The organism is Pseudonocardia parietis (assembly GCF_017876315.1).
Taxonomy (GTDB): Bacteria; Actinomycetota; Actinomycetes; order Mycobacteriales; family Pseudonocardiaceae; genus Pseudonocardia; species Pseudonocardia parietis.
In genome coordinates, this window is the sequence record NZ_JAGINU010000001.1 from 1 (window position 1) to 907,352 (window position 907,352).

The 907,352-nt window shown below is 72.2% G+C and carries 845 protein-coding genes, 12 tRNA genes, 3 rRNA genes, 1 other RNA gene, 23 pseudogenes and 1 riboswitch (1 of these 885 running past the window's edge); of the genes and pseudogenes, 453 read left to right on the forward strand and 431 right to left on the reverse strand.

Annotation, left to right across the window (positions count from 1 at the left end; all coding sequences use genetic code 11):
• Nucleotides 1-803 precede the first annotated feature (803 nt).
• The 4 genes from rrf to JOF36_RS00020 all read right to left on the reverse strand — a co-directional run bounded on the left by rrf (nt 804) and on the right by JOF36_RS00020 (nt 7,488).
• Nucleotides 804-919 (reverse strand): 5S ribosomal RNA (gene rrf, locus JOF36_RS00005).
• Between the two features lie 136 nt (nt 920-1,055).
• A 23S ribosomal RNA gene (locus tag JOF36_RS00010) occupies nt 1,056-4,154 on the reverse strand.
• Nucleotides 4,155-4,455: 301 nt separating this feature from the next.
• Nucleotides 4,456-5,978, reverse strand: a 16S ribosomal RNA gene (locus JOF36_RS00015).
• Together the 16S, 23S and 5S rRNA genes form the textbook arrangement of a ribosomal RNA operon.
• A gap of 991 nt (nt 5,979-6,969) precedes the next feature.
• Entirely contained in the window at nt 6,970-7,488 is a 519-nt protein-coding gene (locus tag JOF36_RS00020; RefSeq protein WP_210024378.1) for a CvpA family protein, read from the reverse strand.
• 165 nt (nt 7,489-7,653) lie between these two features.
• Here JOF36_RS00020 and JOF36_RS00025 point away from each other — a divergent pair, with 165 nt between their 5' ends.
• Both JOF36_RS00025 and JOF36_RS00030 read left to right on the forward strand, forming a co-directional pair.
• Nucleotides 7,654-7,803, forward strand: a complete 150-nt coding sequence (locus JOF36_RS00025; protein ID WP_210024379.1) for a hypothetical protein — start codon at nt 7,654-7,656, stop codon at nt 7,801-7,803.
• Between the two features lie 48 nt (nt 7,804-7,851).
• Nucleotides 7,852-8,397, forward strand: coding sequence for a Dps family protein (locus JOF36_RS00030; RefSeq protein ID WP_210024380.1), 546 nt, complete (start codon nt 7,852-7,854; stop codon nt 8,395-8,397).
• Nucleotides 8,398-8,454: 57 nt separating this feature from the next.
• On the opposite strand, the gene JOF36_RS00035 is transcribed toward JOF36_RS00030, so the two are convergent.
• Both JOF36_RS00035 and JOF36_RS00040 read right to left on the reverse strand, forming a co-directional pair.
• Nucleotides 8,455-8,778, reverse strand: a complete 324-nt coding sequence (locus tag JOF36_RS00035; protein WP_210024381.1) for a DUF3040 domain-containing protein — start codon at nt 8,776-8,778, stop codon at nt 8,455-8,457.
• An 83-nt stretch (nt 8,779-8,861) separates the two neighbouring features.
• The gene (locus JOF36_RS00040; RefSeq protein ID WP_245350593.1) at nt 8,862-9,569 is read right to left on the reverse strand and encodes a metal-dependent transcriptional regulator; all 708 of its coding nucleotides are present in this window, start codon (nt 9,567-9,569) and stop codon (nt 8,862-8,864) included.
• A gap of 67 nt (nt 9,570-9,636) precedes the next feature.
• On the opposite strand from JOF36_RS00040, the gene JOF36_RS00045 reads away from it, so the two are divergent.
• Entirely contained in the window at nt 9,637-10,131 is a 495-nt protein-coding gene (locus JOF36_RS00045) for a TIGR02611 family protein (protein ID WP_210024382.1), read from the forward strand.
• A 13-nt stretch (nt 10,132-10,144) separates the two neighbouring features.
• Here the strand turns inward: JOF36_RS00045 and JOF36_RS00050 are convergent, their stop codons facing one another.
• Together JOF36_RS00050 and JOF36_RS00055 are read right to left on the reverse strand one after the other, a co-directional pair.
• Nucleotides 10,145-10,669 (reverse strand): TetR/AcrR family transcriptional regulator, encoded by a 525-nt coding sequence (locus tag JOF36_RS00050; RefSeq protein WP_210024383.1) that lies wholly within the window; start codon nt 10,667-10,669, stop codon nt 10,145-10,147.
• Nucleotides 10,662-10,991 (reverse strand): DMT family transporter, encoded by a 330-nt coding sequence (locus JOF36_RS00055; RefSeq protein ID WP_210024384.1) that lies wholly within the window; start codon nt 10,989-10,991, stop codon nt 10,662-10,664. The genes JOF36_RS00050 and JOF36_RS00055 overlap by 8 nt, the downstream gene beginning before the upstream one ends.
• 148 nt (nt 10,992-11,139) lie before the next feature.
• On the opposite strand from JOF36_RS00055, the gene JOF36_RS00060 reads away from it, so the two are divergent.
• The 5 genes from JOF36_RS00060 (at nt 11,140) to JOF36_RS00080 (ending at nt 14,738) form a co-directional block, all read left to right on the forward strand.
• Nucleotides 11,140-12,018 carry a nicotianamine synthase family protein gene (locus JOF36_RS00060; protein ID WP_210024385.1) on the forward strand — a complete coding sequence of 293 codons (879 nt, stop codon included), beginning with the start codon at nt 11,140-11,142 and terminating at the stop codon, nt 12,016-12,018.
• Between the two features lie 71 nt (nt 12,019-12,089).
• Entirely contained in the window at nt 12,090-12,278 is a 189-nt protein-coding gene (locus JOF36_RS00065) for a hypothetical protein (protein WP_210024386.1), read from the forward strand.
• 92 nt (nt 12,279-12,370) lie between these two features.
• Nucleotides 12,371-13,126: a response regulator gene (locus JOF36_RS00070; protein WP_210024387.1), complete on the forward strand. Its 756-nt coding sequence runs from the start codon at nt 12,371-12,373 to the stop codon at nt 13,124-13,126.
• A gap of 23 nt (nt 13,127-13,149) precedes the next feature.
• The gene (locus JOF36_RS00075; RefSeq protein ID WP_307862143.1) at nt 13,150-14,520 is read left to right on the forward strand and encodes a sensor histidine kinase; all 1,371 of its coding nucleotides are present in this window, start codon (nt 13,150-13,152) and stop codon (nt 14,518-14,520) included.
• Nucleotides 14,517-14,738 (forward strand): hypothetical protein, encoded by a 222-nt coding sequence (locus JOF36_RS00080; RefSeq protein WP_210024389.1) that lies wholly within the window; start codon nt 14,517-14,519, stop codon nt 14,736-14,738. The genes JOF36_RS00075 and JOF36_RS00080 overlap by 4 nt, the downstream gene beginning before the upstream one ends.
• Nucleotides 14,739-14,824: 86 nt before the next feature.
• Here the strand turns inward: JOF36_RS00080 and JOF36_RS00085 are convergent, their stop codons facing one another.
• The 7 genes from JOF36_RS00085 to JOF36_RS00115 all read right to left on the reverse strand — a co-directional run bounded on the left by JOF36_RS00085 (nt 14,825) and on the right by JOF36_RS00115 (nt 19,672).
• A complete protein-coding gene (locus JOF36_RS00085; RefSeq protein ID WP_210024390.1) occupies nt 14,825-15,139 on the reverse strand; it encodes a hypothetical protein in 315 nt (104 codons plus the stop codon).
• A gap of 67 nt (nt 15,140-15,206) precedes the next feature.
• Nucleotides 15,207-15,515 (reverse strand): DUF3040 domain-containing protein, encoded by a 309-nt coding sequence (locus JOF36_RS00090; protein ID WP_210024391.1) that lies wholly within the window; start codon nt 15,513-15,515, stop codon nt 15,207-15,209.
• Nucleotides 15,516-15,589: 74 nt separating this feature from the next.
• A complete protein-coding gene (locus JOF36_RS00095; RefSeq protein ID WP_210024392.1) occupies nt 15,590-15,820 on the reverse strand; it encodes a lipopolysaccharide assembly protein LapA domain-containing protein in 231 nt (76 codons plus the stop codon).
• Between the two features lie 25 nt (nt 15,821-15,845).
• On the reverse strand, nt 15,846-16,346 hold the full coding sequence (locus tag JOF36_RS00100; protein ID WP_210024393.1) for a DUF1269 domain-containing protein: 501 nt from the start codon (nt 16,344-16,346) through the stop codon (nt 15,846-15,848).
• Nucleotides 16,347-16,484: 138 nt separating this feature from the next.
• On the reverse strand, nt 16,485-18,014 hold the full coding sequence (locus tag JOF36_RS00105; protein ID WP_210024394.1) for an MFS transporter: 1,530 nt from the start codon (nt 18,012-18,014) through the stop codon (nt 16,485-16,487).
• Nucleotides 18,015-18,236: 222 nt separating this feature from the next.
• A complete protein-coding gene (locus tag JOF36_RS00110; protein WP_210024395.1) occupies nt 18,237-18,812 on the reverse strand; it encodes a nuclear transport factor 2 family protein in 576 nt (191 codons plus the stop codon).
• Nucleotides 18,809-19,672: an SDR family NAD(P)-dependent oxidoreductase gene (locus JOF36_RS00115; RefSeq protein ID WP_210024396.1), complete on the reverse strand. Its 864-nt coding sequence runs from the start codon at nt 19,670-19,672 to the stop codon at nt 18,809-18,811. The genes JOF36_RS00110 and JOF36_RS00115 overlap by 4 nt, the downstream gene beginning before the upstream one ends.
• A 606-nt stretch (nt 19,673-20,278) precedes the next feature.
• Here JOF36_RS00115 and JOF36_RS00120 point away from each other — a divergent pair.
• Nucleotides 20,279-21,304 carry an AraC family transcriptional regulator gene (locus JOF36_RS00120; RefSeq protein ID WP_210024397.1) on the forward strand — a complete coding sequence of 342 codons (1,026 nt, stop codon included), beginning with the start codon at nt 20,279-20,281 and terminating at the stop codon, nt 21,302-21,304.
• Between the two features lie 106 nt (nt 21,305-21,410).
• Here JOF36_RS00120 and JOF36_RS00125 read toward each other — a convergent pair whose 3' ends face one another.
• The 6 genes from JOF36_RS00125 to JOF36_RS40620 all read right to left on the reverse strand — a co-directional run bounded on the left by JOF36_RS00125 (nt 21,411) and on the right by JOF36_RS40620 (nt 27,265).
• Nucleotides 21,411-22,643 carry an acyl-CoA dehydrogenase family protein gene (locus tag JOF36_RS00125; protein WP_210024398.1) on the reverse strand — a complete coding sequence of 411 codons (1,233 nt, stop codon included), beginning with the start codon at nt 22,641-22,643 and terminating at the stop codon, nt 21,411-21,413.
• Between the two features lie 444 nt (nt 22,644-23,087).
• Nucleotides 23,088-24,161, reverse strand: coding sequence for a maleylacetate reductase (locus JOF36_RS00130; RefSeq protein WP_210024399.1), 1,074 nt, complete (start codon nt 24,159-24,161; stop codon nt 23,088-23,090).
• A 190-nt stretch (nt 24,162-24,351) separates the two neighbouring features.
• On the reverse strand, nt 24,352-24,681 hold the full coding sequence (fdxA, locus tag JOF36_RS00135) for a ferredoxin (RefSeq protein ID WP_210024400.1): 330 nt from the start codon (nt 24,679-24,681) through the stop codon (nt 24,352-24,354).
• Between the two features lie 26 nt (nt 24,682-24,707).
• Entirely contained in the window at nt 24,708-25,709 is a 1,002-nt protein-coding gene (locus tag JOF36_RS00140; protein ID WP_245351078.1) for an NAD(P)/FAD-dependent oxidoreductase, read from the reverse strand.
• Between the two features lie 74 nt (nt 25,710-25,783).
• The gene (locus JOF36_RS39900; protein ID WP_281071064.1) at nt 25,784-25,912 is read right to left on the reverse strand and encodes a hypothetical protein; all 129 of its coding nucleotides are present in this window, start codon (nt 25,910-25,912) and stop codon (nt 25,784-25,786) included.
• 39 nt (nt 25,913-25,951) lie between these two features.
• Entirely contained in the window at nt 25,952-27,265 is a 1,314-nt protein-coding gene (locus JOF36_RS40620) for a cytochrome P450 (protein WP_307862144.1), read from the reverse strand.
• A gap of 454 nt (nt 27,266-27,719) precedes the next feature.
• Between JOF36_RS40620 and JOF36_RS00150 the strand changes: the two genes are divergently transcribed.
• Nucleotides 27,720-28,796, forward strand: coding sequence for an AraC family transcriptional regulator (locus JOF36_RS00150; protein WP_210024403.1), 1,077 nt, complete (start codon nt 27,720-27,722; stop codon nt 28,794-28,796).
• Between the two features lie 121 nt (nt 28,797-28,917).
• On the opposite strand, the gene JOF36_RS00155 is transcribed toward JOF36_RS00150, so the two are convergent.
• From JOF36_RS00155 to JOF36_RS00185, 7 genes are all read right to left on the reverse strand, one after another.
• The gene (locus JOF36_RS00155; RefSeq protein ID WP_210024404.1) at nt 28,918-29,775 is read right to left on the reverse strand and encodes a dioxygenase family protein; all 858 of its coding nucleotides are present in this window, start codon (nt 29,773-29,775) and stop codon (nt 28,918-28,920) included.
• 9 nt (nt 29,776-29,784) lie between these two features.
• Complete coding sequence (locus JOF36_RS00160) at nt 29,785-30,084, reverse strand: antibiotic biosynthesis monooxygenase family protein (protein WP_210024405.1); 300 nt, start codon at nt 30,082-30,084, stop codon at nt 29,785-29,787.
• Between the two features lie 588 nt (nt 30,085-30,672).
• On the reverse strand, nt 30,673-31,419 hold the full coding sequence (locus tag JOF36_RS00165) for an SAM-dependent methyltransferase (protein WP_210024406.1): 747 nt from the start codon (nt 31,417-31,419) through the stop codon (nt 30,673-30,675).
• A gap of 404 nt (nt 31,420-31,823) precedes the next feature.
• On the reverse strand, nt 31,824-32,333 hold the full coding sequence (locus tag JOF36_RS00170) for a GNAT family N-acetyltransferase (RefSeq protein WP_210024407.1): 510 nt from the start codon (nt 32,331-32,333) through the stop codon (nt 31,824-31,826).
• 174 nt (nt 32,334-32,507) lie between these two features.
• On the reverse strand, nt 32,508-34,028 hold the full coding sequence (locus tag JOF36_RS00175) for an IS1634 family transposase (protein ID WP_210024408.1): 1,521 nt from the start codon (nt 34,026-34,028) through the stop codon (nt 32,508-32,510).
• 606 nt (nt 34,029-34,634) lie between these two features.
• Nucleotides 34,635-34,707, reverse strand: a tRNA-Lys gene (locus tag JOF36_RS00180).
• Between the two features lie 129 nt (nt 34,708-34,836).
• Nucleotides 34,837-35,034, reverse strand: coding sequence for a hypothetical protein (locus JOF36_RS00185; RefSeq protein WP_210024409.1), 198 nt, complete (start codon nt 35,032-35,034; stop codon nt 34,837-34,839).
• A 95-nt stretch (nt 35,035-35,129) separates the two neighbouring features.
• On the opposite strand from JOF36_RS00185, the gene JOF36_RS00190 reads away from it, so the two are divergent.
• From JOF36_RS00190 to JOF36_RS00220, 7 genes are all read left to right on the forward strand, one after another.
• On the forward strand, nt 35,130-35,717 hold the full coding sequence (locus JOF36_RS00190; RefSeq protein WP_210024410.1) for a superoxide dismutase family protein: 588 nt from the start codon (nt 35,130-35,132) through the stop codon (nt 35,715-35,717).
• A 66-nt stretch (nt 35,718-35,783) separates the two neighbouring features.
• A complete protein-coding gene (gene dusB, locus JOF36_RS00195; RefSeq protein ID WP_372447439.1) occupies nt 35,784-36,959 on the forward strand; it encodes a tRNA dihydrouridine synthase DusB in 1,176 nt (391 codons plus the stop codon).
• 142 nt (nt 36,960-37,101) lie between these two features.
• Nucleotides 37,102-37,983 carry a GGDEF domain-containing protein gene (locus JOF36_RS00200; protein ID WP_210024411.1) on the forward strand — a complete coding sequence of 294 codons (882 nt, stop codon included), beginning with the start codon at nt 37,102-37,104 and terminating at the stop codon, nt 37,981-37,983.
• Nucleotides 37,984-39,026: 1,043 nt separating this feature from the next.
• The gene (locus JOF36_RS00205; protein WP_210024412.1) at nt 39,027-40,562 is read left to right on the forward strand and encodes an LCP family protein; all 1,536 of its coding nucleotides are present in this window, start codon (nt 39,027-39,029) and stop codon (nt 40,560-40,562) included.
• Between the two features lie 78 nt (nt 40,563-40,640).
• Nucleotides 40,641-41,297, forward strand: coding sequence for a phosphate signaling complex protein PhoU (gene phoU / locus JOF36_RS00210; protein ID WP_210024413.1), 657 nt, complete (start codon nt 40,641-40,643; stop codon nt 41,295-41,297).
• A gap of 68 nt (nt 41,298-41,365) precedes the next feature.
• Nucleotides 41,366-41,563 carry a dodecin family protein gene (locus JOF36_RS00215; RefSeq protein WP_210024414.1) on the forward strand — a complete coding sequence of 66 codons (198 nt, stop codon included), beginning with the start codon at nt 41,366-41,368 and terminating at the stop codon, nt 41,561-41,563.
• A gap of 73 nt (nt 41,564-41,636) precedes the next feature.
• Complete coding sequence (locus JOF36_RS00220) at nt 41,637-42,296, forward strand: phosphate signaling complex PhoU family protein (RefSeq protein WP_210024415.1); 660 nt, start codon at nt 41,637-41,639, stop codon at nt 42,294-42,296.
• An 81-nt stretch (nt 42,297-42,377) separates the two neighbouring features.
• On the opposite strand, the gene pstB is transcribed toward JOF36_RS00220, so the two are convergent.
• From pstB to JOF36_RS00250, 6 genes are all read right to left on the reverse strand, one after another.
• Complete coding sequence (gene pstB, locus JOF36_RS00225; protein WP_210024416.1) at nt 42,378-43,157, reverse strand: phosphate ABC transporter ATP-binding protein PstB; 780 nt, start codon at nt 43,155-43,157, stop codon at nt 42,378-42,380.
• Between the two features lie 14 nt (nt 43,158-43,171).
• Nucleotides 43,172-44,290 (reverse strand): phosphate ABC transporter permease PstA, encoded by a 1,119-nt coding sequence (pstA, locus tag JOF36_RS00230; RefSeq protein WP_210024417.1) that lies wholly within the window; start codon nt 44,288-44,290, stop codon nt 43,172-43,174.
• 1 nt (nt 44,291) lies between these two features.
• A complete protein-coding gene (pstC, locus tag JOF36_RS00235) occupies nt 44,292-45,236 on the reverse strand; it encodes a phosphate ABC transporter permease subunit PstC (RefSeq protein ID WP_210024418.1) in 945 nt (314 codons plus the stop codon).
• A gap of 130 nt (nt 45,237-45,366) precedes the next feature.
• Nucleotides 45,367-46,473, reverse strand: coding sequence for a phosphate ABC transporter substrate-binding protein PstS (pstS, locus tag JOF36_RS00240; protein WP_210024419.1), 1,107 nt, complete (start codon nt 46,471-46,473; stop codon nt 45,367-45,369).
• A gap of 195 nt (nt 46,474-46,668) precedes the next feature.
• Nucleotides 46,669-47,550, reverse strand: a complete 882-nt coding sequence (gene mshD / locus JOF36_RS00245; RefSeq protein WP_210024420.1) for a mycothiol synthase — start codon at nt 47,548-47,550, stop codon at nt 46,669-46,671.
• Nucleotides 47,551-47,580: 30 nt separating this feature from the next.
• Entirely contained in the window at nt 47,581-48,366 is a 786-nt protein-coding gene (locus JOF36_RS00250) for a winged helix-turn-helix transcriptional regulator (RefSeq protein ID WP_210024421.1), read from the reverse strand.
• A gap of 273 nt (nt 48,367-48,639) precedes the next feature.
• On the opposite strand from JOF36_RS00250, the gene JOF36_RS00255 reads away from it, so the two are divergent.
• From JOF36_RS00255 to JOF36_RS00265, 4 genes are all read left to right on the forward strand, one after another.
• Nucleotides 48,640-49,458 (forward strand): LmeA family phospholipid-binding protein, encoded by an 819-nt coding sequence (locus JOF36_RS00255; protein WP_210024422.1) that lies wholly within the window; start codon nt 48,640-48,642, stop codon nt 49,456-49,458.
• A 40-nt stretch (nt 49,459-49,498) separates the two neighbouring features.
• A complete protein-coding gene (locus tag JOF36_RS41295) occupies nt 49,499-49,573 on the forward strand; it encodes an Ms5788A family Cys-rich leader peptide (RefSeq protein WP_372447440.1) in 75 nt (24 codons plus the stop codon).
• 226 nt (nt 49,574-49,799) lie between these two features.
• Nucleotides 49,800-50,636: a sulfurtransferase gene (locus tag JOF36_RS00260; RefSeq protein WP_210024423.1), complete on the forward strand. Its 837-nt coding sequence runs from the start codon at nt 49,800-49,802 to the stop codon at nt 50,634-50,636.
• Nucleotides 50,637-50,638: 2 nt separating this feature from the next.
• Nucleotides 50,639-50,938 (forward strand): DUF1416 domain-containing protein, encoded by a 300-nt coding sequence (locus JOF36_RS00265; RefSeq protein WP_210024424.1) that lies wholly within the window; start codon nt 50,639-50,641, stop codon nt 50,936-50,938.
• 111 nt (nt 50,939-51,049) lie between these two features.
• Here the strand turns inward: JOF36_RS00265 and JOF36_RS40625 are convergent, their stop codons facing one another.
• From JOF36_RS40625 to JOF36_RS00280, 3 genes are all read right to left on the reverse strand, one after another.
• A complete protein-coding gene (locus JOF36_RS40625) occupies nt 51,050-51,706 on the reverse strand; it encodes a GntR family transcriptional regulator (protein WP_210024425.1) in 657 nt (218 codons plus the stop codon).
• 82 nt (nt 51,707-51,788) lie between these two features.
• Complete coding sequence (locus JOF36_RS00275) at nt 51,789-53,414, reverse strand: flavin-containing monooxygenase (protein WP_210024426.1); 1,626 nt, start codon at nt 53,412-53,414, stop codon at nt 51,789-51,791.
• A 59-nt stretch (nt 53,415-53,473) separates the two neighbouring features.
• Nucleotides 53,474-54,412 carry an alpha/beta hydrolase gene (locus tag JOF36_RS00280; RefSeq protein WP_210024427.1) on the reverse strand — a complete coding sequence of 313 codons (939 nt, stop codon included), beginning with the start codon at nt 54,410-54,412 and terminating at the stop codon, nt 53,474-53,476.
• Nucleotides 54,413-54,617: 205 nt separating this feature from the next.
• Here JOF36_RS00280 and JOF36_RS38430 point away from each other — a divergent pair, with 205 nt between their 5' ends.
• The 4 genes from JOF36_RS38430 to JOF36_RS00295 are packed head-to-tail and all read left to right on the forward strand — an operon-like array spanning nt 54,618 to nt 56,902.
• Nucleotides 54,618-54,788 (forward strand): hypothetical protein, encoded by a 171-nt coding sequence (locus JOF36_RS38430; protein ID WP_245350594.1) that lies wholly within the window; start codon nt 54,618-54,620, stop codon nt 54,786-54,788.
• Complete coding sequence (locus tag JOF36_RS00285) at nt 54,785-55,414, forward strand: heme-binding beta-barrel domain-containing protein (RefSeq protein WP_372447351.1); 630 nt, start codon at nt 54,785-54,787, stop codon at nt 55,412-55,414. Before JOF36_RS38430 ends, JOF36_RS00285 begins: the two co-directional genes overlap by 4 nt.
• A gap of 10 nt (nt 55,415-55,424) precedes the next feature.
• Nucleotides 55,425-56,039 carry a 5-oxoprolinase subunit B family protein gene (locus JOF36_RS00290; RefSeq protein WP_307862145.1) on the forward strand — a complete coding sequence of 205 codons (615 nt, stop codon included), beginning with the start codon at nt 55,425-55,427 and terminating at the stop codon, nt 56,037-56,039.
• A complete protein-coding gene (locus JOF36_RS00295) occupies nt 56,036-56,902 on the forward strand; it encodes a 5-oxoprolinase subunit C family protein (protein ID WP_210024429.1) in 867 nt (288 codons plus the stop codon). Before JOF36_RS00290 ends, JOF36_RS00295 begins: the two co-directional genes overlap by 4 nt.
• Here the strand turns inward: JOF36_RS00295 and JOF36_RS00300 are convergent, their stop codons facing one another.
• Nucleotides 56,903-57,742 (reverse strand): hypothetical protein, encoded by an 840-nt coding sequence (locus JOF36_RS00300; RefSeq protein ID WP_210024430.1) that lies wholly within the window; start codon nt 57,740-57,742, stop codon nt 56,903-56,905.
• A 4,496-nt stretch (nt 57,743-62,238) separates the two neighbouring features.
• On the opposite strand from JOF36_RS00300, the gene JOF36_RS00305 reads away from it, so the two are divergent.
• The 4 genes from JOF36_RS00305 (at nt 62,239) to JOF36_RS00320 (ending at nt 65,199) form a co-directional block, all read left to right on the forward strand.
• On the forward strand, nt 62,239-62,724 hold the full coding sequence (locus tag JOF36_RS00305) for a Fur family transcriptional regulator (protein WP_307862146.1): 486 nt from the start codon (nt 62,239-62,241) through the stop codon (nt 62,722-62,724).
• Entirely contained in the window at nt 62,721-63,827 is a 1,107-nt protein-coding gene (gene ygfZ, locus JOF36_RS00310) for a CAF17-like 4Fe-4S cluster assembly/insertion protein YgfZ (protein WP_210024431.1), read from the forward strand. The genes JOF36_RS00305 and ygfZ overlap by 4 nt, the downstream gene beginning before the upstream one ends.
• A 221-nt stretch (nt 63,828-64,048) precedes the next feature.
• Nucleotides 64,049-64,252, forward strand: a complete 204-nt coding sequence (locus JOF36_RS00315; protein ID WP_210024432.1) for a DUF3073 domain-containing protein — start codon at nt 64,049-64,051, stop codon at nt 64,250-64,252.
• 212 nt (nt 64,253-64,464) lie between these two features.
• Nucleotides 64,465-65,199 carry an NUDIX hydrolase gene (locus JOF36_RS00320; RefSeq protein WP_210024433.1) on the forward strand — a complete coding sequence of 245 codons (735 nt, stop codon included), beginning with the start codon at nt 64,465-64,467 and terminating at the stop codon, nt 65,197-65,199.
• 79 nt (nt 65,200-65,278) lie between these two features.
• Here the strand turns inward: JOF36_RS00320 and purM are convergent, their stop codons facing one another.
• The 6 genes from purM to purS form a co-directional block, all read right to left on the reverse strand.
• On the reverse strand, nt 65,279-66,376 hold the full coding sequence (gene purM, locus JOF36_RS00325) for a phosphoribosylformylglycinamidine cyclo-ligase (protein WP_210024434.1): 1,098 nt from the start codon (nt 66,374-66,376) through the stop codon (nt 65,279-65,281).
• Between the two features lie 53 nt (nt 66,377-66,429).
• On the reverse strand, nt 66,430-67,998 hold the full coding sequence (gene purF, locus JOF36_RS00330; protein WP_210024435.1) for an amidophosphoribosyltransferase: 1,569 nt from the start codon (nt 67,996-67,998) through the stop codon (nt 66,430-66,432).
• 61 nt (nt 67,999-68,059) lie between these two features.
• Nucleotides 68,060-68,419, reverse strand: coding sequence for a sterol carrier family protein (locus JOF36_RS00335; RefSeq protein WP_210024436.1), 360 nt, complete (start codon nt 68,417-68,419; stop codon nt 68,060-68,062).
• 13 nt (nt 68,420-68,432) lie between these two features.
• A complete protein-coding gene (purL, locus tag JOF36_RS00340; protein ID WP_210024437.1) occupies nt 68,433-70,733 on the reverse strand; it encodes a phosphoribosylformylglycinamidine synthase subunit PurL in 2,301 nt (766 codons plus the stop codon).
• Nucleotides 70,734-70,793: 60 nt separating this feature from the next.
• Nucleotides 70,794-71,465 carry a phosphoribosylformylglycinamidine synthase subunit PurQ gene (gene purQ, locus JOF36_RS00345; RefSeq protein WP_210024438.1) on the reverse strand — a complete coding sequence of 224 codons (672 nt, stop codon included), beginning with the start codon at nt 71,463-71,465 and terminating at the stop codon, nt 70,794-70,796.
• Nucleotides 71,462-71,695, reverse strand: coding sequence for a phosphoribosylformylglycinamidine synthase subunit PurS (gene purS / locus JOF36_RS00350; protein WP_210024439.1), 234 nt, complete (start codon nt 71,693-71,695; stop codon nt 71,462-71,464). The genes purQ and purS overlap by 4 nt, the downstream gene beginning before the upstream one ends.
• Nucleotides 71,696-71,773: 78 nt before the next feature.
• Here purS and JOF36_RS00355 point away from each other — a divergent pair, with 78 nt between their 5' ends.
• Complete coding sequence (locus JOF36_RS00355; RefSeq protein ID WP_210024440.1) at nt 71,774-72,784, forward strand: NAD-dependent epimerase/dehydratase family protein; 1,011 nt, start codon at nt 71,774-71,776, stop codon at nt 72,782-72,784.
• A 5-nt stretch (nt 72,785-72,789) separates the two neighbouring features.
• Here JOF36_RS00355 and JOF36_RS00360 read toward each other — a convergent pair whose 3' ends face one another.
• Nucleotides 72,790-73,644 (reverse strand): alpha/beta fold hydrolase, encoded by an 855-nt coding sequence (locus JOF36_RS00360; RefSeq protein WP_210024441.1) that lies wholly within the window; start codon nt 73,642-73,644, stop codon nt 72,790-72,792.
• Between the two features lie 95 nt (nt 73,645-73,739).
• On the opposite strand from JOF36_RS00360, the gene JOF36_RS00365 reads away from it, so the two are divergent.
• Nucleotides 73,740-74,372 (forward strand): MBL fold metallo-hydrolase, encoded by a 633-nt coding sequence (locus tag JOF36_RS00365; protein WP_210024442.1) that lies wholly within the window; start codon nt 73,740-73,742, stop codon nt 74,370-74,372.
• Between the two features lie 107 nt (nt 74,373-74,479).
• On the opposite strand, the gene JOF36_RS00370 is transcribed toward JOF36_RS00365, so the two are convergent.
• The 6 genes from JOF36_RS00370 to JOF36_RS00395 all read right to left on the reverse strand — a co-directional run bounded on the left by JOF36_RS00370 (nt 74,480) and on the right by JOF36_RS00395 (nt 80,747).
• Entirely contained in the window at nt 74,480-75,241 is a 762-nt protein-coding gene (locus JOF36_RS00370) for a DUF2334 domain-containing protein (RefSeq protein WP_210024443.1), read from the reverse strand.
• A 73-nt stretch (nt 75,242-75,314) separates the two neighbouring features.
• Nucleotides 75,315-76,028, reverse strand: a complete 714-nt coding sequence (locus tag JOF36_RS00375; RefSeq protein ID WP_210024444.1) for a GolD/DthD family dehydrogenase — start codon at nt 76,026-76,028, stop codon at nt 75,315-75,317.
• On the reverse strand, nt 76,028-76,534 hold the full coding sequence (locus JOF36_RS00380) for a ribose-5-phosphate isomerase (RefSeq protein ID WP_210024445.1): 507 nt from the start codon (nt 76,532-76,534) through the stop codon (nt 76,028-76,030). The genes JOF36_RS00375 and JOF36_RS00380 overlap by 1 nt, the downstream gene beginning before the upstream one ends.
• A complete protein-coding gene (locus JOF36_RS00385; RefSeq protein WP_210024446.1) occupies nt 76,531-78,255 on the reverse strand; it encodes a dihydroxyacetone kinase family protein in 1,725 nt (574 codons plus the stop codon). Before JOF36_RS00385 ends, JOF36_RS00380 begins: the two co-directional genes overlap by 4 nt.
• A 67-nt stretch (nt 78,256-78,322) precedes the next feature.
• Nucleotides 78,323-79,639 (reverse strand): MFS transporter, encoded by a 1,317-nt coding sequence (locus tag JOF36_RS00390; RefSeq protein WP_210024447.1) that lies wholly within the window; start codon nt 79,637-79,639, stop codon nt 78,323-78,325.
• Nucleotides 79,640-79,649: 10 nt separating this feature from the next.
• The gene (locus JOF36_RS00395) at nt 79,650-80,747 is read right to left on the reverse strand and encodes an alcohol dehydrogenase catalytic domain-containing protein (RefSeq protein WP_307862147.1); all 1,098 of its coding nucleotides are present in this window, start codon (nt 80,745-80,747) and stop codon (nt 79,650-79,652) included.
• Nucleotides 80,748-80,901: 154 nt separating this feature from the next.
• Between JOF36_RS00395 and JOF36_RS00400 the strand changes: the two genes are divergently transcribed.
• On the forward strand, nt 80,902-81,852 hold the full coding sequence (locus JOF36_RS00400) for a sugar-binding transcriptional regulator (protein ID WP_210024449.1): 951 nt from the start codon (nt 80,902-80,904) through the stop codon (nt 81,850-81,852).
• Here the strand turns inward: JOF36_RS00400 and JOF36_RS00405 are convergent, their stop codons facing one another.
• The 3 genes from JOF36_RS00405 to JOF36_RS00415 are packed head-to-tail and all read right to left on the reverse strand — an operon-like array spanning nt 81,853 to nt 84,745.
• Nucleotides 81,853-82,704 carry a phosphoribosylaminoimidazolesuccinocarboxamide synthase gene (locus JOF36_RS00405; RefSeq protein WP_210024450.1) on the reverse strand — a complete coding sequence of 284 codons (852 nt, stop codon included), beginning with the start codon at nt 82,702-82,704 and terminating at the stop codon, nt 81,853-81,855.
• Nucleotides 82,701-84,119 (reverse strand): adenylosuccinate lyase, encoded by a 1,419-nt coding sequence (gene purB, locus JOF36_RS00410; protein ID WP_210024451.1) that lies wholly within the window; start codon nt 84,117-84,119, stop codon nt 82,701-82,703. The genes JOF36_RS00405 and purB overlap by 4 nt, the downstream gene beginning before the upstream one ends.
• A gap of 53 nt (nt 84,120-84,172) precedes the next feature.
• Entirely contained in the window at nt 84,173-84,745 is a 573-nt protein-coding gene (locus tag JOF36_RS00415; RefSeq protein WP_210024452.1) for a TetR/AcrR family transcriptional regulator, read from the reverse strand.
• Between the two features lie 142 nt (nt 84,746-84,887).
• Here JOF36_RS00415 and JOF36_RS00420 point away from each other — a divergent pair, with 142 nt between their 5' ends.
• The gene (locus tag JOF36_RS00420; RefSeq protein ID WP_307862148.1) at nt 84,888-86,054 is read left to right on the forward strand and encodes a threonine aldolase family protein; all 1,167 of its coding nucleotides are present in this window, start codon (nt 84,888-84,890) and stop codon (nt 86,052-86,054) included.
• A 25-nt stretch (nt 86,055-86,079) separates the two neighbouring features.
• Here JOF36_RS00420 and JOF36_RS00425 read toward each other — a convergent pair whose 3' ends face one another.
• The 7 genes from JOF36_RS00425 to acs all read right to left on the reverse strand — a co-directional run bounded on the left by JOF36_RS00425 (nt 86,080) and on the right by acs (nt 93,183).
• On the reverse strand, nt 86,080-87,198 hold the full coding sequence (locus JOF36_RS00425; RefSeq protein WP_245351100.1) for a pyridoxal phosphate-dependent aminotransferase: 1,119 nt from the start codon (nt 87,196-87,198) through the stop codon (nt 86,080-86,082).
• Nucleotides 87,199-87,331: 133 nt separating this feature from the next.
• On the reverse strand, nt 87,332-87,541 hold the full coding sequence (locus tag JOF36_RS00430) for a hypothetical protein (RefSeq protein ID WP_210036436.1): 210 nt from the start codon (nt 87,539-87,541) through the stop codon (nt 87,332-87,334).
• Nucleotides 87,542-87,774: 233 nt separating this feature from the next.
• Entirely contained in the window at nt 87,775-89,043 is a 1,269-nt protein-coding gene (gene purD / locus JOF36_RS00435) for a phosphoribosylamine--glycine ligase (RefSeq protein WP_210024455.1), read from the reverse strand.
• 70 nt (nt 89,044-89,113) lie between these two features.
• A complete protein-coding gene (locus JOF36_RS00440) occupies nt 89,114-90,061 on the reverse strand; it encodes an alpha/beta fold hydrolase (RefSeq protein WP_210024456.1) in 948 nt (315 codons plus the stop codon).
• A 6-nt stretch (nt 90,062-90,067) separates the two neighbouring features.
• Entirely contained in the window at nt 90,068-90,595 is a 528-nt protein-coding gene (locus tag JOF36_RS00445) for a phage holin family protein (RefSeq protein ID WP_210024457.1), read from the reverse strand.
• A gap of 127 nt (nt 90,596-90,722) precedes the next feature.
• On the reverse strand, nt 90,723-91,160 hold the full coding sequence (arfB, locus tag JOF36_RS00450) for an alternative ribosome rescue aminoacyl-tRNA hydrolase ArfB (protein WP_210024458.1): 438 nt from the start codon (nt 91,158-91,160) through the stop codon (nt 90,723-90,725).
• 46 nt (nt 91,161-91,206) lie between these two features.
• A complete protein-coding gene (acs, locus tag JOF36_RS00455; RefSeq protein ID WP_210024459.1) occupies nt 91,207-93,183 on the reverse strand; it encodes an acetate--CoA ligase in 1,977 nt (658 codons plus the stop codon).
• Between the two features lie 374 nt (nt 93,184-93,557).
• Between acs and JOF36_RS00460 the strand changes: the two genes are divergently transcribed.
• A complete protein-coding gene (locus JOF36_RS00460) occupies nt 93,558-94,310 on the forward strand; it encodes a Fic family protein (protein WP_210024460.1) in 753 nt (250 codons plus the stop codon).
• Between the two features lie 544 nt (nt 94,311-94,854).
• Here the strand turns inward: JOF36_RS00460 and JOF36_RS00465 are convergent.
• Entirely contained in the window at nt 94,855-95,874 is a 1,020-nt protein-coding gene (locus tag JOF36_RS00465; protein WP_307862149.1) for an HAD family hydrolase, read from the reverse strand.
• 647 nt (nt 95,875-96,521) lie between these two features.
• Here JOF36_RS00465 and ssd point away from each other — a divergent pair.
• From ssd to JOF36_RS00500, 7 genes are read left to right on the forward strand one after another with little or no spacing between them, the layout of a single operon-like run.
• Nucleotides 96,522-97,613, forward strand: a complete 1,092-nt coding sequence (gene ssd, locus JOF36_RS00470) for a septum site-determining protein Ssd (RefSeq protein WP_210024461.1) — start codon at nt 96,522-96,524, stop codon at nt 97,611-97,613.
• Entirely contained in the window at nt 97,610-98,767 is a 1,158-nt protein-coding gene (locus JOF36_RS00475; RefSeq protein ID WP_210024462.1) for a TadA family conjugal transfer-associated ATPase, read from the forward strand. The genes ssd and JOF36_RS00475 overlap by 4 nt, the downstream gene beginning before the upstream one ends.
• On the forward strand, nt 98,761-99,648 hold the full coding sequence (locus JOF36_RS00480; RefSeq protein ID WP_210024463.1) for a type II secretion system F family protein: 888 nt from the start codon (nt 98,761-98,763) through the stop codon (nt 99,646-99,648). The genes JOF36_RS00475 and JOF36_RS00480 overlap by 7 nt, the downstream gene beginning before the upstream one ends.
• Nucleotides 99,645-100,358 carry a type II secretion system F family protein gene (locus tag JOF36_RS00485; protein ID WP_210024464.1) on the forward strand — a complete coding sequence of 238 codons (714 nt, stop codon included), beginning with the start codon at nt 99,645-99,647 and terminating at the stop codon, nt 100,356-100,358. The genes JOF36_RS00480 and JOF36_RS00485 overlap by 4 nt, the downstream gene beginning before the upstream one ends.
• A gap of 56 nt (nt 100,359-100,414) precedes the next feature.
• Entirely contained in the window at nt 100,415-100,609 is a 195-nt protein-coding gene (locus tag JOF36_RS00490; protein WP_210024465.1) for a DUF4244 domain-containing protein, read from the forward strand.
• Entirely contained in the window at nt 100,587-101,027 is a 441-nt protein-coding gene (locus JOF36_RS00495) for a TadE family type IV pilus minor pilin (RefSeq protein ID WP_210024466.1), read from the forward strand. Before JOF36_RS00490 ends, JOF36_RS00495 begins: the two co-directional genes overlap by 23 nt.
• Nucleotides 101,005-101,427 carry an Rv3654c family TadE-like protein gene (locus JOF36_RS00500; RefSeq protein WP_210024467.1) on the forward strand — a complete coding sequence of 141 codons (423 nt, stop codon included), beginning with the start codon at nt 101,005-101,007 and terminating at the stop codon, nt 101,425-101,427. The genes JOF36_RS00495 and JOF36_RS00500 overlap by 23 nt, the downstream gene beginning before the upstream one ends.
• Nucleotides 101,428-101,807: 380 nt before the next feature.
• Here the strand turns inward: JOF36_RS00500 and sftH are convergent, their stop codons facing one another.
• A complete protein-coding gene (gene sftH / locus JOF36_RS00505) occupies nt 101,808-104,270 on the reverse strand; it encodes a DEAD/DEAH box helicase (RefSeq protein ID WP_210024468.1) in 2,463 nt (820 codons plus the stop codon).
• A gap of 349 nt (nt 104,271-104,619) precedes the next feature.
• Between sftH and JOF36_RS00510 the strand changes: the two genes are divergently transcribed.
• The 5 genes from JOF36_RS00510 (at nt 104,620) to topA (ending at nt 112,169) form a co-directional block, all read left to right on the forward strand.
• The gene (locus tag JOF36_RS00510) at nt 104,620-106,920 is read left to right on the forward strand and encodes a sodium-translocating pyrophosphatase (RefSeq protein ID WP_210024469.1); all 2,301 of its coding nucleotides are present in this window, start codon (nt 104,620-104,622) and stop codon (nt 106,918-106,920) included.
• Nucleotides 106,921-107,057: 137 nt separating this feature from the next.
• Complete coding sequence (locus JOF36_RS00515) at nt 107,058-107,666, forward strand: hypothetical protein (protein ID WP_210024470.1); 609 nt, start codon at nt 107,058-107,060, stop codon at nt 107,664-107,666.
• Nucleotides 107,667-107,744: 78 nt separating this feature from the next.
• On the forward strand, nt 107,745-108,347 hold the full coding sequence (locus JOF36_RS00520; protein WP_210024471.1) for a hypothetical protein: 603 nt from the start codon (nt 107,745-107,747) through the stop codon (nt 108,345-108,347).
• A 66-nt stretch (nt 108,348-108,413) separates the two neighbouring features.
• Nucleotides 108,414-109,019: a hypothetical protein gene (locus JOF36_RS00525; RefSeq protein ID WP_245351107.1), complete on the forward strand. Its 606-nt coding sequence runs from the start codon at nt 108,414-108,416 to the stop codon at nt 109,017-109,019.
• 237 nt (nt 109,020-109,256) lie between these two features.
• Nucleotides 109,257-112,169, forward strand: coding sequence for a type I DNA topoisomerase (gene topA, locus JOF36_RS00530; protein WP_372447352.1), 2,913 nt, complete (start codon nt 109,257-109,259; stop codon nt 112,167-112,169).
• 96 nt (nt 112,170-112,265) lie between these two features.
• On the opposite strand, the gene JOF36_RS00535 is transcribed toward topA, so the two are convergent.
• Nucleotides 112,266-112,739, reverse strand: a complete 474-nt coding sequence (locus JOF36_RS00535; protein WP_210024473.1) for a GatB/YqeY domain-containing protein — start codon at nt 112,737-112,739, stop codon at nt 112,266-112,268.
• A gap of 37 nt (nt 112,740-112,776) precedes the next feature.
• On the opposite strand from JOF36_RS00535, the gene JOF36_RS00540 reads away from it, so the two are divergent.
• On the forward strand, nt 112,777-113,727 hold the full coding sequence (locus tag JOF36_RS00540) for a metallophosphoesterase (protein ID WP_210024474.1): 951 nt from the start codon (nt 112,777-112,779) through the stop codon (nt 113,725-113,727).
• A 37-nt stretch (nt 113,728-113,764) separates the two neighbouring features.
• Nucleotides 113,765-113,841, forward strand: a tRNA-Pro gene (locus JOF36_RS00545).
• Nucleotides 113,842-113,945: 104 nt separating this feature from the next.
• Here JOF36_RS00545 and JOF36_RS00550 read toward each other — a convergent pair.
• The gene (locus JOF36_RS00550; RefSeq protein ID WP_210024475.1) at nt 113,946-114,566 is read right to left on the reverse strand and encodes a response regulator; all 621 of its coding nucleotides are present in this window, start codon (nt 114,564-114,566) and stop codon (nt 113,946-113,948) included.
• Nucleotides 114,563-115,795, reverse strand: coding sequence for a sensor histidine kinase (locus JOF36_RS00555; RefSeq protein ID WP_307862150.1), 1,233 nt, complete (start codon nt 115,793-115,795; stop codon nt 114,563-114,565). Before JOF36_RS00555 ends, JOF36_RS00550 begins: the two co-directional genes overlap by 4 nt.
• A 203-nt stretch (nt 115,796-115,998) precedes the next feature.
• Here JOF36_RS00555 and JOF36_RS00560 point away from each other — a divergent pair, with 203 nt between their 5' ends.
• Nucleotides 115,999-116,394 (forward strand): HsmA family protein, encoded by a 396-nt coding sequence (locus JOF36_RS00560; RefSeq protein WP_210024476.1) that lies wholly within the window; start codon nt 115,999-116,001, stop codon nt 116,392-116,394.
• A gap of 58 nt (nt 116,395-116,452) precedes the next feature.
• Here the strand turns inward: JOF36_RS00560 and JOF36_RS00565 are convergent, their stop codons facing one another.
• Nucleotides 116,453-117,058, reverse strand: coding sequence for a dihydrofolate reductase family protein (locus JOF36_RS00565; RefSeq protein WP_210024477.1), 606 nt, complete (start codon nt 117,056-117,058; stop codon nt 116,453-116,455).
• A 115-nt stretch (nt 117,059-117,173) separates the two neighbouring features.
• Nucleotides 117,174-117,743, reverse strand: a complete 570-nt coding sequence (locus JOF36_RS00570; protein WP_307862151.1) for a P-loop NTPase family protein — start codon at nt 117,741-117,743, stop codon at nt 117,174-117,176.
• 58 nt (nt 117,744-117,801) lie between these two features.
• On the opposite strand from JOF36_RS00570, the gene JOF36_RS00575 reads away from it, so the two are divergent.
• Genes JOF36_RS00575 through JOF36_RS00585 form a run of 3 tightly spaced genes read left to right on the forward strand, consistent with a single transcriptional unit; the run spans nt 117,802 to nt 119,523 of the window.
• Nucleotides 117,802-118,158: an ArsR/SmtB family transcription factor gene (locus tag JOF36_RS00575; protein ID WP_210024478.1), complete on the forward strand. Its 357-nt coding sequence runs from the start codon at nt 117,802-117,804 to the stop codon at nt 118,156-118,158.
• A gap of 9 nt (nt 118,159-118,167) precedes the next feature.
• Nucleotides 118,168-118,821 carry an SRPBCC family protein gene (locus JOF36_RS00580; protein ID WP_307862152.1) on the forward strand — a complete coding sequence of 218 codons (654 nt, stop codon included), beginning with the start codon at nt 118,168-118,170 and terminating at the stop codon, nt 118,819-118,821.
• A 24-nt stretch (nt 118,822-118,845) separates the two neighbouring features.
• On the forward strand, nt 118,846-119,523 hold the full coding sequence (locus JOF36_RS00585; protein WP_210024479.1) for a DNA alkylation repair protein: 678 nt from the start codon (nt 118,846-118,848) through the stop codon (nt 119,521-119,523).
• Here JOF36_RS00585 and JOF36_RS00590 read toward each other — a convergent pair.
• The 4 genes from JOF36_RS00590 to JOF36_RS00605 all read right to left on the reverse strand — a co-directional run bounded on the left by JOF36_RS00590 (nt 119,508) and on the right by JOF36_RS00605 (nt 123,869).
• Nucleotides 119,508-120,158: a response regulator gene (locus tag JOF36_RS00590; RefSeq protein ID WP_210024480.1), complete on the reverse strand. Its 651-nt coding sequence runs from the start codon at nt 120,156-120,158 to the stop codon at nt 119,508-119,510. The two genes, JOF36_RS00585 and JOF36_RS00590, sit on opposite strands and share 16 nt — an antisense overlap.
• Nucleotides 120,151-121,371 (reverse strand): sensor histidine kinase, encoded by a 1,221-nt coding sequence (locus tag JOF36_RS40630; protein ID WP_210024481.1) that lies wholly within the window; start codon nt 121,369-121,371, stop codon nt 120,151-120,153. The genes JOF36_RS00590 and JOF36_RS40630 overlap by 8 nt, the downstream gene beginning before the upstream one ends.
• Nucleotides 121,372-121,381: 10 nt before the next feature.
• Nucleotides 121,382-122,887: a nitrilase-related carbon-nitrogen hydrolase gene (locus JOF36_RS00600; protein ID WP_210024482.1), complete on the reverse strand. Its 1,506-nt coding sequence runs from the start codon at nt 122,885-122,887 to the stop codon at nt 121,382-121,384.
• A 115-nt stretch (nt 122,888-123,002) separates the two neighbouring features.
• Nucleotides 123,003-123,869, reverse strand: coding sequence for an alpha/beta fold hydrolase (locus tag JOF36_RS00605; protein WP_210024483.1), 867 nt, complete (start codon nt 123,867-123,869; stop codon nt 123,003-123,005).
• Between the two features lie 24 nt (nt 123,870-123,893).
• On the opposite strand from JOF36_RS00605, the gene JOF36_RS00610 reads away from it, so the two are divergent.
• On the forward strand, nt 123,894-124,472 hold the full coding sequence (locus JOF36_RS00610) for a TetR/AcrR family transcriptional regulator (RefSeq protein ID WP_210024484.1): 579 nt from the start codon (nt 123,894-123,896) through the stop codon (nt 124,470-124,472).
• 111 nt (nt 124,473-124,583) lie between these two features.
• Nucleotides 124,584-125,504, forward strand: coding sequence for a type II CAAX endopeptidase family protein (locus tag JOF36_RS00615; protein ID WP_210024485.1), 921 nt, complete (start codon nt 124,584-124,586; stop codon nt 125,502-125,504).
• A gap of 22 nt (nt 125,505-125,526) precedes the next feature.
• On the opposite strand, the gene JOF36_RS00620 is transcribed toward JOF36_RS00615, so the two are convergent.
• Both JOF36_RS00620 and JOF36_RS40635 read right to left on the reverse strand, forming a co-directional pair.
• Nucleotides 125,527-126,201 carry a response regulator gene (locus tag JOF36_RS00620; protein WP_210024486.1) on the reverse strand — a complete coding sequence of 225 codons (675 nt, stop codon included), beginning with the start codon at nt 126,199-126,201 and terminating at the stop codon, nt 125,527-125,529.
• Complete coding sequence (locus JOF36_RS40635; protein WP_210024487.1) at nt 126,198-127,469, reverse strand: sensor histidine kinase; 1,272 nt, start codon at nt 127,467-127,469, stop codon at nt 126,198-126,200. Before JOF36_RS40635 ends, JOF36_RS00620 begins: the two co-directional genes overlap by 4 nt.
• 220 nt (nt 127,470-127,689) lie before the next feature.
• Between JOF36_RS40635 and JOF36_RS00630 the strand changes: the two genes are divergently transcribed.
• Nucleotides 127,690-127,944, forward strand: a complete 255-nt coding sequence (locus JOF36_RS00630) for a hypothetical protein (RefSeq protein ID WP_210024488.1) — start codon at nt 127,690-127,692, stop codon at nt 127,942-127,944.
• A 67-nt stretch (nt 127,945-128,011) separates the two neighbouring features.
• Nucleotides 128,012-128,530 (forward strand): aminoglycoside phosphotransferase/kinase family protein, encoded by a 519-nt coding sequence (locus JOF36_RS00635; RefSeq protein WP_210024489.1) that lies wholly within the window; start codon nt 128,012-128,014, stop codon nt 128,528-128,530.
• A gap of 316 nt (nt 128,531-128,846) precedes the next feature.
• Here the strand turns inward: JOF36_RS00635 and JOF36_RS00640 are convergent, their stop codons facing one another.
• The 7 genes from JOF36_RS00640 to JOF36_RS00670 form a co-directional block, all read right to left on the reverse strand.
• Complete coding sequence (locus JOF36_RS00640; RefSeq protein ID WP_210024490.1) at nt 128,847-129,113, reverse strand: DUF4287 domain-containing protein; 267 nt, start codon at nt 129,111-129,113, stop codon at nt 128,847-128,849.
• Between the two features lie 225 nt (nt 129,114-129,338).
• Nucleotides 129,339-129,521: a YegP family protein gene (locus JOF36_RS00645; protein ID WP_210024491.1), complete on the reverse strand. Its 183-nt coding sequence runs from the start codon at nt 129,519-129,521 to the stop codon at nt 129,339-129,341.
• A gap of 96 nt (nt 129,522-129,617) precedes the next feature.
• On the reverse strand, nt 129,618-131,642 hold the full coding sequence (locus JOF36_RS00650; RefSeq protein ID WP_210024492.1) for a hypothetical protein: 2,025 nt from the start codon (nt 131,640-131,642) through the stop codon (nt 129,618-129,620).
• Between the two features lie 57 nt (nt 131,643-131,699).
• Complete coding sequence (locus tag JOF36_RS00655; RefSeq protein ID WP_210024493.1) at nt 131,700-132,941, reverse strand: ATP-grasp domain-containing protein; 1,242 nt, start codon at nt 132,939-132,941, stop codon at nt 131,700-131,702.
• Between the two features lie 94 nt (nt 132,942-133,035).
• Nucleotides 133,036-133,974, reverse strand: a complete 939-nt coding sequence (gene whiA / locus JOF36_RS00660; protein WP_210024494.1) for a DNA-binding protein WhiA — start codon at nt 133,972-133,974, stop codon at nt 133,036-133,038.
• 80 nt (nt 133,975-134,054) lie between these two features.
• Complete coding sequence (locus JOF36_RS00665) at nt 134,055-134,258, reverse strand: hypothetical protein (RefSeq protein WP_210024495.1); 204 nt, start codon at nt 134,256-134,258, stop codon at nt 134,055-134,057.
• A gap of 136 nt (nt 134,259-134,394) precedes the next feature.
• Nucleotides 134,395-135,102: a TetR/AcrR family transcriptional regulator gene (locus JOF36_RS00670; RefSeq protein ID WP_210024496.1), complete on the reverse strand. Its 708-nt coding sequence runs from the start codon at nt 135,100-135,102 to the stop codon at nt 134,395-134,397.
• Nucleotides 135,103-135,289: 187 nt separating this feature from the next.
• On the opposite strand from JOF36_RS00670, the gene JOF36_RS00675 reads away from it, so the two are divergent.
• Both JOF36_RS00675 and JOF36_RS00680 read left to right on the forward strand, forming a co-directional pair.
• On the forward strand, nt 135,290-136,225 hold the full coding sequence (locus JOF36_RS00675) for a zinc-binding dehydrogenase (protein ID WP_307862153.1): 936 nt from the start codon (nt 135,290-135,292) through the stop codon (nt 136,223-136,225).
• A 160-nt stretch (nt 136,226-136,385) separates the two neighbouring features.
• Complete coding sequence (locus JOF36_RS00680; protein ID WP_210024497.1) at nt 136,386-136,817, forward strand: DUF1707 SHOCT-like domain-containing protein; 432 nt, start codon at nt 136,386-136,388, stop codon at nt 136,815-136,817.
• A gap of 27 nt (nt 136,818-136,844) precedes the next feature.
• Here JOF36_RS00680 and JOF36_RS00685 read toward each other — a convergent pair whose 3' ends face one another.
• Entirely contained in the window at nt 136,845-138,011 is a 1,167-nt protein-coding gene (locus JOF36_RS00685) for an LLM class flavin-dependent oxidoreductase (protein ID WP_210024498.1), read from the reverse strand.
• A gap of 165 nt (nt 138,012-138,176) precedes the next feature.
• Between JOF36_RS00685 and JOF36_RS00690 the strand changes: the two genes are divergently transcribed.
• Nucleotides 138,177-138,770, forward strand: coding sequence for a TetR/AcrR family transcriptional regulator (locus tag JOF36_RS00690; protein ID WP_210024499.1), 594 nt, complete (start codon nt 138,177-138,179; stop codon nt 138,768-138,770).
• Between the two features lie 26 nt (nt 138,771-138,796).
• Here the strand turns inward: JOF36_RS00690 and JOF36_RS00695 are convergent, their stop codons facing one another.
• The gene (locus JOF36_RS00695; RefSeq protein WP_210024500.1) at nt 138,797-139,198 is read right to left on the reverse strand and encodes a hypothetical protein; all 402 of its coding nucleotides are present in this window, start codon (nt 139,196-139,198) and stop codon (nt 138,797-138,799) included.
• A 79-nt stretch (nt 139,199-139,277) separates the two neighbouring features.
• On the opposite strand from JOF36_RS00695, the gene JOF36_RS00700 reads away from it, so the two are divergent.
• Entirely contained in the window at nt 139,278-141,119 is a 1,842-nt protein-coding gene (locus JOF36_RS00700) for a prolyl oligopeptidase family serine peptidase (protein WP_210024501.1), read from the forward strand.
• Nucleotides 141,120-141,127: 8 nt separating this feature from the next.
• Here JOF36_RS00700 and JOF36_RS00705 read toward each other — a convergent pair whose 3' ends face one another.
• Nucleotides 141,128-142,063, reverse strand: a complete 936-nt coding sequence (locus JOF36_RS00705) for a TetR/AcrR family transcriptional regulator (RefSeq protein ID WP_245350595.1) — start codon at nt 142,061-142,063, stop codon at nt 141,128-141,130.
• 85 nt (nt 142,064-142,148) lie between these two features.
• On the opposite strand from JOF36_RS00705, the gene JOF36_RS00710 reads away from it, so the two are divergent.
• Nucleotides 142,149-142,595 (forward strand): hypothetical protein, encoded by a 447-nt coding sequence (locus JOF36_RS00710; protein WP_210024502.1) that lies wholly within the window; start codon nt 142,149-142,151, stop codon nt 142,593-142,595.
• Between the two features lie 6 nt (nt 142,596-142,601).
• Here the strand turns inward: JOF36_RS00710 and arsC are convergent, their stop codons facing one another.
• The 3 genes from arsC to JOF36_RS00725 form a co-directional block, all read right to left on the reverse strand.
• The gene (gene arsC / locus JOF36_RS00715; protein WP_210024503.1) at nt 142,602-142,946 is read right to left on the reverse strand and encodes an arsenate reductase (glutaredoxin); all 345 of its coding nucleotides are present in this window, start codon (nt 142,944-142,946) and stop codon (nt 142,602-142,604) included.
• A gap of 65 nt (nt 142,947-143,011) precedes the next feature.
• Nucleotides 143,012-144,508, reverse strand: a complete 1,497-nt coding sequence (locus tag JOF36_RS00720) for a catalase (protein WP_210024504.1) — start codon at nt 144,506-144,508, stop codon at nt 143,012-143,014.
• Nucleotides 144,505-144,969, reverse strand: a complete 465-nt coding sequence (locus JOF36_RS00725; protein WP_210024505.1) for a Fur family transcriptional regulator — start codon at nt 144,967-144,969, stop codon at nt 144,505-144,507. The genes JOF36_RS00720 and JOF36_RS00725 overlap by 4 nt, the downstream gene beginning before the upstream one ends.
• A gap of 91 nt (nt 144,970-145,060) precedes the next feature.
• Between JOF36_RS00725 and JOF36_RS00730 the strand changes: the two genes are divergently transcribed.
• Together JOF36_RS00730 and JOF36_RS40640 are read left to right on the forward strand one after the other, a co-directional pair.
• A complete protein-coding gene (locus tag JOF36_RS00730) occupies nt 145,061-146,293 on the forward strand; it encodes an MFS transporter (protein ID WP_210024506.1) in 1,233 nt (410 codons plus the stop codon).
• Nucleotides 146,294-146,373: 80 nt separating this feature from the next.
• Nucleotides 146,374-147,396 (forward strand): endonuclease/exonuclease/phosphatase family protein, encoded by a 1,023-nt coding sequence (locus JOF36_RS40640; protein WP_210024507.1) that lies wholly within the window; start codon nt 146,374-146,376, stop codon nt 147,394-147,396.
• 79 nt (nt 147,397-147,475) lie between these two features.
• On the opposite strand, the gene JOF36_RS00740 is transcribed toward JOF36_RS40640, so the two are convergent.
• From JOF36_RS00740 to JOF36_RS00755, 4 genes are all read right to left on the reverse strand, one after another.
• A complete protein-coding gene (locus JOF36_RS00740) occupies nt 147,476-148,555 on the reverse strand; it encodes an aspartate-semialdehyde dehydrogenase (RefSeq protein ID WP_210024508.1) in 1,080 nt (359 codons plus the stop codon).
• Between the two features lie 6 nt (nt 148,556-148,561).
• A complete protein-coding gene (locus JOF36_RS00745; RefSeq protein WP_210024509.1) occupies nt 148,562-149,827 on the reverse strand; it encodes an aspartate kinase in 1,266 nt (421 codons plus the stop codon).
• 104 nt (nt 149,828-149,931) lie between these two features.
• Nucleotides 149,932-150,129, reverse strand: a complete 198-nt coding sequence (locus JOF36_RS00750) for a CGNR zinc finger domain-containing protein (RefSeq protein WP_245350596.1) — start codon at nt 150,127-150,129, stop codon at nt 149,932-149,934.
• Between the two features lie 89 nt (nt 150,130-150,218).
• On the reverse strand, nt 150,219-150,524 hold the full coding sequence (locus tag JOF36_RS00755) for a hypothetical protein (protein WP_245350597.1): 306 nt from the start codon (nt 150,522-150,524) through the stop codon (nt 150,219-150,221).
• 283 nt (nt 150,525-150,807) lie between these two features.
• On the opposite strand from JOF36_RS00755, the gene leuA reads away from it, so the two are divergent.
• Complete coding sequence (gene leuA / locus JOF36_RS00760) at nt 150,808-152,604, forward strand: 2-isopropylmalate synthase (RefSeq protein ID WP_210024510.1); 1,797 nt, start codon at nt 150,808-150,810, stop codon at nt 152,602-152,604.
• A 58-nt stretch (nt 152,605-152,662) separates the two neighbouring features.
• On the opposite strand, the gene JOF36_RS00765 is transcribed toward leuA, so the two are convergent.
• Nucleotides 152,663-153,556 carry a helix-turn-helix domain-containing protein gene (locus JOF36_RS00765; protein WP_210024511.1) on the reverse strand — a complete coding sequence of 298 codons (894 nt, stop codon included), beginning with the start codon at nt 153,554-153,556 and terminating at the stop codon, nt 152,663-152,665.
• Between the two features lie 287 nt (nt 153,557-153,843).
• On the opposite strand from JOF36_RS00765, the gene JOF36_RS00770 reads away from it, so the two are divergent.
• Nucleotides 153,844-154,056: a hypothetical protein gene (locus JOF36_RS00770; protein ID WP_210024512.1), complete on the forward strand. Its 213-nt coding sequence runs from the start codon at nt 153,844-153,846 to the stop codon at nt 154,054-154,056.
• A 117-nt stretch (nt 154,057-154,173) separates the two neighbouring features.
• On the opposite strand, the gene recR is transcribed toward JOF36_RS00770, so the two are convergent.
• Both recR and JOF36_RS00780 read right to left on the reverse strand, forming a co-directional pair.
• Nucleotides 154,174-154,791, reverse strand: coding sequence for a recombination mediator RecR (gene recR / locus JOF36_RS00775; protein ID WP_210024513.1), 618 nt, complete (start codon nt 154,789-154,791; stop codon nt 154,174-154,176).
• A 1-nt stretch (nt 154,792) separates the two neighbouring features.
• The gene (locus tag JOF36_RS00780) at nt 154,793-155,107 is read right to left on the reverse strand and encodes a YbaB/EbfC family nucleoid-associated protein (RefSeq protein WP_210034992.1); all 315 of its coding nucleotides are present in this window, start codon (nt 155,105-155,107) and stop codon (nt 154,793-154,795) included.
• 128 nt (nt 155,108-155,235) lie between these two features.
• Between JOF36_RS00780 and JOF36_RS00785 the strand changes: the two genes are divergently transcribed.
• Nucleotides 155,236-156,042: an N-acetylmuramoyl-L-alanine amidase gene (locus JOF36_RS00785; RefSeq protein ID WP_210024514.1), complete on the forward strand. Its 807-nt coding sequence runs from the start codon at nt 155,236-155,238 to the stop codon at nt 156,040-156,042.
• A 9-nt stretch (nt 156,043-156,051) separates the two neighbouring features.
• Here JOF36_RS00785 and JOF36_RS38450 read toward each other — a convergent pair whose 3' ends face one another.
• Both JOF36_RS38450 and ffs read right to left on the reverse strand, forming a co-directional pair.
• Nucleotides 156,052-158,901 (reverse strand): DNA polymerase III subunit gamma and tau, encoded by a 2,850-nt coding sequence (locus JOF36_RS38450; RefSeq protein WP_307862154.1) that lies wholly within the window; start codon nt 158,899-158,901, stop codon nt 156,052-156,054.
• A 70-nt stretch (nt 158,902-158,971) separates the two neighbouring features.
• Nucleotides 158,972-159,066, reverse strand: an RNA gene (gene ffs, locus JOF36_RS00795) — signal recognition particle sRNA small type.
• Nucleotides 159,067-159,146: 80 nt separating this feature from the next.
• On the opposite strand from ffs, the gene JOF36_RS00800 reads away from it, so the two are divergent.
• Nucleotides 159,147-159,234: transfer RNA gene (locus JOF36_RS00800), tRNA-Ser, on the forward strand.
• A 55-nt stretch (nt 159,235-159,289) separates the two neighbouring features.
• Here JOF36_RS00800 and JOF36_RS00805 read toward each other — a convergent pair.
• Both JOF36_RS00805 and JOF36_RS00810 read right to left on the reverse strand, forming a co-directional pair.
• Nucleotides 159,290-159,754, reverse strand: coding sequence for a MaoC family dehydratase (locus JOF36_RS00805; protein WP_210024515.1), 465 nt, complete (start codon nt 159,752-159,754; stop codon nt 159,290-159,292).
• Nucleotides 159,754-160,998 carry an MFS transporter gene (locus JOF36_RS00810; protein ID WP_307862155.1) on the reverse strand — a complete coding sequence of 415 codons (1,245 nt, stop codon included), beginning with the start codon at nt 160,996-160,998 and terminating at the stop codon, nt 159,754-159,756. The genes JOF36_RS00805 and JOF36_RS00810 overlap by 1 nt, the downstream gene beginning before the upstream one ends.
• 149 nt (nt 160,999-161,147) lie before the next feature.
• Between JOF36_RS00810 and JOF36_RS00815 the strand changes: the two genes are divergently transcribed.
• A complete protein-coding gene (locus JOF36_RS00815) occupies nt 161,148-161,723 on the forward strand; it encodes a TetR/AcrR family transcriptional regulator (RefSeq protein ID WP_210024517.1) in 576 nt (191 codons plus the stop codon).
• A 35-nt stretch (nt 161,724-161,758) separates the two neighbouring features.
• Here JOF36_RS00815 and JOF36_RS00820 read toward each other — a convergent pair.
• From JOF36_RS00820 to JOF36_RS00850, 7 genes and pseudogenes are all read right to left on the reverse strand, one after another.
• Nucleotides 161,759-162,327: pseudogene (locus JOF36_RS00820) on the reverse strand (cation efflux transmembrane domain-containing protein).
• Between the two features lie 100 nt (nt 162,328-162,427).
• The gene (locus JOF36_RS00825; RefSeq protein ID WP_210024518.1) at nt 162,428-163,465 is read right to left on the reverse strand and encodes an iron-siderophore ABC transporter substrate-binding protein; all 1,038 of its coding nucleotides are present in this window, start codon (nt 163,463-163,465) and stop codon (nt 162,428-162,430) included.
• 23 nt (nt 163,466-163,488) lie between these two features.
• Nucleotides 163,489-164,289, reverse strand: coding sequence for a ferric iron reductase (locus JOF36_RS00830; RefSeq protein ID WP_210024519.1), 801 nt, complete (start codon nt 164,287-164,289; stop codon nt 163,489-163,491).
• A gap of 40 nt (nt 164,290-164,329) precedes the next feature.
• Complete coding sequence (locus tag JOF36_RS00835) at nt 164,330-164,752, reverse strand: cupin domain-containing protein (RefSeq protein ID WP_210024520.1); 423 nt, start codon at nt 164,750-164,752, stop codon at nt 164,330-164,332.
• A 37-nt stretch (nt 164,753-164,789) separates the two neighbouring features.
• Nucleotides 164,790-165,650 carry a metal ABC transporter permease gene (locus tag JOF36_RS00840; protein WP_307862731.1) on the reverse strand — a complete coding sequence of 287 codons (861 nt, stop codon included), beginning with the start codon at nt 165,648-165,650 and terminating at the stop codon, nt 164,790-164,792.
• The gene (locus JOF36_RS00845; RefSeq protein WP_210024521.1) at nt 165,650-166,372 is read right to left on the reverse strand and encodes a metal ABC transporter ATP-binding protein; all 723 of its coding nucleotides are present in this window, start codon (nt 166,370-166,372) and stop codon (nt 165,650-165,652) included. The genes JOF36_RS00840 and JOF36_RS00845 overlap by 1 nt, the downstream gene beginning before the upstream one ends.
• Complete coding sequence (locus JOF36_RS00850; RefSeq protein ID WP_307862156.1) at nt 166,369-167,259, reverse strand: metal ABC transporter substrate-binding protein; 891 nt, start codon at nt 167,257-167,259, stop codon at nt 166,369-166,371. The genes JOF36_RS00845 and JOF36_RS00850 overlap by 4 nt, the downstream gene beginning before the upstream one ends.
• A 150-nt stretch (nt 167,260-167,409) precedes the next feature.
• A riboswitch (guanidine-III (ykkC-III) riboswitch) is annotated at nt 167,410-167,475 on the forward strand.
• 19 nt (nt 167,476-167,494) lie between these two features.
• Here JOF36_RS00850 and JOF36_RS00855 point away from each other — a divergent pair.
• The gene (locus JOF36_RS00855) at nt 167,495-167,809 is read left to right on the forward strand and encodes a DMT family transporter (RefSeq protein ID WP_210024523.1); all 315 of its coding nucleotides are present in this window, start codon (nt 167,495-167,497) and stop codon (nt 167,807-167,809) included.
• A gap of 91 nt (nt 167,810-167,900) precedes the next feature.
• On the opposite strand, the gene JOF36_RS00860 is transcribed toward JOF36_RS00855, so the two are convergent.
• From JOF36_RS00860 to JOF36_RS00900, 9 genes are all read right to left on the reverse strand, one after another.
• Nucleotides 167,901-168,218 carry a hypothetical protein gene (locus JOF36_RS00860; protein ID WP_210024524.1) on the reverse strand — a complete coding sequence of 106 codons (318 nt, stop codon included), beginning with the start codon at nt 168,216-168,218 and terminating at the stop codon, nt 167,901-167,903.
• A gap of 74 nt (nt 168,219-168,292) precedes the next feature.
• Nucleotides 168,293-168,763, reverse strand: coding sequence for a (2Fe-2S)-binding protein (locus JOF36_RS00865; RefSeq protein WP_210024525.1), 471 nt, complete (start codon nt 168,761-168,763; stop codon nt 168,293-168,295).
• Between the two features lie 10 nt (nt 168,764-168,773).
• Entirely contained in the window at nt 168,774-171,122 is a 2,349-nt protein-coding gene (locus tag JOF36_RS00870) for a molybdopterin cofactor-binding domain-containing protein (protein WP_210024526.1), read from the reverse strand.
• Nucleotides 171,123-171,516: 394 nt separating this feature from the next.
• Nucleotides 171,517-171,987: a (2Fe-2S)-binding protein gene (locus JOF36_RS00875; RefSeq protein WP_210024527.1), complete on the reverse strand. Its 471-nt coding sequence runs from the start codon at nt 171,985-171,987 to the stop codon at nt 171,517-171,519.
• Between the two features lie 10 nt (nt 171,988-171,997).
• A complete protein-coding gene (locus JOF36_RS00880) occupies nt 171,998-174,322 on the reverse strand; it encodes a molybdopterin cofactor-binding domain-containing protein (RefSeq protein ID WP_210024528.1) in 2,325 nt (774 codons plus the stop codon).
• A 323-nt stretch (nt 174,323-174,645) separates the two neighbouring features.
• Nucleotides 174,646-175,017 carry a hypothetical protein gene (locus tag JOF36_RS00885; protein WP_210024529.1) on the reverse strand — a complete coding sequence of 124 codons (372 nt, stop codon included), beginning with the start codon at nt 175,015-175,017 and terminating at the stop codon, nt 174,646-174,648.
• A gap of 175 nt (nt 175,018-175,192) precedes the next feature.
• Nucleotides 175,193-175,280, reverse strand: a tRNA-Ser gene (locus JOF36_RS00890).
• Between the two features lie 44 nt (nt 175,281-175,324).
• Nucleotides 175,325-175,786 (reverse strand): nucleoside deaminase, encoded by a 462-nt coding sequence (locus JOF36_RS00895; protein WP_210024530.1) that lies wholly within the window; start codon nt 175,784-175,786, stop codon nt 175,325-175,327.
• Complete coding sequence (locus tag JOF36_RS00900) at nt 175,787-176,302, reverse strand: tRNA adenosine deaminase-associated protein (RefSeq protein ID WP_210024531.1); 516 nt, start codon at nt 176,300-176,302, stop codon at nt 175,787-175,789. It abuts the gene before it with no gap.
• 111 nt (nt 176,303-176,413) lie between these two features.
• Here JOF36_RS00900 and JOF36_RS00905 point away from each other — a divergent pair, with 111 nt between their 5' ends.
• From JOF36_RS00905 to JOF36_RS00925, 4 genes and pseudogenes are all read left to right on the forward strand, one after another.
• Nucleotides 176,414-177,637, forward strand: coding sequence for a M20 metallopeptidase family protein (locus JOF36_RS00905; protein ID WP_210024532.1), 1,224 nt, complete (start codon nt 176,414-176,416; stop codon nt 177,635-177,637).
• Nucleotides 177,638-177,821: 184 nt separating this feature from the next.
• Nucleotides 177,822-179,063: pseudogene (locus JOF36_RS40645) on the forward strand (amidase).
• Complete coding sequence (locus JOF36_RS00920) at nt 179,060-179,638, forward strand: ASCH domain-containing protein (protein ID WP_210024535.1); 579 nt, start codon at nt 179,060-179,062, stop codon at nt 179,636-179,638. The pseudogene JOF36_RS40645 and the gene JOF36_RS00920 overlap by 4 nt, the downstream one beginning before the upstream one ends.
• 151 nt (nt 179,639-179,789) lie before the next feature.
• On the forward strand, nt 179,790-180,728 hold the full coding sequence (locus tag JOF36_RS00925) for a prephenate dehydrogenase (RefSeq protein WP_210024536.1): 939 nt from the start codon (nt 179,790-179,792) through the stop codon (nt 180,726-180,728).
• Between the two features lie 13 nt (nt 180,729-180,741).
• Here JOF36_RS00925 and JOF36_RS00930 read toward each other — a convergent pair whose 3' ends face one another.
• A complete protein-coding gene (locus JOF36_RS00930; protein ID WP_210024537.1) occupies nt 180,742-181,344 on the reverse strand; it encodes a putative glycolipid-binding domain-containing protein in 603 nt (200 codons plus the stop codon).
• Nucleotides 181,345-181,364: 20 nt separating this feature from the next.
• The gene (gene ligD, locus JOF36_RS00935; RefSeq protein WP_210024538.1) at nt 181,365-182,306 is read right to left on the reverse strand and encodes a non-homologous end-joining DNA ligase; all 942 of its coding nucleotides are present in this window, start codon (nt 182,304-182,306) and stop codon (nt 181,365-181,367) included.
• A gap of 84 nt (nt 182,307-182,390) precedes the next feature.
• On the opposite strand from ligD, the gene ku reads away from it, so the two are divergent.
• Complete coding sequence (gene ku, locus JOF36_RS00940; protein ID WP_210024539.1) at nt 182,391-183,479, forward strand: non-homologous end joining protein Ku; 1,089 nt, start codon at nt 182,391-182,393, stop codon at nt 183,477-183,479.
• Between the two features lie 10 nt (nt 183,480-183,489).
• Here ku and JOF36_RS00945 read toward each other — a convergent pair whose 3' ends face one another.
• Complete coding sequence (locus tag JOF36_RS00945; RefSeq protein ID WP_245350598.1) at nt 183,490-184,653, reverse strand: LCP family protein; 1,164 nt, start codon at nt 184,651-184,653, stop codon at nt 183,490-183,492.
• Between the two features lie 293 nt (nt 184,654-184,946).
• On the opposite strand from JOF36_RS00945, the gene JOF36_RS00950 reads away from it, so the two are divergent.
• Both JOF36_RS00950 and JOF36_RS00955 read left to right on the forward strand, forming a co-directional pair.
• Nucleotides 184,947-185,717: a nucleoside phosphorylase gene (locus JOF36_RS00950; protein ID WP_210024541.1), complete on the forward strand. Its 771-nt coding sequence runs from the start codon at nt 184,947-184,949 to the stop codon at nt 185,715-185,717.
• A 44-nt stretch (nt 185,718-185,761) separates the two neighbouring features.
• Nucleotides 185,762-186,130 (forward strand): PH domain-containing protein, encoded by a 369-nt coding sequence (locus JOF36_RS00955; RefSeq protein WP_210024542.1) that lies wholly within the window; start codon nt 185,762-185,764, stop codon nt 186,128-186,130.
• Nucleotides 186,131-186,132: 2 nt separating this feature from the next.
• Here JOF36_RS00955 and hepT (JOF36_RS00960) read toward each other — a convergent pair whose 3' ends face one another.
• Both hepT (JOF36_RS00960) and mntA read right to left on the reverse strand, forming a co-directional pair.
• Nucleotides 186,133-186,552, reverse strand: a complete 420-nt coding sequence (hepT, locus tag JOF36_RS00960) for a type VII toxin-antitoxin system HepT family RNase toxin (RefSeq protein WP_210024543.1) — start codon at nt 186,550-186,552, stop codon at nt 186,133-186,135.
• Nucleotides 186,549-186,947: a type VII toxin-antitoxin system MntA family adenylyltransferase antitoxin gene (gene mntA, locus JOF36_RS00965; RefSeq protein WP_210024544.1), complete on the reverse strand. Its 399-nt coding sequence runs from the start codon at nt 186,945-186,947 to the stop codon at nt 186,549-186,551. The genes hepT (JOF36_RS00960) and mntA overlap by 4 nt, the downstream gene beginning before the upstream one ends.
• 95 nt (nt 186,948-187,042) lie before the next feature.
• On the opposite strand from mntA, the gene JOF36_RS00970 reads away from it, so the two are divergent.
• The 4 genes from JOF36_RS00970 to JOF36_RS40650 all read left to right on the forward strand — a co-directional run bounded on the left by JOF36_RS00970 (nt 187,043) and on the right by JOF36_RS40650 (nt 193,235).
• Nucleotides 187,043-188,377, forward strand: a complete 1,335-nt coding sequence (locus tag JOF36_RS00970; RefSeq protein ID WP_210024545.1) for a geranylgeranyl reductase family protein — start codon at nt 187,043-187,045, stop codon at nt 188,375-188,377.
• Nucleotides 188,378-188,440: 63 nt separating this feature from the next.
• Nucleotides 188,441-189,298, forward strand: a complete 858-nt coding sequence (locus JOF36_RS00975; protein WP_210024546.1) for an alpha/beta fold hydrolase — start codon at nt 188,441-188,443, stop codon at nt 189,296-189,298.
• A gap of 195 nt (nt 189,299-189,493) precedes the next feature.
• Nucleotides 189,494-191,002 (forward strand): serine/threonine-protein kinase, encoded by a 1,509-nt coding sequence (locus JOF36_RS00980; protein ID WP_210024547.1) that lies wholly within the window; start codon nt 189,494-189,496, stop codon nt 191,000-191,002.
• 124 nt (nt 191,003-191,126) lie between these two features.
• On the forward strand, nt 191,127-193,235 hold the full coding sequence (locus tag JOF36_RS40650) for a cytochrome c oxidase assembly protein (RefSeq protein ID WP_210024548.1): 2,109 nt from the start codon (nt 191,127-191,129) through the stop codon (nt 193,233-193,235).
• A 165-nt stretch (nt 193,236-193,400) separates the two neighbouring features.
• On the opposite strand, the gene JOF36_RS38465 is transcribed toward JOF36_RS40650, so the two are convergent.
• A complete protein-coding gene (locus JOF36_RS38465) occupies nt 193,401-194,105 on the reverse strand; it encodes a pentapeptide repeat-containing protein (RefSeq protein WP_372447441.1) in 705 nt (234 codons plus the stop codon).
• A gap of 172 nt (nt 194,106-194,277) precedes the next feature.
• Nucleotides 194,278-196,602 (reverse strand): heavy metal translocating P-type ATPase, encoded by a 2,325-nt coding sequence (locus JOF36_RS00995; protein ID WP_307862157.1) that lies wholly within the window; start codon nt 196,600-196,602, stop codon nt 194,278-194,280.
• 6 nt (nt 196,603-196,608) lie between these two features.
• Here JOF36_RS00995 and JOF36_RS01000 point away from each other — a divergent pair, with 6 nt between their 5' ends.
• The 3 genes from JOF36_RS01000 (at nt 196,609) to JOF36_RS01010 (ending at nt 199,724) form a co-directional block, all read left to right on the forward strand.
• A complete protein-coding gene (locus tag JOF36_RS01000; RefSeq protein ID WP_210024549.1) occupies nt 196,609-197,409 on the forward strand; it encodes a DsbA family protein in 801 nt (266 codons plus the stop codon).
• A gap of 1,095 nt (nt 197,410-198,504) precedes the next feature.
• The gene (locus JOF36_RS01005) at nt 198,505-199,365 is read left to right on the forward strand and encodes a helix-turn-helix domain-containing protein (RefSeq protein WP_210024550.1); all 861 of its coding nucleotides are present in this window, start codon (nt 198,505-198,507) and stop codon (nt 199,363-199,365) included.
• A gap of 140 nt (nt 199,366-199,505) precedes the next feature.
• Nucleotides 199,506-199,724, forward strand: a complete 219-nt coding sequence (locus tag JOF36_RS01010) for a DUF397 domain-containing protein (protein ID WP_210024551.1) — start codon at nt 199,506-199,508, stop codon at nt 199,722-199,724.
• 15 nt (nt 199,725-199,739) lie between these two features.
• Here JOF36_RS01010 and JOF36_RS01015 read toward each other — a convergent pair whose 3' ends face one another.
• Nucleotides 199,740-200,711: an EamA family transporter gene (locus tag JOF36_RS01015; protein WP_210024552.1), complete on the reverse strand. Its 972-nt coding sequence runs from the start codon at nt 200,709-200,711 to the stop codon at nt 199,740-199,742.
• Between the two features lie 39 nt (nt 200,712-200,750).
• Here JOF36_RS01015 and JOF36_RS01020 point away from each other — a divergent pair, with 39 nt between their 5' ends.
• The gene (locus JOF36_RS01020; protein ID WP_210024553.1) at nt 200,751-201,317 is read left to right on the forward strand and encodes a CGNR zinc finger domain-containing protein; all 567 of its coding nucleotides are present in this window, start codon (nt 200,751-200,753) and stop codon (nt 201,315-201,317) included.
• A 10-nt stretch (nt 201,318-201,327) separates the two neighbouring features.
• Here the strand turns inward: JOF36_RS01020 and pcaD (JOF36_RS01025) are convergent, their stop codons facing one another.
• Entirely contained in the window at nt 201,328-202,095 is a 768-nt protein-coding gene (gene pcaD / locus JOF36_RS01025; protein WP_210024554.1) for a 3-oxoadipate enol-lactonase, read from the reverse strand.
• 121 nt (nt 202,096-202,216) lie between these two features.
• Between pcaD (JOF36_RS01025) and JOF36_RS01030 the strand changes: the two genes are divergently transcribed.
• Together JOF36_RS01030 and JOF36_RS01035 are read left to right on the forward strand one after the other, a co-directional pair.
• Entirely contained in the window at nt 202,217-203,692 is a 1,476-nt protein-coding gene (locus JOF36_RS01030) for an aldehyde dehydrogenase (protein ID WP_210024555.1), read from the forward strand.
• An 8-nt stretch (nt 203,693-203,700) separates the two neighbouring features.
• Nucleotides 203,701-204,123, forward strand: coding sequence for an MmcQ/YjbR family DNA-binding protein (locus tag JOF36_RS01035; RefSeq protein ID WP_307862158.1), 423 nt, complete (start codon nt 203,701-203,703; stop codon nt 204,121-204,123).
• 457 nt (nt 204,124-204,580) lie between these two features.
• On the opposite strand, the gene JOF36_RS01040 is transcribed toward JOF36_RS01035, so the two are convergent.
• From JOF36_RS01040 to JOF36_RS01080, 9 genes are all read right to left on the reverse strand, one after another.
• Nucleotides 204,581-205,066, reverse strand: a complete 486-nt coding sequence (locus JOF36_RS01040) for a Rieske (2Fe-2S) protein (protein ID WP_210024556.1) — start codon at nt 205,064-205,066, stop codon at nt 204,581-204,583.
• Nucleotides 205,067-205,156: 90 nt separating this feature from the next.
• Nucleotides 205,157-206,197, reverse strand: a complete 1,041-nt coding sequence (locus tag JOF36_RS38470) for a DUF6529 family protein (RefSeq protein WP_245350601.1) — start codon at nt 206,195-206,197, stop codon at nt 205,157-205,159.
• A gap of 1,058 nt (nt 206,198-207,255) precedes the next feature.
• Nucleotides 207,256-207,915: a hypothetical protein gene (locus JOF36_RS01050; protein ID WP_210024557.1), complete on the reverse strand. Its 660-nt coding sequence runs from the start codon at nt 207,913-207,915 to the stop codon at nt 207,256-207,258.
• 1 nt (nt 207,916) lies between these two features.
• Nucleotides 207,917-208,957, reverse strand: a complete 1,041-nt coding sequence (locus tag JOF36_RS01055) for a hypothetical protein (protein ID WP_210024558.1) — start codon at nt 208,955-208,957, stop codon at nt 207,917-207,919.
• Nucleotides 208,954-210,054 carry a DUF4142 domain-containing protein gene (locus tag JOF36_RS01060; RefSeq protein ID WP_210024559.1) on the reverse strand — a complete coding sequence of 367 codons (1,101 nt, stop codon included), beginning with the start codon at nt 210,052-210,054 and terminating at the stop codon, nt 208,954-208,956. Before JOF36_RS01060 ends, JOF36_RS01055 begins: the two co-directional genes overlap by 4 nt.
• Before the next feature lie 24 nt (nt 210,055-210,078).
• Nucleotides 210,079-211,455: a ferredoxin reductase family protein gene (locus tag JOF36_RS01065; RefSeq protein WP_210024560.1), complete on the reverse strand. Its 1,377-nt coding sequence runs from the start codon at nt 211,453-211,455 to the stop codon at nt 210,079-210,081.
• A 770-nt stretch (nt 211,456-212,225) separates the two neighbouring features.
• Nucleotides 212,226-213,032: a tryptophan synthase subunit alpha gene (gene trpA, locus JOF36_RS01070; protein WP_210024561.1), complete on the reverse strand. Its 807-nt coding sequence runs from the start codon at nt 213,030-213,032 to the stop codon at nt 212,226-212,228.
• Nucleotides 213,032-214,294: a tryptophan synthase subunit beta gene (gene trpB, locus JOF36_RS01075; protein ID WP_210024562.1), complete on the reverse strand. Its 1,263-nt coding sequence runs from the start codon at nt 214,292-214,294 to the stop codon at nt 213,032-213,034. Before trpB ends, trpA begins: the two co-directional genes overlap by 1 nt.
• 167 nt (nt 214,295-214,461) lie before the next feature.
• On the reverse strand, nt 214,462-215,619 hold the full coding sequence (locus JOF36_RS01080) for a CynX/NimT family MFS transporter (protein ID WP_245350602.1): 1,158 nt from the start codon (nt 215,617-215,619) through the stop codon (nt 214,462-214,464).
• A 115-nt stretch (nt 215,620-215,734) separates the two neighbouring features.
• Between JOF36_RS01080 and JOF36_RS01085 the strand changes: the two genes are divergently transcribed.
• The 3 genes and pseudogenes from JOF36_RS01085 to JOF36_RS01095 all read left to right on the forward strand — a co-directional run bounded on the left by JOF36_RS01085 (nt 215,735) and on the right by JOF36_RS01095 (nt 218,522).
• On the forward strand, nt 215,735-216,469 hold the full coding sequence (locus JOF36_RS01085; RefSeq protein WP_210024564.1) for a FadR/GntR family transcriptional regulator: 735 nt from the start codon (nt 215,735-215,737) through the stop codon (nt 216,467-216,469).
• Nucleotides 216,470-216,494: 25 nt separating this feature from the next.
• A pseudogene (locus JOF36_RS01090) lies at nt 216,495-216,953 on the forward strand (MscL family protein); the annotation flags it as partial.
• A gap of 153 nt (nt 216,954-217,106) precedes the next feature.
• Nucleotides 217,107-218,522 (forward strand): APC family permease, encoded by a 1,416-nt coding sequence (locus tag JOF36_RS01095; protein ID WP_210024565.1) that lies wholly within the window; start codon nt 217,107-217,109, stop codon nt 218,520-218,522.
• A 12-nt stretch (nt 218,523-218,534) separates the two neighbouring features.
• On the opposite strand, the gene JOF36_RS01100 is transcribed toward JOF36_RS01095, so the two are convergent.
• The 14 genes from JOF36_RS01100 to JOF36_RS01165 all read right to left on the reverse strand — a co-directional run bounded on the left by JOF36_RS01100 (nt 218,535) and on the right by JOF36_RS01165 (nt 237,072).
• The gene (locus tag JOF36_RS01100; protein ID WP_210024566.1) at nt 218,535-219,503 is read right to left on the reverse strand and encodes a TIGR03557 family F420-dependent LLM class oxidoreductase; all 969 of its coding nucleotides are present in this window, start codon (nt 219,501-219,503) and stop codon (nt 218,535-218,537) included.
• Between the two features lie 70 nt (nt 219,504-219,573).
• The gene (locus JOF36_RS01105) at nt 219,574-221,109 is read right to left on the reverse strand and encodes a carboxyl transferase domain-containing protein (RefSeq protein WP_307862159.1); all 1,536 of its coding nucleotides are present in this window, start codon (nt 221,107-221,109) and stop codon (nt 219,574-219,576) included.
• Nucleotides 221,110-221,186: 77 nt separating this feature from the next.
• Nucleotides 221,187-222,290 carry a barbiturase gene (gene bar / locus JOF36_RS01110; RefSeq protein WP_210024567.1) on the reverse strand — a complete coding sequence of 368 codons (1,104 nt, stop codon included), beginning with the start codon at nt 222,288-222,290 and terminating at the stop codon, nt 221,187-221,189.
• Between the two features lie 11 nt (nt 222,291-222,301).
• Nucleotides 222,302-223,237, reverse strand: a complete 936-nt coding sequence (locus JOF36_RS01115) for a carbamate kinase (RefSeq protein ID WP_307862160.1) — start codon at nt 223,235-223,237, stop codon at nt 222,302-222,304.
• 163 nt (nt 223,238-223,400) lie between these two features.
• Nucleotides 223,401-224,060, reverse strand: coding sequence for an NAD(P)H-binding protein (locus tag JOF36_RS01120; RefSeq protein ID WP_210024568.1), 660 nt, complete (start codon nt 224,058-224,060; stop codon nt 223,401-223,403).
• 119 nt (nt 224,061-224,179) lie between these two features.
• Nucleotides 224,180-226,138 (reverse strand): hydantoinase B/oxoprolinase family protein, encoded by a 1,959-nt coding sequence (locus JOF36_RS01125; RefSeq protein ID WP_210024569.1) that lies wholly within the window; start codon nt 226,136-226,138, stop codon nt 224,180-224,182.
• On the reverse strand, nt 226,135-228,213 hold the full coding sequence (locus tag JOF36_RS01130; protein WP_210024570.1) for a hydantoinase/oxoprolinase family protein: 2,079 nt from the start codon (nt 228,211-228,213) through the stop codon (nt 226,135-226,137). Before JOF36_RS01130 ends, JOF36_RS01125 begins: the two co-directional genes overlap by 4 nt.
• A gap of 105 nt (nt 228,214-228,318) precedes the next feature.
• The gene (locus JOF36_RS01135; RefSeq protein WP_307862161.1) at nt 228,319-229,728 is read right to left on the reverse strand and encodes an amidase; all 1,410 of its coding nucleotides are present in this window, start codon (nt 229,726-229,728) and stop codon (nt 228,319-228,321) included.
• Nucleotides 229,725-230,420: an SRPBCC family protein gene (locus tag JOF36_RS01140; RefSeq protein ID WP_210024571.1), complete on the reverse strand. Its 696-nt coding sequence runs from the start codon at nt 230,418-230,420 to the stop codon at nt 229,725-229,727. Before JOF36_RS01140 ends, JOF36_RS01135 begins: the two co-directional genes overlap by 4 nt.
• On the reverse strand, nt 230,417-232,795 hold the full coding sequence (gene cutA, locus JOF36_RS01145; protein WP_210024572.1) for an aerobic carbon-monoxide dehydrogenase large subunit: 2,379 nt from the start codon (nt 232,793-232,795) through the stop codon (nt 230,417-230,419). The genes JOF36_RS01140 and cutA overlap by 4 nt, the downstream gene beginning before the upstream one ends.
• Complete coding sequence (locus tag JOF36_RS01150; RefSeq protein WP_210024573.1) at nt 232,792-233,277, reverse strand: (2Fe-2S)-binding protein; 486 nt, start codon at nt 233,275-233,277, stop codon at nt 232,792-232,794. The genes cutA and JOF36_RS01150 overlap by 4 nt, the downstream gene beginning before the upstream one ends.
• Nucleotides 233,274-234,110 carry an FAD binding domain-containing protein gene (locus JOF36_RS01155; protein WP_210024574.1) on the reverse strand — a complete coding sequence of 279 codons (837 nt, stop codon included), beginning with the start codon at nt 234,108-234,110 and terminating at the stop codon, nt 233,274-233,276. Before JOF36_RS01155 ends, JOF36_RS01150 begins: the two co-directional genes overlap by 4 nt.
• Nucleotides 234,107-235,528: a uracil-xanthine permease family protein gene (locus JOF36_RS01160; protein ID WP_210035009.1), complete on the reverse strand. Its 1,422-nt coding sequence runs from the start codon at nt 235,526-235,528 to the stop codon at nt 234,107-234,109. The genes JOF36_RS01155 and JOF36_RS01160 overlap by 4 nt, the downstream gene beginning before the upstream one ends.
• A gap of 182 nt (nt 235,529-235,710) precedes the next feature.
• The gene (locus tag JOF36_RS01165; RefSeq protein ID WP_245350604.1) at nt 235,711-237,072 is read right to left on the reverse strand and encodes a PucR family transcriptional regulator; all 1,362 of its coding nucleotides are present in this window, start codon (nt 237,070-237,072) and stop codon (nt 235,711-235,713) included.
• A 78-nt stretch (nt 237,073-237,150) separates the two neighbouring features.
• On the opposite strand from JOF36_RS01165, the gene JOF36_RS39915 reads away from it, so the two are divergent.
• The 9 genes from JOF36_RS39915 (at nt 237,151) to JOF36_RS01210 (ending at nt 250,589) form a co-directional block, all read left to right on the forward strand.
• Nucleotides 237,151-237,879, forward strand: a complete 729-nt coding sequence (locus tag JOF36_RS39915; protein ID WP_210024576.1) for an oxamate carbamoyltransferase subunit AllH family protein — start codon at nt 237,151-237,153, stop codon at nt 237,877-237,879.
• A complete protein-coding gene (locus JOF36_RS01175) occupies nt 237,876-239,300 on the forward strand; it encodes an AllF/FdrA family protein (RefSeq protein WP_210024577.1) in 1,425 nt (474 codons plus the stop codon). Before JOF36_RS39915 ends, JOF36_RS01175 begins: the two co-directional genes overlap by 4 nt.
• Nucleotides 239,297-240,712, forward strand: a complete 1,416-nt coding sequence (locus JOF36_RS01180; RefSeq protein ID WP_210024578.1) for a YlbE family protein — start codon at nt 239,297-239,299, stop codon at nt 240,710-240,712. The genes JOF36_RS01175 and JOF36_RS01180 overlap by 4 nt, the downstream gene beginning before the upstream one ends.
• A 161-nt stretch (nt 240,713-240,873) precedes the next feature.
• A complete protein-coding gene (locus JOF36_RS01185; protein ID WP_210024579.1) occupies nt 240,874-245,022 on the forward strand; it encodes a Pls/PosA family non-ribosomal peptide synthetase in 4,149 nt (1,382 codons plus the stop codon).
• A 124-nt stretch (nt 245,023-245,146) separates the two neighbouring features.
• Nucleotides 245,147-245,956, forward strand: a complete 810-nt coding sequence (locus JOF36_RS01190; RefSeq protein WP_210024580.1) for a GntR family transcriptional regulator — start codon at nt 245,147-245,149, stop codon at nt 245,954-245,956.
• Nucleotides 245,953-246,768 (forward strand): sulfite exporter TauE/SafE family protein, encoded by an 816-nt coding sequence (locus JOF36_RS01195; RefSeq protein ID WP_210024581.1) that lies wholly within the window; start codon nt 245,953-245,955, stop codon nt 246,766-246,768. The genes JOF36_RS01190 and JOF36_RS01195 overlap by 4 nt, the downstream gene beginning before the upstream one ends.
• Nucleotides 246,769-247,215: 447 nt before the next feature.
• Nucleotides 247,216-248,664 (forward strand): MBL fold metallo-hydrolase, encoded by a 1,449-nt coding sequence (locus tag JOF36_RS01200; protein WP_245350606.1) that lies wholly within the window; start codon nt 247,216-247,218, stop codon nt 248,662-248,664.
• Between the two features lie 75 nt (nt 248,665-248,739).
• A complete protein-coding gene (locus JOF36_RS01205; protein WP_210024582.1) occupies nt 248,740-249,939 on the forward strand; it encodes a homogentisate 1,2-dioxygenase in 1,200 nt (399 codons plus the stop codon).
• On the forward strand, nt 249,936-250,589 hold the full coding sequence (locus JOF36_RS01210) for a class I SAM-dependent methyltransferase (RefSeq protein ID WP_210024583.1): 654 nt from the start codon (nt 249,936-249,938) through the stop codon (nt 250,587-250,589). Before JOF36_RS01205 ends, JOF36_RS01210 begins: the two co-directional genes overlap by 4 nt.
• On the opposite strand, the gene JOF36_RS01215 is transcribed toward JOF36_RS01210, so the two are convergent.
• Complete coding sequence (locus tag JOF36_RS01215) at nt 250,564-251,694, reverse strand: cysteine--tRNA ligase (protein ID WP_210024584.1); 1,131 nt, start codon at nt 251,692-251,694, stop codon at nt 250,564-250,566. The two genes, JOF36_RS01210 and JOF36_RS01215, sit on opposite strands and share 26 nt — an antisense overlap.
• A gap of 110 nt (nt 251,695-251,804) precedes the next feature.
• Between JOF36_RS01215 and JOF36_RS01220 the strand changes: the two genes are divergently transcribed.
• The 6 genes from JOF36_RS01220 (at nt 251,805) to JOF36_RS01245 (ending at nt 259,266) form a co-directional block, all read left to right on the forward strand.
• Nucleotides 251,805-252,638 (forward strand): SDR family NAD(P)-dependent oxidoreductase, encoded by an 834-nt coding sequence (locus JOF36_RS01220; protein WP_210024585.1) that lies wholly within the window; start codon nt 251,805-251,807, stop codon nt 252,636-252,638.
• Nucleotides 252,639-252,718: 80 nt separating this feature from the next.
• Nucleotides 252,719-254,380 (forward strand): flavin monoamine oxidase family protein, encoded by a 1,662-nt coding sequence (locus JOF36_RS01225; RefSeq protein WP_210024586.1) that lies wholly within the window; start codon nt 252,719-252,721, stop codon nt 254,378-254,380.
• Nucleotides 254,380-255,162: a carbon-nitrogen hydrolase family protein gene (locus JOF36_RS01230; protein WP_210024587.1), complete on the forward strand. Its 783-nt coding sequence runs from the start codon at nt 254,380-254,382 to the stop codon at nt 255,160-255,162. Before JOF36_RS01225 ends, JOF36_RS01230 begins: the two co-directional genes overlap by 1 nt.
• A gap of 96 nt (nt 255,163-255,258) precedes the next feature.
• The gene (locus JOF36_RS01235) at nt 255,259-257,664 is read left to right on the forward strand and encodes a phosphoketolase family protein (protein ID WP_210024588.1); all 2,406 of its coding nucleotides are present in this window, start codon (nt 255,259-255,261) and stop codon (nt 257,662-257,664) included.
• On the forward strand, nt 257,661-258,743 hold the full coding sequence (locus tag JOF36_RS01240; protein ID WP_210024589.1) for an acetate/propionate family kinase: 1,083 nt from the start codon (nt 257,661-257,663) through the stop codon (nt 258,741-258,743). The genes JOF36_RS01235 and JOF36_RS01240 overlap by 4 nt, the downstream gene beginning before the upstream one ends.
• Nucleotides 258,744-258,858: 115 nt before the next feature.
• Complete coding sequence (locus tag JOF36_RS01245; RefSeq protein WP_210024590.1) at nt 258,859-259,266, forward strand: hypothetical protein; 408 nt, start codon at nt 258,859-258,861, stop codon at nt 259,264-259,266.
• Nucleotides 259,267-259,275: 9 nt separating this feature from the next.
• Here the strand turns inward: JOF36_RS01245 and JOF36_RS01250 are convergent, their stop codons facing one another.
• The 14 genes from JOF36_RS01250 to JOF36_RS01315 form a co-directional block, all read right to left on the reverse strand.
• Nucleotides 259,276-260,376 (reverse strand): sulfite oxidase, encoded by a 1,101-nt coding sequence (locus JOF36_RS01250; RefSeq protein ID WP_245350607.1) that lies wholly within the window; start codon nt 260,374-260,376, stop codon nt 259,276-259,278.
• 40 nt (nt 260,377-260,416) lie between these two features.
• A complete protein-coding gene (locus JOF36_RS39920) occupies nt 260,417-260,668 on the reverse strand; it encodes a winged helix-turn-helix domain-containing protein (protein WP_210024591.1) in 252 nt (83 codons plus the stop codon).
• A gap of 13 nt (nt 260,669-260,681) precedes the next feature.
• Nucleotides 260,682-261,896, reverse strand: a complete 1,215-nt coding sequence (locus tag JOF36_RS01260) for a CoA transferase (RefSeq protein ID WP_210024592.1) — start codon at nt 261,894-261,896, stop codon at nt 260,682-260,684.
• Nucleotides 261,896-263,104: an acetyl-CoA C-acetyltransferase gene (locus tag JOF36_RS01265; RefSeq protein WP_210024593.1), complete on the reverse strand. Its 1,209-nt coding sequence runs from the start codon at nt 263,102-263,104 to the stop codon at nt 261,896-261,898. Before JOF36_RS01265 ends, JOF36_RS01260 begins: the two co-directional genes overlap by 1 nt.
• Nucleotides 263,097-263,753, reverse strand: coding sequence for a 3-oxoacid CoA-transferase subunit B (locus JOF36_RS01270; protein ID WP_210024594.1), 657 nt, complete (start codon nt 263,751-263,753; stop codon nt 263,097-263,099). Before JOF36_RS01270 ends, JOF36_RS01265 begins: the two co-directional genes overlap by 8 nt.
• A gap of 1 nt (nt 263,754) precedes the next feature.
• Nucleotides 263,755-264,498, reverse strand: coding sequence for a CoA transferase subunit A (locus tag JOF36_RS01275; protein WP_210024595.1), 744 nt, complete (start codon nt 264,496-264,498; stop codon nt 263,755-263,757).
• Nucleotides 264,499-265,389: 891 nt separating this feature from the next.
• Nucleotides 265,390-266,172: a 3-oxoadipate enol-lactonase gene (gene pcaD, locus JOF36_RS01280; RefSeq protein WP_210024596.1), complete on the reverse strand. Its 783-nt coding sequence runs from the start codon at nt 266,170-266,172 to the stop codon at nt 265,390-265,392.
• Nucleotides 266,169-266,660 carry a nuclear transport factor 2 family protein gene (locus JOF36_RS01285; RefSeq protein WP_210024597.1) on the reverse strand — a complete coding sequence of 164 codons (492 nt, stop codon included), beginning with the start codon at nt 266,658-266,660 and terminating at the stop codon, nt 266,169-266,171. The genes pcaD (JOF36_RS01280) and JOF36_RS01285 overlap by 4 nt, the downstream gene beginning before the upstream one ends.
• Nucleotides 266,657-267,472, reverse strand: a complete 816-nt coding sequence (locus tag JOF36_RS01290; protein ID WP_307862162.1) for an adenylyltransferase/cytidyltransferase family protein — start codon at nt 267,470-267,472, stop codon at nt 266,657-266,659. The genes JOF36_RS01285 and JOF36_RS01290 overlap by 4 nt, the downstream gene beginning before the upstream one ends.
• On the reverse strand, nt 267,469-267,756 hold the full coding sequence (gene catC, locus JOF36_RS01295; protein WP_210024598.1) for a muconolactone Delta-isomerase: 288 nt from the start codon (nt 267,754-267,756) through the stop codon (nt 267,469-267,471). The genes JOF36_RS01290 and catC overlap by 4 nt, the downstream gene beginning before the upstream one ends.
• Before the next feature lie 2 nt (nt 267,757-267,758).
• Nucleotides 267,759-268,880 (reverse strand): muconate/chloromuconate family cycloisomerase, encoded by a 1,122-nt coding sequence (locus JOF36_RS01300; RefSeq protein ID WP_210024599.1) that lies wholly within the window; start codon nt 268,878-268,880, stop codon nt 267,759-267,761.
• A gap of 78 nt (nt 268,881-268,958) precedes the next feature.
• Nucleotides 268,959-269,813, reverse strand: a complete 855-nt coding sequence (locus JOF36_RS01305; RefSeq protein WP_210024600.1) for a dioxygenase family protein — start codon at nt 269,811-269,813, stop codon at nt 268,959-268,961.
• A gap of 48 nt (nt 269,814-269,861) precedes the next feature.
• Nucleotides 269,862-271,436, reverse strand: a complete 1,575-nt coding sequence (locus tag JOF36_RS01310; protein WP_210024601.1) for a 4-hydroxyphenylacetate 3-hydroxylase N-terminal domain-containing protein — start codon at nt 271,434-271,436, stop codon at nt 269,862-269,864.
• Between the two features lie 58 nt (nt 271,437-271,494).
• Nucleotides 271,495-272,052, reverse strand: coding sequence for a flavin reductase family protein (locus tag JOF36_RS01315; protein ID WP_210024602.1), 558 nt, complete (start codon nt 272,050-272,052; stop codon nt 271,495-271,497).
• A 151-nt stretch (nt 272,053-272,203) separates the two neighbouring features.
• On the opposite strand from JOF36_RS01315, the gene JOF36_RS01320 reads away from it, so the two are divergent.
• The 3 genes from JOF36_RS01320 (at nt 272,204) to JOF36_RS01330 (ending at nt 275,044) form a co-directional block, all read left to right on the forward strand.
• Nucleotides 272,204-272,986, forward strand: a complete 783-nt coding sequence (locus JOF36_RS01320; protein ID WP_307862163.1) for an IclR family transcriptional regulator domain-containing protein — start codon at nt 272,204-272,206, stop codon at nt 272,984-272,986.
• A gap of 79 nt (nt 272,987-273,065) precedes the next feature.
• The gene (locus JOF36_RS01325; RefSeq protein WP_210024603.1) at nt 273,066-273,767 is read left to right on the forward strand and encodes a response regulator transcription factor; all 702 of its coding nucleotides are present in this window, start codon (nt 273,066-273,068) and stop codon (nt 273,765-273,767) included.
• On the forward strand, nt 273,764-275,044 hold the full coding sequence (locus tag JOF36_RS01330; RefSeq protein ID WP_210024604.1) for a GAF domain-containing sensor histidine kinase: 1,281 nt from the start codon (nt 273,764-273,766) through the stop codon (nt 275,042-275,044). Before JOF36_RS01325 ends, JOF36_RS01330 begins: the two co-directional genes overlap by 4 nt.
• Here the strand turns inward: JOF36_RS01330 and JOF36_RS01335 are convergent.
• The 4 genes from JOF36_RS01335 to JOF36_RS01350 form a co-directional block, all read right to left on the reverse strand.
• Nucleotides 275,041-276,534 (reverse strand): class I adenylate-forming enzyme family protein, encoded by a 1,494-nt coding sequence (locus JOF36_RS01335; RefSeq protein WP_210024605.1) that lies wholly within the window; start codon nt 276,532-276,534, stop codon nt 275,041-275,043. The genes JOF36_RS01330 and JOF36_RS01335 overlap by 4 nt on opposite strands.
• Nucleotides 276,535-276,544: 10 nt before the next feature.
• Nucleotides 276,545-277,537: an LLM class flavin-dependent oxidoreductase gene (locus JOF36_RS01340; RefSeq protein WP_210024606.1), complete on the reverse strand. Its 993-nt coding sequence runs from the start codon at nt 277,535-277,537 to the stop codon at nt 276,545-276,547.
• An 82-nt stretch (nt 277,538-277,619) separates the two neighbouring features.
• Nucleotides 277,620-279,107 carry a SulP family inorganic anion transporter gene (locus JOF36_RS01345; protein WP_210024607.1) on the reverse strand — a complete coding sequence of 496 codons (1,488 nt, stop codon included), beginning with the start codon at nt 279,105-279,107 and terminating at the stop codon, nt 277,620-277,622.
• Nucleotides 279,108-279,260: 153 nt separating this feature from the next.
• Nucleotides 279,261-281,024 (reverse strand): sigma-54-dependent Fis family transcriptional regulator, encoded by a 1,764-nt coding sequence (locus tag JOF36_RS01350; protein WP_245350608.1) that lies wholly within the window; start codon nt 281,022-281,024, stop codon nt 279,261-279,263.
• Between the two features lie 170 nt (nt 281,025-281,194).
• Between JOF36_RS01350 and JOF36_RS01355 the strand changes: the two genes are divergently transcribed.
• Together JOF36_RS01355 and JOF36_RS01360 are read left to right on the forward strand one after the other, a co-directional pair.
• On the forward strand, nt 281,195-282,124 hold the full coding sequence (locus tag JOF36_RS01355; protein WP_210024608.1) for an alpha/beta hydrolase: 930 nt from the start codon (nt 281,195-281,197) through the stop codon (nt 282,122-282,124).
• A 49-nt stretch (nt 282,125-282,173) separates the two neighbouring features.
• Nucleotides 282,174-283,799: a flavin-containing monooxygenase gene (locus tag JOF36_RS01360; protein ID WP_210024609.1), complete on the forward strand. Its 1,626-nt coding sequence runs from the start codon at nt 282,174-282,176 to the stop codon at nt 283,797-283,799.
• Between the two features lie 9 nt (nt 283,800-283,808).
• On the opposite strand, the gene JOF36_RS01365 is transcribed toward JOF36_RS01360, so the two are convergent.
• Nucleotides 283,809-284,732 (reverse strand): LysR family transcriptional regulator, encoded by a 924-nt coding sequence (locus JOF36_RS01365; RefSeq protein ID WP_210024610.1) that lies wholly within the window; start codon nt 284,730-284,732, stop codon nt 283,809-283,811.
• Nucleotides 284,733-284,817: 85 nt separating this feature from the next.
• Between JOF36_RS01365 and JOF36_RS01370 the strand changes: the two genes are divergently transcribed.
• Both JOF36_RS01370 and JOF36_RS01375 read left to right on the forward strand, forming a co-directional pair.
• Entirely contained in the window at nt 284,818-286,002 is a 1,185-nt protein-coding gene (locus JOF36_RS01370; protein ID WP_210024611.1) for an acyl-CoA dehydrogenase family protein, read from the forward strand.
• The gene (locus JOF36_RS01375; protein ID WP_210024612.1) at nt 285,999-287,150 is read left to right on the forward strand and encodes a CaiB/BaiF CoA transferase family protein; all 1,152 of its coding nucleotides are present in this window, start codon (nt 285,999-286,001) and stop codon (nt 287,148-287,150) included. Before JOF36_RS01370 ends, JOF36_RS01375 begins: the two co-directional genes overlap by 4 nt.
• On the opposite strand, the gene JOF36_RS01380 is transcribed toward JOF36_RS01375, so the two are convergent.
• Nucleotides 287,131-287,658, reverse strand: a complete 528-nt coding sequence (locus tag JOF36_RS01380) for a hypothetical protein (RefSeq protein ID WP_210024613.1) — start codon at nt 287,656-287,658, stop codon at nt 287,131-287,133. The genes JOF36_RS01375 and JOF36_RS01380 overlap by 20 nt on opposite strands.
• Before the next feature lie 271 nt (nt 287,659-287,929).
• On the opposite strand from JOF36_RS01380, the gene JOF36_RS01385 reads away from it, so the two are divergent.
• Together JOF36_RS01385 and JOF36_RS01390 are read left to right on the forward strand one after the other, a co-directional pair.
• Nucleotides 287,930-290,281: an arylsulfatase gene (locus tag JOF36_RS01385; protein ID WP_210024614.1), complete on the forward strand. Its 2,352-nt coding sequence runs from the start codon at nt 287,930-287,932 to the stop codon at nt 290,279-290,281.
• A gap of 16 nt (nt 290,282-290,297) precedes the next feature.
• The gene (locus JOF36_RS01390) at nt 290,298-291,227 is read left to right on the forward strand and encodes a formylglycine-generating enzyme family protein (protein WP_210024615.1); all 930 of its coding nucleotides are present in this window, start codon (nt 290,298-290,300) and stop codon (nt 291,225-291,227) included.
• 10 nt (nt 291,228-291,237) lie between these two features.
• Here the strand turns inward: JOF36_RS01390 and JOF36_RS01395 are convergent, their stop codons facing one another.
• The 6 genes from JOF36_RS01395 to JOF36_RS01420 all read right to left on the reverse strand — a co-directional run bounded on the left by JOF36_RS01395 (nt 291,238) and on the right by JOF36_RS01420 (nt 295,578).
• Entirely contained in the window at nt 291,238-291,690 is a 453-nt protein-coding gene (locus JOF36_RS01395; protein ID WP_245350609.1) for a DUF7144 family membrane protein, read from the reverse strand.
• 129 nt (nt 291,691-291,819) lie between these two features.
• Complete coding sequence (locus JOF36_RS01400; protein ID WP_210024616.1) at nt 291,820-292,077, reverse strand: hypothetical protein; 258 nt, start codon at nt 292,075-292,077, stop codon at nt 291,820-291,822.
• A 389-nt stretch (nt 292,078-292,466) separates the two neighbouring features.
• A tRNA-Arg gene (locus JOF36_RS01405) sits at nt 292,467-292,539 on the reverse strand.
• 52 nt (nt 292,540-292,591) lie between these two features.
• Nucleotides 292,592-292,681 (reverse strand) — tRNA-Ser (locus tag JOF36_RS01410).
• A gap of 107 nt (nt 292,682-292,788) precedes the next feature.
• Entirely contained in the window at nt 292,789-294,786 is a 1,998-nt protein-coding gene (locus JOF36_RS01415) for an acetoacetate--CoA ligase (protein WP_210024617.1), read from the reverse strand.
• A gap of 99 nt (nt 294,787-294,885) precedes the next feature.
• Nucleotides 294,886-295,578 carry a dienelactone hydrolase family protein gene (locus JOF36_RS01420; protein ID WP_210024618.1) on the reverse strand — a complete coding sequence of 231 codons (693 nt, stop codon included), beginning with the start codon at nt 295,576-295,578 and terminating at the stop codon, nt 294,886-294,888.
• A 60-nt stretch (nt 295,579-295,638) separates the two neighbouring features.
• Here JOF36_RS01420 and hisC point away from each other — a divergent pair, with 60 nt between their 5' ends.
• Complete coding sequence (hisC, locus tag JOF36_RS01425) at nt 295,639-296,697, forward strand: histidinol-phosphate transaminase (protein WP_210024619.1); 1,059 nt, start codon at nt 295,639-295,641, stop codon at nt 296,695-296,697.
• On the opposite strand, the gene JOF36_RS01430 is transcribed toward hisC, so the two are convergent.
• Nucleotides 296,694-297,428, reverse strand: coding sequence for a response regulator transcription factor (locus tag JOF36_RS01430; RefSeq protein ID WP_210024620.1), 735 nt, complete (start codon nt 297,426-297,428; stop codon nt 296,694-296,696). The two genes, hisC and JOF36_RS01430, sit on opposite strands and share 4 nt — an antisense overlap.
• A gap of 276 nt (nt 297,429-297,704) precedes the next feature.
• On the opposite strand from JOF36_RS01430, the gene JOF36_RS01435 reads away from it, so the two are divergent.
• Nucleotides 297,705-299,279 (forward strand): glycoside hydrolase family 16 protein, encoded by a 1,575-nt coding sequence (locus tag JOF36_RS01435; RefSeq protein WP_210024621.1) that lies wholly within the window; start codon nt 297,705-297,707, stop codon nt 299,277-299,279.
• Nucleotides 299,280-299,371: 92 nt separating this feature from the next.
• Here JOF36_RS01435 and JOF36_RS01440 read toward each other — a convergent pair whose 3' ends face one another.
• Genes JOF36_RS01440 through mftG form a run of 3 tightly spaced genes read right to left on the reverse strand, consistent with a single transcriptional unit; the run spans nt 299,372 to nt 301,844 of the window.
• Complete coding sequence (locus JOF36_RS01440; RefSeq protein WP_210024622.1) at nt 299,372-299,869, reverse strand: GNAT family N-acetyltransferase; 498 nt, start codon at nt 299,867-299,869, stop codon at nt 299,372-299,374.
• A complete protein-coding gene (locus tag JOF36_RS01445; RefSeq protein ID WP_210024623.1) occupies nt 299,866-300,327 on the reverse strand; it encodes an SRPBCC family protein in 462 nt (153 codons plus the stop codon). The genes JOF36_RS01440 and JOF36_RS01445 overlap by 4 nt, the downstream gene beginning before the upstream one ends.
• 20 nt (nt 300,328-300,347) lie before the next feature.
• Complete coding sequence (gene mftG, locus JOF36_RS01450; protein ID WP_245350611.1) at nt 300,348-301,844, reverse strand: mycofactocin dehydrogenase MftG; 1,497 nt, start codon at nt 301,842-301,844, stop codon at nt 300,348-300,350.
• Between the two features lie 19 nt (nt 301,845-301,863).
• Between mftG and JOF36_RS01455 the strand changes: the two genes are divergently transcribed.
• Complete coding sequence (locus tag JOF36_RS01455; protein ID WP_210024624.1) at nt 301,864-303,120, forward strand: M18 family aminopeptidase; 1,257 nt, start codon at nt 301,864-301,866, stop codon at nt 303,118-303,120.
• A gap of 31 nt (nt 303,121-303,151) precedes the next feature.
• On the opposite strand, the gene JOF36_RS01460 is transcribed toward JOF36_RS01455, so the two are convergent.
• Nucleotides 303,152-303,559, reverse strand: a complete 408-nt coding sequence (locus tag JOF36_RS01460; protein ID WP_210024625.1) for a YccF domain-containing protein — start codon at nt 303,557-303,559, stop codon at nt 303,152-303,154.
• A 174-nt stretch (nt 303,560-303,733) separates the two neighbouring features.
• On the opposite strand from JOF36_RS01460, the gene JOF36_RS01465 reads away from it, so the two are divergent.
• The 3 genes from JOF36_RS01465 (at nt 303,734) to JOF36_RS01475 (ending at nt 305,906) form a co-directional block, all read left to right on the forward strand.
• Nucleotides 303,734-304,918, forward strand: a complete 1,185-nt coding sequence (locus JOF36_RS01465; protein WP_245350612.1) for an FAD-dependent monooxygenase — start codon at nt 303,734-303,736, stop codon at nt 304,916-304,918.
• A 260-nt stretch (nt 304,919-305,178) separates the two neighbouring features.
• The gene (locus JOF36_RS01470; protein WP_210024626.1) at nt 305,179-305,646 is read left to right on the forward strand and encodes a DUF2975 domain-containing protein; all 468 of its coding nucleotides are present in this window, start codon (nt 305,179-305,181) and stop codon (nt 305,644-305,646) included.
• Nucleotides 305,646-305,906 (forward strand): helix-turn-helix domain-containing protein, encoded by a 261-nt coding sequence (locus tag JOF36_RS01475; protein WP_210024627.1) that lies wholly within the window; start codon nt 305,646-305,648, stop codon nt 305,904-305,906. Before JOF36_RS01470 ends, JOF36_RS01475 begins: the two co-directional genes overlap by 1 nt.
• Nucleotides 305,907-305,915: 9 nt before the next feature.
• Here JOF36_RS01475 and JOF36_RS01480 read toward each other — a convergent pair whose 3' ends face one another.
• Nucleotides 305,916-306,317: a pyridoxamine 5'-phosphate oxidase family protein gene (locus JOF36_RS01480; RefSeq protein ID WP_210024628.1), complete on the reverse strand. Its 402-nt coding sequence runs from the start codon at nt 306,315-306,317 to the stop codon at nt 305,916-305,918.
• Nucleotides 306,318-306,441: 124 nt separating this feature from the next.
• On the opposite strand from JOF36_RS01480, the gene JOF36_RS01485 reads away from it, so the two are divergent.
• The 3 genes from JOF36_RS01485 to JOF36_RS01495 all read left to right on the forward strand — a co-directional run bounded on the left by JOF36_RS01485 (nt 306,442) and on the right by JOF36_RS01495 (nt 308,300).
• Nucleotides 306,442-306,861 carry a DUF6194 family protein gene (locus JOF36_RS01485; RefSeq protein WP_210024629.1) on the forward strand — a complete coding sequence of 140 codons (420 nt, stop codon included), beginning with the start codon at nt 306,442-306,444 and terminating at the stop codon, nt 306,859-306,861.
• A gap of 237 nt (nt 306,862-307,098) precedes the next feature.
• The gene (locus JOF36_RS01490) at nt 307,099-307,725 is read left to right on the forward strand and encodes a hypothetical protein (protein WP_210024630.1); all 627 of its coding nucleotides are present in this window, start codon (nt 307,099-307,101) and stop codon (nt 307,723-307,725) included.
• Nucleotides 307,726-307,811: 86 nt separating this feature from the next.
• On the forward strand, nt 307,812-308,300 hold the full coding sequence (locus tag JOF36_RS01495) for a GNAT family N-acetyltransferase (protein ID WP_210024631.1): 489 nt from the start codon (nt 307,812-307,814) through the stop codon (nt 308,298-308,300).
• Between the two features lie 14 nt (nt 308,301-308,314).
• Here the strand turns inward: JOF36_RS01495 and JOF36_RS01500 are convergent, their stop codons facing one another.
• The gene (locus JOF36_RS01500) at nt 308,315-308,476 is read right to left on the reverse strand and encodes a hypothetical protein (protein ID WP_210024632.1); all 162 of its coding nucleotides are present in this window, start codon (nt 308,474-308,476) and stop codon (nt 308,315-308,317) included.
• Nucleotides 308,477-308,548: 72 nt separating this feature from the next.
• Complete coding sequence (locus JOF36_RS01505; protein WP_210024633.1) at nt 308,549-308,740, reverse strand: hypothetical protein; 192 nt, start codon at nt 308,738-308,740, stop codon at nt 308,549-308,551.
• A gap of 21 nt (nt 308,741-308,761) precedes the next feature.
• Here JOF36_RS01505 and JOF36_RS41300 point away from each other — a divergent pair.
• Nucleotides 308,762-309,391 (forward strand): annotated as a pseudogene (locus JOF36_RS41300) (imine reductase family protein); the annotation flags it as partial.
• Between the two features lie 90 nt (nt 309,392-309,481).
• Here the strand turns inward: JOF36_RS41300 and JOF36_RS01515 are convergent.
• Nucleotides 309,482-310,195, reverse strand: a complete 714-nt coding sequence (locus tag JOF36_RS01515; RefSeq protein ID WP_210036437.1) for a class I SAM-dependent methyltransferase — start codon at nt 310,193-310,195, stop codon at nt 309,482-309,484.
• A 180-nt stretch (nt 310,196-310,375) separates the two neighbouring features.
• Between JOF36_RS01515 and JOF36_RS01520 the strand changes: the two are divergent.
• A pseudogene (locus JOF36_RS01520) lies at nt 310,376-311,164 on the forward strand (AraC family transcriptional regulator); the annotation flags it as partial.
• 117 nt (nt 311,165-311,281) lie between these two features.
• Complete coding sequence (locus tag JOF36_RS01525) at nt 311,282-311,893, forward strand: SNARE-associated domain-containing protein (protein WP_210024634.1); 612 nt, start codon at nt 311,282-311,284, stop codon at nt 311,891-311,893.
• A gap of 16 nt (nt 311,894-311,909) precedes the next feature.
• Here the strand turns inward: JOF36_RS01525 and JOF36_RS01530 are convergent, their stop codons facing one another.
• From JOF36_RS01530 to JOF36_RS01540, 3 genes are read right to left on the reverse strand one after another with little or no spacing between them, the layout of a single operon-like run.
• Entirely contained in the window at nt 311,910-312,383 is a 474-nt protein-coding gene (locus JOF36_RS01530; protein ID WP_210024635.1) for a MaoC family dehydratase, read from the reverse strand.
• Entirely contained in the window at nt 312,383-313,828 is a 1,446-nt protein-coding gene (locus JOF36_RS01535; protein WP_210024636.1) for an MFS transporter, read from the reverse strand. Before JOF36_RS01535 ends, JOF36_RS01530 begins: the two co-directional genes overlap by 1 nt.
• Nucleotides 313,829-313,865: 37 nt before the next feature.
• Nucleotides 313,866-314,690, reverse strand: coding sequence for a thioesterase family protein (locus JOF36_RS01540; RefSeq protein ID WP_210024637.1), 825 nt, complete (start codon nt 314,688-314,690; stop codon nt 313,866-313,868).
• 302 nt (nt 314,691-314,992) lie between these two features.
• Between JOF36_RS01540 and JOF36_RS01545 the strand changes: the two genes are divergently transcribed.
• On the forward strand, nt 314,993-315,634 hold the full coding sequence (locus JOF36_RS01545) for a TetR/AcrR family transcriptional regulator (protein WP_307862164.1): 642 nt from the start codon (nt 314,993-314,995) through the stop codon (nt 315,632-315,634).
• A gap of 18 nt (nt 315,635-315,652) precedes the next feature.
• Here JOF36_RS01545 and JOF36_RS01550 read toward each other — a convergent pair.
• Both JOF36_RS01550 and JOF36_RS01555 read right to left on the reverse strand, forming a co-directional pair.
• Nucleotides 315,653-315,738: transfer RNA gene (locus JOF36_RS01550), tRNA-Ser, on the reverse strand.
• A gap of 218 nt (nt 315,739-315,956) precedes the next feature.
• Nucleotides 315,957-317,870, reverse strand: coding sequence for a S9 family peptidase (locus JOF36_RS01555; protein WP_210024639.1), 1,914 nt, complete (start codon nt 317,868-317,870; stop codon nt 315,957-315,959).
• Between the two features lie 129 nt (nt 317,871-317,999).
• Between JOF36_RS01555 and JOF36_RS01560 the strand changes: the two genes are divergently transcribed.
• Nucleotides 318,000-318,446: a hypothetical protein gene (locus JOF36_RS01560; protein ID WP_210024640.1), complete on the forward strand. Its 447-nt coding sequence runs from the start codon at nt 318,000-318,002 to the stop codon at nt 318,444-318,446.
• Nucleotides 318,447-318,686: 240 nt separating this feature from the next.
• The gene (ypfJ, locus tag JOF36_RS01565; protein WP_210024641.1) at nt 318,687-319,634 is read left to right on the forward strand and encodes a KPN_02809 family neutral zinc metallopeptidase; all 948 of its coding nucleotides are present in this window, start codon (nt 318,687-318,689) and stop codon (nt 319,632-319,634) included.
• 28 nt (nt 319,635-319,662) lie between these two features.
• Here the strand turns inward: ypfJ and JOF36_RS01570 are convergent, their stop codons facing one another.
• On the reverse strand, nt 319,663-320,262 hold the full coding sequence (locus JOF36_RS01570; protein ID WP_210024642.1) for a TetR/AcrR family transcriptional regulator: 600 nt from the start codon (nt 320,260-320,262) through the stop codon (nt 319,663-319,665).
• An 86-nt stretch (nt 320,263-320,348) separates the two neighbouring features.
• Between JOF36_RS01570 and JOF36_RS01575 the strand changes: the two genes are divergently transcribed.
• Both JOF36_RS01575 and JOF36_RS01580 read left to right on the forward strand, forming a co-directional pair.
• Complete coding sequence (locus JOF36_RS01575) at nt 320,349-321,218, forward strand: alpha/beta fold hydrolase (RefSeq protein ID WP_210024643.1); 870 nt, start codon at nt 320,349-320,351, stop codon at nt 321,216-321,218.
• Nucleotides 321,215-321,832, forward strand: coding sequence for a VC0807 family protein (locus tag JOF36_RS01580; protein WP_210024644.1), 618 nt, complete (start codon nt 321,215-321,217; stop codon nt 321,830-321,832). Before JOF36_RS01575 ends, JOF36_RS01580 begins: the two co-directional genes overlap by 4 nt.
• On the opposite strand, the gene JOF36_RS01585 is transcribed toward JOF36_RS01580, so the two are convergent.
• The gene (locus JOF36_RS01585) at nt 321,825-322,514 is read right to left on the reverse strand and encodes a GNAT family N-acetyltransferase (RefSeq protein ID WP_210024645.1); all 690 of its coding nucleotides are present in this window, start codon (nt 322,512-322,514) and stop codon (nt 321,825-321,827) included. The two genes, JOF36_RS01580 and JOF36_RS01585, sit on opposite strands and share 8 nt — an antisense overlap.
• Before the next feature lie 54 nt (nt 322,515-322,568).
• On the opposite strand from JOF36_RS01585, the gene JOF36_RS01590 reads away from it, so the two are divergent.
• From JOF36_RS01590 to JOF36_RS01615, 6 genes are all read left to right on the forward strand, one after another.
• Nucleotides 322,569-323,561 (forward strand): NAD(P)H-quinone oxidoreductase, encoded by a 993-nt coding sequence (locus JOF36_RS01590; protein ID WP_210024646.1) that lies wholly within the window; start codon nt 322,569-322,571, stop codon nt 323,559-323,561.
• 34 nt (nt 323,562-323,595) lie between these two features.
• Nucleotides 323,596-324,141: a bacterial proteasome activator family protein gene (locus JOF36_RS01595; protein WP_281071073.1), complete on the forward strand. Its 546-nt coding sequence runs from the start codon at nt 323,596-323,598 to the stop codon at nt 324,139-324,141.
• An 84-nt stretch (nt 324,142-324,225) separates the two neighbouring features.
• Nucleotides 324,226-325,095, forward strand: coding sequence for a galactan export ABC transporter permease subunit Wzm/RfbD (gene wzm / locus JOF36_RS01600; RefSeq protein ID WP_210024647.1), 870 nt, complete (start codon nt 324,226-324,228; stop codon nt 325,093-325,095).
• 5 nt (nt 325,096-325,100) lie between these two features.
• Nucleotides 325,101-325,865 carry a galactan export ABC transporter ATP-binding subunit Wzt/RfbE gene (wzt, locus tag JOF36_RS01605; RefSeq protein WP_210024648.1) on the forward strand — a complete coding sequence of 255 codons (765 nt, stop codon included), beginning with the start codon at nt 325,101-325,103 and terminating at the stop codon, nt 325,863-325,865.
• Nucleotides 325,862-326,779: a galactofuranosyltransferase GlfT1 gene (gene glfT1, locus JOF36_RS01610; protein ID WP_210024649.1), complete on the forward strand. Its 918-nt coding sequence runs from the start codon at nt 325,862-325,864 to the stop codon at nt 326,777-326,779. Before wzt ends, glfT1 begins: the two co-directional genes overlap by 4 nt.
• A 195-nt stretch (nt 326,780-326,974) precedes the next feature.
• Nucleotides 326,975-327,934 (forward strand): type IV toxin-antitoxin system AbiEi family antitoxin, encoded by a 960-nt coding sequence (locus JOF36_RS01615; RefSeq protein WP_210024650.1) that lies wholly within the window; start codon nt 326,975-326,977, stop codon nt 327,932-327,934.
• An 83-nt stretch (nt 327,935-328,017) separates the two neighbouring features.
• On the opposite strand, the gene JOF36_RS01620 is transcribed toward JOF36_RS01615, so the two are convergent.
• Nucleotides 328,018-328,467 (reverse strand): GtrA family protein, encoded by a 450-nt coding sequence (locus tag JOF36_RS01620; protein WP_307862165.1) that lies wholly within the window; start codon nt 328,465-328,467, stop codon nt 328,018-328,020.
• Between the two features lie 295 nt (nt 328,468-328,762).
• Between JOF36_RS01620 and JOF36_RS01625 the strand changes: the two genes are divergently transcribed.
• From JOF36_RS01625 to JOF36_RS01665, 9 genes are all read left to right on the forward strand, one after another.
• Nucleotides 328,763-329,374, forward strand: coding sequence for a hypothetical protein (locus JOF36_RS01625; RefSeq protein ID WP_210024652.1), 612 nt, complete (start codon nt 328,763-328,765; stop codon nt 329,372-329,374).
• Nucleotides 329,371-329,685, forward strand: coding sequence for a transcriptional regulator (locus JOF36_RS01630; RefSeq protein WP_210024653.1), 315 nt, complete (start codon nt 329,371-329,373; stop codon nt 329,683-329,685). The genes JOF36_RS01625 and JOF36_RS01630 overlap by 4 nt, the downstream gene beginning before the upstream one ends.
• Nucleotides 329,682-330,587 carry an ABC transporter ATP-binding protein gene (locus JOF36_RS01635; RefSeq protein ID WP_210024654.1) on the forward strand — a complete coding sequence of 302 codons (906 nt, stop codon included), beginning with the start codon at nt 329,682-329,684 and terminating at the stop codon, nt 330,585-330,587. Before JOF36_RS01630 ends, JOF36_RS01635 begins: the two co-directional genes overlap by 4 nt.
• Entirely contained in the window at nt 330,584-331,354 is a 771-nt protein-coding gene (locus JOF36_RS01640; protein ID WP_210024655.1) for an ABC transporter permease, read from the forward strand. Before JOF36_RS01635 ends, JOF36_RS01640 begins: the two co-directional genes overlap by 4 nt.
• Before the next feature lie 235 nt (nt 331,355-331,589).
• Nucleotides 331,590-332,804 (forward strand): ABC transporter substrate-binding protein, encoded by a 1,215-nt coding sequence (locus JOF36_RS01645; protein WP_210024656.1) that lies wholly within the window; start codon nt 331,590-331,592, stop codon nt 332,802-332,804.
• Nucleotides 332,801-333,691, forward strand: a complete 891-nt coding sequence (locus tag JOF36_RS01650; protein ID WP_210024657.1) for a branched-chain amino acid ABC transporter permease — start codon at nt 332,801-332,803, stop codon at nt 333,689-333,691. Before JOF36_RS01645 ends, JOF36_RS01650 begins: the two co-directional genes overlap by 4 nt.
• Nucleotides 333,688-334,704, forward strand: a complete 1,017-nt coding sequence (locus JOF36_RS01655) for a branched-chain amino acid ABC transporter permease (RefSeq protein WP_210024658.1) — start codon at nt 333,688-333,690, stop codon at nt 334,702-334,704. Before JOF36_RS01650 ends, JOF36_RS01655 begins: the two co-directional genes overlap by 4 nt.
• Entirely contained in the window at nt 334,701-335,471 is a 771-nt protein-coding gene (locus tag JOF36_RS01660) for an ABC transporter ATP-binding protein (RefSeq protein WP_210024659.1), read from the forward strand. Before JOF36_RS01655 ends, JOF36_RS01660 begins: the two co-directional genes overlap by 4 nt.
• Nucleotides 335,468-336,169, forward strand: coding sequence for an ABC transporter ATP-binding protein (locus tag JOF36_RS01665; RefSeq protein ID WP_210024660.1), 702 nt, complete (start codon nt 335,468-335,470; stop codon nt 336,167-336,169). The genes JOF36_RS01660 and JOF36_RS01665 overlap by 4 nt, the downstream gene beginning before the upstream one ends.
• Before the next feature lie 3 nt (nt 336,170-336,172).
• On the opposite strand, the gene JOF36_RS01670 is transcribed toward JOF36_RS01665, so the two are convergent.
• Nucleotides 336,173-336,775 (reverse strand): DUF1707 SHOCT-like domain-containing protein, encoded by a 603-nt coding sequence (locus tag JOF36_RS01670; RefSeq protein WP_210024661.1) that lies wholly within the window; start codon nt 336,773-336,775, stop codon nt 336,173-336,175.
• Between the two features lie 20 nt (nt 336,776-336,795).
• Complete coding sequence (locus JOF36_RS01675; protein WP_210024662.1) at nt 336,796-338,613, reverse strand: hypothetical protein; 1,818 nt, start codon at nt 338,611-338,613, stop codon at nt 336,796-336,798.
• A gap of 85 nt (nt 338,614-338,698) precedes the next feature.
• On the opposite strand from JOF36_RS01675, the gene dprE1 reads away from it, so the two are divergent.
• On the forward strand, nt 338,699-340,105 hold the full coding sequence (gene dprE1 / locus JOF36_RS01680; protein ID WP_210024663.1) for a decaprenylphosphoryl-beta-D-ribose oxidase: 1,407 nt from the start codon (nt 338,699-338,701) through the stop codon (nt 340,103-340,105).
• Between the two features lie 16 nt (nt 340,106-340,121).
• On the forward strand, nt 340,122-340,877 hold the full coding sequence (dprE2, locus tag JOF36_RS01685) for a decaprenylphospho-beta-D-erythro-pentofuranosid-2-ulose 2-reductase (RefSeq protein ID WP_210024664.1): 756 nt from the start codon (nt 340,122-340,124) through the stop codon (nt 340,875-340,877).
• An 18-nt stretch (nt 340,878-340,895) separates the two neighbouring features.
• Here dprE2 and JOF36_RS01690 read toward each other — a convergent pair whose 3' ends face one another.
• The 3 genes from JOF36_RS01690 to JOF36_RS01700 all read right to left on the reverse strand — a co-directional run bounded on the left by JOF36_RS01690 (nt 340,896) and on the right by JOF36_RS01700 (nt 344,183).
• Nucleotides 340,896-341,546 carry a nitroreductase family protein gene (locus JOF36_RS01690; protein ID WP_210024665.1) on the reverse strand — a complete coding sequence of 217 codons (651 nt, stop codon included), beginning with the start codon at nt 341,544-341,546 and terminating at the stop codon, nt 340,896-340,898.
• 46 nt (nt 341,547-341,592) lie between these two features.
• Entirely contained in the window at nt 341,593-342,270 is a 678-nt protein-coding gene (locus JOF36_RS01695; RefSeq protein ID WP_210024666.1) for a hypothetical protein, read from the reverse strand.
• A gap of 116 nt (nt 342,271-342,386) precedes the next feature.
• Nucleotides 342,387-344,183 (reverse strand): acyltransferase family protein, encoded by a 1,797-nt coding sequence (locus JOF36_RS01700; protein ID WP_210024667.1) that lies wholly within the window; start codon nt 344,181-344,183, stop codon nt 342,387-342,389.
• Between the two features lie 219 nt (nt 344,184-344,402).
• Between JOF36_RS01700 and JOF36_RS01705 the strand changes: the two genes are divergently transcribed.
• Both JOF36_RS01705 and JOF36_RS01710 read left to right on the forward strand, forming a co-directional pair.
• A complete protein-coding gene (locus JOF36_RS01705) occupies nt 344,403-347,636 on the forward strand; it encodes an arabinosyltransferase domain-containing protein (protein WP_210024668.1) in 3,234 nt (1,077 codons plus the stop codon).
• Between the two features lie 43 nt (nt 347,637-347,679).
• On the forward strand, nt 347,680-349,578 hold the full coding sequence (locus JOF36_RS01710) for a glycosyltransferase (protein ID WP_210024669.1): 1,899 nt from the start codon (nt 347,680-347,682) through the stop codon (nt 349,576-349,578).
• On the opposite strand, the gene JOF36_RS01715 is transcribed toward JOF36_RS01710, so the two are convergent.
• The 5 genes from JOF36_RS01715 to JOF36_RS01735 form a co-directional block, all read right to left on the reverse strand.
• Nucleotides 349,535-350,170: a hypothetical protein gene (locus JOF36_RS01715; RefSeq protein WP_210024670.1), complete on the reverse strand. Its 636-nt coding sequence runs from the start codon at nt 350,168-350,170 to the stop codon at nt 349,535-349,537. The two genes, JOF36_RS01710 and JOF36_RS01715, sit on opposite strands and share 44 nt — an antisense overlap.
• A gap of 105 nt (nt 350,171-350,275) precedes the next feature.
• Entirely contained in the window at nt 350,276-351,061 is a 786-nt protein-coding gene (locus tag JOF36_RS01720) for an HIRAN domain-containing protein (RefSeq protein ID WP_210024671.1), read from the reverse strand.
• Nucleotides 351,051-351,965, reverse strand: a complete 915-nt coding sequence (locus tag JOF36_RS01725; RefSeq protein ID WP_210024672.1) for a HipA domain-containing protein — start codon at nt 351,963-351,965, stop codon at nt 351,051-351,053. Before JOF36_RS01725 ends, JOF36_RS01720 begins: the two co-directional genes overlap by 11 nt.
• 40 nt (nt 351,966-352,005) lie before the next feature.
• The gene (locus JOF36_RS01730) at nt 352,006-354,999 is read right to left on the reverse strand and encodes an arabinosyltransferase domain-containing protein (RefSeq protein ID WP_210024673.1); all 2,994 of its coding nucleotides are present in this window, start codon (nt 354,997-354,999) and stop codon (nt 352,006-352,008) included.
• Nucleotides 354,996-357,017, reverse strand: a complete 2,022-nt coding sequence (locus JOF36_RS01735) for a glycosyltransferase (protein WP_245350615.1) — start codon at nt 357,015-357,017, stop codon at nt 354,996-354,998. Before JOF36_RS01735 ends, JOF36_RS01730 begins: the two co-directional genes overlap by 4 nt.
• Nucleotides 357,018-357,321: 304 nt before the next feature.
• Here JOF36_RS01735 and JOF36_RS01740 point away from each other — a divergent pair, with 304 nt between their 5' ends.
• Entirely contained in the window at nt 357,322-357,714 is a 393-nt protein-coding gene (locus tag JOF36_RS01740; RefSeq protein ID WP_210024674.1) for a nucleotidyltransferase domain-containing protein, read from the forward strand.
• Nucleotides 357,704-358,111 carry a type VII toxin-antitoxin system HepT family RNase toxin gene (gene hepT / locus JOF36_RS01745; protein ID WP_210024675.1) on the forward strand — a complete coding sequence of 136 codons (408 nt, stop codon included), beginning with the start codon at nt 357,704-357,706 and terminating at the stop codon, nt 358,109-358,111. Before JOF36_RS01740 ends, hepT (JOF36_RS01745) begins: the two co-directional genes overlap by 11 nt.
• Before the next feature lie 14 nt (nt 358,112-358,125).
• Here hepT (JOF36_RS01745) and glf read toward each other — a convergent pair whose 3' ends face one another.
• On the reverse strand, nt 358,126-359,331 hold the full coding sequence (gene glf / locus JOF36_RS01750; RefSeq protein WP_210024676.1) for a UDP-galactopyranose mutase: 1,206 nt from the start codon (nt 359,329-359,331) through the stop codon (nt 358,126-358,128).
• A gap of 143 nt (nt 359,332-359,474) precedes the next feature.
• Here glf and JOF36_RS01755 point away from each other — a divergent pair, with 143 nt between their 5' ends.
• The 4 genes from JOF36_RS01755 to JOF36_RS01770 all read left to right on the forward strand — a co-directional run bounded on the left by JOF36_RS01755 (nt 359,475) and on the right by JOF36_RS01770 (nt 366,641).
• On the forward strand, nt 359,475-361,601 hold the full coding sequence (locus tag JOF36_RS01755) for a DUF6541 family protein (RefSeq protein WP_210024677.1): 2,127 nt from the start codon (nt 359,475-359,477) through the stop codon (nt 361,599-361,601).
• Nucleotides 361,598-363,811 carry a DUF6541 family protein gene (locus JOF36_RS01760; RefSeq protein WP_210024678.1) on the forward strand — a complete coding sequence of 738 codons (2,214 nt, stop codon included), beginning with the start codon at nt 361,598-361,600 and terminating at the stop codon, nt 363,809-363,811. Before JOF36_RS01755 ends, JOF36_RS01760 begins: the two co-directional genes overlap by 4 nt.
• A 50-nt stretch (nt 363,812-363,861) precedes the next feature.
• Complete coding sequence (locus tag JOF36_RS01765) at nt 363,862-364,641, forward strand: class I SAM-dependent methyltransferase (protein WP_210024679.1); 780 nt, start codon at nt 363,862-363,864, stop codon at nt 364,639-364,641.
• 164 nt (nt 364,642-364,805) lie between these two features.
• The gene (locus JOF36_RS01770; protein WP_210024680.1) at nt 364,806-366,641 is read left to right on the forward strand and encodes an arabinofuranosyltransferase; all 1,836 of its coding nucleotides are present in this window, start codon (nt 364,806-364,808) and stop codon (nt 366,639-366,641) included.
• Nucleotides 366,642-366,667: 26 nt separating this feature from the next.
• On the opposite strand, the gene JOF36_RS01775 is transcribed toward JOF36_RS01770, so the two are convergent.
• Together JOF36_RS01775 and JOF36_RS01780 are read right to left on the reverse strand one after the other, a co-directional pair.
• Nucleotides 366,668-367,951, reverse strand: a complete 1,284-nt coding sequence (locus JOF36_RS01775; RefSeq protein ID WP_210024681.1) for an HNH endonuclease signature motif containing protein — start codon at nt 367,949-367,951, stop codon at nt 366,668-366,670.
• 192 nt (nt 367,952-368,143) lie between these two features.
• Entirely contained in the window at nt 368,144-368,542 is a 399-nt protein-coding gene (locus JOF36_RS01780; protein ID WP_210024682.1) for a VOC family protein, read from the reverse strand.
• 55 nt (nt 368,543-368,597) lie between these two features.
• Between JOF36_RS01780 and JOF36_RS01785 the strand changes: the two genes are divergently transcribed.
• Complete coding sequence (locus tag JOF36_RS01785) at nt 368,598-370,178, forward strand: DUF8728 domain-containing protein (protein ID WP_210024683.1); 1,581 nt, start codon at nt 368,598-368,600, stop codon at nt 370,176-370,178.
• On the opposite strand, the gene JOF36_RS01790 is transcribed toward JOF36_RS01785, so the two are convergent.
• The gene (locus JOF36_RS01790; protein WP_210024686.1) at nt 370,179-371,075 is read right to left on the reverse strand and encodes a glycosyltransferase family 2 protein; all 897 of its coding nucleotides are present in this window, start codon (nt 371,073-371,075) and stop codon (nt 370,179-370,181) included.
• Nucleotides 371,076-371,145: 70 nt separating this feature from the next.
• On the opposite strand from JOF36_RS01790, the gene JOF36_RS01795 reads away from it, so the two are divergent.
• Nucleotides 371,146-372,261, forward strand: a complete 1,116-nt coding sequence (locus JOF36_RS01795) for a hypothetical protein (RefSeq protein WP_210024687.1) — start codon at nt 371,146-371,148, stop codon at nt 372,259-372,261.
• On the opposite strand, the gene JOF36_RS01800 is transcribed toward JOF36_RS01795, so the two are convergent.
• The 3 genes from JOF36_RS01800 to pseB are packed head-to-tail and all read right to left on the reverse strand — an operon-like array spanning nt 372,211 to nt 375,748.
• Complete coding sequence (locus JOF36_RS01800) at nt 372,211-373,629, reverse strand: lipopolysaccharide biosynthesis protein (protein WP_210024689.1); 1,419 nt, start codon at nt 373,627-373,629, stop codon at nt 372,211-372,213. The two genes, JOF36_RS01795 and JOF36_RS01800, sit on opposite strands and share 51 nt — an antisense overlap.
• Nucleotides 373,630-373,634: 5 nt before the next feature.
• Nucleotides 373,635-374,765, reverse strand: coding sequence for a DegT/DnrJ/EryC1/StrS family aminotransferase (locus JOF36_RS01805; protein ID WP_210024690.1), 1,131 nt, complete (start codon nt 374,763-374,765; stop codon nt 373,635-373,637).
• The gene (gene pseB, locus JOF36_RS01810; protein ID WP_210024698.1) at nt 374,765-375,748 is read right to left on the reverse strand and encodes a UDP-N-acetylglucosamine 4,6-dehydratase (inverting); all 984 of its coding nucleotides are present in this window, start codon (nt 375,746-375,748) and stop codon (nt 374,765-374,767) included. The genes JOF36_RS01805 and pseB overlap by 1 nt, the downstream gene beginning before the upstream one ends.
• 83 nt (nt 375,749-375,831) lie before the next feature.
• On the opposite strand from pseB, the gene JOF36_RS01815 reads away from it, so the two are divergent.
• Both JOF36_RS01815 and JOF36_RS38485 read left to right on the forward strand, forming a co-directional pair.
• Nucleotides 375,832-376,557, forward strand: coding sequence for a cytidylyltransferase domain-containing protein (locus tag JOF36_RS01815; protein ID WP_210024699.1), 726 nt, complete (start codon nt 375,832-375,834; stop codon nt 376,555-376,557).
• 4 nt (nt 376,558-376,561) lie between these two features.
• Nucleotides 376,562-378,115, forward strand: coding sequence for a GNAT family N-acetyltransferase (locus JOF36_RS38485; RefSeq protein WP_307862166.1), 1,554 nt, complete (start codon nt 376,562-376,564; stop codon nt 378,113-378,115).
• Nucleotides 378,116-378,126: 11 nt separating this feature from the next.
• On the opposite strand, the gene JOF36_RS01825 is transcribed toward JOF36_RS38485, so the two are convergent.
• Both JOF36_RS01825 and JOF36_RS01830 read right to left on the reverse strand, forming a co-directional pair.
• Nucleotides 378,127-378,507 (reverse strand): hypothetical protein, encoded by a 381-nt coding sequence (locus JOF36_RS01825; protein ID WP_210024700.1) that lies wholly within the window; start codon nt 378,505-378,507, stop codon nt 378,127-378,129.
• Nucleotides 378,504-378,746, reverse strand: coding sequence for a ribbon-helix-helix domain-containing protein (locus tag JOF36_RS01830; RefSeq protein WP_210024701.1), 243 nt, complete (start codon nt 378,744-378,746; stop codon nt 378,504-378,506). Before JOF36_RS01830 ends, JOF36_RS01825 begins: the two co-directional genes overlap by 4 nt.
• A gap of 159 nt (nt 378,747-378,905) precedes the next feature.
• On the opposite strand from JOF36_RS01830, the gene JOF36_RS01835 reads away from it, so the two are divergent.
• The 8 genes from JOF36_RS01835 to JOF36_RS01870 are packed head-to-tail and all read left to right on the forward strand — an operon-like array spanning nt 378,906 to nt 384,937.
• Nucleotides 378,906-379,484 carry a biotin transporter BioY gene (locus JOF36_RS01835; RefSeq protein WP_210024702.1) on the forward strand — a complete coding sequence of 193 codons (579 nt, stop codon included), beginning with the start codon at nt 378,906-378,908 and terminating at the stop codon, nt 379,482-379,484.
• Nucleotides 379,481-380,983 (forward strand): AMP-binding protein, encoded by a 1,503-nt coding sequence (locus tag JOF36_RS01840; protein ID WP_307862167.1) that lies wholly within the window; start codon nt 379,481-379,483, stop codon nt 380,981-380,983. The genes JOF36_RS01835 and JOF36_RS01840 overlap by 4 nt, the downstream gene beginning before the upstream one ends.
• Nucleotides 380,973-382,091, forward strand: a complete 1,119-nt coding sequence (locus JOF36_RS01845) for a thiolase family protein (RefSeq protein ID WP_210024703.1) — start codon at nt 380,973-380,975, stop codon at nt 382,089-382,091. The genes JOF36_RS01840 and JOF36_RS01845 overlap by 11 nt, the downstream gene beginning before the upstream one ends.
• Complete coding sequence (locus JOF36_RS01850; RefSeq protein WP_210024704.1) at nt 382,088-382,762, forward strand: energy-coupling factor ABC transporter ATP-binding protein; 675 nt, start codon at nt 382,088-382,090, stop codon at nt 382,760-382,762. The genes JOF36_RS01845 and JOF36_RS01850 overlap by 4 nt, the downstream gene beginning before the upstream one ends.
• Nucleotides 382,763-382,775: 13 nt before the next feature.
• Nucleotides 382,776-383,423, forward strand: a complete 648-nt coding sequence (locus JOF36_RS01855) for an energy-coupling factor transporter transmembrane component T family protein (protein ID WP_210024705.1) — start codon at nt 382,776-382,778, stop codon at nt 383,421-383,423.
• A gap of 30 nt (nt 383,424-383,453) precedes the next feature.
• Complete coding sequence (locus JOF36_RS01860; RefSeq protein ID WP_210024706.1) at nt 383,454-383,714, forward strand: type II toxin-antitoxin system Phd/YefM family antitoxin; 261 nt, start codon at nt 383,454-383,456, stop codon at nt 383,712-383,714.
• Nucleotides 383,698-384,081 (forward strand): type II toxin-antitoxin system VapC family toxin, encoded by a 384-nt coding sequence (locus tag JOF36_RS01865; RefSeq protein WP_210024707.1) that lies wholly within the window; start codon nt 383,698-383,700, stop codon nt 384,079-384,081. The genes JOF36_RS01860 and JOF36_RS01865 overlap by 17 nt, the downstream gene beginning before the upstream one ends.
• Nucleotides 384,068-384,937 carry an alpha/beta fold hydrolase gene (locus tag JOF36_RS01870; protein ID WP_210024708.1) on the forward strand — a complete coding sequence of 290 codons (870 nt, stop codon included), beginning with the start codon at nt 384,068-384,070 and terminating at the stop codon, nt 384,935-384,937. The genes JOF36_RS01865 and JOF36_RS01870 overlap by 14 nt, the downstream gene beginning before the upstream one ends.
• Here JOF36_RS01870 and pseI read toward each other — a convergent pair whose 3' ends face one another.
• Together pseI and JOF36_RS01880 are read right to left on the reverse strand one after the other, a co-directional pair.
• Entirely contained in the window at nt 384,938-385,996 is a 1,059-nt protein-coding gene (gene pseI, locus JOF36_RS01875; RefSeq protein WP_210024709.1) for a pseudaminic acid synthase, read from the reverse strand.
• A gap of 9 nt (nt 385,997-386,005) precedes the next feature.
• Nucleotides 386,006-387,007, reverse strand: coding sequence for a putative sugar O-methyltransferase (locus JOF36_RS01880; RefSeq protein ID WP_210024710.1), 1,002 nt, complete (start codon nt 387,005-387,007; stop codon nt 386,006-386,008).
• 130 nt (nt 387,008-387,137) lie between these two features.
• On the opposite strand from JOF36_RS01880, the gene JOF36_RS01885 reads away from it, so the two are divergent.
• From JOF36_RS01885 to wecB, 3 genes are read left to right on the forward strand one after another with little or no spacing between them, the layout of a single operon-like run.
• Entirely contained in the window at nt 387,138-387,815 is a 678-nt protein-coding gene (locus JOF36_RS01885) for a glycosyltransferase family 2 protein (RefSeq protein ID WP_307862168.1), read from the forward strand.
• Between the two features lie 4 nt (nt 387,816-387,819).
• Nucleotides 387,820-388,272 (forward strand): DUF2304 domain-containing protein, encoded by a 453-nt coding sequence (locus tag JOF36_RS01890; protein WP_210024712.1) that lies wholly within the window; start codon nt 387,820-387,822, stop codon nt 388,270-388,272.
• Between the two features lie 45 nt (nt 388,273-388,317).
• The gene (gene wecB / locus JOF36_RS01895; protein WP_210024713.1) at nt 388,318-389,379 is read left to right on the forward strand and encodes a non-hydrolyzing UDP-N-acetylglucosamine 2-epimerase; all 1,062 of its coding nucleotides are present in this window, start codon (nt 388,318-388,320) and stop codon (nt 389,377-389,379) included.
• Here wecB and JOF36_RS01900 read toward each other — a convergent pair.
• The 3 genes from JOF36_RS01900 to JOF36_RS01910 are packed head-to-tail and all read right to left on the reverse strand — an operon-like array spanning nt 389,362 to nt 392,620.
• On the reverse strand, nt 389,362-390,543 hold the full coding sequence (locus tag JOF36_RS01900) for a glycosyltransferase family 4 protein (protein ID WP_210024714.1): 1,182 nt from the start codon (nt 390,541-390,543) through the stop codon (nt 389,362-389,364). The two genes, wecB and JOF36_RS01900, sit on opposite strands and share 18 nt — an antisense overlap.
• The gene (locus tag JOF36_RS01905; RefSeq protein WP_210024715.1) at nt 390,540-391,529 is read right to left on the reverse strand and encodes a Gfo/Idh/MocA family protein; all 990 of its coding nucleotides are present in this window, start codon (nt 391,527-391,529) and stop codon (nt 390,540-390,542) included. The genes JOF36_RS01900 and JOF36_RS01905 overlap by 4 nt, the downstream gene beginning before the upstream one ends.
• Nucleotides 391,529-392,620 (reverse strand): DegT/DnrJ/EryC1/StrS family aminotransferase, encoded by a 1,092-nt coding sequence (locus tag JOF36_RS01910; protein ID WP_210024716.1) that lies wholly within the window; start codon nt 392,618-392,620, stop codon nt 391,529-391,531. The genes JOF36_RS01905 and JOF36_RS01910 overlap by 1 nt, the downstream gene beginning before the upstream one ends.
• A 179-nt stretch (nt 392,621-392,799) precedes the next feature.
• Between JOF36_RS01910 and JOF36_RS01915 the strand changes: the two genes are divergently transcribed.
• Nucleotides 392,800-393,435: a class I SAM-dependent methyltransferase gene (locus tag JOF36_RS01915; RefSeq protein WP_210024717.1), complete on the forward strand. Its 636-nt coding sequence runs from the start codon at nt 392,800-392,802 to the stop codon at nt 393,433-393,435.
• A gap of 15 nt (nt 393,436-393,450) precedes the next feature.
• Here JOF36_RS01915 and JOF36_RS01920 read toward each other — a convergent pair whose 3' ends face one another.
• Both JOF36_RS01920 and JOF36_RS01925 read right to left on the reverse strand, forming a co-directional pair.
• Nucleotides 393,451-394,899, reverse strand: coding sequence for a lipopolysaccharide biosynthesis protein (locus JOF36_RS01920; RefSeq protein WP_210024718.1), 1,449 nt, complete (start codon nt 394,897-394,899; stop codon nt 393,451-393,453).
• Nucleotides 394,900-394,925: 26 nt separating this feature from the next.
• Nucleotides 394,926-395,906 carry a glycosyltransferase gene (locus tag JOF36_RS01925; RefSeq protein WP_210024719.1) on the reverse strand — a complete coding sequence of 327 codons (981 nt, stop codon included), beginning with the start codon at nt 395,904-395,906 and terminating at the stop codon, nt 394,926-394,928.
• A 63-nt stretch (nt 395,907-395,969) separates the two neighbouring features.
• On the opposite strand from JOF36_RS01925, the gene JOF36_RS01930 reads away from it, so the two are divergent.
• The gene (locus JOF36_RS01930; RefSeq protein WP_245350617.1) at nt 395,970-397,166 is read left to right on the forward strand and encodes a glycosyltransferase family protein; all 1,197 of its coding nucleotides are present in this window, start codon (nt 395,970-395,972) and stop codon (nt 397,164-397,166) included.
• Here JOF36_RS01930 and JOF36_RS01935 read toward each other — a convergent pair.
• Nucleotides 397,127-397,720, reverse strand: coding sequence for an acyltransferase (locus JOF36_RS01935; protein ID WP_210024720.1), 594 nt, complete (start codon nt 397,718-397,720; stop codon nt 397,127-397,129). The genes JOF36_RS01930 and JOF36_RS01935 overlap by 40 nt on opposite strands.
• A complete protein-coding gene (locus JOF36_RS01940) occupies nt 397,713-399,002 on the reverse strand; it encodes a nucleotide sugar dehydrogenase (protein ID WP_210024721.1) in 1,290 nt (429 codons plus the stop codon). The genes JOF36_RS01935 and JOF36_RS01940 overlap by 8 nt, the downstream gene beginning before the upstream one ends.
• 110 nt (nt 399,003-399,112) lie before the next feature.
• Here JOF36_RS01940 and JOF36_RS01945 point away from each other — a divergent pair, with 110 nt between their 5' ends.
• Nucleotides 399,113-401,197: a DUF6541 family protein gene (locus JOF36_RS01945; protein ID WP_210024722.1), complete on the forward strand. Its 2,085-nt coding sequence runs from the start codon at nt 399,113-399,115 to the stop codon at nt 401,195-401,197.
• A gap of 19 nt (nt 401,198-401,216) precedes the next feature.
• Entirely contained in the window at nt 401,217-402,173 is a 957-nt protein-coding gene (locus JOF36_RS01950) for an NAD-dependent epimerase/dehydratase family protein (RefSeq protein ID WP_210024723.1), read from the forward strand.
• On the opposite strand, the gene JOF36_RS01955 is transcribed toward JOF36_RS01950, so the two are convergent.
• The 3 genes from JOF36_RS01955 to JOF36_RS01965 all read right to left on the reverse strand — a co-directional run bounded on the left by JOF36_RS01955 (nt 402,164) and on the right by JOF36_RS01965 (nt 404,867).
• Nucleotides 402,164-403,030 carry a decaprenyl-phosphate phosphoribosyltransferase gene (locus JOF36_RS01955; protein ID WP_245351203.1) on the reverse strand — a complete coding sequence of 289 codons (867 nt, stop codon included), beginning with the start codon at nt 403,028-403,030 and terminating at the stop codon, nt 402,164-402,166. The two genes, JOF36_RS01950 and JOF36_RS01955, sit on opposite strands and share 10 nt — an antisense overlap.
• 223 nt (nt 403,031-403,253) lie before the next feature.
• Nucleotides 403,254-403,844: a phosphatase PAP2 family protein gene (locus JOF36_RS01960; RefSeq protein WP_210024725.1), complete on the reverse strand. Its 591-nt coding sequence runs from the start codon at nt 403,842-403,844 to the stop codon at nt 403,254-403,256.
• A gap of 183 nt (nt 403,845-404,027) precedes the next feature.
• Entirely contained in the window at nt 404,028-404,867 is an 840-nt protein-coding gene (locus tag JOF36_RS01965; RefSeq protein WP_210024726.1) for an HAD family hydrolase, read from the reverse strand.
• Nucleotides 404,868-404,920: 53 nt separating this feature from the next.
• On the opposite strand from JOF36_RS01965, the gene JOF36_RS01970 reads away from it, so the two are divergent.
• Together JOF36_RS01970 and JOF36_RS01975 are read left to right on the forward strand one after the other, a co-directional pair.
• Nucleotides 404,921-406,042, forward strand: coding sequence for a glycosyltransferase (locus JOF36_RS01970; protein ID WP_210024727.1), 1,122 nt, complete (start codon nt 404,921-404,923; stop codon nt 406,040-406,042).
• Between the two features lie 28 nt (nt 406,043-406,070).
• Nucleotides 406,071-406,727 (forward strand): endonuclease, encoded by a 657-nt coding sequence (locus tag JOF36_RS01975; RefSeq protein ID WP_210024728.1) that lies wholly within the window; start codon nt 406,071-406,073, stop codon nt 406,725-406,727.
• A 31-nt stretch (nt 406,728-406,758) separates the two neighbouring features.
• Here JOF36_RS01975 and JOF36_RS01980 read toward each other — a convergent pair whose 3' ends face one another.
• Genes JOF36_RS01980 through JOF36_RS01995 form a run of 4 tightly spaced genes read right to left on the reverse strand, consistent with a single transcriptional unit; the run spans nt 406,759 to nt 410,202 of the window.
• Nucleotides 406,759-407,787, reverse strand: coding sequence for a virulence RhuM family protein (locus JOF36_RS01980; protein ID WP_307862169.1), 1,029 nt, complete (start codon nt 407,785-407,787; stop codon nt 406,759-406,761).
• Nucleotides 407,788-407,830: 43 nt separating this feature from the next.
• Nucleotides 407,831-408,283 carry a DUF350 domain-containing protein gene (locus JOF36_RS01985; protein WP_210024729.1) on the reverse strand — a complete coding sequence of 151 codons (453 nt, stop codon included), beginning with the start codon at nt 408,281-408,283 and terminating at the stop codon, nt 407,831-407,833.
• A 46-nt stretch (nt 408,284-408,329) separates the two neighbouring features.
• Complete coding sequence (locus tag JOF36_RS01990) at nt 408,330-409,493, reverse strand: glutathionylspermidine synthase family protein (RefSeq protein ID WP_210024730.1); 1,164 nt, start codon at nt 409,491-409,493, stop codon at nt 408,330-408,332.
• 4 nt (nt 409,494-409,497) lie between these two features.
• Nucleotides 409,498-410,202, reverse strand: coding sequence for a hypothetical protein (locus JOF36_RS01995; protein WP_210024731.1), 705 nt, complete (start codon nt 410,200-410,202; stop codon nt 409,498-409,500).
• 240 nt (nt 410,203-410,442) lie between these two features.
• On the opposite strand from JOF36_RS01995, the gene JOF36_RS02000 reads away from it, so the two are divergent.
• Both JOF36_RS02000 and JOF36_RS02005 read left to right on the forward strand, forming a co-directional pair.
• Complete coding sequence (locus JOF36_RS02000) at nt 410,443-411,924, forward strand: septum formation family protein (protein WP_210024732.1); 1,482 nt, start codon at nt 410,443-410,445, stop codon at nt 411,922-411,924.
• Between the two features lie 4 nt (nt 411,925-411,928).
• Nucleotides 411,929-412,279, forward strand: coding sequence for a metallopeptidase family protein (locus JOF36_RS02005; RefSeq protein WP_210024733.1), 351 nt, complete (start codon nt 411,929-411,931; stop codon nt 412,277-412,279).
• Between the two features lie 20 nt (nt 412,280-412,299).
• On the opposite strand, the gene JOF36_RS02010 is transcribed toward JOF36_RS02005, so the two are convergent.
• From JOF36_RS02010 to JOF36_RS02020, 3 genes are read right to left on the reverse strand one after another with little or no spacing between them, the layout of a single operon-like run.
• Entirely contained in the window at nt 412,300-413,046 is a 747-nt protein-coding gene (locus tag JOF36_RS02010) for a histidine phosphatase family protein (RefSeq protein WP_210024734.1), read from the reverse strand.
• Complete coding sequence (pheA, locus tag JOF36_RS02015; RefSeq protein WP_210024735.1) at nt 413,043-413,999, reverse strand: prephenate dehydratase; 957 nt, start codon at nt 413,997-413,999, stop codon at nt 413,043-413,045. Before pheA ends, JOF36_RS02010 begins: the two co-directional genes overlap by 4 nt.
• Before the next feature lie 2 nt (nt 414,000-414,001).
• Nucleotides 414,002-414,910: a hypothetical protein gene (locus JOF36_RS02020; protein WP_210035030.1), complete on the reverse strand. Its 909-nt coding sequence runs from the start codon at nt 414,908-414,910 to the stop codon at nt 414,002-414,004.
• Nucleotides 414,911-415,048: 138 nt separating this feature from the next.
• Here JOF36_RS02020 and JOF36_RS02025 point away from each other — a divergent pair, with 138 nt between their 5' ends.
• Entirely contained in the window at nt 415,049-415,834 is a 786-nt protein-coding gene (locus JOF36_RS02025) for a DUF2470 domain-containing protein (protein WP_210024736.1), read from the forward strand.
• Here JOF36_RS02025 and JOF36_RS02030 read toward each other — a convergent pair.
• A complete protein-coding gene (locus tag JOF36_RS02030) occupies nt 415,823-416,152 on the reverse strand; it encodes a DUF3817 domain-containing protein (RefSeq protein WP_210024737.1) in 330 nt (109 codons plus the stop codon). The two genes, JOF36_RS02025 and JOF36_RS02030, sit on opposite strands and share 12 nt — an antisense overlap.
• Nucleotides 416,149-416,646: a hypothetical protein gene (locus JOF36_RS02035; protein ID WP_245351216.1), complete on the reverse strand. Its 498-nt coding sequence runs from the start codon at nt 416,644-416,646 to the stop codon at nt 416,149-416,151. Before JOF36_RS02035 ends, JOF36_RS02030 begins: the two co-directional genes overlap by 4 nt.
• A 104-nt stretch (nt 416,647-416,750) precedes the next feature.
• Here JOF36_RS02035 and JOF36_RS02040 point away from each other — a divergent pair, with 104 nt between their 5' ends.
• Together JOF36_RS02040 and JOF36_RS02045 are read left to right on the forward strand one after the other, a co-directional pair.
• The gene (locus tag JOF36_RS02040; protein ID WP_307862170.1) at nt 416,751-417,572 is read left to right on the forward strand and encodes a CPBP family intramembrane glutamic endopeptidase; all 822 of its coding nucleotides are present in this window, start codon (nt 416,751-416,753) and stop codon (nt 417,570-417,572) included.
• 120 nt (nt 417,573-417,692) lie between these two features.
• Nucleotides 417,693-418,226 carry a ferritin gene (locus JOF36_RS02045; protein ID WP_210024739.1) on the forward strand — a complete coding sequence of 178 codons (534 nt, stop codon included), beginning with the start codon at nt 417,693-417,695 and terminating at the stop codon, nt 418,224-418,226.
• 9 nt (nt 418,227-418,235) lie between these two features.
• Here JOF36_RS02045 and JOF36_RS02050 read toward each other — a convergent pair whose 3' ends face one another.
• Nucleotides 418,236-419,171: a DUF5926 family protein gene (locus JOF36_RS02050; protein WP_210024740.1), complete on the reverse strand. Its 936-nt coding sequence runs from the start codon at nt 419,169-419,171 to the stop codon at nt 418,236-418,238.
• 21 nt (nt 419,172-419,192) lie between these two features.
• Here JOF36_RS02050 and JOF36_RS02055 point away from each other — a divergent pair, with 21 nt between their 5' ends.
• From JOF36_RS02055 to JOF36_RS02065, 3 genes are all read left to right on the forward strand, one after another.
• Nucleotides 419,193-420,422 carry a cytochrome P450 gene (locus tag JOF36_RS02055; RefSeq protein ID WP_210024741.1) on the forward strand — a complete coding sequence of 410 codons (1,230 nt, stop codon included), beginning with the start codon at nt 419,193-419,195 and terminating at the stop codon, nt 420,420-420,422.
• 199 nt (nt 420,423-420,621) lie between these two features.
• Nucleotides 420,622-421,521: a hypothetical protein gene (locus JOF36_RS02060; RefSeq protein WP_210024742.1), complete on the forward strand. Its 900-nt coding sequence runs from the start codon at nt 420,622-420,624 to the stop codon at nt 421,519-421,521.
• A gap of 152 nt (nt 421,522-421,673) precedes the next feature.
• On the forward strand, nt 421,674-422,105 hold the full coding sequence (locus tag JOF36_RS02065) for a hypothetical protein (protein WP_210024743.1): 432 nt from the start codon (nt 421,674-421,676) through the stop codon (nt 422,103-422,105).
• Between the two features lie 743 nt (nt 422,106-422,848).
• On the opposite strand, the gene JOF36_RS40655 is transcribed toward JOF36_RS02065, so the two are convergent.
• The 13 genes and pseudogenes from JOF36_RS40655 to JOF36_RS02130 form a co-directional block, all read right to left on the reverse strand.
• Nucleotides 422,849-423,847 (reverse strand): DUF4328 domain-containing protein, encoded by a 999-nt coding sequence (locus JOF36_RS40655; RefSeq protein ID WP_210024744.1) that lies wholly within the window; start codon nt 423,845-423,847, stop codon nt 422,849-422,851.
• A 9-nt stretch (nt 423,848-423,856) separates the two neighbouring features.
• On the reverse strand, nt 423,857-424,186 hold the full coding sequence (locus JOF36_RS02075) for a rhodanese-like domain-containing protein (protein WP_210024745.1): 330 nt from the start codon (nt 424,184-424,186) through the stop codon (nt 423,857-423,859).
• Nucleotides 424,187-424,647: 461 nt separating this feature from the next.
• Nucleotides 424,648-426,237, reverse strand: a pseudogene (locus JOF36_RS02080) (monocarboxylic acid transporter); the annotation flags it as partial.
• The gene (locus JOF36_RS02085; protein WP_210024746.1) at nt 426,234-426,581 is read right to left on the reverse strand and encodes a DUF485 domain-containing protein; all 348 of its coding nucleotides are present in this window, start codon (nt 426,579-426,581) and stop codon (nt 426,234-426,236) included. The pseudogene JOF36_RS02080 and the gene JOF36_RS02085, both read right to left, overlap by 4 nt.
• Nucleotides 426,582-426,804: 223 nt before the next feature.
• A complete protein-coding gene (locus tag JOF36_RS02090) occupies nt 426,805-428,562 on the reverse strand; it encodes a sodium/solute symporter (RefSeq protein ID WP_210024747.1) in 1,758 nt (585 codons plus the stop codon).
• Nucleotides 428,559-430,979, reverse strand: a complete 2,421-nt coding sequence (locus JOF36_RS02095) for a DUF485 domain-containing protein (RefSeq protein WP_210024748.1) — start codon at nt 430,977-430,979, stop codon at nt 428,559-428,561. Before JOF36_RS02095 ends, JOF36_RS02090 begins: the two co-directional genes overlap by 4 nt.
• Entirely contained in the window at nt 430,976-431,827 is an 852-nt protein-coding gene (locus JOF36_RS02100; RefSeq protein WP_210024749.1) for a LytR/AlgR family response regulator transcription factor, read from the reverse strand. Before JOF36_RS02100 ends, JOF36_RS02095 begins: the two co-directional genes overlap by 4 nt.
• A 157-nt stretch (nt 431,828-431,984) precedes the next feature.
• The gene (locus tag JOF36_RS02105; RefSeq protein ID WP_210024750.1) at nt 431,985-432,881 is read right to left on the reverse strand and encodes a S49 family peptidase; all 897 of its coding nucleotides are present in this window, start codon (nt 432,879-432,881) and stop codon (nt 431,985-431,987) included.
• A 101-nt stretch (nt 432,882-432,982) separates the two neighbouring features.
• Nucleotides 432,983-434,236 carry a sensor histidine kinase gene (locus JOF36_RS02110; protein WP_307862171.1) on the reverse strand — a complete coding sequence of 418 codons (1,254 nt, stop codon included), beginning with the start codon at nt 434,234-434,236 and terminating at the stop codon, nt 432,983-432,985.
• Nucleotides 434,237-435,115, reverse strand: a complete 879-nt coding sequence (locus tag JOF36_RS02115) for a DNA-formamidopyrimidine glycosylase family protein (protein ID WP_210024751.1) — start codon at nt 435,113-435,115, stop codon at nt 434,237-434,239.
• Between the two features lie 8 nt (nt 435,116-435,123).
• Nucleotides 435,124-435,564 (reverse strand): hypothetical protein, encoded by a 441-nt coding sequence (locus tag JOF36_RS02120; protein WP_210024752.1) that lies wholly within the window; start codon nt 435,562-435,564, stop codon nt 435,124-435,126.
• Nucleotides 435,565-435,665: 101 nt separating this feature from the next.
• Nucleotides 435,666-436,208, reverse strand: coding sequence for a cupin domain-containing protein (locus JOF36_RS02125; protein WP_210024753.1), 543 nt, complete (start codon nt 436,206-436,208; stop codon nt 435,666-435,668).
• Nucleotides 436,209-436,259: 51 nt separating this feature from the next.
• On the reverse strand, nt 436,260-437,516 hold the full coding sequence (locus JOF36_RS02130; RefSeq protein WP_307862172.1) for a cytochrome P450: 1,257 nt from the start codon (nt 437,514-437,516) through the stop codon (nt 436,260-436,262).
• 123 nt (nt 437,517-437,639) lie between these two features.
• Here JOF36_RS02130 and JOF36_RS02135 point away from each other — a divergent pair, with 123 nt between their 5' ends.
• Both JOF36_RS02135 and JOF36_RS02140 read left to right on the forward strand, forming a co-directional pair.
• Nucleotides 437,640-438,122: a MarR family winged helix-turn-helix transcriptional regulator gene (locus JOF36_RS02135; RefSeq protein WP_210024754.1), complete on the forward strand. Its 483-nt coding sequence runs from the start codon at nt 437,640-437,642 to the stop codon at nt 438,120-438,122.
• Nucleotides 438,123-440,804, forward strand: a complete 2,682-nt coding sequence (locus JOF36_RS02140; RefSeq protein WP_210024755.1) for an MFS transporter — start codon at nt 438,123-438,125, stop codon at nt 440,802-440,804.
• 19 nt (nt 440,805-440,823) lie between these two features.
• Here the strand turns inward: JOF36_RS02140 and JOF36_RS02145 are convergent, their stop codons facing one another.
• Both JOF36_RS02145 and JOF36_RS02150 read right to left on the reverse strand, forming a co-directional pair.
• Nucleotides 440,824-442,644, reverse strand: a complete 1,821-nt coding sequence (locus tag JOF36_RS02145) for a gamma-glutamyltransferase family protein (RefSeq protein ID WP_307862173.1) — start codon at nt 442,642-442,644, stop codon at nt 440,824-440,826.
• 11 nt (nt 442,645-442,655) lie between these two features.
• Nucleotides 442,656-444,380, reverse strand: a complete 1,725-nt coding sequence (locus JOF36_RS02150) for a TM0106 family RecB-like putative nuclease (protein ID WP_307862174.1) — start codon at nt 444,378-444,380, stop codon at nt 442,656-442,658.
• A 166-nt stretch (nt 444,381-444,546) separates the two neighbouring features.
• Between JOF36_RS02150 and JOF36_RS02155 the strand changes: the two genes are divergently transcribed.
• Nucleotides 444,547-445,437: a DUF6474 family protein gene (locus JOF36_RS02155; protein WP_210024757.1), complete on the forward strand. Its 891-nt coding sequence runs from the start codon at nt 444,547-444,549 to the stop codon at nt 445,435-445,437.
• Between the two features lie 34 nt (nt 445,438-445,471).
• Here JOF36_RS02155 and JOF36_RS02160 read toward each other — a convergent pair whose 3' ends face one another.
• The 3 genes from JOF36_RS02160 to JOF36_RS02170 are packed head-to-tail and all read right to left on the reverse strand — an operon-like array spanning nt 445,472 to nt 448,056.
• A complete protein-coding gene (locus JOF36_RS02160; RefSeq protein ID WP_210024758.1) occupies nt 445,472-446,878 on the reverse strand; it encodes a dihydrolipoyl dehydrogenase family protein in 1,407 nt (468 codons plus the stop codon).
• 44 nt (nt 446,879-446,922) lie between these two features.
• On the reverse strand, nt 446,923-447,585 hold the full coding sequence (locus JOF36_RS02165; protein WP_210024759.1) for an NAD(P)H-binding protein: 663 nt from the start codon (nt 447,583-447,585) through the stop codon (nt 446,923-446,925).
• A 21-nt stretch (nt 447,586-447,606) separates the two neighbouring features.
• Nucleotides 447,607-448,056, reverse strand: a complete 450-nt coding sequence (locus JOF36_RS02170) for a DUF4442 domain-containing protein (protein ID WP_210024760.1) — start codon at nt 448,054-448,056, stop codon at nt 447,607-447,609.
• Nucleotides 448,057-448,258: 202 nt separating this feature from the next.
• On the opposite strand from JOF36_RS02170, the gene JOF36_RS02175 reads away from it, so the two are divergent.
• The 3 genes from JOF36_RS02175 (at nt 448,259) to JOF36_RS02185 (ending at nt 451,184) form a co-directional block, all read left to right on the forward strand.
• Nucleotides 448,259-449,287: an NAD(P)-dependent alcohol dehydrogenase gene (locus tag JOF36_RS02175; protein ID WP_210024761.1), complete on the forward strand. Its 1,029-nt coding sequence runs from the start codon at nt 448,259-448,261 to the stop codon at nt 449,285-449,287.
• A gap of 80 nt (nt 449,288-449,367) precedes the next feature.
• Nucleotides 449,368-450,435 (forward strand): amidohydrolase family protein, encoded by a 1,068-nt coding sequence (locus JOF36_RS02180; protein ID WP_210024762.1) that lies wholly within the window; start codon nt 449,368-449,370, stop codon nt 450,433-450,435.
• Complete coding sequence (locus JOF36_RS02185) at nt 450,435-451,184, forward strand: iron-sulfur cluster assembly protein (protein ID WP_210024763.1); 750 nt, start codon at nt 450,435-450,437, stop codon at nt 451,182-451,184. The genes JOF36_RS02180 and JOF36_RS02185 overlap by 1 nt, the downstream gene beginning before the upstream one ends.
• A gap of 109 nt (nt 451,185-451,293) precedes the next feature.
• On the opposite strand, the gene JOF36_RS02190 is transcribed toward JOF36_RS02185, so the two are convergent.
• The 4 genes from JOF36_RS02190 to JOF36_RS02205 all read right to left on the reverse strand — a co-directional run bounded on the left by JOF36_RS02190 (nt 451,294) and on the right by JOF36_RS02205 (nt 454,876).
• Entirely contained in the window at nt 451,294-452,043 is a 750-nt protein-coding gene (locus tag JOF36_RS02190) for a class I SAM-dependent methyltransferase (protein WP_210024764.1), read from the reverse strand.
• A gap of 9 nt (nt 452,044-452,052) precedes the next feature.
• Nucleotides 452,053-453,195 carry a 5-methyltetrahydropteroyltriglutamate--homocysteine S-methyltransferase gene (locus JOF36_RS02195; RefSeq protein ID WP_210024765.1) on the reverse strand — a complete coding sequence of 381 codons (1,143 nt, stop codon included), beginning with the start codon at nt 453,193-453,195 and terminating at the stop codon, nt 452,053-452,055.
• Between the two features lie 63 nt (nt 453,196-453,258).
• Entirely contained in the window at nt 453,259-454,047 is a 789-nt protein-coding gene (locus tag JOF36_RS02200; RefSeq protein ID WP_210024766.1) for an enoyl-CoA hydratase/isomerase family protein, read from the reverse strand.
• Nucleotides 454,048-454,087: 40 nt separating this feature from the next.
• Nucleotides 454,088-454,876, reverse strand: a complete 789-nt coding sequence (locus JOF36_RS02205) for an IclR family transcriptional regulator (protein ID WP_210024767.1) — start codon at nt 454,874-454,876, stop codon at nt 454,088-454,090.
• A gap of 53 nt (nt 454,877-454,929) precedes the next feature.
• On the opposite strand from JOF36_RS02205, the gene JOF36_RS02210 reads away from it, so the two are divergent.
• Nucleotides 454,930-455,556, forward strand: a complete 627-nt coding sequence (locus JOF36_RS02210; RefSeq protein ID WP_210024768.1) for a nucleoside/nucleotide kinase family protein — start codon at nt 454,930-454,932, stop codon at nt 455,554-455,556.
• Between the two features lie 146 nt (nt 455,557-455,702).
• Here JOF36_RS02210 and JOF36_RS02215 read toward each other — a convergent pair.
• Nucleotides 455,703-455,785: transfer RNA gene (locus JOF36_RS02215), tRNA-Leu, on the reverse strand.
• Between the two features lie 242 nt (nt 455,786-456,027).
• Between JOF36_RS02215 and JOF36_RS02220 the strand changes: the two genes are divergently transcribed.
• The 10 genes from JOF36_RS02220 (at nt 456,028) to JOF36_RS40660 (ending at nt 467,907) form a co-directional block, all read left to right on the forward strand.
• Entirely contained in the window at nt 456,028-457,377 is a 1,350-nt protein-coding gene (locus tag JOF36_RS02220) for an FHA domain-containing protein (protein WP_210024769.1), read from the forward strand.
• Nucleotides 457,378-457,485: 108 nt separating this feature from the next.
• Nucleotides 457,486-457,956 carry an FHA domain-containing protein FhaB/FipA gene (locus JOF36_RS02225; RefSeq protein WP_210024770.1) on the forward strand — a complete coding sequence of 157 codons (471 nt, stop codon included), beginning with the start codon at nt 457,486-457,488 and terminating at the stop codon, nt 457,954-457,956.
• Between the two features lie 123 nt (nt 457,957-458,079).
• Nucleotides 458,080-459,426 carry a PP2C family protein-serine/threonine phosphatase gene (locus JOF36_RS02230; RefSeq protein WP_210024771.1) on the forward strand — a complete coding sequence of 449 codons (1,347 nt, stop codon included), beginning with the start codon at nt 458,080-458,082 and terminating at the stop codon, nt 459,424-459,426.
• Nucleotides 459,426-460,925: an FtsW/RodA/SpoVE family cell cycle protein gene (locus JOF36_RS02235; RefSeq protein ID WP_210024772.1), complete on the forward strand. Its 1,500-nt coding sequence runs from the start codon at nt 459,426-459,428 to the stop codon at nt 460,923-460,925. Before JOF36_RS02230 ends, JOF36_RS02235 begins: the two co-directional genes overlap by 1 nt.
• Nucleotides 460,922-462,391 (forward strand): peptidoglycan D,D-transpeptidase FtsI family protein, encoded by a 1,470-nt coding sequence (locus JOF36_RS02240; RefSeq protein WP_210024773.1) that lies wholly within the window; start codon nt 460,922-460,924, stop codon nt 462,389-462,391. Before JOF36_RS02235 ends, JOF36_RS02240 begins: the two co-directional genes overlap by 4 nt.
• A 115-nt stretch (nt 462,392-462,506) precedes the next feature.
• Nucleotides 462,507-464,162: a serine/threonine-protein kinase gene (locus JOF36_RS41305; RefSeq protein WP_372447356.1), complete on the forward strand. Its 1,656-nt coding sequence runs from the start codon at nt 462,507-462,509 to the stop codon at nt 464,160-464,162.
• Between the two features lie 103 nt (nt 464,163-464,265).
• Nucleotides 464,266-466,266: a Stk1 family PASTA domain-containing Ser/Thr kinase gene (gene pknB / locus JOF36_RS02250; RefSeq protein WP_210024774.1), complete on the forward strand. Its 2,001-nt coding sequence runs from the start codon at nt 464,266-464,268 to the stop codon at nt 466,264-466,266.
• A 17-nt stretch (nt 466,267-466,283) separates the two neighbouring features.
• Entirely contained in the window at nt 466,284-466,919 is a 636-nt protein-coding gene (locus tag JOF36_RS02255; protein ID WP_210024775.1) for an aminodeoxychorismate/anthranilate synthase component II, read from the forward strand.
• Between the two features lie 213 nt (nt 466,920-467,132).
• A complete protein-coding gene (gene crgA / locus JOF36_RS02260) occupies nt 467,133-467,393 on the forward strand; it encodes a cell division protein CrgA (RefSeq protein WP_210024776.1) in 261 nt (86 codons plus the stop codon).
• 58 nt (nt 467,394-467,451) lie between these two features.
• On the forward strand, nt 467,452-467,907 hold the full coding sequence (locus tag JOF36_RS40660; protein ID WP_210024777.1) for a PH domain-containing protein: 456 nt from the start codon (nt 467,452-467,454) through the stop codon (nt 467,905-467,907).
• Nucleotides 467,908-467,930: 23 nt separating this feature from the next.
• Here JOF36_RS40660 and JOF36_RS02270 read toward each other — a convergent pair whose 3' ends face one another.
• Both JOF36_RS02270 and JOF36_RS02275 read right to left on the reverse strand, forming a co-directional pair.
• Nucleotides 467,931-468,647 carry a rhomboid family intramembrane serine protease gene (locus tag JOF36_RS02270; protein ID WP_307862175.1) on the reverse strand — a complete coding sequence of 239 codons (717 nt, stop codon included), beginning with the start codon at nt 468,645-468,647 and terminating at the stop codon, nt 467,931-467,933.
• Nucleotides 468,648-468,876: 229 nt separating this feature from the next.
• Nucleotides 468,877-469,422 carry a peptidylprolyl isomerase gene (locus JOF36_RS02275; protein ID WP_210024778.1) on the reverse strand — a complete coding sequence of 182 codons (546 nt, stop codon included), beginning with the start codon at nt 469,420-469,422 and terminating at the stop codon, nt 468,877-468,879.
• Between the two features lie 43 nt (nt 469,423-469,465).
• On the opposite strand from JOF36_RS02275, the gene JOF36_RS02280 reads away from it, so the two are divergent.
• Complete coding sequence (locus JOF36_RS02280; RefSeq protein WP_210024779.1) at nt 469,466-469,858, forward strand: hypothetical protein; 393 nt, start codon at nt 469,466-469,468, stop codon at nt 469,856-469,858.
• A 45-nt stretch (nt 469,859-469,903) separates the two neighbouring features.
• On the opposite strand, the gene JOF36_RS02285 is transcribed toward JOF36_RS02280, so the two are convergent.
• Nucleotides 469,904-471,079 (reverse strand): alpha/beta hydrolase family protein, encoded by a 1,176-nt coding sequence (locus JOF36_RS02285; RefSeq protein ID WP_210024780.1) that lies wholly within the window; start codon nt 471,077-471,079, stop codon nt 469,904-469,906.
• A gap of 235 nt (nt 471,080-471,314) precedes the next feature.
• Here JOF36_RS02285 and JOF36_RS02290 point away from each other — a divergent pair, with 235 nt between their 5' ends.
• Nucleotides 471,315-472,088, forward strand: coding sequence for a hypothetical protein (locus tag JOF36_RS02290; protein ID WP_210024781.1), 774 nt, complete (start codon nt 471,315-471,317; stop codon nt 472,086-472,088).
• Nucleotides 472,089-472,257: 169 nt separating this feature from the next.
• Here JOF36_RS02290 and JOF36_RS02295 read toward each other — a convergent pair whose 3' ends face one another.
• From JOF36_RS02295 to JOF36_RS02310, 4 genes are all read right to left on the reverse strand, one after another.
• Entirely contained in the window at nt 472,258-472,818 is a 561-nt protein-coding gene (locus tag JOF36_RS02295; protein ID WP_210024782.1) for a GNAT family N-acetyltransferase, read from the reverse strand.
• 72 nt (nt 472,819-472,890) lie between these two features.
• A complete protein-coding gene (locus tag JOF36_RS02300; protein ID WP_210024783.1) occupies nt 472,891-473,655 on the reverse strand; it encodes a dihydrofolate reductase family protein in 765 nt (254 codons plus the stop codon).
• The gene (gene folP, locus JOF36_RS02305; protein ID WP_210024784.1) at nt 473,652-474,518 is read right to left on the reverse strand and encodes a dihydropteroate synthase; all 867 of its coding nucleotides are present in this window, start codon (nt 474,516-474,518) and stop codon (nt 473,652-473,654) included. The genes JOF36_RS02300 and folP overlap by 4 nt, the downstream gene beginning before the upstream one ends.
• A 109-nt stretch (nt 474,519-474,627) precedes the next feature.
• On the reverse strand, nt 474,628-475,185 hold the full coding sequence (locus JOF36_RS02310; RefSeq protein ID WP_307862176.1) for a TetR/AcrR family transcriptional regulator: 558 nt from the start codon (nt 475,183-475,185) through the stop codon (nt 474,628-474,630).
• Between the two features lie 75 nt (nt 475,186-475,260).
• Here JOF36_RS02310 and JOF36_RS02315 point away from each other — a divergent pair, with 75 nt between their 5' ends.
• Nucleotides 475,261-475,731 (forward strand): hypothetical protein, encoded by a 471-nt coding sequence (locus JOF36_RS02315; RefSeq protein ID WP_210024785.1) that lies wholly within the window; start codon nt 475,261-475,263, stop codon nt 475,729-475,731.
• 142 nt (nt 475,732-475,873) lie between these two features.
• Entirely contained in the window at nt 475,874-476,281 is a 408-nt protein-coding gene (locus JOF36_RS02320; RefSeq protein ID WP_307862177.1) for a PaaI family thioesterase, read from the forward strand.
• A 20-nt stretch (nt 476,282-476,301) separates the two neighbouring features.
• Here JOF36_RS02320 and JOF36_RS02325 read toward each other — a convergent pair whose 3' ends face one another.
• Both JOF36_RS02325 and JOF36_RS02330 read right to left on the reverse strand, forming a co-directional pair.
• Complete coding sequence (locus JOF36_RS02325) at nt 476,302-477,510, reverse strand: acyl-CoA dehydrogenase family protein (protein WP_210024786.1); 1,209 nt, start codon at nt 477,508-477,510, stop codon at nt 476,302-476,304.
• Nucleotides 477,511-477,532: 22 nt separating this feature from the next.
• Nucleotides 477,533-478,057, reverse strand: a complete 525-nt coding sequence (locus tag JOF36_RS02330) for an SCP2 sterol-binding domain-containing protein (RefSeq protein ID WP_210024787.1) — start codon at nt 478,055-478,057, stop codon at nt 477,533-477,535.
• Between the two features lie 156 nt (nt 478,058-478,213).
• On the opposite strand from JOF36_RS02330, the gene JOF36_RS02335 reads away from it, so the two are divergent.
• Nucleotides 478,214-479,590 carry an NAD-dependent succinate-semialdehyde dehydrogenase gene (locus JOF36_RS02335; RefSeq protein WP_210024788.1) on the forward strand — a complete coding sequence of 459 codons (1,377 nt, stop codon included), beginning with the start codon at nt 478,214-478,216 and terminating at the stop codon, nt 479,588-479,590.
• 19 nt (nt 479,591-479,609) lie between these two features.
• On the opposite strand, the gene JOF36_RS02340 is transcribed toward JOF36_RS02335, so the two are convergent.
• Together JOF36_RS02340 and deoC are read right to left on the reverse strand one after the other, a co-directional pair.
• Nucleotides 479,610-480,854, reverse strand: coding sequence for a coiled-coil domain-containing protein (locus JOF36_RS02340; protein ID WP_210024789.1), 1,245 nt, complete (start codon nt 480,852-480,854; stop codon nt 479,610-479,612).
• Between the two features lie 52 nt (nt 480,855-480,906).
• Nucleotides 480,907-481,629, reverse strand: coding sequence for a deoxyribose-phosphate aldolase (deoC, locus tag JOF36_RS02345; RefSeq protein ID WP_210024790.1), 723 nt, complete (start codon nt 481,627-481,629; stop codon nt 480,907-480,909).
• 188 nt (nt 481,630-481,817) lie between these two features.
• Here deoC and JOF36_RS02350 point away from each other — a divergent pair, with 188 nt between their 5' ends.
• Both JOF36_RS02350 and JOF36_RS02355 read left to right on the forward strand, forming a co-directional pair.
• Complete coding sequence (locus tag JOF36_RS02350) at nt 481,818-482,282, forward strand: STAS domain-containing protein (RefSeq protein ID WP_210024791.1); 465 nt, start codon at nt 481,818-481,820, stop codon at nt 482,280-482,282.
• Between the two features lie 82 nt (nt 482,283-482,364).
• Nucleotides 482,365-483,318: a calcium/sodium antiporter gene (locus tag JOF36_RS02355; protein WP_210024792.1), complete on the forward strand. Its 954-nt coding sequence runs from the start codon at nt 482,365-482,367 to the stop codon at nt 483,316-483,318.
• A gap of 23 nt (nt 483,319-483,341) precedes the next feature.
• Here the strand turns inward: JOF36_RS02355 and JOF36_RS02360 are convergent, their stop codons facing one another.
• The 3 genes from JOF36_RS02360 to JOF36_RS02370 all read right to left on the reverse strand — a co-directional run bounded on the left by JOF36_RS02360 (nt 483,342) and on the right by JOF36_RS02370 (nt 486,521).
• Complete coding sequence (locus tag JOF36_RS02360; protein WP_210024793.1) at nt 483,342-483,980, reverse strand: AmiS/UreI family transporter; 639 nt, start codon at nt 483,978-483,980, stop codon at nt 483,342-483,344.
• Between the two features lie 37 nt (nt 483,981-484,017).
• Complete coding sequence (fmdA, locus tag JOF36_RS02365; RefSeq protein WP_210024794.1) at nt 484,018-485,271, reverse strand: formamidase; 1,254 nt, start codon at nt 485,269-485,271, stop codon at nt 484,018-484,020.
• 164 nt (nt 485,272-485,435) lie between these two features.
• Nucleotides 485,436-486,521 carry a substrate-binding domain-containing protein gene (locus JOF36_RS02370; protein ID WP_245350626.1) on the reverse strand — a complete coding sequence of 362 codons (1,086 nt, stop codon included), beginning with the start codon at nt 486,519-486,521 and terminating at the stop codon, nt 485,436-485,438.
• Nucleotides 486,522-486,584: 63 nt separating this feature from the next.
• Between JOF36_RS02370 and JOF36_RS02375 the strand changes: the two genes are divergently transcribed.
• The gene (locus JOF36_RS02375) at nt 486,585-487,037 is read left to right on the forward strand and encodes a MarR family winged helix-turn-helix transcriptional regulator (RefSeq protein WP_210024795.1); all 453 of its coding nucleotides are present in this window, start codon (nt 486,585-486,587) and stop codon (nt 487,035-487,037) included.
• 52 nt (nt 487,038-487,089) lie between these two features.
• Nucleotides 487,090-487,296 carry a hypothetical protein gene (locus JOF36_RS02380; protein WP_210024796.1) on the forward strand — a complete coding sequence of 69 codons (207 nt, stop codon included), beginning with the start codon at nt 487,090-487,092 and terminating at the stop codon, nt 487,294-487,296.
• An 8-nt stretch (nt 487,297-487,304) separates the two neighbouring features.
• On the opposite strand, the gene JOF36_RS02385 is transcribed toward JOF36_RS02380, so the two are convergent.
• A complete protein-coding gene (locus tag JOF36_RS02385; RefSeq protein ID WP_210024797.1) occupies nt 487,305-488,558 on the reverse strand; it encodes a M24 family metallopeptidase in 1,254 nt (417 codons plus the stop codon).
• A gap of 65 nt (nt 488,559-488,623) precedes the next feature.
• Nucleotides 488,624-490,126, reverse strand: coding sequence for a flavin-containing monooxygenase (locus tag JOF36_RS02390; RefSeq protein ID WP_210024798.1), 1,503 nt, complete (start codon nt 490,124-490,126; stop codon nt 488,624-488,626).
• A 36-nt stretch (nt 490,127-490,162) separates the two neighbouring features.
• Between JOF36_RS02390 and JOF36_RS39925 the strand changes: the two genes are divergently transcribed.
• Nucleotides 490,163-490,288 (forward strand): hypothetical protein, encoded by a 126-nt coding sequence (locus JOF36_RS39925; RefSeq protein WP_281071083.1) that lies wholly within the window; start codon nt 490,163-490,165, stop codon nt 490,286-490,288.
• Here JOF36_RS39925 and JOF36_RS02395 read toward each other — a convergent pair.
• From JOF36_RS02395 to JOF36_RS02450, 12 genes are all read right to left on the reverse strand, one after another.
• Complete coding sequence (locus JOF36_RS02395; RefSeq protein ID WP_210024799.1) at nt 490,272-491,111, reverse strand: IS5 family transposase; 840 nt, start codon at nt 491,109-491,111, stop codon at nt 490,272-490,274. The genes JOF36_RS39925 and JOF36_RS02395 overlap by 17 nt on opposite strands.
• A 227-nt stretch (nt 491,112-491,338) precedes the next feature.
• Nucleotides 491,339-492,940, reverse strand: coding sequence for an AMP-binding protein (locus JOF36_RS02400; protein WP_210024800.1), 1,602 nt, complete (start codon nt 492,938-492,940; stop codon nt 491,339-491,341).
• A 47-nt stretch (nt 492,941-492,987) separates the two neighbouring features.
• On the reverse strand, nt 492,988-493,332 hold the full coding sequence (locus tag JOF36_RS02405; RefSeq protein ID WP_210024801.1) for a hypothetical protein: 345 nt from the start codon (nt 493,330-493,332) through the stop codon (nt 492,988-492,990).
• The gene (locus JOF36_RS02410) at nt 493,329-494,942 is read right to left on the reverse strand and encodes an AMP-binding protein (protein ID WP_210024802.1); all 1,614 of its coding nucleotides are present in this window, start codon (nt 494,940-494,942) and stop codon (nt 493,329-493,331) included. The genes JOF36_RS02405 and JOF36_RS02410 overlap by 4 nt, the downstream gene beginning before the upstream one ends.
• Nucleotides 494,939-495,142, reverse strand: a complete 204-nt coding sequence (locus JOF36_RS02415; RefSeq protein WP_210024803.1) for a hypothetical protein — start codon at nt 495,140-495,142, stop codon at nt 494,939-494,941. The genes JOF36_RS02410 and JOF36_RS02415 overlap by 4 nt, the downstream gene beginning before the upstream one ends.
• A gap of 1 nt (nt 495,143) precedes the next feature.
• A complete protein-coding gene (locus JOF36_RS02420) occupies nt 495,144-497,000 on the reverse strand; it encodes a hydantoinase B/oxoprolinase family protein (protein WP_210024804.1) in 1,857 nt (618 codons plus the stop codon).
• A complete protein-coding gene (locus tag JOF36_RS02425; RefSeq protein WP_210024805.1) occupies nt 497,000-499,033 on the reverse strand; it encodes a hydantoinase/oxoprolinase family protein in 2,034 nt (677 codons plus the stop codon). The genes JOF36_RS02420 and JOF36_RS02425 overlap by 1 nt, the downstream gene beginning before the upstream one ends.
• A 252-nt stretch (nt 499,034-499,285) precedes the next feature.
• Nucleotides 499,286-499,876, reverse strand: coding sequence for a TetR/AcrR family transcriptional regulator (locus JOF36_RS40665; protein ID WP_210024806.1), 591 nt, complete (start codon nt 499,874-499,876; stop codon nt 499,286-499,288).
• A gap of 63 nt (nt 499,877-499,939) precedes the next feature.
• Entirely contained in the window at nt 499,940-500,701 is a 762-nt protein-coding gene (locus tag JOF36_RS02435; RefSeq protein ID WP_210024807.1) for an SDR family NAD(P)-dependent oxidoreductase, read from the reverse strand.
• Nucleotides 500,702-500,729: 28 nt separating this feature from the next.
• Nucleotides 500,730-501,521, reverse strand: coding sequence for an enoyl-CoA hydratase/isomerase family protein (locus tag JOF36_RS02440; RefSeq protein WP_210024808.1), 792 nt, complete (start codon nt 501,519-501,521; stop codon nt 500,730-500,732).
• 46 nt (nt 501,522-501,567) lie between these two features.
• On the reverse strand, nt 501,568-502,458 hold the full coding sequence (locus JOF36_RS02445; RefSeq protein ID WP_210024809.1) for an enoyl-CoA hydratase: 891 nt from the start codon (nt 502,456-502,458) through the stop codon (nt 501,568-501,570).
• Between the two features lie 45 nt (nt 502,459-502,503).
• Nucleotides 502,504-503,709 carry a thiolase family protein gene (locus tag JOF36_RS02450; protein WP_245350628.1) on the reverse strand — a complete coding sequence of 402 codons (1,206 nt, stop codon included), beginning with the start codon at nt 503,707-503,709 and terminating at the stop codon, nt 502,504-502,506.
• A gap of 123 nt (nt 503,710-503,832) precedes the next feature.
• On the opposite strand from JOF36_RS02450, the gene JOF36_RS02455 reads away from it, so the two are divergent.
• Genes JOF36_RS02455 through JOF36_RS02505 form a run of 11 tightly spaced genes read left to right on the forward strand, consistent with a single transcriptional unit; the run spans nt 503,833 to nt 514,758 of the window.
• Nucleotides 503,833-504,600, forward strand: coding sequence for an MlaE family ABC transporter permease (locus JOF36_RS02455; protein ID WP_210024810.1), 768 nt, complete (start codon nt 503,833-503,835; stop codon nt 504,598-504,600).
• Nucleotides 504,601-504,608: 8 nt separating this feature from the next.
• A complete protein-coding gene (locus tag JOF36_RS02460) occupies nt 504,609-505,454 on the forward strand; it encodes an MlaE family ABC transporter permease (protein ID WP_210024811.1) in 846 nt (281 codons plus the stop codon).
• A 3-nt stretch (nt 505,455-505,457) separates the two neighbouring features.
• Nucleotides 505,458-506,642, forward strand: coding sequence for an MCE family protein (locus JOF36_RS02465; RefSeq protein WP_210024812.1), 1,185 nt, complete (start codon nt 505,458-505,460; stop codon nt 506,640-506,642).
• The gene (locus tag JOF36_RS02470) at nt 506,639-507,670 is read left to right on the forward strand and encodes an MCE family protein (RefSeq protein WP_210024813.1); all 1,032 of its coding nucleotides are present in this window, start codon (nt 506,639-506,641) and stop codon (nt 507,668-507,670) included. The genes JOF36_RS02465 and JOF36_RS02470 overlap by 4 nt, the downstream gene beginning before the upstream one ends.
• Nucleotides 507,667-508,680 carry an MCE family protein gene (locus tag JOF36_RS02475; RefSeq protein ID WP_210024814.1) on the forward strand — a complete coding sequence of 338 codons (1,014 nt, stop codon included), beginning with the start codon at nt 507,667-507,669 and terminating at the stop codon, nt 508,678-508,680. Before JOF36_RS02470 ends, JOF36_RS02475 begins: the two co-directional genes overlap by 4 nt.
• Nucleotides 508,680-509,903 (forward strand): MCE family protein, encoded by a 1,224-nt coding sequence (locus JOF36_RS02480; RefSeq protein WP_210024815.1) that lies wholly within the window; start codon nt 508,680-508,682, stop codon nt 509,901-509,903. The genes JOF36_RS02475 and JOF36_RS02480 overlap by 1 nt, the downstream gene beginning before the upstream one ends.
• Nucleotides 509,900-511,156, forward strand: coding sequence for an MCE family protein (locus JOF36_RS02485; RefSeq protein WP_210024816.1), 1,257 nt, complete (start codon nt 509,900-509,902; stop codon nt 511,154-511,156). Before JOF36_RS02480 ends, JOF36_RS02485 begins: the two co-directional genes overlap by 4 nt.
• Nucleotides 511,153-512,562 (forward strand): MCE family protein, encoded by a 1,410-nt coding sequence (locus JOF36_RS02490; protein WP_210024817.1) that lies wholly within the window; start codon nt 511,153-511,155, stop codon nt 512,560-512,562. The genes JOF36_RS02485 and JOF36_RS02490 overlap by 4 nt, the downstream gene beginning before the upstream one ends.
• A complete protein-coding gene (locus JOF36_RS02495) occupies nt 512,559-513,107 on the forward strand; it encodes an Rv1363c family protein (RefSeq protein WP_210024818.1) in 549 nt (182 codons plus the stop codon). The genes JOF36_RS02490 and JOF36_RS02495 overlap by 4 nt, the downstream gene beginning before the upstream one ends.
• Nucleotides 513,104-513,730, forward strand: a complete 627-nt coding sequence (locus tag JOF36_RS02500; protein WP_210024819.1) for a hypothetical protein — start codon at nt 513,104-513,106, stop codon at nt 513,728-513,730. Before JOF36_RS02495 ends, JOF36_RS02500 begins: the two co-directional genes overlap by 4 nt.
• 11 nt (nt 513,731-513,741) lie before the next feature.
• Nucleotides 513,742-514,758 carry an ABC transporter ATP-binding protein gene (locus JOF36_RS02505; RefSeq protein WP_210024820.1) on the forward strand — a complete coding sequence of 339 codons (1,017 nt, stop codon included), beginning with the start codon at nt 513,742-513,744 and terminating at the stop codon, nt 514,756-514,758.
• A 46-nt stretch (nt 514,759-514,804) separates the two neighbouring features.
• Here JOF36_RS02505 and JOF36_RS02510 read toward each other — a convergent pair whose 3' ends face one another.
• The 5 genes from JOF36_RS02510 to JOF36_RS02530 form a co-directional block, all read right to left on the reverse strand.
• On the reverse strand, nt 514,805-516,367 hold the full coding sequence (locus JOF36_RS02510) for a class I adenylate-forming enzyme family protein (RefSeq protein WP_210024821.1): 1,563 nt from the start codon (nt 516,365-516,367) through the stop codon (nt 514,805-514,807).
• Complete coding sequence (locus JOF36_RS02515) at nt 516,364-517,251, reverse strand: SMP-30/gluconolactonase/LRE family protein (RefSeq protein WP_210024822.1); 888 nt, start codon at nt 517,249-517,251, stop codon at nt 516,364-516,366. Before JOF36_RS02515 ends, JOF36_RS02510 begins: the two co-directional genes overlap by 4 nt.
• A gap of 53 nt (nt 517,252-517,304) precedes the next feature.
• The gene (locus tag JOF36_RS02520) at nt 517,305-518,429 is read right to left on the reverse strand and encodes an acyl-CoA dehydrogenase family protein (RefSeq protein WP_210024823.1); all 1,125 of its coding nucleotides are present in this window, start codon (nt 518,427-518,429) and stop codon (nt 517,305-517,307) included.
• A 25-nt stretch (nt 518,430-518,454) separates the two neighbouring features.
• A complete protein-coding gene (locus tag JOF36_RS02525; RefSeq protein WP_210024824.1) occupies nt 518,455-519,195 on the reverse strand; it encodes an SDR family NAD(P)-dependent oxidoreductase in 741 nt (246 codons plus the stop codon).
• A gap of 115 nt (nt 519,196-519,310) precedes the next feature.
• Nucleotides 519,311-520,285, reverse strand: coding sequence for a helix-turn-helix transcriptional regulator (locus JOF36_RS02530; protein WP_210024825.1), 975 nt, complete (start codon nt 520,283-520,285; stop codon nt 519,311-519,313).
• A gap of 85 nt (nt 520,286-520,370) precedes the next feature.
• Between JOF36_RS02530 and JOF36_RS02535 the strand changes: the two genes are divergently transcribed.
• Nucleotides 520,371-520,766, forward strand: a complete 396-nt coding sequence (locus JOF36_RS02535; protein WP_210024826.1) for a RidA family protein — start codon at nt 520,371-520,373, stop codon at nt 520,764-520,766.
• 42 nt (nt 520,767-520,808) lie between these two features.
• Here JOF36_RS02535 and JOF36_RS02540 read toward each other — a convergent pair whose 3' ends face one another.
• Nucleotides 520,809-521,243, reverse strand: coding sequence for a mycothiol-dependent nitroreductase Rv2466c family protein (locus JOF36_RS02540; RefSeq protein WP_210024827.1), 435 nt, complete (start codon nt 521,241-521,243; stop codon nt 520,809-520,811).
• 48 nt (nt 521,244-521,291) lie between these two features.
• On the opposite strand from JOF36_RS02540, the pseudogene JOF36_RS38525 reads away from it, so the two are divergent.
• Nucleotides 521,292-521,858 (forward strand): annotated as a pseudogene (locus JOF36_RS38525) (LOG family protein); the annotation flags it as partial.
• Between the two features lie 69 nt (nt 521,859-521,927).
• Nucleotides 521,928-522,287 carry a nucleotide triphosphate diphosphatase NUDT15 gene (locus tag JOF36_RS38530; protein WP_307862734.1) on the forward strand — a complete coding sequence of 120 codons (360 nt, stop codon included), beginning with the start codon at nt 521,928-521,930 and terminating at the stop codon, nt 522,285-522,287.
• 13 nt (nt 522,288-522,300) lie between these two features.
• Here the strand turns inward: JOF36_RS38530 and JOF36_RS02550 are convergent, their stop codons facing one another.
• The 3 genes from JOF36_RS02550 to JOF36_RS02560 all read right to left on the reverse strand — a co-directional run bounded on the left by JOF36_RS02550 (nt 522,301) and on the right by JOF36_RS02560 (nt 525,057).
• On the reverse strand, nt 522,301-523,065 hold the full coding sequence (locus JOF36_RS02550; RefSeq protein ID WP_210024829.1) for an SAM-dependent methyltransferase: 765 nt from the start codon (nt 523,063-523,065) through the stop codon (nt 522,301-522,303).
• A 168-nt stretch (nt 523,066-523,233) separates the two neighbouring features.
• Nucleotides 523,234-523,812 (reverse strand): hypothetical protein, encoded by a 579-nt coding sequence (locus JOF36_RS02555; protein ID WP_210024830.1) that lies wholly within the window; start codon nt 523,810-523,812, stop codon nt 523,234-523,236.
• Between the two features lie 369 nt (nt 523,813-524,181).
• A complete protein-coding gene (locus tag JOF36_RS02560) occupies nt 524,182-525,057 on the reverse strand; it encodes an IS5 family transposase (protein ID WP_210024831.1) in 876 nt (291 codons plus the stop codon).
• A gap of 164 nt (nt 525,058-525,221) precedes the next feature.
• Between JOF36_RS02560 and JOF36_RS02565 the strand changes: the two are divergent.
• Nucleotides 525,222-525,842, forward strand: a pseudogene (locus tag JOF36_RS02565) (alpha/beta fold hydrolase); the annotation flags it as partial.
• Nucleotides 525,843-525,948: 106 nt separating this feature from the next.
• On the opposite strand, the gene JOF36_RS02570 reads toward JOF36_RS02565, so the two are convergent.
• Together JOF36_RS02570 and JOF36_RS02575 are read right to left on the reverse strand one after the other, a co-directional pair.
• Nucleotides 525,949-526,458 carry a hypothetical protein gene (locus JOF36_RS02570; RefSeq protein WP_210024833.1) on the reverse strand — a complete coding sequence of 170 codons (510 nt, stop codon included), beginning with the start codon at nt 526,456-526,458 and terminating at the stop codon, nt 525,949-525,951.
• Nucleotides 526,459-526,804: 346 nt separating this feature from the next.
• Nucleotides 526,805-528,124: an isocitrate lyase/PEP mutase family protein gene (locus JOF36_RS02575; RefSeq protein ID WP_210024834.1), complete on the reverse strand. Its 1,320-nt coding sequence runs from the start codon at nt 528,122-528,124 to the stop codon at nt 526,805-526,807.
• Between the two features lie 456 nt (nt 528,125-528,580).
• Here JOF36_RS02575 and JOF36_RS02580 point away from each other — a divergent pair, with 456 nt between their 5' ends.
• A complete protein-coding gene (locus JOF36_RS02580; protein ID WP_210024835.1) occupies nt 528,581-529,921 on the forward strand; it encodes an MFS transporter in 1,341 nt (446 codons plus the stop codon).
• A 74-nt stretch (nt 529,922-529,995) separates the two neighbouring features.
• Here JOF36_RS02580 and JOF36_RS02585 read toward each other — a convergent pair whose 3' ends face one another.
• Nucleotides 529,996-531,366, reverse strand: a complete 1,371-nt coding sequence (locus JOF36_RS02585; protein WP_245350631.1) for an MFS transporter — start codon at nt 531,364-531,366, stop codon at nt 529,996-529,998.
• Nucleotides 531,367-532,017: 651 nt separating this feature from the next.
• Here JOF36_RS02585 and JOF36_RS02590 point away from each other — a divergent pair.
• On the forward strand, nt 532,018-532,536 hold the full coding sequence (locus tag JOF36_RS02590; RefSeq protein WP_307862178.1) for a tyrosine-type recombinase/integrase: 519 nt from the start codon (nt 532,018-532,020) through the stop codon (nt 532,534-532,536).
• Between the two features lie 65 nt (nt 532,537-532,601).
• On the opposite strand, the gene JOF36_RS02595 is transcribed toward JOF36_RS02590, so the two are convergent.
• The 11 genes from JOF36_RS02595 to dnaA form a co-directional block, all read right to left on the reverse strand.
• A tRNA-Ala gene (locus JOF36_RS02595) sits at nt 532,602-532,677 on the reverse strand.
• A 35-nt stretch (nt 532,678-532,712) separates the two neighbouring features.
• Complete coding sequence (locus JOF36_RS02600; RefSeq protein ID WP_210024836.1) at nt 532,713-532,823, reverse strand: DLW-39 family protein; 111 nt, start codon at nt 532,821-532,823, stop codon at nt 532,713-532,715.
• A gap of 37 nt (nt 532,824-532,860) precedes the next feature.
• A tRNA-Ile gene (locus JOF36_RS02605) sits at nt 532,861-532,934 on the reverse strand.
• A 90-nt stretch (nt 532,935-533,024) separates the two neighbouring features.
• The gene (locus JOF36_RS40670; RefSeq protein ID WP_307862179.1) at nt 533,025-533,780 is read right to left on the reverse strand and encodes a DUF3566 domain-containing protein; all 756 of its coding nucleotides are present in this window, start codon (nt 533,778-533,780) and stop codon (nt 533,025-533,027) included.
• 108 nt (nt 533,781-533,888) lie between these two features.
• A complete protein-coding gene (gene gyrA / locus JOF36_RS02615) occupies nt 533,889-536,399 on the reverse strand; it encodes a DNA gyrase subunit A (protein WP_210024837.1) in 2,511 nt (836 codons plus the stop codon).
• A gap of 49 nt (nt 536,400-536,448) precedes the next feature.
• Nucleotides 536,449-538,542 carry a DNA topoisomerase (ATP-hydrolyzing) subunit B gene (gene gyrB / locus JOF36_RS02620; RefSeq protein WP_372447357.1) on the reverse strand — a complete coding sequence of 698 codons (2,094 nt, stop codon included), beginning with the start codon at nt 538,540-538,542 and terminating at the stop codon, nt 536,449-536,451.
• Nucleotides 538,543-538,926: 384 nt separating this feature from the next.
• Nucleotides 538,927-539,637 (reverse strand): DciA family protein, encoded by a 711-nt coding sequence (locus JOF36_RS02625; RefSeq protein WP_307862180.1) that lies wholly within the window; start codon nt 539,635-539,637, stop codon nt 538,927-538,929.
• A gap of 66 nt (nt 539,638-539,703) precedes the next feature.
• Nucleotides 539,704-540,897, reverse strand: a complete 1,194-nt coding sequence (recF, locus tag JOF36_RS02630; RefSeq protein WP_210024838.1) for a DNA replication/repair protein RecF — start codon at nt 540,895-540,897, stop codon at nt 539,704-539,706.
• 7 nt (nt 540,898-540,904) lie between these two features.
• Complete coding sequence (gnd, locus tag JOF36_RS02635; RefSeq protein WP_210024839.1) at nt 540,905-541,855, reverse strand: phosphogluconate dehydrogenase (NAD(+)-dependent, decarboxylating); 951 nt, start codon at nt 541,853-541,855, stop codon at nt 540,905-540,907.
• A 127-nt stretch (nt 541,856-541,982) separates the two neighbouring features.
• Nucleotides 541,983-543,137, reverse strand: coding sequence for a DNA polymerase III subunit beta (gene dnaN / locus JOF36_RS02640; protein ID WP_210024840.1), 1,155 nt, complete (start codon nt 543,135-543,137; stop codon nt 541,983-541,985).
• Nucleotides 543,138-544,118: 981 nt separating this feature from the next.
• On the reverse strand, nt 544,119-545,849 hold the full coding sequence (dnaA, locus tag JOF36_RS02645) for a chromosomal replication initiator protein DnaA (protein WP_210024841.1): 1,731 nt from the start codon (nt 545,847-545,849) through the stop codon (nt 544,119-544,121).
• Nucleotides 545,850-546,357: 508 nt separating this feature from the next.
• On the opposite strand from dnaA, the gene rpmH reads away from it, so the two are divergent.
• The 8 genes from rpmH (at nt 546,358) to JOF36_RS02685 (ending at nt 551,833) form a co-directional block, all read left to right on the forward strand.
• Nucleotides 546,358-546,495 carry a 50S ribosomal protein L34 gene (gene rpmH / locus JOF36_RS02650; RefSeq protein WP_210024842.1) on the forward strand — a complete coding sequence of 46 codons (138 nt, stop codon included), beginning with the start codon at nt 546,358-546,360 and terminating at the stop codon, nt 546,493-546,495.
• Nucleotides 546,496-546,523: 28 nt separating this feature from the next.
• Nucleotides 546,524-546,910, forward strand: coding sequence for a ribonuclease P protein component (rnpA, locus tag JOF36_RS02655; RefSeq protein ID WP_210024843.1), 387 nt, complete (start codon nt 546,524-546,526; stop codon nt 546,908-546,910).
• A gap of 35 nt (nt 546,911-546,945) precedes the next feature.
• Entirely contained in the window at nt 546,946-547,266 is a 321-nt protein-coding gene (gene yidD, locus JOF36_RS02660) for a membrane protein insertion efficiency factor YidD (protein ID WP_307862181.1), read from the forward strand.
• A gap of 57 nt (nt 547,267-547,323) precedes the next feature.
• Nucleotides 547,324-548,547 carry a membrane protein insertase YidC gene (yidC, locus tag JOF36_RS02665; RefSeq protein ID WP_210024845.1) on the forward strand — a complete coding sequence of 408 codons (1,224 nt, stop codon included), beginning with the start codon at nt 547,324-547,326 and terminating at the stop codon, nt 548,545-548,547.
• A 95-nt stretch (nt 548,548-548,642) separates the two neighbouring features.
• Nucleotides 548,643-549,173 carry a Jag family protein gene (locus JOF36_RS02670; protein ID WP_210024846.1) on the forward strand — a complete coding sequence of 177 codons (531 nt, stop codon included), beginning with the start codon at nt 548,643-548,645 and terminating at the stop codon, nt 549,171-549,173.
• A complete protein-coding gene (rsmG, locus tag JOF36_RS02675) occupies nt 549,170-549,880 on the forward strand; it encodes a 16S rRNA (guanine(527)-N(7))-methyltransferase RsmG (protein ID WP_372447358.1) in 711 nt (236 codons plus the stop codon). The genes JOF36_RS02670 and rsmG overlap by 4 nt, the downstream gene beginning before the upstream one ends.
• A 71-nt stretch (nt 549,881-549,951) precedes the next feature.
• Nucleotides 549,952-550,845: a ParA family protein gene (locus tag JOF36_RS02680; protein ID WP_307862182.1), complete on the forward strand. Its 894-nt coding sequence runs from the start codon at nt 549,952-549,954 to the stop codon at nt 550,843-550,845.
• Nucleotides 550,846-550,867: 22 nt separating this feature from the next.
• Nucleotides 550,868-551,833: a ParB/RepB/Spo0J family partition protein gene (locus tag JOF36_RS02685; RefSeq protein ID WP_210024847.1), complete on the forward strand. Its 966-nt coding sequence runs from the start codon at nt 550,868-550,870 to the stop codon at nt 551,831-551,833.
• Between the two features lie 4,183 nt (nt 551,834-556,016).
• Here the strand turns inward: JOF36_RS02685 and JOF36_RS02690 are convergent.
• Together JOF36_RS02690 and JOF36_RS02695 are read right to left on the reverse strand one after the other, a co-directional pair.
• A complete protein-coding gene (locus JOF36_RS02690; protein ID WP_210024848.1) occupies nt 556,017-556,967 on the reverse strand; it encodes a D-alanine--D-alanine ligase family protein in 951 nt (316 codons plus the stop codon).
• Between the two features lie 82 nt (nt 556,968-557,049).
• The gene (locus JOF36_RS02695) at nt 557,050-558,441 is read right to left on the reverse strand and encodes an aminotransferase-like domain-containing protein (protein ID WP_245350632.1); all 1,392 of its coding nucleotides are present in this window, start codon (nt 558,439-558,441) and stop codon (nt 557,050-557,052) included.
• A gap of 274 nt (nt 558,442-558,715) precedes the next feature.
• Here JOF36_RS02695 and JOF36_RS02700 point away from each other — a divergent pair, with 274 nt between their 5' ends.
• Nucleotides 558,716-559,435: a GNAT family N-acetyltransferase gene (locus tag JOF36_RS02700; protein WP_210024849.1), complete on the forward strand. Its 720-nt coding sequence runs from the start codon at nt 558,716-558,718 to the stop codon at nt 559,433-559,435.
• Nucleotides 559,436-559,487: 52 nt separating this feature from the next.
• Here JOF36_RS02700 and JOF36_RS02705 read toward each other — a convergent pair whose 3' ends face one another.
• From JOF36_RS02705 to JOF36_RS02740, 8 genes are all read right to left on the reverse strand, one after another.
• Nucleotides 559,488-560,648 carry an N-acetylmuramoyl-L-alanine amidase gene (locus JOF36_RS02705; protein ID WP_210024850.1) on the reverse strand — a complete coding sequence of 387 codons (1,161 nt, stop codon included), beginning with the start codon at nt 560,646-560,648 and terminating at the stop codon, nt 559,488-559,490.
• Nucleotides 560,649-560,841: 193 nt separating this feature from the next.
• Nucleotides 560,842-561,165, reverse strand: a complete 324-nt coding sequence (trxA, locus tag JOF36_RS02710) for a thioredoxin (RefSeq protein ID WP_210024851.1) — start codon at nt 561,163-561,165, stop codon at nt 560,842-560,844.
• Nucleotides 561,166-561,212: 47 nt separating this feature from the next.
• Entirely contained in the window at nt 561,213-562,217 is a 1,005-nt protein-coding gene (gene trxB, locus JOF36_RS02715) for a thioredoxin-disulfide reductase (RefSeq protein ID WP_210024852.1), read from the reverse strand.
• A 183-nt stretch (nt 562,218-562,400) separates the two neighbouring features.
• A complete protein-coding gene (locus JOF36_RS02720) occupies nt 562,401-562,880 on the reverse strand; it encodes an RsmA family anti-sigma factor (protein WP_210024853.1) in 480 nt (159 codons plus the stop codon).
• A gap of 200 nt (nt 562,881-563,080) precedes the next feature.
• Nucleotides 563,081-563,599: a sigma-70 family RNA polymerase sigma factor gene (locus JOF36_RS02725; RefSeq protein WP_210024854.1), complete on the reverse strand. Its 519-nt coding sequence runs from the start codon at nt 563,597-563,599 to the stop codon at nt 563,081-563,083.
• A 71-nt stretch (nt 563,600-563,670) separates the two neighbouring features.
• Entirely contained in the window at nt 563,671-565,440 is a 1,770-nt protein-coding gene (locus tag JOF36_RS02730) for a protein kinase family protein (RefSeq protein ID WP_245350635.1), read from the reverse strand.
• Nucleotides 565,441-565,670: 230 nt separating this feature from the next.
• Entirely contained in the window at nt 565,671-567,863 is a 2,193-nt protein-coding gene (locus JOF36_RS02735; RefSeq protein ID WP_210024856.1) for a DUF6049 family protein, read from the reverse strand.
• Nucleotides 567,860-568,378, reverse strand: coding sequence for an NUDIX hydrolase (locus tag JOF36_RS02740; protein WP_210024857.1), 519 nt, complete (start codon nt 568,376-568,378; stop codon nt 567,860-567,862). Before JOF36_RS02740 ends, JOF36_RS02735 begins: the two co-directional genes overlap by 4 nt.
• 156 nt (nt 568,379-568,534) lie before the next feature.
• Here JOF36_RS02740 and JOF36_RS02745 point away from each other — a divergent pair, with 156 nt between their 5' ends.
• Nucleotides 568,535-570,058 (forward strand): CCA tRNA nucleotidyltransferase, encoded by a 1,524-nt coding sequence (locus JOF36_RS02745; protein WP_210024858.1) that lies wholly within the window; start codon nt 568,535-568,537, stop codon nt 570,056-570,058.
• A gap of 56 nt (nt 570,059-570,114) precedes the next feature.
• Here the strand turns inward: JOF36_RS02745 and JOF36_RS02750 are convergent, their stop codons facing one another.
• Complete coding sequence (locus tag JOF36_RS02750; protein WP_210024859.1) at nt 570,115-571,488, reverse strand: MFS transporter; 1,374 nt, start codon at nt 571,486-571,488, stop codon at nt 570,115-570,117.
• 44 nt (nt 571,489-571,532) lie between these two features.
• Here JOF36_RS02750 and JOF36_RS02755 point away from each other — a divergent pair, with 44 nt between their 5' ends.
• Entirely contained in the window at nt 571,533-572,129 is a 597-nt protein-coding gene (locus tag JOF36_RS02755; protein ID WP_210024860.1) for a YqgE/AlgH family protein, read from the forward strand.
• Nucleotides 572,130-572,172: 43 nt separating this feature from the next.
• A complete protein-coding gene (locus JOF36_RS02760; protein WP_245351267.1) occupies nt 572,173-573,330 on the forward strand; it encodes a macrolide family glycosyltransferase in 1,158 nt (385 codons plus the stop codon).
• Between the two features lie 81 nt (nt 573,331-573,411).
• Here the strand turns inward: JOF36_RS02760 and JOF36_RS02765 are convergent, their stop codons facing one another.
• A complete protein-coding gene (locus JOF36_RS02765) occupies nt 573,412-573,894 on the reverse strand; it encodes an SdpI family protein (protein ID WP_210024862.1) in 483 nt (160 codons plus the stop codon).
• Nucleotides 573,895-574,138: 244 nt separating this feature from the next.
• On the opposite strand from JOF36_RS02765, the gene leuS reads away from it, so the two are divergent.
• Complete coding sequence (leuS, locus tag JOF36_RS02770) at nt 574,139-577,009, forward strand: leucine--tRNA ligase (RefSeq protein WP_210024863.1); 2,871 nt, start codon at nt 574,139-574,141, stop codon at nt 577,007-577,009.
• A 12-nt stretch (nt 577,010-577,021) separates the two neighbouring features.
• On the opposite strand, the gene JOF36_RS02775 is transcribed toward leuS, so the two are convergent.
• The 4 genes from JOF36_RS02775 to JOF36_RS02790 are packed head-to-tail and all read right to left on the reverse strand — an operon-like array spanning nt 577,022 to nt 579,660.
• The gene (locus tag JOF36_RS02775; protein ID WP_307862184.1) at nt 577,022-577,480 is read right to left on the reverse strand and encodes a HEPN domain-containing protein; all 459 of its coding nucleotides are present in this window, start codon (nt 577,478-577,480) and stop codon (nt 577,022-577,024) included.
• Nucleotides 577,477-578,238: a UPF0158 family protein gene (locus JOF36_RS02780; RefSeq protein WP_210024864.1), complete on the reverse strand. Its 762-nt coding sequence runs from the start codon at nt 578,236-578,238 to the stop codon at nt 577,477-577,479. Before JOF36_RS02780 ends, JOF36_RS02775 begins: the two co-directional genes overlap by 4 nt.
• A 23-nt stretch (nt 578,239-578,261) precedes the next feature.
• Entirely contained in the window at nt 578,262-578,708 is a 447-nt protein-coding gene (locus JOF36_RS02785; RefSeq protein ID WP_210024865.1) for a DUF1707 SHOCT-like domain-containing protein, read from the reverse strand.
• 19 nt (nt 578,709-578,727) lie between these two features.
• Nucleotides 578,728-579,660 (reverse strand): DMT family transporter, encoded by a 933-nt coding sequence (locus tag JOF36_RS02790; RefSeq protein WP_210024866.1) that lies wholly within the window; start codon nt 579,658-579,660, stop codon nt 578,728-578,730.
• 81 nt (nt 579,661-579,741) lie between these two features.
• On the opposite strand from JOF36_RS02790, the gene JOF36_RS02795 reads away from it, so the two are divergent.
• Nucleotides 579,742-580,653, forward strand: a complete 912-nt coding sequence (locus tag JOF36_RS02795) for a LysR family transcriptional regulator (protein ID WP_210024867.1) — start codon at nt 579,742-579,744, stop codon at nt 580,651-580,653.
• Here JOF36_RS02795 and JOF36_RS02800 read toward each other — a convergent pair.
• The 4 genes from JOF36_RS02800 to JOF36_RS02815 form a co-directional block, all read right to left on the reverse strand.
• Nucleotides 580,622-581,341 (reverse strand): SDR family oxidoreductase, encoded by a 720-nt coding sequence (locus JOF36_RS02800; RefSeq protein WP_210024868.1) that lies wholly within the window; start codon nt 581,339-581,341, stop codon nt 580,622-580,624. The genes JOF36_RS02795 and JOF36_RS02800 overlap by 32 nt on opposite strands.
• Nucleotides 581,342-581,441: 100 nt before the next feature.
• Complete coding sequence (locus JOF36_RS40675) at nt 581,442-582,035, reverse strand: C40 family peptidase (protein WP_210024869.1); 594 nt, start codon at nt 582,033-582,035, stop codon at nt 581,442-581,444.
• 357 nt (nt 582,036-582,392) lie between these two features.
• Complete coding sequence (locus tag JOF36_RS02810; protein WP_210024870.1) at nt 582,393-583,472, reverse strand: inositol-3-phosphate synthase; 1,080 nt, start codon at nt 583,470-583,472, stop codon at nt 582,393-582,395.
• A 1-nt stretch (nt 583,473) separates the two neighbouring features.
• Entirely contained in the window at nt 583,474-584,103 is a 630-nt protein-coding gene (locus JOF36_RS02815; protein ID WP_210024871.1) for a PadR family transcriptional regulator, read from the reverse strand.
• 200 nt (nt 584,104-584,303) lie between these two features.
• Here JOF36_RS02815 and JOF36_RS02820 point away from each other — a divergent pair, with 200 nt between their 5' ends.
• The 4 genes from JOF36_RS02820 (at nt 584,304) to JOF36_RS02835 (ending at nt 589,664) form a co-directional block, all read left to right on the forward strand.
• Nucleotides 584,304-584,702 (forward strand): DUF5318 family protein, encoded by a 399-nt coding sequence (locus JOF36_RS02820; protein WP_210024872.1) that lies wholly within the window; start codon nt 584,304-584,306, stop codon nt 584,700-584,702.
• Between the two features lie 135 nt (nt 584,703-584,837).
• Nucleotides 584,838-587,429: a transglycosylase domain-containing protein gene (locus JOF36_RS02825; protein ID WP_307862185.1), complete on the forward strand. Its 2,592-nt coding sequence runs from the start codon at nt 584,838-584,840 to the stop codon at nt 587,427-587,429.
• A 113-nt stretch (nt 587,430-587,542) separates the two neighbouring features.
• Nucleotides 587,543-588,940 (forward strand): glycosyltransferase family 87 protein, encoded by a 1,398-nt coding sequence (locus JOF36_RS02830; RefSeq protein WP_307862186.1) that lies wholly within the window; start codon nt 587,543-587,545, stop codon nt 588,938-588,940.
• A gap of 46 nt (nt 588,941-588,986) precedes the next feature.
• A complete protein-coding gene (locus JOF36_RS02835; protein WP_210024873.1) occupies nt 588,987-589,664 on the forward strand; it encodes an NUDIX hydrolase in 678 nt (225 codons plus the stop codon).
• A gap of 2 nt (nt 589,665-589,666) precedes the next feature.
• On the opposite strand, the gene JOF36_RS02840 is transcribed toward JOF36_RS02835, so the two are convergent.
• A complete protein-coding gene (locus tag JOF36_RS02840) occupies nt 589,667-590,440 on the reverse strand; it encodes a deoxyribonuclease IV (RefSeq protein WP_210024874.1) in 774 nt (257 codons plus the stop codon).
• A gap of 234 nt (nt 590,441-590,674) precedes the next feature.
• Between JOF36_RS02840 and rpsF the strand changes: the two genes are divergently transcribed.
• From rpsF to JOF36_RS02900, 12 genes are all read left to right on the forward strand, one after another.
• Nucleotides 590,675-590,989 carry a 30S ribosomal protein S6 gene (gene rpsF / locus JOF36_RS02845; protein ID WP_210024875.1) on the forward strand — a complete coding sequence of 105 codons (315 nt, stop codon included), beginning with the start codon at nt 590,675-590,677 and terminating at the stop codon, nt 590,987-590,989.
• Between the two features lie 11 nt (nt 590,990-591,000).
• Nucleotides 591,001-591,585 (forward strand): single-stranded DNA-binding protein, encoded by a 585-nt coding sequence (locus JOF36_RS02850; protein WP_210024876.1) that lies wholly within the window; start codon nt 591,001-591,003, stop codon nt 591,583-591,585.
• A 50-nt stretch (nt 591,586-591,635) separates the two neighbouring features.
• On the forward strand, nt 591,636-591,872 hold the full coding sequence (gene rpsR / locus JOF36_RS02855; protein ID WP_010226886.1) for a 30S ribosomal protein S18: 237 nt from the start codon (nt 591,636-591,638) through the stop codon (nt 591,870-591,872).
• Nucleotides 591,873-591,889: 17 nt separating this feature from the next.
• The gene (gene rplI, locus JOF36_RS02860; RefSeq protein ID WP_210024877.1) at nt 591,890-592,336 is read left to right on the forward strand and encodes a 50S ribosomal protein L9; all 447 of its coding nucleotides are present in this window, start codon (nt 591,890-591,892) and stop codon (nt 592,334-592,336) included.
• Nucleotides 592,337-592,982: 646 nt separating this feature from the next.
• Nucleotides 592,983-595,631, forward strand: a complete 2,649-nt coding sequence (gene dnaB / locus JOF36_RS02865; protein ID WP_245350639.1) for a replicative DNA helicase — start codon at nt 592,983-592,985, stop codon at nt 595,629-595,631.
• A 355-nt stretch (nt 595,632-595,986) separates the two neighbouring features.
• Nucleotides 595,987-596,313, forward strand: a complete 327-nt coding sequence (locus JOF36_RS02870; protein WP_210035074.1) for an ArsR/SmtB family transcription factor — start codon at nt 595,987-595,989, stop codon at nt 596,311-596,313.
• Between the two features lie 474 nt (nt 596,314-596,787).
• Nucleotides 596,788-597,150 carry an NADH-quinone oxidoreductase subunit B family protein gene (locus JOF36_RS02875; RefSeq protein WP_307862735.1) on the forward strand — a complete coding sequence of 121 codons (363 nt, stop codon included), beginning with the start codon at nt 596,788-596,790 and terminating at the stop codon, nt 597,148-597,150.
• Nucleotides 597,147-599,198 (forward strand): proton-conducting transporter transmembrane domain-containing protein, encoded by a 2,052-nt coding sequence (locus JOF36_RS02880; RefSeq protein WP_210024879.1) that lies wholly within the window; start codon nt 597,147-597,149, stop codon nt 599,196-599,198. Before JOF36_RS02875 ends, JOF36_RS02880 begins: the two co-directional genes overlap by 4 nt.
• Nucleotides 599,195-600,142: a respiratory chain complex I subunit 1 family protein gene (locus JOF36_RS02885; protein ID WP_210024880.1), complete on the forward strand. Its 948-nt coding sequence runs from the start codon at nt 599,195-599,197 to the stop codon at nt 600,140-600,142. Before JOF36_RS02880 ends, JOF36_RS02885 begins: the two co-directional genes overlap by 4 nt.
• A gap of 112 nt (nt 600,143-600,254) precedes the next feature.
• Nucleotides 600,255-600,902, forward strand: a complete 648-nt coding sequence (locus tag JOF36_RS02890; protein WP_210035076.1) for a hypothetical protein — start codon at nt 600,255-600,257, stop codon at nt 600,900-600,902.
• The gene (locus JOF36_RS02895) at nt 600,899-602,479 is read left to right on the forward strand and encodes a proton-conducting transporter transmembrane domain-containing protein (RefSeq protein ID WP_245350642.1); all 1,581 of its coding nucleotides are present in this window, start codon (nt 600,899-600,901) and stop codon (nt 602,477-602,479) included. The genes JOF36_RS02890 and JOF36_RS02895 overlap by 4 nt, the downstream gene beginning before the upstream one ends.
• A complete protein-coding gene (locus JOF36_RS02900; protein ID WP_210024881.1) occupies nt 602,476-604,071 on the forward strand; it encodes a hydrogenase large subunit in 1,596 nt (531 codons plus the stop codon). The genes JOF36_RS02895 and JOF36_RS02900 overlap by 4 nt, the downstream gene beginning before the upstream one ends.
• A gap of 56 nt (nt 604,072-604,127) precedes the next feature.
• Here the strand turns inward: JOF36_RS02900 and JOF36_RS02905 are convergent, their stop codons facing one another.
• Both JOF36_RS02905 and JOF36_RS02910 read right to left on the reverse strand, forming a co-directional pair.
• Nucleotides 604,128-604,622, reverse strand: coding sequence for a hypothetical protein (locus tag JOF36_RS02905; RefSeq protein ID WP_210024882.1), 495 nt, complete (start codon nt 604,620-604,622; stop codon nt 604,128-604,130).
• A gap of 35 nt (nt 604,623-604,657) precedes the next feature.
• Nucleotides 604,658-604,852, reverse strand: a complete 195-nt coding sequence (locus JOF36_RS02910; RefSeq protein ID WP_210024883.1) for a hypothetical protein — start codon at nt 604,850-604,852, stop codon at nt 604,658-604,660.
• Nucleotides 604,853-605,247: 395 nt separating this feature from the next.
• Between JOF36_RS02910 and JOF36_RS02915 the strand changes: the two genes are divergently transcribed.
• Nucleotides 605,248-605,868 (forward strand): hypothetical protein, encoded by a 621-nt coding sequence (locus JOF36_RS02915; protein ID WP_210024884.1) that lies wholly within the window; start codon nt 605,248-605,250, stop codon nt 605,866-605,868.
• A gap of 159 nt (nt 605,869-606,027) precedes the next feature.
• Here the strand turns inward: JOF36_RS02915 and JOF36_RS02920 are convergent, their stop codons facing one another.
• The 3 genes from JOF36_RS02920 to JOF36_RS02930 form a co-directional block, all read right to left on the reverse strand.
• Nucleotides 606,028-606,423, reverse strand: coding sequence for a DUF5313 family protein (locus tag JOF36_RS02920; RefSeq protein WP_210024885.1), 396 nt, complete (start codon nt 606,421-606,423; stop codon nt 606,028-606,030).
• Nucleotides 606,424-606,510: 87 nt separating this feature from the next.
• Entirely contained in the window at nt 606,511-608,331 is a 1,821-nt protein-coding gene (locus JOF36_RS02925) for a phosphoenolpyruvate carboxykinase (GTP) (RefSeq protein ID WP_210024886.1), read from the reverse strand.
• A gap of 136 nt (nt 608,332-608,467) precedes the next feature.
• Complete coding sequence (locus tag JOF36_RS02930; RefSeq protein WP_210024887.1) at nt 608,468-609,403, reverse strand: hypothetical protein; 936 nt, start codon at nt 609,401-609,403, stop codon at nt 608,468-608,470.
• Between the two features lie 394 nt (nt 609,404-609,797).
• Between JOF36_RS02930 and JOF36_RS02935 the strand changes: the two genes are divergently transcribed.
• Nucleotides 609,798-610,466 carry a CBS domain-containing protein gene (locus tag JOF36_RS02935; protein WP_210024888.1) on the forward strand — a complete coding sequence of 223 codons (669 nt, stop codon included), beginning with the start codon at nt 609,798-609,800 and terminating at the stop codon, nt 610,464-610,466.
• A gap of 51 nt (nt 610,467-610,517) precedes the next feature.
• Here the strand turns inward: JOF36_RS02935 and JOF36_RS02940 are convergent, their stop codons facing one another.
• Entirely contained in the window at nt 610,518-610,715 is a 198-nt protein-coding gene (locus JOF36_RS02940; RefSeq protein WP_210024889.1) for a hypothetical protein, read from the reverse strand.
• 951 nt (nt 610,716-611,666) lie between these two features.
• On the opposite strand from JOF36_RS02940, the gene JOF36_RS02945 reads away from it, so the two are divergent.
• A complete protein-coding gene (locus tag JOF36_RS02945; protein WP_210024890.1) occupies nt 611,667-611,909 on the forward strand; it encodes a hypothetical protein in 243 nt (80 codons plus the stop codon).
• Nucleotides 611,910-612,122: 213 nt separating this feature from the next.
• Here the strand turns inward: JOF36_RS02945 and JOF36_RS02950 are convergent, their stop codons facing one another.
• The 3 genes from JOF36_RS02950 to JOF36_RS02960 all read right to left on the reverse strand — a co-directional run bounded on the left by JOF36_RS02950 (nt 612,123) and on the right by JOF36_RS02960 (nt 614,333).
• Nucleotides 612,123-612,893, reverse strand: coding sequence for an SDR family oxidoreductase (locus JOF36_RS02950; protein WP_210024891.1), 771 nt, complete (start codon nt 612,891-612,893; stop codon nt 612,123-612,125).
• The gene (locus JOF36_RS02955) at nt 612,890-613,585 is read right to left on the reverse strand and encodes a VC0807 family protein (RefSeq protein ID WP_210024892.1); all 696 of its coding nucleotides are present in this window, start codon (nt 613,583-613,585) and stop codon (nt 612,890-612,892) included. The genes JOF36_RS02950 and JOF36_RS02955 overlap by 4 nt, the downstream gene beginning before the upstream one ends.
• 121 nt (nt 613,586-613,706) lie before the next feature.
• Nucleotides 613,707-614,333, reverse strand: a complete 627-nt coding sequence (locus JOF36_RS02960; protein WP_210024893.1) for a TetR/AcrR family transcriptional regulator — start codon at nt 614,331-614,333, stop codon at nt 613,707-613,709.
• Between the two features lie 130 nt (nt 614,334-614,463).
• Here JOF36_RS02960 and JOF36_RS02965 point away from each other — a divergent pair, with 130 nt between their 5' ends.
• Together JOF36_RS02965 and JOF36_RS02970 are read left to right on the forward strand one after the other, a co-directional pair.
• Nucleotides 614,464-614,934, forward strand: coding sequence for a helix-turn-helix domain-containing protein (locus JOF36_RS02965; RefSeq protein ID WP_210024894.1), 471 nt, complete (start codon nt 614,464-614,466; stop codon nt 614,932-614,934).
• A gap of 14 nt (nt 614,935-614,948) precedes the next feature.
• Nucleotides 614,949-615,605 carry an IS630 family transposase gene (locus tag JOF36_RS02970; protein ID WP_307862736.1) on the forward strand — a complete coding sequence of 219 codons (657 nt, stop codon included), beginning with the start codon at nt 614,949-614,951 and terminating at the stop codon, nt 615,603-615,605.
• Between the two features lie 77 nt (nt 615,606-615,682).
• Here JOF36_RS02970 and JOF36_RS02975 read toward each other — a convergent pair whose 3' ends face one another.
• The gene (locus tag JOF36_RS02975) at nt 615,683-616,042 is read right to left on the reverse strand and encodes an MmcQ/YjbR family DNA-binding protein (RefSeq protein ID WP_210024896.1); all 360 of its coding nucleotides are present in this window, start codon (nt 616,040-616,042) and stop codon (nt 615,683-615,685) included.
• A 286-nt stretch (nt 616,043-616,328) separates the two neighbouring features.
• On the opposite strand from JOF36_RS02975, the gene JOF36_RS02980 reads away from it, so the two are divergent.
• A complete protein-coding gene (locus JOF36_RS02980; RefSeq protein ID WP_210024897.1) occupies nt 616,329-617,225 on the forward strand; it encodes an alpha/beta fold hydrolase in 897 nt (298 codons plus the stop codon).
• Here the strand turns inward: JOF36_RS02980 and JOF36_RS02985 are convergent.
• The 5 genes from JOF36_RS02985 to JOF36_RS03005 form a co-directional block, all read right to left on the reverse strand.
• Nucleotides 617,204-618,118 (reverse strand): RNA polymerase sigma-70 factor, encoded by a 915-nt coding sequence (locus tag JOF36_RS02985; RefSeq protein ID WP_210024898.1) that lies wholly within the window; start codon nt 618,116-618,118, stop codon nt 617,204-617,206. The two genes, JOF36_RS02980 and JOF36_RS02985, sit on opposite strands and share 22 nt — an antisense overlap.
• Entirely contained in the window at nt 618,115-619,320 is a 1,206-nt protein-coding gene (locus JOF36_RS02990) for an NAD(P)/FAD-dependent oxidoreductase (RefSeq protein WP_210024899.1), read from the reverse strand. Before JOF36_RS02990 ends, JOF36_RS02985 begins: the two co-directional genes overlap by 4 nt.
• Nucleotides 619,321-619,480: 160 nt before the next feature.
• Nucleotides 619,481-621,121, reverse strand: a complete 1,641-nt coding sequence (locus JOF36_RS02995) for an FAD-dependent monooxygenase (RefSeq protein ID WP_210024900.1) — start codon at nt 621,119-621,121, stop codon at nt 619,481-619,483.
• Nucleotides 621,122-621,233: 112 nt separating this feature from the next.
• Entirely contained in the window at nt 621,234-621,563 is a 330-nt protein-coding gene (locus JOF36_RS03000; protein ID WP_210024901.1) for a DUF3040 domain-containing protein, read from the reverse strand.
• A gap of 153 nt (nt 621,564-621,716) precedes the next feature.
• Complete coding sequence (locus tag JOF36_RS03005; RefSeq protein WP_210024902.1) at nt 621,717-622,247, reverse strand: dTDP-4-dehydrorhamnose 3,5-epimerase family protein; 531 nt, start codon at nt 622,245-622,247, stop codon at nt 621,717-621,719.
• Between the two features lie 209 nt (nt 622,248-622,456).
• Here JOF36_RS03005 and JOF36_RS03010 point away from each other — a divergent pair, with 209 nt between their 5' ends.
• The 3 genes from JOF36_RS03010 to JOF36_RS03020 all read left to right on the forward strand — a co-directional run bounded on the left by JOF36_RS03010 (nt 622,457) and on the right by JOF36_RS03020 (nt 624,758).
• The gene (locus tag JOF36_RS03010; protein WP_210024903.1) at nt 622,457-623,593 is read left to right on the forward strand and encodes a class I SAM-dependent methyltransferase; all 1,137 of its coding nucleotides are present in this window, start codon (nt 622,457-622,459) and stop codon (nt 623,591-623,593) included.
• Between the two features lie 54 nt (nt 623,594-623,647).
• The gene (locus JOF36_RS03015) at nt 623,648-624,010 is read left to right on the forward strand and encodes a BlaI/MecI/CopY family transcriptional regulator (RefSeq protein ID WP_210024904.1); all 363 of its coding nucleotides are present in this window, start codon (nt 623,648-623,650) and stop codon (nt 624,008-624,010) included.
• 115 nt (nt 624,011-624,125) lie between these two features.
• Nucleotides 624,126-624,758, forward strand: a complete 633-nt coding sequence (locus tag JOF36_RS03020; protein WP_210024905.1) for a trimeric intracellular cation channel family protein — start codon at nt 624,126-624,128, stop codon at nt 624,756-624,758.
• Nucleotides 624,759-624,764: 6 nt separating this feature from the next.
• Here JOF36_RS03020 and JOF36_RS03025 read toward each other — a convergent pair whose 3' ends face one another.
• Nucleotides 624,765-626,000, reverse strand: a complete 1,236-nt coding sequence (locus tag JOF36_RS03025) for an amidohydrolase (protein WP_210024906.1) — start codon at nt 625,998-626,000, stop codon at nt 624,765-624,767.
• 183 nt (nt 626,001-626,183) lie between these two features.
• Here JOF36_RS03025 and JOF36_RS03030 point away from each other — a divergent pair, with 183 nt between their 5' ends.
• Complete coding sequence (locus tag JOF36_RS03030; RefSeq protein WP_210024907.1) at nt 626,184-627,434, forward strand: TerC family protein; 1,251 nt, start codon at nt 626,184-626,186, stop codon at nt 627,432-627,434.
• Between the two features lie 30 nt (nt 627,435-627,464).
• Here the strand turns inward: JOF36_RS03030 and JOF36_RS03035 are convergent, their stop codons facing one another.
• Both JOF36_RS03035 and JOF36_RS03040 read right to left on the reverse strand, forming a co-directional pair.
• On the reverse strand, nt 627,465-629,078 hold the full coding sequence (locus JOF36_RS03035) for an SDR family oxidoreductase (RefSeq protein WP_210024908.1): 1,614 nt from the start codon (nt 629,076-629,078) through the stop codon (nt 627,465-627,467).
• A 50-nt stretch (nt 629,079-629,128) separates the two neighbouring features.
• Entirely contained in the window at nt 629,129-630,460 is a 1,332-nt protein-coding gene (locus tag JOF36_RS03040; protein ID WP_245350646.1) for an AI-2E family transporter, read from the reverse strand.
• Nucleotides 630,461-630,976: 516 nt separating this feature from the next.
• Here JOF36_RS03040 and JOF36_RS03045 point away from each other — a divergent pair.
• The gene (locus tag JOF36_RS03045; protein ID WP_210024909.1) at nt 630,977-631,450 is read left to right on the forward strand and encodes a hypothetical protein; all 474 of its coding nucleotides are present in this window, start codon (nt 630,977-630,979) and stop codon (nt 631,448-631,450) included.
• 553 nt (nt 631,451-632,003) lie between these two features.
• Nucleotides 632,004-633,221, forward strand: a complete 1,218-nt coding sequence (locus JOF36_RS03050) for a D-arabinono-1,4-lactone oxidase (RefSeq protein WP_210024910.1) — start codon at nt 632,004-632,006, stop codon at nt 633,219-633,221.
• 7 nt (nt 633,222-633,228) lie between these two features.
• Here the strand turns inward: JOF36_RS03050 and JOF36_RS03055 are convergent, their stop codons facing one another.
• Both JOF36_RS03055 and JOF36_RS03060 read right to left on the reverse strand, forming a co-directional pair.
• Nucleotides 633,229-634,557, reverse strand: a complete 1,329-nt coding sequence (locus JOF36_RS03055; RefSeq protein WP_210024911.1) for an amidohydrolase family protein — start codon at nt 634,555-634,557, stop codon at nt 633,229-633,231.
• Nucleotides 634,558-634,570: 13 nt separating this feature from the next.
• Entirely contained in the window at nt 634,571-635,215 is a 645-nt protein-coding gene (locus JOF36_RS03060; protein ID WP_245350648.1) for an NYN domain-containing protein, read from the reverse strand.
• A 146-nt stretch (nt 635,216-635,361) separates the two neighbouring features.
• Here JOF36_RS03060 and paaI point away from each other — a divergent pair, with 146 nt between their 5' ends.
• Complete coding sequence (gene paaI / locus JOF36_RS03065) at nt 635,362-635,754, forward strand: hydroxyphenylacetyl-CoA thioesterase PaaI (RefSeq protein WP_210035084.1); 393 nt, start codon at nt 635,362-635,364, stop codon at nt 635,752-635,754.
• A 14-nt stretch (nt 635,755-635,768) separates the two neighbouring features.
• Here the strand turns inward: paaI and JOF36_RS03070 are convergent, their stop codons facing one another.
• The 4 genes from JOF36_RS03070 to JOF36_RS03085 form a co-directional block, all read right to left on the reverse strand.
• The gene (locus JOF36_RS03070) at nt 635,769-637,004 is read right to left on the reverse strand and encodes a nitric oxide synthase oxygenase (RefSeq protein ID WP_210035085.1); all 1,236 of its coding nucleotides are present in this window, start codon (nt 637,002-637,004) and stop codon (nt 635,769-635,771) included.
• A 540-nt stretch (nt 637,005-637,544) separates the two neighbouring features.
• Nucleotides 637,545-638,294, reverse strand: a complete 750-nt coding sequence (gene trmB, locus JOF36_RS03075; protein WP_210024912.1) for a tRNA (guanosine(46)-N7)-methyltransferase TrmB — start codon at nt 638,292-638,294, stop codon at nt 637,545-637,547.
• The gene (locus tag JOF36_RS03080) at nt 638,287-639,291 is read right to left on the reverse strand and encodes a glycosyltransferase family 2 protein (RefSeq protein WP_210024913.1); all 1,005 of its coding nucleotides are present in this window, start codon (nt 639,289-639,291) and stop codon (nt 638,287-638,289) included. The genes trmB and JOF36_RS03080 overlap by 8 nt, the downstream gene beginning before the upstream one ends.
• Nucleotides 639,292-639,365: 74 nt before the next feature.
• Nucleotides 639,366-640,247 (reverse strand): glycosyltransferase family 2 protein, encoded by an 882-nt coding sequence (locus JOF36_RS03085; protein WP_307862187.1) that lies wholly within the window; start codon nt 640,245-640,247, stop codon nt 639,366-639,368.
• A gap of 337 nt (nt 640,248-640,584) precedes the next feature.
• On the opposite strand from JOF36_RS03085, the gene JOF36_RS03090 reads away from it, so the two are divergent.
• Together JOF36_RS03090 and JOF36_RS03095 are read left to right on the forward strand one after the other, a co-directional pair.
• Nucleotides 640,585-641,343 (forward strand): hypothetical protein, encoded by a 759-nt coding sequence (locus JOF36_RS03090; protein ID WP_210024914.1) that lies wholly within the window; start codon nt 640,585-640,587, stop codon nt 641,341-641,343.
• A 109-nt stretch (nt 641,344-641,452) separates the two neighbouring features.
• On the forward strand, nt 641,453-641,797 hold the full coding sequence (locus JOF36_RS03095) for a DUF6802 family protein (protein ID WP_210024915.1): 345 nt from the start codon (nt 641,453-641,455) through the stop codon (nt 641,795-641,797).
• 3 nt (nt 641,798-641,800) lie between these two features.
• Here JOF36_RS03095 and JOF36_RS03100 read toward each other — a convergent pair whose 3' ends face one another.
• Nucleotides 641,801-642,256, reverse strand: coding sequence for a hypothetical protein (locus JOF36_RS03100; protein ID WP_210024916.1), 456 nt, complete (start codon nt 642,254-642,256; stop codon nt 641,801-641,803).
• A gap of 79 nt (nt 642,257-642,335) precedes the next feature.
• A complete protein-coding gene (locus tag JOF36_RS03105; protein WP_245350650.1) occupies nt 642,336-642,908 on the reverse strand; it encodes a TetR/AcrR family transcriptional regulator in 573 nt (190 codons plus the stop codon).
• A 136-nt stretch (nt 642,909-643,044) separates the two neighbouring features.
• Between JOF36_RS03105 and JOF36_RS03110 the strand changes: the two genes are divergently transcribed.
• From JOF36_RS03110 to JOF36_RS03125, 4 genes are all read left to right on the forward strand, one after another.
• Nucleotides 643,045-644,640, forward strand: coding sequence for an MFS transporter (locus tag JOF36_RS03110; RefSeq protein ID WP_210024917.1), 1,596 nt, complete (start codon nt 643,045-643,047; stop codon nt 644,638-644,640).
• A gap of 195 nt (nt 644,641-644,835) precedes the next feature.
• Nucleotides 644,836-645,156, forward strand: a complete 321-nt coding sequence (locus tag JOF36_RS03115) for a hypothetical protein (protein ID WP_210024918.1) — start codon at nt 644,836-644,838, stop codon at nt 645,154-645,156.
• A 386-nt stretch (nt 645,157-645,542) separates the two neighbouring features.
• Nucleotides 645,543-647,366 (forward strand): phosphoenolpyruvate carboxykinase (GTP), encoded by a 1,824-nt coding sequence (locus JOF36_RS03120; protein ID WP_210024919.1) that lies wholly within the window; start codon nt 645,543-645,545, stop codon nt 647,364-647,366.
• A gap of 413 nt (nt 647,367-647,779) precedes the next feature.
• The gene (locus tag JOF36_RS03125) at nt 647,780-649,822 is read left to right on the forward strand and encodes a hypothetical protein (RefSeq protein ID WP_210024920.1); all 2,043 of its coding nucleotides are present in this window, start codon (nt 647,780-647,782) and stop codon (nt 649,820-649,822) included.
• Nucleotides 649,823-649,840: 18 nt separating this feature from the next.
• On the opposite strand, the gene JOF36_RS03130 is transcribed toward JOF36_RS03125, so the two are convergent.
• Nucleotides 649,841-650,185: a DUF3024 domain-containing protein gene (locus JOF36_RS03130; RefSeq protein WP_210024921.1), complete on the reverse strand. Its 345-nt coding sequence runs from the start codon at nt 650,183-650,185 to the stop codon at nt 649,841-649,843.
• 64 nt (nt 650,186-650,249) lie between these two features.
• On the opposite strand from JOF36_RS03130, the gene JOF36_RS03135 reads away from it, so the two are divergent.
• The 10 genes from JOF36_RS03135 to JOF36_RS03180 all read left to right on the forward strand — a co-directional run bounded on the left by JOF36_RS03135 (nt 650,250) and on the right by JOF36_RS03180 (nt 660,963).
• On the forward strand, nt 650,250-650,828 hold the full coding sequence (locus JOF36_RS03135; RefSeq protein ID WP_210024922.1) for a peroxidase-related enzyme: 579 nt from the start codon (nt 650,250-650,252) through the stop codon (nt 650,826-650,828).
• A gap of 95 nt (nt 650,829-650,923) precedes the next feature.
• On the forward strand, nt 650,924-651,283 hold the full coding sequence (locus JOF36_RS40680) for an antitoxin (RefSeq protein ID WP_210024923.1): 360 nt from the start codon (nt 650,924-650,926) through the stop codon (nt 651,281-651,283).
• A 201-nt stretch (nt 651,284-651,484) separates the two neighbouring features.
• A complete protein-coding gene (locus tag JOF36_RS03145; protein WP_210024924.1) occupies nt 651,485-652,672 on the forward strand; it encodes a thiamine pyrophosphate-dependent dehydrogenase E1 component subunit alpha in 1,188 nt (395 codons plus the stop codon).
• Nucleotides 652,673-652,675: 3 nt separating this feature from the next.
• On the forward strand, nt 652,676-653,653 hold the full coding sequence (locus JOF36_RS03150; protein ID WP_210024925.1) for an alpha-ketoacid dehydrogenase subunit beta: 978 nt from the start codon (nt 652,676-652,678) through the stop codon (nt 653,651-653,653).
• Nucleotides 653,654-653,665: 12 nt separating this feature from the next.
• Nucleotides 653,666-655,357, forward strand: a complete 1,692-nt coding sequence (locus tag JOF36_RS03155; RefSeq protein WP_210024926.1) for a dihydrolipoamide acetyltransferase family protein — start codon at nt 653,666-653,668, stop codon at nt 655,355-655,357.
• A 67-nt stretch (nt 655,358-655,424) separates the two neighbouring features.
• Nucleotides 655,425-656,006 (forward strand): FxsA family protein, encoded by a 582-nt coding sequence (locus JOF36_RS03160; protein ID WP_210024927.1) that lies wholly within the window; start codon nt 655,425-655,427, stop codon nt 656,004-656,006.
• Nucleotides 656,007-656,272: 266 nt separating this feature from the next.
• Entirely contained in the window at nt 656,273-657,463 is a 1,191-nt protein-coding gene (locus JOF36_RS03165; RefSeq protein WP_210024928.1) for an ATP-binding protein, read from the forward strand.
• A gap of 220 nt (nt 657,464-657,683) precedes the next feature.
• Nucleotides 657,684-657,977, forward strand: coding sequence for a GroES family chaperonin (locus JOF36_RS03170; protein WP_210035090.1), 294 nt, complete (start codon nt 657,684-657,686; stop codon nt 657,975-657,977).
• 67 nt (nt 657,978-658,044) lie between these two features.
• Nucleotides 658,045-660,369, forward strand: coding sequence for a VanW family protein (locus JOF36_RS03175; RefSeq protein WP_245350652.1), 2,325 nt, complete (start codon nt 658,045-658,047; stop codon nt 660,367-660,369).
• A 168-nt stretch (nt 660,370-660,537) separates the two neighbouring features.
• Nucleotides 660,538-660,963: a CBS domain-containing protein gene (locus tag JOF36_RS03180; RefSeq protein ID WP_210024929.1), complete on the forward strand. Its 426-nt coding sequence runs from the start codon at nt 660,538-660,540 to the stop codon at nt 660,961-660,963.
• 65 nt (nt 660,964-661,028) lie between these two features.
• Here the strand turns inward: JOF36_RS03180 and JOF36_RS03185 are convergent, their stop codons facing one another.
• The gene (locus JOF36_RS03185; RefSeq protein WP_210024930.1) at nt 661,029-662,867 is read right to left on the reverse strand and encodes an acyl-CoA dehydrogenase; all 1,839 of its coding nucleotides are present in this window, start codon (nt 662,865-662,867) and stop codon (nt 661,029-661,031) included.
• Nucleotides 662,868-663,138: 271 nt separating this feature from the next.
• On the opposite strand from JOF36_RS03185, the gene JOF36_RS03190 reads away from it, so the two are divergent.
• The 4 genes from JOF36_RS03190 (at nt 663,139) to JOF36_RS03205 (ending at nt 667,646) form a co-directional block, all read left to right on the forward strand.
• Nucleotides 663,139-664,395, forward strand: coding sequence for a peptidoglycan recognition protein family protein (locus JOF36_RS03190; protein WP_210024931.1), 1,257 nt, complete (start codon nt 663,139-663,141; stop codon nt 664,393-664,395).
• 165 nt (nt 664,396-664,560) lie between these two features.
• Complete coding sequence (locus JOF36_RS03195) at nt 664,561-665,097, forward strand: VOC family protein (protein WP_210024932.1); 537 nt, start codon at nt 664,561-664,563, stop codon at nt 665,095-665,097.
• Nucleotides 665,090-665,893, forward strand: coding sequence for a MerR family transcriptional regulator (locus JOF36_RS03200; protein ID WP_245350654.1), 804 nt, complete (start codon nt 665,090-665,092; stop codon nt 665,891-665,893). Before JOF36_RS03195 ends, JOF36_RS03200 begins: the two co-directional genes overlap by 8 nt.
• 130 nt (nt 665,894-666,023) lie before the next feature.
• Complete coding sequence (locus tag JOF36_RS03205; RefSeq protein ID WP_210024934.1) at nt 666,024-667,646, forward strand: GMC oxidoreductase; 1,623 nt, start codon at nt 666,024-666,026, stop codon at nt 667,644-667,646.
• A 13-nt stretch (nt 667,647-667,659) separates the two neighbouring features.
• Here the strand turns inward: JOF36_RS03205 and JOF36_RS03210 are convergent, their stop codons facing one another.
• A complete protein-coding gene (locus tag JOF36_RS03210; protein ID WP_210024935.1) occupies nt 667,660-668,289 on the reverse strand; it encodes an IspD/TarI family cytidylyltransferase in 630 nt (209 codons plus the stop codon).
• Nucleotides 668,290-668,395: 106 nt separating this feature from the next.
• On the opposite strand from JOF36_RS03210, the gene JOF36_RS03215 reads away from it, so the two are divergent.
• Both JOF36_RS03215 and JOF36_RS03220 read left to right on the forward strand, forming a co-directional pair.
• A complete protein-coding gene (locus JOF36_RS03215; RefSeq protein WP_210024936.1) occupies nt 668,396-671,248 on the forward strand; it encodes a LuxR C-terminal-related transcriptional regulator in 2,853 nt (950 codons plus the stop codon).
• Nucleotides 671,249-671,352: 104 nt separating this feature from the next.
• A complete protein-coding gene (locus JOF36_RS03220) occupies nt 671,353-672,399 on the forward strand; it encodes a zinc-binding dehydrogenase (RefSeq protein WP_307862188.1) in 1,047 nt (348 codons plus the stop codon).
• 25 nt (nt 672,400-672,424) lie between these two features.
• On the opposite strand, the gene JOF36_RS03225 is transcribed toward JOF36_RS03220, so the two are convergent.
• The 4 genes from JOF36_RS03225 to JOF36_RS03240 all read right to left on the reverse strand — a co-directional run bounded on the left by JOF36_RS03225 (nt 672,425) and on the right by JOF36_RS03240 (nt 677,664).
• Complete coding sequence (locus JOF36_RS03225; RefSeq protein ID WP_210024937.1) at nt 672,425-673,909, reverse strand: dynamin family protein; 1,485 nt, start codon at nt 673,907-673,909, stop codon at nt 672,425-672,427.
• Nucleotides 673,906-675,711, reverse strand: a complete 1,806-nt coding sequence (locus JOF36_RS03230; protein WP_210024938.1) for a dynamin family protein — start codon at nt 675,709-675,711, stop codon at nt 673,906-673,908. Before JOF36_RS03230 ends, JOF36_RS03225 begins: the two co-directional genes overlap by 4 nt.
• A gap of 185 nt (nt 675,712-675,896) precedes the next feature.
• On the reverse strand, nt 675,897-676,712 hold the full coding sequence (locus JOF36_RS03235; protein WP_210024939.1) for an IniB N-terminal domain-containing protein: 816 nt from the start codon (nt 676,710-676,712) through the stop codon (nt 675,897-675,899).
• Between the two features lie 118 nt (nt 676,713-676,830).
• Complete coding sequence (locus JOF36_RS03240; RefSeq protein ID WP_210024940.1) at nt 676,831-677,664, reverse strand: hypothetical protein; 834 nt, start codon at nt 677,662-677,664, stop codon at nt 676,831-676,833.
• Between the two features lie 265 nt (nt 677,665-677,929).
• Here JOF36_RS03240 and JOF36_RS03245 point away from each other — a divergent pair, with 265 nt between their 5' ends.
• From JOF36_RS03245 to JOF36_RS03280, 8 genes are all read left to right on the forward strand, one after another.
• A complete protein-coding gene (locus tag JOF36_RS03245) occupies nt 677,930-679,888 on the forward strand; it encodes an Hsp70 family protein (RefSeq protein WP_210024941.1) in 1,959 nt (652 codons plus the stop codon).
• Between the two features lie 284 nt (nt 679,889-680,172).
• Nucleotides 680,173-680,520, forward strand: coding sequence for a hypothetical protein (locus JOF36_RS03250; RefSeq protein WP_210024942.1), 348 nt, complete (start codon nt 680,173-680,175; stop codon nt 680,518-680,520).
• Nucleotides 680,521-680,581: 61 nt separating this feature from the next.
• Nucleotides 680,582-681,406 (forward strand): DMT family transporter, encoded by an 825-nt coding sequence (locus JOF36_RS03255; protein ID WP_210024943.1) that lies wholly within the window; start codon nt 680,582-680,584, stop codon nt 681,404-681,406.
• 9 nt (nt 681,407-681,415) lie between these two features.
• The gene (locus JOF36_RS03260) at nt 681,416-682,135 is read left to right on the forward strand and encodes an alpha/beta fold hydrolase (protein WP_210024944.1); all 720 of its coding nucleotides are present in this window, start codon (nt 681,416-681,418) and stop codon (nt 682,133-682,135) included.
• A gap of 43 nt (nt 682,136-682,178) precedes the next feature.
• A complete protein-coding gene (locus tag JOF36_RS03265) occupies nt 682,179-682,517 on the forward strand; it encodes an MmcQ/YjbR family DNA-binding protein (protein ID WP_210024945.1) in 339 nt (112 codons plus the stop codon).
• An 11-nt stretch (nt 682,518-682,528) separates the two neighbouring features.
• Entirely contained in the window at nt 682,529-683,485 is a 957-nt protein-coding gene (locus JOF36_RS40685) for a ketopantoate reductase family protein (protein WP_307862189.1), read from the forward strand.
• Nucleotides 683,486-683,554: 69 nt separating this feature from the next.
• A complete protein-coding gene (locus JOF36_RS03275; protein WP_210024947.1) occupies nt 683,555-684,193 on the forward strand; it encodes an MSMEG_1061 family FMN-dependent PPOX-type flavoprotein in 639 nt (212 codons plus the stop codon).
• A gap of 72 nt (nt 684,194-684,265) precedes the next feature.
• Entirely contained in the window at nt 684,266-684,628 is a 363-nt protein-coding gene (locus tag JOF36_RS03280) for a hypothetical protein (RefSeq protein WP_210024948.1), read from the forward strand.
• Nucleotides 684,629-684,854: 226 nt separating this feature from the next.
• On the opposite strand, the gene JOF36_RS03285 is transcribed toward JOF36_RS03280, so the two are convergent.
• Nucleotides 684,855-685,856, reverse strand: a complete 1,002-nt coding sequence (locus tag JOF36_RS03285; protein ID WP_210024949.1) for a mechanosensitive ion channel family protein — start codon at nt 685,854-685,856, stop codon at nt 684,855-684,857.
• Nucleotides 685,857-686,247: 391 nt separating this feature from the next.
• Nucleotides 686,248-686,318 (reverse strand) — tRNA-Gly (locus JOF36_RS03290).
• A 161-nt stretch (nt 686,319-686,479) separates the two neighbouring features.
• Between JOF36_RS03290 and JOF36_RS03295 the strand changes: the two genes are divergently transcribed.
• From JOF36_RS03295 to JOF36_RS03305, 3 genes are read left to right on the forward strand one after another with little or no spacing between them, the layout of a single operon-like run.
• On the forward strand, nt 686,480-687,664 hold the full coding sequence (locus tag JOF36_RS03295; protein ID WP_210024950.1) for a UDP-N-acetylglucosamine 2-epimerase: 1,185 nt from the start codon (nt 686,480-686,482) through the stop codon (nt 687,662-687,664).
• A 23-nt stretch (nt 687,665-687,687) separates the two neighbouring features.
• Nucleotides 687,688-688,272, forward strand: coding sequence for a dCTP deaminase (dcd, locus tag JOF36_RS03300; protein ID WP_210024951.1), 585 nt, complete (start codon nt 687,688-687,690; stop codon nt 688,270-688,272).
• A gap of 36 nt (nt 688,273-688,308) precedes the next feature.
• The gene (locus JOF36_RS03305; protein WP_210024952.1) at nt 688,309-689,349 is read left to right on the forward strand and encodes a hypothetical protein; all 1,041 of its coding nucleotides are present in this window, start codon (nt 688,309-688,311) and stop codon (nt 689,347-689,349) included.
• 62 nt (nt 689,350-689,411) lie between these two features.
• Here the strand turns inward: JOF36_RS03305 and JOF36_RS03310 are convergent, their stop codons facing one another.
• Nucleotides 689,412-691,856 (reverse strand): heterodisulfide reductase-related iron-sulfur binding cluster, encoded by a 2,445-nt coding sequence (locus JOF36_RS03310; protein ID WP_210024953.1) that lies wholly within the window; start codon nt 691,854-691,856, stop codon nt 689,412-689,414.
• A 568-nt stretch (nt 691,857-692,424) separates the two neighbouring features.
• Between JOF36_RS03310 and JOF36_RS03315 the strand changes: the two genes are divergently transcribed.
• Genes JOF36_RS03315 through JOF36_RS03340 form a run of 6 tightly spaced genes read left to right on the forward strand, consistent with a single transcriptional unit; the run spans nt 692,425 to nt 699,996 of the window.
• Nucleotides 692,425-692,700 carry a hypothetical protein gene (locus JOF36_RS03315; RefSeq protein ID WP_210024954.1) on the forward strand — a complete coding sequence of 92 codons (276 nt, stop codon included), beginning with the start codon at nt 692,425-692,427 and terminating at the stop codon, nt 692,698-692,700.
• Between the two features lie 3 nt (nt 692,701-692,703).
• Nucleotides 692,704-693,513, forward strand: a complete 810-nt coding sequence (locus JOF36_RS03320; RefSeq protein WP_210024955.1) for a hypothetical protein — start codon at nt 692,704-692,706, stop codon at nt 693,511-693,513.
• The gene (locus tag JOF36_RS03325) at nt 693,500-696,478 is read left to right on the forward strand and encodes an ATP-binding protein (protein ID WP_307862190.1); all 2,979 of its coding nucleotides are present in this window, start codon (nt 693,500-693,502) and stop codon (nt 696,476-696,478) included. Before JOF36_RS03320 ends, JOF36_RS03325 begins: the two co-directional genes overlap by 14 nt.
• Nucleotides 696,475-698,385: a hypothetical protein gene (locus JOF36_RS03330; RefSeq protein WP_210024957.1), complete on the forward strand. Its 1,911-nt coding sequence runs from the start codon at nt 696,475-696,477 to the stop codon at nt 698,383-698,385. The genes JOF36_RS03325 and JOF36_RS03330 overlap by 4 nt, the downstream gene beginning before the upstream one ends.
• Nucleotides 698,375-698,971 carry a hypothetical protein gene (locus JOF36_RS03335; RefSeq protein WP_307862191.1) on the forward strand — a complete coding sequence of 199 codons (597 nt, stop codon included), beginning with the start codon at nt 698,375-698,377 and terminating at the stop codon, nt 698,969-698,971. Before JOF36_RS03330 ends, JOF36_RS03335 begins: the two co-directional genes overlap by 11 nt.
• On the forward strand, nt 698,968-699,996 hold the full coding sequence (locus tag JOF36_RS03340) for a C40 family peptidase (protein ID WP_210024959.1): 1,029 nt from the start codon (nt 698,968-698,970) through the stop codon (nt 699,994-699,996). The genes JOF36_RS03335 and JOF36_RS03340 overlap by 4 nt, the downstream gene beginning before the upstream one ends.
• A 37-nt stretch (nt 699,997-700,033) precedes the next feature.
• On the opposite strand, the gene JOF36_RS03345 is transcribed toward JOF36_RS03340, so the two are convergent.
• From JOF36_RS03345 to JOF36_RS03360, 4 genes are all read right to left on the reverse strand, one after another.
• Entirely contained in the window at nt 700,034-700,855 is an 822-nt protein-coding gene (locus JOF36_RS03345; RefSeq protein WP_210024960.1) for an ESX secretion-associated protein EspG, read from the reverse strand.
• Nucleotides 700,852-702,327 carry a hypothetical protein gene (locus JOF36_RS03350; RefSeq protein ID WP_210024961.1) on the reverse strand — a complete coding sequence of 492 codons (1,476 nt, stop codon included), beginning with the start codon at nt 702,325-702,327 and terminating at the stop codon, nt 700,852-700,854. The genes JOF36_RS03345 and JOF36_RS03350 overlap by 4 nt, the downstream gene beginning before the upstream one ends.
• A 40-nt stretch (nt 702,328-702,367) precedes the next feature.
• On the reverse strand, nt 702,368-702,757 hold the full coding sequence (locus JOF36_RS03355; RefSeq protein WP_245350657.1) for a hypothetical protein: 390 nt from the start codon (nt 702,755-702,757) through the stop codon (nt 702,368-702,370).
• A 71-nt stretch (nt 702,758-702,828) separates the two neighbouring features.
• Nucleotides 702,829-703,389 (reverse strand): DUF3558 family protein, encoded by a 561-nt coding sequence (locus JOF36_RS03360; RefSeq protein WP_210024962.1) that lies wholly within the window; start codon nt 703,387-703,389, stop codon nt 702,829-702,831.
• 375 nt (nt 703,390-703,764) lie between these two features.
• Between JOF36_RS03360 and dnaK the strand changes: the two genes are divergently transcribed.
• The 4 genes from dnaK (at nt 703,765) to JOF36_RS03380 (ending at nt 708,193) form a co-directional block, all read left to right on the forward strand.
• Nucleotides 703,765-705,639 carry a molecular chaperone DnaK gene (dnaK, locus tag JOF36_RS03365; protein ID WP_210024963.1) on the forward strand — a complete coding sequence of 625 codons (1,875 nt, stop codon included), beginning with the start codon at nt 703,765-703,767 and terminating at the stop codon, nt 705,637-705,639.
• A 35-nt stretch (nt 705,640-705,674) separates the two neighbouring features.
• Nucleotides 705,675-706,394 carry a nucleotide exchange factor GrpE gene (gene grpE, locus JOF36_RS03370; RefSeq protein ID WP_210024964.1) on the forward strand — a complete coding sequence of 240 codons (720 nt, stop codon included), beginning with the start codon at nt 705,675-705,677 and terminating at the stop codon, nt 706,392-706,394.
• Nucleotides 706,395-706,478: 84 nt separating this feature from the next.
• On the forward strand, nt 706,479-707,717 hold the full coding sequence (dnaJ, locus tag JOF36_RS03375; RefSeq protein ID WP_210024965.1) for a molecular chaperone DnaJ: 1,239 nt from the start codon (nt 706,479-706,481) through the stop codon (nt 707,715-707,717).
• A 44-nt stretch (nt 707,718-707,761) separates the two neighbouring features.
• A complete protein-coding gene (locus tag JOF36_RS03380; RefSeq protein WP_281072106.1) occupies nt 707,762-708,193 on the forward strand; it encodes a heat shock protein transcriptional repressor HspR in 432 nt (143 codons plus the stop codon).
• Between the two features lie 84 nt (nt 708,194-708,277).
• Here JOF36_RS03380 and JOF36_RS03385 read toward each other — a convergent pair whose 3' ends face one another.
• Entirely contained in the window at nt 708,278-708,886 is a 609-nt protein-coding gene (locus JOF36_RS03385; RefSeq protein ID WP_307862192.1) for a TetR/AcrR family transcriptional regulator, read from the reverse strand.
• 66 nt (nt 708,887-708,952) lie between these two features.
• Between JOF36_RS03385 and JOF36_RS03390 the strand changes: the two genes are divergently transcribed.
• Nucleotides 708,953-709,360 (forward strand): RidA family protein, encoded by a 408-nt coding sequence (locus tag JOF36_RS03390; RefSeq protein WP_210024967.1) that lies wholly within the window; start codon nt 708,953-708,955, stop codon nt 709,358-709,360.
• A gap of 62 nt (nt 709,361-709,422) precedes the next feature.
• Here JOF36_RS03390 and JOF36_RS03395 read toward each other — a convergent pair whose 3' ends face one another.
• Nucleotides 709,423-710,733: an MDR family MFS transporter gene (locus JOF36_RS03395; protein ID WP_307862193.1), complete on the reverse strand. Its 1,311-nt coding sequence runs from the start codon at nt 710,731-710,733 to the stop codon at nt 709,423-709,425.
• A gap of 154 nt (nt 710,734-710,887) precedes the next feature.
• On the opposite strand from JOF36_RS03395, the gene JOF36_RS03400 reads away from it, so the two are divergent.
• From JOF36_RS03400 to JOF36_RS03415, 4 genes are read left to right on the forward strand one after another with little or no spacing between them, the layout of a single operon-like run.
• Entirely contained in the window at nt 710,888-712,447 is a 1,560-nt protein-coding gene (locus JOF36_RS03400) for an ABC transporter substrate-binding protein (RefSeq protein WP_210024968.1), read from the forward strand.
• Nucleotides 712,444-713,385, forward strand: coding sequence for an ABC transporter permease (locus JOF36_RS03405; RefSeq protein WP_210024969.1), 942 nt, complete (start codon nt 712,444-712,446; stop codon nt 713,383-713,385). The genes JOF36_RS03400 and JOF36_RS03405 overlap by 4 nt, the downstream gene beginning before the upstream one ends.
• Nucleotides 713,382-714,242 (forward strand): ABC transporter permease, encoded by an 861-nt coding sequence (locus JOF36_RS03410; RefSeq protein WP_210024970.1) that lies wholly within the window; start codon nt 713,382-713,384, stop codon nt 714,240-714,242. The genes JOF36_RS03405 and JOF36_RS03410 overlap by 4 nt, the downstream gene beginning before the upstream one ends.
• Before the next feature lie 58 nt (nt 714,243-714,300).
• Complete coding sequence (locus JOF36_RS03415) at nt 714,301-715,110, forward strand: TauD/TfdA family dioxygenase (protein WP_210024971.1); 810 nt, start codon at nt 714,301-714,303, stop codon at nt 715,108-715,110.
• A gap of 42 nt (nt 715,111-715,152) precedes the next feature.
• Here the strand turns inward: JOF36_RS03415 and JOF36_RS03420 are convergent, their stop codons facing one another.
• Nucleotides 715,153-716,325, reverse strand: coding sequence for a globin domain-containing protein (locus tag JOF36_RS03420; RefSeq protein ID WP_210024972.1), 1,173 nt, complete (start codon nt 716,323-716,325; stop codon nt 715,153-715,155).
• Between the two features lie 312 nt (nt 716,326-716,637).
• On the opposite strand from JOF36_RS03420, the gene JOF36_RS03425 reads away from it, so the two are divergent.
• The 8 genes from JOF36_RS03425 (at nt 716,638) to JOF36_RS03460 (ending at nt 724,943) form a co-directional block, all read left to right on the forward strand.
• Nucleotides 716,638-717,453, forward strand: coding sequence for a pyridoxamine 5'-phosphate oxidase family protein (locus JOF36_RS03425; protein WP_307862194.1), 816 nt, complete (start codon nt 716,638-716,640; stop codon nt 717,451-717,453).
• 334 nt (nt 717,454-717,787) lie between these two features.
• The gene (clpB, locus tag JOF36_RS03430) at nt 717,788-720,415 is read left to right on the forward strand and encodes an ATP-dependent chaperone ClpB (protein ID WP_210024974.1); all 2,628 of its coding nucleotides are present in this window, start codon (nt 717,788-717,790) and stop codon (nt 720,413-720,415) included.
• A 50-nt stretch (nt 720,416-720,465) separates the two neighbouring features.
• Entirely contained in the window at nt 720,466-720,798 is a 333-nt protein-coding gene (locus tag JOF36_RS03435; protein ID WP_210024975.1) for a YbaB/EbfC family nucleoid-associated protein, read from the forward strand.
• Nucleotides 720,795-721,154, forward strand: coding sequence for a type VII secretion target (locus tag JOF36_RS03440; RefSeq protein ID WP_210024976.1), 360 nt, complete (start codon nt 720,795-720,797; stop codon nt 721,152-721,154). Before JOF36_RS03435 ends, JOF36_RS03440 begins: the two co-directional genes overlap by 4 nt.
• Nucleotides 721,151-722,023 (forward strand): WXG100-like domain-containing protein, encoded by an 873-nt coding sequence (locus JOF36_RS03445; protein WP_210024977.1) that lies wholly within the window; start codon nt 721,151-721,153, stop codon nt 722,021-722,023. Before JOF36_RS03440 ends, JOF36_RS03445 begins: the two co-directional genes overlap by 4 nt.
• Before the next feature lie 92 nt (nt 722,024-722,115).
• Nucleotides 722,116-722,763, forward strand: coding sequence for a TtfA family protein (locus tag JOF36_RS03450; RefSeq protein WP_210024978.1), 648 nt, complete (start codon nt 722,116-722,118; stop codon nt 722,761-722,763).
• Between the two features lie 90 nt (nt 722,764-722,853).
• Nucleotides 722,854-723,915, forward strand: coding sequence for an SDR family NAD(P)-dependent oxidoreductase (locus JOF36_RS39950; RefSeq protein WP_210024979.1), 1,062 nt, complete (start codon nt 722,854-722,856; stop codon nt 723,913-723,915).
• Between the two features lie 20 nt (nt 723,916-723,935).
• A complete protein-coding gene (locus JOF36_RS03460; RefSeq protein WP_210024980.1) occupies nt 723,936-724,943 on the forward strand; it encodes an adenosine deaminase in 1,008 nt (335 codons plus the stop codon).
• A gap of 6 nt (nt 724,944-724,949) precedes the next feature.
• Here the strand turns inward: JOF36_RS03460 and JOF36_RS03465 are convergent, their stop codons facing one another.
• Complete coding sequence (locus tag JOF36_RS03465; protein ID WP_210024981.1) at nt 724,950-726,545, reverse strand: flavin-containing monooxygenase; 1,596 nt, start codon at nt 726,543-726,545, stop codon at nt 724,950-724,952.
• 72 nt (nt 726,546-726,617) lie between these two features.
• Between JOF36_RS03465 and JOF36_RS03470 the strand changes: the two genes are divergently transcribed.
• The 3 genes from JOF36_RS03470 to JOF36_RS03480 are packed head-to-tail and all read left to right on the forward strand — an operon-like array spanning nt 726,618 to nt 728,589.
• Nucleotides 726,618-727,391, forward strand: a complete 774-nt coding sequence (locus JOF36_RS03470) for an SDR family NAD(P)-dependent oxidoreductase (protein ID WP_210024982.1) — start codon at nt 726,618-726,620, stop codon at nt 727,389-727,391.
• The gene (pyrE, locus tag JOF36_RS03475) at nt 727,388-727,945 is read left to right on the forward strand and encodes an orotate phosphoribosyltransferase (RefSeq protein WP_210024983.1); all 558 of its coding nucleotides are present in this window, start codon (nt 727,388-727,390) and stop codon (nt 727,943-727,945) included. The genes JOF36_RS03470 and pyrE overlap by 4 nt, the downstream gene beginning before the upstream one ends.
• Nucleotides 727,942-728,589, forward strand: a complete 648-nt coding sequence (locus JOF36_RS03480) for a TrmH family RNA methyltransferase (RefSeq protein WP_210024984.1) — start codon at nt 727,942-727,944, stop codon at nt 728,587-728,589. The genes pyrE and JOF36_RS03480 overlap by 4 nt, the downstream gene beginning before the upstream one ends.
• Before the next feature lie 40 nt (nt 728,590-728,629).
• Here JOF36_RS03480 and JOF36_RS03485 read toward each other — a convergent pair whose 3' ends face one another.
• Together JOF36_RS03485 and JOF36_RS03490 are read right to left on the reverse strand one after the other, a co-directional pair.
• Nucleotides 728,630-728,980 carry a hypothetical protein gene (locus JOF36_RS03485; protein ID WP_210024985.1) on the reverse strand — a complete coding sequence of 117 codons (351 nt, stop codon included), beginning with the start codon at nt 728,978-728,980 and terminating at the stop codon, nt 728,630-728,632.
• A complete protein-coding gene (locus JOF36_RS03490; RefSeq protein ID WP_372447359.1) occupies nt 728,977-729,660 on the reverse strand; it encodes a sigma-70 family RNA polymerase sigma factor in 684 nt (227 codons plus the stop codon). The genes JOF36_RS03485 and JOF36_RS03490 overlap by 4 nt, the downstream gene beginning before the upstream one ends.
• Nucleotides 729,661-729,816: 156 nt before the next feature.
• Here JOF36_RS03490 and fbaA point away from each other — a divergent pair, with 156 nt between their 5' ends.
• The 4 genes and pseudogenes from fbaA (at nt 729,817) to JOF36_RS03510 (ending at nt 733,345) form a co-directional block, all read left to right on the forward strand.
• Nucleotides 729,817-730,845 (forward strand): class II fructose-bisphosphate aldolase, encoded by a 1,029-nt coding sequence (fbaA, locus tag JOF36_RS03495; protein WP_210024987.1) that lies wholly within the window; start codon nt 729,817-729,819, stop codon nt 730,843-730,845.
• A gap of 76 nt (nt 730,846-730,921) precedes the next feature.
• Nucleotides 730,922-731,335 carry a DUF3151 domain-containing protein gene (locus JOF36_RS03500; protein ID WP_210024988.1) on the forward strand — a complete coding sequence of 138 codons (414 nt, stop codon included), beginning with the start codon at nt 730,922-730,924 and terminating at the stop codon, nt 731,333-731,335.
• 5 nt (nt 731,336-731,340) lie between these two features.
• Nucleotides 731,341-732,495, forward strand: a complete 1,155-nt coding sequence (locus tag JOF36_RS03505) for an FUSC family protein (protein WP_307862195.1) — start codon at nt 731,341-731,343, stop codon at nt 732,493-732,495.
• A 173-nt stretch (nt 732,496-732,668) separates the two neighbouring features.
• Nucleotides 732,669-733,345 (forward strand): annotated as a pseudogene (locus tag JOF36_RS03510) (lysophospholipid acyltransferase family protein).
• Between the two features lie 13 nt (nt 733,346-733,358).
• On the opposite strand, the gene JOF36_RS03515 reads toward JOF36_RS03510, so the two are convergent.
• Entirely contained in the window at nt 733,359-734,060 is a 702-nt protein-coding gene (locus tag JOF36_RS03515; protein ID WP_307862196.1) for a hypothetical protein, read from the reverse strand.
• 86 nt (nt 734,061-734,146) lie between these two features.
• Between JOF36_RS03515 and JOF36_RS03520 the strand changes: the two genes are divergently transcribed.
• Nucleotides 734,147-735,421 (forward strand): adenylosuccinate synthase, encoded by a 1,275-nt coding sequence (locus tag JOF36_RS03520; protein ID WP_210024989.1) that lies wholly within the window; start codon nt 734,147-734,149, stop codon nt 735,419-735,421.
• Here the strand turns inward: JOF36_RS03520 and JOF36_RS03525 are convergent, their stop codons facing one another.
• From JOF36_RS03525 to nth, 5 genes are read right to left on the reverse strand one after another with little or no spacing between them, the layout of a single operon-like run.
• A complete protein-coding gene (locus tag JOF36_RS03525; protein WP_307862197.1) occupies nt 735,422-736,645 on the reverse strand; it encodes an MFS transporter in 1,224 nt (407 codons plus the stop codon).
• Nucleotides 736,633-737,832: a MarP family serine protease gene (locus JOF36_RS03530; RefSeq protein WP_372447442.1), complete on the reverse strand. Its 1,200-nt coding sequence runs from the start codon at nt 737,830-737,832 to the stop codon at nt 736,633-736,635. The genes JOF36_RS03525 and JOF36_RS03530 overlap by 13 nt, the downstream gene beginning before the upstream one ends.
• 2 nt (nt 737,833-737,834) lie before the next feature.
• Nucleotides 737,835-738,611 carry an NUDIX hydrolase gene (locus JOF36_RS03535; protein ID WP_210024991.1) on the reverse strand — a complete coding sequence of 259 codons (777 nt, stop codon included), beginning with the start codon at nt 738,609-738,611 and terminating at the stop codon, nt 737,835-737,837.
• Nucleotides 738,608-739,261 (reverse strand): TlpA family protein disulfide reductase, encoded by a 654-nt coding sequence (locus tag JOF36_RS03540; protein ID WP_210024992.1) that lies wholly within the window; start codon nt 739,259-739,261, stop codon nt 738,608-738,610. The genes JOF36_RS03535 and JOF36_RS03540 overlap by 4 nt, the downstream gene beginning before the upstream one ends.
• Nucleotides 739,258-740,058: an endonuclease III gene (gene nth, locus JOF36_RS03545; protein ID WP_210024993.1), complete on the reverse strand. Its 801-nt coding sequence runs from the start codon at nt 740,056-740,058 to the stop codon at nt 739,258-739,260. Before nth ends, JOF36_RS03540 begins: the two co-directional genes overlap by 4 nt.
• Nucleotides 740,059-740,284: 226 nt before the next feature.
• Between nth and JOF36_RS03550 the strand changes: the two genes are divergently transcribed.
• The 3 genes from JOF36_RS03550 to JOF36_RS03560 all read left to right on the forward strand — a co-directional run bounded on the left by JOF36_RS03550 (nt 740,285) and on the right by JOF36_RS03560 (nt 742,708).
• Nucleotides 740,285-740,533, forward strand: a complete 249-nt coding sequence (locus JOF36_RS03550) for a hypothetical protein (RefSeq protein WP_210024994.1) — start codon at nt 740,285-740,287, stop codon at nt 740,531-740,533.
• A 173-nt stretch (nt 740,534-740,706) separates the two neighbouring features.
• On the forward strand, nt 740,707-741,381 hold the full coding sequence (locus tag JOF36_RS03555; RefSeq protein WP_210024995.1) for a Crp/Fnr family transcriptional regulator: 675 nt from the start codon (nt 740,707-740,709) through the stop codon (nt 741,379-741,381).
• A gap of 64 nt (nt 741,382-741,445) precedes the next feature.
• The gene (locus tag JOF36_RS03560; RefSeq protein WP_210024996.1) at nt 741,446-742,708 is read left to right on the forward strand and encodes an MFS transporter; all 1,263 of its coding nucleotides are present in this window, start codon (nt 741,446-741,448) and stop codon (nt 742,706-742,708) included.
• 22 nt (nt 742,709-742,730) lie between these two features.
• Here JOF36_RS03560 and JOF36_RS03565 read toward each other — a convergent pair whose 3' ends face one another.
• Both JOF36_RS03565 and JOF36_RS03570 read right to left on the reverse strand, forming a co-directional pair.
• On the reverse strand, nt 742,731-743,519 hold the full coding sequence (locus tag JOF36_RS03565) for an MBL fold metallo-hydrolase (RefSeq protein ID WP_210024997.1): 789 nt from the start codon (nt 743,517-743,519) through the stop codon (nt 742,731-742,733).
• Nucleotides 743,516-744,319 (reverse strand): NUDIX hydrolase, encoded by an 804-nt coding sequence (locus JOF36_RS03570; RefSeq protein ID WP_210024998.1) that lies wholly within the window; start codon nt 744,317-744,319, stop codon nt 743,516-743,518. Before JOF36_RS03570 ends, JOF36_RS03565 begins: the two co-directional genes overlap by 4 nt.
• Before the next feature lie 51 nt (nt 744,320-744,370).
• On the opposite strand from JOF36_RS03570, the gene JOF36_RS03575 reads away from it, so the two are divergent.
• Nucleotides 744,371-745,270: a Gfo/Idh/MocA family protein gene (locus JOF36_RS03575; protein ID WP_210024999.1), complete on the forward strand. Its 900-nt coding sequence runs from the start codon at nt 744,371-744,373 to the stop codon at nt 745,268-745,270.
• Here JOF36_RS03575 and JOF36_RS03580 read toward each other — a convergent pair whose 3' ends face one another.
• The 4 genes from JOF36_RS03580 to sp36 are packed head-to-tail and all read right to left on the reverse strand — an operon-like array spanning nt 745,271 to nt 749,543.
• Nucleotides 745,271-748,183 (reverse strand): hypothetical protein, encoded by a 2,913-nt coding sequence (locus tag JOF36_RS03580; protein ID WP_210025000.1) that lies wholly within the window; start codon nt 748,181-748,183, stop codon nt 745,271-745,273.
• A 46-nt stretch (nt 748,184-748,229) separates the two neighbouring features.
• Nucleotides 748,230-748,916: a hypothetical protein gene (locus JOF36_RS03585; RefSeq protein WP_210025001.1), complete on the reverse strand. Its 687-nt coding sequence runs from the start codon at nt 748,914-748,916 to the stop codon at nt 748,230-748,232.
• A 1-nt stretch (nt 748,917) separates the two neighbouring features.
• The gene (locus JOF36_RS03590) at nt 748,918-749,376 is read right to left on the reverse strand and encodes a RidA family protein (RefSeq protein WP_210025002.1); all 459 of its coding nucleotides are present in this window, start codon (nt 749,374-749,376) and stop codon (nt 748,918-748,920) included.
• Nucleotides 749,373-749,543 (reverse strand): Sp36 family protein, encoded by a 171-nt coding sequence (sp36, locus tag JOF36_RS03595; RefSeq protein WP_210025003.1) that lies wholly within the window; start codon nt 749,541-749,543, stop codon nt 749,373-749,375. The genes JOF36_RS03590 and sp36 overlap by 4 nt, the downstream gene beginning before the upstream one ends.
• Before the next feature lie 196 nt (nt 749,544-749,739).
• Between sp36 and bagA the strand changes: the two genes are divergently transcribed.
• Both bagA and bagB read left to right on the forward strand, forming a co-directional pair.
• On the forward strand, nt 749,740-750,792 hold the full coding sequence (gene bagA, locus JOF36_RS03600) for an ATPase BagA (RefSeq protein WP_210025004.1): 1,053 nt from the start codon (nt 749,740-749,742) through the stop codon (nt 750,790-750,792).
• Nucleotides 750,789-751,925: an ArsA family ATPase gene (gene bagB, locus JOF36_RS03605; protein ID WP_210025005.1), complete on the forward strand. Its 1,137-nt coding sequence runs from the start codon at nt 750,789-750,791 to the stop codon at nt 751,923-751,925. The genes bagA and bagB overlap by 4 nt, the downstream gene beginning before the upstream one ends.
• A gap of 45 nt (nt 751,926-751,970) precedes the next feature.
• Here bagB and JOF36_RS03610 read toward each other — a convergent pair whose 3' ends face one another.
• Together JOF36_RS03610 and JOF36_RS03615 are read right to left on the reverse strand one after the other, a co-directional pair.
• Nucleotides 751,971-752,666, reverse strand: a complete 696-nt coding sequence (locus JOF36_RS03610) for a class I SAM-dependent methyltransferase (RefSeq protein ID WP_210025006.1) — start codon at nt 752,664-752,666, stop codon at nt 751,971-751,973.
• A gap of 25 nt (nt 752,667-752,691) precedes the next feature.
• Nucleotides 752,692-753,069: a WhiB family transcriptional regulator gene (locus JOF36_RS03615; protein ID WP_210025007.1), complete on the reverse strand. Its 378-nt coding sequence runs from the start codon at nt 753,067-753,069 to the stop codon at nt 752,692-752,694.
• 159 nt (nt 753,070-753,228) lie between these two features.
• On the opposite strand from JOF36_RS03615, the gene JOF36_RS03620 reads away from it, so the two are divergent.
• The 4 genes from JOF36_RS03620 (at nt 753,229) to JOF36_RS03635 (ending at nt 759,494) form a co-directional block, all read left to right on the forward strand.
• The gene (locus JOF36_RS03620; protein WP_307862198.1) at nt 753,229-755,631 is read left to right on the forward strand and encodes a penicillin-binding protein; all 2,403 of its coding nucleotides are present in this window, start codon (nt 753,229-753,231) and stop codon (nt 755,629-755,631) included.
• An 84-nt stretch (nt 755,632-755,715) separates the two neighbouring features.
• The gene (locus JOF36_RS03625) at nt 755,716-756,237 is read left to right on the forward strand and encodes a hypothetical protein (protein WP_210025009.1); all 522 of its coding nucleotides are present in this window, start codon (nt 755,716-755,718) and stop codon (nt 756,235-756,237) included.
• 105 nt (nt 756,238-756,342) lie between these two features.
• Nucleotides 756,343-758,346 carry a bifunctional MFS transporter/dTMP kinase gene (locus JOF36_RS03630; protein WP_307862199.1) on the forward strand — a complete coding sequence of 668 codons (2,004 nt, stop codon included), beginning with the start codon at nt 756,343-756,345 and terminating at the stop codon, nt 758,344-758,346.
• Entirely contained in the window at nt 758,343-759,494 is a 1,152-nt protein-coding gene (locus JOF36_RS03635; protein WP_210025010.1) for a DNA polymerase III subunit delta', read from the forward strand. Before JOF36_RS03630 ends, JOF36_RS03635 begins: the two co-directional genes overlap by 4 nt.
• A gap of 13 nt (nt 759,495-759,507) precedes the next feature.
• Here the strand turns inward: JOF36_RS03635 and JOF36_RS03640 are convergent, their stop codons facing one another.
• A complete protein-coding gene (locus JOF36_RS03640; protein WP_210025011.1) occupies nt 759,508-761,973 on the reverse strand; it encodes a M20/M25/M40 family metallo-hydrolase in 2,466 nt (821 codons plus the stop codon).
• 124 nt (nt 761,974-762,097) lie between these two features.
• Between JOF36_RS03640 and JOF36_RS03645 the strand changes: the two genes are divergently transcribed.
• A tRNA-Thr gene (locus tag JOF36_RS03645) sits at nt 762,098-762,174 on the forward strand.
• Between the two features lie 14 nt (nt 762,175-762,188).
• On the opposite strand, the gene JOF36_RS03650 is transcribed toward JOF36_RS03645, so the two are convergent.
• Nucleotides 762,189-763,325 carry a tyrosine-type recombinase/integrase gene (locus JOF36_RS03650; RefSeq protein WP_210025012.1) on the reverse strand — a complete coding sequence of 379 codons (1,137 nt, stop codon included), beginning with the start codon at nt 763,323-763,325 and terminating at the stop codon, nt 762,189-762,191.
• Nucleotides 763,300-763,947 (reverse strand): helix-turn-helix domain-containing protein, encoded by a 648-nt coding sequence (locus tag JOF36_RS03655; RefSeq protein ID WP_210025013.1) that lies wholly within the window; start codon nt 763,945-763,947, stop codon nt 763,300-763,302. The genes JOF36_RS03650 and JOF36_RS03655 overlap by 26 nt, the downstream gene beginning before the upstream one ends.
• 135 nt (nt 763,948-764,082) lie before the next feature.
• On the opposite strand from JOF36_RS03655, the gene JOF36_RS41310 reads away from it, so the two are divergent.
• From JOF36_RS41310 to JOF36_RS41315, 5 genes are all read left to right on the forward strand, one after another.
• Nucleotides 764,083-764,298, forward strand: coding sequence for a helix-turn-helix transcriptional regulator (locus tag JOF36_RS41310; RefSeq protein ID WP_210025014.1), 216 nt, complete (start codon nt 764,083-764,085; stop codon nt 764,296-764,298).
• Between the two features lie 247 nt (nt 764,299-764,545).
• Entirely contained in the window at nt 764,546-764,911 is a 366-nt protein-coding gene (locus tag JOF36_RS03665) for a hypothetical protein (RefSeq protein WP_210025015.1), read from the forward strand.
• A complete protein-coding gene (locus JOF36_RS03670) occupies nt 764,911-766,326 on the forward strand; it encodes a DNA primase family protein (protein ID WP_210025016.1) in 1,416 nt (471 codons plus the stop codon). The genes JOF36_RS03665 and JOF36_RS03670 overlap by 1 nt, the downstream gene beginning before the upstream one ends.
• 434 nt (nt 766,327-766,760) lie before the next feature.
• Nucleotides 766,761-766,934 (forward strand): hypothetical protein, encoded by a 174-nt coding sequence (locus tag JOF36_RS03675; protein WP_210025017.1) that lies wholly within the window; start codon nt 766,761-766,763, stop codon nt 766,932-766,934.
• A complete protein-coding gene (locus JOF36_RS41315) occupies nt 766,931-767,458 on the forward strand; it encodes a helix-turn-helix domain-containing protein (protein ID WP_372447360.1) in 528 nt (175 codons plus the stop codon). Before JOF36_RS03675 ends, JOF36_RS41315 begins: the two co-directional genes overlap by 4 nt.
• A gap of 153 nt (nt 767,459-767,611) precedes the next feature.
• Here JOF36_RS41315 and JOF36_RS03680 read toward each other — a convergent pair.
• The 6 genes and pseudogenes from JOF36_RS03680 to JOF36_RS03705 form a co-directional block, all read right to left on the reverse strand.
• Nucleotides 767,612-768,040: pseudogene (locus JOF36_RS03680) on the reverse strand (acyl-CoA dehydrogenase family protein); the annotation flags it as partial.
• 295 nt (nt 768,041-768,335) lie between these two features.
• Entirely contained in the window at nt 768,336-769,439 is a 1,104-nt protein-coding gene (locus tag JOF36_RS03685) for a mandelate racemase/muconate lactonizing enzyme family protein (protein WP_210025019.1), read from the reverse strand.
• A 42-nt stretch (nt 769,440-769,481) separates the two neighbouring features.
• Nucleotides 769,482-770,249, reverse strand: coding sequence for a 3-oxoacyl-ACP reductase FabG (gene fabG, locus JOF36_RS03690; protein WP_245350666.1), 768 nt, complete (start codon nt 770,247-770,249; stop codon nt 769,482-769,484).
• Nucleotides 770,246-770,713: a MaoC/PaaZ C-terminal domain-containing protein gene (locus tag JOF36_RS03695; protein ID WP_210025020.1), complete on the reverse strand. Its 468-nt coding sequence runs from the start codon at nt 770,711-770,713 to the stop codon at nt 770,246-770,248. Before JOF36_RS03695 ends, fabG begins: the two co-directional genes overlap by 4 nt.
• A 5-nt stretch (nt 770,714-770,718) precedes the next feature.
• The gene (locus JOF36_RS03700; RefSeq protein WP_210025021.1) at nt 770,719-771,768 is read right to left on the reverse strand and encodes an alcohol dehydrogenase catalytic domain-containing protein; all 1,050 of its coding nucleotides are present in this window, start codon (nt 771,766-771,768) and stop codon (nt 770,719-770,721) included.
• Nucleotides 771,769-771,773: 5 nt separating this feature from the next.
• Entirely contained in the window at nt 771,774-773,396 is a 1,623-nt protein-coding gene (locus JOF36_RS03705; protein ID WP_210025022.1) for an AMP-binding protein, read from the reverse strand.
• Between the two features lie 143 nt (nt 773,397-773,539).
• Between JOF36_RS03705 and JOF36_RS03710 the strand changes: the two genes are divergently transcribed.
• The gene (locus tag JOF36_RS03710; protein WP_210025023.1) at nt 773,540-774,208 is read left to right on the forward strand and encodes a GntR family transcriptional regulator; all 669 of its coding nucleotides are present in this window, start codon (nt 773,540-773,542) and stop codon (nt 774,206-774,208) included.
• Between the two features lie 246 nt (nt 774,209-774,454).
• Nucleotides 774,455-775,810 carry a short-chain fatty acid transporter gene (locus JOF36_RS03715; RefSeq protein ID WP_210025024.1) on the forward strand — a complete coding sequence of 452 codons (1,356 nt, stop codon included), beginning with the start codon at nt 774,455-774,457 and terminating at the stop codon, nt 775,808-775,810.
• Between the two features lie 34 nt (nt 775,811-775,844).
• Here JOF36_RS03715 and JOF36_RS38560 read toward each other — a convergent pair whose 3' ends face one another.
• From JOF36_RS38560 to JOF36_RS03725, 3 genes are all read right to left on the reverse strand, one after another.
• Complete coding sequence (locus tag JOF36_RS38560) at nt 775,845-776,393, reverse strand: 2-keto-4-pentenoate hydratase (protein ID WP_372447443.1); 549 nt, start codon at nt 776,391-776,393, stop codon at nt 775,845-775,847.
• Nucleotides 776,350-776,616, reverse strand: a complete 267-nt coding sequence (locus tag JOF36_RS38565) for a hypothetical protein (RefSeq protein ID WP_245350667.1) — start codon at nt 776,614-776,616, stop codon at nt 776,350-776,352. The genes JOF36_RS38560 and JOF36_RS38565 overlap by 44 nt, the downstream gene beginning before the upstream one ends.
• A gap of 91 nt (nt 776,617-776,707) precedes the next feature.
• Nucleotides 776,708-777,547, reverse strand: coding sequence for an alpha/beta fold hydrolase (locus JOF36_RS03725; protein ID WP_210025025.1), 840 nt, complete (start codon nt 777,545-777,547; stop codon nt 776,708-776,710).
• Between the two features lie 255 nt (nt 777,548-777,802).
• On the opposite strand from JOF36_RS03725, the gene JOF36_RS03730 reads away from it, so the two are divergent.
• From JOF36_RS03730 to JOF36_RS03750, 5 genes are all read left to right on the forward strand, one after another.
• Nucleotides 777,803-779,374 carry a 4-hydroxyphenylacetate 3-hydroxylase family protein gene (locus JOF36_RS03730; RefSeq protein ID WP_210025026.1) on the forward strand — a complete coding sequence of 524 codons (1,572 nt, stop codon included), beginning with the start codon at nt 777,803-777,805 and terminating at the stop codon, nt 779,372-779,374.
• Between the two features lie 94 nt (nt 779,375-779,468).
• Entirely contained in the window at nt 779,469-780,236 is a 768-nt protein-coding gene (locus JOF36_RS03735; protein WP_210025027.1) for a FadR/GntR family transcriptional regulator, read from the forward strand.
• A gap of 27 nt (nt 780,237-780,263) precedes the next feature.
• Nucleotides 780,264-780,878, forward strand: coding sequence for a flavin reductase family protein (locus JOF36_RS03740; protein WP_210025028.1), 615 nt, complete (start codon nt 780,264-780,266; stop codon nt 780,876-780,878).
• Between the two features lie 119 nt (nt 780,879-780,997).
• The gene (locus JOF36_RS03745; RefSeq protein WP_210025029.1) at nt 780,998-781,978 is read left to right on the forward strand and encodes a catechol 2,3-dioxygenase; all 981 of its coding nucleotides are present in this window, start codon (nt 780,998-781,000) and stop codon (nt 781,976-781,978) included.
• Nucleotides 781,979-782,132: 154 nt separating this feature from the next.
• Nucleotides 782,133-782,840 (forward strand): adenylyltransferase/cytidyltransferase family protein, encoded by a 708-nt coding sequence (locus JOF36_RS03750; protein WP_210025030.1) that lies wholly within the window; start codon nt 782,133-782,135, stop codon nt 782,838-782,840.
• Between the two features lie 84 nt (nt 782,841-782,924).
• Here JOF36_RS03750 and JOF36_RS03755 read toward each other — a convergent pair whose 3' ends face one another.
• The gene (locus JOF36_RS03755; RefSeq protein ID WP_210025031.1) at nt 782,925-783,344 is read right to left on the reverse strand and encodes a hypothetical protein; all 420 of its coding nucleotides are present in this window, start codon (nt 783,342-783,344) and stop codon (nt 782,925-782,927) included.
• Nucleotides 783,345-783,738: 394 nt separating this feature from the next.
• Between JOF36_RS03755 and JOF36_RS40690 the strand changes: the two genes are divergently transcribed.
• The 4 genes from JOF36_RS40690 (at nt 783,739) to JOF36_RS41660 (ending at nt 786,500) form a co-directional block, all read left to right on the forward strand.
• The gene (locus JOF36_RS40690) at nt 783,739-784,662 is read left to right on the forward strand and encodes a tyrosine-type recombinase/integrase (RefSeq protein WP_210025032.1); all 924 of its coding nucleotides are present in this window, start codon (nt 783,739-783,741) and stop codon (nt 784,660-784,662) included.
• A gap of 210 nt (nt 784,663-784,872) precedes the next feature.
• Nucleotides 784,873-785,712 carry an IS5 family transposase gene (locus tag JOF36_RS03765; protein WP_210024799.1) on the forward strand — a complete coding sequence of 280 codons (840 nt, stop codon included), beginning with the start codon at nt 784,873-784,875 and terminating at the stop codon, nt 785,710-785,712.
• A 46-nt stretch (nt 785,713-785,758) separates the two neighbouring features.
• Nucleotides 785,759-786,007, forward strand: coding sequence for a hypothetical protein (locus JOF36_RS03770; protein WP_210025033.1), 249 nt, complete (start codon nt 785,759-785,761; stop codon nt 786,005-786,007).
• Between the two features lie 271 nt (nt 786,008-786,278).
• A complete protein-coding gene (locus JOF36_RS41660; protein ID WP_504739882.1) occupies nt 786,279-786,500 on the forward strand; it encodes a hypothetical protein in 222 nt (73 codons plus the stop codon).
• 470 nt (nt 786,501-786,970) lie between these two features.
• Here the strand turns inward: JOF36_RS41660 and JOF36_RS03775 are convergent, their stop codons facing one another.
• A complete protein-coding gene (locus JOF36_RS03775) occupies nt 786,971-788,491 on the reverse strand; it encodes an IS1634 family transposase (protein ID WP_210024408.1) in 1,521 nt (506 codons plus the stop codon).
• Nucleotides 788,492-788,587: 96 nt separating this feature from the next.
• On the opposite strand from JOF36_RS03775, the pseudogene JOF36_RS03780 reads away from it, so the two are divergent.
• The 7 genes and pseudogenes from JOF36_RS03780 to JOF36_RS03810 form a co-directional block, all read left to right on the forward strand.
• A pseudogene (locus tag JOF36_RS03780) lies at nt 788,588-789,784 on the forward strand (IS1380 family transposase); the annotation flags it as partial.
• Nucleotides 789,785-790,654: 870 nt separating this feature from the next.
• On the forward strand, nt 790,655-791,731 hold the full coding sequence (locus JOF36_RS03785; protein ID WP_210025034.1) for an LLM class flavin-dependent oxidoreductase: 1,077 nt from the start codon (nt 790,655-790,657) through the stop codon (nt 791,729-791,731).
• A gap of 95 nt (nt 791,732-791,826) precedes the next feature.
• Nucleotides 791,827-793,401, forward strand: coding sequence for an AMP-binding protein (locus tag JOF36_RS03790; RefSeq protein WP_210025035.1), 1,575 nt, complete (start codon nt 791,827-791,829; stop codon nt 793,399-793,401).
• Nucleotides 793,402-793,906: 505 nt separating this feature from the next.
• Complete coding sequence (locus tag JOF36_RS03795; RefSeq protein WP_210025036.1) at nt 793,907-795,658, forward strand: thiamine pyrophosphate-requiring protein; 1,752 nt, start codon at nt 793,907-793,909, stop codon at nt 795,656-795,658.
• A gap of 13 nt (nt 795,659-795,671) precedes the next feature.
• Nucleotides 795,672-796,223 carry a VOC family protein gene (locus JOF36_RS03800; RefSeq protein ID WP_210025037.1) on the forward strand — a complete coding sequence of 184 codons (552 nt, stop codon included), beginning with the start codon at nt 795,672-795,674 and terminating at the stop codon, nt 796,221-796,223.
• A 160-nt stretch (nt 796,224-796,383) separates the two neighbouring features.
• The gene (locus JOF36_RS03805; protein ID WP_210025038.1) at nt 796,384-797,232 is read left to right on the forward strand and encodes an enoyl-CoA hydratase; all 849 of its coding nucleotides are present in this window, start codon (nt 796,384-796,386) and stop codon (nt 797,230-797,232) included.
• 173 nt (nt 797,233-797,405) lie between these two features.
• Complete coding sequence (locus tag JOF36_RS03810; protein WP_210025039.1) at nt 797,406-797,765, forward strand: VOC family protein; 360 nt, start codon at nt 797,406-797,408, stop codon at nt 797,763-797,765.
• 106 nt (nt 797,766-797,871) lie between these two features.
• Here the strand turns inward: JOF36_RS03810 and JOF36_RS03815 are convergent, their stop codons facing one another.
• The 4 genes from JOF36_RS03815 to hpaB form a co-directional block, all read right to left on the reverse strand.
• Complete coding sequence (locus tag JOF36_RS03815) at nt 797,872-798,924, reverse strand: AraC family transcriptional regulator (protein WP_245350669.1); 1,053 nt, start codon at nt 798,922-798,924, stop codon at nt 797,872-797,874.
• Between the two features lie 348 nt (nt 798,925-799,272).
• A complete protein-coding gene (locus tag JOF36_RS03820; RefSeq protein ID WP_210025041.1) occupies nt 799,273-800,346 on the reverse strand; it encodes an LLM class flavin-dependent oxidoreductase in 1,074 nt (357 codons plus the stop codon).
• Between the two features lie 37 nt (nt 800,347-800,383).
• The gene (locus JOF36_RS03825; RefSeq protein WP_210025042.1) at nt 800,384-800,926 is read right to left on the reverse strand and encodes a flavin reductase family protein; all 543 of its coding nucleotides are present in this window, start codon (nt 800,924-800,926) and stop codon (nt 800,384-800,386) included.
• Entirely contained in the window at nt 800,923-802,389 is a 1,467-nt protein-coding gene (gene hpaB, locus JOF36_RS03830; RefSeq protein WP_210025043.1) for a 4-hydroxyphenylacetate 3-monooxygenase, oxygenase component, read from the reverse strand. The genes JOF36_RS03825 and hpaB overlap by 4 nt, the downstream gene beginning before the upstream one ends.
• 208 nt (nt 802,390-802,597) lie before the next feature.
• Here hpaB and JOF36_RS03835 point away from each other — a divergent pair, with 208 nt between their 5' ends.
• The gene (locus JOF36_RS03835) at nt 802,598-803,869 is read left to right on the forward strand and encodes an LLM class flavin-dependent oxidoreductase (RefSeq protein ID WP_210025044.1); all 1,272 of its coding nucleotides are present in this window, start codon (nt 802,598-802,600) and stop codon (nt 803,867-803,869) included.
• A gap of 124 nt (nt 803,870-803,993) precedes the next feature.
• The gene (locus JOF36_RS03840) at nt 803,994-804,857 is read left to right on the forward strand and encodes an LLM class flavin-dependent oxidoreductase (protein WP_245350670.1); all 864 of its coding nucleotides are present in this window, start codon (nt 803,994-803,996) and stop codon (nt 804,855-804,857) included.
• Between the two features lie 64 nt (nt 804,858-804,921).
• Here the strand turns inward: JOF36_RS03840 and JOF36_RS03845 are convergent, their stop codons facing one another.
• Nucleotides 804,922-805,677, reverse strand: coding sequence for a GntR family transcriptional regulator (locus JOF36_RS03845; RefSeq protein ID WP_210025045.1), 756 nt, complete (start codon nt 805,675-805,677; stop codon nt 804,922-804,924).
• Between the two features lie 119 nt (nt 805,678-805,796).
• On the opposite strand from JOF36_RS03845, the gene JOF36_RS03850 reads away from it, so the two are divergent.
• The 8 genes and pseudogenes from JOF36_RS03850 (at nt 805,797) to istB (JOF36_RS03885) (ending at nt 812,602) form a co-directional block, all read left to right on the forward strand.
• Nucleotides 805,797-806,738 (forward strand): 3-carboxyethylcatechol 2,3-dioxygenase, encoded by a 942-nt coding sequence (locus JOF36_RS03850; RefSeq protein ID WP_210025046.1) that lies wholly within the window; start codon nt 805,797-805,799, stop codon nt 806,736-806,738.
• A gap of 29 nt (nt 806,739-806,767) precedes the next feature.
• On the forward strand, nt 806,768-807,379 hold the full coding sequence (locus JOF36_RS03855) for a cysteine hydrolase family protein (protein WP_210025047.1): 612 nt from the start codon (nt 806,768-806,770) through the stop codon (nt 807,377-807,379).
• The gene (locus JOF36_RS03860; RefSeq protein ID WP_210025048.1) at nt 807,376-808,236 is read left to right on the forward strand and encodes an alpha/beta fold hydrolase; all 861 of its coding nucleotides are present in this window, start codon (nt 807,376-807,378) and stop codon (nt 808,234-808,236) included. Before JOF36_RS03855 ends, JOF36_RS03860 begins: the two co-directional genes overlap by 4 nt.
• Complete coding sequence (locus JOF36_RS03865; protein ID WP_210025049.1) at nt 808,236-808,517, forward strand: YciI family protein; 282 nt, start codon at nt 808,236-808,238, stop codon at nt 808,515-808,517. Before JOF36_RS03860 ends, JOF36_RS03865 begins: the two co-directional genes overlap by 1 nt.
• A 404-nt stretch (nt 808,518-808,921) precedes the next feature.
• Entirely contained in the window at nt 808,922-809,419 is a 498-nt protein-coding gene (locus tag JOF36_RS03870; protein ID WP_210025050.1) for a flavin reductase family protein, read from the forward strand.
• Between the two features lie 30 nt (nt 809,420-809,449).
• Nucleotides 809,450-810,378 (forward strand): annotated as a pseudogene (ribB, locus tag JOF36_RS03875) (3,4-dihydroxy-2-butanone-4-phosphate synthase); the annotation flags it as partial.
• Between the two features lie 92 nt (nt 810,379-810,470).
• The gene (istA, locus tag JOF36_RS03880; RefSeq protein WP_210025051.1) at nt 810,471-811,772 is read left to right on the forward strand and encodes an IS21 family transposase; all 1,302 of its coding nucleotides are present in this window, start codon (nt 810,471-810,473) and stop codon (nt 811,770-811,772) included.
• Nucleotides 811,769-812,602 carry an IS21-like element helper ATPase IstB gene (gene istB, locus JOF36_RS03885; RefSeq protein WP_281071087.1) on the forward strand — a complete coding sequence of 278 codons (834 nt, stop codon included), beginning with the start codon at nt 811,769-811,771 and terminating at the stop codon, nt 812,600-812,602. Before istA (JOF36_RS03880) ends, istB (JOF36_RS03885) begins: the two co-directional genes overlap by 4 nt.
• On the opposite strand, the gene JOF36_RS03890 is transcribed toward istB (JOF36_RS03885), so the two are convergent.
• Nucleotides 812,578-814,212 carry a flavin-containing monooxygenase gene (locus JOF36_RS03890; RefSeq protein ID WP_210025052.1) on the reverse strand — a complete coding sequence of 545 codons (1,635 nt, stop codon included), beginning with the start codon at nt 814,210-814,212 and terminating at the stop codon, nt 812,578-812,580. The two genes, istB (JOF36_RS03885) and JOF36_RS03890, sit on opposite strands and share 25 nt — an antisense overlap.
• Nucleotides 814,213-814,253: 41 nt before the next feature.
• Nucleotides 814,254-815,150 (reverse strand): SMP-30/gluconolactonase/LRE family protein, encoded by an 897-nt coding sequence (locus JOF36_RS03895; protein WP_210025053.1) that lies wholly within the window; start codon nt 815,148-815,150, stop codon nt 814,254-814,256.
• Between the two features lie 188 nt (nt 815,151-815,338).
• Here JOF36_RS03895 and JOF36_RS03900 point away from each other — a divergent pair, with 188 nt between their 5' ends.
• From JOF36_RS03900 to JOF36_RS03915, 4 genes are all read left to right on the forward strand, one after another.
• Nucleotides 815,339-816,964, forward strand: a complete 1,626-nt coding sequence (locus JOF36_RS03900) for a long-chain-fatty-acid--CoA ligase (protein ID WP_245350672.1) — start codon at nt 815,339-815,341, stop codon at nt 816,962-816,964.
• A gap of 124 nt (nt 816,965-817,088) precedes the next feature.
• Nucleotides 817,089-818,924 carry a sigma-54-dependent Fis family transcriptional regulator gene (locus JOF36_RS40695; protein WP_210025054.1) on the forward strand — a complete coding sequence of 612 codons (1,836 nt, stop codon included), beginning with the start codon at nt 817,089-817,091 and terminating at the stop codon, nt 818,922-818,924.
• 54 nt (nt 818,925-818,978) lie between these two features.
• Nucleotides 818,979-820,157 carry an acyl-CoA dehydrogenase family protein gene (locus JOF36_RS03910; protein ID WP_210025055.1) on the forward strand — a complete coding sequence of 393 codons (1,179 nt, stop codon included), beginning with the start codon at nt 818,979-818,981 and terminating at the stop codon, nt 820,155-820,157.
• 33 nt (nt 820,158-820,190) lie between these two features.
• Nucleotides 820,191-820,979 carry an alcohol dehydrogenase catalytic domain-containing protein gene (locus JOF36_RS03915; RefSeq protein ID WP_210025056.1) on the forward strand — a complete coding sequence of 263 codons (789 nt, stop codon included), beginning with the start codon at nt 820,191-820,193 and terminating at the stop codon, nt 820,977-820,979.
• A gap of 402 nt (nt 820,980-821,381) precedes the next feature.
• Here JOF36_RS03915 and JOF36_RS03920 read toward each other — a convergent pair.
• A pseudogene (locus JOF36_RS03920) lies at nt 821,382-822,323 on the reverse strand (integrase core domain-containing protein); the annotation flags it as partial.
• A 144-nt stretch (nt 822,324-822,467) separates the two neighbouring features.
• Between JOF36_RS03920 and JOF36_RS03925 the strand changes: the two are divergent.
• Both JOF36_RS03925 and paaZ read left to right on the forward strand, forming a co-directional pair.
• Nucleotides 822,468-822,752: an MDR/zinc-dependent alcohol dehydrogenase-like family protein gene (locus JOF36_RS03925; RefSeq protein ID WP_210025057.1), complete on the forward strand. Its 285-nt coding sequence runs from the start codon at nt 822,468-822,470 to the stop codon at nt 822,750-822,752.
• An 8-nt stretch (nt 822,753-822,760) separates the two neighbouring features.
• Nucleotides 822,761-824,316 (forward strand): annotated as a pseudogene (gene paaZ, locus JOF36_RS03930) (phenylacetic acid degradation bifunctional protein PaaZ); the annotation flags it as partial.
• Between the two features lie 214 nt (nt 824,317-824,530).
• Here the strand turns inward: paaZ and JOF36_RS03935 are convergent.
• Entirely contained in the window at nt 824,531-824,866 is a 336-nt protein-coding gene (locus JOF36_RS03935; protein WP_307862201.1) for a DUF3500 domain-containing protein, read from the reverse strand.
• A 411-nt stretch (nt 824,867-825,277) separates the two neighbouring features.
• Between JOF36_RS03935 and JOF36_RS41320 the strand changes: the two genes are divergently transcribed.
• A complete protein-coding gene (locus tag JOF36_RS41320; RefSeq protein WP_210025058.1) occupies nt 825,278-825,613 on the forward strand; it encodes a transposase in 336 nt (111 codons plus the stop codon).
• A gap of 52 nt (nt 825,614-825,665) precedes the next feature.
• Here the strand turns inward: JOF36_RS41320 and JOF36_RS03945 are convergent, their stop codons facing one another.
• A complete protein-coding gene (locus tag JOF36_RS03945; protein ID WP_307862202.1) occupies nt 825,666-826,856 on the reverse strand; it encodes an IS630 family transposase in 1,191 nt (396 codons plus the stop codon).
• Nucleotides 826,857-827,039: 183 nt separating this feature from the next.
• On the opposite strand from JOF36_RS03945, the gene JOF36_RS03950 reads away from it, so the two are divergent.
• On the forward strand, nt 827,040-827,297 hold the full coding sequence (locus tag JOF36_RS03950; RefSeq protein WP_245350673.1) for a hypothetical protein: 258 nt from the start codon (nt 827,040-827,042) through the stop codon (nt 827,295-827,297).
• A gap of 191 nt (nt 827,298-827,488) precedes the next feature.
• On the opposite strand, the gene JOF36_RS03955 is transcribed toward JOF36_RS03950, so the two are convergent.
• Complete coding sequence (locus JOF36_RS03955; RefSeq protein WP_245350674.1) at nt 827,489-829,213, reverse strand: IS1634 family transposase; 1,725 nt, start codon at nt 829,211-829,213, stop codon at nt 827,489-827,491.
• Between the two features lie 238 nt (nt 829,214-829,451).
• Between JOF36_RS03955 and JOF36_RS38580 the strand changes: the two are divergent.
• The 10 genes and pseudogenes from JOF36_RS38580 (at nt 829,452) to JOF36_RS38595 (ending at nt 837,709) form a co-directional block, all read left to right on the forward strand.
• Nucleotides 829,452-830,614, forward strand: a pseudogene (locus JOF36_RS38580) (IS1380 family transposase).
• A 290-nt stretch (nt 830,615-830,904) separates the two neighbouring features.
• Nucleotides 830,905-831,687, forward strand: a complete 783-nt coding sequence (locus JOF36_RS03970) for an aldo/keto reductase (protein WP_210025062.1) — start codon at nt 830,905-830,907, stop codon at nt 831,685-831,687.
• A 100-nt stretch (nt 831,688-831,787) separates the two neighbouring features.
• Nucleotides 831,788-832,318: a DsbA family protein gene (locus tag JOF36_RS03975; protein WP_210025063.1), complete on the forward strand. Its 531-nt coding sequence runs from the start codon at nt 831,788-831,790 to the stop codon at nt 832,316-832,318.
• 120 nt (nt 832,319-832,438) lie between these two features.
• Nucleotides 832,439-832,714 (forward strand): hypothetical protein, encoded by a 276-nt coding sequence (locus JOF36_RS03980; RefSeq protein WP_210025064.1) that lies wholly within the window; start codon nt 832,439-832,441, stop codon nt 832,712-832,714.
• A gap of 743 nt (nt 832,715-833,457) precedes the next feature.
• Nucleotides 833,458-835,002, forward strand: a complete 1,545-nt coding sequence (locus JOF36_RS03985; protein WP_210025065.1) for a 4-hydroxyphenylacetate 3-hydroxylase family protein — start codon at nt 833,458-833,460, stop codon at nt 835,000-835,002.
• A 41-nt stretch (nt 835,003-835,043) separates the two neighbouring features.
• Nucleotides 835,044-835,739, forward strand: a complete 696-nt coding sequence (locus tag JOF36_RS03990) for an NADPH-dependent F420 reductase (RefSeq protein WP_210025066.1) — start codon at nt 835,044-835,046, stop codon at nt 835,737-835,739.
• Nucleotides 835,740-835,897: 158 nt separating this feature from the next.
• Nucleotides 835,898-836,314 (forward strand): annotated as a pseudogene (locus JOF36_RS38585) (sigma factor); the annotation flags it as partial.
• Between the two features lie 160 nt (nt 836,315-836,474).
• Nucleotides 836,475-836,810 (forward strand): sigma-70 family RNA polymerase sigma factor family protein, encoded by a 336-nt coding sequence (locus JOF36_RS38590; RefSeq protein ID WP_245353118.1) that lies wholly within the window; start codon nt 836,475-836,477, stop codon nt 836,808-836,810.
• A 70-nt stretch (nt 836,811-836,880) separates the two neighbouring features.
• Nucleotides 836,881-837,183, forward strand: a pseudogene (locus JOF36_RS41325) (SDR family oxidoreductase); the annotation flags it as partial.
• A gap of 118 nt (nt 837,184-837,301) precedes the next feature.
• Nucleotides 837,302-837,709 (forward strand): SDR family oxidoreductase, encoded by a 408-nt coding sequence (locus tag JOF36_RS38595; protein ID WP_245350675.1) that lies wholly within the window; start codon nt 837,302-837,304, stop codon nt 837,707-837,709.
• Here JOF36_RS38595 and JOF36_RS41330 read toward each other — a convergent pair.
• The 4 genes and pseudogenes from JOF36_RS41330 to JOF36_RS04020 all read right to left on the reverse strand — a co-directional run.
• A pseudogene (locus tag JOF36_RS41330) lies at nt 837,622-838,114 on the reverse strand (SDR family NAD(P)-dependent oxidoreductase); the annotation flags it as partial. The gene JOF36_RS38595 and the pseudogene JOF36_RS41330 overlap by 88 nt on opposite strands.
• Entirely contained in the window at nt 838,108-838,908 is an 801-nt protein-coding gene (locus JOF36_RS04010) for an alpha/beta fold hydrolase (protein WP_210025069.1), read from the reverse strand. The pseudogene JOF36_RS41330 and the gene JOF36_RS04010, both read right to left, overlap by 7 nt.
• A complete protein-coding gene (locus JOF36_RS04015) occupies nt 838,905-839,201 on the reverse strand; it encodes a hypothetical protein (RefSeq protein WP_210025070.1) in 297 nt (98 codons plus the stop codon). The genes JOF36_RS04010 and JOF36_RS04015 overlap by 4 nt, the downstream gene beginning before the upstream one ends.
• The gene (locus JOF36_RS04020; RefSeq protein WP_210025071.1) at nt 839,198-840,277 is read right to left on the reverse strand and encodes an MFS transporter; all 1,080 of its coding nucleotides are present in this window, start codon (nt 840,275-840,277) and stop codon (nt 839,198-839,200) included. The genes JOF36_RS04015 and JOF36_RS04020 overlap by 4 nt, the downstream gene beginning before the upstream one ends.
• 184 nt (nt 840,278-840,461) lie before the next feature.
• Here JOF36_RS04020 and JOF36_RS04025 point away from each other — a divergent pair, with 184 nt between their 5' ends.
• The 30 genes and pseudogenes from JOF36_RS04025 to JOF36_RS04170 all read left to right on the forward strand — a co-directional run bounded on the left by JOF36_RS04025 (nt 840,462) and on the right by JOF36_RS04170 (nt 866,926).
• Complete coding sequence (locus JOF36_RS04025; RefSeq protein WP_210025072.1) at nt 840,462-841,190, forward strand: IclR family transcriptional regulator; 729 nt, start codon at nt 840,462-840,464, stop codon at nt 841,188-841,190.
• 334 nt (nt 841,191-841,524) lie between these two features.
• Nucleotides 841,525-842,472, forward strand: coding sequence for a helix-turn-helix domain-containing protein (locus JOF36_RS04030; RefSeq protein ID WP_210025073.1), 948 nt, complete (start codon nt 841,525-841,527; stop codon nt 842,470-842,472).
• A gap of 112 nt (nt 842,473-842,584) precedes the next feature.
• Entirely contained in the window at nt 842,585-843,397 is an 813-nt protein-coding gene (locus JOF36_RS04035) for a mycofactocin-coupled SDR family oxidoreductase (RefSeq protein ID WP_210025074.1), read from the forward strand.
• Between the two features lie 13 nt (nt 843,398-843,410).
• Nucleotides 843,411-844,244: a mycofactocin-coupled SDR family oxidoreductase gene (locus tag JOF36_RS04040; protein ID WP_210025075.1), complete on the forward strand. Its 834-nt coding sequence runs from the start codon at nt 843,411-843,413 to the stop codon at nt 844,242-844,244.
• A 22-nt stretch (nt 844,245-844,266) separates the two neighbouring features.
• On the forward strand, nt 844,267-845,073 hold the full coding sequence (locus tag JOF36_RS04045; protein WP_210025076.1) for a mycofactocin-coupled SDR family oxidoreductase: 807 nt from the start codon (nt 844,267-844,269) through the stop codon (nt 845,071-845,073).
• Between the two features lie 47 nt (nt 845,074-845,120).
• Nucleotides 845,121-846,149: an AAA family ATPase gene (locus JOF36_RS04050; RefSeq protein WP_210025077.1), complete on the forward strand. Its 1,029-nt coding sequence runs from the start codon at nt 845,121-845,123 to the stop codon at nt 846,147-846,149.
• 327 nt (nt 846,150-846,476) lie between these two features.
• Nucleotides 846,477-847,151 carry a vWA domain-containing protein gene (locus tag JOF36_RS04055; RefSeq protein ID WP_307862203.1) on the forward strand — a complete coding sequence of 225 codons (675 nt, stop codon included), beginning with the start codon at nt 846,477-846,479 and terminating at the stop codon, nt 847,149-847,151.
• An 87-nt stretch (nt 847,152-847,238) separates the two neighbouring features.
• Nucleotides 847,239-848,435, forward strand: a pseudogene (mftD, locus tag JOF36_RS04060) (pre-mycofactocin synthase MftD).
• A 52-nt stretch (nt 848,436-848,487) separates the two neighbouring features.
• Nucleotides 848,488-848,667 (forward strand): annotated as a pseudogene (locus JOF36_RS41335) (thiamine pyrophosphate-binding protein); the annotation flags it as partial.
• Between the two features lie 637 nt (nt 848,668-849,304).
• The gene (locus JOF36_RS04070; RefSeq protein ID WP_210025078.1) at nt 849,305-849,955 is read left to right on the forward strand and encodes a thiamine pyrophosphate-dependent enzyme; all 651 of its coding nucleotides are present in this window, start codon (nt 849,305-849,307) and stop codon (nt 849,953-849,955) included.
• 322 nt (nt 849,956-850,277) lie between these two features.
• The gene (locus JOF36_RS04075) at nt 850,278-851,081 is read left to right on the forward strand and encodes an IS5 family transposase (RefSeq protein ID WP_210025079.1); all 804 of its coding nucleotides are present in this window, start codon (nt 850,278-850,280) and stop codon (nt 851,079-851,081) included.
• Between the two features lie 131 nt (nt 851,082-851,212).
• Nucleotides 851,213-852,427 (forward strand): IS30 family transposase, encoded by a 1,215-nt coding sequence (locus JOF36_RS04080; RefSeq protein WP_245350677.1) that lies wholly within the window; start codon nt 851,213-851,215, stop codon nt 852,425-852,427.
• A 70-nt stretch (nt 852,428-852,497) separates the two neighbouring features.
• A complete protein-coding gene (locus JOF36_RS04085; protein ID WP_210025080.1) occupies nt 852,498-853,190 on the forward strand; it encodes a hypothetical protein in 693 nt (230 codons plus the stop codon).
• A 64-nt stretch (nt 853,191-853,254) separates the two neighbouring features.
• Nucleotides 853,255-854,613: an MFS transporter gene (locus tag JOF36_RS04090; protein WP_210025081.1), complete on the forward strand. Its 1,359-nt coding sequence runs from the start codon at nt 853,255-853,257 to the stop codon at nt 854,611-854,613.
• Between the two features lie 159 nt (nt 854,614-854,772).
• The gene (locus tag JOF36_RS04095; protein WP_307862205.1) at nt 854,773-856,350 is read left to right on the forward strand and encodes a sensor histidine kinase; all 1,578 of its coding nucleotides are present in this window, start codon (nt 854,773-854,775) and stop codon (nt 856,348-856,350) included.
• Nucleotides 856,347-857,027: a response regulator transcription factor gene (locus JOF36_RS04100; RefSeq protein ID WP_210025082.1), complete on the forward strand. Its 681-nt coding sequence runs from the start codon at nt 856,347-856,349 to the stop codon at nt 857,025-857,027. Before JOF36_RS04095 ends, JOF36_RS04100 begins: the two co-directional genes overlap by 4 nt.
• 175 nt (nt 857,028-857,202) lie before the next feature.
• Complete coding sequence (locus JOF36_RS04105) at nt 857,203-858,198, forward strand: PDR/VanB family oxidoreductase (protein WP_210025083.1); 996 nt, start codon at nt 857,203-857,205, stop codon at nt 858,196-858,198.
• A 31-nt stretch (nt 858,199-858,229) separates the two neighbouring features.
• Nucleotides 858,230-858,961, forward strand: a complete 732-nt coding sequence (locus tag JOF36_RS04110; protein WP_210025084.1) for a PIG-L deacetylase family protein — start codon at nt 858,230-858,232, stop codon at nt 858,959-858,961.
• Nucleotides 858,958-859,269, forward strand: a pseudogene (locus tag JOF36_RS04115) (RraA family protein); the annotation flags it as partial. The gene JOF36_RS04110 and the pseudogene JOF36_RS04115, both read left to right, overlap by 4 nt.
• Nucleotides 859,270-859,524: 255 nt before the next feature.
• Nucleotides 859,525-860,544, forward strand: coding sequence for a DJ-1/PfpI family protein (locus tag JOF36_RS04120; RefSeq protein WP_210025085.1), 1,020 nt, complete (start codon nt 859,525-859,527; stop codon nt 860,542-860,544).
• Nucleotides 860,545-860,606: 62 nt separating this feature from the next.
• Nucleotides 860,607-861,056 (forward strand): nuclear transport factor 2 family protein, encoded by a 450-nt coding sequence (locus tag JOF36_RS04125; protein ID WP_210025086.1) that lies wholly within the window; start codon nt 860,607-860,609, stop codon nt 861,054-861,056.
• Complete coding sequence (locus JOF36_RS04130) at nt 861,053-861,532, forward strand: nuclear transport factor 2 family protein (RefSeq protein ID WP_210025087.1); 480 nt, start codon at nt 861,053-861,055, stop codon at nt 861,530-861,532. The genes JOF36_RS04125 and JOF36_RS04130 overlap by 4 nt, the downstream gene beginning before the upstream one ends.
• Before the next feature lie 9 nt (nt 861,533-861,541).
• Nucleotides 861,542-863,059 (forward strand): ferritin family protein, encoded by a 1,518-nt coding sequence (locus tag JOF36_RS04135; protein WP_210025088.1) that lies wholly within the window; start codon nt 861,542-861,544, stop codon nt 863,057-863,059.
• Entirely contained in the window at nt 863,059-863,334 is a 276-nt protein-coding gene (locus JOF36_RS04140; protein WP_210025089.1) for a toluene-4-monooxygenase system B family protein, read from the forward strand. The genes JOF36_RS04135 and JOF36_RS04140 overlap by 1 nt, the downstream gene beginning before the upstream one ends.
• On the forward strand, nt 863,331-863,633 hold the full coding sequence (locus JOF36_RS04145) for an MmoB/DmpM family protein (RefSeq protein ID WP_307862206.1): 303 nt from the start codon (nt 863,331-863,333) through the stop codon (nt 863,631-863,633). Before JOF36_RS04140 ends, JOF36_RS04145 begins: the two co-directional genes overlap by 4 nt.
• Complete coding sequence (locus tag JOF36_RS04150; protein ID WP_210025090.1) at nt 863,630-864,667, forward strand: ferritin family protein; 1,038 nt, start codon at nt 863,630-863,632, stop codon at nt 864,665-864,667. Before JOF36_RS04145 ends, JOF36_RS04150 begins: the two co-directional genes overlap by 4 nt.
• Nucleotides 864,664-864,999, forward strand: coding sequence for a Rieske (2Fe-2S) protein (locus JOF36_RS04155; RefSeq protein WP_210025091.1), 336 nt, complete (start codon nt 864,664-864,666; stop codon nt 864,997-864,999). The genes JOF36_RS04150 and JOF36_RS04155 overlap by 4 nt, the downstream gene beginning before the upstream one ends.
• 18 nt (nt 865,000-865,017) lie before the next feature.
• On the forward strand, nt 865,018-866,211 hold the full coding sequence (locus tag JOF36_RS38600; protein WP_210025092.1) for an NAD(P)/FAD-dependent oxidoreductase: 1,194 nt from the start codon (nt 865,018-865,020) through the stop codon (nt 866,209-866,211).
• A gap of 8 nt (nt 866,212-866,219) precedes the next feature.
• A complete protein-coding gene (locus JOF36_RS04165) occupies nt 866,220-866,621 on the forward strand; it encodes an uL22 family ribosomal protein (protein ID WP_210025093.1) in 402 nt (133 codons plus the stop codon).
• Entirely contained in the window at nt 866,618-866,926 is a 309-nt protein-coding gene (locus tag JOF36_RS04170) for a metal-sulfur cluster assembly factor (protein ID WP_307862207.1), read from the forward strand. The genes JOF36_RS04165 and JOF36_RS04170 overlap by 4 nt, the downstream gene beginning before the upstream one ends.
• Nucleotides 866,927-867,044: 118 nt before the next feature.
• On the opposite strand, the gene istB (JOF36_RS04175) is transcribed toward JOF36_RS04170, so the two are convergent.
• Together istB (JOF36_RS04175) and istA (JOF36_RS04180) are read right to left on the reverse strand one after the other, a co-directional pair.
• Nucleotides 867,045-867,827 carry an IS21-like element helper ATPase IstB gene (gene istB / locus JOF36_RS04175; protein ID WP_210025094.1) on the reverse strand — a complete coding sequence of 261 codons (783 nt, stop codon included), beginning with the start codon at nt 867,825-867,827 and terminating at the stop codon, nt 867,045-867,047.
• Nucleotides 867,824-869,404, reverse strand: coding sequence for an IS21 family transposase (istA, locus tag JOF36_RS04180; RefSeq protein WP_245350681.1), 1,581 nt, complete (start codon nt 869,402-869,404; stop codon nt 867,824-867,826). The genes istB (JOF36_RS04175) and istA (JOF36_RS04180) overlap by 4 nt, the downstream gene beginning before the upstream one ends.
• Before the next feature lie 264 nt (nt 869,405-869,668).
• Between istA (JOF36_RS04180) and JOF36_RS04185 the strand changes: the two genes are divergently transcribed.
• Entirely contained in the window at nt 869,669-870,634 is a 966-nt protein-coding gene (locus JOF36_RS04185; RefSeq protein ID WP_210025096.1) for an AraC family transcriptional regulator, read from the forward strand.
• 346 nt (nt 870,635-870,980) lie between these two features.
• Here the strand turns inward: JOF36_RS04185 and JOF36_RS04190 are convergent, their stop codons facing one another.
• The 3 genes from JOF36_RS04190 to JOF36_RS04200 all read right to left on the reverse strand — a co-directional run bounded on the left by JOF36_RS04190 (nt 870,981) and on the right by JOF36_RS04200 (nt 873,821).
• Nucleotides 870,981-871,778 carry a 2-keto-4-pentenoate hydratase gene (locus JOF36_RS04190; protein ID WP_210025097.1) on the reverse strand — a complete coding sequence of 266 codons (798 nt, stop codon included), beginning with the start codon at nt 871,776-871,778 and terminating at the stop codon, nt 870,981-870,983.
• Nucleotides 871,779-871,860: 82 nt separating this feature from the next.
• Entirely contained in the window at nt 871,861-872,910 is a 1,050-nt protein-coding gene (gene dmpG, locus JOF36_RS04195) for a 4-hydroxy-2-oxovalerate aldolase (RefSeq protein ID WP_210025098.1), read from the reverse strand.
• Nucleotides 872,907-873,821 (reverse strand): acetaldehyde dehydrogenase (acetylating), encoded by a 915-nt coding sequence (locus JOF36_RS04200; protein ID WP_210025099.1) that lies wholly within the window; start codon nt 873,819-873,821, stop codon nt 872,907-872,909. The genes dmpG and JOF36_RS04200 overlap by 4 nt, the downstream gene beginning before the upstream one ends.
• A 38-nt stretch (nt 873,822-873,859) precedes the next feature.
• On the opposite strand from JOF36_RS04200, the gene JOF36_RS04205 reads away from it, so the two are divergent.
• The 16 genes and pseudogenes from JOF36_RS04205 (at nt 873,860) to JOF36_RS04280 (ending at nt 885,476) form a co-directional block, all read left to right on the forward strand.
• Entirely contained in the window at nt 873,860-874,636 is a 777-nt protein-coding gene (locus JOF36_RS04205; RefSeq protein WP_210025100.1) for an IclR family transcriptional regulator, read from the forward strand.
• A gap of 324 nt (nt 874,637-874,960) precedes the next feature.
• Nucleotides 874,961-875,254 (forward strand): annotated as a pseudogene (locus JOF36_RS04210) (transposase); the annotation flags it as partial.
• 502 nt (nt 875,255-875,756) lie between these two features.
• Entirely contained in the window at nt 875,757-876,098 is a 342-nt protein-coding gene (locus JOF36_RS04215; RefSeq protein ID WP_210025101.1) for an STAS domain-containing protein, read from the forward strand.
• A 291-nt stretch (nt 876,099-876,389) separates the two neighbouring features.
• Complete coding sequence (locus tag JOF36_RS04220; RefSeq protein ID WP_210025102.1) at nt 876,390-876,995, forward strand: recombinase family protein; 606 nt, start codon at nt 876,390-876,392, stop codon at nt 876,993-876,995.
• Nucleotides 876,992-877,321 carry a DUF6247 family protein gene (locus JOF36_RS04225; RefSeq protein WP_210025103.1) on the forward strand — a complete coding sequence of 110 codons (330 nt, stop codon included), beginning with the start codon at nt 876,992-876,994 and terminating at the stop codon, nt 877,319-877,321. The genes JOF36_RS04220 and JOF36_RS04225 overlap by 4 nt, the downstream gene beginning before the upstream one ends.
• Nucleotides 877,322-877,576 (forward strand): hypothetical protein, encoded by a 255-nt coding sequence (locus tag JOF36_RS04230; RefSeq protein ID WP_210036438.1) that lies wholly within the window; start codon nt 877,322-877,324, stop codon nt 877,574-877,576.
• 184 nt (nt 877,577-877,760) lie between these two features.
• Entirely contained in the window at nt 877,761-879,353 is a 1,593-nt protein-coding gene (locus JOF36_RS04235) for a TnsB C-terminal domain-containing protein (protein ID WP_210025104.1), read from the forward strand.
• 2 nt (nt 879,354-879,355) lie between these two features.
• Nucleotides 879,356-880,129, forward strand: coding sequence for an AAA family ATPase (locus JOF36_RS04240; protein ID WP_210025105.1), 774 nt, complete (start codon nt 879,356-879,358; stop codon nt 880,127-880,129).
• Nucleotides 880,126-881,403, forward strand: a complete 1,278-nt coding sequence (locus JOF36_RS04245; RefSeq protein WP_210025106.1) for a hypothetical protein — start codon at nt 880,126-880,128, stop codon at nt 881,401-881,403. The genes JOF36_RS04240 and JOF36_RS04245 overlap by 4 nt, the downstream gene beginning before the upstream one ends.
• 108 nt (nt 881,404-881,511) lie before the next feature.
• Nucleotides 881,512-881,952, forward strand: a pseudogene (locus JOF36_RS04250) (4-carboxy-4-hydroxy-2-oxoadipate aldolase/oxaloacetate decarboxylase); the annotation flags it as partial.
• A 28-nt stretch (nt 881,953-881,980) separates the two neighbouring features.
• Nucleotides 881,981-883,063, forward strand: a complete 1,083-nt coding sequence (locus JOF36_RS04255) for a Rieske 2Fe-2S domain-containing protein (protein WP_210025108.1) — start codon at nt 881,981-881,983, stop codon at nt 883,061-883,063.
• A complete protein-coding gene (locus tag JOF36_RS04260; protein ID WP_210025109.1) occupies nt 883,060-883,764 on the forward strand; it encodes an alpha/beta fold hydrolase in 705 nt (234 codons plus the stop codon). The genes JOF36_RS04255 and JOF36_RS04260 overlap by 4 nt, the downstream gene beginning before the upstream one ends.
• Before the next feature lie 28 nt (nt 883,765-883,792).
• On the forward strand, nt 883,793-884,071 hold the full coding sequence (locus JOF36_RS04265) for a muconolactone Delta-isomerase family protein (protein ID WP_210025110.1): 279 nt from the start codon (nt 883,793-883,795) through the stop codon (nt 884,069-884,071).
• Nucleotides 884,068-884,259 carry a hypothetical protein gene (locus tag JOF36_RS04270; protein ID WP_210025111.1) on the forward strand — a complete coding sequence of 64 codons (192 nt, stop codon included), beginning with the start codon at nt 884,068-884,070 and terminating at the stop codon, nt 884,257-884,259. Before JOF36_RS04265 ends, JOF36_RS04270 begins: the two co-directional genes overlap by 4 nt.
• Nucleotides 884,249-884,608: a protocatechuate 4,5-dioxygenase subunit alpha gene (gene ligA / locus JOF36_RS04275; protein ID WP_210025112.1), complete on the forward strand. Its 360-nt coding sequence runs from the start codon at nt 884,249-884,251 to the stop codon at nt 884,606-884,608. Before JOF36_RS04270 ends, ligA begins: the two co-directional genes overlap by 11 nt.
• Nucleotides 884,601-885,476 (forward strand): class III extradiol dioxygenase subunit beta, encoded by an 876-nt coding sequence (locus tag JOF36_RS04280; protein WP_210025113.1) that lies wholly within the window; start codon nt 884,601-884,603, stop codon nt 885,474-885,476. Before ligA ends, JOF36_RS04280 begins: the two co-directional genes overlap by 8 nt.
• A gap of 228 nt (nt 885,477-885,704) precedes the next feature.
• Here the strand turns inward: JOF36_RS04280 and JOF36_RS04285 are convergent, their stop codons facing one another.
• The 6 genes from JOF36_RS04285 to JOF36_RS04310 form a co-directional block, all read right to left on the reverse strand.
• Nucleotides 885,705-886,208 carry a flavin reductase family protein gene (locus JOF36_RS04285; RefSeq protein ID WP_210025114.1) on the reverse strand — a complete coding sequence of 168 codons (504 nt, stop codon included), beginning with the start codon at nt 886,206-886,208 and terminating at the stop codon, nt 885,705-885,707.
• Nucleotides 886,205-886,486 carry a 3,4-dihydroxy-2-butanone-4-phosphate synthase gene (locus tag JOF36_RS04290; RefSeq protein ID WP_210025115.1) on the reverse strand — a complete coding sequence of 94 codons (282 nt, stop codon included), beginning with the start codon at nt 886,484-886,486 and terminating at the stop codon, nt 886,205-886,207. The genes JOF36_RS04285 and JOF36_RS04290 overlap by 4 nt, the downstream gene beginning before the upstream one ends.
• A gap of 157 nt (nt 886,487-886,643) precedes the next feature.
• On the reverse strand, nt 886,644-887,693 hold the full coding sequence (locus tag JOF36_RS04295) for an alpha/beta fold hydrolase (RefSeq protein WP_210025116.1): 1,050 nt from the start codon (nt 887,691-887,693) through the stop codon (nt 886,644-886,646).
• A 13-nt stretch (nt 887,694-887,706) separates the two neighbouring features.
• Nucleotides 887,707-888,960, reverse strand: coding sequence for an acyl-CoA dehydrogenase family protein (locus JOF36_RS04300; protein ID WP_210025117.1), 1,254 nt, complete (start codon nt 888,958-888,960; stop codon nt 887,707-887,709).
• Complete coding sequence (locus JOF36_RS04305) at nt 888,957-890,219, reverse strand: LLM class flavin-dependent oxidoreductase (protein ID WP_210025118.1); 1,263 nt, start codon at nt 890,217-890,219, stop codon at nt 888,957-888,959. The genes JOF36_RS04300 and JOF36_RS04305 overlap by 4 nt, the downstream gene beginning before the upstream one ends.
• A gap of 2 nt (nt 890,220-890,221) precedes the next feature.
• Nucleotides 890,222-891,019: an alpha/beta fold hydrolase gene (locus tag JOF36_RS04310; protein WP_210025119.1), complete on the reverse strand. Its 798-nt coding sequence runs from the start codon at nt 891,017-891,019 to the stop codon at nt 890,222-890,224.
• Nucleotides 891,020-891,332: 313 nt separating this feature from the next.
• Between JOF36_RS04310 and JOF36_RS04315 the strand changes: the two genes are divergently transcribed.
• Nucleotides 891,333-892,370, forward strand: coding sequence for an AraC family transcriptional regulator (locus JOF36_RS04315; protein WP_210025120.1), 1,038 nt, complete (start codon nt 891,333-891,335; stop codon nt 892,368-892,370).
• Here JOF36_RS04315 and JOF36_RS04320 read toward each other — a convergent pair.
• The 4 genes from JOF36_RS04320 to JOF36_RS04335 form a co-directional block, all read right to left on the reverse strand.
• Nucleotides 892,367-894,142 carry an FAD-dependent monooxygenase gene (locus JOF36_RS04320; protein WP_210025121.1) on the reverse strand — a complete coding sequence of 592 codons (1,776 nt, stop codon included), beginning with the start codon at nt 894,140-894,142 and terminating at the stop codon, nt 892,367-892,369. The genes JOF36_RS04315 and JOF36_RS04320 overlap by 4 nt on opposite strands.
• 43 nt (nt 894,143-894,185) lie before the next feature.
• A complete protein-coding gene (locus tag JOF36_RS04325; RefSeq protein WP_210025122.1) occupies nt 894,186-894,872 on the reverse strand; it encodes an alpha/beta fold hydrolase in 687 nt (228 codons plus the stop codon).
• Nucleotides 894,869-895,414, reverse strand: a complete 546-nt coding sequence (locus JOF36_RS04330; protein WP_210025123.1) for a VOC family protein — start codon at nt 895,412-895,414, stop codon at nt 894,869-894,871. The genes JOF36_RS04325 and JOF36_RS04330 overlap by 4 nt, the downstream gene beginning before the upstream one ends.
• A gap of 82 nt (nt 895,415-895,496) precedes the next feature.
• Entirely contained in the window at nt 895,497-896,945 is a 1,449-nt protein-coding gene (locus JOF36_RS04335) for an amidohydrolase family protein (protein ID WP_210025124.1), read from the reverse strand.
• A 211-nt stretch (nt 896,946-897,156) separates the two neighbouring features.
• On the opposite strand from JOF36_RS04335, the gene JOF36_RS04340 reads away from it, so the two are divergent.
• A complete protein-coding gene (locus tag JOF36_RS04340; protein WP_210025125.1) occupies nt 897,157-897,963 on the forward strand; it encodes an IclR family transcriptional regulator domain-containing protein in 807 nt (268 codons plus the stop codon).
• 168 nt (nt 897,964-898,131) lie between these two features.
• Here JOF36_RS04340 and JOF36_RS04345 read toward each other — a convergent pair whose 3' ends face one another.
• Nucleotides 898,132-899,784 carry an FAD-dependent monooxygenase gene (locus JOF36_RS04345; RefSeq protein ID WP_210025126.1) on the reverse strand — a complete coding sequence of 551 codons (1,653 nt, stop codon included), beginning with the start codon at nt 899,782-899,784 and terminating at the stop codon, nt 898,132-898,134.
• Nucleotides 899,785-900,367: 583 nt separating this feature from the next.
• Here JOF36_RS04345 and JOF36_RS04350 point away from each other — a divergent pair.
• The 7 genes from JOF36_RS04350 to JOF36_RS04380 form a co-directional block, all read left to right on the forward strand.
• Nucleotides 900,368-901,558 (forward strand): CaiB/BaiF CoA transferase family protein, encoded by a 1,191-nt coding sequence (locus tag JOF36_RS04350; RefSeq protein ID WP_210025127.1) that lies wholly within the window; start codon nt 900,368-900,370, stop codon nt 901,556-901,558.
• Entirely contained in the window at nt 901,551-902,393 is an 843-nt protein-coding gene (locus JOF36_RS04355) for a citryl-CoA lyase (RefSeq protein ID WP_372447361.1), read from the forward strand. The genes JOF36_RS04350 and JOF36_RS04355 overlap by 8 nt, the downstream gene beginning before the upstream one ends.
• Complete coding sequence (locus JOF36_RS04360; protein ID WP_210025128.1) at nt 902,386-903,252, forward strand: DODA-type extradiol aromatic ring-opening family dioxygenase; 867 nt, start codon at nt 902,386-902,388, stop codon at nt 903,250-903,252. The genes JOF36_RS04355 and JOF36_RS04360 overlap by 8 nt, the downstream gene beginning before the upstream one ends.
• Nucleotides 903,249-903,608, forward strand: coding sequence for a hypothetical protein (locus tag JOF36_RS04365; RefSeq protein WP_210025129.1), 360 nt, complete (start codon nt 903,249-903,251; stop codon nt 903,606-903,608). The genes JOF36_RS04360 and JOF36_RS04365 overlap by 4 nt, the downstream gene beginning before the upstream one ends.
• A gap of 2 nt (nt 903,609-903,610) precedes the next feature.
• Nucleotides 903,611-904,564, forward strand: a complete 954-nt coding sequence (locus JOF36_RS04370) for a quinone oxidoreductase family protein (RefSeq protein WP_210035127.1) — start codon at nt 903,611-903,613, stop codon at nt 904,562-904,564.
• Between the two features lie 23 nt (nt 904,565-904,587).
• Complete coding sequence (locus tag JOF36_RS04375; protein WP_210025130.1) at nt 904,588-905,640, forward strand: uroporphyrinogen decarboxylase family protein; 1,053 nt, start codon at nt 904,588-904,590, stop codon at nt 905,638-905,640.
• 652 nt (nt 905,641-906,292) lie between these two features.
• On the forward strand, nt 906,293-907,352 hold the 5' portion of the coding sequence (locus tag JOF36_RS04380) for an acyl-CoA dehydrogenase family protein (RefSeq protein WP_210025131.1). The gene runs 29 nt beyond the window's last position; 1,060 of the gene's 1,089 nt are visible here — the first part of the coding sequence; the start codon lies at nt 906,293-906,295; the stop codon falls past the right edge of the window.

Consider the following 907,352-nt stretch of genomic DNA (forward strand, 5'->3'; position numbering starts at 1 on the left):
TCGATCACACGATCACGGCGCTGAGGTACCCCTCGCATCCCACTCGGCACACCCCGCACCGGGACACCGCGCCCGCGGGCCGCGAGGGGTACGTCAGAGCAGTTCGATCATGCGGAGATCGCTCTCAGGTACCCCTCGTAGCTCCTCGCACCGTTCCGCCACGCACTCACGGGCCCTAGGGTCGGTGGGAGGAACCGTCACGCCGGCGCCCCGGACCGCTCGCCCGGGCGAAAGGCACGTCAGAGCAGTTCGATCATGCTGAGGTGCCCCTCGTAGCCACCGCACGTCGGTCCAGCGCCACCCCGCGCCGGCTACGCCGCCCCTCACGGGCTCACGGGCTCACGGGCTCACGGGCTCACGGGCTCACGGGCTCACGGGCTCGCGGGGCCGCGGGGCCGCGAGGGGCACGTGAGTGCACTTGGATCACGCGGACACCGCACTGAGGTGCCCCTCGCTCGGCGAAGACCGCGCTGAGGTACCCCTCGTAGTTCCTCGGGCCGATCCGCCGCGCCCTCGCGGACCCTGGAGTCGGTGGGTGGAGCCGTCACGCCGGACCGCTCGCCCGGGCGAGAGGTACGCCAGGGCAGTTCGATCAAGTGGATGCCGCGCTGAGGTACCCCTCGTGGCGCCCCGCACCGCAGCGCGGCCGCCCCGCACCGCAATGCGCGCACCCGCCGACACTCCGGCCGCACCGGGCCCCGCACTTCCGGTAGAGGTCGCGGTGAACAGGTTTCGGGCACACAAAAGGAGCGCCTCCCGAACCCGTAAAAGGTTCCGGAGGCGCTCCATCATGCACAGTTAAATGTCGGCGGCGACCTACTCTCCCACACCCTGTCGAGTGCAGTACCATCGGCGCAGGAAGGCTTAGCTACCGGGTTCGGAATGGACCGGGCGTTCCCCTAACGCTATGACCACCGACAACACTATCAACTTATCCCCCACCCACCGACCCAAAACAGTCGACAGAAAGGGGTCCTGACACACACAACCACACCCCTCCAGCAGAGGGGATGGTTGTGGGCTCAGGGCCACACAGTGGATGCGAACAACTCGTTGTGAGCAAGCCCTCGGCCTATTAGTACCGGTCAACTCCACCCCTCACAAGGCTTCCATCTCCGGCCTATCAACCCAGTCATCTACTGGGAGCCTTACCCACTCAAGGTGGTGGGAGACCTCATCTTGGAACAGGCTTCCCGCTTAGATGCCTTCAGCGGTTATCCCTCCCGAACATAGCCAACCAGCCGTGCCCCTGGCGGGACAACTGGCACACCAGAGGTTCGTCCGTCCCGGTCCTCTCGTACTAGGGACAGCCTTCCTCAAGTCTCCAACGCGCGCGGCGGATAGGGACCGAACTGTCTCACGACGTTCTAAACCCAGCTCGCGTACCGCTTTAATGGGCGAACAGCCCAACCCTTGGGACCTACTCCAGCCCCAGGATGCGACGAGCCGACATCGAGGTGCCAAACCATGCCGTCGATATGGACTCTTGGGCAAGATCAGCCTGTTATCCCCGGGGTACCTTTTATCCGTTGAGCGACACCCCTTCCACAAGGCGGTGCCGGATCACTAGTCCCGACTTTCGTCCCTGCTCGACCTGTCAGTCTCACAGTCAAGCTCCCTTGTGCACTTACACTCAACACCTGATTGCCAACCAGGCTGAGGGAACCTTTGGGCGCCTCCGTTACTCTTTAGGAGGCAACCGCCCCAGTTAAACTACCCACCAGGCACTGTCCCTGAACCAGATCATGGCCCGAGGTTGAGACACCCAATTCGACCAGAGTGGTATTTCAACAACGACTCCACCACCACTAGCGTGGCCGCTTCACAGTCTCCCACCTATCCTACACAAGCCGAACCGAGCACCAATACCAAGCTATAGTAAAGGTCCCGGGGTCTTTCCGTCCTGCCGCGCGTAACGAGCATCTTTACTCGTAGTGCAATTTCGCCGAGTCTGTGGTCGAGACAGCGCCCAAGTCGTTACGCCATTCGTGCAGGTCGGAACTTACCCGACAAGGAATTTCGCTACCTTAGGATGGTTATAGTTACCACCGCCGTTTACTGGCGCTTAAATTCTCCGCTTCACCCCGAAGGATTAACGGGTCCTCTTAACGTTCCAGCACCGGGCAGGCGTCAGTCCGTATACATCGTCTTGCGACTTCGCACGGACCTGTGTTTTTAGTAAACAGTCGCTTGGGCCTGGTCTCTGCGACCACCCACCCCTAGCCGGCAAGCGGCTTCAAGGCGAGTGGCCCCCCTTCTCCCGAAGTTACGGGGGCATTTTGCCGAATTCCTTAACCACAGTTCGCTCGATCGCCTCGGTATTCTCTACCTGACCACCTGTGTCGGTTTGGGGTACGGGCCGCAACAGCACTCGCTAGAGGCTTTTCTCGACAGCATGGGATCACTCTCTTCGCCTCAATCGGCTACGCGTCACCTCTCACCCTTCACGACCCCCCGGATTTACCTGGGAAGTCAGGCTACAGGCTTACACCACGACAACCACCGCGTGGCGGAGCTACCCTCCTGCGTCACCCCATCACTTGCCTACTACCGGATCGGATCCCACGCTCCCCCACAAACAAGAGCCCCGAAGGGCTCAGGGTGGGTTCGGATGGTTAGCATCACCGGCCCCAGCATGGACGCACTATCACGAGCACGGGAATATCAACCCGTTGTCCATCGACTACGCCTGACGGCCTCGCCTTAGGTCCCGGCTCACCCTGGGCGGAACAACCTGGCCCAGGAACCCTTGGTCATCCGGCGGCAGAGATTCTCACTCTGCATTCGCTACTCATGCCTGCATTCTCACTCCCACACATTCCACCCGTAAATCACTCCCGGGCTTCACCACATGCAGGACGCTCCCCTACCCAACAAGAACCTAGTTCTCATTGCCACGGCTTCGGCGGTGCGCTTGAGCCCCGCTACATTGTCGGCGCAGGACCACTTGACCAGTGAGCTATTACGCACTCTTTCAAGGGTGGCTGCTTCTAAGCCAACCTCCTGGTTGTCTGGGCGATCCCACATCCTTTCCCACTTAGCGCACGCTTAGGGGCCTTAGCCGGTGATCTGGGCTGTTTCCCTCTCGACCACGAAGCTTATCCCCCGCAGTCTCACTGCCGCGCTCTCACTCACCGGCATTCGGAGTTTGGCTGACTTCGGTAAGCTTGTCGGCCCCCTAGGCCATCCAGTGCTCTACCTCCGGCGAGAAACACACGACGCTGCACCTAAATGCATTTCGGGGAGAACCAGCTATCACGAAGTTTGATTGGCCTTTCACCCCTACCCACAACTCATCCCCCAGGTTTTCAACCCTGGTGGGTTCGGGCCTCCACGACGTCTTACCGACGCTTCACCCTGGCCATGGGTAGATCACTTCGCTTCGGGTCTACACCCCGCGACTATAGGCGCCCTATTCGGACTCGCTTTCGCTACGGCTACCCCACACAGGTTAACCTCGCCACGAAGCATAACTCGCAGGCTCATTCTTCAAAAGGCACGCCATCACCCTACAGACGAATCCGCTTCAGGCTCTGACGGCTTGTAAGCACACGGTTTCAAGTACTATTTCACTCCCCTCCCGGGGTACTTTTCACCTTTCCCTCACGGTACTAGTCCGCTATCGGTCATCAGGTAGTATTTAGGCTTGACGGGTGGTCCCGCCAGATTCACAGCGAATTTCACGGGCTCGCTGCTACTCGGGAACAACATCCACAACACGTGCCATGCTTTCGCGTACGGGGCTATCACCCACTACGGCGACCCTTCCCAGAAGTCTTCCGCTAACACAACACAATGCCGTCCCACCCTCGGCAGAAGGTGAACAATGCATCCCACAACCCCACATCCGCAACACCTGCCGGCTTGACACGGACACGGTTTAGCCTCATCCGCTTTCGCTCGCCACTACTCACGGAATCACTGTTGTTTTCTCTTCCTGTGGGTACTGAGATGTTTCACTTCCCCACGTTCCCTCCACGCACCCTATGAATTCAGGTACGGGTAACGCCCCATGACGGGCGCTGGGTTTCCCCATTCGGACACCCTCGGATCACAGCTCGGTTGACAGCTCCCCGAGGCCTATCGCGGCCTCCCACGTCCTTCATCGGCTCCTGATGCCTAGGTATCCACCATGTGCCCTTAACAACTTGACCACAACAAGATGCTCGCATCCACTATGCAACACTCAACCCACAACCACACCCACCCCCACCACAACCACCACACCCAGCAGGGAGCGTTAGGAAGAGCAGGACCAGAGCGGCCAAAGAAAACCCCCATAAAGGGTGTCTTCTCAGGACCCAACAGTGTGCCGAACCACAGCTTGGCGTTCGTTGTGTTCCACCCAGCCACACCCCAGGACACGAACGGTCCTGTCAGATGCGGTCTCAGATAAGGAACCAACTCATTCAACAAGAACAAAGTTGGCGCCCCACTACAAGTGGGACTCCTTAGAAAGGAGGTGATCCAGCCGCACCTTCCGGTACGGCTACCTTGTTACGACTTCGTCCCAATCGCCAGTCCCACCTTCGACGACTCCCTCCCCAAAGGGTTGGGCCGCCGGCTTCGGGTGTTACCAACTTTCGTGACGTGACGGGCGGTGTGTACAAGGCCCGGGAACGTATTCACCGCAGCGTTGCTGATCTGCGATTACTAGCGACTCCAACTTCACGGGGTCGAGTTGCAGACCCCGATCCGAACTGAGACTCACTTTAAGGGATTCGCTCCACCTCACGGTCTCGCCGCCCTCTGTATGAGCCATTGTAGCATGTGTGAAGCCCTGGACATAAGGGGCATGATGACTTGACGTCATCCCCACCTTCCTCCGAGTTGACCCCGGCAGTCTCCCATGAGTCCCCACCATTACGTGCTGGCAACATGGAACAAGGGTTGCGCTCGTTGCGGGACTTAACCCAACATCTCACGACACGAGCTGACGACAGCCATGCACCACCTGCACACCAACCACAAGGGAAGCCCTATCTCTAGGGATGTCTAGTGCATGTCAAACCCAGGTAAGGTTCTTCGCGTTGCATCGAATTAATCCACATGCTCCGCCGCTTGTGCGGGCCCCCGTCAATTCCTTTGAGTTTTAGCCTTGCGGCCGTACTCCCCAGGCGGGGCGCTTAATGCGTTAGCTGCGGCACAGAAACCGTGGAATGGTCCCCACACCTAGCGCCCAACGTTTACGGCGTGGACTACCAGGGTATCTAATCCTGTTCGCTCCCCACGCTTTCGCTCCTCAGCGTCAGTATCGGCCCAGAGACCCGCCTTCGCCACCGGTGTTCCTCCTGATATCTGCGCATTTCACCGCTACACCAGGAATTCCAGTCTCCCCTGCCGAACTCAAGTGATGCCCGTATCGACCGCACGCTCAGAGTTAAGCCCCAAGTTTTCACGGCCGACGTGACACACCGCCTACGAGCTCTTTACGCCCAATAATTCCGGACAACGCTCGCACCCTACGTGTTACCGCGGCTGCTGGCACGTAGTTGGCCGGTGCTTCTTATCCAGGTACCGTCACCCGAAAGCTTCGTCCCTGGCGAAAGAGGTTTACAACCCGAAGGCCGTCATCCCCCACGCGGCGTCGCTGCGTCAGGCTTTCGCCCATTGCGCAATATTCCCCACTGCTGCCTCCCGTAGGAGTCTGGGCCGTGTCTCAGTCCCAGTGTGGCCGGTCGCCCTCTCAGGCCGGCTACCCGTCACCGCCTTGGTAGGCCATCACCCCACCAACAAGCTGATAGGCCGCGGGCCCATCCCCAGCCGAAAAAACTTTCCACCACCCAACATGCGTTGAGAGGTCCTATCCGGTATTAGACCCAGTTTCCCGGGCTTATCCCAGAGCTGAGGGCAGGTCACCCACGTGTTACTCACCCGTTCGCCGCTCGTGTACCCCCGAAGGGGCCTTACCGCTCGACTTGCATGTGTTAAGCACGCCGCCAGCGTTCGTCCTGAGCCAGGATCAAACTCTCCAACAAAACCCTGACAAAACAAACGATCCACAGACCCGACGGGGTCAGACCTGCGAACCAAAACAATCTGGCACAAAAACGCCAAACCATATAATAGCTCGACACACTGTTGAGTTCTCAAAAGACACCCGCACCACACCACCGACCGTAAAGCCGGATCCGAAGGCGGATCGCCTTGACCCCACCACCATAACCACACCGGATTTCTCCGATGCGACCGGGGGGTCGTGGTGGCCAGCGGGCCTGTTGACCGGACCTCCAGGGCCCGTTCTGTCCGGCTCACTCGCTGACAAGGAAGAAGTTACGGCACGGTGTCCGGGCGGGTCAAACCGGGGGGCCCTACAGGCGAACAGCAGGCATCGTCGCAGCTCAGCACATCCGCGTCCGGCCCCGCCGACCTTCTCGAGACTCTATCGCACCAGGTTTCGGACGATCATGCCTTGGTGTGACGCCGAGCACTCCCTCTTCGCGATCCCCCATCGGCATGGTCTGCTCGGAGGTCGGGCCACCGACGGCGGCCGACCCGAATCGCGTGTTGATCAGCGGTTATCCGGCTCGGACGGACGTCGACGGGTCCCTGCTCGCCCACCGGTTTCCGGCCGTATCCGGTCCGACTTCCGGCCGTATCCGGGCCAGGGACGTGGCAGCCCCGCACTCGGGCACGGTCCCCACACCTCGTCACAGGCGAGTGGCCGGAGGGATGCGGCAGCCCCGCCCTCGCGGCGGACCCTGCTCCTCGTGAGGGGCTCGCGGCCGGCGAGTGCCTCCCGATCGGCACGGGTTCCCGTCCCGGTGCGCCCGCGTACGCGGGTGTCCGAGCCCCCGTCACCGCATCAGGGGGGTATCCGCACGGGTTCTGGCGCGTTGGTCCGTCGAGTGCCCCTTGCCGGGTCCTGCAGCGCGTCGGGGGCGAATGCGCGTCGCGATCAGGCGAGGGGCACTCCTCGTCGGGCACGCGCCACCGCCCCTACCGGGCGAGGCTTCCGGCGGCGAGGCTTCAGGCGGGAGGCCGGGCCGCGTCGACGACATCGCGGGCGGCCGACGTCGTCGCCGGCAGCAACTCGCCCACCGCGCCGAGCACGCGGCTCTGCCCACCGAGGGCGTCCACCGCGGTGATGACCGGTGCGAGCGCCTCCGGCCCCACCAGCGCGGGGACGACCCACGAGACCAGCCACATCACCAGCAGCGCCGTCACGACCCCCGTCACCGCGCCGACCAGGCGGTCCAGGAATCCCAGCTTCGCCCGGGCGAGCACCCGGCTGACCAGGCCACCGAGGAATCCGCCCACCAGGGATCCGAGCAACAGCCCGGCGATGATGCCGAGCAGCCCCCACAACCAGGCGGAGTCCGGCGAGTCGCCGTACCCGGCGAGGTTCGAACCCCACGCGGCACCGATCCCCGCTCCGACGACGAGACCGAACAGCCTCCCCGCACGAGCCACCCCACCGAGGCGGCGGAACCCGCCCACCGCGGCGGCGAGCACCACGATCAGGACGATCACGTCGAGCAGCGTCATGGAATCCCCCTCCGAACCGCACCGGAACTGCCGGTCCCCACCGACCATCCCCGCCGGACCTGAGACGACGCTGAACGTCCGTTCCCGGCACGAGCGATCAGGGCCCCGTACCGATGGCGTGGGGCGGCGGGCATGAAGCGGCGAGGGGCCGGGTACCCGGGACTCATGAGGACACCGCACGAGCCCCACACCGAGGGCCGACCGGTTCCCACCGAGAAGAGCGACACCCCGGTCGACGAATCGCCGGACGGAGACGGCGTCCATCTCGACGCCCAGCCCGTCGAGGTGGACGCCCCGGACCACGCGTCGTCCTGACCGGCTGTCGCCGCATCCACAGATCCGAGGGAAGGACACCCGAGAACCATGGCCACCATCCGCTACACCGTTCCCGGCCTCGAGCGCGGTGACGCCGAACAGATCGTCGGGCTGCTGCAGAACCGCCTGCACGCCCTCAACGACCTGCAGCTCACGCTCAAGCACGCGCACTGGAACGTCGTCGGCCCGCACTTCATCGCGGTCCACGAGATGCTCGACCCGCAGGTCGACACCGTGCGCGGCTTCGTCGACGACGTCGCCGAGCGCATCGCCACCCTCGGCGGCTCCCCGGACGGCACCCCCGGCGCACTGGTACGCGACCGCACCTGGGACGACTACTCGATCGGCCGCGACGACGCGATCGCCCACCTCGGCGCCCTCGACGTCGTCTACACCGGGGTGATAGCCGACCACCGCAACCAGATCGAGAAGCTGGAGACGCTCGACCCGGTCACCCAGGACATGCTGATCACCCAGGCCGGCGAGCTCGAGCAGCTCCAGTGGTTCGTCCGAGCCCATCTGGAGAGTTCCGACGGCTCACTGAAGTCGCAGTCGACCCGCACCGAGGAGGGCGCTGCGCAGGCAGCGCGCTGATCTCCACGGCCGACGGGCCCGGTTCCGCACCCAGCGGGACCGGGCCCGTCGGCACGTCTAGAACTCGCCGCGGCGGCGCGCCCACAGGAGGCAGCCGCCGGGCACCCCGACGAGCAGCACCCCGAGCACCAGCGCGGGTGCGACCTGCGGTGGCAGCAGCGCGACCAGCAGGCCGAAGAGCATGGCGGCGGCCATGACCACTCCCACCACCGACAGGCGCAGTGGCGTCCCGGTGCGACGGACCGGTGGGTGCGTGATGCCCTCGATCCCCTCGAGCCGGTGCGCCAGACCGGGGTCCTCGCGCCGGGTGGCCGAGGAGATCTCCGCCAGCGCGCTGCGCTCGCGCTCGTCGAGCGGGCGGGCAGGGCGGTCCTCCAGCACGGCGGGCTCCTCGTCATGACCGGACGCGTACCGCTGAGAGTAGGCACTGCCGGCGGCCGCAGCCACGTCTGCCGCCGGAACCGTCAGGCCGTTTCGGCCCGCCCGACCCAGAGAGCGCTGGCCAGCGTCGGGCCCCACTCCTCCTCGGCCTCGCCGGTTGCGCGGTCCTCGGCGTAGGAGCGGCGCAACCGCACCACGAACGGCCCGTCGAACGGCTTGCGGGTGAGCAGATCGAGCCGGTCCCCCAGCCGGACGTCGCGGGCGTCGAGGAACCGCAGCACCTCCGGGTCGGTGTCGTCGACCCGCACGAGATCGCCACCCTCGCCGTACTTGAGCTCCGGCAGCCGGCGCGCCCGGATCTCGGGCATGTCGCCGTCCCGCCCGGGGATCGGATCGCCGTGGGGGTCGAACCGGGGGTGCCCGAGCCGGCTGTCGATCCGTTCCAGCAGGCGGTCGGAGACGGCGTGCTCGAGTTCCTCGGCCTCCTCGTGCACCTCGTCCCAGGCCAGATCGAGCTCGGTGACCAGGAACATCTCGAGCAGCCGGTGCCGGCGCACCACGGCCAGCGCGGCGGACCGGCCCGCCGGGGTGAGCGTGATACCGGCGTAGCGGGCGTGGTCGACCAGGCCGGCGTCGACGAGCTTGCGGATCATCCCGGACACCGACGGCGACGACACCCGCAACCGCTCGGCCAGCGCGGAGACCCCCACCACGCCCTCCCAGCGCTCCGACAGCAGGAAGATGGTCTTGAGGTAGTTCTCCACGGATTCCGAGTGGCGCTCCGTGCTCATGGCTCCACGTTAGCCCGCCCTCGCCCGGGGCAGGGTGCGCTGTCCTGCTCTCTGGAACCATGCAGGGATGAGCGACGGCCGGCCCCCGGGGAGCCCACCCGAGCACGATCCCGGCCCACCTCCGGACCACCCCGCGAGCGGCGGGTGGACCCACGGTGCCCGGACCCGCTACCGCGGATTCCGCGACGGGCTGCGGCACCGCCCGCTGGTCGACCGGTGCTGGCGCTGGGGCATCGGGGTGCTCGGTGCGCTCGTCGTGATCGTCGGCATCGTCCTCATCCCGTACCCCGGGCCCGGCTGGCTGATCGTGTTCACCGGACTCGCCGTGCTGTCGTCGGAGTTCGAGGCGGCGCGGCGGGTGCTGCACTACGCGCGCCGGCGTTACGACCGGTGGAACGCGTGGCAGAAGCGTCAGCACGTCGCGGTCCGGCTGCTGCTGCTCGCCGCGACCGGCGCGGTGGTGCTCGTGACCATGTGGCTGCTCGACGTGTTCGGGCTGCTCGCCGACTGGTCCGGCTGGGACGCGCCGTGGCTGGACTCGCCGCTGGAGCCGTTCGCCTGACCGGCGCCGGCGCCTACCCGTCCACCAGGCGCGCCAGCACCCCCGTGTCGTGCGGGGAGCCGAGTGCGGCGGCCAGGCAGAGACCGTTCACCGCGGCGACGAGCAGCGGGCGGCGATCTGCGGCTGCCGGGAGCAGGCGGGCCGCGGCGCCGGCGAGCGCGGTGTCCCAGCGCCGCAGCTCTGCGCGCAGATCCTCGCGGCGCGCGGCGTGCAGGAAGAGTTCGTACTCGGCGATGGTGAGCAGCCGGTCCTGCCGGGCGCAGTCCTCCACCAGCTCGACGAGGTCCTCGATCGTGTCGAGGGTGTCCAGCCGGGCGACGTACCGGTCGTTCACCGAGGTCAGCGCGGCGACCAGCAGCCCGTCCACCGAGGCGAAGTAGTACAGCACCGCGCTCGGGGGGACGCCCGCCTCCGCGGCGACGGCGCGCTGGGTGACGGCGGCCGTGCCGCCCCGGCCGACCAGCCGCAACGTCGCGTCGAGCAGCGAACGCCGGCGTCGCTCGCCCTTGCGCAGCCGCCCGTCGGCAGGTTCAGGCATGCGCCGGTGCACCGCCCAGCTCCAGTGCCAGCACCCCGCCGATGATCAGCAGGAGCCCGCCGGCCTGCGTCCAGGTCAGCGACTCCCCCAGGAAGAACGCCCCGATCAACGCCACGAGCGCCACCCCGGCCGCCGCCCACACGCCGTAGGCGACCCCGAGCGCCATCCCGCGGGACAGCGCCTGGGACAGCGACCAGAAGGCGACCGCGTAGCCGGCCACGGTGATCAGCGACGGCAGCAGCCGGCTGAACCCGTTCGACGCACGCAGCGAGACCGTCGCGGTCACCTCGGCGCCCACCGCGAGTGCGAGCCATCCCCACATAGGCGTTCCTCCTCCGTCGTTCCCGGCCGACCCGTCGTCTCCGGACGCTGCGACGGTACGCGATTCTGGAGCAGATGCTCAGGTTGCGGCGGGCGCCACTCGGTCGATCGACACCCGTAACGGTTTTCATTTGTTATTGTGGCGCATCGTGACCACGCAGAGCCATCGTCCGCTCACCGCACCGGATTTCCCGGCGCCCCGCCGGCACCCCGACGGCCCGGACGCCACGAGAACGGCCGACCGGCTGGTCGCGTTGCGCCACCGGCTCGAGCGGACCGACCTCCGTCCGGGTGAGGTCGTCGATGCGGCGTTCGGTGAGCTCGTCGGGCTCTGCTGTCACCCTCCGGCAGGCTGCACCGAGCAGGTTCTCGAGCGGGTCGCCCCGCACGCCGGGGCGCTGCGCGCACTCGCCTCGACCGGTGAGGGGCTCATGGAGACGCACTGGGCGGAGCGGATCACCGGTGCCGCCGACCCCGCCGCCGAGCTGGTCCGCTTCCCCTACCTGGGCAACTACCACGACCTCGTCCGGCTGGAGATCGCCGCGCTCGCCGCGCTCGGCCTCCCGGCACCCCGGCGGGCCGTCGTGCTCGGGTCGGGGCCGCTGCCGCTGACCGGCCTGGTGCTCGCCGACCGGTTCGGCACGGACGTGCTGCACGTCGACCGGGACGCGGCCGCGGCAGCCGCCGGGGACGCCGTCGCCGCCGCCGTCGACATTCCGGCGCGCAGCCTGGTCACGGATCTCGACGGCCCGCTCCCTCCCGATCTGACCACCGAGCTGCGCCACGCGGACCTGGTCCTGGTCGGCGCGCTGGTCGGAACCGACACGGTGGCGAAGGACGCGATCACCGCGCGGCTCGCGGCAGCCGCACCGGACGCGGTGCTGCTGGTGCGCTCCGCGGCCGGGCTGCGCACCCTGCTCTACCCCCTGGTGACGCCCGCGGACCTGCCGGCCCTGGACGTGCTGCTGGAGGTGCACCCGCGCACCGACGTCGTCAACTCGGTATTGGTGGCCCGCGCCCGGCGATAGACCCGCCGCCACGTTCCCCGTACCGGCCCGATGACCTGGACGAGGCGCCGCCCGGATGGTCCGATGGAGGCGTGCCCGACACGCCGCCCGCCGGAACCCCGGACACCGGTCGAGACCCCGGGTCGTCCTCCGACGGCCCCGGGGACCCGGTGTGCTGGCTGGACCGGCTCTGCCCGGACTGCGGGGCGATGCCCTCGCCCGAGGAGGACGGCGGGCCGCCGCGCACCTGCTGGCGCTGCGGTGCCGCCGTCCCACCCTGACGCCCGCCGGTGTTTGCGATCGGCTGACGATCCGGCGGACGCCACCCGCCGGTTCGACGCGCGGGCCGGGATCGGGTGGAATCGGGCGCATCATGGCCGGAACCCAGATCACCCAGCACCCGAGTGGCCCACGTCCCCGGGTGCTGCTGGTGGACGACGACGTCCGGATCGGGCAGGCACTCGGGCTGGCGCTGGACGACGAGGGCTTCGACGTCGACGCCGTCCACACCGGTGAGGAGGCCCTCGAGCGCGCCGGTGACCCCGGCATCGACCTGGTCCTGCTCGACCTCATGCTGCCCGGGATCGACGGGTTCACCGTCTGCCGCCGGCTCCGCGAGGCCGGCGACCTCCCGATCATCATGGTGACCGCGCGGTCGGACTCCGCGGACGTCATCACCGGTCTGGAGGCCGGGGCCGACGACTACGTGACCAAGCCGCTGGTCGCCGGTGAGCTGGCGGCGCGGATCCGGGCCCTGCTGCGCCGTCGCCGTCCCGCCCCCGCGGCGTCTCGCCGGCTGGTGCTCGGCGACGTCGAGCTGCGCCCCGACGAGGGGATCGCCCTGCGCGCCGGCGAACCGGTGCACCTGACCCGCACCGAGTTCCGGTTGCTCGCCGAGCTGGCCGCGGCGGACGGGCGGATCGTCACCCGCGACGAACTGCTGTCCCGGGTGTGGGGCTACGAGTACCACGGCGACACCCGGCTGCTCGACGTCCACGTGCGACGGCTGCGGCGCAAGGTCGAGACGGATCCGGACCACCCGACGGTCGTGCTCACGGTCCGTGGGGCCGGCTACAAGGTCGGCCGGACGGCGGCACCGCAGGAGCCGGCGACCGGCCCGCGCGGGTGAGCCGGGGCGCCACGGTGCGGTCCGTGCTGGACCGCATCCCGCTGCGCCGGTTGCCGCTACGTCACCGGGTCGCCGTCGCGTTCGCCCTGGTCTCCCTGGCCGTGACCGGCCTGTTCGCCACCGTCACCTGGAACCTCGCCTCGTTCTACCTGGTGGAACAGCGCGTCGAGGGCGCGACCCGGCAAGCCGACGGCAACGTCGCGCTCGTCGAGCGGACGCTCGCGGTGAACCCGGACGGCGAGGGCCTCAACGACCTGCTGACCGGGCTGGCCGGGACACCGGACATCACGGTGGCGCTGCACCGGGACGGCCGCTGGACGACCAGCGGCCGCACCGTCGATCTCGACGTGCTGCCGGGCCCGCTGCTCGACCTGGCCCGCGACGGGACCCCGGCACGGCAGCGATTGCTGATCGAGGGGCTACCGAGCCTGGTGATCGCCCTGCCGATGCCGAACGGGGGCCTGTTCGTCGAGATCCTGCCGCTGCACCTGCTCGACGCCAACCTCCGGTTCCTCGGCTCGATCCTGTTCTTCGGGGTCGCGGCCAGCACCGTGCTGGGCCTCGGTCTGGGGCACTGGGCCGGGAAGCGGGCGCTGCTGCCGCTGACCGAGCTCGCCCGGGCCGCGGGCCGGATCGCCGGCGGGAACCTCGCCGCCCGGCTCCCGGACAGCTCCGACGCCGAGCTGGCGCCGCTGGTCGCCACGTTCAACCGCAACACCGACGCGCTGGAGCAGCGGGTGCAGCGGGACGCCAGGTTCGCCGCGGACGTCAGCCACGAGCTGCGGTCCCCGCTGACCACGCTGGTCAACGCCGTCGCGGTGCTGCGCAGGCGGCGCGAGGAGCTGCCGCCGACCGCGCAGCAGGCGGTCGACCTGCTCGACGGCGACGTCCACCGGTTCCGCCGAATGGTGCTGGACCTGCTGGAGATCTCCCGCAGCGACACCCTGGAACGCGAACCCTGGGAACTCGGCGAACTCGTCCGCGGGCTCGTCGCCGCCCGCGGAGAGGACCCGGTACCGGAGATCGACGCGCCGGAACCGGTGACCGTCCCGGCCGACCGACGACGCCTGGACCAGGTGCTGGGCAACCTGCTGGACAACGCCGACGCGCACGGCGGCGGCGCGCTCCGGATCGGCGTGTCGGCCCGGCCGGGCCGCGGCCGGATCGAGGTCGACGACGGCGGCCCCGGCATCCCGCCCGACCGGCGGGCCGCGGTGTTCGAACGGTTCTCCCGCGGGACACTGGCCGGCAGCCGTGGCGACGGCGGCGGCACCGGCCTGGGACTGTCCCTGGTGGCGGCGCACGTCCGCCGGCACGACGGCGAGGTGTGGATCGAGGAACGGCCGGGCGGCGGGGCCCGGGTCGTCGTGGAGCTGCCCGGGGAGGCCGGATGAGGCGCGGACTCGTGGTCGCGGTGCTCGGGTCGCTGGTGTTCCTCGGCGGGTGCGGGGTGACGCTGCAGGACGAACCCGAGCCGCTCGGACCGGCGACCGAGGCGCCGTCACCGGCGCCGACGGTGAGCACGCAGCCGGACGCGCCGTCGCCCTCGCCCACGACCGGTGCACCCGTGCCCGTGGAGCCGCCGGAGCCGCTGCCGACGCCCGCCCGCTGAACCTGCCGGTAGCCCTGCGGAGCGCCCGCGCCGGGGATCGCGCTGCGGGCGCCCGGTCATGGCGCGGCGGCCTGTCGAAAGAGGACCTACCGGAGCACGCTGACCAGGCTCGCGCTCTGCCGATCGCCGTAGAACTCCTCGACTCGTGCTCGCGCCTCGGCCACCTGCCCCACCAACGTCCGCGACTGCTCCGCCGTGGCGTCCGGTCCTGTGTAGATGCCGGGCTCCACCTCCTCCATGCCGAAGCAGCCCGGACAGGTCGTCGCCGCGACCGAGGGGAACGCCACCGCGATCGCTGCCACCGCCGCGGCGAGCAAGGTCAGGATCGCGACGACGCCCCATCGAACTACCCGGGAGAGGCGGAGTCGCCCGCTCTCCTCGTCATGGGGGGTCGAGTGCACCCGTCATACGTACCAGCGCACGGCATCGGACCAGCTGCCCCTGGGAACGGAACAGCAGCCGTACCACTCATGCTGCTCCGAGCGGTCCTTCACCTCGCTCGGCGGGATCGTTCTGCCGCGACCGACGGGTCCGCACAAGCAGCGCGCCCCAGATCGGCAGCAGCAGGATGGCGCTGATCGGCTCGAGGGCCAGCGTGGCGAGGCCGAGCAGGATGACGACTCCGGTGAAGCGGCCGACGGCCGCGAATTCGCCACCACTGCTGTCCCTGCCGTGTGGCTCTCGCCACCGTCGGAACGACTCGGCGAGGTCCGGGTCCTCCGCGACCAGCGCGTCTTCGATGCGGCGCAGCGCCTCACCACCTGCTCCGACCGGCATGACACCCCCTCCCGCCCACCCCGCGCAGAACATCGCCCCTGACCGACGGCGGGCGGTCCTGCTCGTCGGCCCGGCTACCGTCGCCGGGTGGCGAGCACGCCGATTGCCACGCCCAGCCCCAGCACGATGAGCAGGACGAACCAGAGGGCCGCGTTCACGGTGAGGGTGAAGAACGCGATCTGTACCGCGTCGCGGTTCTGGAGAATGAAGATCAGAGTGACCACTGCGACGACGAGCGCGGCGATCTGTTTCCCGCCGAGCGTGCGACGGCGACGGGTCATCGGGTGTTCGGGATGGTGGGTCACGTCCGTCTCCTCCGGTTCCGGGGCGTCAGGCCTTGAGCTCGACCTCCTCGAACGCCTCGCGCAGTGTCGCCTCCTGCTCGGCCGACAGGTTCGTCGAGATGAGCTCGGCACGGGTACCGCGGAACTGCTCCATCACCCGGTCGGTAACCGCGTTCGTGGTCATCGCGAACAGCGCCGAGGTTCCCGGCGTGACCTCGTCCCGCACACGTCGGATGAAGCCGTCATCGATGCCGACGTCGGCCAACGAACCGCTCAGCGCGCCCATGGCCGCACCGACAGCCATGCCGAGGAGTGGCACGAAGAAGATCAGCCCGAACAGCAGGCCCCAGAAACTCCCGCCGAGCGTCCCCGAGCCGACGAGTCCGTGGAGCTGCTCGGTCCGTGGCTTCTTGTGCCCTTCGGGCCACGACACGACGGCCGCGTCGACGAGGTTGATCAGTTCTTGCTTCTGAAGGCGTTCGATGGTGGTGAGGGCCTCCTTCGCGCCGTCGGTCGTGTCGAACCGCCACACCGTCAATGTCGCCATCTTCTGCACCTCGGTTGTTCGTCGTCCGGTACGTGGTGCGGCCACTCTCGGGTCCTCGGCGGGAAACGGCATCACCCTGGCCGGGTGGTCGGGTCCGGCCTCGGCACGACCTCCCGAAAGCCGGCGGCCGGCACGCGATCAGCGCGGTCCCGGGACAGGGCCACCCTCCTCGGGCGTCAGCGATGTGGGCCGGACCGGCACGGTATGGGCGGTCGACGCCGCGGCGGCCGCGTAGTCCGCGATACCGGGCCGGCCAGGGCGCCGGGCGGCGAACAGGGCGAGCCCGATCCCGGCGGCGGAGAAGACCGCCAACGCGAGGCAGGCCCCGGCGAAACCCGCGGACAGAGCGGTGTCGGGGCTGGAACCGCTCGCTACGCGGGCGGCCGTCACGTTGGCGTAGATCCCGGCCGCGACGGCGGTCATGACCGCGCCCCCGACGTAACGGGCCATGTTGGAGATCCCGGAGGCCGCGCCGACCTGCTCGGGAGACACACAGGCGGTGGAGATCGACGACGCCGGCCCGTTGGACAGCCCCAGCCCGGCGGCGATCGCGAGCAGCGGGAGGACGAAGGCGCCGTAGCCCCAGGACGCCCGGACGGCGACGAGCACCACGAAGCCCGCGGTGAGCAGGACGAACCCGACCATGATGACCGGGCGGGTGCCGAAGCGGTGCGCGAGCGGGGTGATCGCGGGGGCGACGAGGACGACGACGGCCGCCACCGGCAGGGTGGCCAGGCCCGCAGCGAGGCTGGACATGCCGAGGCCGGCGGGATCCTGGAAGTAGAGGCTCAGCAGCAGACCGAGCGCCGCAATCGCCCCCGACCCGATCAGGATCACCAGCGTGGAACCGACCAGGAGCGCGTTCCGCAGGAGGCCGAGATCGACCAACGGGGCGGCGACCCGCTGCTCGACGAGGACGAAACCCACGGTCGCCGCTGCCGAGAGGGCCAGACAGCTCAGTGTGGGCACGCTGACCCAGCCCCACGTCGAGCCCTCGGTCATGGCGAAGACGAACGGGACGAGGAGGCAGGCGATCAGGACGGTCCCGGCGAGGTCGATCGTGCGCGGCCTGGTGGCGTCGAACGACTCGCGGACCGTCCACAGGGTGAGCGGGACGCAGGCCACCGCGATGGCCGCGTCGATCCAGAACAGGCCCTCCCACCCCGTCGTCGCGTCGAGGACGCCGCCGACGAGAGGACCGGCTGCTGCTCCGGCGGCCGCGGCGGCACCCCAGAGCGCGACCGCACGCATCTGCCCGGAGCCCGAGGATGCGACCGACAGCAGGCTGAGGCCGCACGCCAGGATCGTCGCCCCCGCCGCTCCCTGCACGACGCGGCCGAGCACCACCATCCACCCCGACCCGGCGATCGCGATCAGCATGCAGGAGACGACGAAGACCCACAGTCCGGCGAGGAACACCCGGCGGCGGCCGAGGAGGTCGCCGAGCGCACCGGACGTCACGATCACTGCGGCCCCGACCAGCAGGTATCCGGTGACGGCCCACTGCAGGAGATCGATCGAGGCACCGAGATCGGTGGCGATCGAGGGCAGCAGGATGCTGACCGCCGAGGTGTTCGCGTTGACCACGAACGTCGACACGCAGGCCGCGATCAGTACGCCCCGGCCCGGGCGAACCCCTGCCTCGGTGAGGCTGCTCGACCCGGTCACGCGCGTCGCACGATCACTGCGGGAGCCATCACGAGCGCGGCGCGGTTCGTCTGTGGCTCGGGCATCTCGGGGCGCTCTTCGAACAATGCGGGATCGTGCGCGGTCATCACCACTCCCCGGCGGAAGCCGAAACCGTGTCGAGGACGGACAGGGGCGATCGTGCGCCTCCTGGTCGATTCCCGTCCTCACCCCCAGCAGGTGAGAGGTCGCGGGGCCGCCGGCTCAGCGGGTGGTGCCGTCCCAGCGGGGCGTGGGCGAGTCGATCTCGAGCGGACGGGTGTAGGCGAGATCCGCTCCCTCCCACACACCCTTCGGGAAGGCGAGCGGCAGGTCGCCGTTCGGCCAGGGCGAGTCACCCTCGAGATCCATCTCGATGATCGTCCGGCGGAAGAGGATGCGCCACTCGCCGTCGCGCTTCTCCAACCGGTCGATGTAGCGGCCCGCGGTGAAGCGAGCCCGACCGGACGCCGCCTGCGGTTTCATCGTGCCGATGACGTAGGTCTCGGCGTGGGCGGTGTCGCCGTCGACCTCGCACAGGTGGTTGGTCAGGTTGTGGTTGTGCGCGATGTAGCCCGCGGAGTGCCAGACGTTCGCGGTCTCACCCCACTGGGCACCGGAGGTGACCGCCTGCCCGTGCTCGTCCGCCCCGTCCGGCCAGAAGCAGCTCGACGTCAGCTCGGCGTCGTGCCGGTCGTTGCCACGCGACTGCCGCGCGATGACGTCCAGGATCTCCTGGCGGTCCTTCAGGTACCGGACGGTGTCGCGGAGCTCGATGAGCTCGGTGTCGGTCAGGGTCATCCCAGCCTCCCTCGGTACTGCGCGGGTTCGACCTTCATCAGGTCCCGGAACGACGGCGGTCGGCGGCCGTCCCGATCGGTGATGTCGTAGCCGGCGGCGACCTCGGCCGCGATCAGCGTCCGCCCGCTCTGCTCCAGCAGTGCCGGATCGGCATGCAGCGCGGCGATCACGTGGCCGGCGAACTCCGGCGTCTCACCGATCTGCTGCAGCTGTGCCGCATGCGGACCACCGGCATCGATGATCGCCTGGACCCGGTCGGTGAGGACCGCGCCCAGCCAGAGCGACACGCTGGTGACTCCGAACGGCTCGAAGTCGACCGCCATGTCCGTGGCGAACTTGTCCAGTGACGCCTTGTGCGCCCCGTACGCGGCGCCGAACTGGTAGTGCACCGCGCCGGGAGCGGAGGTGAAGACCAGCAGGCTGCCCGTCGTCCCCACCAACAGGGGTGCGGCGTAGTAGGCCGCCACGTAGCTGCTGCGCACGCCGACGTCGAGCAGGTCCACGCCCGCGAACAACGGCTTGTCCCAGAACGGGACGTGTGTCTGCAACTCGTCGTGGACCAGGGCGGCGTTGTTGACCAGCACGTCGAGCCGGCCGGCTTCGCGCCGGACCTGGTCGAACAGGGCCGCGACCGCCTCGTCGTCACGATGGTCGACCCGGATCGCCACCCCGCGGCCACCGGCCTCGGTGACCACGTCCGCGGTCTCCTGCAGGCTGCCCGGGCGCCCCGAGGCGTCCGTGCGGTCGGTCCGGCCGGTGATGTACACGGTGTAGCCGTGTGTGCCGAGCGCCGACGCGACTCCGCGCCCCACCCCCCGGCTGCTGCCCGTGACCACCGCGACCGGCGCCGTGTCACTCATGCGAGCTCCCCTCGACCTCGTCGCCTTGCGACGTGCCCTACGGCTGTATAGCTGGGCAGCTGAGCACTCACCCCACGAGCATTCCGCACAGCGGGACGCAATCGGGAGGGGATGCGTTCGGCAGATTCAAGGAGTTGTTTCGAGTGTTCGCGGAAGAGTTTCCATTGCCAGATTCCGAGCCGGTCGGCTCCTCCCGACCCCGCACCGCGGGCTACCGAGATTCGACGACGCACCAGTCACCCCGTGATGCCGCCGCACAATCAACACACGCCCGCGACCACTGTCCTGTACAATTCTCGACATTGATCGGACTGTTTCATGCAATGGCGAGCGGCACGTCGACTCACATTCCGCGAACTGCGACGACCGGACAGAGTCCAGCCACGCCGCGGTCACCGGGTCAAGGGCAGCGATGGATCGTCTGTTCGGCTCCCGCCGGCATCCTTGCCACCGTGTCCGGCTCCATCGACCCTCTCGGTGCGCCGCGCGCCTATCATCGACCCTGGCATCGTGTGCCGCCGACCGTTGTGTTCGACACCCACCCGGTACCGGGCATGACCTCCGGGTCGCCAGGAGACCGCCCACGTCTCAACGAGGAGTCAGTGGATGAAGCGATCGATGGAGATCGAGCCGATCGCAACCGACGGCGCGGGGATCTCGAGCGCCCTCGACGGTTTCGAGCTGTGCCGCGCAGTAGGCTTCGACGCCTTCCGGGACAGCCTCAACGGGGTCTTCTACCCCGCCCGGGTCGAACCGACCGGCCTGCACACAACCTCGGTGCAGTCCCTGCTCAGCGCCGTCGAGCTCACTCACCTGACACTGGGTTTCGTCCGCTTCGGCACCGAGACAGCCCTCGACCCGGGGGCGCTGGGCGCCTACCACGTGAACGTGGCTCTGTCGGGATCGGTCGAGTCGCACTGCGGCCGGGAGAGCGTCGTCGCACGTCCCGGCACGGCCGCGGTGTTCACCCCGGAGGACCACACACGGTTACCGCGCTGGGGTGCGGACGCCGGCCAGCTCTGCATCAAGATCGACCGTCGAGCGCTGGAAGCCGAGCTGGAGTCGATGCTCGGCCGTCCTGTGGCGTCCCTCGTGCGGTTCTCGATCGGCTTCGACCTGGCGAACTCAGCGGGACGGAGCTGGCTCAACGTGGTGCGTCTGCTTCTCACCGACCTCGCGGACGGCAGCAGCCTCAGCCGTGGCTCCACCACACACCGCGAAGAACTCGAACGACTCGTGATCAGTTCACTGCTGCGCGCCCAACCGCACGACTTCCACGACGAGCTGCACAGCGACCACGCACCCGCCCGCTCACGCATCGTCAAGCGGGTCGTCGACGCCGTGGACGCCGAGCCCGAGAAGGCCTGGACCCTCGCCGGAATGGCCGAGCTGTCCGGGGTCAGCGGACGCCGGCTGCAACAGGGCTTCCGCGAGCAGCTGACCATGTCACCCATGGCCTACGTTCGCCTCGTCCGCCTGGAACGTGTCCACAAGGACCTGCTCACGTACTCGGGCTCGGTCACCGACGTCGCCTTCCGCTGGGGCTTCACCCACCTCGGCCGGTTCGCCGAGGCTTACCGCGAACGGTTCGGACTCGCCCCCTCCGAGACCCTCCGTAGGTTCAGGGCCTGACCACCTCGCGCGGGCATCGGGCCGGGTCACAGGAGAACGGGGCGTGACCGCCGCGCTGCACGTGGCGGTCACACCCCTTGCCCTTCGGGGGCCAGGTGGCGGGGGATCAGACGTCGAGTGTCAGCGGCTCGTCGGTTCCCAGGAGCATGCGGCCGTAGGCCTCCTTGCCGAGTTCGGGCATCACCAGCGCATGCCGACCGGCGATCTCGGAGTCCCGCCAGACGCGGCTGAGCACGTTGGCATCGGCGAAGGACGAGGCGCCGTTGACGCTCATCAGGCGGTCGATGCCGTCCTTGACCAGCTCGCTGATGACACCGGTGTCCATCCGCACCCGTACACGGGTGAGCTTGTCGAGCTGCACCCTGGCGACAGCGGCCCCGTCGATATCGGCACAGGCGCGCTGAAGCAGCAGCTCGGCCTGGTCGAACCGGGTGAACGCCTCGGCGGTCTGGATCTGGTGGGTCGGGCTGTTCTTGGCATTGGTGTAGCAGGTGTAGGCCACGTTCTTCGGCGGAACCGCGGCGACGGTGCGCTCGCGTGCGTGCCGGGCGAGGCCGATCTGGGCACCCACGAGGATCAGCGCGGCGACCGGGATGAACGCCATGTTGGCGTTCTGCTCGTCCGGCTTGTGCGAGGTGCCGTAGTCGCCCTCGACCATGTCGGTGAACCGCTGGATGCGGTGGTCCGGTACGAAATGATCGTTGACGACGATGGTGTCGCTGCCTGACCCCTTCATCCCGGCGACGAACCAGGTGGGCTCGATCGTCCATGCCTCGGCGGGGATCAGCGCGAGAGCGCGGGGATCGCCCTCGCCCGCAAGCCCGATACCGAGGGTGGCCCAGGTTGCCGCGAACGAACCCGACGAGTAGGCCCAGCGACCGCTGACGAGATAGCCGCCTTCGACGCGCTCGGACTTCAGCGGTGGCGAGAAGATCCCGCACGCCTTCGCGTCCGGGGCGCCGAACGCCTCGTGCTGCGCTTCGTCGCTGAACGTGGTCGAGAACCAGGTGCAGACGTTGAGCAGCGCGACGGCCCAGGCTGTCGATCCGTCGCCACGACCGACCTCGGCGATGCACTCCATGGTGGTGCGCAGGTTCGCCTCGAGACCACCGAGCCGCACCGGGATCAGCAACTTCAGCAGCCCGGCCTCTTCAAGGGCGTCCATGACCTCGGGAACGACCCGCCGCTCCTCGGACGACTTCTCCGCGTGCTCACGGATCAGCGGCACGAGGGCGGTGGCACGGGCGATGATCTCCCTGTCCGGCTCGGTCCCCGCACCGGCGCGCACCGTGTCCGGTCGATCCAGGATCTCGGTCATTGAAGTACCTCCGCTCAACACTGAATGTATTGCAGCACGCTAAACGGATCCTGAGCCGCGGCCATCCGGTTCACGACGCGGCCAGTCCGATGCACGAAATCGGCTGGTCCGACGCCGACTCGCGGTGCGCGCGGCCCTCTGCGCGCGATCTCGAGGAGTCAGGAATGCCCGACGACGCCCGTCACCCGAGTTGAGTGTGCGTTGCGCAGAATGGCCGGGTTCCGGCGCATTCCGGATTGCGCTGCCCACCACGCTCTTTACGCTCGGGCTCGAGAACCGCCGCTCGCCGAGGAGATGTGGTGACTGCTCCGTCCCCGCTGCACCCGCTTCAGGGGGACGAGGTGTCCTCCGGTCAGCAGGACGACCACGCGACCTGCTCACCGGGCACCTCGTTCGGCGGCACCGGACGCAGGTGATCGACGTCGGCGCCATCGGGCCCCGTCTCCCTGCGCCCCGCTCGCGTCGTCATCCGTCGGGGCCGATGGGGGGATCTCCGCGCCAGGCCGCGGTGAGCAGCGCCCGGATGCCCTCGGCGGTGACCACGCGCGGGTTGGCGTAGGGCGACTCGAGGGCGAGGGCCACGACCTCGGGGATGTCGGTCTCAGCCATGCCCAGATCACGCAACGCGCGTGGAGCGCCGAGCGCGCCCGCCAGATCCCACAACGCTCGTGCCGGGTCGTCGCCGCCGAGGGCTCGGGACAACGAGGTCACGGCCTGGGATGCCGCAGGGGCGTTGTAGGCGAGGGCGTGCGGCAGGACGACGGTGTGCGTCTGGGCATGCGGCAGATCGAGAGCGCCACCGAGGGCGTGGCACAGCTTGTGGTGCAGCGACATCGTGGTCGCGCCAAGGACTGCCCCACACAGCCAGGCGCCGTACTGGGCCTCGGATCGGGCACTAATGTCCTGCCCGTCGGCGACGACCCGGGGCAGTGCGCTCGCCAGGGTGCGGGCGCCCTCCTCGGCCATCAGGGAGACGATGGGGCTGCGGTCGGGCGCGTACAGGCCCTCGACGGCGTGCGCCAGCGCGTTCATCCCGCTCACTGCCGAGATCTCCGCCGGCAGGGAGACGGTGAGCTCCGCGTCGTACACCACGCTGCGGGGCAGCACCCGAGGGTCTCGGCCCGTCCGCTTGCGGCCGTTCTCGGTGAGACCCCACACGGGGGTCATCTCCGAGCCGGCATAGGTGGTGGGCACGGCCACCACGGGCAGACCGTGCTCCAGCGCGATCGCCTTCCCCAGCCCGATCGCCGATCCCCCGCCGACCGCCACGCAACCGTCGGCGCCGAGGCGTGCAGCCTGCTCCCGTGCTCGATCCGCGATCTCCGTCGGAACGTGCATCCGGGCCTCGGCGAGAACTCCGACCGCAAAGCCGCCCAGGGCGTCGGCCACACGATTTCCGGTGTCCTCCTGCTCGGGCGAACAGAGCACCAGCACCCGGCTGAGCCCGAGGAGACCGAGCTCCTCGCCGAGCTTGGCGACCGTGCCGGTTCCGAAGGTCACGCGCATCGGCAGTGCCTGGTAGGTGAACGCGAGATCCATCTGAGGTCCGTTCTCTCGGTGTTTCCTCCGGCCGTGAACGGGCGGGAGCCACGGCTGCTCGGACGCGGGCGTCACGCAGAGGCGGCTCAGTCCTCTCACCGCGCTCGTCCTCGCACTGCGGGGCGCCGGCGGGCGGTGGAGCGCCCCGGGGAGCCGAGCGCTCCACCGCCGCCGTTCCGCCAGGTGGCCGTCAGAAGGTGCCCACCAGGTGGGTGTCCAGTCCGATCCGTCCCACCTTGGTCGCGCCGCCCGGGTTGCCGAGCACGCTGTCCCGTCCCGGTAGGGGCTCGGTGAAGAAGGCGGCGTTGTCGGCGACGAAGGCGGAGTCGGCCGCCGACACCGTCGTCGCGTTGCTGATCGCGTCCATGGGACACGCAGGTACGCACGCGCCGCAGTCGATGCACTCCACCGGATTGATGTAGAGCTTGCGGTCGCCCTCGTAGATGCAGTCGACGGGGCACTCGTCCATGCACGCCCGGTCCATCGTGTCGATGCAGGCGCTTCCGATGACGAAGGCCATGAGGCACCTCCTCTCTGGCGCGCCGCTCAGAGCCCGGCCGGGGCGACGGCAGGAATCGAAGCGGCGTCCGTGCTGTGGCCGGGGGCCAGGGACAGGGACGGATCCAGGTGGACGGCCGCGTTGTTCACAGCCAGTGCCGCCTCGCCGAAGCCGACGGCGATCAGACGCACCTTGCCGGGGAACCGGGCGATGTCCCCGGCGGCGTAGATACCGGGCTGCCGGGTGCGCATCGTCGTGCCCACCACGATCCGCCGGTCCACGATCTCGACACCCCAGGACTCGAGAGGGCTGAGGTCCGCGGTGAACCCGAGTGCCGCGATCAGCGAGTCCACCCCGATCTCGGAGCGCGTACCTCCGCTGTGCTCGAGGACGATGCGCCGGAGGCGGTCGTCGCCCTCGGCGGAGAAGACCTGCGCATCCGTGACGATGGTGCACTCGGTGCGTCGGAGCTGCTCCACGCTCGCCTCGTGGGCGCGGAAACGTGCCCTGCGGTGGACGAGGGTGACCGACCGTGCGACCGGGGTGAGTGCCAGCGCCCAGTCGACCGCACTGTCCCCACCACCCGCGATGACCACGTCCTTGCCGGCATGCTCGTCGAGACGAGGGACGTGGTAGGCGAACCCCCGTCCCTCCCAGTCTGCGGCAGCCGCGAGCGGTCTCGGTGTGAAGCGGCCGATCCCGCCGGTGATCACCACCGCTCCGCAGTCGATGGTGCGCCCCCGGTCCGTCCGCACCGACCAGCGCTCGGGGCCGCCGTTCCGGCGAGCCGGTACGCGAGTCGCGTCGCAGGCCTGCTCCCCGAACAGGTGCAGCGGCGAGAACGCCGCCGCCTGCTGGAGCAACCCGTCCACGAGGTCCCGCCCTCGTACCGCGGGCAGACCGGCGACGTCGTAGATGAGCTTCTCCGGGTAGAGCGCCGCGACCTGGCCCCCGGGTTCCGGGAGATTGTCGATCAACGTGACGGACAGTCCGCGGAATCCCGCACAGTAGGTGGCGAACAGGCCCGCGGGGCCGGCACCGACAATCAGTACGTCCGCCTCGACGTCGCCCCGGGCGTCGGGTGTGCCCGGGGACGACGTCGACGTGGACGAGACGGATCCCGTCACCGGGGTGCGACCTGCTCGTAGTCCAGCAGGAGTTCGAGCACGAGGGACAGATGCACCTCGGTGTAGTGCCGCCGAAAAGCCTCGAGGTCCTCGGGCGGCGGATACAGGGCGACAAGGCTGTGCATGGGATGCTCCTCGGTCGTTGGTGGCTGCCGGGTTCGCCGTCAGCTCGACCGGTCCGCCTCGACGGGGTTCGCGGCCGGATCCCACTCCACCCACAGATGGTCCGGGCCACGGAACGACGTGTTGGGCGAGTACTCGAATACCTGGTCCTCGACCAACCGCATGTGCGGCAGCCTCCGGGTCAGCTCCTCCAGGAAGATGGTCATCTCCAAGCGTGCCAGCGGAGCGCCGAGACAGAGGTGCCGTCCGAAGCCGAACGCGAAGTGCTTGTTGGCGTTGCCCCGTCGGATGTCGAAGGCCTCGGCCTCCGGGAAGACCGACGGGTCATGGTTCGCAGCCCCCGTCACCGCCAGCACCTTCGATCCCGCCGGGATGTCCACGCCGCCGATGGTGGTGTCCGACAGGACCTCACGTCGCCAGGCGATGACCGACGAGGAGTAGCGAAGGATCTCCTCGACCGCACCGCCGGCGAGACCCGGGTCGGCGCACAGTGCGTCCCACTGGTCGGGGTGTTCCAGGAGCGCGCGCAGGCCGTTCGCGGTCGCGTTCGTGGTGGTCTCGTGCCCCGCGAACAGGAAGTTCATCATCGTGGTGACGAGGTAGTTCTCGTCGAAGAGCTCCTCGTTGCCCGGCGTGCGCCACACCTTGATGAGCTCGCTGATGTAGTCGTCGGTGGGCTCGGCGAGCCGCCGGTGCACGTGCTCCCTGGCGTAGCCCCAGTACTGCCCCATGCCGGCGGCCAGCTGGGTCTGCTCCTCGTCGGACGGGTGTCCCCACGTGAAGAGTGCGAGGCGGTTGGCGAACGACTTGGCCCGTTCGATGTCCTCGTCGGGCACGCCCATGAGGCTGAAGGCGACCAGGGCGGGGATCTCCCAGGCGAACTCGGCCACCAGGTCCGCACGACCGCGGGTCACGAACCGGTCGATGTACTCGTTCGCGAGTTCCCGGATCCGCGGCCCCATCGCCTTGACGCGCCGCGGGCTGACCAGCGCGTCGCGGATGTGCGCGCGCCGCGCGGGGTGCGTGGGCGGGTCCTCGTTGACGAGGCTGGGTCCCATCACCATCTCCGCCTTGACCAGTTCGTCGACGGCCGCTGGGCACAGCTCTTTCAACGGGGTGATCGAGATCGACGCCGAGAACGTGTCCGAGTCGAGGAAGACCTTGCGGACGTCCTCGTAGCGGCTGACCACCCAGTACCCGAGCGAGGGACTGTAGAAGACCGGCTCCTCGTCGCGCGCCTTCTCCCAGAACGAGTAGGGATCGGAGAGGTAGGGGTCGGTGAAGGGATCGAAACTCTCGGCGAGGTGACCGACCGGACAAGTGCCGGTGGAACGGGAGTGCTGGTTCTCCGCCACGATGGCGGAGTCGGATCCTTCAGCGAGCGAAGACGACATTGTTCTCCTCTGGCGACAGTCGGGATGTAGCTGGGTCGGTAGGTGGAGGCCGGTCCGGACCGTCGTGGTCCGAGTCGGTCAACGCCGAGCACTCCCGCCCGGCGCCGACCACGGGCGAGCCCCGGCGCCGGTTCGCGAAGTCGGTACATCCGCCGGATACGGACGGCTGAAAAATACGAACCGGGGAGCGCCCGGGGAGAGCCAGATCACGCCGCAGGTGGCCAATTCGCGAAGTTCGAGTCGCACGGGCCCGCACACGGGCCGGATCACGAAGCCGATAGTCCGAATCACGAAGGGCGGATCTCCTCGGACGCCCCGTCGAGACGTTCGGCCTTGAACCGTCCCGGCTCACCACACGACCATCGGAGCGCCGCGGGTTCACCACCGCCACCACATTCGCAAAGGAGCGCCTCGCATGGCAGAGCAGAGGGGCGCCCCGGAGGCGCCGAGTACCCCGTCAGATGGCTCCGGTGTTCCCGTCTGGCGGTCGACCGACTGGCGAAACGTCCTTGCCCACCGAGAGATCTGCCGGTCGAGTCTGCTGGAGGTCATCACGGAGAACCTGGGTTCGCTGTACTACCCGGCCCGCGTCGAGCGCCTCGCCCGGAGTCCGGGCCTCGAGACCTCGGTCCTGAGCGCGGTCAAGCTGGAGAACGTGACGGTCGGCCTGCTGCGTTTCGGCACCGAGGTGATCGTGGACCCGGGTGCATTGGGTGCCTATCACGTGAACGTTCCCCTGTCCGGCTGGGTCGCGTCCGAGTGCGGGCCACGCACGGCGGTCGCCAGCATCGCGCGTGCGGCGGTCTTCACTCCCCGCGAGCACACCGTCCTCCCCCGGTGGAGCTCCGACGCCGCACAGATCTGTATCAAGATCTCGAAATCCGCCATGGAGGACGCCTTGGCGGCGCTGCTCGGCCACTCCGTCGCGAGCGACATCCGGTTCAACCTCGCCCTGGACCTCACGACCCCCGCAGCGACGAGCTGGCTCGCCGTCCTTCGCCTGCTGCTCGAGGAGGTCGACCGGCCTGACGGACTCCTCAGCCGGTCGACGACACTCCGCGCTCACCTCGAGAAGATGCTGATCGAGGGCCTACTGCACCTGCAGGCGCACGACCACATCGACGAGTTGCTGGAATCCCAGCCTCCGGCCCGGCCGCGCACGGTGAAGCGGGTCGTCGATCTGATCGAGGCCAACCCCGAGACCAACTACACGCTCGCGGAGCTGGCGCAGGCCGCAGGTGTGGGGGCGCGCAGGCTCCAGACGGCGTTCCAGGAGACCCTTCACACCACACCCTCCGGTTACCTCCGGAAGGTCAAGCTGGAGCGGGCGCGGCACGATCTCCTGACGGGCGAGGGCAGCGTGATCGAGGTCGCCTACCGCTGGGGCTTCAACCACCCCGGCCGATTCGCCGCGCTCTACCGCGGCACCTTCGGAGAATCCCCGTCGGCGACCGCCCGCCGCGGAGCGGACATCACCGGCCACCGGTCCTAGAGTTCTGCCGTCGTGGCAGGCGAGCGCGGAGGAACGGTTCGGGCCGGCCTGCCCGGACCGACGCCCACCCCGGCGTCGGACGGCGTAGGACGAACCCGATCGGCGGGCGGGGCCGGCCCGGTCAGGCGGTCTCCGCCAGCTCGATGTCGAAGGCGGCATGGATGAACGGGACCTCGACGCCGTAGTGGGCGCCCAGTTCGGCGTCGTCCGTCTCGACGAAGTCCACGAGCAGGCCCTCCTTGACCGCGAACACCGCATCGGAGTCGGTGTAGGGACTCCCCGCGACGAAGGCGTGCGTCGTGACCTCCTCGTGCCCGGCGGCGGAGGCGATGAAGTGCACGTGCGCCGGGCGGTACGGGTGTCTACCGGTCGCGTTCAGGAGAGCGCCGACCGGGCCGTCGGTCGGGATGGGGTAGTGGGAGGGCACCACCGTGCGGAACCAGTACCTGCCCAGTTCGTCGGTGCTGAAAAGCCCGCGCCCGTTGCCCGCGGGCTGTACGTCGGGCACCTGGACGTCGTAGAAGCCGTTCTCGTCGCACTGCCAGACGTCGACCGTCGACCCCGCGAGCGGACGTCCGCTGGTGCTCCGCACGGTTCCGGACACGACGCATACGCGGCTGCCGCCCACCTCGTCGATCGAGTCGCCGAGCGCACGCACCGGGGACTCGGTCATGTGGAACGGGCCGAGGACGGTGCTCTCCGTCCCCACGTCCTGACCGTTGATCGTCTCGACGAGCATCGAGACTCCCAGCACGTCGGAGAGCAGGATGAACTCCTGCCGCGTCTCGGTACAGGCCTTCCCGACGGCGGTGAGGAACTCGATCGCGCGGTTCCACTCGGAGATCGTCGGCTCGACCTCGCGGACGACTCCGTGGAGATGGCGAGTGAGACTCTGCAGAACGTCGCGCAGGCGCGAGTCCGGAGTGGCGTCGAAACTCGCCTGGACGGCCGGTGTCGCGGAATCGACGGTGAAGTCCATGTCAGCCCTTCACGCCGTGATCGACTCGTCGGCGAAGTGCCGGACCACGGGCGGCTCGGCGAAGAAGTGCGCGACGTGCCCGGCGAACTCCTTGCCCGCCTCACTCGTCGGGAATGCCTCAAGGTGGTCTTCGAGCCTCTCCCAGCCCACGCGGAGCAGATACGAACCTAGATGCTCGACGTCGCGATGCAGCGCGGTGGAGCGGCACCCGTGCGCTGCGGCGAGGATCGGCTCCGCCTTGGCGAACGCCTCCTCGAAGTCACTCTCCCGCCCGGGCACGACGGTGATGTATGCGTACTCGACGACCATGTCACTCCCTCTTGTCGTTCGACCGCCACGCTAGGAACCTCACCCTCGGGCCGGCGATCCGGATCGCGTACGGGCTATCCGTTTCCCGAATCCGACATGCCCTCGGCGGCAGGTTGCCGACTCGCGGAAACGTCAACCGGCCGCCCGCCGAGCGACGAGAAATGCCGGCGATAGGTGGAGCCGGAAGCCCTACCGAGGGCCCCGGCCATGAGACCAGCGCGCACCACGACCGCCTCAACGTGTGCCCAGCGACGCGGAAGCGGCACCTCGAGGATGCAATGCGCCGTGTCCGGCCCAGGTCCGCCGGTCTCGCGCAGCAGGTACCGGCGCTTCGCGGCCGGGCCGATCCCGCGTAGACGGCGCCACGCAGCGACCCGCTGGGCACGTTCGATTCCACGCCTCTGCGTTCGACGTGTGCTGTGAGCCACCAATCCAGTTCCGAAGGAATGGGCCCGTGGGAATCGAACCCACAACCCGCGAAGACAAGATCTACTACTTCCGCCGGCTCCCGATCCTTGTCGTTGCCGCTCGTACAGCGCGCGGGTCCGGGCAACATGCATGGTACCCGGACCCGCGCCTGCCGAATCGTCAGCGGCCCATCACTGCGAAGACTCCCCAGCCGAGGTACTCCCGCTGGTATCGCGCATAGCGGACAGGGTCCGTGGTGAGCTCGGCTCGCGCCTCCGCAGCCAGGTCGTCATCCGGATTCTCGTCGAGCCAGCGGCGGAGGTTGAGCCACTGTGCCGCCTGGTATCGGTCCCAGCTGTCCTGATCGGCAAGCACCATCTCTACGACGTCGCACCCGAGATCCCCGAACTGCTCGACCAGCTCAGGTAGCACCATGAAGTCGTCTGTGCTACCGGCACCGCACCCTTCTGCGGTTTCCTGGTCGGGCACCACCTGGCGCCAGTACGGCTCGCCGATCAGCATCAGACCCCCGGGACGGAGGCTCTTGCCCAGCAGCTCGATGGTGCCGGCCACGCCACCCCCGACCCAGGTGGCGCCGACGCACGCGGCCAGATCGACCGGCTCGTCGGTGACGAAGCCGGAAGCGTCGTCGTGCACGAAGCTGACCTGGTCGGCGACACCGAGTTCCGTGGCGCGGGCGCGGGCTTGCTCGGTGAACACCGTGCTGATATCGATCCCGGTCCCGGTGACGCCGTGGTCGCGGGCCCAGGTGCACAGCATCTCGCCCGATCCGCTGGCGAGATCGAGCACGCGTGTCCCGGGCTCCAGGTGCAATGCCTGGCCCAGGTCGGCGAGCTTGCCTGGGGTGAACGGGTTGTGGATGCGGTGACTACGTTCGCGAATGGTGAAAATGCGTGGAAGATCCACGAGAGGTGTTCCTTACGTCTGATGGAGTCACGATGTTTGCGAAGGACGGCCGACGAGCGTCGTCCGTCAACGCGCGGACAGTCATCAAATGCACCTCGTTCGAACGCATGGATTGTGACCCGGCAAGCGTAAGCCACCGAAGGTCGACTTCTCCACCGAGTTGATCGGGCCGCCTACGATCCGGGGTGCATCGAATATGTTCTGACCTGCACGGACGACGCTCCCTGCCGAATCGCCGCCACCGGTCGGTCAGGCCCTTGCGAGCTCCGGCCGGTAGGTTCGGAGGTAACGAGGTTCCGGTAGATGGCGATCAGCTTGGTCGCTGATCGATCTACCGGAGACCTCCCCGGCCAACACGGCTCGGCATTAGCCGACCCAACGCCAGCCTTTGTTGAACAGCTCCTCTAGCTCGGCGCCGAGATCACGCGATACCGCGCCGTGCCCTGCTCGGTGTCGGTGTCCCAGAGTTGGAATCCGGCCTTCTCCAGTACCCGGACCGAGGCCGGGTTCGACAGCTCCACGCCCGCGTACACAGTGCGGACGCCGACGGTGAACGCGAACTCGGTCAGGACACGGGTGGCCTCGGATGCGTAGCCGAGACCGCGGCGGGACGCCACGATGCCGTACCCGATCTCGACCGCGCCGTCCTCCGGCGGCCAGAACAGGCCCAGCGATCCGACGACCAGACCGCTGCTGCGCTCGACGACTTGGCGATGGCCGAACGCGCCGAGCCACTCCGGGAACTCGCCGAACAATCCGGCGACCACCCGGTCGCCCTCGGCGGGGAAGTCATCGGCCCAGTGCGGTCGACGAGGCCCGTCCAGTACGGCGGTGGTCTCTGCGGTCGTCCACGATCGCAGCCCGAGGCGATAGGTGATCAGATCATCATGTGGTCTGGAAGGTGCTGGAGACATGAGACGCTCCTGGTCGTGTGGAAAGGGCATGCTGATGACGGCTGCTGACAGCCATATTCATCAACCATCCTTCGACCGGGAGTTCGCACGCGTGTCTCGCGTCGCGCCACGGTAGCGGGCTGTGGGCGATCGGCGCAGCAGGTTAACCGGCAGTCGGACCTGACTTGCACAGGTTTAGTGCCCCGGTGCGGTGATCGGTGGTAGCTGGTCGAGGATCGCGCGGGCGTCGCCGGTGATCTGCGGAGCCGCGGTGAGCGAGTGCCCGTTCACCTGGATCTGGACTGTGCGCAGGGGCCGCAACGTCCGGACCAGCTTCTTGATCGACACTCCGGTGGCGTCCTGCAGGTGACGGCTGACCGCGAGTGCTGCGAACACGACCGTCAGGTGGGCTTCGATGGAGTCGTGTTGGCGGTGGAAGATTGGCCGGGCGCGTAGGTCGGTCTTGGCCATCCGGAAGCTCTTCTCGACCTGCCACAGGTCGTGGTAGGCGGCGATGACCTGGACGCCGGACATCGTGTCGACCGGCAGGTTGGTGACGTAGCCCTTGAGCCCGGCTAGCTGGCGGGCGCGCTCGACCAGGCCCCAGTCGACTCCCGGGCCGGCGCCCTCGAGGCGAACGAACCGGTCCTTCTTCAGCGGCCGGCTGCCGTCGGCGACCTTCTCGGCGCGCTCGACCATGGCGTTGATCGCCCGGTCGTCGCGCTTATGGCGTTTGAACAACCACTGGTAGACCACCCGGCGGGTGCGGGCCGCCTTGCCGCTGCCCATCACCCGCGACGATTCGAGGACCTGGCCGTTGTCAAAGGCGTTGCCGTGCCGCTCGAAGTGCGCGGCCAGGTCGTAGGGCGCCTTGCTGATCCGGGAGCCGACGATGAACGACAGCCTGGCGTCCTCGATCGCGTTCAGGTTCGCCGCGGACAGCATCCCGGCGTCGGCCACGACCACCATGTCGGTGACACCGTGTCGTTCCTGGAACGCCTCCAGGACCGGGAGCAGGGTCTTGGTCTCGGCCTTGTTCCCTTCGAAACAGTGCACCTCCAGCGGGAACCCGCCGCGATCGACCAGTAGCCCGACCTGGATTTGCGGGTCGACCCGGCGCTCCTTGCTCATTCCGACCCGGCGCAGCTCGTCCTCGTTCTCGGCCTCGAAGTGCAGGGTCGTGACGTCGTAGAGCACCAATGCCACCGGACCCGACCGGGTGGCGTGGCCAGTGGCGGCGGTGGCCAGCGTGCCGCGGTAGTCGCGGTCGATACACCGCTTGAGCGCCGCGGCGAAGGTGTTGCGGTGCGGTGTCGGGACGCCGAGCTCGTCGAGCACGCCGACCGCGGCCAGCTTCGAGGTCGGCTCGATGATCCGCGCCAGGACCAGTGCCCGGAACGCGTCGTCATCCACGGCGTCGAACCCGAGCCGGCGGTAGGCGTCGGTCAGGACCTGCCACACGACCTCACAGGCCGACCCGGTGATCACCGCCCCAGCCGATCCCGCACCGGCGCCCGCGGCCACCGCGGCGGAGAGGTCAAGCGCCTGCTGACCAGCGTGAAGGCGATCACGCGCGGACTGCATCAACACCGCCAGCTCGGCCCGGTCATGCGCCGAGCCGAGGTGTTCGAGGACCCGCCGGACGCCACCGCGCTTCTCCACGATCTGCACGGCCGTCGCCCCGGACGCGGTCTTCACCTTCCGGACGTAGGCCACCGCGAGAGGCTACCCATTAGTGCCCCGACCACCGCCCCCACGATCCGCTGACCAGCACCAACGTCAGTCGATCATCGGACACCTGTGCAAGTCAGGTCGGAGCCCGCAGTCTGCGTCCACTCCTCCCACGACTGAACCGCAGCCAGGCGCGTGCGTGCCATCTCGGAGACCTGCCTGTACCCGGCGCGGGCTGCTCTCGATCTGCGGCCAGTGCGTGAGCGCGGCGGCGGCCGGTGCTTCCTGGGGCGGGGAGGAGCGGAGGGGGCCGGCCGGCGGCCGCACGCCCCGGAGCTCACCCCGCCCGCGGCGGCGAAGCCGCCGCCTTGATATCGGATGGAAGGTATAGACACGGCGGGCGCCCGGTCGACGGTCGCGCTGCCAGCCGGCGCCGAAACTCCAGGTGTCGACGGCCTTGTCGTCGTGGCGACTCGCACGAGGGGGTCCTGGCCGTGGCCGTCGAGGTGGTCTCGCTGGGCTTCCCGGCGGTGCAAGCCCCGATGGAGGACGAGCGACTCGTCGTCGCTCTGGAGTAGTCATCCAAGCCGGAGGTAAGCCGGGGGCTGATCTTGACGGCGACGACGAACAGCTTCGTGACCTGGAGATATGTGGGCCCCGTGGGAATCGAACCCACAACCCGCGGATTAAAAGTCCGCTGCTCTGCCGATTGAGCTAGAGGCCCCAGACCTGTCCCGACGGAGCCCGGGCCCGACACGGACATCCCGGGCGGTCTCGGTGATCCGGGATCACACCCTACAGCCCGCGACCACCGATCTCGTCATGGCGACACCATCGCCCGAACGGACGTTGGTCACTCGGCGCGGCTCTCGATGGCCGCGGTCACCTCCCGCCGCCAGGCCTCCCGCTCCTCGGGGTGGTTGCGCCCCATGTCGGAGATGCAGTCGGCGCACCGCCCGACGATCGTCAGCAGCGCGGTGTTCGAGCACCGCGAGCACGGGACCGGCTCGGCGAGCGCGTCCTCGGGACGCTCGGCCACATCGGCTGTCACGTGGACCACGGTAGCGGACACTCGAACGGGTGAACCGGCACCATAGGCGCGTTCTCGCCGGGACCGAAAAGTCCGCTTCGCCCACACTGGCACGCATGCACATCCGAACCCCCGCATGGTGCGCGCTGCTCGGCGCGTCCGCACTGGTCCTCACCGCGTGCGGTGGCGCGTCCCAGGACACCGGGACCGAGTCCGCCGCCCAGCAGAGCGTGCAGGTCTCCGCGACCTACGCCGAAGGTGGCGACGGACCGGCGTACACCTACGACACCGCGCTGGTCCCCGCCGGCGCGAACGTCGAGGTGACCGGCACCGCGACCGAGGACTCGACGACCACGACACTGCGCGTCTCCGGCCTGCTCCCCAACCACACCTACGGCGCGCACGCGCACGCCAAGCCGTGCTCCCCCGCCGCCGGCGCCGACGCCGGACCGCACTACCAGCTCTCCCAGGACCCGGTCACCCCGAGCGTCGACCCCGCCTACGCCAACCCGCAGAACGAGATCTGGCTCGACCTCACCACCGACGAGAACGGAACGGGCGAGGCGACGAGCACGGTGCCGTGGACGTTCCCGGACGACCGGCGCGCCGCATCGGTGGTGCTGCACGAGAAGCCGACCGCCACCCACGCCGGCCACGCGGGCACCGCGGGCGGACGACCGGGCTGTGTGAGCGTCGACTTCTGACCCGCCGGGCGGCGGGCGGGGTGACCCCGACGACCGGTGCCTGGGACAATCGTCGGTGTGACGATCGTGCAGGGCCGGGTCCGCGACCAGCGGACGGCCACCCCCGCCCGCCGCGAGCGCGTGCTGCCGCCGCTGCGCATCGGCCCGTTCGAGGTCGACACGCCGGTGGTGCTCGCCCCGATGGCCGGCATCACCAACCCCGGCTTCCGGCGGCTGTGCCGTGAGCAGGGCGCCGGCTACTACGTCTGCGAGATGATCACCGCCCGCGGGCTGGTGGAGAAGAACCCGCTGACGTTCCGGATGATCGCGTTCGACGCCGACGAGCGCCCCCGGTCGATGCAGCTCTACGGCGTGGACCCCGAGTCGATGCGGCGCGCGGCGCGGATGGTCGTCGAGCGGGACCTGGCCGACCACATCGACATGAACTTCGGCTGCCCGGTCCCGAAGGTCACCCGCCGCGGCGGCGGCGCGGCCCTGCCGTTCAAGCGCAAGCTGTTCGAGCGGATCGTCCGGGAGACCGTCGAGGGAGCCGGGGACCGGCCGGTCACGGTCAAGATGCGGATCGGCATCGACGACGACCACCACACCTACCTCGACGCCGCGCGCATCGCCGTCGACGCGGGAGCCGTCGCCGTCGCGCTGCACGCCCGCACCGCGTCGCAGCGCTACTCCGGCGCCGCCGACTGGAGTGCGATCGCCCGGCTCCGCGAGGCCGTCCCCTCGCACGTGCCGGTGCTGGGCAACGGCGACATCTTCTCCGCCCAGGACGCGCTGGACATGGTCGCCCGGACCGGGTGCGACGGCGTCGTCGTCGGCCGTGGCTGCCTGGGCCGGCCGTGGCTGTTCGGCGATCTGGAGGCCGCGTTCGCCGGGCGCGAACTGCCGGCCCCGCCCGACCTGGGCCAGGTCGCGTCGACCCTGCGCCGGCACGCCGTGCTGCTCTGCGAGCACATGGGCGACCACAAGGGCATCCGCGACGTCCGCAAGCACATCGCCTGGTACCTCAAGGGATTCCCGGTCGGGCCGGAGCTGCGCCGCAGCCTCGGGATGGTGGAGTCGATCGATCACCTCGACGAGCTGCTGTCCGAGCTGGATCCGCACGAGCCGTTCCCCGCCGAAGCCGACGGTCCTCGCGGCCGCCAGGGCTCGCCCGGCCGCGTCGTCCTGCCCGAGCACTGGCTCGACGACCCGGACGACCTGGCCGTTCCCTTCGGCGCGGACGTGGAGCACTCCGGCGGCTGACCGTAGCGGTGTGGTGATCACCGGTCCCCCGATCCGGGGGAATCGCACCCGCCGAACGGGTACCGGATGCCCGGGCGACTCAAGGAGCACGGGCATCGCACCGATGTCTCCGGTGACGGATGGGCGAGACGGGAGGTGGAGGATGACCGACACGGTCTGGACCGTGCGCGACCTCACGGGTTCCGCACGCCGCGCTCCCGCCGACCCCGCCATCGACGACGGCGCTCTGAGCGGTGTGACGCCCGCCGGTCCCGCCGCCCGCGCCGCGCTGCACACCGCCGCCGCCGAGCGGCTCGCCGGCAACGGCCGCTTCGAGCAGGCCTACCTGCACCTGCGCGAGGCCGTCCGGCTCCTGAACGGCACCACCGGGACGACCGTCGAGGACGAGCTCGGCCGGCTCCGCCGCGAGCACGCCGAGGCCCGTGAGCAGAGCCGCCGGGACAGCCTCACCTCGTCGTACAACCGGCGTTACCTCGACGAGCGGCTCACCGACCTGCTCGGTACCGGCACCGGCCGCCCGGTGTGTCTCGCGCTCGCCGACATCGACCACTTCAAACAGGTCAACGACACCCACGGGCACCCGTTCGGCGACCGCGTACTGCAGCGGATGGTCCACGAGCTGGGCCGCGGGCTGCCGCGCGGAGCGTTCTGCGCCCGCTACGGCGGCGAGGAGTTCGCGCTGGTCCTGCCCGGCCTCGGCCCGGACGACGGTGTCGCGGCCTGCGAGGCGGCCCGTGAACGCGTGGCCGCGCACGACTGGACCGACCTGCACCCCGACCTCCGGATGACGATCAGCATCGGTATCGCGCACACGGACCGCGCGGACATCGGGGTGGAGCCGCTGGTCGACGAGGCCGACCTGCTGCTGTACACGGCGAAGCAGGCGGGCAGGAACGCCGTCGCCCACCGCTCCGCCGACGGGCGTGCACAACTCGCCGGCGCGGCATCCGGCCGCAGGTCGATCCCCCAGCTGGACGCCGGTCACGGCCGCCCCGGCCCCCCGCCGCGGGCCACGGCCGAATAGACTCGCCGCCGGCGGGATCCGGTCCTCCGCGACCGGCGTCCCACGGCCTGCGCGCTCCCCCGACCCCGCGCACGGCCACCGCGCGGCCCCGAGCGGACGCGCGACGAGGAGGCCCGGTGCAGGACGACGACGCGCGCCGCTCCCGGCGTACCCGTCGCCGGGCTCCCGACGACTCGGCACCGTCCGGGACCGAATCGGAGGAGTCGCAGGGCACCGAGGGGCACCGCCCCGCGCAGCAGCCCCCGCAGCAGCCCCGGCCCGATGCGGGACCCGCCGCTTCCGGCCCGCAGCCCCGCCCCACGGCGCCCGGGACGTCGCCCTCGGGAGGGGTGCGACGTGTGCGGGGCGGCCGGGTGCCACGCCATCCCGGCGGCCCGGCGCCCGATGGCCCGGCACCCGGCGGCCCGGCGCCCGGCGGCCCACCCCGACCGCCCGGTCCAGCAGCTGCCCCGCCCCCGGTCGACGGGCACACCGGATCGGCGGCACTGCCACCGCGACCGCCCGCCCCACCCAGCGCTTCCCGGCCGAACCCGATCCCGGCCCCGCCGAGCCGGCCCGACGGCTCGCGACCCGCTCCGGAGCGGCCCGCCGGCCGCGACCCGAACCCGCTCCCACCGACCGGAGCGGGCAGGGCACAGCCACCACCGGTCTCACCGAACGAGCCGCCGGCCCGGTCGAGGCCCACCGCCCCGAGGGGCCGGGCCGAGGCGCGCCCCGGCCCGGCCCCGACCGGGCCAGGTACCCCGGCCGGACCGGGTGGACTGGGTGGACCGGCCGGCCCTGGTGTGCCTGGGCAACCGGGTGGACCTGGTGGACCAGCCGGACCGTCTCGGCCGGGTGGACCGCCGGCCGGGCCGGGCGGTTCGCAGCCCAGCGGCAACACGGCGGCCGACGCGCGAAACTCCGCGCCCCCGGCCGAGCCGGGCCGTTCCCAGCCGGTGCCGGCACCACCGGCTGCCCCCGGACCGGGACGGCCCGAAACGCTCCCGCCGAGCGGCCCCGGCACGGTCCCCCCGGACCGCGCCGGGGAGACCGGCCCGGCGGTGGAGCCGGCCGGTACGACCGACGCACCGCCGTCCGGCCGGACACACGCACATGGCAGCGGCGCCGCACCCTCGCGCGCCACCGAGGCCGTCGGCGCGCTCATCCCGGGCCGCAGGCGCCAGGACCGGGCCGGCGACGAGAGCGAGCCCGCCGAAGCCGGACCCGAGCCGGAGGCGGGGGCGGGGGCGGGGGCGTCATTGTCCCCCCGTCGGCGCGCGCTGCGGATCGCGGCCGCAGTCACCGCCGTCCTCATCCTGGCGACGACCGCCTTCGGCTTCACCGGGCGCAGCGAGGTGTACGACGGCGTCCGGACGGTCGCCGCGCTCGAACCCGACACCGACGCGATCCTCGACGCCTCCGACCAGGCAGGCGACCGGAACGTGCTGGTCGTGGGCCTCCAGGCGGACCGCGCGGACGCACCCGACTCGGCCCGTACCGACACCGCGGTCCTCGTCCACCAACCGGCGGGCGGCGGGCAGGCCGTCTCGCTGTCCATACCCGCGACGCTCGAGGTCTCCCGGCCCCCGTGCCGGCGCTGGGACGCGGCCACCGGCACCTACGGCGAGACCGTCCCGGCCGAGTCCCGGACCGCCTTCGCCACCGCCCACGACATCGGCGGCCCGGCGTGCACCGTCGGCGTCGTCCAGCAGCTCACCGGCATCCCGCTGAGCGGGTTCGTCGCGTTCGACCTGGCCGGCGCCCCGGATCTGGTCGACTCGGTCGGTGGCATCGAGGTGTGCACCGAGCGGCCCGTCGTCGACCCGGTCCTCGGCCCCGTCGTCGAGGGCACCGGGAACGTCGCCCTCGACGGGTCGGCGGCAGTCCGGTTCGCCTCCGCGACCGGCGCCGCCGACAGCTCGCCCGCCAACCGGGTGCAGCGTCAGCAGCGGGTGCTCGGAGCAGCGCTCGGAACGGCGCTGTCGACGTCGTCGCTGCTCACCCCGGGTGCCCCCGGCCGCGCTGCGGAGGGCCTGACCGGTGCGCTCGTCGCGGACGGCGTCGACGCCGGCGAGATCCTCGCCATCGCCCGCGGTCTCGGCCGGGCCGGCGCCGCGGGCGACGGCAGCACCCCGCTCCACCTGCCGGTGCCCGTCTCCGAGGCCCCGAACACCCGCGGCCACCTGGACCTGGAGCGCAGCGACGCCCGCTCGCTGTTCTCCGCGATGCGCGAGCACGAGCCACTGCCCGAGTCCGCGACCGCGCCCGCCACCCGGTCCGCCACCGCGGCCGCCGCGGGCACCACCGTCGACCTGGTCGACGGGACCGGACGGCCGGGCGCGGTGGAGCAGGTCGCCGAGAACCTGCGCGCCCGCGGCTACGAGATCGGCGCGATCACCGCGGGCCCGCCCGCCGACCGGGCCGTCGTCCACTACTCGCCCGACAACACCGACGCCGCCGGGGCGCTGGTCGGCGCGCTGCCCGGTGCCCGCCCCGCGCCGGATCCGACCGGGAGCGGGCGCCTCGAGCTCGTGGTCGGTGCCGGCGACGGCGCGCCCGTACAGGCCGTTCCGGCGGCCGACGCCGACTGCTCCTGACCCGGACGTCGCCGACCGTTCATGACAGGTTCACCCGTTGAGGCTGCCCCGCGTCGTCTCCCGCTCTAGGCTCGGGGCATGCGCGACACGTACCAGGAGCAGCTGGACGAGCTGGCTTCCAGCCTGGCGGGGATGTGCGACGACGTCGCGCGCGCCATGCGGAACGCCACCCGTTCGCTGCTCGACGCCGACCTCCAGCTCGCCGAGCAGGTCATCTCCGAAGACATGAAGATCGACGACGTGCGCGCCTCGGCCGAGCACCAGGCATTCGGGCTGCTCGCGCTCCAGGCCCCGGTCGCCACCGACCTGCGGGTCGTCATCGCGGCGATCCACGGCGCCGGTGACATCGAGCGGATGGGCGACCTCGCCCTGCACGTCGCGCAGGCCGCCCGCCGGCGGCACCCGCAGTCGGTCGTGCCGGACGAGATCAAGCCCTACTTCACCGAGATGGGCACCGTCGGCGTGGCGCTCGCGGAGAAGGCGGGCCGGGTGATCCGCAGCCGTGACCTCGAGGCCGCCGTCGAGCTCGAGGCCGACGACGACGCCATGGACGACCTGCACAAGCACATGTTCACGGTGCTCATGGACAGCAACTGGACGCACGGGGTCTCTGCGGCCGTCGACGTCGCCCTGCTGGCCCGCTTCTACGAGCGTTACGCCGATCACGCCGTGGCCGTCGCCCGCCGGATCGTCTACGTCGTGACCGGCCAGATGCCGGGACCGCTGGCCGTCTGAGAGCAGCCCCTCGACGCGGGACCACCCTGTCGCGTTTGTTCGTGACACGGTGTGGGCACACCTGCCCCATGGAGCACGCGCAATGCGTCGTCACCGAGGTTGTGGGTGGCTCTGACGAGAGTGTCGAGGAGGCGATCCGGGACGGCATGGACCGGGCCGGTCGCACCCTCGAGTGGTTCGAGGTGACCGGCGTCCGCTCGACCGTCCTGGGTTCGGCCGATCGCTTCCAGGTCGATCTGCGGGTGGGGCTCCGGCAGGCGGCGTGAACCGCTCGCCCCACCGGACGGGTCACCACCTCCGGCCCGGGGTTCCCCGCGGTCCCGTTCTAAGGTCATCGCCATGCGCAGGGAAACACTCGACGACAACCTGACGCAGCTCCAGTCGATGCTGGACGAGATGGGCCCGCTGGTGGCGACCGCGTTCCGGCACGCCTCCGTGGCGCTGCTCGAGGACCGCCGCCGCCTCGCGGAGCAGGTCATCGCCCGTGACCCGATCATCGACGGGCACCGCGCCGCGGTCGAGCTGCTCGCCGTCGAGACCATGAACCTGCACCAGCCGATGGTGTCGCCGCTGCGGTCGGTCGTCACCGCGCTGCGCTGCTCGCAGCAGCTCGAGCGGATGGGCGACCTCGCGCGCCACATCGCCGAGTCCGTCGCCAGGGCCGGGGACCGCCCCGTGCTCCCGGAACAGGTCCGCCCGCACTTCGCCGACCTCGGCGCCCGGGTCGGTGCTCTGGGCGACAAGGCCGTCACCGTGCTCCGTACCCGCAACGTCGTGCTGGCCTGCGAGCTCGAAGGCGACGACGACGGGGTCGACTCCGTGCACCGGTCGCTGTTCGAGCTGATGTTCGGCCCGGACTGGACGGGTGGCATCGAGGCCGCGGTGGACGTCGCCCTGCTCGGCCGGTTCCACGAGCGCTACGCCGACCACTGCGTGCACCTGGCGAACCACATCATCTACGCCGTCACCGGCAGCACCGCGGACGAGGTGGCCCTGTAGACACCACGGTCCCGGCACCCGAGCGGGCACCGGGACCGTAAGAGACAGAACTCAGCGCCGAGGTTCGCTCCGCAAGCTCGCTCAGCCGAACCGGCCGGACACGTAGTCCTCGGTGGCCTTCTGCGTCGGCTGGGAGAAGATCGTCTTGGTCTCGTCGAGCTCGACCAGCTTGCCGGGCTTGCCGGTGCCCTCGATGTTGAAGAAGCCGGTGAAGTCGCTGACCCGCGCCGCCTGCTGCATGTTGTGGGTCACGATGACGATCGTGTAGTCGTCCTTCAGCTCGTTGATCAGGTCCTCGATCGCCAGGGTGGAGATCGGGTCCAGTGCCGAGCACGGCTCGTCCATCAGCAGCACGTCCGGCCGGACGGCGATCGCGCGGGCGATGCACAGCCGCTGCTGCTGACCGCCGGACAGGCCCGAGCCCGGCTTCTCGAGGCGGTCCTTGACCTCGTTCCACAGGTTCGCGCCGCGCAGCGAACGCTCGACGACGTCGTCGAACTCGGCCTTCGAGGCCTTCCGGTTGTTGAGCTTCATCCCCGCGATCACGTTGTCGTAGATCGACATCGTGGGGAACGGGTTCGGCCGCTGGAAGACCATCCCGATCTGCCTGCGGACACCGACCGGGTCGACGTTCGCGCCGTACAGGTCCTGGCCGTCGAGCTCGATCCGGCCCTCCACCCGGGCGCCGGGGATGTTCTCGTGCATCCGGTTGATCGACCGCAGGAAGGTCGACTTGCCGCAGCCGGACGGGCCGATGAGCGCGGTGACCGTCTTCGGCTTGATCGTCATGTTGACGCCCTCGACGGCGAGGAACGACCCGTAGTAGATGTTCAGGTCCTTGGCTTCGACACTCTTGCCCATGACGGGAATTCCTTCTATCGGGTCTTCGGGGCGAAATAGCGGGAGATCAGCCGGGCGACGACGTTGAGGATCATGACGATCAGCATCAGCACCAGCGCCGCGGTCCACGCACGGTCGAGGAAGGGGTCACGCGGCACGCCCGGCGTCGCGTACGAGTAGTACGAGAACACCGGCAGGGTCGCCATCCGGCCGTCGAACGGGTTGAGGTTCACCCCGGTCGCGAGACCGACCGTGACGAGCAGCGGCGCCGTTTCGCCGATGACGCGGGCGATGGCGAGCGTGATGCCGGTGGCGATTCCGCCGGCCGTGGTCGGGATGACGACCTTGACGATCGTCCGCCACTTGGGCACGCCGAGCGCGAACGCGGCCTCCCGCAGCTCGTTCGGAACGATCTTGAGCATCTCCTCGGTGGAGCGCACCACGATCGGGATCATCAGCACGGTCAGCGCGACCGCGCCGACGAAGCCGAACCGCACGCCCGGGCCGAGCAGCAGCGCGAACAACGCGTAGGCGAACAGACCCGCGACGATCGACGGGATGCCCGTCATGACGTCGACGAAGAAGGTGATCGCGCGGCCCAGCTTGGTGCCGTGGCCGTACTCGACCAGGTAGATCGCGGTCAGCACACCGACCGGGATCGACATGGCGGCCGCCAGCCCGGTGATGACCAGGGTGCCCTGGATCGCGTGCAGCGCCCCGCCGCCCTCACCGACGACGCCGCGCATCGAGTGGGTGAAGAAGGTGAGGTCGAACCGCGCCCAGCCCTGGGTGGCCACGGTCCAGAGCACCGAGATCAGCGGGATCATGGCGACCAGGAACGCACCGGTCACCAGTACCGTGACCAGCCGGTCGGACGCCTTGCGGGCGCCCTCGACGATCCGCGAGGTGGTGTAGGTGGCCCCCGTGTACACGACGGCGGTGAAGAAGGCCCACAGCCCGACGCCGGACCCCATGGCCGCGACGACGCCGGCCATGACCACGCCGGTGGCGGCCAGGATGCCGAGCGGGGCCCAGCGGGGCAGGGCGCCTTTACGGCGCAGGACCTCGGGCGTCGTCGTGGCGGGGGCCTCCAGGCCCGTTCCGGTCACGGGCGCCTCGGTCCCGGTGCTGGGGTGTTCGGTTCCGGTGGACATCTCAGTTCGCTCCGGAGAAGTCGCGGCGGCGCTCGACGATGTAGCGGGCGAGCATGTTGACCAGCAGGGTGATCACGAAGAGCACCAGGCCGGACGCGATGAGCACGTTGACCGTGATCCCGGAGGCCTCCGGGAACTGCAGTGCGATGTTCGCCGCGATCGTGGCCGGGTTCTCCGAGCTGACCAGGTTGACGGTGACGGCGCCGGAGACGGACAGGATCATCGCGACCGCCATCGTCTCGCCGAGCGCACGGCCGAGGCCGAGCATCGCGCCGGAGATGATGCCGGAGCGGCCGAACGGCAGGACGGCCATCCGGATCATCTCCCAGCGGGTCGCGCCGAGGGCCAGTGCGGCCTCCTCGTGCAGGCTCGGCGTCTGCAGGAACACCTCGCGGGCGACCGCGGTGATGATCGGGAGGATCATCACCGCCAGCACCAGGCCGACCACCAGCATCGTGCGGCCGGTCGTCGACGGGGGACCCGCGAACAGTGGGATCCAGCCCAGGTAGTCGGTCAGCCAGATGCTCAGCGGCACCGACAGCGGCGCCAGCGTCCACGCGCCCCACAGGCCGTAGACGATCGACGGCACCGCGGCCAGCAGGTCGACGATGTAGCTGAGTCCCTGGGCCAGCCGCCGCGGGGCGTAATGGCTGATGAACAGGGCCACCGCAACCGCCAGCGGCGTCGCCACCACGAGCGCGATCACGGCGCTGAGCAGCGTGCCGAAGATCAGCGGGGCGACGTAGACGGCGATCCCGCCCGGCAGCTCCTCCTCGGGAGCCGTGAACGCCGGGAACGCCTCGACGAGCAGGAAGGCCGCAACCCCGCCGAGGACGACGAGGATCGCGATCCCCGCACCTTTCGCGGAGCCGGCGAAGATCCGGTCACCGAGCTGGGTGACCGGCTTGGCGGCCTTCGGCTCGGGCTTGACTTCCGTGGTGGTCACAGTGATCCCTGGATGTGCGGACGTGCGCTGGGCAGGGCGTGGCAGACGCCGGGGAACCCCGGGCGGTCAGTCCATGATGAACACCGCCCGGGGCCCCTGGCTAGATGACGTACAACTCGATCGTTCTCCCTCAGCCGCCGGCCGCGATGCGGTCGATCACCGGGGTGATCTGGTTGCGGAGGTTCTCCGACAGCGGCGCGGAGCCGGCGGCCTGGGCCGCGGCCTGCTGACCGGCGTCGCTGACCACGTAGTTCAGGAACGCCTTGGCGACGTCGGCCTGTTCCTGGTCGGGGTAGGTCGGGCAGGCCATCAGGTAGGAGACCAGCACGACCGGGTAGGCACCACCGGCGGTGGTGCGGTTGAGGTCGTAGGCGAACGAGGTGTCGCCGTTCCCCTCGACCCGCTGCGACTCCTCGAGGATCTTCGCGGCGGCCTCGGCGGTCGGCGCGACGTTCTGGTCCCCGAGCTTGACGTTGGCCATGTTCAGGTCGCCGGCCTGGGAGGCGTCGGCGTAACCGATGGTGCCGTTGCCGGCGTTCACCGCGCCGACGACACCGGAGGTGCCCTGCGCGGCCTCGCCGCCCTGGATCGGCCAGTTGCCGTCGGCCTCGTGCGGCCAGGCCTGCGGTGCGGCCTCGCCCATGAACTCGGTCAGGTTCTCGGTGGTGCCCGACTCGTCGGAGCGGTGCACCGGGGTGATCGGAGCGGCCGGGAGCTGGACACCCGGGTTGTCGGCGACGATCGCCGGGTCGTTCCAGGTCGTGATCTGGCCGGCGAAGATGCCGGCGATGGTGGCCGGGGCCAGGTTCAGGTTGTCGACGCCGTCGAGCTTGTAGACGATCCCGATCGGCGAGACGTAGTTCGGGATCTCGATGACCGAGCCGCCACAGCGCTGCTGCGCCTGCTGCAGCTGCTCGTCCTTCAGGTAGGCGTCGGAACCGGCGAACTGGACGCCGCCCTCGATGAACTGGCTACGGCCACCGCCGGACCCGACGGGGTCGTAGTTCACGGTCGCACCCGGGTTGGCGTCACCGAAACCGGCGATCCACGCCTGCATCGCGGCCTGCTGGGAGCTGGCACCCGCACCGGAGATGGAGCCGGACGCACCCTGACCCTCGGCCTCGCCGCCGCCACCACCCTCGTTGGCAGCACCACAACCGGCCACGAACAGTGCACAGCTCGTCGCGATTCCGACGGCCGCCAGGCGCGCCCGGGGCGCGCGCCGCTTGGTCTTCACTGCAGGTTCCTCCGTGATCGGCTCGAGCCGCTTCGACGACGGCCCGGGGAGGCCGTCCGGAACCAGACGCTAGGAGCCGACATTGGCCGCAGACCCCACGGAACATGAACGTGGAATGAACAGGACCGCCGGGCGGGTGGATCCATGTCACACGATCGGCGGCCCATGATCACTACGCGGTGACCTGCGACGGGCTCAGCGGGCGTAGTTCACGTCGGCGGCGTGAACCGTGAACCCGAGCCGTTCGTACACGCCGACCGCGGGGCCGTTGTCCGCCTCGACGTAGAGCAGCACCGTGCCCAGACCGCGGTCGCGCAGGTGGTGCAGCCCGCCCAGGGTGAGTACCCGGCCCAGTCCGCGGCCGTGCGCGGCCGGGTCGACCCCGAGCACGTAGACCTCGCCCATCGCCGGCTCGTCGCCGGTGGCGGGATGCACCTTCGTCCAGTGGTAGCCCAGCAGCCGGCCGCTCTCGTCGGTGGCGAGCAGGAACCCCTCGGCGTCGAACCAGTCCTCGGCCTGCCGGGCGGCGAGCTCACGCCCGGTCCAGCCCCCCTGCTCGGGGTGCCAGTCGAAGGCGGCGTTGTTGACCCGCAGGAACTCCTCGTCATCGGAGCCCGGCTCGAACGAACGCAGCGTGATCCCGTCCGGTACGTGCAGGTCGGGCAGCGGGTCGGTCAGCGGACGGCGCATCTGCCAGAGCACCCGGTCGCGCCGGTAGCCGCGGCGCTCGGCGAGCGCCTTCGCGGCGTCGAGATCGCCGTGCGCCCACACGTGCGGGTCCGCGGTCAGTCCCTCCAGGGCCCCGACCAGGGCCGACCCCAGCCCGCGCCGGCGCTCCTGCGGGTGCACGGCCAGCTCTGCGTACTCACCGTCGAGCTGGGCGTAGCCGCCGACGGCGCGACCGGTCCCGGGCACGACGACGTGGTGCACACCGTCACGAGCCCCGCCGGCGCGCAGGGTGAGCAGGAACTGCTCGGAGAACGGATCGGCGCCGTCGCCCGCACCGGCCGCGGCCAGCAGGTCGTGCACCGCGGAGGTGGTGTCGGTGTCCAGTTCGGTCAGCACCTGCGGATCCACGGACAGGACCCTAACGCTCCGGTGCCGCTCTCAGCGTGGCGAGAGCGTGCTCCGCCCCGGACGGGTGGGCCCGGCGGCACCCGGCAGACGGCGGCCGGAGGGCTCGGGGCCGGCATCGGTGTCCGGGGCCGGCGGGGCCTTCAACCCGCCCCGGGCGGGCCGGACGAACTTGTAGCCGACGTTGCGCACGGTGCCGATCATCTGTTCGTGCTCACCGCCGAGCTTGGCACGCAGCCGTCGCACGTGGACGTCGACGGTGCGGGTGCCACCGAAGAAGTCGTACCCCCAGACCTCCTGCAGCAGCTGGGCCCGGGTGAACACCCGCCCCGCGTGCTGGGCGAGGTACTTGAGCAGCTCGAACTCCTTGTAAGTGAGTTCCAGCAGCCGGCCCTTGAGCCGCGCCGAGTACGTGGCCTCGTCGATCACCAGCTCGCCGAGGACCAGCGCGCCACCACCGGATGCGGACTCCGCGCCCGGCCGGGAACGGAGCAGGCGCAGGCGGGCGTCCACCTCGGCCGGCCCGGTGCTCGGCAGGAGGATCTCGTCCACCACCCACTCACCGGAGACGGCGACCAGACCCCCCTCGGTGAGGACGGCGACGACCGGCACGTCGGTCCCCGTGCTGCCGAGCAACCGGCACAGGCTCCGGGCGGCCACCAGGTCGCTGCGGGCGTCGACGAGGACCGCGTCGTGCGGGCCCGCGTCGAGCAGCGCAGCCACCTCGGGGGGAGCGGTCCGCACGCCGTGTGGCAGCAGGGACAGGGCGGGCAGCACCGTGGCCGCATCCGGAGCCGTGGTCAACAGGAGCAGTTCCATGGACTCCTCCTCTCGCGATAGACGGACGATACCGTCGCGTCACCTGCTGGTCAGCACGACCGCGACCGGTCTCACGCCGGAAATCCGGATCGGTTCACCGGGCGGGTGCCGCTCGCGGCCCGGCGTTCCGGGTCGGCCGGGGCCGCCCGACGGCCCGTCCCGCGGGCTCACTACCGTCGGAGAGGTTCCCGTCCCGGCCCCTGGGAGGCGTCGCTCGTGGGAGGCCCTGACCGTCCCGGCAACGATCGTTCCGGTAGCGATCGTCGCGGCGCCGTGACCCGGGTGGTCGCCGCCGTGCTGGCCGCCGTGGCCGTGTTCGTCCTGGCCGACCTCGGCACCGCCGCGGCCGCGGAGTCCGGGATCTCGCGCCAGATGCGCGACCGGCTCGACCTGCCCGAGGACCCCGCCGTCCGGGTGCACGGCCTGTCCTTCCTCGCCCAGGCCGTGACCGGCCGCTACGAGCAGGTCGAGGTCTCGATGACCCGGATGCCGATCGGACCGTTGCGCACCCCTGAGATCCAGGTGCAGCTCCACGGCGTGCGCGCGCAGCTGTCGGACCTGGTCGGCTCCGGTCCCGCCCGGTTCCGGGCGGCCGCCGCAGAGGGCGTCGTGCGGATCGGGCCGATGGACGTGCGACGGCTGGTCGTCGCGGCAGGCGGACCCGCCGGCGAGGTGGCGCACCTGACCGTCGAGGAGGTCGACGCGAACGCGATCGACACGGTGATCCGGTCCGGTGGGGATCCGACGCTGCGCGGCCTCGACCCCCGCACGGCGGCCCGGTTCGTCGCCGAGATGCCGGTCGACGGGGACGACACCCGGGTCGCGGTGCTGACCTCGCTGCTCGTCTCGGACGGGAAGCTGCGGATCGTCCCGCTCGACGTGCGGGAGGACGACACGCAGGCGCCCGTCCCGGACGCGGTGCGCGACTCGCTGATGCGGGCGATGGCGGTGGAGCTGGATCTGGGGACGCTGCCGCTCGGCATCACGCCGACGCAGGCGTCGGTCCCGGAGTTCAACGTCCTGGAGATCTCCGGCGCGGTCCGTGACCTGAGCATCGGCGAGGGTGCGGGCAGCGCCCTGTCCACCGACTGACAGGTGCGCACAGCGGCGGGGGTCGGCTACTGTCGCGAGCGTGAACTGGCCGCTGACCCGACGCCGCGCGGTGGATCTGTGCCGTCTGGCCGGCTGCCTCTGTCCGGCCTCCTGAGCCGCGTGCCCTGAGCCGCGCGTCCCACGGACGCCCGGTCTACCAGGAGCACCCCCGGTCCGGCACGGACCTCGGATCCGTGCGCACCGAACCACTGCTCGATCCCCGCGGGAACCCGGTTCTCCGCCGCTCTCACCACCGTCGTCCCGACGGTGGTGCGCAGCAGCGACACCGGTGCCCCGCGTTCCTGACACGCCACTTCAGCACACTTCGGGAGACATCGAACATGAGCCGCGAGGACGTCCTCGTCACCGCCGACTGGGCGGAAGAGAACCTGGAGACCGACGGGGTGGTGTTCCTCGAGGTCGACGAGGACACCACCGCCTACGACGGGGGCCACCTCCCCCGCGCGGTCAAGGTGAACTGGACCGACGAGCTGCAGGACCCGGTCCGCCGCGACATCGTCACCCAGGAGCAGTTCGAGCAGCTGCTCTCGGCCAAGGGCGTGGGCAACGACGACCTGGTCGTGCTCTACGGCGGCAACAACAACTGGTTCGCCGCCTACGCCTACTGGGAGTTCAAGCTCTACGGCCACGACAAGGTCGTGCTGCTCGACGGTGGCCGCAAGAAGTGGGAGCTCGACGGCCGGACCCTGACCACCGACGTCAAGGACCGCCCCGAGACCTCCTACACCGCCAAGGCGGCCGACACCTCGATCCGCGCCTTCCGCGACGAGGTCGTCGACGCGATCGGCGCCAAGAACCTGGTCGACGTCCGGTCGCCCGACGAGTTCTCCGGCAAGATCCTGGCCCCGGCCCACCTGCCGCAGGAGCAGTCGCAGCGCCCGGGCCACATCCCGTCGGCGATCAACATCCCGTGGTCCAAGGCGGCCAACGAGGACGGCACGTTCAAGTCGAACGACGAGCTGGCGGCGCTCTACGCCGACGCCGGTTTCGACCGCTCGAAGCCGACCATCGCCTACTGCCGCATCGGCGAGCGCTCGAGCCACACCTGGGTGGTGCTGCGCGAGCTGCTGGGCCACACCGACGTCAAGAACTACGACGGCAGCTGGACCGAGTACGGCTCGCTGATCGGCGTGCCGATCGAGCTGGGAGCGAAGTAGGCATGTGCGGAGCACCTGACCAGTCCCTGACCCTGCCCCCGAGCACGGACCTCTCCAAGGAGACCGTGCTGGCCGGGCGCGTCGTCGCCGGCGGCGACCCGGTCGGCGGGGCGTTCGTGCGCCTGCTGGACGGCACCGGCGAGTTCACCGCGGAGGTCGTCTCCTCGGCCTCGGGTGACTTCCGGTTCTTCGCCGCCCCCGGCACCTGGACCGTCCGGGCGCTGTCGCGCTCGGGCAACGGCCAGTCCGAGCTCGTCGCGGACGGACCGGGCCTGCACCAGGCGGAGATCACCGTCGCCTGAGCTCGCGATGGCGCGAGACAGCACCGTCGCCTGAGTTCGCTCGTGTTACGGACCGCCGCCCCCGGACCTCGTTGTCCGGGGGCGGCGTCCGTCGTGGACCACGGGTGACCGTCAGTCGCCCGTGTCCGCGTCCGTCGCGAGCAGCAGCTCGCGGACCTGCCGGTAGATCTCCCGGTACCGCTCGACGGCGGCCGGGCGCTCGTCCCGCTCGAGCAGGGCCAGCACCGCGCGGTACCCCTCGACCCACACCGTCCACATCCGGTCGTCGTGCTGCAGGGCCAGGGTCCGCTGGGTCCGGGTGACCGTCAGGTCGACGTGGGTCTGCAGCTCGCGGTTGCCGCTCGCCAGGATCATGATCGTGCTGAAGTCCGCGCCGGCCGCGTAGGCGACCGTCATGTCCTTGCGGCTCAGCGCCTCCTCGAACTCCACCAGCCGCGTCCGCAGCCGGTCGAGGTGCTCGTCGGTGAGGTTGTCGATCCCCCACTCCACCCCCGCGCAGGCGAGCACACCCATCACGTCGTTCAGCTCGACCGCGTTCTTCGTGGTGACGACGGCGACCCGGCGGACCCGGTTGGGGGCCACGTCGACCAGCCCTTCCGCGATCAGCTGCGCGATCGCCTCCCGGACCGGGGTGATGCTCACCCCGAGCCGCTGGGCCAGCTGCCCGTCCTTGATCACCATTCCGGGCGGCAGCCGGCCGGTGACGATCTCCGAACGCAACTGCCGACCGATCGCCTCACGGCGGGTCGGCGGAACCGAGTACGTCACACGGCCGATCCTTCCCTTCCCGACCGGGCGCTGTCACGGGTGGGGTGGCACTCACCCACCCCACCCGCGGCGCGCACTCCGATCAGCTCGCGCTGCTCAGTACCCGCTCCTCCAGCCGGAATCCCTCGTAGCCGTTCGCCGCGATCGCGTCGCAGCGTTCCCGGTAGGCACCGACCCCACCGATGTAGGCCATGAACATCCTCGGTTTGCCCGGCACGTTGGAGCCCATGTACCAGGAGTCGGCCGTCGGGTAGAGCGTCATGTTCCCGACCTCCTCCACGTGCTCCGCCCACTCGTCCTCGGCCTCGGTGGTCGCCTCGATCGTCGCGATACCGCGCTCGCGCAGCTCCACGATGCAGTCGGTGATCCACTCCACGTGCTGCTCGATCGAGACGACCATGTTCGACAGCACCGACGGGCTGGACGGCCCGGTGATGGTGAACAGGTTGGGGAAACCGGAGACCGCGAGACCGAGGTAGGTCCGCGGGCCCTCCGCCCACTTCTCCCGCAGCAGGACACCGCCCCGGCCGCGGATGTCGATCGCGTTCAACGCACCGGTCATCGCGTCGAACCCGGTGGCGAACACGAGTACGTCGAACTCGTAGTCCCGTTCGGAGGTCCGCAGACCACGCTCGGTCGCCTCTGCCAGCGGCGTCTTCCGCAGGTCCACCAGGTGGACGTGCGGCTCGTTGAACGTCTCGTAGTAGCCGGTGTCGAGGCAGGGACGCTTGGTACCGAACGGGTAGCTGCGCGGACTCAGCGTCTCCGCGATGTCCGGGTCGGTGACCCGCTCGCGGATCTTCTGCCGGACGAACTCGGCGGCGGTGTCGTTGGCGGCGGCGTCGGCCAGTGTGTCGGTGTAGCCGGCCAGGATGGAGACCAGCGTCCCCTCCTGCCAGCCCGCCTCGTACTTGGCGTTCCGCTCGGCCTCGGAGACCGCGAGCGCCGACTCGGTGGCCTCCGGGACCGGTACCCCGAACCCGGAGGTCCGCTGCTTCTCCCGCCACTGCCGGTACTCCGCCTTCATGGCGTCGATCTCGGACGGCTCCAGCGGCCGGTTGCGGGCGGCGAGCGAGTACGCCGGGGTGCGCTGGAAGACGGTGAGCTCGGCGGCCTGCGCCGCGATGATCGGGATCGACTGCACGCCCGAGGACCCGGTACCCACCAGCCCCACCCGCATGCCGGTGAAGTCCACGCCCTCGTGTGGCCAGTGCGCGGTGTGGTAGGTCGGTCCCTGGAAACGCTCCCGGCCCGGGATGTCGATGTCCTTGGAGCGGGACAGGCAGCCGGTCGCCATGATCAGGTACTGGGCGTCCACCGTCTCGCCGCTGTCGGTGTCGACCCGCCAGCGGCCGGTGGAGTCGTCGTAGACCGTCGACACGACCCGGGTCCGGAACGTGACGTCCTTACGCAGGTCGAAGCGGTCGGCCACGTGGCTGACGTAGCGCAGGATCTCCGGCTGGGCGGGGTAGCGCTCGGTCCACTCCCACTCCTGCTCCAGTTCCGGGGAGAAGGAGTACGAGTAGGACAGGCTCTCCACGTCGCAGCGGGCTCCGGGGTACCGGTTCCAGTACCAGGTGCCGCCGACGTCGTCCCCGGTCTCGAACACCCGGGTGCTGAGCCCGAGCTCACGGAGCCGGTAGAGCTGGTAGAGGCCTGCGATGCCCGCGCCGACGATCACCGCGTCGACTGTTCGATCGTTGGTCATTCCGTGGTCCCTTCTGACGTGCGCCGTTGCATGTAGGGGGGAACGGGTTCGGGTCGGGGTCAGGCCGGCTGGTTGTGTTCGGCCAGGTGCCGGTCGATCTGTTCCGCGGCGTACTCCAGGCCCGCCGCGGCGCCGGGCAGCACGTTGACCATGGTGAAGAAGCCGTGCATCTGCCCGTCGAACCGGCGGCTCTGGACCGGCACCCCGGCCGCACGCAGCTTCTCCGCGTACGCCTCCCCCTCGTCGCACAGCACGTCGTGCTCGGCGGTGAGCACGACCGCCGGGGGGAGCCCGGACAGGTCGGAGGCCTGCAGCGGCGACACCTCGGGCTGCTGCCGGGCCGCGCGGTCCGGTACGTAGTGGTCCCAGAACCAGACCATCGAGTCCCGGCTCAGCATCAGCTGGTTGGCCGGGTCGCTGTAGCTGGCGTTGTCCAGGTCGGCATCGGTGACCGGGTAGATCAGCACCTGCAGTGCGATCGCCGGGCCGTTCTCCGCCTTGGCCCGCTGGGCCATGATCGCGGCGAGGTTGCCGCCCGCACTGTCCCCGCTGACGATCAGCGGCAACGCCAGGCCCTGCTCCTCGAGATGCCGGACGGTCCACAGCAGGGCCGCCCAGGAGTCCTCCACCGCGGTCGGGTAGCGGTGCTCGGGAGCGAGCCGGTAGTCGACCAGGACGACGGCGGCGCCGGTCCGTTCGACCATCTTCCGCGCCAGGGTGTCCGTCTCGTCCCGCGAGCCGATCACCCAGCCGCCACCGTGGTAATAGACGATCACCGCCCGCGGGTTCTCCGGCGCGAGGATCCGCACCGGAACACTCCCGCCTGCCACCGGGACGGTCTCGTCGACCACCCGGGCGACGTCGGGCCCGGGCCCGTACATGTCGCGCAGGGCACCGCCGAGACCGCGGGCCTCCTCCGGGGTCATCTCATGGAGCGGCTTCATACCGCTCTCCGCCATCTGGGCCAGGAAGCCCGCTGTCGCGTCGTCGAGCGCCATCGAATCACCTCGTCGTGATCGGGAGGGGGGGCGTTCCGCGCACACCGGCCTGATCGGAACGCCGGGATCGAGCGGTGTCACCGTAGAACAGCGAGTGAGTCGTTCATTACACCCGAACGAGTGAACAATGCATTCTGCATCGTGCGCAGGGGGTGACGATGCCTCGGCCGCACGGATTTCGGCGCTGCGACTATGCTGGCGCGCCGTGCACTGGTTCTCCACCGGGCTGCTGATCGCCCTCTCCGCGGGAACCGCCGGCTGGGCCGGCTGGCTGCTCCGGCGCCTGTTCGTCGTCGAGCCCGCCGCGGCCTCCGCCGACCCCGGGCGTTCCGAGCCGGACGACCCCGACGACCACAGCGAGGAGCAGCATCCGTGACCGACTCCGACGACGAGCAGCTGCGGACCACGATCACCGGGCCGGAGAACGCGGCACCGGACTCACCGCAGCGCAACCGACCGCAGTGGGCCGACCTGCCGGTCACCGACGACACCGCCAACCTCCGTCAGGGACCCGACCTCGACGACCGTTGCCTGGGCGTGCTGCCCCTGGTGGGCGTCTGGCGGGGCGACGGGGAGATCGTCGACCCGGCGGTGGCCGGTGCCCGGCCGTTCGGCCAGCAGCTGACCTTCGCCCACGACGGGCGACCGTTCCTGACCTTCGAGGCCCGGTCCTGGCTGCTCGGCCCGGACGGCGAGATCGGCGAGCAGCTCGAACGGGAGACCGGCTTCTGGCGCCCGCAGGAGGACGGCTCGCTGGAGGTCGTGATCGCCACCAGCAGCGGGCTGGCCGAGGTCTTCTACGGCCCCAAGGGCGACATGCGCTCCTGGCAGATCGAGACCGACGCGGTCGCCCGCACCGCGACGGCCCGGGCCACGGTCGCCTCGAAGCGGCTCTACGGCCTGGTCAACCAGGGCGACCTGGCCTACGTCGACGAGCGCGCGATGGACGGCGGCGAGATGGCCCCCTACATGTCGGCCGTGCTGCGGCGCGTCGTCGGCTGAGCAGCCCGGAGTGGTCGACACCGTGCCGCGTCCGTGCGGGAGCCGGGCGCTGCTGTTCGAGGTGGGTTCCGCGGCCGAGGTGGCGGCGATCGTGTCCGCCGTGCGCGCGGCGGAGCTGCCCGAGGTGACCGAGCTGGTCCCCGCGGCCCGCACCGTGCTGGTCGAGGTGGCCTCCGGCGCCTCGCTGGACCGGGTGCGCGATGCCGCCCGGTCCGCCGATCCGGCGGCGGGCAGGGCCGGAACGGGCACTCTGCACACGATCCCGGTGACCTACGACGGCGCGGACCTCGAACTGGTCGCCCGCACCGCCGGGATCTCCCCCGAGGAGGTCGTGAACCTGCACAGCGGCGCCGAGTACGGCGTGGACTTCTGCGGGTTCGCCCCCGGCTTCGGCTACCTGTCCGGGCTGCCCGAACCGCTGCGCCAGCCGCGCCTGGAGAGCTCCCGCACCGCGGTGCCCGCCGGCTCGGTCGGGATCGCCGACGTCTACAGCTGCGTCTACCCGCGCCGGTCCCCGGGCGGCTGGCGGCTGATCGGGCACACCGACGTCGTCCTGTTCGACCCGGGGGCCGAGTCGCCCTCGCTGTTCACCCCGGGCGACCGGGTGCGGTTCGAGGTCCGGTGAGCGGGGCGCTACTGGTGCTGCGGGCCGGGCCGCAGGCGCTGGTCACCGACCGGGGGCGACCGGGCAACGCGCACCTGGGCGTGCCGCCGTCCGGTGCGCTCGACCGCCCCGCGTACGAGCTGGGGAACCGGCTCGTCGGCAACGACGACGGTGCCGCCGGGCTGGAGCTGCTCGGCGGCGGCCTGCGGGCGCGGGCCCGCGGCGGCTGCGTGGTCGCCGTGACGGGCGCACCCGCGCCGGTGGCGGTGGACGGCCGTCCTGCGGCCTCGCACGCCGCCCTGTACGTCCCGGACGGCGCGACCCTGCAGATCGGGACGCCGGTCGGTGGCCTGCGCGTGTACCTCGCCGTCGCAGGCGGTCTGGCGGTCGAGGCCGCACTGGGCAGCCGGAGCACCGACCTGCTGTCCGGGCTCGGTCCTGCCCCGGTCGCCGACGGCACCGAGCTGCCGGTGGGTGCCCGGCCCGGCACACCGCCCGAGCCGGGGCCGGTGCCGGTCTCGGTCCCCGCCGCAACGGTGCGCCTGCGGGTCCGGCTCGGTCCCCGTGACGACTGGTTCACCGCACCGCGGTCCGCGCTGGCCGATCCGGGGTGGACGGTGACACCGGACGGGAACCGGATCGGGCTGCGGCTCGACGGCCCACCGCCCGAACGGCATCCGGACACGCGGGACCGGGAGCTTCCCAGCGAGGGCATGGTCACCGGAGCCGTGCAGGCTCCGCCGGACGGGCCGCCGGTGGTGTTCCTCGCCGACCACCCGACGACGGGGGGCTACCCGGTGATCGCGGTGGTCGAGCCCGCGGACCTGCCGGTACTCGCCCAGGCGACGCCCGGGACCCGGGTGCGCTTCACCGTGCTGGGCTGATCACCCCCGGCCGGCGTCCTCACCGTCCAGGATGGTCCGGACGTCCGCGGTCGCCATGCCCGCCAACCGTCCGATCTGGACCGGGTCGAGGCCGCAGTCGTTCAGGTGCCGCACCGCCCCGGCGAGGTCCTCACGGCGGCGGCGCAGCACGTCACCGAGCTGCTCGATCCGTTCCCGGGAGTCGTCCAGCCGCCGGGCGGCGTCGAGCGCCCGGGCCGGGTCGGCGAGCAGCACACCCAGCAGGCGGTCCCGCACGTCGCTCTCCGCAGCCGGGGTGGACGGCGCGGACGGCACCACCGCGAGCGGCAGCTCCTGCTGCTCACCGGTCGACGGGTCGGCCCCCTCGGTCTCGGCGTGGAGCATCCGTGCCCGGCGCACCGCTCGCGCGGCCAGCGCCTGCTGCACGGCGCGGGACACCGGCTCCGGGCTGATCGGCGCCACCGGTCCGCCCGGCGCGGGCGGGGCCTCTGCAGCCGTGCGCGCGACGTCGTCGTCCGCGCCGGTGTCCGCGCCGGTGTCCGGGGGGCCGCCGACCGCGCCCTCGTCGCCGCTGGGCAGATCCTCGCGGGCCGGGACCGTGCGCTCGGCCGACCACGGCGGAAGCGGACCGACGATCTCGCTGCGGTCTGCTGCCGGGGCGTCGGGGGCGGAACCGTCGACGACCTGGCTGCCGGAGGCGGGGCGCGCAGGCTCCGCGCCGGGGCCTTCCGCCTGCGCGGGTGCGGGCTCCGGGTCTCCGGTGCGCAGTGCCTCTCGGGGGGCGCTGCTCGGGGCTCCGGTGCGGGCGGGTCCGGAGTCGACATCGGCGTCGGCGTCGGGGCCCGGACCGGGACCGACCACGTCGGATCGCCCGGCGCCGAACCGTGGGGCTTGTGGCTTCACGAGGTCGGGTCGATCGGGGTGCTCAGGGTTGCGGGCCGTCGGACTCGGCGTCGTGGCGCTCGGGTTCGCGGCGCCCGCGGAAGCGACGTCCGGGTCCACGAGGTACGGGGTTGCGGCGTTCAGATTTCCGGCGTCCCGGTTGCCGGTACCCCGGTTGCCGGTATCCGGGTTCCCGGCATCTGGGTGCACGACATCTGGGTGCACGGCATCCGAGTGCACGGCATCCGAGTGCACGGCATCCGAGTGCACGGCATCCGAGTGCGCGGCCCCCGGGTGCGCTGGAAGCCGGGGCACGGCGTACGGGTTCGCCGCGTGTGAGGGCACGGCGTCTGAGGGCGTGGCGTCCGGGAACGCCGCGTATCGGTTCGCGGCGTAGGGGTTCGCGACATCCCCGGCCCCGGAGTGCGGGTCGGTGGATTCAGCGGACGCGGAGTACGGGTTCGCGGCATCCGCGGACACGGCGCCCGCCTCCGGAGCACCCCGGTTCGCAGAGCTTCGAGCCCCGGCGCCGCCCGGGGGTGTGGTGTCCGGGGCAGCGGTCCGACCGGCCGCATCGCTGTCCGGCCCGCCCCTCCCGGCGGTCCCCGCGGCAGCGAGCCCGGCGGCGGCAACGCCTGCAGCTGCTCCAGCAGCCACCACCCCGGTAGCGGTCGTTCCCGCAGCAGTCGTTCCCTCACCGGTCGTGTCCGCACCAGCTGCCCCGGCACCGCTCGGTCCGGCGCCAGCGGTTTCGGCACCGCTCGGTCCGGCGCCAGTCGTTGCGGCACCGGTCGTTCCGGCGGCAGTCGTTGCGGCGCCCGTCGTTCCGGCGGCGGTCGCTCCAGCACTGGTCGTACCGGCGGCAGTCGCTGCGGCACCGGACGTTCCCGTGGCGGTCGTTCCGGCCGCAGTCGTTCCGGCCGCAGTCGTTCCGGCCGCAGTCATTCCAAGACCCGTTGTCTCAGCCCCGGCCGGTCCCGCCGCCGCCGTTCCACCCTCGGCCGTCCCGGGTTCGGTCGCCCCACCGGCATCCCCCTGCACCCGGCGCGCGTCGACCGGCCCGCCCGCGGCACCATCGGGTGTGCCGGGAGGCTCGGAGCGGACTTCCGGGGTCGTGACCGGGTCGCGGCCGATCTCGGGCTCTGCGGCCTCGTCCCGTTTCGACGCGGCACCGCCCTTCCGGGCACCCCGTCCGAAGCGCGGAGCGGCCGGGTAGCGGACAGGCCGTGCGGTGGACTCGGTGTCGTCCGGTGCCGGACGCGGCCGACGCCGGCTTCCCGCCGGCTCCTCCCGGGTACGGGCGAGCGTCGTGCCGTCCGGCCGCTCATCGGACGGTGCACGGAGGTCTGCGGGTGCGGCGTCGGCCTCGCGGACCGCGTGGCGCCCCACCGTGTCCGGGGCCGGGGCCGGGGCCGGGGCCGTGTCCTGGGTCGGGACCGTGTCCTGGGCCGGGCTGGCGGCGGCGGTCACCGGGCGCGCGTCGGACGGGACGGGGAGGCCGGGGAGCGGGCCGGTGTCGGCGACGCGCGCGGCGACGACGTCCGCGACCGTCCGGGGCCGCGCCGGGCCGGGCGGGTCGGCAGGCCCGCCGGCCGCCTCACCGGTCCAGTCCTCCGAACACGGCTGCGGCCGACCGGACATGTCGGGCGGCGCGACGGGCAGGGGGTCGAGCGCCGGGGCCCGGCGGGCCCGCCGGACACCCCACAGGACCAGGACCGCCAGCACGCCGGCACCCACCACCGCCGCGAGGGCGAGGGGCGGGACCGTGAACGAGCCGAGCTGCATGGGCCCGGACCTTATGACGGTCGGAGCCCCCGCGCGTGCAACCTCAGCTGCTGCGCGTCCCGGTCGACGGCTGCGCGGCGCTCGGTCGCTCCGTGCCGGACGAGCCGCTGCCGGAGCCGTTCGCACCGTTCGATCGGCCGTTCGCGGAACCGCTCCCGGACGCGTCCGCGGAGTCGGATCCGCCGGTACGACCGCCCTGACCGTTGCCGGTCTGACCGGGACCGTTGCGCTGGCCGCCCGCACCGCTCTGGGGGGAGGCGCGCCCGGCTGCGGGGTTCGCGGTCGTCGGCGGGTCCGCCTCGGTCGCGGGCTGGGCCGCCGAACTCTTCTCGTCCCCGTCCGACGGCTTCTGTGAACCATCCGATGGGGTGTCACCGGAACGGCGGACGGCACCGACCGCTACCGTCCGTTCGGCGTCCTCATCGGACTTGTGGACCGGGTCCTGGCGTGGCACCGCGGACGTCGCGGGCTCCGGTGGGCGCGGTGCCGACGCCGGCCGGAAGAGCTCCGCCGGCTCCGGCTCGTCGCCGCCCGGGCGGACCGCGGTGGTCCGCTCGACGTCCTGCACACCCCGCTGCGCCTGGCTGCCCGGTGCGGGACCGGGTCGCGGCGCGGGGGACGGCCGGGGCCCCGGCCCCGGCCGCGGACCCGGCTGACCGGGCCGCCCCGGGTCCGCCTGGGCCTGCTGACCGGACGGCGTGCCCTGTCCCTGGTCGTTCTTGGATCCGCCGTGCGGGGCACCGCCGGGACGCGACTGCTGGCCGGAGTCCTGACGTGCCCGGCCGGACTCGGCCCGGCCGTTCTGCGATCCGCTCGGACCGGCCTGCGCAGTGGCGGAGCCATCCTGCTGACCGGCAGAACCACCCTGCTGCTGACCGGCGGAGCCGCCCGACCCGCTCTGCGGACCGGCGGGACCGTTCGTACCGCCCTGCTGACCTGCCGGGCCACTCGAGCTGCCCGAACCGGCCGCGCTACTCGGACCTGCCGGGCCGTTCGGGCTGCCGGAGCCGACCGGGCTGCTCGGAGCTGCCGGGCTACTCGAGCCTGCTGGGCCGCTCGGACCGCCCGAGGCCGCTGTGCCGCTGGAGCCGGCTGGGCGGCTGGACCCGGCCGCGCTGCTCGAGCCGGCCTCGTTGCTCTGCTTACCCGCCGAGCCGCTCCGGCCGCCCGGCTGACCGGCCGGGCCGCCGTGGCCGTCCTGCCGCCCCTCCGGGCTGCTCGGGCCGTTCGGCTGACCGGTCGAACCCTTCGGACCACTCGCACCACTCGACGGACCGGCTGACCCGCCGGGACCGCTCGGTCCGCCCAGCTGACCCGTCGGAACGTTCGGCCGACCGGAGCCGGACACCGGCTTGGCCGGGCCCGGCTGGCCGGGCTTCGGCTGCCCTGAGCCGGGCTGCCCTGAAGCGGGTTGCCCTGAAGCAGGCTGTGCCGAGCCGGGCTGTGCCGAGCCGGCCTGTGCTGGGCCGGGCTGTGCTGGGCCGGGCCGTACCGAACCGAGCTGTACCGGAGCGGGCTTGCCGCCCTCCGGTCGCCCGGATCCCTGCGGCCCGCCCGTCCCCTGTGCCGGGGACCGCTCGGCCGAGCCGGACGCCGGCGCACCGGATCCGACGGGCTCCGACTGCGATCCGGCCGGCTGCGCGGACGGTCCCGGCACCGGACGTGCACCGTGCGGACCGGCAGGACGCTGCGCGGGACCATCGAGCCGACCGCCCTGCGGGGCCGCTGCACCCTGCTGTCCGCCCTGCCCCTGCTGTCCACCCGGTCCCGGCTGCCCACCCGGTCCCGGCTGCGGGCGCGGGCCGGGACGCGGCGCGGAGCCGGAGTCACCCTGCCCGGGTGCGCCGGCCGGACGGGCACCGTCCGCCGCAGCGGTCTCGTAGCGTCCGGGGTCCGCGGAGGCACCGCTGCCCTGCTTCGCGCCCTCGGCGCGGAGCTCGTCGCGGCGCCGGGTCAGCTCCCCGACCTCGGTACGGAGCTTGTCACCGTGCTCGCGGGCCCGATCGGCGTCCGCCCGGGCCCGGTCGACCTGCTTGCGGGCCTCGGCGGTGACGCGCTCCGCATCCGCCTTCGCCTTGGACCGGATCTCCTCGGCCTCCTCCTCCGCCTTCTGCAGGATCGCCTGCATCCGGTCGGAGAAGTTGTCGACGGCACCGTGCCGGTCGGAGTCCTGCGGTCCCGGCCCCTGAGGTGGTCCAGGGCGCGGGCCCGGACGCGGCGGCCCGGGCGGCGGACCACCGGGGGCCCCCTGTGGAGCGGCGAAACCACCGGGCGGCGAGGCCGGCATCGGCGGCGGTATCGGCCGGTTCCGCAGCGCTTCGACGTCCGCCCGCATCCGGCTCATCACCCGCTGCATCTGGACCACGTGCTCGTCCACCTGCTTGCGGTCGTATCCGCGGAGTACGACGTCGAACCGCGGGGAACCGCCCGGGCGGTCCGCCCCGTCTGCCGTCATCGCCTCTCCTCACACAGGTCGTCCGGCATTGCGCAGGGCCCTCGCACCCGGGCACACCCGGCTCGATCCCCACGGACAGAGTAGCCGCGGGTGCGCCGTCGCGGCGAACGCCGCGACGCGTGGAGGTCCCCCACCGGCGTGGCGGCTCCCTCGACCGACGATCACGTGACACGATGTGCGGCTACCGTTCGCGCGTCTGCGACCCTACCGGGCCGTACCGAATACCATCGGCTGCGTGGACACCTCGCTGAAGGGCACGCTGCACAAGCGCGGTCTGCGGATGACGCCGCAACGTCAGCTGGTGCTGGACGCGGTGCGCGAACTGGGGCACGCGACGCCCGAGCAGGTGTGCACCCGTGTGCAGGCCACCGCACCCGCCGTCAACATCACGACCGTCTACCGGACGCTGGACCTGCTCGAGGATCTCGGGCTCGTCCGGCACGCCCATCTCGGACACGGCGCCCCGACCTACTCCGAACACCGGCACCGGCACCTGCACCTGGTCTGCCACCGCTGCGGAGGAGTGGACGAGGCCCCGGCCGAGCTGCTGACCGATGTGGCGAGACGCACGCTCGCCGAGCTGGGTTTCCAGCTGGACTCGACACACGTGGCGCTGTCGGGCACCTGCGCGGACTGTGCAGGCGAGCCCGACGACCAGAACGACACCCAGAACGACGATGCGGACCCCGCCCCGGCGGAGACCGTGAAGGGAGACCGGTGACGACCTCCGGACCCGAGCACGACACCGACGAGACCCCGGACCCGGACGCCGCCGTCCCGGCCCACCACGGCGACCCCCCTGCCGAGCAACGGGCCATGGCCCGCTCGGCCGCCGTCGTCGACCGCAGCCACCGCGACGTCCTCGCGGTGGCCGGTGACGAGCGGCTGTCCTGGCTGCACCTGCTGCTCACCCAGCACGTCAGCGAACTGCCCCCGGACACCGGCACCGAGGCGCTGGTGCTCGACGGGCAGGGCCGGGTGCTGCACCACATGGCCGTCGCCTCCACCGGCGGCACCGTGTACCTGGACACCGAGTCCGGCGAGGGCGCGGCGCTGCTCGACTACCTGAGAAAGATGGTGTTCTGGTCCGCGGTCGAGCTCCGCGACGCCACCGCCGAGCTGGCCGTGCTGAGTGTCGTCGGCCCGGAGGTCCCGGCCGTGCTCGAGAAGGCCGGGCTGCCGTTGCCCCCCGCCCCGCACGGTGTGGCGGGCCTGGAGGGCGGCGGCTTCGTCCGGCGCACCCCCTGGCCGGGCCGCGATGCCGTGGACGTCGCCGTACCGCGGGACGCGAAAGACACCTGGTGGTCCACGTTGACCGCGGCGGGCGCCCGGGCCGCGGGGACGATGGCGTTCGAGGCACTGCGGGTCGAGTCGCGGGCGCCGCGGCTGCACCGGGACACCGACGAGCGGACGATCCCGCACGAGGTCGGCTGGATCGGGCCCGCCGTGCACCTCACCAAGGGCTGCTACCGCGGTCAGGAGACGGTCGCGCGGGTCGCCAACCTCGGCCGCCCCCCGCGTCGCCAGGTGCTGCTGCACCTCGACGCCGGTGACGAGGACCTGCCCCGTACCGGTGACCCGGTGCACCGGGGCGACCGCCAGGTCGGCCGGGTCGGCACCGTCGTCCAGCACCACGAGCTGGGGCCGGTCGCACTGGCGCTGGTGAAGCGGTCGGTGCCGGTGGACGCGGAGCTGACCGCGGGGCTCGAGGAACGGGCCTCCCCGGCATCCATCGACCCGGACTCCTACGAGGCGGATCCCGACCGCACCCCACCCGGGCGCGCCGTACGGGGGCAGGCCGCCCGCCCGGGACGCCGCACCTGACCGGTCGTCCGGCGGGCGCCCACCCGGGGTGTCCACCGGACGCACCGGGAGTGTCGCGGGGCACGTGTACGTACGTCCGGCTGTGACGACGGCGGTGCCACGTCGCACGTGCCGGGGCCAACAGGGTACGGTTGGTACCACGACATTGATGAGACGAGAGGGGCCGCCGGGTCGTGTCAGGTGACCGGGCCGCCCCTTCCCTGTTGTAAGGGGGACCTGCCATGGGGCGTGGACGAGCCAAGGCCAAGCAGACGAAGGTGGCCCGTGAGCTCAAGTACAGCTCCCCTTCTATGGATCTCGACGCCTTGCAGGCGGAGATCGGTAGCGGGACGGCGGTGACTACCGACAACCGCGACGACGAGTACGGCGAGTACGGCGACCTCGCCGCCAAGTACAACGACGAGGTCGACGACTCTCGTCGCTGACCCGCGCGTATCGGCGCCCGGGCGCGGGAGTAACCACTCCCACGCCCGGGCGTCGACTCGCGCGCAGAACCGGTTGCCGCTCGTCGACATGTGCGGCACGCCGGTCGTACCCGCCGGTTTCGCCCGACCGATCGGATAGGGCAAGATCATGAACGCTGCTCCGGCACGGAGCGCGCGTTCTGGTCCCCGTCCCCGTCCGAGGTGTTCACGACATGCGCGGCAACCTCTTCGCGGTCGCCGTCAACCTTGTCGTGCTCACCGTCCGGGCCGAGCGTCTCCACGTGCTGCTCATCGAACGGGGCGAGCGACCGTTCCTGGGTGAGTGGGCCCTCCCGGGGGGCTTCGTGCGCCCCGACGAGGACCTGGTGCACACCGCGGGCCGGCGCCTCGGCGAGGAGACCGGAGCCGACACCGGCCACGCCGTCGTCGGGCATCTGGAGCAGCTCGCGAGCTACGCGGCCCCGGACCGGGACCCGCGCGGCCGCGTGCTGTCGGTGGGCTACCTGGCGTTCGTGCCGGACATGCCGGAGCCGACACCGGGCGGCAGCGCCGCGGCGTCGGCGTGGTGGCCGGTCGACGGCACCGGGCCACTGGCGTTCGACCACGACCGGATCCTCGCCGACGGCGTCGAACGGGCGAAGGCCAAGCTGGAGTACACCACCCTGGCCGCCTCGTTCTGCCCGGCCGAGTTCACCGTCACCGACCTGCGGCGGGTCTACGAGGCCGTCTGGGACGCGTCGCTGGACCCGCGCAACTTCCAGCGGAAGGTGACCTCGACCGAGGGGTTCCTGGTGCCGACCGCCGCGCTGGTGACCGGCGGCCGCGGCCGGCCGCCCCGGCTGTTCCGCCGCGGCGACGCCACCGCCCTGCATCCGCCTATGCTCCGGGATCCGCACCGGGTGAACGACCGCGCGACGGCGGCGCCCCGGCACGACGCCCTCGGCTGAGCTCGCTCACCACGTGAGCGGGTTCCGCCGGCGAGGAGCCTGCGGCCGGGGCTCTCTCCGGGACCGTCCGCCGAGCCGTTCAGAACCGGGGGTGCTCGCCGCGCAGCTGCACCCGGGCCCCGATCTCGCCGGAGTCGGTGCCCTCGACGTCGCCGATCCGGGCGACCTCGCCGAGGATCCAGGCCGGGACGTGACGGGCGGTGAGGACGGCCAGTGCCCGGTCGACGTCCTCGGGCGGCAGCACGGCGACCATGCCGACACCCATGTTGAACGTCTTCTCCATCTCGGCCCGGTCCACCCGGCCCCGGGACTGGATCAGCTTGAAGATCGGTGCCGGGGTCCACGAGCCACGTTCGACCGTCGCCGCGAGGCCGTCGGGCAGCACCCGCTCCAGGTTCCGGGCCAGTCCGCCGCCGGTGATGTGCGAGAACGTCCGCACCCCGGTCTCGGCGGTGATCGCCAGGCAGTCCTTGGCGTAGATCCGGGTCGGGATGAGCAGCTCCTCGCCCAGCGAGTGGTCGAACTCCTCGAGCTCGCCCTCGAGCTGCAGCCGCGCGATGTCCAGCAGGACGTGCCGGGCCAGCGAGTAGCCGTTGGAGTGCAGGCCGGACGAGCCGAGCGCCACCAGGACGTCACCGGGCCGGACCCGCTCGGGGCGCAGCATCTTCTCGGCGTCGACGATCCCGACCCCGGTCGCGGACAGGTCGTAGCCGCCCTCCTCCATCAGGCCCGGGTGCTCGGCCGTCTCGCCGCCGAGCAGCGCACAGCCGGCCGCCTGGCACCCTTCGGCGATGCCGCGCACGATCATCGCGACCTTCTCGGGCACCACCTTGCCGATGGCGATGTAGTCCTGCAGGAACAGCGGCTCCGCCCCGCAGACGACCAGGTCGTCGACGACCATCGCGACCAGGTCCTGGCCGATGGTGTCGTGCTTGTCCATGGCCTGCGCGATCGCGACCTTGGTACCGACGCCGTCGGTCGACGCGGCCAGCACCGGCTCGGCGTACTTGCCGAACTTCGCGGCGAACAGCCCGGCGAACCCGCCGATCCCGCCCATCACCTCGGGCCGGGTGGCCTTCTCCGCGAACGGGCGGAACTGCTCGACGGCCCGCTCCCCCGCGTCGATGTCGACACCCGCTGAGGCGTAGCTGGCGGGGCCGGGCTCGGTCGAGGGCATGGGTCGGTTCTCCAGGTGCGGGGTGCGGGTCTCGTGGGCGGTGCTGCGCGGGTCTAGGGCCGGCTCAGCGCCTCACCCGCACCGTATCCGACGGCCAGTGGGCCGGGATCCCCCGATGCGGAACCGGAGGCGTCCGCATCCGGGATGTCCTCCAGGAGGTGTTTGCCGAGTTTCGCCTCCTCGGGGAGGGGAATCGGGTAGTCACCGTCGAAACAGGCACAGCACAGCCGGGAGCGCGGCTGTTCCGACGCGGCGACCATCTGCTCGACCGACACGTAGGCGAGGCTGTCGGAGCCGATCGAGCGGCGGACGCCCTCGGTGTCGGCGCCGTTCGCGATCAGCTCGGCGCGGCTGGCGAAGTCGATGCCGTAGAAGCAGGGCCAGCGCACCGGCGGGCTCGCGATCCGCACGTGCACCTCGAGCGCGCCGGCCTCGCGCAGCATCCGGACCAGGGCGCGCTGGGTGTTGCCGCGCACGATCGAGTCGTCGACCACGACCAGGCGCTTGCCGCGGATCACGTTGCGCAGCGGATTGAGCTTGAGCCGGATGCCGAGCTGGCGGATCGTCTGGCTGGGCTGGATGAAGGTCCGCCCGACGTAGGCGTTCTTCACCAGGCCCTGGCCGTAGGCGATGCCGGACCCCTGGGCGTAGCCGATCGCGGCCGGGGTGCCGGACTCCGGGACCGGGATGACCAGGTCGGCCTCGACCGGCTGCACGTCGGCGAGCCGGCGCCCGATCTCGACCCGCGTGTCGTAGACCGAGCGGCCTGCGATGTGGGTGTCCGGGCGGGCCAGGTAGACGTACTCGAACACGCAGCCCTTGGGTTCGGGTGCGGCGAAGCGCTGGCTGCGTATGCCGTCGGCGTCGATCGCGATGAGCTCGCCGGGCTCGACCTCACGAACGAACGACGCGCCGACGATGTCCAGCGCCGCCGTCTCGGAGGCGGCGACCCAGCCGCGCTCGAGCCGGCCCAGCACCAGCGGTCGGACGCCCTGCGGGTCCCGGGCGGCGTAGAGGGTCGACTCGTCGGAGAAGGTCAGCGAGAACGCGCCGCGCAACCGCGGCAGCAGCCGCATCGCGGCCTCGTAGATGCCGAGGTCGGCGGCGCCGGCCGCGAGCAGTTCGGTGAGCAGGTCGGAGTCGGTCGTGGCGCGCAGCCCGGAGCGCTGCTTGTCCTCCAGCTTCGCGACGTCCTCGCGCAGCTCGGCGGTGTTGACGAGGTTGCCGTTGTGGCCGAGCGCCAGCCCCGACCCGGTCGCGGTGGTCCGGAACGTCGGCTGGGCGTTCTCCCAGGTGGTCGCGCCCGTCGTCGAGTATCGGCAGTGCCCGACGGCGAGGTGGCCGCGCAGCGACGAGAGGGTCTGCTCGTCGAACACCTGGCTGACCAGGCCGAGATCCTTGAAGACGACCGTGCGCCGGCCGTCGGAGACGGCCATGCCTGCGGCCTCCTGGCCGCGGTGCTGCAGGGCGTAGAGGCCGTAGTACGTCATCTTCGCGACGTCCTCGCCCGGGGCCCAGACCCCGAAGACCCCGCATTCCTCGCGGGGGCCGGTCTCCTCGGGTTCGACTGCGGACGGGGTGGTGGGGGCAGGGCTGACGTACTCGTTCCGGACGGAACTCAACGCGGCGCTCCTCGGCTGGCGTACCGGACCAGTCCGTGATCCTACGCCCGCCGGTGGGCGTTCACCCGGGTCCGGGACGGGCGTCACGTAGCGGCAGCAGGCCGGCGATCTCGCCGGCCCGCGAGCCCGACACGGCGAGGGCACCCGACGCGACCGCGTCGGACCACGCGAGCCGGCCGATGGCCAGCGCGATCCAGGTCCGCGGGTCGGCCTCGACGACGTTCGGCGGGGTACCGCGGCTGTGCCGCGGACCCTCGATGCACTGGACGGCGCCGAACGGCGGAACCCGCACCTCGACGCTGCGCCCGGGCGCGCGCCGCGCGAGCTCCTCCAGCGACGCCTTCACCGCGGCCTTGCGGACCCCCCGTTCGGGCTCCGGGCCACCCGCGACCCACTCCTCCAGGGCGTCCCCGGTGGTCACCGCGCGGCCGCCGTCACACCGAGACCTGCCCGAACCGGGCCGGGAGCGTCCCCTCCCAGGCCGTGCGCAGCTCGTCGAGGTCCAGCGGGGCGACCCCGTCACCGAGGTCCAGCACGGCACCGCCGGTGGCGCCGATCCGCACCGCGGGGACGCCGGCGTCGGCGGCCCGGGCGAGCAGGGCGTCCGCGTCGGCGGTGGTCACGAGCACCCGTCCGGCCGACTCGGAGAACAGGGCGGTGAAGGTGTCCTCGTGCACGACGGTCAGGTCGATCCGGGCGCCGCGGCCCACGGCCAGCGCCGCCTCGACCAGCCCCTGGGCCAGGCCGCCGTCGGACAGGTCGTGGGTGCCGGTGAGCGAGCCGTCGGCCGCCCCCGCGGCGAGCAGCCCCGCCAGGCGCCGCTCGTGCTCCAGGTCGACGGCGGGCGGACGCCCACCGAGGTGGCCGTGCACCTCGTGCGCCCACTCCGACCCGCCGAACTCGGCCGCGGTCGCGCCCAGCAGGACGACGGCGTCACCGTCCGGGCCGGCGAACCCGGCGGGGATCGCCGTGGTGACGTCGTCGATCACGCCCAGCACGCCGACGACCGGGGTCGGCAGGATCGCCGTCGTGCCGGTCTGGTTGTAGAAGCTGACGTTGCCGCCGGTGACCGGGGTGCCGAGCACCGCGCAGCCGTCGGCGAGCCCGCGGACGGCCTCCTGGAACTGCCACATGACGTGCGGGTCCTCCGGCGAGCCGAAGTTGAGGCAGTCGGTGACGGCCAGCGGCACGGCGCCGGATGTGGCGACGTTGCGGTAGGCCTCGGCCAGCGCGAGCTGCGCGCCGGTGTACGGGTCGAGCGCGACGAAGCGGGCGTTGCAGTCGGTGGCCACCGAGATCCCGCGGCCGGTCTCCTCGTCGACCCGGACGATCCCGGCGTCGGCGCCGTGCGCGGCGACGGTGTTGCCGCGCACGTAGCGGTCGTACTGGTCGGTGACCCAGGCCCGGGACGCCAGGTTCGGTGCCGCGGCCATCCGCAGCACCTCCGCGCGCAGCTCGGACGGGGTCTCCGGGCGCGGCAGCCGCTCGGGGGTGTCGGCGTTCAGCGCCTCCTGCCGTGCGTCGTCGCGGGCGACCGGCCGCCGGTAGACGGGGCCCTCGTGGGCGACCGTGCGCGGCGGCACGTCGACGACGGTCTCGCCGCCCGAGGTGATGACCAGCCGGTCGCCCTCGGTGACCTCGCCGATGACGCTCGCCAGCACGTCCCACTTGCTGCAGACCTCGAGGAACGACTCCACGTCCTCGGGCTTCACGACCGCGCACATCCGCTCCTGGGACTCCGAGGAGAGGATCTCGGCGGCGGTCATGCCGGTGGCGCGCAGCGGCACCTGGTCGAGGTCGACCCGCATGCCGCCGTCACCGGCGCTGGCCAGCTCGCTCGTGGCGCAGGACAGGCCGGCTCCGCCGAGGTCCTGGATGCCGACGACCAGACCGGCCGCGAACAGGTCCAGGCAGCACTCGATGAGCACCTTCTCGGTGAACGGGTCGCCCACCTGCACGCTCGGCAGCTTCTTGCGGCCGGTGCCGCCGGTGGACTCGTCGAAGGTCTCCGAGGCCAGCACCGAGACGCCGCCGATGCCGTCCAGGCCGGTCGTCGCACCGAAGAGAATGATCTTGTTGCCGGTCCCGGAGGCGAACGCCAGGTGCAGGTCCTCGGTCTTCAACGCACCCACACACAGGGCGTTGACCAGCGGGTTCCCCGCGTAGGACGGGTCGAACACCACCTCGCCGGCGATGTTCGGCAGGCCCAGGCAGTTGCCGTAGCCGCCGACCCCGGCGACGATCCCGGGCAGCACCCGGGCGGTGTCGTCGGCGTCGATCGGACCGAAGCGCAGCGGGTCGCCGACCGCGATCGGGCGGGCACCCATCGCCATGATGTCGCGGACGATCCCGCCGACACCGGTCGCCGCGCCCTGGTACGGCTCCACGTACGACGGGTGGTTGTGCGACTCGACCTTGAAGGTCACCGCCCAGTCGTCGCCGATCGACACCACGCCGGCGTTCTCCCCGATCCCGGCGAGCATCGCGGAGCGCATCTCGTCGGTGGTGGTCTCACCGAAGTAGCGCAGATGCACCTTCGAGGACTTGTACGAGCAGTGCTCGCTCCACATCACCGAGTACATCGCCAGCTCGGCGTCGGTGGGCCGACGACCGAGGATGTCCCGGATCCGGGCGTACTCGTCGTCCTTGAGGCCCAGTTCCCGGTAGGGCTGCGGCTGGTCCGGCGTCGACCCGGCGTGGGAGACGGAGTCGGCGGTCACCTCGGGCTGCGTCACGGCGCCAGGGTAGACGGCCCGTCACTGTGACCCACGACCCCCGAGACCGGGCTCACCGACTCAGGCGGCGACCTGCGCCAGCAGTGAGGTGAACAGCCCCAGGCCGTCGGAGGACGGGCCGGTGAGCGCGCTCGTCGCGTGCTCGGGGTGCGGCATCAGCCCGACGACGTTCCCGGCCGCGTTCGTGATGCCGGCGATGTCGCGCGACGAGCCGTTCGGCGCACCGTCGCGGTAGCGGAACACCACCCGGCCCTCGCCCTCGATCTCGTCGAGGGTCGCGGCGTCGGCGACGTAGCGGCCCTCCTGCGACTTCAGCGGGATGAGCAGCTGGTCGCCGGCCGCGTAGTCCCTGGTCCAGGCGGTCTGCGCGTTCTCGACCGTCAGGATCAGGTCCCGGCACAGGAAGTGCAGGCCGGCGTTCGCGACGAGCGCGCCGGGCAGCAGGTGCGCCTCGCAGAGGATCTGGAAGCCGTTGCAGATACCGAGCACCGGCAGGCCTCGCCCGGCGGCGTCGACGACCTCGCGCATGATCGGCGCGAGCGACGCGATCGCCCCGGCCCGCAGGTAGTCGCCGTAGGAGAACCCACCCGGCACGACGACGGCGTCCACGCCGCGCAGGTCGTGGTCCCCGTGCCACAGCGGGACGGCCTCGGCGCCGGAGCGGCGGACCGCGCGGGCGGCGTCGACGTCGTCCAGGGTGCCGGGGAAGGTGATGACACCGACGCGACTCACAGCCGGGTCACCGTCCACTCCTCGATCACCGGGTTCGCCAGCAGCGAACCGGCGAGCCGGTCCAGGGTCTCGTCGTCGATCGCGTCGTCCACCTCGAGCTCGAAGTGCTTGCCCTGTCGTACGCCGCTCACCCCGGACACGCCGATCCGGCCGAGCGCCCGGGTCACGGCCTGACCCTGGACATCGAGGATCTCGGGCTTGGGCATCACGTCCACCACCACTCTGGCCACGTCGCTCAGCCTAGAGGTTCTCTCCGGGCCGACGGTGAACGGTGGTGACAGCCCGACGTGCCGGGCCCACCATCGGGTATGCGCATCGTGGTCCTGGGCGGAACGGTCTTCCTCTCCCGCGCGGTCGCCGAGGCCGCACTGGCCGCCGGGGACTCGGTGACCTGCGTCTCGCGTGGCGTGTCCGGCGAGCCGCCGCGCGGCGCCACGGCGGTGAAGGTGGACCGGTCCGAGCCGGGTGCGCTCGCCGCGGCACTCGGCGGACAGGAGTTCGACGCCGTCGTCGACGTCGCCACGATGTCCGCGCCCTGGGTCCGCGACGCCCTCGACGCGCTGGCCGGCCGGGCCGGGCACTGGACGTTCGTCTCGTCGATCAACGCCTACGCCGACCTGTCGCTGCGTGGCGGCACCGTCGGCCAGGCCACGCTGCCTCCGCTGCACGGCGCACCCGACCCCGCGGTGCAGTTCACCGACCCCGAGGTCTACGGCTCGGTGAAGGTCGGGAGCGAGGACGCGGTCCGGGACCGGGCGGGCGACCGGGCACTGATCGTGCGGGGCGGGCTGATGTGCGGGCACGGCGACCTGCTCGACCGCTTCGGGTACTGGGCGAACCGGATCTCCCGCGGCGGCCGCGCGGTGGTCCCGGACGTGCCCGGGCACCCGATGCAGCTCGTCGACGTCCGCGACCTGGCGGCGTGGATCGTGCGGTGCGCCCGGGCGGGGACGATCGGGACGTACGACGGCACCGGGCCGCGGTCGACCCTGGCCCGGGTGCTGGAGGAGATCACCGACGCCGTCGGTGCCCCGGGCCTCGATCTGGTCCGGGTGCCGGTCGAGACGCTGTACTCCGAGGACGTCGGCATCTGGTACGGCCCACGCTCGCTGCCGTTGTGGCTGCCCGAGACGCACTGGGGGATGGCCGACCGTGACGTCACCGACACCCTCGACGCCGGTCTGACCGTCCGGCCGGTCGCCGAGACCGCGCGCGCGGCACTGGAGTGGGAGCGCAGGCTCGGGCTGGACCGCGAGCGCAAGGCCGGCCTGACCGAGGCCGAGGAACGCGCCGTCCTGCGTGCCCACACGACCGGCTGAGCCCGCTACACCAGCAGCTCCCGCAACCGGGCGGCGAACTCGTCCGGCTTGCCCGGATGACCGGACTCACCGTCGGCGAACCCGCCGTGGTGGCTGGGGAAACGCACCACCTCCTGCCCGAGCCGGGCGGCCAGGGCGCGCGTGGTCCGTGCGGTGACGGCGTCGCCGGTCTCCTCCCCGACGGCGAGCAGCACCCGGGTCGGGGCGGCGGCGAGCGCGGCGGCGTCCGGGGTGAGCGTGAGCACCGCGGCCGACCGGTCGGACAGCAGCGGGTCGTCGCGCGAGCCGTCGTCGTCGACCGGCAGGCCGAACTGCGCCGGGTCCGGTGGGCCGGCAGCGAAGTACTCCTCGGTGTACTCGCCGGCCCAGGAGGTGAAGGCGATGAACGCGGCCATCCCGGCGCCCCAGCCGCGGGTGTCGTAGACCTCCCGTGTCCCGCGCCACGCCCGCCACGCGGCGTCGGCGTCGGGCAGCTCCCCGATCAGCGGCGGCTCGTGCGCGACCAGTACCCGGACGTCGCCGGGGTGGGCCTGGACCAGCGCCAGCGCCGTGATCGCTCCCCCGCTGCTGGCCAGCAGGTCCACCGGCCCGCCGAGCTCACCGATCAGCGCGTGCACGTCCGCGGCCTGGACGTGCGGGTCGTTGTCGGTGCGGCCGTCGCGCCGGGTACTGCGGCCCAGCCCGCGCGGGTCGTAGGCGACGACGCGCCGGTCCGGCAGCTGCCCGGCCAGTGCGCGGAACCCGGCGGCGTCCATCGGCTGGCCGATCGCGAGCAGCGCCCGCTCGCCGGGGACGGGATCGGGGCCGTGGACGTCGTAGACGATGTCGGCGTCGTCGAGGTGCAGCGTGTGCGTATCCATGTCCCGTGGACCGGATCCGCCCGCCGTTCTCATCGGTACCGCGGGATGCCGGAGGTGCCCGGCGGTCACCGGACGGGCCGGGGATGCTGGGGCACATGCAGATCACGCACTACGGCCACGCCTGCGTCCTGGTCGACACCGGCGCCGCCCGGCTGCTGTTCGACCCGGGCGCGTTCTCGTCCGGATTCGAGTCCCTCGACGGGCTGGACGCGATCCTGGTCACCCATCAGCACTTCGACCACGTCGACGCCGACAAGCTGCGGACCCTGCTCCGCGCCAACCCGGACGCCGCCCTGGTCACCGACGGGCAGACCGCGGAGCAGCTCGACGGGATCGACGCCCGCACCGCGGCACCGGGCGACCGGCTGTCGCTGGGCGGTGCCCAGGTCGCCGTCGTCGGGTCCGGGAACCACGCCGAGATCCACCGGGACATCCCGCTGGTCGCGAACAACGGCTACCTGGTCGACGGGACCCTGCTGCACCCCGGCGACGCCTACACCCCGCCCGGTCTCGACGAGCTCGCCACGCTGCTGCTCCCGACCGGGGCGCCGTGGCTGAAGGTCTCCGAGGCCGTGGACTACCTGCGGGCGGTGGCACCGCGCACGGTCGTGCCGATCCACGAGCAGACGCTCGCGAACCCGGCGATGCACTACCGGTTCTTCGACGACCTCGGCCCCGCCGGGACCGCCATGGTGGTCCCGGACCGCGAGACGGCGGTCACGCTCTGACCGGCTGATCCGCGGGGTTGTCCACAGTCGGCGCCGGTTGTCCACAGGAGAACACACACTGTGGACAACCGGGCCCTTTCGCCGGATGGTCTGGGGTGGCCGGTCGCTCAGGCGGCCGGCGCCGCGGCCGCGAGCAGGCTGCGGTGGACCGACCCGACCGCACCCGCCGTCCGTGCGGCGTCGATCGCGGCCAGCACGGCACCGGTGCGGTGCGGCTTGCGCAGGTCCTTGGCGCGCAACGCGATCCGGATGATTCCGCCGCGCTGCGCGGTACGCATGACCTGCTGCTCCAGTGCGCGGCCGCGGCGGCGGTCCCCGGCGGCGCGCTCGCCGCCGAGCCACGGCTCGGAGCTGCGGAAGGTCAGCACCTTCGCGCGCAGCACCGGCCCGCCGAGCACGCGCAGCGAGGTCTCGTCGGTACACAGGCCGAAGCCCTGGTCGGTGAGTGCGTCGACGGTACCGCCCGAGGCGATCCAGCCGGGCGGCGCGAAGCCGTCGGTGGACAACCCGGTCGCGGCGAGGATCCGGCGGGCGCCGGTCAGCCGCAGGCCGGCCTCGTGCCGGGGCAGCGCCCCGAACTCGGTGCGCCGCCCGATCCGCGGGACGCTCCCGTTCTGCCAGGCCCCGACCGGATCGGCGGTGTGGTCGTAGCCGTGCAGCAGCACGTCGTCGCCGGCCCGCACCCGGCCCGCGATCCAGCGGACCAGGTCGTCACCGCGGCGCAGCGGTCCCGCAGGCCCTGTGGGCTGCACCAGATGGGTCAGGGGCACGCCGCGGCGGTCCAGCTCGACGGCGAACGCGGCGGCGCGGGCCCGGTCGGCGTCGTCGCCGCCGGTCAGGCCGGACAGCGACACCAGCAGCGTGCTCATGACCCCATTGAGCCGGACCGAGGTGAACCGCACGCCACACCCCGGCGACGAACAGCGAGAGGTCCGGCGGCGATCAGCGAGCGGTGAAGCCCCCGTCGACCTTCAGCTCGGCGCCGTTGACCATCGCGGCCTCGGCGGAGGCCAGGTAGACCACGGCCGCGGCGATCTCCGACGGTTCGGCGAACCGCCGGGCCGGGATCTCCCCGCGGTGCGCCTCGCCCGCCGGGTTGTCCCAGGCCCTGCGGCCCAGCTCGGTGAGGACGACCGTCGGCGAGACCGCGTTGACCGTCACCCCGTGCGGGCCCCACTCGACGGCCAGGGTGCGGGTGAGCCCGTTGATCCCGGCCTTCGACGCGCAGTACGCCGCGTGCTTCTCCAGGCCGCTGCTCGCCGCCTGCGAGGCCAGGTTCACGATCCGCCCGTACCCCTGCTCGACCATCACCCGGCCCGCTGCCTGCGCCATCAGCCAGGACCCGGTGAGGTTGACGTCCAGGGTGCGGCGCCAGGCCTCGATCCCCAGCTCCAGGGCCGGGTCGAGCAGCGCGATCCCGGCCGAGTTGACCAGGATGTCGAGCCGCCCGTGCCGGTCGACGACCTCGCGCACGCAGGCGTCGACCGCGTCGGGGTCGGCGACGTCCACCCGGTGCGCCGAGGCGCAGCCGGTGACGTCGGTCAGATCCGCGCCCGCGACGCGGGCGCCCTGTCCGGTAAGCGCGACCGCCACCTCGGCCCCGATGCCCGAGGCCGCGCCGGTGACCAGTGCGACCCGGTCGGTGAGATCGAACATCAGCAGTCCGTCCCGACCTTCTGCGCCTCGGCGAGCGGCTCGCCGTCCCGGCTGTCGTAGTCGTTCAGCGCCGCGACCTTCGCCGCGGAGGCGCTGTTCGGGTCGAAGCGGTGGTCCAGCCAGTCCGACGCCAGCATGCGCGCCAGCTCGATCCCGACGACCCGCTGCCCGAAGCAGAGCACCTGGGCGTCGTTGGACTTGATCGCCCGCTCCACCGAGAAGGGGTCGTGCGCGGTGACGGCACGGATGCCCGGCACCTTGTTCGCCGAGATGGCGACGCCGAGCCCGGTGCCGCAGACCAGCAGGGCCCGGTCCGCCTCGCCGTCGGCGACCTTGCGGGCGGCGGCGACGCCGATGTGCGGGTAGGCGGTGTTCCCGTCCGGCCCGACGCCGACGTCGATCACCTCGGCGACCCGGCCGTCGGCCTGCAGGTCGGCCTTGAGTCGCTCCTTGTAGTCGAACCCGGCGTCGTCGGCGCCGACCACGATGCGCAGCTTCTCGTTCACGTGCACTCCTCCAGAACGGGACCGACGGCGGTGACCACCAGTCCCATCGAGATCGCCCCCGCGTCGGGGGTCCCCACGCTCTTGTCCGCCAGCGGCCGCGCGCGCCCGATCCGGGGCCGCAGCTCGGCGGTCCGTTGTGCCGTCGCCGTCGCGATGTGTGCGGCGGCGGACCACGCCGGGGCCAGCTGCTCGCCACCGGCGACCCGGCGCTCCAGCTCGTCGGCGAACGGCAGCAGGCTGTCCAGCAGGGTCTTGTCCCCGAGCCGGGCACCGCCCAGTGCCTCGATGGTCGTCGCGAACTCGCGGACCCCGGCGGCGACGTCCGAGGCGGTGAAGGACTCCGCGGTGTCACCGAGGTGCCGGCCGAACGCCTCCAGCGCGGCGCCCCACAGCACCCCGGAGGTGCCGCCGGCCCGTTCGGCCCAGGCCTGACCGGCCTGCTGGAGCAGCCAGCCGCCGCCCGGTTCGGCCCCGCCGTCGCTCACCACGGCGACCCGGGCGGTGGCCGCGGTGATGCCCTTGAGCATGCCGCGGCCGTGGTCGCCGTCGCCCGCGACGGCGTCGATGCGGCCCAGCTCGTGCTCGTGCTCGCGGATCGTGGTCTCGACCGCGGCGAGCACCGCCCGGACGGTGCCGGCCAGCCGCCGGCCGCCCTCGCTCGCCTCCGGGGCGGTGACGACGGCGTCGGCCTCGGCCAGCTCGTCGTCGGTCGGCCCGCGCAGCGCGGCCAGCGGGGCGGCGGCCTTGCGGTAGGCGGGGGTGTAGGCGTCGGCCCGCCACAGCGGGTCCAGCTCGTCGTCCAGCCACATCAGGGTCAGCGAGCAGCCGCCCATGTCGAGGCTGGTCACGAGCTCGCCGACCTCCGGGTCGACGATCTCGAGCCCGGCCTCACGCAGCCGCGGCGCCATGTGGCCCCACAGCAGGAACAGCTCCTCGTACTTGGTCGTGCCCAGGCCGTTGAGGATCGTGCCGACCCGCGTGCCCGCTCCCGCCGGCGCGCTCTTGCGCACCTCGTCGACCAGCAGCTCCGCGAGCTCGCGGGCCGGCAGCATGGGCACGTCCCGGATGCCGGGCTCGCCGTGGATGCCCAGACCGAGACCGAGGTGGCCCTCCGGGACGCTGAACAGCGGGTCGTCCTCGCCCGGCATCGTGCAGCCGGAGAACGCGACGCCGAGGGTCCGGGTGGCACCGTTCGCGGCCCGGCCGAGGCGCTCGACCTCGTCGATTCCCAGGCCCCGCGCGGCCGCGGCGCCCATCACCTTGAAGACGGTGAAGTCGCCCGCGATGCCGCGCCGCTCGTCCTCCGCGTCGGCGGAGGCGATGTCGTCGGTGACGACGACGAGCCGCGCATCGATCCCCTCGGCCCGCAGCCGCTCGGCCGCGATCCCGAAGTTGATGTTGTCACCGGCGTAGTTGCCGAAGCTGAAGATCACACCCCGGCCCTGGTCGGCGGCCTTGCCCACGGAGTAGGCCTGGGCCGCCGAGGGCGAGGTGAAGATGTTCCCGACCACCGCGCCGGTGGCCAGGCCGGGCCCGACCGTCCCGCAGAACGCGGGGTAGTGCCCGGACCCGCCGCCGATCACCACGGCGACCTGCGGCTGTTCGCCGCGGTGGGTGACCACGCCGCCGTGCACCCCTCGGACACGGTCGGCGTAGAGGTCGAGGAAGCCGGCGAGCTGGTCGTCGGCGAACTCGGCCGGGTCGTCGAAGATCCTGGTCATGTCCCCTCCTCGGGACGGGTCCGGGCGGACCGGATCGCGGCCGCCCGGCTCCTTTGTCGCCGGAGCGCTAGTGGGCCACCGATGTCTCGCGGAGTTCCTTCGCGTCCTGGGGGACGTCGAGGAACGACACCATCACGAAGGCCGCGGCGTAGAGGGCGACGAACGCCCAGACCACGCCGACGTTGCCGGTTCCCAGGGCCAGCATCAGGGCGACGACGCCGGAGCCCAGGAACGCCGAACCGCCGGCCGCGGTGGTGTACATGGCCATCGCGGCTCCCTTGTGGTCGGGTGCCAGCGCGGGCATGATCGCGCCCATCGGGACGAACCCGGCGAGCAGGCAGCCGAAGACGCAGCCCGCGGCGACCGAGACCCAGAAGCCCCAGGTGGAGCCGGCCGGGACGGCCTGCGGCACGTACCACCAGAGCAGCAGGCCCACTGCGGAGCCGAACACGCCGAACCACTGGACGGTCCGGCGCCAGCCCCACTTGTCGCCGATCCAGCCGAACACCGCGTTCACCAGGATGTTCGTCGCGTAGACGAACACGGTCATGGTCAGCCAGCGGCTCTGGCCCCAGCCGAGGTCCACCGCGATCACCGTCGGCAGGATGATGAACATGCCGTACTGCGGGGCGGTGTTGATCAGCCGGACCAGGAAGCCCATCAGGATCTTCGGGTTCTTGGCCGTCAGCCGCAGGCCCGCCGTGATCACCTGGGCGTTCGTCTCACCGGCCGGTGCCAGCCGCTTGTCGCCGTGCTCCTCCTTCACCGCGAAGCGGGTGATGAGGTAGCCGGCCACGACCAGCGCGGTCGACCCGACCATCGCGGCGGTCTCGCCGCCGGTGGCCCCGCCGAACGCCGGGATCATGCCGATCGCGAACAGCGAGCCCAGGGTGGGCAGGCCGCCGGTGAACATGACGTAGAACCAGCCCACGGCGACGCCGTTGCGCGAGTACGGCGTGACCACGTTGATCCACACCAGGAACGCGAACGCGAAGAGCGGGTAGCCGAAGCCGCGCAGGAAGTAGGTGAGCGCGACCAGCGGCATGCTCTCGAGCTGCAGGCTCAGCAGGAAGAGGATCTCGAAGACGACCCACACGGTCACGCCGAGGGTCATCACCCGGCGTGGGCCCCACAGGTCGGCCAGCGCGCCGGAGAGATAGCTGGCGATCAGCACGGCGAGGCTGTAGCCGGTGATGATCGTCGCGACGGTGGCCTCGGGCGAGCCGAGGACGGACTCGATGTGCGGCGAGATGAAGTTGGACTCGGTCCCGTTTCCGGTCATGAAGACCAGCACGCCGAGGAAACCCCAGCGCAACGAGTGCGGGATGCCGATGCGGTCGAGGAAGGTCTCGTTCCGCGGGTCGTTGATGGCAGCGCTGCTCATCGGTACTCCCTCAGGCGTTCGGCAGGATCGAGACCTTCACCGACGCACCGGAGGTGTCGCCGACCAGGTCGAGGGCCTTCTGGAACTCCGCGAGGGGCACCTGGTGGGTGCAGATGTCGGAGATCGGGAGCTTGCCGTCCTCCAGCATCTTGATCGCGGCGGGCCAGCAGTGCGGGCCGAGGTGGGCACCGCGGACGTCGAGCTCCTTGTCGTCGGAGATGATCGACCAGTCGACGGTGACGTCCGAGCCGAACACCGAGTACTCGACGAAGGTGCCCAGCTTGCGCAGCAGGTTCAGGCCCTGCGCGACGGCCGGGACGGCGCCCGAGCCCTCCAGGTAGACGTCCGCGCCGTAGCCCTCGGTCAGCTCCTTGACCTTGGCGACGGCGTCCTCCTTCGCGATGTTGATCGTGAGGTCGGCGCCGGTGCGGCGGCCCAGCTCGAGCTTGTCGTCGTCGAGGTCCAGCGCGATCAGCAGGCGCGGGTTCTTCGCCCGGGCGCCGGCGATCAGGCCCAGCCCGATCGGGCCGCAGCCGGCCACGACCACGACGTCGTCGAAGGAGATGGTGGCGCGCTCGACGGCGTGCAGCGCGCAGGACAGCGGCTCGGCGAACGCGGCGTGCGCCGGCTCCAGGTCCTTCGAGACCTTGTGCACCCGGGCGCGGGTCGGGATCAGCGTGTACTGGGCCATCGCGCCGTCGAAGTTGCGGAAGCCGAACATGTCGTGCGGCCCGCACATCCAGTACTGGCCGCGCAGGCAGTAGCGGCACTGTTCGCACGGCACGATCTGCTCGCAGGCGATCCGGTCGCCGATCTGCACGCCGTGCCGGGCGAGGCCCTCGTCGTCACCGGAGACGACGCGGCCGACGAACTCGTGGCCGGGGCTGACGCCGGTCTGGGCCCAGGCGGGGCGGTTCTCGTCGCCCCAGAACTTGGCGGCGCCGTGGTAGCACTTCAGGTCGCTTGCGCACACTCCCACGGCCTCGACCTGCATGAGCAGCTCGCCGGCACCCGGTTTGGGGACGTCCACCTCCTCGAGCCGGTAGTCCTCCGGGCCGTGTACGACGACGGCCTGCATCCGGGCGGGAATCTCTTCGGCGACTGCCACGGCGAACCTCCGTTGGTGCCATGCGGGCTTCTGCATGAGCGACTGTTCTGAGCATGCGTTCTCTCGTGAACATTCGTCAACACATCTGTTCCAACGTGAACAAACGTGCATTACAGTGGTGCGAGACGATCCTCCGGACGGAAGGAGGCCGGCGATGGCGCCGCGCGAGTTCACCCGCCGTGACCTGGGGCTGATGCACCGGGCCGCACGGCTCTACTACCTGGACGAGCTGAACCAGGCCGCGATCGCGGAGCGACTGATGGTCTCCCGTCCGACCGTCTCCCGGCTGCTGGCCGAGGCGCGGCGGATCGGGATCGTGCGGATCTCCGTGCACGACCCGGACACCCTCGGTGCCGAGGGCGACGAGGCCGCCCGGCTGGCCGAACGGCTCGGGATCGACAAGGTGTGGCTGGCGCCGTTCGCCGCCACCGACCTGGGTCCGGCACTCGCCGAGCCGGTGGGCGAGGCGCTGCGGGAGGCCGGCCTCGGCGCCGGGGACGTCCTGCTGGTCTCGTCGGGCCGCACGGTGTGGGAGCTGAGCCACGAGGCGCTGCCCGCGGTACCCGGCCTCGAGATCGTCCCCACCGTCGGCGGGGTGGCCGAGCCGGAGGCCTGGCACCAGACCAACGAGATCACCCGGGCCGTGGCCGAGCGGATGCAGGGGCGCCCGCATTTCCTGTTCACCCAGGCCATGCCGTCACCGGCGATGAGCGCCACCCTCGCCGAGGACCCCGAGTTCCAGCGGGTCACCGGGTTCTGGACCCGCGCGTCCGCAGCGCTGCTCGGTGTCGGGGCGCCGCCCGCCGGCCGCGACTCGATCTCCACCTCGGTGCCGCTGGACGACGAGGGCCTGCGCGCCGGCGCCGGTGACGTCTGCCTGAACTTCTACCGGGCCGACGGCGGGGAGATCGCCTTCCCGGGCAGCGACCGGATGGTGCGGATCTCGCCGGAACAACTGCGGAAGGTGCCGCGCACGATCGCGGTCGCCGTGGGCACGGAGAAGGTCCCGAGCATCGTCGGCGGCGCGCAGGCGGGGCTGTTCAACCGGCTGGTCACCGACGTGCCCACCGCCCAGGCGATGCTGGACGCCGTCGGGGGGCGGTGATCACGGGGTCTCCCAGGTCCGCCCGGTGATCCGCCGGTACACCTCGGCGTAGCGCTCCTGCACGACCGCCACGACCTCGTCGGGGACCTCGGGCCCCGGCGCGGTGCGGTCCCAGTCCAGGTTCGACGACCAGTCGCGCACGTACTGCTTGTCGAAGCTGAACTGCACGCGCCCGGGCTCGTAGGAGTCCGCGGGCCAGAACCGCGAGGAGTCCGGCGTGAGCACCTCGTCGCCCAGGACGATCTCCCCGGCCGGGTCCCGCCCGAACTCCAGCTTCGTGTCGGCGACGAGGATCCCGCCCCCCGCGGCCGACTCGGCACCGCGCCGGTAGACCTCGAGCGTCAGGTGGCGCAGCCGCTCGGCGGTGTGTGCCCCGAGCAGGTCCACGACGTCGTCGAAGGTCATGAACTCGTCGTGCTCCCCGACCGGCGCCTTCGTGGTCGGGGTGAAGATCGGCTCGGGCAGCTTCGAGCCCTCGACCAGACCGTCCGGGAGCCGCACGCCGGAGACGGTGCCGTCCTTCTGGTACTCCTTCAGGCCCAGGCCGGTGAGGTAGCCGCGGGCGATGCACTCCACCGGCAGCATCTCCAGCGGGCGGCAGCGCACGGCCCGCCCGGCGAACTCGTCCGGGAGGTCGTGCGTGCCGAGCACATGGTTTCCCACGAGGTCCGAGGTCCGGTCGAACCAGTACAGCGACAACGCGGTGAGGATCGCGCCCTTGTCGGGGACCGGTGTCGGCAGCACGACGTCGTAGATCGACAGCCGGTCGGACGCGACCAGCAGCAGCTCGGCCGGATCGACCGACTCGTCGAGGTAGAGCTCGCGGACCTTGCCGGAGTGGACGAGCTTCACAGGATCCCTCCGGGGGTGTACTCAGCGGCTTCGGGGTGCTTCGCGGTGATCGCGGCGATCTTCTCGTTCACCGCCGCGACCTGCGCGGACGCACCCCCGGTGAACCGCAGCGGGTCGTCGAGCAGCCGGTCGAGCGTGCCGGCGGGGAGCCCGAGCCGGTCGTCGCCGGCCAGGCGCTGCAGCAGGTCGTTGTCGGACTGGCCCTGCTCCCGCATCGCCAGCGCGACGCCGACCGCGTGCTCCTTGATCACCTCGTGCGCGGTCTCCCGGCCCACCCCGGCCCGCACGGCCGCCATCAGCACCGCGGTCGTCGCGAGGAACGGCAGGTAGCGGTCCAGCTCGCGGGCGATCACCGCGGGGTAGGCGCCGAACTCGTCGAGGACCGTCAGCGTGGTCTCGTAGAGGCCGTCCAGGGCGAAGAACGCGTCGGGCAGCGCGACCCGGCGCACCACCGAGCAGCTGACGTCGCCCTCGTTCCACTGCGACCCGGCGAGGTCGGCGGTCATCACCGAGAGCCCGCGCAGGATCGTCATCAGCCCGTTGATGCGTTCCGCGGAACGCGCGTTCATCTTGTGCGGCATCGCGCTCGACCCGACCTGGCCGGGGGCGAAGCCCTCGGTCGCGAGCTCGGCGCCTGCCATCAGGCGGATCGTCGTGGCCAGCGACGACGGCGCCGCGGCCAGCTGCACCAGCGCGGTGACGACGTCGTGGTCCAGCGAGCGCGGGTAGACCTGACCGACGCTGGTGAAGCCCTCGGCGAACCCGAGGTGCGCCGCGACCCGCTGCTCGAGGTCGTCCAGCTTCGCCTCGTCGCCGTCGAGGAGGTCCAGCATGTCCTGCGACGTGCCCATCGGGCCCTTGATCCCGCGCAGCGGGTAGCGCGAACGCAGGTCGGTCAGCCGGGCGTGCGCGACGAGCAGCTCGTCGGCGGCGGTGGCGAACCGCTTGCCCAGGGTGGTGGTCTGGGCGGCGACGTTGTGGCTGCGGCCGGCCATGACCAGCTCTGCGTACTCCCCGGCGCGGCGACCGAGCCGGGCCAGTACCGCGACCGTCCGGTCGGCGACCAGCTCCAGCGAGAGCCGGATCTGCAGCTGCTCGACGTTCTCGGTGAGGTCGCGGCTGGTCATGCCCTTGTGCACGTGCTCGTGGCCGGCGAGGGCGTTGAACTCCTCGATGCGGGCCTTCACGTCGTGCCGGGTGACCCGCTCGCGGGCGGCGATCGAGCCGAGGTCGACCTGCTCCACGACGGCCTCGTAGTCGGCGACGGCCTGCTCCGGCACCTCGATGCCGAGGTCGCGCTGGGCGCGCAGCACCGCGATCCACAGCCGTCGCTCCAGCTGGATCTTGTACTCCGGGGACCAGAGGCGGACCAGCTCGGGACTCGCGTAGCGCGCGGCCAGCACGTTGGGAATCACGTGGCGCGATGATAATCGCTGCTCAGGGGCATCGGGCCGGTGGGAGCCCCGGCTCACACACCGATCGCCCCCCGGAGCGCCTCCCGCGCGATCGAGCGGGGGTCCGGCTCGGCCTCGATCAACGCGGTGAGCACGAGCCCGTCGACCAGGGCCGTCACCCGCCGCACCTCTCCCGGCGCGGGGCGCCGTCCGGCGGCCCGGGTGAGCGCCTCGTCGAGCAGGGCGTCGAACTCGACCCGCTGGTCCCGGAGCAGCCCGGCCAGGAACGGGCGCCGGCCCGACCCGATCAGCCGCTCGAAGCGCCGGAGCACCGCGTCGAGCCCCTCGGTCCGCGAGCGGGGCCCGAGGAGGAGATCGAGGACGATCTCGTTCGGGTCGTCCCGCATGTCGAGACAGGCACGGGTGTCGGCCATCTCCTCCCGGGCCAGCTTGTCCAGACCCGCACCGACGAGCTCGTCCAGCGAGGAGAAGTAGTAGGTGGTCGCGGCCAGTGGCACCCCGGCCCGCTCGGCGACGGCCCGGTGCCGGATCGCGTCGAACCCGCCTTCGGCGAGCAGCCCGGCGGCGGCCGCGACGAGCAGCGCCCGCCGTCGCTCGCCCTTCTCGGTCTGTTTCGGCGCGGCCATCCGGCCATCCTGCCCGCGAGGTGGGCGTCCTCCGAACGAGATAGCGGCATCGTCCCGGGACGACGTGCAGGTATGCCCCGTCCCGTGACCCTTTCGTGACCCTCCCGTGTCGGTCGGGGAGCCGATGAACGACACTGGTGGCGTGCGTCCGTCACCTCGCAGCCGCCGACCGTCGCGCAGCTCGCTGCGTGCCGCCGTCCCCGACGACGAGCCGATCGATCTCCGCTCGGACACCGTGACGGCGCCGTCCGCGGCGATGCGCAGGGCGATGGCCGAGGCCGAGGTCGCCGACGACGTCCTCGACCGCGACCCCACCATGCGGGAGCTGGAGGAGCGCGTCGCGGGCCTGCTCGGTGCCGCCGACGCGCTGTGGACGCCGACCGGCTCGATGGCGAACCTGATCGCCCTGATGAGCCACCTCGGTCGCGGCGAGTCGTTCCTCGCCCCGCAGGGCGCGCACGTCCTCGACTTCGAGCTGGGCACGGCGGCCTGGCTGGCCGGTGGGATGCCGCGCCCGCTCCCGCACGACGGCGGGCCCGGCAAGGTCACCCCGCACGCCGTGCGCCGCGCGGCCGCCGACGCCGCCGACGCCACCTACGCCTCGCTGCGCACGGCGCTGCTCTGCCTGGAGAACACGCACAACTCCGCGGGCGGGACGGTCACCGCACCCGAGGAGCACGCCTCGGTCGCCGCGGCGGCGCGGGCCGCCCGGCTCGCGGTGCACCTCGACGGCGCCCGGTTGTGGAACGCCGCCGTCGCGCTCGGGGTGCCGCCCGGGGCGCTGACGGTCGGCGCGGACACCGTGTCGGTCTGCCTGAGCAAGGGGCTCGGCGCGCCGGTCGGGTCGGTCGTCGCCGGATCGGTCGAGTTCGTGGAGCACGCGCGACGGCTGCGCAAGATGCTGGGCGGCGGCGTCCGGCAGGGCGGGGTGCTGGCCGCGACCGGCCTGGTCGCGCTCGAGGGCGTCGAGCGGCTCGCCGAGGACCACGCACTCGCCACGACGCTCGCCACCGGGCTGCGCGAGCGCGGCTGGCGGGTCCGGGAGCCGCAGACGAACATCGTGCTGGTCGACGTGGCCGACCTGCGCGGGACGATCTCCGCGTTCGCCGAGACCGGCGTGCTGGCCGGCGCGATCGGCGGGAAGCTCCGGCTGATGACCCACCGGGACGTCACGGAGAAGCACATCTCGGCGGCCCTGGGCCGGATCGGTGAGGTCGGCCCGGCCAGCACCGGGTCGCCGGGCGCTCCGCCCGCCCAGTTCTCCCGCCGCGACATTCCGGGACCGTCCGAGCGCAGCGCGCTGCGCTGAGCGGGTTCGCCGGGGCGCGGCGCGCTCAGACCCAGGCCCGCAGGCGGGCCAGCGCCTCCTCGATGCCCTCGGACGTACCGGCGCAGGAGAAGCGCACGTATCCCCCACCGTCCACCGGGTCGAAGTCGGCGCCCGGCGCGACGGCGACCCCGGTCTCGGCGAGCAGCCGGTAGGTCAGCGCCATCGAGTCCTCGCCGCCGCGGAGCAGGTGCGCGACGTCGGCGTAGACGTAGAACGCACCGTCGGCGGGGGCCAGCCGGTCGATGCCGATCTCCGGCAGCCCGGCGAGCAGCAGGTCGCGGTTGTGGCCGTAGCGCACGACGTGCGCGTCCGCCTCGGCGTAGCTCGCCTCGTCGAACGCGGCCAGCGCGGCGTGCTGGGGCAGCGCGGGCGGGCAGACGGTGAAGTTCCCGGCCAGTCCCTCGACGGTGCGCCGCAGCCGCGGCGGACACACCAGCCAGCCCAGTCGCCAGCCGGTCATCGAGAAGTACTTGGAGAACGAGTTCACCAGCACCGCCTCGCGGGAGGACTCCCACGCACACGTGGTCGCCGGGCTGCCCGGGAACGTGATGCCGTGGTAGATCTCGTCGCTGACCAGCTGGATCCCGCGCTCCTCGCAGTACGACGCCAGCGCCGCCAGCTCATCCGGCTCGATCACCGTGCCGGTGGGGTTCGCCGGGCTGGCCAGGATCAGGCCCTTCACCGGCTCGTCGAGCTCCTCGAGCATCTGCACGGTCGGCTGGAACCGCGTCGCCGGCCCGCAGGGCAGCTCGACGACCTCGCAGCCCAGCGCGGCGAGGATGTTGCGGTAGCACGGGTAGCCGGGGCGGGCCATCGCGACGCGGTCGCCCGCATCGAAGGCGGCCAGGAACGCCAGCAGGAACCCTCCGGAGGAACCGGTGGTCAGCACCACGTCACCGGGATCGACGTCCAGGTCGCGGGTGCGGCGGTAGTGCCCGGCAACGGCCTCGCGCAGCTCCGGGATGCCCGGTGCGACCGTGTAGCCGAGGACCTCGGAGTTCAGCGCCTCCGCGGCGGCGGCACGGACCGGTTCGGGAGCCGGGGTGGACGGCTGCCCGGCGGAGAGGTTGAGCAGGTCGCCGTGGGTCCGGGCCCGCTCGGCGGCGGCGGCCCACACGTCCATGACGTGGAACGGGGCGACGGCGGCGCGAGCCGCGACGGTGAGCTGGGCTGCGGGCGATCCGGTCACGGTCGATGAGCGTAGGCGGCCGGGTACGCGCGCCCGGCCGGGCGCCCCCGGCCGGGCGCGCGGGGTGTCACTGCGCCGCGAACCCCAGCGCGTCGACGACGGCGCCGACCTGCGCGCTGGTGGTCGCCACGGTGTCGTCGAGGTACTCGGCGATCGGGGTGATCTCGGCGGCCTGGGCCGAACCGCTGAACGCCAGGGTGGCCAGCGGCGCGGCGACGACGGCGCCCACGAGGGTCAGGGCACGACGACGACGGGCCGGCCGGGGAGCGTTGGCCATGATGGATCCTCCTGTGGTCCCGGGAGCGCCGGTTGCGCTCCCGTGCCACGGACGATTCACCGCCGCGCCGGTCCCGATCAATCGTCGGCGTCCGGTTTCACCGCGTCTTCACGAGTTCTCCACACGGCCGCGGACACCGGGGCCCGTTGCATCGAGAACCTGCAGATCAGCCGGGCAACAGGGTCGATCAGACGAGCGTCACTACGCCATACGGCCGTAACGCCGGTGCAACATCAGACCTGGGCGACCGGAATGCTGATCTCCCCGCGTTCCGCACGGAGACCGATGTCGGTGCGGTGGTGCGCCCCGGCGAGGTGCACCGGCTCGAGCCGCGCGTACGCGTCGGCCCGGGCCGCCGCCAGGTCCGGGCCGGTCCCGACGACCGACAGCACCCGCCCGCCGGAGGAGACGACCGCACCGTCCTCCCGGCGCCGAGTGCCCGCGTGCAGCACGCCGTCGCCCTCCGCACCGGTGATCACGTCACCGAGCCGCGGGGTGCTCGGGTAGCCCTCGGCGGCGACCACGACGGTCACCGCGGAGCCGTCCGCCCACTCCAGCGGTGGCTGCTCGGCGAGCGTGCCGGTGGCCGTCGCGTGCAGCAGCCGGGCCAGCGAGGTGCGCAGCAGCGCCAGCACCGCCTGGGTCTCCGGGTCGCCGAACCGGCAGTTGAACTCGATCACCGCCGGGCCCTGCGAGGTCAGGGCCAGCCCGGCGTAGAGCAGCCCGGAGAACGGGGTGCCGCGGTTCTCGAGCGCGACCGCGACCGGGCGGACGATCCGATCGACCAGGTCGTCGGCCAGCTCCTCGCCGGCCCACGGCAGCGGGCAGTAGGCCCCCATGCCGCCGGTGTTCGGGCCCGAGTCGCCGTCGCCGACCCGCTTGAAGTCCTGCGCCGGCAGCAGCGGGACCACCGTGCTGCCGTCGACGAGACAGAACAGCGACGCCTCGGGGCCGTCCAGGAACGACTCCAGCAGCGCCGGGTGGCCGGCGTCGAGCAGGCCGAGGGCGTGCGCCCGGGCGACCTCGACGTCGGTGGAGACGACGACACCCTTGCCGGCTGCCAGGCCGTCGTCCTTCACGACGTACGGCGGGGTGAACACGCCCAGCGCGGTGTCGAGGTGCGCCGGGTTGTCCACCACGACCGAGGAGGCCGTCGGGACCCCCGCGGAACTCATCACCGACTTCGCGAAGGCCTTGGAGCCCTCGATCCGGGCGGCCTCCCTGCTGGGCCCGAAGCACGGGATGCCGGCTGCCCGCACCGCGTCCGCGGCACCGTTGACCAGGGGCACCTCCGGACCGATGACGACCAGATCCGCCTGCCAGGACTGCGCGAGCGACACGACGGCGTCGTTGTCGGTCACGTCCAGCCCCACCTGTTCGGCGACGGCCGCCGTCCCCGCGTTTCCGGGGGCGCAGGCCAGGGCCGTCACCTCCGGATCCTGCGCCAAGGACACCCCGATGGCGTGCTCACGCGCGCCGCTACCCACGACCAGGACTCGCACGGTCGTCGAGCGTATCTGCGCACGTCCGGGGGCGGAGAACCGGCATCCCGTCCGTGCCGGTCAGTGCCGGTCAGTGCCCGGCGTGGTCCAGATGAGCGCGGAGCAGGCTCGTGACCTGCTCCGGACGTTCCTGGTGCGGGAAGTGCCCGGTCGCCGGCAGCGCGTGGTGGGTGAACCCGGCCCCGGCGAACCGGCCGGTGCGACGCATCGTCGCGTCGAGCACGCACGGGTCGTCGGCGCCGTGCACCTGCAGCACCGGGACGGTGACGGGGCCTGCGACGGCCCGGGCGAACCGGTGGCCGTCCGGGCGGGCCTGGGAACGCACCGACCACCGGTAGTACTCCAGGCTGCAGTGGGCGACCGTGGAGATCCTCATCGCCTCCCGGTTCCGGGCGACGGTGCCGGCGAAGTCCGCGGTCGACGCCCAGTCCGTGCCCGCCCAGGCCCGCATGATCCGCTCGACGCGGGCGCCCCCGTCGGCCCGCAGCGACCGCTCCGGCAGCCGCGGGAGCTGGAACCCGGCCATGTAGCGGCTGGCCCGGCCCTGGCCGAGCGGGTCGCGCAGCAGCGAGTCGCGCATCGTGGTGGGGTGCGGGGCGCCGAGCCCGGTCAGCGAGGCCACCAGCCGCGGGTGCAGCGCGGCGACGCTCCACCCGATCGCGGCCCCCCAGTCGTGCCCGACGACGTGTGCCCGCCGCTCCCCCAGCGCCCGGACCAGACCGGCACAGTCACCGGCCAGGGTCCACAGGTCGTAGCCGCGCGGGGTCTTGTCGGTGTCGCCGTAGCCGCGCAGGTCGGGGGCGACGGCGCGGAAGCCGGCGTCGCCGAGGGCGAGCAGCTGGTGGCGCCAGGTCCACCAGAACTCGGGGAAGCCGTGCAGCAGGACGACGAGCGGCCCGTCCGCCGGGCCGTACTCGGCGAGGTGGATGCGGATGCCGTTGGCCGACACCGCGCGGTGCGTCCACGGGCCCGGCACCCGGACCACCGACGGGTCCGGCACGGCGCCCCGGAGGGTCACCGCAGGTCAGCCCGCAGCAGCGTGCCGCCCCGAGGAGGCGTCGGTCAGCTCACGGACGTTCTCCCGGTCACCACCCTTGCCGCGCTGGGCCAGCACCTGGGCGGAGTCCTTGAGCGAGTCGATGGTCCGCTCGGGCTTGCGGATCTTGCGGACCCGCAGGTAGCCGAGGAAGCCGAAGATCCCCGCCGTCAGCAGCATCACCAGGAAGGTGATCCCGAACCCGGCCGCGCGGTTGAGCCACAGCGACAGGAACTCGGCGAGGGTGAAGAAGAGGTAGAACAGGCTGAAGAGCCCGATCACCGCGGCGATCACGAAGAAGACGCTGCCCTGCACGCCCTTCTTCACCTCGGCCGTGACCTCGGCCTTGGCGAGCTCCACCTCGGAACGCACCAGGGTGGACAGGTGCGTGGTGACGTCCTTGGCGAGGGCCCCGAGGGACGCGTCGCGCGGCCCCGGCTCCGGTGTGAGCGGAATGGAGGGCAGGACGGGCGGAACCTCCGCGTTGCCGGACTGGCTGTTGCTGGCCACCGTCATCCCTCCTGCGCCTCGGTCCCCGGTACCTGTCCCCCGGACGGCCGTCGTTCGGTGAGCCGTCATCGTGCCACGGGGACCCGAGGCCTGCTCGGCTGCGCCACGCCGTCCCCGTCCGGACGATCGGACCTCACTCGTCCGGACGCCCGCGCAGCTTCTTGATGTCCCCGCGCCGGGTCTTCGCGTCGAGCCGCCTGCGCTTCGACCCCTTGGTCGGACGGGTGGGCCGACGGGTCCGCGGGCCGGCCGCGGTCGCCTCCCCCAGGACCGCCGCGAGCCGCTGCCGCGCCGCCTCCCGGTTGCGCAGCTGGCTGCGGTGCTCGGCGGCGGTGATCGTGAGGACACCGTCGGCCAGCCGGTTCCGCAACCGCTCCAGGGCCCGCTCGCGCAGGTCGGCGGGAACGCTCGGCGAGCCCGCGACGTCGAAGGACAGCTCGACCCGGGAGTCGGTCGTGTTCACACCCTGCCCGCCCGGCCCGGACGCACGGGAGAACCGCCACCGCAGCTCCCGCTCGGGCACGACGAACCCCCGCCGCACCCGCACCCCGCCGTCCGCACCGCCGTCCACGCCACCATTGTGGTGCGGACGGCGGCCCGTCGGGCCTCGGGACGGGTCACTCCTCCTTGGAGTCCTGCATCCCGGTGGTGATCATCTCCATCACCGACGAGTCCGCCAGCGTCGAGACGTCACCGACCTCGCGGTTCTCCGCGACGTCGCGCAGCAGGCGTCGCATGATCTTGCCGGACCGGGTCTTCGGGAGCTCCTCGACGACCATGATCTGGCGCGGCTTGGCGATCGGGCCGATCTCCTTCGAGACGTGGTCGCGCAGCGCCTTGATCGCCTCCTCGCCCTTCGCCTCGCCGCTCACCGCGTCGCCGCGCAGGATCACGAACGCCACGATGCCCTGGCCGGTCGTCTCGTCGGACGCGCCGACGACGGCCGCCTCGGCCACGGTCGGGTGGCTGACCAGCGCGGACTCGACCTCGGTGGTGGAGATGCGGTGCCCGGAGACGTTCATGACGTCGTCGACCCGGCCGAGCAGCCAGATGGCGCCGTCGTCGTCGTACTTGGCACCGTCACCGGCGAAGTAGAAGCCCTGCTCGGCGAAGCGCGACCAGTAGGTCTCCTTGTAGCGCTCGGTGTCGCCCCAGATGCCGCGCAGCATCGCCGGCCACGGCTTGTCGATCACCAGGTAGCCGCCCTCGCCGTTGCCGACCCGGGTACCGGAGTCGTCGACGACGACGGCGCTGATGCCCGGGATCGGGCGCATCGCCGAGCCGGGCTTCGTGTGCGTCACGCCCGGCAGCGGGGCGATCATGGTCGCGCCGGTCTCGGTCTGCCACCAGGTGTCGACGATCGGGCAGCGGTCCCGGCCGATCTTCTCCCGGAACCACATCCAGGCCTCCGGGTTGATCGGCTCGCCGACCGTGCCCAGGACCCGCAGCGAGGACAGGTCGTACTTCGCCGGGATGTCCTCGCCCCACTTCATGAAGGTCCGGATCAGGGTGGGGGCGGTGTAGTAGATGGAGACGCCGTACTTGTCGACGATCTCCCAGTGCCTGCCCTCGTGCGGGGTGTTCGGCGTGCCCTCGTACATCACCTGCGTCGCGCCGTTGGCCAGCGGGCCGTAGACGATGTAGGTGTGCCCGGTGACCCAGCCGATGTCGGCGGTGCACCAGTAGACGCTCTCGCCGGGCTTGTGGTCGAAGGTCACGTGGTGGGTGTACGCCGCCTGGGTCAGGTACCCGCCGGAGGTGTGCAGGATCCCCTTCGGCTTACCCGTGGTGCCCGAGGTGTAGAGGATGAACAGCGGGTGCTCGGAGTCGAAGGACTCGGCGGTGTGCTGGTCGGAGGCGGAGCCGACGGCGTCGTGCCACCAGACGTCGCGGCCCTCGGTCCACGGCACGTCGGTCTCGGTCCGCTTGACGACCAGGACCTTCTCGATCGTCGTGCCCTGAACGGCCTCGTCGGTGTTCTCCTTCATCGGCGCCGGCTTGCCGCGCCGGTACTGGCCGTCGGAGGTGATCAGGACCTTCGCCTCGGCGTCCTCGATCCGGGCCTTCAACGCCCCCGGGGAGAAGCCGCCGAAGACCACGCTGTGCAGCGCGCCCAGCCGGGCACAGGCCAGCATGGAGAAGACGGCCTCGGGGATCATCGGGAGCTGGATCGCGACCCGGTCGCCCTTGCCGACGCCCATCCCGGCCAGCGCGTTCGCCGTCCTGCAGACCTCCCGCTGCAGGTCGGCGTAGGTGATGGTGCGGCCGTCGCCGGGCTCGCCCTCCCAGTGGATGGCGACCCGGTCGCCGTTGCCCTCGTCGACGTGGCGGTCGGCGCAGTTGTAGGCGACGTTGAGCTCGCCGCCGACGAACCACTTGGCGAACGGGGTCTCCCACTCGAGGACGGTGTCCCACTTCTTCGTCCAGTGCAGGCGGTCGGCCTGCTCGGACCAGAAACCCTCGCGGTCCTCATCGGCGCGCCGGTACCAGTCCTCGGTGGCGTTGGCCTGGGCCGCGACACCCTCGGGCGGCGGGAAAATCCGGCTCTCGGTGGACAATGCGCTCAGTGCGCTGCTCTTCTCGGACTCGGCCATGTCCTCGTGTCCTCCTCGACGCGGCGGTGAAACGGGCCTTCGATGCGGCCACTGGCGCACCCGGTCGTGCGCGCACGTGTTCGAACCGACGCTAGTGAACCTGGCCGCGCTCCGCACCGTCCGAGCGGGGAGAAGCCGGTTCACACCCACCATCGGACCCCGTCGTCGGCGCAGGTCGGGAACGGGTGACCGGGAGCGCGCGGTGGACGGTGCATCGCCGAGAGCCCGACCGGTGGCCGACGGGCGGTCGCCGGGCGGTCGTCGAGCGGTTCACCCGTCGGAGATCATCGCCGCCCTGATGCCGCCCGGAGGCTCCCGGACCTCGGGATCGGGCCGCTACCCGACAGTGGGCCACGAGTTGGGACGATGGCGCCATGGCCCGCCCCTCGACCGACGATCCGCTCGCCCCGCTCGCGGTACTACCCGGTGTGCCCGAGGCGGTCGCCCGGGCCCGGGACGCCGCGACCGAGGTCCACAACCAGCCGGTGAACCGGCGGGGCTGGCCCGTCACGGCGGCCGAGGCGGCCCTGCGAGCGGCCCGGTCGTCGGCCGCGCTGGACGGCGCCCCGCTGCGCCCGGCGACCGCCGACCACGTGTCCGACCCGGTCCTGGCGGGCGCGGTCCGGATCGCCGACGAGCGCGCCAAGCTGCTCGAGGTGTGGCGCCGCGCCCCGCTGCAGGCGCTGGCCCGGCTGCACGTACTCGCGGCGACCGATCTGGTCCCGGTCACGGCGCACGGCACGGAGCTCGGCCGTCCGCGCCCCGGGGCGTCGTCGCGGTTGTCGGTGCTGGCCGACCTGCTCGGCGGAGGGACGTCGGTACCGGCTCCCGTGCTGGTCGCGGTGCTGCACGGCGAGCTGCTGACCCTGCGCCCGTTCGGCACCGCGGACGGGGTCGTCGCCCGCGCCGCCGCCCGGCTGACGGCCATGTCCTCCGGCCTCGACCCGCGTGGGCTCTCCGTACCAGAGGTGGGGTTCCTCCGCCGGCCTGCCGAGTACCGGGCGGCGGCCGAGGCGTTCGCGACCGGAACGGCGGACGGCCTGGCCCGGTGGGTCACACACACCTGCGCGGAGTGGGAGGCGGGCGGCCGCGAGGGCCTGTCGATCGCGGCCGCGCAGTCGGGCTGAGGCCGCCGTCGGGGGACGAGACATATGAGAGCCGGGCGGCACCCCGTGTTGGCGGCACCGCCCGGCTCGACGCGAGGGTCGGGGTCCTGGCGTGCACTACATGTCGTGCTTGGTGGCCTCGGCGCCCGGCGTCCCGGTACGCAGGCCCACGACGATATGCCTCCCGCGGCGTGCTCGGCGTGGAGCACCCGACTCTCGCGTACGGAGCCCGGGCGGGGGAGACGGGTTCTTCTCTTCCGAACCGCCCCTGGCCTGGCCGGGGTCCGCACCCCTGTTCCTAGTCCTGCGGGTGTGCGGTGAGCAACCCTCGCGCCGAGGTGCACCGGTTCAGCAGCAGTGGGTGACCGCTACCGGCGGCCATCCGGGGGTGCGACGACGCCCGGACGGCGGTCGCGGGCCGGCCTGGCTCTCCGACCGCCGCTCCGCCGCGTCGCTGCTCTGCCGCGTCGCCGCTCGGCCCCGCCGCAGCTCGGCCCCGTCGCCGCTCCGCCCCGCCGCCGCTCCGCCCCGCCGCCGCCGATCGCACCCTGCCGATCGCACGTCGTCAGCGATCGCGGCGTGCGACGGCGGCCCCGATGGCGAGCGCCGCGAGCGCGCCGCCGGTCGCGACCGCCCCGAGCAGCGCGGGGGTCCGCCCGGCCGGTGCGGGGGTCCGCCCGGCCGGTGCGTGGGTGCGCACCGCCGGTGCGCCGGCCTCACCCGGTCCGGCCGCGTGCCCGGACGTGCCACGGCTGCGGCCGACGGCCCGGTCGGACAGCCTGTCCCGGAGCCGGAACAACCGGTCCCGCCGGGACGCCACCCGGACGAATCCGAGCACCGGCCAGCCGCGTTCCCGGGCGATCGCGCGCAGCTCCCGGTCCGGGTTGACGACCGCCGGTGACCCGACCGCCTCGAGCAGCGGCAGGTCGGTGATCGAATCGCTGTAGGCGGCGCAGCGCCGGAGATCGAAACCCGACTCCGCGGCGATCTCCCTGGCCGCCTCGGCCTTGCCGTCGCCGTAGCAGTAGAACTCGATCTCCCCGGCGTAGCGGCCGTCCTCGATCCGCATGGTCGTGGCACGGAACCGGTCGATCCCGACCAGCTCGGCGATCGGCCCGACGACCTCCAGGCCCGACGCCGACAGCAGCACGATCTCGGCGCCCTGTTCCCGGTGCCGTTCGATCACCCGCACGGCCTCCGGATACACCAGCGGAGAGATCACCTCCTGCAGCGTCTCCGCGACGATCGCGCGGACCCGCTCGACCTCCCAGCCCTGGCAGATCAGCGTCATCCGCCGCCGCAGCGTGTCCATCGTGGACGCGTCGGCCCCGGAGAGGACGAGCAGCAGCTGCGCCCAGGCGCCCCGGACGACGGTGCCCCGGTCGATCAGGCCGTGCCGCGCGAACGTGCGCGCGAAGGCCAGGGCACTCGACCCGGCGATGATCGTGTTGTCGAGGTCGAGGAACACCGCCTGCGGCACGGCGCCGGGGGCGGCGGACGGCTGCGGCTCGCCCGGCGCCGGGGTGGTGGGCGGCGTGGCGGGCAGCACGGCGGCGGGTCCGGTCGGGACGGGAGCGGCAGGCACGATCCCAGCCTGCCGGAACCGGGCGAGCCGGGGAGCGCCCGCCCCGGAGCCCGGCCGCTCGCCCGCCGCACCGATCGACACGGACCACCCGCGCACCGACGCAGGGAGTGACCGGAAGCACGCGACCGGTCGCCCGGACGCGCTCACCGGTAGCCCCGTCACGTCACCCGGGCGGTACGCCCCGACACACGCTGCTCGGGACCGGTCGGCGCAGGCCACGGGCCAGGTCTGGGCGCGACAGCGCGATTCCGGCTACAGTTGGGTGAGCTCGGACCTGGTCCGAGCGGGTTCAGCTCGACCCCCCGGGGCTGAACCGACCGACGGCCCCCGCCAATCCCCCCTGGCGGGGGTCGTCCTACGTTCGCCCCCCGGCGGGCCCGCCCACCGGTCGCTCGGGAGCGTCCGTCCCGGCCGCACCGCGCAGGCCCCGAGGCTCTCCCGTCGCCCGCGCGCGAGGGCCCTCCCCCGGCACTCGATCCTGCCGCATCGCACCGACGTCCCGGCCCGCCGCGAGGCCGCCCGTCCACAGGCGGGCCGGTTGTCCACGAGTTGTCCACAGGCCCGCAACTCGTCGCCGCAACACGCCGCCCCGGCCGCACGCTCGACACCGGGGCCCGCACCGGCGGGCCGGTGGGAGGTGGAGCGCGATGGACCGGCGGTGCCTGATCGTGGCCGAGGACCCGGATCTGCTCGACGCACTGCTGCGGCTCGCCGCCGCGGCCGACATGGACGCGCAACGGGCGATCGACGCCGCGGACGCCCGGCGGGCATGGGCCCGGGCACCGGTCGTCCTGCTCGACCGGGCCGGAGCGGCCCGGTGCCGGTCCGCCGGTTTCCCGCGCCGGGACTCGGTGGTGATCGCGGTTGCCGGCGAACCGGGGGCCGAGGACTGGCGCTCCGCCGTGGCCCTCGGCGCCGACCGGGTGGTGCAGCTGCCGCACGGCGAGGACGGCCTGGCCGGGATGCTGGCCGACGTCCGCGAACGAGCCGGTGCGGGCGGCAGGCCGGGCCGGGTGCTCGCGATCATCGGCGGCTCCGGCGGGGCGGGGGCGTCCGTCCTGGCGACCGCGGTGGCGGTCACGGCCGCCCGCAGCGGTGCCACGGCGCTCCTGGTCGACTGCGATCCGCTCGGTGGCGGCCTGGACCTGCTGGTCGGGCTGGAGCAGGAGGACGGCCTGCGCTGGTCCGAGCTCGCGGTCGGCGACGGCCGGGTGCGGGCGGCGTCGCTGCACGCCGCACTGCCGAGGGCCGTGTCGGGCCGGTCGGAGCTGTCGGTGCTGTCCTGCGCCCGCTCCCCGCACGGCCCCGAGCCGGCCGCCGTCACGGCGGTGCTGGAAGCCGGTCGCCGGGCCGGCGGGACGGTGGTCTGCGACCTGCCCCGCTACCCGACCGACGCCGCGCTCGCCGCACTCGGCGCGGCGGATCTCACGGTGCTGCTGGTGCCGTCCGCACTGCGGGCCAGCGCCGCCGCGGCCCGGGTCGCCGACGTCCTCGCGGAGCACGCCCGGCTCGTCGAGCTCGTCGTCCGCGGCCCGTCCCCGGGCGGGATCACATCGCAGCAGGTCGCGGCATCGCTCGGGTTACCGCTGCTGCACGTGATGCGCCCGGAACGTGATCTCGCCGGCGCGCTGGAACGGGGCCGCACACCCGGCTCGGGGCGCGGTCCGCTCGCCGCGGCGGCCCGCGCCGTGCACGAGCGCCTGTACGCATCCGCCCGGTCGTCCCGGGCCGTGTCGTGAACCCGCTGGTCGACCGGGTCCGCGCCCGCCTCGCCGACGCGGGCGGCGAGACCGGGCCCGCCGCCGTCGCCGCGGCCGTACGCGCCGAATCCGGCGGGGTCGCGTCCGACCTGGACGTCCTGGCCGCCCTGCGGACCCTGCGTCAGGAGTTCACCGGTGCCGGCCCGCTCGATGCGCTGCTGCGCGATCCGGCCACCACCGACGTGCTGGTCACCGCGCCGGACGCCGTGTGGGTCGACCGCGGCGACGGGCTGCGGCGGACACCCGTCACGTTCCCGGACGAGGCCGCGGTCCGCCGGCTCGCGCAGCGACTGGCCCTGGCCGCCGGACGGCGCCTGGACGACGCCAGCCCGTGCGTCGACGGCCGGCTCGCCGACGCCGGGGTCCGGCTGCACGCCGTGCTGCCCCCGGTCGCCGCCGGTGGCACGGCGATATCGCTGCGCGTGCTGCGGCCCGCGAGCCACGACCTGTCCGCGCTGCGCCGGACCGGCACGTTCGACGCCACGGGCGAGTCGCTGCTGCACGCGATCGTCGCCGCCCGCCTCGCGCTGCTCGTCGCCGGAGGAACGGGAAGTGGGAAGACCACCGTTCTCAATGCGCTGCTCGGCGCGGTCGACCCCGGCGAGCGCATCGTCACCGTGGAGGATGCCGAGGAGCTCCGGCCGCGCCATCCGCACGTCGTCCGCATGGTGGCGCGGCCGCCCAACATCGAGGGGTCCGGCGGGGTCCCGCTGCGCGAGCTCGTCCGGCAGGCGCTGCGGATGCGGCCGGACCGGATCGTGGTCGGTGAGGTTCGCGGTGCGGAGGTCGGGGACCTGCTGGCGGCGATGAACACCGGCCACGACGGCGGTGCCTGCACGGTCCACGCGAACTCCGTGCGTGAGATCCCGGCCCGGATGCGCGCGCTCGCCGGGCTGGGCGGCATGTCCCCGGCAGCGCTCGACGGGCAGCTCGCCGCGGCCGTGCAGGTGGTCCTGCAGATGCGCAAGCGCCCCGGAACCGGCCGGGTGCTCGAGGAGATCGGCGTGCTGGGTCGCGGCGAGGACGGCGTCCCGGTGGTCGCGCCCGCGTGGACCCTGACGAGCGGGACCGGCCCCGGGATGACCGAGCTGCGGACGATGCTGCGCGAGCGCGGGGTCGGTGCGCCGTGCTGACGGAGCTGCTCACGGCCGGGCCTCCGGTCACCGGCCTCGGAGTGGCCGGGACGGCGCAGGGCGCGGAGCCGGCGGGGTGGCGGGGTGCCCGCAACGCCCTCGCCCTGCTGTTGCTGGCGGCGGCCGTGCTCGGGGCCCCGGGCGCGGGTGCCCGGCAGCGCCTGCGCGCTCTCACCACCGGTGCCGCGCGGGTCCGGCGTGTGCGGGTCCGGCTCGAGGACCTCGCGTTCCCGGCCGCCGCCGTCGCCGGGTTCGTCCTGCTCGGGCCGGCCGGTGCCACCTGTGCTGTGGGGGTGGTCTGGTTCGTCCGGCGCCGGCTCGTCGCCCGGCGGGCGGCCGCCCGCGACTCCGATGCCGCCACGGAGCTGGCCGACGCGCTCTCCCGGATCACCGACGAGCTACGGGCCGGGGCCCATCCCGCGACGGCGCTCGCCGGGCGCGACGGCCCGCTCGCCCGCGCGCTGCTGGCGCCCGCGGCCGTGGCCGCCCACCTCGGCGAGCCCGTTCCCGACGCCCTGCGCCGGGCGGCGACCGGACCGGCCGGCCGGGACGTCGAGCGCATCGCCGCGGCCTGGGAGCTGGCGGACCGGCACGGCGCTCCCCTCGCCGAGCTGCTGACCGCCCTGCTCGACGACATCCGCTGGCGGATCGCCCACGGCGCCCGGGTCCGCGCGCAGCTCGCCGGCCCGAGAGCGACCGCGTCCGTGCTGACCGCGCTGCCGCTGGCCGGGATCGGGCTCGGCCAGCTCATGGGGATCGCCCCGCTGGCGGTGCTCCGCACCGGGCTGCACGGCCCGGCCCTGCTGGTCCTGGGCGTGCTGCTGACGACGGCCGGCGCCGCCTGGTCGGACCGGATCCTGCGCTCGGCGGTGCCCTCGTGACGGCCACCGCGCTCGGCCTCGCCGCCGTGGCGGTCCTGCTCGGCGGTGCTCGCCCCGCGCCCGGGCGACTGCGGGATCTGCGTGGTCGCCGAGCGGGCCGGGGATCGGCGCAGCCGCCCCGCACCGTGGTGCTCGCGCTCCTGGTCCCCGCGGGTACAGCGCTGGGCTGGGCCGTGGCCGGTACGACCGGGGCGGTCGTCGGTACGGCCGCCGGCGCCGGGCTGATGCTGCTCGCCCGGCGGCTACCGCACCTCCACGCGCCACGGGCGGACGACGCCGACCTCGCGGCGGTCTGGGATCTGCTCGCCACCTGCCTGGCCGCCGGCCTGACCGTTCCGGACGCACTCGATGCCGCCGGGCGCCGGCTGCCCGGCCCGGCGGGCGCGACGTTGCGCCGGGTGTCGGGCCTGCTGGCGCTGGGAGCGTCCGCGGACGACGCCTGGTCCGCGGCGGCCGCGACTCCCGGTCTCGCCGGGTTCGCCCGTGCAGCCGGCCGCTCCGCGAGCACCGGGTCCGCGCTCGGCCGGGCCGCCTCGACCGAGGCCGCCCGGCTACGGGCCGGCCTCACCGACCGGGCGGAGGAACGCGCGCAGCGGGCCGCCGTCCTGATCACCGCCCCGCTGGGGCTCTGCTTCCTGCCCGCCTTCCTGGTCCTCGGCATCGTGCCGGTCGTGATCGGGCTGGCCGGGGAGGCCTTCGCCCGGTGGTGACACCGGGCGACGACCGGGCCCGCATCCGCGCGGGCCCCCGACGGAGGAGAACACCGATGACCCGCACCGACCTGTCCGACCGCCTGGCCGCACTCGCCACCGACGACGACGGCATGTCCACCGTGGAGTACGCGGTGGGGACCATCGCGGCGGCGGCGTTCGCCGCCCTGCTGTACGCGATCGTCAGCGGGGACGACGTCATGGCCGCGCTCACCGGGATCGTGGAACGTGCACTGTCGACGACAGTCTGACCTCGCCGGGGACGGTGGCGCCGTCACCGTCGAGGCCGCGCTGGCGCTCGGCAGCCTGGTGCTGGTCACGTCGGCCGCGGTCGCCGCCGTCGCCGCCGTGGCGGCCGGGGTCCGGTGCACCGACGCGGCCCGGGAACTGGCGCTGCAGGCCGCCCGCGGTGACGCCGACCGCGGCCGCGTGGCCGCCACCGCACTGGCACCGGCCGGTGCGGAGTCCGACCTCCGGATCGACGGCGACAGCGTGGTCGCGACCGTCCGGGCGCGACCGGTGGAGCTGTTGCCGATCTCCGTCACCGGCTCGGCGGTCGCCGTCGTCGAGCCCGGACTGTCGGCATCCGCCACCGGGCCGGACCCGCCTGTGACCGACGCCCCGGCGCCCCGAGGGGAGGGCCCGGATGAGCACCCACCGCCGGCGTGACCGCCTCGGAGCCGACGACACCGGCGTCGCGTCGGTGTGGGCCGCGACCGCGGCCGCCGTGCTGCTGGTGACCGCGACGGTGTGCGTCGACGTCGCCGCGGCGGTGCGGGCCCGGCACGTGGCGGCGGCCGCGGCGGACCTCTCGGCCCTGGCGGCCGCCGGGCGGGCGGTCGAGGGCGTCGACGTCGCCTGCCGGGTGGCCACCGACCTCGCCGCGCGCAACCGGGCCGCGCTCACCGCGTGCCGGCTCGACGGCTGGGACGCGCTCGTCGAGACCGAGGTCCGCCGGTCCGGCCTGCTCCCGGTGCGCGGACCGGCGTCGGCCCGGGCGCGGGCCGGACCGGCACCGGTCACCGGCGCACCCACCGGCACCACACCCGACGACCACGGACAGGAATGATCATGACCTCGGTGAGCGGTTCCCGGCCCCGGGTGAACGGACGATGGACAGCACAGCACGTCCGCGTCACGGGCGACGGCCACGAACTCCCGGTTCCGGCGTCGTTTCGTCGTCGACGCCTGACCGATCACCGACGCCGGAGGGTCCCGGTCTGGTCACGGGCCGCATCCTCCGGCCTACTGGATGTCATCGCGGAATCGGGCCGGTTCCGGTCCGCCCGCGGTACGAGGACCACGCTCCCCAGACAGCGGTGGGGTCGGAGCGCATCACGCGCCCCCGTCCGACGCCATCGCACGTGGTCGCCACCGGCCCGCCGTAGCCCCCGACGGGCGGGCCGGTGGTGCCTCGCCGGTCTCGGCCTCCACCCCGCACCGTCCCGTTCAGGCCTCGGTATCCGCCGCGGCCCGGGCGTCCGGGTCACCGTCCTCGGCCAGCGCGGCCAGGACCAGATCGAGCACCTGCACCGCGCCGGCCTTGTCCAGCGGGTTGTTGCCGTTGCCGCACTTCGGCGACTGCACGCAGGACGGGCATCCGGCGCGGCACTCGCAGTCACGCACCGCTGCGCGGGTCGCGGCGAGCCAGCGGGCGGGCACCGCGTGGCCACGTTCGGCCAGTCCGGCCCCGCCGGGGTGCCCGTCGTGCACGAACACCGTCGGCAGCCCGGTGTCGGGGTGCAGGGCGGTGGACAGGCCACCGATGTCCCAGCGGTCGCAGATCGCGAACAACGGGAGCAGGCCGATCGCGGCGTGCTCGGCGGCGTGCAGCGAACCGGGCAGCCGGGCGTCGTCGATCCCGGCGTCCGCCAGCGCCTCCGGGTCGATCGTGTACCAGACCGAGCGGGTGTCGAGGCTCTGCGGCGGCAGGTCGAGCGGGGTCCGGTCGAGGACCGTGCCGTCCGGGGCGCGCCGACGGAAGGCGACCACCTGGCTGGTCACGGTCGTCTCGCCGAAGCAGACCTGCACGGGCCCGTGGCGGCGCGACGCGATCACCGCCCGCACCGACACCTCCGACACCGACTGCGCCTCGGTCCGCCAGTCCGGCTCCTCCGGGTGCACCAGCGCGACGCCGCCGTCGAGGTCGAGCTCGTCGACGACGTAGCTCTCGCCGCGGTGCAGGTACACCGCGCCCGCGTGCACGGTGCCGGGGGCGGAGCCGCCGTCGACGGTGCCGAGCATCCGTCCGGTGGCGGCCTCGACGACCGCGACCTGGCCGAGCCCGGACCCGCGGATGTCGACCTGTCCCGCCGGCGCGTCACCGGTGTCCGGCCAGAACCAGCCGTGCGGGCGGCGGCGCAGCACGCCGTCGGCGACCAGGGCGTCGAGAACCTCGACCGCGGGTGCACCGCCGAAGACCTCCTCGACGTCGACCGTGGTCAACGGCAGCTCGGCGGCCGCGCACGCCAGCTGCGGCGCGAGCACGTAGGGGTTGACCGGATTGAGCACACAGGTCTCCACCGGCGCCCCGATCACCATCTGCGGGTGGTGCACCAGGTAGGTGTCCAGCGGGTCGTCCCGGGCGACCAGCACGACCAGTGCCTCGTCGGATGCCCGGCCCGCCCGGCCCGCCTGCTGCCAGAACGACGCCCGCGTGCCGGGGAAGCCGGCCAGCACCACGGCGTCGAGACCCGAGATGTCGACACCGAGCTCGAGCGCGTTGGTCGTCGCCACCCCGAGCAGCTCGCCGGACATCAACGCGCCCTCCAGCGCCCGCCGCTCCTCGGGCAGGTACCCGCCGCGATAGGCGGCGACCCGCTCGGGCAGCTCCGGCGCGACCTCGGCGAGCGCGCGCCGCGCCCCCAGCGAGGTCAGCTCGGCCGCGCGCCGGGAGCGGACGAAGGCGAGTGTGCGGGCCCGCTCCAGTACGAGGTCGGCGAGCATCCGGGAGGCCTCGGCACCGGCCGAGCGGCGCACCGGCGCCCCGTTGTCCCCGGTGATCTCGCTCAGCAGCGGTGGTTCCCAGAAGGCGACCGTCCGCCCGGCGTGCGGGGAGCCGTCGTCGGTCACGGCGACGACGTCCCGGCCGGTCAGCCGGGACGCGAAGCCGGCGGGCCGGGCCACCGTCGCCGAGGCCAGGACGATCGTGGGACGGGCCCCGTAGCGGGCGGCGACCCGCAGCAGCCGGCGCAGCACCAGTGCCACGTGCGAGCCGAACACCCCGCGGTAGGTGTGGCACTCGTCGATCACCACGTACCGCAGCCGCCGCAGGAAGGTCGACCAGCGACCGTGCCGGGGCAGCAGCGACCGGTGCAGCATGTCCGGGTTGGAGAACATCCAGCGGCAGTGCCGCCGGATCCAGTCGCGCTCCTCCATCGGGGTGTCACCGTCGAACGACGCCGGCCGCACCCCGTCCGGGGCGATCCCGTCGAGCGCGCGCAGCTGGTCGGCCGCAAGAGCCTTGGTGGGCGCGAGGTACAGCGCGGTCGCCCGCGGATCCTCGACCAGCCCGGCGAGCACGGGCAGTTGGTACACCAGCGACTTGCCGGACGCCGTCCCGGTCGCGACGACGACGTCGGCGCCCGACCGGACGAGCTCGGCGCCCTCCGCCTGGTGCGCCCACAACCGTTCGATCCCGCGGCCGGCCCACGCCTCGCGCAGCTCCGGTGGTGTCCAGCCGGGCCAGTCGGCCGTGCGGCCCGGCCGGGGCGGGAGCCGGACGACGTGGCGCAGCGGGTCGTCCGGCTCCGGGGAGTCCGGCGAGTCCGGCGAGTCCGGCGAGTCCGGCGAGTCCGGGCCGGACCGGGTCGCCTCCGCACGGTCCGGGTCCACGCCGGAGCCGGCGAGCACCCGGCGCAGCAGTTCGACACCACGCCGCGCCCCGTCCACGCGCTCCTCGATCGGCCTCACGACCAGCCAGGTTGGCACAGACGTTCGAACACGGCGCCGGCGCGTCCCCGGCGCCCGGCCTGCCGCCTCTCGCGGGCGGCGCCCGCCATCCGTACGGCCGTGTGCCCCAGTCGATCCGCAGGTTTCCGCATCGCCTGTGTTCTTGATCACTTTCTGGTGATCGTTACCAGTTGTGATCCCTGTCGCACTGAGCGATCGGCCACACTTCTACACTGCACCCGCCCGGTCATCGGTGAACGCCGCGCCCGGGCCCAGTCGACGCCAGTGACGCCGTCGTCGGCAGCCTCCTCGTCGGTGGGCTGCACCGGCACGGCAGACCTGGTCGAACTTCGCGCAACCAGGAGGACGGATGTCCCAGTCCACCCTCGCCCAGGGCCTCGAGCTCGGTGCGGGAGACCTCACCATCGTGGGTGTGGTCGCGGTGGTCGCCCTCGTCGCCCTGGCCGTCGGCGGTCTTCTGATCAAGGAGGTCCTCGCCAACGGCGAGGGCACCCCCAAGATGCAGGAGATCGGCCGCGCGGTCCAGGAAGGCGCCTCGGCGTACCTCAACCGCCAGTTCCGCACGCTCGCGGTGTTCGCCGCGATCGTGTTCGTACTGCTCTTCGCGCTCCCCGCCGAGGATCTCGGTGAGCGCATCGGCAGGTCGATCTTCTTCGTCGTCGGTGCGGGCTTCTCGGCGATCATCGGCTATCTGGGCATGTGGCTCGCCACCCGCGCGAACATCCGCGTCGCGGCGGCGGCACGTGAGCCGGGCGGCCGCGAGAAGGCGACCCGGATCGCGTTCCGCACCGGCGGCGTCGTCGGCATGTTCACGGTCGGCCTCGGCCTGTTCGGTGCCGCGATCGTTGTGCTCGTCTACGCCGGCCAGGCGCCGCGCGTGCTGGAGGGCTTCGGGTTCGGAGCCGCCCTGCTGGCGATGTTCATGCGTGTCGGCGGCGGCATCTTCACCAAGGCCGCCGACGTCGGCGCCGACCTCGTCGGCAAGGTCGAGCAGGGCATCCCGGAGGACGACCCGCGCAACGCCGCGACGATCGCGGACAACGTCGGCGACAACGTCGGCGACTGTGCCGGCATGGCCGCGGACCTGTTCGAGTCCTACGCCGTGACGCTGGTCGCCGCGCTGATCCTGGGTACCGCCGCGTTCGGTCTGCAGGGCCTGCTGTTCCCGCTGATCGTCCCGGCCATCGGCGTCATCACCGCGATCCTCGGCGTGTACCTGACCAAGGCCCGCGAGGGTGAGAACACCCTGCGCGCGATCAACCGCAGCTTCTTCCTGTCGGCACTGTTCGCGGGCGCGTTGTCGATCGTCGCGGCGTACCTCTACCTGCCCGGTTCCTTCGGCGACCTGGTGAACCCGACCGACGCCGAGGTCGCCGGACTCGCCGGTGACCCGCGCCTGATCGCGAGCGTCGCGGTCGTCATCGGCATCGTGCTGGCCGCGGTGATCCTCAAGCTCACCGGCTACTACACGGGCACCGAGGACCGTCCCGTGAAGGACGTCGGCGAGTCCTCGCGCACGGGTGCGGCGACGGTGATCCTCTCCGGGATCTCGATCGGCTTCGAGTCCGCCGTCTACACCGCGCTCGTCATCGCGGCCGCGGTGTACGGCGCGTTCCTGCTGTCCGGCTCGGTCGTGGTCTCGCTGTTCGCGGTCGCGCTGGCCGGCACCGGCCTGCTGACCACGGTCGGGGTCATCGTCGCGATGGACACCTTCGGCCCGGTCTCGGACAACGCGCAGGGCATCGCGGAGATGTCCGGCGACGTCGAGGGCGACGGCGTCGACATCCTCACCGAGCTCGATGCGGTCGGGAACACCACCAAGGCGATCACCAAGGGCATCGCGATCGCGACCGCGGTGCTCGCGGCGACCGCGCTGTTCGGCTCCTACCGCGACGCCATCAACCAGGCCCTCGGCGAGGCCGGGGTCACCCTGGCCGACGCCGGTTCCGGGTTCGCCTACGAGGTGTTCAGCCCGAACACCCTGGTCGGCGTGATCATCGGTGCGGCGGTCGTGTTCATGTTCTCCGGCCTGGCCGTCAACGCCGTGACCCGCGCCGCCGGCGCGGTCGTGTTCGAGGTGCGGCGCCAGTTCGCGACCAAGCCCGGGATCATGGACGGCACCGAGCGGCCGGAGTACGGCCGTGTGGTCGACATCTGCACCCGGGACTCGCTGCGCGAGCTGGCCACCCCCGGCCTGCTCGCGCTCCTGGCCCCGATCGCGGTGGGCTTCGGTCTCGGTGTCGGCCCGCTGGCCGGCTACCTCGCCGGCGCCATCGCGGCCGGCACCCTGATGGCGATCTTCCTGGCCAACTCCGGTGGAGCCTGGGACAACGCCAAGAAGCTGGTCGAGGACGGCAACCACGGCGGCAAGGGTTCGCCCGCCCACGAGGCCACGGTCATCGGCGACACCGTCGGCGATCCGTTCAAGGACACCGCGGGCCCGGCCATCAACCCGCTGATCAAGGTGATGAACCTGGTCTCGGTGCTGATCGCTCCGGCGGTCGTGATGCTCTCGACCCCGGACGCCAACCCGGTGATCCGGATCGTCATCGCCCTCATCGCGGTAGCGATCATCGCCGCGGCGATCGTGGTGTCGAAGCGCCGCACCTCCGCGATCTCCGACGCCCCCGCCGAGAGCGCGGTCGGCTAGGCACCGCGACGGCGACGACCTCACACAGGTCCATGACGGCCGCTCGTCCCACCGGGGCGAGCGGCCGTCCTGGTCTCGTCACCCGATCCGGCTACCCTGCGGCGACCGGACCACGAGATCATCCGGCGGGAGGTCCCATGCGGAGCGGGCGGATCACGGGTGCGGTGACGGCCGCCGTCGCGGCGGCCCTGCTCGCCGGGTGCGGCGCGTCCGGGCCCACGCCCCAGGTGTGGACCGACGAGATGTGCACGGCAGTCCTGCCGTTCGTGCGGACCGCCGTCGGCACCCCCGAGGCCGGCTCCGGCACCGACGAGCGGCTGCGCGCCATCAGCGACTACCTGGGCCGCACCACCACGGCGCTGGACCGCACGCTGGGCGACCTGGACCGGCTCGGCCCGGCACCGGTCGACGACGGCGAGGCCCTCACCGCGCGGCTGGCCGGCGGGCTCGGCGAGGTGCGGTCGGCCTTCTCCGGAGCCCGGGGCCGGGTCGACGCGCTGGACCCGGCCGATCCGGCGGCCGCCGAGCGGGACCTCCCGGCAGCCCTGGACCCGGTCGCACGCCTGGGCAGTGCCACGGACCCGCTCAACCAGGTCACCGGCGACCCGGAGCTGGCCGCGGCGTTCCGCACCTCGGCGACGTGCGGGGAGCTCACCCGGCTGGCCGGCACCACACCCACCGACCCCCCGAACGGGCCAGGCGTTGCTAGCCCGAATGGAGTAGACGGCGAGGGCGGCGGCCGCTGACCGGCGGTCGCGCCCTACCGTCGTCCCTGTCCGCTCTCCCGGGCCCGTCCCCGGGGCCCCCGACCCTGGAGCCCGACGATGGCCACCCCCCGCCCGGCGCGTGCCGCCCGGGTCCTGCTCCCCGTCCTGCTCACCGCCCTGCTCGCCGGCGGCTGCTCCCAGACCGTCGCCGGCACCCCCGCGCCGGATCCCGCACCGCGCCCCACCGAGGGCATCGGCGCCGACCCGGTGGCCTGGGGCGACAAGGTGTGCGGCGCACTGCTGTCCTACTACCAGCCGCTCAGCGCCCGCCCGGACTACACCGGCGCCGACCTGCCCGGCATCAAGACCCGGCTCGCGGAGTACCTGGGCAACGTCAAGGGCGGGATCGAGGCCGGGAAGAAGCAGCTCGCCGAGGCGGGCGCCGCGCCGGTCAGCGGCGGCGACCAGTTCAAGACGTCGATCAACGACCTGCTCAACCGGACCGGGACGACCATCGACCAGGCCAGGGCCGAGGTCGACCAGGCCGACCCGAACGATGTCCCCGGCTTCCAGGGGCGCCTCACCTCCGCCGAGGAGAAGCTGCGCACGATCGGCGCGGCCGAGGGACTGGACAAGCTGGGCGCCACCCCCCGGCTCGACAAGGCCGTCGCGACCGCCCCGAAGTGCGCAGAGCTGAACAAGCTGACCACCCCGGGCTGACGTCCGTTCGGCGCGCCGAGCTTGGGCGTCGTCGAACATCAGTTCTATGCTGCGCTGGTGCCGCAGATGTCGCTGTTCTCCGCGGAGGCCCGGCCGGCCGGGCTGACCGACCTGGCCGGGCTGCTCTGCGGGCCCGGGCGGATCGAACGGTTCGGCGCCGGGGACACCGCACGGTTCGCCCTCCCGCTGCCCTTCGACGGCCGCGAGGGCGCCCTCGCCGCGCTCGCCGACGCCCGGGGCGTCACCCTGCGCCCGTGCACGTCGGGGCAGGACGGGCCCGGGATGCGCAGCGCGTTCCGCAAGGACCTCGCACCGCTGGCGCGGACCTGGTGCACGCCGGACGGGCGCAAGCGGGTTCCACCGGACTTCCAGCTCGACGGTGCCGCGCTGCGGCTCTGGGCACTCGCCGCCGGCGTCGGCGACCTGCGCGGCGGGTACCTGCTGCTGCTCGACCCGCACGCACCGTGGACGCACGGCCCGCTCATCGCGGCCGCGACCAGGGCCGGACTGCCCCCGGCCCGCCTCGCGACCGGGGAACACGGAGCCCCCGGACCTGCGTTACGCCTGCACGGAGCGCGCCGGATGCTCCGCCTGGTCGAACTGGTGGGACCTGCACCACGGATGCTGGGCCCGACCGAGTGGCCCTGCCACCACGGCCGACCGGCCGCCTGACCTGGCGAACCCCGCCCCCGGCTACGCTGGCGGCTCGCCCGGCCCCGGTGGCGCAACCCACGGCGCGGGGTGGCGACGGTGTGAGATCGTGCGATCGTCGACCGGAGAACGCCGCGCAGCGCGACGACTCCGGCACGCTCCGGCAGTGACGGAGAGCACGGACGAACACTGCGGAGCCGCAACGGCGCAGGTGTCGCGGGCAGGCGCGACGCGGCCGAGGAGATGAGGTAGGACCACGTGGCAGCAGCGACAACGGGAACGACCGGTTCGGCACGCACGTCGGGGGGCAGCACCCGCAAGCCCACCTCGACGGCGACCGCGTCCGGGCGCCCGGTCCGCCGCCTGGTGATCGTCGAGTCGCCGAGCAAGGCCCGGAAGATCCAGCCCTATCTCGGCGACGACTACGTCGTGCAGTCCTCGGTCGGCCACATCCGTGACCTGCCGCGCGGCGCCGCGGACGTGCCGGCCAAGTACAAGGGCGAGTCGTGGGCCCGGCTCGGTGTCGACGTCGACAACGAGTTCAGCCCGCTCTACATCGTGACGCCGGAGAAGAAGAGCACCGTCTCCGAGCTGCGCGAGGCGCTGAAGTCGGTGGACGAGCTCCTGCTCGCCACCGACCCCGACCGCGAGGGCGAGGCCATCGCCTGGCACCTGCTGGAGACCCTCAAGCCCAAGGTGCCGGTCCGCCGGATGGTGTTCCACGAGATCACCGAGTCGGCGATCCGGGCCGCCGCGGAGAACACCCGCGAGCTCGACCAGCACCTGGTCGACGCCCAGGAGACCCGCCGCATCCTGGACCGGCTCTACGGCTACGAGGTCTCCCCCGTGCTGTGGAAGAAGGTCATGCCGAAGCTGTCGGCCGGCCGCGTCCAGTCGGTGACGACCCGGCTGGTCGTGCAGCGCGAGCGCGACCGCATCGCGTTCCGCTCCGCCGAGTACTGGGACATCGCCGCGACCCTGGACGCCGGTGCCGAGGCGTCACCGCGGACGTTCGGCGCCCGCCTGCTCCAGGTCGACGACAAGCGTGTCGCGACCGGCCGCGACTTCGACTCGCTCGGGCAGCTGAAGAAGGCCTCCGACGTCGTCGTGCTGAACGAGGCCGAGGCCCGCCGCCTCGCCGACGGCCTCGAGGGTCGCGACCTGGCCGTCAACTCGGTCGAGTCGAAGCCCTACACCCGCAAGCCGTACCCGCCGTTCATGACGTCCACGCTGCAGCAGGAGGCGGGCCGCAAGCTGCGGTTCTCCTCCGAGCGCACCATGCGCAGCGCGCAGCGGCTGTACGAGAACGGCTACATCACCTACATGCGGACGGACTCGACCACGCTGTCGGACTCCGCGATCCAGGCCGCCCGGGCGCAGGCCAGGGAGCTGTACGGCGACGCCTACGTCGCCGACAAACCGCGCCAGTACACCCGCAAGGTGAAGAACGCCCAGGAGGCGCACGAGGCGATCCGGCCGGCCGGCGAGTCGTTCCGCACGCCCGGTGACATCGCCCGCGAGGTCGACGGCGACGACTTCCGGCTCTACGAGCTGGTCTGGCAGCGCACGATCGCTTCCCAGATGAACGACGCCCGCGGCACCACCGTCAGCATCAGGATCGGCGGCACCGCCGCCACCGGAGAGAAGGTCGTGTTCGCCTCCTCGGGGCGCACGATCACGTTCCCCGGCTTCCTGAAGGCCTACGTCGAGACCGTCGACGACGGCTCCTCGGCCCAGGCCGACGACGCCGAGTCCCGGCTCCCGGAGCTCACCGAGGGCCAGGCGCTGACCGCCGAGGCGCTGACCCCGGACGGGCACTCGACCAGCCCGCCGTCGCGGTTCACCGAGCCGGCGCTGGTCAAGGTCATGGAGGAGCTGGGGATCGGGCGGCCGTCGACGTACGCGTCGACGATCAAGACGATCCTCGACCGCGGCTACGTCTGGAAGAAGGGCTCCGCGCTCGTCCCCTCGTGGGTGGCGTTCGCCGTCGTCGGGCTGATGGAGCAGCACTTCGGCCAGCTCGTCGACTACGACTTCACCGCCGAGATGGAGGACGACCTGGACTCCATCGCGTCCGGGAACGACTCCCGGGTGCGCTGGCTCAACGGCTTCTACTTCGGCGCCGCCGAGGGCGCGACCGGCGGGTCGGAGATCGCCCGTGCCGGTGGGCTGAAGAAGCTCGTCGGGGCGAACCTCGAGGAGATCGACGCCCGCACGGTGAACTCGATCAAGATGTTCACCGACGCGGAGGACCGCGACGTGGTCGTGCGGGTCGGGCGGTACGGCCCGTACCTGGAGCGGATCGTCGACGGCGCGTCGCAGCGCGCGAACCTGCCGGAGGAGCTGCCGCCGGACGAGCTGTCCGAGGAGGTCGCCGAGAAGCTGTTCTCGGTTCCGCAGGAGGGCCGCAAGCTGGGTACCGACCCGGTGACCGGGCACGAGATCGTCGCGAAGGACGGCCGGTTCGGGCCGTACGTGACCGAGCTGCTGCCCGAGCCCGAGGTGCCCGAGGGCGCCAAGAAGAAGCCGGCCAAGCCGAAGCCGCGGACCGGGTCGCTGTTCAAGACGATGTCGCTGGACACCATCACCCTGGAGGACGCGCTCAAGGTTCTGTCGCTGCCGCGCGTCGTCGGGAAGGACCCCGAGTCCGGTGACGAGATCACCGCGCAGAACGGCCGCTACGGGCCGTACCTGAAGAAGGGCACCGACTCGCGGTCGCTGACCGACGAGGAGCAGCTGTTCACGGTGACCCTCGAGGAGGCGCTGGAGATCTACAAGCAGCCCAAGCAGCGCGGCCGGGGCGCGGCCGCCACGCCGCCGCTGCGCGAGCTGGGCGAGGACCCGTCCACCACCAAGAAGATGGTGATCAAGGACGGCCGGTTCGGACCGTACGTCACCGACGGCGAGACCAACGCCAGCCTGCGCAAGGGCGACTCGGTCGAGGAGATCACCGACGAGCGGGCGTCCGAGCTGCTGGCCGAGCGCCGGGCCAAGGCGCCGGTCAAGAAGAAGCCGACGACCACCCGCCGGACGGCGGCGGCGTCGAAGAGCGGGACGACGACGGCACGCGGCACGGCGAAGAAGACCGGGACGACGACCGCCAAGAAGACCGGTACGACGGCGGCCAAGAAGCCGGCGGCACCGCGGACCCGCAAGTCCCCGACGACCTGACCCGCCAGGCACGAGGGCCCCGTCCAGCATGCGCCGGACGGGGCCCTCGTCGTCTCACGGAGGCCGGTCTCACGGAGTCCGTGGGCACGCAGGAGCTCAGGCCTCCGAGAGCGCCTTCTTGACCGCGGCCGCGACCCGGCCGCCCTCGGCCTGTCCGGCCGCGGCGGCGTTGGCCTTCTTCATGACCTGCCCCATCTGCTTCATGCCCGGCTGCTCGCCGGTCTCGGCCGCCAGCTCGGCGACGGCGGCGCGGGCGAGCTCGGCCACCTGGCCGTCGTCGAGCTGGGTGGGCAGGTAACCGGCCAGCACCTCGCCCTCGGCACGCTCGCGGGCGGCCTGCTCGTCACGACCGGCCCCGGCGAACGCCTCGGCCGACTCGGCACGCCGCTTGGTCTCCTTGGTGATGACGGCGCGCACGTCGTCGTCGGTCAGCACGCGCGGGGTGTCCCCGGCCACCTCGGCATTCCCGATCGCGGTCAGCGCCGAGCGCAGGGTGGTGCGGACCAGCTCGTCCTTGGCCTTCATGGCGGCGGTGAGGTCGGACCGCAGCTGCTCCTTGAGTGTGCTCACGGCTCGTCACGATAGTCCCGCGCCGTAGGCTGGTCCCGTGAGTACCGCCCGCGCCCTCGCCCGCCTCGCCGCAGGCACCGTCGCGGCCGGGGCAGCCGGCCTCGGCTACGCGGCCGGGATCGAGCGGCGGCACTGGACGCTGCGCCGGGTGGAGCTGCCAGTGCTCGACCCGGGTGCGCGGCCGCTGCGGATCCTGCATCTCTCGGACTTCCACCTGACGCCCGCGCAGCGCAGCAAGATGCGCTGGGTCGCCGCGCTGGACGCCCTGGAACCGGACCTCGTGATCAACACGGGCGACAACCTGGCCCACCCGGATGCCGTCCCCGGCGTGCTCACCGCACTGGGCCCCCTGCTGGAGCGCCCGGGTGCGTTCGTGTTCGGCAGCAACGACTACTACGGGCCCACCCCGAAGAACCCGGCGCGCTACCTGCGCCGCGGCAGCGCCCCCCGCAGCTACGGCGCACCGCTGCCGTGGACGGACCTGCGCGCGGCGTTCCGCGAGCACGGCTGGGTCGACGCGACCCACAACCGGCACCTGCTGGAGGTGGACGGCCGCAGCGTCCGGATCGCCGGCGTCGACGACCCGCACCTGCACCGCGACCGGTATCCCCGTATCGCCGGGCACGACCCGGACGCCGACGTCCGCATCGGCCTGACCCACTCCCCCGAGCCACGCGTCCTCGACGGGTTCGCCGCCGACGGCTACGACCTCGTCCTCGCCGGCCACACCCACGGCGGGCAGCTGCGGCTGCCCGGCTACGGCGCGATCGTCACCAACTGCGGCATCGACCGCTCCCGGGCGCGCGGCACGAGCCGGTGGGGCAGCCACACCCGGTTGCACGTGTCCGCGGGGCTGGGCACGTCGCCGTACACACCCGTGCGGTTCGCCTGCCCGCCCGAGGCCTCGCTGCTGACCCTGGTCGCGCGCCCGGCCGGTGCCGACGCCGGACGACCGACCCCCGCGCAGGCCGCCGCGGGCATCGGGTAGAGTTCATAACGGCTCACGGGAGACCGTGGAGGCCACTCGGGGTGTGGCGCAGCTTGGTAGCGCGCTTCGTTCGGGACGAAGAGGTCGCAGGTTCAAATCCTGTCACCCCGACCACACAAGGCCCTGGTCAGAGACTCACATGAGAGTCGGAGACCAGGGCCTTCGTCGTGTCCGGGGCGCCCTGCGGGACGAACCGTCACGACGACGGCACCCGGCGGTCAGATGATTCCGCGCTGACGGGCCACCGACAGGGCAGCGGTGCGGGACTGCACGCCGAGCTTGTTGTAGACGTGGGCGAGGTGGGACTTGACCGTGGCGCGGGAGAGCGACAGTTCGCCGGCGATCGCGTCGTTCGAGCGCCCGTCGCCGACGAGTCGGAGGACGTCGACCTCCCGCAGGGTCAGGGAGGTGTCGGGGCGTCGCAGGCGGGTGAGCAGGCGTTGCTGGATCGACGGCCCGAGGGTGGTCTCACCGGCTGCGGCCGCGCGGATCGCCGCCGTGAGCTCGTCGGTGGGGGCGTCTTTGAGCAGGTAGCCGGTTGCTCCGGCTTCGATGGCGGCGAGGATGTCACCGTCGGTGTCGTAGGTGGTCAGGATCAGGATCGGGGGCCCTTCGGCGGCGACGAGATCGCGGGTGGCGTCGACCCCACCACGTTGGGCGTCGCCGAATCGCAGGTCCAGGAGCACGACGTCGGCATGGCCTCCTGTGGTTATCCAGGAGACGAGTTCGTCGGTCGTGGCGCACTCGCGCACGACGTGCATATCCGGCTCGGTCTCGACGACGGCGCGGATACCCGCGCGCACGATCGGGTGGTCGTCGGTCAGGACGATGTCGATCACTGGTGCTCCGGGACGGGGGCGTCGGTCGGCATGGTCACGGTCAGGACCGTCCCCTCTCCGGGCGCCGATTCGAGGGCGAGTGATCCGCCGAGTTCGCGGGCCCGGGAGCGCATGGTGGGGAGTCCGAATCCGCCGGGGGTCCCGGACGGCGCCGGTGCTGCCGGGTCGAATCCGGCACCGTCGTCGATGACGTCGAGCACGACGTCATCGCGGGTGTAGTCCACGACGATCTCGGCGTGCTCGGCGTCGGCGTGGCGGTCGACGTTCGCCAGCGCGGACTGCGCGATGCGCAGCAGCGCGGTCTCTGCCGGAACCGGGAGCGGGCGCGGCCGGCCTTCGGTACGGACGATGACGTCCAGCTCTCGGGCGCGGTAGCGCTGCGCCACGCGTTCCAGCGCACCGATCAGCGTGGAGCCGTCCAGATCCGGGGGCGCCAGTGCCCGGACGAACCGGCGTGCCTCGTCGAGGCTGTGTCCGGCCAGCACACGAGCCTGCTCGACATGGGTGGCGGCACGCGGCGTGTCGTCCCGGTCGAGTGAGGTTCCGGCCGCGCGCAGCAGCAGCTCGATGCCCGAGAAGCCTTGGGCGAGGGTGTCGTGGATCTCACGGGCGAGGCGTTCGCGCTCATCTCGCACCAGGGTGTCCCGTTCGGCGTCGGCGAGCAGCTCTCGGGCCTGGATGAGTTCGTCGACCGTGGCCTGGCGCTCGGTCGACTCCGTCACCAGGGCCTCGAAACCGAGGATCACACCCACCGCAACGGCGGCCCCCAGGACCGGTCCGAGGACGAACCCGAGTGGTAGCGCCCCCGGCGGTGCGGCGACCGCGACACCGTCCACCACGACGATCGTCGTCGTCAGCACGACGGCGACGAGTCCGCGGTGCGGACCGAGCACATGCATCTGCAGCAGGAACAGTGGGAACGCGAGCCAGAGCGCCGTCGGGCTGACGAGCAGCAGCACGCACCAGAGCACCACCAGGGCCGCGATCCACGCGCTGTCGGGCCACCACGCCCCGCGGGCGGCAGTGATCGGACGCTCGTGAACCCGGACCTTCGCCCGGCCGGCCGAGTAGAGCGCGAGCAGACCTGTCCCGGCGACGAGGGCGGTCACCGCGATCGGTGCCGGACGACCGATCACCCCGGCGACGGCGAGTACCACCAGCCCGGCGAACAACAGGTCGAGCCCGACGGCCAGCGCGCGGATCCAGGACAGCCAACGGTGAGCGCGCACCTGTCCATTGTCGCCGGTGCCGGGCGGGGTCCCATCAGCCGAAAGGTGGAGGTCGCCGACGCCCTCACGGCCCCTCAGATGCGTTCGCCGGATCGATGTGGCGGGTCGTCGACGACGAGAGCCTGGACCCCGTCCCACCGACAAGGAGCCGCACCCACCTGCTCGCTCCTGCTGACCGTCCTCACCATCGCGAAGGAATCCTGATGCTCGTCTCCGCCATTGTCCTGATCACCGCCGCGCTGGTGTTCTACACACTCGGGGTGTGGGCCGAACGCCGCATCGGTTCGCTGCGCTGGTGGCATGTCGGCGCCTTCGGAGCCGGTCTCACGTTCGACATCGCAGGGACCGCGGTCATGGCCCGCATCGCCGCGACACAGCCCCCGCCGCCGCCCGGGCTCAGCGCCGTACTGCAGACGATCATGTCGACCACCGGGCTGATCGCGCTGATCCTCATGGCCGCACACCTGATCTGGGCGATGCTCGTCATGGTTCGGAACCGGCCCGCCGAGCGTGCCCGGTTCCATCGCTACAGCGTTGCGGTATGGGGGATCTGGCTGATCCCCTACTTCTCCGGGATGGCCGCTTCGATGGTCGCCTGAGCGCCCCTCGAGGCGTCGTCGGTGGGTTGGCTGTCGGAGCATTCCCGGAGCGTCCGTCTCACGCAGGGGCGGCGAGCGGCGGATGCTCGAGCACGCGTGGCCTGTACTCGACCATCTGGATGCCGCCGTCGAAGGTGCGGTGCTCGATCATCTCGAGGGCGACGTCCGGGTAGCCGTCGTAGATGCGTTCTGTGCCCGTGGCCCCGGTGATCACCGGGAACATCCCGACGCGGAAGCGGTCGACGAGTCCGGCTTTCAGCAGGGACCGGCACAGGCTGAGGCTGCCGATCGTGCTGAGGAGCCCCGAGCCGTTCTCCTTCATGGCGCGGACCACCTCGACGGCGTCGTCGCGGACGAGCGTGGAGTTGGCCCACGTCAGCGGCTCCTCGAGCGAGGAGGAGAACACCACCTTGGACGCGTGCGTGAGCTCGTCGATGGACGCCTCTTCCTCGGGCCTGAACTCGTCCTGGTCGCTCGGGACCTCGCCGGCGGCGAAACCTGACATCTCGCGGTAGGTGTTCGCTCCCATGAGGTAGGTGACCTCGGGCTGCTCGCCGAGCCATGCGAGGTACTCCGGGCCCTCGAGGCCCCAGAACCCGGGCCAGCCCTCCCCCGATGCGTGGCCGTCCAGGGAGGTGATGAAGTCGACGAGAAGCTCTGACATGGCGGTGTCCTTTCCTGGGGCGTCATGCGCTTGGACCGGCCACGGGCCACGAACTCATCGGGTCCGTTCGGCTGGTTCCGTTCCGGGCCGGTCGTCGGCCACCGCCCGTACCGGGCTACCCCCGCCCGGCTTCCTCCAGCGGTCCCGCGATCCAGCCCTCGACCTCGGCCGGCGACCGCAGCCGCACGACCGTCAGCCGGGGGTGCTCCTGCGCCACGGCCGGGACCGACTCGCGGTACTTGTGGCGGGTCGAGACCGCCCAACGCAGGATGTGCTCGCGGTCCACCAGCACCCGGTGCAGCGGCGGCTCGACGTTGCCGTTCCACAGCGCCTCGCGATTCCGGCTGCGCCGCCAGGTCCGGCGCAGCACCCGCGGGAAGGTCACCGTCCAGAACGACGGGTCGAGCCACACCAGCAGGTCCGCGCGAGCGGCGAGCAGCGGGCGGGCCGCGCCGTACTGCCACTCGGTGGTCCAGGCGTCGGACTCGGCCAGCCGGCGGACGTCGTCGGTGAACGACGGACGCGGCACCCAGCCGGGACCGTGGAAGAGCGCGTCGATCTCGGTGTGCCGAGCGTCCAGAATCGGTGCGATGCGGGCGGCCAAGGTCGTCTTACCCGAGCCCGACACCCCGGCGACGATGGTGCGGCGCGGTCGGCAGGGCAGTGGGTCGTTCCAACGCAGCACGCCGCGATTGTACGGTTATCGTCCTTGACTTATATCGGCACTTCCTTATTCTCGTGTCGTGCACGCGTTCGATGTTCTCGGTGATCCCGTCCGACGACGGATCCTCGAGCTGCTGGCCGGCGCCGAGATGTCGGCGGGCGAGGTCGTCCGCGTGGTCGGCGACGAGTTCGGAATCAGCCAACCGGCGGTGTCCCAGCACCTCAAGGTGCTCCGGGAGTCGGGGTTCGCGGGAGTCCGGGCCGAAGGGGCCCGCCGGGTGTACACGCTGGACCCGACACCACTTCGCAGCGTCGACGAGTGGCTGGATCCGTTCCGGCGGTTCTGGGCGCCGCGCCTGGACGCTCTCGCGACCGAGATCGCCCGCGGCAAGAAGGCACGACGAGACAGCGACGCACCGACACCGACCCACGAGTAGGAGCAGCCCGTGCCCCAGCCACCCGAGCAGATCATCGCCGCACAACCGGACGAGGTGCGCCGCGACCTCACCGTCGACCGCGACGAGAAGAAGCAGCACGCGGTTCAGACCATCAGCCAGTCCTATCCGACCACGGTGGACGATCTCTGGGAGGCCTGCACCCGGGCCGACCGGCTCGAGCGCTGGTTCGCACCGGTGAGCGGGGACCTGCGGCTGGGAGGCCGCTACCAGGTCGAGGGCAACGCCTCCGGCGAGGTGGTGGCCTGCGAGCCACCGCAGTCGTTCACCGTGACGTGGGAGTTCGCCGGGGACTCCAGCCGGCTGACCGTGCACCTCACCCCGGAGGGCGACCAGGCCCGTCTCACTCTCGAGCACGAGTACACCGGCGACGTCGACTCGGAGTTCTGGACGCAGTTCGGGCCGGGCGCGACAGGGGTGGGCTGGGACCTCGCCCTGCTGGGCCTGGCGCTGTACCTGGTTACCGGGGAGGGCCGTCCGGACGATCCTGATGCCTTCGCCGGGACCGCACCCGCCCAGCAGTTCATCCGTGTTGTGAGCGGGCGCTGGGGCGAGGCATCGGTACATGCGGGAACACCGGAGGACGCCGCCACCGCGGCCGCGAACCGCACCACCGCCTTCTACCTGGGCGAGGAGTCCGTATGACGTGCCGAGACGCAGGAGGCTGAGGTGACCGACACGACGGCCGCCGAGGTGATGGCCGAACTCGCCGCGCTCGAGAACCCGAAGATCCGTGAGGTGAACGAGAGGCACGGTGACGATCACGGCGTGAACCTCGGCAAGCTGCGCGCGCTCGCGAAGCGGCTGAAGACCCAGCAGGAGCTCGCGCGCCGGCTCTGGGACACGGAGGACACCGCGGCGAGGCTGCTGGCGATCCTGGTCTGCCGCCCGAAGGCTTTCGAGCGTGCCGAGCTGGACGCCATGCTCCGCGCGGCGCACGTCCCGAAGGTGCACGACTGGCTCGTGAACTATGTCGTGAAGAAGAACCCGCACGCCGAGGAGCTGCGCCTGGCCTGGTCCGCTGATCCGGATCCGGTGGTCGCCGGCGCCGGCTGGGCGTTGACCACCGAACGCGTGACGAAGAAGCCCGAGGGCCTCGACCTCGCAGCCCTGCTCGACGTCATCGAGGCGGAGATGAAGGACGCCCCGGATCGCCTGCAGTGGGCGATGAATACGTGCCTCAGCCACATCGGCATCGAGCACGCCGAGCACCGCACCCGCGCGATCGACATCGGTGAGCGCCTGCAGGTGCTCGAGGACTACCCGACGTCCCCGGGCTGCACGTCTCCCTTCGCGCCGACCTGGATCGCCGAGATGGTGCGCCGAGGAGCTCAGCGCGGCTCGTGAACGACCCCGGTACGCCACGCGAAGACGGCCGCCTGGGTCCGGTCCTCCACCTGCAGCTTGGCGAGGACGTTGCTCACGTGCCCCTTGACCGTCTTCTCGCTGACCACGAGCTCGGCGGCGATCTGGGCGTTGTTCGCGCCCTGCGCGATGATCCGGAGCACCTCCAGCTCCCGCTCGGTCAGGTCGGCGATCGACGGCTCGGTCGCCTCGTGCCGCAACCGGCGGACGACGTGTCCCGCGACGCGCGGGTGCAGCACCGCCTCCCCGATCGCGGCCCGGCGCACCACATCGGCCAGCTCGGTCCCGTCCACGTCCTTCAGCACGTAGGACAGCGCTCCCGCCCGCAGGGCCGGGATCACCCAGTTCCGGTCGTCGAACGAGGTGAGCACCACGACCTGGGTCCGCGGGCTGACCTGCCTGATGCGCCGGGTGGTGGTGACGCCGTCACCGTCGCCCATGATCAGGTCGACCAGTGCCACATCCGGGGTCACCCCGGCCGCGAGCGCGACCCCCGTCGTCTCCCCGTCCGCCTCACCGACGACGTCGATGTCGTCCCGGGTCGAGAGGAACGCCCGCACGCCCTCGCGGACGACCTCGTGGTCGTCGATGAGGATCACCGTCACCGAGTCACCCATGTTCGTCTCCGTCGTGGGGGATGCGGGCGCGGACCGTGGTGCCGCCGCCCTGGGTCGTGTGCACGTCCAGCCACCCACCGAGCGCGGCGACGCGTTCCTCCATCGAGGACACGCCCACGCCCGTGCGGGCCCGCCCCGGGTCGTAGCCGCGGCCGTCGTCGCGGATCGTCAGGGCGACGCCGTCGGCGGTTTCCGCCAGCGCGACCCGCACCTGCTGGGCGTCCGCGTGCCGGGCGACGTTGGACAGTGCCTCCTGCGTGACCCGCAGCAGGGCGTCCTCGGTCCGCCCGGACACGCACACCTCGTCGACCTCGATCCGGACCGCGGTCCCGGTCTGCCCGCACCAGGAGTCGGTCAGCCGCCGCAGCGCGACGGCGAGCCCGTCGTCGAGATCCTCGGACCGCAACTCGTGGATCACGATGTTGAGCTCGGCGCCTGCCCGGCGGGCCGCCTGCTCGGCACGGTCCAGCGCCTCGGCGGCCCGGTCGGGTCGCTCCGTGAGCAGCGCCCGGGCCGCGCCGAGCTGCATGGTCGCGGCGAACACCTGCTGCTTGACGCTGTCGTGCAGGTCGCGCCCGAGCCGCCGCCGTTCCTCACCGACGGCGGCCCGGCGCAACCGGGCCTGGGCGAGCTGCAGCTCGGCCAGGGCGTCGGCCCGCTCGGCGATGCTGCGGGAGAGCGCGACGAGCGCGTACCCGACCATCCCGCACAGCGGGTAGACCCCGAGGTTGAACGCGGCGACGAACAATCCCTCCACGCCCTGCCGCCACACGGCCGTGGACGCGGACACGATCCAGAACACCGCGATCCAGACGGAGCCCGCACGCGGACCGAGGAACAGCACGCTGCGGATGCTCAGCAGCACCAGCAGGAACCCGAAGGCGTCCTGGAGCCGGGACGGCAGCAGCAACAGCGCGGCGACCAGCACGGTCTGCAGCCCCAGGAGCACCTCCGGGCGCCAGGCCATCGTCCCGCTCCAGCGGCCGAGGACGTCGAGCACCCCGTAGCCCGCGCAGAGCACCCCGGCGACGATCATGGCCCCGGGCTCCTGGAGTCCGAGGATCCCGAGTACGGACATCACCACGACGCCGGCCCACGAGCTGGTGTCCAGGGCGAGCGCGATCCGCCGGTCGAACCGGGGCGGCGGAGCCGTCCGTCCGGCTCGTCCCCCGCCGGCCGTGGTCCGCGGGCCGGGCGCGTCGTCGGACGCCACAGGTCGGATGCTATCTGCGCCGGCGCACGACCACCGCGACCGCGACCAGTCCGATCAGGACGAGTACGCAGCCGTAGGCGAAGGCATCGCCGATCGTCGCGTAGACCGTCCGGACGCCCACGGTCGGGACCTCCGCGGACATCACCTGCTGGTCGGTGCGGTAGTAGTCCGCACTCGCCAGCGTCCGGCCGTGCGCGTCGAAGGTGGCGGCGGTGCCGTAGGCGTCCTGGCGCACCACCGCGTACCCGTACTCGACGGCCCGGATCGCCGCCTTCTCGGTGTGCAGCCGGTCGAAGCCCTCCCAGTCGGCCGAGGGCAGCAGCACGACGTCGGCGTCGACACCCGCGGTGTCACCGAAGTCGAGGTCGTAGCAGATCATCGCGGCGAGGCGGCCGAACTCGGTCGGCAGCACCGGTGGCGGCAGCGTGCCCGGCCGGATGTCCTCCAGCCCCGCCACCGGGTGCACCTTGTCGTAGGTCACCCGGTGCAGGCCGTCCGGACCGACCACGGCCAGGAGGTTGCGCCCGTGCGGCGGCTCCTCGGTGAACACCCCCGCCGTCACCAGCAGATACGCGTCGTGCTCGGCGGCGATCGTGCCGGCGTCCCGGATCAGCTCCGGGAGATCGGTCTCGTGCACCAGGGTGGCGGCCTCGGACCAGAGCACGATCCGCGCCCCGGCGGCCGCCTCGCGCCGGGAGCTCTCCAGCATCCCCTCGGTCACCGGGGCCATCACCCGGCGGACCGTCGCGGGATCGCGGGCCGCCTCCTCCCAGGACGGCATCTGGTCGGTCACCGACTCCTGTGCGCGTGGCGGCGTGACACCGGCGACCCGGACCGTCTCCCCGCCGGGCGGCATCGCCAGCACCACGGCACCGGCGGCCATCACGACCGCCGTCACGCCGGCGACGATCCCGACCGGCCGCAGCGATCCCGGTCGCTGCCACAGCTCGCACGCCGCCGAGCCGAACCAGGCCATGAGGAAGCTGATCCCGAAGGCCCCGGTGACCGACGCGAGCTGCAGGAGCGCGAGGTTGTCGTGCTGCGAGGCGGCCAGCGACCCGAACACCGTGCCGAACGGGCTGACGGTCAGCAGTACCAGCTCCGCGGCGACCCGTGCGCTGGGGAAGACCAGGCTCGCCACCACCGGGTGCGCGCCCCGCAGCGGGACCGCGACCAGCCGGTCGGCGACGAACGGGAGCACCAGGATCAGGTTGAGCAGCGCGCACCCGACGAGCGCCGCCCAGGGGATCTCGTCGGTGGGGAGCTGGATGCCGACCACCCACACGACGCCCGCCACCGCGTGGATCGCCGCCAACGCCAGCGCCCCCGTCCACACGGACGCCTGCCGGGCGTAGCGCAGCAGCGGGATCGCGAACAACCAGCCGGCCAGGCCGATGCCGGGGTTCCCGTGCTGGCTGAGCACGAGCAGTACGGCGCCCGCCGCCAGCAGGAACAGGCTGTTCGGGGCGGACGTCGCGCGCGCCCGCCGTCGTTGGGTCGATGGTGCTCCGGACATGTGTCCCCCCGTGGTCGAGTCCGCAACGGACGCTAGGACGGGGGGCGCTGCGGGACACGGGTCTGCGGTCTCGAACCGCCCCGGTCCGTGGACGGGGGTCCCGGACAGGCCGGCGTCACGCCTCCACGCGACGCAGGAATGCCGCGACGAGCCGACCGACCTCATCCGGCCGCTCGGCGAACAGGCCGTGGGCGGCGCCCTCGACCCGGTGCACCTCGACGTCCGGGATCAGCCGGGCCCGGTCGGCGACCCGCCCGACGTCGTGAACCGGGCTGCGGGCGCCCAGCGCGACCAGCACCGGCATCGTCATCGCGCGCAGCCGGTCGTCGGCGAGCCGCTCCGGTGGTGGCACCGCCCTGCTCCGGTGCTCGGTCAACGCGGAGATCAGCAGACCGCGCAGCGGTTCGGGGACCTCGTCCCCACCCCGGCACCAGCGCAGGAACGCATCGGCACGACCCCGTGAGCCGGTGACCAGCACCGTGACGACCCGCCACCAGAAGGCGGCGCGCACCGGCGCCAGCGAGCGGGCGGGCTCGAGGGCCACCACCGACACGACCCGCTCCGGCAGCCGCGTCGCGCACGAGAGGACGAGCGACGCGCCGGCGGACAGCCCGACCAGGTGCACGCGCTCCACCCCGGCCCCGGCGAGCACCTCCGCCAGCCACCGGGCGCGGGCGGCGGCGTCGGCGACCGGGGCGGTCTGCTCGCTCGCTCCGGCCTCGCCGAGCACGTCGATCGCAAGGATCGGATGCCCGGCCAGCGCCGGCAGCAACGGCGACCAGGTCGCGGCATTGGCGCTGCCGCCGGCGAGCAGGACGACCGGCGCGCCGGCACCGGTTCCGGCGCGGACGACCCCCGTCGGCCCGAACGAGGTGGCGATCTCGACCCGCTCGTGCGGCGGCCACCGCTGTGCGAGCACCTCGGCGTAGCGGTGGGCGAACCGCTCTCGTGCCGCGTCGTCGACGAACCCGCTCAGCTTCACGGCTGCTACATTACAAATGTAATGGTGAAGCGACAAGATCCGGACACGAGGCGCGCCACGATCGCGGACGCCGTCGGGCGCACCATCGCGCACGGGGCGGGCGGCTTCCCCGGCATGCGCGAGATCGCGGCCGAGGCCGGCGTGACGACCGGCGCCCTCCAGCACCATTTCCGCACGAAGGACGAGATGTTGCTGTTCGCGCTCGAGCACCACGGCCGGCGCTGGGCCGACCGGCTACACGCCCGGGCGGACCGACCGGGCCCACCGGCCCCGCCCCGGCGGGTGCTGGAGGCCGTCGTCGAGGAGCTGCTCCCACTCGACGACGAGCGCACCGCAGAGGCGGCCGTGGCGATCGCGTTCACCCTTCGCGCCGCGACCCGACCGGCTCTCGCGGAGCACTACCGCCGACAGCGGGCCTTCCTGCACGAACTCGTCGCCGCCCAGTTCGCCCGGGCGGCCGTGACGAGCCCCGCCGCGGCAGCCGACCTGCTCCTCCACGCCCTCGACGGGATGCGGACGGACTGCCTCGTCCTGGGCCCGGGCTCCGTCTCCGTCGAGGCACTGCTCGACCGGCTGCTCCCCCCGGCCGCCGCCGAGCAGTGAGGATCCCGTCCACCGTGCCGGAACACGCCTCCTGCGTCTTTCGATGGCACCCGGGACCTTCGATCCTTCGCATCTCGTGCCGGCACCCCGCCGGATCCGAGACTTCCTCCCATGACGATCTCGAATCGAGCCCCTCAGCGGACCGGACCCACTACGCCCGTGCGGGACGGGGGCGGGGGCGTGCTCGGAGTGGTCCGGCGCTATCCGCTGATCAGCTTCTTCGTGCTCGCCAACGTCATGAGCTGGCTCGCCTGGATCCCCTACATCCTGTCGCAGAACGGCCTCGGGATCTGGGCCTACCGGTTCCCCGACATCCTGGGCACGAGCCAGCTGCTCGGGGTGCTGCCCGGGGCCTACCTCGGCCCGATCGCGTCGGCGCTGTTCATCACCGCCGTCGCGGACGGGCGCGCCGGGCTGCGGCGCTGGGTCGGACGGATGTGGCGCTGGCGGGTCCGCTGGCACTGGTACGCGATCGCCCTGCTCGGCGTCCCCGCGGCCATGCTGGCCACCGGCTACGCGTTCTCCGGCGGGCAGGTGAGCGCCCCGTCGATGATGGCGGTCGCCGCCTACGTCCCGGGGCTGATCCTGCAGATGGTCACGACCGGCCTCGCCGAGGAGCCCGGCTGGCGTGACTTCGCGCTGCCCCGCCTGCAGAACCGGTTCGGTCCGCTGGCCGCCTCGATGGTGCTGGGACCGATCTGGGCCCTCTGGCACATGCCGCTGTTCCTCACCGAGTGGGGCGGCTTCCCGGACGCGGACTGGACCCGCCCGGTGTCCTTCGCCGTGTTCTGCATCGCGTTCAACTTCGTCATGAGCTGGGTGTTCAACCGCACCGGGGAGAGCCTGCCGCTGTCGATGCTCGCGCACGTCAGCGTGAACAACTTCGCCTCGATCATCTGGTCGGAGATGTTCCCGACGATCGACGAGAACCTCGCGTCACACGCCATGGCGACCGGCGCGGTCGTCGCCGCCGTGCTGGTCCTGGTCGGAACCCGCGGACGGCTCGGATATCCGGGGCCCCGTGCCGCATGACCACCGTCCCCGGGTCCGGGCCTCAGGCGCCCGGACCGGGGACGGTGACGATGTGGTTCTGGTAGGCCCAGACGACCGCCTGCAGCCGGGACTGCACGCCGAGCTTGGGCAGCATCCGCGCCAGGTGGGACTTCACCGTCGACACCTCGACGACCAGGGTGCGGGCGATCTCGTCGTTGGACATGCCCTGGGAGAGCAGCATCAGGATCTCGTGCTCGCGCGGCGTGAGCAGGTCCTCGGCGCGCCGGGCCACCACCGGCTGCAGGCCGCGACGGTGCACGAACTCCTGCATGATCCGGCGGGTGAGCGTCTGGTCGATGGTGCCCTGACCGGCCGCGACCTGGCGGACGGCGTGCACGATGGCCTCCGGCGCCGCGTCCTTGAGCAGGAACCCCGACGCCCCGGCCTCCAGTGCCCCGAAGACGTAGTCGTCGAGGTCGAAGGTCGTCAGCACGAGGACCGGCACCTGCGGGACGGCATCCGGTGCGCAGAGCTCGCGCGCCACCTCGATGCCGCTGCGGCCGGGCATCCGGATGTCGAGGCAGGCGACATCGGGCACCAGGTCCCGGGCCATCGTCAGCGCCTCGTCCCCGTCACGGGCCACGCCGACGACCTCGATGTCGGCCTCGGAGCCCAGCAACGCCGACAGGCCGGCGCGGACCAGGTGCTGGTCGTCGGCGATGAGCACGCGGATCATGCGGTGTCCTCCGTGAGCGGCGCGGGCGCGCGCGTCCTACTGATCGTGTCGTCGACCGGGAGGGTCAGGCGGACCTCCCAGCCCCCGTCGGGGGTGGCGCCGTAGGTGAGGTCGGCGCCGACCAGCTGCGCGCGCTCGGCCATGCCGATCAGCCCGAACCCGCCGCCGGGACCCGGGTCGGGTCCGGTGGATGCCCCGTTGCGCACGGTGATCGTGAGCCGGCGATCGTGCAGGTCGTCGATCTCGACCGCGCACCGCGCACCCGGGGCGTGCGCCGCGGCGTTGGCCAGGGACTCCTGGACCATCCGGTAGGCGACGAGGTGGGCGAGCGGGCCCACGCCCGCACCCGGTCCGGTGTCACCCTCCGGCACGACGAGGTCGATCTCGGCTCCCGCGGCCCGGCGGGTGTCGACGAGCGCGGCGACGGCGTCGAGGGTCTCCACCGGCCGGGCGGCGTCGGCCTCCTCGCGCAGCAGGCCGACCAGCCGCCGCAGGTCGTCGAGGACGGCGCTGCTCTGCTCACGGATCTGGCGCGCCGAGCCCTTCGCCGTGACGGGATCGGAGTCGATCTGCCGGTCCATCGCCGCGGCCATCAGCGCGATGCCGGACATGTGGTGGGCGGCGATGTCGTGCAGCTCCCGCGACATCGCCACGCGCTGGCGCGACACCGCGGCCTGCAGCAGGGCGTCCTGCTCCCGGCGCAGCGCCCGTACCTCCTGGTACCGGGCGTCGTGGGCGTCGCGCTGCGCGGCGATCACCAGCCCGAGCAACAGCGGAAGCCCGACGACGACGACCGTCTGCAGCAACGCACCGGTCACCGCGATGACGGTGTCCGTTCCGCCGCTCCGGGCCTCGTTGAGGAACTGCCCGGTCGCCAGCAACAGCGCCGTGGCCCCCAGGGCGCCCCACAGCCGGCGCCGGGGCGGCCGGGCGACGACGGCGAGGAACACCCCGGTCAGCTGGGCGACGACGGTCAGGCTGAACGCCACACCCGGCGCGGCCCACACCAGTACGAACGGGAGAGCTGCCAGCCCCGGCAGCGCCGTCGCGGGGAACCTGCCCACCCAGGCGACCACCAGCGCCTGCAGCACCAGCACCGCGGCGACCGTCCACCATCCGGCGTCGGCCGGGCTCGGCACGGGGCCGAGTGTCGGGTCCGCGGCCGCGGCGGACGGCAGGAGGAACAGCAGGCCGATCGCGACCAGCCCGCACACGGTCGCGGGTACCGGGTGGAGCGGGGCGGACCGGTGTGGTGGCTGCGTGGGCACGGTCCTCCGCGATGCTGTTCGTCGGTCGTCGCCGAGCGACTCGTCCCGACATCATCCGGTACGGCGCCGCACCGCCGGCCACCGCCCGCTCCGCCTCCATCGAAAGATGTCGGCCGGGAGGTGCCTACCTCCGAACGATGTGTCCCGGCAGCACCTCGACCAGACTGGACCACATCGGACGACCACGGGGCACCGTCCCCCACGACGAGAGGCACCTTCGATGAGCAGCACTCCCACCACCACCGGTACGCACCACGACACCCCGGCGCGCGGGGTCCCGCGCCGCCTCCTGTGGGTACTCCTGGCCGCCGCCGTCGTCGCCAACGGCATCTGCTCGCTGGCGGGGCTGCCGTTCGTCGGGTCGGCGTTCGGCGTCCTCGCGCTCGTGGCCGGTGGGTTGCTGGTGCGCGACCACTACCGGCGTCGTGCCCGGACGGAGGTCGGTCACGCGCCGTCGGGGCGCCCGGCCGCCTGATCCCGGGTGTCGTCGTGCCTGCGGCGAGCTGCGGCCGGTCGATCTCCGGGCGGCTACGGTCGGCGCGGTGCTTCCCGTCCCGCCCCGGCTCACACCGAAGCAGCGCACCTTCCTCGACGCCTGGCTACCCGGCGCCGAGTTCGTGCGCGACCGCTCCTGGGGCCTGATCGGCACGACCGTGCTCCAGCTGCGGTGCGCCGGGCAGGACCTCATCGTCAAGGCCGGCGACGACGCCGACACCCACATCGCCCGCGAGCTACGCGCCCACCGCGAGTGGCTCGGTCCGCTGCACGGGCGCGTACCCGAGCTCGTGCACGCCGACGACGAGGCGAAGGTGCTGGTCACGCGCTACCTGCCGGGTGTCCTCGTCGAACGCGATCCGGCCGAGAACCACCCGGACACCTACTGGCAAGCGGGGCGGCTGCTCGCCCGGCTGCACGGCCAGTACGCAGCCGTCGACGACCGCTACGAGGCCCGCATGCGCGACCGCGCGTGGAAGCACCTGGCCGGACCGCACAGCATCGACCCGGACACCGAGGCGCGGCTGCGTGCCGAGATCGTGTCCTGGCCGGACGGACCCGCGTGACCGGCACACCTGGCGCCGGGAACGTCTCCGCGAGGCGATCGGCACCGCGGTCTGGGCGTACCAGGTCGGGGACGAACGGTTTGAGCGCCACGGCCACCGGATGGTCGCCGAGGCGCTCGACCCCCCGGACTGACCCTCAGCCCGGCGCCGGACCCTCCGTCGCCGTTCGCCGCGCACGTCTTCGGCTACGGCGACGAGGAGCGGGCCCGCACCCGGGCGGCGTTGCTGAGCCGGTGAGCGGGCCGCCCGGTAGCGGCGCACCCGTCCCGACGGGTCCGACCGCATCAGACGCTGAACACGCGCGCCCCGGCAGGGGTCACGCCTCGCCCGGGACGCGCCCGTCCAGCCGCAGCGGCGCACCGCCGTTGTGGCGCTCCGCGACAGCGTCCGGCCCCTTGGAGATCAGCTGCGCGAGGTTCGCCGCGTGCCCGTGCCCCAGGCCGTACTCCGCCTTGAGCCAGGCGACGATCTCGCCGACCTTCGCCGTGGTGAGGCAGCGCTCCTGCGCCAGGTCGAGGAACGCCCGCGGGGTGATGCCGGTCCGCGCCTCTGCGTTGTCGAGGTAGGTCTGAAATCCGCTCATACCGATATGGACCGGACCCGGGTCCGGATCTGACCGGTCCATTCGGAAAGATCGCTGTGATGCCACTCACCTCGACCCGGTCCGCCCTGCTGGAGAGCGGGCTACCCGGCGCCGACCTCGTGCACGACCACAGCTGGGACCTACTCGGCACTACAGCCCATACCAGTACATGCCGTCAGGGCAGTCGGCCGCCTGATCCCGGGGAGGTCGTCGTGCCTGCCCCGATCAGGAAGCGACCTCCTCGACCTTCGCTCCGTCGGCGGCCTTCTGCACCGACTCGCACCCCTTGTGCGCGGCCGACCTGCTCTCGTAGGCCTCACCGGATGCGACGACCTGTCCGTTGCTCGCCTTCAGGCGGAACCGGAACTTTCCGGCCCGATCTTCGTAGACCTCGAACTTGCCTGCCACGGGAACCTCCACAGTGCTCGTTGAGCGTGATCATCGGCTGATGATCTGGAGGCGGGTACCCAGCGCGCGACGCGGCGAATCATGGCGCAACGGTCCTCAGCCCGGGGCCGGGCCCTCCGTCGCCTGCAGGTCCCCGGCGGGAAGCCGGTCGGCGCCCCAGCTCCGCTCGATGTAGCCGATGATCCGGGCGATGTCCTCGGCCTGCACCTTCTCCTTCTCCCCGTGCTCGAGCGGGTCGACGTGGAAGATGTAGAGCCGCGACGCGAACTGGTCGAACGGCAGCGACGCCTCGCCGAACCGCTCGCCGTTGCCCGCCGTGGACACCACGACGCCGTCGCCCCAGTCCTGCCCGCTGTCGTTGTTCGGGTTGTAGAAGTACACCCGCATCACGTCCTGCGGGTCCGGTGCGACGCGCAGGATCGTGATCGCGTGCCAGCCGACGTAGCGCGCGGCGCTGTCGGTCACCGCGATACCCGCAGGCTGCGGGTGGATCAGCGGCTGCCCGCCGTTGTACGACGGGTGGTAGCTCGCATGGAACTGCCGCAGGAAGTCGTCGAGGTCGATCAGGTTCCCGGTCGCGACGTCGACGTTGATGTGGAACCCGCGGGCGGCCCACCAGCCGTGGAACTCGGGGTTCACCCAGCGGTGCGGGTCCCCGGGCCGGTCGGCGCACCGGCGGCCCATCTCGGCGTAGATCCGGTCCAGGTGCGGCACGACCAGCAGCGACACCGGGTCGAGATCGACCGGCAGCGTCTGCGCGACCCCGGCCGCGCTCTCCTGCGAGGAGATCCGCTGCCCCTCGAAGTGCATGATGATCTCGTCGTCGCGGGCCGCCCAGACGACCATCTGCAGCAGGTAGTCCGGGTCGTTGTACGCCCACATCGACAGTGCCCGCGCCGACTGGCAGGTGGGGTTGTCGCCCTGCCCGACGCCCAGCGGCAGCCCGAGCATCGACAGCACACCGGCCAGCAGCCGAGCGTTCGGTGACGGCTCGTCGCCGAACGCCGCGACCAGCCGTTCCCGGGCCGCGGGCGAGAGCTCGAGCGCGATCTGCCGCCACAGCGACGGGACGATCGGCGGCTCGTGCAGAATGCCGCGGTCGAGGAGCAGGGCGAGCCCGTAGATGCACTGGGCGGTCTGCGGGGTCACCGCCTCCTCGATCAGCCGGTGCACCAGGTCCCGGTAACGGAGCAGGCAGTTCTTGCCGGTGTCGGACAGTCCGAGAGCCTCGGCGATCAGGTAGTCGCTCTCGTGCCGCAGGAACTGCAGGAGATCCGCGTGATACGGCGACACCAGCCCGGTGTCGTGCATCGCGCGGGCGAAACCGGACGCCTCGTACTGCAGGCCACCGGTGTCCATCGCCTCCAGCCGGGACCGGAAGACCTCGATCCCCGGGTCCTCCCGGCACGCCTCGGTGGTCCCGAACAGCGCCGTGATCAAGCGGTCCAGGCCCTGCCCGGCCGACAGGTCGACATCCGGGTCGCCGCGCCACACCGACAGCCGGGTGATCAGCGACTCGACCTGGTCCACCTGGATCGGGCGCTGACGCAGGATCCGCCAGATCTCCTCCACCAGCTTGTCGAGGACGACGTCGTAGCCGACCCCCTCGGCCACGTGCCGGAACAGGTCCCGGATCAGCTGCGCGGTCCGCCCCTGCCGCGTCCGCTCCGCCTCGCTGGGCGGGGTGAACAGCAGCTCCAGGTTCATCGCCAGCACCTGGGACAGGAACTCGCGCGCGTCCTCCGGGGCGAGGGTGGGGTGCACGTAGTCGCCGCAGGCGACCGCGAGCGTGCGCAGCTCGCTGGTCGCCTCCATGACCACGGTGTCCGCGTCCCCGCTGTGCAGGCCCGGCCCGACCAGGGACGGGACCAGGATCTCCGGAGTCGCCCAGTCCGTCCCGAGGAACAGGCCGGCCTCCTCCAGCTCCTGGGCCCGGGCCTGGACGCCTGCGGCGCCGCCCGGCTGCAGCAGCACCCGGCGCAGCTGTTCGAGGACCCGCCGCAACTTCGTCGTCTTGCCGAAGTCGGCGGTCCGGGCCAGGGCCCGGGTGGCGTCGTCGAGCGAGGCCAGGCGCTTGTCCAGCACCGAGTCCTCACCCGCGACGTCGGCGGTCGGTTTCACACAGCTTCCCTCGTTCAGGTCTTCCCCGTCCTCCGGTGTCCCCGCTGACGGGGGCCCTCAGACGTAGAAGTCGAGTTCTTCCTGCTTCTTCAACAGATCGCGCATCCGGTACGGATCATCGCCGAAGAAGTAGAGCAGACCCCAGTGGGTGCCGAACGCGGTCCTCTTGGTGACCGTCTCCTCCATCGGGGCCGAGAGGTCGTGCGACTCGTAGTAGTCGTCGTCCTCGGTCTCCTCCGGGATCTGCAGCTCGCTGACGACCCGGCGACGCGGGTAGACGCCGAAGCAACCCGCCACGCCCTCGGCGTCCTCGACCTCGGTCGGGAAGAAGGCGTCGATCTCCTCCTCGGTGGTCTTCGGGTCGAACGCCAGCACGAGCGCCTGGTAGGCGTTGAAGCCGTACGCCCGCTCCAGCAGCTCGAAGACCCGGAAGCCCGGCGGCCGGTACGCCACCTCGCCGAAGTACATCTCGCCGTCGGAGGTGACGAAGTACTCCGGGTGCACGAACCCGAACTCGATGTCGAAGGTCTTGATCAGCTTTTCGATCTGCGCGGTGATCTGCGGCCGGTACCGCTCGAGCTCCGGCGTCGCGGGGACGAACACCGAATACCCCAGCGTGACGTATTCGGATATGTTCAGGAACTTGATCTTCCCGTTGTGGATCCAGGCCTCGACGGCGAACTCCCACCCGTCCAGGTGGGATTCCATCAGGACCGGGAACTCCTCGTCCGGAATCGTGTCGACCTCGTCCGGCGTGCGGATGACGCGATGCCCCAGGCAACCCGCCTTGTCGAACGCCTTGAGGTGGATCGGGTCGTTCGGGTCACCGGCCAGCTTGAGCAACGTCTGGTTGACCCGCTTGAGGAAGCGGATGACGTCGTCCCGGTCGTGGGCCTCCTCGAAGATTCCCACCCGGATCCCGCCCAGCTGGGCCCGGCGCTTCATCAGCGCCTTGTCCCGCAGCAGCATCGCCTGGCCGAACAGCCTCGGGTTGTCCATCAGCACCGAGTTGATCGCGCCTGCCCACTCGACCGTCTCCTCGAACAGCGGGATCGCGACGTCGACGCCCATCTCCTGCAGCGTCTCGGCGATCTCCCCCGACCGGTCGTTGATCCGCTCGAAGTTCCACGGGACATACGGGATCTCGTGTTCGGAGCAGTACTCCTCCGCCCAGTCCGGGGCGACGACGACATATCGCCGATCGAAACGATCGAGTGCCTCGACCGCACTGAGACTCCACCCGAGGAGCGCGACATAGCCCTTTTCAGGGTTCCTGCTGACCGATTCGGGCCGGGGCATGCAACAATTCCTCCCGTTTCAGCGCATCCCATTCAATGGGGCTTCCCGCCGGACCCTACCCCGACCGCCTTTACCGGGCCGATCCTGGCGGACGTCAGCTCGGACCGGCGTGCTCCTCAGCGAGGACGACGAGCCGCCGCAGCCGGCCCGCGACGGCGTCCTTCGACATCGGCGGGTCGGCGAGCAGCCCCAGCCGGGACAGTGACAGCGTCGCGTGCTCGACCCGCAGCAGACCGGCGGCACGCAGGTGTGACGGCGCCCCGGCCCCCAGCACGTCGAGGGCCCAGCGGACCCGCGCGGTGGTCCGGTCGGCGGCCTCGGCGGCGCGGCGGGCGTTCACGGTCTCCAGCGACGCGCTCGGTGTCGACGGCACCGGCGAGGCGACGTCCGCGCAGCGGCGCAGCACGTCCGCCACGCCCTCGGCACCGGTCGCCCGCAGCAGGGTGTCCACGCTCTCCGGGTCCCGGACGACGACCCGGTGCTCGGTCGCCGTCTCGTGCCCGGCAGCCAGCACACCGAGCGCTCGGGCCGCACCGACCAACGCGAGGACGACGGCGGGCCCCGGGCAGGTCACGTGGATCCGGGCCCGTCCGGACGGCCGCACGATCCGCCCCCTGGCCAGGAGCGCCCCGCGCCACACGCCCGCCGCGACGGCCGCCCCGCCGCCGACGACGGCAGGAGGCAGACCGAGGACCGGCCGGCCCAGCCGGTCCACCAGTCCGGTCGCCCGCGCCAGGTCGGACCCGCTACCGGTCACTTTGACGAAATAGCGCAGCGGTCGCCCGCCCGCGGTGACGACGTCCGTGCGGACCGCCGCACGACCGTAGAGCTCGGTCAGCTCGCGGCACAGCCGGACGGCGAGCTCCGGAGCGGGGAACTCGGCCCGGACGACGGTGTGGCCACCGGTCGCCGTCAGGTCGCCGGCGAGCCGTAGCTGGGTGACGACGCCGGCCTGCCGGACCGCAGGGCGCTCCTCACGGACGGCGCCGAGCTCGCGGTGCAGCTCCGCGGTGATGCGCTCGGGGTCGAACACGAACCTCTCCTGCCGTGCACACGGGGCGGGGGCCACGTCTCCCGCGAGGCGGCCACGTCCCGCCGGACGGACGGGACCGGTCAGGCCACCCCGCCCGGATCGGCGTGCATGGGACACCGCGGATCGATGCAGGGGTCCTCGACGGACCCGGAGCGGTACGCGGCGTTGGCCAGTACCGAGCACAGGCAGCCACGGGCCTTCGCCCGGGCCCCGCCGGGAACCAGGTCGTCGGGCACCCCGGGTTCCGGGCGTTGCGCCGCCCGCTCGCTCGTACCGTCCGCCATGGGTCCCCCTCCGCACGCGGCACGCCCGGAGCCCTACGAGAGGCCCGTGCGCATGTACACTCAGTCACCGATTGATTGCACACCGTAGCGCATCTGCCGGTCGGCCCGGGAGGTTACCGTATACGCGGCGTAACGACTATTTCGGCTCGGCACTCACCGGGAGGGGTGCCTCGGGGTCGAGGACGAGCCCGTTCTGTCGCGCCAGGCCGTCGATCTGGGCCCAGACCAGGAGCGCGAGGTGCTCCGCGACGACCTCCCGGTCGAGGGAGCGGTGCACCAGCCACCACTCCGCGGTCGCCTGGACCGACCCGACCAGCGACTGGGCCCAGACCTGGACCAGCTCCGGCGCGTCGAACCCGAGCAGCTCGACGTAGCGGCCGAGCAGCCCGGCCAGCGCGTCGGAGATGAACGCCCGGCCGGCGTCGACGACCTCGCCGCCCTGTCCCGGCAGCCGGCGCCGGAACAGCAGGTGCACGTTCGGGGAGTCGTCGAGGAAGCCCAGGAAGGCGCTCACCGAGGCGTGGATGCGGTGCCGGACCACGCCCTCGTCGTAGATCGCGGGCATGAGCCGCTCCATCAGGCGGTTCGTCGCCCGCTCCGCCATCGCGTCGAGCAACGCCGCGCGGTCCCCGAAGTGGCGGTAGATCACCGGCTTGGTCACCCCGGCCTGGTGCGCGACCTGGTCGAGCCCGAACTCCTGACCCTCCCGGCCGAGGACCGTCAGCGCGGCGTCGACCAGCTGCTCACGGCGGCGCGCACGGTGGGCGTCCCAGCGCGCACTGCGGCCGTCGGCCGGGCGTCCCGCACGAGCGGGACGGCTGTCGGGACGGTCGGCGTCGGACACGGTCGCGATGATCCTCCATCGGCTGTCTGCGCGCGTCACGGCGAGGAACACGAACCCGGCCGGGCGCGGTCGCCAGTTGATCAGGTGCTCGTCCCCGGGACGGCGCCCGGGCGCGGAGACCGTCGCACGGATCCGGCCGGGCCGGGCGTGACAGGCTGCACCGGGACGAGGACACGAGGAGGCGCTGGTGCGACGGGTGCTCTGCCGGGAGTTCGCCGATCCGGAACGGCTGGAGATCGTCGAGGAGACGACACCACGGCCGGGTCCGGGTGAGGTGCTGGTCGAGGTGGAGGCGGCGGCGGTCAGTTTCGTCGACGGCCTGATCGCCCGCGGCGGCTACCAGGTGAGACCGCCACTGCCGTTCACCCCGGGCGGCGCGATCGCCGGGACGCTCGACGGTGCCCGGGTCGCCGCCCTGCTGCCGTCGTTCGGCGGCTTCGCCTCGCACGTGGTGCTGCCCGCCGAGGCCGTCGTGCCCGTTCCCGACGGCGTCGGCGCCGGGATCGCGGCCTCGTCGATGGAGAACTACGGGACGATGGCGTTCGCGTTCGAGCACCGGGTCGCGGTGCGGCCCGGCGAGCAGGTGGTCGTGCTCGGCGCGGGCGGCGGGATCGGGCTGGCGGCCGTCGACTGCGCCCGCGCCGCCGGTGCCCGGGTCCTCGCCGTGGCCTCCACCCCGGACAAGCGGGACGCCGCGGTGGTCGCCGGGGCGGAGCAGGCGATCGGCTACGACGACCTCAAGGACACCATCCGGGAACGGACCGGTGGCGGCGCCGACGTCGTCGTCGATCCGGTGGGCGGGCCGGTGGCCGAGTCGGCGCTGCGCGCGCTGGGGGCCGGCGGCCGGTTCTGCGTCCTGGGCTTCACCTCCGGCACGATCCCGAAGCTCCCGGCGAACATCGTGCTGCTGCGCAACCGGACGGTCGTCGGCGTCGACTGGGGCGACTGGTCCCGCACCGACCCGGCGGCCTCGCGCGCGCTCGCGGCCACGGTCCTCCAGCGGATCGCGGCCGGGGAGCTGCACCCGCCCGAGCCCATCCCGCTGCCGCTCGACGCGGCTCAGGAGGCGACCCGCCGCCACGCCGAGCGCACCGCCGTCGGGAAGCTTGTGCTCGAGCCGTAGCCCACGAGGGTAGTTCGATCTCTCGCCGAGAACGCTCCTGTGCCTCTCGTGGGCCGCCGGGACGTGCGCGACCGGGCCGGCCGCCACGAGCTGCGCCGGCCCGAGCCGTACGCCGCGCGCTCCTGGCAGAACGGGGGGCCACGCGGGCATAGTCGATGTGGTGAACGAGCCGGTGCACCCCGAGGACGTCCGGATCTCCGACGCCGACCGGCAGACGGTCGCCGACCGGCTGCGCGCCGCACACGGTGCGGGCTACCTCGACCTGTCGGAGTTCGACGCCCGGGTGGTCGAGGTGTGGCAGATGCGCACCCGTGGCGATCTGGCCAGGGTGACCCGCGATCTCCCGGCGATGCCCAAGCAGCGTCCCGCCGACGGTCTGATCTTCTCCGCGTCGTCCGGCGGTGTCGCGATGAAGGTCCTGTCGATCATCTGGCTGTGCGTGACCGCGGCGGCCGCCGCGGGCTGGACCGTGATCGCCCTGCTGACCGAGCTGTCCCCGCTGTGGTTCCTGGCGCTCGCCGCCCCGACGGGCGCGGTGCTGTTGTCACTGTGGCTGACCGGGGTGGGCCGGCCACGGCGCGGCGGCAGGTAGACCACCGCGCCGCGGCCGGCGGGCAGGTCAGCCCCCGGCCTTCTCCTGCTCGTAGCGCCTGGTCATGGTGTCCACGGCGTCGAGCTGGGTCCTGGCGTGCTGCTCCCGGGTCGAGGACGCCCGGTCCTTCGCCGCCAGCGTCCCCGCGGCCTGACCCTGGAACTCCGGCATCACGTGCCGGGCGATGAGCTCCCAGGACCGCTTCGTCGCCTCCGGGTTCGCCCACTCGTGACCGAGCAGCAGGAACGCGCCGAAGCCGCCCGACTGGTCGACGAGCTTCTGAACCTGCGCCCTGGCGTCGTCGACCGTGCCGATCGCCCCGATCCCGGCGTCGTTGATAAAGTCGATCATCTCTTTGATGTCGCCGCCCTCGACCGCCATCTGCGGGAACGCCGCCACCTTCTGGAAGTACCGGAACCAGTGCTCGATCCCGTACTCGACCTCCCGGTAGGCCTGCTCCCGGGTCTCGGCGATGTGCATCAGCCCGACCAGCCGCCACGAGCTGCGATCCGGCGCCGGCTGCCCGTGATGCGCCGCCCGCTCCTCGACCACGCTCCAGTGATGGGCCAGCGCATCGAACCCGTCCTGGGTCAGAGTCGCCCCGATCGACAACAACCCCACCCCGTGCTGGCCCGCCATCCGCGGCCCGGTCGGCGACGCCACCGCCGCCACCGCCACGTCGAAACACGGGTCGCTGTAGGGCGCCAGCTGCAACTGCGCATCGATCAGCGTGTGCGTGCGGGTCTCGGCGTTGACCACCTCACCACGCAACAACCGCATGATGATGTCGAGATTCACCGCGAGCAGCTCACGGGTGTCGGTCGGGTTCAACCCGATCATCGCCGAGTCCGTCGGCAACGACCCCGGCCCGCAGCCGAGCATCGCCCGGCCCCGGGTCAGGTGATCGAGCATCACCATCCGGTCGGCCACCCACAACGGATTGTGGTAGGAAATCGAGGTCACGCCGGTGCCGAGCTTGATCCGCCGGGTCCGCTCGGCCGCCGCGGCGATGAAGATCTCCGGCGAGGCGATGATCTCCGAACCGGCCGAGTGGTGCTCCCCGATCCAGGCCTCGTCGTAACCGAGCCGGTCCAGGTGCTCGACGAGCTCCAGGTCCCGCTGCAGCGCCAGGGTCGGATTCTGCCCCGGCTGGTGGAACGGGGCCAGGAACGTGCCGAACCGCAATCTGGTCACGGGCGTCTCCTCGTCGAGAACGGACGGCCCGCTCGATCGGGCCGCCTCCCTCCGTCGTGCCTACCTGCTGTGACCACCATCACGCAACGGCCGGACCCGATCGGGCCGCGGACCGATGAACGGCCGGTGTACAGGTGTCCGGGACGACCGGATAGGTTCGCGATCATGGGACACCGCGAGGAGCTGCTGGACGGAGCGGCGCAGTGCCTCTACGAGAAGGGGTTCGGCCGCACCACCGCGCGCGACGTCGTCGCCGCCTCGGGCACGAACCTCGCGTCGATCGGTTACCACTTCGGATCCAAGGACGCCCTGCTCACCGAGGCCCTGCTGCGTGCGACGTCCGCGTGGGGCGAAGAGCTGGACCGGGCGCTGGCCGAACCCGGCAGCACCACGGCGTCCGACCCCGAGCGGCGGGTCGAGGACACCTGGGGCCGGGTCATCGGCCTGTTCTCCACCCAGCGACGCCTGTGGGCGACCCACGTCGAGGCCCTCGCGCAGGCCGAGCGGCTGCCGGAGCTGCGGGCCAAGCTCGCCGACGCCCAGCGGGAGGTCCGCGAGGGCCTCGCCCTGACCTTCCACACGCTGCCCGACGATCCCGATGCCGCCGACCGGCGGGTGCACGTGCTCGGTGCCGTCTACCAGGCGCTGCTCACCGGCGTCATGGTGCAGTGGATGCTCGACCCGGACACCGCGCCGACCGGGATCGACGTCGCGGAGGGCCTGCGCGCGATCGCCGAGCGGGCCGACGCGTTCGTCTGAACCCGGCGTTCGTCCGAACCCACCGGTCAGTGCCGGGGCTCGACGAACCCGATGATCGTCCCGCCCCGGTCGGTCCCCGGCTCGGCGACCCGTACCGACAGCACACCCAGTGCGAGGAACCGGATGGTCACGGTTCCGCCCGCCGTCACGTCCACCGCGCGCCCCTGTTCGGGGACGAGCACGCGGCGGGCCACATCGCTGCCGACGGTGAGCACCACCGTCGTCCCGCGCGGGACGACCACGGTCGGCACGGCCTCCACCGGCGCGGTCGAGCGGAAGTCGAACCGGACCGGGGTGAGGCCGTTCGCGTCGGCCGTCGCGGCCACGGTCGGGCCGGCGGGCCCGGCTCCGGCAACCGCACCGCAACCCGTGATCGCCGGGGTAGCCACCAGCAACCCGGCGAGCAGCAGTCCGGCCGACCTTCGCATGTCCCCCATGCTGCCGGAACCCGTGGTGTGACCCCCGCCCGGTACACCCGTTCGTGGTGTTCGGGCACGATCTCCGAACGTGACCTCCCATCCCTGCGCCCCCGTGCCCGAACGGCTCTTCGACGACGAGCGTGAGCAGCGCTGGCGGTCCCGGTTCACCGCGGTCCAGATGTCGCGGCCCTCGTGGGCGCGCGACGCACCGCAGCACACGGTGTACGTCTCCAACGCGACCGGCACCTTCGAGGTGCACGTGTGGGACCGCGCCTCCGGCGAGTACCGCCAGGTCACCGATCGGCGCAACGGCACCACGTCGGCCGAGCTGCCGCCCGGTGGCGAGCAGGTGTGGTGGTTCGCCGACACCGACGGCGACGAGTTCGGGCACTGGGTCGCCCAGCCGTGGTCCGCCGGCCCGGGCGCGCCGACGGTCCCCGCCGTGCCCGGGGCCGGCGACGGCTACCCGGCCGGGCTGGAGATCGGGCGGCGGCGCACCGCGGTCGGGGTCTCCACCGACGACGGCACGACCCTGCTGGTGCACGAGCGCGGGTCCTCGGAGCAGGCGCGCGTCGTGTACCGGCACACCGAGGACGCCGGGGTCGGCGCGCTGTCCGAGGACGAGACGCTCCTGGCGATCTCGCACTCCGAGCACGGCGACTCGCGCCATCCCTCGCTGCGGGTACTCGACCTCGAGAGCGGGACCACCGTCGCCGACCTGCACGACGGCCCCGGCAAGGGGCTCGAACCGCTGGAGTTCTCGCCGGTCGCCGGTGACCAGCGACTGCTGGTCGGACACGAGCGCCGCGGCCGGGACGAGCTGCTGATCTGGGATCCGACCACCGGCGCCGTCACCGAGCTCGAGCTCGACCTGCCGGGCGATCTCGTCGCCGGCTTCTACCCGGACGCCTCGGCGCTGCTGGTCGCGCACACGCACGCCGCCCGCACCCGGCTGTACCGCTACGAGCCGGCGGGCGGGACGCTCACCGAGCTTCCGACCGCGCCCGGGTGCGTCGGCTCCGCCGAGGTCCGCGACGACGGCACCGTCGAGTACTCGAGCTCGTCGGCGGCCACCCCGTCGCAGATCCGCGCGCTGAGCCCGGACGACTCCGACGCCGTCCTGGTCGTCCCGCCCGGGGAGCGCCCGCCCGGCTCGCTGCCGGTCCGCGACGTGTGGGCCGCGGGCCCCGGCGGGGACGTGCACGCGCTGGTCACCGAGGCCCCCAGAGCCGGCGACCGGCCCGCGCCGGCGGTCTTCGTCCTGCACGGCGGCCCGCACGCCGCCGACGAGGACCGGTTCGACGCCGGGCGCGCCACCTGGTCCGACGCCGGCTTCACCGTCGTGGAGGTCAACTACCGCGGCTCGACCGGCTACGGCTCCGGCTGGCGCGACGCCATCGAGGGCCGCCCGGGCCTGACCGAGCTGGCCGACGTCGCCGCCGTCCAGGACGCACTGGTCGCCGACGGCACCGTCGACCCGGCCCGCTGCGCGGTGGACGGCTGGTCGTGGGGCGGCTACCTGGCGCTGCTGGCCGCAGGCACCCAGCCGCAGCGCTGGGCCGCCGCCGTCGCCGGGGTGCCGGTGGCCGACTACGTGGCCGCCTACGCCGACGAGATGGAGCAGCTGCGGGCCTTCGACCGGGCGCTGTTCGGCGGTTCGCCCGAGGAGCTGCCGCAGCTGTACCGGGAGGCGTCCCCGCTGACCTACGTGGACGCCGTCCGGGTGCCGGTGCTGGTCCTGGCCGGGGAGAACGACCCGCGCTGCCCCATCCGGCAGATCGACAACTACCTGGACGCGCTCGCCGCGCGCAAGGACGCCACCTACGAGGTCAGCCGGTTCGACGCCGGGCACGGCTCGCTCGTCGTCTCCGACCAGCTGGACCTGATCGCGACCGAGGTCGACTTCGTGCGACGGGCGCTGGCCGGCTGACGGGAGCGTCAGAAGCCGTCGGCCAGCTCGGGCAGGTCGGTACCGGCGTCGAGCGCGGAGCGCAGCCGGGCGGTGCGCTCCGCGTCCCACGGGCGGTCCGGGTCCGGCTCCAGGCCGGCGAGCAGTAGCCGGGCCATGCCGAACGTGACGAGCGACCAGTCCTCCGGTTCCCCGCCGGGCGAGGCCGCGACCCGGCGCCCGGCCAGCTCCGGCTGGACGAGCACCTTGATCACGAGGCCGCGCATGAGGGCGTTGCCCAGGTGGGCGAGGTCCTCGAGCGCCGGACCGGGCCGCAACCGCAGGCCGAGCAGCCGGGCGATGGCCTCCTGGTTGCGGACGATCCCGTCGGTCAACCGGCTCTCGGACGCCGCCAGCGCCGTGCCGACCTCGTCGCGCAGCCCGCTCTCCTCCATCCCGGCCAACGTCGCGGTCAGCGCCAGGTAGGTCCGCCACCCGGGGGCCTCGAGAACCCGCCGGAAGTCCGCGTCGACCGCCTCCCGGAGCACCTCGGCCGCGATGCGCATCCGGCCGTCCGCGGTGGCCAGGTCGTCGATCCGCTCGCCGAGGATCCGGCGGAGCGTCCCGCTCGCCTCCTCGATCCCGGTCGCGGCCATCGGCGCCTGCCCGCGGGCGAGCTCCAGCAGGAGATCACCGAGGAACTCCCCCTTCGACGGCCACCGCCGGTAGACCGCGCTGCGGGCGACACCGGCCTCCCGGATCACGTCCTCGAGCCGGAGGTGGTCGAGGCTCACGGTCAGCCCGAGCTCGGCGACCGCGGCCGCCGCGGTCTCGAGCATCAGCCGTTCGGTCTCGGCGTCGGACAGCCGTCGTCGCCGGGGACGCCCCGGTCCCGCACCGAGCACCGACCCCCGGCTCCCCGGCTCCCGCATCCGGGAAGCACCCGGAGACATCTCCGGGTCGCCCGGCTCCGAATCCACTGGCATCGGTCACCTCCGTTGAGACACGATGTCCCAAGTTTCAGACACTATGTCCGAAGCTGGAAGCCATGCTACGACCAGGGGGAACACCATGACCGCTCGCACCACCGGACGACCCGCCGCACCGCCGCTGCTGCAGGCCGGTCTCGCGGCGACCGCGCTGACGGCGGTCGCCGTCGTCGTCGACCAGGCCGTGATCGGTTCGATCCGGGACCGGGTCACCGCCGTGTACGCCGGCCATCCCGGACTCGACGCCGGCGACGCCGAGTCGTTCGTGGTCACCATCCTGCTGACGACCGTTGTCCTCGGCACCCTCGGCTGGCTCGTCGCCCTGCTCGGTTCCCGCCGCCGGACCCGCTGGGCGGCTCCGGTCGGCACCGCTCTGTGGGTGCTCGGCCTGGGCGTCGCGGTGACCCTGATGACCGTCACCGAGTACGGCGGCACGCTCGTACCGGCCTGGCTGGGCCTGCTCGGCCTGCTCCCGTCGCTGGTGGGGCTGGCCGCGACCGTGTCGCTGTGGCGGGACCGGCGGGCCTGAACCCGCTCAGCGCCCGAGCAGCGGCAACACGTTCTCCGGTGGCCTGCCCAGCACGGCCCGGTCCCCGGAGCGCACGAGCGGGCGCTCGATCAGCGTCGGGTCGGCGGCCAGGGCGTCGAGCAGGGTGTCCCGGTCGGCGCCCTTCAGGCCTTGCTCCCGGAAGGCGGACTCGCCGGTGCGGGTCAGCGTGAGCGGGTCCTCGGTGCCGAGCTCGGTGAGCACGACCTCGAGCTCGGCCCGGGACGGCGGGTCGTCCAGGTACCGGCGCACCGTCGGCTCGACGCCGTGCTCCTGCAACAGGGCGAGGGTGGCGCGGCTCTTGGAGCAGCGCGGGTTGTGCCAGATCTCCACGCGGGGAGCCTACGGCTCGCGGGTGGTCATCGCGGCCGGGACCGCGATGACCACCCGCGCCGAGGTCAGTCGAACCGGCCTCCGCCCTTGACGGACTCGTTCTTCGCCAGCTCGGCCTTGATCGCGGCCTCGATCCGGTCGCCGATGGCCTTGTCGATGTTCTTCCAGTACTGGTAGACGCGCTCGCGGATGTCGTCGGACTGCACGCCCGAGGCCGCACCCGCCACGTTGCCGACGAGCCGCTCGCGCTCCTCGTCGTTCATCACCTGGTTGATGAGGGTGTTGGCCTGGCCGTAGTCGTCGTCCTCGGCGCGCAGCGTGTAGGCCTGCTGCACCATGTCGCCGTCGACGGCGAAGTAGTTCGAGTAGACGGCACGGCTCGGGTCGGCCTTCGGGCCGCCCTGCGAGTTCGGCGCGTACACCGGGTCGCTGACGTTCTCGACCCGCATACCACCGTCCTTCGAGTAGCTGTGGACGGGCACCTTCGGCCGGTTGACCGGGATCATCTGGTAGTTCACGCCGAGCCGGGCACGGTGCGCGTCGGCGTAGGAGAACCCGCGGCCCAGCAGCATCTTGTCCGGCGAGAGGCCGGTGCCGGGCACCAGGTTGTTCGGCTGGAACGCCGCCTGCTCCATCTCCGTGTGGAAGTCGGTGACGTTGCGGTTCAGCTCCATCTTCCCGACCTCGATGAGCGGGTAGTCGGCGTGCGGCCACACCTTGGTGAGGTCGAACGGGTTGTACCGGTAGGTCTTCGCGTCCTCGAACGGCATGACCTGCACCTTCAGCGTCCAGGTCGGGAACTCACGGCGCTCGATCGCGTCGTACAGGTCGCGCTGGTGGGCGTCGCCGTCCTCGCCCGCGAGGTGGTCGGCCTCGGCCTGGGTGAGGCACTCGACGCCCTGGTCGGTCTTGAAGTGGTACTTCACCCAGAACTGCTCGCCGGAGGCGTTCACCCAGGAGTAGGTGTGGCTGGAGTAGCCGTTCATGTGCCGCCAGGTCTTCGGGATCCCGCGGTCGCCCATCAGCCAGGACACCTGGTGTGCCGACTCCGGCGAGAGGGTCCAGAAGTCCCACTGCATGTCGGCGTCGCGCAGGTTGTTGCGCGCCAGCCGCTTCTGGGAGCGGATGAAGTGCTGGAACTTCATGGGGTCGCGGATGAAGAACACCGGGGTGTTGTTGCCGACGAGGTCGAAGTTGCCCTCGGAGGTGTAGAACTTCAGCGCGAAGCCGCGGGGGTCGCGCCAGGTGTCGGGGCTGCCCCGCTCGCCCGCGACGGTGGAGAACCGCGCCATCATCTCGGTCTCGGCGCCGGGCTGGAACATCGCGGCCCGGGTGTAGGCGCTGACGTCGCCGGTGACCCGGAACGTCCCGAACGCGCCGCCGCCCTTCGCGTGCGGCTGGCGCTCCGGGATGCGCTCCCGGTTGAACTGCGCCATCTGCTCGATCAGGTAGTTGTCGTTGAGCAGGATGGGGCCGTCCGGGCCGATGGTCAGCGAGTGCTCGTCGCTGACGACCGGGCTGCCGGAATCAGTGGTGGTCGGCTGGGGCTGCGAGCTCGTCACTGCCGTGCCTCCTCGTGGTGGGTTGTTGCGGTCACTCCGCCGTTGCGGCAGCCGGGACACTGCCCCCAGAAGACGACCTCGGCCTCGTCGACGACGAAGCCGGCGACGTCGTCCGGGGTCAGGCACGGACCGGCGCCGGCGACACAGTCGACGTCGACGGTCCGGCCGCACGCCCGGCAGACCAGGTGGTGATGGTTGTCCCCGGCCCGGGTCTCGAACCGGGCCGGCGAGTCCGCCGGCACGATCCGCCGGACCAGCCCGGCGTCGGTGCAGGCCGTCAGGACGTTGTAGACGGTCTGGGTCGACACCGAGTCGAGACGGGCACGGACCAGCGTGGCCACCGTGTCGGCGGTGGCGTGGGGATGGCCCGCCAGCACCTCGAGCACGGCGACCCGCGGGGCGGTGACCCGCAGGCCGACCTCCCGCAACCGATCCGCCGTGGTGCTGCTCCGATGCTCCATCCCCGACGGGGTTCCCCGGTTTTCTGGAACCAAACAAAGATTCCGGCGGCCCGGCCGGAAACCGGTCGACAGCGCAGCGCACGATGGGAGCGTGGTCGACACCCTCCCCGCCGACGAACCGCCGCGCGCAGGGATCGGCGCCTTCACCGACGTCCTGCGCCGGCCCGGTGTCGGGGCGGTCACCGGGGTCGGGATGGCGGCCCGGATCCCGGCGACGGCCGTCGGGGTCACCCTGACCCTGCACACCGTCATGACGCTGGGCTACGGCTTCGGCGCCGCCGGGGTGGTCGCCGCGGCCGTCCCCACCGGGATGGCGATCGGCGCACCGCTGCTCGGCTCGGTCATCGACCGGCACGGCCTGCGCCCGGTCCTGGCGCTGACGATGACGGCGGGGGTGCTGTTCTGGTCGGTCGCCCCGTTGCTGGGATACGCCGGTCTGCTCGGCGCCGCGTTCGTCGCCGGGGTGCTGACGTTGCCGGTGTTCTCGCTGGTCAGGCAGGTGCTCGCGGCGATCGTTCCGGCGGGGCACCGGCGACCGGCCTTCGCGCTCGACTCCATGTCGGTCGAGGTCTCGTACATGACCGGCCCCGCGATCGGGTCGCTGCTCACGGTGTGGCTGGGCTCCGCCGTCTCGCTGCGCGTGATCGGGGCCGGGTTCGTCCTGGCCGGCCTGGCGCTGTGGTTGCTGAACCCGCCGGTCCGGGCCGACGGCGCGGGTCCCGATCGCACCGCGCGACCACCGATACGCAGCTGGCTGTCCCGCCCGCTGGTCGGTGCGCTGCTCTCCGTGACGGCCGCGGTCGTCGCGATCATGGGCACCGAGTTCGCGTTCATCGCGGCACTCACCGATGCGGGTCAGGCCTGGGCGATCGCGCTGGTCAACGCCGTGTGGTGCCTGGGTTCGCTGGTCGGCGGGTTCGTCTACGGCGCGACCCGGCGGGCCGTCCCGCTTCCGTTGCTGCTCGCCGTGCTGGGGCTGGCGACGCTCCCGGCCGCGCTCGCCTGGTCCTGGTGGAGCCTGCTGTTCCTGCTCCTGCCCGCCGGGCTCGTCACCGCGCCGACGCTGGCGGCCGGCAGCGACGCCGTCGGCGAGCTCGCTCCCGACCGGGTCCGGGGGCTGGTCACCGGGCTGCAGGGATCGGCGACGACGATCGGGATCGCGATCGCCACCCCGCTGTCCGGTTTCCTGGTCGATGCCGTGTCCCCGGCACTGGCGATCGTCGTCTGCGCGTCGGTCGCGACGGCCGCCGCCGTCGTCGCGGCCTGGTTGATGCGCTCCCCCGGCTGCGACGAACGGTCGGTGGCCGATCACGCAAGCCGGTGACTGAGAGCGTCCACAGGCGATCGGCGCACCGCGCCCGCATCGTTGCCGCCGGGGCCAGGCACTCGGGCAGACTGGATCGAGTGAGCGCGCCGCCCCACCCGGACTCCCAGACCCAGCCGATCCGACGCGGGCGTACCCGCCGCCGGTTCGGTCCGCTGCGGTGGGCGTGCGCACTGTTCCTCGGCACCGGCGCGGCGCTCGCCACCCTGCCGGATCTGGCCGGGCTGGACGCCTACTCGCCGTTCGCGCAGATCATCGCGTTCCGGCCGCTCCTGGTCGCCGGACTGGCCGTCCTCGTCGGGCTCGGCCTGCTGATCACCGTGTTCGCCCGCCGGTTCTGGCCGGTGCCGGTCGTGCTCGCCCTGGTCGCGCTCCTCGGAGCGTCCCTGGTGCTGCCGCGCACGACCGCCTCGGCCGCCCCACCGGCCGGCGGCGCCACGCTGAAGGTGCTCGCCCTCAACGTCTACGAGGGCGAGGCGGACACAGACTCGCTCGCCGCGCTGATCGACAACGAGGACCCGGACATCGTCTCGATCCCCGAGGCGGGCGGCCGCTACCAGCGGGAGCTCGAACCGCTGCTGGAACCGCTCGGCTACCGGGTCGAGTCGTCGGTCTCACCGCGCCGCGCCGACGTGACGGGCAACTCGATCGCGATCGCCGAGCACATGGGCGACGTCCGCACCCGGATCGGCGACGACGTCCAGTTCCCGTACCTGGAGGCGACCGGCGGCGGGCTCGGCGACCTGCGGTTCGTCGCGTTCCACTCGGTCGCGCCGGTGCCGCGCTCGGTCGGGCAGTGGCGCTCGGATCTGAACACGCTCACCGGCTGGTGCTCGGGAGACGCCCCCGCGGTGATCGCCGGGGACTTCAACGCGACGCTCGACCACTCGGTGCTCCGGGACGCGATCACCGGTTGCTCCGACGCCGCCGCGGACACCGGGAACGGGCTGTCGGGTACCTGGCCGACCTGGGCGCCGGCCTGGCTGGGGCCGCAGATCGACCACGTGCTCTCCACCGAGGGCATCGTCGCCGAGACGTTCGAGACGCACCTGGTGCCCGGGACCGACCACCGGGCCGTGGTGACCACGCTGCGCCTGCCCTGAACCGCCTGTCCTGATACAACGCTGACGGCCGCCGCCCGGGAGTCCCGGACGGCGGCCGTCGTGCCGTGCGTACGCCTGGTCAGCCGGCTGCGGCGACCGTCTCGGCGATCTCGTAGGTGTTCAGCGCGGCACCCTTGCGCAGGTTGTCACCGCACACGAACAGCTCCAGGGTGTTCGGGAAGTCCAGCGACTGCCGGATCCGCCCCACCACGGTCGGGTCGCCGCCGACGGCGTCGGCCGGGGTCGGCCACTCGCCCGCCGCCGGGTCGTCCTTCACGACGATCGTCGGCTGCGCGCCGAGCACCTTGCGGGCTGCCTCGACGGAGACCTCGGACGAGAACGTCGCGTGGATCGCCAGCGCGTGCGTGGTGACGACCGGGACGCGGACACACGTCGCGGACACCTTGAGCTCCGGGATCCCGAGGATCTTGCGGGACTCGTTGCGGACCTTCAGCTCCTCGGACGACCAGCCGTCGTCCTTCACCGAACCGGCCCACGGCACGACGTTCAGGGCCAGCGGGGCCGGGAACGGCGAGCCCGCCTCGGAGCCGACCGGCACGCCCGCGTCGGTGAGGACCTTGGCGACGTCGCCGGAGACGTTGCCCGCGCCCTTCCCGGCGAGGGCCTCGATCTCGGCGTAGAGCTGGTCGATGCCGGGCTGCCCGGCACCGGACGCGGCCTGGTAGGAGGAGACGACCAGCGCCTCCAGGCCGAACTCGCGGTGCAGCGCACCCATCGCCGCCATCATCGACAGCGTCGTGCAGTTCGGGTTGGCGATGACGCCCTTGGGACGCTCGGTGACCTTGTCCGGGTTGACCTCGGGGACCACCAGCGGGACCTCGGGGTCCATCCGGAACGCGCCGGAGTTGTCCACCGCGACGGCGCCGCGGGCGGCCGCGATCGGCGCCCACTCGGCGCTGACCTCGTCCGGGACGTCGAACATCGCGATGTCGACGCCGTCGAACACGTCGGGCGCGAGCTCCAGGACCGTGATGTCCTCGCCGCGCACCCGCAGCACCTTGCCCGCGCTGCGCGCGGAGGCGACGAGGCGGATCTCGCCCCACGGCACCGACTCGCGGGAGTCCATGATCTCGATCATCGTCGTGCCGACGGCGCCGGTGGCGCCGACGAGTGCCAGAACGGGCTTGTCCATGGCCATCTCAGATCACCGACCCGTCCCCGCGGCGACCACCGCGTCGTCCTCGGCGCCCAGCTCGAACGCCTCGTGCAGGGCCTGCACCGCGGTGTCCAGCTGGTCCGAGCGGCAGATGACCGAGATCCGGATCTCGGAGGTGTTCATGGTCTCGATGTTGATGCCGGCGTCCGAGAGCGACTCGCAGAACTTCGCGGTGACGCCCGGGTGGTTCCGCATCCCGGCCCCGACCAGCGACACCTTGCCGATGTCGTTGTCGTAGATCAGTTCGCTGAAGCCGATCTCGGACTTGACGCGCTCCAGGGCCGCGACGGCGGTGTCGCCGTGCGTGCGGGGCAGCGAGAACGTGATGTCGGTCTTCTTGTCCGACACGTTCGAGATGTTCTGCAGGACCATGTCGATGTTGATCTCCGCGTCGGCGACCGTGCGGAAGATCTTCGCCGCCATGCCGGGGGTGTCCGGCACGCCGGTGACCGTGATCTTTCCTTCGGACCGGTCGTGCGCGACGCCGGTGATGATCGGATTCTCCAACGGGATCTCCTCGATCGAGCCGGAGACCAGCGTGCCCGGCTTGTCGTTGTAGGAACTGCGCACCCGCAGCGGGACGCCGTAACGGCGGGCGTACTCGACGGCGCGCAGGTGCAGCACCTTCGCGCCGGACGCGGCGAGCTCGAGCATCTCCTCGTAGGTGACCGTCTCCAGCAGGGTCGCCCTGGGGACGATCCGCGGGTCGGCCGAGTAGATGCCGTCGACGTCGGAGTAGATCTCACAGACGTCGGCGTTCAACGCGGCGGCGAGCGCGACGGCGGTGGTGTCCGAGCCGCCGCGGCCGAGGGTGGTGATGTCCTTGGAGTCCGCGTTCATTCCCTGGAAACCGGCGACGAGCACGATGTGCCCGTCGTCCAGTGCCTCCCGCAGCCGGTACGGGTTCACCTCGGTGATCCGCGCGTCACCGTGCTTCGAGGTGGTGAGCATGCCGGCCTGCGAGCCGGTGAACGATCGCGCCTCCGCGCCGAGGGAGTGGATCGCCATCGCGACGAGCGCGTTCGAGATCCGCTCGCCGGACGTGAGGAGCATGTCCATCTCACGCGCCGGGGGCTTCGGGGAGATCTGTTCGGCGAGATCGGTCAGTTCGTCCGTGGTGTCCCCCATGGCGGACACGACGACGACGACGTCATGGCCCTCCTTGCGGGTACGGACGATCCGCTCGGCGACCTTCTTGATGCGCTCCGCGCTCTCGACCGACGATCCGCCGTACTTCTGCACGACGAGGGCCACGCCGACCTCCTGTCCTGGCTCCGCGAACCGGAGCCGTCGGGTGCTCTCTCTTCGGCCGCGGCAAACATGGGTGGCGTATCCGCGGCGCTGGTCGGAACGGCACACTACCGGCGGTCGGCACCCGATTTCAGGCTCTGACCCTGCCTCGATGACGAGTGACACACGGGCGTGGCCGCGACGGGCCCGTATCGGGTATCCCGCGCCGCGCGCAGGCCCGCGAGGTGATCAGGCCTGCCGTTACGGGAGACGTCGGCGAACACCCGCTCACACCCGTCCGCGGCGCACCGGCCGAGCCGGTCCATGCCCCGCGTCGCGAGGTGTGTGGCGGTGCCGGTCGCGATCAGCGCGTGCAGCCGGTACCTGGCGCATCCTCCTGGAGACGTCCCCGGATCTAGACCCGCCGCAGGAGCCGGACGACCACCGTCGTCAGCACCAGCCACAGGACCGCGGCGACGCCGTAGTTCAGCGTCACGGCCATCTTCGGCTGCTCGGGGGTGAACAGGTCACCGAGCCCGAGGTTGAACTGCCCCGCCCAGTCGGCGACGAACTCGGTCAGGAAGTTCTGCGGGTTCGCGTCGAGCAGGGTGAGCACGATGTGCCCGACGAGGATCGCGACGATCACCAGACCGACGATCCGCACGATCGTCGCGATGATCCCGAGCCCCTGCCGCACGGTGGTTCCCACGGTTGCCGCCATCGCACACCCTCTCGTCGTGACGGGCGCCATGATCGCATCGCGGCGCCCTCGCCACCCGTTCAACGAGGAGTGGCGCCACGAGTTGTGATGACTTCGTTGCGGGCGGACACGGATCGGCGGGGTCACCGGGTTGCCGTGCAACGGGGGGTCGGGTCTACCGTGTGGGGTATGGCGCGCCTGCTCCTTCGCCGCCGCGGCGGGGTCTGACCGACCGGCCCCTCGTCGCGGGGTCTCGCGTGTCCGCCGGTCGACCGACCGTTCAGCGAACACATGGAGCAACCCAGTGACCACGTCTCCCGACGCCTATTCCTCCCACGTCGGCAGCAACGTCCACACCCCCGAGGGACCCGCGCACTCCGGCCAGCCGGCCTGGAACCGCCAGCGCGGCTCGCAGCTGCCGTTCCACCGGTACAAGCCGTTCCACCAGCTGGTCGAGCCGGTCTCGCTGCCGGACCGCACCTGGCCGGACAAGATCATCGACCGCGCTCCGCTCTGGTGTGCGGTCGACCTGCGTGACGGCAACCAGGCGCTGATCGACCCGATGAGCCCGCTGCGCAAGCGCCGGATGTTCGACCTGCTGGTACGTATGGGCTACAAGCAGATCGAGGTCGGCTTCCCGGCGGCGAGCCAGACCGACTTCGACTTCGTCCGGGAGATCATCGAGCAGGACGCGATCCCGTCCGACGTCCAGATCCAGGTGCTGACCCAGGCCAGGCCGGAGCTGATCGAGCGCACCTTCGCCGCCTGCGAGGGTGCCCACTCGGCGATCGTCCACCTCTACAACTCGACGTCGATCCTGCAGCGCCGGGTCGTCTTCCGGTCCGACCGCCCGGGCATTACCAAGATCGCCACCGACGGTGCCGAGGACGTCGCGCGGTTCGCCGAGAAGTACCCGAACACCGACTGGACGTTCCAGTACTCGCCGGAGTCCTACACCGGCACCGAGCTGGAGTACGCCGTCGAGATCACCAACGCGGTCAGCGCGATCTGGCAGCCGACCCCCGAGCAGCCGATGATCGTCAACCTGCCGGCGACGGTGGAGATGGCGACCCCGAACGTCTACGCCGACTCCATCGAGTGGATGCACCGCCACCTGGCGCGCCGGGACTCGCTGGTGCTGTCGCTGCACCCGCACAACGACCGCGGCACCGGCATCGCCGCGGCGGAGCTCGGGTACCAGGCCGGCGCGGACCGGATCGAGGGCTGCCTGTTCGGCAACGGCGAGCGCACCGGCAACGTCGACCTGGTCGCGCTGGGGATGAACCTGTTCACCCAGGGCGTGGACCCGCAGATCGACTTCTCCGACATCGACGAGATCCGCCGCACCGTCGAGTACTGCAACCAGCTGCCGGTGCACGAGCGTCACCCGTGGGGCGGCGACCTCGTCTACACCGCGTTCTCCGGATCGCACCAGGACGCGATCAACAAGGGCTTCGCCGCGATGGAGGCCGACGCCGCCGGTGCCGGGCGTCCGGTCGACGAGCACCCGTGGGAGGTCCCGTACCTGCCGGTCGACCCGAAGGACATCGGCCGCACCTACGAGGCCGTCATCCGGGTCAACTCGCAGTCCGGCAAGGGCGGCGTCGCCTACATCATGAAGACCGAGCACCAGATGGACCTGCCGCGCCGGCTGCAGATCGAGTTCTCGCACGTCGTCCAGGCGTTCACCGACTCCGAGGGCGGTGAGGTCGAGCCGAAGGCGATGCGCGACGCGTTCGACATCGAGTACCTGGGCCGCGAGACCCCGCTCAAGCTGGTCCGGCACCGGGTCACCAGCGACGGCGAGGGTCGCGACGAGATCGTCGCGACCGTCCGGGTCGAGTCCGACCTGCACGAGATCACCGGCTCGGGCAACGGCCCGATCGCGGCGTTCGTCGACGCGCTGGCCGGGATCGGGTTCGACGTCCGGGTGCTCGACTACCACGAGCACGCGATGGGCGGCGGGGACGACGCCCGCGCCGCCGCCTACGTCGAGTGCGCCGTCGAGGAGAAGGTCTTCTGGGGCGTGGGGATCGACAGCTCGATCACCAGCGCCTCGCTCAAGGCCGTGGTGAGCGCGATCAACAGGGCGCTCCGCTAGTTGCCGGCCGCTCGTGGGTGGTTGGCACGGCCCTGACCGTGACAACCACCCACGGGCCTCACGCCGTGTCGTCGACCGCCGCGCGGTGCCGGTCGCGGTAGCTCGCGATCAACCGCCGGGACGCCTCGGGTTCGAGCGCGTCGGCCCGGACGTCGGCGAGCACCCTCCGGTAGGTCTCCAGGTCCTTCGGCGAGTCGAGGAAGCTCTCCCCCGCGTGCCCCTCGGTGTGCACCACGTCCGAACCGAGCTCGTCGGGGATCTGCAGCACGGCGAACCGTCCGGTGTGCGCCCGCTGCACCCCGGCCGAGAACGGCAGCACCAGCAGGATCACGTTCGGCAGCCGGGAGAGCTCGATCAGCCGGTCGAGCTGCTCCGCCATCACGTCCGGCCCGCCGGTGACACGGGCCAGCACGGCCTCGTCGATCACCGACCGGAACCGGAGCGGCGGGGTCGCGGTGAGCCACTCCTGGCGTCGGCGCCGCAGGTGCACGAGCTGGTCGATCTCCCAGGCCTCGTGACCGGGCAACCGGGCCCGCAGGACGGCGCGGGTGTACCCGGCGGTCTGCAGCAGGCCGTGCAGGACGGACAGGTCGAACGCGTCGGTCCCGACGGCGTCGCTCTCCACCGCCGCGTAGCGGCCGGGCGCGGGCAGGGCGTAGCGGTCGGTCCGCAGACCCTCGGTGAACGGCTCCCACCAGCCGCGGGTACGGCTCTGGGTCACGAGGCGGCGCAGCATGTCCGCCTCGACATCGGCGACGCCGCCGTAGAGGTGGAGCAGCGCGTCGACGTCGGCGACGCGCGGTACGCCCTTGCCGTTCTCCAGCCGGCTGACCTTGGAGGTCGAGCAGGCGAGCGCGCGGGCGACGTCCTCCAGCTTCATGCCGGCATTGCCGCGCAGCCTGCGCAGCTCCGTACCGAGACGTCGACGGGCGCCGACCGGCTCCTGCTCCACCCCACCCTCCCGATCTCCGCGTCCCGGGGCGTCCGCGGGACGCCGTCATGCAATCACATCACGGGTGCAATCTCACTCGTTATGCAACTTTCATCAGAATTGCAATTGCACGAGCCGTGGAGAGCCGGGCATCCTGAAAGCACCGGACGTGACGAGCGGCACACCGATCGACGCGCCCGGCAGCAGTGCCGAGTCCGGGGGAACGAGCAGAACCGAAGGGAGAACGAGATGATCCGCAAGGCACAGGTGCCGCACGCCGGCAAGCACGAGCGCGCCCGCGTCGGGCGGTGGACACCGTGATCGTCCTGGTCGCGCTGGCCCTGTCCGGGCTGGCGGTCATCGTCCTGACCGCGATCGTGATCGGCGTGACCGAATCCAGGCAGCGCGGAGCCTGGCGCCAGATCGCCGCAGAGCGGCGGCGGGCGTGGGAACGGCGGCAGCGACAGTTGCACGGCGGCCCGCACCACGTCGAAGCATGGGCCGACGAGGACACCGACTGAGGCTTGCCGAAGGAGTATCGGCGTGAGCCTGAGGCTTGCCGAAGGAGTATCGGCGTGAGCCTGAGGCTTGCCGAAGGAGTATCGGCATGAGCCTGACGATCGGCGGCCCGGTTCGGGCTACAGCGCCCGGCGGCCGGCGAGTGCCCGGCCCAGGGTCATCTCGTCGGCGAACTCCAGGTCGCCGCCCATCGGCAGCCCGGAGGCGAGCCGGGTGACGGTCAGGCCCGGGAAGTCACGCAGCAGCCGGACCAGGTAGGTCGCGGTCGCCTCGCCCTCGGTGTTGGGGTCGGTGGCGATGATGACCTCGGCGATCGCGGTCTCGTCCTGGGCCGGGCCGGTGCCACCGAGCCGCGCGAGGAGCTCACGGATCCGCAGCGTGTCGGGTCCGACCCCGGCGAGCGGGTCGAGCGCGCCACCGAGCACGTGGTAGCGCCCCTTGAACTCCCGGGTCCGTTCGACGGCCAGGACGTCCTTCGGCTCCTCGACCACGCACACGAGCGTCGGGTCACGGCGGGCGTCGGCGCAGTACCGGCACCGGGTGTCCGCCGAGACGTTGTTGCACACCTCGCAGAACGCAACGCCCTGCTTCACGGCCTGCAGGACCTCCTGCAGCCGGGCGATGTCGGCCGGATCGGCGGCCAGCAGGTGGAACGCGATGCGCTGGGCGCTCTTCGGGCCGACGCCGGGCAGGCGGCCGAGCTCGTCGATCAGGTCCTGGACCGGTCCCTCGAACACCTCAGGCGCCCGGGAGTCCCAGGCCGCCCATGTCGAGTCCGCCGGCGAGCGGCCCCATCTTCTGCTGCTGGAGCTCCTGCGCACGGCGGACGGCGTCGGCGAGCGCACCGGCGACGAGGTCCTGCAGGGTCTCGACGTCCTCGGGGTCGACGACCTTCGGGTCGATCCTGACCGAGCGCGGCTCGAGACCGGCGGTGACGGTGACCTCGACGAGACCGTTGCCGGCCTGGCCGGTCACCTCGGCGGCGGCGAGTTCGGCCTGCGCCTCCTGCAGCTGCTGCTGCATCTTCTGGGCCTGCTGCAGGATCATCTGCATGTCGGGCTGACCGGGTTGCACGCGTCCCCCTCGCTGTCGGTGCCGGCTCACGCGTCCGGGGCCTACCCCGACACGACCGGCGCGGACGTCTCCTGGAGTCCAGGGTAGCCGTGTCAGGCTGTTCCACCGTGCACGCCCCGATCCGTTCCGTCGCCGTCGCCGTACTCGCCGCTGCCGCACTGTGCAGCGGATGCACGGCGCCCCCCGACACGCCTGCCGCCCCGCCCCCGGTGGCGGAGCCGGCCGTGTCCGCCGAGGCCACCACCCAGGGCGCCGTGTCATCGGCACCGGCTGCCCCGATCGTGCTGCTCGACCCGGGACACAACGGCGGCAACGGGGCGAACCCCGCCGCGCTCCGGCGCCAGGTGCCGGACGGTCGCGGCGGCACAAAGTCGTGCAACACCACCGGCTCCGCCACGAACGCCGGCTATCCCGAGCACGCCTTCACCTGGGACCTCACGCAGCGGGTACGTACCCGGCTCGAGGCCGCCGGCGTGCGGGTGGTCCTCACCCGCCAGGACGACGACGGCGTCGGCCCCTGCGTCGACGAGCGCGGCGCGGCGGGCGGCCGGGCCGGCGCCGTGGCCGCGGTGTCCCTGCACGCCGACGGATCCGGTCCGTCGGCCCGCGGCTTCCACGTCGCCCACGCGGACCCGCCGGTACACGGCACCGGGCCGGAGTCGCTGCGGCTGGCGACGGCGCTGCGCGACGGGCTGCGCTCCGGCCGGTTCGCGACCGCCGACTACATAGGGCAGGACGGTCTGGACGCGCGCGACGACCTGGCCGGGCTGAACCTGGCGACCGTCCCGACGGCGCTCGTCGAGGCCGGGAACATGCGCAACGCCGACGACGCCGCGGTACTGACGAGCGCCGAGGGCCGCGACCGGTACGCGGAAGCCATCAGCGCCGGCGTGCTCGCCTACCTCGGGCGCTGACCGGGCCGGTCACTTCGGGTCGAACGTACGGGCGCCGAGGTGCTCCTGGAGGATCCCCAGCGCCGCGGCCTCGGGATCCCGTCGTGCCCCGGGCGCTTCCGCCTCGGCGGCGGCCTCGGCCATCATCGACTCCTCCACGTCCGCCTGGCTGACCGGTTCGGTCCGCTGTGGCGCCGCGGCTGAGGCTCGGCCGCCCCGGGACCCCGGGCCGGAGTCGTCGAGGTCCGGCGGAGCATCCTCCGGGGGCGGCTCCGGGGGCAGCGGGATGTCCCCGTCCGCACCGGCCGGGCGCCGGGCCGGACGGCCGGGCGCCCCGCCGTCCTGCTGGTCCGCCGGTGAGCCCTGCCGCTGCGACGGCCGTTGCGGGACCGGACGCTGCTGGCGCTCCGGGGCGGCCCGGCGTTGCGGAGCGGCGGCCTCGCCCTGATCGCAGCGGACCTGCCACTGCACGCCGAGCACCGACCGCAGCGCGTCGCTGATCACGTCGGTGTTGCGCGGCTCGGACAGTCGCCGGGCCAGCGGCGGCGCCCCGATCGCGAGGACGAGGGTGTCCCCGTCGACGGCCCGCACCGTCGCGTTGACCAGTAGTGCCTCGGTACTGCGGCTGCGCTGCCGGACGGCGGCAAGGATCTCCGGCCACACCCGCCGGACGGCGGTGGCATCCAGCGACGCGGTCGCCGGGGCGGGCTGCGCGGACTCGGGCGGCGACGCGTCGGCGGGGGCACCGTCGCGGGGCGGCGCGGGGCGCTCCGCGACCGTCGCCGCCGGCTCGGTCGGCTCGGCGGGCTCGGTCGGCTCGGCCGGAGGCCCGGACGGTTCCCCATCCGGAGCAGCCGGTCCGCCGCCGCCCGGAGCGGCCGGTCGGTCACCGCCCGCCTCGCGACCGGTCGGCGCTGCACCGTGGCCGGAGGGCCCGCCGGTGTCGCCCACCGGGGCCGTCTCGGCAGGCTCGCCGGTGCCGGAGCCCGCTGCGGGTGCTCCCGCGGCTCCGAGAGCGCTCCCCGTGCCGGCGTCGGGGGTGCTCCCCGTGTCGGCGCCGGAGGAGCTTCCGGTGTCGGCACCGGTCGGGACGTCGGCGCCCGTCCCGGTGGCGGCACCAGCGGTGACGGAGGCTTCAGCGGCAGCACCGGCGGAGGCGCCGGTGGGTGCGGTGGAGGCGGCCCCCGTGGCATCGCCAGCCGCGGCTCCCGTGGGGGCGCCAGCGGCCGGCCCGGTGGGGGCGGTGGAGGCAGCGCCCGTGGCGGCATCAGCCGCGGCGCCAGTGGGGGTACCAGCGGCGGGTCCGGTGGGGCCGGCCGTGGTGGGGGCAGTGGAGGCGTCAGCGCCCATACCGACGGGAGCATCCGCTCCGGTATCGGCACCGGGGTCGGCGCTCGCGCCCACGCCCGAACCCGAAGGAGCATCCGCTCCGGCAGCGGCGCCCGAGCTCGCTGCGACCGGGGCGCCGTCCCGGCTCGCCGCCGGGCGGCGTTCCCCGCCGGACTCCCTCGTCGCGCCGGAGGAGCCCGCACCGGCCTCGTCGTTCGCAGCCGATCCCCGGGAGCTCGCCGACGTCGTCGCGGCGCCACCAGGGCTGCCGGTGGCCGCGGCACCGCCTTCGGCCGGCGCTGCCGCGCTGCCGGTCGGGGCCGCGGTCCGCTCGCTGGGCCGCACGAACCGCTTGGCGGCCCCGCCGCCCTCGTCGGTGGGGTCGGAGGCGATCGCGTTCCGCCGTTCGATCCGCTCCAGCCGCTCGAGCAGCCCGCCGTCCGAGGTGGTCGCCGCGGGCAGCAGCATCCGGGCGCACAGCAGTTCCAGCAGCAGCCGCGGCGCCGTCGCACCACGCATCTCGATCAGACCCTGGTGCAGGATCTCGCCGTACCGGGTCAGCGTCGCCGGGCCCAGCCGTGCGGCCTGGTCCGCCATCCGGGACAGCTCGTCGTCCGCGCCGTCGACCAGGCCCTGCTCCGCGGCGTCCGGCACGGCCTGGATCAGCATGAGGTCGCGGAAGCGCTGCAGCAGGTCGGAGGCGAAACGCCGCGGATCGTGCCCGGCCTCGACCAGCCGGTCCACCGCGCCGTAGACGGCGGCGCCGTCGGCAGCGGAGAGGGCGTCCACCGCGTCGTCGATCAGCGCGGAGTCGGTGACACCCAGCAGCGCGACCGCGCGCTCGTAGGTGACCCCCGGCGATCCGGCACCCGCGAGGAGCTGGTCCAGCACGGACAGGGTGTCCCGGGCCGACCCGCCACCGGCCCGGATGACCAGCGGGAACACCGGCGGCGCGACGGTGACCTCCTCCTCGCCGCAGATCTTCTCCAGCAGCGAGCGCATGGTGCCCGGCGGGATCAGCCGGAAGGGGTAGTGGTGGGTCCGCGAGCGGATCGTCGGCAGGACCTTCTCCGGCTCCGTGGTCGCGAACACGAAGACGAGGTGCTCCGGCGGCTCCTCGACGATCTTGAGCAGCGCGTTGAAGCCCTGGTTGGTGACCATGTGCGCCTCGTCGACGACGAAGACGCGGTAGCGCGACTCCGCAGGCGCGTAGAACGCCCGGTCACGCAGCTCTCGGGCATCCTCGACGCCACCGTGGGAGGCCGCGTCGAGCTCGATGACGTCGATGCTCCCCGGTCCCTCGGGCGCGAGCGCCACGCAGGACGAGCACTCCCCGCACGGATCCGGCGTCGGCCCCTGCACGCAGTTCAGCGAGCGGGCCAGGATCCGCGCCGACGAGGTCTTGCCGCACCCGCGCGGACCCGAGAACAGGTACGCGTGATTGATCCGGCCCGCGGACAGGGCGGTGGCCAGGGGCTCGGTGACGTGCTCCTGCCCCACGACGTCGGCCAGCTTGGCCGGGCGGTACTTGCGGTACAGAGCCAGAGCCACGCATCGAGGCTACCGAGCGACCCCGACAGTCACGGAAGGCCGGGGCGAGGACCGGGACGGAGCCCAAAAAGAAAGGGGACCCCGCGCACCCGCCAGAGCCTGCTGACCCTTGCTGCCTTCCGGCCCTGGGGGAGTTCGCAGGATGGACGCCGCACGGGGTCCGCGGACAGTGTGCCACGAACCGGCCGTTCGGGGCGTGAGGGGGCGGTGCCGCTGCACGGGAGGCGGCAGGTAACCTCGTTCGCGGAGGATTCGCCTAGTGGCCTAGGGCGCACGCTTGGAAAGCGTGTTGGGAGCAATCCCTCAGGGGTTCAAATCCCCTATCCTCCGCCAGCCGGAGCAGGCAGAACGCCGGGCGGTTCCTCAACGGAGCCCCCGGCGTTCTGCGTCAGCGGGCTTCATGATCTCCGCTTCCTTCCCAGCCGGGCATGTGCATCGTCCAGCAGACCGCGGTTCCCGCCAGGGCGACAGTGCCGTCGTCGCGGGTGACACTGCAGTTCAGTCTGGTGATCGGTTTGTCGCCACGGGCTTCGGTGACCTCCACGTGACCGGTGATGATGTCTCCCGGGCGAACCGGTGCGGTGAAGCTCCAGGAGACCGACATGAACACCGTCCCCGGACCGGGGAGCTTCTCTGCCACGACCGCGTTGAGGACGGCGCTCGTGACTCCACCTTGGACAACTACCTGACCGAATCGTGACGACTCGGCCGCCCGGTGGTCGTGGTGCAGCGGGTTGCGGTCCCCGCTGATCCTCGTGAACAGGTCGATGTCGTCCGCACCCACCGTCCGGGACAGCGCAGCGGTGGCACCCACCGCGGGTTGCCCGAGCGGCCATGCTGATGTCGTGGTCATCAGGCCTCCTTGCCGGATGTCGAGGCGTGGTCGGTGGTGCGGGCGCCGAAAGCCCGCATGGCGCGGGCGCCGAGGACGGGACCGGGGACGAGGATCAGGAAGGCGTACTGCCAGCCGACGGCATCGGCGAGCAACGGCACGAGCTGGATACTGAGGACCGTCAGGGCGAACCCGATCGCGGTCTGCGCGGTCAGGGCGGTCCCGATGAACCGGGGATCGGCGGTCTCGCTCAGCGAGGTGGAGAAGACCCCGGAGTCGGCGATCACCGACGCACCCCAGACCGCGCAGAACACGATGAGCACAGCCGGCCCCGCGTGGAAGGCCACGGGCGAGAGCAGGCAACAGGCTCCGCTGACGATCAGTGCGGCGGCCGCGGCCTGCGGGCGGCCGAACCGGTCTGCGCCCAGGCCTCCCAGCAGGCAACCGACCACCCCGACGATGCCCATCGTGGCGAAAACGACCAGCCCGACCGACCCCGGTAACTGGTCTGCGGCAGGGCTGACCAGCAAGAATGTGGGCAGCCAGGTCCAGAGTGCGTAGAGCTCCCACATGTGGCCGAAGTAGCCGAGGTTCACCAGCAGGGGGTCGCGCTGGGTGAACATCGTGAGGGCGTAGCGGGGGTGTGGAGCGCACCTGCCGGCCAGGTGCGGGCCCGGTCGCACGACGAGAAGGGCCACCAGGGCACCGAGCAGTCCGAGCGCGGAGGCGACGAGCAGGACAGTGGGCCACGGCAGGTCACCCAGACCGCTGATCAGCTGGGGCATGGTGGAGCCCAGCGTCAGGGCTCCGATCAGCATCCCCAGCGCGAGGCCACGACCGGCACTGGGTGCCCACGAGGCCATCAGCTTCATCCCGACCGGGTACACCCCGGCCAGGCAGACCCCGGTCAGGAACCGCAGCGGGATCGCACCGCCCATCCCGTCGACGAACAGCGCGAGGACCACCGTGCAGAGCGCCGCCGACGCCGCACTCACGGCCAGCACCACGTTGGCGGCGATCCGGTCGGCCAGGTTCAACACCGCCGAGGCGATCGCGCCCACGACGAAGCCGACCTGGGTCGACCCGGTCAGCCACACGGCGCCGGCCGTGCTGACCCCCCAGTCCTGGCGAAGGCTCGGCACGACGGCCGAGACCGAGAACCACACTGCGAGACCGAGCACCTGGACCACCGCGATCGCGGCCCGCTGACGGCGAGCAGCCAGCAGGTCGGCACGGCGGTGCCCGACATCCACGTCGTATCCCACGCACGCCACCTCCGGTCGCTGATGTGACAGCGACCATAGACATACCTGTCTGCCCATACAAGGACGTATGCCTCGGCCCGGCGTGTGGGATCCTGGAGTGGAGCGAGCGCGACCGGGTGGCGTCCCGGTCATGGAGCGGAGGTGGGCGCATGAACCGTCGACCACGACCCAACAAGCGGGATCTGATCGTCGAAGAGGCGTCGAAGCTCTTCTATCAGCGTGGCACCGGGCTCGGAGTGGACACCCTGATCGACGAGATCGGCGTCGCGAAGATGACGCTCTACAAGCATTTCCCCACCAAGGACGACCTCATCGTCGAGTGCCTGAGGTTCGTCGATGCCCGCTACCGCGACCGTCTGCGCGGCGGCCTCGCAGCGGAGGCCTCGGCGACCGAGAGAGTGCTGGGGATCTTCGACTCGCTCCGGGACTGGTTCGCCACGCCGAACTTCCGCGGTTGCGCGTTCGTCAACGCCACCGTGGAGCTCGCCGATCCGCAGCATCCCGCGCACCGGGCCGTCCTGGAGCACAAGACCAGCACTCGCGAATGGGTCGCCGAACTACTGATCGCGTGCGGCGTCGACGACCCCCAGTTCGTCGCACGTCAGCTGGTCCAGCTCATGGAAGGCGCGATCACCACCGCGATGCTCGAACAGGACCCCACCGCAGCCGACGTCGCGCGGGCGTCCGCAGCCCAGATCCTCGCTGCGAGCAGCTCCGAGGACTGACCGGTTCCGCCCGAACCCTGCATCCCCTGTCGGTCTCAGGGGCCACCGCAGCAGCTCGCCGTGCAGGACTCCTCGTCCGGCCCGCGACCCAGGGCCGACGGGGCGCAACACCCCTCGCCCCGCCAGGCGTTCAGACCCTCACGGACGGCGAGGCCGGCGAGTACCAGCGCAGCGGCCGGGTCGGCCCACCACCAGCCGAGCGTGGCGTTGAGGACGAGCCCGACGAGCACGGCCGCGGACAGGTAGGTGCACAGCAGGGTCTGCTTGGAGTCGGCGACCGCGCTGGCCGAGCCGAGCTCGTGCCCGGCGCGGCGCTGGGCCCAGGACAGGAACGGCATGATCACGACGCTGGTGGCGACCAGGGCGATCCCGACCGTCGAGCGGTCCGCCTCGCCACCGCCGACCAGGCCACGGCGGCGGCGGCCGAGCGGACCTCGATCACCGAGTCCAGGCCGAAGCCGATGAGGGCGATCGAGGAGGCGGCGTGCCCCGCGGCGATCGCGATCACGGCTTCGATCACGTTGTAGATGATGGTGATCGCGACCAGCAGGCGGATCCGGCGGACCAGGACGCTGCGGCGATCCGAGGTCAGGGCGGCGGTCATGACGCGTACACCTAGACGCCCTCGGGCCGGCCGTAGTTCGGGCACAGCGCCACGGCTTCACCCGTCTCGGCCAGAACGGTCTCGGCGCCGCCCGCCGGCGTCAGGCCGGCAGCCCGCCCAGCACCCGGTCGAGCTCGTCGAGGCAGGTCAGCCCGGCGGAGACCGAGTAGCCGTCCCACCAGGCGACCGGATCGAGCGCGGCGACCCGGCCCGCCTGCACGGCCGGCAGCTTCTCCCACAGCCCGCCGGTCGCGTAGCGCTCGAAGGTGTCCTGCGCCTTGTCCACGAAACCACCGCCACCGACGACGTAGAGCAGCACGTCGGCGTCCGCGAGCAGCCCGACGGACTCCTCGCTCACCGAGACGTAGGTCTGCTGCACCGAGGGTGCGTCGGTGGACGGCGGGCGGCGCAGCCCGGCGTCGGCGAGGACGGCGGACCCGAAGATCTGGCCGCGGATGATGCGCAGCTCGTCGGAGGTGAAACGCAGCAGAGCGACGGAGTACCGGCCGATCGTGCCGGCGTGCGTGGCCGCCAGCCCGGCGACCCGCTCCTGGTAGGAGGCGAGCCGGCGTTCCATCTCTGGGCCGGCGCCGAGCACGTCACCGAGGAACCCGACCGCGTCCTGCCAGACGGCGCCGCGGCCCGCGTTCTCGTAGGAGACGGTCGGCGCGATCGCCGCGAGCTGCTCGTAGTGCTCCTGGAGGCGCTGGGTGTTGCCGACGATCAGGTCCGGGTTCAGGGCGACCAGCTGCTCCAGGTTGAGCTGGTTGAACCCGAGCTCGGTGAAGCCCGGTGCCGGGCCCGGCACGTACGGCGGCACCGCGACCTGCCCCTGGAGCGTCTCCGAGGCGATCAGCGGCACCCCCAGCTCGAGCGCGACCTGCAGGCCACCGTTGCTGTCCAGCGAGACGATCCGCTGCGGCGCCACCGGGATCGTGGCGGTGCCCAGCGGATGCTCGATCGTCCGCCCCGCCGGCGCCGGGTCGCCGGAGGCTCGGGTACCGGAACCGCATCCGGCGACCGTCAGCAGACCGGTGAGCGCACCGGCCGTGAGGAAGCCGCGCCGGGTCAGCGCCGAGCGTGGATGGCCCGCGTCGTCGCCGAGACGGACACCGGGCAGGGGAGGTCGGAGCAGCACGAAACGGACACTAGAGGTAAGCCTTACCTGGGTCCAGCAAGATCTGCCGACTCCCACTTGCGGGCCCGGTCGTCGGGCGCGAGCAGCGGGCAGGTCAGGCACATCCCGTGGGCGCCGTCGGTGAAGTCCAGGCAGCACGCCCCGCGCACACCCCAGACCTGCTCGTCCTCCGGGCCGAACCGGACCATCGCGGGCTCCGAGCGGCGCGGGAGCCCCGCCACGAACAGCTGCTCGGCGAGCTCCCCCGCCCGGTCCCACGCCGCGACGCGGTCGCGGCCCAGCTGGCGGGCGAGGTTGAGCATGCCGAAGTGGACCATGTCGACGACGTAGCTCCACAGCGTGCGGGGACCGACCCGCGTCCGTGCCGCCACGAGCTCCACCAGCGGGCGGACCGTCGCCACGAAGCCGGGGGCCAGCCACGCATCCAGCTCGCGCTGCGAGGAGACGGTCACCGCGGTGCCCCTCCCCGGCCCGACGGACGCCTCCCGGGCCACGACGAGCAGCCGGCCGGTGACGTCCGCGCCGTCCGTCCGGAAGGCGTACCCGCGCGGCCCGAGCTCCGGCGCGGCGTCGAGCAGGTACACCGCACCCGCCGTACAGAAGATCAGCTCACGGAGCAGCGTCCGCAGGGTGTGCACCGCCCGGGGGCCGGGTGGCTCGTCGGCCCGGGCGTCGAGCAACTTCCCGAGGAACGGGTGCCCGGCGGTCGCGATCCCGGCCGCCGTGACCCACTGCGGCCCGGCAGGCGGCTCGGCCGCGAACTCGGGCAGCGGTGCGAAACCCAGCGGCGCGCACCGGTCACGGAGCTCCTCGGTCACCATCACCGCACAGCCTCGCACAGCGCCGGCGCGGCATCGGTGGAGGTCAGCCCGCCCGCACCACCGGACGGTTCACGAACCACTCGGCGATACCCGGCATGTGCTGCTCGAAGTCGCCGGGCGCGGAGACGTTGAGCGCCCCGCACCGCTCGTCGGTCCGGTTCTCGAAGTCGTGCACGCTGCCGCCGGGCACGAGGACGAACGAGCCCTTCGGCGCGTCGACCCACTCGCCGTCGACGAGCACGCTCATCGTCCCCTCGATGACGTAGAAGACGTCGTCCTCCGGGTGCGAGTGCGGTCCCGGGCCGGGCGTGTGCGGGTCGAGCCACCACTCGGAGATCGAGTAGCGGCCCGCGGTCTCGGTCCCGTCGGCCTTGAAGACCGCCGACCCCCGCCCGAGTGGGTACTCGCGACCGGCACCCGGAGCCAGGACCACGGGACGCCGGGAGACAGGCTGCTGATCGGTCATCGGACACTCCCGTCATCGGGCCGGCCGACCGGCAACGCTAGCGCGAACCCCGGCCGGCACCAACCCCCGTGCGCGCCCGCCACCGGCCCAGCCGGCCGTGCCGCCCGAGCAGGTAGGCGAGCGTGAACGCCCCTGCCAGGCAGACGACGACCGACCCACCGGTGGAGATGTCGAGGTAGAAGCTCAGATATGTCCCCGCCACCGCCGAGACCACGGCGACCAGGACCGCGATCAGCAGCATCCGCTCCATCCGGTCGGTCAGCAGGTACGCCGTCGCCCCCGGGATGATCAGGACCGCGACGACCAGCACGATCCCGACCGCCTGCAGCGCAACGACGACCGCCAGCGCGAGCAGGCCGAGCAGCAGCGCCTCGGTCCGGCGCGGGTCGATCCCGACGGCGTGCGCGTGCGTCCGGTCGAACGCGACCAGCGTGAAGTCGCGGTGCTTGAGCGCCACCACGAGCACCGTCAGCGCGCCCAGCACCAGGATCTGCACGACGTCCGCACCGGACAACCCGAGCAGGTTCCCGAACAGGATGTGCGAGAGGTCGGTGTCCGACGGTGTCGTCGAGATCAGCACCAGCCCGAGCGCGAACAGGCCGGTGAAGACCACCCCGATGGCGGCGTCCTCCTTCACCCGGGACGTCCGCCGGACCACCCCGATGAGCGCCACCGCCCCGGCCCCGAACACGAACGCACCGATCCCGAACGGGATCCCGATGATGTAGGACAGCACCACCCCGGGCAGCACGGCGTGCGACACCGCGTCACCCATCAGCGACCAGCCGACCAGGGTCAGCCAGCAGGACAGCAACGCGCCGACCGTGCCGGCGACCACCGCGACTAGCAGCGCGCGCTGCATGAAGCCGAACTGCAGGGGCTCGACCAGCCAGGCGATCACGAGGCGCTCCGCAGCCCGAACACCCGGCCGAGGACCTCGGGGGTGAGCACCTCGTCCGGCGTCCCGTCGGCGAGGAGCCGACCGGCCAGCAGCGCCACCCGGTCGCACAACCGCGACACCCCGGCGATGTCGTGCGTCGACACCAGCACCGTGCAGCCGGCCTCGCTCAGCTCCCGCAGGACGCGGGTCATCTCCTCCTGGGTGCCGTGGTCGACCCCGGCGAACGGTTCGTCGAGCAGCAGCAGCGGCGCGTCCTGCGCGATCGCCCTGGCGAGGAACACGCGCTTGCGCTGGCCGCCGGAGAGCCGCCCGATCTGCCGGTCGGCCAGGCCGGTGAGCCCGACCCGGTCCAGCGCGACGTCGACGGCGGCGCGGTCGGCCGGGCGCGGGCGGCGGGTGAACCCCATGCCTGCGTAGCGCCCGGTGAGCACGACCTGGTGGGCGACGATCGGGAAGTCCGGGTCGATCGCCTCGGCCTGCGGCATGTAGGCGACCGCGGCGCGGCGGCGGGCGGCGGCCGACGTCGTCCCCAGCACGCCGACCGTGCCGCGTTCGGGCCGGACCAGGCCCATCACCGCGCCGAACAGCGTCGACTTGCCGGAGCCGTTGGGTCCCATCAGCCCGCAGACCGTGCCCTCCTCGAGCCGCAGCGAGACGTCGTCGAGTGCGAGCACATCGCCGTGCCGGACGGTGAGGCCGTCCACCTCCAGTGCGGTCACGGCCGGGCTCCCGTGAGTCCCCCGGCGATCGTCGCGGCGTCGTGACGGAGCATCGCCAGGTACGACGCCGCCGGGCCGTCCTCGCCGGTCAGCGAGTCGACGTGCAGCGACCCGGCCAGCCGGGCGCCGGTCTCCTCGGCCACCTGGCGCTGGGCGGAGTCGTTCACGGTGGACTCGCAGAAGACCGCGGGCACGCCGCCGGACCGCACGAACCCGACGACGTCGGCGATCTGACGGGGGGTGCCCTCCCCCTCGCTGTTGACCGGCCAGAGGTACGCCTCCCGCAGCCCCGTGTCGCGGGCGAGGTAGGAGAAGGCGCCCTCGCAGGTGACCAGGACCCGCTGCGCCGGTGGGATCGCCGCCAGGGCCGCGGTCAGCTCGGTGGCGACGGACCGGAGCTCACCGGCGTAGCGGTCCGCGTTCGCCGCGTAGGTGGCCGCACCGGCCGGATCCAGCCGGGTCAGCGCGTCGCGGATGTTCTCCACGTACCGCACGCCCGCGACCGGGGACATCCAGGCGTGCGGGTTCGGCCGGTCGCGGTACTCCCCCGCCGCGATCGGCAGCGGCTCGACCCCGTCGCTCGCCACCACCGACATCACCTCGGCCCGGTCGACGAACCGCTCGAACCAGCGCTCGAGGCCGAGCCCGTTCTCGATCAGCAGGTCGGCGCCCGCGCCGCGGACGAGGTCATCCGGCGACGGCTCGTAGTCGTGGATCTCGGCGCCCGGCCGGGTGATCGACTCGACCCGCACCCGGTCGCCCGCGACATGGCGGGTCATGTCGGCCAGCACGGTGAACGTCGTCAGCACCAGCGGGCGGGGGTCGTCGTCGCGCGGGTCGGCTGCCGGGCCGGAACAGCCGGCGACCAGCAGACCCGCGACCACCACGGCCGCGAAAGTTCGCCACACCGAAACCCGGCAGATAGGCATGGCTAAACGATGCCGGACCGGTGCGCCGGAACGCAAGCCTCACCGGTTCCGACGTGGTCAGGCCGGTCACCAACGCTTGCCCGGCAGCGCGGAACGGGCATCATGGATGTGGACCGCCCCCAGGCGGCACCCCGGACGAGACGCGCCGTACCCGGATCGACAAGACGACGCACTCGCCGGAAGGGGTGTCCTCGTGGCCTGGATCTATCTGGTCGTCTCGGGTCTACTGGAGACGGTGTGGGCGGCGGCCCTGTCGCAGAGCCGGGGCTTCAGCCGGCTCACCCCGTCGATCGTGTTCGGGGTCGCGCTGCTGCTGAGCATGGGCGGGCTGTCCCTGGCGCTGCGTGAGCTGCCGGTCGGCACCGCGTACGCGATCTGGGTCGGCATCGGCGCGGTCGGCACCGCCGCCTACGGGATGGTGGCGCTCGGCGAGCCGGCGACGACCGCGCGGCTGCTGTGCCTGCTGGCGATCGTCGCCGGCGTCGTCGGGCTGAAGATCGTGCACTGAGCTCGTGCCCTGAAGATCGTGCACCGAGCTCGTGTACTGACCGACGGTGGGCCGGCACCCCTCACAGGTGCCGGCCCACGCCGGGGAGCCCCTACTCGAAGGGGCCGTTCTTGACCAGTCCGCCGGCCGGGCCCTCGACGTAGCCGGGGGTCAGCGCCGGGAACTCGGTCTCGGTCCCGTTGACGCCGTCCGGCCGGTTGCTCGGCAGGTAGGTGTCCGCCGCGTCGACGAAGCCGTATCCGGCGGTGCCGGTCAGGGCGCCGACGGCGTCCACGGCCTGGGTCGGGCTCTGCGTACTCGGGTAGCCGTGGCCGTCGCCCTCGTCGGCCGCGGCGAAGCCGGCCAGCGGGAACGCCACGGCGCCCAGGGCGCCGACGGCGATCAGCGAGCGTCGCATCCGGTTCTTCATCGAATCCGTCCTTCGGTCTGGGGAGCATTCCCCGCACGGCGGAGGTGCCGCCGTACGTCCTCGGTCGGCGGGCGTCACATGTTGTCGGCGCCGGCCTTGATCGCCTCACGGATGCGGTTGTAGGTGCCGCACCGGCAGATGTTGCGGATCTCGTCGAGGGCCTCGTCGTCGATGTCGAAGCCCTCCTCCTCAGCGCGTCGCACCAGCGCCACGGCCGCCATGATCTGGCCCGGCTGGCAGTAGCCGCACTGCGCGACGTCCTTGTCGATCCAGGCCTCCTGCATCGGGTGCAGGGTGTCACCGTCGGCCAGGCCCTCGATGGTCGTGACCTCGTCGGACTCCGACAGCGCCCCGACCGGGACCGAGCACGGGTTGAACGCCTTGCCGTTGACGTGGCTCGTGCACGCCTTGCAGACGTTGATCCCGCAGCCGTACTTCGGGCCCGTCACCCCGAGGACATCGCGCAGGACCCACAACAGCCGGACGTCGTCCTCGACCTCGACCGTGACGCGCTCGCCGTTGAGCATAAAAGTGTGCTGGGACATCTCGGGCTCCTTAGCGGGCCAACTCGAGGCCGTCGGTGGGCGACGGCGGAACGGGCGGGATCGTCGGGTACGGCTCGAACGGGAGCGGTTCCTTGTGCATGATCGGGAAGTACTCGGGGACCTTCCCGGTCGCGCGGGCGTAGGCGCAGGCGATCGCGCCGCAGGTCGCGGCCACGCCGAACTCGCCGGCGCCGCCCGGCTCGGGGGCCTCCGAGTCGTCGATGAGCACGATGTTCATCTCCGGCGGGGTGTTCCACTGCCGGGTGTAGAAGTAGTTGTCCCAGCTCGCCTCGATGAAGGCGCCGTCCTCGAGGTGCAGGCCGGACGTCAGCGTCATCGCGATGCCGTCGTTGATCCCGCCCATCATCTGCGCCTCGAGACCGCGCGGGTTGATGATCAGCCCGACGTCGACGACGTAGGTCACCTTGGTGACCCGCGGGCCGGTGCGGGCCGAGCGGATCTCGCGGTTCACCGTCTCCGGCCGGCAGTCCAGCTCGACGACGGCGCAGGCGATGCCCTTGTACTCCTGGTGGATCGCGATGCCCTGCGCGGTGCCTTCAGGCATCGACTTGCCCCAGTCCGCCTCCTCGGCGGCCCGGTCGACGACCTTCTTGAAGCGGTCGAGCTTGACGAACCCGGACCGGAACTCGTACGGGTCCTTGCCGAGCTTGGCGGCGACCTGGTCGATCATCAGCTCGCGCGCGGTCGCCGTGTCCGGCGAGTAGATGTTGCGCATCGAGCAGGTGTTGAACCGCATGTCGACCTCGTTGAGCAGCGAGGTCGCGACACCGACGTTGTACGGGTTGGTCTGTGTCGTGAGGTAGATGGCCTGGGAGACCGTGAGGTTGCCGCCCGGCAGCTTGTTCGCGGCCGCGGTGATCGCCTCGGAGAAGCCCGGGTTGACCTCGGTCGCGACGCTGGTGTGCCGGAGCTCGAAGCTGGACACGGAGTCCCCGGTGATCTGCGCGCGGACCCGGGTGGTGGCCAGCGGGTGCACCCGGCCCTGACGGGAGTCGTCGGAACGGGTCCACATCAGCTTGACCGGCTTGCCCATCTTCTGGGAGACCTCGGCGGCCTCCTCCAGGGCGTCGTAGAACAGCCGGCGGCCGAACGACCCGCCGCCCTCGGTGACGTGCACGGTCACCGCGTTCTGCGCCATGCCGAGCAGGTTCGCGATCTCGGCCTGCGCGGCGATCGGGGACTTCGACGGGCCCCAGATCTCCGCCGAGCCGTCACGGACGTCGGCGATGGCGCAGTTCGTCTCCAGCGCGGAGTTGCTGCGGAAGTAGAAGACGAAGTCGCCCTCGACGGTCTCGCCGGTCGCCTGCGGCACCGCGAGCGGGAGCTCGCCGGCGCGCACGCCGGCCAGGATCGACTCGTCGTTCTCGCCCTCGACGGTGCCGCCGTCCCAGTTCACGTCGAGCGCGTTGACGGCGTCGACGGCCTGGCCGAAGGTCCGCGCCCGGACCGCGACGCCGACGCTGACCTGCTCGACGTCGGTGACGCCCGGCATGCTCCGGACCTCGTCGATGTTGTTCACGCCCTGTGGCGCCGAGTTCAGGTTCGGCCCGCGGCAGATCACCGTCGGCAGCGCGTCCGGGACCTGCAGGTCGGTGAGGAACTTCTTCTTGCCGGTGACCATCGCCCGGGCGTCGGACTTCGTCCGCGGCTTCCCGATGACGGTGAACTCCTCGCGCGGCTTGAGCACCACGTCGATGGCCTCGTTCACCGGGCTCGCGGCGGCCTCGGTCAGCTCACCGAGGGGCAGCTCCTCGCCGTTCTGGCCCAGGATCAGGCCGGTGCGGCTGGTCAGCACGCTCTTCTCCTGGCCCAGCTGGGCCGCGGCCGCGTCGAGCAGCCGGCCTGCCGCCAGCGCGGCGGCCACCCGGATCGGGGTGAAGGTGGAGAACGTCGTCGTCGAGCCGCCGGTGAGCTGGTTGAACACCAGCTCCGGGCGCGCGTCGGCCAGGGTGACGATCACCTGGTCCGGGTCGAGGCCCATCTCCTCGGCGATGATCATCTGGGACGAGGTGATGATGCCCTGGCCGTTGTCCGAGCGCGGCAGTGCGAACGAGACGGTGCTGTCCCGGTTGACCTCGATCCGGATCAGGTTCGCGGTCGGGCGGGCGGCGTCGCGGATCGCGTCGAGCAGGTCGTAGACCTCCGCGGGCAGCGGCGGCGACGGGATCGCGGCCGCGCTCGCCTGCGGGGCGCTGTCGAACACGGCTTGGCGGCCCATCTCGGCCGCGACGACCAGGGTGGGCGCGGCGACCAGGTACCCGAGGAACCGGCGCCGGCTGACGTGGCTCCGGCCGGCCTCCTCCGGGCGCTCGGGGGCGGGCGCGCGATGAGCGGGCATCGTTGTCCTCTCCGATGTGCTGTGGTGCACAGCCCACCGGCGCACGGGATGCGGGGTGCGGTGACGGCCGGGGGCTCTCGGGGCAGGCAACGAGCCACGTCCTTCAACGGATACGCGTCGACGAACCAGGGGCATGTGGACCGATCTCCGCTGGGCCGATGATGTCCGACTCGATGATTCGCAGGTCAACGATTCGCCGGTGAGGGGAGCCTGATCCGCAGATGCGGACGACATGCCTGGAGCTGCTCCGCACCTTGACCGGACCGGGCCGATCACGAACCACCCCTCTGGGTGAACCGCGCCGATCGGAATCGAACCGGTGACAGGGTGTCGCGCGAAGGGGCACCGTGACCGCCGCCGGGAGCCCTGGCGGCGGGCACGGTGCGGCCCCGTCTCACATGGCGCCGGCGCCTTCCTTGATCGCCTCACGGATGCGGTTGTAGGTACCGCACCGGCAGATGTTGCGGATCTCGTCGAGGGCCTCGTCGTCGATGTCGCGACCCTCCTCCTCACACCGCTTCACCAGCGCCACCGCAGCCATGATCTGGCCCGGCTGGCAGTAGCCGCACTGCGCGACGTCCTTGTCGATCCACGCCTGCTGCATCGGGTGCAGCTCCTCGCCGTCGGCCAGGCCCTCGATCGTCGTGACCTCGTCGGACTCCGACAACGCGCCCACCGGGACCGAGCACGGGTTGAACGCCTTGCCGTTGACGTGACTGGTGCACGCCTTGCAGACGTTGATCCCGCAGCCGTACTTCGGGCCCGTCACCCCGAGGACGTCACGCAGGACCCAGAGCAGGCGGACGTCGTCCTCGACCTCGACGGTCACGCGCTCACCGTTGAGCACAAACGTGTGCTGAGACATCTCGGACTCCTTAGCGGGCCAGCTCGAGGCCGTCGGTCGGCGACGGCGGAACGGGGGGAACGGTCGGGTACGGCTCGAACGGGAGCGGTTCCTTGTGCATGATCGGGAAGTACTCAGGGACCTTCCCGGTCGCGCGGGCGTAGGCGTTGGCGACCGCGCCGCAGGTCGGTGCGACGGCGAGCTCACCGACCCCGCCGGGCTCCGGCCGCCCGTTGTCGACGATGAAGATCTCCATCTCGAGCGGGGTGTTCCACTGCCGGGTGTAGAAGTAGTTGTCCCAGCTCGCTTCGACGAAGTGCCCGTCGTCCAGGTGCAGGCCCGACGTCAGCGTCATCGCGAGGCCGTCGTTGATCCCGCCCATGACCTGGGCCTTGTAGCCGAGCGGGTTGAGGATCAGCCCGCTGTCGCTGGCGAACACGACCTTGGTGACCCGCGGGCCGGTGCGGGCCGAGCGGACCTTGCGGTTCACCGTCTCCGGCCGGCAGTCGATCTCGACCAGGCAGGCGGCGAAGCTCTTGTACTCGACGTGGAACCCCAGGCCCTGGGCGGTGCCCTCGGGCATGGAGCGGCCCCAGTTCCCCTCCTCGACGACCTTGTCCAGCACCGCGCGCATGTCGTCGTTGCGCAGGAACTCCCGGCGGAACTCGTAGGAGTCCTTGCCCATCTTCTCGGCGATCCGGTCGACGATCAGGTCGCGGGCGGTGCACACGTCGGGCGAGTACACGTTGCGCATCGAGCTGGTGTTGAAGCGCAGGTCGACCTCGCTGAGCGTCCGGGTCTGGGCGCCGAAGTCGTACGGGGTGTTCTGGGTGAGCTCCCAGATCGCCTCGGACAGACCGACCGCGCCGAGCGGCGCCTTGCCCGCGGCCGCGGTGACGGCGTCACCGAAGCCGTGCCCGAAGTCGGTCGTGACGCTGGTGTGCCGCTGCTCGTAGCTGACCACCGAGTCACCGCTCACGACGGCGCGCACCCGGGAGGTCGCGAGCGGGTGCACCCGGCCCTGCCGGGAGTCGTCGGACCGGGTCCAGATCAGGCTGACCGGCTTGCCGAGCTTCTGCGAGACCTCGGCGGCCTCCTTGGCCGCGTCGCCGAACAGCCGGCGCCCGAAGGAGCCGCCACCCTCCGCGACGTGCAGGGTCACCGCGTTGACCGGCATGCCGAGCTGCTCGGCGATGTCGTGCTGGACGGTGATCGGGATCTTGAGCGCCGACCAGATCTCGGCCGAGCCGTCACGGACGTCGGCGATCGCCAGGTTGGTCTCGAGCGCGGAGTTGCTGCGGAAGTAGAACGTGAAGTCGCCCTCGACGGTCTCGCCGGGCACCGACGGGACGGCCAGCGGCAGCTCGGCGGCGCGGACCTGCTCGAGCACGGACTCGTCGTTCTCGCCCTCGACGGTGCCACCGTCCCACTGCACTCGCAGCGCGTTGACGCCGTCGATGGCCTGCCCGGTGGTCCTGGCCCGGACCGCCACGCCGCTGTTCACCATCACCACGTCGGTGATGCCCGGCATGTTCCGCACCTCGTCGGCGTTCTCGACGCCCTGCGGGGCGGAGTTCAGGTTCGGGCCACGGCAGATGACGGTCGGCAGCGCGTCCGGGACCTTCATGTCGGCCAGGAACTTCTTCTTCCCGGTCACGATCGCGCGGGCGTCCGACTTGCCGCGGTCGGTCCCGAGGATCCGGAACTCCTCACGCGGCTTGAGCGCGACCTGGACCTCCTTGGTCACGTCGCTGGCCGCGGCCTCGGTGAGCTCGGAGAACGGGATCGCGCTGCCGCCGGCGCCGGTGATCAGGCCGGAGCGGCTGGTGAGGGTGTCGACGTCCTGCCCGAGGATGTGGCCCGCCGCGTCGAGCAGCGCGCCCTTGGCGATGGCGGCGGCCACCCGGACCGGGGTGAAGGTCGAGAAGGTCGTGCTGGACCCACCGGTGAGCTGGTTGAACACCAGCTCGGGCCGGGAGTCGGCCAGCGTGACGATCACCTGGTCCGGGTCCAGGTCCATCTCCTCGGCGATGATCATCGCGGTCGAGGTGATGATGCCCTGGCCGTTGTCCGAGCGCGGCAGCGCGAAGGAGACCGTCCCGTCCCGGTTGACCTCGACCTTGACCAGGTTCGCGGTCGGCCGGGCGGAGTCGCGGATCGCGTCGCACAGGTCGTAGACATCGGCGACCTGCGGCGGGGAGGGGATCGCCGCGGCCGAGGCCCCGGGCGGGGCGAACAGTTGCTGGCGGCCGAACTCGGCGGCGACGACCAGCGTCGGCGCGGCGACCAGGTAACCGAGGAAGCGGCGACGGCTGACGTCGCGGCGTTCCTCACGTGCAGGTGTCGGGGCAGACATCGTCGTCCTCTCCATCACCTCCGGGGGCTGTGATGCGGGGGAGCCGCCCACCGGAGTCCGTCGGGAGGGGAACGAGCCCTGCTTCGCAGAGATGCGGGCGCCGGTTCGACCCCGATCGGGCGGACGAATCCGCAACGCAGCCCGTGGTCGGCGATGCATCAGCAGGTCACTGCTGGCGAGGAGAGGCTCGCCTCATCCGCAGATGCGGATGAACCAGCTCACGTTAATCCGCATTAACACGTTGCATCGCCGCCTTGGCGATGACCCCTTCGGGTGAGGATGGGCACCCACCTCGGTGGGTAGGGCACTCCCGCACCCACACCTCACCGGCGACCGGCCCGCAGCAGGCGGACGAACGCCCACGGCAGCAGCACGACGACGGCCAGCACACCCAGCACACCCGCGGCGACGATCACCCAGGCCGGCGCACCGTTCCCCGCGCCACCCAGGAGGACACCGGCGACCAGCAGACCGCCCGGCACGGCGACGACCACCGGCCACACCAGGGTTCCCAGCCACTTCTCACCGACGGTCCACGACCGTCCGGTCCACAGCATCACGACGCCGGCCAGCCAGCCGACGACCGGCAGCACGAACCCGCCGAGCATCAGCATCAGAACGGTCAGGACGGGATAGGCGTCCGGATCGCCGGTACGCGGGGCCGGGCGCTGCGGGTCGGTGGTCATGGTGGTCATCTCCTGCTCCTTCGATGTCTCCGTGCGGTGACACCAGGATCGCGCCGGGCCGGGGCGCGCACATCGGAGCAGGGGCTGATCCACGGCGTCGGACCGTGGTCGGAGAACACGGCTCGACGTCCACGACCCCGGAAAGGCCGGAAGCCGGGCCCCGATCGGGGCCCGGCTTCCCGGGTGGCGGTAGCGGTGGGATTTGAACCCACGGAGGCTTGCACCTCACGCGCTTTCGAGGCGCGCTCCTTCGGCCGCTCGGACACGCTACCGCCGAGAAGGCTACTAGACGCCCGCCGCGGAAACGGCCAGGGGGTCACGCCCGGTGGTCGGCGAAGAAGGACTCCAGGAGCGCGGCCGCCTCACCGGCGCGGACGCCGCCGACGACCTCCGGGCGGTGCGCCAGCCGGCGGTCGCGCAGCACGTCCCACAGCGATCCTGCCGCACCCGTCTTCGGCTCCCAGGCCCCGAAGACGACCCGTTCGACCCGGGCGAGCCCGATCGCGCCGGCACACATCGTGCAGGGTTCGACGGTCACGGCGAGGGTGGCGCCGGTCAGCCGCCACTCGCCCACGACCTGGGCTGCGGCGCGCAGCGCCAGCACCTCGGCGTGCGCGGTGGGGTCACCGAGCGCCTCGCGGGCGTTGCAGGCGGCGGCCAGCTCGGTGCCGTCGGCGGCGAGCACGACCGCGCCGATCGGGACGTCACCGGTGACGAGCGCCGCGCGCGCCACCTCCAGCGCCCGCCCCAGCGCGAGCTCGTCGGCCGGGCGGAACACTCAGGAGTTGACCAGCTCGTCCAGCTCGGCGGCGAAGCCGCAGCGCCGGGCGATCGTGTCGAGCTGCTCGTCCGGGTACAGCTCGAGGTCCTCGACCAGGATCTCCAGCTCGTCGGCCGGCAGGCCGAAGTCGCTCACGATCCCGAGGTCGCCCTCCGGCCAGGGGTCGTCGAGCGCGTCGTCGTCCGGCGGGAGCTCGACCCGCAGGAGGTCGAGGACGTCGGCCGCGACGTCGTAGTCCAGCGCGGCCACCGCGTCGGAGATCAGCATCCGCACCCCACCGGGCGACGGGCGCAGCAGGACGAAGAACTCGTCGTCGACGTCGAGCAGGCCGAGCACGGCCCCGGTCGACCGCTGAGCGCGCAACGCGGTGATCGCCGCGTCGAGATCGACGAGGGCTACCGGGTCGAGCCGGACACAGCGCCACCGCCCCTCCTCGCGGATCGCGGCGACCGCAAATCCGGGAAGGGCGGCGTCCCGGGTGTCCGGGGCGGCCTCGACGCTCTGGGTGGGCACGACGGATACGGTACGTCCCGAGAGCGTTGTGAGCCACGCCACGACCAGGTATGCGTGGTCACATCGGTGCGGCCGGTCGCTCGACGGGCGCTCGTGGGCGACGATCGGTTGATGCCGAGCCCCGTGCCGATCACCCCCGCGTCGGTCGCCGGGCTGCCCGGTGACCTGCTGGAGGCGGCCCGCGGACTCCAGCCGCGCACCGTCGCGCTGCGCCGGGAGCTGCACCGGGCACCGGAGCTCGGGCTCGCGCTGCCGCGGACCCGCGACGCCGTCCTGCGGGCCCTGGCGGACCTGCCGTTCTCGGTCCGGACGGGCGCGTCGTGCAGCTCGGTCGTCGCCGTGCTGGAGGGCGAGCGGGACGGGCCGACGGTGCTGCTGCGCGGCGACATGGACGCGCTGCCGCTGCCGGAGGACACCGGGCTGCCGTTCGCGTCGGAGATCGACGGCGCGATGCACGCGTGCGGTCACGACACGCACACCGCGATGCTCGCCTCCGCCGCGCGCCTGCTGTCCTGGCACCGCGAGCGGATCGCCGGCCGGGTCGTGCTGATGTTCCAGCCCGGCGAGGAGGGCTTCCACGGCGCCCGGCACATGATCGAGGAGGGCGTCCTGGACCTCGATCCGGAGCTGGCCTACGCCCTGCACATCTCCTCGACCGTCCCGAGCGGGGAGGTGCACCACCGGGCCGGCCCGATCATGGCCGCGGCCGACGTGCTGCGGGTGCGGGTGACCGGCCGGGGCGGGCACGCGTCGGCCCCGCAGGACGCCTGCGACCCGATCCCGGCTGCCGCCGCGATGGTCGGCGGCCTGCAGACCGTGCTCACCCGGCGGATCGGCCCGCACCAGGCCGCGGTGCTGACCATCGCCCGCTTCCGGGCAGGCACCACCGACAACGTCATCCCGGAGACCGCGGAGCTGACCGGGACGCTGCGCACCCTGTCCGAGCCGGTCCGGGCACTGCTGCACCGGGAGATCACCGAGTACTGCCGGAACCAGGCCGTCGCCTACGGCTGCGCCGCCGAGGTGGAGTTCGTGCCGGGCTATCCGGTGACGGTGAACGACGGGCCGGCCACCTCGGGGCTGGTCGAGGTCGCGGGGAAGGTGCTCGGCCGCCGCGCGTGCGTGGCGATGGCGGATCCGCTGATGGGCGCCGAGGACTTCTCCTACGTGCTGGCCCGGGTGCCCGGCTCGCTGGCGTTCCTCGGGGCGCGGCCGCCGGGCGTCGCACCTGCGGACGCGGCGCCGAACCACTCGAACCGGGTGGTGTTCGACGAGGCGGCCTTCCCGGCCGGGGTCGCGCTCTACGCCGGGCTGGCACTCGCCGCACTCTCCTGACTCGTCCGCGCTCTCCTCACTTGTCCGGGCTCTCCTGACTTGTCCGGGCTCTCCTGACTTGTCCGGGCTCTCCTGACTTGTCCGGCCCGGGTGGCGACGGCAGGCTGAGCCGGTGCCGGCGCTCCCTGATCTCCTGCGGGCTCTCGAGTCCGGTGACCTCTCCCCCACCGAGCACGTCGACGACGTGCTGGCCCGGCTCGACGCCGACACCACCAACTGCGTGGTCACCCTGGACGCCGACCGGGCCCGGTCCCGCGCGGCGGAGCTGACCGCCCGCTCCGCCCGTGGCGAGCGGGTCGGCCCGCTGCACGGGGTCGCCGTCGGGATCAAGGACCTGATCGACGTCGCGGGCCTGCCGACCCGGTGCGGCTCGAGGCTGCTGGCGGACGCACCACCGGCCGCCGCGGACGCCCCGGTCGTGGCGATGCTGCGGGCGGCAGGCGCGGTCGTCGTCGGGAAGCTGCACACCCACGAGTTCGCCTACGGCCCGGTCGGTGACGTCGCCGCGACCGGCCCGGCCCGCAACCCGCACGACCTCACCCGGGTCACGGGCGGGTCGTCGTCCGGATCGGCCGCGGCCGTCGCGGCCGGGCACCTGCCACTGGCCCTGGGCACCGACACGGGAGCGAGCATCCGCACGCCCGCTGCGCTGTGCGGGGTGGCCGGGCTCAAGCCGCGGCGCGGAGCGCTCCCGGGCGGCGGGGTGTTCCCGCTCGCCTAGTCGTTCGACACGATCGGTCTGCTCGCGACCGACGCGGCGTCGCTGGCCGTGGCCCGGGCGGCGCTCGGGGGCACCGCCCGCCGGGCCGGTGCCGCGGTCGATTTCGGCGCCGCGTCGGTACCGCGGGTCGGGGTGGCGACCGGGGACTGGTGGCGGCCGCACGACCCGGTGATCGGCGACGCCGTGCGGTCCGCCGCCCGGGCGCTGGCCGGGCTCGGCGTGCCGGTGACCGAACAGGACACCCCGGGGATCGCGGAGCTGGCCGCGACCTACCCGGTGATCACCGGCGCCGAGGCGTACGCGACGCACCGGGAGTGGTTCGCCACGCGGCGCGACGAGTACCAGCCGGCGACCGCGGAACGGCTGGCCGCGCACACCGACACGCCCGCGCACGTCTACGTCGACGCGCAGCGCACCCGGTCCCGGCTCACCTCCGCCCTGCTCGGGCACCTCGGCTGCGACGTGCTCCTGTGCCCGACGACGCGGCTGCGGGCCACCCCGATCGGGACGTCCGAGGTGGACGGGATCGGGGTCCGGCCGTCGTTGCTGGAACCGACCTCGCCGTTCAACCTCACCGACCTGCCGGTGGTGGCGCTGCCGGTGCCGGTGCCCGGTCTGCCCGCGGGGATCCAGCTGGTCGGCGTCACCGTGGGCGAGGATGTGCTGCTGGGCCTGGCCCGTGCACTCGAAGGAGCGCTGCGGTGATCCTCCCGGTCGCGGTGGCCCGCGGGGTGTTCTCCGGCGACGTCGACCGGGTCTACCGGCGGTGGGCACGCTCCCGGGTGCGCGCAGGGTCGACGCTGCGCACCGCCGCCGGGGTGGTCGAGATCGTCGCGGTCGAGGAGATCCGCCCGGACGCGATCTCCGACGACGATGCCCGGGCGGCCGGTTCGACCTCGGCCGTCGAGGTGCGCCGGTCGTTGCGGGGGGTCGCAATCGACCCGGTGTTCCGCATCCGGCTCCGGGCGGTGGGCGCCGACCCGCGGGAGCGGCTGCGGGAGTCCGTCGACGACCTGGCAGGGATCGCCGCACGGCTGGACCGGCTCGATCGCGCGTCGCGCCACGGGGCGTGGACCCGCGAGACGCTGCGGCTGGTCGCCGACCACCCCGGCGAACGCGCAGCGGACCTCGCGGACCGGGCAGGGCGGGAACGCGACCCGTTCAAACTGGACGTCCGCAAACTCAAGAACCTGGGGCTCACGGAGAGCCTGGAGACGGGCTACCGGATCTCGCCACGCGGCGCGGCATTTCTCGCCGGCGAGGACGAACCTGCCGGGTGATCGTCCGTTGAGTACTGATCGGTGCCGGCAGTGGCACCGATCGGCACTGATCGGATGATCACCCGGCGTCGGGTCTGGTCGACGGAGCCGGATCCGGACGGCACGGCGGCCGCGGGCGGGGCGCCGGCAGCCGTTCCCTACCCTTCGGGGCATGCGAGCGGTGTGCGTGCTGGGGACCGGGCTGATCGGCGGATCGCTGATGCGGGCAGCCGCACGCGCGGGTCGTGAGGTGTGGGGCACCGCCGCGTCCGAGGCCACCGCGGCCGCCGCCGTCGCCGACGGGTTCGACGTCGGCACCGACACCGACGCCGCGCTGACCCGGGCCGCGGAGGCAGACGCGCTGGTGGTCGTCGCCGTACCCCTCACCGCACTGGAACCGGTGCTGCGCCGGGTCGACGCCGTCGCCCCGACGTGCCGGCTGACCGACGCGGTGAGCGTGAAGGTCGCGGTCGCCGACGCCGTCGCCGAGTTCGCCCCGCGCGCCCGCTACGTCGGCGGGCACCCGATGGCCGGCACCACCGAGTCCGGCTGGGCGGCAGGCGACGCCGATCTCTTCAACGAGGCCGCGTGGGTGGTCGCCGCCGACGACGGCCTGGACCTCGACGTCTGGCGCGACGTCGCCGAGCTGGCCTGGGCGTGCGGTGCCCGAGTCGTCCCCGCCGCGATCGACGAGCACGACATCGCCGTCGCCCGGATCTCGCACCTACCGCACCTGTTCGCCGCCGTGCTCGCCTCGGTGGGAGCGGGCGAGCAGGGCGACGACCTCGCCCTGGCGCTGTCCGCGGGCTCGTTCGCCGACGGCACCCGGGTCGCCGGGACCCGCCCGGAGCTGGTGCTCGCGATGTGTGAGGGCAACCGGGCGTCGCTGCTGGCCGCGGTGGACGACGCGCTGGGCCGGCTCGGCGCGATGCGCGGGGCCCTGGCGTCCACCGGCGGGCTCGCCGCCACGGTGCGGGCCGGGCACGAGGCACGGATGCGCTGGGCCTCCACCCGCGAGCCGCTGGAGCTGCCGGTCGCGCTCGACGGCGAGAACGTCCTCGCCGAGCTGCGGGAACTGGGCCGCCGCGGCGACGTCGTCGGCAAGGCCTGAGGCCACCGAGGCGTCAGTGACCTCGGTCCAGCCCGGCCCGCGAGGCGATGCCCGGATAGTCGAGCACGAACCCGTCGGGGTCGACGGTGACGTCCGCGGCGAACTCGCCCGCCGCGAACCCGACGATCGCGGGTTCGGTGTCGGTGCCGGCCGCCACCGTGCGGTAGGTCTGCTCGGTGGCCTCCACGGACAGCGTCGGGAGATCGACGAACACCATCGGCAGCACGTGCTCGGCCGGGTCGCGGTGCAGCCCGAGGCGGCGCACCGGCAACGCGTTGAACACCGGGCTGAAGGCCAGGTCGACGTCGCACGCGCCGTGGAAGTCGCCGCGGGTGCCGCCCGAACCGTCGTCGACCAGCCAGACGCCGTCGGTGCTGCGACTGATCGTCACCTGGTGCTCACCGGCCGCGGTCGCCACGTCGACCGCCAGCCGGGACAGCGTGCCGTCCGCGGCCACCACCAGCCGGTAGGACGCGGTGAGCACCCCGTCCGCGCTACCGCGGATCATCCGGCCGACGGCGCGGAACCCGCCACCGGACGTCGTGATCCGGGCGGACTCGAGACCGGTCGCGCCGTCGGTCTCCGGGTCGGAGCGCCAGCTCAGCATGACCGCCATACGCACCTCCGTTCGTGTCATCAACCTGGTTCCCGCCGTACCTCGGCGGGGTCGACATCGTCGCGCATCCCGCGGATCACGGGCTGGCGCAGCCGGCCGGCCGCCGTCCAGCCGAGGTGCGCCACCTCCACGACGGCCGACGGGACGCACCACTGCGCCCCGGCCGCGTCCACCCGCGGGATCGCCGTGGCGAACGGCGACGCCGGGGCCGCCAGCGGTCCGAGCCGCCCGGTGAGCACCTGCTGCATCGCCGTCCCGCCGAGCCCGGACCCGGCGCGGCCCGCGAACTCCAGCCCGTCCGGGCCGGGGACGCCGAGCAGCAGCGCCCCGATCCGCGGTCGTCCGCCCGCCGCCCCCTTCTCCGGGCGCCACCCGCCGACCAGGCAGCTCTGCGAGTGCCGGTGCGCGACCTTGACCCAGTCCGGGCTCCGCCGCCCCGGCCGGTAGCGCGAGGTCTCCCGCTTCGCGACGACCCCCTCCAGGCCGCGCTGCGCGGTGACGGCGAGCAGTGCCGCGCCGTCCGGGTACAGCGGGGACGTCTCCACGTGGGCGAGCCCGGACAGGTCGAGCCGCTCCAGGGTCGCCCGGCGCTCGGCGAGCGGCCGGTCCAGCAGCGACACCCCGTAGAGACGCAGCACGTCGAACACCATGAACGTGACCGGCCGGCTCGCGGCGGCGGCCGCGCTCACCACGCCCTGCATCCGGTGCGCGAGCGCGGCGAAGCTGGGCACGCCGGCGTCGAGCAGCACGACCTCACCGTCGAGCAGGACGTCCGGGGCGAGCGTCATCAGATCGGCGAGCTCACCGAAGTTCGGTGTGACGTCGCGGCCCGAGCGGGTACGCAAGGTCAATGCTCGGCCGCCGTCACCGTCGGTGACCGACGCGAGCACGCGCATGCCGTCCCACTTGACCTCGTACGACCAGCCGGCGCCGGTCGGGAGCGGTCCGGGGGTGGCGAGCATGGGCAACACACCGTCATGCTTGTCACCGAACGTCCGGCGCGCCACCCGACGTGGCCCGGCCGGACGGCGGAGGGGGAACGCCATATGCGCGCGATCTGGAGCGGGGCCGTGTCGTTCGGGCTGGTCAGCGTCCCGATCAAGGTCTACTCGGCGACATCCAACCACGACGTCCGGTTCCACCAGGTGCACGGCGAGGACGGCGGCCGGATCCGGTACAAGCGGACCTGCGAGGTGTGCGGCGAGGAGGTCACCTACGCCGACATCGTCAAGGGCTTCGAGACCCCGGAGGGCGAGCTGATCACCCTCGACGAGAACGATCTCGCATCGCTGCCCGTGTCGACCGGGCACGAGATCGACGTCGTCGAGTTCGTGCCGAACGACCAGATCGACCCGATGCTGTTCGACAAGAGCTACTACCTCGAGCCGGAGACCAAGGCCGCGAAGCCCTACGCGCTGCTGCGCGAGGCGCTGAACGAGACCGACCGGACGGCCGTGGTGAAGGTGGCGCTGCGCCAGCGCGAGACCATGGCCCTGCTGCGGATCCGGGGGAAGGCGATCGTCCTGCAGACCCTGATCTGGCCGGACGAGGTGCGCGAGCCGGAGTTCGACATCCTCGACACCGACGTCGAGCTGCGGCCGCAGGAACTGCAGATGGCGTCGTCGCTGGTCGAGAGCATGGGGGCGGACTTCGACCCGGCCGAGTTCCACGACGAGTACCGCGACGCGATGGTCGACCTGATCGAGGCGAAGAAGACCCACGGCGACGCCCGGCCCGCCCCGGCCGCGGAGAAGGCCGACGACGGCGCCGACTCGATGAGCGACCTGCTCTCGGCGTTGCAGGCCAGTGTGGACGCCGCCCGGTCGTCCGGTGGGTCCGGCGGGTCCGGCGGCAAGGCCGAAGCGGACTCCGGCTCGGGCTCCTCCCGATCGTCGGGCTCGAAGGCGGGTTCGAAGGCAGGCTCACAGACGGGGTCCCAAGCGGAGCCGAAGGCGGGCTCGTCGCGGAGCAGCTCGTCGTCGGGCTCCTCCGGTACCACCCGCAAGACTGCGTCGAGCCGGTCGCGCTCGACGAAGGCCACCGAGGAGAAGGAGACCGCGGCGACCGGCACCGAGGGCGGCGGGACGAAGTCCGCGACCGGCACCCGGCGGCGGTCGTCGAAGAAGACCGCCTGACCCGCCTGGGTCAGGGCCCGAAGCTCGACGCCGGCGGCGCCTGGTCCTGCTGCAGCGCGCCGAACAGTTCCTGCGCCCGGCCGCGGTCCCACCGCAGGCTCGACCCGCTCGAGCCGCCGATCGGCACCGTCGTCTGGACTCCGTCGCCGCCGGAGACGCCCTTCATCCCCCAGGCGAGGCCGGCGATGTTCCAGAGGTGGTCGCCCTCGTCGACGGTGATCGTGTCGGTGACGGCCGACGCGAGCGGCACCATCCGGAACGGATTGATCAATGTGAGCGGGCTGGTCGCCTTGCCGAGCAGGGCGGAGAGGAACTCGCGCTGGCGCTGCACCCGGTCGAAGTCCGAGCCGGGCGTGGCGCGGGTACGGACGTAGCCGAGCGCGGTCGCACCGTCGAGCTCCTGGCAGCCGGCCTGGATGTCGAGCCCGGCCAGCGGGTCGTCGATGGCCTCCTCGACGCACATGTCTACGCCGCCGACCGCGTCGACGGCACCGACGAACCCGCCGAAGCCCACCTCGACGTAGTGGTCGATCTTCAAGCCGGTGGCGCCCTCGACCGTCTCGGTCAGCAGCTGCGGGCCACCGATCGCGAACGCCGAGTTGATCTTACTGCTGCCGTGGCCGGGAATCGGGACGAAGGAGTCGCGCGGGATCGAGACCAGCACGCTGCCCGAGCTCCCGGTGTGCAACAACATGATCGTGTCGGTGCGCTGCCCGGCCGCCTCGCCGGTGGCGAGCCGCTCACCGTCCTCCTCGGACAGACCGTCGCGGCTGTCCGAGCCGACGATCAGGTAGTTCGTGCCGGACGACGTCGCCTCGGAGTTCGCGGGCAGCGCCTCCACCCGGGTCATGTTCTGGTCGAGGTAGACGCCGAACCCGAGGATCGCGACCAGCAGCACGATCGCGACGGCCTTCCACCGGCCGCGCATCGACCCGCGCAGCCGTCGCCAGTCCGGAAGGGTCGGACCTTTGGTGATCCGGCCGTCCCGCGGGGCCTGGGACGCGGGATGCCCCGGCGGAGGGGCGCCGGCGCCGGCGGCCGGGCGCGCCCGGGTTCCGGCGCGGGTGGGCGGGGCGGCCGGCGGCGGACCGCCGGGGGCACGGGGCGGGGGCTTGCGCAGCGGGCCGCGCCCGCGCGACGGCGGGGGCTGCTGTGGAGGTGAGGGCGGCGGCATCGGACGGCCGCCCCGCCCCGGGAGCGGGCCGGGGCGCTGCGGAGGCTGGTTCGCCCAGCCCGGGCTGCCGCCACGCCTCGGCGGCCGCCCGCCCGGCGGAGGCGGACCACCGCGCGGGGGCGGGCCGCGGAAGTCTCCGGCCATACCTGCTCCACCGTCCCGATCGGCCCCTCGGGGTGCGGGACCGGCTCCCGACGATACTGCCGTGCGGTACGCAAGCGGCGGGTCCCGTGCGAACGGCGCACTCCCGGGGTCGTCCCGCCACCGGTGAACGGCCCGGGCAGGATCTCCCGATGGACGTCCCCTCCCTGCCGCTGCTCGAGGACGACCTGGACGCCGACGGCGTGCTCCGGGCCGCGGCGATCGTGTGCCGGCCGCCGGACATGCCGGACACGGCCGTCCTCTGCTGGTTCCCCGAGGTCGTCGACGCCGTCGGCGCCCGTGCGCTGTCCGTGCTGCGCACCGAGCTGGGCCGGACCCCGGTGTGGTGCACCCACGGTCCGGACGGGCGGCCGGTCGCCGTCGTCCACCCGGGGATCGGGGCGCCGCTCGCGGCGATGTTCCTGGAGAACCTGGTGGCGATGGGGGTCCGGACGGTCGTCGGGGTCGGCGGGGCCGGAGCCCTGCTGCCCGAGCTGACGGTCGGGCACGCGGTGATCCTCGGCAGCGCGCTGCGTGACGAGGGGACGTCGTTCCACTACCAGCCGCCGTCGCGCACGCTCGACGCCGATCCCGGCGGGATCGAGGTGCTCGAACGGGTGCTGACCGGTGCCGCGATCCCCTGGGTGGTCGGGCGCAGCTGGACCACCGACGCCGTCTACCGGGAGACCCCGCAACGGGTCGCGCGGCGCCGGGAGGAGGGCTGCGCGGTCGTCGACATGGAGGCCTCCGCGCTGGTCGCGGTCGCCCGGCGGCTCGGGATCCGGTACGGCCAGGTGTTCCTGGCCGCGGACTCCCTGGCCGGGCCGGAGTGGGAGCACCGCGGCTGGACGACGGCGCGGGAGGCTCGGGCAGGCCTGTACGGCCTGGCGCTGGCCGCCGCCGAGCAGTGGGCGCGGGGCTGAGGGGCGCCCGCCGGCTGCCGGCCCCGGGAACGACAATGGCCGGTGTGAACGAACCCGTCTTCGACAAGCGCGACCAGCTGGACAAGGTCGCCGCAGGCCTGCTGGACGGCGAGCGGGTCGTCGCGGTGCTCGACGCGGTCGGCGCGGGCACCGGGTTCCTCGGCCTGACCGATCTGCGGGTGGTGCTGCAGGACAACTCGTTCGCCGGGAAGAAGACGGCGATCACCTCGATCCCGTACTCCCGGATCGGCACCGTCTCGTTCGTCGCGGACCGCAACATGCTGGGCCGGTTCGCGAGCTCGAGCAAGATCGCGGTGACGGTCGGCTCGCACACCTACGAGGTGGAGTTCCGGGGCGACGACAAGGCGAAGCTCGCCCACGACGTCATCCTCGGGCACCTCACCCGGCCCTGAGCTCAGACGTCCCGCAGGGCGGCAAGGAAGGCGAGCAGGTCGGCAGGTCCCTCGGAGGCGATCGTGTGTACCCGGCGAAGGTCCAGGTCCCCGTAGGCGTGGACGATCAGGTTGCGGAATGCGGCGGCCCGGGCGAGCCGGTCCGCGAGAACGGGCTCCACGAAGCCGTGCCGGCCGAGCACCCGGAACGCGTCGCCGTAGGTCGGGGGCGAGCCGAGGCCCAGAGCGACACAGGACGACACCGCGGTGTCGACGACCACCTGGATCGCCTGCCAGAGATGCAGGACGACCGCGTCCGTGGCGTCGGTCATCGGCGCGAGCCCGGACGGGTCGGGCGGGAGCCGGTCACGGACCCGGTCCAGGTGTCGCCGGACGGTCGCCGCCCGCTCGGCGAGCAGCTCGGGACGGATCGCGCGGGTCACCGGCCGAGCTCCGCGAGCACCTCGTCCTGCGCCCGGCGGATGACGGGGCCGGCATCGCACCAGAACATCGTCGCGTCGAGGACGTAACGCAGGTGGACCTCGTCCGCCCCGTAGAGGAGGACACCGTCCCGGGCGGCTTCGAACCGGAGCAGGGCCCCGGCCCGGGCGAGGTCGACGAGATCGACGTCGTCGGTCCCCAGTGCACTTGCGACGGCGTCGAGGAGTTCCGCGGGATCGATGTCGCCCAGGTAGCCGAGGTCCCAGTCCGATCCCGGATGTGCCGTTCCGCGGCTCCGGGAGCCGTGCAGCAGCAGGAGTTCCAGCCCTTCGGCCCGGGCTGCGACGGCGCGCACGGCGTCGAGTCGTGCCGTGTCGAGGACGTCCGGACCGTTCACGACCCCCACCGTAGTCATCCGTGGAAGCCGGGACCGGCCGTGACCGGGAGCACGCTCGGCGGCGGCGCCCGGGGCCGGGTTGCGACACTGGCCCCATGACCACCTCCGCGTCGTCGCCGAGCACCCCCGACTCGGATGCGCCCCCCGCCGGGCCGGAGAGCCCCACCCCGGCCGGGCCGGAGAGCACGGACGTCCTGGTCGTCGGGGCGGGACCGGCCGGGGCCGCGGCCGCCGCCTGGGCCGCCCGGCACGGCATGGACGTGGTGCTCGCCGACTCCGCCACGTTTCCCCGGGACAAGGCGTGCGGCGACGGGCTGACGCCGCGGGCGATCGCCGAGCTCACCCGGCTCGGCCTCGGCGCGTGGGTCGACGGACACGGCACCAACCACGGCCTGCGCGCGCACGGGTTCGGTCAGGTGCTGGAGCTGCCGTGGCCGGGCGGATCGCTGCCGGCGCACGGATCGGCGATCCCGCGCACCGAGCTGGACGCCGGGATCCGGCAGGCGGCGCTCGACTCCGGGGTGACACCGCTGGAGGGCGCGAAGGCGGTCGACGTCGTGTTCTCCGGCGGTCGGGTCGAGTCGGTGGTGTTCGCCGACGGCCGCTCGGTGCGCTGCCGGCGCCTGGTCGTCGCGGACGGTGCCCGTTCGACGCTGGGCCGGGTGCTCGGCCGCGAGTGGCACCAGGACACCGCGTACGGCGTCGCCGCCCGCGGCTACATCAGCTCCGGCCGGCACGACGACCCGTGGATCAGCTCGCACCTGGAGCTGCGCGGCGAGTCCGACGAGGTGCTGGCCGGCTACGGCTGGCTCTTCCCGCTGAACGACGGCCGGGTGAACATCGGCGTCGGCACCCTGGCGACCGACCGGCGTCCGGCGAACATCAAGCTGCGCGGCCTGATCGAGCACTACGCGAACGGCCGCCGCGACGACTGGCAGCTCGGCGGCAAGGTCGAGCACGTGCGCTCGGCGCTGCTGCCGATGGGCGGGGCCGTCTCCGGTGTCGCCGGGCCGAACTGGGCCCTGATCGGCGACTCGGCCGGCTGCGTGAACCCGCTCAACGGCGAGGGCATCGACTACGGCCTGGAGACCGGACGGCTGGTGGCCGAGCTGCTCGCCGCCGGAGCGGACCTGGACCGGGCCTGGCCGGCGACCCTGCGCTCGCACTACGGCACGGCGTTCTCGATCGCCCGCCGGCTCGCCGGGCTGATCACGATCCCGCGCCTGCTGCCGCTGGCCGGCCCGGTGGGGATGCGGTCGCGGGCGCTGATGACGGTCGCGCTGCGGGTGATGGGCAACCTCGTCACCGACGAGGACCGCGACCTCACCGCGCGCGCCTGGCGGGCCGCCGGGAAGCTGTCGGTGCGCCTCGACGACCGGCCGCCCTTCCCCGCCGCCGACCTGCGACGGGTCCCCGCCCAGGTGGGCTGACCCGCGTCACCGGGCTCCGGAATCCGGGTGCGGCCGGGGTGCGCGGCCCGGCAGGATCGCGCCGTGAGTACCGATGAACCCACCGTCGTCCTGGTGCACGGCGCAGCGTGCAACTCCGCGTCGTGGGGCCCCGTGGTCCGTGAGCTCGCACTACGCGGGGTGCGCGCGCTGCCCGTCGACCTGCCGGGGCACGGCTTCGGCGCCCGCATCCCGCGCGGCTACCTCGGCGCCCAGGACGCCGAGCTGCTCGCCTCCGAGCCGAGCGGGATCGCCGGCATCGGGACCGCCGACGACGTCGCGTCGGTCGCGGCCGTGCTGCGGCGGGCGAAGGAGCACGGCCCGGTGGTGCTGGCCGGGGTCAGCCGGGGTGGGATCACCCTCAACGCCGTCGCCAACGCGCATCCCGATCTGGTGGACCGGCTCGTCTACATCTCGGCACAGTGCCCGATCACGACCGGGGCCGGTGAGTACCACGCGAGCCCGGAGAACGCGACCAGCCTGCTGCACCGGACCGCGGGCCTGATCGTCGCCGACCCGGCTGCGGTCGGCGCGCTGCGGTTCAACTGGCGTACCGCGGATCCCGAGCTGCTCGACACGCTGCAGGAGGCGCTGCTCGCCGACGGCACCCGCGACGAGCTGCTCACCTACCTGCACGTCCAGGACCCGGACGAGTCGATCGTGATCGACGACGACCTGGCCCGCGCGAACCCGGACACCTGGGGCCGGATCCCGCGCCACTACGTGCGGCTCCCCGCGGACCGGGCGCTTCCGGCGACCCTGCAGGACCGCTACATCGCCGAGGCCGACGCCCTCACCCCGGACAACCCGTTCGTCGTGCACGAGCTCGACGCGTCCCACATCGGCGTGCAGGTCCATCCGGAGCCGATCGCCGACCTCCTGCACCGGATCGTCACCGGGTGATCGACGGTTGTGGAGTGCGGCGTTCGCCTCGCGTACGGCGCACTCCTCAACGGGTGATCACCCGGTGGTCCGCGCGCCGAGAGCCGGTGTGTGGCCGGCGTGGCGGTACCGTCGGCCGACCTTTCCGCCACCAGGCGGACGGCCGCTGGTCCGCGGGTGTGGACCGGGCCGCGACACCGACCACCGGGAGGGCCCGTGCAGCGCGGGGACGATCCGGACCGCACCCGCCAGGCGGGGCCCGGGGCCTGGCAGACCGGGAACCGCCGCCGGGGCGGTCCCACAGGCCCGGGCGACGACGCCACCCGGCACGCCGGTCCGCCTCCCGGCGCGCCACCGCGGGGAGCGCAGCCCGGTGGCCCGCCGCCGGGGAGCACCCGCCGGACGGGGCCGGGCGATGACGCGACCCGCCACATGGGACCTGCGCCGACCGCCGCGTACGGCGCACCGCGCCCGCAGCGCCCGGACGCCACCCGGATGATGCCGGCGCCGGTCACCGAGCCGGAGTCGCTCGGCGGCCGCTACCGGCTGGAGGGTCTGATCGGCCAGGGCGGGATGGCCGACGTCCACCGCGCCACCGACACCCGGCTCAACCGGCCGGTCGCGGTCAAGATCTTCGGGCCGGGCAACGACCCGACGGCCGACCAGCGCTTCGAGCAGGAGGCGCAGGTCATGGCGAACCTGCGCCATCCCGGCCTGGTCGCGGTGCACGACTTCGCCGTCGAGCCGGGCCGCGCCTACCTGGTGATGGAGCTGGTCGACGGCCCCACGCTGAAAGATGTCATCGCCCGCGAGGACCTCCCGCCCGACGACATCCGCCGGATCGGTACCGAGGTCGCGCAGACCCTCGCCTACGTCCACGGCCAGGGTGTCACGCACCGGGACGTGAAGCCGTCCAACATCCTCATCGACTCCGACGGCCGCGCCCGGCTCGCCGACTTCGGCGTCGCCGCCCTGCTGGGCGCGGACAGCCACACCGCCGCCGGGGAGATCATCGGGACGCCGGCGTACCTGTCCCCGGAGCAGGTCCAGGGCCGCGACGTGGGCCCGCCGACCGACGTCTACGCGCTCGGCCTGGTGCTGCTCGAAGCCTGGACCGGGCGGAAGGAGTACCAGGGCGACGGGCTGCAGGGCGCCGCTGAGCGGGTGCACCGCGCGCCGGTGGTGCCCGGCGACGTCCCGGACCCGCTGCGCTCGGCGATCTCCGGGGCCACCGCGACCGACCCGTACCGCCGTCCGGACGCCGGGCGCATCGCCGAGATGCTCGCCGCCCCCGGTCCGGCGCCGGCCGCTCCGTCGCCGGAACCGGAGCCCGGGCGGCAGGACCTGGGCTCGTCGGGTGCCGGGAAGTGGATCGCGATCGGCGCGTTCGTGGTGGCGCTGCTGGTGCTGCTGATCGGGTTCCTGCTCTTCGGCGGTAGCGACGAGTCCGACACCCAGGCGCCGCCGACCACCGAGTCCAGCGCCCCGGCGACGACCACCGAGGAGACGACCGAGTCCACGCCGACGACCTCCGAGGAGGGCGGAGGCGGGTTCCCGATCCCGCTGCCCTCGAACATCCCCACGGAGCTGCCGTCGTGGCCGTCGAACATCCCGACCGAGCTGCCGTCGAACCTGCCCGACCCGGGCGAGATCGGGCAGGACGCGCAGGGCTTCTGGAACTCGATCCAGCAGTGGTGGTCGAGCGTCACGGGCGGCGGGAACTGATCGCGCAGGTGGCGTCCGCTACCCGGGGCGGCGCGCGGCGCGGGCCATCGGGGACCATCGTGGGGAGAGCGCGGGCCGGCACGACCTGACCGGCACGCCCGGTTCGACCTGCGGAGGATCCCCGGTGAGCGCGAGCACGGAGCCGGCGGCGGAACGGTCGCGGCCGGAGAGCACGGTGGACGACGGCGCGAGCGGCACCGACGGCCCGGCCGCGGACACCACGGCCCCGGACACGGCGGCTCCCGGCACGGCGGCCACCGCCGCACCACACCGGGACCGGCGCGCGCTCGCGACCGCACTGACGGTGCTGCTGGTCGCGGTCTGCGGCGGGGTCGCCGTCGCGGCCGCGCTCGGCGACGACGGCTTCTGGCGGCAGGGCGGCCTGCCGGTCCCGGCCGACGGCGTCCGGATCGCCGGGATCCTGGCGCGGGTCGCCGCCGTGGCCGGGATGGCCCTGGCCGCCGGGTCGCTGCTGGTCGCCGGGTTCGTCGCCCCGCCCCAGGCGTCCGGGACCGTGGGGGTGCAGGGCTACCGGGCCCTGCGCCGCGGTGCGCTGGCCGCGCTGCTCGGCGGGCTAGCCGCGATCGCGGCCGGATGGCTGTCGGTCGCCGAGACCACCGGCACCGGGCTCGGGGACCTGGCCGGGGCCGGACCGTTCGGCTGGCTCGCCCCGGCGGCCACCCTGGACGAGCCGATGGGCTGGGCGCTGGCCGGGTTCCTGCTGCTCCTGGTCGCGGCCGGGGCGGCGTTCGTCCTCGGCTGGAAGGCCGCGGCCGCACTGGGCCTGGTGGCGTCGGCGACGGCCGTCATCCCCTCGGCGGTGCACCCGGCGGCCACCGGGATGGCGCACGACTGGAGCGGTGACGGCGTCATGATCCGGTCCGTCGCCGGCGTGGTCTTCCTCGGTGTCGCCGCCGCGCTCGCCGCCTACCGCCTGCACGGTGGCTCGCTGTCCGGGACTCCCGCGCGCCGTGGCCGCGCACTGCTGATCGGCGCCGGAACGCTGTACCTGATCGGGGAGATCGTCTTCCAGGTCGTCACGATCTGGACCGGCCCGCTCACCGGGTCGGCCTACACCCGCACCGTCGCCGGTACGGCGGTGCTGCTGGTACCGCTGGTCATCGGTACCGGACTGCTCGCCCGGGCGCTGGGCAGCGGGTCGGGCGCACGCGGTGCCGGGCGGCTGCTGCCGGTGCTGGCGCTGGCCGGTGGGCTGGTCGCGGCGCTCGGCGTCGCCGGGACCCGGCTGGTGCCGCCGCGTTTCGTGGCCCGTCCCGACACCGCCTTCGAGACCCTGATCGGCTGGAACTTCGAGCAGCCGTTCTCCGCGGTGACGATGCTGGTCGAGTGGCGCTGGAACATCCTGTTCGGCACCGGTGCGCTGCTGCTCGCCGGGCTGTACGCGGCCGGGGTGCGTCGCCTCGCCGGCCGCGGTGTCCGCTGGCCGGTCGGGCGGACCTGGGCCTGGATGCTCGGGTGCGCGGCGCTGCTGTTCTCGACGTCGTCCGGGCTGGGCTACTACTCCCCGGCCATGTTCAGCGTCCACATGATCAGCCACATGTCGCTGAACATGCTCACCCCGATCCTGCTCGCCATGGGTGGCGCGGTGACGCTGGCGCTGCGGGTGCTCCGCCCGGCCGGCCGCGACCAGCAGCCGGGTCCGCGGGAGTGGGTCCTCGCCGCCGTGCACTCGCCCGTCGCGCGGGTGATGACCCACCCGGCGTTCGCCGCGGTGCTGTTCGTGAGCTCGTTCTACATCCTGTACTTCACCCCGCTGTTCGACGTCGCGCTGCGGTTCCACTGGACGCACCAGCTGATGAACCTGCACTTCGTGCTGATCGGCTACCTGTTCTTCTGGCCGCTGATCGGCGTCGACGCGGCACCGCACCGGCTTCCGCACCTGGGCCGGCTGGCGGTGCTGCTCGCGACGATGCCGTTCCACGCGTTCTTCGGGATCGCCGTGATGAGCTCGTCCGACGTGCTGGGCTACAACTTCTACTCCCAGGTCGGGCTGCCGTGGCTGGACCTGCTCGACGACCAGAAGGTCGGCGGCGGGATCGCCTGGGCCACCGGCGAGCTCCCGATGCTGCTGGTGATGGTGACGCTGGTGGTGCAGTGGTCGCGGGCCGACTCCCGGGAGGCGGTCCGCACCGACCGGCAGGCCGAGCGGGACGACGACGCGGACCTGAAGGCCTACAACGAGATGCTGGCCAAGCTGCGCCAGGGCGGCTGACCCGGTCAGTAGGTCGAGCAGGAGACGTGCGCTGAGCCGTACTCGCTGTCGTCGAGCGACTGCGAGGTCCGGGTCGAGACGATGTCGCCGGTCGTGGTGTCGGTGATGGTGCAGGTGATCGAGCCGGGGCCGGAGCTGGACGCCGACAGGTAGGCGGACGGGTAGTCACCGGACGCCTCGACCGTCGTGTTCCACGGCAGCGCCTGGTAGTCGCCGGACATGCTGGACGCCGAGTTGGTGCCGTAGCCGACCATCATCTTCGCGGCGGTGCCGGTGACCTCCAGCCGGTAGCTGACCGGGCCGGCGGCCGCAGGCGACTCGTAGGCCGGCAGCGGGTAGCTCGACGACCCGTACGAGGGCGTCCCGTAGGCGGGTGTCTCGTCGGCGGGGATCTCGGAGGACGGCGCCTCGTAGGACGGTGCGTCGTAAGTGGGTGCCGCGTAGCCGGGAGCCTCGTAGGTCGGCGCGTCCACCGGAGCCGGGGCAGCCGCCTCCGCCTGCGGGACCACGGCCGGCGCCGACGCCGTCGGGACGGTCTGCAGATCTTCGGCCAGCTGGTTCAGGCCGGTGAACACGATGACCATGCCCCAGATGCCGAGCGCGATCGCGAGCGCGGACAGCACGGTTCCCGAGACGGCGGTCTTCAGGTTGGTGGCCGTCCCGCGGCGGGCCCGGGCGAAGCCGACCAGACCCAGGATCGCGCCGACGGCACCGAGCGCGAACGCGATGAACCCGGTGAACGGCACCAGGCCGAACAGCAGCCCGACGACGCCGAGGCACAGCGCGGCGATGCCGAGTCCGTTGCGCGGCGCGGGCGGCGGGACGGGCGCCCAGCCGATCGGCCGGGGTGCGAACCCGGCCGGTGCCCACTGCTGCGGGATGGGCGGGACGGGCGGGGCGGACTGCTGCTCGGCGGCGCGGACGGTCTGGGCGGTGTGGCCCTGCTGCGGGCCCGGCGGAGTGGTCACGCCACGCCTGTCGCTACGCCGAACGGCCCTGTTTCAAAGGGACTGTTCGTATCCCCAATCCTGTGGAGAACGGGTCAGTCGCGAGCCTCGACGTACTGCTCCTCGTCGTTCTCCTGCGATGTCCGGACCGCGCCGAGCGTGCCGTCCGCCCAGCTCGCCGCCCGGCGCAGCCGCAGGCTGTTCGTCACCACCAGGAACGACGACACCGCCATCGCGGCGCCGGCCAGCAGGGGGTTGAGCAGCCCGGCCATCGCGACCGGGATCGCGGCGGTGTTGTAGCCGAACGCCCACCAGAGGTTGCCCCGGATGGTGCTCATCGTGGCCCGCGCGAGCTCGACCGTGGCCGGGAGCACCAGCAGGTCGTCGCGCACCAGGACGATGTCGGCGGCCTCCAGCGCGACGTCCGTACCCGATCCGACGGCGATGCCCAGGTCCGCGGCGGCCAGCGCGGCCGCGTCGTTCACGCCGTCGCCCACCATCGCGACGGTGCGCCCCTGCGCCTGCAGGGCTCGCACGTGGTCGACCTTCTCGTCGGGCAGCGCCCCGGCCACGACCTCGGTGATGCCGCAGGCCCGCGCGACGGCGTGCGCGGCGGCGGGCCGGTCCCCGGTGAGCAGCACCGGCTGCAGTCCCATCGCGACCAGCTCGGCGACCGCGACCGGAGCGGACTCCTTCACCGGGTCGGACAGCGCGATCACCCCGGCCAGGGTGTCGTGGCCGGCCTCGCGGACGTGCACGGCGATCACCGTGTTGCCGGCTGCCTCCCACTCCGCGATCCGCTCGGTGAGCGGGCCGGTGTGCTCCGGCGGGCGGCCGACCGTCACCGCGACGCCGTCGACGGTGCCGCGGGCGCCGAGGCCGGGCAGGGCCACGAAGTCCTCGACCGGAGGCACCGTCAGCCCGGTGGCGCGGGCGTGGCCGCGGATCGCCTCGGCGATGGAGTGTTCGGACCCGGCCTCGACGGCGGCGGCGCGAGCGAGCAGCAGGTCCGGGTCGAGGCCGTCGGTCACGGCGACGTCCGCGACCCGCATCCGCCCGGTCGTCAGCGTCCCGGTCTTGTCGAGCACGACGACGTCGGCGGCCCGGGTGGTCTCCAGCGCCCGGTAGCCCTTCACGAAGATGCCCAGCTCGGCGCCGCGGCCGGTGGCGACCATCAGCGCGGTCGGCGTCGCGAGCCCCAGTGCACACGGGCAGGCGATGATCACGACGGCGATGGCGGGCCCGATCGAGCCGGCCCACCCGGCCCCGGCGAGCAGCCAGCCGAGCAGGGTGAGCACGGCCAGGCCCAGCACGATCGGGACGAACACCGACGACACCCGGTCGACGAGGCGCTGGGTGGCGGACTTCTCGATCTGCGCCCGCTCGACGGCGGCGATCATCCGGGCCAGCCGGGTGTCCGCACCGACCTGCTCGGCGACCACGACCAGCCGCCCGCCGGACGGGATGGTGCCCCCGGTGACCTTCTCCCCCGGCCCGACCTCGACCGGGACCGGTTCGCCGGTCATCGCGCTGGTGTCGACCGCCGCGCGCCCGGTCTCGACGACGCCGTCGGCGGCGATCCGCTCGCCGGGCCGCACCACGAAGCTGTCGCCGGCCCGCAGCCGTCCCACCGGGATCCGCTGTTCCGTCCCGTCGGTGACGACCGTCACCTCGTCGCTCTCCAGCGCGGCCAGCGAGCGCATCACCCGGCCCGCGGTACGCCGGGCGCGGGCCTCGAAGTAGCGCCCGGCCAGCACGAACGTCGTGACGCCTGCCGCGACCTCGAGGTAGAGCGGGCCGGAGGGGTGGAGCACGGCGTCCCAGCCGGTGAGCGCGGAGCGGGAGTCGAGCAGCGCCATCTCACCCAGTGACCAGGCCGACGCCGAGATCACACCGAGCGAGACCAGCGTGTCCATCGAGGTGGTGCCGTGGCGCAGGTTCACGAACGCGGTGCGGTGGAACGGCCACGCCGCCCAGACCACGACCGGCAGCGCCAGCGCGACGACGACCCACTGCCAGCCGGGGAACCGCAGCGTCGGGACCAGCGACATCGCCAGCGAGAGGTCCGCCAGCGGGATGAACAGGATGAGCGCGACGGCCATCCGCCGCCGCAGCCGCTTCAGGGCGGTGTCGTCCTCGGTCGCCGCGTCGCCGGTGTCGGCGGACGCGCGCACCTCGGTGGCCCCGTAGCCGGCCTTGCGCACCGTCTCGACCAGCGCGGTGACCGGGGTGTCGCCCGGGTACTCGACGACCGCGCGCTCGGTGGCCAGGTTCACGGTCGCCCGGACCCCGTCGAGCTTGCCGAGCTTGCGCTCGACGCGGCCGACACAGGCGGCGCAGGTCATCCCGTCGATACGCAACTCGACCGTACGGACGTCCGTCTCCGTACCGGTACGGTCCGCGGCGCTGTCGATGCTCACGCCTCCATGGTTCTACACGAGGTCAAACGTCGCCGCACCGGCCGTTGGATACCCCGGAGCGCCGCCGAAGGCAAGGGGCCAGTACAACAGAGACGTGACAACCACCCCGAGGAGGACCCGATGATGGCCGGTAAGAGGAAGGCGCCGACGAAGAACCCGCTCACCTCCAAGCAGGGGCCCTCCCAGGCGACGATCATCGGCATCATCGTCGTGATCGCCTTCGGCGCGCTCGTCGGTCTCGGGGTGTACTGGAACAACAGCACCTCCAGCACGCTCGTGCCCCCGAACGCGACAGCCGCGGGCATCCCGACGGGCAACACCGCCGCACCGAAGACGGTCGACGTCTACCTCGACTTCATGTGTCCGCACTGCAAGACGTTCGAGGAGATGGTCGGCCCCACCCTGGAGCAGCTCCGTGACTCCGGAGAGGCTCAGGTCGTCTACCACCCGGTCACCTTCCTGGACCGGGCGTCGAGCACTCAGTTCTCGACGCGTGCCTCAGCGGCAGCCGGCTGCGCCGCGGCGGCGAACGTATTCCCGCAGTTCGAAAAGCTGCTGTACGCGAACCAGCCCACCGAGGGCGGTGCTGGCCTCCCGAATCAGCAGCTAGTGGCACTGGGCCAGCAGGCCGGCGCTGGTGGCGACTTCGCGCAGTGCGTCGAGGACCAACGGTACGCCCCGTGGAGCCAAGGCGTCACCCAACAGGCAATGCAGGCCGGTGTCTCCGGGACCCCGACCGTCAAGGTGAACGGGCAGGACGTCGAGGCCAGCCCGCAGGCGATCCAGCAGGCAGTCGCCGCCGGCTGACAACCGACCCCTGAGACTGAGGTGGCGCACCCACGAATGTGGGGGCGCCACCTCAGATCTCGCCAGTCCTGCGAGTGAATGGGCGCAAGCTAGACGATCTTCCAGGTCACATTTCCCCAGGCCCCACCGAACGTGTCGCACCGCACCGGCCGTTGAATGCTTGCTCCTGGCTCACGGTAAACATGAGTGAACATGAAATTGCTGGTAGTGGGACAGGTCACCTCGTACTGGACGGTGCCCGACCCGACGCAGCTGTGCACGACGCTCGCGCCGCCGGGGGCGTTGTAGTCAACGAATGCGCGCCCACAGGTCAGGCCTGCGGCGTGCGCTCCAGGGGCGGCAGCCGTCTGCACCCCCGCGAGCGAGAGAATCGCTACCAGCAACGCTGACATGAACCAGGACTTCTTCATGCCGGCTTCCAGGAAATCGTGGTTATGTACGAATCGCCTGCTGGGTCCATCGCTATCGGCTTTCGAATCGACTGGCCGGGTGCGGGAAAATAGTGGCTCATCTGAAAGCTCGGCAGGCCAAGTCGACCGATCGTATAGACGACTGTCCCCTGCCCGGTACAGGAATGCACGATGAATCCGCTGGTGCGAACAGCGTTCAGTTCAAGACCCGCGCCTCCACACTCGAGGGAGGCAGCATACGCGGTGCCGCTTATCGGCATCACCCCCAGAAGTGCCGCTGCAACAAGAGCGGGTACGCCAAGAAGTTTTATCGAACATCTAATCACAAACAGATCGTGACGCCTTGACCGACCTCTTCTCAATGACTCAGACAAACTTGCTCAGCTTTCCACTCGATCGAGTGTGATGTTTGGCATCGTGAGCGCGTACGGTGACTGACGACGCCCTGTTCGGGGCTTGCGCATGAGGGACCGGTCGGCGATCCCTGCTGCGGTAGCGGTGCGATGCCCGTGCGACTGAGTGCTGCGGTAGCACTGGCGCGTCTGCCCCACTGCGCCACTTGGCTACATGGGGCGTCGACTGGCTTGCAGCCGTCCACGGGACCTGCGTGCGGCAAACCCGATTCGTCCGGATCTGCTTGTACTGAGCAGTATGCTCTCCATGGGGCTGTTGGCGAGGAGGGCACATGACCGTGGCGCACGGCCCGGTCGTCATCCGGCGGCGCCTCGGGCACGTCCTCAAGCAGCTGCGCGTCGGCCGGGGCAAGCAGCTGTCGGAGATCGCCAAGCTGCTCGAGGTCTCCCCCTCGAAGCTGAGCCGGATCGAGACCGGCCACGTCGAGCCGAAGTTCCGTGACGTCCGGAGCCTGCTCGATCTCTACGAGGCCGGCACCGAGGTACAGGACCAGGTCCTGAACTGGGCCAACGAGGCGAAGTCCCCGGGGTGGTGGCAACCGTTCTCGGTCCGGGTCACGGTCGATCTGGACCTCTACATCTCACTCGAGTCCGAGGCGCGGTCCGTCCTGATCCACAGCACGCCGATCAGCGGCCTGCTGCAGACCGAGCAGTACGCCCGCGAGATGCTGCGCGGCGCGTATCCCGACATGACCGAGGAGGAGGTCACGACGCTGGTCGACCTCCGGATGGGACGCCAGCGCGTCGTCGCCCCGGACCGCTCCGACTCCCGGCCGCTCGATCTGCACGCCGTCCTGGACGAGTCCGCGTTGCACCGGATACCCGGCAGCCCAGCGACGATGCGCGACCAGCTCCGCGAGCTGGTCACCCGGTCGCGCCAACCGAACATCGTGGTGCAGATCCTGCCCTTCTCCGCGGGTTACACGAGCGTCACCAGCACGTTCGCCATCTTCGAGCCCCTGTCGGACCAGGACTGGACGGTCGTCAACGTCGAGGGCACCGGGCTCGACACCTACTTCGACACACCGGCCGAGGTGCAGAGGTACCGAGCCTTCTGGGACGACGTGCTCGCGAGCTCTCTGGATCCCGAGGCCTCGCGCGCGTACATCGAGAACCTCATCGACCGGAGCTGACGAGCCCCATCGGGTGACGAGGGACGCCTTTCGGCGCATCGATCACCTCGCCAGGCGCACCGGCGGCCGCTCGCAGGTGGCTGGTTTGGCCTGGTGATCCGCGCGCTCTAGCTTCACGGCTCGTGACTCCCCTTACGGTCGTGCCCGCGGATCGACACCCGGGCAGCGTCGAGTTCCGGATCAGCTCCTACTGCCATCAGGGCGGCTGCGTCGCCGTCGGCACCGACCGGGACGAGGTCGTCGTCCGCTCGAGCCGTATCCCGGACAGCCCGGTTCTCCGCTTCACGGCCGAGGAGTGGGACGCGTTCGTGGCGGGCGTCCGCAACGGCGAGTTCGACCGGGCGGCGCTCCAGGCCTGATCGACGCCACCCGGCTCACGCCTCGGCGGCCAGCTCCGACTGCGCGGCGGGGGCCCGGTTCTCCGCCCGCCGGATGAGCACGATGCCCGCCAGGATCAGCAGGCCGCCGAACAGCTGGATCGCGCTCGGCGTCTGGGCGAGCAACAGCCACGCGGCGATCACCCCGAACATCACCTCGGAGAGGCCGACGAAGGAGGCGATCCGGGTGTCGAGCAGCCGGATCCCGATGATGCCCGTGACGTAGGCCAGCGCGGTCGCCAGCACGACCAGCATCACGAGCATCAGCGGCCAGCCGACCTCGACCCCGGCCAGCGTCCCGGTCGGCGCGCCCACCTCCCAGGGGGTGATCCCGGTCAGCCCGGTCACGGTCAGCGCCACCGCCCCGACGAGCATCGCACCGGAGAGCATCAGCATCGGGGGGACGCCGCCCTCCTCGCCACCGCCGGGCAGCAGGAAGTACACGCAGACGCAGACCGCCGAGGCGATGCCCCACAGGATGCCGGCGACGTCGACCTGCTGCGGGCCGAACGGATCGACGACGAACACCAGCCCGGCCAGCGACACCACGCAGCCGAGCAGCGTGATCGCGGCCGGCGTCCGCCGGGTTCGCAGCCAGGTCCAGCCGACCAGCAGCACCGGCGCGAGGAACTCCAGCAGCAGTGCCACCCCCACCGTGAGGTGCTGCAGCGCCTGGAAGAAGCACAGCTGGACGCCGGCGACCGCGGCCAGTCCGTAGATCAGGATCTTCCGGACGTTCGGGCCGGTCAGCGGATGCCGGCGCAGCATCACGACCAGCACCGGCAGCAGCAGCACCGCCGTGCCGGCGATGCGCAGCAACGTGGTCAGGCCGGGTGACCAGCCGGCCTCCAGGAACGCGGAGCCGAGCGGTCCGGAGAACCCGTACCCGGCCGCCGAGACCAGCGCCAACGCGAGCCCACGCACCATGCGCTGCTGCGCCGACCCTGATGTCACGACCGAAGTACTCATAGACTCCTGACAGTAGGAACCGATGAGTCAGGGGTCAACATGGAATTCGCCCATGACACGCAGGTCGTGCTGGCGGCAGCCGCCTCGCTGGTGAACACGACGCTCTCCGAGCCCGACGCCCTCGCCGACGCCGCGGGCTTCGAAGCCTGGATGGACGCGCAGCCCTACACCGGCGACCGCGCGCACACCGACGACGAACGCACCGCGGTCCGCGCACTCCGCGACCGGCTCGTAGCGCTGTGGCCGGCCGGTGCCGGGGCCGAGTGTCCCGACCGGGACCGCACCGTCGAACTGGTCAACACGATCCTCGACGAGACCGACGCCCGCCCCCACCTGGCCCGCCACGACGGCTGGGACTGGCACCTGCACGTCACGCCGCGCAACGCCCCGCTGGCCGACCGGATGGGAGCCGAGATCGCGATGGCGGTCGCCGATCTCGTCCGCGTCGACGACCTGTCCCGGCTGCGCCGGTGTGCGGGCGAGGACTGCGACGCCGTCCTCGTCGACCTGTCACGCAATCGTTCGAAGCGGTTCTGCGACACCGGCAACTGCGCGAACCGGGCCCACGTCGCCGCCTACCGCGCCCGCCGGGCGAGCCGCACGTGAGTGGCGCCGCTCAGGAGTTCCGAAGGTGCTCCTCGATGAGCGCGTTGACCTCGTCCGGGCGCTCGTAGCTCAGCAGGTGCGCGGAGTCCGCGACCTCGGCGTAGCGCGCACCGGCGATGCCCGTGGCGATCTCGCGGACCACCAACGGCGGCGTGGCGGGGTCGTCGGCGCCGGCCACGACCAGCGTGGGCACCGACACCGCGGGCAGCTCGGCCCGGATGTCGAAGTCGCCGACCGCGCTGGTGCAGGCCGCGTACCCCTCCGGCTTCGTGGCGCGCAGCATGTCCAGCAGCCGCTTCTCGCCCTCGGGGTTGCGGCGGGCCCAGTCCTCGACGTACCAGGTGCCCGGGCGGGAGGCGACCATCTCCCCGGTGCCGTTCGCACGCACGGCCGCCGCGCGCTGTGGCCACGCGTGCGGGTTCGGGAACCGCGCCGCCGTCGCGAGCAGCGCGATGCTCCGCACCCGCTCGCCGCCGTATGCGCCGAGCCACTGCCCGATCGCCCCGCCGATCGAGACACCGACGTAGTGGAAGTCGGTGACCCCGGCGGCGTCGGCCGCGGCCAGTGCCCCGCGTGCCAGGTCCTCGATCGTCAGGTCGCCGGTCGCGTCGGGCGAACCACCGTGACCCGGCAGGTCGAACCGCACGCAGCGGTAGCGGTCCGCGAGCGCGTCCACCTGCGGGTCGAACAGGTGCAGGTCGGTACCCAGGGACGGCCCGAAGAGGATGGCCGGGGCATCGGCGGGGCCGTCGACGACGTGGTGCAGATCGAGTGCCATGCCTCCATCCTGCCTCGGTGCGCCCGTCCGACCGCGGAGAGGAGTGCGGAGCGCGATCCGGATTCGTAAGGTCTCCGATCAGGCATCCGCCACTGAAGTGACCTGCAGGGAGGACCACCCCATGGCCGAGCTCGAGACGTTCCGGATGCTGATCGCCGGTGAGCAGGTCGACGCCGCCTCCGGCGCCACCTTCGAGACGCAGAACCCCTACACCGGCCGGCCGTGGGCGACGGTGCCCGACTGCGGGCCCGCCGACGTCGACGCCGCCGTCGGGGCCGCCCGGGCCGCGCTGGACGGCGAGTGGGGGTCGATGACCGCGTTCGCCCGCGCGGCGTGCCTGCGCAGGCTCGGTGACCTCGTCGCCGAGAACGCCGAGGCGCTGGCCCGCACGGAGGTGAACGACTCCGGCAAGCTCTACCGGGAGATGATCGGCCAGCTGAACGCCCTGGGCGGCTGGTACAGCTACTTCGCCGGCGTCGCGACGACGATCGAGGGCCGTCAGATCCCCTCGCCGAACCCGAACTACCTGGTCTACACGCGCCGGGAGCCGGTCGGCGTGGTCGCCGCCATCACGCCGTGGAACTCGCCGCTGCTGCTGATGACCTGGAAGCTCGCGCCCGCGCTGGCGGCCGGCTGCACGGTCGTGATCAAGCCGTCGGAGCACTCGCCGGCGTCCACACTGCGCTTCGCCGAGCTGGCCGAGAAGGCCGGAATCCCGGCCGGGGTGGTGAACGTCGTGTCCACGAACGACCGGGACACCGCCGCGCACCTGGCCGGGCACCCGGGCGTCGACAAGGTCGCCTTCACCGGCTCGACGGCGACCGGCCGCGCGATCGCGAAGGCGGCGGCGGAGAACCTCAACAAGGTCACCCTGGAGCTGGGTGGGAAGTCCCCGCAGGTCGTCTTCGACGACGCCGACCTGGAGGCCGCCGCGAACGGGATCATCGCCGGCGTCTTCGCCGCGACCGGTCAGACCTGCATGGCCGGCTCACGGCTGATCGTGCACGCCGACGTGCACGACGAGCTGGTCCGGCTGGTCGCCGAGCGTGCGGCGAAGATCAGGCTCGGCGACCCGAACGCCGAGGACACCGAGATGGGCCCCGTCGCGAACGGGCCCCAGTACGAGAAGGTCCTCGGCTTCCTGGACACGGCGCGCGCGGAGGGCAACACGATCGCCTACGGCGGCGCCGCGGAGGACGGCCTCGGTGGGTACTTCGTGCAGCCGACCGTCATCACCGGCGTGACGCGGGAGTCCACCGTGTACCGGGAGGAGGTCTTCGGCCCGGTCCTCGCCGCGCTGACCTTCACCGACGAGGACGAGGCGGTGAAGCTCGCCAACGACACCCCGTACGGCCTCGCCGGTGCGGTGTGGACGAAGGACGTACACCGCGCGCACCGGGTAGCCGGGCGGATCCGGGCCGGGTCGGTGTGGATCAACGCCTACCGGGTGGTCGCGCCCAACGTGCCGTTCGGCGGGTTCGGGCACTCCGGCCTCGGCCGGGAGAACGGCCTGCACGCGGTCGACGACTACCTGGAGGAGAAGGCCATCTGGGTGGAGCTCTCCGGCGGCACCCGCGATCCGTTCACGCTCGGGTAGGTGGTCGGGTGGCACCGCGAGGGGCCCGGGTCGAGGACGTCCACGACCTGGCGGCCGGGATGTCGCACGTCACGGTCGAGTACGGGTCCCGCGGCAATCCCGTCTACCAGGTCGGGCGGAAGTCGTTCGTCTTCTTCCGGACGCCGCGTCCGGACGCCACGGACCCGGAGACCGGGGAGCGCTACCCGGACGTGATCGTGTTCTGGGTGGAGTCCGAGACCGACAAGCTCGCCCTCGTGCAGGACCCGCACACGCCGTGCTTCACCACCGCGCACTTCGACGGCCACCCGTCGGTACTGCTGCGCGCGAGCCGGATCGGCGAGCTCTCCCGAGCCGAGCTGGCCGAGATCGTGCAGGACGCGTGGCTCGCCCAGGCATCGAACCGGCGGCGGACGGCGTGGCTGGCCGAGCACGGCATCGACGGGCCGTAGGGCTCAGCCGGTCTCCTCCCAGCCGAGACGTTCGAGCCAGCTCTCGCCCCGGTCGGCCCGGCGTGGCGCCGGGACGGTGACGTACTGCTCGGTCTCGGTGGGGGTGTCCGGGGTGGCGGTCATGGCGAACCTCCAGGGGTCGTGACGTCCCGCCGTGCCCGGGGCCGAGGGGCCCGGGCACGGCGGCCTGCCGGCTCCACGGTCGTGACGGCGTCGCCTCGAGGTGTGTCCGGCGGCGGGGAGCATCGCCGGACAACGGGGACGTCGTCGCATGCGGGCCGGAGGTAGGGGGAGCGCGCAGCACTGCGACGTGCACGGACCGTACGAGCTGAACGGCGAGGAGGCTCACGTCTGAGACCGTCTACCCGCCGGGCGCGACCGCCGGGACGGTGAGCGGGAAAGCGTTCGGCCATCCGGGTGGCCCTGTGCCCCTGAACGCCCGTCCGGTTCTCAGCGCTCACGCGAGCACGATGCGGTCGCCCTCGACCCGCACCGGGCGCTCCTGGAGCGGGGCCTTCGCCGGCCCGTCCAGCGGGGCACCGTCAGCGGCGCCGAAGACACTGCCGTGGCACGGGCAGGAGATGCCGGAGTCGGTGACCTGGTCGACCAGGCAGCCGGCGTGCGGGCAGGTGGCGTCGAACCCGACGAACGTGCCTGGCTGCGGCTGGGTGACGACGACGCCCTCGCCGGAGAACACCCGGCCACCGCCGACCGGGATGTCGGCCGTGGCGGCCAGGCCCTGCTGGGCCGACTGCGGTTGCGCCGCGGGGACGGCGGGCTCGCTCGCCGGGGCCGGCGCGGGATCCGGAGCCGGTGCGGGGCCGGTGGCCGCCGGTGCCGCCGTGTCGCGGGGCGTTCCGTAGGTGGCGCACCCCGCGGCGCAGCAGGCCGCCACAGCGGTGCCCGCGCCGGTCAGCAACCGGCGCCGGGTGATCGGGGACATGGGGTCTCCTGGGTCGTCGGTCGTCGGTCGTCTCGTCGGTTCGGTCGTCGGTCGTCTCGGTCGTCTCGGTCGTCGGCTATCGGCCCGAGGTCAGAGGGTCAGGCCGTTGCCGGTGAAGAACCACAGCGCCGAGGTCAGCCAGATGCCGGCGAGGACCACGAGCAGCAGTCCCCCGGCGACGGCGAGCACCCAGCCGGGCACACCGGGACGCCGCAGGAGCAGCATCTTCGTGACGAACGCGCCGTAGAACAGGCAGCCCAGCGCCGAGTGCAGCAGGGCCGACGTCGTCGCTCCGGACCAGCCGAAGGCGTACAGGCACTGCACCGCGACCGGGACGGTCACCAGGACAGCGGCCCGCCCCGACCAGCGGTGCACGACGGCCGTCATCGGGTCGGCCGTGCCGCGGTGCAGCATCCGCCCGCTGACGCCCTGGACGATCGCGAGCAGCAGCGCGAGCGAGCCGAGCCAGGCCTTCGCGGCGGACCCGCTGGAGAAACCTGCCAGGTTGACCGCGACGCCCGTGCCCTCGTGCTGGCGGGCCCAGACCCCGAGTGCCACGGCGACCAGCGACCCGATGACGACCGGGATCAGCACGGCACGGAGCCGGAGCGCACCGCCGGGATCGTCCGGCGGGAGGGCCGCAGCACTCTCGCCGTGTTCCCGGGGCGGGCGGCCGCTCCCGGTACGGCGGGCCGGTCGGCGCGGCGCGGCCTCGGCTGCTTCGTGCTCGCCCGTCCAGGTACGCGCATCGGCGCGGCCGGGGCCGGCCGACCTGCCGCGGAAGCCGCGTCGAGCAGGAGCGTCCCCGGGGTCGGGGTCGTCGGTGTCCCAGGGCTCGGCCGGTTCCCACGGTGCGGCGGGTTCCCACGGCGCGGCGGGTTCCCACGGCGCGGCGGGTTCCCACGGAGCGGCCGCTCGGCCGCGGGGGCCCCACGGCTCGGGCCCGTCGTCCGGCTCGAGTCCGTTCCGCGGAACGCGCGCGCCCCACCGGGGAGCGGCGTCCGGGGCGTCGGTCGCGTTCCGCGGAACGCGACCGGCCCACTCCTCCCCTGGCGTTCCCGGCTCCATCGGAGCCATCGCGTTCCGCGGAACGCGACCGGCCCACTCCTCACCGGGCTCCTCCGGATCCATCGCGTTCCGCGGAACGCGGGTGGCCTCCCACTCGTCAGCGGCATCGCGTGGGTCCGTCAGGTTCCGCGGAACACGGCCGCCCCACCCTTCAGCGGCGTCATCCGGGTCCGGGGCGTTCCGCGGAACGCGCGCGCCCCACCGGGCGGCGGCGCCAGGGGCATCGGTCGCGTTCCGCGGAACGCGACCGGCCCACTCCTCGCCGGGCTCACCCGGATCCATCGCGTTCCGCGGAACGCGGCCGGCCCACTCCTCACCGGACTCCCCCGGCTCTATCGCGTCCCGCGGAACGCGGTTGGACTCCCACACGTCGGCGGCGTCCCCTGATGCTGCCGGGTTCCGCGGAACGTGGCTGGCCCGTCCGTCATCACCCGGGTACGGCGCGTTCCGCGGAACGCAGTCGTCCCGACCCTCAGCGGCATCGCCCGGCCCTGGGACGTTCCGCGGAACGCGACCGCCCCAATCCTCAGCCGCCTCACTCGGGCCTGGCGCGTTCCGCGGAACGCGACCATCCCAACCCTCGGCAGCGTCATCCGCGCCCGGAGCGTTCCGCGGAACGCGCTCGCCTCGAGGATCAGGGGCGTCCCGCAGGTCGGGGGCGCCTCGCTGGTCGGGGGCATCCCACCGTCCAGGAGGTGCGAACAGGTCACCCGCGACGGCCGCACGCCGCCGCTCGGCGGTGCCCGACCAGCGGTCGGCGATCTCGGGCGCGGGGGCGTCCCAGCCGTCGTCGGGGTCTTGGTCAGGGTCTTGGTCGGGGCCAGGGGCGGGGGCGGCAGCGCGGCGCAGGCGGTGCCGGGCGTCCCGGGCGGACCGGCGGCCGCGGCGGACCGCGCGGTTTCCTCCCGTGGCGGAGGGTTCGGGTTCGAGCCAGGTGCGCTCGTCGGGCGGGGTGCCGTCCTCGGGACCGGCCCGGCCGGTGTGGCCGGCCGGGGCCGGGCGCCCGACCCACCCGCCGCTGTGGTCGGGGCGCCGGGGCGACGGGACGGCCGCGGCCGGGACCGGCGGGAAGCCGAACGGGTCGGTGGTCTCGCGGTCGGCGTGCCGAGCGCGGGGACTCATCAGTAGCCACCCCCGTAGCCGCCGGACCCACCGTAGGAGCCTGAGCCGCCGGACGAGGTGTCCGCAGGCGGGGCTGCGGGCGCGGCCGGTGCATCGGGGGCCGCCGGGGCGGCGGGGGTATCAGCAGCGGGGTTGTCGGCAGCCGAGGTGTCAGCAGCCGATGTGTCAGCAGCCGATGTGTCAGCAGCCGGGGCGGACGCTCCGCTGTCGGCCGGGGCACGGTTCGCCGTGAAGTCCCAGCTCTTCCCGCCGGTCGACGCGGTGCCGGTGGCGGCCCCGTCCTGCACGGTGTATTCGACCCAGCTGCCGTCATCAGCGGTGAGGCGGGTCGGGCCGTTCTGCGCGACGGCGCCCTTCGTCCACGACTCGATCGCCTCGCCGTCACAGACGTAGGCCTTCGCGTTGCCGTTCTCCACCCAGATGTCCACGGTCACCGCACCGTTCGTCGATCGCCCCTTGTAGACGACCTTCTCCGCGGGCGCGGCAGGAGCCGGTGCGGCGGCGGGTGCCGGAAGGGGCGAGCCCAGTGCCAGTGCACCGGTGGCCTGCTCGACGGCCTGCGGCTCCGGGTCGCCGGTGAGGACGACGTTCGCCGTCGCCACGCCGGCCGCGATCGCGCCGACGGCGGCCAGGGTCAGTGCCGGTCCGGTGATCCGCATGTCAGCCCACCTCGATCCGGACGGAGTCGACCGCCGGCGTCTGGTTGGCCCGCTGCATCATCGGCGTGCGGTGCGAGCCGTCACCGGCCCACGACGTGCACTGCAGCTCGCCCGCCTGCTCGACTCCGGGGACCTGGATCGTGACGCTGTCCGGGGTGCTGCCCCCGCCGCCGTCCTCGGTGGCCTCGAAGAACAGCGGGTCCGGTGCGGAGTCCGGAGCCTCGTCGGAGTTGGCCAGTGCCCGGCACGCGGTGTGGAAGTGACCGCGCTGCAGGCCCTCACCGTTCAGCAGCGACGACTCGACGTAGTAGCCGCCCTGAGCCGCTCCCAGGAACCGGTCGCGGACCAGGTTGCGGGTGCTGACGGTGATCGAGAAGTCCTGACCGGCGGCGACCTGCTCGGGCGCGTCGGTGATCAGCAGCGAGGGGCTGCGCTCGGCGTCGGCGACCTCGCCGAACGACGTCGACACGCAGCGCGGGGCCTTCTGGAAACCGTCGTGCGGCTGGAGCTCGCTGCCGGTGCAGTCGGAGGCGAGGACGTCGAGTGCCGCCGCGGCGGCCTGGTCCGGGCCGTCGTTGGCGCCGGCGGCGTCGTCCCCACCGGGACCGTCGCCGTCACCGTCGCCACCCTGCGCCGGCGCCTGTGCCGGGTCGTCCTGCGCCGAACCGTCCTGGGCCGGGGCGCCCTGGGCCGGGGCGCCCTGGGCCGGGGCGCCCTGGGCGGGAGCGTCCTGCCCCGAGGCGCCCTGGGCCGCGGCGTCCTGGTCGCCGGTGCCCTCCGCGCCGGAGCCGCCGTCCCCGGCGTCGTCGGCGTCGGGCTGCTGCGCCGCCGCGGACGACGACGAGTGGTCGTGTCCGGCGCCCGCGCCGGTTCCGGTGACCCCGGATCCGGTGCCGGACTCGGCGACGTTCTCCGCGGCCGGGTTCTCCCCGTCCGCGGTCGCTGCTCCGGCGGCGTAGGCGGCCGGGCCCGCTACGAGCAGGCAGGCGACGAAGGTGGCAGCCGCGGTCATCCGGCGGCGGCTGGCGGTGGTTGGTCTCATCGGTGACGGCTCCTCGGTGCGGTCCGCGCGTGGCGCGCGCCGTTGGGTCGGGATGTGGGCCGGTGGTGCCCGGTCGGGGGCTCCGCGGCCTCGCGGCCGGACGGGGGGCCGTCCGGTTCGGGGTCGGGCAGGTGGTCCGGGGTCGTGGTCCCGAACAGGTCCGGTGGCCGGTCGTGGGGTCCGTCCCGGTCGTGCCGATCGAAGGCCGGGCGACGGCTGTCGTCGTCCGGACGCGACGGGGGCGGCGGCGCGTGCGCGAGCTCGTCCCACGGGTCGGGCGGCCCGACCGGCAGCACCGCCCGTGGCGGGGGGCCGGTGTCGTCGCGGGGCCGGCGCGGCCGCGGGATCAGCCCGGTGGCCGCCGGCAGCAGCCCGGGGAGGATCGCGCCGGGACGGCCGCGCCGGTACAGCGTCATCAGCAGGCCGCCCGCAGCGAGCAGCGCCACCCCGACCACGAGGGCCGGGACGATCAGGTCGGACATGCTGCGCGCCGGCGCCGGGTCGGGCGGGGCGGGCAGGGCGGCGTAGTCGACCAGCCCGGTGGACTCCAGGTAGCCGACGTGCCGGGTGACGTAGGTGTCGGCCTCGGCCGCGAACCGGCGCATCAGTTCGTTGCGGGTGCCCACCCGCACATCGGTGATCACGGGCAGGACGGAGCCGTGCGCCGATCGCAGGATCTGCACGAACTGCCGGTCGTAGTCGGTTCCCGACCGCGCGGTCAGGTCGTTCATCCAGCCGATCTGCTGGTCGCTGGGCCGGCTGGGCAGCTGGACACCGAGCTGTTCGGCGGTGGTGCGGACGAGCTCGTCCAGGTCGTGGTGCTCCACCCCGATCTTGCCTGCGACCTCGCGCACGGCCGGTGAGCTGGCCTGCTGCTCGCCCTGCTCCCCGGTCGGGGCCTCCCAGAGCCCGGCGAGGCGGACCTTCTCCAGCAGGTCACGATCGGCGGGGCCGAGCGGCCCCCATCGGGTCTGGGTCCATCCCTGGGCGGCCGCGGTCGGCACGGACGTCCAGGACTGGGCCAGCGCGACGACCACGACCGCGGCGAGCGCAGCGAGGATCGACCAGCGCAGCGGGCCGGGGATCCGGCGGGACATGGCGTATCTCCTCGAGAACGTGGGTCAGACCTGGGCGAACTGCTCGGTGTGCACCCGGTCGTCCGGGACGCCGAGCGCGCCGAGGGTGTCCAGGACGTCGGTGACCAGCTGCGGACGCCCGCAGATGAAGTAGTCGAGCCGGCGGGCCGGCTCCTCCAGGTCGGTCAGGACGGCGGCCAGCAGCGCCGTGTCGATCGGCCCGGTGGCGCCGCCCCAGTTCGGGGCCGGACGCCGCAGCACCTCGGTGACCTGCAGGTCCAGGCAGGTGCGCAGGTGCGCCAGCTCGGCCCGGAACAGCAGGTCGGCGCGGTCGCGGGCGTGCACGACGAGCCGGTACGGGCGCCGGTCGCCCCGGTCGGCGGCGGTGCGGAGCATGCTCATCATCGGCGTGATCCCGACCCCGCCCGCGATCAGCACGAGCCCGGTCGACGGCACGGCGTCCGGGGTGAACGAGCCGTACGGGCCGTCCACCCACACCGGGTCGCCCCGCTGCAGCTCGCGCAGCCGGGAGGCGAAGTCGCCGGTGTGCCGGACGGTGAACTCGACCCGCCCGCCGTCGGCCGCGGACGACGCGATGGTGAACGGGTGCTCCTCCACCGACATCTGCTCCAGCCGCAGCCAGGCGAACTGGCCGGGCCGGAACCACGGTCCGGCGTGCCGGCCGCGCCGGGCCAGCACCAGGGTGGACACGGTCGGGCTCTCCGGGCGCACGACGTGCACCCGGAACTCACCGGCTCCGGCCCGGGCGCCCCAGCGCAGGACGAGCACCGCGATCAGCAGCAGCCCGAGCCCGGTCAGCACCGGACCCATGACGGCGTCGGTGACCAGGTTGTTCAGCCAGAACACGTGCAGCGCGGACGCCCCGACCACCAGCGCGGCCAGGCTCAGGTGCACCCAGCGCCACACCTCGTGGGTGCCGGAGCGCACCCCGCGCACCGCCAGCGCGAGCAGGACCCCGATCGCGACGGTGGCGGCGGTGGCGGCCTGGCCACGCCCGGGCGCGGCGAGCGGGACGAGCAGCCCGACCCGTTCGGGCTGGTCGGCGACCACGAACGCCAGGTGCAACGCCACCAGCGCACCGGCCAGCAGGCCGAGCCGGCGGTGCAGCCCCAGCAGAGTCTCCAGCCCGAGCGCACCGGACAGCCCGCGTACCCGGGACGGGAGCACCGCGACGATCACCATCGCGGACAGCGCCAGCAGCCCGGTCAGCACCGACATCTGGTGCAGCAGCGGCTGCGGACCGGTGCGGAGCATCCAGATCACCGACGGCCCGACCAGGACGGCGACCAGCACCGATCCCCAGACCAGGCGGGCACGGCGGTGCACCAGCCAGGCGTCGGTGGGCGGCGGGTCGTCCCGGCGGACGGGTGCGGTGACCGGATGCGGGGCCGGGCGGCTCACAGGTCGCCGGGCGCGCGCCCGGCGGTGGTCACGGCCTGCAGCCGGCCCGGGTGCGCGGTACGGGACCGGGACGGTCGGATCGGCGCGACGCGGGGTCGCACCGGACGGGGATGCGCGGTGCGCGCTACGGTCACACGGACGTCGGGAGCGCGTCCGGGCAGCACAGGGCCTCGACGGGTCATCGGGTCACTTCCGGTTCGGGGAGCGGCCGGGCGGGGGTTCCCGGCCACCGCCGCGGCTCGAGGGGGAGCGGGCCGCTCGCGGTGCCACGACCATAGGAAGCGCAGCCGAGATCAGGTTGCCTTCCTGAGAGGGGTCACCGCCCTCCGGCGGCGCGAGACGGCCGAACGGCACGTGATCACTCCGGTCGGAGTACATACGTCCGTCCATCCGCGCCGAACACTCTCAGGCACCGACCGCTCACCGCCCGGGGCCGCGACGAGCGCACGCCGAGCCGCCGCCCGGCATCCCGCTAACGGGCGCGCACGCGAAAAGCGGGCGGTGACCCGTAGGCCTGCGGAGCACCCGGGGGCCGTGTGGGCGCGCGCAGCGGTGCGAGGTGCTACGAGGTGAGGCACCGAGCGCGGCGGCCGCAGCCCCGGCGTGGCGCGGCACCCCCGCGAGAGGCCCGCGCACCGGCACTACCCGGTGCGCGGGCCCCTACGGCGTGCGACGTCCCGGGCCACGTGCGAGGCCCCGGGCCGAGGGTGCGACGACGGCACGCGCGTCGGTCACACGTGCGTCGGTCACACGTGCAACGAGCGGGAGAATCAGGCGTTCGCCGAGGTGGCCGACCGGACGCCGTCGGAGAGCTCCTGTGCCAGATCCTGGACCGCGGACGGCCCACCGGCCTCGAGCGCCTGCACGAAGGCCGTGCCGACGATGACGCCGTCGGCGTAGGAGGCCACGTCGGCCGCCTGCTGCGCGGTCCGCACGCCCAGCCCGACGCACACCGGCAGGGTCGCGACCTCGTGGGCCCGGGTGACCAGCTCGCGGGCCTCGGCACCGACCGAGCGGACACCGGTGACGCCCATCAGCGACGCCGCGTAGAGGAACCCACGGCTCGCCTCGGCGGTCAGCTTCATCCGCTCCGGGGTGGTCGTCTGGGCGACCAGGAAGATCCGGTCCAGGTCGTGCTTCGCCGCCGCGGCGAGCCACTCCTCGGCGTCGTCGGGAAGCAGGTCCGGGGTGATCAGACCCGATCCACCGGCCTCCGCGATGTCCGCGGCGAACCGCTCGACGCCGTAGCGGTCGATCAGGTTCCAGTAGGTCATGACGACGGCCGGCGCACCGGCCTCGACGACGGCACGGATCGCGGTGAACGCGTCCCGGGTGCGGGCACCGTTGTCCAGGGCCTGCTGGGTCGCCCGCTGGATGACCGGGCCGTCCATCAGCGGGTCCGAGTACGGGAGCCCGACCTCGACGACGTCCACGCCGCCGGCGACCATCGCGCGCATCGCCTCGACCGAGCCCTCGACGGTCGGGAAGCCGACCGGCAGGTACCCGATCAGGGCCGCGCGGCCTTCCTGCGCACGGACCGCCTCGATCCGCGCCGCGACACCGTGGCCGCTGCCCATCACGCCTCCCCGTCCGTCACCGCGTTGCCCGCGTCGTCGATGAGCTCGAAGTACTTCGCGGCGGTGTCGACGTCCTTGTCGCCGCGGCCGGACAGGTTGACCAGCACGACCGCGCCCTCGCCCAGCCGCCGCCCCTCACGCAGCGCACCGGCCAGCGCGTGCGCGCTCTCGATCGCCGGGATGATGCCCTCGGTGCGGCAGAGCAGCCGGAACGCGTCCATCGCCTCGGCGTCGGTGACCGACTCGTAGCGGGCACGCCGCATGTCGTGCAGCCAGGAGTGCTCCGGGCCGACGCCCGGGTAGTCCAGACCGGCCGAGATCGAGTGCGAGTCGCGGGTCTGGCCGTCCTCGTCCTGCAGGATGAAGCTGCGCGAACCGTGCAGGACGCCGACGTCTCCCCCGCCGATCGACGACGCGTGTCGCGGGGTCCCGATGCCGTCGCCGCCCGCTTCGAAGCCGACCAGCTCGACACCGGAGTCGTCGAGGAAGGCGTGGAAGATGCCCATCGCGTTCGATCCGCCGCCGACGCAGGCGCACACCAGGTCGGGGAGCGCGCCGGTCATGTCCTGGACCTGCTGGCGCGCCTCGACGCCGATGATCCGCTGGAAGTCGCGCACCATCGCCGGGAACGGGTGCGGCCCGGCGACCGAGCCGATCAGGTAGTGCGTGTCGGCCACGTTGGTGACCCAGTCACGCATGGCCTCGTTCATCGCGTCCTTGAGCGTGCGCGTGCCCGAGGTGACGGGGCGGACCTCGGCCCCGAGCATGCGCATCCGGGCGACGTTGAGCGCCTGGCGCCGGGTGTCGACCTCGCCCATGTAGACGACGCAGTCCAGGCCGAGCAGCGCGGCAGCGGTCGCCGATGCGACGCCGTGCTGGCCCGCGCCGGTCTCGGCGATCACCCGGGTCTTGCCCATCCGCTGGGTGAGCAGTGCCTGGCCCAGCACATTGTTGATCTTGTGTGAGCCGGTGTGGTTCAGGTCCTCGCGCTTGAGCAGGATCCGCGCGCCACCCGCGTGCTCGGCGAACCGGGGCGCCTCGGTGACGAGGCTCGGCCGGCCGGAGTAGGTCCGGTGCAGCTCGGCCAGCTCGGCCTGGAAGGCCTCGTCGGTCATGGCTGCGTGGTAGGCCTGCTCCAGCTCGTCCAGCGCGGCGACCAGCGCCTCCGGGACATAGCGGCCGCCGAAGCGGCCGAAGTACGGGCCGGTCTGGTCGACCAGCCGCGCCGAGCCCCCGGCCGGGGGGAGGGCGGTGTCGGTCACGAGTACTCCCTGACGGATCTGCGGGAACCCTCGATCGCCGGCGGAGCGTGTCGCTGACGGACGCCGGCTCGGTCGGGTGCGTCTCGACGGTACACCGCGCCCACCACCGCCTCTGCCCCGCACGGGCGTCCGTCGCGGCACCCCGGCGCGGTGCTCCGGCACCGGCGTCAGACGAAGCGCGGGCGCCCGACGATCCAGCCGACGACCATCTCCACGACGATCACCCCGCCCAGCAGGACCAGCGAGGGCGTCCAGCTGCCGGTGACCCCGTGCAGCATGCCGAACAGGAAGGGACCGGCGGCACCGATCAGGTAGCCGACGCCCTGCGCCATGGCGGACAGGTCGGTCGTCTCGGACGCCGCCCGGGTCCGCAGGGCGATCACGCCCAGCGCCAGCGGGAAGACCCCCATCCCGATGCCGAGCATCACCGACCACAGCCACGGCGCGGCGGCGGGAGCGACGGCGAGACCGATGACCGCGGCCAGCGAGAAGGCGGCGAGCCCGACGATCCAGCCGGACTGCGAGTTGCGGTTCAGCGCGATCGGCGGGATGACGAAGCTCAGCGGGATCCCGATCAGGTTGATCAGCGCGAGCATCAGGCCCGCGTCGGTCCGGGAGATCCCCTCCGAGACGAACAGCTCGGACAGCCAGCCCATCGCGACGTAGGCCACGCACGCCTGCAGCCCGAAGAACGCGGTGACCGCCCAGGCCAGCGGCCTGCGCAGCATCGAACGGGGCGGCCCGGAGGTGGCGGGCGCGGGCACGTCCGCCGCCGAGCCGTGCCGGGCCCCGAACATCCAGACCACCAGTGCCGCCGCGGACAGCAGGGCCCAGGCCCCGACCGCACCGCGCCAGCTGTCGAGCAGCGGCACCAGCGGTGGGGTGAGGCCCGCCCCGATGCCGCCGCCCGCGGCGAGCGCCGCGGTGTAGATGCCGGTCACCCGGCCGACCGCGTGCGGGAACGACTCCTTGACCACGACCGGGATGAGCACGTTCCCGATCGCGATGCCGGCCGTCGCGATGAAGGTCCCGCCGAGCACCACCCAGGGCCCGTCGATGATCCGCAGGACCAGGCCCGCGGTGAGCACCGCGAGGGCGCCGCCGATCGCGCGGGCCATGCCGACGCGCCGGCCCAGCCACGGGGCGGCGATCGCAGCCAGCCCGAAACAGATCGTCGGGACCGCGGTGAGCACGCTGGTCCAGGCGGCGGACGCACCGAGGGCATCGCGCACGTCCCCGAGCACCGAGGCCATGCTGGTGACCGCGGGACGCAGGTTCGCCGCGGCGAGCGCGACGCCGACGACGAGCAGTGGGGTGCTGAGCAACGCGGCATGTCTCGACCGATCGCCGACGGCTTCCCCGGCGCGCGCCCTCTGCTCAGCAATGCTCACGAAACAGTATTGTTACAGACGTAGGATGTTCGGATGGAAGGATGACCCGGTGCCTCTTGTCACAGCACGTCGCGGCAGCCTGGTCGACCAGGTCATCGACCAGCTGCGGACCGCGATCTCCACCGGCGAGTGGCCGGTCGGCGGGCGCATCCCGCCGGAGTCCGAGCTGGCGTCGTCGCTCGAGGTCGGCCGTAACACCGTCCGTGAGGCGGTCCGGGCGCTCGCGCACGGCGGGCTGCTCGAGGTGCGGCAGGGCGACGGCACCTACGTGCGGGCGACGACCGAGCTGTCCGGTGCGCTGCGCACGCTGTGCGGGGCGGAGCTGCGCGAGGTGCTGGAGGTACGCCGGACCCTCGAGGTCGAGGCGGCCCGGCTGGCCGCCGCCCGCCGCACCACCGACGACCTGACCGTCCTGCGCGCGGCACTCGCCGAGCGCGACGTCGCCATCGAGGCCGTCGCCGCGAGCACCCGCCGCGGCGACGAGCCGGGCCCGGCCGAGCTGGAACGCGCCGCCCGGGCCGACACCGACTTCCACCTCGCCGTCGTCCACTGCTCGGGCAACGGGCTGCTCGCCGCGCTCTACCGGGGCGTGGTCGAGGCGGTCGCCGGCAGTGTCGCGGCGACGATGCCCGGCACCGTCGGCACCGACGACGACGTCTCGCACACCGGCATCGTCGACGCCATCACCGACGGCGACGTCGAGCGGGCCGCCCGGGAGGCCGGTGACTTCCTGGACCGGTTGATCGCCGAGCGCCGGGTCGGACAGGGCCCCGCCGACGGGTGATCCCGGCGAGCGCGCGGCAGCTGTCGTCATCGGCGCCGCGTTCACCGCCGTGGTCACCACGTTCACGAAGTCGTTCCTCGAGCCGCTGCTCCGGCTGTTCTCCGGTGGTGAGAACGCCGTCCCGCCGGGCACGATCCCGCTCACCGACGAGGTCCAGCTCGACTACGCGGCGTTCCTCAACGCGATCATCCAGTTCATGATCACGGCCGCGGTCATCTACTTCCTGGTCGTCTTCCCGATGAAGTGGCTGCAGGAGCGGCGCAAGCGGGGCCAGGAGGAGGAGACCCCGGTGACCGACAGCGAGCTGTTGAAGCAGATCCGGGACCTGCTCCAGGAGCAGGCCGAGAACCAGCGCGACCGGACCACCGTCCTGAGCCGGCAGGAACCGGCCCGGCAGGAACCTGCGCAGTCCCGGCCGATGGCGTCGGTCACGGGTCACGGGTCCTATCCGGACACCGCGCGCGGCCCCCGCCACCGCGGCTGATCACCCGGGTGGTGCCGCGGCACCCCGGTCGCCGATCGTGCCGGTCCGCGGGCAGCCGGGGCGTGGCCGATGCGTCTCGACACCGCGCCCGGGGACGACCAGGCTGTCCGGGTCGCGGCGCGTGCCGGGTGCGCCGCAGGAGGGGGTACGCGGATGGCTGAGGCCGCCACCACGTCGGCCGGGGAGAACGGGCCCGCTCTGAAGCGGGTGATGGGCCCCGGGCTGCTGTTGCTGTTCATCGTCGGCGACATCCTCGGCACCGGGATCTACGCCCTGGTCGGCCAGGTGGCCGAGGAGGTCGGCGGGGCGGCGTGGCTGCCGTTCCTGGTCGCCTTCGCGGTCGCGATGGTCACCGCGTTCTCCTACCTGGAGCTGGTCACCAAGTACCCGGCCGCCGCCGGCGCCGCGCTCTACGCGCACAAGGCCTTCGGCATCCACTTCCTCACGTTCATGGTCACCTTCGTGGTGATGTCCTCCGGGATCACCTCGGCGTCGACGGCGTCGCGGGCGTTCGCGGCGAACCTGGACGAGGGCTTCGGCCTCGACCTGGGCAACGGCGGGATCCTGCTGATCGCGCTGGGCTTCATGGTGCTGGTGGCCGCGGTCAACTTCCGCGGCGTCGGCGAGAGCGTCGCGGTCAACGTGGTGCTCACGATGGTCGAGCTCGCCGGCCTGCTGCTGGTGATCCTGGTCGGCGTGTACGCCATCGCCGGGGGCAACGCCGACTGGTCCCGGGTGGTCGCTTTCGACACCCCCGAGGACAAGAGCGTGTTCCTGGCGGTCACCTCGGCGACCTCGCTCGCGTTCTTCGCGATGGTCGGCTTCGAGGACTCGGTGAACATGGCCGAGGAGTGCCGCGAGCCGCGCCGGATCTTCCCGAAGATCATGCTCACCGGCCTGACGATCACCGGGATCATCTACGTGCTGGTCGCGATCTGCGCCGTCGCACTCGTCCCGGTGGGCCCGCTGGCCGCCAGCGAGACCCCGCTGGTCGAGGTCGTCCGGGCCGGCGCGCCGAACATTCCGGCGGACGCGGTGCTGCCCTTCATCTCGATGTTCGCGGTCGCCAACTCGGCACTGATCAACATGCTGATGGCCTCGCGGCTGCTCTACGGCATGGCCAACCAGGCCGTGCTGCCGAAGCCGCTGGCCCGGGTGCACCCGTTCCGCCGCACCCCGTGGGTCGCGATCCTGGTCACCACGCTGATCTCGTTCGGACTGATCAGCTACGTGTCGCTGGACTCCGAGTCCGACGTGGTCTCCGCGCTCGGCGGGACGACATCGCTGCTGCTGCTCTCGGTGTTCGCCATCGTCAACGTCGCGGTGCTGGTACTGCGGCGCGACCGGGTCGACGCCGACCACTTCCGGGCCCCGCCCGGGCTGCCGATCATCGGTGCACTCACCAGCGCGTACCTGGTGCTGCCGCTCTCCGGGCGGGACGCGATCGAGTACGAGCTGGCCGGCCTGCTCCTCCTGCTCGGCCTGGTCCTCTACGGGATCACGATCCTGCTCAACCGCAGGCTCGGCGTGCGCCCTGCACCCCTGGACCCCTCGAAGATGGACGGCTGACGGCTCGCTCGGTCAGGCAGCCGGCTCGAGCGCTCGGACCCGCTCGGCCAGCTCCTTCTCGTAGAAGCCGAAGAAGCCCTCCGGGTCGGGGCCCGCGTTGATCAGGGCGAGGCGGTCGTAGCCGGCGTCGACGAAGCCCTGTGCGACGGCGAGATGCCGCTCGACGTCCGGCCCGGCGCCGAAGACGTCGCGCATGTCCTCGGTGCGCACGAACTGCGTGGCGGCCTCGAAGTTCCGCACGTTCGGCAGCTCGGACTGCACCTTCCAGCCGGTCGGGCCGAACCGGAACCTCTCGTGCGCGCTCGCCAGCGCCGCGTCCTCGGTGGGCGCCCAGGCCAGCGGCACCTCGGCATACCGGGCCCCGGTGCCGCCCGCCGCGAGGTAGGCCCCGAGCAGATCAGTGCGCGGCTCGGTGACGAACAGGGCGTCGCCCAGCTCGGCGGCGATCCGCGCGGCCCGCGGCCCGCCCGCGGCGACGGCGATCTCCGGCAGCGGGTCCGGCAGGTCGAACACCTGGGCGTCCTCGATGGACAGATACCTGCCGCGGTAGGTGCGGTACCCGCCGGTCCACAGCAGCCGGATGATCTCCAGCGCCTCGCGGAGCATCTCCTGCCGCACGCCGATCACCGGCCACTCGGCGCCGGTGACGTGTTCGGAGAGCCGTTCCCCGGAGCCGACGCCCAGGGTGAACCGGCCGTCGGCGAGCAGCGCCGTGGTCGCGGCGGCCTGCGCGATGATCGCCGGGTGGTACCGGATCGTCGGGCAGGTCACGCCGGTGGCGAGGTGGATCCGCTCGGTGCGCGCGGCGATCGCGGCGAGGATCGACCAGGCGAAACCGGAGTGTCCGTGGTTCTCGAGCCACGGGTGGTAGTGGTCGGAGATCTCGACGAAGTCGAAGCCGGCCTCCTCGGCGCGGACGGCCTGGCGGACCATCTCCTGCGGGGTGAAGGCCTCGGCGAAGAGCTTGTAGCCGATCTGCACGCGCGGCTCCTTCCGTGGGTTGCCGGCCAGGTACCCGGCGACCGCCCACGTCACTCCTGCCGGCGGATCCTCAGTCCCGCCGGCGCCGCCCCAGGCGTCGCGTCCCGCCGGTCGCGGCCGCGAGCGGGAGCTCCTCGGCGAGCGCCGCGGCGACCCGGGCGGCGAACGCGTCCGGCTCGTCGGCGGCGTCCGGGCACTCCTCGACGATCCGGTCGACGACGCCGTGGGCGGCCAGGTCGGCACTGCGTACCCGCTGGTCGGCGACGACCTCGGCGGCGCGTTCCGCGGTGCCGTGCACGATCGCGCTCGCGCCCTCCGGGGGCAGCGGGGTCAGCCAGGCGTTCCGCGCCGCGAGCACCCGGTCGGCCGGCAGCAGCGCCAGCGCGGCACCTCCGCCACCCTGCCCGAGCAGCACCGACACCACCGGAACCGGCAGGTCGGCCAGCTCCGCCAGGCAGCGGGCGATCTCCCCGGCCAGGCCGCCCTCCTCGGCGGCCGGGCTCAGCTCCGCTCCGGCGGTGTCGATCACCGTGACCAGGGGGAGGCGCAGCTCGCGGGCCAGCGCCGCGGCGCGGCGGACGACCCGCAGGTCCGCCGGTCCCGGCGCGCGACCGGCGCTCCGGTCCTGCCCGGCGAGCACGCACGCGGACGCCCCGAACCGGGCCAGGCACAGCACGGTCGCGGCCGCCGTCTCCCCCGCGCCGGTGCCGCGCAGTTCCACGGTGTCCTCGACCGCGGCGAGCAGGGCGCGGACGCCCGGCCGGTCGGTGCGCCGGGTCGCGGTGATCGACGTCCACGCGTCGGGGGTCCGATCACGTGGGAGGCCCCGGCGTTCCGCGGAACGCACCGAGGCCGGTCCGGGCGGTGCCGAGCTCGGGCCGCTGCGGATCAGCGCAAGGATCCGCCGCAGCACCGGCGCCAGCTCGTCCGCCGTGAGCACGGCGTCGACCAGGCCGCGCTCGTGCAGGTGCTCGCCGGTCTGCACCCCGGGCGGGAACGGCGCGCCGTGGAGCTCCCGGTACACCCGCGGCCCCAGGAACCCGACGAGCGCACCGGGCTCCGCGAACGTCAGCGACCCGAGCGACCCCCAGGACGCGAAGGCGCCCCCGGTCGTCGGATGCCGCAGGTGCACGACGACCGGCAACCCCGCCCGCCGGTGCGCGGCGACCCGGTCCGCGATCTCGATCATCGCGAGAAACGCGGCCGTCCCCTCCTGCATCCGGGTCCCGCCCGAGGCGGGGGCGAGCAGCAGCGGGAGCCGGGCCGCGGTGGCCCGCTCCACGGCCGTCACGATCCGGGCGGCCGCGACGGTGCCGACCGACCCGGCGAGGAAGCCGAACTCGCTGCACACCACCGCGAGCCGCTCCCCGCCCGCGCTCCCCTCGCCGGTGACCACCGACTCGTCGGTACCGGCGTCCGCCCGGGCGCGGATCAGCTCGGCCCGGTAACCGGCATCGGCTCCGACGGGTGGAGCGGCGGGCGTGGTCCAGGCGCGGAACGAGCCCGGGTCGAGCACGGCGTCGAGGTAGGCCGTCGAACCGGGGCGGACGCAGTCGGTCACCGCGCCACCCTCCCCCGAGGTGCGCGGCGGACGGATCTGGGGCACGGGCGCTCCTCGGTCCGGTCGGCGGTGACGCGCCCGGCCGGCCCCGCGGTCACGGAACCGGCCGGAGGCGGGAACGGTCAGCCCAGGTCGACGATCGCGGCGACCGGGCCGCCGCCCTCCGGGCCCTGGTGCGCGGCGGACACCGACACGAACACCGCCGGGTCCCCGGTGACGGCCGCGGTGACCCCGCCGACGCAGGCCTTGATCTGGCGGTGCCAGTGCACGTCGGAGTCGTCGAGCATGGCGTTGCGCCGCCCGCGGACGGTGCCGTCCAGCGACGCCTCGCACTTGAGGAACACGTTGACCAGCCGGTCACCGAGGTCGGAGGTGCGCGGGCGCTCCGGCAGGTCGAGCCCGGCGTCGCGGATCGCGTTCCAGATGCCGTCGGCGTCGAGGGCGTCGTTCATCACCGAGTGCCCGACCCGGTAGCGACCGCCGACCCCGCGGGCGTTGCCGACGACGACGACCTGCGCCCGGTCCAGCTCCACACCGGACGAGCAGGACGCCACCGCGGAGTACAGGTCGCGGGAGTGCATGACGTCGTCGTCGGTCGGCATCTCGATCTCACCGAGGGCGACGGCGACACCGAGCGCGGTGCAGCCGTTCGACAGGTCCATCGACTCGTGAGTCTGCTCGGTCCACACCGTCGCGCCGCGGGACTTGGCGTCGCGGATGGTGTGGATGGTCAGCAGCGGGGTCTTGGTCTGGACGTAGTGGACGTCGGCCGGGTCGGTGATGCCGGCGCGCTTCATCGCCGCGTGCACGGCGTCGGCCACCTTGGTGATCATCGGGGTGCGGCCGATGTCCTCCGGGGCGAGCTGCTCGCTCATCGCGAAGCCGACGGTGAGACGCGGCTCGTCGGACGGCGTGGCCTCCTCCGGCGGGACGGTCGCGAAGATCGTCGCGTGCGGGCTGATCACGCCGTCGGTGCCGCCGGACCAGACGATCGGGACGTCGCGGACCTGCGTGGCCGGTGCACCCTTCTCGATGAGCACCTCGCGGAAGGCACGGTCGGCGATGATCCGGGTGTAGTCGTTGACCCCGCCGTTGCCCTCGGTCTTGCCGATGATCGCGACGACCCGCTCGGCCCGCAGGTCACCGGAGTCGATCAGTTTCGCGAGCTCGCTCGCGTCGGCGACGGAGTGGATCGGGACCTTGCGTACCTCGATGGCGTCGGGCATGACGACTCCTCTCAGGACGGGACGACGACGGTTCCGGAGTCGCCGGTGAGCGACTCCGCCAGGTGTTCCAGATCGGTGATGACGGCCCGGGTACCGCCGTGCTCGACGAACCGGCAGGCGGCGTCGACCTTGGGGCCCATGGAGCCCCCGGCGAAGTGCCCCTCGGCGGCGTGGGCGCGCATCTTCTCGACCGGCACCACGCCCAGCGGCTCGGCCGACGGGGTGCCGAAACGCAGCACCGCCTGCGGCACGTCGGTGCCGATGACCAGCACGTCGGCGTGCACGGTGCGGGCCAGCTGCGCGGCGCCGAGGTCCTTGTCGATGACCGCCTCGACGCCGTGCAGTGACCCGTCACCGGCCCGCACCACCGGGATCCCGCCGCCACCCCCCGCGACGACGACGAACCCGGCATCGACGAGTGCCCGGATCGCGGCCCCGTCGACGATCTCGCGTGGCTCCGGCGAGGCGACGACCCGGCGCCACCCGCGCTCGCCGCGGTCCTCCCAGTGCTGGCCGTGCCCGGCGAGGACCGCGGCCTCGTCGGCGGGCAGGTAGCGGCCGATCGGCTTGGTCGGCCGGCTGAAACCGGGATCGTCGGCGGCGACGACGGTGCGGGTGACGACGGCGGCGGTGCGCCGGTCGATCCCGCGGGTGGCCAGCGCCGCGTCGAGCGCGGTGGTGAGGACGAAGCCGAGCGTCCCCTGGGTCTGCGCGCCGCACCAGTCCAGCGGGACGGGCGGGACCACCGAGGCGGCCAGCTCGTTCTTCACCAGCAGGTTGCCGACCTGCGGGCCGTTGCCGTGGGTGATCACCACATCGACCTCGCGGGCCAGCAGCCCGGCGACGGCGGCGGCCGCGACCCGGGCCGCGGCCACCTGGTCCTCGGGCCGGGCGCGACCGTCGGCGGCGGTCATCGCGTTGCCGCCCAGCGCCAGCAGAACCCTCACGCCGACGAACCTAGGTTCGTGGTGCGACCTGGATCACCGTCTGCTGAGACGGAAAGCGGACCGGATCGATGGCAGTTGTTGCCGAATCTGCGGCAGCACGCGGGCGCGTGCCGGAAAGGGTGCGTCACAGCAGTGCCGTCCTTGTCGTGGGAGGACGCCGTGCTCAGCGGTCGAGCAGGGCGGTGAGCGTGCGGGTGCCGACGGGCAGGCCGTGCCGGTCGTAGTAGGCGAACATCGCGTCGAGCCACTCGCCGAGCCCGGAGGGCCCGGGGACCCGCTCGGCGGTGACACCGGCCTCGGCGGCGAGCTCGGCGACGGTGGCGGTGCGGGACGCGAGCTCGTAGGTCGCGCCGGCGTGCCCGGGTTCGAGCAGCACGGTGGCGGCGGCCGCGGCGACGTCGGCCAGGTCGGCGAAACCGAAGACGGCGTCGACGTCGTAGGGCACCCGGACCGGACCGGTGACGTCGACGTTCTGCAGGTAGGCGCCCGGCTGCAGGATCGTCCAGTGAAGACCGGACCGGCGCACGAGATCCTCGGCCCGGGCCTTGCCCAGGTGGTGCGGCATGTCCGGGGCGTACGGCGAGGCCACCGAGTGGTAGACGACCCGCCCGACGCCCGCGGCCCGCAGCTCGTCGAGCAGTCCGGCGATCAGTGCGGGCTCGTCCGGATGCATGTTCGGGGCGATCAGGTACGCGGCGTCGCACCCGGCCGCGGCTGCCCGGACCCGGTCGCCGCGCCCCAACGGGACGGCCGTGGCACCGCGCTCGTGCAGCGCCGCCGCGACCGCCTGCCCCGTCTTCCCGTTACCTCCCGGGATCGCCACCCGCAGCACCGCACCCACCCCTCTCACTTCCGATCGCGTGCCCCACCGAAAGACACCCAGATGCTCCGCCAGGAACCCTCACGTGCCACTCGGCGCCCATCGGGCGTGCGTCGCGCAGCTCAGAGCCGGTCTACGTCGGCGTGGGGGGCGCCGGCGGCCAGGGCCGCGTAGCCGGGGCCTCGGTCGAAGAAGGCGTCGTCGGCCTTGGACCAGGCGGAGCGGCCGGCGCGCTCGGTGATGGTGGCGGCGGGGTCGTGGGCCAGGGTGTCGTCGTCGAGCGTGCCGGTGAGCACGACGCCGTAGTCGGCGAAGGCGGCCTCGGGCGACACCTTGCGCCACACGACGTCCTGCACGACCGCTTCCGGCTCGCGGGCGAGCGGGTCGCCCCAGCCGCCACCCCCGGTGGTGCGGATCCGGATCACCTCACCCGCGGCGACCGGCTCGGCGTCGGCCAGCGCGTCGACCTCGCGCTCGTTCGGCCCGTCCGGGTCGATGACGACCTGGAACGGGTGCCCGGCCTTGCCGCCCCTCACGCCCCAGCAGGCCAGGATCGACCGGTCCGCGATGGACATGAAGTGCGCGTTCTTGAGCATCCGGATGTGCTTCTCGTAGCCGAGACCGCCACGGAACTCGCCCGGGCCGCCGGAGTCGACGGCCAGCGACAGCGACTCCACCAGGAACGGGAAGCGGGCCTCGGTGAACTCGGTCGGCAGGTTCCGCGAGTCCGGGACGACGTGGATGGTGTCCTCGCCGTCGGCGTAGTACCGGCCGCCGGATCCGCCACCGAGCACCTCGCGCATGAGGTAGGGGCGGCCCTCGAGGTCCTCGCCGTAGACGCCGGTGTAGCGGATCGTCTCCTGGTCGGCGGGCATCTGCCCGTCGACCGCCTTGGCGACGACGCCGGCGAGCACGCCGAGCAGCCGCAGGATGACGAACGTGCGGGCGTTGGTCGGCGCCGGGAAGACCGGGGTCAGCAACGTGCCGGGGGGCGGGAACCGCATCTCGATCAGCGGGACGATGCCCTCGTTGACGTCGAGCTCGGCCATCCGCTCCGGGGAGTCGGCGAGGTTGCGCAGGATCGGCGCGAGCCACTTCTTGAGGAAGACGCCGTCGGAGTAGTCACCGCAGTGGTTGATCGGCCCCTTGGCCTGCGGCGACGTCCCGGCGAAGTCGAGGATCAGCCGCTCGCCGTCCGGGTCGTCGGGGCCGGTGCGGGTCAGCGTGATCCGCTGGGTGTGCAGCTTCGGCTCGTCGACGCCGTCGTGCTCGGCGTAGTCCTCCCAGGTCCAGGTGCCGACCGGGATCCGGCCGAGGATCTCCCGGCGGTAGGTCTCGGTGGTGCGGGAGATGATCGCGTCGAAGCAGGACTCGACGGTCTCGACGCCATAGCGGTCGAACAGCTCCCCGAGCCGGCGTGCGCCCATCAGGCAGGCCGAGCACTCTGCGTCGAGGTCCGCAGACAGCGACTCGGGCATCCGCGAGTTCCGGGTCATGATCGCCAGGGCGGCCCGGTTGGGGACACCGGCATCCCACAGCCGGATCGGCGGGACCATCAGCCCCTCGGAGAACACGCTGGTCGCGTTGGACGGCATCGAGCCGGGGACAGCACCACCGATGTCGTCGTGGTGCCCGAACGCCTGGACGAACGCGACCACCCGGCGGTCGTCGGCGGGCCCGGCGAAGACCGGGACGGTCACGCACAGGTCGGGCAGGTGCCCGATGCCGCCCTCGGAGCGGTAGACGTCGTTGTGGAAGAAGACGTCGCCCTCGCGCATCTCCTCGATCGGGAACTCGCGGGCGATCGGGTGCACCAGCGCCGAGTAGGAGCGGCCGGTGAGCTTGCGCAGCCTGCGGTCGTGGATGCCGGCGCGGAAGTCGTGCGCGTCGCGGATCATCGGGCTGCGGCTGGTGCGGGCGATGGCGGTCTCGACCTCCATCTCCACGCTGGCCAGCGAGCCCTGCACGATCTCGACGAGGACGGGGTCGGCGCTCGCGCCGGCGTCACCGGTGAGCGGGCCGAACGGGAACTGGGTGGGAGCCCGGCGGGAGCCGGTGTCCGGGACGACGACGGCGGTCACTGCGAAACCTTCCGGGTCACGATGATGTTCAGGTGCTCGTCGATGCGGGCGGTGAAGCCGGGGTGCAGCGGCGAGGTGGAGCCGAACTCCTCGACGATCGCCGGCCCGTCGACGACCGCGCCGGGCACCAGGTCGGAACGCCGGTAGACGGGGGTGTCGACGAAGCCGTCGGCGGCGTCGAAGCACACCGGCCGCCGGGACACCTCGGTGGCGACCGGGTCGGCGACGAGGTCGTGGCGCGGGATCTCGGGGCGGCGGATCGGCCCGATCCCGGAGACGCGCAGGTTCACCCACTCGACCTGCTGGTCGGGGTCACCGGCGAAGTCGTAGCCGTACAGCGTGCGGTGTGCGGCGTGGAACGCCTCCGCGACAGTGTCCAACGTGGACGCGGTCACCGGCCCGTCCGGCACCGGGACCCGCACCTCGAAGGCCTGCCCGAAGTAGCGCAGGTCCGCGGTCCGGACGAAGCCGTGCTGCTCGGGGGCGAACCCCTCCCGGTTCAGCGCCGCGGTGGCCTGCCCGGTGAGGTCGCCGACGATCCGGGTGACGTCGGCCGGGTCGAGGGTGTCGGCCAGCGCGACGTGGGTCTGCACGTAGTCGTTCTTGACGTCGACGGTGAGCAGCCCGAACGCGGAGACGTTGCCGGGGTTCGGCGGGACCAGCACGGTCGGGACGCCGAGCACGTCGACCAGCCGGCACAGCAGCAGCGACCCGGACCCGCCGAACGTGGTGAGCGCGAAGTCGCGGACGTCGAGGCCGCGCTTCACGGTGACCTGGCGCAGCGCGTTGGCCTGGTTCCAGGCGGAGATCTCCAGGATCCCGGTGGCGCACGCCTCCGGGCTCAGCTCGAGCTCCTTGGCGAGGGTCTCGATACCGGCGCGGGCGGCGTCGACGTCGAGCGGGATCTCGCCGCCGAGCAGGTGCGGCGGGATCCGGCCGAGGAACACGTGCGCGTCGGTGATGGTCACCTCGGTGCCGCCCCGGCCGTAGCAGAGCGGTCCCGGGTCGGCGCCCGCCGAGTGCGGGCCGACCTTCAGGGTGCCCTCCGGCGAGATCCACGCGATGGAGCCGCCACCCGCGCCGACCGTGACGACGTCGATCATCGGGATCTTGGACGGGAACCGGCCGACCGTGCCCTCGGTGGTCAGCGTCGGCTCGCCGTCGATCACCACCGAGACGTCGGTGGAGGTGCCGCCGCCGTCGGAGGTCAGGACCTTGTCGAAGCCGGCCTCCTTCGCGATCAGCGCGGCGCCGAGCGCGCCGGCCGCCGGTCCGGACAGGACGGTGGTGATCGGCTGGTGGACGACCTCGTCGGCGGAGAGCACGCCGCCGTTGGACTTCATGACGTAGAACGGGATCTCGCGGTCGTCGTACTCGGCGAGCCGGTTCTTGATGTTGCCGACGTACGCCGAGAGCCGCGGCTTCACCGCGGCGTCCACCAGCACCGTCGTGGCTCGCTCGAACTCGCGGTACTCCCGCAGCACCTCGCTGGACAGCGACACGACGGCCTCGGGGTGCTCCTCGGTGAGGATCTCCCGCATCCGCTGCTCGTGCGAGGGCTCGGCGTAGGCGTGCAGGAAGCAGACGCCGAGGGTGTTCACGCCGTGGTCGCGGAACCAGCGGGCGGCCGCCCGCGCGCCCGCCTCGTCGAACGGGCGGACCTGCGCGCCGGTGTGGTCCAGCCGGCCCTCGACGCCCTTCACCAGGTGCCGCGGCACGATCCGGCTCGGCTTGACCCAGAAGTAGGAGTTGCCGTAGCCGTCCGGCACCGACTGGCGGGCGATCTCCAGCATCGCCTCGTAGCCGGCCGTGGTGATGAAGCCGAGCCGGTCGACCTTGCCCTCGAGGAGCTGGTTGGTCGCGACCGTGGTGCCGTGGCTGACGGCCTCGATCGCGGAGCCGTCCGCACCCAACAGGCCCAGGACCTTGTCGATCCCGGCCAGGAACCCGTCGGCCGGGTTGGCGGGGGTGGACGGCGTCTTGGTGGTGACGAGCTCGCCCGCCTCCTCGTCGAAGGCGACGACGTCGGTGAACGTCCCACCGGTGTCGATGCCGATCCGGATGCGCCGGGTCATGCCTGGTCCTCCTGCTGCCGGGGCGTGGCCCTGCTTGGGCACGGCTCGATTCAACCCGCGCAGGAGGTGCGCCGACATGGCAAAGATTGCCGTCGGAACGCCTCGTTACTGGCAATGATTGGAGTACTGCTCCACGGCGGCGGCGACCTCCAGCAGGCGCCGGTCGGCGCCGTGTCGCGCGACGATCTGGATCCCCACCGGCAACCCGTCCGGCGTCGTCCCGAACGGCACCGAGATCGCCGGGCAGCCGGTGACGGTGATCAGGTACGCCGACCGCATCCAGTCCAGGTAGGACTCCATCGGCCGTCCGTCGATCGCGGTCGGGAACTCCTGGTCGGCAGGGAAGGGCGGCACCTGCGACACGGGCAGCACCAGCACGTCGTGCTCGGCGAAGAACTCCCGCATCCGCTGGGCCAGCGCACTCCGCCGCCGGTAGGCCAGCGCGATGTCCGGGCCGGTCAGGGTCTCGCCGGCCCGGATGTTCGCGGCGAGCGAGGCCTTGAACTGCTCCGGGTGCTCGGCGAGCAGGTCCCCGAAGCGGGCCTGGAAGTGCCAGGCACGCAGGGTCCGGAAACACTCGTCGGCGCCGGTCAGGTCGGGGACCGCGGAGCCGACGGACGCGCCGGCACCGGCCAGCGCCCGTCCGGCGGCCTCGACGACCGCGCCCACCTCGGGGTCGACCGCGAAGGCACCACCGAGGTCGGGCGAGAGCGCGACCCGCAGACCGGCCGGCGGCGCCGGCTCCAGCGGCGGAGCGAACGTCGCCCCCGGGTCGCCGAGCGCGTGCGGGGCCCGCGGGTCCGGGCCGGCCAGCACCGACAGCAGCAGCGCCAGGTCGCCGACGGTGCGGGCCATCGGGCCACCGGTGCTCGTGGTCTCCCACATGTTGGCCTGCGGCCACTCCGGCACCCGGCCCCAGGACGGCCGCAACCCGACCACCCCGCAGAACGACGCCGGGTTGCGCAGCGAGCCACCCATGTCCGAGCCCTCGGCCAGCGGCACCATCCCGGCCGCGAGCGCGCACGCGGCGCCACCCGACGAACCGCCCGCGGAACGGGACGGGTCGTGCGGGTTGAGCGTGGTGCCGAAGACCGGGTTGAACGTGTGCGAGCCGGCCGCGAACTCCGGGACGTTGGTCTTGCCGATCGGCACCGCCCCGGCTCGCCGGATCCGCTCGACGACCAGCTCGTCGGTCTCCGGGACGTGCTCAGCGAACAGCGGCGAGCCGTAGGTGGTGCGCCACCCCGCGGCGTCGTGGGTGTCCTTGAACGCGAACGGCAGCCCGTGCAGCGGGCCCGGGTCCGTCCCGGCGGCGAGGGCCTCGTCGGCGGCGGCCGCGGTGGCGCGGGCGCGTTCCGGATCCAGCGAGACGACCGCGTTCAGCTGCGGGTTCCGCTCGGCGATCCGGTGCAGGTGCAGCTCCAGGAGCTCGCGCGCCGAGATCTCCTTGGCACGCAGCGCCGCGGCCTGCGCACGGGCGGTCGAGTCCACCGACAGGGCGGGCCCGCCGGTCACCGGCGCCGCCCGATCGCGGCGCCGACCAGCACACCGAGCAGCGCCACCGCGGCACCGATGCCGATGCCCTTCGTGAGGTCGTCCGGACCGGCCGCGCCCGCGGCGGACGCCGTGTGGACGCCCGGCCGGGTGGTCGGGGCGGTGTACCCCGGCCCCCCGACGAGTGCCGGCGGCACGGTGTCGGCGTCCCGGTCGACGGCGACCGGCGCACCGCCGATGTCGGAGCCGGACCCCTCGACCGGCACCGACATCGGCGCGGCGATCGCCCGGCCGACGTTGCCGAAGAACTCGGCCGCCATCCGCTTCGACACGCTCGCGAGCATCCGCTGGCCGACGCCGCCGACCATCCCGCCGACGGTCGCGTCGGCGGCGTAGGAGATGCGGGTGCCGTCCGCGCCGAGGTCCTCGAACCCGACGTCGACGACCGCATCGATCGTGCCCGGAGCACCGGCCCCGGCCAGCGTCATCACCAGCGACTCGTGCGGCTTCAGGTCGGACAGCGCGCACCTCCCGGCGTAGCTGCCCTTGATCGCGGCCACCCCCGCCGTGACCGTCATGGCGTACTCGTGGTCGCCGGTGGCCTCCAGCCTCTCGCAGCCGGGGATGCTCGCGACCAGCACACGGGGGTCGAGCACCGCGTCCCACACGTGCTCGACCGGGTGCGGTACGACGTTGGTCCCGCTGATCTTCATGAGCGGTGTTCCTCCCGAAGGGTGTGCAGGTCGGACGGCGAGATCGGCATCGCCCGGATCGGGATGCCCTCGGCATCCTCGATAGCCGCCGCGACCACCGCGGAGACCGGGATGACCCCGGCCTCGCCGGCACCCTTGATCCCCAGCGGGTTCAGCGGGGACGGTGTCTCCAGGTGGTCGATCTCGATCCCGTCGGGGATCTCGGTGACATAGGGCATCAGGAAGTCCATGAAGGACGCGTTGAGCAGCTGGCCGCCCTCGTCGTAGGCCATCCGCTCGTACAGGGCACCGCCCACGCCCTGGGCCACCCCGCCGTGGATCTGCCCTTCGACGACCATCGGGTTGATCAGGTTCCCGCAGTCGTGCACGACGGCGTAGCGCAGGATCCGGATCTCGGCGGTGGCCGGGTCGGTCTCGACGATCGCCGCGTGCATGCCGGAGGCGAACGTGGCGTGCTCCGGGCTGTAGAAGTCCTTGCCCTCGAGGCCGGGCTCCTCCCCCTCGGCGACCGGGAGCGCGTCGCGCTCACCCACCGAGAACTGGGTCGCGGCCTTCGAGGCCTCGTCGAAGGCGTAGCGCAGCGGGTTGGACAGCACCGACAGCGTGCCCAGCGGGATCGAGCGGTCCGTCCCGCGCACCCCGACCACACCGTCGACGATCTCCAGGTCGTCGACGGAGGCCTCGAGCGCGTCCGCGGCGAGCCGCAGCGCCTTCTCCTTCGTCCGCCGGGCGGCCTTGAAGATCGCCGAGCCGGACATCACCGCGGCCCGGGAGGCGAACGTGCCCACCGCGTACGGCATCCGGCGGGTGTCGCCGGTGACGACCTCCACGTCGCTGAAGCGCACCCCGAGCTCGTCCGCGACGATCTGGGCGAACGCCGTCTCGTGGCTCTGCCCCTGCGTGGTGAGGCCGGTCGCGACCTTGACCTTGCCGGTGGTCTCGACGTGCACGTGGGCGCCCTCGTACGGGCCGACGCCGGTGCCCTCGACGTAGCAGGCCAGCCCGATCCCGACGGTGCGGCCGTCGCGCGCCATCTGCTCCTTGAACGCGCCGAACTCGTGCCAGCCGATCAGCTTGCGCAGCTTCTCCAGCGACGCCGGGTAGTCACCCGAGTCGTACTCCAGCGCCCGGCCGTCCTGGAAGATCAGGCCGTGGTCGTAGGGGAACTCGTGCGGCTGGATGAAGTTCGCCGCCCGCACCTCGGTGCGGTCCCGCCCCAGGTACTCGGCGATCGCGTCCATCGTGCGTTCCATGGCGTAGCAGCCCTGCGGGCGGCCTGCGCCGCGGTACGGCGTGACGATCACGGTGTTGGTGTAGAGCGACTCGAACGTCACCCGGTAGGCGCCGGGCTTGTACGGGCCGAGCAGCTGGGTCGAGGTGATGATCGGGACGATCAGCCCGTACGGCGTGTAGGCGCCGTGGTCGTGCCAGAACTCGACGTCCAGGCCGAGCAGCCGGCCGTCGTCGTCGAACCCGACCTCGATGTGCTGGACCTGCCCGCGCTCGTGCGCCGAGGAGATGAAGTGCTCGCGCCGGTCCTCGGTGAACTTCACCGGCCGGCCCAGCGCGCGGGCGGCCATCGGGACCAGCAGCTCCTCCGGCCACGGGTGCACGATCTTCACACCGAACCCGCCACCGACGTCCGGGGTGATCACGTCGACCCGGCCGATGTCCAGGCCGAGCTTCGCGGCGACCGCCGCACGGACACCGGTGGAGCTCTGGGTGGAGGTCCACAGGACGAGCCGGCCTGCGTCGGGGTCCCAGCGGGCGACGGTGCCGCGGCCCTCCAGGGGCATGCAGGCGCTGCGCTCGATCTCCAGGTCCAGCTCGAGGCGGTGCGGGGCCGCGGCGATCGCGGCCGGCGCGTCCCCGACCGTCTGCTCCATGCGAGCGCCGACGTTGCCGGGGACGTCGTCGTGCACCAGTCGCTCCGCGGCACGGGCGACATCGATCCCGACGACGGCGGGCAGCACCTCGTAGTCGACGACGATCCGGTCCACCGCGTCCTCGGCCAGGTAGCGGTCGTCGGCGACGACGAAGGCGATCGCCTCGCCGACGTGGTTCACCTCGTCGCGGGCCAGCGGGTACTGCGTGCGGCCGTGGGTGAGCGCGGGGTGCGGGATGAGGACGGGCAGCGGCTCGGCCAGTGGGCCGGTCAGGTCGTCGTAGGTGTAGACGGCGTGCACACCGTCGACGTCGAGGACCCCGGAGACGTCGATGTCGACGATGCGGGCGTGCGCGTGCGGGGACCGCAGGACGGCCGCGTGCAGGGTGCCGGGGCCCGCTGCGACGTCGTCGACGTAGCGGCCGCCGCCGCGCAGGAACCGCTGGTCCTCGACCCGCTGGACGGGCTGTCCCATCAGCTTGGTGGTCACGAGGACGCCCCGATCTCCGCCGCCCGCTCCACTGCACGCACGATGTTCTGGTAGCCCGTGCACCGGCAGAGGTTCCCGGCGATCATGTCCCGGGCCTGCTCGTGGGTCGGGCACGGCTCGCGGCGCAGCCCGGCGGTGACCGTCGTCAGGAAGCCGGGGGTGCAGAACCCGCACTGCAGGCCGTGGCACTCGGCGAACGCCTGCTGCACCGGCGAGAGCGTCCCGTCCGGCTCCGCCAACCCCTCGACGGTGGTGATGTCGTGTGTTTGGGCGGCGACCGCCAGCATCAGGCAGGCCCGCACCGGTTCGCCGTCGGCCAGGATCGTGCAGGACCCGCAGACTCCGTGCTCGCAGCCGACGTGCGTCCCGGTCAGTCCCAGATCGTGACGCAACGCGTCGGACAGCAGCCGCCGCGCCGGGACCCGCAGCTCGTGCTCGATCCCGTTCACCCGCAGGCGGATCTCGTGCAGCGTCTCGCTCACGGCTGTGCTCCCTTCAGCATCGCAGCGGAGTTCTCGACCGCGGAAGCCACGACGCGGTCGGTCAGTACCCGCACGAGCGTGCGTCGGTAGGCGGCCGTGGCGTGGATGTCACCGATCGGGTCCAGCTGTTCCAGCGCCGCATCGGCCCGGTCGCCCGGGTCGAGCCCGGTCAGGTCGACGACGGTCGGCACGTCGCTCACCGACAGGTAGCCGACCCGGATCCGCTCGCCCTCGACCAGCGCGGCCACCCCGACCAGGGCGTAGTCGCCGTGCCGGCGAGCGATCTCGTCGAAGGCGACACCCGCCCCGGGGGGCAGCGCGGGGAAGAAGGCGGAGACGGCGATCTCGTCCGGCCCCACCGACGACTCCAGCGGGCCGGTGAACAGCTCGGACGCGGCGATCGCGCGGCGCCCGGCGGGCCCCTCGACGTCCAGCGACCCGCCGAGCAGGCTCAGCACCACCGGCATCTCGGCGGCGGCGTCGGCGTGCGCCAGCGACCCGACCGTCGTCCCGCGGTTGCGGATGGTGGCGTGCGCGACGTGCTCGAGGGCCATCGGCACCAGCGGCTGCACCCGGGCGACGTCCGGCGACTCCAGCACGGTGGTGTGCCGGGCCAGCGCGCCGACCCGTACCCCGTCGGCGGTGACCGTGACGGCGCCGAGACCGGGCAGGCCGTTGATGTCGACGAGCAGCGACGGCGCGGCGAGGCGCATCGACAGCAGCGGGATCAGGCTCTGCCCGCCTGCCAGCACCTTGCTGTCCGGTGTGGACAGCGCGGCGACGGCGTCGGCCAGCCGGTCGGGCCGTACGTAGTCGAAGGGAGCAGGTTTCACGGGGTCTTCTTCGTCTCCTGGTCGTCATCGGCGCCGGGCGCCGTGGTCGTCATCCCACCGGCCGGTGTCCCCGCGGCGGGCACGGACTCTCCGGTCCGGCGGTCGCGCAGCGCGACGGCGTGGAAGTAGACGATGACCATGATCGTGCCCAGCGCGATGCCGCCGAGCTCGAAACCGCCACCGAAGTCCATGGCCACGCCGCCGATGCCCGCGACGAGGCCCGCCGCGAGCCCCACGAGGTTGCGCGGCTCGGCGAAGTCGACACCGTTCTCCACCCAGATCTTCGCTCCGACCAGGGCGATCATCCCGTAGAGCACCACGGTGATCCCGCCGAGCACGCCGCCCGGGATGGCACCGACCAGCACCCCGAACTTCGGGCAGAGCCCCAGCACGATCGCGACGCCGGCCGCGACGTAGTACGCGGCGGTGGAGTACACGCGGGTGGCGCCCATGACGCCGATGTTCTCCGCGTAGGTGGTCGTCGGGGAGCCGCCGAACAGGCTCGCGAGCGCGGTGGCGGCACCGTCGGCACCGATGGCACGACCCATGTACGGGTCGAGGTCGTCACCGGTCATCTCGGCGACGGCCTTGACGTGCCCGAGGTTCTCGGCGATCAGCGCGATCACGCCCGGGAGCACCAGCAGGAGGAACACGAGCGAGAAGCTCGGCCCGTGCACGGCGGCCACACCGTCGTCCAGGGTGCCGCTGGGCAGGCCGAACCAGGCGGCGTCGGAGAGGCCCTCGAACGTGACACGCGAGTGCGGCTCCGGGGTGCAGTCGGCGCCGCCGCAGGAGGTGATCGGGCCGAACACGACGTCGAACAGGAACGAGATCACGAAGCCGAAGACGAGCGCGAGGAACACCGCGATCCGGCCCCAGAAGCCGGGGAACAGCACCGCGGCGCACACCAGGAAGGTCGCCGTCAGCAGCGCCGTCCACTGGTCCACCGGCCAGTACACCGACGCGACGACCGGGGCGAGGTTGAACCCGATCAGCATGACGACGGCGCCGGTGACGGCGGGCGGCAGCACGGCGTGCACCAGGCGCGGCCCGGCGAAGTGCACGAACACGCCGACGGCGAGCAGCACGAGACCGGACAGCAGGATCGCGCCGGTGACGTCCGCGGAGTCGCCGCCCATCGCGCGGATCGCGGCCACGCCGCCGACGAACGCCGCGCTGGTGCCGAGGTAGCTGGGGACCCGGTTCTTGCAGACGACCAGGAACAGAATCGTGCAGATCCCGGAGAACAGGATGGCGAGGTTCGGGTCGAGCCCCATCACCACCGGGAAGACGAACGTCGCACCGAACATCGCGACGACGTGCTGGATACCCAGCCCCGCGGTCCTCCCCCACGGCAGCCGCTGCTTGGCTCCGACCGCCTCACCGGGAGCGGGATCGACGACCTCCCACTTGAACATCGACATCTCGATCCCCCTCCGGTTCTGCTACTTCGCGAACCCGACTCAAGCTAATGAGACCCAGGTCGCACCTCGACGGCGATCCTTGCCGATCGTTGTGCGGATCCACTGGCACGAATTGATGACGCGGCACCGTGACACGCGTGCGGGTCCCCGTAGGTTTCGCGGAGATTTCGCCGCACTCAACGGCTGATCTTGAGCGCCTGCAGGGCCACCGCGACGTCGAGGCGCAGGTTCGGGTCCGTCGACAGTGGTCCGAGCAGCCGCTCCAGCTTCGAGACCCGGTACCGCATCGTGTTGTAGTGGAAGAACTGCGACCGGGCCGCCTCGGCGACGTTGAAGTTGGTGTCGAGCAGGATCTGCAGCGTCTCCCGCAGCTCGGTCGCCTCGGCGGTCGGTTCGGCGAGCGGTCCCAGCGCGTCCCGCACGAAGGACGTCAGCTCGGCCGGGTCCGGGATGAGTGCGATCAGCCGGTGCAGGCCGAGCTGGTCGAAGAACGTGGTGCGGCCCCCGCCACCGATCCGCCTGCCGACCTCGACCGCGCGCCGGGCCTGCCCGTAGGCGCCCGGCAGGGAGTCGACGTCGGCGACCGGGCGGCTCACCCCGGCCGAGAACGGGCGACGGCCACCGCCCTTGTCCCCGGCCACCGCGGTGACCGCCCGCTGCACGAGGTCCCGGCCGGGCGGGCCGTCGGTGCCCTTGCCACCACCTTTGCCGCCCTTGCCGCCCCCGCCCCCGCCGCCGGCGCCGCTCCGGTCGCCGCCCGAGCCGCCGACCGGGCCGCCGACCGGGCCGCCGACCGGGAGCAGGGTGACCACCTCGGAGGAGAAGTCGACCGTCGGAATGCCCGGGCCCAGCCCGGTGCACACCTGACGCCACGCCGCCGAGAACCGCTTCTGCCAGGTCCGCCGCTGCTCGCCGGAGACCGGCTCGTCGGTCGGGTCCAGCTCGGCCGACACCACGACCATCGGGCGGCGCAGGTCCCAGCCGAACAGGTCGGCGTGCTCGGCCACGTACGCCGGGTCGGCGGTGCGGCGCAGCAGCAGGTCCCGCAGGAAGTCGCCCTGGTACTTGGTCTCGACCGCGGTGACGGCCTCCTCGCGGGTGATCAGCAGCGCGGCGACCGCGGCGGCCCGTTCCAGGGCGTGGACGTCGTCCGGGGTCAGTCGCGCGTCCCGGCGCACGCACACCAGCCGGGCCAGGTTCTGCCCGCCCGCGGCGACCCGCAGCGTGCGCGCCTCACCGCCGCCGACGGCGACCCCGCCCGCCCCCATCCGCTCCACCCTGAGCCGGCCGGTCGGATCGACGAGAGCGTGCTCGGCGAGCACCCCGCGGACGTCGTCGGGCAGCGCCGAGGCCCGCTCCCGGCCGTCGGTGGAGGTGAAGGCGACGCCCACGCCGAGCACCCGTCCGACCTCGGCCGCGATGCCGTCGAGATCGCCGCCCTCCAGGGCGATCTGGGTGAGGCCGGTGTGCAGGGCGTCGACCCGGGCCAGCGCGGCCCGGGCAGGCGGCTCGGGATCACTACGATCATGCTTGAGCAACAGTTGCCGTCCATCCACGCCGAAGGTGGCACAAGTTAACATCGGTCAAGCGTTGTGCCCAGGGCTAGCGTCGGATTCGTGATCCCCGCCGGCGCACCTGTCCGGGTCCGGGACCGGCTCCGCCGGACCCCCGACGGCCCGGTCACGGTCGTGCACCGCGGACCGGACGCGGTCTACCTCGCGGTCGGTGACGGCTGCGTCGGCGTCACGGGGCGCCACGCGGTCGCGGTCCCCTGTGCGCTGCACACCCGCGTCGAGCGGTTCGATGTCGCGGACGCCCGGGTGCACGGCGGTGTGCTGCACCTCGACGGCGTCCCGCTGGTCGTACGGCGACTGGTCGACACCCGCGTCCCGGCACTCCCGGCGACCGCCGCAGCGGCGACCGCACCCTCTTCGCCGGCCGGAATCGCCGAGCTCCCCACCGCCGTCACCACAGCCACGGTTCCCGGTCTCGTCGGGCGCGGCGACGGGCTCACCCCGCTCGGCGACGACGTCCTCTGCGGCTGGCTGGCCCTGCACCGCGCGGCCCGGGTGCCGACCCCGGAGGTCGACGACGCCGTGCGCGCCTGCCTGCACCGCACGACCCTGCTGTCCGCCGAGCTGCTGCGCTGCGCGCTCGACGGCGAGGTGATCCCGCAGTTCGCGGCGTTCGTCACGAGCGCGGGGGCGCTCGCCGCCGAGGCCGCGCTCACCGCCGTCGGTCACTCGTCCGGGATCGGGATGCTGCACGGCGCCCGGCTCGCGCTGACCGGACTCCACCTGCCCACGCTCGATCCATCCACATTCCACGAAGGGGTCGCCGCATGACGACGCACGTCGAGGTACGACCCGGCGCCTACGCCGACTCCGTGACCCTGCTCCGGGTCAGCCGCACCGTGCAGGGACTCGACGGGGTCACCGCCGCGCAGGTCGCGATGGCCACCCCGCTCAACGTCGAGGTCCTCACCGGCATGGGATTCGAGGTCCCGCCGGGCACCGGATCGAACGACCTGGTGGTGGCGCTGCACCTGGCCGGCGACGAGGCGTTGCCGGCCGCGCTGGCCGGGGTCGAGCGCGCGCTGCAGGAGGCGAACCGCCCGGCCGGGAACGGTGACGGCCCCGCCGTCGCGCCCCCGCGCACCACCGGCTCCGCGCTGGAGCGCGAGGCCGCCCCGATCGCGCTGGTGTCGGTGCCCGGCCCGCACGCCTGCGTCGAGGCGATGGACGCGCTCGACGCGGGCAGCGACGTCATGATCTTCAGCGACAACGTGCCGGTGGAGCAGGAGGTCGCCCTAAAGACAGTGGCGGCCGGCCGCGGACTGCTGGTGATGGGGCCGGACTGCGGCACCGCCGTCCTGCGCGGGATCGGCCTGGGGTTCGCGAACACCGTCGCCCCGGGGCCGGTCGGGATCGTCGCCGCGTCCGGCACCGGCTGCCAGCAGCTGCTGGCCCTGCTCGACCACGCCGGCGTCGGCGTGACCTCGGCGCTCGGGGTCGGCGGGCGGGACCTGTCGGCACCGGTCGGCGGGCTCGCCACCCGCGAGGCACTGCGCAGGCTCGACGCGGACCCGGCCGTCGAGCTGATCGTCGTGGTCTCCAAGCCCCCGGCCGACGAGGTCGCCGCCGCGCTCCGCGAACTGGCCGGGCAGCTCGCCACCCCCGTCGAGTTCGCGCTGCTCGGGGCCGGTCGGCCGGACCTCACCGCGGCCACCGAGGCGGTGCTGACCCGGCTCGGGCGGCCGGTGCCACAGTGGCCGGTGCACGGCCGCGCACGTGCGGCCGGCGGTGGCCGGTACCTGCGCGGGCTGTTCGTCGGCGGCACCCTGGCGACCGAGGCCGAGCAGATCGCCGTCGCCGCGGCGGGACCCGACGCCGGGCACACCTTCGTCGACTTCGGCGACGACGCCTACACCGCGGGCCGGGCCCACCCCATGATCGATCCGACACTGCGCCTGGACCACCTGGGCAAGGCACTGGCCGACCCGGACACCGGCGCCGTGCTGCTCGACGTCGTGCTCGGGCACGGTGCCGAGCCCGATCCCGCCGCGCTGCTCGCCCCCGCGATCACCGGTGCGCCCGTACCGGTCGTCGTCACCGTCGTCGGGACCGGCGGCGACCTGCAGGACCTGCCACGCCAGGTCGGCACGCTGGTCGACGCCGGCGCCGAGGTGTACCTGTCCCACGCCCACGCCACCCGGCGGGCCCTCGCACTCGCGGCCGGGACCGCGCAGAACGGAGCCACCCTGTGAGTACGCCCGAGGCCGTCGTGAGCACCGGAACCGACCTGTTGGCCGACGCCGTCGCGGGCCAGGCCGTCCCCGTCACCCGGGTCGACTGGCGCCCGCCGATGGAGGACACGGCGGACGATCTCGCCACCGTCGCCACCGACCCGCTGCGCCGGGACGCGAACGCCCGCGCGCTCGCGGCGATGCTCGGCGTCACCGCCACGCTGGTCGACGTCGCCCCGGCGTCGGAGGTCCTCGGGCTGGCGCGGGGCGAGTTCCTGCACGCCGGCCCGCCGATCACCTGGGACCGCGCCTCCGGGCCGTTGCGCGGCGCGCTGATGGGTGGCGCCGCGCTGGAGGGCCTGGTCGACGCCCCGGAGCAGGCGTCCGCGCTGTTCGAGGCGGGCACCTCGGTGTCGCTGGAGCCGTGCCACCACCGCTCGGCGGTCGGCCCGATGGCCGGCGTCGTCACCCCCAGCATGTGGATGCTCGTGCTGGAGGATCCGGCGACCGGGCGCCGCACCTACTGCTCGCTGAACGAGGGCCTGGGCAAGGTGCTGCGCTACGGCGCGTACGCCCCGGACGTCCTGGACCGGCTGCGCTGGCTGGGGAACGTGCTCGGGCCGCTGCTGCGTGCCGCGGTCCGGTCGGTGCGCGACGCGGGCACGCCGGTCGACGCCACCGCGATCCTCACCCAGATGCTGCAGATGGGCGACGAGGCGCACAACCGCAACCGGGCCGGCACGCTCATGCTGCTGCGCGACCTGTCCCCCGCCCTGGTCACCGGGGCCGCGGATGCCGGCTTCTCCAGTGCCGATGTCGCCGCCGCGTTGCGGTTCGTCGGCGGCAACGACCACTTCTTCCTCAACCTGGCGATGCCGGCGTGCAAGCTCGCCCTCGACGCCGCCCGCGACATCGAGGGCTCGACGATGGTCGTCGCGATGGCTCGCAACGGCACCGACTTCGGGATCCAGGTCGCCGGCACCGGCGACGAGTGGTTCACCGGCCCGGCGCAGGTCGCCGACGGCCTGTTCCTGGGCGACTACGGCCCGGACGACGCGAACCCGGACATCGGCGACTCCGCGATCACCGAGACGGCCGGGATCGGCGGGTTCGCCATGGCCACCGCGCCGGCGATCGTCCGGCTGGTCGGCGGCAGCGTGCCGGACGCGCTGGCCACCACCCGCCGGATGCGCGAGATCACGATCGGGGAGAACCCCCGCTGGACGGTCCCGGTGCTGGAGTTCGCCGGGGTGCCCAGCGGCGTCGACGTGACCAGGGTGTGCCGGACCGGGATTCTCCCCCAGATCAACACCGGGATGGCCGGCCGGGTCGCGGGCGTCGGTCAGGTGGGTGCAGGGTTGGTGACGCCGCCCGCCGAGATCTTCCCGAAGGCGCTGGCCGGGCTCGCCGCGCGGACCCGCGCCCGGGGCTGAGCGGCACCGCGGGACCCACCGTCCCGGGGCCCTGCGGGCGAGTCCCGGGTCGCTACGCACGACCGTCACACCTGGTTCACGGATTTGCGAGTGAGGATCGCCACCGGGGCCGGCGGGTGTCCGCCCCGCGTTCCGCGGGGTAGTCGCCCGGTATGTCAGACGTGTCCAATCGATCGGCGTTGGCCGGCGGTGCCGCCGGCGACGGGAGGTCGCAGGCGGACACCCCGCAGGTGATCCGCCGCGACCTGCCGTACACGCCGTCGCCGCGCCCCCGGGACTCCCGGCTCGACGAGCGCGTCCTGGTTCCCGGCCGCACGCTCGAGGAGCCGCGCACCCGCACCGGTGAACAGCTCGCCGAGGTGTTCGAGGAGGCCGTCGACGCCCACCCGGACGCCGTCGCGGTCGACACCGGTGACACCGAGCTGACCTACCGCGACCTGGACGGGCGCGCCGACCGGCTCGCCCACCACCTCCAGGAGCGCGGGACCGGACCCGGCGCCGTGGTCGGCCTGCTGCTCGACGACCCGGTCGAGGCCTACACCGCGATGCTCGCGGTACTGAAGGCCGGAGCCACGTTCGTCCCGCTGGACGCCGGGTTCCCCGCCGACCGGATCTCCTACATCCTCGACGACTCGGCGGCCGGCCTGCTGTTGGCGACGACGTCGGCGCTGGAGAAGGTCGGCGAACCGGTCGACGCGGGCGTGGAGGTGCTCCGCGTGGCGGGCGCGGGCTCGGACACCGCGGAGATCGCGCGTCGGCCCGCCCGCCGGCTCGGCGCGGACGCCCGGCGCGACGGCACCGCACATCCCGCGTACCTGATCTACACCTCGGGCTCGACCGGCCGCCCCAAGGGCGTCGTGATCTCCCACCCGTCCATCTGCAACTTCGTGCGGGTCGCCGCGGACTGCTACGGCGTGCGCCCGGACGACCGCATGTACCAGGGCCTGACCCTGGCCTTCGACTTCTCGGTCGAGGAGATCTGGACGACCTTTCTGGTCGGCGCCACCCTCGTCCCCAAGCCGGCGGGCGCGTCGCTGGTCGGCGAGGACCTCCACGACTTCCTGGCCCGGCGCCGGGTCACCGCGCTGTGCTGCGTGCCCACGCTGCTCGCGACTCTCGACACCGGACTGGACGACCTGCGCTTCCTGCTCGTGTCGGGCGAGGCCTGCCCGCAGGACCTGGTACGCCGGTGGCACCGCGAGGACCGCCGGTTCCTCAACGTCTACGGGCCCACCGAGGCGACCGTGACGGCCACCTGGACCGAACTGCACCCGGACCGCCCGGTGACGATCGGCGAACCGCTGCCCACCTACGCCGTGCTGGTTCTGGACCCGGACGACCCGGGCACGGTGCTGCCGTTCGGCGGGACCGGCGAGATCGCCATCGCCGGCGTCGGATTGGCCGAGGGATACCGCAACCGCGACGAGAAGACCGCCGAGGTGTTCGTCGACGCGACGGTCGACCTGCCGAACAACCCATCGGGGCTGATCTACCGCACCGGTGACCTCGGCCGGGTCGACGACCGCGGCGAGATCGAGTACCGGGGCCGGATCGACCTGCAGGTGAAGATCCGTGGCTACCGGATCGAGCTGTCCGAGATCGAGGCGGTGCTCCAGGAGCACCCGGCGGTCGCGATGGCGGTGGTGGACACGTTCGAACCGGCTCCCGGCAGCCCGGAGCTGGTCGGCTACGTCAGCCTGGTCCGTGGCGCCGAGCTGCCCGACGGCCTGCGGGAACGGCTGCAGGAGCGGCTGCCGTCGTACATGGTGCCCGCCTACCTGGAGCACCTCGACCGCATCCCGATGACGACCAGCGACAAGGCGGACCGCAAGAACCTGCCCGCGCCGAGCGGGAGCCGGATCTCGGCGACCGGCCCGGTCGTCGCCGCCGGGTCCGACGTCGAGCGCGGCCTGGTCGAGGAACTGGCCGCCGCGCTCTCGGTGGCACCGCAGGAGATCTCGGTGACCGCCCACGTGTTCGACGAGCTCGGGGCGACGTCGCTGCTGGTCGCCGGGTTCGCCGCCGCCGTCCGGCGCCGCGGCGACCTCCCGCCGGTGTCCACCCGGGGGGTCTACGAGTACCCGACCGTCCGCGACCTCGCCGCCGCGCTGGGCGAGCCCGCACCCGAGCGGGAGCCGGCCGCCGAGATCGCCCCGGTCCGGCCGCGGCCGGTGGCGCACGCACTCACCGGCCTCGGGCAGCTGCTGTTCCTGCTGGCCGGCGGGTTCGCCGCCGCCGCGGTGCTGGTGCTCGGCTACCGGTGGGTCTCCGCCGCCCCGGACGCCGGCGGGCTGCTCGCCCGGGCCGGGATCTGGACGGTCGGGGCGTTCGCCGCCGTCGTGCTCCTGCCGGTGCTGGCCAAGTGGACCCTGATCGGCCGGTTCCGTCCGCGCTCGATCCGGATGTGGGGCGCTGCGCACTTCCGGTTCTGGGTGGTGTCGACACTGATCCGGGCCAACCCGATGGCGTTGCTCGCCGGCACCCCGCCCCACGTGCTGTGGCTGCGCATGCTCGGTACCCGGATCGGGCGCGGCGCGGCGCTGTTCGGGGCGGTGCCGGTCGCGACCGACCTGGTCCGGATCGGTGCACGCTCACTGGTGCATCCCGAGGCGTCGCTGCAGGGCTACCGGGCGGTGCCGGGGGCGATCGAGTTCGGACCGGTCGAGATCGGCGACGACTGCGTCGTCGGCGAGGCCGGCGCACTGGACGTGTGGACCGGGATGGAGAACGGCGCGCAGCTGGGGCACACCTCCGCGCTGTGGGCCGGTGCCACCATCCCGGCCGGCGAGGCCTGGCACGGGTCCCCGGCCGGTCCGTCCGACGCCGACTACCGGACCGTGCCGGCCGCCGGGGCCGGGTGGGTCCGCCGGCTCGGCTACAGCGCGGGACTCCTCGGGCTGATCTGTGCGGTCGGCACCGCCGTGTTCGCCACGGTCGTCGCGGCGTTCGCCCGGTTCGCCGCACCGGTCGCCGGGTGGATCGGCGCGGTCGGCGTGCCGGCCTTCCTCCTGGTCGGCGCTCTCGCGGCGATGGCACTGTTCGTGCTCGCGCTCACCGTCGGCGTGCTCGCCGTGCTGGCCGTGCCACGCCTGGCGGCACTGGCGGTGCCACCAGGACGGACCTTCCCGCTGTACGGGTTCCGGCACATCGCACAGCAGATCGTGACCGGGGTGTCCAACGCCCGCGTCCTGGTCCTGCTGCTCGGCGACAGCTCGTTCATCACCGGCTACCTGAAGGGACTCGGCTACGACCTGGGCGACCTGCGCCAGACCGGCTCGAACTTCGGCACCCAGCTGCGCCAGGAGGCACCGCAGCAGACGCACGTGGGCCGCGGCACGATGGTGTCCGACGGCCTGCGGATGATGAACACCGAGCTGTCGCACGACTCCTTCCGGGTCAGCCCGGTCGGCCTCGGAGTGGACAGCTTCGTCGGCAACGACGTGCACCTGCCGCCCGACGCCCGGGTCGGCGACGACGTGCTGCTCGCGACGAAGGTGATGGTCCCGACCGACGGACCGGTCCGCGCCGGCGTCGGGCTGCTCGGGTCGCCGCCGATGGAGATCTCGCGCACGAGCACGGAACCGCACCCGAACCACCCGGGCACCGACGACGAGCTGGCCCGGCGCCTGCGGTCCAAGAACCGCTACAACGCCTCGACGCTGGTCGTGACGGTGCTGCTGCGTGCCCTCGGGGCCGCGGGTGCGCTGGTCCCCACCGCGCTCGCGCTCGCGCTGTGGCCGGTCTGGGGCTTCTGGGCGATGGGGCCGGCGATCGCCCTGGGTCCGCTGCTGCTGATGGTGTGGTCGGCGCTGCTGGAGCGGGCGACGCTCGGGTTCCGCCCGCTGCAACCACGGACCGCCTCGATCTACGACCGCTACTTCTGGTTCCACGAGCGGCTGTGGAAGCTCTACGTCCGCCCGGTGCTGGCCGGCACCCCGCTGCTGGTCTGGCGCAACCAGCTCGCCGGGCTCACCGCCGGGCGGCGGGTGTTCGACGACGGCGCGATGCTGCCGGAGAAGAGCCTGGTCTCCCTCGGCGACGACGCCGTGCTCAACGCCGGCTCGGTGATCCAGTGCCACTCGCTGGAGGACGGCCGTTTCGAGTCCGGCCGGGCCCGGGTCGGCGCGGGCGCCTGCGTCGGGGTGCGCGCGTTCGTGCACCACTCGACCGAGCTCGGTGACGGCGCGACGCTGGTGGCGGACTCGTTCCTGATGAAGGGCGAGCAGGCCGGGCCGGGTGAGCGCTGGGGCGGCAACCCCGCCGAGCCCGACGCGCGGGAGGCGCCCGTCCCGGACCACCGCGCCGCGTGATCATCGGACGAGTGCCGATCGGTGCCACGGTTGGCACCGATCCGCACTCGACCGACGATCACCGTGTCTCGGCACACACCCGCGAGGCGTGACCCGGCCACCAAATGACCGTACATTCACGGTCATGCCTGACCGTGCCGCCACCACCACGGGCCCGGCACCGCTGCGCCGGATCGCCGGCAGGCGGCTCTGGGAACAGCTGCTCGCCGACCTGCGCCGCCGGCTCGACGCCGACGAGTTCACCGGCGGCTTCCCCGGCGAGCTCGCCCTGGTCGAGGAGTACGGCGTCAGCCGGCACACCGTCCGCCAGGCCGTGCAGATCCTCCGCGAGGAGGGCCTGGTGATCGGCAGCCGGGGCAGGCCGTCCCGGCAGGCCGAGCCGGTCGAGATCGCCCAGCGGCTCGGCGCCCTCTACAGCCTCCACGAGTCGGTCCGGGCGATGGGCCTGGAGCAGCGCAGCGTCGTCCGGTCCCTGGGCGTCGTCGCCGACGGCGTCGTCGCCGCCCGGCTGGGCCTGGAGGAGTCCACGCCGCTGGTCCACCTGGAGCGCCTGCGCCTGGCCGGCGGCGATCCCCTCGCCCTGGACCGGGTGTGGCTGCCGCACGAGCTGGCCGCTCCGCTGCTGCACGCCGACTTCTCGAGCGGCGCGCTCTACGAGCGCTACGCCGAGCTGTGCGGGGTCGTGCTCACCGGGGGCGAGGAGACGATCCAGCCGATCCTGCCCACCCCGGCCGAGCACCGGCTGCTCGGCGGCAGCCCGTCGACCGCGGCGTTCGCCGTCCGCCGGCTCGGCACGGCGAAGGGCCGGCGGGTCGAGTGGCGCCAGACGCTGGTGCGCGGCGACCGGTTCGTCCTGCGCACCGACTTCGCCGGCTCCGGCGGCTACCACCTGGACCTGCTCGGGTCCCCGGACGGGCGGGATCCGCGCCGGTGATCGGCGTCCTGTCCGGTGCGCTGGGCCTGGTCGTCGGCCTGGTCATCGGGACCCTCGGCGGAGGCGGCGGTGTGCTGTCCGTACCCGCGCTGGTCTACCTGCTCGGCCAGGACGCCCGGGCCGCCACCACCGGCAGCATCGTGATCGTCGGGCTCGTCTCGGCGGTCGGGATGCTGACCCGGCTGCGCGGCCGGGTGATCGACTGGCGGACCGGGCTCGCGTTCGGCGTGGTGGGGATCCCGGCGGCCTGGGCCGGAGCGTTGCTCAACCGGACCGTGCCGCAGCCGGCCCTGCTGCTGTCGTTCTCGGTGCTGACCCTGGCGATCGCGGTGCTGCTGCTGGTGCGCAGCTCGTCCACGGCCCGGGAGGACACTCCACCGGCCACCGGGGCGACCGGGTCGACGGGCGTCCTCGCCCCGCCGGACCGGCGCAGCGCCGTGGCGCGCGCGGTGAAGGTGATCGCCTCCGCGGCGGTGGTCGGCTTCATGACCGGCTTCCTCGGCGTCGGCGGCGGCTTCCTCGTGGTCCCGGCGCTGGCGATCGTGCTCGGCATGACGATGCCCGCGGCCATCGCCACCTCGCTGCTCGTGCTGACCCTCAACGCGGCCGGGTCACTGGCGGCCCGGGCCGGGCACCTCGACCTCGACTGGGCCGTGCTCGGGCCGTTCGTGGGCGTCGCCGTGCTCGGGGCGCTGGCCGGGAAGCCGATCGCGGACCGGATGTCCTCGGCGGCGCTCGGCCGCGCGTTCGCGGTGCTGCTGCTGGGCGTCGGCGGGTTCGTCGGGGTCGAGAGCCTGCTGTCGCTGGTCTGACCCGGGCTCAGAACGGGACGCGAGCGGTGTGTGCGGCCCGGACGGCGGCGGCGATCCGGGTGAGCAACCCACGGTCCTCGCGGTCACCACCGCGGGGCGGCTCCACCGGCGACGGCGGTTCGACGGATGCGGGTTCGGACGGCGCAGGGCACGGCGGCAGGACGGGATTCACGACGGGTTCGCTCCGGGCGTCGGCAGACGGGGACGACGGGAGCGGGCCGGGACCGGCCGGGCCCGCTCAGGAACCCGGGCGACAGCGGCGGTCGTCGATCGACAGCTGGTCGGTCGCGATCAGGCACACGACGAACGCGTGATCGGCCGGCGAGCTGTCGAGGGACACGCCGACCACTGCACCACGCCCCGCTGCCCACCGCAAAGGGCCTTCTCACTCCTCGACCGGCGACCCGTTTCAAAGTACGGTCATTTCGGTCCCGCCGAGGAGGCGTCATGGCACAGGATCCCGTCGATGCAGGCGCCTGGCAGTACAGCGGCGACCTGATGTTCCGGCAGTACTACCTGGGGTGCCTGTCCCAGGCGTCCTACCTGGTCGGTGACCGGGGATCCGGCCGCGCGGTCGTCGTCGACCCGCAGCGGGACATCGCCCGCTACCTCGCCGACGCCGCGGCCGAGGGCCTGCGCATCGAGCGGGTGCTGGAGACGCACGTGCACGCCGACTTCCTCTCCGGGCACCTCGAGCTGGCCGCCGCGACCGGAGCCCCGATCTCCTACGGCGCGGCCGCCGACGTCGAGTTCCCGATCGAACCGCTCGCCGACGGGCAGGTACTCACCCTCGGCGCGGTGAACCTGGAGGTCCTGCACACGCCCGGCCACACGCCGGAGTCGATCTGCCTGGTCGTGCGGGACGCCCCCGGGGCAGCGCCGTGGAGCGTGCTGACCGGGGACACCCTGTTCATCGGCGACGTCGGCCGGCCCGATCTGCTGGGCGGCGCCGGGTGGTCGGCCGAGGAGCTGGGCCGGGCGCTGTACGAGTCCACCCGGCGGCTGCTCACCCTCCCGGACGAGACCCGCGTCCATCCCGCGCACGGCGCAGGTTCGGCGTGCGGCAAGAACCTGTCGACCGAGACGTCCAGCACGATCGGCGTGCAGCGGCGCACCAACTACGCGCTGGCCCCGATGGACGCCGACGCGTTCGTCGCCGTCGTCACCGACGGCCAGTCCGCCCCGCCGACCTACTTCGCCCACGCCTCGCACCGCAACCGCGAGCTGCACCCGATGCTGGACGAGACCGCCCCGGTCCCGGCCATCGGTCTCGCCGAGGCCGACGCCGCGGTCGAGCGCGGTGCGCTCCTGCTCGACACCCGCGACCCGCAGGACTTCGCGGCCGCGCACCTGCCCGGCTCGGTGAACGTCGGCCTGGGCGGGCGGTTCGCCGAGGTGGTCGGCCAGGTCGTCGGGCCGGAGACCGGCCTGGTGCTGGTCGGCGACGAGGGCACCGCCACCGAGGCGCGCAACCGGCTGGCCCGGATCGGCTTCGACCGGGTGCTCGGCTTCCTCGACGGCGGCGTGCACGCCGCCCCGCCGCAGCGGCTGCGTGCTGCCGGCCGGGTCACCGCCGACCAGCTCGCGACCCTCGGCGGCACCGTCCGGGCGGTCGACGTCCGCGGCCCCGGGGAGGTCGCCGGCTCCGGCCTGGTGCCGGGTGCGGTGCCGATCCCGCTCCCGACCCTGGTCACCCGGCTCGGTGAGCTCGACCCGGACGCGCCGACCGTCGTCTACTGCGCGGGCGGCTACCGGTCCTCGACCGCCGCATCCCTGCTGCGCTCGCGCGGGTTCGCCCGGGTGGACGACCTGCTCGGCGGCTTCGGGGCGTGGACGACCGGGGAGCACCCGGTGGAGCAGCCTGCCGGCGCACGGCCGGCGCCGGCCGGTGGCTGACCGCAACGTGATTGCCCGCAGGGGCACGCCTACTACGCTCCGTGGCTCATGGACGCATGAGGAGGGGGCGAGGCGATGCCGTACTACCGCAGGGTGGGAGACATCCCACCGAAACGGCACACCCAGCACCGCCGGCCGGACGGGGGTCTGTACTACGAGGAGCTGATGGGTGAGGAGGGTTTCTCCTCCGACTCGTCCCTGCTCTACCACGCCGGGATCCCGTCCGCGCTCGTCGACGCCAGCCCGTGGGAGCTGCCCGACCAGAGCCTGACCGACAACCGTCCGCTGCTCCCCCGGCACTTCACGCTGCACCAGCTGACGGCCGCCGACCCGTCCACCGTCGACGTCGTGACCGGCCGCCGGTTGGTGCTGGGCAACCCCGACGTCCGGATCTCGTACGTGGTCGCGGGCGCGCCGAGCCCGCTCTACCGCAATGCGGTCGGCGACGAATGCGTCTACGTCGAGTCCGGCACCGCGACGCTGGAGACCGTGTTCGGCGTGCTGCCGGTACGCACGGGTGACTACGTGATCGTTCCGCGCGCCACCACGCACCGCTGGGTCCCGACCGGGCCGGACCCGCTGCGGGCCTACGCGATCGAGGCCGACTCGCACATCGCCCCGCCCGCCCGCTACCTGTCCCGCTACGGGCAGCTGCTCGAGCACGCGCCCTACTGCGAGCGCGATCTGCACGGTCCCACCGAGCCGCTGTCGGGCGAGGGCACCGACGTGGAGATCCTGGTCAGGCATCGGGGCGGCGCGCACGGCGTCACCGGCACCCGGTACACGGCACCGACCCACCCGTTCGACGTCGTCGGGTGGGACGGGTGTCTGTACCCGTACACCTTCAACATCTCCGACTTCGAACCGATCACCGGGCGGGTGCACCAGCCACCACCGGCACATCAGGTGTTCGAGGGCCGGAACTTCGTCGTCTGCAACTTCGTGCCGCGCAAGGTCGACTACCACCCGCTCGCCGTGCCGGTGCCCTACTACCACGCCAACGTCGACTCCGACGAGGTCATGTTCTACTGCGGCGGCAGCTACGAGGCCCGCAAGGGTTCCGGCATCGGCCAGGGCTCGGTGTCGCTGCACCCGGGCGGGCACTCGCACGGGCCGCAACCCGGTGCCGTCGAGCGCTCGCTGGGCGCGGAGTTCTTCGACGAGCTGGCGGTCATGGTCGACACCTTCCGGCCGCTCTCCCTGGGTTCGGCCGGTGTCGAGTGCGAGGACCCCGGCTACGCCTGGACCTGGTCCGGGCGGGGGCCGGCACGATGACCGCGCCGGACAACGCAGATCCCGCGAAGGGTCACCGGATCTTCGCCGCCGTCTACGACCGCGTGTCGGCGCCGGTCGAGCGGGAGATCCTCGGCCCGCGACGGGCCTCCCTGGTCGGGTCGCTGACCGGGCGGGTGTTCGACGTCGGCGCCGGGACCGGCGCGAACCTGCCGCACTTCCGGTCCGCGACCGAGGTGGTCGCGCTCGAACCCGATCCCGCGATGCGCCGGCGCCTGGCCCCGCGCACGCAGGACTGCCCGGTGCCGGTGACCGTCGGCGGATCCGGGGCCGGCGAGCTCCCGGCCACCGACGGCTCGGTCGACGCGGTCGTGTTCACGCTGGTGCTGTGCACGGTCCCGGATCCGGGCCGGGCGCTCGCCGAGGCCCGGCGGGTGCTGCGCCCCGGCGGGCGGCTCGTCGCGATCGAGCATGTCGTCGGGCACGGCCGTCCCGCGGTGTGGCGGCGCCGGCTGGCCCCGCTCTGGTCGCGGCTCGCGGCGGGCTGCCGCCTCGACCGGGACACGGTGCCCGCGATCCGCGCGGCAGGCTTCGTGCTCGACGAGCTCGAGGACTTCACGGTCGGCCCCGGATGGGCGCCGGCCGGTCAGCTCGTGCAGCTGAGCGCTACTGCAGGGCCAGCGTCCGGATGACCAGCCGGGCCGCGTCGCCGCCCGCCTCCAGCGCGGTGCCGAGCGCGGCCGGCACGTCGAGGTCGGTGAGCAGCGCGTCCCGTACCGCGTCGACGGCAGCCGGGGAGCCGGGCTTGCGGCCGGCCGCGACGTAGAGCTCCTCGAGCCGCCCGCCCGCCACCGCGAGGTCCTCGGCCCGGTACTCCCAGGGCCGCGACCACGGCCGGTCGAGCAGCAGCAGGCGCAGCGCGGCGCCGGGCACGGATCCGAGCAGATCCTGCACCAGAACGAGATTGCCGGTCGACTTCGCCATCTTCGCACCGTCGACCGACACCACGCCCACCCGGAAACCACGCCGGGCGAACAGGCCGGCGCCGGTGGCGGCCGCGGCCATCGCGGACTGGTACGCGTGGTGCGGGAAGGTCAGGTCCGCGCCGCCCGCGAGCACGTCGACGACCCCGCCGAGCGAGGCCAGCGCCATCGCCGCGCACTCGGCGTGCCAGCCCGGGCGGCCCGGCCCCCACGGGCTCGGCCACGCCGGGTGCACGCCGTCGGAGGGCTTCCAGAGCGGGACGTCGAACGGGTCGTCGCGCTGCGGGTCCCCGGGCTCGTCGCCGTACTCGGTGGACAGCGCCAGCGCCGTGTCCCGGTCGAGCCCGGCCGCCGCGGGCACCCCGGCACCCCGGAAGTAGACGGTGCCGCCGCGCTCGTAGGCGTCGCCGGTGGCGAGCAGCGCGCGGGTCAGCGCGACCACGTGCCGGACGTGGTGCCGGGCGTGTGGGGCGTGCTCCGGTGCCCGCACGTTCAGGTCGGCCATGGCGCGGTCGAACCAGAACTCCTGGCGCAGGCCGAACTCGTCGTAGCCGACCTCGCGCTCGACGGCGGTGCGGGTCAGGACGTCGTCGACGTCGGTGACGTTGCGGCTCACCTCGGTCGCGGTCCCCGCCATCCGCACGACCCGGGCCAGCACGTCCGCCCAGACGAAGGTGGCCGCGTGCCCGAGGTGCGTCACGTCGTACGGGGTGATGCCGCAGACGTAGATCCGCGCCGGGGTGGTCAGCGGCAGCGGGGCGCCGCCGAGCACCAGCCCGGCACCGTCGGGGAACTCGCCGTCAACCGTGTCCATGCCCGCATCGTGCCAGCCGGCGTGATGCCCGCCACGGGTTACCCGCGAGTAGTGGATCGCCTAGGGTCTGCTTCCGACCGACACCGCCGTCCGCACCGGGAGCGCCGCCGATGAAGACCTTCACCGACCGCACCGCCGCGATCACCGGGGCCGGCTCCGGCATCGGCCGGGCGCTCGCGTTGCGCCTCGCCGGCGACGGCTGCCACCTCGCGCTCGCCGACGTCGACGCCGCCGGCCTGGCCGAGACGGCCGCGCTGGCCGGCCCGCAGATCCGGGTCACGACGACCGAGCTCGACGTCGCCGACGAGAAGGCCGTGTACGGCTGGGCCGCGTCCACCGTCGCGGACCACGGCTCGGTGAACCTCGTGGTCAACAACGCCGGCGTCGCGCTGTCCGGCACCGTCGGGTCGCTGCCCCTCGACGACTACCGCTGGATCATGGACATCAACTTCTGGGGCGTGGTGTACGGGACGAAGGCGTTCCTGCCGCACCTGGAGGCCACGGGCGAGGGACACGTGGTCAACCTGTCGAGCATCTTCGGCGTCGCCGCCCAGCCGCTGATGAGCGGCTACAACGCGAGCAAGTACGCCGTGCGGGGGTTCACCGAGTCGCTGCGCCAGGATCTGGAGCTGGCCGGATCGGCGGTGTCGGCGACCTGCGTGCACCCGGGCGGGATCAAGACCAACATCGCGCGGGCCGCCCGGATGGACGGCAGTGTCGCGACCGCCACCGGCAAGCCCACCGACGCGGCCGCCGCCGACTTCGAGCGGTTGCTGACCACGAGCCCGGACCGGGCCGCCCGCACCATCCTCGACGGGGTCCGCCGCGACCGGCGGCGCGTCCTGATCGGACCGGACGCGTGGGCGATCGACTCGATGGTGCGGCTGCTGCCGACCGCCTACCAGCGGATCGTCACCGGGGCCGTGCGGTCGCGCCGGTCGTGATCACCGTGTCGTAGTGGATCGGTGCCATATTCGGCACCGATCCGACACGACTCCCCGATCATCGCCGAGGAGCCCCCACGATGAGTCCCGCGCGACCTCCGGTCACCGCCTTCGGCCCGGACTTCCCGTTCCCCTACGACGACTGGATCTCCCACCCGGCCGGCCTCGGCCGGGTCCCGCCGGAGAAGCTCGGGACCGAGGTCGCGGTCGTCGGCGCGGGGATCGCCGGGCTCGTCGCGGCCTACGAGCTCCTGCGGATGGGCCTGCGCCCGGTGGTGTACGAGTCGTCGCGCCTGGGCGGGCGGCTGCGATCGCAACCGTTCGAGGGCGCCGACGGCATCGTCGCCGAGCTGGGCGGCATGCGGTTCCCCCGGTCGTCCACCGCGTTCCACCACTACGTCGACCTGCTGGGCCTGCGCACCGAGCCGTTCCCGAACCCCCTGACGCCCGCGGCACCGAGCACCGTGATCGACCTGCACGGGCGCACGTACTACGGCCGCACCCTGGCCGACCTGCCGCCGTTCTTCACCGAGGTCGCCGACGCCTGGGCGAGCGCGCTCGAGGAGGGCGCCGGGTTCGAGGCCCTGCAGGAGGCGATCCGGAACCGGGACACGGCGACCCTGCAGCGCCTGTGGCACGAGCTGGTCCCGCTCTGGGACGACCGGACCTTCTACGACTTCGTGTCGGCGTCGAAGGCGTTCGCCGGGCTGACCTACCGGCACCGGGAGGCGTTCGGCCAGGTCGGCTTCGGCACCGGCGGGTGGGACTCCGACTTCCCGAACTCGATGCTGGAGATCCTGCGGGTGGTGACGACGGCGTGCGACGAGGACCAGCTGCTCGTCACCGGCGGGGTCGAGCAGGTCCCGCAGGGACTGTGGCGGCGCGCGCCGGAGCACCCGGCGCACTGGCCGGCCGGGACCAGCCTGTCGTCGTTGCACGGCGGCGGGACCCGCCCCGGCGTCGCACGGATCCACCGGGTGGACCCGGACACCATCCGGGTCACCGACGTGCACGGCGTCGAGCGCGACTACGGGGCCGTGCTCACCACCTGCCAGAGCTGGCTGTTGACCACCCAGATCCGGACCGACGAGTCGCTGTTCAGCCAGGAGCTGTGGATGGCACTCGACCGGACCCGCTACATGCAGTCGACGAAGACGTTCGTGATGGTGGACCGGCCGTTCTGGCGCGACACCGACCCGGCCACCGGGCGCGACGTCCTGAGCATGACGCTCACCGACCGGCTCACCCGCAGCACCTACCTGTTCGACCACGGCGACGACCGGCCGGGCGTGATCTGCCTGTCGTACTCGTGGATGAGCGACTCGCTGAAGATGCTGCCGTATCCGGTCGAGAAGCGGGTCGACCTCGCCCTGCGCGCACTGCGGAAGATCTACCCGGACGTCGACATCGCCTCGCACATCATCGGCGACCCGATCACGATGACCTGGGAGTCGGACCCGCACAGCCTGGGCGCGTTCAAGGGTGCGCTGCCCGGCCACTACCGCTACAACCGGCGGATGTACTGCCACTTCGTGCAGGACGACCTGCCCTCGGCCGAGCGGGGGATCTTCATGGCGGGCGACGACGTGTCGTGGACGCCGGCGTGGGCGGAGGGCGCGGTGCAGACCGCGCTCAACGCGGTGTGGGGCATCGCGCACCACCTCGGCGGCTCCTGTGCCCCCGAGAACCCCGGGCCGGGCGACCGGTTCGCCGAGCTGGCGCCGCCGGCGCTGCCGGACTGATGCGGATCGCGCTGCTGCAGGCCACGTCGCAGTCCCGTGACGTGGCCGGGAACCTGCGCCGGCCCGGATCGGCGTGCGCATCGGCCCGCGCGTCGGGGGCCGATCTCGTCGTGACGCCGGAGATGTTCCTGACCGGCTACGACATCGGCGCCGACGCGGTGCGTTCGCTCGCGGAACCGGCCGACGGCCCGTCGTGTGCCGAGGTCTCCGCGATCGCCCGGTCGCACGGTGTCGCGGTCCTGTACGGCTACCCCGAACGGTCCGGGGACGCGGTGTACAACGCAGCCGTGCTTCTCGGCCCGGACGGGACGCGCCTCGCGTCGTACCGCAAGACCCACCTGTTCGGTGACTCGGACCGGGCCTGCTTCCGCGCGTCGGACCAGGGCCCGGCGGTGGTGGAGTTCGGCGGATGGCGGCTCGGCCTGCTGATCTGCTACGACGTCGAGTTCCCGGAGGCCGTGCGCGTCCTGGCACTGCGCGGCGCGGACGTGGTGCTGGTCCCGACCGCGAACATGATCGACTACGACGTGGTGGCCGACGTGCTGGTGCCGGCCCGGGCGTACGAGAACCAGGTCTACGTGGCCTACGCGAACTACGTCGGCCGGGAGGGGTTGCTGACCTACGGCGGGCTGTCCTGCGTCGGTGGGCCGGCGGGGTCGTTCGTGGCGCGCGCCGGGCGGGGCGAGGAGCTGTTGCTCGCGGACCTCGACCGGGATGCGCTCGAGGCCTCCCGCCGGGCCACTCCGTACCTGGCCGATCGGCGGCCGGAGCTGTACCGCTGACCTCACACCCCTGGGTTGCGCTTCACACCTGATGCCGCGGGTGTGCGGAGCGGCCACGGGGTGTGAGCGCACCCCCGCGGGGTAGGCGAGCCGGCGATGAGCGCGCACACGGCAGGCGCCCGGACCTCGACGGACGGCGCCGACGACCTGGCCACGGTGGACGCCTTCTGGCGGGCCGCCAACTACCTGTCGGTCGGCCAGATCTATCTGATGGCCGACCCGTTGCTCGACGAGCCGTTGCAGCCGGAGCACATCAAGCCCCGGCTGCTCGGGCACTGGGGCACCACCCCCGGGCTGAACTTCGTGTGGGCGCACCTGAACCGGGTGATCGTCCGCGACGAGCAGGACACGCTGATGATCACCGGGCCCGGCCACGGCGGCCCCGGTGTCGTCGCGTCGGCCTGGCTGGAGGGCAGCTACACCGAGCGGTGGACACACGTCTCCCGCGACGCCGAAGGCATGGCGGAGCTGTTCCGCCAGTTCTCCTTCCCCGGCGGCATCCCCTCGCACGCCGCGCCGCAGACCCCCGGGTCGATCAACGAGGGCGGCGAGCTCGGCTACTCGCTCGCGCACGCCTACGGTGCCGCGTTCGACAACCCGGACCTGCTCGTGACCTGCGTGATCGGCGACGGCGAGGCGGAGACCGGGGCGCTGGCCGGATCGTGGCAGTCGAACGCGTTCCTGCACCCGGTGCACGACGGCACCGTGCTGCCGATCCTGCACCTCAACGGCTACAAGATCGCCAACTCGACGGTGCCCGCCCGGATCCCCGCCGAGGACCTGCAGTCCCTCCTGGAGGGCCACGGACACCGTCCGTACCTGGTCGAAGGCGGGTTCGACGGCGAGGACCCGGCGGCGGTGCACGACCGTATGGCGTCCACGCTGGACGAGATCACCGGCGAGATCCGCCGGATCCGCAGCCGGGCCGCCGCGCAGCACGCGGCCGGTCAGCAGGTCGAGCGGCCCCGCTGGCCGATGCTCGTCCTGCGGACCCCGAAGGGATGGACCGGTCCGACCGAGGTGGACGGCCGGCAGGTCGAGGGCCTGTGGCGGTCGCACCAGGTCCCGCTGCCCGGCGTCCGGGAGGATCCCGAGCACCGCGCCCAGCTGGAACGCTGGCTGCGGTCCTACCGCCCCGAGGAGCTGTTCGACGACGACGGCCGCCCGCGCGAGCACGTGAGCGCCCACGTCCCGGCCGGTGAGCGCCGGATGAGCGCGACACCGCACTCCAACGGCGGCGAGCTGCTGCGCGACCTCCGACTCCCCCCGACCGCCGACCACGCTGTCGAGGTGCCCGCCCCGGGTGCGGTCTCGGCGAGCGCCACCGGGACGCTGGGCGGCTGGCTGGCCGAGGTCGTCCGCCGCAACCCGGAGACGTTCCGGATCATGGGGCCGGACGAGACCGTGTCGAACAAGCTGCAGGACGTCTTCACCGCGACCGACCGCCAGTTCCTGGGCCGGCTGGAGGACACCGACGAGCACGTCGCCCCGCACGGCCGGGTGCTCGAGGTGCTCAACGAGCAGCTCTGCCAGGGCTGGCTGGAGGGCTACCTGCTCTCCGGGCGGCACGGGCTGTTCAACTGCTACGAGGCGTTCGTGCACATCGTCGACTCGATGTTCAACCAGCACGCCAAGTGGCTGGAGGAGAGCAGGCGGATCCCGTGGCGGCGCCCGGTCGCGTCGCTGAACTACCTGCTGACCAGCCACGTCTGGCGCCAGGACCACAACGGCTTCTCCCACCAGGACCCGGGCTTCCTCGACCACGTGCTGAACAAGAAGCCCGAGATCGTGCGCGCCTACCTGCCTCCCGACGCGAACACGCTGCTCGCCACCATGGAGCATTGCCTCGCGTCCCGGGACCTGGTGAACGTGGTCGTCGCCGGCAAGAACGAGCAACCGCAGTGGCTCGGGCCCCACGAGGCACGCGCGCACTGCGTCCGCGGGATCGGCTACTGGGACTGGGCGAGCACCGACACCGGCTCCGAACCCGACGTGGTGCTCGGCTGCGCGGGCGACGTGCCCACGATCGAGACCCTGGCAGCGGCCGGCCTGCTGCGCACCCACCTGCCGGAGCTGAAGGTACGGGTGGTCAACGTGGTCGACCTGATGCGGCTGCAGGACGAGCGCGCACACCCGCACGGGCTGTCCGACCGCGAGTTCGACGGGTTGTTCACCACCGACAAGCCGGTGATCTTCGCCTACCACGGCTACCCGTGGATGATCCACCGGCTGACCTACCGGCGGACCAACCACGCCGACATCCACGTGCGCGGCTTCATCGAGGAGGGCACCACCACGACACCGTTCGACATGGTGATGCTCAACGAGCTGGACCGCTTCCACCTCGTGATCGACGTGATCGACCGGGTACCGGGGCTCGCCGTGGCGCAGTCGGCGCTGCGCCGGCACATGGTCGACGAGCGGCTGCGCTGCCGGGACCACACCCGGCGGACCGGCACCGACGCACCGGACGTCGCCGACTGGACGTGGCAGGGCGCATGAGAACACTCGTGCTCAACGCCGGATCGTCGTCGCTGAAGCTCTCGCTGCTCGACGACGGCACCACCGTGCGCACCGACACCGTGGACCCCGGCGACGACGACGCGCTCGCCGGCTTCGCGGACGGCGACCCGCCGGACGCCGTCGGGCACCGGATCGTGCACGGCGGCGACGAGTTCACCGGCCCGGTCGCCGTCGACGACGAGGTGGTGCGCCGCATCGACGCGCTGCGCGGGCTCGCCCCGCAGCACCAGGGCCCGGCCCTGGACGTGCTGCGCCGGGCCCGTGAGCTCGTGCCGGAGGTGCCGCACGTCGCGTGCTTCGACACCGCGTTCCACCGCACGATCCCGGACGCGGCCGCCACCTACGCCGTCCCGGCCCGGTGGCGCGAGGAGTTCGGGATCCGCCGCTACGGGTTCCACGGCATGGCCCACGAGTGGTCGGCGCGGCGCACCGGCGAGCTCCTCGGCCGCGACCCCGCGACGCTGCGCGTGGTCAACGCCCACATCGGCGCGGGCGCATCGTTGTGCGCGATCGACCGCGGCCTCTCGGTGGACACCACCATGGGGTTCACCCCGACGTCCGGGCTGGTCATGGGCAGCCGCAGCGGGGACCTGGACCCGGCCGTCCCGCTGTGGCTGGCCGGCCACGGCCTCGATCCCGACGACGTCGCCGCCGCGCTGGACCGCGACAGCGGCCTGCTCGCCCTCGCCGGCGAGTCCGATCCGCAGAAGGTGCAGGAGGCCGCCGACGCCGGTGACGCCCGGGCTGCCACCGCGCTGGACGTGTGGGGGCACCGGGCCCGCGCCGGGCTGGCGGCGATGGCGGCGGCGACAGCGGGATTGGACGTACTGACGTTCAGCGGCGGCGTCGGCGAGCACCAGCCGTGGATGCGCGAGCGGGCGGTGCGCGGGCTGGGATTCCTCGGCCTCACCCTCGATCCCGCCCGCAACGACGACGCCCGCGGCGGCGACGCCGTGCTGTCCCCGGACGGCGCCGCGGTGCGGATCCTCGCCGTCACCTCCCGGGAGGACGTGATCATCGCCGAGCAGGTCGCCGCCGTCGCCGGCCGGGCCGGGTAGCGGCCGGCCGGGGCGCTCGTGCCATGACCTCGTAGGTCATCGCATCGGCGCGCCCGCACCGCGATCGTGGGTACCAGCACCGGGGACGGGCCCCGGGAGCACCCAGGAGGCGATCATGACCATCTCCACGCACCCCGTCGTCACGAATCTCCGCGCGGCACTGCGGGTCGACGCCGTCGCGTCCGGCGGGCTCGGCCTGCTCACCGCCGCGGGCGCCGTACTGCTCGGTCCGCTGCTCGGGCTGCCGGTGCCGCTGCTGGTCGGCGCCGGGCTCTTCCTCGTCGCCTGGGCGGCCGGGCTGCTGGTGCTGGCCGCGACCGGGACGGTGCCCCGGGCCGGCGGCTGGGCGGTGGTGGCGGTGAACTCGGCATGGGTGGTGGCGAGCGTCGCCGTCGTTCTCGCCGCGGCGCCGACGGTGCTCGGGATCGCCTTCCTCGTCGCGCAGGCGCTGGTCGTCGCCCTGTTCGTGGAATGGCAGGTCGTGGCGCTGCGCCGCACCGGCGCCGTCCCCGCCGTGGCGTAGGGCCGGGCCTCAGCCCACCTGCCCGGGCGGCTCCACGGTGACCCGGACCCGTCCCCACGAGTTGTTGACGTACCCCTTCGGGTTCCACAGCGCGGCCGCGCTCTCCGGCTGCAGGGCGGCCGTGTCGTCCCAGGCACGGGCCAGGATCTCCCCCGGCCCGGCCGGCAGGTCGACCACGGCGTGCCACAGCGTCCAGGCCCACGGGCCGGCGGGGTCGTCGAGCCGGGCCCGGGTCCAGGACCTGCCGCCGTCGGGCGAGACGTCGACCCGCGCGACCCGGCGGGTGCCGCCGGCGAACGCGTACCCCCGCACCGTGACGGCCCCGGCCGTGAGGGTCGCCCCGTCGTCGGGGACGGTGACGTCGCAGGTCAGGGCGATCGGGCCGAGCGAGATCCCGTCGCCGGGGCCCGCCGCGCCGGGGTCGGCCTCCGGTGGCAGCAGCCGGTAGGCCGTCGCCTGGAAGAAGTTGTCCGAGGGCCGCTCGCGCACGACGATGCGCTCCAGCCACTTCACGCTCCGCGCCCCGATGTAGCCGGGGACGACCACCCGGACCGGGGCCCCGTGCACGGCGGGCAGCGGGTCACCGTTCATCGCCCACGCCAGCAGGACCTCCGGCGACCGGGCCTTCCCGATCGGGATCGAGCCACCGAACCGTTGCGCAGGGTCGGCGATCCCGGACACGTCCGGCGCCTCGAACGCGACGTGCTCCGCCTCCGCAGCGGGCCCGGCCGCCTGCACCACGTCGGCCAGCCGCACCCCCGTCCACCGGGCCGTGGACGTCGCGCCCGGTCCCCACGGAATCTCCCCGGGGATGTCGCGCACGGCCGTCAGGCCCGCTCGCCGGTTGCCGGCGCACTGCAGCGTCGCGATGACGTCGTGCTGCTCGAACCGGTCCCGCAGCTGCTCCAGGTCCAGCTCCAGCGGATGGTCGACGAGGCCGCTCACCGTGAGGCGCCAGTGACCCGGGCGAGTCTCCGGGACGGGTCCGTGGTTGCGGACGTAGAACGACGAGCTGTCGGTCAGGGCGCCGGTCAGGGCCGAACGAGGCGGCTCGGCGTTGAACGGTTCCACCTCGTGCACGACCATGTCGGCGCGCTTGTCCCAGGCCATACCGGGCGTCGTACCCGCCCGTCCACGCTCGACACCGCCCTCAGGCCCGGGACGTCACCGCACCCGGCACGGCGGCCGGGCCGGGTGCGGTGACGAAGGATCCGGCCTGACGACGGGTGGCGATCAGTTCGTGACGGCTCAGCTCGCGCAACGCGTGCCGGACCGCGGAGCGGCTGACGCCGAGCTGTTCGGCCAGTCGTCGTTCGGCCGGTAGCCGGTCGCCTGCCTTGCTCGTGCCCACGATCGCCAGGAGCTCGGTCAGCGCCCGGCGTTGCTCACCCGACTCGCCCATCGCCCGTTCCTCGTCACCGGTTCCCGCCGACCACGTGCCGGTCGTGCAGGGCACCGATCTCGGCATCGCCCAGGCCGAGGACCTCGGACAGGACCTGGTCGGTGTCCGCGCCGAGCTGCGGTGCCACCCCGGCGTCGCCGTGCTCACCGTTCCAGCGCAGCGGGGAACGGGCGGTGATCGCGGTGGCGCCGCCGGGCAGCGGCAGGTCGGCCAGCAACGCGTGCTGCCCGGACCGGTGCGCGGCCACGACGTCGGTCATCCCCTGGTAGCGGCCCCACAGCACGCGGGCCCGGTTGAGCTCGTCCTCGACGGTCTTCGAGTCCCGGGCCGCGAACCACGGCTTGAGGACCGCGGCGATCGTGTCGCGCAGCCGGTAGCGCTCGGTCTCGTCGGTCAGGTCGGCGTCGAGGGCCTGTTCCAGCGCGGCGAACACCGCACCGGTCCCGGTGACCGACACCAGCGCGCTCCACTGCCCGGGGGTCAGCGCGACGACCATCACCCGGTTCCCGTCGGAACAGGCGAAGTCGACCCCGAAGCTGCCGTAGACGTGGTTGCCGTGCCGGGGGCGTTCGCGCCCGAGCTCCTCGGCCTCCGACAGCCAGCCCAGGTTCGCCACCCCGGCCAGCGCGACGTCGGACAGCGCGATCTCGGAGTACACCCCACGCCCGGTGCGCGAGCGCTCGTAGAGCGCGGCCAGCACCGCGGTCGACACGCTCAGCCCGGTGACCAGGTCCCAGGCCGGCAGCACGTGGTTGACCGGGGTCGCGCCCTCCTCGCTGCCGGTGATGCCGGGGATGCCGACCTCGGCGTTGACCGTGTAGTCCACCGCAGGGCGCCCGTCGGGGTAGCCCTGCACGCGGACGTGGATCAGGTCGGAGCGCCGAGCGACGAGGACGTCGTTGGCCATCCACCGGCGCCCGACGACGTTGTCGACCAGCACTCCGCGGTCGTCACCGGGGGCGGTGGCCAGCGCCACGACCAGCTCGCGGCCCTCGTCGGAGCGCATGTCCACGGTGATCGACTGCTTGGCCTTGTTCAGCGACGCCCAGTAGTAGGAGTCACCGGTGCCGTCGTGCGCGGCCGGCCAGCGCCCGTGGTCGGGCCCGCCGCCGAGCGGGTCGATCCGCACGACCGACGCGCCCAGCTGGGCCAGGGTCATGCCGCCGGTGGGGCCGGCGACGAAGCTGGCGCACTCGACGACCCGCAGGCCGTCCAGGGGCCGGGCCATCAGGCCTTCTCGAAGATCGCGGCCAGGCCCTGCCCGCCACCGATGCACATCGTCTCCAACCCGTACCGGGCATCCCGACGCGCCATCTCCCGCGTCAACGTCGCCAGGATCCGGCCACCCGTCGCACCCACCGGGTGCCCCAGCGAGATCCCCGAACCGTTGACGTTCATCCGCTCGAAATCAGCCTCGGAGAACTTCCACTCCCGCGTACACGCCAGCACCTGCGCCGCGAACGCCTCGTTCAACTCGATCAGATCGATGTCGGCGAGGCTGAGGCCGGCCGCATCGAGAGCCTTGGCCGTCGCCGGGACGGGGCCGATGCCCATGGTCTTCGGCGGCACCCCACCCAAGCCCCAGGACACGACCCGGGCCAGGGGCCGCAGCCCCAGCTCCGCTGCCTTCTCCGGGCTGGTCACCACACAGATCGACGCACCATCGTTCTGCCCCGACGCGTTCCCCGCGGTCACCGTGGCCTGATCGTCGCCCTTGCCCAGGATCGGGCGCAGCGTCGACAGCTTCTCCACATTCGAATCCGGACGGATGTGCTCATCCGCATCCACGACCGTGTCGCCCTTACGGCCCGGCACCGTCACCGGCACCAGCTCGTCGGCGAACTTCCCCGCCTGCTGCGCCGCCGCAGCCCGCTGATGCGAACGGACCGCGAACTCGTCCTGCTCCGCACGCGGAATCGCATACTCGCGACGCAGGTTCTCCGCGGTCTCCAACATCCCACCCGGCACCGGATGATCCTTACCCCCGGCGGTGACCCGGCCGCGAGCCAGCGAGTCGTTCAGCATCACCCCGCCACCCTTCACACCCCAGCGCATGCTCGTCGAATAGAACGACGCCGACGACATCGACTCCGCCCCACCCGCCAGCACCACCTCCGAGGCGCCGGTCTGGACCTGCATCGCCGCATACAACACCGCCTGCAAACCCGAACCACAGCGACGGTCGAGCTGGATACCGTTCACACTCACCGGCAACCCCGCGTCCAGCGCCGCGACCCGCCCGATCGCCGGGGCATCCATCGTCGGATAGCAGTGACCCAGCACCACATCCTCCACCACGGACGGATCCAGACCGGTGCGGTCGACCACCGCCCGGATCACCGTCGCAGCCAGCGTGTGCGCCGGCACGTCACGCAGGCTTCCCCCGAACCCACCCACCGGGGTCCGCAACGGCTCACAGATGACGGCGTCACGCACGGACGGCCTCCTCGTCTCGGCGCCCGAGCAACCGGGCGGCGGTCTTCTCGCGGACCTCGTCCGCGGTGACGCCGGGGGCGGTCTCGACCAGTACGAGGCCGTCCCCGGTCACGTCGATCACGGCCAGGTCCGTCACGATCCGGGTCACGCAACCCAGACCGGTGATCGGCAGGGAGCAGCGTTCGACGATCTTCGCCGAGCCGTCCCTGGCCACATGATCCATCATCACGATGACCCGTTTCGCACCGTGTACCAGGTCCATCGCCCCACCCATCCCCTTGATCATCTTGCCGGGGACGGCCCAGTTCGCCAGGTCGCCGTTCGCGGCGACCTCCATCCCGCCCAGTACCGCGACGTCGAGCTTGCCGGCGCGGATCTGGCCGAAGGAGTCCGACGATCCGAAGTAGGCGGCGCCGTCGTTGACCGTGACGGTCTCCTTCCCGGCGTTGATCAGGTCGGGGTCGACCTCGTCGTCGCCCGGGTAGGGGCCGACGCCGAGGATGCCGTTCTCCGAGTGCAGCACCACCGTGCGCCCGGCCGGGATGTAGCCGGGGACCAGGGTCGGCATCCCGATCCCGAGGTTGACATAGGAACCGTCGGGCAGCTCGTCGGCGACCCGGGCGGCCATCTGTTCACGTGTGAGAGCCATGTCAGCGCACCGTCCTGAACTCGACCGGCTTCTCCACCTCGGGCACGTGCACCACGCGTTCGACGTGGATGCCGGGGGTGTGTACGTGGTCCGGGTCGATCTCGCCGGGCTCGACCAGGTGCTCGACCTGCGCGATCGTGACCTTGCCGGCCGCGGCGGCATCGGGGTTGAAGTTGCGCGCCGAGCGCCGGTAGACGAGGTTGCCGTGCCGGTCGCCCTTCCAGGCGTGCACCAGCCCGAAGTCCGGCACCAGTGCCTGCTCGAGCACATACGAGGCGCCGGCGAACTCGCGGACCTCCTTGGCCGGGGACGCCACCGCCACCGACCCGTCCGGGTGATGGCGCCACGGCAGCCCGCCCTCGGCGACCAGCGTCCCGACCCCGGCCGGGGTGTAGAACGCCGCGATCCCCGCACCCCCGGCCCGCAACCGCTCGGCCAGGGTGCCCTGCGGGGTCAGCTCCAACTCGATCTCCCCGGCCAGGTACTGGCGGGCGAACTCCTTGTTGTTGCCGACATAGGAGCCGATCGTGCGCCGGATCCGCCCCGCCGCCAACAACGTGCCCAGCCCGAACCCGTCCACACCCAGGTTGTTCGAGATCGTCTCCAGGCTCGTCGCGCCCTGCTCGAGCAACACCGCGATCAACACCGTCGGCACCCCGGACATCCCGAACCCACCGACCGCCAGCGACGCACCGTCACCGATATCGGCGACCGCCTCCGCGGCGGATGCCACCACCTTGTCCATCAACACACACCTCCGTCGACCCACACTGTACCGCAGTGTTCGAGAAACGTACAAGCGTTCGCTCTGCGAACACCGGTGGCTCGCGCGGGTTGTGCGCGGCGCAGGCTGTGCGGGGCGCGGGTTGTGCGCGGCGCGGGCTGTGCGCGGAGCGGGCTGTGCGCGGCGCAGGCTGTGCGCGGCGCGGCCTGTGCGCGGAGCGGGCTCGGCGCGGAGCAGGCTCGGCACCGGCTGCGGCGCGGAGCCTTGCGCCGCGGCGCGGAGCCTCGGGCTGCGGCGCGGAGCAGGGCTCGCCGCGGGCTGCTGCGGCCGGCGTGGAGGGCCCGGGCCGCCGCGATGTGCGCGAAGCCGGCCGCCCGCTCATGCGCGCCGCGCGAGTGGCTCTCCGCCGCGGTCGGCGCGCGCCGGCTGCTCGGTGATCGCCGGTTGTGGAGTGCTGCGTACGCGTGCCGTACACAGCACTCCACAACCGGTGATCATGGCGACTCCACTCGCCGAGATGCAGCCGAGGGCGAATTGTTGACCTCTCTCGTGCACTGAGCTGCATCTCGGCGAGAGTGGGGCCGCCTGCGGATCCGGTACCGGCAGCGCGGCACCGCCGACGCGGCACCGACGGCGCGACACCAGCGGCGCGACACCAGCGGCGCGGCACCGACAGCACGACACCAGCGGCGCGACACGGGCGGCGCGGCACCGGCGGCGTGACACCAGCAGCCCAGCACCGACGGCTCGGTACCGGCGGCACGACACCAGCAGCCCGGCACCGACGGCGCGGTACCAGCGGCGCGGTACCAGCGGCGCGACACGGGCGGCGCGGCACCGACGGCACGGCACCGGCGGCCGCGCTCATGCGCCGGCTCCCGGGCTCGAGCAGCAAGGCGGTCCGCCGCGACCTCAGCTCCTGCCGGCGCCGACCGACGCGATGTGCTCGGCCAGCAGGCCGGTGACCTGCACCGGCTTCTCGGTGTTGAGCAGGTGCGCAGAGCAGGCGACGACCTCGAAGCGGCCGTCCGGTGCGCGGTCGGCGATCTCCCGGACCATCTCCGGCGGGGTCGCCGGGTCGTCGGCACCGGCGATCGCCAGCACCGGTACCCGCAGGTCGGCGAGCCGTTCCCGCACGTCGAACGTGGAGATCGCCTCACAGCATCCGGCGTAGCCCTCGGCCGCGGTGGCGCGCAGCATCCCCAGCAGCCGTGCCGCCTCCTCGGTGCCGGCGAACGACTGCACGTACCAGACCCCGGGGCGGCTGGCGACCATGGACTCGGTGCCGTTCTCCCGGACGCCCGCGGCACGCTGCGGCCAGCTGTCCGGGTCGGCGAAGCGGGCCGCGGACGCGATCGCGGTCAGGCTCAGCACGCGCTCGGGGTGGTCGAGGGCGAGCTGCTGGCCGATCGCGCCGCCGATCGACACACCGGCGTAGTGCACGCGGTCGATGCCGAGCCGGTCCAGCAGCGCGACGACGGCCTCGGCGAGACCGGCCATCGTGTACGGCCCGTCGGTGACCGGGGTGCCGCCGTGGCCGGGCAGGTCGTAGCGGACGACCCGGTAGCGGTCGGCGAGCGTGGCGACCTGGGCGTCGAACAGGTGCAGGTCGGTGCCCAGAGACGGGCCGAGCACGACGACGGGTGCGCCGTCCGGACCGTCGATCCGGTGGTGCAGTGCGGTGCCTGCGGTCATGCGAAGGGCCTTCCGGGGTAGGTGGCGGCGGCCGAGGCGACGGTGAAGCGACCGTGGTCCCAGCCGTCGGTGAGCGGGACGAAGTAGTCGAACGCGACCTGCTTGGTGGTGAATCTCCAGGCCCCGTCGACCCGCCGCAGCGCGTCGATGTAGCGCCCGGCGGCGATGTGCGGCACGCCGTCCTGCACGCAGGGCTGCCACAGGAACGACCGGGCCCGGGCGCTGTCCGGGCCGTCGAGGGTGATCTCGAGGTTCGTCACGTGGTGCCAGAATGCGGTGAGCCCGCCCGCGGCGAGACCGGCGAAGAAGGTGCGCAGCCCGGCGGGGCCGCGGGCGGTGGACAGGCCGACGAACTCGCCGTCGTCGGTGAACAGCGAGACCAGGGTGTCCCAGTCGCCGTCGTCGAGGGCCCGGCAGTACCGGGCGTCCAGGTCGCGGATGGCCTCGAGTGCCTCCAGCCGCGCGATCCGCTGCTCCAGGTCGCTCATCGCTCTCCCTCCGCCCGGGCGTGGAACGCCACCGCGACCGGGCCGTCGCCGGTCGCGCCGGTGTCGACCCGCAGGGAGCCCGGGCCGTTCACCTCCACGACGCAGGCGTCGCCGTTCACCGTGGCGCGGTAGTGGCCGACCGGCGGCAGTGCGGTGTGCGGGTCGAGCTCCACCAGGTCGCCGCTGCGGTACCCGTCCACCCGGTGCGGGCGGCCGAGTGCCCGTGTGGCGGCGGCCAGGTCCCCGGCACGCAGGCAGTGCCGTGTATAGCTGGACGAACACGGGACGTCCACCGCGCGGAGCAGCGGCACCGGGTGCGTGGTGAAACCCAGGCCGGTGCCGAGCCGCTGCAACGTCACGACGTCGCCCGCGGCCTTCGCCCCGAAGCTGAAGTTGGCACCGACCACCACGGCGCGGGCGCCGAGCACACCGGCCAGCACGTGCCGGGCGAACTCGTCCGGGCTCAGTCCGGCCAGGTCGCGGGTGAAGCGCAGCACGCACACCGCGTCCGCCCCGGCGCCACCGGCGAGCTCGGCCCGGTGCCCTATCGTGCTCAGGGTGGCGGTGTCCTTGCCGGTCCCGAGCACCCGGGCCGGGTGCGGGTCGAAGGTGACCAGCACCAGGGGCAGGCCGCGGGCGTCGGCGACGCTGCGGGCGTGGTCGAGCAGCCGCCGGTGCCCGCGGTGCAGGCCGTCGAACACGCCGATCGTCAGCACGCACGGACCGAGGTCGGCGGGCACCTCCCCGAGCCCGTACCAGAGCGGGGTCCGCACCGGCGCCGGCCGCGGTGCCGATTCCAGGGCTGCGGTCACGACTGTGCCTGCAGATCCGACGGATGCGTGGCCAGCGGGGTGACCCTGACCGTCATGTACGGGAACAGCGGCAGCGACGACAGCAGCGCGTGCAGCTCGTCGCCGGAACCGACGTCGAAGATGCTGATGTTGGAGTACTCGCCGACGACCCGCCACAGGTGCGGCCACACGCCGGAACGCTGCAGCTCCAGCGCGCGGGCCTTCTCCTCGGTGACGATCGCGGTACGCCGCTCGGGGTCGAGGTCGTGCGGGATGGCGACATCCATCCGGACGTGGAACAGCATGGTCACTTCCTCCGGAACGCGCGGATCTGGGCGGGATCGAGCTCGACGCCGAGGCCGGGGCCGTCGGGCAGGTGCAGACCGTCGGCGTCGTAGACGAGCGGGTCGACGAGCATCTCCTCGGCCAGGAGCAGCGGGCCGAACAGCTCGCTCCCCCAGCCGGACGCCGGGCTGGTGCAGGCGGCGTGCAGCGAGGCGGCCGTCCCGACCGGGCTCTCGATCGACGTCGCCGCATAGCACGGGACACCGGCCGCGGCGGCGACCTCGGCGATCGCCCGGCTCGCCCGCAGACCGCCGGACTTGGTGGTCTTGACCGCGAAGATCCCGGCGGCCCGGGAGCTCACCAGCCGCAGCGCGTCGGCCGGGGTGCGCAGGCTCTCGTCGGCCATCACCGGGATCGACAGGGCGGCGCTGATCGCGGCCATCGCGTCCAGGTCGTGGCCGGGCACCGGCTGTTCGATCATCTCGACGCCGGCCTCGGCGAGCGCGGGAAGGTGGGTCAGCGAGGTCAGCCGGTCCCACCGGGCGTTGATGTCGACCCGCACCCCGGCGACACCGGCCAGCTTCTCGGTGACCGTGACGATCCGGTCGACGTCGTCGGCCGGGGCCTGGGCGCCCATCTTCAGCTTGAAGGAGGTGTGCAGCCCGGTGTCGAGCTTGGCCAGCGCCTCCTCGACGACGGTCCCGGCGGACTCGGTGCCCAGCGCCCAGGTGACCGGCACGCTGGTCCGGGCCGGGCCGCCGAGCAGGGTGTGCACCGGGACGCCGAGATGCCGCGCCCACGCGTCGTGCAGGGCCACCTCGACCGCGGTCTTCGCGAACAGGTTCGCGGCGACCACGTCGGTCATGTCGCCGAGCAGGGCAGGGATCTCGTCGACCCGGCGGCCGAGCAGGACCGGCGCGAGGTAGCGCTCGACGATCAGCTGCATGGTCTCGACGGACTCGCCGCCCCACCACGGCCCGCCGGGGACCACGCCCTCACCGACGCCGGTGACCCCACCGGCGGTGCGGACGAAGACGTAGAGCACCGGCTGGGCACTCATGCCGGCGCGGGCGAACCGGTGGGCACGGCGCAGCGGGATGTCGACGATCACGGTCTCGACCCGGTCGATCCGCATCTCGCTCATCAGGGTTCTCCGTTCCGAAGGGGCAGGCGTGGGAGGCGCCGGGACCGGGAGCGCATCCACCGGCCCCGGCGCCCGCTCTCACGCGCGCTCGAGCACGAAGTCGTACTCGACCGCGTGCGTCCCGTCGCCGGCGTCGACCGGGTCGAGGATCAGCTCGGGCTTGGTCGCCGTGGCGACGTCGCTGTCGAGCCACTCGCCACCGCGGAAGTACAGCTGCGTGGTGATGGGACGCATGCCCGACGCGCTGACCAGCAGGTGCAGGTGCGCCGGCCGCCACGGGTGCCAGCCCGCGGCCTCGATCAGCGTCCCGGTCGGGCCGTCGGTCGGGATCTGGTACGGCGCGGGCTCGACCGTGCGGATCTCGAATCGGCCCTCGCGGTCGGCGACGACCACGGCGCGCAGGTTGCCGTCCGGGACGTGCGGGGCGAACCCGGAGTAGTAGCCCTGCTCGTCGGCCTGCCAGATGTCGACGGCGGCACCGGGCAGCGGGTTGCCCAGGGTGTCGCGGACCTGGCCGGAGAACACCAGCGTGGTGCCCCGCTCGTCCGGGCGCGCCGGCAACGTCGCCGGCGAGTCGAGCCGGGCCTGGCCCGGCAGGTAGTACGGGCCGAGGATGGAGCCCTTGGTGCAGTTCTGGTCCCGGGACGCGACGTCCTCGACCACGTGCTCGACGAACACGTCGAGCAGCAGCGGCCACTCGCCGCCCTCCCCGACCTCGATCAGGTACTGCTTGGCGGCCTGGAACTCGTCGTAGGTCACCGACTCGGACCGGATGGTCCGGTGGATCCCGGCCAGCAGGGACGAGACGACCGCGGAGACCCGCTCCGGCGGGACCGTCTGCGCGGTGGACGCAGTGGAACGGGTGGCCCGGAACGCCTCGGTGGCCGAGCTGCCGGAGCCCGCAGCGGTGGGTGATGGCTGTGTGGTGGTCATGGTGTGTTCCCTGGGTATGTCAACGACGGGAGGTGAACGAGAGGGCGATCAGCGACGGCCGAGGACCGACACGTCGTCGTTGTTGATCAGATCCGGGACGGTCCAGCCCTTGAGGTCGTACTCCGCCAGGCACTGGTCGGCGAGACCCTTCATCGCGTCGGCGGCACCGGACTGCTGGGCGTCCACCAGCATCTCGGTCCGCACGCCCTCGTGGTTGCCCGCGTAGTTGCGCTCGTAGAGCTCGTGCCGGCTGCCGAACTCGCTGCCGATGGAGTCCCAGATCAGCTTCATGAGCTTCACCCGGTCCACGGCGTCGTAGCCGTTCGAGCCACGCACGTACTTGTCGAGGTAGGGCCGCACCTGGGCGGAGGCGAAGTCGGCGGCGCTGCTGGGCAGGTAGATCAGCGAGGCGCCCAGGTCCTGCATGATGATCTCGCGGACCCGCGGGTAACCGACCGTCATGAACCAGCGGTAGGCCATCCCGTACTCATGGTTGGGCAGCAGGGTGCCGTTGATCCATTCCTCGGGGTTGCCGACCATTCCGTCCGACAGCCCCCAGAACATGTTGCGCCAGGCGATGACCTCGCCGACGCGGGTCTGGATGCCACGGAAGTCCTTGGTGCCGGTGACCTCGAGGCCCTTCATCAGCAGCCCGGCGATGAAGTCCAGCTTGACCGCGAGCCGGGTCACGCCCTGGAAGGTGAAGCGGTGCAGGAAGCCCGAGGCGGGCACGAAGCTCGAGGCCTTCTCGGTGTCGCCGTAGACGAAGACGTTCTCCCAGGGGATGAGCACCTTGTCCAGGACGAAGATCGTGTCGTTCTCGTCCAGCCGGCTCGACAGCGGGTAGTCGAACGGCGTTCCCGTCACCGCGGCCGTGTTCGAGTACGACGAGCGGCAGATCAGCTTCATACCCGGCGCGCCCATCGGCACGGTGCAGACCAGGGCGTACTCGCGCTTCTTGATCGGCAGGCCGTAGTGGGCCAGGAAGTTGAAGTGGGTGATCGCCGAACCGGTCGCGACGACCTTGGCACCGGAGACGACGACGCCCTTGTCGTTCTCCTCCTCGACGTGCATGAACACGTCGGAGACGTCGTCCGGGTCACGGTGCCGGTCCACCGGCGGGTTGACGATCGCGTGGTTCCAGTAGAGGACCTTCTCCTGCGACTCCTTGTACCAGCGGTGCGCGTTGTCCGAGTGCGGAGCCCAGAAGTCGGGGTTGGCACCCAGGGTGCCCAGGAAGCTGGCCTTGTAGTCGGGGCTGCGGCCCATGAACCCGTAGGTCATCCGGGCCCACTCGGCGATGGCCGCCTGGTCCTTCTTCATGTCGTCGATCGTGTGCGGGGCACGGAAGAAGGGGTGGGTGTAACCGTTGCTGCCGGTGTCGGTCGGGACCGTGAGGACGTCCTGCTTGTCCGGGTCGTGCAGCGCGTCGTAGAGCCGGGCGGTCATCCGCACCGCGTTGCGGAAGGCGGGGTGGGTGGTGACGTCGTCGACCTTCTCCCCGTGGAGGTAGATCTCGCGACCGTCGCGGAGGCTCTCGATGTACTCCTCACCGGTCAGCGGCCGGGTGACCCGGCCGTTGCTGTCGGTCGGGGTGCTCACGGGGTCCTGCTGCAGCGTCATCGTCGACTCCTTCGTCTTTCGAATCTCGCGGGGAGTGGTGTGCGGCCGGTGGGGGCCGTCAGGCCGGGCGGGCGACCCGGCGGCCTGCGGTGAAGAACGAGACGCCGTCCGGCCCGTCGGCCGAGCCGTCCCAGAGCAGCGGGTTGTGGTCGTCGCCCAGGTGGTGGAACTGCCCGGAGTGGAACAGCAGCGGGCGGCCGGGGTGGATGTGGAACTGCTGGACCTCGCCCAGGTAGAGGACGTGGTCGCCGCCGTCGTAGGTCTGCCACGGCGTGCAGGAGATGTGCGCGAGCGTGCCGTCGAGCCGCGGGGCGCCGCAGTCGCTGTCCGCGGCCCAGCGCACGTCCTGGTTCGGCCGGCCCGCGAAGTGCAGGGCCAGCTCCTTCTGCTCGGACTCGAGCACGTTGACCGTGAACGGCCGCGACTCGATCAGCCCGCAGAGCCGGGAACGCCGGTCCAGCGACACCAGCACCAGCGGCGGGTCCAGCGACACCGCCGTGAAGGCGTTGACCGTGGCGCCGTGCGGCACACCGTCCTCGCCGTGGCAGGTGATCACCGTGACTCCGGTGGCGAAGTGCCCCAGGCACTGACGGAGCTCTTTCGGATCGATCGCCATTGATTTCACCTCCGTGCACGTTCTCCGTGCATTGTGAACGCTCTACGTGCAATGCAGAAAGAGTGACGGCGCCCTCGGCGTCCGTCAACCCCGGAGCCGGAATTCGCCGTACCGGGGGCCGGGTCCGTCCGGGGTGCGGGAGGATGGCCGGGTGGACGATGTGGACGCCGACGCCGGGCCCAAGGACCGGATCCAGAGCATCGAGCGCGGGTTCGCGGTGCTGCTGGCCTTCGACTCCGACCGGCGCAACCCGAGCCTGATCGAGGTCGCGAAGGCAACAGGGCTGTCGCGACCGGCGGTGCGGCGGATCCTGCTGACCCTGCAGCACCTCGGCTACGTCGAGCCCACCGGCGGCAGCCACTGGCGCCTGACCCCGCGGGTGCTGACCATCGGCCAGCACTACGCCACCTCGAACGCGATCGTGTCGGTGTCCGAGCCGCACATGGGCCGGCTGGTCGAGGAGACCCACGAAACGGCGTCGCTGTCCGCGCTGGACGGCGACGAGGTCGTCTACCTGGCCCGTGTCCCGGCGAAGCGGGTGCTCAACGTGACGGCGACGGCGGGCACTCGGGTCCCCGCGCACGCGACGTCCATGGGCCGGGTGCTGCTCGCGGCCGCGCCGGGCGAGTTCGTCGAGCGGTACCTGCAACACCCCGGGCTCCAGCCGCTGACCCCGCACACCATCACCGACCCCGACCAGTTCCGGGACGCCCTCGAGCGGGTGCGCCGGCAGGGCTGGTCGCTGGTCTCGGAGGAACGCGAGCGTGGGCTGATCTCGGTGTCGGCGCCGATCCGCGACCACACGGGTCACGTGGTCGCCGCGCTCTCGTCGTCGAGCTCCACTGGCCGGACGAGCCCGGGGCACATCGAGCGCTACATCGTCCCGGTCCTGACCAGGATCGCGAAGGAGCTCAGCACCGACCTCGGCGGCTGAGCAGCTCCTCCACCGGCCCGGCGGGCGGTACGGTCGGCGCCACCTGCGGCACCGTGGCCGCACCGGGCAGGAGTGCGAGATGCCGACGACGCCGCGACCCCCGACGGGCCGAGCGCCGCCGTCGCTGCTCGTGGTGGACGACGACGTGCGGGTCCGGACGGTCGTGGCCTGGCAGCTGGAGGCCGAGGGATACGTCGTCCGCGAGGCCGCCGACGGCCGCTCGGCCCGCCGGGGCATCGCCGAGCAACGACCCGATCTGGTGGTTCTCGACCTCTCCCTCCCCGGGATCGGGGGCCTCGACCTGCTCCGCGGGCTGCGCGACGCGGGCGACGCCCTCCCGGTCGTGGTGCTGTCGGGACGCAGCGGTGAGGGCGACCGGATCACGGGCCTCGATCTCGGCGCGGACGACTACCTGGTGAAGCCGTTCTCCCCGGGTGAGCTCGCGGCGCGGGTCCGGTCGGTGCTGCGCCGCAGCGGTGGCGGGACGGCGCCCCGGCCGGTTCCGGCGACCGGGCTCCGCGTCGACCCGGCGACCCGCGACGTCGAGCTCGACGGGCATCCGGTGCAGCTGACGGCCAGGGAGTTCGACCTGCTCGCCTTCCTCGTCGCGCGGCCACGGCAGGTGTTCACCCGGGCCCAGCTGCTGGAGCAGGTGTGGTCGAGCTCGTCCGGGTGGCAGAGCGACGCGACGGTGACCGAACACGTTCACCGGTTGCGGCACAAGCTCGGCCGGGGCCGGGTCGCCACCGTTCGCGGCGTCGGGTACCGGTTCGAACCGTGAGTGCCCCGACCGACGAGCTCGGCCTCGACCACGCCGACGTCGTCGCCCTGCTGAGCAGACAGACTTCCACCCTCGAGCAGATCGCGGCGGGCGCCCCGCTCGGCGGGGTCCTCTGCGGCATCACCACGACCCTGGAGGAGCTGCTGCCCGGGTGCCGCTGCTCGGTGCTGCTGCTCGACCCGGCGGCGGCGACCCTGCGTCACGGCGCCGCGCCCTCGCTGCCGCCCGACTACTCACACGGGATCGACGGCCTGTCGATCGGTACCGATGCCGGCGCCTGCGGCACCGCCGCGTACCTGGGCACGGCGGTCGTCTCGGAGGACATCAGGACCGATCCGCGCTGGGCCCGCTACCGCCCGCTCGCCGAGCGGTTCGGGCTGCGGTCGTGCTGGTCCACCCCGATCCGGGGGCGGGACGGGATCTCCGGCACGTTCGCCGTCTACCACGGCCGCCCGCACCGGCCGTCGGCTCGCGAGGAGCGGCTGGTCGAGCGGCTGTCCCACCTGGCATCGGTCGCGATCGACCACGACCGCCTGTTCGGCGCACTCACCGAGAGCAAGGAGGCCGAGCTCGCCCGGCGCGCGGCCGAGTCCGCCAACCGGGCCAAGACGGACTTCCTCACCGCACTCGGTCACGAGCTGCGCACGCCGTTGCAGGCGATCAGCGGGTTCACCGAGCTGCTGGGCACCCTGGATCTGGACACGGCGAGGCGGAGCGCGGCACTCGAGCACATCGCCTCCGCGGGCAAGCACATCCTGTCGATGGTCGACGACGTCCTCGACGTCGCACGCATCGAGGCCGGGGCGTTGCCGCTGTGCCCGCGCCCGGTCGAGGTCGCCGAGATCGTGGCCGAGGTGCTGGCGATGCTCGAGCCGCTCGCCGGCGCGGAACGGGTTGCTCTGCGCACCGCACCGCACCGCGGGCCCGTGCAGGCCCTGGCCGACGAACGACGCCTGCGCCAGGTGCTGCTCAACCTGGTCGCCAACGCCATCCGCTACAACCGCCGTGCCGGCGAGGTCGTCGTCGGCTGGACCGCGACGGCCTCCCGGGTGACGGTGTCCGTGCGCGACACCGGGCCGGGGATCGCTCCGGAGCACCTCGACCGGCTGTTCACCCCGTTCGACCGGCTCGGCGCGGTCTCGGACGAGGGCGTCGGCCTGGGGCTGCCGCTGGCCCGCGGACTGACCGAGACGATGCAGGGACGTCTGGAGGTCCGCAGTGTCGTCGGCGAGGGCACAGCGGTGACCGTGGAGCTCCCGCGCGCCGAGCGCCCCTAGGAACCGGACAGCAGCCGGAGCTCGCGCTTGAGGATCTTGCCGGCGGCGTTCTTCGGCAGCTCCGGCACGAAGACGACCTCGCGCGGCTTCTTGAACGGGGCGAGCCGGTCGCGGCAGTGCCGGATCAGCTCGTCGGCGCCGGGGTCGCCGTCCACGACCACGAACGCCCGCACGGACTCGCCCCACTCGGGATCGGGGACCCCGACGACCGCCGCCTCGCGGACGGCCGGGTGGGTGAGCAGGACCTCCTCGACCTCGCGCGGGTAGACGTTCGACCCGCCGGTGATGACGACGTCCTTGGCCCGGTCGGTCAGATGCAGGTACCCGGCGTCGAGGTGGCCGATGTCCCCGGTGTGCAGCCACCCGCCGGCCAGCGTCGCCGCCGTCGCATCCGGATCGTCCCAGTAGCCCCGCATCACGACATCACCGCGGACGAGGACCTCACCGTCCCCGCCCTCCGGCACGGGCTCGCCGTTCGGGCCGGCGATACGCACCTCGACCCCGCGGAACGGGCGCCCGCACGACCCGGGACGGTCGAGCGCCTCGGACGCGGGCATCACGGTGATCGTCATCGGGGACTCGCCCTGCCCGTACATCTGGATCACGATCGGCCCGAACACGTCGAGGGCGGCGCGCAGGTCCTCCTGGTACAGCGCGGCGCCGCCGACGACGACGCTCCGTAGCGCCGGGAAGGTCCGATCGCGCGCCTCGTCGACCACGCGCCTGAGCATCGTCGGGGCGAGGAAGGCGGCGTGCGTGACCCGGTGCTCCTCGAGCAACCCGACGAACTCGGCGGCCGAGAAGCTGTGACCGGGCGCGATGACCTGGGTCGCACCGCGGGCGATCGACGGCAGCAGGTACAGCCCGCTGCCGTGGGTCAGGGGCGCGGCGTGCAGGTAGACGCTTCCGTCGGCGACCTCGTCGAGGTCACCGTGGTAGGCCTCCGTCATGGCGGCGAGGTTGCGGTGGGTGAGCGTCGCGCCCTTCGGGCGCCCGGTCGTCCCGGAGGTGTAGAAGAGCCAGGCCGGGTCGTCGGCCGCGGTGTCGACCGCGGGGATCGGCTCCGGGGCGAGGACGTCCTCGTAGTCGAGCCCGGTGTCGGATCCGTTCGCCCGGCCCACCCGCAGTACCCGGATCTCGTCGGCGAGACCACGCGTCGCGCCCGCCGTCTCGTCGCTCACGATGACGGCGGACGCCCCGCTGTGCCGGGCGATGTAGGCGACCTCGTCGGGGTGCAGGTGCCAGTTGACCGGTACGGCGACGAGACCGCCGTGGAACGCGGCCCACAGCGCCTCGACGAGCTCGATGCGGTTGGGCATCAGCAGCAGGACCCGGTCACCGCGTTCCAGACCGAGCCCGGCCAGGCCTGCGGCGAGCCGGCCGACCCGGCGACCCAGCTCGGGGTAGGTCAGCGTCCGGGCGCCCTGGACGAGGGCGACCCCGGCACCGGCTCGAGCGATCCCGTCGGTGAGCAGGGCGGCGATGTTCACCGGAGGGAACCTACGCGGCCTCGACCTCGGGCAGGATCTCCTCCTTCAGGCGCTTGAGGTCGTCGAGCGTCTTCGAGACCGGCACGTCCTGGAACGGCGGCCAGAACAGCGGCATCGTGAGCCCGGCCTCCTTGTAGCGCTTGAGGTTGTCGGTGATCTGCCCGGCGGTGCCCACCATGAGGTTGCTGACCTTGCCGTTCGGCGACTGGTCGGTCTCCTCGTCGGTGATGACGGTCCAGAGCATGCTGCAGATGTCGAGGTCGTCGACGGAGCGCCCGCTCCCGAGCTCGTCGAGCTCCCGCTGGATCTCGGTGCGCCACCGCGCGATGTCGTCGGGTGAGTCCTGGATCCCGATCCAGCCGGACAGGTCGTACTTCGCGATGCGCAGCGCCGAGCGCTTCGGGTCCTTGAGCCCGCTGAAGTAGATCGGCGGGCCGGGCTTCTGCACCGGCTTCGCGCCGAACCCGCACTTCTCGAAGTCGGCGAACTCGCCGTGGTACTCGAAGTGCTCGTTCGCCCAGACGCCCTGCATGATCTCGATCGTCTCGCGCACGTGCTTGTGCCGCTTCGGGAAGATGTGCGCCGCGCTGGCGGCCGCGAACTCCTCGGGCATCCAGCCGGAGCCGACCCCGACGTTGAGCCGGCCGTCGCAGAGATGGTCGATGGTGGCCAGCTCCGCGGCGAGCACACCCGGCGACCGGAACGGGGTGTCGATGATGCTCATCCCGATCCGGACCTTCGACGTCTTCGCCGCGAGCCACGGGATCAGCGGCATGCCCTGCAGCCATTCGCCCCGCGACGACACCGGCAGGGCCTTGGGAAGCCCCTCCATCATGCCGAACGAATGCTGCAGCTCCGCGCGGTCCGAGGCCTCGGGGACGACGATCCGGTCGAGCGTCCAGACCGAGTCGAAGTCGAGCGCCTCGGCGAGCGCGGTGAGGTCCTCGAGCTCGGAGACGGTCACCTTGTCCCGGAAGTTCGGCAGGTACAGAGCGAGCTTCATGCACCGGAGTATGTGTGGTCCGGATCACTCGTCGCACAACGCGATCTCAACATCAGCTCAACGTGTGAGACGGCGCCCGGGGTCAGTTACCGCCGGTCAGGTGTCCGGCGAGGCGCTCGTGCCGTACCCGGCTGTCCCGGTTCATCCCGGTGACGGTCACCTCGACACCGCGCGCGGCGTACTTGGTCGTGATCGCGTCGAGGGCCGCGACCGTGGAGGCGTCCCAGATGTGGGCGTCCGACAGGTCGATCACCACCTGCTCCGGGTCGTCCGCGTAGTCGAACGAGAACACCAGGTCGTTGCTGCTCGCGAAGAAGAGCTGACCGCTCACGCGGTAGACCTTCGTGCCGCCGTCCGGATCGAGGACCGAGGTGACCTCGACCAGGTGCGCGACGCGGCGGGCGAACAACACCATCGCGACCAGCACGCCGACGCCGACGCCGTAGGCCAGGTTGTGGGTGCCGACGGTGACCGCGACGGTCGACACCATCACCGTGGTCTCGCTCTTCGGCATCCGCCGCAGCACCGACGGCCGCACGCTGTGCCAGTCGAAGGTCGACACCGCCACCATGATCATGACCGCGACGAGCGCGGCCATCGGGATCAGCGCGACGAGCTCGCCCAGGACGACGACGAGGACCAGCAGGAACGACCCCGCGAGGAACGTCGACACCCGGGTGCGGGCGCCGGACTTCACGTTGATCATCGTCTGGCCGATCATCGCGCAGCCGCCCATGCCGCCGAAGAAGCCGGTGACGACGTTGGCGACGCCCTGTCCCCAGCTCTCGCGCGTCTTGTCGGAGTGGGAGTCGGTGATGTCGTCGACGAGCTTGGCGGTCATCAGCGACTCGATCAGCCCGACCAGGGCGATCCCGAGCGCGTACGGCGCGATGATCGCCAGCGTCTCGGCCGTGACCGGCACCGCGGGCACTCCGAGCACCGGCAGGACGTCGGGCAGCTCCCCCTGGTCGCCGACCGTCGGCACGGCCACGCCCGCCGTCAGCGTGAAGGCGGTCAGCAGCACGATCGCCACGAGCGGAGCGGGCACCGCCCGGGTCAGCCGGGGCAGGCCCACGATGACCGCCAGCGCGACGGCGGCGAGGGCGTAGACCTGCCACGGCACGCCGGACAGGTGCGGCAGCTGCGAGGTGAAGATCAGGATCGCCAGCGCGTTGACGAAACCGACCATCACGCTGCGGGGCAGGAACCGCATCAGGCGGGCGAACCCGGTCACGGCCAGCAGCACCTGGATCGCCCCACCCAGCACGACGGCGGCGAACAGGTACTCGACGCCGTGCTCGCGCGCCAGCGGGGCCACGACCAGTGCCACCGCCCCGGTCGCAGCGGAGATCATGGCCGGTCGGCCGCCGCAGAAGGCGATCACCACGGCCATCGTGAACGAGGCGTAGAGACCGACCTTCGGGTCCACCCCGGCGATGATCGAGAAGGCGATCGCCTCCGGGATCAGCGCGAGCGCGACGACCAGCCCGGCGAGCACCTCCGTACGCAGCACGCGCAGGGGCGGGACCCGGCCCCCGGACAGGGACGCGAGCAGGGCAGGACGGGACATCGCCACTTCCTGTGGGGTGCGGAGCAGGAGGGCAGCCGGCCACCGATGAGCCGCGTACCGGGACGGACCGTACTGTCACGTGCGGGAGCAGTCCCGCAGATGTGACGGTTGCGACCTGCGGTCCGACCCTGTGGGGGCGCCGCCGCAAGCCGATCAGGTGAGCCCGAACTCCCGCATCTTGCGGTAGAGCGTGGTGCGACCGATGCCCAGTGCCTGCGCGGCCCGGCTGCGGTTACCACCGGAGGATCGCAGGGCCTCCGCCACGGCCTCGCGCTCGGCGGACTCCAGCAGCCCCGCCGAACGACGGACGGACCGGAGTTCGTCCGGCAGGTCGTCGGCATCGACCGTGCCGCCGCCGGCCCGACGGGCGAGCACGAGCAGCGTGTTGCGGAGCTCGGCGAGGTTGCCGGGCCAGTGCCAGGCCGTCAACCGGTCCCAGGCCGGGGCCGAGAAGCGGGTCGCCGACTCCGGCTCCGGCAGCTCCGCCAGCATCGCCCGCACCAGGGCGGGCAGGTGCTCCCGGCTCTGCGCCAGCGCCGGCAGCCGGACGGTCGTCGCGACCTGCCGCACCAGCCCGAGGACGGTGTCGGTGGCGGCGTCGAGATCGGCGGTCAACGCGACCGGGACGCCCGACGCCGTGAGCGCCTGCACCTGCGCAGGCGTCGGTGAGGGTGCCGCATGGATCCTGCGGATGACCACTCCTCGGCCGGCCGAGGCGGCGGCCGAGGCGGCGTCGAACCATCCGGGGTCCAGATGCGGCTCGAGGACCAGCGGCTCCTCCACCTCCTGCGTGCGCAACGTGCGCAACGCGGTCCGCAGCTTTCCGGTGCCGCTCGCCCCGGTCAGCGCGACCAGCTCGTGGTGCCGCACCGCGGTCTCGAGCTGCCGGTGCACGTCGGGATGGAAGTGCAGCGGCTCGCGGGCCGGGGCCGGGAGTCTCACGCCGCCGGTCGCACCGCTCCCGGCGGGCGTTCCCCCTGGTCGGCGCGGCGACAGCCGCACGCTGTAGGCGCGCCGGCCGCCGTCGTGCACCGGCTCGACGATGGCCTCGTGCATGCCGTCGGCCAGCGGAATCTGCATCTTCTGCGCGCGGGACGGCCCCTGCTCGTCGAGGAACGGCCACAGCAGCGCGTGCAGCTCGGGCCCGGTGTGGTGCAGGCCGAGACGGTTGGCGAGGACGGTCTCCTCGTCGACGACCAGCGCGGCGCCCGGCGCCCGGTCGAGCGACAGGTACGCCTGCACGAGCCCGCGGTGCCGGTCCCCGGCGTCCTCGGTGATGCGCTCCTCGATCTGCCGTCCGATGTCACCGGCCAGCACCGTCATCAGGGGGTGGACGTCGCGGACGGAGCACGCGAGCGAGAAGGTGCCGACCAGCCGTCCGGTGTAGGGCTCGACGATCGGGGTGCCGGCGCAGGTGAGTCGTTCCAGGAACACGTTGTAGTGCTCCGGGCCGCGCACCAGCATCGGTCTGCGCTCGGCGAGCACGGTGCCGATGCCGTTCGTACCGATCGACCGCTCGGAGAAGTCGAACCCTTCCGCGGCGCTCGCCCGGTCCATGACCGTGCGCTGGCGACGGAGCGCGGCGTGCCGCTGCACGATGCGGCCGGTCGCATCGGACAGCACCATCGCCACCGGGACGTCGGCGAGGCTGTCCTTGAGCCGGTCGAGTACCGGTCCCGCGGCCCGGCGCAGCGCCGAGAGCGCGTCCCCGGGTTCGCGGTAACCGATCTCGACACCCGCCACGGGCACGCTGTCCCCGACGCACCGGCGCCAGCTCTTCTCGATGTGCTGCGGCACCCCGGTGCTGCCGGGCGGCGCGTCGAGCAACCCGCCCCCGACCAGTGCCTCCCGGCTCCGGCGGATGCGGTCGCGTTCGGCCGACGACAGGGTCGGCAGGTTCCGGATCTCGTTTCGCATCGTCGTCCCACGGTCCGTCCGAGACGGTGTCGCGCCTCCCGACGCCACCGCCTGCTGCGTGTCCACAGTGCCGCACGGCGTTCCAGATCGGAACACCCGCCGGGCTCGTCCGGTCGCCACAGTGAGTCCTACGTCACACGGTCCGTGACACGAGTTCGAGGAGGAACCCGATGACAACGACGCCATCGTCCCGTCCGACGGGCACGTCTGCCGAGTCCGACGCCCTGCGAGCGCTCTACGCGGACTGGTCGGACATCATCGCCGGCACTCCCGACCTGACCATGCGGCTGTTCCGCAGCATCTTCGACGAGTGGCACCAGCCGACCCGCGAGCCGGAGGACGTGACCTACCGCGAGGAGACCGTCGGCGGGGTCCCCGGGATCTGGACGCTGCCGATCGGTGCGGACCCCACGAAGGTGCTGCTCTACACCCACGGCGGCGGGTTCGCCGTCGGTTCGGCGTCCAGCCACCGCAAGCTGGCGGCGCACGTGGCCAAGGCGCTGGGGGTCACCGCGTTCGTCCTGGACTACCGCCGCGCTCCCGAGCACCCGCACCCGGCGCAGGTCGAGGACGGCGTCGCGGCGTTCACCGCACTCACCGAGCGGGGCATCGCCCCGGCCGACATCACCACGATCGGCGACTCGGCCGGCGGGAACCTCGCGGTCGCGATCCCGCTCGCGCTGCGCGAGCGGGGCGGCCCCCTGCCCGGCCGGATCGTCGCGTTCTCACCGTGGCTGGACATGGAGAACGCGGGCGGGACGCTGGTGACCAACGACGCGACCGACGCGCTGATCACCGTCCCGCTGCTCGAAGGCATGATCGCCGGCGTCCTCGCCGAGGGCAGGATCGACCCGAGGACGCCGCTGGCGAACCCGCTGCACGCCGACCTCACCGGACTCCCGCCGCTCTACGTCAACGCCGGATCGGCGGAGTCGCTGGTCGACAACGCGACCCGGCTCGCCGAGCGGGCGCGGGCGGCGGGCGTCGACGTGACGCTGTCGGTCGCCGAAGGCATGCAGCACGTCTTCCCGTTCCTGGCCGGCAGTGCGCCGGAGGCCGACGAGGAGATCGCGGCCATCGCGAAGTGGTTCCGCGGCTGACCGCCGCCACCCGACCGGCTCGTCCTCTGCCACACACCCTGGAGCATCCATGAGCACCATTCGCACCGCGGACGTCGACGCGATCGTCATCGGCGCCGGTTTCGGCGGCATCTACATGCTGCACAAGTTGCGCAACGAGCTCGGTCTGACCGTGCAGGGCTTCGAGAAGGGCGGCGGTGTCGGCGGCACCTGGTACTTCAACCGCTACCCCGGCGCCAAGTCCGACACCGAGGGCTTCGTCTACCGCTACTCCTTCGACAAGGACCTGTTGCAGGAGTGGGACTGGACCACCCGCTACCTGGACCAGCCCGACGTCCTCGCCTACCTCGAGCACGTCGTCGACCGCTACGACCTGCGCCGCGACATCGCGCTGAACACCGAGGTGACCGGCGCCGCGTTCGACGAGGACACCGACCTGTGGACGGTGACCACCGCCGACGGGAGGAGCCTGACCAGCCGCTACGTCGTGAACGGACTCGGCCTGCTGGCCAGGAGCAACATCCCCGACATCCCGGGCCGGGACGGCTTCGCCGGGCGGCTCGTACACACCAACGCCTGGCCGGACGACCTCGACATCACCGGCAAGCGGGTCGGCGTGATCGGCACCGGCTCCACCGGGACGCAGTTCATCGTGGCGGCGGCCGAGATGGCCGGGCACCTCACCGTCTTCCAGCGCACACCGCAGTACGTCGTCCCGTCGGGCAACGGCCCCGTCGACCGGTCCGAGGTCGACGCCGCCAAGGAGAACTTCGACGCCATCTGGGACCAGGTCCGCAACTCCGTGGTCGGCTTCGGGTTCGAGGAGAGCGGCGTCGAGGCGATGAGCGTGTCCGCCGACGAGCGCCGGCGGGTGTTCCAGGAGAACTGGGACAAGGGCAACGGCTTCCGGTTCATGTTCGGCACGTTCGCCGACATCGCCACCGACCCGGAGGCCAATGCCGCCGCCGCGGAGTTCATCCGCTCGAAGATCGCCGAGATCGTCGAGGACCCGGAGACCGCCCGTGCGCTCACCCCGACCGACCTCTACGCCAAGCGTCCGCTGTGCAACGAGGGCTACTACGAGACCTTCAACCGCGACGACGTCGAGCTGGTCCCGATCAAGGAGAACCCGATCCAGGAGATCACGCCGGCCGGTGTCCGCACCGCCGACGGGGTCATCCACGAGCTCGACGTCCTGGTGTTCGCCACCGGGTTCGACGCGGTCGACGGCAACTACCGGGCGATGGACCTGCGCGGTCGCGGGGGCCGCCACATCGACGAGCACTGGACCGACGGCCCGACCAGCTACCTGGGCCTGTCGAAGTCCGGCTTCCCGAACATGTTCATGATCCTCGGCCCGAACGGGCCGTTCACCAACCTGCCGCCCAGCATCGAGACCCAGGTCGAGTGGATCGGCGGGCTGATCGGCGACGCCGAGCGGCGCGGGATCCGCACCGTCGAGCCGACCCCGGAGGCCGAGGACGGCTGGACCGCCACCTGCACCGAGATCGCCAATATGACCCTGTTCCCGAAGGCCGACTCGTGGATCTTCGGAGCCAACATCCCGGGCAAGCAGAACGCCGTCATGTTCTACATGGCCGGGATCGGCGCCTACCGGCAGAAGCTCGCCGAGGTCGCCGGGAACGGCTACGAGGGTTTCGAGCGGATCACCGACGACGAGACCGCGGGCGTCTGACCCGCGTCGTCATCGTCGCCGGGGGACGTCGGGCCGGCCGCCGTCCCCCGGCAGGATCTCGGTCGAGGTCTGCAGCACCCGCTCCAGCACGGCCGAGTCGTCGTCACGACGCCAGATCAGGAAGACGTCGATCGTGGGCAGCGGGTCGGCGATCTCACGGACGCGGACACCATCGAGCGGGAGGTGCGCGACGGCGCTCGCGGTGGTGAAGTGCAGGCCGACCCCGGCCGAGACCAGCGCCGTGCACGTCCAGGAGTCGGGCGCGGTCTGGACGATCCGGGGCGCGAAGCCGGCGGCGCGGCAGTGCTCGACGAACATCGTCCGCACCGCCGACCCGAACGACTCGGGGAACGCGATGAGCGGCTCGTCGCGGAGGTCGGCGATCCGGACCTCGTCGGCGTCGGCGAGCCGGTGGGCCACGGGCACGGCCACGACGCACCGCTCCCGGGCGACGCTGCGGCTGGTCACGCCCACGGGCGGGGCGGCGAACCGGGCCAGCGCCAGGTCCGACTCCCCCTCGAGCAGTTCGGTGATCGCCGTCGCGCCGTAGCGGCCGGGCAGGAACTCCAGGTCGAGCAGCGGATGCTGCTCACGGACGGCGCGGGCGAGCTGCCCGACCGTCGCGTGGGCCGAGGGCCCGGCGAAGGAGATCCGGACCCGGCCGCTGCGGCCGTCGCGCGCTGCGGCGACCGCGGCCCGTGCCTCGTCGGCGCGGGCCAGCAGCGCGTGCGCGTGCGGGACCAGTGCGGCACCGGCCGGGGTGAGCTCGACCCGCCGGGTGGTGCGCCGGAACACCTCCGCACCGAGCTCGGACTCCAGGGCCCGCACGGTGCGGCTCAGGTGCGGCTGCCCCAGGTGCAGCCGTGCCGCCGCACGTCCGAAGTGCAGCTCCTCGGCGATCGTGACGAAGACCTGCAGCTTCTGTGTGTCCATGCGGCCCCCACTGATGCCTCTGCTGCAACAATAGCCGCAATATTGGTATTGGACATACGATGGATCGCGGTCGAACATCGGGGGCATGACCGAGACAGCGCCGTCGTCCTCCGACGTGTCCGCCGACGACTTCCGCCTCATCCAGCAGCAGGTCCGGGAGTTCATCCGGTCCGCGGTCGTCCCGCGCGAGAACGAGATCATGCGCGAGGACCGGGTACCCGACGATCTGCGTGCCGCCGCGGCCGAGATGGGCCTGTTCGGTTACGCGATCCCCGCCGAGTGGGGCGGGATCGGGCTGGACCTGGTCCAGGACGTCGAGCTCGCGATGGAGTTCGGCTACACCACGCTGTCGCTGCGGTCGATGTTCGGCACCAACAACGGCATCGCCGGCCAGGTGCTGGTCAACTTCGGCACCGACGGGCAGAAGAAGCAGTGGCTGGAGCGGATCGCCTCCGGTGAGGTCGTCGCCTCGTTCGCCCTCACCGAGCCCGGTGCCGGGTCGAACCCCGCCGGGCTGCGCACCCGCGCCCGCCTCGACGGGGACGCCTGGGTGATCGACGGGCAGAAGCAGTTCATCACCAACGCGCCGTCGGCGAGCCTGTTCGTGGTCTTCGCCCGCTACGCCGACGCCGAACCCGGCAAGCCGGGCATCGCCGTGTTCCTCGTCCCCGCGGACACGCCCGGCGTCACCGTCGGCCCGAAGGACGCCAAGATGGGCCAGGAGGGCTCGGCGACCTCCGACGTGCACTTCGACAATGTCCGCGTACCGGCGGACGCGCTGGTCGGCGGGGACGCCGCGGCCGGCTACAAGGCCGCGATGACCTCGCTGGCCCGCGGCCGGGTGCACATCGCGGGCCTGGCCGTCGGCACCGCGCAGCGCGCGCTGGACGAGTCCGTCGCCTACGCCACCCAGAACACCCAGGGCGGGCAGCGGATCGGCGACTTCCAGCTCGTGCAGGCCATGCTCGCCGACATGCAGACCGGTGTGCTCGCCGGCCGCGCGATGGTCCGCGACGCCGCCCGCGCCTACGTCGACGGCAGCGACCGCCGCATCGCCCCGTCGGCGGTGAAGCTGTTCTGCACCGAGATGGTCGGCAAGGTCGCCGACCTCGCCGTCCAGGTGCACGGCGGTGCCGGCTACATGCGCGAGATCCCGGTCGAGCGGATCTACCGCGACGTCCGGCTGCTGCGCCTCTACGAGGGCACCAGCGAGATCCAGCGCCTCATCGTCGGTGGCGGCCTCGTCCGGCAGGCGGTGGCGCAGTCGTGACCCTGCCGCTCGCCGGGTACACCGTCGTCGCACTCGAGCAGGCCGTCGCCGGGCCGATCGCCACCCGTCACCTGGCCGATCTCGGCGCCCGCGTCGTCAAGATCGAACGGCCCGGTGAGGGCGACTTCGCCCGCCACTACGACGACGCCGTGCAGGGCCTGGCCACCCACTTCGTCTGGCTCAACCGCGGCAAGGAGTCCCTGGCCGTCGACCTGAAGTCCGAGCGCGGCATCCGGGTCGTGCGCGAGCTCATCGCCCGGTCCGACGTGTTCCTGCACAACACCGCTCCCGGCGCCGTCGACCGGCTCGGGCTCGACGCCGACACCCTGCGCGCCGCCGACCCGCGCCTGGTCGTGGTCAACATCTCCGGCTACGGCACCAGCGGGCCGCGCACCGACCGCAAGGCCTACGACATGCTCGTCCAGGCCGAGGCCGGGATGGTGTCGGTCACCGGCACCCCGGACGCCGCGGCCAAGACCGGCGTGCCCAATGCCGACATCGCCGCCGGGCTCTACTCCGCCATGTCCGTGCTCAGCGCGTTGCTGCGCCGCGAACGCACCGGCGAGGGCGCCGTCGTCGACGTCTCGATGTTCGACGCCGCCGTCGAGTGGATGGGCCACCCGCTCTACATGCAGCTCTACGGTGGCCGGCAGATCCCGCGGATGGGCCTCAGCCACGCCGCGATCGCCCCCTACGACGCCTACCCCACCGCCGACGGGCAGATCCTCATCGGCGTCCAGAACGACCGCGGCTGGCGCACCCTGGTCACCGACGTGTTCGACGACCCCGACCTCGCCGACGACCCCCGCTTCGTGACCAACGTCGAACGCGTCCGCAACCGCGCCGCCTGCGACGCGGCCGTCGGCGGGCACACCGTCCGCCGGAAGACCGCCGAGCTCGACGAGCGTCTCGCCGCTGCCGGGATCCCGGCCGCCCAGGTCAACGGCACCGCCGAGCTCGTCGAGCACCCGCAGCTGCGCGAGCGCGACCGGTGGCGCACCGTCGCCACCGAGGCCGGCGACATCCACGGTCTCCTGCCGCCGATGACCTACCGCGACGTCGAGCTGCCGATGGGCCCGGTGCCCGCGCTGGGCGAGCACAACGACCGCATCCTCGACGAGCTCGGGCTCAGTGCAGCGCGGCCTTGAGCACGATGATGACCCCACCCACGACGACCGAGGCGACGACCAACGCCACCTGCACGGCGATGCCGCGTCCCGCGACGCGGCTCGCCACGACGCTGCACACGGTCAGCGATCCGACCCCGAGCCAGAGCGCCACGTCGATGCCGACCTGGACATCGAGCCCCGCGAGGTCGGCCGCCAGCAGGGCGAGGCCGGCGAGCAGGCCGGGGGCCGCGGCCGCCGAGCAGGTCCGGAGTTCGTGACGGACGGCGCCGGCCCCGAGCCGGTGGGCAGCAGCGAGGGACGACGAGAGAAGCCCGGCGTACGCCTCCGCGAAGAAGATCACGACTCCGGTACCCACGACCGTCACGACGGCCTGGCCCAGACCGGTCTCGTGATCACCGAGATAGGCCAGGACCGACATCGCGAAGATCGTTCCGGTCAGCGCCGAGCGGGTGCGGGCCAGGGCATTCACCGTCAGTCGCTCGGCCGCGGTTCCTCCGGCGGCGTCGTCACCACGCGTCGTGACCAACTCGGCTCCCTCCGGAGATGCCGGCCCGGATAGCGCCGGCGGCCTCGACCACGTGCCGATCCTGGTCCGCCGCGACCGCGTGCGCGCCACCCGCACCGGGCGAGCTCACCCACGCCGGGCTGCGCTCGCCCGGATCCCGCCCCCGGTTCGAGCAGCCGCGGGCGGCCTGCGGAAATCACCTCGTGGGGGTGAGGTCCCGCCGGTCGGCAGCAGTGTTCGCTCACCGCATGAGCGTGCCGAGCAGCGGCTGCTCGGGTGGGAGGGCACGACCATGGCGTTGACGGAGTACCCGCCGGGCACGGCGTTCCCCGGCCGGATCGGCCGGACGACCGACGAGTCGGTCCCCGCCTGGCCCCGGCCGGTGCGGGCGGCCCCGGGCTCCCCCAACGTGATCATCATCGTCCTGGACGACACCGGGTTCGGCCAGCTCGGCTGCTACGGCAGCCCGATCGCCACGCCGCACCTGGACTCGCTCGCGTCCTCCGGCCTGCGGTACGACCGCATGCACACCACGGCGCTCTGCTCCCCGTCGCGGTCGTGCGTCGTCACCGGACGCAACCACCACGCCAACGGCATGGCCGCGATCACCGAGCTGGCCACCGGCTACCCGGGCTACGACGGCAACATCCCGTTCGAGAACGGGTTCCTGTCCGAGATGTTGCAGCAGCACGGCTACAGCACCTACATGATCGGCAAGTGGCACCTGATGCCGTCCGAGCAGGAGTCCGCTGCCGGGCCCTACGACCGCTGGCCGCTCGGGCGCGGCTTCGACCGCTTCTACGGGTTCCTGGGCGGTGACACCAGCCAGTGGTATCCCGACCTCGTCCACGACAACCATCAGGTGGAGCCGCCGCGCAGCCCGGACGAGGGCTACCACCTGACCGAGGACCTCGCCGACCACGCCATCTCGTTCATCGCCGACGCGAAGCAGGTGGCTCCGGACAAGCCCTTCTACCTGCACTTCTGCCCCGGCGCGACGCATGCGCCGCACCACGTGGCCCGGGAATGGGCGGACATGTACCGGGGACGCTTCGACGACGGGTGGGACGCCTACCGCCGGGAGACGTTCGCACGGCAGAAGGAGTGGGACGTGGTCCCGGCCGACGCCGAGCTCTCGCGGCACGACCCGGACGTCCCCGAGTGGGAGTCGCTCCCGGCCGACGCCCGCACACTGGCCGCGCGGATGATGGAGGTGTTCGCCGGGTTCCTGTCGCACACCGACGCGCAGATCGGGCGGCTGCTCGACCACCTCCGCGAGACCGACGAGCTCGACAACACGCTGATCATGGTCGTCTCCGACAACGGAGCCAGTGCCGAGGGCGGGGTCACCGGCACCACCAACGAGACGCAGTTCTTCAACAACGCGCCGGAGTCGCTGGAGGACAGCCTGGCCAAGCTCGACGAGCTGGGCGGGCCGAACACGTTCAACCACTATCCGTGGGGCTGGACCTGGGCGGGCAACACCCCGTTCCGGCGGTGGAAGCGGGAGACCTACCGCGGTGGTGCGAGCGACCCGTTCCTGGTGCACTGGCCCGCCGGCATGTCGGCCCGCGGCGAGGTGCGCCGGCAGTACGCGCACATCATCGACATGGTCCCGACCGTCCTGGACGTGCTGGGCCTCGAGCCACCCGCGACCATCCGCGGCGTCACCCAGTCGCCGTTGCACGGCGTCAGCTTCGCCCACACCTTCGACGATCCCGACGCCCCGACCCGCCACCACACGCAGTACTTCGAGATGTTCGGCCACCGGGCGATCGACCACGACGGCTGGCGGGCGGTCTGCCCGTGGCCGGGCCCGTCCTTCGCCGAGGCCGATCTGCCGTTCGGCGCCGCGATCACGGCCGACACGCTGGCGATGCTCGACGCCGAACGCTGGGAGCTCTACCACTCGGCCGAGGACTTCGCGGAGAACCACGACGTCGCCGCCGAGCACCCCGGCAAGCTGATCGAGCTGATCGCCCGGTGGTACGTCGAGGCCGGCCGGTACGACGTGCTGCCCGTCGACGGCAGCGCGGTGCAGCGGCTGCTGACCGAGCGCCCGCAGCTCACCGAGGCGCGCACCAGCTACACGTTCTGGCCCGGAACCGCCGTCGTGCCCGGCTCGGTCGCCCCGCGGATGTACAACCGCCCGCACAGCATCACCGCCGACGTCGACATCCCACAGGGCGGGGCGGAGGGGGTGCTGCTCTGCCAGGGCGCCAACAGCGGTGGGTTCACCTTCTACGTCCGCGACCAGCGGCTGCACTACGCCCACAACTACGTCAGCCGTGCGGTCCACCAGGTGTCGGCACCCGATCCGCTGACCGAGGGCAAGCACCTGCTCCGGTTCGAGTTCGAGCCCACCGGCGCCCCGGACCTCGCCCAGGGCAGGGGTTCCCCGGGCCGGGCCCAGCTGTACGTCGACGGTGACCTCGTCGCGCAGGCCGACCTGCCCGTCACCGTCCCGATCATGTACAACCCCGGCGGGATGACGTGCGGGGCCAACCCCGGGGCGCCGATCGTGGAGGCGTACACGGCCCCGTTCCGGTTCACCGGGGTGCTGCGCAGCGTGACCGTCGACGTGAGCGGCGAACTCGTCGTCGACAGCGCGGCGGAGATGCGGATGGCTCTCTCCCGGCAATGAGCGAGCGGACCGGGCGATGAGCGAGCGGACCGACGTTCCCGGGTGCTGCGGCGCGGCCACCCATCGGCGCGACGCCGTGGCGGCGCCGGAGCGAGATCGCCTCGCCGGCGCCGCGCATCCGGCGCCGGCTCGTTCGCTCCCGGTGCTGCCCGCGGCCACGTACGAGATGGGCTCCGCCGAGCAGCGCTACCCGGCCGACGGCGAGGGCCCGCCGCGGACCGTTCACGTCGAGGCGTTCCGGATCGCCCCGCACGCCGTCAGCAACGTCGAGTTCGCGGCCTTCGTCGCCGCGACCGGCTACCTGACCACGGCGGAGTGGACCGGGTCGTCCTTCGTGTTCGCCGGGCTACTGCCCGACGCCTTCCCACCGACGCGGGCGGTGGCCGCCGCGCCCTGGTGGCGGGAGGTGCCGGGCGCCTGCTGGCACCGGCCCGAGGGCGGCACCTCGGACGTCGGCGACCGGGCCGGCCATCCGGTCGTCCACGTGTCGTGGCTGGACGCGCGCGAGTACTGCCGGTGGGCCGGCGGGAGGTTGCCCGGAGAGGCCGAATGGGAGTATGCGGCGCGCGGTGGGCTCGACGGGGCCCGCTACCCGTGGGGCGACGAGCTGACGCCCGGCGGCGAGCACCGGATGAACGTCTTCCAGGGCCGGTTCCCCGGCCACGACACCGGAGCGGACGGCTTCGCCGGCACCGCACCCGTCGACGCGTTCCCGGCCAACGGCCACGGACTGCACAACATGACCGGGAACGTGTGGGAGTGGTGCGCCGACCGGTTCGGGCGCACCCGGCCCGGCCGGCGGACCATGCGCGGGGGCTCCTACCTCTGCCACGAGTCCTACTGCTGGCGTTACCGGTGCGCCGCGCGCAGCGCGAACACACCCGACAGCAGTGCCGGGAACATCGGTTTCCGGCTGGCGGCCGACGTGGACACCGTCGCCGGGTGATCGTCCCGGCTCAGGCGTCGGCGGGATCCCGGTAGAGGCAGAGTGCGGCGATCACGAAGACGTTGAGCACGATGATCAGCAGCGACCACATCGGGTAGTAGGGGATGAACAGGAAGTTCGCGAACATGCTCAGGGCAGCGAGCGTGATCCCGACCGCCCGGCCCCAGGCCCGGCCGGCCCGCACCGCGGCACCCGCGGCAGCGACGAGGATCCCGACCAGCAGGTGGATCCAGCCCCACGCCGTCAGGTCGAAGGCGAACGCGTACTCGGCGCCGACCACGAACACCTCGTTGCGGAACAACGCCACGATCCCCTCGATCGCACCGAAGATCCCCGCAATGATCATCATGACCCCGGCGAAGGACGCCAGGCCGGTCGTCCACGACGCCGGTGGCGCCCCCTGCGGTCGCACGGTCGGCGCGACCTGGTTCTCGACGGACGCTGAGTACTGGGGCTGAGACATCCGGTACCTCCCGGGGACGCGGACCTGTGACCTCGGACCAGCGTCGTGCCGCGAGGCCGGATCCTCGTCATCCGCAGCGGGTGAGTCTTCGGTGTTCCGGGCCGCGAGCCGGAGGCAGGCGCACCGGTCCTACAACCCGAGCGGGCCGTCCCCGTCACGCCGGTGCTCGAGCGCCTGCGCATGACGGAGGCGCGCCGCACGGTCCGCGGCCTGCCGGACGTCGCACGGGAACCGGCGTCGGCCTGACTGCGGACCCGGGCACGCCAGGCAGTAGCCGCCGTCATCGTCGACGTGCTGCGACAGGATCAGATCCAGCAGGCCCGGCTGGTCGAGCATGAAGGTGACCAGCACGTCATCGTCGGCCGCGTACGGGGACGGCTCGGTCACCTTCACCGGTCGGCCCGCAGCACGAGACCCTGCCGGTGCCCGCGGACGGCACGGCGCCGATGCCGGTGCAGACCGGCACGACATCGCGGACGGAACGGGCGAAGTAGCGCAGCGAGAAGGTGCATGCACAGACCGTCGCGGCACCACGCAACTCACCAGCTTGTGGACAGCGTCGTCCTCACACCCTTTCTCGCCACGTCACACCCGTTGCAGCAGGTGTGAGGCGATGCAAAGGGGTGTGAACCGGGACGGGAGGTACGCGCGGCGACCGTGTGGGAGGCGGGCCAGGGCGCTCAGGGGCAGCGCAACCGCCAGACCTTCACGCAGCACCCCGCCGAAAAAGACTTAGCCCTGACCGCTGTCGCTGGTCAGGGCTAGAGTCCTGTGTGTGCGCCCGAAGGGATTCGAACCCCTAACCTTCTGATCCGTAGTCAGATGCTCTATCCGTTGAGCTACGGGCGCATGCTTCTTCAGTTGTTGGTCACGCCAGGCCGGTGGGCCCGCCGCGCCAGCGCGGAGGCTCCGGGATTTGAACCCGGGATGGGGGGTTACCCCAAACCGCATTAGCAGTGCGGCGCCATAGACCAGACTAGGCGAAGCCTCCCCGGTGCCTCACGGCCACCAGCGAGAACAACACTACACGGCACCTCAACCCGCTTCGATCCGGGGGCCCGATGATCGACCGCCCCCGGATCGAAGCAGGTCAGGGCCTCAAGAGCGGGCCAGCTCCACGAACGGCGCCAGCGACTCCGGGTTCTGCAGGGCGCCCGCCGACACGGCCCGGTCCGGCGCCGTGCCGGAGAGGATCTTCTTGACCGGGACCTCGCACTTCTTGCCGTTCAGCGTGCGCGGCACCGCATCCACCACGATGAACCGGTCCGGCACGTGCCGGGGCGAGAGCTCCTTGCGCAGGGCGGTCCGCAGCGTCGGCTCGATCTCCTCGAGCGACACCCCCTCGTCGAGCACCAGGAAGCAGAGCAGCGCGCCCTCCTCCCGTTCGCCCAGCGCGGTCGTGTCGATCACGAGGCAGTCGGCGACGCCGTCGATGTTCTCGACGACCGAGTAGAAGTCCGCGGTGCCCATCCGGACCCCGCCGCGGTTCAGCGTGGAGTCCGAGCGCCCGTAGATCACGTACGAGTTGCGCGGGGTCCGCCGCACCCAGTCGCCGTGCCGCCAGTTGCCCGGGAAGTCCTCGTAGTACGCCTCGCGCAGCCGGCTGCCGTCCGGGTCGTTCCAGAACATGACCGGCATGGACGGCGTCGGCGTCGTGATGACCAGCTCGCCGACGTCGTCGAGCAGGTCGGTGCCGTCCTCGGCGACGGACCGGACGTCGGCCCCCAGTGCCGCGACCGACAGCTCCCCGAGCCACACCGGCACGGTCGGCGCGCTCGTCAGGAACGCCGCACAGACGTCGGTGCCACCGGAGACCGAGCAGATCTGGATGTGCTTCCCCGCAGCCTCGCCGATCCAGCGGAAGCCCTCGACCGACAGCGGCGCCCCGGTGGAACCGATCGCCTTCATCGCGGAGAGGTCGTGGTCGTCGCCGGGGCGCAGGCCGGCCTTCATACAGGACTGCACGTACGGCGCGGACACCCCGAACAGCGACACCCGGTGCTTCGCCGCGAGCGCCCACAGCGCGCCCAGGTCCGGGTGGCCGGGGCTGCCGTCGTACATCACGATCGTCGCGCCCACCAGCAGGCCGCCGATCAGGAAGTTCCACATCATCCAGCCGGTCGTGGTGAACCAGAAGAACCGCTCCCCCGGCCCCAGCCCGTGCTGCAGGCGCATCGCCTTGAGGTGCTCCAGCACGATCCCGCCGTGCCCGTGCACGATGCCCTTCGGCAGCCCGGTCGTGCCGGACGAGTACAGCACCCACAGCGGGTGGTCGAACGGCACCGCGGTGAACTCCAGCGGGCCGGGCTCGGCGGTGAACTCCGCCCACGGCGTCGTGCCCTCCAGCGTGGCGGCCTCGTCCAGATAGGGCACGAGCACCGTCTGCCGCAGCGAGGGCATCTGCCGCGCCAGGTTCGCGACGTTCTCGCGGACGTCGAAGCCCTTGCCGTTGTAGCGGTAGCCGTCGACCGCGACGAGCACCGCGGGCTCGATCTGGGCGAACCGGTCGTGCACCGCGCGGGCTCCGAAGTCCGGCGAGCACGACGACCAGATCGCGCCGAGGCTCGCCGCGGCCAGGAACACCACCAGGGTCTCGACCGAGTTCGGGGCGAGCGCGACGACCCGGTCGCCCTTCCCGACGCCGGCGCGGACCAGCCCGGCGCGGGCCCGGCCCACCTGTTCGCGCAGCTCGGCGTGGGTCACGGTGCGTTCCAGACCGTCCTCACGGACGAACTCGACGGCCACGTTGTCGTCCTGGCGGCCCGGGCCCGGCGTCAGCGCGTGCTCGGCGTAGTTCAGCGTCGAGCCCGGGAACCACTGCGCGCCCGGCATGTCCCGCGAGCCCAGCGTCGCGGTGGGCCGGTCGTGGAACAGCACCCCGGAGTGGTCGGCGACGGCGGCCCAGAAGCCCTCGAGGTCGGAGACCGACCAGTCGTGCAGCTGCCGGTAGTCCGTGACATCGGTGATCGGCGCGCCACGCTCGTCGCGGGCCCAGGTCGCGAACGCGACGATCTCGGTGTGCGGCACCTCGGCCGGGTCCGGGCGCCACAGCAGCTCGGGGACATCCGGGTCGGTCACGGTCTGCGCAGACGACATGGGTCCAGCTTCCCCGACCCGCCCGGCCGCACACCAGTGGTCACGGACCACAGCCGGGGCGTCGGGCCGGGCGCGGAACACGTCGCCGCACCGGCGGCCTCAGCGCAGGTGGGCGCCGAACCAGTTGAGGACCCGCTCCCAGGCCTCGGCGGCCGACTTCGGGTCGTCGTCGAAGCGGTAGCCGGTCGCCGGGTAGACGACGACGTCGGTCGCCATCCCCGACTTCTCCGCGGCGTCGCGCAGCCGGTCGACGGCGTCGCTGTCGGAGCCCTCGGAGTAGATCCCCAGCCACGGGCAGGTCAGCTCGGGCGCCGTCTCGACCAGCGCCGGGATACTCCGCGACGGCGAGCTCTCCACCCCTTCCCCGGCGACGGTGACCGCTGCGCCCATGATCCGGTTCGCCGCCACGTGCAGCGCCACCGTCCCGCCGATGTCGAACCCGAGCACACCCATCCGGTCGGCCTCGACCCCGTTGTCGGCCAGCCAGCCGAACGCGGTGTCGCAGTCGTCCATCACCTGCTCCGGTTCGAGCCGGCCCAGCTGCTCGGCCACCTCGGCGTCGGTGCCGGAACCGAGATCGTCGGCGTCGTCGCGGTGGTAGAGGTGCGGCGCGACGGCCAGCCAGCCGTCGTGGGCCAGGCCGGTCACCAGCAGTCGCACGGAGTCGGTCACCCCGCGGGCCTCCTGGAGCACGACGACGCCGCCGCGAGCAGGCCCGTCGGGTTCGGCGACCGTCAGCCGCAGCTCGCTGCCGTCGGTGAGCGGAACGCCCTCGGTGCGGGTTGCGGTCATGCGATCACTCAACCAGAGCAACCGCCCGCGTTTCGACCCCCGGGCGATACCGTTGTCCGCATGACGCTGATCCGTCCCGACCTGGACACCCTGCCCGCCTACGTGCCGGGCCGCACCGTCCCCGGGGCGATCAAGCTGGCGAGCAACGAGGTCGCGGACCCGCCGCCGCCGGTCGTCCTGGACGCGATCGCCCGGGCGGCCGCCGCCGGGAACCGCTATCCCGATCTCGGCGTCGTCGAGCTGACCGACCGCATCGCCCGGGTCCACGACCTCGCGCCGGAACGGATCGCCGTCGGGTGCGGGTCGGTGACGATCTGCCAGCAGCTGGTGCAGATCAGCTGCCTCGGCCCCGGTGACGAGGTGATGTTCGCGTGGCGCTCGTTCGAGGCGTACCCGATCGTCACCCGGATCGGCGGGGCGGAGGTCCGCACCGTGCCGCTCGACGACGGTTTCCGGCACGACCTCGACGCGATGGCCGCCGCGGTCACCGACCGGACCCGGCTGGTGTTCGTCTGCAGCCCGAACAACCCGACCGGGCCTGCCGTGCGCCGCGACGAGTTCGTCCGTTTCCTGCACGCCGTCGGGCCGGACGTCCTGGTGGCCCTGGACGAGGCCTACGCCGAGTACGTCACCGATCCGGACGCCGTCAGCGGGCGCCCGCTGCTCGACGAGCACCCCAACCTGGTGGTGCTGCGGACGTTCTCGAAGGCCTACCGGCTGGCCGGGCTGCGGGTCGGCTACGCGCTGGCGTCGGCCGGGGTCGCGACAGCACTGCGCAAAGTCGCTCCGCCGTTCGGCGTCAGCTCGGTCGCCCAGGCCGGCGCGATCGCCGCGCTGGAGCACCGCGACGAGATCCTCGCCGGCTGCTCGGGCGTCGTCGCCGAGCGCGACCGGGTCGCGGCCGCGCTGCGCGACCTCGGCTTCACGGTGCCCGACGCCCAGGCGAACTTCGTCTGGCTGCCGCTCGGCGACCGGGCCGCCGAGTTCGCGACGCACTGCGGCGAGCGGAAGGTGATCGTGCGGCCGTTCCAGCCCGACGGCGTCCGCGTGACGATCTCCACGCCGCAGGAGAACGACACCCTGCTGGACGTCGCGTCGTCCTTCCCCGGCCCGCGCTAACCGTCGAGCTGGTAGCCGGTGCCGCGGACGGTCCGGATCCGGTCCGGCCCGATCTTGCGGCGCAGGTAGGAGATGTAGACCTGCACCAGGTTCGCCGAGACCGGCTCGGACCAGGCGCTGCGGGCGAGCTCGTCGTGCGTGACGACCTCGCCCGCCCGCTCGGCGAGCGCGACCAGCAGCGCGTACTCGGTGGGCGACAGGGCGACCCGGCGACCGTCGGCGAACACCTGGCCCGCGTCGACGTCCAGCGACAGTCCGCCGTGGCCGAGCACGGTCGGCGCGGGTAGCCCGGCCGCCGCACGCAGCCGCAGCCGGATCCGCGCGGCGAGCTCGTCGGGCGCGAACGGGCGGATGAGGAAGTCGTCCCGGTCGCCGCGGAGCAGGCTGAGCACGCCGACCCGCCGCTCGCGGGGGACCACCGTGATCACCGGTGTCGGCGGCGACTCGGCCTGCACCGCACCGAGCAGCACCGACGGGTCGGGCCCGGGGAGTTCCATGTCGAGGACCAGCAGGTCCGCGCGGCCGGCCCGGACGGTGTCGAGCAGCTCGATGCCGTCGGAGGCGATGGCGAGATCGATCCCCTCGGCCGCGAGGTCCCTGCCCAGCCCACGGCCGAGCGAGACGGACGTCGCGGACGGCGGCAGGGCGAGCAGCACGGTCAGCGGCCGGGACGGGGAGCGCGGCGCCGGGACGGGGAGGGACGGAGCGACGGGGGGAGCCTGGTCGTTCACGGTTCCTGATAAGGGGTTCGGGGAGCTGGGGGGAGCATCCGGCCACTGTCGCGCGATCGACAGTCGGTCACAATCGGCTAACGGTGCGACGCGCAGCCTCGGTGCCCACCGATCGGGGGTACCTGAGAACCAAACTGCTCCGTTCGGCGCAGATTCTGTACCGTTTTGACCGAATACTGCTGATCATCGCTCAGCGACGACCTGTCGGCGCGGGGAAGCAACCACCCTTCTCAGCGAGGGTGTTCACACTCGGTCACTCTACTTAGAGTCCCGGTCATGCAACGGAAGACTTCCGCTGCGGCTGATCGGATCGACCCCCGGGATCTGATCGAGCGGGTCGCCGCAGAGCACAGCTCCCCCTCTGTGCCGTCCCCACGGGCAGGACGTTCCGCGTCCGCCGCCGTCCCCGCCACGACCCTGTTGCAGGGTGCGGTGACCGCCTCCGGGCGGCACCGGCGCGTGTGGACCGACGACGACACCGGTGCCGCTGCGGCGGATTCCCCCACCGGTGGCGTCGGACGTGCGGACCGTGCGTCGGACGGCACGGCCACCGAGGTCCGGGTGACCACGACGGCGCTTCCCGCCGGCGACGCGAGCCCGTGGGCACCGCGCCCACCGGCCGGGTCGTTCCCACCCCCGGATGACGACGGTGTGCCCGAGACCAGCGGGACCACGATCGCCGGCCTGCACGAGGACGACGCCGAACCGGCGGGCGACGACCCGGTCGCCGAACCGGCGGGCGGCGGCTCCGTCGTCGAGATCGACCGGGCCGGCTCCCCCCGCCGGTCCGCGGTCCGCCGGTTCGCCCCGCTCGGCGTGGGCGCCGCCGCACTCCTCGCAGCGACGATGGTGGTGACGCTGCTGCAGCCCGGGACCGAGGACCCGTCGCTGAGCACCACGCTGGTCGACGCGTCCCGCCGCTCGGTCTCGGAAGGGGTCGGCGCCGCCACCTCGGGCATCGGCGACGGCGGTGGGTCCCGGCTGGCCGACGCCGCGGGAGGCGCGTCCGGCCAGATCGGCCCGGCGATCGCCGCGGCCGAGGCCGCCGAGCGCCGGGACGAGGAACGGAGCAGCCGGGCCACGTCGGACACGCAGGACGGCTCCTCCGGATCGGGCTCCGGCGCGACGTCCGGATCGGAGTCCGGACCGGGGTCCGGCGAGGGCTCCGCACCGGCCGCCGGCGGCGGTGGCGTCGCCGAGGCCGCCCAGGTCGCGGGCCAGGGTGTTCAGGCCGCGCTGGCGAAGGGCTGGCAGGCGATCGGCGGGGACGAGTTCACCGGCTCGTCGCTCGGTGAGAACTGGTCCGCCTACGACGGCCCCGGCCACGACGGCAACGGTCGTCGTACACCGGACGCGGTGTCGGTCGAGAACGACAACCTCGTGATCCGCGGTGACTCCGAGGGCAACACCGGTGGCATCGCCTGGGGCGAACCCCAGAAGTACGGCAAGTGGGAGATGCGGGCCAAGTTCCCGGCCGGCGACAAGCAGTACCACCCGGTACTGCTGCTGTGGCCGAGCGAGGTCTCCTGGCCGGAGGGCGGCGAGGTCGACTTCGCCGAGACCACCAGCGCGAGCGACGACGTGTCGTTCTTCCTGCACTACGGGTCGGACAACTCGCAGAAGGACGCGAAGAAGGCCCTCGACATCACCCAGTGGAACAACTACGCCGTCGAGTGGACCCCGGACGCGATCATCGGCTACATCAACGGCGAGGAGTGGTTCCGCTCCGAGGACCCGAACACGCTGCCCCCGGGCCCGATGCACGCCACGGTCCAGCTGGACTACTTCCCCGAGGGCGGATCACCCGAGCCCAGCGAGATGCACGTGGCCTGGATGCGCCAGTACTCCTGACCCGCACCACGAGACCGCCCGCCGCCCGGCGCTCCCCACCGGACGGCGGGCGGTGCTCACAGTGCTCACACGGCTCACAAGTCTCACAGGGCTCACATCAGGTCTCGCCGCATCGCCAGCCGCGGCCACGCGTCCAGGCCGCGGGCGATCTCGTCGTCCCGGATCGCCCGGAGCCCGGGGCCGGGCTCGATCAGCTCCCGGAACCCGAGCCGGGCCCAGTACGGCCCGTTCCACGGCACGTCCCGGTAGGTGGTCAGGGTCAGCGCGGGCAGCCGCCGGTCCCGCGCCCACCCGGCGAGGTGCTCGACCAGCCGCTCGCCGATCCGGCTGCCCCGCATCCGTGGCAGCACCGACACCTGCTCGATGTGCGCGCACCCGTCGACGATCTCGGTGATCAGGTATCCGGCCTGCGTGCCCCCGCGCTCGTCGACGAACGCCCGGCCGGCCGCGGCATAGGCGGCGAGCACGGCCGCGGGCGGCGGCTCGTCGTCGGCGACCACGTCCAGCCCGATCGCCCGGAACGGCTCCCCGGCCGCCCGCTCGATCTCCCGCATGACGGCGGCGTCGGCCGGCGTCGCCGTCCTGATCATGCGGGTGCGTCCTCGACGACCGCGCGGATGCGGTGCAGCGTCTCGGTCATGCCCCGCACGTTCGTCCGCCGCCGCGCCCACCCGGCGAGCGTCCAGTAGATCCGGGTCGCCACACCGTCCTGCAGCGTGAACGACTCGGTGACGTCGGTGCCGCCGCCGCTCGGGGTGAACCGGTAGTGCCAGTTGTTCAGGGTGCGGGTGCCCGTCCCCACCGCGAAGCCGAACTCGCGGCCCGGCTCGCACGCGGTGACCCGGCAGAGGGTCCAGTACGTCGGCCCGCGGCCGTTGCGCTTCACCCGCCCGCGGAACCGGGCTCCGAGGGCCGGTCCGGTCACACCGTCGAGCCACTCCGCATCGAGGGTCTCCGGGGAGAACCGGCCGGTGTTGCGCACGTCGGCGACCAGATCCCAGATCTCGTCCGCCGGTGCCCGCATGTGCACGGTGACCTCGTCGTGCATGGTTCCTCCTCGTCCGTGCCTCACGTCCCGACCAGGTCGGCCGCCCGTTCCCCGATCATGACGGCCGTCGCCGCCGGACCGCGCCGGGGTACCGACGGCAGGACCGAGGTGTCGGCGACCCGCAGGCCCGCCAGGCCGTGCACCCGCAGGTCCGGCCCGACGACGGCGTCCGGCCCGGTCCCCATCCCGGCGCTGCCGGACAGGTGCACCGACGTCGTCAGCCGGCTGTGCACCCACTCGTCGAGCCGGGTGTCGTTGCCGAGCTCCCAGCCGGCCGGCCCCCCGTCGTCGGGCCCGGCCCGGTCCCACCCGGCGACCCGCAGGATCTCCGCCGCGACCCGCACCGCGGCCCGTATCCGGTGCCGGTCCGACGTGCTGCGCAGGTAGCGGTAGTCCAGCCGCGGCGGGTCGGCGTGGTCCGGCGAGGTGATCGCGAGCATTCCGCGGCTGTCCGGGCGCTGCACTGCGCACATCAGGTGCGCGGGACCACCCGGTGCGAACGGGTGCGCGAACAGCAGGATCTCCAGGTCCCCCGCCGGGTCGGTGCCCGAGTCGAGATGCAACGACGCCTGTGCGGCGACGGCGTCGGCGTGCGGATCGGGCAGGCCGCTGCGCAACGGCAGGAACACCGCGGGATGGTCGGACCAGCCGCGCCCGACCCCGGGCAGCTCGTGCCGCACGGCGACGCCCGCGGCGCGCAATGTGTCCTCCGGGCCGATCCCGGAGCGCTGCAGCAGTGCCGGGCTCCCCACCGCCCCGGCGGCGACCACGACCTCGGCCGCATGCAGCTCGTCGTCGCCGATCCGCACGCCGTACACCCGGTCGCCGCGCAGCAGCAGCGAGTCGACGACCCGGCCGCCGTACACGGTCAGGGCGTCCTGCCACTCGCCGCCGCCCCACGGCGGGGGCAGGTAGGCGGTCGCCGAGCTCACCCGCCTGCCGTCGACGGCGTTGGACGGGACCGTCCCGGCGCCGGGCGCGGCGCCGCCGTTCTTGTCCGGCTCCGGCGGGTACCCGAGCGCGGCGCAGGCCTGCAGGAACGGGTCGGTGACCGGTGCGCGCAGGTGACCGGACGGCCGGGAGATCCGCAGTGGCCCGTCGCCACCGTGCACATCGGACGTGCAGAAGTCCAGGTCGCGCTCGAGCCGCCGGTAGTAGGGCAGGACGTCGTCGTACGACCAGCCGGGGACGGCCCAGTCGGCGAAGTCGGCGGGCACCGCGCGGACGAAGTAGCCGCCGTTGATCGCGCCGGATCCACCGAGCACCCGCCCGCGGGGCACGGTCCACTCGCGGCCCTGGCACAGGGTCGCGCGGTAGGCCCAGTTCAGGACGTGTCCGGGGGTGGTGGCGGCGAGCGAGGCGATCGGTGTGGAGTCCGGCGGGACGACGACGCTGCCCGCCTCCACCAGCGCCGTCCGGACACCGCGTGCGGCCAGCCGGCCCGCGAGCGCGCACCCGGCAGAACCCGCGCCGACCACCACCACGTCGTGGACGTCCGTCCTCGCACTGCCCGTCATTGCTGCCAGGATGCCCTACGTGACCGACGCTGCACGTGACCTCGCCTCGTTCCTGACCGCGAGCCCGTCTCCGTACCACGCGGTGGCCGAGGCCGTCCGCCGGCTGACCACGGCCGGGTTCGTCGAGCAGCCCGAGGACGGGCCCTGGGTCGAGGGCGCCGGCGGCCGCTACCTGGTGCGGGACGGCACGATCCTCGCCTGGTGGCAGCCGGAGACGCCCGGCGGACGGCCGCTGCGGGTCTTCGCCGCGCACACCGACTCCCCCGGGTTCAAGGTCAAGCCGAACCCGGACGTCGGTACGGCCGGCTGGCGGCAGCTCGGCGTCGAGGTCTACGGCGGCGCGCTGTGGAACTCCTGGCTCGACCGCGACCTCGGGCTGGCCGGCCGGCTGGCGCTGTACGACGGCCGGGTCGTCCCGGTGCGGGTGGACCGGCCGCTGCTGCGCATCCCGCAGCTCGCGATCCACCTCGACCGCGGCGTGAACCAGGGCCTGACCCTCGATCCGCAGCAGCACCTGCTGCCCGTCTGGGGTCTGGGCACGCCGGACGACGGCGCCCTGGCCGGGTTCCTGGCCGCCCTGGCCGACGTGGACCCGGACGAGATCGCCGCGCACGACCTGTTCACCCACGAGCTCACCCCGCCCGCCCTGCTGGGCCGCGACGACGAGCTGATGGCGGCGCCGCGACTGGACAACCTGGCGTCGGTGCACGCGGGGGTCAACGCGCTGATCGCCGCCGCCGAGCGGGACCCGGAGACCGTTCCGGTGTTCGTCGGGTTCGACCACGAGGAGGTCGGCTCGGACAGCGCCACGGGTGCGGCCGGGCCGCTGCTGGAGACCGTGCTGACCCGGCTCGCCGGCGGGTTCGAGGCCCGCCGCCCGGTGTTCTCCCGGTCCCGGTGCCTGTCGGTGGACGTCACGCACGCGGCGCACCCGAACCACCTGGACAAGCACGACCCGAACCACCTGTCGGTGCCGAACCGGGGCCCGACGCTCAAGGTCAACGCGGTGCAGCGCTACGCCACCGATGCTCCCGGGGCGGCTGCGTGGAAGCGCGCGTGCCGCACCGCGGACGTGCCGAACCAGGTGTTCGTCTCGAAGAACACGGTGCCCTGCGGCTCCACCGTCGGGCCGATCATGGCGACCCGGCTGGGGATCCGGACGATCGACGTCGGCATCCCGGTGCTGTCCATGCACTCGGCCCGGGAGCTGTGCGGGGTGCACGACCCGGGGCTGATGTTCCGGGCGGGCGTGGAGTTCCTCGCCGACCCGGAGTGAGCGCTCAGAGTGCTCGGGGTGCTCGGGGTGCTCAGGTCGCGATCCGGGACCCCGGCACGTAGGCGTCGGTGTCCACGATCTGCGAACCGAGCGGGAACAGCGACACCGGGATCAGCTTCAGGTTCGCCCAGGCCAGCGGCAGTCCGACGATCGTGATCGCCAGGGCGATCGCGGTACCGATGTGCCCGATCACGAGCCACCAGCCGAACAGGATGATCCAGATGACGTTGCCGATCGTGGACGCGGCGCCCGCCGTGGGGCGGCGCACCACGTCCCGGCCGAACGGCCACAGCGCGTAGACCCCGATCCGGAACGACGCGATGCCGAACGGGATGGTGACGATCAGCAGGCAGGCGACGATCCCGGCGGCCAGGTAGCCGAGGAACAGCCAGAAGCCCGAGAGCACGAGCCAGATGACGTTCAGGATCAACCGGAGCATGTCTCCAGGATGCCCGTCCTGCCCGGTTCGAACCCGGGGTTCACCCTGATGCCTCCCTGGTATCGCATCCGGGACCCGACACTGCACACCCGGCCGCCGCGAGCGTCGAGCCCGTGGGTGACCGAGAGGAAATCCGTCACGATCGCGACGCCGGATGCGTGTCAGGATCCGGGTATGGACGGATCGGTGGCCATCGTCGGAGCCGGGATCGGCGGGCTGACGCTGGCCCTCTCGCTGCATGCGCGCGGGGTTCCGGTGACCGTGTACGAGCGTGCGGCGGAGCTGCGCGAGGTGGGCGCCGCGGTGGCGCTGTCGGCGAACGGTCTGCGTCCGATCGACGAGCTGGGGCTGCTCGGCGAGCTCGAGGCCGTCGCCACCCAGCCGACCGAGCTGATCCACCGCGGCTGGCGCACCCACGACCGGGTCACCGCGTTCCCGGTGGGGCTCGACGGCTCCTATCGCGAGCGGTTCGGAGCGCCCTACCTCGGCATCCACCGGGCGGAGTTCCAGCGGGTCCTGTCCGGGGCCTGCCCGCCCGGGATGATCCGCCTGAGCAGCGAGGTCGTCTCGGCCGATCGCGACGGCACGCTCACCCTCGCCTCCGGTGAGACGGTCACCGCGTCGGTCGTCGTCGGTGCGGACGGCGTCCACTCGGGGCTGCGCAGCCTGGTCGACCCAGCCGCGGCGCCCGCCTACACCGGCACCTCGGGCTTCCGCGGGATCGTGCCGGTGAGCAGCCTGCCGTCGCTGCCGGACCCGGGCGCGATCCAGTTCTGGATGGGCCCCGACGCGCACCTGCTGCACTACGCCATCGGCCCGGACGGCGGGGACGTCAACTTCCTCGCCGTGCTGGAGGGTCCGGCACAGTGGGCCGCCGGTCCGGGGCCTGCCGAGGCCGAACCGGGCACCCTGGCACGGGCGTTCGCGGGCTGGGCACCCGCCGTGCGGGAGATGGTCGAGGCGGTACCGCAGTCGGCGCACTGGCCGCTGTACACGCTGCCGCCGCTCTCGCGGTGGACGGCGGGCCGCGTGGTGCTGCTCGGCGACGCCGCGCACACGATGCTCCCGCACCACGGCCAGGGCGCCAACCAGTCCATCGAGGACGCCGTCGTGCTGGCCGACCTGCTCGCCGCCTCCGACGACCACGTGCGCGCCTTCGCCCTGTACGAGCGGATCCGCCGGTACCGCACCCGGCAGGTGCAGCGCAGCTCGCTGGTCACCTCGGAGCTGCTGCACCTGCCCGACGGCCCGCGCTCCGCGGCCCGCGACGAGAAGCTGGCCGGCCTCGACCCGTGGCTGGCCTGGATCCACGGGACCGACCCCCGCGCCCAGACCCGCCCGGCCGTCGTCACCGCTTAGCTCGGCGGGAGCTCCTCGACGATGCTGGTACCGGCGCCGGGCCGGGACTCCCAGCACCAGTCCTCGTGCGAGCGGATCCGCCCGTCGGGAAGGACCTCGAGCCGGGCCGCCGCACCAACGGCATGATCGCCGGTTCGTGCAGGATCGGTGTCAGATCTGGCACCGATCCCCCACGACTCCGCGATCACGACGTCAGGCGCCGGCAGTCGCGCCTGACCTCATCTCTTGACAGTCGATGGGAATCTATCGAGAATCGATACATGCATCCGCTCGTCATCACCGGCTTGCGCGCGTCTCTCGCCGTCATCGCACTGGGAGCACTGGCCGCGCAGCTGTTGATCGTCGCCATCACCGGGGGCGCTCTCGTGCGCGGCGAGCTGCCCGGCCCGGGCGTGTTCCACTCGGCCGCCGCGATCGTCGTGATCGCCTGCCTGCAGGTCGCACTCGTCGCGATCTGGGTGCTGCTCTCGATGGTGCAGCGAGGTGCGATCTTCGACGAGCGGGCGTTCCGGTGGGTCCGGGTGATCGCGGTCGCCGGCCTGGTCGCCGCGGTGATCGTCGGGGTCGTGTGCGCACACATCGGCGAGCTCGACGACGCTCCCGGCCTGATCCTGGTCGGCGGGGGGATCGGGCTCGTCGGGGTCGCGTTCGCCCTGCTGATGACGGTGATGCTCGGCCTGCTGCGCAACGCGACCGTGCTGCGCCACGAGCTCGAGGAGGTCGTCTGATGGCGATCGTCGTCGATCTCGACGTCGCCCTCGCCCGCCGGAAGATGTCCGTCGGGGAGTTCGCCGAGGCCGTCGGGCTGAGTCCGGCGAACGTCGCCGTCCTGAAGAACGGACGAGCCAAGGCCGTCCGGTTCACGACGCTCGACGCCGTGTGCCGGGTGCTCGACTGCCAGCCCGGCGACATCCTGCGCTGGGTGCCCGACGACGAGCCCGTACCCGACGACCGAACCAGCGACGCCCGGACGGGTTCGGCATCGTGAACGGGTCGCTCACCAACCCCAGGTGCGGGTCGGGGTGATCCGCAGCAGCGTGTGGAACTCGGCGTCGAACCTCACCCGGTCGTACCCCATCGTCGCGAGATCGGCCTCGTACTTCGCCAGATAACCGGGGAACGACGACGGCGCGGCCTCCTCCACGGTCGCCGTCCCGTCCACGACCCGGACGCTCGCCGCCGCGGGGTCACTCGTGAATGTGACGACGACCTGCGGGTTCTTCCGGACGTGCCGCACCTTGGCCGCGGTCGCCTCGCTGAAGACGAGCAGGTCGCCGTCGTCGTACAGGAACCAGACGGGCCGGGTCGTGGGGCGACCGGACGGGGTCACCGTCCCGAGCCACAGCACCAGGTCGGCCGCATGTTCGGTGAGGGCACTGCGGACTGCGTCATCGGTCATGCCGTCGGACGCTAAATGCTGGAGTTCGGTTCAGGTCAACGACCATCAGCGGCGCCTACCATTTGTAGTGATTCACATCACTTGATTCGCACATTCGTTCGTGAAATCGTGCTCTCTTGGCGACATGGATTTCGACGAGATCGTCACAGTGCTCGGTCGCTACCCGGACACCCGCCTGATCGAGGCGAACGGGGACGTCTTCGCGATCCACGATCCCGACTTCGAGGAACGCCCGCGGCAGAGCTGGGCCACCGTCGTCAACTCCGATGTGAACGACTCCGCGTCCGACCTGGCACGGCCCGGCGTCTACCGGCTGAACATCGGCCTGCCCACGGGCCGGTACCGGGAGCTCTTCCCCGCCGATGCCGAGCACGACGCGACGGCGCTCGACGTGCTGTTCCCGCACCCGGTCTACGCCTCGTACCACTGGGTGTCGGTCCTCAACCCGGACCGGACGTGGCCGTCGACACGAGGGCTGCTCGACGAGGCGCACGCGTTCGCCGTCCGGAAGCACCGGAACGCCGCGGAGCGACGTCGCTCCTGAGCCCCGGCGCCGTGCAGGTCGTCGCCCTGCTCCTTCAGCGGACTCGGCGTTCGACGCCCACCTGCTCGACGAGTTCGAGATACGCCTCACGGTCGCCCAGGGACCAGTGCACGGTGCTCCACGGGGAATGGGACACGGCGGTGCGTGATCGGGTTCCGAGCCGGTCGTCGACGGCCGGCCGGTACGTCGCAGAAAATAGCTGTGAACCTAAGGTTCACAGCTGCTACCATCATCGGCGTGAACCACAAGTTGACAGAGATGACGGATGCGCGACTGTCCGAGGTCACCGCGGTGGCCGACCCAGGCCCCAAGCCCGACGACCGGCCCGCCGAACAGGCGCGCCGGCACCGCGCCCTGACCGGGGTGCGCGCGGCACTCGACGTCGAGGTCGAGGTCACCGCCGACGCGGCCGCAGCCACCGCGAGCCGGGCGGAGACGGCTGCCTGGCTCGGCGCGAGCCTGGCCGACCTGGCCGCCGTCACCGGACACTCCCGCCAGGCCGCCCGCAAGCGCTGGCCGGCACTCGGCCCGATCGCCCGGCGACGTCGCTGGCTCGGCCACCACGTCGACGAACTGCTGTGGGCAGCCGATCTCGTGCTGGCGAACGCGCCGGCGCTGCCCGCGACGCTCACCGAGGGCCTCGCCGACCAGGTCGCCGCCGTCCGCGCCGAGCTCGAGGGCGACACCGGTGGCGACCCGACGGCGCGCTGGCGGATGCTCGACGATCTGGTCGACCGGCGGCTACGGGCGGTCGCGGCCGCCGGGGACCCCGGCGACGAGCAGGCGGAGTTCGCCCGGCACGGGACCGCGGGCGTCGTCGCCTACTACGACCACGCCACCCGGCGTGACGACAGCGACGAGTGACCACACCTTCGTCGGGAGGCGGCCGGCCGCCTCCCGACGTCCGTCCGGCCGGGCCTCGAGCCGCATGTCCCGGATACGGTGCGCCCATGCCCGTGATCAGGCCGTATGCGGACGAGTACCGGCGCGCCATACTCGATCTCTCGCTTCGGGCCTGGGAGCCGGTCTTCCCCCGGACCCGCGAGGCGGTGCCGCGCTTCGTGTACGACGCGTTCTATCCCGACGGATGGGAGCAACGGCAGCTCGCCGACCTGACCGCCGTCCTCGACGGCGAGCCACGGAACATCGACGTGGCGCTCGTGACCGGGGTCGTCGCGGGATGGGTCTGCACCAGGCTCCACCGCGAGGACGACATGGGCGAGATCTACGTTCTCGCGGTCGATCCGGACCACCAGCGCCACGGCGTCGGGACGGCCCTCACCGCGCGTTCCTTCGAACGTGTCCGGGCCGCCGGGCTACGCATGGTGATGGTCGAGACCGGCGACGATCCCGGCCATGCCCCGGCACGTGCCACCTACGAGGCGATCGGTTTCGAACGGTGGCCCGTCGCCCGCTACTTCAAGGACCTGACCACGTAGAGGTCGGCCCGGGCTCAGTGGCGGCCGCCGCCCTTGCCCCCGCCGAACTTCCTCATCATCTCCTGCGCCTTTGCCCGGTGCTTCGGGTCCTGCGCGAGGCGCTTCGCTTGCTCGGTGTACTTCCTGCCCTGCGGGCTGCGCAGGAACGCGGACACCTTCTGGATCAGGCCGGCCATGGTTCTCCTCCATCGTGTCGGGCGTGCTCACCAGCGTACGGACGTGCAACCCTGAACGATGACGACGGCGTCCTACGCGTGCGAGGTCTCGGAGACATCGACCATCTCGGAGCCTTCGCGGTGGGTCCGCTCGAGCCCCCATTCACCCAGCGGCCCGAGCGCCTGGTTGAGCGTCCGCCCGTGTTCGGTCAGGTTGCCGCTGACCACGTCGAGCGCAGCGTCGATACCGCAGATGTAGGGCCCGTTCCTCGGCGCTCTGGCCACAGCTGACTCCCCGACGAATTGGTGAGTACCGCCCGCACCCTCCTTGCCGCCGGACACCCGGTCACCGTCTGGAACCGCACTGCAGGCCGGGCCGACGACCTCGTCGCCGAGGGTGCGCTACGTGCCGCGACGCCGGCAGCGGCGGTCACGGCGAGCGACCTGGCGATCCTCAGCCTCACCGACTATCAGGCGATGTACGACATCCTCGGTTCCGCCACCGGCTCGCTCGCCGGCCGGACGCTGGTCAACCTGAGCTCGGACACTCCCGACCGGACCCGTGCGGCGGCGACCTGGACTCAGGGTCATGGCGCCGGATTCCTCGCCGGCGGCGTCATGACTCCGGCGCCGATGGTCGGCACGGAAGCGGCCTACGTCTACTACAGCGGCCCCGCCGACGTTCTCGATCGCCGCCGGACGACGCTGGAACCGATCGGCACACCGAAGTACCTGGGCGAGGACGCGGGCCTCGCCCAACTGATGTACCAGGCCCAGCTCGACGTCTTCCTCAGCACCCTGTCCGCGCTGATGCACGCGACGGCGATGATGGGCAGTACGGGAATGAAGGCCCGAGAGGTGCTGCCGGAGCTGCTCGCCCTCACCGACTCCATCGGCGACATGCTGCGAGCCGGCGAGCAGGTGCCCCCGGGTGCCGCGCTGGACACCGGGCAGCACCCCGGCGACCTCAGCACGGCGACAACTGGACCCGCATCATCGACGGCATCCGCGACCCGCGCTGACGGTCTACCGCTCGGCCCGGTGATAGGTCACCGCACCCATCCGGGTCCGCCGGTGCCCGACGATCGACGACGCGCCGAACCCGGCCTCGGCCAGCAGGTCCGGCACCGGCCGGGCGGCGCCGTGTCCGTGGCCGTGTCCGTGGCCGTGGCCGTCCCCCTGGCCATGACCGTGGCCCTGGCCTTGGCCCTCGCCGGGTGCGCCGTGCCGGAGCAGCGCGGACAGCACCTTGTTCAGCGGCGCCATCGGCCCGGACACGCGCGGGTCGGCGTCCAGGTCGACCAGGTGCAGGCTGCCTCCCGGCGCGAGCACCCGGTGGGTCTCGCGCAATGCCACCACCTGCTCGTCCGCGGGGAGGTGGTGCAGCATGAGCGAGGACAGGACCCGGTCGACGCTGCCGTCGGCGTAGGGAAGCTCGGCGGCGTAGCCGTGGTCGAGCTGCAGCGGGAGACCCTCGGCAGCGGCCTTGCGGCGCGCCAGGGCGAGTGCGTCGGGGTCCGGGTCGAGCCCGATCACCGTCGCCGTCGGCACCGCCTGCTTCGCCCGCAGGATCACGTTCCCGGTGCCACAGCCGATCTCCAGCACGGTCGAGCCGGGCTGGATCCCCGCCTGTGCCACGAGCGGCCAGTAGATCGCGGTCGTGCCCATCAGCCGGGCGAAGCCGTCGTAGCCGGGCAGGAACCGCGGGTTGACGAGTGCGGGCAGGTAGTCGGTACTCAAGACCCCTCCATGGTACGAAAGTCGTGTGCTGTACCCAGCATTCGACGTCGTCGACCTGCTTGCAATGGAGGATGTGCGGTCATGACGGGACGTTCTTCGGATGTCCCCCTGCTCGGCTTCGCGCACTCGCCGGTCCCGATCGCCGTCCGGCACTGGACCGACGGGGCGGCGCACGGCGCACGGCCGGTCCACGGCGTGCACGCGCACGACTTCCTGCTCCTGCTCTACGTCGTGTCCGGCCGCTGGGTGCGCCATGTCGACGGTCGTGAGTGGGAGCTCGGCTCGGGCGACGCGTTCGTCGTCGCGCCGGGCGCGGTGGTCGGCGCCGAGGACGACGGGGCCGGGCCCTCGACGGCCGACGGCGAGGGCTGGACGGTCGTCTTCCCGGTGGAGGCCGTCGACCCGGGTGCCGCCGCACCGCTGGCGTCCTGGCGCGGTCACCCGCTGCTGGCACCGTTCGTCGGCCGCCACCGCGGCGGCGGGCAGCGGCTGCCGGTCCCGCCCGCGGACCGGCCGGACTGGACCGCAAGGCTCACCGCGCTGGAGGCTGAGCTGACCGGCCGTCGCGACGGCTACGCCGACGCCGCCCGGGCCCACCTCACCCTGTTGCTGGTCGCGCTCGGCCGGCTCCAGGACGACGTCCCGGCCGAGGCCGCCGATCCGCAGCTGGCCGCGGTGTTCGAGCTGATCGAGGCCCGGTTCCGCGAGCCGATCTCGCTGCGCGACGTCGCGGCCGGCCTCGGCCTCACCCCCGGTCACCTCACGACCGTCGTCGGTCGCGAGACCGGGCGCACGGTCCAGCAGTGGATCACCGAGCGCCGGCTGCGGGAGGCCCGGCGACTGCTCGTCGACACCGATCTGACGATCACCGAGATCGGCTCCCGGGTCGGGTACCGCGACGCCGGCTATTTCGTCCGGCGCTTCCGGGCGGCGCACGGAACGAGCCCGGCCGCCTGGCGCGCGGGCTGACCGGCGCCGCTCCGGGGTCTCGCCACGGCTACTGTCGATGAATGGAAGATCACGTCGGCCCGCGCGACGGGCACCTGATCGTGCCCGCGCACCGCCGGTGAGGCGGAGCCGTCGCCCGTGATCGCGGACGTGCTGTTCTCCGTGGCCGGCTCGCTGGGGCCGGGCGTGCTGGTCGTCGCCGCCCTCGTCCTGGTCGCGGAGTCCGGCCTGCTGATCGGTGTGGTCCTTCCCGGAATCAGCGTGACCGTCGGGCTCGGGGTCCTGGCCGGGACCGGAGTGGTGCCGGCCCCGGCAGGCGGTGCCGCCGCCGTCGCGGCAGCGGTGGCCGGCCCCAGCCTCGGCTACTGGCGGGCCCGCCGGCACGGCATCGCGGGGCTGCGGGAGGACGGCCGGGTTCCGGCCCCGGTACGCCGGATCCTGGCGCTCGCACAGGACCGGCCGGGGCTCGCCGTGCTCGTCGGGCAGTGGTTCGCGGTGGCCCGGACGTTGGTGCCGCGGCTCGCGGGCCACACCCTGACCTACCCCCGCTTCGCCGCGCTCAGCGTGCCGGTGGCGGCCGGATGGGCGCTCGCGACGTTCGGGCTCGGCCTGCTGCTCGTCACCGGCTCGACGGCGGCGGCGCGCGTCGTGTCCGCCCAGCAGACGCTGGCGAGCCTGCTGCTGGCCGGGCTGGTCGGCGTTCTGCTGTGGACGGTCGTGCGGTCGATCAGGCGCGCGCGCCGAGCGTGAGGTCGCCGTCGGGGTGTCAGGAGGAGCTCGGGCGCTGCCACGCCAGGAGGCGTGCGGTGGTGGCCTGCCGCACCTCGTCGTGCTGGTTGAGTGTCTGTTGCTCGACGACGACCCAGGCCTGCTCCGGGCGTGACCGCGACCGCCTGATCTCCTTGATGGCGAGTTCCACGCGCAGCACGTCGCCCGCCCTGGTCGCGGTCGGCCAGGCGATGTCGCCACCACCGCCGACGATGCCCGTGGCGATCGGCGGACCGCTGGTGACCACCAGTCGCATGGTGATCGCGGCGGTGTGCCAGCCGCTGGCGACGAGGCCGTCGAAGAACGTTCCCCGGGCGGCCTCGGCGTCGGTGTGGAAGGGCTGCGGGTCGAAGTCGCGGGCGAACGCGATGATCGCCTCGGTGGTCAGCTCGTAGGTGTCGGTGGTGTAAGCGGCGCCCTCGACGAGATCGTCGAGCCACACACCGTCGCGGGTCGGCTTCGGAGCGGTCATCACGAGCTTCCTTTGGTTCTGGGGCCTTCGAGGGCGTACGCGGGCGGGCCGGCGGACAGGGTGGCACCCCGCCGTTCGACGACGGTGAGGGCGGCGGCGAGGACGGCGGCGACCGCCGCGGACGCGGCCAGCAGCACCCAGCCGGCACGCAACGCGTCGAGTTCCTCGGGGCGGCCGGTGGTGTGGGTCCCGATCACCGAGACGAGCAGCGCGACGCCGAGCACCGAGCCGACCTGCCTGGCGGTGTTGATCAACGACGAGCCGGATCCCCACTGGTGCGCGGGCAGGGCCGAGCCGACCAGGGCGGACAGGGTCGGGAGGATGAGGCCCACCCCGAGGCCGGTCAGCAGCTGGCCGGGGAGCATGCCGGCCCAGTAGTCCTGTTCGGTTCCCAGCCGCAGCAACCACCAGGCCGGTCCCGACGCGAACGCCACCGCGCCGACCAGGGCGACCGGACCGGATCCGAACCGTGCCGCCAGTCGGGCGCTGAACCGCGAGACGACGACGACCACGAGCGGGCCGGGGGCCATGCCGAGGCCGGCCAGGAGTTCCGGCCAGCCCCACGTACCGGTCAGGAACAGCACGTTGACCACGAGCATCCCGGCGAACGACGTGGTGAACGCCGCCATGGTCAGCGCCGCGGTCGCGACCACCGGGACCCGCAGGACGTCCAACTCCAGCGCCGGGACCGGGTGCCGACGCGAGCGTCGGACCACCCAGGCCAGCCCGACGACCGTCAGCACCGCCCCGGACACCACCGGAACCGACACCCAGCCGTCGTCCGGGGCGCGGACCAGCGCGTATGCCAGCGCCCCGACCCCGACGACGAGCCCGCCCGCCCCGAGGACGTCCGGGACCCCGGTCCGTGCGGTTCCCGGCTCCGCGAGCACGCGGATGCCGACCAGCAACGCGATGACGCCGACCGGGACGTTGACCAGGAACACCCAGTGCCAGGACAGCTCGACCAGGAGACCGCCCACCGGCGGTCCCAGTGCGGCGGCGACGGCGCCGATGGAGGCCCAGGCCCCGACGGCGTGCGAACGCCGCTCCGCCGGGTAGGCCGCGAGCAGCAACGTGAGCGAGGTCGGCATCACCAGGGCGGCACCGAGTGCCTGGACCGCCCTGGCGGCGACGAGTGTCCAGACCGACGGAGCCAGCGCACAGAGCGCGGAGGCCACCGTGAACACGCCCAGCCCCAGCAGGAACAACCTGCGGTGGCCGAACCGGTCGGCCAGGCGTCCGGCGAGGGCCAGGAACGCGGCGAAGACGACCGTGTAGCCGTTGAGGACCCAGGACAGCTGATCGAGGTCCGAGCCCGGGAAGTACGTCCGGATCGCCGGGAAGGCGATGTTGACGATGAAGAGGTCGAGGCTGGACAGGAACGCGGCGGCCGAGGTGACCACCAGGACCATCGTCGGCGACGACGACCGTGCGGAGGCGGACATGCGGTGTCCTTCCTGGACTACCGATCCGGGTGGCGGGTCAGGGGTACCGGATGCCCGCGAGCTGGCTGCCCTGCGCGACCAGCCGTCCGGAGCTGTCGTGGATCCAGCAGGTCTCGTCGACCCGGCCACCGTCGATGACGGCCGAGCTGCACCGCACGTGCACCGGCCCCGGGGTCGGGAGTGCGCGCACGTAGATGTTCATCGAGATCGTGGGCACCCAGCCGGTCGTGGCGACGGTGAACGCTGCCGGCGGCAACGCGTCGACCGCGTAGAGCAGCCCACAGTCGTCGAACGGATCATCCCCGGGCAGCGTGATGCGGCCGGCGATCTCGCCCCGGCCGGACGGGGCTCCGGTCGCGAACCCGGCGGTGCCGTGGTCGAGATCGATCGTGACCTCGTCCATGATCGGTGCCCGGGTGCCGTCCGGGGTGACCGATGCGACCCGTACCGCATCCCGGCTGGGCGCGGGCGGGGCCGGTGCGTCCGGAGCATTCCAGCCGGACGGGGTGCCCGGCTCATCGAGCCGCCCCGTCACCAGCAAGGACTCCACGCAGGCGTCGCCGTCCTGGGACAGCTGCGCACGCACATGGGTGGCGGAGCGTCCGGAGCGCAGGACCTCGGTCCGCAGCTGGACCGGGCCCGGTGCGGGAGGCCGCAGGTACTGCACCGACGCGGACAGCGTGTGCGGCCGTTCCGACGCCGCGACCGCGGCCCGCCCGATGATCGCCAGCAGGTAGCCCCCGTTGGGTCGCCCCGCGATCGTCCACCGGGGATCCAAGCTCGCCCGCCAGCCGCCGTCCCCGGCCGGTTGCACCGCGGTCACGTCGGCGAAGGACCCCTGGACCAGTGGGGCCGCCGTCACGACGACACCCGCGGGACCGCTCTACCCGGAACGGACCCGGATGGGCACGGGGACACACCGTGGCGGTGCCGTGCGTCGAGGGACATCACGCTGAGGCCTCACAAGTCGTTCTCGAGGGTTGGGCCGGGTGCTGTGGCACCAGGAGCCAATACGGACCGATCGGTCCGAGATAACCGGACGTCGGTGCCGCGCGTCAAGCGGGTAACACGCGACCTGCTGGTTGACCCTGGTCGATGGCTCAGGTATCAACGAGTTCCAGTAGCGGACCGAGTGGTCCGCCACTCGACAGGTCGGGAGGAATCGTGGCTCGGACTGCGATCCCGGACGGCCGCGACCGGATCCTGGACGTCGCGGCACGACTGTTCTACGAGCAGGGGATCCGCGCCGTCGGGATGAAACAGATCATCGACGAGGCCGGCTCCGGGAAGAGCCTGCTGTACGGCCACTTCGCCACCAAGGACGACCTGGTCGAGGCCTATCTCGAACGGGCGGCGACCCGGTTGGGGCGCTCGTCCGCGCGGGTGTTGCAGGCCGCGGGCGACGATCCGGGTGAGCGCATCGTGGCCCTGGTGACCGAGGCCGGCCGCCGGATCCTGCGGCCCGGTGGCCGTGGATGTCCCTTCCGCAACTACCTCGTCGAGTTCCCCGACGGCGACGAGGTAGTTGCGGAAGGGACCGGGTCCGGGCCGGCGGCCCGCGCGCGCCGGACGCTGAAGGAGTCCCACTCGGTTCTCGATCGATCGGCGAAGGAGCTCGCCGGTCCCGTCGCCGGTGCGGTGCTGGCCGAACAGATCGGCCTGATCATGGACGGTCTCTTCGCCCGGGCGTCCTACCGGGCGCGGGGCGACGACGAGCCGCCGGTGAGCGCGGTTCTCGCCGCGGTGGAGCTGGCCCGCACGCTGGTCGCGCAGCACCGGGCGTCCGGAGATGAATCGGGCCGGTAGTACAGAGCCGCTGACCTGTGGCGGAAGCGGGGGGATTCGAACCCCCGGTCCTTTCGGACGCCCGCTTTCAAGGCGGGTGCATTCGGCCGCTCTGCCACGCTTCCGCTGGGAGGGTACCGCCCCCTCTTGAGCCCCAGATCCACCCAGGCCGACCGGTACCTGGACGCACCGCTGTGCCACCGCACGACACTGCGGTGGGACCTACCCGGCCGTCCCTGGGGAGGTCAGCCTGCGGTTCGACGAGAACGCCCGGCTCGACACGTCCGGTGTGGACGACCTGCGCGGCTCCGGCGGCAGCCGGATCGGCCGGACGCTCGTGGGCTCACCGGCCGTCGAGCACGGCTGACCGGGCCGTCCCGGTGCGGACCGTGTCGTCGCGCCCACCCAGGTGGCGGGCGAGGAAGGCCTCCGCCGCGCGGTACATGTCGATCTGGTTCTCCGGGTTCACGAACCCGTGCCCCTCGTCATCCTTGACCATGTACTCGACGTCGACGCCGCGGGCACGCAGCGACGCGACGATGTTGTCGGACTCGGCCTGCACCACCCGGACGTCGTTGGCGCCCTGGACCACCATCAACGGTGTGCGGATCTCGTCCACCCGGCTGATCGGTGAGCGGGCCAGCATGTCGGCCTCCTGTACCGGGTCCGCCGGATCGCCGACGTAGGCGTACCAGTTGTTGGCCATCATCGCCCGCACCGCGGGCGGCATCGTGCGCATGAAGTTCGCCAGGTCCGAGATGCCGCAGTAGTCGATGGCCGCGGCGAACACGTCCGGGGTGAACGTGACGGCCACCAGCGCGGCGTAGCCGCCGTAGGAGCCCCCGTAGATCCCCACCCGGTCCCGATCGGCGTACCCCTGCTCGACGGCCCAGTTCACGGCATCGATCAGATCGTCGTGCATGGCGCCGGCGAACTCACCGATCGCGGCCCTCGTGTGGGCCTTGCCGTAGCCGGACGACCCGCGGAAGTTGACCTGCAGCACCGCGTACCCGCGGTTGGCCAGCAGCTGCACGAACGGATCGAACGTCCAGATGTCGCGCACCCACGGGCCGCCGTGCACGTTGAGAACAAGCGGCAAACCGGTCGGCTCGACCCCGACCGGCAACGTCAGGTAGCCGGGCAGGCTCAGCCCGTCCCGCGCCGGGATCGTCACCGGCACCATCGGCGCCATCACCTCCGGATCGAGGTGCGGATGCGAGCGGAACAGCTGCCGCGCCTCCCCCGTGGAGTGGTCGTAGAACCAGGTGACACCCGGGTCGCGGTCGTGGTTGAAGGCGACGACCCACCGCTGCCCCTCATCGTCCGACGACATCGCGGCGACGTCGCCGCCGGACAGTGTCCCCACCTTCTCCAGCACCTCGGCGAAGTGCGGGTCCAGTGCCCGGATGACCTGTCGCTCCCCGAGATAGCGCACCCCACGCAGCTCGCCCGTGCGCGGGTGCGTGATCAGCGACGGGTAGGGGGCGGGCGCCAGATCGAGAGTCGGGTGGTTGTCGACCTCGGTCTCCACCCCGGTGGCCAGGTCGAGCCTGACCAGGCGGGTCCGGTCGGTGTCCCGGTTGGACCCGATCCACACGCCGGTCCCGTCCGGCGTGAGCTGCAACGGGGAGATGCTCAACGGGTAGTCGGACCCGTCGAACACCACGATCGGGCTCAGTGCCCCGGTCGTGGCGTCCCACCGCGACAGCTCGATGTCCCCCTCGGCCGTCAACGTCTGGCCGTGGAGCTCGCCGTCCGGCGCACACAGCCAGGTGATCACCTGCCCGGGGTTCCGGGCCAGCAGCGTGAGTTCCCCGGTGGCGATGTCGACCTCGTGCAGATCGATCTCGCCGACGGTACGGGTGTTGAGCTGCACGATCGCCTTCCCCGGCCGCCCGACGGGCAGCTCGAGTCCCCAGGTGCGCACCCCGGGGAACGGCGTGAGGTCGACCGCGGGCGAGCCCGGATCGTTCAGGTCGATCCGATAGACGTGCCAGTTCTCGTCGCCGCCGGAGTCCTGCAGGTAGAGCAGCCAGCGCGGGTCGTCGGTCCAGTGGAAGCCGGCCACGCTGCGGGTCTCGTCGGCGGTCACGCACCGCGCGTCGTCCTCGGAGTCGATGCCGCGCACCCACACGTTGAGCCGGTTGCGCCACGGCGCCAGATAGGCGATCCGGGTTCCGTCCGGTGAGATCTCCGCACCGGTGCGCTCGGGCGGGGCGAAGAGTTCCTCGACGGTGATGAGTTCCGGAAGCGCCATGACTGCCCTCTCGAACGAAGTGCCTTATGACCCCAGCAGACACCTGGCCGTAGCGGCACACTCAAGGCGACGACAGATGACGCTCGTCACAGGACGAACCCCGGAATTCCGGCGTCTACAGTGGCCGCCATGTGGGATTTGACGCCCGATTTTCACGGGCTCGCCGCGGATATGCCCTGCGAGGAGAAGCTTCTGCCGGCGCTCGGACAGATGTCCTGGGCCGCCACTCGCCTCTACACCGACATCCAAGCCGTACTCGAAGAACTCCGCAGCCCCGAATCGCAGCCGTCTCGACACCTGTCACTCGTGGGCGCTGTACACGAGCTGGAGTCCGCTGCTGAGGGAACGGCCTTGGCCGAGTGGTGCCGGTTGGTCGGGGCAAACGCAGTTTCCGCGCACGAAGCAGTCGTCCACGAGATCGTCCACGGCACGCCACTCGACGACATGTCCGGCGTTGCACGACCTCCCCAGCGGCCGCCATACGGGCACAACGAGATCGTCGAGGTCACCGGCCGACTGGTCAACGCTACGAATACGCTTCCGCGCGAGGCTGCTCGTGGCGAGGTTGCGAAGTGAATAGGCACTCAACGTTCGAACCCGAGATGGCTCGGACGTAGCCGTCAACCGGGTTTGATCCAGCCCTGCTCCACAATCCCGTCTCGGACGGGCCGAGGCCCTGGGGCCTGACCGGGTCTACATCACTCCCGATAACCGGCTGACATCAAAGCACCCGGGCCAACCGGCGCCCGGACGCCCCGCTGTGCCACCGCGCGGCGCTGTGGTGGGATCTCCCCGATCATCTCTGGGGAGGTCAGCGTGCGGTTCGACGAGAACGCCCGGCTCGACACGTCCGGTGTGGACGACCTGCGAGGCTCCGGCGGCGGCCGGATCGGCGGGCGGGGCGGCGGGGTCGGGGGCCGGGTCGCCGGCGCCGGTGGTGGGCTCGGCGTCGTCGGTCTGATCATCTACCTGCTGCTGTCGAACTTCGCCGGTGTGGACATGGGCGGGATGGCGGCCGGTGGCGGCTACCCGAGCCTGAACCAGGTCGGCGCGGGCCAGACCGCGGACAACGCGTCGCTGGAGCAGAACTGCGCGACCGGCGCGTCGGCGAACAACTCGACGGACTGCCGGATGGTCGCCGTCGTCAACTCGCTGGACGACTTCTGGGCGGCCCAGTTCTCGTCGGGCTTCGCGCGGCCGCGGACGAACTTCTTCTCCGGCGGGGTCAGCACCGACGGCTGCGGGTCGGCGACCTCGGACAGCGGGCCGTTCTACTGCCCGGCCGACTCGGAGATCTACATCGACCTCTCGTTCTTCCAGGACCTGCAGACCCGCTTCGGCGCCGAGGGCGGGCCGTTCGCGCAGTCGTACGTGATGGCCCACGAGTACGGCCACCACATCCAGAACCTGCTCGGCACGAACCGCCGGGTCGGCAACGAGACCGGCCCGACCTCCGGCTCGGTGCGGCTCGAGCTGCAGGCCGACTGCTACGCGGGCGTCTGGGCACACCACGCGACGACCGTGCCCGGGGACTCCGGGCGCCCGCTGATCACCGACCTCACCCCGGCCGACATCGACGCGGCGCTGGACACCGCCGCGAAGATCGGCGACGACCACATCCAGACCCATCTGGGCGGCGGGCGCGTCGACGAGTCCCAGTTCTCGCACGGCAGCTCCGCCCAGCGGGAGCGGTGGTTCACCACCGGCCTGGACACCGGCGACGCCAACGCCTGCGACACGTTCGCCGCCCGCGACCTGGACTGAGCCCCGAACGCCTCCGGATGGACGCCGGTCACCCCTGCCGCGGAGCCAGCCGAGCCAGCTGGTGGTCGAGGACCGCGGCGGCCGATCCCTCGTCGTGGTCGCCGAGCAGGACCGCCTCCGCCAGCCCGCCGACGAGCGCGATCAGCACGGTGGCCTCGCGTTCCGCGTCGAGGTCCACCAGCTCGCCGGCCTCGCGGGCCGCGACGAGCCGCTCGGCGACGGCCTGCCGGATCAGCCGGTTCCCCTCCCGGTAGGTCGCGCGCATCTCCTGGTCGGCCAGGGCCCGGATCAGGAAGGCCGAGCCGACACGGGCGTCGGTGCGGCCGTCGTCGTCGAGGGGCAGCAGCGCCCTCAGCAGCCCCCGGACCTCCGCCAGCGGGGTCCGGGGCCGGGCCGACGCCAGGTGCGCGCGGATCCGTTCGTCGATCCGCAGCTGCAGCTGCTGCGCGGCGAAGAAGAGCAGCTCGTCGCGGCAGGTGAAGTAGTGCTGCACCCGCCCCTTGGAGACGCCGGCCTCCTGCGCGACCCTGGCGAGGCTGACCGCCTCCAGCCCCTCCGCCGCCGCCACCCGCCAGAGCGCCTCGGCGATCTCGCCGCGACGCTGCCCGTGATCGACCACCCTCGGCACGTCCACCTCCGTTGCAATCCAATCGGCTTGCAAAACCACCCGCAAGTTTTTACAGTCCGATCGTATCGTCTAGCGAGGGGGACATCATGCGGGTCGGACACTTCACCGGACCGGAAGCGCGGTCGGAGTACCTGCGCGCCTACGACGAGGCGGTCGCGACGCTGCCCGGGCCGAGCGCGACCGACGTCGGCACGCCGTACGGCACGGTCCGCGTCATCACCTGCGACGGACCGCCGGACGCGGTCCCGCTGGTACTGCTGCCCGGCGCCGGCGCACCCGGCGCCAGCTGGTCGGCCGTGGTGCCGTACCTCGTCGACCGGCGGCCGGTGCACCTTCTCGACCCGCTCGGCGGCCCCGGCGCGAGCCGGCAGGAGGTGCCGCTGCGGTCGATGGCCGACGCCGCGCGGTGGTTGCGCGGAGTGGTCGACGGGCTGGGCCTGACCGCGTTCCACCTGGCCGGGATGTCGATGGGCGGCCGGACGGCGTTCGAGTTCGCCCGGCGTAGTCCCGCCGGTCTGCGGTCGCTGACGCTCGCGGACCCGCCGAACACGCTGGACCGGATCCCGATGCGCACGGCCGTCATCGCCGTGGGTGCGTCGCCGGGCGCGCCGCGGCCGCTGCGGGAGCTGTTCCTCCGGACGGTCGCCGGCGGCCCGATCCCGGACGACGACCCGATCGCCCGGGTGATCGCGCTCGGGCTGTCGTCGTTCGCCTCGGCCCAGCCGCACCCGTCGCTGCCCTCGGCGGCCGACCTGCGGTCGGTGCACACGCCCACGCTGAGCCTGCTCGCCGGCCGCAGCACGATCCTCGACGCCGGGCGCGCCCGGGATCGGGCGGCGCTGCTGCCCCGCGGGACCGCCGAGGTGTGGCCGGAGGCGACGCACTCGCTGGCCCTCGAGGACCCGGCGCGGACGGCGGAGCGGATGCTCGCCCACGCCGCGGACGCCGAGCGGTGAACCGCCGCGAGCTGCTCCTGACCGTCGCCGCGGATCTCGTCGCCCCGCTCGTCGTGTTCTACGGGCTGCGCGCCGCGGGGGTCTCGGCCGTCCCGGCGCTGCTGGCCGGGGCCGCGATCCCGGCCGCCCGCGCGCTGTACGTGCTGGTGCGGCACCGGCGCGCGGAGTGGTTCGCCGTACTGGCACTGGTGCTGTGCGTGGCGAGCGCGGCGACGACGCTGGTCAGCGGGGACGCCCGGGCGCTGCTCGCCCGCGACGGGCTGGTCACCGCGGCGCTCGGAGTGACGCTGCTGGTCACGGTGCCGACCGCGCGGCCAGCGCTGTACGCACTCGGTCGGCTGGCCGTGACCGAGGCCGGGCACGACGCCGGCGCGTGGGACCGACGCTGGACGACCTCGGCCCGGTTCCGCGGGATCTGGCGGTGGCTGACGGTGTGGTGGGCGCTCGGCCTGTTCGCCGACGCGGCGCTGCGCGTGGTGACCGCGTGGACGCTGCCGCTCGACGTCGTCCCGGCGGTGCACGCCGTGCAGTGGTTCGTGGTGCTCGCGGTGCTGCTGGTCGGCGGGCAGGTCTGGATGCGCCTGCCCCGGCACCGCGAACTGGTCTTCAGCTGAGCAGGGGCGGGTCCGCGGCGAGGAAGCCGGCGAGGTCGTCGGTCCAGCCCTCGACCCGCAGCCCCCACACCGGCCGGACGAACGTCTCGGGGGTCACCAGCACCCGGTGCTGGACCTCGCGCACGCCGCGGGGCGCGTTCAGCGTGGTGCCGTCGGACCGGTAGCCGAGCCGGGCGGACACCCCGGCCGAGGCCGGGTTCCCGTCGACGTAGTCCGACCGGGCCGTCGTCGCGCCGAGCCGGTCGAACGCGAACGCCAGCACCGCGGCACGCATCTCGGTGCCGAACCCGCGGGCCTGGAAGCGCCGTCCGAGGTAGGAGCCGGTGTGCACCTCGCGCAGGACGCCGAACCGGTCGGCGGTCAGGCTCTGCAGCCCGATCACGTCACCGTCGTACCGCACGACCAGATGCAGCGCCCACGACTCCGGTGAGCACCGGGCCCGCTCCGACCAGAGGTACTGGGCCACGCCCCGGCCCAGGTACCGCGGATCGGCGTCGGTCCACGGCACCGCGAACGGCATCTCCGACGCCGGGTGGACGCCCTCGCCGTGCAGCATCACGACGAGCTCGCGCAGCGACCCGTCGTCGTCCGGGCGCAGTTCGAGCCGGGGGGTGCGCAGCACGAGCCCGTGCGGGGGCCACGGATCGGGCACCGGGTCGATCGGCGCGGGCAACCAGCTCACGGCCCGACCCTGCCGGATCGCTTCCGGCGGCGCGACGCAATACGGTCTCCGGTCATGAAGGCGATCACCTTGGCGGAGTACGGCGGTCCGGAACAGATGGCCTGGGAGGAGGTCCCGGACCCGACGCCGGGTCCTGGCGAGGTCGTGCTCGACGTCGTCGCGTCCGCGGTCAACCGCGCCGACCTTCTCCAGGTGCAGGGCAACTACCCGGTGCCGCCCGGCGCCTCGCAGATCCTCGGGCTGGAGTGCTCGGGCCGGATCTCCGCGCTGGGCGAGGGCGTCACGGGCTGGGCGGTCGGCGACGAGGTCTGCGCGCTGCTGGCCGGCGGCGGCTACGCGCAGAAGGTCGCCGTCCCCGCGGCCCAGCTGCTCCCGGTCCCGGACGGCGTGTCGGTCGAGGTGGCGGGAGGACTGCCCGAGGTTGCGTGCACGGTGTGGTCGAACGTGTTCATGGAGGGTCGCCTCGCCGAGGGCGAGACGTTCCTGATCCAGGGCGGGTCGTCCGGCATCGGGACGCACGCGATCCAGGTCGCGAAGGCGCTCGGTGCCCGGGTCGCCGCGACCGCCGGGCACGACGACCGGCTGCGGTTCTGCCGTGAGCTCGGCGCGGACATCGTCATCGACTACCACGACGACATCGCCGAGGAGCTGAAGAAGGCCACCGACGGCCACGGCGCCGACGTCATCCTCGACAACATGGGCGCCAAGGGCCTGAAGAACAACCTGTCCGCCCTCGCCAAGGACGGGCGTCTGATGATCATCGGCATGCAGGGCGGGGTGAAGGCCGAGCTCAACATCGGTGCGTTGCTCGCCAAGCGGGGGCACGTCTCGGCGATGGGCCTGCGCGGACGCCCGGTGGAGGGGCCGAACTCGAAGGCCGAGATCGTCGAGCAGGTCCGGTCGCGGGTGTGGCCGCTCTTCCCCACCGGACAGGTCCGCCCGATCGTGTTCGAGCAGTACTCGATGGCCGACGCCGCGGACGCGCACCGGCGGCTGGCCGAGGGCGGCGTCGTCGGGAAGCTGCTGCTGGTGAACCCGGACGCCTGATCCCCGCGGCCGACCCCTGCCCTCCGGGGCCAGAATGAGTCGCATGAGCGACGAGCAGGAGACCCCCGACGAGCGGATCATGGTGGTCGGCGCCGACGGCCGCCCGGTGGGGATGGCGCGCGTACCGCAGGACGACGACGAGGCCGAGCAGCAGAGCCCGGCGAGCATGGTCGAGCAGCCGGCCAAGGTCATGCGGATCGGCACGATGATCAAGCAGCTGCTGGAGGAGGTGAAGGCGGCCCCGCTGGACGAGGCCTCCCGCAGCCGGCTGAAGGAGATCCACGAGAACTCGGTCAAGGAACTGGAGGAGGGCCTGGCCCCGGAGCTGCGCGAGGAGCTGGACCGGCTGAGCCTGCCGTTCACCGCCGACGAGATCCCGTCGGAGGGCGAGCTGCGCATCGCGCAGGCCCAGCTGGTGGGCTGGTTGGAGGGTCTGTTCCACGGCATCCAGACGGCGCTGTTCGCCCAGCAGATGGCCGCCCGCGCGCAGCTGGAGCAGATGCGCCGCGGGCTCCCGCCCGGGAGCGAGCAGGGCGGGATGCCGGAAGGTCTGGGCCGGGGCACGGGGCAGTACCTCTGACCGTCCACGACCTGCGGTTTCGCCCGGACCCGGCAGGGGCCTCCCCTGCCGGGTCGCGCGGGACCCCCTGAGTACCCTCGTCGCGTGGCCGTGACCGTGACCGACAGCGAGCCGGGTGACATCGTCGATCCGTCCGAGGTGTCGAGCCCGCGCAGCTGGCGCCGGGCGTTCGCGGACCTCGCCGCCGGCTGGCGTCAGCGCCCGCTGTGGGGCTACCTGGGCTGGCAGGACATCAAGCAGCGCTACCGCCGCTCCGTCCTGGGACCGCTGTGGATCTCGATCAGCATGGGCGTGATCGCGCTCGGGCTGGGCATTCTCTACTCGGCTCTGTTCGAGATCCCGATCGCGACGTTCCTGCCGCACGTCGCCGTCGGGCTGCTGATCTGGAACTTCGTCTCCGGCTGCATCCTCGAGGGCAGCGAGGTCTTCATCTCGAACGAAGGCCTGATCAAGTTCCTGCCCGCGCCGCTGACCCTGCACATCTACCGCCTGATCTGGCGGCAGACGCTGTTCTTCGTGCACAACCTGGCCGTCTGGGTCGTGCTGATGATCGTCTTCCCGCATCCGCTGGGTGTCTCGTCGCTCCTGGCGATCCCGGCGTTCGCGCTCCTGGCGATCAACGGCACCTGGGTGGCGATCCTGGCCGGGATCCTCGCGACCCGGTTCCGGGACATCCCGCCGATCATCGCCAGCGTGACCCAGCTGGTGTTCTACCTGACCCCGATCGTCTGGTCGGTCGACCTCCTGCGTGACAACGAGGCCGCACGGGAGCGGGCCAGCCTGGTCGAGTTCAACCCGGTGTTCCACTTCGTCGAGATCGTCCGCCAGCCGCTGCTGGGTCAGGAGATCGTCGGGCGGTACTGGCTGGTCACCGGGATCATCACGGTCGTCGGGTGGACAGCAGCACTGGTCTGCCTGCGCAACTACCGCTCCCGCGTCGCGTACTGGGTGTGAGCACAGTGTCCGAACCCCGAATCCGGATCGACCACGCCGCCGTCGACTTCCCGATCTTCGATGCGAAGACGCGGTCGTTGAAGAAGGCCGTCCTCGGCAAGGCCGGTGGCCGGATCGGCACCGACTCCAAGGTGCCGATCATCGAGGCGCTCCGGGACATCACGATCCAGCTCGGCAAGGGCGACCGGGTCGCGCTGGTCGGGCACAACGGTGCCGGCAAGTCCACCCTGCTGCGGCTGATGGCCGGCATCTACGAGCCGACCCGGGGCCGGTCCGCGGTGCAGGGGAAGGTCGCGCCGGTCTTCGACCTCGCGGTCGGCATGGACCCGGAGATCTCCGGCTACGACAACATCATCATCCGCGGGCTGTTCCTGGGCATGACCAGGAAGCAGATGGAGGCCCGGATGGACGACATCGCCGAGTTCACCGAGCTCGGCGACTACCTCGAGATGCCGCTGCGCGCGTACTCGACGGGCATGCGGGTCCGGCTGGCACTCGGCGTCGTCACCTCGATCGACCCGGACATCCTGCTGCTCGACGAGGGCATCGGCGCCGTCGACGCCGAGTTCCTCAACAAGGCCCGCGGGCGCCTGCACGAGCTGGTCGAACGTTCCGGGATCCTGGTGTTCGCCTCGCACTCCGACGAGTTCCTCGCCGACCTGTGCGACACCGCGCTGTGGATGGAGCACGGGACGATCAAGGAGTACGGCCCGCTGCAGGACGTCCTCGACCACTACAAGGGCCGCGCACCGTACGAGGGCACCGCGTGACCGCTCCCCTGCCCCCGGGCTCGGTGGTCGGCGTCATCGTCACCCGGCACCGCGCCGACCTGCTGGTCGACTCGCTGACGGCGATGGCGAAGCAGACCCACCCGCTCGCGCACCTGATCGTCGTCGACAACGGACCGGACCAACCGGCCCGCGAGGCCGTCGAGGCGTGTCCGCTGCCGACCACCTGGCTGCCGTCCTGGACGAACCTGGGTGGTGCCGGCGGGTTCGCGCTCGGCATGCTGCACGCGCTCGCGATGGGCGCGGACTGGGTCTTCCTGGCCGACGACGACGGCCACGCCGCCGACGAGTCGACCCTCGCCACGCTGATCGACCTGGCCTCCCGTCGCGGGCTGGCCGCCGTCTCCCCGGTGGTCGCCGACAAGGCCGACCCGGACCGGCTGGCGTTCCCGCTGCGCCGTGGCGTGACCTGGCACCGCACCCGGTCGGCGCTGCTCGCCGGTGGCGACGACGACGAGCTCCTCCCCGGCATCGCGTCGTTCTTCAACGGCGCCCTGTTCCGGGCGTCGACGCTCGAGATCATCGGGGTGCCGGACCTGCGGTTGTTCGTCCGCGGCGACGAGGTGGAGATGCACCGCCGGATGGTGCGCTCCGGACTGCCGTTCGGCACGGCGCTGCACGCCGGCTACCTGCACCCCTACGGCTCGGACGAGTTCAAGCCGATGCTCGGCGGGCGGCTGCACGCCCAGGACCCGGGCGATGCGGTCAAGCGCTACTACACCTACCGCAACCGCGGCTACCTGATGGCCCAGCCCGGGATGCGCCGGATCGGTCTGCTGGAGCTGCCGAGGTTCGCCTGGTACTTCCTGGTGACCAAACGCGACCCCCGCGGCTTCCGCGACTGGCTCCGCCTCCTGAACCAGGGCCGAGCCGAACGCTTCCACCGCGCCCCCTGACCGCGTTCCACCGCGCCACGGCCCACGCGTACCTCCCGCCCCAGTTCACACCCCTTTGCATCGCCCCACACCTGCTGTAACGGGTGTGACGCGGGGCGGAGGGGTGTGAGGACCCGGTTGTCCACAAGCTGGTGAGTTGTCCACAGGTGGCCGACTCGTGGCGGGGGCGCCCCGGGGCCGGGGGACGGTTGCGGGGTGGACGCTCTGCTCCGGCCCGATTCCCACGGCCTGCTGCGCCGTACCGTGCTGCTCACCCTCGGGTTCACCGGCGGTGAGATCGACCGGATGCTCCGTACCGGCGCTCTCGAGGCGGTGCGGCGTGGGGTCTACCGGCTGACCGAGGACGGCGCCCGTCGCCGCCCGGAGACCGAGCACGCGCTGCGCGGCCGGGCGGCGGGGTCCGGCCTCGCTCCCGACGCCGCGTTCGGGTTCGTCACGGCCGCGGCGTTGCTCCGCCTTCCGTCGTGGGGCGTCCCGCTCCAGCGGCTGCACGTCATCCGAGCCCGGCCCAACGGCGCGCGGGTCCGCGGTGACCTGCAGATCCACAGTGGCCGGCTGCCGGACGACGACGTGCTGGTCGTCGACGGTCTCCGGGTGACGTCGCCGGCTCGTACCGCCGTCGACCTGGCCCGGACCGTGCCGGCGAACCGGGCGCTCGTCACCCTCGACGGAGCACTGCACAGAGCGGTGGTCCGGGAGCAGACCGGGACGCCCGATCCGGGTGCGGCGACGCCCGCCGACATCGCCCGTGTCGTGGCCCGCGCATCGGGATCGCCTGGTGCCGCGGCGGCGCGACGCGTGCTCGCCCTGGCGGACGGGCTCAGTGAGAGCCCCGGCGAGACGCTGAGCCGGTTCCGGATGCACGTCGCCGGGCTGCCGGCTCCGGTCACCCAGTGGCCGGTCCCGGGGACTCGGCACCGCACCGAATTCGCCTGGCCCGATCTCGGCGTCGTCGGGGAGTTCGACGGGCGGGTGAAGTACGGCAGGAGCCTGCGCCCGGGCGTCGACCTCACCGAGGTGCTGTGGGAGGAGAAGCGCCGGGAGGACCTGATCCGGGCGACCGGCCGGACCGTCGTCCGCTGGATCTGGCCGGACATCGACGACCCCGGCGACGACGGGATGGTGGCGCGGCTTCAGCTGACGCTGGGGGCCTGACTCCTCACACCCCTTCGCGGTGCCTCACACCTGTTGCAGCGGGTGTGTGGAGCAGGGAAAGGGTGTGAAGCGAGGTGAAGCGGTCAGTTCTTGAAGATGACGTACCGCAGCATCACGAAGTTGATCGCGGTGGCGGTGCCCTGCGCGACCACGGCCGCGAGCAACGTCTCGTAGGACATCTGCGGCAGCAGGTACAGCACCAGCGAGTTCATGCCGACGTTCACGGCGAAGGTCGTGCCGTAGAGCGCGACGAAGCCTGCGAACCGGCCCTTGCCGCCGGTGTCCGCTCCGGTGAAGGTGAACCGCTTGTTGAGCAGGTACGCCGTCGTCGTGCCGAGGATGAAGCCGATCCCCTTCGCGACCGGCACCCACAGGCCCGTGAGCAGCAGCAAGTGGTACGAGCCGATGTCGACGACGGCACACAGCAGGCCGATGACGACAAAGCTCCCGAGCTGACGGACCAGTCCGTGCTTCGGCGCGGCGGCACCGTCGGAGGCCGGGCTCTCGGGCCGCGAGGACTCGGTGGCGGTCACGACTTCGAGGGTAGCGACGCGCAACGCTTCGCCCGACGGCGACCCGCACGCGACCGCTCTCCGAGGCATGGATCAGCACGATTCCGCCCCGATCCGGGCATCAACGTGCTGATCGACCGGCGCGTGCCCTCGGGTGGCACGTTTCGGCCTTCCGGAAGCGCCGGGACGACCCTCGGTCGCTGTTGCTGGGGCGTCGGCCCCGAGACCCCAATGCACCTGGCAATCACCAACGACTTTGTGTTACAAACTAGCTCTCACAGCAAACAAGTTGTCGGCCGAAGCGAGAGGGACCACCGTGCAGGAACACCGCCACACCACCGGCCTGGACGACGACCCACCCGCCACGGCCGCCGACGCGCTCGCGATCATCGAGCAGGAACAGGCCCGCCGGGAGCCGGACCTCTCCGCGTACTTCGTGCTGTGGGGCGCGCTCTGGATCGTGATCGGCACGGTCTGGTTCGGAGAGGAAGCCGGTTTCTGGGTGCCCGGGCCGGCCGGGATCGTGTCCACGGCGCTCGTCGTCGTCGGTTGTGCGGTCAGCGCATGGCTCGGCACGCGGATGAACCGCGGGGTCGCCGGCCCGTCCACCCGCTTCGGGGCGATGTACGGCATCTCGTGGATTACCGCGATGTTCGGGACCGGGCTGCTCGTCGTCGCGCTCGTCCGGCTCACCGGTCAGGCGGGAGCCGATCTGATCCCCGCGCTCTTCATCTTCGTGGTCGGCGTGATGTACACGGTGACCGGCGCCTTCTACCGGTGCGCCCTCGACTACGTGCTCGGTCTGGTCGTGCAGGCGGTCGCGATCGTCACGGCCTTCACCCCCGCGCCGTGGAACACGCTCGTGATGGGGATCGGCGGCGGCGGCGCGCTGCTGGTCGTCGGGTTCGTCCGGCGGGCCCGGCGATGACCGCTCTCGACCCCGTCATCCACGCGCAGGCGCGGCTCCGGGTCACCGCCAGCCTCGCGACGCTGCCCGACGGCGATCGAATGACGTTCCCCCGGCTCCAGGAACTCCTGGAGATGACGGCCGGGAACCTGTCCACCCACCTGCGCAAGCTGGAGGACGCCGACTACGTCGCGATCACCAAGACCCACCAGCGCCGCACCCCGGTCACCTATGTCGAGCTGACGAGAACCGGGCGCAGAGCGTTCGAGGACTACACCGCGAGCCTGCGCGCCCTGCTGTCGCCGCAGGTGGACGAGGAGGTCGGATCGTGACCGCACCCGTCGTACTGCAGGGCGTCACCCGGCGCTACGGCGACACCGTCGCGCTCGACGGGGTCGACCTGACGATCGAGTCCGGCAGCCTCACCGGCCTGCTCGGCCCCAACGGGGCCGGCAAGTCCACCCTGGTCAACCTGGTCTCCGGGCTCCGGCGCGCCGACTCCGGCAGCGTCCGCCTGTTCGGCGGCGATCCGCGTGACGCCGCCCGCCGGATCGGCCTCGGGTCGACACCGCAGCAGACCGGTCTGCCGGAGACGCTGCGCGTCGGCGAGGTGCTCCGGTTCGTCTCCGGGCACTTCCCGGACCCGGTCCCGCCCGGTGAGCTGCTGGAACGCTTCGGCCTCGACGGGCTCGAGCGGCGCCAGACCGGTGGCCTCTCCGGTGGGCAGAAGCGCCGGCTCGCGGTGGCGCTGGCGTTCTGCGGGCGGCCGCGGCTGGTGCTGCTCGACGAGCCCACCACCGGTCTGGATGTCGAGGGCCGCCGCGTGCTGTGGGACGTCGTGCGCGAGTTCCACGCCGGTGGCGGCACCGTCCTGCTGACCACGCACTACCTGGACGAGGTCGAGAGCCTGGCCGAGCGGGTCGTGGTGATCGCGGAGGGGAAGGTCCGCGCCGACGGCGACGTCGAGACGATCCGCGGGGCGGTCCGGCGCAACCGGGTCACGCTGCGCACCCACGTGCTACCGGAGCTGCCCGGCGTCGAGCACGTGGAGCGCGACGGCGACCGCTGGACCCTCTACACGGCCGACGCCGACGAGCTCGTCCGTGCCCTGGTCCGCAGCGGCACCGCGTTCGAGGACCTCGGCGTGGCGCGCGCGTCGCTCGAGGACGCGTTCCTGAGCCTCACCGCAACCGAGAACGCACACGCGACCGCAACCGTCGGAGGTGGGCGATGAGTGCCCCGGCCGCACCCCGCCCGGCCGCCGGCCTGGTCGTGGCGCACGTCCGCTACCTGGTGCTGGAGCAGCTCCGGATCCCGATCGCGGTGCTGTCCTCGGCGCTCTTCCCGGCGCTGTCGCTGCTGTTCTTCGTGCTGCCGTTCGACTGGGCCGACGAGCCCGGAGCGGCCACCGCGGCGGTGGCGCAGCTGGCGCTGTTCGGTGTCCTCACCGGGTTCCTCTTCACCTTCGGCGTCGGGGTCGCCGACGACCGGGAGAAGCCGTGGGACCCGTACCTGCGGACGTTGCCGGCCCCGGCCTGGGCCCGGATCGTGGCCCGCCTGGTGTCCGGGTCGTTCTTCGCCCTGCTGGCCGTACTGCCGGTGCTGGCCGTCGGCGCCCTGTTCACCGCGGCGACCGTGCCGTCCGGGCGCCTGCTCGCCGCGATCGGGACGCTCGTGCTCGGCGGGCTGCCGTTCCTGCTCGGCGGTCTCGCGATCGGCTACTCGCTGCCGCCGAAGGCTGCGCTGCCGGTCGTGCAGCTGATCTTCTTCCCGATGGCGTTCGGTGGTGGTCTGCTGGTGCCACCGGCCCTGTTCCCGGACTGGATGCAGACGGTGTCGTCGATGCTGCCCACCCGCGGGGCGCGCGACCTGCTGATCTTCTCGCTCGGCGGGCCGGCCCCCGGGGCGCTCGCCGTGCTCGCGTTCACCGGATGGACGGTCACGACGGCACTGTTGGCCGTCTGGGCCTACCGCCGCGACGAAGGCCGCCGCTTTCGCTGACCCACGCCCTCTGCGCCCGCCGTCGCCCCTGCGACGTCGGGGCGGTCGGGGTGGGAGCGACACCGGGACAGCGGGGCGAGCAGCGGGACAGGCGGACACCGGGGTGGGCGGAGTGGGGCGTTGGTCGGGATGGGACGGTTGACACCCGTTCGTGTGATTCGACAGGATCAGCGTCCCCCGACAGTCTGATGTAGCACGTCGGTCCCACCACATCGTTCGACGAGGAGCGATCCCGATGGCGGAGTTCACCCTGTCCCGGCGCGCACTGCTCATGCTGTTCGGCGCGAGTGCCGCCGTACCCGCACTCGCGGCCTGCGGCAGCAGTGTCGGCGGCGGGCAGTCCGGCGGCGAGGGCGGCGAGGGCGGGCCGGTCAAGGTCGGCCTGGTCATCCCGCAGTCCGGGGTGTACGCCCCGCTCGGCACCGACATGCAGCGCGGCTGGGACCTCTGGCTCCAGCAGCACGGCAACCGGATCGGCGGCCGCGAGGTCACCACCGTCGTCGCCGACGAGGGCGAGAACCCGCAGACGGGCGTCCCCGCGGTGCAGCGGGTGCTGCAGGCCGACCAGGTCGACGTCGTCGTCGGGCTGGTGAACTCCGCGACCGCCCTCGGGGCCGCGCCCCTGATGAGCGAGGCCAAGAAGATCCTGCTCGTCGCCAACGCCGGCGCCGCGGACATCACCGGCAAGTCCCGCACGCCGTACGTGTGGCGGACGTCGTTCCAGAACGCCCAGGTCGCCGCCGCGGCGGGCCCGTACCTGGCGCAGCAGAACATCCAGGGCGGCGTCTTCCTCATCGCCTCCGACTACGCGGCGGGGACCGAGGTGCGGGCCGGATTCAAGGCCGCCTACGAGGCCGCGGGCGGCCGGATCGCCGGTGAGGCCGCTCCCCCGTTCGGCAGCACCCAGGACTACCAGCCGTTCCTCGCGCAGATCCGGCAGTCCGGCGCGGGGGCGGTGTTCTGCTTCTTCGCCGGGGCCGAGGCGGTGCGCTTCGTCCAGCAGTACGCCCAGTTCGGCCTCAAGGACTCGGTCCCGCTCTACGGCTCGGGCTTCCTGACCGAGGGCGGCGTGCTCGACGCCCAGGCCGAGGCGGCGGTCGGCGTGCGCACCTCGCTGTTCTACACCGACCGGCTCGAGAACCCGGCCAACACCGCGTTCGTCGAGGCCTACCGCGGCGCGTACGACGCCGTCCCCACCTGTTACTCGGTCTCCACCTTCGACGCCGCCGCCGTGCTGGACCGGGCGCTGACCTCGGCGACCGCGCTCGACGGCGACAGTGTCAGCGCCGCGCTCGACGGGATCGGCCCGATCGACGACAGCCCGCGCGGCAGCTGGACCTTCGACGGGCAGAACCCGCGGCAGATGATGTACCTGCGGACGGTCGAGGGCACCCCGCCGCAGCTCAGCAACGCCGTGACCGCCGAACTGGGGGAGAAGGCGCAGGTATGACCGGTTGGATCGCCGCGAACCTGCTCAGCGTCCTGAACGGGCTGGCGATCGGCGCGCTGCTGTTCGTGCTGGCGGTCGGGCTGTCGCTGGTCTTCGGGATGATGGACGTGCTCAACCTCGCCCACGGCGCGCTGTTCCTGACCGGGGCGTACATCGCCGCCGCGCTCGCGGGCGGCGGAGCCTCCTGGGGCGCGTTCCTCGGGGCGCTGGGAATCGCCGCGGTGATCGGGTTGCTCGCGGGCGGGGCGCTGTCGGGGATGACCGAGCCGCTGCGCCGCCGCTCGCACCTGGACCAGGCACTGCTCACCCTCGGGATCGCGCTGATCGTGGCCGAGGTGCTGCAGATCGTGTTCGGCGACGATCCGCTCGCCGTGCCGGCCCCACCGGGCCTCGACGGCTCGGTCTCCCTGTTCGGCGCCGCGTACCCGACCTACCGGCTGGCCCTGATCGGGGTGGGTGCGGTGCTGGCCGTCGGCGTCCACGTACTGGTCGAACGGACCACGCTCGGAGCACTGATCCGGGCCACCGTCGCCGACCGGGACATGGTCGCGGCCATCGGGGTCGACAACCGCCGGGTGAAGATCGCCGTCTTCGCGGCGGGCTCACTGCTGGCGACCGTCGCGGGCGTGCTCGGCGGCCCGATCTACGGCGCGAGCGTGGGACTGGACTCGACGGTCCTGATCCTCGCACTCGTCGTCGTGGTCATCGGCGGTCTCGGCTCGGTCCGCGGCGCGCTGGTCGGCGCCCTGGTCATCGGGCAGATCGAGTCGCTGGGGCGGGCACTGTTCCCCGACCTGGCGTCGTTCATCCTGTTCGGCGCGCTCGCCCTCGTGCTGGTGCTGCGCCCGCAGGGGCTGTTCGGGAGCCGGGCGGGGGCGGCAGCATGACCGAGGTGACCCAGCGGGCGCAGGTGCCGGACGACGTCGACGGCGGTTCGGCGCCGCCGAGCGAACCGGGGCGACGGTGGTTGACCGCCGTGCCGGTGACCGTCGTCGTGCTCGTGCTCGCCGCCGCACCGCTGTTCCTGGCCCCGTTCGCCGCGACCACCCTGACCCGGATGCTGGTGTTCGGCCTGCTCGCGGTCAGCCTGGACCTGCTCGTCGGGGTGACCGGACTGCCGTCGCTCGGGCACGCCGCCTACTTCGGGGCCGGGGCCTACGCCGCGGGCTGGGTCTCGCTCCACATCACGCCCGCGATCCCGGTGCCGCTCCTGGTCGGCGCGGCGGTCGGCGGGCTCGCCGCCGCGGCGACCGGCTGGGTCGCGGTGCGGTCGGCCGGGGTGTACTTCCTGATGCTGACCCTCGCGATCGGCGAGGTCCTCGCCCAGGTCGCCCAGAGCTGGGACGGCGTCACCGGGGGTGCGAACGGTCTCGCCGGGATCCCGTCGGCGAGTCTGGCCGGGGAACCACTGGTCAACGTGGGTTTCCTGTACTGGTACGTGCTGGTCGTCGGGCTGCTCGGCTTCCTGCTCGTGTGGCTGCTGGCCCGCTCCCCGTTCGGCGCGGCGCTGCGCGGGATCCGGGACAACGAACCGCGCATGCGTGCGATCGGCTACCCCACGACGCTCTACAAGTACGGCGCCTTCGTCGCCGCGGGCACGGTCGCCGGTGCGGCGGGCTCGCTGCTCGCCGCCCAGCAACGCCTGGTGACACCGGCCGACCTCGGGTTCACGACGGCCGCGATCATCCTGCTCGCCGTGGTGATCGGCGGCGCGGGATCGCTGTGGGGGCCCGTCCTCGGCGCCGCGATCGTGGTGCTCGTCCGGGACGCACTCGGACCCGGCCTCGGCGGGCACGGTGAGCTGCTGCTCGGGATCGTGTTCGTCCTCGTGGTGTACCTGCTCCCCCGCGGCGCGGCCGGGCTCACCACGCTGCGCCCGTTCTCCAGGAGACGATCGTGACCGCGCTGTCCTGCCACGGTGTCAGCCGTTCGTTCGGTGCCCTGCGCGCCGTCGACGACGTCGACCTGACCGTCGTACCCGGCGCCCGGCACGCCCTCATCGGGCCGAACGGCGCCGGCAAGTCCACCCTGTTCCGGCTGCTCACCGGCCGGATGCGGCCCGACGCGGGCACGGTGCAGCTCGGTGACCAGGACGTCACCCGGCTCTCCGAGGTACGCCGCAGCCGGCTGGGCATGAGCCAGACCCTGCAGCACGCCAGCCTGTTCGCCTCGCTCACCGCGGCCGAGACCGTCGCACTCGCCGTCCGCAGGCACGGGCCCGCCGGTGGTGGCGCGCGGATCGTGCCCTGGCCGCGCAGGCAGCCCGACATCGACGCCCACGCCGGCGAGCTGCTCGCCCGGGTCGGTCTGACCGACCACGGCAGCAGGCCGGTGCCCGCACTCGGCCACGGCGAACGCAAGCAGCTCGAGGTGGCGCTCGCGCTGGCCTGCTCCCCGGCCGTCCTGCTGCTCGACGAGCCCGCGGCCGGGATGTCACCCGCCGAGAGCGCCCGGCTGCTCACCCTGCTCACCGACCTGCCGGACGAGGTGACCGTGCTGTTCGTGGAACACGACCTCGACCTGGTCTTCGATCTCGCCGACCGGGTCACCGTGCTGCACCTCGGCCGGGTCCTGCTCACCGGCACACCCGACGAGGTCCGGGCCAGCGACGCCGTCCGCGAGGCCTACCTCGGCACCGCCCGCCGCGAGGAGCTGTTCACCTCATGACCGACGTCGTGGTGGAGGCCCTGACCGCGGGCTACGACCGCAGCACCGTCCTCGACGGGGTCGACCTGTCGATCGGCACCGGCGGCGCGCTCGGCCTGCTCGGGCGCAACGGCGTCGGCAAGTCCACGCTGATCATGAGCCTGATGGGTATCGTCGCGCCCACGTCGGGCCGGGTGCTGCTCGACGGGCAGGACGTCGCCGGACGGCGGCCGGACCTGATCGCCCGCGCCGGCGTCGCACTCGTCCCGCAGGGCAGGCGGATCTGGGCGCCGCTGACCGTCGCCGAGACCCTCGCGCTCGCCGGCCGCGGCCACGGCCGGCGCTGGACCACCGACGCCGTGCTCGATCTCCTCCCCCGCCTGCGCGAACGCCTCGGGCAGCAGGCCGGGCAGCTCTCCGGCGGGGAACAGCAGATGCTGGCGATCGCCAGGGCGCTGCTCACCGACCCCACCGTGCTGCTGCTCGACGAGCCGTCGGACGGCCTCGCGCCCGCCATCGTGGACCAGATCGCGGAGCTGCTGACGACACTGCGCGGCGAGGGCGTGACCATGCTGCTCGTCGAGCAGGACCTGCACCTCGCGTTCACCGTGTGCGACGAGATCGCCGTCATGGAGAAGGGCCGGATCGTCCACCTCACCGGCACGCCGGAGTTCCGCGCCGACCGCGCCACCGCCCACCGGCTGCTCGGGGTGGCCTGAGGTTCAGAAGTGCCGGCCGGCGAAGGTGTAGCGGGTCCGGACGGTCACCGATCCGGCGGAGGTACGGCCGTAGACCCGGAAGTGCGGGCGCCCGTGCGCGGACCGGGACGCCACCTTGGACCGGATCGAGCCGTAGGCGGAGACCAGGCCGTCGACGTCCGCGGTCGCCCCCTCCGGGACCAGCAGCCGGGCCGATCCGGCGCCGAGCTCGAGCTCCACCTCGACGACCGGCATCGGCAGCTCGGCGTCGCAGAAGTCGAGCAGCACCGAGCCGATCGAACTCTGCACCCGCAGCCGGGACGGCACGTTCCAGGCCCCGCGCCGCTTGAGGCCACCGACCCCGCCGCGCAGCACGGTCGGCGGGCCGACCGGGGTGGCGAGGACGTCGGCGCTGAGGTTCAGCGGGTCGCCGGGCAGGTCGGACAGCACCGGCACCAGGTCGGCACCGAACCGGGCGGCGTAGACGGTGCTCAGCCGCTCCTGCAGTTCCTCGACCGAGATCCGGCCCTCGGCCATCGCCCGGTTCAGCCGCTGGGCGGCACGCTCCCGGTCGGCGTCGGAGATCCTGATCTCGCGCCGCTCTCCGGGAAGCCGCGAACCGCTCACGTGTCCAGGGTAAACGCAGCTCAGCCGACGGGGGCGGCGACCGGCAGCCGGAACAACCACACCCCGCCGTCGAACCGGCCCGGGTCGCCGGTCACCCGCCGGGTCCAGTCCAGGACGCGGGCCTCGTCGCCGCCGTCGACCGCCCGGCCGGGCACCATCGCGACCGCGGTGACCCCCAGGTCCCGCAGCTCCGCGGCCGCCTGCGCCGTGTAGGCGTCGCTCGGCTCGTTCTTGCCGTCCGCGACCCACTGTGCGCCGACCTGGTAGCGGTTCCAGCGGGACTGGAGGACGACGTCGTCGTCCGGGTCGGAGGCGATGAAGTAGCCGCCCCGGATGCGGAACCCCGGGCCGGAGGCCGCCTGCCAGCGCAGGCCCTGCGCACCGTCGTCCCAGGCGGCGGTGATCCGCGGGTAGATCTCGACGACGTCGCTGGGCTCCAGGGCACCACGGGTGTCGGCGAAGAACTCCGGGACCGGCGCAGGCCGGACCTCCTGCGCATCCGCAGGCAGCCAGCTGACCAGCGCGAACCCGGTCAGGGCGAGGGCCCCGACCGCGGTCGCCGGTGTGCTGAGCGGCATCCGGTCGATCCACATCGCGACGACGGCGGCCACGCACAGCACGGTGACGATCTGGATCCGCACCGGCTCGATCTCGGACAGCAGCGGGATCTCGGCGAACACCAGCCACGGCAGCGGAACGTCGAGATGCTCCCCGAACAGCACGACACCGGTCCCGAGCGACGCGAGCCAGGACAGCGCCCCGACCGTGGCGACGACCCGCAGCGTCGTCGACCGGATCACCAGCACCGCGACGACCACCAGCGCGAGCACGGCGATCCCGACGTAGCCGCCCTGCTCACCGATGTGACCGGCGAGCTCCGTGCCCGCGTCGTCGGGGGTGAGCCGGACCGCCGTCATCCGGGTCGGCACCACCACGTTCGCGAGGTCCGCGCCGGTGGCGTGCACGTTGCGGATCGCCGAGCGCGGCCGGTTCGGCCCGGCCAGCACGAGATAGAGCGGATAGGCGCCGAGCGCGGCGAACACACCGACGCAGGCCACGCCCGCCCGCGCCAGACCGGGCACGTACTCCCGGATCCGCCGAGGGAACCGCAGCGCGAGCACGATCGCCGTGATCACCAGGAAGACCACGCCGACCGCGAGGGTCTGGGTGTAGAGCAGGAGCTGGCCCAGCAGCGCCAGGCCGGTCAGCCCGCCGACCAGCCACGGCCGGCCCAGCGGGCCCCGGCCGAACAGGTGGTGTGCGATCAGCAGGAGCAGCGGCGGCAGCACCGACCACGTGAGGTTCAGGTGCCCGGCGATCGCGTGCGCGAGGTGGAACGGGGAGAACGCGTAGAGTGCGCCGGCGACCGCGCGGGCGACCCGGCCCCGCGCCCCGCCGGACGTGAACGGCCCGAGGGCGACCACCAGCAGGAGCCCGGCGACGACCGGCCCCAGGATCACTCCGGCGTTGAACGCCGTGACCGACCCGGCGGCCACCGTGAGGGGCGCCAGCAGGACGGCGAGCAGCGGCACCGCGGTGTTCCACAGCGCGTTCAGCCCGTACGGCCAGTGCATCCAGTCGGTGAGCAGCGGGTTCTCGCCGTGGGTCACGGCGAACGGGAACCAGTTGAGCCACCAGGCGAACATGTCGGCGTCGGCGGTGACGTGGCCGATCAGCAGGCCACCGGGATCGGCGAGGACACGGCGCTGCAGCCAGAGCGAGACCAGCAGGTAGGCGATGCCGAGCAGCAGGTAGAACCCCGCGGTGGCGCCCCGGGATCGCGGCGACGGCAGCGGGATCCGGGCGTGCCGGGACGCGGACCGCGGCGACTCCAGCATCGAGCCAGTGTCGCCTCCGGGCTCGTGACCGGTTATCGCGGTCCCCGCCGCGACGACCTCTCCCGGGGCGCTAGCCTGCCACCTGATGACGGACACGACCGTTCCCTCCAGCCCCAGGACCGACGCTCCGCAGCGCCGGACCGCGTCCCTGCACGGCTGGGGACGGACCGCGTCCACGCTCGCTCAGCTCGTCACGCCGCGCAGCGTCGAGGACGTCGCCGAGACGGTCCGTACCGCAGGCGAGCGCGGGATCATCGCCCGCGGGCTGGGCCGGTCCTACGGCGATCCCTCGCAGAACGCGGGCGGCGTCGTCCTGGACATGCCGGGCCTGGACCGGATCCACGCGATCGACCCGGACACCGGTGTCGCGGACGTCGACGCCGGCGTGTCGCTGGACCAGCTCATGCGCGCCGCGCTGCCGCACGGGCTGTGGGTGCCGGTGCTGCCCGGCACCCGCCAGGTCACGATCGGCGGCGCGATCGGTGCCGACGTGCACGGCAAGAACCACCACACCAAGGGCAGCTTCGGCAACCACGTCGAGTGGGTGCAGCTGGTGACCGCCGACGGGTCCGTGCGTGAGCTGACCCCGACCGGTCCCGAGAAGGAACTGTTCTGGGCCACCGTCGGCGGCATGGGCCTGACCGGGGTGATCGTCCGGGCGAAGGTGCGGCTGCACCGCACCGAGTCGGCGTACTTCGTCGTCGACACCGACCGGACCGACGACCTGGACGGGCTGCTGGAGCTGCTCACCGACGGCTCCGACGACACCTACGGCTACTCCGCCGCCTGGTTCGACACCACCGCAACGGGTGCGCGGATGGGCCGCTCGGTGCTCACCCGCGGCTCGCTCGCGACCGTCGACCAGCTCCCGGAGAAGCTGAGGTCCGATCCGCTGAAGTTCGACGCCCCGCAGCTGCTGACCTTCCCGGACGTCTTCCCGAACGGGCTGGCCAACAAGCTGTCGCTGACCGCGTTCAGCGAGCTGTGGTTCCGCAAGGCCCCGAAGCGCCAGCGCGGCTCGGTGCAGAACATCACGGCCTTCTACCAGGTGCTCGACCTGTTCGGGGAGTGGAACCGGATCTTCGGTTCCAAGGGCTTCCTGCAGTACCAGTTCGCGCTGCCGATGGGCGAGGAGGCTGCGCTGCGCCGGATCGTCGAGCGGATCACGCAGTCGCCGCACAAGTCCGGGCTGAACGTGTTCAAGCGCTTCGGGGAGGGCAACGACGGTCCGCTGTCGTTCCCGACGAAGGGCTGGACGATCACCGTCGACTTCCCGATCGCGAACGGCCTGTCCCGGTTCTGCACCGAGCTCGACGAGCTCGTGCTCGCCGCGGGCGGGCGGCTGTACCTGGCCAAGGAGTCGCGGACCTCACCGGAGGCCTTCGCCGCCGGTTATCCGCGGTTCGACGAGTGGAAGGCGACCCGCGACGCCGTCGACCCGGCGGGCGTCTTCGCCTCCGACATGTCCCGCCGCCTCAAGCTGACCCACTGAGTCCGGAGCTCCCCTGATGATTGACGCCGTAGGCAACCCGCAGAGCATCCTGGTGCTGGGCGGAACCTCCGAGATCGGCCTGGCCACCGTCCGCGCGTTCGCCGCGGACCGCCCGCTGCGGGTCGTGCTGGCCGCCCGCCCCGGCCCGCGCCTGGACTCCGCCCGCACCGAGCTGGAAGCGCTCGGCTGCGGGGTCGAGACGATCGACTTCGACGCCGCGAGGACCGACACCCACACCGCGGTGGTGAAGCAGGCGTTCGCGGGCGGGGACATCGACGTCGCCGTCGTCGCGTTCGGACTGCTCGGTGACAACGAGCGCGGCTGGACCGACGTCGAGCACGCCGTCGAGCTGGCCCAGGTCAACTACACCGCGACCGTCTCGACCGGCGTCGCGCTGGCCGAGCGGTTCCGCGAGCAGAACCACGGCTCGATCGTCGCGATCTCCTCGGTCGCCGGCGAGCGGGCCCGGCGCTCGAACTTCGTCTACGGCTCCACCAAGGCCGGGATGGACGCCTTCTACACCGGACTGACCGAGGCACTGCGCGAGTACGGCGTCACCGTCACGATCGTGCGCCCCGGTTTCGTGCGCACGAAGATGACCGAGGGCATGGACCCGGCCCCGCTGGCGACCACCCCGCAGGCGGTCGCTGACGTGATCGTGAACGCGGTGCGCAACCGCAAGGAGCTGGTCTGGGCGCCGGCCCCGATGCGGTTCGTGATGAGCGCGCTGCGCCACGTCCCGCGCCCGATCTTCCGCAAGCTGCCGATCTGACGCGGGACGGGCGGGGGCTCACCAGCCGTCGACGTGCAGCACCGTGTCCAGCGGCTGGCGCTTCGCGGGCTTGAACGTGTCGCCGGTGTAGTAGGCGACCGGCAGGAGCACGCCGTGGCGGACGTCCGCCGGGACCCCCAGCAGCTCGGAGATCTCCTTCTCGTACTGCAGGTGCAGCGTGGTCCACGCGCTGCCCAGCCCCCGGGCCCGCAGCGCGATCTGCAGGCTCCACGCGGCAGGAAGCAGTGACCCCCACATGCCGGACTGGTTCGCCGCCGGCAGGTCCGCCGAGGCCTGCAGCGCGCCGATGACCAGCACCGGGACCTCGCCCATCCGGTCGGCGAGGTACTGCGCACTGTCCGCGACGCGGCCCTGGGTGGCGTCGCGGTCGGTGTCGCCGGTGGGCTTCGTGGTCGGGTAGGCGCCGGAGTTGCGGTAGGCGGTGAACGCCTGCCGGTAGTACTCGCCGATCGCCCTGCGCTTCTCGGCATCGGTGACGACCAGCCAGTGCCAGCCCTGCTGGTTCGAGCCGCTCGGTGCCTGCAGCGCGACCTCGAGGCTCTCCCGGATCACGTCCATCGGCACGTCACGGGTGAGGTCGAGGCGCTTGCGCACCGAGCGGGTGGTGGTCAGCAACTCGTCGGGACCCAGCGGGAGCACATCACTCATACCGACGATCTTGCCTGCCGCCGGTGGCGCCCGCGCGGCCGCCGGTTCAGGTGGGGCGGCGGACGACCAGGACGGCGCGCTCACCGGCTCCGGGGGGAAGGGTCAGGCGGCCCGCGGTGCGCTGGGCGCGGGTCGGTGCGGTACGCGGGTCGAGCAGTACCGGGACGCCGCCGTACGGGCCGCGGGTGAGGCCGTCCGAGCCCTCGCGGACGATCTCGAACCCGGCCTCGACGAGGATCTCCCGGATCCGGACGTGGCCGCGCGGCTCCCTCGGTGGCACCCAGCGTGCTCCGGCGAGCTCGCGGCCGCGGCCTTCCGCGTCAGCGGCGACCACGAGCGCGTGCCCGCCCGGTTCGAGTGCGCGGAACCAGCCGCCGGGGCCGGTGTCCGCGCCCAGCTCGGTGTCCGGGACTCGGTCCAGCACCTCGACGGCGGTCAGCGCGGCCACCGGGCCGGGCAGGTCGTCGACCCGGCGGTGCACCGGGCAGCCGGGCGCACCGTCCCGCATCGCCACGGCCTCGGCGTCGGAGCCCGCGAGCCCGGACGCCGGGCCGAGCCGGGTGAGGCCGGACAGCAGCAACCCCCCGACCCCGGCGACGTCGAGGTAGGGCCCGCGGCCGACGTGGTGACGGACCAGCCGCAGGTACCACTGGCGGGCCGCCGGGTCCGGAGGGACGGGTGCGGCGTCCGGCAGCTCGGAGCGGGGCGGGGTCGTGGGGATCATCGGTCCACAGGGGTCGGCGGGCGCGGGCACCGTCATTCTGACCCGCCGGGGCCGGCCCGCGGTGCCGTACCCCGCCACACCACTGTGTCGTGTCGTCGTGTCGGGCCTGGGCGGTGTCAGACGCCGTGCGCGGGCCGCTTGCGACGGCGACGGCCCGCGGCACCCGACGCGGCGACGATCGGCGTCGCGGCGCTGCCGTGCGTGTCGTCGCGGCGGCGGGACGCGCGCCCGCAGTGCTCGGCGCCGCTGCGCGTGCCGGGCAGCGCGGCCGCGGACCGGAGCGCCCGCGGAGCGGGTACGACGCCGCCGCGGGTGTCGCCACCGTCGGCGGCCGCACGTGCCGCGACCTGCAGCGATCGCAGCCGCTCCACCCGGTCGGCTGCACCCGGCCCGTCGACCAGCGGCCTGAACAGGTCGGCGCCGGAGCCCGGGCCGCCGCTGCGCATCCGGGCGAGTGCGACGAGATCGGCGGACACGCCCTCGGTGGGCCCGGCCCGGCCGGCGGCGCGGGCCGCGGCGAGCCGGTCGAGCGCCCAGGGTACCGACGCGGCCGGGGCCGGCTCGGCAGCGAGCGCCGGCGCGATCACCGGGAAGACGGACGTCGCCGGGTCGCAGCGGGCGTCATCGGTGGTGACCGGCCGTCCACCCACACCGTCCACACGGTTGTCCACAGGCTTGCCCACAGCCGTGCGTACCTCGGGTGCCGCCGCGGTCGTGCGGCGGAAGGACAGGGCGCGCATCCACCGCCGGGCGGGACGTTCGACGAGCGTGTACATCAGGTGTGCCACGGGCAGGGTCCCCACGAAGACGGTGAGCGCGATCAGGTGCCCGGTCTCGCCACCGGCGGGGAGGACACCCTTCTCGCTCAGAAACCAGAAGATCTCGAACATCGGGATGTGGACGAGGTAGAGCGCGTAGGAGATGTGCCCCCCGTGCACCATCGAGCGGCGGGTGAGCAGGTGGTGCACCGGCCCGCGGTCGGCGAGCGCGAGCGCACCGACCAGGACCGGGAACAGCAGGACGGTCAGGCCGTGCAACCCGCTGCCGTACACGCTCCCGGCCAGGAGCACGAACGGGACGGCGGCGGCGACGAGCGTGGCCGTCGACGACGCGACGGCGGGGACCGAGGAGCCGCGCAGCCGCCGTACCGCCAGCATCGCCAGCACGCCGGCCGAGAACCCGCCGAGGACCCGGACGAGCCAGCTGTAGGGGTAGTACGGGGACCCGACCACCACGAACGCCGCCGCGATCGGCGCGACACACGCCAGCGAGCCCGCGGCCAGGACCACGAACGGCAGGTTCCGCAGCCGGAAGAAGACCACCGCGAGCAGCGGGAAGAGCAGGTAGGCCAGCCACTCGGCACTGATCGACCAGGTCGGCCCGACCCAGGAGGCGCCGTCCAGGTACGGCTCGTTCCACATCTGGACGAGCAGGACCTGCTCCAGCCACGCGCCGGCGCTCAGCTCCGGCTGCACCGCCTGGTAGGCGATCTGCTCCCCGGACCCCAGCACCGCGCGCGCCACCAGCCACACCCCGAACAGGTGGAGAACGACCGCGTAGGCCGGCCACATGCGGGCCGCGCGGGCCCACACGAAGCTGCCCGCGTCACGCACCCGCAGCCGCGGACCGAGCTGGTCCAGGTAGGTCCAGGCGATCACGAACCCGCTCAGGACGAAGAACAGGTCCACCCCGAGTGCACCCTGCGTGACCAGTGGGCCGAGCCAGGCGTTCACCGTCTCCACCCCGGACAGTGCGGTGAAGTGGAAGTGGAAGGCGACCACCCACAGCGCGGCGACGATCCGCAGGCCGGTCAGCGCCCGCACCTCGCCGTGCGCACGGAGAACGGAGCTACCGCGCCGGTCGGACGGGGCGTCGGCCGGGTCGGTCGGCACCGTGGACGTGGCGTCGGCCACGGGGCGATCGGGGGTGCGGATGCTCACGCCATGGCCAACGAGGAACGATCACCACCGTCACCGGTGACACCTGAAAAGGGCCCGAATGTCGTATCCGGTGACACACAGTGATGATCTTCGGTGGTGCCCGGACTTGAGACCCCGGCAGGGCGAATCCGCCCGGAAGCCGATCACGGGGGCGTCACGACCGGCCTGCCGTGCACGTCTAGCCTCGGCGACGTGCTGACCGTCGACACGGAGTCCGAGCCCCGGCCCGGGAGCCGGTCCGGTGACCGGGGTCCCCGTTCCGCCGATCGCTTCCTCGCCGCCGGGCTCGGCCTGATCTCCGCGCTCCTGGCGCTGGCGATCCCGTTCCTCCCGGTCGTGCAGAACACCGCGACCGTGACCTGGCCGAACGCGGAGACCGGGACGGCACCGCTCGACGCGCCGCTGGTCGCGTACCGCGCGGAGACGCTCACCGCGACGATCTCGTGCGACGCGATCCGCAGCCTCGACGACCGCTCCCCCGGCCCGGCCACGGTGCTGTCCACGACGCCGGCCGCGGCGCCCACCGGCGACACCGTGGGGATGCGGCTCACCGTCGCCGACGGCACGCTGACCCTCGACAACCGCGGCGCGCGGCTCGCCACGACCGCGCTCCCCCCGGCGGGTGCGCCGTGCGCGTTCACGTTCGATTCCGACGGCGGCGCGACGACCGCCACCCTGGCGGGCACGACGCTCGCCGACAGCGACGGGGACGCCCGCCCGCAGGTCGTCGGCATCTACTCCGATCTCGACGCGGACCTCGACCCGATGGGCGGGACCGAGGTCCGGTTCGACACCGACAACCGCTACGACGGCAGCGCGTCGGTGCTCAAGCTGGTCGCCGGCGCGGTCGCCGTCGTCGCACTGCTCGGGTCGCTGTTCCTGCTGCGCCGGATCGACGACGCCGACGCCCGCCGCGTCGTGCACGGGCGCCGGCTCGCGGTCGCCTTGCGCGGCCGCGACACCGCACGCGATGTCGTGGTCACCGCCGTGCTCGTCGTGTGGGCGCTGATCGGCTCGATGACCCCGGACGACGGGTACATCCTCGACATCTCGCGCGGCACCGAGACCGCGGGCTACATCGGGAACTACCACCGCTGGTTCGACGTCCCGGAGGCACCGTTCGGCTGGTTCTACCAGCTGTACTCGCTGTGGAGCGGGATCTCCGACGCCGTGCTCTGGCTACGGCTGCCCGCACTGGCGATGGCCCTGGCGTCGTGGTTCCTGATCAGCCGGGCGCTGCTGCCGCGGCTCGGCACCCGGGTCCGCCGCAGCCGGTCCGCCGGCTGGGCGGCGGCCGGTGTCTTCCTGTGCTTCTGGCTGCCGTTCAACAACGGCCTGCGCCCGGAGTCGGTCGTGGTGATCGCCGCGCTGGTGTCGTTCGTGATGCTGGAGCGGGCACTCGCCACCCGCCGGCTGCTGCCGGTCGCGGGCGCGCTCGTGGCCGGGGCGTTCGCGGTCGCCGCGACCCCCACCGGCCTCATCGCCCTCGCCCCGTTCCTCGCCGCCGCCCGGCCGCTGCTGACGCTGCTCACCGAGCGGATCCGCCGCACCGGATGGGTCACGACCCTGGCCCCGCTCGCGGCGGCCGGGCTGATCGTTCTGGTCGCCGTGTTCGGCGACCAGACGTGGGCGACGATCGCCGAGGCGACCCGGGTCCGCACCGAGATCGGGCCGAGCCTGTCCTGGTACGAGGAACTGTCGCGCTACGTGCTGCTGTTCAGCGAGAGCCGGGACGGGTCGGTGCACCGCCGCTTCCCGGTGCTGCTGCTGTGGCTGTGCATGATCGTGTCGACCATCGTGCTGCTGCGCCGCGGTCGTATCCCGGGCGCCGCGCTCGGCTTCTCCCGCCGGCTCCTCGCGAGCACCGCGCTGTCGTTCGCGGTCCTCGCGCTGACACCGACGAAGTGGACCCACCACTTCGGCGCGTTCGCCGCGCTCGGGGCAGGTGTCGCCGCGCTCGCCGTCCTGGCCACGAGCACGGGTGTGCTGCGCTCGCGGCGCAACCAGGCGCTGTTCCTCGCCGCCGTGCTCTCGGTGACCGCGCTGGCGTTCACCGGCCCGAACACCTGGTGGTACGTCTCGGACTGGGGTGTCCCCTGGTTCGACAAGCCGGTGTCGGTCAGCGGCATCGAGGCCACCACGCTGCTGCTGACCGCCGCGTTCGTCTCGCTGGTCGTCGCGGCCGTGGAGCACCTGCGGTCGTCGTCGGGCATCCCACGACCGGTCCGCCAGACCGTCGGACGGCGACGGCGCCGGGTGGGGCAGGCCCAGGCCGTCCGCCTCGGGTCGGCGCCGGTCGCGCTCATCTGCGCGTTGATGGTGCTGTTCCAGGTCGCGTCGCTGGCGAAGGGCATGGAGAAGCAGGCGGGCTCGTACTCGCTCGGCGCGGACATCCTCACCGATCCGACGGGCTCCGAGTGCGGTCTCGCCGGGCGGATCATGGTCGAGCCCGACCCGGCGGCGAGCGTGCTGCCGCCCGCCCCACCGTCCGGCGGGGTGGGGGCCGAGCCGCCGCTGGCGGAGGGCTTCGGCCCGGACGGCCTGCCGCCGACCGGTGCGGGGTCGCTGCGGGACAACAGCGGTACCGGCGACCGCCAACCGGGCATCACCGGCACCGGGCCGCTCGGCGGCCCGATCACGGGCAGCTGGTCGCCGGACGCGAACGCCGTCGGCGACTACCGGTCCGGCTGGTACGCCCTGCCGGAGGCCACCCGGAGCGGCTCCGCGCCGCTGGTGCTCGGGATCGCCGGGACGGTCGGCGGCGCGAACACGCTCGCCCTGGAGTTCGCCCGCGACGGGCAGGTGATCGAGACGATCGAACCCGGCGGCAACACCGGCACGGTGACCACCACGTCGGACGCCGCGGGCGGGGCCGCGGGCGGCCAGGCCTGGCGCGACATCCGGCTCGACCTCGCCGGGCGGGAGGCCGCCGGGGCCGACTCCGTCCGCGTCGTGGCCCGGGACCGCGGGATCGGACCGAACTCGTGGATGGCCGTCGCGCAGCCGCGGGTCCCGGAGCTGACCCCGCTGACCGAGGTCGTCGCCGGGCGACCCGGCTACCTGGACTGGGCCACGTCGTTCGTGCACCCGTGCCTCGAGCGGTTCGGGGTGCACCGCGGGATCGCCGACGTCCCGGCGTTCCGGATGCTCGCCGACATCCAGCAGCGCACGGTCGCCGACGAGTGGGGCCGGGCCTCCAACGGCGGCCCGCAGGGCTGGCTCACCCAGATCGGTGCCCAGCGCTACGTCCCGACCTACCTGCCGGGTGCGTGGGACTTCGACTGGGGCCAGATCCGGCTGGTCGACCGGTACGACCCGCGGGCCGTCCCCGCGCCTGCCGAGCACGGCGAGCGGACCATGTGGGGCTGGCAGCAGGTCGGTGAGGCGGGCAGCGCGCCCGCGGACCCGTCATCGCTGCCCGGCTGACAGACTCATCCCGCCCGAACCGACCGAGAGGCGACTGCGCGACATGCTGGACACCGCCCGTGCCACCCGCGACGGCGACCCCGCTCCCTCCGCATCGTCGGGCGGTGACCCGCGGCCCGGCCGGCTCGTGGTGCAGCGCGGCCCGTTCACCGGCCCGACGCCGCTGGTCCCCGAGGACCTCTACGCGGAGGTCGTGCACGGGGCCGCCCGCCGCGAGCGGGACCGGATCGAGCTGAGCCCGGCCACGCTCGTCAGCACCAACACCTACTGGGGGCGGCTGCACGCCACCTACTGGCAGCGCTGGACGGCCGTCCCCGAGGTCCGGGTGACCCTGCGGGCCGGCGGGCGCGGCCGGATCCGGCTGATGGCCTCGGACACCAACAAGGTGGCGCGGGCGGTCGGGGTGGCCGACGTCGACGGCGATACCTCCGTGGAGCTCACCGGGGTGATCGACCGCTTCCTCGACGGCGGCGGGCTCTGGCTTGAGTTCGGCACCGACACGGGTGCGATGACGGTGTCGGACGTCGAGTGGGCGGTCGACGTGCCGCATCCGGCCCGCCCGACGGCGATCACGATCTGCACGTACAATCGGGTCGAGGACTGCCTGAACACGCTGCAGGCGCTGCTGGACGACCCGGTCGCACTGGGCCGCGTCGGGCCGGTGCGGGTGGTCGACCAGGGCAGCGACCCGCTGGAGTCGCGCGACCGGTTCACCACGGTCGCGGACGCGTTCGGTGAGCAGCTCGTCTACCAGCGCCAGCCGAACCTGGGCGGCGCGGGCGGCTTCACCCGCGGCCTCTACGAGGCGACCGCCGGGGAGCCGGCCGACGACCACGACGTCCTGCTGATGGACGACGACGTGCTGCTCGACCCGGAGATCGTCGTCCGGCTGACCGGGTTCGCCGCGTGCACCGCGCACCCGACGATCGTCGGCGGGCAGATGCTGAACCTGCTCCACCCGGGACACGTGCACATCACCGCCGAGTACGCCGAGCCGGAACGGCTCCGGGTGGGCCGGCCGGTCCCGGGCGCGCTCGAGGAGGGCTTCCTGCTCGGCCGGGACGAGCGGCTGCTGCCGATCGTGCAGGAACGCCGGGTCGACACCGAGTACAACGGCTGGTGGTCCTGCCTGATCCCGGCGCCGATCGTGCGCGCGATCGGCTACCCGCTGCCGCTGTTCTTCCAGTGGGACGACGTCGAGTTCGGCTACCGCGCCCGCGAGCACGGTTTCCCCACGGTCTCCCTGCCCGGGGCCGGCGTGTGGCACGCCGACTTCGGCTGGAAGGACTGGGACGAGTGGCACCGCTACTTCAACCAGCGCAACGGCCTGATCACCGCGGCGCTGCGCACCGGGTTCGACCGGCGCACGGTCACCGGCACGGTGGTCGAGCTGCTGGCCCAGTACCTCGTCGCGATGCAGTACGGCCTGGCCGCGACGCTGCTGACCGCGGTCGACGACTTCCTGGAGGGCCCGGCGATCCTCGACGACGGCTCCGCGACCGCCGCGGCACGGATCCGCGCCATCCGCGCCGCCTACCCCGAGACCACGGCGGTGCCGATCACCGAGGCCGGTCTCGACCCGCGCGAGTCCGTGGTGCACCTGGCCGGGTACAAGCCCAGCAAGATGATCAGGACCTGGGTGAAGCGGGCGGTGCTGCAGGCCTCCGGACGGGTGCCGTTCCGGTCCGGCATGGTGCCCGCCGGTGAGGCGCACTGGTGGCACGTGGCGCTGTTCGAGCGGGCGATCGTGACCGACATGGCCGAGACCGGCGTCCGGATCCGCACCCGGGACCGGGAGCGCCTGCGCGAGCTCGCCACCCGCGGGGTGCGCACCGTGCGCCGCCTCTACACCGAGGGTCCCGAGGCCGCCCGCGCGTGGAAGTCCGCCGAGCCGCGGCTCACCGCACGGGAGACCTGGACCCGGCTGTTCGACGGTTCATGATCGCGACCAGCACGAGCACCGACGCCACCGGCATCGGGTTCCCGGCGTAGAAGCCGAGCACGAGGTCGACGACGACGGCCACGCACGCCGACGCGAACATCCAGCGCGGCCCGGTGGCCGGTTTCGGCCGGCCCACGGACCACGGTGTCCGGCCCCAGGGCTTCGCGATCGACGCCCACGCCTGGAACGCGATCGCCGACACCATGAGCAGGGTCGTCGCGAGCAGCACGCCGGGCGGGGCGGCCGCCGGATCGGCGTGCGCGTCGCCGAGCATCCCGGACAGCAGGAAGATCCCGATGCACAGCTGCACCACGGTGATCGCGAACTTCACCGCGACCCACCAGTGCAGGAAGAAGCCGTAGGGGGTCGCGCCGGCGAGCACGATCCCGGTCAGCGCGGAGCCGACGGCGAGCGGCGCGAGCAGCACGGCGTCGAGGTGGTGGGCGGCGAGCAGCGCCGGACCGCGCGCCGCCGGGTCGGCGACGGCCAGGGCGAGCAGGGCGGCCAGCGACGCGGCGAGCGCCATCCAGCCGACCGAGGTGAGTACGTGCAGCCAGACGGTGAGCCGGCGCCAGGTTTTCGTCGAGGACACGCCTTCAGCACACCGGGATCGGCTCTCGGACGGATCGGGCTCGGCCCCGGAGGCATCCCCGAGCCGTCGTCATCCCGGCGACGTACGTACCAGTCGATCAGCCGTTCAACCGTCCGACCAGACTGCCCAGCCGGGACTCGACATGGGCACGTAGTCGCGTGGCGTCATACCCTCGAGCCGAACGAGGAGCCGGAGATGCGCCGGGGCCTCGGGACCGTTGACGTGCTCCACCCGCAACGACACGGGGCCGGCGCTCCGGAGCGCCGCGAAATGTTCCAACATCAGGGCCGGGACATAGCCGAGGTCGGTTCCGTTCTCGCTGCGGATCAGTTGGGCAGCCGGGTCGACCGGATTCGTGGGCTCCGCTCGGAGCTGTAGCAGATCGCCCTGGGTGAGCGGCGGGAGCATGCCCCCGGTGACGTGTCGCACGCCATGGGCGAGGAAGCAGCACGAACTCGTCCCATCGAGCTCCACCGACGGAATCGGGAACACCTGAACCGTGTCACCGTGGCGGCGGCCCTCGGAACGCGCGAGTTGCTCCCAGGGTGTGGCGTTGCCGTCGAGATGGAGCTGCCGGAGGTACTCGGGAAAGTCGGGTCGGCGCGGGCTCATGATCCGCTGTGAGAACACCGGGAACAGGTTCTCCGATCGGTAGTCACCCGACCACTCCGGAAAGCTCAGGAACGGTTGGAAATCTGCAACCTCCCGAGCAGACCGCAAATACCGGAAGCGGTAGTGGAGTCCCGGCCCGTGCTCCAGTCGTCCGACCGGCGAGATCAACCGGGAGTCGGGATGCTGCCATGCAACGATCAGCGCGCCAGCTGAACGACCGGCGTCGGCGACCGGGCGGACCGGTGTTTCGACACCTGCCGACCGCACGTCACCAGACATCGAGCAGCCTCCTCCTGTTGAGCCTCAACATCTCCACCACGAACATAGCGGTCGGCTCCGACAGTCCCGGGATTCCGGCGACCACCGTCTCCACCTGCTGCGCCCGGATTCCGGCGAGCCGAGCCCACCACGTAGCGGCTTCAGGGACCGCGTCGAGCGTCGTACGTGCCACGTCGACGAGACTGGGGATCGCCGCGCGGCCGGCCACCGGGTCGTGTTCGAAACGGTGCGCCCGGGCCTTCGCGACGAAGCCTTCCAGACCGTTCCGCAACGTCGTCACGCGGAAGCTGTCCCGCCGCTGGAAGCCGAGCGAACTCGCGTGGTCGAACGAGGGAGCGAGCCGCATCCCGCCGGGGGCGGAGGCTTCACGCAGCACTGCCCAGTTCTGATCGTGCCGATCCTGGTTGCCCACCCACGCGTCGAGCAGGAGATACCCCGCGAAGACCTGTCGGGCGTCAGTCGCGGCAAGGCCGGAGGGCGCAGCGATGTCGGCGAGCGCTCGGAGGATCACCGATGGACTGTGCCCCGCCCGCCCGGGTGGGCGGAGCCTTCCTTCCACGTAAGTCGGATCGATTGCGCTGAGCAGGACGGAACCCGAGACCAGGTTCCATCCGTCGGGCACGACGTTTCGGGACAGGGAGCCCGGTGTTCCGTCGCGAACGGCCAACTCCACCGCCGCACACGGCATGCCGAGCAGGCCGGCGACCTCGGACACGACCTTCTCCGCCCAGTCCTCCCCCTGCCTGTGTCCATCGGAGGTGAACACCACCGGTTTGAACAGCCAGTCGTTCTCCGCCGTATCGACGGTGCCCTCGAGAGGCCGTAGCCAGACCTTCTCCTCCCGGCCCACCGGCTCAGGGCTGACGTTCTCCCAGCGGGAGACGTCGATTACCGGGAACGCCACGGTCACACGGTATCCGCGGTCACCGACGAGAATCGGGAGATCAGCCCAGGAAGTCCCGGCCGGTGTACTCCTCGGTCGCCAGGCTCGGCAGCCCGTCCCAGCCCCAGCGGCGCTCGGTGCCGACCTCGAGGAGGTAGCCGCCGGTCGGGTGGTCGTACTCGACCCGCTCGATGTGACCCCAGTCGAACATCGCCCGCCCGGGTGGCGGCTCCAGCCGCGACGGCAGCTCGTCGAAGGTCGCGGTCCGATCGACGCCGGCGAGCACGCCGCCGTTCCCGGCGAAGAACGCGTTGTCCTCGGTAGCGCCCTCCAGGCTGTCACCGGTCCGCAGCCGCCACTGCGGGGTACCGGCGATCCCGTGCCGCACGACGATCTGGTCCTCGCACGGCCACAGCAGCGCCGAGACCTGGTCGGCGAACACCGGATCACCCCCGATCACCTCGGACGCGGGCCGCTCGCGGGCCGGCACCGGCGCACCGGCGGCGAGCCAGCTGTCGGGGCCGTCGAGCCGGTCCTCGACGAGCAGCCGTACCTGCGTGACGGGGAACCCCGCCTCCGCGAGATCGACCGGCAGGTCGGTCCACTCGGCGGTCTTCTCGCCGGGCAGGTCCGGCTGGAGCCTCGCGGTCGCGGCCGGGGCACCGACGGGTCCGGTAGCGGCCTCCACGACGATCTCCTGCTCGGGCCGCAGGTCACCGGTGGCCGGGACGAGCACGGTGGGCGTGCCGTCCGCGACCGGGAACCAGCCGGTGGCGAGCGTCCCGGTGCCGGCATCGTCGGTGTGCCAGGCCGGTCCATCGGGTTCGGGCCGGTCCGGCGGCGGGCCCTCCCGCATGACGCCGGTGAGCTCCGGCGGGCCGGACGCCGGCGGGGCGGGTCCGTCCGGGACCTGGACGACGACGGCGTCGGCCAGCCCGCACGGCTTCCCGGCGAGCGCGGCCAGGTTCATCGACGCGACCGAGGCGCCCGGGGCCTGCTGCACCGGCGCCAGGGCGAACACGAGCAGCATGAGGACGACACCGCCGGCCGCGGCCGTGCGCAGCACCGCGCCGTCCGGGCCCGTCCCCGAGGGGCGCCCGGCCCGGCGCCGCCGGTGCATCCACCAGAGCCCGGCCGCGGCGACCAGCAGCCACAGCAGCGGGCTGCGCAGGTAGAGCGGGCCGAGGTGCGGGGCGAGGACCTGCTGGTGGATCGGCGCGTCGATCACCGAGTGGTTGCCGAACGGCTGCCCCCAGTCCCCGAACGGCCGCCACAGGTTCGGCCCGGCGTAGATCACGGCGGCGACGACGCCGAGCACGGCCGTCCCGACCGCGACGAGCCGGGCCGGTGCGCGGCGCGGCAGCGGCCCGCGGGTCAGCGCGATCCCGAGCAGCAGGGTGGCCGGCGCGGCGACGGCACCGAAGTGGTTGACCCACTTGGTCGGGCTGAGCGCGACCGCGACCAGGCCGAGCGCGGTGACGGCGAGCGCGAACCCGAGAGCCCGGCCGAGCGGGCCGCCGGTGCCGCGCCGGGTCGCCAGCCGGACCGTGCCGAGTGCCAGGACGGCGACGGTCAGCAGGACCGGCAGCCGTCGTCCCCATGATCCCTGGTCGTCGACGCCGAGCAGGTTCGCGTAGTGCTCGTACTCCTGCCACCACGAGTACTGGAAGTAGTACCAGCGGTGCACGGCGATCGACTCGCGCACGTCGGCGAGGGTCTGGTCGGCCAGCCCGAGCGGCACGACGACGCTCGCCGCGGCGAGCGCGACCGCGACCGTCGCCGACCGGGTGACCCACCCGGAGTGCACCAGGTGCCACCACACGAGTGGCAGCGCGAGCAGCAGCGGCACGGCGGCGACCAGCGCGGCGGGCGCGGCCGTCACACCGAGGACGGCGACGGCCGTGGCCGGGGCGAGCAGCCCGACCGCGCCGGTCCGCAGTGCGGCCGCGACCAGGAACAACACCCCGACGGCGGCGAGCGTGCCCGTGGTCTCGGGGCGCAGCGTGATCCCGTACGGCAGGAACCACGCGAGGTGCGCGACGGCCAGCGCCGCGACGACACCGGGCCGCCCGCCCGCCCGGTCGGCCAGCGCGATCAGCGTCAGCCGGAGCAGCACCCAGGTCCCGAGCCCGAGCACGACCGGGACCACCCGCATCGGGAGCAGCCCCCAGCCGGCGACCGCGCCCCAGAACTGCATCAGGTACTGGCCGGTCGTGAACGGGGCCTCGGTGACGTTGAACTGGTAGATCGCGTTGCCGACGGTGCCGCTGACCTCGGCCTGGCGGGCCATCAGCGCGTACCAGGAGTCGTCGATGTTGACCGGCCCGAGCACCGCCCAGGCGAGGGTCACGACGAGGACGACGGCGTCGGCGATCCCCGGCCGGGGCGCGACGGCGAGGATCCGCCGGGTGCCGGTCCAGCTGCGGACGGCCACGGCGAGGGTCGCTGCCAGCGCGATCAGGTGCGCGACGAGCAGGCCGACCTTCAGCGGGGACGGCGACGACTCGTAGCGCGCGTCGGTGTGCAGCTGCACCTGAAGGCCGTCGGCGGCGGGGCCGGCGACCGCGGTCGACAGCTCGGCGACCTGCGGCGGGGCGAGCTCCGGGCGCTCGGCGAGCGTCTCGCCGTCGCGGGTCAGGACGGTGCCGTCCGCATCCGCGGTCACCCGGTAGACACAGCCGTCCCCGACCGGTCCGGTGTGGAGCTCCTCGGCCCCGGACCGGATCGTCAGCGCACCGCCGGTGACGGTCGCGGACAGACCGGGTGCGGTGGCCGGGTCCTCGACGTCGGCCGGCATGGTCCGCAGCACGTCGCCGTCGGGCAGCGACGCGGCGGCCGCGCACGGGATCTGGGCGGTGAACTCCAGCGGCCGGTACGGCGACAGCGGCAGCACCGTCGACGCCGCCGCCCCCGGCTCGGCTCCCGGCCGCGGCCAGCTGACGACCGGGTCGTCGGCGTCGACCGGGGCCAGCGCCGCGGCGAGCCCGAGCAGGCAGGTCAGGCCGCCGAGCAGCAACAGGAGCAGAGGCCGGCGGGCGGACGCCGCGGTGCTCACTCGAAGATGTGCTTCCAGCCGTCCTTACCGGTCAGCGTCGGCGCCGCCGCCCGGTAGCGCCCGCGCAGGGTCTCCCAGTCGGCGGCGACGGTGCGGTGCAGCCGCAGTGACTCGCCGACCATCTGCTTGAACATCCGCGGGTCACGGCGCCGAAACGTCACCCCGCGACCGTCCGGGGTGGACACCGTCGCCGAGTCGAGGCCGGAGAGGACGAACCACTGCGCGTTCGACCACGGCACGTTGCGCTGTGGCCGCTCCTGCAGCGCCGGGTCGGGCGTGCGCAGGTTCCGCAGCACACCGCGGGCCAGGCCGAGGGCGACCTTGGCCTTCCCGGCCGGGGGCGCCGGGAACAGCTGCGCGCCGAGCGCGTCCAGCTCGGCGGGCGGCACCTCGGTCGCGGAGTCCATCGGGCGGCCGTCGTCGTACCGGCCGCGCAGCTCGCGGATCTCGTCGAGCACCACCGGCAGCTTCGGGAACAGCGCCTCCGGCCCGGCGAGGAAGTCGGTGAACGCCTTGAGCTGCAGCGCGACCGCCGAGTACTCCATGAGCATCAGGTGCCGCAGGGTCCGCTTGAACGTCTCCTTGAGCATGGCCCGCGGGTCGTCCGGCCCGTGCAGTGCGGCCGCGACCAGGCGGTTGCGGTAGTGGAAGTACGCCTGCCAGTCCGACGAGTCGTCCTTCTCGATGAAGGACATGTGCCAGATCGCGATGCCCGGGACGGTGGCCGTGCGGTAGCCGGCGGCGCGGGCGCGCAGGCCGTACTCGGCGTCGTCCCACTTGATGAACAGCGGCAGCGGCAGGCCGAGGTCCTCGGCGACCCGGCGCGGGATCAGGCACATCCACCAGGCGTTGTAGTCGACGTCGACCCGGCGGTGCAGCCACGGGGTCTGCCGGAGCGTGCGCGCGGCGAGGTCGTGGTGTGCCTCGGTCCGCGGGGCAGGCCGCCAGAGGAACTGGTTGCGGTCGACGACCTCGCCCATCGTGGACAGCTGCGAGCGGGCCTGCAGCGACAGCATCTGCCCGCCGACGATCATGGGCTCGCGGGAGAACCGGGAGAACGCGACCGCGCGGAGCACCGAGTCGGGCTCGAGCAGGATGTCGTCGTCCATGTAGAGGATCTGCTCGCAGTCGATGCCGCCCGCGTGCGGTCCCGTGCCGTGCAGGACCTCGTACATGATCCGGGCGTAGCCGCCGGAGCCACCGAGGTTGGGCTGGTCGACGATCCGGAGTCGGTCCCCGAGCGCGGCCGCGGCCTGCTCGTAGCCGGCCTCGTCGCGGACCTTCTTCGTGCCCTGGTCGGGCAGGATGATCGCGGTGATCGTGTCGAGCACCTGCGGGTCCGACCCGAGCGCGGTCAGCGTGGCGACGCAGTCGGCGGGCCGGTTGAAGGTCGGCATCCCGACGACGACGGCGGCCCGGCCGGGCGCGTCCTGCGGGGCGTGCCAGCCGCCACCGTGCAGGGTGAGGTCGCCCTCGTCGGTGGACAGGTCGAACCAGTACCAGCCGCCGTCCTCGAACGGGCGCAGGTCCAGCTCCATCGAAATCCGCCGGCGGCCCTGCACGACCTCGCCGCCGACGAAGATCTGCGATCCGTCGGCCTTGGTGCGGTAGACGTCGACCCGGCCCGAACCCTCCAGGCCCAGCCGCAGCTCGATCGCCCTCAGCGTGGACCAGGCACGCCAGTACCCCGCGGCGAAGGCGTTGAAGTAGGCACCGAACGAGACCTCGGTGGCCGGCGGGACGGTCGCGCTGGTCCGGTCGGCGACCCGGGTGCGGCGCCCGGAGGCGGTCGACACGGTCAGTGACAACCGGCGGTCCTGCTCCCCGTGCAGCGGATCGACCGGCGCGAGGGTCGTACCGGGGCGCTCGTCGAGGTAGAGCGCGCGCACCGCGAACGGGTCGGCGGGCCGGGGCAGGATCACCCGCTGGAGCAGCGTCTCGCCGGTCGTCGTGTCGCCGGACGCCTGGGGCACGGTGTCCATCTCGCTGCCTCGCTGGTCCGTGGGGGCGGTGGTCATCGCAGAAACTGCCTCGGGGGGTCGGCGGGTTCCGGTCGGGGTCCCGCGTCGGCTACGGCATCGCTGGTGAGTTCGGACCGGTCGGGATCCGATCGAAGCGTAACGGCGGACCACCCGACAGCCGGGAGCCGGTCGAGAGTGTCGGTGACGCAAGGGTCACCCTCGGTGCGCCGACCACCACGGGAGCACACCTCGCTCGATCCCGGGGCGACGCGAGCCGGCGTCCGGGACCGGTGGGTCCGCCGCGGCCGTGGCACCGCGGCGACGGGCCGGGCACCGGGCCTCCGGATGCGACACTGGTCGTGTGACCGGCGCCCGGCAGAGCCTCCGCACCGAGACCGTCGCGGCGTTGCGCGCGACAGGGGCCCGGTTCGCGCTGGTACACGGCAGCCGGGCCGCAGGCGGGGCGCCCCGGCAGGATTCCGATCTCGACGTGGCGGCCTGGTGGCCGCGGGACTCACCGGCGTCGTTCGAGGTGGATCTGCCCCCGGACGTCGACCTCCTGGTGCTGAACGACGCGCCGCTGGAGCTCGCCGGTCGGGTCGCGCTGGACGGGGAACTCCTGTTCGACGACGACCCGCCGGCCCGGGTGCGGTGGGTGGCCACCATGCGGAAGATCTACGCCGACGAGCTTCCGAGGATCACCCGTGCGCACCGGGAGTTCCTCGACACGATGAGGAGCCGGGATGGTCGATGAGGTCCGGGTGGCCCGCCTCCTACGGGCGATCACCGACGATCTCGCGGTGCTACGGGCCGAGGCGAACGCGACATCGCAGCGACGCGCCGACCCGTTGTGGCTGCGCGGGATCAAGTACGTGTTCGTGACCGCCATCGAAGGCTGCGTGGATGTCGCGCAGCACCTCTGCTCGTCGGAGGGGTGGGGTCCACCACGCGACAACGGTGACGCGCTCCGCCTGCTCGGACGGCACGGCGTTCTTCCAGACGACCTGTCCGACCGGCTCGCCCGGGCGGTCGGATTCCGCAACGTGCTGGTGCACGACTACGTGGACGTCGACGACACGATCGTGCTCGCACGGCTGCAGGACCTGTCCGACCTGGATGACCTCGTCCGCGCGGTGGCCCGCTGGTCGTGACGGAGCGGCCGAGCTCAGTCCTCGGACTCGGTCCCGGACAGCGGCCTGCCCTCGGTGAAGTGCGGGACGAGGCGGTTCTCGTACATGGTCAGCGCCGACCCGATGGCCATGTGCATGTCCAGGTACTTGTAGGTGCCCAGCCGGCCGCCGAACAGCACGTTGCGGTTCGCGGTCTCCTTGCGGGCGAGCTCGCGGTAGCGCTCCAGCTTGGTCCGGTTGTCCGGGGTGTTGATCGGGTAGTACGGCTCGTCCCCGGACTCGGCGAAGCGCGAGTACTCCCGCACGATCACCGTCTTGTCCTTCGGGTAGTCCCGCTCCGGGTGCATGTGCCGGAACTCGAGGATCCGGGTGAAGGGGACCTCGGCGTCGTTGTAGTTGATCACCGACGTGCCCTGGAAGTCACCGGTGTCCTCCACCGACATCTCGAAGTCCAGGGTGCGCCAGCCGAGCTCGCCCTCGGCGTGGTCGAAGTAGCGGTCCAGCGGACCGGTGTAGACGACCGGGACCCCGGCCGGCAGCGCGTCCCGGACCTCGAAGAAGTCGGTCTCGAGGACGACGTCGATGTTCTCGTGGGCCGCCATCCGCTCCAGCCACGCGGCGTAGCCGTCGACCGGCAGGCCCTCGTGGGTGTCGTTGAAGTAGCGGTTGTCGTAGGTGTAGCGGACCGGGAGCCGGGTGATGATCGACGCGTCGAGGTTCTTCGGGTCGGTCTGCCACTGCTTCTCGTTGTAGCCCTTGATGAAGGCCTCGTAGAGCGGTCGCCCGATCAGCGAGATCGCCTTCTCCTCGAGGTTGGTGGCCTCGCCGGTCTCCACCTCGGAGGACTGCTCGGCGATCAGCGCGCGGGCCTCGTCCGGGGTGTGCGCCTTCCCGAAGAACTGGTTGATCAGTGCCAGGTTCATCGGGAACGCGTAGACCTGGTCACCGGCCCGGGCGAAGACCCGGTGCTGGTAGTTCGTGAAGTCGGTGAACCGGTTCACGTACTCCCACACCCGCTCGTTCGAGGTGTGGAACAGGTGGGCGCCGTACCGGTGGATCTCGATGCCGGTCTCGGGCTCGGGCTCGGAGTAGGCGTTGCCGCCGATGTGGTCGCGGCGCTCCAGCACCAGCACCCGCTTGCCGAGGCCCTCGGCCATCCGTTCGGCCACGGTCAGTCCGAAGAACCCGGACCCGACGACGATCAGGTCGTAGCTACCGAGGTCGTACCCGTCGAGACTCACGGCACCCGAGGGTAGGGCAGGCGTGATCGGGGGCACCGGGCGGCTTCGGTACCCTCGCCCCCAGGTCGCGTAAGCGGACGTATCCGGCATTCCCGCTGCATACCGGCCCAGGCCGTGCACGCAAGGGAAGGAGACGGCCCGAGGTGAGCTGGTTCTCCGCCGTCCCGCTCGTGTTGCTTGCCGCCATCTGGATGACGCTGCCCGGCCTGCTCGTCGGGGTTGCCGCCGGGCTGCGCGGCATCACGGTGTGGGGTGCGGCCCCGCTGCTGTCGGTCGGCCTGATCGCCGGGTCCGCCGTGGCCGGGAGCCTGCTCGGTGTCCCGTGGAGCGGTGCCGTCCCGGTCGCGGCGGCGCTGCTGTTCGCGGTGGTCGTGGTGGGTGCACGACGCCTGGTGCTGGGCCGCGTGCTGATGCCGGGTCCCGCGCTCGTGCGCGACCACGCGGCCGGGGTGTGGGCGACCCTGCGCCACGGCGGGCCGGACCGGCGCTGGACCGGGCTCGCCGCGACCGGCGGCATGCTGATCGCCTGGGCGCTGGGGTTCCGGGCCGCGATCCGGGGCATGGACCGGCCGGACGCGCTGTCCCAGACCTTCGACGCCAGCTTCCACTACAACGCCGTCGCCCGGATCCTGACCACGGGCGACGCCTCGTCGTTGACCGTCGGTGGCCTGGTGAACTCCCCGGGCTTCTACCCGTCGGCCTGGCACGGCGTCGTCTCGCTGATCGTGCCGGTGACCCCGGGGCCCGCCGAGGTCGTGATCGCCTCCAACGTGGTCGCGCTGGTGGCGACGCTGCTGGTCTGGCCGCTGTCGGTACTGCTGCTGGTCCGGACGCTGGTCGGCCGCTCGGCCGGGGCCGCGCTGGCGGCGCCGGTGCTGTCGCTGGGCTTCATCGCGTTCCCGTGGACTCTGGTCACCTACGGCGCGCTGTGGCCGAACCTGCTCGGTGTCGCGCTGGTCCCCGCCGGGCTGGCGGCGGTCGCGCTGGCCGCCCGGCCCGGGCTCGGGTCCGGGTTCGGGTCCGGGGCGGCAGTCGGGCCCGGCACCGGCCCCGCACTGACCGTGCCATCGGAGCCGACCCCGTACCCACCGGGGCGGGTGGCGCGCTGGTTCCCGGTCGTCGCCGCCGTCCTCGCGCTGGGTCTCGCGCATCCGAACGCACTGTTCGGCGCGGTGGTCGTCGCCGTCCCGCCGGTGCTGTGGGGCATGGCGGGCGGGGTCCGGCGGGGGCTGCGCGCCGGCGGTGCGCAGGCGGTGCGAGCGCTGGCCGTGGTGCCGGTCGTGTTCGGCGCGGGCGCGGTCGCGGCCTGGTTCATGTTCGTGTCGCCGCTGCTCGACGGCATCCGCGGCTACTACTGGGAGCCGCAGGTCAGCGCCGGTGAGGCCGTGGTCGACGCGCTGCTGCACAGCCCGGACGGCAACACCCCGGCCTGGTCGATCGCCGTCCTGACGGTCGCCGGCGCGGTGTGGGCGCTGCGCCGGGCGCGGACGTCCTGGCTGGTACCGGCGCACCTGATGGTCTGCGCGCTGTACGTCGTCGGCGCCAGCACGTGGTCCTCGATCTGGACCGGTGTCTGGTACAACGACGCGCCCCGGATCGCCGCGCTCGTCCCGGTGACGGCCGCACCGCTGGCCGCGCTCGGCCTGGTCGCGCTGTGCTCGCTGGCCCGCCGCGTGGGGTGCGTCGCCCGCGACGCCCTGACCCGGGCCGCGCCCGCGGTGGAGCACTGGCCCCGCCCGCGGGCCGCCGTGCTGGTCGCGGTCGGGGTGAGCGCCGTCGTCGTCACCTCGGGCGGGCTGTACCAGCGCGCGCACATCGACCAGCTGGCCGGGATCTACCAGACGCCGGAGGAGGTGCTGGTCGGCCCGGAGCAGGCCCAGTTCCTGCGCAACGCCGGCGAGCTCATCCCGGCCGATGCCGTCGTCGCGCAGAACCCGTGGGCCGGCACCGCGATGCTGTGGCCGCTGACCGACCGGCAGGTGCTGTTCCCGCACCTGACCGGGGTGTGGTCGCCCGACCAGCAGCTGATCGCCGAACGGCTGCGCGACGCCGCGACCGACCCGCAGGTGTGCGCCGCCATCGCGGAGACCGGTGTCGGGTACGTGATCACCGCTCCCCCCACGTTCTGGCAGCCGGATCCGCTCGCCGAGAACTGGCCGGGCCTCGTCGACCTGGACGAGGCCGAGGGCTTCGAGCTCCTCGCCGAGGAGGGCGACAACGCGCTCTGGCGGATCACCGCCTGTGACGCCGGGCGAGTCGTCGGATCATGATCGACACGCCCACCTGGCTGTCCGCGCTGCCCGCCGCGCTCGCGGCCGTGTTCTGGGTGGTCGGTCCGGGCCTGCTCGTGACCAGGACGTCCGGGCTGCGCGGGATCACCGCGTGGGGTGCGGCGCCCGCGGTGTCGGTGGCGCTGATCGCGACGTCGGCGGTCCTCGGCGCGGGGATCGGCGTGCCGTGGGGGCCGTGGCTGCCCCTGCTCCTCGCCGTACTGGTGACCGTTCTGGTCGTCGTCTTCCGCAGCTTCCTCGCCCGCCGCCCCGCGGGCAGCCCGCTGCACCGTGGCTGGCGGTCGGCGCTGAGCTCCTGGGAGCCGGGCCGGCGGCTGCGGTCCGCGGTGGTCCGGCTGCGCACCCCACGGGGCCTGTTCGCCCGCGGTCCCGAACCGCTGACCACGGCCCTCCCCCACGTCTGGCGGACCTCCGCCCAGCGGGACGGACCGGACGGTAGGCGCGCCGGGCTCGCCGCGCTGCTCGGCACGGCCGTCGCGGCGGGTCTCGCCTGGCTGACGGTGGTGCGCGGCTTCGGCCCGGTGGACCAGCTCTCGTCCACCTACGACGCCGTCTTCCACTACAGCGGGATCGCGCACGTCCTCGGGACCGGGGACGCGTCGTCGCTGACCCTCGGCACGCTGACCAGCCCCGGGCAGCCGACCGCGTTCTACCCGGCCGCCTGGCACGACCTGGTGTCCCTGGTCGCGATGACGTCCGGGGCCACGGTCCCGGTCGCGGCCAACCTGACGGCCTGGGTGGTCGCGGGTGTCGTCTTCCCGCTGTCCGCGCTCCTGCTCACCCGGCACGTGATCGGCCGGTCGACCGGCGCCGCCGCCGTCACCCCGGTGCTGGCCACCGGCTTCACCGGGTTCCCGTGGGCCCTGATGTCCTTCGGGGTGCTGTGGCCGAACCTGCTCGGTCTGGCGCTGCTGCCCGCGGTGCTCGCCTCGGGGACGGCCCTGCTGGGCCTGGCGCGGGAACCGGTCCTACGGCCGGGCGGCGCGCTCGCCCTCGGCCTGACCGGGACGCTCGCGCTCGGGTTCGCCCACCCGAACACGGTGTTCAGCCTCGCCGTGCTCGCCGTGTTCCCGTTGCTGTGGGCCCTCGCACGGCTGATCCGGCACCGGATGCTCACCCGGCGCTTCTGGCAGCCGCTGCTGGGGCTGGTCTGCACCGTCGGCGGGCTCGCGCTGGTGGGCTGGCTGATGGTGGCGTCGCCGCTGCTCGCCGGCGTGCGGAGCTTCGACTGGCCGGCGTTCACGAGCACGCCGTCGGCGATCACCGAGGTACTGCTGCTCGGGACGAACAACCGGCCCGCGCTCTGGGTGCTGGCCGCGATGGTGCTCGTCGGGGCGGTGGCATCCTTCCGGCGGGTCACGACGTCGTGGCTGGTCCCGGCGCACGCGGCGTCGGGCCTGCTGTACGTGCTCGCCGCGTCCCGGGAGGACGCGCTCACCGCCGGGCTGACCGGTGCCTGGTACAACGACTCGTTCCGGCTGGCCGCGATGCTGCCGGTCACCGGGGTGCCGCTCGCGGTACTCGGGGTCGTCACCGTCGCGGGGCTCCTGCACCGGGCGCTGCTGACCTCGCGCCTGCCCGCCGGGCACCCGGTGCGCCGTCGCGGGGCCCCGGCCCTCCTCACGACCGGGATCGCCGCGCTCGTGCTGCTCGGCTCCGGGGGCCTGTCCACCTCGCTGCACTCGTCGGTACTGGCCGGGACCTACCAGCTGTCCGCGGACGTACTGCTCGAACCGGGACAGCGTGAGTTCCTGGAACGGGTGGGGACGCTCGTCCCGCCCGGTTCGGTGGTCGCCGCCGACCCGTTCACCGGGAACTCGCTGCTGTATCCGCTGACCGGCCGCGAGGTCCTGTTCCCGCACCTCATCGGCAGCTGGACGCCGGAGCAGACCGTCGTCGCCACCCGGCTGCGCAACGCCGCGGACGACCCGGAGGTGTGCGCGGCCGCCGCGGCGACCCGCGTCGAGTACGTCCTCACCGGTCCGATCACGTTCTGGCCGTGGCACGGGGGTGCGCGCTGGTACCCGGGCCTGCACGACATCGCACCGGTGCCCGGGTTCGAGCTCGTCGCCACCGGCGGGGAGACGGCGTTGTGGCGCCTGACCGCCTGCGACGAACCACCGCCGGTCGATGCGGTCCCGCCGGTGGCCGGGGGTCCGGTGGAGCCGGTTCCGATGCCCTCGCCGTGACCCTCGTACGGTAGGTCCCCCTGATCGCCCGAACGGAGAGCGCCCCCGACGTGGACCCGACCGAGCACACCGACCTCCCCGAGTACGAGCGCTCGCTGCGCATGGTCGAACGCCGCCGACTCGCCACCGGCTTCGCGAAGCAGATCGCGATCACCACGGCGCCGTTCCTGGATCGTCCGTTCGCCGACTGTCGGGTGGTCGACATCGGGTGCGGCTACGGCTACACCGCGCTGGAGCTGGCCGGCATGTGCCGTGAGGTGGTCGGCATCGAGCCGAACGCCGCCCTGGCCACCGAGGCGAACGCTCTCGCCCAGGAAGGCGGCGCGGACAACTTCACCTTCCGCGTGCAGGGCATCGGCGAATTCGGCCACGGCCCGGACTCGGGCGCGTTCGACGTCGCCGTCCTCGACAACGTCCTCGAGCACCTCGACGACCAGCCGGACGCGCTGGAGCGCATCGCGTCCTGCCTGCGCCCGGGCGGGGTCGCCTACATCCTGGTGCCGAACCGCTGGTGGCCGATCGAGGCGCACTACTCGCTGCCGTTCCTGGCGTGGCTGCCGCTGCCGCTGGCCAACCGCTACCTGCGGCGCTCCGGCCGCGGCAACGACTACACCGACGCCAGCTACGCACCCAGCTACCTGCGGATGCGGAAGTTGCTCGCGCAGCGGCCCGAGCTGGAGGCGCATTTCACCGTCCCCGGCGACGTCAGCCTCGCCGAGGGCGGTGGGTCGACGCTGTACTCGGCCGGGGTGTCGGCGCTGCGCCGCTTCCCGGCGCTCTGGGCGATCTCCAAGGCGTTCCTGGTCGTCGCGGTGAAGAAGCCGGCCTGACGGGCGTGCCGGACGAGCAGTTGACCCGCCGGCTCCGCCCCCGGAGCGGGTCGGGGCAGCCGTGGGACCGCACCGGTGCCCGCGCGGAGCCCGGTCCCGGTCCCGATCCGGGTCCGGGTCCGGATCCGGGTCCGCGCCCGGATCCGCGCCGGCGGCTCGCCGCGGTGGCGGACCTGACCCTGGGGCCGGTCGTCGCCGTACTCGTGGTCGTGCTCGTGACGGCAGTCGTCGACCGGCTCCCGATCCCGGCGGCGTCGAACGTCGGTCTGGCCCTCACCGCGTCCGGCGGCGCGGTCGTCGCGGCCGTCCTGATCGCGGCGGCCTGGACCGCGCGGCCGGTCGTCGCCGTCCCGCTGGCCTGGGCGGGGCTGGCCGCGGTCCCGGCGCTGCCGCTGGCGCTGTTCCTGGCGAACACGCCGCACTACCTGTTCGGGATCTCCGGCGACCAGCAGTTCCGGGTGCAGTTCCTGACCCGGTTCGCCGACTCCGCCCGGCTCGCCGACTTCGCCTACGCCGACCTGCCGCCGTACTACCCGACCGCCTGGTTCTGGGTCGGTGGCCGAGCCGCGGCGCTGCTCGGCGTGGACGCGTGGGCGTTCCACAAGGCGTTCGCGATCGCGACCCTGGCCGTGACCGCGGTGCTCTGTTACGCCCTGTGGGCACTGGTCACCACCCGCCGGCGGGCGCTCGGCGCGGCCGTCGCCACGTCGCTGGCCGGCCTCGCGACGCTCGCCGCCTACACCCCGTACTCGTGGCTGACGGGGGCGCTGGTGCCGCCACTGGCCGTGCTGGGGCTGCGCCTGGTCCGCCGGCGCAGCGGCGGCGCGTGGGTGCGCACCGCGGTGCTGGTCGGCCTGGTGCTCGGCCTGGCCGCGGTCACGCACACCCAGATCCTGGTGTTCGCCGGCTTCGTACTGACCGTGCTGGCGGTCGACGGGCTGGTGAGCCGGCGGGCCCGCTGGGGGACGCTGCTGGTGACCGTCGGGGTCGTGATCGTCGCGGCGCTGCCGCTGACGCTGACGCACTGGCTGCCGTACCTGCTCGCGTCCGCCGGTGAACCGACCTACAGCGCGGGCCAGCACTTCCTCGCCGAGGCGGGTTCCCGCTGGCCGCTGCCGATGCTGGAGCCGACCGCACTCGGGGCGCTGTGCCTGGCCGGGACGGTGTGGATCGTGGTCCGGTCCGGCCGCTCGACCGTGGCCCGCGGGCTCGCGGTGACCGTGGCCTGCGGGTACGCCTGGTACCTGCTGTCGACGCTGGCGCTGGCAGCCGGGACGACCCTGCTGGCGTTCCGGATCGAGCCGATCATCACCGCGGCGCTCGCCTGCGGGGCGGTGGGCGCCGCGGCCGACGTCCGGGCGTGGGTCCGGGCGTGGGTCCGGGCGAACGGTGCCGCCCGGCCGGCCGCGGCCGTCGTCACCGTGCTCGCCGCGACCGCCGTCGTCGCGCAGGTCCAGACCGTCCCGGAGACGTACGAGTGGGCGGGCACCGCGCAGGACTACCGACCCGACGGGACGAAGCCCGACGGCTCCCGCAGCCCCGACGACGCGAACGCCTGGCTCGGCGAGCTGCGCACCACGATCGACGGGCTGACCGGCCGCCCGCCACGGGAGGTCGTCGTCGCGAGCGCGAACCACGCGCTCCTGACCTACAACCCCTACTTCTCGTTCCAGGCCTCGTCGGCGCAGTACGCGAACCCGCTCGCGAACTACCCGGCCCGCACCGACGAGATCCGCCGGTGGACGACGGCCGCCGGCCCCGTCCAGCTGCTCGGCGCCCTGGACCGGAGCCCGGCGCGGGCCCCCTCGGTGTTCGTGTTCACCCGGACCTCGGGCGGCGGACTGCAGCTCCCGACCACCGAGGACCGGTTCCCGGACCCCCGCTCGGCCGCGCCGCCGGCGACGTTCGCACCACAGCTGTTCGACGACCCCGCCTGGCAGCGGCGCGACGTCGGCCCCTACGCCGTGCTGGTCCGAGCCGATGTCGCGCCGGTGCCCTGAGCTTCCTCGGGGGCCGGCCGTCGCCGTCATGCCGCGTCCGCGAGGCGTGGTTGTGCTCGTGGTCGTTGCATCGGGTCGATCCAGCGGGGCGGGACGAATTCGGGGAGTCCGTCGCGGATCCGCACCAGCCATGCCGAGTGGTGCAGCAGCCGGTGGTGCACCCGGCACAGCATCACGCAGTTCTGCAGTGAGGTTTCGCCGTCGGTCTCCCACGGGATGATGTGGTGGACCTCGCACCAGGACGGGGGCCGGTTGCAGCCCGGGTGCGCGCAGCCGCGGTCGCGGGCGGTGACCGCCCGGCGTAGCCCGTCGGGGATGGTGCGCTTGATCCGGCCGACATCGAGGGGCTGACCCCGGCCGTTCATCACGATCGGCACGACACCGGCGTCACAGGCCAGCATCCGCAGGGTCTCGGGGGTGACCTGGCCACCGAAGTCCAGCACCGCGGCGCGGGCGCGGCGCTGCAGATCGTCCAGGGTGACCAGGACACTGATGACCGGGCGGCGGCCACCGGTCTCGGGCAGGTCACCGTGGTCGAGGGCCTGGGCGCAGAGCTCGGACAAAGCTTCGGCCTGACGTTCCTCGGGGCGGCGTTCGTCGAGGTTGTCGCGGGGCGCGGACAGCGCGTCGACGGCGGTAGCGATCGCGTCGAACTGGGCGGCGTCGTCGTAGCGGCCCTGGATCCGGCCGCCCGATCCGTTGCGGTTGGCCACCACCTTCAGGGTGTTGATCTGTGGTGGTGGGGTGTCGTCGGGTGCCGGCCCGTCTTCGTCGAGGGCCTCGATCAGCCGGGTCGCCCAGGTGTGCAGCTCGCCGGGGTTGTAGACGCAGGCGTGTTCGGCGATCTCGGTCTCGGCCAGGGCGAGGCGGTCGGGGTCGATGCGGCGGGCGGCGTGGCTGCCGAGCACGGTGGCGATGACGTCGACGTGGCGCAGCCCGATCCGGCCGTCGGCGAAACGCTCGGCCGTGGCCGGCAGCACAGCAGGTTGCGGAGTGCCGTCGAGCGCGGTGCGGGGATGGACCTGTTCGGCGGCCCGGGTGCGGCGGCGCGCGTCGGCACGGTCGAAGTTGAGCAGGTCGGCCAGGGCGAGGGCGGGGTTGCGGTAGCCGCGCTCGGTGAAGGTGCCGCGCCGGTCCAGGGTGGCGATGGTGGACACGGTGATCCGGTCCAGGCGCCGGGTCATGCCCTCGCACAGGGTCAGTACCGAGAGCAGTTCGTCGCCCTCGGCGGCCGGGCCGGTGGCGTCGTCCAGCGCGGCGACCGCCTCGGTGAGCAGGCGGTGCGCGGCGGTGAGCCGGTCGCTGGACATGCACCCATCCTAGTCGAACACATGTTTGATCGACTGTTCGTCGTCGCAGGTCGGCGACCGTCCGGCGCTGCTGTTCGGCGGCTCCGGGGTGCGCCGACGCGCTGCGGGGTGCGGCGTCGCGAGCCCGAGCAGATGCGCCGGACCACCGCCCCGATCAGGTCGTCGGCCGGTCGCTCCCGGCGAAACGCAGGCTCAGACCTGCACCACGGTGACGACGTTGCCGTCCGGGTCGCGGAGCATGAACAGCGTCGGCGCACCCGGCGTCTCGTCCTCGTCGAGCGGGTCGAGGTCGATCCCGCCGATCGCGGCCAGCCGGGCGTGCTCGGCGGCGACGTCCGGGGTCTCGACACCGATGGCGCTGCCGCCCGGTTCACCGAACATCGGCGGGTTCAGCGCGATCCGGGTGGCCGAGCCGGGCGGGGCGATCTCCAGCCAGCGGTGCTCGCCGTTCTCGCCGAACCGGGCGTCGGCGCGGACCTCGAAGCCGAGCTTGCCCGTGTAGAACTCCAGGGCCGCGTCCGGGTCGGCGACGGTGAACATGACGACGCCGATGTTGTTCACCGTCGTCGGGGCATGGGTGTGGGTGCTCATGTCGGGTAGGACCGCGGTGCCGGGCGGAAGTCATCGGTGCGCGAGAATCCCGGCCATGCTGACCGTGCCCCGCCGGGCCGACACGCCTCGGAGCGAGGACCCGGAGCTCGAGGACCGGGAGCCGACCCGCCGGCGCCGCACCGTGCTGCTCGTCGCCGCGCTGGCCGCCCTCGCCGCGGGGGTCTGGGCGTGCTGGTCGGTCACCGTGGACGACGCCTACATCACCTACCGGTACAGCGCGAACCTCGCGCACGGCTTCGGCCCCACCTGGAATCCGGGCCAGGATCCGGTGGAGGGGTTCACGAACTTCACCTGGATGCTGTGGCACGCGCCCTGGGTGTGGCTGGGCGTGCCGCTGCCGGTGGTCTCCAAGCTGACCGCGGCGGCGTGCGCGGCGGTGATCGTCTGGGTCCTGGTGACCGAGCCGCGCACCCGCTCCGGCGCGGTCGTCGCGGCCGGGAGCTTCGTGCTGTTCCTGCCGACCTGGGTGCACGTCGACTCCGGTCTGGAGACGGCCCCGTTCGCGCTGGTCGTGCTGCGTGCCGTGGTGCTCGCCGCCCGGCTGCTGAGCGACCGGTCCGCGGCCGTGCGGTCCTGGGAGATTCCGGCGCTGCTGCTGCTCGCCGGGACGCTGCGTCCGGACGGCGTGCTCGGCGTCGCGCCCGCCCTGCTGGTCCTGCTGTGGGTCCGGCGGCGGGACCGGGCGGTCTGGCTGTGGACGGCCGCCGCGGGCGTCGTGGGTGTCGGTTACCTGGCCGGGCGGTGGGCCTACTACGGGCACCTGCTGCCGAACACGTTCTACGTGAAGGTCGGTGTGGAGGCCGCCACCGACGGCCGCTGGATCCAGCTGACCGCGGCGACCCTGCTGCCGTTGCTGGCGTTCGCCGTCGCGGCCCTGTTCCGGGCCCGAACCGCGGCACCGGCGGCGCTGGTCCTGGCGAGCTGTACCGCGCTGTGGATCATCCCGGCGCTGTCCGCCCCGGCGATGGACTACCTGTCCCGGTTCGCCTGGCACGGTTTCCCGCTGCTCTGCCTCGCCGCGGCCTGGGCGCTGGACACCGTCGAGCTGCGCCGGGTGGCCGCCGCGGCCGCCGGTGTCGGAGTGGTGTGGACGGCCGCCGCCGGGTTCCTCGCCCCGGACGCCCGCACCCTCGTCCACTACGGCGACGACCTGCGTCGCGCGCACATCGCGATCGGGCTCGCACTGGCCGACACCGATCTGCCCGCCGACCGCCGCACGGTCGCCGTCTCCGACGCCGGCGCAATTCCCTACTTCTCGGGCTGGACCGCCACCGACTACATCGGACTCAACGACGAGCGGATCGCGCACGGTGCGAGCCCGACCGAGGTGCTGCTGGCCGACGACCCGGCCGTCCTCGTGGTCACCAGCAGCTCGCCCGAGCCGCCGTCGGCGTCGTGGCGCACGGACCTGCCGCGTGTGCTGGGTGACCGGGAGCTGGTCGGGGTCGCACAGATGCGGCCGGAGTACTTCCAGCTGGTGTTCGCGAAGCCGGACGTCGCGGGTGAGGTGCGTGCCTCGCTGGACCGGCGCCTGGCCGAGGCCCGCGAGGTGACCGACACCCGGCTGGACCCGGGGTACACGCGCTGGGTGGAGCGTCTGTTCGGCACGAGCTGATCACCGCTCGATGAGGTGACTCCCGAGCACCCGCAGCACCGGGAGATCGCCGCGCAGCGCCGCGGCCGGCATCTGGACGGCGGCGTTCAGCCGGGACGAGACGTGGGCGCGCGCCGCACGCGCGGCACGGTGCCAGCCCCGGGCCGTCATCCGCTCGGCCTCGGCCGCGAAGAAGCGCTTCTCCTCCGCGAACCGGTTCCCGGCAGCAGCCCCGGAGCCCGAGTCGCTGGTGCGGTGGCGCCGGTAGCGGAAACACACGTGGTCGTCGACGACCAGCGACCCGCCCTCGGCGATCACCTGCAGCGGCAGGGCCAGGTCGAACACGTCGGCGGACTCCGGCATCGTCACCGCGCGGACCGCCGAGGTTCGCCAGCACAGCGACGGGTTGTAGAGCCAGTTGCCGCGCAGCAGGCCGGCCGCGACGTCCTCGCCCGCCACCTCGCGCGGCCCCGAGCCGGAGGGCGACAGCACCGACTTCACCCGGTCCGCGAGCGGGCGGACCGCCTGGTCCCGGTCGTCCATCACCGACACCCCGGGTTGGACGAAGGCTGCGGACGGCCAGCGGGCGTGCAGGGCCGTCACCGTGTCGAGGTAGTGCGGCAGCATCAGGTCGTCGGCGCCCATCATCACGAAGAACTCGAGCTCCACGTGGTCGATGCAGAACCGGTTGTTGCCCTGCGCGCCGAGACGCTGCGGGTTGCGGCGGTAGCGGATCCGGTCGTCGTCGAGCCGGTCGAACCACGGGCCGATCGTGTCGTCGGGGTACCCGTCGTCGACGACGGTGAGCCGCCAGTCGGCGCGATCCTGCCGTTGCACGCTGCGCACCGCCCGGCGGAGCAGGTAGGGGTCCCCGAAGAACGGCAACATGATGTCGATGGTCGGGGAGGGTGCGGCCACGCCCCGACCGTAGCGACCGGGTGGATCGATACGATCGCCCGGCCTCGTCAGCAGCGGATCCGGAGCGTACGTGGACATCCAGAACCACTACTACGGCCACTCGGCCGTCCTGGCCGCCTACGCGGGCCTGCCCCGCCCGCGGCACATCGCGGGCCTGCTGCAGCACGGCTGGACGGCGATCTCCCCGGTCGCGGCGCACTTCGCGGACTTCCCGAAGGTCGGCACCGACCCACGGCAGCGACGTCTGCTGGTCTGGTCGCACGGCTGCCGCGGCTGGTCCCCGGCCGACGAGGACCGCGCGACCACCCCGGTCGGCGCGCCCGTCCTCTACCTGGAGCGGCTCTTGCGGTCCCAGGGCTGGTCCCGGTCGGACCGGCTCGGGCCGGTGTACATCCCGTTCCACGGCACCCGGCTCGTCCGGGTCACCGGCGCGCACGCCGACCTCGCCCGCCAGGTCGCGAAGGTCGACGGCCCCTCGACGGTGTGCCTGCACCACGAGGACATGACCGACCCGGAGATCGCGACGGCCTGGGCGGACGCCGGGCACACCCTGGTCACCGCCGGACGCCGGGACGACCCGCACTTCCTGCTGCGGATCATGCACCTGATCGGCAACGCGAGCCGGGTCTCGTCGAACCGGCTGTCCACCGCGGTGCTGTACGCGGCCGCGGTCGGTGCCCCGGCCGCCGTCTGGGGTGACCCGCTGACGTTCGGGGCGCAGTCGTCCTCGGCGCTGGAGGAGCTGCGCGCGACCTGGCCGGAGTTCCACACCGCCGATCCGGATGACGGGTCCCGGCCCCACGACGGCGCGGCCGAGGCCGACACCGCGGCCACCGCGCTGGCGCGTCGCGAGCTCGGCGCGGACCACCTGCTGGAGCCCTCCGCGCTGCGGGAGGCTCTCGGCTGGGGCCGCGCGCCGAGCATCGGGCCGGCGGTGCAGTACTACGCGGCGTCCCCGCTGGCCAAGGCGGCGATGGTGCTCGGGCTGACGAAGCGCTCCGAGGCCGCCACCCAGGCGATGTCGGCGGGCAGCTTCAGCCCGATGCTGTGGCTGCGCAACCCGCTGGCCGCCCTGCCCCGCCCGCTGCCCCGGGGCCTGCCCGCCCCGGTCACGACCGAGGAGGCGCTGCGGGCGTCAGCGCCGGAAGATGCGCCGCACCATCCACAGCAGGGCGATGCCCAGTAGCGCGGCGAGCCCGAACCTCACCGACAGCCACAGCACGCCCTCCGCGGGCAGGAGGACCGACCCGCCGCAGATCACGAAGCCCGCGGCGATCGGCCCGAGCAGCACGGGCTCGCGCCAGCGGGTCTCCGACACCCGGCGGCGCAGCAGCGAGGTCCCCACCGCGAGGAACACGTAGATCAGCGGGAAGCCCACGGCAACGGCCGTCAGCGATCCCGTCTGTGCGAGCCCGACCGCTGCGCCCAGGCCGACGACCAGGCTGATCGGGCTCGCGACGGCCAGCCCGCCGCTGCGCCCGGACGCGAACACCAGGTGCACGTTCGCCAGGTACGCCACCGAGATCACGGCGCCGATCGAGGTCACCGCGGCGACCGGGACCAGCTCGGCAGGCTCGAACTCGGCCGGGGCCAGGATCCGCAGCAGGAACGGGGCCAGCAGCGCGACACCGCCGGCCAGCGCGGCGGTCACCGCGGCGACGTCGCGGGAGGTCCGTTCCAGCGCCGCGCCGCGCGCCGACGGCTCGGTCCGGTAGACGACCGGCGCCCAGGCGTTGTTCAGCGCGGAGACGATCATCGCGGGGGCCGAACCGAGGAGCAGGGCGACCTGCATCCGACCGCCGTCGTCGACCCCGAAGTACCGGGTCACGATCAGCACCAGCGCGTTCTGCACGAGCAGCAGCGCGACGAGGTGGGGCACCGCGGGCAGACCGACCTTGAGCGCCTTCGGGAGATCACCGCGCTCGGTCCGCGGCCATCCCCCGCGCAGCGCCAGGACGATCCCGGCGAGGCCCGCGACGAGGTAGCCGACGAGCAGGCCGAACAGGTAGTCGTCGGCGTCACTGGTCCGCCACAGCACCAGGGCCAGCCCGATGATCGGGCCGCCCAGAGTGGCGACCGCGGACATGATCACGAACGGCACCGGCCGGTCCTGCACCCGCAGGAACGCCTGCGCGTTCAGGACCGCGACGAACCCGGCGGCGGCCAGCGCGGCGAACGCGAGCCCGTCCTGCCACGGCACCGAGAGCACCGGTCCGCTCCACAGCGGACCGGCGAGCATGGCGGCGACGACCAGCACAGTGGACAGCGCGCTGCCCTGCAGGACCAGCGCGCGGGCACCGGCCTCCCCGGACCGTTCGAGGACCCCGTGCCGGGTGATCGACGACGCCAGGCCGAGCCCGGCGACCATCGCCCCGACCTGAACGAGGATCAGCCCGATCGCGACGACGCCGTACTCCTCGCGCCCGAGCACCCGCGTGACGATCGGGGTGACCAGCACGTTCGCCATGATCGGTGCGACGCTGCCGAGCGTGTAGAGCGAGCCGCGGCCGAGGACGTCGCGGCTCGCGTTCCCGGCCGCCCCCGGATCGGCCACCCGGCTCACACCGAGTGCCCGAAGAACTCCCGCACCAGGCCCGCGACCCGGTCCACATCGGAATCGGTGAGGTCGGGGAACAACGGCAGCGAGATCTGCTGGGCGTAGTAGGTCTCGGCGTTCGGGCACATCCCCCGGCGGTAGCCGAGGTCGGCGAACACCGGGTGCCAGTAGGCGGGGACGTAGTTGACCTGCACCCCGACACCGCGCTCGCGCAGGAACTCGAACAGTTCCCGGCGACGGCCGTCGAGCACCCGCAGCGGGTAGAGGTGCCAGGCCGGGTCGGCGCCGTCGCGGGTCGACGGCGTGCGGACCTCGGCGACGCCGGCGAGCGCTGCGTCGTAGCGGGCGTGGATCTCCGTGCGCCGGTCCTTGAACGCCGCCAGACGCGTGAGCTGCGACGATCCGAGCGCGGCGAGCAGGTCGGGCAGCCGGTAGTTCAGCCCGAACGCGTGCACCTCCTGGTGCCACGGCCCCTCGTCCGGGAACCGCTGGGCCGCCTTGTCCCGGACGAGCCCGTGGTTACGGAACGACCGCGCGCCGGCGACCAGCTCCTCGGCCGGCGACACGACGGCGCCGCCCTCGGCCGTCGTGAAGTTCTTCGTCGGGAAGAAGCTCAACGTCGTCAGGTCGGCGAGATCACCCACCGGGCGGCCGTGCCAGGTTCCGCCGACCGAGTGTGCGGCGTCCTCGAGCAGCAGGGCTCCGGCCTCGTGGGCCAGCGCGCGCAGCGGCTCGGCGTCGATCGGGTGACCGGCGTAGTCCACACCGGACACGACGGTGGTGTTCGGGGTGAGCGCGGTCTTCGCGGCGTCCGGGTCGAGGTTGCCGGTGTCCTCGCTGACGTCGGCGAAGATCACCCGTGCCCCGAGCAGGGCCGCTGCCGACGCCGTCGCGACGAACGTGAGCGGTGCGACGACGACGTCCTGGCCCGGCCCGACGCCGGCCGCCGCGTAGGCGACGTGCAGCGCCGCGGTACCGCTCGTGACCGCCACCGCGGGGTTCCCGCAGACGGCTGCGAGATCGTCCTCGAACCGGGTCACCGCGGGCCCGGTGGTCAGCCAGTCCGTGCCGAGCACCGCCGTGACCGCCTCGACGTCCTCCTGCGAGATCGACTGCCGGCCGTACGGGAGCATCAGTCGAGCGCCTCGACCATCTCGCGCAGCTGCGCCGGCGAGAGCCACAGGTCGTTCGTGTCCGAGCGGTACGCCTGCCCGTCCGGGACCGGCTCGCCGTCGCTCGGGGTGGTGTAGCCCCATCCGGCGATGTACGGCTCGACGACATAGCGGTCGGCCAGCTTGCGGGTCCGCCGCGAGTCGTCCGCGGCGATCATCTCCTCGTGCAGCTTCTCGCCCGGCCGGATCCCGATCTCGTGGGTCGCGGCGCCGGGCGCGATGGCCTCGGCCAGGTCGGTCATCCGCATCGACGGGATCCGCGGCACGTAGAGCTCGCCGCCCTGCATCCGGTCGAACGAGTCGATCACGAACTGCACCGCGTCCGGCAGCGTGATCCAGAACCGGGTCATCCGCTTGTCGGTGATCGGCAGCGAGGCACCCTCGGCGGCCAGCTTCTTGAACAGCGGGACGACCGATCCGCGGCTGCCGAGCACGTTGCCGTAGCGGACCACGGAGAACCGGGTCTCGTAGGCGGCCGCGTAGTGGTTCGCCGAGACGAACAGCCGGTCCGCGCACAGCTTGGTGGCGCCGTAGAGGTTGATCGGCGACGACGCCTTGTCCGTCGACAGCGCGACGACCTTCTTCACGCCGGCGTCGATCGCGGCCTCGACGACGTTCTGCGAGCCCTCGACGTTCGTCCGGATGAACTCGAACGGGTTGTACTCGGCGGTGTCGACCTGCTTGAGCGCGGCGGCGTGCACCACGTAGTCGACGCCGTGCATGGCGCGGCGCAGTCGCGGCTGGTCGCGGACGTCACCGAGGAACCAGCGCAGCCGCGGGTCGTCCCCGAACAGGGACCGGCACTCGTACTGCTTCAGTTCGTCCCGGGAGAGAATGACCAGCCGACGGGGGTCATAGCGGTCCAGCAGGGCGCGCACGAACGCCTTGCCGAAGGACCCCGTCCCGCCCGTGACCAGGACCGACGAGCCCTTGAGTACCGACATCACGCCTCCACATCCACGAGATTTCTCCCGCCCGGCATGATGTCACGCGCCCCACCGGACGAATCGAAGCAGGTAGCGAGCAGGTGCGGATCAACGCGGTCGTTCAGGCGCGGACGGGCTCGACCCGGCTGCCCGGGAAGGTGCTCCGGGAGCTCGGTGGGCGCCCCGTCCTGGACCGGGTCGTGGACGCGGCGCGCACGGCGCCCGGGATCGACGAGGTGCTGGTCGCGACGTCGACGGCCCCCGGGGACGACGCCGTCGCCGACCGCGCCGCACAGCTCGGTGTGGCGGTGGTGCGCGGCTCCGAGGACGACGTGCTCGCCCGCTTCGTCCAGGCCACCGACGAGCACCCGTGCGACGCCGTGGTGCGACTCACGGCCGACTGCCCGCTGCTGGATCCCGACCTGGTCGGCCTCGTCGCCGCGACCTGGCGAAACGCGCCGGAACACGACTACGTGGCGACGACCCTGGTGCGCACGCTGCCCCGCGGTCTGGACGTCGAGCTCGCGCGGAGCGACGCCCTGCGGACGCTGGCCGGGACCGCTACCGGGTACGACCGGACCCACGTGACCTCCGGGCTCTACGGCGACCCGGACCGGTTCCGCTGCCTGGGCATCGTCGTCGCACCGGCCGCGGACGACCTGCGCGTCACCCTGGACACCCCGGACGACCTGCACGCGCTGGACGGCCTGGTCGAAGCGCTCGGCGAGCGCACCGGCTGGCGGTCGGTGGTGTCGGTGCTGCGGGCCCGGCCGGATCTCGTCGCGCGGAACGCCCACGTCCGCCAGAAGTCGCTGGCAGAGGGCTGATCGGGTGCGGTTACTGCTGCGCTGCGACGCCGGTCCGTCGACCGGGGTCGGGCACGCCGTCCGGTGCGCCGCCGTCGCCGAGGCGGCGCGCTCGGCCGGTCACGAGGTGTTCTGGTCCGGACGGCTCGACGGCCTGGACTGGCTCTGGGCCGGTCTGGTCGACCGGGACCCGGCCGCCGAGGCAGGGCCGCCGGGCACGCTGCTCCCCCCGGCCGCCTCGGCGGAGACCCTCGTGGCGCTGTGCCGCGAACACCGGATCGACGCGGTACACGTCGACCACTACCTGCTCGGCGACGACCTGCGCCCCGCGCTGAACGCGGCCGGCGTCGTGCTGTCCACGGTCGAGGACTTCGCGACCGGCCGACGCCCCGGGAACCTGGTGATCGACCCCAACCTCGGCGCGGCGGACCACCCACGCCCCGACGACGGCTCGGCGGTCCTGCTCCGCGGCCCCGGCTACGCCCCGCTGCGCACGGCGGCCCGGCGGGCCCGCAGGCTCCGGTCGATCCGCGATTCCGGCGGCTCGCTCCCCCCTGCCCCGCCGGACGCCGGACGGGACGCCCCCGGTGACTCCGGCCCGCCCCGGGTCCTGGTCGTCATGGGCGGCACCGACGCCGCCGGCCTGCTGCCCCTCGTCGTCGCCGCGCTGGACGCGGCCGGCGCCCCGGCCGAGGTGGACGTCGTCGTCCCGGCCGGTCGGGACGTGCCGCTGCCCGCCGGCGGCCCGGCACGGTTCCGGGCGATCGCGCCGCTCCCCGATCTCCCGGCCGCGATGGTCGGGGCCGACCTGGTGGTCAGCGCCGCCGGGACCACCGTGTGGGAACTGTGCTGCGTCGGGGTCCCGATGGCACTGGTCCGGGCCGCGGACAACCAGGCCGAGGGGTATCGGACGGTCGTCGCCGCCGGTGCCGCGGCCGGACTGGGCGGTGTCGACGACCTCGCTCCGCCGGAACCCGCGGCCGCGGTGCTGCGCGCGCTGCTCACCGACCCGGCACGCCGGGACGCACTCGCCGCGCGGGCCCGGACGGTGGTCGACGGTGAGGGCGCGAACCGCATCGTGGCCGCGATCACGAGCGCCGTGGGGTTGCTCCGGGAGGCGGCCCTGCACGCCCGCCCGGCGGTCCTCGACGACGCCGAGATGCTCCTGACCTGGCGCAATGACCCGGAGACCCGGCGCTGGTCCCGCTCGACCGCCGAGATCGACCTCGACGCCCACCGCCGCTGGCTCGCCGGCTCCCTCGACCGCGACGACCGCCTGCTCATCGTCGTCTCCGACGCCGCGGGCCCCGTCGGCACCGTCCGCTGGGACCACGAGTGCAGCGGCTGGGAGGTCTCGATCACCGTCTCGCCGCAGCGGCGCGGCAGCGGGCTCGCGGTGCCGCTGCTGCGGGCCGGCGAGGAGGCGCTGCGAGCCCGGACCGGCGCCAGGACCCCGGTGACCGCCGTCGTACACGCCGACAACGCGGCGTCGGCCCGGCTCTTCGCCCGCGCCGGCTACGCCGACGACGACACCGGGCCGGACGACGAGGGCTTCCGCACGCTGCGCCGGACACTGTGAGTACTGCGCCGCTACCGAAGTGACTCGAGCTCGACGCCTCTGGCGACCTCGACGCTGTAGCGCGCGGCATCGCCGGTCACCAGCGGCCATCCGCGGTCGGAGGCACAGAGCAACGCGTGCGCGTCGAGTGGGTCGCCACCCCACGTTCCGACAGCCCTTGCCCGGGCTGCGGTGAGATCGTCGACAACCGTCACCGGCAGCTGCAGCAACACGTCGAGCACGAGGTGGTCCTTCTCCTCCAGCTGCGTCCACGCCGCGGCGACAGCGCTGGAGGGCACGACGAGGACGAGTCCCTCCTCCACCGCGGTCCACACCAGGGCCTCCGCATAGACCGAGGCGCGGGAAGCGAAGGCGACCAGTGCGGCGGCGTCGAGGATCCGGCCCCCGATCACGCCGATGCAGGTCTCGGCGCCAGCCCGAGGTCATGTCGTACGGCGTCAAGAGCGTCCCGGGGTGGCCGGCGACCCATGACGCGCTCCAGCTCGGCGAGTCCGCGTACCCGGTCGAGCCGGCTCTGCAGCGCGCCGGCGACGAAGGCGGACAAGCTCGCGGCCTGGCCTGCCTCGACTGCTTCCCGGGCATCGTGGAGCAACTCCGGCGGCAGGCTGACCGTGACCCGCTCAGCATTCATACTCTCAGCATAGGATCGTCATACTCTGCTGCTCAAGTCGAACCCGCGACCGTCCGTGGTGACGGAACACGGTCTCGCGAAGGAGGGCCGGCCATCCGGCATGGTGATGCCACCCGCAGGTGGTGCGTCTGGCACGCCACGGTGACCTAACCTTCGCGCGTGTCCGGATCCCGCTCCACGCTGCCCGCCGCCTCCCTGGCGCGAGTCGTGGTGTTCGCCGCCTTCATCGCCGTGCTCGGTCTGTTCCCCGGGATCGGGGGTGTCGCGGGCGTCCCGATCGTCGTCCAGAACGTCGGGCCGATCCTGGCCGGGGCGATCCTCGGCTGGAAACTGGGCACCGCGTCGGTGGCGCTGCTACTGGGGCTGACGGCGATCGGGCTCCCGCTGCTGTCCGGTGGGCGCGGCGGGCTGGCACCGTTCGTCGGGCCGAGCGCCGGTTTCGTGTTCGGCTGGCTGCTGTCCGCGCTGGTCACCGGTCTGATCGTGCAACGGGCCCGCAAGCGGACGCTGCCGATCCTGCTCCTCGCATGCTTCGCCGGGCTGCTCGCGGACTACCTGATCGGCATCCCGGTGCTCGGGGCGTACGTCGGGGACCTCGGTGCCGGCCTGGTGCAGTCACTGGTGTTCGTCCCCGGCGACGTGGTCAAGGTGGTGCTGGCCGCAGTGATCGCGGGTCTCGTGCACCGTGCGCTGCCCGACCTGCTTCCCGCACCTGCGTCCGGGTCCCGGGGCCGGTGAGGGGGGCGCGCTCCCGGACGGCACCTCCGCACGGCCCGGAGCCCGTCGAGGTGGCGTGCGGCGGCTCGGTGCTCGCCGGGCCGGGTCCCACCGACGATGCGCCGATCGTCTCCGCCCTCCGGCTGCCCCGGGCGCCGGGCGCCGAGGTCATCGTCGCGGAGGAACGCCTCCGCGCGAGCGGGGCCCGGGCCACGGATCGGGTCGTGCTGGATGCACCGGCCCGCTCCCGCTGGGACGTTCTCCCGTATCTGCTCGCCGCCGACCGGATCGGTGCCGCATCGCTGGTGGCCGACCCGAGCTGGTCGGGGCGGGAACGGTACGCCGTGCTCGCCGACGCCGCGCCCCGGCTGGTCGTCCGGGTCGACTCCGCCGGCCACCCCGTCACCGCCGTCCCCGGCCGCGGACCAGGCACGACCGCTCCTGAACTGCCCGGGACCGAATCGACGTCGGCCCGCGCCGCGTTCCTCCTCCCGACCACCTCCGGCAGTACCGGCGCCCCGACGGTCCTCGCCCGCACCCGGCGTTCCTGGTGGCTCGGGTTCGACGCCCTCGGCCCGCTGCCCGGACCCGTCCTCGTGCCGGGGCCGCCGTCGTCGACGCTGTACCTGTTCGGCGCGCTGCACGCCCTGCACCACGGTCTCGGCCTCACCACCACCGACCGCTTCGACCCCGTCGACGCCCGCACCGCCGGCACGGTGCACCTGGTACCCCCGCTGCTGTCCGCGCTGCTCGACGACCGTGAGCACCACCCCGGGCACCCCGCGCCCCGGGTGATCGTGTGCGGCGGCGCGCACGTCACCGCGGCGGAGCGCGAGCGCTGTGCCCGGCTGCTGCCGGACACCGTGCTCCTCGAGTACTACGGCTCGGCGGAGCACTCCCTGATCGCGCTCCGGCGGAGCGACGTCGAAACACCGGGCGGCCGGTTGCACCCGGTCGGCGGCGTGCATTTGGAGCTGCACGACGGCGTGCTGTGGGTGGACAGCCCGCAGGCCGCCCTGGGCCGGATGCGCGACGGTGTCCTGGAACCGGCCGCGCCCGGCGCCTCCACCGTCGGGGACCGGGCCGAGCTCGGCGACGACGGGTCGCTGACCGTGCTGGGCCGCAGCTCGGCGACGATCTCCTCCGGTGGAGCGCTGGTCGCCGCCGAGGAGGTGGAGCAGGTGCTGCACGCGGTCCCCGGGGTCGCCGGCGTCGTCGTCGGCGGCAGCCCGCACCCGTCGCTGGGGATGCTGGTAACGGCCGTCGTCGAGCCGCGTCGAGGAGCCACGGTGTCCCGGCGGGACCTGCGGGCCGCCGCCCGGAACGCGCTGTCACCGGCGAAGCGGCCGCGACGTTGGCTGGTCACCGGTGCGCTCCCCCGGCTCGGTTCCGGCAAACCCGCCCGCGCCGCCGTCGCCGACGGGCTGCGCGACGGCACACTCGACGCCGCCCCGTTCGACGACACCCGAGTCCGGCCGCCGGCCACCGATGCCCCGGGCGGAGCAGCACATGATCACTGACCAGACCCCGGTCGTGATCGCCGCGTACCGCACCCCGATCGGTACCGCCGGCGGTGCACTGCGCGACCACACGGTCGACGCCCTCGCCGCGCCGGTGCTCGCCGTCCTCGCCCGGGAGATCGACACCGGCATCAGTGACGTGCTGCTCGGCAACGTCTTCGGCCCCGGCGGCAACCCCGCCCGGGTCGCCGCGCTGGCGGCCGGGCTCGGCGACACCGTCCCCGGACTGACCCTGGACCGCCAGTGCGCGAGCGGGCTCGCCGCGATCGTCACCGCGGCGACGGCGATCCGCGCCGGGGACGGCACCGGCTACCTCGCCGGGGGTGTCGAGTCGCCGTCCACCGCCCCGGACCGGACCCGGCCGGACGGCACCGTCTACACCCGCGCACCGTTCGCCCCGGCCGGGTGTCCCGACCCGGACATGGGCCTGGCCGCCGACGCGGTCGCCGCGCAGGCCGGCATCACCCGGGAACGCCACGACGCGTTCGCCGCACGCAGCCACGCCCGCGCCGTCGCCGCGCAGCGGGCCGGCCGGTTCGACGCCGAGATCGTCGAGGTCGCCGGCGTGACCCGCGACGAGCGGCCACGCGACCGGTTCACCCCCGAGCGCCTCGCCCGCTTCCGGCCGGCCTTCACCCCGGACGGGACCCACACCGCCGCCAACTCGTGCGGCGTCAACGACGGGGCCGCCGCCGTGTTGCTGGTGTCCGAGGCCCGCCGCCGGGAGCTCGGCGTACCCGGGCTCGCCCTGGAGGCTGCCGCCACGCGCGCCTGCGCCCCGGAGCTGCTCGGGCTGGGTGCGGTCCCCGCGATCGCCGCGGTCCAAGGGCCCCCGATGCCGGTGGCCACCCCGGACGCCGTCGAGTTCACCGAAGCGTTCGCCGGGCAGGTGCTCGCCTGCCTCGACGCGGCCGGGATCGACGAGGACCGGGCCGGCCCGGACGGCGGCGCGATCGCCCTCGGACACCCGTGGGGCGCGTCCGGGGCGGTACTGGTCGTCCGGCTGTTCCACCGGCTCGTCGTGCAGGGGCGCGGGACGACCGGCCTGGCCGCGCTGTCGTCGGGCGGCGGCCTCGGCGTCGCCACCCGCTGGAGGGTCATTCGATGATCGAGTTCGAGTCCGTCGGGCACCGCTACGGCGACCGCGTCGTCCTCGACGGGGTGAACCTCACCCTGCCCGAACGCCGGATCGCGCTGATCGGGGCCAACGGCTCGGGCAAGTCCACCCTGGCCCGGACCGTCAACGGCCTCGTCGCACCGACCGAGGGCACTGTCCGGGTGGACGGCCGCGACCCCGCGCGGCAGGGGTCCGCGGTCCGCCGCCGGGTCGGGTTCGTCTTCAGCGACCCCGACTCGCAGATCGTCATGCCGACCGCGGGCGAGGACGTCGCGTTCTCGTTGCGCCGCACCGTGCGGGACCGGCACGAGCGGGCCCGGATCGCGGCCGAGACCCTCGCCGCGTTCGGGCTCGGCGACCACGTCGAGCACCCCGCGCACCAGCTCTCCGGCGGCCAGAAGCAGCTGCTCGCGCTGTGCGCGGTACTGGTCCTCGACCCGGACGTCCTGGTCTGCGACGAGCCCACCACCCTGCTCGACCTGCGCAACAAGAAGGCGTTCGCCGAGCGGCTGGCCGGGTTGCGCCAGCAGGTCCTGCTCGCCACCCACGACCTGGACCTGCTCGACGGGTTCGACCGCGTCGTCGTCCTGGACGGCGGGCGGGTGGTCGCCGACGACGAGCCGGAACCGGCCGTCGCCCACTACCGGAAGCTCTGCTCATGACGGTCGGCGCCCGGTGACCCCGCTCGGCCTCTACGAGCCCGGCACGAGCCCGCTGCACCGGCTCCCCGCCGGGCCGTCGCTGCTGGTGGTGCTCGTGTTCGCCGCCGGCACCGTGGCGACCGCCGATCCCCGGGTGCTCGGCGGCGCGTGCGGGCTGGTGGCGCTCGGGTTCGTCGTCGCCCGGGTGCCGTGGCGGCGGGTGTGGCCGCTGCTGCGCACGCTGGGACTGCTGATGGTGCTGATCGGCGTCGTGCAGTGGTGGCTGCTGGGCCCGGAGCGGGCACTGGTGATCGCGCTGCGATTGGTGGCGGCGATCGGTTCGGCCACCCTGTTCACCCTGACGACGCGGGTGGACGACCTGGTCAGCGCGGTGCAGCGCGGACTCGGACCCTTCCGCCGGTTCGGGATCCATCCCGAACGCGTCGGCCTTCTCGTCGGGCTGACGATCCAGTCGGTGGGGACGTTGTCCGGCATCGCGGGGCAGGTCCGCGCCGCGGCGAAGGCGCGCGGCGCAGGCGGGTCGGTGACCGCGTTCGCGGTGCCGTTCATGGTCCGCACACTGCGACACGCCGACGCCCTCGGTGAGGCGCTGGCCGCCCGCGGCTGGGGCGACGACGACCGCTCCGGTCCGAGCCGGCGCAGGATGGATGACGCGGACTAGACTGGACTTAGTCCGTTGCGAGGAGGATCGATGTCCGCGGAGTTCAACATCCACGAGGCGAAGACCCACCTGTCGCGGCTACTGGAACGGGTGGCGGCCGGCGAGCGGATCACCATCTCCAGGGCCGGCCGCCCTATCGCCGACCTGGTGCCGCACCAGCGCAGCAGCGTGCGGATCGGGGGGTTGTCCGATCGGATTCGCTACGACGACGCCGACTTCGACGATCCCGACCCCGACATCCAGCGCATGTTCTACGGCGCCCGGGACGACGACGATGCTCCTGCTCGATAGCCAGGCCCTGCTCTGGGTCCTGTCCGGGAGCACTCGGCTGGGCCCGGGCGCACGGCGGCTCGTGACCTCGTCGTCGGCCGTCCACGTCTCCGTCGCGACGATCTGGGAGCTCACGATCAAGGACATGCTGGGCAAGGTGGAGCTGCCCGCCGATCTCCCGGGCGTCCTCGACGATCAGGGGTTCGCGATCCTCGACATCACCGCAGCCCACGCGCACGGCCTGCGCGCGTTCCCGGAGCTGGTACGGCACGACCCCTTCGATCGGCTGATCATCGCCCAGGCCCGGGTCTCCGGTCTGCGGCTGCTGACCGCTGACCGGGTGCTGCTCGGGCTCGACCAGGACTTCGTGGTCGATGCCGGGAGGTGACGACGCCGGTCATCACGTGATCGAGCGGCCGGAGGGGCGCCTGCACGTCCACACCGCCGGGGACGCCGGCCCACCGGTCCTGCTGCTCTCCGGCGCCGGCCTGGACAACGCCCTGCTCAGCTGGCGGCACCTGATCCCGGATCTCGCCCGCGACCACCGGGTGATCGCGCCGGACTGGCCCAAGCAGGGGCGCAGCCGCCCGTGGAACGGCCGGGCCACGCACGAGGTCCTGCTCCGGACGATCACCGACGTCCTGGACGACCTCGGCGTCGAGAGGGCCGCACTCGTCGGGCTGTCCCAGGGCGGGGCACTGAGCCTGGCCTACGCGATCGAGCACCCGGAACGGGTGGAACGGCTGGTCGCGCTCGCCCCGGCCGGGACGCTCACGTTCCCGCCCGGGGTGCACCAGCTGCTGTGGCTGATGGCGAAGGTCCCGCTGCTCTCGCGGACGCTGCCGAACCTGGTGTTCCGGAACCGGGCCACGGTGGCCGCGTTCGCCCGGCGAGCACTGTTCGGATCGGACGTCGCCCGCATCGCCGACTTCGACGAGATCGTCGATCTGATCCTGGCCGAGGCGCGGGCCGGCAACGCGAGCAGCTCCGACTGGCAGAACGACTCGATCGGGTTCCGCCGGATGCGGCTCGATCTGCGCCCGCAGCTGTCACAGATCCGCTGCCCGGCGCTGTTCGTCCAGGGCGACCGGGACGCCGGTGTCCCGCTCGCGCGCACGGCAGCGGCGGCGGCGCTGGTCCCCGGCGCCCGCCTGGAGGTGCTGCCCGGGCGTGGGCACTGGTCGAACCGGGAGTCCCCGGACGAGGTGAACGCGTTGATCAGGGCCTTCCTCACGGAAGGCTGATCAGACCAGGTCCCAGGTCAGCGGCGTGCCGCGGGCGACGTCGCGGGTGAACGTGCGGCCCAGCACCGTCGTGATCGTGTCGGTCGGCAGTCCACCGGCCGGCCGGATCGAGCGGACGTTCTGCTCGGTGACCTTCTCCCCCGCGGCGACGTCGGTCACGACGTAGAGCGAGCGGCGCAGCGCGAGGGTGTCGCGCTCGGACTCCCGCGGCCCGAAGCGGGCCGGGCCGAGCGCGCGCCGGGCCACGTCGGTCTCGGTGCACAGCGCGGCCAGCTCGTGCGGCTCCAGCGAGAAGTCGGAGTCGACGCCGCCGTCCGCCCGCTGCAGGGTCACGTGCTTCTCGATCGCGACCGCGCCGAGCGCGACCGCGGCGACCGGGACACCGATGCCCGGGGTGTGGTCGGACAGCCCGACCGGGACTCCGAAGGCCTCGCGCAGCGCCGGGATCGTCTGCAGGTTCGCGTCCACCGGGTCGGCCGGGTACGACGCGGTGCAGGCGAGCAGCACGATCTCGCTCGCCCCGCCCTCACGGGCCGCGGCCACGGCGGCGTCGATCTCGGCGAGCGTCGCCATCCCGGTCGACATGACCAGCGGCTTGCCGGTGGCGGCCATCCGCCGGATCAGCGGCAGGTCGACGAGCTCGGCGGAGGCGACCTTGTAGGCGGGCGCGTCGAGCGACTCGAGCAGGTCGACCGCCGTCGGGTCGAACGGGCTGGAGAACGGGACGAGCCCCAGCGACCGGGCCCGGGCGAACAGCGGCTCGTGCCACTCCCACGGGGTGTGCGCCTGCTCGTAGAGCTGGTAGAGGTTCCGCCCGCCCCACAGCCCGTGGTCGTCGCGGATCCGGAAGGCGGGGCCGTCGGCGTCGATGGTGATCGTGTCGGCCCGGTAGGTCTGGAACTTCACCGCCTGCGCGCCCGTGCCTGCGATCGCGTCGACGATCTCCAGCGCCCGGTCCAGGGAGCCGTTGTGGTTGCCGGAGACCTCGGCGATGACGAACGGCCGCTCGCCGGGTCCGATGCGGTGGCCATCGATCTCGATCGCGTCCGGGATGCGCATGGCGCCAGCCTACGAGCGCCGCGCCAGGACCATCACCTCGGACACCGTGCCCTCCGCATCCTGGCCGTACAACCCGGCGTCGGAGTCGACCAGCTCGAAGCGGTCGAACATCTCCAGATAGTGGCGGCGCAGCATCGGCTCCCGCACGCCCGGCTTGCCGGTCGGCGAGTTGCGCAGCAGCAGCCAGCGGGCGCCGAGGTCGGTGACCAGGTTCGCGTAGTTCTCGACGACCTCGGGCTCCATCTCCTGGAACGAGATGAAGTTCGCGAACAGGTCGACGGTGCCGGTGAGCTTGGGCAGCTGCCAGGAGCAGAGCACCGTCGCCGGCCGGTCGATCTCGTCGATCGCGATCTTCTCCTGCGTACGGGTGGCCGCGTAGTCGAGCACCCGGCTCTCGCCGAGCACCTCACGGAGGTAGTGGGTGACGACGGCGGCGACCGGCGGGATGTCGACGTCGATGTAGCGCAGGCCCTCGTTGCGGCCGAGGAGGATCTCGCCGAGGGTGCCGAACCCGCCACCGATCTCCAGGACGGTCGAGACGTCGAGATCGGGTACCGCACGCTTGAGCATCACCAGACCGCGCAGGTAGTTGAGCGAGGACCGGCTGAACCGGCGGCCGTCGAACACCAGCTGCTCGGCGGGGGCGCCTGCGGCCGACTCCGAGAACCCGGTCAGGAACGGCGCCCGATCGGCCGGGTCCAGCGCCGTGACGGTTCCGTGGTGCGCCCGCGCCATCGGGACCTGGTCGATCCGCTCGCGGATCAGCGTCCCGGACGCGCCTGCCGCGCCGAACGCCGCCGACAGTGCCGCCGCGGGGCGCGAGACCGGGGCGTACTGCGGGGCGTAGAAGTACCGCGCCGACGGGTGGCGCCGGAACTCGGTGAACCCGCGGCCGCGCAGGTCGGCAACCACCTTCTCCAGCCCGGTCTGCCAGAAGTCGGTCGGCCGGTACAGTTCCGGCGCGCTGTCCAGATCGGCCAGCATCAGCTCGAGCAGAGTCCTCGCGTCCACGGCTGTACCGTACGGAATGTCCTGTTGGTCCGGATCGTGCCCTACCGTCGCGAGCAGCGCGGAGTGCGAGCGATAGCCTGCGTGGGGCGGACGGGAGCACCCGCCGTCCTGCAGTGGCGAGGGAGTGGACGTGGTCGCCGACAACGGCACCTGGGTGGTGGTCCCCGTGTACAACGAGGAGACCGTCATCGCGGAGGTCGTGACCGAGATCCGCACCCGCTTCCCGAACGTGGTGTGCATCGACGACGGCAGCCGGGACGCCTCCGCCGAGCGGATCGCCGGCACCCCGGCGCACCTCGTGAAGCACCCGATCAACCTCGGCCAGGGCGCGTCGCTGCAGACGGGGATCGACTACGCCCTGCGGCAGGGCGCCGAGCGGGTCGTCACCTTCGACGCCGACGGCCAGCACGACATCGCCGACGCCGCCCGGATGGTCGAGATCATCCGCAGCGGGGAGGCCGACGTCGTACTGGGCTCCCGGTTCCTGGACTCCACCGAACCGGTCCCGCCGCTGAAGCGGCTCGTCCTGCGGACCGTCGCGGCGCTGTCCCCGTCGAGCCGGAAGCTGAAGCTGACCGACGCCCACAACGGCCTGCGGGCGCTGTCCCGCCCGGTCGTCGAGGAGCTGCGGATCTCGATGAACGGGATGGCGCACGCCTCGGAGATCGTGGCATCGCTGGCCCGGTCGCCGTGGCGGATCACCGAGGTTCCGGTGACGATCCGCTATACCGAGTACTCCCGGTCCAAGGGCCAGTCGTTGTTCAACGGGGTGAACATCCTGTTCGACCTCTCCGTCCGACAGAGGTGACGCCGTGATCGTGCAGATCGTCCTTGTGTTCGCGGCGCTCGCCGCACTGGCCTACTTCGTGCGCAGTGGGCAGAACGTCGGCATCCGGGCGAGCAAGCGGCTCGCGTTCGGTCTGTTCGTCGTCGTCAACATCTACGCGGTGCTGCGCCCCGAGGACGTGACCACGCTGGCCCGGCTCCTCGGCGTCGGCCGCGGCACCGACCTCGTCGTCTACCTGCTGGTCGTCGCGTTCGTCTTCGGCATGCTGAACAGCTACCTGCGGGATCGCGAGATCAGCCAGCACCTGACGAACCTGGCCCGCCAGATCGCGATCCGGGACGCCGAGCTGGCCCGCCGCGAGGAGGAGCTCACCGAATTGCTGCGCGTTCAGAACCGGCAGGCGGACACCATCGATGTCGAGACACCGGTGTCGCCGAACGGCACGCAGCCGTCCCGGGAGCACGAGAAAGCTCCCTGACGGGGGCCTCGATCGAGTATCGCCACCGTCCGTATGCTCCCCGCGATGCGCGTGCTGAGCATTGTCGGTGCCCGACCGCAGTTCGTGAAGCTTGCCCCCGTGGCCGCCGCGGCCGAGGGCCGGTTGGAACACCTGATCGCGCACACCGGCCAGCACTACGACGTCAACATGAGCGACGCGTTCTTCACCGACCTCGGCATCCCTGCGCCGGACGTGAACCTCGGTGTCGGCTCAGGCAGCCACGGCACGCAGACCGCGGCGATGCTGGAAGGCCTGGAGAAGGTCGTCCTCGATACCCGGCCGGACTGGGTGCTGGTCTACGGTGACACGAACTCCACCCTCGCCGGCACCCTCGCTGCCGTGAAGCTGCACGTCCCGGTCGCGCACCTGGAGGCCGGCCTTCGGTCGTTCAACCGGCGGATGCCGGAGGAGCAGAACCGGGTGTTGACCGACCACGCCGCTGATCTCCTGCTCGCGCCTACCGAAACGGCCGTCGGCCACCTGACCCGGGAGGGCCTCGCGGAGCGGACGGTCCTGGTGGGCGATGTGATGACCGACGTGCTGCTACGAGTGCGCGAGGCCGTCACGAACCAGCCGCTGCCCCTGCCGGACCTGGCGACCGGCGAGTACCACGTGGCGACCGTGCACCGGCCCGACAACACCGACGACCCCGAGCGATTGCGCGCGATCCTCGACGGGCTCTCCAAGATCGATGGCCCAGTGGTGCTTCTCGCGCACCCGCGGCTGCGCACCCTGGCCGCTCGACACGGGATCGAGCTCAGCACCGGATCAGTCACGGTGTCCGAGCCGCTGGGCTACCCGCAGCTGGTGAACGCGGTCGCGCACAGCCGCGGCGTGATCACGGACTCGGGCGGGCTGCAGAAGGAGGCCTTCCTGCTCCGGGTGCCCTGCACGACGCTCCGACCGGAGACCGAATGGGTCGAGACCGTCGAGCTGGGATGGAACACGCTGGTCAACGACGGTTTCGAGCGCCTGGCCGGAATTGTCGGACGTCCGGTTCCGGCGGCGACCGACGCCACCCCGTACGGCACGGGGCGAGCCGCGGAGGCCGCGATCGACGCGCTGGAGTCAGGCCGCGCGGCGTGAGTTGCGTGGCTCTTCGGCGCTGCGCTCATCTCGTACGCCGGTGATCCAACGCGCCGCGCGGCGACCCGTGGACCGGAGAGAAGCGTGCTCCTCCGTCCAGGAGACGAGCCGCGCCGAGTCGAACGCCGTGCGCGACAGCAGCTCCACCATCCGGTCGGCGACCTCGGCCGGGTCATGGCCGGAGACGAGCCCGAGCTCATTGTTCCGGACCAGGGCAGCGCCGTCACCAGCCCCGGCGAAGAGGACCGGTGTACCGCACCCCGTGGCCGCGTAGATCTTCGTCGGCCGGGCGAAGTCGTACCCCCGACCGGGCACGATGCTCACCAGTGCGCCGCGGGCGGACCTCAGTGTGCGTGCGGCCTCGGCCGGCGGGACGACCCCGCCGAACTCGACGGCGCCGGGCACCAGCCGCTCGGCCAGCTCACGCAGCTCGCTCTCTGCCGACCCCTGGCCGAGAAAAACGATCCGTGCTCCCGGGCAGCGGCGACGGACCTCCGGGAGCGCGCGGATGAACACGTCCGCGCCCTGCCACTCCGACATCGTCCCGGTGTAGACGAGGACCGGGTCAGGTGCACTCTGGTCGCCGACAGACGGTGCGAAGACTTCGGTGTCGATACCGTTCGACACGACCTCGACGCGATCGGGTGCGGCGCCCAGCGCCACAACCCGCTCGGCGACCCCATCGGATACCGCGAGCACGCCACTGGCCCGCCGGAGCACGATCCGCTCCAGCATGCGCATCACCGCGATCACCGGACGGGGCGCACCGGACGCCACCAGCGCGTCACTCCAGACGTCCGCGGCGTAGTAGTAGAGCGGAATCCGCCGCAAACCACAGACCACCGCGGCCACCACGCCGGTACTCGGCGGCGGCTCGCAGACCACCATGTCGGCCGGCTGCGCGAGCAGACGCAACGCGAGAGGGATGTCGAAGCTGGCGTACTGCACGTAGCCCCGCACGGTCCCGTTACGGTCGCGTAGGACGGGCCAGCGCCGCACTCGGGCACCGGTCTCCGGTTCCGGCCCGGAATCCGCCGGAGCGCGCGTCGTCAGGACGGTTACTCCATGGCCGGCCTCGGCCAACGCCATGGTGAGGGCACGCAGCCGGAAGGCGGCTGCGGCGACCTCGGGTGCGAACAACCGCGACGCCAGCACGACCTTCATGCAGGTACCTCCGGGTGGGTGGGTGTTCCGGAGACGATCAGCCACTCTGCGGTCCGCAGTGTCTCCAGTCCCTCGGCGAGTGTGACGATCCCGGAACCGGCGCCGAGCACCGCATCGCGGAAACTCTCGTGCTCGGTGCGGAGCGGCTCGGGCTTCGGAATGGCGAACCGGGTGACGTCGCCCTCGCTGACCCCGCGGAAGTTGGCGACCGAATCCCACTGGGTATCGACGACACCGTTGCCGTGGAAGGTGAGGTCGGCCGTGAGCGTGTCAGCCACGAATGCTCCCTTCTCGCCGGTCACCACGGTCACGCGCTCCTTCATCGGCGACAGCCAGTTGACCAGGTGGTTGGTGATCACTCCGTTCGCCAACCGGCCGGTCGCAGCGATCATGTCCTCGTGCTCCCGGCCGGAGCGGGTGGTGATCTGAGCGTCGAGCTCGGCGTACGGCGACCGGGCGAGCCACATCGTGAGGTCGATGTCGTGGGTGGCGAGGTCCTTCACGACCCCGACGTCGGCGATCCGGGAGGGGAACGGCCCCTGCCGCCGGGTCGCGACCTGGTAGACCTCACCGAGGTCTCCGTTCGCCAAGCGGGCGCGAAGCGACTGGAGCGCCGGGTTGTACCGCTCGACGTGGCCGACCGCACCGACCAGGCCACGCGAGGTGAACGCCTCGAGCAGTCGCTCGCCCGCCTCGGCGCTGTGCGCGATCGGCTTCTCGATGAGCGTGTGCACGCCCGCCTCGGCGAGCGCGATCCCGACATCCTCGTGCTGTGCCGTCGGTACGGCACAGACCGCCATGTCGATGCCGGTGGCAATGAGCTGGTCGACGTTCTCCAATGCGGTCAGAGGACCGGCAACGCCGTGCACGTCGCCGAAGGGGTCAGCAACAGCTACGAGCTCGACACCACTCGTTTCACGGACGACACGGGCATGGTGCCGGCCCATCATGCCGAGCCCGATGATCCCCACACGCAGATTGCCCATCAGGCCCCCGCTCCGGCCAGGGCGTTGACCGCGTTGACGATCCGCTCCCGGTCCTCGTCGTCCAGCGCCGGATGTACCGGGAGCGACAGCACCCGGTCCTTCGCCCACTCCGTGTTCGGCAACTCCGCGTCCCGCGAGAAGGCCGGCAGACGGTGCACCGGGGTCGGGTAGTAGACGCCTGCTCCGATCGCGTACTCCTCGCGCAGCGCAGCGGCGAATCCGTCCCGACCCTCTGGAATCGTGATCGTGTACTGGTGGTAGACGTGCACGACGCCGTCGGCGACGGCGGGCAGTCCGACCCCGGTCAGGTTCGTGTCGAAGAACTGCGCGTTCGCCCGCCGGGCCTCGGTCCGCTCGGGCAGATCCGCCAGCTGGACGCGACCGATCGCCGCGTGCACGTCAGTCATCCGCGCGTTGAACCCGACGATCTCGTTCGCGTACTGCGTCGCCATGCCTTGGTTACGCAGCAGCTGCACGGTCCGGGCGAGCTCGGCGTCGCCGGTGGCGACCATGCCACCTTCACCGGAGGTCATGTTCTTGGTCGGGTAGAGACTGAACGCGGCGAACCGCCCGAAAGTCCCGACGAGCTGTCCGTGCAGGCTCGCCCCGTGGGCTTGGGCCGCATCCTCGTAGAGGTCCAGACCGTGTTGTTCGGCGAGCCACCCGAGCCCGGCCATGTCGGCCGGGTGCCCGTAGAGGTGGACCGGCATGATCCCGCGGGTGCGCTCGCCGATCAGCGTCGCCACGTGCGCAGGGTCGATGCCGTAGGCCTCGCGTCGGATGTCTGCGAATACCGGGGTGGCACCGGTGAGCGCGACTGCGTTGGCGGTCGCGGCGAAGGTGAAGGACGGGACGACGACCTCGTCACCGGGTCCGACACCGGCGGCGAGCAGGCCCAGGTGCAGGGCCGAGGTCCCGGAGTTGACGGCGACCGCGGCACGTCCGTCGAGCAGGTCCCGGCCGAACTCCTGTTCGAAAGAGGCAACTTCCCGGCCCTGGGCCAGCATCCCCGACCGGAGCACAGCGTCGACCGCACCTCGTTCGGCGCTTCCGATGAGTGGCCGCGCCACCGGTATGAACTCTTTGCTCACTCGGCGTCCTTGCTACCCGACTTTGCGTGCGATCGACCCTAGCCCGCCGCGTCCGACAGACTCCGGCGACCCGACACCGACACGGACAGATGCATCCGTTCGGCTCCCATCGGACCAACGGATGCAGGTACGCACGCGATACGGTCGCGATGATGCGCGTCCGAAATGTCGTCAATGCCATGAGCTCCTCCCGCCCCGCGAACGAACTACGCCGCCGGTTGCGGTTTCCCGGTACCGAGGCCTACTGGGACCGTCGCTACGAGGCCGGTGGCACCTCGGGTGCGGGCTCCTACGGACCCCAGGCGGAGTGGAAGGCGAGCATCGTCAACGGATGGGTCGACGCACTGGGCGTCCGTTCGGTCGTCGATCTCGGCTGTGGCGACGGGAACCAGCTGTCCCTGGCCCACTACCCCCGCTATCTGGGCCTCGATCTCTCCGCCGAGGCGGTCCGGATGTGCATCCGCCGCTACGGCGACGACCCGACCAAGAGTTTCCTGGCCTACGACCCGAGCAGTACCTCCGACGCGGCGGGCTGGCTGTGCGCCGACCTGGCGCTGTCGATGGAGGTGCTCTTCCACCTGGTGGACGACGGGATGTTCGAGGACTATCTCGCCCGGCTGTTCGACAGCGCCGAGCGCTACGTGGTGATCTGCAGTAGCGACACATCCGACATTCCGCAGGGTCCGCACGAGCGCCACCGGCCCTTCACGCCCTGGATCTCGGCCAACCGCTCGGACTGGGTGCTGGAGCAGCGAGCCGATCCGCCGGAAGACATGGCGATCGTCTCGTCGCTGTACCTCTATCGACGGGTGTGAGCCCACCCTGGTCGGTCAGTTCCGACGGGAACGCCACGGTCGGGGAAGCCGGGCGGCATCGGCCCGGTTGAGTGCCACCCACACCACGGCGAACACCACAGCGACCGCCGGGTCGAGCCAGATCGGCAGTACCAGCCGCGACTGTGTCGCGTACAACGCGACCAGCAGGAGGATGCCTCCGGCAAGCTTGGCGTATAGCCCGGCCCAGCGGTGCCGTCCCGCCCGCCAGACGACGACGACCGGGATCGCCGCGATGACGAACGTCCCGGCCAGGTAGCCGAGTGCCACGCCGACACCACCCAGTTTCGGCGCCGCGACCAGCCACACGACCGTCCCGAAGCCCATGCCAGTCAAACTCGCCGCGACATTGATCGCCATACCGCGCTGCGAACGGGCCGTCAGGGCGTTCACCGCGACGACGCCGAGGTTGGTGCAAAGGACGGCGACGGCGAGGATCGCGAGAATCGGTGCAGCACCGGCGTAGTCGGCGCCCCAGATGACCCGGATCAACAACCGGCTGCACAGCGCGACCGCCCCGAAGATCATGACGACCACGACCGCCAGCGTCCGGGTGGCGTGGTCGGTGCGGGTCCGGAACGCCTTCTCATCGGATCGGCCCAGCGTTTCGGAGAGCGCCGGGAGGAGTACCAGGGTGAGAGACACAGCGAGCATCGATGCGGGTGTCGCGAGCGCAAGCGCAGCGGCGTACTCGCCCGCGCCGGCATCCCCCGACACTAGGCGCGCGACGATCTGGGATAGCTGCAGGAAGCCGGCGCTCGCGAGTGAGCCAACCGCACCGAGCGCGACGAAGCCGTCCAGCTCACGGCGGTGCGTCGGCTCCGGGCGTCCGCCACCGCCGAACGGCCAGCCCGCCAGTGCATAGACGCCGTATGCCAGCGCGAGCGGAAGGACGAGCGCGACGCCGCGCACGCCGCTCAGGAGCAGCAGCGTCAGCACGACGAGTCCGAGGACGACACAGAGGACGTCCCACCCGGTGGCGCGGGTGGTCTGGCCGGTGCCGAACTGGACGCCCCGGGTGAAGCTGTAACCGGAGTAGCCGATGGTGAGAAGGGCAACGGCGAGTGCGCCGGTCAGACTGCCGCCGTCGAGATACACCCAGACCGGGATCGCCGCCGCGGCGAGAAGGAGAACCGTCGCGAGCATCCGGCGGCGCAGATGCGCAGCCGTCGCCCGTGCTTCCTCGATCGATCCCGCCCCACGTGCCCGGGCGAGGAACTTCGACGCGGCACTCCCGGTCGAGGTCGGCCAGAGCAGCGCCAGGATCGTGGCCGCCGCGATCGCCGAGGCCACGACGCCCAGCTCGGCCTGACCGGCGATCCGCCCGACCAGCAGAGAGGTGGCGAACCGCAGGATGCCCTGCGCCGCGAGACCAGTGATCGCAAGCGCCCCACCACGACTCAGCGAGGTCGGCGTGGGGTCGTCCAGCCGGACCGGGGTGAACATGCGACTCAGCAGCGGACGGACTCCGTTCATCCGCGAGCCGCCAGGACTCTCCGATGGACTTCCTGCACCGAGTCCACCGCCTGCACGACTCCGTGTGTGTCCCTGGTCCATCGTCGGACACCGACCGGATCGTGCCCATGGTCGCCGTCGAGGACCGCCGCCACGGCGTCGGCAGCATCGGAGGCGGCCACCGCGAGCACAGGCGGGTTCTCGTAGAGCGGCAGCGGGACAGGGACGACAACGGGAGCCCCCGCCGCGAGCGCCTCGAGTTCACTGGCCGCGAGTATCCCGGCGGACTGCCCGACGACCACCGATGCACCGGCCAGGAGACCGAGGTAGTCGGAATGTCCGGTGCGCGGTACCAGCCGGACGCCGGACGCTGCGGCATCGGCGGTGCACGACCCCCAGTCGAGACCGACCAGGTCGACACGGTCACCCATCCGGGCGGCGAGGTCCCGCGCTACGGCGAGCTGGACCTCCACACCCTTGTCCCTGCTCCACCGCGACGCGAAGACGATGCGAGGGCGACCGGGGGCCGGATACCACCCGGGAACGGCGTCCACGTCGATCGGGACCGGGAGGTAGACAGCGTCCGGGCGGTGCTGCAGGACGTGCTCGGCGAGGTCCGGCGTCGAGTAGAGCACCGCTTCAGCCCGCTCGAGCGCACGCACGACGGCCGGACCGCGGCGAGGGTCGTACTGGGCCGTGCGGACATCGGTGCCGTGACAGTGCACGACGTACCGGGGCGCTCCGAGCCGGGAGTGCGCCACGGTCGACGCCGAGTGGACATGCACGATGTCGTGCCGCCAGGCCTTCACGGCGAGCCGCGCGACCCATCGCCCGCCGATCATCGCTCGGCGGAGCCGCCCGGACACGCCCGGCCACTGCTGGGCGGGTGCGGCCTTCGGCAGCAAGTCCCACTCCAGGCCGCGGCGATGCGCCTCGGTGGTCATCCGTGCGGCCGTGAACGCGGCGTCGTTCACGTGCAACACAGACGGCGCGGACATGCGCGCGATCGTAGAGACCCGCTCGGTCGGGCACGCTCCGCCGGGTCTCTAGACTCCGTCGCCATGCTCGACGGCGCGCCCCGGCGGCGAATCCTCTGCCTCTCGTTCTCCGACATCGCCGCCGATTCCCGGGTGCTGCGCCAACTCGACGTCCTCGCCGAACTCGGCGACGTCACGACAGTCGGGTACGGCGAACATCCGGACGCCGCCGTCGAGCATCTGCCGATCGACCCGTCTCTCCCGTCGCTGCCGCAGACTCCGTTCGGGGTCGTGCTGCTCGCAGCCCGCCGGTTCGATCGGGTCGAGTTCGAGGGACCGGCGGTGCAGGCGGCGCTGTCTTTGCTCACCGGTCGTCACTTCGACCTCGTCGTGGCGAACGAAGCCAGGGCGATGGCACTCGCCCATCGCGTGGCCGACGGTGCGCCGGTCCTCGCAGACCTGCACGAATGGGCGCCGGAAGAGCGGGCGCACGTGACCTCATGGCGGCTCCTGGTCCGGCCGTTCATGTTCCACCAGTGCGCCAAGTACCTCCCGCGCATGGCGGCTGTGACGGTGGTGAACAGTTCCATCGGTGAGCTCTACCGGGAGCGGTTCGGCGTATCGTGCCGCGTCGTCCGCAATGCAGGGCCCACACGCAATCTCGAACCGGGCCCAGTGGGGGACGATCGCATCCGCCTCGTGCACAGCGGAGGCGCGGTCCCGGGCCGCAACCTGGAGGCACTGATCGATGCGGTCCGCGGTCTCGGCCCTGAGTTCTCGCTCGATCTCTACCTCGTCCCGAGCAGGGACGGCGGCAGGTATCTGGGCAAACTGCGCGAGCTGATCGGCGGCGACGGCCGCATCACGCTGCACGATCCGGTACGACCTCACGAGCTCGTGCCGACCCTTCACGCCTATGACGTCGGCGTGTTCAGCCTGCCGCCACTCACTCCGAACCACCGCCTGATGCTGCCGAACAAGATCTTCGATTTCGTGCAGGCGCGACTGGCGGTCGTGTTCAACTCCGCGCCGGAGACCGACCGATTGATCACCGGATACGGGTTCGGCGCGATCGCCTCGGGCCACTCGGCCGCTGCGATGCGCGAGACCCTCGCCGCGCTCACTCCCGCGCAGGTGACGGAGTACAAGCAGAATGCCCACCGCGCCGCAGCCGTCCTGAACTCCGCCGAGGACTCGGCCGTGACCCGCGAGGCCGTTGCCGAGCTGCTCGGCGACCGGGCTCAGCCGGCTTCGCGGAGCGAGCCACCGTCCTCGGTGTAGACCGTTCCGGAGGACGGGCAGTACCAGTGCCCGTCCTCCTCCACCAGCGGAATCCCCGCCCGCCCGACCCAACCGATCCGGCGGGCCGGCACACCGACCACGAGTGCGTGCGCGGGAACGTCGCGGGTCACGACGGCACCGGCTGCCACCGTCGCCCAGGGACCGATCGTGACCGGGGCGACACACACCGCCCGGGCACCGATCGATGCGCCCTCACCGATCGTGACCCCGACGGCGTCCCAGTCGGAGCCACTCTTCAGCGTCCCGTCCGGGTTGATCGCACGCGGGAAGGTGTCGTTGGTGAGCACCACGGCCGGCCCGATGAAGACGCCGGCGCCGAGCTCGGCCGGCTCGTACACGAGCGCATGGTTCTGGATCTTCGAATTCTCCCCGACGCGTACGCCGATCCCGACGTAGGCACCGCGACCGACGATCGTGTTCGCACCCAGGTCGGCGCGCTCCCGGACCTGGGCGAGGTGCCAGACCTTGACCCCCACACCGAGGCGGGCCGAGCCGGCCACGTCCGCGCCGGGCGCGACGAACGACTCAGGCACGGCCGATCACCCGATAGGTGACGCCGGGCCAGCGGTCCGCGGAGCTGCTCCGGCGCCCGTCAACGAGGACCCGCAGCCCGGGCAACCGCTCCGGGCCGAGCTCCGCATACTCGCGATGATCAGCTTGGATCACGGCGGCATCCAGCGGCTCACCGAGGTGGTAGGGCTCGAATCCGAGGGCAGCCAGTTCTGCGTCGGAGTACAGCGGGTCGTGGACCCGCGGGATCGCACCGCGCTCCCGGAGGGCGGCGACCGTCGGGAACACCCCGGAGAACGCGGTCTCCTTGACCCCGCCCCGGTAAGCCGCACCGAGAACTCCGATCCGTGCGCCGGCCAAGTCGCCGAAGGCCCCTTCCAGCAGCCCGACGGTGTATTCGGGCATCGACGCGTTCGCCTCGCGAGCGGCGCGTACGACTGTCGCGTCCGGGTCGTTCCAGAGGTAGAGCCGCGGGTAGACCGGGATGCAGTGCCCGCCGACGGCGATGCCGGGCTGGTGGATGTGGCTGTACGGCTGGGAGTTGGCGGCTTCGATCACCCGGTACACGTCGATTCCGGCTGTCCCGGCGAACCGCGCGAACTGGTTCGCCAGCCCGATGTTCACATCCCGGTAGGTGGTCTCCGCCAGCTTCGCCAGCTCGCTCGCCTCCGCCGAGCCGAGGTCCCACACCCCGTTCGGCCGCGGGAGATCGGTGCGCTCGTCGAAGTCGAGGACGTCGGCGTAGAAATCGGCCGCGCGCTGCGCGCCCACCTCCGACAACCCCCCGATCAGCTTCGGATACTTGCGCAGGTCCACGAATACTCGTCCGGTCAGTACCCGCTCCGGCGAGAAGACGACATGGAAGTCGACTCCTTCGGCCAGCCCGGAACCCTTCTCCAGCATGGGCTTCCACCGGTCGCGAGTCGTCCCGACCGGGAGCGTCGTCTCGTACGAGACGAGTGTTCCCGGGGTGAGATGCCCGGCCAGTTCCTCGGTCGCCGCGTCCAGCGAGCGGAAGTCCGGGCGTGCCTCGTCGTCTACGAAGAGCGGAACGACCAGCACGATCGCGTCCGAGTCCGGGATGGCGTCGGCGTAGTCGATAGTGGCGCGCAGAGCCCCGGTCGGAACCAGCTCGGCGAGTGCCGCCGCAAGACCGGCCTCCCCGGGGAACGGCTCGAGACCCTCGTTCACCAACCGCACGACATCCGGGGCAATGTCCACCCCGACCACACGGTGGCCCTTCGAGGCGAACTGGGCGGCCAGCGGAAGGCCGATCTTCCCCAGCCCGACGACTGCGATCTGCACGGGCAGGTCCTCCGGTAAAGCTACGGACGTCGGTCGAAGCCTACGACCGGTCCCGGTCGTCGCAGCGGTTGGTGTGGCCGACGTCGGAGCGGCGCTTCGGGAGCGATAACGTGTCGCGTCCGCTCGACGAGGTGGCAGACGCCGGGAAGGAGGCCGAGCTGGACCGCATGATCTTGGCCGCCGCGCTGGTAGCCACGCTGCTCCCCGGTGCGGCTTTGGTCTTCGCCCTGCGGATCCGCTCCCCGCTGCTCGCCGTGGCTCTACTCCCCACTTCCTCGGCCGGCGTCCTGCTCGCGGTGGCGACCGCAGCCGCCCCGCTCGGGCTGTCGTTCTCCCCCGCCCTCGTCGGGGCCGTTGTCGGGATCCTGCTCCTCGTCGGCGTCCTCCGCCGGCTCCGGTCCGGCCTGCGATGGCCAACGGCCAAGGCGCACTCCTTCGCACCTATCGCAGTGGGGGCGCTCGGCGTGCTCGGCGGTGCGCTGCTCGCCACCCGGATGTGGCTGCGCGGCTTCGGCGGGCTCGACCGAGTCGCCCAGGAACACGACATGATCACTCACCTGCTGGTGGTCAGCTACATCGAGCGCTCAGGCGAGGCGGCCCCGTGGCTGATCCGGCCGATCGATCTCCTCACCGGCGACCCTGTGACGTTCTACCCGGCGGGTGGCCACCTCGCTCCGGCGCTGCTCTCCGCTCTCGGTGTCGGGCCGGTAGCAGCGCTCAACGCGACGACCGTGATCTACTTCGCGGTCTGCTGGGTGCTCTCGGTGGCCGTCCTGACCGCCGTCGTCGCCCGTCGGCTGTCCGCGGGGTCGGGCACCGCGTGGCTCGCGGCCGGTGTCGCGTCCCTGATCGCGCCGGCCCTCTACCGGCCCGGTGTCCACCTCATGCACGACGGCGGCATCTACTCCGGCGCCGTCGCGTTGTGCCTCGCCCCCAGCCTGATCGCGGCGTTGTTGCTTGCCGCCGACGAGCCCCGGGCTCGCACTGCGGTCGGCCTGGGCATCGGTGCGGGCGGGATCCTCGCGATACACCCGAGCTCCGTCGCCACCGTCGCCGTCACCGTGGCCGTCTGGCTGGTGGGCGACCTGTTGGCCCGGAACGGTGGTCGGCGGTTCCTCCGAACCGTTCCGACCCTGGTCGGGAGCGGGTTCGTCGCCGCGGCGCTCGCCGTGCCGCTGCTCATCCAGGGCAGCAGCTCGGCTGGGTCGACCGGATCCTTCGACACCGGGCTGAGCGGCCTTCCGCTCGGCGACGCGATCGGCAGCGCGATCGGCCTGATCTACGGCGGTTACCTCGATCCGCCCCGCGCCATCGGTCTGGCCGGGCTCACCCTCCTCTACCTGTACGGCCTCATCGCCGTGGTGCGCGTCGGTAGCGGGCTAGGCGTGGTGTTTGCCTGGGCAGCCTGGACCTTGCTCACCGTGTCGACGATGCTCGCCCCAGGCCAGGGTCCAGCCCGCTGGGTGACCGGGTTGTTCTACAACGACATGCCCCGGATCTGGTCGCACGTGTCGTTGTTCGTCCCCACTCTCGCGGCGCTCGGGGTCGTGCTCACGGTGACCGCGGTGGTCCGCGCGCTTCGCGGACGGTTCCGGAGCCCGTTGCCCACTTCCTTCCGGGCTTGGCCCCTGGCGTCGGTGCTGGTGCTGATCGCGATGGCCGTGCTGCTGGCCGTCCCAGTGCAACGAGCCGTGTCGACGAACACCGGTGCCGTCAGCGCGCGGTACGCGACCCCCGACTTCGTCCGGATCGGGCCGGATGACCTCGCAGCCGTCGAGTTTTTGCGCGACCGGGTCGCACCCGGCGAGCGGGTCCTGAACTCCGCGAACGACGGTTCGACCCTCCTCTACGTGGACGCCGGCATCCCGATCGTCAACGCCACCACTCTGGGCACCGGGGCCGCGCCGTACACCTTCGAGCTGATGCGCTCGTTCGACCGCTACCCCGAAGACCCGCAGATCCGTCAGATGCTGCGCGAACTCGACGTCGGCTGGGTCTACGTCGACGCCGAGGCTCCCGGCATCGGTGCGACCGGCGCGCCCGAGGGCTGGGCGAATCCCTCGGTCAGGTTCACGACCGCTCCCGGTCTCGTCGATCTGGACCGGAAGAACCTGCCCGGACTCACACCGGCATTCCGAAGTGGCACTGTCACGGTGTACCGGCTGGACCTGAACGCCATCGGTCCGCCCGCCTGAGAACTCGACCGGAGGAAGCATGCGCGCGCTCGTGACCGGCGGAGCCGGATTCATCGGCTCCACCCTCGTCGACGCCCTTCTCGCCCGCGGCGACGACGTCCTCGTCGTCGACGACCTGTCGTCCGGCAAGCGCGGGAACCTGGCACCCGGCGTCGAGCTCACCGAGCTCGACATCCGCGACACCGGTGAGCTGGCGAAGCTGACGGCGGAGTTCCGGCCGGACGCGGTGTACCACCTGGCCGCGCAGATCGACGTCCGCACGTCGATGGCCGATCCGGTGCACGACGCGTCGGTCAACGTCCTGGGGACGCTGTCGGTGCTGCAGGCCGCGCGGGACGCGGGTGCCGGGGCCGTCGTCGTCTGTTCCACCGGTGGCGCCATCTACGGCGACGGCGCGCCGCTCCCGACGACCGAGGACGAGCAGCCCGAGCCGGAGTCGCCGTACGGGATGAGCAAGCTGGCCGCCGAGCGCTACACCCGGTTCTTCGTGCGCGCACACGGTCTGCCCGCACTGGTGCTGCGCTTCGCGAACGTCTACGGCCCGCGCCAGCACCCGGCAGGCGGGGCGGGGGTGGTGTCGCTGTTCTGCGACCGGGCACGCACCGGTCAGCGTCCGACGGTGTTCGGTGACGGCGGCCAGACGCGCGACTTCCTGTTCGTCGGCGACGTCGCCCGCGCCGCGCTCGCCTCGGCCGACCGGCTCCTCGCCGGGGAGCTGGCCGGCGAGGTGTTCAACGTCGGCACCGGCACCGAGTCGACCATCACGGAGCTGGCCGCGACGATCGGCCGGATCGCCGGGCTGGACGCCGACGGCTTCGCCCCCGAGTTCACGCCCGCCCGTCCTGGGGAGCTACGACGCAGCTGCCTCGACCCGTCCCGCGGGCTGGCAGCGCTCGGGCTCCCCTCGCCGACGACGCTCACGGACGGCCTGGCCGCCACCTGGGCGTGGCACCGGGCCCGTCCGGGTCAGCTGTAGACGGCCGCGGTCAGCATCGCGATCCAGGCCACGGCGAGCACCTGCAGCACCCGGTCGCCCAGCGCGATCTCCTCGGGCTCCCCGCCGGTGCCCCGGTCGACGTCGACCGAGTACCGCAGGACCGCGATCACGAACGGCACGATCGACAGCACCGACCACACCGTGTTGTGGTGGGCCTCGCGGATCTCGAACGCCCACAGCCCGTAGGTCATGATCATGACCGTGGCGGACAGCGACCAGATGTAGCGCAGGTACGAGGCGGAGTAGCTCTCCAGCGACTTGCGGATCTTCGCGCCGGTCTCCTCGGCGAGCCGCATCTCGGCGTAGCGTTTGCCGGCCACCATGAACAACGAGCCGAACCCGGTGACCAGCAGGAACCACTGGGACAGCGGGATCTCGGTCGCGACACCACCGGCGATGGACCGCATCAGGAAGCCGGAGGCGACGATGCAGATGTCGAGCACCGGCTGGTGCTTGAGCCACAGGCAGTACGACAGCTGGACCGCCACGTAGACGGCGAGCACCACGATCAGCTGCCAGGTGACCAGGATCGACAACCCGATCGCGGCGGCGAACAGCACCGCGGAGGCCACGTAGGCCAGCGGCAGCGGGACGATGCCCGCGGCGATCGGGCGGCGGCGCTTGGTCGGGTGCGCCCGGTCGGCCTCGACGTCGAGCGCGTCGTTGACCAGGTAGACGCCCGACGCGGCCAGCGAGAAGGCCGCGAACGCGATCAGGCAGTCGACCAGGACCTCGACGCCGAACAGCCCGCCGCCGACGAACGGCGCGGCGAACACCAGGACGTTCTTCACCCACTGCCGCGGGCGCATCGTCTTGAGCAGGCCCCGGGCGACCATCGCCGTGGTCCGGTCGGACGGGTCGATCGGTACCTGCGGGGCGGGCCGCTCCTCCGCGGCCTCGGCCTCGTGCCCCTCCGGGGCGCCCGCGTCGTCCGGGGTGTCCGGCTCGACCGGGGTCGTCGGATCGGCCACCTCGGCGACGTCGGCCTTCGAGTCCTTCGACTCCTTCTCCGAGGAGGAGGTCTCGTCGACCTTCGTGGGGTCGGTGCGGGTCATGCGCTCACCCTCCGGTGGTGGGGTTGCGACGGATCACACGCCGGGCGCCTGCGGCGACGGCCGCGCCGAGCGCGGTGCCGGTGGCGACGTCGGACGGGTAGTGGACGCCGAGGACGAGGCGGGACAGCGCCATCAGGCCGACCGTGGCCGTGGCACCCACCCGCGAGCGACGGCCGAGCAGTCCGCCGTAGAGCACGGCGGCCGCCGTCGTCGACGTGGCGTGCGAGGACGGGAAGCTGAGCCGGCTCGGGGTGCCGACCAGTACGCGGACCGCCGGGTGGCCCGGGCGGAGCCGCCGGACGACGCGCTTGACGCCGATCGACGTGCCGTGTGCGAGCGCCACCGCGGCCGCGGAACCGAGCCACTCGCGCCGGCGCGGGCGGTCCAGCAGGGCTCCCGCCACGCCGATCGCCAGCCAGCCTGCGGCGTGCTCACCGAACAGCGACATGCCGCGCGCGACGCGGACGCCCCGGTCGGTGGCCAGTGCGCCCTGCACGGCCGCGAGCACTGCGATCTCGCCGGTCGCCGGGGTGTCGATCGGGGCGTCGACGTCGGCGCCCGGTCGTGGACCGGAACGGTCCAGGGTGTCTGCCACGGGGTGGGGCCCTCCTGGCGTGCCGCTGGCACCCGGCTCGACCCGGGCGATGACAGCCGGAAATGGTACGCGCGGGCGGGTCCCTCGCCGGGGTCGGGGCCGGTGACGGGCGCGCGGGCGACGCCCGGATGAACCGCCGGCGACGGCGCCGTGCCCCGGCGGTGCACGCAGGTGGCGGGCCGCTCAGAACCAGCGTTCGAGGATCTCGGCGATACCGTCGCGGCTGTTCGACGCGGTCACCTCGTCGGCCAGGCCGACGAGGTCGGGATGCGCGTTGCCCATCGCGACCCCGGTCCCGGCCCAGCGCAGCATCTCCCGGTCGTTGGGCATGTCCCCGAACGCGATCGTCTCCGCCGCGCTGACGCCCAGGTGCTCCGCCACGTCGGCCAGCCCCGTCGCCTTCGTGATCCCCGGCGCGGAGGCCTCCAGCAGGCCCGACGGGTGCGAGAACGTCAGGTCGGCCAGGCCGCCCACCTTCGGGGCGAGCGAGTCCAGCATCTGCTCGCTGGTCAGCTCGGGGGCGCGGATGAGCAGCTTCGTCACCGGGCGGGCCAGCATCTCCTCGTGGCTGGCCGTGTCGCCGTCGTGGGCGCCCCAGGCGTGCACGTAGCCGGGACCGGTGAGGAACTCGTCGACGGTGCCGAGCGCGACCTGCCCGGTGACCGAGTTCCCGACCCGCTCGACGCCGAGCCCGCAGCCGGGGAAGAGCTCGCCGCACAGCGCGGCCAGGGTGCGGATCGACTCCGGGTCGAGGGTGTGCGCACCGAGCAGCCGGTCCTCGGCCGCGTCGTAGAGGACCGCTCCGTTCGCGCAGACGCACAACCGGACCAGCCCCTCGGGCAGCTTCGCGAGCACCGGCGGGATCCAGCGCGGTGGGCGCCCGGTGACGAGGACGAAACCGGCCCCGGCGGCGACCACCCGGGAGATGACGGCGGCGGTGCGCGGGGAGACGGTGTCGCGGTCGTCGAGGAGGGTGCCGTCCACGTCGGTCGCGACCAGGCGGGGCGGGTTCTCGGCGATCACGGGGTCGAGCCTACGTAACCGCGGCCCGCGGTCGTCGCGGTTACGCTCGTCGGGTGCGTGTACTGGTGGTCGCGGCCCCGCTGGCGGGGCACCTGACACCGCTGCTGCCCTTCGCGCACGCGCTCTGGGACTCCGGGCACGAGGTGCTGCTGGCCAGCGGTGGGGAGGCCCTGCCGCGCGTCGCCGGTCCGGAGGCGCGGTCGGTGCCGTTCATCGACGTCGCGCGGAACCTGCGCCTCGGGCGGCTCGCCGCACGGTCACTGGTCGCCCACCCGGTCACCGCCCGCGCCGAGCTGGCCGGACGGGGCGGGGACGCCGGCCTGCGGTCGCCGTTCGGTCCGGTGAACGAGGAGCTGACCGACGCCCTGGTGACCGTCGCCGAGCAGTGGCGGCCCGACGTCGTACTGCACGAACCGCTCGCGGTCGCCGGCGCGCTCGCCGCGGCCCGCCACGACGTCCCGGCCGTGCTGCACGAGAACGGTCTGCTCGACGGCCTCGCGGCGGCGCGGACCCTGCTGGACTCGCGCCCCCTGCAGCGCGCCTGCGTCCGGCACGGGATCCGGACCGTGCCACCGCCCGCGGTGGTCCTCACGATCGCGCCCGCCAGCCTCGTCGGTGCGCGGGACGCGCTGGCCGTCCGGCCGGGCGGCGCCGGTGGGGGCGGGACGCTCCCCGGCTGGCTGAAGACGCCGTCGGTACGCCCGCGGGTGCTGGTCCTGCGCGGCGGCGGGCCGGTGCAGGGCGATCTGCAGACGTCCGCGCTGCGCACCGTGCGAGCCGCCGAGGACCTGGGGTGCGAGCTGGTGCTGGCCCGCCCGCCGGCCCGGCTGGCCCGCCGGCTCGGCCCCGGGGTGCGGACGATCGGGCGCGTCGCGCCGGCCGAGCTCCTGCCGGCCTGTGCCGCGGTGCTGCACGGCGGGAACTCCGGGCACGTACTGTCCGCGCTGACCGCCGGGACCCCGCAGCTCGCCCTGCCCGGCCCGGGCGACCGCCGGCACAACGCCGAGCTCGTCGAGGCCCGCGGGGCAGGCATCGGCGGGGCCGTCACCGAGGACGCGCTCCGGCGCCTGGTGCACGACGGCGAGCTCGCCGCCGCGGCCCGCGAGGTGCGCACCGAGATCGCCGCGATGCCCCCGCCACAGGCCCGCGTGGACGTCGTCGTCGCCCTGGCCTGAACTCCGGGCCACCGGGTACCCGGTGCCCATGAGCGATCACGAGGCAACCGTGGCCGCGCTGCTCGACCGCGCCGGGACCACCTACGCGGCCGAGGCCGGGATCACGCTGAAGGACACGCCCGCCCCGCTGTACCGGCTGCTGGTGCTCGGCACCCTGCTCTCCACCCGGGTGCAGGCCTCGCTGGCCGTGGCAGCCGCACGCGAGCTGGCCGACGCCGGGATGGGCACGCCGGAGAAGATGCGCGACGCGACCTGGCAGCAGCGGGTCGACGCGATGGACCGCGCCCACTACACCCGGGTCGACGAGCAGATGGCGACCGCGCTCGGCGAGGGTGCCCAGCAGCTGCTCGACGACTACGCAGGCGACCTGCGGAAGCTCCGCGACCGGGCGGACCGTGACCCGGACCGCATCCGGGAGCTGCTCACCGCGTTCCCGCGACTCGGCCCCACCGGCGCCTCGATCGTGACCCGGGAGCTGCAGGCGGTGTGGCCGGAGCTGCGGCCGTCGCTGGACGGCAAGGCACTCGACGGCGCAAAGCGCATCGGCCTGCCCGCGGAGCCGGGCGAGCTCGTCCGGCTGGTCGACGACGAGGATCTCGCGAAGTTCGCCGCGGCGCTGACAAGAGTGGGCCTGGACAAGAAGCTCGGCGAGGAGGTCCTCGAAACGATCCAGGAAAGGCGATAGGTCATGTCATCGTGCCCTTCCGCCCCGGTCCTCACCCGGCGCCGGTGTCGTCCCGACCTCTCTCGATCTCCATCAATGCCTGCAGGTCGTCGGCTTCCTCGATCTCCGCACGACGCGTTTCGTCCGCCCGTCGGCGAATGTCGAACTCGGCGTAACGATCGTCGGTCAGCCGCTTCACGTCGGAGGCCGACACCGAGCCGCTCCCCCGCAACAGCGGCCGTTCGTCGAACTCGATGAAGCGATCGGTCCGGTCGACCCAGTCAGCCATCATGATCGTCTGCCGACGCCGGGCCCGGTCCTCGGCGAAATCCAGGAACCGGGTGGTGAGCAGGTTGAGATCGGAGATCTCCTGCTGGGTCAGATAATTCTTGGATACCGTCACATCCACCTTGCGGACCTTCGCGCCCGACCAGGACATGAGCCCCAGGTTCGGCGCATCAGCGATGCACCGTGCCTCAACGAGTTCAGCGGCCGTGTTGCCGGTGATCGCGTAGATGAGCTTGTTCTGAATCGTCGCGAAGAACGACTGCGCGGTGTCGGAGCTCTTGTCGTAGTCCGCGCTGGTGGCAGCGAAGATCTCCCGGACCTTCTGATAGAAGCGCTTCTCCGAAGCCCGGATGTCCCGGATGCTCTCGAGCAGCTCGTCGAAGTAGTCGGTGCCGCCCGGCTCCTTCAGCCGACGGTCGTCCAGGACGAAGCCCTTGATCAAGTAGTCGCGCAAGGTCGTCGTGGCCCACTGGCGGAACTGCACGGCCCGGGGCGTAGTGGCCCGATAGCCGATGGCCAGCACCATGTCGAGGTTGTAGACCTTGACCTCACGCTTGACCTGGCGCGGGCCTTCCGCCCGAACCCTCAACTCAGAGTTGATAGTTGCCTGAGTCACTTCTCCGTCGGCCAGAATCCGGCTGATGATCTGGCCCACGTTCTGCACGGACGTCGCGTACAGCTCGGCGATCTCGGCCTGGGCCAGCCAGACTGTGCCGTCCACGGCCCGCAGCTGAACCTGGGACCGGCCGTCATCGCTCCGGTAGACGACGATCTCGCCGCCCGATTCGATCACCGACCGGTCTCCCTCCTCGCCGATCCGATGTCCCCGATCGCCGTCAGAAGACGGCGACCGCGACGATCAGACCCAGCGCCACGTGCGCGGCAGCGACGACCTTGGCGGCGGCGCGCGGCTCGTCGGACTGGATGACCTCACCGATGTCGATGCCGGTCACCCACTCCAGCAGCCGCACCGCGGCGACCTGGGCGATGATCCCCACCAGGCCGAACACCAGCGACGAGATCACGCCCTGCAGCAGCGAGCCGGAGGAGACGTAGATGGCGATGACGATGATGAACGCCATCGAGATCATCCCGGCGGCGGTGATGGTGACCGCGTTGGGCAGTCCCGCCCGCACCATCTGGGGCAGCTTGCCCGGCGTCGTCAGGTCGATCGCCCAGAAGCCGACGAGCATCAGCAGGATGCCGATGACGGCGTAGAGCAGGATCGCGCCGATGCCACGGCCGAGGAAGCCCCAGTAGGTGGCGTCGAGCGCCTGGGCGAGGATCACGGAATGCCTCCGGAAGGGGAGCGGGGAGCGGACAGGGAGGTACGGGTCAGGAGGGGATGCGGTGCGGCACGAAGGCCGCGCCGTCGTCGGTGATCAGGCCGGCCGTCTCGCGGATGCCGAGGCCCGCGGCGGTGTCACCGACCAGCCAGGCACCCAGGCACGGGCGGTAGCCGTCGAACTCGGGCAGCGGGTCGAACATCTGGTAGACGAAGCCCTCGTCGCCGTAGACGCCGCCGGTGGCGGTCTCGTAGCCGGGCGCGACGATCTGGATGTTCGAGCCCTCCCGGCCGAGCAGCGGCTTGCGGACGTACTCGGTGAGCAGGCCGGGGTTCCCGAGGGAGGCGGGGAGCAGGTTCGGGTGGCCCGGGTACATCTCCCACAGCACGGCGAGCAGCGCCTTGTTCGACAGCAGCGTCTTCCACAGCGGCTCGAGCCACATCGTCTCCGGCAGGCTGCGGGTGACGTGCTTGCCGAACTGGTCGGACAGCATCCACTCCCAGGGGTAGAGCTTGAAGATGCCCGCCATCGGGGCCTCCTCGAGGTCCACGAACCGGTCGAGCGCGGAGTCCCAGCCGATGTCCTCGATGGACAGCCCGACCGTGTCGATCCCGGCCTCGGCGGCGGCCTCCTGCAGGTAGCCGACGGTGATGTGGTCCTCGCCGCTGCTCTCCTCCCCGGACCAGGTGAAGTGCACCTCCGGGGACGGCAGGCCGCTGCGGATCTCGCCCCACCGCTCGACGAGCTTCTCGTGCAGGGAGTTCCACTGGTCGTCGTCGGCGTGGGTGTCCTGCAGCCAGTACCACTGCAGGATCGACGCCTCCAGCAGCGACGTCGGGGTGTCCGCGTTGTACTCGAGCAGCTTGGCCGGGCCGGACCCGTCGTAGCGCAGGTCGAACCGGCCGTAGATGTGCGGGTCGGCCCGCTTCCACGAGTCGGTCACGGCCTGCCAGCTCCACTCGGGCAGCGCGAAGTCGGAGAACCGCTCGGTCGTGACCACGTGGTCGACGGCGGACAGGCACATCGAGTGCAGGACCTCGACGTCGGCCTCGAGGGAGAGGATCTCGTCCATCTCGAAGGTGTAGTGCACCGACTCGTCCCAGTAGGGCCGCTCGCCGCCCGAGCCGTCGCGGCCCGGTGTGCCGAACACCAGACCCTGCTCGGCGACGGTGCGCTCCCAGCCCGGACGCGGGGTGCCGCGTTCGCGTCGCACCGCCTCAGCTCCCGCTGGAGGAGCCGGAGCTGCCGGACGACGAGCTGGACCCGCCGACCCCGAGGCCACCGCGCGAGATCGTGCTGCCGGACGTGCCGCTGCGCACCGTCGTCCCGCTCTTGGACGCGGCGGGCGGCGGGTTCACCGTCCCTCCGGTGGCGACCTGCCCGACGCGGCCGTTGCTGCCGTAGTTGTAGTGGTACTGCCCCCCGCCGCCACCGAGGAAGATCGGCACGAAGGCGAACCCGCCGCCGCCGTCGCTGACCTGACCGTTGGTCTGAGGGCCTGCGCAGTTCTCGTCCGGGACGACGACCTGGTTCGCGTCCACGCACTGCGCGACGATCTCCTCGTCCGGCGAGGAGGCCGCGTAGATGCCGGCGATCAGCGCGACGACGCCGATGGTGGCGCCGGTACCGATCAGCACCCGCTTGGTCGTCTTCGAGCGGGCTTCCTTGAGCCGCACCGCCTCGCGGTCGGCACGCAGCTTCTGCTCGCGGGCCCGCTTCTCGGCGAGCGAGGGCTCGCGCGGCGTGGTGCTGCCGTCCTGCTGCCGGATCCGGCCCTTCGGCGCGCCGGAGCCCGGCTCACCGCGCTGCGGCGTCCCGGTCGGTGACGTGTCGCCGCCGTCCCCGGACCCGCCTGCCGGCTGCGAGAACCACGTGGATCCGTGCTCCGGCCCGTCGTCGGCCGAGTGCCGTCCGTCGCTCATCGATGATCACCCATCACGTATCCCCCCGAGGCGAACCGTACCGGTCGACCGCGAGACCCCGCCGACGCAGGGCGATCTCGATTCGGCTGCGGTTCGGCGCGCGACACCCCGACGAGTGGTCGACGGGGACGGCGACCACCCCCGGCACCTGCACGTTCACAGCACGACGCCGACCGATGGCCGCGCCGGGACACGGCCGCCTGAAGCTCCGACCGGCCGGGCTGCATCATGGAAGTCGCCATGGATCCCAGCTCCCCTGCCGGCTCCGCCCCCCGGTCCGACGCACCCGGCCCCGACGCGCCGGGTCCCGACGCGACCGGGGCCGACGCGACCGGTACCGACGCGGCCGACGAGCAGGCCTACGACGGGTACGACGGTCGCTACTCGCGCGGCGGGGGCAGCCCGTCGACGTCGGTGCTGGCCCGTCCGGAGCCGGCGACGTCCGCGGCCCCGGTGGCACCCACCCGGCGCAGGCGCCGGATCGACGAGTCCGACGGGGCCGACGGGGCCGACGAACAGGGCGCGTCCGACGAGCCGGGCGGGACCGACGGGGACACCGCGCTGGTCACCGCGGACCGGCCCGCGACCGGTGGTGGTGGCCTGCGCGGCGCCCGGCGGGTCGGGATCGGGATCCTCGTCGGCGCGTTCCTGATGTTCGCCGTGGCGTCGCTGGACTCGCTGCTCGGTGCCGAGGTCCCGGTGCTGGGCTCGTTCGCGTCCTCCGGTGTACCGCCGCGGGTGGAGGAACCGCCCCCGCTGCCGCCGCCCCCGGACACCCCCGGCACCTGCCTGAACTGGGGCCGGGCCGACGCGACCGACACCACGGCCGTGAACTGCGCGCAGCAGCACCGGTTCGAGCAGGCCGGCCGGGTCGAGCTCGTCGACCAGCCCGTGTTCCCGCCGGATGCGGCGTGGCAGCAGCTCGTCTCCGAGCGCTGCACCCCGGTCGTGACGAAGTACCTGAACGGGAAGTTCGACCCGGAGGGCAAGTTCCGGGTCGGTGCGCTGAAGCCGTCGAAGGCACGGTGGGACGGGGGCGACCGGGGGATGCGCTGCGGGCTGCAGGCCGCGTCGCGCAGCGGCGCGATGCTCCCGATCACCGGCAAGGTCGCCGAGCAGGACCAGTCCTCGATCCAGGCCGCAGGTACCTGCCTGGCGATCGACGACCGCACCGTCGGGGACCCGACCGACTGCGCCGGGCCGCACGCCGTCGAGGTGGTCGGGGTCGTCGACCTCGGCACCGAGTTCCCGGAGGCCTGGCCGGCGATCGAGGACCAGGACAAGTTCCTCCAACCGGCCTGCACCGACGCGGCCAACGCCTTCGCCGGCAACGACAAGGTCATCGGCGAGAAGGGCCTGACGGTCTACTGGGGCAACCTCGCGGAGGAGTCCTGGAAGGCCGGCAGCCGCAAGGTCAACTGCAACATCGGCACCCTCCTGCCGGACGGCAGCGGCTTCGCCTCGCTCGCCGGCTCGGTCAAGGGCAACCTGGTGGTCGGCGACCAGGCGGCGCCGCCGGCCGCGACGGCGCCCGGTGCCCCCTCGACGCCCGGCTCGCCCGCCGATCCCGCCGCTCCGACCGATCCCGCCGCCCCGGCCGACGGCTCGCCGGAACCGGGAGACCAGCCCGGGAGCGAGCAGCCGACCGCACCGGGCACCGGGACCGAACCGCCGGAAGAGCTGGACGTCCCGCCCGGGCTGCCCGGGCTCGGCGGCGAGTGAGGCCGTGCCGGTGCCGATGACGCCGGACCGGTTCGACGAGCTGGTCGGCGACGCCCTGGACCTGGTCCCGGAGGAGCTCGCGGCGGCGATGGACAACGTCGTCGTCCTGGTCGAGCCGCGGAACCCGGAGGAGCCCGATCTGCTCGGGCTGTACGAGGGCGTCGCGCTGACCGAGCGGACCGCCGACTACGCCGGCGAGCTACCGGACCGGATCACCGTCTACCGGGACGCCGTTCTGGACGTCTGCGCCGACGAGGACGAGGTCGTCGACGAGGTCGCGATCACCGTCGTGCACGAGATCGCGCACCACTTCGGCATCTCCGAGGAGAAGCTGCACGAGCTCGGCTGGGGCTGATCGGTCCCGGCTGGGGCTGATCAGTGCGATGACCGGCTGCGGTCCGGCATCGGGTCCCACAGCTCGGTGGACCAGCCGTCCGGGTCGCGGCGCAGGACCACCCGTCCCGTGTTCGGGACGGGGCTGTCCCGGCCGAGGCCGGCGTCCGGGCGCCCGGAGCCCGAACCGTCGCGGCCGCCGAGCAGGGCGAGGGTCAGGAGCCGGATGGCAGCGCCGTGACTGACCACGACGACCGCCCCGGAGGTGACCCCGTCCATGACCGCGGCGATGTCCGGCAGGAACCGGTCCCACACCGCGCGGGCGGACTCGCCACCGGGCATCCGGCGGTCGACGTCACCCTCCCACCAGGCTTCGAAGACGTCGTCGAAGGTCTCGCGGGCCTCGTCGTCGGTCCGGTTGTCCAGGTCGCCGACGAAGACCTCGTGGGCTCCGGGTAGCAGCTGCAGGTCCAGGCCCAGCGCGTCGGCGATCGGCGCGGCGGTCTCCCGGGCCCGGGTGGCGCGCGAACAGTGGATCGCCCGGACCGGCCAGTCCGTGAGCAACCCGGCGACCTCCCGCGCCTGACCGTGGCCGACCTCGTCGAGCGAGGGGCCGGGAACCTTCGTGTCCAGCGCGTGCCGGACGTTGGAGGGTGTGCGGCCGTGCCGGACCAGCACCAGGCGGACCGCGCCGTCGTCCGGCGGGACCTCCGGCGCGCGGGATGCGGCCCGGACGGCGGCGAAGGAGGCTGCGCCGTCGTGTTCCTCGTCGGGGACGTGCCCGGTCACGTGCCGGCTCCTTCCCGGATCGCGGCGAGCCAGCGCTCGGACGCGACGTAGTCGTCGACGGAGGCGGCGCCGAGCGGCACCACCGGGCTGCCCGAACCGGCGACCGGCGCGGGCGGCGCGTCGGATCGAGGGTACGACCCGAGGTAGAGGAGCCGGTCGCAGCGCCGGTGCAGCGCGGCGAGCGCCTCCCCCATCGCCGGCTCGGTGACGTGACCGGAGCAGTCCAGGTGGAACCAGTACTCGGCGTGCCGGTCCTTCACCGGGCGGGACTCGATCCGGGTCAGGTCGATCCCGCGGACGGCCAGCTCGGTGAGCAGACCGAGCAGGGTGCCCGGCCGGTTCGTGGTCGTCGCGGCGAGCGTGGTGCGGTCCCACCCGGTCGGCGACGGCGGCGGGCCGGAGCGGGTGAGCAGGACGAAGCGGGTGGCCGCGCCGGCGTTGTCGGCGATGTCGTCGGCCAGCACCGCGAGCCCGTGCTGCGACGCCGCGAGCGGGGCGGCGACCGCGGCGTCCACCTCACCGCGGGCGGCCTGCGCGGCGGCCTCGGCGGTGGAGGAGCTGACCCGCACCTCGGCATCGGGGAGGTGCGTCGCCAGCCAGCCACGGACCTGGGCGATGCCGTGCCCGTGCGAGGCGACCGTCCGGACGTCGGCGAGCCCGGTCCCGCCCTTCCCGAGCAGGCAGAACCGCACGGCGATGCGTGCCTCCCGGGCGATCACCAGCGGCGGGTCCTCCACCAGGCCGTCGAGCACCGGCGGGACGGCACCCTCCACGGTGTTCTCGATCGGGACGCAGCCGGCGTCGACCGAACCGTCCCGGACGGCGGCGAGCACCGCGGGCGCGCCGGGCAGCGGCACGAGTTCGGCGTCGTGCGACTCGGGCAGCGTGCGCAGGGCCTGCTCGGTGAACGTGGCGTGCGGACCCAGAAATCCCAGCCGGAGCCGATCGCGCACGGTCAGTCCAGCAGCCCGAGCGCGACGAGGTCGGCTATCGGCACCGGGTCCGGGTCCACGCCGCAGCGGGGCAGCACCATCCGGACCTGCTCGACGGCCGCGTCGGGCAGCTCGTCGAGCTCGCGGGCGAGCGCCTCACCGTCGGTGGACTCGAGCGCGTCCTCCACCGGCTCCGGCGACACGCTGACCCCGGTCATCCGGGCGACGGCGACGATCAGGTTGAGCAGCCCGTGCCGGCCACGGGGGAACGAGCCGGACGGGGCCTCGTGGACGATCCGGTCGAACCCCTGCGCGGAGATCCCGCCGGTGCCGCTCTCGAGACCGGCCTGGAGGAAGCGGTACACATCGGCCGTCACGGGCACGTCCGACGCCCGCGGGCCGCCCATCCGGATCTTCGGGGTGCATCCGTGCTCGGCGACCTTGCGGACCGCCGCGAGCCACGCCTCGGTGCCCTCGTCGTCGCCCTCCACGGGGCGGCGCGGTTCGACGACCGGCGTCACCTCGTCCGGGACGAACTCGGACACACGTTCCAGCCAGACGCCGTCGACGTCCGGCGGGGCGGCACACTCGACGGTGCTCGGGGTGAGCAGGCTCGAGCGGGAGAACACGGTCGACAGGGCCTTGGGCACCGCACCCAGCCCGGTGTCCACGACCAGGGCGAGTTCGGCCGGCCTGCTCGGCGCGGCCCGGGCGAGTTCGGTGACCACGGCGGGCAGCTGCGAGGCCGGGCAGACCAGCCGCCCGACGAGGCCTCCGTAGTGACCGTCGCGAGCAGCGAGGTAGCGCGACACCACGGCATCGACACCCGGCGCGACGGTCCGCGGCTGCAGCAGGCTGGTGTCGTCGACCAGCGCGGCCAGCAGCGGCCGGATCGGCCACGGGTCGGCAGCGGAGCCCGAGGGCACGGTCATCACGTCGAGAGACGCTAACGGTCGGGTCACGGCCGGCCGACAACGGGGTTCTCCGCGGCCTCCGCAGCGACGGCGAGCGGGGGTGGACAGGGAACGCTCACTCCTGATTAGGTAAGGGTTACCTAAATGGAGGTGAAAGTGGGAACCACCCGCACGCGCCGCCCGCCGACGCCCGCCGTCGCCGAGCGTGCCCGCAGTCTGGTCACCCGCGGCGGTCGCGCCGCGCTCGTCGGGACCGGCGAGCCGGAACCGTGCACGCCACTGATGCACCACACGTGGCCGGACGGGACGACCGACGTGTTGCTCTCCGACGACCACGTGGTGCGCGAGCGGGCCCGGCACTCGGCTGACGGCCTGCCGGTGATGCTGGAGCTGACCGGGATGACCCCGGTGCCGCTGCCGGAGCCGGTGCGCGAGCTGCTGTGGCTGCTGGGCAGGCTCCACGAGCCGGAGCCGCGGACCGGACGGGAGCGGGCCCTGCGGCTCGCCGAGGAGGCGCCGCACCCGAACCTGCTCGACGCCGGACGCGGCGCGACGCTGCTGCGGCTGTACCCGTCCTCGGCGGTCTACTCCGACGCCGAGGGCTGCGCACCCGTCTCGCCCACCGATCTGGCGGCCGCCGACCCGGACCCGTTCTGCCGGGTGGAGCAGGCGTGGCTGGAGCACCTGGACCAGGCGCACCCGGAGATGCTGTGCGCGCTGCGCAGGCACCTGCCCCGGGCGCTGCGCGATGCCGGCGACACCGCGGGCCGGATCCGGCCGATCGGTGTCGACCGGTTCGGGGTACGGGTGCGGGTCCCGGCGGCGGGCGGCACGCAGGACGTCCGGCTGGCGTTCTCCGCCGAGGCCGCGACACCCGCCGAGCTGCAGAAGCGGTTCGCCGAGCTGGTCGGCTGCCCGGTGAGCAGGGCCCTAGACGCGTGAGCCGGTGGCGGGGAGGTGCTCGTCGTGCACCTTCCTCGTCACCTTGCGCTCGGCGACGAACGACGCGATCGGAATGGTGCCCGCCGCCAGGATGATGACGGCGAACACCGGCTTCCAGCGGCACCGCTCGGCCAGGATCAGCGTGCACACGATGTAGATCATGTACAGGAAGCCGTGCACCATGCCGATCAGTGCGACCGGGCGCGGGTCACCGAAGACGTACTTCGCGGGCATCGCGTAGAAGGTCAGCAGCAGCAGGCCGACGCCGGTGACCCAGGCCGAGATCCGGTAGGCCTTGAGCGCGTTCGCGACGGTCACGGTGTCGACTCCTCCGGCCGGACCGCCAGGCGGGCCAGCTCCTCGTTGTAGGCCCGCAGCTGCGGGTCGGTGCCCCGGCGCGCGGCCACGCCGGCCGGACGGGAGGTGAACGGCGACGGCCGGTCCGCCACGGCCGCACCGGCGAGCTCGGGCACGGGGGCCGGGTCCGCGCCGGACGGCCGCTCGGCGGTAGCCGGCGCGGTCGTCGTCGCAGGAGTCGCGGAGGTCGCGGCAGGGGCCGTGTCGGGTTCCGCAGGCGTGGCGGCCTCCCGGGCACGCACGTCCGCGACCTCCAGACGCAGGAAGCGCCACCACATCACGCCGAAGAACACCGCGAACAGGGGCCACTGCAGGCCGTACCCGATGTTCAGCGCCGAGCCCATCGCCGACCCGGCCCGCCCCCACTGCCAGACGGCCAGGAAACCGCAGGTGGCCATCGCGCCGAGGGTGAGCACGTGCCAGGCCATCCACTTCGGGGACAGCAACAGCCGCATCACGCGGACCAGGGTACCCATCCGGCGCCGGTCGCGTCCGGGCGGCGACCCGGCCGGCGCCGGACCCGGTGCGGCGCCGCTCCCGGCCTTGGGAGGATCGCCTCGTGACGACGACGGCGGGCCGATCCACCCTCCGGAGCTGGCTGGCACCGGGCCGGCCGGCGGACCCGGCGGTGGTCACCGACCGCCGGGAGCGCCGGCTGATCGGTCTGGAGATCGCGATCGTCGTGACCGTGACGCTCGGGCTGTCCGCGCTGCGCAGCGTGCTGTCGCTGCTGGAGGCGCTGCTCGCGCCCGCGCCACTGGCGGACCAGCAGGTGATCCTGAACGCTCCGGCCTCCACCGACGTGTGGATCGACCTGGCGTTCCAGCTGACCCGGGCGCTGCAACTGGCCGGCTGGGGCGCACTGGCCGCCTACCTGCTGCTGCGTGCCGGGTTCGCGCTGCGCCGGGTCGGCCTGGACGGGCTGCGGCCGGGGAGCGACGTGCTGCACTCGGCCGGGCTGGCCGCGCTGATCGGGATCCCGGGGCTGGCGCTGTACCTGATCGGCCGGGTCGCCGGGATCACCCCGGACATCGCACCGAGCACGCTCACCGACGCCTGGTGGCGGATCCCGGTACTCGTCGTCTCGGCCGCCGCGAACTCCTGGGCCGAGGAGGTGGTCATGATCGGCTACCTGCTCACCCGGTTCCGGCAGCTGGGCTGGTCGGAGAACCGCTCCGCGCTCGTCGCCGCCGTGCTGCGCGGGTGCTACCACCTCTACCAGGGGGTCGGCGCGTTCGTCGGGAACCTCGTCATGGGGCTGGTGTTCGCCCGGTACTGGCAGCGGACGAACCGGCTCTGGCCGCTCGTCGGAGCCCACCTGCTGATCGACATCGTGGCCTTCGTGGGGTACGCACTACTGGTCGACGTGCTGCCGTTCTGAGGCTCGACCCACCACTGCGAAAGGGCCCCTCACCTGGGGAAAGGTGACCCTGTCCTGTTGAGACGAACACCAAGTCTTGAACGGCTCCAGAACAGCGCGAACGCGGCTAGCCTCGTACTCATGACCGACGACACCAAGTTCCACGCACTGCTCCGCGACCAGATCCGGAGCGAGTTCACCGCAAGCCAGCAGTACGTCGCCGTGGCCGTCTGGCTCGACGGTGAGGACCTCCCCCAGCTGGCCGCGCACTTCTACGCCCAGGCGCTCGAGGAGCGCAACCACGCCATGAGCATGGTCCGGTACCTGCTGGACAACGACCTCACCGCGACCGTCCCGGGCATCGAGGACGTCAAGAACGACTTCGCCTCGGTCGAGGACGCCGTGTCGCTGGCGCTGACCCAGGAGCGGCACGTCACCGAGCAGATCACCACGCTCGCCTCGACCGCCCGCGACGAGGGTGACTACCTCGGCGAGCAGTTCATGCAGTGGTTCCTCAAGGAGCAGGTCGAGGAGGTCGCCTCGATGTCGACGCTGCTCACCATCGTCCGCCGGGCCGAGGACAACCTGTTCCACGTCGAGGCCTTCGTGGCCCGCGAGCTCAAGCCCGAGGGTGTCGACCCCACCGCGCCGGCCGTCGCAGGCGGCCGCGTCTGACCCGGACCGCTACCGGAGGGTGATCTGCTTCCCGGCGAGCACCTCGCGCGCACGGTGCTCCGCGTCGTCGAGCGGCTTGTCCGCCAGCCCCGCCAGCGCCTCGTCGAGCCGCTTCGCGAACTCCGCCGTGGGTCCCGCCCACTCCGACGAGTGCATCTCGCGGTCCACGTCCCAGACCGGCACCAGCAGCCCGTGGGCCCGGAACGACCCGGCGTAGCGGGACCCCTCACCCAGCTCCAGGCCGCCCTGGCCGGACAGCCGGGCGAGCGCCCCCATCAGGTCGTTCTCGCTCTCCGTGCGCACCCAGCGCACGTGTGCCTTCGACCCGGTGTCGACCCAGTACGCGCCCCGCACGCCCGGCGCGCCGACCGCCTCGGTCGGCATGATCACCGAGTTGGCGCGCTCCAGCATCGCCTGCGCCTCCGGGTCCGGGCTCTCCCCGGGCAGCCACCAGGCGAAGTCGGCGTGCACGGTCGGCTCGAGCGGCGCCTGCGGCTCGAGCACGTCCTGCAGCCGCTCACCGGTGCGCCGGTCCGGCCCCACGACCGGCAGCGACGACCCGGGCACGGCCGAGCGGGCCCAGGCGAGCGCAGCGGCGAGGTCGGCGGACAGGTCACCGGAGCGGGTCTGCACCTGCATCCCGAGCAGGATGTCCCCGTTGTCCCGGACGATCGCCGCGGACGCGCCGGGGAGTACCGAGGCCAGCGTCACCGGGCCGCCGGAGCGGACCGGCAGCGGCGCCGTCGCCGACGGCAGGAACTCCCGCATCGCGACGAGATCCGGCTCGGCGGCCAGGCCCTCGAACGGCCGGATGACGATGACGTCGTCACCCGCACCGTGGCAGACCTTGTACCGCTTGCCCGAGCCGCACGGGCACGGCCGGCGGGGGTTGTCGGCAGCGGAGCCCTCGGAACGGGTGGCACGGTTACGCGTCTTCTTGCCCATCACCGGGCAAGGTAGCGGGTCGTGGGTGACTTCGATCCGACCGACCCCGATTTCCTCGCCGACCCGTACCCCGTCTACGACGAGCTGCGTGCCGCGGGACCGGTGCACGAGCACCGGCACCTCGGCCTGCCGGTCGCCGTGACGCACGCGGCCTGCTCCGCGGTGCTGCGCGACCGCGGACTCGGCCGGATCTGGCAGGACGCGGAGCCGTCGGCACAGCTCACGGCGTTCAACCTGCTGCACCGCAACTCGCTGCTGGAGCGGGAGGGTGAGCCGCACACCCGGCTCCGGCGACTGGTGGCGTCGGCGTTCGCCCGCGGCCACACCGCCCGGCTCGCCCCGCTGGTCCGCGCACGGGCCGGGGCCCTGGTCGACGACCTGGTGCGACAGGTGCGCGACGACGAGCCGGCCGACCTGATCGAGCTGGTCGCGGAGCCGCTGCCGGTGGCCGTGATCGCCGACCTGCTGGGGGTCCCGGAGGATCGGCGGGCGCCGCTGCGGGACTGGTCGGACGCCATCGTGCGGATGTACGAGCCCGATCCGGGCCACGACGGCAGGCTCGCCGCGGAGCGGGCGTCCGCCGAGTTCACGGCGATGCTGCGCGACCTGGTCGCCGAGCGCCGCGACGGTGCCGGTGCCGGTTCGGGTACTCCCGGGAGCGATCCCGGGACGGGGTCGGACCTGCTCGGGGACCTCCTCGCCGTGCGCGAGTCCGGCGACCGCATCTCCGCCGACGAGCTCGTCGGCACGGCGGCGCTCCTGCTCATGGCCGGGCACGAGGCGACGGTGAACGTGATCGGGAACGGGGTGTACGCACTGCTGCAGCACCCGGCCCAGTGGCAGCGGCTGATCGCGGACCCGGACCTGATCCCGGCGGCGGTCGAGGAGCTGATCCGGTTCGACGCGCCGCTGCAGCTCTTCGAGCGGACGGCCGTCGCCGACACGTCGGTCGCCGGGTACCCGGTCCCGGCCGGCAGCCGGATCGGTGCCCTGCTGGGCGCGGCCGGCCGCGACCCCGGGACGTTCGGCGACGACGCCGACCGGCTGGACGTCACCCGCTCCCCGAACCCGCACCTCGGCTTCGGCGCCGGGGTGCACTACTGCCTCGGTGCGCCGCTGGCCCGGCTCGAGATCGCCGAGGTGCTCCGCGCGCTGCTGCTCCGGCTCCCGGGCGCCGCCGTGCACGGGACGCCGGTCCGTCGCCCGCGGTTCGTCATGCGGGGCTGGGAAGAATTACGGCTCACCGAGTAGGCCGGCACACCGGATAGGCCGAATGGCAGCATTTCCGTTACTCTGAAAGCTACTTTCTGAACGAGTGTTCGCACAGTTTCCGGACACTTCACCGGGTCCGGGGAAATCGCCCCGTGATCGCCGATCCCCACGGTGGTCGCGCTGTGGGGGGCGTGGTGGAATCACGTCGGTGGAATCGTGGTCGGAGGATTTGCGAGGCGTGCTCGACGCACCCGGCGCCCGCTACGCCTGCCTCGCCGACCCGGCCACCGGCGCGGTCGTCGCCGCCCACGGCGGCGCCGGAGCACCCTCCGGAACCGGCGCGGGCGACCCGCCCGGCACCGTCCCCGCCGACGCCGCGGCGGTGCTCGGCTGGGGTTCCGCCGAGACCGGCTCCGGGACGGCCGGCCCGTCCTTCGAGGACGCCGTGATCACCACCGGCGCGAGCTACCACCTGGTCAGGGCCTTCTCCCGGGACGGCGGGCCGCTACTCGCCTACCTCCAGGTCGATCGGGCGCACGGCAACCTCGCCCTGGCCCGGCGCGCGCTGCTCGCACTGTCCCGGACCGACCGCGAGCAACCGGCGGCACCGACCGGCCCGGCGGCAGCGACCCGTCCGGAGCCGGCGATCCGTCCGGAGGCAGCGACCGGTCCGGCAACAGCGGCAGATCCGGAGGCAGCGGCCGATCCGGAGGTAGCGGCACGCCCGGCAGCACCGGCCGATCCCGAGGCAGCGGCACGCCCGGCAGCAGCAGCCGATCCCGAAGCAGCGACCCGTCCGGCAGCACCGGCCGATCCCCAGGCCGCCGCACGCCCGGCCGTGCCCGCCCCGCGCAGCGACACCACCGGCGACGGGCGGGCACCGGTCGTCCCGGCGCAGGCGCGCGCCCCGGAGGGCGAGCGGACGCCACCGCCCCCGGTCCCGCTCCCCCGGCGCGAGACCGGGGCGCCGCCGCCGGCCCTCCCACCCGCGGCCGGCCCCACCGAGCCCCCACCCGATCCCGACGACCAGGCCGCCGCATCCCCATCGGCCCCACCGGACCAGCCCGGCGGCCGCTGGGCCGACGATCTCCGGACGATGGCCCGGATCCTCGCCGGGCTCCGCAGACTCGGCCAGTAGGCCGGGGCCGCATTTGACGATTCCCGGATCGGGGTTATCGTGGTTGTTCTCCCCGAGAGGTTTTCGCGGAGATCCGTTTCGCCCCACCGGAACGACCGTGGAGCGGCTCCCCCATTCATCAACGGCGCGGCGCGCACCGCGCGGAGGCAACAATGAACAACATCGATCGTTCGCTGGACATGGCGGCCAACATCAAGGGCGCGTTCGCGGTCGCGATCGTCGACTTCGACAGCGGCATGACCCTCGGGTCCCGTGGTGGCAGCCCGGAGTTCGACCTCGACGTCGCGGCCCCGGGCAACTCCGAGGTCGTCCGCACCAAGATCGAGGTCATGCAGAAGCTCGGGCTGCGCGAGTCCATCGAGGACATCCTGATCACGCTGGACACCCAGTACCACCTGATCCGGATCATCCGCGGTACCGACGAGCAGCTGTTCTTCTACCTGGTGCTCAACCGGGCCCAGGCCAACCTGGCGATGGCCCGCCGCGACCTGCGCGTCATCGAGCAGCAGTTCACCATGGCGTCGCCGCAGGCCGCCCCGCAGGCCGGCACCGGCCAGCAGTTCTTCCCCGCCCAGCAGCGCTGAGCGGGGCGGACCCGCTACCTCCATGGCACGTCACCGGCACGCCGTCTCGGTTCGCACCGACGGCCTCGCCGCGGTTCTCGGACCGCTGCTGACCGACCCCAGGATCCGCTCCGCGGCCCTGATCGACGTCGACAGCGGGATGGTGCTCGACGTCTGCGGCCCGGAGACCTCGGTCGGTCGCTTCGGCCGGGGCCGGGCCGCCGAGCACGACCACCGGGACGAGGTCCGCGGCGCGGCGCACGCCGAGCTGGTCCGGATCGGGCTCGCACTGGCCCCCGGATCGGGCGGCGTGGTCGGGCTCGTCCTGGAGGCCGGTCCGGATCAGCACGTGCTGCACACCGTCGCCGACCCGCACGGTGGCCTGCTCGCGCTGTCGGTCGTGGTCCGCGGGCCGGACCGGGTGGTGGCGAAGGTCCGCAAGCGGCTCCGGGTGGTCTCCGAGTCGGCGTTGACCGCAGGCCCGTCGGTCGCCGTGCGGCCCGGCTCGGCCGCGTGGTCGGTGCCGGGTCCGCCCGGCGCACCGGTGGACCGGGCGGCCGGTCCGAACATCCCGCCCGCGGCGGCGTCGACGGGACGGCCGGGGCCGCCCGGCCCGGGCCGCCCCGTGCGGCCGGCGGTCCACGCGATGCCCGGCCCGGTCTCGTCGGTGCCCGCGGCGCTCCCGTCCCCGCGGCCGGTCGCCGGTGATCCCGTGCACGACGACGACGGGTCCGCGGTGCAGGCGACCACGCCGCACGCCGCTATCACCCCGTCGGCGCCTCCGGAGCCGTCGTGGCCGGGGCCGGGGGCTTCGCTGTCGGCGATGCTGCCGTCACCCCGCCCGCTGCCGGGCGCACCAGCAGCTCCCTCGGACTCCGCGGATCCGGCTCCAGCAGAGCGGTGATCCACCGGACGAGGCGGATCGTCCGGTAGGCGGTGACGGCGGCGAGAAGGCCCGCCCAGGCGTGCAGGACCACGCCGTCGGCCAGCGCCTGGGTCCCCGAGCGGAACCGCCAGACCAGCGCGAGCGCGGCCAGTAGCACCGAGGCGCCCCACAGCGCCCACCACACCAGCAGGCCGCGTGAGGGCGACGGCCGCCGGTGCACGGGCAGTTCCAGCGCCGCGTGCTCCGTCTCGGCCAGCAGTGACCCGGGCGCCACCAGGTTCCATCCGGGAACCAGCCAGCCCGCGACGACCCGTCGCCTGCTGCGCCACGGCCGCGTCCCCGACCGGTCCGCGGCGGCCCGGTACGCCCAGAGGCTCCACGAGATCGTCAACACCCCGGCCGCGATCACCGCCGCGATCGACGACCAGCCGCCGAACCAGACCATCGCGTCCGACCAGCCGACCGCGACCGGCGACAGGGCGTCCGAGCGGCTCGCCAGCAGCAGGCCGTACCGCCACACCTCCGCGACGGCGGCGACCGCGCTCACGACGACCGTCACCCAGAGCACCGGGATCAGCTGACCGGCCAGCCAGCGGGCCCGCTCCAGCGGCGGGACCGGGCCGTCGCCCGCGTCCGACGGTGCTCGCCACGGCCCGACCGGCAGTCCCCAGCGCGGCACGGACCGGTAGCGCGGCGGGCCGGTGTAGCGCTGCGCCGGCACCGCGGCCGGGCGCGGCCGCGTGGTCTCCGGCGGTGTCGCCACCCACTCCATCGCCGCCAGATAGCGGCCGCACCACGGGCAGAACACGCCGCTGCCCGGTGCCGCCTGCCGCCCGCAGCGCGGGCACGGCGGCAACCCGGTGGATCCGTGCGGCACGGCCGGCGCTCAGGCGATCCGGGGGGCGCTGCCGTCGTCGGTGACCACGTCACGACCGGTGGCAGCCCAGTCCTGCATGCCACCGGCCACGTTGACGGCGGGGAAGCCCTGCTGGGTCAGGTAGGCGACGACCCGCGCCGACCGGCCGCCGGAGCGGCAGACGATGTAGAGCGGGTCATCGGTGGGGATGTCGCCCATCCGGCCCGCCAGCTCGGACATCGGCAGGTGGCGGGCCGTCGGGGCGTGCCCGGCCGTCCACTCGTCGAGCTCGCGGACGTCCAGGATCGGGGCGTCGGCGGGCAGGTCGGACACGCGCGCGGTGGGCACCTCGTCGGACATGCGCGCCATCCTGCCACGCAGCACCGTCAACACCCGGTGAGCGACGGACGCGCCGGCCCGGATGATCCCGGACCGGCGCGTCGGTCGTACTCGGTCGCCGGCGCCTACCGCAGGTCGTCGCGGTAGATCGACCCGTGCGGGATCGTCACCTCGTTCGGGTCCTCCGGCGGTGCGGCCCGGAATCCGCCGGAGGCGTGCACCGGCCGGTACCCGCCGGTGCCCTGTCCCCCGTGCCGCCCGTATCCGGCTGTGAACCCGGATGCGCCGACGGCCGGCTGGGTACCGGTCAGGCCGGTGTTGCCGAAAAGCTCCCCGGCCTGGCGGCTGGTCTGGGAGCGGCGGGGCGGCTGGTTCCCGCCGGGGGCCGGGCGCGGCCGGGCGGCCGCTCCGCCGCGGATCGGGGCACCGGCCAGCTCGGAGGCAGGCACCGCGGTGCTCCTGGGCTCCTCCGTCACGGTGGTCGCCCGGACGGCTCCGGCGCCGGTCAGCGAGCGAACCTCCATCTCGGCGAACCGGGCGGCGTCGAACTGCTCGCGTCCACCGAGCAGCGTGCCGACGATCCCCAGCAGGAACGACGCCGGGATCGACACCAGGCCGGGGTTGGACAGCGGGAAGATCGCGAAGTCGACGCCCGGGATCATCGCGGTCGGCGAGCCGGACACGGCGGGCGAGACCACGATCAGCCCCACGCAGATCAGCACGCCGCCGTAGATGCTGCACAGCGCGCCGGTGGTGTTGAAGCGCCGCCAGAACAGCGAGAACAGGATCGTCGGCAGGTTCGCCGAGGCCGCGACGGCGAACGCCAGCGCCACCAGGAACGCGACGTTCTGGCCGTTCGCGACGATCCCGCCGCCGATCGCGACGAGGCCGATGACCAGCGCCGTCGTCCGTGCGACCTTGACCTCGGAGTCCGGCGACGCCTTGCCGCGCCGCAGGACGTTCGCGTAGACGTCGTGCGCGAACGAGGCCGACGCGGTGATCGTCAGGCCGGCGACGACCGCGAGGATCGTCGCGAACGCGACCGCGGAGATCAGGCCCAGCATGATCTCGCCACCGAGCGCGTACGCGAGCAGCGGGGCCGCGTCGTTCTGGTTCTCCCGGGTGATCGTCCCCGGCGGCAGCAGCGCCGTCGCGCCGTACCCGAGGACCAGGGTGAACAGGTAGAACGTGCCGATCAGCCAGATCGCCCAGACCACCGAGCGGCGGGCCTCCTTGGCCGAGGGCACCGTGTAGAAGCGCATCAGGATGTGCGGCAGGCCCGCGGTGCCCAGCACCAGGGCCAGGCCCAGCGAGATGAAGTCGACCTTGTTCGTGTACTGCAGCCCCGGGTTGAGGATGGCCTCGCCGTGCTCGGAGTTCTCGGTCGCCCGCTCCAGCACGGTGGACAGGTCGAACCCGTACCGGCCGAGCACCCAGGTCGTCATCACGGCGGCGCCGACGAGCAGCAGCCCGGCCTTGATGATCTGCACCCAGGTGGTGCCCTTCATGCCGCCGAACAGCACGTAGACGACCATCAGGCCGCCGACGACCACGATCACCATCGCCTGCGAGAACGAGTCGTCCTTCGGGATCTGTAACAGCAGCGAGATCAGGCCGCCGGCGCCCGCCATCTGCGCGATGAGGTAGAAGAGCGAGACGATCAGCGTGGACGTCGCGGCGGCTGCGCGGACGGGCCGCTGGCGCATGCGGAAGGCCAGGACGTCACCCATGGTGAACCGGCCGGTGTTGCGCAGCAGCTCGGCGACCAGCAGCAGGGCCATCAGCCAGCCGACCAGGAAGCCGATCGAGTAGAGGAACCCGTCGTAGCCGTAGAGCGCGATCGCGCCGGCGATGCCGAGGAACGATGCCGCGGACAGGAAGTCGCCCGCGATCGCGGTGCCGTTCTGCGGACCGGTGAACGCGTGCCCACCGGTGTAGTAGTCGGCGCGGGTCGCGTTGGTGCGGCTGACCCGGAGCACGATCATCAGGGTCACGATCACGAACAGCAGGAAGAACCCGAGGTTCGCGGTGACGTTGCCGACCGACTCGGCCTGGGCGAGGACGTCGCTCACGCGCGCACCTCCTGGCTACCGGCCTCGACCCGGGCCCGGAGCTCGGCGGCCGGGCCGTCCAGCTCGCGCTCGGCGAACCGGACGTACAGCGTCGTGATCGCGAACGTGCTGACGAACTGGCCGAGGCCGATGAGCAGGCCGACGGTGATCGTCCCGGTGACCCGGATCGACATGAACTCCGGCGCGTAGCTCGCGAGTCCCACGTAGGCCAGGTACCAGGCCAGGAAGATCGCCGTCATCGGGAACACGTAGCGGCGGAGCCGGCCACGGAACGCCCGGAACTCGGGGTCGGCCTGGACCTGCTGGTAGATGGTGCCGGCCGAGCGCTGCGCGGGGGTGCTCATGGCGCCGTTCACCGGTCCTTTCGGTCGTTCTGGCGGGGAGCCGGGCACGGCGTGGCCGGGGAGCCGTGCCGTGTCCGCGGAAGAACACTTTCCTGGGACAACGACCGGGGCCGGGCGCGGCGACGATCTCGCGCACCGAACGGCAGGAAGAACCCCGATCCGGACCAACTGTTCGGCCAGGTCGGTCACCGTCCGTGAGCCGAACGGGGGTACCGGACCCGATTCAGCCGCGGTCGTCCAGCCGGTCGCGCATCAGACCCAGCCGTTCGGGTGCATGCAGTCGCAGGAGTACCTGACCGGCGTCCGCCGGACGGCGCGCCCGGGTGATCAACGAGACGACGACCATCGTGATGAACGCCAGCGGCACGCTCACGATCGCCGGCCGGTAGAGCAGGACCTCGGCCCAGGCCGCGAGGGGCCCGGGCAGGAACGCGTCGAGACCGGCCAGGGCCGCGGCCACCGCGCCCGCCGAGGTCACCCCGCCGACGAGGACGCCCACGATCGCGCCGACGGCGGTGAGCCCACGCCACCAGCCCCCGAGGATCAGCAGCGGGCAGAAGGTCGAGGCCGCGACCGCGAACACCAGCGCGACGGCCTCGGCGAAGTTCAGCCCGGTCGGGATCAGCGCGACGGCCGTCGGCGGGATTCCGGCCAGCACCGTCGCCAGCGGGAACCGGCGGGTCATCCCACCCTTCCCGGGCAGCACGTCGGTGGACACGACGCTGGCGAGGCTCACCAGCAGACCGGACGCGGTCGACAGGAACGCCGCCCACGCACCGGCCGCGACCAGGCCTCCGACCAGCGAGCCCAGCAGGCCGCTGCCCATCACCGCCGTCGGGAGCAGCAGCACGGCGGCGTCGCTGCGGCCGGTGACCAGCAGCTGCGGCGTGTACACCCGGGACAGCACACCCATCAGCGTCACCAGGATGTAGAAGCCGCCGAGCATCGCCAGGACGACGACGGCACTGCGCCGCGCCGCCCTGCCGTCGGAGTTGGTGTAGAAGCGGCCGAGCACGTGCGGCAATCCCATCGTGCCGAGGAACGTGGCCAGGATGAGCGAGTACGTGGCCAGGAGCTGGTGCTCGGCGGAGCCGGTGAAGGGGCGCAGCCAGCTCTCGTCGTCGGTGGGGGCACCGCTGGTCACCGGCACCGGCTCACCCGCTGCGAACGCCAGCTCGGTGCCGACGGCGACGTCGTGCGACGACCCGGCGTCCCAGCGGACGGGGCCGTCGACGGGCTGCCCGTCGACGGTGCCGCGGGCGGTGACGTCCACCGGGAGCCGGGCCTCCAGCGTGACCGGGGTGGTCACCGAGACGGTGGTCGGTTCACGGAACTCGGGCGGTTCGCTCCGGGCGAACGTGTGGTCGTCGCCGTACCAGACCGCAAGCCCGATGATCACCGGGACGGCCAGCGCGGTCAGCTTGAACCAGTACTGGAACGCCTGCACGAACGTCACCGAACGCATGCCGCCGAACGCGACCGTGACCACCACGATCACCCCCGCGGCGGCCGAGCCGATCCAGTCCGGCAGGCCGGTGACGATCCCGAGGGTCAGGCCGGCGCCCTGGATCTGCGGCAGCAGGTAGAGCCAGCAGATGACGATCACGACGGCGGTGCAGACCCGGCGCAGCGACGGCGAGGCGAGCCGGGCGTCGGCGAAGTCGGGGACGGTGTAGGCCCCGGAACGGCGCAGCGGGGCGGCGACGAGCAGCAGCAGGAACAGGTATCCGGCGGTGTAGCCGACCGCGTACCAGAGCGCGTCGACGCCCTCGACCAGGATCAGACCGGCGATCCCGAGGAACGACGCCGCGGACAGGTACTCGCCGGAGATCGCGCCCGCGTTCAGCCGGGACGGCACCGAGCGCGAGGCGACCAGGAAGTCCGAGGTGAGCCGGGTCCGGTGCGCGATCGAGCCGATCACCGCGGAGGTCACGGCCAGCAGGACGATCGCGACCAGCGAGATGATCGCGGTGAGGCTCATCGATCGGCCACGTCCTCCGCGAACTCCTGCTCCGCGGCCTCGGAGGACCGCACGTACCACCAGCCCAGGCCCAGCAGGAACGGGTAGACGAGCACCCCGAGCACCAGCCAGGGCAACCGAATACCGATGATCTCGATCGTACCGAGTGCGGGGACGGCCATGAACAGCGCCGGGAGCACCCCCAGGCCGAACAGCGCGACCAGGCTCACCCGCAGGGCGAGCAGCAGCTGGGTGCGGACCAGCGAGTTGCGCAGCAGGGTGCCGACGGTCCCCGGGTCCTGGACGTCGGACAGCCTGCGCGACGAGTGCGCGGTCGACCGGCGCTCGGACAGCACGATGCGGACGCGGCCGGTCCCGGGGCCCTCCTCGGCCGGCTCCGGGCTCTCCGGTTCGGCGACGACCGGCGCGGCGGTGGACGCGGCGGCGAACCGGCGCGGCCGGGCCCCGGTGTAGGGCGCGGGCCCGGTGACGGACAGGTCCGGGGGCGCGTCGTCGGCCGGGCCCGGTGCGGGTGCCGGGGCGACCTGGGGGTCGAGGCCGGGGGCGCGCCAGATGACCTCGGTGCGCTCTGCCGCGGTCTCCCGCAGGTCGTCGTCATCGTCGTAGTCGTCGTCGTAGTCGTCCTGATCGGTGTACCGAGCCGGAGCCTCGTCCGTGTCCCGAGCCGGGGCGGGGACCGCGGCCGGGCCGGGGATCGAGACGACCGCGTCGTCCTGGTCCGCGGAGAGGTCGGGCGGGGCGGTCGCGCTGCGTCGCCCGGTCGCCGTCCAGTGGGTCGGGACCGGGCGGGTCTCCGGGTGCTCCTCGACGCCGGCCTGGTCCGCCGTGGTGCCGGTGCCGGTGCCGGTGTGGAGGACATCGGGATCGGGCGCCCAGTCGCTGGTCCAGGCCGAGGTCATCGCCCCGGGGACCCGCCGGGGCAGGCGGGAGGCGCCGGTGACCGGCGGCCACTGCTTACCGCTGTCGGTGGGGCCCGGGCCGTTCGGCCGGTCACCGGAGCCGGTGGTGCCGCCCCGCTCGCCGTCCGGGGCGTCCGGGCTCGGGAGCAGCGTCGAGCGCGGCCGGGGCGCGCCCGCGCGCTGACGGACGCGCGACGGCCGGGCCTTCTCGGCGGTGCCGCCCTGCTCACCGTCGCCCGGCTCGTCGACGTCACCGGGGGCGGGGTGCCCACCGGAGGGGGCGGGGCCCGCGGAAGCGACCGATCCGGTCGCGACCGGATCGTCAGCGGGCGCACCCGTGACCGTCGCGGGCTCCGGCGTGGCCGGACCGGTGGGCGCGACGGTGTTCGTGGGCGCACCCGGAGCCGGCGGGGCCGAGCTGGGCGCGGCGCGATCGCTGGGGGCAGCAGGTGCCGCAGGAGCGACCGGAGCGGCGGGTGCCGGCGAAGCGGGTGCCGGCGAAGCAGTAGGCGCCGGCGGACCAGCGGGCGCGGCCGGAGCAGCGGGTGCCGGCGGGCCAGCGGGCGCCGGCGGACCAGCGGATGCGGGAGCAGCAGGTGCCGACGACGAAGCAGCAGGTGGCGAAGCGGCGGCGGGTGCGGCGGAAGCCGTGGGTGCGGCGGAATCCGTGGGTGCCGCGGAATCCGTGGGTGCGGCGGGAGAAGGCGCCGCGGAAGCCGTGGGGGCGGTGGCCGCAGGTGCCGCGGGTGCGGCGGCTCGCTGCGCGTGGTCGGCACCGTTGCCGGTGGCCTCGCCGTCCCCGGGCGCACCGGCCCCGGCGGTACCGGGCCCGGCAGTACGGGCCCCGCCCGATCCGTCCGCCGGCACCACGCGGGCGTGCCGGCCGGACTCGCCGGACCGTCCGGCGACCCGGCGCGCGATCTCCTGCTGCAGCCAGGCCGAGCCGTCGGTATCGGTATCGGTGTCCCGGCGGGCCCGGCGCGCTGCGCGGCCGCCGGTCGTCGCGGGGCCGGCGACCGGCGCACCGGGGTCCGGCTCCGACCGCGCGTCGGCCCCCTCGGCCCCGTCCTGCCGCGGGGCGGGGCGGGGGTGACCTGCTGAGATGTTCGGGCTGCGCGGGCGCGGCGGGACCGCGCCCGCCGCACCGTCGGACGGATGGTGACCGTTCGGGGCCGGGCCGGCAGCGGTCGGGGGCGGCGCTGTGGGGCCGGAACGGGCGGCGCCGTTCGACGGCGCGGCAGCACCATCCGCCCGGGCGGCATCAGGCACTGGCCGGGCGGCGTCGGGTCCCGTGCGGCCGGCGTCGGGCCCCGATCGGGCGGTGTCGGGACGCGGGCGGGCGGTGTCGGGACGCGGGCGGGCGGGGTCGGGACGCGGGCGGGCGGGGTCGGGACGCGGGCGGGCGGGGTCGGGACGCGGCGGGGCGGGGCCCGGGTCCGCGGCCCCGGTGGAATCGTCCGGCGCCCGCTCGGACGCCGGACGCACCGACGGCTGGACGCCGCCGGTGGACCTGCTCACCTCTGGCTCCACGCCTGCTTGGTCGCGCGGACGAGCCGGTCCTTCAGTTCACGGGTGTGCCGGCGACTGACCGGCAGCTCGGCGGTCTCCGGGCCGGACCCGATGCGGACGACGTAGCCGGACCCGGCCAGCCGGAGCTCGGTGACCAGCGGCAGCGCCACCAGGAACGACCGGTGGATCCGGACGAAGCCGGCGTCGCGCCAGCGGTCCTCCAGCACCGACAACGGTATCCGGACGAGGTGGCTGCCGTCGGTGGTGTGCAGCCGGGCGTAGTCGCCCTGGGCCTCGACGTAGCGCACCGCGGACCGCGGGACGAGCTTGGTCGTACCGGCCAGCTCGACCGGGATCACCTCGTCGTCGCCGGACTCGTCGCGGACCGGCTCGACCGGGCCGGCGCGCTGGGTCGACAGGATCCGGTCCAGGGCCGCGGAGAGCCGCTCGGTCCGCAGTGGCTTGAGCAGGTAGTCGATGGCGCCGACGTCGTAGGCGTCGACCGCGCGGTCGTCGTGCGCGGTGACGAACACGATCGCCGGCTGCACGGCCATGTTCTTCAGCACCCGGGCGAGCTCGAGGCCGTCGAGCCCCGGCATCCGGATGTCGAGGAACACGGCGTCGATGTCGGTCTGCTCGGCGACGTCCGTGCCCCCGGCGGCCCCGGGTGGGGCCCCGGCGGGCGCACCGGCCCGGCGACCGTTGAGGATGCGCAGCGCTTCGGTGGACTCCGCGGCCTTCAGGACCGTCGTGACACGCGGGTCCTCGTTCAGCAGGAAAGCCATCTCCTCGAGTGCGGGCTGCTCGTCGTCCACCGCGAGCACGACCAGTCCCCGAGTGGTGTCGTTGCTGTCCACGATCTCCTCATCCTGCTTCCGGGCCGGGGCCGGGGCGACATCGCCATCGATGATCGCCCGGCGCCGCGACCATGGTGACGTGCGAACGCGCCGGATGCCAGGGCGCGAACCGGATCGGTGACCGTCCGGACACCGTGAGCACAGCCGTCCGTCCGTCTCAGAGCCCGTAACGGGCCCAGGTCGCCCTCGTCTCGACCGCGGCGAGCAGGCCGGACGCGAGATCCGCCGGTTCCCCGAACGAGTGAGCCCGGGCGGCACTTCCGGCCCCGAGCCGGGCCAGCAACGGCTTGCGCTGTTCGACCGGCCGCTGCTCGGCACCCGGGAACCGCTCGGTCAGGACGTCGTGGACCGTGCCGATCCCGTCGACCAGCCCCAGCTCGCGGGCCCGCTCACCCAGCCAGACCTCGCCGTCGAACAGCTCGGTGTCGCTCGCGAGCCGGTCGCCCCGGCGCTCGCGGACCCAGCTGGTGAACCGCTCGTGCAGCTGTTCCTGCAGGCCGTTCAGCCAGGCGACGTCCTCCGCCTTCTCCGGCAGGAACGGGTCCAGCCGGGACTTCGACCCACCCGCGGTGTGCAGCCGCCGGGACACTCCCCACTTGTCGATCAGACCGTCCAGGCCGAACCCGGCGCTGATCACGCCGACCGAGCCGACGATCGAGGTCGAGCAGGCGTAGATCTCGTCGGCGGCGCAGGCCAGCCAGTAGCCGCCCGACGCGGCGACGTCCTCGCAGAACGCCAGCACCGGGACCCCGGACTCGTCGGCCAGCTTCCGGATCCGGTCACCGATCAGCTGCGACTGGGTCGGCGACCCGCCCGGCGAATTGATCACCAGCGCGACGGCGGCGAGCCGGTCCGGCGCGAACGCGCGCTCCAGCACCTTCTCCACCGACTGGGCGTTCAGGACCTGACGGGGCACCGGTGCCGTCTGCGCACTGATGACCCCGTGCAGGCGCACCACCGAGACCACCGGGGTACCGGTCGCCGCACCGACGGTCTCGCCGAGCTTGCCCGGCAGTCGTGAGGTCACCGCAGCGGGAATACGCAGGACGTCCATGCGGACCCACCGTACGCGCGAGCGCAGGGTGACGGCGGGTGACCGGAACGGCACAGTGCGCCTCGTCCGCCGTCGTCCGGGTGGAGCAGTGGGCGGGCCGATCAGGCCCGGATGCCCGCCCGGAACTTCGGCACCCGCAACGTGATCTTCATACCGGCGCCGACGTTGGTGTCGACGACCAGACCGAAGTTGTCCCCGAACGCCGAGCGCATCCGGTCGTCGACGTTGCCGAGGCCGACGTGCGCACCGGAGAGATGGGCGTCGTCGAGGTCCTCGTTCAGCCGCGCCGGATCCATGCCGACGCCGTCGTCCTCCACCACGATCACGCACTCGGACCCGGCGTTCTCCGCGCGGATGGTGACGGTGCCGCCGTTCGGCTTGCCGGACAGACCGTGCCGTACCGCGTTCTCCACCAGCGGCTGCAACGCGAGGAACGGCAGCACCACGTTCTTGATCTCGTCGTCGATCTGCAGCCGGATGTTGAGCCGGTTGCCGAAGCGGGCCTTCTCCAGCTGCACGTAGCGCTCGATGTTGTCGAGCTCGTCGGTCAGGGTCGTGTACTCGCCGGCCGAGCGGAACGAGTACCGGGTGAAGTCGGCGAACTCGATCAGCAGCTCGCGGGCCCGGGCCGGGTCGGTCCGGATGAACGAGGCGATCGTGGTCAGCGCGTTGTAGACGAAGTGCGGCGAGATCTGCGCCCGCAGTGCCCGGACCTCGGCCCGGTTCAGCCGGGCGCGGGAGTCGTCGAGCTCGGCGAGCTCCAGCTGGCTGGACACGTACCGGGCGACCTCGCCGGTGGCCCGCAGGACGGGCGGCCCGGCCGTCGTCGGGGTCAGCGCGGCCAGGGTGCCGATGATGGTGCCGTCGCTCTCCAGCGGCACCACGACGATCCCGCGCACCTCGCAACCGGGCTGGTTGCACTTGATGGAAGTGTGGCTCATCAGCTCCATCCGGCCGGTGGAGACGACCCGGTCGGCGAGGGTCTGGACATCCTGCTGGTGCTGGTCGGCGCTGCCGTCCCAGCCCAGGACGCTGCCGCGCGAGTCGGTCATCGCCATGGCCGTGGTCTCCAGCAGCTGGCGCAGGTACGGCAACGCCTGCGACGCCGAGCGCGGAGACAGTCCCTCCCGCAGCACCGGCGCGGCCAGCGCCACCGTGTGCAGCGCCGAGAACGTCGCCTTGGCCAGCGGGGACACCATGTTGTTGCGGCGGTTGCGCTGCCACATGAACACGAAGACCGCGACCACCAGCACGACCACCGCGACGGCGAGCAGCAGTACCAGCGACGGCGAGATACCGGTCGGACCGTCGATCACCGCGAGCCCCACCGTCGCGCCCCCCGATACTTCCCGCACCTACCTCACCAACCGGGACAGCCTGCGGTCGGCGAGCGGCTTGCCGCCGGTCTGGCAGGTCGGACAGTACTGGAACGATCTCTCCGCGAAGGAGACCTCCCGGACGGTGTCGCCGCAGACCGGGCAGGGCAGCCCGGTGCGCGCGTGCACCCGCAGGCCGGAGCGCTTCTCCCCCTTCAGCTCCGCGGCGCCCTGGCCCACCGACCGCGTCACGGCGTCGGCGAGCACCCCGTGGAGGGCCTCGAACAGCGCGTCCCGCTGTGCGGTGACCAGCCGGGATGCGGTGGCGTACGGCGACAGCTGCGCGGTGTGCAGGATCTCGTCGGAGTAGGCGTTCCCGATCCCGGCGACCGTGGCCTGGTCGGTGACCAGCGTCTTCAGCCGGCGGCCGTCGCCGTCGAGCAGCGCGTCGAGCCCGTCGCGGGTCAGCTCCAGGGCGTCCGGCCCGAGCCTCGCGATCCCGGGGACCTCCCGGGGATCGCCCACCAGGTAGACGGCCAGCCGCTTCTGGGTGCCGGCCTCGGTGAGGTCGAACCCCGGCCCGCCGACCGCGTCGAGATGCACCCGCAGCTGCAACGGGCCCCGGCCGGGCTTGGGCGGGGTGGCCCCGGCGGTGGCGTGCCAGCGCAGCCAGCCGGCCCGGGACAGGTGGGTGACCAGGTGCAGCGCGCCCTCACCCGGCCGGTCGGCGAAGTCGACGGACAGGAACTTCCCGAACCGGGACGCGCCCGTCACCACCCGCCCGGGCAGGGCGGACACCGGTGGGTCGACGGTCTTGAGCGCGCTCATCGAGGCCAGGTCCACCCGGGCCACCGGCCGGTACACGGCGTGCTCACGCAGGTGGTGGGCCAGGGCCTCCACCTCGGGAAGTTCCGGCACCGCGACTCCTAGTTGATGGGCTGCAGCGGGCTGTCCGCGTGCCCCGGGGTCGACCGGTTCTTCAGGCTGCGGATGACGACCTTGGTCTCCTCACGACCGGTCGAGAACCCGCGGACCATCCCCGTCCAGCTCTCCGGGGGGAGGTCGTACCCGCCCTGGGTCTTGGCGGTGATGGTGAACGGGCGCCGCAGCAGCCAGCGGACCGGGAAGAAGCCCACCCCGACGATCACCACGAGCCAGTAGAACCAGGGGAAGACGACCTCGTCGGGCACCCAGATCAGCAGGATCAGCCAGAAGAACACGAGCGCGGACAGGATCAGGACGACCGCACCGCTACCCGCGTCGACGTCGTGCTCGAACTCGTCGCCCACGGCGGGCGTGGTCCACTCGATCCGTCGCTGCACCTGCCACTCGCGGTAGTCCGCCGCGATCACCGTCTTCGTCGCCAAGGTCTCCGCTCCCCTGCCCCGTTGGAGCCGATGTTCCCACAGGGCACCGACAGAACCGAGTGTCCGCGCGGACACGCCCGGGGCGCTCTCCGGTCGCGACCTCAGCAGGCCGGTTCGGTGGGCTCCCGTTCGGGGACGCCGGGGGCCAGCAGCTCGGAGCGGGTCAGCACGACCGGCTCCGGGCCGTCGTTGCGCAGCTCGTTCGGCTCGCCGTCGCCCAGGAAGAACGCGTCCCCGCTGCCGAACGTCTGCGGCTCGCACCGGCCCGCCCGCTGCACCGTGACGGTGCCGGACCGGACCGCGGAGATCGCCGTCCCGGGGTGCCGGACCCAGCCGGTCGCCTGGCCGGGCTGGAGCACCTCGGTGCGCACCAGCAGCTCCGCGGGCCCCGGGGTCTCGATCTCGACCGGCCGGTCGAGGGTCGCCCGGGTGTCCGACCCGGCCTGGGCGACCGAGGCTCCGGGCACGGCAGACGGAGAGGTGGAGGACGGGGCGTCCGGTGACCCGGGATCGGCAGGCATCGAGGCCGACGGTTCCGTGGTCGCGGACTCCTGGTGGCCGAGCTGGCCGGACTGCGCGCATCCGGTGAGCAACGCGCCGGCCACGACGAGCAGGACGGCACCGGTCAGGGTCGGGGTGCGCACGAGCGGGTCCTCCCGGGGAACGAGGCGGATCACGGCGAGGCTAGTGCGCGCTCACCACGCCAGTGGGAGCCGGGTGATCCCGTTGATGAAGTTCGAGGTCAGCCGGCGCGGCTCGCCTGCCGGGTGGGCCTGCGGCAACCGCAGGAACGCGGTGAAGAACGCCCGCATCTGCAACCGCGCGAAGTGCGCACCGAGACACAGGTGCGGGCCCTGCCCGAACGCGAGGTGGTCGTTCGGCGTGCGGTCCGGCTCGAAGCGGTGCGGATCGGCGAACCGGCGCTCGTCGTGGTTCGCGGAGCAGTGGTAGACGACGACCTTGTCCCCCGCGTGGATCCGCGTGCCGTGCAGCGTCAGGTCCCGGGTGGCCGTGCGGCGGAAGGTCAGGACCGGTGGGTGCCACCGCAGCATCTCCTCGACCGCCGCCGGGAGCAGCTGCGGTTCGGCGCGCAGCCGGGCGTGGGCCTCCGGGTGCTCCAGCAGGGCGAGGACCCCGCCGGGCAACGCGCTGCGCACGGTGTCGTTGCCCGCGATGACCAGCAGGAAGAAGAACATGTGCAGTTCCGGTCCGGTGAGCCGGCGACCGTCCACCTCGGCCCGCACGAGCGCGGTCATGACGTCGTCGGCCGGCTCGGCCCGTTTGCGCTCGGCGAGGGCGTCGGCGTAGCCGAACATGTCGGCCAGCGCGGCCGGGGACCGCGGGTTCACCGGCGCGCCGCCGGTGCCGGTGCCGGTGTCGGTGCCGGTGCCGGCCTCGGCGTGCTCGGGGTCCTGGTACCCGATCACCCGGTTCGTCCAGCGCAGCAGCTCCGGCCGGTCCTCGAGCGGTACGCCGAGCAGGTCGGACAGGTTCTGCAGCCCGAAGTCGTCGGTGACCTGCGAGGTCAGCTCGCACCCGCCGTCGTCGCGCACCGCATCGAGCAGTCGCTCCGCCCGATCGGCGACACCCGCCTCGAACGACTCCATCCGCCGCCGGGTGAACGCGCCGGAGACCAGGGTGCGCAGCCGCACCTGCTCCGGCGGATCCATGTTGAGGACCATGCGCCGCAGGAACGGCAGGTCGGCGGGGTCCGGATCGCGAATCTGGGTCGCGCCGAGCGACGACGAGAAGTCGGCCGGGCTGCGCAGGACGTGCCGGACGTCGTCGTACCGGGTGATCGCCCAGAACCCCGGACCGGCCGGCCACGGGCCGACCGTGTGCTCCTCCTGCCAGGCCACCGGGGCCTCGTCGCGCAGCCGGCGCAGGTCCCCGTGCGGCACGCCGCGGGCGAAGATCCGCGGGTCGAACACGTCCACCGGTGGGCTGCTCACGACCGGGACCGTAATGACGGGACACCGCCCACGGCCAGCCACTTTGCATTGCACCGAGCAACAGTGCATCCTTGCGCGGGCCAACTAGTTGCGTGATACATGCATATTCGAGAGGGAGTCGTGATGCCCCCCGCGGACCCCGCCACCGAACCGGACGAGGCAGATCTCGAGCTCGCCGACACCGTCGTTCGCGAGCTGTTCCTGCTGATCCGGCAGGTCAAGCGGTCGACCGAGCGCCACCGCCCGGAGATGATCGTCGACATGGCCGGCTACCACGTGCTGGCACACCTGCACTTCGCCGGCCCGCAGCGGGCCACCGAGGTCGCGGCCACCTTCCACGCCGACCCCTCGACGATCAGCCGCCAGGTGTCACCCCTGGTCAAGGCCGGTCTCGTGGAGCGCCGGGCTGATCCGGCCGACGGTCGCGCCGCACTGCTCGCGGCCACCGACGACGGCGTCCTGGTGATCGAGTCGGAGCGGCGGCGGCGCACCCGGGTGATCGCCCGGGTGCTCGGCGCCTGGGAACCGGGCGACCGCACGGCACTCGCGACCCTGCTCGACCGCTTCCTCGTCGATTTCCAGACCCACGAAACACGGGAGTCCTGAATGTCCACCGCTGCCGCCGGCGCGCGACCCGGCGCCACGCCGGCCGACGGGGAACTGACCCACCGGCAGATCCTGACGGTCCTGGGTGGACTGATGCTGGGGATGTTCCTGGCCGCCCTGGACCAGACCGTCGTCTCGACCGCCGTCCGCACGATCGCCGACGACCTCTCGGGGCTGTCGCTGCAGGCCTGGGCGACCACCGCGTTCCTGATCACCAGCACGATCAGCACCCCGCTCTACGGCAAGCTGTCCGACATCTTCGGCCGCAAGCCGCTGTTCATGATCGCGATCGTGGTCTTCCTGGTCGGGTCGGTGGCCTGCACCCTGGCCTGGTCGATGTACTCCCTCGCGGTGTTCCGCGCGCTGCAGGGCCTGGGCGCGGGCGGCCTGATGTCACTGGCCATGACCATCCTCGGCGACATCGTCCCGCCCCGGGAACGAGCCCGGTACCAGGGCTACTTCCTCGCCGTGTTCGGCACGTCCAGCGTGATCGGCCCGGTCGTCGGCGGCCTGCTCTCCGGCGTGGACACGATCCTCGGGATCGACGGCTGGCGCTGGATCTTCCTGGTCAACGTGCCGATCGGGCTGGTCGCGCTGGTCGTCGTGTACAAGGTGCTGAACGTTCCGCACGTCCCCCGGCGGGCCCGGATCGACTGGCCGGGCGCGCTCGCGCTGACCATGTGCCTGGTGCCGCTGCTGATCGTCGTCGAGCAGGGCCGCGACTGGGGCTGGGCCGCCACCCCCTCGATCCTCTGCTACGTCATCGGCGCCGTCGGGCTGGCCCTGTTCGTACTGGCCGAGCGCGCGTACGGCGACGACGCACTGCTCCCGCTGCGGCTGTTCCGGACCGGGATCTTCACGCTCTCGAGCATCATCAACCTGCTGATCGGCATGGCGATGCTCGGCGGGATCGCGTTGCTGCCGCAGTTCCTGCAGCTCGTGTACGGCGCGACGCCGATCGAGGCCGGCTTCATGATGCTGCCGATGGTCGGCGGGATCATGATCGCCTCGGTCACATCCGGCCAGCTGACCTCGCGCACCGGCCGCTACAAGATCTTCCCGGTGATCGGGACCGCCTTCATCACGATCGCCATGGTGCTGTTCTGGCAGACCCTCACCCCGCAGATCCCGATCTGGCAGCTCGACCTGACGATGGTGCTGCTCGGCCTGGGTCTGGGCCTGTGCATGCAGACGCTGGTGCTGGCCGTGCAGAACGCCTTGCCCGCCCGGGACATGGGCGTGACGACCTCGGCCGTCACGTTCTTCCGGCAGATGGGTGGCGCCCTGGGCACCGCGGTGTTCCTGTCGGTGGTGTTCTCCACCGCGGGCGACCGGATCGGCGAGGCCATCCGTTCGGCGATGGGCACCGACGCGTTCCGCACCGCGGTGTCCGATCCGGCGGTGCTCGCCGACCCGGCGAACCAGCAGGTCGTGCAGGGCCTGCAGTCCGGTGCCTCGAGCTCGGCGGTGCTGAGCGACTCGTCGTTCCTGCAGCAGATCGACCCGCGGCTGGCCGCGCCGTTCCAGGACGGTTTCACCAGCTCGATGACCCTGGCGTTCCTCGTCGCCGCCTGCGTGATCGCGGTGGCGTTCGTGCTGGTGCTGTTCCTCGAGGAGCGGCCGCTGCGCACGATGTCCGGGGCGCAGGCCGCCCGGGCCGAGGCCGAAGCCGCGGCCGCGGCCGCCGCGAGCCTCCCCACGGGGGAGGCCACCACCGCGGCGCCGGTCCCCGTGCCGGCGGGCCGGGGCGCCGGGCGCGAGCCGGACGGCGGACCCACGACCGCTGCCCCCACCGGGATCGACGGCACGGTCCCGGTCGCCGCACCGCACCGGGTCGAGCGCGACGGCGAGGGCCCGGCCGTCACCGGCCGGATCCGGGACGAGGACGACGACGCGCTGGCAGGCGTCACCGTGACCGTGGCCCGGCTGTCCGGCGAGCAGGCCGGCCGCGCCACCACCGACGGCGACGGCCACTACCGGGTCGCGCTGGACGGGCCGGGCCGGTTCCTGGTCGTCGCCGCATCCGGCTCGCTCCCGCCGCACGCGGTCACGCTCCCGGTCGGGTCCGGGCCCGCCCGGCACGACATCCGCCTGGCCGGCGGCAGCGGGGTCCGCGGGTCGGTGCGCGACGCGGGTGGGCACGGCGTCGAGGGCGTGACCGTCTCACTGATCGACACGGCCGGCGACGTCGTCGCGACCGGCCGGTCCGGCGACACGGGCCGGTTCGCCCTGACCGGTGTGCCGGAGGGCCGGTACACCCTCGCCGCCGCCGGCGAGGACGTCGACCCGGTGGCGACCGGGATCCACATCCCCTCGGCGGGCACGGCCGCACAGGACCTACGGCTGCCGCAGCGCGCGCGGCTCACCGGCCGGGTCACCGCCGCATCGGACGGCCTCCCGGTGGCCCGGGCGCTCGCGACGCTGATCGACTCCGACGGCGCGGTCGTCGGGTCACGGCTGGCCGGACCGGACGGCACCTTCGCCTTCGACGGCCTGGCATCGGGCAGCTACACGCTCGCGACCAGCGGCTACCCGCCGGTGGCGACGGTCGTGGCGCTGGAGCCGGGCCGCGTGACGCACTCGGACGTGGAGTTCCCGCACCCGCTCGCCGATCCGGAGCCGAGCCCCTCGCCGTCGGCCGAGGGCAACGGACGGCCCCTCCGGGAGGGCGAGCCCCGGTAGTGGTTCCACGTGGAACGGGCTACAGCGCGATCGCCGCGCCCACTCCCGAGCGCGGGTCGACGGCCGCGTGCAGCGCCCCCGGCCCACCGCCGCCGGGTACCGCGGTGCCCCGCCCGACCGCACACATCCGGCCCAGCGCCCAGGCACCGGCGTCCTCGACGGCGTGCCCGCGGCGCCGGAGACCGGCGAGGGTGTCCGCGCCCAGCCGGGACTCGACGACCAGCCCGTGCGGCTCCCAGCCGCGCGGCGCGAAGGACGCGGGGAACGCCGTCGAGTGCCAGGCCGGGGCGTCGATCGCGGCCTGCAGGTCCAGGTCGCCGTGGATCATCGCGAGCAGCAGGCACAGCTGCCACTGGTCCTGCTGGTCGCCGCCCGGGGTGCCGAGCGCGACCGCGGGCTCGCCGTCGCGCAGGGCGAGCGACGGGCTGAGCGTCGTGCGCGGCATCCGCCCCGGCGCGAGCGAGCTCGCCAGACCCTCCTCCAGCCAGAACATCTGGCCGCGGGTACCGAGGCAGAACCCGAGCGCCGGGATCGTCGGCGACGACTGCAGCCAGCCACCGGACGGCGTCACCGAGATCATGTTCCCGGCGGCGTCCACGACGTCGACGTGCACCGTGTCCCCGCGGGCGACACCCTCCCGGCTGACTGTGGGCTCCCCGGTCCCCGGCCCCTCGACACCGGTGCCGCGGCCTGCCCCGGGGTGGGCCGCGTAGGCGCCGATGCGGGGCTTTCGGCCGCCCGGCGAGCCGGGGCGCAGGCCACCGTCCGAGCCGGCTCCGATGAGGCCCCGGCGGGCGTCGGTGTAGGCGTCCGACAGCAGATCGGTCATGGGGACGTCCCAGCCGGAGGGGTCCCCGTACCAGGCCTCCCGATCGGCGAACGCCAGCTTGGCCGCCTCGGCCGCCGCGTGCACGGTCTGTTCGGTGGCGATCCCGCCCGGCAGCTCGACATCCACACCGGACAGCAGCCGCAGCTGTTGCAGCAGCACCGGACCCTGTGACCACGGCCCGCACTTGGCGACCGACCAGCCCCGCCCGGCGTCGGCGACCAGGGCGTCCTCGTAGTGCGACGACCAGCCCGCCAGGTCCTCGGCGGTGAGCAGGCCGGTGTGGTCGAGGCCGGTCTCGTCGCGGACCGGGGTCGCGCAGAAGCGTTCGATCTCCTCGGCGACGAAGCCGCGGTACCAGGCGTCGCGGGCGGCGTCGATGCGTGCCTCGCGGCCGGGTCCGGTCGCCGCGCCGAGCAACCGCTGCCAGGTCGCGGCCAGCGCGGGCAGCCGGACGATCTCCCCGGGGCGGGGGACGCGACCGCCGGGCAGCCAGGTGGCCGCCGAGCTCGGCCAGTGCGTGCGGAAGTGCTCGGCGACCGTGTCCAGTGCCGCCGGGATCCGCGGTACCAGCGGGAACCCGCCCGCGGCGTAGCCGAGCGCCGGTTCGAGGACGTCGGCGAGCTCCCAGGTGCCGTGGTCGCGGAGCAGGGTCAGCCAGCCGTCCCAGGCGCCGGGCACGGTCGCCGGGAGCAGCCCGGTGCCGGGGACGATCTCGCAGCCCGCACCGCGCAGCCGGTCGATGGTCGCGGCGGCCGGGGCGACGCCCTGGGCGCAGAGCACCTTCGGGGCCGGGTCGTCCGCCGTGACGAAGACGGCGGGCAGCTCACCGCCCGGCCCGCACAGGTGCGGTTCGACGACCTGCAGCACGAACCCGCAGGCGACGGCCGCGTCGAAGGCGTTGCCGCCCCGGGCGAGCACGGTCGCCGCGGCGGCGGTGCCGAGGTGGTGGGTGCTGCTGACCGCGCCGCGCGGGCCGATCCGGTCGTGGCTGAGAGTGCTGCGGGCTACCACGCCCCGCATCCTCACACGGGGGCGTCGCGCAGCTCGCTCACCAGCGGCACCTCGAGCACCCGGTCCGAGGACATCCACTCACGCAGCGCCTGCGTGGCGAGCACGTCGTCGGTGTTGTAGCCGAGCAGCCGTTCCCGCTGCTGCGGGTCGGGTTCGCCGCCCTCGAGCGCCACGGCGTCGCGATACCAGCGCATCGAGTTCTCACCGCCCGCCTCCGGGTCCCGCCAGCTGAACCCGGCGGCGGGGGCGATCTTCTTCAGGCCCTTGCCCTGGGCACACAGGAACCAGGTCGAGACGACGCCGTAGAGGTCCACCCAGCACGGGTCCTCGATGAACTCGCGTACCCGGGCCTCGGTCGGGACGCCGGGCATCCCGGCGAACCGGTGCGCCGACGCCAGCATCCAGCGGTTCTCGGCCTGCTCGTTGTAGCAGTACGCGGCGAACGTCCGGCCCGCCGCGAGCGCATCCGCGCGGACCGCGGCCAGCCAGGTCCAGAACTCGCCGAACGAACGCCCCTCGTCCGGGGTGGGCAGCGGCTCCCAGGTCGCGAACGCGCGGTAGCCCGGCTCCGGGTCCCCGGTCCGGCGGCCGCCGGGGAACGACAGCAGCGCGCCCCACAGGTAGGCACCGGACTCGCCGAAGCTCTCCATGTCGACGTCGACCTCGACGTCCGCGCGCGGCACCGGGACCCGGGGCACCCGGCGGGCGACGGCGAGGCCGTGCCTGCGGGCCCGGGCCAGCGCCACGAGGTCGCTGAACGGCGGGCCGGGCAGCGGTGCGGCCAGGCCGGACGGCGGCGCGGCCGGGTCCAGCGCGGCGAGCCCGGCCACGGTCGCGACGCCGGCCTCCCGCAGCAGCCGGGCCGTCTCGCCGTGCGCGACCAGGCTGACGTCGTCGGTCTGTTCCAGCTCCGCCTCGCAGGTCGGCCACCACGGGCACCGCCGGCACTCGGTGATCCGGGACGGCGTGGCCAGCGCCGGCCCGCCCGTCGCGGCAGCCCGGGCGACGGCGGAACGGTCGGCGAACCGGGCGTCGTACTCGGCGAGGGTGGACCGGTCACCCGGCCAGTGCGCCGCCCGCAGGTCGTGCCAGACGACCACGTCGGCATCCAGCCCGATCACCCCGCCCAGCCGGGGTGCGGACTCCGGCGGCGCCCAGCCCGCCACCTCGAGCAACCGGGTGAGCTGGGCCAGCGTCAGCAGGTCGCGCGGCTGGGAACGGACCTTGCGGTCCGGGTCGTGGCGGGCGCGCTGCGGCCACGGATCGGTGACGGCGGTGGTGCGCGCGCCCGCACCCGGGTCGGTGATCCGGCGGCGGACCACCAGCAGCGGTACGTACCCGCCGCCGGGGGCCCGGACCAGCAGCTCGGCGGTGCCCCGGCGGTCGCCGTCGAGCGGGAGGACCGCGCCCCAGATCATCGGGGCACCGGCCGCCACCAGCTCCGCGGTCCGCGCGGCCCGGGCCGCGCGGGAACCGGCACGTGGCTCGGACTCCGCATCGCCCGGCCAGGTGCTCGCCCAGTCCGCACCCCACGTCCGCTCGAGCAGCTCCCCGACCTGCACCCGGTGCGCGCCGGCATCGGCCCGCCGCTGCTCGATGGCCGGATCGGGCAGCGCGCGCGGCGATCCGGCCGCCGACGGGTCGTGGTCGAGGTGCACCCGGCGGCGGCACCCGCTCAGCGCAGCGGCGTCCAGGAAGGCCCGTGGCGCGGTCCGGGATCCGGTCGAGGTGCTCACGGAGACCGAGGGTAGAGACCACCCCCGACGGTTCCGGCAGGTACCGATCCGGTGCACCGGTCGTCACGCACCGGTGTCGGACCTGCGGACGCGGTGGGGCGGGCCCTAGGCTGCGTCGACGAGAAGGCGATCAACGGCGGTCGGACCGACCACGGGAGGACACGACATGGGACTGCTCCGCAGGAAGCCGGGCGCCGGCGAGCGCGCCGCCGCGGCGACCAGGGAGGCGGCGGTCGACGCGTCCGGCTGGGTCCACGACGCCGCCGAGCACACCCGCGACACCGCGGACCGGGCCGCCGAGAAGCTGCACCGCCGGGCCGTGAAGGCGCGGAAGAAGGCCGACGCGGCGGGTCGCCGGGCGCAGAAGGCCGGCCGCAAGGCCGCGCGCAGCACCCGCCGGGCGACGACCGGATCCGGTACGAACACGGTCGCCACCGCGGCGACCGGCCTGCTCACCGAGACCGACCTCAAGGCGCGCTCGGCGGACCGGAAGGTGGCGAAGACGGCAGCGAAGGCCGACGCGAGCGCCCGCAAGGCCGAGGCGAAGGCCGCGCAGGCCACGGAGAAGGGCCGGCTCAAGAGCGAGACCCTCGCGGTGAAGGACGCCGAGCGCGCCCGCGCCGCCCGCGAGTGGAACGCCAAGAAGGTGCAGCGCTACCTGGGGATGGCCAAGGTGCTGGCCCCGCTGGTCGCGCCGTACGCGATGGCCGCCGCCGGGTCGCTGCGCCACCGCCTCGACGACCACCGCTCCCGCAAGCTGGGGGTCTCCCCCGACGAGCTCGGCGGCTACTCGGGGCAGGGCGGCAAGCTGCACGCGCGGATGTCCCGCATCTCGCGGACGATCATTGAGCTGCGCGAGGACGGCACCACCGACCGGGACCCCCGCGCCAAGCGGTTCGCCGACGAGACCGAGCCGCGCCTGCACGACCTGGCCGCCGCCGTCCGGGCCGCGGAGAACATGCCGGCCGCCCGCCGCCGGGCCGCGTTCCGGACGATCTCGCACGACCTGGACCGGACCGAGGTCGCGCTACTGGACCACCTCGGCATCCGGGCCTGACCCGCGCCGTCCCGGGGTTCCGCGGACCGCTCGGCTACCCGGCGCGGTAGGTCTCCAGCAGCCGCAGCCACACCTCGCTGATCGTCTGGAACGCCGGGACGGCGTGCCAGAGCCGCCCCAGCGGCACCTCGCCGACGACGGCGATCGTCGCGGCGTGCAGCAGCTCGGCCACCCCGGGCCCGACGAAGGTCACGCCGACCAGCACCTCCCGGTCCCGGTCCACGACGGCCACCATCCGTCCCGACCAGCCGTCGGCGGTGAGCGAGGAACCGGCGACGGCGATCTCCAGCTCGACGACGCGCACGTCCCTGCCGTCGCGCCGTGCGGCGTCGGCGGTGTGGCCGACCCAGGCCACCTCGGGATCGGTGAACACCACCTGCGGGACGGCGTGGTGGTCGGCCGTCGCGGTGTCCTCGCTCCACGGGGCGGTGCCGGGCGTGCGGCCCGCGGCCCGTTCGGCGATCGCGTGCGCGGCGATGCGGGCCTGGTACTTGCCCTGGTGGGTGAGCGGGGCCCGGCCGTTGACGTCACCGACGGCGTAGAGCCAGTCCCCGTGGGCGAGGCCGGAGTCGTCCACCCCGACCGCGCCGCGGTCGGTCGTCGAGACCCCCACGGTGTCCAGCCCGAGACCGTCCGATGCCGGACGGCGGCCGGTCGCCACCAGCAACCGGTCCACCTCGACCGTGTCGCCGCCGCCCCGCAGCACGACGGCGTCCCCCGGCCCGGGCGCGACCTCGTCGAGGCCGGTGTCGAGCCGCAGGTCGACGCCCGCCTCTCGGAGCCCGTCGGCGACCCGCTCGGACGCCACCGGCTCCGCGTTCGGCAGCACCCGGGGACCGTGGTTGAACAGCGTCACCGACGATCCGAGCCGGGCGAACGCCAGCGCCATCTCGCAGCCGACGACGCCGCCGCCGAGCACGCCGAGCCGGCGCGGGATCTCCTTCGCCGAGGTCGCCTCCCGCGATCCCCAGAACCGCACCGTGTCCAGCCCGGGGGCCGGCGGCGTGACCGGGACGCTGCCGGTCGCGAGCACGACCGCGCGCCGGGCGGTGACGGTGGTCGGTGCCCCGTCGGTCGAGGTCACCTCGACCGTCCGCTCCCCGGTCAGCCGGCCATGCCCGCGCAGCACGGTCGCGCCGGCTTCTTCGGCCCACTCGACCTGGCCCGCATCGTCCCAGTTCGAGGTGAACGAGGTCCGCCGTTCCAGCACCGCGGCCGGGTCGAAGCCGACGGTGACGCCCGGCAGCCGTCGGGCGTCGGCGACCGCCTGCGGTGTGCGGAGCAGGGCCTTGGACGGGATGCACGCCCAGTACGAACACTCCCCGCCGAGCAGCTCGGCCTCCACCAGCGCGACGGAGAGACCCGCGTCGGCCGCGTACCCGGCCGCGTTCTCACCGACCGGGCCGCCTCCGATGACGACGACGTCGAACTCGTGGCTCATGCCCTCAGCATGCCCGCCGGGGCCCGGTTCTCACCCGCTGCGGCTCATCGGTCGAGTGCGGCGACCGCCTCGGCGATCCCGACGTCGCCCGCATGCAGCTCCAGTGTCCACCCGATCGTGTGGTCGGCGGTGAGCAGCGCGGCCAGCGTCGCGGCCGTGTCGTCGCGGGTCACGTCGCCCGGTTCCACCGGCGGTGGGACGAGCAGCACCCGGCCGGTGCCCGGCTCGTCGGTCAGGCGGCCGGGACGCAGGATCGTCGTGTCCAGCCGGTCGTCGCCCCGGACCGCCTCCTCGGCCGCCTTCTTCGCCCGGATGTAGGCGGCCCAGACCGCACCGCGGCCGGGATCGGGCTCGGTGTCCACCCCGGTCGCCGAGATGAGCAGGTAGCGGCGGACCCCGGCGGCCGCGGCGGCATCGGCGAGCAGCGTGGCCCCGTCGCGATCCACGGTCTCCTTGCGTTCCGCCGTGCTGCCCGGCCCGGCCCCCGCCGCGAAGACGACGGCGTCGGCGCCGATCAGGTGCCCGGTGAACTCCCCGAGGGTCGCCGACTCCAGGTCGGCGAGCACCGGTACCGCACCCGTCGCCGCCACCTCCTCGGTGTGGTCGGGGTTGCGCACGATCGAGCGCACCGTGTGTCCCTGTCCCGTGAGCAGGGCGGACAGCCGCATCGCGATCTGCCCGTGGCCTCCGGCGATCACCACATCCATGCGGCGAAGGCTAGCGCCCGGCTAGTGCGGTTTCAGCGTCCACACGATCGTCATCGCCCCGGTCCGCACACCGGCGGCATCGGTGATCGTCACGTCGACGGTGAACTCCGGGCGCTGTCCGGCGTCCAGCTCGGCCAGGACCTCGCCACCCGGACGGGTCAAGATCGCCTCGGCCCGCAGCGCCCCCTTCGCGAGCTTCAGGTACCGGATCTCGGACCGGACGACGAGCGGGACGGCCCGGTCCCCGGCCGCGGCGAATGCCGCCAGTCCGACTGCTCCGGATGCCGTCTCGCCCAGTCCGAACATCACCGCGGCGTGCGGGCCGCCCACGTGGTTGTGCTGGTCGGCGCGGTCGGGCAGGAACGCCTCCACCCGCTCGGGGGTGATCTCGCCGAAGGTGATCCCCGCGGTACCGACCCACGGCACGGCCTGCGTCATCGCCTCGGCCACCCAGCTCGTCGCGTCGCTCATGCCCGCGATCCTACTCGCCGGTAACCCGGACAACCGGCTGTCTTGTTCGTCCTGATTATCGACCACCGAGAAGCGACCCTCTTGTCCGTCGTGCACGACGGCGATCTCATCGATGTGACAGGCGGCACAACCCGATCACGACCACGAACCCACCACGACCGACGCGCACCCGCGGCGCGTCCGAAGCCAGGAGGCAACCGGAGTGAAAGCCGTGCGGGTGCACGCGTACAAGCAGGACCCACAGATCGACGACATCGCAGAGCCGAAGATCCAGGGCCCGCTCGACGTCATCGTCAAGGTCGGCGGCGCCGGCGTCTGCCGGACCGACCTCCACATCATCGACGGCGACTGGGCCGCCATCCAGAACCCGAACCTGCCCTACGTGATCGGCCACGAGAACGCGGGCTGGGTGCACGCGATCGGCGACGCCGTCACCAACGTCAAGGTCGGCGACACCGTCATCCTGCACCCGCAGCCGTCCTGCGGGCTCTGCCTGTCCTGCCGGGCCGGCCGGGACATGCAGTGCACCGGCGACGCGTTCTTCCCCGGCCTGTCCAACAACGACGGTGGCATGGCGGAGTACCTGCGGACCACCGCCCGGGCCTGCGTCAAGCTGAACCCGGACACCAACCCGGCCGACGTCGCGGCGCTCGCCGACGCAGGCATCACCGCCTACCACGCGGTGCGCAAGTCGGTGCCGTTCCTGTACCCGGGCACCACCGCGGTGGTGCAGGGCGCGGGCGGACTGGGCCACATCGGCATCCAGACGCTCGCCGCGCTGACCGCCACGAAGATCATCGTCGTCGACAAGAACCCGGCGGCGCTGGAGCTGGCGAAGAAGATCGGTGCGGACGAGACCGTGGTCGCCGACGGCAACCACGTCGAGGCCGTCCAGGAGCTCACCGGGGGCGGCTCGACCGTCACCTTCGACTTCGTGGCCGAACAGGGTGCCGAGCTCGACGCCTGGGCGATGACCGGCGCGGCGGGCTACTGCTTCGTCCTCGGCTACGGCGGCGAGTTCAAGGCCCCCACCCTCGACTTCGTCGCGGGCGAGAAGAACGTGATCGGCAACATCGTCGGCACCTACAACGACCTGGCGGAGCTGATGGTCCTGGCCCAGGCCGGGAAGGTCACGCTGCACACCGTCCAGTACCCGCTCGACCGCGCACTGGACGCCCTGCGCGACCTGGACGCGGGCAAGGTCCGCGGCCGGGCGATCCTCGTTCCCTGAGCTGTATTCGTACGTACGTACAAGACACACGTCTTTCCTGACCACCACCGATCGGCGGCAACGCCGGCGCAGGAGGAACCATGTACGAGAAGGACGGCGAGAAGTACTTCATCGTCGACTCCCACAGCCACTTCTGGGACGCCTCCCGGGAGAACTGGGTCGAGGGGCGCGAGCAGTACGCCAAGGGCTGGATCGACTGCTTCTACGGCTACCACCAGCTCGGCCCGCCCGAGACCCACTGGGACTGGGAGAAGTACCTCAAGGTCTCGGTCGACGACTTCGAGCGGGACATGTTCACCGAGGGCCACGTCGACCACGCGATCTTCCAGTCGACGTACCTCAAGGAGTGGTACAAGAACGGCTTCAACACCACCGAGCAGAACTCCGCGCTGCTGGAGCGCTTCGGTGACCGGATCATCGTCAACGGCCGGTTCGACCCGCGCGAGGGCGACGCCGGGCTCCGCCAGCTCGAGGCCGATGCGAAGAAGTTCAACCTCAAGGGCGTGAAGCTCTACACCGCGGAGTGGAACGGCGACTCCCGCGGCTTCAAGCTCACCGACCCCGAGGCCTACCGCTTCCTGCAGGCGACACAGGACCTGGGCATCAAGAACGTCCACGTGCACAAGGGCCCGACGATCTGGCCGCTGGACAAGGACGCGTTCGACGTCGCCGACGTCGACCACGCGGCCACCGACTTCCAGGGCCTGAACTTCATCGTCGAGCACGTGGGCCTGCCGCGGATCGAGGACTTCTGCTTCATGGCGGTGCAGGAGCCCAACGTCTACGCCGGCCTGTCGGTGGTCGTCGGCGGCCTGATGCACGCCCGGCCGAAGTTCTTCGCCAAGGTCATGGGCGAGCTGCTGTTCTGGGTCGGCGAGGACAAGATGACCTTCGGCAGCGACTACAACATCTGGACGCCGAAGTGGCAGGTCGAGGGCCTGGTCGACTGGCAGATGCCGGACGAGGACCAGTTCTCCGACTACCCGCGCCTGACCACCGACAGCAAGAAGAAGATCCTCGGCCTGAACGCCGCCAAGCTGTACGACATCCCGGTGCCCGCCGAGATGCAGCTGCCCGACACCACGGCCGACGAGGCGATGGCGCCGGGTGAGGAGCTGGTGGAGGGCACCGCTGGGGCACGGGCGTAATGGCAGGCACTGTCGACCGGCAGGCCGTGTGGTCCGCGCTGGGGACGGTGCTCGACCCGGAGCTGGACGAGCCGATCACGGACCTCGACTTCGTCGAGACGTGCACCGTCTCGCCCGACTCCGACGACCCGGCGGGCGGGTCGCTCGTCACGGTCGGGCTCCGGTTGCCGACGTTCTTCTGCGCGCCGAACTTCTCGTTCCTGATGGTCGCCGACGCCTACGACGCGGTGACGGCGATCCCGGGGGTGAGCAGGGCGCAGGTGACGCTGGCCGACCACCACGCCGCCGACGAGATCAACGGTGGGGTCGCGGCACACGCCGGGTTCGTGAAGGCCTTCACGGGCTCGCTCAACGGTGAGGCCGCGGCCGAGCTGGACGAGCTGCGCCACACGTTCCTGGCGAAGGCCGCGCTGGCCGGCCAGGACCGGGTGGCGCGGCCGCTGGTCGACGCCGGCCGCGGTCCGGAGGAGCTGGCCGGGCTGACGCTCGGCGAGCTCACCGGCACCGATGCCGACACCGACGAACTGGTCCGGATGCGTCGCCGGCGGGAGACCATCGGTCTTCCCGCCGGGGACGACGCCCCGCTGCTGGTGCACTCCGACGGGTCACCGGTGACGGTCGAACAGGTTCCGCTCCACCTGCGCCGGGCGCGGCTGCAGCGGGTCGGGATCGAGACCAACGGGGAGTACTGCAAGTCGCTGCTCCAGATCCGGTACGCGGGGCGCACGCCCGCCGCGACCGGGAGCTAGAGCAGGAGAAACCGGATCCGGACCCTGCCGGATCCGCACCACGTGGGCCGTGCCTCGCCGCCGGGGGCACGGCCCACGTGCGTACCCGCCCTGCTCAGCCTTGTCCTGCTCAGTGCAGCGCGGCGTCGAGGACGCGGACGGTGTCGGTGAGGCGGTAGCCGTCGCCCACGCGGAACGGTTCGAGAGCCCGGACCAGAGCGGTCCGGACGGCGGCGGGTCCGGCCGCGCGGGCGGCGTGCCGCCCGGGACCGGACGCCAGCGCACCCGCGACGAGGTCGTCGGCGTCGGGGTGGTCGGCAGGCACCCGCACGACGGCGATCTCCCGCAGCACCAGCCCGGCCGTCGCGCAGAGCTCCGCGAGCCGGTCCGGGCCGGTCAGCGGCGGGGCACCGGTTCCGCTGCGGTCGATCCCGGGCGGGCGGTCCTGCCGTGGCGCCGGTGCCGCGCCGGTCAGCGGTGCCAGCGCGGCGCCGATCACCGAGGCGTCGCACTCGTCGGGCGTTCCCCAGACGGTGGCGCGCACCGCGCCCCCCGGCGCGCACACCCGGCCCGCCTCGCGCAGCGCGAGCACCGGGTCGGTCAGGTGCTCGAGCACCTGCACCATCGTGACCAGGTCGAACGCATCGTCGCCGAACGGGAGGGCCTGGGCGTCACCGGTCTGCAGCACCGCATGGGGTACCAGCCGCCCGGCCGCCGCGAGCGCCTCGCGTGCGACATCCACACCGGACACCTCGAGCCCGTCGGCGGCCGCGCGGGCGAGCAGGTGCCCGGCGCCGCAGCCGACGTCGAGCAGTCGCGCGCCGCGCACCGCCCCCGCCAGCACACGGTCGTACAGGGGGGACGGGGCATCGGCGCGCACGAGGGAAAGCTACCGACCCCAGACGTCCTCGGCGACCGAGACGATCAGCTCCAGCTTGCGCTTCTGGTCGTCGACGGTGAGCTCGTTGCCCTCCACCGTGGAGGAGAACCCGCACTGCGGGGACAGGCACAGCTGGTCGAGCGGCACGTACTGCGCCGCCTCGTCGATCCGGCGCTTGAGCAGGTCCGGATCCTCCAGCTCGCCGGTCTTGGTGGTGACCAGCCCGAGCACGACCTGCTTGCCCGGCGGGACGAACCGCAGCGGCGCGAAGGTGCCGGAGCGCTCGTCGTCGAACTCGCAGAAGAAGCCGTCCACCCCCAGCTCGCCGAACAGCGCCTCGGCGATGTGGTCGTAGCCGCCCTCGGCGGCCCAGGACGACCGGTAGTTGCCCCGGCACATGTGCGTCGTGACCTGCAGGTCCGACGGCCGGTCGGCGATCGCGGCGTTGATCTGGCGGATGTAGCGCAGGTGCTGGGTGTCGGGATCGTCGCCCTTGGCGGCGAGCTCCTCGCGGTGCCCGGGGTCGTTGAGGTAGGCCAGTGCGGTGTCGTCGAGCTGCAGGTAACGGCAGCCGCGGTCGTACATCGCGGTGAGCTGGTCGGCGTAGGCGGCCGACAGGTCGGCCCAGAACCGCTCGATGTCGGGGTAGACGTCCTGGTCGATCACCGCACGGCCACCGCGGGCGTAGACCATGCTCGGCGAGGGGATGGTGAGCTTCGGCGTCGCGGAGCTCACCTGCGAGGCGAGGTAGGAGAACGCCTCGGCGAAGACCGGCTGATCGAGGTGGACACGCCCGTCGACGGCCATCCCGGCCGAGGTGAAGCTGCTCCGCCCGGCCGCGTTGCGCATCTTCACCTCGACCCGCCCGGAGGTCTTGCTGATCCCGCCGAGGGCGTAGATGAAGTCCATGTGCCAGGAGGTGCGGCGGAACTCGCCGTCGGTGGCCGAGCGGAGCCCCACGGACTCCTGCAGCGCGACGACGTCGGTCACCGCCGCGTCCTCGGCGGCCCGCAGGCCGGCGTCGTCGAGCTCGCCTGCGGCATGCCGCTCCCGGGCGGCGAGCAACGCGGGCGGCCTCAGCAGGCTGCCGACGTGGTCGGCGCGGAACGGCGGCACGGTGCGGACCTGCGAGGACTGCGCTGTCTCCGACATGCCCGTGAACGTATCGCCGCCCGGGCCGGTCCGCCGACACGACTTCCGGAACATGGAAGCCGATCAGCGGCCCCGCCACCGCGGTGCCCGGCGCTCGCGCGCGGCGGCCGCACCCTCGGCGGCGTCCTCGGTGGCCCCGACGACCTTGCGCATCGTCTCGCCGAACCGGATCGCGTCGGTCGTCCCCATCTCCGGGCCGCGCACGGCCATCTCCTTGATCGCCCGCTGGGCCAGCGGCGCCCCGGCGGTCAGCCGGTCGGCCAGGGACCGGGCCTCGTCCATCAGCGACGCGTGCGGGACCACCCGGCCGGCCAGGCCGATCTCGTGCGCCCGCCGCGCGTCGATCGTCTCCCCGGTCAGCAGCAGCTCCATCGCGTGCTGGCGGTCGATCATCCGGGGCAGCCGCAGCGCACCGACGATCGTCGGCACGCCCAGCCGGACCTCCGGGAACGAGAACGTCGCGGTGTCCGCGGCGATCACGAAGTCGCACCAGGTCAGCAGAGTGACCCCGTACCCGACGGCCGGCCCGTTCACGGCCGCCACGATCGGCTTGAAGATCTCCCAACCGCTCTCCAGCGAGTTGACCGTCGGTCGTTCCCAGAAGCTGCCGGGGAAGTCACCGGCCGGGTTCCCGGTCGTCGAGCGCATGTCCGCACCCGCACAGAACGACGTGCCGGCGCCGGTCACGATCGCCACCCACGCCTCGTCGTCGGTACGGAACCGGTCCCAGGCGGCGTTGATCGCCCGGCGCATGTCTCCATCGATGGCGTTGCGCTTCTCCGGACGGTCGTAGGTGATCGTCACGACGTGTCCGGCCCGCTCGTAGCGGACACCGCTGCCTGCTGAGTCCATCGGTCCATCGTGGCCGGTCCGGTGCCGTCACGACCACGGTTCAGCTCGACGCGGCGGCTCCCGGCAGGGCGGCGAGGTGGCGGGCGAGCGGCCCGGCGGCCTCGCGCACGGCCTGCTCCAGCTCCCACCGCCGCCCGGCGAAGTCGGCCCGGCTGACGACGACCGCGAGCGCCGCGGTCGCGCCCCCGGCCGGGACCGCGACCGCCAGGCCGGCCCGGCCGCGGGCGTGTTCCTCGACCTCCACCGCGACCCCGGCCGACCGCACCCGCAACAGGTCCCGGTCGAGCAGCCGCCGGTCGGTGAGGGTGTGCGGGGTCAGCGCGGTGAGCATCCCGCCGCCGACACCGAGGACGTCACCGAGCCGGCCCGGGTCCAGCCCGGCGAGCAGCGCCTTGCCCGGCGCGGTGGCGTGCGCCGGGATCGGTTCCCCCGCCATCGCACCCGGGCCGGGGTGTGCGGCACAGGTCTCGGTGTGGGCGACGACCACGTCGCACGCCCGGAGCACGGCCAGCACGGTGGCGGCGCCGACCCGGGTGTGCAGCTCGGCGAGGATCTCCCGGGCCGGTGCGGGCGGGACGATGCGTTCGGTCATCCCCCGGTAGAGCCCGACGACGCGGTAGCCGAGGCCGTAGCCGCGGACCGCGTGCAGCCGGACGAGGTAGCCCTCCTCGACGAGCGTCCCGAGCAGCCGATAGGTCGTGGGCAGCGGCAGCTCCAGCCGGCGCGCGAGTGCCTTGGCGGTCACCCCGTCCCCCGTCTCGGCCACGGCTTCGAGCACCCGCAGCGCGCGCCGCACCCCGGATCCGGCTGCGACGGCATCGGACACCACCGGCCTAGTCTCGCGGGCGTGACCGACGCACACCAGCGACCCCGGGAGGACGAGTGACGGGTGGCTTCCGGCCGGTGGACCGCGACGGGCTCGCCGCGCACCTGGGCGAGCGGATCACGGCGGTACCGGGACGGCTGCGGGTGCTGGTGGACGGCGCGCCACCGACCGGCCCGCTCGGCCTGGCCCGTGCGGTCACGGACCTGCTGCGCGGGGCGGGACGGGACGCGCTCGCCGTCGATGCCGACCACTTCCTCCGGCCCGCCTCGGTCCGGCTGGAGTTCGGGCGCACCGATCCCGACATGTTCCTCGACGGCTGGCTGGACGAGCCTGTCCTGCGCCGCGAGGTCCTCGACCCGATGGCTCCGGGCGGGTCCGGACGGGTGCTGCCCCGGCTGCGCGACGTGGACCGGGACCGGGCGTTCCGCGACGCCCCGGTACCGCTCGGCGCCGACGGGGTGGTCCTGCTCGCGGGCGGGCGGTTGCTCGGACGCGGGTTGCCCGCGGACCTGACCGTCCATCTCCGGATGGGCCGGGCCGCGCTGGAACGCCGGCTGGATCCCGCAGCGGCCTGGACCGCGCAGGCCTACGCACGCTACGAGCGCGAGGGCGACCCGGGCGGCTACGCCGACGTCCTGGTGATGGCCGACCACCCCGAACGGCCCGCGTTGCGGGACAACTAGATCGACGGAACGTGTCCGCGCGCGGGAGCAAGACCGGATCGGGTGACATCCGATACCGATCTTGCTGTGGCGGTGGTGACGCCCGGCAAGGAAGAATCTCCACAAGGAGGTGCCGTGACGATGATTCACCGGAGGGGGTGAGACTGTGGGCGAGGAGGGAGTTGAACCCTCACGTCCTTTCGGACACACGGACCTGAACCGTGCGCGTCTGCCATTCCGCCACTCGCCCTGAGCGACGTGGAAAAGTTAGCACCCCACTCCGGAGCCGCTCTCAGGGGGGTCCCCTCCCGGCCCCCGGTTCCGGCCACGAGGTGCGCCGCACGGCCGGCACGGGTACATCGGAGAGGACACGGGTGACGACGGGCCGGGGCCCGCGGGAGCCGTTGGGTCGGGCGCCGCCGGACCCGGCGGATAGCACAGATACGATCGGTCGCACATCACCGACACGCCGATGCGGACGGAGGAGATCATTTGGGCCGCGTGGACCGCTTCGAGCGCCGACTTCAGGGGTTCGTGGGCGACGCCTTCGCGCGGGTCTTCGGAGGCAGTGTCGTCCCACAGGAAGTAGCACAGGCACTGCTGAGGGAAGCCGAGGACAACGTCGAGCAGCTCGCCGGGGGGCGCCTGTTGGCGCCCAACCGGTACACCGTCCTGCTCAGTCCCAGCGATCTCGACCGGATGGCGGGCGACGAGGACGGGGTCCTCCGATCTCTCTCGTCGCACGTGGCGAAGGAACTCACCGACCAGGGCTGGGACACCTACGGTGAGGTCGTAGTCTTTCTGGAGCGCTCCGAGGCGCTGCACACGGGACAATTCCGCACCCGCTCCGCTGTCGACCCCGACGCTTCCCGTCGGGCCGCCACCAGAGCACCCACCGCAGGAGAAGCACCCATGAGCCAGCAACCGGGCCACCCCGAGGAGAACGGGCAGTACGGGTACGACCGTGGCGCCCCAGGCGGGTACGGCCAGCAGACCTACGCGCCTCCGGGGTACGACCAGGAGCAGGGCCAGCAGGGCTACGGCCAGCAGCAGGGCGGGTACGACCAGTACGGGCAGCCACAAGGTTACGCCCAGCCCGGCTACGACCCGAACGGGCAGCCCCAGGGCGGCTACGGCCAGCCCCAGGGGTACGACCAGTACGGCCAGCCCCCCGGCGGCTACGGCCAGCCGCAGGGCTACGACCAGTACGGCCAGCCTCCGGGCGGCTACGGTCAGCCCCAGGGCTACGGCCCGCCCCAGGGCTACGCCGACCCGAACCAGGGTTACGGCGGCCAGCCCCAGCAGCCGGGCTACCCGCAGCAGGGCTACGAGCCCGGTTACGACGGCTACGGCCAGCCCCAGGGTTACGGCCAGCCCCAGGGCTACGCCCAGCCCGGCTACCCGCAGCAGGGCGGCTACGACCAGGGCGGCTACGACGGCTACGGCCAGCCGCAGGGTTACGCCCAGCCCGGCTACCCGCAGCAGGGTGGTTACGACCAGGGTTACGACGGCGGCGGCTACGGCGGCCAGGGCGGCTGGGGCGCTCCGGCGCAGCTCACCGCGATGCTGATCCTGGACGACGGCTCGAACCGCAACTTCGCGCTGGCCGAGGGGACCCACGTCATCGGCCGGGGCCAGGACTCGAACTTCCGGCTCCCGGACACCGGCGTCTCCCGCAGGCACCTGGAGGTCACCTGGGACGGCCAGGTCGCGACCCTCAACGACCTGGGCTCGACCAACGGCACCACGGTGAACAACTCGCCGATCCAGTCCTGCCAGCTGACCGACGGCGACGTGATCCGCGTGGGTCACTCCAGCCTGGTCTTCCGGACCCAGGGCTGAGCCCGCTCGGGAGACACGTCAGACTGGACGAGGCATGACGGCCCGCCCGGCCGGCCACGAGCTGCGCGGGCGGGCCGTACGACCACACGAGAAGGGCGAGCGGGCGAAGTGCCGGAACTGGTACTCCAGCTGACCAGAGGTGGCTTCCTGGCCCTGCTCTGGCTGTTCGTCCTGCTCGCACTGCAGGTGGTCCGCTCGGACCTGTACGCGGCGTCGGGCCTGAAGCCCGGCATGCCGGGCCGGTCCGGTGGCAAGCAGTCGCGGGCCCGCGGCGCGGGCCGCGGCAAGGTGGCCCGTCAGCTCCTCGTCACCCAGGGCCCACTGGCCGGCAGCCGGATCACGCTGGACTCCCGGCCGATCCTGATCGGCCGCGCCGACGACTCGACGCTCAAGCTCGACGACGACTACGCCTCGACCCGGCACGCCCGCATCTCCCAGCAGGGTGACGCCTGGTATGTCGAGGACCTCGGGTCGACCAACGGCACCTATCTCGAACGTAATAAGGTCGCCGGGCCCACCCGGGTCCCCCTGGGGACACCGGTCCGCATCGGCAAGACGGTGATCGAGCTGCGATCGTGACGGGTTCTGACCGACCATGACAAACGTGCCGCGACCGCCCGCTCCCCCGGTGCCGCGGCCGCTCGACCGGTCCCGCGGTGCGGGATCGCCCCGACGTGCCCCGACCGAAGCCGGAGCCGCCCCGTGACACTGGTGCTGCGCTATTCGGCCCGCAGTGACCGCGGACTGGTCCGGCAGAACAACCAGGACGCCGTCTACGCGGGCCCCCGCCTGCTCGCCCTCGCCGACGGCATGGGCGGCCACGCCGCCGGCGAGGTCGCCTCGTCCCTGGTGATCTCCGCACTGGCCCCGCTCGACGACGACGTGCCCGGCGACGACCTGCTCGCCGAGCTCCGCAACGCGACCCACGACGGCAACGAGGCCATCTCCCGGCACGTCGCCGAGGCCCCCGATCTCGAGGGCATGGGCACCACGCTGACCGCGATCCTGTTCGCCGGTTCGCGGCTGGGCATGGTACACGTCGGCGACTCCCGCTGCTACCTGCTCCGGGCCGCCGAGTTCTCCCAGATCACCAAGGACGACACGTTCGTCCAGTCGCTGATCGACGAGGGCCGGATCACCGAGGAGGACGCGCACACGCACCCGCAGCGCTCGCTGCTGCTGCGCGCCATCACCGGTCAGGACGTCGACCCCTCGCTGTCGATCCGGGAGGCCCGGGCGGGCGACCGCTTCCTGCTCTGCTCGGACGGCCTGTCCGGGCCGGTGAGCGACGAGACCCTGCAGCAGACGCTGGAGGACTACCCCGACCCGCGTGAGTGCGCCGACCGCCTGATCGAGCTCGCGCTGCGCGGTGGCGGGCCGGACAACATCACCTGCATCGTCGCGGACGTGGTGGACGTGGCCTACGCCGACGACTCCCCGATCATCGGGGGCTCGGCCGGCCGCAACCCACGCGCCGGCGACGGCGACTACCAGCGCGACGAGCGCGCCCCGCACTCGTCGGCACAGCGGGCCGCGGCCACCACCCTGCCCCGCACCGAGCCGGTTCGGCTCGAGCCCGCCCGCCCCGAGCCCGCCCGCCGCCGGCGTGGCCTGCGGCCGGTGCTGGCGCTGCTCGGCGTGCTGGTGGTGCTGGTCGCGGGCGTGTTCGTCGCCCGCACCCTCGTGCTGCAGCAGTACTACGTGGGCATCGACCAGGACCAGGTCACGATCTACCAGGGAGTGCGCGGGAACGTGCTGGGGATTCCGTTGCAGCGGGTGGCCGAGCGGTCCGACATCGACCTCGACGACCTGCCGCAGTCCGTGCGCACCCAGGTCACCGGCGGGATCGTGACGGAGAACGGCGAGACCGGCGCCCGCGACACCCTGGACCGGCTGCGCGCGCAGGTCCTGCCGCTCTGCTCGACGCTCAACCCGCCGGCGCCCCCGGTCGTCGCTCCGCCCGCCGTTCCCGGTGGGCCCCCCGTGACGACCACCCCGCTGCCGACCATGACCCCGGAACCGGGCCGGAACTGCCGGCTCGACGGCTGATGGCCGGGGACAGCCCCGCCGCGGCGCCGACCACGCCCACCGGCCGCGGGATCGAACTGCTGATGCTCGGCCTGGCCGCCGTGCTGACGACCAGCGCCCTGGTGCTCGTGGAGGCCAACCAGGAGCAGTCGCTCACCACCGACCTGCTGTTCGTCGGCCTCGCCTACCTGGTGCTGTTCGCGCTCGCGCACCTCGTGGTGCGGAAGCTGGCGCCGTACGCGGACCCGCTGATCCTGCCGTCGGTCGCGCTGCTCAACGGCCTCGGCCTGGTCATGATCCACCGGCTGGACCTGGCCCGGGCCGCGCGCGCCGAGCTGCTCGGCCGCGCGGAACCGTCCGGGCTGATCACCGCCCAGATGACGTGGACGGTCGCCGGTCTCACCCTGTTCGCACTGGTCCTGTTCTTCCTGCGCGACCACCGCACGCTGGCCCGCTACGGCTACACCGCGGGCTTCGTCGGCCTGGTGCTGCTCGCCCTGCCCGCGCTGCTGCCGTCCTCGATCTCCGAGGTCAACGGCGCGAAGCTGTGGATCCGGATCCCCGGCGGCCCGGGCATCCAGCCCGGTGAGTTCGCCAAGATCCTGTTGATCGTCTTCTTCGCGGCCTACCTGGTCCAGAAGCGCAACCTGCTCTCCACCGCGGGCCGCCGGTTCCTCGGCATGGAGCTGCCGCGGGCCCGGGACCTCGCACCGCTGCTCGTCGCGTGGGGCCTGTCCGTCGGGATCCTGGTGATCCAGCGCGACCTCGGCAGCTCACTGCTGATCTTCGGCCTGGTGCTGGTCCTGCTCTACACCGCCACCGAGCGGGTCTCCTGGATGGTCATCGGGCTGTCCGCCTTCGCCTTCGGTGCGGCGATCGCCTACCAGCTGTTCGGGCACGTCCGGGTACGGGTGCAGATCTGGCTGGACCCCTTCGAGGACTACGAGGGCGGCGGGTTCCAGCTCGCCCAGGCGCTGTTCGGGCTCGGTACCGGCGGGGTCGGCGGGACCGGTCTCGGAGCCGGGCGGCCGGATCTCGTGCCGTTCGCGGAGTCCGACTTCATCTTCTCCTCGCTCGGCGAGGAGCTGGGCCTCATCGGGCTCGCCGCGATCCTGATCGTCTACCTGGTGCTGATCACCCGTGGCCTGCGGTCGGCGCTCGCGGTGCGTGACTCGTACGGCAAGCTGCTCGCGACCGGGCTCGCGTTCTCGGTCGCGCTGCAGATCTTCGTCGTCATCGGCGGGGTGACGAGGCTGATCCCGCTGACCGGACTGACCCTGCCGTTCCTGTCGTACGGTGGGTCCTCGCTGCTCGCGAACTACGCGCTGGTCGCGATCCTGCTGCGGATCTCGCACGTCGCACGGGCACCGCTGCCGCAGCGCCCCGCACAGCCGCGGGCCCCGATCGCCGATGCCAGCACCGAGCTCGTCCAGCGCCCGAAGGGCGGCACCACCCCGACGCCCGGCACCACCCCGACGCCCGGCACCGCACCCGTCCCGGAGAGGAGTGACGAATCGTGAACCGTCCGGTCCGCCGCGTCGCCCTCGCCGTGATGGTCATGATCGTCGCGCTGCTCGCGAACACCACCTACGTCCAGGTCGTCGTGGCCGGGCAGTACCGCGACGACCCGCGCAACCAGCGCTCGCAGATCGACGAGTACTCCCGCCAGCGCGGCCAGATCACCGCGGGCGGTCAGGTCCTCGCGCAGAGCGTCGAGTCCGAGGGGCGGCTGCGCTACGCTCGCGAGTACCCGAACGGGCCGGCGTTCGCCCCGATCACCGGGTTCCTGTCCACGGTCTACGGCAAGGGCGCGCTCGAGCGTTCCGCCGACGACGTGCTCAACGGCACCGACGACCGGCTGTTCGTCCGGCGGCTGTCCGACCTGATCACCGGGCGCGACCCGGCGGGCGGCAACGTCGTGACCACGATCGACCCCGAGGCCCAGCGGGTCGCGTACGAGGGTCTCGAGTCGCGCGGCTACACCGGCGCCGTCGTCGCGCTGGAGCCGCAGACCGGCAGCATCCTGGCGATGGCGTCCACGCCGTCGTACGACCCGAACCGGCTCGCGGCGACGGACCCGGCCGAGCAGCAGGCGGCCTGGCGTGAGTACAACAACGACGAGCTCAACCCGCTGACGAACCGCGCGCTCAACGAGATCGAACCGCCCGGGTCGACGTTCAAGCTGGTCACCACGGCGGCGGCGCTGCAGAACGGCTACACCCCGGAGAGCCGGCTGACCGCGGCACGCAACATCCAGCTGGCCGACTCCACCACGACGCTGGAGAACTACAACGGCACGCAGTGCGGCAGCGGGGACACCGCGTCGCTGGCCGAGGCGCTGGCCCGGTCCTGCAACACCGCGTTCGCCCAGCTCGGCGCGGAGCTGGGCGCGGACAAGATCCGGGCGCAGGCCGAGGCGTTCGGCATCGGCCGGTCCGACCTGCGGGTCCCGATGCCCGTCACCGCGTCCCAGGTGGGGCCGATGTCGGACGTGCCGGCCACCCAGCAGTCCGCGATCGGCCAGCGCGACGTCCGGCTGACCCCGATGCAGCTGGCCATGATCGGCGGCTCGATCGCCAACGGCGGCCAGACGATGGCCCCGCACCTGATCAAGGAGATCCAGAGCCCGACCCTGGACGTCGTCGACACCATCGAGCCGGACCGGACGACCCGTTCGATGCCGGCCGACGTGGCCGGCACGCTGACCGATCTGATGATCGGCTCGGAGGAGCGCACCCAGGGCGGCGGCAAGATCACCGGGGTGCAGATCGCGTCCAAGACCGGTACCGCCGAGCACGGGACCGACCCCAAGAACACCCCGCCGCACGCCTGGTACGTGGCGTTCGCCCCGGCCGAGGACCCGAAGGTCGCGGTCGCGGTGCTGGTGGAGAGCGGCGGGGACCGCGGCGCGGAGGCCACCGGCGGTTCGGTCGCGGCCCCGATCGGCCGGGCCGTGATGGCCGAAGCACTCCGGGACGCCCAGTGACTCCGGGACGCCCGGTGGCTCCGGGGCACGCGACTCCGGGGCACGCGACTCCGGGGAACGCTGCGACGTCGGGGAACGCTGCGAGGACGGCGCGGCGCGGGTCCCCGGCGGCGTCATGAGCGCGCTCACGGCCGGGCAGCTGATCTCCGAGCGCTACCGGCTGGACCGGCGGATCGCGGTCGGCGGGATGGGCGAGGTCTGGGAGGCCTCGGACACCCGCCTCGGCCGCAGCGTCGCGGTCAAGGTGCTCAAGGCCGACCTGTCCGACGACCCCGAGTTCCTGCACCGGTTCCGGATCGAGGCGCGCACGGTGGCGTCGCTGGACCACTCCGGCATCGCCGCGGTGCACGACTACGGCGAGGACGACGGCGTCGCCGGCGGCGGCCGTACGGCCTACCTGGTGATGGAGCTCGTCCGCGGCGAGCCGCTGTCCACCCGGATCGGGCGCGGCCCCATCCCCGGTGACGAGGCCCTGGACATCCTCGAGCAGGCCGCCCGCGCCCTGTACGCCGCGCACGAGCGCGGGTTCGTGCACCGCGACGTCAAGCCCGGCAACATCCTGCTGCGCACCGACGGCGTCGTGAAGCTGACCGACTTCGGCATCGCCAAGGCGGCCGACGCCGTCCCCGTGACCCGGTCCGGGATGGTCATGGGCACCGCCCACTACATCGCGCCGGAACAGGCGTCCGGCGAGGAGGCGGGGCCCTCCGGGGACGTCTACTCGCTCGGCATCGTCGGGTACGAGTGCCTGGCGGGAGTGCGCCCGTTCCGCGCCGAGAGCGCGGTCGCGGTGGCGATGATGCAGGTCCGGGACGACCCGCCGCCGCTGCCCGACGAGATCCCGGAACGGGTCCGTGAGCTGATCTCGTCGGTCCTGGTCAAGGACCCGACCCGGCGTTACGTCGACGGCGCGGAGTTCGCCGACGCGGTCGCCGCGGTCCGCCGCGGGCACCGCCCGCCGCCGGCCGGTATCCCCGCACCCGCCGGTGCCGCACCGGGCTTCCGCGGCGACGACGAGCCGTCCGCCGAACCGGACCGGCACGCGCGCCACGGCGCCGACGACGACCCGCCACCACCGGCTCCCGGCCGCGCCGCCGACACCCCGGCGCCTGCGGAGGACCCGGCGTCCTCGCCGCGGCACGGGATCGACGCCGGCCGGCCGGCCGGTCCCGGTGGCAGGCCGCCGACGGGGCCGGGCGCCCGGCCCGCGACCGGCGACCCGGCCGCCTGGTCCGGTGGGATGCGGGCACCCTGGCCCCAGGGCAGGCCGCGGTCGGGTCCGCTCCCGGTCCCGCCGCCCGGAACACCGGGGTACGGCTGGGATCCCGGCCGCGACCCGCAGCGCTCCGGCGTCCCGGGCGGCGCCCGGCCCGGGCACGCGCCGGCCGGCCCGCAGGCACCCGGCGCTCCGCGACCCGGTGCGCCGGGCCCGCAACGTCCGCTCCCCGCCCGGCCGCCGCTCGGCCGCCGCACACCGGAGCGGATGCCCGAGCAGCACCCGTCGGGGCCACTGGACCTGACGCCGAAACGCTCCGGACGCGTCAAGGCCTGGCTCGCGGTGCTCTTCGTACTCCTGACCGTCGCCGCCGTGCTGCTGGCGGTCATGATCCTTCGCGAGGCGCCGGGCGGTGGCCGGACCGACTCACTCGGCCCCGCCGCCGGTACCGTTGCCGTCGCCGAGGGGCGGGAGGCCGACCGTGCGGGACCGGCGGCCGGTCCCCGCCCGCTCGCCGCCGGCTCGACCCACGAGGGACCGGAGGTCCTCCGGTGATCCCGCCCAACAGGCGCTCCGGCGCACGTGACGAGTACACCGGCGTGCTCCCGCCTGCCGACCGGCATGATGGGTACGCCTCCGACCCCGGGAACCTGAACCGATGACGACACCGCGACTGCTGTCCGAGCGCTATGAGCTGGGCGAACCGCTCGGCTACGGCGGCATGGCCGAGGTCCACCGCGGCTTGGACACCCGGCTGGGCCGGGACGTGGCGGTGAAGGTGCTGCGTGCCGACCTGGCCCGGGACCCGCAGTTCCAGCTGCGCTTCCGCCGGGAGGCGCAGAACTCGGCGTCGCTCAACCACCCGGCGATCGTCGCGGTCTACGACACCGGCGAGATCGAGTCGGAGTTCGGGCCGCTGCCCTACATCGTCATGGAGTTCGTCGACGGCCAGACGCTGCGCGAGATCGTCAAGACCCAGGGCCCGTTGTCCCAACAGCGGGTCGTCGAGGTGCTGGCCGACGTCTGTGCCGCGCTCGACTTCTCGCACCGGCACGGGATCATCCACCGCGACGTCAAGCCCGCGAACGTCATGATCAACGGCGTCGGCGCCGTGAAGGTGATGGACTTCGGCATCGCCCGCGCGCTGGGCGAGGGCCAGAACGTCACCCAGACCGCCGCGGTCATCGGCACCGCCCAGTACCTGTCCCCGGAGCAGGCCCGCGGCGAGGCCGTGGACGCCCGGTCGGACGTCTACGCCGCAGGCTGCGTGCTGTTCGAGCTGCTGACCGGCGAGCCGCCGTTCACCGGGGACACCCCGGTCGCGGTCGCCTACCAGCACGTCCGGGAGGACCCGCGGGCGCCGTCCGAGCTGAACCCGTCGGTGCCGCCCGCGCTCGACGCGGTGGCGCTCAAGGCGCTGAGCAAGAACCCCGCCAACCGCTACCAGTCCTCCGCCGAGATGCGGGCCGACCTGGTCCGGGTGCGCAACGGCGAGCCGGTGCACGCGCCGCTGGTGCTGAGCGAGTACGAGCGCACCCAGATGATGGCGCACGACGACGCCACCGCGGCGATGCCGACCCGCCGGCTCGAGGGCGGCTCCGGTCCGCCGACCGGGCGGCACACGATGCCCCCGAACCAGGGGGCCTACCCCGACGAGGAACGGAGCGGCCGCCGGAAGAAGGCCGCCCTGTGGGTGGCGGCGCTCGCCGTGCTCGGCCTGCTCGGGTTCGTCGGGTTCCAGGTCTTCTCGAGCTCGACGCCCGACCAGATCACGGTGCCGGACGTGCTCGGCCAGACACCGGAGGAGGCCCGCGCCGCGATCACCAACGCCCGGCTGCTGGTCGACATCCAGAACCAGCCGTCGGACGTCGCGCAGGTCGGCAAGGTCGTGCGCACCGATCCCGGCGGTGGCAACCAGGTCGCCGAGAACAGCCGGGTGACGCTCTTCCTGGGGACCGGACCGGCCCAGGTGACGGTGCCGTCGCTGGCCGGGCGTACCCCGCAGGAGGCGGAGACGATGCTGCGCGAGGCCGGGCTGCAGCTGGGCGGGACGACCCAGCAGGACACCTCCGACACCAGCCAGATCGGCAAGGTCATCTCGTCCAGCCCGGGGCCGGGTGAGACCACCACGGGGAACTCCTCGGTCTCGATCGTGGTCGGGCGCGAGCAGCAGACGATCGCGGTCCCGGACGTGGCGGGCCGGTCCCCCGAGGAGGCCCAGGCGGCGCTGCGCGACAGCGGGTTCACCTCGGTGTCGGTCAGCCAGGTCGACGGCGGCGGTACCGCAGGCCAGGTGGTCGGGACCACCCCGGCCGCAGGCACCCGGGTCGCGAAGGACCAGACGATCACGATCCAGGTGAGCCGGGGCAACCAGTCGCAGATCCCGAACGTGGTCGGCCAGCGGGTGGACGACGCGGTCAACACGTTGCGCGAGGCCGAGCTGTCGTTCCAGATCCAGACCACCGACGTGTCGGACCCGTCGCAGAACGGCGTGGTGCTCGAGCAGAACCCGTCCGGCGGTTCGCAGTCCACCGACGGGCAGCGGGTCACCCTGACCGTCGGCCAGAACTCCGGTGGCGGCAACGACGGCGGTGGTGACGGCGGCGGTAGCGGCGGTGACTCGAGCGACCCGAGTAGCAGCGGATTCCCGTTCGACTGATCAGGAAGGATCGCGGCGTGCGCGTACTCGTCGTCGACAACTACGACAGCTTCGTCTACAACCTGGTCCAGTACCTGGCACAGCTCGGGGCCGAGCCGATCGTCCGCCGCAACGACGAGGTGGAGCTCGACGAGCTCGACGAGGTCGGTGCGGTGCTCGTCAGCCCCGGCCCCGGCACCCCGGAGCGGGCCGGGCGCAGCGTCGCGGTGATCCGCCGGGCCGCCGAGCGCGGTACCCCGCTGCTGGGCGTCTGTCTGGGCCATCAGGCGCTCGCGACCGCCTGGAACGGCGTCGTGGAGCGGGCCCCCGAGCTGCTGCACGGAAAGACCTCGCAGGTGTTCCACGACGACGTGGGCGTGCTGCGCGGGCTGCCGTCGCCGTTCACCGCGACCCGGTACCACTCGTTGACGATCGCTCCGGACGGGGTGCCGCCCGAGCTGGAGGTCACCGGGCGCACCGCGACCGGGTTGATCATGGCCGTACGGCACCGTGAGCTACCGGTCGAGGGCGTGCAGTTCCACCCGGAGTCGGTGCTCACCGAGGGCGGGCACCGGATGCTGGCCACCTGGCTGGGGCAGGCCGGGTATGTCGTCCCGGAGGCGCTCGTGACGCAGCTGACCGAGGAGATGGCCGGACTGGTCGCGGGCGTCTGACCCGGCCGGTCCGAACCGCGACCCGACCGTCGGTTCCGACCGTGTGACGCGACCGGCCGGAGATCCGCGCTACCGTGGTGGTGGATCTGTCCGGGTCGGCCGCTCCCCGCGTGCACCGCCCCGTCGCAGGTCCCGCCCCCGGCCGGCGCACCGGCCGGAACGCCAGTGTCCGCAACCGCAGTGTCCGCCAGCGACAGCCGATGAGGTCCGACCATGCCCAAGTCGAAGGTCCGCAAGAAGGCGGCGTACACCCCGCCGCCGGTCAGCCGTGTCCCGCAGAAGGTGGCCGGGCCGACCCATCCCGCCTACATCGCGGTCATGGTCGCCATGTGGGTCCTCGGTCTGGCCTGGCTCGTCGTGAACTATCTCGCCGGCCCGTCCATCCCGTTCATGGCCGCGCTGGGGAACGCCAACTTCATCATCGGCTTCTCACTCATCGTGGTCGGGCTGCTGATGACCATGCGGTGGCGCTGACCGGCGCAACCCGGCGTCACTTGTCCTCACTGTGGATGACGGTTGTGGACAACCTCACGTGAGCGCCCCGGGTGACCGGTCCGGTCGGCGGCGCTGGTCCACGCCGCTCGGCGCCGTCGTGGCGGTGTGGGTGCTGGCCGTGGGCGCGGCCGGCTGGCTCGCGGCGCTGGTCGTCACCGGCGCGGACCCGGCGGGCCGGCTGATCTCGGGGCTCGCCGCGCTCGGACTGGCGCTGGCCGCGGCGTCCGGTACCCGGGCGCGGCCACGGCTCGAGGCAGGTCCGGAGGGCCTCACCGTCCGGCGGCTGATCCGGACCCGGCACACGCCGTGGGCCCGGGTGGACGACGTCCGGGTACTGCGGACCCGCCGGTTCGGCCGCGAGTCCGCGCTGCTGGAGCTGGAGCTGCGGGATCCCGGCGACGGCGAACGGCTGGTCATCCTGGGCCGCGCGGAGCTGGGCGAGGATCCGGTGGACGTGGCGGAGACCCTGGCCGGGCTGCGCCCGCCCCGGTAGCGCCCGGCGGGGGCGGCCCCGGGTCAGAGGAATGCGGCCCCGGCGCCGATCAGCAGCAGGCCGAGCAGCGCGAGACCGGAGATCGCGACGATCTGGACCCGGCGGCGGTTCTGCGCCACCGCCCCCGGATAGACCAGGGCGGCGGTCACGGCGGCACCGAAGACGAGCCCGCCGAGGTGCCCCTGCCAGGAGATCTGCGGGATGGTGAAGCTGATGACGACGTTGAGCGCGATCACGCCGATCACCTGCCCGGCCGGCAGCTTCAGCCGGCGCAGCAGCACGAACAGCGCGCCCATCAGCCCGAACACCGCCCCCGACGCACCGGCGGTCGGGCCCAGCGGGTTGCTGAGCAGCATCACCGCAGCGGCCCCGCCGAGCAGCGAGACACCGTAGACGGCGACGAACCGGGCCCGGCCCAGTACCGTCTCGACCTCCCGCCCGATGATCCACAGGGCGAACATGTTGAACGCCAGGTGCAGCGGACCGACGTGCAGGAAACCCGACGTGACGATCCGCCAGTACTCGCCGTTCGCGACGAGCGCGGGGACGAGTGCACCCTCGGCGAACCACGGGGAGGCGAAGTTCCGGTTGAGGCTGCCCGCAGTGACCACCGTCAGCACGAAGACCGCCACGTTGGCGACGATCAGCCCGGGGACGATCACCGGCTTGCCGGTGCGGCTCGCACCGGCGACGTTGCGCCACCGCGGCACCGCACGCGCCGAGCCGGCCAGACAGTCCACGCAGTGCTGACCGACCGGCGCCGGGTGCAGGCACTCCGGGCAGGCCGGACGGTCACAGCGGGTGCAGGCCAGCCGGGTCGGCCGGTCCGGGTGCCGGACGCAGGCGGGTGGACCGCCGGGACCGGCGGGCGGCCGGGGCCCGGGCGGCGGTGCCGCTCCGGGCAGGCCCGGGTACGGCTCCCGGCCGGATCCGGGCCCGGTGGGGTCTCGTCGTTCGGTCAGGGCTGTCTCAGCTCCGCTCGATGTCGACCTTCTCGATGGTCACGTCGTTGAGCGGGCGGTCGGCCTGCCCGGTCGTCGTGTTCCCGATGGCGTCGACGACGGCGCGGGACTCGGCGTCGGCCACCTCACCGAAGATGGTGTGCCGGCGGTTCAGGTGCGGGGTCGGCCCCAGCGTGATGAAGAACTGCGAGCCGTTGGTGCCGGGGCCCGCGTTGGCCATCGCGAGGAGGTACGGCCGGTCGAACTTGAGATCCGGGTGGAACTCGTCGCCGAACTGGTAGCCCGGACCACCGCGACCGGTACCGGTCGGGTCGCCGCCCTGGATCATGAAACCGCTGATCACGCGGTGGAAGATCGAACCGTCGTAGAACGGCCCGGTGTCGCCGCCACTGGCGTTCGGCCCCGTGTAGTCCTTGCTGCCGTCGGCGAGCCCGACGAAGTTCCCCACCGTCTTCGGGGCGTGGTCGGAGAACAACTCGACCTTGATATCGCCCTCGTTGGTGTGCAGAACGGCCGTCGTCTTGGCGTTTTCTGGTTCCGTCACGGCTACCATCGTGCCAGTACGCAGCCGCATCCGTGGGAAGCAGGTCCGGATTATGAGAACCGACCGCAAGCGGGCGAAGGCCCGCAAGGACGCCGCCGAGGCGGTGCACACCCTCGCCGACGCCGGGCGTATCGCGAGCGGCGCGGCCGTGTCCACGGTGTCCGAAGCGGTGTCCGACCTGTCCGGTTCGGTCTCGCACGGGGTGGAGGACGCCCGCCGGGCGCTGGCGTCCGCGATCGACCCGACCCCGGCGCGGACCCGCCGCGCGCCGTGGATCCTCGCGGTGCTGATCCTGACCGGGCTCGCCGCCTACGCGTGGTCGACGCTGTTGCGCCGGGAGCGCCCGGTGGACCCGGGGACCCCGCCGCCGACGACGCCGCCGTCGGACCAGCAGATCCACGGCAAGCCGATCGGCCAGGGGCACGCGCAGGGCACCACGGGCTGACCCGGCCCGGCCCCTTCAGCGCAGGTCGGTTCAGGGCAGGCCGGTTCAGGGCAGGTCGGTCCGGAGCACGGCGCCGAGGAACCCGGTGACGGCGGCCTCGTAGCCCTCCGGGTCGGCGTTCCAGCTGCCGGTGTGCTCGGTGCCTGCGAACTCGCGGTAGGTCACCGGCCAGTCCAGACCGGGCGCGGCGGCCGCCAGGTCCCGGCTCAGCTCGACCGGGACGGCCGTGTCGCCGTCGCTGTGCAGCAGCAGGGTCGGCGGCCGGGACCCGGGCGGGTTGCGGACCAGGTCGAAGCGGTCCAGGTCGATCCCGATCCGGCGCTCGGTGAACCGCGCCGCCACCCCCGCCAGCGACGGCGGCAACGCACGGTTGCGGGCCTGGCGTCGCAGGGTGCGGCGCCAGTCGAGCAGCGGCGCGTCCCAGACGACGGCGGCGACCGAGTCCGCGAGCCCGGAGCGGCCGAGGAACGCCCCACCCACGGCGGCGCCCATCGACCAGCCGACCAGCACCAGCCGGCGGGCACCGTGTGCCAGCGCGTACGAGGCGGCGGCGGCGACGTCGCGCCACTCGGTGTCCCCGAGGTGCGAGCGGCCGTCCGGGGACTCCGGTGCGGCGCCGTCGCCGCGGTAGCTGACCACCAGCGAGGTGAGCCCGGCGGCGTGCAGCGCGGGCAGCGCGCGGAGCGCCTCCCGTCGCGTCCCGCCGCGACCGTGCACGCACAGCGCCCAGGTGTCCCCGTCCACCGCTGCCGAGGCCGGGGCCGGGGCCGGGACGAGCCAGGCCGGAGCCGGTCCGAGCTCGGTCGGGACCTCCACGTCGTCGAACTCCAGACCGCGGGCCCCGGGATCGGGGTCGTACGGCCCGGCGTCGAGCACCGCGGGCCCGGCCTCCGGAACCGGTCCGCCCCGCAGTTCACGCACCACTCGGCGCCGATCCCGTTCGAGCACCGGACCGACGACGCTCAGGCCGGCCGCACCGCGCAGCCCCCACACCCCGGGCTGCGCGGTCAGCCGGTTCCGCGCCAGCTCGACCGTGCGGTCCCCGGTCGCGAGCACGCGTTCGGGCAGTCCCGGGCTCGACGTGGGGTGCAGCAGAACCGTCGAGTAGTGCCAGCAGACCGCCGCGGCCGCTCCCCCGGCACCACCGAGGGCACCGGCGAGGACGCCGGCGGCGGCGTAACCGGCGGGCGGTCGGACGGTCGGGCTCACGGCTGCACGCACGCGGCCATCCTGCTCCCCGGCACGACCGTGCCGGCGCCGGTACCGCTCGGGCAACGCAGGGTGACGCTTGGGGCCCGCTGTACGTGCGAGCCCCCTATCAGGTTGCCACTCGTTCGAGTGAAAGCAGCGTTCATGATCGCTTCGGAGCGAAACCGGCCCACGGACGTGTCGTTGCGCAACCGAAGGCGTCCGCGTCTTCGCTCCCCAACCCCCATCTGTTCGAAAGGACGCGCGAATGAACTCGCTCGCCCGCAACGCGCTCCGGTTCTCCCTGGCCGGCGCAGGTATCGCCGTACTGGGTGCCGGTGTCGCCGGCCAGGCCTCCGCCGCCGAGCTCCCCGACCTGCCGGAGGTCCCCGACACCACGTCGCTGACCGACGCACTGCCCGCCCCCGACCAGGGCGGCACCGCCTCCGCCGGTGACAGCTCGGCCACCTTCGGCCAGCTGCAGACGCCGCAGATGGAGGCGTCCGGGCTGCCGGAGCTGCCCGCTGCCGACGCACTCCCGGGCCTGCCCTCGGCCGACTCCCTCCCGGGCCTCCCGTCGGCCGACTCCCTCCCGGGCCTGCCCTCGGCCGAGTCCCTCCCCGCCGGGCAGCACCAGGCCGACGAGGCCTCCGGCGAGGAGACCGGCGAGGCTGCCGCCGAGGACGAGCAGTCCGGTGACGAGCAGGCCGGCGACGACGCGGCCGCCTCCGACGACGCCGCTGCGTCCGAGGACGGTGCCGCCTCCGACGACGCCGCTGCGTCCGAGGACGGTGCCGCCTCCGAGGACGAGGCTCCTGCCGAGGACGGTGCGGCGGCCGAGGACGAGCAGGCCGCCGAGGAGGCAGGCTCCCCGCTCGACGCCCTGCCGCTCGACGCCCTGCCGATGGATGCCCTGCCGACGGACGCCCTGCCGCTCGACGCGCTCCCGCTCGACGCCCCGCCGCTGCCGGACGCCGGTGCGCTCCCGACCCTGGACATCCCGAACGTCATGTACGTCGAGGCGCCGACCGTCTCGTCCTGACCGCCGGTTCCACCCCGTTCGACGTCACGGCCGTGGACCTGCGGCCGCGCCGGTGCCGCACGGGACCGGCCCGAAGGCGTCAGCGCAGCCACGGCCGCCCGTTCCCCCTCCTGCTCGACCGTCCGAGCGGGCGCGGGACGGGCGGCCGTCGCCGTCCGTGTACCGGCGGTCAGAGTCTCCCGTGGCGTGGCCGCGGTGGCGGGGCAGGCACCACCGGCGCACGCACGATCAGCTCGTAGCGGTCGAAGTCGCCCTCGTCGTCCACCACGTGCCGGAGGAACCGGAACCCGGCCCGGCGCGCCACCCCGATGGAGGGGACGTTGTTCGGGTCGACGTCGATCGAGATCCGGCGCACGTCCCCGCGTTCGCCGAGGTAGCGGGCCGCCAGGCGCACCGCCCGGGTCGCGAGCCCACGCCGCCGGTACGCCGGGTAGATCCCGTAGAGGAGACCGGCGCACCGCATGGCCGGATCGAGCTCGACGTCGATGGTCCCGGCGAGCACCGACCCGCCGTCGATGCGGATCCCGAAACTGAGCTTGGGCCCGTCGTCGCGCCACCGCTCGATCGCGCGCCGCACGTGGGCCCGGACGGTCGCGCGGTTCCCCGGCCCGCCGCTGAGCCAGCGGACCAGTTCGGCGTCCTCACCAGCCAGGTGCGGCTCCACGTCGTCCCAGCCGAGCGGGCTGAGGACGACCACGCCGTCCGCCAGCGTGTTCGAAGGCCTGGGCACGACATTCATCCTGCCGCACCCCGTCGCCGTCCGTGACCGGGACCTCCCGCCGCGTTGCCCCGGACGGCGGGCTCAGGTCCCCGGTGATTCCCCGACCCGGTAGCGGAGCATCAGCGTGTCGTCACCGGTGACCACGCTGACCAGCCGCAGACGTGCCGGGTCCATCCCGGCACCCCGGGAGATCCGGTCGGCGTCCCCGGACACGAGGAACGGCGCCACGGTCAGGCGCAGCTCGTCGACCAGGCCGGCCTCGGCGAGGCTGCCGAACAGCGCCGGCCCGCCCATGCAGTTGATCCGGCGCAGCCCCCGGCGGGCGAGCTCGTCGACCGCGGCTCCCAGGTCCACCGCCTCGTCGCCGACCAGCACGACCTCGGCCCCCGCGTCCGCCCACTTCACGCGCAGGTCCTCCGGCGCGGAGGCGCAGGTGAGCACGATCGTCGGGACGAGGGTGTCGGTCAGTACCGGGGCGCACGGGTCGAGCGAGCGGCCCGTCGCGGTGACGACGGCCGTGGTCGGCACCTCGGCCAGCCCGAACCGCCGGCGCCGGTCCGCCATCCGGGCGTTCGGCCGAACCCCGGTGAAGCGTTCGGCGGCGGCGGTGCCGGCCGCGACCAGCACGACGTCGGCGAGATCGGTGCCCAGATGCAGCACCACCTTGTCCGGCGGCGTCGACAGGCCTGCCGAGAGCCCGTCGACCTCGACCGCTCCGTCCGCGCTCGCCACGAAGTTCACGCACACCGTCGTGGCATCGTCCGGGTAGGCGTACAGCCGCTCGATCGCCTCGGTCGTCAGCGGCCCGGCATCGGCGACCGGGAAGATCTGGTGGATCGGGGTCACGCGAGGAGCCTGACCGCTCGCGACGGGTTCCGCTCGCCGCGGACGGTGGCGACCATCTCGCAGGTCTCCCGGGTCGCCCGCGCCTGGTGCGCGCGGACCATCGCGACGCCCCGGTCGGCGGCGATCGCGGTCGCGGCGAGGGTGCCGGTGAGCCGCTCCTCCAGCGGGACCGCGAGCGACTCCCCGACGACGGTCTTGTTCGACATCGCGAGCAGCACCGGCCAGCCGGTCGCGACCATCTCGTCGATCCCGCGCAGCACCTGCAGGCTGTGCAGGGTGTTCTTGGAGAAGTCGATCGCCGGGTCGATCAGGACACCCGCGGCGGGCACGCCGGCGGCGACGGCCTTCTCGGCGAGCTCGACGGTCTGTGCGATCACCGTGCCGAGTACGTCGGCGTAGCGCGGCCGGTGCGGCTCGGTCCGCGGGGCGACGTGATCGGTGTGCGCGCTGACGTAGCCGGCGCCGTAGCGCGCCGTGACGTCCAGGATCGCCTCGTCGGCCGCGCCCCAGTTGTCGTTGACGAGATCGGCACCGGCCGCGCAGGCGGCGTCGGCGGGACCGGCGCGGAAGGTGTCGACGCTGATCACGACGTCCGGGAACTCGCGGCGCACCCACTCCACGGTGGGGACGACGCGATCGATCTCCTCCTGCTCGGTGACCTCACTGCCGGGGCTGGCCGGCACACCGCCGATGTCGATCACGTCAGCGCCCTCCCGGACGACCACGGCGGCCCGGTCCCGGGCGGCCTGCTCGGCGAACGTGATCCCGTGGTCGTAGAACGAGTCGGGGGTCCGGTTGACGATCGCCATGACCATCGCCCGGTCACGGTTCCAGGTGCGTCCGCGGAACGTCAGGCTCGGCACACGTCCTCCTCGCAACACGGCCGGGCTCCGTCGGCGGGCCCGGCTCGCACTCCATCGTGACCAGCGGGGCGACCGACCGGCCACCCGTGGGCGTCCGGTGATGCGCGGATCACCGGGCCGGGCCGAAGAGGATCTCCGTCGCCCGGGCCAGGATGTCATCCCGGGACCGGCCGCGGTGGTCCGCGACGAGGAAGTGGCTGCCGATCGCCGTGCAGAAGGCCAGCAGGCTGCGTGCCTCGATCTCGTCCGGGTCGGTGACGGACTGCCCGATCGCCTCGCGCAGCAGGTCCATCCGCCGGTTGTCGACCCGGCGCAGGCGCTCGGCGACGTCCGGGTCGCGCCGTGCCCAGTCGCGGACGGCGAGGTCGATCGGCAGCAGGCGGTCGTCGGAGAAGGTCAGCGCCCCGGCCCGGCGGGCCCGGGTCGCCGGCGACCCGCCCTCCCGCTCGACCCGCTCGAGCACGTCGTCGGTGGCCTCCCGCTCCCAGGTCTCCAACAGCGCCGTCAGCAGTGCCCCACGGTCGGCGAAGGCCCCGTAGAAGCCGCCCTTGGTGACGCCGAGCCGCTTGGCCAGCACCTCGACCCGGACCGCGTCGGGACCGGCGTCGGCGAGCGCGCGCAGGCCTTCCTCGATCCAGCGCTCGCGCGGCGTGCGCGTGACTCCCACGTCCCCACCCTCTATACGGTTCCGTATACATCCGCTACGGTCTCTCGTGTACGGCAGCGTATACGAGGGAGAAACATGACCATCGAGACCACCGGGGCGAGCGGCGGGCGGATCAGCTCGCCGGAGCACGCCGCGGTCCGCACCGACTACGCCGACCGGTTCGCGCTCGCGACCGGCATCGAGGCCGATCCGGAGCAGTGGGCCCGAGCGATGTTCGGCGACACCCCGGGCTTCTTCGGGACGGTCGTGTGGCGGGGCCTGCTGCAGCTGCGGCTGGAGCGCCGCCGGTCCACGGACACCGTCGCCGGCTGGCGGATCACCGCCCGGGACGAGGAATGGGTCCGGCTGGAGGCACGCTCCTGGTTCCTGAGCGGGAACCTGATCGTGCAGGTCGAGCCGAGCGGGGTGGCACTGACCACCGTGATCCGCTACGACCGGTTCCCGGCCCGGTGGTGGTGGCCGTTGCTGGCCCGGGTGCACCGGCGGCTCACACCCGGCGTGCTGGCCGAAGCGGCCGAGCGGTTGTCCGGCCACGCCGGCCGGTGACCAGGGGATCGATCGCTTGTTGTCGGTTCGACGAGAAGCTGGTTCCCGTCAGACCGACGGCAACCTGACCTCGCAGGTCATGGCCCGGCGGTGCGGCCTCGGCGAGGATCGTCGGACCCGGCCCCACGATCAGGAGGCACCCGTGCCCGCACCCGACCATGCGCAGCTCGTCGCCGCCATGCCGTTCGCCGAGCTGCTCGGCGCGACCGCCGTCGAGGCGACGCCCGATCGGGTCGTCATGACGCTGACCCACCGGCCCGAGCTCTGCACCGCCGGCGGGCTCCTGCACGGCGGGGTGCTCATGTCGCTGGCCGACTCGGCCGGTGCGCTGTGCGCGTTCCTCGGCCTGCCCGAGGGCGCGACGACCGCGACCACCAGCTCGCACACCGTCCTGCTGCGGGCGGTCCGCGGCGGGACACTCACCGCCACCGCGCGGGTGGTGCACCGGGGGCGCCGCGACGTCGTCGTCGAGACCGAGCTGACCGACAGCGACGGTCGCCCCGTCTCACGCACCACCCAGACCCAGGCCGTACTGCCACCCCGGGGGTGAGATCGACCGGGATGCCGGCCTCAGGTCAGGTGCATCCCGGAGATCGCGCGGGCGATGACGAGCTGCTGGATCTGCTCGGTGCCCTCGAAGATGTCGTAGATCTTCGCGTCGCGGTGCATCCGCTCGACCGGGTGCTCGCGCGAGTAGCCGGCGCCGCCCAGGATCTGGATGGCGCGCTCGGTCGACCACACCGCGACGCGACCGGCCTTGAGCTTGGACATCGAGCCCTCGCCCGCGGTGAAGGGCACGCTGTTGCGGCCCATCCAGGCGGCCCGGTGCACGAGCAGCCGGGCGGCGTCGATCTCGGTTCTCATGTCGGCGAGCATGAAGGAGATCGACTGGTTCTCGATGATCGGCCGGCCGAACGCGACCCGGTCCTTCGCGTACTCCAGCGCGTACTCGTAGGCGGCCCGGGCGATGCCGATCGCCTGCGCGCCGACGGTCGGCCGGGACATCTCGAAGGTCTGCATCGCGGCTGACCCTTTGCCCTGCACACCGTCACGCGCCCGCCCGAGCCGTTCGTCGAGCTTCTCCTTGCCGCCGAGCAGGCACGAGCCGGGGAGCTTCACGTCGTCGAGGAACACATCCGCGGTGTGCGAGGCCCGCAGCCCCATCTTCTTGATCTTGCGAGTGGACTCCAGCCCCGGCGTGCCCGGCGGGACGACGAACGCCGCCTGCCCCTTGCTGCCGAGCTCCGGGTCGACGACGGCCTGCACGACGTGGATGTTCGCGATGCCGCCGTTGGTCGCCCAGGCCTTCTGGCCGGAAAGCGTCCACTCGTCACGCGCCTCGTCGTACACCGCGCGGGTGCGCATGGCCGAGACGTCGGAGCCGGCCTCGGGCTCGGACGAGCAGAACGCGCCGACCTTCGGGGCGGCGGCGTCGCCGTAGCACTGCGGGATGAACTCGACCATCTGCTCCGGGGTGCCCGAGGCGAAGATCCCGGCCACGGCCAGGGTCGTCCCGAAGATCGCCATGCCGATGCCGCCGTCGCCCCAGAAGAGCTCCTCGTTGACCAGCGGCATCGACAGCCCGGTCTCGTCACCCCAGAACGACGCCAGGGTCTCGAAGTTGTAGAGCTCGATCTTCGCGGCCTCCTGCAGGATCGGCCACGGGGTCTCCTCGCGCTCGTCCCACTCGGCGGCCGCCGGGCGGACGACGTCGGCGGCGAACCCGTGCACCCACTCCCGCAGCTCGCGGTGCTCCTCGGACAGTTCGAACGAGGTCATACGGCGCCTCCCGGGCTTCTCGTCATGCGGACGGGATCTGGAACATGTTCTGCAGGGCGGTCGCGAAGCCGACGTCGCCGGAGACCTTGAGCTTGCGGGTCATGAACAGCGTGACCGGGTTGGCGTTGTTCGTGACGACCTTGAGGAACTCGGTGCCCGGCATGGTCAGCGCGGTGCGGGGGTCCTCGTCGGCGCCCTCGGTCACGGTGCAGGTGCCGTCGTGCAGGACGGTCTGGAAGCTGTCGACGACCCCGCCGTCCTTGATGTGCCAGTGCACGACCTGCCGGTTCCCGCCCGCGCCCTTCGAGGAGTAGAACTCGCTCATCCGGCCGAAGATCGCCTCCAGCACGGGCCGCCGGACGTCGGACGACATCACGGTCGCGAGCTGCTGCTTCGACGCGCCCTTCACCAGCCGCGCGAACAGCGACGGATCGACGGCCTCCGGGTCACCGTCGCGCAGGGCGGTGTTCAGCGTGGCGACCAGCTCCTCGTCGGACAGGGACTTCGGGTCGACGCTGCGTCCCAGTTCGTTGATGTCGACGGCCATCGCTCGCTCCACCTCGTCGTGGTTGTCTCAAGTGCCCGGTACTCGCAGTACCGACTCGGATGTGTCGCACCTTACCCAGGAGTAGCTACGGTGTCGAAGCCGACTGCCGCGGGGCCGAGGGCGTGTCCCGGCTCTCCGAGCGGGTACCCGTCGCGCATGGCGATCGCGACGACCAATCCGGCGACGGGTGAGACCGTCCGCGGGTTCGACGAGCTGACCGACGAGGCGCTGGAGCAGGCGCTGCAGCGTGCGCACGACGCGTTCCGCAGCTACCGGCGGACGAGCTTCGCCGAGCGGGCCGGATGGCTGCGCCGGGCCGCGGACATCCTCGACGACGAGACCGAGGAGCTGGCCCGGCTCGCGACCCTGGAGATGGGCAAGACGATCGGCGCCGCCCGGGCCGAGGTGGGCAAGTCCGCGCTCGGGCTGCGCTGGTACGCCGACAACACCGAGCGGATCCTGGCCGACGTCGAGTGGTCGCCACAGAACGCGCCCGAGGGGGCACGGGTGTTCACCCGCTACGAGCCGCTCGGCCCGGTGCTCGCGGTGATGCCGTGGAACTTCCCGTACTGGCAGGTGTTCCGGTTCGCCGCACCGGCGCTGATGACCGGCAACGTCGGCCTGCTCAAGCACGCCTCGAACGTCCCGCAGGTGGCACTGGCGATCGCCGACGTGCTGCGCCGGGCGGGGCTGCCGGACGGCGTGTTCCAGACGTTGCTGATCTCGTCCTCGCGGGTCGAGGGGATCATCGACGACGACCGGGTCCGTGCTGCCACCCTCACCGGGTCCGAGCCGGCCGGCCGTGAGGTCGGTGCCCGGGCCGGGCAGAACGTGAAGACCAGTGTGCTGGAGCTGGGCGGCAGCGACCCGTTCGTCGTCATGCCCTCGGCCGACCTGGACACCGCGGTCGAGCAGGGCGTGCAGTCGCGGCTGCTCAACAACGGGCAGTCCTGCATCAACGCCAAGCGCTTCATCGTCCACACCGAGGTCGCCGACGAGTTCGAGCGCCGGATGGTGGCCGCGTTCGAGGGACTGCGGGTCGGCGACCCGTTCGACGAGGACACCGACCTGGGGCCGCTCTCCCAGCCCCAGGGGGTGGCGGACCTCGACCGGCAGGTCCGCGAGTCGGTCGCTGCCGGTGCGCGGGTGCTGACCGGCGGGAAGCCGCTCGGCGGACCGGGCAACTACTACCCGGCGACGGTGCTCACCGACATCCCGGAGGGGTCGCCTGCCCACCGCCAGGAGCTGTTCGGTCCGGTCGCGCTGATCTTCCGGGCACGCGACACCGACGACGCGATCCGCATCGCGAACGACTCCCCGTTCGGTCTCGGCGGCAGCGTCTGGACGACCGACCCGGACGAGCAGGAGCGGTTCGTCGAGGAGATCGAGACCGGGATGGTCTACGTCAACACGCTCACCGCGTCGACGCCCGAGGTGCCGTTCGGCGGGGCGAAGAACTCCGGTTACGGCCGCGAGCTCGCCGACTTCGGCCCGACGTCGTTCGTCAACGCCAAGACGGTGTGGATCCAGTGATCCCGCCCGGCGCGCGTGCTCAGCTCTCGGGGGTGGGCCGGGCGACCAGGCGGCGGGACCGGTCCGGCAGCCGGTCGACGATCCGGCCGATCCGCTCGGTGGTGCCCTGCAGCGGGGCGAGCGCGTCGGCCAGCACGCCGATCTGACGGTCGAGGGCATCGATCCGGGCCGCGACCGACCGCAGGTCCGGTGCGACGGCGCCGAGCTGGTGCGCGGCCGCGGCCAGGTTCGCGTTGAGTGCCGCGAGCCGGGGGACGGTGCCGTCGTCCTCGCCGGCGGGGTCGGCGACGGCATCGGCGATCCGCTGCACCACGCCGTCCGTACCGATCGCTGTGGCGAGTGCCGCCAGGTCGTGCCGGACGCTCGCGAGTTCCGCCAGTGGCTCGACCGCACCGGACAACCGGGCCAGGTCCTCCCGGGTCCGGGCCAGCTCCTGCAGCGGCCCGACAGCCTCGGACAACCGCGCGAGGTCCTCGCGGGTCGACGCCAGCTCGCGCAGCGGCTCCACGGCACCGGCGAGCGCGGTCAGATCAGAACGTGTGCGGGCCAGCTCCTGCAGCGGCACGACCGCCTCGGCGAGCCGGGCGAGGTCGCCACGGGCGGCGGCGAGCTCCCGCACCGACGGGACCGCCCCGGTGAGTGTCTCCAGATGTTCCCGGGCCGACGCGAGCTCGCGCAGCGGCTGCACGGCGGTGGCCAGCTCGGACAACGACCCGGCAGCACCCGCCAGATCCCGCAACGGTTCGACGGCTGCGGCCAGGTCCCGCAGCGGACCGACGGCGGCGGCGAGCTCGTGCAGGTCACCCCGCACGGCAGCCAGCTCGTGCAGGTCGTCGCGCACCGTCGCCAGCTCGCGCAGCGGCCCGACCGCACCGGCCAGGGTGCCGAGATCCTCCCGCGCCCCGGCCAGCTCGCGCAGCGGGCCGGCCGCACCGGCCAGCTCCACGACGGCCGCCGTCAGCCGGTCCACCCGCTCGACGGTCCCGGGGTCGTCCCACAGGGCGGCGACGCGGCCGAGGACGTCGTCGAGCACCGGCGCGAGCCCGGTCAGCGCGACGTCCACACCGGCGATCCGGCTCGGCAGCGCCGCCACGTCGGCGGCCACGGCCGGCAGCGCCTCGACCGCGCGCGGTGCGTCGGCGAGCCAGCCGGGTAACCGGCGGCCGATCTCCACGGCGGCGCCGACGGTCCCGAGCGTGGCACCGATCAGCGTCCCGGTGATTCCCGCGGGCGACCACGGAGACGGGACGGGCGGCTCCGCCATCGCTCTCCTCTCCCCGCAGCAGGTCGTCGTCAGAAGGATCTCGGTAGGAAGCTCAGTAGGAAGTGTCGTCCACCCGGGCCGGTCCGGCACCACCGGCCGCGCGGGCGTCGGCGTCGTCCAGGATCGTCGCGGTCCCGCTGGTGCCGAAGCGGGTGACGCCCGCCGCGTGGAACGCGAGCACGGTGTCGAGGTCCCGCACCCCGCCGGACGCCTTCACCTGCACCGACGGCCCGACCGTCCGGCGCATCAGGGCGACGTGCGCGGGCGTCGCGCCGCCGCCCGCGAACCCGGTGGAGGTCTTCACGAAGGCCGCCCCGGCCCGCTCGGCCGCCGCGCAACCGGCGGCGACGTCGTCGTCGGACAGCAGCGCCGTCTCCAGGATGACCTTCACGACCCGGCCGTCCGCGGCTCGGACGACGGCACGGACGTCGGCCTCGACGTCGTCGAGCAGGCCGCTGCGCAGCCGTCCCACATTGATCACCATGTCCAGCTCCGCCGCGCCGTCGGTGATCGCCTGCCCGGACTCCGCGACCTTGGCCGCGGTGCTGGTCGTGCCGTGCGGGAAGCCGATCACGGTGCCGACCGCGACGCCCGTCCCCGCGAGCCGGGAGACGGCGTGCGCGACGTCGCTCGGACGGACGCACACGCTGAACACCCGGTAGCGGGCGGCGATGTCGAGCTGGGTGTCGACGTCGGACCGGGTCAGCTCGGGCCGCAGGATCGCGTGGTCGATCATCCCGGCGATCTCGGCGGTGGTGAGGGTCGGGGCGCTCACGACGGCCCTCCTTCGGCGGGAGGTCGCCCCCCGCGACGGCTGCACTGACGTGGACCGAGGCTACGCGGCGGGAGCACACCGTACGGGGGACGACGCGGGCCGGATCGTCACCACATGCGGTGGCGGCCCCGCACTGCGATGCTGACGCCACGTGCGGCGGAATCGCCGGTGTCAGGAGAGGACGGCCGATGGTGGACGACGAACGGCTCCTGCCGGTCCCGGAGGCCGCGGAGCAGCTCGCACCCGTGCTGCGGTTCGAGCGCTCCCGGCACTCCTCCGGAGCAACCGTGCTGCACGCGGTCGGCGCGATCGACGACGACACCTCCGCCGACCTCTGGGTCGAGCTCGGTGTCTGGTCCGAGGAGAGCTCCGACCTGGTTCTCGACCTGTCCGGGGTGGACTTCCTCGGCACCGCGGGACTCACCTCGCTGCTCGAGGCACGGGACGTGATCGGGGCGGAGGGCAAGCGGCTGCGGGTGACCTGCGGCGGCAGCCGCCCGGCCCGCCGGGCGTTGCAGGTCACCGGCGCGATGGAGCTGTTCGAGGTCGTCGACCCCATCCCCGAGGGAGCGGTCGCGTCGCGGGACATGATCTTCGAGGTGCCCGGCCCGGACGTCCGGTTGAACGGCAGGCCCCGGCGGGACGAGGAGTAACCGCTCCCGGCTTCGGCGTCGAGGTGGAAAGCTCACCACCGTGAACGCCCCCTGCACGCCTCCTCCGGACCGGTAGCGGCACGTGGCCGTGGTGTTGCTCGGCCTCGGCGGCCTGGCCCTGCTGCTCGGTGGCGCCGAGCTCCTCGTCCGGTCGGGCTCGCAGCTCGCGGCCCGGATCGGGCTGTCCCCGATGGTCATCGGCCTGACCGTCGTGTCGATCGGCACCAGCCTGCCGGAGCTCGCCATCGGCATCGACGCCGCGTGGTCGGGCAGCGCCGGGCTGGCGACCGGCAACATCGTCGGGACGAACCTGGTCAACGTGCTGTTCGTCCTGGGTCTGGGGGCGCTGCTCCGCCCGGTGCTGTTCGACCGCCGGACCCTGCGCTTCGACCTGCCGGTGATGGTCGCCGCGACGCTGCTGTTCCACGTCCTCGCCCGGGACGGCGAGCTGGGCCCGCTGGACGGGACGATCCTGGCAGCGACGGCGGCCGGCTACACGGTGCTGATCTTCCGCACCGGTCGTCAGGAGGACGTCGCAGCAGCCGATCCCGCGACGGGGCCGGGGCGGAGCGGCGGCCCGCTCTTCCAGCTGCTGGTCCTGGTCGCCGCGATCGTGCTGATCGTGATCGGCGCCCAGCTGCTGGTCGACGGCGCCGTCCAGGGCGCCAGGGCGTTCGGTGTGGACGAGGCGGTGATCGGCCTGACGGTCGTCGCCATCGGGACGTCGGCGCCCGAGCTGGTGACGATGCTCGTCTCGGTCGCGCGCGGTGAGACCGGCCTCGCGGTCGGCAACCTCGTGGGATCCAGCGTCTACAACATCGCACTGGTCCTCGGCATCACGGTGCTCGTGGCGCCCGGGGCGGCGATCGCCGTCCCGCAGGCCGTGCTCGACGCCGACCTGGTCCTGCTCACCGTCGTCACCGTGGGCGCGGCGCTGGCCATGCGCTCCGGAGCGCGGCTCACCCGGGTCGAGGGTGGCCTGTTCGTGCTCGTGTACCTGGTCTACCTGGGCTGGCTGGTCGTGACGCGGACGTAGCTCCCGCGTCACGACCGGCCACGTCACACCGCCACGTGCGGCTCCGGCGTCGTCGCCGGCACACCCGGGGCCGAGCGCCGGCCCAGGATCACGTAGAGGCCACCGAACACGACCACGCCGAAGACGGCGAGGACGACGGCCAGCGTCCCGGCGAGATCGGTGTAGCTGCCGGTGAGCAGCAGCAACGCCGGGAACCAGCCCGTCACCCAGCCCTGGATCGCGCAGACGGCACCGGTGTAGCGACCGAGCCGCTCCTGTTTGAGCCCGAGCAGCAGGAAGAACAGCAGCCACAGGAACGCCCAGTACAGCCAGATGACACCGAAGCCCGGATCGGCGAACCGGGTGAAGTTCAGCCAGGAGAACACCAGCGCCGACACGAAGACGAACAGGCAGAAGTAGCCCAGCCCGGTGCTGTCCAGACCCAGCGTGATGTTGAGCGCGACGTAGAGGTAGGTGAACGAGAACAGGTAGAGCCCGGACGCGGCGAGGATCGTGTTCGCGTCCCCGTTCGCGGTGAAGATCAGGTAGGTCGGGGTGATGATCTGCAGGCCACCGACGAAGAAGTTCATCGGTGCGGCGGATTTCGCGTCCACCCAGCCCAGCAGCATCACCCCGTTGATGAACAGCACGGCGCCCACGAACAGCAGCCCGACGGAGTCCATCGCGGGTTCCTTCCTTCGAGGGGTGTGGGAGCGCCGGTCAGGCGCGGGCCACCGGGACGCCCTGGCCCGGGTCGATCGCCGTCGGCCCGTCCTTCCCCGGGCGGACGTCGAAGTCGAAGATCTCGGTCGGGAGGTAGACCGTCGAGCAGGAGTTCGGGATGTCGACGACGCCGGAGAGCCTGCCCTCGATCGGCGCCGCGCCGAGGATCATGTAGGCCTGGATGGCGGAGTAGCCGAACTGCTGCAGGTAGTCGATCGCGTGCATGCAGGCCCGCTGGTACGACAGGTGCGAGTCGAGGTAGCGCTGCTCGCCGTCAAGGGTCACCGAGGTCCCGGAGAACGCCAGCCACTCGCTGTACTGCGGGTCGCTCCGGCCGGGCATGAAGATCGCGTTCTCGGAGACGCCGTACTTGCTCATGCCGCCCTTGATGACGTCGACGTGGACGTCCATGAACCCGCCCATCTCGATCGCGCCGCAGAAGGTGATCTCGCCGTCGCCCTGGGAGAAGTGCAGGTCCCCCATCGAGAGCTTCGCGCCGTCGACGAACACCGGGTAGAAGACCCGGCTGCCCTTGGTGAGGTTCTTGATGTCCTGGTTGCCGCCGTTCTCCCGCGGCGGCGCGGTGCGGGCGCCCTCGGCGGCGACCCGGTCGAACTCGGCCCCGGTCAGGTTGCCGAGGACCGCCGAGTCCGGGTTCGGCGGCAGCGCGAGTGCCGGCACCCGGTGCGGGTCGGTGTCGATCAGTGCCTGCTCGCGGGCGTTCCAGGTGCGCAGCAGCTCGGCCGAGGGCGCGGTACCCATCAGTCCGGGGTGGACGATCCCGGTGAAGGAGACGTGCGGGACGTGCCGGGAGGTGGCCACGCCGCCCTGGAAGTCCCAGATCACCTTGTACGCGTCCGGGAACTGCTCGGTCAGGAACCCGCCGCCGTTGCGGGTGGCGAAGACGCCGGTGTAGCCCCAGCCCTGGCCTGCCAGCGGTCCGGAGTCCTCCTGCGGGATGGGCCCGACGTCGACGATGTCGACGATCAGCAGGTCGCCTGGCTCCACCCCCTCGACGTGGATCGGCCCGGAGAGCACGTGCACGCTCGCGAGCGGGGCGTTGAGGATGTCGTCGGCGGAGTCGTCGTTGCGGATGGCACCGTCGAACCACTCGCGGCAGTCCACCCGGAAGACGTCGCCCGGGCGTACCCGGACCTGGGCGGGGACGTCGGGGTGCCAGCGGTTGTGGCCGACGATCGGCTGTTCGGTGAACTTCTTGCGGGAGTCGAGCGGGAAGACGACCTCGGGCATGACGACACGACCTCTCGTGGAGATGCGGACGGACCGCGGGTGACGTGGGCAGCAGCCATCACGCGCCGGGCCGGGGCCCGGCGCGGGACCTCACCGACGACGCCCGTCGCCTAGGGAAATAATTTCCCAGGAAAGCTACTGCGGCGGCACGGGTGTGTCAACGGTCACAGCTGCTGGATGACGTCCCAGGTCAGGCCGTCGGCGACGGCGAGGAACACCCGCTGCCGCAGATGCCGGTCGCGCACCTCGACGGTGCCACGCGGGCTCTCGTAGGACAGCCCGTCCGACACCGCGGTCATCGGCCCGATGTCGGCCGATCCGGCCCGGCGCATCAGGGCGGTCAGCAGCCGCACGCCCTCGTAGCAGGACTCGCCCAGGCTGTTGAGAACCGGTGCCTCCGGCCCGAACCGGCTGGCATATGCCGCGGCGAAGTCCAGGCATTCCGCCGTGGCGAGGTCCTCGAAGTAGCCGGCCGACGTCATCAGGCCCCGGGTGTTGTCCGCACCCGAGGCGAGCAGGACGTTCTCGTCGATCAGCGAGCTGAACCGCAGGATGTCGCGGTCCATCCCGGCGGCGACGAAGGCGCGGTTGAACTCGACGGCGTCGTCACCGATCAGCAGCATCAGCACGGCCTCGCACCCGCTGCGTTCCACCCGGCGCAGGACCGCGTCGAACCGCGTGGTGCCCAGCGGCACGTACATCTCGTCGCAGACCGTGCCGCCGATCCCACGCAGGTAGCGACGGGCGGTGGCGGCCGAGCGGCGCGGCCAGACGTAGTCGTCACCGACGATCGTCCAGCGGCGGACCCCGACGGTGTCGGCGAACCAGTCGAGCGCCGGCCCCAGCTGCAGGTCGGGCGTCTCACCGGTGAGGAACACCCCGGGCCGGTGTTCGCCGCCCTCGTAGAGCGCGGTGTAGGCGTACGGGACGCGGCCGTCGATCGCCGGCGCGACGGACTCGCGCACCGCGGAGATGTGCCAGCCGGTGACCGCGTCCACCGAGCCGGCCCGGACGAGGGCGTCGACCTCACGGGCGACCTCGGCGGGCGACGCGCCGCCGTCGACCGGGAGCAGTCGCAGCTCACGGCCGAGCACGCCGCCCTCGTCGTTGATCTCCTCCATGGCCAGCGTCCCGCAGCTCTCGCAGGACGGGCCGAAGATGCCCGCCGGTCCCTGGAGCGGGACGACGAGCGCCATCGTCAGTGCGTCGTGCCTGCGCGCGAGCGGCAGCGAGAGACGCGGAGCCGGCATCCCGCTACGCTAGAGCCGTTCCACCTGCGAGAACTGCTCCGTTCGGAGGGATAGTCACCGTCGATGTCGCACCCGGGTACAGCCGAGACGGCCCGCCTGCTCTCGATGGCGGAGCGGATGGTCACCCAACGGCTGGATGACGCGTTGCGTGCCGTGGGAGCCGACATCGACCAGTGGCGGGTGCTGTCGCTGCTCGTCGACCAGGGTGGCGCTCCGATGAACGTCGTCGCCGAGCACGCGCTCCTGCTCGCGCCGAAGTGCTCCAAGCTCGTGGACCGGATGGTCGCGGCGAACCTGGTGCTGCGCCGGGCCGACGAGCTCGACCGCCGCCGGGTGCTGATCTTCGTCTCGCCCCGCGGCCGCCAGGCGCACGCCGACTGGGACGCCGCCGCCGCCGAGGTCCACGAACGGTTCGCCGCCGCCGTGGGAGCGGATGCCGCGACGCTCGACGAGATCCTGCGCCGGCTCGCCCTCGGTGTCCGGACCGAACCCGCCGAGGCACCGCCGGCCGGCTGACCGGTCGTCCACGTCGCGGGCCGGACGACCGGCAGAGCGGCACACTGGCGGGATGACACCGTCGGACACCCCCTCCGAGCCCTGGACCTGGCCGGAAGACTGGAGCTCGCAGGCCACGACCGACCTCGCCCACCATCTCGAGCAGGCCGCCGCAGCCCTGCGTGCGGGCCGCGCCGGCGTCCGCCGCAGCGCCACCAGCTGGTCGAGCACCGGGCCCAACCAGCTCGACGTCGACCTCACGTGGATGCCGCCCGACTGACTACGAGCTCATCGCGGGCCCATCAGCTGGAGCGGGGTCGCGTACGTGCTCTCGGCTCCCCCGTCGCCGATGATGTAGACGTTCTCCATGTGACACGGACCCAGCTCACCGCCGAAGTACAGGCAGTCGAGGCTGATCACCATGTCCTTCTCGATCTCGAACCCGGTCGTCCCGGCGCGGCCCTGCGCCGGGTAGGCGAACGGGAACTCCAGGGTCATGTGACCGATGCCGTGGGCGAGCACCAGCAGCTTGTCCGGGACCGGGACGCCTTCGGCGACGAGATGGTCGTGGGCGATCCGCGCCAGGTCCCCGGTGAAGGCGCCGGGCCGCATCCGGTCGACCATCTTCAGGAAGGCGTCCCGCAGCACGTCGTGCAGCCGCTGGTACTGCGGGGTCGGCTCGCCGATCACCGCGGTGCGGTTGATGTCGATCCAGATGTCCTCGCAGACCCCCTGGGTCTCCAGGATCACGATCTGGCCGGCGTCGAGCGGCCGGTCCCCGCGGGTGCGGAACAGCTCGGGCAGGAAGGCGCCCTGGAAGGTGCCGCCGAAGAGCATCGCGCCCTCGTCGACCGGTGTGGCGTCCATCCGGACCATCGCGTCGGCCACGGCGAACTGCACCTCGTCCCACGAGACTCCGGGACGGAGCGCGTCCGCCGCCGCGGCCAGCGCCCGGTCGCCCACGGTCCCGACCCGGCGGAACGCCTCGAGCTCGGGCGCGGTCTTGACCATGCGCGAGCGGATCAGGGTCTCCAGCGCGTCGGACCCGGTGAAACCGAGCGAGTCCAGCCGGTGCATGCCCCGCAGGTCGTCGAACCCGATGCGGGAGCGGTCCAGGCCGTGATCGGTGAGCGTGGCGGCGATCGAGGCGAGGACGTCGGGCTCGCACCGTCCGCGCACCCGCTCGCCGTAGAGCTCCGCCGACGCCTTGCCGATCGTGCTGGCTGCGGCGGCCGGGTCCGCGGACCGCATGACCTCGCAGAAATTGATCATGTCGAAGACCCGGATCTCACCGGCCCGGTCGGGCTTGCCTGCCTCCTCCTGCACCATCAGGAGGGCGAGGTTGGCCTCCGGGATCGCGAGCACGACCGGCCGGTCCGCGTCGAGCGGGACGATCGCGGCGCAGAGCGGCTCGTGGAGCTGCCATTTCTCCAGCACCGAGCGGTAGCCCGTGGTGTACAGGACGTTGTGCGAGGTGGTGAGGACGACGGCGTCGAGGCCCTCGGCCGCCATCAGTCCGCGCAGTCGGTGGATGCGCTCCATCGCGTTCTCCTCCGCTTCGTTCGGGTTTGCTCCGCGGTCGGATGACGGCGGTCGGACGACGGCGGTCAGCTGTCGGCGGCCAGCTGGAGTGCGAGGAAGCGCCCGTAGAACCGCGCCATCGCCAGGTTGCCGCCCATGAACCACAGACCGGGCTGGCCGGTCCGCCGCCACACACCCCGCAGCTCGCCCTCGGCGTCGAGCCCCCAGACGGGACCGCAACGATCGGCGACGTCGTCGCCGAGCAGCGTGCGCGCGGTCTCGACCATCCCGTGGTAGCCGGTCGCGAGAACGACGACGTCGGCCGCAAGTTCGGACCCGTCCGACAGCAGGACACCGGACGCGCCGTGGCGTTCGACGTCCACTCCGGAACGGACGGCGACGGTGCCGTCGGCGATGAGGCCCGAGCAGCCGACATCGATGTAGTAGCCGCCGCCCTTCTCCAGGAAGAGCATGAGGGCGCCGGTCCCGTCGATCCCGTCGTTGCGGCGGAATCCGGCCCGGTCGAGTCCGGTGAGCAGGTCGGCGTCCGCCTCCGCCATCCGCGCGGTCATCCCCCGCTGGGCGTCCCCGCCGGCCCGGTGCGGGAACGAGGCGCCCAGCAGGTCCGCGACCTCGGTCGGTGGGCCGGTCTCGTCGTACAGCCCGGCCATCGCCAGTGCGGACGCCTCCGCGCTCACCACGTACGTGCTGGACCGCTGCACCATCGTGACCGAGGCACCGTGCACGGCCAGGTCCTGCGCGATGTCGTGTGCGCTGTTGCCTGCCCCGACGACGACCGCGCGTCTCCCGGAGAAGCCGGCTCCCCCGGGGAAGGTGCTGGAGTGGAAGACGGTGCCCTCGAAGGCATCCGCGCCCGGGATCTGCGGAATCCGCGCCTCGGTCCCGCTGACCCCGGTGGCCAGCACGACGTGCCGGGCCCGCAGCTGCCGTTGCGACCCGTCCGCCCGGCGGAGAACGAGGTCCCAGCCGTCCCCGTCGTGGGTCCCGGCGGTGAGTGAGGTACCGGTCCAGACGTCGAGATCAAGTGCCGCGACGTAGTGCTCCAGCCAGTCGGCCAGTTTGTCCTTGGGGGTGAACACCGGCCAGCTCGACGGAAAGGGCAGGTAGGGAAGATGGTCGTACCAGACCGGGTCGTGCAGGCGCAGCGAGTCGTACCGCCGGCGCCAGTTGTCACCGACCCGGTCGTTGCGGTCCACGACCAGCGTGCGGACGCCCATCCTGGTCAGCCGTGCGGCCAGTCCGAGTCCCGAGTGACCGGCCCCGATGACGACGACGTCCGGATCCCCGTCCAGGAACTCCCGCTCGCGTTCCCGGGTCTGCGCCCAGGTCGGGCCGCCGGGAACCTGGCTCTCCGCGCCGTGCGGCCGTCGATGCGCGATCGCCTCCTCCCGGCCGACGAGCTCGCGAGCGGCGGTGAGCAACGTCCAGGCCTTCCACACCTGCCCGTCGGTCGAGGTGAGCCGCAGGACGCCCTCTGCCCGGTGGACAGGAGTCTCGAAGGTGACCGACGCCTGGATGAACTGCCCCTCGGGGACGAACGTCGCGTCCGTGACGGCCAGGCCCGACACCTCACCCTTCAGGTTCGCCGCGATGGAGTCGACGCCGTGGAAGGTCCGCAGGTCGTCGGTGAGGACGAGGAGATCGCGCCACCAGGCATCGGACCGGAAGAGCTCGGCGACTCCGGCGCCGGAGCTCAGAGCGTGTTTGAGAAGATCAACTTGTTTGGGTGAAGGTGCGTCGCTGCTGTCGGGTGGCAGGTCCGCCGCGGGCGAGGCGGCGGGTCATGGTGTTGATCGCGGCCCAACGGATCATCGCCTCGGAGGTCGCCCGGTGACGTTCGTAGTCGCGAGCCAAGCGACGGTGGGCGGTCAACCAGGCCAGGCTGCGTTCGACCGCCCAGCGTCGTGGGATGACGACGAAACCGCGCTGACCGGCGGGTTTGCGCACGATCTCGATCGTGGTGCCCACGATGGTCTGCGCCCAGTCGACCAGGCGTCCGGCGAACCCGGCGTCGGCGAACACGAATCGCACCGTGGTGGCCAAGTAGGCGCCGAGCAGGGCGGTCTTGGCGCCGTCGCGGTCCTGACGCCCGGCAGAGCAGACCATCACCGTGAGCAGCAGCCCGAGGGTGTCGGTGACGATGAATCGTTTGCGACCGTTGACCTTCTTCCCGGCGTCGTAGCCGCGGGAGTCGCGGCCGACGGTATCGGCGCCACGCACGCTCTGGGAGTCGATGATCCCCGCGCTCGGCTCAGGGTCACGCCCCTCGGCTGCTCGGAGCTGTCTACGCACGATCGGGAGGATCTTCTCGGTGACCCGCTGCTGCTCCCACCGGTTGAAGTACCAGTACACGGTCTGCCACGGCGGGAAATCAGCTGGTAGGGCGCGCCAGGAGCAGCCAGCGCGTACCACGTAGAGGATCGCGTCGACCACGTCCCGGCGCGGGTGCTTCTCCGGCCGCCCGCCCGACCCAGGCGCGGGCAGCAGGGTCTCGATCAGCGCCCACTGCTCATCGCTGGTGTCCGAGGGATACCGCTTCCTCCGTCGAGCCACCCATCCACCGTGGACTCAATCCACCCTCGCGTCCCGCAGACACGCCGACGCTTCTCAAACACGCTCTCAGCGCAGCGTCGAGATCGCGCATCCACGCATCGACGGTCGTGCGGACGTCCGGTGGTGCGACTGCCGATTCCGACACAGAACTCCCTCGTCCCTGTCAAACGGTCGTTTGGCGTCAACGTAGCAAGTCGAGGGAATTCGGGACAATGCTCGACCGCGCGCTATCCGCCCTGGCGGAGCAGGAAGCGCTGGATCTTGCCGCTCGGGGTCTTCGGCAGCGCGCCGGTGAAGTGGACGGTGCGGGGGTAGGCGTGCCGGGCGTACCGGTCCTTGACCAGCTGCTGCAGTTCCCGTTCGAGCTCCGGGGTGCCCTCGGCTCCCGGGGTGAGCACGACGTGCGCCTCGAGGACCTCCCCGCGCAGCTCGTCGGGGCGGCCCACGACTGCCGCCTCGGCCACGTTCTCGTGGGTGAGCAGCACACTCTCCACCTCGAACGGGCCGATGCGGTAGCCGGCCATGATGATCACGTCGTCGTCGCGGGCGGAGAAGTGGAAGTAGCCGTCCTCGTCCCGGGCCGCGGTGTCACCGGTCAGGTACCAGCGCCCGTCCTGGCTGAAGCGCGACGTTCCGGCGGCGTGGGCGTAACCGCGGAAGGTGGCCAGCGGGCTGTTCGGCACATCGACGGCGACCTGCCCGACCGTGCCCGCCGGGGCGGGCGTGGCGTCGTCGGCGAGGACGGTGGCGCTCCAGCCGGGGAACGGCCGGCCCATCGAGCCGGGCCGGACGGGATCGCGCACCTCGTCGGCCCAGGCGTTGCCGATCATCATGCCCTGTTCGGTCTGGCCGTAGTGGTCGCGTACACCGATCCCGAGCACCGCCTGGGACCAGGCGACCACGTCGGGGGTCAGTGGTTCGCCGGCCGAGGACAGACACCGCAGCGCCAACCCGGCCGGTACCGGGTCGGTGGCTTGCAGACTGCGGTACACGGTGGGGGCGGCGGCGAAGTTGCTGACCCCGAACTGTTCGAGCACGGTCCAGGTGGTGGCGGGGGTGAAGGGGGCGTGCAGGAGCAGGCTGCGGCGTCCGGCCGCCAGCGGGCCCAGGACGGCGTAGTAGAGGCCGTAGGCCCAGCCGGGGTCCGCGGCGTTCCAGTAGACGTCCTCGGCGCGTACGTCGAGGCCGAACTCGAGGTAGCCCTGGATGGCGGCTAGCGAGTGCACCGGGACCTGCACGGCCTTGGGTGCCCCCGTGGTGCCGGAGGTGAACAGCTCGATCAAGACCCCGTCCGGGCCGAGCGCGGCGGGGGTGAGCTCGGCGTCGCTGTGGCGGGCCAGCAACTCGTGGAAATCGTCGTGGCCGGCCCCGCCCGCCCGCTCCCCCACGACCACCAGACGCGGCCCCGCCCCGCCGACGAGGCCGTCGAGTTTGTCGCACTGGTCGGCGTCGGCGACGACGACCTTCGCCCCGCTGGCGCTGACCCGTAGCTCGATGGCGGGCGGGGCGAAGGCGGTGAACAGCGGGACGTGGACCGCGCCGCGCCGCCAGATCCCCAGCAGGGCCACCACGAGCTCGGCGGACTTGCCCATCAGGACCGCGACCGCATCACCCGGGCCGACACCGAGCTCGTCGAGCGCGGCGGCGAACTTCGTCGACTCCGTGCGGAGCTCGCCGTAGGTCAGATCACGCGAACTCAGGTCGGCCTCGATGACCGTGAACGCCACCGCCTCGGCCGGGTGGCCGTCGCAGAGCAGGTCGGCGGCCGACGAACCGGGCCGGGCGTAGTACCGGACCAGTTCGTCGACACGGGTACGCGGGTCGGTCATGGGATTCCGTCTCCAGTGATGGGCGGTCGGGTGCGGGCGGCCGGGTGCTACCCCGCTGTCGTGTCGCCGGCCGGGTCTCGGGGGCCGTCATACGTGGCGGCCATGCTCTGCAACAGCCGGTAGCCGATGGTCTTGCGGTCCACCGACATCACCCGTTCGCACGCGATCAGGCCCGGCAGCACCTGCACGCACTCGTCAATCGTCTCCTGGTCGGGCGCGTCGAACAGCATGTAGTACTCGCTGGTCTCGATGTTGCCGCACCCGCCCAGCCACACGACAGGACCGCGCGGCGGATCCTCCATCGATCCGGCGACCACGCCTGCCATCGGCAGGACGTGGTCCTGCATGACCTCGCCGCCCTCCGGCAGGCGCTGCCTGACCAGGAACCTCATCGGCACTCCGGGAAGTCGTGGGCGTCGCCGACGCCCTCCTGCTTCAACCTGAACTTCTGGATCTTTCCGGTCTCGGTCATCGGAAGGGCGTCGACCAGCCGCACGTACCGGGGCACCGCGAAGCGCGGCAGCTCGGCCCGGCAGGTGTCGACGATCCGTTCGGGGGTGAGACCGGAGTCGGGCTTCACCACGACCGCCACGGCGATCTCCTCCTCACCGTGCTCGGACGGCACCGGATACGCCGCCACCTCCACCACGCCCGGGGCGCGGTGGACGGCTTCCTCGACCGTCTGGGCTGCGACGTTCTCCCCACGCCTGCGGATCATGTCCTTGATCCGGTCGACGTACCAGAGGTAGCCGTCCTCGTCGAGGTAGCCGGCGTCGCCGGTGTGCAGGCCGAAGTTGCGCATGACCTCGAGCGAGGTCTCCGGCTGGTTCCAGTAACCGCTGAACGTGGACCACGGTTCGTCGGAGGAGACCACGATCTCGCCGGTCTCCCCGGCGGGCAGCGGCCGGTCCTCCTCGTCCACGATCCGCACCCGGTACGGCGGGTACGCCCGGCCGCACGCCTCCGCCGGGCCGTCCAGATTGAGCACCGAGATGTTGCCCTCGGTGCTCGCGTAGCCCTGGAAGACCTCGATCCCGAACCGCTCGCGCATCGCGATGCCCACGGAGTCCGGCCGGGGGGCGAGGATCCCACGGGTGATCGAGTGGTCACGGTCGCCCGGTGTGGGCTCCTGGGCGAGCAGGAAGTGGCCGACCGAGACGACGCCGTGCATGGCCGTGGCACCGAATGCGCGCGCCTGGTCGAAGAAGGCGGCGCCGCTGAACCGGCGGACCAGCCCGCACCGGGCGCCGGCCAGGATGCAGGCCCCGGCGTTCATGTAGCGCCCGCCGCCGTGGAACAGCGGCAGGATGCTGATCATCGTGTCGTCCCCGGTGAGCCGCAGGGCGGCGGCGGTCCGCTCGGCGATCCGGTAGCTGTGCAGGTTCGGGAGCAGCGCACCCTTGGGCAGGCCGGTCGTCCCCGACGTGTACATGATCGAGGACGGGGTGCTGGGACGGACCCCGTCGACCGTCGGGAAGTCCCGTCCGCCGCCGTCGAGCATCTCGTCCACGCTCGGCAACCGGCCGGTGACCTGCTCGGCGGCACCCTCGGGGGCGATCTCGACGATCCGGCCCGCGGACCCGTCCGGGAGCGCCGCGACCAGCTGCTCGTGGAATCCCGGTGCGACGATCGAGAGTCGCGGGTCGGCGTCGGCCAGTACGTGCCGCATGCTCGCCCCGACCAGGGCCGGGTTGATCGGGACCTCGATCGCACCGAGCTTGGAGAGCGCGACCCCCAGGTAGAGCACCCGCAGGTCGTTCGCGACCAGCGTCGCGACCCGGTCACCGGGCCGGATGCCCATCTCGTGCAGGCCGGCCGCGATCGCGCCCGCCCGCTGGTCGAGCTGCCCGTATCCGAGCGTCACGCCGTCGTCCTGCACCAGGCAGATCCGGTCCGGGGCCGTCGCGGCCCACCGCTCGACCACCTTGCTGAACACCCGATCGTCGGGCCCGAGGCCGAGCGGTGGTTCGAAGGTGAGGTCGGCGGGCGGCGTCCAGCTCACGACATCCCCTGCGGGGGCGCGATGATGCGCTCGCTGGAGGTCACGGCCAGGCACGACCGGCACTTGACCACCCGGAGCCAGCCCCGGTAGTCCACGAGCCGGTACCGGGCCAGCGTCCCGGCCCCGCACTCACCGCACGTACCGCCCACCGGATCCACCGGTTCGGTGATCGTCATCTCGGTCGGTTGGGGAAACAGCACGTCACACTCCCTTGCCGGTCGCGCCGCCGCGGGCGGCCTGCTCGCTGCTGTAGATGCCGTCCCGCAGGTCCTGCCGGACGTCCACGGCGTCCCGCTCCGCCGGGTCGCCGTGCCCGCCCCCGCCCGCGGTCTGGAACACCACCACGTCACCGGTGCCGAACGGGACACCGGCGCGCTTGCTCAGCATGAACCGGGCATCCTCGGTGTCCGGCGCCACCGGCTGCCCGGTCCCGGGATCGGCGAACCCGGCGACCACCTCTCCGGAGCCCAGCTCGTTCCCGGCGATCCAGTCGTCGAGCGCCTTGCGGTGCACCGTGATCGACGCACGGCTGCCCGGGTGGCCGCCGAAGACGCCCTTGGTCGGGAACCGGCACTGGTCCAACTGGAAGATCGACTCGACATCCGTGCGCGGCACGAGCACCGCCCGGGTGGCCGGTCCGCCGCGATGGCGCCCCGCCCCCGCGGTGTCCGCCACGAACTCCTTGGCCAGCATCAGCACCGGGTAGGAGATCTCGTCCAGCTCAAGCGAGGGCTCCACGCAGTTCCCGCCCTCGACCAGGGTGAACGAGCAACCGTCCGACCGTGCGGACCCGCCGTAGGGTCCGGAGTAGACCCGCATCGCGACGAACGGCGCCGGCGCCGGGCCCCGGGTGTCCATCCCGGCGAAGCCGAGCACACCGACGTCGTCGTAGTTCTCCCCGACCGCGAGGGACTCGGCGGCCTGCGACACCGCCAGCTTGACCAGGTTCAGCGCCTTGGTGAACAGCATCGTGTGGCCGGCGTTGGTGGACATCGGCGGCAGCGCGTGCAGGCAGCTACCCGGCGGCACGACGACGTGGATCGGCCGGAAGCCGCCCGCGTTCGGGCTGATCCCGATGGACTCCAGGATGGCACCCACCCCGAGATGTGCCGCCGAGACCGTGTCCGACCACTGCGAGGCGTATCCGAACCACTCCTCGCGACAGCTTCCGGAGTAGTCGACCTCGATCCGGTCGGCGTGCTTGCGCACCGTGCAGCGCAGCAGCATGGGGTTGCCGTCGGCGTCGTTGTCGAGGTGGTCCTCGGCCTCGTAGACGCCGTCGGGGATCTCCATCAGGGCACGGCGGACCGCCCGCTCGGAATAGTCCAGCGTGTACTGGCTCGCCGCGATGTAGGTCTCGGCGCCGTAGCGTTCGATGTACCGCTCGGCCATGTCGACGCCCAGCTGCAGAGCGGAACGGACCACCTGCAGGTCGTTCAGCGACAGGTCCGGGATCCGGGTCTGCTCGGTGAACAGCTCCATCGTCTCCTGGACGAGCTCACCGCCCCGGTAGAGCAGCCGCGGGGAGAGCTTGATCCCCTCCGCGTACATGTCGCGCTGCAGTCCGGCGCCCAGCCCACCGGGCACCGGGCCACCGATGTCGAGCCAGTGGGTGATGCTGACCGCGAAGCCCATCAGCCGATCCCCGTGGAAGATCGGCATGAGCGCGCCGACGTCGTTGACGTGGCTGCCGCCCTGGTACGGGTCGTTGTAGATCAGGACGTCGCCGGGCCGGAAGCGGTCGGCTCCCCACCGTTCGATCGCCATTCGCGCGTAGAACTGGTTGATCACGTAGTGGGCCGGCGCGGAGGTCGCCATCGCGACCGCGTCGAAGTCCAGGTCGCGGTCCGGGGCATGCGGTGCGAGCAGACCGATCCCGAAGTCGTTGGTCTCGTTGAGCAGCGGGCTCAGCGCGGCGGTGTTGATCTTCAGCTGCATTTGCAGCGCGACGAACCGCAGGGCGTGCCGGAGCACCTCGGCGGTCGTCAGGTCCAGCCCGTACCGCTGCTCGATCTCCTCGGCATAGGGCACGGAACGGTCGGTTGTGGTCGTGCTCATCAGACGCTCCCCTCCAGGCCCACCACGATGTCGCCTCGGTCGTCCACCCGGGCCACGTCACCCGCGACCAGGACGCAGGTCGAGCTCGGCGCCTCCAGCACGGCCGGACCGCGAACGACCTGGCCGGGGGCCAGCTCCGTGGACCGGTAGATCTCGACCGGGATCCGTTGCCCGCCCAGCACGACCTCGCGCAGGCCGACGGGATGCGCCTCCGGCCGCTGCGGCAGTGGCGCCGGCCGGGGCGCCGGGGTGTCGGCGGCGAGGACCCGCACCCGCAGGCTGGCGATCTGGATCGGTGCGGGCAACGCGTAACCGAACTGGCGGGTATGAGTTGCGCCGAACTCCTCGGTCAGGTGCGCGACCGGGTCGGCGTGGGTCGGGTCGACCCTGGTCGGCAGCTCCCAGCGCTGGCCCATGTACATCGCGTCGACGATGAACTCGACGTCGACCTCGTCGGCGGGCCTGCCGAACCGCTCGACCGCGGTCACCGCCGTCTCGCGCAGGGTGTCGAACGCGGCGACGACGGTGTCCGGGGTGCCGACGCTCATCATCGGCACAACCTCCTCGTGCACGTGGGATCCCTCGAGGAGACCGAAGGCCGAGAACACCCCGGCCAGCGCCGGGATCACCACCTTCGGAATCTGCAGCACCCTGGCCACCTGCGTGGCGGCGAGCGGGCCGGCGGCCCCGTAGGCGAGCAGGCCGAACTCCCGTGGGTCCACCCCGCGGTACACGGTGAGGTGCCGGATCGCCTCGGCCATGCTGTTCACCGCGACCTCCATCGCGGTGGTCGCGACCTCCCCGGCCCGGGCACCGAGCCGCTCGCCGAGATCGGCGAAGACGCGTTCGGCGGCGCCGAGATCCGGGTGGATCTCCCCGCCGAGCGCGGTCTCCGGGTTGAGCCAGCCCAGCAGCAGCGCGGCGTCGGTCACCGTCGGCGCCGTGCCACCACGCCCGTAGCAGGCAGGCCCGGGGTCGCTGCGCGCGCTCTGCGGACCGACGTGCAACCCGCCGGCCGGGTCGACGGAGATGATGCTGCCGCCGCCGGCCCCGATGCTGTGGATCTCCAGCACGGGCATGCTGACCACGATGTCGTGCTCGAGCTCCAGCTCGCGCGCGGTCGCCGCCCGCCCGTCCGCCACGACGGCGACGTCGGTGCTCGTCCCGCCCATGTCGAGGCCGACCAGGTTGGGCAGATCGAGCAGGCGCGCGTACGACTGGACGCCCATCACCCCGCCGACCGGGCCGCTGTTCAACGTCGTGACCGGCCGGTCGGCGGTGGTCTCCGGGGTGTGCAGGCCGCCGCTGTTGGTCATGAACATCAGCGGTGCGCCGTGCCCGCCGTCGGCCAGGCGCTTCTCCACGGAGCGGGTGTAGGACGCCATCAACGGCTGGGCATAGGCGTTGAGGACGCAGGTGGAGAGCCGGTTGTACTCCCGCGGGAACGGGGCGATGTCCGACGAGATACTCACCGCGACGTCCGGGAACCGCTCGCGGATCAGTTCCGCGGCACGCTGCTCGTGCGCCGGGTACTTGTAGGCGTGCAGGAAGCAGACGGCGATGCTGAGGCAGCCCTGCTCCCGGAGCGACGCCACCTCCTCCAGCAGGCCGGACTCGTCGAGCGGGACCAGCACCTCGCCCTCGGCGGTCATCCGCTCGGCGACCGTCCGGCGCAGGTGCCTCGGGATGAGCGGGCGCAGCTCGTGCGGACGCCGCCAGCGGGGGTCGTCGATGGCCTCCGGGGAACGCCATCCCCGGCCCATGTCCAACAGGTCCCGGAACCCCTGGGTGGTGACCAGGCCGACCGTCGCACCGCGCCGGGTCAGGATGGCGTTCAGGGCGACGGTGGTGCCGTGCACGATCCGGTCGATCTCGGCGGGCCCCAGCTCGGCCTTCTCGATCGCGTTGAGCAGGCCGCGGGCCAGATCGTCGTATGTGGTCAGTGACTTGGTGACGACGCGTACCCGGTCGCCGTCGGCGACGACGAGGTCGGTGAAGGTCCCGCCGGTGTCGATCCCGATTCGCATGGTCATTCGGCCTCCTCGTGCTCGTACGGGAACTGGACGACGCGGCGGTCGCCGGCAGACCAGGGTCGGATCGCGGCGGACGTGTCGTCCCGCCACCGGACAGCTCGGTTCATCGTGATCGCTCCTTCGTTGGACGACCCTGGTGGATCAGTGGAATCTAACCTTTACTGACTGGGAGGTAAAGTATCGCGCCCGCACGGAGCGGTCAACGTTCGCGGCCGTCGTGCGAGGTCGTGCGCCGGTGGTCCGGCCTGCCGGTCAGTCGGCCGGCGGCAGCACGTAACCACTGAGGAGGCCGAACACGTGCTCGGCCAGGTCCTCCGGGCTCAACCGGCCGTTGGGCCGGTACCAGCGGGAGACCGACAGCAGCATCCCGTTGATCAGGTTCACCGCGACGCCCACGTCGAGGTCGGCCCGTACGACCCCCGCCCGGACGCAGTCGTCGAGCAGGTCGGCGGCAGCACGGTTGACGTCCCGTGCCCACGACCGGTAGTTGCGCCGGGCCTGTTCGGAGAGTTGGTGCTGGTCGGCGGTCAGGACCGCGTAGTAGGTCTGGTAGCGGATCGCCGAGTTGACGTGCAGCAGCACGTAGTCGTTCAGCTTCGAGCGCTCGTCCCGATCGCTGCGGACGATCTCCTCGATGCCGTGCCGGAGCGGGTAGATGATCTGCTCCACGATCGTCTCCAGCAGCCACCGCTTCGAGGTCACGTACTGGTAGACGGTCGGTTTGCTGACACCCGCCTCGGTCGCGATGTCGGTGATCGTCGTCTCGACGAAGCCCTTGCGCTCGAAGGCTCGGGCTGCCGCGTCGACGAGTTCCTGCACGCTGGTTGCACGCTGCCGTGCCACGGCGCCGTCACCTCTCTCCCGGTCGTTCGCGTGTGCCGACACCCCGTGCCGACCGGAGGCCGGTCAGCGGGGGGGCATCCGGATGGCGGCGTCGAGCCGGACGCACTCCGCGTTGAGATATGGATTCTCCACCATCTGCCGGACGAGCAACGCGAACTCCTCCGGCCTGCCCAGCCGGGCAGGCTCGATCATCACGGCCTCCAGGGCGAGCCGGGTCGACTCGGGCAGTCCGGCCGCCATCGGCGTCTCGAACAGTCCGGGCGCGACAGTGTTCACCCGGACACCGGTACCGGCCAGATCACGCGCCACCGGCATGGCGAGCGCGATCACCCCGGCCTTGCTGGCGCTGTACGCGGCCTGCCCGCTCTGTCCCTCGAACGCGGCGCCCGAGGCGGTGTTCACGATCACGCCGCGTTCGCCGTCGATCGGCTCGTTGCCCACCATGACCGCGGCCGCGGTCCGCATGACATTGAAGGTGCCGAACAGGTTGATCGCGACCACCCGCTCGAAGTCCGCCTGCCGAGCGGGCCTGCCGCGGGAGACGATGCGTGCCCCGGACACGACCCCGGCGGTGGTCACCGCGATGTGCAGCCCGCCGAACGCGTCGAGGACCTCGTCGACGGCGTGCCCGACGGCGTCCGCGTCGGTCACGTCGACCTGTATGCCGAACCCCTCCGGCAGGGAGCTCGCCACCTCCCGGGCCGCTATCGGGTCCGCGTCCAGGACACCGACCCGTGCCCCGGCGGATGCGAGGTCCATGCAGGTCGCCCGGCCCAGACCGGATCCGCCGCCGGCGACCAGCGCGACCTTGCCCTCGATCTTCACGTGTGGCTCCTCTCTCGTCCGCGGACCGTCACCGGCCGGTGAAGCGGGGTTCCCGGCCCTGTGCGAAGGCGGCCAGTCCCTCGGCGAAGTCGTCGGTCGAGGCGTACGCCTCGCAGGCGGCCATCTCCTGCGCGGCCGCCCGGTCCGGCGAGGTCCCGGCTCCGGTGTCGACCAGTCGTTTCATCCCGGCGATCCCGGTCGGGCTGTGCCGCCCGATGCGCTCGGTGAGCGCCTCGACCGCCCGCTCCAGCTCCCCGGCCGGGACGACCTCGGTCACCAGACCGGCCTCGCGCATCCGCTCGGCGTCCCACCGCTGCGCGGTGAACAGCAGCTGCTTGGCCCGGTTCGCCCCGATGCGGCGCGGCAACCGGGTGGTACCGCCTGCCGCCGGGAACATCCCGTAGCGGGCGTGTCCGTCGGCGAAGGTGGCGTCCTCGGTGGCCACGACGAGGTCGCAGGCTAGTACCAGTTCCAGGCCACCGGCGATCACGCCGCCCTGCACCGCGGCGATCACCGGCCGAGGGCTCTCGACGAGGGCGTCGAACACCTCGGCGGCCCGGTGCAGGAACCGGGGCAGGTCGCTCTCCCCGTGCAGGGCACGCGCCATCGCGAGATCCGCCCCGGCGCAGAACGACGGCCCTCGTGCCGCGATGACCACCGACCGCACCGCCGGGTCCCGCTCGGCCCGGTCCAGGCCGGCGGCGAGCTCGTCGAGCAGCTCGAGCGACAACGCGTTGTGGACGTCCGGTCGGTCGAGCGTGAGCCATGCCGCGCTGCCCCGGACGGTGCACTGGACGACATGGTTTGTGGATGCGGGCACGCGGCCCCCCGTTCTCGAAGTGGTGTGCGGGTCGGGCGCGGTCGGCTCAGCCGTCCCGGCGACGCGAGGCACCGGGTGGGCGGACCCGCCCGCTGCGGCCGTCGGCGCGGACCAGCGCCGGCCCGGCCGGATCGATCAGCTCCCCGTGCTGCTCACGGTGGTGGGAGTGGGCGAGCTGGTGCAGGTCGAAGGTGGACTCCACGGTGGACCGCAGGCCCTGCCGGTCCAGGGCGCGGTTGACCGCGCGCTTGGCGAGGCGCACCCCGAATGCCGGACGGCTCGCGATCCGCTCGGCGAGCGCCATCGTCTCCGCCTCGAGATCGGCCCGCGGGACGACCCGGTTGACCATTCCCAGCGCCTGCGCGTCGAAGGCGTCGATCGCCTCGCCGGTGAACAGCATCTCCTTGGCCCGGCGCGCCCCCAGCTCCCACGGATGCACGAAGTACTCGGCCGCCGCCGACCCGAACGCGCTGCTCGGGTCCAGGAACACGGCGTCGTCTCCGGCGACGATGAGGTCACAGGGCCAGATGAGCTCCAGCCCGCCGCCGACCACCCTGCCGTGCACCTGGGCGATCAACGGACGAGGCAGGTCTCGCCAGCGCAGGCAGAGCCCGAGGAACAGCTCCTCCTCGACCGCGTACCAGCCCTCGGCTCCCGGACCCTCGAAGCCGCCGGTCAGGGTCCGGGGGCAGACACCCTCCATCGAGTAGGCGCTCTCGACGTCCAGGTCGTGCCCCGAGGAGAAGTCCGGGCCGTCGGCGCTCAGCACGATGACCTTGACCTCGGGGTCCAGCACCGCCTTCTGATAGGCGGCGTCGATCTCGTGCAGCATCGCCCGGTCCTGCGCGTTCCGCTTCTCGGGACGCGCGAGGGCCACCCGGGCCACACCCGGGGCCGGTCGCTCGTAACGGACCCTCGTCCAGTCGTCGGTGCTCATCACAGCTCCTGTCGTCGTCGACGTCACGCCCATCGGGCGCCGGTATCAGCTCGCGAGGATCGTGACCGAGGCGACCGCGGCCTCCGGGCCCAGATACCCACCGGCGTTCTCCGCGAGCCCGATCCGGGCCCCCGGTACCTGCCGGGCGCCGGCCCGGCCGCGCAGCTGGTCCGCGAGCTCGGCCACCTGGGCCAGGCCGGTGGCGCCCAGCGGGTGCCCCCGGGACAGCAACCCACCGCTCGGGTTGACCGGTAGCCGCCCGCCGAGGGCGGTCTCCCCCGCGCGGAGCAGCGCGGGGGCCTCGCCCGCCGCGCAGAGTCCGAGCTCCTCCAGCCCGATCAGCTCGGCGGGGGCCGCCGCGTCGTGACACTCGACCACGTCGACGTCGCCGGGACCGATCCCGGCCTGCTCGTAGACGCGCGCCGCCACCGCGGGGACCAGCTCGCCGTAGTCACCGGCCCGGCCCGCTCCGATACCGACCGCGAGCAGCCGCACCGGGTCGGCCCCCCTGCGGCGGGCCAGCTCCGGGGTCGTGACGACGACCGCCGCCGCCCCGTCGCTCATCGGCGCACACATCGGCAGCGTGAGCGGGTCGCTGATCCGTCGGGCGGCCAGCACCTCGGAGACCGAGAGCTCGGCGCCGTACTGCGCCCGCGGGTTGGCCAGTCCGTGCCGGGCGTTCTTCACCACCACCCGGGCGAAGTCCTCGGGGGTCGCATCGGTGCGGTCCAGGTACCAGCGGGCGAACCGCGCGTAGATGTCCATGAACACCGACCCGTCGCCGCCGGTACCGAGCTCGCGACGGATCTCCTCCAGGCGTTCCTGGTCGAGGGCCGAGGTGAGCGCGGCCAGCGCGCGCGCCCGGTCCGCGATGGCGAGCTTCTCGGCACCGATCGCGATCGCGACGTCGACCTGCCCGGACGCGACCGACAGCCAGGCCTGGTGCAGCGCCGTCGAGCCGGACGCGCAGGCGTTCTCCACGTTGATCAGCGGGATCCCGGCCAGCCCGGTCCCGCGCACGGCGTGCTGCCCGCGCACCGACTCCTGTCCCTGCAGCAGGCCGGACAGGACGTTGCCGAAGTAGACGATCCCGGCGTCGGCGGCGGGGGTGCCCGCGTCGGCGAGTGCCTCGTCCGTCGCCTCGCTGACGAGCGAGGCGATCGAGCGGTCCGGCATCCGGCCGAACGTGGTCATTCCGACTCCACCGACCACGACGTCACGCATGCCCACCACCCTGCTTCCCTGATCCATGAACGAAGCTTAACTTACTAGATAGGTCAGTTTCCTACCAGCATCTCGCTCTGCAGGCCTTCACCGTAACCTCCGCGCCCAGCCTTCGTTGAGTTTACCGACTAGTCAGACAAGGAGGTCGCGATGTCAGCAGAGACACCACCAGCTCTGAAGCCGCTCGTGCCCCTGGGCGGGTTCTTCGCGATGGCGCTGGACGCCGTGCAGGCCGCATTCCGGCGCCCCTTCCAGTGGCGCGAGGCGGTGTTGCAGGCGTGGTTCGTCGTGCGGGTCTCACTCGTGCCGACCGTGCTGGTGATGCTCGGGTTCATGCTGCTCGTGATCTTCCAGGTGAACCTGCTGCTCACCGACCTCGGCGCCCTCGACCTGTCGGGTGGTATCGCCGGTATCGCCGCGATCCAGCAGATCGGGCCGTTCGTCACCGTGGTGGTGATCGCCGGGGCGGGCGGTACCGCGATCTGCGCGGATCTCGGCGCCCGGACGGTCCGCGAGGAGATCGCGGCGATGGAGGTCCTCGGGATCGACCCGGTCCAGCGGCTCGTCGTCCCGCGCGTCCTGGCGATGGTCGTCGTCGGCCAGGTCCTCAACGTGATCATCTGCGCCGGCGGGCTGGTCGGCGGCTACTTCTTCTCGGTCTACCTGCAGGGCGCCACACCGGGCGCGTTCCTGGACAGCATCCCGCTGTTCACCGGGATCCCCGAGCTGATCGTCAGCCAGATCAAGGCCCTGGTCTTCAGCGTCATCGCCGCTCTCATCGCCTGCTACCGGGGGCTGACCGTCTCCGGAGGTTCGAAGGGCGTCGGCGACGCCGTCAACCAGGCCGTGGTCATCACGATCACGGTCCTGGTCCCGGTCAGCCTCACCATCACGCTCGTCCAGTTCGCGGTCCTGTAGGGGGTCTGATGTCGCAACGCGGTGCCGCGGACGCGGTCCGAGAGATCATCATGGCCCCGGTGCGGACCATCGACGTGCTGGGCCGCCAGGGCCTGTTCTACGGCCGGGTGCTCGGCCTGGTCCCGGCCACGGTCCGCCGGTACCGGAGGGAGATCATCCGGCTGGTCGCGGAGCTGGGGATGGGCGCCGGAGCGCTCGCGCTGATCGGCGGCTCGGCCGTGATCGTCGGCTCGATCACCTTCTTCGCCGGCGCGGTCGCCGCGGCCCAGGGGTTCGAGTCGTCCAACAGCATCGGCGTCGGTTCGCTGAGCCCGCTGCTGGCGGCCTACTTCACCGCCCGGCTCTCGACGCCGCTGCTGGCCGGTGTGGCACTGGCCGTGACCATCGGTGCGGCGACCACGTCCCAGATCGGCGCGATGCGGATCTCCGAGGAGATCGACGCACTCGAGGTGATGTCCGTGCCACCGATGCGCTACCTCGTGACGACCCGGGTCGTCGCCGGGCTGGTGGTGATCACCCCGCTCTACATCTTCGCGTCGCTGGCGGGCTTCCTCGCCGACTACTTGATCCTGGTGTTCTTCTACGACACCGGGGCCGGGAACTTCAGCCACTACTTCTTCCTGTACCTGACCCCGCTCGACATCGTGTTCGCCTACATCCAGGTGGTCGCGATGGTCGTGGTGGTGATGCTGGTGCACACCTACTACGGCTTCCACGCCTCCGGTGGGCCCGCCGGGGTGGGCGAATGCGTCGGCCGTTCGGTGCGGACGTCGATGTCCGCGGTGATGCTGGTCAACCTGCTGGTGGCGATGGCTCTGTACGCCAACTTCGACACCTTCAACCTGGCGGGCTGAACGGTGACCGAACCGAGCCCGTCCAAGGTCCGTCTCGTCGGCGTCGTCTTCCTCGTGGTGCTCGGGATGGTGTTCGCGCTCGCCTGGGCGCTCTACACCCAGAGCTTCCGCAGCACCGTCACGGTCAGCCTCCAGGCCGGCCGCGTCGGCCTCGTCATGGACACCGGCAACAACGTGCGGTTGCGGGGGGTCGAGGTCGGCCGGGTCACCGCGATCGAACCGACCCCGCAGGGCGCGGTGCTGACCCTCGGCCTGGACCCCGACCAGATCGGTCGCATACCGGCCGACGTCATCGCCGAGATCGTCCCGACGACCGCGTTCGGCACCAAGTACGTCAGTCTCGTCGAGCCGCCCGAGCCGGGCCCGGGCCGGATCACCGAGGGCGCGGTCCTGCACAACTCGGCGGTGACCGTCGAGCTGAACGACGTCTTCGCGAACCTGTCCCGGCTGCTGGACTCGATCGATCCGGCGAAGGTGAACGCCACCCTCGGCGAGCTGGCGCGGGCGCTGGACGGGCGCGGCGACTCGATCGCGGCGCTGGCCGCCGTCACGGACGGGTATCTCACCGATCTGAGCCCGAAACTGCCGGTGCTCCAGCGTGACCTCGAGGCCCTGGCCGACGTGTCCCAGCTCTACGCCGACGTCGCCCCCGACCTGCTGCGCGTCCTCGACAACCTCACCGTCACCGGGCGCACCGTGGTCGACCAGGCCGACCAGCTCGACGCGTTCCTGGCCGGTGTCACCCTGCTCGCCCGGACCGGTGACGACGTGCTCCGCGAGAACCACGAGGGCCTGGTCACCGCGCTCGACGTGCTGCGACCGACCACGGATCTCCTGCACGAGTACGAGCCCGGCCTCACCTGCTTCATCACCGGTCTGGACCGGACCCGCCAGGCACTCGAGCCGGGGATCGGCGGGGCGTCACCGGAGATCCGGCTGAACTCCACGATCACGCTCGGCCAGCCGCCGTACGAGAACCCGCGGAACCTGCCGAAGATCGGCGCGGCCAACCCGCCCGCCTGCCACGGTCTGCCCTTCGTGGACGAGACCGAGCGACCGACACCGCAGATCCGGACCGACACCGGGCTCGATCCGCACACCGGAGAGGTCCGGCCGGGCCGTCCTCCGGTCGCCGAGCTCCTGTTCGGACCGCTGCTGACCACCGAGCCCTCCGGAGGTGACTCGTGAGCGTCCGCGCCGACGCCGTCAAGGTGATCGTCTTCCTCGTGGTGGGTGCGCTGATGGGCGGACTGCTGTGGCTGACCCTCGGCCGGTACACCCTCGGAACGACCTCCACCACCTACACGGCGGACTTCACCGATGTCAGCGGCCTGCGCGCCGGAGACCTCGTGCGGGTCGCCGGGGTGCGGGTGGGGCAGGTCGACGAGCTGTCGATGACGGCGGAGAACCTGGTCCGGGTCCGCATCGACGTCGATGCCGACCAGCCGCTGCTGCGCACCAGCACGCTGCTCGTCCGCTACGAGAACCTGGTCGGTGACCGCTTCGTCGAGCTCAGCGACGTGCCCGGCGTCTCCGCCCCGCAGGACGCGAACGCCGTCATCGGGCCCGATCGCACCGTTCCGGCGCTCGATCTCGACGTCCTGCTCAACGGGTTCAAGCCACTGTTCCAGGGGCTACGCCCGGAGCAGGTCAACGCGCTCGCCGAGAACATCGTCGGCACCCTGCAGGGCCGGGCCGGAACGGTCGAGTCGCTCCTCGGGCACACCGCCTCGCTGACCGGGACGCTCGCCGACCGCGACGAGGTGATCGGACGGGTGGTCGGCAACCTCAACACCGTGCTCGGCACGGTCGACGCACGCGACCGCGAGTTCTCGACCACGATCGACCGGCTCCAGCGGCTGGTGTCCGGCCTGGCCGGCGAGCGGAGCACCATCGGGTCGGCGATCACCGAGGTCGACGGGCTGGCCGGCGACCTGAGTGGCTTGCTGGCCGAGGCCAGACCCCCGCTCCGGGGCACGATCGAGCAGCTCGGACGCACCGCGACGGTGCTCGACGAGAACCAGGACTCGCTCGATGCGGTACTCGCCCAGATCCCCGTGGCCTACCAGAGCCTGACCCGGGTCGGGTCGTACGGATCGTTCTTCAACTTCTATCTGTGCAGCATCCAGGTGAAGGTGACCGGACCGGACGGCAGACCGATCGACTCACCGACCATCGGGTCGAACCAGAACACCCCGAGGTGCCGGCTGCCATGATCCGTTTTCGCGAACTGAACCCGGTGTCGATCGGCGCGGCCGGACTGGCACTCGTACTCGTGGTCCTGGGCCTCGCGCTGAACACCGACCGGCTCCTCGCCCTGGCCGGAGCCGGGCACAGCGCGTTGTTCGCCGAGGCCGGTGGCCTCAAGTCCGGGGACCCGGTGCGGGTCGGTGGCTTCGACATCGGCCGCGTCACCGCCGTCGAGCTCGACGGTCCCGACGTCCGGGTCGACTTCCGGGTGACCGACGACGACGCGCAGCTCGGGGCGGAGACCAGGGCCTCGGTCGGGGTGGCGACCATCCTCGGGCAGAAGTACCTGAAGCTCGCCCCGACCGGCGGTGGGGAGCTGGGCGGCGATCCGATCCCGCGATCCCGGACCTCGGCGCCCTACGACCTCCCCGCGGCGCTGGAGACCCTGACCGAGACGTCCGAGGCGATCGACACCCCGCGGCTCGCCGAGGCACTCGACACGATCTCCGACACCCTGCACGGCCGGGCACCCGAGCTGCGGGCGGCGGTGGACGGCGTCAACCGGCTGTCGCACACCGTGGCCTCCCGCGACCAGGACCTGCGGGACCTGTTGACGAACGCCAAGGGCGTCAGCGCGGTGCTTGCCGAACGGTCGGGGCAGCTGCGCCTGCTGCTCGGCGACGGGAACCTGCTCCTCGGTGAGCTCGAGTCGCGCCGGCAGGCGATCGGGGACCTGCTCCGCAACGCCTCGGCACTGTCCCGGGAGCTCCAGGGCCTGGTCCGCGACAACGAGCACCAGATCGGCCCCGCCCTGGACCGGCTGAACGCGGTGATCGCCGTGCTGGAGGACAACCGGGACAACATCGAGCAGATCCTGGAGGGCGCCGGGATCTACGCGACCGGGCTCGGCGAGGCCGTCTCGAACGGCCCGTTCTTCAACTCCTACGTCCAGAACCTGGTGCCGGGCAACCTCATCCCGCTGGCGGACCACCTGCCGGGGCTCGCTCCGCCCCTCGCGCCGTCCGGAGGCAACTGATGAACAGACGCTCCATCGCGCTGCTGGCAGCCGGCGTCGCCGTGCTGCTGGTGATCGGGGTGATCACCGCGCTGTCGACCACGGGCCAGCGGTCGGCGACCGCGTTCTTCGAGAACAGCACCGGGCTCTACGAGGGCGACGAGGTCCGCATCCTCGGGGTGCCGGTCGGCGTGGTCGACCGGATCACCCCGGACGGCCCCGCGATCCGGGTGGAGTTCAGCTACGACGCCGACCAGCCGGTCCCGGCCGACGCGAAGGCCGCGATCGTGGCGCCGTCGCTGGTCACCAGCCGTTACCTGCAGCTCGCCCCGCGGTACACCGGAGGGCCGGTACTGCCGGACGACGCGGAGATCCCGATCGAACGCACGGCGGTCCCGGTCGAGTGGGACGAGATCAAGGAACAGCTCAGCCGGCTGTCCACCGAGCTGGGTCCGCAGGCCGGGGACCCGCAGGGGTCGCTGGCCCGTGCCCTCGGCGTCGGCGCCGAGACCCTCGGCGGTCAGGGGGCGGCGATCAACGAGACGATCACCGAGCTGTCCCGGGCGATGACGACCCTCGCCGGCGGGAGCGACGACCTGTTCGCGACCGTGCGCAACCTGCAGGTGTTCACCGAGGCGCTGTCGACGAGCGACCGGCAGATCGTCGAGTTCGGGCAGCGGCTGGCGTCCGTGTCGGGGGTGCTGGCCGAGAACGAGCAGCAGCTCGGCCGGGCGGTCGTGGACCTGCGGGAAACCTTCGAGGTCGTGCACGGTTTCGTCGAGGAACACCGCGAGCGGCTCGGGACCTCCGTGCGCGAACTGGACGACCTCTCCGGGCTCCTGGTCGAGAACCAGGATCGGCTCGCGAAGGTGCTGCATGCCGCGCCGACCCCGCTGGTCAACCTCTACAACGCCTACCAGCCGGGCACCGCCTCGGTGCACGGACAGGTGGCCGTCGGCAACTTCGCCAACCCGGCCCTGTTCGTCTGCTCGGGGATCGCCGCGGCCGGGGCGCTTCCACCCGACGATGCGGCCCGCGTGTGCGCGGAGCAGCTCGGACCGCTGCTGAACGTGCTGACGATGAACTATCCGCCGGTCTCGGTGAACCCGCTGACCCGGCAGGGGACCGATCCGGGGCCCGGGACACCGATCGAGGCACCGGACAGGCGGGCCGACATCCTGCCGCCGCTCACCGGCCCGGGTGGACTGGCCGAGCAGGTCGCTCCCGGAGAGGGGACCCCATGATCCGGCCACTCGGACGTCGCAGGCGGATCTCGGTGACCGTGCTCGTCGTCTCCATGCTGACGGTGCTGACGGGATGCCGGTTCGACGGTGTCGGGAGCCTGCCGTTGCCGGGCGCGATCGGCACCGGGCCCGGCTCGTTCCGCGTCGAGGTGGAGCTGCCCGACGTCGGGACGCTGAAGCCCAACGCGCAGGTCAAGATCGGGGACGTGCCGGTCGGCACGGTCACCGCGCTGAGCGTCCGGAACTGGCACGCGGTCGCCACGGTCAGCCTGCGCGGCGACGTGGAGCTCCCCGCCGACGCGGTCGCCGCGGTCGGCCAGAACTCGTTGCTGGGGGCGACCCATCTGGAGATGGCCGCCCCTCCGGAGCGGTCCACGAGCGGGCGGCTCGAGGAGGGCGGCCTGGTCCCGCTCGAGCGGACCCGCGCGTATCCGACGACCGAACAGGTCCTGGCCGCGACCTCGACCGTGCTCAACGGGAGCGGGCTCAACCAGCTGGAGACCACGACGAGAGAGCTGCAACGGGCACTCGGCGGACACGACGGTGCGGTCGGACGCCTGCTGCCCCGGCTGGACGAGTTCGTCGGCGGGCTCGACGCCCAGCGTGACGACATCGTGCGGGCCCTCGACGGCCTGGACCGCCTGTCCGGGACGCTGGCCGAGCAGAACCAGGTGCTCGCCGGCGCGCTCGACCAGCTCCCTCCGGCACTCGAGGTGCTCGAACGGGAGCGGACCGACCTCACGAACGCGCTGGCGCGCCTGCGCGACCTCGGTGTCACCGGGCGTGCGGTGGTCGCGGACACCCGCCAGGACCTCGTCGGCAACCTGCGCAACCTCGAGCCGGTACTCCGGTCGCTCGCCGATGCGGACCGGTCGCTGGTAGATGTGCTGGGCCTGGCGCTCACCTTCCCGTTCCCCGCGGCGACCGCGCCCAACGCCTGCCGCGGCGACTACTGCAACCTCAACCTCACGCTCGACCTGCGGCTCGAGAAGCTGGATGCGGGACTGCTCTCGGGGACCCCGGCGGCGGGACCGCCGAGCGTCACCGGTGAGCTGCTCGGCGAGGTCGCCGACGGTGCAGCCGGGGACGCGGCCGACCCGCTGCCCCAGGTCCTGCCGGGCGCGCAGCCCGGGGATCCGGCCCCGGAGCCCGCGCCGGCGGCCCCGGCATCACCGGAACCGGCCCGAGAACCTGCCCCGGAGCCGGCGCGCGACGGCGGGTTCCTCGGTGGGCTCCTCGGAGGTGGCTCGTGATCCTCACCCGGTTCATCCGCATCCAGCTCACCGTCCTGGTGATCACCGCCCTGATCGGCGCCGTGGTACTCGGGTCGGTCTATCTGCGGGTCCCGGCTCTGCTGGGAGTCGGCAAGTACCAGGTCACCGCGGAGTTCACCGACGCCGCCCGGCTCTACGAACGGGCGGAGGTGACCTACCGAGGGCGGCCGATCGGTCAGGTCACCGGGGTCGCCCTCGGCGACGGGCGCGGGGTGCGGGTCGACATGCAGCTCGACTCCGGCATCGACATCCCGGCCACCGTGCGGGCCGAGGCCCGCAGCATGTCCGCGGTCGGCGAGCAGTACGTGGACCTCACAGCGGGCCCGGCCGACGGCAGCCGCCTCGAACCGGGAGCGGTCATCCCGATGGACCGCACGACCGTGCCGCTGCAGATCGGTCCGGTTCTCGACCAGGTGAACTCCCTGGTCGAGGCGCTCCCCGAGGAGGACCTGCGGACGGTCGTCGACGAGACGTACGACGCCTTCCGGGGCACCGGGCAGCCGTTGCAGGAGATCATCGACGGTGGCCGGACGCTGGTCGACGCCGCGGCCCGCGACTTCGAGCCGACGGCACGGCTGCTCGACCAGCTGGGTCCGCTCCTCGACACCCAGACGGAGATCGATCCGGAGCTGCGCTCCCTCAGCCGGGACCTGGCGGTGGTCACCGACCGGCTGCGCGCCTCCGACGGCGACATCCGTGGCCTGCTCGCGGCGACGCCGGCGTACACCGAGGAGGTCGTCGGCCTGCTCACCGACATCCGGCCGACCGTGCCGGTCCTGCTCGGCAACCTCACCAGCGTCGGCGAGGTCCTCGAGGTCTACAACCCGAACCTGCGCCAGCTCCTCGTCGTCTACCCGCTTGTGGCCTCGCTCGGCCAGTCCGCGTCGCTGGCCAACGGGGACGAGGCCAGGCTGAACGTCGATCTGGACCTGGCGGTGAACGCCCCGCCGCACTGCGTGGAGGGGTTCGTCCCGGCCGACCGGTGGCGCGATCCCGCGGACACCTCGCCCGCGGAACCCATCGACGCGTACTGCCGGCTGCCCGCGGACGACCCGACCGGCGTTCGCGGCGCACGCAACACCCCCTGCGCGGAGTTCCCCGGCCGGCGGGCCGCGTCACCGGAGGACTGCCGCGGCGGCGGCTCGCCGGTCACCGCACCCGGCAACCCCCCGTTCCCGCCGGGATCACCGGCCGGGGACCTGCTCGGCGGCGATGCGCACGGCGACGACCCGGAGCAGGTCAGCGCGGTCCCCTACGACCCGGTCACCGGCCGGGTGGTCGGACCGGACGGGACCCCGTTCTACCTCGCCGACGTGGCGAACCCGCACACCTCGATGAAGGGAAGGACATGGCAGAGCCTCCTGCTGTGGACGATCGACCGGTGACCGAGGTCCCGGACGACACCGAACACTCCGGCCCGGTCGCGACCACCCCACCGCAGGGAGCCGATCGGCGGCACCGCCGTGCGGCCCTGGCCCTCACCCTCGCCCTGGGGATCGCGCTGGTGGCAGCCGTCGCCGGCGGGATCACGGCGGTCGGGTCGTCGACCGCCGACCGGGCCGGGAACGAGGCCGTGGCCGCGGCCCGGCAGGTCGCGCTCGAGCTCACCTCGATGAAGGCGGCCACCGCCGAGGCGGACCTGCAGCGGCTCCTCGCGAACTCGACCGGCGAGTTCCACGACGAGTTCGTGGAGCGGCGGCAGGCGTTCGTGGACATCGTGCAGCGGGCCCGGGTCGACACCACCGGGGAGGTCGTCACGGCGGGCCTCGACTTCGAACGGGACGGCACCGCGCACGTCCTCGTGGCCGTGCACTCCACGGTGCGCAACTCGGCCGCGGAGCAGGGCGAGCCCCGGGACTACCGCCTCGGGATCTCGCTGGAACACGTCGACGGGCGCTGGCTGGCGTCGAAGGTGGACTTCGTCGCATGACGGAACGGAACGGAGAATCGGTGGACACGACCGGCACCGCGCAGCAGGAACCCACCGGTACGGGTAGCCGGACGGTGGCCGAACGGATCCGTGGGGCGGGTACCGCACCGATCCGGCTGGTCCGGCGCCGGTTCGAGCACCGGCCCCGGCAGGTGCTGGCCGGGCTCACGGTCGCGGTGACCGTCTGCGCAGTGCTCGCGGGTGGGTTCTGGACGCTCGCACTCGTCGACGCCGCGAGCCGGTCGGCTCGTACCGACGCGGTGGACGCGGCCGCACGGACCACGACGGCGCTGCTCAGCTACGACCCGCAGAGCGTGGACGGCGTCGTCGAGCGGGTGGGCGGCGAGCTGACCCCGGAGTTCCGGGCGGACTACGGCGTGTTGATCTCCCAGGTCGTCGCCCCGGCGACCGCGGAGCAGCAGGTGACCACCGAGGCGCAGGTCGTCGGGTCGGCCCTCGTGCCGGAGGAGAGCCGGGGTGACCGGGTCGTCGCGTTGCTGTTCGTCAACCAGACGACGCGTGCCGCCGAGGACGGTGCGCCACGAGTGGCCGGTAGCCGGGTCGAGGTGACGATGAACAACGTCGACTCCCGCTGGCTCGTCGCCGGCATCACGCCGGTCTGAGGAGGAGGACGATGACAGGGGTCGAGGTCCAGGTCGAGGGGCTGACGAAGTCCTTCGGGAAGGCCAACATCTGGTCGGACGTGACGCTGACGCTGCCTCCGGGTGAGGTGTCGGTGTTGCTGGGGCCGTCGGGGACCGGCAAGTCGGTGTTCCTGAAAACGTTGATCGGACTGCTGAAGCCCGAACAGGGATCGATCGTGATCAATGGAACGGATCTGGTGCGGTGCAGCGAGACGGAGCTGTACGAGATCCGGAAGTTGTTCGGAGTCCTGTTCCAGGACGGCGCGCTGTTCGGGTCGATGAACCTCTACGACAACATCGCCTTCCCGCTGCGCGAGCACACGAAGAAGTCCGAGACACGGATCCGCGACATCGTCGCCGACAAGATGGACATGGTCGGCCTCACCGGTGACGAGGGCAAACTGCCCGGGGAGATCTCCGGCGGTATGCGCAAGCGCGCGGGGCTCGCCCGCGCGCTGGTGCTCGATCCCGAGATCGTCCTCTTCGACGAGCCCGACTCCGGTCTGGACCCGGTCCGTACCGCTTACCTCAATCAGCTGATCATCGATCTGAACGCCCGGACCGATGCGACGTTCCTGATCGTCACCCATGACATCAACACCGCGCAGACGGTGCCGGACAACATCGGCCTGCTCTATCGCAAGCACCTGGCGATGTTCGGCCCGCGCGAGCAGCTGCTGACCTCCGACGAGCCGGTCGTCGCGCAGTTCCTCAACGGCCGCCGCGAGGGTCCGATCGGGATGAGCGAGGAGAAGGACTCGGCCCAGGCGGAGCGGGAGATGGCCGAGGCCGGCGCACTCGAGGGGCGGCCACCGATGAAGCCGCAGCTGGGGACGAGTACGGGCCTCGGCGAGCGCAGCGCCGTCGCCCGTCGCCGGGACCGGGTCGAACGGATGCTGCACACCCTCTCGCCCGCTGCCCAGCAAGCGATCAGGGAGTCGCACGCGCACGACGCGACGGGACCCGACCTCGCGACGCAGGTGATCCCGCGAGTCGGGTCGCGCTGACCCCGGCAGGGTGTCAGGTGGTGGCCTCGGCCTGTTCCCGATCCCGTCAGGTCGTGGCCCGCTCGCGGACCACACGCCGGAGCACCTTGCCGACCGGCGTCCTGGGCAGCTCGTCGACGAATCGCACGCTGGTCACCTTCTTGACCGAGCCGAGTCGCTGCCGCGTCCAGTCGATGAGCTCGGCCTCCGAGACCTCATCGTCGTGGCGCTCGTCGCGCACGATCTCCGCGTAGGGGGTCTCGCCCCACTTCGGGTGCGGGATGCCGACCACCGCCGCCTCGCGGACACCCGGGTGCGCGGTCAGCGCGTTCTCCAGCTCCGCGGGCCAGATATTGAAGCCACCGGAGATGATCATGTCTTCCTTGCGGTCGGCGAGGTAGAGGAACCCGTCCTCGTCCAACCAGCCCATGTCCCGGGTGCGGACCCACCCGTCCGGGGTGATCCGTGCCGCGGTGGCCTCGGGATCGCGCCAGATCTCGACCATCCGCCCCGGCGAGTGCACGGTGATCTCCCCGATCTCGCCGGCCGGCAGCTCCCGGTCGGCGTCGTCGACGATCCGGATCCCCGAGCTCGGGGTGGCCCTGCCGGCGGAACGCAGCCACCGGCGCTGTGCGGGAGTCCCGTCCACGATGTGGTGCTCGGGCAGCAACGCCGCGACCGGGATCGCCTCGCTCTGCCCGTAGCTCTGATGCATGATGTTGCCCCACAGCTCGAGCGCGTCGACCAGCACCGACTCCGGGATCGGCGAGGCGCCGTAGAGCACCAGGCGCAGGCTGGACAGGTCCCTGGAACCGACATCGGGATGCCGGGTGATCATCTGCACCATGGTCGCGACGAGCACCGACAGCGTGACCCGTTCGCGTTCCACCAGCTCGACGAACTCGCCCACGTCGAACGACGGCATCACCACGATCGCGCCGCCCGCGGTGAGTACCGGCCAGACCGGGACACCGGCGGCGTGGCTCAGCGGACCCGCCGCGAGATAGCGGTCTTCGTGGTTCAGCGCGGGCTCGATCCCGGCGAGCGTCTCCGCACCGACGGCCATCCAACCGCGTAGCGAGTGCAGGATCCCCTTCGGAAATCCGGTGGTGCCGGCCGAGAACCGGATCTGGTAGGGCGCCTCCGGGTCGAGATCGATCTCCACCGGGTCGGCGGGTGCCTCGGTCATCAACCGCTCGTAACCGGGCACCCCGGGCTGTTCACCCATGACGATGACGGTCCGCACGGTCGCCGACTCCCGCAGGGCGGGTTCCAGTGCGGGGTAGTACTTCGCCTCGATGATCAGCGCCGCCGACTCGGTCAGATCGAGCAGGTAGCGGTGTCGCTCGGCGAGATCGTGGGTGTAGAGCGGACAGCGGACGAACCCACCGAGGGTGACCCCGGCGAGCAGTTCCAGGGACGCGGGTCCGTTGTCCACCAGCAGCGCGACCCGCTCGCCCTGCTCGATCCCGGCCCGGCGCAGGACGTGGACCAGCTTCCGGGCACGCTCGTGGAGCTCGCGGTGGGTCTGCCGGGTGTCCCCACAGATCAGCGCGACGTCGTCACCGCATTCCTCGGCGTTGCGGCGGAGCACCTCCGCCGGGTTCACCGGGCGGGCTCCGCCGGTCACACCGGCACCTCCACCGACGTCGCCGTCAGCTGGGCCGTGCCCTGCACGCCCTGGATCGCCTCGAAGAAGCCGTCGGCCGCGGCCATCAGGAACCGGTGGCCGTCGGCCCCGCCGAGCGCGCAGCTGTAGACGTTGGTCCCGTCCGGGTGCTCGATCTCGTCGACGATCTCACCGGCCGGCGAGACCCGCACGAAGCGCTGGTTCGCGGCGTCGGAGACCCACACGTGATCCTGCGAGTCGATCGCCAGACCGTCCGGCGCCACCTCGACCGCACCGAGCATCTCCTGCGCCCCGGCGGGTTCGGGGGTCGGCCCGAAGGCGGCGAGCACCCGACGCTCGCTCAGCGTCCCGTCCGCACCGATGGTGAACGCGGTCAGCCGGCCGGCGAAGGACTCGGCGACGATGAGGGTCGCGCCGTCGCCGGTGACGACCACACCGTTCGGGCACCACAGGTCCCGTGCCGCAACCGTGACGCTCCCGTCCGGATCGACCCGGAACAGCTCACCCGGCGTGGGATCGGCGCCCTCGGCGATGGCGAACCCGATCGTGCCCACCCAGCTGCGCCCCTGCGCATCGACGATCATGTCGTTGATCCAGTGCGGAGAGACGGCGGACAGGTCGGCATGGGTGCTCACGGTTCCGTCGAGATGACGGCGCAGCAGCAGCCTGTCCTTCATCGAGACCACGACCAGAGACCCGTCCGGCATGAACCCGAGCCCCGAGCACAGGGCCTCCACCTGCATCAGGTCCTCCCGCACGCCGGCCTCGTCGACCGCGAAGACGATCCCGCGCAGGGCGTCGGACGCATACCAGCGGTCGTCGTGCCAGCGGACACCCTCGAAGTAGTCGCCGCCGTCGAGCACCGTGTCGAACTTCCTGCTCATGTACATCTCCCCGTTGAGATCGGTGGTGTGCGGTCCGGATCGAACGCGATCATTCAGAGCCCGTAGGAACGTCCGATGACCTCGCGCTGGATCTCGCTGGTACCGGCGTAGACGGTGGACACGATCGATTCCCGCAGGTGTCGTTCCATGTCGTGCTCGGTGGTGTAACCGGCACCGCCGAGCAGCTGCATGCCCTCCACGGCGATCCGCTTGGCCGTCTCGGTCACCTTGAGCTTGACCATCGACGCCTCGCGCGGCACGCACCGCTCGGGGTCGAGGTCGAGTCGTGCCGCCGACTCGTAGACCAGCAGGCGGCAGCACTCCAGCTCGGTCGCGAGGTCGGCGATTCGGTGTCGGATCGCCTGGAAGCTGCCGATCGGGCGGCCGAACTGCTCCCGCTCGCGCACGTACTCGACGGCATCGTCGAACGAGCGCCTGGCGTGCCCGAGGAACAGCGCTCCGCACATCAGGCGGTCGGTGTTCAACGTCCGCATGATCTGGTGCCAGGCCTTGCCCTCATCGCCGATCACCCGGTCGGCGCTGACGGTGACGTCGGTGAAGTAGACGTCATTGACCTCGTCGCCACCCAGCGTCGCGATCGGGCGGATCTCGATGCCCGGCGCGTCGGCCGGGACGTCGATCATCGTGATCCCCTCGTGCTTGCCGCCCGTGCTGTCGGTCCGACACAGCACCTGGATCCGGGTGGCGATGTGGGCGCAGGAGATCCAGGTCTTCTGGCCGTTCAGGACGTAGGTGTCCCCGCGTCGTTCGGCGCGGCAGGTCATCGCGCCGGGATCGGATCCCGCGCCGGGCTCGCTGATCGCGGTGGCGATCACGTCGCCGCGGCACACCGCACCGAGGATGTCGCGCTTCTGTTCCTCGGTGCCGAAGCGTTCCACCACGGTCGCCCCGACCATGGTCACGCCGAGACCGAACAACGGTGCCTGGCCGTAGGCCATCTCCTCGATCACGTGGCAGGCGTCGGTCGCGGTCCCTCCTCCGCCGCCGTACTCCTCCGGCAACGCGCAGCCCACCCACCCCAGATCGGCGAGCTTGCGATAGAGGTCCTGGTTATGAGTGATACCCCCCGCGGTCAACGCTCGTCGTTGCTCGCGCGTCCCGCACTCCCGCTCGGCGAAATCGCGCAACGCCTGCACGAATGTGGCTCTCTCGCTCATCTCGACACCTTCGTCGTCGGTTCGCTCAGGCAAGTCGGGTAGCTCCGTTGTCCAGCACGTAGGTCGTCCCGGTGGTGAACGTGGCCTCGTCGCCGGCCAGGTGCACGGCCACCGCCGCCACCTCGTCCGGCGTCCCCCACCGCCCCTGGGCGCGTGTGAGGTAGTCCGGGCGCAGCGAGGCCAGCAGGGCATCTTCGTTCCTGCGCGCCACCTCGGTGCCGATCAGTCCCGGTGCGATCGCATTGACCCGGATGCCGTCCGCGCGCAGTTCCACCGCCGCACAGCGGGTCACGGCCTCGACCCCGGCCTTCGCTGCCGAGTACGCCCCGAGCCCCGGCATGGCGCGCCGGGCCGCGATCGACGAGAGGTTCACGATGGCGCCGCCACCACGGCGACGCAGTGCCGGAGCGGCGTATCGGATGCCGTGCAGGACCCCGCCCAGGTTCACCGCCAGGACCCGCTCCCACTCCGGCATCCGCAGCTCGGTGAGAGGCGATCCGGAGCCGACGGCTGCGTTGTTGACCAGCACGTCGAGTCCACCGAACGCGGCCTCGGCACGATCGATCGCCGCAGCGACGTCCTGCTCGGCGGAGACATCACAGCGGATCGATGCGGCAGTGTCGCCGAGCTCGTCCTGGATCGCCTCGAGGCCCCGCTCGGACGTGTCAGCCAGCACGACCTGTGCTCCCTCGAGCACGAAACGCCGACTGATGGCCGCACCCAGCCCGTGCGCGGCCCCGGTGACGATCGCGATCTTACCCGCCAAGCGCACTCAAAACCTCCAGTTTTAAACTTAACTGGTAAGTATTATTAACAGTTCCGAATCCTGGATGTCAAGCACAAGGTGCTCCCGGTTCGCCTATACGGCTGGAAAAGGCGACTCAGAATTCCGGTCCGTAGCAGGTGACGATCGCGGCGGCGCGGTCACGCAGGGAATCGCGCAACCACTGGGGGGTCAGGGCCTCCGCGTTCGTGCCGAGCTGCCACAGCGCCCACTCGGCATGTCGACGGTCCTGGAAGATCACCTCCAGCCGCAGCCGGCCGTCCGCGTCGACTCCTTCGGGGTGAACGGCCAGCGCGGTGCCCACCAGGTATTCCCGCCGCTCCGGGTCCACCCGTACGAGCACGGTGATCTGGTCGCCGCCGGTCCGGAACTGCGTGCTGCGCTCCTGCCAGGTCCGGTCCAGATCGACCCGGTCCGGTCGCTGCGCAGGTTCGGCGAGCACCTCGGCGGCCAGGATCCGGGACAGCCGGTAGGTGCGGTCGGCGCCGGACCTCGTGGCCAGCAGGTAGCCCTGGTTGTGGACGGTGACCAGGCCGATCGGGTCCACCGTGCGCCACGTCGGGGCCTGGTCCACCGTCGCGTAGTGGATGCGCAGCTTGTGTCCGGCGAACACCGCGCGCCGGACCTCGGCCACCGTGGTGTCGGGCACCTCCTCAGCGGCCGTCCGGCGCGAGAGGAGGTCGGTCTCCGGGTCGATGAGCAGTCGCCGAGCTGCGCCGGCCGCGGTGGCCCGATGGTTCTCGGGGAGCGCGTCGACGACCTTGCGCATGGCCGACGCGAGCGCCGAGCCGAGGCCGAACGCCTGCGCGCCGCGGCGCGATCCGGCGACCAGCAGGGCGAGTGCCTCGTCGTGGTTCAGCCCGGGGAGCTCGGTCCGGGAACCGGGAAGCAATGCGAAACCGCCGTGCCGGCCGCGTTCGGCGTAGACCGGGACGCCGGCGGCGGACAGCGCCTCGATGTCGCGCAGCACCGTGCGGGTGGATACCTCCAGCTCGCGGGCAAGTGCCGGCGCGGACAACCGACCGTGCTGTCGCAGCAGCAGCACCAGCGATACCAACCGGTCGGCTCGCACACGAGAAATCTAGCGGAATACCTGACACAAGATGTCGTGATTCGTTGCGAGGCTTCTCAGCATGACGAGTGGAACTGATGCGGCAGTGGATCGAACGGCCGTCAACCCGTGGCCGTGGTCGGTGGAGCTCGGGTACAACCAGGGTGAGCTCGTCTCCGGGCACACCCGGACCCTGTACTGCTCCGGACAGACCGCGATGGCCGCCGACGGCACGCCCCGGCATGCCGGTGACATGGCGGGGCAGCTGGCGCTGAGCCTCGACAACCTGGAGGCCGTGCTCGACGAGGCCGGAATGTCTCTCGCGAACCTGGTCCGGCTCAACGTCCACTCCACGGACGTCGATCGACTCTTGGAGCACTACGGCGTGCTGGCGTCGCGGTTGGGCGCCGCCCGGGTGGCACCGACCACCACGATGCTCGGGGTGACACGGCTGGCGATCCCCGACCTGATGGTCGAGCTCGAGGGGACCGCAGTTGCGTGAGGTCGCCTCGTGGCATGGTGACCACGTCGGCATTTCCCCCGGTCAGGCCTTGATCTCGTGGAAGGCGGGCACCGACATGAGTCCGGTGAGCGCGTGCCAGAGCTGTAGCGGGTCCTGTGCGTCCGGGACCTGCAGGGCTGCGTCGATGTCCCCGATCCATTCGCGCTCGGTGCCATCGGGTTCGGTCCACAGAGCGTCGTAGAACCTGCCCAGCGCGGTGTGTCCGTCCTCGGTCTGGACGGCTGCGGCAACGCGAGCGGGAATCCACAGGTAGCCGTGCGGGTCGTCCTCGGGATCGTCGTCACGGTGCTCGTTGAGCACCGACAGGCTCATCACACGCCACCGGACCTGGAGCGGCACCTCCTCGGCGATCCGAACGACCCAGCGCGCCGTGTGACGGGTGAGCGGGCACGCCGGATCGAGCCAGAAGTCCACCGTCCAGCCGGGCACGGTGTCGACGTCGAACTCGTGTCTCACGGCCCCTGCCTCCCGATTCCGCACGGTGTCGCCTGCGATGATCACAGAATGCCTCTCGCACGCGTCTGCGTCTTCGCAGGATCCGGTCCGAGGGCGGACCCGCGCTACACCGAAGCAGCCACCGAACTCGGCCGGGTCCTCGCCCGGCGCGGAATCGGTGTCGTCTACGGAGGCGGGCGGGTCGGACTGATGGGCGCCGTCGCCGACGCCGCCCTCGCAGCCGGCGGCGAGGTCATCGGGGTACTCCCGGAGTCGCTGCAGCGACGGGAGATCGGCCACACCGGACTCACCGATCTTCGGATCGTGGCCTCGATGCACGAGCGCAAGGCCGAGATGGCCGACCTCGCCGATGCGTTCATCGCGCTCCCCGGTGGCCTCGGAACGTTCGAGGAACTGCTGGAGGCGGCGACATGGACCCAGCTCGGCATCCACCGCAAACCCGTCGGTCTCCTCGATCCCGCCGGCTTCTGGAGCGACCTCGCATCGCTGCTCGACCACGCCGTCCGGGAGCGTTTCCTACGTTCCGAACATCGGGAGATCATCCTTTCGAGCTCGTCGCCGGACGATCTGCTCGATCGCCTCGACGAGTGGCGTCCGACCACAACGGACACGTGGATCGACGTGGGCGACCGGGACCCGGGCATCTCGCCGAGCGGCCCGTTCGTCGGGACGAGCGCCGTGGTGGTGCGGGACGGAGCCGTGCTCCTCGGACGCCGCCACGGCGCGCACGGCGCGGGCGAATGGTCCTTCCCTGGAGGGAAGGTCGACCCCGGGGAGCGTGCCACCCACGCCGCGGCCCGTGAACTCGCCGAGGAAACGGGGATGACCGCCACGTCGGTCGCCCCCATCACGTGGACCGACGACGTCTTCCCCGATTTCGCACTGCACTACGTGACGTTGCACCACGCGGTCGAGGCCGTCGGTGATCCGGTCGTCCGCGAGCCCGACAAGATCAGCGAGTGGAGCTGGCACCGTTGGGACTCGCTGCCGAGCCCGCTCTTCGGCCCGGTGATCGCGCTCCGGTCCACCGGCTGGCGGCCGTAGTTCTGAACGGCTGTCAGCGGCGCATCAGGACGAAGACACCCCAACCGAGGTGTGAGCGCTGGTGGAGCAGATGCTGACGGGGTGACGCGTCGAGTTCCGTTCGGAGCTCGCCGTGAAGCTCGTCGTCGGGGTTGGCGTCCAGCCACCGGCGAATCGCCAACCACTGGGACGCCGCGTAGCGATCCCAGCTGTGCTCGTCGGCCATGACCACTTCGACCAGGTCGTAGTCGAGGTCGGCGAAGTGGTCGAGCAAGCTCGGAAGCTCAGCGAAGTCGTCCAGGGTCTGTGCGTGACATGCGGCCAAGGCTTCCTCGCTCTGCGGGCGCAGCTTCCAGAAGGGTTCGCCGAGCAGCAGGAGCCCGCCGGGCCGGACGCTGCGCTGCAGTAGGGCGAGCGTTCCGGTGACGCTGTCACGCCACGTCGGGCCGCCCCCGATCCAGCTCGCCCCCATGCACGAAGCGACGTCGGCTTCCGGGTCGTGGACGAAGCCGGCGGCGTCGTCGTGCCGGAACCCGACTCGCGATTCGACACCCAGTTCGCGAGCACGGGTGTCGGCGTCGGCAATGAAGCTGCTGCTGACGTCGACCCCCAGACCCGTGTAGCCGAGGTCTCGGGCCCAGGTGCACAGCATCTCGCCCTTACCGCAGGCGAGGTCCAGGATGCGTGATCCGGCGGGAAGGCGCAGAGCACGTCCCAGGGTCGCGAGCTTGTGCTCGTCGAACGGGTTGAGGATGCGCGATCCGCCTTCGCGGATGGAGAAGCTACGGGGTAGATCCATGACTGATGTGCTGCCTCACGTCGAATGCGCAGTTCAGGGATGACGTGTGATCGGCGGAAGCCGATCGGGGCAGAACGGTCACGGTTACCAACTCCAGGGGCTGCTCGATCGATCAGGCGTGGTGACCGTAGCGGCGACGGGACCTCTGCGGCGATCTCGTTTCGGAGCTCACGTAGCTGGAGCCGGCAGCCGGGTCCAGTCGAGCGCGTCGGCATCCACATCGGTTTCGTGCAGGGTCATGGTGGAGACATCGCCCTCGTCGTCACGGCGGATGCGGTGCACCCGTCCGCCGTCCAGCCACACCTCGATCGTGCCGCGGTCGGTCCGCGCGACGAGGTGGCGTTCCGGCCCGGGGTCGTCGCCGTACCCGGGAGTACGCAGCCCGGCGACGGAGTCGAGCAGCCCCAGCGGATCGAGCTTCAGCGGCGCCGGGGACTCCAGGCGATCCTCGACCCGGCGTCCGGCACGGCCCGACCACACCCGGTGCCCGATCTGCACCATCCCCCACGCCTGGTCGTCGCCGGCCAGGACGCGGCGACCACCGAGGTCGAGCACGCCGTCGACGACCACGGTCCTGGTGAGCCGGCGGCCGATCACGCGGGCCAGGCGTCGCACGGGCCCGCGAGGCCGGGCGTGGTCGAGACGGGCCCGCGAGCCGGCGTTCTCCTGACGGAGCGTGAAGCGGGTGGGGCCGGCCGCGGCCGTCTCGGCGACCGCGGAGCTCAGGACGGACGGGGTGTCGGTCATGATCGGAAAACGTGCGCGCAGCGGCGCAGGTTCCCCGGGCTCACGCGCGTTCCACCCGGCGCTGTTCGATGCGCAGATCCGTGCCTCCACCGACCCCAGGGTGGTTCAATCGAGTTCGCGGCATCGGAGCGGTCAGCAGGGCCGGTGCGGGAAGGACTCAACCGTGCCGGCCTCGCAGGTCGACGAGAATCTGTGCACGGTCCGGACGGCGTCGAGATCGGCCTGGTGACCGCGGGTTCCGGACCGCCGCTCCTACTGGTCCACGGCGGCATGACGCGCCGCACCCGGTGAGCCCCGATCTGGGCCGGGCTCACCGCGCGTCACCGGGTGACCGCAATGGACCGGCGGGGCCGAGGCGCTAGGCCGTGTTTAAGAAGTCGCAGCGGCGAGGGTGCGTAGCCAGATGCTGATGGTGGCGACTTGGAAGGTGGCCTCGTAGCGCACGGCCAACTTGTCGTACCGGGTAGCGAGCGCACGGTGCTGTTTGAGCAGGTTGATGCCACATTCCACGGCGTGACGCTGCCGGTAGAGCTGCTCGTCGAACACTGGTGGGCGGCCACCGGCGGACCCTCGGGCCTGTCGGTGGGCCTGCTGATCAACCTTGATCGGGATCGTCGCGGCGATCTTGCGGCGGCGTAGGTAGTCACGATTCGCCTTCGACGAGTACGCCTTGTCGGCCAGGACCCGGTCCGGGCGCGTCCGCGGACGCCCCGCCCCCAGTCGGGGCACGCGCAGCGTGTCGAGAACCGGAATGAACTGCGGCGAGTCACCCCGTTGACCTGCGGTGATCAGCGCGGCCACCGGGCCGCGGCCCTGTTCACAGGCCAGATGAATCTTCGTGGTCCAGCCACCACGGGAACGGCCCAGGGCGTGATCGGCGGGTTCATCTCCGGGTGGTTCGACCTGCTCGGCGGGCTTGCGGCGGGCCCCGGCGGCGTGTTGGTGGGCGCGGTTGATCGTGGAGTCGACCGAGACGTCCCAGCGGATCAACCCAGCCGCGTCGGCCCAGGCCAGCAGCGTCGACCAGACCAGCGCCCACACTTTCTCGCGCTGCCAGCGGCGGAACAACCCGTAGATCGACTGCCAGGGTCCGTAGCGTTCGGGCACGTCACGCCAGGGCGCTCCGACTCGGGTGCGCCACCGGATCCCGTCGATCAGCTGCCGGCGACTCCACTTGCGAGGTCGTCCCCGGCCCGACGACGTAGGCAGCAGTGGCTCCAGCACCCGCCACTGCTTGCCGGTCATATCCTTACGTGCACCGCTCGATACCCTGGTCAACGAGGTCTCCGGACAGATGATCTTCTTGGTCGTTGATCACCTACCGGAGACCTCACTCATCTCCACGGACCGACACGCGAGCGCCCGCACCTCCGACTTCTTAAACACGGCCTAGTGGCGACACCGCCGAGTACACGCTCGATCGCGAGTTCGACGACGTGCATGCCGTCGCGGAGCGCCTGTCCGCATCCGCGCCGGAGGGCATCGACGTCTTCGCCCACAGCATCGGGGCGGCCTGCGCGCTGGGCGCGGCCGGCCGCGGCGCGCCGATTCGCCGTCTCGCGCTCTACGAGCCACCAGGACCGGAAACGGTGACCCGCGACTGGATCGACCGCGTATCGGACTGGATCTCCTCCGGACGACCGGAGCGCGCGATGGGAAGCTTCTTGGTCGAGATCGTCGGACTGGACGAGCCGACGGTGACCTCACTGCGGGACAGCCCGGCCGCCGAGGAAGCCGTTCCGATCGTGGAGCGCACGATGGCCCGGGAGGCCGAAGCGTTGCTCGCGCTCGACGTCGTCGGGTTGACCGCCGGCGTCACCGTCCCGGCCCTGCTGATGGTGGGCGATCGCAGCCCGAGGTGGGCGGCGACCGTCACCTCCCGCCTGCGGGAAGGCCTGCCCGGCGCCACAGTGACCGTGCTCGACGGCCACGGTCACGAAGCCGTGGATACCGCGCCGGGACTCGTCGTCGCCCGGCTGGATCGGTTCATTGCCGGGCCGAGCGGCGGTGACCGCGTTCGTCCGACCTGACCGCGGACCGCCGCACCGACAACCAGCTCGCGGCCGATACGCGCGACGAGGACGAGTGTCTGTGTCGGCGTTCAGCGGCTTCGCCTGCGGCGACGCGCGCTTCGAGCTAGCAGCCGTCGACGCCGGAAGGCGTGTTCGTGCACCGCGCCCAGTACTCCTCCTGTGCGGCAGCTTCGCCAGCGTTGATCTCCGCGTCCTGCTCCGGAGAGCAGCCGTACCCGATGCACTCGCCGTCCATCCAGGTCTGTTCCGCGAACGCCTCGTGCGCTCGTTCCTTCGCGGCGTTGATGGCAGGACAGTCCTTGTTGACGATGATCCCGTCGACGACGCGGGCGTCGGCTGTGGGCTCGCACGTGTAGCGGGGCTGTGCGGCAGCAGCGGCTTCGGCCGCGACCACATCGTCGACCGCGCCCCGGGCTGCGACGACCACCTCCGCAGCCGTGGAGCTGGCACCAGCGGGCAGCTGCAGCATCGGGACCACGACAGTTGTCGGAGCAGGCAGGGCCTGTTCGACGACGGGCGCGGACTCGGCCTGAGACGCGTAGATCGTGCCTCCTCCGGTAGCCGCCAGGACGACGACGGCAGCGCTGATGAGAACCCGGACGGTGCTGTTCATGACGTGTCCCCGAGCGTGGATGCCGGCGTGGTCACCCGGTGTTTCGTAGTCCAGAGGGAGGTGTTAGCTACCGCCGAGCGGGCTCACCAAAACTGGTGAGGCACTGCTCCTCCAAGCTGACCATGGCGTTGGAAGAACACAACGACGTCGATCATGCCCAGCACCATGGTGGACCGTCCCCGCTCTGGTTGACACCGACGTAGGGGCTGCCGCCGAGCGCAGCGGAAGGACTGTCGTGGCGGCCCGTCGCGCCCAACCTCGCCGACGTCGCCACCCTCGACTCGAACACCGTGCCACCGGTCATCGACCCTGCGCCGCGACAACGGGCAGGGCTGGCGCGATGGCTTCACCGTCCGGCCCATGCCTCGGGTCGGCGAGCCGGCGCAAGTGATTCGATGTGGTCGTAGGACATCGCTGCAGGAGCGCTACCTCCGCCGCGGTAGGCATCGGCCGCTGCCACCGCCTGAGTGATTGCGGTCCGATACAGGAGCGACCCTGTGCTGACGCGTCGGACACCGAGGTTGCGGAGGCGTTGGAAGGGAAGCTCTGCCAGGAGATTGAGCGGCGTGTCGCCGAGGGAAGCGACGAGGTTCTCGATGAGGTGTTCCTCCCGTACACCGGGGACGAATATCCCATCTGCACCGGCATCGGCGTATGCCCTTGATCTGGGAAGAGTCGACTCGGGGTCCAGCTGGAGCCAGTACGTGTCGACACGCGCGTTGACGAACAGCTCCGGAGCAGCGGCCTTGAGCGCTGAGATTCGTTCACATTGTTCGTCGACGGGCTCCAGCCGGTCACCGCGGCCGTCCTCGATGTTGATTCCCGCCACTCCCACCGAGGTCAACTCGGCTGCGAGTTCGGCCGGGTCGAGCCCGAATCCCGCCTCGACGTCCACCGTGACGGGGACCGGCAGACGAACCAGTGAACGGGCCAGCGCGAGGGTCTCGGCGTAGGTCGCGCCGGCCGCATCCGGCAGACCGTGCGACGCGGCCACGCCGAGGCTGGTGGTGCCGATAGCGAGGTATCCCTGTCGAGCAAGCGCTGCGGCCGAAGCGAAGTCCCACGCGTTGGGCAGCAGCAAAGGCTCGTCGGCGTCGTGGAGACCCGTGAAGCGACGGGCGCCGGCGAGAAGCGCTTCGGCGTGCTTCTCGCCCGGGCACGCGTGTCGGCCCGCCCCGAAGGGGGCGTTCTCGAGGCTGACGAGGATCTCTTGTCCCGATGGGGAGATACGACGTGTGGCCGGGACCGGCGGATGGTGGCCGACGATGGCCGATCGCGTCGCTGCGCACCCCTGCACGAGCAGTCCGATCAGCGCCGCCGTCTCCTCGTCCCATCGACCTCCTGCGATCTCGACGAGACGATCGACCGCCGCGTCGGCCTCTGACGTGACCGGATCGTGTGGCTGGTAGCCGGCCGAGACGATCTCGACATCGGTGGCCACGTGGCGTGGCAGACCGAGAGCTGCAGCCAGTGTGGCCACGGGATGGCCCGGTTCCCGGAGTCGTTCGAGCGGGACCGCGTTCAGGAGGCGGACCGCGATCCCTCGTCGTCGCTCGTGGTCGGGGCCCTCGGAGAAGCGGGCGCCGTGGGATCTCAGCCACGCGATGCCCCTCCGCCCAGGTAGGGCCTGTGGGACGACGAACGCTGGATCGTTCAGGATCTCCATCCCGCGAGTATCGAGCCGAGACACTTCGGCCGGCACCGAAGCGGGTCGAAGATCGGCACCGGGGCGTCGCCGATAGTCACGGTGACTCGGCGGCGTGTGCCCCGGGACGATCAGGAAGGGGGCTGAGGAACCGTGTTCCTGCTGGTGGAGACGAGGGGAATCGAACCCCTCACCCCCGCCTTGCAAATATGGAGCAGCGCGCGGGATCACCCGTAACCCAGTGGTCGTGGGCGGTCCGGACCGACTCTGGATGACCGCGCCTGACCGATGCGTGTGGCACGTACGTGGCACGACTGTCTACCTGCCAGGAGCCAACGCCGATGCGACGAGGCTCCGACCGCCGGTCTAATCGAACCTGGATGCGGCCCGGCCGCGTTAACATGACAGCAGAATCGGGAACGGCACGCGTCTGGTGGTTGGGTAGGCGCGTCTTCTTGCTGTGGCCAGGAGACGCCGATGTCCTACCGTGGATTCTTCCGCTCTACCCGCACGAGCTTCTTGCTGTTGGCGTTCATCGGGCGACTGCCCTACGCGATCGTCCCGATCGGGACGATCCTGCTGATCCAGGCGAGCTCAGGCAGCTACACCTTCGCCGGTCTCGCCGCTGGCGCGCAGAGTCTTGCGATCGCGCTCGGCGGTCTCGGCATCGGGACCGTGGCTCGCTGGATACCGCCGCGCCGGATCGGGGCGTGGGCCGCGCTGATCAACGCCACCAGCATTGCGCTGCTGCTGGTGGCCAGCCAAACCGGCGGACCAGCCACCGTCCTGGCCACCGCGGTGCTGGTCGGGTTGATGCAACCCCAGGTCGGCCCCCTCGTCCGTGTGCACTGGTCCGGGTGGCTGCGTGGCGCCGAGCCCCGGCTGTTCGGTACAGCCATGTCCTACGAGTGCGCCGTCGACGAGGCGAGTTTCGTCCTCGGACCGGCATTAGCCGGGGCGCTCTTGCTGCTCCCGACCGCGGCACTGGGGTTCCCGCAGGCCGGGCCGCTAGCAGGCGCAGCGGCGCTACTTGTGATCGCGGCAGCGCCACTGGCCCGTCGCTACACCGACCTGGTCCCCGACGAGACGGCGACGACACGCTCATCGCAGGGGCGGGCGGCTGTGTCGGTGCACTGGCCGTCGCTGCTGACCTTGACCATCGCGATGGTCGGCGTGGGCGCGGTCTTCGGTGCGGTCCAGACCGGTGCGGCCGCCTACGCCGCCGCGACCGGCACCCCGCAGCTGGCCGGCGTGTACTTCGCCGAGCTCGGAATCGGCAGCGCGGTAGCCGGAGCCGCGTGCGCATGGCTGCCGCAACGGTTCGGGCTCACGCTGCGGCGATGGGTCTTCCCCGTCGCTCTCACAGTCGGCATGGGCGTGCTGCTGTGGGGAGCAGCGCACGACCTGCTACCACTGGCCATCGCCGTCGGTGGTCTGACCGTCGGCCCGTACATGGTCACGTTGTACTCGTTGATCGAGGCCCAGACGCCGCTGTCCGCGATGGCCACCGCCATGGCGGTGCTCTGCGCCGGAGGCCCGATCGGAACCGCCGCCGGACAGTTCCTCGCCGGCCTGCTCGTCGACGCCCACGGGCCAACCACCGCGTTCGTCCTCGCCCCGGCGGCCGCCGGGGTCGGGCTCGCGGCTTCGCTGCTCAATGCCATCGTGCGCACCCGCCGCGGCGACAAAGGCGCCCCGGAGTCGACGGCACCGGCGAACACCACCCGGCCGCACCACCACCGGAGACAGCTGATGTGCGCGTTCCGGGAGTCGACGCGACACAGAAAGTGGGGAGAACGGCACGTGAGCATCCGCTGATCGTTGGCGCAGTGAGCCGGGAGGGGTGCGCCGCCACACTGCTGCCGGATGGCGGTGCGTGGCGGCGCGGCCTCTTACTTGGCCTTCGGCTGCAGTTCCGTCGTGACCGAGGAACGGCTGATGACCACGGCACCGACGACCAGCCCGGCGATGGCGAGCACCGCGGCGATCAGGAACGGGTCGCCAGCGTGCACGGCGGGGGCGAACCCGATCCCCACGTAGATCGCGACGCCGCTGGCCCCTCCGAGCTGGTCGGCTGCTCGCTGGACCCCGGAGGCGATCCCGGCGTCCTCGTCGGTCGCTCCGCTGACCGCGATGTACTGCAGCCCCACCAGACCAAAGCCCATCCCGGCGGCGATCAGCAGCATCGCAGGCAGCAGCCACGCCGCTCCGGCACCCAGAGCTGCCACGAGCGCGATCACCGTCATCGCGCCCGCAGCAGAGGCGAGGCCTGCCAGCACGCATGCGCGCGCTCCCCACCTGCCCAGCAGCCGGGGCACGAGAACCGAGGCCGCGATCAGCGCGGCAGCCAACGGCAGCATCGTGAGCCCTGCTCCCAGCGGACCGATCCCGAGACGGTCCTGCAGGTAGAACGTGAACAGCAGGAACGATGTCGACAGCGCCCCGCTGAGCAGCATCGTCGTCAGGTTCGCCCTCACGCGGGCGCGGTTGGCGAAGAAGGCCAGCGGCACCAGCGGGTTCGGAGACCGCGATTCGACCCGCACGAACCCGGCGGCGGCCAACACCGCGCCGGCCAGCGCCACCAGACTCACCCACGGGCTCGTGCCGGGTTCGCCGGCCTCGACCGCGGCGTAGGTGAACAGCAGCGGGCACGCGGTCAGCAGGAGCGCGCCCGGAAGGTCCAGCCGGGCCTGTCCACGAGAAGCGGGACGGTCGGCCTCGACGAGCACGAGCGCAGCCACGATCACGACCAGGATGAACGGCACCGAGATCAGGAAGATCCACCGCCATCCCAGGTGGGCGGTGATGATTCCCGAGAGGGCGAACCCGAGCACCAGACCACAGCTGGCGACCGCGGCCCACACGCTCAGGGCCCGCGACCGGCGTGGTCCCTCGGGGAACATCAGCACGATGGTGGCCATCGCGGCCGGCAGCGCGATGGCCTCGCCAGCCCCCTGGACGAGGCGGGCGACCACCAGGACTGCGAACGAGGGGGCCAGCCCCGCCAGCAGTGATGCTGCGCCGAACAGAGTGGTGCCGACCAGCAGCGTGCGGCGGCGGCCCAGCAGGTCACCGAGGCGGCCGCCGAGCATCAGCAGCCCGCCGCCGGTGATCGTGTAACCGACCACTACCCAGGTCAGCGAGTGGCCATCGACGCCGAGATCCGCGCCGATCGAGGGCAGCGCGATGTTGACCACGGTCACATCGACCGCGATGAAGAACTGCAGCATCGACATCGCGCACAGCACGAGCCATGCGCGCATGGGAGACGGGCTTTGCCCGCCGAAAGAAGAAGTACCTGAAAGCATCGAGTGCTCCGTCGCTCTGAAGAGTTCCTGAGCAGCACAAAGCGCCGCTCCAGACTGATCACGAAGCGGCTGGACGTTCCAGATGGGTGGTGCTGTGAGTTGAACGTCCCGCCGCTAGCGGGACGTCCTGGTCACTGCCGCGCAAGCGGCCGAGCACGACGCGGCTGACATGCTGCTCAGCCTAGCAGCGGCACACCTGCCACCCAGAGGCCCTCAGGAGCGCCAATTCCCGCGACCTCGAAGGAAACCGCGAGGGTCGATGAGCCATAGCCGCGAGCGGCCGTGGAGCACGTTGGGTGGGGAGAGATCGGCGTGGCACAACGTGTCCGGTACGCCGTCGGCGAGCTGGTCGAGTACCGCGATGGCCGCGTGGCGTACAGCCGGGGGGATCGGGGCCTCGATGTAGTGGCTGATCGTCGGCCGGTGGGTGGTGAGGCAGGCGTAGAGCCACGGGACGATGCTGGGGGCTGACGGTGGGCCGGCCTGAGTGGAGAGCGTGCGCAGCATCGTCGTCACTGCGGCGAGGTCCGATGGGCTCGGCTCTTGCTCGGCGAGCGACGCCCCGGGAGCGACAGCATCCGTCGCAGTCCACGTACTGGCCCTGGTGTGCCGTACGAGGTGCACGGGGGGTGCGAGGTCGACGCGTGCGAGCTGGTCGAGTACCGCGGCACGTTGAGCGAACGGGACGGCGGCAAGCTCGACCACCACAGCACCACGAAGTCGCAGGCCAGCGTCCGGTCCGTCGCGCTGCCCACGCTGATCGTGCCCGACCTCCGTGCCCACCTGGCCGGCTACACGGCCCCGGATCCGGACGCCTTTGTGTTCCTCGGCGAGCGGGGCGGCGTGCTGCGACGCACGAACTTCCGCAGGGCGACCACCTGGTACGCGACGGTGAAGCAGGTCGGCCTACCGGAGGGCTTCCACTTCCACGACCTGAGGCACACCGGGAACCAGCTCGCGGCCGAGGCCGGGGCGACGACGAAGGAACTCATGCGGCGGATGGGCCACAGCACGGTCCGTGCCGCGATGCGCTACCAGCACTCGACGGACCGGCGGGACCGCGACATCGCCGCTGAGATGAGCAGGAGGGCGGCCGATGTACGCGGAGAGGAAGAGAGCGGCTGACCGAACGTGTGGCACGTGTGTGGCACGAAAGCCCCGGTCCAGTGTCTGGCCGGGGCTGTTTGCGCTGGTGGAGACGAGGGGAATCGAACCCCTAACCCCCGCCTTGCAAAGGCGGTGCTCTGCCAATTGAGCTACGTCCCCGCGTGGGTCCCGCTCACGGTACCCGGGCCGACGGTTCAGCGGGTGGTGGCCTCATGCCAGAGGTCATCCGAGCCGACACCGCGCAAGCGGGACCAGCCGACGTACGCGGCGCCGGCCACGAGGGCCAGGGCGAGCAGCTTCTTCATCGACGGTCTCCTCAGGGGGACTTCGGAGGGGAGAGTGTGGGCCTAGCTGGATTTGAACCAGCGACCTCATCGTTATCAGCGATGCGCTCTAACCAACTGAGCTATAGGCCCTTGCGACATGGAGAACGGTACCGCACGGGGTCGAGCAGGTTACGAGGGGGTCCTCGACGCCCGGCCCCGTGCGGAGCGGTCCCGAGGGTCCTAGTCACGCTCTGACAGCGTGACCTCCACGCCGCCGACCAGGTCGGCGGCCACGTTGTAGACGAAGGCCACGATCGTCATGGCGACGGCGAACAGCAGGCTGTTGACCGCACCGACGACGGCGGCGAGGCCGAAGACGCGGCCGGCGCTGATGAGCGTCCCGCCCGTGGCCTGCTGGCCCGTGACGAGGTCGGCGTAGGTGCCGTTCAGCCGGTCCCACACACCCATCCCGCCGAGCACGCCGTACAGCACGCCGGCCGCGACCATCCACACCAGCCACAGCACGACCGACAGGGCCAGCGCCATCTTCAGCACCGACCACGGATCGAGACGCTTGAGCTGGAGCAGCGCCTGCCGGGGCGGGCGGTTGCGCACCGCCGCCCGTGGCGTCTCGGCGCCGGTCTCCCGCTGCTCCGGCTCGCGCACCGCGGTCGCTGTGGCACCGCCGGCGGCAGCACCCGCGCCGGGCGCGGTGAGGAACGCGGTCGGTGCCTCGCTCAACAGCGAGTCCGCCACGGTCGGTCGGTCCGCGTCGTGCGCGCCGTCCTGGGCGTCCGGTACCCGGCGCCACGGCGGTGGCGAGGCGCCTGCCGGATCCGCCACCGGCTCCTCCGCGGCGGGTTCGACCGCCCGCGGCGTGGGGCTCGGCGGAACATCCGATGCAGCCGGCGGGGGTGTCGTGTCGGTGGCCTCGTCCGCGTCGGTGGCGACGGTGCGGCCCTCGTCCCGCGACGGGGTGCGGTCGTCGGTGCTCACGAGCTGGAGCTCTCCTCGCTGGTCGTCGCTGAAGGTCCTGCTGCGGACGACCCGTGCCACGGAGGTGCCACGGGCGGCCGGTCACCTCGACCGGCCGCCCGCGACGACCTACGCCTGCTGGCCCGGGTCCTCCTCGGTCTCCTCCGCGTTGCGGGCGACCGCCAGCAGCGTGGAGCTCTCGCCCAGGTTCATCAGGCGGACTCCCTTCGTCTGCCGGCCGGCCTTCCGCACCTCGCGGGCCGAGGTCCGGATGACCCCGCCGGTGGAGGTGATCGCGTACAGCTCGTCGTCGATCCCGACGATGAGTGCACCGACCAGCGTGCCACGGCGACGGTCGTACTGGAGCGTCAACACTCCCTTCCCGCCACGACCCTGGACCGGGTAGTCCTCGATCGGGGTGCGCTTCGCGTAGCCACCGGTCGTCGCGACGAGCAGGTAGGTGTCCGGGCGGATCACGCCGAGGGCGAGGAGCTTGTCGCCGACGTTGAACCGCATCCCCAGCACGCCGGAGGTCGCACGGCCCATCGGCCGCAGCGCGTCGTCGGTGGCGGTGAACCGGATCGACTGCCCCTCGGCCGAGACGAGCAGCAGGTCGTCGTCGCCCGAGCAGAGCACGGCGCCGACCAGCTCGTCGTCGTCGCGCAGGTTGATGCCGATCAGGCCACCGGTGCGGTTGGAGTCGAAGTCGGTCAGCCGGGACTTCTTCACCAGGCCGTTCTTCGTCGCCAGGACGAGATACGGCCGCGCCTGGTAGTCCTTGATCTGCATGACCTGGGCGATCTCCTCGTCCGGCTGCAGTGCCAGGAGGTTCGCCAGGTGCTGCCCGCGCGCCGTCCGGTTCGCCTCGGGCAGCTCGTAGGCCTTGAGCCGGTAGACCCGCCCGCGGTTGGTGAAGAACAGCATCCAGTCGTGCGTGGAGCAGACGAAGAAGTGGTTGACGATGTCGTCCTGCTTCAGCTGCGCGCCCTGCACGCCCTTGCCGCCGCGCTTCTGCGCCCGGTACAGGTCGGTCTTCGTGCGCTTCGCGTAGCCGGTGCGGGTGATCGTCACGACGACGTCCTCGACCGCGATGAGATCCTCGTCGGTGACGTCACCGTCGTAGCCGACGATGCGCGTGCGCCGGTCGTCCCCGTGGGTCTCGATGATCTCGGCGAGCTCGTCACGGACGATCACCCGCTGCCGCTCGGGGCGCGCCAGGATGTCCTCGTAGTCGGCGATCTCGAGCTCGATCTCCGCGAGCTCGTCGACGATCTTCTGGCGCTCCAGGGCGGCGAGCCTGCGCAGCTGCATGTCCAGGATCGCCTGGGCCTGGATGTCGTCGACCTGGAGCAGGTCGATCAGGCCCGCCCGGGCGACGTCGACGGTCGCCGACGCCCGGATCAGCGCGATGACCTCGTCGAGGGCGTCGAGCGCCTTGACCAGGCCACGCAGGATGTGGGCCCGCTCCTCCGCCTTGCGCAGCCGGTAGCGGGTCCGCCGGACGATGACCTCGATCTGGTGCCGCACGTAGTGCCGCACCATCTGGTCGAGCCGCAGCGTGCGCGGCACACCGTCGACGATCGACAGCATGTTCGCGCCGAAGCTGTGCTGCAGCTGCGTGTGCTTGTAGAGGTTGTTCAGCACGACCTTCGCGACCGCGTCCCGCTTGAGCGTGACCACGAGCCGCATGCCGATGCGGTCCGAGGACTCGTCGACGATCTCGGAGATCCCGGCGATCTTGCCGTCGCGCACCATGGCGGCGATCGACTCGATGAGGTTGTCCGGGTTGACCATGTAGGGCAGCTCGGTGACCACCAGGGTGGTCCGGCCCTTCGTGTCCTCCTCGACCTCGACGACGGCACGCATCCGGATCGAGCCGCGCCCGGTGCGGTACGCCGACTCGATGCCGTCCCGCCCGACGATCAGCCCGTGGGTCGGGAAGTCGGGGCCCTTGATGCGCTCCATGAGCGCCTCGAGGAGCTCGTCGTCGGTCGCGTCCGGGTTCTCGAGGTACCACGTGACGCCGGCACCGACCTCGCGCAGGTTGTGCGGCGGGATGTTGGTCGCCATCCCGACCGCGATGCCGGAGCTGCCGTTGATCAGCAGGTTCGGCACCCGGGACGGCAGGACGACCGGCTCCTGGGTCTTGCCGTCGTAGTTGTCGAGGTAGTCGACCGTCTCTTCCTCGATGTCCTGCAGCATCGCCATGGCCAGCGGCGACAACCGGCACTCGGTGTACCTCATGGCGGCGGCCGGGTCGTTGCCGCGCGAGCCGAAGTTGCCCTGCCCCGAGATGAGCGGGTAGCGCATCGACCAGGGCTGGGCCAGGCGCACCAGGGCGTCGTAGATCGCCGAGTCACCGTGCGGGTGGTAGTTACCCATCACGTCACCGACGACGCGGGCGCACTTGACGAAGGAGCGCTCCGGCCGGAAGCCGTTCTCCCCCATCGAGTAGAGGACGCGGCGGTGGACCGGCTTGAGCCCGTCCTCCACCAGCGGCAGGGCGCGCCCGACGATCACGCTCATCGCGTAGTCGATGTAGGAGCGCTGCATCTCCTGCTGGATGTCGACCGGTTCGACCCGGCCACCACCCTCGCCGCCACCGGCCGCGGGAACGGCGGGATCGATCGTGTCCGTCACGAAGTCTCCTCGTGATAGTTCATACGTACGTCTTGATCAGGTGTCCGGATCAGACGTCCAGGAAGCGCACGTCCTTGGCGTTGCGGGTGATGAAGGACCGGCGGGACTCGACGTCCTCGCCCATGAGCACCGAGAAGAGCTCGTCCGCGGTGGCCGCGTCGTCCAGGCTCACCTGCAGCAGAAGCCGGTTGCCGGGGTCCATCGTGGTCTCCCACAGCTCCTTGGCGTCCATCTCGCCGAGACCCTTGTAGCGCTGCACGCCCTGGTCCTTGGGGAGCTTCTTGCCCGCGGCGCGGCCGGCCTCGATCAGGCCGTCCCGCTCCCGGTCGGAGTACGCGTACTCCGGCACGGCGCCGCGGCCGCCCCACTTGAGCTTGTAGAGCGGGGGCTGGGCCAGGAAGACGTGCCCGTTCTCGATCAGCGGGCGCATGAACCGGAAGAGCAGCGTGAGCAGCAGCGTCCGGATGTGCTGGCCGTCGACGTCGGCGTCGGCCATCAGCACCAGCTTGTGGTAGCGCAGCTTCGACAGGTCGAAGTCGTCGTGGATGCCGGTGCCCATCGCCGTGATGATCGACTGGACCTCGGTGTTCTTGAGGACCCGGTCGATCCGCGCCTTCTCGACGTTGATGATCTTGCCGCGGATCGGCAGGATCGCCTGGTGCATCGAGTCGCGGCCGGCCTTCGCCGAGCCACCGGCGGAGTCGCCCTCCACGATGTAGAGCTCGCAGCTCTCCGGGTCCCGTGACCGGCAGTCCGACAGCTTGCCGGGCAGGCCGCCGATGTCCCCGGCGCTCTTGCGCCGGACGAGCTCACGGGCGCGACGCGCGGCCATGCGGGCCTGAGCGGAGGAGACCGCCTTGTTGACGATCGTCTTGGCCTCGGTCGGGTTGCGCTCGAACCAGTCGGCCAGCCACTCGTTCGACACCCGCTGGACGAACGACTTGACCTCGGTGTTGCCCAGCTTGGTCTTGGTCTGGCCCTCGAACTGCGGCTCGGAGATCTTCACCGACACGATCGCGGCGAGCCCCTCGCGGATGTCGTCCCCGGACAGCGCCGGGTCCTTCTCCTTGATGAACTTCTTGTCGCGGGCGTACCGGTTGACCGTCGCGGTCAGGGCGTGCCGGAAGCCCTCCTCGTGGGTCCCGCCCTCGTGCGTGTTGATCGTGTTGGCGAAGGTGTAGACCGACTCGGTGTAGCCGGAGTTCCACTGCATCGCGACCTCGAGCTGGTGGCCGGGGCCCTCGCCGGTGTAGCCGACGATCTTGCGGTGGATCGGGTCCTTCGACTTGTTCAGGTGCGCGACGAAGTCCTCCAGCCCGTTCGGGTAGTGGAAGACGTACTCCTTCGGCTTCGCGACGTAGCCCTCGGCATCCGGCTCGGTGTCGTCCGCGGGGGCGGGCTCGAGCGGGTTGCCGTCCTCGTCGACCGCGTCGGACGCCGGGACGCCCAGCAGGTGCTCCGGCCTGCGCTCGTCGCGCAGGACCATGGTCAGCCCCTTGTTCAGGAACGTCTGCTCCTGGAGCCGGCGACGGATCGTCTCCAGGGTGTAGGCGGTGCTCTCGAAGATCGCCGGGTCGGCCCAGTAGGTGATCGTGGTCCCGGTGTCGGACTTCTTCGTGGTGCCGGCCTCGATCAGCTCGCCCGGCTTGGCGTACTCGTAGCGCTGCTTCCAGATCACGCCGTTCACCCGGACCTCGACCTCGAGTGCCGTCGACAGCGCGTTCACGACCGAGACACCGACGCCGTGCAGACCGCCGGAGACCGCGTAGGACTTGTCGTCGAACTTGCCACCGGCGTGCAGGCTGGTGAGGACGACCTCGATGGTCGGCTTCTTCTCCACCGGGTGCATCTCGACCGGGATGCCACGACCGTCGTCCTCCACGCGGACGCCGCCGTCGGCCTGCAGGGTCACGACGACCTTCGTGGCGTGACCGGCCATCGCCTCGTCGACCGAGTTGTCCACCACCTCCCAGATCAGGTGGTGCAGGCCCCGTTCACCGGTGGAACCGATGTACATGCCGGGCCGCTTGCGGACCGCCTCAAGCCCCTTGAGGACCGTGATGGACGACGCGCCGTAGGCGTTCTTCGCTGCCTTGTCCTGAGCCACGAGTAGCTGGTTCTCCTCGCCACGTGAACCGGCCACGGGCACCACGTCTCTGCGACGCGGACGACCATGGAACAGGTTCCACCGGACCGGGCGCTCTGGTCATGTCAGGGGAGCCACCCGGGAACACCCTTCCGATTCTACCCGCCGGGGCCGACAGAAACGTGGCCAGGACCCGCCCAGAACCGTCACAGACGGGCGAACGGCGTCCGGCGCGAGATCGGATGTGCCCGGGCGGGGCCGAACGGTGCGGCGGCCGTGTCATCTCGCGCTCACCGGCAGCGAGAGCGTCGCGGCCCGCGGAGAGTGGTTCACACCCGATCCGGGCGCTACCGGAGCGGTACGGCGCCGTGATGCGCTCGTTGCGCTTCCGACGTCGCGTGACCACGTCCGTCCGGGCGAACGCGATACCTGCTCACCCGGTCAGCCGTAGGTGTCGCGGGGTCCGCGCCCGCGGACGTGGCGCGGACCGTGCCGCCAGCTCGGGCCACTGGGCCCGACCACCCGGATCCGGCGCACGACGTCCGGCCCGACGGCGTCGGCCAGCCGGGTCAGCAGCTGACGCTGCAGGGTGCGGAGCTGGGAGGCCCAGGCGGTCGACTCGGCCTGCAGGGTCAGTTCGCCGTCGCGCAGCGAGACCGGGGTGCAGTGGTCGGCGACATCGGGCCCGACGAGCTGCGGCCAGCGGCCGAGGACGGTGGCGTCGGTCAGCCGCGACGACCAGCCGCGGTCCATCGACACCCGGGAGACCACCCGGCCGAACGGCTGCGGATCCCGCTGGTCCGGCCCGGCACCGGACCAGCGCCGGCGCCGGCCCTTGCCGGAGACCACCCGCAGGGTCGGACGAGCCTCCTCGGCCCGCTCGTCGGCCTTGCGGGCGGACACCTCGCGGGCGGCGCGCAACGCGTCCCGGGCGAGATCGGCGCCGCGCAGCCCGGCCCGTTCGCCGGCGAGCAGATCGCCCTGCTCCCCCGGGACTCCACCGCCCGTGACCGGTTCGTGACCGGCCCCCGCGGGGTCTCCATCCCCAGGGCGGGCGCCGTCCGGATCCGGGCGGCGGGCCCCTGTCCGGCGGTTACCGGTTCCGCGGCGACGGCCGTCCCCCGATGTTCCCGAGTTATCCACAGTATCCACAGCCTTGTCCCCAGATCGCCGTGACGTCGTCGAAACCTGCTCCGGCCCGCTCCGGTGCCACCGTCATCACGGCTCCGCCACCGGCGCGGCACCGGGCCGGACGACCTTCTGGTCCCCCACCGCGAACCGGACCCCGTCCAGCTCGGGCGGCACGTCCTCGCCGACCGCGGCGGTCACCAACACCTGCTCGGCCCCGGAGACCAGCTCGGCCAGCGCACGCCGACGGTCCGAGTCCAGCTCGGCGAACACGTCGTCGAGCACGAGGACCGGCTCGACGTCGTCGGCGTGCAGCAGCCGGTAGGAGGCCAGCCGCAGCGCCAGGGCGAACGCCCATGACTCGCCGTGGCTGGCGTACCCCTTCGCCGGGCCCTCGCCGAGCGCGAGCTCCAGCTCGTCGCGGTGCGGACCGACCAGACACACCCCGCGTTCGATCTCCTGCTTCCGGACCTCGGCGAGCCGCTCCAGCAACAGCGCCTCCAGGTCACCGGCCGACGACGGCAGCTCGGCCACCCCGTCCGTCCCCAGGCTCGAGCGGTAGTCCAGGCCGATCGGGTCGGACGAGGGCGCGATCCGGGCGAACGCGTCCTGCGCGTACGGCGCGAGCGCGACGACGAGCTCGCGCCGCCCCGCGAGCAGTGCCGCCCCGGTGCGGGCGAGGTGCCCGTCCCAGACCTCCAGGGTCGCGAGGTCGTCCGGGAGGTCCGGGTCGGCCGGCGCCGGACGGGACCGGCCGCGCGGGCCTCGCAACGCGGGCTTCGCCGTCTTGAGCAACGCGGACCGCTGGCGGAGCACCTTGTCGTAGTCCGAGCGCACCCCGGCGTACCGGGGGAACCGGGCGACGAGCAGCTCGTCGAGGAACCGGCGGCGTTCCGAGGGGTCGCCGCGCACCAGGGCCAGGTCCTCGGGGGCGAACAGCACGCTGCGCAGGATCCCCAGCACGTCCCGTGGGCGCGACACCGGCGACCGGTTCACCCGCGCCCGGTTCTGCTTCCCCGAGTTGATCTCCAGTTCGACGCCGAGCTTCCGGCCGTGGTGGTGCACCTCGCCGCGGAGCAGGGCCTGCTCCGCTCCTCGCCGGATCAGCGGCACGTCCGAGGAGACCCGGTGCGAGCCGAGACTGGCGAGGTAACCGATCCCCTCGACCAGGTTGGTCTTGCCGACGCCGTTAGCCCCGACCAGCACGGTGACGCCGGGCTCGAGCTCCAGCTCGGCCTCCGGCCAGGACCGGAAGTCGGTGACCGAGAACCGCCTGAGGTACACCGCGTGGTCAGCCTCCCGCCCCGGTCGATCCGCTGCCCGACGTGGGCCCTGCCTTGTCACCGGGGACACCGGACGGCCCGGAACTCTTCACCGCGTGCCCGCCGAACTGCTGGCGCAGCGCGGCGACCGCCTTCATCGCCGGGGACTGGTCCTGCCGGGAGGAGAACCGAGCGAACAGCGCCGCGGAGATCACCGGGAGCGGCACGGCGTGTGCGATGGCCTCCTCGATCGTCCAGCGGCCCTCGCCGGAGTCGTCGACCCACCCCTCGAGATCCGCGAGCTCCGGGTCCTGCTTCAAGGCGTCGACCAGCAGGTCGAGCAGCCAGGACCGGACGACGGTGCCGCGCGACCAGGCCTGGACCACACCGGGCACGTCCGTGATCAGCTCACTGGCCTGCATGAGTTCGAAGCCCTCGGCGTAGGCCTGCATCAGGCCGTACTCGATGCCGTTGTGGACCATCTTCGCGAAGTGGCCTGCCCCGACCGGGCCGGCATGCGCGAAGCCCTCCTCGCGCAGCCCCTCCGGCCGGAGCGCGTCGAAGATCGGCATGGCGTGCTCGATGTGCTCGGGCTCGCCACCCGCCATGAGTCCGTAGCCGTTGTCGCGGCCCCAGATCCCGCCGGAGACACCGCAGTCGACGTAGCCGATCCCGTGTGCGTCGAGCAGCGCGGCGTTGGGCCGGTCGTCGGTGTAGCGGGAGTTGCCGCCCTCGATCACCAGGTCGCCGGCGGAGAGCGTGGTGGCCAGGGTGGCGATCGTGTTCCGGGTCGGCTCGCCGGACGGCACCATCACCCACACCGAACGCGGCGCGTCGAGCGCCGCGGCGAGCTCATCCAGCGACGCGACATCGCTGACGTCGGGCCGGGGGTCGTAACCGACCACCTCGTGCCCGGCGGCACGCAGCCGCTCCCGCATGTTGCCGCCCATGCGACCCAGACCGATCAGACCGACCTGCACTCGGATGCCCCCTTTGTGTCACGCGCCGCAGGCCCCGCGCTCCGCGGGACACGGCGGCCCTCGTCGATCACGCCGGGGACGAGTCTTCCCCTCCGGCACCGGACCCGCCCGGCGGGGCCGGGTCGCCTCAGCCGGGCAGCCGGACCGGCATCAGCAGGTGCAGGTAGCCGGCCTGCTCCGGGGACGGGGCCTCCCCGGCGTCGTCGGTGGCGGGCTTGGGTACGGGCCGGACCAGCGCGGGCCGGTTCGGCGTGGTGAAGGTCAGCTGGGTCCGGTCGGTGTGCAGTGCGCCGAGCGCGTCGAGCAGGTAGCCCGGGTTGAACGCGATCGTCAGCGGGTTGCCGTCCAGCGCGCAGGGCAGCTCCTCCTCGGCCGACCCGACGTCGTCGCCGCCCGCTGCCAGGCGCAGACCGTCCTCGCCGAACTCCATCCGGATCTGGGCGACCCGGTCCGCGACCAGCGACACGCGCTTGATCGCCTCGACCAGCATCGCGACGTCCAGCTCGGCGGCGGTCGTGTGCTCGGACGGGATCAGCTGACGGAACCGCGGGAACTCGGCGTCGAGCAGTCGGCTGGTCGAGCGGCGACCGCCCCCGGTCAGGCCGAGCATGCCGTCGCCCGCGGACAGCGCGATCTCGACGGTGCCGGAGCCGGCGAGGGTCTTGGCCACCTCGGCGAGAGTCTTCGCCGGGATGAGCACCGCGGTCGAGATCGAGGTGTCCTCCGGGGACCACTCGAGCTCGCGGACCGCCAGCCGGAACCGGTCGGTCGCGGCGAGGGTCAGCTGGGATCCCTCGATCTCCAGCCGGACACCGGTCAGCATCGGCAGCGTGTCGTCCCGGCCGGAGGCGACGGCCACCTGTGCGACGGCGGCGGCGAGCGCGTCGGCCGCGACCGAGCCGGCCCGTTGCGGCATCTCGGGCAGCTGCGGGTAGTCCTCCACCGGCATGATCGGCAGGCTGAACTTGCTGTTGCCGCAGTTGATCGTCGCTCGGGAACCGTCGACCACCAGGTCGACCGGCTTCGACGGCAGCGCCCGGGTGATGTCGGCGAGCAACCGGCCCGAGACGAGCGCCCGGCCGGGTTCGCCGACGGTCGCGTCGAGCTCGACGCGGGCCGAGGTCTCGTAGTCGAAACCGGAGACGGTGAGCTTCTCGCCGGCATCGCCGTCGGACTGGATCAACACCCCGCCGAGGACGGGCACCGGCGGGCGGGCCGGGAGGCTGCGCGCCACCCAGGCAGCCGCGTCCGCGAGGACGTCGCGTTCGACCCGGAACTTCATCAAGAACCTTCCCCGGTAGCGCCTCGACCACGGCCGTAAGGCCGGGACGTGACGGGACGGCGGTGCTGGGCGGACCGGACTCCTCCCCCCGACGGTGGCGGGATCGGAACCCGGGGTTCGCCGGGACGCTCACGGTAGAGCCTCGCCCCGACAGTTTCCACGCCCACCCCGGGCGGTCGGCGGTCCGGTCCGGCGACACGGCGTGCCCGGATCGTGGGCTCGTCCGTGTCCCCTCCACACGCTTGTTCTCAAGAAGGAAAGAGAGAGAGGGAAAACCCGTAGTAGTAGTAAGTGCTGTGCACAGTGTGGATGGACGGCGTCCTCGCTGGTCAGCAGGCCGCGTCGACTGGGGATGGGGCGGTGGGGGCGTCGGTTGACAGGTCCCGGCTCCGGTGGACAGCTGACGTCCACCCCCATCCGTCCCCCGTTCATCCCGAGTTCACCACAGGGTTGTCCCCAGATTCGGGGTCCTCCGTCCACCGGCCCAGCGCGATCCATCCACAGAGTTGTCCCCAGATGTGGGTGGAAAAGTGGTGGATCGTGGACGCAGGGTGAGGGAGGTCGCTCCGCGACTCGCGCGCCGTCGTACCGGGAAGAACCCACATACGCCTCATCCGTCACCATCTGGTCGACGCAGGGTGACGAGTCGGCGGCCGGAGAGGACCACCCCGCCGGGTGACGAAGCGCCGAACGCCCGATACCGGACGCCGAACGGGCGCGTCGGGAACGACACGCAGGCGGCGCCACGCCGGACCCGATCGGTATCGCCGGTGCCGCCGCCCGGCCCGGGACCGTCGCTGCGCCGGCCCGCCGACGGCGGTACCGATCACCCCGGCCCGGTCCGGAACGCGCGGGAACGCGGATCTGGGCGCGGTTGACCGTGTGGGTGCGTCGGAATCGGTACCGGTGCGAGCCGTGACCGGGCGGATCACGGGTCTGCGGGGCCGCCCGGGCTGTGGAGAACGACGACGGAGCGGTGGATCAGTGCCGGGCGCGCAGCTTGATCCGCGCGGTCAGCTCCTGCACCTGCTCGAAGGTCTTCCGCCGGAGCGAGATCTCGTTGCGGATCTTCTTGTCGGCGTGCATGACCGTCGTGTGGTCCCGCCCGCCGAACGTCTGACCGATCCGGGGCAGCGACAGGTCGGTCAGCTCGCGGCACAGGTACATCGCGATCTGCCGGGCCTGGGCGAGCGCCTTGGTCTTGCCGGGGCCCGAGAGCTCGTCGAGGGTGACGCCGAAGAACTCGGCGGTGACCGCCATGATCGTCGGCGCGGTGATCTCCGAGGCCGCCGAGTCGGGGATGAGGTCGCGCAGCACGATCTCGGCGAGCTGGGTGTCGACCGCCTGCCGGTTCAGCGACGCGAACGCCGTGACCCGGATCAGCGCGCCCTCGAGCTCGCGGATGTTGCGTTCGATCCGCTCCGCGATGAACTCCAGGACCTCACCGGGGACGGCGAGCCGGTCCTGCGCGGCCTTCTTCCGGAGGATCGCGATCCGGGTCTCCAGCTCGGGCGGCTGGATGTCGGTGATCAGTCCCCACTCGAACCGGGTGCGCATCCGGTCCTCGAGCGTCTCGAGGCGCTTGGGCGGCCGGTCGGAGGAGACGACGATCTGCTTGTTCGCGTTGTGGAGGGTGTTGAAGGTGTGGAAGAACTCCTCCTGCGTCCCCTCCTTCCCCTCCAGGAACTGGATGTCGTCGACCAGCAGCACGTCGACGTCGCGGTAGCGCCGCTGGAAGGCGACCTTGCGGTCGTCGCGCAGCGAGTTGATGAAGTCGTTCGTGAACTCCTCGGTGCTGACGTAGCGCACCCGCATACCGGGGAACAGCCGCTGGGCGTAGTGCCCGACCGCGTGCAGCAGGTGGGTCTTGCCCAGCCCGGACTCGCCCCAGATGAACAGCGGGTTGTACGCCCGCGCCGGCGCCTCGGAGACGGCGACCGCGGCGGCGTGGCTGAACCGGTTCGAGGCACCGATGACGAAGGTGTCGAACGTGTAGCGCTCGTTGAGGCGGGTCTGCGAGCGCGGCGCGACCGGGTCACCGGCCTGCGGCGCGGTGTAGGCAGGCCAGGCGGTACCGCCGTTGTCCCGGGACGGGGGCTCCGCCGACGCGGACGGCGCGGGTGCCCAGCCCCCGGTCGACGACGGCGCCGGGTCGGCCGGGTAGGCACGGTCCCGCTCGCCGCGCGCCGGTGCGTCGTCGGGGGCCTCGTCGTGCGGGGTGGCGTCCGCGGGCCCCGCTCCCGATCGCCCGCCGTCCGCGCGGGGGGCGACGTCCGCGGCAGCACCGGATCCCTCGACCGCCACGGAGCCGCCGGCCGGGCGGTCGGTGTCGCGGGCGTTGCCGGTGTCCCGGGCGCTGTCCCCGGCGGAGGCCGTGCGTGGCAGGCCGTACCCGGGCGGGTCGGGCACCTCGGTCCCGCCGGAGGCGGCCGAGGCGTCGACGACGACGGCGAGGTTGACCGCGACACCGAGGTGGCGGCCCAGCGCGTCGCTGATCGGCCGGCGCAGGATGCGCTCGATGGCGTCCTTGGCGAACTCGCTCGGAGCCGCCAGTAGCGCGGTGCCGTCGAGCAGGCCGAGCGGGCGGGTGAGGCGGAGGAACGCGCGTTGCTGGGGGGACAGGGCGGGAGTGCCCGACTCCGCCGAGGAGCCCGACAGGTCGGCGATGACCCGGTTCCAGACCGCGCCGAGATCGCCCGGCTGGTCGGTCATCGCTGGTTCCCCCTACTGTTCGGCCGCCGTACGCGGCTGCTCCTTCCGGAGCACGCCACCGTTCTCCGGACGGACGCGTCCGCTACTACCAGGAGTCGAAGTATCCCCAGAGTTGTCCACACTTGTGCGTAAAGGTACGCAGCAGTCCCCACCCGGGCCTCAGTGGGGCTCCGGGTGGTCTCGTGTGCGGGAATCTCGGTCCTGGTGCGGACGGTCGTCACGACCCGCCGGTGAGAGGCGGGATCGGCGACGCTAGCAGCCTTCCCCGAGACGGCCGTCCGGCGGGGAGACGGGACGAGCCGGGGGCGGTTTGACCCCCTGAAAACGCGCTGCGTACCCTTGACCACCGGACACTGGTCGGGAGGGGCGTGTCGCGCCCGTCCGTCACGGCTTCGGCGCTCGCACGTGGGAGCCGGTGCGGCGGCCGGTGACCCACGAACCCGTGCCAGTGAAGTAGAGACCTCGGCGTCGCAGGGCGCCTGCGAGCAGCCGACCAGGAGTGCCCACCGTGAGCAAGCGTACTTTCCAGCCGAACAACCGCCGCCGGGCCAAGGTGCACGGCTTCCGGCTGCGCATGCGCACCCGCGCCGGCCGCGCGATCCTCGCCGCGCGCCGCCGCAAGGGGCGCAACGCCGTCTCGGCCTGACCGGCCGGCGCCCCAATCGGCCCGCGCCGTGCTGCCGGCACACGCCCGGCTCACCCGCCGGCCCGAGTTCGCCTCGACGATCCGGCGTGGACGCCGCGCCGGCCGGTCGCGGCTGGTGGTGCATCTCGACCTGACCCGCCCCGGCGGTGTGCCTGAGCACGCCTCGCCGAGGGCGGGTTTCGTCGTGAGCAAGGCAGTCGGCAACGCGGTCGTCCGGCACCGTGTCAGCCGGCGCCTGCGGCATCTGGTGGCCGGACGGCTGGACACACTCCCGCCCGGAGCCGCCCTGGTCGTCCGGGCGCTGTCCCCGGCGGGTGACGCCTCGTCCGCCGAGCTCGGTGCGGACCTGGACTCGGCGCTGCGGGCGGCCCGCCGCCCCCGTCGGCCGAGACCCGCGCAGGACGGCCCGCGATGAGCCGCCCGAGGACGCCCGTCGTCGAGGAGGACCCGGTGAGCGAGAAACCCACACTCGGTGCCCGGGCCGCGGTGGCCGCCGTCCGCTGGTACCAGGTCTGGATCTCCCCGAACCTGATGCCGAGCTGCCGCTTCGCGCCGAGCTGCAGTGCCTACGCCGTCGAGGCCCTCACCGTCCACGGCGCGATCCGTGGCCTCGGCCTCACCGCGTGGCGGCTCCTGCGCTGCGCACCGTGGCACCCTGGCGGATGGGATCCGGTACCGCCGCGGCGCAGACCGAGACGTCGCGGCTCCGAGCCCACCGGAACGGGCCCGGAGCCGACGTCCACCGACCCGTCCCGAACCGAAGGCCTCTAGAGCGGCGCGGACCGCCGGACAGCGGACCGACCCGAGACCCCGAGGAGCAACACACCCGTGCTGGACTTCATCTACTACCCCGTCAGCTTCATCATGTGGGTCTGGCACAAGGTGTTCGGCTTCGTGCTGGGCGAGGACAGCGGTATCGCCTGGGCACTGTCGGTGGTCTTCCTGGTCTTCACCCTGCGGCTGATCCTCTACAAGCCGTTCGTCAGCCAGGTCCGCTCCATGCGCAAGATGCAGGAGATGGCGCCGGAGATGCAGAAGCTCCGGAAGAAGTACGCCAACGACCGGCAGAAGCTCGCCACGGAGATGCAGAAGCTCCAGCAGCAGAACGGCGCCAACCCGATCATGGGCTGCCTGCCGATCCTGGTGCAGATCCCGGTCTTCATCGGCCTGTTCCACGTGTTGCGCGAGTTCAAGCCCGGCAAGACCGAGAACTACTTCTTCGACGCCGCCGAGAACGCCTCGTTCGTCGAGTCCAGCTTCTTCGGCTCCAAGCTCGGCGCTGCGATCTGGCCGCTGCAGAACACGTCGTCGGTCGCGGAGGTCGGCGGGAACCTGGTCTCCCAGTGGATCGTGATGATCCCGCTGATGATCATGGCCGGTGTCTTCACGCACATCACCGCGCGGCACTCGGTGGCTCGCCAGCAGGCCCAGATCGCGGCCGGCACCGTCGCGGCGAACCCGCAGGCCGAGATCATGCAGAAGCTGATGCTCTACGTGTTCCCGATCGGTGTCGTGGTCGGTGCGCCGTTCCTGCCGCTGGCGGTCCTCTTCTACTGGGTCGCGAACAACCTGTGGACCCTCGGCCAGCAGTGGGTCGTCTACAAGCGGATCGACGCCGAGGAGGCGGAGAAGGAGGAGAAGGCCGTCGAGTCGGCCAAGGCCCTCGCACCGCGCCCCGGCCAGAAGCCGGTCCGCAAGGACGGCAAGGGTTCCACGAAGGACGTCCGCGACATCGCCGACGAGCCGCTGGACGACGACGAGGCCGCGACGGGCACCGACGGGGCGTCGGCCGAGACCACCGGCTCCCCCGGCACGAGCACCGCCAACGGCGTGAGCGCGGACGGTTCGACCCAGAACGGTTCGACCCAGAACGGTTCGACCGAGAACGGTTCGTCCAAGAACGGCTCGAAGCCGAACGGCTCGAAGGCCAACGGTTCGGCCCAGAACGGTTCGACGAAGGGCAGCTCCGCCAAGAACGGTGCGAAGAAGCCGGGTGCCAAGCCGGTGCAGCACCGCCAGGGAGCCAAGTCCAAGCGCGGCAAGCGCCGCTGATCTCGACCCGCGCGCCACGACGGCCCCGGCGGCCCCCCGACCGCCGCGCGGGCCCGGCGCTGCGAACCCGCGTACCGCAAGCGAGAGGAGAGCACGTGCCCACCACAGCGAAGGACCCTGCCGATGGTGCAGAGGTGCAGGACAAGGCGTCCGGTGAGGACCTGCTGATCCAGGAGGGCGACGTCGCCGGCGACTACCTGGAGCGCCTGCTCGACATCCTGGACTACGACGGCGACATCGACCTCGACGTCGAGGGCGGTCGCGCCATCGTCAGTATCGAGGGCGCCGAAGGCGACGCCGACCTGCAGAAGCTGGTGGGTGAGAAGGGCGCGGTCCTGGAGAGTCTGCAGGAGCTCGCCCGGCTCACCGTCCAGCAGCAGCTCGGGAGTCGCAGCCGGCTGATGCTGGACGTCGCCGGTTGGCGCCAGCAGCGCCGGGACGAGCTGACCGAGATCGGCCTGGACACGGCCAACGAGGTCAAGTCGTCCGGCGAGTCCGTCCGGCTCCGTCCGATGACCCCGTTCGAGCGCAAGGTCGTCCACGATGCCGTCGCGACGGTGAAGGGCGTCACCAGCGAGAGCGAGGGTGAGGAGCCGCGCCGCCAGGTCGTCGTGCACAAGAAGTGAGTGCCGAGGGGACCGCGGACGCCGCGGGCACGGACGCCCGGCGGGGGGACCCGCCTCCGGAGGTCGCCGCGACGGTGTTCGGTGAACGGGTCGGCCTGGCCGCCCGCTATGTCGAGCACCTGGCGACCTCCGGGATCGAGCGCGGGCTGATCGGGCCGCGGGAGCACGAGCGTCTGTGGGACCGGCACGTCCTCAACTCCGCGGTGCTCGCCGAGCTGGTACCGCCCGCCGCGAAGGTCGTCGACGTCGGCTCCGGAGCGGGCCTGCCCGGGATACCGTTGGCGCTGGCCCGCCCGGACCTGCGGATCGTGTTGATCGAGCCGTTGGCCCGGCGGGTGGACTGGCTGGACGAGGTGATCTCCGACCTGGGACTCGACATCGCCGTCGAGCGGGGGCGCGCCGAGGAGCCCGCGGTTCTGCGACGATGGGAGGGCGCCGACGTGGTCACCGCGCGGGCCGTCGGGCCGCTCGCCCGGCTGGCGGGCCTCTGCCTGCCTCTGCTGCGGCCGGGTGGTGCGATGCTGGTGCTCAAGGGGGCCTCCGCCCCGGACGAGATCGCGCGCGATGCGACCGCGGTCCGGGCACTGGGTGGCGGCACCGCCAGGATCCACGAGGTCGGTGCAGGCGTCGTCGATCCCCTGACCACGGTGGTCGAGATTCCACGCATCGGCGCGCCCCGCCCCAAGCGCAGGAAGGAACGGCGATGATGAGCTGGACACCGTCCTCGGCTGTTCCACGTGAAACGTCGGCACGGGATTCGAGGGAGAGAGGGCCGCGCGTGAGTCTCGGTTGGACCCCCATCGCAGACGAGGCCGAGAGGGCCGCCCGCGTCCTGCACCCCGACGACCACGGCATGCCGCGGCCGGCCGAACGACGTGTCATGGGCGTCGCCAACCAGAAGGGTGGCGTCGGGAAGACCACCAGCACCGTCAACCTGGCGGCGGCGCTCGCGATGCACGGGATCCGGGTGCTCGTCGTCGACCTCGACCCGCAGGGCAACGCCAGCACCGCGCTCGGTGTCGAACACCGGACCGGGACGCCGTCGGTGTACGAGGTCATGCTCGGCGAGATCGCGCTCCGTGAGGCGGTCGTCGCCAGCTCGGCGTCGCCCAATCTGCTCTGCCTTCCGGCCACGATCGACCTCGCGGGCGCGGAGATCGAGCTGGTGAGCATGGTGGCTCGCGAGTCGCGGCTCGCCCAGGCGCTGCACGACGAGGCGCTGGCCGAGCTGGACATCGACTACGTCCTGATCGACTGCCCGCCCTCGCTCGGACTGCTCACGGTGAACGCCCTGGTGGCGGCGTCCGAGGTGCTGATCCCGATCCAGTGCGAGTACTACGCGCTGGAGGGTCTGGGGCAGCTGCTGTCCAACATCGACCTGGTCCGGTCGCACCTGAACACGTCGCTGCACGTGTCGACGATCCTGTTGACCATGTACGACGGCCGGACCAAGCTGGCCGACCAGGTCACCTCCGAGGTGCGTCAGCACTTCGGCCCGACGGCGCTGCGGACCGTCATCCCGCGCAGCGTGAAGGTCTCCGAGGCGCCCGGCTACAGCCAGACGGTGCTCGCCTACGACCCCGGCTCGCGCGGCGCGACGAGCTACGTCGACGCGGCCCGGGAGATCGCCGAGCACGGCGCCACCGGTGCATACCGTCCGAACGGTCGTTGACACACATGGCAGAGGTCCTCTGATGGTAGAGCGCAAGGGCGGCCTCGGCCGTGGCCTGGCCGCGCTGATCCCCACCGGTCCGGCCGAGACCGGCTCGCAGCCCACGGGTCCCGGTGCCCCGTTGCACCGACCGGCTCCGGCGGTACAACGTGACGACGCCGAGTCCGACACCTCCGTGGTCGACGGCGGTGCCGAGTACCGCGAGATCCCGCTGGACCGGATCGTCCCCAACCCGAAGCAGCCGCGGAGTCAGTTCGACGACGAGCAGCTCGGCGAGCTCGAGCACTCGATCCGCGAGTTCGGGCTGCTGCAGCCGATCGTCGTCCGGCGGGCCGGCCACAGCTACGAGCTGATCATGGGCGAGCGCCGGTGGCGCGCCGCCCAGCGGGCCGGTCTGGAGACACTGCCGGCGATCGTCCGGCACACCGCGGACGACGTCATGCTCCGCGACGCGCTGCTGGAGAACATCCACCGGGTTCAGCTCAACCCGCTGGAGGAGGCGGCCGCCTACGAGCAGCTGCTCGCCGAGTTCGGCGTGACGCACTCCGAGCTCGCCGATCGTCTGGGGCGGAGCCGTCCCGTCGTCACGAACATGATCCGGCTGTTGAAGCTGCCGGTGACCGTCCAGCGGCGCGTCGCCGCGGGCGTCCTCTCCGCCGGGCATGCCCGGGCACTGCTCGGCCTGGAGGACGCCGGGCAGCAGGAGGACCTCGCCACCCGCATCATCGCGGAGGGCATGTCGGTGCGTGCCACCGAGGAGGCGGTCGTCCTCGCCCGCCAGGACGGGCCGCCCGGTGAGCGTCGCGCCCGCCGGCGGGCCGAGCCGCGGCCGGAGTTCACCGAGATGGCCGACCGGCTCTCCGACACCTTCGACACCCGGGTGAAGGTGGAGATGGGACAGCGGAAGGGCCGGATCGTCGTCGAGTTCGGTTCGGTCGAGGATCTGGACCGGATCACCGGGATGATGGGCCTCCGCGAGCAGGGCTGAGCGCGTGGCCACAACTCCCCTCCCCCGCCGATGTCTGCGCGTGCGGACCGGCTTCGGGTGCGACGTCCCTCGATCCCGGCGAGATGATCCCGTCGGGAGCGGCGATCTCAGGGCGCTCTTGTTCGTCCGCTGACGGCTTTGATCACTGACTCCCGGGTCATCCGGCCGCGACGGGCTTTGTGGCGCTCTCCGGTCGAATGAGGGCTATTTCCGAGGGATTGCGCTGTGCAGGGTTCCGTGGGTCGGCTAAATCTATTGCAGAGTGAAACAATGGGCTTCTGCGAGCGGCCGGAAGCTTCACCGACGCGCGAACAGGGTCCGGCGCCACGCACAGGGACGGCTTCGAGGGGATGGCCGGCGCCCTGCCTCAGATCAGGCCCGAGCCGCGGGCTCGTGACGGCTACCGACGCCACCGTGACGCCACGTTGCTTCCGGCGGCGAGGTCATCGGTAACGCGAACGTCGGGACAGAGCTGCCGGTCCCCCATGTCCCGGTCGCGCGTCGGGCCGCCCTGCGTCGGGCCGCCCTGCGTCGGGCCGCGCTGCCTCGGGCCGACCGCGCCTCGGGTCGGCCGCGCGACGGGCGGTGTGGGTCGGGACATCGCTGTACCGACGACCGGACCGTGGTTGCGTCGGCGAAGCAAAGCAACGCCCCCGTCGGTCGGCCTGTGGTCCGAGAGGCGGTCGCGGCGCTGGAGGCCGCTCGGTCGACGGGCGCGGAGTTGGTCGGAAGCTCGGATGCGCGTCCGGTGAGTCGCGGGGGGTGATGGGGAATCCAGGTTGCACGTCCGGCGGGTCGGGGGGGGGTCGTCGGAGGATCGGTGCGCGTTCGGTGGGTCGCGGCGGTGGACAGGAGGCCGCGTGCACAACCGACGAACGTCGCCTGGGGGCTCGGGTGCGCGTTCCGCGGAACGCAGGTCGGTCAGGAGTCTGGGTAGGTCGTCGCGGTGGGGCGGATCGGTCGAGGCTCGGTGTGCGTTCCGCGGAACGCGGTCGTCCGGCCGTCTTGGGGCTCGTACCCCGGAATGCGGGTCGAGGATGGTGGGCCCCTGCGGTACTCGTGTCGGCAGGCGCCGGTGTGCGTTCCGCGGAACGCGAACTGGCCCGGGGTCTTGAGTGCGTTTCGCGGAACGCCAGCCGGCCCGGGATCTGAGTGCGTTCCGCGGAACGCGGGTCGGTCGTGCGTAGGGGTGCGATCGCCGAGGTGTGCGGTGGGGGTCAGGGTGCGGTGCGTACGTTCCGCGGAACGCGGCCGACCGCCTCGGGTGCGTCTCGTGACGCGTAGGTGAGGCAGGAATCCGTGGCGGGTCCCCGTCGTATCGACGTGGTGTCGCCGCACCGGCAATCGCGTTCCGCGGAACGTCCGCTCGTTCTGCGGGCGCTTCGACCGGGCAGCTCCCGTTGGAGATTCCGCCCCAGGGGTCGGTTGAAGAGGCCGTCGTGCCCACGTGAACGGGGCCGGTCTCGGGAGTCGGTCGTGCGGCAGGTGACGTTCGGGCCGCTGGTCGCCGACGCCGAGTCGCCCGACACGTACACGGTCCGAACGTCCGATGAACCGCGTGAGCGTCGGATGTAGCCGTACCGGCCGGGGTCGCGTCGTGTTTCACGTGGAACCGTGCGGGCCCGGAACCGCATCGTGTTTCACGTGGAACGGGATGGGTCCGGGGCGCGCGTCGTGTTTCACGTGGAACCGCGCCGGGAGGTGGCGAGCCTCCTTCGGCACGCGCGCCTCCCCCGCACTCTCGTGGTCGACATCGGTACTCCGCGCCGTAGTGCTCGGCCAGAGGAACGTCGTGAAGGGGCGACACCGGCACAGCGACGGGCGCCCGCAGAGGGGACGGCGCGACGGGCGCCCGTGAGTTCGCGGTGCTGCTGTGCGACGCGCTCGGCGCCGCCACCGTCGCCGACACGTCACCGGGCCGGCGAGGTCACCGGCGGGGCAGGCCAGTGGTTGACAGTCACGGCCGCCATCACGGTCACGGTCGCCTTCCTTGCCACAGTCGCCCTCCCCGCCACAGCCGCACCCACGCGACGGAGACAACACCGCATCGATCGCGCCGGGCACGAGATCGGGACCGGCATCGGACCGGTCCACGGAACCGGGCCGGTCCGTCGTCGACGTGCTCGGGCTCGGCTCGCACGTCGGCTCGGTCCTTCGCGCGGCAGCGGTCGTACTCACTCGGGTCGACCGCTCCGAGGCTTTCGCTGTGCATGGCGACCGGCTCGTGGTGCTCGGGCTGCCGATCGATACCACCAGGCAGGAGTATCGCCCGCTCCTGGCGGCACCGTCGTCGCGAAGATCGAGCACACCGCACAGATCGGTCGTTCTCAGTGCTCCAGCGTCAGCGCCTCCCCCGGGGGAATCGGAGCGCGCCGGCGGACTCCGGTGTTCGCCGGCACGGTGCCTGCCAGATCTGGTGTACCGGGCCGGTAGGCGCACGGCGGGGCGATGTCTGCCTGCCGGGCTCCGTCCCGCACGAACCAGGGCGAGGTCGTCCTGGGCGGCGTCTGCGGCCCGTCGGGTCGAGCGTCGCCGGTGGCGAGGGCGCTCCCGGGACGCCGGGGTGGTGCTGGTGGGTGCGGTCGCGTTCCTGGCCGCGCGCGGTGACCCGGCCGTCGGACCGGCACCGACCGGGACGAGGTGCGTTCGGCTCCGTACGGACCTCGCGCTGCCGAGGTGCTGGACGGTCCCGAACCACGTCGTGCCGGAGTCGATGTGCTTGTTTCACGTGGAACACGAGCCACGGCCACGGCCCCACCACCGTTTGCCAGTTGCACCGGGGTGAGCTCGACGGACGCCGTGCGGTTCGCCAGGTCGCCGATGTCGGTCCTCAGCCGGTCGGCGATCATTGGCGAGTCGGGCTGCCGCCCCACCACCGGGTGCTGGGCGTCGCCGATCCCACCGCCCAGGCCCGCGCCGCGGTCGATGCTGGGGAACAGGTTGCCGCCCGACGGGTTCACGCCGGAGGACCCCGAAGACCCCGAGGACCGCAGAGACCGCACGAGGGGCACACCAGGGGTGTCCGAGCATGATCGGACTGCGCTGGTGTGCCCCTCACCCCGGCCAGCGGGCCCTCGATCCCGGCGTCGAGCACGCCGGCCTGCCGGCCCATCTCGTGGGGATGAGCAGGGAAGGCGGGGAGCCAGAGGTGCTGCACGACCTGTACTCGGTCGTCGTCGCTCTCGGACCGGAACCAGTCATGGTTCGAGGACTCGCCCCGGCGCAGCAGCGCCGCGAGGCGGACACCTGCGGCCGGCTCACGGACGGGCGCCCGGTGGTGCGGGTCCGCGTTCCCCGACCGGTCGGTGGCCTGCGGGGGCTGCTCGACGAGTTCCTGAGCCCGCGTGCCGACGGTCTCCGAGCCGGAGCCGACCGGAGCCGACCCGAGCCCGACCCGACCCGGCGCCGGCGGCGGTCGGTGCGGGTGTCGCAGGGTGCCGGCGGTACTGCGTCCGCGCACGGTCGAACAGCCCCGGATGCAGTCCCTGAACGACGCAGTACAGGCACTGGGCACGCATCGCAGCGATACGGCGTAGGTCTCCCCCGCGGAGCGGAATCGCGCCCCCAGGAAATGCGCCGCGGTCGCGCCGGTGCCCGGTGCCCGGTGGCCGGTGGCCGGTGGCCGGTGCCCTTGTCGACCCGCGAGGCCGGGACTGGCAGGCGGCACGACCGCCGGCACGATCCACCTCTGGGGCTCGTCGGTGGCCTCGTTCATCGGGAGGCACGCGTCGACGTCCCGGAGGCCGACGCCTTGAGTGCGGCTTGCGCGGCGCGTGGCCCGGCCGCGGCACCCCAGCCGCTGCACGGGGATCGCCTGCCTTCAGCGAGCTCCCGACGCGGGGAGCTCTGGCCGACCCTGACCCCGACCCCGGCTGCGCCACGTCTCGCTTGAGCCGGTGGAGCGGGATCTCGCTTGCGTCGATCCCGAAGTCGTGGGCGGCCTACGCGGATTCAGCCGGCCACGAGGTCGACGGAGAACCACTCGCCCTGTGCGGCCGCGCTGCTGGTCGCATGCCTCGCGAATGTCCAGCAACAGCTACAGCAGCAGTGTCAGTAGCAGCAGCTCGGCGACGGTGTGCTGCCGATGCCACAGCACTGGCGGCGGTCCGATCTGTGCGGCGGCTTGCCGGACGCTCGATGTTTCACGTGGAACCACCCGTCGCGCGGTTCCACGTGAAACACGTCAGTTGTGCCGGGTGGCAGCTCGCTCGACGAGCGCCTGATAGACCGTCGCGAGGTCCGAACCGTCGGCGGCGACCGCGGTCGGCAGCAGCGAGGTGTCGGTCAAACCGGGAGACACGTTCATCTCGAGCACGTGTACCTCTCCGGACGGGCCCACGATCGCGTCCACCCGGGAGATGTCCCGCATGCCGAGCAGCCGGTGCGCGGTGAGTGCCGTGTCCGCCAGCGTCGTCAGGACGTCCTCCGGAAGCCGGGCCGGACAGTGGAACGTCGCCGCACCCGGGGTGTAGCGGGAGGTGTAGTCGTAGAACCCGGACGGCACCTCGACCTCGACCGGCGGCAGCACGCGCGGCTCGTCGCCGTCGTGCACCACGGACACGGCGACCTCGGTGCCCGCGACGAAACGTTCGACGAGCACCGTGTCGGCGTAGGCGAAGCAGCTCACCATCGCGGCCGGCAGCTCCTCGGCGCTGCGCACCACCTGAACACCCAGCGCGGACCCGCCCTGGTCCGGCTTCAGCACCAGCGGCAGTCCGAGCCGTTCGACGATCGCGTTCAGCACGCCCTGCGCGCCCAGCTCGCGGAACGTCGAGTGCGGCAGTGCGACCCACTCCGGCGTCGACAGACCTGCCCGGGCGAGCTCGGCCTTCACGCTCGGCTTGTCCCACGCTCGCCGGCAGGCGCCGGAGGGAGTCCCGACGAAGGGAATGCCGAGCAGCTCCAGCACCTGCTGGACGGCGCCGTTCTCCCCTTCCCCACCGTGCAGCGCCACGGCGACGACGTCCGGCCGGTCCTTGTCGAGTCGCTCGAGCAGAGCGCTGTCCACGTCCCACTCCCGTACGTCGACACCGTTCGCGCGCAGCGCGCCGGCCAGGCGTCGCCCGGATCGCAGGGATACCTCACGCTCGTGGGACAGGCCTCCGGCCAGCACGGCCACCGTTCGATCGCTCACCCGGGCATTCTGCGCCATGCCCCCACGACGCCGAACGCCCCGGGCCGTACGGCCCGGGGCGTTTCACGTGAAACCGACGCGCTCAGGTGGTGTCCGGGGACGGGGTCTGCGGCCCGCGGTTCAGCTCGGTCCGGGCCGAGGAGCCGAACGTCCGGACGACGTCGAGCTCCGCCTCCAGCACCGCTGCCAGCCGCCGGACACCCTCGGTGATCCGCTCCGGCGTCGGGTAGCAGAAGGACAGCCGGAGCTGCCGGCTACCGAACCCGTCGGCGTAGAAGCCGGTCCCGGACGCATACGCCACCCGCGCGGTCACCGCGCGCGGCAGCATCGCCTTGGTGTCGACGCCTTCCGGCACCGTCAGCCAGACGAAGAACCCCCCGGCCGGCACGTTCCAGCTGCAGCCCTCGGGCAGGTACGTCTCCAGCGCGGCGAGCATCGCGTCCCGCCGCTCCCGGTAGTTCTCGCTGAACGTCTTGATCTGGCTGCGCCAGTCGTGGTGCGACAGGTACCGCGACACCAGCATCTGGGTGAACGACGGCGGGCACAGCGTCGCGGACTCCGCGGCCAGGACGAGCCGGTCCCGCACCAGCGGCGGCACCAGCGCCCAGCCCACCCGCAGTCCCGAGGCGAAGGTCTTGGAGAACGACCCGAGGTAGATGACGTCCGCGTCGTAGGACCGCAACGCCGGGTGCGTCTCCCCCGTGAAGCCGAGCATCCCGTACGGGTTGTCCTCGATGACCATGACGCCGTAGCGGCGGCAGAGCTCGAGGATCCGCGGGCGGCGCTCGTGCGCCAGCGTCACGCCGGCCGGGTTGTGGAAGTTCGGGATCGTGTAGAGGAACTTCGGCGTGATCCCCCGGCGAGCCAGCGACTCCAGGGCCTCGTGCAGCAACTCGGGCACGAGCCCCTGCTCGTCCATCGCGACGTGCACGACCCGGGCTTGGTAGGCGGCGAAGCTGCCCAGCGCGCCGACGTACGACGGGCCCTCGGCCAGCACGACATCACCCGGATCGACGAAGATGCGGGTGAGCAGGTCGAGAGCCATCTGCGATCCGACGGTCACGACGACGTCGTTCGCGTCCCCCTCGACGCCCTCCTCCCGCATGACCTCGCAGATCTGCTCGCGCAACCGCGGGACGCCCTGGGCCGAGCCGTACTGCAGGGCCGTCATCCCGTCGACGTCGACGAGATCGGCGACCTCGGCGGCGAGCGCCTGCAGCGGCAGGGCGGCCAGGTTGGGCATCCCACCGGCCAGCGAGACGACCTCCGGCCGGCTCGCGACGGCGAACAGCGCCCGGATCTCCGACGCCGTCATCCCGGCGGTGCGGGTGGCGAACCGCTCGGTCGGCGCCAGGTGCACGGGGGCGGACGACCCGGGGGCGGCGACCCGCTGGTCCTCCCCTGCCGCCGCTGCCCCCGCCGCGGCCGCGGTGCGGCGGGCGTCGGGCTGCTGCGGGCGATCGGGCGAGGCCATCGGGGTGCTCCCCTTCGACGAGGTGAAATGGTCGCCCGAGTGTAACCGCGACGGGTGATCGGCCTGCCCTTCGTCGTGACGAACGTACCGGTGAGCCGTCCCGGGGTGACGCGAATGCGGAAATCCGCCTACGCTCGGGCGAGGCGGAGCGAGGTCATGCCGGGCCGTTCCGCCGGTGCCGGGTGCGATCACGACCGTCGATCGCAGCCGGGTCCGGCCGTTCCGCGTACCTGCGCGTCTCCCGCGCCACGACGACAGCCGGAGGTCGGAGTACGTGTCCTGGCATGTGGCCGCGCTCAATCTCGACAATCTGGGCGATCTACCCAAGCGGTGTCGCAACTGCGTCTACTGGGAGCTCTCCCCGAAGCCGGCCGAACAGGCCGAGAGCTACGGCACCACCGACCTGGAGAAGGAGGCCTGGCTGTCGGAGATCCTCCTCGAGTGGGGCTCCTGCGGCCGGATCGTCTACGTCGGCGGTGCGCCCGCCGGGTACGTCCTGTTCGCGCCGCCGGCGTCGGTCCCCCGGGCCACGGAGATGCCGACCGGGCCGGCCAGCGCGGACGCCGTCCTCCTGACCACGATGCAGGTGCTGCCGGAGTTCGCCGGTGAGGGCCTCGGCCGGGCGCTCGCCCAGGCCGTCGTGAAGGAACTGACCCGGCGCGGCGTGCGGGCCGTCGAGGCATTCGGTGACGCCCGGCCGGGGACCGAGGCCGACTGCGTCGTCCCGGCCGACTTCCTCCGCTCGGTCGGTTTCAAGACCGTCCGGCCACACCACCGGTGGCCGCGGCTGCGGATGGAGCTGCGGTCCGGTCTGGAGTGGAAGTCCGGCGTCGAGGCCGCACTCGAACAGCTGTTCAACACGATGACGATCCCGATGCAGACACCTACCCCGGTCGGCGCCCCGGCTCCCGCCCGGGCCGGTCGGTGCCAGGTGTCGTCCCTGCCCGCACCGGGCGGCAGCGGCGATCCTGGGGCGCCCGGAGCGGCTCGCTGAGCGGATGTCCGGCACGGCCGCGGGTGCCGGGGCCGGGAAGCCGGAACGGCCGTCAGACGGCCTGGCTGCGGTCCCTGCCGTACTCGCGGGCCAGAACGTCGTTGAACGTGAAGGTGCCGGTGGGCTGGTCGTCCTGCCCGAGCAGATAGAGCCGCTTCACGGCGACCAGGATGCCCTCGGCGACGATGTCCCGGAACCCGGGGTCGAGCAGCTTGCGCCGGTCCCCGAGGTGGGTCAGGTACCCGGTCTCGACCCGGACGGTCGGCATCCGGGTACGGCGCACCAGTTCCCAGGTGCAGGTCTGGCTGCGGCAGTCCAGCATCGACGTCCGGGTGAGCAGTTCCCGCTGGATCAGCCCGGCGAGCGCCTCGCCCACGTTGGACGTGGTCCCCGAGCCGTTGCCGAAGTAGTAGGTGGCCAGTCCCTGCGCGTGCGGGCTGAAGCTGGCGTCGGTGTGCAGCGAGACGACCAGATCGGCACCGACGTCGTTCGCGAACTGGGCGCGCTCGGTGTCCGGTGGGTTGCCGTTCTCCGGGCGGGAGAGCAGCGCCTCCATGCCGGTGGCGGACATCCGCCCGACCAGGCGGCGGGCCAGGTCCCACATCAGGTCGGCCTCGGTGACGCCGGCGACCTCGACGCCGCGGTCCGTGCCGCCGTGCCCGGGGTCGATGACGATCCGTTTGCCCCGCATCCGCGGGCCGGCCCGGCGGAGCCGCTCCTGCTCGCGCAGCAGGTGCGGGCGGCCGCCGGTGACCTTGCGGCCGAGCTGGCGCAGCGCACGCAGCGTCTCGGGCCCGCACACGCCGTCCGGGGTCATGCCGTAGTCGCGCTGGAAGCGGATCAGTGCCTGCTCGGTCTGCTGGTCGAACTGCCCGCTCGGGCGACCCGAGTTGTAGCCCAGCTCGAGCAGCCGCTCCTGCAGCATGGCCACGTCGTCACCGGTGGTCGGGACGGAGAGGGTGAAGGACAGCATCCGGTCACCCAGCGACCATCCCGCTTCCCGCAGGGCGCGTGCGGTGTCCGTCCCGATGATGCCGTCGGTGATGAGCCCGCGGCCCTGCTGGAACACGCGGACGGCCTGGTCCACCTCGTCGTCGAACGCGTGCCCGTCCGGGGAGCCCGGCGGCAGGTTCGGCAGCAGACCGAGCTGCCGCAGCGTCGCTCGGATCTCGCGTACGGCAGGACCGGAGTCCCCGCGCCGGAGCAGCTGCATGCACCCCTCGCTCGCAGTCGACAGGCGCCGCAGGACGCCTGTGATCGGTCGGTTCCACTCGGTGAACCCTCGGGCCATTGTGCCCTGCCCCTCCCTCGGAGGAGCGCAGCGGGGCGAACACGCGCGTGTCCCGGTTGTGATCAACCGGGACACGCAGCGTGACCTCAGTGCGCTAGGAGCGCACGAGCGATATTCAGATGTGGTCGGCGAGATCCGCGAGCAGCGCGGCCTTCGGCTTGGCGCCGACGATCTGCTTCACCGGCTTGCCGCCGCTGAACAGGATCATGGTCGGGACCGACATGACCTGGTAGTCGCGGGCGACCTCGGGGTTCGCGTCGATGTCGAGCTTGGCGACGGTGAGCTTGTCGGGGTTCTCGCCGGCGATCTCGTCGAGCACCGGGGCGACCATCTTGCACGGGCCGCACCAGGTGGCCCAGAAGTCGACCAGGACGGCCTTCTCGCTCTTCAGCACGTCCTGGTCGAACGAGCCGGTGGTGACGTCGATGGTGTTGGCCATGGAGCTTCTCCTTCGGTCCTGGATCCGGTGGTCTCGGTGCGTGCGCGTCAGTGCGCGGTCTCGGCGACCTCGGCGGCGGGGCCGTCCCCGTAGCCGCCGCCCGCCAGCTCGGGGGTGACCGGGCGACCGGCGAGCCAGCGCTCGGCGTCGATCGCGGCCGAGCAGCCGGAGCCGGCGGCGGTGACCGCCTGGCGGTAGGTGTGGTCGACGAGGTCGCCGCAGGCGAACACGCCAGGGAGATCGGTGTAGGTGCTGCGGTCGGCGACCTTCACGTACCCCTCGTCGTCCAGCTCGACCTGGCCGCGGACCAGCTCGCTGCGCGGGTCGTGACCGATGGCGACGAACATCCCGGTGATGTCGAGGGTGTCGGCCTCGCCGGTCACCGTGTCGCGCACCTGCAGCTGCTTGACCGAGCCCTCGCCGGTCACCTCGGTGACCTCGGCGTTGGTCCGCCAGCGCATCTTCGGGTCGTTCTGCGCCCGCTCCAGCATGATCTTCGAGGCCCGGAACTCGTCGCGGCGGTGGATGACCGTGACGGTCTCGGCGAACCGGGTGAGGAAGGTGGCCTCCTCCATCGCCGAGTCTCCGCCGCCGATCACCGCGATGTTCTGGTCCCGGAAGAAGAACCCGTCACAGGTGGCGCACGAGCTGACGCCGCGGCCGAGAAGCTCCTGCTCGCCCGGGACGTGCAGGTACCGCGGCGCGGCACCCATCGCGAGGATCACCGCGCGGGCGCGGAAGGTCTCCCGCCCGACCCGGACCTCCTTGATCTCGCCGTCGAGACGGACCTCGTCGACGTCCTGTGGACGCAGGTCGGCGCCGAAACGCTTGGCCTGCCCACGCATCTGCTCCATGAGCTCGGGGCCCATGATGCCGTCGGTGAAGCCCGGGTAGTTCTCGACGTCGGTCGTGGTCATCAGGGCGCCGCCGAACTGGCTGCCCTCGAACACGAGCGGGGCGAGCTGGGCCCGCGCGGCGTACACCGCGGCGGTGTAGCCGGCCGGCCCGGACCCGATGATGATCAGGTTGTGCACCGTGTCGTCGGTGGTCACCGGTACCGATCCCTCCTGGTGCGACCCCTTGGCGGGTGCGCGATGACGGTGCCTGCGGATCCGGCCGGGCCGGCCGTGATCCGCGTCGTGGCTGCCGTATGTCTGGAACGCGATCCTAGACAGGGGCATTCCCCGTCCGTCCCTGCGCCGAACGCGCGGTACGTCACGAGCCGTCCTGCCCGGTCAGGGGACGACGGCGTCGGCGAGGAGCCGGGCGGTCCCCGGCCCGCAGTCCGGCGGGACGACGACGAGGCGGTAGCGCCCCGCCTGCGGTGTCCCGAGGACGAGCAGGACGCCCGGCTCCCCCGCCACCGGGTACGGGCGGGACGCGAGGAGTGGGGCCGCCGGGTCGGTGGCGCCGGCGACGGTGAGGCACGACCGCACCCAGCCGGGATCGACCGCCGGGCCCGCCGGGGCGTCCGCGTCGGCCGCCGCACGCAGGAGCTCCTCCGGGCTCGCGCCGGCGACCCGGACCGGCCCGGGGTGCGCGGGGCGGAGCACCGCCACGGCGCCGAGCGCGCCGACCACGGCCGCCGCCGCGAGGACGACGCCGGCCCGGCGGACCCGCAGACCGCGTCGTCCGGGTCGGGCCGGCCCGACCGTGGAGTCGTCGAGTTCAGCGGCGATCCGGGCACGGATGCGGGTGGCGACCTCGTCGGGCATCGGCACCGGATGCAACGCCGCCGCGACCGCGTCGCGGGCGCACCGTTCGGCCTCCGACAGACTGCGGCCAGAATTCATGTCGGCTGGCCGCGAATCGTTGCCTGGTAAGCAATCGGCTGGTGGAACGCCTAATTCGTCGGAGTGACCGGAATGCGGTCCGGAACTAATGTCGGTATTACGAGAATCGGGATCTCCGGTGGTCATCGGCCCTCCTCCCGCAGGTGACCCAACGCCCGGGCCAGTCGCAGACGTCCGCGGGCGCACCGGCTCTTCACCGTCCCGGCCGGCACGCCGACGATGTCCGCGACCTCCGACACGGAGTAGCCGAGCCCGTCCACCAGCACCACCGCCACCCGCTGCTCGACGGGCAGCACGGCGAGCGCGTCGTCGACCGCGAGCCGGGTCACCAGCCGCCCGGCCGGGTCGGCGGCGACCGCCGGGGCGAGCGAGCGGGTGTGGCTGCGCCGGCGTCCGGCGGCCCGGATCCGGTCCACACACCCGTTGACGATGATCCGGTGCAGCCACGTCCCGGCGGTGGCGTCGCCGCGGAAGCCGGGCGAGCGCAGCGCGGCCAGGAACGCCTCCTGCACGGCGTCCTCGGCCTCCGCGGCGTCGCCCAGCATGCGCAGCGCCACCGACCAGAGCCGGTCGGCGTGGCGCCGGAAGACCTCGTCCAGGTCGGGTGCGCCGGGCACCGGTATCCGGTCGAGGGCGGTCACCGGCGCACGGTAGGCAGCCGGCGCGGCCGGTCACGGGGGTTCCGGCCGGAGCCGGTCGCGATCGCGAACCGCTACTGGACGGCCCGTTCGAACGAGATCTCACCGATCGCGCTCTGGTTGTTCGCGCCCAGGGTGGTGATCCAGAGCAGGATGTTCCCGGTCGGCCGTGCCCCGTCCAGCGGGACGACGGTCTCCCCGGCCCCCAGGGTGGCCGTGCTGATCGTGTCGGTCTGCGCGAGGGACGCATCGGCGGACGGCGCCGAGCGGATCTCGACGACGGTGCCGGGGGTGGCCGAGTCGATGGTCAGCCGGGTGATCGGCTGGGGGGAGTCGAACGACGCCATGACCCCGATGCCCGGCTTGAGCGCGGGGAACGGCTCGAAGTACCGGCTGGTCGACCACGACGTGGCCGGGTCGCCGTCCACGGCCTGGTCGACGGCGGCGGCGTTGTCGCCGTCGCCCGCCGGGTCGAAGACCTGCACCGACACGGCCTGTACCGGGGACGCCGCGACGGCCGGCCCGGCCGGGCCCTGCGGCCCCGCGGGGACGGACGCGGCGGGCGGCAGGACCACCGGAGGCTCTCCCGAACCGCCGAACAACGCGCCCACCTGGACGCCGAGGTACCCGAGCACGATCAGCACGCCGACCGCGAGCACCGAGAGCCCCATCCGCAGGTTGCGGCGGCGCTGCGGGTCGTTGCGGGTGTCGGGCAGCCGGTCGGAGTCCTGCCAGACGTCGTCCGGGTCGGACGGGGCGCCGTCGTGCACCGGCGGGAAGAACGCCTGATCGGCGTCCTCGGCGACGATGTCGCCCAGCATCCGGTGCAACGCGGCGGCGGTGTGCACCCGGCCCAGGCCCTCTCCGGCCTGCCCCAGCGCCCCCATGCACAGCGTGTCCAGCTCCACCGGCACCCCGGGACGCAGCTGGGACGGCGCGCGCAGCCGCCCGGCAGGTGTCCGGTCGGCCGCGACCAGCCCGGCGCGGGCGGCGTCGGCGACGGACAGCGGCCAGCGGCGGGTCAGCAGGCCGTACAGGAGCCCGCCGAGCCCCCGGACGTCGTCCGCCGCGGACACCGACGGGCGGGGCAGCAGGAAGGCGAGCATCGCGCGACCGTCCGGGGTGATCCGGACCCGCTGCGGGTGGTCGCACCCGAGCACGAGGCCGTGCTGGTGTGCCGCGGTCGTGGCGGCGGCGAGGCTCTCGACGGCCTTGGCCGCGCGTTGCGCGCGCACCGGCCCCTCGGCGACGGTCTCGGCCAGCGAGCGGCCGGGCACCCACTCGGCGACGGCCGCGCCCAGCACGTCGGCGGGCAGGCCGTGCGTGCCGGCGGACAGCACGTCGAGCAGCCGGGCGCTGCCGGCGTGTTCGAAGCAGCCGGACCGGAGCGCGCGGACGATCATCTCGCCGGCCCGGGCGGTGCCCTCGGGATCGTCCGAACGGTCGTCGGCGGGCAGGCGGCGGAGCAGGGTGACGCCGACCGAACGGCGCAGCATCGTGTCCTCCGCCCGCCAGAACTCCGCGCCCGCCGCGGGATCGGAGCCGATCCGCTGGCGCAGCACGTAACGGTCGGTCAGGTTGGAACCCGCGGCGGTGCCCAGTGCGTCCCGCGCGGTGGTGAGCCGTTCGGTGGGGCGGCTCTGGGCCGGGACCTTCGAGGTCGCCTGCTCGTCCACCGGCCCGGGTTGTTCGGGGCGCCCGGGGGACGGCACGGGTGAGATCGACGACGTGGCGGGACCGGCCGGGTCGAGCGAGGGATGGCGCCCGGTCGCCTCCGGCGTCTCCGGCCGGGAGTCGGGGCGGTCGTCGGTCCGGGCAGCGCGCTCGTGGGTCTGCCCGCTCAACGGCCTCGCCCTCCCCCTGGCGCCTGGTGTCACGTCGACGGTCAGCCTACGTCACCGGGTCCGATCCGGACGAGCCGAGAACGGCACCCGGTATCCCGTCAGCAATGTCATCGTCGGCTGTCGCCGAATGGTTCGTCGGTCCGCCTCGGGATTCGCCCAGCGGTCTTATTTTTGCGATGAGCGGTAATTCCATGTCGGTTGTCGGTTAGCGATGTTCTGTCGCACGGCGTTCAACCCGCGGTGGGCGGACCCGGGGACCGCGCCGGGACACCGCTGTCCGGGTGGGACGTGTCGGGAGGTGCCCCGGAGTCACCCGTGGAACGGATCCGGCGGACGATCCGGCGCGCCACGAGCACCACGAGCACCGCGCCGGCGCCGGCGGTGAGCCACACGGTGACCGTCCCGTAGACCGTCGACCGGACCCGCAGCCGGGTGTCCGGGCCGAGCTCGGCGCCGTCCGGCGTGCGCAGCCCGGCGTCGACGCTGAACTGGCCGGAGCGGGTGACCTGTGCGCTCACCCGCACCTGGACGCGGCCCAGCGGCGGCACCGCCTGTACCGGGATCGGGGCGACCCGCAGGCCGGTGGTGCTGGACAGCACCACCCGGACGTTCATCGTCACCGGGAGGCCGTTGGCCACCGAGACGAGCAGCGGGGCGTCGCTGGTCCCCAGCGAGTAGGGGCTCGGCGGCTCCACCACCCGCACCGAGCCGCGGATCTGCTCGATCCGGTCGGTGACGATGCCGGCCTCCTGCCGCGACCGGGCCGGGTCGCCGCGCCACCACGACGACGCGGCCCGCAACGTCGCGCGGACCAGCGGGTCGAACACCTCGGCGGGGTCGGCGCCGACACCCGTGCGGGCTTCGGCGGCGCCGCGCAGACCCTCGATCGACCGGACCTGCTCGGCGATCGTGTCCACCACCGGGCCCGGGATCTCCGCCGAACCGGCCTGCGGCGGGTAGAACAGCCGGGTCGTGTCCCCGCCCGGGTCCGGCTCGGTGGCGAGGCCGGGCAGGCCGACCGGGACGAGCCCGCCGTCCTCGATGAGCGCGGACATCGCCGAGAGCACGCCTGCCGCGGCCTCCCCGTCCGCCGCCCACCGGTGCCCGGGTGCGACGAGCAGCGGCCCGGCTCCCTCGTCGGAGCCCGCCCGGAACGCGAGCGCTCCGGCGAGGTCCTGGCCGCCCGGATCGCCACCGGCCGGGCCGGTCGCGGCCTCGGTCAGCAGCGGGTCGCTGAGGACGGCGCGGCCGGGATCGGACCCGCCGCCCAGCCGGACGACACCCGAGGTCCGTGGGCTGCTGACCCCGTCCGAGGACAGCACGAACCGGGTGTCGCCGCCGAGTGCGGCCAGGGTCGGCTCGTCGATCACCCCGTCGGTGGGCCAGACGACGTCGTCGAGCACCGTGGTGCCGAGCTCGGCGGCGAGCGCGTCACGGCCCTGCGCGAGCGTCGTGCGTGCGAGGTCCGCCTCGCCGCCACGGACCAGGGCGACGAGGTCGGCGTCGGACGGCGGCAGCGCCAGCACACAGGTGCCACGGGCCGCCGACTGCAGCTCGGTCAGCCACTCCGCCGCCGCCTGTGCGCCCCGGCCGGGCGCGGTCGATCCGTCGGAGCCGGTGACGACCTCGTAGCCGCCGCGCATCGCGGCAGCCGTCGCGACCAGTTCGGGATCGATCGCCAGGCAGAGCGCGCCACGGGCCGGCGACCCGGGCGGGGCACCGGTGGACAGCGCCTCCACCAGCCCACGGAGCCTGCCGCCGGTGGCGAAGGAGGTCGCGAGCCCGTCGTCGGTGAGCACCGGGGTCTGGCCGGGGACCGGCGGGATCCGGCGCGGCGCGGCGGTGATCGGATAGAGCATCGTCACCGGGGTCGCGGCGGGCGGCTGTGCGGGCGGGCTGCCGGGGAGCGAGGACACCGGCAGCGTGGTGTGGATCCCGGCGAGGCGCGACGGGCTGCCGTCCACGCTCCCGTTGAGGTTCACCAGCAGCGGGTAGGTGCCCGGCCCGGGCAGGGCCAGCGACGTGTCCGGCGAACCGGTCAGCGGCACCGTGTACCGGAACGGCACCGACTCCTCCGGAGCGAGCGGGCCGAGCTCGGCGAACGGCGGGACGGCGTCGTCGGCGGAGGCCTCCCCGCCCCACGCGCTGCGCAACGCCGATTCGTCGGCGACGGCCGTGCCGCGCTGCACCCGCAGCGAGAGGCCCTCGACCGGGCCCGGGCCGGTGTTGACGACCGACCCGGTGAGGACGAGCTCGGGCGGCCCCGCGGCGGTGACCACCCGGGGTGACATCGTGGCGATGTCCAGCCGGACCGGGGCCGGCGGCGGTTCCTGGGCGGCGGCGGGTGCCGGGGCGAGCGCGGGAGCGAGCGTCCCCATCAGGGCGACGAGCACGATCGCGACCAGGGCCGCGACCCGGCTCACGCCGTCTCCTCCAGCAGGTTCGCCGCATGCCGGATCAGCCGGCGTTCGTCGGCGTAGGCGAGCCGGCCCTCCAGTGCGTCCAGGGGCACCCAGGCCACCTCGGAGACCTCGATGTCCTCGTCGGACAGCTCGCCGCCGAGCGCACGCATGAGGTAGTGGTGCACGGTCTTGTGCACGCGACGGTCCTCGGCGACGAACCAGAAGTCGATGGTGCCCAGGGGTGCCAGCACCTCACCGATGATGCCGGTCTCCTCCTCGACCTCGCGCACCGCCGCCTGCTCGGCGGTCTCGCCTGCCTCGATGTGGCCCTTCGGCAACGACCACAGCAGGCGTCCCCGACGGTCGAGGCGGCCGATGAGTGCGGCCGCGCCGGTCACCGGATGGACGACGAGGCCACCGGCGGACGTCTCGTCCACCGTGCGCAGCCGCCGGCGGCGCCGGTCAGGGGGTCGCCCGGCGCGCCCTCCGTGCCCCGCGCCTCGACCGGCGGACGAGCGGCCGCGGGAGGTGGACATGTGGCGATGGTAACGAGGAGGCGGCCACTCGGGCGGTCGACGAGCCGTCCGCGACCGGTTCGTCACCTGTGCGGCCGGGCGTGATCAGGCCGGGCGCGGTGCCCGACCGGTGTACCCCCGGGACCCGCCCGGGCGCGTTGCCTACACTGGCCGGTCGTGTCCTCGCCGTCCGTGACCTCCCGTACGACCCTGCGCCCGAGCCCGCCGGCCGAGCGCCCGGCCGAAGCCGGACCGCGCCCGGACGAGCTGCAGCGCTCCCAGGAGAAGGCCGTGGTCCAGATGCTCGACGTCCCGCCCGTCGCCGACGGGCTGGCCGCCCGGTTCGCCGAGCACGGTCACCGGCTCTACCTGGTCGGCGGCAGCGTGCGCGACGCGCTGCTGCGCGGCACCGGCGCAGCCCGGCGCGACCCCGGTGATCTCGACTTCACCACCGACGCCCGCCCGGAGGCGATCCTGGAGATCGCGCACGGCTGGGCCGACGCGGTCTGGGACACCGGCATCGCCTTCGGCACGGTCGGGATGCGGCGGGGCGAGTACATCCTCGAGGTGACCACGTTCCGCGCCGACTCCTACGACGGCGCGTCCCGCAACCCGGCGGTCCGCTTCGGTGACACGGTCGAGGGTGACCTGGTCCGCCGGGACTTCACGGTGAACGCGATGGCCGTCGAGCTCACCGGTCCCGAGCGCCGGTTCGTGGACCCGCACGGCGGGTTCGCCGCGCTCGCCCAGGGCGTGCTCGACACCCCGGACGTGCCGGAGCGCTCGTTCGCCGACGATCCGCTGCGGATGCTGCGTGCTGCCCGGTTCGTCTCCCAGCTCGGGTTCACCCCGGCCGAGCGGGTGACGACCGCGATGAGCGAGATGGCAGGCGAGCTGGCCCGGATCACCGCGGAGCGGGTGCAGGCCGAGTTCTCGAAGCTGATCATCGGCACCCATCCGCGCCGCGGCGTCGAGCTGCTCTGTGACACCGGGCTGGCAGAGCACGTCGTGCCCGAGGTCCCGGCCATGCAGCTGGAGACCGACGAGCACATGCAGCACAAGGACGTCTACACGCACTCGCTGGTCGTCATGGAGCAGGCGATCGAGCGGGAGGCCGACGGGCCGGACCTGGTCCTGCGCCTCGCGGCGCTGCTGCACGACATCGGCAAGCCCGCGACGCGGCGCAAGGAGCCGGACGGCCGGGTCTCCTTCCACCACCACGAGGTGGTGGGCGCGAAGATGACCCGCAAGCGGATGCGCGCGCTGAAGTACCCGAAGGCGGTGATCGACGACGTCGCCCAGCTCGTCTACCTGCACCTGCGCTTCCACGGGTACGGCAAGGGCGAGTGGACGGACTCCGCCGTGCGCCGCTACGTGACCGACGCCGGCCCGCTGCTCGACCGGCTGCACAAGCTCGTCCGGTCGGACTGCACGACCCGCAACCGCCGTCGCGCCGCCGCGCTGCAGCGGAACTACGACGGGCTCGAGGAGCGCGTCGCGGCCCTGCGCGAGCAGGAGGAGCTGGACGCGATCCGGCCCGACCTCGACGGCAACCAGATCATGGGACTGCTCGGGATCGCGCCGGGACCGGCCGTCGGGAAGGCGTACAAGCACCTGCTCGCCGTGCGGATGGAGCAGGGGCCGCTCGGGCCCGAGCAGGCCGAGGCCGAGCTGCGGGCCTGGGCGGCGGAGAACCTCTGAGACGTCCGTCTTGTACGGATGTATATGACGAACGTTCCATCGTTTCGGACGAGCGTTCAGCGGGCCGGTTCGGACGTCCGTACAGCACGGCCGTTCGCGTAGGCGAGGTGCGTGACGAGCCCGGCGGCGTAGAGCCCGGCCGCGAGGCCCAGCAGACCGGGTGACCGGCCGTCCGCCGGACCGGCGACCGCGGCGAGCGTGACCGCGGCGACGTAGCAGATGCTGAAGACGGCGTCGAAGAGCGCGAACACCCGGCCGCGGACGGCGTCGCCCGCCCCGCCCTGCACCCCGGCGTCGGCGCAGAGCTTCACGACCTGCCCGAACACCCCGAGTGCGAACGCGCTCACCAGCACCGTGGGCAGCGTCAGCCAGATCGCGACGGCCGCCTGGGACAGCACGGCGCCGGTCAGGGCGATCCGCACCGCGCCGACCGACCCGGTCGCGCGGACCAGCGGCGGGGTCACGAGCGCGGCGACGGCGAGACCGGCCGCGGTCAGCCCGGCGACCACGCCGATCCCGAGCAGCCCGCCGGCACCGGGCACGTTCTCGGGGGTGAACACGTGCCGGAACAGCATCAGCAGCAGCAACGTGTTGATGCCGAACGCGAGCCGGTGCGCGACCAAGCCGATGAACGGGGCGCAGACCGCCGGGTTCGAGACCGTGGCCCTGGCGCCCGCTCCGAGCCCGCCGAGCACGTCGCGGAACACCGGCCGGGGTGGTGGACGGCCGGCGACGCCCGCGGGCGTCGCCGGGTCCGGGCCGAGCGCACCCCGGCCGAACCCGGCGGCCAGCAGCGCGGCGACCAGCGAGCCGACCGCCGCGACCACGACGGTCGCGCCCGATCCGGCGTCACCGTCGCCGAACACCGCCCGCAGCGCGACGGCACACCCGGCGCCGGTCGCGGACACGCCCGCGCCGACCGTCACCGACAGCGTGTTGGCGGGGACCAGCCGCGGGGTGTCCGGCACCACGTGCGGCAGCGCGGCCGACAGTCCGGTCAGCACGAACCGGTTCACCCCGGTCACGGCCAGGGCCAGCACGTACAGCGGTGTCCCGGCCCAGCCGGCCGCGATCGCCGCGGCGACGGTGAGGACCAGTGCCGCGCGCAGCACGCTCGCCCCGGCGAGCACGCGTCGCCGGTCCCAGCGGTCGAGCAGGGATCCGGCGAACGGCCCGAGGATCGAGTACGGCAGTAGCAGCACCGCGAGCCCGGAGGCGACGACCAGCGGGTCGGCCTCGCGTTCGGGGTTGAACAGCACGGCGCCGCCGAGTGCGGCCTGGAACAGGCCGTCCGCCCACTGGGCCGACAGCCGCACCGCGAACAGCCGGGCGAACGGGCCCCGCCGCAGCAACGCGAGCGCGGCGCCGAGACCCGCGCTCTTCCCCGGCCGGGCGGAGGCGACATCCGGAGGACCGGGGGTACTGCGCACGGGTGCCGAGCCTACGTCGCCGGAGCGGGTGCGAACATGGAGCAGTGCGGGAACACCGCGCCGCACGAGGCGCCGCTCTCCCCCCGGTCGTGCCGGGGAGCCTCCTCGTAGCCGCACCCGGTCTGGGCGATCCGAACTTCTCCCGGACGGTCGTCTACATGATCGAACACCGGCCGCACGGCAGCCTCGGCGTCGTGCTGAACCGACCCGGCCCGGCTGCCGTGCGGGACGTCCTGCCCCGGTGGGCCGGAGTGACCAGCGACCCGGGATCGATGTTCGTCGGCGGCCCGGTCGAGGCGCAGACGGCGCTCTGCCTCGCCGCGCTGCGCACCGGCGAGTCGGGGCGCGGGCTGCTCGGGCTGATGCCGGTCCGCCCGCCGGTCCAGCTGGTCGACCTCGACTCCGACCCGGCGTCGCTCGCGCCGCGCCTGCGCGGCCTGCGGATCTTCGCGGGCTACTCGGGGTGGGATGGCGGCCAGCTCGACAGCGAGATCGCCCGCGGGGACTGGTTCGTCGTGCCCGGCCTGCCGGACGACCTGCTGACGGTCACCCACGAGCGGCTGTGGGAACGGGTGCTGCGCCGGCAGGGCATCCCGCTGGCCCTGTTCGCCACCTTCCCGCACGACCCGGCCCACAACTGACGTCGGGCCCGGGAGCCGGCGTCGCTATCGTCGGCCGGTGGCCATGATCTCGCACTACGCCCCGCTCGGCGCCGGGCACGTCAACCCGACGATCGGGATCGTCGCCGAGCTGGTCCGCCGCGGACACGACGTCACGAGCTTCGTCCCGCAGCGCTTCGCCGACCGGATGGCGGCCACCGGCGCCCGGGTCGTGCCGGTGCCCTCGGCCTGGGAGTCGGCCGGTCTCGAGGACCCGCCGCAGATGCACAGCCGGCACCTGATCCGGGCGATGGGGTACCTGCTCGAGGAGACCACGGCGCTGATGCCGCTGCTCACCGCGCACCCGCGGCCGGACCTGGTGCTGCACGACGGGCCGCTCGCCGTGTGGGGCCGGGTGCTCGCACACCACTGGGCGGTGCCCTCGGTGGAGGTCTGGCCGAACCTGGTCAGCAACCGGCACTGGTCGATGAACCGGTACTCGAAGGTGAACCCGCTCGACCCCCGGTTCATCGTCATGATGCTGAGATTCGCCTCCTACCTGCGCAAGTACGGGATCCGGGACGTCGGCGGCTTCTTCGAGGGAACATCGGCGACCCGGCGGCTGGTCACGGTTCCCCGGGCGTTCCAGTACGCCGGGGAGACGTTCGAGGGGTTCCGGTTCGTCGGCCCGGTCCTCGGTGACCGCGCGGCGGACAGCGGCTGGACACCGCCGGCGCCGGACCGCCCGGTCCTGCTCGTCTCGCTCGGCAGCGCCTACAACCGCAGGCCCGATCTCTACCGGGCGATCGTCTCGACGGCGGCGGTGCAGCCCTGGCACGTCGTCCTTTCGATCGGCGAGGTCGACCCGGCCGGGCTGGGGCCGCTCCCGCCGAACGTCGAGGTGCATCCGCAGGTGCCGCAGCTCAGCGTGCTGCGGCACGCCCGGGCGTTCGTCACCCACGCCGGGATGGGCGGCACGATGGAGGGGATCGCGGCCCGGGTGCCGCTGGTGGCGCTCCCGCAGATGGCCGAGCAGCGCGCCAACGCCGACCGGATCTCCGGGCTCGGGCTGGGCCGTGCCCTCGACCCGGACACCGTCACCCCGGACCGGCTGTGGGCCGCGGTCGACGCCGTCGCCGAGGACCCCGCCGTGCGCGAACGGCTGGCATGGATGGCCGGGCAGATCGAGGCCGCCGGCGGGGCCCCCGCCGCAGCCGACGAGATCGAGGCCGCTCTCCCCTGACCGTTGGAGCGCGGCTCTTGAACGGCACGTTCTCGCCCCACCAGGGGCGGAACCGTGCAGATCGATCGGGCGTGCGGGGCGTCAGCCCTCGGTGCGCGACGCCGTGGATGCCGAGTCCGGCTCGGTGCCGGTGGCGTCCCGGCAGCCCGCGACCAGGTCGCACCCGCTGCACACCCCGCCGCAGCTCGGTGCCGGCGCGGTGGTCTGCTCGGCGATGGTGACCTCCGCGGCGCGCGCACCCAGCGCCCCGCCCAGGGCGGCCATCACGAGCGTCCCGACGAGCGCGATCCCGGCGAGCACCCACGGCGTCGCGCCGCCGCGCCCGCCGAGGGCCAGCGCCGTCCCGCCGACGAGTCCGACCAGGCCCGCGGCACCCAGCGGACCGGCCGCGACCCGGTTGGCCAGCGCGAACGCGTCCGCGGTGCGGAGGCTGGCGGGCGTGCGCACCCCGGCGAACCGGTTGCGCGGCAGCTTCCCGCCCGCACCCAGCACGGCGAGGACGACGAGCACCGCTCCGGCCAGCAGCAGCAGGACGGCGAGGACGAGGCGCAGCGTGGTGGGCACGTGACCAGGGTAGAACCCGGCTGAGCCGGGATGCCCGCCCCGGCTACCCTGGTCACATGTGCACGGCCCGGCGGCGGCTGCCCCAGTGGCAACTTCCCGGCGCCGCGCCACGATGAGTCCGCTGGCGCAGCGGACCCGACCGGCGCGGCGACGACCCCTCCTGCCTTGATCGCGGAGGGGTCGCAGCGTGTTCCGGGCCCGCGACACGGGCCGTCGCGACAGGTTTCTCCGAGGTGAAGCGGACATGAGCACCGAGACCAGCAGCGTCACCGCAGCGAGCGGTGAGCGTTCCGACCGGCCGGCGTACCGGTACGACGCCGAGATGGCCGGGCGGATCGAGCGGAAGTGGCAGGACGTCTGGGAGGACCGGCAGACCTTCCGCACGCCTGACCCGGGCGAGCCCGGCTCGGAGAAGCCGAAGTTCTACCTGATGGACATGTTCCCGTACCCCTCCGGGTCGGGTCTGCACGTCGGGCACCCGCTGGGCTTCATCGGCACCGACGTGCTGGGCCGCTACCTGCGGATGACCGGGCACAACGTGCTGCACCCGATGGGCTTCGACGCCTTCGGCCTGCCCGCCGAGCAGTACGCCGTCCAGACCGGGACGCACCCGCGCGCCACCACCGAGGCGAACATCGCCCGGTACCGCGAGCAGCTGCGCCAGCTGGGCCTGGGCCACGACCAGAGCCGCTCGATCTCCACCACCGACATCCCGTTCTACCGCTGGACCCAGTGGATCTTCCGCGAGATCTTCGAGGCCTGGTACGACACCGACGCCGACCGCGCCCGCCCGATCACGGAGCTGCGCGCGTCGTACGAGTCCGCTGAGCGGCCCACCCCGGACGGGCGTCCCTGGGCGGAGCTGGGCGAGGGCGAGCGGCGGCAGCTGATCGACTCGCACCGGCTGGCCTACATCTCCGAGGCCCCGGTGAACTGGTGCCCGGGCCTGGGCACGGTGCTGGCGAACGAGGAGGTCACCCCCGAGGGCCGCTCCGAGCGCGGCAACTACCCGGTCTTCCGCCGCAGTCTCAAGCAGTGGATGATGCGGATCACCTCCTACGCCGACCGGCTGGCCGACGACCTGGACCGGGTCGACTGGCCCGAGTCGGTCAAGGCGATGCAGCGCAACTGGATCGGCCGGTCCGAGGGCGCGCGGGTCCGCTTCGGCGTCGACGGCGGCACGGACGCGATCGAGGTCTTCACCACCCGTCCGGACACCTTGTTCGGGGCCACCTACATGGTGCTGGCACCCGAGCACCCGCTGGTGGACACGATCGCCCCGGCCGCCTGGCCGTCGCAGGTCGACGCCCGCTGGACCGGCGGTGCCGCGAGCCCCGCCGAGGCCGTCGCGGCGTACCGGGCCGAGGCCGTCCGCAAGTCCGAGCTGGACCGGCAGGAGAACCGGGACAAGACCGGCGTCTTCACCGGGGCGTACGCCGTGAACCCGGTGAACGGCGAGCCGGTCCCGGTCTTCGTCGCCGACTACGTCCTGATGGGGTACGGCACCGGCGCGATCATGGCGGTGCCGGCTCAGGACCAGCGCGACTGGGACTTCGCGACCGCGTTCGGCCTGCCCATCGTGCGTACCGTCGACCCGGGCGAGGACTGGGACGGCGAGGCGTTCGCCGGCGACGGACCGGCGATCAACTCGGCGAACGACGAGGTCAGCCTGAACGGTCTGGGCGTCGACGAGGCCAAGCGGACGATCATCGACTGGCTGGCGTCGAAGGGCACCGGCGAGGGCGTCGTCCAGTACAAGCTGCGGGACTGGCTGTTCTCCCGGCAGCGCTACTGGGGCGAGCCCTTCCCGATCGTCTGGGACGAGCACGGCCCGGTCGCGCTGCCCGAGGACCGGCTGCCGGTCGAGCTGCCCGACGTCGACGACTACGCGCCGAAGACCTACGACTCGGACGACGCGAACACCGAGCCGGAGACCCCGCTGTCCCGGGCCGCCGACTGGGTGAACGTCGAGCTGGACCTGGGCGACGGCCCGAAGCAGTACCGCCGCGAGACGAACACGATGCCGCAGTGGGCCGGTTCCTGCTGGTACTACCTGCGCTACCTGGACCCGGAGAACGCCGACCGGTTCGTCTCGGCCGAGGCCGAGCGGTACTGGCTGGGCAAAGACCCGGCCCGCTCGGCCGACGACCCGGGCGGCGTCGACCTGTACGTCGGCGGCGTCGAACACGCCGTGCTGCACCTGCTGTACTCGCGGTTCTGGCACAAGGTGCTGTTCGACCTGGGCCACGTGAGCAGCGAGGAGCCGTTCCGCAAGCTGTTCAACCAGGGGTACATCCAGGCCTACGCCTACACCGACTCCCGCGGCATGTACGTCACGGCCGAGGAGGTCGTGGAATCGGGCGGGGGGGCCGACGGCACCACGGGTTTCACGTGGAACGGCGAGCCCGTCACCCAGGAGTACGGGAAGATGGGCAAGTCACTGAAGAACGTCGTGACGCCCGACGAGATGTGTGCGCGCTACGGCGCGGACACGTTCCGGTTGTACGAGATGTACACCGGCCCGATGGAGGCCTCGCGCCCGTGGTCGACCCGTGACGTCGTCGGTCCGCAGCGGTTCCTGCAGCGGGTGTGGCGGAACCTGGTCGACGAGACCACCGGCGAGATCACGGTGGTGGACGGCGAACCCGGCGACGACGTGCGGCGCGCGCTGCACAAGGCGATCGCCGGCGTCCGCACGGACTTCCCGGCGATGCACTACAACACCGCCGCGGCGAAGCTGATCGAGCTGAACAACGTGCTGACCAAGCGCGGTGCGCGGGTCGAGCGGGAGGTCGCGGAGTCGCTGGTGCTGATGCTGGCGCCGCTGGCCCCGCACATCGCCGAGGAGCTCTGGCAGAAGCTGGGCCACGACGGCTCGCTGGCCTACGAGCCGTTCCCGCAGGCCGACGAGCGGTACCTGGTGGCCGACACCGTCGAGTACCCGATCCAGGTCAACGGCAAGGTCCGGTCCCGGGTCACGGTTCCCGCCGATGCCGGCCAGGACGAGATCCGCACGGCCGCGCTGACCGACGACAAGATCGTCGCGGCGCTGGACGGGGCCGAGCCGAAGAAGGTCATCGTCGTGCCGGGCCGGCTGGTCAACGTCGTCCGCTGAGTCCGGAGACTCTCAGGACCGGCCGTTGCGCCGTGCGGGCTTCGCCGGGCGGCGGGTGGCGTGACCCGCGGCGTCCGGCGGGCTGCTGAGCCCCGGTTCGGCCAGCCAGCCCTCGACGGCGTCGATCACGAACGCGGCGTCGTCCAGGGCGGACCTCGCCTCCCGCCCGGGTGCGGTGGCGTCGGAGTGGTCGGCCAGCCCGCGCCGGTTGAACAACGAGCGCAGCAGCCGCCCCGCCCGCGGGTCCAGCGACCGTTCGCGCACCACCCGGCGGACGAACGCGCTGACCACGTCCGAGTGCTCGGCCCGGGTCTCGCCCAGGACGAGGAGCGCGGTCTCGGCGGCGCGGAACGCCGCGTGGAAGGCCCGGGACACCGCGGCGTCGGCGAACCCGTGCTCGGCGAGCAGCCGTGCCCCGCCGAGCTCGGTGCGGGCCCGGGCGATCCCGGACCGGTGTTCGTGCGCGGTCACCGCAGCCGCACCGCCTCGGTGCGGGCCCGGATCACCGTCGGGTCACCGGGGCGGGTCAGCTCGTGCTGGCCGATCGGGAGGGCGCTGATCGTCAGGCCGGTGCGTTCGGTGTGCTGCCACAGCACGTCGTCCATCGCCCGTATCTCCTCCCACGGGAGGATCGAGGTGGCGGCGTCGTCGAGCACGATCAGCAGGTCGATCGCGGACTCCACCGATCCCTCGCCGTTCGCCCAGGGGCCGAAGAGCAGCACCTGGCGCAGCCGTGGCCCGTAGAGCGCGGCGAGGTCCTCGGCGACGGCGGCGGGCACGTCGTCGTTGGACGGGTCCGGGTCGGGGTGGCGGGCCCGGAGCCGCTCGGCGTCCGCGTCGGTGATCAGACCGGTTCCCGCCAGCCAGTCCGCTGCCCGGCGACGGGCACGCGCGTCCCGGAAGCGGAACCACTGGTCGCGGACCTCGGGGAACTCGAACAGCGTGTTCTTGAACCGGCGGAACGCGCCGCGCCCGTCGATCGCCCGGTCGAGCAACGCGGCCGCCCGCCGGTGCTGGACGCCCGCGGTGAAGTCGGCCATGTCCCGGTAGGACTCCCGGCTGGTGACGGGCTCGATCTTCAGCCAGTCCTCGGGCGGCGGCCCGTCGTCGAGGTCGCTGTGGCCTGCGACCTCGCCGCCGACCGGATCCAGGTACCAGCGGATCTCCGGCGACCGGTCGTCGAGCGCGTCGGCCAGCGCGGCCAGGTCGACGCGGCCGGGATCGAGCATGGGCAGACTCTAGTGCTGCCGGCTCAGTCGTCGCCCCAGAACAGGTTCGCGAGCAGGACCGCGCCCCAGATCCCGATCGGGAAGATCGGCCAGAAGAACGGCAGGCCGTCGTCCGACGCGATCGCGGTGACCATCCAGATCCCGGTCAGCAGCACCGCGGTCCCGGCCCAGGAACGCCACTCCTTGAGGTACTCGCGCTGCGCCTCGGCCTTCTCGACCTCCGCCGTCTCGGCTCGCACGGTGGGCAGGTCGGTGCGTCGCACGACCGGGAGATCGGCGAGCAACACGTCGAGATCGCGGCGGACGGTCGCGGCGAAGGCGCCCTGCAGGCGCTGGTCGTACTCGATCAGCGACAGCCGGCCCTCGTCGTGCGCGAGTTTCAGCCGCTCCGCGGTCTCCTGCCGCTCGGCGTCGGACACCCGGACCAGTGCCGGGCCGTCGGCCCGGTCGTCGGACTGCTGCTCCCCCATACCCTCCGAGGGTAGCGACTCATCGGCCCGCGGGGATCCGTCGTCCGACCGATCCCGGCTCGCGGCTCGCGGCAACGGGCCGGGTCGCCACCACGACACCCGTCAGGCACAGCACCCCGCCGGCCAGGGCGAGCAGTGCGGGCACCTCGCCGAGCAGCATCCAGGACAGCAGCACCACGATCGGCGGGACCGCGTAGGTGGCGGCGGCCAGCCGCCCGGCGGTCGTACGGGACAGCGCGTAGGCCCAGGTCAGGAACGCGATCGCGGTGGGGAAGACGCCGAGGTAGGCGGTGCCGGCGATCGCGGAGGCGGGGGCGGTCGCCAGCTCGGTGAGCAACGACGGCAGGTACGGCAGCAGGGCGACCGTCCCGGCGACCGCGCCGAGCCAGGTGACGGTCAGCGCGTCGATCCGGGTGAGCAGCCGCTTCTGCGCGACGGCGGCGCCGGCGTAGAGCAGCGCGGCCACCAGGCCGAGCACCACTCCGGAGAGCTCTGCTCCACCGGCGGAGGTGGTCACCGCGATGAGGACGACGCCGGCGAACGCGACCGCCATCCCGGCCAGCAACCGGCCCGGGAACCCCTCCCCGAGCAGCAGCCCGGCGAGCACCGCCACGACCACCGGCGCCACGTTCACCAGGAGCGCGGTGGTGCCGGCGTCGAGGTGCCGTTCGGCCGCGTTCAGGGCCAGGTTGTAGAGCCCGAACCAGGCGATGCCCCACAGCGCGACCGCCGCCAGCAGGCGCCCGCGTGGGAGCGGGGGGCCGCTCCGGCGCGTGCGCACGACCAGCACAATCGCGGTCAGGGTGAGCGAGCCGACGAGCATCCGGCCCAGCGCCAGCGCGCCGGGTGACAGGTCGTGACCGACGGCGCGGACACCGACGAACGCCGACGCCCAGAGGACGACGGTCGTCACTGCGGCGGCCAGCGGGAGGTACGGGCGGAAGGACGGCATGCGTCCATCCTGCGCAACGCAACACTTCAGCACCAGCGATTGTTTCTGTCGTTGGATTCAGTGCTGCTGTACGGTTGGCCGATGCTGGACACTCACCGCCTGCGTGTCTTCCGGTCCGTCGTCGCCAGCGGATCGGTGCAGGGCGCCGCGACGAACCTGGGATACACCCCGTCCGCGGTGAGCCAGCACGTGACGGCACTGCAGCGCGAGACCGGCCTGGCCCTGTTCGAACGGGCCGGCCGGGGGCTGCGCGCGACGGCGGCCGGACTGCTCCTGGCCGACCAGGCGGACGCGATCCTGGCCCGGATCGGTGAAGCCGAGATGGTCGTCGCGGACCTGCGTGCGGGCCGGACGGGTGCGTTGTCGCTGTCGTACTTCGCCTCGGTCGGTGGGGCGTGGCTACCCCGGGTGGTGTCGCGGCTGTCCGGCGATTTCCCCGGTGTCCGGCTGGACCTCGCGCTGCGCGAGTGGCTGCCCGACGACCCGGCCGACCGCTCGGACGTCCAGATCGCCGTCGAACGGCCGGACTACCAGGCGTGGCCCGGCTTCACCGCGCACCATCTGCTCGACGACCCGTACGTCGCGGTCCTCCCGGACCACCACGTGCTGGCCGGCCGGGCGGAGATCGAGCTGGCCGAGCTGGCCGACGAACGCTGGGTGGACAACGACTTCGCCCGCGGCTGGTGCAGGCTGAACCTGGTTGAGGCGTGCACGGCCGCGGGCTTCCGGCCGCCGTTCCACGTCGAGGCGCACGACTACCCGACCGCGCTCGCGTTCGTCGCCGCCGGGATCGGGATCACCGTGTTGCCCGAGCTGGGCGCCAGCCACCTCCCGCCGGGGACGCGTGCGGTGCCGGTGGTCCGGCCCACCCCGGTGCGGTCGATCCTGGCCGTGGCGCGCGACGCGGTCGCGCACACCCCGCCGGTCGTCGCAGCGCTGGCGGAGCTGCGGGCGATCGCCGCTATCCCTGCGGGCGCACCACGATCTCGGTGATGTGCGCCTCCCGGGTCGCGGTCAGTGCGGCCAGCACGGCGGCGGCGACCGAGTCGGGCCGCAGGAACCGGGAGCCGTCGTACTCGCCTCCCTCGTGTTCCACGACCCGGCGCTGCATCGCGGTGTCGACCCGACCCGGGTGCACCGACGTGACCCGGATGCCGTTGCCCGCCTCCTCGGCGCGCAGCGCGTCACCGAACGCGCGCAGGGCGAACTTGCTCGCCGCGTAGGACCCCCATCCGGCCTTCGCGGTGATCCCGGAACCGGAGTTGACCAGCACGACGTCGGCCCCGGTGTCGGTGCCCGCGGCACGCAGCGCGGGCAGCAGCAGCCGGGTCGTCTCCGCGACGGCGACGACATTGACGTCGAACTGCTGCCGCCACGTCGCGGCGGGCGTGGTCTCGACGGTGCCGAGCTCGCCGATGCCGGCCGAGTGCACCAGGGCGTCGAGCCGGTCGATCCCGGAGAGCGCCTCGGCGAGCGCGGCGTCGTCGGTGAGATCCACCTGCAGGGCCTGCGCGCTCACCGGCCCGGCGGCGGTCAGCTCCTCGATCAGGATGCTCAGCCGCTCGGGGTCCCGGCCGCCGAGCAGCAGGTCGTAGCGGGGTGCGAGCAGCCCCGCGACGGCGGCGCCGATGCCCTGGGAGGCACCGGTGATCAGGGCGACGGGACGGCGGGCTGTGCTCATGCACCCGAACCTACGGCGACCGGCCCCGCCCCGCGCGTGGCGGAGCGAGGCCGGTCGAGCCGTCAGCACGAGGCCGGGCGGTCTTACCGGGGGTCGGTACTCAGATGCGGCGCGCGGAGTTGAACGGCATCGAGTCCATGTCGGACACCTTCACCGGCTCTCCGCTGGTGGAGGCGTGCACGATCTTCCCACCGCCGGCGTAGATACCGACGTGGCTGACCGGCTTGTAGAAGAAGACCAGGTCGCCCGGCTTCAGGCTCGACTTCGACACCTTGGTGCCGACGCCCGCCTGCGCCTTGCTGTTACGCGGGACATCCTTGCCCGCCTTCTCGTAGGCGTAGCTGACCAGGCCGGAGCAGTCGAAGGCGCTCGGGCCGGTGGCGCCCCAGCTGTAGGGCTTGCCGATCTGCGCCATCGCGGTGGACAGCGCGCTGCTGCGCACGGCCGTGGCCTGGGCGGCCGGGGCTGCGGCCTGCGCCGCGGCGGCGACGTTCTGGGCGGCCGGGCCGGTTGCGGCGGGGAGAACGTTGGCGGCCGGCGCGACGTCACGGGTCACCGTGGCGGCAGAGGCCGGGGCGGCGTCCGGGGCGGGCGCCGCGATGGCGGCGGGGAGCACGGACAGGGCGGCGGCCGCGGCCGCGGTGGTGGCCACGATCGCGACGCGGAGCGCCTGAGCGGTGGGACGCTGGGGCACGGGAGTTCCTCGGGGAGTTGCACCACCGGGGTCGGGGAGCGGATGCGCGGGCCTCGGACTGGGGAGCTCGCACGTCGTGGGGACGACGAGCCGACGGCTGTGGCACCCGCCCGCGTCGTCGCCCGGCGGTGACCCTGCACCCCCCACCCCGGTTGGGCGGAGGTAGCACAAGGCCGTCCGGCACATTACGAACAGATATCGGTCAGATAAATGACCCAGCGCACATTTATACCATGACAGCGCTCACGAACAATTCCGAGAAGATTCCGGATCGGGAACGTCCCGCCCCGGAAAGGCGACGGCCCGGCTGGTGACCTGCGAGGTCACCGGCCGGGCCGGTCGATGGAGCGGAACGGATCAGTCGTTGATCTCGCCGCGGATGAACGCCTCCACCTTGTCCCGCGCCTCGGAGTCGCGGTACTGCTCCGGCGGGGACTTCATGAAGTAGCTCGACGCCGACAGGATCGGGCCGCCGACGCCGCGGTCCTTGGCGATCTTGGCAGCGCGGACGGCGTCGATGATGATCCCGGCCGAGTTCGGCGAGTCCCAGACCTCGAGCTTGTACTCCAGGCTCAGCGGCACGTCGCCGAACGCCCGGCCCTCCAGCCGCACGTAGGCCCACTTGCGGTCGTCCAGCCAGGACACGAAGTCGGACGGACCGATGTGCACGTTGCCCTTGCCCATGTCCCGGTCCACCTGGGAGGTCACGGACTGGGTCTTGGAGACCCGCTTGGACTCGAGCCGCTCCAGCTCCTTCATGTTCAGGAAGTCCATGTTCCCGCCCACGTTGAGCTGCATCGTCCGGTCCAGCTGCACGCCGCGGTCCTCGAACAGCTTGGCCAGCACCCGGTGGGTGATGGTCGCGCCGACCTGGGACTTGATGTCGTCACCGACGATCGGGACCCCGGCCGCGCGGAACTTCTCCGCCCACTCCGGGTCGGAGGCGATGAACACCGGCAGCGCGTTCACGAACGCGACCCCGGCGTCGATCGCGGCCTGGGCGTAGAACCGGTCCGCATCCTCGCTGCCGACCGGCAGGTAGGAGACCAGGACGTCGGCGCCGGTGTCGCGCAGGACCTGCACGACGTCGACCGGCTCGTCGTCGGACTCGGTGATCGTCTCGCGGTAGAACCGCCCGAGCCCGTCAAGGGTCGGTCCACGCTGCACGGTCACCCCGAGCGGCGGAACGTCGGCGATCTTGATCGTGTTGTTCTCGCTGGCCGCGATGGCGTCGGCGAGGTCGTGACCGACCTTCTTGGCGTCGACGTCGAACGCGGCCACGAACGTCACGTCCCGGACGTGGTAGCCGCCGAAGTCCACGTGCATCAGGCCGGGGACCTTGGCCGACGGGTCGGCGTCCGCGTAGTAGTGGACACCCTGCACCAGCGACGCCGCGCAGTTGCCCACGCCGACGACCGCGACCCGAACCTGGCTCATGTCAGGCTCCTCCTGTTGTCTCGTCCTGTCGTGCCCGATGACCCGGGCCTTCGTCCGTTCCGGCGTCGTCGCCGGTGATGGTCTGGTCCTGACCGCCGGACCGTTCGGCGTTCTCGGCGGCGATCAGCTCGTTCAGCCAGCGCACCTCGCGCTCGGAGCTCTCCAACCCGAGGCGGTGCAGCTCGCGGGTGTAGCGGTCGATCTGTTCCCCGGTCCGGTTCAGCACACTGCGCAGCCCGTCCCGGCGTTCCTCCACGGTCCGCCTGCGGCCTTCGAGGATGCGGATCCGGGTCTCCGCGGGCGTCCGGGAGAAGAACGCCAGATGGACGCCGAAACTTCCGTCCTCCCACGCCTGTGGCCCCGCCTCGTCGAGAATCTCGGCGAACCGCTCCTTGCCCTCGGCGGTGATCCGGTAGACCCGGCGCCCGCGCCGGGACCAGGCCGCCCCCGCGAGGTCGTGGTCGCCGGTCTCCGCGATGAGCCCGGCCCGGACCAGCCTGCGCAGCGCCGGGTACAGCGACCCGTAGGAGAATGCCCGGAAGCCACCCAGCCGGCGCCCGAGCTGCTTGCGCAGCTCGTACCCGTGCAGCGGGGCCTCCTGGAGTAGGCCGAGAACGGCGAACTCCAGCACGGTGCACCCTCCTCGTCACCAGAACCCGGACCCCGGGCCGATCGGGTCGGATCATATCGGTTCGATACATCGGAGCGCGCACCGAATGATCGTCATCACAGAGCGCGATGCCCCGGGTCGGCGCCGCCACCTGGGCCGGAACCGCGTGTCCTGGTGGGATGCGGCTGGGTCCGACCCACGGTCGGGCGTACCCTGGCACGGTGCTCAGCCCGCGACAGGTGGTGGACTACGCCCTGCAGCGGCGCGCGCTGCTGGCCGACGTCCGCGCCGGTCGGGTCGGTCCGGAGGAGGTGTGCGACGCCGGTGCCTATCTGCATCGCGCCGCCCGGTTCCACGGCAGGACGGTCGAACAGACCTGCCCGATGTGCCGCAAGGAACCGCTCGCCCAGGTCTCCTGGGTGTTCGGTGAGAGCCTGCGGCACGTGTCCGGCTCGGCCCGGTCCGCCGAGGACCTGGAACAGCTGGCCGACCATCACGCCGAGTTCACGGTGCACGTGGTCGAGGTGTGCCGCAGCTGTGGCTGGAACCATCTGGTCCGGTCGTTCGTCCTCGGCACCGGTCGTCGCCCGGGCCGCGGACGCAGGACCGCGGACGGATGACCCCGACCCGCAAACCCGGGTCGGCCCGGGCCGTGTCCACGGCCCGAGAGCGAGAACGGACCCCCGCCGCCGTCCCGGGCACCCCAGGCCCGGCCGCCGGTGGACCAGCGAGACCGCACCCCACGGAGCCGCCCGGTGAACGACGAGCGTGACCCCCGGCGCACCCCGCCGCCCGGCCCCCCGCCCCCCGGCCGCCCGCTCCCCCCGCCGGCTCCCCGTCCCGGCGCGGGGCCGCGGCGCCCCGGCCCGCCACCGCCGCCACCTCCCGGACCGCCGAACGGACGTCCGGCGCCGGGTGGCCGGCCGGGACCGTCCGGGCCGCCCCCGCCGCCCCCGCCACCACCGCGGCCGGTCCCGCAGTCCCCGCCGCCGCTGCTGACCCACGACGACTCCGGGGTCGGCCACTTCGGGCCGGTCTCCCGGCCCGGCCCCGCCCGGCAGCAGTCCCCGCAGACCTCGCAGTACCCCGGCCCGCCGCGCACGGAGATCGCGGCCGCGGCGCCGGAGCGCGCCGGGCGCGCGGGTCCGGACGGCGGTGCGGGCGAGGGGCCGCCCCCCTCGGCGCGCCGCCGCCGGATCCGGAAGTGGGTGTTCGCCGCCGCCGGCGTGGCGATCATCGGCCCGCTGGTCGCGTTCGCGATCGGCTGGCTGGTGTTCCCGGTGCCCAGCGCCGACGACATCGCGGTCACCCAGGTCGCGACGTTCAACTATGCCGACGGCTCCCCGCTCGCGACCGTCCGGCCGGACAACGTCAACCGGATCAGCGTCCCGCTGGACCAGGTGCCGGTGCCCGTCCGGCAGGCGGTGCTCGCCGCGGAGGACCGCACCTTCTTCTCCAATCCCGGCTTCGACATCACCGGCATCGCCCGCGCGGTGCTCAACCAGCTCACCGGCGGCAGCGGCGGTGGCTCGACGATCACCCAGCAGTACATCAAGGTGACCACCGGTAACGACCAGAACTCGCTGTTCCGGAAGTTCCGCGAGGTCGTGCTCGCAGCGAAGATCTCCAAGGAGATGACCAAGGAACAGATCCTGGAGAACTACCTGAACGCGATCTACCTGGGCCGCGGTGCCTACGGTGTGCAGGCGGCCAGCGAGGCGTACTTCGGCAAGAACGTGTCGGACCTGCAGCCGTCCGAGGGCGCGATGCTCGCCGGCCTGATCCAGTCGCCGTCGCGCTGGGACCCGGCCAAGAACCTGGAGATGTCGCAGCAGCGCTGGAACTTCGTGCTCGACGGCATGGTGGCGCAGAACTGGATGACCCAGGCCGACCGCGCGCGGCAGCAGTTCCCGCAGTGGCAGGACGCCTCGGCCAACCAGGGCGGCGGTATCCCCGGGGACGACCGGGGCCACATCTACAACGCGGCCCGGGCCGAGCTGGAGCAGCTCGGGATCTCCGAGACGGAGATCAACACGCAGGGCCTGACCATCTCGACGACGATCGACCCGAAGGCCCAGGAACAGGCGGCCGAGGCGATCCGGAAGTCCATGGAGGACCAGCCGGAGAAGCTGCGCTCGTCGCTGGTGTCGGTGGACCCGAAGAGCGGTGCGGTTCTCGCCTACTACGGCGGCGAGAACGGTGTCGGCCTCGACTACGCGGCCGTGCTCAAGCAGCCCGGGTCGTCGTTCAAGCCGTTCGTGCTCGCCGCCGCGCTCCAGGCACCCGAACCGATCGGACTCGGCGCGACCTACGACGGGTCCAGCCCGCAGACCCTGGCCGGTACGAAGGTCACCAACTCCGAGGGCGTCAGCTGCGGCCGGTGCTCGGTCAAGGAGGCGATGACCAAGTCGATCAACACGGTCTTCTACCGGATGGGTCTCGACGTCGGCCCGGCGAAGGTCGCCGAGGCCGCGCACCAGGCGGGCATCCCGGCCGACCTCCTGCCGAACCCGACCGGCGGCATCTCGCTGGGCGACCGCGAGGTGCACCCGGAGGACATGGCGTCCGCCTACGCGACGTTCGCCGCGGACGGCATGAAGCGTGACCCGTTCCTGGTCTCCAGGGTCACCGCCAGCGACGGCCGGGTCATCTACGACCGCGGCAGCACCGACAGCGGTCAGCAGGTCATGGATCCGGAGGTCGCGCGCAACGTGACCGAGTCGATGACCGACGTGGCGAGCTCGTCGCGGATCGGGCTGAGTGGCGGCCGCCCGGTCGCGGCCAAGACCGGCACCGTGCAGAGCGCCATGGAGGGCCAGAACAACGACGCCTGGACCGTCGGATACACGCCGTCGGTGTCCACAGCCGTCTGGGTCGGGACCGACGACAACAGCCCGATCCGGAACTCGGCCGGCCGGCCGATCTACGGCCGGATGCTGCCGGGGTCGATCTGGCAGTCGTTCATGAACGACGTCCTGCGCGGTACCCCCGTCGAGCAGTTCTCCGGTTTCGAGCCGATCGGCCAGGCACCGGCCCGCGAGGCGTCCACCGGTGGCGACCAGGAGTCCGGGGAGCCGTCGGGCGAGCAGAGCACCGAGCCGAGCCGCGAGCGCGAGGACGACGGTGGCTCGGACGACCGCGACTCCGAGCGGGACCGCGAGCGCGATCGTGACCGCGAGCGTGACCGGGACCGGGGCGACTCCGGCGGTGACGGCGGCTCCTCCGACGAGGGCGACGGCTCGTCCCCCGACAGCGGTGACGAGGGCTCCGGCGGCGAGGAGGACCGTGGCGCCGACCCCGGGCGCGACCGGGCCGACGGCGCTGATCCGGACGGAGCGGGCAACTGACCCGAGCCGGCCGTCCCGGCACCGTCTCCCGCGCGGGGTCGCGTCCCGGCGACGGCCCGACCGGCCGGGTCGTCCCGAGCTGGACCGAGCCGCTCGCACGCTCGGCCGGCCGGGTGATCGGCGGCCCGCTCGGCAGGCACGCGCTCGTCGGCCGGGCCCGGTACTGGACCCCGCTGCGGGTGGTCCTGCTGCTCGCCGTCGTCGTGCTGACGCTGAGCTGGCTCGGCAAGGCCGCCTGCCTGCAGGAGTACCGCACCGCCGACGGCGTGCCCGCACTCGACTGGCGTGACAGCCGCCAGTACGTGGCGATGTGCTACTCCGACACCGTTCCGCTCTACGGGCTGGAGGGCCTCGCCGACGACGGTGTCCCCTACCGCGACGCCTGGTTCGAGACCGGATCCGACGGCACCCGGGTCGAGCGCTACATGGAGTATCCGGTGCTCACCGGGTTCTTCCAGTACCTTAACGCCCAGCTCACCGACGGCTGGCAGTGGCTGGCGGGTCAGCTGCCGCTGCCGACCGCGCTGGACGTCGTCGTCTACTTCGATGTGACGGTGTTCTGGCTGGCGGCCGCCTGGCTGGTGGTCGTCTGGGCGGTGCTGATGCTCCGCCCGGAACGCCCGTGGGACGCCGCACTGGTCGCGCTGTCCCCGCTGGCGCTGGTGCACGTGTTCACCAACTTCGACGCGCTCGCCGTCGCGTTCGCGACGGGTGCCCTGCTCGCCCTGCGGCGGGACCGGCCGGGGTGGGCGGGCGTACTGATCGGGCTCGGTGCCGCGGCGAAGCTCTATCCGGCGCTGTTGCTGCTGCCCATCCTGCTGGTCGGGTGGCGACGACGGTCCACCGGCGGCGTGGGCCGCGCGGCCTGGGCGACCGGGGCGGCGATCGCGGCCTGGGTGGCGGTGAACCTGCCTGTCGCGCTGGCCTGGCCGCGCGGCTGGTCCGAGTTCTTCCGGCTCAACCAGGAGCGGCCGGCCGATCCGGACTCGATCTGGTTCTCGCTGAGCTGGTTCACCGGCTGGGCGGGGTTCGACGGGCAGCTCGCCGACGGCGCCCCGCCGACGGTCCTCAACACCGTCACGTTCGTGCTGATGGCGCTGGCGTTCGCCGCGATCGCGCTGCTCGCGCTACGGGCCCCGCGGCCGCCGGCGGTCGCTGAGCTGGGCTTCCTGATGGTCGCGGCGTTCCTGCTGATCAACAAGGTGTGGAGCCCGCAGTACTCGTTGTGGCTGGTCCCGCTCGCGGTGCTCGCGCTGCCGCGCTGGCGGTTGCTGCTGGCCTGGATGGCGGTCGACGCGCTGGTCTGGGTGCCGCGGATGTACCAGTACCTCGGCGTGGAGAACAAGGGCCTGCCGATGGAGCCGTTCCTGGTGACCGTGCTGATCCGGGACGCCGTGGTCGTCGGGTTGTGCGTGCTCGTGGTGCGGCAGATGTGGCGGTCGGAGCCCGATCCCGCGTGTGATCCGGATCCGGTGTGGCCGCGCGGGCCCCGCTCACCGGCTCCGGTGTGACGAGAGCGGCGGCCCCACCGGCACCGGAGTGCGCGAGGATCGGGCCATGGGCGACGGTGTGGTGGTCTCGGCCGCGGTGGAGCAGCGACTGTGTGAGCGGGTGCGGGCGGCACTGAGCGTGCTCCCGGACGACCAGAGGCACACCGCGTCCGACGCCGACCGGATCGGGAAGCGGCCCGCGGCCGTCACCATGACGCTGCTGCCGGTCCCCGGGGCGACCGGCGACGGGGCGCTGGCCGACGAGGTCGCCTTCGTCCTGACCCGGCGGGCCCGGTCGCTGCGTGCGCACTCCGGGCAGTGGGCGTTGCCCGGAGGCCGGATCGACGCCGGCGAGTCGGCCGAGCAGGCAGGCCGGCGCGAGGTGTCCGAGGAGATCGGGCTCGAGCTCGGGCCCGACCGGGTGCTCGGCCTGCTCGACGACTACCCCACCCGCTCCGGTTACGTGATCACGCCCGTCGTGCTGTGGGCGGGCGGCACCGGGGAACCGGTGCCGAACCCGGCCGAGGTCGCCGAGCTGCACCGGCCCGCGCTCGCCGAGATCGACCGTGAGCCGCGGTTCCTGAGCATCCCCGAGTCCGACGCGCCGGTGATCCAGGTGCCGCTGTTCGACCGCTACGTGCACGCCCCGACCGGCGCGGTGCTGCACCAGTTCCGCGAGGTCGTGCTGCACGGCCGCGCGACCCGGGTGGCGCACCTCGAGCAGCCGGTGTTCGCCTGGAGGTAGGGCTACGCGGGGGCGTGTTCGCGCAGGTAGGCGATGTCGCGGGCCTGACCCTCGGCCGGCGTCTCCACGACCACCGGCGCGCCCGCCTCGGCGACGATGCCGGCCAGCTCGTCCGGCGGGATCGTCCCGGAGTCGATGTTGGCGTGCCGGTCCCGTGCGGAGTCGAACGGGTCGCGCGAGTTGTTCAGGTGGATCAGGTCGATCCGGCCGGTGATCGCCTTCGCCCGCTCGACGATCCCGGCGAGCTCCTCCCCGCCGGCGAACGCGTGGCAGGTGTCCAGGCAGAACCCGACACCGAACTCGCCGACCGCATCCCACAGCCGGCCCAGCGCGTCGAACCGGCGGGTCATCGCGTTGTCACCGCCCGCGGTGTTCTCGATCAGGATCGGCACGTCGAAACCGTGCTCGCCGGCGTGGCGCTCGACGAACTTGCGCCAGTTGTCCACCCCGGTGGCCGGGTCCTCGCCCGCCGTGACGTGGCCGCCGTGTACGACCAGCCCGAACGCGCCGACCTCGGCCGCGCCGGCCAGGTGCTGCGCCACGATCTTGCGCGACGGGATCCGGATCCGGTTGTTCGTCGACGCGACGTTCGCGGTGTACGGGGCGTGCACCACGACCGCGACGTCCGAGCCGGCCAGCTCCGCCGCCCGCGGATGCGGTGGCGGCTTCTTCCAGCCCTGCGGGTCGGACAGGAAGAGCTGGATCACCTCGGCGCCCACCTCCCCGGCCGCGGCCAGCGGGTCCTCGGCGTCCCGGACGTGTGCCCCGATCTGCATGCGAGCACGGTAGCGAGGACCCCCGACAGCGAACCCCCGCCGGTCGGGTCCGCACCGCCGCCGGGCCGTACCCGCAGGTCGGGGCCTCGATCGTGGTTGGTAGCCTGACCCGGTTCCCCGCAGTCCCGCACGCGGCCACGGTCGCGCCGGAGACTTGTCGGGGGGCACTGAGAACCTCCTGTCACGGCCACCGGGCCGTGACCGATTTCGAGTCCATAGGAGGTGAGTGTTCTCATGCGTCACTACGAGGTCATGGTCATCCTCGACGGCAGCCTGGACGAGCGCACCGTGCAGCCGTCCCTGGAGCAGTTCCTCACCGTCGTGAAGAGCGACGGCGGATCGGTCGAGAAGATCGAGATCTGGGGCAAGCGCCGGCTGGCCTACGAGATCAAGAAGCAGGCAGAGGCCATCTACGCGGTCGTCGAGATCGACGCGGAGCCGGCCACCGTCAGCGAGCTGGACCGCCAGCTGGGTCTGAACGAGTCCGTCCTGCGCACCAAGGTGATGCGCAAGGACGTCACCCGCACGCCGGCGCCCGCCGCCGGCTGAGAGGGGTTCTGATGGCCGGCGAGACCGTGATCACCGTCGTGGGCAACCTGACGGCCGATCCCGAGCTGCGGTTCACGCCCTCCGGCGCCGCGGTCGCCAACTTCACCGTCGCGTCGACGCCGCGCACCTTCGACCGCCAGTCCGGCGAGTGGAAGGACGGCGAGGCGCTGTTCCTGCGTTGCAACATCTGGCGCCAGGCGGCGGAGAACGTCGCCGAGTCGCTGACCCGCGGTGCGCGGGTCGTGGTGCAGGGACGTCTCCGTCAGCGGTCCTTCGAGACCCGTGAGGGCGAGAAGCGCACCGTCGTGGAGATGGAGGTCGACGAGGTCGGCCCCTCGCTCCGCTACGCCACAGCCAAGGTCAACAAGGTCAGTCGGGGCGGTGGCTCCGGCGGCTTCGGCGGCGGTGGTGGCGGCAACTACGACGGCGGCGGTGGCTTCGGTGGCGGCCCGCAGGGTGGTGGCTCCGGCGGAGGTAACTCCGGTGGTGGCAACTCCGGCGGCGGCAACTCCGGTGGCGGCGGCTATGACGACCCCTGGGGTTCGGCCCCGCCCGCAGGCAGCGGAGCGGCGTCCGACGACGAGCCCCCCTTCTGATCCATCCCCGCCGCCCGTGACGGGCGGTGATCGACCCCAGGAGCACCACCATGGCCAAGGCCATCGTGCGCAAGCCTAAGAAGAAGGTCTGCGCATTCTGCAAGGACAAGGCACAGCCGATCGACTACAAGGACACCGGCCTGCTGCGGAAGTTCATCTCCGACCGCGGCAAGATCCGTGCCCGTCGGGTGACCGGCAACTGCCGCCAGCACCAGCGGGATGTCGCCGTCGCGGTGAAGAACTCCCGTGAGGTCGCCCTGCTGCCCTACACCTCGACCGCTCGCTGACGGGGAGGAGACCGCACATGAAGCTCATCCTCAACGCCGACGTCCCGAACCTGGGCGCGCCGGGCGACATCGTCGAGGTCAAGGACGGCTACGGCCGTAACTACCTGCTGCCGCGAAAGCTCGCGGTCGTCGCCACCCGTGGCGCCGAGAAGCAGGTCGAGCAGATCCGCCGGGCGCAGAAGACCCGCGAGATCCGCGACCTGGGCCACGCCCAGCAGGTCGACTCGCAGCTGAAGAACCTGAACGTGACCGTCCAGGCCAAGGCCGGCGACAGCGGCCGCCTGTTCGGTTCGGTCACGCCGGCTGCGGTCACCGACGCCGTCAAGACGGCAGGCGGCCCGGCGCTCGACAAGCGCACCGTGGACGTCCCCGGCCACATCAAGACACTCGGCAAGCACCAGGTGCAGGTCCGCCTGCACCCGGAGGTCACCACCGAGCTGTCGATCGCGGTCGTCGCGGGCTGAACACGATTTCGGTGGTCGATCGACCACTGAGCGTAGTCAGGGCGGTGCCCGGAGCCTCGTGCTCCGGGCACCGCCCTTTCGTCTGTCCGCTCCCGGCCGCGGAATCGGGAGCCGGTCGCCCGGCGGAGTCGCGAACCGGCACCTCGAGCGGGTCCGGCCGGCCGGTCAGCGGTCCCCCCGGCGCGTGGCCGGCAGGCCGGCGGGGTGACGGCCGGCTCGTCGGGCGGGGCTGTGGACGCGCCGGACGGCGAACGGTGGGCACCGCGGCCCGACACGCCGGTGCAGGCGTGCGACGACACGCCAGGGGAAAGTTGTCCACAGCTTGTCACAGGGTGCTGACCTGCGCATTCGGCCTTTCCTGTGTGGTTGTCCCCAGGGTGTCCACAGCACGGTCCCGGGATGGGCGGTGTTCGTGCACAGGTCATCCCCATGTCGATCACCAGAGCGGTTTGGGTGTCGGCGCCCGGCGGCCTAGCCTCGGTCGCACCGGCCCGATGAGGAGCACCCGCACGCACCCGCGCGACACGCGGACCGGCGGGCGCGCCGCCGGAACGGGAGATCACGGAAGATTCGCGCGGGCGAGTGACCATCGCTCGCGCATCGAACGTGTGTTCGGTATGCTGGTCCACCGGGGGTGACGCTGCGTATGGCTCTGACGGACGACCGTCCCGCCGGACGGCCTCGAGCCGTTCGCGACGGCGAGCAGGCCGAGAGCTCCGGCGGGGGCGGGAACGGTGTGTTCGACCGTCAGCCGCCGCAGGACCTCACGGCGGAGCAGTCGGTGCTCGGCGGCATGCTGCTGAGCAAGGACGCGATCGCCGACGTGGTCGAGGTGCTACGGCCGGAGGACTTCTACCGGCCCGCCCACCAGACCGTGTACGAGACGGTCCTGGACCTCTACGGCCGCGGTGAGCCGGCCGACGCGGTGACCGTGTCGGCGGAGCTGCAGCGGCGTGGCGAGCTGGTGCGCCTCGGTGGCGCGCCGTATCTGCACACCCTGATCGCGACGGTGCCGACCGCGGCGAACGCCGCCTACTATGCCGAGATCGTCGGCGAGAAGGCGATCCTGCGGCGCCTGGTGGAGGCCGGGACCCGGATCGTGCAGCTCGGTTACCACGGGTCCGAGGGCGGCGAGGTCGACGAGGTGGTGGACCGGGCCCAGGCCGCGATCTACGAGGTCACCGAGCGGACCACGACCGAGGACTACACCGTGCTGGAGGAGCTCCTCCAGCCGACGATGGACGAGATCGACGCGATCGCCTCCCGCGGCGGGATGTCCTCGGGCGTGCCGACCGGGTTCGCCGACCTCGACGCGGTCACCAACGGTCTGCACCCCGGGCAGATGGTCGTCGTCGCGGCCAGGCCCGGGTTGGGCAAGGCGCTGGCCCTCGACACCCCGCTCCCCACCCCGCAGGGCTGGACCACGATGGGCGAGGTCCTCGTCGGCGACATGCTGCTCGGCGCGGACGGGTGCCCGACCCGCATTGCTGCAGTCACCGAGATCATGCACGGACGACCGTGTTACGAGGTCGAGTTCTCCGACGGCTCGGTCCTGACCGCCGACGCACAACACCAATGGCTCACCGAGACCCGGGCGAGCCGGCGGGCGCGGCAGGAGGCCCGAGCGCGCGGTGTCGCGTCAGAAGTCGGTCCGGGGGTCCGGACGACCGAGCAGATCGCGGCCACGGTCCGCTGCGAGACGGCCGATCGGCGCGCGAACCACTCGGTCGCGCTGACCGAGCCGTTGCAGCTGCCCGAGCGTGAACTGCTGATCGCCCCGTACACCCTCGGCGTGTGGTTGGGTGACGGAACCAGCGCATCGGCCTCGTTCACCTCCGACGACCCGGAGATCGCCGAGTATGTCGAGCAGGATGGGTACCGCGTCGTCCGGTTGCCCGACCGTCGTTACGGCGTAAGGCTGCCCGATGTCGATGCCGTCCCGACGCGGCTGTGCGAGGTCTGCGGATCGCCGTTCCTGCCCCGTACCAGTCAGGTCCGAACCTGCGGTAGATCGTGTGGCGGCCGCGTCCGGTTCCTGTCCGCGCCCGTCGGCCCTCCCGCTTGCCCGGACTGCGGTTCACCATCGAGCGGGTTGCGGCGCTGCGCGACGTGCCACGCCGAGCACGGGACGGTTCAGGGACTGCTGCGGTCCGCGGGGGTACTCGGGCAGAAGCACATTCCGGTCGCCTACCAGCGGTCGGGGGCACATCAGCGGAGGGCACTGCTGGCGGGCCTGATGGATACCGACGGCACGGTCACATCGACCGGCAACCTGCAGTTCACGGTGACCAGCGCTCGGCTCGCCGAGGACGTGGCCGAACTCGTCATCGGACTCGGCTACCGCTGCTCGATGACCACGAAGAACGTCGCCGGGCGTCGCCCGTCGAGCTCGGTTGCCTACACGCTGAACTTCACCACCTCTGACGACGTCTTCCGTCTGGAACGAAAGCGCCGGGTGCACAAGGAACGGGCCGCTGAGCACACTCACCGGGAGCATCCCCGTTACATCGTGGACGTGCGTCGAGTCGAAAGCGTTCCCGTTCGCTGTGTCGAGGTCACCGCTGGTGATCACCTCTACCTCGCCGGTCGATCCATGATTCCGACGCACAATTCGACCCTTGGCCTGGACTTCGCCCGGTCGTGTTCGATCCGCAACGGCATGACCAGCGCGTTCTTCTCGCTGGAGATGAGCAAGTCCGAGATCGTGATGCGTCTGCTCTCTGCGGAGGCCCGGATCCGGCTGGCCGACATGCGCGCCGGTCGGATGTCCGACGAGGACTGGACCCGGATGGCGCGGCGGATGTCGGAGATCTCCGAGGCGCCGCTCTACATCGACGACTCGCCGAACCTGACGCTGATGGAGATCAGGGCCAAGGCGCGTCGGCTGAAGCAGCGCAACGGCCTCAAGCTGATCATCCTGGACTACCTGCAGCTGATGACCTCGGGCCGCAAGGTCGAGTCCCGCCAGCAGGAGGTCTCGGAGTTCTCCCGGCAGATCAAGCTCCTGGCCAAGGAGCTCGAGGTCCCGGTGGTCGCGATGAGCCAGCTGAACCGTGGTCCCGAGCAGCGCACCGACAAGCGGCCGATGCTGTCCGACCTGCGTGAGTCGGGTTCGATCGAGCAGGACGCCGACATGGTGGTCCTGCTGCACCGCCCGGACGCGTTCGAGCAGGACGACCCGCGGGCCGGGGAGGCGGACCTGATCCTGGCCAAGCACCGTAACGGCCCGACCACGACGATCACCGTCGCGCACCAGCTGCACTACAGTCGCTTCTCCGACCTCGCGCACGGCTAATGTGGCCAATCACGTAAGAGGATCGACAGATCCTTCCCGGCCACCGGTCGCGAGCTCTACCCCCAATTCCCGGGGTCGTCACGTTGGTCAGCGGGCAAGTCGTGCTGGGGATACGCTGAACCCTCTGCGTCGTCGCAGCGGCGGAAGGTGGTGCGCCTTGCCGTGACCTCGGCGGTGACCGTGCCGGACGATCGCCGCCCTGTGTGCCGATCCTCCTCGAGGCTGCATCGTGAGTTCTGCAGTTGCTAAGATCTGCAAGCATGGGAGGCTGCTCCGAGAGCGCGCCCGGGTGGATGAGGACTTGAGGTCGAGCGGAGGCGTCGTGGCGAAGGGGCGGGCAGTGGGGGCGCCCGAGATGGCGCGGCCCCTTTATCAGGCGAAGGCGGAGTTCTTCAAGACCCTTGGCCACCCGGTCCGGATCCGGGTCCTGGAGTTGCTCAGCATTCGTGAGCACGCGGTGTCGGAGCTGTTGGGCGAGATCGATGTGGAGTCGGCGAACCTGTCCCAGCAGCTGGCTGTGCTGCGCCGCGCCGGGCTGGTCCGGACCCGCAAAGAGGGCTCGGCGGTGCACTACTCGCTGACCAGTCCCGAGGTGTCCCAGCTGATGGCGGTGGCGCGGTCGATCTTGACCGGTGTGCTGGCGGGGCAGATAGAACTCCTCGAGGACCTCCGCACGTCCTGACCGGGACGCGGTCGCTCGCCGGAGAGGCGATGAAGCGGCCACCGTTCGTGGCTCTCTGCGGGTGTGGCAGGCGGCACGAGGGCCGGCCCGTCCGAGCTTGCTGTCATCTGTGCCGCCGGCCGCGGCGGCAGACCGGTGCACTCGCGCCGCTGATGTGATCAGGGGCATATGCGGCCCGCGCTCTGCAGAGTTGCTAAATTCTGCACCTATTGGTTCGGTGTATTCGATCCGGCGCACGTCGTGTCCGGTTGCCGCTCGTCCCGCGCGGCCGAGCGTGCGGTGCCTGGGGGCGGCTGTGCCGGTGGGTCGGAGCGCCGATCCGGCGAGTGAGGACGAAAGGTGGGGTGGAGAGTGCGGGCTCTGTGGCGCAGGATCCGGCGGTTGGGGGTTTCCGCCGAGCCGGCGCCCCCGCGCCCGACCGCACCGGCACCGGCTGCTGCCGGCCCGTTGGGCGGGTCGGTGCAGATCCGGCACGTGGACGCCGGTTCCTGTAACGGGTGTGAGGTGGAGCTCGGCTCGGTGTTCGGGCCGGTGTATGACGCGGAGCGCTACGGCGCCCGTTTGGTCGCCTCGCCCCGGCACGCGGACGCGCTGGTGGTCACCGGGCCGGTGACGCGGAACATGGCTGAGCCACTCACGCGGGCCTATGAGGCGGTGCCGGACCCCACGCTGGTGGTGGCGCTGGGGGATTGTGCCCGCAACTGCGGCGTGTTCGCGGACGCGTACGGGGTGGTCGGGGCGGTGGGCGATGTCGTCCCGGTCGATGTCGAGGTGGCCGGGTGCCCGCCGCGCCCGGAGGCCATCGTCGAGGCGTTGCGCACGCTCACCGGTCGATGAGCACCGTCGCTGCCGGACTGGCTGCCGCGTTGGGGACCGCGGTGGTCACGGCACTGGTCGCGCTGGTGGTCCCACGCCGCGGCCGGGCAGTGGTGTCGGGCGGCGGGACGGCGCTGACCGGTGTGGCCGCGGTCGTGGCCGGTCTCGCGGCGATCCGGGGCGCGGGCGACGGGCTGGCGGGGTCGGTGGGGCGCGGCTGGAGCCTGGAGTTGCCGGGGTTGCTGCCGTTGTCCGGGATGGGGTTGGTCGTCGACCCGCTGGGCGGGGTGTTCATCGGGGTGGTCGGGGCTGTGGCGGTCAGCGCCGGGGTGTATGCGGTCGGCTACACCCGGCGCGGCGTGGATTCGTCGCGGACGGTGTCGATGATGTTGCCGCTGTTCGTGGCGTCGATGCTGTTGGTGCCGGCGGCCGCGGGCATCGGTGCGTTCCTGGTGTGCTGGGAGTTCATGGCGGTGACGTCGCTGCTGTTGGTGCTGGCGGAGCATCGGCGCGGCGAGCAGGTCGCCTCGGCGGGGCGCTGGTATGCGGTGATGACCCACCTGGGGTTCGTGGCGATCCTGCTCGCCCTGGTTGTGCTGGGTTCGCTCACCGGCGACGGGTTCGCCCAGATCCGCGAGCAGGCCGGGCAGGTGCCGACTCCGCTGTCGGGGCTGGTGTTCGTGTTGCTGTTGGTCGGGTTCGGGTCAAAGGCCGGCATCGTTCCGCTGCACGCCTGGCTGCCGCGCGCGCACCCCGAGGCGCCGTCGCATGTCTCGGCGCTGATGTCGGCGGCGATGGTGACGATGGGCGTGTACGGGATCGCCCGGTTCGGTCTGGACCTGCTCCACGGCGGGGCGCGGTGGTGGTGGCTGCTGGTACTGGTCGCGGGCGGGCTGTCGGCGATCTACGGGATCCTGCAGGCCGCGATGAGCTCGGATGTCAAACGGCTGCTCGGGTTCTCGACAACGGAGAACATGGGGCTGGTCCTGGTCGGGGTCGGGGCGGCGGGCCTGTTCGCCGAGGCCGGAGACGGTGTGCTCGCGGGGTTGGCGATGACCGCGGCCCTGCTGCACGTGATCAACCATGCGGCGTTCAAGACGGTGCTGTTCGAGGCGGCCGGCTCGGTCCTGCACGCCACCGGCACCCGCGATCTCGACGCGCTCGGGGGGCTGCGCGCTCGGATGCCGGCGACGACGCTGCTGTTCGGGGTGGGCGCGTTCGCGGGGTCGGCGTTGCCGCTGGGGCCGGCGTTTGTCAGTGAGTGGCTGCTGTTGCAGGCGCTGGTGCACGGATTCACCGTCGGCGGCGTGGCGACCGCGATCGTGATGCCGGTGGCGGTGGCCGCGGTGGCGTTGACCGCAGGGCTGGCGGTGGCGACGTTCGTGAAGGCGTTCGGGGTCGGTTTCCTGGCCCGCCCGCGCTCGGCCGCGGCTGCCGGGGCGCACGAGGGCCCGATCGCGATGTCGGTGGGCATGGGGCTGGCCGCCGTGGGCTGTGTGGGGCTGGGTGTGGCGCCGGTGCTGGTGCTGCCCGCGGTGGGCGCGGTCAGCGCTTCGCTGTTCGGCTCGAGGGTCCCGGTCTCGGCCGAGCCGTTACTGGTGGGCTTGGACGGGTTCACCGGGGCCCTGTCACCGTTGCTGGTGGCCGCGGTGGTGCTCGGCGCGATCCTGGCCACCGCGGGGCTGGTGCGGATGCTGCTGGCGCGGCGGGCCCGGGTGCGGACGCGGCTGTGGGACTGCGGCGCCGGCCCGTTGTCGTCGCGGATGGAATACACCGCGACCTCGTTCGCGGAGCCGCTGCAGCGGGTGTTCGACAACGTGATCCAGCCCGAGCACGACGTCGAGGTCACCCACCACCGCGAGTCGCGGTACCTGGTGGAGGCGGTCAACTACCGGCTCTGGGTGGCCGATCGGGTCGAGCACCGGCTCTACGGACCGATCCTGCGCGGGGCCCGCTGGTGGGCCCGGGCGGGCGCGTGGGTGGCCACGGGAAGTGTGCACCGCTATCTGGGTTATGGCTTCGTGAGCGTGTGCCTGCTGTTCGTGGTGCTGGTGGTGGTGTCGTGGTGAGCGTGGCCGGTGTGCTCGTCGCGCTGTTGCAGGTCGCGCTGGTGCTCGCCGGCGCGCCGCTGTTGGTCGGGATGATGCGCCAGCTGCGGGCCCGCCTGGAGGGCCGGGCCGGCGCGGGCGTGCTGCAGCCGTGGCGGGACCTGCGCAAGCTGTTGCGCCGCCCGCCGATGAGAGCGGTGGGCACCAGCGAGGTCTTCGCGATCGCACCGCTGGTCATGGTGGCCACCGCGGTGGCGGTCGTGGCCGTGGTGCCGTTCGTGTCGACCGCGGCGGTGCCCCGCGCGGGGGCGGACCTGTTCGTGGTGGTGGGGCTGCTGGCCCTGGGCGCGGTCGCGCTGGTGCTGGCCGGTCTGGATGTCGGCACCGCGTTCGGGGGGATGGGTGCCAGCCGGGAGATCACGGTCCTGGCCTTGGTCGAGCCGACACTGCTGGTCGCGATCTTCGCGTTGTCGGTGCCGGTGGGGTCGACGAACCTGGCCGACATCGTGGCTGCGGCGGTGCAGGACCCGACCCGGGTGCTGTCCCCGGCCGGGCTGCTCGCGGCGGTGGCGCTGGGGGTGGCGGTCATCGCCGAGACGGGTCGATTGCCGGTGGACAACCCGGCGACCCACCTCGAGCTGACGATGATCCACGAGGCGCTGACCCTGGAGTACGCCGGACCGGACCTGGCCCTGGTCGAGCTGGCGTCGTGGATGCGCCTGACGGTGTTCCTCGGCCTGTGGGCCACGTTGTTCACCCCATGGGGGGTGGCGACCTCGACCGCACCCTGGGCGGTGCTGGGCGGCGTGGCCGCGATCGCGGTGAAGATCGCTGTGCTCGGTGCGGCACTGGCGGTGGGCGAGGTGTTCCTGGCCAAGCTGCGTCTGTTCCGGGTGCCCGAGCTGCTGGCCGGGTCGTTCCTGCTCGCGTTGTTGGCCGTGACGACCTCGTACCTGCTGGCATGACCGCGACCAGTCCAGGCGGGGCGGCCGTCGACCGCGCGCCGGCCGGGCGCCGGGTGCTCGCCGTGCTGCGCAGCGCGGGGCGCGGAACCTACCGGCAGGGAGGGCACAGGTGATGGTGCAGCTGATCGGTCTGACCGCGGGGGTGATCCTGCTCTGCGCGGTGCTGGTGCTCTGGCGACGCGAGCTGGCGGTGATCACCCGGGTGCTCATGGTGCAAGGCCTCGCCCTGGCCGGGCTGGTCGGCCTGCTGGCCGTCGAGCAGTCCTCACTGGAGCTGGCGGTCGTGGCCATCGGGGTGCTGGTCTTGCGGGCGGGACTGTTGCCGTATCTGTTGCGGCGCTCGCTGGCCGCGGCCGGACCCACCCAGCGCGAGACCCGCCCGCTGCTCAACGTGGCCGCCTCGCTGCTGGCCGCCGCCGCGCTGACGCTGCTCGCGTTGGCGGTCTCCCAACCGCTGACCGCGCTCGCGCCCGGACCGGCGACGGCGGCGATCCCGGTGGGGGTCGCGGTGGTGCTCATCGGGTTCTTCGTGATGGTCACCCGCCGCCGCGCGGTCTCGCAGCTGATCGGATTCCTGCTGATGGACAACGGCGTCACCGCGGTCGGGTTCCTCACCGCCGCCGGGGTCAGTCCCGTGGTCGAGCTGGGGGTCTCGCTCGATGTGCTGCTGGCGGTCCTGGTGCTGGGGATCCTCACCGGCCGCATGCGCGAGGCCTTCGGCGGGACCGACCTCGACGAGTTGCAGGAGCTGCGGGATTGAGCACGTTGATGATCACGGCCGAGGCCGTGCTGGCCCCGCCCGATAGCGCCGCGCTGGATCCGGCGGTGCTGCCCGGCACGGCGGTGTTGCTCGTCGCGATGGGGTTGCCGGTGCTGGCGGCGGCGGTCTACGGGCTGACGGGCTGGCGCCGGGCGACGGCCTGGGTCGGTGCGGCGACCGCCGCGCTGATGGTGATCACCTCTGGTGTGCTGGCGATGCGGGTGCTCGACGCCGGCCCGGTCGACGGGGCCGCCGGTCTGCTCCGCGCCGACGCGCTCGGTGTGTTCATGCTCCTGGTGATCGGGGTGGTGGCCACCGTGGCGACCGCGGGGACCCCGGCGCATCTGCGCGGCGAGATCGCCGCGGGGCGGGCGAGCCTGCGCACGGCCACCCGCCACTGCGTGCTGGTGCAGCTGTTCCTGGCGACGATGGCGCTGGCCGTGCTCGCCGCGAATCTCGGGCTGATGTGGGTGGCGGTCGAAGCCACCACGGTGGTCACCGCGTTCCTGGTCGGCCAGCGCCGCAGCCGGGCGGCGGTGGAGGCGGCCTGGAAGTACGTCGTGATCTGCTCGGCCGGGATCGCGCTGGCGTTACTGGGCGCCCTGCTGCTCAACTACGCTTCCCAACACGCCGGCCGGGGCGCCGGGCTGGACTGGGCCGCGCTGAGCGACACCGCGGCCGCGCTGGACCCCGGGACCACCCAGATCGCAGTCATACTGTTGATCATCGGGTTCGGTACGAAGGCGGGTCTGGCCCCGATGCACGCGTGGCTACCGGATGCGCACAGCCAGGCCCCGGCCCCGGTCTCGGCGCTGATGTCGGGGGTGCTGCTCGCGGTCGCGTTCTCGGCGATCCTGCGGGTCAAAGTGATCGCCGACGCCGCGTTGGGCGTCGGCTTCGCCCGAACCCTGCTCATCGTGATCGCGTTGGCGTCGCTGCTGCTGGCCGCCACCGCCTTGCTCGGGCAACGCGACTACAAGCGGATGCTGGCCTATTCCAGCATCGAGCACATGGCGCTGCTCGCGCTCGGTGCGGCGGCGGGAAGCCACCTGGCGATGGCCGCGGTGCTGCTGCACATGCTCGGCCACGGCCTGGTCAAGTCCAGCCTGTTCCTCAGCGCCGGACACATCCTGCAGGCCACGGCGACCAGCAGTATCGCCGGGGTGCGGGCGCTGCTGGCCCGGGCCCCGGCGCTGGCGGGATGTTTCGGCGTCGGGATCGTGGCCTTGATCGGATTTCCCCCGTTCAGCGTGTTCGCCAGCGAGCTCGCCATCGCCCGCGCCGGCGCGGCCGCGGGACTGGGCCCGGCGGTGGCGGCCGCATTCACGCTGGTGGTCGTCATCGCCGCCGCGCTGCTGGGCCACACCAGCCGCATGCTGCTCGGTGCACCCGGCGACGCACCCGGTGCCGCCACCGCCCCGGTGACCCTCACCGGGCGCCCCGATCGCGCGCAGCCGGCTACCGCGATTGCGCCGATCGCGGCGGCCCTGGCGCTCTGCGCTGTCCTCGGTATCGGGCTCGGCCCCCTGTCCGCGCTGCTCGATGCCGCCGCCACCGTCGTGACAGGAGCACCATGAGCCATCCCGCAGACCGCACGGCCGGCGCCGAGGTCGGCCACTGCCGACGGGTCCTGCGGCTGGGCCTCGATCAGGTCCCCGGCCACGCCGAGCAACTCCTGGCGGCCGGCTACCGGGTCGCGCTGATCGCCGGCCACGACGACTCGCACCCCACGGGCGGCGAGCACCCGGGCGCCACCGCCGCGAGTGAGCTGCTTCGAACCGGCCCCCTGCGGGTGGTCTACCTGTTCACCGCGTCCGACCCGGACCGCCGCGTCGAGCTGCAGGTGTCCCTTGCCGGCACGGACCTGCGGGTGCCCAGCATCGCCGCCCTGTCCTTCGCCGCGGGCCGGTTCGAACGCGAGATGCGCGACCTGTTCGGCATCGTGCCCGAAGGGCATCCGCTGCCGCGGCGTCTGGTCCGCCACTTCCACTGGCCCCAGGGCTGGTATCCGATGCTGACCGAGGCCGGCCCGGCCCCGGAGTTCGGCGACCAGGACGGCCCCTACCCGTTCCGGACCGTGGAGGGGCCCGGGGTCTACGAGATCCCGGTCGGCCCGATCCACGCCGGCATGATCGAGCCCGGGCACTTCCGGTTCTCGGTGGTCGGCGAGACCATCCTGAACCTCAAAGCCCGGCTGTGGTTCGTCCACCGCGGCCTGGAGAAGCTGTTCACCGACCGCTCGGTTGCCGAGGGTGTCGCACTCGCCGAACGCATCAGCGGGGACACCTCCGCCGGCCACACGCTGGCCTACTGCCGGGCGGTCGAGGACGCCTACGGGCTGCGCTGCGACGACGACGCCGACCGGCTCCGCGAGGTCGTGGTCGAACTCGAGCGGCTCTACAACCACGTCACCGATATCGGCGCACTGTGCAACGACGTCGGCCACGGCGTCCTGCACGCCCACGCCGGCCGGGTCCGCGAACGGCTCCTGCGGCTCAACGACCACACGACCGGGCACCGGCTCCTTCGCGGCGCCATCTACCCCGGGGGCGCCACGGTGGCCCACCTACCTGCGCCGAGCGAACTCGCCGCGATCGCCGAGGACGTGCGCGAGATCGCCGCGCTCGCGTCAGGCCACAGCGTGGTCCACGACCGGTTCGCCGGCACCGCCGTCCTCACCGCGGCACAAGCCACCGACCTCGGAGCGCTGGGCTACGTGGCGCGCGCCAGCGGCCTGACCATCGACGCCCGCCACGACCACCCCGCCCGCGAGGGCGGGCCGCCGCCGCGGACGACACACGAGCACACCAGTGGCGACGTACTGGCCCGCTTCCACGTCCGGGTGGAGGAAGTCGCCGCCTCGGTGGCGTACCTGCACACCCTGCTGGCCGAACTCGACGGGCGACGCCACAGCGCCGCAGCAGCCCAGGACCTCTTCCACCACAGGCCGCCGGCCGGTTCGGGGGTGGGAATCGTCGAAGGGTGGCGCGGCACCATCGTGCACCGGGTGGAGATCACCAGTGCGGCCCGGCTGAGCCGGGTGAAGGTCGTCGACCCCAGCTTCTTCAACTGGCCCGCCCTGCCCGTCGCCCTGGCCGACACGATCGTCCCGGACTTTCCCCTGGTCAACAAGAGCTTCAACCTGTCCTACGCCGGCAATGACCTCTAACCCCAGCCGCACCGGCGGTGCCCGGGTCCGGCGTGGCGCCTGCCGGCGGGGCCGCCTCAGATCCCGCCGCGCACCTCGGGCAGCGCCGATCCGGCAGGCGCCAGCGACGCCAGTCGCTGCGCGCTGTGCGCCAACAGCTCGCGGGTGACCCGGGGCGGATCGGCGGCCAGCGCCCCGCCCAGCAGATCCGCCGCCGCCGCCACTACCGAGCCCGTGTCCTGCAGCGTGATCAGAGCCGGTGGCAGAATCATCGCCATCGCCGCGCGCCGGTGCTCGGCAGAGCCCCCCACGTCGAGGACGACGTCGACCCGGCGTGCCAGCGCCGGCAACGAGTACCCCGTCGCGTCCTCGGCGTTCCAGCGCACCACCTCGCCGATCCCCGAGTCCACGACCAGATCGCCCACCACCGGGTTGTCCCCGTCACCCAGCACCAGAACCCGGCTCGAGCGCCGCGGCAGCCGGGCTCGCTCGAGCCTGAGCAGCAACCTGGCCACCAGCGCAACCGCCTGGGCCTGCGCGTCGGCGACCACCGGCACACCCACGTCGGGCACCCACGCACCGGCACCGCAGCGACCCGGGCCGCCCATCAGATACACCGCCTGCAGGCGCCGCCCCCTGCGGCCTCGGTCCCGGCCACGGCGGACAGGTCCGCGACCGCGACGGCGCCCAGCCCGGCGCGGCGCAGCGACGCCGCCGCGGCCGCCACGGCGGCGGTCGGTGGCGCGCCGTCGGTGTTGTCGCCGACCACCGCGACCCGTGGGGCTGCCCGAGCGCCGGTCATCGGTGATCCGCCGCTCACCCGACGACCCGTGCCGGCAGTGGCCGAGCGGCCTGATCCACCCCCGGCCGTATCGGGGCGCCGCAGTACTGCCCGGCCGCGGGCCAACCGCGCACGCCCGTGGAGAGCAGGCCCGAGCCCCGGGCAGCACCCCGCTTGTGCACCGCCACTGCGGCCCGCGGGTGTAGGTCCGTGGCCATGATTACCGTGCCTTCCCTCGAGTCGGACGCCGCAGCGCCGACGATGCCCCCTTGTCAGCGACAGGTGCCGGCCCCGACGCGGCGGCTCCGCGCGTGGAGCGAACCAAGCTACCGCTGAATTGCATAATTTCGCAACTCGGCAATCTGGGGTTAGGCTCTGCCGTGCAGACCCCGCATCCGGCGGGAAGGAGAGCGCAGATGTACGTGCGAGTCACCTCGATCTACTGTGATCAAGCCCCGGGCGTCCACCAGGCGATGGACAGCCTCGAACGGGTGGACCGCCCGGCGGTCGAAGCGGCGCGGGGGAACCGGGGGTTGATGACCGTCGTCGACCGCGAGGCCGGGGTGCTCGTGGCCGCCTCCTACTGGGATGAGCCGGGGCTGGCCTCCCAGGCCTCCCTGACCCAGGCCCGGGGGGCCGCCACCGAGGCCGCCGGTGGCGACATGACTACCGAGACGTTCGAGGTGGCCGCCGAGCTGCGATGCGCGGAGCTGCCCAGTAGCGGCGTGTTGCGGGTGTTCCGCGCCCGATCCGCCGACGCACCCTCCGATCTGCCCGCCAGGGTCGAGTGGGTCATCTTTCCGCAGCTGGCGACACTGAATGACTTCTGCGCGGCGGAGCTGCGCCTGGCCCAGGACGGTCGGCGCCCCGAGCTGGTCACGATGTGGTCCAGCGCGGCGGCGGCCACGGCCGGAGCGCCGGAGGTGTGGCGGCTGTTGAGCACCAGCAAGGAGCTCGAGGCCCGGTTCGATCCGGCCGAGGAGTACGCGGTGATCGGGCCCTGCACACCGGCTGAGCTGGGAACACCGAGATCGTGAGCGACGGCGGGTCCGCGGCGTTGACCGCGGGCCCGTGACCGGCGCCGGCTTTCGTAGCGGCGGACGAGCTCCTCGTGAGGTGCACCGCAGACCACCCGGGCACCGGCCCGGCGTCCCCACGGGTAGCGCCTGGCGGCTCCGCAGGCTGAGGCGGGCCGCTCAGCGACGGTAGCGCTGGGCGTAGCGGGCCGCCGCGGCTCGGCGTTGGTCCGCGGTCGCGGCGTGGCGGGCGGCCTCGGTGGTGCCGGGCGCGAACCCGGCCTTGAGCACCCGGTGCTCGACCGAGTTGTGCATGTTGAACAGGGTGTACTGCAGGGCGACCAGCCACCCGAGCAGCACGGCCGCCAGGCGCAGCCACAACGGGCCCGGGACGATGAGCAGCAGCGGCACGGTCAGCAGAGCCAACTGCGCACACGCGCGGGCGAAGTGGCGCAGCGGCCAGGTCCGACACGTGGCGTCGTGCAGGACCCAGCCGCGGTGGCGCTGCGACAAGGCCCCCCCGAGCGCGTACCAGAGCCAGCGCAGCGGGTCAGGTCGAGTGGGCCGGCCAGCCATGTCGTTTGCTCCCAGCGTGCACGAGCGATGGGGGTGCGGTCCGGGCCGGAGAAACCGGGGAAGGCACCGGCCCGGGTCCCGTGACCGTCAGCCGAGGCGCTGGCGCAGGTTGTCGAGCTCGTCGCGCAGCGCGGTGGGCACCTTGTCGCCGATCGTGGCGAACCACTCCTCGATCAGCGGCAACTCGGTCTTCCACTCGTCCAGGTCCACCGCGAGGGCGGCCTGCAGGTCCTCGGCGGAGATGTCGAGGCCGTCGAGATCGAGCGCCTCGGGGGTGGGCACGTAGCCGATCGGGGTCTCCCGCGCGGCCGCGGTGCCCTCGATCCGCTCGATCGCCCACTTCAGCACCCGGGAGTTCTCCCCGAACCCGGGCCACACGATGCGGCCGGCATCGTCCTTGCGGAACCAGTTCACGTAGAAGATCTTCGGAAGGGCGGTCTCGTCGGCGTTCTTGCCGGTGTCGAGCCAGTGCTGCAGGTAGTCCCCGGCGTGATAGCCGATGAACGGCAGCATCGCCATCGGGTCGCGGCGCACCACGCCGACCTGCCCGGTCGCCGCCGCGGTGGTCTCCGAGGACAGGGTCGCACCGAGGAAGGTGCCGTGCTGCCAGCTGCGGGACTCGCTGACCAGCGGCACGGTGCTGGCCCGACGACCGCCGAAGAAGATCGCGGAGATCGGCACCCCCTCGGGGTCGTCCCACTCCGGGGCGGTGATCGGGCACTGCGAGATCGGCGTGCAGTAGCGGGAGTTGGGGTGTGCGGCGGGGGTATCGCTGTCGGGGGTCCAGTCCTGGCCGCGCCAGCTGGTCAGGTGCTCCGGCGCCGCCTCGGAGTAGCCCTCCCACCACACGTCGGTGTCGTCGGTGAGCGCGACGTTGGTGAAGATGGAGTTGCCCTGCTCCAGGGTGCGCATCGCGTTCGGGTTGGTCTTCCACCCGGTCCCGGGCGCCACCCCGAAGAACCCGAACTCGGGGTTCACCGCATACAGCCGGCCGTCGGCGCCGAACCGCATCCAGGCGATGTCGTCGCCGAGGGTCTCGACCTTCCAGCCCGGGATGGTCGGCTGCAGCATCGCCAGGTTCGTCTTCCCGCACGAACTCGGGAACGCCCCGGTGATGTAGTGGACCTTCCCCTCGGGGGAGGTGAGCTTGAGGATGAGCATGTGCTCGGCGAGCCAGCCCTCGTCACGCGCCATCACCGAGGCGATCCGCAGCGAGTAGCACTTCTTGCCCAGCAGGGCATTGCCCCCGTACCCGGATCCGTAACTCCAGATCTCGCGGGTCTCCGGGAAGTGGCTGATGTATTTGACCTCGCTGCACGGCCACACGACGTCGTCCTGACCGGGCTCGAGCGGGGCGCCGACCGAGTGCAGCGCAGGCACGAACTCGGCGTCGTTGCCGAGGCGTTCCAGGGCGGCGGTTCCGGCCCGGGTCATGATGTGCATCGACACCACCACGTAGGCCGAGTCGGTGATCTCCACGCCGAGCTTGGGGTGCTGCGCGGTCACCGGGCCCATGCAGAACGGGACGACGTACATGGTGCGGCCGCGCATGCTGCCGCGGTAGAGCTCGGCCATGGTCTGCTTCATCTGGTCCGGATCGACCCAGTTGTTGGTCGGGCCGGCGTCCTGCTCACGGGCCGAGCAGATGAACGTGCGGTCCTCGACCCGGGCGACATCGGCCGGGTCCGAGGCGCACCAGAAGGAGTTGGGTTTCTGCTCCAACCGCGTGATGGTGCCGGCCGCGACCAGCTCGTCGGTGAGCCGTGTCCACTCCTGCGGGGTGCCATCGCACCACACCACCCGGTCCGGTGCGGTCAGCGTCGCGACCTCGCGGACCCAGTCGAGCAGGCGCGCGTGCGTGGTCGGTGCCTGATCCAGGCCGGGGATCGAGGGGCTCGAGGTGGTCATGCTGGGCACTCCTTTGTCACCGTTGCCGACGTTGTCGCCGGGTGTGGACTGTTCTCCTCTGAGCTCGCACTCGAGGTGTCGATCTCGCCGGGTCGGCCAGGTACCGGCCGGCCACGGATGACCTGCTGCAGCGACGTCATGAGGGCCTCGGAGGATCCGTGCGGGACCCCCCCAGTAAGGACGCCCAATTCGGTCGGCGGTCCCGTCGCAGCGGTGAGGACGCGGCGGGAGCGAGCACCCGAGCTGCCGCAGCCTCCACCTCACCGACCAGATCCGGCGAGGTCACACGGGGAGACAGGCTCCGCGGGGGCGCGGCCCGCATCAGGCCCGCCGCGCATGCGTGATAGGTCTCGATGTCGACCAGCGGCCCGACCGCCGCCGCGATCGCCCGCATCAGCCCTGGGACCGGCAGCAGGCCGGCGTTCGGTGGGGATGCGATCACCGAGTCACACGGCCGGTCCCACTGCAAGCGCGTCATCTGTTCGCTGCCGCCGGTCAGGTCGATCACCACGTCGGCGTCGCGGGTCGCCCGGCTCAGTGGGGCCGCCGGGGCGTCGGCGGGGGCCCATCGGGTGTGCTGGAACAAGCCGGCGGTCAGCAACAGCGGGCACAGCGTCGGGAGCCGTGCCTTGCCGGCCACGACCACCCGGCTGTCGGCCGGGAGCAGGTCCCGCCCGCCCAGGTAGGTCAGGACGGCTCCCACCAGTGAGATCGCCTCCGCGTCGGCCTCGGTGATCACTGGGCGGGCGCTGACGTCCGCGAGTAGTGCCTGCGCCTCGCGGAGCCGTTCCGGATTGTTGCCGGCCAGGTACACCGCGCCGACCTGCACCGGCAAGCCATGCAGCATCTGCATGAGCTCGTAGGAGTCCGGGCAGCTCACCAGCAGCGGGACTGTCTGCACCCCGGACAACCCGCCGATCACCACGGCCATCTCGTTCAGCCGCGTGATCGTGTCCTCGTCCTCGGTGGCCGAGGCATCGGCGCCGACGTCCATCACGACGGCCGTGGTCCAGCCCAACCCTTCCCGGCCCGGCCACTGCCCCGGCAGGTCGTGCGCTCGCCAGATCGTCATCCCTACCTACCTCCGCCGGTCGGGGATGACTCAGCGTCCAACGCCGAGACGGCGGTACCGGCCACGTGGACGGCCCACGCGACCGACACCGGGTGGACGGCAAGGCGCGGCCCGGCTCGTCGCACAGCAGTGGCCCCGGCATCCACCTTCTCGACCTCCGCTCGGTGACAGCACTCGCCCACTTCATGTTGTTCGCAGTTAACGAAGCATGCAAGTCTTGTTGCCGCTGGTTGAGGTTTGTCACCTCCCTGAACTCCCGGGCTCAGGATGGGATTCAGGCATCCGGGCGGCCCGCGGTGAAAGTCCGCGTTCGAGGAGTGTGGCCGGCCCGCGCAGTTGCTAACCTTCGCACATTCGCAATTCCTCGTCGAGGATCGTGTCGGGAGGCGGAGTCATGCCTGAGCTTCCGGTGTCGGCGCTGATGACTCGCGCACTGGCCAGCGTGGGACTGGACACGCCCGCCAAACACGTCGTGGGCATGCTGGTCGCCCACGACGTCCGTGCACTACCTGTGATCGATCACCTCGGCCGACCGGTCGGCGTGATCAGCGACGTCGACACACTGAGCACGATCCACCGCCGCTCGGGCAGGCCCAACGGTTTGTTGCGTCGCGCGGGCTTCCAGGCTCGGGTCTCTCGGCGCGACTCGGAGGCGGTGGTCGCATCCGAGTTGATGCGGGCGCCGGCGCCGACCGTGCTCGACAGCGCACCGGTCGGTGTCGCGACCCAGAGACTGATCACTGCGGGAATCGGCGCACTGTTCGTGGTCAACTCGTCGGATTGCCTGATCGGCGTGCTCACCGCCCGGGACGCGCTGCGCCCACTCCTGCGTCGCGACCCGGAGATCCATGCCGAGATCGAGCACGTCGTGGCCTCGGCCGCCCCGTCCGAGTACGGAATCGAGGTCTCGGTGCGCGACGGCGAGGTCCGGCTGCATGGCTGCCTGGGTCTGCACAGCACGGCCGCGCAGATCGAGTGTGCCGTTCTTCGCATCAGAGGCGTGCTCGCCGTGCACAACGCGATCCGCTACGAGGTCGACGACATGCTGATTACCGGGTTCTGACAACCGTGGACACGACGGGGTACCAGATGGACCCCCTCGCGCCGCCGCGGGTCAACGGTCCTCGCCGGCATCGTGCAGCAGCGGCTGGTCCACCCAGCCGCTGACATCGATACCGTGCCGCGACGCCATATCCACCAGGTCGAGAAGCCGGGCATGCCGGAGCCGGACCTCATCCCACCGCTGCGACTGCAACGCCGCTCGCAGCTCACCCTGCACCCCGTCGATCTGCATACGCAGCTCGTCACGCATCGTTCCGCTCCCCTCCTCGACCGATCGGGCCCGGCCAGGCAACATCAAGACCTGTCGAGTCCGACAATCGCGCGCGAGCAGACGTCGCGAGACTGTCCCCCCGCTTCTCCTCTGGCCGGGGCGCTCTCGCGGTGATCCTCGCAGCCGGGTTCATCGACAGGCCCGGCTGCAGGACACCCTCGTCGTCGGTGCGCTCCTGCGTCACCGCGAGGAGCATCGTCAAGATCCGGCGGTCGTCGTCGCGCAGCGCTTGGCGAGTCCGTGCCGGGGCAGCACTCGACCGCCGCGCCCGCTCCCGACGACACAGGAATGCCCCGTTCGGCTCGACCCCGTAGTCGCGGACCCGGCGCCGCAGTCGCAGTAGCGAGAGTTCGTCGTCGATCTCCGCGGCCTCGACTGCCCGGCTCAAGTAGATCTCGGGCACGCCGAGGTACCCGGCCACGATCCGACACAGCTCCCCGTCTGCGGACCCCTGGCGCTGTCGGCTCAGCGCACCCGCTCGCGCACGTCCATCTCGCCGAGCTGTCGCCGAGCACAGTGAGGAACGCCTCCCCGCGCGAGGCAGCGAGACTCCACATTGCGCCCACCTCCCCGCCTCCGGGTAGCGGATCCGCGCGTCCTCATCCAGCAAACCGGCTACACTCAGGCTTCAGAGTTAATGATGTTTGCACTTGCCCAAGTTCGCAAGTCTGAGTTGGGAGCTGCGCAGCGGGCTATTCGACGCCAGAGATCAAGCTCGAGCAGACAAGTGGATGAGAATCGGCGCCGCCCGGATGACACGACGTGACAAGTCCCAGGTCAGCGGCCCGCGCGATGACAGGAGCGACGAGAATCGACATGACCTACGGGGTTGGCCTCGAGGACTCTCCGCAGCGAGACGGAGCGCGACATGCCGACCGAGGGACCGGCATGAAGCGGGCCCTGCGTCTGACGTTCTGGACCGTAGTCGCCGTGGTAGCCGCAGTCGCGCCATGGTGGGTCATCCGTGGCGCCGGGCCGCTCGCCGACTGGACCGGGCACTCCCCCGACCTGATCTGGGCGGTCGCGGCGCTACTCGCGCTGCCGCTGCTGGGGGCAGCCATGACCATCTACGACCAGTTCCCTGCCCGACCCTGCAGCACCCGATCACCACAGCCGAACCGACGGCGGGGCAGACCTGAGCACAGTGACCCGGACCCGGAGCCCAGCCGTTGACATGGAGTCTCAGGCTGACCCCTGGAGTGCCAGGGCTCGATTATGTAGGCCAGGGTCGCGAGAGGCGTCGCGGACAAGGCTCCAGCCGACTGCCAATGCAGGTCCGGACACGGAGCTGTCAAGGTGTCGCGGACACCGGACGTTCGCCCAGCTCGAGTGCTCAAGATCGCGCGGAACCTACAAGCGAAGCTGACGGGCGGTGGCGGGCGGGAGTCACCCCCGCCACTGACGGTCGCCGAGCAGCGCCGCTTCGGCGCCGCCGTCGGCGAAGATCACTTGACCGGTGACGAAGCGGTTCTCCGGGCCCGCCAGCCAGCTGATGAGGTGACCGACCCACTCCGGTCGCCCCGGGAAGCCGCCGAGGGGCTGCGGTGCGGCCGCCTCGACACCGGCCCGCACCTCGTCGTCGGTGAGGAGCCAGGCGGCAGCGGGGGTGTCCACGACGCCGGGGGCGACCGCGTTGAGCGGGATGCCGGCGCCGGCCCAGCCGGGCGTCGGGGCCGTCCGTCGTACCCACCCGTTCAGCGCGCGTTTGGCGATGCCGTAGGCGGAGTCGCGCAGCGAGGGTTCGGCGGCCACCAGGGCGGTCGCGGCGGCTTCGTCGCCGTCCGCGCAGGCCTGCAGGACCCGTTCGTCCGCGGGTGCCAACGACGATGTCGAGGACACGGCGACGGCCCGTGGAGCTTCGCTGCGGGCCAGCAGGGGGCGCAGCCCTTCGAGCGTTGCGACCGCGCCGAAGTAGTTCGTCTCGAGAAGCCCGGTCCGGCCACCGCCTGCTATCGCCAGCACCGCATCGATGTGGCCCCACGTCGCCACCTGAGCGACCAGCGACCGGCGGCCGGCAGGGGTCGACAGATCGGCGATGACGTCGGCGTCGCTCAGGTCGCAGCCGATGACCGTGGCGCCGTGCTCACGAAGGATCGATGCGGTGGCGGCGCCGATTCCCGACGCCGATCCGGTCACGACGTACCTGCGCCGGCTCACCGGTCGTCCTCGGCGGGGCGGTCGTCGACAGGTTCGTCCCGCAGGTGCGGTACGCCGCTGCGCCTGAAGTACACCTGGCTGATCACCTCGGCGAGGACGATCAGCGCCACGAGCTTGAGCGCACCGATCAGCGGGACGCTGTCGATCGGCATCGTGTAGGCCAGCACCACCGTGCTCACGGCGTCCAGCAGCAACGCGCCGCCCCAGATCGTCGTGGCCACCTGTACGACCCGCCGAAAGGCCGGTGTGTCATGCCACGCGGTGTTGATCTGCTCGTGCAACGTGCTGCCGGTGAAGGTTCGCAGGGCGTACAGGTGGTACGGCGTCCGTGGGAGCGTCAGCAGGATCCAGATGCCCACCACCGCGGTGATCCAGCCGTCGCGCGCCAGCAGTGTCCTCGGACTGCCGGACAGGAACGACAACCCGACGCTGAGAAGCAGGGCGGTCACGACGAGGCCGGCGAGCATGTCGATCCGCCGCTTCGTGATCACCGAGTGGACCGCTTTGGCCGCCGGTGCGACCAGGCCCAGCAACAGGGCCGTCCACTGGTCGACGCCGGCCGTCCGCAGCCCGTAGAACACCACGATCGGTGCCACCGCGTTGATCAGCAGGCTCACGACGATCTCGCGTTGCGGGCTGGGCGGGCCGGCGGTCGTTGCCGGGCTCACTGCCGGGGCGCAGGACGGGTTCATCGTCGCCCACCGGGGTCCTGGGGTCGCAGACTGGTGACCATGCGGTCAATAGTAGTGACCAGATGGTCATTAGTCGAGAGTGGCGGGCCCGCCGATCGGTGACCTCCGGTCCGGTGCGGCGTCAGCCCCCGGCTTGCATGCCGCTGAGCAGGATCTCCGCGAGCTCGGATGCATAGCCGCGGGGATCGACCTCGGGATGGTCCTCGAGGTACGCGAGCATGACGTCGATCGAGCCCTGGTAGGTGACCGCCATGACCCGGGCGTCGAAGTCACGCAGGCTGCCCTCGGCCTGGCCACGGCGGAACAGTCCCTCCTGCCCGAGGTAGGTCTCCTCGTAGAAGTCGACGACCGGCCGATCGGCACCGTCCGGCCGGTGAAGGTTGTGCACGATGCGGTTCAGCGCGGTGAGTTCGTCCCGATGGGTCAGGATCTGCGCGGCGGCCCGGCGCAGGGCGGCGCGGATGATGTCCGGTACGGGCTGATCCATGTCGAGGGTGTCGACGATGCCGCGCCGCATGGTCTCCATCGTCGCCTTCGCCGTGGACGCCATCAGGTCGTCCTTGCCGGTGAAGTAGCGCCAGACCAACCCCTTGGCGACATCGGCGCGCGCGGCTATCCGGGTCAGCGACGCGCCCTCGTAGCCGCGGTCGACGACCTCCTGGATCGCCGCCGTCATGATCTGCCTGCGCCGTTGGTCTTCACCGAGGCGTTGGCGCGGGCCGCGCGACGGGCGTGAGGTGGACGTCATGACAGTGCCGGCTCCGCCGCGAACATTGCATCCACGGCCAACACACTAGTAGCGTGTCGCCGCTAAAACTATCGCTATCTGGTGTATGAGCCTCTCATCATGTTGCTCGTGTTGAGAGGATGCCCAGACGATGGCTCGTCCGAAGGTGTTCACGATCGGCCTGTCGGCTGCTGATCGCGAGTTCCTGTCCAAGCTGACCGTGACCGGCACGCATCCGGCGCGGATGATCATCCGTGCTCGGGTACTGCTGGAGCTGGACGAGAACGTCGGCCCGGTGGACGCTCGGTCGATGGTCGCGGATCGGGTCGGGGTCTCCCAAAACACGGTCCGGTCGATCGCGAAACGGTTCGACGAGACCGACGGCGACGTGCTGGCCACGATCGGCCGCAAGCCGCGTGAGACACCGCCGGTAGCGCCGATCGTGACCGGCGAGGTCGAGGCCCGGTTGATCGCACTGGCCTGCTCGAGCCCACCGCAGGGCTATACACGCTGGTCGCTGCGCTTGCTCGAGCGTCAGGTCGCCCTGGTCGCCGACCTGCCCGATCTGGATCACTCCACCATCGGCCGAGTGTTAAAAAAACGAAACTGCGTCCTCATCTGAAGAAGTGCTGGACGATCCCACCGCACGCCAGCGCCGAGTTCGCCGCTCGGATGGAAGACGTCCTGGCTGTCTACGCCCGCCCCTATGACCCCCGCCGACCGGTGGTGTGCATGGACGAGAAGCCCTACCAGCTGCTAGGGCAGGTCCGCGAGCCGATCCCCGCCGAGCCCGGTCACGACCGCAAAGAGGACAGCGAGTACGTCCGCAACGGCACCTGCTCGATCTTCGTCTGGGCCGAACCCCTACGCGGCTGGCGCCGCGTCGACGCTCAACCACGCCGAACCAAGATCGACTGGGCCCGTCAGGTGCAGCACCTGCTCACCCACGACTACCCCGACGCCGACACCGTCGTGCTGGTCATGGACAACCTCAACACCCACGGAGTCGGCTCTCTCTACGAAGCGTTCGAACCCTCCACGGCCTTTGCCTTGGCACAACGACTGGAGATCCACCACACGCCCCGCCACGGCTCCTGGCTCAACATCGCCGAGATCGAACTTTCAGCTCTCACCCGCCAGTGCCTCGACCGGCGCATCACCGACATCGACACCCTCAACACCGAACTCGCCGCCTGGCAAGACGCCACCAACACCGACCACCGTCAGGTCAACTGGCAATTCACCACCACCGACGCCCGCATCAAGCTCCGCCACCTCTACCCCAACAATTAGATGCGACGGTCTACTAGGTCCACCCCGTCGGTCGGCCGGGTAGGCGACCGGCCCGGTTCGCCTCCGGAGTCCGGGCTTCAGCCCGGGCCGTCCGGATGGGTGAGGTCGTAGGCGCGGGCCAGCTTCCGGGGCACGACCATGCGCCAGGCGTCGACGACGAGCTCGCGGGCCTCGGCCGGGTCCAACGCCGCGAGGTCGGCACGGACCCAGTTGAAACGCATCTCCGCAGCCGACGGCAGCTGGAACTTGTGCGGCTCGCTCCCGACGAGTGCCGCCCGCTCCTCCCTGGGGAACGCGAAGCCCATCACGTCCTCGTCGAGGGAGAACGCCACGTACACGATCTGCTTGACGCGGAACCTCAACCCGCTGCGGACGTATGCCTCGTACGAGCGCTCCAGCTCGGTGCCCAGCAGCCGAACATCCCCGATCACCGCCATCTCCGGCCCCATTCGTCGGGACGTGGGACAGACCCCACTGCCCACCCGCCGTCCAGTACCCGCCGCTCGATCCGCTCCGTCTCGACCAGCTCCGTCGGAATCCGCTTCTCGTGCGTCACGCAACACAAGGTCGACCGCGACGGCGGGCCGGAGTCATCGGTGTCGCGTTCGCCGGGCGAGACCGAGCACAGATGAGTTCGCCCCACCCCGGAGGTCTGACTCTCCGACGCCCGCAATCACCGACCGAAGGAGCAGCGATGACACGCAACGACACGACGGCCGGCCCATGACGACGGTCGAGGCCAACGGAGTCTCGCTCGGGGTCGAGCACTTCGGCGACGCGGCGGCGCCGCTCGTGCTGCTCGTGGGCGGCACGACCATGCTCTCCTGGTCCGAAGCGCTCTGCGAGACGCTCGCGCGCGGCGGACGTCATGTGGTCCGCTACGACCTGCGCGACTCGGGTGCGTCGACGACCCTCGATCCCGGTGCACCGGCGTACACGCTGCGCGATCTCGCAGCCGACGCCGCGGCGCTCGCCCGCGGGCTCGACGACCGGCCGGCGCACCTGGCGGGCACAGGCGTCGGCGGGATGGTCGCCCAGGTCGCCGCGCTCGACCACCCGGACGCGTTCTCGGCGCTCACCCTCGTCGGGACGCGGCCCGTCGCGCCGGGCCGGGTCGACCCCGACCTGCCCGATCATGACGCGGCGACGATGGAGCGACTGTTCACGCTCCCGATCCCCGACTGGTCCGACCGCGCGGCCGTGGCGGAGTTCGCCGCCACCGGCGCGGAGATCTTCGGCGACGACTCCGTCGCAGCGCGCGCGGTCGCCGAGCGCATCTGGGACCGCACACCGGGCACGGAGCCCGCGGTCCGGATGGCCAACCAACTGGGGACGGTGTTCGCCCAGCTCGACTGCACGCCGCGCTGGCGCGAGCGCCTGCCCGAGCTCGCGATACCGACGCTCGTGGTGCACGGTCGCCGGGACCCGTTCTTCCCGGTCGGCAACGGCGAGGCGCTCGCACGCGAGATCCCCGGCGCGCGGCTGCTCGTCCTCGAACGCGCCGCGACCGCGATCCCCGATGCCTCCGCCGGTGCGGTCGCCTCGGCGATGCTCGATCCAGAGGCGATGCTCGACCCGGAGGCGATGCTCGATCCAGGTCAGCGCGTGCGGACGTCGTGAACGGTGCCGTCGGTGATGGCCCGGAGTTTGTCCGGGTTGGCGATGGTGTGAACGGCGGCGATACGGGCCTCGTCGTCGAACACGAGGGTGACCGTGGCGATCACGCGGTCCGGCCCGCTGAACACCATGCCCGGGCCGCCGTTGATCTCCACGAGTGCGGCGTTCATGTCGGCAGGCGCGACACCCTGGTACGTGACGGTGCCGATGGCCGCGAACCAGGAGGCCACCGTGGAGGCTCCCACGACCGGATGCAGCGCCTGCCGGACCTTGCCGCCACCGTCGGTCCACAGGGTGACGTCCGGGGCCAGTAGCTCCATCAGGGTGTTGATATCGCCCCCGGTCGCGGCGGCGAAGAACTGCTCCGCCGCCTCGCGCTGCCGCGACCGGTCAGCGGTGAAGCGTGGCCGGCGGGCCTGCACGTGCTCGCGGGCGCGGTGCGCGGCCTGGCGCACCGCGGCCTCGGAGCGCTCCACCGCCGCCCCGATCTCGGCGTGGCTGAAGGCGAAGACCTCCTTCAGCACGAACACCGCGCGCTCGAGTGGACTCAGCGTCTCCAGCACCACCAGCATCGCCATCGACACCGACTCGGCGTTCGTGATGTCCTCGCCGGTGTCGCCGCTGGTGAGGATGGGCTCCGGGAGCCACGGCCCGACGTAGGTCTCGCGCTGGTGCCGGGTGGAGCGCAGCCGTTCCATCGCCAGGTTCGACACGATCCGCGCCAGATACGCCTTGGGATCGGCCACCTGCGAGCGGTCGGCGGCCGACCACTTGATCCAGGCGTCCTGGACCGCGTCCTCGGCATCGGCGGCACTGCCGAGGACCCGGTAGGCCACCGAGAACATCAGGTTGCGATGCGTGGTGAAGGCCTGCTGGTCCGGGTCCGGGCGGGTCATCGTGCCTCCCGGACCCGGGTGAAGCGGCCGCCGCGGGGCCAGAACGCGCCCGAGGCGGGCATCTTCTTCATCCGTCCGTAGGTCGGCCAGGGCGAGGCGGTCACCGTCTCCTTGTACCTGGCCGCCGCTCGACCGGTCAGGTACAGCCGTCGGGGGCTGTCGTCGGGATGGGTGAACTGCACGACCCCGTCGTTGCGGCCCAGGCTCACCGGCGTGTGGTAGTAGCCGAAGCGGAAGGGCTTGGGCTGCTTGCCCTCCAACGCGCGGACGATCGACACCGCGGCGTGCACGCCGGTCGGCATTCCGCCCTGGCAGGTGCCGTGCATGACGCCGTAGCCCTGACGGATCGCGGCCGCGTCGCCCACGGCGTACACGTCGGGATGCGACACCGACCGCAGCGCGGTGTCGGTGACGATGCGACCGCGATCGTCGACGTCCAGACCGGCGACGGCCGCCAGCGGCGACACCCGCGTGCCACTCGTCCACAGGACGACGTCGGCGGCGACGCTCTCCCCGCCGGCCAGCTCGACCGCGTCGGGCAGCACCTTCACCACGTCGACCCCGCTGCGCACCCGGACCCCCAGGCGCTCGAGCGCGGCCCGCAGATACGCCCCGGGCCTCGGGTGCATGGCCGCGCCGGGCTCCTGCCGGCCCAGCAGCACGACGTCGAGCCCCGGGTGGCGCTCGGCGATCTCCGCGGCCGATTCGACGCCGGTCAGCCCGCTGCCACCGACCACCACCGTCCCGCGGCCGAGCCGGGCCAGCCGGTCGGCCAGCTGCTCGGCGTCGCGGGGGCTGTTCAGGGTGTACGCGCACTCCTCGACACCGGGCACCGCCGCTGTGTCGGCCACGCTGCCCAACCCGTAGACCAGCGTGTCGTAGCGCAGCACCCGGTCGTCGTCGATCCGCACGGTCCTCGCGTCCGCGTCCACCGCCGTCACCCACCCGCGCACGAACTGTGCGCCGGTGCCCTCCAGCAGCTCCGGGATGCTCATCTCGGCGGTGGGCTGCCCGGTGGCGGTCATGTGCAGCCGCAGCCGCTCGGTGAATCGCTCCTGCGGGTTGACCAGGGTCACCCGCACGTCCTCGCGGTCCTCGACCCGGGCCGCGAGCTGGATCGCGGCGGCCATGCCCGCGAACCCCGCGCCCAGAACCAGGACGCGATGCCCGGTTGCCGTGCCGACCTGCTGCTCTGTGTTCATCGCCGTGTCCTTCTGGTCATTGCCTGCGGACCTGCTGACAACCACCAGACGCGAGCTTCCCTCCGCTCCGTGACTCGGGACCCGTGTGACGTACACCACTGCCGCCGCATCCGCAGCCGGTCGACCCGCTACCGGCGCGACGGACCTCGAGCGCCCGGCATCAGTCGCGCAGCACCGCGGCCAGACACGTCCGCACCGCGTCCGCGTCGGGCGTCGCCCCGCGGTGGCCGATGTAGCCGTCCGGGCGCACGAGCACCGTCGTGCCGTCGCCCGCCCGGTAGGCGGCGCGGAACTCCCCGGCGGCATCGCGGAGCACCGGCACCTGAACCGTCGACCCGTCGATACCGTCCGCGAGCACCGCGTAGGCGGCCAGCGCCCCGGCCGCCCGGGCCGGTACCGCGTCGAGCACCTTGTCGAGCAGCGCGGCGGTCTCGTCGGTGTCGGCGTAGAGGAGCAGGGTGTGGGTCGGGCCCGCCAGCAGCTCGAACAGCCGGAGCGGGAACTGTGCGACGTCGCGGCGTAGTCCGCGGGCGTCGGGTGCGCGGTCGCCCGCCTGCGGCGCGTCCGGGGCGAGACCGGCGTCGGGTGTGCCGACGACCGGGCTGCCGCGGTACCCGACGAGCAGCTGGGCTTCCCGGCGGACGGTGCGGAACGGATCGTGCGGGTCGATCAGCACCCCGGTCGCGGCGGCACGGACGGTGCGGCCGACGACCTCCTCGCCGACCGGGCGGCGCTCGGCGTCGTAGCTGTCCAGCAGCCCCGGTGCCGCTGCGTTCCGGACGGCGAGTGCGAGCTTCCAGGCGAGGTTGACCGCGTCCTGGATCCCGGTGTTCATGCCCTGGGCGCCGGTGGGCGGATGAATGTGCGCGGCGTCGCCCGCGACGAACACGCGACCGCGGCCGTAGGCGTCGACGATCCGGTGGCTGATCCGGAACACCGACGACCAGCGCAGGTCGCGTGCCGTGGTCGGTTCGGGCGCCAGCCTGTCGAGGACGGCCTGGATGTGCGCGAGCCCGGGCTGCCGGCCCGACTCGAAGCCGTGTGCGACCTGGTCGCGGCCCGGAGCCGGTGTCGCCAGCTCGGGCGGGGTCAGCATCGACATGCGGTAGCGGTTGCGGCCGGGCAGGGGGATGCACACCAGCGCGTCGTCCACCGTGCCGCCGGCCTCGTGCGTGGCGCGCACGCCGAACCCGGCCGGGAGCGACCAGTCGACCTCGACATCGCCGAGCATGTACTCCTCGGCGAACGCGCCGCCCTCGAACGTGAGGCCCAGGCCCTTGCGGACCGTGCTGTGCGCGCCGTCGGAGCCGACCAGGTAGCGGGCGCGGACGCGTGCGGTCCCGGACGGGCCGCGCAGCTGGGCTGTGACCCCGTCCTCGTCCTGGATGAAGCCGGTCAGCGTGGTGCCGCGCTCCGGGCGCGTCCCGTGCCGGGCCAGCGCCTCGGAGAGGATCCGCTCGGTCTCGTACTGGGGCAGGGCGAGGAAACCGAACGGCATGTCCGGTGGGAGGGCGAACTCGAGTGTGGAGACCAGCTCGCCGTTGCGGTACACGAGCTGGCCGAGCATCGGGATGCCGGCGTCGAGGGCGTCGGCCAGCACTCCGGCGGACTCCCAGAGTTCCAGCGTGCGCGGCTGCACACCGACCGCCTTGGCGTAGCGCGGAGGTGCGTCGAGGGCGTCGACGATGCGGCAGGCGACGCCCCGCCTGCGCAGCTCCAGGGCGGCGGTCAGCCCGACCGGGCCCGCCCCCACGACCAGCACGTCGGTGGTGTCGGTCGTGGACTGATCGTCGAACGTCATGGCGCCCTCGCTCCGGTGGTCCGGCCCCGCCGGACGACTCGTCAGCGCCCTGCGATTCGTTTCGGACCCGGACCCGGACCCGGAGCTGTGTGCGAGGTCGGGACGAGGGACGTCAGGCGGTGCCGGGGCGGGGTGACGGGACGACTGTCGCCGCTACGCCCAGCGACAGAGCGGCGAGGACGATGCCGATGATCACGACCGGCACGCTGACCGCGAGCGCACCGACCAGCAGGATCAGCAGGGACAGCCCGAGCAGGGCGGTCGGCAGCGGTCCGGCGCGGTGTACCGACCGCCCGGTGCCGCGCCCGGCCGCCGGGGCCGGACCGCTCCGGGACCGGGCGCCGGAGGTCAGGGCGGCGAAGCGCCGGACCAGGCGCGGATCGGTGAGCCGCAGCTGCAGCTCGATCTCGTGCAGCCGGCGGACCTCGCGTTCGCTGAGCACGTCAACACCCCTCACCTCGACGTCGGCACGGTGTGTGCCGGTGGGCGGCCTGGGGCGTCGTCGATCCGGGCCGGTGGGCGACATTACGTGATCGAATCGTGATCTTCCTGGCCGGCCGGGGCGGCTGTGGCCGCACTCACGTCCAGAACGTGGTCACCACAGGGTGACGCGGTCCCGGCGGGGCCCGGCCGGGGCGCCGAGCCGGGCGCAGAGGGCGGCCCAGGACCGGTCGGCGTCGGGCGTCCGGACGGGGCGGGGCCGCAGCCACCGGATGTTGAGCCCGGGATCGTCCGGGTCCGCGCCGAGCCGGTCCCGGCGCGACGGGCGGGCCGGGGACCGGACCTCGACGAGCGTGCCGTCCGAGACCGCCTGCACCCCGTACAGGCAGCCGGGCGGCACGAGCAGCGTGCGGCGGCCGTCCAGCAGCGCCACGGCGAGCCGGCCGAACGTCTGCGCGTCGGGCCGGGCGTCGATCAGGACGGCGTAGCCGCTCCCGCGGGGCACGCCGAGAAGGACCTGGTCGTCGGGGTGACCGTGCAACCCGTACACGGCGTCGCGGGCCGGTCGTCGCCGTCGCCGCACGACGAACGTGGCCGCGTCGACCGGGCCGGAGGCGTGCGCCTCGGGCACCGGACCGGGGTCGAGCAGCAGCGCGTCCGGCACCACGGTCGCCACGACGTGCACCGGCCGCTCCCCTCGTCCCCGCCGGTCACTCCGCGCGACGCGTGGCCCGGCAGGTCTGCTTCTCGTACCTGGGACGACAACGAGCGAGGCTGCGCGCAGTGACGCAGGGCGAGAGGTCGCTGCTCCGAACGGGTTGACGACGGGCTCTCCGAATCGCTCACTACTATCGCCGATAGTGGACCGACGATCGGGACGAGGAGACGGTGAGGATGCACTGCCGCGCTTGCCGCGACGAGCGGGGCGAGATCGTCCTGGATCTCGGCGAACAACCCCCGTGGGACCGCATGCCGTGGGCCGGCACCCCGCTCCCCGATCCGGCGTCCCCGCTGCGCATGTGGCTGTGCCGCGCCTGCGGTCTGGCCCAGCTGGAGACCGACGCCTGCGCCGTCGAGGAGCTGCCCGGCGTCGAGCCCCGGGCGGTCGCCGAGCAGAGTGACCGCGCGGTCGGCCGCCTCGCCCGGGAGGGCCTGGTCCGGCCCGGCGGGACGGTCGCCGAGTTCGGCAGCCCGCACGGCGAGTCGTGGCTGTCCCGGCTGACCGGGCGCGGGATGCGGGACGTCGATCCCGCGGCCCGCGGTGCCGCAGGCCGCGCCGACCTGGTCGTCGACTTCTACGGCCTGCTGCACGAGCCCGACCAGGAGAGCGCACTGCGCCGCCGGGTCGAGCTGCTCGCGCCGGGCGGCACGCTGGCGTTGCAGCTGCTGCCGCTGGGCACCGTGCTGCGCGACGGCCAGTGGTACGACCTGCGCCACGGGCACTACGCCTACTGGTCGCTGCCCGCCCTGGACACGGCCCTGCGCCGGCACGGCCTCGGCGTGCACCGTGCCTGGTGGTACCCGCTGTCCGGCGGCACGCTGCTGGTCACGGCCCGGGAGGGCGCCGAGCCGGACGCCGACACCCGGCGGCTGCTGGCCGAGGAGGACGAGCTCGGCGTCACCGATCCGGGCGGGCTCGCCCGGCTGCAGGCGGCCGCCGACGGTGCCCACGATCTGCGGACCTGGCTGGAGGCCGAGCGGGCGGCAGGCCGGACCGTCGCCGGGTACGGCGCGGCGTCGCGGGCGGTGCCGCTGGTCTGCCGCGCCGGGATGCGGGCGGACCTGCTGGCCGCCGTCGGTGACGCATCGCCGGCCAAGCAGGGCCGCCGGATGCCGGGCACCGACGTCCCCATCGTCTCGCCTGCCGAGCTGGTGTCACTGCGCCCGGACCGGGTGGTGCTGTTCCTGCCCGACCTCGCGAGCGAGGTGCGCGCGGCACTGCCCGAGGTGGAGGCAGACGGTGGACGCTGGGTGACGCTCGACCCCTGCCCGCGGCTGCTGACCCCGGAGCACAGCATGTCGACAGGGTGAGTCCGACCGGTGCGCATGGGGGGTTGCGGTTACTCTGTGGCACCGGGAGGCAACATGCGAGGTCGACTCGGTGAACTCGAGGCCGCCGTGATGGACGTGCTGTGGTCCGTCGACGCGTCGTGTCGTGTTCGCGAGGTCCGCTCCCACCTCGCCCCCGCCCGTCCGCTGGCCTACACCACGGTCATGACCGTGCTCGACAACCTGCACCGCAAGGGCTGGGTCCGGCGTGAGCTCGAGGGCCGCGCCTATCGCTACCGGCCCGCCGCCAGCCGCGAGGAGGAGACCGCGCGGGAGCTGCGGGACCTGCTGGACGCCCACGAGGACACCGAGACGGTGCTGCTGCACTTCGCCCGCTCCGTCTCCGAGCGGGAGTCCGCGGTGCTGCGCGACGCGCTCGCCGGGCCGGATCGCGGTTGACCCCCTACCGCGGTTATGGGCGAGGTCGGCCCGGCGTGACGGTCCCGCTCCCCCCATGATGGTCCCGGCCGGATCATGACCCCGGGACGCTCCGGCCGGACGCGGGAGGTGACTCATGGCGGGCGAGCCGCCGATCCTGCTGATCCTGGACCTCGCCGGGACGTTCGCGTTCGCGCTCAACGGCGCGCTGACCGCGGTGCGGATCGCCCGGCTGGACATCGTCGGCGTCCTGACCCTCGGCATGATCACCGCGATGGGCGGCGGCATCCTGCGTGACGTGCTCATCGGGTCGGTGCCGCCGGCCGCCTTCCTCGACTGGCGGTACCCGGCCCTGGCCCTCGCGGGCGGTCTGATCGCCTTCCTGCTGAGCAGGCACCTGGACCGGCTCGAGATGCCGATCAACGTGCTGGACGCGATCGGGCTGAGCACGTTCGCGGCCATCGGCGCGACCAAGGCGCTCGCGGCCGGGCTGGGCATCGGCCCGTCGATCGTGCTGGGCGCGGTCACCGGCGTGGGCGGCGGGACGATCCGGGACACGCTCGTCCGGCGGATCCCGTCGGTGCTGCAGAGCGAGCTCTACGCGATCCCGGCGCTGATCGGTGCGACCGTCATGGTCGTCAGTATCAGGCTGGGCTTCGAAGGCCTGTTCATGTCGCTGTGCGCGATCGGTGCCTGCTTCGCCGTCCGGATGGCCGGGGTCTGGTTCAACCTCCAGGCACCGTCCCCGCCGGGCCGTCCCCGCGACTGACGCCCGTCACCGATCGTGCGGCGCGAGCCACGCCAGCGCCGCGACGACCAGCGCCTCCGTTCCGGTGTCCAGGGTCGGATCAAGTACCGGCGCGAAGCCGGAGGAGTGGTTGGCGGGGATGTCCTGCGACACCCGCCCCTGTCGCGCGGCCCGGTCGTAGGTGTCCGGGTCGACACCGCCGAAACCCCAGTAGGAGTAGGGGACGCCGTCGAACGCGCCGGTGAGGTCGCTGAAGTCCTCGCTGGCGGTCCAGCGACCGAGCTCGCCCGCACGGTCCCCGAAGTACGCGGTGAACGCCTCGGCGACCGTGCGGGTGGTCGCGGCGTCGTTGTCGGTGACCGGGTACCGGTCGAAGAGCTCGACGTCCGGGTCGCGCGGTGACCGCGAGGCCCGGCACTCGGCATCGACGATGCGCCGGACGGCCTCGAGCACGTCCGAGCGGGTCCGCTCGTCGTAGGTCCGGATGTTGAGCTGGATCTCGGCCCGGTCCGGGATGATGTTGCTCTTGGTGCCGGCCCGGATGCTGCCGACGGTGAGCACGGCCGCCTCCCCCGGCGCGACCTCCCGGGCGACGACGGTCTGCAGGCGTACGACGATCATCGCCGCCAGCGGCATCGAGCCGTGCGCGCCCCGCCCGTACACGGTGATGCGCATGCTGTCCCCGGCCGCCAGGGTCGGTCCCGGGTTGGTGCCGACGGTTCCGGCCCGCATCGGCAGGACATGCTGCCCGAGCAGGACGTCGGGCCGCGGGACGAGGTCGCCCAGGCCGTCGTCGACCATGCGGCGGGCCCCGTCGGAGACCTCCTCACCCGGCTGGAAGAGCGCGATCACGGTGCCCGCCCACTGCCCGGTGGCGCCTGCCAGCAGCTCGGCCGCGCCGAGCAGGCAGGTGACGTGCACGTCGTGCCCGCAGGCGTGCATCACCGGTGTCCCGTCCACGGTGACCGTGCTGGCGTAGGGCAGCCCGGTCGTCTCCTCGACGGGCAGGGCGTCCATGTCGGCCCGCAGCAGCACCGTCGGCCCGGCCCCGTTGGCCAGCACGCCGACGACCCCGGTGCCGCCCACCCCGGTGTGCAGCTCGAACCCGCTCTCCGCCAGGCGTTTCGCGACCTCCGATGCGGTGCGGTGCTCCTGGTGGGACAGCTCCGGGTGGGCGTGCAGGTCCCGGTAGAGGTCCTCCTGCCGGCCCCGGATCGTGTCGAGGCCGGCCAGGACGGTCGACGCGGGCGGGTCGTGCGGCATGGGCGTCGTCCTCTCCCTCCGTGGCCGGTCACCACGATGATGGGCGCGCGGGGACCGGCCCGCACGGTCGGGCGACGGAGCACGCCAGGGTTTGCGCTCCCGTCCGTGGTCGGCGAAGGTCGGGCCGGCCAGGAATCGGCTCACGGTCCGCCTGCGGCGGTCCGAAGCGGACGGAGGGTCTCCATGGGTGTGCCGGCCGGGATCTGGTGGCTGACCATCGCGTTCATCGTCGGACTGCTCGCGTTCGACTTCGTGTTCCACGTGCGCAAGGCCCACATCCCCACGCTGCGCGAGGCGGGGATCTGGTCTGCGCTCTACGTCGGGATCGCGCTCCTGTTCGGCGTCGCGGTCCTGGTGTTCGGCGGGGTGCAGATGGGCACCGAGTACTTCGCCGGTTACGTCACCGAGAAGGCGCTCTCGGTGGACAACCTGTTCGTCTTCCTGATCATCATCTCCAGCTTCAAGGTGCCCCGGGCGGACCAGCAGAAGGTGCTCCTGTTCGGGATCGTGTTCTCGCTGATCGCCCGGACCGGGTTCATCTTCCTGGGCGCGGCGCTGATCAACACCTTCGCGTGGGTGTTCTACGCGTTCGGCCTCATCCTGATCATCACCGCCGGGAACCTGCTCAAGCCCGGTGACTCCGAGAGCCGGCCCGCGGACAACTTCGTGATCAGGCTGGCCAAGAAGGTGTTCCACACCTCCGACACCTATGACGGGGACAAGCTGTTCACCGTCAAGGACGGTCAACGGATGATGACCCCGATGCTGCTGGTCATGGTGGCCATCGGCGGAACGGACATCCTCTTCGCGCTGGACTCCATCCCGGCGATCTTCGGCCTGACCCAGAACGTGTACCTGGTGTTCACGGCCACCGCGTTCTCGCTGCTCGGGCTGCGCCAGCTCTACTTCCTCATCGACGGGCTCCTCGACCGGCTCGTGTATCTGAGCTACGGGCTGGCCGCGATCCTCGCGTTCATCGGCGTCAAGCTCATCCTGCACGCGCTGCACGAGAACAACGTGCCGTTCATCAACGACGGACAGCCGGTCGGCGTGGTGGAGATCAGCACCGGCCTGTCCCTCACCGTGATCATCGGAGTGCTGGCCGTCACGGTCGTCGCATCCCTGCTCAGCCCCAAGGGGCGCGGCCAGAACGCGGTGTCGGGAGCCCGGCGCCACGCCGCCGAGTACCTCGACGTCGAGAAGGACCCCGAGCAGCGCGAGCGCCTCTACAACAAGCTCCTGGAGGAGGAGGCGGTCATCCGGAAGCTGCCGGAGAAGTACCGCGCCCGCATCCGCGAGGAGGACCGGCTCATGGACCTGCTCCGGCGCGCACACGCCGCACACGACGCCGGCGACCGGACCGGGACGGAGGCCGGGACCGATGCCGTCGCCCGCTCCGACGGAGGTACGGACCGGCCGGACACCGGCGGGTAGCCGGCACCGGGCGGCCGAACGGCGAGGTGGTCAGGCGGCCCGTCCGAACCGGGAGCGCCGCCGGGGCGGGCGCCCGGCAGACGCCTCCGGAACAGTGTCGGCGGGCCCGGACCGCTCGGCGGTCCGCGTGATGTTGCGGACCATCCCGCCGAAGACGATCCCGTGGAACGGTGCGACGGCCCACCAGTACAGGTAGCCGGGCAGCCCGTGCGGGACGAACACGGCGCGCTGGTGGTAGCTCGAGCCGCCGTCCCGCGGTGCCACCGACATCTCCAGCCACGCCCGGCCGGGGACCTTCATCTCGGCGCGCAGCCGCAGCAACCCCGCTTCCGGTGCCACGTCGCTGTCCGGTGGCCGGGGTCCACCCGGCTCCAGGATGCGCTCGACCCGCCACCAGTCCAGGGCGTCACCGGTGTGCAGGTCGTCGGGGTCCCGGCGCCCGCGGGCCAGGCCCACCCCGCCGACGGCCCGGTCCATCCACCCACGCACCGACCAGGCCAGCGGGAACGAGTACCAGCCGCGCTCGCCGCCGATGCCCTCCACGACCTGCCACAGCCGCTCCGGGCCTGCCGCGCAGTCCCGCTCGCGCTCGTCGAGATAGACGCGGCCGCCGGCCCAGGCGGGGTCGCTGGGCAGCGGGTCGGACGGCACGTCCGCCACGGCGGCGCCCGACCAGCGGGTCTCCACCTCGCCCCCGGTGATGCGGGCCAGCGCCAGCTCGGCGGCGTGGTCGTAGCCGATCAGCCCCTCCGGCGGGTCCGGCACGAGGGAGCGGATGTCGTCCTCGGCGCAGACCACCTCGTGCACCAGCGACTCGATCAGCGGGGTCGCGATCGACTTCGGCACCGGGGTCACGATGTCGATCCAGTGCGCGGACAGCGCGGGCGTCAGTACCGGCACCGGCAGCACCCGACGCCGGGAGAGCCCGGCGACGGCCGAGTAGCGCTGCATCATGTCGAGGTAGGTGAGGACGTCCGGACCGCCGATGTCGAACGTCCGGTTGATCTCGCCGGGGAGCTCGGCGACCCGGAGGAGATAGCGCAGCACGTCCCGGACCGCGATCGGCTGGATCCGGTTGTGCACCCAGCGCGGTGTGACCATCACCGGCAGCCGCTCGGTCAGGTGGCGCAGCATCTCGAAGCTCGCCGAACCCGACCCGAGGACGACCGCGGCCTGCAGGACGACGGTCGGGACGCCGGAGCGCAGCAGGGTCTCCCCGACCTCCACCCGCGACGCCAGGTGCGCCGACAGCCGGCCCGGTCCGACGTCCGGGTGCAACCCGCCCAGGTAGACGATCCGCCGGACCCCCGCCGCCCGGGCGGCCTTGCCCAGGATGAGCGCGGCGCGCCGGTCGGTGGCGGCGAAGTCGGAGCCGGACAGTGAGTGCACCAGGAAGTAGACGACGTCGACGTCCGCGCAGGCCGCCCGCACGCTCGCCGGGTCGAGCAGGTCACCACGCACGATCTCGGCGTCGGCCGCCCAGGGAGCGTCGGCGAGCTTGTCAGGGTCCCGGACCAGGCAGCGGACCTGCACCGGTCCGGCGTCCGGGCCGGGCGCGAGGTCGGCTTCCGGGCCGTGGCCCAGCAGTCGCGGCGCCAGCCGGCCGCCGATGTATCCGGTCGCTCCCGTGACGAGATATCGCACGACGGCGATCGTCCCACCGGTTCGCCTGCGCGGCAGGACGCGTGAGCGGCTCAGCTCGTCGTCGTCGCCGGTGGGATCCCGTCCCGTGCCTGCAGCGGGTTCACCTGCTCGGCCGGCACCTCGTGCGGGGTGACCAGCGAGCGCACCGCCGCCGTCAGCACCGCCAGCAGCGGTACCGCGAGCAGCGCCCCGGTGATCCCGGCGATCACGACGCCGGCGGCGACCGCCAGCGCGACCGCGAGCGGGTGCAGCCGCACCGCCCGGCCCATCAGCAGCGGCTGCAGCACGTGGCTCTCCAGCTGCTGCACCCCCAGCACGACGCCGAGCACGACCAGCGCCGTCGGGAGACCGTTCGCGACCAGTGCGATCAGGACGGCGATCGCGCCGGTCAGCACGGCCCCGACGATCGGGACGAACGCACCCACGAACACCAGCGCCGTCAACGGGACCGCCAGCGGGACATCGGTGATCCACAGGCCGAGCCCGATCCCGATCGCGTCCACGATCGCGACCAGGACCGTCGCCCGGACGAAGCCGACCAGCGACGCGAACGCGCGGCGCCCCGCGACGTCCACCCGCTCGCGGCGCTGCGCGGGGGCGATCAGGCGCAGGAACGCCCAGAGTCGGCGGCCGTCGTACAGCATGAAGATCAGCGCGAACAGGCACAGCGCGAACCCGGCGAGGACCTCCCCGACGGTCGCCGCGGTGCTCACCGCACCGGAGGTGACGGTCTGCTGGTTGTCCTGCAGGGTTTGTAGCAGCTGGTCCCCGACCTGCTCGACGTCGACGTCGAACGGGGTCGCGTCCACCAGGCCCTGCAACGACGCCACGCTGATCGTCAGCTGCCCGATCAGGTCGGCGGTGCCGTCGACCAGCGTGTTCACCACGAGGGTGAGCAGCCCGCCGAGCGCGGCGAGCCCGCCGACCATCACGATCACGGTGGCGAGACCGCGGGGTACCCGCCGCTCGTGCAGCCACTGGACGAGCGGGGCCAGCAGTGCGGCGAGGAGTACGGCGATCGCCACCGGGATGACGACCACCCGCAGCTGGATGAGCAGGAAGATCAACAGCGCCACCCCGGCCGCGATCACCAGCATCCGGGCGCACACCTCGGACGCGATCCGCAGCGGGGCGGGGACCTCCGACCGTGGTGGCGGGCGGCGGAACCGGCGCGGGACGGGGTCCTGCTCCGCCGGTGGGGCGGGCGGCGAGCCGTCGGTGCCGTGGGTGTCGGTGCCGTGGGTGTCAGGGCGGTGGGTGTCGTGGAGGTGGCCCTCCGAGGCGAGGTGGCCCTCCGAGGCGCCGACCGCGCCGGGCGGGTCGTCCGGCGGCGGGTCCTCGGCTGCCGCCGGAGCGCCCTCGGGCCCACTCCGCTCCGCCATGGACCCGACGCTAGCCCGATCCCGACCGACGGGCGCGTGACGCGATCCGGTGAGCCCCGGGGGACCCCCGGACAGCCCAGCGGGCGTGCGTACGGAGCAGCGCACGCCGCTGGTGATCACCCGGCGTCGAACTACACCCGTGTAGTGGACACCCCGAGGACCAGTGCGCGCACGACCGGGTGGATCGCCCGTCACGCACCGCACGACCTCGTGGCCGACCTGCTGATCATCGGTCGTCGTCCGGGGTCGTCGATGCGCGCCGGGCGACCGTACGACGCGGAGATGGTTACTCGCTGGTCCACTGGAGCGCCGGATCAACACTCTCCGTACATGATGCGGAGCGTGACGGCGTCGCTACGCCACTCGTACGAGCGGAACTACGACAGAAGCTGTAACGGCCGTTTCCCCGCTCGTGTGTCACCCGTTGACCGGGTGAGTGGGCCGAACGGCGGTACGTCGAGTCTCTGACGACCGTGCGGCGGTTCATGACCGACCAGGGGAGCAGGAGGTACGGCGGTGCACGAGTTCGACCACGAGTCCGGCAGCAGCGGTCTCGAGTCCTCGATCCGGAACCGGCGCGCCAGGCGGGACGGCTGGCCGTTCCCGGGCCGCCACGAGTCGCACAACGAGATCCAGGAGGAGACCCCGATCTTCCATTCGCTCACCGTCGGTGGCTGGCGCGAGCGGCAGCGCTCCGGGACGGCGGGTCACGCCGTCCGCCGGGTGCACCGCGGGACCCTGCGCACCACGCGCCGGACCCCCGAGATCGCGCAGACCGCCGACAGCGTCGCGCAGTTCCACTCCGATCCGCTCGCGGCGCCGGTCCCCGCCCAGTCCGAGCCGGCCCGGCCCGAGGCCCGGAACGAGGTGGGTGACGCGGCGATGGCGATGCTGCGCCGCCGTCGCGACGCCGGGCGGGCGGCCGACCGGTCGGCGATCGCCGACCTGCTGAACGGTGCGGGCCGCCATCGTCTGACCCGTAGCGCCTGAGCGGAGAACGCAGGCAACCAGCAGGCTCCCGGCACGTCTCGGGAGATGAAGCCGCTACTCGCGGCCCGATCCGGTGGGGACCGGAGCAGGCCGCACATGTCGTCCCGCGGAGACCTTGGGCCGTGGGGTGGGTGACGACGACCGGCTGGGGAGCAGGGTCGTCAGCACGCACGGCGAGGGCCGGGCCCGGAATTCGGAAGGGAGCCGAATCCGGACCGGCCCACGCATGCGCGCACGCCACGGGCACGTCTCGTGCGGCACCGGGGTGCGGTCGCGCCGGCACCCGGAGCCGTGGGGAGCGCGGTTCCGGGCGGTACGACCCGCCGGGTTCGGGACGCCGTCGTCCCGGCCTCGGGTGGCGCCGTGATCGCCACGGAGTGTGACCGTATCGGGCGGCCGTCCGGGTCACAAGGGTCCGGTGCGGGTGTTCTCCCGTCCCAGCAGCCCCGGCAGCCTCCGCCGTCCCGCTCCTGGCCCCGGCGTGTCGCCCGACACGTCCGCGCGCACACGAATCGCTCCGCACAGTGACGTCGGGCGTTCTACGCTCCCTGTGATGAGCACCGATGCTGCGGCGACCGGCCCCCGTCGTACGGACCGCCCACTGGATGAGGCGGGTGTGGTGACCGCGGTGCGCCGTGCCGCCGAACGCCACACCTCGGTACGCCCGACCGGCGCCGGTGGCCGGGCTCCGGGCCCGCTCGTCCGCACCGACGACGTACTGCTCGACGCGTCCGCGCTGACCGGCGTCGTCGAGATCGCCGAGGGCACCGTCCGGGTCCGCGGTGGGGAGACGGTCGCCGACCTGTGTGCCGCCCTGGCCGCGTCCGGCCGGGCGCTCGCCACGGTCCCGGACGCCCCGCGCGCGACGATCGCCGGCGCCACCGGGCTCGGCATGTACGGCGGTGCGCCGGACGCGGGCTCGCTGTCCGACCAGGTGCTCGCCGTCCGGCTGGTCGACGGGCGGGGACAGGTCCGCGAGGTCACCGGCCCGGACCTGGACGCCGCCCGCTGCGGTCTCGGCGCGCTCGGCGTGATCACCGCGCTGGAGCTGCGCACCGTGGGTCTGGTGTCGCTCCGGGTGCACGAGGAGGCGACCCGCCTGGCCGACCTGCTCGCCGGGGACCAGCTGGACGTGCACGCCTGGACCGAGTGCGATGTCGCCGTCCACACCGGGCAGGCGGTCCTGCGCTGGGCCGAACCCGATCCGGAGGAGACCGACACCGGAGCCGACGGCAAGGCCGGATGGGGGCAGGCGGTGTCCCGGCTGGCGTCGTCCTGGTGGTCGTCGCGCTCCTCCTGGCCGCCGCCACAGCGCTGGGCACCCGGCACCACCGGACCCCCGCACGAGGTACTGCCGGACCCGCAGCCGTGGGACCCGGACCTGGCCGAGTGGGCAGTACCCCGGGACGCGCTCGGCACCGTGCTGCGCGAGCTGGGTGCGGCCGTCGCCGCCCGCGGCCACGAGCTGCGCCCGGTGCGGGTGCGGACCGGACCCGCCGAGACCGGCCTGCTCCACCCGGCCGCCGGCCGGGCCACCGCCTACCTGCGGATCCGGACCCGCGGCCCGGCCGAGGAACCGATGCGCCGGTTGGCCGGTGCGGTGCTGGAGGACGCGGCGGGGCGGCCGTGCTGGACGACCCGGCACGACTGGGGCCCGGACGAGCTCGCCGTCGCCTACCCCGGCTGGGCGGCGTTCCGCGAGGTCCGCGACCGGTTCGACCCGGACCACCGCTTCACCGACCCGCACCTGGCGGCGGTGCTGGGCGACTAGCGCCCCGTCAGCCCAGCGACCGGCGCAGCCGGGCCGAGATCGAGCGGATCGCGGACAGGGAGGCGCGGCGGTCGGCCATCGTCGGCTCGCCGCCCTCGACGACCTGCTCGCCGTTCACCCAGACGTCCCGCACCAGCCGCGACCCGCCTGCCCAGACGAGGTTGGACACCAGCTGGGCGTCGTCCTCCGGGGCGACGAACGCCGAGTCGTCGGTGTCGACGTGCACCACGTCGGCCCGCCGGCCTGCCTCGAGCACGCCGAGGTCGTCGCGGCCGATCGCGTGCGCGGCGTCGGCGGTGCCCATCAGCAGCACGTCCGCCGCGGTGAGGGCGGCGGCGTCGTCGGCACCGACCCGGGCCAGCAGTCCCGCCAGCCGCGCCTGGTGCCAGAGGTCGAGGTCGTCGCAGGAGGCCGGTCCGTCGGTGCCCAGACCCACCGGGACCCCGGCGCGGCGCAGGTCCAGCAGCCGGGCGGTGCCCGCGGCGAGCTTCGCGTTCGATCCGGGGCAGTGTGCGACCGCGACGCCGTGCCGGGCGTAGGTCGCGATGTCCTCGTCGGACAGGTGCACCGAGTGTGCCGCGAGCACCCGCCCGCCGAGTGCCCCGCCGGCGTCGAGCATCGCCGGCACCGACCCGTGCGACTCCCGGACCTGCGAGTCCTCGCCGCGGGACTCCGCGACATGGGTGTGCACCAGCGCGCCGCGCTCCCGGGCCGCCGCGGTGACCGACTCCAGGGCTCCCGGTGGCAGCGTGTACGCCGAGTGCGGCCCGTAGCCCAGCTCGATCCGGCCGTCGACGTCCGGGACGAGGCCGTCGGCGTCGATCCGGGCCGAGACGTCGTCGCGCATCTGCTCCCACGTCCCCAGCCGGTCCCAGCCGGGTGCGGCGATGATCCCGGGGGTCAGCACGGCGCGGGAGCCCGCGGTCCGCACGGCGTCGATCAGCGCGTCGGTGAAGAAGTACATCTCGACGCTGGTGGTGCATCCGGTCCGCAGCAGGTCCAGGCAGCCGGCGAGCATCCCGGCGTGCACGTCGGACTCGGTCAGCAGGCCCTCGGCCGGCCACATGACGTCGGTCAGCCACGGCATCAGCGGCAGGTCGCCGCCCATCCCGCGCAGCAGCGACATCGGGGTGTGGCAGTGCGTGTTGACCAGCCCGGGCATGAGCAGGCCGGGCAGCGGCCGGACGACGGCGTCGGTCGGCGGGGCGGTCGGCGCCGGCCCGAAGTACGCGATCCGGCCGGTGTCGTCGATGTCGAGCACCGCGTCGCGGACGACCGGGAACCCGGGGGCACAGCTCAGCGCCACCGGGGCGCTGAGCCGCTGCAGCACCGTCATGTCAGTACCCCACTCAGCGCCGGTCCAGCAACGAGCGCAGCGAACGGAACGGCGGCAGCCAGGCGCCCTCGTCGGGCAGCGTGTCGAGCGAGACCCGCGGCAGCGGCTCGCGGAACACACCGTCGATGTCCTCCAGGTCGAGGAAGGAGATCACCTCGGAGGCCAGCGCGAACCCGGCGTACTCCCGGAACCCGATCACCGTGACGTCGGTGGCGGTGTCGACGAGCTTCTCCAGCGGCTCCTTGAACGCCCGCCCGTCCCCGGAGGCCACGACGACGTGCCGCAGCTTGCCCTCACCGGCGCGCAGGTCGATGTGGGCGAGCATGTCGTCGTCGACATCGGAGTCCTCGCTGGTCTTCGGCTTGGCGAAGACGGCGAAGCCGACGTTGCGCAGCGCCTCGACCCACGGACGGACGATCTCGATGCTGCCCGGGGCGACGTTGGTGAACACGCAGGCCTCGGCCTCGGCATCCGGACCGGCGAGGTCCAGCAGCCAGCGGCCGACCGCGTCGAACCGCGGCCGGTACGCCGACGTCGGCCGGGCACCCAGCAGCGAGCCGAGGCTCATGTCCATGTTCGGGGCGTCCCAGACCAGCAGAACCCGATCCAGGGGACCTGTCGGCACGCCTCGTACGTGATGCCCCGTGCCGCTGCTCATGTGGGCGAGCCTAGTCGCCGCCGGACCGCCGGTCCGACGCGCCGGTGTGCCGGGGACGACCGCGCCGGTGCGGACGGGAGACTGGGCCGGTGAGCGACACGGGAGCCCCGGATCCGCAGCGGACCGCCGAACAGACGGCGTCGGCGATGCGGGCGGCCGACCGGGCGGCGCGGGCGGCGGGCGTCGAGGTGGTGGAGGTCGGGCCGGGCCGCGCGGTCGCGGTCATGACGGTCGCCGACGAGCACGCGAACGGGCACGGCGTCTGCCACGGCGGCTACCTGTTCCTGCTGGCCGACGCGGCCATGGCGTATGCGAGCAACTCCCACGGGACCTCGGCCCTGGCGACCGGCGCGGACATCGCGTTCCTGCGCCCGGCCCGGACCGGGGACGTGCTGCGCGCCGAGGCCGTGGAGCGGTCGCTGGCAGGCCGTTCCGGGCTGTACGACGTGACGGTCCGGGCCGGCGACGGGACGGTCGTCGCAGAGTTCCGCGGGCGCACCCGGCAGGTGCCGGGCCTGGCGGCTCCACCGCCGGTCTGACCTCCTACGCGGCGTCAGCCCAGTCCTTTCGGCTCCAGGAACGCGGGCCGCAGCGTGGGGTCGGGCTCGTCGTAGTAGCGGTGGAACACCGGGGTCTGCCCGCCGGACATCGGCGGCACGATCCAGCTCCAGTCGGTGGGGCAGCTGCGACCCGCGGCCTCCTCCTTCGCCAGGTGCCGCAGGAACCGCTCGGACTCGGTGTGGTGGTCGGCCATGGTGACGCCGTCGGCGTCGAACGAGTAGGTCACCGCCCGGACCAGCTCGACCAACGCCCGGTCCCGCCACATGGTCCGCTCCGACCGGGTGTCCAGGCCGAGCCGCTCCGCGATCTCCGGGAGCAGGTCGTAGCGGTCCCGGTCGGCGAGGTTGCGGGCACCGATCTCGGTGTCGAGGTACCAGCCGTTGAACGGTGTGGCCGGGTAGGTCACGCCGCCGATCTCGAGCGGCATGTTGCTGATCGCCGGGACCGAGTGCCAGCGCAGCCCCAGCCGCCCGAACCACGGGTGTTCGGGGTGTCGCAGCGGGACCTCCTGCACCGCGTCCGGCGGGACGTCGAACAGCCGGGAACGGCCGTCCGAGCCGGTGATCAGCAGTGGGAGCACGTCGAACCGGCCCGGTGGCTGCGGCCGTGGCCAGCCCATGCCGGCCACGTGGTCGGTGAAGTCGGCCTGCGCGGGGTCGCCGACGACCGAGCCGTCCGGGTTGCGGTGCCCGGCGTACCGGACGAGCTGGTCGTTGCGGATGCGCGGCCCGGGGCGCCCCGGGGCGTCCGGCGCGAACACCGTCATCGTGGAGCGGATCTTCCCGCCCCGGGTGGCGGCGCGCAGGTGGCCGACGCTCTCCTGCGCGATGTCCGCCGGGTCGTGCAGCTGCCGCAGGTCGCGGACCTGCAGGGACTGCCAGTAGAGCCGGCCGATGCAGCGCGCGGAGTTGCGCCACGCGATCCGGGCACCGAAGACCAGCTCGTGCGTGGTGTGCCCGTAGGTGCCCGTCCGGTCGATCTCGCCCAGGACCTGGCGGAGCCGTTCGGCGAACGGGGCCTCCGGCTCGGTCTCGGCATAGACCTGGCGCAGGAACGTCTCGGCGGCGGCCGGGTCGACCGGGCCGGGGTTCCGCTCGTCGGTGACGCCTGCCGGCGGCGGGTGCCCACCGGAGCGGCCGTGGCCGGTGACGGGGCAGCCCGCCGGTCCGGATGCCGGCCCGGCCGCCGGCCCGACACCGCTCGCGCCGGCGCCCGGCCCGTCGACCAGGGTGCGCACGGTGGCCTGCCCGGACTGCCGCAGCGGGACGGCGCCGGTCGTGCGTTCGGGCAGCGGCGTGGCGATCGTGGCGCGCTCGGCCTGGTCCCGGGCGATGAGCTCCCGGGGGACGGCGGTGGTGGCGTCCGCCTCGGCAGCCGGAGCGCGGCTCACCGCCACGGTGGCGGCCTCGACCGCACCGGCGGGCGGGACGACGGTGACCACCTCGGTCGCCGGCTCCGCCTCCTCGACGATCTCCCGACCGCTCGGCGGCGCGGGCGCCCGGCCGCCCTGCTGCGCGGGCGGCGGTGAGCTCGGCGCGGTGCTCTGCGACGGGCGGGGCGCCGGGCCGGGTGTCGGGCCGGGTGTCGTGCGGGGTGTCGGGCTGGGCCGGAATCCGGCTGGGCGACGGACCGGCCGGGTCGGCTGAGCGGGACCGGGTCGGTTGCTCGCGGCGGGGTCCACCGTCGTCACGGGCGTCCTTCGGGGGTCATCCCGGCGGGGAGGGGATACATCTCGGGGGGCGTCCCGACCGTAACCCGTCACTCTCCGTCATCCGGTGGCGGCGCCCGCGTGATCAACCACGTAGAGCAGATCACGTACCGGGCGTCCTTCCAGATGCGCCCGGTCCTCGAACTTGGTCACCGGGCGGAAGCCGGGGCGTTCCTGCCAGCCGTCCGGCCCGATCGGGAAGGCGTCGTCGGGGCGCAGGGCCGGCTCCGCGGTGACCACCCGGCGCATCTGCTCGGCGTAGTGCGGCCAGTCGGTGGCCAGGTGCAACCGCCCACCCGGGACGAGCCGGGAGGCGGCCAGCCGGATGAACTCCGGCTGGATCAGCCGTCGCTTGTGGTGGCGCCGCTTCGGCCACGGGTCCGGGAAGAAGATCCGCAGACCGTCCAGCGACGCGGGGGCGATCGCCCGGTCCAGGAGCTCGACGGCGTCCCCGCGCAGCAGCCGCTGGTTGGTCAGCCCGGCCTGCTCGATGCGCATCAGCAGCTGCGCCAGCCCCGGCTCGTACACCTCGACGGCGATGTGGTCGGTCTCCGGCTCCGCCGCGGCCAGCAGCGCGGTCGTCTCGCCCATCCCCGAGCCGATCTCGAGGACCAGCGGGGCCGTCCGGCCGAACGCGGCGCGCGGGTCCCGGTACGGCTCGCCCTCCGCGGGCAGGACGTCCTCGACCTCACCACCCAGCTCGGGCCACAACCGCCGCCAGGCCGACTCCTGCCCTTCCGAGAGCCGGATGCGCTGGTGGACGTAGGAGCGGATCCGGGTGTCGAGCGGCCGTGTCGCCTGCTCAGGCACCGGGAGTGTTCCGGCCGGCGGCGGGCAGCCGCACGTGCGCGGTCGCGCCGGGGAGCCTGCCGCGGACGTACCCGGCGGCGGTGACCCCGAAGCAGGCGACGATGGCGGCGGCAGCAGCCGGGTTGCGTTCCTTCGCCTCCCGGACGACACCGCGGGGCAGCACCTTCATCGTGTAGCTGCTCTCGGCAGACAGCGAGTCCCCGGTGCCGACGACCTTCGAGACGGCGGCCTTCGAGATGCCCTCGGCCCAGCCGCGGCGCAGCAGGTAGCGCCAGGAGACGCGATCGTCGGAGACCCGGTGGTCGACCGCGGCTGTCGGCTCGAACAGGATCCGCGGGTTGCGGCCGTCGGCGGTGTAGGCCTGCCGGGCCCGGATGCAGAGCTCGGTCTCCTCGCAGCCCAGCGGGTTCTTGCCGATCCGGCCCATGTCCTCGGCGAAGCCGCCGACCCGCTTGAACACCTCGGCGCGCAGGGACATGTTGCAGCCCATGAGGTTGCGCATCTCGGCCCGCTCGGTGGGCTGGCCGGTGTAGGTGCACCCGACGACCCAGTCCAGCTCGCCGGTCGAGTCCGGGTCGGCCGGGGTGGCGCCGGGCAGGGTGCGCGGGCGGCCGTCCGGCCACTTCGGGTGGGCGATCCCGCCGACGCCGATGACGTCCGGGTCGGCGTACGGCGCGAGGAGCGCGGCCAGCCAGCCGGGGCGCGCGGCCGCGTCGTCGTCGAGGAAGACGACGACCTCGCCGGTGGCCACGGCGACCGCGGTGTTGCGGGCACCGGACAGCCCCTGGGTCCGCTCGTTCGCCACGACCGTGACCCCGCGCGGGCCGAACTCCTGCTCGGCACGCTCGAGGAGCCGGTCGTTGTGGTCGACGACGACGATCGTCTCCACCGGGTGGACGTCCTGGGCCGCCACCGAGTCGACGGCCGCCTTGATGTCGAACCAGCGCTTCTCGGTGTAGACACAGATGACCACGCTGGCGGTCGGCAGGGCGCTCACGGTGTCCTCGCTCCTCGGGTCAGCGCACACCACGGCGTTGGCCGGGGTGGTGCCGGTGGGTCGACGAGCAGTGCTCAGCGGGCGTATCCCGACGCCTTGCGGCGCTGCTCCATGCGACGGTGCTCGGACATCAGCGTACGCAACACGCGGGTGCCGTCGGCGAAGGTCCGCAGGTTGGTCTCGCCGAACATGCGCTCGCGCTCGACCGACGGCACCTCGGTGATCTTGAGGTCGGCGGCGGCGACGCGGCAGTTGAGCACGGTCTCGATCTCGAAGCCGTCGCCCCAGAGCATCGCGCCGTCCTCCGGCTGCGGGGCGGCCGGGTCCGGGAGCTCGAGCTGCGGGAGCAGGTCGGCCCAGAAGGCGTTGTAGCCGTAGCAGAGGTCGGTGTAGTGCGTGCCGAACAGCCGGTTCGCGACACCGTTCAGACCGGCGTTGCCGCTCTTGCGCAGCAGCGTGATGTCGTCCGAGCCGCCGCCCTTGCGGAACCGGCTGCCCTTGGCGAAGTCGGCACCGTTGACCAGGGCGTCGACGAACGCCGGGATCTCGTTCGGGTCGGCCGAGCCGTCGGCGTCGAACATGACCAGGACGTCACCGGTCGCGGCGGTGAAGCCGCAGGCCATCGCGTTGCCCTTGCCCTTGCGGGTCTGGGTGATCACGCGGGCCCACGGCAGCGTGCGGCGCGCGACGGCGACGGTGTTGTCGGTCGAGTTGCCGTCGACGACGATCACCTCGTGCACGGCCGGGCGCACCGCGGCGATGGCCGGCAGCACGATCTCCAGGTTCCGGGCCTCGTTGCGGGTCGGGACGATCACCGACACCGCCGGGTTGGGGCTGCGCCGCGGGGCCGGCCGCGGCCGTGGCCGGCGGAAGCCCTCCGGGCCCTCCGGCTGCGACGGACGGGCGGTGCCGTTCGTCGGGCGGGCAGGGCTCGCCGGGAGGGGCGTCTGTCCCACGCCGGAGCCGGTCTGGTGCCCCGGGCGCGCAGGTGCGCTCGACTCGGGGGTGACGGCCGGGCGGGCGGGCGTAACGGCGCTCACACTTCCTCCATACAGGTCCGCTCTACTCGTCCAACGACGGTGTCGCGGTCTGGTTGCGGTTCTCGTGCCGGGCAGCTTCCTCGGACCCATACGTTGAGACGTCCGGAGCGTCGAGGGGGTTGCCCCGGTCGGTTGATTCGTCCGCTCCCTGGTCGCGGTTCAGCCTGGCCCACCGTCGGTGCCCACCGGTTGCGGGGGGTGGTTGCGCAGTCCTACGCATCCTCGCCGGTCCGGGGCGCAGGACACTCGCGGCATGTCGCCACGAGACCCCTCCGGGGAGCTGCGCCCCGTGCTCGCACTGGCCAGAATGGACTGTGCCGCGACGCTGTCGTCGCAGGTGGACGGCGTGGTGGAGCGGGCGGCACGGCAACCGGGGCGGGCGGTGGACCCCGCGTGGTGGGCTGCGGCGCTGCACCGGCCCGCCCGCGAGTTCGACGACGGCTGGGCCCGCCGCTGCGGTCCCGCACTGCGCCGGGCCGGGTCGGCCCGGACGCTACGACGTACGGGGAGCGGAGTGACGGACATCACTCACGCTGGGTCACGAAGCGCCGCGCCGATTCTGGCCGCCGCGGCCGCCGCGACGCTCCCGGCTCCGCGTCGGTCCGCCGGTCCGGCCCGGCCCGGATCGGCCGGGCCGCTGCTGCCGGGCACCCTGCTGCCGGGATCTGTGCTGCCGGGCTCCGTGCTGTCCGGCACCCTGCTGTCGGGCTCCGTGCTGTCCGGTATCGCCGGTGCCTGGCGGCTCCTGCCGGGTGCCGGGCCGGGCCTGCTCCTGGTGCTGTCCGGACTGACGCTGCTCGCCGGGGCGGCGGTGGCGGCCCGGGTGCGGACGGTCCGTGTCGCGCGGGCCCGGGAGACCGCGGCCCGGGTGCGGGCCGCCGTGCTGGCCGCCGCGGAGCGCGAGCTGATCCGCCGGACCCTCGACGCCGAGCGAACGGCGGGGGTGTGCGCGCCCGTGGTCACCGGGGCACGGTCGGCGCCGAGCAGGGCGGGCGCGGGTCGTGCGGCCTGACCCGGGACCCGGTGTGCGGCTTGACCCGGGCCGCGGGGTGCGGTCTGACCCGGGACCCGGTGTGCGGCTTGACCCGGGCCGCGGGGTGCCGTCTGATCCGGGACCTGGCGTGCGGCCTGACCCGGGGTTCACCGGCCCGGTGCGGTGGCCGTGGGGCGTGACGGGCGTGGCGGTCGCCGGCTCGGCACCGTGGTGGCAGTCGGTCCAGGTCCCGCGGGCGCCCCGGCCGGAGGACCTGTTGCGGGCCGGGTCGGAGGTCCCGGTGTCGGGCCCCGCCGCCCGCGACGCCGACGGCGACGGCCGGGCGGACACCCTCGTCGTCGTCACCCCGGGAGGGACGGAGCTCTGGTCGGATCTGGACGGCGACGGTCTCGCCGACCGGGTGCTCGTCACCGGGCCGCGACCGGACCCGGCGGACGGGCCGCTCGCGGTTCTCCCGGACGGGGAACGCTGAGCGTCAGTCCTCGGGCTGCTCGGACGGGGTCCGCGGCTCGGGGTCCGGCGTGCCGCCCCGGCGGAACCGGCCCGGCCCGCGCCGTTGCTCGGCGATCTTCTGGTCGATCTCGGCGGAGACCGTCTGCTGCCGGCGGCGCTCCCGGAGCCGCAGCAGTACCAGCATCGAGACGCCGTAGGCGATGCCCACGATCAGCAGCACGAGGCCGAGCTTGAACACGATGGTCTGCGCCGGGCCGGCGCTCTCCGTCACATCGATGATCGAGATCATCCCGAGCACGCCGAGCGTCAGCAGGTGGAACAGCACCACCAGCAGCCGGTTGAGGGAGTGCGCGCTCTCCTTGTTCTGGAAGACCTCGTCGAGGAACGGTTGCCCTTGTCGCAGCAGGATCTGCCCGACGCCGACGGTGATCAGCACTCCGATGACCACCAGCGTCAGGTAGCTGCCGGTTCCCTCCACAGTGGGCCCCTCCCCGTGCGTGAACAGGTGTCGAGCCTACCCTGAGCGACCGTCTCGACGCGCTCTGCGCGCAGGCGAATCACCCGGCCCGGGATCGCGTGGTGAGCAGCTCCGTGAGCGTGTCGTGCAGTTCCTCCGGCGAGACACCTCCGGTCAGCGGAGCGCCGGTCAGCGTGCGCAGGTAGAGGCCGTCGCCCACGAGCTGCACCAGCCAGGCCAGCACCGGGTCGTCGATCTCCTCCCGGAGCACGGCCAGGCCGTCGGCATCCACCGCCGCGAGGGCCTCCCGGGCGGTGGTGCCCGCGCTGCTGCCGTCGGCGATCCGCAGCGTCGCCAGGTAGCTGCGGGTCAGCCCGGCGGGCGACTCGGCGCCGGGTACCGACGTCCGCAGGTAGTGGGCCACCGCGCCGGACTCGTCGGCACGCATGAGCTCGGCGTCCTGCGCGCTGCGCTCGCGTAGCCGGTCGAGCAGCCCCGCGACGAGCGACTCCTTCGAGCCGAAGTGATAGAGCAGCCCGCCCTTCGAGACCCCGGCACTTCCGGCGACGGCGTCCAGGGTGGCCGCACCGGGGCCCTGCTCGATCAGCAGCGTCTCGTACGCGTCGAGGATCCGGTCGCGGGCCGGTCGTCCTGCGTTCCGGCGATCGACCATCGACGCAGCCTACCGGCCGTGCCCGGCCTCACACCGGCGGCGGGGAACGAACTGCACCGTCTGGACGGTATACCTATGTACCGTCCGGACGGTGTAGTTCCGCCCGGACCCCGCGCATCCCAGAAGGAGACGAGAGATGTCCCGGCCCGAGGACACGCACAGGGACGCGGCGCCGGCCCGTCCCGGCCCGCGTGCCTGGCTCGCCCTGGCCGTACTGGTGATCCCGACCCTGCTGGTCTCGATCGACAACACGGTGCTCGGTGTGGCGCTTCCCGAGCTGAGCGCGGCGCTGCAGCCGGACGCGTCGACGCTGCTGTGGGTCGTGGACGTCTATCCGCTGGTGCTGGCCGGCCTGCTGGTCACCATGGGCACCCTCGGCGACCGCATCGGGCGCCGGAAGCTGCTGATGATCGGTGTCGCCGGCTTCGGCGCGGTCTCGCTGGCCGCGGGGTTCGCCACGTCCGCCGGGCAGCTGGTCGCCGCCCGCGCCCTGCTCGGGGTGTTCGGCGCGATGCTGATGCCCTCGACACTCGCGTTGCTGCGGACCGTCTTCGTCGACCGGGTGCACCGCAGGCTCGCGCTGGCGATCTGGGCGACCGGGTTCGCGGCAGGCGCCGCGCTCGGCCCGATCGTCGGCGGCCTGCTGCTCGAGCACTTCTGGTGGGGTTCGATCTTCGTCATGAGCGTGCCGGTGATGGCGGTGCTCCTGGTCGTCGCGCCGGTCCTGCTGCCCGAGTCGCGGGCGGAGCGGCCGGGCCGGCCGGACCTGGCCGGCGCCGTCCTGTCGCTGCTGGCGATGGGACCGCTGGTGCTGGGGGTCAAGCTGCTCGGCTCGGACGGCCCGACCCCGGCCGCCGGGCTCGCCGTGCTGGTGGGCACGGGATCGGCGGTCGCGTTCGTGGCGCACTACCGGCGCCGCGTGCGCAGCGGACTGGACCCGCTGATCGATCTGGAGCTGTTCGCCCGTCCCGTGCTGCGCTACAGCGCGCTGGCGAACGCCACGACGATGTTCGGCCTGACCGGCCTGCTGTTCTTCTCCGCGCAGTACCTGCAGCTCGTGCTCGGGTATCCCCCGCTGCAGGTCGGCCTGCTCCTGCTGCCGAGCTTCCTGGTGACGATCGTGGCCGGCCTGGCCGCGGCCCGGCTCGCCCGCCGGTTCCCGCTCCATCAGCTCGTCGCGACCGGCCTGGCGCTGGTGCTGGCGGGCTTCGTGACCAGCCTGTTCCTGCGGGCCGACTCGGCGGTGGTGCTCCTGGTGACCGCCGCGGTACTCATCGGGGCCGGTATCGGTCTCTCCGAGACGATCACGAACGACGCGATCCTCGCCGCGGCCCCGCCGCAGAAGGCCGGTGCTGCCTCGGCGGTCTCCGAGACCGCCTACGAGACCGGCGCGGTGCTCGGTACGGCGCTGGTCGGCGGGGTCCTGTCCGCGGTCTACCGGGCCGGGGTCGAGCTGCCCGGGGGCGCACCGGCCTCGGCCGGGGAGACGCTGGGCGGTGCCGTCGCCGCGTCGGGCACGCTGGCGCCCGGCCCGGCGGAGGCGTTGCTCGCGTCGGCCCGCGAGTCCTTCGTGGCGGGGATGGACGTCGCTGCGGGGGCGGCCGCCGCCGTCGTCGCGGCGGTACTGGTGGCGGCGGGCCTCGGCCTGCGGCGCGCCCACCGGGAGGTGCTGGCCGCCGGCGCCGCCGCGGTCGTTCGCGATCACCCCACGGCGCCGGCTCCCGGCCGCTGAGCGCACGCGCTGTGCCCGCGCCGGTCACCCGGGACGGTGGCGGGTGACCGTCCGGCGGCCCGGCCGGGTGGTTCCGGCGACGCGCCGCGCCCCGGGACTCCCCGATCGGCCGGAACCGCGTCCCCCGGCTGGTTCACTACGGCCGACCGCGGTGGCCCTGCAGGCCGCCGGTTCGACGACACACGGGAGCCAGCCGTGCCCTACGAGGTGGTCAGCGCCTACACCTTGATCCTCGGCGAGGCGTCCGCGGACGACGTGACCGGAGCCCGCCCCGAGGTGTCCGTCCACTCCACCGCCGAGGACGCCTGGCGGACGCTCGACGCAGGCGTCCGCGCGCGCTGCGGGATGCGTCCGCGGCCCCGGCGTCAGATCGACCCGGACGTCGTGGTCCGGCTCGCGGACGCCTGGCGGGCCGCGGATCCGACGGCGCGCTACTGGCAGGTCACCGCGCACCGGCTGCCGGTCATGGTTCCGGAGCTCGCCCGCGGTGCGGTCCCGGCCGAGGCGGCGCGCTGACCCTTCGGCACGAAAAGTACCGAAGAGAGTGGTCAGTTGTGCGTTGAACCGGACTTTTCTGATCTGCGAGAGTATTTCTCCGGCGGTGCACTCCGCTTTTCCGTACTCCGGTAACCGACCCTCGGCAAATGCGTCATCGCCGGCGGGTTGCGTTCTTGTGACAAGCCCGTCAGCAGCGACGACACGCGTGGGACCGAATGGGAGCTGGATCGATCTACATGATCGGTGCTGTGCCTGACCTCTCAATGGGCGCCATGGGTGAGGCGTCATTCCGCGGGTAGCCTTCTCCGTACATCTTTCCGTCTGGGCCCGTACCGACTGCGGTCACGGGCTCGTAGTAGTTCCCCCGGGCGGCGGGCCGGGGCCGGCGAGGAGAACAGGACGACATGACTGCAGCGACCGTTCCGGGCACCGACCGCGCACCGACCACCAACCAGGGCATCGTGGCCTGGGTTCAGGAGATCGCCGAGCTGGCCACCCCGGACCGTGTCGTGTGGTGTGACGGGTCCGAGGAGGAGTGGACCCGGCTGACCGACCAGCTGGTCGATGCGGGCACCCTCACGCGACTGAACGCCGAGAAGAAGCCGAACTCGTTCTACGCGGCCTCCGACCCCGAGGACGTCGCCCGGGTCGAGGAACGCACCTACATCTGCACCGAGACCGAGCGGGGCGCCGGGCCCACCAACAACTGGATGGCCCCGGCCGAGATGAAGCAGACGATGACCGAGCTGTACCGGGGCTGCATGAAGGGCCGGACCATGTACGTGGTCCCGTTCTGCATGGGGCCGACCGACTCGGACGACCCGATGCTCGGCGTCGAGATCACCGACTCCGAATACGTCGTGATCTCCATGAAGATCATGACGCGGATGGGTGCGCACGTCGTCCCGCTGCTCGACGCCGCCGGTGACCGCTGGGTGAAGGCGCTGCACTCGATCGGCGCCCCGCTCGCCGACGGCCAGGCCGACGTCCCCTGGCCGTGCAACGAGACCAAGTACATCAGCCACTTCCCGGAGACCCGGGAGATCTGGAGCTTCGGCTCCGGCTACGGCGGCAACGCGCTGTTGGGCAAGAAGTGCTACGCGTTGCGCATCGCCTCGGCGATCGCGCACGACGAGGGCTGGCTCGCCGAGCACATGCTGATCCTCAAGCTGATCAGCCCGGAGGAGAAGGCCTACTACGTCGCCGCCGCGTTCCCGTCGGCGTGCGGCAAGACCAACCTCGCGATGCTGCAGCCGACCATCCCGGGCTGGCGCGCCGAGACCGTCGGCGACGACATCGCCTGGATGCGGTTCGGTGCCGACGGACGGCTGTACGCGATCAACCCGGAGTTCGGCTTCTTCGGCGTCGCGCCGGGAACCAACTGGAAGACCAACCCGAACGCGATGCGCACCATCGAGCAGGGCAACTCGCTGTTCACCAACGTCGCGCTGACCGACGACGGCGACGTCTGGTGGGAGGGTCTGGAGGGCGAGCCGGCCCACCTGACCGACTGGAAGGGCAACGACTGGACGCCCGGGTCGGGCACCAACGCCGCGCACCCCAACTCCCGCTACACCACGCCGATCGAGCAGTGCCCGGTCGTCGCGCCGGAGTGGAACGACCCGAACGGCGTGCCGATCTCGGCGATCCTGTTCGGCGGTCGCCGCAAGACGACGATCCCGCTGGTCACCGAGGCCCGCGACTGGCAGCACGGCACCTTCATGGGCGCCACCATGTCGTCGGAGAAGACCGCGGCCGCGGCCGGCAAGGTCGGTGAGGTCCGCCGCGACCCGATGGCCATGCTGCCCTTCCTCGGCTACAACGTGGGCGACTACTTCGCGCACTGGGTGAACGTCGGCAAGGGCGCGGACTCCGACAAGCTCCCGAAGATCTTCTACGTCAACTGGTTCCGGCGCGGCGCGGACGGCCGGTTCCTGTGGCCGGGCTTCGGCGAGAACAGCCGCGTCCTCAAGTGGTGCGTCGAGCGGATGGAGGGCAAGGCCGCCGCCGTCGAGACCCCGATCGGCTACGTGCCCACCGTCGACCAGATCGACCTCGAGGGCCTCGACGACGACCCCGCGGACATCGCGGCCTCGCTGGCCGTCGACGTCGAGGAGTGGAAGGCCGAGCTCCCGCTGATCGAGGAGTGGTTCGAGAAGGTCGGCGACAACCTGCCGAGCTCGATCCGCGACGAGTTCGAGGCACTGAAGCAGCGCCTCGGAGCCTGAGCGACCCACGACCCGAGCCCCCGTCCGCCGCACCCGGCGGGCGGGGGCTCGTTCGTGTGTCGAGACTCCACAACGTCCCGCCGGCCGCTGAGACCCGCACTTCACCCGGATGGCCCAGTACTGCGCGGGACGTCGTGACTCAGGGTGGGCGCCGGAGGTTGCGCGAGTGGCGTCGTTCCGCGATGTCACAAGGTCGGGCCAGCGTAGGGGTGTGACAGGTAGCCTCCGGGAGGAGTCCGGACCGCCTCCCCGCGTGCCCGTTCGGGTCCGATGTCCTCGCGGAACGTGATGGACCGCGCCGTCGGCCCGATGGGAGCGTGCGGAGAGGTGGAACGGCGGGCGCGCCACGGCGATACACACCGTGGGCGCCGTTGCGGTACGGCGTTGCTGGCACGGCGGAGGTGTGAGGCGAGATGCTCGATGTCCGGGTGGCCGAGGGTGTGGACCCGGAGGCGCTCGTCGGGTTCGTCGAGCGGCTGGCGGGCAGCGGCCGAGGTGGACCGGCGGTACGGGCGGCGACGGCGCGGATCGTCGCCGACGTCCGCGAGGGCCGGGCCCCGGCGGGTCTGCGGACGCTGACCCGGGCGCTGGACTCCCCCGTTCCGGCCCGGTCGCCGGAGGACGGCGACGAGCCGGGGACGCTGACGGACGTCGTGGCCGCGGAGCCACTGATCGTCCTGTCCGACACCGAGCCTGCGGAGCTGGCCCGTGCGCTCGCCGACCTCACCGGCTACGGCATGCGGATCCTGCTGACCGGAGCCCAGGCCGAGCGGCTGGCCGCCGTGCGCGGCGCGCTGCCGGAAGCCGTGGCCGGGCGGGTCGTCGACCGGTTGCCCGCACTGCAGGCCAGCGAGCTGCGCCGGCTCCGCAGGCTGCTCGCGACGGTCGGGGCCGACCGGTCCGCGCGCGCCGACCAGCAACTGCCCCCGGAGTCGGCGCTGCCCGCCCCGGCGGACGTCGCGGCCTGCTGCATGCGGGCCGCCCGCACGGTAGACGGTGCCGAGGCCGGCGAGGCCCGGATCGTCCCCGGCCTGCTGCGCGACCTCGACGCCGATCGCCGGGCCGCGGTCACCCAGGTCGCCCGGTGCGTGCTGGACAAGCTCGACGCCCTCGGCCGGTCACCGGATGCCGACCGGCTGCGCGACGTCGTCGGCCGGCTCGTGCACGGTGGGCTGCGCGCCGAGTTCGAGTCGTTGCAGGGGCTCGCCGCCCGGCAGCGCGACGACCGGGCGGGGCTGGCCGCGTCCGGCCCGCGGGTCGAGGTGGTGGAGGCACTGCCCGAGGGCGGCGGCGACACGATCCGCCGCTACCTGGACTTCCTGGACAACGGAGGCCGTAGCCGCTCCTACTTCCGGCCCCAGGAACAGAAGGACGCCGAGCCGCTGCTGCGCTCGTTCCGGGTCGACGGCGAGGTCCCGCAGCACTACGACGAGGTCCTCACGATCGCGCACCATCTGCACCTGGCCCAGCGTGACGACGAGATCGCCCGGCTGTGCTCGGTGCTCGGTCTCCCGATCCCACGGTCGGCGGACGAGCTGCCCGCGCTGACCGACGCCCTGGACACGGTGGCCGCGGCCGCGCGGTCGGTCGGGGCGATCCGGCACGACGTGCTGTTCCTGCAGCAGGACTCGCCGGTGTCGGTGCCCGATCTGGCGGCGGCCGAGCGGGTCGCCCGGGCGATCGTCGACTACGACGACCACGGCGACCCGGCCGAGGCCACCGCCGAGCTCGAGCGGCTGGCCGAGGGATGCGAGTCGGCGGTCCCGCTCGGCGCGATGGCGCCGGAGCACACGGCCGCGGTCGAGGCCCTGCGACAGCACGACCCGCAGGCCTACGACACCGCCATCGGTGAGCTCGGCCGCGCCCGCCGCGAGGTGAGCGACCGCCACGAGCTGGACCGGCTGCTGGGCGAGCTGGCCGGTACCCACCGGGGCCTGGCGCGGGCCTGGGCCACCGACGCCGCACACGGCGTCCCCGGTTTCGGGCTGCTGCGGGTGGCCCGCAGCGACGACCTGCTGGGCGCGCTGCCGCCGGCCGACTCGGCGGATCTCGTCGTCGTGCTGGGATCCGGGGCACTGCAGGCCGACGGGCTGCTGCTGACCGCGGCCGCTCCGCGGATGCTGGCGGTCGTCGGGGACGAGCCGCGGGCCGAGTCGTCCGGGACGACCCTGCTCGAGGTGCTGAACCAGGCGTCGGCCCGGTTCCTGCGCAGCACCGGTGTGCAGCCGGACGAGAAGCCCGGCACGCCGGGCGAGGTCGTCGTCCCGGCGGTCCCGCCGGCGTCCTCGGTCCCGGTCCAGGCCGGCCCGGTGGAGGAGTCCTCGTCGCCGGCGGTCCCGGCGCCGCGGACGTCGTCACCGCCCGCCGACGCGGACGCGGACCGGCGCCCGTCGACGCTGTCCGCGATGGCTCCCGCGGCCCGGCAGGCCGCGCCGGTCACCCGCCGGGACGCGTAGCGCGGACTCGACGCGGGCTCAGCCCGAGCCGACCGCGCGGATGCTGCCGGCGATCCGTTCCAGCAGCACGAAGGGGTCCTGGGCAGGCGGCGGGATGCGTTCCCAGCGCCGGCCCGACTCGCGCGCGGCGGCGATGTAGAGCGTCCAGCTGCCCGGCTCCGGGTCGTCGGCACGCAGCTGCGCCAGCGACGTCGAGGACCACGCCGCGCCCAGCTCGGGGAAGGCCGGTGGCCTCCGGTCGAGGACGGTGACGGTGTTGCCCGCCGTCGTGTAGCCGATCCGGCGCCGCTCGCGCTCGGCCTCGGGTACCAGCTCCGCGCACCACGCCGCGAGCTGCCGGCGTACCTGCTCCGGGACTCCCATGGCGCGACATGCTCCCGGATCGGCAGGTGTCCGGGAAGAGGCGGGTGGGGCTAACGTCCGCGGTATGGCAGAGCACGAGGTGAGCCGGTTCGGGCACGTCGAGGTCGAGGACCTCCCGGACGATCTGGCCGAACGGATCGGCGCGATCGCGGAGAAGTCGGGGTTCGTCCCGAACGTCTTCCGGGCGCTGGGCAGGCGGCCCCGCGAGCTGCGGGCGTTCCTCGACTACCACGACGCGCTGATGGACTCCGACGACGGACTGTCCCGGGCCGAGCGGGAGCTGGTCGTGGTCGCCACCTCGGGGGCGAACAACTGCACGTACTGCGTCGTCGCGCACGGGGCGATCCTGCGGATCCGCACCAAGGACGTCGAGATCGCCGACCGGGTGGCCACGAACCCGTACGCGGTCGAGCTGTCCGAGCGCGAGCGCGCGATCGTCGACCTCGCGCTGCTGGTCGCCCGGCAGTCCGAGTCGCTCACCGAGGCCGACCTCGACGACGCCCGCACCGCGGGCCTGACCGACGAGGAGATCTGGGACGTCGGCGCGATCACCGCGTTGTTCGCGATGTCGAACCGGCTCGCCCATCTGACGGCGTTGCGCCCCAACCCGGAGTTCTTCCTGTTGGGCCGCGGGCCGCGCTGAGCGCGCGTCCTGCGCGTTTCCCCTACCGTGGGTCCGAGAGACTCGCGATCCCGCGGCCCGTCGATGAGCCGCACCCGTCATGGAGGTCCAGACCGATGGCATCCCTGTTCCGCCGACTCACCGTCCTCGCCGGGGCGGTCGAGGCGGCCCGTCGCTACGCCAGGTCCAACCCGGACAAGGCAGGCAAGGCCCTGGACTCGGCCGTCCAGTTCGTGGACAAGCAGACCAAGGGCAAGTACACGAACCAGATCGCCGGTGTCGCGCGCAAGGCGAAGGACGCGGCCGGGATCCCGCAGCCGGGCTTCGGTTACGGCGCTCCCGGCACCACCCCGCCCGCCCCCGGGAGGCCCGCGGCCGGCAACCCGCCGTACGGGGCCAACGGGCAGCCGACCGTGCAGAACCAGCAGCCGCCGGCGTTCCCGCCGCCCAACCCGGGTTCCCAGCAGGGTTCCTGAGCCCCGGTCCCGGTACCGCCCGACGGTGCCGGGACCGTCGTCTGTGGACACCACGGGCGTCGCGTCCTGTCCTGCTCGCCTTGTCCCGTGCCAGGATCGGTGGTGATGCAGCGATGCGTCCCGGGCCCGCCCACCCGTGCGGGCCACGGTGGGAGAGCGTCCGGCCGACACCCGGCCCGGGCGACACCGAGGAGGTGCGCCGTGGAGGAACCACAGGCGTGGGTACCGATCGATCCACGGTCGCGCCCCAGCCGTGACCAGGTCGTCAAGGGGCTCAAGGGCGTCGACGAGGGCGGCGCCGAGCTCGTCCAGCTGCTCACCCCGGAGGGCGAGCGCGTGCCGGACGAGCGGTTCGACCGCTATGTCGACGACGTGTCCGTCGAGGACCTGAAGTCGCTGTACCGCGACCTCGTCCTGGTCCGCCGGGCCGACCGCGAGGGCAACTCGCTGCAGCGGCAGGGTGAGCTGGGCATCTGGGTGCCGCTGCTCGGGCAGGAGGCCGCGCAGGTCGGCTCGGGCCGGGCGCTGCGCCCGACCGACATGTGCTTCCCCAGCTACCGCGAGCACGGGGTCGCCTGGTGCCGCGGGATCGACCCGACCGAGCTGCTCGGCATCTTCCGCGGCACCGACCAGGGCGGCTGGGACTTCGTCGGCCGCAGGTTCCACCCGTACACGATCGTCATCGGCAACCAGTGCCTGAACGCGACCGGTTACGCGATGGGCCAGCGGTTCGAGTCGAAGGTGGGCGACCGGGAGACCGGCGAGGCCACCATCTGCTACTTCGGTGACGGCGCGACCAGTCAGGGCGACGTCCACGAGGGTTTCGTGTGGGCCGCGGCCTACGACGCACCGCTGGTCTTCTTCTGCCAGAACAACCAGTGGGCGATCTCGGTGCCGCTGGAGCGGCAGACCCGGGTCCCGCTCTATCAGCGCGCCCGCGGCTACGGGTTCCCCGGTGTCCGGGTGGACGGCAACGACGTGCTGGCCTGCCTCGCCGTCTCCCGGTGGGCACTGGACGAGTGCCGCACCGGGAACGGCCCCGTCCTCGTCGAGGCGTTCACCTACCGGATGGACTCGCACACCACTTCCGACGACGCCACCCGCTACCGGCTGGCCGACGAGGTGGAGCTGTGGAAGCTGAAGGACCCAGTCGAGCGGGTCCGGGTGCACCTGACCCGCCGGCTCGGCGTCGACCAGGAGTTCGTCGATGCCGTGGACGCCGAGGCGAACGAGCTCGGCGAGCGGCTCCGGGCGTTCTGCCGGTCGATGCCGCAGCCCGGCCCGGAGCGGATCTTCTCCGAGGTGTACGCGCATGCGTCACCGCTGGTCGACGCACAGCGCGAGGAGTTCCTCGCCTACCAGGCGTCGTTCGTGGACGAGGAGGGCTGAGCGGTGGCGACCTCGACGCTGGCCAGGGCACTGACCGACGGCCTGCGCGCCGCGATGGAACGGGACCCCAAGGTCCTGATCATGGGTGAGGACGTCGGCAGGCTCGGCGGCGTCTTCCGGATCACCGACGGGCTGCAGAAGGACTTCGGCGAGCAGCGCGTGCTGGACACGCCGCTGTCCGAGTCCGGGATCATCGGTGCGGCCGTCGGGCTCGCGGTGCGGGGTTTCCGGCCGGTCTGCGAGATCCAGTTCGACGGCTTCGTCTTCCCCGGCTACGACCAGATCGTGTCCCAGCTGGCGAAGCTGCGGTACCGGACGCAGGGGCAGGTGCCGGTCCCGGTCGTCGTCCGGATTCCGTTCGGCGGTGGGATCGGTGCTGTCGAGCACCACTCGGAGTCACCGGAGTCGCTGTTCGCCCACGTCGCGGGCCTGAAGGTGGTCGCGTGCTCGAACCCGGCCGACGCCCACCGGATGATCCAGCAGGCGATCCTCTCCGACGACCCGGTGATCTTCTTCGAGCCGAAGCGGCGGTACTGGGAGAAGGGCGAGGTCGATCCCGATCTCGCCGCGGCGCCGCCGCTGCACACGTCCCGGGTGGTGCGGCCGGGGTCGACACTGACCGTCGCGACCTACGGCCCGATGGTGAAGACCTGCCTGGACGCCGCCACCGCCGCCGCCGAGGACGGCCACGACCTCGAGGTGATCGACCTGCGGTCCCTGTCCCCGCTCGATCTCGGGCCGGTCGGGGAGTCCGTGCGCCGGACCGGACGGCTGGTCGTGGTGTCCGAGGCCCCGTCCGAGTCGTCGGTCACCTCCGAGGTCGCCGCGCGGATCCAGCAGGAGTGCTTCTTCTCGCTGGAGGCGCCGGTACTGCGGGTGACCGGGTTCGACACCCCGTACCCGCCGTCGCGGCTGGAGGACGACTTCCTGCCCGACCTGGACCGGGTGCTCGACGCCGTCGACCGTTCGCTGGCCTGGTGAGGACCATCCGACATGCGTGAACTGTTCAACCTGCCCGACGTGGGCGAGGGACTGACCGAGGCCGAGATCATCGCGTGGCGGGTCGCGCCGGGCGACACGGTCGCGGTCAACGACGTGATTGTCGAGATCGAGACGGCGAAGGCGGCGGTGGAGCTGCCTGCACCGTGGGCCGGGACGGTCGGTGAGCTGTTGGCCGAACCGGGCGCGACGGTCGAGGTCGGGGTGCCGATCATCGCCATCGAGACCGCTGCTCCCGATACGGCTGCTCCGGACACGGCTGGTTCCGGCACCGCCGAGCCCGGTGAGGGCGGCGCGAAGATCGGGGAGGCGGGCAAGGACGGGCGCATCGCGACGCTCGTCGGGTACGGGCCGCGGCAGGGTACGGCGAAGCGGCGGCCCCGCCGGCGGCCCGGCACCGAGGCACCGGCGGCCGCGGACGGTGACGCCGATCCGGTGGGCCCGGACACGCCGGTCCCGAGTACGGCAGCCACGGATACGGCGGCGGGCCCGGACCCGGCTGCCGCAGATGCTGCAGGCTCGGATACGGCAGGACCGGACACCGGCGTGGATACGGCGCTCCCGGATACGGCTGGCTCGGCGGCAGGCTCGGATCGGACAGGACCAGGTAACTCCGGCACCGCTCCGGCCGGCCCTCGGAGCACGTCCGCCGAGACCGCCGGCGGCGAGACCGGTCCGACCGCGGCGTCGGTGCCCCTCGCCCCACCGCCGGTCCGACTGCTGGCCCGGGAGCTCGGTGTCGACCTGCGGACGGTCCCCGGTACCGGTGCGCACGGCCGGATCACCCGGGACGACGTGCGTGCCGCGGCGGCCGGTGGCGCGCCCACGTCCGCCGATCCTTCGGCCGGCCCGGCCACCACCGAGGCGACGGCCGCGACCGGAGCTGCGGGGGCCGCCGCTGCCGCCGGGGCACACCCGGCCACCGCGGTTACCGCCGCCGATGCTGCGCGGGGCACAGCGGCCCCCGCCGGTCGGCGGCCTGCCGGTACCGGGGACCGGCGCGAGCCGATCCGGGGTGTCCGGAAGGCGACCGCGGCGGCGATGGTGTCCAGTGCCTTCACCGCACCGCACGTGACCGAGTTCCTCACCGTCGACGTCACCGAGACGATGGCGCTGCGGGAGCGGCTGAGGGCGTCGAAGGAGTTCGCGGGGATCAAGCTGAGCCCGCTCGCGTTCGCAGCGAAGGCCGCGTGCCTGGCCGCGTCCCGCACCCCGGCGGTGAACGCGAGCTGGGACGAGCGGGCCGGCGAGATCGTCTACTACGAGCGGGTCCAGCTCGGGATCGCCGCGGCGACCCCGCGGGGCCTGGTCGTGCCGAAGATCCGCGATGCCGACCTGCTCGGCCTGAAGCAGCTGGCCGTCGCGCTGAACGACCTCGCCGAGACCGCGCGGGCCGGCCGGACGGCGCCGGCGGACCTCGTGGGCGGGACGTTCACCATCACCAACGTCGGTGTCTTCGGCGTCGACACCGGCACGCCGATCCTGAATCCGGGCGAGGCCGCGATCCTCGCCCTCGGTTCGATCAAGCAGGCACCGTGGGTGGTGGACGGCGAGCTGGCCGTCCGCACCGTCTGCCGGCTCGCGCTGTCGTTCGACCACCGGCTGGTCGACGGGGCCGAGGGCTCGCAGTTCCTCGCCGACATCGGTGCGCTGCTGGAGGATCCGGGGGTCGCCCTCACCTGGTGAGGCGTGTCGACGCCGAGCTCCGGCGGGTCGGATCCGGCCGATTCGGGCGATCCGGGAGCAGAACGGCGTGCTCGTGCGTTCTACGGGCATGCCGTTCGTGCTGCTCTACGTCGTGCTCGAGGTGGTGGCGATCGCCGGGCTGATCGCCTGGATCGGGCTGGGCTGGACGTTGCTGGTCCTGCTCGCCGGGTCGGTGCTCGGCCTGCTGCTCGCCCGCAGCGAGGGTGCGCGCGCCGCCCGCGCGCTGGCCACCGCGGTGCAGCGCGGCAAGCTCGCGCACGAGGAGGCCACCGACGGCCTGCTGATCGCGATCGGCGGTGTCCTGCTGTTCATCCCCGGGTTGATCACCGACGTGCTCGGCCTGGCCCTGGTGTTCCCGCCGACCCGGGCGCTGGCGCGGCGCCGGATGGTGCGGGCGGCCGAGCGGGCCGCGCCGGGGCTGCGGACCGCGCGGATCCGGTACGGCGCGACCGTGGTGGACGGGGAGACGGTCCCCGAGCCGGGCAGCGGTGCCGGACCGTCCGGCCGGCCTCCGCTGGTCACCGGGCCGGATGGCTCCCGCGGACCGGCGGGACCGGGCGGGAACGGTGGCTCCGGTCCGGTGATCGAGGGCGAGATCGTCGACGGTCCGGACCACCGCGACCGCTGACCACGCGGCCGCGGCGACGGGTGCGTCCCCGCCCGGGCTTACCAGCCGGGCCGGGCTCCGGCGAACAGATTCCGCAGCTCGGTGACGGGTACCGACGGTCCCCGCCGCACCGCTCGTACGTCCCCGGAACCGGGCCCGGTGCGTCGTGTGACCACGTTCGGTCACGTTCCGGACCGCTGGGCCGCCCGGGTGGATCGCCGCGACACGCCGTGCAGCGGCTACCGTCGTCTACGGAATCCGGAAGATCGACGGATACCGTCGGGGCCATGGACCCGGTGCGCAACCCGTTCGCTCCCGGTGCGGGGCAGCGTCCGCCCGAGCTCGCCGGCCGGGATCGCGAGGTGGACGCCTTCGAGATCGTCCTGGAGCGGGTCGCGCGCGGGCGCCCGGAGCGGAGCCTGGTGCTGACCGGGCTGCGGGGTGTCGGGAAGACCGTCCTGCTCGGCGAGCTGCGTTCGATGGCGATGCATGCGGGCTGGGGCGCCGGGAAGATCGAGGCCCGGCCGGACGCGGACCTCCGCCGTCCGCTGTCCGCGGCCCTGCACCGTGCGGTCCGGGACCTCGCCGTCCGGCACCGTGCACCGGAGCGGATCGACGAGGTGCTGGGCGTGCTCAAGGCGTTCGCGCTGCGCTCCTCGCCCGAGGGGACCAAGCTGCGCGACCGCTGGCAGCCCGGCATCGACGTCCCCGTGAAGAACGGCCGTGCCGACTCCGGCGACATCGAGATCGACCTCGTCGAGCTGTTCACCGAGGTCGCGGAGCTGGCCCAGGACGTCGGCTCCGGCATCGCCCTGCTCATCGACGAGATGCAGGACCTCAAGCCGGAGGACGTCTCCGCGCTCTGCGCCGCCTGCCACGAGCTGTCCCAGGCGCGGGTGCCACTGGTCGTGGTGGGGGCGGGGCTGCCGCACCTGCCCGCGGTGCTGTCGGCGTCGAAGTCGTACTCGGAGCGGCTGTTCAAGTACTCCAGGATCGACCGGCTGGATCGCAAGGACGCCGACTTCGCGCTGCTCGCCCCGGCCGAGCGGGAGGACGCGACGTTCGACCAGGACGCCCTCGACGATCTCTACCACCGATCCGGTGGGTATCCGTACTTCGTCCAGGCCTACGGCAAGGCGGCCTGGGACGCGGCCCCCACCAGCCCGATCGGTGCCGAGGACGTCGCGATGGCCGCGCCGGAGGCGGAGGCCGAGCTCGCCGTCGGCTTCTTCGGCTCCCGCTACGAGCGGGCCACCCCTGCCGAGCGGGAGTACCTGCGGGCGATGGCGGAGCTGACCGAGGGCGAGGACCTGCCGATCGACACCGCGTCCGTCGCGAGACACCTCGACCGGCGGGCGTCGTCGCTGTCGCCCGCCCGGGACAGCCTGTTGAAGAAGGGTCTGGTGTTCTCGGCCCAGCGCGGGCAGATCGCGTTCACGGTGCCGCACTTCGGGCGTTACCTGCTCGCCAACTCGTGAGACGATAACCCGTACGAGTGAAAACCGGTTGCGGTGTAACGCAACTCCGTTCCCGGTCGAATGTCCTCCTGAGCCCCGCGGCGCCACCGGACCCCCGACCCGGTCGCGCCGCGGGGCGTTCCACGTTCGGGGCCCGGTGTCGCGGGACCGGGCGCTGCCGGGAGCGTCGGCACCGGCCCGTAGCATCACGAAGGTGGTCGAGCCGAAACTCGAGATCCAGATGCTCCACGACCGGGTAATGATCAAGAAGGTCGAGGGCGAGGGTGAGCGGCGGAGCTCGGCCGGAATCGTCATCCCGGCAACCGCACAGGTCGCCAAGCGTCTGGTCTGGGGAGAGGTCGTGGGGGTGGGTCAGCACGTGCGAACGGTCAAGGCCGGCGACCGCGTGCTACTCGCTCCCGAGGACCAGTACGAGGTCGAGATCGGCGGGGTCGGACATCTGGTGATGCGCGAACGGGACCTGCATGCGGTGGCCTCTACGGCCACGCAGCACGGGACCGGCGTCTACCTCTGACCCCCGGTCCGCCCGAGGCGTGCAGCACGGCCGGCTCGACGGCGGTGCGGAAAGGAAGCTCCACGTCATGCCCGAGCGTCAGTCCCCGCCCGGCGAGACCAGCGATCCCGCGGTGAAGCCCACCCCGGACGCGGGAACGGAGGACCACGGCACGGCCGGCACGTCGTCCGGTCGTCCGGTGATGTCCGCCCGTCGCCCGTCCCCCGGCCCGCGGGCCGGGAGTGACGCCGAGGCCGGTGCACGCCCGTCGCCGTCCCCCCGTCCGGCGGATCCGGCCGAGGCCGCCGAGAAGTCTCCGCCCGCCTCCCCCGCGGCGCGTTCCGTCGCAGGTCAGGCCGTCGACCCGAGTCCCGAAGCCGGCTCCGCCGGTGTCACGGCGGCCGAGACGAGGCCGATCGCGAACGCGCAGGCCGGTACGGAACGGCTCGGAGCTTCCGGGAACGAGAACGGCACCGCGGCCACCGGCGCACCGGCCGACCAGGGCGCCCCGCCGAGCGAACAGCGCACGCACGTCCTGCCGCGGGTCGCGCCGATCGCTGCGCAGGCGGACTCCGGCGGTTCGACCGAGCAGACCGAACGGATCCGGACCGGCGGCCCCGCCGCGTTCGGCCCGGCGCCGGGCGCGCCCGGTCCCGGTGGGCCGGGCGGTCCGGGTGGCCCAGACGGGCCCGGCCCGGCCGGCGGTGACTCCGGCGACGGTGACGGCGACGGCGACTCCGGCCGCAAGCGTCCGACCGGCCTGATCATCGCTGCCGCCGTGCTCGGTGTGCTGGTCCTCGGCTATGTCGGTGACCTGGCGTTCTCCTCGGGCAGCGTTCCGCGCGGCGTCACCGTCGCCGGGCAGGAGATCGGCGGGATGTCCCGTGCCGCGGCCACCGAGAAGCTGCAGGCCGCCATCGAGCCGCGTTCCTCGGCCCCGGTGCCGGTGCAGGCCGGTGAGGTCCGGAGCGAGATCGACCCGAAGGCCGCCGGCCTGCAGGTCGACTACGAGCGCACCCTGGACGAGGCGGGCGAGCAGCCGCTGAACCCGATCACCCGGATCTCGTCGTTCTTCACCGACCGCGACGTGCAGGTCATCAACTCCGCCGACGACCGGGCCGTCCGGACCGCGCTGGAGCAGATGGCCCCGCTGGTCATGAAGGAGCCGAAGGAGGGCACGGTCGAGTTCGAGGGGCTCACCCCGGTGCCGGTGGAGCCCGAACCGGGCCAGCAGCTCGACGTCGAGGCGGCCATCGGAGTCGTCGAGCAGCAGTGGGCCTCCGGCCGGCCGGTGCAGCTGCCGTTGATCGTCGAGCAGGCCGTCACCACCCCCGCTGACGTGCAGCAGGCCATCGAGGAGGTCGCGAAGCCGGCCGTCTCGGGCCCGCTGACGATCACGGGTGAGGGCTCGAACGCCACGATCCCGCCAGAGGACATCGCCAAGGCGCTCAGCTTCACCGCGGACCCGCAGGGCACGGCCAAGCTCAAGCCGGTGATCGCGAACAAGACCCTCGAGGACTCGGCGAAGCCGCAGCTCGAGAGCACCGAGAAGCCGGCCGTCGACGCCCGGCTCGACTTCGCCTCGACCCCGCCGAAGGTCATCCCGTCCCAGGACGGCCGCGGCATCGACTACGACGCGACGTTCACCAACCTCCTGCCGATCCTGACCGGTGAGGGCCCGCGCCAGGTGGCCGCGATCTACGCGCAGAAGCCGGCCGAGATCACCACGGCGGACCTGGAGTCCCTGGGCAACGCCGGCGAGATCGGCAGCTTCACCACGGGTGGGTTCGCGGCGGACTCCGGCCAGAACATCAAGCGGGCCGCCGAGGCCATCGACGGCCAGATCATCCAGCCCGGCGAGACGTTCAGCCTGAACGAGGTGACCAACCCGCGGAACCTGGCCAACGGCTACGTCGAGGCGGGCATCATCGAGGACGGGCACCCGGCCCGCGGTGTCGGCGGCGGTGTCTCCCAGATCGCGACGACGCTGTACAACGCGTCGTACTTCGCCGGGATGACCGACGTCGAGCACAAGGAACACAGCTACTACATCAGCCGCTACCCGGTGGCCCGCGAGGCGACGGTCTTCAACAACCTGATCGACGTCAAGTTCCGCAACGACGGCCCGACGGCAGTGCTGATCAAGACGGCCTGGACGCCGAGCAACGTCACGGTGACCTTCCTCGGGCAGAAGATGTGGGAGGTCTCGTCCTCCACGGGGCCGCGGACCAGCCCGACCGAGCCGCAGCTCGTCAACATCCCGGCCGGGGAACCGTGCAGCCCGAGCAACGGGTCGCCGGGCTTCACCGCGACCGACACCCGGACCATGCGCAACGTGCAGACCGGGGAGACGAAGAGTGACACGCGGACGGTGAAGTACAACCCTCAGCCGATCGTGCGTTGTGGCGGCTGATCCGGTGATCGTCGGCCTCAGGAGCTGACGAGAGCCGCATCACATTCGTACGCTGATCCCTTCTGCGCTGATGCTCCGGCCATCGACCGGCCGGGGCATCAGCGCTGAGGCTCCGGCCCTCGACCGCCGGGGCCTCAGTCGATGACGAGCGAAGGATCGGGGTACCGGATGCGGATCGCGGACGTGCTCAAGGGCAAGGGGAGCTCGGTGGCCACCGTGTCACCCGACGACGAGGTCACGGTGGTGCTGCGCTTCATCGCCGAGCGGAACCTCGGTGCACTCCCGGTCGTCGACGGCGATCGGCTCGTCGGCATCGTCTCCGAGCGGGACGTGGTGCGCAGGCTGCACCAGCAGGGCGCCGCGCTGCTGACCGCGCGGGTGTCCGAGGTGATGACCTCGGACGTGGTCACCTGCTCGCCCGAGGACAGCGTCGGTGATCTCGCGCAGGTCATGACCGAGCGCCGGGTCCGGCACCTCCCGGTGATCGTGGACGGCGCACTGGCCGGGATCGTCTCGATCGGTGACCTGGTCAAGGCCCGGATCGACATGCTGGAGCAGGAACGCGAGCAGCTGGAGAGCTACATCGCGCAGTAGCCGGAGAAGGCCCCGGGCGGGGAGTCCGCGCCCGGGGCCCGGTCCCCCGGGTCAGTACCCCGTCACTAGAAGGCCGCCTCGTCCAGCTCCATCAGCGCGTTGTCGGCGTTCTCGACGATCGCCTTCTCCGAGGTCAGGCGCGGCAGCACGGTCCTGGCGAAGAACGACGCGACGCCGACCTTGCCCTCGTAGAACGCGCGGTCCTTCGCCGGCACCCCGTCGGTACCCAGCGCCTCGAGCGCCACGGTGGCCTGGCGCAGCAGCAGCCAGCCGACGAGCAGGTCACCGACCGCCATCAGCAGCCGCACGGTGTGCTGGCCGACCTTGTACAGGTTCTTCACGTCCTCGGCGGAGGAGTAGAGGAAACCGGTCAGCGCGCCGAGCATCCCCTGGACGTCGGTGAGCGCGGTGCGCAGGAGCTCGCGCTCCTCCTTGAGCCGGCCGTTACCCGCGTCGGAGTCGATGAAGGCCTGCACCTCACCGGCCACGTGGGCCAGTGCCTGCCCGTTGTCCCGGACGATCTTGCGGAACAGGAAGTCCTGGGACTGGATCGCGGTCGTGCCCTCGTACAGGGAGTCGATCTTCGCGTCCCGGATGTACTGCTCGATCGGGTAGTCCTGCAGGAAGCCCGAGCCGCCGAGGGTCTGCAGCGACTGCACCAGCTGCTCGGTCGCCCGCTCCGAGCCGACGCCCTTGACGATCGGCAGCAGCAGGTCGTTGACCTTCTCCGCGAGCTCGGTGCTGATCCCACCGCCCTCGCCGCCGAGCCGGATCCGGTCCTGGAAGGTGGCGGTGTAGGTGTAGACGGCGCGCAGGCCCTCCGCGTACGCCTTCTGCAGCATGAGGCTGCGGCGGACGTCCGGGTGGTGGGTGATCGTGACCCGCGGCGCGGTCTTGTCGGTCATCCGGGTCAGGTCGGCGCCCTGGACCCGCTCCTTGGCGAACTCCAGTGCGGTCAGGTAGCCGGTGGACAGCGTGCCGATGGCCTTGGTGCCCACCAGCATCCGGGCGTACTCGATGACCTGGAACATCTGCGCGATGCCGTCGTGCACGTCGCCGAGCAGCCAGCCGACGGCCGGCGTGTCGTGTGCACCGAAGGTCAGCTCGCATGTGGTGGAGGCCTTGAGCCCCATCTTGTGCTCGACGTTCGTGACGAAGGCACCGTTGCGCTCGCCCGGCTCACCGGTCTCGGAGTCGAAGTGGAACTTCGGCACCAGGAACAGCGACAACCCCTTGGTGCCCGGCTTTCCGCCCTCGGGGCGGGCCAGCACCAGGTGCATGATGTTCTCGGTGAAGTCCTGCTCGGCCGAGGTGATGAAGCGTTTCACGCCCTCGATGTGCCAGGTGCCGTCCTCCTGCTGGACGGCCTTCGTGCGGCCGGCGCCGACGTCCGAACCGGCGTCCGGCTCGGTCAGCACCATCGTGGCGCCCCAGCCGCGGTCGATCATGAGCTCGGCCCAGCGCCGCTGCTCGTCGGTGCCGTTGCGGTGCATGATCCCGGCGAAGTTCGGCCCGGTCAGGTACATGAAGACGGCCGGGTTGGAGCCGAGCATCATCTCCGCGGCGGCCCACTGCACCGACGGCGGGATGCCGTAGCCACCCAGCTCGGTGGACAGGCCCAGACGCCACCACTCGCCGTCCCAGAGAACCTTGTAGGCGTCCTTGAGCTCCTGCGGCGTGGTGACCGAGAAGGTCTTCGGGTCGTACACCGGCGGGTTGCGGTCGATCGTCGCGTAGTGCTCGGCCAGCGGGCCGGTGCACACGGCGGACAGCTCGGACAACACGCCCTTCGCGGTGTCGAGGTCGACGCCCTCGAACTCGCCCGCGCCGAGGTGGTCCTGGACCCGGAAGACCTCGAAGAGGTTGAACTCCAGGTCTCGCAGGTTGCTCCTGTAGTGGCCCATCTGTCCTTCACCGCCGTTCCTGCCAGGGCCGATTCCGCTACCGGCCGGTAACTGACTCCAGAGTATTACTCACCGGTAACCGCGGCAAGCGGCGATCGCCGCCCGGCGCACCGACACCACCGGGTGACGTGATCGTCCGGCGCGCCCCCGGCCGGTTCGCCGTGCTGCTGATCGACAATGCCGTGACGCCAGAGACGGAGGGGACGGTCGTGGCGTATGGGGTTCCAGTGATGCCGGCAGTGGGTGCGTAGCCGGCCGGAAGGGCGGACGGATGGGTGAGCCGGAGGGATGGCCGCGGCTGAGCCGGCGGGTGGCTCTGGTCGCCGGTGCGGCGGCCGGTGCCGGGCTGGTCGTGCCGGGACTCGCGGGGCGCGGCTACGCGGCCGAGCCCCCGGTGCCGGGCGATCCTGCCCCGCCGTCGTCGTCGCGGGTGCCGGGTCCGTCCGAGGTGCCGGGTCCGTCGGAGGTGCCCGGTCCGTCGGAGGTGCCCGGTCCGTCGGAGGTGCCCGGTCCGTCGGAGGTGCCGGCGCCCGACGCGGGAGCCGGTGCCCTGGCCGAGCGGGTCCACGCGCCGCACATCGCGAACTGCCGTGAGTGGGGGGCCCGCGGGCCGAAGTACCCGCCGAAGATCTGGAACCAGCGACCGATCCGGATCCTGGTGCACCACACGGCCGGGCCGAACACCGCGGACTTCAGTGTCGCGGCCGCACACCGGATGGCGCGTGGCATCCAGGCGTACCACATGGACCACAACGGCTGGCTGGACTCGGGCCAGCACTTCACGATCTCGCGCGGCGGCCACGTCATGGAGGGGCGGCTCTGGAGCCTCGGTGAGCTGAACGGCGGCCGGCGCGTCGTCGAGGGGGCGCATTCGCCCGGTCAGAACGTGATCGCGATCGGGATCGAGAACGAGGGCACCTACATCGGCGACGGGCCGCCCCCGCCGCTGTGGGACTCACTGCGTGCGACGTGCGCCTACATCTGCGCGCAGTACGGCATCGCGCCGACCGAGCTCTACGGGCACCGCGACTACCGCAACACGATCTGCCCCGGCGACCGGCTCTACGGGATGCTGCCGCGGTTGCGGACCGAGGTCGCCGGCGTGCTGGGGCGGCGGCTGTCCCGTACCGAGGCGAGGAAGGCGAGCTGGCCGCTGCTGAACGAGGGCGACAAGGGGCCGCTTGTCGAGGCCGCCCAGTACCTGCTCCGGGACGCGGGGACGCTGCGCGGGAAGCCGGACGGTCGCTACGACGACCGCACCCTCGCGGCCGTCACCGACTTCCAGGTCGTGCACCGTGCCGACGACGTCAACGGCATCCTCGGGGGCGAGTCCTGGCCGGAGCTGGCCCGGACGGTGCGGGCGGGCGCGGAGGGCGACGCCGCCCGTGCGGTCGAGTTGCTGGCCGCGTACCGGAAGGTGGAGAGCGTGCCGGACGTCGTCGACCATCCGGTGTGGCAGAAGCTCCTCGGGACCGCAGGATCACCGGTCCCGACCGCGGAGGACCCGCCCGGAGTCCTCGACCGCTGACCGCGCCCGGCCACCGGCCAGAAGATCGACCGTTGTGGTGCGGGGCGAACGCCTCCCGTACGCCGCACTCCCGAACCGGTGATCACCGGTCACCCGGCTCCGGCGCGAACTTCTCCGTGCCCGGGGCTTGACCCTCACGCGGCGTGAGGCTCGAAGGTGAGGTCCATGAGCGACTACTACAACGCGTTCGAGATGAGCCCGGTGCCCGACCCCGGCCCGGATGCGGTCCCGCCGGAGCCGTTCCGTGGCATCTACGGAATGCCCGCGTTCGTGACGATCCCCACGGCCGATCTGCCGGCGTCGGTGGACTTCTGGTGTCGTGGGCTCGGGTTCTTCGAGCTGTTCGGCATCCCCGGCACGCTCGTGCACCTGCGCCGGTGGGCGTTCCAGGACGTACTCCTCGTCCGGGCGGAGAGCGTCCCGGAGCAGGCGCCGGCGATGAGCTTCAGTTTCGCGGGCGTGCTCAGCGAGGTCGACTCCCTCGTCGAGGCCTGTCGAGCGTTGCGTCCGGAGTCGGTCGACGGTCCCCGGGACACCCCCTGGAACACCCGCGACGTGGAGGTGATCACCCCGGAGAACGCGCGGATCGTCTTCACCGCGGCGAAGCCCTTCGATCCGGCGAGTCAGGAGGCGCGGAACCTCGAAGCCATCGGGATCAGCCCGCCGGATGCCGGCCGCGACGAGAATGTGGAGCATGCCTGATGCCACCGACGCCGATGGCCTGACCGTCGGTCAGATCTCGGCACGTCTGGGCGTGACGGTCCGCGCGCTGCACCACTGGGACGAGATCGGCCTGGCGCGGCCGTCGCTGCGCACGGCTTCCGGGTACCGGCTCTACACCGCCGGCGATCTGGAACGCCTGCACCGCATCGTCGTCTACCGGGAGCTGGGTCTCGGTCTGGACAGGATCCGGGCCGTCCTGGACGACTCGACCGCGGACGTGCCCGCCGCACTGCGCGCGCAGCGCAGCCAGATCGCCGAACGGGTCGCCCACCTCCGGCAGCTCAGCGCCGGACTGGACCGGATGATCGAGGCCCACGAGCGCGGCCTGCTGCTGACCGTCGAGCAGCAGGCCGCGGTCTTCGGCCCGCGGTGGGACCCGGACTGGCCCGCCCAGGCCCGCCGGCGCTACGGGAACACGACGCAATGGCTGCAGTACGCCGAAGGCTCGGCCGCACGTGGTCCGGAGGAATGGCAGGCCGTCGCCGACGCCGTTTCCGAGCTCGACCGCGCTCTCGGGGACGCGATGGACGCCGGCGTCACACCCGGTAGCCCGGAGGCGGATCGACTCGTCGAACGGCACCGCGACGTCTTCGCCTCGTACTTTCCGCTCACCCGGCAGATGCAGGTCTGTCTCGGGCGCAGGTTCGAGGCCGATCCGGAGTTCGCCGCCCACTACGACGGCATCCGCACCGGCCTGGCCACCTGGTTCCGGCGGATCGTCGACGCGAGCGCGCGCGCCCACGGCATCGATCCCGACACCGCGACCTGGGAGTAGCACCTGGCCGCTCCGGTAGGCGGTGACGGTCCACACTCGACCCGCTACGGACAGTGGTTTCCCGGTCGGTAACGTGCGCGCCCGACAGGCGTCCGTTCAGCTGTCCGAGCCTGCCGAGGGGAGCCCGGAAGTGCGCACGATCAGCCGCCGGTCCGTGCTGACCGGAGGGGCCGCCGTGGCCGGGCTCGGTCTTCTCGGCGGCGTCGCCGCGGCCGCACCGTCCCGGATCCCGGTCACCCGCGAGGAACACCGCGTCGTCGTGGTCGGCTCCGGGTTCGGCGGCGGGGTCACCGCCCTGCGGTTCGCCGAGGCCGGGGTGCCGGTGCTGGTCCTCGAACGCGGGCGGCGCTGGCCCACGGGTCCGGGCGCCGACACCTTCGCCCGGCCGACCCGCAGCCCCGACGAGCGGATGTTCTGGCTGGGTTCGGTCACCGACCCCCTGGACCCGGTCGTCGATCCGCTCTCGTTGCTGCTCGGCCGGACCGTGCCCGGCCTGCCCGCCCCGCTCGGACGCTACGTCGGCGTCCTGGAACGGGTGTCCGGCGTCGGCATGGACACGTTCTGCGCGGCCGGGGTGGGTGGCGGTTCGCTGCTCTACCAGGGCATGTCGCTGCAGCCCACGCGCGAGGTCTTCGACGCGACGATGCCCGCCGAGCTCGACCACACCCTGCTCGCCCGGGAGCACTACCCGCGGGTGGCCCGGATGCTGCGGCTGGCCACGGCTCCGGACGAGCTGATCGAGAGCCCGACCTATGCCGCCGCGCGGATCTTCGAGCGCAACGCCGGGGCCGCCGGCTACGAGGTCGAGAAGATCCCGATGCCGATCGACTGGGACTTCGCGCTGCGCGAGCTCCGTGGGGAGATGGCGCCGTCCTACATCAACGGCGACTGCTCGTTCGGTGTCAACAACGGCGGCAAGCACACCGTCGACGTCACCTACCTCGCCGCCGCCGAGGCCACCGGCCTGGTCACCGTGGCACCGCAGCACCAGGTCACCGACGTCGCCCGCACACCGGACGGCCGCTGGGAGGTCCACGTCGACCGGATCGCCACCGACGGGACCACCCTGGAGAAGAAGATCCTCACGGCGTCGGCGCTCGTCCTGTCGGCCGGCACGGCGAACACGAACCGGCTGCTGCTGCGCGCCCACGAGCACGGCACGATCCCGGATCTGCCGGACGGGCTCGGGGAGAACTGGGGCACCAACGGCGACCGGATCTGCACCTGGACCTCGCTCACCGACGACTTCGGCACGCCGCAGGGCGGGCCCGTCGTCTACGGCAGCAAGGACTGGGCCGACCCGGCGACCGCGAACACCGTCATCCAGGCCTCACTGCCCCCGCTGCCGGACCTGCGGACCACGATGATCGTCGGCTACGGGGTCAGCGACGGCCGCGGCACCTACCGCTGGGACCCGGTCCGGCAGGAGGCCGTCCTGCACTGGCCGCGCGACGGCGACGCGACACTGACCCGCCGCATCCACGAGCGGATGGACCGGATCACCGGGCCCGGCGGGGCGTTCGCCGACACCACCTACGCCGTCCCCACGACGTGGCATCCGCTGGGTGGCGCCTGCATCGGGACGGTGTGCGACACCGCGGGCCGGGTGCACGGCCAGCGCGGGCTCTACGTGCTCGACGGCTCGCTGATGCCGGGGACGACCGCGGCCTGCAACCCGTCGATGACGATCGCCGCGGTCGTCGAGCGGGCCACCGACGAACTCGTCTCGACGGACGCCGGGACGGTTTTCTAGACAGGACGGCCTGCTACACGAGCCTGCGCACGACCGCCAGGTCCTCGGCCCTCGCGACGTGCAGGTTCGCCGGGTCTCCGGGCACCGTGACGACCCGATGGCCGAGTGCGGCGAGCATCCCGGAGTTCTCGACCGGTCGCGGCGCGCCGGCGTGCGCGGCGCGCAGCACGTCCGCGCGGAACGCCTGCGGGGACTGGGTGATCACCGTGTCCTGTTTGGGCAGCGTCTCGACCACCACGCCGTCCACCACCCGCTGCACGACCTCCAGCATCGGGATCACCGGCACCGCGCCGTCCGCGCCGTCGCGCACCGCCGTGATCACGCCGGTGAAGATGCGGTCCGTGGCCAGCGGGTGTGCCGGATCGGCGAGCACCAGGATCCCGGCGTCGTCCGGGACCGCGGCCAGCCCGTTGCGCAACGACGACGACTGGTGGTCGCCCCCGACGGCCAGCGCGTCGACCGGCTCACCGTCCCACTCCACACCGGGCGGCAGCACCAGCGCGACCCGGTCGCAGGTCCGTCGTGCCGCCCCGACCGTGCGGTCGACCAGCCGGTATCCGGCCAGCTCCTCCAGTTGCTTGAGGCGCCCGTAGCGGGTCCCGGTACCGCCGGCCAGCACGATGGCCCACACCTCGTCACGCACTCCGGTGATCCTGCCCGGGGCTCGGGCGGAACCGGGCACCGGACCCGATAGCCTCGATCATCCGTCGGCGAAGGACGACCCGATCGGGTGACGGCGAGGAGGCGGCGTGAGCACTGCGGCACCGGCCGGTACGGCCTCGGTCCCGGGCGCGTCCGCGGCCGACCCGCTCGCCGGCTCCCCGGCCTCGATCGCGCTGGTCCGCGCGGTCGCCGCGAATCCCACCGAGCCCCGGACCGTCGCCGTCACCGGCCCTGCCGGGGCCGGGAAGTCCACCGTGCTGCGGGCACTGGCCCGGGCCTGGACCGACGCCGGCGAGGACGTCGCCGAGGCGGGTGCGTCCCCGGAGTCGGTGGTCGTCGTCGACGACGCGCACGAGCTCGGCGACGACGAGCTGGACCGGCTCCGCAGGCTCGCCGACCGGCCCGGCGCGCGGATCCTGGTGGCGTTCCGGCCCTGGCCGCGCGGGCGGGCGCTGGCCCGGCTCGGTGCTGCGCTCGCCGGTGGTGCGCCGCCGCTGGTGCTGGGGGCGCTGGACGTCGCGGGAGTGGCCGCGCGGTCCGTGCGGATCACCGGGAGCCACCTGCCCGAGGACGCCGCCCGCGCCGTCCTGGAGCGCACGGCCGGTTCCCCGATGCTGGTCGACCGGCTGCTCGCCGCCGGGTCGACGACCGGAGGCATCCCGCCGCAGCTCACCGAGCAGATCGGGTACGTGGTCGACGCCGAGGACCCCCGGGTGGTCGACATGATCACCGCGGTCGCGCTCGGCGCCCCGTCGGACAGTGAGGTACTGGTCCCGCTACTCGGCCTGGCCGACGCCGCCGGGAGCGGCATCGACGAGCTCGACGAGCTGGTGCAGCGCGCCGTGGCGGCCGGGTTGTGCACTCCGGACGGCCGGGTGGTGCCGCTGGTCGGAGAGGCCGTCCGGTCCCGGGTCGCGCCGGCCCGGCGCACCGAGCTGCGCCGCACGCTGGCCGAGATCGAGCTGGAGCGCGGGGGCAGCGTGCTCGCCGTCGCCCGCACGTTGCGCCGGGCCGGCGCGACCGGCGACCGGGCCGCGGCGGTGTTCGTGGCCGCGGCCGCCGAGGCCGCCCGGCAGGAGCATCCGGACGCCGTCCGGTTCTACGCCGAAGCCGTCACCGCCGGGACACCGCCGCTGACCGTGGCCGCACGCCGGGCCGAGGCGCACCTGGTCGCCGGTGATCTCGACGGGGCGCTCGCGCACGCCGACGCCGTGCTGTCCGCGACCGACGCCGTCGAACCGGAGGACGCCGTGCGGGCCGGGTCGGTGGCTGCCGCCGTGCTGGCCCGGCGGGGTCTGCTGGCCCGCAGCGCCGAGCTGTACCGGTGGACGGCGGCCGTCACCGGTGAGCGCCCGCCCGCCACGGCCGTCCCGGTGCTGATCGGGACCGGTGCACTGGAGGAGGCCCGGGAGATCCTCGACGCCGGCGGTGTCGCCCCCGGGCGGGCACCGACCCTCGTCGACGGCGCCGACGACCTCACCGCCCGCGGGATGCTGGACTCGGTGCAGGGCTCGCCGACGGCAGCGCTGTCCGGTCTCGCCCGGGCCGCCGGGTTGCTGGAGAGCGCCCGCGGCGCCGCGCTGCTTCCGGACACCCCGGCCGCGCTGGCCGCGCTGGTCGCGGTGCACACCGGTGAGTTCGACGTCGCGGCGTCGGTGCTGCACCGGGCGCTGCGTACCGGGCTCGGTGGTACACCGGCCCGCCCCCGGCACCGGCTGCTGCTGGGCTGGATCGGGTTGCTGCGCGGCGCCACCGGATCGGCCGAGGAGCGGCTCGCGGCCGTCGATGCGGAGGCCGTCCGGGCGGGGCGGCCGCTGGAGCCGCGCGACGAGTTCCTCGCCGCCGCGCTGCAGGTCGCGATCGCGCGCCGCAACTCCGATCTCGGTGCCCTGATGCGCGCCTGGACCCGGGCCCGGCAGGCGATCGTCCGGCACCCGGTGGATCTGTTCGTGCTGCAGCCGCTCGGTGAGCTCGTCACGTCCGCCACCCGGCTGCGTGAGGAGAGCTGGGTCGCGCCGCACCTGGCCGAGGCGACCGCGCTGCTGGACCGGCTCGGTCATCCTGCGCTCTGGTCCGCGCCGTTGCACTGGGCTCAGCTGCAGGCCGCGGTACTGGTCGACGACGTCGACGCGGCCCGCGCGCACACCGCCGCGCTCGAGGCGGCGGCCGGCGGCAGCCGGTTCGCGCACGCGATGGCGATCGCCGCGCCGCACTGGGTCGGAGTACTGGAGAGCCGGATCGACCCGGAGGCCGTCGAGGCCGCGGCCCGCGGGTTGCACGCCGTCGGGCTCTCGTTCGACGGCGGCAGGCTCGCCGGGCAGGCCGCCCTGCGGACCGACGACCGGCGCGCGGTGTCCGCGCTGCTGGCGTGCGCGCGGGCACTGCAGGTGGCGGGCGCGGACGTCCGCTCCGGCGGAGCCGACCGCCCGGTGACCGGTGCGAACCCCGCGCCCGGTCCGGGTGCCGCGACCGGCAGCACCGCCGCCGGCGAGCACGGTGATTCCGGTGAGCACGGTTCCGGCGAGCACGGTGCCGGTGGCCACGGTGCCGGCGAGCACGGTGGCGCCGGCGAGCACGGTGGTTCTGGTGGACCGGAGGCAGCCGGACGGCCCGGTGCGGCCGCCGCTCCGGCCGGCCGGTCCGGGCCGGGCGTTCCGCACCGTGCAGGCGGGAACGGGGCCCCCGGATCCGATCACCGGGCGGGCGGCGCGCCGGCCACGGCCGGGCGGGCGACCGCGGCGCCCTCGCTGCTGTCCGAGCGTGAGCTGGAGGTCGCCGAGCTCGTCGTGCAGGGGCGCACGCAGAAGGAGATCGGCGAGGCGCTGTTCATCTCGGCGAAGACCGTCGAGCACCACGTGGCGCGGATCCGCCAGCGGCTCGGGGCAGGCAGCCGCAGCGAGCTCCTCGCCCACCTGCGCCGGATCCTGGACGCGCGCTAGCGATATCGGGCCCACGGTCGCGCTGCCCGGGTCCTCCCTTGCACTCACAGACCTGTGTACCTATGGTCGGCATCGAACTTCACAGATCGGTGTAGGAGGTTGTGGTGACGGGCACGATGACGGCTGCGGTGCTGACCGGCTTCGGTGGCCCGGAGGTGTTGCAGGTGCGCACGGTGCCGGTGCCGCAACCGGGACCGGGTGAGGTGCGGATCCGGGTGTCGGCGGCAGCGGTGAACAACACCGATGTGTGGACCCGCCAGGGTGCGTACGGGCTACCCGGGCAACCGGAGGCCCTGGCCGGCTGGCGCGGCACGGTGCGGTTCCCGCGCATCCAGGGCGGCGACATCGCCGGCACCGTGGACGCCGTCGGCGCCGGGGGCGACCCCGGCCTGGAGGGGCGCCGGGTCCTGGTGGATCCCGCGCTCTACGACCGCTCGGGGCCCGACGCGAACCCGGTCGGGTTGCTGGGCAGCGAGGCCGACGGCGGCTTCGCCGGCTACGTGGTGGCCGCCGCCGACCGGGTGCACGACGTGACCGGCTCGCCACTGAGTGACGAGCAGCTGGCCTGCTTGCCGGTCTCCTACGGCACGGCCATGGGCATGCTGGAGCGCGCCCGGATCACCTCCGGGGAGACGGTGCTGGTCACCGGGGCCTCCGGCGGGGTGGGGCTGGCGCTGGTCCAGCTCGCCGCCGCGCGCGGTGCCCGGGTCGTCGCCTCGACCAGCCGGGCCAAGAGCGAGCTGGTCCGCCGGGCCGGTGCCGACGAGGTGATCCACCGGGACGACGGGGACCTCGCCGCCTCGGTCGCCAGGGCCGCGCCGGACGGACTCGACGCCGTCGCCGACGTCGTCGGTGGTGACGCGGTGGGTTCGGTCCTGCCCGCGCTCCGCGACGGCGGGAGATGGGTGATCGCCGGTGCCCTCGGCGGGGCGGTGATCGGTCTCGACCTGCGGCGGCTGTACCTGCACAACATCGCGCTGATCGGCTCGTCGATGCACACCCCGGCGCACTTCGACCGGCTCGCCGGGATCGCCCGGACCGGCTCCGTGCAGCCCCGCGTGGCCGCCTGCCACGCGCTGACCGGCATACACGCCGCCCAGCGGGAGTTCGCGCGCGGCGAGCACACCGGCAAGATCGTGGTGCTGCCCTGACGGAGCTGCCCGCGAGCGGGCGCGCTCAGTGGTGGGCGTGGTGACGGGCCGGGTCGGCCAGCAACCCTTCGCAGGACCGGACGACGATGCGCGCCGCCTCCGCCGAGGCCCGCCCGGTGAGCGGGCTCTCCGCCCGGCGCCGCCAGCGTCGCAGCGCCTCGGTGGCGGCCTCGTGCACCTCGCGGGGACCTGACTCGTCGCCGAGGCCGAGGCGGGCGTTCGCCGAGCCGCCGTCGCCGCCGAGCAGGAGCTCGGCGTCGGCCAGTGCCTCCGGCGGAAAGACGATCTTCCCCGCGCGCAGGTCGGACAGCGCTCGCAGCTCCACGAACTCGTGCGCCCCGGCAAGGATCCGCTCCACCTCGGCGCGCAGCCGGGCTCCGGCCGGGCGGGGCTCGCGAGTCAGCACCAGGTCCACCGCGAGCAGCGCCGAGCGTGACTTGAGCAGGTCCCGGCGTTCGGAGAACTGGGTGTCGAGCACCCGGCGCAGCTCGTCCAGACCGGACCGGCGGACCAGGTCGTCGGCCAGCGCGGTCGGGTCCTTCATGCCCTGCCGGATCAGCGTGGTCCCCAGCCGCACCCCGAACAGGCCGAACCGCTCCAGCAGCCGGACCCGGGTCGCGGCGTCCGGCCGGTCCAGCTCGCTGCGCCCGAAGCGGTCCGCCGACAGCAGGAGCGCCTCGACGTCGGCGCGCGGCAGCGCGGCCAGCTCGCTGAGCGCGACGAACTCGTCCTGGCGCATCGTCCGGGACGTCTCGGCGAGCAGCCCGGCGACCGCGACGACGGTCTGGCACAGTCCGCGCAGCTTGTCGTCGCTCCGGTAGCGGCGCGCGATCCGCCGGGCGGAGGTGAGCGCGTCGAGCCGGCCCACGCCGATCTCGTCGGCCCGCGACAGCACCGCGATGGTGTTCACCGGGGTCGCGCGGGCGACGCCGCGGTCGTGGAAGGACTCCAGGAACCGCACGTCACCCGCGTGCAGGTGGCGCATGAGGTAGACGACGGCGTCGGCGGGCGACGGCGCGTCCTCCGGGGTCAGGAACTCCCCCGCCCGGGCCGAGGTGTCGGTCGACAGCGACGCGATGCCCGGGGTGTCGATCAGGTTGGTGCGCCGCAGGTGCTGCGACGGCCAGTCGACCAGCAGCCGGTCCACCTGCTCGACCGGCATGCCCTGCAGATCGATCCGCAGTGCGCCGTCGCGGCGGGTCAACGTCAGCGGCCGCTCGGGATGGGCGGGGTCGCGCGGCCGCATCCGGACGCCGGGAGCGGGCGCGTCGGCGTACCAGGTGACGATCCGGGTGCACTCGCCCGCGTCGGTGGGCGCGATCCGTTCCCCGACGAGCGCGTTGAGCAGGGTCGACTTGCCCGCCTTGACCTTGCCGGCGATCGCCACGCGCAGCGGCTCGTCGAACCGGTCCAGGTGGTGGCGCAGCCAGCCGGCGGCCTGCGGGGAGTCGCCGTAGACCTCCAGGGCGGCGCGCAGCAGGGCCCGGGTCTGCTCGGTCAGGGTGCTCACGACGTCTCCACCGCCGCGGCCAGCTTCCGGGCCCGCTCGGCGAGCCCGTCGACGCGTTCCAGCTCCGACTCCAGATCCGCGACCCGCTTCTGCCGGGCGGCATCGTCCTTGACGGCCGTCTGCGCCGCAGCGACCGATCCCTTCAGCGACTCCGACAGCTCCTCGGCGAGCGCGGTGAAGTGGTCGCGCAGCTCGCGCTGGATCTGCCGCAGGTTGTCCCGCGAGTCCTTGCCGACCTGGAATGTCACCTCGTCGATGTGCCGCCGGACGGCGTTCTTGGCGTCCGCCTGGCGGCGCTGCACGAGCCGCTTCTTCTCGTCCCGGACGGTCTTCGCGCCGAACAGCAGCCCGGCCCCGACCGAGAGCGGGTTGAGCAGCGCGAACCCGGCCACGGTGGACGCGAGTCCGATCATCAGCAGACCGCCGTAGCCACCGCGCATGCCGACGAACAACTTCTGCCCGACGCCGAAGTTCTCCCCGACCGGCATCTCCAGCGCGTCGACCTTGCCGGCTACCGCGCCGCCGGCGATCCGCAGGTCGGGCAGCTGCACGTCGACGTCCTCGGCGAAGTGCTCGGCCACCTGCTCGGCCAGCCAGCGGGCCCGCTCGGTCGTCCACACGAAGTTCTGCGCGACCGCGTGCGAGACCTGCTTGTGGAACCACTCGGCGAACTGCTCCCAGATGTCGGCCGGGTCGGCGTCCTCCAGGAGCTGCTCACCGTCCCGGGAGACGGCGCGCAGCCGGTCGCGCAGGTCGTAGTCGATGTCGGCGATCAGGTCGGCGACGCCGTCGTTCAGCGTGGTCTGCCAGCGCGCCGACCGCTGCCGCAGCGCGTCCACCCGGGACCGGGCGGCCTCCAGCTCCGTCGCCAGCGCGCCGGCCTTCTCCGGGTCGTTCTGCGACATCAGCTCGGCGCGCATCCGCGACTCGAGCGCCTGGCAGGTGACGAGTACGTCCTGGCTGGTCGACCGGCGGCTCAGGTCGTCGGCCCGGGCGACCACCTTGCGCAGCAGGAAACCGACCAGCGCCTGGAACCCGGACTCGGCGATGAGGTCGAGGTCCTGGGTGCGGGCCGCGTGCAGTCGCAGCGCCGAGGACACCGGCAGCAGCGAGGCGTCGATGCGGGCGCGTGCGAGGTGACCCTCGTCGAGCTCGACGATGCGCCGCCAGTGGGGGTAGAGGTCGGTCTTCGTGACCACGCAGGCGACGTTCGGGCAGAGCTTGCGTGCCGCCTGCAGGAACTCGATCTCCGGGGCGGTGTACTCCTGGCTGGCGTCGGACACCAGCAGGACGGCGTCGGCGGTCGGCAGCGCGGACATCGTCGCCGCTCCGTGCGCGGAGCCCAGCCCGCCGACGCCGGGCGTGTCGACGAGAACCAGGCCGCTCTGCAGGAGCTTGCGCGGCAGGGTGACCTCGGCGCGGGTGAGGCCGGCCCGGTTGCCGGGGTTGCCGCCCTCCGAGACGTACTCGGCGAGCTTCTCCATCGGGACCGGGGTGCGCTCGGCGCGCTCGGAGCTCTCCCCCTCGCGCACCAGCGTGACCGTGGTGTCCTCGCCGTAGCGCACCATCGTGGGGACGGCGGTGGCGATGTCGTCGTCGACCGGGCAGACAGAGGCGTTGACCAGGGCGTTCACCAGCTGGCTCTTGCCCTGCTTGAACTCGCCGACGACCAGTACCCGCACCGCGGGGTCGGTCAGCCGGGTCTTCGCATGCTTCAGCCGGGGCGTCAGATCCGGGCGTTCATAGGCGGCGACCGCCTTCAGGGCAAGATCGACCAGGCCTACCGCTTCCGGTACCGCCACGCGTCGCGCCCCCCATCGCCCCGGAGCGGTCCGGGCACCGCTCGTCACGTTCCTGTCATGGATACACGAACGCCATCGGCCCCGGTCCCCCGCGGGTGGGTGACCAGGGCCGATGGGCCGTTCGGCGGTACTCGACCCTTCCGGCGGGCGAACCGTCCGTCAGGCGAGACCGTATCGCAGAGAGGTCAGAGCGACACGTCCGCGTCGGCGGCGACCTCGAGCTCGTTGTTCGAGAGCACGTCGCTGTTGAAGCTGTCGTCGTTGACGGTGCTCTGCGAGGAGTCGACCTGCTCGTTGAACGAGTCCTCGTAGGAGGTCGAGGTCTCGTTGGTCGTGGTCTCCTCGTCCGTGTTGAACGAGTCGTCGGTCGAGTGGTTGCCGGCGGCGTCGCCACCGAAGGAGACGCCCGCGCCGTCGTCGGCGGAGACGTCGCCGACGTCGTAGGCCGAGCCGTTGCCGAAGGCCACGGTGTTGTCGTCACCGGAGACGACCTGGTTGTCGTCGCCGACGATGTTGTCGTCGCCGGTGGTGATGGTGGAGTCCTCGATGTCCCCGCCGGCACCCACCGCGCCGTCACCGGACGCGACGACCGAGTTGGTCTCGATGTCCTGGTCGAAGTCACCGCCGCCGGTGTCGATGTTCTGGTTGATCGAGTTGTCGACGGTGGTGTCGCGGTCGTCGACGTTGTAGGTGTAGTGGTTGTTGGTCACGTACTTGTCGAGGTAGGTGACCGGGTCCTCGCCGGGCTCCGGGTGCTCGACCGGCGGCGGGGCCTGGTGGCCGCCACCGCTGCTGCCGCCACCGGTGTTGTAGTCGCGGTCGAACGAGACGTCGTCGTTGTCCTGGGCCAGGACGATGGCGTCGTGCACGTCCTCGGCGGAGACCTCGGACAGGCCGCAGGAGGCCAGGGCGCCCTGCGGGTCGTCCTTGAACTCGGCCAGCTTCTGCGGGTCGCGCAGCAGGTCCATGATGAACTGGATCAGCGACTTCTCGTCGGACATGGCGATCTCCTCAAGGGGTGTCGTCGCACTCGGGCGGGCGACGAAGGTGTGGAAGGGGGGAGGGGACGAGCGGGCCGGGTTCGCGTCCCGGCCCGCTCACCGAGGCAGTACCTGCCGGTCAGCCGACCGTCAGGTCGAGGTCCGCCTCGACGTCGTTGCCGGAGCCGACGCTGCTGTTGAAGCTGTCGGTGTTGGTGTTGCTCTCCGAGTCGTCGCTCGTGGTGTTGAACGAGTCCTCGAAGTCGGTCTCGGTGGTGTTGGTCGTGGTCGTGGTGGTCTCGTTGTACGAGTCCTCGACCGAGTCGTTGCCGCTGGCGTTGCCGCCGAAGGAGATGCCCGCACCGTTGTCGGCGGAGACGTCGCCGACCTCGTAGGCCGAACCGTCGCCGAAGGCCACGGTGTTGTCGTCACCGGACACGACCTGGTTGCCGTCGCCGACGATGTTGCCGTCGCCGGAGGTGATGGTGGAGTCCTCGATGTCCCCGCCGGCGGCCACGGCACCGTCGCCGGAGGCGGTCACCGAGTTGGTCTCGATCTGCTGGCGGAAGTCCCCACCGTCGGTGTCGACGTTCTGGTTGACCGAGTTGTCGACGACGGTGTCGCGGTCGTCGACGTCGTAGGAGAAGTAGTTGTCCTCGACGTGCACCTTCTCGTGAGTGGCGGCCTCGTGGTGGCCACCCTCCTTGCCACCGTCCTTGCCGCCGTCCCAGTCCCAGCCGCCCTTGCCGCCGTCGAAGCCGGTGTCGTAGTTCCGGTCGAACGAGACGGTGTCGTTGTCCTGCATCAGCACGATCGCGTCGTGGACGTCGTCCGGGGTGTACTCGTCCAGGCCGTAGTGGTGCAGGACGGCCTGCGGGTTCTCCTGGAACCAGTCGCGGAGCTGGATGCTCTCGGAGTCGCCGGCCAGCAGCTTCTTCAGGAAGTCGATCAGGGAGATGGATTCGGTCGCCATGGGGTGCCTCCGGGTTTCGGTGTGGGTACCGGCTCGAGGGGCGTCGGCCGGTGATGGGAATGACGTTAGGCACGCCGCCCGCGCCGGCCATCGGGGATCGCTCCGGGTCCCGATAGGGGCCGTTAGGGGATCGGCCCCCCACCGAGAATTGCTGTGCGGCATCGGTTAACAGCGCGGCGTCACGAACCGATTGCATCCGGGAAGGGCTACGACGCCCACCGCACGCGGCGAGTCGGGGGATTTGCCGTCGACGAGGGGAAGGGACATGTCCTACCTGCTCGGGATCGACCTGGGCGCGACCGCGGTGACTGCCGCGCTGCTCCCGGCGCGCGGGGGAGGCGCCGAGCCGTTCCGGCCCGAGCGCGGTGCCGCGTACGCGGTGCCGGCCGTGCTCGTGGCGACCCCGGCCGGTGACCTCCTCTGTGGCGAGGCCGCCCGGCGACGGGCCCCGGCGGACCCGGACCGGGTCGCGCGCGGGTTCCTCGCCCGGGTCGGTGACCCGACCCCGCTCTCCCTGGGTGGCGTCCCGTACCGCGCCGAGGACCTCTGCGCCCGCCTGGTCCGCCACCTGGTGGACGAGGTCGCGGCGGCCCACGGTGCGGGGCCGGCGCGGATCGGTCTCACTCACCCCGTCTCCTGGGGGCGGCACAAGCGGGATCTGCTGGCCGGGGCGCTCGACCGGTACGGCCTGACGGTCTCCCTCGTGGCCGCGCCGCAGGCCGTGGCGCTGGCCCACCGCACCGGGGCACCCGGTCACCGGCCGCTCGCCGTCGTCGACCTGGGCGGTCACGGCTCCACCGCGACCGTGCTGGCTCCGGCGGCACCCGGAGTGCTGCCGTCGATCACCGGGCCGTCTGCGGCGAACCACACCGGTGGCGCCGACATCGACGACGCGGTGTTCGACTTCGTCCGTCGCGCCACCCCGGCGTTCGACGCACTGGACGTCGACGACCCGCGGGTGCTCGCCGGCCTGACCGTCCTGCGCGACGAGTGCCGCTCCGCCAAGGAGATGCTGTCGCGCGACACCGTCGTGACCGTCCCGGTCGAGCTGCCGGGGATCCGGACCGCGATCCGGATCCACCGCTCGGACCTCGACGAGCTCGCCCGCCCGGCCCTCGAACCGGTCACCGGACTGGTCGAGGAGGCCCTCGCGGTGGCCCCGGACGCCGACGTGCTGCTCGCCGGCGGCGCCGCGCGGATGCCGATGGCCGTGCAGCTGCTCTCGGCGGAGCTCGGCCGGCCGCTGTCGGTCGCCGCCGACCCGGTGGGCGACGCGGCCCGTGGTGCCGCACTGGCCGTCGCACCGGGGGCCGGGCTGATCGACCTGCCCGGGCACTCCGGTTCGATCCGGATCCCGGCTCCACGCGAGCCGGAGCCGTCGCGTCCGCGGCAGACCGCGCTCCGCGGCGAGCGGGTTCCCGCCGCCGCGGTCGGACTGCTGGAGCCACCGACCGGCCCGCTCCCGCCGGGCGGTCCACGCCGGGGCGTCCCCGCTCCGTCCGGCCCCGCCGCGGGGCACGCCGGTGCGACGACACCCGGTTCCGGGCGGCACCGGAGTGCCCCCGCGCAGCCGGTCGCCCCCCGCCCCGAGCGCCCGGCCCCGGACACCGTCGTCAGGCGGGACACGGGTGCTCCGGCGGCGCCGCGCACACCGGCCCGGCAGCGGTTCCTGATGGGCGCCGGCGGCGTCGCAGGGGCCTCCCTGCTCGTCGGGGTGCTCATGTTCTGGCCGACAGGACAGGCCACGTTCGGTGAGCTCAGTGCCGCGCCCACGCTGCCGTCGACCTCGGAACCCGCGCCGGCACCCGTCGTACCGCCGGCTGCGGCACCCGAGGCCGGCGCCCCGGTCGGGCATGTCTCGCGTCCTGCCGACGCGACCGTCGCCGCCCGGAGCAGCACGTCCGCTCCGGTGAGCGAGCGGGCCCCGGCGGCCGGGCGGACGCCGGCGGCCGGGGCGGGAACGACGGAGCCGGCCGGTCCGGGAACCGTGGTCCCGGGCGGCGGGACCGCCGCCGCACCCGCCCCGCCGACGGCGCCGGTTCCGGCCCCGTCGTCCGCGCCGCCGGTCACGTCGCCCGCTCCGCCGACCCCCGCAGGTCCGTCCACATCCACTCCGGACACCGAGCCACCGCCGACTCCGGTCGAGGCCTCGGAGTCGTCGACGCCGACCCCTGCGACCCCCACTCTCGAGGCGACGACCACGACCCCGGATGCGATCGCGTGACCGCCCGGGGCGTCGCGCCTGAACGACCCGATCACCGAATGCGCTGCGACGACAGCGGCGAGTGACCCCCGCCCCGTCGGCACTCCGTGCGGGACGGGATGATTCGGACCGCCGGGCCGGCGTGGAACCGGGAGCCCCCACGCCGGCTCGGCCCTTATCGGGTCCCCCTCGCCCGGATTCTCGAAGGTGTGACCGTCGACGCGACGGGTCGCGTCGGCGCACCCACTCTGAGGTGGTAAAACTACGGTCGGTCGCGGGGTGGGCACGGTCTGAGGGGGCGCGCGGTGGCACGGTTGGCGGGGATGGTCATGGGGATGGCCGTGGGCGCCCTGGTGGTCGCGTACCTGGGTTTCGGGTGGCCGGTCCTGCTGCTCGGCGGACCGCTGCTCGTCGGCGTCGCGATCACCGTCCTGGTGCTGGTGCTGACCGAGCGTCCGCGGGCCCTGCTCCTCCGGCGGCGCGCCGCCGGCACCGGCGACTCCCCGTGGCGGAGCGCCGTCGAGCGCGGTGATCATGCCGACAGTGGACTGATGAGCGGCTTCTTCGAGGTCAGCCCGCAGCCGGCCGGCCTTCCCGCGCAGCGCATCGCCCCGTCGTCCGACGCCCGCCCGGCGGGAGCCCGCCGGCAGTAGGCGAGAATCGGGCGGTGCCGATCTTCGCGACCGCTCGTGCCCGGAGCCTCCGGGGGCGCCCGTGCTGATCGGGATGATCTTCGGCGCGCTGGCGATGCTCTGCAGCACGGTCGCGGCGATCCTGCAGGCCGATGCGGCCCGCCAGGGCGGCCGGACCAGCGCGGTGCTGACCCGCCCGCGCTTCGTCGGCGGAATCGGGATGGACATCGTGACCTGGCTCTGCCTGGTCGTCGCGCTGCAGTTCATCCCGATCTTCGCGGTGCAGGCGATGCTGGCCGGGGCGATCGCGCTGACGGCCCTCTACGCCCGGTACGTACGGGGCGAGTGGCTGCGCCCGGTGCACCGGCTCGCGATCGGCGCCAGCATGATCGGGCTCGCGCTGGTCGCGGGCAGCGCAGGCACCGAGCGCAAGGAGTCCCTGACCGGGTACGTCACCACGGTCGCCGTCCTGGTCGTGGCGCTGGTCCTGTTCATGGTGGTGACGCTGGTGATCCGGCGGGGCACCACGCCGTGGCCGTCGGCGGTGCTCGCCGGGCTCGGTCTCGGCGGGGGCTCGGTCTGCATCCGGGCCATGCACGTCTCCGAGGAGGCAGGCCTGTCCGGGTTGCTCTCGGAGCCGCTGGTCTACGTGCTGGCCGGGATGGCGGCGACCGGGCTCTACAACTACGCCCGCGCGCTGCAGCTGGGTGACATCGCGACCGTGACCGCGCTGTACATGGTGGTGCAGGTCGTGGTGCCCGGGATGGTCGGCATCACCCTGCTCGACGACACCGTGCGTCCCGGCGCGACGTGGATGCTCCTGCTCGGCCTGGCGCTGGTCGTCTACGGCACGTCGATCCTGGCGCGGCGCCGTCCGGAGAAGCGGACTCCCTCGCGGGTGACCTAATCTCCCCGCATGCCGTCGTTCGCCCGTCCCGATGCCGATCTGCACTACGAGGAGCACGGCGCCGGGTTCCCGATCCTGCTGATCGCGCCCGGTGGGATGCGGTCGGCGATCAGCGCCTGGGAGAAGGCGCCGTGGAACCCGGTCGCGCACCTCGCCGACCGGTACCGGGTGATCGCGATGGACCAGCGCAACGCCGGTGCCTCGGTCGGTCAGGTGCACGGCACGGACGGCTGGTCCACCTACACCGCCGACCAGCTCGCCCTGCTCGATCACCTCGGCGTCGACGAGTTCGCGGTGCTCGGCATGTGCATCGGCGGCTCGTACATCGCGAACCTGCTGGCCACCGCGCCGGAGCGGGTCCGCGCCGCCGTCACGCTGCAGCCGATCGGCCGCGCGGACAACCAGCACCGCTTCGAGGAGATGTTCGACGCCTGGAGCGCCGAGCTCGCGGCGGACCACCCGGAGGCGTCCGACGACGACTGGGCCTCCTTCCGGGCGAACATGTACGGCGGCGGCGGGATGCTGTTCTCCGTGCCCGACGAGGCGCTCGCCCGGTGCACGACGCCGTGGCTGGTCCTGATGGGCGGCGACGAGTTCCACCCGGAGTCGGCGTCGCGCCGGCTCACCGAGCTCGCTCCCGGTGCGGAGCTGGTGCAGCGGTGGAAGGCCGAGGAGTACGTCGCGGACGGGAAGGCCGCCGTCGACACCTTCCTGGCGAAGCACCTCTGATATCTCCACGACGGCGCCGCGCGGACACGGCACGATGAGCCGCATGCCGAGCTGGGACGACGTCGTACGCATCGGGTCCGCGTTACCGGAGGTGGAGGAGTCGACCTGGTACCGGACGCCGTCGCTGAAGGTCCGCGGCAAGGGTTTCGCCCGGCTCCGGAGCGAGGCCGAGGGGCTGCTGGTGCTGATGTGCTCGCTCGAGGAGAAGGAGGCACTGCTCGCCTCCGGTGATCCGGCGTTCAGCACCACCGCGCACTACGACGGCTACGGCGCGATCCTCGTCGACCTCGACCGGATCGACCCGGGGCAGCTCGCCGAGCTGGTCGAGGAGGCGTGGCGGCGCAAGGCCCCGGCGACCCTGCTGCGGAAGCACGACGCGTGAGGACGCGGTACGTGGTGATCGGGGCGGGTGCCGTCGGCGGGACGATCGGTGCCCGTCTGCACGGAGCCGGCCGGGACGTCGTGCTGGTCGCCCGCGGCGCACACCTGGACGCGATCCGCTCGGACGGGCTGCGCCTGGACTCCCCCGACGGCTCGACGGTGCACCGGATCCCGGCCGTCGGGTCGGTTGCGGCGGTGCCCTGGGCGCCCGGCGACGTCGCGGTGCTCGCGGTCAAGTCCCAGGACACCGGCCCCGTGCTGGCGGAGCTGACCGCCGTCGCGCCCGGGGTCACCGTGGTCTGCGCGCAGAACGGCGTCGCCAACGAGCGGGCCGCCGCCGAGCGGTTCGACCGGGTGCAGGCGATGCTGGTGATCCTCCCGGCCGAGCACTACGAGCCGGGCGTGGTGATCGCGTCGTCCGCGCCGCTGGCCGGGGTGCTGGACGTCGGAACCCATCCGTCCGGTGCGGACGCGACGAGCGCGGCGATCGCCGCCGACCTCACCGCCGCGGGGTTCGCCTCCCGGGCCGACCCGGCCGTGATGGACGCCAAGTACGGCAAGCTCCTCACCAACCTCGGCAACGCGGTGGACGCGATCTGCGGGGTCGCCGACCCGGTCGCCCGGCGGGTGATCGAGGCGGCCACCGCCGAGGGCGAGGCCTGTTTCGCCGCCGCAGGGATCACCGCCCGTACCGGTGACGACGACCGGGTCCGCCGCGCGGGAATCATCACCGAGCAGCCGGTCGCCGGGCAGTCGCGCCGCGGGTCGTCGTCCTGGCAGAGCCTGTCCCGCGGGGCCGGCTCGATCGAGGCCCGGTACCTCAACGGTGAGATCATCGCCCTGGGCTCGACGTACCGGGTCCCGACCCCGGTGAACGCCGAGGTGCTGCGCGTGGCCGAGGAGATGGCCGCCGCCGGGGAGCCGCCCGCCTCGCGCCCGGCCGCCGACCTGCTCACCGTGGTGGGATGACGCCCGGCGTCTGCGGCCGTAGCCGAAAGGACGACGACCATCCGCCGCGCGGTACCTACCGTGGGGCCCATGACCAGCGCGCCGGAGGACACCGCGACCGAGATCCGCACCCTCGCCGACCTGCAGGCGATCACCGGGGAGCCGATGGCCCCGGCGATCGCCAAGGAACGCGACCACCTGCAGAAGACGCACCGCGAGTGGCTGGCGGTCTCCCGGTTCGTGCTGCTGGCGACCTCCGGCGCGGACGGCACCTGCGACGTCTCACCGAAGGGCGATCCCGCCGGCTTCGTGCACGTCGTCGACGACCACACGGTCGTGATCCCGGAGCGCCCCGGCAACGGCCGCGTCGACGGCTGGCGCAACGTCCTGGAGAACCCGCACGTCGGCCTGCTCTTCCTGGTGCCGGGCCGCTCCGACACGCTCCGGATCAACGGCCGGGCCCGCCTCGTGCAGGACGCGGACTACTTCGACACGCTCGCGGTGAAGGGCAGGCGCCCGCTGCTCGCCTGCGAGATCGCCGTCGACCAGGTGTTCTTCCACTGCCCCAAGGCATTCATGCGCTCCGAGCTGTGGCGGACGGACAGCTGGCCGGGGAAGGACCGGCTCCCCTCGGTCGCCGCGATCGCCAAGGAGTTCGCCCGGCCGGACGAGCCGTTGGACAAGCTCGAGGAGTACTACGGGGCGGGCCTCGCCGAGCGGCTGTACTGACCCCGCCCGCGGGGCTCGGGGGTCATGCACGTTACATCGAAACCGCAGGTCAGTACCTGGACAATGAGATGTGTGAGTACCCCCGTCCCGCCGCTGATGCGGTCCCTGCGCGCCCTGCTGACCGCCGTTGTCACCGCGCTCGCGATCCCGGTCGTGCTCGCGGCGGGTGCCGCGCTGCCGCCGGGTGCCGTGCTGGCGGGCGTGGTGCTGGCGGTCTTCGTCGGGGCGGTCGTCCGCACGCTGTCCTGGGTGGCCGCTGAGCCCACCGGCGACCGGGCGAACTCGCTCGCGATCACCTCCGGGCTGGGCGCCGGCGCCGCCGCCGTCGGCCTGAGCGTGTTCGCCGTGCTCGCCGGCCCGGTCGTCCTGGTGCTGATCCCGCTGGTCACGGCGGCCGGTGCCGGGGCCTGGTGGATCGGGCGCCCCGCGCTCTGACCCGGCCCGTCCGCGAAGATCACCAGTTGTGGAGTGCGGCGCACGTCGGACGTACGCCGCACTCCACAACCGGGGATCACCGGGTTGCCGGCCCCTGATCCGCTCGGCCGGCCGCGTGCCGCCCGGACCCGTCCTCCCGAGCGCCGGGGGCAGGGCCGCCGAGAAACCGACGAAAAGGGCGTCGCCGGGAACTCCCGACGACGCCCTGTCCGCGCAGCTGAGTTGATCAGCCCTGCTTGACGGCGCCGCTGCCGTTGACCGGCAGCAGGGGGTAAGCGACGGCGATGCCCGCCGCGTCGAAGCTGCCCTTGAGATGCCCGCGCAAGGCGCGGCCGAGGCTCCACTGCTCGCCCGGCTTGGTCTTGACGATGATCCGCACGGTGACGGACCCGTTGCCGATGCCGACCACACCGCTGAGGTCCGGCTTCTCCAGGATCTTCGCCTTGTGCTCGGATTTTTCGGCGAACTCGGAGATGCTCGCGCGGATCACCGTCTCGGCGTGGGACACGTCGACGCTGTAGTCCAGCGGGATCTCCACGACGGCGTTGGCCCAGTCCTGGTTCATGTTGCAGACGCGCATGATGTTGCCGTTGCGCACGTGCCACAACCCGCCGTCGAGGTCGCGGATCTTGGTGACGCGCAGCGTCACGTCCTCCACGGTGCCCACGGCGTCACCGACGTCGATCACGTCTCCGACGCCGTACTGATCCTCGATCATCATGAAGATGCCGGACATGAAGTCCTGCACGAGGTTCTGTGCGCCGAACGCGACCGCCAGCCCGACCACGCCGGCGCTGGCCAGGATCGGCCCGAGATTGATGCCGACCTCACCGAGCATCATGATGAAGCCGACGCCGAAGATGATCGCCGAGGCGATGCTGCGCAGCACCGAGCCGATCGTCATCGCCCGCTGTTCCTGGCGCGCCTGCGCATCCCCGGAGGACTCGGACTTCTGCACGACGATGCTGTTAGCCCTCGCCCTGGCCTTGGCCTGGCTGATCCGCTGATGCGACGCCACCATCCGTTTGACGCCATGGGTGATGAGACGGCCCACCACGGCGCGCAGCACCAGTACGAGCACCAGGATCAGCAAGATGTTGATCAGGCCGGAGATGAACGCGCTGCTGTTCTCGGTGAACCAGCTCACCAGGGGTCCGGCTTGCTGCAGCGCCGTGCCGGGGCTGACCGCCACGGCATCCGCTTCCGAAGGACTGATGGGGAGCGGCAAGGTGCCACCTTTCTCGCCCGGGCGTGCCCGGTGTGATCACTTGGTCGGCGGGCTGATCCAGCTACCCGGTTCCGTGCTCACACCACCGCCGCGCTGCGGGGCCGGAGCCGGCAGGCGCGGACCAGCCGATGCTCCATCGTGTCAACGGCCTCTGCGCCGGTGTCCCCGGGGGCGGCCGGAACGAGATCTACGGTGGTGGAGCGCATGCCATAACGGGTGATCACCGGGCACAGCTCCGGCCGACCGCACGGCGACGAGTACGAGCCACCGGTCGCAGGTGGAGGTGAGCTGTCCGAATCGCACAGGGATCGCATGCGGCGCTGATCCGACCGAACGACGAAGGCCCAGGTCTCGACGGGATGTACCCGCTGACCTGGGCCTTCGTGTTGCGAGCGGATGACGGGAATCGAACCCGCGTATTCAGCTTGGGAAGCTGATGTTCTACCATTGAACTACATCCGCATGGCGTGAGATCACCCTAGCACCACGCCACCGGCATCTGTCACGGACCATCAGGGGTCCGGTCGCCGCACGAACCGACCTCCCGGCGCGCACGTCTCGACCCGGTCGCAGGTGGTCCCGCAGACTCCAGCCGTCGGTCAGGCCCGACGGGAGGAATCACGATGAGCGTGTTCGATCCGCTGATGAGCGGAGCGGTCGGCGAGGTGCCGGAGCACGAGCACGACATCCTTCTCATCGCCGGGAGCCGCCCCGAGGTCGCCCGTCTGGCGCCCGTCGCGGCCGCCGTCGCCGCCGCGGACCGCATCTGCGGCATCACCGTCGCCACCGGGCCCGACCCGATGGGCGTGCACGAGGCGTTCGAGGCGCTCGGCGTCCCGGCTGACATCACGATCCTGCTGCCCGCCGACGTCGGCCCCGGCATGGCGGCCGTCGCCGCGGCGCTGTTCACCCGGCTCGACCAGCTGCTGGTCGACCAGGACCCGTCCGCGGTCCTGGTGCACGGCGGTGGGCTGGCGGCTGCGGTCGCCGCGTCCGTCGCGTTCTGGCGTCGGATCCCGATCGTGCACATGCAGGCGGGCATGGGGACCGACGACCTGCTGTGTCCGTTCCCACAGGAGGCGCACCGCCGGGTGATCGGCCAGCTCGCGTCGCTGTTCCTGACGACGAGCGGATCCGCGCTCGGCAGCCCGCTCGGTCCGAACGTGCTCACCATCGGCGACACGATCAACTCGCTGCCCGGCCCGGCGGACCCGGGTTGCGCGGCCGCCCTGGAGCGGGTGCACGACGCGCACCGCAGGCTCGTGCTGGTGGACCTGGAGCGGCCGTCGTCGTCACCGGTCGTCGACGGGCTGGCCGACCTGCTCGAGCGCTACCCGCGCGTCGAGTTCGTGGTGACCGGGGCGCTCGCGACCGAAGAGCCGGCGATGTCGCTGGCGGCGCATCCGCGGGTCACCGTCGTTCCCGAGCCGGGGCCGACCGACGAGCTGGCGGTGCTCGCCGCCGCGACCGTCCTGGTCAGCGACGACCACGAGCTCGTCGGCGACGCACCCGGCCTCGGCACCCTCGCGGTGCTGGTCGACGGGCCGAACGTCCCGCAGCCGGGCGACTCGATCCGCAGCATCGCCGCGCAGGACGCCGCCGCGGCCGTCGCCCAGATTCTCGACGGTGACCACGGCCGCCGGTCGGCGTCGTCGGACGGTCTCGAGGCGGCCCGGGCCGAGCAGGCGGTGGCCTGGATGTTCGGGCTGTGCCGCTCGCCGCAGCTCCCCGACGACGGTCCCGCCGGCGAGGACGGCCTGCACGGTGCCGGCGGATCCTCCTCGGAGGAGGAGTCGTCGGAGGCCTGAGCGCCGCTCGCTAGGGTGTGCGGGTGCTGCTCTCCGACGGCGACCTGCGCAAGGAGATCGACTCCGGGCGGCTGGTGCTCGACCCGTGGGATATCGAGATGCTCCAGCCGTCCAGCATCGACGTCCGGCTGGACCGGTACTTCCGGGTGTTCCAGAACTCCCGCTACACCCACATCGACCCGGCTCAGCAGCAGGACGAGCTGACCACCCCGGTCGAGACGCCGGACGGCGCGTCGTTCGTGCTGCATCCCGGCGAGTTCGTGCTCGGCTCGACGTTCGAGCGGGTGGGTCTGCCCGACGACCTGGCCGGGCGGCTGGAGGGCAAGAGCTCGCTCGGGCGTCTGGGCCTGCTCACCCACTCCACGGCCGGGTTCATCGACCCCGGCTTCACCGGGCACATCACGCTCGAGCTCTCGAACGTGGCGAACCTGCCGATCACCCTCTGGCCCGGTATGAAGATCGGCCAGCTGTGCCTGTTCCGGCTGTCCAGCCCGGCCGAGCGGCCCTACGGCAGCGAGGGCGTCGGCTCCCGCTACCAGGGTCAGCGGGGCCCCACACCGTCCCGGGCCTTCCGCAGCTTCCACCGCTCGGACACCCGCCGAACCTGACGGTCGCTGGGCTCCGGCTCGCTACGCTGGCCGGTGATGGACGCCGACCGCAGTTCGCCGCCGGACGACCGTGACCCCTGGGCGACCGGGCGGCGCCGCTCCGGGCGCCCCGACCGCGGCCGCCGGCCGACGTCGGCCCCTGCCGGGCAGGCGCTCGAGCGGCGTGCCACCGACGCCCCGCGCGCGGACGATCCGGGTCCCCCGGTCGTCGAGGGTTCGGTCTCCGAGCCGGTACCCGGCGCACCCGGGGCGGGGCCGTCGGAGGACCCGTGGCGGCACTGGCGCAGGCTCCGGCCCCGCACCCTCCGCGGCGCGAGCGCGCTCGGGATCGTCGGCACCGCCGTCGTCCTCCTCCCGTTCCTCGACGAACCGGACCGCTGGTGGATCCCGGTGGGGCTCGGTTTCGGCACGCTGGTCCTGCTCGCCCTGCTGCGGCTCGACCGGCTGCTGAACGGCTGGGCCCCGCACGTGGCGGGCGCCGTGCTGGTGGGGGCCCTCGTGTACGGGACGGCGCAGAACCCGTGGGCGTGGGGTTTCGCGCTGAGCGCGGGCGTGATCGTGGCCGGGCTGCTCCGGCTGCCGCGCCGGCGGCTCCTGGCGGCCGGCGCGGTGCTGCTCGTGCTGTCCGGCATCGGGTACACGTTCCGGTCGATGGAGATCCGCGAGGACCAGGCGCGGATCGATGCCCAGGCCGGCGCGCAGATGCGGACCGCGCTCGGCGTCGACCGTCCGCAGCTCGCCCTGGTCGCGCTCGACACCGGCGTCGCCGCCGGCAACGCGTCCCGGGTCTGCCGGGTCGCCCAGGACCCGGCGATCGAGCAGCTGCGGGCCGCCACCGGGGCCGCGACCTGTGAGGACGCCGTCGCCGTCCTGCACGGCCGGGTCCCGGCCGGCGCGGAGATCACGCGGCCGGACCGGGAGTCCGAACCGGACGTCCCGCCCGGCGGGACGACGACCGTCGACGGCTGTGACTCCGCCTGGGGGGCGGCCGCCGGCCCGCAGCTGGGCCGGGTGCTGCTCACCCGCACCGACGCCGCGAAGCCGACCTTCCAGGTCAGTTCGTTCGAACCCTGCTGACCGCGCAACGCCGGACGGCCGGGCGCCCGTGCGGGTGCCCGGCCGTCCGGTCGTCGTGCGGCTCAGTTCTCGTTCGAGCGCTCCTGCTTCGCCTGCTCCGGGGTGGACCCGTTCGGCGAGCCGTCACCCGACGACTGCGCCGTCCCGGTGCTGGCCGCCCCGTCCGAGCCGGCCGGGGCCGGGTTCTGGGCCGCCGACTCCTCGGCGACCTCTGCGTCCGGGGTCGCGACGGCCGGGGTCTCGGTCGTCGGCGCGTCCTCGGCGGTGGCGTCGGCGGCCGGCTCGGGCTCCGGTGCCGGGTCGCCGCGGCGGACGGAGGTCAGCAGCATCTGCGACACGTCCTTGACCTGCACGGACTCGCCGACGGTCTGGTTGACGCCGTCGGTCATCATCGTGCGGCAGAACGGGCAGCCCACAGCCAGGGTGCCGGAGGGCTCGCTGCCGCCGCCGGCCTTGGTGAGGGTGTCGGCGGCCTCCTCGGCGCGGGTGAAGTTGATCCGCTGCCCGATGCGCTCCTCCATCCACATCCGGGCGCCACCGGCACCGCAGCACATCGACCGTTCGGCGTGGCGGGGCATCTCCGACAGGGTCGCGCCTGCGGCCCCGACCAGGTCACGGGGGTCCTCGTAGACCTCGTTGTGCCGGCCCAGGTAGCAGGGGTCGTGGTAGGTGACCGGGCCCGACTCCTCACCCGCAGGGGCGGAGACCGGCACCAGCTTCTTCTCCCGCACCAGCTTGTTCAGCAGCTGGGTGTGGTGCACGACCTCGTAGTGCCCGTCGAGCTGCGGGTACTCCCGGCCCAGGGTGTTGAGGCAGTGCGGGCAGGTCGTGACGATCTTGCGGGTACCTGGCTCGCGCCCCTCGAAGACACCGTTGAGGACCTCGACGTTCTGCTGCGCGAGCATCTGGAACACGAACTCGTTGCCCGAGCGCCGAGCCGGGTCACCGGTGCAGGTCTCGCCCGAGCCGAGCACCGCGAAGTCGACCCCGGCGCGGTGCAGCAGCTCCGCGGTGGCCTGCACGGTCTTCTTCTGGCCGTCGTCGAACGCGCCGGCGCAGCCCACCCAGAACAGGTACTCGGTCTCGGCCGGCAGCTCGCTCTCGACGACCGGGACCTCGAAGTCGAGACCCTTGGTCCACTCCAGGCGGTCCTTCGCGTTCTGGCCCCAGGGGTTGCCCTTGTTCTCCAGGTTCTTGAACAGGCTGTTGAGCTCGGTCGGGAACTCGGACTCGATCATGACCTGGTAGCGGCGCATGTCGACGATGTGGTCGACGTGCTCGATGTCGACCGGGCACTGCTCGACGCACGCACCGCACATCGTGCAGGACCACAGGATGTCCGGGTCGATCACACCGAGGACGTCCTCGCCGCCGATCAGCGGGCGCTCGGCGGCGTTGCGGGCCGACTCGGGGATCGCGGCCAGGCGGGCCTCGGCGTCGTCGCCGGTGATTCCGACCTCGTCACCGGCCATGTCCTTCGAGCCGCCGGCGAGCAGGTACGGGGCCTTCTCGTAGGCGTGGTCACGCAGCGCGTTGACCAGCAGCTTCGGCGAGAGCGGCTTCTCGGTGTTCCAGGCCGGGCACTGGGACTGGCAGCGGCCGCACTCGGTGCAGGTGGTGAAGTCGAGCAGGCCCTTCCAGGTGAAGTCCTCGACCTTGCCCGCCCCGAAGACGTCCTCGTCGGGGTCGGCCTCCTCGAAGTCGAGCGGCTTGCCGCCCGACATCATCGGCTTGACCGCGCCGAGGGCCTTGTAGCCGTCGTCGTTGCGCTTGAAGTAGATGTTGGGGAACGCGGTGAACCGGTGCCAGGCCACACCCATCGTGGGCTTCGCGGCGATCACGATCAGCCAGATCGTCGCCGAGAGCACCTTCACCGTCGCGAACACCGTGACCAGCGTCGGCGACGCGGGCAGGACCGTGCCGAGCGCCTTGGACACCGGTGCCGACCACGCCGGTACGTCGAACGCACCGAGCGCGGACTTGGCGCCGCGCACCACGAGGATGCCCAGACCCTCGAGGAACACGATCGCCTCGACGAAGTACGCGCGGCCCTGGTAGGAGCCGTAGAAACGCGACATCCGGCCCTGGCTGCGCGGGTGGTTGAGCTGCCGGATCACGATCAGCACCGCGATGCCGACCACGGTGCCGACACCGAGGATCTCCACGAACAGGCTGTAGACCGCCCACTCGCCGATCAGCGGCAGGTGCCAGGTCGGGTTCCAGACCTCGACGAACGCCTCGATCAGGGCCAGGAACAGCCCGCCGAAGCCGACCATCACCAGCCAGTGGAAGACACCGATGTGGCTCCACTTGAGCATCCTGGTGTGGCCCAGGGTCTCCTTGAGCATCGTGGCGAACCGTGGCCAGAACGGGCCGGTGCGGGTCGGGTCCGGCTCACCGAGCCGGATGATCGACACCATCTTCGCGACGGTCCGTGCGACCAGCACGACCGCGACGATCGCCGACACCACCGTGACGGTGCCGAACACGTACTGCACCCAGGTCATGTGGTGGAACCTCCCTTGAGAGCACCCGGCCCGACAGCTGTACGGGGTCGTGCCGGCCGGGGACGGGCGCCGTCCTGGGCGCTGTCGTCGCGGCGGAACGGGACGGGAATCGTGAACCGGTGATGGAGGGCCGGCCGGCGGAGGACGCGCGGTCGTGCGCACGGCGGACCGTGCCGCCGGGACCGGGCGGGCCTCTCCATTGCAGCTCCTCCTCGAACATCGCCATCGCGTTGATGTGGTGGGACGCGACGGCGGTCGGGCGAAGGGTAGTGCGCCCGGACGCCGCGTGCGCTGCCCCCTCGGATGACGGGTGACGCCTTGTTACCGAACAGTAGCCATCGTTGACCATGACATTTCCGGCCGGGAGAGCCCTAGGGCGGGCCCGGAGGTGAGGTAGGAGTCACGCTCGCCGGCGACAGTGCTCTGTTCGGCCGACCGTGTCCAACCGAACGCGCTGCGTGGCGTTCACGCCGGGCGTACGGACCACTCCTCTACTATCACCGTCGAGTCTCGTGGTCTACTCGCCTGCGGGAGTGACCGGGACAAAGCGGATCCGCAAGGAGGAGCTGTGAAGACCTCGTTCGAGGCGATCCAGCTGGTGCTCGCGCAAGGCGAGCTGACGACGGTCAATCTCCGCGACTGGATCACGAACAACATCGTGCCGCTGATCCTGCTCGCGATCGCTGTGATCCTGCTCTGGATCGGCGGCCGGGGTGACAACGCCGGCGTCGCCCGGCGCAGCGTCGGACTGCTGGTGGGCCTGATCGCCCTGGGTATCGCCGTGACCGGCAACGGTCCGGCCGTCGGTCAGGCGCTGGCCAATCTGCTCGTGTCCACGGGCTGATCCGTGCTGGTACGCACGGACGACGAGGTCTACCGCGTCGACGCGGTCTGGCTCGGCCCGCCACGGGCCACGTTTCCCTGGCGGGCCCGGTATGTGAGCTACGGCGTCGGGCTCCTCGTCATCATGGTGATCATGATGATCCAGCGGCAGCTGGGCATCGGCCTGGACTTCTTCTCGGTCGCCTGGGCCCTGGTGGGGACGGTCGCGGTCACCCGGTTCCTCGGACAGAAGATCAACTACGAGCGCCCGCTGGGCCAGGTCCTCGGCCAGTTCTGGGCCGAGGTGACGGGGCCGCGCGCCGGCCGGAAGCCGGCCCGCGGTTCGGTGCGGGCCGGTCACGTCCGGGTGCACACGTCCCGGGCGCACCCCGGGGCACCGGCCCGCGGCGCGCAACCGCGCCCCTGGCGGGTGTCCGGCCGCGCCGGCACACCGGAGGTCTCGCGCGCCACGGACGGGTCGCTCGGCAGGCCCGTCGCGACGAAGGGCCCGCTCCGCGCGGGGTCCCCGGCGTCCCGGACACCCCGTGCGGCCGAGCCGGTGGTCGTCGAGGTGCCCGGCGCGGTGGAGCCCCGGCCCGCGTGGCCCGGGGACGACGACGCCTCTCCCGCGGTGGACGCCTCTCCTACGGTGGACGACGCCTCTCCCGCGGTGCCGGAACGCGTCGTCCCCCCGCTGCCCGAGCCGGGCAGCGCGCCGAAGCCGGGCCGCTTCCGCAAGGCCCGTGGCCGGATCCGCGGCCGGGGCACGACCGCCCCGGCGCGCACCAGCCGTCCGGAACCGTGGACCAGGGGTGGCCACCGTGGCCGCTCCTGAGAAGACCTCGCGCCGGGCGCGCAGGCGGGGTCGCGCCCGGGCGGGCGAGAGCGGATCGGACTACACGCCGACCATCGCGCTGCGCTCCATCGACGGCCACCTGACGCGCACCGGGACCCAGGTCATGGCCTGGTACCGGCTCGCGGCGCAGGCCTGGAGCTTCCGCAGCGACAACCAGCGCGAGGTGCTGATCCGCCAGATCGCCGCGCAGCTCGGCGAGCTGCAGGGCCGCTGGCTGCACCTGCGCGTCACGACCCGGCCGTACCCGGTGCACATGTGGGCGGAGTCGTTCGACCAGAACGCCATCGGCCGGTTGCCCGACGTCCCCGGGGCGCTCGGCTGGGACGGGTTCCTGGAGGGCGAGCAGCGGCACCTCATGGGTCTGTCGATGGCCGACAAGGAGGTCTTCCTCGGCATCGAGGTCTCCGGTCGCGGCCTGCTCGACCGCTGGGTGGAGCGTGCGGCCCCGATCCTCGACAGGATCGCGCCGTCCGCGGTGCGGGCCGAGCTCGCCGCCCTGGAGTCCGAGGTCAGCCATCTCGACGTCCTCGTCGCCGGTTCCGGGCTCGACGCCGTCCCCGCCAGTGCCGAGGACATGGCCTGGCTGATGCACCGCTCGGTCGCGCTCGGCCTGCCCGCGCCGCGCGGGCTGTCGTCGGTGCCGCGCGGGGTGAGCACCTGGGAGGCCGAGGATCTCGCCGCCTTCACCGAGGGCGTCGACCTGCACCAGGAGCCCTACGCGCCGACCGTGCAGGTCGTCGGGCGGATGCGGTCGCAGGCCGTGTCGCGCAACGTCGCCGTGCTGTCGGTGGGCCTGATGGAGGGCCTGCGCATCCCCGAGGTCGACGACCCGTGGATGCAGCACTCGGACCGGTTGCCCTTCCCCGTCGAGTGGTCCGCGCGGATCTACGTGCGCCGGCCGGAGGACGTCACGGGCGAGCTGCAGCGCCAGATGGGCAAGGTGCGCAGCCAGATCCGGCACTACACGCACGACCACGACCTCGATCCGCCGATGTCGCTGGCCCGCCAGGCCGACCGTGTCCTCGAGGTCGAGGACGAGCTCACCACCGGGCTCACCCAGCTCAACACCCGGATCTCCGGCTGGTGGCGGATCGCCGTCTCCGGCCGCGACGAGGCCGAGGCCACCACCCGCGCCCAGCAGGTCGTCGACCTGTACCGGCCGAAGGTCCAGATCGAGCACCCCGAGGCCCAGTACCGCTACGCCCGCGAGTTCATCCCCGGCGAACCCCTCGCATCGACGGCGTACCGGCGCCGTGGGTCGGTCACCTGGGCCGCGGCCGGGGTGCCCGCCGCCACCGCGAGCGTCGGGGACCGGCGCGGGATCATGCTCGGCGAGACCTGCACCGCGACCCGTCGTCCGGTCGCGTGGGACCCGTGGCTGGCCCAGGAGGTGCGACGGGCGTCCGGCCTGACCGCGGTCGTCGGTGGCCTGGGGTCCGGGAAGTCGTTCCTGACCGGGCTGGTCGTGTACAAGTCGCTGCGCGGCGGGGCGCGCTGGACGGTCCTCGACCCGTCCGGGCCGCTGGCCGAGCTGGCCCGGCTGCCGGAGCTGGCACCGTTCTCCCGGCACATCAACCTGCTGCGGGCCGACCCGGGCATCCTCAACCCGTACCGGGTGGTCGCTGAGCCACGCCGGGACCACTTCGCCGACGACGAGGACCCCGAGCAGGCCTGGAAGCGGGAACGCTCGCTGGCCGCCGCCACGCGCCGACGGCTGGTCCTCGACGTGCTGTCCGGCCTGCTGCCCTACGAGGTCTCCCGGCAGCCGCACACCCGGATCGTGCTGCTGCGGGCGGTCCGCGAGGTCGGCGGTTCGCCCGACCGGCACCCCGGCATGGTGATCGACACGCTGCGCCGGCACGCTGCCGACGGTGAGGAGCACGCCGGCGTCGTCGCCGACTTCCTCGACGAGCGCCGCGAGCTCCCCCAGGCCGCGCTGCTGTTCCCGGACGAGACCCGCGACGACCCCTGGCACGCCGACCGTGACTACCGGCTGACGGTGCTGACCATGCAGGGGCTGTCGCTGCCCCGGCCCGGCAGCCCGCGCGAGGAGTGGACGGACAACGAGTCGCTCGGCGTCGAGCTGCTGAACCTGGCGTCCTGGCTGACCCAGCGCACGATTTACGACGCCGACCGCAACCTGCGCAAGGGCGTCGCGCTCGACGAGACGCACTTCCTGTCGCAGGTGCCCACCGGCAAGGTGCTGATCGACCGGCTCGCCCGGGACTCCCGCAAGTTCAACGTCCGGGCGCTGTTCGCGTCGCAGCTGGCGGGCGACCTGCTGCGGGTGTCCGGGTTCGCATCGCTGGTCAACGCGGTGTTCGTCGGCCGGACCGACGACGAGGAGGCCCAGGCCGAGGCGCTGCGGCTGCTGCGGGTGCCCACCGGGGTCGGCTACGAGGAGATGCTCGGGACGCTGTCCCCACGCCCCCGGCACGACGACCGCCCGGACGACACCCCGCGCCAGTTCGTCTTCGCCGACGGCCACGGCGGCGTCGAGAAGATCCGGATCGACCTGGAGGCGCCCCATCTGGAACACGTGCGGGAGGCGCTGGACACCAACCCGGACGCCGCCCGCGTGGCCGCGCCCCGGGCGTCCGGGCCGGAGATGAACGCGCCGGACGAACCGGAGCCGCTGCCGGCCGCGCCGCGCCAGGCGCTGCCGCCCGCGCTGCCCGACCTGGACGGGGACGACCTCGATGATGTCGACACCCGGATCGGGCCCGGCGATGCCGATCCGATGCTGGTCAGTGGCGTGCGGGCAGCCGGGGTGCAGGTCGTCTCGGCGGACAGGGCGGATCTCTCCGGCGCCGAGCTCTACGACGACGAGCAGATCGATCTGCTCGACGAGTTCGACGAGGACTGGGTGGTGGACGAGCCGTCCGCCGCCGCGCGCAACGGTGCCGGGCACCGGCCGGACGATCCCGGCGGGAACGGGCGGTGACGGACGGGCTTGACCCGTCCGGAGGAGCCGGTCTCTGGGTCGTGCTGGGGGTGCTGGTCGCCGCGGTGCTGGCCGCCGTCCACCGCGGTCGCCGCCGCGGCGCGCCCGCCCGCCCGCGACACCGCCGCCGGGCGCTGCTCGTCGTCGCGGCGCTGGTCGGGGGCACGCTCCTGATCGGTTCGCCGGCGATGGCCCAGGCACTGGACTGCAAGACCCCGCCGGAACCGGACCGCCCCGGTACCGGGCTCGTCGGGTCGCTGGACCGGCCGTCGGCGTTGCACGGTGAGATCGGCAGCGTCTACGAGGAGGTCGGCTACGCCGGCCTGGTCTGGCACAACTACGACCTCGGCTGCGCGGCGTCCGGGGTGCTGAACCCGTCGGTCACGACCGACACCTGGCTCGGCAACCAGGTCTTCAACCTGGCCAAGCTCACCGTCGGCGGCGTCAACTGGGCGCACTACCTGATCGCCGACGGCGGCGCGCTCTTCGAGCCGCTCGACACGGTCATCACCACCGCGACGCGGGCGATGTACGAGACGGTGTTCACCACCTGGGTCGGGCTCGCCCTGCTCGGCTTCGCCATCATCATCCTGCTCCTGGCGATGCGCGGAGAGCTGGCCCGCCAGGCCCAGCGCACCGGGATCGCGGTCCTCGCCCTGATGATCGGTTCCGCCGCCTACCTCGCCCCGGTGGACTGGTCGCGAGCCGCCGACGACCTGCTGCTCGACGGCGTCACGCAGATGCAGGAGGGCTTCCTCGGCCAGGTCGGGCTCGGTACCCGGGACACCCTGCCGACCGTGCTGGTCGACCAGGTCGTCTACCAGAACTGGCTGCGGGGCACCTTCGGCGCACCGGACGTCCCGCAGGCCCAGGACCTGGGCCGCGACCTGCTGCGGGCGCAGGCGTTCACGATCGACGAGGTCGACCAGGGACAGGACACCGCCGAGACGACCGAGCGGAAGAAGGCCGACTACGCGGCGATCGCCGACCGGATGGGCGACCGCTACACCTACTTCACCGGGGCGTCGGGCAGCCGGATCGGGGCCGGGACCCTGGCACTGATCCAGGCCGCCTGCATCGCGCTGTTCCAGCTACTGGCGAAGGTGCTGGTACTGGTCGCGCTGCTGATCATCCGGTTGCTCGTGGTGTGCGCGCCCGCCGTCGCCGTCGTCGCGCTGCTGAAACCGGACATCATCCCGGCGGTCCTGCGCATCGGTGGTGCCGCCGTGGTGAACACCCTGGTCGTGGGTGCGCTGGCCGGGTTGCACGCGTTGCTGGTGGTGTCGCTGTTCGCGCCCGGCTCCGGCATCGATCTGTGGCTCGCCCTGCTGGTCACCGGGGTCGTCACGCTGGTCATGTGGGCGATTGCGCGCCCGTTCCGACGACTGGTGTCCATGGTGTCGCTGACCCGTGAGCAGTTCGGCGGGATCGTCCCGGGTGCCGGCGACGGGCCGATGTCCAAGGTGTGGAACCGGATGCGCGGCCCGCTCCCGGGTGATGAGCGCCAGACGCGCTGGTGGTCCGAGCGCGGCACCGGAACCGGGTCGGGTGACTTCGATGCCGTCCGTCCGGAGGCGGAGACGGCCGCAGGCCCCGGTGCCCGGCCGTGGCGGCGCCGACCGCAGGCCGAGCTGCCGGAGTCGGGGCGCGACGCCCGGATCGCCGAGGCGCGGCGCGGGCAGCTACCGGTCGGAACGTCCGGCCGTCCGGACGCCGGCTTCCCGGGCCGCACCGACCCCGGGGAGGTCGACGACCGGTCGATCTACCGGCGCGACGACGCGGGCCCGCGCCGCCCCGGGGACCCGGCGCCGGTGACACCCGAGCTGGTCGACGGCGTCCCCGTCTACAAGATCTACCGACCGCGGGCCGCGCGGACCGACGACCGCTGGGGTGGCCGTGCCGATTAGGTCCCCGCGCGGCCGGGCGGCCGCCTACCGTGCGGTCTGGCAGTGGCCGCTGCGCTCCCCCGCCCGGCTGGCCGTCTCGGTCCTGGTGCTCGGGACCCTCGTGTTCGGGCTGGTCCACCTCGGTGGCCAGGTCGGGGGCGGTGCGTCCGGCGGTGGCCCGGCGGACGGGCAACAGGGTGAACGCTGGGACGCCGGGGGCTCGGGGGTCTCCGCCACGCCGACACCGACGATGCTCCCGCCGGTCGCCGGGCTGACCCCCGAGGCGCTGCCGCTGGACCAGGCACCGGCGCCGGCGCTCGAGGTCGCGCGGGTGTGGGCGTCGGCGTGGGTCAACCACCCCGACGGGATCACCTCGCAGCAGTGGCTCGCCGGGTTGCGGCCGTACACGACCGACGAGTTCCTCGGTGTGCTCGCCAACGTCGACCCGGTCAACATCCCGGCGTCGCGGGTGACCGGGCCGGCGACCCCGACCCGGGTCGCCCCGAAGAGCGTCGAGGTCGCGGTGCCGACCGACACGCTCCGGCTGACGATCCTGGTCGTGGACACCGATGCGGGGTGGAAGGTGTCCCGCTACGACCGGGCATGAGCACGCCCTTCACCCGGGCGTTCCGGCCGCTGCGGCTGCTGCTGCCGTTCGTGGCCATCGGGTTGGCGCTGGTGGTGTTCCTGACCGTCGGGTTCCTGGCGTTCAGCCCGAACATCGGTGGGCGCCAGTCCGGTGCCGAGTGGTGTGACACCGGCATCTCCACGGCGACCGTCGGCCGCGGCGAGGGTGGCGGGGCCACCATCGAGACGCTCACCGACGAGCAGAAGCAGAACGCGGCCGCGATCATCTCGGTGGCCAAGGACATGGAGCTGCCGCCGCGGGCGTGGCTGGTCGCGCTGGCCACCGCGATGCAGGAATCCACCCTGCGCAACATCGACTACGGCGACCGGGACTCGCTGGGCCTGTTCCAGCAACGGCCGTCCCAGGGCTGGGGGTCGCCGGCCCAGGTGACCGACCCGGCGTACAGCAGCCGGATCTTCTACGAGCGCCTGCTGGAGGTGCCGGGCTGGGACAGCATGCCCGTCACCGTCGCCGCGCAGACCGTGCAGCGTTCCGCGTTCCCCGACGCCTACGCCAAGTGGACGCCCCTGGCGACCTCGATCGTCGAGCAGGTCGGCGACGTCGCGAACCCGACCGGGTGCGAGCCCGGAACCACCGGTGCCCTGCCGCCTGGCGCCGCGGGCGCCGCGATCGGGTTCGCACTGGGTGAGCTGGGCAAACCGTACGTGTGGGGCGCGACCGGTCCGAACGCCTACGACTGCTCCGGCCTGCTGATGCGTGCCTACGAGGCCGCCGGGATGACGATCCCGCGGGTGTCACGAGACCAGTACAACTCCGGCGGTCACCTGCCGGTACGTGAGATGCAGCCCGGCGACTTCCTGTTCTACGCCCACGATCCTTCGGACCCGACCACGATCTACCACGTCACGATGTACATCGGCGACGACAAGATGGTGGAGGCCCCGAACAAGAACCACCCGGTGCGCGTGCAGCCGGTGCCGTGGGACTTCGAGGACCTCGTGCCGCTGGCCACCCGGCCGGGGACGACGCCGAATCCCGCCTGACGCCGGATCCCGCCTGACAGCGTCGGCGGAGCAGCGCTCACCAGGTCCGCCGGGACCCGACCGGCACGCGGCGGCGCCGTGCGGCGTCGGCGAGGCGCTCCAGCTCGACGGTCAGGACGCCGGCGTCGGCCGGTCCCGCGTGGACGGTCGCACCGTCGGGGAGCGGCCCGCCGACGAGATCCGGAGTGGGACGCCGCTGGTAGTAGCAGCCGTCCGCCGTCGCGTGGACGAGCAGGACGGCCGGTGCCCGGCACGGGTCGGTGCCCCGGCGGCAGGCCCCGAGCTGGGCGATCCCGTCGACCCGGCTCATCCGCCGGACCAGGTCCGCCTCGGCCTCGGTGCAGCCACGACGCAGCAGCTCGATGACGAACCGGTCGGCGTCGCCACCGGCTACCCGCGCCGCGTCGGCAGGTGCCTCCACCGGGAGCCGCACCACCGGCCCCGGGCCGGGGACGACGTCGCCGAGCAGCTCCACCAGGGTGGCTGCCGCATGCTCGGGGCGGAGCCGCACCAGCGCGATCGCGTCGTCGATCCGGGTGGCGAGCACCGCCCGTCCGGCTCGGTGCCCGACCAGCGCGCGCTGCCGGTACGGCGGGGCGACGACCAGGTCGAACTGGAACTCCGGGGCGACGACGGTCCGCAGGTCGTCGACGAGGGAGGGGAGGAAGCCACCGTCGGCGAACAGGCCGCGCGACGCCGTCGACGCCGTCGCGCCTCGCACGACCCGGGCTCGTTCGACGTCGGTCGCCCCCGGGCTGAGCAGCTCCAGCACGGCCGGGTTCCGGCCGAGGTCGAGCAGGTCGCGGGCGACGTCGAACTCGGCGGCGGTGAGGACGGTGGCCCGGCTCCAGTCGATCATCGGTGGTCCTGTTCGGGTCCCAGGACGGCGTCGGTCGCGGTGATCTCGATGGCGAACACCTCGGCGCTGGGGACGACGTAACGGTTGCGGTGTTCCTGGGTCTCGCCCGGGGCGCCACCGCCCATCATCGGGCCGTAGCCGCCGGGAACCCCGGAGCCGCGGGCGGCGTCCGGAGGACGCCCGGCATGGACCGGGTCGGCAGGTCCGCCGCGTGAGCCGGGAACGCGGGGCTCGGTGCTCCAGGCACCCGTCCCCGCCCCTGCTCCTGCGCCCGCCCCGGTGCCGCGACCGCCCCATCCGCCCGGACTGCCCGGACCCCCCGGACTACGTGGACCGTCCGCGTCGCCCGGACCGCCGCGGCCGCCGGGGAACGAGGCCGGCGGGCGCAGCATCTGCTGCTGCCGTGCCTGGTCGGCGAACGTGCGGGCGAGCTCGTCGCGGGCCCGGAGGGCGCCCGGGCCGGGCACGGGCCCGAACGGCACCGCCGGGTGGCCGGGGCGTTCCGGATACGCAGGCCGATCGGGAGCAGGTATGACCGGGCCGGACGTGCGATCCGGACCCATGCCGGTGGGCCCCGACTCCTGCGGCGCGGTGGCCAGTGGCCGGGGCGCGCCGTGGTCCGCCGGGCGGTCACGGTCCCAGTTCGACCCGCCGCCCGGACCGGCCGACGACCCCGCGCCCCGCTCGTCACCAGGGGATATGCCGGGCTGCGGCCCGAGTCGATCGCCGGCTCGGTCGTTCTGGGGCGGAGTGCCCGGTCCACCGGGTGTCACCGGCGCCGTGGCCCCCGCTCCGGAGCCACCGGATCCAGGGCCACCCGGCCCTGAACCACCACCCGGCCCCGAGCTGCCCGGTCCGGAGCCACCCGGAACCGGGTCGCCCGGGCCGCCCATCCGGTGGCCGGCGGTGTCCGGGACCTGACCGGGTGTGCCCGGCTGCGGCCCGGCGGGCCCGCCGGCGGACGGGCCCGGCGGGGGCGCGGTGCCGGTCGTGAACCGGTCGTCGGTCGCGGCGGTCTCGGTGGCGTACTGCTGCAGTGCGCGGTTGGCGACCTCGTCGTTGGCCTGGTTGTGCTCGGCGATCGTGACGTGGTCGGTCCCGTTGCCCCACGCCGTGTGCCACACCTCGCCGGCGTGGTCACCGAACCGTTGGATCCAGCTGAAGTCATCGGGATTCACGTAGACGATCTGCCTGCGCATCGCCTCGAACGAACGGCCGTGGTCGAGCATGCGGTCGGCGCCGTTCTGCGCGATCGTCCCGGAGTCGGCGACGCCTTCCGCGGTCGTCGTCAGGGACTTCTGCGCCGCGTCGGCGGCCGGGCCCTGCCAGGAGATGCCCAGCTCCGCGGTGCCGTGATCGGTGACGCCCCGGGTGTCGTGCAGGGACCTGCTGAGATTCGCCAGGCCCTCCGAGACCTGCTCGGCGGCACTCATTCCGGGCTGGCCGTTCACCCAGCCGAACTTCGTGGCCATGTCGTAGTTTTCGAATGCGTGACAACGCGGGATGATCACGTCAGCCCTGCCATCCTTCGGGCATTGGCCTGCTGGCTTCTGGTGTCGGAGATGAGCGGAGCGACGTTTCGATCTGATCTTCCGTGAAGCCGTACTGTCGAGCCGCTTCGTGAAGGCGAGTGGCAGCTTCACGGATCTCGTTGCAATGTGCGGTATGTGTGGCGATGATGGCCATCACCTTGGGCTGGAACAGGCGTTTCGCGTCCTCGGACACAGGATCGTCCGCACATCTCGGGATGTCGTTCATCCAGGCTGCGTGCCCGAGAGCGGTCAGCATGGTCTCGGATTGCTCCTGGAGCACTCTGTGTACGGCGAGCACGTTACCGGCATTCACCTGGGTCATGAGACTGTCCGATGCCGATCCTCGGGGTAGGGATGCGTCGATGGTCATGGAAGCGAAGCTAGGCCGAGGGTCGCCTCCACTTGTCCAATTGGGTGGACACGTTCGCAATCGCGAATCGGTCAGGCCTGCGCGGTGACCGAATGCAGGACTGCCCTGGCGACTTCTGCAGCGCGCGGACAGATGAGGTCGGAGTCACGCGGCCGTCCGTCGTCGCCGTACAGCACGGACTGGGCCTGAACCCTGATGGAGCGAGCCTCGTCGGCGTCAATGACCAGCTGGCAGATGGGCGTTGTGTCGTGGAGGCTCGTCGCTTCGACGGCGCCGAAGCCGGAGACCTCGGTGAGGCGGGTGCCCTCTGCCCCCACGGACTCTTCGGCGCTCAGTGGCAGCGTCTGAACGGTGAAGTTGTAGCCGGTGGTGAAGTCACTCCATGCGCATCCGCGAGAGGGTGCCGGAGTGAGGGTGTATTCAGGTGACTGTCCCTGGGACAGGCCGAGAGTGCGGCGTTGCTCATCGCTGAGAGTGCTGCACGGGTCGATGAGATCCACGTTGATCGAGACAGGCCGTTCGGGGAACGGACTCGCCTGGTCCGCGCCACCGCCCCCGCACCCCGCGAGCACGACCACGCCGACGGCCGATGCGAGCAGGACGGGTGTGCGACGCCTGACCGGTCGTGCCACGTGATCCTCCGCATGCCGGCGAACGAACCCCACGCTAACCCGCCACTGCCCCCGTCCGGTCGCGTTCGGCAGATCCTTACCGACCTCGCAGACGAAGCCGTGACCTCGCACGAGTTGCTGCTGTTGCGAGGTGCGCGAGACCTGTCCGACGTCGTGTCCGAGGTGGCAGTCCGACGGGGCGCGCGGCGGCCGCCGTCGGATGGGCCGGGAAGTTGAGTCCGGTGGGAACAACTCTGGTGGAGTGTCCGTTGGACCGGGTGAGAGCTAGTTGAGCAGGGCCCGCTCAAGGGCGGTGCACACGGCGCTCGCCGGCCTGGTACAACTTGAGCCGGACACACTCATACACATAGTCAACGCTCAACGGAGGCAGTCACCATGGCTCGTACGGTCGGTATCGACCTCGGGACCACCAACTCCGTCGTCGCCGTCCTCGAGGGTGGCGAGCCGACGGTGATCGCGAACTCGGAGGGTGCCCGCACCACTCCGTCGGTCGTCGCGTTCGCCCGCAACGGCGAGGTCTTGACCGGACAGTCGGCCAAGAACCAGGCCGTCACGAACTCCGACCGCACGTTCCGTTCGGTCAAGCGCCACATCGGCACGGACTGGACGACGTCGGACATCGACGGCAAGACCTACCACGCGCAGGAGATCAGCGCGCGTGTGCTGCAGAAGCTCAAGCGCGATGCCGAGGCCTACCTGGGCGACGAGGTCACCGACGCCGTCATCACCGTCCCGGCGTACTTCGAGGACGCGCAGCGGCAGTCCACCAAGGAGGCCGGCCAGATCGCCGGTCTGAACGTGCTCCGGATCGTCAACGAGCCCACCGCGGCCGCACTGGCCTACGGCCTGGACAAGGGCGAGAAGGAGCAGACCATCCTGGTCTTCGACCTGGGTGGTGGCACGTTCGACGTGTCGTTGCTGGAGATCGCCGAGGGTGTCGTCGAGGTCAAGGCGACCAACGGTGACAACCACCTCGGTGGCGACGACTGGGACGAGCGGATCGTCACCTGGCTCGTCGACAAGTTCAAGTCCGGGCAGGGCATCGACCTGACCAAGGACAAGATGGCGATGCAGCGGCTCCGCGAGGCCGCCGAGAAGGCGAAGATCGAGCTGTCCAGCTCGACCTCGACCAGCATCAACCTGCCGTACATCACGGTCGACTCCGACAAGAACCCGCTGTTCCTCGACGAGACGCTGTCCCGCGCGGAGTTCCAGCGGATCACCCAGGACCTCCTGGACCGGACCCGCCAGCCGTTCAACCAGGTCGTCAAGGACGCCGGGATCGCGCTGAACCAGATCGACCACGTCGTGCTCGTGGGTGGCTCCACCCGGATGCCCGCGGTCACCGAGCTCGTCAAGGAGCTGACCGGCGGCAAGGAGCCCAACAAGGGCGTCAACCCGGACGAGGTCGTCGCCGCCGGTGCCGCCCTGCAGGCCGGTGTGCTGCGCGGTGAGGTCAAGGACGTCCTGCTGCTGGACGTCACCCCGCTGTCCCTCGGCATCGAGACCAAGGGCGGCGTCATGACCAAGCTGATCGAGAAGAACACCACGATCCCGACCAAGCGCTCGGAGATCTTCTCCACCGCGGACGACAACCAGCCGTCGGTGCAGATCCAGGTCTTCCAGGGTGAGCGCGAGATCGCCGCGTACAACAAGAAGCTCGGCATGTTCGAGCTGACCGGCATCGCGCCGGCGCCGCGCGGCGTCCCGCAGATCGAGGTCTCGTTCGACATCGACGCCAACGGCATCGTCAACGTGTCCGCCAAGGACATGGGCACCGGAAAGAGCCAGGAGATGACGATCACCGGCGGGTCGGCGCTGTCGAAGGACGACATCGACCGCATGGTCAAGGAGGCCGAGGCGCACGCGGACGAGGACGCGAAGCGCCGCGAGGAGGCCGAGACCCGCAACCAGGCGGAGACGCTCGTCTACCAGACGGAGAAGTTCGTCAAGGAGAACGACGAAAAGCTCCCGGCCGACGTCAAGGACTCGGTGAACGCCGCACTGGGCGAGACCCAGGAGGCGCTCAAGGGCACCGACCACGAGGCGCTCAAGACCTCGATGGAGAAGCTGGCCACCGAGTCCCAGAAGATGGGCTCGGCCCTGTACGCGCAGCCCGGCGCCGAGGGGGCCGAGGGCGCGGCCGGTGCTGCCGGTGCGTCCGATGCGTCCGGTGCCGCCGGTGAGCAGCAGGACGACGTGGTCGACGCCGAGATCGTGGACGACGACAAGGACAAGGGCGACAAGTGACGGCTGACGGCCATCCAGGAGACGGGACGGTCGACATGGCAGACGAGAAGCAGCAGGACGAGCCCGTGACCTTCCGGGACCGCCGCAAGGTCGACCCGGAGACGGGTGAGGCCCGGGTGGGCGTGGACGCCACCACGCCCGGGGACGCCACCGGGTCCGGGGTCGCCGAGGAAGCGACCCCGGCCCCGGCGGGCACCGACCCGGTCGCCGGCCCGGCCGACGGGGTCGACCCGGAGGTCGAGAAGCTCACCGCCGAGGTCGCCGAGCGCACCGCGGATCTGCAGCGGGTCACCGCCGAGTACGCGAACTACCGGCGCCGGGCGGACCGGGACCGTGAGCAGACGCAGCTCGCGGCAAAGGTCTCGTTCGTCACCGACCTGCTCACCGTGCTCGACGACTTCGAGCGCGCGGAGCAGCACGGTGACCTGACGGGACCGTTCAAGTCGGCGGCCGACAAGGTCACCGGCGTGGTCACCAGGCTCGGACTGGAGGCCTTCGGGGCCGAGGGCGAGCCGTTCGACCCGCAGCTGCACGAGGCGGTGCAGCACGAGCCGGCCGAGGGCTCCGGCCCGACGGTCACCGTGCTGGCCACCGTGCTGCGCCGTGGGTACCGGATCTCCGACCGGATCCTGCGGCCGGCGATGGTGACCGTGCTGGAGCGGCCGGAGGACGAGGCCCCGGGCCCGGCAGCGGACGAGCCGGAGGGATCCGGCGAGAACGTCTCCGGCGAGAACGGGCCCGCCGACCCGGCCTGACCGAGAACGGGACGTAGCCGTGCGGTGCGGCGGACTGCGTGAGCGCAGCCGCCGCACCGCCGGCATGGACGGGAAGGAGGCGGAGTGACCCAGCGCGACTGGATCGAGAAGGATTACTACCGCGAGCTGGGCGTCTCCTCGACGGCGTCCCAGGACGAGATCAAGAAGGCCTACCGGAAGCTCGCCCGCGAGCTGCACCCGGACGCCAACCCCGGTGACGACAAGGCCGAGGCCCGGTTCAAAGCGGTCTCCGAGGCCTACGGCGTCCTCGGCGACGAGGCCAAGCGCAAGGAGTACGACGAGACCCGCGCGATGTTCGCGGGTGGCGGCGGTGGCTTCGGCGGCTTCGGGACCGGTGGCGGCGGCTTCCCCGGCGGTGGCGGTTTCCCGGGCGGCGCAGGTGGCGCGGGCGGCTCCGGTGGGTTCGACGTCAACGACCTGTTCGGACAGGCCGGACGGTCCGGTGGCTCCGGCGACTTCAGCGACATCCTCGGCGACATCTTCGGCCGGGCGGCCCGCAACAGTGGTGGTGGCGGTGGCTACGGCCCCACCGGTGCGCGGCGCGGTCAGGACGTCGAGAGCAGTCTGACCATCTCCTTCGAGGACGCCGTGCGGGGTGCCACCGTCCCCGTCACCCTGTCCTCGCCCGGCCGGTGCGAACGCTGCGGCGGAACCGGTTCCCGGCCCGGCAGCACCCCGCGCACCTGCTCCACCTGCAACGGTGCGGGCCTGGTGAGCCGCAGCCAGGGTGCGTTCTCGTTCTCCGAGCCGTGCCGCGACTGCCGTGGCACCGGCCGGATCATCGACGACCCCTGCCCCGAGTGCCGCGGCGACGGGGTGTCCACCCGGACCCGGTCGCTGTCGGTCCGGGTACCGGCCGGGGTCGACAGCGGGCAGAAGGTCCGGCTCACCGGCCAGGGCGAACCCGGTCGCGGCGGAGCGCCCGCCGGTGACCTGTACGTCACCGTGAGCGTCACCCCGCACAAGGTCTTCGGCCGGTCGAAGAAGAACCCCGACGACCTGACGATCACCGTTCCGGTGACCTTCCCCGAACTCGCCCTGGGTGCGACCCTGACGGTGCCCACGCTGGACGGCACCGTCTCGTTGAAGATCCCGGCAGGGACCTCCAGCGGCCGGACCTTCCGGGTCGCCCGGCGCGGGGTCGAACGGAAGAACGGCAAGACGGGCAACCTGCTGGTCACCGTCGAGGTGGCGGTGCCGCAGAAGCTGGACCAGGCAGCGACCGACGCGCTGCAGGCGTACACCGAGGCGACGAAGTCGTTCGACCCGCGAGGCGACCTGCTCGGCAACGCCAGGAGGTGATTGCGGTGGCCGGACGACCTTCGGACGGCACGGGGCGCGACCGGATGCCGATCGACGCCGGGAACATGGACGTCGGGCACGACAGCCCGGTGTTCGTCATCTCGGTGGCCGCGCAGCTCTCCGGCCTGCACGCCCAGACCCTGCGGAGCTATGACCGGCTCGGCCTGGTCAGCCCCGGCCGGGCGGCCGGCGGTGGGCGCCGCTACTCGCAACGTGACATCGCGTTGCTCCGTGAGGTTCAGCGGCTCTCCCAGGAGGAGGGGGTCAGCCTCGCCGGGGTGAAGCGGATCATCGAGCTGGAACAGCTGGTCGACGAGCTGCAGGACCGGCTGGCGGAGACGACAGCCGAACTCGACGCGGTCCGGGCCGCCGCCGCCCAGGCCACCGCCGCGGTGCACCGCTCCTACCGGCGCGACCTGGTCCCGGTGGACCGGCGGCAGGCCGTCGTCCGGTGGCGGCCGGCCCGGCCGGAGTAGCCGGCCGACGGACCACCGGGCACGCCCGGCCCGGCCGGAGTATCCGGTCCAGCCGGAATCACCAGCTCAGCCGGAGTAACCGGGTCAGCCGGCCCGCCCGGCGGCCACCGAGCGGCGGCACCGTTCGGGATCGTCACCGGCGTCGACGAACAGCGCGACCGCGAGCACGTCGCTCTCGGCGCGGGCCGCGTCGGCGGGGATCACGCCGCCGGTCACGAGCATCATCAGGCCGTGCCCCGACGCCCACCAGCGCAACGCCACCCGGGCGGGATCGACGTCGGCGCGGAACCGGCCGGCCTCCCGTGCCCGGCGGGCGGCGCCGATCAGCGCGCCGAACGCGTCGTCCGCGACCGCGGGGTCGTCCAGGTCGGCCGCGGCGTCGAACATGACGCGGTACAGATCCGGATCCGCCAGCGCGTTCTCGGTGTAGGCGACGCCGAGTGCCGACAGATCGCGCACCGGGTCGTCGGTGATCTCCACGCTCGCGATCCGGGACGACAACCGCGCGAACCCCTCCTGGCGGACCGCGCGCCACAACCCGGGCATCCCGTCGAAATGCGTGTACACCGCCATCGTCGACACCCCGGTGCCGGCGACCACGCTGCGCAGGCTGACCGGCTCGCGCCTGCCCAGCATCGCGGCGGCGCGCTCGATGAGCATCGTCCGGACGGCGGCGGGTGCGGTACGGGGCACTTGCCCAGGATACATAGCGCTGCTATACCTATGTTCCATAGCGCTGCCATGGAACGAGGAGACGTCATGCCGATCGAACTGTCGAACCCGCCCGGACTCCCGCAGCCCGACCACTACCGCCAGGTCGCGGTGGCGACCGGATCCCGGACGGTCTACGTCGCCGGGCAGGTCGCCCGCACGGCGGACGGAACACCGGTCGGGCCCGGAGATCTCGCCGCACAGGTGGAGCAGGCCTACGTCAACGTCGGCACAGCCCTGGCCGGAGTCGGTGGCAGCTTCGACGACGTCGCCAAGCTGACGATCTACCTGGTGGACCTGGACCCGTCGAAACTCGAGGCGCTCGGCGAGGGTGTCGGCCGGGCGACGGCTCGGCTCGGCCTCGACCTGATCAAACCGGTGACGCTGCTCGGCGTCGCCGCGCTGGGCGAGCCGGATCTCCTCGTCGAGGTGGAGGCCGTCGCCGTCCTGCCGTGACGAGGCCGGCGGGTCGTGCCGAGGCCGGCGGGGCCTGACGACGCCGGCGGGCGCGGGACGGGTCAGGCGGTCGCGGGCGCCGGAACCAGCCCGCCCCGCCGGGCCAGCAGCCCGAGCACCACGGCCCCGGCCAGCGGTACCGCCGCCAGCACCAGGAACGGCACCGCAGGTGGGAACGCGGGGTCGAGCAGCGCGCCGACGCCCGTCGATCCGATCAGCACCATCAGCCCGCCGAACGAGGCGAGCACCCCGAAGTGGGCGCCGAGCCGCCGTTCTCCCGCCAGCCTCGGGACCAGGTCCTGCGCGACCGGGACCGCGAACATCTCGCCGAAGGTCAGCAGCAGCACCATCGTGACCGCCGGGGCCAGCGCCCACCACCCCGGAAGGTCCGGCAGCAGGCGGGCCACCGCGACCACCACGAACGACGCGGCCATCAGACAGAAGCCGAGCACCACCGCGCGTCCGACGCCGAGCCGCCGGGACCATCCCGTCACCCGCAGCTGCAGCGTGATGACCAGCACGGACATCATCATGAAGAGGAAGCCGAGCGCCGCCGTCCGGTCGATGCGCTCCAGCTCGGCGGGCAACGCCAGGTAGAGCTGGTTGTAGGTGAGCAGCCATCCCGAGTAGCCGGCCGCGAAGATCATGAACCGACGGTTCCCGAGCACATCGCCCCAGCCGGCCAGGATCGGGTGCCCGGCCTGGTCCGCCGTCCGCAGCGGCAGCCAGCGCCAGTGCGCGATCCCGACCAGGACGAATCCGAACGCCGCCACCAGGCAGGCGCTGCGGAAGTCGACGAGCAGCAGCGCCGTCCCGACCAGTGGGCCGGTGACCGTCCCGACCTGGCCTGCGACGGCGAACATCGCGAACACCTCGGTCCGGGCCGGTCCCTCGCCCGCCCGCTCGCGCACGCCGGCCTCGCGGGCGAGCGAGGACTCCACCGCCGGGGAGAACAGCGCCGCGGCGAACCCGGTGAGCAGTGCACCGCCGATCACGGCCGGCAGCGTCCCGGCGGCGCCCAGCAGGATGAACCCGATCACTCGCAGGGCGCAGCCGACCAGCACGACCGGCTTGGCTCCGTAGCGATCGGTCAGCGCGCCGCCGACGACGAACAGGCCCTGCTGGCTGAACGTCCGCAGCCCCAGCACCAGCCCGACGGCCGCCGCGGCGAGCCCGAGATCCTCCGCGAGGTGCGTCGCCAGGTACGGGAGCACCATGTAGAAGCCCACGTTGAAGGCCAACTGCGTCGAGATCAGCAGTTTCATGACCGGGGGCAGGGCACCGAACCGGGCCCAGCGACCCGTGCGCGGCGCGGCGGGCGGACGCGGATCCGACTCGGGGTCGGCCGGTCGGCGGAGCAGGCTGCGGAGCACCAGGAAGTGTTACCAGTTCATGTGTTGCAGCCGCGACTCGATGGCAGTAAGCACATATGCGCACTGACGCACTTGCTTGACCAGTTGCTCACTCTTTCCGAGGATCTTCCGGGCGCCGGGTGACATCCCGTCGAGGCGCCGGAGAGGAATCCCCATGCCCGCCGAACCGGCTGCCGTGGCTCGACACCGTCGTCCCCGCTTCCGCATCGCCGCCGCCCTCGCGGCGAGCGCGGCGGTCCTCGTCGCCTGCGGCGGGCCCGACGCCGGGACCGGCCAGGTCGTCCCGGACGCGCAGATCACCCTCGCCATGGCGTTCGGGCCCGCCGCCGGCTACGCGATCGACACCGACGACGCGTTCGTGCTCTCGCAGCTGGGGGTGACCGAGTCGCTCGTCGCGTCCGGCCCGGACGGCCAGGCACGCCCCGCGCTGGCCACGGCCTGGGAGCAACAGGCCGACCCGAGGGTCTGGCGGTTCGAGCTGCGGCCGGGCGTGAGGTTCCAGAACGGTGAGCCGCTCACCGGCGAGGCCGTCGCGACGGCGCTGAACCGGCTGGCCGGTACCGAGGCACCGCCGCGCGCGATCAGGGGCATCGGGCTGAACGTCGCCGCCGACGGCGCGGCCGCCGTCCGCGTCACGACCACGGAGCCCGACCCGATCCTGCCGCTGCGCCTGAGCGGCGCGAACACCGGGATCCTCGCCCCCTCGGCGTACGCGTCCACCCCGCCGGCGGTGCAGGGCACCGGCACCGGTCCCATGACGATCACCGAGCTGAACGGCACCCAGTCGGCGACGCTGCAGCGTAACGACACCTACTGGGGTGAGCGGCCGCTGCTCGCCGGGGTGACCGCGAACTTCGTTCCGGACCCGTCCGCCCGTGCGCTGGCCCTGCGTGCCGGTGACGCCGACATCGCGCAGGAGCTCCCCGAGGCGGCCGCGCTGGAGTTCACCGGCGACCAGTACGTCAACGAGACCGTCGCCGCGCCGCGGACGGCGTCACTGCTGCTCAACCAGTCGCGCGCCCCGTTCGCCGACATCCGGGTGCGCCGGGCCGTCGCCGCCGCGATCGACCGCACGGCACTCGGGGAACAGGCGCTCGCCGGTTCCGCGGTCCCGGCCTCGGAGCTGTTCGGCCCGGCGGTGACCTGGGGGTCGCAGGACGCCCCGCCGCCGGCCGACCCGGCCCGCGCCCGCCAGCTGCTCGAGGAGGCGGGCTTCGGCCCGGGCAACCCGTTGCGGGTGGAGCTCGGCACCTACCCCAACCGGCCGGAGCTGCCGACCCTGGCGACCGCGATCCAGGAGATGCTGCGCGCCGCCGGGATCGAGGCGACCATCCGGGTCGGGGACTACGACGCCCGTGAGCCCGAGCTGCTGGCCGGCGACTACGACATGTACCTCGCCTCCCGCAGCTACCTGCTCGACGTGCCGGACGCGGGCGCGACGCTGCAGAGCGACTACAGCTGCGCCGGCTCGTACAACATCAACCGGTACTGCTCACCCGAGTTCGACGCGCTGCTCGCACCGCTCGCCACCCGGACCGACCCGGCCGCCCGACAGGAGGTCTTCCGGCAGGCCGCCGCGAAGCTGACCGCGGACGTCGTCGGTGTTCCGCTGGTGCACACCCGCGCGAACGGGGTGGGCGACCAGGTCACCGGCTACACGGTCGACCCGCTGGCGAAGACGCTCGTCGTACCCGGGCTGGCGAAGACGGGGTGACGGCGCTCCTGCTCCGGCGCCTGCTGGCCCTGCCGCTGGTCGTCGTGGCCGCGGCCGTGCTGGTGTTCCTGCTGCCCCGGGTCTCCGGTCAGGACACGGCGCTGTCGATCCTGCGCAGCCGTACCGGCGAGGCCGACCCGGACCCGGCCGTCCTCGCCGCGCTGCGCGAGCAGTTCGGTCTCGACGGCAGCTGGTGGGACCAGTTCACCGCCTGGGGCGGCGCACTGCTCACCGGCGACCTCGGGATCTCCTACGCCGCCCGGACCCCGGTCGCCGATCTGCTCTGGCCGGCACTGGGGGTCTCGTTGACGCTGACGGTCGCCGCGCTCGTCGTCGCCGGGCTCGCCGGCATCCCGGCCGGTGTGCACGCCGCCCGCCGGCCGGGCGGACCACTCGACCGCACGCTGACCGCCGGGTCGGTGCTCGGGGTCGCGGTGCCCGAGTTCGTACTCGGCACGGTGCTCGTGCTGACGTTCGCGGTGGCCATCCCGGTGCTGCCTGCGACCGGCTGGGGGACGGCCGCGCAGGCGGTGCTCCCGGTCCTCACTCTCGCCGCGTTCCCGGCCGCTCTCGCCGCCCAGCTGGTGCGGGCCGAGACCATGGACGTCCTCGGGCGGGCGCACGTGACCGTCGCCCGGTCGAAGGGGCTGTCGGACCGCGTCGTGCTCTGGCGGCACGGCGGACGGCTCGCGCTGACCTCGGTGACGTCGATGTCCGGGCTGCTGCTGGGCGGGCTGCTGGGCGGCTCGGTCGTCGTCGAGGTGCTCTTCGCGGTTCCCGGCCTCGGCCGCCTGCTCTACGACGCCGTGCTCGGCCAGGACCTGCCGGTGATCCAGGCCGGGCTGCTCGTGATCATCGTGCTGGCCGCGCTGGCGGGCATCGTCGCCGAGCTGGTCGCGCTGGCGCTCGATCCGGTCGCCCGGAGTGCGGTCCGATGAGCGCCGAGGTGGTCGCCGAGCACGGGTACGCCGCCCGCGGGTGGACCCGGCGGATGCAGCGCCCGTTGCAGATCGGTGCGGTCGCGCTGCTGGGCGTGCTCGTGCTCCTCGCGCTGCTACCGTTCGACCCCACCACGAACGACCTGTCCCAGCGTTTCGCCGGACCGTCGCTCGAACACCCGCTCGGCACCGACCAGCTCGGCCGGGACCTGCTCGCCCGGCTCGCGGCCGGGGCGCGGATCTCGGTCGGGTTCACCCTGGTCGCGCTGGCGGTCTGCGCGGTGACCGGGACGCTCCTCGGGGTGCTGGCGGGCTGGGTGGGGCGCGCGGTCGGGCAGCTGTTCCAGCGGGTGATCGACGTCCTCGTCGCGATCCCGGCGATCCTGATCGGCCTGATCGTCGTCGCCGCATCGGGTGGCGCACCGGGGCTCGGGTCGCTGCTGCTGGCGATCGTCGTCACGGGCTGGACCCCGTTCGCCCGGCTCACCCACCAGCTCGTGGTGCGGGAGCGGTCCCGTGAGTACGTCGAGGGTGCACTCGCGATCGGGGCCGGCCCGGCCCGGATCGCGTTCCGGCACGTACTGCCGAACCTGAGCAGGCCACTGCTGTCGCACCTGTGCCTGCGGTTCGCGAACGTCCTGCTCACGGTGGCCGGACTGTCGTTCCTCGGGCTCGGCCCGCAGCCCCCGACACCGGAGTGGGGCGCGATGCTCGCCGAGGGGCGCCAGTTCATGTTCAACGCGCCGCAGCTCGTGGTGCTGCCCGCCGTGGCCGTCGTCGGGACGGCCCTGGTGGTGACCGGGATCGGCCGGGCGCTCGAACGCCGTCGGTCGACCGGACCGACCGGGCAGTTCTGACATCGCTTCGTTCCTGCCAGACTTGTGCGGATACGTAGACGATGCAGGAGGACGTGACGTGGCGCAGACCGGTGCGGACGGACGACGGCGGGGCGAGGCCCGACCCGAGCTGAAGGGGCTGGTGGACGAGACCGGGGTGGTGCCGCGCACGGCGTCGCTCGACGCCGCCCGGACCGTGCTGGCCGAGGACGGCGTGGTGCGGATCCCGGACGTCGGGAACGACCCGGAGGTGCTGGTCGTCGCGGCGGCACACCTGCTCGGCGGGCGGTTGCGGGAGCTGTTCGGGATCCGGCCGCAGGGCGGCACCGACTCGCCCGTCCTCGGTCTGCACAACGACGGCGCCTATCTCGAGGGCGACGTCCACGGGCGGACCGTGCGGCTGCGTGACCCCGACGAGGACTTCCTGCTGATGCACTGCTCGGTACCGGCGCCGTCCGGCGGGGACTCGGTCCTCGTCGACGGCTACGCGCTCGTCGATCGGCTTGCCGTCGACCACCCGGACCTGCACGCGTTCCTGACCGGAGCCGACACCGACTTCTTCGGCGCCCGGGTGAACCCGCCGCGGGGCGTACCGGACACCCCGTTGCTGCGCCGGATGGTCGAGTACACCCGGGGCGGGCGGCGCACGGTGCGGGCCAGCGACTATGCGCTGCCGGTACCCCGGGTGCCGGAGTGGGACGAGCACCTGGACCGCATCGAGGAGTACGCGGACCTGCTCGCGACGGCGTTCGACGCGGCACCGCGGTTCCGGCTGGAGGCCGGTGACCTGCTGGTCCTGGACAACTACCGCTTCCTGCACGGCCGGGACGCCTTCAGCGGCTCCCGCACCCTGCACGTGCTGTCGGTCCGGACGACGGAGGCCTTCTAGGCCCTTGGGTGGTTGTCGCGGTGCGAGCCGCGACAACCACGCCTAGTCCATGGTGAACGGGTCGTAGGTGATCCGATCCAGCGGAGTACCGGCCACCAGCATCCGCGACACCGTCGAACGGATCATCGCCGGCGAGCCGCACACCAGCGCGTCGTGGTCGCTCCACGCGCCGAAGCGGGTCACGACGTCGGCCAGGGTTCCGACCTCGGCGCCGGACGGCTCGTCCTCGTGCTCGACCACCGGGATGACGTCCAGCCACGGGTAGCTGTACGAGAGCTTGCGCAGCGAGGCGAAGTCGTAGAGGTCCTCCCAGGTGCGCCCGCCGACGAAGACCTGGGTGCGCGGCGGACGTGGCCGCTGGCGCACTTCGTCGAGCAGCGCCTTCATCGGCGCGACGCCGGTACCGCCTGCGACCATCAGCAGCTCGCGGTCGCTGCCCTGCGGGACGGCCATCCGGCCCATCGGCGGGCCGACCCGCCAGGTCTCGCCGACCTGGCTGTGCGCGACGATCGCCCGGCTCACCCAGCCGTTCTCGACCGCGCGGACGTGGAACTCGATCGTCCCGTCGTGGCGCGGGGCGTTCGCCGGGGACAGGTAGCGCCACAGTCGCGGGCGGTGCGGTGTCTCGACCGAGACGTACTGACCGGCCTGGTAGGGCACCGGCTGGTCGGTCGCGACGGTGACGACGGCGATGTCCCAGCCGATCCGCCGGTGGTCGACCACCCGGCCCAGCCACGACGCCGGGCCGCGCTCGGCGGCGGCGGCCCGCTGCATGGCGTCGGCGACGATGCCGTAGGCCCCGGTCCAGGCCTTCTCGACGTCCGGGGTCCAGTTCCGGCCGGAGTAGGCGGCGATGGCCGAGAACAGCGCGTGCCCGACCGCGTCGTAGTGCTGGGACAGGACACCGAACTTGCGATGGTCGCGGCCGAGCTGCTGCAGGAACGGAGCCAGGTCGTCCGGCTGGTCGATCATCTGCACGACGTGCACGAGCGCGCGGAGCAGCCGGCTGCGCTGCACCTCCATGTTGACCGGGAACAGGTCGCGGGTCTCCGGGGCGCGGCTGAACAGCGTCGCGTAGAAGACCTTGCCGACCTCGTCGATGTTCGGCTCGACGACCGCGAAACTGGACCGGAGGATTTCGACGGTCCGGCCCGCCTCCGAAGCGGGGCGTCGCGGCGGGGCGACGTCGCCGGCGATCAGCTGATCAGCAGACATGCCTGGCGGACACTCTCCTCGGTCGTGCTCCGTGCCGCGGTGATACCGAGCGTCAACGCCCGATCACCGCCGGTTAGGGTACGCGAGCTACTCCGCCCGGCCGAACGGCATACGGCGATCAGCCCACTGAGCGGTAGTGAGCGGATACGCATGGTCACGGATCATCCGTTCGGGGACGGGGACACTCGTCATGGCGTGGGGGGCGCCGCGCCAAGGATAGCGCCCATCCGCCGGAATGCCGACGTGGCGGTGCGGCAGCGGAGGTCCCGTGCTCGTTTGGTCCTCGGCGTCCCGGATGGCACGGTGTCGTGCGTGCCTCTCCGTACCCCCGTCCCGGTGCTCCCCGGTCGGGAGCGTCCCGTCGCCGACCCGGGCGTCGTCGAGCCCTCCGGGGCCGCGCCCGCCGAGACCGGATCCGCCGAGATCGCGCCGGACGCGCTCGACCGGCCCGGATCCGCGGGCGAGCACGTACTCCAGGAGCAGATCGGCAGTACCGGGCGTGCGGACCGCTTCTACGGCGACCAGCTGCGCGACCGCCTGCTGCCCCGGATGATCGAGTTCATCGGGCGGATGGAGATGGCGTTCATCGCCACGTCCGACGGGCACGGCGAGTGCGACAACTCGCTGCGCGCCGGGCCGCCCGGGTTCCTGGAGGTCATCGACGAGCACACGCTGGCCTACCCCGAGTACCGCGGCAACGGTGTCTACGCCAGCCTCGGCAACCTCGTCGAGAACCCGCACGTCGGCCTGCTCATGGTCGACTTCACCGAGTCGCTGATCGGGCTGCACGTGAACGGCCGCGCCCGGATCCTGGACGACGACGCGTTCCGGGCCACGTTCCCAGGCCACACCCGGGACGGGGCCTCCGGTAGGCGCGCGGAGCGCTGGGTGGTCGTCGAAGTCGAGGAGGCCTACATCCACTGCCGCAAGCACATCCCGCGGATGGAGCGGGTGACACAGCGGCGGGCGTGGGGTACCGACGACCCGGCGCGCAAGGGCGGCGACTTCTTCGGGGCGAAGGGCACCCCGCAGCGCGCCCCGCGGCCTCCGCGCCGGCGGTTCCCGAGCACCACGCACCTGGGCGCCGGTGCCTCCCGCACCTTGCGCAGCCGCCCGCATTCCCACTGACGGGCGGCCCGTCTCCCGGCGTCATCTCGGACGCCGGCCTCCCGGCCCGCCACGCGCCCGGTCCGACGCGTCCGAGGCCGTCCCGGCGCCGCCGGGCGCACGCGCGCGCATCCATCTCGCACCCGGCCGGCGCGTGACTCGAACCCGGCCGGCGCGTGCCGGAGGGGCCGCGTCGACGCGCGTCGCGGAAATCTCGCCCTGAGCGGAACAGACTCAACTTTCCTGCCGTTGTAGGTGTCGAGAGGCGCACCGGCCGGGCACACTGTGGAACAGGGCCGGGAGCCGCTCCCCACCCAGCGACCACGAGCGTGAAGGACCGGGAGGACCGCGGAGCATGGACTCCTTCAACCCCACCACCCGTACACAGCAGGCCGTCTCCGCAGCCGTCCAGGCCGCGACGCTGGCCGGCAACCCCGACGTCGGCCCGACCCACCTGCTCGGAGCCCTGCTCGCCCAGGGCGACGGCATCGCCGCACCGCTGCTCACCGCCGTCGGCGCGGACGCCGGCACCGTCCGCCAGGACGTGACGGCGCTCGGGAACCGGCTGCCGTCGGCGTCCGGGTCGTCGGTGAGCGCGCCCCAGCTGTCCCGCGACGCCCTCGCGGCGATCACCGCGGCCCAGCAGCTCGCCACCGAGATGGGCGACGAGTACGTCTCCACCGAGCACCTGCTGGTCGGCCTCGCCGACCGCGGCGGCCCGGTGGCCCAGCTGCTGCAGCGCCACGGCGCCACGCCGGACGCGCTGCGCGAGGCGTTCGCCAAGGTCCGGGGCTCCGCCCGGGTGTCGAGCCCCGATCCCGAGGGCAGCTACCAGGCCCTGGAGAAGTACGGCCAGGACCTGACGGCGCGGGCCCGCGAGGGCGCGCTCGACCCGGTCATCGGCCGGGACACCGAGATCCGCCGGGTCGTGCAGGTGCTGTCGCGGCGGACGAAGAACAACCCGGTGCTGATCGGCGAGCCGGGCGTCGGCAAGACCGCGATCGTCGAGGGCCTCGCCCAGCGGATCGTGGCGGGCGACGTGCCCGAGTCGCTGCGCAACAAGCGGGTCATCGCGCTCGACCTGGGGTCGATGGTGGCCGGCGCGAAGTACCGCGGCGAGTTCGAGGAGCGGCTCAAGGCGGTCCTCACCGAGATCACCGACTCGGCGGGCGAGGTCATCACGTTCATCGACGAGCTGCACACGATCGTCGGTGCGGGCGCGTCCGGTGAGGGCGCGATGGACGCCGGCAACATGATCAAGCCGATGCTCGCCCGCGGTGAGCTGCGGATGGTCGGTGCCACCACGCTCGACGAGTACCGCAGGCACATCGAGAAGGACGCCGCGCTGGAGCGCCGGTTCCAGCAGGTGCTGGTGGGCGAGCCGAGCGTCGAGGACGCCGTCGGGATCCTGCGCGGGCTCAAGGAGCGCTACGAGGTGCACCACGGCGTCCGGATCACCGACGCCGCGCTGGTCGCCGCGGCCACGCTCTCGGACCGATACATCACCGCGCGGTTCCTCCCGGACAAGGCCATCGACCTGGTCGACGAGGCCGCGTCCCGGCTCCGGATGGAGCTCGACTCGCGCCCGGTGGAGATCGACACCGTGGAGCGGGCCGTGCGCCGGCTGGAGATCGAGGAGATGGCGCTCGAGAAGGAGTCGGACGCCGCCTCGAAGGACCGCCTCGTCGCGCTGCGCGCCGAGCTGGCCGAGCAGCGTGAGGCGCTCACCGCGTTGTCGGCGCGCTGGCAGGCGGAGAAGGGCGCCATCGAGTCGACCCGCGAGCTCAAGGAGCAGCTCGAGCAGCTGCGCGGCGAGTCCGAGCGGGCCGAACGCGACGGCGACCTGGGTCGCGCCGCGGAGCTGCGCTACGGCCGCATCCCGCAGCTGGAGAAGGAGCTGGAGTCGAAGACGGCGTCGGTGGAGCAGCAGAGTGCGGGCGCCCTCATGCTCAAGGAGGAGGTCGGTCCGGACGACGTCGCCGACGTCGTCAGCTCCTGGACCGGCATCCCCGCCGGCCGGATGCTGGAGGGCGAGACCGCCAAGCTGCTCCGGATGGAGGACGAGCTGGGGCACCGGGTCGTCGGCCAGGCCGAGGCCGTCCGCGCCGTGTCCGACGCGGTCCGGCGCGCCCGCGCCGGGATCGCCGACGAGAACCGGCCGACCGGGTCGTTCCTGTTCCTCGGCCCGACCGGCGTCGGCAAGACCGAGCTGGCCAAGGCGCTGGCCGAGTTCCTGTTCGACGATGAGCGGGCGATGGTCCGCATCGACATGAGCGAGTACTCCGAGAAGCACTCGGTGGCCCGCCTGGTCGGTGCCCCACCCGGCTATGTCGGCTATGACCAGGGTGGTCAGCTCACCGAGGCGGTGCGGCGACGTCCGTACACGATCGTGCTGCTGGACGAGGTGGAGAAGGCCCACCCGGACGTCTTCGACACGCTGCTGCAGGTGCTCGACGACGGCCGGCTCACCGACGGTCAGGGCCGCACGGTGGACTTCCGCAACACGTTGCTCGTGCTGACGTCCAATCTCGGCAGCCAGGCGATCACCGACCAGGCGCTCGACGAGCAGGGCCGGACGGACGCGATCATGTCCGTGGTCCGGACGCACTTCAAGCCGGAGTTCCTCAACCGGCTCGACGACGTCGTGGTCTTCCACGCGCTGTCGACCGACGAGCTGACCCACATCGTCGACATCCAGGTCGGTGTGCTCGGCGCGCGGCTCGCCCGGCGACGGCTGACCCTCGAGATCAGCGACGCGGCCCGCGAGTGGCTAGCCATGAACGGGTTCGACCCGGTCTTCGGTGCGCGCCCGCTGCGCCGGCTGGTGCAGTCCTCGATCGGTGACCAGCTCGCCCGCGAGCTGCTCTCCGGAGAGGTGCGTGAGGGCGACACCGTCCGGGTCGACCTGGACCCGGCGGCCGCCGGCGGGACCGGTTCGCTGGTCGTCGGGAAGGCCCAGGAGCCGGTCACGATCGCGAACTGATCCCGGCCTCCGGCCGTGGGCCGGGGCGGCCGGCGTCATCGTCGCCGGCCATGGAGCGCATCACGCCCGCCGCCGTACCGACGGCGCAGACCTGGCTGGACGAGTACCGCGAGCGCATCGAGGCGGTCCGGGCCCGGGCCGAGGACGCCCGGGCCCGGGTGCTGTCGGTGACCGCGACCGCGCAGACCCGCGACGGCGCGGTCGCGGTCACCGTCGACGGCTCCGGGGCGCTCACCGACCTGCGCTTCGGTGTCCGGTCCGACGACCTGCCCCGGCCGCGGCTGGCCGAGACGGTCCTGCGGCTGTCCCGCGAGGCCGCCGCCGACGCGCGGAAGCAGGTCACGGCGATCATGGAGCCACTGACCGCGGAGACCGGGCGGTGACCGCGGCGGGTGACGGGTTCCGGGTCGAGCCCGGCCGGCTCGACGGGGTGGCGGACCGGATCACCGGTGCCGTCGCCGCCGTCGAACGGGCGCGTCCGTCCGGAGAGCAGCTCTCCGGCGACGCCTTCGGGCTCGTCGGCGGGTTCTTCGCCGGCGCCGCGATCTCCGCGATGGGCACCGGTGCCGGCGCCGTCGACGGTCTGTGCCGGTGCCTGCACGAGGCGGCCGACGAACTCCGCGCCGCGGTGCGCAGCTACGAGAACATCGATCTCGACGCGGCACGGTCGTTCCTCGCGGTCGAGGTGCCGGAGTACTCCGCCGAGGTCGGCGGCGCCGGCCCGGGCGCCGGGCGATGACGGCACCCGCGCCCGCATCGGATCCGGCCGCCCCGGCGGACGAAGCGGGCGGAGCGAACGAAGCGAACCGAGCGGACGAGCGGACCGACGCGCTCGTCGAGGGCAGCGGGATCGTCTCGTCGTACTACGACCTGGGCGAGGCACTCGACGAGCAGGACGGCGCCGGGGTGGCCTGGGCCGCGGCCGCCGCGGGCCTGGAGACCCTGGGGTTCGTCGCCGACCCGTTCGGATCGCTGACCTCCGCCGTCGCCGGCTGGGCGATCGAGCACCTGTGGTTCCTGCGCGAGCCGCTCGACGCCCTCGCCGGTGATCCGGCCGGGATCGCGGCCACCGCGCGGAGCTGGCAGGCGCTCTCGCAGGTGCTGACCGCCGGGGCAGACGACCTGCGCGCGGCCGGGACCGACGCGAACGGCGCCTGGCACGGCACCGCCGCCGACGGGTTCGCGGCCACGGCGGGCGAGGCCGCGGCCGCCACCGAGCGGATCGCCGGGCAGTCGATGCTGATCGCGGAGCTCGTGCTGCGGACCGGTGCGACGGTCGGCGCCGAGCGGGCGATCATCCGGAACGCCGTGGCCGACTTCCTGGCCTCGCTGGTGTCCGCAGGTGTGCTGTCGCTGATCACCGGTGGGGCCGCCACCCCGCTCACCGTGACCAACGCCCTGCTCGACGCCGTGGCGCTCGGTCACCGGCTGGGCGACCGGGTGGCGACGCTGATCGAGACGCTGCGGCGGGCGGCGGAGATTGCGGGCGACGCGGAGCGGGCCCTGCGGGCCACGCTCCCCCAGCTGGAGCGGCGGATCGAGCACGGCAAGCAGGAGGCGGCGGCCCATGCGGCCACCGTCCGGGGCGGTGCGGAACCGGCCGCGTGAGCGGGTCGCCCACCCGACGTCCCCCGGACAGGGGCACGTCGAGGTCGTGGCGTTACCACGTCGCGACCCCGATCGGTACTACGCTCCGCGGCATGTCGGTCTGGTTCGTCATCGCCCTCGTCGCGGTCGTCGTCGGCGTCGGTCTGCTGGTCTACGACCGGTTCCGCGGGGGCGCGACCCGCGACCGGAAGCGCTGGGCCTCGATGCGGGAGTGGGAGTACCTCGACTCCGATCCCGTCCTGCCCAGCCGCTGGCGCTACGGGACGATCCACCAGGGCGGACCCGGCGTGGCCCGGAGTCTGGTCACCGGCGACGTGCCGACCCCGGACGGCCCGCGCAAGGCCTACGCGTTCGACCACGAGCAGGCGGGCCGGGTCAGCTCGGTGCTCTGCGCCGTGCAGGTGCAGGAGTCGCTGCCGGCCGCCGTCGAGCTGCGGTTGCCGTCCGCGCCGCTGCCCGACGACGCGGGCCTGGACCTGCTGGAGCCGGTCGGTGAGCGCTACGCCTTCGTCAGCGATGCCGAGGCCGTGCGCCCGCTGCTCACCTCCCGCCTGGCCGACGCGAGCGACGCGGTCGGCGAGGACGTCGAGCTGCTCTGGGCCGAGGACGCCTGGGTGCTCGCCGCGGCACCGGTCGGGATCTCCTCCGACCGGATGCAGGACCTGCTCGCGGATCTGGCGGAGGTGGCCACCGCACTCGAGGAGGGCCTGCACGCCAAGCGCCCCACGGTCGAGTCCTGATCAGGTCGTATTCACGTTCCGTAGATCGACAGACACGGCAAGTGACCACCCGAATGCGTTAGCCCACTCGGGCCTCGGTACCCTTTTCGAGTGACCTTGGCTCTCATCACCGGCGGTGGCTCCGGGATCGGCGCGGTGCTCGCCGACCGGCTCGCCTCCCGCGGACACGATCTGCTCCTCGTCACCCGTGATGCCGGCCGGATGCACGGGACGGCCCGGGCGCTCGCCGCCCGGCACGGCGTCCGGGCCGACGTCCTGGTGGCCGACCTCGCGACCCGGCACGGGCTGTTCCGCCTGGAGGCGCTGCTCTCCGGGCCGGAGGCGCTCGCCGTGGACGTGCTCGTGCACGACGCCGTCTCGGAGGTCGCCGGGACCCCGGGCGTCCTGCTGACCGTCGGCCAGCAGCAGTCCCGGATCGACCTGGGCGTGACGGCGACGATGCGCCTGACCCACGCCGCGCTGCCCGGGATGCTGCGCCGCGGAACCGGTGCGGTCGTCACAGTGGGGACGCCGGCGCTGCCGGCCGAGGAGCCGTCGACGTCCTGGGCGGTCGCCTTCACGTCGGCACTGGCGTCCACGCTGGGCGGCACCGGTGTGCGGGCCGTCGCGGTCCGGCCCGACGGGCGACCGGGATGGACCGGACGCGACGGTGAGGTCGTCCTCGCCGATCTCGACGCGGGCCGCACGGTGAGCGTGCCCGGTGACCGGAACGTGCTGCGTGAGCTCCCCCGCCGGGTGGCCGCGGCCGGCGCCCGGGCAGCCCGCCGGGGTGCCGATCTGCTGTCCGACGTCACCCACCAGCCACCGGCCGGGCCCCCGGCGGCTGCGGCCGCGGTCCCCGCCGTGGCCGTGGACGTGGCCGGGCGCCGCCCGGTTCCCGCGCCGGGGTGCGGGCGCACCCCGGAGGAGATCCTCGCGAGCGGCACTCCGGGGCCGGTCCGCGCGCCGTCCCGGCTGCCCGACCTGCCGGCCCGTCCGGACAGCGGGCGCACGACGGTCGCCGCGCCGGCCTGCGGCCGGTCGGCCCACTACGTCACCGGATCGCTGCGGACCGCCGAGCAGCGGGCCCGGGCGGCGGCGGCCGCCCGCGACCGTGCCCGCCACCGCGGCACCGGCACGCACGCGGTCGCGGGGGCCACCGCCGGCCACTGACCGCCGGGGATGATCGACCCATGACGACGACCGGTACCCCGCCGCTGCCGAAGGCCGAGCTGCACCTGCACATCGAGGGCACCCTGGAGCCGGAGACGGTCTTCGAGCTGGCCCGCAGGCACGACGTCGCGTTGCCGTACGAGTCCGTCGAGGACCTGCGGGCCGCCTACGACTTCACCGACCTGCAGTCCTTCCTGAACGTCTACTACGCCAACATGGTCGTCCTGCGCACCCGGGACGACTTCGCCGAGCTCGCGTCGGCGTACCTGCGCCGCTGCCCGGAGCAGGGCGTGCGGCACGTCGAGATGTTCTTCGACCCGCAGGCGCACACGAGCCGTGGCGTCCCGATCGAGCACGTGATCGGCGGGCTCGCCGACGCGATCGACGCCCACACGGACAGCGTCTCCGCCGGGCTCATCCTCTGCTTCCTGCGCGACCAGCCCGCGGCGGACGCCGAGGCCACGCTCCGCGCCGCGGAACCCCACCTGGACCGGATCGTCGGGGTCGGGCTGGACTCCGCCGAGGTCGGGCACCCGCCGTCGAAGTTCACGACGGTGTTCGACCGCGCTCGCGAGCTCGGCCTCAAGCCGGTCGCGCACGCCGGCGAGGAGGGCCCCGCCGAGTACGTGCGGGAGGCGCTGGACGAGCTCGGTGTGCTCCGCGTCGACCACGGCATCCGCGCGATCGAGGACGACGACCTGGTCGCCCGGCTGCGCCGCGACCGCACACCGCTGACCGTCTGCCCGTTGTCGAACGTCCGCCTCGGCTGCGTCCCCGGGATCGGCCTGCACCCGCTGCCGGAGATGCTCGCCGCGGAGCTGAACGTCTCGGTGCACTCCGACGACCCCGCCTACTTCGGCGGCTACGTGGACACCAACTACACCGCTGTGCGGGACGGTCTGGACCTCACGCCGGACCAGCTGCGCACACTGGCCGAGAACTCGTTCGAGTCCGCGTTCATCGACGTCGCCGCCCGCGACTCCTTCATCGAGGAGGTCCGGGCCTGGGACGGCGGCCGGCCGGGCTGAGGCCGGTCAGGCCGTGGCGGCCAGCCGGACCGGGCGCAGCGGCTCCAGCGGGCGTCCGGCCCCGGTCCGGCCGCGCACGGCGCGGAACGGTGCGAGCCGGAACCGCCGGGTGCGTAGCTGGTACTCGGCGGTGTTCGCCGGCCACATGACGACGTTGAAGCCCTCGTCGTTCTGGTAGTAGCTCGAGCAGCCACCGGTCTCGTACACGGTGCGGGCCGAGCGCCTGCGGACCTGGCGGGTCCAGCGCTCCTCGACCTCGGGCCGCACGTCGAGCGCGCGGATCCCCTTCTCGGCCATCCGGCAGACGGCGTCGGCGACGTAGCGGGCCTGGGCCTCGGAGAACAGCAGCGTCGAGCTGGCGCCGCTGGTCGCGTTCGGCCCCTGCATGAGGAACAGGTTCGGGAAGCCCGGGTAGCTCATCCCCAGGTACGCCCGCGGGTAGGCGCCCCAGTGGTCGTGCAGCGAGCGGCCGCCCGCGTCGTGGAGGCGGTGGGCGATCGGCGCGGTCGCGCCGACCTCGAACCCGGTCGTGAGCACGATCGCGTCGACCTCGGCCCGGGTGCCGTCCCCGGCGACGACGGTGCGGCCGTCCACGTGGGAGAGCCCGCCGGTGTGCAGCGTGCTGTTCGGTGCGCTCATCGCGGGCAGGTAGGTGTTGGACACCAGCGGCCGCTTGCACGCGTAGGTGAAGTCCGGGGTCAGCCGGGAGCGCAGCTCCGGGTCGGGCACGTGGGTGGCGAGATGCCGGCGGCCGACCCGGGTCAGCGTCTCGCGCAGCAGCCGGGAGCGGCGGGTGGCGGCGAGCACCTCGGCCCCGGCGTAGATCACGTCGAACTGCATCCGGCAGAGCACCGGACTGGCCGCGAACACCCGTCGAACCCGTTCGCCGACCGGTCGCTCCGGCTTCGGCATGACCCACGCCGGGGTGCGCTGCAGGACGTGCAGCTCCGAGACCTGCGGTTGCAGCTCCGGGACGAGCTGGATCGCCGTCGCCCCGGTCCCGACGACCGCGACCCGCTTACCGGCCAGGTCGGCCGTGTGGTCCCAGCGCGCCGAGTGGAACACCGGGCCGGGGAACCGGTCGAGCCCCGGGACGTCGGGCAGCTTCGGATCGGCGACCAGCCCGGCCGCGCTGACGAGGACGTCGGCGGTGAGGGTGCCGAGCGGCGTCTCGATCCGCCAGCGCGACCCGGCGTCGTCCCACCGGGCGGAGTGCACGTCGGCGCCGAACCGGACGTGCTCGAGCAGGCCGGTGGAGCGGGCGAGCCTGCGGGCGTAGTCCTGCACCTCGTGCCCGGGCGCGTACAGGTCGGACCAGTCCGGGTTGGTCATGGCGCGGAGCTGGTAGAGCGGCGACGGTGTGTCGACGCCGACGCCCGGGTAGGTGTTGTCGCGCCAGACCCCGCCGACGTCGTCCGCCCGTTCCAGCAGCACGAAATCGTGCACACCGCGACGCAGTAGCGCCAGGCCCACGGCGAGACCGGTGAAACCCGCACCCACGACGGCCACGCGCGAGTGCCGGGCGGACGGTCCGGTGGGGAGCTCGTCGGCGTCGTGGGTGGGGCCGGCCGGTCGCTGGATCGACAGCGCCTCGGACGTCATGTCCTCGACGGTAAAGGGTGTGTAACGGACGGGCACGCGAGAGCGGCGTGTCTCACGGACTACGCTCGCCGGGTGCCCTCCGTCATGATCACGGGCGCGTCGTCGGGGATCGGGGCCGCGTTCGCCGACCGGCTCGCCGCCGACGGCCGCGACCTGGTGCTCGTGGCGCGCGACACCGACCGCCTGCAGGCCGCCGCGCACCGGCTCCGCGACCTCGGCGTCGCGGTCGAGGTGCTGCCCGCCGACCTGGCCGATGCCGGGGAGCGCGCACGCGTGATCCGCCGGCTGGCGGATCCGGATCTCGCCCCGGTCGACCTGTTGGTCAACAACGCCGGTCTCACGCTCGGGGCGTCGTTCCTGGACAACGAGCCGGCCGAGCTGGCCCGGCAGCTGCAGGTCAACGTGGCGAGCGTGCTGGAGCTGACCCGGGCGGCGCTGCCCGGGATGGTCGACCGCGGCAGCGGGGCGGTGGTGAACGTGGCCAGCGTGGCCGGCTTCCTGGCCGGGCGCGGGTCCACCTACCCCGCCGACAAGGCGTGGGTCATCTCCTTCACCGAGGGTGTCGCGGCATCGTTGCAGGGCACGGGGGTGCGTGCGATGGCACTGTGCCCCGGATACGTACGAACGGAATTCCACGAGCGGGCCGGGATCGACATCGGCGCACGGCGCGGCCCGCTCTGGCTGGAGGCCTCGCAGGTGGTCGACGAGGCGCTGGCGGATCTGGACCGGGGACGGGTGGTGTCGGTGCCCTCGAGGCAGTACAAGGCGATCGTCGGACTGGTCGGGGTGATCCCCCGCGGTGTCCTGCGGCGGATCACGGCGGCCTTCGACCGGGACCGCACATGACGGCCCACGCCGACCGGGCCCGGCTCGCCGCCCTGGTCCGGGAGCTCGCCGTGGTCCACGAGAAGGTGACGCTGTCCTCGGGCGCGGAGGCCGACTACTACGTCGACCTGCGCCGGGTCACGCTGCACCACGAGGCGTCGCCGCTGATCGGACGGCTGTTGCGCGAGCTCACCACGGACTGGGCGTACCGGTCCGTGGGCGGGTTGACGCTCGGTGCCGACCCGGTCGCCACCGCGGTGCTGCACGCGGCCGTGCACGAGCCCGGCGCCGACCCGGTCGACGCGTTCGTGGTGCGCAAGGAGACCAAGCAGCACGGCATGCAGCGGCTCGTCGAGGGCCCGGACATCGCCGGGCGGGCGGTGCTCGTCGTCGAGGACACCTCCACCACCGGCGGCTCGGCGCTGACCGCGGTGCGGTCGGTGCGCGCGACCGGGGCGGACGTCGTCGGCGTGTGCACGGTCGTCGACCGGGACACCGGCGCGCGGCAGGCCATCGAGGCCGAGGGAGTGCCCTACCGGGCGCTGCTGGGGCTGGCCGACCTCCAGCTGGGATGACCGACCCGGGGCCCAGCGAGTGGTCGGTTCCGGGGCAGGTCGGTGTCGGCCCCTGGGACGGGCAGTGGCCCGCCGGTGACCGCTGGGATCCGGAGCTCCTGGAACACGGCGACCGGCGCAACGTCGTCGACGCCTACCGCTACTGGCGGCGGGAGGCCGTCGCGCAGGACCTGGCGCGCCGGGCGCACCCGTTCCACGTCGCGATCGAGAACCTCGGGCACGACCACAACATCGGCACCGTCGTGCGGACCGCGAACGCCTTCGGCGCCGCCGGCGTGCACATCGTGGGACGGCGGCGGTGGAACCGCCGCGGCGCGATGGTCACCGACCGCTACCTGTCGCTGCACCACCAGCCCGGCCCGGCGGAGCTCGTGGCCTTCGCCCGCGACCACGGGCTCGCCCTGGTCGCGGTGGACAACCTGCCCGGCGCCGTCCGGCTGGAGGAGACGACCCTGCCGCGCAGCTGCATGCTGCTCTTCGGCGCCGAGGGGCCCGGGCTGTCGCCGGAGATCACCGAGGCCGCGGATCTCGCCGTCTCGATCGCCCAGTTCGGTTCCACCCGGTCGGTCAACGCCGGGGTGGCCGCCGGGATCGTCATGCACGCCTGGATCCGCGACCACGCGAACCTGGCCGACGCCTGGTGACACCGGCGCGGCAGCACCGACCGGCACGCAGCGGGTCGGATCAGCCCAGTGCCGGCAGTGCGCCGGGCAGCAGCACCGACACCAGCGCGATCCCGGCGCCGAGCAGGGCGCCGACCAGCAGGGCGATCAGCGCGGCCCAGAGGATCTGGGTGGTCGCCGAACCGGACCGCACCGCCACCGGAGCGGGCGGGGCCGGGCGGCGCTGCTGCGGCGGCATCGGGCGGGGCGCCGGCGGCGGGACCCGGCCCGGTACCCGTGGCGGGGCGGGGTGCGCGCCGGACGGCCGTGGCGGCGGCATCGGACGACCGCGCGCCTGCGCCTGCAGGGCCTCGCCGACCCGGCGGGCGGCGTCGTCGCGGAAGGGGTCGTTCGGGTTCGGCGTGGCGGTCATCGTGGGTCCCCCTGGCGGCGGGTGGCGGAGGCACCGGCCCGCTCCTCCATGATCCGGGCGACCGCGTCGAGCGCACGGCTGGCGGTGGACTTCACCGTGCCCCGGCTCATCCCGGCGGCCTCGGAGATCTCCGACTCGGTCAGCCCGCCGTAGTACCGCAGCACGAGCACCTCGCGCTGGCGCGGCGGGAGGAACGAGAGCGCGTCGACGACCGACTGGTGCTCGGCCGACAGCATCGCCAGCGACTCCGCGGAGCGGGCGTTGGCCGAGTGCGGCGGGACGTACTCCCGGGCGGTACGACGGCGGCGCAGCACCGAGCGGGAGCCGTTCACCACCGCCGCCCGCAGGTACGCCACGGCGGCGGTCTCGTCCCGCAGCCCGGTCCAGTGCCGGTGCAGGCCGGTGAAGGCCTCCTGCACGACGTCCTCGGCCGTCGCCGGGATGTCGACGAGCAGCATCGCCAGCCGCATCAGCCGCAGCCGGTGGTCGCGGTAGAGGTCGGCCAGGGTGAGCGGCTGCTCGCCCGGCCCGTCGGGAACGGGCTCCGGTGGGAACGGGCTCGGCTGCGGACCCGTACCGTCCGGCGCCGGTCGGCTGTCGATTGCGCGCAACCGGCCCAGCGTCCGGTCGACGGCGTTCTCCGCCCGCTCCTCCTCCACGGGCCCCAGGGTAGTCACCACCCCCGACGGTCCTCACAGGCTTATCGGTTACGCCGGACGGAGCGGGTGACCAGACCCATTGGCGGGATGACTGCCACCGCACACCGGGTACGTGATACTCACCCCGGAGAAGAGCGCTGCGGGCAGCAGCGACCGCTGATGACGAGGAGGCCGGCCGTGCCGATCGCCACGCCCGAGATCTACAACGAGATGCTGGACCGCGCCAAGAACGGCGAGTTCGCCTACCCGGCGATCAACGTGACCAGTACCGAGACGCTCAACGCCGCGCTGCGCGGGTTCGCCGAGGCGGGTTCGGACGGCATCGTCCAGATCTCCACCGGCGGTGCCGAGTTCCTGTCCGGTACCCGGGTCAAGGACATGGTCACCGGGTCGGTGGGCCTGGCCGAGTTCGCGCACGTCGTCGCGGACAAGTACCCGGTGAACGTCGCGCTGCACACCGACCACTGCCCCAAGGACAAGCTCGACAGCTTCGTCCGTCCGCTGATCGCGATCTCGCAGGAGCGGGTGGACAAGGGGCAGAACCCGCTGTTCCAGTCGCACATGTGGGACGGCTCGGCGACCGAGCTGGAGGAGAACCTCCGGATCGCCGCCGAGCTGCTCGACGAGGCCGTCAAGGCCAAGATCGTTCTCGAGGTCGAGATCGGCGTCGTCGGCGGCGAGGAGGACGGTGTCGCCAACGACATCAACGAGAAGCTCTACACCGCCCCCGGCGACTACGAGCGCACCGTCGAGATGCTCGGGGCCGGCGAGAAGGGCCGCTACCTGCTGGCCGCGACGTTCGGCAACGTGCACGGCGTCTACAAGCCGGGCAACGTCAAGCTCCGCCCGGAGATCCTCAAGCAGGGCCAGGAGGTGGCCCGCCAGAAGCTCGGCGCGGGTGCCGCGGACAAGCCGTTCGACCTGGTCTTCCACGGCGGGTCCGGCTCGCTGCTCGAGGAGATCCACGAGGCGCTGGGCTACGGCGTGGTGAAGATGAACGTCGACACCGACACCCAGTACGCCTTCACGCGCCCGATCGTGGCGCACATGTTCGAGAACTACGACGGCGTCCTGAAGATCGACGGCGAGGTCGGCAACAAGAAGGTCTACGACCCGCGCTCGTACCTGAAGAAGGCCGAGGTCGCGATGAGCGAGCGGGTCGTCGAGGCCTGCGAGGCGCTGAAGTCGGCGGGCAAGGCGCTGTAGCGCACGTGGGGTGGTCGTCGCGGCCCGGACCGGACCGCGATGACCGCCCGCGAGCCCGAAGGGCCAAGATGGCGGCATGAGTCTGCACGGCAACCTGCTCGAACCGGAAGCCACGCGCCTGCCCGTCGACCCGGCCGCGGCCGAGCTGGACGGCGGCGCCGACCCGACCGACGTGGCTGCGGGCAGCCCGTCCTCGTCGATCGCGTGGGCGGTGCTGGCCGAGCGTGCGCTGGCGGCCGGCGAGACCGTCGCCGGGTACGCCTACGCCCGCACCGGGTACCACCGCGGTCTCGACCAGCTCCGCCGCAACGGCTGGAAGGGCTTCGGCCCGGTGCCGTGGTCGCACGAACCGAACCGGGGCTTCCTGCGCTCCTGCGGCGCCCTGCTGCAGGCCGCCCAGGGCGTCGGCGAGGCCGCCGAGGTCGAGCGCCTGCGCACGTTGATCTCGGACTCCGACCCGGCCGCGCTCGCCGCCCTCGGTATCGACTGACGCCGGTGCGGACCGTGCGGCCGGGCGTGCGGAGCTCCGGTGAGCGAGTTCGCGCCCGCGTGCGGGCCGGGGCCCGGCGGATGCGGGCGTCCTGGCTGCCGATCCTGCAGTGCGCGTTCGCGGCCGGGCTCGCGCTCTACGTCGCCGCCGACCTGTTCGGGCACCCCCGGCCGTTCTTCGCCCCGATCGCCGCGGTGATCAGCCTCGGCCTCTCGCTGAACTCCCGCCTGCGCCGCGCCGCGGAGCTCGTGGTCGGGGTCAGCCTCGGCGTGCTCGTCGGTGACCTGATCATCGCCGAGATCGGCAGCGGCGTCTGGCAGCTGATCCTGGTCGTCGCGCTGGCGATGAGCCTCGCGACGTTCTTCGACGCGGGCACCCTGATCGTGTCGCAGGCCGCCGCGTCCGCGGTGCTGGTGACGACGCTGCTGCCGCCGGGCGACAGCGGGGGCATCGACCGCTGCGTCGACGCGCTCATCGGCGGCGCGGCCGGCATCCTGGTCGCCGCGGTGATCCCGGTGCACCCGGTCCGGATCGTCCGCCGGGAGTCCCGGCGGGTGCTCGACGACCTGGTCACGGTGCTCACCGAGATCGCGTCCGCGCTGCGCGAGGGCGATCCGCGGTCCTGCTCCCGGGCGTTGCGGCGGGCCCGCGACACCCAGGCCGCGATCGACGGGCTGCGTACCGCCGTCGGGTCCGCGGGTGAGGTCGCGGTGGTGTCCCCGCTGCACCGGCCGCGCCGCGCGGTCCTGCGCCGCTACCGCGAGCTCGCCGACCGCACCGACTACGCCCACCGCAACACCCGGGTGCTGGCCCGCCGCGCACTCGCCGCCGTGGAGGACGGCGAGCGTGTCCCGCCCGAGCTCGCCGACGCGATCACCGAGCTCGCGGCGGCGGTCGGTGCGCTGATCCGCGAGCTCACCCACGACGGCGACCGCGCACACGCCCGCCCGGCGATCCTCGACGCGGTACACCGCGCGTCGGTTCCGGTCGACCTGCCACCGGCGCCCACCTGGGAGGACCCGGTGCCGGCCCGGTCGGTGCCGGTGCTGATCGCCCAGGTGCGCTCGATCGCCGTCGACCTCCTGCAGGCGACCGGAATGACCCGTACCGAGGCGTTGCGCGCACTGCGCGACGAACTGGGTGAATCCGACACGGCCTGATCCGGGTGAAGGGCTTCCGTAACGGCCCGGTCACGGAGCAGAATCGGGCGCGGTTCGGCGCCGGGACGGACCCGCCCCCGCACGGTGTGGTGCGGCCGCCGCAAGCCTCTCGCGATATCGAGGCTCGTTCCGCAAGCTTCTCCCGGTACGGATGCTCTCGATCGGGGTCGCACGTGCAGCTGTTCATCCGCTACGTCCTGGCTCCGCTCGTCCGGCTGCTCTGGCGCCCGCGCGTGCACGGCGCCGGCCGCATCCCGGTCGACGGCCCGGTGATCCTGGCCGCCAACCACCGGGCGGCCGTCGACACCGTGTTCATCCCGCTGATCGCCCCGCGCCGCGTCGCCTTCCTGGGCAAGGCCGAGTACTTCACGGCCGTGGCCTGCGCGGACGGCTGACGGCCACGTTCCTGCGCGCGCTCGGCTACGTCCCGGTCGACCGCGGCAACGTCCGCGCCGGGCTCGCCGCGCTCGCGGCGGGGCGCCGGGTGCTCGAGGCCGGAGGCGCGTTCGGGATCTACCCGGAGGGCACCCGCTCGCTGGACGGCAGGCTGCACCGCGGGCACACCGGGGTGGCCAGCCTGGCGCTGTCCACCGGCGCCGTCGTGATCCCGGTGGGCTTGCGCGGTACCGAACGGGTGCAGCCGGTCGGACGGCTGCTGCCCCGCCTGGCCCGGGTGGAGATCCGGTTCGGCACGCCGCTGGAGTTCAGCCGCTACGAGGGGCTGGAGGGCGCGCCCGCGATCCGGCGCGCCGTCACCGACGAGATCATGGACGCCATCGCCGACCTCTCCGGGCAGATCTACGTGGACTCCTACCACCGGCGCCCGGACGAGGGGCGCGACGCCGCCTGAGCCCGGTGGCCGGTCAGCCCGGGAGGACCGGGTGCCAGGGCTCGGTGTGCTTGTACCAGGCCCAGCGCCGGATCTCGCGGGGGTAGGGCTCGCCGTCGCGGACGGGGGTCGCACCCGTCGTCCCGATCTGGATCGCCCGTCCCTGCGCAGCCCGCACCCCCGAACCGCCGCGGACCCGGACCCCGTCCGGCCCGGCGTCGACGACCAGCTTCGGGACCTGGCCGTGGAACACCCGGGTCGCATCGCAGTAGGCCTCACCGTGCAGGTCGGGGATCTCCCCGCGGCCGACCAGGACGCCGCCGGAGTCGTCGCGCAACAGCGGCTCCGGGCGGGCCGAGCCGCTCCGTGCGAGCGTGACCGCGGCGGCGAACGACCGTGGCAGCCCCCAGTTCGCGGCCGCGCGCGACCGGCGGGACACCGGGAGGTAGGCGACCTCGGTGCCCAACGCGTCCTTGCGCAGCAGACGGACCAGCACCGCGGCCAGGTCGGCGTCGTCGCCGTGCACGATCAGCCGCCCCGCGGTGCCGAGCAGCGGATCGACGACGTCCTTGCCCGGTCGCGGCCCGGCGGTGACCGAGCGCACCGCCGGGTCGGCCAGCAGAGGCGCAGGTGGCCGTTCCCGGCGGGCACCCGGACGGATACCGTGGAGCCGGAGCCGGTGACGTTCCTGCGGCACGCAGATGAGCAGCACCGCTTCGGGATCGGTCGAAACCACTGATCGAGTACCCTCCTCGCCGCGGTATCCGGAAACCACGCCCGGAACCGCGGCCGTGACGAGCGTGTTGAACTGGAGTCTCTTACATGCCCGCAATCGTGTTGATCGGCGCCCAGTGGGGCGACGAGGGCAAGGGCAAGGCGACGGACCTGCTGAGCGGCGAGTTCGGCTGGGTCGTCCGCTACCAGGGCGGCAACAACGCCGGGCACACCGTCGTCACCCCGGACGGCCGTGACTTCGCGCTCAAGCTCATCCCGTCCGGCATCCTCTCGCCGGGCGTCAAGAACGTGATCGGCAACGGGGTGGTCGTCAACCCCGAGGCGCTGATCGAGGAGAAGGCCGGGCTGGAGAAGCGCGGCGTCGACACCTCCGGCCTGCTGATCTCGGCCGACTCGCACCTGATCATGCCGTACCACGTGGAGATCGACCGGGTCACCGAGCGCTACCTCGGCAAGGCGAAGATCGGTACCACCGGCCGCGGCATCGGCCCGGCCTACCAGGACAAGGTGGCTCGGGTCGGCGTCCGTGCCGCCGACCTGCTTGACGAGAAGATCCTGCACCAGAAGGTGGAGGCGGCCCTCGAGCTGAAGAACCAGATCCTGGTCAAGGTCTACAACCGGCGCGCGCTGGACTTCCAGGAGGTCGTGGACACCGTCCTGGAGCAGTCGAAGGTGTTCGCCGACAAGATCGTCGACACCCGGCTGCTGCTGAACCAGGCCCTGGAGCGCGGCGAGACGCTGCTGCTCGAGGGCTCGCAGGGCACCCTGCTCGACGTCGACCACGGCACCTACCCGTTCGTCACGTCCTCGAACCCGACCGCGGGCGGCGCCTCCGTCGGGTCCGGTATCGGCCCGAACAGGATCGACCGCGTGATCGGCATCCTCAAGGCCTACACCACGCGCGTGGGCTCGGGTCCGTTCCCGACCGAGCTCCTGGACGAGATGGGCGAGTGGCTGCGCAAGACCGGCGGCGAGGTCGGCGTCAACACCGGCCGGGCCCGGCGCTGTGGCTGGTTCGACGCCGTCATCGGCCGCTACGCCGCCCGCGTCAACGGCATCACCGATTTCTTCCTGACCAAGCTGGACGTGCTGTCCGGCCTCGAGTCCGTGCCGATCTGCGTCGGCTACGAGGTCGACGGTCACCGGGTCGACGAGATGCCGATGACCCAGACCGGCTTCCACCACGCCGTGCCGGTGTACGAGGAGATGCCCGGCTGGTTCGAGGACATCTCCGGCGCCCGGGCCTGGACGGACCTGCCGAGCGCCGCGCAGGCCTACGTGGAGCGGATCGAGGAGCTCACCGGGGCACCGGTCACCGCGATCGGCGTCGGCCCCGGCCGGGACCAGACGATCACCCGCTGATCATCGGCGGGCCTCGGCGGCCTCCCGTGCGGCCGGCTCGGCCCGTACCGGGGTGACCATGACGGCGATCAGCGGCGCGAGTGCGGCGGCGGCGAATCCGGCGCCGTACCCGGCCGTTCCGACCAGCGCACCGAGCGCCACCGGGACGGCCGAGGCGATCGCGTTCTGGCCGGTGTTCTGGATCCCGAGCGCCCGCCCGGACCAGGCCCGGCCGGCGAGTTCGGCGGTGCTGGTGAAGGCCAGCCCGTTGTCCGCGACGGTGACGACCGTGCCGACCGCCAGCATCGTCACCGCCAGCCACCCGGCAACCGCATCGCCGAGCCCGAACAGCAGCAGCACGACGGCAGCGGCCACCGCGATCTGACGCATCGGCCGCAGCCGGGAGCCGACCCGGTCCGACCACCAGCCGGACCCGATCCGGCCTGCCGCGCCCGCGACCTGTCCGGCCGCGACGAACGCACCTGCCGCCGCCACGCCCCACCCCTGCTCGCGCACCAGGTACTCGGTGCCGAACGAGGCCACCGCGAACTGCGGGACGACCAGCAGGGCGGACGCGCCGTGCACCCGCCACAGCACCGGCGTGCGGTACGGCGAGCGCTCCGGCGCCGCTCCGGCCGCCCGCGGGACCCGCGGCGGGTCCGGGGCCAGAGCCAGCACGAGGACGGCCGAGACCAGGCACAGGCCGGCCGGCAGCAGCAGCGCCGTCCACGGACCCACCGCCGCGCCCAGCGACGGCAGGGTGAGCCCGGCCAGCGCGACGCCGAGCGGCTGTGCGGTCTGCCGGATCCCCATCGCGGTGCCGCGCTCGTGGGCGCCGAACCAGCCCATCACCATCCGGCCGCTGGCCGCGAACACCGACGCCGCCCCGGCACCGCCGAGCACCAGCAGCGCCATGACGGCCTGCCCCGGCAGCAGCGCCGTCCCGGCGACGGCGACGGCACACACGGTCAGTCCGGCGGCGATCACCAGTCGTTCCCCGGTGCGGTCGGCCACGGCGCCCCAGGCGATCAGGGTGAGCAGCAGCCCGGCGGTCGGGGCGCCGACGTAGGCGCCGGCCCCGGCGAGCGAGAGGCCGCCCGCGTCACGCAGCAGCGGGACGAGGAACGGCATCCCGTAGACGAACGAGCAGGCCGCCGTCTGGGCGAGCACACCGACTCCCAGGACCACCCAGCGGCGGCGGTTCCGGACGACGTCGGAGGTGGTGGGACGGGTCAGGACGCGCACTCCCCGGTGTCGACCGGTGTCGAGCCGGAGCCGACGGCGACGTTGAGCGCGTGCGCGACCTGCTCGGCGGTCAGCACGAAACCGGTCTCGGAGTCGTCCAGCGCGGCCCCGAACACCACGCCGACCACCCGGCCGTCCGGGGTGATCATCGGGCCGCCGGAGTTACCGGAGCGCACCACGGCGCGGACCGTGTAGACGTCGCGGACCACGCTGCCCTGCTCGTAGATGTCCGGGCCACGCAGCCGGATCCGTTCGCGCACCTTGCCCGGCGTCACCGTGTACGGGCCGTCCAGCGGGTAACCGACGATGATCACGTCGTCGCCGACACGGGCCGGGTCCGGGGTGAACCGCAGCGGCTCCTCCTCCAGCTCCGGGACGTCCAGCACGGCGACGTCGACCTGGGGGTCGTAGTGGATGACCTCGGCGTCGAGCCGGCGGGTGCGGCCGCTCGCCGTCGTCACCTCGACGGTCGTGCTGGAGGTCCCGGCGACGACGTGCGCGTTGGTCATGACCCGTTGCGGCGCGACGACGAACGCGGTGCCCTCGAGCGCCCGGCGGCAGGACGGCGCCCGCCCGCGGACCTTGAGCACCCGGTCCCGGACCTCGGTGACCACCGGGTCCTGCGCCAGGTTCGAGTCCGGCGGGCCGACCGCGGCGACCGGGGTGCGGGAGAACGGGCTGACGACGTTGGGGAAGCCGGAGTCGTCGAGGATCTGCCGGAGCTCGGCGGGGAGCTCGCGGGCGGCGTCCGGCATCACGCCGTCGACCGCGGCCAACACCTGGGAGTCGCGCAGACCGCTGGTCAGGGTCGCGAAGCTGGTCGAGGCCAGCGGCAGCGCGATGAGCCAGGCGGCGACGACCACCGCGACCGCCTGGACACCGGCCCCGAGCGTGGAGTCGACCTTGAGCGTGCCCTCGCGGCGGATCCGGTCCCGGATGAACCGTCCGAGGTAGACCCCGGTGGCCTCGCCGAGCGCGACCAGCAGCACCACCGCGCCGATCCCGAGCAGCACCTTGGCCTGCTGCGACTCCACCTGGCCTGCCAGCAGCGGCGCGACCCGCAGGCCCAGCACCGCCCCGGTCAGCACACCGAGGAAGGACAGCAGCGCCACCGCCACCCCGTGCCGCCAGCCGGACGCCGCCGCCAGCAAAGCCAGGATGACGACCACCACGTCGACCCAGCTGATGCTCACCGGCCCACCTCGCCGGAGGACTCGACGGGGTCGGTCACGCGCTCTCCTCGAAGGTCGTCGCGGCAACGGGTGCCGAGATGTCGCCGGGCGGTGGCCCAGGCGGTGTCGAGCTCCTCGACCCGGGTGCCGTCCCAGGGGCGTTCCCAGCCGGAACGGTGCAGCAGGGCGGACAACAGGCTCCCGGTGAATCCCCAGATCACCAGTCCGGAGGTCCGGAAGGCGGGCCCGGTGTGCCCGCGTGGCCCGCGGACGGTGAACCGGTTCGCCGGGTCGGTCAGCACCGGGACCGGCACCCGGACCACCCGTGCGACCTCGGCCTGGTCGACCGCGCGGACCGGGACCGGGTCGGCCCAGTGCGCGAGCACCGGTGTCACGAGATACCCGGTCGGTGGGATGAACAGGTCCGGCAGCACGGCCAGCGGCACGACACCGGCCGGGTCCAGCCCGGTCTCCTCCTGCGCCTCGCGCAGCGCGGCGTGCACCGGCCCGGTGTCACCCGGGTCGAGGCGCCCACCGGGGAACGCGACCTGGCCGGCGTGCGAGCGCAGCGTCGACGCGCGTTCGGTGAGCAGTACATCCGGGCCGTGTCCGTCTCCGTGGTCGTCGCCGAACAGCATCAGCACGGCGGCGCGGCGGACACCCGGCCCGTGGCCGGCGGGGTCCCGGCGCGCCCCGAACCAGGCCGGGTCCAGGCCCTGTACGCCCTCGACCAGCGGCTTCAGCGAATCCGGGGCGGCATCCGGATCCGGGGCTGGGAACTCGACGGCGGTCACCGGAGCTTCTCCACCGCGGCGGCGACGTCGTCGGCCGAGCGGAACGGGATCGGCGGGTCGACCATGACGGGCGTGCCGTCGGCCCGCACGACGTAGCTGAACGGCAGCACCGGCGGCGTGTCCAGCGCGGCTCGCAGCGCGCCCTGCGGGTCGGTCAGTGCCGGCAGCGTGATCCCCAGGTCGGCGAGCAGGCGCAGCGCCGCGACCGGGTCGTCCTGCACGTCCACGGTCAGCACCGGCACCGCTCCCGCTCGGCCGGCGTACTCGGCCAGCGCGGGCAGCTCGTCGCGGCACGGTACGCACCACGACGCCCAGAAGTTGATCAGTACCGGCCGGCCGGCGACCGCGGCGCCGGCATCGACGTCACCGTCCGCGCCGAGGCAGGGCACGGTGATCCCGGCCAGCGGTCCGGCCGGGGGCGCACCGGTCGGGGCCGGGCAGGGCTGCAGGCCGGCGGCATCGCGGGCCGCTGCCAGTGCCACCGGGTCGGCGGCGGCGGGATCGGACTCCGGCCGGGCCGTCGCAGGCGGCGCGGCCGGGCCCGTGGGGGCCGGTGCGGAAGGCCACAGGGCCCACACCGCGAGCGCGACCAGCACCACGACGACGACCGTCGAGGCGATCTCGGAACGGGTGGCGCCCGTCCGGCTCACGCGCCGTCCCCGGTGATCCCTGCCATTTCCAGCAGGTGGTCCCGCTCCGGGCCCTTGACCAGCGCGGCCGCCTCACCGGGGTCGGTCGGGCCGAGCCCGTAGGCCGGGCAGTCGAAGGCCAGCGTGCAGGCGCCGCAGGCCGGCTTGCGGGAGTGGCACACGCGGCGGCCGTGGAAGATCACGTGGTGCGACACGATCGTCCAGTCGCGGCGCGGGACGAGCTCACCGATCGCGTGCTCGACCTTGACCGGGTCCTCCTCGGTCGTCCAGCCCCAGCGGCGCACCAGGCGCCCGAAGTGGGTGTCGACGGTGATCCCGGGGACGTCGAACGCGTTGCCCAGGATGACGTTCGCGGTCTTGCGGCCGATGCCCGGCAGCCGCACCAGCTCGTCCAGGGTCGCGGGCAGCTCCCCGCCGTGCCGCTCGACGACGGCGGCCCCCAGCCCGATCAGGGAGGTGGTCTTGTTCCGGTAGAAGCCGGTCGGCCGGATCAGTTCCTCGAGCTCGGTGCGGTCGGCCGAGGCGTAGTCGGTAGCCGTCGGATACCGGGCGAACAGGACGGGGGTCACCTGGTTGACCCGCTCGTCGGTGCACTGCGCGGACAGGATGGTGGCCACCGCGAGGTCGATCGGCGTCGAGAAGTCGAGCTCGCAGTGCGCGTGCGGGTACGCCTCGGCCAGGGCGCGCAGGATCCGGTTCACCCGTCGCGCTCGCCCGATCGGGTTCTCCCCGGCTGCGACCCGCGCGGCGAGACCGGCCGCGGCGCGCCGGGTGGGCCGCCGGACGGAGGTGCTCACGTCACCGAGCGTACGGGTGGCCCCTGACAGGTGTGTCACGGTGTCGAGCGGACGGTCGTGTCCCCGGCAGGACCGGTCGCCGACCGCGCACGACGCCGAACGGCGCACGTTCACCGGCGAACGTCCGATCGGCGGTCGGCAAGGTCACGAACGGGTCACGAAGCCGGGTGACGCGCTACCCCCGGCGGGGCGCGGCACGAATGGGTAGGAGAGGATCGGAGGTGCCATGACTGCCTGGTTGAGCGTCCTAGTCCCGCTGCTCGTGATGTTCTTCGCGCTCGGCATGGAGCGCGTGGAGTCCCGCCTGCGGGAGTCGACGGTGCGACAGGATGAGCTGGACGAGATGCTCGAGCAGCCTCGTCCGGACGAGGTGCGCGCCCTGTTCCGGTCCGGCACGAGCCGGGCCCTGGAGCTGTTCCGGCTGCGTAACCGCCGGCGACGGAGTGGGCGGCGCAGCCAGGTTCCGTCCGCGTGACAGCGGTGTGTCAAGATCATGACGGGCGGCTGCGGCGCATCCGATGAAACGAACAGGCCCGATCGGACGAATGCACGATCGGGCCCGTGGTGCGCACGTGTGTGGCGAAGGCCTCTACACTGGCGCGCCGACGACCCGGCGTGAGGAACGCGGCCGGTGAACGAGGAGTTGCAGTGGACGAGGTTCTGATCCGGGCCGGGATCTTCCAGGGTGTGGAGCCCCAGGCCGCCGAGGCGTTGGCCGAGGCGCTGGAAGCCGCCGATTTCTCCCGTGGGCAGGTCATTTTCTCCGAGGGCGAGCCCGGGGACCGGCTCTACATCGTCGCCGGTGGGAAGGTGAAACTCGGCCGCAAGTCGCCAGACGGCAGGGAGAACCTGCTGATGGTGGCAGGCCCGTCCGACATGTTCGGCGAGCTGTCCATCTTCGACCCGGGCCCGCGCACGTCGTCGGCGACCGCGGTGACCGAGGTGCGGTGCTTCACGATGGACCGCGCCGCGCTGCGGGAGTGGATCAGCAAGCGCCCGGAGATCGCCGAGCAGCTGCTGCGGGTGCTGGCGCGCCGCCTGCGCCGCACCAACAACATGCTCGCGGACCTCATCTTCACCGATGTCCCGGGGCGTGTTGCGAAGTCGCTGCTGCAGCTCGCCCGCCAGTTCGGCTCCCAGGAGTCCGGCCTGCTGCGGGTGACCCACGACCTCACCCAGGAGGAGATCGCCCAGCTGGTCGGCGCCTCCCGGGAGACCGTCAACAAGGCGCTCGCCGACTTCGCGCACCGCGGCTGGCTGCGGCTCGAGGGCAAGAGTGTGCTGATCCTGGAGCCGGAGCGGCTGGCCCGCCGGGCCCGCTGACGCCGGACCCGCCTCCCGGGAACACGCTGGTACGCCCGTACCAGGGTGTGTGATTCTGCACGGCGTGGCCGCTTCCCTCCCCGACTACCGGGCCGCCCTGCGAGCGCCGGGCGCCGCCGCGCCGGTCTGCGCCTCCGCGATCGGGCGGTTCCCGATCGCGATGCACAGCCTCGCGACGCTGCTCTACGTCCGTGAGATCGAGGGCTCCTACGCCCTCGCCGGTGCCGTCTCGGCGGCGCTGCTGGTCGGGACGGCGGCCGGAACGGTCGTCCAGGGGCGCCTGCTCGACCGGCTCGGCCCGACCCGGCCGATGCTGGTGCTGGTCGCGGTCTACCTGGTCGCGATCACCGGCCTGATCACCTGCATCGAGGCGCGTGCCGCTCTCGGCGTGACGGTCGCGGTCGGGCTGCTGGCCGGTCTCGCCACGCCGGCGCTCGAGGGCTCGTCGCGCGCACTCTGGTCGGACCTCACCCCGGCCGGGCCGCGTCGCGAGGCCGCGTACACCTACGAGGCGATCAGCCTCGAGACGTTCTTCATCCTCGGCCCGGCGCTGGTCGCGCTGCTGGTCGTGGCCACACCGTGGCCGGGCACCGCGCTCGTGGTCGCGGCGTCGGCCGAGCTGGTCGGGACGACGTGGTTCGCGCTGACCGCGGCGGTCCGGCGGCGTTCGGCCCGGATCCGCGCCGCCCGGGCCACGGGCTCGCTCACCCACGAGTCCGGGTTGCTCGGCGTGTTCCGGCGACCGGGCCTGCGCACGGTGGCGCTGGCATCGCTCGGGTTCGGTCTCGTCGCGGGGACCGCGGAGGTCGGGGTACTCGCCGCCGCCGAGTTCGCGGGATCACCCGCGGCCGGTGGCCTCCTGCTCTCCGCCTGGTCGGTGGTGTCGGTGCTGGCCGGCGTCCTCTACGGGATGCGGCCCTGGCCCCGCCCGCTGCACCTGCGACTGCCGGTCCTGCTCGGCGGCTTCGCCCTGCTCGTGACGGCGATGGGTCTGGTCTCCCCGCTCGGCTCGCTGGTGCTGCTCGGGGTGATCATGATGGCGGCCGGCGCGCTCATCACGCCCCAGGTGACCGCACACTCGCTCGGTGTCGAGCGGACCGCGCCCGCGGACTCGGCGACCGAGGCCTTCAACTGGATGGTCATGGCTGCGGTGCTGGGTGTCTCGGCCGGACAGGCGCTGTCCGGCATCATGATCGACCTGCTCGGGCCGGGTGGCTACGCGGCCGGAGGGGCACTCGGCCTGCTGGTGGCCGCGCTGCTGTGGCTGCGCCGCGGCACGGTGGCCGCCGCCGACGTGCCACGCGAACCCGCCGGGAGCCTCGCGTGAACGGCGGGCGCGGGGCGGCGGGTCAGCCGCGCAGGTGGTCCAGCTGGGCGCGCACGGACAGCTCGGCCGCGTCCCAGAGCGAGGTGTCGACGTCGGTGTAGACGACCTCGACCACCTCCCGGGCGCTCGCGTCCGGTCCCAGCTCGGCCAGCGCCGTCCGCACCTGCTCCAGGCGCTGCTCGCGGTGCGCGAGGTAGGTGTTCGCGATCTTCGCCGCGTCCGGCAGCTCCGGGCCGTGCCCGGGCAGTACCGGGGTGCCCGCCGGCAGCTCGGCGATCCGGCGCAGCGAGTCCAGGTACGGGCCCAGTGCACCGTCCGGGTGGGCGATGACCGTGGTGCCGCGGCCCAGGATCGTGTCCCCGGACAGCAGGGCCGCACCGTCCGAGCCGGGGCCGTCGAGCAGCAGTGACACCGAGTCCGACGTGTGACCGGGGGTCGCGATGACCTCCAGCTCGACACCGGCCGCCTCGATCACGACGCCGCCGGTGAGCGGCTCGGTGCCGGTGGCCAGCGACGGGTCGGCGGCGTACACCGGGGCGCCCGTCAGCTCGACGAACCGGCCGGCCCCGCTCGCGTGGTCGGGGTGCCGGTGGGTCAGGACGATCGCGGCCACCGGTGCACCGTCGGCGAGCGTCTCGAGGTGGACCCCGTCGTCCTCCCCGGGGTCGACGATGACGCGCGCGCCGGAGTCCGGCACCGAGACGACCCAGGTGTTGGTGCCGTCGAGCGTCATCGGGCCGGGGTTGTCCTGCAGCAGCACCGATGCCAGCGGGTGCACGGTGCGCAGGCTGCCGTAGAGCGGGTGGCTCATGAACGCGCCTCCTCGTATCGCCAGTCCGGGTCGCCCGGGAGGGTGATCGTCACGACGCGGCCTTCGCGGCGGACCTCGGGGGTGATCGGGTCGATGGCCCGGCGGGCGGCGGCGTCGAGCACTTCGGCGGCGGTGTCGTGGGGGGAGAGCTCCTCCAGCGTGCGCAGCGTGGGCGCCATGAGCTGCAGGTCGCCCGCCGCGTACCCGGCGATCGCCTCGGAGGGGCTCCACCAGCCGGCCTCGACGGCCTCGGTGGTGGCGTCGTCGGCGACCTGGCCCTCGGGGACGCGGGCGACGAGGAACGCGGTGTCGTACCGCTTGGGGTTGCGCATCGGAGTGATCCAGCGCGCCCACGGGACCAGCAGGTCCGCGCGCAGCTCCAGGTCGTGTTCGGCGAGCAGCCCGGGCATCGTCGCGTGACGCCCGACGAGGGCGTCACGCCAGGCGGTGGTGGTGGGGAGCGGGCCGGGCTCGGTGCCCGGACGGGCGGCCAGCAGCACCCCGCACTCCTCGAAGGTCTCCCGCACCGCGGCCGTCACCAGCGCGGCGGCGAGCTCGGACGGCTGCCCGAGCCAGGAGCCGAACCTCGCCGGTTCCGGCCCGCGCCAGCGCCTGGGGTCGGGGACGTCATCGGGGGAGACCCCACCGCCGGGGAACACCGTCATCCCGCCGGCGAATGCCATCCCGGCGACACGGCGCTGCAGGAACACCTGCAGCCCGCCCGCACCGGGCTCGTCGCGGACGAGGAGGACCGTCGCCGCTGGTTTCGGCTCCACCGGGTCGGGAGCTGCGGTGCTCATGGGCGCGACCCTAGGTCACGTACGGCCGGTGCCGATGGTGAGAATGCCCGCATGCGGATCGGACTCGTCGGTGCCGGCCCCTGGGCCCGCACCGTGCACGCGCCTGCGATCGCCGCGCACCCGCGCTGGTCGTCGGCCGGGGTGTGGGCACGCCGGCCGGAGGCGACGGCCGAGGTGGCCGCGATCGCGGGCGGACCGGCGCACGCGTCGCTGGACGACCTGGTGGACGCCAGTGATGCCGTCGCGTTCGCCGTCCCGCCGCGGCTGCAGGGCGAGCTGCTGCCGGGGATCGCGGCCGCGGGAAAGCATCTGGTGCTGGAGAAACCGCTGGCCGCGGACCTGGTCGCAGCCGAGCGGGCGGCCGCCGCGATCGACGACGCCGGGGTCTGCTCGGCGACCGTGCTGACCCTGCGGTTCGACCCGGCGATCCGCGCCTGGCTGGACGGGATCGAGGACGGCCCGCACGGCCCGGGGACGGTCGGGACGGCACGCTGGCTGTCGGGGTCGCTGCTGGGCGGCCCGTTCGCGTCGTCGGCCTGGCGGGCCGAGCACGGGGCGCTGCTCGACGTCGGCCCGCACGTGATCGACCTGATGGACGCCGCGCTCGGTGAGGTGACCGGGGTCGACCACGCACGGCGCGACGAGCCGGACCTCTGGCGGATCGGGCTCGTGCACGCCGGTGGGGCGCGCAGCTCACTGGTGCTGTCGCTGCGGACACCGGTCGAGCCGACCGACTTCGAGATCGCGATCACCGGCGGGGTCGGCCCGGACGGGCGCGGCCGGCACCGCATCGACAGCAGGCCCGCCGACGCGGTCGCCTGCTACAGCGGTCTGCTCGACGACCTCGCCGCCGCGATCGACTCCGGCGATCGGAGCCTCCCGGTCGATGCGCGCCGGGCCCTGCACCTGCAGCGGATCGTCGACTCGATCCTGCGACAGGTCGCGGTCTGATCAGCTCCGGTCGGGGCGGGCGGTGCCGTTGCGCGGTGTCGGCTCGCCACCGGTCTCCCGGGCGGCGAGCTCCTCGTGCAGGCGCTGCAGCAGCTCGTGTTCGGTCCCGCTGAGCCGGTCGGCGAGACCGCCGGTCGGCTCGGGACCGGAATGCGCGGCGGTCTGCTGCGTGGCTTCCCCGGCCCCCTCCGCCGGGACACCGGGGACGGGTTCCTCCTCGCCGGCGCCCTCGATGAGCAGCAGGTGCCGGGGGCCGGGTGGCCCGGTCGGTGGCAGGGCTGACGCCGGGACCGGCGGCGCCTGCGCGATCGGCATCCCGGGTGGCGGGGTCGGGGCGTCGATCTCGGCCCCCTCCGTCGCCGGGAGCGGCCCGGGTTCCCGGGCGGGGGTGACTGCAGGCGTCAGGTCCCCGACCCAGGCGCCGGACGTCCAGTCCTGCAGCCAATCGTGCTCGGCGGCCGCGGGTACCACCGGTTCCCCGGCCGGGTCGTCCGGTGTCACAGCTGCCCGGGCACCGTTCACCGGGGCACCGTTGCGCGGGATGTCGGATCGACCCGCCGGAGCGGTGGAGCCCGCCCCGTTACGGCTGTGCGCCGGCCCGGACCTGCGATCCCGCGCGGCCGATCGCTCCGCGTCGCCGGGCCGCTCGGGCAGGGCGCCGGGGGCTGCGGGCAGACCGGACGCCGGTGTGGGCGGCTCGGTCCCGGGGAGGCCGTCCGGCTCGAGCTCGTGCGGGAGGTCCCCGCCGGGCCGCCCCTCGCCTGTTGCCGATCCGTCGTCGGAGGGGGTTCCGGCGACGGCTTCGGGCCGCTCGTCGGTTGCCGGGGCGGGCACGTCGTCACCGGGGTGGTCGTGGGAGTCGAACCAGTTCTCCGTCGCCCGGCGCCGCGCACGCATCGGTGGTGAGGGGCGGGGCGCCGGATGCGGCGGGTCCACCGGTTCGGCGGTCGGGGGAGAGGACGCGGTGTCGCCGGGGGCGACCTGGTGGTCATCCGGGACGGGTACGACGGCGTCGAACGTGCCCGCTCCGGGGGCGGGCCCGGCGCCGGTGCTGGCGGGCAGGTCACCGGGTGGGTGCGTGTCGCCGGCGGCGGGCGGTGGCGGGACCACGGCCGGGATCGGTCCGGTCCCCGTCGTGGAGGGGCCGGCGGCGTCGGCCCGGCCGCGGGCGAACGGCCCGGTTCCGCGTCCCGGGCCGGTCCGGGCGGCGGTGGGCGCGCCGGCGCCGGCTCGGCAGGGCTCCGGCTGCTCGCCGGGCCGCACGTCGGTTCCCGTGCCCTCCGGCCCGGGGCCGGGCTGCCTTCCGGGGTCGGGCTGCCGGTCGGTGGCGGTGTGGACCCTGGCCGGGACTGGGGCCGGGAGCGAGGTCGGAACCGGGCTCGGGTCCGGGCTCGGGTCCGGGTCCGGGTCCGGGCCCGGGTCCGACCGGCGGTCGGTGCCGACCTGGTCCGGTTCCGCATTGAAAACGGAATCAACACCGGAATCGGACCCGAATCCGGTCGGCTCGAACGCACCCGTGTGGGATGTGCCGACGGAGGGCGGCTCCGCCTCGAACAGCGCTGCGGCACCGCCGTCGTCGCTGGTCGGTCCTGGTACGGCGCCGCCGTGGGCGGGGAGCTCCGGTATGGCCCCGCCCTGGACGGAACGTTGCGAGGACGGCGCTCGGCGGGGCCCGAGATCGGCTCCGACGTCTCGGCCATGCGTGCCCGCGCTGTCTAGCCGGTCCTCCGGGGAGGCAACACCCGCGTGGTCGGCGGATTCGGAGGCGGCGTCGCCGGGCTGGTCGGGGAAACCGTCGATGGTGCTGCCGGGTTCAGCGGGTTCCGTGGTGTCGTGGAGCTGCTCGGCAGGTGGGTAGGGGGTGCCGCCGCGCTCCGCGGGTTCGTAGAGGGTGTCGCCCGGTTGGCCGGTGGCTTCGTAGATGGCGCTGCTGACCTGGTCGACGGGTTCGAGAGCGGTCTCGCCGACCCCGGCAGCTGGTTCAGGGGCGGTGTCGCCGACCTGATCAGCGGATTCGTGGGCGGTGTCGCCGACCTGCTCAGCGGTGTCGAAGGCGATACCGCCGCCCCGAGCAGCGGGCACGGGGGCGGTACCACCGACCGGGTCAGCGGGTTCGGGTTCGGTGTCGCCGAGGTGGTCGGCGGGCTCCGGGGCGGCGTCGCCGGTCTGATCGGCCCATTCCGGTTCGGCCGCACCCAGGCCGGCGAGGTACCGCGGGGGCGGGGAAGCCTCCGCGGCGGCTGTTGCCGTCCCCGCCGTCCGGATCGACCACAGAGGGTCGCCGTCGCCGGCCGCGGGAGAACCTGCCGCGAGCGAGCCGGCAGCTACCGGAGCGCCACCGGAGAGCGGGAGCGCGACCGCTCGCGCGGCCCGGTGATAGGTGGTGTCCGGGTCGCCGTCGTCGTGCACCTCGACCGATGCCGTGATCCCGGTACGGGTCAGCGCGGACTGCGCCTGGTAGGTCAGCACCTCGGCCGAGCCGTCGTCGGCGGCCCGGCCCAGCAACACCGGATGCGGCAGCGGGCCGGGTGCGGACCCGGCCGGCGTGACGCGCCAGGCGAGCAGCCAGCCACCGTCCGGCCCGGCGACCTCGGCGAGCGCCCGTGCGAGGTCCGCGGTCCGGTCGGCCGGGCCGTCCGCGGTGAACCGGTGTGGCAGCGCGCCGCCGGCCCGGTCGCCGCGTGGCAGACCGAGGTCGGCGTCCGGCTGGATGCGGCGGGCCGCGGCCTCGGCGACCAGGTCCCGGCGCACCTTCGCGGGCAGCGTGACCCGGCCGGCGACCAGCTCCGCCACCAGCAGCTCCAGCGCGTGCCCCTCCTCGCCGACGGCGACGAGCTCCCGCCCGGTGGCGAGCAGGTCGTCGTCCACCCGGCCTGCCAGTTGGAGCAGCAACCGGTACGTGGGGTCGGACATGGGGCCTCCTTCGCGGGCGGGCCGGGGAGCGGGCGAACCCGCGGGCTCAGCCGGTGGGCATCGGCGACCGGGTCCCCGGCGACCGACTCTCGGACGACCGGCTCTCCGACGACCGGCTACCCGGCGACCGGCTACCCGGCGACCGGCTCCCCGGCGACCGGCTACCCGGCGACCGGCTCCCCGGCGACCGGCTCCACAACGACTCGGCGGCTGCGCACGCCGCCTGGTGGTACGGGGTAGGGGGCTCGTCTCCGGCCCAGACCTCCACCCGTGGGATGCGCTCGCCGTGCACCCGCAGCAGGCGCTGCAGGCCGGCGGTCAGCAGGTGCGGCCGTTCGGCGCCGCGGACCAGCAGTACCCGGGCCCCGTCGTCGCGGACGGCGACGAGCAGCTCACGGGCCTCGTCGTGCACGACGGAGCCGGCCGACCAGACCGCCAGATCGGGCTCGCCCGGCCCGAACGACGGCGGGGCCGGCGGGGATCCCGGCAGCACGGTGTCGACCAGGCGGCGGGACGGCGATCCCGGTTCGACGAGCTCGGTCAACAGGCCGCGCTCGTCGTCGGTCAGGGGGATCCGGTGACGCAGCAGGGCCCGTGCCAGCACCGCGCCGGCGGCACTGCGGTCAGCGCCGGCCACCCAGCCGCGCAGCCGCCACAGCAGCTCGTCGGGTATCCGGCCGGCCAGCCGCAGGAGCAGCTCGTACCCGGCCGGTGCCACGGCGAGCGCGGTCATGTCAGCCGCCGACCTCGACGACCAGCTCGACCTCGACCGGCACGTCCAACGGCAGGACGGCCACGCCGACGGCGGAGCGGGCGTGCCGGCCGGGCTCGCCGAAGACCTCGCCGAGCAGGTCCGACGCGCCGTTGATCACGCCCGGCTGGCCGGAGAAGGAGGGGTCGGACGCCACGAACCCGACGACCTTGACCACTCCGGTCACGCTGTCCAGCCCGACCAGGCCGTCGACCGCGGCGAGCGCGTTCAACGTGCAGATCCGGGCCAGGTCGTAGGCCTGCTCGGCGGTGACCGCGGCGCCGACCTTGCCGGTCGCGGCGACCTTGCCGTCCACCAGCGGGACCTGGCCCGCAGTGAACACCAGGTTCCCGGTGCGGCGCGCCGGGACATAGGCGCCGGCGGGCGTCGCGACCGGGGGCAGGGCCAGCCCGATCTCCTTCAGGCGGGCGAGCGCGCTCACTGTTGCACCGGCCGCTTGAAGAACGCGACCAGCTGCTCGGCGTTGGCGCCCGTCGTCACGGTGACCAGTTCCCAACCGTCCTGGCCGAAGTTGTCCAGGATCGCCTTGGTGTTGTGGATCAGTAGCGGGGCGGTCAGGTATTCCCACTTCACGACCGGGGAGCTCATGGGCGGACTCTAACCCGGACAACCGACCGGGACCGGGCTCCCGCGGCGGATGGCCGTCCCGATGCGACGGACGTGGCCGAGAGAAGCTTGCGGAACGACCCTCAGCGCCGAGAGAAGCTTGCGGAACGAGCCTCAGCTCTGTGGGGCCCGCCTCGCCGACGGGCCGGTGAACGGGCCACTACGTACGCTTGATCGCGTGACCACGACCGTCCACCCCGAATCCGCGGCCCGGCCGGCGCCCTGGCCGGACGAGCTGGCACACGCCCGGCTGCACGTGGTCTCCGGCAAGGGCGGTACCGGGAAGACGACCGTGGCCGCGGCGCTCGCGCTGGCCCTGGCCACCGGCGGAAAGCGGGTGCTGCTGGTCGAGGTCGAGGGCAGGCAGGGCATCGCCCAGGTCTTCGACACCGCCCCGCTGCCCTACGAGGAGCGCCGGATCGCCGTCGCGGCCGGTGGTGGCGAGGTGCGGGCGCTGGCCGTCGACTCCGAGGCCGCGCTGCTCGAGTACTTCGAGATGTTCTACCGGCTCGGGATGGCCGGCCGGACGCTGCGCCGGATGGGTGCGATCGAGTTCGCCACCACGCTCGCGCCGGGCCTGCGCGACGTGCTGCTCACCGGCAAGGCCAAGGAGTGCGTCACCCGGACCGAGGCCGACGGGCGGCCGGCCTACGACGCCGTCGTCCTCGACGCCCCGCCGACCGGCCGGCTGGTGACCTTCCTCGACGTCACCAAGGCGATGGCCGACCTCGCGAAGGTCGGCCCGATCCACGGCCAGGCCGAGGGCGTCAACCAGCTCATCCACTCCCCGCTGACCGCGGTGCACCTGGTCACGCTGCTGTCCGACCTGCCCGTCACCGAGACCCTCGACACCATCGCCGAGCTGGAGCAGTCGGACATCGCGACGGGGACGGTCGTCGTCAACCGGATGCGGGAGCAGTGGCTGCCGGACCGCTCGGTGACCGCGGCCGCCGGTGGCCGGGTGGACGCCGCCCGGATCCGCAACGGATTGCAGAGCGCGGGCATCGAGCTGGCGCCCGCTGAGATCGACGGGCTGGTCGCCGAGACCGTGGAGCACGCCGTCGCCGTCGCCGGGGAGACCGCCGCGCTGCGCCGGCTCGACACCGAGCCCGATCCCCCGTTGCCCCGGCTGACGCTGCCGAACCTGCTCGGCGGGGTCGACCTGGGGGCGCTCTACGAGCTGGCCGAGTCGATGACCGCGCAGGGTGTGCACCTGGAGGCCCGGCGATGAGCGAACTCGACGTGGACACGCTGATCGACGACCCGGACACCCGGGTGATCGTCTGCTGCGGGTCGGGCGGGGTCGGCAAGACGACGACCTCCGCGGCTCTGGCGTTGCGGGCGGCCGAGCGGGGCCGCCGGGTGGTCGTGCTGACCATCGACCCGGCCCGGCGGCTCGCCCAGGCGCTGGGGCTCGACGAGCTGAGCAACGACCCGGCGGCGGTGCGGGCCGCCGAGGGCGAGCTCGCGGCGATGATGCTGGACATGCGCCGCACCTTCGACGAGATGGTGCAGGATCACGCGCCCCCCGAGAAGGCCCAGAAGATCATCGAGAATCCCTTCTACCAGGTGATCTCCTCGTCGTTCTCCGGGACGCAGGAGTACATGGCGATGGAGAAGCTCGGCCAGCTCGTCGCCGCGGGCACCTGGGACCTCGTGGTCGTCGACACCCCGCCGTCGCGTTCCGCGCTGGACTTCCTGGACGCGCCGCAGCGGATGTCCCGCTTCCTGGACGGCAGGATGATCAAGCTGCTCGCCGCGCCCGCGCGGGCCGGGGGCCGGGGGCTGCGCCGGATCGTCGAGGCCGGGTTCGGGCTGTTCGCCAAGACCGTCGGGACGATCATCGGCGGACAGATGCTGCAGGACGCCTCGGCGTTCGTGCAGGCCTTCGACACCCTGTTCGGCGGGTTCGCGGAACGGGCCGGGAAGACCTACGCGCTGCTGCGCTCGCCGGGGACGGCGTTCCTCGTGGTCGCCGCGCCGGAGCCGGACGCGCTGCGTGAGGCCTCCTACTTCACCGACCGGCTGTCGTCGGAGGACATGCCGCTGGCCGGACTGGTGCTCAACCGGACCCACCCGGTGCTGGCCCCGGTGTCGGCGGCCCGGGCCCGCGCGGCCGCCGAGCAGGTCGGCGGGCCGGGTTCGCAGATCGCGGCCGCGGTGCTGCGCCTGCACGCCGACCGGGCCGACCTGCACCGGCGCGAGGAACATCTGCTGACCCGGTTCTCCGCGGCGCACCCGTCGGTGCCGGTGAGGCGGGTGCCGGCGCTGGCCGGTGACATCGCCGACCTGGACGGGTTGCGCCGGGTCGGGGACCTGCTGGCCGGTGCGACCCCGGCGGGCGCGGCCGCGACGGTCGGTTGACGCTCGTCGGCTCGTCGGGCCGTGCTCCCGGCGGGGCCGCTCCGGTCACGGCATCGCGAAGAAGATCATCGGGTTCCGCGTGGTCCCCCGCGCCCCGGTGATGCCGACCTCGGCGCGGACCTCGTCGAGGGCCCGCAGGGTGTGCCGGGCGGCCGGGCGGGCCGCGGTGAACCAGCCGGCGCCGCGCGCGTGCAGCCAGCGCAGCACCTCGGCCCCCTCGGTGAACGGGCGCGCCCACCGCAGGTGGAACACGTCGTGCACGCTCGCCGGGGTGCCCGGGGCGATGCGCGGGAACAGGTGCTCGAGATACCAGCGGCCGAACCGCCGCCCGTGGTCGGCGTCGACGAACAGGTACCCGGTGTCGTCCGGCACCTCGTCCAGGGTCTCCCGCAGGTCTCCCCTGTGGAACGTCCAGCGGTCCCCGGCCAGTCCGGCGGGGACGGTGCCACGCACGTGGTCGACCAGGTCGAACGAGTGCAGGTGCCCGTGGTCGTTGTCCCGCAGCGCGGACAGGATCCAGGTGGTCGACCAGCCCCAGAAGGTCCCGATCTCCACCACGTGCGACGGCCGGTGGTGGCGCAGCAGCAGGTAGGTCAGCTCGGCCTCGACGTCGTCGAGCTGCGGGGTCACCGACGGGGATCCGATGAGGAACGCCCGCTGCTGCGTGATCACCGCTGACAGGTCGTCGGCGTGGGTCCGGTACAGATCGGACAGGAACCCGAGCCGCTCGGTGGTCTCCACCCGGCAGACGGTAGCGAGCCGAGGATCATGCTCCGCACGTGCGTCCGGCGTAGTGGTCGGTGCGGGCCCGCCCGAGCAGCGTGGCCCAGTCGGTGACGTCCGGACGCCTGCGCAGCACCGACCGCCGTTCCCGCTCGGTCATCCCGCCCCAGACGCCGAACTCGACCTGTTGGTCCAGCGCGTGCGCCAGGCACTCGGTGCGGACCGGGCAGGCGAGGCAGAAGTCGCGGGCCCGGCGCTGGTCGGCGCCGGTGACGAAGAGGTCGTCCGCGTCCTCGGAGCGGCAGCGCGCCGCGACCCGCCAGTTCCAGACCGGGCCGGACGCCCGGCGCCCGGCGGGTCGCAGCCGGGGCTTCCCGGTGCGGCGGGCGTCGATCGATCGGACGGCGGGCAGCTCGGACATCGGTGTGCCTCCCGGGCCTGGCGGGCCGGTGTGGACGGCCCGATGCGATGCCTCGATTCTCGGGAGCCGCGGCGGCGCGGGGCAGCGCGCAAAACTACGCAACTCGGGGGACCCGGACCTGACGGGTTCCTGACTCCCCGGCCCGTACGCTTGCTCCCCGTGAGGTTCCCCCGGCGCCTGCTCCGCCCGATCGGTGTGCTCGCGGGCCTGTGCGTCCTGCTCGGTGTGATCACGGCGGGGATGGTGTTCCCGTTGGCCGGTGGGCTCGGGATCCTGTCGAACGAGGCGGGTGACAGCGTCACGTCCAGCTCGGTGGACCTGGTGAACAACCCGGCCCCGCTGACGACGACGCTCACCGACAGCGAGGGGAGCCCGATCGCGTACCTCTTCGACCAGAACCGCACCGAGGTCCCCAGCGACCAGATCTCGCCGACGATGAAGGCGGCGATCCTGGCGATCGAGGACCGCCGGTTCTACGAGCACCAGGGCGTCGACTGGCAGGGCACGCTGCGTGCGGTCGTCGCGAACTCGACGTCCGGCGACGTCGTGCAGGGTGCGTCGACCCTGACCCAGCAGTACGTCAAGAACTACATGCTCTACGTCGACGCCCAGACCGAGGCCGAGCGGCTCAAGGCGACCGAGCAGACGGCGGCGCGCAAGCTGAAGGAGGCGCGGATCGCCCTGCAGCTGGAGCGCCAGCTGTCCAAGGACGAGATCCTCAACCGCTACCTCAACATCGTCTTCCTGGGCAACGGCAGCTACGGCGTCGCGGCGGCCTCCCGGACCTACTTCAACACCACGCCGGACAAGCTGACCGTGCCGCAGGCCGCGTTGCTGGCCGGCATGGTCCGCTCGACGACCCAGTTCGACCCGGTGCAGAACCCGGAGACCGCGACCCAGCGGCGCAATCTCGTGATCGAGCAGATGCGCCAGCAGGGCATGATCGACGACGCCCAGGCCCGCCAGGCGACGGCCGCGCCGCTCGGCATCGCGGACCCGCTGGTCCGGATTCCGAACGGCTGCATCGGAGCCGGTGACACCGGCTTCTTCTGCAAGTACGTCGTCCAGTACCTCACCGAGGCGGGCTTCTCCGAGGAACAGATCAACCGCGGTGGCTACACCATCCGGACGACCCTGGACCGCCGGGCGATGCAGGAGGTCAAGGCGGCCCTGGACCGCGAGGTCGCCCCGGACAACCCGGACGTCGCCAACGTGATGTCACTGGTGAAGCCGGGTAAGGACGAGCACCGCGTGCTGGCGATGGGGTCGAGCCGGACGTTCGGCCTCGACGCCGACGCCCACGAGACCAGCTACGGCCTGCCCTACCAGCCGGTGAACCTGGGCGCCGGGTCGACGTACAAGATGTTCACCGCGGCCACCGCGCTGGAGAAGGGCCTGGGCATCAACTACTCGATGCAGGTGCCTCCCTCGGGCTACGCCTCACCGATCTACGTCGACGGCAGCGGCCGCCCGATCCCGGTCGCCAACGCCAGCGAGGGCCTGCCGCCACGGATGAGCATGACCGACGCGCTGGCGCAGTCGCCGAACACCGCGTTCATCAAGCTCGAGGAGTTCACCGGGGTCCCGGACGTCGTCGACATGGCGGTCCGGCTCGGGCTGAAGTCGCTGGCCACGACGCCGTTCGTGGATCCGGGCAGCGGCGAGCGCACCGACCGCTCGATCGCCGAGGTGATCAAGGAGCAGGAGCTGGCGTCGTTCACCCTCGGTGTGACGCCGACCAGTGTGCTGGAGCTGGCCAACGTCGGTGCCACGCTGTTCTCCGAGGGCCGCTGGTGCCCGCCCACACCGATCGACTCGATCACCGACGCGAACGGCGAGATCGTGCCGATCACCGAGGAACCGTGCCAGCAGGCGGTCGATCCCGGCCTGGCGAACACCCTGGTGACCGGGATGAGCCAGGACGACATCTCCGGGACGTCCGCGGCCGCGGCCCGGGCGGCCGGCTGGTCCCGGCCGATGGCGGGCAAGACCGGCACGACCCAGCAGAACAAGTCGGCGGCGTTCGTCGGGGCGATCCCGGAGATGTCCGGTGCGGTCATCACCTTCGACAACTCGAACTCCCCGCGCCCGCTGTGCGACGGCGGCAACGGTCCCTTCGCCTGCGGCGAGGGCAACATCTTCGGCGGGAAGACACCCGCCCGGACCTGGTACGGAGCGGTGATGCCGCTGGTGGCGGGCACGCCGCCGTCCCCGCTGCCACCGACCGACCCCCGCTACCTCGACGGTGGCGCGGAGTCCCGGATCCCGGACGTCGTCGGCCGCTCGGCCGCCGACGCCCGCGGTGAGCTCGAGGGAGCCGGCTGGCAGGTGACGACTCGGACGGTCGACAACCGGGCCGCCGAGGGGACCGTCATCGGGCAGGAGCCACGCGGCGCGGCGCTGCCGGGCGAGCCGGTGACACTGCAGGTCAGCAGCGGTACGGTGCCCGCCCCGCCGCCTCCCCCGGGCAGTCCCCCGCCCGACGCCCCGCCGCCCGGTGAGGCGCCGCCGCCCGACGGGGGCGAACCCGGGGACGGCGGGCCGCCGCCCGACGGCGGCTGACCGGCCGTCACCCGGCCGGGGGCTGTTGCCCGCCATGCCGCTTCGGCAGGGGCATCCGCGCCGGACCCGGCCTAGCATGCGGGAATGGCCGTGCGGTGGAGGACCAGGCGCACCGCGCCGGCCCCCGCCGACGACGGGCGCTGGGGCGTGGCGCGGCTCGCCGCGCAGCGTCAGGCGGAGCGCCACGCGCGGGAGGTCCTGGGCGCCCAGCCGCCCCCGGAGGCCACGGCGGCATCCCCTCAGGACACTGCGCCGTCCCCGGAGGCCACCGCGCCGTCTCCCGAGGACACGGCACCGCCCGCCGAGGACTCGGTCCCCGGTCCGCGGACCCCGGAGACCCCCGCCCCACCGCCGCCCCGGCGGGCCCCGGCCGGTCCTGTGCGGACACTGCCGTCCCCCCGCCGCCCGCGGACCGCGGGGCAGGGGGTGGAGGGCCCCGTCTACCGCCCGCCCGCGGTGTCCGCGCGGCCCCGGGTCGAACCCGAACCGGGTCTGATCGGCTTCTCCCGGCTCACCCGCGGCCGCACCGGGGCGCGGGTTTTCACCCTGGTCTTCGTGGGGATCTACCTGGTGATCCTGGTCCAGACGCTGTCGACCATCGTCTGACCACCGGAACGGATCCGTCGGGCCCCCCGACTACCCTGACGGCACGGCGGGCCCGGTCCGTGCAGGACCGTCCGGTACAGCGGGTCAGGAAGGGGAGCAGCGATCGTGTCACCGCAGCCCACCCCGGCCTCGACCGCGCACCGCGTGTCGTCGGTGCTGGCGATCCCCGCGTTCCGCCGGCTCTGGTCGGTGACCGCGCTCACCTCCACCGGTGAGTGGATGTCGTTGCTGGCCCTCACCTCGCTGGCGACCCACCTGACCGCCGAAGCCGGCTACACCGCGCAGAGCTTCGCGCTCGGCGGGGTCGTCGCGACCAAGCTGATCCCGTCCCTGCTGCTCGGGCCGCTCGCCGGGGTGCTCGCCGACCGCTTCGACCGGCGCAAGGTGATGGTCACCTGCGACCTGCTGAAGTTCGGGTTGCTGGCGACGGTCCCGTTCGCCGGGTCCCTGTGGTGGCTGCTGCTGGTCACCCTGCTGATCGAGCTGTGCACGATGTTCTGGATCCCCGCGAAGGACGCCGCGGTCCCCAACCTGCTGCGCCGCCCGGACCAGATGGAGGCCGCCGCGCAGCTGAGCCTGATCGTCACCTACGGCGTTGCGGTGGCCGGTGGTGCGGGGCTGTTCGCGCTGGTCACCAAGCTCGCCCCGCTGGTCGGCGACGGCGACCCGGTCGCCGCGGTCAACATGGCGCTGTTCCTGAACTCGTTCGTCTTCCTCGTCTCCGCGCTCGTCGTGCTCCTCCGGATCCCGGAGATCTCCGGGCGGCCCGCGACGGCGGACCGGCGGCAGGCCCCGCCCTCGATGATGTTCCTGCTCCGCGACGGCTTCCGCTTCGTGATCGACACGCCGCTGGTCCGGGGCCTGGTCATCGGGATCATCGGCGCCTTCACCGCGGGTGGCGCGGTGATCGCCACCGCGAAGCTCTACGCGGCGAGCCTGGGCGGCGGCGATGCCGCGTACTCGGTGTTGTTCGTGTCGGTGTTCGGCGGGCTCGCGATCGGCATGGGAATCGGGCCACGGCTGGCGCAGCGGCTGCCGCACAACCGGCTGTTCGGCACGGCGATCGTCGCGGCCGGGTTGTCGCTGGTCGTCGTCGCCGTGGCGGTGCACCTGTTCATGGCGATCGCCGCGGTCATGCTCGTCGGCGCGTTCGCCGGAATCGCCTTCCTCACCGGCCTCACGATCATCGGGACCCAGGTCGCCGACGGGATCCGGGGCCGGATCAACGCGTTCGTCCAGTCACTGGTGCGGCTGGTGCTGCTCGGGTCGATGGCACTGGTGCCGGTCGTCGTCGGTGTCGTCGCCACCCGGACGGTCACGATCGGTGATGCCTCGTTCGTCGTCGACGGCACCCGGTTCGTGCTGGCCGGCGGCGGGGTCGTGGCCGCGGTCGTGGGCACGATCGCCTACCGGCAGATGACCGAGCGACGGTTGGAGCCGCTGGTCAAGGAACTGGTCACCGCTCTGCGGTCCGGGCAGCGGCGGACCGGGTCAGGCGTGCTGGTCGCCGTCGAGGGCGCGTCGCCTGAGCTGACGGTCGTCCAGGCGCACCGGCTCGCGGCGACCCTGCGTGAGCGCGGACACCGGGTGGTCGACCCGGGCACCGGTGAGCAGGACGCGGCCCGCTGGGCCGCCGCGACCCGTGAGGCCGACCTCGCGGGGCTGCGCGCGAAGGCACTCGCCGCCGCGGCCGTCCGGGCCGACCTGGTGGAGCGGGTGGTGCGCCCGGCGCTGGACGGCGGCGCCGTCGTCGTCGTGGACCGGTTCATGGCCAGCCCGCTCGCCCGGTTCGGTGCCGCCGCCGAACAGATCGGCAGCGGTCCGGACGACGGCGAGCTCGAGCACCTCGCCCGCTGGGCCACCGGCGGACTGCGGCCGGACCTGTCCGTGCTGCTGGACCGCGTGTCCGACGCCCGGCCCGAGCCCGGCGTGGCAGGCGTCGAGCACGCCCGGGTGCAGAAGCTGCTGGCTCGGACGGTCTCCGCTCAGGAGCCGCAGCGCAGCGTCGTCGTGGACGCCGACGGCACCGAGGACGAGATCGCCGCCCGGGTGCTCGAGAGCGTGCTCCCGCTGCTGCCACCGGCCGGGATCAGGGAGGGGGCCTCATGAGTGTCTGGGCCGACGTCGTCGGGCAGCCGGCCGCGGTCGCCGAGCTGGGTGGTGCGGCGGTCGACCCGTCCGCGATGACCCACGCCTGGCTGTTCACCGGGCCCCCCGGTTCCGGCCGTTCGAACGCGGCGCGGGCGTTCGCCGCCGCGCTGCAGTGCCGCTACGGCGGCTGCGGCGAGTGCGCCGCCTGCCGGACCACCCTCGCCGGCACCCACTCCGACGTCCGGGAGATCAACCCGGAAGGCTTGTCGATCAAGGTCGACGAGATGCGCGCCCTGGTGCAGATGGCCGCCCGCCGCCCCGCCACCGGGGTCTGGCAGGTCGTGATCATCTCCGACGCCGACCGGCTCACCGAGGGTGCGTCGAACGCTCTGCTCAAGGCGATCGAGGAGCCGGCACCGGAGACGGTGTGGTTGCTCTGCGCCCCGTCCGACCACCCCGAGGACGTGCCGGTCACGATCCGCTCGCGCTGCCGCCCGGTCCATCTGCGCAGCCCGTCGCCCGAGTCGGTGGCCGGGGTACTCCGGGACCGTGACGGGATCGATCCGGACCAGGCGCAGTGGGCGGCGTCGGTGTGCGGCGGGCACGTCGGCCGCGCGCGGCGGCTGGCCCGGGACGCCCAGGCCCGGTCCAGGCGCGAGGAGATCCTGGCGGTTCCGAGGAAGCTGAACCGCATCGGGGACGCGTTCTTCCACGCCGACGTGCTGATCCGCTCGGCCGAGGGTGAGGCGGAGGGCCTGCGGGCCGACCGTGACGAGACCGAGCGTGCGGAGCTCTCCGTCGCGATGGGCGCGGGCGGCACCGGCAAGGGCGCCGCCGCGGCCGCCCGGTCGGCGAAGGCCGCCGAGCGCGACCTGGAGAAGCGGCAGAAGAGCCGCGCCACCCGGACCCAGCGCGACGCACTCGACCGCGCGCTCGTCGACCTGGCCGGCTTCTACCGGGACGCGATTGTCGCGGCCTCGGGTGCTCAGGTGCTGCTGACCAACCCGGACCGGGAGCAGGAGATCCGGATGGCGGCCGCCGAGTGGGGGCCGGAGTCGTCGTTGCGCAGGCTGGAGGCCGTCCTCGCCTGCCGGGACGCCCTCGAGCAGAACGTGAAGCCCCGGATCGCGGTCGAGGCGATGATGACCGCCCTGCACCGTGGCTGACCGGTGCCGCCGTTCAGCCGCTGATCGTCCGGCTCAGCACGATCTGGTCGCTGTCCCAGTCCGCGGCTCCGCGTAGCTCGGGCGGCCGCGGCCGGAACCCCGGCGCCTCGGCGAGGCCCGGTGTCGGGTCGGAGACGGTGATCGTGACGGGGCTCGGGGCGGGACGGGTCAGCTCGACCCGCATTCCGGCGGCCGGGACGGCCTGCAACCGGATCTCGTCGACGTCGCGGCCGGACCGGACCGCGGGCCTGCCGGCCGGGGCGACGGTCACCGACGGCAGCGGCCGGTCGCTGCGCAGGATGACCGTCGGAGCCCCACGCGGGCTCGCGACCTGGAGCACCAACCGCTGCGGTGTCCGCTCGACGATCTCGACCGCCGGCCCGGGCGCCGCGAGCGGTGCGGCCGGGCCGCTCCGTGCCGCGGGGTCACCGGGCCACATCGGCAGGTCGGCGCCCGCCGGGTCGAGGTAGCCGGCCGTCCAGGTGGCCGGTGCGGTGTCCGTGCTGACCCAACGAGCCGCACCGGTGTCGGTGTCCTGCAGGAACGACAGGTGCGACGCCTGTGGCCGGTCCGGGCCCGGCCGGTCCAGCACCAACCCGGTCGCGGCGAGGACGGCCACGGCGACGGCTGCTCCGGCCGGGACCGGCCACCCGCGCCGGGGTTGGTGCGGCCCGGCCCCGCCCTGCCTCGCTTCGACTTGCCCGGCTCCGACTTGCCCGGCTTCGACTTGCCCGGCTTCGACTTGCCCGGCTTCGACTTGCCCGGCTTCGACTTGCCCGGCTTCGACTTGCCCGGCTTCGACTTGCCCGGCTTCGACTTGCCCGGCTTCGACTTGCCCGGCTTCGACTTGCGAGGCCGCTGGGGTCCCCGGCCGGGCAGGCACAGGCACCAGCACGATGGTCAGCAGCGCCAGGAGGAGGACCTGCGCGGCCACCGGGATGCCGTCGGCGATCCCCGAGAGGGTGAACAGGTCCCAGCCGAGCGGTGCCAGCAGCACGGCGCCCGGGACCGCACCCAGCGCCGCGACCGCCGTCGCCGCGACCGGCCGGTGGCGCCACAGCAGCGCGGCCGCCAGTCCGAGGCCCGCCCCGGTCGCGGGCAGCGCGAACAGGAAGGACGCACCCGGAACGGTCCCGGCCGTGACCACACCGAGCAGCGCGACGACCAGCGCAGCCCCTGCGGCGGCACCGGCCCGCCCGGCCCACCGCCGGGCGACGAGATACCAGAGCGCGGTGACGGTCACCGCCAGTGCCACGGCCGCGAGCTGCACGGCCACGGGCCGGTGCAGGAACGGTCCCGTGTCGGCGTACGACGGGCGCAGCACGACCAGCAGCTGCCAGAGTCCGGCCGTGGCCGCCACCCCTGCCGCGGCCGTCACCAGGACGCCGGCCGCGGATCCCAGCACCCGCGGCACGGTCAGGACCTCGCGCCGGCGCCCCAGCAGGACCGCCCCGGCGACGGCGAGCAGACCCAGGCCGGCGACCGGCCACACCAGCCATCCCGGGTACACGGCGAGCGCCCCGGCGAACCGGAAGTAGGTGGCGTCGCCCTGCGCGGGGGCGCCGGACACGGCCGGGTCGAGCGGCGCCAGGTCGCGGTCCCCCAGCACCCGGGCCAGCCCGAGCGCCGCCTCGCCGTGTCCCTGCACGCTCGCCGCGCTCAGGTTCTCCGGTGCGTCGCCGGTGGTGTGGTACTCGACCGGCTCCTCGATGAAGGCGAAGTTCAGCCCGGGCCGGCCGGCGTCGAGGACGCGTGTGAGGTCGGTGTCGTTCTGGAGCAGCCGGTACGCCTCCACCAGCGACGAGTCGCCGACCGGGTGCGGCACTGCCTCGGCGAAGGCCCGCACCAGCCCCGCGTTGCCGGGCGAGGTCTGGAACATCAGCGACGGTCCGGAGACACCGCGGGCCTCGAAGTTCACCACGACCGACGGCCGGGCCCCGAGCTCGTCACGGACCCAGGCCTGCGCGCCGAGCAGGCCGGCCTCCTCGGCGTCGGTGATCAGCACGACCAGGTCGTTGCGCAGCGGCGGGCCGGTCTGCAGCGCACGGACCGCCTCGAGGATCGCGGCGACGGACGACATGTCGTCGGCGGCACCGGGACCACCCGCCACCGAGTCGTAGTGCGCGGCGAGCACGACGGCCCCGGTCGGATCGGTACCGGGCAGCGTCGCGACGACGTTCTCGACCGGCCCCGCGCTCATCCTGCCGTCATGGCTGTCGGCCCCGGTCGACGAGTGCAGCCGGGTCGACAGGCCCGCCGCCGAGAGCCGGTCGACGAGCTCGTCGCGCACCCGGTCCGCCGCGGGGCTCCCGGTGGGGCGCGGCTCGCGGGCGAGCTCGCCGACCGTTCGCAGGGCACGGTCGGCGGCGATCTCGCCGGTGGGCGCATCGGCCGGCGCCGGTGCCGGTGCCCGACCGTCCACCCACGACAGACCGGCCACGAGAACGAGGACCAGGGCCGCCACCCAACGCGTTGCCATGGCGGCGATGCTGCCCGTGCGCGGTGACTGCCGCGTCCGACTTTCGGACGGTCATCGGGCTCGTTCGTGGCGAGGGGTGCCGGAGGCTCGGCACGGAGCGGTCGCTACACTTGGCACGCACCACGCCGCCTTAGCTCAGTCGGTTAGAGCGACGCACTCGTAATGCGTAGGTCGGGAGTTCGACTCTCCCAGGCGGCTCCACGAAGAGGGGCAGGTCAGACCGCATCCCGGTCGCCTCCCTGCTCTTTCGTCAGCAAGATCACCTGGCCACTGGTCCGCATCTGGTCCGCACCCGAGTTGATCTTGGCCTCGTGCAGGCGGTCCGCGACCGTATCCAGGTCGTCGGCAAACAGGTGTGAGTAGACGTCGAGGGTCACGCTCGGCGACGCATGGCCGAGCATCCGCTGCACGAGCACCACGGTCGCGCCCGCCGCGATCGCCAGCGACGCCGCGGTGTGCCGGAGCGCGTGGGGCGTCACTCCGACCACGCCGGCCCGTTTCGCAGCAGCGTCGAACGTGTCGCGGCGAAAGTTCCCATTGCGCAGGATGCCTCCGCCCCGTCCCGAGAACACGAGGTCGTCCGGGCCGAGGCCGGACACGTGCGCAGCCATGTCGTCGACGAGGAACATCGGCACGGGTACGTCCCGGCGTTCGTGGTCCTTGGGCGTGCCCAGCTCGGCGCGGCCACGGACCTCGGCCATCGCTCGGCGCACGGTGATCCGGCGCCGCATCAGGTCAAGGTCGCTGACCCGCAGCGCGGCCGCCTCGCCCCAGCGCAACCCGGTGTAGGCGAGCACGTTGACGAGCACGCCATAGTCCCCGCACTCCTGTGCGAGCAGGGCGACCTCGGCGTGTGTGAGGTAACGCTTCTGCTTCGACTTGACCCTGGGAAGCGGAATTCCTTCGGCGGGGTTACGGGAGAGCCGGCCGTCCAGCTGGGCGTACCCCAGCGCGAGGGAGAGCACCCGGTGGCAGTAGCGGACCGAGGCCGCGGAGAGCCCGGAGGAGGTCAGTTGGCCTACCCATGCCGCCACGTCGGCCGGGGCCACCTCGGCCAGCGGCACCGCGCCCCACGTCGGTTCGATGTGCTTGCTGATGATCCCTTCGTACCGGACCCGCGTGGTCGGCTTGAGCTGCTCCTGGGCGGCCAGCCACTTCCGGCACCACGTTCCGGTGCGCTCGCGCGATAGGGACGGGTCGATCCATTCCCCGCGCGACTTGGCGACCTCGACCGAGGCGACCCATCGCTCGGCGTCGACCTTCCGGGCGAAGTGCCTGGCCCGCTCCCGGCGGTCCGGACCGCGGTAGCGGGCCCGCCACGTGCCGTCAGGGCGCTTCTTGATGCTCGCCACGGTCCTCCTCCTCTCCGTCCTCATAGCGCAGCGGAACGATGAACGCGAAATGGCGGAGGTAGGCGCTGAGGATGCGCGGTGGCACGCCCTTCTGCCACACCAGCATGTCGGCCGCCTCTCGGAGCATTTCCTGCAGGTCGAGCATTTCCTGCAGGTCGGGGGTGTACTCGGTGATCTCCGCGAGCGTCGTGCGGTCAGGGGGTGCGTGGGGGCGGTTGACCTCCTGGAAGTCCAATAGGTCCGGGCTGGCAATTTCCTCTGGCAGGTCCTCATCGGGAAGCGGGGCGTTGCCTGCAGCCCACTGCCACGCTGCGGACTCCGGCACACGGACCGTGGACGTCAGGTCGATCTCGTTGTCACCACTGGCGCTCTCCTCGTCACTGCTGGCCGTGCCGCTAAGGAGTAGCCGATTCGGGGTGACGCCGAGAGCGATGGCGAGCGCGACCAGCTCCGACACGTCGGCCCTTCTCTCGCCCTTCATCAGCCGTGAGACGGCGTTGATGCCGAGCGGGTGGCCGAGTTTGGTCATCCGCTCGGCGATGTCCTTCTGGTCGAGCCCTGCGCGTTTTCGCAGCTCGTCGAGGTTGGCAGTGAAGCGCTCTCCGAGGGGGCCGCGCTCCATGGGGCCGCTCCGCCGCGACTGTTGATTAGCCATCATCGGGATTCTGGCACTGAAGATTGCGAGTAGTCCAGCGCTGACCTACCCTGCGGCGTGCTGGCGGTAATCGCCAGCACGATCGCTATTATGAGGAGTCCCATGAGTGACAGGGCGCTCGCGCGGCCTCTCAACCTCCGGGAGGCGGCGGAGATGATCGGTGTGCCGGAGAGCACGCTGCGGTACTGGAGGGCGACGGGACGGGACGGCCCGGTCGGGTACCGGGTCGGGCGCCGGGTGATGTATGACGAAGCCGAGGTTCAGGCGTACCGGGACGCTTGCCGCGCTGCGGCGAAGCCGCAGGGGGAGTCTGCGTGACCCCTATGAACGAGCGGGGCGGGCCCGCTACCGACGGACCCGCCCCGATGATCGCCCCGGACACTTTGCAGAGGCACGACCACCACGAAGGTACCGCACCGGCGCACCGGCTCGGCCGGGTTGCGACGCTCGGCGAGGCGCGCTCGCACCGGTCGAAGCGCCATGCGCTCGACCACCTCGACCAGACCGGGGCGTGCGCGTGCTGGACCGCCGGCCCGGGCCGGCGCTGCCTGGCCGGGAGGGTGTCGTGAGGGGCCCGGCACCGCACGCGGTCGACGGCCGGGTGGCCATGCTCGTCGTCGACCCCGGGTTCTGTGCCTCGTGCGCCGCGATGCTCGACCCCACTGCGCTTGCCCGGTGGCTCCACGCCCTCTCGGCCGATGATCCCGCCTACATCGCGGCCCGGCTGGTCGTCGAGCTGCGCGAGGAGCGCACTGCGCTCGCGGAGTCCGGTCTCGCGATGCCCGTCTCAGCTGCTTCCCGGGCCGCGGCCGGCGTGGCGCTTGCCCCCCTCGAGCCGGTGCAGTCACCGCGGCCGCCCGTGCGGTGCGACCGCTGCCATGACCGGCTCCCGTTCCCCATGATTCCCGAGCAGAAGAAGGGCGCGGCCTGATGCCGTACGACACCCTGGCCCACGGCGGCCAGGCCGGCGAAGCGGAACTGAACGACCCGCTCCCCGACAAGCCGTGGACCGAGTACGGGTACTCCGAGCGGCTGATCCACGTCTACGGCGACCGCTTGCGGTTCGTCCGCATCTGGCGCCGCTGGCTCATCTGGGACGGCACCCGCTGGGCCTGCGACGACACTGGGCAGGCCGTGCGCTGGGCGAAGATCATCGCCCGGCGGATGACGACCGAGGCGTATGCGATCACCGACAAGCAGGAGCGCTCGGCCGCAGTCCGGGCCGCGCGCCGCGGTGAACAGTCGGCCGGCGTCTACGCGGTGCTCGCCCTCGCCGAGACCGAGGAACAGGTGGCTGTCGTCCCCGGGCAGCTGGACGCCGACCCGTTCCTGCTGAACTGCCCGAACGGAACGCTCGACCTGCGCACGGGTGAACTACGCGGCCACGACCCGACCGACCTGCTGACCAAGGTCACCGGCGCCGCGTACGACCCGGACGCCCGCAGCACGGACTGGTCCCGGTTCCTCGACCGCGTCCAGCCCGACCCGGACGTACAGGCGTTCCTCGCCCGACTGTTCGGGCACGCCCTGGAGGGCAGGGTCACCGAGCACGTCCTGCCGATCTTGCAGGGCGAGGGAGCGAACGGGAAGTCGACCTTCCTCGACGCCGTGCTCGCCGCATTGGGCGACTACGGCGGGGCCGCCGACCCCGAGCTGCTGACCGCGCGCACGTTCGACGCCCATCCGACCGGAGTTGCCGACCTGTTCGGGTTGCGCCTGGCCCTGCTGCACGAAGGCGACGCCGGTCGCCGGCTCGCCGAGGGCACTGTGAAGCGCCTGACCGGTGGCGACCAGCTGAAGGCCCGGCGGATGCGCGAGGACTTCTGGTCGTTCCAGCCGAGCCACATGTTCGCGCTGGCCACGAACCACCGGCCGATCGTGTCCGGCGCCGACGAGGGAATCTGGCGCCGGCTGCGGCTGGTCCCCTGGCCCGTGGTCGTCCCGGCCGCCGAGCGCGACGAGCACTTGGGTGAGCGCATGCATCTGGCCGCCGATGCCGTGCTCGCGTGGCTGGTCCACGGCCACCAGCAGTGGCGCCGCGACGGGCTCGCGGAGCCGGCGTCGGTCACCGAGGCCACCGACACCTACCGGGGTGAGTCGGACGCGCTGGGGCGGTTCCTCGCCGAGCGTTGCCTGCTTGCGCCGGCGTTCCACGTGTTCTCCGCCGAGCTGTTCGCGGCGTGGGGCAAGTGGTGCGCCGAGGAGGGTGAGGCGGTCGGGTCGAACAAGGCGTTCACGACCGCGCTCGTCAACCGCGGCTTCGGCCCGCCGACGCCGACGAACCGCGGGAAGCGATGGCAGGGGATCGGCGTCGCCGCCGACGACGAGGGCGGTGAGGGGGCGTGATGGGTGTAACGGGTCTCTCCCACTCACGCGCCTGCACGCGGAGCGTCAACCTTTCGAACCTTCACATCCGTCACTCTCTCGTCACTCCCGCAGGTCACTGTTGGGCGTGACGGGTGTGACGGATCGCAACCTTAACCGCCACGCGCGGGCGAGGAACCAGCGCAGACCCGTCACACCCGTCACCCGCTCCCCACGGCTTCCGCGATAGACCAGGAAGGAACCACCCATGGCGATTACCGAGAGCCCGACCAACCGGCGCTGTGGGAGACCATCGACCCGGCTGAGGACCACGAGTCCACCTGGCGCTGGCCGCGCAGACGGTTGGCGACGGAGTCCCGATCGAGACGGCCGCGCACGAGGCGCGCCGCTCGTCCGCCTACTTCCACGAGCTGGTTCGTCGGGCCGGCGAGCCCGATAACGAGGAGGTGATCAACATGTCGCAGCCGAACCCGCGCCGCAGCCGCGCCGAGAAGATCATCACCCAGATGCGCGACCAGCTTGGCGACCCGACGATCACCCACACCAATCGGGCGCTGCCGCCGCCCGAGCCGGGCGCGGGCATCAACATCAGGATCACCCCGGCACCGGGAGTAGGACATCCCGGATGAGCACCCCGAGCGTGAAACAACCCCACGGAGCTGCCTCCGGCCCGAGGCCTCCGGAGAAGCTCGGCACCGTCGCGGCCGAGGCAGGACAGGTACTCCGGCTGGTCCGCGCCGGGTACACCTACAGGGAGATCGCCGCCCTGGTCGGCCTGTCCACCACGACCGCGTGGCGTCGCCACCGGTGGGCGGTTCAAGTGCTCACCGGGCGGGACGAGACGCCACTACCGACCATGCGGGAGGTCCGACCGCGGATGCGAGCACCGGTCTACACCTCCAGCCCGGGCCGAGAACTGATGCGGCTGCGTCCTCGGCCGGCGGTTCGGTGCAGCGCGCGTCGCAAGACTGGCGGTCCTTGCGGGTGTTGGGCGGTCCACGGCGCCCGAGTGTGTCGAATGCACGGTGGCGCTGCTCCGCAGGTGCGGCGGGCAGCCGAGGCGCGACACCGCCGTGAGAAGGCGCGGCAGATCCTCGCTGCCCTGGAGTTCACGTTCGACGGCTGCGTCGAGAAGGGTGGGAGAGAGTCATGACCGGACGGCGGCTGTCCGTGGCCTTGTGGGCGGCCTCAGCAGCATCGTGCAGCCGGTCGCGCAGTTCCTCCGAGTGGCGCGGCCGATCGGCGACGTGGCGCGCGTCCGAGTCCAAGCAGAGCGGCGAGGCGAGCTCGAGACCGAGTGCGACGGTCACCGGGTGAAGGCGCTGTGCCCGGTCACCGCCTTGCCGACGATCAGCGTGTTCATCTCGTGGGTGCCCTCGAAGGAGAACAGCGCCTCGGCGTCGGCGAAGTAGCGCGCAACACCGTTGCCGAGCAGGATCCCGTTGCCACCGACGAGCTGGCGCGCCCAGGCCACGGTCTCCCGCATCCGGCTCGCGCAGAACGCCTTGGCCAGTGAGGAGTGCGCGTCCGAGCCGTCGCCGGCGTCGAGAAGCTGGGCGTTGCGCACCGCCATTCCCAGCGACGCGGTCACGTTGCCGAGCATCTTCACCAGCAGGTCCTGCATCAGCTGGAACCCGGCGATCGGCCGTCCGAACTGCTCGCGCTCGCGCGCATACGACAGTGCCAGCTCGTAGGCGGCCATCTGCACCCCGACCGTTCCCCAGGCGGCGTTCCCGACCCTCGACGTCGGCGACCTGCCACCCCGGTGGTCCCGGGACGCCGCCCGCAGCCGGCTCACCGCCATCCAGGCGGCCGAAGCCGACGCGATCAGCGCGGCGCTGACCACCCACGACGGCAACAAGCGGTTCGGCGTGACCGCCAACTGCATCGCCCCCGGCTTCATCGCCAGCGACATGACCCGCGCCACCTCCGGAGCCACACTCGATCCGATGCGCCCCACGTGCAGTGTCGGCGTGCGAGGGCGCGTGTTCCGCAGAACCAGTGAAGTCGGCCTCGACTCGTCCCTCCCCTCAGCGGTCGGTGCGGTAGTGGTCGAGCTTGTCCTCGTCGATCTCGATCCCCAGGCCTGGCTCTGGGCGGACCGCGATGGCTCCGTCGACGACGCGGACCGGGTCGGTGAGCAGGTCGTCCTCGATCAGGAGGAAGTTCGTCACCTCGGCTGGGCGCACAGCTGTGTGCCGGTGCGCGGCGGCGAAGGCCACGGATGCCAGCGTGCCGAGCTGGGTGTCGATCTGGTTGCCCACCAGGACCCCGATCCCGAGGCCGTCGCAGAGGCCGAGGATCCGGCTGGAGCGGGTGAACCCGCTGCGTGAGGTCTTGATGTTGATGCCGTCGAAGCCGTCGGTGGTCACGGCTCGGGCGACGGTCTCCAGGGTCGGTGCGCTCTCGTCGGCGTAGACGGGGATGCGGGTGCCGGCGATGCATCGCCGCCTACCGAGGACCTCGCTCGACGGGCACGGTTCCTCGATCAACTCGACTCCGGCAGGCTCCATCGCGGTGAGGGCTGCGGTGGCCTGTTCGGCGGTCCAGCCGTGGTTGGCGTCCAGGCCGAGGACGACATCGTCTCCCAGCGCGTCGCGGATCCTTAGCACGGCCTCGACGTCGGTGCGGTATTCCGGGCGGCCGACCTTGACCTTGAACGTGGTGACCCCGAAGTCGTCGTGGACCCGGCGGGCCTCCTCGGCCATCTCGGCCGGCTTCCCGATGCCGACCATGTGTGAGACGCGGACCCGGTCGGTGTAGCCACCGAGCAGGCGGTGACAGCTCACGCCCAGCTCCTGGCCCAGGATGTCCCACAGCGCGAGGTCGACGGCTGCCTTGACGGTGTTGTTCGCGACCGTGTTGTCGAGCAGGCGGTCGATCATCTCCCGGTTCCCCGGATCGCGTCCCACGAGGACCGGCGCGAACAGCGTGTGCACGGCGGCGAGGATGGACCCGACCGTCTCGCCGTAGGTGTAGGGGCGGGGCAGTACGTCGGCCTGTCCGACGATCCCGTCGTCCGTGTGGATCCGCAGCAGGACGTGGGCAGCTTCTCGTACCTCGCCGATCGCGAACGCCAGCGGTCTGCGGTACGGGATCGAGTACGGAATGGCCTCAAGGCTCACGATGTGCATCAGGATCCAGATCAGTCGCGGGGCTGGTCAGGGCGGGTCGGTTCACATGAACCGTCCGCCGGTGACCTCGAGGACGGTCCCGGTCATGTAGGACGACAGGTCCGAGGCGAGGAACAGCGCGACGCCTGCGACTTCGGACGGTTCGCCGGGGCGCTGCATCGGGATCTCGCTCATTTTCTGGTCCCACGCCCGCTGCGGCATGGCCTCGGTCATGGCCGTGCGGATCAGACCGGGCTGGATGGCGTTGACGCGGACGTTGTGATGGGCGAGTTCCTTGGCGGCCGCTTTGCTCATGCCGACGATGCCGGCCTTGGCCGCCGAGTAGTTCGTCTGCCCGACCATGCCGACCTTGCCGGACAGCGAGGAGAGGTTGACGATCGCGCCCCGCTTCTGCTCACGCATGATCGCGGCTGCCGCGCGGGTGCCGTTCCAGGTGCCCTTCAGGTGGACGCCGATGACCTGGTCGAACTCGTCCTCGGACATCGTTCGCATGGTGGCGTCGCGGGTGATGCCCGCGTTGTTGACCATGATGTCGGGCGGGCCGAACCGCTGTCCCGCGGCGTCGAGCAGCGCCTCCATCTCGGATGCGACGGTGACGTCGCAGCGTACGGCCGCGGCGATCTCGGGCCCGCCGAGCGAGTCCACGGCGGCCGCCGTCGCGTCCGGGTCCAGGTCACCGAGCACCACCCGGGCGCCCTCGGTCACGAACCGCTCGGCGATCGCGTAGCCGAGCCCCTGCGCCCCGCCCGTGATCACGGCGGTCCTCCCGTCGAGCAGCCCCATCTTCTCCTCCGTCTCGTTTCCGGTCATTCCGTCTCTCCGCGCAGCCGCACCAGCATCGGCATCCGCCCGTCCTGCACCGTCTCGTCGTCCTGGTTGACCAGTACGAACCGGCGACCGACGACGGCACGGTCACCCGTGCTCGTCAGCCGCAGTTCGGTGATCTCCAGCCGGCAGTGCAGGGTGTCGCCGACGAAGATGGGCCGCGGGAACTGCCATTCCTGAAGGCCCAGCATCGCGATGGCCGACGTCGCGAACCACCCGGCACGGTCCATCAGCCCGGTGAGCAGGGCGATACCGAACACCCCGTGCACCACGCGGCGACCGAAGTGGCTCGCCCGCGAGAACTCCTCGTCGGAGTGGATGGGGTTCCAGTCCCCTGAGAGCATGCAGAAGGTGACGAGATCGGTCTCGGTCACGGTCCGGGCCGGCGACGTGAGCACCATGCCGACCTCGAGGTCCTCGTAGTAGAGGCTGGTGTCTCGCTCGGTCACGCCGCTCACCCGCCCCGTACCTCGAGCACGATCCGGCCGACGTTCTCACCGGACTCCATCCGTTCGTGCACCGTCCGCGCCTGGTCGAGCGGCACGATCTCGGTGACGTCGGCGGCCAGCTCGCCACGCGCGAGCCCTGCCAGCAGCGTGCGCATCTCGTGGGTCGAGCACGATTTGGTCCCGAGCAGGCTGATCTCCTTGAGGATCAGATATGCGGGCGGGATCGACACCTCCTTGCCCTCGACGTTGCCCAGCACGACGACCCGGCCACCCGGGCGGACGGCGTGCAGGGACTCCCGCAACGTCGGTGCTCCGACGATGTCGAGCACCAGGTCGGCCTGCCGGCCGAGGCGGCGACGTAGTTCCTTGGCGAACCGGCGGTCGGCGTCGATGATCACCTCGTCGGCGCCCAGCTCGGTGGCCCGCGCGGCCCCGCGCTCGCTGGAGACCACGCCGACCACGGTGGCCTCCGCGGCCTTGGCGATGGAGATCGCGTGCAGACCCACGCCGCCGCTCGCGCCCGTGATCGCCACGGTCTCGCCAGCCTGCAGTGCACCGCGCCCGAGCAGTGCGTGCTGGGCAGTCCCGAGCGTGCAGGTCGCGATGGCGGCCTGGGCCAGACCGACCTGGTCCGGTAGCGCGATGACCGTCCGGGTCTCCACCAGGACGTACTCGGCGTAGCCGCCGTCGCGGTCCTCACCGAGGAACTGCGCGGTCTGCGCGGAACACAGTGCCTCGGCTCCCGATCGGCACTGCGGGCACGCGCCGCAGCCGGTGTAGATCATGGTCATCACCCGGTCGCCGACGGCGAGCCCCTCGGCGGTCGACCCGGTCGCCGCGACCCGGCCGCTGACCTGGTGGCCCAGGGTGAGCGGGCGCAGCGCGCGTGGGAACGCGCCCTGGCGGGTGAGCAGGTCGTGGCGGCACACCCCGCAGTAGGCGACCTCGATGACGACCTGCCCCGGCCTCGGTTCCGGCACCGGAACCCGCTGCGGGCGCAGCACATCCGGGCCGCCGAACTCCTCCAGCCGGATCGCATGCATCTCACTGGCCATTCCGGTCACCGAGCTCCTTCTCCTGAACCGCGTGGGGACGACGTGGCGAGCGCCTCGGTGGCGAGGGCACGCAACGTGGTGCGCTGGATCTTGTCGCCGTTGGTGCCGGGAACGATGGGGAACTCCTCGAGCACGAGGACCCGTCGCGGCACCTTGAAGTGGGCCAGGGATGACCGGCAGCGCTCGATGACAGCGCGCTCGTCGACCGTGCCCGCGGCGAGGACGAACGCGACCGGTACGGCGCCGCTCTCGGTGTCCACCCCGACCAGTTGGGCCGCGGTGATACCCGGTAGCTCCTCGAGAAAGGCCTCGATCTCGCGGGGACTGACGAGGAAGCCGCCCAGGCGCAGGGCGTCGCCGCGGCGGGACAGGTACACCAGGTCGCGCCCGGCACCTTCCAGCCCGAGGTCACCGGTACGGAAGTAACCGTCCGGCCCGAGGTCCTCGATGCCCGGCCGGTTCAGGTAGCCGATCGTGACGTTGGAGCCCTGGATCTCGATCTCGCCGTCCGAACCGGCTTCGGCGAGCCTGCCGGTCTCGGGGTCACGGATGCGGAACCGGATGTTCTCCGACACCGGGACGCCGCCACCGCGCGCGCGTCGTTCGGTGTCCGCGTCCGCGACCGGATAGCACATGAGGGCGAACACCTCGCTCGACCCGTAGGTCTGGAAGAACTTCTTGCCCGCCGCGTCCCCGGCCCGGACCAGCTCGACTGGATCGGTGGCGGTGAAGTTGCCGAACCCGGCCTCCCGCCACGACGGCATGCTCTCCAGCGCAGCGGCCGCCGCGATCCTGCGCAACATCTCGTCCGCGAGGTTGGTGTGGGTCACGGCGTGTCGGCGGATGAGGTCGACGGCGCCCTCGGCGGTGAAGACGTCCTGGATCACGACGGGGCGACCCGCAGCCAGGCCGGCCATGAGGGTGTTGAACCCGAACACCCCGCAGAACGGGAGGGCGCCCAGCACCACCGTGTCCGGCGCGGAGTAGCCGAAGGCGCGTGCGACGGCTTGGGAGTGCAGGATCATCCCGCGTTGGCTGTGCAGGACGAGCTTCGGTGCCGACGTACTCCCGGAGGAGCTGAAGGCGAACCCCGGCGCGTCGGGATCCACCTGCACTTCGCCCGCTGCCGCGGGGTCATGATCGGCGAGTGTGCTCCATCCGACGACTCGCGCCCGCAAAGCTGGGGGGATCGACTCGGGAGCGATATCGCCCACGGCCACGATATGTTCCAGCGTGTTCGGCAGCTCGTCGGCGACTTCGGCCAGCATGCCAAGGAAGTCGATGCCATGGAAGCCCGGCCAGGTGATCAGGACGCGGGCACCGGACTCGTTCAGCGCTTGCGTCACCTCGACAGCTCGGTATCGGGTGTTGACGCCGAGGACCACGGCGCCCCGGCGGCAACCGGCGAAGGCGGCCTCCACCCAGGCGGCCGAGTTGGGCAGCCATACAGCCAGTACGTCGCCCCGTCCGAGCCCCAAGCCGGCGAGCCCGGCGCTCAGGCCGGCCGAACGGTCGGTGAGCTGCCCGAAGGTCACGGCCTGGTCGCCCTCGTAGAGAGCTACCTCTCGGCCCTGCTGAGCGGTCAGCTGTTCGAGCAGCGCCGGCAACGTGACCCCGTGATCAGACATACATAGCCTCCAGCCGCGTGTGTGGGCCGGCCGGTCCTGGGAGATGCCCCTTGAACTTGCAACGGTCCTGGACCACACTGCGCATGTTGAGTGTGGTTCACAGAATATTTTCTGTAAAGAGCAGACGGTGAAGGAGGGACGCAATGGCTCAGTCCCGCGGCGGGCGCAACCGCCTCAGTGACATGGCGGCCCGCTTCGTACGCGAGGCGATCATCGCCGGTCGCCTCCGAGAAGGCGAGTACCTGCGTCCAGAGCAGCTGGCCGACGAGCTTGAGATCAGCGTGACTCCGGCCCGCGAGGCGCTCTTGGCGATCGAGGGTGAGGGCTTCGTCGAGATGGTCCCGCGGCGTGGCTTCGTAGTCGCGCCCCTTGATCCGGACGACATCCTCGACATCTTCACCTCGCAGGCGTTGATCTGTGGCGAGTTGGCAAGCCGTGCCGCGCTCCGAATGAGCGACAGCGAGATTGCCGAGCTGGAGCAGCTGCAGGACACGATCGTCGCCGCCGCCGGAGCCGGCGACTACGAGACCGTCCGGACGGCAAACCATCAGTTCCACCGCGCCATCAACCTCGCCGCCAACGCCCGGAAGATGCTCTGGCTTCTGGCGATCACTCTGAAGTACACGCCGTCCTCGACCTACTCCCAGACGACCGGCTGGCCGGAAGCAGCGTGCACCGACCACAGAGACATCCTCAACGCTCTGCAGAACAGGGACGCCGACGCAGCACGCACCTCGATGTCGGCGCACATGAAACACCTCGGTGTGCTTCTGGCGCAGCACATCGGTTCCCTGTCGCCCTCCGCCCACTGAGTCACGGCGCTTCCTCCTCTGCCTGACCTGGACACCCCGCGGCCGCGTTCTGCCATTAACCGTGGCCTCATCTCTAGTCGCGACCGTCCGCAACCCATTTTCGCCTATTGCGCGATCGTCGAACTGCACGATGATTCAGAGAGGAATCACGATGCCACGACCACAGAAGTTCTATGCTGCCCCGGGGCGGGGTATCGGTCTCACGCACTCCACGCGCGCTTGGCTCGACGCTAGGGTGGTGCACTGATGCTGCGAAGCCTGAGCGCACCCGCAGCCCGCTGGGTCGAGCGTTGGATGCCATCGCCCCTCATATTCGCTGTCGCTTTGACAGTCGTCGTTGTGCTCATGGCATTGTTCATGACCCCCGCAGCCCCCGCCGACGTACTGTCAGGCTGGGGTGAGGGACTTTCAGGATTGCTGGCGTTCACGACCCAGATGTGTCTGATCCTGCTTTTCGGGCACGCATTGGCCAACACCGACCCGGTGCGTAAGGCGCTCATCACGATGGCGCGGGTCCCGCGCACCGCGTTCCAGGCTTACGCGTGGGTCACACTGGTTTCGTGCATCTCCGGGATGCTGACCTGGGGCCTTGCCCTGGTCGTCGGCGGGCTGCTCTCGCGCGAGGTGGCGCTGCAGATGCGCGACCGCGGCGTGAAGGTGCACTTCCCGCTGCTCGTCGCCGCCGCGTACACCTCGATGAGCGTCTGGGCGATGGGCTACTCGAGTTCATCGCCACTTGCCGCCGCGACCCCGGACTCGTTCATCGTCGAGACGCTCGGATCGACGATTCCCATCCAGGACACGCTCGGGACACCGTGGAATCTGGTCGGCATCATTGTCGTGATTCCGCTGCTCACGCTGGCCATGCCCACGCTGCGCCCGAAAAACAACACCGCGGTTGTGCAACTGCCGCCAGACCTGACCGCCGGGTCCATCGACAAAACCATCCAGCACGTCGACGCGGAGGACACGTCACCGGCCGCCCGGATCGACAGCTCCCGGATCGTCCCGCTGATTCTCGGACTCGGGGTGGTTGCGTATCTGGGATGGCATTTTGCGACCAGCGGGTTCGACTTGACGTTGGACATCGTCAACTGGACGTTTCTTGCAGCACTGCTTCTCTTGTCCCGGTCAGCCTTCGAACTTGGCCAGCTGGTCAAGAACGCCGCCGCCACGGTCGGCGACATCTTGATCCAGTTCCCGTTGTATGCCGGGATCATGGGGGTCATGACCTCGACTGGTCTCGGAAACATGATCAGCACATTCTTCGTCGAGCACTCCACCGCCGCGACGCTGGGCATCTTCACCTTCGTGTCGGCTGCGCTGCTCAACATCGCGATCCCCAGTGCCGGCGGGCAGTTCGCCATCCAGGGGCCGGTCATGCTCGACGCGGCCGTCGAGCTCGGCGCGGACCCGGCGGTGATCACGATGGCGATCGCCTACGGCGACAGCCTCACGAACATGGTCCAGCCTCTGTTCATGCTGCCGCTGCTGGCGATCGCGAACTGCAGGCTTCGCGACGTCGTGGGCTACACACTCGCATCGATGCTGGTCTCCGGGCCTGTCCTTCTCGGAGTCATCGTGGTCGCCGGGTTTGTGTGACAGCTCGAGTCGGCGTCGACAGGTGCCGTGCAGGTTAGCGACAGCGCAGCTCGATCGTTCCGAGGCGGTCGATCGTGACGGTCACGGTGTCGCCGGGGGCAACCGGTACTGCGGCGGTCAGTCCGCCGGAAAGGACGATCTCACCCGCCCGGAGTCCTTCTCCTTCGGGAGCAAGAGTCCGGGCGAGCCAGGCCACCGCGGCGGCGGGGTCCCCGAGCGAGGCGGCTCCGGCCGCGGTCGCCGCGATGGCCCCGTTTTTCTCCAGCACGACCCCGACCAAGCGCAGGTCGATCCCGGAAGGAGCCACAGGGCTGCCGAGGACGTAGCGCGATACCGAGGTGTTGTCCGCGACGACGTCGGCGGTGGCGAAATGGTAGTTGAGGTAACGGGAGTCAAGGACCTCGATCCCCACCGCGACAGCCGAGGTAGCCGCGAGCACCTCGGCGGTCGTGACATGTGGCCCGGCGAGGTCGCGACCGAGGATGAACACGATCTCGGGTTCGCAGCGAGGCTGGATCTGGGTCCGTGTGTCCAGTTGTTCACCGACCTCGAGCGCGCCAGCGGCGGGCAGGAAGCCATAGATCGGCTCGCCGACGTCGACCTGCGCTTGTTTCGCCGGGGGAAGTCAGGCCCAGTTTCCAGCCGGCCAGCGCGCCGGCGGTGCTGCGGAGCTCGCGTTGGACCCGGTAGGCGGTGGCCAGCTCCAGTTCGGGGAACTGGTCGGTCAGCTTGCCGATGGCGGTGCGCTCCGCGGCTGCCGTGGCCAACCGGGCCGCGAGCTCGGGCACCGAGAGCTGGTTCTGCATGCCTTCCCCTCACAGCGAGGCGCTTCGGCCGGTCGTCGGGCACCCCCGGGAAAGCTCGGACGGCCCCGGGGTGCCACGACACCGGAAGGAGTCAGGCGGGCAGGAAGTTGCCCAGCAGCTGGACGAACTCGTCGCGCTTCTCGATCTGGGTCCAGTGGCCGCACTGCCCGAACACGTGCAGCTGGGACCGGGCGATGAGCTCGTGCAGTCGCAGCGAGGCGGACAGGGGGATGACCTTGTCGTCGCGGCCGTGCACGATCAGGGTGTCGTGGGGCAGTGAGCTCAGCGCGTCGTCGTCGAGGGCGAGGGCGTCGACACCGTTCTGTCGCGGCGTCGGGAACATCGCGGAGTAGGACTCGTGCACGCCGTCCCGGACCGAGGCTTCGTAGCGCAGTTGCGCCAGGTCCGGCCCGAGCAGCGACTGGTCGTAGGCGAACAGTTCGAGCAAGTGCTGCATGTTCTCCACCGACGGCTCGTAGCCCCACACCGCGTCGAGGCCGGGGGTGATCTCGAACCGGGTGCCGACGCTGCCCATCAGAGCCAGCCGGTCGACGCGCTCGGGGAACTGATCGGCGAGCCAGAGCGCCAGTGCTCCTCCGAAGCTGTTGCCCACGATGGAGACCTTCTCCAGTTCGAGTGCGTCGAGCAGCCCGGCCAGGTGGTCCACCCAGGCCTGCCGGCTGAAGGTGTAGCCCTCGGGGTGCTCGGTGTAGCCGAACCCGACGATGTCCGGGGCGATCACCCGCCGGGTCTCCGCCAGCTCCGGCAGCACGCCGCGCCAGTTCGCCCACGCCGAGACGCCGGGGCCGGATCCGTGGATCAGCAGGACCGGCGCCCCGCTCCCGCGGTCGTGGTAGTTCGTCCTGATCCCGGCCGCCCGGACGGAGTTGCCGATCTCGGGGTTCGCAGCAGCGGTCGCGGTCTGGGTCATCACTGACCTCCGATGTCGTGGGGTTCGCGAGCCAACGGCTCGCTGGCGAGGGAGACCGTAGCAAGAAGATTACACACATTGAAGATGGCCTCAGCAGCTCCTGAGTCTCATTGCCCCAGTTCAGGAAGAGGTTGACGTGCCGGGGACCACTCTCTATCTTCATGCACAATTCGAAACCTTCCAGCAGATCCCGAGGCCTCGCCGACCCGTGACCGGGTGTCGAGGGAGGCCGACCTTCATACGGAGGAGACTGCAATGACGCAGACGATCAGTGAGCCGGCCGCCGGCGACGCCGGCGCGAACGACCGCCGCCCGTTCACCGGGGCGGAGTACCTGGAGAGCCTCAACGACGGCCGCGAGGTCTGGCTCGACGGTGAGCGGGTGCAGAACGTCGCCGAGCACCCGGCGTTCCGGAACACCGCCCGGATGGTGGCGCGTCTCTACGACGCGATGCACGACCCGGCGAACAAGGGCACCCTGGCCGTGCCGACCGACACCGGCAACGGCGGGTTCACCCACCCCTACTACAAGGCGCCGTACTCGCCGGCCGAGCTGCGCGCGGGTGCCGAGGCCACCGCCGAGTGGGCCCGCATGACCTACGGCTGGCTCGGGCGCAGCCCCGACTACAAGGCGTCGTTCCTGTCCACGCTCGGCTCGCACACCGAGTTCTACGCGCCGTACCAGGACAACGCCCGGCGCTGGTACGCCGAGTGTCAGGAGCGGCTGCTCTACGTCAACCACGCCATCATCAACCCGCCGGTCGACCGCGACCTCGGGATGGAGGCCGCCGGTGACGTGTTCATGCGGGTCCTCGAGGAGACCGACGAGGGTCTGATCGTGTCGGGCGCCAAGGTCGTCGCGACGAACTCGGCCCTCACGCACTACAACTTCGTCGGCAACTACGGCCTGCCCGTGAAGTCCAAGGAGTTCTCGGCCATGTTCATGGTCCCGATGAACACCTCGGGCGTGAAGCTGATCTGCCGCCAGTCCTACGAGCTCAACGCAGCCACCAACGGCGACCCGTTCGACTACCCGCTGTCTAGCCGGCTCGACGAGAACGACTCGATCCTGGTCTTCGACCGCGTCCTGGTCCCCTGGGGCAACGTGTTCTGCTACGACGTGGACAAGGCCAACAACTTCTTCGCCGGGTCCGGGTTCGTGTTCCGGGCCATGCTGCACGGCTGCGTGCGTCTGGCGGTGAAGTTCGACTTCCTGGTCGGGCTGCTGACCAAGGCGCTCGAGATGACCGGCACGTCCAACTTCCGCGGGGTGCAGACGCGGATCGGCGAGCTGGTCTGCCTGCGCAACCTGTTCTGGACCTGCGTCGACTCCATGGTCGACAACCCGGCCCAGTGGGCGGACGGCACCTGCGTGCCGAACCCCGACGCCGCTTCGGTCTACCGGTTGATGATGACCCAGGCCTACCCACGCGCGAAGGAGATCTTCGAGCAGGACGTCGCCAGCGCGCTGATCTACCTGCCGTCCAGCTCGCGGGACTGGAAGAACCCGGAGCTGCGGCCTTACCTGGACCAGTTCGTGCGCGGTTCGGCCGGACGCAGTGCCGAGGACCGGGTCAAGCTGATGAAGCTCGTCTGGGACGCCATCGGCTCGGAGTTCGGCGGGCGACACGAACTCTACGAGCGCAACTACTCGGGAAACCACGAGAACCTGCGCATCGAGGCCTACATGGGGCAGCAGCAGTCCGGCCAGATCGACGCCTTCAAGGCCATGGTCGACCAGTGCATGTCCGAGTACGACCTCGACGGCTGGACGGCGCCCGACCTGATCAACAACGACGACGTCCGGAGGACCTCCACGGGCGGGTGAGCCGTGCCCGTTGGGGGAGCCGTGGTCGGCCAGACTCGGTGCAACAGCAACGGCCCGGCCGGGCCGGGCGACGGAGCAGGAACCGGAGGGCGCTGTGAGCAAGGACCGTGAGACGAAGTCCCGGGCGTCGGCATCGCGTGCCGAGGACGTGGCGGCGAAGCTCGAGATGGAGATCCTTCGGGCCGGGCTGCCCGCCGGATCACGGCTCGGACTGCGGACCGAGCTCATCAGCCGCTTCGAGGTCAGCCCGGGCGTGATGAACGAGGCCCTCCGGCTGCTGCGCGACCGCGAGCTCATCGTCGTCAAACCGGGTCCCAGCGGTGGAGTGTTCACCGCTGACCAGCCCCCCGGCGTCCGGCTCGGCGCCCTCGACCTGTGGTTCCAGGGGCTCACCGTGCCGCCGCTGGACATCTTCGAGTCGCGCACGCTGCTCGAGGAGATGTTCAACAACCTGGCGTTGCAGAACTCGACGCCGGCCGACCACGCGGCGATGGAACGTGCGCTGGAGAGCATGACCGCCTCCGCCTCGGACCCGCGTCGCTTCTTCGAGGCGAACGTCGAGTTCCACCGCGCGATCGCACGATCGACCGGCGTCACGGTCCTGATCGGCATCTACGACAGCCTCGTCACGGTGCTGACCGGCGCGCTGGTCAGGGCGGCGCGAGCCGACGGCTACGACGAGACGGTCGACCACAACGTCCGGGTGCACGGGCAGATCCTCGAGGCCATCCGGGCGCAGGACCGCAAGCGGCTGGAGACGGCGACCCGGCTACACCGGGTGGACATGATCAGCCTCGCCCAGCCGGAGAAGTCGCCCGTCAGGCGGGTGGAGACGTTCGGGCACGACAGCGACGTCGGATGACTCCCGACGACGGGAAAGGACCGTGACATGAGTGAGCATGACTCCGGCGCAGAATCGCCCCCGGCGGTCGAGACGGTCGACCCCGCGCGGCTGCGTTCCTGCCTCGGCCGGTTCGCCACCGGCGTGACAGTCGTGAGCTACCTGCACGACGACGAGCCCCGCGGGGCCACGGTCAACGCGTTCAGCTCGGTCTCCCTCGAGCCACCGCTGGTACTGGTCTCCCTGGCCCGCAAGGCCCGTGCGTGCTCCCTGCTGGAGGACCGCCCGTTCACGGTGAACGTCCTGTCCTCCCGTCAGATCGGCGTGGCGATGACCTTCGCCGGACGGCCCGACGACCGGGCGGTGGTCGAGTGGGAGATGGGTCGGCATGCTCCGCGGCTGCGTCACACCCACGCGACCATCGAATGCACGCCGTGGCGGTCCTACGACGGCGGTGACCACGTTCTCTACCTGGGGCGCGTCGAGGAGCTCGCAATCCGAGAGAACGAACCGCTGGTCTTCCACAGCGGCAACTTCCACCGCCGGGGCGAGGGCCTCGACCAGTCCGGTCGCAGTACGCGCTGCTCGGCGCCGACCGCCGCCCCACTGGACGTGGAGGCGATGGAAGAACTCAACCGGGAGTACGTCACGGGCTGGATCTGATCCCCCGGGCGCCGCCCCGCCCCGACCGACCACCCACCGCCGCGCTTCGCCCCACCGCGGCCGGTGCCACACATACACCAACCTTCGTTTCGCGAACCAGCAGATAGGAGATGGTCCAGGTGTCCACTGCGACCGAGCCGGCGACCTCCACCGTCGAGTACGTCGAGGTGACCACGCCCCGGGTGCACAACCTGCACCACGTGGAGGTCTTCACCCCCAAGCCCGAGGAGTCGCTCGACTTCTTCACCCGAGTTCTGGGTCTGCACGAGACCCACCGCGAGGGCCAGTCGGTCTACCTGCGTGCGTGCGGCGAGTGGGGGCGCTACTCCACCGTGCTGACCGAGGCGGCCCAGCCCGGCCTCGGCCACATGGCCTGGCAGGTCGCCGAGCCCGACCAGGTCGAGGGTTGGGCGCGGCGGCTGAAAGATGCCGGCGTCGAGCACAAGCTGGAGGCCGGTGGGTCCTCGGCGTTCGCCCAGGGCGACACGCTCAGCTTCACCGGGCCGTTCGGGCACCGCACCGAGCTGTTCTACGACTTCGAGCGCTACGAGCCCGCGGACCCGTCCAAGCTGCTCAGCCAGCCGATCAAGTTCCCGATGCCGGGGATCGGTGCGCGTCGGCTGGACCACCTCAACATCACCGCGCGCAATGTCGACGAGGCCCGGGACTGGTACTCCGACGTGCTCGGCTTCAAGCTGCGCGAAGCGGCCCGGACCCCGGAGGGCGACCTCGGGGTGTGGATGTCGGTCTCCTCGCAGGTGCACGACCTCGCCATCATGCGGGACGGGATGGGCGAGCGCGGCCGACTGCACCACATCGCCTACTGTCTCGACACGCCGGAGACGCTGCTGCGGGCCGCGGACATGTTCGTCGAGGAAGGCACACCAATCGACGCCGGGCCGGGCAAGCACGGCCTGACCCAGGCCTTCTTCATCTACGTGTTCGAGCCCGGTGGCAACCGGGTCGAGCTGTTCGCCGGTGGTTACCCCATCCACGGCCCGGACTGGAAGCCGGTCATCTGGGACGGCGCGAACATCGAGAAGGCCGTCGTCTGGTACGGCGGCCAGCTGCCCGACACGTTCTTCAACGTCGCCACCTGATCCTCCGACGCGGGACCGGGCGCCGGGCGACCACCGCCGGCGCCCGGTCCCGTGCACACCCCGGCGAAAGAGTGCTGTAGTGCACCGGACCCCGGTACTCCGCCGCCCCTACTGGACGAGCCTGGCCGACGTGCCCCTCGACTGGGGCCCTGCAGTGGTCGTCCTCGGCGTGTTCGATGGCCTGCACCGCGGTCACGTCCGCGTCCTGGCACACGCCCGTGCCCTTGCCGACGCCCGGAGGCGGCCGGTCGTGCTGGTGACCTTCGACCCCCACCCCGCGACCGTTGCCGGCCCCGACCGCGACACCACACCGATCGTCTCGCTGGCGGAACGGGTACGCCTGGCAGACCGCAACGGTGCCGACCACATCCTGGTTCTGCCGTTCGACCGTTGCCTCGCCGCCGTCGAGCCCGAGCAGTTCGCCCACCACGTCCTGGTCGAGACCCTGCACGCCACCGCCGTCGTCGTCGGCGAGAACTTCCGCTTCGGCCGCGGCGGCACCGGCGACGTGACGCTGCTGCACCAGATCGGCCGGGAAGCGCGCTTCACCGTTCACGGCATGCCGCTGTTGACGGGGTGCTCATCAACGCAAGTCCGAAAACTGATCAGGTTCGGCGACCTCTCCGGCGCCGCCTGTCTGCTCGGGCGCCCGCATCACATCGAGGGCTGGGTCGTCGACGGCCGCATCCACCCCGACTCACACCGGCTTCTGCCACCGTCCGGGCGGTACCACGTGCACATCGACGACCATCCCACCGTCGCCGAGATCGAACCGGATGGCACCGTGCACGTTGCCGATCGCCCCGACGGTCCCGTCACCGTATGGCTCGTCCGCCGCATCGAGAACAGCACGCGAAGATGAGACCGACTTGCCCGTGACGCTTCGCAACGACACCACCAGTCGCGTGCTCCAAGATCGCCCACCGCGAGCACTCATGTGGCAGGCTCACCGGTCGCCATCGCCCGAGCCGTTGATCAACGCACGTACTTCGTCGGCCTCAGCCGGCGACAGCCCACCGCTGCCGTAGTGGGCACGCGAACGCTCCTGCCCGTCGGTCCACGCCCGGAGCCCGGCCTGCACTTCGTCGATGTCGAGCCCACATGCGACCGCGACCTCGGCGAATGTTGCCCCTGCTGTGAGCGCCTCGACAACAGTCAGCCAGCGGTGCCACAGCAGCCGGTCGGCCAGGGCGTGGGACACGGCAAGATCGGCCAGCGCGTGGGTGACGACTTGCTCGGCACCCAGCGGGTCACCGATACCGACACGGTGGTTGACCAGCGCGCCGCGGTGCCGGTCGATGGTGGCGATCAGGTCGGCCAGCGCGGCGAGGGTCGGGACGTCAACCGGCCGACGCGGCGGGGTCACCGGCAGCCTCCGAGTGTGATGGCGTCGTGCGTCGGGCCGACTGTCCGGTGGGGAAGCGGGTGGAGAAAGGTGCTCATGGGGCGCAGCTCCGTTGCGATCGAGTCTCCGAGGTCGGCGTTGCAGTCGCCGCCCGAGGGGCTGAGGGATCGGGACGCTCGGAACCGACGGCGGTCCGCGACAAGTCCGCAATAGAGCTTGTTGAAGGCCATAACAGCTAGTAACTGTTAGCAGTAAGTGTGCAGGTAGAACGGCCGATTCTGGGGAGCGGTGCAGGTCCGAGGACGAGGTCGATCGCACTCGTAATGCGTAGGTCGGGAGTTCGACTCTCCCAGGCGGCTCCACCAGGGGAAACGTCCCTCGGGCTAGATGATGATCTAGCCAGGAGGAACGCACTGTGCCTCACGATGATGACCTACGCAGTCCCTCCCCGGCGTCCCAGCAGGGACCACCGGCACCGGGGTGCATCGCTCTAACCGACCTCCTTGCCGACTGGCGACTAGCGCTGTGCGCCTCGAACAAGGCGCCTCGCACGGTGGACGTCTACCTACAAGCCGGACGCAAGTTCGCCGAGTACCTGGGACCGGACACCAGCATCGCTGACGTCACTCACCGGGACATCCGGCGCTATCTCGTGCATCTTGCCGAGACTCCTCACCAACGCACCGGGAGACGGGTCACCGACTCCTACGTGGCCGGGAACTACCGGCGCCTCCAGCAGTTGTTTCGTTGGCTGGAGGAAGAGGAGGAGATCACGGCATCGCCCTTCCACCGGCTACGGCCCCCGGCCGTTCCGGAGAAGCCTGTTCCGGTGCTGACCGAGGCTGAGATCAGGTCACTTCTGGTCACGCGTGACCGGAGGGCTCAGGCCCTCCTGAGGGTCATGCTGGACACCGGGGTACGGGTAGCGGAACTGGTCTCGATGACCCGGAAGGATCCCTCCCTGGTCTACGGCAAGGGCCGTCGCCTCCGCACTGTCTACTGGGGAGACCGGACCGAACTCGCGGTCCGGCGGTACCTACGGACACGCACCGACCGGCACGCAGCGTTGTGGGTCGGCAAGGCCGGACCGCTCACGACGGACGGGGTACGTCAGATCATCGAGCGGCTGGGCCAGGATGCTGGGATCACCGGACTCCACCCGCACATCTTCCGGCACACGTTCGCCCACTACTGGCGTGCCAGCGGAGGATCCGAGGGTGACCTGATGCGCCTCGGGGGATGGCGCTCCCGCCAGATGCTGGACCGCTACGGGGCCTCGTCGGCAGACGACCGGGCCAGGGAGGCACACAAGCGCCTCAGCCTCGGGGACCGGTTCTAGGCGCGGAAGCCCTCCAGTGGAGTGTCACCGGAGGTGAACACGGCCCCCGAGTACTCCGGTACTCAGGGAGGCAGCAGAACGGATCTATCACGGGAGCGTCGTTGAGGGGAAATCCCTCCGGGCGATCGCCGATGAAATCAGTAAGAGCGTGTTTGAGAAGCGTCGGCGTGTCTGCGGGACGCGAGGGTGGATTGAGTCCACGGTGGATGGGTGGCTCGACGGAGGAAGCGGTATCCCTCGGACACCAGCGATGAGCAGTGGGCGCTGATCGAGACCCTGCTGCCCGCGCCTGGGTCGGGCGGGCGGCCGGAGAAGCACCCGCGCCGGGACGTGGTCGACGCGATCCTCTACGTGGTACGCGCTGGCTGCTCCTGGCGCGCCCTACCAGCTGATTTCCCGCCGTGGCAGACCGTGTACTGGTACTTCAACCGGTGGGAGCAGCAGCGGGTCACCGAGAAGATCCTCCCGATCGTGCGTAGACAGCTCCGAGCAGCCGAGGGGCGTGACCCTGAGCCGAGCGCGGGGATCATCGACTCCCAGAGCGTGCGTGGCGCCGATACCGTCGGCCGCGACTCCCGCGGCTACGACGCCGGGAAGAAGGTCAACGGTCGCAAACGATTCATCGTCACCGACACCCTCGGGCTGCTGCTCACGGTGATGGTCTGCTCTGCCGGGCGTCAGGACCGCGACGGCGCCAAGACCGCCCTGCTCGGCGCCTACTTGGCCACCACGGTGCGATTCGTGTTCGCCGACGCCGGGTTCGCCGGACGCCTGGTCGACTGGGCGCAGACCATCGTGGGCACCACGATCGAGATCGTGCGCAAACCCGCCGGTCAGCGCGGTTTCGTCGTCATCCCACGACGCTGGGCGGTCGAACGCAGCCTGGCCTGGTTGACCGCCCACCGTCGCTTGGCTCGCGACTACGAACGTCACCGGGCGACCTCCGAGGCGATGATCCGTTGGGCCGCGATCAACACCATGACCCGCCGCCTCGCCCGCGGCGGACCTGCCACCCGACAGCAGCGACGCACCTTCACCCAAACAAGTTGATCTTCTCAAACACGCTCTAAGCGTCTCCGTGAGCTGGAGGCGCGGGATGGCTGAGGAGCCGGAAGCTGCCACTGTAGCTAACGCTCTCGGATGGAGCGTCGTTCTGCTGGTATTCGGATGGCTGGTCGGCCTGGTGCTGCTGCCGGTCCCGCTACTCACGAGCGCGTTCGGGATAACGCTGGTCAACGGCGATCGCACCGCATGGGGAACGGCTCTGTACGTCCTCCATATCGTCACGCTCGTAGTCACAGGATCGCTGCTAGCTATCCTCGGATTGGCTCTGGTGTTCACATGAGCTGCGATTGGTGCGCCAGAGGAGCCGACCAGGCGGAGTTCCGTGCCGATAAGCGGACCCGCACGGGTCTTGCTCGTAGGTGCGAGGACTGCCGGTCCGGCCGGCCGCCCGTCAGCCTGGACTATGCCTACCTGATCGCTCGTGCTCTGAGCGACCAGGATCGCCGTCACCTCTGGGAGCTGATCCGGCCGGTCGAGGCAGACGACCGGTTCGCGAGGACGGTCCGGGATATCGAGGACCAGGGCGGTACCGACTTCCGAATGGTGATCGCATGAGAGTCGGCGACCAGGTGCTCGTGCAGCGCGACGAAACGCGCTACCCGCCTTCCGGGTCGTGGGACCGGTTCCGGGGCCGTACCGGAACGATCGTGTCTGTGAACACCGCTGGGAAGCACCGGCGACCCGAGTACGGGGTCGACTTCTCCGGTAGTGGTAGAGCCGATGCCTGGTTCTTACCCCATGAGTTACAGCGCACGGCAGTCTGGGCGCCATAGAGGCTCAGAAAGGTACACAGCGGGCTCTGAGATGGCCGCTGTGGTCGTACTTTCAGTCCCTGGGGTAATCACCCACGGGAGCGAGATGCACGGTTGCAGAGCAAATGAGAGCGCTATCGAGTGCTCTCAGATCGAGGGGAGAGACAGGAATGAACAGATGTTGTGCGAGTGCGGGGTCGAGATCAGACGACCCGCTAAAGCGTGTGCTCAGTGCAGGCTCCGAGAAGCTGGAGCCGATCAGTGCCCGATGCGCTGGTGCCTCCGGTACTACCGAGACGAACACAAGTGCCAGCGAGCCGAGACGAACACTGAGCGGCTAGCGGAAGTAATGGCGGAACCTGGACAGGTTGTCATGGTGGGTCCAGGCGTACGAGCTAACACGATGGGAGTCCGGAACCCCGGAATGCCCCACCACCCGATGTACGGAGGACAATAATGCTCAACTTTCATCAGACCTGACTTGCACAGGTTTAGTGCCCCGGTGCGGTGATCGGTGGTAGCTGGTCGAGGATCGCGCGGGCGTCGCCGGTGATCTGCGGAGCCGCGGTGAGCGAGTGCCCGTTCACCTGGATCTGGACTGTGCGCAGGGGCCGCAACGTCCGGACCAGCTTCTTGATCGACACTCCGGTGGCGTCCTGCAGGTGACGGCTGACCGCGAGTGCTGCGAACACGACCGTCAGGTGGGCTTCGATGGAGTCGTGTTGGCGGTGGAAGATTGGCCGGGCGCGTAGGTCGGTCTTGGCCATCCGGAAGCTCTTCTCGACCTGCCACAGGTCGTGGTAGGCGGCGATGACCTGGACGCCGGACATCGTGTCGACCGGCAGGTTGGTGACGTAGCCCTTGAGCCCGGCTAGCTGGCGGGCGCGCTCGACCAGGCCCCAGTCGACTCCCGGGCCGGCGCCCTCGAGGCGAACGAACCGGTCCTTCTTCAGCGGCCGGCTGCCGTCGGCGACCTTCTCGGCGCGCTCGACCATGGCGTTGATCGCCCGGTCGTCGCGCTTATGGCGTTTGAACAACCACTGGTAGACCACCCGGCGGGTGCGGGCCGCCTTGCCGCTGCCCATCACCCGCGACGATTCGAGGACCTGGCCGTTGTCAAAGGCGTTGCCGTGCCGCTCGAAGTGCGCGGCCAGGTCGTAGGGCGCCTTGCTGATCCGGGAGCCGACGATGAACGACAGCCTGGCGTCCTCGATCGCGTTCAGGTTCGCCGCGGACAGCATCCCGGCGTCGGCCACGACCACCATGTCGGTGACACCGTGTCGTTCCTGGAACGCCTCCAGGACCGGGAGCAGGGTCTTGGTCTCGGCCTTGTTCCCTTCGAAACAGTGCACCTCCAGCGGGAACCCGCCGCGATCGACCAGTAGCCCGACCTGGATTTGCGGGTCGACCCGGCGCTCCTTGCTCATTCCGACCCGGCGCAGCTCGTCCTCGTTCTCGGCCTCGAAGTGCAGGGTCGTGACGTCGTAGAGCACCAATGCCACCGGACCCGACCGGGTGGCGTGGCCAGTGGCGGCGGTGGCCAGCGTGCCGCGGTAGTCGCGGTCGATACACCGCTTGAGCGCCGCGGCGAAGGTGTTGCGGTGCGGTGTCGGGACGCCGAGCTCGTCGAGCACGCCGACCGCGGCCAGCTTCGAGGTCGGCTCGATGATCCGCGCCAGGACCAGTGCCCGGAACGCGTCGTCATCCACGGCGTCGAACCCGAGCCGGCGGTAGGCGTCGGTCAGGACCTGCCACACGACCTCACAGGCCGACCCGGTGATCACCGCCCCAGCCGATCCCGCACCGGCGCCCGCGGCCACCGCGGCGGAGAGGTCAAGCGCCTGCTGACCAGCGTGAAGGCGATCACGCGCGGACTGCATCAACACCGCCAGCTCGGCCCGGTCATGCGCCGAGCCGAGGTGTTCGAGGACCCGCCGGACGCCACCGCGCTTCTCCACGATCTGCACGGCCGTCGCCCCGGACGCGGTCTTCACCTTCCGGACGTAGGCCACCGCGAGAGGCTACCCATTAGTGCCCCGACCACCGCCCCCACGATCCGCTGACCAGCACCAACGTCAGTCGATCATCGGACACCTGTGCAAGTCAGGTCCGATGTCGCGGTGCTGGCGGATCAGGAGGCGGTGTTCGGTGCGGTGGCGTCGGGCTCGACGTGCTGGCGGCTGCTCGACCGGCTCGACGAACGGGCCCTGGCCTCGATCTCTGCGGCGCGGGCCCGGGCACGGGAGGTGGTGTGGGCCCAGCACGCCGAGACCCACGGGCGCGCGTTCGCGGCATCCCGGGTCGCCGGGCGGGACCTCGGCGAGACGCTGGTGCTCGATCTGGACGCGACGAGTGTGGTCTGCCACAGCGAGAAACAGCAGGCCGCACCCACATTCAAGGGCTCGTTCGGCTACCACCCGATGCTCGCGTTCTGTGACAACACCGGCGAGTTCCTCGCCGGGGAACTTCGTCGAGGCAACGCGGGTGCGAACACCGCCGCCGACCACATCACCGTCCTCGACGACGCGCTCGCCCAGGTCCCCGACAGCTATCGGCACGGGCACCCGATCCTGATCCGGGCCGACACCGCCGGTTGCACGCGTGCGTTCCTGGCGCACCTGCGTGGTCTGCGTGAGCAGGGAGTGTCCTGCGAGTTCTCGGTCGGCTGGTCGATCACCGACCGGGAACGCGCCGCGATCACCGCCTTGGGCAAACGCATCTGGACGGGTGCGGTCGACACCGACGGCGAACCCCGCGACCCCCGCGACAGTGCGGCGGTTGCTGAGATCACCGGTCTGCTGCCCGCCGCCGCGTTGGCCGGCTACCCGGACGGGACACGGGTGATCGTGCGCCGTGAACGCCCACATCCCGGAGCCCAGCTCGACCTCATGGAAGAACGGGACGGGTGGCGCTACACCTGCTTGGCCACCGACACCCGCGCTGGACAGTTGGCCTTCCTCGACGCTCGCCACCGCGCGCACGCCCGAGTCGAGGACCGGATCCGCACCGGCAAGGACACTGGACTGGGGCACTTCCCCTCCCGGGACTTCGCGATCAACTCCGCGTGGCTGACCGTCACCATGCTCGCGGTCGACCTGCTCGCCTGGACCCAGCACCTGCTCCTCGACGGCGAGCTGGCCAAGGCCGAGCCGAAGACGCTGCGCTACCGGCTGCTGCACGTCGCCGCCCGCCTTGCCCGGGGTGGCCGACGGGTCCGTGTCCGGATCCAGCGCAGCTGGCCCTGGGCCGAGGAGCTCACGGCCGCGTTCGGCCGGCTCCACGCCCTGCCCGGCCCAGCAGGCTGACCCGACCCTCACGCCGCGACGACCAGGACGGAGCACCCGGCAGAGCAGCAGGCCGGAGGATCCCGCATGCCCACACACCGCGAACGCTCGAACCAGCCGGCACCAAGATCAATCAGCACCGACGTGAATCACCGGGGCTAAGGACGGGTTAAAGCCGAACTGTCTTGCCTGAGCGAAGTTGGCTCCCCCTGGCTCTGACCTGCGAGGAGCCGACTTCAGTGAGACGGACTGGTAGCCGGCGGCTCATCGAATCTGATCCCGACGGAAGCACCGTAGGTCTGACGCGTGAAGGCGTCGTCGACGACGTTCTGTGCGGGGAGTTGCGGATCTTCCACAGCCGCCGCGATCGGACTCACCGCTGACACCGTGCTGGCTGCGGCCGCGATCCCGACCATGTTGCGCACGGCAGCTGACCTGATCATTCTCTCGGCCTGAGCACTCGGTCCTGGTGCTCCTCCCTACGTGACCTTGGGCGACGTCGCCCATCACGGCTCCCGATCCTTGGGTTGCGTGCTGCGCGGACCGCGTCTTCTCCCGACGCCGGCTCGCCCGCACCGCCCGTCGACTTGAGACAAGTGCGTCCACGACTCCTCGGAACATGGCGATTCGTGGATACACACCTTCGCCGAGCGGATATGTTTCGTGATCCACGCCTCCTAGCCTTGCGAAGCGATCGACGATCGACCCCCTGAGCCCGGGAGCGGAGCAGTGCGGTCGCCGCAGGACATTCCCCAACGGCGACCACAGCAACGCGGGCGGCGCGTACGTCCTGAAACCGACGCCGATGGGCATATACCCCTGTCGGGCGGGTTGGGTCGGCGACGAGATCACGATCAGCTTGACCGAACGAGCAAGAGGGAGACGTTGCTAATGTCCATTTCCACGGATAGCGATTCCGACAGGGTTCCGCGCCTCCACGAAGAGCCGGAGATCATCAAATTCATCCGTCTTGACGCCGTTCAATACGAAGGTGACTGGGCGCCCGAGAAGTATGACGCCGACCTCGCCCGGGATATCTTCGAGAGCTCCATCGAAGATGCTGTAGAGGCCGAGCGACTCGGCTTCGACGGCATCATGTGCACCGAGCACCATTTCGACGGTTGGACGCTCATCCCGTCGCCCAACCTGTATCTGGCGGCGGTCGCGATGCGGACGACCCGGCTGCGGATCGGCCAGTCGGTGCAGATCCTGACCTTCCACAACCCCTGGCGGCTGGCGGAGGAGGCGGGCATGCTCGACATCCTCAGTAACGGCCGGGCGGAGCTGGGGGTCGGCAAGGGCAACTTCTCGATCGAGCGAGACCGTTACGGCTTCGGCCTGGACGACATCGAGGCCCGCTTCCACGAGAACTTCGAGCTGCTGACGAAGGCGTTGCACAAGGACTCGATCACCTTCGACGGCAAGTACAACCGGATCGCCGTGCCGTCGACGGTCTACCCGAAGCCCTTCGGTCCACCGCTACGGCCGTGGGTCGCCGCACTCAAGCCGGAGTCGGTCGAACGGATCGGCCGGGCCGGGGACAATCTCTACGGCTTCATGGCCCCGGACGCGGCCGGCAACCTCGAGCGCTACGTGAACGCGGCCCACGAGGCGGGCCACGAGGTGAGCGGCGCCAACTACCTGACGACGACGTCGATCATCGTCGCGCCGACCGACAAGGAGGCCAAGCAGCTCCAGGAGCGGGCGCAGGCCTCCGCGTGGGAAACGATGATCGGTCGTGGTCTGCCCGCGGAAGAGGCGAAGCTCTTTATGCCGCTGTTCGGTGGTGCCGTCGTGGGATCCCCGCAGACCGTGCTCGACCAGCTCGCTGCAGGCCTCCAGCTGACCGGCGCGCGGCGGCTGAACCTCGTGATGCGGCTGCGGTCCATGCCGAAGGACGTGTCTCGGCAGACCCAACACCTGTTCGCCACCGAGGTGATGCCGCACCTGAGGCACTTCTCCGCTTAGCCCGACGCCACTGCGCCGCGGCCCGGCCGGGCGACGTCCGGCGAACGAACTCCGCGATCACGCCGACCGCGCCGGATCGCATGAGGGAACAAGATATGGACCGTTCGAAGTTCGGTTTTCACCGAGTCGCCGACGCCCACCCCGATCGCATCGCGCTCATCGCGGACAGCACGGCCGTCTCGTTCGCCGTGCTCGCGGAGCAGGTCAACCGGGTGAGCAACGGACTACGCGCACTGGGCCTCGCGGAGGGCGACGCGGTAGTGGCGATGGTGGGCAACGGCGTTGCCTACTTCGAGCTGGTCCTCGCCACCGCTCAGTCGGGGTTGTACCTGGTCCCGGTCGACACGCACTCGAGCCCGCGCGAGGTCCAGTACATCTGCGCCGACAGCAGGGCAGCAGTGCTCGTCGCCGACGCCGCTCTCGGCGAGCGCCTGGCGTCCGCGGCGGTGGGTCTGCCGGTGCGCAGGTTCGCGGTGGGCGGTGCGGTGGTCGGCTGGAGCGACTATGCCGAGTTGAGCGCCGGACGGTCCTCGGAGCGGCTGGCGCGCCGGGTCGCCGGTGCGCTCATGCCGTACACGTCCGGAACCACCGGGCGACCCAAGGGCGTGCGGCGGAAGTTGACCGGCCGGAATCCGGACGACGTCGCGGCGGAGCTGACGGCGGCGCGCGCGACGCTGTTCCGGCTGTGCTCAGACGACCCCGACAGCCCCGGCGTGCACCTGGCCTGTTCCCCCCTTTTCCACAACGCGCCGGGGGTGTATTCGCAGATCGCGCTGCACCTGGGGCACACCGTCGTGGGCCTCCGGAAATTCGATCCCGTCGTCGTCCTGCAGGCGATCGAGCGGCACCGGGTAACCTGGACCCACATGGTGCCGACGCATTTCCGTCGGATGCTCGACCTGCCCGCCGACCAGCGCGCCTCGTTCGACGTCTCGAGTCTGCGCACCGTCCTGCATGCGGGCGCCCGCTGCCCGGTGGACGTCAAGGCAGCGATGCTGGACTGGGTCGGCCCGGTGGTGTGGGAGTACTACGGCGCGACCGAAGGAATGGTCTCGGTCCTGCCGCCCGAGGAGTGGCCGGTAAAGCGAGGCAGCGTGGGCAGGCCGGCTCCCGGGGTGACCGTGCGCATCCTCGACGACGCGTCCGCGACCACACCCACAGGGCAGGTGGGCACCATCTACTTCAGCGTGCCCGCGCCGTTCGAGTACCTCGGGGACCCGGAGAAGACCGAACGCAGCCGGTCCGGTGACCTGGTCACGGCCGGTGACCTCGGTTCCCTCGACGACGACGGGTACCTGTTCCTCCACGACAGGCGCAGCGACCTCATCATCTCCGGAGGAGTGAACATCTATCCCGCGGAGATCGAGGCCTGCCTCGTTCGGCACGCGCGCGTCAGGGACGCGGCGGTCGTCGGAGTGCCGGACGAGCAGTGGGGCCAACGGGTGGTCGCGGTCATCGAGCGGGCGCCGGGAGCTGACGCCACCAACGACGAGACCGTGGCCGAGGAGCTGCGCGCGCTGTGCGCGCGCGACCTCGCGTCGTACAAGGTGCCGAAAGAGCTCCTGTTCCGCGACGCCCTTCCGCGCAGCGAGGCCGGGAAGCTGGACCGCAACGGCATCCGTGCGCATCACGCGATGAGGCCTCGATCGCCTCACCCCCAGACGGGCTGACCCGGCCCCGCGCCAGACAGCGAACCGGATCACTGGAGGACGGATGGACATCACCCCCGACAAAACCGCTCTCGCGCTGGACCACATACGGCGTGACGTCGAGCCGGCCGACCGTTCGGCACCCTGTTCCACGCCGAGGTCGAGCGGATCGGCGTCCTCCACACATCACAGCAGCGCTGGGGGCGCCCCTGGACGAGGTGGCCCACCGCGGGCTGAGCACGTACGTGCCTCGGCGACTGCTGCGCGGCGGGCGAGGCGGCGGCTCACGGGGCCTCGCCGGGCCTGCTGACCAACGGCATCCGCACCAACGCGGAGTTCGTGGCGGCGGCGCACCGCGTCGGCCCGCGCCCGACAACACCCGACGACGCACGGGAACCAGAGCATCGCGCCGCTCCCGACAGCACGACAACGAGGTGAGAATGACCGTGGACATACCGACAGTGGCCCTTCAGGTACCACTGGCCGCCGTGACGGCGACTGACGCCGTCACAGTCGGGGCAGCGCAATGACGGGCAGGACAACGGGCCCGGGGATCGCCCAGGAGCCTCGCCCGGACCAGGACGATGACCTGCGCGGCTCCGCGGCCGCCCAACGGTACCTAGCCGAGCTCCGGGCGCTGGGAGTGCAGACGCTGTTCGTCAACGCGGGGACGGACTTCGCGCCTCTCGTGGAGGCGTACGCGCAGGGCGGGTCGGCCATCGAGCGGTACCCGGTCCCGGTCCTCGCGGGCCACGAGAACGTCGCCGCCGGCATGGCCCACGGTGCCTACCTGATGACGGGACAGCCGCAGGCTGTCATGTTCCACGTGAGCGTCGGCACGGCGAACGCGGTGTGCGCGGTGATCAACGCCGCGCGCGAACGCGTCCCGATGATTGTGACCGCGGGCCGCACCCCGATCCTCGAGGACGGCGCGCTCGGTGCCCGCGACACCGCCATCCACTGGGCGCAGGAGATGTACGACCAGGCGGGCATGGTCCGTGAAGTCGTCAAGTGGGACTACGAGCTACGCAACGCGGGCCAAGTCGAGGCGGTCCTGCGCCGGGCCGTGTCGATAGCGTCGGCGCACCCGCGCGGACCGGTGTACCTGACCCTTCCACGCGAGGTCCTCGCCGAGACCGCGCCTGAGACGGACGCCGCCGATCCCGCGCCGCCGCTGGTCGTGCCGACCGGTCCCGCAGCCGATCCGGCGGCCGTGCAGATCCTCGCGGACCGGCTCGCGCAGGCGCGATATCCGGTGATCGTGACCACCAGTGCGGGCGCGGACCAGCAGACCGTGGCGATGTTGTCGGAGCTGTGCGAGCGTTATGCGGTCGGGGTCGCCGAGGCTGGCCCGCGCTATCTCAATGTCTCCGCGGATCACCCGTTCCACCTCGGGCTTCCGACCGAGGCGTTCCCCGACGCGGATGTGTTGCTGTTCCTGGAGTGCGACGTTCCGTGGATCGCCCGACGAGGTGAGCCTCGAACCGACGCGTTCGTCGCCCAGGCGGGACTCGATCCGCTGACGTCCGGCTATCCGATGCGCACCCATCGTTTCGACCTCGGGATCACGACCAGCGCGGCGAGCCTGCTCACGGCGTTGGAGGGTGCACTCGCGGATCGGACCGAGCAGATCCCGCCGACGCGGGCGGACATGCTGGCCGGGCGGGCGGAAGACCACCGGCAGCGACTGCAGGCCACGCTGCCCCGCCAGGGCCGCGGACCGATCACGAAGGCGGCCCTCACCCAGGCCCTCTCCGAGGTCCTCGACGACGACGCGGTGGTGTTCAACGAGTACTGGGCCGACCCTCGGATCCTCCGCCGCCGCCGACCGGGCACGTACTTCTACCTCCCGGCAGCCGGCGGACTCGGGTGGGCGCTTCCGGCCGCGCTGGGGGCCAAGCACGCGGCACCGGACCGGACGGTCGTCGCGGCCGTCGGCGACGGCGCCTACCTGTTCGCCAATCCCGCAGCGTGCCATCACGCCTCGGCGAAGCACGGGCTGCCCGTCCTGACCATCATCGCCAACAACGAGCGGTGGGACGCGGTGGACGCCTCGACCCGCTCGGTGTACCCAGGCGGCATCGCCGTCCGCATGGACGAATCGCGGCTGTCGAATCTGGCCCCGCAGCCCGCCTTCGCCCGCTACGCCGAAGCGTCCGGCGGATTCGGCGAGGAGGTCACCGACATCGACCAGCTACGCCCGGCCCTGCGCCGTGCGCTCCATGCGGTGGACGTCGAGGGCCGCCAGGCGCTGCTCGACGTGCGCTGCGCTCGCTGAAGGAGGAGAAGTCATGACACCACCTACGAAGTTCGCCCACGCGGTGTTCGGCACCCATCGGTATGCGGAGATGGTGCGCTTCTACCAGACGGTGTTCGAGGCGAAGATCCAGAGCCAGAGCGAGACCTACACCTTCATGACCTACGACGAGGAGCACCACCGGCACGCGATCGTCAACCTCGGTGCCGCACCAGAGGACGAGGGCGAGCGGAAGCACGGGACGGGGTTGCGGCACCTGGCCTACACCTGGGACTCGATCGAGGACCTGATGGGCGTCTACCGCAACGTCCGCGACAAGCTCGGCGTCCGCCCGGTGATCTCCACCAAGCACGGTCCGACGCTGTCGATGTACTACGAGGACCCGGACCGGAACCGGTTGGAGTTCCAGGTGGACCTGCTGGATCCCGAGCAGTCCAACGAGTTCATGGCGACGGACGCGTTCGCCGCCAACCCGCTCGGGGAGCCGTTCGATCCCGAGGAGCTGTGCCGACGGCTCGACGCGGAGGAGCCGATCGAGGACCTGGTGCTGCGCTCGGACCAACCGCGGGTGCCGATCCCGCTATGACGGCTGCCCCGGCTCGGCTCGGCGGCCCGTTGTCGGGCCGCTTCAGGGCACGGGCACCCGGGCCCGCCCAGACCGGCGCCGCGCCGGTCGACCGGTCCGCCTCCCGCCGGCCGGACCACCCCGTCCCGCTGAGACGCGCCGACCCGGAGGAAGAAGCCCCATGACCACGTACAAGACGATCCGCTACGAGGAGCCCGAGGCCCGCATCGCCCGGATCGTCCTGGCCAGGCCCGAGACCCGCAACGCCCAGGACACGAGACTGCTCTACGAGCTCAACGACGCGTTCGACCGCGCTGCGCAGGACGACGGCATCAGCGTCGTGATCCTGGCCGCCGAGGGCCCGCACTTCTCCTCCGGGCACGACCTGCGCGAGCCCGAGAAGTACGAGGTGATGGCCGAGCACCGCACCGTCGGCACCTGGTGCGGCTTCACCTGCGGTGGCGCCGAGGCGCAGATGGCCCGCGAGAAGGAGATCTACCTCGGCTTCTCCGAGCGCTGGCGGAACATGCCCAAGCCCACCATCGCCGAGGTGCAAGGAAAGGTCGTCTCCGGCGGCCTTATGCTGGTGTGGCCGTGCGACCTCGTTGTCGCCTCGGAGGATGCCGTCTTCGCCGACAACACCGTCGCCATGGGCATCAGCGGCGCGGAGTTCTTCAACCACCCCTACGAGCTGGGCGTGCGCAAGGCCAAGGAGATGCTATTCACCTCCGACTCCGTCAGCGCTGCCGACGCGCACCGACTCGGGATGGTCAACCACATCGTGCCCCGTGCCGAACTCACCGAGTTCACCCTCGACCTCGCGCGCCGAATCGCCGAGCAGCCGCTGTTCGCCCTCAAGCTCGTCAAGGAAGCCGTCAACACCGCCCAGGACAACCAGGGACGTTCCAACGCGATGCAGACATCCTTCGCGCTCCACCAGCTTTGCCACAGTCACAACCAGCAGCTGCACGGGCGCCTGATCGACCCCTCCTTCCTCGCGCGGCAGAAGGAGATCGCGAGCCGCTGGTAGCACTGTCGCCACGTCTGCGGAGCGACGGGTACAGCCCGCTGTTTCGCGGATGTGCTCCCCGAAGGGCGCGACTTCGCCGCTCACCCCTGGGTGCCGGCGCGGGACAGCCAGGACACCGGAACAGGGCCGCGGATCCACGGTCAAACCCATCCCACCACTGCGAGGAACAACCCGTGTCTGACGACCCTGCCCCCACGAAGATCGGCAACGTACTGCACCCGGTGGCGGATATCGCCGCCGCAGTCACCTTCTATACCCAGGCGTTCGGGCTCGACACCCGGTTCGTCGACGGTAACCGGTACGCCGCCCTCAACGCCGGCGGCATCACACTCGCGCTCGCCGGCCCCGCCGAGTACGTCACCTGCGGGATGCCAGCGGCGTCGTTCAAGGTCCCTGACGTGCCCGCGGCACTGTCCGCGATCACCGCGGCCGGTGGGACCGTGGTCCGCGATCCCGAGCAGGGTCCGCACGAGGTGCGCGCGGTGGCGAAGGATCCATGGGGGAACACTGTCGTGGTCTACGGGCCACGGTGAACAGGCCGAGAAGTTGCAGCCGGAACACCACGCTGGCGAGGCGGGTCCACGTGGAGGCCCGTGCCGGTCGTCGGTGAAGATGGGGCTGCGGTTGCTCGGGCCGGAATCAGGGTCGCAGGCCGGCGAAGGAGCCCGGCCCTCGCCGCTGACGGAGAGTCTCGGACGGCAGGACGCCGTACTTCTGCCGGTAGGACTCACTGAAGCGGCTCAGATGCGTGAAACCCCACCGGCGCGCCGTGCTGGTGATCGTCGTCTCCGCCGGATCCCCGTTGATCAGGTCGTCGTGCACCCTGGCGAGCCGGACCTCCTTCAGATACGCCATCGGAGAGACGCCGAGGTGCTTCCGGAAGCCGTGCTCGATCGCGCGCACGCTCACGGACGCAGCTCGGGCGATGTCCGACACCGTGCGCACGCGCGAAGGGTCGGTCTCCACGTAGTCGAGTGCGCGCCTGACCGCGGAGGAGGAGACGGCAGGGGCCGGTTCGTGGAGCTGCTCGGAGTATTCATGTGACTGGGTGGTGAGCAACGACGTGATCAACAACTGCGAGAGCCTGGCGGCGAGGCTGCTCTCGTGTGACATGCCGTCAGGTCGCTCGAGTTCCGATTCGATGAGATCCACGGTCCGGAGAAATGTGGAACCCCGCCCGTGGGTGCTGACCTTGCCGAACTCGAAGTCGACCGGGCTGGCGATCGGCCGTCCGAGCAGCGTCGACAGGTCGCCCTCCAGATCGCCCCGGCTGATGCGGATCCCCACCACGCAGGAATCGGGGCTCCACTCTCGGAAGCCGAAGGGCTTGGTGGGAGGGACGACTGCGACGCGATCGGAGGTGAGGACGACCGATTCCGCACCACACGACATCGTCAGGTGGCCCCGCACGGAGAAGCACACGATGTAGGACGTCCGCGGTGGCGGCGCCGAGATGTCGACGTCGGTCCCGAACGTCGTGTAGCCGATGTTGATCTGCGACGAGCTCGCCACCCGGTGCAGGAAGTTGAAGCCTCGACCGACTCGTCCGGCGGTCCGGATAGAGTGGTCGGCATACGAATGTGTCAACACGTCACGCGCCTCGTCCACGTCGCTCGTCGCGAAGGACTTCGCCGAGAAGGCTGAGCGCGGGCGCCACGCAGGGCGGACGCGGGAGTCCTGGATCGTCCACATCGTCGTGAGACGCCTCTCGTTGCACAGTGCGAGGTCAGGCGGTGTGACCGGCGGGTCCGTAGACCACCATCCCGAAGCCCTGGGGCCGAAGACAACTGGCGCATCGCGTCGTCGGGTTGCTGGCGTTGTACGGCTCGCCCCCTACGTGGGGGTGAGATTCAGGGCCCCGAGAACCTCGGCGTAGCCCAGCAGGTCCTCGCGCGGGGTGGCGCTCCTGTCGACATCCTCGCCGGCAGGAGCGCCTGATCAGGCGCGGGGCGGGTCCACCACGGGCCCGTAGCCCCAACCCACCACCGCCGCGCAGGAGGCAGCCGAGTTTCCGGAGCCCCGGCCGATTGCCGGGAGGAGTTACGCGCGGGCGAGGATTGAGGTTCCGATGTCGGCGATGTCCCGTTCGGCGGTGAACGGGTTGGACAGGAACGTGCTCACCATGTCCACTCCCGCCTCGACCATGGCCTGGGTCTTCTCCCAGATCTCGTCGGGGGAGCCGTAGAGGCACCAGTAGTCGCACAGCTGTTTGGTGATCAGCGGCCGGTGCGAGTCGTCGAGCCCCTTCTGGTACTTCGACCAGGTGTCGAGGTAGTGCGGCTGCTCGGTGGCGTTCGGGTCGCCCAGGTAGGCGGTGGCCGCGGCCGCGCTGGCCTCGACGATCGAAGGGTCGAGCTCGGCGGCGTGCGCGCGCATGAACCCGATGTTGGTCACGCAGGAGCTGATCGGGCCGGAGGCGAAGCCGTGGTCGACGCCGTCCTCCCAGGTCTCGCCGTTGCGCAGCTGGTAGAACCAGCTCACCGCGACGAGCTTGACCGAACCGGGCGGCCGGCCGGCGTCGGCGACCGCCTTGTCCAGCTCCCGGCGGACCAGTTTGATCATCTCGGGGTCCGGCCCGAGGCAGTAGGCCACGTAGTCCGCGTAGCGGGCGGCGACCTTGATGCCGCGCGGGCCACCGGCGGCCATCCACACGGGAACCGGCTCGTCGAGGTTGTACCAGCTGCCGTCCTTGTCGAGGAACTCCAGCTCGCGCTCCTTGCCCCGCCACTTCTCGGTGACCCGCTCGCCCGCGAGCAGGCCGGTGGTGACCCGGAGCGCGTCGTCGAGCTGGGCGATGCTCGCCGGGCTGTGGCCCATGGATCGCAGCGCGTTGTTCGCCGTGCCGATGCCGAGGAAGGTGCGGCCGGGGGCGAGGGCGTTGAGCGTGGCGTGCGAGTTGGCGGTGACGGCGGGGATACGGGTCAGCGGGTTGGTGACCCAGGTGCCCAGGTTGATCGTGGACGTCTCCCGGGCGGCGAGCGCCAGGTACTGGTAGGGGTCGCTGAACAGCAGCGGCCCCTCGCCGACGCCGAAGTGGGTGACCCCGGTGTCCTCGGCCTGCTTGACGATGCCGACCTGGTCGATCTTGGCGCATGCGCCGATGAAGAACTCCATCAACTGCTCCTTTGCAGTAGAGAGGCGTGCGAGCGGCTCACCACGGGGCGGAGAGCAGCCATTCCTGTGGGGCGGACGCGGCGGCGCGTTCCCAGTCGGGGCCGGGGACGTCGAGGAACGCCCCCTGGGCGTAGAGCAGCGGCTCGCCCGCGTGCACCACCACCGCGTCGACCAGGCCGAGGACGATCACGTGGTCCCCGCCGTCACGGATCTCGTACAGCGCGCAGTCGAGGTGGGCGATCGCGCCGTCGAGGTGCGGACCGTAGCGGCCGGAGGAGTGGGCGACGCCCGCGAACCGGTCCGCCGGCCGCGCGAAGTCCCGGGCGAGAACCCCCTGGTCCGAGGCGAGGATGCTGACACCGAAACCCGGCGCCGACGTCAGCGCGCGGTGCATCGACCGGTCCCGGCCGAGGCAGGCGAGCACCAGCGGCGGGTCGAGCGACAGCGAGCAGAAGGCGCTCACCGTGCAGCCGACCGGTCCGGCGGTGGTGGTCGTCGTGATCACGGTGACGCCGGTGGCGAACTGGCCGAGCGCGTGGCGGAAGCGGCCGGGCTCCACCGCCCGCCGTGCCGCCGTCACGGTGCCGGGGTGTCGGGATCGCCGGCGAGCGCCAGCGCGCGGTCGACCAGACGGAAGCACTCGGACTTGTCGTAGGCCACGTAGTTCATGGCGAGGATGCGCACCGGGTCGCCGGCGTAGTAGCGCTCGTACTGCACGGCGCGCTGTCCGAACGCGTCGCCGCACAGGTCCCAGGCCAGCTTGTAGAGCCGAATCCGGTCCACGGCCGACATCTCGGCGCCGCGGTAGTAGCGCGCGATGTCGTCGGCGATCGGCGAGCCGAAGTCCTCGGCCGAGGGCATCATCAGCAGTCCGCCCGCGCCGAGGGTCTGCAGCACCTCGACCAGTTTGGGGTACTGCGTGGCCAGCACCACCCGCAGCGTCTGCAGGGCGTTGAACCGGGGTCGGACCGTGCCGGTCGCGGTGGTCTCGTACTCGGCCTCGGCCGCGACGAGCAGCGCGTGCGCCTGCTCGACGGCGGCGATGCACTCGCCGAGCTTCTGCTGCACGTGCAGGAAGCCGTCGATCTTCACCGACTGGCTGAGCTTCATCGCCAGCCCGGTGACGAACTGCAGCTTGACCAGGCCGCGGACGCCGGTCTGGTGCGCGGTGTGCTGGCGCAGGTCGGTCTCGGCGTAGAGGGCGTTGGCCAGTTCCACGTCGCCGTGCAGGAACACCCGGTCCCACGGCACCAGCACGTCGTCGAACACGACGAGGCAGTCCGCCTCCTCGAAGTGCGAGGACAGCGGGTGGTCGAACGGGTGCCGGGTGCCGTCGTCGAAGGGGGCGCGGGAGATCAGCCGCAGGCCCGGGGTGTCGATCGGGATCGCGAAGCAGGCGGCGTGGCGCTCGTCGCCGGGGCGCAGGCCGGGCAGGCTGTAGATGATCAGCTCGTCGGCCATCGGGGCGAGCGTGGCCAGCATCCGGGCACCGCGGACGACCAGCCCCTCGGCGGTCTCGGACACCACGCCCATGTGCAGGAACTGCTCCTGCTGCTCCGACGCGCCCTTCGACCGGTCGGTCTGCGGGGTGATCAGCGCGTGGGTGAGGAACAGGTCGTTGTCGCGGACGTAGGAGTAGTAGCGCGCGATGTTGTCCGCGTACCGCTGCCCGAGCCTGGCGAACACCCCGGGGGACTCGGTGAACGCCATCAGCGTGGTGTTCAGGAAGTCCGGCGAGCGACCCATCAGGCCCAGCGTCGGTTCGGCCCACGCCCGGTACGCGGCCCGCCTCGCGGCCAGATCCTCCGGGGTGCGGCACGGGAGGAACGCGCGTCCGACCCGGGCCCCGTCGGGACCCGGCGCGGTGAGCACCGGGGCGAGCTCGGGATCGTGTTGCAGGTCGTAGAGCCGGGCGATCTGCTCGATCGGCCGACGCAGGGCGGGATGGGTGGTGACGTCGTCGACGCGCTCGCCGCGGAGCCACACCTCGCGGGGGTGTTTCTGCAGGTTCTCGACGTACTGCGCACCGGTACGGACGGGCATCGACGGTCCCTTCTCAACAACTGGAATGCTAGCGTGCCTGTGCACGCTAACCGGAGGCGCAGGTCACAGCAAGCGTCCCCCGGTCTCGACGTCGGCCCGGCCGTCACGCGACCGGGTCGCTCCCTTGACAGTGATCAAGGACATGTGTTGCATGCTTGCATGCTAGGAGGCCAGCAGGGTCTCTGCGATCTACGGAGGATTCTCAACGATGAGATTGGGAACGTTCCTGCTGCCCAGTGCAGCGGCGACCCCGGAGCAGTACCGGCAGGGCTTCGCTGGGGCGAACCCGAACTTCTACCAACGGACGCTCTTCGAGAACGCCGCTGTGCTGCGTCAGATCGACGATCTGGGCTTCGACTTCGCGGCGTTCTCCGAGCACCACTTCCATCTCGAGGGCCTCGAGATCTCGAACAACCCGATCCTGCTCGGCTCCTGGGCCGCGGGGATCACGAAGAAGCTGCGCCTCGGGCAGATGGCGACCGTGCTGCCGGCGCGCAACCCGATCCTGGTGGCCGAGGACCTGGCCATGCTCGACCACTTCAGCGGTGGCCGGATGATCGCCGGGTTCGCCCGCGGCTACCAGAGCCGCCACGTCACCACGATCGGCCAGAAGAACGGCGCCGTCGCCACCTACGCGACCGACCCGGACTACGCCGAGCACGATGCGGTCAACCGCGAGCTGTTCGAGGAGGCCTACCAGGTGGTGCGCGGCCTCTGGGCGAACCGCGAGTTCGCCTACCAGGGCAAGCACTGGCAGGTCCCGCCGCCCGGGATCACCTGGGACCACCCCGGGACGCGGGAGATGGCGCCGTCCACCGTGAGCGCCGACGGCGCCGTGGAGAAGATCGGCATCGCCCCAAACACCCTGCAGGACCCGTCCACGATCGAGCTGATGGTGCCCTTCACGCTCAGCTCCAATACCATCCGCTGGGCCGCTCGCGAGGGCGGCTGGCCGATCATCTTCTCCCCGATCGAGGAGACGGTGAAGGCCTGCCTGGACGCCTACCACGAGGAAGCGAAGCTGCGTGACCCGTCGATCGGGTGGGGCCGCAACGTCGGGCACTTCCGCGAGATCGTCGTGGCCGACACCGACGAGGAGGCCTTCGCGATCGGATCTGACGCGCTCGGCTTCATCTGGCCGGCCTGGCACGACCACTTCGGGTTCAACGAGGCCCTGCGCTACCCCGGCGAGGAGGGGCCAATCCCGAACAACTACCAGAGCATGGTCGACCGCGGGTACTCCATCGCAGGCACTGTCGACACCGTGGCCCGCAAGCTGGAGAAAGAGATCGAGAAGTTCGGCATCGAGCTGCTCGTGCTGTGGATGGGCCTCGGCCCCGCGCCGATCGACAAGATGCTGCGCAGCAACGAGCTGCTGGTCGAACAGGTCCTGCCGAAGATCGGCATCAAGCTTGACCGGTTCGAGCCGACCCTGCGCCCGGAGTTCAACACACCCGCCTGGAACGCCCCCACCCGCTGAGACCGTTTCTCCGAGCCTGAGGTCTGTCGTCAACTCAACAAATGCAGGGGAGCGTTGACATCTTCATCACCCGCGCGGACGTCTACTGCGGAGAGGCCGTGTCCATCTGCAAAGGGGATCGAGCTTGACTGGCGCCGCGGCGGTGCGGATCGGGATCGGGCTGCCTGCGGCGGTCCCGGGGGTCCGGCCCGACCAGCTCGTGGAGTGGGCCCGGCGGTCCGACGCCGCCGGGTTCTCCTCGCTGGCGACCCTCGATCGGCTTGTCCATGACGGGCTCGAGCCGCTCGTCACGCTCGGGGCGGCCGCGGCGGTCACCGGGCGGATCGGGCTGGGCAGCTACGTGCTGCTGGCGCCGACCAGGGGTCCGTCGGCGCTGCTGGCCCGCCAGGCCGCGACGCTCGATCGGCTCTCCGGTGGCCGGTTCACCCTCGGTCTTGGCGTCGGCGCGCGGCAGGACGACTACCGGGCCACCAATACGGAGTTCCGCACCCGGGGGCGACGGCTGGACACGATGCTCGACGAGCTGCAGGCGATCTGGGGCGCGCCCGGGCCGGAGTGGGTTGGCCCCGCACCATTGAGTGGCCGTCCACGGATCGTGCTGGGCGGGCGGTCGGCTGCCGCGCTGGAACGGGCCGCCCGTGCAGGCGACGGCTGGGTCTCCGGCAGCACCGGGTTCTTCGCTGAGGGTGCGGCCGCGGTGCGGGCAGCCTGGCGGCGGCACGGGCGCGAGGGTGCCCCGCAGCTGCAGGCGGTGGCGTACTTCTCCCTCGGGGCGGCTGCGGCGCGGCACGCCCGGGAGTACCTGACGAGCTACTACGGGTTCGTCGGCGCCGGGGCCGCCGTGGTCGCCGACTCCGCGTTGACCACCCCCGCCGCGGTACGCGGGGTTGCCGAAGAGATGGGGCGTGCGGGTTGCGACGAGCTACTGCTGTTCCCGTGCCGGCCCGAGCCCGAGCAGGTGGACCTCCTGGCGGCGGCCCTAATGTGAGCGCCCCCGGCGTGAGGCCTGGCTTGAGAGCCCCGCCAAGGGGGCTCCCAGGGCAGGACTTCGGTCAGGCGGGACGGGCGCCGTTGGGGGTCTTCTTGTCTACAGCGCTCGGCCCGGCCTCCAGGCGGATGATGTCGACGGTGCCTGAGATGTGGCGCTCGATCTCGCGCCGCGCCGCTGCGCCGTCGTGGCTCCGCAGCGCCGCGATGATCCGCTCGTGATCAGCGTGGCGGCCGTCGAGGGCGTCGGACAGCGGAGTGTGGGTGCCGGTCGTGTTGATCAGAAAGTCGCTGAGGTCAAACATCCGCTCGCAGGTAGCCGCCATGATCGTGGACCGGGACATCTCGTGCACGATTGCGTGGAACTGCCGGTTGTGCACCCGGTAGCCGTGGCTGCGACGGTCGGCGTCGGCCTCGCCGCGCAGGTCGGCAATCAGGGACTCAACCTGCTCGAGCTGCTGCAACTGGGCCTCGGTGCGCCGGTCGGCCGCTACCTCAGCGAGGATGCCCTCCATGCCGGCGAAGAACCGAAAGAAGTCCACGACCTCCTGGGGCGAGTAGCGGCAGACCTCGCAACCGACCTGCGGGATGATGTCGACCAGGCCCTCGCCGGACAGCCGGCGCAGAGCCTCCATCACGGGCTGCTTGCTCACCTGGAACTGACTCTTGAGCGCCTCGACCTGCAGCCGCTGGCCTGCGGCGTAGGTGCCCTCGAGTAGCTGTTCCTTGATCTGCACATAGATCATCGAGCCGAGTCGCACGGACGACGAACGCGCGTCGCCCAGTCCGGGCCGGAGCTCGAAGCCACCGGTCATCGTCATCCATCGAGCGTAACGGAGAGACGGTCCCGCTCCGCCCGCCGCGCGGACGGACAAGGTCTTGCCCGCTCTTCGCGACGACCTCTACGATCCTGGAACGCTAGAATGCTAGGGAGCGCACAATGACGTTGGCCCTCTGCACGACCTCGCACACTCCGCTGATGGGGCGGTCTGAGCCCGCAACCGGTGTCACCGCCCGGGTCGAGGCCGCGTTCGACCGGGCCCGCGCATTCGTCCGGGACTACGACCCCGAGCTCGTGGTCCTGTTCGGACCGGACCACTACAACGGTTTCTTCTACGACATGATGCCGCCGTTCTGCATCGGCGCCGCAGCCGAATCAGTCGGTGACTACGGCATGCCGAAGGGCGCCCTGCCGGTCGACGCCGACGCCGCCCGCAGCCTCGCGCGCGAGGTCCTCGCCGCGGGCGTCGACATCGCGATCTCTGAACGCATGCAGGTCGACCACGGCTTCACCCAGCCCCTGGAGCTGCTCCTCGGCGCCATCGACACCGTGCCGGTGGTCCCGGTCTTCATCAACTGCGTCGCCGAGCCACTCAGCCCGGTCGCTCGCATACGCCTGCTCGGTGAAGCGATCGGACGCGGTGCGGTCGCCTTGGACAAGCGGGTGCTGCTGATCGGGTCCGGCGGACTGTCGCACGACCCACCGGTACCGCAGTTCGCGGGCGCCCCGCCTGCCGTGGCCGAGCGGCTCATCGCCGGCCGCAACCCGACGGCCGAGGAGCGCGCCGTCCGCGAGGCCAGGGTCGTCGACGCCGTCGGCGCGTTCGCCGCCGGAATGTCGGACCTGATGCCCCTCAACCCGGAGTGGGACACCGCCCTGCTTGACGTGCTCGCCTCCGGAGACCTGGAGCAGATCGACGCCTGGCCCAACGACTGGTTCGTCGAGCAGGCGGGGCACTCCTCGCACGAGGTGCGCACGTGGATCGCGGCCTACGCCGCGCTCGGCTCGGCGGGCCGCTACGAGGTCGAGACGTCCTTCTACGAGGCGATCCCCGAGTGGATCGCCGGCTTCGGGCTGACCACCGCCCGTTCCCTCACCTGAGACCCCACCACCCCCCGAAAGGCATTGCCATGGAACTCGACCCGCGCCGGACCGCATTCATCGCGGTGCACTACCAGAACGACGTGATCACGCCGGAGGGCGCGTTCGGCGCCATCTTCGCCGAGCAGGCCACCGCGGTCGGCGTCGTGCCGACCACGAAGACCCTGCATGCCGCCGCCCGCGCCGCAGGCGCCCAGGTCGTCTACACCCGGGTGGCGTTCCAGCCCGGCTACGGCGACCTCGTGGGCAACTTCCCGCTGCTCGCGATGGTCGGCCAGCAGGGCTGCCTGGTCGACGGCACCTCGGCTGCCGCCATCGTCGACGAGCTCACCCCGCTCGACGGCGACATCGTCGTGACGCACCAGCGGGTGAGCGGGTTCGTGGGCAGCGAGCTGGACGCCGTGCTGCGCGGCCGTGGCGTCGACACCGTCGTGGTCACCGGCGTGGCCACCAACATGTCGGTCGAGAGCACCGCGCGCAGCGCCGGCGACCTCGGATACCGCACGATCGTCGTCTCCGATGCGAGCAGCGCTGCTACGCCCGAGGTCCACCAAGCGTCACTGGACAGCCTGGGCATGCTCGGCGAGGTCGCCACCAGCGCCGATGTCCTGGCGGCGCTGAAGACCCCGGTGACGGCGTGAGCCGCCCCTCGGTGTGGTCCGCGCTCGCGGGCCTCGAGCTCAGCATCAGGTATGTGCAGGTCGGGGAGTGGCGGACCCGAGTGCTGGAGGCGGGCGAAGGTGAACCACTGGTGCTCATGCACGGCACCGGCGGGCACCTCGAGGCGTACGCACACAACATCGTGCCGCTGTCGGAGCGCTTCCGCGTGATCGCCTACGAGTACCCGGGCCACGGCTACACCACCCACACCACCCGAGACCTCGAGCTGCCCGACTACGTCGCGCACCTCGACGGACTGCTCGACGCACTCGGGGTCGACCGCACGAATCTGTCCGGCGAGTCGCTCGGCGGCTGGCTGGCGCTCAAGTACGCGGCCGCGCACCCCGAGCGGGTGGGAAAGGTCGTGCTCAACACCCCGGGAGGCACCATGGCCACCCCCGAGGTGATGGAGCGGATCCGCAGCCTGTCCCAGGCCGCCGCGGACGACCCGACCGAGGAGCGGATCCGGGCCCGGCTGGAGTGGCTGATGGCGGACCCGTCGTCGGTCACCGACGAGCTCGTCGACATCCGGCGCGGCATCTACGCCCGTCCCGGCTTCGCCGAGTCCATGCGCCACATCCTCTGCCTGCAGGACCCGGAAATCCGTGCACGCAACCTGGTCACCGACGCCGAGCTCGCCGCGGTGACCGGCCCGGCGCTCGTGGTCTGGACCAGCGATGACCCGTCCGGTCCCGCCGCAGCCGGGATGAACATGGCGGCCAAGATGCCCGACGCGCGGTTCGAGGTGATCAAGGACGCCGGTCACTGGCCGCAGTGGGAGCAATCCGAGACCTTCAACGCCCTCGCGCTGGAGTTCCTAACCGGAGGGAAGCCCTGATGGCGCTGTTCGCGGTGGTCTGGCGCTACACCAACGACACCCGCCTGCTCGACGAGATCCGTCCGCTGCATCGGGACTACCTGCAGGACATGGTGAAACAGGGCGTCGTGCGGCAGGCGGGCCCGTTCCGCGACGGCTCGGGCGGTCTGCTCGTCTACGACGTAGCCGACGAAACCGAACTGGCCAAGCGGATCGGCGAGGACCCGTTCAGCATCAACGGCGTGATCGTCGAGTCCCACTCCTGGCCCTGGGCGCCGGTGGTCGGCCCTCTGGCCGATTGATACGACCAGCTGTGCTCAGCCTGCGGCGGGGTACGCGCAGGTCGCATCCCTGCTGCACGAGCGAGGTGGTGCATGCGCTCGCACGCGCCACCGCCCGAGAGTACGGCGAGCCGACGGTTATGCCGGCGGCGCCAGCGCACTCGTGACCGCCGACAGTGACGAGATCGAGGTCGACGGCACCAACCACGCGGTCACCATCCTGACGAAGTCGAGTCAGCCGCTGGCGGGCAGCGCTGATGGCCCAGCACGTACTGACGACTCCGGGCTTTCTCACCCCCGTTGCAGACGTCGGTGGGGCGGGTGATCAACCACGGAGATCTACAGAGCGGCGCGGCTCATCGCCGCGCCGCATCGAACAACCTCACCGGCCAGGGGCCGGCCGCCGACGTGGGAGTGCTGACAGGATGATCGAGATTGATCCGACGGCCGTGGATCCGGCCCGGCTACGACAGGCGTACGGGTGCTTCCCATCCGGAGTGACCGCGGTGTGCGCCCTCCTCGACGGCCTACCGGTGGGGTTGGCGGCTAGTTCGTTCACCTCGGTGTCGGTGCACCCGCCCCTGGTGTCAGTGTGCATCCAGGACACATCAACCACCTGGCCGCGACTCCGCGGGCAGCCGCGGCTGGGAGTGAGCGTGCTCGCCGAGTCCCACGACCTGGCGTGCCGGACATTGTCGCTGAAGGAGGGTGACCGGTTCGCCGGCGTGGACTGGGAGGCCAGCAGCGGCGGCGCGGTGTTCGTGCGCGGGTCGACGGCGTGGTTGGACTGCTCGGTGTACTCCGAGGTACCAGCCGGGGACCACGCGATCGTATTGCTGACGATCCACGGCCTGCGGGCCGAGCCCGAGGCACCGCCCTTGGTGTTCCACGGCAGCCGGTTCCGCCGACTTGCCGCTCTCTAGGGACCGGGAAAGAGTGCCGTGAACATCGTCATCGAGACCGCGGGCGCGGCCCTCGCCCGGGTCGGCCGCGCGCTGGACGCCATCGCGGCGGGACGACCAGTGATCGTCGTCGACGACGAGCATCGGGAGAACGAGGGCGACCTCGTCTTCGCGGCAGAGTGCGCAACGCCCGAGCTGGTGGCGTTCACCGTCCAGCACACGTCCGGTTACGTCTGCGTCGCCTTGCCCGCCGCGGAGTGCGACCGGCTCGACTTGCCTCCCATGCACTCCACAAACAGAGACCGCATGGGCACCGCGTACCGGGTGACCGTCGACCTCGCCACCGGTGTAGGCACGGGCATCTCAGCGCGGGATCGCGCCCGCACGGTCGCGGCCCTTGCCGACCAGGCTTCGGATGGCTCGGACTTCACCCGCCCAGGCCACGTCGTCCCGCTACTGGCGCGGGCCGGGGGGTGCTCAGCAGACCAGGGCACACCGAGGCCGCCGTTGACCTGGCACGGCTGGCGGGGATGCGACCTGCTGGCGCGCTGTGCGAGATCGTGAGCCGGGACCTGCCAGGAGAGATGGCCCGTGGGCCCGAACTGCAGCGGTTCGCCACCGAGCACGGTCTGGTCCTGATCTCCATCGCTGACCTGATCGCCTACCGGCGCCGCCACGAGCCGCAGGTCGCTCGGGTCGCGGTGACCACGCTCCCCACCGCGCACGGTGGCTTCCGGGCGATCGGGTACCGGGGTCTAGTGGACGGCGCCGAGCACATCGCGCTGCTCACTGGGACGGTGGGCAAGGGTGAGCAGCTCCCGGTGTATGTGCACGCCGAGTGTCTGACCGGAGACGTGCTGGGCTCACTGTCCTGCGGCTGCCGCCGGCGGATGGAGAACGCGCTGTCCACGATCGCAGCTGCCGGTCGCGGCCTCGTCGTTTACACCCGCTCGGTAGGTCGAGCTCGAGGTTGTGGGCTCTTCGAGTGGCGGCGCGGGCCCACCTGTCGACGGATCCTGAAATCTGACCCCCTGGCGTTCCGGGAATCTTGACCCCTCCCAACGCTGGGGAGGTGCTGAATGTGGAGGACTGGGCGGAGATTCGTCGGCTGCATCGGGCTGAGGGTGTCCCGATCAAGGAGATCGCCCGCAGGCTCGGGGTGGCCCGCAACACGGTGCGGGCGGCGTTGCGCTCGGGCGGGCCACCGCGCTACGAGCGCGCACCCCGGGGCTCGGTCGCGGATGCCTTCGAGCCGCAGGTGCGGGCGCTGCTGGTGGCGTGGCCGACGATGCCGGGCCCGGTGATCGCGCAGCGGATCGGCTGGCCCTACTCCGAGGGCCCGTTGAAGAAGCTGCTGGCCAGGATCCGGCCCGAGTACGTAGGCATCGACCCGGCCGACCGGATCGTCTACGAGCCCGGACAGATCGCCCAGTGCGACCTGTGGTTCCCCGAGACGGCGGTCCCGGTCACCGCTGGGCAGGCGCGGATCCTTCCGGTGCTGGTGGTGACGCTGGCGTTCTCCCGGTTCCACTCGGCGACGATGATCCCTTCGCGCCAGGCCGGGGACATCCTGGCGGGGATGTGGCTGCTGCTCTCTCAGATCGGGCGGGTGCCCAAGACTCTGGTCTGGGACCGGGAGTCTGCGATCGGCGGCACCGGCAGGCTCACGGCCCCGGCGGCGGCGTTCGCCGGGACCCTGGCCACCAGGATCCGGCTGGCCCCGCCACGAGACCCGGAGTTCAAGGGCATGGTCGAGCGCAACAACGGGTACTTCGAGACCTCGTTCCTCCCCGGCCGCGGCTTCACATCCCCGGCCGACTTCAACGACCAGCTCGGCGACTGGCTCACCACGCGGGCGAACACGCGCACCGTCCGAGCCATCCACGGTCGTCCGGTGGACCTGCTCGAGACCGACCGGCAAGCGATGACCGTCCTGCCACCGGTGGCCCCGCAGGTCGGGCTGACCCACCGGATCCGGCTGGCCCGGGACTACTACGTGCGCATCGACGCCAACGACTACTCCGTCGACCCGCGGGTGATCGGTCGCTTCGTCGACGTCAGCGCCTCGCCCACCACGGTCGAGGTGTTCTGCGACAACACCCCGGTTGCCCGCCACGACCGCAACTGGGCCCGCCACATGGTGATCACCGACCCGGCCCATGTTGCGACCGCCCACCAGATGCGCCTCGCGCTGGCCGAGCAACGCCGCGCCCAGCAGCAGGCCCAGCAGAGCGGGGCGCGCCGACACGGCGACGGACACCCTGTCGCGATCCGCGCACTGCCCGACTACGACGCCCTGTTCGGCGTCGACTTCACCCCCACAAGCCCGACCGACCCGACGGCCGCGCCCGCGGCAGAAGTGAGCAACCCATGACCGCCACGATGACCATGACTGCACCGACGGAGGGCCTGCCCTCGATGCTGGCCTACCTGACCCGGGTACTGAAGACCCCGACGATCGGGCGCTGCTGGGAAGAACTGGCAGCCCAGGCTCGCGACGAGAACTGGTCGCACGAGGAATATCTGGCCACGGTCCTGCAACGCCAGGTCGCCGAACGTGAGTCCGCCGGAACCACGATGCGGATTCGCACCGCGCACTTCCCCGCGGTGAAGACCATCGAGGACTTCAACCTCGACCACCTGCCCTCGCTGCGCCGCGACGTCCTGGCGCATCTGGCGACTGGGACGTTCGTCGCCAAGGCCGAGAACGTGATCCTGCTCGGCCCACCCGGGCTCGGGAAGACCCACCTCGCGATCGGGCTCGGGGTCAAAGCCACCCACGCCGGCTACTCGGTCCTGTTCGACACCGCCAACAACTGGATCACTCGCCTCACCGAGGCCCACCAGGCCGGGCGGCTCGAGGCCGAGCTGAAGAAGATCCGCCGCTACAAGCTGATCATCATCGACGAGGTCGGCTACATCCCCTTCGACCAGGACGCCGCGAACCTGTTCTTCCAGCTCATCGCCTCCCGCTACGAACAGGGCTCGGTCATGGTCACCAGCAACCTGCCCTTCGGGCGCTGGGGCGAGACCTTCTCCGACGACGTCGTCGCCGCAGCCATGATCGATCGCCTCGTCCACCACGCCAGATCGTCGTCGAGGCCGCCCTGGCCGCGTTCGACCACTCGGGGCCGGCACACCGTGGCGGCCGGCCCCGAGTTGCTGGGAGGTATCGGGTGTCAGGTGATGGTGAATCCGGCGTAGCCCTTGTCCTTGATTTCGGCGAACTTGTCCCGGTATGTCGGCAGCCCGCCGGGGTAGTTCAGGATCTGGACCTTCTTGCCGGGGATGTTGGCGCCCATGTACCAGGATTTGACCGTGGGGAACAGGGTCTGGTTCACCACCTCGGCACAGTGTTCGGTCCATTCCTGTTCGGCCTGCTGGGTTGCCTCGAACCGGCTGTGGCCGTTTCGGAGTAGGTGGTCGAGGGTTTCGACGATCATCTCGCCCTGGATCTCGGCGCAGGTCGGGCCGTTGCAGAAGCCCGAGGGGCTCTGTGGGCCGTAGACGAACAGCAGGTTCGGGAATCCTGCGGTGGCGATGCCGAGGTGGGCGTCAACTCCGGAGGACCACTTGTCGCGCAGTAGGGTGCCGTCGGTGCCGCGGATGTCGATCTGGGTCAGGCCGCCGGTGACGGCGTCGAAGCCGGTGGCGAGCACGATGATGTCGAACTCGCGCTCGGTGCCGTCGGCCGTTCTGATGCCGGTCTCGGTGACGGCGTCGATCGGGGTCTCGCCGATGTCGACCAGGTTCACGTTGTCCTGGTTGAACACCTCGTAGTAGTTCTGCTCCAGCGATGGCCGTTTGATCCCGAACGGGTACGGCGCCTGCATGGGGGCGAGCTTGTCGGCGACCTTCGGGTCGTGGATGCGCGCCCGGGTCTTGTCCCGCCAGAACCTGTAGGCGTGGTCGTTGGCCTCTGGGTCGATCAGGATGTCCTGGAAGATGCCCAGCCAGTAGAAGAACCCGCCCTGCTGCCAGCGCCGCTCGAAGACTTCGGCCCGCTCCTCGGGTGTGACCTCGAGGGTGCTGCCCGGGGCGAAGTCGAGGTCTCTGTCGAATCCCGCGAACGTGTCGGCCCGGTAGGTGAGCCGGCCCTCCAGCCCGGCCTTGATCTCGGTCTGGTCCTGTGGGGTGAGCGTGCGCTGGTGCATGGGAAGCGCCAGGACCGGGGTGCGCTGGAACACGGTCACGTCGGCGGCGTCGCGGGCGGCTTCCTGGATCACCTGCACGGCGCTGGCGCCGGTGCCGACGACGCCGACGCGCTTGCCGGTGAAGTCCACACCCTCCTGCGGCCAGAGCCCGGTGTGGTGGCAGGTGCCACGGAAGCTGTCCAGGCCCGTGATCGGCGGGGTGTAGGGCTTGGAGGCGAATCCGAGGCAGGGCACCAGGTAGGCGCAGCGCGCCGTGCGGCCGTCGGCGGCGTGCACCACCCACTGGTTGCGCTCGGTGTCGAACTCGGCCGAGGTGACGCGGGTGTTGAACCGGGTGTCCTTGCTGAAGTCGAGCTTGCGGTCGAGGTAGGCGAAATACTCGCGCACCTCGGCCCAGCCGGGGTAGCGCTCGCTGTACTCCCAGTCCTTCCACAGGTCCTTGTAGGAGAACTGGTAGACCGATCCCTCGCTGTCGACCCGGGCACCGGGGTAGCAGTTCCAATACCAAATGCCACCCGGCCCCTCTCCGGCCTCCCAGATCTTCACCGAGTAGCCGAGGTCACGAAGCCGGTCCAGCTGGTAGATGCCGGCGAATCCGGCTCCGATCACGAGGACGTCGAGTTCCTCGACAGCGGCGGTGGTGTCGGCGGTGGCGGTCATGATTCTCCTCGCTTCGGTGCGGTGGTCAGGGACGCCGTCGGTCACGGGGTGCCGGCGTGCGGCACGTCGACACGGGTGGAGACGAGCCGGCCGAGGGTGGTGGTCGAGCGCTCGCCCTCGTCGAAGTTCGGGGCGACGCACAGGAACAGCGTGCGGCCGTCGTCGCCGCCGAGCATGCAGGCGAACACGCCCTCGTCGCCGGTCGAGATCTCCTCGAGGATCTCGCCGCCCTCGGCGACCCGTACACAGCGGTGGTGGATCGCGTCGGCGACCCACACGGCGCCGTCGGCGTCGAGACAGTTGCCGTCCGGGCCGATCGAGGCCGCACCGACCAGCGTGGCCACGTCGTCGGTGTCGGGCAGTGTCCCGAAGTGGGCCCAGTCCCGGCGCGGTCCGAGCTCGCCATCGGACCCGATGTCGAACGCGGAGATCCTGTTGCCGAAGGTCTCGCCCACGATCAGGGTCTTCCCGTCCGGGGTGATCACCGAGCCGTTCGGGAACATCAGGTCCTCGGCGGCCACCGAGACGGTGCCGTCCGGGTCGACGCGGGTGAGGTTGGCCGTGCGGAACGGTGCCCCGCCCATCAGGTCGAACCCGAAGTCACCGACGTAGGCGCGGCCCTGCCCGTCGACGACCATGTCGTTGACGTGCCCGCCGGTCGTGGTGGTCAGGTCGGCGTGCTCGACCAGCTCCCCACTCTCGAGGCGGAGCAGCTTGCGGTCGCGCATCGACACCACGAGCAGGGTGCCGTCCGGGAGCCAGCCGAGCCCGGAGGGCTGCGCCGGAACCGTGACGATCTCCTCGGTCTTCCCCTCGGGCGTGACCGCGACGACCTTGTGAGAGTAGAAGTCGGAGAGCCACAGGCGGCCGTCGTGCCACCTCGGGCCCTCGAGGTAGGTGAACCCGTCGACGACGGGGGTGAGCGGGCGGTCGGTCACGACTGTTCCTCTCGTCGGGGTCGGACGAGGCGGAAGTGTGGGACGGCCGTGACCCCGCCCACTGTCCCACTTCGCTACACGGGTCGGCTGCGCCCGGCCCGTGTCGCGAATCCGGACAGTGCGGAGGTCGTCGGGGCGGTGAGCCTTTCCGGTCACGCACCACGACCGGCGAGAGGTGGAGAACCCTGATGGACGGGCTGATGATGGACCGGCAGTTGTTGCTGTCGCGGCTGCTCTGGCGTGCCGAACGAGTCTTCGCCGATCGGGCCGTGATCACCGGGGCGCCGACCGGCGACGAGCGGTTCACCTACGCCCGGCTCGGTGACCGTGTGCGCCGGCTCGTCACAGCGCTGCGTGAGGTCGGCATCGGGCCGGGGGATCGGGTGCTGAGCCTGGCCTGGAACTCCCGCCGACACCTCGAGGCCTACTTCGCGGTGCCGTGCATGGGCGCGGTGCTGCACACCGGCAACCACCGGCTCTCACCCGAGCAACTGGCCTACACGATCAACCATGCGGGCGACCGGGCGGTGCTGGTCGCCCCGGACCTGCTCGGCCTGCTGGAGTCGGTCCGGGACCGTCTGCACACGGTGGAGGCGGTCCTCGTCCTCGGCGAGGTCCCCGCCGGCTGCGGGTGGGAGAACGTGTACGCCTACGACGACCTGGTCGGGCGTTCCGTGCCCGCCCGGGAACTACCGGAGTTCCCGGAAACCACTGCGGCCGCGCTCTGCTACACCTCCGGGACGACCGGCGACCCGAAGGGTGTCCTCTACAGCCACCGCAGCACGGTGTTGCACGCTCTCGCTCTGTGCGCCGCCGGCTCGGCCGCGATCGGTCCGGACGAACGCATCCTGCTCGCCACACCGATGTCGCACGTCAACGCCTGGGGCGTGCCCTACGCAGCCGCCCTCGCCGGCGCGACACTGATCCTGCCCGGCACCCATCCGCGGCCCGAGGACCTGCTCCGGCTCATCCAGGACCACGGTGCGAGCACCGCCGTCGCCGCCGTGACGGTCGGGACGATGATGCGCCGCGCCTGGGAGGCGGCGGGGGGTGTGCCCGACCTCACGGCACTGCAGCGGCTGTGGCTCGGCGGCTCGGCGCCCTCGGCTGCCGAGATCGAGTGGTGGGCCCGCACCGTCGACGTTCGCGTGGTCAACGGGTGGGGGATGACCGAGACCTCGCCCATGGCGACCTTCTCCTCGGCCGCCACCCGGCCCGATGAGCTGTTGGATCCGGGCGTGCTCGACGTTCAGGCGCGGCAGGGCCGGCCGCTCCCACTGGTCGAGATGCGCATCGTCGCTGCCGACGGCACGGAGCTCCCCTGGGATGGGCAGTCGAGCGGCGAGCTGGAGGTGACGGCACCCTGGGTCGCATCGGCCTACCTGGACCGACCGGATCCGGACAGCCACCGCGACGGCCGGCTGCGTACCGGCGACGTCGCCGTGTTCCATCCCGACGGCACGATGCAGGTCAAGGACCGAACCAAGGACCTGGTCAAGAGCGGCGGTGAGTGGATCTCCTCGGTCGAGTTGGAGAACGCGTTGCTCGGGCACCCGGACGTCGAGGACGCCGTCGTGGTGGCGGTACCCGATCCGACGTGGGTCGAGCGACCGGTCGCCTGCGTCGTCGCGGCCGGGAACGTCACCGGCGACGACCTCCGCTTCCATCTGGCGGAACGGTTCCCCCGGTTCTGGGTTCCGGACACCGTGCTGTTCGTCGACACCATCCCGCGGACCTCGGTGGGCAAGCTCGACAAGAAGCGTGTCCGAGCCGAGCTCGGCATCACCGACGACACGGCGCCGGTCACGTCCTGACCTCACCGGCCCGAACTTCGCGAATCGGGGCCTGTAGCGAATTGGGACAGTGCGCGTGGCCACCGCAATGCTGTGCTCCATCGCCTAACCTGGTACGGACCTCGACGGCGAGGAGGCGACGATCGTGCACCCCGACCAGCCCGCCACGGCACTGCGCACGGAGCGGGAGCGGACGCTCGACGGCGACACGGCTCTGCCGGTCGGCACGAGGTCCGCCTTTCGGGACGACATCCTCACGTCGTGGCGCCGCTGCCAGATGGTCGGCATGGCCCCGAGCAGCGAGGACGTTCCCTACCGGCCCGAGTTCGAACGGCCGAACCGGCTGCTGCGCGCAGCCGGGCCGGTGATCGACCGGCTGGCCGAGCAGATGGGCAGCGGGCCGGCATCGATCCTGCTCGCCGACTCCGAGGCGCAGATCATCGACCGCCGCGCCGGGATTCGAGCGCTCGAGGAGGCGCTCGACCGGGCGATGGTCGCCCCCGGGTTCCACTACGCCGAGGAGTACACCGGCACCAACGGCATCGGCAGCGCGCTGGAGGCACGCAAGCCGTTCGTCGTGTCCGGTTCCGAGCACTATCGGGAGAACCTGCAGGAGTTCACCTGCATCGGGTCACCGCTGCGGCATCCCATCAGCGGTGTGGTCGAGGGTGTTCTCGACGTCACCAGCCGGGTCAGTGACACGCAGGAACTGATGAAGCCGCTCGTGCTCGCTGCCGTGCGCGAGATCGAGTCCCGGATGTACGCCGACGCGTCGCGGCGGGAGCAGATGCTGCTGGAGCGGTTCCTGCGGGCCGGGCGGCGCTCGAGCAGCACCGCGGTGCTGTCGTTGAACGAGGACGTCGTCATGGCGACCACGGCGGCCTCCGCACTGCTCGACATGTCCGACCAGGCGAGCCTGTGGGAGTGGGCCTGCCGCATGCTGGGCACCGGCGACGAATGCGTCGGTGATGTCGCGCTGTCCGGAGGCGTCGTGGTCGACGCGCGCGCCACCCGGATCGGTGATCGGGACGGCACTGCCGGGGTCCTGGTCGAGATGCGCCCCGCGGCGCGCTCGGCTCGGGGCAGCGCGCCCGCCGGTGGACACCGGGTGCGGCGGGCTCGGCGAGCCGCCGCCCGAAGTGATGTGTTGCCCGGACGCAGCGTGGCCGCCGGTCGGCTGCGTGACGAGGTCGAGGTCGTTGTCGACGACGAGCGACCGCTGCTGCTGTGTGGCGAGCCGGGCACGGGCAAGCTGTTCGTCGCCACCCACCTGCACCGCAAGCGGCGTCACCAGGATCCACTGACCGTGCTGGACGCGCGTACCTCTCCGGACGACCCGGGTGCGTGGTTCGACCGGCTCGTCTCGGGCATCGACGGCGGCGGGACGGTCGTGGTGCGTCACCTCGACCAGCTGGCCCCCGAAATGGCGGGACGGGTCGAGGCGCTCCTCGAGACCCCGGCGAGGACGGGAGCGCGGATCGTGGCGACCGTCCGCACCCGCGACGGCGACTCCCCGGCCGGCCGCACGCTGGACCACTTCCCGGTCTCGATCACCGTCCCACCACTGCGCTATCGCGGTGAGGACATCGCCGATCTCGCGCCGCGGCTGATCGGCGCCCACACCGCACGACGACCCGCGCCCCGACTCCTGCCGTCCACGTTGCGGACGCTGTCCGGTCTGGACTGGCCCGGCAACGTCCGCGAGCTCGGAGCTGTGCTCGCCACCGCGGTGACCCGCTCACTCGGCTCCGACATCGCTCACGAGCATCTCCCGGCCGAGTACCGCGACAGCAGCAACCGGTCCGGGCCCGCATCGCTGCAGCGCGCCGAACGCGACATCCTGCTCGAGGCACTCGCCGAGACCCACGGCAACAAGCTGGCCGCGGCCGAGCGGCTCGGGATCGCGCGCTCGACGCTGTACCGGAAGATGCGGATCCTGGGCATCGACGAGAACCGCCTGCCCACCTTCCGCCCGCGTTGAGCCGTGTAGCGAATCCGGACAGGAGGCGCGGGCGTCCGCGCCTACCTTTCCGGCATGGCCGATACACCGTCCCCTGATCACGAGGATTTTCTCGACGTCGACTCCGGGCTCGCCGAGCAGGAACGCGACATTCGCGACGCAGTCCGGGAATTTGCCCAGGACCGGCTCGCGCCGCATGTCGGCGACTGGTTCGAGAACGGTCGGCTACCGGCCCGCGAGCTCGCCGCCGAGTTCGGCAAGCTCGGTGTGTTCGGCATGCACCTCGACGGCTACGGCTGCGCCGGCACGACCGCCACCGCCTACGGAATCGCCTGCCGCGAGCTCGAAGCCGTCGACTCCGGGCTGCGTAGCTTCGTCTCAGTACAGGGATCGCTGGCGATGAAGGCGATCCACCGCTGGGGCAGCGAGGAGCACCGGGCCGAGTGGCTGCCCCGGATGGCGGCCGGCGAGGCGATCGGCTGCTTCGGCCTGACCGAACCGGACGCAGGCAGCGACCCCGGATCGATGCGGACCCGCGCCCGCCGCGACGGGACGGACTGGATTCTCAACGGCACCAAGATGTGGATCACGAACGGGTCCGTCGCCGACGTCGCGGTCGTGTGGGCACAGACCGACGACGGTGTGCGCGGGTTCATCGTCCCGACCGACACGCTCGGGTTCAGCGCCCCAGAGATCAAGCACAAGCTCTCGTTGCGGGCCTCGGTGACCTCCGAGCTCGTACTCGACGGCGTCCGGCTGCCCGACTCCGCCGCCTTCCCCGAGGTCAGAGGCCTGCGCGGGCCCCTAACCTGCCTGAACGAGGCCCGGTTCGGGATCCTTGCCGGCGTCGTCGGCGCAGCCCGCACCTGTTACCTCGCCGCGCGGGACTACACGCTCGAACGCGAGCAGTTCGGCCGTCCACTGGCGGCGTTCCAACTGACCCAACGCAAACTCGCCGACATGGTCGTCGAGGTCAACCGGGCGAGCCTGCTCGCGCTGCAGATCAGCCGACTCTCCGACACCGGGCGCCTGCACCACCGTCACGTCAGCGTCGGCAAGCTGGCCAACGTCCGCGCGGCACTGGACGTCGCCCGCAGCGCCCGGACCCTGCTCGGCGCCAACGGCATCTCACTCGAGTACCCGGTGATGCGCCACATGGCCAACCTCGAAACCGTCCTCACCTACGAGGGCACCGAGGAGATGCACGCACTGTCGATCGGCCAGGGCGTCACCGGCCTCCCCGCGTTCCGCTGAACCCACCCCACCCCGACTCGGAGGAAGCAACCGATGGTCAGAGCAGCAGTACTGCGCGAACGCGGCGGACCGATCACCGTCGACGAGATCGTGCTGCCCGACCCCGGACCGCACCAGGTCCGGGTACGCCTGGCCGCGGCCGGCGTGTGCCATTCGGACCTGTCGCTGGCGAACGGGACGCTACGCCAGAAGACGCCCGCGGTCCTCGGCCACGAGGGCGCCGGCGTGGTCGTCGCGGCCGGCGCCGAGGTGACCCGGGTGTCGGTGGGCGAGAAGGTGGTGCTCAACTGGTCACCGTCGTGTGGAACCTGCTGGTTCTGCCGGGAGTGCGAGCCCTACCTGTGTGAGCACGCGGACGACGCCGCCGCCGAGCCCTACGCCACCCTGACCGACGGCACCCCGATCTACGCCGCCCTCGGCACCGGCGCGTTCGCCGAGGAGACCGTCGTCGGCGAACGAGCAGTGGTGCCGCTGCCCGCCGACACCGACCTCGAACGGGTCGCCATCCTCGGATGCGCCGTACTGACCGGCGCGGGCGCGGTGTTCCACACCGCCGGGGTCCGCAAGGGCCAGTCGGTGGCTGTCATCGGCCTCGGCGGAATCGGGCTGTGCGCCATCCAGGCCGCCCGGATCCGCGGGGCGGAGACGATCATCGGTATCGACGTGGCCCCCGAGAAGGGCGACCTCGCGCTCCAGCACGGGGCTACCGCGTTCGTCCCAGCAGGTGACGAGGCGCTCACGGCGGTGCGCGAGCTCACCGGTGGGCGCGGTGCCGACCACGTGTTCGACTGTGTCGGCGGCGGTGCGACGACCCGAATGTGATGTCTCAGAACATCGGTGACAGTTCTGCCTCAGGACATCGGTGACGGTTGATGTGTCAGGACTTCGGTGACGCTCCCGGGTTCTTCGGCTGTCTTCCGCGGGGTCGACCGTTGCCGACGTAGTTGGTGCCGGGAGTGGGTCTGGTGCGTTCGGCGAGGATCTCGCCTTCGAGGTCGGTGACGGTGATCGTGTCGCCGGGCTGTCGCCGTCGCTGACGACGAGGACATGTTCGAACGCGTGGGCGACGCCGATCTTGTAGAGCACCTTGTCGACGTGGACGACTCCGGCGGAGCTCGCCGTTCTCAGGCGTGTGCCGGCGGGTAGGCCTTCCGGTGGCTTCGGTCGGGGCCGCATGGCGGGGGCCGGCGGCCGGTAGACCGGCCGGTCCGGTTTCGGGCGGGGTGGATCGGCCTTGGCCGTCGCCTCCCACGCGGCCTGCGGCGTGATTCGCCCGGGCAGCCCTTGGTGAGGGCGCTCGGTGTTGTAGACGTGGTCGAAGGCGTCGATCTGGGCCTGGAGCTGCGCGAGTGTGGCGGCGAGCGGTTGCTTGTCGAGGTAGCGGAACAGGGTCTGGTGGAAGCGTTCGTTCTTGCCTTGGGTGGTCGGCTTGTGCGGCTTGCCGGTGATCGCCTCGACACCCAGCGCGGCGACATGTGCGACGAGCCGGCCGACCAGGCCGCGACGCGACGGGTTGAGCGCGAGCCCGTTGTCCGACAGCAGCCGTTGCGGCACACCGTGAGCGGCCACGGCCTTGTCGAAGATCGCGATCGCGTCCCGGGCGGTCTCACCGGCCGCGGCGTGGGAAGCGACCGCGTAGCGGGAGTGGTCGTCGATGAGCTGGAAGATCACGCACTTGCGTCCGCCGGTCAGCACGTACTCGGTGGCGTCGAGTTGCCAGCACGCGTTGGGCGCCGGGTAGACGAACCGCCGCCACGCCGAGCGGGGCTTCTTGCGCGGCTCCGGCCGGGCGATACCGGTCTCGCGGAAGATCCACGCCAGCGACGCCATCGAGGGCACCGCGACCAGGCCCATCGCGCGCATCTTCTCGTGAACACTGATCGGGCCGTGGTCCAACCCGGACGCCTCAAGCGCGGCTCGCACCTGGACGGCCTGGGCCTTGACCTGCTCGGTCAGCATCGACGGGCTCGACCTCGGCCGTCTGGACTTGGGCTCGAGCACTGCCGCCGGCCCCTCAGTTCGAGCGCGCCTACGCAGTTCGTAGAACGACTTGCGCGAGATGCCGTGCTCGGCGCAGAACGTCGAGACCGCACCCCGCGGTGCGTCGTCAGGCCACTGCGAGATCGCAAGGCGCACACGGGGATCGATGGGTTCATGGGCAGCCACCGCGGCATCCTCGCGGCGGAAGTGTCACCACCAAGAACACCAGAAGTGTCACCGATGTCCTGACACAGAATCGTCACCGATGTCCTGAGACATAACAGTGCGACGACCCGAACCGCCTGGAATGCCAGCCGCCGCGGCGGGACGGTGACCGTCGTCGGGGTCGGCGCCAAGACCAGCACCGTCGAGTTCTCCGCCCTGGAGCTGTTCTGGTTCGGCCGGACGCTGCACGGCTGCGTCTACGGCTCCACCGACCCCGACCGGGACGTGCCTGAGCTGCTCGACCTCGCCCGCGCCGGCCGGCTCGACCTCGATGCCTTGCGCACCGCGACCACCGACTTGCACGGGATCGACGAGGCGTTCGCCGCGCTCGGCGACGGGCGGGGTGCCCGCACCGTCGTCCGGATCACGTCCGAGGGAGGCTCGCAGTGACCGCACCGATCCTGCCCAGCTACGTCCGCGACACCTGGCACGTCCCGCACAGTGAGGGCCGGCCGGTGTTCGACGCCGTCACCGGGGACACGGTCGTCCACGTCTCGACCGACGGGATCGATTTCCGCGCAGTTCTGGAGCACGGACGGAACACCGGTGGCCCCGCACTGCGGGACCTGACCTTCCCCCAGCGCGCGGCACTGCTCGAGGACCTCGCCGGGTTCCTGCGCGGGCACCGCGAGGAGCTCTACGCGTTGTCCGCCCGGACCGGGGCCACGCTGTTCGACGCCCGGTTCGACGTCGACGGAGGGTTAGCCGTCGTCCGTTCCTACGCCGAGTTGGGACGCGCTGCCCTCCCGGACGCCCCGGTGTACGTCGAGGACGAACCAATCCCACTCGGCCGGCGTGCGGGCAGCTTCCTCGGCCGGCACGTGTGCGTTCCGTTGCGGGGCGTCGCGGTGCAGGTCAACGCCTACAATTTCCCGGTGTGGGGACCGCTGGAGAAGCTGTCTCAGTCCCTGCTCGCCGGGGTTCCGGCCGTGATCAAGCCGGCCACCGCGACGGCGTTCGTCACCGCCCGGCTGGTCGAGCTCGTCGTGGAGTCCGGCCTGCTCCCCCCGGTTCCGTGCAGTTCCTCTGCGGCGGCGTTGGGGACCTGCTCGAGCACCTGACCGAGCAGGACCTGCTGTCCTTCACCGGCTCCGCTGCGACTGCACACCTGCTGCGCAACCACGGCACCGTCACCTCGCGTGCCGTGCGGTTCAACGCCGAGGCCGACTCGCTGAACTGCTCGATCCTCGGACCAGACGCGGTGCCGGGTACGCCTGAGTTCGATCTGTACGTCGACCAGGCCGTCACCGAGATGACGGTCAAGGCGGGGCAGAAGTGCACCGCGATCCGGCGGGCGCTGGTGCCCGCGCCCGCGGTCGAGGCCGTCCTCGAGGCGCTGACCGACCGGTTGGGCCGGGTCACCGTCGGGAACCCGGCCGCGGACGGCGTCCGGATGGGCGCGCTGGCCGGGGTCGACCAACGCGACGAGGTCCGACACGCTGTGGCCGCGCTCGAAGGGTCAACCAAGCGGGTGTTCGGCGATCCGTACCGGGTCGACACCGTCGACGCCGACCCCGAGCGGGGTGCGTTCCTGTCTCCCATCCTGCTGCACGGCCCGGACCCCGACCGTGCCGAACCGCACGAGGTCGAGCCCTTCGGACCCGTGGCAACCGTATTGCCCTACGACCGGCCCGAGGACGCCGTCCGGCTCGCCGCCCGCGGGAAGGGCAGCCTGGCGGGTTCGTTGGTCACCGCCGACGCCGAGCTTGCGAGCAGGATGGTGCTCGACCTCGCGCCGTGGCACGGGCGGATCCTGGTGCTCTCGGAGCAGGACGCGGCCGAGTCGACCGGGCACGGCTCCCCGCTGCCGCAGCTGGTGCACGGCGGGCCGGGACGGGCCGGCGGTGGCGAGGAGATGGGTGGGCTGCGCGGCGTGCTGCACCACATGCAGCGCAGCGCGGTGCAGGCCGGCCTCGGTGTCCTCGACGCCCTGACCGGCGGCCGGACATCCGGGTGAGCGACCGGGCCGGGGCCGCACGGGCCCCGGCCGGACGGGGCCGGCTCTGGGTGACCGTGTTGCACGCGCTGCCGTCCATGCACGACCGGACGGCACCAGGCGTGTGCGACTCGCCCCGCTCCCCGGCAGAACGCGACCGTCCCGATAGCACCGAGGCTGGTGTCGTAGAAGAACCTGGCCGTGCCGTGTGGTGAGCAGGGCGCCGCCCTATTCAGCCGTCGCGGTGGAACCGTGCCCGGTGCTGTGCGAGGACGTCCTCGCCGAAGTCGCCTTCCGGGTCCCGCCACACGGAGTGGATGTGGTTCACGTCGCGCTGGGTGTTGTCGTACTCGGCGAGGAAGCGCGGGCCCTGGATGCGGTAGTAGTGCGGCTGTCCCCGCTCGACCCCGCCGGCCCAGGCGAAGTGCACGTCGAGCAGCTTGTCGCCGCGGAACTTCTCCGCCTCGGTCGGAGTGAGCAGCCCGGCGTGGACCATCTGCCAGCCGATGTGGAACTCCGCATGGTCGATGCCGGGCAGCTTGGTGACGAAGACGATGCGATGATGCACGGTGGGCTTTCCCGTCTCGCGAGGGTGCGGTGCTCAAGCGGTCTGACCGAGAGTGCCCGCCGGGGAGTGCGGCAGAACGTAGTTGCCGAGTTCGTTGGTGCTCTCGCCGAGATCTCCAGTAGCTGCTCCCGGTGGATCGAGTTGCCCTGACGAATCGGCCGCGGCTCACGGTTCGGGTTGTCGGTCAGCTCCGGGTAGATGGCCGTTAGACGTACCCACCCCGTCTGGACGCGCGTGCGGTTACGCAGTCTCGAGCGTCGTGATGAGCTCTGGTGTGCCTCGGCAAACTTGGCCCCTGTTCGAGGTTCGCCGAGGCAGGGCGTATCAGGCCGATCCGGCGTGAGCTTCCCCCGCTTCGCCGGAGTCTTCGAAGACTGGTCCCATCGTGAGGGACTGGGAAGGAAGGCTCTGTTGGCAGCACCGAGGAAGTACCCCGATGAGCTGCGGGAACGGGCGGTTCGGCTGTATCGACAGTCCGAGCCGCGGCCGTCGTTCAAGCGGCTGGCCGAGCAGCTCAACGTGCACCCCGAGGCCTTGCGGAACTGGGTCCGCCAGGCCGAGGCCGACGCCGGCGAACGGCATGACCGCCCAAGCACTGACATGGTTGAGGAGAACCGCAGGTTGGCGGCCGAGAACGCTGAGCTGCGGCGGGTCAACGAGGTCCTGCGCGCGGCGAGTGCGTATTTCGCCAGCGAGATCTGTCAACGGCGGGTTAGAAGTGACCCCCTGGCGACGGTTTGGGATTGACCCCTGTGTGCCCGGTTCGTGCTAGTGGCCGAGTTCGTTAGTTCGTCGGGGGTCATGCGGCGGTAGTGAGGGTGCTGGGCTGCTCTGGCGGGCCGATCCGGTCGAGTAGGGCGCGGAGATCGCGGCGGGTGAAGGTCCAGTCGAAGGGTGTCGCGGCGCGGTTGTAGCGGTCTTGGAAGGCCAGGATGCGCTCGGCGAGGGCGTCGAGGTCGGCGAAGTCGACCGGGCTGATAGCTTTGCGTTGCAGGATCGAGAAGTAGATTTCGACCTGGTTGAGCCAGGAGGCGTGGATCGGTAGGTGGACCAGTGTCGCGCTCGGCCAGGTTGTGTTCATGCGGTCGATCGAGGCCTGTCCGGCGTGGCTGGAGCCGTTGTCCACGACCCAGAACACCCGCCGTGCCGAGGCGTAGGGCTCGCAGCTCATGACGTGTGTGACCAGGTCGGTGAACGGTTCGATCCCGGTCTTCGGGGCGATGGTGCCCATGACTCGGGCGTGGTGGATGTCGTAGGCGGCGAAGTAGGCCAGGGTCCCGCCGCGGCGGTATTCGAACTCGACCTGGCGGGTCCGGCCCGGCCCGGCGGGCCGGCCGGGGTGGCGGCGACGCAGGGCTTGGAGCTGGGACTTCTCATCGGCGCTGATCACGTAGTCGTCCGGGCCCAGCGGTGCACCGTTCCAGGTGCGGGCGTAGAGGTCCAGGACCCGGGCGGCCTTGGTCTCGAAGTTCGGGTCGCGGGGGAAGATCCAGGAGCGGTGCTGCCAGGGTTTGATCACCGCACGGGTCAGCGCCCGACGCACTGTGGACGCCGAGATCGTCTCGGCGATACCGCGGGTGACCGCTTCGGTGGCCAGTTCGGTGCTGCTCCAGCGCGAGAGCGGTATCCCGGTCTCCGCGGGCAGGGTGCAGGCCAGCGCGGTGATCGCCGCGCTCTGCACGGCGGTGAACCGGCGCGGTCGCCCGGTGCGGGGCCGATCGGCGAGACCGTCGAGGCGCTCGGTGGCGAACTGTCGTCGCCACCTGCGCGCGGTGTCGACACACACTCTGAGTTCGACGGCGATCGCGGCGTTGGTCGCACCGGCCGCGGCAGCGAGCACGATCCGGGCCCGCAGCCGGTCGCGGTGCTCGGTGCGCCCGCTGCGCGCCCGCGCGGTCAACACCGCCTCCTCCGCCGCGGTGAGCACGATGATGAACGGGCTGGTGACCGGCACACCCGGGTTGTCGACCCCGACCACGATTTCGGCCACCGCGACACGCCGTGATCACCCGTAACAGCGGCCGACGGTCGATCGCGAGGGCCGGGCAACGCCGACCAGGGCTGTCACGATGGGCAAGTGGCGCCCCGTTTCCCCGAGTCGACCAAGACCTCCGTGCGGCAACGGTTACGCGCTCGGGCCCGTGAGCGTTGGCCCCAGATCACCGAACTGCACATGCGTCACCACGGCGTGTTCACCTACATCGGGGCCAGCACCGAGACCGAGATCCTGCCGCTGTGTCGGCTGCGCTACGTCGGATCGGCCCATGACTGGCAGGTCGCGATCTACCGGGCCAGCCACGACGACTACGCCGAGTCGATTTTCCCCGACGGGCTCCCGTTCGGGACCTGCCAGGACGCACTCGACCTCGCCTGCGGCCTCTACCTCAACGACCCCACCGCCTGGCACGACCTCAGACCCCCGACGAACTAACGACCGGAACCACTAGTTGTCGCGGTCTTTGGCGAGGAGTTCGCGGCGGGCGCGTGTGCGGTAGGAGTCGCCGGAGACCTGCGTTCCGCAGCCGAGGTGAGCGTCTAGTACGCGGATTGCGGTCTTGACCTGCGGAAATGAGAGCGAGGACGCGCAGCGCGTGTGTTACTAGGCGGCGGCGTTGTGCCTGGTCAGCGACCTGCGGGGGTGATCTCGATGATCTTCTTGGGGAGGGAGAGGTCGAGTCGGGCGTAGAGGTCGGTCTGGGGCTTGGTGGGGTCGGTGCGCTGGCGGAATGTCCCGGTGGGGCCGGTGAAGGTGACGGCGTGGAGTCGGTCGAGGTCGCGGCGGATGTGGTGCCAGGTCTGGCCGGTGGTGGTCTCGGCGATGCGGATGAGCAGTAGCGCGAGCCAGCAGAGCATGACGTGGGCGCGGATGCGTTCTTCGAGGCGGTGATAGACCGGGCGCAGGTCGAGGATCTGTTTCATGTCACGCCAGCCGCGTTCGACTTCGAGGAGTTGCTTGTAGCCCAGCGCGATATCGGTGGCGCTCAGGTGTGGGTCCGAGCAGCGCAGCAGGTACTTGCCGTCCAGGTTGGCCTCGGTCTTGATCTTCGCCTTGTCGATGCGCAGCAGCCCGCCGGGGGTGAGGCGCAGGTAGCGGTTCAGGCCGGGCTTGGTCGAGATCTTCCCGCGCAGCTCGCCGCGTTTCATCGTCGGGAGCTTGTCGGATCCGGCGATGAGCTCGTCGAGTTGGGCGACGAGCTGATCGCGGATGTGGGCGTCGCGCTCGGCGGCCTCGGGGTTGTGGCAGATCACGAACCGCTCGGTGTCGGAGACCTTCACCTCCTTGACCCGCATGTTCTCGCCGATGGTGGTGTAGCGGCCCTGCCGCGACAGGGCGGTCTTGATCTCCGGGCTGTCCGAGCGGAGCTTCTCGCCGATGATGTAGGTGTGCTCGCCGCGACGTAGGTAGCGGCGGTTGGCTTGTGAGGAGAAGCCGCGGTCGGCGACCCACACGATCTTGGACAGGGTCCAGTCCCGCATGTCGTCGCGGACCTGGCGGATCAGTTTCGAGTCGGCGGTGTTGCCCGGCCAGCACCACACCCGCACCGGGATCCCCTCGCGGGTCACCGCCATCCCGATCACGATCTGGGGCAGGTCGTCGCGGGAGTCCTTCGACTTGCCGTAAGTCCGGAACCCGGCCGCGCTCTGCTCGTCGTCGGTGCCGTCCTGACCGTCCTTGCCGTCCCGGCCGGCCACGACCTGCCCGTGTTCGTCGCGGTCCACCGGGGTGTCGGGATCCTCCAGCTCGAAGTAGGTGGAGGTGGTATCGAAGAACAGCAGGTCGACCTCGAGGTTGAGCAGGTTCGCGACCTGGGCAAACACCTCGCGCTCCAGGTGTTCGCGCACGTCGTGGAGCCAGTCCATCGCCCGGTAGCAGACATCGTCGGAGGTCTCGGGCAGGCCGTCGATGTGCACATCGTTCGAGATCCAGTCCGCGGCGGCCAGCTTCGACGACGGCGCCAGGGCCCGATTGGCGACCAGCCCGAACAGCACCCGCTCGAACGGCGCGCTGCCCCGCCGCTTGGCCAGCAACCTGTTGAGCACCGTGTCGATGCCCAGCCGGCGCCACAGCCCGTCGAGGACATCCGTGCCGCCCAGCGGGCGCGAGCCGAGCAAGCTCAGATCCGAACCGGCGGTGGCCTTGAGCGCCGCTGCCGGGTCGAGCAGCCGTGACAGCGACACGATCAGCCGCTCGATCGCCGCGGTGTCGACCTGATCGGTCCGCCCGAAGCTGTAGAGGATCTTGGTGCGAGCGGCGCGGGCGGCGGGGTCCCAGTCGTTGTGGACCAGTTGCAGGTAGGACACCCGGGTCCCGTTGCGGTTCTGCCGCTTCACCTCCCGCAAGAACATATCCCAGAGCCTATCGACATCCAGCCACGTCAATCAACCTACACGGGACGATTCGTGTACTAGGCGTTCACGCGGTCGAACACTAGGCGCGGGCCGCTGACCTGCCCACACCGCCCAGACGTGTCCCAGAATCCACCATCAGCTGCGGAACGCAGGGGTCACCGCCGGCGCGAATGCCGCGGACAAGTGCCTGACGGTGATCCACTCGGCGTTGGCCGGTGGGGACTGCATCGATGACGTGAACGCGCTGCGCGCCGGCGACACCGAAACGGTGTTGGGCCATCGGGCGGTGGCCGCGTCGACGGTGGGCAGCTTCCTGCGGTCGATGAGCTGGGGACACGCCCGTCAACTCGACGCCGTGACCCGCCAGCTCCTGGCCCGCGCGGCCGGGCTCGGGGCACTCGACACGACCCCGCCCGACGACGCCGCGGTGGTGGTCGACATCGACGCGACCCTGGTCGAGACCTACGGCCTTCACAAGTCCGGGGCTCGGCAGGTGATGCGCACCGGTCGCCGCGGCTACCACCCGTTGCTGGCGGTGATGGCCGGGACCGGGGACGTGCTGCACGCTCGGCTGCGCCGGGGCCGCACCAACGACTCCAGCGGGGCCGGGTCGTTCCTGGCCGAAACCCTGTCCCGGGTCCGGAACGCCGGAGCAGGCGGGGGGTGGTGGTGCGCGCCGACACCGGGTTCTACCTCGCCGACGTGCTCACCGCCTGCCGCCGTCACGAGGCCGGGTTCTCCATCGGTGCCCGCATGATCGGCCGCATGCGCGCCACGATCGCCGCCGTCGATGAGTCGCAGTGGACCCCGGTGCCCTACTTCGAACCCGGCGCCGCGGTCACCGAACTCGGCTGGCGCGTGTTCGACCAGCACCGCCGCCCGGGACAGTCCTGGCGCGGCCACGGCACCTGGGTCCGGCTGATCGTGCGCCGCACCCCGACCCCACCGGCCATCCGCGCCCGTCGCGCCGCCGCCGGGCAACTGGAACTGTTCCCCGGCTACGACTACCACCCGTTCATCACCGACCAGCCCGGCGACCCCGTCGAGCTCGACCGGTTCCACCGCGCCCACGCCGAGGTCGAACTGGCCATCCGCGACCTCAAACACGGCCTCGCGCTGGGCCATCTGCCCTCCAAGCGGTTCGGCGCGAACCAGGCCTGGCTGGTCCTGCAGACCCTGGCCCACAACCTGGGCCGCTGGAGCGCGCGCCTGGCCGGGCTCGCCGCCACACCCCGCCAGACGATCAAGACCCTGCGACGGCGCTACCTGCACATCGCCGCCCGGCTGACCCGCCACGCCCGACGCCACCGGCTGCACCTACCCGCCCACTGGCCCTGGGCCCGGGCTCTCATCGCGGGCCTGCACCGACTCCGCGCCCTACCCGGACCGGCCGGCTGACCCACGCCACCGGCCCTGACCACCCACGACCCGAGGACCCGGAAACCCCCGCTCCCGGGCACCCTTATGCCCACACCCCGAAACGAAGATCAACAACGGAGCCAAGATCAACCCGAAGCAGGACCGGTGGATTCAGGCTCAGCGGCTCAGGCGGATGGTGCGGGCATGGTCGGCTTCGCGAACGACACGACCACGTGCAGGTTGGCCAGCAGGAGATGCCGGCGGGCCCGCCGCCCGGGCCAACACTCGATCGGGGTTTTCCCGTGCGAACAGCGGGTAGCTCGGAGTCCATGCCAAGCATCCCGGGCATCACGCTCAACGACGGTGCGACGATCCCCCAGTTCGGCCTCGGCGTGTGGCGGGTCCGGTCGGGCGAGACCGCTGGAGTCGTCCGCACCGCGCTCGAGGCCGGCTACCGCCACGTCGACACCGCGCAGATGTACCGCAACGAGACGGGTGTCGGGCAGGGCATCCGGGACGCCGGCGTCGCCCGTGAGGACGTCTGGGTCACCACGAAGCTGGGCGGCGGCGACCACGGCTACCGACCCGCGATGGACGCGCTGGATGACAGCCTGCGCCGACTCGGCATGGATTACGTCGATCTGTACCTGATCCACTGGCCGGGCCGCGATGGCGACGTGGACACGTGGCGCGCCTTCGAGAAGCTGCGCGACGACGGTCGGGTGCGTTCGGTCGGGGTGTCCAACTTCGACGCGGCGCAGCTCGACCGGCTCGCCACCGAGACCGGCACCGTCCCGGCGGTAAATCAGGTCGAGCTGAACCCGCGCAAGCCGCAACGCGAGTTGCGCGAGTACCACCAGCGCGCCGGCATCGCCACGGAGGCGTGGGCGCCGCTCGCGGAAGGCGGACTGCTCGGTGACCGCACCGTGCAGGAGATCGGGCAACGCCGCGACCACACCGCGGCCCAGGTCGTGCTGCGCTGGCACCTGCAGCACGGGTTCATCGTCTTCCCCAAGTCGGCGACCCCGGCACGGATCCGCGAGAACATCGCCATCACCGACTTCGAGCTCTCCGACGACGACATGGCCGCGATCGACGCGTTGGGGCCCTGACCCGGCACCCGTTGCCGGTGACGGTCGCGGGCAACACGTCCATGCCCATCGAGCTCACGCCGTGGCACCAACACCGCACCGTGGGATAAAGGAGACACCGATGAACAACCGTGGGCTGGCGTCCCCCGTCGACGCCGACGACCACAGCCGCGGCCCGGCCACCGCACCGGTGACCCTGGTGGAGTACGGCGACTACGAGTGCCCGTACTGCGGGCAGGCGTATGCGGTGCTGGAGGACCTCGTGGACCGGGTCGGGGACCGCCTGCGGTTCGTGTTCCGGCACTTCCCGCTGGTCGACCTCCACCCACACGCGGGGCCGGCCGCGCTGGCCGCCGAAGCCGCCGCCGACGCGGACCAGTTCTGGGTGATGCACGAAATGCTCTACACCCACCAGGACCGGCTGACCGAGGACGACCTCGCGCGCTACGCCCAGCGGCTGGGCCTGCCGGATGCGGGAGCGATCGGCTACCGTGCCCGCGACCATCGCGAGCGGGTGGAGCGGGACCTGGCCAGCGGGGAGGCGAGCGGTGTCCCGGGCACACCCGCGCTGTTCCTCAACGGGCGGCTCCATCGCGGTCCGGTCGACCTCGACAGCCTCACCGAGGCGGTACGGACGGCACCGGCCGGTTGACCGGCGGGTTCTCCCGCGCCGGCCGGCGGTGCGCTGACCGCCGGATCAGCCCGGCACCCGGTCAACAGACCGGTAGCCGTCGCCGTCATCGGCGAACCCCGAGTGTCCTACGATGCCCGCATGTCGTCACCCGATGTGGAACGCCGGCTCCGGCAGCAGGGCGCCGACGTCGAGTCCCTGTACGAGATCAGCGCCCGCATCGAGGGCCAGGTCGACGCCCTGGACACGAAGGTCGACCAGCTCGCGGAGAACACCACCGCCCAGTTCGACGCGGTGAATGCCCGGTTCGACACCCTGGAGCAGCGCACGGACGCCCGGTTCGACACCCTGGAGCGGACGAACGAGCAGACCCAGGCCCTCCTCACCCGGATTCTGGAGCGGCTCGAACAGACCTGACCGGGCCGTCATCCTTTCGCCCCTCAACTGCCCCCTGCCCTCGGGGAACTGTCCTTCCGGTGGCGGTGGTGATGCCGTCCGCGGCGCTGCTTGTGTGGATCTCCATCCTCATACTCAGCGGTACTCCCGCGCCCGCGATCCCGACGTCTGTACCGATCCGTGCGTTCCCGTCGGAGCAGTTGTCAAGACCTGTGGATGAAGATCTTTTAGGCGGCTTCTGGTCGGGGCTGGTCGGCGGGTCGTTACTGGCGCACATGCAGTGTTCGGAACCGCCCCCGGAACGGGCGCCGCCCTCGCCACTGCCGCTACTGCCATTGCTGTCGCTGCTGCCGGTCCCGTCGCTGCGGTCGCTGCTCATGCCGAGTGCTCCCTGACCTTGTCGGTGACTGCCGAGGCACCGCTCTTGAGTGCCCCGGTCACGGGGTTGCTGAGCACGGTCTGGAGCAGGGTTTCGGCCGCTTCGGTCAGCTGGTCGGTGGGCAGGGCATCGAGCAGCGCGCTGGATGCACCCCCGCCGCCGTTCTCCTCCCTCCTCTGTGCGTTGCCTGCCGGGCCCCTCGTCCGGGGCAACAAGCCACGCGGGTGACCGGGCCTTTTCGGGGCCGTTCACGTATCGCCGACAACATGTGTCGAGCGAGAGCCGGGAATCCTCGTCCGATTGTCTCCTATCCGGCTCGGGCGCCGTCCACAACGGCTGTCGACGATGCAGAGCGCAGCCTGATCCGAAAAAGGAGCCGAGAACGATGAGTCCGGCAATGAACACGCTCCCGCACGAGCAGACCACCACGGGCCCGCCGACGGGCGAGCAGTACCTGGAGAGCCTGCGCGACGGCCGTGCAATCTATTTCGACGGTGAACTCGTCGACGACGTGACGACGCATCCGGCGTTCGCGACCTCGGCTCGATCGGTGGCCCGGCTGTACGACACGCTGCATGACCCGGAGAAGCAGGACCTGCTAACCTACGTCACACCCCGCGGGACGCGCTCACACAAGTTCTACAAGGTTCCGACGAGTTCGCAGGACCTGTTCGAGTCGCGCGACGCGATCGCGGAATGGGCCCGCATGAGCTACGGCATCCTGTCTCGCGGCCCGGACTACAAAGCGTCACTCATCGGTGCCCTCGCCGCCGACACCGGCTTCTACGGTGAGTTCGCCCCGAACGTCGCCCGGATCTGCGAGGAGATCACCGACGGTGTCAAGTTCGTCAACCTCAGCCTGCTGAACCCGGCGGGTGACCGCCTCAAGCCGCTGGCCCAGCAGCGCGACGTCACCATGCACGTCGTCAAGGAGCGCGACGACGGCATCGTCGTACGGGGCGCACGGATGATCTCGACCGGCTCCGCGTTCAGCCACGTCACGTTCATCACCCAGTTCGTGCAAGCCCAGCAGCTCGGCGCCGCCGAGGAGGACTTCGCGCTGTCCTTCTTCGTCCCGATGAACGCACCGGGCATGAAGTTCATCGGCCGCCCGTCCTACGAGCACATGGCCAAGCGGCTGGGCTCGCCGTTCGACTACCCGCTGTCGAGCCGGTTCGACGAGACCGACATGTCGATCGTGCTCGACGACGTCTTCATCCCCTGGGAGAACGTCATCGCCTACCGCAACCCGGAGGTCTGCAACCAGATCTTCCTGCGCGGCTTCGCGCAGCGGCTGATCTTCCATGCCGCCGCACGGTCGGCGGTCAAGCTGGACTTCCTCTGTGGGTTGCTGCTCAAGGCCGTCGAGATGAACCAGGTCGTCAACTTCCGCGGCGTCCAGGTCGAGCTCGGGGAGCTCATCGGGCTGCGGCACCAGATCTGGGCCCTGTCGACCGCGATGGCGGCCGAGCCCGACCCCGGCCCCGGCGGCGCCGCGGTGCCCAGCAGTCGGTACGCCCTGCAGTGGCGCAACTCCTACGGGGAGATCTTCGGCCAGATCAAGGCGAAGTTTCAGCATCTGCTGGCCGGCGGGCTGATCCAGATCCCGTCCTCGTCCAGGGACTTCAAGAACCCCGAGTCCCGGCGCTACCTCGACGCGTACTGGAAGGGCGCTACGGCCACCGCCGAGGAGCGGGTGAAGCTCGTCCGGTTGATCTGGGACGTGCTCGCGACCGAGTTCGGCGGCCGCACCGAGATGCACGAGCGCAACCACGGCGGCAGCTTCGAGGGCAACCGCCTCGAGACCTACCAGACCGCGCAGCACATGGGCGACACGACGCGGTTCACGGACCTCGTCGACCAGTGCATGAGCGAGTACGACCTCGACGGCTGGACCGGCGACGTCTGGCCGAAGTGGAGCAACGCATGACGCAGCATCCCCCGCACATCCACTCGGAGACAGGAGAATCCATGAGCATCGCTGTCATCGGCGCCGGGAATATGGGCCGCGCCATCGCGTGCCGACTGGTCACCGGAGGTCACGACGTTCTGCTCGCGGACGAGGACACGGCCAAGGCCGAGTCGGTCGCCGCCGAGATCGCGCCCCTCGGCGGCGGCACCGTGCGGGCCGCGCCGGCCCGCGATGCCGCCGACATCGCCGGCATCGTCGTGCTCGCCACCCTCTACGACGTGTCGACCCGGGTGGCCGCCGAGCTGAGCGAGCTGCTCGACGGCAAGATCGTCGTCGACATCTCCAACCCCTTCAACGGAACCTTCAACGGTCTCACCACCCCCGAAGGAAGCAGCGCCGGCGAGGAGATCGCGCGCCGGGTCCCGGGTGCCCGGGTCGTCAAGGCCTTCAACACCACGTTCGCCCCCGTGCTTTTCGCGGGCACGCTCGACGAGACTCCTATCGACGTACTGCTCGCGTCGGACGACGACGGGGCGAAGGACCGGGTCGCCCGGATCGTCAAGTCCGGTCGGCTCCGCCCGATCGACGCCGGCGCGCTGGCGAACTCGCGCACGCTCGAGCGCATCACCCTGCTGCTCGTCGAACTCCAGGGCCGCTACGAGCTCGACTTCCAGGCCACGCTGAGGTTCCTGCCGGGGCGGGTCGAACACACGACGTTCGACCCCAGCCTGGATGCGGCGGCCGCCACTGGATGACCGAAGCGGCGCAGCGCAGTGCTGGCAGGGCTCAAACGCTGAACACTGTCCCAATCGAGGACCCCCTGCGGGGAAGCAGCACACCGGGGTGAGCCGGCTCTACGCAGCGAACTGGGACGGCAGGTACCGATCCACGGGGCCTGGCAGGATTGGCCAGCATGCGGGTGGTAGAGGAGTTCGAGCAGCAGCGCTCCCGGCTGTTCGGGCTCGCCTACCGGCTGCTCGGCTCGGCGGCGGAGGCCGAAGATGTCGTGCAGGACGCCTTTCTCCGATGGAATGGGGCCGATCACGCGGCGATCGTCGCGGCGCCCGCGTGGCTTGCCAAGGTGGTCACGAACCTCTGCCTGAACCGGCTCACCTCAGCCCGGGCGCAGCGCGAGCAGTACGTCGGGCCGTGGTTGCCCGAGCCGTGCTCACCGCAGGCGGGGTACTCGGCCCGCTGGAGACAGGCGAGCAGCAACGACTCCGTCTCGTTGGCCCTGCTGGTGCTGCTGGAACGGCTCACTCCGGCCGAGCGGGCCGTGTTCGTGCTCAGAGAGGCGTTCGCCTACGACCATGGGGAGATCGCGGAGGCGCTGGAGCTGACCCCGGCCAACGCTCGGCAGCTGTACCGGCGCGCCCGGCAGCGAGTGGCGGAGGGTAGGGCGCGGTTCCGGCCGGATCCCGACCAGCGGCACCGGCTCGTCGAACGCTCCGTCGCCGCGGCCCGCGAGGGCGACACGGCAGGCCTCGAGCGTGCTGGCGGCCGAAGCGGTCTCCGTGGCCGACGGCGGGGGCAAGACGACGGCTGCCCGGCGGCCCGTGTGGGGCCGCGCTCGCGTCGCCCGGTACCTCGCCGGGGGGCTCGGCAGGTTTGCCGGCGCGCTCGACGTCGGCATCGTGGAAATCAACGGCGAGCCTGCGGTGTGGGGCTGGGCCGGTGCGCGCCTGGTTGGGGTGGCGGTCCCGGAGTTCGCGGGTGAGCAGATCGTTGCGCTGCGCATCGTGGTCAACCCGGACAAGCTGGGGTTCCTGGCCGGCCAGGCCGCCGCACTGTCACATTCGACGGGCGTCACCGGTCCCTCCTCCTGAACGACACGAGGAGGAAACCGTGAGCACTCCAATCGTGGTAACCGGCGGCACCGGCGCGCTCGGCCGGGTGGTGGTCGCGCGGCTGCTGACGGGCGGCCACGCGGTGCGCGCGCTGAGCCGCCGCCCGGCGCCGGCCGATCGCCCGCCGGGGCGGGAGTGGGCGACCGCCGAACTGTTGAGTGGTGACGGCGTGCATGCGGCACTGGCCGGGACCACCGTGGTGATCCACTGCGCCACCTCCGGCCGACGCCTCTTCGAGGTTGCCGCGGCGCAGCGGCCGGTCGAGGCCGCTCAGCACGCGGGGCGCCGACACCTGCTGTACGTCTCCATCGTCGGCATCGACCGCGTCCCGCTCGCCTATTACCGGGGCAAGCTCGCCGCCGAACGGGTCGTCGAGCAAGGCGCCGTGCCGGCGACGATCCTGCGCCACCCAGTTCCACGACCTGCTGCGCGTCCGGCTCGCCGCAGTGTCCCGGCTGCCGGTGATGCCCGTGCCCGCCCTGCGCTTCCAACCCGTCGACGTCGAGGACGTGGCAGCCCGACTGGTGGAGCTGGCCGCGAGTGCCCCACTCGGCCGGGCACTCGACCTGGGCGGGCCCGAGGTCAGGCATGCCGTCGAGCTGGCCCGTGCCTACCTCACGGCGATTGGCGGGCGCCGCACCGTCGTGCCGGTGCGGCTGCCGGGCCGCACGTTCCGTGCCTTGTCCAGCGGCGGGGCCGTTGGCCGCCCGCGGCGACACTGGCCGCTGCGGCTCGCCTCTTCCGTCTCGGTCATCGCCTCGGCCATCGGCGTGGCCGTGATTCCCGGGGCCACGACGTTGACGGTGATCCCGTCGTCGCCGAGCTCCGAGGCGAGGCAGCGGGCGAACCCGATCACCCCCGCCTTCGACGCGGCGTAGGCGAAGACGTTGCGGGGTCCCTTGAGCACGGTTCCCGAGGCGAACAGGACGATCCGACCACCGTCGCCCCATCAGCGGCACGACGGCCTGGGCGACGGCGATCGTGGCCTCCAGGTTGACCCGCAGCACCCGCTGCCAGATGGCCCGGTCGGTCTCCCGGAAGGGCGAGTAGTGCAGTACCCCGGCGCAATGCACGAGGTGGTCGACGCGCTCGACCCCGCGCTCGGCCAGCCCGTCCAGAACAGACTGCACGCCGTCGTCGGTGGCGAGGTCGGCCCGCAGGTACTCCACCCCGTCGAGGGAATCGGCCGGCTCCTGCTGGTCGATCGCGATGCAGCGCAGCCCGTCCGCGCTCAGCGCGCGTGCTACCGCCGCACCGATCCCGCTCGCCCCACCGGTCAGCAGGGTCGTCGTGGGCCTCTCCCGACGGCGGTGTGGGTGCTCTGCTCGGCGAGGAAGCCGAGCAGGGCGTCGGTGAAGGCCTCCGGCGCCTCGAGGTTCGCCAGATGTCCGGCGCCCGGCACGGTCGTCAACCGAGATCCCGCGATGCCACGATGCAGTGTCTCGGACAGCGGGAGCGGGGTCTTGTGGTCGTCGCCGCCCACGAGGACCAAGGTGGGGGCCCGTACCTCGCCGAGCCGGTCGGCCAGGGTGGCCCGGAAACACACCTCGGCGGAGGACAGGTAGGCCGCGGCCGATACCCCCGCGATGCTTGCCCGGAGCCGGTCCCGGCGGTCGGCGTCGAGCGCCACGGTGAGCGTCTCGTCCAGGTAGGTGCGCGCGTAGGCGGTCATGCCGTGCGCGGTGACCGCGGCCCTGATCCCGTCGATCTTGGTCTCGGCCGACGTCGCGTCGAGCGCGGCGAAGGTGTCAGCCAGCACGAGTGAGCGGACCTCCTCCGGGTGTGTCAACGTGTAGGCGAGAGCCTGCACGCCACCCATCGACAGCCCGGCCAGGTGTACCGGGTCGTTCGTCGCCGTGACGACCTCGTGCAGGTCGGCTATCCAGTCCCCGAGATTCGTCGGTCCTGGATCGGCGTTGCCCCCGTGCCCTCTGCTCTCGGGGGTCAGAACCCGATAGCCCGCGTCCGCGAGCGCGACGGCCTGCGCATCCCACAGGCTCTGGTCGGTGCCCAGGCTGTGCAGGAGAACCACGGTGTCCCCGGACGCGTGCACCCCCTGCGCAACGGTCGCCGTCATGACGGCCGGGCCTCGGCTCGCGTGGCCGGCACGGTCGAGCCGACGTCGTCCGGGCCGTGGACGTCGCGGACGTCCCGGCCCCGCGTCTCCGGAGCGATCGCCGCACCGGCGAGGAACAGGACCGTCACCACCACGCATGCGATGGTGACGCGGATCGGGATGTGGCCGACCTCGGGGCTCAGCAGAGTCACCAGCGTGGGCGTCATGCCTCTCAGGGCGTAGCCGGCGTTCCAGCTCAGTCCGGTCCCGGTGGCACGGACGGCGGTGGGGAACCGCTCGTTCAGGAAGATCATGATGGCGCGGTCGCGGCCATCATCAGTACGGCGATCACCAGCGCGCACAGCGTGACCAGCCCCACCTGTTCGGCGGTGAAAGTGCTCGTGAGCAGGTACAGCGGGGGGACGACGATCAGCGTGGGCACACCGAGGGTGAGGAAGGTGCGCCGCCTGCCGATTCGGTCGCTCAGCACGCCGCCCGCCGCGCCGCCGACGATGACGGCGAGGTTGATGACGACGAGCATGCCCGCGGCGGTGGACTTGTCGATCCCGATGCTCGTGTCGAAGAACGTCGGGAAGAAACCGACGGTCAGGTCGTAGAGCGAGGCGCCGCCTGCGACCAGGACGAGGTTCAGCAGGAAGATGGAACGGTAGCCGAGTGAGAACAACGTGCGCAGCGGCGAGCGTGCAGCCTGCGTGCCGGTGGAGGCGGGCGGCGCGGCCCAGAGCGGCGACTCCTCGGTGAGTCGGTAGACGAAGAAGCTCAGCGCCGCGGCGAGCAAGCCGCTGAAGAACATGACGCGCCAGCCGAAGACCGAGAAGGCCTCGCCAGGGAACAGTGAGGACACCACGAAGAACACAGCCGCGGCGAGCACCGCACCCACGCCCGCGCCGCCACCGGACACCAGTCCGGACATGAGACCGCGATGCCGTGGCCCGACGGTCTCGGTGCCGAGGGTGTGGGTGGAGGCGACGACGCCGCCGACGAACACCCCCTGCACCAGGCGCAGCGCCACGAACAGCAACGGGGCCAGTACACTGGCCATGGCGTAGGTCGGGACCGCACCCATCAACGCCGTGGAGACGTCGACACCGGTGATGGCGATCAGCATCGCCTTCTTCCGACCGTTGCGGTCCGCGAAACTCCCGAAGAGTGCCGACCCCAGCGGACGCATGATGAGCGTGACGCCGAACGAGGCGTACACGAACGCCAGCTGCAGCGTCTCGGACTCCGCGGGAACCAGCAGCGGCCCGATGGTTGAGGCCACATACAAAATGATCAAGAGGTCGTAGAGGTCCATCCCCCAGCCCATGACCGAGGCGATCCCCGCCGAGACGACCTGGCGTCGCCCCGCGCTTTGCGCTCTGTCCACTCCTTGCAGCGTCGTCGCTGAGGGCGACCGCCAGCCGGGTCGCAGCTCCTGGACGGTAGCTGACTTGTTCCGACAGGTGCAACGGTCGGTTCCGCATAGGGAAGTAGCTTGAGAGATAGCCCTTCTGTTCCGCTATGCTCAACCGGTGTCGTCGCCTAATGACAACGCTCAGGGTCTCTCGTCAGTGGACCGCGCCGTCTCGATGATCGAGGCGCTCGCCCCGAACGACCGCCTCAGCGCCACCCAACTCTCCGAGCTGCTGGAGACGGGGAAGGCCACGGCATTCCGTCTTGCGCGTACGTTGGTGGCCCGCGGGTGGCTCGTCCAGAACGACGACCGCAGCTACCAGCTCGGTCCCGGCTTGCTCGGACTGGCCGGAGGTTCCGCCGGCCCGGACCTCGGTGCTGAGCTGCGCCCGCTGCTTGCGGATCTGCGTGACCGGACCGGCGAGACCATCCACCTCACGAGGCTCGACGGCCGGCACGTCGTCTACCTCGAACAGCTCATGTCTCCGCAGTCGGTGCTGTCCGTGGCCATGATTGGGAGCAGGTCCCCGGCACACTGTGTGTCGCCGGGTCTGGCACAGCTTGCGCACTTATCACCCGAGCGGCTCGCATGGGTGCTCTCAGCGCCACCTGAGCGCTTCACGGAGAACACCCTGACCGATCCCGCACTACTTCGCGAGGAGCTGGCGCGGGTCCGCGACCGGGGCTATGCGATCAACGTAGGCGGGTACCGGCCCGATGTCGGCGGTGTCGGCAGCGCCGTGATCGACGTCGAGGGCAACGCGATCGCGGGGCTCTCCGTGTGCGTTCCCGTCTATCGGCTGCACCGGCTCGACGTGCACGACCTGGGGGAGCTCCTGCGGGCCACTGCGGTGGATGCCGCCAGGCGGGTCGAGCTCGCCGGCTGATCCGCCCGCCGAGACGCCTTCGGGCCGACGGCCCGAACGGAGGTCGTGCGACCACATCCGTCTATAACCGGGGGACGTCTATAACCGGGGGAGGAGTCGAGCGGACCAGGGCGTGGTCCGGCTAACGCTGTAGGTGGCCCCGCTGGTGCCACCTACACCGCCCGGCCTCGATCCACTCCTGACTCACCATGAGCGGGCCCGTGCACGATCGTGACACGCTGAGGTATCGCCGCGGTCGCGATGGCGTCATTCATCGTTCGTCCGACGGCCGCTACCGGCGGCGACTGGTGGCACCATGGGAGCACCCTGATCCTTGCCGTACGAGGTGTGCGTGATGTCCGTGCGACTCTCGACCTCCGACGTCGACGGCCACGACGGCTTCGCGTACTGGCGCGACGCCATCTGCCGACACATCGTCGAGCTGACCGCGCGCGCCGCCGGGCCGTCGTCCGACCGGTTCGTCGGAGAGATCGTGCGCAGCATCGTCGACCGGCTGCACGTGGACACGGTCACCGCCGACGCGCACGAGGTCGTCCGCACGGCCCGGCTGATCAGCCGCGCCGACACCGATGACCTGTTCCTCACCCTGCTCGTGCAGGGCGAGGGGGTGTTCGAGCAGGACGATCGGCGTGCGGTCCTCGATCAGCCCGGTGACTTCGTGCTGATCGACAGCGCCCGCCCGTACCGCGGCCGCCTCGGCGACCGGTCCCGGCAGATCGTGGTGCGCGTGCCCCGCGACCGGTTGGCGGCGTGGCTGCCGGGGGTCGCCGCGGCCACCGGCGTCACCGTCACCGGGACCAGCGGCGTCGGTGCGCTCGCCTCCGGGCTCCTGCGGTCCCTTCCGCTTTATGGTGAGAAGGCCGAATCGGTGGCACCGGTCAGCGGATCCGTCCTCGACCTGGTGGCCGCAGCCCTGCACGACCGGGTCGGCGGCGATGTCGACGTCCGGTCCGTCCGCGCTGCGCACCTGGCCCGGGCGCGGAGCTTCATCCGCGGCCACCTGGCCGATCGGGGGCTCACACCCGCCGTCATCGCCGACGGCATCAACATCTCGCAGCGCTATCTCTACGCGCTCCTGGAGGCCGACGGCACGTCCCCGGGGCGGTGGCTGCTCGAGGAGCGGCTCGCCCGGGCGCACGCGTTGCTCGTCGACCCCCGCTGGGCTGGCCGCACGGTCTCCGAGATCGCCCTCGGCGTCGGCTTCGCCCACCCGTCGCACTTCACCCGCACCTTCAAGGCGCGGTACGGGATCACCCCGCGGGAACGACGCGTCGGCACCTGACTCCTCCGTCGGCTGTGCGGCCCCGTGCAAGAGCGCGTGCGGGCACGGTCAAGATCCACATGCCGCCCGCTCGTACCTTCAGCTGCACAGGACAGCTCAAGGAGGAGCCAGCATGGCCGGACGGTTGGAAGGCAAGGTCGCGCTGGTCACCGGCGCAGCGCGGGGGCAGGGCCGGTCGCACGCTCTGCGCCTGGCGGAGGAGGGCGCGGACATCATCGCGCTGGACGCCTGCCAGGACATGAGCACGGTGCCCTACGCGCTGGGCACGGCCGACGACCTCGCGCAGACGGTGAAGCTGGTCGAGGACCTGGACCGCCGCATCATCGCCCGGCAGGCCGACGTCCGAGACATGGCGGCGGTGCAGGCCGTGGTGGATGAGGGCGTCGCCGAGTTCGGCCGCCTCGACATCGTCTGCGGCAACGCCGGAGTCGTCTCCTACGTCGAGAACGCCTGGGACATGACCGAGGACGTCTGGGACGAGACGATCGACATCGACCTGTCCGGCGTCTGGAAGACCTGCAAGGCGGCGATTCCCGCAATGATCGCGGCCGGCAACGGCGGCTCGATCGTGCTCACCAGCTCGACCGCCGGCATGAAGGGCTTCGTGCAGATCGCGCACTACGCAGCGGCCAAGCACGGTGTGGTCGGGCTGATGCGGTCGCTGGCCCTGGAGCTGGCGAAGTACTCGATCCGGGTCAACACGGTGCACCCGACCGGCGTCAACACCCCGCTGGTCACCAACGACTTCATGCAGAAGTGGTTCACCGAGCACTCCGAGATGCTCGAGGCCCTGAAGAACCCGCTGCCGGTGGAGATGATCGAGCCCGTCGACGTCTCCAACGCCATCGTCTGGCTGTCGTCGGAGGAGGCGCGCTACGTCACCGGCGCGCAGATCCCGGTCGACGCCGGCTTCAACCAGAAGTAGGGGACCGCAGACCATGGCCGGACGTGTGGCGGGCAAGGTCGCGTTCATCACCGGCGCGGCGCGGGGGCAGGGCCGCTCGCACGCGCTGCGCCTCGCCGAGGAGGGCGCGGACATCATCGCGCTCGACATCTGCGCGGACATCGACGCCTCGATCATCCCGCTGGGCACCGAGGAGCAGCTCGCCGAGACCGTGAAGATGGTGGAGGACCTCGACCGGCGGATCCTCACGCGCAAGGCCGACGTCCGAGACTCGGCGGCGGTACAGGCCGTCGTCGACGAGGGGCTCGCCGAGTTCGGGCACATCGACATCGTCTGCGCCAACGCCGGCATCGAGGACTTCGGGCAGGCCCACGAGCTCAGCGACGAGCGGTGGGACGACGTGCTGGCGGTCAACCTCACCGGGGTGTGGAAGACCTGCAAGGCCGTGATCCCCTCGATGGTCGAGTCCGGGCAGGGTGGGTCGATCATCCTCACCAGCTCGACGGCCGGGATCAAGGGGTTCGGCAACCTCGCCCACTACGCCGCCTCCAAGCACGGCGTCGTCGGGCTGATGCGCGACCTCGCCATCGAGCTGGCCCCGCACATGATCCGGGTCAATACGATCCACCCGACGACGGTGGGCACGGACATGATCTTCAACGATGTCGCCTACCGGCTGTTCCGGCCCGACATCGAGAACCCCACCCTCGACGACGCCAAGGCGGGCTATCAGGCGCTGAACCTGATGCCGGTGCCGTGGGTGGAGCCGCGGGACATCTCCAACGCCGTGCTGTGGCTGGCCTCCGACGAGGCGCGCTACGTCACCGGGGTGTCCCTGCCCATCGATCTGGGCATGACCCAGAAGTAGCTGTTCGCAGAAGGAGCACGTCATGGGACGAGTACAGGGCAAGGTCGCGTTCATCACCGGTGCCGCTCGGGGCCAGGGCCGCAGCCACGCGGTCCGGCTGGCCGAGGAGGGCGCCGACATCATCGCCGTCGACGCCTGCCAGGACTTCGACAGGGTCGGCTACGCGATGGCCACCGAGGCGGATCTCGCCGAGACGGTCAAGGCCGTCGAGGCGCTGGACCGGCGCATCGTGGCCGTCAAGGCCGACGTCCGCGACGCCGCGGCGCTCAAGGCCGCCGTCGACGAGGGGGTCGCCCAGTTCGGCCGGCTCGACATCGTCTCCGCCAACGCCGGCATCTGCACGGTGCAGAAGTGGGACGAGGTGACGCCGCAGATCTGGGCGGACACCCTCGATGTCAACCTGACCGGGGTCTGGCACACCTGCGTGGCGGCGATCCCGCACCTGCAGGCGGCGGGCGGCGGCTCGATCGTCATCACCAGCTCGACCTCGGGCATCAAGGGCCAGCCGTGGCTCGCCCCCTACGTCGCCGCCAAGCACGGGATCGTGGGTGTGATGCGCTCGCTGGCCAACGAGCTCGCCGAGCACAACATCCGGGTCAACACGATCCACCCCGCAGGCGTGGACACCCCGCTGGTCGCGGGGCTGGGTGGGATGAACCAGTTCATCGAGCAGAGCCCCACGATGGGCCCGATCTTCATGAACACCATGCCGGTCGAGGTGGTCGACCCGGTCGACATCAGCAACGCGCTGCTCTACCTGGCGTCCGACGAGGCCCGCTACGTCACCGGACTGGAGATGAAGGTCGACGCGGGCTGCACGATCCGATGACCGGCGCCGGTCACACCGTCAACTAACTCGATCGGAGAGCCACGCAGATGCACGAGACGGCGATCAACGGGCACGTCCCCGACACCGTCATCATCGACACCGCCGTCACCGACACCGCCATCACCGGCAGCCGGGTCACCGGCGCCGACGGCGGGTCCGTGCGCCGGGTTCGGGCCAGGGTCGCTCGGCATCTGGTCGGCCGCGAGCGGGAGCTGGATCTCCTGCTCGCGGCCGTCGCCGCCGGCCGCGACGTCATGCTGGAGGGACCGCCCGGTACGTCCAAGTCGACGCTGCTGCGGGCGATCACGACGGAGTGGGGCATCCCGCTGCTGTTCGTCGAGGGCAACGCGGACCTCACCCCGACCCGTCTGGTGGGCCACCACAACCCGGCACGGGTGTTGCGGGAGGACTACACCGCGGACAACTTCGTGCCGGGACCACTCGTGGAGGCGATGCGCACCGGCGGGTTCCTCTACGTCGAGGAGTTCAACCGGGCGCCCGAGGACACGCTCAACACGCTGCTCACCGCGATGGCCGAGCGCCGGATCGCGGTGCCGCGGGTGGGCACGGTGACGGCGGCGCCCACGTTCCGGGTGGTGGCGTCGATGAACCCCTACGACACCATCGGCACCACCCGGCTCTCCACCTCGGTGCACGACCGACTGTGTCGGATGGCGATCGACTACCAGGACGCCGAGGCCGAGCGGGGCATCGTCACACGCCGCTCCGAGATCTCCTCGGGGCGGCTGGTCGCCGACGCCGTGGCCCTGACGCGGGCCACCCGCGAGCGCGACGACGTCCGCCAGGGCAGCAGCGTGCGCGGCGCCATCGACGTCGCTCTGATCGCGGCACAGCTCGCCGCGATGCGCGACGTGGCGCTGCCCGAGCAGTCATCGGTGGCCCCGCCCCGGGGTCTCCCGCAGGACTACACCGCACTCGTCATGGACGCGATGCTCCTCGCGCTGTCCGGGCGGATCCAGCTCGACGAGACCGTGGAGGCCACCCCTGAGCAGGTACTCCGCGAGATCTGGGAGGACCACTTCCTGCTGCTGCCTGCGGCGGCGGAACCCGGTTGAAGAGCGGTCGAGGCCGACTCGCCGCTGACCCGCCGGGACCGCCCGGGTGCGGGTCGCCGCACCCGGACGCTGCGGCCGCTGCGGCGTCGCCCCAAGCAACTCGACGAGGAGCCCTCGCTCTACCAGCCATCGCCCGGTGGTGGCGGGCTGGCGCTGTCCTCCGGTGACCGGCGGCGCTCTGCGGCCCGCCCGACTCGGGCGGGCGGCAGCGCTCCGGGGGAGTCCGACGAGGACGCCGAACTGATCGCGCTCGCCGACCTCACGGAGTCCTCGCAGGCCGACCTGCTGGCCAGGGCTCGGGCTCGACAGATCGCCAGGACACTCGCGGTGGCGCGCCCACCCCGCGACCGACGGGCGCGGCGGGGCGTCGGGGAGATCACCAGCCTGCGCTGGTCCGGGCCCTCCGACGAGCTGGACCTCGAGCGGACGTGCGAGTCGGTAGCCGGCAAAGCCGTGATCACCGAGGACGACGTGTGGGTCCGGGAGCGGGTCCGCACGCGCCGATCGGTGGTGCTCGTCGTCGACGTCTCCGGGTCGATGAAGGGCGAACGGGTGCGCACCGCGGCGGCCACCGTGGGCGCGCTGGTCGCGGAGCTGGGTCGGGACTCGCTCGCGGTCGTGGCGTTCTGGTCCGACGCCGCCGTGCTCGTACGCTCCGGCGAGCAGTTGGAGCCGCTGGCCGTGCTCGACCTGCTGCTGCGGGTACCCACCCGGGGCCTGACGAACGTGGCTTTCGCCCTGCAGGTCGCGAGCCGTCAGCTCGCCGGGGTGCCGCCGCGCGACGCCCGGGTGTTGCTGCTGTCGGACTGCGTACACAACGCCGGCCCGGACCCGCGACTCACCGCCGCCCACCTGCCCCGTCTCGACGTCCTGCTCGACACCTCGGGGGAGGACGACGTCGACCTCGGTCGCGATCTCGCCCGCCTCGGGCGCGGCCGGTGCCGGCTGGTGCGCGATCATCGCGACGTCGCGGCCGCCCTCACGGCGATCTTCACCGATTGACGGGCCCGGGCCGCTGCCGCGGTCGCGCGGGGACGCGAGACTACGGGCAGACTGTTCATTTCGAAGACGAACGAGAATCGAGACGTGATGGCGCACGGTTGGTTTGAGACGGTCGCGGAGGCCCAGCGGCGGGCGAAGAAGCGGCTGCCGAAGTCGGTGTACGGGGCGCTGGTGGCCGGGTCCGAGCGCGGCACGACGGTGGAGGACAACACGAAGGCCTACGGCGAGCTGGGGTTCGCCCCGCACGTGGCCGGGCTCCACGGCGAGCGTGACCTGTCCACCACCGTGATGGGGCAGCCGACCTCGATGCCGGTGCTGATCTCCCCGACCGGGGTGCAGGCCGTGCACCCGGACGGCGAGGTCGCCGTGGCCAGGGCCGCCGCCGCCCGCGGTATCCCGATGGGCCTGAGCTCGTTCGCCAGCAAGTCCATCGAAGAGGTCGCGGCGGCCAACCCGCAGACGTTCTTCCAGATGTACTGGGTGGGCACCCGCGACGTGCTGGTGCAGCGGATGGAGCGGGCGCGGGCGGCCGGGGCGGTCGGGCTGATCATGACGTTGGACTGGTCGTTCTCCAACGGCCGTGACTAGGGCAGCCCGGCCATCCCGGAGAAGGTCGACCTCAAGGCGGCGCTGAAGTTCGGTCCCGAGGTGGCGCTGCGGCCCCAGTGGCTCTACCAGTTCGCGAGGACCGGGAGGATCCCCGACCTGACCACCCCGAACCTGACGCCGCCGGGCGGCGGCAGCGCGCCCACGTTCTTCCAGGCGTACGGAGAATGGATGGGCACGCCGCTGCCGACGTGGGAGGACGTGGCCTGGCTGCGCGAGCAGTGGGGCGGGCCGTTCATGCTCAAGGGCGTGATGCGTGTCGACGACGCCAAGCGTGCGGTCGACGCCGGGGTCACGGCGATCTCGGTGTCCAACCACGGCGGCAACAATCTCGACGGCACACCGGCCTCCATCCGGGCCCTGCCGGCGGTGGCCGAGGCCGTCGGCGACCAGATCGAGGTGGTCACCGACGGCGGTGTGCGTCGGGGCGGTGACGTGGTGAAGGCGTTGGGCCTGGGGGCGAGGGCGGTGATGATCGGCCGCGCGTACCTGTGGGGGCTGGCGGCCAACGGGCAGGCCGGAGTGGAGAACGTCCTCGACATCCTGCGCGGCGGGATCGACTCCGCGGTCCTGGGCCTGGGCCACCGGTCGGTGCACGACCTGACCGCCCGCGACATCGTGATACCCGCGGGGTTCCCCCGGGCCCTCGGCGCGGAGGAGTCCGCGCGCGTCGTCTGAACCGCGACGTCGACGAGATCAGGCGCGGTCCTGCCCCGCGGACTTCCGGTACGTCCTCGGGCTGCACGAGGGCGCGGTCCTGGCGATGGCCGACGGCTACGCGCAGGCCACGGGCCGCCCAGCGCTGGTCAACCTGCACTCCGCGGCCGGGTTGGGCAACGCGATGGGCAACCTGGCCAACGCTCGGGCCTCGCACACGCCGCTTGTGGTGACCGCGGGGCAGCAGGCCCGCGCGATGATCGGGCTGGGGTCCGTCCTGGCCGAGCCAGCGATGGCCCGGCTGCCCGAGCCGCAGGTCAAGTGGGCGTTCGAGCCGGCCCGGGCCCAGGACGTGCCGCGGGCGTTGTCGGAGGCCTTCCACCGGGCCACGCTGCCGCCGGCCGGCCCGGTGTTCGTGTCGCTGCCGCTGGACGACTGGGCTCAGGACGTGGACGCCGACGAGGTGGCCCACCTGGCCGGGCGGCGGGTGCGCGTCGCCGGCGCGGCCTCTCGCGACCTCGTCGCCGAGCTGGCCGCCCGGCTGCAGGGCGCCTCGTCCACGGCGCTGGTGGTCGGGTCGGAGGCGGACGACGAGCGCTCGTTCGCCCTCGTCGTCGAGCTGGCGGAACGGCTGCAGACCCGGTGTGGACCGCGCCCACCCCGCCCCGTTGCCCGTTCCCCACCCGGCATCCGCTGTGGCAGGGCGTGCTGCCGCCGAGCATCGCCGGCGTCAGTGAGCGCCTGGCCGGCCACGACCTCGTGCTCGTCCTCGGCGCCCCGGTTTTCCGCTACCACGCCTACCGGCCCGGGCCCTGGCTGCCCCCGGCACCGAGCTGGTCGCCGTCGGGGCCGACCCGGAGTCGGCGGCGCGGGCGGCCTTCGGGGACGCCGTGGTCGCCGACGTCGCGGCGGTCGTCGGCCAGTTGCTCGACGTGCTCCCCGCTGCCCCCCCGTCCCGTCCCGGGAACGCCCCGGCCGCGCCCGTACCGGAGGCTGGGCCCTTCCCCGCCGAGGCGGTGTTCGCGCAGATGGCCCGGGTGTTGCCGCCGGACGTCCGCCTGGTCAACGAGTCGACGTCGAACACGACGCAGTTCTGGGCGCACCTGGACCTGCGTCGGCCGCGGAGCCTGTTCTTCCCGGCCGCCGGTGGGCTGGGCTTCGGGCTGTCTGCGGCGGTGGGCGTGGCGCTGGCCGATCCGCACCGGCCCGTCGTCGCCGTCCTGGGGGACGGCGCGCTGCAGTACGGCGTGGCCGGCCTGTGGACGGCTGTGCAGCTCGGTCTGCCCATCACGTTCGTCGTGCTGCGCAACGGCGGTTACGGCGCGCTGCGCAGCTTCGTCGCGCAGCTGGGGGTCACCGACGCCCCCGGGCTGGACCTGCCCGGCCTCGACTCGGTGCAGATCGCGGCCGGTTACGGCCTGCCCGGCGAGCGGATCACCGGCGCCGAGCAGCCGGCGGCCGCGCTGTCCTGCACGTCGTCGCGGCGGGGGCCCCGGCTGCTCGAGGTGCCGATCACGGCCGAGACGCGCCCCCTGGGGTGAGTGCGGCTGGACGAGACGGATGACGTAGTCCGCGCGCCACAGAAGACCGACAGGGGGCGGGTCCCTATGCCCACGACTTCCGGGCGCCGACCGGCTTGCATGCTTACAGCCGTGAGAGAGCAGTTTGAAACTCGATCTTCAGACTCGAGTTGATCACGTCGGGCCGGATGATCGGCGAGCCTGGTCCAATCATGAGTGAACTCCTGGTAGCCGGACGGTTGTCTACGCCAGCCGGCCACCAGGAGTTCGTGTGTCATCCTCGCCTGTCTGCACGTGTCTGTCATGCCCGGCCCACGATCGGGGCCAGGCCCCACCGTGCCCGGTGTACCCGTCCTCGTCGATCACCGACGCCCAGTGGGCGGTGCTCGAGCCGCTGCTGCCGCCACCGGGCAACACCACGGGCCGGGGCGGGCGCCCGGAGAAACACCCCCGACGACTGGTCCTCGACGGCATCTTCTACCTGGTCCGCGGGGGCATCTCCTGGGCTCAGCTGCCCCACGACTTCCCTCCCTACCAAACCGTCTACGGCATCTTCACCCGCTGGAGCAGCCGCGGCACCTGGCAGCAGATCCACGACGCGCTGCGTGATCTGGTGCGCGTCTACGAAGGGCGCGACCCACTGCCCACCGCAGCGGTCATCGACTCCCAGTCGGTGCGCGGCGCAGACACCGTCCCCGGCAGCACTCGGGGCTACGACGCAGGGAAGAAGGTCAACGGCCGCAAACGCCACATCGCCGTCGACACCGGCGGACTGCTACTCGCGGTCGTGGTCACCATCGCCGGCATCCAGGACCGCGACGCCGCGCACCGGCTGCTGATCGCCCTGACCAGCCGGTTCTCCACCATCAGCATGGTCTGGGCCGATGCCGGCTACGCCGGACGGCTACTCATCTGGGCCCGCAAGGTCATGTCGCTGACCGTCGAGGTGGTCAAACGCACCAACGACGTCAAAGGCTTCAAGGTCCTCCCACGCCGCTGGGTCGTCGAGCGCACCTTCGCCTGGATCAGCAAGTTCCGCCGCTGCGTACGGGACTACGAGACCCTCCCAGCCCACCACGAAGCCATGGTCCACATCACCATGATCATGACCATGTCACGGCGGCTGGCCCGCACCGGAGACTGGTAACGCCAGTTTCAAAATGCTCTCTGAGACCCGCCCCGACTCGTGTGGTCGCACGCACTTCCGCCCTCCGGCGTCCAGAGGAGTACCGCGGATCCCAGTGGTCGTCGCAACGCCCGAGGCGGGTGGGGGTTGCGATGGCTGGACGAGACGGGCCGGGGCCATGGCCGCAGATCGAGAAGCGGGCGTGGTTTGCCCGGTTGATCGCTCAGGGGGTGAGCAACGCCGAGGCGTGCCGGCGCGTCGGGATCAACCGGAGAACCGGGAAACGCTGGCGACACGGCCGCAGGGTGATCGCTTCGGACGGCAGCCCGCGCCACTATCCGCCGGTGATCGACGCCAGGGCCCAGAACGACATCTCGGCGCGGTATCTGTCCGAGGATGAGCGGGTAGCGATCGCGGACCTGCGGCGCAGCAAGATGGGTGTCCGCGCGATCGCGTCCGAGCTCGGGCGCAGCCCCTCGACGATCAGCCGGGAACTGCGCCGTAACCGCGACGCCCGAGGCCGGTACCGCCCGTTCGCGGCGCAGCGGATGGCTGCGGAACGCCGCGCGCGGCCGGGCCGGGGGAAGATCGTCAACGACGCCGAGTTGCGGACGATGGTGGTGCGGCTGCTGGGTCAACGCAAGAGCCCGGAGCAGGTCGCCCACGGACTGCGCGGCGAGTTCCCCACCGACCCGGGGCGTCACCTGGCGACCGAGACGATCTATCAGGCGGTGTACCGCCCGGAGCTGGGCGGACTCGCCCGGGAGCGGCCTCGCGTGCTGCGCAGCGGGCGGTATCGCCGGCGCCCACGACCGCATCCGCTGGCGCGCCGCCGCGGGGTGCTGACCGGGATGGTCATGATCGACCAGCGGCCCGCCGAGGCGGCCGACCGCACCATCGCCGGGCACTGGGAGGGCGACCTGATCACCGGGGCGGGGAACCGATCGGCGATCGTCACCGTGGTCGAGCGCGCCAGCCGGTTCACGCTGCTGGGACACCTGCCCGAGGGACGCCACACCGCCGACGCGGTCCGCGACGCGTTGATCGGCGCGTTCACCGCGCTGCCGGCGCATCTGCGGGGCTCGTTGACCTGGGACCAGGGCAAGGAGCTGGCGCTGCACCGCGAGGTCACAGCCACGTTGGGGATGCCGGTGTATTTCTGCGAGAAGGCCAGCCCGTGGCAGCGGCCCAGCAACGAGAACACCAACGGGCTGCTGCGCCACTACTTCCCCAAGGGCAGCGACCTGCGCGTCCACGGCCCCGACGAGCTGGCGGCAGTGGCCGCCGAGCTCAACGCCCGCCCCCGCAAGACCCTGGACTGGACTGCCCCGGCCGACCTGCTCGAACGGGCGGCGGCCCGGCTCTGAGCCGCACCAGGCGTGCTGGCCTGCGGCATGCCGGCTCGTCGCGCCGACACCGCGGTGTCACCATGCCTGGGTGACGCGCCGGCGAACCGACATGCGACGTGGAGATCCGGAGCCGCCCTGGGCCGGCCCGGAGGTCAAGCACACCCCGGGGCTGGCGCGGAACATGATGGTCGAGCTCGCGCCGCTGCTGGCCGAGGACGGCATCATCGTCGATGCCGACGGTGAGATCGTCAGCGAGGTCCCCGACATGGAGACCCTGCAGCGGGCCATGGCCCGGGCCGTGGAGCGGCAGAACCTGGCGCTGTTCACCCCGGTCGGCGCCGATCGTGAGCTGGCCGCCGACGTGCTGCGCGAGGTCACCGAGGCCCTCGACGCAGGCCACAGCACCCGAGCCTGCGACGTGCTCGACGCCGTCGTGCCGGAATCGCCCGAGCACGACACCGCCACCGTCGCCGGCGTCACCGGCGTCGCGCTCGGGTTGCTCGACGCGTGGCTGTCCGGCCGCGACCCGCACGCCCCCGGCGGGCTCGCCGAGCGCGCCCTTCTCCCGGGCGGGCACTGGACCGGGGAACGCGCCGCGGTCGACATCCTCACCCTGGCCCGCAAGGCCCGCGCGTTCCGCAGCCTGCACAAGCTCACCGTGACCCACGGCGGACACGGCCTGCTCTACGGCGCCGCGCTCGCGCTGGCCGCCGCGACCACCGCCTGGGCCCACCACACGGGCACCGCCCTCGAGGACCTCGCCGCCACCGCCATCCGCTGACCCGCTACCGTCCGTCCCGTCACACACCGCGTTGCGACGGTGCCTGGGATCCGCGTACGCAACCGTGGCCCCACCCAGCTCCACCAGAGCCCCGTCCAAGAAGGGCATCTTCGCGGCCAGCTTCATCGGCACGTCGATCGAGTGGTACGACTACTACATCTTCGGCACCGCTGCGGCGCTGGTGTTCGGGAGCCTGTTCTACCCCGAGTTCTCGCCTGTGGCCGGCACCCTCGCCGCGTTCGGCACCTTCGCGGTCGGCTTCATCGCCCGCCCGCTGGGGGCCGCGGTGATCGGTCACTACGGGGACCGGATCGGCCGCAAGTCGATGCTCGTCCTCACCCTGCTGCTGACCGGCGGCTCGACGTTCCTCATCGGCGTCCTGCCCACGTACGCCGCCATCGGCATCGGCGCGCCGCTGCTGCTGGTCGCGCTCCGCCTAATCCAGGGCTTCGGGGTCGGCGGCGAGTGGGGAGGCGCGATCCTGATCGCCACCGAGCACGCCTCCCCGCGGCGCCGTGCGGTCTACGGGAGCTTTGCCCAGTTCGGCGTGCCGGTCGGCGTCCTCACTTCGAACCTGGCGTTCCTCGCCGTCTCGGGCATGTCCAACGAGGACTTCATGTCCTACGGCTGGCGGATCCCCTTCCTGATCAGCATCGCGCTGGTGGTGGTCGGTTTCCTGGTCCGCACACGGCTGCAGGACGCGCCGGAGTTCCAGCAGGTGAAGCAGGACAAGACGGTCAGCAAGGTGCCGGTCGCGGAGCTGTTCCGCCGCCAGCCGCGCAACCTCGTACTCGCCAGCCTGGCCTCGATCGCCCCACCGGCGGTCGGCTACACGGTCATCGTCTACATGCTCACCTACGGCACCACGGTGGTGGGCTTCGACCGGACGACGCTGCTCACGCTGATCCTCGCCTCGACACTGGTCTGGATCGGCACCATCGTCGTGTCGGCCCTGGCGTCCGACCGCTTCGGCTCGAAGAAGGTCTACGCGCTGGGCGCCCTGACCGCCGTGCTGTGGCCGCTCCCGATGTTCGCGCTGGTCAACACCGGGGACACCGGTCTGGCGCTGCTCGCCTTCGTCGTGGCCGCGCTCGTCCAGGGTGTTATGGCCGGCGCCCAGGGCGGCCTGTTCACCGAGATCTTCGACGTCCGGTTCCGGTACAGCGGGATCTCCATCGCCTACCAGGTGGGCGGCATGATCGGCGGCGCCGTGACCCCGATCGCCGCGACCGCGCTGTTCGGCACCTACGGCTCCTCGATGCCGATCGCGGTGTACGTGATGGCGCTGTCGCTGGTCAGCTTCGTCGCCGTCCTCGGAATCTGCGGGGGATCCGCGCCCTCGGCGACCGAGAAGGCGGACGCACCCGCCGCGGAGACGGCGTCGGCGGCTGCCTCGACCCCCGCGTCCGGGCCGGTGAGCTGACCGCACGTCGGTGCGCTCGATGCGCCGGTCGGGGCCGCTGCGACCCCGGCCGGCGCTTCCCTCGTCTCCGGCCCCCCGGCGGCGGAGTGCGAGCTCTCAGTACCGTCTGGAGGGGAGACCCGGCCCGCTGCGGATGCCGGGCCGGCCGAGGAGGCAGTGGTGTACCGCGACGTGGAGACCATGGCCGGCGCCTCCCGGCGTCTCGGCGTGATCGACGATCCCGTCCTGCGGGCCCTGGTGGATGTGTCCGCCGACGGACTGGCCGTGCTGGACCGGCACGGGCGTCTCACGGTGCTCAACGCCGCGGCCGCGCACATCCTCGGCCTCCCGGCCGACGACCTCGTCGGGCGTGTGGCCCCCTTCGACACCGACGACGCCGGGCCCGACCGGCCCCGGGAGGACCGTCGCCGGACGTCCTGGTCGGCCCCGGACGGACGCCGACGAGACCTCGAGTACCGCCTCGCCCCGGCGGCCGGCGGGGGGCACGTGGTCTGGTTCAGCGACGTGACCGACGCGCTTCGGCAGCAGGAGCGGTTGACCGCCATCGCCCGGGCGGCCTCCAGCGTCGCCGACGTGTGCTCGCTGCGCGCCACCCTGGACGCGGTGGCGCACGAGGTCGTGATGACGGCGAACATCGCCGCCGTCCAGATCCTGGCCATCGACGACCCACGCGAGGAACTGCGGGTGCTGGGCATGGCCGGCTTCGGCGACGCGGCCGAGTTCACCGAGCGGCTGGGCGTCTGCAGGCGACTCGGCGCCGGGGTCCGCTTCATGGACGCCTTCGAGGGCGGGGAGCCGGTCGTGGTCCCGCACCGCAAGCCCGTGATCATGGCCGACCCGGCCTGGGCCCCGCTGCACGCGTTCATGGGGTACCCCGACTGGGACAGCTTCGTGTCCATGCCCCTGGTCGTACGCGGGCGTGTCCTCGGAGTGATCAACGCCTACTACGTCCCCGGCGACGACCCCGGTCCCAACTCCCTGGCCTTCCTCGAGGCGATGGCCGACCATGCCGCGGTCGCGATCGACACCGCCGCGCTGCTGGCCCAGACCCGGTCCCAGGCTCAGCTCGACGAGCGCCGTCGGCTGGCGCGGGACCTGCACGACTCCGTGGTGCAGCAGCTGTTCTCCATGCGCATGCAGACGAAGGCGCTGCGCGCCCAGGTCGACCGCGCGGACGCGGACCCGGCCCGGGTGCGCAGCGGCGCCGAGGAGCTCGCGGAGCTCTCCCAGAGCGCACTGGCCGATCTCCGTGGGCTCGTCTTCGAGCTGCGTCCCCTGGACCTGGCTGAGCGCGGCCTGGTCGACGCCGTCCGCGCCCACGCCGCGAGCCTGGAGGCGCGGACCGGACTGGTCGTCGACGTGGAGGCGCCCCCGAGCCTGGAGCCGGCCTCCGGGATCGACGTCCAGGAGGACCTGTACCGCATCGTCCAGGAGGCGCTGCACAACGTGGTGAAGCACGCGCAGGCCACCGCGGTGGACATCCGGTTCACCGAGGACGGCGGCGGTCTCGTCGTCGAGGTGACCGACGACGGGAGCGGCGCAGGCGCGGCGCCCGGGAGCCCCGCCGGCGGTGGTGCGCCCCAGGAGACACTCGGGCTGGTGTCCATGCGCGAACGCACGCAGCGCTGGGGCGGTCGACTGGTCGCAGGCCCGCGCCCGTCGGGCGGCTGGACGGTCCGGGTCACGTTGCCCGCCCCCGGCGCGCAGGTGCGCCTGGAACGAGAGGCGGGGCGATGACCGAGGACCCGACCCCGGACGAGGTCATCCGGGTCATGGTCGTGGACGACCACGCGATCGTCCGCCGCGGCCTGCAGGCCTACGTCGACACCGTGGCCACACTGCAGGTGGTGGGGGAGGCGGCCGACGGCCGGCAGGCGATCGACCGGCTGCGGCAGTGGCAGACCCTCGGCGAACCCCTGCCCGACGTGATCCTGATGGATCTGCAGATGCCGCGCATGGACGGCGTCGAGGCGACCGAGGCCATCGCCCGGGCCCATCCCGAGGTCAAGGTCGTCGTGCTCACCAGCTTCGGCGAGGTGGAACGGGTCCACGCCGCACTCGCCGCCGGCGCGGCCGGCTACCTGCTCAAGGACGCCGACCCCGACGAGGTGGCCACCGCCGTGCGGGCCGCCGCGGCCGGGGAGGTGCACCTGGACTCCGCCGTGGCCCGTCAGCTCACCCGCCGCATGGCCGCCCCCCAGGTCGGGCTGGCGTCCCTGACCGCGCGGGAGCGCGAGATCCTGATCCTGGTCGCCCAGGGGAACTCCAACCGCGACATCGCCGACCACCTGGTGATCAGCGAGCGCACGGCGCGGACGCACGTCAGCAACGTGCTGAGCAAGCTGCAGCTCTCCTCCCGCACCCAGGCCGCCCTGCTGGCCATACGCGAGGGTCTCCTCCCCGCACCCCGCTGACCTGCGCCGGGATCAGCGGGTGCGACGGATGACGTAGTCACGACCCGTTGCATCGGTCGGCCGCGAGCTGACATCGAGCCGATTCCCCCGGCCCGGCGTCTTCCTAGGTTTGTCGGTGAGCGCGGTCGCCCGGCCGCGACGAGCCCCGCGACGACGCAGGGAGGTCAGCGCCGCTGTGACCACGTCCACCGTCCTCGACACACCCGCCCCCACCACGCGCACCACCTCGGACTTCGAGGCGGACGTGGTCGTCACGGCCCGCCGCGAGGAGGCCGAGGGAGTCGTCGTCGTCGAGCTCGCGCTGCCGTCCGGGGAGCGGCTGCCGTCGTGGACGCCCGGTGCGCACATCGACGTCGAGCTGCCCGGCGGAATGACGCGCCAGTACTCGTTGTGCGGTGACCCCGCCGACGGCGCGCACTGGCGCATCGGCGTCCTGCGGGAGGCCGACGGGCGCGGTGGGTCCCGCTGGATCGCGGACGAGCTCACCGAGGGCACGACCCTGCGCGTGCGCGGGCCGCGCAACAACTTCCCGCTGCAGCCCGCCGGCCGGTACGTGTTCGTGGCCGGCGGGATCGGCATCACCCCGCTGCTGCCGATGATCCGGGCCGCCGCCGCGGCGGGCGCCGACTGGGTCCTGCACTACGGCGGCCGCACCCGCGCGTCGATGGCCTTCCTCGGCGAGCTCGCCGCGTACTCCCACCGGGTCCGCGTACACCCGCAGGACGAGGTCGGCCTGCTCGACCTGGACGCCGTCCTGGGCGCCCCCGCCGCGGACACGCTGGTCTACTGCTGCGGTCCCACCGGCCTGATCGAGGCCCTCGAGGCCCGCTGCCGCGCCTGGGGCCCCGGCGCGCTGCACGTCGAGCGGTTCACCGCCGCCCCGACCGTGACCGACGGCGCCGACACCACGTTCGACGTCGTCTGCGAGCGCTCGGGGCTCACCGTCACGGTGCCACCGGAGCTGACCGTCCTCGAGGCGGTGGGCAACGCCGGGATCGACGTCCTGTCCTCCTGCGAGGAGGGCGTCTGCGGCACCTGCGAGACGGCGGTCCTCGACGGCGAGCCCGACCACCGCGACTCCCTCCTCACCGAGGAGGAGCAGGCCGCGGGCGAGACGATGATGATCTGCGTCTCCCGCTGCCGCGGCACCCGCCTGGTCCTCGACCTGTAGACGCTGTGAGAACCGGGAGACCTGGAGAACCATGTCCGACACCACCACCCCGTCCGTGCTGGTCGTCAGCGCGCACGCCGCCGACTTCGTCTGGCGCGCCGGCGGCGCCATCGCCCTGTCCGCGCAGCGCGGCTCCGCCGTGCACGTGGCGTGCCTCAGCTTCGGGGAGCGCGGCGAGTCGCAGGGCCTGTGGAAGCAGGAGGGCATGACGCTGGAGCGGGTCAAGCAGACCCGCCGCGAGCAGGCCTCCGCCGCCGCCGGGGTGCTCGGCGCGAGCATCGAGTTCCTCGACCTCGGTGACTACCCGCTGCGGGTGGACGAGACGGCCCAGGACCGCGTCGTCGCGATCATGCGGGAGCGGCAGCCCGACGTGCTGCTCACCCACGTGGCGAACGACCCCTACAACCGCGACCACAACCTGGCGCACGAGACCACGCTGCTGACCCGGATGGTCGCCCAGGCGAACGGGCACGACCGCTCCACGACGCCGCTGGGCGCGGCCCAGGTGCTGCAGTTCGAGCCGCACCAGCCCGAGGTCTGCGGCTTCGCCCCGGACCTGCTGCTCGACATCACCCCGGTCTTCGACGTCAAGGTCAAGGCGATGCAGGCGATGAGCGGCGCGCAGGGCCACCTGCTGCAGTACTACACCGACCTCGGCGCCCGCCGCGGCGTCCAGGCGGTCCGCAACGGCGCTCCGAACACCGTCACGCACGCCGAGGCCTACCAGCGCACCTTCCCGACGGTGGGGGAGGAGCTGCGATGAGCGCGAGCGGGTCATCGGCACCGCCCCGCCACGTGATCGTGCGGACGAACCGGCGGCCCGACGCCGAGGCCGTCGACGTGCTCGGCCGCGTCGGCGTCGCCACCGCGCACGAGGCGATGGGCCGCCGCGGCCTCACCCACCCCGTGCTGCGGCCGATCTACCCGGGTGCGCGGATCGCCGGCCGGGCGGTCACGGTGCTCAGCCAGCCCGGCGACAACCTGATGATCCACGCCTGCATCGAGCAGTGCGGGCCGGGCGACGTCCTCGTCGTCACCACGACCTCGCCGTCCACCGACGGCATGTGTGGAGCGACGGTCGAACGACAGTGACCATCGGGCCCACTGCGTCAGCTCGTTACGTCTGCTTTGTCAGCCGTCGACCCGTTCCCTCCGCCCAGCTTGCGTGCATCCAGCGCCTGGGCGCCGCAGCAAACTCATGCGTCGGGGCCTGTCGTGATCACAGTCCATCTGCAGGAATCCGCAACTTGTCCGCAGGAATCCCGGTAACTCCCTGACGGCGCTGTTCCTAGTGTTCCCGATCACACCACATACACGGGAGCGCTCATGCCACGACTGCTCTATCTGGTCACCAGTGCCCGCGAGATGCGGCTCGCGGACGGAACGCCTCACGAGACCGGCTACTTCGCCGAGGAGGCTGCCGTCCCCTACCGGAGGTTCACCGAGGCCGGGGTGGACGTCGTCGTCGCGACGCCGGACGGCCAGCAGCCGCATGCCGATTCCTACGGCCTTGAGCCGATCTTCCACATGCCCGACGAGGACGAGGACTTCCTCGGCTCGATCACCCGCACGTTCGCGACGGACGTCGACGACATCCGGCTGACCCTGCGCCACCTCACCGGGCTCGGGCTCGGTGCCTCGCGCCGAATTGTGCTCGCGATGCGGGCCGCCGGGCTGCCCCTCGAGCGGGCCCGTTCGCTGGTTGCCACGGCGGCGAGGAGCGCGTGGCAGTCCGACCGGCAGCTCGCCGACGTCCTCGTCGACGACGGTCACGCCGGGCCGCTGACGCGCGCCGACATCGACGCCGCCGTCACGGCCCACCACGAGGCGAGCCAGGCGATCTCCGACGGGCTCGCCGCCGAGCTAGCCGCGATCCCGGGATTCCAGCGCCCTGTCGCCCTGTCGGCGATAAGCGACGAGGAGATGGCCGGCTTCGACGCCGTCTTCGTTCCCGGTGGACACGGCCCGATGGTCGATCTCGCCGACAACCCTGACGTCACGCGGCTGCTGCAGATCCTGCACCGCAAGGGCGCCACCGTCGCGGCGCTGTGCCACGGCCCGGCCGCGCTCCTGGCGGCGGGCGGGCGCGACGACGGCGAATGGCTCTTCGAAGGCTTCCGCCTCACCAGTTTCACCGACGAGGAGGAGGACCAGACCGCCACCGGCAAGCTCGGCATGTCCTGGTACCTCGACACCGCCCTGAAGAACGCGGGCGCCGTGTTCGACGACGCTCCGGCCGCGTGGGTGTCGCACGTGGTGGTGGACCGCAACCTGATCACCGGGCAGAACCCGGGATCGTCGGAGTCGGTCGCCGACGCCGTCCTCAAGTCCCTCGCGGTGCTGTGAGCGCCAGCGATCGCCTCCGTCGCCTCCTGGGCTGGCGGACCACTCCCGAGGAGCAGATGCCCATGACCGCTACCGAGGTCGTGCACAGATTCTTCAGCGCTCTCGGCGCGCACGACGCCGACGGCGTCCTCGCCCTCCTGGCCCCGGATGCCGACGTCGAGGTGCTACCCGTCGAGGGGCAGGTCTCCATGGACCCGGCCGCGTCGGGGCGGGCGTACTTCGCCGCCACCGTCGCGGCGTTCCCCGACCTGGATGTGACGATGCGCCAGGTCGCCGATCTCGGCGAGGGAACCGTGCTTGCTGAGATCTCCATCGAGGGCACCCAGGCGGCCGATTACCTCGGCGCGGTCAACCAGGAGAAGCACCTGGACCTGCGCCAGGCTTGGCTGCTGACCGTCCACGATGGCCTGATCTCCACCGTCAAGGGCTTCTGGGACGAGAACCAGCTCTTCCGGCGGCTGGCCGTCAAGCGGCTCGACAAGATTGCGATCGTGGAAGGGACCTCCACATGACGACCACCGAGGTGCGCTCGCCGGCGCAGACGGTGGAGGCGTTCTTCGACGCCTACCGCCGCCACGAGGTCGACGAGATGGCCGATCTCTGCACGCCCAACGCCGGCTTCGCATATATCCCCGTCGAGATCTGGGGGCGCCAGCGCGTCGTCCGCGGCGACGGCAAGGTCGCGACCATCGGCAAGACGCTGTGGACCGGGCTGATTACGTCGTTCCCGGACCTGTGGAACACCGTCGCCACGGTGCGCCCGAGCGTCGACGGCGGCGTGGTCGTCGTCGAGGTCACGATCGGCGGCACCCAGGCGAACGCGTGGGCCAACATCTCCGCTCGCGGTGGCAGCTTCGCCGAGCCGCACCTGTTCGTTTTCCGGATGGCACGTGACGTCGACGGCTCAGCCGGTCTGATCGACGGGATCACGGCCTACTGGAACAACGCCAGCATCAGCCGCCAGCTCGGCCATCTCGAGATCGACTGAGGAGCAATCATGTCTCTGCTGAAGCGCGAGGAGTGGCAGCACCTCGTCCGTGACGTCGACTGGACCCTGTCGTACGTGGACGACGAGGCCGTCTACCCGGAGTGGATGTCGGGCACCGGAAAGGTGCCGCGCGAGGCGTGGTCGTCGTGGGAGGAGGACTACAAGGTCGCCTACCCGGAGTACGTGGCCACGCAGCGGGAGAAGGAGAGCGCGGCCTACGCCGTCAAGGCGGCGCTGCAGCGCTCCACCGCATGGGATGACCTGTCCGAGGGCTGGAAGTCCTCGACGAAGATGCACTTCGGCGGCGTGACGCTCGTCGAGTCGGAGGCGGTGCTCGCCGAGCTGAAGATGGCCCGTTTCGGGTTGAACGGGTCGTGGCGCAACATGGCCGCGTTCGGCGCGCTCGACGAGATCCGGCACGCCCAGATCACGCTGTTCTTCGGACACGAGTTCGTCGGCAAGGACCCGCAGTACGACTGGACCCAGAAGATGTTTCACACCAACGATTGGGTCGCGGTCTCGCTGCGCAACCTATTCGACGGGATGATGGTGACCTCCAACGTCGTCGACATCGCGATCCAGCTGCCGCTGACGTTCGAGACCGGATTCACCAACCTGCAGTTCGTGGCCCTCTCGGCCGATGCGCTCGAGTCCGGCGACGTTAACTTCGCCAACATGATCTCGTCCATCCAGACCGACGAGGCCCGGCACGCCCAGCAGGGCGGCCCAACGCTGGAGATCCTCGTCGAGCACGACCCGGTCCGCGCCCAGTGGGTGATCGACAAGGCTTTTTGGGGCTCGGCCCGAGCCTTCGCCGCCCTCACCGGCCCGGCGATGGACTACTACACCCCCATCGAGCACCGGAAACAGTCCTACCGGGAGTTCATGGAGGAGTGGATCATCGATCAGTTCGTCCGCACCATCGAGGACTACGGGCTCAAGAAGCCCTGGTTCTGGGACGAGTTCATGAAGGGCCTCGACACCTGGCACCACGCCCTGCACATGGGCCTGTGGTACTGGCGTCCCACGCTGTGGTGGAAGCCAACGGCCGCCGTCAGCAAGGACGACCGCGACTGGCTGCGCAGCAAGTACCCCAACTGGGAGAAGGTATTCGGCGACAAGTGGGACGTGATCATCGACAACGTCAACCGTGGCGACATGGAGGCGACGCTCCCGGAGACGCTGCCCTGGCTGTGCAGTATGTGCCACCTGCCGTGCTGTAACGCCACGTTCGGCTACGACGGCAAGTGGCGGGTGCGGGACCACTCGCTCACCCACAATGGCGTGAAGTACCACTTCTGCACCGCCGGCTGCCGGCAGATCTGGTGGAAGGACCGCGACAACCTCAACCACCCCACCGTGATCGACCGGTTCCTGGCCGGGGAGATCCAGCCCATGGACGTGGGCGGCATCCTGGGCTACATGGGTCTGACGCCCGACACGATGGGTGACGACCCGGACTACTCGTGGGCGGCGGACTACAAGGACCGGCTCATCGTGCCCCGCGTCCCGGTTGCGGGGTCCTGATGACCACCGCCGCAGAGCCGCAGCTCGTGCCGCTGAACGCCATCTTCGCTGAGGACTTCGTGCAGATCCTCGTGCCCGTCATGTCCAACAACACGATCAGCGAGCTGGCCGAGGCCGTCGCGCACCACACCGAGGACAGGCGGGTGCCCAAGCGCGACCTACCCAAGGTCGTCTTCCACAACGGGAAGCGGCTGGATCCCTCGATCACCGTGGCGGACGCGGGCATCGGCCCGCTCGACCACGTCCGTGTCGAGTACGACGGGAGCCCGACGTGACTGACCACCCAGTGGGGCCGGTGCTGCGCATGTGTGACGAGGTGGAGTCGGTGATCGCCGCCATCCGCGACGACAACCCCGACATCGACATCGACGTCGTAGACCGCGGCTCCTACGTCCGGGTGCAGGGCCCGGGCAAGGTGCGCGTCACCGAGGAGTCGCTGCAGCGCCACCTCGGACCGTCATTCGAGCTGCGCTCGCTGGAGTCGATGCTCTCGTCGTTCGCGGGCCGCATCCACACCTCCAGCGACGAGATCTCGTGGGAATGGGCCACTAAGCGAACGGGAGCACCGGCATGACCACGCCAGCGCGGAAGCGGCGCACCTGGAGTGCGTTCGGTGATATCCGGCGCGTACCCAGCGAGTACGAGGTGATGACGCACGAGACGAACTGGACGCTGCGGGACGGCCGCAAGGTCCCCTTCGAGCAGAACCCGTCGTCACCGGCAAACCTGTGGTTCCTCACCTACCGCGAGGGCTCGCCCCTGAAGGTCGAGGACTGGAACGCGTTCCGCGACCCCGACCAGACGACCTACCGCACCTACGTCTCGCTCCAGCACGACGAGGAGACCAAGGTCGACGGCCTGCTCGCGCAGTACGCCGACGCCGGGGCGGATGCCGCCCTCGCCCCGGACTGGGTCGCCGTGCTCGGCCGGCTGTTCGCCCCGTCGCGGTTCCCGCTGCACGGCGCCCAGCAGGTGCAGGCCTACATCGGCCACATCGCCCCGTCGTCCTACATCACGAACGCGGCGGCGTTCGCGACCGGCGACCTGCTGCGGCGCGTCACCCGTACCGCGTATCGCACGCGGGAGCTGCAGCTGGCGCATCCCGCCAGTGGGATCGGTGAGCGGGAACGGCAGATCTGGGAGGGCGACGCGGCCTGGCAGGGCGTCCGCAAGGCGGTCGAGACGGCGCTGATCGCCTACGACTGGGGTGAGGCGTTCACCGCGATGAACCTGGTGCTGCTGCCGACGCTGGACGACATGCTGCTCACGCAGTTCGGCACGGTGGCCAGGGCATCCGGTGACGAGCTGGCCTGGCTGCTGTCGGACCTGCTGGCCGCCGACGCGCGCCGCCGCGACCGGTGGAGCACCGCGCTCGGCGCGTTCGCCCTGGCACAGCGGCCCGGCAACGTCGACGTGCTGCGCAAGTGGGTCGACCGCTGGTCGGCACGGGCCGACGAGGCCGTCGCGGCACTGGCACCCGTGCTGGCGGCGGCGCCGCAGGGAGCCCCCACCGCGGATGCGGTGCTCGCCTCGGCGCAGGCCGCGCGCGGGCGGGTGCTGGATGCGGTCGGGCTGGGTGCACAGGCACCGAGCGTCGCGGCCGGATGAGCGCGCAGAGCATGACCGCGAGCTGGCTGCCGGCGCTGGCCCTCGACGAGCTCTGGGAAGGGGAGATGATCGCCGTCGAGGTCGGGACGACCAGCGTGCTGCTCGTCAACGTCGACGGGGACGTGCGGGCCTACCGCAACCGTTGCCCGCACCAGGAGTGGGCGCTCGACGAGGGCGACTTCGACGGCGAGGTCATCACCTGCTCGCGACACCTGTGGGAGTTCGAGGCGTGCAGCGGGGCCGGGCGCAATCCGGCCACCGCCTCGCTGACCGGCTTCCCGTGTCGGGTGACCGAGGACGGGATGATCCAGGTCGACGTGGGGCCGGGATGACGGGGGGGGCGGCGGTTCGTGATCGTCGGAGCCGGGGTGGCCGGGGCGACGGCCGCGGCCACCCTCCGTGAGGAGGGCTTCGACGGGGAGATCCTGCTGGTTGGCGACGAGCCGCACCTGCCGTACGAGCGGCCGCCGCTGTCCAAGGCCTGGCTCGGCGGGACCGACCCGTCGATCGAGGTCCATCCCGCGGAGTTCTATGCGGCGCAGTCCATCGAGCTGCTCACCTGCACCCGGGCCACTGTTCTCGACATTGCCACCCGACGGGTGACGATCGGTGGCTCGGCCGTGGCCTACGACGCGCTGCTGATCGCCACCGGTGGGCAGGCCCGGCGGCTGCCGGGCCTGTCCGGTGACCGCGTGCACCACCTGCGCACCCGGGCCGACTCCGACGCGCTGCGTGAGCGGCTCGTGCCGGGAGAGCGGCTGGTCGTGCTCGGCGCGGGCTTCATCGGCTGCGAGGTGGCGGCCACCGCGCACGGGCTCGGCGTGGACGTCATCGTCCTGGAGATGGCCGACACCCCGATGGAACGCGCGCTCGGCGCCGATTTCGGCGCGCTGTTCGCCGGCATCCACCGGGCCGCTGGCGTGGACCTGCGCTGCGGGGTGCGGGTCGAGTCGGTGCAGGAGACCACCACCGGGCTGGTCGTCCACACCGACCGCGGCGCCGTCGAGTGCTCGTCGTTGCTGGTTGCGGCTGGCCTGGTCCGCGACACGGATGTCTGGGCGGCAGCCGGAGTCCCCTGTGACCAGGGCGTTCTGGTCGACGCCGGCTGCCGCACCGCCGTACCGGGAGTGTTCGCCGCGGGCGACATCGCAGCGCACGACCACCCGCGCTACGGGCGGACGCGGGTGGAGCACCACGACACCGCGGTGCGCCAAGGCTCGGTCGCGGCCCGCGCGATGCTCGGTCGCGACGTCGCGTACGACAGGCCGAACTGGTTTTGGTCCGATCAGTACGAGCACACTCTGCAGAGCTGCGGTGAGCCCGCAGACGCCGACGAGCTCGTCCTGCGAGGAAGCGTCGCCGAGGCGTCGTTCGTGCAGTTCGGGCTCCGAGGCGGCCAGGTGGTGTCCGTGCTCGGGGTCGGCCGTCCGGCGGAGGTGATGGCCGGGCGCAAGCTGCTGCTCGCGGGGCACCCCGTCGCGGCCGAGCAGCTGCGGGACGAGACCGTCGACCTGCGCCGGGTCATGCGCCCGGCGCGGGCCTAGGACCAGCCGTGGAGATCTCCATGGAACCGGGCCTCGTCACCGCCGAGACGCCACAGGCCCGCATCGATCCCGGTGCCGCGATCCGAGCGCTGGACCGGGTGCAGGGGATGGTCGGCGCCAAGGCGCTGGCCGTGCTGATGCGACCGGGACCGGGCACGTGCGAGCCCGTCGCCCGGGTGCTGCAGGGCGCGCTGGCCGCCGCGGCGGACCGGCTGGGTGCACCGCCGGGCCTCTGCATCGTGCTCGGCGGCGAGGTGGGCGACGGCGAACCGATGACCCGCGTGCGGCGCCAGGCGCACGGGCTGGCGACCTGGATCACGACCGAGACCACCCGGATCCGGGTGGAACTGCAGGTCCCGACCCTGCGCGTGCTGCGGGGCGGGCACGGGAGCGAGGAGGCGTTGCGGTGACGGTGCTGATGGCGGACGTGCTGGATGCCCTGCGTGAGGTGATCGACCCCGATCTAGGGGTGAACGTCGTCGACCTGGGTTTCGTCCGGGACATCGACCTCGACTCCAGCCCTGTCGTTTTGACGATGACGCTGACATCTCCCGCGTGTCCGCTGACGGGGGTGATGGAGGACCAGATGACCGCGGCGCTGGCGGGGATGCTGACGGGCTACGAGGTGCGGTGGGTCTTCCGGCCGGCCTGGTCGCCCGCGCTGATCAGTGCGGAGGGACGCAACCAGCTCGCCGCGATCGGGTTCCGGCTCTGAAGCTCGAGAAGCACCTGGCTTTCGAGAAGTATCCGGCGTTCGGGACCCAGCCTCGGTGTCAATGGCCAGTTTGTGGTCCCCGCTGGTGGCCGGGTGAAAGTCCCCGGTCCGGGGTTGTTCAGCTGGTGTTGATGGCGGCTCCCTTCTTCGCGTTTCGGGCTTCGCGCATGCGGTAGGAGTCGCCGCTGGTGACGACGACCTGGGCGTGGTGCAGGAGCCGGTCGAGCAGGCTGACCGCGGTGGTGTGTTCGGGCATGAACCGCCCCCATCGGTCGAAGGGCCAGTGGGAGCTGATGGCGAGGCTGCGGCGTTCGTAGGCGGCGGCGACGAGCCGGAACAGCAGTTGGGCGGCGGTGTCGTCGAGTGGGGCGAACCCGATCTCGTCGATGATGATCAGGTCATGGCGCAGTGTGTGGTCGATGAGTCGGCCGACGGAGTTGTCGGCCAGGCCGCGGTAGAGCGCTTCGACCAGGTCGGCGGCGGTGAAGTAGCGGACCCGGTGCCCGGCCTCGACCGCCGCCGTGCCAAGCGCGACGAGCAGATGCGACTTCCCGGTGCCGGCCGGGCCGACCAGGGCGAGGTTCTCCGGGGCGCGGATCCATTCCAGCGAGGCGAGGTAGTCGAACGTGGCCTGGGGGATCGAGGAGGCGGACAGGTCGAACTCGTCGAGGGTCTTGGCGACCGGGAACCCGGCCGCCTTGCGCCGGTTGGCGATGTTGGAGGCGTCCCGGGCGGCGACCTCGGCCTCGACCAGGACCCGCAGCAGCTCCTCAGGACGCCAGCGCTGGGTGCGGGCGGTGAGCAGCAGCTCCGGCGCGAGGCGGCGCATCGCGGCGAGCTTGAGTCGTTTGAGCCCGGCCTCGAGGTCCGCGTCGAGCGCCGGGGGCTTGCTCGCAGTCATGACGCATCACCCTCGACGACACCGCCGGCGGGTGTGGCGGTGTCGGTGAAGACGGCGTAGTCGGTCAGCGAGCGGGTCGGGACCGCGGGCAGCTCGACCACCAACGCCTGCCCGGCCGGTTGGGGTCTCGGTGCGGCAGCGCCGGCGGCGAGGATGGACCGGACGTCCTCGGCCCGCCAACGACGGAACGCCGTCGCTCGGGCCAGCGCGTCGAGCAGAGCCTGTTCGCCGTGAGCCTGGCCGAGTGCGAGGAGCTCGCCGAGCTCGGTGCCCAGGCGGGCCGATCCGGCTGCGACAGCACCGGTCAGGAACGCCTGCGCGGCGGGCCCGAGTGCGCAGAACGTCTTCTCGTCAGCGGTCTTCGGGCGGGCCGCCCGAACCGGAGTCGTGGGGCGCGGCCCGCCGTAGTGGGCGTCGATCACCGACGCCTCGCCCGGCCCGACCAGGCGGTGCTCGGCCAACACCACCCCGGCCCCGGCAACTGCGCCGACCCTGCCGCCGGGTGTGGCGGTGGACAGGATGGTGAGGCGGTCGGCGTGGGTGCGGACCTCGACCCGGGTGCCGATCGCGGTGGTGGGGACCGAGTAGCGGGCCGACCCGAACCTCACGCAGGACAACCGGTCGACTTTGCGGATCACCGCCGGGCCGGTGATCCGAGGGCGCAGCGACGGGAGCCCGCCCAAGACGTCGAGCTCGTGTTCGGCCAGCCGCTCAGCGGGGATCGCCGCGATCTCCGAGTGCGTCACCGCGTTGACCTCCGCGCACCACTGCTGCGCTGCGGCGTTGGCCGCGGCCAGGTCGGGGCGTCCCGGCCCCCCGGTGTCCCCGGTGTCGAGGTCGACCAGGTCGCAGCCGATGATCAGGTCGGCTTTGGCGTAGCCGACGAGGTTCTCCACGATGCCCTTGGACTCCGGATCGTTGCCGTGGCAGAAGTCCGGGCGGAACCGGTAGTGGCTGGCGAAGCGCACGTAGTCCGGTGTCGGGACCACGAGGTCGGCGACCACGGCGGCCTTCAGACACCCCATCCGGTCGGCGAGCACGACCTTCGGGACCCCGCCGATGGTCTCGAAGCACTCGGCCAGCATGTTCAGGGTGGTCTCGGCGCGTTCGTCGACGGCGAAGCGGACGAACCGCACCCTCGACCAGGCCAGCACGGCGCAGAACACGTGCAGCCCGGCGATCACGCCCCAGTCGATGACCAGGTGCTCGCCCGGGGACCACACCGCCGGACGCCGCCCGCGGTGATGATCGCGGCGCCAGTCGGCCTTCGCTTGCGCGACGAGGCGGCGGAAGTTGCGCGCCGAGCCCTCGTAGCCCGCGGCGCGAGCATCGGGCAGCAGCCGCTTCGCCGAGATCCTGCCCTTGGTCTTCTCCACTCGCCCGGCGACCAGCTCGGCGACCGACTCATAGTTCCGGGAGCGTGGTTTGCGTTGCGGGACAACACCCCCCGCGTCATGACGCTCGATGACCCGACGCACGGTCTTCGGTGTCGTGGCGCAGATCGCGGCCGCGCCGCGATAACTGCCGACATCCCGATAGGCCGAAATGATGTCCATCCGTTCCCTCGCAGACTTCAATGGGAGACCCCTGGGTGGTGCGGCGGCTGGCTTCGACAACCACCACCGTCACCGCCCAGGGCCTCAACCCGGCGTACGACACGACGAGGGACCGGGGACTTCTATCTGGCCACCAGCGGGGACCTCACAAGGCCACCCGCGGGGACCTGAACCTGGCCACCAGCGGGGACTTTTTCATGGCCACGGACACTCGGCCGGCGGTTGTGCCGGCGACGGACCGAGGCACCATCATGATGGCAGTGCTGCCAGAAGAGCGGAGTTTGTGTGGACACCCGGGAGATATCAACGGAGGAACGCCTGGCACCGGGCGACCTCATCGCGACTCTTGCTGCCCAGACGCCGAACGTCGGGCTCAATCCGACGGAGTGGCCGGGGCTTACCCTCTACCGCTTCACCTCGACTTCGGCCCGGCAGTGGGACGATGTCGGTGCGCTCTCGATCTGCATGGTCGCGCAGGGGTGCAAAGTCGTCACGGTGGACGGCGTGCAGCACCGCTACGACCCTTTTCACTACTTCGTGCTGCGGCGCCGGCTCCGTTTCGAGGTCGAGATCGTCTCAGCGAGCATCGAGAAGCCTTTCCTGTCTTTCGTGCTGCAGGTGGACCCGTCGATGGTCCGGCGGATCAGCGGCGACATGTTGGATCGGGCGGCCACCACGTTCCACCGCCCGCTGCCCGAGGACCAGCGCGACGCGTACGTCTCACCGCTGGACCTCGACCTGCTCGGAGCCGCGTTGCGGTTCATCAAAGCCGTGGCCCACGGCTCGGATCGGCGGGTGCTGGCCCCGATCTACCTGCAGGAGATCGTCTACCGGGTGTTGCAGTCGCAGCAGTGCGACCGGTTGGTGGAGGCGGCCGCGCAGGACAGCGCCCGCAACCCGGTAGCTGACGTGATCCTCTTCGTCAGGGAGCGGATCGCCGAACCGCTCACGATCGCCGATCTGGCCGAGCACGTGAGCATGAGCCCCTCGACGTTCGCGCACCTGTTCCGCGACGTCACCGGGATGTCGCCGTACCAGTTCGTGAAGCGGATGCGCCTCGACTACGCGCGGGGACTGCTGCTCGACGGCTCGCTTAACGCCAGCGAGGTGGCCAAGAGCGTGGGCTACTCGAGCCTGTCGGCCTTCATCACCGAGTTCAAGCGGCACTTCGGGGTGACGCCACGCGCCTACGCCGACGCCCAGCACGGCGCCGTGCCGTTCCGGGTCGACCGGGCGACCGCCCCCATCTGACGGCTCGTCGGGCTGCCGGTCACGCCGGGGCCCGTGCCATGAAGATCCTCGAAGCCGTGCTCCGTCACCATGCCTGTCAGGCGTGGAGCCTGAGGTCGGAATCGAACCGCCGTCCACAGGGATCACCGCGGTCTCGGTGGGGGCGGTCGACTACCTCTTGAAGGGCAGTGGCTGCGCTGAGCACGCGCACGCGCCCTCCCGGGCGGAGCAGAGCCTCGAACCTGGTCTGGGCAGCGGGTCAAGTACGAGCGGCGCGGGCTACCTCCTGGCGGCCGCCGAGCACGAACCACCGGGTGTCTGCTTCAGCGCGCAGCGTCGTCGTAGGTCATACAGGCCGGCTTGGGCGCTAGGTTGACTCGTCGGTTGACACGCGGATGGTGACTGCTCCGAGCCGGTCGAACTCGGCGCGGAAGACGTCGCCGGCAGCCAGCGGGACGGCGGCGTGCAGGGCACCGGTCATGACCAGGTGACCCGGTTCGAGGGCGATGCCGTGCTCACCGAGGACGTTGGCCAGCCAGGCGACGACGGCGACGGGGTCCCCGAGAGCGGCGGCACCGGCACCGGTGGCGATGAGCTCGCCGTTGCGGGTGAGCACCATGCCGGTCAGGCGGGTGTCGAACCCGTCGATCGGGACGGCGCGGCCCGAGGTGACCATCGCGCCGTTGGAGGCCAGGTCGGCGACGGTGTCGGCGAGCTTGATCCGCCAGTCGGCGATGCGGGAGTCGACGATCTCCATCGACGCCATCGCGCCGCTGATGGCCCGGCGGGCCCCGTCGAGGCTCACCCCGGGGCCCTGCAGCCGTTCGCCGAGCACGAAGACGATCTCGGCCTCCATCTTCGGGGAGATGAACCGATCGAGCGGGATGACGTCCCCGTCGTCGTAGACGGTGGAGGCCAGAACGGGGCCGTAGTCAGGTGAGTCCACGCCGATCAGCTGCTGCATCGCCACCGAGGTCAGCCCGACCTTGTACCCGATGACGCGGTCGCCGTCGGCGAGCAGCAGGGGAACCAGCTCCCGCTGCACGGCGTAGCCGTCGGCCATCGTCAGGTCCGGCTCGGCATCGGTGAAGGCGGCGATCGGCTGCCGGGTGCGCCGGGCCTCGTACAGCGCCTTCGCCTTCATCCGGGCATCGGTCACGTGCATGTGCGATGAGCTCCTGATCGTGTCGAGGGCCGTGCCGAGGGCCGTGTCGAGGGCTGTGGCTGCACCCGGACGCCGGTGGGCGTCACGAGACGGCCGCGCCCGCCCGGTCCCGTTCGGCGGCGAGCCCGATGGCCACGTCGATGATCATGTCCTCCTGCCCGCCGACGTAGCCGAGCTCACCACAGCGACGGAGGATCTCGTGCGGCGGGACCTTGTACCGCTCCCCCGCCCGCTCCGCGTGCAGCAGGAACGACGAGTACACGCCTGCCCAGCCCTGCACGATCGCGTTGCGGTCCATCTTCGGCCAGCGGTGCAGGTACGGCCGGACGACGTCCTCGGCCGCGTCGAGCAGCGCCGACACGTCCAGCCCGGTCTCGATGCCGAGCCGGTCGAACACGGCTCCGAGCACCTCGGTCGGCGAGTTGCCCGACCCCGCTCCCAGCGCGCACAGCGACCCGTCGATGTACCGCACACCGGACTCGTAGGCGATCACCGAGTTCGCGACGCCGAGGCTGACGTTCTGGTGCCCGTGATAGCCGACCCAGGCCTCGTCGCCGACCTCGGCCACCAGCGCCTCGAACCGCGCCCGCGCCTCGTGCATCATCAACGCGCCCGCCGAGTCGGTCACGTACGGCGTCTGGCAGCCGGCGTCGACCATGATCCGGGCCTGCTTCGCCAGGTTCTCCGGCGAGGTCCGGTGCGCCATCATCAGGAAACCGACCGTCTCCATGCCCAGCTCCCGGGCCACCCCGAAGTGCTGCGGCGACACGTCGGCCTCGGTGCAGTGCGTCGCCACCCGCACCATCTCCGCGCCGGCGTCGTGGGCCCGGCGCAGGTCGTCGGCGGTGCCGATGCCGGGGACCAGCAGGACGGCGATCTTCGCCTGCCGGGCCTCCTCCCGCGCCGCCGCGATCAACGTCATCTCGTCGGTCAGCGAGAACCCGTAGTTGAACGACGACCCGCCGACCCCGTCGCCGTGCGAGACCTCGACGACCTCCACCCCGGCCCGGTCCAGCGCCCGCACGGTGTCCCGCACCTGCTGCTCGGTGAACTGGTGGGCCATCGCGTGGCTGCCGTCGCGCAGCGTCGTGTCGGTGATGCGGACGTCGTGCGTGATCTCCGGGCGGGTCATGCCGCTGCTCCCTGCTTCGCCTGTGCCATCAGCTCGCCCACCCGGGCGGCGGCCGCCGTCATGATGTCGAGGTTGCCGGCGTACTCCGGCAGGTAGTCGCCGTTGCCCTTGACCTCGAGGAAGATCGCGACACGGCCGTTGCCGCCCCACGCGTCCTGCGGGTCGTCGAACTGCGGCTCCGCCCGCAGCGTGTAGCCGGGCACGTACTCCTGCACGTCGGCGACCATCTCGTGGATCGACCGCGTGATCGCCGCCTGGTCGGCATCGGCCCCGATCGCGCAGAACACCGTGTCCCGCATGATCATCGGCGGCTCGACGGGGTTCAGGATGATGATCGCCTTGCCCCTGGCCGCGCCGCCGACCTCCTCGACGGCACGCGCCGTGGTCTCGGTGAACTCGTCGATGTTCGCCCTGGTCCCGGGCCCCGCACCGCGCGAGGCCACCGACGCGACGATCTCGGCGTAGGGCACCGGGGTCACCCGCGACACCGCGTGGACCATCGGGATCGTCGCCTGCCCGCCGCACGTGATCATCGAGACGTTCGGGGCGGCGATGTGCTGCGCCCCGTTCACCGGGGGCGACACCATCGGCCCCAGATGCGCCGGCGTGAGGTCGACGGCCTGGATGCCGGCCTCCGCGTAGCGCGGCGCGTTCGCGATGTGCGCCTTCGCCGATGTCGCCTCGAACACGATCTGCGGCAGCCGGTCCTGGCGCAGCAGCCAGTCGACGCCCTCGGCGGACGCGGTGACGCCGAGCGTGCGAGCGCGCGCGAGGCCGTCGGACTCCACCACCCCGACCATGTACTCGACCTCGATCGCCGCGCTGCGCTGCAGCTTTGCCAGCAGGTCGGTACCGATGTTGCCCGGTCCGACGATCGCGGCCGTCACCTTCCGCACGATTCCGTTGGCCATGGATGGACTCTGGCAGCGCGTGGCGCGACGATGAAGGAATGCGTTCCACTCACCGAGACGATGGGCCGAACACGGTCATTGGCCGCGCGTTCACCCTGCTCACGGCCTTTCGGGCCGGAGATCAGGAGCTGACGCTCGCGGAGCTGTGCCGGCGAACCGGCATCAACAAACCCACAGCGCATCGGTTGCTGCGCGAGCTCGCCCAGTGGAACGTCATCGAGCAGACCCCGGGCGGCATCCGGCTCGGCATGGCGCTGTTCGAGCTCGGGCAGCTCGCTCCGCGCCAGCGCGGGCTTCGTGAGGCGGCAGCGCCCTTCCTCGCCGATCTCTTCGAAGCCACCCGCGAGACCGTGCACTTGGCCGTCCCGGAAGACATCGAGGTGGTCTATGTTCAGAAACTCGAAGGACGCGGCAGCCCGACGGTCGGCTCCCGCATCGGCGGCCGTATGCCGGCCTACTGCACCGGTGTCGGTAAGGCGATGCTCGCGTACGCCCCTCCGGGGCGGCTTGCCGCCGTGGTCGAGGCCGGTCTGCGCCGGCGAACACCCCGGACCGTGATCGCCCCCGGCCTGCTCGAGCGAGAACTCGCCAGGATCCGCGAGCTGGGCGTTGCCGTGGAGCACGAGGAATCCACCCTTGGCATCGCGTGCGTGGCAGCTCCAGTCCTCGACGCTGGCGGCATCGCCGTCGCTGGGGTGTCCATCACCGGGCGAGCGCACCTCGACACCGCACGCCTCGCCCCCGCCGTTCGCACCGCCGCACTCGGCATATCGCGTGCACTCGGCAACGGCTACTTGTCGAGCCCGCACCCGTAGCGCGCCACTGAGGCTGCCGGTCGCCCACCCAGCGCTGACGGAGATGAGGCTCCGGCCTAGTACGGGTGGATCATCGGTGGCCGGCAGGGCGCTGTCGGGTCACCACCGCGATCGGGGCCAAGACCTGGCCAGCCATATCGCCATCGCCCCGAGTAGTCCGTCTCGCCGCGTTCTCAGGCACGCCGTGCAGCCCGGGCAGCAGGACACGTAGGGGTGCTTTCGGCCTAGTTGCTGCAACGGCCGTTCGGCGGTCTCTGCGATGATCACGGTCGTGGTGGTGGATCGCGGCTCACCCTCGTTGCCACCACCTGCTTCCCGCTCGCTGTGCGGCTGCATGACCGGGTGGCGGGCGTTTGGCTGGCGGAACCACGGGTGCGGATGCGCCGGTACGTGTCCGGGTTGGTCGCGGGGCTGGAGCGCAAGAACGGCTGGACACTGGCCGAACACGTTGGTGAGGGCTCGCCGGACGGGATGCAGCGGCTTCTGCGCTGGGGGGACTGAGACGTCGATGGGCTGCGCGACGACGTGCGCGATCACGTCGTGGACCAGCTCGGAGATCCGGGCGCGGTGTTGATCCTGGATGACACCGGGTTCGTGAAGAAGGGCGCCCGAAAGGCCAGCAGTTGGCATGTCGCCGCTCCCAGACCCGGGCGGGCCGTTCACACACCACCACTTTGATCCACGCGCCGGGACGTCGCAGGTCCTGGCGGGAGAGGCCGAGTCATGGATTGCCCACCAGTCACCTGCACCGGTAACGGACGTCCCGATCCGCCCCCGCCGCCGCAACCACCGAGGCCGGGCGTGACCCCCGGGCTGATCTAGCGCACACCCACCGACCAGCGACGACATCGGACGCGTGCCCTTCGGTCCGGTGCCGCGGCCCGACGGCGGCGGCGCTGCGAGTCGACCAGCGCCGCCGCCGACAACGACACCGACGACATGTGATTGATCAGGAATCGGAGCAGCCGCTCCCAGGCGTACTCGGGGGTACGCAATGCCAGCACAGGTACCACGGCCGCGCCCGCTGCGACCGGCCCAGACCGGGGATGCAGACCCGGTCGCCGGTCCCCGACGAACACGACCAGAGCGCACCGCGCCGGCTGCGCTGCCGGATCTGGATGTGCGGTTGCACGCGCCGCTGGCCGAGGTCGTGATCGTGCGGGTCGCGGGCACGCTCGACGAGCACAGCACCGCGTTGCTGGCCCAACGGGTCGGTCCACAGTTCGAACGCGCCGCCCATGTTGTGCTCGACCTCAGCGAGGTGAACCTGCGACGGTGCGGGGTGCGGCTCCTGCTCGATCTGCACCGCCACGCGATCACCCGCGGCGCGCGCCTGCACATCGCCGACGATGAGTGCGGCGCGGCGGCTGCCTTACTGTGCGCGGCCGGGCTGGATCGGGTGCTCGACCTGGTCTCGTCCGTGGACGCGCTCGTCGCGCTGATCGCGCCGCGGCCCTGCTGACCGACAGGCGCAGCGCCGCGGCAGCTTGAACTCCGTCCCCGATTTGATCAGCAGGATCGAGTGGCGGTCAAAGAGACAGGTCACCAGGAACGACGCCTGTCGACGATCCCCAATCGGAGTACCCCCGCTTCCCCGCGGGCAAGGCCGTTGGTCGTGCCGTTCCTCGGATGTCGAGAAGCGACCGTCTGTCGACGATCATGACCCGCACCGAGGACCCGCAGGTGGCGAGTGTCGGTAACTCGCGTCGCGAATCAACGACGACAAACCTCACCGCGGCGCTATTGTCGACCGATGTTGATCGGGTACGCGCGGGTGTCGACCGCGGAGCAGAACCCCGCGCACCAGGTCGACGCGCTGCACCGCGCCGGCGTCGCGGCCGACGACGTGCACCTCGACCACGCCTCGGGGGCGAAGGCGTCGCGCCCGCAGCTGGACCTGGTGCTGCGGCTGCTCCGGGCCGGGGACTCCCTGGTGATCACACGGCTGGACCGGCTGGGCCGCTCGGTGCTGCACCTGGTCACCCTCGGCGCGCAGCTGCGCGAGCGCGGGATCGGGCTGCGCGTCATCGAGCAGGGCATCGACACCTCGACCGCGGAGGGCCGGGCGATGTTCGGGATGCTGTCGGTGCTCGCCGAGCTGCAGCGCGAGCTGATCGTGGCCAACACCCGCGACGGACTGGCCGCCGCCCGCGCCCGCGGGCGCAACGGTGGGCGCCGCCCGAAGCTCACTGCGGCGCAGGCCGCGCACGCCCAGCAGCTCTACGACGGCGGCGAGCACACCGTCGCGCAGATCGCGGCGCTGCTGGGAGTAGCGCGCACGACGGTGTACGGGCACCTCAACCGCGCCGCGCCGCAGCCTGGGGCCGGGCCGGTGGCCCGGATAGGCTCACCGTCGTGAGCGCGACCTACGCCTACGACGAGCGCCCTGCCGGCGGGCACCCGCTGGCGCCCGGGGCGGCGCCGGCGGCGATCCGGGCCGCGCTGCTGCCCACCGACCAGGACGCCTTCGACGCCGCCTACGCCGCGGCGCTGGCCGCGTCGCGGGAGAGTCTCGACCTGGGCGAGTTGTTCCAGACGCTGGAGCACTGGCGGCGGCTGGCGCTGCTGCAGCGCGACCCGGAGAACTTCGCGCGGATGGTGCGGCGGGTGGCCGAGACGCTGTCCGGGGAGCCGGTGCCCGACGGTGAGCCGTTCGAGCTCACCCGGGCCAAGGCCGGTCTGTAGGTGTACCGCGTCGTCACCGACGACCACATCCAGCACCAGCTCGACGCGCTGCCCGTCGCGGCGCTGGCCGCGTTCGCCGAGCTGCGGGTGCTGCTGGAGCTCGACCCGTGGGCCGGCGGCCCGGTCAACCCGGCCAACCCGCACGGCCCGGTGCGGACGATGGTGTTCGGTCCCGGCCACGAGGGCGTTGCGGCCTACCTCATCCTGGAATCTGAGCGCAGGGTCGATCTCGTGCAGATCGCCTGGCTGGCCTGACGTGGGTCCGGAACGGACTTGGCGACCCTCGGCGGGTCGACGGGCCTGTGCACCGCGAGAGGTGAATCATCTGGGCCGTGACGATCCGGGCGGATCGGCTGGTCGTTCGTCTACGGCCGCGGCGGCGCACACCGAGCAGCGCCGCCGCACCGACGTGCCCGCGTTGCCGGGAAGCTGACTTCCGGTGACTCGCCTTGATCCGCAGTTGCGCGCCGCCGCGGTGGATCGGCTGGTCGCCGCGCGGGATGCCGGGACGTTGACCAGCGCGGAGGTGCAGCGCACCGCGGACGGGCTCGGCGTCGATCAGCGCACGGTGTGGCGGTGGCTCGCACACGCGGCGACCGGGCGCCCGGCGCGGCAGCGCTACCAGCTCACCGAGCAGGACATCGCCGCGTTCTACGACTGGCGAGGCAACGTCGCGGCGGCACGGCGGGCGCTGGTCAAGGCGGGTGCGGTCGGATTGCCGTCGCTGGCGACCTTGCAGCGGGCGTTCGCCGAGCAGTTGACACCGGCCGCGCGGGCCGCCGCGGTCGACGGCGTGGAGGGCCGGCGCCGGCACGAGGTGTACCTGCGGTGGGCGCCGAACCGGCGCAACGCGTTGTGGGAGGGCGACCACACCGAGCTGCCGGTGCTGGTGCTCGCCCCGCGGGCGCAGCGGCCGCGGAAGCCGTGGGCGACGCTGTTCATCGACGGCTTCTCACGGCTGATCATGGCGTGGGCGTTGTCGCTGTACCCGACCTCGGCGGTCGTGCTGGCCGCGCTACGCCAGGGCATCGTCGTCGACGCGGCGCGAGGCCCGTTCGGTGGAGTGCCGGAGGCGCTGCGCCCGGACCGCGGGCTGGAGTTCATGGCGACCGCGATGGCGCGCTCGTGCGCGGCCCTGGGGGTGGAGCTGTTGCCGACCCCGCCCTACACCCCGCACCGCAAGGGCAAGATCGAGCGAGTCAACCGGACCCTGGACCAGGAGTTCCTGTCCGGGTTGCCGTTCTACACTCACGGCCCGCGCGGCGCGGACGGGCGGTTGTTCGGCCCGGACGCCGACCCGATGAGCCTGGAGTTGTTCAGCCACCATTTCGCGGACTGGGTCGCCGACTACAACCTGCGGCGGGTGCACAGCGAGCTGGCCGGGCAGACCCCGCTCGGGCGCTGGCGGGAGGACGCGACCCCGCTGCGTGAGGTGCCCGCCGAGCAGCTGCGGTGGATGTTGATGGCCGACATCGAGCGGACGATCAACAAGGACGGGGTGCACTTCCAGCGGGTGCGGTTCATCGCCCCGGAGCTCAACGGGCTGGTCGGCGACCGGGTCCAGGTCCGCTACACCCCGCACGACCTGCGGCAGATCGAGATCTTCCGCGGCGACACCTGGTTGTGCACCGCCTACCCGCAGGACGAGCTGACCGCCGAGCAGCGCACCGCGGTGCTGGCCCGCCGCCACGCCGACGCCACCGAGCTGGGCCGACGGCAACGCCGGGCCAGCCGGCGGGCACGCGCCCGGCTGGCCCCGCTGACCGCACCCGGCCCGGGCGAGGACACCACGGTGATCACCGCCGAGCAGGACCGCCAGGAACGGCGCGAGCGTCGCCGTGACGACGACGGGCGCGAGATGCGCCGGCTGGGCCGTACCGACCTGCTGGGGCTGCACCGCGACTTCGAGTACTGGAACCCGCCGCGTGACCCGAAGCCGGCGGCAGCACCCGAGGCCGGGCCGGCGACCGGCGCAGACGACAAGCCCGGCGAGGCCGGGGCCGAGGGCACGGTGAAGGACGGGAAGGGATAGGGATGGTGCGGCATTTCCTGGATGTCGAGGGCGCGGCCACGCTGCCCACCGACTCGTTGCTGATGGTCGAACGGGCGGTGACCGACCTGCTCACCGTGCAGGCGATGGGCACGGTGCACGGCCCGGCCGGGCTGGGCAAGACCTACGCGGTCGAGCAGGCCCTGACCCGCGCGGTGGCCGACGGGCGGGCCGGGCGGGCGCCGTGCTGGGTGAAGTTCCCCAGCCGTCCCACGATGCGCCTGGTCGCGGCCGACCTGCTCGCCGAACTCACGAGGGTGCCGACCGGGCGCGGGAACCGGTTCGTGCTCACCGAGCAGCTGGTCGAGGAACTCGCCCCACCGCCGGGCGGCGGCGGGCACGTGGTGGTGGTCGACGAGGCGCAGAGCCTCAACACCGAGTGCATCGAGTACCTGCGCTACCTGCACGACCACCGGGCGACGCGGTTCGCGTTGCTGCTGGTCGGCGGGGACGGCACCTGGAAGGTGCTCTCGCGGGAACCGATGCTGCGCTCGCGGATCTACCGCCGGGTCAGCGTGGAACCGCTCACCCCGGCCGAGGTGTGCGCGCTGATCCCGACCTATCACCCGCTGTATGAGGGCGTCGACGCCGAGCTGCTGCTGTTGATCGATGACCACTTCGCGCACGGCAACCTGCGGCACTGGGCGGCGTTCACCCGGACCGCGGCCGCGCTGTGCGCGGCCACCGGCGCCGACCGGGTCGATGAGACCGTGGCCCGCAACGCGTTCACCCTGCACGGCGGCGGCGTGAGCGCGTGACCGGCTCCGCCCCGGCGCTGGGCGGCCGCGTGGGCGCGACGCCGGCGGCGTCGGCCGGGGCGGGGCTGCGGTGGGTGCACGATCCCGATGACGACCACGCCTGCATGCGGCAGCTGACCGCGTTGCACGATCTGCCCGGCGGGCGGGCGGTGTGTCATCCCACGCCCGGCGCGACGTGGCCGGTGCTGATCCGGGACCTGCTCGAGGCCCTGGGCAAGCCGCGCGACGCGCTCGCCCGGGAACGGCGCCTGCGCGATGGCGGGCGCCTGGTGCAGGTCTGGATGTGCGCCGAGCGCGTCGAGCACTTGGTGGTGCTGCGTGCGCACCTGCTGCGGCCGGCGCTGCTCGACCGGTCCGCCGAGCTGGCCGCCGCGACCGGCACGACGATCTGGCTGGTCTGGCACCACAGCGACCCACCCGGCCCGGCCGGGATCGGTGAGGTGTGGTCCTGGCCCGCGGCGGTCGACACCCTCCGGCGTGGCCGCGTCCGACCGTTGTCGTCGGAGCAGGTCCGGCTGCGGTCGGTGGACGCGATCCACCGCGACGCGGTCGCCGAGGCTCGGCGCGAGGCCCGGCTGTGGCGGGTTGCCCCGCCCCGGCAGCGCCGCTACACCCAGCCCGGTTGCGAGCTCGGGGCGTTGCTGCAGCGGCTGAGCATTGACGCCGCCACCTGGGCCGAGCTGGACCTGCGCCTGGACGCCGCGCGCGCCGGGTTCGCCATCGAGGGGCTCACCCTCGTGCTGCCCGACGCGCAACATCTCCGGGACCTGATCGGTCCACGCCTACCCGCACCGGTCGTGACCCGGCTGCGCCGGATCGCGTGCCCGACCAGCGCCGTCGCGCTGCTGCTCGCGTGGGCCACCGACGCCCGACCCGGCCGCATCTCAGGGTGCATGCAGCGCAGCGTCAGCCCCGACGGCGGACACGTGAACCTGTTGCCGGGCCGCTACCGCATCCCCGGATCGGTCCAGGTCATCCTGCGGGCCGCCCTGATCGAGCACCGCATGCGCGGGCTCCCGACCTACACGTTCCTCGCGCGACCCGACGACACGTCGTACTGCGCCCAGGCCATGGCCAACCTCATCACCCGCGTCGCCGGCCGCGCCGAGGTGCTCCTGCCTCCCTCGTTCGAGCGCAACGACTTCGGCCCCGAACGGCCCTTCGTCGCCGAACTGGTCAACACCGGACGGGTCCGACTCGAAGGAGCCCCGCCCCGACCGCGACTCCAGCCCGACCACGACTCGCTACCTCGTCGCCGCCGCTGGAGACCCTGAGCCTGCCTGCTCCACGCCGCTCCCCGTCGTGCCGAACGCTGACATCTCATGCGGCAACGTACTGACATCTCATGCGGTTTCCCACTGACACATCCATGCGGCTCGACAGGCATGTTCGGCGAGCTGTTCGCCACGCAGTTGGCCGTCCGCGGCGTGCTCGGGCTGGTCATCGACGCCGGCGTGCGCGACGTCGCCGACCTGACCGCGCTGGGCTTCCCGGCCTGGTCCCGCGCGGTCTCCGCGCAGGGCACGGTCAAGGCGACGCCCGGCTCGGTCAACGTGCCGGTCGTGGTCGCCGGCGCCTGCGTGCGCCCGGGCGACGTGGTCGTCGCCGACGACGACGGCGTGCTGATCGTCCCCCGCGAGGAGGCGCCCGCGGTGGCCGCTGCGTCGCTGACCCGCGAGGCCGGCGAGCAGGAGAAGCGGGAGAGGTTCCAGGCCGGCGTGCTCGGCCTGGACGTCTACGGCATGCGCCCGACCCTCGAGCGTCTCGGCGTCACCTACGTCGACGAACCGGCCGACGACGCCGTTCCCGCCCCCTCCGCCTGAACCCCTTTCCTTCCCCCCAGGAGATCCCGTGGCGAACAACCCGATTGTCAAGAACGGCTGGTACATGGGCGCCTGGTCCGACGAGGTCGGCCGGACCCTGCTGCAGCGGTGGATCGTGAGCCGGCCGGTGTGCTTCTACCGGCTGCAGGACGGCAGCGTCACCGCGATCGAGGACCGCTGCCCGCACCGCAGGTACCCGCTGTCGCTGGGCCGGCTCGACGGCGACGTCATCGAGTGCAACTACCACGGCTACCGGATCGACGCCGGTGGCGTCTGCGTCGGTGTGGCCGAGCAGCCCGACACCCCCAAGGCGTCGGTGCACCGGTTCCCGCTGGTGGAGCGCGACGGCGTGGTCTGGATCTGGACCGGTGACGCCGAGGCGGCGGACCCGGCGCTGATCCCGGACACGCCGTGGCTGTCGGACCCGGGCTGGACGCACGTGAAGGGCCTGGTGCCGCTCAAGGCGCGCCAGGTGCTGCTGGCCGAGAACCTGCTCGACCTGACGCACGAGACGTTCCTGCACCCCGGCAGCATCGGCAACGCGGCGGTCGCGGGCACGCCGATCGACGTGACCAGCGAGGGCGACCGGGTGTCGTTCGTCCGGCACATGGTCGGCATCGAGGCGCCGCCGTTCTACGAGAAGTCGATGGGGCTCACCTCGCCCATCGACCGGTGGCAGGACGGCGACTTCCACGCGCCGGGCGTGTTCATCCTCAACATCCGGCTCGCCCCGACCGGCACCGAGGAGCCCGAGGGCTTCCACATGAAGGTGATGTACGGGCTGACCCCGGCGACGGAGACCGAGACCCACGACTTCTTCGCCCTGGGCCGCGACTACCGCATCGACGACGCGGAGCTGTCGACGTTCCAGCTCGAACAGCAGCTCGCGGTGATGCAGGAGGACGTCGACGCCCTCGAGATCCAGGAGGTCATGGTCGCCACCGAGCCGCCCGGCGTCCGGGAGTCCAGCATCCGGTCCGACGTCGCGGGCATCCGCGGCCGCCGGCTGCTCGAGAAGCTGGCAGCCAAGGAGGCCGCCGCGGCCGGGGAGGCCCCGGCCCCCCGGCGTCCGCGTGCGGCGGCGTCGTCGGTGTCGGGGGCCGGGGCATGAGCGCCTTCGTCCTCGTCCACGGTGCCTGGCACGGCGGATGGTGCTGGGACCGCGTCGCCCCGCTGCTGCGCGACGCGGGGCACGAGGTGCACGCGCCGACGCTGACCGGGCTGTCGGAGCGCGCCCACCTGCTCTCCCCGCAGGTGGGGCTGGACACCCACGCCGAGGACGTCGTCCGGCTGATCGACACCCTCGGGCTGAGCGACGTCGTCCTGGTCGGGCACAGCTACGCCGGCCAGGTCGTGACGGCGGTGGCCGACCGGCGACCCGCGGCGATCGCCAAGCGCGTGTACCTCGACGCCTTCGTCGGCGCCGACGGCGAGGCCGCCCGCGACCTGCTGCCCGAGACGGTCGAGCACCACTGGGCGGAGTCCGCGGCGGAGGCCGGGTTCGGCTGGCTCGTCCCGGTGCGGAAGCTGTCGGTGCTCGGCGTGACCGATCAGGCCGACGTCGACTGGCTGACCCCGAAGCTGACGCCGCACCCGTGGAAGACCTACACCGACCGGCTGCACCTCACCGGCGCGGTCGACGACGTCGCAGCCGCGTTCGTCGAGTGCGTGAGCTGGATGCGGGTGTTCCAGGCGCAGGCCGAGCGGGCGCGCGAGCGCGGCTGGCCGGTGCACGAGCTCGACACCGGGCACGAGGCCATGGTCACGGCGCCCAAGGCGCTGGCCGACGTCCTGCTCGACCTGGCCCGCTGACCCCCATCTGAGAAACCAGGAGTGACCCGTGGAGTTCCTCGTCCGGTCCGAGAACCGACTGCCCGCCGACACCCCGACGGAGCGCCGCGAGGAGCTGCGGGCCGGGGAGCGCGCCCGGGCCATGGAGCTGCGCGCGGCCGGCGTGCTGAAGCGGCTCTGGCGCGTGCCCGGGCGCAACGCCACCATCGGGCTGTACGAGGCCGCCGACCCGGCCGAGCTGCACGACGCCCTCGTGTCGCTGCCCATGGCGCCCTGGCTGAACGTCCACGTCGAGGCGCTGGCCACCCATCCCCAGGAGCGGTCATGACGGACACCGTCGGACGGGAGCTGCGGATCTCCTTCCGTCAGTTCGACGGCGCGATGCTCGGCCGGTGCTGGTGCGGGCGGACCTACTCCAGCTCCGACCCGAGGGACATGTGGGCATGGCTGGACGACCACGCGCACGCGGGACTCCCGAGCGACAGTGGTGCGCCGGGAGGTCCTCATGACAGCTGAGGGACGGTTCGACCTGCCGGGGACCTACGTCTTCGACGGGCAGGCCAGTCGGCGTGGCTACCGCATGAACAAGATGTTCATGACCCTGCGCGATCCCCACAGCCGGACCCGTTTCCAGTCCGACGAACCCGCCTACTGCGACGAGTTCGGCCTGTCCCCGGAGCAGAAGCGGGCGGTCCTCGACCGCGACTGGCAGGCGATGCTCGACCTGGGCGGCAACATCTTCTACGTGTTCAAGTTGGCGATGGTCGACCAGAAGTCCATGCAGTACCTCGGTGGGGTCTTCACCGGGATGACCGAGGAGGAGTTCGTGGCAGTCATGCGCGCAGGCGGTCGCATCGATGGCTGAGGTGATCTGGGGTCTGGCGACCTCGCACGTCCCGTCGATCGGGGCCGCGATGGACCGTGAGAAGACCGAGGACCCGCAGTGGAAGCCGCTGTTCGACGGCTATCAGCCGGCCCGTGAGTGGATGGCCCGGCACCGTCCCGACGTGGCGATCGTGGTCTACAACGACCACGCCAACGGCGTCGACCTCGACGTCGTCCCGACGTTCGGCATCGGCACCGCCGAGCGGTACCGGGTCGCGGACGAGGGCTTCGGCCGGCGTCCGGTGCCCGACGTCGTGGGTCATCCGGAGCTGTCGCTGCACCTGCTCGAGTCGCTCATGGACGACGGCTTCGACCTGACCGTCTTCCAGGAGCTCGACGTCGACCACGGTCTCACCGTGCCGCTGTCGGTCTACTGCCCCGACCCGGGGGAGGCCTGGCCGTGCCCCGTCGTCCCGCTGATGGTCAACGTCATACAGTACCCGCAGCCCACGGCCGCGCGCTGCCTCGCGCTGGGGCGGTCGATCGGCCGGGCCCTGGCGACCTTCGACCCGGACACCACGGTGGCGATCTTCGGTACCGGCGGGATGTCCCACCAGCTCGCCGGCGCCCGGGCGGGCTTCATCAACCCCGACTTCGACGCCATGTTCCTCGAGGTGATCGAGACCGACCCGGAGAAGCTGGCCGCGCTGTCCCGTGAGGACTACATCCGGGAGGCCGGCTCGGAGGGCATCGAGCTGATCATGTGGCTCATCATGCGCGGCGCGATGAACGAGCAGGTCCGACGGGTGCACTCCACCTATTTCGTCCCGGCGTCGAACACGGCGGCGGCGCTGGCACTGTTCGACAACCGGATGCCCGGACGAGTCTCACGAGGCCGGGCGGGCTGACCCCACAGCCCACGCCTCACCCCGGGCCCGGCGAACTCCGTCGAGCAGCCGGCTGCGGCCGGCGGCCGCTCGCTCCCCAGACTGCACCCGTCCGGGGCCCGCACCCTGTGCAGGCTGGGGCGCGACGCCGACGCGCCGCTGGACCACCCCGTGGGGCCGAGCTCAGGTGGTCACGACCTCTGTTGGGTTCCCCACCCACATCGGCGTTCCCCACCCACATCAGCATCGTCAGACCGTGTTGAGCAGGTGGAAGTTGCGGCGGAAGTAGACCGCAGGGAGGTCCTCGCCGAGGTGGGTACTGTCCACTCGGCCCAGCAGGATGGTGTGATCCCCGCCGGGGTGCTTGGCGTACGCCGAGCAGTGCAGCGTGACGCACGACCGGGGCAGCACCGGCAGCCCGCGCTCGTCGGCGACGAATCCGGCGTCGGCGAACTTGTCCGTGCCGCGGGTGGCGAACCGCAGGGCCAGGTCGGCGTGTTCGGGGTGGATGACGTGGACGATCCAGCGCTGCGCGGTCAGGAACACCGGGTGGCACTCCGCGGTCTCGGCCAGGCACACCAGCACCAGCGGTGGGTCCATCGACGCCGAGCAGAACGAGGTGGCAGTGAACCCCCACCAGCGCCCTTCGGCGTCAGTGGTGGTGACGATCGTGACCCCACTGGGGAACGACGCCATCGCCTCGCGGAACAACCGGGCTTGGTCCGGGGCCGACTCCGCGGGCTGTGCGCTCACGAGACCTCCTCGACCGTGGTGACCGGCGCCGTCGGGGGCCCGTCCGCGGGGAGGCCACCGCCGAGCTGGTGATCCATCCGGGTGCGTGTGGTGGTCAGGTAGCTGATGTCGTCCGGGTCGGGCGCGATGCCGCGGCCCTCGCGCCCGGCCCCGATCAGACCGCCCTCGTTCTCCCGATCCTCGTCGACGACCAGCACCATCCGCCCCCGACGCAACTCCGCCAGGGCGGCCTCCACCTCGTCCCGGGCCGCGTCGTCGAGGCAGTTCGCTCCTGGCACGAAGAACTCCTTCCGCTGTACTGCGTCACGTGGGGTGGACGATGTGGCGGCCTCTCGGAGCAGGGTCCTGCGACGCTCCGGACGAGATGAGCGCGATCGCCGGGCCGCCCGCCTTCCGCGCGCCGAACCGGGGCTGACCCGCGAGGTCGGAGCCCGCTCAGCCCTGCGTCGCCGGAACGCGCGCCTCGAGCCAGCGCAGGATCGGCTGGAGCGCCTCGGCGGAGTTGCGCTCGAACATCATCGCGTGACCGTTGCCCTCGACGCCGTGGTCGGGGAGGTGGAGGCGCTCCGCGGGGACGCCGGCCTGCCGCAGGAACGCGAGAGTGCCCTCGTTGAAGTGCTCGAACAGCGAGGCGCCCGCGCTGACGACAACGATCGGCACGCCGGCGAGGTTGGGCAGCCGGCGGACGGGCTCCGCCTGCACGGTCGTCGGCGGCAGTCCCTCCAGCACCGCCGGCGTCCGCACGAGACGGAAGTCGTCCGGGGAGGACACCGGCGGGTCGTAGGTGAGCGGCGCTCCGGCGACCCCGTAGACCAGCGCCGGCCCCATCGCCGGGGAGAACGCCGGCCCGACGGGCTCCACCGCGACCAACGCCCGCACCGCCTCCGGCCGGGCGTCGGCGAGCAGCCACCCCGCCGGGCCGCCCATCGAGTGCGTCATCACGACCGCGGGCCCGATGATGTCCAGCAGGCGGCCCAGCCGCTCCGCGTCGAGCACCTGGGCGGCCCCGAGGTCTGCTGACATCGGGCCGGTCGCCGACAGCACCTGGTCCAGGACCGGGTCCCCGATCTCCCGCCTGCCCGGCCAGTGCGGCCGTTCCTCGTCGCCGACGAACAGGTTCTGCGCGGTCTCGTACGTGAACGGGGCGCCCATCGGGCCGAGCACGTCCGGATGGTGTGGTGACCGCCCGTGCCCGACCCGGTCGACGACGTACACGGCATAGCCTGCCGCCACGAGCAGGTCCGTCCAGCCCGGCCGGCCGTCCGGCGTGCCCATCCAGTCGGTGCCCTGTCCGCCGCCGCCGTGGACCAGCACGATCGGGTAGGGCCGGGTGACCTCGACGGGCGCCTCCCACTGCACGAACATCGGTCCGCTGGGCACCGTGCCCTCGGGCGTCCCCACCCGCTCGCCGGGGATCCAGAACATGCCCCGGCGGGATGTGACCGGCTCGCGGTCGGCCAGGTGGGGCGGGGTGGTGGACGTCATGGCGAACCTCGACTCAGTAGGGGCTCTTGCGCAGGCCGAAATGGATCTGCGCGAGCTTCATCGCTGTCCAGGCGTACTGGGACGAGGCGTGACCACGGGCCATGGCCACGTCCCGGTAGTAGCGCTGCATCGGGTGTCCGGCCATGGCGGCGGACGAGCCGGCGGAGCGGAAGAGGATCCCGACGGCGTCGCTGGCCATCTCCGCGGCGCGCTGGGACATGCCGTACAGCCGGGCGTCCTTCTTCATGGTGAACGGGACACCCCGCTCGACCGCGTCCGTGCAGTGCTCCATGTACATGTCGGCGACCCGCAGAACGATGGCCTCCGCGGCGTCGGTCATGGTCATGGCCATGCCGAGGTCGGCCTGGTGCAGCGGGTCCTCGCTGCGCGGCATGAACGGCGGGAACGGTGTCGTCCGGGTCGTGATGATCCGCTCGTACTCGTCCAGCGCAGCCCTGGCCGCGCCCACCAGCGGGCTGGCCAGCGCCATGTGGAAGAACCCGGCGACGGGACCGAGGTACAGGGGGTTGCCGTGCAACTCGGTGCCGGGCGAGTGGTCGTAGTCGTGGTTCATCCAGTCGAACCGGGAGGTGCGGTGCTCGGGGACGAGGACGTCGTCGACGACCACGGTGTTCGACCCGCTTCCGCGCAGGCCGAGGACCCGGTCACCGCCCCAGTCGTCGAGCACCCGCACCTGCTCCCGGGGGATGATGGCGGCGATCATCTCCGGCGCGCCGTTCTCGTCGGCGCTGCCCTCGACGATCGCGTTGATCGTCGAGTGCGTCGAGTAGGGCACCCCGGATTGGTAGGGAGAGGTCCCGGTCACCCGGAAGCCGCCGTCGACGCGGACGGCCCTGCTCGCGCCGGCGACGCTGTGCGAGGAGCGGAAGTACCCGCCCGGTTGGTCGAACACCTCGTCCTGCGCCTCGGCCGACCAGTGCGAGGCCGTGGTGAGGTTGTGGTTGTGGCCGAGGCTGTAGCACCACCCGGTGGACGGGTCGCCCCGGGAGATCTCGATGACCACGCGGGCGTAGGTGGTCAGGTCGTACTCGAGGCCGCCGTACCGCTTCGGGGTCAGGATCCGGTACAGGTCGGCCGCGACCAGGGCCTCGTGGACGTTCCGGCCGTAGTGGCCCACCTCCTCGGCGTCGTCCTGTTGCGCGCGCAGTACGGGTCGCAGCGCCGCCGCCCGCTCGACCAGAACCTGTGCCGTCGGTCGGCTGCCGGCCTCTTCTACGTCCTGTACCGATGATTGAGTCACGGTCACGCTGATTTCTCCTCCGGTCCTTCGGTGCTCACCTGATCTCCGGACAACGCGACACTGGGGCGGGGTATCGCCTGCCCGCGAGCCGCTTCCTGCAGCCCTCCGCCGGTTCCTGCACTCGATTCCTCGGGCCGGAAGTGGGGCATGACCTCGGTCGCGAAGATCTCGGTGTTGCGGCGGGTCATCTCGGCCGGCATGTCGCCGATGGCGAGCATCGTCATCATCTGCCCGAAGCCGAGCTCGTCACGCAGTTCACCGATGCGGTTGCGGACGGACTCGGGCCCGCCGACGATGACGTACCCCAGCTCGACCAGCTCGGAGAAGCTCAGTTCGGGGTAGGGCTTCATGCCCGCCTTGAGCAGACCGCGCATCGCCGGGGCCGACATGTACCCGGGCGGGAAGACGATCTCGCTGCCCTGCCGGAGTCCCTTGTGGAACAGCCACTCCACGTGCTGCTTGGCCTCGCGCATCGCGGAACGGTCCGACTCTCCGATGAAGACCGGGGTCGCGAGCGCGATGTTGTCGGGGTCGGGTTCGTAGCCCAGGTCGGCGGCCGCCTTCCGATAGCCGTCGAACCACGTCTTGACGACCTTGGTGGGGGCGTACACCGACACGTACATGTAGTGGTTCTCGGCCACCCACCGCATGGTCTCCGGGCTCCCGGCGCCGGGCACCGCGATCGGCGGGTGCGGGGACTGCAGCGGCCTGGGCCACACGTTCACGTAGCGGTACTCGTAGTGCTCGCCGATCCACTGGAAGGGGCCGTCGGTCGTCCAGGCCTTCTTGATCAGGTCGTGCGCCTCGTTGAACCGGGACCGGGAGTCGGCGGGGCTGACACCGTGGGCGTAGTGCTCCCAGCCGATGCCACGGACGAATCCGGAGACCAGGCGGCCCCTCGTCAGGTGGTCGAGCATGGCGATCTCCTCGGCGACCCGCAGCGGGTTGCCCCGGATCGGGATGGCGTTGCCGAGCACCATGATCGTCGAGCGGGAGGTGCGCCGGGCCAGGGCCGCGGCCATCACGTTCGGCGAGGGCATCATCCCGTAGCCGGACTGGTGGTGCTCGTTCACGACGATGCCGTCGAAGCCCAGCTCGTCGGCGTACTCGAGTTCGTCGAGGTAGCGGTGGTACAGGTCGACGCCCTTGGCCGGGTCGAAGTTCCCGTTGGAGAACGTCAGCGACATCGACGGGTACTTCTCCACGTCGTCGAAGTCCTCGGGCAGGTAGGGGTAGGGCATGAGGTGGAAGAAGTTGAACTTCATGGTCAGCTCTCCAGGAAGTCGGTCACGGCGGCGGTGACGGCGTCCGGGCGCTCGCCGTAGAGGGCGTGCCCGCAGTCGTCGACGACGACGAGCTCGGCGTTCGGGATGGCGGCGGCGTAGCGCTCGCAGTGGGCCCGCGGGATGATCCGGTCGTGCTCCGCGGCCACGACCCGGGTGGGCGCCGAGATGCGGCGGAGCCGGCCTTCCAGCTTCGGGTTGCTCAGGTACGGCTTCCAGGCGAATCGGGCCAGCGCGCCGAGATCCCGGTAGGACCGCAGGATGTCCTCGACGCCGGGCTCGACCGCGAGCGCGCTCTGGACGAGCCCCGGATCGTGGAACAGCGCCCCGACCAGCTGCGGGGGTGTCATGATGAACAGGTCGGCGACCGGGTGCTCGGGGATGCGCAGGCCGGCCGGGCCGAGCAGGACCAGCTTGCGCACTCGTTCCGGCGAGTGCACGGCGAGCTCGGCGGCGATCCAGCCGCCGAACGACGCGCCGACGAGGTCGACCTGGTCGAGCCCCAGCCGGTCCAGGACGTCGAGGTAGTGGTAGACGAGATCATCGATCCCCCGTACCTCGGGGAGGTCGTCCGACGATCCGAAGCCCGGGTGGTCCGGGGCGATGAGGTCGTACTGCTCGCTGATGCGCTGGTGGTGCGGGCCCCACTCGCCGGCCCCGCCGGCGGCGTGCAGGAACAGCACGGGGCGGCCGGATCCTGCGCGGAAGTAGCTGATGGAGCCGCTCCCGATCTCCAGACGCCGTGCCGCGACGGCGGCCGGCTCTTCGAGGGTGCTGGTCACAAGTCCTCCTGTTCGACCGGTGAGCCGCAGGGCGCCGCGGTCGGACCGGCCCGGAGCCGGGCGGACCGAGGCGGGACGACGCGGCTCGGATCGGGCTCGCGGTCACACCACACCGTCGGCTCGACGTGAGCGGGACGACGGATGTGAGGTGCGCAACCCCTGGTGCGGCAGACGTTAAGGCGCGAACTCGCGATCCCGCGAGCCGCTTCCTGCAGCCCTCGGCCGGTTCCTGCATCGACATCGCGGTGAACGTGCGCTTGACTTCGAGGTGAACGCCGAGAAATCTGACGGCATACGGACAAATGTCCGCCGCATGGAGGCGAGCATGGGCAGATTTCCGGAGCCGGGGACGTCGACGGAGCTCCCTGACGGCATCGGCGCACGCCCCGGTCGTGGCACGGGGTTCTCCACCCGGGATCCGCACGAGGCGAAGAACCGTATCGAGAAGTTGCTGAACTGCGGGCACAGGATGGTGGTGCTCGATCGTGCCAGCCCGTTCCGGGCGCGGGTGAGCCACGCGTCGATGGACGGCTTCGGGCTGATGTCGTCGACGTACGGGCCGCCGGTCGAGATCGTCTGCGCCCCGCCGATCCCGTGGGTGACGGTGAGCTTCATCGCCGGTGGCACGGCGGCCTTCGCGCAGCCCGGCGCCGACACCACGTTGGTCGGTTCCTCGCGCGCGGCGGTGCTGGCCTACGACCGGGGCGTGGCGATGCGGTGGCCGGCCGGGGTCGAGCAGCTCATGGTGACGATCGCGAAGTCCCGCATCGAGAGGTTCCTCCGGCGGTTGCTGAACGAGCCGTTGCGCGAACCGGTGCGGTTCGAGACCGCGCTCGACCTCGACGGCGCCGGGCGCGGTGTCGTCGCGGCGGTGTCGACCCTGCGCCGCGCGGTGGCCGCGTGCGGTCCGGGCGGGCCGTCGCCCGTGCTGGCCGCGGAGGTCGAGCACAGCGTGGTGTCGGCCCTGCTGTTCGGGCAGCGCCACAACTACACCGATGCGGTCTTCGCCCCGCCCGCTCTCCCGTCGTCGCGGGTCGTCGGCCGGGTTGTCGAGCTCATCGAGTCGTCGACGGATACCGCCTTCACGGTCGCGGATCTGGCCGAGTTCGCCGGGGTGAGCGAGCGTTCGCTGCATGCCGCGTTCCGTCGCCAGCTCGGCGCGTCGCCGATGGCGTACGTGCGGCGCCTGCGTCTGGAGCGGGTGCAGGAGGAGCTGATGCGGCTCGAACCGAACGGGACGCACACCGTCACCGAGATCGCTCTCCGTCACGGGTTCGCCCACGGTGGCCGGTTCGCGGCGGCGTACCGGGCGCGCTTCGGCGAGTCACCGTCGGACACGCTCCGCCGTTAGCGCTCGGGGTCCGCGGTGAGCAGGCCCCGCACCGCGGTGTCGAGGGCCTGTGCCGGCTCGGCGGGGAGCTCGGTGCAGCGCCAGGCGATGATGCTGTCCGGCCGGACCAGCAGCGCACCGCTGCCGTCGACCTCCCGGAGCGCCTCCCATCGCCCGTCGACCGGGCGGATCGGATGGTCGGCCCCGACGGCGACGACGTCGACGAGGGCGGCCAGCGGGTGGCGCACCCGGGCGACCGCGTCCCGCCATCGCGGGGCGTGCTCGTCGACGACGAGCAGCAAGCGGCCCGGAGCCGGCAGGTCCAGTGTGGACCTGCGCCGGTCCGGTGTGGTCAGCCAGGTGTGCGGGAGGTGATGGCCGGGAGCGGTCGTGGGGTGGTGGACGAGGGTGTCGGCCGGAAGGGGCCCACGCCCGTTCGCCGCTTCCGGGGCGGGCGCGCCGGCCGGGTAGCGGAAGCCGTTCTCGGCCCCGTGGGCGTGGAACTCCTTGTCCAGCACCGTGACCGCCCGGTTCAGCGCGGCCCGCTTCCGGTCACCTGCCGGCCCGTCGGACCACAGCTCGGCGAGTGCCGCCCAGCCCTGCTCGGGAGGCGTCGCAGGACCCAGGCCGAGCGCGGTGTCGACGACGCCGCCGTGGTTGCGGAAGTTGGCCAGCGAGTTCTCGGCGACGGCGAGGGCGACCGGACGGCGTTCGACCTCGAAGCTGTGCAGCAGCGGCTCGAGCTCGGGGGAGCGCACCGCTGCGGCCAGCTTCCAGGCGAGGTTGTGCACGTCCTGGATACCGGTGTTGAGGCCGAGCGCGCCCCACGGCGGGATGCTGTGCGCGGCGTCGCCGACGAGGAAACAGCGGTCCTGACGGAACCTTTCGGCCACGACCGACCGGATGTACCAGTGGCTGATCGAGTGCAGGTCGATCTGCAGATCGGGCAGCCCGAGCGAGCGGTGGATCCGGGCGACCATGCCCCGCTCGTCGAACCGCTCCGGGTCGTCCGGGCCGAAGGCGCAGGCGAACACCCACTCCTTCGACACGCCGCGGGCGTCCCACGGGCCGAGGTGGTAGAGGTAGCCGCTGCCGATGGAACCGCCGAAGTCGGGGTTGACGAACCAGTTGATCAGGCAGCCGTCGTCGGGGAGGTAGGGGCTCAGGTCGGCGGTGAAGTGCGCGCTGACCATGTCGAGCAGGTCGGTCGGCCCGGCCATCGCGACGCCCAGCTGGTCGGCCACCGTCCGGCCGCCGTCGGCGCCGATGAGGTAGTCGGCGCGCACCTTCCGCCGGCCGGCGACGGTGACGTCGACGTGATCAGCGCGTGAGGAGACCGCGGTGACCGGGCTGTCGAAGCAGATCTCGGCCAGCGGGGACGTCTCGGCGTGACGACGCAGGATGGGTTCCAGCCGGATCTGCGGGAGCATCGTGTAGCGGCACGGGCTGACCCGGGCGTACTCCTCTGCGTAGCGGCCGCCACCCCACGCGTCCCGCACCGCGATCCGCCTGCCGTGCAGTTCGGTGGGGCCGGCGAAGGAGGTGTACCAGGCGGTGCGCTCGTAGGTCCGCGGCGGTGCGGCGGCCTGCCGCACGTCGTCCTCGATGCCGAGACTGCGGAAGACCTCGATGGTCCGCTGGTTGAGCCCGATGGCCTTGGGATGGATCGACGTGCCGGGATGCCGCTCGAACAGCGCGTGCCGCACTCCGAGCCGGCTGAGCATGATCGACGCGGTCAGGCCGACCGGCCCGCCGCCGACGATGACGACTCCGAACTCCTCGATGTCGGTCACGACGATCTCCGTTGGTCGCGGCCGGCACGTCGCCGGCGGGCGGTCAGGCAGGCACGGTTGACGCGGCGCGGGCCTGCGCGGTGAGTACCTCGGTCAGGGTGTCCGGTGCGGAGAAGAACGGTGAGTGGTCGCAGTCGAGCTCGATCGACTCGTCGGCCTGCGCGGCGCACGCCCGCTGCGCGTCGACCCGGACCGTGCGGTCGCCGGTGCAGACCACGTACGCGGTGGGCAGCCGGGTCCAGGCCGGGGCGGTGATCGGCTCCTGCGGCACCCGGCTCCACATCGGTCGCCACCGCGTCGCGGCGAGCGTGGTGAGGTTGCGCGGCGACCCGCTGTAGAGCACGTCGGTGGCGGCCGGGGTGAGGGTGACCGCGCCGTCGTCGCGGACGGTCCAGGCCGCCCGGAACTCCGGGTGTCCCCACCGTGGGGTGAGCGCGGCGGGGGACTCCCCGGGGGCCGGCATCCGGGCGGCCACGAACACCAGCCGGCTCGCCCCGTGACCGCCCGCGGCCACCGGGAGCCCGCCGTAGCTGTGCGCGACGAGGACGACCGGATCGGCTCCGATCGCCCGCACCGCCTCGCGCACGGCGTCGGTGTCGTCGGCGAACGAGGTCAACGGCAGGTCCAGGGCCGTCGCCCGGATCCCGGCCCGGTCGAGCCGTTCCAGGACCGGGGCCCAGCACCAGCCGTCGTGGTTGGCGCCGTGGACCAGTAGTACGTGCCCGCTCAACGCCAGGTGTTGTTGCTGGTGTGGTCGCCCTCCAGCCAGGCCTTCAGCTCGGCGCGGGCGGACGTGCGGCGTTGGGCGTCGGAGTCCTCGACCCCGGGGGCGTCGGCGGTGAACTCGAGCAGCAGGCCGTTGGGGTCGGAGGTGTAGAGCGAGCGGCAGTAGCCGTGTTCGAGGACGTAGGTCTCCTCGGGCTTCCAGCCGGCGTCGGTGAGGCGTGTGGCGATGGCGTTCTGTACCTGGTCGGTGACCTTGAGGGCGATGTGCTGGAACGGGGAGAAGGGCATCTGTGGGCCGAACTGTTGTTGGTCGCCCGCGTCGGCGAACTGGAAGAAGGCCAGTGCGCTGCCGTCGCCGAGGCCGTAGAAGGTGTGGCAGTAGGTGCGGACGGCGCCGAAGAGTTCGTCGGCTTCCTTCCAGGTGGCGATCAGGGGCAGGCCGACGAGGTCCTCGTAGAAGGCGCGGGTGGCCTCCTGGTCGTGGGTGACGTAGGCGTTGTGGTGCAGCCGCGACGGCAACGTCGAGACGGCCGGGGTGCTGGTCATGACATGACTCCTCGTGCAGGGCGGGCCCGGCGACAGCCGGGCAGACGTGATGCAGCGCGCGCTGAACAGTGAGCGGTGCGATTCAGCTGCCGTGGGTGCCGGCGCTGTGGTAGTCGGTGTAGGTGTAGGGGTTGTCGAGGATCGTGGTCTCGGGGACGTCGGGGTTCATGCCCTTCTCCCACGCCTCCTCGCCCAGGGTCGAGCGCAGGTGCTCGACGGTCTGCTCGACCGTCCGCCGCGCGGCCGCGAGGTCGACGCCGAGGAGGCGGTGGTCGTGCTTGACCACGCGGCCGTTGACCAGCACGGTGTGCACGTCGCCGCGCTGGGCCTGGAAGGCCACGTGCCCGTAGGGGTTGAGCAGCGGGAACATCACCGGCGAGTGGTCGTTCTTGATCAGCACGAGGTCGGCCTTCTTGCCCACCTCGACGCTGCCGAGGTCGAGGTCGCGGCCCAGGGCGCGGGCCCCGCCGCGGGTCGCCCACCCGACGACCTGCTCGGCGCGCAGCGCGGCGTGCGTGACCGTCTCGCCCTTGGCGTGGGCCTCGAGGTGCTCGCGGGAGCGGTCGGCGCCCAGCGTGGTGCGCATGGCGGAGAACAGGTCCCCGCTCCACCAGACGCTGGTGTCCATCGACAGCGACACCGGGATGCCGTGCGCCCGCAGCGCCCAGGTGGGCGGGTAGCCCTGGCCGGCGCTCTGCTCGCTCTCGGTGGACACCGACACCGATCCGCCGGTGGCGGCGATGCGGTGGTAGGAGTCCGCGGACAGCGTGGCGGCGTGCACGTAGACGGTCTCGGGGGCCATGAAGCCGTGGTCGTGCATGAGCCGGATGCCGTCGTCGTTCGTGGCGCCCCACACCCCGGCGTGCGTGGTGACCGCGACGCCCAGGCCCCGGGCCACCTCGAAGGCGGGCTTCTCCGGGAACGTCGGGTCGCCGGTGACGTCGAAGGCGAGCTGGAAGCCCAGCATGTCGTCGCCGGTGATCCGCCTGCCGACGAAGTCGCGGAACTCCGGGGCGGTGGTCCACGCGGCGGGGGCCTGCGCGATGTTGCCGTAGGCCAGCACGAACCGGCCGGGCACGGCCTGCAGCGCGTCGACGGCCGCATCGGCGTGCTGGGTGGTCTGGAGTCCGTGGGACCAGTCCACCGTGGTGGTGACACCGGCGTCGATCGCCTCGATCGCGGCGAGCAGGTTGCCCGCGTAGATGTCCTCGGGGCGGAAGTGCCGGCCCGACTCCAGGTAGTACCAGACGAAGTACTGGGTCAGGGTCCAGTCGGCGCCGTAGCCGCGCATCGCGGTCTGCCACATGTGCCGGTGGGTGTCGATCATGCCCGGCATCACGACGCCGTCGCTCGCGTCGATCTCGACGGTGCCCTCGGGCACGGCCAGGGCCGGGCCGATCGCGGCGATCCGGTCGTCGACGACCAGGACGTCACCGCGGGGCAGCACCTGCTCGGCGCCGTCCATCGTGAGCACGGTGCCGCCGCGCAGCACCACCGGACGGCCGGCGGCGAACTCCTTCGGATCGCTCATCGCTCTCGCTCCTTCCGGCGACGTCGCTAGGGACGGACGTTCGTCCGTAGTACGGTCAGTGGGAGGTCGGATCACTGTCGCCGACCCGGCGTCCCGCTGTCAATCCGCTTCCTGCGCCGCGGCGGCTGCGGATTCCGGCCCGTGACGTCCGCTGAGCGGACAGCAGGTGGCTACTCTGCGGGAACGCGCTGTCGAGCTGAGGAGTCGCGTCATGCCACGCGAGGGGACCGGACCGGATTTCATTGAGGCGCTGGCCCGTGGCCTGGAGGTCATCGCCGCCTTCGGACCCGGCCGGCCGGCGATGTCGCTGACCGAGGTGGCCACGGCGACCGGGCTGGCCAGGCCGACGGCCCGGCGCATCCTGCTCACCCTGGAGGAGTTGGGGTACGTGCGCTCGGGGGAGCGCGGGTTCGCGCTGACCCCGCGGGTGCTGGAGCTGGGTGTGGCCTACGTGCGGTCGATGGGGCTGTGGGACGTGGCCCGCCCGCACATGGAACGCCTGGTGGCCCGGACGAACGAGTCGTGCTCGATCGCTCAGCTCGACGGCTCGGACATCGTCTACGTCGCCCGGGTCGCGGTACCGAAGATCGTGTCCTTGGCGGTGCAGATCGGCACCCGGTTCCCAGCGCTGCAGACGTCGCTGGGCAAGGTGCAGCTGGCGGCGTTGCCTGCCGACGAGCTGGACCGGGTGCTGGCCGAGCCGAGCCGGTCGGGACTGGTGCCGCGCTGGCAGCCCGACCTCGCCGAGCGGGACGCCGAGCTGCGCGAGGTGCGGGCCCGGGGCTGGGCGCTGACCGACGAGCAGCTCACCCGCGGCATCCGGTCGGTCGCCGCGCCGCTGCGCGACGGCTCGGGCCGGGTGATCGCGGGCATCAACGTCAACACCCACGCCGCGGAGACGCCGGTCGAGCGGCTGCTCGAGCACCACCTGCCGCAGCTGCTGCAGACCGCGGGGGACATCAGCGCGGACTTCGCGCGCCTGGAGACGGTGCCGCACGTGGCGGTGAGCGCACCGTAGCCGCCGGGAGGGTCTCGACGCGCCCTTCCGCCGCGATCGATCCGGCTTTCGGACTGATGTACGTCAGGCGGTCAACGGTGTCTCGAACGGCGGACAGCGCAGCTGGGAACGAGCCCGGTTCGGGCGGACCGCCGCGGAGCCCGGCCCCTTTCCGCGACGGCGACGAGCCTACCGCCGCCCTCGGGGATCGGCGTCTGCGCGGAACAGGAGACGGTGCATGGCGTCCTCGACCAGGCCGCGATGGCCATTCGCCACGGTCGTGGACCGCCAGGCGATGACACCGTCGGGCCGCACGATGACCGCGCCGTCGGGGCCGATGCCGAACGCCGCGGTGAACCGGTCGTCGCTGTCGATCAGTTCGCCGTCGCCGCCCACCTGGTGGGCGTCGAGCGGGAGCCGCCCGGAGCCTGCCACCTGCCGGGCGGCGTCACACCACTGCTGGCCGCTCGCGCCGGTGAGCAGGACGAATCGGCGTTCGAACAGGTCGTGGACCGACATCGGCCGGCCGTGTCGTTCCAGCGGGACGTGTGGTGCACGGGTGCCGGGGCGCCCCGTGGGAGTGCGCGGATCGTCCAGCGGGGGCGGCTGTTGCGCTGCCGACTGCTCGGCGAGGATCGCGGCCGACCGGTAGACGGGGCCCAGTTCGATGGCGGCGTCGTCGAGCGGGGCCGCGAGGTCGTCGGTGGCCAGCGAGGGGTCGACCCGGCCGACGTAGCGGGTGTAGGCCTGCTCGACGATCATCTGGCCGACCGGGCGACGTTCGGTGTCGTAGGTGTCCAACAGCTCGGGTCCCGCTGTGCCGCCCAGAACCGCGGCGAGCTTCCAGGCGAGGTTGTGGGCGTCGCCGACGCCGGTGTTGCCCCCGAATCCGCCGGTCGGCGGCATCAGGTGCGCCGCGTCGCCGGCGAGCAGGATCCGCCGGTCCCGGAACCGGGCGGCCCACGCCGCCGTGGCTTGCCACGCCTGCACGTCGGCGATGTCGATCGGCTCGTCCGGGCCGCAGCCGAGCGCCTTCCGGACGAGCTCCGCGCAGTGCTCGACGCTCATGTCCGGCCCGACGCGGCTGTCGCGGCTGCCGTCCGGGTTCTTCGTGGAGAACACCGCGAGGAAACCGGAGTCCGCGGTGATCGAGAACCGGAAGAAGCCGAGCAGGTCGGGCTGGTTGACGTAGACGACGCTCAGATTGCGGTCGCCGATCATCTGCCGCAGGTCGGACTTGAAGTAGATGGTGACGCAGTCGGCGAAGCTGCCGCGGCCGAGCATGTCGATGCCCAGTTGCTCGCGGATGCCGCTGTGCGCGCCATCGGCCGCGACGAGGTAGTCCGCGTGCACGGTGTGTTCCGGTCCGCCGTCGCGCGGACGGAGGACGGCCGTCACGCTGTCGTCGTGCTGTTCGACGCCGACGAGCTCGGTGGAGTAGCGCAGGTCGGCGCCGAGTTCCTGTGCCCGGACGCGCAGCAGCGGTTCGAGGCCGACCTGGGTGACGAACAGTCGGGAGGTCGGGCTCAGTCCCTCGACCCCGTCGTTGAACGAGCGGTAGAAGAACTTGAGCTCCTCGCCGGTGAGGCTCTCCACCGAGGTGATCGCGCCGTTCTGGACGAACTCCTGCGCCGCGGCGGTCTCCACGGCGTCCTGCAGGCCGACGCTGCGGTAGATCTCCATCGTGCGCTGATGGAACGAGGCGGCGCGGGGGTGGATCGCAGTGCCGCTGTGTCGTTCGACGAGCAGGCTGGGCACGCCGTGGTGGGCGAGCAGGAGTGAGGTCGACAACCCGACGAGACTGCCGCCGACGATGAGAACCGGGACGTGCTGATCGGGCATCGGGTGCTCGCCTTCTCTGGGCGGTGGTGCGACGAGTGGGGGGATTCGGGATGTCGGGCATCCGATCGGTGGGCACGAGCCGGGCCCGACGAGGGGTCTGGACCGAGGGTTCTCGAGCGCCGCGGCGCGCGGTCCGCCCCGACCGGTGGCATCGCCGGGCGGGTCTCGGCGGCACCCATCGCCTCCACTCCTCGGACCGACATGTGACGGACATCCGTCCGCTTCACGGCCACGTCGCTCGTGAGCGGTACTTTCGGTGGTGCCGTGGGCCGTGTCAAGCATCCGTTGCTCCCCGGATGGTCGCTGGGAGCGGAGCGTGCTGTCCGCGCCACGGAGCCGGACCGGACGTCATCGAGGCGCCGGGTGTGGGCGCGGGGCCGGCGCCGGCCGACGAGCATTACACCCGCGGCACCCGCCCGGTCGCGGCACCGCTGCGCGCCGGGTCGGACCGGATGGGATCGTGCCACGGGTGGCGGTGGACACCGCCGGCTGAGCGTTCGGCGCCCTTGACGTCGCTCCGGCAGATGGCAGAATGACCGACGCGGACAGTCGTCCGCTATGCGGCCAAGGAGGCGACGTCGGAATGTCAGAGAGCGCAGGGCCACGAACTCGGGCGGGGGGAGGGCCGCTGTCGGGGCTTCTCGTCGCGGACTTCTCCCGGGTGCTGGCGGGTCCCTACGCGACGATGCTGCTGGCCGACCTGGGCGCCGAGGTGATCAAGGTCGAGGGTCCGCAGGGCGACGAGACGCGCACCTGGACACCCCCGACGCGCGGCGAGGTGTCCACCTACTACCTGGGCGTCAACCGCGGCAAGCGTTCGATCGCGCTGGACCTGCGCGAGTCCGCGGACGCCGAGGTGGCCCGCGAGCTCGCCCACCGGGCCGGCGTGCTGATCGAGAACTTCAAGCCGGGCGGCCTGGCCAAGTACGGGCTGGACTACGACAGCGTGCGCGCCCGCAACGCGAGTGTCGTCTACGCCTCGATCAGCGGTTTCGGTTCGGGTGCGGGTGCGCATGTGCCGGGCTATGACCTGATGGTGCAGGCGATCTCGGGGCTGATGAGCCTGACCGGGGACCCGGACGGGCCGCCGTACCGGGCCGGCATCTCGGTGTTCGACGTGATGGCCGGCAACCACGCCGTGATCGGCATCCTGGCCGCGCTGCGGCACCGCGACGCGACAGGCCAGGGGCAGCACGTCGAGGTGAACCTGCTGTCCTCTGCGCTGACCGGCCTGGTCAACCACAGCTCGGCCTACGTCGCAGGCGGGGTGGTGCCCAACCGGATGGGCAACGCGCACCCGAGCGTATTCCCCTACGAGCCGCTGCCCACCGCGGACAACGACCTGATCGTCGCCGCGGCCAACGACGGTCAGTTCCGCAGGCTGTGCGAGGTCCTCGGCATCCCCGCCGTCGCCGACGACCCGCGCTTCGCCCGCAATGCCGACCGCACCGCCAACCGGGAGGAGCTGCGCCCGATCCTTGTCGGGCGGCTCGCCACCCGTGGGGCGACCGACTGGTTCGAGGCCCTCGTCGCGGTCGGGGTGCCCTGCGGGCCGATCAACACCATCGACGGCGGGTTCGCCATGGCCGAGCGCTTCGAGCTCGACCCGATCGTCGAGGTGGGTGAGGGCGAGCGCGCCGTCCCGACCGCCCGGCACCCGATCCGCTTCTCGGCCACCCCGGCCGCCTACCGGCTGCCGCCGCCGGAGCTCGACGAGCACGGCGTGGAGCTGCGCAAGTGGCTCACCACCCCGCAGGAGGACGACCGTGGCTGAACAGATCGACCGGCCCCAGATCGATCGGCCCGAGTACCCGACCGCGCTGGGCGCGTCGTCGCTGAAGGCGATCACCCTGCTCGGCCAGGATCTCGCCGAGGACGTCATGGGCACCGTCGGGTTCGGGGAGCTCGCGTTCTGGCTGGCCACCCAGCGGCGGCCCGCGCCCGGAGAGGTGCGGGTGTTCGAGGCGGTGCTCGCCGCGCTCGCCGATCACGGCTTCACCCCGACCGCGATCGTCACCCGGCTGACCTATCTGTCCGCACCGGACTCGATCCAGGGGGCGTTGGCCGCCGGGCTGCTCGGCGGTGGCTCGCGGTTCCTCGGAGTCACCGAGGATACCGGGAAGTTCCTGAACGACGTGCTCTCCTCGGTCGACGGCGAGCTGCCGGATGACGAGGCGGGCTGGGACGCCCTCGCACTGGCGACGGTGACAGCGCAGCGGGAGGCGAAGAGGTTCGTCCCCGGGCTCGGCCACCACGTGCACAAGGAAGGCGACCCGCGCACCCCCCGGCTGATGCAGATCGCGCGCGAGGAGGACCTGTTCGGGTCGCACCTGTCGCTGTTCGCCGCGATCGGCCGGGTGCACCCGCAGGTGCTGGGCAAGACGTTGCCGCTCAACGGTGCCGGGGTCTGCGGGGCCGCGCTGGCCGACCTGGGTCTGCCGTTGGAGCTGCTGCGCGGGTTCGCGCTGCTGGCTCGCACCGCCGGGTTGATCGGACAGCTCGCCGAGGAGCTGCGCCGACCGGTGGGCAACGAGATCTTTCTGTCGGTGGACCTGAACAACCGGTCCGTCGCTCCGGGGCCGTACACCGATGGAGGTCAGCGTGGCTGAGCTTGTCGCGGTGATCGCGTCTACCCACCACCCCTTCTACTACCGCGCCAGCACGTCGACCGGTGAGGACCGCCCGCCCTTCGCCGACGAGTGGGTGCGCAAGGTGGAGGCGTTCCGGGAGACGCTGACGCGGGCCCGCCCGGACGTCCTGGTGATGGTCGGCTCCGACCACTTCCACCAGCTGTGGCTGGACAACATGCCGCAGTTCCTGGTGGGCAAGGCCCCGTTCTACGACGCGAACTTCTACAACGAGGAGCGCGAGTTCGGGCTGCCGAGGATGTTGCTCAGGGGCCAGGAGGACCTCTCGGCGTACGTGCTACGCGAGGGTCTGGACGCCGGGTTCGACCTGGCGTTCTCCAACGAGCTGCGGATCGACCACTCGATCACCTGCCCGATCATCACGTTGCGCCCGCAGAACGATCTGCCGATCGTGCCGATCTACACCAACATCTTCGCTCCGCCGCTGCCGCAGCCCAAGCGGTTCGTCCAGTTGGGACGGACGATCCGGCAGCTGATCGAGTCCTGGCCGGCGGACCAGCGGGTCGCGGTGATCGGTACCGGGCACCTGTCGCTGGAGCTGGGCGGGCCGCGGCAGTTCGGACCGCACGGCCCGGACCCCCAGTTCGACCAGAAGGCCGTGGGCTGGATCGCCGGCGGCGACATCGAGGAGTGCCTGGCCGAGGTGAGCCTGGACAGCCTGCACCTGCCGGGGAACGCCACCCACGGGTTCATGGACTTCATGCTGATGATGGGCGTGGCCGGGGAGGGGCAGAAGGCCGACTACGTCGACACCTACGACCTGTTCCACACGATGGAGGCCTACTTCACCTGGTACCCGAACGGTGGTGTCCTCCGATGAGCAGGTACCTGCTGAACAAGTTCCTCTACACCGTCGACCGCGACCCCGGCCTCGTCGAACGCTATCGCGACGACCCGGAGGGCACCGTGGCGTGGTGGGAAGCCGAACAGGCGGGCCGCATCCTCAACTGCCACGACGGTGAGTCGAGTACCTGGTTGGCGTTCGACGACACCGAGCGCGCCGCGCTCGCCGGGCACGACTACCCGAAGCTGTTCGAGCTCGGCGCGCACCCGTTCCTCACGCTGACACTGTTCATCGCCATGTTCGAACGCGACCACGAGCCGATGGGCTTCCAGACCGAGTACGCGCAGCGACTGGCTCACGTGGCGATGCCCTACCCGGACATCGCCACGTGACCATGCGCGCCGCCGTCATCGAGGTCCCCGGCCGGCCACCGCTGGTGGTCGACCGGGGACCACCCGCGCCCGGGACCGGCGAGGTGCTGGTCGAGGTCGCCGCCGCCCCGATCACGCCGTTGGACGTGTTGTGCGCGACCGGGACGTCCTACTTCGGTGTCCCGCAGACGCCGTACGTCCCCGGGGTACAGGGCGTCGGCACCGTGGACGGCAGGCTGGTGTGGTTTCCCACCACGGCCGGGATGCGGCCCGGGGACGGCAGCATGGCCGCCGTCGCCGCGGTCCCGCGAGACGATGTTGTCGAGCTGCCCGCCGGCGCCGACCCGGTGCTCGTCGCGGCGCTCGGGCTTTCCGCGGTCGCTGCGCACATGGCCCTGACCTGGCGCGGCGGGCTGACGGCGGGGGAGCAGGTGCTCGTGCTGGGCGCCGGCGGTGTGGTCGGGCAGGCCGCCGTCCAGCTCGCCCGCACCGCCGGCGCCCGCCGTGTGATCGCCGGCGCGCGGTCGGCCGCCGCCCGGAACCGGGCGAAGCAGGCCGGCGCCGACGCCGTCGTCGCCCTCGACACCGACGACGTCGCGGAACTGGCCGCCCGGTTCGAGACGGTGTCCGACGGCCCTGTGGACCTGGTGCTCGACCCACTGTTCGGTGTGCCGGCCGCCGCCGCGGCCCGCACCTTGCGCCCCGGCGGACGACTGGTCAACCTCGGCGGCTCCGCCGCCGAGACCTGCCCGATCGACTCCTCCACGCTGCGCAGCCGGTCGCTGCGGCTGCTCGGCTACACCAACAACGAGCTGACACCCGAGCAGCGCAGCGCGGCCCTGACCACCGTCGCCGAGCAGGCCGTCCGCGGCGTGCTCGGCGTCGCCCGTGAGATCGTGCCGCTCACCGGCGTCGCCGCGGCCTGGCAGCGCCAGGTCTGCGGGGCCGCCGCCGGACGGATCGTGCTGACCCCCTGACCGCCCATCACCGAGGAGTCCTCGTGCCATCATCGCCGCTGCTGTCGACGTCCCTGGTCGGCAGCTACGCCCAGCCCGACTGGCTGATCGACCGCCCCAAGCTCGCCGGCCGGTTCCCGCCCCGGGTGCGGGCCAAGGAGCTGTGGCGCGTCGACCCCGAGTACCTCGCCCAGGCCCAGGACGACGCCACCCTGCTCGCGATCCGGGCCCAGGAGGACGCGGGGCTGGACATCATCACCGACGGGGAGATCCGTCGGGAGAGCTACTCCAACCATTTCGCCACCGCGCTCGAGGGCATAGACGTCGACAACCCCGGTACCGCGCTGGACCGCAGCGGCCATCCGAACCCGGTCCCGCGGATCACCGGCCCGATCCGGCGTCCGCATCCGGTCGAGGTCGAGGATCTGCGGTTCCTGCGCGAGCACACCAACCGCACGATCAAGATGACCGTGCCGGGGCCCTTCACGATGTCTCAGCAGGCGCAGAACGACCACTACCCCGACGCGGAGGCCGCGGCGATGGCCTACGCGACGGCGATCAACGCCGAGATCCGCGACCTGTTCGCCGCCGGGGCGGACATCGTGCAGATCGACGAGCCGTACATGCAGGCCCGCCCCGACGCCGCCCGCGCCTACGGACTGGCCGCTCTCGGCGCCGCGCTCGACGGCGTCACCGGGACCACCGCGGTGCACATCTGCTTCGGCTACGCCGCGATCATCCACGAGCGCCCCGAGGGCTACTCGTTCCTGCCCGAGCTGGCCGGCTGCCCCGTCGAGCAGATCTCCATCGAGACCGCCCAGTCCGGACTGGACCTCGGAGTGCTATCAGACCTCACCGACAAGACGATCATCCTCGGGGTCATCGACCTGTCCACCCCGGACGTCGAGACTCCCGAAGTGGTGGCCGAGCGGACCCGTCGGGCGTTCGACCGGATCCCACCGGAGCAGGTCGTCATCGCCACCGACTGCGGGATGAAGTACCTGCCCCGGGCCAGCGCCGAGGGCAAGATGCGCGCCATGGCGGGCGCGGCCCGCCTGTTGCGGGCGGAACTCGGCACGCCGGCCCGCCGCGGGTAGACGCCCCGTTCTCACAGATCACGGCCTATCGGACGGCGGCCACGTGGCCACGTCGATCATCGGGAACGGGCGCGTTCCCCCGGAAGTGAGGGCGCTTCCGCACCACGGCCGATGCGAGGCACCGTACTCCGGGCACCCACCGGATCCGCGGTCGTCTCGCCACTGCGATCTCGTTCCATCCGGGGCATCCCATCTCCGCGCCATGGAACGCCACGGCGCATGAGGGCACAGGCGCGTCTCGGGCTCAGGCTGAAATCGAGTCCTACCGAGGCGCACGAGGCAGGCGGATCGGGAGGCCGGCGACGTTTCCCCCGGGGTCGGGCCGGGTGCCGTCCGGGCCCATGAACCCTCCGGTCCGAACCCCGCAGCGTCGAGTCGGGCCAGCACGGCGTCGACGATCCCGAGTGCCGCCGTCAGCTGCGGTTCGTTGACCTCACGTGGGTCCATGAACCGGCCCGGGTACCAGGATCCACCTGGGGCCGCCGGGGCGATCCAAGCGACCTCGGGCTGTCCGACCCGGGCAGGTGTTCAAGCGCGAGACCGGGGTGACGCCGGCCGAGTTCCGGCGGGAGTCGGTGAAGGGGTTCCCTCCGTACCCGATACAGGGTGCTGGTACACGGTGGGATCTCCACGGACAACTGGAGAGCGCCCGATGAACGAGCATGCCCTACTGCACTCCACTGTCTCCGCAATCCTTGACGAGCACATCGCCTCCGCCCGCGACGAGGCTGCCCGCGATGGCTGGAGCTCTCGGCTCTGGCAGCTACTTGAGGAAGCCGGTTTCACTCTTCTCTCGGTACCCGAGGCTGCTGGCGGTACAGGTGGCGGCCTGCGGGATCTGGCCGTGGTCGCGCAAGCCTGCGGCTACCTTGCCGCCCCGGTTCCGCTGACCGAGAACGTGTTGGCCGGGTGGGCGCTGGCTGCTGCGGGCCTGGCGGTGCCACGCGGGCCCCTCACGTTCGTCTCGACCCCATCGGCAGCCTCTGCCCCGCCTGCCTCCAACGGTGCCCAGAGCCACCGCGTGACCGGCCAGCTCGATACCGTTCCTTGGGCGCGAGCCGCCCGCAGCGTCGTATTGATCACTGCGGTTCCCGGTACGCCGGAGCGGACAGCACTAGCAGTGATCGACCCGAACGACTGTGTGGTGTTGCCTGACGCCAATCTCGCCGACGAGCCCCGCGACACACTGCTACTGCCACCCAGCGGAGTGGAGCTCACGCCCCTACCTGCCGACGGGCTGATCCCTTCGTCGGCGCGCCTACGAGGCGCACTCGCCCGAACGCTGCTCATGACGGGCGCCCTGCGCCGGGTCCTGGACCTGACGGTGCGCTACGCCGGTGAGCGTGAGCAGTTTGGCCGACCGATCGGTCAGTTCCAGGCGGTGCAGCAGCAACTCGCTGCCCTAGCGGGCGCTGTGGAGCAGGCACAAGCCATCACCGACCTCGCCGTCGAGGCACTCGAACAGGGTGAGCGGGCGAACGAAGCGATCATGGCTGCTAAGACGTGCGCTGGACAGGCCGCTGCGGTAGCGATCGCGGTCGGTCACCAGGTGCACGGTGCGATCGGCTTCACCACTGAGCACGAGCTGCACCTCCACACCCGCAGGCTTATGGCCTGGCGTGATGAGGACGGTTCCGATTCCGACTGGTCTGCGCAGCTGGGCGTCTGGGCCGGCGGGGCCGGCCCAGACGGGTTGTGGGAGCTGCTGACCA

What these genes read in the sequence shown, in the direction of transcription:
- JOF36_RS04200 (WP_210025099.1), bottom strand. Translation starts at nt 873,821, where the DNA reads ATGGCCAACGGAATCGTGCGGAAGGTGACGGCCGCGATCGTCGGACCG.
- JOF36_RS01365 (WP_210024610.1), bottom strand. Translation starts at nt 284,732, where the DNA reads ATGGACACACAGAAGCTGCAGGTCTTCGTCACGATCGCCGAGGAGCTG.
- JOF36_RS01225 (WP_210024586.1), top strand. Translation starts at nt 252,719, where the DNA reads ATGAGTCCCGCGCGACCTCCGGTCACCGCCTTCGGCCCGGACTTCCCG.
- JOF36_RS01435 (WP_210024621.1), top strand. Translation starts at nt 297,705, where the DNA reads ATGCAACGGAAGACTTCCGCTGCGGCTGATCGGATCGACCCCCGGGAT.
- dmpG (WP_210025098.1), bottom strand. Translation starts at nt 872,910, where the DNA reads ATGACCCGCCCGGAGATCACGCACGACGTCCGCATCACCGACACGACG.
- JOF36_RS01870 (WP_210024708.1), top strand. Translation starts at nt 384,068, where the DNA reads ATGCCGGGAGGTGACGACGCCGGTCATCACGTGATCGAGCGGCCGGAG.
- JOF36_RS00280 (WP_210024427.1), bottom strand. Translation starts at nt 54,412, where the DNA reads ATGGCGCTCGACGACGCGACAGCGGGCTTCCTGGCCCAGATGGCGGAG.
- JOF36_RS01475 (WP_210024627.1), top strand. Translation starts at nt 305,646, where the DNA reads ATGGCGATCGTCGTCGATCTCGACGTCGCCCTCGCCCGCCGGAAGATG.
- JOF36_RS00930 (WP_210024537.1), bottom strand. Translation starts at nt 181,344, where the DNA reads ATGGCGGTCATGCTGAGCTGGCGCTCCGACCCGGAGACCGACGGCGCG.
- JOF36_RS04050 (WP_210025077.1), top strand. Translation starts at nt 845,121, where the DNA reads ATGCACGAGACGGCGATCAACGGGCACGTCCCCGACACCGTCATCATC.
- JOF36_RS01640 (WP_210024655.1), top strand. Translation starts at nt 330,584, where the DNA reads ATGAGTGCCCCGGCCGCACCCCGCCCGGCCGCCGGCCTGGTCGTGGCG.
- JOF36_RS02555 (WP_210024830.1), bottom strand. Translation starts at nt 523,812, where the DNA reads ATGACCGACACCCCGTCCGTCCTGAGCTCCGCGGTCGCCGAGACGGCC.
- JOF36_RS03040 (WP_245350646.1), bottom strand. Translation starts at nt 630,460, where the DNA reads ATGGCGGAGCGGAGTGGGCCCGAGGGCGCTCCGGCGGCAGCCGAGGAC.
- dprE2 (WP_210024664.1), top strand. Translation starts at nt 340,122, where the DNA reads ATGATTGACGCCGTAGGCAACCCGCAGAGCATCCTGGTGCTGGGCGGA.
- JOF36_RS03135 (WP_210024922.1), top strand. Translation starts at nt 650,250, where the DNA reads ATGGCAGAGCACGAGGTGAGCCGGTTCGGGCACGTCGAGGTCGAGGAC.
- JOF36_RS01915 (WP_210024717.1), top strand. Translation starts at nt 392,800, where the DNA reads ATGAGCTCCTCCCGCCCCGCGAACGAACTACGCCGCCGGTTGCGGTTT.
- JOF36_RS02840 (WP_210024874.1), bottom strand. Translation starts at nt 590,440, where the DNA reads ATGCAGATCGGGGCACACGTCCGGGACGCCGAGGACCCGCTGGCCGCG.
- JOF36_RS00630 (WP_210024488.1), top strand. Translation starts at nt 127,690, where the DNA reads ATGAGCAGCACTCCCACCACCACCGGTACGCACCACGACACCCCGGCG.
- JOF36_RS00805 (WP_210024515.1), bottom strand. Translation starts at nt 159,754, where the DNA reads ATGACCACGACATCAGCATGGCCGCTCGGGCAACCCGCGGTGGGTGCC.
- fmdA (WP_210024794.1), bottom strand. Translation starts at nt 485,271, where the DNA reads ATGCCCGAGGTCGTCTTCCCGCTCGACTCCCGCAAGAAGTTCACCGAA.
- JOF36_RS01485 (WP_210024629.1), top strand. Translation starts at nt 306,442, where the DNA reads ATGGATTTCGACGAGATCGTCACAGTGCTCGGTCGCTACCCGGACACC.
- JOF36_RS03990 (WP_210025066.1), top strand. Translation starts at nt 835,044, where the DNA reads ATGAGCATCGCTGTCATCGGCGCCGGGAATATGGGCCGCGCCATCGCG.
- JOF36_RS02990 (WP_210024899.1), bottom strand. Translation starts at nt 619,320, where the DNA reads ATGAACACAGAGCAGCAGGTCGGCACGGCAACCGGGCATCGCGTCCTG.
- ku (WP_210024539.1), top strand. Translation starts at nt 182,391, where the DNA reads ATGCGCGCGATCTGGAGCGGGGCCGTGTCGTTCGGGCTGGTCAGCGTC.
- JOF36_RS00040 (WP_245350593.1), bottom strand. Translation starts at nt 9,569, where the DNA reads ATGAGCACGGAGCGCCACTCGGAATCCGTGGAGAACTACCTCAAGACC.
- JOF36_RS00590 (WP_210024480.1), bottom strand. Translation starts at nt 120,158, where the DNA reads ATGGGTGACTCGGTGACGGTGATCCTCATCGACGACCACGAGGTCGTC.
- JOF36_RS00445 (WP_210024457.1), bottom strand. Translation starts at nt 90,595, where the DNA reads ATGACGGTGGCCAGCAACAGCCAGTCCGGCAACGCGGAGGTTCCGCCC.
- JOF36_RS01030 (WP_210024555.1), top strand. Translation starts at nt 202,217, where the DNA reads ATGGCCGAGCTCGAGACGTTCCGGATGCTGATCGCCGGTGAGCAGGTC.
- JOF36_RS03870 (WP_210025050.1), top strand. Translation starts at nt 808,922, where the DNA reads ATGATCGAGATTGATCCGACGGCCGTGGATCCGGCCCGGCTACGACAG.
- JOF36_RS01720 (WP_210024671.1), bottom strand. Translation starts at nt 351,061, where the DNA reads ATGTCTGGTGACGTGCGGTCGGCAGGTGTCGAAACACCGGTCCGCCCG.
- JOF36_RS00415 (WP_210024452.1), bottom strand. Translation starts at nt 84,745, where the DNA reads ATGGCCGCGCCGAAACAGACCGAGAAGGGCGAGCGACGGCGGGCGCTG.
- JOF36_RS03450 (WP_210024978.1), top strand. Translation starts at nt 722,116, where the DNA reads ATGTCGGTCTGGTTCGTCATCGCCCTCGTCGCGGTCGTCGTCGGCGTC.
- JOF36_RS01060 (WP_210024559.1), bottom strand. Translation starts at nt 210,054, where the DNA reads ATGTCCCGCCGGATCCCCGGCCCGCTGCGCTGGTCGATCCTCGCTGCG.
- JOF36_RS02740 (WP_210024857.1), bottom strand. Translation starts at nt 568,378, where the DNA reads ATGTCCACCTCCCGCGGCCGCTCGTCCGCCGGTCGAGGCGCGGGGCAC.
- JOF36_RS04270 (WP_210025111.1), top strand. Translation starts at nt 884,068, where the DNA reads ATGACGGACACCGTCGGACGGGAGCTGCGGATCTCCTTCCGTCAGTTC.
- JOF36_RS39920 (WP_210024591.1), bottom strand. Translation starts at nt 260,668, where the DNA reads ATGGGCGAGTCGGGTGAGCAACGCCGGGCGCTGACCGAGCTCCTGGCG.
- JOF36_RS04305 (WP_210025118.1), bottom strand. Translation starts at nt 890,219, where the DNA reads ATGAAGTTCAACTTCTTCCACCTCATGCCCTACCCCTACCTGCCCGAG.
- JOF36_RS02200 (WP_210024766.1), bottom strand. Translation starts at nt 454,047, where the DNA reads ATGGACTCAGCAGGCAGCGGTGTCCGCTACGAGCGGGCCGGACACGTC.
- JOF36_RS00885 (WP_210024529.1), bottom strand. Translation starts at nt 175,017, where the DNA reads ATGACCACCATGACCACCGACCCGCAGCGCCCGGCCCCGCGTACCGGC.
- JOF36_RS02580 (WP_210024835.1), top strand. Translation starts at nt 528,581, where the DNA reads ATGTCCTACCGTGGATTCTTCCGCTCTACCCGCACGAGCTTCTTGCTG.
- JOF36_RS04205 (WP_210025100.1), top strand. Translation starts at nt 873,860, where the DNA reads ATGCGTTCCACTCACCGAGACGATGGGCCGAACACGGTCATTGGCCGC.
- JOF36_RS01780 (WP_210024682.1), bottom strand. Translation starts at nt 368,542, where the DNA reads ATGAGCACCCACACCCATGCCCCGACGACGGTGAACAACATCGGCGTC.
- JOF36_RS02570 (WP_210024833.1), bottom strand. Translation starts at nt 526,458, where the DNA reads ATGAACAGCACCGTCCGGGTTCTCATCAGCGCTGCCGTCGTCGTCCTG.
- JOF36_RS02925 (WP_210024886.1), bottom strand. Translation starts at nt 608,331, where the DNA reads ATGACCACCTCGAGCCCCTCGATCCCCGGCCTGGATCAGGCACCGACC.
- JOF36_RS02965 (WP_210024894.1), top strand. Translation starts at nt 614,464, where the DNA reads ATGGCTCGTCCGAAGGTGTTCACGATCGGCCTGTCGGCTGCTGATCGC.
- JOF36_RS01710 (WP_210024669.1), top strand. Translation starts at nt 347,680, where the DNA reads ATGCTGGACACCGCCCGTGCCACCCGCGACGGCGACCCCGCTCCCTCC.
- JOF36_RS00815 (WP_210024517.1), top strand. Translation starts at nt 161,148, where the DNA reads ATGAACCGTCGACCACGACCCAACAAGCGGGATCTGATCGTCGAAGAG.
- JOF36_RS02045 (WP_210024739.1), top strand. Translation starts at nt 417,693, where the DNA reads ATGACCGACGACACCAAGTTCCACGCACTGCTCCGCGACCAGATCCGG.
- JOF36_RS03910 (WP_210025055.1), top strand. Translation starts at nt 818,979, where the DNA reads ATGGCCGATACACCGTCCCCTGATCACGAGGATTTTCTCGACGTCGAC.
- JOF36_RS02235 (WP_210024772.1), top strand. Translation starts at nt 459,426, where the DNA reads ATGGCCGGGGACAGCCCCGCCGCGGCGCCGACCACGCCCACCGGCCGC.
- JOF36_RS01530 (WP_210024635.1), bottom strand. Translation starts at nt 312,383, where the DNA reads ATGACCGCTCCGAAGCCGACCCGCGACGGTGTGTGGCTCGACGATCTC.
- JOF36_RS03130 (WP_210024921.1), bottom strand. Translation starts at nt 650,185, where the DNA reads ATGGGAGTCCCGGAGCAGGTACGCCGGCAGCTCGCGGCGTGGTGCGCG.
- JOF36_RS01235 (WP_210024588.1), top strand. Translation starts at nt 255,259, where the DNA reads ATGAGCGCGCACACGGCAGGCGCCCGGACCTCGACGGACGGCGCCGAC.
- pcaD (WP_210024554.1), bottom strand. Translation starts at nt 202,095, where the DNA reads ATGGCACTCGATCTGCACCACGTCGTCGACGGCCCCGCCGATGCCCCG.
- JOF36_RS01270 (WP_210024594.1), bottom strand. Translation starts at nt 263,753, where the DNA reads ATGGCTCTCACACGTGAACAGATGGCCGCCCGGGTCGCCGACGAGCTG.
- JOF36_RS01860 (WP_210024706.1), top strand. Translation starts at nt 383,454, where the DNA reads ATGTCCGCGGAGTTCAACATCCACGAGGCGAAGACCCACCTGTCGCGG.
- JOF36_RS04190 (WP_210025097.1), bottom strand. Translation starts at nt 871,778, where the DNA reads ATGCACGTGACCGATGCCCGGATGAAGGCGAAGGCGCTGTACGAGGCC.
- JOF36_RS03355 (WP_245350657.1), bottom strand. Translation starts at nt 702,757, where the DNA reads ATGACCATCGACGCATCCCTACCCCGAGGATCGGCATCGGACAGTCTC.
- JOF36_RS02380 (WP_210024796.1), top strand. Translation starts at nt 487,090, where the DNA reads ATGACACCGTCGGACACCCCCTCCGAGCCCTGGACCTGGCCGGAAGAC.
- wecB (WP_210024713.1), top strand. Translation starts at nt 388,318, where the DNA reads ATGCGCGTGCTGAGCATTGTCGGTGCCCGACCGCAGTTCGTGAAGCTT.
- JOF36_RS00880 (WP_210024528.1), bottom strand. Translation starts at nt 174,322, where the DNA reads ATGTCTGCCCCGACACCTGCACGTGAGGAACGCCGCGACGTCAGCCGT.
- JOF36_RS04045 (WP_210025076.1), top strand. Translation starts at nt 844,267, where the DNA reads ATGGGACGAGTACAGGGCAAGGTCGCGTTCATCACCGGTGCCGCTCGG.
- JOF36_RS01205 (WP_210024582.1), top strand. Translation starts at nt 248,740, where the DNA reads ATGCCGTACTACCGCAGGGTGGGAGACATCCCACCGAAACGGCACACC.
- JOF36_RS00835 (WP_210024520.1), bottom strand. Translation starts at nt 164,752, where the DNA reads ATGACCGATCAGCAGCCTGTCTCCCGGCGTCCCGTGGTCCTGGCTCCG.
- JOF36_RS02870 (WP_210035074.1), top strand. Translation starts at nt 595,987, where the DNA reads ATGGCGCGGCCCCTTTATCAGGCGAAGGCGGAGTTCTTCAAGACCCTT.
- JOF36_RS02460 (WP_210024811.1), top strand. Translation starts at nt 504,609, where the DNA reads ATGTCGCAACGCGGTGCCGCGGACGCGGTCCGAGAGATCATCATGGCC.
- JOF36_RS01385 (WP_210024614.1), top strand. Translation starts at nt 287,930, where the DNA reads ATGGCGTTGACGGAGTACCCGCCGGGCACGGCGTTCCCCGGCCGGATC.
- istB (WP_281071087.1), top strand. Translation starts at nt 811,769, where the DNA reads ATGACCGCCACGATGACCATGACTGCACCGACGGAGGGCCTGCCCTCG.
- JOF36_RS01735 (WP_245350615.1), bottom strand. Translation starts at nt 357,017, where the DNA reads ATGACCACCGCCCCCACGGACCAGCGAGGCAGCGAGATGGACACCGTG.
- pcaD (WP_210024596.1), bottom strand. Translation starts at nt 266,172, where the DNA reads ATGACCGCAGGCACCGCACTGCACCACCGGATCGACGGTCCGGACGGC.
- JOF36_RS02160 (WP_210024758.1), bottom strand. Translation starts at nt 446,878, where the DNA reads ATGAGCCACGAGTTCGACGTCGTCGTCATCGGAGGCGGCCCGGTCGGT.
- JOF36_RS03120 (WP_210024919.1), top strand. Translation starts at nt 645,543, where the DNA reads ATGACTGCAGCGACCGTTCCGGGCACCGACCGCGCACCGACCACCAAC.
- JOF36_RS00950 (WP_210024541.1), top strand. Translation starts at nt 184,947, where the DNA reads ATGGACGTCCCCTCCCTGCCGCTGCTCGAGGACGACCTGGACGCCGAC.
- JOF36_RS39900 (WP_281071064.1), bottom strand. Translation starts at nt 25,912, where the DNA reads ATGCACAGCCTTGTCGCCCTGTATCCGCCGCCCGAGGACCTCGAGGCT.
- JOF36_RS02920 (WP_210024885.1), bottom strand. Translation starts at nt 606,423, where the DNA reads ATGGCTGGCCGGCCCACTCGACCTGACCCGCTGCGCTGGCTCTGGTAC.
- JOF36_RS03805 (WP_210025038.1), top strand. Translation starts at nt 796,384, where the DNA reads ATGACCACGTACAAGACGATCCGCTACGAGGAGCCCGAGGCCCGCATC.
- JOF36_RS01310 (WP_210024601.1), bottom strand. Translation starts at nt 271,436, where the DNA reads ATGACGCTGCAGCAGGACCCCGTGAGCACCCCGACCGACAGCAACGGC.
- JOF36_RS03635 (WP_210025010.1), top strand. Translation starts at nt 758,343, where the DNA reads ATGAGTGTCTGGGCCGACGTCGTCGGGCAGCCGGCCGCGGTCGCCGAG.
- JOF36_RS02455 (WP_210024810.1), top strand. Translation starts at nt 503,833, where the DNA reads ATGTCAGCAGAGACACCACCAGCTCTGAAGCCGCTCGTGCCCCTGGGC.
- JOF36_RS00620 (WP_210024486.1), bottom strand. Translation starts at nt 126,201, where the DNA reads ATGATCCGCGTGCTCATCGCCGACGACCAGCACCTGGTCCGCGCCGGC.
- JOF36_RS04340 (WP_210025125.1), top strand. Translation starts at nt 897,157, where the DNA reads ATGCCACGCGAGGGGACCGGACCGGATTTCATTGAGGCGCTGGCCCGT.
- JOF36_RS03170 (WP_210035090.1), top strand. Translation starts at nt 657,684, where the DNA reads ATGCTCCACGACCGGGTAATGATCAAGAAGGTCGAGGGCGAGGGTGAG.
- JOF36_RS02315 (WP_210024785.1), top strand. Translation starts at nt 475,261, where the DNA reads ATGACCATCGAGACCACCGGGGCGAGCGGCGGGCGGATCAGCTCGCCG.
- JOF36_RS03200 (WP_245350654.1), top strand. Translation starts at nt 665,090, where the DNA reads ATGCCTGATGCCACCGACGCCGATGGCCTGACCGTCGGTCAGATCTCG.
- JOF36_RS04150 (WP_210025090.1), top strand. Translation starts at nt 863,630, where the DNA reads ATGACCACGCCAGCGCGGAAGCGGCGCACCTGGAGTGCGTTCGGTGAT.
- JOF36_RS00115 (WP_210024396.1), bottom strand. Translation starts at nt 19,672, where the DNA reads ATGAGTGACACGGCGCCGGTCGCGGTGGTCACGGGCAGCAGCCGGGGG.
- JOF36_RS02485 (WP_210024816.1), top strand. Translation starts at nt 509,900, where the DNA reads ATGATCCGGCCACTCGGACGTCGCAGGCGGATCTCGGTGACCGTGCTC.
- JOF36_RS03520 (WP_210024989.1), top strand. Translation starts at nt 734,147, where the DNA reads ATGCCCGCAATCGTGTTGATCGGCGCCCAGTGGGGCGACGAGGGCAAG.
- JOF36_RS03890 (WP_210025052.1), bottom strand. Translation starts at nt 814,212, where the DNA reads ATGACCGCCACCGCCGACACCACCGCCGCTGTCGAGGAACTCGACGTC.
- JOF36_RS02585 (WP_245350631.1), bottom strand. Translation starts at nt 531,366, where the DNA reads ATGCGCGCATGGCTCGTGCTGTGCGCGATGTCGATGCTGCAGTTCTTC.
- JOF36_RS00390 (WP_210024447.1), bottom strand. Translation starts at nt 79,639, where the DNA reads ATGAGCAGCGCTGCCATCAACGACCCGCGGAACGAGACCTTCCTCGAC.
- paaI (WP_210035084.1), top strand. Translation starts at nt 635,362, where the DNA reads ATGCGGGCGGCCGACCGGGCGGCGCGGGCGGCGGGCGTCGAGGTGGTG.
- JOF36_RS01370 (WP_210024611.1), top strand. Translation starts at nt 284,818, where the DNA reads ATGACCGAGACAGCGCCGTCGTCCTCCGACGTGTCCGCCGACGACTTC.
- JOF36_RS02400 (WP_210024800.1), bottom strand. Translation starts at nt 492,940, where the DNA reads ATGACCGACCCGCGTACCCGTGTCGACGAACTGGTCCGGTACTACGCC.
- JOF36_RS02065 (WP_210024743.1), top strand. Translation starts at nt 421,674, where the DNA reads ATGAACAACATCGATCGTTCGCTGGACATGGCGGCCAACATCAAGGGC.
- JOF36_RS00190 (WP_210024410.1), top strand. Translation starts at nt 35,130, where the DNA reads ATGCACATCCGAACCCCCGCATGGTGCGCGCTGCTCGGCGCGTCCGCA.
- JOF36_RS01595 (WP_281071073.1), top strand. Translation starts at nt 323,596, where the DNA reads ATGAGTCGCATGAGCGACGAGCAGGAGACCCCCGACGAGCGGATCATG.
- JOF36_RS02930 (WP_210024887.1), bottom strand. Translation starts at nt 609,403, where the DNA reads ATGACGATCTGGCGAGCGCACGACCTGCCGGGGCAGTGGCCGGGCCGG.
- JOF36_RS04080 (WP_245350677.1), top strand. Translation starts at nt 851,213, where the DNA reads ATGGCTGGACGAGACGGGCCGGGGCCATGGCCGCAGATCGAGAAGCGG.
- JOF36_RS02910 (WP_210024883.1), bottom strand. Translation starts at nt 604,852, where the DNA reads ATGACCGGCGCTCGGGCAGCCCCACGGGTCGCGGTGGTCGGCGACAAC.
- JOF36_RS04035 (WP_210025074.1), top strand. Translation starts at nt 842,585, where the DNA reads ATGGCCGGACGGTTGGAAGGCAAGGTCGCGCTGGTCACCGGCGCAGCG.
- JOF36_RS00425 (WP_245351100.1), bottom strand. Translation starts at nt 87,198, where the DNA reads ATGGACGTGTGGGCCGCCGCCGCCGAGCGGGCCCGGACCCACGGCGAC.
- JOF36_RS03165 (WP_210024928.1), top strand. Translation starts at nt 656,273, where the DNA reads ATGGACCCGGTGCGCAACCCGTTCGCTCCCGGTGCGGGGCAGCGTCCG.
- pstB (WP_210024416.1), bottom strand. Translation starts at nt 43,157, where the DNA reads ATGGGCAAGAGTGTCGAAGCCAAGGACCTGAACATCTACTACGGGTCG.
- JOF36_RS03275 (WP_210024947.1), top strand. Translation starts at nt 683,555, where the DNA reads ATGACCAGCGCGCCGGAGGACACCGCGACCGAGATCCGCACCCTCGCC.
- JOF36_RS00925 (WP_210024536.1), top strand. Translation starts at nt 179,790, where the DNA reads ATGCGAGCGGTGTGCGTGCTGGGGACCGGGCTGATCGGCGGATCGCTG.
- JOF36_RS02290 (WP_210024781.1), top strand. Translation starts at nt 471,315, where the DNA reads ATGAACTCGCTCGCCCGCAACGCGCTCCGGTTCTCCCTGGCCGGCGCA.
- dnaN (WP_210024840.1), bottom strand. Translation starts at nt 543,137, where the DNA reads ATGAAGTTCCGGGTCGAACGCGACGTCCTCGCGGACGCGGCTGCCTGG.
- JOF36_RS01675 (WP_210024662.1), bottom strand. Translation starts at nt 338,613, where the DNA reads ATGCTGGAGTCGCCGCGGTCCGCGTCCCGGCACGCCCGGATCCCGCTG.
- JOF36_RS03580 (WP_210025000.1), bottom strand. Translation starts at nt 748,183, where the DNA reads ATGTCCGACCCCACGTACCGGTTGCTGCTCCAACTGGCAGGCCGGGTG.
- JOF36_RS00025 (WP_210024379.1), top strand. Translation starts at nt 7,654, where the DNA reads ATGAGGACACCGCACGAGCCCCACACCGAGGGCCGACCGGTTCCCACC.
- JOF36_RS03410 (WP_210024970.1), top strand. Translation starts at nt 713,382, where the DNA reads ATGAGCGCCGAGGTGGTCGCCGAGCACGGGTACGCCGCCCGCGGGTGG.
- JOF36_RS03725 (WP_210025025.1), bottom strand. Translation starts at nt 777,547, where the DNA reads ATGACCCAGACCGCGACCGCTGCTGCGAACCCCGAGATCGGCAACTCC.
- JOF36_RS04015 (WP_210025070.1), bottom strand. Translation starts at nt 839,201, where the DNA reads ATGATCTTCCTGAACGAGCGGTTCCCCACCGCCGTCCGTGCCACCGGG.
- JOF36_RS03985 (WP_210025065.1), top strand. Translation starts at nt 833,458, where the DNA reads ATGAGTCCGGCAATGAACACGCTCCCGCACGAGCAGACCACCACGGGC.
- purM (WP_210024434.1), bottom strand. Translation starts at nt 66,376, where the DNA reads ATGCCCTCGACCGAGCCCGGCCCCGCCAGCTACGCCTCAGCGGGTGTC.
- JOF36_RS03295 (WP_210024950.1), top strand. Translation starts at nt 686,480, where the DNA reads ATGAGCGTGTTCGATCCGCTGATGAGCGGAGCGGTCGGCGAGGTGCCG.
- JOF36_RS01055 (WP_210024558.1), bottom strand. Translation starts at nt 208,957, where the DNA reads ATGAGACCAACCACCGCCAGCCGCCGCCGGATGACCGCGGCTGCCACC.
- JOF36_RS01900 (WP_210024714.1), bottom strand. Translation starts at nt 390,543, where the DNA reads ATGAAGGTCGTGCTGGCGTCGCGGTTGTTCGCACCCGAGGTCGCCGCA.
- JOF36_RS00695 (WP_210024500.1), bottom strand. Translation starts at nt 139,198, where the DNA reads ATGCGAAGGTCGGCCGGACTGCTGCTCGCCGGGTTGCTGGTGGCTACC.
- JOF36_RS00640 (WP_210024490.1), bottom strand. Translation starts at nt 129,113, where the DNA reads ATGAGCGGATTTCAGACCTACCTCGACAACGCAGAGGCGCGGACCGGC.
- JOF36_RS00220 (WP_210024415.1), top strand. Translation starts at nt 41,637, where the DNA reads ATGCGCAGGGAAACACTCGACGACAACCTGACGCAGCTCCAGTCGATG.
- JOF36_RS01360 (WP_210024609.1), top strand. Translation starts at nt 282,174, where the DNA reads ATGAGCACCATTCGCACCGCGGACGTCGACGCGATCGTCATCGGCGCC.
- pstA (WP_210024417.1), bottom strand. Translation starts at nt 44,290, where the DNA reads ATGTCCACCGGAACCGAACACCCCAGCACCGGGACCGAGGCGCCCGTG.
- JOF36_RS00740 (WP_210024508.1), bottom strand. Translation starts at nt 148,555, where the DNA reads ATGGCCATGGACAAGCCCGTTCTGGCACTCGTCGGCGCCACCGGCGCC.
- JOF36_RS01905 (WP_210024715.1), bottom strand. Translation starts at nt 391,529, where the DNA reads ATGGGCAATCTGCGTGTGGGGATCATCGGGCTCGGCATGATGGGCCGG.
- JOF36_RS00515 (WP_210024470.1), top strand. Translation starts at nt 107,058, where the DNA reads ATGCGGAGCGGGCGGATCACGGGTGCGGTGACGGCCGCCGTCGCGGCG.
- JOF36_RS01785 (WP_210024683.1), top strand. Translation starts at nt 368,598, where the DNA reads ATGCTGACCGTGCCCCGCCGGGCCGACACGCCTCGGAGCGAGGACCCG.
- JOF36_RS03025 (WP_210024906.1), bottom strand. Translation starts at nt 626,000, where the DNA reads ATGCCGCACGACCCGCCCGCGTCGACCGTCCTGGCCGGCCTCGACACG.
- JOF36_RS01315 (WP_210024602.1), bottom strand. Translation starts at nt 272,052, where the DNA reads ATGGCGATCGATCCGAAAGAGCTCCGTCAGTGCCTGGGGCACTTCGCC.
- JOF36_RS03155 (WP_210024926.1), top strand. Translation starts at nt 653,666, where the DNA reads ATGCGTGAACTGTTCAACCTGCCCGACGTGGGCGAGGGACTGACCGAG.
- JOF36_RS01495 (WP_210024631.1), top strand. Translation starts at nt 307,812, where the DNA reads ATGCCCGTGATCAGGCCGTATGCGGACGAGTACCGGCGCGCCATACTC.
- JOF36_RS01500 (WP_210024632.1), bottom strand. Translation starts at nt 308,476, where the DNA reads ATGGCCGGCCTGATCCAGAAGGTGTCCGCGTTCCTGCGCAGCCCGCAG.
- JOF36_RS03700 (WP_210025021.1), bottom strand. Translation starts at nt 771,768, where the DNA reads ATGGCCAGTGAGATGCATGCGATCCGGCTGGAGGAGTTCGGCGGCCCG.
- JOF36_RS00615 (WP_210024485.1), top strand. Translation starts at nt 124,584, where the DNA reads ATGACGATCTCGAATCGAGCCCCTCAGCGGACCGGACCCACTACGCCC.
- JOF36_RS02075 (WP_210024745.1), bottom strand. Translation starts at nt 424,186, where the DNA reads ATGTCCGACGAGGTGCCCACCGCGCGCGTGTCCGACCTGCCCGCCGAC.
- JOF36_RS02520 (WP_210024823.1), bottom strand. Translation starts at nt 518,429, where the DNA reads ATGAGCGAGAGAGCCACATTCGTGCAGGCGTTGCGCGATTTCGCCGAG.
- JOF36_RS01130 (WP_210024570.1), bottom strand. Translation starts at nt 228,213, where the DNA reads ATGACCCGGCGCATCCGGATCGGCATCGACACCGGTGGGACGTTCACC.
- sp36 (WP_210025003.1), bottom strand. Translation starts at nt 749,543, where the DNA reads ATGAGCTCCCCGGTCGTGAAGTGGGAATACCTGACCGCCCCGCTACTG.
- JOF36_RS04010 (WP_210025069.1), bottom strand. Translation starts at nt 838,908, where the DNA reads ATGACGGCGACCGTTGCGCAGGGGGTGCACGCGTCCGGGGACACCGTG.
- JOF36_RS00360 (WP_210024441.1), bottom strand. Translation starts at nt 73,644, where the DNA reads ATGGATACGCACACGCTGCACCTCGACGACGCCGACATCGTCTACGAC.
- JOF36_RS04140 (WP_210025089.1), top strand. Translation starts at nt 863,059, where the DNA reads ATGACCACCGCCGCAGAGCCGCAGCTCGTGCCGCTGAACGCCATCTTC.
- JOF36_RS00020 (WP_210024378.1), bottom strand. Translation starts at nt 7,488, where the DNA reads ATGACGCTGCTCGACGTGATCGTCCTGATCGTGGTGCTCGCCGCCGCG.
- JOF36_RS03570 (WP_210024998.1), bottom strand. Translation starts at nt 744,319, where the DNA reads ATGAGCACCGCAGCTCCCGACCCGGTGGAGCCGAAACCAGCGGCGACG.
- JOF36_RS00525 (WP_245351107.1), top strand. Translation starts at nt 108,414, where the DNA reads ATGTCGCTGTTCTCCGCGGAGGCCCGGCCGGCCGGGCTGACCGACCTG.
- JOF36_RS01390 (WP_210024615.1), top strand. Translation starts at nt 290,298, where the DNA reads ATGAGCGAGCGGACCGACGTTCCCGGGTGCTGCGGCGCGGCCACCCAT.
- JOF36_RS02575 (WP_210024834.1), bottom strand. Translation starts at nt 528,124, where the DNA reads ATGGAGATCCTGAACGATCCAGCGTTCGTCGTCCCACAGGCCCTACCT.
- JOF36_RS03265 (WP_210024945.1), top strand. Translation starts at nt 682,179, where the DNA reads ATGCCGAGCTGGGACGACGTCGTACGCATCGGGTCCGCGTTACCGGAG.
- JOF36_RS01260 (WP_210024592.1), bottom strand. Translation starts at nt 261,896, where the DNA reads ATGGCCCGGCCCCTGGACGGCCTGCGGGTCGTCGAGTGCGCCAGCTTC.
- JOF36_RS00110 (WP_210024395.1), bottom strand. Translation starts at nt 18,812, where the DNA reads ATGACCCTGACCGACACCGAGCTCATCGAGCTCCGCGACACCGTCCGG.
- JOF36_RS01465 (WP_245350612.1), top strand. Translation starts at nt 303,734, where the DNA reads ATGGACGGATCGGTGGCCATCGTCGGAGCCGGGATCGGCGGGCTGACG.
- JOF36_RS03380 (WP_281072106.1), top strand. Translation starts at nt 707,762, where the DNA reads ATGCCGATCGACGCCGGGAACATGGACGTCGGGCACGACAGCCCGGTG.
- JOF36_RS02760 (WP_245351267.1), top strand. Translation starts at nt 572,173, where the DNA reads ATGATCTCGCACTACGCCCCGCTCGGCGCCGGGCACGTCAACCCGACG.
- JOF36_RS02505 (WP_210024820.1), top strand. Translation starts at nt 513,742, where the DNA reads ATGACAGGGGTCGAGGTCCAGGTCGAGGGGCTGACGAAGTCCTTCGGG.
- dnaK (WP_210024963.1), top strand. Translation starts at nt 703,765, where the DNA reads ATGGCTCGTACGGTCGGTATCGACCTCGGGACCACCAACTCCGTCGTC.
- JOF36_RS04370 (WP_210035127.1), top strand. Translation starts at nt 903,611, where the DNA reads ATGCGCGCCGCCGTCATCGAGGTCCCCGGCCGGCCACCGCTGGTGGTC.
- JOF36_RS03195 (WP_210024932.1), top strand. Translation starts at nt 664,561, where the DNA reads ATGAGCGACTACTACAACGCGTTCGAGATGAGCCCGGTGCCCGACCCC.
- JOF36_RS00080 (WP_210024389.1), top strand. Translation starts at nt 14,517, where the DNA reads ATGAGGCGCGGACTCGTGGTCGCGGTGCTCGGGTCGCTGGTGTTCCTC.
- JOF36_RS38565 (WP_245350667.1), bottom strand. Translation starts at nt 776,616, where the DNA reads ATGCAGAACCAGCTCTCGGTGCCCGAGCTCGCGGCCCGGTTGGCCACG.
- JOF36_RS02180 (WP_210024762.1), top strand. Translation starts at nt 449,368, where the DNA reads ATGTACGAGAAGGACGGCGAGAAGTACTTCATCGTCGACTCCCACAGC.
- JOF36_RS02420 (WP_210024804.1), bottom strand. Translation starts at nt 497,000, where the DNA reads ATGAGCACGACCACAACCGACCGTTCCGTGCCCTATGCCGAGGAGATC.
- dprE1 (WP_210024663.1), top strand. Translation starts at nt 338,699, where the DNA reads ATGACGGACACGACCGTTCCCTCCAGCCCCAGGACCGACGCTCCGCAG.
- JOF36_RS02135 (WP_210024754.1), top strand. Translation starts at nt 437,640, where the DNA reads ATGCCCCCCGCGGACCCCGCCACCGAACCGGACGAGGCAGATCTCGAG.
- JOF36_RS03675 (WP_210025017.1), top strand. Translation starts at nt 766,761, where the DNA reads ATGTCGCAGCCGAACCCGCGCCGCAGCCGCGCCGAGAAGATCATCACC.
- JOF36_RS03625 (WP_210025009.1), top strand. Translation starts at nt 755,716, where the DNA reads ATGGCCGTGCGGTGGAGGACCAGGCGCACCGCGCCGGCCCCCGCCGAC.
- JOF36_RS01245 (WP_210024590.1), top strand. Translation starts at nt 258,859, where the DNA reads ATGACCATCTCCACGCACCCCGTCGTCACGAATCTCCGCGCGGCACTG.
- JOF36_RS00875 (WP_210024527.1), bottom strand. Translation starts at nt 171,987, where the DNA reads ATGTCTCAGCACACGTTTGTGCTCAACGGTGAGCGCGTGACCGTCGAG.
- JOF36_RS03340 (WP_210024959.1), top strand. Translation starts at nt 698,968, where the DNA reads ATGAGCACGCCCTTCACCCGGGCGTTCCGGCCGCTGCGGCTGCTGCTG.
- JOF36_RS01975 (WP_210024728.1), top strand. Translation starts at nt 406,071, where the DNA reads ATGAGCGATCACGAGGCAACCGTGGCCGCGCTGCTCGACCGCGCCGGG.
- JOF36_RS38470 (WP_245350601.1), bottom strand. Translation starts at nt 206,197, where the DNA reads ATGGATCCGGAGGAGCCCGGTGAGGAGTGGGCCGGTCGCGTTCCGCGG.
- JOF36_RS01925 (WP_210024719.1), bottom strand. Translation starts at nt 395,906, where the DNA reads ATGTCCGCGCCGTCTGTGTTGCACGTGAACGACGCCGCGTTCACGGCC.
- JOF36_RS01575 (WP_210024643.1), top strand. Translation starts at nt 320,349, where the DNA reads ATGCGGGTCGGACACTTCACCGGACCGGAAGCGCGGTCGGAGTACCTG.
- trxA (WP_210024851.1), bottom strand. Translation starts at nt 561,165, where the DNA reads ATGGCCAACACCATCGACGTCACCACCGGCTCGTTCGACCAGGACGTG.
- JOF36_RS03260 (WP_210024944.1), top strand. Translation starts at nt 681,416, where the DNA reads ATGCCGTCGTTCGCCCGTCCCGATGCCGATCTGCACTACGAGGAGCAC.
- JOF36_RS01240 (WP_210024589.1), top strand. Translation starts at nt 257,661, where the DNA reads ATGAGAACACTCGTGCTCAACGCCGGATCGTCGTCGCTGAAGCTCTCG.
- JOF36_RS02330 (WP_210024787.1), bottom strand. Translation starts at nt 478,057, where the DNA reads ATGGCCGTCGACATCAACGAACTGGGACGCAGCGTCGACCCGAAGTCC.
- JOF36_RS01995 (WP_210024731.1), bottom strand. Translation starts at nt 410,202, where the DNA reads ATGAGCGACGGACGGCACTCGGCCGACGACGGGCCGGAGCACGGATCC.
- JOF36_RS00510 (WP_210024469.1), top strand. Translation starts at nt 104,620, where the DNA reads ATGTCCCAGTCCACCCTCGCCCAGGGCCTCGAGCTCGGTGCGGGAGAC.
- catC (WP_210024598.1), bottom strand. Translation starts at nt 267,756, where the DNA reads ATGCTGTTCCACGTCCGGATGGATGTCGCCATCCCGCACGACCTCGAC.
- JOF36_RS03050 (WP_210024910.1), top strand. Translation starts at nt 632,004, where the DNA reads ATGAGCACCGATGCTGCGGCGACCGGCCCCCGTCGTACGGACCGCCCA.
- JOF36_RS01535 (WP_210024636.1), bottom strand. Translation starts at nt 313,828, where the DNA reads ATGTCCGCCTCCGCACGGTCGTCGTCGCCGACGATGGTCCTGGTGGTC.
- JOF36_RS01695 (WP_210024666.1), bottom strand. Translation starts at nt 342,270, where the DNA reads ATGATCCCCACGACCCCGCCCCGCTCCGAGCTGCCGGACGCCGCACCC.
- hisC (WP_210024619.1), top strand. Translation starts at nt 295,639, where the DNA reads ATGACGCTGATCCGTCCCGACCTGGACACCCTGCCCGCCTACGTGCCG.
- JOF36_RS02915 (WP_210024884.1), top strand. Translation starts at nt 605,248, where the DNA reads ATGTACGTGCGAGTCACCTCGATCTACTGTGATCAAGCCCCGGGCGTC.
- pseB (WP_210024698.1), bottom strand. Translation starts at nt 375,748, where the DNA reads ATGTCGGTACTCAAGGGCTCGTCGGTCCTGGTCACGGGCGGGACGGGG.
- JOF36_RS00385 (WP_210024446.1), bottom strand. Translation starts at nt 78,255, where the DNA reads ATGACCAGGATCTTCGACGACCCGGCCGAGTTCGCCGACGACCAGCTC.
- JOF36_RS00370 (WP_210024443.1), bottom strand. Translation starts at nt 75,241, where the DNA reads ATGAGCACGCTGCTGGTGTCGCTGTCCGGCCTGACCGGCGGCGACGAC.
- hepT (WP_210024675.1), top strand. Translation starts at nt 357,704, where the DNA reads ATGGTCGATGAGGTCCGGGTGGCCCGCCTCCTACGGGCGATCACCGAC.
- JOF36_RS02705 (WP_210024850.1), bottom strand. Translation starts at nt 560,648, where the DNA reads ATGCAGCTGCTCCGGCGCGGGGACTCCGGTCCTGCCGTACGCGAGATC.
- leuS (WP_210024863.1), top strand. Translation starts at nt 574,139, where the DNA reads ATGAGCACCGAGACCAGCAGCGTCACCGCAGCGAGCGGTGAGCGTTCC.
- JOF36_RS02155 (WP_210024757.1), top strand. Translation starts at nt 444,547, where the DNA reads ATGGGACTGCTCCGCAGGAAGCCGGGCGCCGGCGAGCGCGCCGCCGCG.
- JOF36_RS03435 (WP_210024975.1), top strand. Translation starts at nt 720,466, where the DNA reads ATGGAGCGCATCACGCCCGCCGCCGTACCGACGGCGCAGACCTGGCTG.
- JOF36_RS03705 (WP_210025022.1), bottom strand. Translation starts at nt 773,396, where the DNA reads ATGTCTGATCACGGGGTCACGTTGCCGGCGCTGCTCGAACAGCTGACC.
- JOF36_RS04135 (WP_210025088.1), top strand. Translation starts at nt 861,542, where the DNA reads ATGTCTCTGCTGAAGCGCGAGGAGTGGCAGCACCTCGTCCGTGACGTC.
- JOF36_RS01220 (WP_210024585.1), top strand. Translation starts at nt 251,805, where the DNA reads ATGAAGACCTTCACCGACCGCACCGCCGCGATCACCGGGGCCGGCTCC.
- JOF36_RS02550 (WP_210024829.1), bottom strand. Translation starts at nt 523,065, where the DNA reads ATGGATCTACCCCGTAGCTTCTCCATCCGCGAAGGCGGATCGCGCATC.
- JOF36_RS03345 (WP_210024960.1), bottom strand. Translation starts at nt 700,855, where the DNA reads ATGATCGACTGGAGCCGGGCCACCGTCCTCACCGCCGCCGAGTTCGAC.
- JOF36_RS03710 (WP_210025023.1), top strand. Translation starts at nt 773,540, where the DNA reads ATGGCTCAGTCCCGCGGCGGGCGCAACCGCCTCAGTGACATGGCGGCC.
- JOF36_RS01955 (WP_245351203.1), bottom strand. Translation starts at nt 403,030, where the DNA reads ATGGTCGCCCGGGGCCTGCTCAAGACGATGCGCCCGCGGCAGTGGGTG.
- JOF36_RS02480 (WP_210024815.1), top strand. Translation starts at nt 508,680, where the DNA reads ATGAACAGACGCTCCATCGCGCTGCTGGCAGCCGGCGTCGCCGTGCTG.
- JOF36_RS04350 (WP_210025127.1), top strand. Translation starts at nt 900,368, where the DNA reads ATGTCAGAGAGCGCAGGGCCACGAACTCGGGCGGGGGGAGGGCCGCTG.
- crgA (WP_210024776.1), top strand. Translation starts at nt 467,133, where the DNA reads ATGCCCAAGTCGAAGGTCCGCAAGAAGGCGGCGTACACCCCGCCGCCG.
- JOF36_RS01690 (WP_210024665.1), bottom strand. Translation starts at nt 341,546, where the DNA reads ATGAGTGATGTGCTCCCGCTGGGTCCCGACGAGTTGCTGACCACCACC.
- clpB (WP_210024974.1), top strand. Translation starts at nt 717,788, where the DNA reads ATGGACTCCTTCAACCCCACCACCCGTACACAGCAGGCCGTCTCCGCA.
- JOF36_RS00705 (WP_245350595.1), bottom strand. Translation starts at nt 142,063, where the DNA reads ATGCCAGTGGATTCGGAGCCGGGCGACCCGGAGATGTCTCCGGGTGCT.
- JOF36_RS01190 (WP_210024580.1), top strand. Translation starts at nt 245,147, where the DNA reads ATGCCTGACCGTGCCGCCACCACCACGGGCCCGGCACCGCTGCGCCGG.
- JOF36_RS00050 (WP_210024383.1), bottom strand. Translation starts at nt 10,669, where the DNA reads ATGCCTGAACCTGCCGACGGGCGGCTGCGCAAGGGCGAGCGACGCCGG.
- JOF36_RS03015 (WP_210024904.1), top strand. Translation starts at nt 623,648, where the DNA reads ATGCGAGGTCGACTCGGTGAACTCGAGGCCGCCGTGATGGACGTGCTG.
- JOF36_RS01340 (WP_210024606.1), bottom strand. Translation starts at nt 277,537, where the DNA reads ATGAAGCTCGCTCTGTACCTGCCGAACTTCCGGGACAAGGTGACCGTC.
- JOF36_RS03400 (WP_210024968.1), top strand. Translation starts at nt 710,888, where the DNA reads ATGCCCGCCGAACCGGCTGCCGTGGCTCGACACCGTCGTCCCCGCTTC.
- JOF36_RS03975 (WP_210025063.1), top strand. Translation starts at nt 831,788, where the DNA reads ATGAACAACCGTGGGCTGGCGTCCCCCGTCGACGCCGACGACCACAGC.
- JOF36_RS03060 (WP_245350648.1), bottom strand. Translation starts at nt 635,215, where the DNA reads ATGAGCAGCGGCACGGGGCATCACGTACGAGGCGTGCCGACAGGTCCC.
- JOF36_RS03190 (WP_210024931.1), top strand. Translation starts at nt 663,139, where the DNA reads ATGGGTGAGCCGGAGGGATGGCCGCGGCTGAGCCGGCGGGTGGCTCTG.
- JOF36_RS02790 (WP_210024866.1), bottom strand. Translation starts at nt 579,660, where the DNA reads ATGCCGTCCTTCCGCCCGTACCTCCCGCTGGCCGCCGCAGTGACGACC.
- JOF36_RS00100 (WP_210024393.1), bottom strand. Translation starts at nt 16,346, where the DNA reads ATGGCGACATTGACGGTGTGGCGGTTCGACACGACCGACGGCGCGAAG.
- JOF36_RS00725 (WP_210024505.1), bottom strand. Translation starts at nt 144,969, where the DNA reads ATGGAGCATCGGAGCAGCACCACGGCGGATCGGTTGCGGGAGGTCGGC.
- JOF36_RS03715 (WP_210025024.1), top strand. Translation starts at nt 774,455, where the DNA reads ATGCTGCGAAGCCTGAGCGCACCCGCAGCCCGCTGGGTCGAGCGTTGG.
- JOF36_RS00500 (WP_210024467.1), top strand. Translation starts at nt 101,005, where the DNA reads ATGAGCACCCACCGCCGGCGTGACCGCCTCGGAGCCGACGACACCGGC.
- JOF36_RS04260 (WP_210025109.1), top strand. Translation starts at nt 883,060, where the DNA reads ATGAGCGCCTTCGTCCTCGTCCACGGTGCCTGGCACGGCGGATGGTGC.
- JOF36_RS00200 (WP_210024411.1), top strand. Translation starts at nt 37,102, where the DNA reads ATGACCGACACGGTCTGGACCGTGCGCGACCTCACGGGTTCCGCACGC.
- JOF36_RS02695 (WP_245350632.1), bottom strand. Translation starts at nt 558,441, where the DNA reads ATGGCCTCGCCCGATCGCCCGCAGCAGCCCGACGCCCGCCGCACCGCG.
- JOF36_RS01445 (WP_210024623.1), bottom strand. Translation starts at nt 300,327, where the DNA reads ATGCACGACGAGGTCACCGTGCACATGCGGGCACCGGCGGACGAGATC.
- JOF36_RS02185 (WP_210024763.1), top strand. Translation starts at nt 450,435, where the DNA reads ATGGCAGGCACTGTCGACCGGCAGGCCGTGTGGTCCGCGCTGGGGACG.
- JOF36_RS00600 (WP_210024482.1), bottom strand. Translation starts at nt 122,887, where the DNA reads ATGTCCGGAGCACCATCGACCCAACGACGGCGGGCGCGCGCGACGTCC.
- JOF36_RS02085 (WP_210024746.1), bottom strand. Translation starts at nt 426,581, where the DNA reads ATGAGCACCCCCGCGCAGCGCTCGGCCGGCACCATCTACCAGCAGGTC.
- JOF36_RS01350 (WP_245350608.1), bottom strand. Translation starts at nt 281,024, where the DNA reads ATGCGAAACGAGATCCGGAACCTGCCGACCCTGTCGTCGGCCGAACGC.
- JOF36_RS00690 (WP_210024499.1), top strand. Translation starts at nt 138,177, where the DNA reads ATGGGACACCGCGAGGAGCTGCTGGACGGAGCGGCGCAGTGCCTCTAC.
- JOF36_RS03465 (WP_210024981.1), bottom strand. Translation starts at nt 726,545, where the DNA reads ATGACGTCCGAGGCGCTGTCGATCCAGCGACCGGCCGGCCCCACCCAC.
- JOF36_RS03310 (WP_210024953.1), bottom strand. Translation starts at nt 691,856, where the DNA reads ATGACCTGGGTGCAGTACGTGTTCGGCACCGTCACGGTGGTGTCGGCG.
- JOF36_RS03950 (WP_245350673.1), top strand. Translation starts at nt 827,040, where the DNA reads ATGCGTCACCACGGCGTGTTCACCTACATCGGGGCCAGCACCGAGACC.
- JOF36_RS01480 (WP_210024628.1), bottom strand. Translation starts at nt 306,317, where the DNA reads ATGACCGATGACGCAGTCCGCAGTGCCCTCACCGAACATGCGGCCGAC.
- JOF36_RS03970 (WP_210025062.1), top strand. Translation starts at nt 830,905, where the DNA reads ATGCCAAGCATCCCGGGCATCACGCTCAACGACGGTGCGACGATCCCC.
- JOF36_RS01830 (WP_210024701.1), bottom strand. Translation starts at nt 378,746, where the DNA reads ATGAATGCTGAGCGGGTCACGGTCAGCCTGCCGCCGGAGTTGCTCCAC.
- JOF36_RS03030 (WP_210024907.1), top strand. Translation starts at nt 626,184, where the DNA reads ATGGGTGTGCCGGCCGGGATCTGGTGGCTGACCATCGCGTTCATCGTC.
- JOF36_RS03550 (WP_210024994.1), top strand. Translation starts at nt 740,285, where the DNA reads ATGACTGCCTGGTTGAGCGTCCTAGTCCCGCTGCTCGTGATGTTCTTC.
- JOF36_RS02900 (WP_210024881.1), top strand. Translation starts at nt 602,476, where the DNA reads ATGAGCCATCCCGCAGACCGCACGGCCGGCGCCGAGGTCGGCCACTGC.
- JOF36_RS00160 (WP_210024405.1), bottom strand. Translation starts at nt 30,084, where the DNA reads ATGGTCGTCGAGTACGCATACATCACCGTCGTGCCCGGGCGGGAGAGT.
- JOF36_RS03790 (WP_210025035.1), top strand. Translation starts at nt 791,827, where the DNA reads ATGGACCGTTCGAAGTTCGGTTTTCACCGAGTCGCCGACGCCCACCCC.
- JOF36_RS03110 (WP_210024917.1), top strand. Translation starts at nt 643,045, where the DNA reads ATGTCCCGGCCCGAGGACACGCACAGGGACGCGGCGCCGGCCCGTCCC.
- JOF36_RS03915 (WP_210025056.1), top strand. Translation starts at nt 820,191, where the DNA reads ATGGTCAGAGCAGCAGTACTGCGCGAACGCGGCGGACCGATCACCGTC.
- pknB (WP_210024774.1), top strand. Translation starts at nt 464,266, where the DNA reads ATGACGACACCGCGACTGCTGTCCGAGCGCTATGAGCTGGGCGAACCG.
- JOF36_RS00905 (WP_210024532.1), top strand. Translation starts at nt 176,414, where the DNA reads ATGCCGAGCCCCGTGCCGATCACCCCCGCGTCGGTCGCCGGGCTGCCC.
- JOF36_RS00120 (WP_210024397.1), top strand. Translation starts at nt 20,279, where the DNA reads ATGAAGCGATCGATGGAGATCGAGCCGATCGCAACCGACGGCGCGGGG.
- JOF36_RS00860 (WP_210024524.1), bottom strand. Translation starts at nt 168,218, where the DNA reads ATGAAGAACCGGATGCGACGCTCGCTGATCGCCGTCGGCGCCCTGGGC.
- JOF36_RS00945 (WP_245350598.1), bottom strand. Translation starts at nt 184,653, where the DNA reads ATGCCGCCGCCCTCACCTCCACAGCAGCCCCCGCCGTCGCGCGGGCGC.
- JOF36_RS03730 (WP_210025026.1), top strand. Translation starts at nt 777,803, where the DNA reads ATGACGCAGACGATCAGTGAGCCGGCCGCCGGCGACGCCGGCGCGAAC.
- JOF36_RS04240 (WP_210025105.1), top strand. Translation starts at nt 879,356, where the DNA reads ATGGTGCGGCATTTCCTGGATGTCGAGGGCGCGGCCACGCTGCCCACC.
- JOF36_RS00865 (WP_210024525.1), bottom strand. Translation starts at nt 168,763, where the DNA reads ATGTCCCAGCACACTTTTATGCTCAACGGCGAGCGCGTCACGGTCGAG.
- JOF36_RS03800 (WP_210025037.1), top strand. Translation starts at nt 795,672, where the DNA reads ATGACACCACCTACGAAGTTCGCCCACGCGGTGTTCGGCACCCATCGG.
- JOF36_RS01420 (WP_210024618.1), bottom strand. Translation starts at nt 295,578, where the DNA reads ATGACCGCAACCCGCACCGAGGGCGTTCCGCTCACCGACGGCAGCGAG.
- JOF36_RS03865 (WP_210025049.1), top strand. Translation starts at nt 808,236, where the DNA reads ATGGCGCTGTTCGCGGTGGTCTGGCGCTACACCAACGACACCCGCCTG.
- JOF36_RS04155 (WP_210025091.1), top strand. Translation starts at nt 864,664, where the DNA reads ATGAGCGCGCAGAGCATGACCGCGAGCTGGCTGCCGGCGCTGGCCCTC.
- JOF36_RS00780 (WP_210034992.1), bottom strand. Translation starts at nt 155,107, where the DNA reads ATGCAGATGATCCTGCAGCAGGCCCAGAAGATGCAGCAGCAGCTGCAG.
- JOF36_RS01305 (WP_210024600.1), bottom strand. Translation starts at nt 269,813, where the DNA reads ATGACCACCACACAGCCATCACCCACCGCTGCGGGCTCCGGCAGCTCG.
- JOF36_RS00710 (WP_210024502.1), top strand. Translation starts at nt 142,149, where the DNA reads ATGACCGCTCGCACCACCGGACGACCCGCCGCACCGCCGCTGCTGCAG.
- JOF36_RS01415 (WP_210024617.1), bottom strand. Translation starts at nt 294,786, where the DNA reads ATGTCGTCTGCGCAGACCGTGACCGACCCGGATGTCCCCGAGCTGCTG.
- JOF36_RS02600 (WP_210024836.1), bottom strand. Translation starts at nt 532,823, where the DNA reads ATGAAGAAGCTGCTCGCCCTGGCCCTCGTGGCCGGCGCCGCGTACGTC.
- JOF36_RS02955 (WP_210024892.1), bottom strand. Translation starts at nt 613,585, where the DNA reads ATGAACCCGTCCTGCGCCCCGGCAGTGAGCCCGGCAACGACCGCCGGC.
- JOF36_RS01850 (WP_210024704.1), top strand. Translation starts at nt 382,088, where the DNA reads ATGATCGAGTTCGAGTCCGTCGGGCACCGCTACGGCGACCGCGTCGTC.
- JOF36_RS01040 (WP_210024556.1), bottom strand. Translation starts at nt 205,066, where the DNA reads ATGTCCCCGATCACCCGGCGCCGGTTGCTGACCGGCGCGGGCACCGCT.
- JOF36_RS03835 (WP_210025044.1), top strand. Translation starts at nt 802,598, where the DNA reads ATGAGATTGGGAACGTTCCTGCTGCCCAGTGCAGCGGCGACCCCGGAG.
- JOF36_RS02340 (WP_210024789.1), bottom strand. Translation starts at nt 480,854, where the DNA reads ATGGCGGAGCCGCCCGTCCCGTCTCCGTGGTCGCCCGCGGGAATCACC.
- JOF36_RS00460 (WP_210024460.1), top strand. Translation starts at nt 93,558, where the DNA reads ATGGCCCGCCCCTCGACCGACGATCCGCTCGCCCCGCTCGCGGTACTA.
- JOF36_RS03655 (WP_210025013.1), bottom strand. Translation starts at nt 763,947, where the DNA reads ATGGAGCGCGGCCCCCTCGGAGAGCGCTTCACTGCCAACCTCGACGAG.
- JOF36_RS04295 (WP_210025116.1), bottom strand. Translation starts at nt 887,693, where the DNA reads ATGACGTCCACCACCCCGCCCCACCTGGCCGACCGCGAGCCGGTCACA.
- JOF36_RS01645 (WP_210024656.1), top strand. Translation starts at nt 331,590, where the DNA reads ATGGCGGAGTTCACCCTGTCCCGGCGCGCACTGCTCATGCTGTTCGGC.
- JOF36_RS01175 (WP_210024577.1), top strand. Translation starts at nt 237,876, where the DNA reads ATGACGACGCACGTCGAGGTACGACCCGGCGCCTACGCCGACTCCGTG.
- JOF36_RS01650 (WP_210024657.1), top strand. Translation starts at nt 332,801, where the DNA reads ATGACCGGTTGGATCGCCGCGAACCTGCTCAGCGTCCTGAACGGGCTG.
- JOF36_RS02425 (WP_210024805.1), bottom strand. Translation starts at nt 499,033, where the DNA reads ATGACCATGCGAATCGGGATCGACACCGGCGGGACCTTCACCGACCTC.
- ssd (WP_210024461.1), top strand. Translation starts at nt 96,522, where the DNA reads ATGGACCGGCGGTGCCTGATCGTGGCCGAGGACCCGGATCTGCTCGAC.
- JOF36_RS00030 (WP_210024380.1), top strand. Translation starts at nt 7,852, where the DNA reads ATGGCCACCATCCGCTACACCGTTCCCGGCCTCGAGCGCGGTGACGCC.
- JOF36_RS02515 (WP_210024822.1), bottom strand. Translation starts at nt 517,251, where the DNA reads ATGAGCAGGAAGTTCGACACGGTGCTCGACGGCGGCGACTACTTCGAG.
- JOF36_RS00565 (WP_210024477.1), bottom strand. Translation starts at nt 117,058, where the DNA reads ATGTCAGAGCTTCTCGTCGACTTCATCACCTCCCTGGACGGCCACGCA.
- JOF36_RS00150 (WP_210024403.1), top strand. Translation starts at nt 27,720, where the DNA reads ATGGCAGAGCAGAGGGGCGCCCCGGAGGCGCCGAGTACCCCGTCAGAT.
- JOF36_RS03090 (WP_210024914.1), top strand. Translation starts at nt 640,585, where the DNA reads ATGTCGCCACGAGACCCCTCCGGGGAGCTGCGCCCCGTGCTCGCACTG.
- JOF36_RS01275 (WP_210024595.1), bottom strand. Translation starts at nt 264,498, where the DNA reads ATGGACAAGGTGGTGGCATCCGCCGCGGAGGCGGTCGCCGATATCGGT.
- JOF36_RS01325 (WP_210024603.1), top strand. Translation starts at nt 273,066, where the DNA reads ATGCCGACGACGCCGCGACCCCCGACGGGCCGAGCGCCGCCGTCGCTG.
- JOF36_RS04365 (WP_210025129.1), top strand. Translation starts at nt 903,249, where the DNA reads ATGAGCAGGTACCTGCTGAACAAGTTCCTCTACACCGTCGACCGCGAC.
- JOF36_RS02720 (WP_210024853.1), bottom strand. Translation starts at nt 562,880, where the DNA reads ATGCCCGACGAGGTCGCCACCCGCATCCGTGCCCGGATCGCCGCTGAA.
- JOF36_RS00655 (WP_210024493.1), bottom strand. Translation starts at nt 132,941, where the DNA reads ATGCCCCGGCCCGAATCGGTCAGCAGGAACCCTGAAAAGGGCTATGTC.
- JOF36_RS04330 (WP_210025123.1), bottom strand. Translation starts at nt 895,414, where the DNA reads ATGACCAGCACCCCGGCCGTCTCGACGTTGCCGTCGCGGCTGCACCAC.
- JOF36_RS01950 (WP_210024723.1), top strand. Translation starts at nt 401,217, where the DNA reads ATGCGCGCGCTCGTGACCGGCGGAGCCGGATTCATCGGCTCCACCCTC.
- JOF36_RS01560 (WP_210024640.1), top strand. Translation starts at nt 318,000, where the DNA reads ATGTGGGATTTGACGCCCGATTTTCACGGGCTCGCCGCGGATATGCCC.
- JOF36_RS04120 (WP_210025085.1), top strand. Translation starts at nt 859,525, where the DNA reads ATGCCACGACTGCTCTATCTGGTCACCAGTGCCCGCGAGATGCGGCTC.
- JOF36_RS01630 (WP_210024653.1), top strand. Translation starts at nt 329,371, where the DNA reads ATGACCGCTCTCGACCCCGTCATCCACGCGCAGGCGCGGCTCCGGGTC.
- ligD (WP_210024538.1), bottom strand. Translation starts at nt 182,306, where the DNA reads ATGCTCGCCACCCCCGGACCGCTCCCGACCGGCGCCGGCTGGTCGTAC.
- JOF36_RS02165 (WP_210024759.1), bottom strand. Translation starts at nt 447,585, where the DNA reads ATGGATGTGGTGATCGCCGGAGGCCACGGGCAGATCGCGATGCGGCTG.
- JOF36_RS02360 (WP_210024793.1), bottom strand. Translation starts at nt 483,980, where the DNA reads ATGGACTCCGTCGGGCTGCTGTTCGTGGGCGCCGTGCTGTTCATCAAC.
- JOF36_RS02810 (WP_210024870.1), bottom strand. Translation starts at nt 583,472, where the DNA reads ATGAGCCAGGTTCGGGTCGCGGTCGTCGGCGTGGGCAACTGCGCGGCG.
- JOF36_RS00045 (WP_210024382.1), top strand. Translation starts at nt 9,637, where the DNA reads ATGAGCGACGGCCGGCCCCCGGGGAGCCCACCCGAGCACGATCCCGGC.
- acs (WP_210024459.1), bottom strand. Translation starts at nt 93,183, where the DNA reads ATGGCCGAGTCCGAGAAGAGCAGCGCACTGAGCGCATTGTCCACCGAG.
- JOF36_RS04040 (WP_210025075.1), top strand. Translation starts at nt 843,411, where the DNA reads ATGGCCGGACGTGTGGCGGGCAAGGTCGCGTTCATCACCGGCGCGGCG.
- JOF36_RS03175 (WP_245350652.1), top strand. Translation starts at nt 658,045, where the DNA reads ATGCCCGAGCGTCAGTCCCCGCCCGGCGAGACCAGCGATCCCGCGGTG.
- JOF36_RS03010 (WP_210024903.1), top strand. Translation starts at nt 622,457, where the DNA reads ATGCACTGCCGCGCTTGCCGCGACGAGCGGGGCGAGATCGTCCTGGAT.
- JOF36_RS02685 (WP_210024847.1), top strand. Translation starts at nt 550,868, where the DNA reads ATGGTAGAGCGCAAGGGCGGCCTCGGCCGTGGCCTGGCCGCGCTGATC.
- JOF36_RS04030 (WP_210025073.1), top strand. Translation starts at nt 841,525, where the DNA reads ATGTCCGTGCGACTCTCGACCTCCGACGTCGACGGCCACGACGGCTTC.
- JOF36_RS01285 (WP_210024597.1), bottom strand. Translation starts at nt 266,660, where the DNA reads ATGAGCGACCTGGAGCAGCGGATCGCGCGGCTGGAGGCACTCGAGGCC.
- JOF36_RS03845 (WP_210025045.1), bottom strand. Translation starts at nt 805,677, where the DNA reads ATGACGATGACCGGTGGCTTCGAGCTCCGGCCCGGACTGGGCGACGCG.
- JOF36_RS02280 (WP_210024779.1), top strand. Translation starts at nt 469,466, where the DNA reads ATGAGAACCGACCGCAAGCGGGCGAAGGCCCGCAAGGACGCCGCCGAG.
- JOF36_RS03245 (WP_210024941.1), top strand. Translation starts at nt 677,930, where the DNA reads ATGTCCTACCTGCTCGGGATCGACCTGGGCGCGACCGCGGTGACTGCC.
- JOF36_RS03480 (WP_210024984.1), top strand. Translation starts at nt 727,942, where the DNA reads ATGACCGACCCGGGGCCCAGCGAGTGGTCGGTTCCGGGGCAGGTCGGT.
- ligA (WP_210025112.1), top strand. Translation starts at nt 884,249, where the DNA reads ATGACAGCTGAGGGACGGTTCGACCTGCCGGGGACCTACGTCTTCGAC.
- fdxA (WP_210024400.1), bottom strand. Translation starts at nt 24,681, where the DNA reads ATGGCCTTCGTCATCGGAAGCGCCTGCATCGACACGATGGACCGGGCG.
- JOF36_RS01050 (WP_210024557.1), bottom strand. Translation starts at nt 207,915, where the DNA reads ATGCGGATCACCGGACCGGCACTGACCCTGGCCGCCGTCGGCGCGATC.
- JOF36_RS01250 (WP_245350607.1), bottom strand. Translation starts at nt 260,376, where the DNA reads ATGGCCTGGGACAAGCGCGCCGACATGGTCGTGCACGAGGTGGAACCG.
- JOF36_RS00430 (WP_210036436.1), bottom strand. Translation starts at nt 87,541, where the DNA reads ATGGCCAACGCTCCCCGGCCGGCCCGTCGTCGTCGTGCCCTGACCCTC.
- JOF36_RS00090 (WP_210024391.1), bottom strand. Translation starts at nt 15,515, where the DNA reads ATGCCGGTCGGAGCAGGTGGTGAGGCGCTGCGCCGCATCGAAGACGCG.
- JOF36_RS01095 (WP_210024565.1), top strand. Translation starts at nt 217,107, where the DNA reads ATGGCTGAGGCCGCCACCACGTCGGCCGGGGAGAACGGGCCCGCTCTG.
- trpA (WP_210024561.1), bottom strand. Translation starts at nt 213,032, where the DNA reads ATGGGCAGCGGCCACGGTGTCGCGGCGCGGATCGAGGCGGTCCGTGCG.
- JOF36_RS02880 (WP_210024879.1), top strand. Translation starts at nt 597,147, where the DNA reads ATGAGCACCGTCGCTGCCGGACTGGCTGCCGCGTTGGGGACCGCGGTG.
- JOF36_RS01760 (WP_210024678.1), top strand. Translation starts at nt 361,598, where the DNA reads ATGATCGACACGCCCACCTGGCTGTCCGCGCTGCCCGCCGCGCTCGCG.
- JOF36_RS00375 (WP_210024444.1), bottom strand. Translation starts at nt 76,028, where the DNA reads ATGTTCGATCTCACCGACCGGGTCGCACTGGTCACCGGCGCGGCCTCG.
- JOF36_RS02140 (WP_210024755.1), top strand. Translation starts at nt 438,123, where the DNA reads ATGTCCACCGCTGCCGCCGGCGCGCGACCCGGCGCCACGCCGGCCGAC.
- JOF36_RS04315 (WP_210025120.1), top strand. Translation starts at nt 891,333, where the DNA reads ATGGAGGCGAGCATGGGCAGATTTCCGGAGCCGGGGACGTCGACGGAG.
- JOF36_RS02405 (WP_210024801.1), bottom strand. Translation starts at nt 493,332, where the DNA reads ATGAGGTTCCTGGTCAGGCAGCGCCTGCCGGAGGGCGGCGAGGTCATG.
- JOF36_RS01230 (WP_210024587.1), top strand. Translation starts at nt 254,380, where the DNA reads ATGCGGATCGCGCTGCTGCAGGCCACGTCGCAGTCCCGTGACGTGGCC.
- JOF36_RS00315 (WP_210024432.1), top strand. Translation starts at nt 64,049, where the DNA reads ATGGGGCGTGGACGAGCCAAGGCCAAGCAGACGAAGGTGGCCCGTGAG.
- JOF36_RS02375 (WP_210024795.1), top strand. Translation starts at nt 486,585, where the DNA reads ATGTCGCACCCGGGTACAGCCGAGACGGCCCGCCTGCTCTCGATGGCG.
- JOF36_RS02475 (WP_210024814.1), top strand. Translation starts at nt 507,667, where the DNA reads ATGATCCGTTTTCGCGAACTGAACCCGGTGTCGATCGGCGCGGCCGGA.
- JOF36_RS00870 (WP_210024526.1), bottom strand. Translation starts at nt 171,122, where the DNA reads ATGCCCGCTCATCGCGCGCCCGCCCCCGAGCGCCCGGAGGAGGCCGGC.
- JOF36_RS04280 (WP_210025113.1), top strand. Translation starts at nt 884,601, where the DNA reads ATGGCTGAGGTGATCTGGGGTCTGGCGACCTCGCACGTCCCGTCGATC.
- JOF36_RS00400 (WP_210024449.1), top strand. Translation starts at nt 80,902, where the DNA reads ATGGCGCCGCGCGAGTTCACCCGCCGTGACCTGGGGCTGATGCACCGG.
- JOF36_RS02800 (WP_210024868.1), bottom strand. Translation starts at nt 581,341, where the DNA reads ATGAGCACAGCCCGCCGTCCCGTCGCCCTGATCACCGGTGCCTCCCAG.
- JOF36_RS01210 (WP_210024583.1), top strand. Translation starts at nt 249,936, where the DNA reads ATGACCGCGCCGGACAACGCAGATCCCGCGAAGGGTCACCGGATCTTC.
- JOF36_RS02890 (WP_210035076.1), top strand. Translation starts at nt 600,255, where the DNA reads ATGGTGCAGCTGATCGGTCTGACCGCGGGGGTGATCCTGCTCTGCGCG.
- JOF36_RS00250 (WP_210024421.1), bottom strand. Translation starts at nt 48,366, where the DNA reads ATGGAACTGCTCCTGTTGACCACGGCTCCGGATGCGGCCACGGTGCTG.
- JOF36_RS00520 (WP_210024471.1), top strand. Translation starts at nt 107,745, where the DNA reads ATGGCCACCCCCCGCCCGGCGCGTGCCGCCCGGGTCCTGCTCCCCGTC.
- JOF36_RS03180 (WP_210024929.1), top strand. Translation starts at nt 660,538, where the DNA reads ATGCGGATCGCGGACGTGCTCAAGGGCAAGGGGAGCTCGGTGGCCACC.
- JOF36_RS00665 (WP_210024495.1), bottom strand. Translation starts at nt 134,258, where the DNA reads ATGGCGGACGGTACGAGCGAGCGGGCGGCGCAACGCCCGGAACCCGGG.
- JOF36_RS03900 (WP_245350672.1), top strand. Translation starts at nt 815,339, where the DNA reads ATGGACGGGCTGATGATGGACCGGCAGTTGTTGCTGTCGCGGCTGCTC.
- JOF36_RS03820 (WP_210025041.1), bottom strand. Translation starts at nt 800,346, where the DNA reads ATGGAGTTCTTCATCGGCGCATGCGCCAAGATCGACCAGGTCGGCATC.
- JOF36_RS03565 (WP_210024997.1), bottom strand. Translation starts at nt 743,519, where the DNA reads ATGAGCCACCCGCTCTACGGCAGCCTGCGCACCGTGCACCCGCTGGCA.
- JOF36_RS04125 (WP_210025086.1), top strand. Translation starts at nt 860,607, where the DNA reads ATGACCGCTACCGAGGTCGTGCACAGATTCTTCAGCGCTCTCGGCGCG.
- JOF36_RS02785 (WP_210024865.1), bottom strand. Translation starts at nt 578,708, where the DNA reads ATGGGGGAGCAGCAGTCCGACGACCGGGCCGACGGCCCGGCACTGGTC.
- JOF36_RS01775 (WP_210024681.1), bottom strand. Translation starts at nt 367,951, where the DNA reads ATGTCCAGCGACCGGCTCACCGCCGCGCACCGCCTGCTCACCGAGGCG.
- JOF36_RS01355 (WP_210024608.1), top strand. Translation starts at nt 281,195, where the DNA reads ATGACAACGACGCCATCGTCCCGTCCGACGGGCACGTCTGCCGAGTCC.
- JOF36_RS01140 (WP_210024571.1), bottom strand. Translation starts at nt 230,420, where the DNA reads ATGAAGATCAGCGGGACCAACGTCGTACCGCACCCGGTCGAGCACGTG.
- mftG (WP_245350611.1), bottom strand. Translation starts at nt 301,844, where the DNA reads ATGACGGGCAGTGCGAGGACGGACGTCCACGACGTGGTGGTGGTCGGC.
- JOF36_RS02350 (WP_210024791.1), top strand. Translation starts at nt 481,818, where the DNA reads ATGGTGGACGACGAACGGCTCCTGCCGGTCCCGGAGGCCGCGGAGCAG.
- JOF36_RS03955 (WP_245350674.1), bottom strand. Translation starts at nt 829,213, where the DNA reads ATGTTCTTGCGGGAGGTGAAGCGGCAGAACCGCAACGGGACCCGGGTG.
- JOF36_RS02105 (WP_210024750.1), bottom strand. Translation starts at nt 432,881, where the DNA reads ATGGACGTCCTGCGTATTCCCGCTGCGGTGACCTCACGACTGCCGGGC.
- JOF36_RS02335 (WP_210024788.1), top strand. Translation starts at nt 478,214, where the DNA reads ATGGCGATCGCGACGACCAATCCGGCGACGGGTGAGACCGTCCGCGGG.
- JOF36_RS04345 (WP_210025126.1), bottom strand. Translation starts at nt 899,784, where the DNA reads ATGCCCGATCAGCACGTCCCGGTTCTCATCGTCGGCGGCAGTCTCGTC.
- JOF36_RS00260 (WP_210024423.1), top strand. Translation starts at nt 49,800, where the DNA reads ATGAGCCGCGAGGACGTCCTCGTCACCGCCGACTGGGCGGAAGAGAAC.
- JOF36_RS03125 (WP_210024920.1), top strand. Translation starts at nt 647,780, where the DNA reads ATGCTCGATGTCCGGGTGGCCGAGGGTGTGGACCCGGAGGCGCTCGTC.
- JOF36_RS00265 (WP_210024424.1), top strand. Translation starts at nt 50,639, where the DNA reads ATGTGCGGAGCACCTGACCAGTCCCTGACCCTGCCCCCGAGCACGGAC.
- JOF36_RS03615 (WP_210025007.1), bottom strand. Translation starts at nt 753,069, where the DNA reads ATGTCCGAGCTGCCCGCCGTCCGATCGATCGACGCCCGCCGCACCGGG.
- JOF36_RS00970 (WP_210024545.1), top strand. Translation starts at nt 187,043, where the DNA reads ATGACCACCTCCGCGTCGTCGCCGAGCACCCCCGACTCGGATGCGCCC.
- JOF36_RS02325 (WP_210024786.1), bottom strand. Translation starts at nt 477,510, where the DNA reads ATGACCTCGTTCGAACTGTCCGAGGAGCACCGCGAGCTGCGGGAGTGG.
- JOF36_RS00130 (WP_210024399.1), bottom strand. Translation starts at nt 24,161, where the DNA reads ATGGATCTCGCGTTCACCTACCAGGCACTGCCGATGCGCGTGACCTTC.
- JOF36_RS03240 (WP_210024940.1), bottom strand. Translation starts at nt 677,664, where the DNA reads ATGGCGACCGAATCCATCTCCCTGATCGACTTCCTGAAGAAGCTGCTG.
- JOF36_RS01345 (WP_210024607.1), bottom strand. Translation starts at nt 279,107, where the DNA reads ATGTCCCGTCCTGCCCTGCTCGCGTCCCTGTCCGGGGGCCGGGTCCCG.
- JOF36_RS03055 (WP_210024911.1), bottom strand. Translation starts at nt 634,557, where the DNA reads ATGACGGTGCTGCAGCGGCTCAGCGCCCCGGTGGCGCTGAGCTGTGCC.
- JOF36_RS41305 (WP_372447356.1), top strand. Translation starts at nt 462,507, where the DNA reads ATGAGCGCGCTCACGGCCGGGCAGCTGATCTCCGAGCGCTACCGGCTG.
- JOF36_RS00155 (WP_210024404.1), bottom strand. Translation starts at nt 29,775, where the DNA reads ATGGACTTCACCGTCGATTCCGCGACACCGGCCGTCCAGGCGAGTTTC.
- JOF36_RS01005 (WP_210024550.1), top strand. Translation starts at nt 198,505, where the DNA reads ATGACCGTGGCGCACGGCCCGGTCGTCATCCGGCGGCGCCTCGGGCAC.
- JOF36_RS04335 (WP_210025124.1), bottom strand. Translation starts at nt 896,945, where the DNA reads ATGAGCGATCCGAAGGAGTTCGCCGCCGGCCGTCCGGTGGTGCTGCGC.
- JOF36_RS02940 (WP_210024889.1), bottom strand. Translation starts at nt 610,715, where the DNA reads ATGCGTGACGAGCTGCGTATGCAGATCGACGGGGTGCAGGGTGAGCTG.
- JOF36_RS00170 (WP_210024407.1), bottom strand. Translation starts at nt 32,333, where the DNA reads ATGTCTCCAGCACCTTCCAGACCACATGATGATCTGATCACCTATCGC.
- JOF36_RS01300 (WP_210024599.1), bottom strand. Translation starts at nt 268,880, where the DNA reads ATGAGCGAGATGCGGATCGACCGGGTCGAGACCGTGATCGTCGACATC.
- JOF36_RS03500 (WP_210024988.1), top strand. Translation starts at nt 730,922, where the DNA reads ATGAGTCTGCACGGCAACCTGCTCGAACCGGAAGCCACGCGCCTGCCC.
- JOF36_RS03445 (WP_210024977.1), top strand. Translation starts at nt 721,151, where the DNA reads ATGACGGCACCCGCGCCCGCATCGGATCCGGCCGCCCCGGCGGACGAA.
- fabG (WP_245350666.1), bottom strand. Translation starts at nt 770,249, where the DNA reads ATGACCGGAAACGAGACGGAGGAGAAGATGGGGCTGCTCGACGGGAGG.
- JOF36_RS03235 (WP_210024939.1), bottom strand. Translation starts at nt 676,712, where the DNA reads ATGTCCGACGAGAAGTCGCTGATCCAGTTCATCATGGACCTGCTGCGC.
- JOF36_RS03785 (WP_210025034.1), top strand. Translation starts at nt 790,655, where the DNA reads ATGTCCATTTCCACGGATAGCGATTCCGACAGGGTTCCGCGCCTCCAC.
- JOF36_RS03585 (WP_210025001.1), bottom strand. Translation starts at nt 748,916, where the DNA reads ATGACCGCGCTCGCCGTGGCACCGGCCGGGTACGAGCTGCTCCTGCGG.
- JOF36_RS03020 (WP_210024905.1), top strand. Translation starts at nt 624,126, where the DNA reads ATGGCGGGCGAGCCGCCGATCCTGCTGATCCTGGACCTCGCCGGGACG.
- JOF36_RS02050 (WP_210024740.1), bottom strand. Translation starts at nt 419,171, where the DNA reads ATGGGCAAGAAGACGCGTAACCGTGCCACCCGTTCCGAGGGCTCCGCT.
- JOF36_RS41660 (WP_504739882.1), top strand. Translation starts at nt 786,279, where the DNA reads ATGAGAGTCGGCGACCAGGTGCTCGTGCAGCGCGACGAAACGCGCTAC.
- JOF36_RS41315 (WP_372447360.1), top strand. Translation starts at nt 766,931, where the DNA reads ATGAGCACCCCGAGCGTGAAACAACCCCACGGAGCTGCCTCCGGCCCG.
- JOF36_RS03980 (WP_210025064.1), top strand. Translation starts at nt 832,439, where the DNA reads ATGTCGTCACCCGATGTGGAACGCCGGCTCCGGCAGCAGGGCGCCGAC.
- JOF36_RS02445 (WP_210024809.1), bottom strand. Translation starts at nt 502,458, where the DNA reads ATGAGCACCGACGACTGGACGAGGGTCCGTTACGAGCGACCGGCCCCG.
- JOF36_RS04130 (WP_210025087.1), top strand. Translation starts at nt 861,053, where the DNA reads ATGACGACCACCGAGGTGCGCTCGCCGGCGCAGACGGTGGAGGCGTTC.
- JOF36_RS03850 (WP_210025046.1), top strand. Translation starts at nt 805,797, where the DNA reads ATGACGTTGGCCCTCTGCACGACCTCGCACACTCCGCTGATGGGGCGG.
- JOF36_RS01460 (WP_210024625.1), bottom strand. Translation starts at nt 303,559, where the DNA reads ATGCTCCGGTTGATCCTGAACGTCATCTGGCTCGTGCTCTCGGGCTTC.
- rpsF (WP_210024875.1), top strand. Translation starts at nt 590,675, where the DNA reads ATGCGTCACTACGAGGTCATGGTCATCCTCGACGGCAGCCTGGACGAG.
- rpsR (WP_010226886.1), top strand. Translation starts at nt 591,636, where the DNA reads ATGGCCAAGGCCATCGTGCGCAAGCCTAAGAAGAAGGTCTGCGCATTC.
- JOF36_RS02935 (WP_210024888.1), top strand. Translation starts at nt 609,798, where the DNA reads ATGCCTGAGCTTCCGGTGTCGGCGCTGATGACTCGCGCACTGGCCAGC.
- JOF36_RS01865 (WP_210024707.1), top strand. Translation starts at nt 383,698, where the DNA reads ATGCTCCTGCTCGATAGCCAGGCCCTGCTCTGGGTCCTGTCCGGGAGC.
- JOF36_RS00355 (WP_210024440.1), top strand. Translation starts at nt 71,774, where the DNA reads ATGCGCATCGTGGTCCTGGGCGGAACGGTCTTCCTCTCCCGCGCGGTC.
- JOF36_RS03685 (WP_210025019.1), bottom strand. Translation starts at nt 769,439, where the DNA reads ATGCACATCGTGAGCCTTGAGGCCATTCCGTACTCGATCCCGTACCGC.
- dnaA (WP_210024841.1), bottom strand. Translation starts at nt 545,849, where the DNA reads ATGACCGACCAGCCGGGCGATCTCGGCGCGGTCTGGAACCGGGTCATC.
- JOF36_RS03420 (WP_210024972.1), bottom strand. Translation starts at nt 716,325, where the DNA reads ATGTCTGCTGATCAGCTGATCGCCGGCGACGTCGCCCCGCCGCGACGC.
- JOF36_RS02960 (WP_210024893.1), bottom strand. Translation starts at nt 614,333, where the DNA reads ATGACGTCCACCTCACGCCCGTCGCGCGGCCCGCGCCAACGCCTCGGT.
- JOF36_RS01845 (WP_210024703.1), top strand. Translation starts at nt 380,973, where the DNA reads ATGATCACTGACCAGACCCCGGTCGTGATCGCCGCGTACCGCACCCCG.
- JOF36_RS00055 (WP_210024384.1), bottom strand. Translation starts at nt 10,991, where the DNA reads ATGTGGGGATGGCTCGCACTCGCGGTGGGCGCCGAGGTGACCGCGACG.
- JOF36_RS02385 (WP_210024797.1), bottom strand. Translation starts at nt 488,558, where the DNA reads ATGGAGCGCATCCACCGACTGCGCGGACTGATGGCGGCCGAGGGCCTC.
- JOF36_RS02985 (WP_210024898.1), bottom strand. Translation starts at nt 618,118, where the DNA reads ATGACCCGCCCGGACCCGGACCAGCAGGCCTTCACCACGCATCGCAAC.
- JOF36_RS02020 (WP_210035030.1), bottom strand. Translation starts at nt 414,910, where the DNA reads ATGACCGTGCCCTCGGGCTCCGCTGCCGACCCGTGGCCGATCCGGCCG.
- JOF36_RS00755 (WP_245350597.1), bottom strand. Translation starts at nt 150,524, where the DNA reads ATGGCGGCAACCGTGGGAACCACCGTGCGGCAGGGGCTCGGGATCATC.
- JOF36_RS04110 (WP_210025084.1), top strand. Translation starts at nt 858,230, where the DNA reads ATGTCCGACACCACCACCCCGTCCGTGCTGGTCGTCAGCGCGCACGCC.
- JOF36_RS00275 (WP_210024426.1), bottom strand. Translation starts at nt 53,414, where the DNA reads ATGACCAACGATCGAACAGTCGACGCGGTGATCGTCGGCGCGGGCATC.
- JOF36_RS02975 (WP_210024896.1), bottom strand. Translation starts at nt 616,042, where the DNA reads ATGGCGGTGATCGGGGATGTTCGGCTGCTGGGCACCGAGCTGGAGCGC.
- JOF36_RS02450 (WP_245350628.1), bottom strand. Translation starts at nt 503,709, where the DNA reads ATGGATCAGGGAAGCAGGGTGGTGGGCATGCGTGACGTCGTGGTCGGT.
- JOF36_RS01160 (WP_210035009.1), bottom strand. Translation starts at nt 235,528, where the DNA reads ATGTTCAAGTGGGAGGTCGTCGATCCCGCTCCCGGTGAGGCGGTCGGA.
- JOF36_RS03105 (WP_245350650.1), bottom strand. Translation starts at nt 642,908, where the DNA reads ATGGTCGATCGCCGGAACGCAGGACGACCGGCCCGCGACCGGATCCTC.
- JOF36_RS02995 (WP_210024900.1), bottom strand. Translation starts at nt 621,121, where the DNA reads ATGACGTTCGACGATCAGTCCACGACCGACACCACCGACGTGCTGGTC.
- bar (WP_210024567.1), bottom strand. Translation starts at nt 222,290, where the DNA reads ATGCCCGACGCCATCGAGGTACGCAAGGTCCCGATCCACTCCGTCGCC.
- JOF36_RS03815 (WP_245350669.1), bottom strand. Translation starts at nt 798,924, where the DNA reads ATGTGGACGATCCAGGACTCCCGCGTCCGCCCTGCGTGGCGCCCGCGC.
- dnaB (WP_245350639.1), top strand. Translation starts at nt 592,983, where the DNA reads ATGGCTCTGACGGACGACCGTCCCGCCGGACGGCCTCGAGCCGTTCGC.
- JOF36_RS03670 (WP_210025016.1), top strand. Translation starts at nt 764,911, where the DNA reads ATGCCGTACGACACCCTGGCCCACGGCGGCCAGGCCGGCGAAGCGGAA.
- JOF36_RS03640 (WP_210025011.1), bottom strand. Translation starts at nt 761,973, where the DNA reads ATGGCAACGCGTTGGGTGGCGGCCCTGGTCCTCGTTCTCGTGGCCGGT.
- JOF36_RS02980 (WP_210024897.1), top strand. Translation starts at nt 616,329, where the DNA reads ATGACGACGGTCGAGGCCAACGGAGTCTCGCTCGGGGTCGAGCACTTC.
- JOF36_RS03185 (WP_210024930.1), bottom strand. Translation starts at nt 662,867, where the DNA reads ATGGGCCACTACAGGAGCAACCTGCGAGACCTGGAGTTCAACCTCTTC.
- pyrE (WP_210024983.1), top strand. Translation starts at nt 727,388, where the DNA reads ATGACGGCCCACGCCGACCGGGCCCGGCTCGCCGCCCTGGTCCGGGAG.
- JOF36_RS01920 (WP_210024718.1), bottom strand. Translation starts at nt 394,899, where the DNA reads ATGTTCACCCCGGTCCGGCTGGACGACCCCACGCCGACCTCGCTGAGT.
- pseI (WP_210024709.1), bottom strand. Translation starts at nt 385,996, where the DNA reads ATGCGCATCCCGGACGCGATCGAGATCGATGGCCACCGCATCGGACCC.
- JOF36_RS01805 (WP_210024690.1), bottom strand. Translation starts at nt 374,765, where the DNA reads ATGCTCCCGTACGGCCGGCAGTCGATCTCGCAGGAGGACGTCGAGGCG.
- JOF36_RS03770 (WP_210025033.1), top strand. Translation starts at nt 785,759, where the DNA reads ATGGCTGAGGAGCCGGAAGCTGCCACTGTAGCTAACGCTCTCGGATGG.
- JOF36_RS02500 (WP_210024819.1), top strand. Translation starts at nt 513,104, where the DNA reads ATGACGGAACGGAACGGAGAATCGGTGGACACGACCGGCACCGCGCAG.
- JOF36_RS02090 (WP_210024747.1), bottom strand. Translation starts at nt 428,562, where the DNA reads ATGAGCCTCACCGCGATCATCTCGCTGGTCGCGATCGTCCTGCTGGCC.
- JOF36_RS01665 (WP_210024660.1), top strand. Translation starts at nt 335,468, where the DNA reads ATGACCGACGTCGTGGTGGAGGCCCTGACCGCGGGCTACGACCGCAGC.
- JOF36_RS03795 (WP_210025036.1), top strand. Translation starts at nt 793,907, where the DNA reads ATGACGGGCAGGACAACGGGCCCGGGGATCGCCCAGGAGCCTCGCCCG.
- JOF36_RS03740 (WP_210025028.1), top strand. Translation starts at nt 780,264, where the DNA reads ATGAGTGAGCATGACTCCGGCGCAGAATCGCCCCCGGCGGTCGAGACG.
- JOF36_RS02560 (WP_210024831.1), bottom strand. Translation starts at nt 525,057, where the DNA reads ATGACCGGCAAGCAGTGGCGGGTGCTGGAGCCACTGCTGCCTACGTCG.
- bagB (WP_210025005.1), top strand. Translation starts at nt 750,789, where the DNA reads ATGAGCGAACTCGACGTGGACACGCTGATCGACGACCCGGACACCCGG.
- JOF36_RS03390 (WP_210024967.1), top strand. Translation starts at nt 708,953, where the DNA reads ATGCCGATCGAACTGTCGAACCCGCCCGGACTCCCGCAGCCCGACCAC.
- JOF36_RS02035 (WP_245351216.1), bottom strand. Translation starts at nt 416,646, where the DNA reads ATGCGGCTGTTGCTGTCCCCGAAGTGGATGGCCTGGCACGTGCTCACC.
- hpaB (WP_210025043.1), bottom strand. Translation starts at nt 802,389, where the DNA reads ATGCCCGTCCGTACCGGTGCGCAGTACGTCGAGAACCTGCAGAAACAC.
- JOF36_RS00560 (WP_210024476.1), top strand. Translation starts at nt 115,999, where the DNA reads ATGCTCGTCTCCGCCATTGTCCTGATCACCGCCGCGCTGGTGTTCTAC.
- JOF36_RS02000 (WP_210024732.1), top strand. Translation starts at nt 410,443, where the DNA reads ATGGATCCCAGCTCCCCTGCCGGCTCCGCCCCCCGGTCCGACGCACCC.
- JOF36_RS00320 (WP_210024433.1), top strand. Translation starts at nt 64,465, where the DNA reads ATGCGCGGCAACCTCTTCGCGGTCGCCGTCAACCTTGTCGTGCTCACC.
- JOF36_RS01470 (WP_210024626.1), top strand. Translation starts at nt 305,179, where the DNA reads ATGCATCCGCTCGTCATCACCGGCTTGCGCGCGTCTCTCGCCGTCATC.
- JOF36_RS01440 (WP_210024622.1), bottom strand. Translation starts at nt 299,869, where the DNA reads ATGATCAGGACGGCGACGCCGGCCGACGCCGCCGTCATGCGGGAGATC.
- JOF36_RS40680 (WP_210024923.1), top strand. Translation starts at nt 650,924, where the DNA reads ATGGCATCCCTGTTCCGCCGACTCACCGTCCTCGCCGGGGCGGTCGAG.
- JOF36_RS03575 (WP_210024999.1), top strand. Translation starts at nt 744,371, where the DNA reads ATGCGGATCGGACTCGTCGGTGCCGGCCCCTGGGCCCGCACCGTGCAC.
- JOF36_RS02780 (WP_210024864.1), bottom strand. Translation starts at nt 578,238, where the DNA reads ATGCTCGATCCCGGCCGCGTCGACCTGGCCGCGCTGGCCGACGCGCTC.
- JOF36_RS01020 (WP_210024553.1), top strand. Translation starts at nt 200,751, where the DNA reads ATGGAATTCGCCCATGACACGCAGGTCGTGCTGGCGGCAGCCGCCTCG.
- JOF36_RS00070 (WP_210024387.1), top strand. Translation starts at nt 12,371, where the DNA reads ATGGCCGGAACCCAGATCACCCAGCACCCGAGTGGCCCACGTCCCCGG.
- istB (WP_210025094.1), bottom strand. Translation starts at nt 867,827, where the DNA reads ATGACTGCGAGCAAGCCCCCGGCGCTCGACGCGGACCTCGAGGCCGGG.
- JOF36_RS00490 (WP_210024465.1), top strand. Translation starts at nt 100,415, where the DNA reads ATGACCCGCACCGACCTGTCCGACCGCCTGGCCGCACTCGCCACCGAC.
- JOF36_RS00750 (WP_245350596.1), bottom strand. Translation starts at nt 150,129, where the DNA reads ATGGACCGGCTCGGCCGGTGCGCCGCGGACGGGTGTGAGCGGGTGTTC.
- JOF36_RS04220 (WP_210025102.1), top strand. Translation starts at nt 876,390, where the DNA reads ATGTTGATCGGGTACGCGCGGGTGTCGACCGCGGAGCAGAACCCCGCG.
- JOF36_RS01200 (WP_245350606.1), top strand. Translation starts at nt 247,216, where the DNA reads ATGGCACAGGATCCCGTCGATGCAGGCGCCTGGCAGTACAGCGGCGAC.
- JOF36_RS01395 (WP_245350609.1), bottom strand. Translation starts at nt 291,690, where the DNA reads ATGTCTCAGCCCCAGTACTCAGCGTCCGTCGAGAACCAGGTCGCGCCG.
- JOF36_RS01215 (WP_210024584.1), bottom strand. Translation starts at nt 251,694, where the DNA reads ATGGACACGGTTGACGGCGAGTTCCCCGACGGTGCCGGGCTGGTGCTC.
- JOF36_RS02275 (WP_210024778.1), bottom strand. Translation starts at nt 469,422, where the DNA reads ATGGTAGCCGTGACGGAACCAGAAAACGCCAAGACGACGGCCGTTCTG.
- JOF36_RS01555 (WP_210024639.1), bottom strand. Translation starts at nt 317,870, where the DNA reads ATGGCGCTTCCGGAACTCATCACCGTCGAGGAACTCTTCGCCCCGCCC.
- JOF36_RS03350 (WP_210024961.1), bottom strand. Translation starts at nt 702,327, where the DNA reads ATGGCCACGAAGTTCGGCTGGGTGAACGGCCAGCCCGGAATGAGTGCC.
- JOF36_RS03855 (WP_210025047.1), top strand. Translation starts at nt 806,768, where the DNA reads ATGGAACTCGACCCGCGCCGGACCGCATTCATCGCGGTGCACTACCAG.
- grpE (WP_210024964.1), top strand. Translation starts at nt 705,675, where the DNA reads ATGGCAGACGAGAAGCAGCAGGACGAGCCCGTGACCTTCCGGGACCGC.
- rplI (WP_210024877.1), top strand. Translation starts at nt 591,890, where the DNA reads ATGAAGCTCATCCTCAACGCCGACGTCCCGAACCTGGGCGCGCCGGGC.
- JOF36_RS02795 (WP_210024867.1), top strand. Translation starts at nt 579,742, where the DNA reads ATGCTGGACACTCACCGCCTGCGTGTCTTCCGGTCCGTCGTCGCCAGC.
- JOF36_RS02850 (WP_210024876.1), top strand. Translation starts at nt 591,001, where the DNA reads ATGGCCGGCGAGACCGTGATCACCGTCGTGGGCAACCTGACGGCCGAT.
- JOF36_RS00215 (WP_210024414.1), top strand. Translation starts at nt 41,366, where the DNA reads ATGGAGCACGCGCAATGCGTCGTCACCGAGGTTGTGGGTGGCTCTGAC.
- JOF36_RS01000 (WP_210024549.1), top strand. Translation starts at nt 196,609, where the DNA reads ATGGTTCTACACGAGGTCAAACGTCGCCGCACCGGCCGTTGGATACCC.
- JOF36_RS01930 (WP_245350617.1), top strand. Translation starts at nt 395,970, where the DNA reads ATGCTCGACGGCGCGCCCCGGCGGCGAATCCTCTGCCTCTCGTTCTCC.
- JOF36_RS01015 (WP_210024552.1), bottom strand. Translation starts at nt 200,711, where the DNA reads ATGAGTACTTCGGTCGTGACATCAGGGTCGGCGCAGCAGCGCATGGTG.
- JOF36_RS03460 (WP_210024980.1), top strand. Translation starts at nt 723,936, where the DNA reads ATGACGACGACCGGTACCCCGCCGCTGCCGAAGGCCGAGCTGCACCTG.
- JOF36_RS02195 (WP_210024765.1), bottom strand. Translation starts at nt 453,195, where the DNA reads ATGTCGGAGACAGCGCAGTCCTCGCAGGTCCGCACCGTGCCGCCGTTC.
- JOF36_RS02370 (WP_245350626.1), bottom strand. Translation starts at nt 486,521, where the DNA reads ATGCCGGCTCCGCGTCTCTCGCTGCCGCTCGCGCGCAGGCACGACGCA.
- JOF36_RS02170 (WP_210024760.1), bottom strand. Translation starts at nt 448,056, where the DNA reads ATGAGCGACGCGACGAGCTGGGTGGCCGAGGCGATGACGCAGGCCGTG.
- JOF36_RS03305 (WP_210024952.1), top strand. Translation starts at nt 688,309, where the DNA reads ATGGACGCCGACCGCAGTTCGCCGCCGGACGACCGTGACCCCTGGGCG.
- phoU (WP_210024413.1), top strand. Translation starts at nt 40,641, where the DNA reads ATGCGCGACACGTACCAGGAGCAGCTGGACGAGCTGGCTTCCAGCCTG.
- JOF36_RS01590 (WP_210024646.1), top strand. Translation starts at nt 322,569, where the DNA reads ATGAAGGCGATCACCTTGGCGGAGTACGGCGGTCCGGAACAGATGGCC.
- JOF36_RS04100 (WP_210025082.1), top strand. Translation starts at nt 856,347, where the DNA reads ATGACCGAGGACCCGACCCCGGACGAGGTCATCCGGGTCATGGTCGTG.
- JOF36_RS01655 (WP_210024658.1), top strand. Translation starts at nt 333,688, where the DNA reads ATGACCGAGGTGACCCAGCGGGCGCAGGTGCCGGACGACGTCGACGGC.
- JOF36_RS00365 (WP_210024442.1), top strand. Translation starts at nt 73,740, where the DNA reads ATGCAGATCACGCACTACGGCCACGCCTGCGTCCTGGTCGACACCGGC.
- JOF36_RS02835 (WP_210024873.1), top strand. Translation starts at nt 588,987, where the DNA reads ATGGGCGACGGTGTGGTGGTCTCGGCCGCGGTGGAGCAGCGACTGTGT.
- JOF36_RS41310 (WP_210025014.1), top strand. Translation starts at nt 764,083, where the DNA reads ATGAGTGACAGGGCGCTCGCGCGGCCTCTCAACCTCCGGGAGGCGGCG.
- JOF36_RS03485 (WP_210024985.1), bottom strand. Translation starts at nt 728,980, where the DNA reads ATGACCGCCACGCCGAACCCGAACGACCCCTTCCGCGACGACGCCGCC.